Below are 922746 nucleotides of genomic sequence, written 5' to 3'. Positions count from 1 at the left end.
CTGCCCGTTCGACCGCCGCGGGCTGGAACCGCGCTTGCTGGAACCGTCGGAACGCGCATGGCTGGACGATTACCACGCCACCGTGCGGGCCGCCCTGTCGCCTCTTCTGGAAGGCGCGGACCGCGAATGGCTGGAGTGGCACTGCGCGCCGCTATAGACGCGCGCTTCAGACCTGTCAGTCTCAGGGCATGACACCCGCCTCCGCTAACTTGACCTCCTCCGCCGTGCCGCCCATCCTGCACGGCTCCGAACGACCGCGAACCTCATGAATACTCGTTACAACGCTTCCGACATCGAAGTCCTTTCGGGCCTTGACCCCGTCAAGCGCCGGCCGGGCATGTACACCGACACCTCGCGGCCGAACCATCTCGCGCAGGAAGTCATCGACAACTCGGTCGACGAAGCCCTCGCGGGGCATGCGAAAACCATCGAAGTTACGGTATTCGTGGACGGCTCGGTCGAAGTCATCGACGACGGCCGCGGCATGCCCGTCGACATCCATCCCGAAGAAGGCGTGCCGGGCGTCGAGCTGATCCTCACGCGCCTGCATGCCGGCGGCAAATTCAATAACAGCAACTACGCATTCTCCGGCGGCCTGCACGGCGTGGGCGTGTCGGTGGTCAATGCGCTTTCGACGCGCGTTGACGTCACCATTCGTCGCGACGCGCAGGAATACCGCATGTCGTTCGCCAACGGCGACCGCATCAGCGACCTGGACATCATCGGCACGGTACCCAAGCGCCGCACCGGCACCACGCTGCGCTTCTGGCCCGACCCGAAATACTTCGACACGCCGAAGATCCTGGTCTCCAAACTCAAGCACCTGCTGCGCGCGAAAGCCGTGCTGTGCGCCGGTCTCACCGTGCGCCTGCTCGACGAAGCAACCGGCGAAACCACCGAATGGTTCTACGAAGACGGCCTGTCCGATTACCTGCGCGGCGCGCTGGAAGGCGCCGAGTCCCTGCCGCCCGATCTGTTCGTGAAACACTTCGCGCGCGAAACCGACGCGGTCAGCGTCGCGCTCGCATGGTTGCCCGAAGGCGAACTCGTCCAGGAAAGCTACGTCAACCTCATTCCCACCGCACAAGGCGGCACGCACGTGAACGGCCTGCGCTCCGGTCTGACCAATGCGATCCGCGAATTCTGCGATCTGCGCAGCCTGCTACCGCGCGGCGTGAAACTGGCGCCGGAAGACGTATGGGAACGGCTGGCATTCGTGCTCAGCGTAAAGCTGCAGGACGCGCAGTTCGCCGGTCAGACGAAAGAACGACTGTCCTCGCGCAACGCCGCCGGCGTGGTCGAGAACATCGTGCACGACGCCTTCAGCCTGTGGCTCAATCACCACGTCGAACTCGGCGAACGCATCGCGCAGCTCGCCATCGAACGCGCGTCCGCACGCCTGAAAGCCGCCAAGCAGGTCATCCGCAAAAAAATCACGCAAGGCCCCGCCTTGCCCGGCAAACTGGCCGACTGCGCATCGACCGACCTCGCGCGCACCGAACTCTTCCTCGTCGAGGGCGACTCCGCCGGCGGCTCCGCCAAGCAGGCACGCGACAAAGACTTCCAGGCCATCCTTCCGCTGCGCGGCAAGATCCTCAACACATGGGAAGTAGAGTCGGGCGCGGTCCTCGCCTCGCAGGAAGTCCACGACCTCGCCGTCGCCATCGGCTGCGATCCCGGCAAGGACGACCTCAGCGGATTGCGCTACGGCAAAGTCGTCATCCTCGCCGACGCCGACTCCGACGGCCTGCACATCGCCACCCTGCTCTCCGCGCTGTTCCTGCGTCATTTCCCGTCGCTGGTTCGCGAAGGCCATGTCTTCGTCGCCATGCCGCCGCTGTTCCGCGTCGACGTGGGCAAGCAGGTGTTCTACTGCCTCGACGACGAAGAAAAGCGCCTGATGCTCGACAAAGTGGAGCGCGAAAAAATGAAGGGCGCGGTCAGCGTCACGCGCTTCAAGGGCCTGGGTGAAATGAATCCCGCCCAGTTACGCGAATCCACCATCCATCCCGACACGCGCCGCCTCGTGCAACTCACCGTCGAAGCCGACGATGGCACGACGAAGCTCATGGATATGTTGCTCGCGAAAAAGCGCGCGAGCGATCGCAAGCAGTGGCTCGAAGAAAAGGGTGACCTGGCGACACTCGAAGTCTGAGCATCTTTTCTGCTCTTTTTCAGGAGTGCGCTTGAGCGCGATGGCCTGTCCTCCGGGCCGCACGAAGTGCTGAATCACCGTTATCGCGATAACCCACCGCACCGCACTGGCTTCCTGCCTGCGCAGGAATGACGGTGAGGGGTAAGGGTGGTGCGAGGGAACATCAGCGGTTCGCTTTGCTCTTCACACCCATACCCTCACCGCCCGACGTGGGCCCGGCGAGGGGGCCGGCTGGTTCCCCGCGACGACGCCCCGAATTGCGACGCTCTTCTAGTGCAAGCCGGTCAAACACGCCGAAAAGCGCAACCCATCAAACGTGCTTAGAAGCAAACTCCCGAACAACAGAAGCCAGCTTCGGATCCTGCATAGCCATATGCATCGTGGCGCGAACCAGCCCGACCTTATTGCCGCAATCGAACCGCTCGCCCTCGAAACGATACGCCAGCACCTTGCCCTGATCCTTCAGCAAATTCTCGATAGCGTCGGTCAACTGAATCTCGCCACCGGCACCCGCCTTCGTCTCGCTCAGGTAGCGGAAAATGCTACCCGGCAAAACATAGCGTCCGACCACGGCAAGATTCGACGGCGCGTCGGCGGGCTTCGGCTTCTCCACCATATGCTTGATGCGCGCGGCACGATCGGAAATCGGAGACGCATCGACGATGCCGTACTTGTCGGTATCTTCGTGCGGCACCTCTTCCACGGCGATCACACCGGCATCCTCTGCCTGAGCAAGCTCGGCCATCTGGCGCAGTGCGCCCTTACCCTTATTCCAGATCAGATCGTCCGGAAGAACCACGCCAAAGGGCTCATCGCCAACCACCGGCGCCGCGCAAAGTACCGCATGGCCCAGACCGAACGCTTCCGGCTGAGTGACAAAGACGCAACGCACGTGACGCGGAAGAATGCCTCTCAGAATACCGAGGAGTTCTTCCTTGTTCTTCTCCGCCAGCTTCGCTTCCAGCTCATAAGCCTTATCGAAGTAATCGGCAATCGCATGCTTGTAACGATTCGTGACGAACACCAGCGTATCGGCGCCGGCATCCACCGCTTCGTCGACCGCATACTGAATCAGCGGACGATCCAGCACCGGCAGCATTTCCTTGGCCACAACCTTCGTCGCGGGAAGAAAACGCGTACCGAGGCCGGCAACGGGGAATACCACCTTGCGCAGCGGTTGGGTCATGCTTTATCTCCATTTTCGTTTCGTCGGAGCGGCACCACGTTGTCCGTCTGCGCCTCAGTCCAGCGGAACGATGGCAGCAGTTGGGATACGCAGCGACGCAGGGCGTCTTCGTCGAATACGGCCGCGGCCTCTTCGGCACGGGCCAGCTGAACCTGCAACAGGTCCCACGACACCTGACGGTGCTGGGCCTGGAAGATCTTCGCGTGCGTCGTGCTGGTGTAATTCTCCAGCGGGTGGAACAGTTCTTCGAACAGCTTCTCGCCCGAACGCAGTCCCGTGTAGACAATCTGGATATCCGAGCCGGGGCGCTTGCCCGCGAGACGAATCATCTGCTCGGCCAGGTCGCGGATTTTCACCGGGTCGCCCATGTCCAGCGCGAATATCTCGCCGCCACGACCGAGACTGGCCGCCTGCAGAATGAGCTGACAGGCTTCCGGGATAGTCATGAAGTAACGCGAAATTTCGGGATGCGTAATGGTGACCGGCCCACCGGCGCGGATCTGTTCGCGGAACAGCGGCACGACGGAGCCCGCCGAGTCGAGCACGTTACCGAACCGGACGGTAATGAATCGCGTGGACGTGTGTGCGGCAAGGTTCTGGCACCAGATTTCGGCCATGCGCTTGCAGGCGCCCATCACGCTCGTCGGATTCACGGCCTTGTCGGTCGAAATAAGGACGAACGATTCCACGCCATAGCGCACGGCCGCGCTGGCCACCACGCGCGTGCCGACCACGTTATTGCGGAATGCTTCGCGCAACTGGCCCTGGAGCATCGGCACGTGCTTGTACGCGGATGCATGGAACACGATCTGCGGCTGCACTTCCTCGAACACGCGCTGGACCGCAACGGGATCGCGCGCGTCGGCAAGCACGCCGTTGAATACCATTTCCGGATAGGCGGAAGTCAGTTCCTGGCCAATCCGGTAGAGGTTGTATTCGGACAGTTCCACCACGGTCAGCGACTGTGCGCCAAGACGCGCCACCTGACGGCATAGCTCGGAACCGATAGAACCGCCACCGCCCGTCACGAGGACACGACGGCCACTGAGATTTTCGCGAATAGCCGTCCAGTCGAGCTCCACCGCGTCGCGACCGAGGAGGTCTTCGATGGCCACTTCCTTGATCTCGTTGAACTGCGCGCGACCGGCGACGACGTCCTCCAGGCGGGGAACGGTGCGGAACGGCAAGGCCGTGCTTTCGCAGATCGAAACGATGCGACGCATTTGTGCCGTCGTGGCACCGGGGACGGCGATCAGCAGCATCTGCACGGCAACCGCGCGGGCAAGCTCGGGGAGTTGCTCGATGTTGCCAAGTACGGGAACGCCGTTGATCTGCGCGCCGCGCAATGCGGGATTGTCGTCGACGAAACCGATAACGCTGTAACGGCTGTCGCGACGCAGGTCGCGCGACAGGGCTTCGCCGGCCCTGTCGGCACCGACGACCAGTACGCGCTTGGTCGGCGTCGACTGGAACAGGTCGACGCGGCTGTCTTTCCAGAACCGGTAACTGAGGCGCGGAGCCCCCAGCAATATCGCGAGTACCACCGGATACACCAGCAGTACGGAACGCGGCACGCCATCGAGGCGTGCGTACATGACCATCGCCAGTCCGATGATCAGGGCACCGATGATGGTGGCCCGGAGAATATTCCAGAGGTCGGGCAGGCTCGCGAAGCGCCATACCCCCTTGTACAGACCGGTCCAGTTGAACACCGCGCCCTGCACGAGCAGCACGATCGGGAATTCCATGGGCAGATAGGAGACTGGCGCGATATCGGGCATCAGCGCGTAGCGCATGGCCTTGGCGATCCACCATGCCAGTGCCGCCATCGCAAGATCGTGCGCTACGACCGCGGTCCGGGGATGGATGATGCCTATGATCTTACGTAGAAACATGACGAATCCTTCGATGCAAGCACCATTGCTTGCCGCCACGCCAGACGACCGTTGCCAGCAGGTACGTCGCCACGCAGAGTGCGGGCGCCGCCCCAGGCCAGCGGAACGCTATCCATGCGACAGGTACACAAACGAGAACATTCCACGCGAAATAGACCCTGGCTACCCTCGCATGCGAGGCGCCTTGTCTGACTAACCACTGATATAGATGCTCCCTATGGGGAGTGTACCAGCGGCTACCTCGAAGCATGCGCACGAGAAGCGTCAAGGTTGCGTCGATAACAAAGGCTGAACTAAGGATCAGCGCAGGCCAGAGAAGTTCCGTTCTCCACACCCAGAGCAGGCCGGTCAGGCCGAATACGAAGAAGCCCAGCGTGCCGCTGCCCACGTCGCCCATGAAGATACGGGCGGGCGAACGATTGAACCACCAGAACCCCGTCGCGGCGGCGGTCAGCGCGATGCCCGCGCCAGCGATGCCCGGCGCGCCGGCAAACCAGGCCAGAATCGCCATTCCCGCACTGGCGAACATGGACTGCTGCGCGGCGAGCCCGTCGATGCCGTCCATGAAGTTATGCAGATTGATCGACCAGACCCCGGCGAGCAGGAGCGGCAACGCCCATAGCAGGCTGGACGTCCCTACGGCCAACACCAGGGCAAATGCCAGCGTGGCTGCCAACTGAATGGCGAGACGTGGCCGGATCGGCAGGGAGCCATGATCGTCCAGCCAGCCAATGGCGGCGACCGCGATCGTTGCGACGGCGAAGGTCGCCACGGTCATCCCCGCCTGGAACGGAGGCAGCCACAACAAGGCTGCCGACATACCCACCAGCGAGCCCATCACGATACCGATGCCGCCGCCGCGTGGCGTCGGCATCGTGTGCGAACGGCGGCGACCGGGCGCATCGAGCATGCCTTTGCGATGCGCATAGCCGATAGCCATCCGCACGGTCGCGAACGACAGGACAAACGCCACGATGGCGCAGGTGGCAATGACACTTCCCGGCGACATTCCCCCGATGCCCGGCGTCATTCGTTCGCGACGCCATGAATGGGACGAACGGTTCCCCAGCCTTTGCAGCTTGGGCACTGCCAGTGATGGGCCTTGGCACCGAAGCCGCAGCGGCTGCAACGATACATCGCCTGCCCTTCCAGCAACTTGCGGGTCAGGTCGCGAAGGATCAGGTAGTTCTCGCGCGCCTCGCCGGACACCTTGTCCATCGTCGCGTCGATCAAGGCCATCAGGCCGCGTACGGAAGGCCGTTTGCGCAACTGACCGGTAAGGAAGTCGATGGCCGTCCGTTCGCCGTCGCGCCCTTCATAAAGACGGGTAAGCGCAAGCACCGGCGATATGCCGTGGTAACGCTCCATGATTTCGCGCAGGAAGCGCTCGGCGCGCTCCATCTGCTGCGACCGTGCATAGCAATTCAGCAACGGCGGAAGGATTTCGGGAACGAAGGCGATGTCGGCGGCGATAGCCGCCTCGTAGGCGTCGACACCCAACCCGACTTCGCCTTCCTCCGCGTACAACCGTCCCATAAGCATATGCGCGCGCACACAGTCGCGCTGGCAGATAAAGGCTTCGCGCAGATACTCGCGCGCTTCGGTACGTGCACCGTGCTGACGGGATTGCTCGGCCAGTTCGCAATAGAACTGCGCGATCATCGCCGACTCGTCTTCGCCAGTCATAGCTTCCATGCGGCGCGCATGATCGATGGCTTTGTGCCATTCCCGTTCGTGCTGGTAAATCGCGATCAGGTGACGCAACGCCGACGGCGCAAGCGCGTCCATCGCCACCAGATCGGAAAAAAGCGTTTCGGCGCGATCGAGCAAGCCGGCGCGCATATAGTCTTCGCCGAGTTCGAGCAGCGCGACGGTTTTCATTTCGTCGGAAAGCCCCGGCCGGGAGACCAGATGCTGGTGCAGACGGATGGCGCGATCGACTTCGCCCCGCTTACGAAACAGGTTGCCCAACGCGAGATGGGTTTCGACCGTGTCGCGGTTGTACTCGGCCAGACGCACGAAGACTTCCAGCGCCTTGTCCTGCTCTTCGTTGAGCAGATAGTTCAGGCCGCGGAAATAGTCCGACGACAGTTCGTTGACCCGATCGCCCGAGCGTTTGACATGGGTACGTTTTGCCGCCCACCAGCCGCTGGCGAATGCCAGGGGCGGGATCAGGGCGAGCAGCCACAGCCAGAGGGAATTCATGCGGTAGGCGCGATCGCAGCCTTGCTTTCGATGCGTTCGCGACGGCGACGGCGCCGATGGGCGAACGAGGTCCCCAACCAGGCGGTCAGACCGCCGAGCAGCCAGCCGACCAGTACGGCCGCCAGTACCGCGGCGCCCTTGGGCACGGAGGCATGGGCAAAACCGAGGTCATAGGACACGAGGTCCGCGTTCAACGCCCCGAACACGATGCCGGCGGCGATGAATACCAGGAGGACAATGATGGCAAGAAGACGCATCGGCCGACTTTAACCGATTCAAACGGGAGGCTGTAGGACCTGGTTAGCGATTCGTACAGGTTCAGCCCCAGGGAATGTACGGCCAGTCTGCGCTTGAGCGCGCTTGAGCGCAGGCAGCCCCCGGATTGCGGGCAAAAAAAACGCTGCGTTATTCCGCAGCGTTCGTCTCGGCCAGATTTACGCGTTCGCGTAATTCCTTGCCCGGTTTGAAATGAGGCACGTGCTTACCCGGCAACGCAACCGCTTCGCCGGTCTTGGGGTTTCGGCCCATGCGCGGCGGACGGAAGTGCAGCGCGAAGCTGCCGAATCCGCGAATCTCGATGCGCTCACCTGTGGACAGGGCGTGGCTCATTTGCTCGAGCACGCTCTTGACCGCAAGTTCCACATCACTGAACGCAAGGTGGGTCTGGCGCCGCGCCAGCGCCTCGATCAGTTCCGATTTGGTCATGGGTCCCCTGACTTCCTGACGCTAAAGGAAACGAGGGGCGGCTGGCCGCCCCTCGTCCGACTGCCTTAGTCGGCCTTGTTCATCTGCTCTTTCAGGAGAGCGCCGAGCTTCGTGGTGCCACCGGCGGCAGACTGGTAGTCGGCCATGGTGTCCGTAAGCTCTTCCTCGTCCTTCGCGCGGATCGACAGCTGGAGCTGACGGCCCTTGCGATCCATGCCGGTGAACTTGGCTTCGACCGCATCGCCAACCTTCAGGTACTGCGTGGCATCTTCCACGCGTTCCTTGGCGATGTCGTTGGCGCGGATATAGCCTTCGACGCCTTCGCCCAGGTCGATGATGGCACCCTTCGCGTCGACTTCCCTCACGGTGCCGTTCAGAACGGTGCCGCGCGGATTCGTAGCCATGAACTGACCGAACGGATCCTGCTCCATCTGCTTGATGCCGAGGGAGATGCGCTCGCGCTCCGGATCGACCGCCAGGACCACGGCTTCGACTTCGTCGCCCTTCTTGAAGTTGCGAACGAGGTCTTCACCCGAAACCTGCCACGAAATGTCGGACAGGTGGACGAGGCCGTCGATGCCGCCTTCCAGACCGATGAAGATACCGAAATCGGTAATCGACTTGATCTGGCCGGAAACCTTGTCGCCCTTCTTGTGCATGGCGGCGAAAGCTTCCCACGGGTTCGAACGGGTCTGCTTGATACCCAGCGAGATGCGGCGACGCTCCTCGTCCACGTCCAGAACCATGACCTCGGTCTCGTCACCGACCTGAACCACCTTGGCCGGATTGACGTTCTTGTTGGTCCAGTCCATTTCGGAAACGTGCACCAGACCTTCGACGCCCGGCTCGATCTCAACGAAGCAACCATAATCGGTGACGTTGGAGACCTTGCCGAACAGACGGCTGCCGACCGGGTAGCGGCGGGCGATGGCGACCCACGGGTCGTCGCCGAGCTGCTTGAGGCCGAGCGAAACGCGGTTGCGCTCGCGGTCGTACTTCAGCACGCGGACGTCCAGCTCGTCGCCGACGTTGACGACTTCGGACGGGTGACGCACGCGCTTCCACGCCATATCGGTGATGTGAAGCAGACCGTCGATACCGCCGAGGTCCACGAACGCGCCGTAATCGGTCAGGTTCTTGACGACACCCTTGACGACCGCGCCTTCGGTCAGACGCTCGAGCAGCTTCTCGCGCTCTTCCGAGAACTCGGTCTCGACAACGGCGCGACGGCTGACGACCACGTTGTTACGCTTGCGGTCGAGCTTGATGATCTTGAACTCGAGGTCCTTGCCTTCCAGATAAACCGGATCGCGGACCGGACGGACGTCGACCAGCGAGCCCGGCAGGAATGCGCGGACGTCCTTGATGTCGACGGTGAAACCGCCCTTGACCTTGCCGGAGATCTTGCCGGTGATGGTCTCTTCCTTGTCGAACGCCTGCTCGAGGTCGTCCCACACCATCGAACGCTTGGCCTTCTCGCGGGAGAGCTTGGTCTCGCCGAAGCCGTCTTCCAGGGCGTCAAGAGCAACCTTGACCTCATCGCCCACTTCTACTTCCAGGGCGCCCGACTCGTCCTTGAACTGCTCGATGGGGACGATGCCTTCGCTCTTCAGGCCGGCGTTGATCACCACCACGTCGTTGCGGATTTCCACAACGATACCGGTGACGATGGAGCCGGGCTTCAGCTTGGAAATAGCCTGCTGGCTCTGTTCAAACAGTTCGGCAAAACTTTCAGTCATGTTGATTCCAGGGTTATGAAAGGTCGGACCCGCCGGCGCCAGACATCATTGCTGTGCGCGCGTACGAAGCGACCCACCGGTTGTGGGTGTCTCGGAAAGGATCTTCCTTGGCACCGTTGCCTAAATGCCCGCGCATCAGCGCGGACGGGAATGCCGGATGCCCCCTTACGGGTGCAGTACGGCGAATACTTTCTCTACTACAGCCTCGATCGGCATGCCCGTCGTATCGATCAGGACAGCCCCCTCGGCTGGCTTCAGCGGGGCGACCGGGCGCGACGCGTCTCGCTCGTCGCGTGCCTCGATCTCTCGCAGCAGGCCTGCAAGTGTAACGCTCAGACCCTTATCCTTCAACTGCTTATAGCGCCTTTTCGCGCGCTCGGACGCGCTGGCCGTCAGGAATACCTTATGGGCGGCATCGGGGAAAATCACCGTCCCCATGTCCCGCCCGTCCGCCACCAGACCCGGGGCCTTCCGGAACCCGTGCTGCAGGTCCACCAGGGCCTGACGCACCGACGGGATCGCGGCGATGGCCGAGGCCGCGGCGCCGGCCGTCTCGGTACGCAGCTCGTCCGTGGCGTCGTGGCCGTTGACCAGAACGTGGGTCTCGCCCCCGTCGGGACTGGCGACGAAGCGGATTTTCGTCGTCTGGGCGCAGCGGGTGACGGCGTCGACGTCCGAAAGATCGATGCCCTCGGCGCCGGCGGCATAGCCCACGGCCCGGTAAAGCGCGCCCGAATCGAGCAAGCGCCACCCCAGCTTGTCGGCCACGAGGCGGCTGATGGTTCCCTTGCCCGAGCCCGACGGTCCGTCGATAGTTAAGACCGGAACGATTGCCGGATGGGCCATGGGATTTCCTCGCGCCTGAAACCGCCATGATATCGCGTTGCAGCACGGCCCTGCCCATTGGACGTCGATGTCGGGCGCATGCTACAAGCCCCATCCCGTAGACCCATCCGAGCGCCCTCCTCACATGGCCGATCTCCAGAGCCAGTTCGAACAGGCCGCCCGGGATGCCTCCGGGCTGCGGAAGCGCCCGGACAACGACACCATGCTCCAGCTCTACGCCCTCTTCAAACAGGGCTCGGAGGGCGACCTCAAAGGTAAACAGCCGGGATTCTTCGATTTCGTCGGCACCGCCAAGTACGAAGCCTGGGGCAAGCTCAAGGGCACGACCCGCGACAACGCCATGAAACGTTATGTCGCACTGGTCCGTTCGCTGCTCGACTGACGGCGTTTTCCCGGTTTACCCGCTTCCCAGACCGCTACGGGCAGTCCATCGAGGAGGTCCGCCACGCTGGCGACCCCTTCCCGTATCGTGGTCGAACCACCTCCGAGCAGGCTCCAGTACTCGCCATCGGCCAGCCCGAGGCGCGTCCCGCTCCAGCGCTCCGCCGGGATCGCTGGGGTAGCCGCTCCGCCCAGCCAGACCGCCGTATGTCGCGCCACCAACACCACGATGCGATGGCTGCCACGGTGCCGCTCGAAGGCCAGCAGCCGGTCGGCGGCCGCTCCGTCCACCGCCAGCGGCCGGTAGCCCCCGCGGGCGAACAGGACCGGATGCCCGGCACGCAGCTGCAGAAGCCGGTGCAGGATCGCTTGTTTCAGCGGACCGGTACGCCAGGACGCCAGCTCGTCGGTCACGGGCCGGGCGGCGGCCAGCGAGGCGCGCCGGGCGGCAAAATCCACCGGGAGCCTGTTATCCGGGTCGACCAGACTGAAATCCCAATAGTCGGTGCCCTGATAGAGGTCCGGCACACCCGGCGTGGTCAGTCTCAGCACCATCTGCGCAAGGCCGTTGGCCGCGCCGGCGGATGCGACGAAGTCCACGAACGCGGCGATGTCCCGGGCGAAACCGTCGCCTCCGGTCAGCAGATCGCGCATGAACGCCTCGCAGGCGTCCTCGTAGGGTTCGTTCGGCGACGTCCACCGCGTCCAGCGTTTCGCCTCCCGCAGTGCCTTGCGCTGCCAGCCGGCGATCCGGTCGGCAAACGCCGCCATTCCGGTGGCATCGTCAGGCCGCAGATCGAGCGGCCATGCGCCAACCAGCATCTGATAAAGCATCAGTTCGTCGGGTGCGGCTGGCGCCATGCGCCCCTCGGCCTTGCGGCGCAGTTCCGAGTGGCGCGCACGCCATCGTTCGACCGTAGCGATCCACATGTCGGAAATTTCGGACAGCACGGCTAGTCGCGCCCGCAGATCCTCGCCGCGCTTGTGGTCGTGCGTCGCCGTGGCAAGCAGATTGTCCGGATGGTGACGTGCCCGCGCACGGGCATGCGCATGGAAGTCGCCCACGGAAATTGCCAGGCGTGCCGCGTCCGCGCCGACTTCGTTGCGCGACAGCAACCGTCCATAGCGATAACCGGCCGTGTCCTCTACCGCCTTCGCGGCAACCGGCGACGTCGCTTGCTGAAAGACCGCGATTGCCCGCTCGCGCGCACGCCTGGCCGCCCCGGGCGGCATCGAACGCGGCGCCTGCCCGCCCAGCCACACACCCACCTGATGGAGCAGTTCGGCATCTTCCAGACGAAGCGTCCGCGCGGCGCCCTCGATAGCGCGACCGAAAACAGCCTCGTCGAAATCGTCCCTGCCCGCGCCACCCGCATAGGTGCGATAGACGGGGAAATGAATCAGCAATTCGATGAGCACGCGGCGAATGGCTGGCAACGACACGTCCCGCGTGGCGACGTCCGCGCGCGCCGACGCGAACAGTGCGCGTGCCGTCCGATCCAGTTCGGATTCGAAACTGTCCACCAGAATCTGTCGACGCGCACCCACGGCCTGCGTCGCGAAGTCGGCGCGATCCCCGGTCGTGTTTCGCCAGAGTTCCGTCAGCGGCGCTTCGCCCGATTCGTCGTGCAGCACGGCCGACACCTGATCCATGAATTCATAGCCGGTCGTCCCATCCGTGCGCCAGTCCACCCGCAGCGGCTCGTCGTCCGCAAGAATTTTTTCGACGACGAGATACGCCGCATCGCGCGGCGCGCCTTCCGGACGCTGACCGCGCAAACGTTCCAGCCGGTGCCGTAGCTGCCTGCAATACCTTCTGGGATCGGCGAGGCCGTCGACATGATCGCAGCGCACGCCATCGATCAGCCCTTGCGCGTAAAGGCGAAAAATCAGCGAATGCGTATCTTCGAACACCGCCGTTCGCTCGACGCGCAGACCCGCCAGTTCGTTGATATCGAAAAAGCGCCGGTAGTTGACGATGTCGCTGGCCAGCTTCCAGAAGGCGAGCCGGTAGTGCTGGCTCTCGATCAGCCGATGCAATCGCTCCCTGCCTCCGGACGTTGCAGCGTCGTAATCGTTAAGCGCATGGTCATCGAGCCCCGCGCATGACTCGGGCGACAACGGCAACCGTTGATCGTAAACGCGCAGCTTGAACTGCGTGCCCTCGCGAACGAGCGCCAGGTCGGCGGCCGCAAGCGCCTCGTGGTAGGGCGCGCCGAGGATGGGTAACAGTACACGTCCGCGCACAAGGGGATCGGCAGCCTGCCAGTCGATGTCGAAGTAACTGGCGTAACGGCTCTCCCGGCCATAGGCGAGCACGTCCATCCACCATGCGTTCCCCGCACCGATACCCATGTGGTTCGGCACGATGTCGACGATGAGTCCCATACCGCGCGAGCGCAGTTTCGCGACCATCGCGCGCAACCCGGACTCACCGCCCAGCTCGGGATTGACCTGGTGGCAATCGACGACATCGTAGCCATGCGTCGATCCCGCGCGCGCACGCAGGATCGGCGATGCATAGAGATGACTGATGCCGAGATCGGCGTAGTAATCGACCGTGTCCAGCGCATGCTCGAATGTGAATCCGGCATGGAACTGCAAGCGCGCTAACGCACGCGGCGGACTCACGAACGCGCCCGCGCCGCCGCAATGGCAACGCACGTGGCGTGCGCGATCGGTCCATCGAAGAGGCGCGACGACGAATCGGGCATGCGCCTTCGCCAGTTCGGATGGATGGCATCCGTCGGACCCGGCAGGTTGGGCTGTTCGTGCAGGCCCAGCACATCCTCGACGGGAAAGATCGTCAGCGGCGACGGCGTACCGGCGACGTGCTTCGCCGCGGCAACCACCACGGGAGAAATATCGTCGGGCGCTGGCGGCGCATTTTCATCCCACGCGGCGCCCGACGCACACAGCGCTCGCCACAACAGGTCGCGATCGCGTACGCGTTCGGCCATCTCGTCGACGGCTGGATTATCCAGCCCCGTCAGCTTGCGCCACGTTACGTCCCTCCCACTCCACCAGCCCGCGACGGTGGGAACGTCGTGTGTGCCGGTGGTTGCCATGGCCTTTGGCGACCACTCCGACGGAGCGATGAATCCGCCATCCGCCGCACGCTCGAACCAGAGTACGCGAATGCCGAGTACACCCGCGTCGCCGATGGTCCGACGAAAGTCCGAAGGCACCGTGCCGAGATCCTCGCCGATGACGATAGCCCGGTGCAGATGCGATTCCAGCGCAATCAGCCGCAACATGTCGGTCAGCGGATAACGCACGTACGCGCCTTCGGTCGCACCGGCGCCATGCGGCACCATCCAAAGCCGCTTCAGCCCCAGCACATGATCGATACGCACACCGCCCGCATGGGCAAGCGCGGCACGCAGCATGCCGATGAAGCCACCGAAGCCCGTTGCCAGCAAGCCTCGCGGCGAGAACGTCGTCAGTCCCCAATCCTGCCCCAGACGATTGAGCGCATCGGGAGGGGCGCCGACCGAAAGCCCCTTGAGCACTTCGCGCTGGTGACTCCATGCGTGACTGCCACCGCTGTCCGCACCGACGGCCAGGTCCGCGATCAGGCCGATCGCCATGCCCGCCTGGCGCGCGGTTTGTTGCGCAGCGTCGAGCCCTTGTGCCGCGAGCCATTGCAGATAGGCGTGAAACGCAACCTCGCGGGAATGTTCGCGTGCGAACGCGGCAACCTCCGGCGACATCGGATCGTGGAATTCGCTTGGCCACCCCTGCCAGCCGCCCGGACGGCCGTGCGCGCTGAAATGCGAATGCAACGCTTCGAAACGTGCGTGACGTTCCAGCGATTCGCCTTTCTCGCGGCGAAACGCCATGAAGCGCTCCGCGTGCGCGAAATCCACCGATACCCCCTCGAACAGCGAGCGCAGGACAGTCATGCGCGCCCTGGCCGCACGCGGCCAGTCGATAAGTTCAAGCCATTCCAGCTCGGCCAGTTCCTGCCTGAGGTTATGCGTATCGATCACGGCACGCATCATCTGTTCGCCGTTGACCGTCGACGGATCGACATACAAAGCGTTGAGGAATAGACGGCTCGATGGCGAATATGGGCTATAGCGCTCGGGAGCGGCGGCGAACATCGCGTGCAGCGGACTGATCGCAAGCGCATCCGCCCCCTTTTCCGCGGCTGCCCGCGCGCATTGTTCCAGTGCCGAGAAATCGCCAATGCCGCCGTCGCCCGGACGACGCAGCGCCGCCATCTGCACGGCAACGCCCCAGGGACGATCCGCACCGCGCACGTCCCCGACACCGAACGCGCGGCCGGGCGCGACAGCAAGCGCAACGTCCTCGTTCCCCAGTTGTAGCCGGTAATAACCCGGCACCAGAGGAGCCTCGATCGACGTCGCGCCTGTCGGCAGTTCGCCTTCGATCAGCGTAGCGCCAATATCGGTAGCCACACGATAACGGCGACCGCGTCCGGCCGCCGACACATTCAGCGGCTTGCCGGCTTCTGCCGTAATCAACGCGGGCATCTGCTTCCCATCGCGCTCCCGCTCGACGCGATCGAGGCTCGCATCGATGTCGTCGCTGGAATCGGCGGGAAGATCCAGTGCCCGCAGAACGGCGCGCAACGTGTCGGAACGCACGACCTGAGGCTGGTCGTGCGCATCCCGCCAGCGTACGTCGACGCCCGCGAGTTCCGCGAGCCTGGCGAGACGATCATCGATGGACGCATTCACAACTTAAGACTCCACGCAGACGAGAGTGTGACGGGACGGAAGAAGACCGCGCGAGACCGCCGCAATAGCAACCGCGTCTCCATGAATCCACGCAGCCGATGCCGATGGTGGCGTTTTCAGGGTGACGTCCGCGTCGCCGAGGTTCGCGAAGATCGTCAACACCTTCGTTCCCAGTTTCCAGCTTGCACGGAAGGCATGCTCTCCAAGAGTGCGCGTCCCCGTCGAACGCGCATCGTCTATCCATGGCGCAATATGTCGCGCCCGCAGAGCGAGCAGTTCGCGCACCAGCGCGAGTCGCCGCCGACAGACCGGATCGTCGGCCTCGACCATGTCGGGACGGGACGCATCGAATGTCGACTGGGCAGCCGGATCGGGCATGCCGGTGCCGGAAAAACCCGCGAACGCCGCGAATTCCTTGCGGCGTCCCTCGCGCACCGCGTCGCGAAGCGCCGGTTCGCCGAAGTCGGCAAAAAACAGGAACGGCGTGCGACTCCCCCAGTCCTCACCCATGAACATCAGCGGGACGAAGGGCGCAAGCAACAGGAGCGCCGTGGCGGCGGCAAGCACCGCTTCGTCGACCAGCGTCGTCAAACGGTCGCCCAACGCGCGATTGCCGATCTGATCGTGGTTCTGCAGGAAACTCACGAAACGCGCCGGCATCTTGTCCGCGCTGTATTCGCCGCGATGCTTGCCACCCATGATTTCGCCCTGCCAGGCGAAGCCTTCGGCAAGCACGCGTTCGAGCTTCGGCAGGGGATCCTGATAATGCGCGTAGTAGCCTTCCGATTCGCCGGTGATCAACACATGCAGCGCATTGTGGAAATCGTCGTTCCATTGCGCATCGAAACGCTCGCGTCCCAGCAGGTGCGCCTGATTGGACTCGTTCTCCAGCACCAGATGGATATGGCGGCCGGGCCCGGTCACCGCACGTACGCGGCTGGCCAGCGAAGCCAGCCAGCCGGGATTGCCAATGGCATGCACGGCATCCAGACGCAGGCCGTCGATACGAAACTCCTGCACCCAGTACAACGCGTTATGCACGAAGTAGTCACCCACTTGCGGCACCGACACGGCAATCGCGGGGCCCCACGGCGTATGCGGTTTGTCCTGGAAGAACGGCGATGCATACGCGCCGAGGTAATTTCCTTCAGGCCCGAAATGGTTATAGACGACGTCGAGAAACACCATCAGTCCGAAACCGTGCGCATCGTCGACAAGCCGCTTCAGATCGTCCGGGCTGCCGTAAGCCGCCGCCGGTGCGAAGGGAAGGACGCCGTCGTATCCCCAATTGCGCTCTCCCGGGAACTGCGCAATAGGCATCAATTCGATGGCCGTGAACCCGAGTTCGGCCAGGCGCGGTAAAGCCGCGCGTACGCCTTCGAAACCGCCTGTCAATCCGGCGTGAACTTCATAGATTACCGCCTCGCGCCATGGCCTGCCCTTCCAGTCGCCATGCCTCCACGTGTAATCGGTCGGTTCGGTAATCACGCTATAGCCGTGCACGTCGCCGTTTTTCTGCAGACGCGAGGCGGGATCGGGAACCGTCAGTCCGTCTTTCACACGAAAGCGGTAGCCCGTGCCCACCGGCGCATCCAGCACGCCTTCGAACCATCCATCGGCCAGCGCGTGCATGGCCAATGCCGCACCCGCATCGGTTTCCACGAAGACGGTATCCACATCCGGTGCCCACAGCCTGAACCGTGCGCGTCCGCGACCGAGCGGGCGCACGCCGTAAGGCATGGCATGGGCGAACCGTGTCGTCATGTGTTTTCCGTGCGCACCGCCGCCGCGAGCATAACCACACTGCGCCCCTGCACCTCGATCGACGGCTCCGTATACGCGGTTTCCGAAGCGGTGGGATCGGCACTGTTGCAGCGCAGCCTCCACGGCAGCGACGGCTGCGGAAGATGGAACGCATGCGCTTCGGGCGTCGCGTTGATCAGTACCAGCGTGACGTCGACGCGTCGTTCGCCATATGCCTGTGCCCGACGCAATCCCAGCAGACGTCCTTCCGTATAGTCCCAGGTGGCCTGTGTCATCTCCGCGCCGCTTTCGTCGAACCAGGCAACTTCCTTGATACCTGGCGCGGCTTCCTTATCGCCACGGAGGAAGTGCGCGGCACGCAGCGTGGGATGCTGTTCGCGCAGGCGGATAAGCCGCGCGACAAAGTCGGTAAGTTCGCGCCCACGGTCGGAAGTCGCCGCCTTCCAGTCGTACCAGGAAATCTCGTTGTCCTGGCAGTACGCATTGTTATTGCCGTTCTGCGTGCGACCGAACTCGTCGCCGCCCAGCAGCATGGGCGTGCCATGCGAGAAGAACATCGTGGCCAGCATCGACCGCTTCGTACGGTCGCGCGCCGTCTGAATGGCGGGATCGTCGGTCGGTCCCTCAACGCCCTGGTTATAACTCTCGTTGTCGTTACCGCCGTCGCGGTTATCCTCGCCGTTGGCTTCGTTGTGCTTGTCGTTGTAGCTGACCAGATCCTCCAGCGTGAAGCCATCGTGCGCGGTGACGAAGTTCACGGAGGCCCAGGGCTTGCGGCGCTGGTGATCGAACAGGTCTCCCGACGCCTGCAACCGGCCGGCCAGCACCCCGCGCATGCCCGCATCGCCCTTCCAGAAGCGGCGCACGTCGTCGCGGAACTTGCCATTCCACTCGGCGAACCCGGGCGGATGATTGCCTAGCTGATATCCCCCCGGGCCGATGTCCCAGGGCTCGGAAATCAGTTTCACCCCCGCAAGGACCGGGTCCTGGCGCATCGCATCGAACAGACCGCAGCAGGGATCGAAGCCGTGTTCCTCCCGACCCAGGCTCACGCCGAGATCGAAGCGAAAGCCATCGATATGAAACGTCGTCACCCAGTAGCGGAGCGAGTCCATGACCAGCTGGATCACACGGGGATGCGCCGTGTTGACCGTATTTCCCGTGCCGGTGTCGTTGATGCAGTAACGGGGATTGTCGGCCAGCAGCCGGTAATAGCTTTTGTTGTCCAGACCGCGGAAGGACATCGTCGTCCCGAGTTCGCTGCCCTCGCAGGTGTGGTTGTAAACCACATCGAGGATCACCTCGATCCCCGCCGCATGCAGCGCCTGCACGGCCGCCCGTATCTCGTTGAGGGTGCCTTCCGAAAGATAACTTGGCTCGGGCGCGAAGAAGGCCAGCGTGTTGTAGCCCCAATAGTTGCGCAATTTCATCTCGGCCAGGCGACGGTCCTGCACGAACGCGTGCACAGGCAGCAGTTCGACAGCGGTAATACCCAACTTCACCAGATAGTCGATGACGTAGGGATCGGCCAGCGCGAGAAACGTTCCCCGCTCGTGCGGGCGGATACGTTTGAGTGTGCGCGTCAGCCCGCGCACGTGGGTCTCGTAGACGACCGTTTCGTTCCACGGCGTGTGCGGGCGGTTGTCGACCGTCCAGTGCATGGGCTCGTCGACGACAACCGCCTTGGGCATCGCCATCGCGCTATCGCGGCGATCGAACGAAAGATCGGCGCGCGACGACGAAACACGATAGCCGTGCAGCGCGTCGGACCAGCGGACCTGACCGTGCAACAGCCGTGCATACGGATCGAGCAGCAATTTGTTCGGGTTGAAGCGATGGCCTTCCTCCGGCTCGTACGGCCCGTGAGCACGGAAACCGTAGAGCGCGCCGCCGCGGACGCGCGGGAGGTAGCCGTGCCATATCTCGTCGGTACATTCGGGCAGATCGTAGCGGGCGATCTCCCGTCGACCGGACGGATCGAAGAGGCATAGCTCGATGCGTTCGGCATGTGCGGAGAACACCGCGAAATTCGTGCCCATGCCGTCGCACGACGCGCCCAGTGGATAGGGCGAGCCGGATTGCATACGTTCGGGAAGTGCGGGCATCGATAGTCTCGTCAGTCGGCGATAAGGATGACGGTGGCCAGTGGCGGCAACGTAAGGGACAGCGAAGCTTCGAATCCGTGGCTGCCGACGTCGTCCGCATGGCGGCCACCATCGTTACCCCGTCCCGAGCCACCATAGACAGACGCGTCGGTATTGATCGCTTCGCGCCAGCGCCCACGCAGGGGCACGCCGATGCGGAAATCGCGATGCGGGATCGGCGTCATATTGCAGACCACCAGCGCGGGCTTTCCGTCCGCCGCGAACCGGAGCCACGCAAAGACGCTCTGCGCCGCATCGTCGCCGATCACCCAGCGGAAGCCGCGCGGGTCGGTATCCCACGCGTGCAGGGCCGGCTCGGCGGCATACAGACGATTCAGGTCGCGGACCAGCGTCTGCACACCGAGATGTTTCGGATCGTCGAGCAGGTCCCACGCGATCTGCGCATCGTGATTCCACTCATGCGGCTGCGCGATCTCGCCGCCGTTGAACAGTAGCTTCTTGCCCGGATGCGCCCACATGAAACCGAAGTACGCGCGCAGATTCGCGAAGCGCTGCCAGTCGTCGCCCGGCATCCGTCCGAGCAGCGAACGTTTCCCGTGGACGACCTCGTCGTGCGACAACGGCAGCACGAAACGCTCCGACCAGGCGTAGACCATGCCGAACGTCATCTCGTGGTAATGCCAGCGTCGATGGATCGGATCGCGCGACATGTATTCCAGCGTGTCGTGCATCCAGCCCATGTTCCACTTGAACGTGAAACCGAGACCGCCATCGGCGACCGGTTGCGTTACACCCGGCCATGCCGTGGATTCCTCGGCAATGGTCATCGCATCCGGATGCCCCTCGGCGATCAGCTGGTTAATCCGGCGCAGGAACGCGATCGATTCCAGATTCTCACGGCCGCCATAGATATTCGGCACCCACTCGCCGTGCTTGCGGCTGTAGTCGCGGTAGAGCATGGAGGCCACCGCATCCACGCGCAGACCGTCGACATGAAAGCGTTCCAGCCACGCCAGCGCGCTGGCGATGAGAAACGCGGAAACCTCGTTGCGGCCGAGGTTGAAGATCATCGTATTCCAGTCCTGATGGAATCCTTCGCGCGGGTCCGCATGTTCGTATAGCGGCGTGCCGTCGAAATGCGCCAGGCCATGGATATCGGTCGGAAAATGCGCGGGCACCCAATCGACGATGACGCCGACACCCGCCTCATGGCAACGATCGACGAAGCGCGCGAATGCCTCGGGCGTACCGAAGCGCGACGTCGGCGCGAACTGCCCCAGCGGCTGGTAACCCCAGGAGCCGCCGAACGGGTACTCGGATATCGGCAATAGTTCGATATGCGAAAAACCCATACCCGAGACGTAGGGAATCAGCCGCTCGCCCAGCATGTCCCAATCCAGCGTGCCGCCGTCGGGTGCCCGCAACCATGAACCGGCGTGCAGTTCGTAGATCGAAAGCGGCGATCCGGCGTGATGGAGTTCGCCGCGCCGCTTCATCCATGCCTGATCCGTCCAGCGAAACGCTTCGGGATCGGCTACGACCGAGGCCGTCGCGGGTGGAAGCTCGGCGGCAAGGGCCACCGGATCGGCACGCTGGGTCAGGGAACCGTCGGCGCCCCATATTTCGTACTTGTAGCGGGCCCCGGGAAGCAGTCCCGGCACGAACAGCTCCCATACGCCGGCCGGCATGCGCAGACGCATCGGATGACGCCGCCCATCCCAGCTGTCGAAATCGCCGACCACGCTCACGCGCCGGGCGTTGGGCGCCCACACGGCGAAACGTACGCCGTGCACGCCATCGACGGTTACCGGATGCGCCCCCAGGCAACGGAATAGTTCAATATGGGTACCGTCGGAAAGGCGGCGCAGGTCGTCGTCGCCGAGCAGCATCCCGAATTCGTAGGGATCGTGGGTTTCCTGCACGCCCGCCGGCCAGCGAACCCGCAGGCGATAGGCGCCGTCGCCATCGACGACTCCGGCGAAGAATCCCGCCGGGTCCACACGGCCAAGCGCGCCGAGGGACGTGCCGGCGGCATCGATAACATCCACCGCCAGAGCACCCGGCTGCAACGTGCGAATCGTTCGGCGCCCGTCGATCCGGTGAGGCCCGAGCACCGCGAATGGATCCCCGTGTCGCCCCTCCACCAACGCTGCGATCGCAACGGCATCGGTAAGACCGAGGGCGTTCCTGTCGATCACGCGTCGTTCTCCAGCTCGTTGGCGGTATCGCCACGGGCGGCATGCAGCAGCCCGCGCACGGGTACGTCCAGCCAACCCGGCCGGTTCGCCGCTTCGTAGTTCACTTCGTAAGCCGCCTTCTCGATAACGAACAGTTCGAGCAACGGGGCAAACGCATCGGTCCCCACCCAACGCACCGCAGCCGTATCCAGCACGGCGCGATAAGCGGCGAGGAAGACAAAGGCCGCGCGTTCGCGGAACTGCGCGAGATATTCGCCGAAGCCCGCATCCTCGACCGGGGCAAGACCGTCCTCGCCGCGCATCGCCATGGCGGCCGCATAGTCCAGCGAGCGCAGGAACCCGGCGACATCGCGCAGCGACGTCACTTTCGCGCGGCGTTCCGCCAGCGTGCGCGCGGGCTCGCCTTCGAAGTCGATGATGTACGCATCGTCCTGCACGACAAGTATCTGGCCCAGATGGAAATCGCCGTGCGCACGCGTCAGCAACGCGCCCTCGCCCACCCGGCCCAGCGCATCGATGCGACGATCGAGCGTATCGGCGAAACCGTGCAAGGCGGCAATATCTTCATCCAGATCCGTTAGGGATGCGGCCGCCCCATCGATGGCCTCCAGCGCACGAGCAACCTGCTTGCGAACCGAGTCGCGCAACGCCGCCACATCCATCGCCGTTGCCTTGCGTGGCGCGAACGCGTCGACCTTGCTTGGTGCAGCGAGTACGGCATGCAACTCGCCCAGACGCGTACCCACGGCGCGCGCGAAGCTGTCGTAACCCCGGGCGATTTCCTCGCGCCGGTCCGGATCGTCCGAATGGCTGTATTCGTCGTAACTGCGACTCAGATAGTCCAGCGTCCAGCGCCATGCGTCGCCCTGATTGCGCAGAAACCCCTGCAACACCGCCAGCGTCGTGCGCTCGCCCGCCTCGTCGATTCGCACCACTTCGCCCAGCAACGGCGCGGTGTTCGCATAGCCGTGTTCGGTGAGATAGCGGGACATTTCCACTTCGGGATTGATGCCGCCGGAGGTCAGCCGGAACAACTTCAGCACGCCGGTGTCGTGCAGGATCATCGAACTGTTCGACTGTTCGGTAAGCATCCAGCGGTTCTCGATCTCCGGCGGGAAGGTCAGCTTCGCGAACGCGTCGGTCGTTTCGAAATGAATGGAGCCGCCGGCATGCACCTGCAACTGGAGATTGTCGCGCAGGCCGATGAGCAGGCCCGACGCGAACGCTTCCAGCGAGAAACCGTCGGTAAGCAAACCGATGCGGCGGCCGCGGCGCACACGTGCCAATGCCAGCTGCTGAGCGCGCGACGACGGATTTTCGTCCTCCCACACAATACCTACCGGCAGGCTGTAGCGTTGCTTGCCGCCATCGGTCAGCGTGGCCTCTATCTCGCAGATAATCAGGTCGTCGCCACGATCGGGCCACGCCGCCGCATAGACGATGTGGACGCCTTCGATACCGCGATCCTTGGCATTGAACCAGCGCCGCACCGCGAGATATTTCGGCAGTACTTCGCGCTCGATCACCCCCCGGTGATGAGCCATAACCGGGCCTTCGATCAGTGGACCGCGCACGACCAGCGTTTCGTAATCGGGCATCGGCTCGGCGGGCTCCACATGCCAGTCGGGCATCTGCGCGTTGGCGCATATCTGGAACGCATAGAAGCCGTACGGCGGCAGCGTAAGCAGATAAGGCAAACGGCCGATCGGCGGAAAGGACGATCCGCCCATGATTTCGATAGGAACCTGGCCGTCGAAAGCGGCCAGATCCAGTTCGACGGCCTGCAGCGAGCGGGACATGTTCGCGACGCAGAGCACCTGCTCGCCGTCGAACTCGCGAAGGTAAGCCAGCACTTTGCGATTGCCGGGATAAAGGAATTTCAGCGTGCCGCGCCCGAATGCCTTGTAACGCTTACGCACCGCCAGCATGCGCCGCGTCCAGTTCAGCATCGAATGAGGATCGCGCGCCTGCGCTTCGACGTTGATCGCCTGATAGCCGTACAGCGGGTCCATGATTGGCGGCAGCACCAGGCTGGCCGGATCGGCGCGGGAGAATCCGCCATTGCGGTCGATGGACCATTGCATCGGCGTGCGTACGCCGTCGCGGTCGCCGAGATGGATGTTGTCGCCCATGCCAATCTCGTCGCCGTAATAGAGCACTGGCGTGCCCGGCATCGTCAGTAACAGCGCATTCATCAGTTCGATGCGTCGACGGTCGCGCTCCAGCAAGGGAGCGAGGCGACGACGAATGCCCAGATTGATGCGCGCACGACGGTCGGCGGCATAGGTTTCCCACAGATAATCGCGTTCCGAATCCGTCACCATTTCCAGCGTGAGTTCGTCGTGGTTGCGCAGGAAGATCGCCCACTGGCAGGCATCGGGAATCGCTGGCGTCTGCCGCATGATGTCCGTAATGGGAAAGCGGTCCTCTCGTGCGATCGCCATGTACATGCGCGGCATCAGCGGGAAGTGGAACGCCATATGGCATTCGTCGCCCTGCCCGAAATAGTCCTGCGTGTCTTCCGGCCATTGGTTGGCCTCCGCCAACAGCATGCGGTCGGGATAGTGTTCGTCGATCTCCTTGCGCATCACCTTAAGAATGGCGTGCGTTTCGGGAAGGTTCTCGTTGTTGGTGCCTTCGCGCTCGATCAGATACGGCACGGCGTCCAGACGCAGGCCATCCACGCCCATATCGAGCCAGAAACGCATTACATCCAGCACGGCCTTCAGTACGGCGGGATTGTCGAAGTTCAGGTCGGGCTGATGCGAGAAGAAACGATGCCAGAAGTACTGACCCGCGACCGGGTCCCAGGTCCAGTTCGATTTCTCGGTGTCCAAAAAAATGATGCGCGTACCGTCGTAAGCCTGATCGGTGTCCGACCAGACATAGAAGTTACGCGCGGCGGAACCTTTCTTCGCGTGACGTGCGCGCTGGAACCACGAATGCTGATCGGACGTGTGATTGATGACCAGCTCGGTAATGACGCGCAGTCCGCGATCGTGCGCTTCGGCGATGAAGCGCCGCGCATCCGACAGCTTGCCGTAGTCGGGATGCACCGCCTTGTATTCGGCGATGTCGTAGCCGTCGTCGCGCCGGGGACTGGGATAGAACGGCAGCAACCACAGCGTGTTCACGCCCAGGTCGGCGATGTAGTCGAGCTTGTCGATCAGGCCCTGGAAATCGCCTACGCCATCGTCGTTGGCGTCGAAGAACGACTTCAGGTGCACCTGATAGATGATCGCATCCTTGTACCAGAGCGGATCGACGGAGAATCCGGGTGCGGCCGTTTCGTTATGCGCTTTGACTCGTCGTGTCATGGATCAGACTCCGGGTAGCCGGACATGCCAGAGAGCGTATGGCTGACCGGGGCCAAGCCATACGTTCTGATACGCGCCGCGCCAGGTAATGGGATGGTCGTGCAGAAGGTCCTGAACAGTGACGTTGGCGTCGTTTCCCAGACCCCAGTCGGCCAGCGGAAGTTCGATGTCGGCACCCTGCGCGTTATGCGGATCGAGGCTGATCGCGACCAGCACGATGTCGTCGCTGTCGCGTGCGCGCTTCTCGAAGAACAGCACCCGATCGTTATGCGCCGCAAGAAACCGTACGCCGAGATGGCTCTGCAACGCCGGATGCGCACGACGAATACGATTGAGCTGGGTAATCTCGGCGATGATGTTGCCGGGCATCGTCCAGTCGCGTGGCTTGATCTCGTACTTTTCCGAGTCCAGATACTCCTCTTTCCCGGGTATCGGCGTGCCTTCGCACAGTTCGAAACCTGAATAGACGCCCCACAGACCCGAGAGCGTCGTGGCCAGCGCGGCGCGTATCAGGAACCCCGGCCGACCGGAGGTCTGCAGGAAGTACGGATCGATGTCCGGCGTATTGACGAAAAAATTCGGCCGGAAAAAATCCTTCGGTGCCGTCTGCGTGAGTTCCGTCAGGTAGTCGATGAATTCCTGCTTCGTATTGCGCCAGGTGAAGTAGGTATACGACTGGCTGAAGCCGACCTTGGCCAGACGGTACATCGGCTTCGGACGCGTAAAGGCCTCGGACAGGAACAGCGTGTCGGGATACTTCGACCGCACGCGCGCGATCATCCATTCCCAGAATGGAAACGGCTTGGTATGCGGATTGTCGACGCGGAACGTCCGCACGCCCTCGCCCGCCCAGTACAGCACCACATCGCATAGCGCGTTCCACAGCGACGGTACCGCGCCGTCCGAGTAGAAATCGACATTGACGATGTCCTGGTATTTCTTCGGCGGATTCTCCGCGTACCGGATGCTTCCATCGGGACGCCAGTCGAACCATTCCGGGTGGTCTTTCAGCCACGGATGATCCGGCGAACACTGGATGGCGAAATCGAGCGCGAGTTCCAACCCGTGTTCATAGGCCACGTCGCGAAGACCACGGAAGTCCTCGATGCTGCCCAACTGCGCGTGGATCGTCGTATGCCCGCCTTCGGGCGAACCGATCGCGTAGGGACTACCCGGATCGTCCGGCCCCGGCGTGAGCGTATTATTCTTTCCCTTGCGGAAAGCCATGCCGATCGGATGGATCGGCGGGAAGTACAGCACATCGAAACCCATGTCGCGGATCGCGGGCAAACGGCCGATGACATCGTTGAACGTGCCGTGGCGCGACGCATCGTTCGTCTGCGATCTCGGAAACAGTTCGTACCAGCTAGCGAACTCTGCTTCGCGGCGGTCCACGTCCACGACCAGCGTCGGATCGGAGGCGACAGCGAACGAGCGCGGATCGGATGCCGTCATATCGGCAAGCGTTTCGGCGGACAACAACAGTTCGAGACATTCGCTTTCATCGGCCTTGTTCAGACTGGCGAGCAACGCTCGCACAGCCCTGGCACGCGCGCCGCTCGCGCTGGCCGCGCGCGCTTCCACCAGCAGGCGACCTTCTTCCAGTTCGAGACTCACCGGCACACCGGCACGCTGCTTCGTATCCAGTTCGTAGCGATAGCTTGCGAAAGCGTCGCGCCAGGCTTCGATGCGATAGTCGAAACGCCCGGTACGCGTCGGCGTGAAACTGGCGGTGTAGACGTCGTTTCCCTGCGCCGTCATGACTTCTTCGTGCCAGCTCTTATCGTCCTGTGCGCGCCACTGCAGGCGCACGGCCAGCACGTCGTGTCCATCCATGAAAACGTCCGCGCTTACGTCGATGCGCTGACCGACAATGCGTTTCGCGGGAAAGCGGCCATCGTCCACACTGGGACTGACGGCTTCGATGCACAGACGCGACGCGCCGGTCGCCGCCTTGATCGACTCTTTCGCCTGAGCTGCACTGAGTTTGCGCTGGATGGGCGTGGCGCGACCGGCGGACAGCGCGACGACCTCGCCTGGCCCCAGGACGATGTCTTCACCCCCATCGAATACTTTGCGGCCATCGGCCGTCGCGTACGGTCCGAAGTGCGAAGCCGCACCCGTCAACGCATGCGCGGCACGGACGACCGCATCGCGATCCAGTGACGCATTCGCCAGAACCAGCCTCGCCTGCTTCGCGCGCCGGGGGTCCAGTTCGCTGGTCGACAGCAGAACGGCAACATTGCCCTCCGAACCGATATTCCAGTACGGCATGCGCATCGCGTTCGTATCCAGAACGTCGTTCGCCTTGCGCACGACGTCGGAAAGGTCGACCGAGCCTTTCGCGGCCATCGACGCGGGTGTGGTCGGTTCGCCGCGACGCGGGTCCAGTGCGTCGTGAATCGCGTACTCGAACCCCATGGGCATCATCCAGCCCGCTGGCGACGTGACGGAAAAATCGATAGCGCGGCGATATGCCCTCTCGCGTTGATTTTCTTCGCCGATGGCATCGCCAAGCCGCGTGGCGAACGGCACTTCGGGACACGCCAATGCAGGAGCGACGGCATCCAGACGCGCGGCCTCCTGAGCGAACCAAGGCGCACGGAAATCCCACCAGCTGGACGAAGAAACCGTGGCATCGAATCCCGCGCCGGCCAGCGCGGCAAGTTCGTCCGGCGTGCTTCCCGGCGTCCAGGCAACGAACACGGTATCCGGCGCGTCCGCCCGAACCGCATCGAAAAGCGTCTTCCACCGTGCGGCGGAAAGCCGGTGCGGATGCATGACCCGGTAACCGCGAATGCCTGCGCCGCTCCAGACCTTCAGCCGCTCGACCCACCAGTCGATGGCGGCATCGGCGACGGCGGGATCATTGAGGCGCCAGCGCGCGCTGTCGCTTTCCGCAGGCGTCCAGCGCGGATCGGGCGTGCCGTGTTCGGCAGCCACCGCACGGAACCATTCGGGGTGTTCGTTCCGCACGGGCGAATCGGAGGCCAGTTCGTCCAGCGGCAGGTCCAGCCACAGGGCCATATCGCGGGCCCGACACGCTTTGGCCAACTGGTCGAGCCGCTGTGCGGCATGCCCTTCGACGGTGAGCGTCGGATGCAGGCGATCGAAATCGCGGGTGACGAAGACATCGCCGCTGGTCGACGCATCGAAGGGCGGCGCGATCAGCAGTTGGCGAAAGCCGAGCGCTGCCGCGTGATCCAGCCATGCCGTCCAGTTCGCCAATCCACCCACCAGCAGCGGGTGGAGGTAATACATGCGAAACGGCGGACGTTCGGTACTGGCCGACATGGGATCTCCCAGGAGTAGGAAGCAAGCATGCCGAGTCGGATGTATGCATCGCGCCAAAGGAGGCACGAAGGTCACGCACGCTTACGGCCCCCACAGTGACGCAGGCCCGTGTTGCCGTAGTGTGAACGTGTGCTGGTCTTATGCGCGAATCGCTAGATTTCGCGCATTTGCCGTGCAATGGACTGCTCGTCGTCGCCATCGCGATTCGCGAGCAGACTCGCCGCACCGAGGCGATCGTCCGCCGTGCGGTTCTGGCTGAGCTTCCATTTCCCTTCGATGCGGACGATGGGAATGCGCAGTCCGACGATGGCGCCGAGCAGGCGTTCGACGTAGTCGGCCGGCGCGTCGTCCACGCTCCAGGGGCGGGACTGGGTGGCCGCTTCGTGACGCGTCGTCAGACGAACCAGCAGATCGCGCAGCCGCGTGGGATCGTCGAAGCGTTCCGGCACGCCGTACGCGTGGACGGCGATGTAGTTCCAGGTGGGAACTTCGCGGCCGTGCGTCGCCTTGCCCGGGTAGCCATTGGGCGAGATATAGGCGTGCGGACCGGCGAACATCGCCAGCGCTTCGCCGTCCGGGGGCGTCGCATGGGTATTCGGCCGGGCCACGTGGCCGTAAAGCGTGCCGAACGGACCTTCGTCGCGGGCGAGGATCAACGGCAGGTGCGTCGCCACGATGCCTTCGGGTCCGTGGGTCACGAAGGCCGCGAAGCCGATCGACTCCATGGTGTCGTGGAGGACGGGCAGGCGGGTTTCGGCGAAGGCGGTGGGGGTGTACATGACCCGGATTGTAGCGTTCCCGGGGCGAATGGACTGCGTGTGTGGGAGCCCGCTTGCGGGCTCCCACAAGAACAGGTGTTACTGCCCGAACTTGATCTCTTCGCCTTCATGGCCGCGATCCCAGCCGCGCAGTTCGTCGCGGATGTGCGCGATGCGCTGGCGGCCGAGCGCGTTGCGCTCTTCGTCCAGGACCAGGCCGTCCAGCAGTTCGGCCAGTCGCTGCGCGGTGGGCAGCATGGCATCCCACGCATCCAGCGCCGGAGCCGGACCCGGCAACGCCATGAAGAAGCTCAGGCCGGGGGTCAGCATGGTCGTGACGCGCGTCATGTCGAAATTGCCCGGCTTAACCATGTTGGCGACGCTGAAAATCGGCCCCAGCTCGGGACGGCCGTCGACCAGACGGTGATAAATACCCATATCGCCGAACTCGAGACCGGCCTTTTCGGCGGCGACCACGAGGTCGGCCCCATTGAAGCGGGTGCCTTCGCGCGCCACGACGTACAGGCTGACGATCCGCTCGACCGGCGCGGTCGGCGGACGGCGCCCGAGATCCGAGCGCGGCGGGACCCTGGGTGGCGGCGCGACCGGTGCGGGAGCAGGCGCCGGCGCCGTGCTCGGTGCATGAATGGTCAGGTCGTCGATGTCATGCCTCGCGGCATGCGGCTCCGCGGCGTCGGCGGAGTAATCGGGCGAGAAACCCGGTTCGATGCGTTCCGCACGCTCGGTACGCTCGCCACGGCCGGCGCGCTCGCCCGCCAGCGAGGCGCCGAGGCGTTCCAGCTCGGCACGCAGGTCGACGTCGAGTTCGCCCTGCTTCGGGGACGCGGTGAACAGCGGATCGCGGGAATCGTCGATGAAGTCGTCGGCCCCTTCGTCGCCCATAACCGGCTCTCGGCGCTCGGTGGGCTGCTGCGGCAGGATCTTGCGCCGGCCCTGCTCCTTGCGCGGCTGACCGAACAGCCAGAGCAGCACGAGCGCGATGATGCCGACGACCAGCAGGGGGATGCCGACCGCGGGGTTCCAGGCAAGCGCCAGTACGGGATTCATAATCATTCCTTATTAGCCTACGCCGCGCCAACGAGCTTGGACGCCTCGGCCAGATCGACCTGAACGAGACGGGACACGCCCGGTTCGCGCATCGTAACGCCGCACAGCTGCTGTGCGGCTTCCATCGTCGCCTTGTTATGGCTGACAAAGATGAACTGCACCTTTTCGCTCATCTCGCGCACCATCGCCGAGAAACGGCCGACGTTGGCCTCGTCCAGCGGTGCATCGACCTCGTCGAGCAGGCAGAACGGCGCCGGATTCAGGCCGAAGATCGCGAATACCAGGGACACAGCGGTCAGCGCCTTCTCGCCGCCGGAGAGCAGCGTGATGTTGCTGACGCGCTTGCCCGGCGGCCGCGCCATGATGGCGACGCCGGTGTCCAGCAGGTCTTCGCCGGTCAGTTCCAGATAAGCGTGACCGCCGCCGAACAGGCGTGGAAAGAGTTCCTGCACGCCGGCGTTGACGCGGTCGAAGGTTTCCTTGAAACGCTGACGCGTTTCGCGGTCGATCTTCTTGATGGCGCCTTCCAGCGTTTCGAGCGCGCTGCCGAGATCGGCCAGCTGCGCGTCGAGGTATTCCTTACGCTGCGACTGTTCCGCGTGCTCCTGGATCGCCGCGAGGTTGACCGGCTCCAGGCGCTGGATCTTCTGCGCCAGATCGACCAGCTGCTGCTGCCAGCGATCGGGTTCGGCGTCCTCGGCAAGCTCCGCGAGCAGCGCGTCGAGTTCGAGACCGGAGGCGACAATCGCATCGGCAAGCTGCTGCGCACGCAAATGCAGGGCCTGCGCGGCGAGACGTTTCTCGCCCACGCTTTCGCGCACCTGGTTCAGCACATGCTCGATGCGCTGGCGTTCCTGTTCCAGACGACGGAACTCGGCGTCGCAGTCTTCGAGCGCACGGCGTGCTTCGACCAGTTGCTTGTCGACCAGCAGGCGCTGGTCGAGATACGTCTGTCGCTCGGCTTCGAGCTCGGCGATCGGATCGCTGCCGGCGGCAAGCTGCTCGTCGATTTCGGTACGACGAGCGACGATCTGGCGCAACTGGGTGTCCATGCGCCCCAGCGCCTGTTCCAGCGACGACAGCGCGGAACGCTTCGACTCCATGCCCAACGCCAGCTGATGCGATTGCTCGGCGGCTTCGCGCGCATTGATACGCGCTTCCTCGCGGGCCTCCAGCAATTCGCGGCGTTCGTTCTCCAGCGCGCGGCGCTCGTCTTCCATATCGCCCATGTTGCCGACCGATTCGTCGAGGCGAGCGCGCGATTCGCGCGTCGTACCTTCGAGTTCGTCGAGCTGTTCAACAAGCACGGAAATTTCGCCCGCGACCTTTTCGGAACGCGCACGCGCCGTTTCCATTTTGCCGCGATGGCTTTGCAACTGACCGGCCAGTTCCGACAGACGCCGGTGCGCGGCATACAGTTCGCGCTGGGCGTCGTCACGCTGCCGTTCGGTTTCGAACTTGCGGGTGCGCAGCGTTTCCAGCTGTTCGGTCCACTCTTCGGTACTGCCTTCGAGCGATTCGATCTGGTCCGTCAGCTGACGGATATCGCGCTCGCGGGCGAGTACGCCGACCTGGTTGCCCTGCGCGCGCAGGATGCGTGCCCAGTTCGGGCCCATCCATGCGCCATCGCGGGTGATGACGGACTGGTGCGGTGCCAGCGTATCGATGCGCGCACGCGCATCTTCGACGGAGTCGGCGACATAGACCTGCGACAGCAGCGCCACCGCGGCGACCGGACCGCGCACATGGGCGGCCAATGTACCGGCGGGACCGGGGCCGCCCTGCTCGCGCGCGAACAGCGCGACGTCGGCCTGACCCAGTTCGGCGAATTCGCCGGAAAGCGCCATCGGCGAATCGACGAGTACGCCATCGAGGACACCGGCAAGCACGGTTTCGACGGCCGATTCGTAACCGGCGTCGACCTGTAACGCTTCGCCGAGACGACGCGACTTATCCAGCCCGAGCCGGGCGAGCCAGCCACTGGCGGCGGTTTCCTCCTGACCGAGCGCGGCATGCTGCAAGGCTTCGAGCGAGGCCTGGCGGCCGCGCGCGGTCTGCAACTGCTGACGTGCTTCGTTCAGCGAGGACTGTACCTGGCGTTCCTCGTCCAGCACACGCTCGTGAGCGACCTTGTGCTGGTCCAGCAGCGAGCCGAGCGACTCGACGCGCTCGCGCTGGGTGTCGTGTTCGATGTCCAGGCTTTCGGCGCCGGCTTCCAGCGCCGTGATGTCGGTCGCTTTCTGCTCGGCTTCGAGCCCTTCGCGGCGCTTCGATAGATCGACGGCCTGACGGTCGAGATAAGCCAGCTTGGTACGTTCTACTTCCGCCGCGCGAGCCGCCTCGCCCGAAGAACGGGTATGCGTGTCCCAGCGCGACTGCCAGTCGGCGAGACGCGTTTCCGTCACGCGCTGCGTATCGCCGGTTTCGTCCTGGATCTGTTGCAGCGCTTCGAGGCGCGGCTCGCCTTCGGCCAGAGCCAGGCGCAGCGCTTCGATCTGCTCGCGATCCGCGCTGATGTGGCCATGCAATTCGTCGTGCTCGCGCTCGGCTTCGCCGCGTGCGCGGGTCAGGCGCTCGGACAGATCGCGGTTATGCCGTACCTGCTGTTCGACGCGGGCAATTTCCGAGCCGACCTTGTACACGTCGGCTTGCACGACGTTCAGATGTTCGCTGGCGCCCTGATGGCGATCGCGCACGCTTTCCAGCTGCGCCTCGACCTGGCGCTGCTCGGCGATACGCTTTTCGATCTCGAGTTCTGCCTGGCGCAGACCGTCGCCCTCGCCTTCGTGCTTGCGATGCAGCGTGCGGTATTCCAACGCACGCAATTCGGCTTCGCGGCGGGTCTGCTCTTCTTTCAGCGCTTTCCAGCGCTCGGCCGCACGGGCCTGACGATTCAGATGATCCAGTTGCTTGTCGACTTCGTCGCGCACGTCGCGCACGCGGTCGAGGTTTTCACGCGTGGCCTTGATCCGGCTTTCGGTTTCCTTGCGGCGCTCTTTGTACTTCGAGATGCCGGCCGCTTCTTCCAGATGCATGCGCAGCTCTTCGGGCGCCGCCTCGATGATCTGGCTGATCATGCCCTGCTCGATAATCGAGTAGCTGCGTGGGCCAAGGCCCGTACCCAGGAACAGATCGGTGATGTCGCGACGACGGCAGCGCGCGCCATTGAGGTAGTACGACGACTGACCGTCGCGACTGACCAGGCGTTTGACCGAAATTTCGGCGTACGTGGCGTACTCGCCCTGGATGGTGCCGTCGCTGTTGTCGAAGATCAGTTCGACCGTCGCCTGACCCACCGGCTTGCGCGCGCTGGACCCGGAGAAGATGACGTCGGTAAGCGAATCGCCGCGCAGACGGCTGGCGGCGCTTTCGCCCATCACCCAGCGAATGGCGTCGATAATGTTCGACTTGCCGCAGCCGTTCGGACCGACGACGCCGGTCATATTGGTAGGCAGATGCAGCGTAGTGGGATCGACGAACGACTTGAAACCCGCCAGCTTGATCGTGGTCAGACGCATGAATTCTTCCGTTGGGACGCGACCGGCATCCCCTTGGGACCGGCTGATCGGTCACTCTGCCAAAGGGACCGACGGGGCGCAATGCGGCGAGTATACGCGACAGGAGGCGAGCAATCTGACGCATCCCATTGGATTTTCAATCTTTTTACTCGCCAGGTACTTTGGCTTCGATGGCCAGGGCGTGGATTTCTTCCGGCATCATCGACGCCAGCGCGCCGTAGACCAGCCGATGGCGACCGATGAGCGACTGGCCGGCGAAGGCCACGCTGACGATCTTCACGAGGAAATGTCCTTTCCCCTCCCCGCCGTGGCCGACGTGCTTATGGCCTTCGTCGATGACTTCCAGCGATTCCGGGGACAGCGCCCCGGTCAGCAGGGCGCGGATGCGCTCGACCTTTTCCACACTCATGGCAGGGTCTGACGGAACGGACGGACCGACACTTCTCTATAGATGCCGTTGATCCTGAACGGATCAGCCTCGGCCCAGGCCTGCGCGGCGGCCAGATCGCCGAATTCGGCGACGATCAGGCTACCGGAGAAGCCGGCTTCGCCCGGATCGTCCGAATCGATGGCGGGGAACGGACCGGCGAGGACCAGACGCCCGGCATCCCGCAGCGCCGTGAGGCGTGCAAGATGGGCCGGCCGGTGGGCCTTGCGGCCTTCCAGCGAATTCGGGTGATCGAGCGCATTGATGACGTACAACATGAAAGCTCTCCTCTTGGATGGCGCCGCCCCGCAGGCGTCGCCCCGGATCAATCGATGGCGTGGAACAGGCCTTCGGCCGGGTCGCCGGCGTCGGTCGTCATACGGCCGCTGACCTTGTCGACGTTGAATGAAAACAGGCGCGGCGCCACGGCGGGATCGCCGCCGCAGGCCTCGTTATGCAGTTCATGCACGTCCACGATGAAACCCTGCGCATCGCTGGCGTACGGGATGTAGCTCAGGCACTCGGGTTTCAGCGCGGTCAGCTTGTTCTTCGCGATGGCGGCTTCCACGCGCTGAACCGCCGCGTTTTCGTCCGGCACCACGGGCTTCGGCGGCTGGCTGACACTACTGCCGGACGGCGGCACGTTCGCGGCGGCGTCCGCACCCTTACCGCTTTCGTCGCGCGAACAGGCAACACCACTCACCACCAGCAACGCGAGCGCGAACAACTTTACGAAAGAACTCGACATCGGACTCATGCCTCGGGACGCATGTACGGAAAGAGCAGCACGTCGCGAATCGACGACGAGCCGGTCAGCAACATCACCAGACGATCGATACCGACGCCCAGACCGCCGGTGGGCGGCAGGCCCACCTCCAACGCACGGATGTAGTCGGCATCGAAATGCATGGCTTCGTCGTCGCCGGCATCCTTCGCGTCGACTTGTGCCTGGAAGCGCGCGGCCTGGTCTTCGGAATCGTTCAGCTCGGAGAAGCCGTTGGCGAGCTCCTTGCCGTTGATGAAAAGCTCGAAGCGGTCGGTGATGCCCGGATCGGTGTCGTTCTCGCGGGCCAGCGGCGAAACTTCCACCGGATGCTGCGTGATGAAGGTCGGCTGGATCAGCGTGTGTTCGACCGTGGCTTCGAATATCTCCAGAAGCAGCTTGCCCCAACCGTAACCCGCCTTGACGTGGATGCCCAGGCGCGCGGCGTGCGCGGCCATTTTCTCGCGGTTGCGAATGTCGTCGGCGTGGATGTCGGGATTCAGTTCCAGCACGGCGTCTTCCATGCGCCAGCGGCGGAAGGCCGGCCCCACATCGATGGCGGCGCCGTCCCACTCGATTTCCGTGCTGCCGATGACGTTGGCCGCGACGGCGCGAATCATCTCTTCCGTGATGTTCATGATGTCCTGGTACGTGCCATACGCCTGGTAAAGCTCGAGCATCGTGAACTCGGGATTGTGCCGGGTGGACACGCCCTCATTACGGAAATTGCGGTTGATTTCGTAGACGCGGTCGAAGCCGCCGACGACCAGACGCTTCAGATAAAGCTCCGGCGCCACGCGCAGGTAAAGCTTCATATCCAGCGCGTTGTGATGCGTAACGAACGGACGCGCCGTCGCCCCACCGGGAATGACGTGCATCATCGGTGTTTCGACTTCCATGAAGCGACGCGGCTCTTCTTCCAGCCACTTGCGCATGTATCCGATGATGCGCGAGCGCAGCATGAAAGTACGGCGCGCTTCCTCGGTCACGATCAGGTCGACGTAACGCTGGCGATAACGCTGCTCGACGTCGGCAAGACCGTGGTGCTTGTCCGGCAGCGGCCGCAGCGACTTCGTCAACAGGCGCAGGCTGTCGACCTTGATCGAGAGTTCGCCGGTCTTCGTGCGCATCAGTACGCCGGTGGCACCGACGATATCGCCGAGGTCCCAGCGCTTGAACGTGTCGTACGCCTCTTCGCCCAGCGTGCCCTGATGGACGAACAGCTGGATGCGGCCGGTGCCGTCCTGCATCTGCACGAAACTGACCTTGCCCTGCCCGCGCATCAGGATGATGCGGCCGGCGACGGCCACGCGACGCGGCGTGCCCTCGATGACTTCGGCGGTGAAGGCTTCCTTATCCTCGAACTCTTTCTGCAGGTCGCCCGCGAAGCTGTCGACCCGGAAGTCGTTCGGGAACGCGATGCCCTGCGTCCTCAGCGCCTTCAGTTTCTCGCGACGTTCGGCGATGAGCTTGTTTTCGTCTGCGACGGGCGTGGCGGAGGTCTGGTCGGCGTTTTCGGTCATGGGGACTGCGTCTTGGAGATGGGAGGTGGGAAATGGGGGCGCATGATTCAGCGGTGCACCAATTTGCTTTCTAGCGACTTTCGCAAGCCTCTGAGGATACGGCCAAGTTTGTCACAATGATTCTGCGTGGAGGTCGCACGAAATGGACTGACGAATCCAAGCCGGACCGACAGCTCAACTTGCGTATCCACTTCGGCCACGGAGCCTCGTGCTATCGCAAGGTATCGGATGAAATCGCGTGTGGCGCCACGTGCATGCCCTTCAGCGATATTCGAGGGAACGGAAACTGCCGCCCGACGCAACTGCTGAACCAGCCCAAATCGCTCAGCAGATGGAAGCGCATTCGTCAGGTCATACACATCAGTCACTAGCAACATGCCTTCCTGCCACGCCTCCAGATCTCTGAAACTGACGAACGGAGCGCCCCCAATTCCCATCTCCCACCTCCTGTAGGTTCTTCAAGACAGCATCCATGCCCCCCTCACGCATCGAGCCGCTTAGAACCCGCTTCAAGGCCCGACTTCAGGCTGGCTTCGACGAATTCGTCGAGGTCGCCGTCGAGGACTTTCTGCGTGTCCGTGCGCTCGATGCCCGTGCGCAGGTCTTTGATGCGCGACTGGTCGAGGACGTAGTTGCGGATCTGGCTGCCCCAGCCGATGTCGGACTTGGTGGCTTCCAGCGCGTCCTTTTCCGCGTTGCGCTTCTGGACTTCCAGCTCGTACAGCTTCGCCTTCAGCATTTTCATCGCGCGGTCGCGGTTGGCGTGCTGGCTGCGTTCGGTCTGGCAGGCCACGACCGTATTGGTCGGAATATGCGTGATACGTACAGCCGATTCGGTCTTGTTGACGTGCTGACCGCCCGCGCCGGACGACCGGTACACGTCGGTCCGGAGGTCGGCGGGATTGATGTCGATTTCGATGTCGTCGTCGACTTCGGGCGAAACGAAAACCGAGGTGAAGCTCGTATGCCGGCGGTTGTCCGAGTCGAACGGGCTCTTACGGACGAGGCGATGGACGCCGATTTCCGTTTTCAGCCAGCCATAGGCGTAGTCGCCCTCGACGCGGAACGTCGCGGACTTGATGCCCGCCACTTCGCCGGCGCTGACTTCCATCATCTCGACCTTCCAGCCGCGCGATTCGGCCCAGCGCAGATACATGCGCAGCAGCATTTCGGCCCAGTCCTGGGCTTCCGTACCGCCAGCGCCAGCCTGCACGTCGACGAAGGCCGAGGCCGAATCGAGTTCGCCGGAGAACATGCGCTGGAATTCCAGCTTGCTTACCTGGGCTTCGATGCGGCCAAGGTCCGTGACGATCGACGCGATGGTGTCCTCGTCGCCGTCGGCAGCGGCCATGTCCAGCAATTCGCCGGCGTCGTCCAGTCCGGCGGTCATCGTGTCGATGCCGACCACGATCTGTTCCAGGCGGGCGCGTTCGCGGCCCAGTTCCTGCGCGCGCGCCGGATTGTCCCAGACGGTGGGACTTTCCAGCTCGCGACTTACTTCTTCCAGCCGCTCTTTCTTGACGGCGTGGTCAAAGATACCCCCTAAGCGACTCGACCCGGCCCCGAAGGTCCGTGATCTGCGCCAGGATCGGATTGATCTCGATCATGTAGTGCTACCCGATGGAGCGGCGCGGGAGGCGCCGGCTAAAGACCGAAAGTTTAGCAGAGGCCTCCCTTGCCGCACCGCCGCATCGCTCAATCGGCCAGGGCCTCCTGGTGAACCCCGCGCACGGCCCGGCCGGAGGGGTCGGCTGCCGCCGCGAAAGCCGGGTCCCAGGCCAGCGCAGCGGGGGACGAGCAGGCAATCGACTTGCCGCCCGGCACCGTGGCGGCGCAGGCCTCGCCCGGGAAATGCTTTTCGAACAGCGTCCGGTACAGATACGCCTCCTTGCTGGCCGGCGTGTTGTGCGGGAAGCGACTGGCCGCGGCCGCGAACTCGCGGTCCCCGACCACACGTTCGGCGTGGGCCTTCAGACCGTCGATCCAGCCGTAGCCGACGCCATCGCTGAACTGTTCCTTCTGACGCCAGAGGATTTCCTCCGGAAGCATGCCTTCGAAGGCCTCGCGCAGGATGCCCTTCTCGATGCCCCGCCGCCCGACCATCTTGGCCTGCGCGTCGAAGGACATCGCCACATCGAGGAACTGCGTATCCAGGAAGGGCACGCGCGCCTCGACGCCCCAGGCCGCCATCGACTTGTTCGCGCGCAGGCAGTCGTAGCTATGCAGGGTGTCGAGCTTGCGCACCGTCTCTTCGTGGAAGGCGCGGGCCGACGGTGCTTTGTGAAAATAAAGATAGCCGCCGAAGATTTCGTCCGAACCCTCGCCCGACAGCACCATTTTCACGCCCATGGCCTTGATGCGCCGGGCCAGCAGGAACATCGGCGTCGACGCGCGGATGGTTGTGACGTCGTAGGTCTCGATATGCCGGATGACCTCGGGCAAGGCATCCAGGCCTTCGTCGAACGTATAGCGAAATCCGTGGTGCACGGTGCCCAGCGCCTCGGCGGCGATGGCGGCGGCCGCCAGGTCGGGCGACCCTTCCAGGCCGATGGCGAAGGAATGCAGCCGCGGCCACCACGCCTCGCCGCGGTCGTCCTCCTCGATGCGCCGGCGCGCGAATCGAGCCGCGATGGCCGCGACCAGCGACGAGTCCAGTCCACCGGACAGCAGCACGCCATAGGGAACGTCGGTCATCATCTGGCGGTGTACCGCTTCTTCGAAGGCGACACGCAGCGTCTGGGGATCGATTTCACGCCCGGCGGTCGCGTCGTAGTCGCGCCATTCGCGATGCCAGTAGCGCACCAGCTCGCCACGCTCGCTGTCGTAGTAGTGGCCGGGCGGAAATGCCGTAGCGTCGGCACATACGCCTACCAGCGACTTCAGCTCGGAGGCCACGCACAGCCGGCCGGCCCGGTCGTGTCCCCAGTAGAGCGGTATGACGCCGACCGGATCGCGGGCAATGAGAAAGCGCTGGCGAGCCTTGTCCCAGAGCGCGAAGGCGAAGATGCCGTTGAGCCGGTCGAGGAAATCCACATCGTGTTCGCGGTAAAGCGCGTTGATGACTTCGCAATCGGACGCCGTGGTGAACGGGTAGTCGCTGTCGCGGCGAAGGTCGCGGTGGTTGTAGATCTCGCCGTTGACGGCCAGCGCAAGCTCGCCGTCCGGCGAACGCAGCGGCTGCGCGCCACTGGCCGGATCGACGATGGCCAGTCGTTCATGCACGAGGATCGCCCCGTCGTCGACGTAGACGCCACTCCAGTCCGGACCGCGATGGCGCTGCCGCTGCGACAGTTCCATCGCCTGCATCCGCAGGGCGGCGGTATCGTCGCCCGGCTGCAATCCGAACATCCCGAAAATCGAACACATGGCACAGCTCCTCGTTCATGAAGATCAGAAACGAAAAAGGCCCGCTTCGTGGGCGGGCCTTTCGCGTATGGATGGTGGATGTCTATCCGCCTAAACGCCGGCCCTCCCGATGTTCCGGGCATTATTATTGGCGTTATTGTTATTCGCGCATGCGGACGCGTTCGCGGGAAGCGAAGCGTTGGCGGCTGCGAAGGGGCGGAAGAGAGTCATCACGTCCCGACTACACCACGACTCAAAGACCAGTGCAAGCGATTTCCGAACACGCGGCGCCTCCCCTGCCCCTCTCCGTCGATCCTGCACAGGCAGGAACCCAGCCCAGTGCATCGGGCTGTCGCGGTTGCGGTCGATCAGCTCTTCGCCGTAGCGTCGTACATCGGTCCGCACGGCACCGAGCCTGCCCGACGTGGTCGCTTCGGCCCCAGCGCAGGAATGACGGTGAGGGGGTGGGATTTTCCCAGCGATAGCTGAGTCATACATGGCGTGCAGCGTAACCGATCATAAAGCGGGGGATTCGCGGACCTTGAGGGTTCCGTACAACGCAGTCAGGTACGCCATATCGGTACCCGCATTCGCGGGCACCCAATGTCCGCCGTACAGATCATTCAGAACGCATGGCCCCAGCCTGTGGCCGATCACGAAGAGGCCGGCGAATCGAGGGCCGTGCGTTCCATCGAAGAAATACGCGCAGGCAGTCATATCGCAGTAAAGATCGTCCGTCGTGTCCGCGATGGCGGCGCGAATCACGAAATGTCGACCTCGCAAAGGCAATGCACCGACCGGAATCAGCGCCTCCATCAACCCCTGCCCGCACCCTCCGATCCGCACGGCACACTCGTGCGCGTCCAGACACCCTCCTCGCAACCGGACAGGTTGAAGTGTCGCCAGGAACCGGTCGAAAACCTGAAGCTGCAACTTTACGGACAGCAGCCGCTCCGGGCGGCGAACGATCGCACACCATGTGCGGCCGCTATCCAGCTCCACCGAATACGCGGCCATACCCAGGCAAACCGCACGCCCGGCGAGCAGCCCCGCGATGCCATCCGGGCTGTGCAACCGAACAACCTTCAACGTCGACATCTCCCGATAGCTCGGGGGAATCGCCTAAGCATCGGCGAAAGCTTCACTGATCCAGGTTTTCGCTTCTTCAAGTTCCCCGTTGTGGAACAGGCGTACCTGTGCCGGCACGGCAAAACCCAGCGTGCGCGCCATGGTCCGTATCCACGCCACATCGGTGACCAGCGCGACGCGATCCCATCCGCTGAAGTGCCTGAAACCCAGTTTGGCATCGTCCCAGACAGCGCCAGCTTCGAAGCCGGAAAAATCCTCGCCCAGGTGATACAGGATACGAAGCTTGCGGTTGAGGGCGAACGCCGCCTCGATATCCGGCACGATGATCGTTTCGTAATCCGAAGCGGTAACGCGCCCGTGCGCGCGAAAGCCCAGCGTACCCGCGGGCAGACCTGTGATTTGTTCGATCATGGTCGTTCTCCTGGTGGTGGCCTTGGCCTCGCCATTCTGCGCCTTCGCGGACCGCCGGACACATCCGGAGCGCAAACGAATGTCATACACGTCGCCGTCACACTGTGTTTCCTGCCGGAACGACGCGATCGCAACCATGCTCCCGACTTACCTCGCTCACCCGGCAACATCCATCGCGACGGCATCACGATCGCGTCGCGGCAAATTCGGGACAATCGAAGCGCTCGCGCTCCCCCGCTCCGAACGGGTGATCGGCGCTTGCCATGCGTAACGCCAGAACGACTTCGTAGCCTTCGAAATCGAAAACCAGGGTGCGCTCGTTCGGCTCCGCCGAAGGCGCGCTTTCCGCCTCGTCCAGCCAGCGTAGCCAAGTCCAGTCGCCCCGCATGCTGCGCTCGATACGTCGCCCATCCGCCAGCAACAGGGACGCCATCAGCCTGCCACCCAGGCGCCGGGCCGGCCAGTGGAATGTAACGGGGCGTATGGGTTCGCCGAAGAAATGCAGTTCGCCGTCGTCCGTTACCAACGAAAATTCTCCGATCCTGGTATCCATCGAAACGGCACGCAGTTCGAAGTCGGCGCCTACGCGTTTCGTGCCGTCCGCGAAGTAGTGCCGGCGGATCTGCTCCGCATGCTGGAATGCAGCCAGATCGTCCGGCGTCATGAGCTCACCGTCGTCTTCGCCACGCAGAGCCCACGGCACGGCCAGCGTGTCGACATGGGCCTCCAGATGCTGGCGGAACCACGTGTCCAATAGTCCCTCCGGAGCGAACATTCGCTCGAAGTCTGCCAGGGTCGCCTCGGAAGCGCCCGTCGGATCGACGGGATAACGACCGGCGATGGCGAGGGTACAGAACGAACGAAGCGACGCTGGCCATGCCTTCGTCAGCGCATCGGCCGTCTGCCGCCGCGCCGCGCGGCGCGCGACCGGCAACACATCGTCCAGCAGGGAGGACAGCACGGGCGGCCCCTGCGCCAGCACTCGCGGCAAGCGTGTCAGCGCGTCCGCCGCTGGCATGGCGAGTCCTCCCCGTGTCGCCTGCCGACCCGCATCGATCTCCAGCGCCGCATCGGTCAGCGCGATACGCAATGCGTTCGCCCACGCGTCGTTTCCCGATTCCGTGGCATGGCGAAGTCCGGCGAACCGGCGAGATATCGCGCCCGCTTCGTCATCGACCGTCGTTTCGGCGGAAGCGGCTCGAATCAATGCGAACAGCGCGGAGTCGTCGCGGGCCAGCGAATGAAACCTTCGGGCCAGATCGTCGGTCGAATCCGCGGCGACGACACGAACGTCGCGGAGCAGACGTTCCCATGCGGCGATGTAGTCGCGCCCGTAGAGGACGAGTACGTCGTCCTTTGTCTGGTCGCGCGACAGATTCGACCCCATGACCAGCGCATCGTCGGCGACACCGGTTGCCACAACGTCGTCGATTCCCGCCAGCAGCAGACGATGGCCTTCACGTGTGAAGCGGCCGGGCATCGGGGCGTTGATGGATGCGTTGCTCCGCATGCTCAACCATCCGGCCGCGGCGCCGTTCGTCATACGCGCGATAGACACCGGAGTCAGACGGTGCCGGTTTACCTGCCGCGACAGATCCGCATAGATTCGCAGCACGGCCGACGTTCGCTGCAGCACTTCCCTGGCGCGTCGTACGAGTTGCGTATCGGGAACGATGCGATCCGCCGCGCCCCATCCTTTCAGCAGATGCTCCACGTGACCATGGAGGCCGGGTCGCAGCCATGATTCCATGTCCTGTGCATCGGGCACGCCGGAACCGGCCATCGCGAGGTAACTGCGCAACGCGGCGAATAACATGGATGGATCGCTTGTCGCCGGCGATCGGAGCACGGCGTCGAGACGCCCGACGATTCGCGGCAGCAGCGTGTCGCGGAGCGCCCGTCGGTAAGTTGCATCGACGGTCTCGATCAGGCCAGCCGTGTGACCGGAAGCGAAGACATGGGACTCGCCTCCGCTCGTCGCTATCGATGCGTCGCGCAAGGCATCGAGATAGCGCGTAGCGACGATGTCCGGAGGGGAAGACCGCTCGCCGTTTCCCTCCACTTGCTGGATGACCGCGGTAAAGCGATCCAGTCGGGCCTGCTCGTCCCGATAGGCGGACAACCCGAACAGGCACAAGGCAACGGCGATCAGCGCCGCGGCGAATCTCGCGATGCCTCGCCACCGTCTCCCGATGCGGTGGCGACGTTCGTCGCGTGCTACGCGCAGGACATGGATGAGCGAATCGCTATCCGGTCGACCCGGCGACCTCATGAAATGAATGGTCTCACGGCGCATGAAGCGACGACCGTCGGCGTCCCCGAACCCGTCGACCGCGAACGCCGCCACGACCGACGCGAATGCCGTCCATGTCCGCGGAAAGGCATATAGTCGTGCACGGCTGCCAACATCCGTCATCCGGTGAAGACGGCCGATCGATGGCCGGCGACCGTTATCGACGATATGAGTAAGGCGAACAGCCAGATCGGCCCTCGTGCCACTGTTGCTCCATGCGATGGGTAATGCGGTCATGCCGTCGCTATCGGCGTCGCCGCTGCTCCGCCATTCCATATAGCCTGGAAGCACGTCGCATCCGGTAACGACGATATGCAAAGGCACGCCGGCTCCTATCGCCGCGACCAGATCGCCGGTGGCGCCGCGCACTCGCTGCGCCATCGCCACGCGCTCGCCGGTACCGCCGCCGCGCAGCGCCTGGGCGGGCGTGGCAAAGACGACCGCGCTCGGTCGTCGTCCACAGCGCAACGCATCCATGAGCGCATGCCAGCACGCCGCGTCTTCGGCATCCCGGGGACCCGAAAGACGGGGTGCAACGACCAGAACGGTATGGCCACCCGTGCGCACGATACGTGTATCGGCGTCGTTCGCGATGTCGTCGCGAAACATGATGTGAGCAGGATCGCCCAGGTGAACGATCCCCGGCCATTCGCGACACTGCCTGCGCCATGCCTTTACGTTCTCGCGCAATGCCCTTCGACGTGGATCGTCGTCTTTGCGTCGCTTCATAGCGAGCCATCCGACACGGGGTCAGGGGTAAGGAAAATATCCACGCGCCGGTTGGCCGCACGGCGATCGGCGCTGTCATTCGGATATAGCGGCTCCTCCGCTCCCCTACCCTCCGCCCGCATGCTGCCGGGAGACGGCGATGTCGCGACAAGCAACGCGCGGACGGACTCGGCCCGATGCAGGGAAAGTCGCCGGTTCGCGGTGGCACCCCCGGCAAGAGGCGATGCATCGCTGTGACCGACGACACGGATGGTGCCGGGCCAATCCGCCAGCGCGCGGCCCGTGCGCCGCAGCATGACCTCGTGCCGTAACGCCACGCTTGCGGAACCCGGTGCGAAAAGATCGCGAACAGCGATGCGGATGTGCCATCCGTGCTCCCATCGATCCAGCGTAAGCATGCCTGCCGCGACGTCAGCGGCCAGCGCGTGCTCAATGCTTCGCGTTCGAATGCCGATGTCGTGCACAAGTGCCGATGCCCTGGGTGCCTCTATCGCGGCAACCCTCATCTTCAGGGCATCCAGCCGGGCGCCAAGACGAAAACTCAACACGATATACAGCGTCGCGAGAAGCGCCGTGACACCGATCGCCACGACAGCGGACGCGATCCGGCGCCATGCCTTCGCCGATCCGCAGACCGGCACGGACGACGGTGCGATATCGCCGAGCAGGCGATACAGATGGTCCCGGCGACGGTCGAGTTTGCCGGTACCTTCCGGGTGAATGCGATAGCGCCCCTGCAGGCCAAGCGCAAGACACACGTAGAAAAGTTCCGCGAGTTCGGCGTCGCGAAGCGGCGTGCGCCGGACGGCATCGAGCATCGCGAATACGCGCTCGCCGCCGGAACGCTCGCCATGGAAATGCATAAGGAGACTGGTCGTTGCCCAGCGGCCTGCGCCCCAGGACGTACTGGCGACCGTCTCGTCGAGCAGCGTGCAAAGTGCATAGCTGGCTTGCTCCACGGTGTTGCAGGGCGCGCCGCGACGCGTCGCTTCGGAACGAAAGCGGTTCAATGCGGCAATCATTCCTTTGCGCAATATTCCGGGGTCGGGTTCGTGTGCCGTCTCGCGCAGGTGCGTGGCGAAATGCAGCACGTCCGCCGCCAGATCGCACAGACTGCGCCATTCGATTCGCTCGACGGGAGCGCGTATCGACAATCGTTTCATCGCTCTTTCCGTATAGCCCACAACGCAAAGCGAAGGTCGGGGAAGTCGCCGGCCACATGCAGGCCTATCCCGCTGGAGCCCGCGAAGCCGATCCATTGCGGATGCTGGCGATCGAATTCGAAGTAGCTGAAGCCCGGGTACGCGGGAAGTTCTCGCGGCGCGCCTGGCATCGCGCGCAACGGCAGGCCTGGCAATTGAAGATCGACGAGATCCCGCATGTTTTCGAACGGTCCGATCTTCAGCGATTCGGGAAGCATTTGCAGCAGGCGCTCCACGGGTAAGCGCGCGCTTACTCCCAGAATGAAACGCGCATCGGCATAAAGCGACGCGTCGCCGACACGGGCATGATGCATGCCGAACGCGCGCTCTTCGACTGGCAGCGCGACGACATTTCCAGCGACAGCGACGGCGATCGCACGACGGAGTTCCGCGACCAGCGGAGCAAAGCATGAGGCGAGCCGGTCGTGGCGGTACGTGGGAAGCAGCGGCGCGCTTCCGTAATGGGATTCGAAGACGGCAAGTTCGCCCCGCAACGCCAGCAGGACGACATACAGACGTTCCGGATGCATATCCGCCTGTCCCGCGATATGTCCAAGCGTCGCCTCCGCGCGCCCGAGCGTCTGTGCCAGAAGGAATTGCTGCACTTCGACGACACCGCCAAAGCCCGGTGCGCGTAGCGCGGACATCAGATCGTGGACGCGCTGGCGTAGCTGCGTCAGGAACGAATGCAGCAGCGTGGCAAGCCGGGCCGACACGCGCCAGCCGAGCACGGGCGGAACGTAGTGCGCATCCAGCTTGACGACACCGGAATCCCCACACTCGACGACACGCGCGATGCCGAGGTAGGTATGCGCCGCCTGCGCGTCGCTCTCGGTCATCAGACGAAGATGCGGCCGGCCCAATTGCAGTGTGGCGACGTCGCCGCCGTGCTGGTGACTATCGGCGACCTGCGATTCCACGACATGAAAGCGCGCCAGACTGGACGGGCCTGGCCGCACCTCGCTTTCGACCGCATCGGGTCGCGCCAGTGGCATCGCGAGTACGATGTCGATGTCGCGCGCACCTTCGGGCAATACGCAGGAAGGCATCGCGTCCGCGTCGCCCTTGACGACAAAGGCCGTGCCGTCACGCAGGATCCCGGCGCAGCGAGCCAGACGCACGCGTCCCGCGGACAGTTCGCCGTGGTCGATTTCCAGTTCCGTGAATCCCCACGCGTGAGTGCCCATGGCGCGCAACGCGGCGGCCAGTTGTCCCGCCATATGGCGGTCCTGCTGCTGCAGGTGGTGCGGCTGGAGAAACATGCCCTCCGACCAGACGACCTTGTCGGCACGATCGATCATTGTTCAACCTTTGCTCATTAATCAGTGGGGATGCGAGGCGGTGCCGGAGCCCGTGGCGCAACCATCTTCGGAGAGCATGCGCTGTTGGCTGCGGACGCACCGCCACCGTTGATGGCGACGCCGGTCGATCCGTCGATACTTACCTGCGTGCCATTGATCGCCACGCCCGAGGCGTCCAGAACGAGCGAACTTGCACCTACGCGGAGGGTCAGCTTCGTTCCGGCATCCAGCGTGATCGATCCGCCCGACTTGCCATCGATATCCGCGCTGCTGGCAATGGCGAGACTGGCACCGAAGCTGACCTGACCCTCACCCGACACATCCAGCGCCACGCCCTTTCCGACACGGCCGACCTGCTCACCGCCGATGTCGATGTGCGCATCGCCATCCACCCTGGACAGATGGGTTCCCAGCGTTTCGCGATGCGCATCGCCGCACGTGCGCGTGAAGCGATTTCCTTTCACGGTGCAATGCCGTTCGTTGTCGACGCAAGACAACGTGTCGTTACGGACAATGGTCGCCTTGTCGCGGCCCGCATGGATCAGCAACCGCTCGGCTGATGCGCGATCGTCGAAACGCAATTCGTTATAGACCTCGTCGCCACTGAGCGACCGGGATCGAAAGCCGCTGCGGGATGCCTCGTCGGGCAACGTGTACGGCGGTCGCTGCCCCGCGTTGTATACGCCACCCGAAATCAGCGGACGGTCCGGATCGCCATCGAGGAACGTCACGACGACCTCCTGTCCCACGCGGGGCAGGAACATCGCGCCCCAGCATGTGCCAGCCACGGGCTGCACGACACGAATCCAGCACGAACAATCGCCCGAGGCCTCGCCAGCGCGGTCCCAATGGAACCGGACCTTGACACGCCCCTTGCTGTCGACCACCAGACTTCCTTCCGGCCCTCCCACCACCATGGCGGTCTGCGCGCCGGCGATCACGGGCTTTCTTCCGGCAGGCGCGCGAAATGACCGTGTCGCGCGAAGCGCATCGAAGGAACAAACGACACGCGCCGGCGCTATCGGCCCGCTCCCCGGAGGAAGCGGGCATTCGATCCGGTAACGCGTGCGTGTCAGTACGTAGCGCCCGTTCTCCTCTTCGTAGGGATGGCCCGTCAACGCGAAAAGGCCGCCGGCGACAAAGTCCGTCGCCGGCGTCATACCGGTGGCCCGCCGAGCCGCGACATTCAAGGCATCCAGACGCCGACGCGCCCGTATCTCGCCGTCCACCGTAGTCTGAAAACCGCCAGGATGTTCGTAGCGCCCGTACGTGCCGTGCGCCTCTTCCGGTACCGCATCCGCTCCGGCAATGACGACGGCGGCTTCGCGACTCGTCGCACGGTCGAAGGAAAAATCGACCAGCGCCATCGACGTGGTCGTCATCTCGCCATGCGACTGCCACGCATGAACGGTATCGTCGACCGGCGGGCCTTCCGCCGCCCAACGACGCGACTCGCCCCCTGCGAGCACAGGATGCGCCACGGGCGAATCGACGAAGACCAATTGCTCGTGGGACGGTGTTTGCCTGAAAAAATAGTAGATACCGGCAGCGGCGAGGAGACGGCTTACGAAGTCGAAGTCGCTCTCTCCGTACTGCACGCAGTAGTCCATGGGGGTATCGTCGGGAACGCACTCCCATGCGAATGTCGCGGGATAGGCCGCAAAAACCTCGTCGACGATCTGTACCAGCGTCTTCCGCTGGAATATCCGGCAGTTGCTGGAAAGACCCAGCAGCCAGAGCCACGAGCGCAGTGTGAATCGGTAAAGCGCATGCTCACCCTGCCACCCCATATGCACGATCGCCGCGACGACGCCTTGAAAGCCACGATGCGGTCGTGCGTCTCCGCGCAGTTCGACCCTGGCGGACGTTCCCAGTAGCTGGCCGAACACGACGTCGCTGCCGTTACCCAGCACGATTGCGTGGCATTCCGAAGGCTCGCTCAGACCATCGGTAGCCTCGAGTTCGCATACACGTAGCGGCGAAGGCATGCGGTCCAGCACCAACCAGCATTCCATCGATCACCTCAACCCGGCCAGAGTCTTCCGTTTCCGGCTGTCACGCGACATGCGATCGTACCGTGCCGGGTGAAACAACGCGGATACTGCCGCCCCAGGTGCACAGACAGGTCGATGCGGCGTCGAGCGAAGGGCTTCCCGCTGTCGTCGCGCCCGGCGCGCCCGGCATCCACGGTGTGGACGTCGACGGTACGCAACCTCCGGGCGTCGATGCGCCCATGGCCGCCGCCGTCGCTGCGATAACGACAGGATTGGCGGGGCAGCGGCACAAGCCGAATGAGGAAATGTTGGCGAGTGGAAGATGATCGCGGATGTTGGCGGCGGGCCATCCCTCCACCTTTACGCGACTGATGGGCGACACGGTCAGCACGCCGGGCGACATCCCGAACGAGCAGCTCAACGTGGCACTGGAGACGACTTGGGCAACCATGATTTTCCTGCGTACGTGGCAAAAGAAGAAGATCGATGAGGGGACGGAGCGGCAGGTTCGTCGCCGATCGATTCGCCGGCGGGATCGTTGTCGGCGCCTACGTCGCACATCGCGACGGCGTGCCGGACGGAGTCGACGACGAAGGCGCCACGGCGACCGCCGTCGCGTCGCGACCACAACCACGATGCACGCCCGAGAGCGACCGGTTCGCCCAGGCGAATGCGCGGACACGATGCGTCGTCGACAAGCAGGACGGCTTGCCATTGCATACCGCCATCGACATAACCGTTCACGGTACGGAACAACATCCGTCCATCGGCGCCACCTGGCAGGAGCGCGCGATACGCCGACCAGGGCATCGGACCCAGCCGCACCCGGAATCCGTGCTGGGTATTCCAGCCGCGTCGGCCAAGTATCGACGTCGCGCCGAGGGATGCCGGCCTGCCAGCTCCTGCGAATACACGATCGGCGGTCGCGAGCAGCGTCCAGCATCCGGACAAGGGCTCGATGGTCGCGTCGACGTGCAACCGGTCGCGCAACCGGCGTTCGAGGTCGTCGCCACTCCGCCGCTGATCGCAGCATTGCAGAGAGTCGGCGCGCGCGATATTCGACGGGTCGCCGGCAAGGGCCGCGACATACCCCGCGAACCGGTCCCGAGACGTCCTTCCGCGCCCCCGGGGATACGGCCGCACCTCGGACCACGCACGGTAGAGAAGCGACAGAAGACGATGGTGAAAGATATCCAGGAACGCCGCCATCGCGTCGTCATGGGCGATGCCGCGCAGGAGAATTTCCTCGCTGAGATGCAACGGCATCGGCCCGCTTGCGCCCGTGAGACCGAAGAAAGCAACTTCCAGTCGAGGTGCAGCGTGGGCCCGACGGCGGAATCCGCGTATGGCGCTCGCTTCGAATGCGACGGAGACAGCCTGCGCGAAACGCACGGGGTCGTCGTCGAGTCGACGTGACGTTCCAATGGGTGGGGCCGATGGGTACGCCGCTTCCAGCCAACGCAGTGCAGCGAAGAAATCGTAACGCCACGGCGTGCGTTCCAGCGCATCGAGAGCACGCGCCAGGGAGGGCTTTACAACAGGACGCATCGCCCTGCCCTCGCCGGCCAATCCATCACGCGGCCACGGCGAGTGGTTTCCAGAACCGTCTCCGTGAACGTATTCAATGCGGCATAGCGTGCGAAAAATGCTTCGAGTGCCGCTGCCGCGAGGCATGCGCCCACGCTTTCGCAGGCATCGTCATCCAGCGTCAGAACCAGTCGCAGCCCCCTGGCAAAACTGACTGGCCCGGGTCCGGGCGCCCGCCTGAACGCCGGTTCGGAACGCAGACCACGGATACCGGCGATCAGACGGCCAGCCGCTGCGTTCGCCCCATCGATCTGCGAACGCAGCAGATCGCGCAACGCGGCCGCTCCAGTTTCGGCATCGTCACACGCCAGTTGCAGATAGCTTCGCGATACATAGGCGAGCGCGTGCCACAACTGGCGGTCGGGCGGCGGCGGGGCCATCGCGCGCGATGGCCCCGCAAGGCACCGGACACTGCGAACCGGTTCGCCCGCATGGAGAACGAACGTCGCACCGCCACGGTGCGCCATCGCATAGGGCAACGCGCCGTTGGTACACCAGGCCACGATAGTCAGTTCACCTAAGCCTGCGGCCTCTGCCTGAACATCGGCGTCGACGATACTTATGAATGTGTCGCTGTGACGATACCCCCCCTGATCCATGTCGCCGCCTGCCTCCATGCGCGGCGAACGATGTATACGGTAATAACCGGTGGCGTTATCGGTGTCCGTTGTCGAATACGCGGGTAGCAGCGGATGCGTGCAGGAACTGCCGTTGCGCTGCATATGCACCGACTCGATACCGTACACATCGAAGTCGCGCGGTCGCGAACGATCGATCACCACGCGGATGTCGTCGATTCTTCCGTCGATCAGAATGCGCTCGGCACGCTTGCGAAACAGATTGAGAGCGGGTGTACAGAACAGCGCGAGACATTGATCGTCCAACGTTTGGAGCGACGCGCTCGCGTAACTGCCGACAGGTATATGAAGATCGAGCCTCTCCCCATGACAGGACCGCACCGCGGGTGCCAGACCGCTAAGACGGACGAATCGTCCACCTTGCGGGAAAGCAAGAAAATGTCTGAGCATCCGACATGCCATATTGCCCCGGTCGGCATAAACCTCGTCCATATCGGCGGGGGGCAATACGGAAAAAGTGTGAACCGGTTCGTCGACGACTGCCGCATAACAGACACCGGCAGGACGGATCAACGCTTCGTACAAAACGTTCGGCACCGCCCCGTTTCCGGGAATGAACAAGGGCAACTCATCGAGAGCCATATCCGAGAACCGATATCCGGCAGTACATCGCAACCGAAGTCGCAATACCGATCCATGCAGCAAATCGATATCGTCGATGGTCAGCGGCCAGAGCGTCACATCCTGAGTCGTCCGAAACTCGCAATCGCGAATCGCTTCCGCTGTCGCCCGCACCGGCGTGCCCTTGGGAACCCGGTAGCCTGCTGCAAGCGAGCGCTCGGTGGTATCGGGTTCGAAACGCAGCACCGCCATCGACGGCACCATCGCCAGTGCCGAGGGATCGATCAGCGACAACAGGTTTTCGGTGAACAGGGGAAATCCCGCATCCATCTGTCGCTGGATGCGGGCGGTGAGGAAAGCGAGTCCCTCAAGAAGCCGTTCCACACCCGCATCCGCTGTCTGCTCGTCTCCCAGGCCAAGCCGACTGGCCACGGCGGGATAGGCACGAGCGAATTCGACGCCACTATCGCGCAGAAAGCGAAGCTCCTCCTCGTAGTGACGAAGCAAACCGTCATCCATCCGTCGCGGCCCCGCGCACGACCGCAACGCTGACGGCACCGCTCTCGGTATCCCAGATGGAACGAGCACGGAACGGTATGGGTCCGGCGACGCATCGACAGCACCCATCGATAACGAATACCAGCCGTCCCGCCGCCGCATCCTCCGGCGTCAGGGGATAGACGCGCAGGCCGTCCCGCAGGATACGCGGCTCGAAGTCGTGGATCGCACGTCGTATGCGTCGCGCGATCGCCTCCAGACTGACGCTGGAAACAACCACGCCAGCCATGCTTCCCAATCCGTAGTTGAGCACCGAGCGAGTCACGCGCGGCAGATGCATGCCATCGACACCGGAGCCAAGCCCGGACGCATTGAAAAGTGCCGACAGATCGCGCTGCAATACGACTAGCTGGGATCGCCATCCGGCATATTTTCCGTCTCCGGCGACATCGCCCCTGAGCCGATCGAACAACAACTCGCCGCGACCGCAAAGGGTGCGCGCGAATACGCCCGGATCGTCATCGGGCGGCATCCGCCTGATATTCATCAGCCCTGGACACTATTGCGGAGATCCCACACCTTCGGCGTGCCGACGATTTCCTTTTCGCCATCGCTCTGGTTGGTCTGGATCGAAAACTTCATGAAACTGAGCTGGAACGATTCGACGGGCCTGCCCAGGCTTGCCGTGGAACTGAAATGACTAATCATCACTTCATGCATTTTCAACTCCATCACGACCCGCTGCTTATCCTTGATGCTGCCATCGAGAACGCGCAGCGTGGCTTCGCCCAGCGAATCGCCACATAGCGACTGCATGAAGATGTCCGCCGATGCTTTGTCCGCCGTCTTGCTGAGCAAAAGTTCCGACATCTGCCCCGAACCGATCGTGCGATTCGGGGTCCCTTTCACCATCATCAGCGCCCGGCCGCTCGACATTGAATAACTGTCGATGAGAATCCAGTCCTCATAGCCTTTGATGCTGGAAGATCCTTTGATTTCCTTACCGAACTTCAGAACGATGTTGTGCGTATCGGAACTCATGACATGGCCTTTCTGTAAAGAATTTCAGGTAAAACGGCCGCCTCACGACCGTATGGACGGAAGCCTGGACACGAGTCGAAGTGAAACGGTCAGACCTTCCAGTTGGTAGTGCGGTCGCAGGAAGAATTTCGCTCGATAGACGCCGGGGTTGCTTTCGTCTTCTTCGACATGGACATCCGCGCCCGCAAGCGGCTTGCGTGCTTTGTCCCGATCGGTCGCCGTGGCGGGATTGTGCTCGACGTAGCGGCCGATCCAGTTGTTCAGCCACGTTTCCATATCGGCGCGTTCCCTGAACGTGCCGATCTTGTCCCGCACGATGCATTTCAGGTAATGCGCGAAACGGCACGTCGCGAAGAGGTAAGGCAAGCGGGCAGCCAGATTCGCATTCGCCATCGCAACCGGGTCGTCGTATACCTGAGGACAATGCAACGATTGCGCACCGATGAACGCCGCGGATGCCGAATGCTTCCGATGGACCAGTGGCATGAAACCGTTCTTCGCAAGTTCGATCTCGCGCCGGTCGCTGATGGCGATTTCCGTAGGACACGTCATATCGATGCCGCCGTCGCCGGTAGGGAACGTATGCACGGGCAAACCGTCGACGGAGCCCCCCGATTCGATACCTCGTATCTGCGAACACCAGCCGTAAAGGCTGAAAGACCGATTGATATTCACCGCCATCGCATAGGCCGCGTTCGCCCAGGCGTAGTTGCGTGCATCGCCTTCGGTCTCCTCCTCGAAGTCGAAGTCCTCCACCGGCTGGGTACGTGCGCCATAAGGGATTCGCGCGAGAAAACGCGGCATCGTCAGCCCGACATAACGCGCATCGTCCGAGTTCCGGAAATCGCGCCATGCGGCATGTTCCGGCGTCTGGAACAGCTTGGCGATATCGCGCGGATTCGCCAGCTCCTGCCATGAATCCATCAGCATCACGGAGGGATCGGCCGCGGCGATCAGCGGAACATGCGCCGCGGCAGCTATGCGAGCCATCGAACGCAACAGCTCGATGTCCTGCGGCCCGTGGCCGAACGCCATATCGACAATCAACGCACCATAGGGCTCGCCGCCAAACTGACCGTACTCATGTTCGTAGATCTTCTTGAACAGCGGACTCTGGTCCCAGGCAACCCCGCTGTACTTTCTGAGTTCCCGTGCCAGCTCGGTCTTGCCGATGTCCAGAAAACGGATTTTCTGCCGCTCGCTGGTCTCCGTATTGGAAACGAGATAGTGCAGACCCCGCCATGCCGACTCCAGTGCCTGAAAATTCGGATGATGCAGGATACGGTTGACCTGAGCGGATAGTCTCCGGTCGATCGCGGCGATGAGACCCTGGATGGTGTCGACCGCATCGCCGTGCAACACCGGCGCCGCCGCAAGCGTCTGCTCGGCCAGCGTTCTCACCGCGAGCTCTATGGCCGCGAGCGCTTCCGCCGAACGGGGACGCAGTTCGCGATGCAGCATCGACGTAAAGGTCGCCGCGTCCAGAACGGTCATATCGTGGGACGTGTCCATTGTGTCGGTCATACGGGGCGTCGTTCCTTCGGATACATGGGATTCGGGAGCGGACGTCACGGCAGCAGTGACTTCATGAGTTCGGGACGCCCGAGCAACGTGGCGACGAGCTCTTCCGCCCCGGCTTTGCCGTCCATGTAAGTGAGCAGGTTCGCCAGTTGCTCCCGCGCTTCCAGGAGCCGCCGAAGCGGTTCCACGTGCCGGGCGATGGCACCGGGCGAAAAATCGTCCATGCAGTGAATATCGAACGAAACCGTCAGCTCGCCCTCGCCCGCCATTTCATCGGGTACCTGCAGATTCACCGAAGGATGGATGGAGCGCAGTCGCTCATCGAAGTTGTCCATATCGATGTCGAGGAATTTGCGTTCGGCCAGCGGCGTTGCGTCCCCGCGCGGCGCGCCGGCAAGATCGCCGATCACGCCGGTCACGAAGGGAAGCTCCACGATGGCTTCCGCACCATTCAGTTCGACGTCGTACTCGATCTGAACACGAGGCGGCCGGTTGCGGGCGATGAATTTCTGACTGCTTTCCGTACGGGACATAGCTGGGCTTCCGTGGTTCGATCGACGACCCGATCGTCAGGGGTTTTCCGCAACGCCAAGCGCGTGGCGAAATTCGGCGGAGTTACCAGGAGCGAGTTCCGCGACGATGCCGAGAAAATCCCTACTGGCCAGACGACGCGCGCGCTCGATCAACAGGGGAACCGGGCTGGATGGCTCGCATCGCTCGTAATACCCGGTAATGGCATCCATGGCCTGCTGGACATCCGCACGCGACGCGCACATCACGCCACGGTGCATCGACTTGTTCGCGACAGCCGAATCGCGAGTGTCGCGGGCAGCGGGATCGTCTTTTGCCGGGCCCGATGCGTCGGCCACGGAGGTGGTGCTATGGGAGACGGCACGCAGAAAATGGTGCAGTGGTTCGAGCAAGGCGCTGCCACCTGCCCGATGCTCCAGAACGTAGGCAGCGGCGACGACATCGTCGATCAGGCTGTCGATCAGCATGGCGAATGCGTGGAATTGTCCGGCATCGATCGATGCGCCCCACAGTTTGAGCGTGGCATGCATCTCCGGGGACGTACGTGCGGATAGCGCGTCTCTTAAATGCAACGGTGTGGACAGGGGATGTGCCGGTAGCCGCTGACGCCCCAGCGAAGCCAGTACATCGGTTGTCGCCAGGGCGGCAAGCGCGTTGAGGCGAGCGATGGGGTCGTCGCCGTCTTCTTCGTACAGACGTGGATGCATACCCGACCAGCGCTCGCTGAGCAGAAAAGCGACGATCCGAAGACCCGCCGCGAAGCCGCCGAGACCGTGCCGTTCGAGCCATGCCCGCGTCAGCCAGACCGCGACGCGCAGATCGTTGGAGCGTTCCAGCAGTTCCAGGCAGGACGTTTCGATCAGGAACCAGTCCACGGTGGGCGCGGCGAACACACGATCGCCGTACTGCACTTCGACACCGCCCTCGATGCGAATGGACAGACGTACGAAGTCGGCATCCGATTCGAGGTCGCATCCATCGTCGCGCGCTCTCATTCGCTCGATGAGCGATCTGGCATCCGGCACGCCGGGGAGCGCGTCCGGCAACTCCGTATCGAAGCTGTCTTCCATTCGAGTATTCCACTGAAAGTCGTCGCATGAAACGACGTTCGGAAGAATCTAACGGGACGGACGCAGGCGGGCTCTCAGACCAGTCTGAAAAATTCGAGGGAATTAAATCGAAGCAACCGCGCCCTGCAGGAAGGTCATAGCCTCGTCAGGCCTGCGGTTCGATGTGTTGCAGCAACAGCCGCACCGACTCCCTGCCCTGCCAGTCGTTGATCGACAGTTCGTAGGCTGCACGCATCCGCATGGGCGGCGGCGTGCCGCGATAGGCGTTGAACATCACGGCGTCGTGCACGAATCCCGAACGCGGATCGCGCAACTGCAAGCGCAAATGGCGCTGCCCCATCACTTTCCACGACGCGCAGTCGAAGCTGTTCTCGAATACCGGTTGCGGAAAGCCCTGACCCCAGGGCCCCGCCTGCCTCAGCTGGCGGGCCAGGTCCAGCGTATGGTCGTCGACGCCCAGCTCGCCATCCGTATAGACGATGGCCTGAAGCCGCTCGTCGTCGAGTTGCGCGCGGGCGAGCGTATCGAACGCCTGCGCGAACGTGTCGAAATCCGCCATGCGCAGACTCAACCCAGCAGCCATTGCGTGGCCGCCGAAGCGCAGGATAAGCCCGGGATGACGCGCGTCGATCTCGGCCAGCGCATCGCGGATATGGAAGCCGGGGATCGATCGTGCGGACCCGCGCAGTTCGTCGGTGTCGTCACCCGCAGGGGCGAAAGCAAGCACCGGACGATGCAGTTTTTCCTTCAGCTTCGATGCCACCAGACCCACGATACCGGCATGCCAGCCCGGATCGAACAGGGCAACGCCTACCGCGTCGATGTGCGCGGCGCGGGCGACCATCGTCTCGGCCTCGTCCACCATGCCGGCCTGCAATTCGCGACGTTCCTGATTGATCGCGGACAGTTGCTCGCCGTAACGACGGGCTATCGCCGCGTCGTCCGTCAACAGGCAGGCGACGCCAATTGACATGTCTTCGAGCCTTCCCGCGGCATTCAACCGGGGACCGACGGCGAAAGCGAGATCCGTCGCGCCGATCGTGGACAACGAGCGTCCGCTGGACTCGATCAGCGCGACGATGCCGGCGCATGCGCGCCCTGCGCGCATGCGTTTGAGGCCCGCATCGACCAGCACACGATTGTTGAAATCCAACGTGACCAGATCGGCTACCGTACCCAGAGCTACCAAATCCAGCAGCGATTGCAGATCGGGTTCGCTTTCGCCGAACGTGCCCGCGTCGCGCAAGGCCGCACGCAACGCCAGCAGCAGATAGAACATGACGCCGACGCCCGCAAGCGCCTTGCTCGGAAAACCGTCGCCGGCGAGATTAGGGTTCACGATCGCATCGGCATCGGGCAACGTATCGCCCGGAAGATGATGATCCGTAATCACGACGGCAATACCGCGCGCCTTTGCCGCGGCAACGCCGGCGACGCTGGCAATCCCGTTATCGACGGTCACGATGACGTCGGGCGTGGGGTCCAGCGAAGCGACCAACGCTACGCTCAGGCCGTATCCGTGCACGAAACGATTGGGTACGACATGCGCCACATGGCGTGCGCCCAGCATACGCAGGCCGCGCACGGCGACGGCCGTGCCGGTCGCACCGTCGCAGTCGTAATCGCCGGCGATAACGATGTGGCGGTCGGTGCGGATCGCTTCGATGAGCAGCGATACCGCTTTGTCCATACCGCCCAGCAGCGACGGCGCGAGCAGACGCGCAAGGCGGTGCTCGGCACCGTCGGGAGTCACGACGCCGCGCGCGGCATATACGCGCTGGATCACCGGATGCACATAGAGCGGCCAGTCGCGGGGCTCGGCTGCCAGCGGACGCCGGCGCCACTGTTTCGCGGTCACGCCTTCGGCGCCCTGCGCCAGAAGCGCAGGCGATGCGCGGCGCGCAGGATGTAGCGCTCGCCGCTGGCGAACGACAGACGTACTTCGCTACCGCCAGCCTGAAGGCGCGCGGCGATCACCGGCCACCAGTCGCGTTCGAAGGACGATAGCTGGGTGTCCTGAAGATCGAGCAGCGTAAAAGCGGCATCGTCCGTTGCAGCCGACCGGGGATCGCGCCCGACAACATCGACGCCCGCACGAGCCGCAAGCGCCCAGACGAGAAGATCGTCGCTGACGACGCGACCGAGTCCGCTTTCCACCCAACCGGGCAATGTCCCGCCACCCCATAGCCACACACTGTTGACCGGCGCGACGCCTTGCGCGCGTCGCGCCGCGTTCCACGGCTCGTTGTGCAGAATCACCTGGGCTTCGTTGATCAGGGCGCGCCAGCGACGACCTTCGGTGCCTTGCGGCAACTGTTCGAAGAGATCCGCGCCGAGCGCTTCTTCCGGTTCGGGAAAATGCGGCAGGTCGACGTAGCTTGGCACTTTCAGCTGCCAGTGTTCCGCGTCGCCGACACGCAGCTCCATCCCTTCCGCACTGAACGTTTCGGCAAGGGCGGCAACCAGCGTCGCGGCGTCGTCCGGGCGCAATCCGAGATTGCCGCAGGCAAGCAGGCGCGCACCGTTGAGTTCGGGTTGCACCCACGCGGGGTCCGCGCATAGCCAGAGTGCGTCGCCCGCGTCGCCCGCCACCAGTTGCCGGATCAGGGCGGCGACGGGTAGCGGGCCATCCGGCCAGCTGAAATGCTCGCGCAATGCCGCGACGTAGCCGGGCTCGGCGTCGCGCAGGCGGGTGCCGCGAGCCAGCCATTCGCGCAAGTCCGTCGCCGACGCGTAACGATCGCGCGGCGGCAGCAGGACGTGCAACGCACTCACGGCGTCATGCCTCGATCTGCTCGAGGAGACCCATCCACTCGGTTTCCAGCGTTTCCTTTTCCCGACGCAAGTCGCCCTGCCGCTGTCCGAGTTTCATCAGTTCGCCGGTCGGTCCGTCATAGACGGCCGGGTCGGCGAGCTTGGCCTGAATGGTATTCAGTTCCTTGTCGAGCGTTTCGACGAGCGCTTCGATTTTCTTTATGCGCGCACGCAGCGGCTTCTCTTTCTCGCGCTGCCCCGCACTGGCCTTGCGCCGATCGCGATACGACGCACCGGGCGGCGTGGACGACGTGGCCGCCGTCGTGCGCGTGGTGGCGCGACTGCGCAGCCATTTCGCGTAGTCGTCCAGATCGCCGTCGAACGGCTCGACCGTACCGTCGGCCACGCGCCAGAATTCGTCGCAGACCATGCCCAGCAAGTGACGATCGTGCGAGACCAGCACGAGCGCACCGTCGAATTCGGCCAGCGCATCGGCCAGCGCTTCGCGCATGTCGAGATCGAGATGGTTGGTCGGTTCGTCGAGCAGCAACAGGTTCGGCTTGTCCCACGCGATGAGTGCCAGCGCCAGTCGGGCACGTTCGCCGCCGGAGAAATCGTCCACCGGCTCGAAGGCACGGTCGGCCGGGAAATTCCAGGTACCGAGGAAGTCGCGCAGCGCCTGGGCACCGACGCCAGGGGCCTTTTCCTGCAGGTGATCGAAAGGACTCGCGCCTTCGCGCAGGCTTTCGACGGTGTGCTGGGCAAAGTAGCCGATCCGCAGATCGCGATGGATGGCGCGCTCGCCCGACAGCGGGTCGAGGTCGCCGACCAGCGACTTCACCAGCGTCGACTTACCCGCGCCATTCGGACCGAGCAGACCGATGCGGTCGCCCGCTTCCAGTCCGAAACCGACATCCCGCAGCACGAGGTGATCGCCGTAACCGGCATCGACATGATCGAGGCGAAGCATCGAGGTCGGCAGCTTTTCGGGCTTGGCGAACGAGAAGCTGAAACCGCGTTCCGCACGCACGGCTTCGGTGCCGGCGAGTTTTTCGAGCCGCTTCACGCGCGACTGCGCCTGCTTTGCCTTGCTGGCTTTCGCCTTGAAGCGATCGATGAACGATTGCAGGTGGGCACGTTCGGCCTGTTCGCGCTCGTGCGCGACCTGCTGCTGGCGCAGATGTTCGGCGCGCTGGCGCTCGAATGCGGTGTAGTCGCCGGTGTACAGCTTCGCCGTGCCGTCGTGCAGGTGCAGCGTGTGCGAAATCACGCCATCCATGAATTCGCGGTCATGCGAAATAACCAGCAGCGTCCCCGGATAGCGGCGCAGCCATTCCTCCAGCCAGAGCACGGCATCGAGATCGAGATGGTTCGTCGGCTCGTCGAGCAGCAGCAGGTCGGACGGCGCCATCAGCGCGCGCGCCAGATTCAGGCGCACGCGCCAGCCGCCCGAGAACGAGGCGACCGGCCGTTCGTGGGTCTCGGCGGGGAAGCCCAGACCGTGCAGCAGACGGCCGGCGCGGGCGCGGGCGTCGTAACCGTTGAGCTCTTCTATGCGGATATGGGCCGCGGCCACGGCTTCGTGATCGCCGGCCGCTTCGGCTGCCGCTTCCGCGCGCAGCACCGTCGCCACTTCGACGTCGCCGCCCAGGACATACTCGATCGCCGGGTCCGGCAGCGCGGGCGTTTCCTGATCGACGGCGGCCAGGCGGATACGCGACGGCATGTCCAGATCGCCAAGCTCCGGCTCGAGTTCGCCCTTCAGCGCGGCGAAAAGGCTCGACTTGCCGCAACCGTTACGGCCGACGACGCCGAGGCTCCACCCGCTCTGCAGGGTGACGTCGACGTTGGAAAGCAGCGTGCGGCTGCCACGCCGCAAGGCGAATTGGCGGAAGGAGATCATCAGGGGTCGGAATGGGCGAGAACAACGCCCATGATACCCGGCGTGTTGCGGGGATGGGGGATGGGTAGTGGGGGCGTGTTTCCGACGATCGCCTGAGGGGACTAGTTCCGCCCGGCGGATGCAACGTCCGCGTGGCGTTTGTCGCTCCCTCTGGCGTTTGCCGGAAACACGCCCCCCACTACCCATCCCCCACCGCCAAAAACGCGACAGACCCCACAACACCGAGAGTTGCAACCCGGCGCCCATGGCTAACACACGCCGCATCTGATACAACGCTGCGGCAGCGCTGCGTGGGGAGCGCGGAGAGCGGACATGTTGAAGTTCAAGCCTTTTGTTTCGACGATCGCCGTCGCTGCGGCTCTGGCCAGCGCGGCCGCGTTCCAGACCGCGCATGCGGATAGCCTGCTGATGAAGCGTGTCCAGCAGGAACAGGGCATGGACCTTCCGAAGAAAGGTATGAGCATGGCCGACGTCGAACGCCGTTACGGCGCGCCGGTCAGCAAGCTCGACCCGCGCGGCGGCGGCAGCAAGCAGCAGCCGGTCATCAATCGCTGGGAATATCCCGGCTATATCGTGTATTTCGAGCGTAGCCACGTGGTTCACACGGTGCTGAATACGCCGGCAGGGAACAATACGAATCCCGGCAGCGCTCACTAAAAGCTCCGGCGACCATCTCCTCCACAAGACTCCTAACGGAGCGGATTCGGGATTGCCCCCTGACGGAGACGGCTCGGTGGGAGCGCGCTTGCGCGCGAAAAGCCTACGGAGCGGTGTAGCCGTGCCTTTCCTGGGGCGGGCCCGCGCAGCGGGCGGCGAAAGGTCACGTCTCGGTATAACAAAGCGCTCTTAAAAACGTTTCGATGCAGCGAGAGGCGACCCTCTGCCGCCGCTGCGCGGCTCGTCCTAGACAGTATTCGGCTACACCGCTCCGTAGGCTTTTCGCGCGCAAGCGCGCTCCCACCGAGCCGTCTCCGTCAGGGGAGCTTGAGAGCAATCCCGAATCCGCTCCGTTAGCGAGCCTGAAGTCTGAGCTGCCCCCCTCGTTTCGGCAAACCAACACCGCCCACCCCAAGGCTTTACAATGCCCGGCCCCGGGCATTGCCGCGTGCCGTGCCGTCCCCATATCACGACGAATGACATCGCCCATGAGCCAAGACACCTTTCGATTGCCCGCGGAATGGGAACGCCAGTCCGCCGTGCTGATCGCGTGGCCGCACGCGGATACCGACTGGGCCGAGCGCCTTGCCGAGGTCGAAACGACCTACGTGGCGCTGGCGGCGGCGGTGACGCGTTTCGAGGACCTGATTGTCGTCGTGGCGGATGAGACGCTCCGCGCGCATGCCGAAACCGCGGTGCGGGCGGCGGGCGCCGATCTGTCGCGCGTCCGCTTCGTGCGGCTTCCTTACGACGATACCTGGCTGCGCGATTCGGGCCCCATCACGCTGGTCGACAACGACGGCAAGGTGCGGCTCAACGATTTCCGTTTCACCGGCTGGGGCGGCAAGTTCGGCGCCGAGCAGGACGATGCGCTGATCGCCGGCCTCGTCGATGCCGGCGTCTTCGGTAACGCAGGCCATAAGCGCATCGACTGGGCGCTGGAAGGCGGCGGTATCGAGAGCGACGGCGAAGGCACCGTGCTGACCACCTGGCGCTGCCTGGTCCAGCGTCACCCGGACGAATCGCGCGAGTCGATGACCGGCACGCTCGTCGATGGCCTGCGTGCACGCCGCGTGCTGTGGCTGGATTACGGCTACCTCGAAGGCGACGACACCGACGCGCATATCGATACCCTGGCGCGCTTCGCACCCGGCAACGGCATTGTTTTCCAGGCATGCGACGACGCCTCCGATCCGCATCGCGACGAACTGACGCGCATGGCCGGAGAACTGGCCGCGCTACGCACCGTCGATGGCAAGCCATATACGCTGTACCCGCTGCCCTGGGCCCAGCCGATCGTCGACGAAGGTCGCCGTCTGGCCGCTTCCTACGCCAATTATCTGATCGTCAACGGCGCGGTACTGGTGCCTGCCTATGGCGATGCGGTCGACGACGAGGCCGCCCGCATCATCGGCACGGCGCATCCGGGCCGCGACATCGTACAGATACCCTGCCGCCCGCTGATCTGGCAGAACGGCAGCCTGCACTGCATCACCATGCAGTTGCCCGCCGCCCTTTCCCCGACCGCGTAAGTCGCGCGACGTTTGGAGACCAAGAGAATGACCCGCAAGACACTGAAGGTCGCACTGCTGCAGGAAACCGATCGCGGCAACCGGGACGCCAACCTGGACGCCATCGAAGCCGGCCTGCGCGACGCCGCGAAAGCCGGCGTGGAACTGGTGCTGCTTCAGGAGCTGCACAACGGCCCGTATTTCTGCCAGCGCGAAACCGTCGATACGTTCGATCTGGCCGAAACCATTCCCGGCCCCAGCACCGAACGTCTGGGTAAACTGGCCGAAGAACTGAAGCTCGTCGTCGTCGCATCGCTGTTCGAGAAGCGCGCCACGGGCCTGTATCACAACACCGCGGTGGTCTTCGATCGTTCGCGCGAGATTGCGGGCCGCTATCGCAAGATGCACATTCCCGACGATCCGGCGTTCTACGAGAAGTTCTATTTCACCCCCGGCGACCTGGGCTTCGACCCGATCCAGACCTCCGTCGGCAAGCTCGGCGTGCTGGTGTGCTGGGACCAGTGGTATCCGGAAGCCGCGCGGCTGATGGCGCTGGCCGGCGCCGATCTGCTGTTCTATCCCACCGCCATCGGTTGGGACCCGACCGACGACGACGCGGAAAAAGCACGTCAGCGCGAAGCATGGATTACCGTGCAGCGCGGTCACGCGGTCGCCAATGGCCTGCCACTGCTGGCGTGCAATCGCACGGGTTTCGAAGCCGATCCCTCCGGCGTGGGCAACGGCATCCAGTTCTGGGGCTCCAGCTTCGTGGCCGGACCGCAGGGCGAGTTCATCGCACAGGCGGAAACCGAGGGCCGCGCGCTACTCATTGCCGACGTGGACATGGAGCGCAGCGAGCACGTACGGCGCATCTGGCCGTTCCTGCGCGATCGCCGCATCGATGCATATGGCGACCTCGTCAAACGTTTCCGCGACTGACACCTACATATAAACAGGACGACCCGCGCGCATGAATGCCCACGAGACCGACGTAGCCCTGCCCCCTGCCCTGGAAGGCCAACCCATCGAACGCATGACGCGTGACGGCATCGAGTACGTGGTGCTCGGCACGGCCCACGTATCGCGCGCCAGCGTCGAAGCCGTCCGGGCATTGCTCGAACGCGAGCACTTCGACGCAGTCGCCGTGGAACTTTGCGCCAGCCGCGCCCACGGCATCCGCGATCCCGAAGCGTTCAAGCAAATGGATCTGTTCGAGGTCATTCGCCAGGGCAAGGCCGGCATGGTTGCCGCCAGTCTGGTGCTGTCGTCGTTCCAGAAGCGCCTCGCTGCCCAGTACGGCATCGAGCCGGGTGCCGAAATGAAAGCGGCGATGGATGGCGCGGACCAACGAGGCACACCCATCTGGCTCGTCGATCGCGAGGTAGGTACCACCCTCAAGCGCGCCTGGCGCAGCGTCGGTTTCTTCCAGCGTTTCGGCCTGCTGGCCGGCATGCTGGGCAGCGTATTCGAACGTGAGGACATCGCCGAAGCGGATATCGAAAAGCTGAAACAGAGCGATCTGCTCGAAAGCGCTTTCAGCGAATTCGCCACCGGGTCCGCACCGCTTTACCGCGCCCTGATCGCCGAGCGCGACGAATACATGGCCGCGCGACTGCGCGAGCATGCCGCACGGATGGATGTGGGCGAAGGCAAGCGCGTACTCGTGGTGATCGGCGCCGGCCACCTGAAGGGCATGACCGAGCAGTTGCGCACGCAGCAGGCCGATCCGGCATCCACCGCCGACGTCCTCGCGCAGACGCCGCCCGCGTCGCCCTGGCCGAAATGGATCGCATTCGTGCTGGTTCTCGCCATCTTCGTCGCCATCGGCTTCGCCTTCCATCGCGACGCGAGCCTGGGCGCCGACGCGCTGAAGAACTGGGTGCTGTTCACCGGCGGCCTCGCCGCGCTCGGCGCGCTCGCCGCGGGCGGACACCCCCTGAGCATCGTCGCCGCCTTTATCGCGGCACCGTTGAAGCCGTTCCGCCCGGGCATCCCCGCGGGCGGTATCAGCGCCATGGCCGAGGCGTGGGTGCGAAAACCGCGCGTGATGGACTTCGAAAACCTGCGCGACCAAATCACCCACTGGAGCGGCTGGTGGAAAAACCGCGTGGCGCGGACGCTGCTCAACTTCTTCCTGGTCAGCATCGGAACCATCGCCGGCGAGTACATTGCCGGCATCCATATCCTGCGGAGTCTCCTTTGAGTTGTCGCTGGTCGCCCGCGACCTCTATACTTCGCGGGTTTTTAACCCGGTCGCGACCGGAACCGCAGGGATCACCAATGAAGCGATTGCAACTGCTTGGCCTGGCCACCGTCGCCCTGTGCGTCGCGGCTGGCGCCCATGCCGAAGGCGACAAAGCCCACGGCCGTGAGCTGGTCTATACGTGCGCCGGCTGCCATGGCGTCGACGGCTACCAGAACGTCTACCCGTCGTACAACGTGCCGCACATCGCGGGTCAGAACGAGCAGTACATCATCAATGCCCTGCACGAATACAAGACCGGGGAGCGCAAGCACCCGACCATGGGTGCACAGGCCCAGAGCATGTCCGATAAGGAAATCGAAGACATCGCCGCCTATCTTTCCAGTCTCGCCAAGTAAGTCGCCGAGGATTACGCATGAAACGTGCGATCACGTTGTTCACGTTCGGCGCCTTCCTGGCGCTGTCCACTTCTCAGGTTTTCGCTGCCGGCGACGTCGAGCGCGGCAAAACGAAGGTCGCTACCTGCGTGGCGTGCCACGGTCAGGACGGTAACGCGATCGACCCGCAGTACCCGCGCCTTGCCGGTCAGTACGCCAGCTACCTGTCCCGTGCGCTGCACGAATACAGGGATGGCGGCCGCGACAACGCCATCATGAAGGGCTTCGCCGCCGCACTGTCCGACCAGGACATCGATGACGTGTCCGCCTACTTCTCGAGCCTGCCGACCAAACTGGACGGGCTGGAGCATCATATTCAGGGCAATTGAGTCATCGTGCCGTTGAATGAAAAAGCCCGCGCAAGCGGGCTTTTTCATATCCGACGCCGAGTGGTGCCGTAATGCTCCCCGCTGTTGCAGGAGCGCTCAAGAGCGCTCCTGCATGGATATCGCGTGCATGTGCCTGCACTTACCGGACTGCCGAGACGCCTTCGGCCTTCTCGTAGAACGGCGTCTTGCCGGTCTTGTGATCCGTGGCGTCCCGCACCTCGGTGATCTCCGGAATGCGTTCGCGCAGCGTCTTCTCGACACCCTGTTTCAGCGTGACGTCGACCATGCCGCAGCCGTGACAACCGCCGCCGAACTGCAGGAGCACGACGCCATTCGCATCGACTTCCAGCAGCGAGATACGGCCGCCATGCGACGCGACGCGCGGCGCGATCTCGGCTTCCAGCACATAACGCACGCGCTCGACGAGGCTGGCGCCCTCGCCGGGCTCCTCGCCCTTGATGCGCGGAGCGCGAATATTGAGCTGACCGCCCGTGGCATGGGTTTCGTAGTCGATGCCGGCCGGATCGAGCCAGCGCACGCTGTCACCGTCGACATAAAGATTGAAACCGTTGCATTCGACGGTCCATTCGTCGCCGGTCAGTTCGCCCGGCTCGCAGAACTCCAGTTCGCATTGCGCGGCAGGCGTGCCGGCCGACACGACGCGCAGGCGGATACCCAGTCCATCGCTGCCCTGCTGCGATAGCAGACGCAGGAAATGGGCTTGTGCCCGTTCGGAAATATCGATCATGGTTACTCCAGAACAACGCTCCGGCACGTGACCGGAGAAACAGCACCAGTTTAGTACGGATTCAATCTGGATGCGCCGCTTTGACATTTCAACGGCAACCTTCGACGCTTCGCATCCCCTTCGATGCCACGGACCGACCATGAGCGCCCACGACCTCGCTTCCCAGCACTGCCAGCCGCGCAAGGGCGCCGAACACGCGCTGGACCGCGCCCGTATCGACGAACTGCTGGCCAGCCTTCCCGGCTGGACCGTCACGCCGGATGGCAAGGCAATCGTGAAGGATTTCCGTTTCGACGATTTCCATCGCACGCTCGGTTTCATCAACGCCGTGGGCTTCATGGCCAATCGCGAAGACCATCATCCCGACATCGAAGCGGGCTACGGCCATTGCCACCTGCTGTGGTCCACCCACGATGTCGGCGGCCTGTCGCTGAACGATTTCATCTGCGCCGCCCGCGTCGAGGCCCTGCTCGCCCGCTGACATGCGCATCGGCCGCGCGACCGCGCTGATCGTCGCCTTGCTGCTCGCGGCGGGCACCCTCGCCTGCCTGCCCCGGCTGGCGGCGTGGATCGTCGGTCGCGACGTGGTCGCCCAGAGCGAACGCGAGCGATCCGCGTACGAGCACGGCCAATCTCCCTGGGCGTGGACCTTCCGATCCGCGGACGACCTCGTCGCCGGTCGCGTATTCGGGCATGCGAGCATCGCTGGATTGACGGACGGACTCACCCTCACGGACGGGGACGGCTCGCCGGTCGAGCTGGGCCTGCCCCTGATCCGTGCTATCGACCTGACGCAACTCCCCCGGCTTCGCCTCGACATGTCGGCACCGCCCGGCACGTCGCTAAGGCTCGCCGTACGCGAGCGACTGGATAGCCCGGTGGTCACGACCGACGCCGCGACCTTCGGCCCGGCGCCGGCGCCGGCGCCATTCGTCGTACCGCTCTCCGGACTATCGTGGAAAGACGAGCATGGCCGCGACACCGCCACGCCAGCACGAGCCGCCATGTTCCGGCTGGTGCTGCCCATGGCGCCCGGGGCCACGATTACCCTGCGAGCCGCCGCTTTCCAGCCCGGCTCGCCTCCCGCCCCCGAACTGACCCGCAGCATCGCGCTGCCGCCGGCAAGCGATGCCGAAACGTTGCTGCGCTGGCGCGACACGCTATGGGAAGGACAACCGACGACGATGTTCGGCCCGGCGACGACTCGCGTGCCGGCTACAGCGGTAAACGCCGGCTATCGGGACTGGATCGCGCTGGCTTTGTACCTCGCCGGACTCCTCTGGCTTTCATGGCGACCACCGGCGTCCAGGACCGGCAAAACGCTCGAAGCCGTCGCCGGCATGCTCGGCCCCCTGTGGCTGATCGCGGGCATGCGGCTCGATGCCCATCCGTCGGTGCCTGCTGTCGCCTGCTTTGCGGCGGGAATCGTGTTCGCGGGCGCTCTGGCCACCCGGCGACGGCTTCCCCCATGGACATGGCTAGGTTCGCCGACCGCCCTGACCCTTCCCTTATTGGCCATACCCGCCGCCACCTTGCTGGTGGCACTGCTCGGACACACTCCCGTGTGGCCGCCGGCGGGACGCATGCTCCTTTATGTCGGATGGGCCCTGCTCCAGCAGTGGCTGATGCTTGCCGTGACCGCCGCCCTGCTGGATCGCCTGCTGCCACGCCCACTGACCCTGCTGGTCACGGCGCTGGCATTCGCGCTGCTGCACACGCCGAACGGCTCGCTGATGCAGCTGTGTTTTATCGCCGAACTCGGCTGGGCCTGGTGCTTCCTGAGATATCGCGCACTGCTGCCTGTCGCCCTGGCCCACGCGGCCAGCGCCGTGCTGTTGCAGGCCGGCCTAGCGGGTGGCGTGCTGCGCTCACTGGAAGTGAGCGCACGATTCCTCAATTAAAGCTTGTCGAGGAACGCCTTCAGTTCGTCGGGCAACGGCGAGGAAAAGTCGTACGACCGGCCATCCAGCTCGAAGCTCATCCGCGACGCGTGCAGGAACATGCGCTTCAGCCCCTTGGCGCGGAATTTCTTGTTGGCTTCTTCGTCGCCATATTTCGGATCGCCGGCAAGGGGGTGGCCGATCGACTGGGCGTGCACACGGATCTGGTGGGTACGGCCGGTACCGAGGATCGCCTCCATCAGGCGGGCGCCCGAGTACTGCTCCAGCTCCCGGAAGAAGGTCAGCGACGGCTTGCCCGCGTCGTCCACCCGCACGATCCGTTCGCCGCCGTGGAGGACGGACTTGAGCAGAGGCTGGTTCACGTCGAATTTGGCCTTGCGCGGGTGGCCGACCATCAGGCACATGTACTGCTTGGTCACCTCGTTCGCACGAATCAACGCCTGGAGCCCGGTCAGGCCGGCGCGCGTCCGGGCGAACACGAGTACCCCGCTGGTATCGCGATCGAGGCGATGGACCAGCTCCAGGTGTTCGTTCGGGCGCGCGGCGCGCAGGAGCTCGATCGCGCCATGGCTCACGCCGCTACCGCCGTGGGCGGCAATGCCGACCGGCTTGTCGATCACGAGGAAGTGCTTGTCCTCGAAGATGATCGAGTCGGTCACCGCACGGACCATGCCCGAGGGGGCCGCTCCGGTGGATTCCTTTTCGGCAATTCGTACGGGTGGAATTCGCAGGATGTCGCCCAGCGCCAGCCGCGTGTCGGGCTTGGCCCGTTTGCCGTTGATACGTACCTGGCCGGTCCGGAGAATCCGGTAAATCAGGCTGCGGGGAACACCCTTCAGCAACGTGACCAGGGCATTGTCCACCCTCTGCCCGTCGCGCTCGGGACCGATTTCCAGCTGCCGCACACCTTGGGCGCCGTCGAGGGAAGTTGCCGTCTGCATTGATAAAACTCGAAATTGATAGGATACTCGGCGAGCGCCAAGCCTCGCCTGCGGAGTACATCCCTCGTGGGGCGCCCGTCCGTCGCGTCGGCGAGGATTGCGCCGTACCCGCCCTGAAGGCGGCCGGTCGCAGCTCCCTTTCATCGTAACGGTTCGGGTCGCTGTTGTCCGGTTCTTCCACAGGGATGCGGGCCCGGTTGCGAAGCGCAATGCCAAGAATCACGCCGGGACCAGGCATCGGTCCCGGGACCTTATGCCGCTTCACGCTTCACCGCTGCGGCGCGATCCCCGGCAGGCCGCCATAAGGCGCCACCGCGGCGCGCGGCCGCGCGGCAAGGCCGAGGAATTACAATGAAACGCATGTTGATCAACGCGACTCAGCGCGAAGAGTTGCGCGTGGCCATCGTCGATGGCCAGAATCTTTACGATCTCGATATCGAAATACCGTCCCGCGAACAGAAAAAGGCCAATATTTACAAAGGCCGCATCACCCGCGTCGAGCCCTCGCTCGAAGCCTGCTTCGTCGATTACGGCGCCGAGCGCCACGGTTTCCTGCCGCTCAAGGAAATCTCCCGCGACTACTTCCTCGAAGGAAGCAAGGGCAACAACATCCGCGACCTCCTCAAGGAAGGTCAGGAAATCATCGTTCAGGTCGAGAAGGAAGAACGGGGCAACAAGGGCGCCGCCCTGACCACGTTCATCAGCCTCGCCGGCCGTTACATGGTACTGATGCCCAACAATCCCCGTGCCGGCGGCGTTTCGCGCCGCATCGAAGGCGAGGATCGTCAGGCACTCAAGGAGGCCATGGAGCACCTGAACGTCCCCGACGAAATGGGTCTGATCGTGCGTACCGCCGGCATGGGCCGCGACGCCGAGGAACTCCAGTGGGATCTCGATTACCTGCTACAGCTGTGGAAGTCGGTGTCGTCCGCCGCCAGCTCGCAGAAAGCACCGTTCCTGATTTATCAGGAATCGAAGCTGTTCATCCGCGCCCTGCGCGACTACCTGCGTAACGATATCGGCGAAATCCTGGTGGACGAGGAGTCGCTGTTCAACGACGCACGCGATTTCGTGCAGCAGGTCATGCCCAACAACCTGCGTAAGCTCAAGCTGTACCAGGACCCGACCCCGCTCTTCTCGCGCTATCAGATCGAAACGCAGATCGAGAGCATCTTCGAACGCAGCGTGCGCCTGCCGTCGGGCGGCTCGATCGTCATCGACCAGACCGAAGCCCTGACCGCTATCGACATCAACTCGTCGAAAGCCACCAAGGGCAGCGACATCGAAGAAACGGCGTTCAACACCAACTGCGAGGCGGCGGTCGAAATCGCCCGTCAGCTGCGCATCCGCGATGCCGGTGGCCTGATCGTCATCGACTTCATCGACATGGATAGCCCGCGCCATCAGCGCGAGGTGGAAGAGAAGCTCAAGGAAGCCCTAAAGGCGGACCGCGCCCGCGTCCAGATCGGTCGCATTTCGCGCTTCGGCCTGCTCGAGATGTCGCGTCAGCGCCTGCGCCCGAGCTTGGGCGAAGCCACGCAGATCGTATGTCCGCGCTGCGAGGGCCATGGCCATATCCGCAGCGTCGAGTCGCTGGCCTTGTCGACCCTGCGCCTCATCGAAGAACACGCGATGAAGGAAAACACCGGGCAGGTCCTGGTGCAGGCGCCGCCCACTGTCGCCAACTTCCTGCTCAACGAGAAGCGCGCCAGCGTCGTCGAAATCGAACTGCGTCACAGCGTGCATGTCGTCGTGGTCGCGGACGACAAGCTGGATACGCCGCACCTCGAAATCACCCGCATTCGCGAAGCGGACATGGGCGAGCACAGCAAGCCGAGTTATGAGCGCGTCACTCCCGTGACAGCCACCGCCCTTCCGAAGATGGGCCAGGCGCTGGGCAGCGGCGAGCAGCCGCTGGTCACCGGCGTGGTGCCGTCCACGCCCGCGCCCGTTCGCGAAGAAGCCGACGAATCCGCCGCGGCGCCGGCTGTCGCCGCACGCTCCGCGAAAGCGCCGGCACAGGGTGGCGGCCTACTGGCCCGCATCGCGAGCTGGTTCCGCAGTGCCGCCGCCGCGCAGCCTGCCGAAGAAAATTCGCCGAAGCGCAAGGACGGACAGCAGGGTCAGCGCGGTCCGAGGCGCGAGGAGCGCGGCAACGCACAGGGATCCGGTCGCCAGAACGCGCAGCAGCGTCAGTCGCAGCGCGGCGGCAAGGATCAAGCCCCGCGTGGCCAGGGCCAGTCCCCGAAATCGAAGCAGCCGCGTGGAGAGCGTAGCGAGCGCGGCGAACGTGGCGAGCGTCCGGAACGCCAGGAACGCGACAATCAACCACGCAACGCGCAGGCGCAGGCCGGCGGTCGCCAGGCCGGTCGTCCCGAGCAGGCGCAGGCTGGCGAGCCGCGCAAGCAGCAGCCCAAGGGCGAGCGTCCCGCACAGCAGCGTCAGCCCGGTGAAAAAGCGCCGGCCGCCGCTACCGACGCGGCTATCGAGAAAGATAAGATCGCGGCATTGACCGCGGCAGACGATGCACCGGCGACCGACGAAGTGCGGGGCGCTGTTGCAGCCGACGCGCCGACGCAGGCCGACGCCACGAAGGACGCCGAGGGCGGTCAGCGCCGTCGTCGTGGCCGTCGTGGCGGCCGTCGCCGCCGTCGCCAGGACGAGCCGGGGCAGTTGAACGCAAACGATCAGGCGGACGGTAACGATTTCGACGACGAGGACGGCGACGACAACGACGCCCCCGCGGCCGCACCGCGCACCACCGAACGTCCCAGCACCAGCGTACCGCCTGTGCTCGACACCGCCGAGGCTTCGAGGAATGCATTTGCTGTCGAGACTCCGGTCGCCGACACCACGACGCCTGCCTTCCGCCATGACGCGGAAACGAAGCCCGCCGCGCCCATTCCCGCACTGAGCCTGCCCGCACTGCCACCGCTGCCGCCGATCCCTGGCGCTGCGACGAAGCCCGCGCAGACGACGCTCGATAAGCCGGCTGTTGCCGCACCTGTCGCTGCCGTTGTGACCACGACCACGCCTGCCGATTCGGCGGACGCTCGCACGACCGAACGCGATCAGACCGAATCCACCGCACCGCTCGCCGAACCGGCGAAGCCGGTCACCGTGGCGACGCATGTCGCGCCGGTAACGACTCCGACGGCACACGTCGCACCCACGGCCGTGACACCCTCTGTCCCGGCAACCGAGGCGCCGTCGGCGACAATCGCTCCATCCGAAGCCAAGGCCCCGGTTGTCGCGTCGACTTCGACTGAAGAAGGCAAGGCTCCGGCCGCTTCGGTTCCGGAACCGGCTATCCCGGCTGCAGCGACGACTTCCATCCCGTCGACGCCTTCCGCTACGGCATCGGTTCTGGATGCGCCTGCGCGCGGCATCTTGCCCGTCGCCGACGAGGTCGTGGAGAAGACCTCTGTCATCGAGAACGCACCCAAGGCCGTTTCGGCGCCGGTCACTCCCTCCGAAGAGTCGATACCGAAGCCCACCCCCGTTGCGCCGATCACGCCGAAAGCTCCCGAAGCATCCAGTGTGCCGCCCGTGAGTCACGATACGGCCGCGCCACGCGAGAACGCCGCGAATGAGCCGAAAGCTCCTCCCGCGGCTCCCGTCACTCCCGCCTGGGCTCCGCCAGCGCAAGGCGATCTCCTGACGCGTCCGCGCCAGGAACCGGTTGCATCGCCTCCGTCCGATGCATCCAGGAATGCGGCACGGGACGAGTAACGCGTCCAGTCAGTACCAGAATGACAAAGAGGCCGGGCATTGCCCGGCCTCTTCGTTTTCGATGGCCTCGCTCGGCACTCCTTCGATCCTGACGGTCTCTTACGGGAGCGCGCTTGAAGGCGATCCGAAGCGGAGCGGAAAGCTTGCTCCTTCGATGACGCGGGCGGTCTGCTAGCTGGACTTCGGCGATCGTTGGCGTTTGGCTGCGCAGGGATCGCGCGCAAGCGCGCTCCTACAACACCCCGCACGCCCTCAACCACAACGTACCTGCAACGTCACCGCCGAATCGGATGCGACTATCCCGCAGGAAAAAAAAACGCCGGACGCGTCCGGCGTTTTTCAGTCATCAGGTGTGAGCTAAACGCTCAGGCCCCCACCTGATGATTGTGCGTATCGAGCAGCCCATGTACCGTCATCAGATGCGCAAGCCCAACGATGTGATCCACGTGCAGCTTCTCCATCAGTCGCTGCTTATACGTTGAAACCGTCTTGGGACTGAGGTTCAGGCGCTCTCCGATCGAAGTGAGAGGCATGCCGCGCACAAGCATCATGGCGACTTCCATCTCACGGCTGGACAACGTATCGAACGGCGAATCGGATCCGTCGAGCGTCGCGAGCGCCAGCTGCTGGGCAACCGCGGGGGCCAGATAGCGGCGTCCCGAGGCGACCTGGCGAACGGCACTGCTCAACTCGTCCGCGGTACAACCCTTCGTGAGATAGCCCAACGCACCGGCATCGAGAAGGCGCTTGGGAAACCGGGCATCGTCGACCACCGTGAGAATGACGATATTGGTGCGTAGCTTGGCGCGCACAACGCGCTCGGTCAGTTCCACGCCGCTCATACCTGGCATATGGACATCGACCAGAGCGATATCCGGCGCCAGAGAACGGATGAGGCGAAGCCCCTCTTCGGCCGTTCCCGCCTCCCCGCGGATTCGAACGTCGGCGTGTTGCTGCAAAATCATCCTGAAGCCGGTGCGTACCAGCTCGTGGTCATCGACAAGTACCACGTTAATCATGTGAGTGCCCTCCCTGGGCCGACGGTATCTCGGTTACGCCCGGCTGACCGGAAAAAATCTGATATGCCATACAATGACAGATGTGTAGGCCCTACAGCCAGCGTGGACATATAATGGACGTTGCAGCTGTAACTATCTAGCGGCCGACGCCCATGCCGACAACGTGACATGGCCTGAGGATCGTGTCATCTTCTCGCCCACAGACATGCGCGGGAATGCGCCATCCAACATCTGGCCCGCTAGTTTCAGAACAGCGCCCCCAGAGGTCTCGCAGCTGCTACGCGAGTCCAGGACTCACTACAAGGAATGCTTCATCCATGGAAGATCGGACCTACCTGCTCGGTAAAGTCGCCGCGCTCGAAGCGGCACTCAAAGCAGCCATGGCAACCCACCCCGAGCCCGAAGCCCTCATCGAAGCGGTTTCACTGGCAATGACGGCCTACACGCCGGACAGCGACCCTGTCGATATCCGCTCGTTCGCCGAGGGCTGGATGGCCATCGTTACCCCGCTGCTGACGGATCAGGCATTGCGTGACAGCTACCTCGATCCACCCGAGCGCCCCCTCCCCGTTCGCCGCCCCTCGTCCCGATCCCGCTCTTCGCACTAAGGGAGACATAACGGTCACGTCGCGCGCACGGCTCCATGAGCGCGCGGCAATCATCGTGCGTCTTGAGTCGAGCGATAGCGGCAATCCGCTGATTCGACGGTATGCGATAGCCATGAGATTGCAACAATGCGGTATGCGCACGGCAGCGTCGGCGCCATCGATTTGGACGTCCGAAAAACTATCCACCCTGGTGCCCGGAGTCGGACTCGAACCGACATACCCTTGCGGATGAGGGATTTTAAGTCCCTTGCGTCTACCGATTTCGCCATCCGGGCATAAAGAAAAGGCGCCCCTGCTTGCCGCAGGCGCGCCTTGGATGCGATGGAGGCCTGGGTCGGAATCGAACCGGCGTACGCGGCTTTGCAGGCCGCTGCATGACCACTCTGCCACCAGGCCATCGCGCGCAGCGCGAGAGTACCTCGCTACGCTTAAAAAACAAAACCTCGGTTGTCCGAGGTTTTGTGGAATTACTTGGAGCGGGAAACGAGACTCGAACTCGCGACCCCGACCTTGGCAAGGTCGTGCTCTACCAACTGAGCTATTCCCGCGTCGTTGTCCAGCTATTTTAGATCAGGACGAGATTGTGTCAAGCACCTTACGGCGATTTTTTTTCACTTTCGTCCAACATAACTGAATCGGCACTCAGGCTCGGCCACGCAGCGCGCAGATAGCCCAGGCCCGACCAGATGGTCAGTATACCCGCGACGACCAGCAGGGCTTCGCCGATGTGGTACAGGCGCAACGTCTCCGCGTCGTGCTGCAACAGCAGTACGACAAGCGCGACCATTTGCATCACCGTTTTCAGCTTGCCGACGAATGCAACCTGGACCGTGGACCGCGCCCCGATCTGCGCCATCCACTCGCGCAACGCGGACACGCTGATTTCGCGACCCACGATAATCGACGCGGTGACCGCCATCAGCACGCTCTGCCAGCCGCCCGGATGCGACTGCACCAGCAGGAACAGCGTGACCGCGACCATGAGCTTGTCCGCCACCGGATCGAGGAACGCACCGAAGGGAGAGGTCTGATTGAGACGCCGCGCGAGAAATCCGTCGAGCCAGTCGGTCACGCCCGCAAGGACGAACACCAGGGCGGCGGTGAGGTTATGGCCTTTGAACGGCAGATAGAACACAACGACCATGACCGGTAACAGCAGTACGCGGAAGATGGTTAGCCAGGTCGGCAGGTTGATACGCATGGTCGGGTGATTCCGGATTAGGGGTGCAGCATTGCATAGATGCGTTCGGCGAGGCCGCGATCAATACCCTTGACCGTCATCAATTCCTCGACGCCCGCCGCTTCGACACCGGGCAGGCCACCGAACGCCTTGAGCAGCGCGGCGCGGCGGCGCGCGCCGATGCCCGCAACATCCTCAAGCGTACTTCGTTCGCGCGCGGCTTCGCGCCGGCGGCGATGCCCGCTGATAGCGAAACGGTGGGCTTCGTCGCGCACGGCGGCAACAAGATGCAGCGCCGGGGACGACGAGCCCGGATGCAGGGTTTCGCCACTGTCCGCCAGGACCAGCGTCTCTTCGCCCGCACGACGCCCGGGGCCTTTGGCCACGCCGACGACGCGGATACCTTCGACACCCAGTTCCCGCAGCACGTCCAGTGCTTGCGCAACTTGCCCGGTGCCGCCATCGATCAGCAGGACATCCGGACGCGCACCGCCCTCTACTACTTTACGGAAGCGTCGCGTCAGCGCCTGATGCATCGCGGCGTAGTCGTCGCCCGGAGTAATACCTGCGATATTGAAGCGACGGTAGTGCGATTTCTCGGGGCCTTCCGGACCGAATACCACACAGGACGCCACGGTGGCTTCGCCGCGCGTATGACTGATGTCGAAACATTCGAGTCGCCGTGGCGACTCGGGCATATCGAGTACCCGCTTCAGATCGTCGAAACGCGCTAGTAACGTGTGCCGGCTGGCCAGTCGCGACGTCAGCGCGGCGGAGGCATTGCGCTGGGCCATTTCCAGGAAACGTGCCCGTTCGCCGCGAACGCTGGGCTTCAGTGTTACCCCATGGCCCGCGTGCTCGGACAGGACGCCGGCCAGTATGTCGGCGTCCTCCACCGGATCGCTGAGGATAAGTTCGCGCGGCACCTGACGGTCGAGGTAGTACTGGGCGATGAATTGCGCAAGCACGTCGCCGACCGTCGAGTCCATCGGCAGACGCGGGAAAAAGTCGCGAGACCCGAGACTGACACCGTTGCGAAAAAAAAGAACGCTGACGCAGGCTATGCCCGCTTCCATACAGCAGGCGATGACGTCCATATCCGCACTCGCACCCTGCACGAAGTGCTGGGCCTGCAGCCTGCGCAGCGCCGCCACCTGATCGCGCAGCGTGGCGGCGCGCTCGAAATTGAGCGCGGCGCTGGCCTTTTCCATCGACGTCGCCAGTTCGTCGATGACCGCACTGCTGCGCCCTTCCAGGAACATCTCCGCGTGTCGCACGTCGTTGCGATAATCGTCGACGTCGATCAACTTGACGCAGGGCGCGCTGCAACGGCCGATCTGATGCTGAAGACACGGACGCGACCGGTTGCGGAAGTAGCTGTCCTCGCACTGGCGCACCTTGAACAATTTCTGCATCAGTCCGAGGCTCTCACGCACGGCGAACGTGCTCGGATACGGACCGAAGTAACGTCCCGGGCCCGATTTCGCGCCACGATGGAAAGCAAGCCGCGGATAGTCCTCGTTACCCGACAGATAGATGTACGGATAACTTTTGTCGTCGCGCAGGACGATGTTGTATCGCGGCTTCAACGTCTTGATGAGCTGCGATTCGAGCAGTAGCGCCTCGCCCGCCGTACGCGTCAGCGTGACCTCCGCCTGAGCGATCTGCGACACCATGGCCGCGATGCGCGGTTCCATACGCGGCTTGAGGAAGTAGCTGCCTACCCGCTTCTTGAGATTCGCCGCCTTGCCGACGTAGAGCAGCTCGCCGTCGGCGTCGAAATAGCGATACACGCCCGGCGACGTGGTGAGGTTGCGAACGAAGGATTTACCGTCGAACAGGTGCGGGTCGGACGGCTGCGGCTGGGTCGGCTCCATGCCGCTATTTTAGCGCGTACGGGATGAATGCCGCGATCCGTGAACGGCCAAAGACCGGTGTGGATATATCCACACCGGTCACCATCCCTGGAGAGCCGCCCGTCCCTTGAAGCAACGGCGACGGAGACAAGGTTACGGTGTGCTACCCGCAGCGTATGTCGGGCTTTTCCGACATTCGGCCAGGCGCCGGCTGATCTCGCGGCCTATGTCAGGCAGAAGGATTGGCAGTGACCCAGGCTTCGGCACGGGCCAGGTCGGTGGCGGTGTCGATTCCCGGGGGGAACGGCTCGGGCGATACCCGCACGGCGATGGCATAGCCGTGCTCCAGCGCGCGTAGCTGCTCCAGGGCCTCGATCCGCTCCAGCGGCGTGCGCGAGAGCGCAGCGAAACGGCGCAGGAAACCCGCGCGATACGCGTAGATGCCGATATGGCGAAGAAAACCGGCATCCTCGGGCAGACGATCGCGCGTCGCCGCGAAAGCGTCGCGTGGCCAGGGGACGGGCGCACGGCTGAAGTAGAGGGCGCGGCCGTCGTCCGCCTGCACGACCTTGACGACGTTGGGATCGAACAGCTCGTCGACCGAATCGATGGATGTCGCGAGCGTCGCCATGGGCGCATCGGAGGCGGCCAGTGCACCGACGACGGCACGGATGCCCGCCACCGGCGCGAATGGTTCGTCGCCTTGCAGGTTGACGATGATCGTATCGTCGGGCCAGCCGAAATGATCGGCCGATTCGGCGATCCGGTCGCTGCCCGACGCGTGATGCTCTCCGGTCATGCAGACCAGGATGTCGCCCCCGCATCCCCGGAGCTCGTCCGCTACGCGGATGTCGTCGACGGCAACGACCACCTGCGCCGCACCCGCTTGCGCCGCGCGGCGCGCAACGCGGCGAATCATCGACTCGCCGCCGATGGACGCGAGCGGCTTACCCGGCAGACGCGTGGAAGCGTAACGCGCCGGAATGACGACAACGAAGGGAGGGATTTTCTCGGACATGCGCACCTCGCTGCGGGGAGGTGAAGCGTAGCGCTATCGAGGTTGCGAGGATATCCGGAGTTACCGGCTTCCTGTAGGAGCCCGCTTGCGGGCTCCTACGAGTGGGCGTCGTTAATCTGCCTGCGACAGCGCGAAACCCACCCCGTTCGCCAGCTCCATGAATCCCGGGAACGATGTCGCCACATTCGCGCAATCGCCAATGGCGATCGGCGCGTCGGCCACGAGACCGGCCACCGCGAAAGCCATCGCAATACGATGGTCGCCGTGGCTATCGATGCTGCCACCCCCGATACGGCCACCGACGATCATCGCGCCGTCCGGCAGTTCCTGGATGTTGACGCCACAGGCTATCAGTCCGGCCGCCATGCTCGCGATACGATCGGATTCCTTGACGCGCAATTCCGCCGCGCCGCGAATCGTGGTCATGCCCGTTGCCGCGGCAGCGGCGACGAACAGCACCGGGAACTCGTCGATCATGTCCGGAACGATGTCCAGCGGCAGCGCTACACCATGCAGCCGCGCATACCGCACGATCAGGTCGCCCACGGGCTCTCCGCCGCTTTCCCGTTCGTTCTCGACGTCGATATCGGCACCCATCAGTTCCAGCGCGGCAAGCAGACCCGTCCGCCGCGGATTGAGTCCGACCGAACGAAGGCGAAGCGCCGATCCGGGCACGATGCATGCGGCGACGATGAAAAACGCCGCCGACGAAAAATCCGCCGGCACGTCCACGTTGGTCGCGTGTAGCGAATGCCCGCCCGTGAGACGCGCCTTACCCGGCGAAAACTCGATCGGCCAGCCGAACGCGGACAGCATGCGTTCGGTGTAGTCGCGCGTGGGATGGGGCTCGACCACGTCGGTCGTGCCTTCGGCATACAGCCCCGCCAGCAGCAGCGCCGACTTCACCTGCGCGCTGGCAACCGGCAACGTATAGCTGATGCCACGCAGCGACGCACCGCCGCGAATACGCAGCGGCGGCAGACCGTCGTTCGTGTCGATGGTCGCACCCATGCTGGCCAGCGGGTCGGTGACGCGGCGCATGGGGCGCTTCGACAACGACTCGTCGCCGATCAGGGTCGAATCGAACGCCTGCCCCGCCAGCAAGCCGGCGAGCAGACGCATGCCCGTCCCCGCGTTGCCGCAATCCAGAGGTGTCGTGGAAGCACGCAGGCCATGCAAGCCCACGCCATGCACCACGCGTTCGCCGGGAGCCGGTGTCTCGAAGCGAACGCCAAGATGACCGAGGATCGTCGCCGTGGCGCGTGTGTCCTCGCCTTCGAGGAATCCGCGGATATGCGTGACGCCATCCGCCAGCGCGCCGAACATCAGCGCACGATGGGAAACGGACTTGTCGCCCGGTACGGTCACGTCGCCTTGCAGCGGCGCGCCTTGTTTGCTCAGCCAGTCCACGCGGCTCATGACAGGTTCTCCAGAAGACGTTGCAGCTCGTCGCGGCTGCCGATACTGATACGCACGGTATGCGGCAATCCATAACCGCCCATGGGCCGGACGATCACGGCATGCTCGAACAGATGCCGCTCGAAATTCGCGGCGTCGCGACCGAGATCGACCAGAAGGAAATTCGTCTGCGACGGCAGGACACGCAGGCCGCGCCCGGTAAGTGCATCCGCCAGCCATGCACGATCGCGCTGGTTGACCTCGCGCACGCGCGCCCGGTGTTCGTGATCGCCAAGCGCCGCTTCCGCGGCAGCCAGCGCGACCGCGTTGACGTTGAACGATTCGCGCAGCCGCTCGCACACGGCGGCGACCGACGGATGACTGAGCATGTAACCGATGCGCAATCCAGCCAACGCGTATGCCTTGGAGAACGTACGCGTCACGATCAGATTGGGATACCGATCGAGCAGGTGCAGCCCTGTACTGAGGCCCGCCGCGTCGACATATTCGTGATACGCCTCGTCGACGACGACCAGCGTGTCGGTCGGCACGCGCGCGAGGAAGTCTTCCAGTGCGGCGTCCGTGAACCACGTGCCGGTAGGGTTGTTCGGATTGGCCAGATAGACCAGGCGCGTCGAGGCATCGACGGCATCGGCGATGGCATCGAGATCGTGCCCGTACGGCGCATCGGGATGATCGGGCGCCAACGCGGGCACGCGCACGGCAGGCGCGCCGGCCGCGGCGGCCGCGATGGGAAACACCGCGAATCCGTATTGCGAATGGACCACGGGATGTTCCGCATCGGCAAAACACTGCGCCAGCAACATCAACAGTTCGTGCGAGCCGTTACCGAGCGTGATGCGATCGACCGATATGCCCAGTTCCGCCGACAGCGCATGCTTGAGCGACGCCCCCAGCGGATCGGGATAACGCCAGACATCGTTGAGAACCGCCGTGGCCGCTTCCATCGCACGAGGGCTGGGTCCCAGCGGATTCTCGTTCGACCCCAGTTCGGAAAGCACGCCGCCGAAACGCTGGCGCAGCGCCGGCAGATCGTGGCCCGGATCGTAGGCACGCAGGGCCGACGTCGCGCGATTGGCGAGCGCGGCCGCATCGAAAGCGGCGGTCATGGCAGGGCGACGGGGTAGGAACCCAGCACGCGCACATCGGCGGCGGCGGGCTTCATTTCCTCGAGCGCGGCCTGCACGGCCTCGTCTTCCACATGGCCGGATACGTCGATGAAGAACGCGTACTGCCATTTGCCCGTATGCGCGGGGCGCGATTCGATGCGATTCATGCTGACGTCGTGGCGTGCCAGTGGACTCAGCACGTCGTACAGCGCACCGGGCTTGTCGCGCACCGTGACCAGCAGCGACGTGCGGTCGTTACCCGAACGCGGAAACAGCGAGCGGCCGATAACGAGGAAGCGGGTGGTGTTGTCCGCGCGATCCTCGATGGGACCGGCCACGGTCTTCAGACCGTAGACGCGCCCCGCCGTTTCGCCGGCGATCGCGGCCGAATCGTCCGCCGTCCGCGCCATACGCGCGGCCTCGGCATTACTGGACACCGGAATGCGTTCCGCATTGGGCGCATGCATGCGCAGCCAAGCCTGGCACTGCTGCAACGACTGCGGATGCGAGTAAATGCGCTTCACGTCTTCCAGCTTGCCGGACAACGACAGCAGGTTCTGGTGGACGCGCAGTTCGACTTCGCCGCAGATCGTCGCCTTGGATACCAGGAACATATCCAGCGTCATCTGGATCATGCCCTGCCCCGAATTTTCCACGGGAACCACGCCGAAATCGGCGTTGCCGGCGGCCACTTCCTGGAACACTTCCTCGATACTGCCCAGCGGCAGACCGTAAGCGGCATGGCCGAAATGCTTGCGCACGGCCTGCTCGCTGAACGTGCCTTCGGGTCCGAGGAAGCCGATTTTCAGCGGCTGCTGCTGCGAAAGACAGGAGGACATGATTTCGCGGAACAGACGCACGAGTTCGCCGTCGGGCAGCGGACCGTCGTTGCGGTCGATCACTCCGCGCAGCACCTGAGCTTCCCGTTCGGGTCGGTAATACTCCACCGCCGCCTTCAACGGGCCCTTGGCCCGGCCGACCTGCTGTGCCCATTGGGCGCGCTCGCTGATGAGCTGTTGCAGTTGCTGGTCGATGCTGTCGATACGCGTACGCGCTTCGGCCAGCGTGGCTTGCTTATCCGTGGTGGGTTTGCTCATGGACGTCTTTGAAGTCGTGGAGGGTGAACGTGGCCCGATAGGGTGACAGGAATGAATAGTTTCAGCAGTGACGATTCGCGAAATCGCGCATGAAAGACGTCAGCGCCTCGACGGCTTCGAGCGGTACCGCGTTGTAAAGCGATGCGCGCAATCCGCCCAGCGCCTTGTGCCCTTTGAGCGCGAGCAAGCCCGCGTCGCCGGATTCCTTGACGAAAACGGCATCGAGCGCGGGATCGTGGATGGTGAAAGGCACATTCATCCGCGAGCGCGCCGCGCGGGCGATCGGCGCGCGGTAATAGCCGTCCGAACCGTCGATGGCCGCGTAGAGCGTGTCGGCTTTGATGCGGTTGCGCTCGCCCATCGCCGCAAGACCGCCCTGCTCCTTCAGCCACTGGAACGTCAGACCGGCGAGATACCAGCCCCAGGTATTGGGGGTGTTGAGCATCGAGTCGTTTGCGGCATGTTCGGCGTAGCGGAAAATCTTCGCCATCGGCCGACCCGGACGCTTCAGCAGATCGTCGCGCACGATCATGACGACCAGACCCGAAGGTCCGATATTTTTCTGCGCGCCGGCGTATATCAGCCCGAAACGCGAGACGTCGATCGGTCCGGAGAGGATGTCCGACGACATATCGGCCACTAGCGGCACGTCGCCGACGTCTGGGATGTCGCGCATCTCTACGCCGTGAATCGTTTCGTTGGTGGTGATGTGGACATATGAGGCACCCGGATCGAGATCCCAGCTTTCGCGTGCCGGCAGTTGCAGGTAATTCGCATCGATCGAGCTTGCCGCCACGCGCGCCGTCACATAGGGCGCCGCTTCGCGGACGGCTTTCTCGCCCCAATGCCCCGTGACGATGTAGTCGGCGCTACCGCCTTCCGGCGCCATATTCATGGGAATCTGCGCGAAATGCTGGGTAGCGCCGCCTTGCAGGAACAGCACGCGATAGCCATCGGGAATGCTCATCAGCTCGCGCAGATCGGCTTCCGCGCGTGCCGCCAGTTCCATGAACGGCTTGCCGCGATGGGAAAGCTCCATGACCGAGGCACCACTGCCGTTCCAGTCCAGAAGCTCGCTCTGCGCGCGCTTCAGCACCGCTTCGGGGATTGCCGCCGGTCCGGCGCTGAAATTCCAGGCCCTGCTCAAAGGTTCGGTCTCCAGATGATCAACCATTGTGCCGCAGTGCAGCATCATAGCGACGCTCGGCGTGTCAAAAATGTACGAACAACACGATCGCGATGCCCAGCGCCAGCAGTGCGGCCGTCAGGATGAGCCACCAGACCTCGCCGCGCGGCCCGGCCGCATCCTCGGGCAACGGTTCGGGCGCGGGCGGCGGCGGAGTGACGATGGCCGGTTCGGCCGACCAGCCCGGCGCATCCAGCACGAAACGATGGGCGCCCACGCCAATCTGGTCGCCTGGCTGCAGGATCGCGTGTACGGCGCGCACGCCATTGATGCGAAGCGTGTGACGGGTGGGCACGCGCGAACCGTCGAGTAGCAGAGCGCCGTCTTGCCAGTAAATGGACAGGATGGCCGCATCGCCCTGCGGCAGTTCCAGCGGCCATGCGCTGTGAGGGGCACCGAGCTCGAGCCGTTCGCCAATGGGGATCGTGCGGCCCGATAGCGGCCCGGCGACCGGACGCAACGCGACCGTGCAGCGATGATCCGTGGCACCGACGGGTTCGCGCTGCTCGATGTCCGCGTCGTCCCGAAGCAGCATGCGGCAATCGCCGACGCTCAGGCTGTCGCCGGAACGTAGTAAGGCGCGTTCGCGAACGGGACGCGCGTTCACATAGACGCGGCCGACCGCGGGTGCCACTTCGAGCACGATGCCGCGGCGATCCTGGTGAATGCTGACGTGGTGGGCGGCGACCTGCGGCTCGGCGACCACGAGGTCGTTGCTTTCCGCGCGGCCGACCCGGAGCACGGGCTGCGACCAATGGAAATCACCGCGGGCCGAGCTGACGAATTCAATACGCATGGGTGGACCGTTACGATAACGGTTGGACTCTAGCAGAGCGTCGCGGCCAGTTGGGGCACACATCGCCAGTGGCTTTTGCAGGAGCCCGCTTGCGGGCTTGTGCCAAGCAAAAGATCAATGACGGTGCGAAAGCCAACGGAGCGCAGACGACCTGCGCGGCATCCGCAGCCAGACCATCGGGCTCGCGGATGTGAGCATCCGCCTTCCTCGCCCTGTTGGCCTTCGCACCGTCATTGATCTTTTGCTTGGCACAAGCCCGCAAGCTGGCTCCTACAAGGGTGCGCTCGGATTGGGGATTGAGCAGCCCTCGCGCTAAACTGCCCGGTCCACCCGCCAGCCGAAGGAATAGCCCATGGCAAAGATCGACATCCGCCGCCCGAACCCACTGAGCGTCGACGATGCGCGCTCCGTCGTGGACCGCATCGCAGAACGCATGCGCGAGAAGTTCGGCACGGACAGTCAGTGGTCGGGCGACACGCTTACCTTCCAGCGGTCGGGTATCAAAGGGGCTATCGCCGTCACGTCCGCCGAAGTCCATGTGACGGCCGAACTCGGCATGCTGCTCTCGCCCCTGAAGGGCACCATCGAGGACGAGATCGGCCGCAAGCTGGACGAACATTTCGCCTGATCCGGCGTGGGTTTAACCCGGAAGCGTTCCGTGGCACAATAGCGGGCTTATACGGCCATTCCGGCCGTGCATCCGACCCGGAACACATGGCAAAAGACGACGTCATCGAAATGGAAGGCACGGTCCAGGAGACCTTGCCCAACACCATGTTCCGCGTGCAGCTCGAGAACGGGCACGTCATCACCGCCCATATCTCCGGCCGCATGCGCAAGCATTACATCCGCATCCTCACGGGCGACAAGGTCAAGGTCGAAATGACCCCTTACGACCTGACGAAGGGCCGGATCACCTACCGCATGAAGTAATACCGGCACGGGTCCCCGCCTGCGCAGTTCGCTGCGCGCGATCCCGACGTCCGACGGCCGGTCTTCCGGCCCGATAAAAGGCCGCGCAATGCGCGGCCTTTTTGCGTGGGCGTCGATCAAGGCAACGACCGGCACAAAAAAAGGGCCGCGCTTTCGCACGGCCCTTCTTCTTGACTCACCTCCGGATCAAACCACTGCGGGCTGCTTTTCAGCGGACTCCGTTTCCACATGGAGTTCGCCTTCGACCACGCTGAGCGTGACCTTGCCGCCTTCGGACAGCTTGCCGAACAGGAGCTCGTCGGCCAGCGCGCGCTTCACCTTGTCCTGGATCACGCGAGCCATCGGACGGGCACCCATCTGCGGATCGAAACCATGTTCGGCCAGCCAGCGGCGGGCTTCGGCGGTCACATCCACGCTGACCTTCTTCTCGGTCAACTGGGCTTCCAGTTCGATCAGGAACTTGTCCACCACGCGCAGGATATGGTCGAAGTCGAGCGCATTGAACTGGATGATCGCATCCAGCCTGTTGCGGAACTCCGGCGTGAACATCCGGCGAATGGTTTCCATGGCATCCGGCGCATGGTTCTGCTTGATGAAGCCGATACCGCGACGCGACGCAAGCTGCGCACCCGCGTTCGTGGTCATCACGACGATCACGTTCTTGAAGTTGGCCTCGCGACCGTTCGTATCCGTGAGCACGCCACGATCCATGACCTGAAGCAGGATGTTGAACACATCCGGATGCGCCTTCTCGATTTCGTCCAGCAACAGCACGCAATGCGGGTGCTTGGTCACCTGCTCGGTGAGCAGGCCGCCCTGGTCGAAGCCGACGTAACCCGGGGGCGCGCCGACCAGACGCGAGACCGAATGCGCCTCCATGTACTCGGACATGTCGAAGCGGACCATCTCGATACCCAGCTGCATCGCCAGCTGACGGGTGACTTCCGTCTTGCCGACGCCGGTGGGGCCGGCCAACAGGAAGCTACCGATCGGCTTGGCCGGATCGCCAAGACCCGAACGGGCCATCTTGATCGACGAGGCCAGGGCCTCGATCGCCGCGTCCTGACCGAACACGACCATCTTGAGGTTGCGTTCCAGGTTGCGCAGCACGTCGCGATCGGATGCCGACACCTGCTTGGCCGGTATGCGGGCCATTTTGGCGACGATGTATTCGATCTCGGGAACGTCGACCTTACCGGTACGCTCTTCTTCCGGCAGCAGGCGCTGGCGGGCGCCGGCCTCGTCGATGACATCGATGGCCTTGTCCGGCAGCAGACGATCGGGAATGTGCTTGACCGACAGATCCACGGCCGCGCGCAACGCCTCGGCGGTGTATTCCACCGAGTGATGGTCTTCGAAACGGGACTTCAGGCCACGCAGGATCTCGATGCTGTCGGCCACAGTGGGTTCGACGACGTCGATCTTCTGGAAACGACGAGCCAGGGCACGATCCTTCTCGAACACGCCGCGGAATTCCTGGAACGTGGTCGAACCGATGCAGCGCAGTTCGCCCGATGCCAGCATCGGCTTGATCAGGTTGGACGCATCCATCGTGCCGCCGGACGCCGAACCGGCGCCGATGATCGTGTGGATTTCATCGATGAACAGAATCGAGTTGGGCTGCTTCTTCAACTGACCGATCACAGCCTTGAGGCGCTTCTCGAAATCGCCGCGGTACTTGGTGCCCGCGACCAGCGCGCCAAGATCCAGCGACCAGATCGTGCAGTCTTCCAGCACCTCGGGCACCTGCCCTTCGACGATACGCTTGGCCAGACCCTCGGCCAGCGCCGTCTTGCCCACGCCGGCTTCGCCGACATAAAGCGGATTGTTCTTCCGGCGACGGCAGAGCACCTGGATCGTGCGCTCGACCTCGTCCTCACGACCGATAAGCGGGTCGATCTTGCCCTGAAGAGCCAGTTCGTTGAGGTTGCTGGCGTACTCGCTGAGCGGGTTGCCGCCCCTGCCTTCGCCACCTTCCTCGCTGTCGCGCTCGGCACTGGGCGCGGCGGCGGCACTCTCGTCGCCGATCTTGGCGATGCCGTGGGAAATGTAGTTGACGACGTCCAGACGCGTAATTTCCTGCTGGTGCAGGAAGTACACCGCGTGGGAGTCCTTCTCGCCGAAAATGGCCACGAGCACATTGGCGCCGGTGACTTCCTTACGACCCGAGGACTGGACGTGGTAAACCGCACGCTGCAGGACTCGCTGGAATCCAAGCGTGGGCTGCGTATCGCGTTCGTCGCCCACCGGAAGGACCGGCACGGTTTCGGCGATGATTCGCTGGAGGTCGGCCGACAATCGCGGAAGGTCGACGCCGCAGGCGCGCAAAGCCGCCAGGGCCGAGCTGTTCTCGGTCAAGGCAAGCAGAAGATGCTCCACGGTCATGAATTCGTGGCGCTGTTCGCGGGCCTGCTTGTAGCAGTGCCCGATGGTGACTTCGAGATCCTTGCTGAACATACGGACCGTCTCCGTTTAGCGTTGGGCGGCGGGGAGTTACCCCTTCTGGTGCCGCATGACGTTCAGATGGGGCGCCACCTACATCTTTTCCATAGTGCACAACAACGGGTGCTGATGAGAACGTGAGTATTCGTTTACCTGAGTCACCTTAGTTTCGGCTACTTCGCGGGTAAAAACGCCACAAACCCCCTTACCGCGGGTATGGACGTGCAACATGACCTGGACCGCCCGCTCCTGGTCCATGCCGAAAAAACCGCGCAGAACCTCGATCACAAAGTCCATGGGCGTGAAATCGTCGTTCAGCAGTACAACCTGGAACAACGGGGGCCGGGCCACCTCGGGACGGGCGGTTTCCACGGCGAGTCCGTGTTCCTGGCTGTGCTCGTGCTCGTTTTCGTGTTCGTGGGACATCAATGGGCAACCTGGATACGCGATTCGATTATATACACCCGCTTCCACGGGGCTTGGAGCGTTGAATCGCCTAGGTGATGGCACAATAACCGCTTTTCCAGTCTTCGCCCGGTCATCGCCCCCATGCCCATCGCAAACAACGAGGACACAAGTGTCTGGTGTCCGCGCGTGACCGTAGCTTGCGTCGTAGCGCAGGGCGACCGCTATCTGATAGTCGAGGAAGAGGTCCTCGGCCGTGTGGCCTATAACCAGCCGGCGGGTCACCTCGATCCGGGCGAAACGCTGCAGGCGGCCGCCGTTCGCGAGACACTGGAAGAAACCGGCTGGACCGTCCAACTGGAGCATTTTCTCGGCGTCTGGCAATGGCTTAGCCCCGAACATGGCGAGCAGGTGCTGCGCTTCGGCTTCTCCGCCCGTGCCCTGCACCACGACGCTTCCCGGCCCCTGGACGAAGGCATCCGCCGCGCCGTGTGGCTGCGCCGCGACGAGATCGCCGCACTCGGCGACCGTCTGCGCAGCCCATTGATCCTCGGCACCATCGATAGCTGGCTCGAAGGCCGGCGCCTGCCGCTGGATACCGTCGACAGCCTGCTGCCCGGAGCCCACGGGTGAAGGTCATCCTCGGCATATCGGGCGGCGTGGACTCTTCCGTCGCGGCCATCCTGCTCCAGCAGGCCGGCCACGACGTGGAAGGCATGTTCATGCAGAACTGGGAGGAAGACGATCGCAACGGACCCTGCACGGCCGACGCCGACCGAAAAGACGCCGTCGCCGTCTGCGGCCGGCTGGGCATCCCCTTCCACGCACGCAACTTCGCCAGCGAGTACTGGGACGGTGTGTTCGCGTACTTCCTTGCCGAATACGCGGCTGGGCGGACACCCAATCCCGACGTACTCTGCAATCGCGAAATCAAGTTCAAGACCTTCCTGGAACACGCCCAGGCACTCGGCGCGGAAAAAATCGCGACGGGCCACTACGCACGCGTGGACATGAAGGACGACCGCTATCGACTGCTTCGCGCGGTCGATGCCGCCAAGGACCAGAGCTATTTCCTGCATGCGCTGGGACAGACCCAGCTTGCCGCCACGCTGTTCCCGGTCGGTGAGATCGAAAAGCCGCTGGTCCGCGAAATGGCCCGGCTGGCCGATCTGCCGACGCATGCAAAGAAAGACTCCACCGGCATCTGCTTTATCGGCGAACGCGACTTCCGCAGTTTTCTCGCGCAATACCTGCCCGCGAAACCCGGCCGCATGCTGTCGCCCGACGGCGACCTCATCGGCGAGCACCAGGGCGTGATGTATTACACCCTGGGCCAACGCAACGGTCTCGGTATCGGCGGGCGTCGCGACATGGGCAGCGAGCCGTGGTATGTCGTGGGCAAGGATGTCGCCGCGAATGTCCTGTACGTGGCGCAGGGCGGCGAGAATGCCTGGCTGCATTCCACGCGCCTGCACGCCACCGATGCCCACTGGATATCGGGACAGCCCCCCCGCATCACGTTCCGCTGCACGGCGAAGACCCGCTACCGGCAGGCCGACCAGACCTGCACGGTCACCGTACGCGGCGACACGCTCGATATCGTGTTCGACGAAACGCAGCGAGCGGTCACTCCGGGGCAGTCGGTCGTGCTTTATGACGGCGAGGAATGCCTGGGCGGTGGCGTTATCGCCGCCACCGATGCACCCTACGGCGGCCTGACCACACTGTGACCCCCCTTCCCCTTTCGCTTTACGGGCTGTATCGATGAACGAAGAACGCGTCCTCGCACTCGCGGGGGTCTTTCAGGGCGCCGCACTTGCCCAACAGCTGGCTACCGACGGTCGCTGCGACGACGTGGCCATGGAGGCAAGCCTTGCCAGCGTCTTTCGCATCGATGCCGATTCGGTAGCGGGCGTTTACGGCAATGTGACCGGCGTGCGCCGGGGCCTGCGAACCCTCGTGGCCCAGTTCGAAGACCAGACCCGCGACGTCGCCGTGATGCGCATGGCGATCACGGTACTCCGGCTGGAGCGCAACCTGTCGCGTCACCGCGGGCTGCTCGACAAACTGCAGGAAGGCATCGTCGGCGCGCAGCGCCAGGTCGAACACTTTGGCCTGACCCATCCGAACGTCAGTGCGCGGCTGGCAGAACTCTATTCGTCGACGCTCTCCACCCTGAAGCCGCGGATTATGGTCACGGGCACGCCCGCGCAGTTGCAGCAGAAGCCGGTGGTCGACCGCGTACGCGCCGCGCTGCTCGCGTCGGTGCGCTCCGCGGTGCTGTGGCACCAGCTTGGCGGCCGCCAGTGGCATCTGCTGATCTATCGCAAGCAGTGCAGCATGCTGGCGCGCGGGTTGTTGACCGGGGCGACGCTGGACGATGGGGGCTGAGGGAGTCGCCCCCTCTCCTCCTTCCACGCCCCCTCATCGTCATTCCGGCGCACGTGCGCCGGAATGACGATGAGGAAGTGACATGGCGAGGCGATCTTGCGCCCACAGCGAGCCAGCATTCGCTCGCGGACAATGACGCGCACTTAATATCCAGCCGGCGCTTTACGCCGACAATCCCGGAATCCGACTCGCCAGATCCCGCAACAACGCAGCGAACGCCTGCATATCGTCCTGCCACGGCGATGCGCTGCGCCAGTAAAGCGCGATGTGCCTCCCCGGCCGCGCACCCTCGACAGCGGCAAGCACCACATTCGGAATCGATGCGAGACGTTCGCGCGCGAGAATCGGCACGAGCGTATAACCGCCGCGCAACGCCACCAATGTGGCAAGGCTTTCCAGACTGAGATCCTGGATGCGGGCCGGATTCGCCATGCCCTCGGCACCGAGATCGGCGGCCCCCTGACCGTGGCTTTCCGCCATCAGCGTGGCATCGCCGGGATCGAGTTCGTCCATGGAAACGCTGGCACGCGACGCCAGCGGATGATCCGCGTGCAACATCAGCTCGTATGGTTCGAAAAACAGCGCCGTCGACTCGATACCGTTGACCGGTGCCGTCGGCGGCGCGAGCACAGCATCCAGCTCGCCCTCGTGCAACCGGCGAAGCAGGCCGCGCGGTTTGCCCTCGGAAATGGTCAGACGGGCACCGGGGAAGCGCTGCGGAAAGGGCTCGATGAAATGCGGCAGCAGATACGGCCCAAGGGTCGAAGGCACGCCCAAGCGCAATTCGCCGCCGAAGGCCAGCGCGCCGGCACGGGCGCCCTGCTCCAGTTGTCCGGCGGCGGCCAGCACTTCGTCGATATGCGCAAGCAAGCGCTGACCGCTGGCGGTCGGCACCACGCGCCGGCCGCCGCGCTCGAAGAGGGGGACGCCGAGCGCCTGTTCCACCTTCTGCACCTGATGCGACAGGCCCGACGGACTGATGTGCATGGCGCGCGCGGCACTGTTGAAACTGCCCTGACGGGCCACCGCCTGCACCAGCGCCAGATCGCGCAGCGACACGGCCGAGAGAGCCATCGAAATCATCGAACGCTGCATGCCGTCAAAAGCGTTTGCACCCATCGCCTCGCCATTCCATCCTTTCGGCGCCGAAGAATCGGGCGACGATACGTCAATCCCCACATTCTACCCCGTCGATCCGGCCCCCGCGTTCGCCGCGGGCTGCCGTTTTGCGCGATAATCCCGGCTTTGACGGCGCGCCACACGAAGCGCCGGATGCCTCCCCAGCAAAGATCGTTCACGCCAGGAGTACAGCATGAAAGACTCGTTCTCGGTCCGAGACAGTATCGAAGTCAACGGCAAACGCCACACCATCGCCAGCCTGGCTAAGTTCGGCGAGCGTTTCGACCTGAAGCGCCTCCCCTACTCCATGAAGATCCTGCTGGAGAACCTCCTGCGCCACGAAGACGGCGTAAACGTCACGGCGAAGGAAATCGAAGCGGTCGCCAACTGGAACGCCAAGGCCGAGCCGGATACCGAAATCTCCTTCATGCCGGCGCGCGTCGTGCTGCAGGATTTCACGGGCGTCCCCTGTATCGTCGACCTCGCTGCCATGCGCGATGCCGTCACCAAGCTCGGTGGCAACCCCGACAAGATCAACCCGCTGGCGCCTGCCGAACTGGTCATCGACCACTCGGTCCAGGTCGACGCATTCGGCTCGCAGAGCGCGCTGGAAACCAACGTCGATATCGAGTTCCAGCGTAACCAGGAGCGTTACTCGTTCCTGCGCTGGGGCCAGAAGGCGTTCAACAACTTCAAGGTCGTGCCGCCGCGCACCGGCATCGTGCATCAGGTCAACCTGGAGCATCTCGCCCGCGTCGTGTTCACGGCGGACAAGGACGGCCAGTCCTGGGCCTACCCCGACACCGTCTTCGGTACCGACTCGCACACCACGATGATCAACGGCATCGGCGTGCTGGGCTGGGGCGTGGGCGGTATCGAGGCCGAGGCCGCGATGCTCGGCCAGCCGTCGTCCATGCTGATTCCCCAGGTCGTCGGCTTCAAGCTGACGGGCAAGCTCGGCGAAGGCGTCACCGCCACCGACCTCGTGCTTACCGTCACCCAGATGCTGCGCAAGCTCGGCGTCGTGGGCAAGTTCGTCGAGTTCTTCGGCGAAGGCCTCGCCGCCCTGCCGCTGGCCGACCGCGCGACGATCGCCAACATGGCCCCGGAATACGGCGCCACCTGCGGCATCTTCCCGATCGATCAGGAAGCGCTGAACTACATGCGTCTTTCGGGTCGCACGGAAGACCAGATCGATCTGGTCGAAACCTATGCCAAGGCCCAGGGCCTGTGGCACGACGCGAACACCCCGCACGCCGAGTTCACCACCACGCTCGAACTGAATCTGGCCGATGTGCGCCCGTCGCTCGCTGGCCCGAAGCGTCCGCAGGATCGCGTGCTGCTCGAAGGCGTCCAGCAGAGCTTCTTCGACGCCGTGGGTCCCCTCACCGCCAGCCGCAAGCCGAAGAACGGCGACGTCGCCAACTTCAATAACGAAGGCGGCGGTACCGCCGTCGGCAACGAAGCGAACGCGGTCAGCAGCGCCGATGGCGTACGCATCGAGAAGGACGGCAAAAGCTTCCACATCAACGACGGTTCCGTCGTGATCGCGGCCATCACCTCGTGCACGAATACGTCGAACCCGGCGGTCATGCTCGCAGCCGGCCTTGTCGCGAAGAAAGCCGCCGCCCGCGGCCTGACCTCCAAGCCCTGGGTGAAGCCCTCGCTCGGACCGGGCTCGCTGGTCGTCACCGAATACCTGAAGAAGACCGGTCTGCTCACGGAACTCGAAAAGGTCGGCTTCTACGTCGTCGGCTACGGCTGCACCACCTGCATCGGCAACTCCGGCCCGCTGCCGGTCGAAATCAGCAAGGGCATCGCCGATGGCGACCTGGCCGTTGCCTCCGTCCTCTCGGGTAACCGCAACTTCGAAGGTCGCGTGCATCCGGAAGTGAAGATGAACTATCTGGCCTCGCCGCCGCTGGTCGTCGCCTACGCGCTGGCCGGTACGCTCGATATCGACCTGACGAAGGAGCCGCTCGGCGAAGGCAGCGATGGCAAGCCGGTGTTCCTCAAGGACATCTGGCCGTCGAACCAGGAAATCTCGGACACGATCGCCGGCGCGATCAATCCGCAGATGTTCAAGGACAGCTACGCCGACGTGTTCAAGGGCGACAGCCGCTGGAACCAGATCGCGTCGCCCGATGGCGACCTCTTTGCCTGGGACGACTCGACCTACATCAAGAACCCGCCGTACTTCGACGGCATGACGGCCGAACCCGGCACCATCGAAGACATCCACGGCGCACGCGCCATGGGCATCTTCGGCGACTCGATCACCACCGACCACATTTCGCCGGCCGGCTCGATCAAGAAGGACTCGCCCGCGGGCCGCTTCCTTATCTCGAAGGGCGTCGAGCCGAAGGACTTCAACTCCTACGGTTCGCGTCGCGGCAACGACGACGTGATGGTGCGCGGTACGTTCGCGAACATCCGCATCAAGAACCTAATGCTGGACGGTGTCGAAGGCGGCTACACGAAGTACGTGCCGACCGGCGAACAGATGGCGATCTACGACGCGGCCATGAAGTACAAGGCCGAGGGCACGCCGCTGGTCGTCCTGGCCGGTAAGGAATACGGCACCGGTTCGTCGCGCGACTGGGCGGCCAAGGGCACGCTGCTGCTGGGCGTCAAGGCCGTCATCACCGAAAGCTTCGAGCGCATCCACCGCTCGAACCTGGTCGGTATGGGCGTACTGCCCTGCCAGTTCCAGGACGGCGAGAACGCACAGACGCTCGGCCTGACCGGCGACGAAGTGTTCGACATCACCGGCCTGAACGGCGGCGAGTCGAAAACCGCAACGGTCACCGCGAAGCGCGCCGACGGCAGCGTCAAAACCTTCACCGTGAAGGTTCTTCTGCTGACGCCGAAGGAACGCGAGTTCTTCCGCCACGGCGGCATCCTGCAGTACGTGCTGCGTCAGCTGGCGAAGGCGGCGTAAGCCAAGCCAGTCGATGAGAAACAAGAAACGCCCCGGGAAACCGGGGCGTTTTTTTGTGCCCGTTTTTTGTAGGAGCCCGCTTGCGGGCGAAAGCCAACAGGGCGAGGACGCCTGATGCTCACCTCCGCAAGCCCGATTTACGGGCTGCGGATGTAACGCATGGCATCGCCACTCCGTTGGCTTTCGCCCGCAAGCGGGCTCCTACAAAACGTTGTGGCTAAATCGCCTTCGTCCAGCTCGCCGTATAGCAACGCCATTCCCCGCCATCCTGCCGCCAGCCCGTCTCTACCCGCCAGGTGCCCGCCTGCTCCGGCAGTACGCCCGTTCCTGCCGTCAGCGTCACGGTAAACGTCGCGACCATCCGGTCGCCACGTCGTTCGGTGTCGACCGGGCCGACAAGTGCGTGCACCGACTGTCCGCGCAGACGAATGACGCGCAGAAGGTTTTCCAGTCCACGCTTGTCCAGTACACCCTGATTGCCGTCGAAATCGTCGGTAAGCGCGGCGACGGTGTCGCCCGGGCTTCCGGCTTCCGCCGCCCTGGCCGAGGCAGCTACCGCCTCGCGCACACGGTCCTCGTCGGGTTTGTGCCGGCAACCGGCGACGACGGCCATCAGCATGAGTGCCGCGAGCACCAAGTTTTTTCTCATATCGCTCCCCGAAAGTTTCTCGCTGCAATGCGGCTTGCCGCTATACGCGAGCGTATGCTCCAATGCCTCGATGGTACGACGCAACGCCGTCCGCCTACCCTCTTTCAGGAGCTTGACCGATTCATGAGCAAAGAGCGTCCGTGGCTAGACCACTATCCGGACGGCATCCCCGCCGAGATCGACGTCAACAGTTACCGATCGGTTGCGGCGGTGCTCGACGAAGCCTTCAAGCGATTCCGTGATCGTCCCGCTTTCTCCAATTTCGGCCGCACGCTGACCTATGGACAGATCGACGACATGTCGGCCGCGTTCGCCGGTTATCTCAGCGGCGAACTGAAGCTCGTCAAGGGCGATCGCATAGCGATCATGTTGCCCAACGTGCTGCAGTACCCCATCGCCCTGTTCGGCGCGCTTCGTCTCGGTCTGACCATCGTCAACACGAACCCGATGTATACGGTGCGCGAGTTGAAGCATCAGCTCGAGGATTCCGGTGCGAAAGCCATCGTGGTCCTGGACAACTTCGCCGCTACGCTGCAGCAGAGCCTGTCCGGTACGCACGTAGAACATGTGATCACCACGGGCATCGGCGACCTGATCGGTTTCCCGAAGGGCGCGATCATCAACTTCGTGCTCAAGCACGTAAAGAAAGTCGTCCCCGCGTTCTCCCTCCCGAAAGCGGTGCGTTTCGGCGATGCGCTGTCGCGAGGCAAATCGCACCCGCTGCCGACGGTCGACGTCACCCACGACGATGTCGCCTTTCTGCAGTACACGGGCGGCACGACGGGCGTGGCGAAGGGCGCGATGCTCACCCATCGCAACATGGTCGCCAATATGCTTCAGGCCGACGCCTGGATCGGCGCATCGACCACGGTTGGCGAAGAGATCATCATCACCGCCCTGCCGCTGTACCACATCTTCTCGCTGACGGCGAACGGACTGGTGTTCACCCGTCTTGGCGGCCTGAACTACCTCATCACCAATCCGCGCGACATGCCCGGGTTCGTGAAGGAACTCAGCAAGGTGAAGTTCACCGCGCTGACCGGCGTCAACACGTTGTTCAACGGCCTGCTCAATACGCCCGGTTTCGACAAGCTCGACTTCTCGAAACTGCATCTCAGCCTGGGCGGCGGCATGGCCGTGCAGCGCGCCGTGGCGGAACGCTGGAAGAAAGTCACCGGCGTCACGCTGTCCGAGGCTTACGGTCTTACCGAAACCTCGCCCGCCGTGTGCATCAATCCGTTGACCCTCGCCGAATACAACGGCTCGATCGGCCTGCCGATCCCGTCGACCGATGTCGCCATCTGGTCCGAGGAAGGCATGCCGCTTCCCATCGGCGAAGTGGGTGAACTGTGCGTCCACGGTCCGCAGGTCATGAAGGGTTACTGGAACCGTCCGGACGAGACGGCCAAGGTGCTCGACGAGAACGGCTGGCTGCGCACGGGCGATATCGCCCGCATGGACGAAAACGGTTACGTCTATATCGTCGACCGCAAGAAGGACATGATTCTCGTGTCCGGCTTCAACGTCTATCCGAATGAAATCGAAGATGTCGTCATGCAGCACCCGGGCGTCGCCGAAGTGGCTGCCGTGGGCGTCGCCGACGAACATTCGGGCGAAGTAGTGAAAATCTTCGTCGTTCGCAAGGACCCGGCACTGACCGAAGAAGTACTCAAGGCGTTCTGCCGCGAAAACTTCACCGGTTACAAGCGTCCGAAGTACATCGAGTTCCGCGACAGCCTGCCGAAGACCAACGTCGGCAAGATCCTGCGCCGCGAACTGCGCAACGAAGAAAAAGCAAAGGCCGCCTGACGGCGGCCTTCATGCGGAGCCTGCGAGCGAGGAGTTACTCCTCGTTCCAGGCCTCCAGCGTATCGGCATACCCACCCAGCAGCTCCCAGAGCGGAGCCTGCTTGTCGTCGGGAATATGCGTGTATTCCATGCCGATCTGCCGCGCGGACACACGTGCGACGCACGCTTCCATGTGGATGTGCAGATCGTGACCGAAAATCATGTCCAGTACCCAGGTCTCGCCCGGCGCACCGCGCCAGCCCAGCGGACGGCGCATCAGTGCGCCTGTGGCGGAGATGTCGATCAATTCCGTGGGGTGCGCCTCCCCTCCCCGGCTCATCAGAACCGCGGTCTCCACTTTCATGCGCGCGTGGCGGAGTCGCATGCGCTGTCCCAGACCATCCTTGTCGTCGGTCGTCATGTTCTTCGCCTCTCTCCTCGTTTACGGTCTCGATGGGATGGGGTTGCCGCCTACGGTCGTCCGGTCATCCGTTCGCGTCATAAAGCGACACATTAGCGCAACATGTTCTCATTCCGAACTGCGGGTTTTCAGCACGCCCGCCCGGGTCAGGGCGCCGTCGCCGAACTTCTTGTTGATTCTGTCCTGCACACCATCCGTCTTTTTCTTCTCCACAGGAGCGGCGAACAAATCCTGCTGAGGCGTATCGACGATATCGAAGCCCGACAGACTGACGCCCAGCAAGCGAAGTCGCGGCCTTGGATGCTGCTCCCACCAGGTACGAAGCAAACGACGTGCCACGGCGTAGATTTCCGGCGTGCCGTTACCCGCCACGGGAAGCTTCGCCTGCCGGCTATGGGTAACGAAAGGTGGTTCGCGCAGCTTCACCGATACGGTGCGCGCATCGAGTCCGCGGACGCGGGCACGGGCACCGACGCGTTCGCACTGCCGCAGCATCCACGCCTCGGCGATAGGCAGTTCGAGCAAATCGATATCGAATGTCCACTCGGAGCCGATGGACATTTCCGCCGCGTCCGTCACGACAGGACGCTCGTCGTCGCCGCGTGCCAACGCAAGAACCTGTCGTGCATGCCGCTCGCCCAACGCTTTTTCCAGCCGCCAGCTGTCCGCACGCACAAGCTCGCCGATCGTGCGTATGCCGACGCGATGCAGGGCCTCTTCGGCCACCTTGCCGATCGTCCACATCTTTCCGACCGGAAGCGGATCCAGATAGCCGCGGATCTCGTGGCGATCGATGCGCAGGAAGCCGTCGGGTTTGGACAGTTCGCTGGCCAGTTTGGCCAACAGTTTATTGGTGGCCATGCCTACCGATGCATTCAGGCCGGTGCGCTCGCGGATCGCATCCTTCACCCGCCGCCCGATCGCTTCGACGGAAGCGAACAGTTTCAGACTGGCTGTGACATCCAGAAAGGCCTCGTCCAGCGACAGGCCCTCGATCTGCGGCGTGACTTCCCCGAACACGTCGAAGACCACCGCCGACACTTCCTGGTAGCGGGCGTGACGGGGAAAGACGTATGCGCCGTCCGGACACAGACGCCGGGCTTCGGCTGTCGGCATGGCCGAACGGACGCCGTAGCGCCGGGCTTCGTAGCTGGCCGTCGATACCACGCCACGGCGCCCCAGTCCGGCCACGATAACCGGACGCCCCCGCAACGACGGGTCGTCTAATTGCTCGACGGACGCATAAAAAGCGTCCATATCGACATGGATAATGGCTCGCGGGGCCGTGGGCATGGCCGATATTGTGCGCCGGGGCCGCCCTGAAGTCCTCTCTGACGCGCATGCGCTGCCGCTGGACTTGGCGCCCCTCAGGCGATACCCTGTGCAACATCGGGTGGATTTCAGTAAGGCCGCGCGCTCCTGTCGGTCCGACACCGACGTCGTGCGTACCAGCCCCTCCCGACAAACCTTTGGAAACGAGCTGCCCTCTTGGGCACCCCTTGATTCGTGTCCGTTGCCCCGTCGGCGACGTGGCGTGGCACGACAAACCAGGGATGGCCGGCATAGCCGGCGTTGTATTCGGAAACCGGCGCGCACTCCGTGCGCACACGGTGTTGGCTTTGCACTCCCCGGTCGCGGCAAGCGGCCAATCTGACGTGTGCCGATGAGCAACGAACCAGCCGAAGCACAGGTGGTCGAAAAAACGCAGGGAGCCTTCGCGGGCATTCCGCAGCAGCAGGAAATGCCTCTCGCGCTGGTGCGCGGGCAACCCGTGCTGCAAATGCCCCAGGATCTGTACATCCCGCCGGATGCACTCGAGGTCATTCTCGAATCGTTCGAAGGGCCGCTGGACCTGCTGCTCTATCTGATCCGCAGGCAGAACCTGGACATCCTCGATATCCCCGTGGCCGAGATCACCCGGCAGTACATGGACTATATCGACATGATGCGCGAGGTCATGCGACTGGAGCTGGCGGCGGAATACCTGCTGATGGCCGCCATCCTCGCCGAGATCAAGTCGAGGCTGCTCCTGCCCCGGCCGCCTGCGGAAGAAGGCGTCGAGGAAGATCCCCGCGCCGAACTGGTCCGTCGGCTGCAGGAATACGAACGTTTCAAGAAAGCCGCGGCGGATATCGACGAACTGCCCCGGCTGGAACGCGATACGGTGCCGGTCCATGCGTTTATCGGCGAGCACAACGTGGTTCGCGTGCCGCCGCCGCTCGACCTGAAGGAACTGCTGCTGGCGCTTAAGGACGTGCTCAACCGCGCCGATCTGTTTACGCATCACGCCATCCAGCGCGAACCGCTCAGCGTCCGTCAGAGAATGGGCGACCTGCTCCAGGCGCTGGGCACGGGTTCGTTCCATCGCTTCGAAACGCTCTTCGATGCGACGGAAGGACGTCTCGGTGTCGTGGTCACCTTCCTGGCCATGCTGGAACTGGCGAAGGAAATGCTGGTGGAGATCGTCCAGGAAGAAATACTTGGACCCATTTACGTCAAGGCGAAGGTATTAACCGACGCCGACGTCGAATCCGAACAGGACGTCGCCTGAAAGCTCCCGCTTCCAGTGCGACGAGGACAGTCCGCCGGCCATCCGGCGGTTTGCCGAAAGAACCGGTCCGCGCGACCGCGCGGTATTGACGAGGCCTATGCAACCCGAGCAACTGAAACCCATCGTCGAGGCGACGCTGCTTGCGTCAACCCAGCCGATGACGATCACGCAGCTGAAAGCCATCTTCGTCGATGAAGACGAGGTAGGCACCGACGACCTCGAAACGGCGCTGAAAGCGCTGGCCGAGGATTGCGAAGGCCGTGGCGTCGAGCTCATCGAAGTCGCCTCCGGCTTTCGCTACCAGGTGCGTCGGCAGGTCCATGCCTGGGTGGCGCGCCTGTGGACGGAAAAACCCAGTCGCTACTCGCGCGCCCTGCTCGAAACGCTGGCACTGATCGCTTACCGCCAGCCGATCACCCGTCCGGAGATCGAACAGATCCGTGGCGTGGTGGTGTCCTCGAACATCGTCAAGACGCTGGAGGAACGCGAATGGATCCGCATCGTGGGCTATCGGGACGTGCCGGGTAAGCCCGCGCTTTTCGGTACCACCCGCGGCTTCCTCGATTACTTCAACCTGAAATCGCTCGACGCGCTGCCGCCACTTTCGGAAATCCGCGATCTCGAGGAACTGAATCCGCAGATGCGCTTCGAGGGCGAGGCTCCCCTGCCCGCCCACGTTCAGGTCTCCATGGACGACATCGAACCGACGATGCCCGACGCACCCGCGAACGAGGCATCGGAAGAAACACCGGCTCACGTCGAAGCATCGACGGACGAGACCGACGCTACACACGACCTGCCTGCCGACGCCAATGACGTCGCGGCTTCCCACACTGCCGACGAGGCAGAGAATCCCGCGGACGCCGACGACGGCGCCGCCACGCAAGACACCGAGGAGTTCCGCGCATGAATGCGCCCCAACGATCCCTGCTTACCCTGAAACGCGAGCCGCGTGCCGAAGACGGCGCCCAGCTCGAAGAACGCCTGCACAAGGTCCTCGCCAACGCCGGTCTCGGCTCGCGCCGGATGCTCGAACAGCGCATCCAGGCCGGTGAAGTCGAAGTCAACGGCACCGTCGCCACCATCGGCGCCAGCGTCCATGCCGGCGACCGCGTCGTACTCGACGGCAAACAGTTCGTCGTCGCGACCGACTCGCGCGACGACGCCGAAGTGCTCGTCTACCACAAGCCCGAAGGCGTGGTTACCACGCGCGAAGATCCCGAAGGCCGTCCCACCGTGTTCGAACAGCTGCCACGCCTGAAGGGCGCGCGCTGGGTCGCGGTCGGTCGCCTCGATATCAACACCACCGGCCTGCTGCTGCTCACCACCGACGGCGAGCTGGCCAATGCACTCATGCACCCGAAGAGCGGTCTCGAGCGCGAATACCTCTGCCGCGTCCACGGCGAAGTGCCCGACGAAATGATCGAGCGCCTGAAGGCCGGCGTCGAACTCGAGGACGGCCCCGCCCGCTTCGACGAAATCGCCGTCATCAGCCGCGGCGGCAGCCATAGCTGGTTCCGCGTCGTCATCCGCGAAGGCCGCAATCGCGAAGTCCGCCGCCTGTGGGATTCGCAGGGCTTCCTGGTCAGCCGCCTGAAGCGCATCCGTTACGGCACCACCGAGCTTCCGCGCGCACTGCGTCGCGGCGACTGCGAGTCGCTGGACGAAGAAGCCATCAAGGAACTGCGTCGCAGCGCCAGCCTGGGTGCTCCGGCTCCCGTACTGACGCTCAGTGCCGTGGTGCATCAGCGCCGCGCGCCGCGCCATGTCACCGAATACAAACCCGATAACCGCAGCGGCGCCACCAACGCGTGGAGCTCGGGCAACCGCGACGAAGCGCGTGAACTGACGGCGTTCGATCGTCTTCGCGACGAACCGTCGCGCGGTCCGCGCGGCGGTCGCCGTCCCGGCGGCGCGCCCGGTCGCGAGGTCAACGGCAACGTGGCCCGTCCGGAGCGTGGCGCGGGCGGCGGCGGACAGCGCGGCCGTCGCGTTGCCCCCGGCCAGGAACTGCCTTCGATCCGTACCTGGTTTGCCGGCGACACACGCAAGGGCGGTAACTCCGCCGGCGCGGCTGGCGGCAATGCAGGCGGCGCAGGTCGTCCGGCAGGTCGCGGCGGTCCCCGTCCCGGCGGTGCGCGTGGACCGAATGCCGGTCCGGGCAATCGCTCGGCGGGTCCGGGCCGTACCGATGGCAACCGTGCCGCGGGTCCGGGCGGCGGCGGCAATCGCGCCGCGGGTCCGGGTGCGGGTGCCGGCAACCGTTACGAAGGCAATCCCGGCGGCGGCAATCGTTCGCGTGGCCCGGGTGGCGGTGGCGGCAATCGCACGGCCGGTCCGGGCGGCGGTGGCGGTAACCGCACCGGCGGTCAGGGTGGTGGCGGTAATCGCGCGGGCGGCGGTCCGCGTCCGGCGGGTGGCAACCGTGGTCCGCGTCCTGGCGGCGGCGGTGGCAATCGCACCGGCGGCGGCGGAAACCGTGGCGGTGGCGGTGGCGGCAACCGCAGCGGCAATCGCTAAGTCGCGATGCTGCGGATTTACCACAACCCGCGCTGCTCCAAGTCGCGCGAAACATTGGCCCTGCTCACCGAGCGGGGCCTTGCGCCGGAAGTCATCGAGTATCTGAAAACGCCACCGGGCGTGGATGAGCTCGACGGCATACTGCGGTTGCTCGGGATCGAACCGCGCGAACTTATGCGTCGCGACGAAACGGAGTATGCGGCGCTTGGGCTCGACGAGCCGAAACAGGGTCGCGCCGAACTGATCGCGGCCATGGTCGCGCATCCGAAGCTGATTCAGCGGCCGATCGTCGTTAATGGCGATCGTGCTGCCGTGGGTCGACCGCCTGAGGCTGTGTTGGCTATTTTGTAAGGCAGCCGCTTCTCCGCTTCGTTGGCTTTCGCCCGCAAGCGGGCTCCTACAAGAGCCCGCATCGTTGTTTTTGTAGGAGCCCGCTTGCGGGCGAAAGCCAACGAAGCGACGACGCGATAGCGTCAGCGAGCCGACCTGGCATGGCGCTTCGCGAGCAAGGCAACCACATCGCCTATCCCCAGCCCCCGCGCCCGCAACACCACCATCAGATGAAACACGAGATCGGCGGCTTCGCCGAGCAGCGCGTCGTCATCCTCCGCGACAGCAGCAAGCGCGGTCTCCACGCCTTCCTCGCCCACCTTCTGCGCCATGCGCCGGATACCGCCGTCGAACAGCGATGTCGTATAGCTACCTTCGGGACGCTCGGCGTGACGTCGCTCGACCAGCGCATCGAGTTCCGCGAGAAACCCCAACGGCGGCGTCACGTCATTGCCGAAGCAACTCGTCGTGCCCGTATGACACGTCGGACCCGCCGGCCATGCCGTCACGAGAAACGTGTCGGCATCGCAGTCGAGACGAAGATCCGCCAGCTTGAGCACGTCGCCCGAACTTTCGCCCTTCGTCCACAGGCGCGCCTTGCTGCGGCTGAAGAAAGTCACCAGCCCCGTCTCGCGGGTTGTCGCAAGCGCCGCCTCATTCATATAGCCAAGCATGAGCACTTCGCCCGTGCCCGCATGCTGCACGATCGCCGGAAGCAATCCGTCGCCCTTGGCGAAATCCGGTGCGCTGGGAGTCATAGCCTGACCTCGATGCCTTCGGCGCGTAGCGCGCGTTTCAAAGTGGGAATGGCAATGTCGCCGCTGTGGAAAACGCTTGCGGCCAGTGCCGCGTCCACATCGGCTTCGCGGAAAACGTCCGCGAAATGTTCCGGCTTGCCTGCGCCACCGGAGGCAACAAGCGGCACGCTGCACAGCTCGCGCGCGACCATCAGTTGTTCAAGGTCGTAGCCGGCACGAACACCGTCCGTTTCCATGCAGTTGAGCACGATCTCGCCGGCGCCCCGGTCCTGCGCTTCGACCATCCAGTCCAGCGTGCAACGCGACAATGCGCGCGTACGCGACGGATCGCCGGTGTACTGGCGCACCCGCCACTGGCCGTCTTCGTCGCGCAGGCTGTCGATACCCACGACGACGCACTGCACGCCGAATGCCTCGGCGATCTCGCCGATCAGGTCCGGACGTTCGAGTGCCGGAGAATTGATGGAAATCTTATCCGCGCCCGCGTGCAATACCTCGCGCGCGTCGTCGACGCTGCGAATGCCACCGGCAACGCAGAACGGTATGTCGATCGCGCGCGCCACGCGCTCGACCCATTCGCGATCCACGCGCCGGCCTTCCGGACTGGCCGTGATATCGTAAAAAACGAGCTCGTCCGCTCCCTCGTCGCGATAACGCAGCGCAAGATCGACGATTTCGCCGACGATCAGGTGATCGCGAAAGCGCACGCCTTTGACTACCTGCCCATCGCGTACGTCCAGACAGGGAATGATGCGCCGGCTCAACATGCGCGAACCTGCGGCTGTGCGTCTGCGACCGCGACCGCGAAAGCATCGGGTAACGCGAAGTCGCCTTGCAGCAATGCGCGGCCGAGAATCACGCCCGCGATACCGTGCGCCGCCAGCTCGACGATGTCGGCGATCGATCGCACGCCTCCCGATGCCTGGATAGCCAGTGACGGCACGATAGTCCGCAGATGCTTGTACAACGCCACGTTTGGCCCCGCGAGCATGCCGTCGCGATCGATGTCGGTACACAGCAGGTGCCGCGCGCCCGCTTCGGCGTACCACGGTGCCAGTTCGTCCAGCGTGCGCGCCTCGTCTTCCGTCCAGCCCGCGCTGGGCAAACGCCAGCCATCCTGCCGCCAGCGCGCATCGAGCGCGAGCGTGATGTGCTCCGCGCCATATCGCGCGATCCAACCGGCCACACCGTCCGGATCGCGAATGGCCACGCTGCCGACCACGACGCGACTTACGCCAGCGTCCCGCAATCGGCGCACACCCTCTTCGTCGCGCACACCGCCGCCGGCCTGCACCTGAAGCCGCCCCGCTTCGGCGATGGCGGCAATCGCGGGAAGGTTCTCGAACTTGCCGGAACGTGCGCCGTCCAGATCGACGACATGCAGCCACGACGCGCCTTCGTCCGCGTAGCGTGCCGCCAGCTCGACCGCATCGAATGCGTACGTGGTTTGCCGAGCGTAATCGCCCTGGCGAAGTCGTACGACGCGACCGTCGCGAAGATCGATGGCGGGAATCGGAAGCGTCGTCATAGGGCAAGGAATCCAGCAAGAAGCCGGGCACCGACCGAGGACGACCGCTCCGGATGGAATTGCATGCCCATGAAGTTATCGCGAGCGACCACGGCGGAGAACCGATCGCCGTAATCGCACGAAACCAGCGTGTAATCGCCGGTCGGAACGGCATAACTATGGACGAAGTAGGCGCTGTCGCCATCGATCAGCGAGGCGGTCAGCGGATGCTCCCGGGTTCGTTCCAGCGTATTCCAGCCCATGTGCGGCACGCGCAGTCCCGGCCTCGACACGAAGTGCCGTACCGTGGCCGGAATGAGGCCAAGGCAAACCGTATCGCTTTCCTCGGAACGCTCGCAAAGCAATTGCATGCCCAGACATACGCCGAGTACTGGCTGCGTCAGACCGCGCAGAACATCGCCAAGACCGGCCTCGTCGAGACGGCGCATGCCCGGTGCGGCGGCGCCCACCCCGGGAAGAATGACGTGCGACGCGGCACGGATACGCGCGGGATCGGACGTCAGCTGCCCATCGACGCCAAGGCGCTGGAGCGCATAACGCACCGAACCGATATTCGTGCCGCCCGCGTCGACGAGAACGACCGTCATCAGAGCGTCCCCTTCGTGCTGGGCAACTCTTCGCCCTCGCGACGGATGGCCTGGCGCAAGGTGCGGGCGACGACCTTGAAGCAGGCCTCCACCATGTGGTGCGCGTTATCGCCATGTACTGTCAGGTGCAGATTCGCACCCAGTGTTTCGCAAAGCGAGCGGAAGAAATGCGGTACCAGTTCGGTCGGAATATCGCCGACGCGTTCGCGCGGAAAACGGCCTTCGAATACGAAATAAGGACGTCCCGACAGATCGAGCAGCGCGCTTGCCGCCGACTCGTCCATCGGCAACGAGAAACCGTAGCGACCGATGCCGCGCTTGTCCCCGAGAGCGCGACGAAGCGCCTGACCGAGCGCTAGCGCGCAGTCTTCGATGGTGTGGTGTTCGTCGACGCCGGTGTCGCCATCGCAGGAGATGTCGAGCGCGAACCCACCATGCTTGCCGATCTGTTCCAGCATGTGATCGAAGAAGCCCAGGCCCGTGTGGGCGACCGGATCGGCGACACGGTCCAGATCGACCATCACGCGAATGGAGGTCTCGCGCGTGCGGCGCACGACTTCGGCGATACGCGGCGCATCGAGCAACGCGTGCGCGACATCCGCCCAGCTCGTACCCATCGACCCCACGCGCAGACCGCGCACGCCCAGATTTTCCGCGAAAACCAGATCGCTTTCGCGGTCGCCGACCATGGCGGATTGCGCACGGCTCCAGCTGTCGTCTGCAAGATAGTGCCGGGCAAGACCGACGCCGGGCTTACGCGTGTCCAGGCCTTCATGGGGGAAACTGCGATCGATCAGCTGTTCGCGGAACGCGATGCCTTGCGACGCGAGGATGCGCAACAACAATGCGTGCGGGCCATCGAACGACGCCTGCGGAAAAGCTGGCGTTCCCAGACCGTCCTGGTTGGTCACCAGTACCAGTTCATAGCCCGCCGCGACGCAACGCTGCAACGCCGCCACGACGCCGGGCAGCAGGGCGAGCTTGTCGTAACTGTCGATCTGCTCGTCAGCGGGCTCTTCGATCAGACAGCCGTCGCGATCGACGAATAGAATTTTCCGGCTCATGCGTCGGTCGCCTCCGGGCGGAGTATCGCCAGCAAGCGGTCGTTCTCGCCCGCCGTGCCGATGGTGATGCGCAGCGCGTCGCCCAACCCCGGATAGCGCGTGAGATCGCGCACCAGCACGCCCGCGGCCAGGAGCCGCGCGTACGTTTGCGACGCATCCGCGAAACGCACGGCGAGGAAATTCGCCTGCGACGGCAGCACGGCACGAACGCACGCCAGAGCCCCGAGTTCGCGCTGCATACGCTCACGCTCCTGACGCACGACCACCACATGGGAATCGGACTTCACGGCACCTTCGTCCGAAAGCGCAACCAGCGCCGCGTCGACACAGGGTCGCGGCAACGGATACGGCGCCATGATGCGCCGAAGCAAAGCAACCACCCCGGGCCGCGCAACGAGTGCGCCCACGCGCGCGCCCGCAAGGGCCCAGGCCTTCGACAGCGTGCGCAGTACCGCAACATGATCGAACCGGTCGATAAGCGACACCGCGCTCGCTGCATGCGTGAACTCGGCATAGGCTTCGTCGACGACGAGTACCGCCCGTTCTTCGAGGGCGACGGCGATCCGTTCGATGGTCGCGGCATCGACGAGGTTGCCCGTCGGATTGTTCGGCGAGCAGACGAAGACGAGTTTCGTGTTCGGTGTGACGGCGGCGAGCAAGCGGTCGGCGTCGAGACTGAAATCGGCCTCCAGTGGCGACTCGATCACCTGCGCGCCCTGAATTCGGGCGCATACGGCATACATGCCGAACGTCGGCGGCGAGATGAGTACGGCATCGGTGCCGGCACGACAGAACGCCCGCACCAGCAAGTCGATCGCCTCGTCGCTGCCGCGCCCGACCAGCACGCGATCGGCATCGACCCCATACAACTCCGCCAGTCGCGCCACGAGCGCGGGAGGCTGGGGATCGGGATAACGATTCAGTCCGTCTCCGCCGGGCGGCGCCCATGCGCTTTCATTGGCATTGAGGAATACCGAACCGCCGTTCGCCTCCATGCGCGCGCTGGCATAAGGCGTGATGGCGAGGATATCGGGACGAGCCAGGTCGAGGACGCTCATGCGCTGGTCTCCAGTGCGGCGAGGCGCAGCGTCACCGCACGGCGATGCGCCTCCAGTCGCTCGGCGGCGGCGAGCGTCGCCGCGCATGGCCCGATCGCGCGAAGGCCGTCCTCGGTCAGCTCCTGCACGGTGATCTGCTTCTGGTAGCTGGCGACGGACACGCCGCTGAAGCTGCGCGCGTAACCGTAGGTCGGCAGTACGTGGTTACTGCCGCTGCAATAGTCGCCAACGGATTCCGGCGTCCAGGCGCCGAGAAACACCGAGCCCGCCGACATCACGGCGTCCAGCAGGGCACGAGGTTGCGCGACCTGCAAAATCAGGTGCTCCGGTGCATATCTGTTGCTGACCTCCATCGCTTCGGCGAGGTCGGCAACTTCGATCAGACGGCTCTCGCCAAGCGCGACGGCGGCGATGTCGGCTCGCGGCAGTTCGCGGCGCTGACGCTCGACCTCGGTCGCCACGCGATCGAGCATCGATGCCGATGGACTGACCAGCAGCACCTGCGAATCGGGACCGTGTTCCGCCTGCGACAGCAGATCGGCGGCGACGAACACCGGATTCGCTTCGGCGTCAGCGATGACCAGCACTTCGGAAGGACCGGCGGGCATGTCGATCGCCGCGCCTTGCGGGTCCGCCGCCACCTGTAGTTTGGCTTCGGTCACCCACGCGTTGCCCGGTCCGAAGATTTTGTCGCAGCGTGGCACCGTATCGGTGCCATAGGCCAGCGCGGCGATGGCCTGTGCGCCACCGAGCTTGAATACGCGGTGCACGCCGGTGGCGCGCGCCGCGAACAGCACGGCATCGTCGCAGCGTCCGTCGGCCTGCACGGGCGTACACAGGATGACTTCGCGACATCCGGCGATGGCCGCCGGCACACCGAGCATCAACGCCGTGGACGGCAACGGCGCACCGCCGGCAGGCACGTACAGGCCGACGCGCTCGATGGCACGCAGCACGCGCTCGACGCGCACGCCGGGCGCTGTGTCGACAGCGACCGGCGCCGGTGCCGCCGCGCGATGAAAATGTTCGATGCGTCCGGCCGCCTCGACGATGGCGGCTTTGAGTTCCACGTTCAACCGGCCTTCGGCGGCGACGAATTCGGCGTCGCCGACTTCCAGCGCATCGATCGTGGCGCCGTCGTAGCGCGCGGTAAGTTCGCGCAGCGCATCGTCGCCACGCGTACGCACGTCGGCGACGATGGTTTCGACACCCTCGCGCAACGTCGCCGAGCGCGACTGCGCCGGCCGGGCCAGCGCATCGCCACGCGCCGCTTCGTTCAGTTCGTTCCAGGCGTAACGCTTCATGCCAGCATTTTCTCCACGGGCAGTACGAGCATGTCGCGCGCGCCCGCGCGCTTCATGTCTTCCAGCTGGCGCCAGCTGACCGAACCGGCGCACAGCGCCTGAAGCACGACCTGGTCAGGCGCGCCGTCGACCTGCGTCAGCGTCGGCACGGGTGCGCCGGGCAGGAGTCGCGTAATAGCGTCCAGCGCGGCGCGCGGCGCCTGCATCAGGATGAGCCGCGAGTCGCGCACCTGGATCACGCCATCCAGCCGGCGCAGCAGCAATTCGGCGATTTCGCCACGCTCGTCCAGCGGCAATTCGGCGCGTCCCGCCAGCACCGCTTCGCTTTCCACGACGACCGCCGCTTCGCGCAGCTGATTCGCCACCAGCGTCGCGCCACTGGAAACCAGATCGCAGATCGCGTCCGCCGTACCCAGGCGCGGTGCGATTTCCACCGAACCGGCAAGCATGACGACGCGCGCGTCCACGCCGTGCGTGCGCAACCACTCGCCGAGCAGCCCCGGATACGACGTGGCGATCCGTTGACCGTGCAACTGCGACGGTTCCGAATAGGCATCTTCCTGCGGCAGCGCGATCGACAGGCGGCAGTGACCGAATCCGAGCGGGCGCAGTTCGCTGAGTTCGCTCCCCGTTCCGTTGGTCAGCTGGAATTCGCGCAGCACATTGCGGCCGACAATGCCCAGGTCGCAGACACCTTCGGCGATCAGGCCGGGAATATCGTCGTCGCGCACCAGCAGCAGGTCGACGGGCTCGCCTTCGCCGAAGCAGAAGAGTTTGTCGCGGCTCTGGCGAAACTTCAGGCCGCAACGGGCAAGAAGGTCCTGCGCAGGCTCGGTGAGACGGCCTGACTTCTGCATTGCGATACGCAGGCGGTCGCGTGATTTCATACGTCGGTACTCCTGGCGGCCGGGTCCGGCAGTTTGCTTGCCCGGCGCGCGGCGGCGGCCAGGTAGCCGCCATTGCCCTGGTTGAGGTAACGGGCCACCCGCCCGATCGTGGTGATGCTGACCGCGGTGCGCTCGTGGATTTCCCGGTAGGAGCGCCCCTCCAGCAGGTAGGGCACCACGCTCCAGCGGTCGACCATGACTTCGATCTCCGCCGGGGTGCACAGGTCGTGCAGGAAGGCTCGCATCTCCTCCACCGTCTTGAGGCCCAGCAGGGCCTCGCACAGGCTGAGTTCGGTGGAGTCGGACGAGGTTTCGGGATCCAGGGATCGACGTTTCATAATGTACTAACGCGTTAACACAGTAAGACGATCATAATCCCGACTTCCCACGCCGGCAAGTCCGGCCCTTCCGGCGTTTACGATTTATTCGATGGTTCGGGGCGGGACGGCACGCCAGCATGGCGCCCTCCCACCCCTGAGATATGTCTCATGTCGACCACCGTAATCGTCGCCGACGACCACCCGATCGTGGTCGCCGGCGTAGAAGCCGCTCTTGCCGCGCATGCGTTCGACGTCCTGGGCACCGCCCACGATCCGGACTCGCTCTTCGCCTTGCTGGCGACGGCGCCCTGCTCGGTCGTGGTGACCGACCTGTCGATGCCCGGCGGCGTCGAAAACGACGGCCTGGCCATGATCCGGCGGCTACGCAGGGCCTGGCCGGCCATGGGCGTCGTCGTACTGACGATGCTGACCAATCCCGCGGTACTGAGAACGCTGCTGGATCTGGGCGTGGGGGCGGTCTTCGACAAACGCTCCAGCATGCGCGACCTGCCCGTCGCCATTCATTCGGCCAGCGTGGGACGAACCTATCTCAGCCCGAGCGTGCGCCGCCTGTTTCAGGAAGCGGATTGCGCGAATGCCAGCGAAAACCTGTTCGACCGGCTGTCGCGCCGGGAGGTCGAGGTTATGCGCGTCTTCGCCACGGGCATGTCGCTCAACGAGATTGCCGCCACGATGCGACGCAGCTTCAAGACCATCAGCCGGCAGAAGCGCATGGCCATGGTGAAACTGGGCCTCGTCAACGACGCCCAGCTATATCACTACCTCGGCAATATGAGTGCGCTGGCACTCGAGGATCCCTACTCGCCTCTGGGCGAGAAGGGAACGAAGGCCGCCAGTCAGAGCGACTGACCGGCCACCAGCTGCCCCGATGCCACCAGCTCGCAGACAAGCCGCACGTCGCCATCCATCGCACGGTCGCGCTGCATGAACGAGATATGGGCGCGCAGCGCGGCGAGAGCCTCGCGAACCGGCTGACCGGCGTGGAAATCGCCCGCCTCGGCAAGCGCGGCCATCAACGCCTTCACTTCCGTTTCGAACTGAGGGTAATGCGGCGAGTCCTGCCGCGGTGCGCCGGAGATTTTGCCGGCGATCGCCTGCCAGTCGCCGCGCGCGGCGAGCGAGCGCGCCGCGTTGAGCATGTCCTGACGGTACTCGAGCGCCTGCGCGGCCGTATAGATCTCCATCGCCAGCACATGACCGAGATCTTCGGTCATTTCCAGCACGTGACGCGCCTCGTTCGCCCCCATCGACACATGATCTTCCGCGTTGGCGCTGGTCGGCACCGAATACACCGACGCCGGATGCGCACGCGTGGCCAGGTCGTTGACGAGCGCGGCGGCCGTGTACTGCACGATCATGAAACCGGAATCGGTAGCGTCTTCGTTACCGATGAGGAACGCCGGCAGACCGTCGTTGTTCGCCGGATCGACGAGCTTGGCCGTGCGCCGCTCCGAGATCGACGCCAGTACCGGAATGGCCGCCTTCACGTAGCTCATGGCCAGCGCCAGCGGCATACCGTGGAAGTGGCCGGCGGAAATCACCTGGTCCTCGATGACCTGTGCGTTCTCCGCATCGGGGAACACGAGCGGATTGTCCGTGACGGCATTCAGTTCGATGTCGAACACGCGACAGGCCTGCATCCACGCATCGCGCACGGCGCCGTGCACCTGCGGCGCGCAGCGAAGGCAATAAGCATCCTGCGGCTGGTGCTTCTTGCCACCCTTGAACGGAAGGAAGCGTGCATAGAACGCCTCCTTACCGTGACGCTGGGTAGCGGGCACATAGTCCCAGCCGATGTCGAAGCGATTGGCCTGATCGGCGGGATCGGCCCACGAATCGGCCAGCCACGGACGGAAACGCGGCACCAGGTGGTAGGCGATATCCGCAAGCGTCGAACCATTCAGAAGGGCGAGCAGACGCGCGGCCGTGTCGACCTGCCCCGGATGCGGACGCAACGCGTGGACTTCCGGCGCGTAAGCGCGCGTGCGTCCCGCGAATGCGTCCAGCGTCATGGCGGCGGCCAGATCGGCGGTCTTGATCAGCGTTTCCAGCGTGGCAAGCGCGAGCACGCCGGTGGCGAGCATCTGCGTGGTGCCGTTGTTGAGCGCAAGGCCTTCCTTGAAGGACAGACGCACGGGCTCGAGCCCCGCCCTGCGCAGCGCTTCGGCGCCGGAGATGCGTTCGCCGGCATAGAAGGCTTCACCGCCGCCCAGCAGCACGATGGCCAGATGCGACAGCGGCGCAAGATCGCCGCTGGCACCGACAGAACCCTTTTCGGGAATGACCGGAATGACGTCGCGATTGAGCAGTTCGGCGAGTGCGCGCAGCGTTTCGACACGGATGCCCGAATGTCCGCGCATCAGCGTGTTGACGCGAATGGCCAACATGGCGCGCACGACATCGACGGAGAACGGCTTACCGACGCAAACGGCATGCGTGATGATGAGGTTGTGCTGGAGCTCTTCCAGCAACGTGCCTTCGCGCTTCTCCGGATTGCCGCCCGGCAGCTCGTCGCGCACGCGATGCGCACCAAGAAGCTTGTCGGCGTTGCTGCCGAAACCGGTGGTGACGCCATAGATCGGTTCGCCGCAACTGACCTTCTCGGCCAGGAAGTCGGCGGCGCGCTTCACCTTCAGAAGCTGCGTCTCGTCCAGGCGAATGGATGCACCGTGGCGCGCGATGGTAACGACTTGCGCGCGGGTCAGGCTGCGGCCGTCGAGAAGAATGCTTTCTTGGGTCATGGGGATGCCGGGGAAGACGATGGAGGGATGGAAGACGGTGAAGCCGGGGCGCGTCAGCGCCCCACTTCGGCCTGCGCCAGTTCCACGCGCAGGGTTTTCACCAGCGCGTCGCGGGCGACTTCGAACTGATCCTCGCGACGAAGATCCTTGACCGTCACGACACCCTTCGCGATCTCGTCCTCGCCGATGACGATGGCGAAACGGATGCCCGCACGATCGGCATATTTGAACTGCTTGCCGAGCTTGCCGCCGTCCATCACCACTTCCGTGGCGATGCCCGCGTTACGCAGCTCGGTAGCGACAGCGAGATACGTCGGAATCTGTGCCGCATCCATCTGCGTCACCAGCACGTCGACCGTGCTTTGCGCGGTATCGATGAGGCCGGCGTCGCGCAGCTGCCAGTAAAGACGCGTCAGGCCGATCGAGATGCCCACGCCCGGGAGATGCGACTTGGTGTATTGACCGGCGAGGTTTTCGTAGCGGCCGCCCGAACACACCGAGCCTATGCCCTGGTGATCGTTCAGCGTGGTTTCGTACACAGTGCCCGTGTAGTAATCGAGGCCGCGAGCGATCGAAAGGTTCAGTGCGAAATGCGTTTCGGGCACGCCGAAATCGCGGATCAGACCGAGCACTTCCTTCAGTTCCGCACGCCCCTGCTCGAACTGTTCCGAACCGGCGCCGAGGGCATCGAGCTTTTCGAACGCGTCGGCGACCGTGGCCGAACGCACCTGCACGAAAGCGAGAATACGATCGGCAACGTCGCCGGACAGACCGAAGTTTTCGCCGGTCAGCGTTTCGCGTACGTAGCCGGGACCACGCTTGTCGAGCTTGTCGACTTCGCGCAGTACCAGCGTCTGCTGCTCGGCATCTGCCACGCCCAGGCTTTCGAAATAGCCGCGCATCAGTTTGCGGTTATTGAGCTGGATGGTGAACGCGCCGACGTCGAGTTCGCGGAAGACGCTGTAGATCACCGCCGGAATTTCGGCGTCGTAGCGTACCGAGAGGGAATCCTTGCCGATAACGTCGATGTCGCATTGATAGAACTCGCGGAAGCGGCCGCGCTGTGCGCGCTCGCCGCGATACACACGCTGCATCTGGTAGCGGCGGAACGGGAAGCTGAGATCGTGTTCGTGCTCGGCGACATAACGCGCCAGCGGCACCGTCAGATCGAAACGCAGCGCCAGCTCCGGCTTGTCGCCCTTGTCCGCGGCGCCAAGCGCGCCCGTCGACTGGACGAAATACACCTGACGCTCGGTTTCGCCGCCGGTCTTGGTCAGCAGGACGTCGCTGTATTCGATCACCGGCGTTTCGATCGGCAGGAAGCCGAAACGCTCGTAGTTGCGACGGATGGTGTCGAGCATGCGCTGGAAAGCGATCTGATCGAGCGGAAGAAGCTCGAGAACACCGGGCATGGTGCGGGCCGGGGTGAGTGCCATGGAATCCTCTGGACAGGCGTCGGAATGCCGCGAACGCGGCAGCCGTATAGCCTAACAGATAGGCGCCCCATGGCCTTGCGCCCACCGACGTAAAAAGAGGCGCCCGACCTGTTGCCAATCCGGCGCGGGGTCACTAACATACGCGGCTCGCCGTCGGGGTGTAGCTCAGCCTGGTAGAGCGCTACGTTCGGGACGTAGAAGTCGCAGGTTCGAATCCTGTCTCCCCGACCAACGAATGCTTCAATTCGTTACGAAAACGCCGGCCTTGAGCCGGCGTTCTTGTTTGTGCGCTACCTGAAAACGCCACGCCGCCCGATCGATCTCACGGTGCGTGCGTACGCCGCGCTACCACGTTACCCAGCAGCGCCAGTGCGCCGGCCAGCATGAAGTTCGACAGGAAGGCCACCGTCGGCGACCACGCGAGGAAGGCGGCAAACAGCGAACCGCCGACGGCCAGCGTCGTGGCGACGGTCAGGGATTCGCAAAGCTGCAGCGCGGAACTGTTCACGCCCTGCTCTTCCGGCGGCGACAGCGACAGCATCAGGACCGAAAGGCTGGCATATAGCAGCCCCATACCGAGCCCCGTCAAACCCCAGCCGGCGACCGAAACGAAGACGGGAACCGACGGCCATGCCGCCGTCGCCGTCGTGGCAATGCCGATGGCGAGCGCCGCGGTACCTAGGTTCAACAGGCTCTGGCGCGACATCGTCGCGTAATGCCCCTGGTACCACGACCCGGAGAACCAGCCCAGCGCACCGGCACTCAGCGCCATGCCCGACCAGAGCGGCGACAGACCATGCTCACGGGAGAGCAGCAACGGCAGGAATGCCTCGCAGCCAAAGAACGCCGACGCGGCCAGCCCGCGCAGCACGATGACACTGGGCAGCCCGCGCGCGGCGCGCAGCGTGCCGGCGGGAAGCATCCCCTTCGCACAGAAACCGAGCAGCGCCACAGCCGGCACGAGGATGGCCGCCGCCACCAGTCCATGCTGCTGTCCGGCTACGAAGACAAGGCAAACCCCCACTGCCGCGCCGAACGCCAGCAGAACGGGGCGAAGGGACGATTGGCGCGCCGCCTGTACCGCCGGCATGGCCCGCATGGCGGGGCGCAGGATGGCGGCGGCCGGCACGGCGAGTACCGGCACGGCGAGAAACACCCAGCGCCAGCCCACGTGCTCGACGATCAAACCGCTGAGAGCCGGCCCGATCATCGACGGCACCACCCAGCCCGCCGAGAAGGCGGCAAAAATGCGGGGGCGCAGCGATTCGGGGTAAAGCCGCCCGACGATGACGTACAACGCCACCGACATACCGCCAGCCCCAAGACCCTGCACGAGGCGGCCGAGAAGAAGTGTCGACATGTTCTGCGCCAGCCCCGCCAGCAGCAGACCGGCGACGAAGCAGGAAAGCCCGCTCCATAGCGGAAGCGAAGGACCATGCGTGTCCGCCCAGCGCCCGGCCAGCGTCATACCGATGACGCTCGTCGCCAGCGTGCCGCCGAAAGCCAGCGCGTACAGCTTCAGGCCGTCCAGCTCGCGCGCCACGGTCGGCATCGCGGTGGTGACGGCCAATGCCTCGAACGCAATCAGCGAGATCAACGCGACCATGCCCAGCGTGGCGGCGCGATAGCGCGGCGAAAGCACGGAATCGGTCGGCGCGGCGTCCTGCAACGGGGAAAGTATGGAATCTGAAGTACTCACGTTCATGCATTGTCCCTTGGAATCGGTGACGGCGCCACGGCGGGTTGCAGCGATGCGTCGAGGCATGCAGCATGCAACCTCAACCAAACTTCAGGTCAAGCCATGCAGGAATTGAGCGTGGGCGAAGCGGCAAGTCGCAGCGGTGTCGCGATATCGGCACTGCATTTCTACGAAAAGAAAGGATTGATCCGCAGCCTGCGCACCGCCGGCAATCAACGGCGGTATGCGCGCGACGTACTGCGCCGGCTGGCGGTTATCCGCGTCGCACAGCGCGTCGGCATTCCGTTGGAAGCCGTAAAACGCGCTTTCGCGACACTGCCGGACGAACGCACTCCGACGCGCGCCGAATGGGCGCGCATGTCCGCCGTGTGGCGCGAGGAACTGGACCTTCGCATCGAACAGCTGAACCTGCTGCGCCATCAACTGACCGAATGCATCGGCTGCGGGTGCCTGTCGCTGCAACGCTGCCGACTGGCGAATCCGGGCGACGTACTCGCAACGGAAGGCGACGGGCCGCGCCGCTGGCTGTCCCACCCATAAAATCCACGTCGAAAATTCGCGGCTGGAAACGTGCTTCGCGCACAAACGAAAACGCCCCATAAGGGGCGTCTTCGTAAACTGGCGGAGAGAGAGGGATTCGAACCCTCGATAAGGCTTTTGACCCTATACTCCCTTAGCAGGGGAGCCCCTTCGGCCTCTCGGGCATCTCTCCGTATTTTTTCGCAATCAACCGCGATGAGCCGGCAAGGATACTTGCACAGGCTCCGATCGTAAAGCCTTATTGATCTTCGTGGTGGTCGCCCGGCGGCTCGGACGGATCGTTCTCGTTCTTGATGCGCTGGTAGATTTCTTCGCGATGCACGGCAACGTTCTTAGGCGCGTTGATACCGATGCGCACCTGATTACCCTTGACGCCCAGCACCGTGACGGTCACCTCGTCGCCGATCATCAGGGTTTCACCGACCCGGCGGGTCAGAATCAGCATGATTGATACTCCATAAATCAGGTATTGGCTTCCCACCCAACGGACGTCACCCCGAGTGCGGACGTTGGTGGATCGACATCTCGTCCATCGAAGGCCGAGTGCCTTCCCCGGCTCATTTTTGAACTACTTACCAGCGACCTGCCGATCTAATCGATCTTAAGGAAACGTCCGACATTCGGCTGATACTAGCCGAGCGAAAGCAGGTGGCGCAACGCGTCAGTACGCAAAAGGAAAGGTTCCTGGCACGACCGACGAGCGCTACGCCTTGCTATCGCCCGATTCGGTTACGAAAGACGCGCCTTCACCCAGTCGGGGATCGAGGCGAGGATCGAGGCCAGGACCGGGGTATCGTTGCCGCCACCCTGGGCCATGTCCGGACGACCGCCGCCCTTGCCGTCGATCTGCGCGGCGACGTGGGCGACCAGGTCGCCCGCCTTAACGCGACCGAGGACCGATCCGTTGACACCGGCCACGAGCGACACGCGCCCCTCGGCGGCACCGGCCAGGATCACGACGCAATCGCCCAGCTGCTGCTTGAGGACGTCCACGCTGTCGCGCAGCGACTTCGCATCCATACCTTCCAGGCGCGCGGCGACCACGCGGATGCCGCCGACATCGGCCGCACCCGCGGCAAGATCGGCCGATGCGGAACTGGCGGCCCGGGCCTTGAACGACTCCAGTTCGCGCTCCAGCTTTTTCTGACGATCGAAAACCTGGCGCAGCTTCTCGACCGCATCGTCGCCAGACGACGAGAGCAGCCCCGACAGCTCGCCAAGACGACGTTCTTCGTCCGCGACATAGTCCATGGCGCCCGTGCCCGTGACCGCCTCGATACGGCGCACACCGGCCGCTACGCCCGACTCGCCGACGATCTTGAACAGGCCGATGTCGCCCGTGCGCGAAACATGCGTGCCGCCACATAGCTCCGTGGAAAAATCGCCCATGCGAAGCACACGCACTTCGGCGCCGTACTTTTCGCCAAAGAGTGCGATAGCACCGAAGTCGATCGCCTCGTCGTAGCCCATGTTATGCACTTCGGCAGCGGCGTTGCGACGGACTTCGTCGTTCACCATGCGCTCGACCTGACGCAGTTCTTCGTGCGTTACCGCCTTGAAGTGCGAGAAGTCGAAACGCAGGCGCTCGGGAGCGACCAGCGAACCCTTCTGCGAGACATGCTCGCCCAGCAGTTTGCGCAGCGCGGCGTGCAGCAGATGCGTCGCGGAATGGTTGAGCACGGTTGCCTGACGCTGCAACGCATCGACGGACGCGGCGATCCGGTCGCCCTTGCGCAACGGAGCCGAACCCTGCCAGCGGCCGAAATGGCCGAAGAACACGCCACCCAGCTTGTGCGTATCTTCCACCGCAAAGCCGCCATTCGTATTGCGCAGCAGGCCGGTGTCGCCCACCTGGCCGCCGGACTCGGCGTAGAACGGCGTACGGTCCAGCAGGACGATGGCGTCCTCGCCATCGGCCAGCGTATCGATCTGCTTGCCGGCGCGCACAATCGCGACGACTTCGGCATCCGCCAGATCCAGTGCGTCATAACCGGTGAACGTGGTCGGCGCAAGGGCACTGGCGACTTCGGCGGGCAACTGCCCCTTCGTCTCGAAATGGCTCGCGGCGCGCGCACGGGCGCGCTGCTCGCCCATGGCGCGTTCGAAGCCTTCCATATCGACCGTCATGCCGCGTTCGCGGGCGATGTCGGCGGTGAGATCGACCGGGAAGCCATACGTGTCGTACAGGCGGAAAGCGTCAGCGCCCGGAATGATCTGCCCGGCCTTGGCGGCCACGTCGTCGAACACGCGCATGCCGTTTTCCAACGTCTCGCCAAAGCGCTCTTCCTCGGCCTTCAGCGCCTGCTCGACGAAGCCCTGCTTCTTCGCCAGATCGGGATAGGCATCGCCCATTTCCTCGACCAGCGGAGCGACCATTTTCCAGAAGAAATCGCCGCGCACGCCAAGCATCCAGCCATGGCGAAGCGCGCGACGGATGATGCGGCGGAGTACATAGCCGCGACCTTCGTTGGACGGCAACACGCCATCGACGATCAGGAACGAGCAAGCACGCACATGGTCGGCGATGACACGCAGCGACTTATTCGCGATATCCGCCATGCCCGTGAGCTTCGAGGCTTCCGCAATCAGATGCGCGAACAGGTCGATTTCGTAATTGGAATGGACGTGCTGAAGCACGGCCGCAAGACGCTCCAGACCCATGCCCGTGTCGACACACGGCGCCGGCAGCGGCGTCAGCGTGCCGTCCGGAGCGCGGTCGAACTGCATGAACACGAGGTTCCAGATTTCTATGTAGCGGTCGCCGTCCTCGTCGGGCGAACCCGGAGGACCACCCGCGACATCCGCGCCATGGTCGTAGAAAATCTCGGTACAGGGACCGCAGGGACCGGTATCGGCCATCTGCCAGAAATTGTCCGACGCAAAGGGCGCACCCTTGTTGTCGCCGATGCGCACGATGCGATCGGCGCTCACGCCGACTTCCTTGTTCCAGATGTCGTAGGCCTCGTCGTCGGTGTGATACACCGTGACCCACAGACGCTCGGCCGGGAGCTTGTAAACCTCGGTGAGCAACTGCCAGGCATAACGGATGGCGTCGCGCTTGAAATAGTCGCCGAACGACCAGTTGCCCAGCATTTCGAAAAACGTGTGGTGACGCGCGGTGTAACCGACCGCGTCCAGATCGTTGTGCTTGCCGCCGGCACGCAGGCAGCGCTGCACGTCGGCCGCACGGACGTAGCCCGGCTTTTCGCTACCGAGGAATACGTTCTTGAACGGGACCATGCCCGAGTTCGTGAACAGCAGCGTCGGATCGTTCGAGGGCACCAACGATGCCGACGGCACGATGGTGTGGTCCTTGGAGCGGAAGTAATCGAGGAAGGTCGAACGGATTTCGGCGGTTTTCATGGGATCGTGGCGTCAAAGCTGCGAAAGTCAGCCACCCCTGGAACGACACCACAGCCCTTGACGAGGGCGCAAGGCCTTCAATCGTCGTCGGTATCGTCCACATCGGCGTGGGTAAGACCTCGTACTGTGGCGGCGGCGAAGCCTCGGCGCAAGAGGAATTGCGCCCTGCGGGCGCGCTCGGCCGGGTCGGCCGAAGGTCCGCCATAGCGACGGCGCAGTTGCGAGGAGGCCAGCTCGCGCCAGTCGACGTCCGCCGCTTCCAGCAGCTCCCGGATAGCGGCATCCGCGATGCCCTGGCTTTTCAGCTCGGCCCGAATGCGCGCCGGACCATAACCCTGCCCGATCCGGCTGCGAACCAGCACCTCGGCGAACCGGCTGTCGTCCTGATACCCCAGATCGCCCAGCCGCTCGACCGCCGCCGTGGATTCGTCGCGGGCAAAGCCACCGCGATTGAGTTTCTGGCGAAGCTCGCGCTGCGAGTGTTCGCGTCGTGCGAGAAGACCCAGGGCCTTGTCGAAAGCACTGCGAGGCGCCTTGGGCTTCTTATCGGCCTTCGGCGCCTCGCCTTCCTTGCCCGAATCGCTACGGCGCCTCATGCGCCGCCTCGTTGCGAGGCGGCCATGACGATGTCGCGTTCAGCGCCGCGCATGCGACTCAGACTTCTTCCAGTTCGTCCGCCTCGGTCTCGGCCGTCTTAGGGCCGGCCTTGACCAGCAGTCGCGCGCGCAGCTCGGCATCGACTTCGTTGGTGATATGCGGATTTTCGCGCAGGAACTGGCGGACGTTTTCCTTGCCCTGGCCGATGCGATCACCCTTGTAGCTATACCAGGCACCGGACTTGTCGATCAGGTTCTCGCGCACGCCAAGCTCGATGATCTCGCCCTCGCGGGAGGTGCCTTCGCCGTAGAGGATTTCGAACTCGGCCTGACGGAACGGCGGCGCCACCTTGTTCTTGACCACTTTGACGCGGGTTTCCGAGCCGATGACCTCGTCACCCCTCTTCACCGCGCCGATGCGGCGGATGTCCAGACGCACCGAGGCGTAGAACTTCAGCGCGTTACCGCCCGTGGTGGTTTCGGGGCTACCGAACATCACGCCGATCTTCATGCGGATCTGGTTGATGAAGATCACCAGACAGTTCGACTTCTTGATGTTGGCCGTGAGCTTGCGCAGGGCCTGGCTCATCAGGCGGGCGTGCAGGCCGACGTGGGAGTCGCCCATCTCGCCCTCGATTTCAGCCTTCGGCGTCAGCGCGGCCACCGAGTCGACCACCACGACGTCGACGGCACCCGAACGCACGAGCATGTCGGCGATTTCGAGCGCCTGCTCGCCGGTGTCCGGCTGGCTGACGAGGAGATCGGCCACATTGACGCCGAGCTTTTCGGCATAGGAAGGATCGAGCGCGTGCTCGGCGTCGACGAACGCGGCGGTGCCACCGGCGCGCTGGCACGAAGCGATGACCTGCAGGGTGAGCGTCGTTTTACCCGAGGACTCCGGACCGTAGATTTCGACCACGCGACCGCGCGGAAGACCACCGATGCCGAGAGCGATGTCGAGGCCCAGCGAGCCCGTGGAGACGGTATCAATCGTATCGTCGACGCGGTCGCCAAGACGCATGACGGCGCCCTTGCCGAACTGCTTTTCGATCTGGCCGAGAGCACTTGCGAGCGCCTTGCGCTTATTGTCGTCCATCGTGGTTCTTCCGATTTCGTAGTGTAGGTAGGTATCTTGCCCGGCCACCGTCTCAGGGACTGCGATCCGCCAGGCGATCAGTTTGCCACAGGCGTCAAGGCCACCCGGATCAGTCGCCGAGTTCCCTGCTCATTCCAGCCAGAGCCGCGGCCACAGTCTGTCGGCGCACCGCTTCGCGATCGCCGTCGAAGTGATAAAGGCGAGCGTGAGCATAGCCCCCGCGCCGCTTCCAGCCGATCCACACGGTACCCACGGGTTTGTCCGGCGTACCGCCGGATGGCCCGGCGATACCGGTGACGGCCACCGCGATACCGGCGCCGTAACGGGCCAGCGCGCCGGAAACCATTTCGAGCACCGTCTGCTCACTGACCGCACCCGTACTCTCCAGCGTGCGCGGGTTGACGCCCAGTAGCGCCTCTTTCGCGCTATAGCTATAGGTAACGACGCCCGCCTCGAACCATGCGGAACTACCGGCAAGGTCGGTAAGCGTCTTGGCGATCCAGCCGCCGGTACAGGATTCTGCCGTTGCCACCATCACGCGCTGCCGCTGCGCCGCGGCCGCAACCTCCGCCGCCAGGGCGACGAGTTCGGCATCGGTGGGAATGGATGCATGCTCCATGCGGGTCTCCGCGTTTCATTGAGGGGGAAAGGAACGGACGAAAGCGTCCCGTTCTACTCCCTCGCACCCGGTACGCCAAGACTTGACCGGATGACCCGAGAAGCTTTTGCCAGGTAACGCTCCTCGTGAAACAAGCCGCTGAAGGATGCTGTTACATATACATATGTATAGATGTTGTTTGCGACCGAAGTCATCGATCAGACAAGTCATAACCTTAATCTTTTAATAGAAGCCGCTTACATTATTCACGTACTTATTTCGTGACAATAATTCCTAGGAATTAACGTAATCGCTAACACACATCAATGAGACATTCGGGTTACATACTTCACATCTTTATTCTGTGACGCCTCTCACGAAATGATTCGTCTTGTGCACTAGGCAATTCGAAGTTGATACGTTATTTTTCAACCCGTAAGCCTACTCAAGAGTTAGGGCCTGCCCGACAGTCAACGCATTGGGCCAGGGGAATAGGGGATAAGGGCGATCCATTGAGATATCCGAAAGAACGGTGTCGACGACACCGGCTTTTAGTCCCGATGGCGTCTCCTTTATGACGTGTAGATCTCACGGGCAACGCGCTTGCCCGGACAGGAAGTCTGAATGGAATGGAAAGCTTGCACTTTGCGTGGCCGTGTCGGTCCACTGCATGCGCGGCGAGAAAGGGCGCTACAAACGGCAATATGCCGATTCCCTTGTGTTACGCCACCGCCAGATCGCTGCTCTTCGGAACAGCGGCGAATTTTCGTGCGCATTGACTAAACCGAATACAAAGGCACGCCCGTTTCGACGCGCCTGCCCGATAAATCCGGCTGCCAAAAATAACTGAGCTTATTCATTTTATTCATTGACTTACGGGCATAATGTGAAAAGATCCTTCATGAATCAGGCCCTGACGGGCACTGTGCTGTTGACGACGCTCGCATTGGCCGGCTGCGGTACGCCGCCGGCCAAGGATTACGGCGGCTCGTGGAAGCCGGTCAATCGCTTCCAGGACACACCGTCCGAAATTCCGTTGTCCGTGGCGTATTCGTTCTATGCGTCACCCATGGACGGCACCCTGAAAACCATGCTCACGCGCTGGGCCAGCGACTCGGGAATGACGTTGTCATATCGACTCCAGTCGGACTTCACGCTTTATAAGCGCGCGTCGGAAATTCATACAACAGATATCCAGGATGCAGCGACCGAACTGAGTTCGATTTATGCGACCCAGGGCGTTTCCGTCACGGCCGTCGGTCGCGAAATCCGCGTGGAACAGGCAAGTGCGATCGTACCCGTCGCGACCGCCGGTAAGCCGGCGTCCGACGACGTGAAAACCGCCGCCACCCCGGACACCAAATGAACAGTACAAGGAAAAGCGCTGTGACGATCGAGGCGGGCATTCGCTGATGCTCAAGAAGAAATCAACCCCGAATATCGACGGCGCGGTCAACAAATCGGTCAATTTCGAACTGACCGTTGCCGATCTTGCCAGACGCAGCGAACGCCGCGCGTGGATAGTCGCGTTTGGCGCGATCGTGATGTCGCTGATCCTTGCCGGTGGCTATTTCTATATGTTGCCGCTGAAGGAAAAAGTGCCGTATATCGTGATGGCCGATGCCTATAACGGTGTCAGCTCGGTAGCGCGCCTCACGGACGATGTCGTCAATCGCCGCATATCCGCCAGCGAAGCCATCAATCGCAGCAACATCACCCATTTTGTACTCGCGCGCGAGTCGTACGACGTGGCAATGATCAACCTGCGCGACTGGGCAACGGTGCTGACGATGGCCTCGCCCAACGTCGCCGCGGGTTACACCAGCCTGCATGCCCAGGCCAATCCGAACAGTCCCTACAAAACCTACGGCAGGGACAAGGCGATCCGCGTGAAGATACTGAGCATCGTGCTCATCGGCGGCGGCCAGGGCACGACGCCCAAGGGTGCGACGGTTCGCTTCCAGCGCACTGTGTACAACAAGCAGACGGGCCTCAGCACGCCGCTGGACAGCAAGATCGCGACGATGGAGTTCGCGTACAAACCGAATCTGAAAATGGACGATCAGTACCGCGTCGAGAATCCGCTCGGCTTCCAGGTGACCGATTATCGCGTCGACAGCGACTATGGCGAGTCGCCGCCGGAAGAAGTTCCCGCCGCCGCGGACCCGGCCGATGGCACCGCGCCATCCGCCGACGCTCCCGCAGCGAACCCCGTCGCGCCCGAAGCACCGCAGGCGATGGGTATCCCGCCGTCGCCGGTTCCGGCCGAAGGTTCCTACCCGGCGGTTGCCGTCCCGGCAAATACTGCCGCTCAGCCTCCTGCCGCAGCACCCGCTCCCGCTCCGAGAGGCACCGCCAATGGAGGGCGCCGTTGATGAACCGATCGAGCAAACTCACCCTGCTCTGCACCCTGTGCCTTGCCGCGACAGGCATGGTGCATAACGCCAGCGCGCAAGCCGTGCAGCCTTACGAATACCAGCCCGACCGCATCTACCAGGTGCGCGCAGGCCTGGGCATCACCACGCAGATCGAACTCAGTCCGAACGAGAAAATCCTCGACTACAGCACTGGCTTCAGCAGCGGCTGGGACCTCACGCGACGCGACAACGTGTTCTACGTGAAGCCCAAGAACGTCGACGTCGATACGAACATGATGATTCGCACGGCGACCCACTCCTACATCTTCGAACTGAAGGTGGTCGCCACCGACTGGAAGACACTGGAGCAGGCGCGGCGTGCGGGCGTGCAATACAAGATTGCCTTCACCTATCCCGCCGACACCAGCTTCGTCAGCGAATCCAAGAAAGTGTCGCAGGTGCCGGAGCTCAACACCGCGCTGGTCAAAGGCCGCGACTACAACTTCAATTACGACTACGCCATGCGCCGCAAGACCGCGCCATGGCTCGTGCCGGTCAATGTGTACGACGACGGGCAGTTCACCTATATCAAGATGAGTGACCTCAAGCAGTTCCCGACCGGGAACTTCCCGACGGTGTACATGCGCGAGCGCGAGCATGGAGAGGATTCGGTGGTGAATACGACCGTCGAGGGCAACACGATCGTTGTCCACGGCACGTATCCCTATCTGGTCATTCGGCACGACAGCAACGTCGTGGGTCTGCGAAGGAATACAAAAAAGTGAGCCCGAATACGCCTCATCATCCGGACGACGACGCCGTAAACGGCCAGATACCGCCGAACGAAGGTCATGCCGATCACCACGATCCGCTAGCCGGCAATCCCTATTCCGCTCAGCAGCGTCAGACCGCCGCGCCAGACCTCGACGCGGGAGCGCCGCAACTGGCGTCTTCGAACGATCTGCGTCGCATGAACCGGCGGGCGCTCGGCTTCCTGGCCGGCATCGTCGTGCTGCTCCTTCTGGCCGCCTTCTGGATGCTGAGAGGTACCGGCGCACGAACAGAAGCGCCGCAGAAACCGCGCGAGGAGACGGTGACGATTCCGGACGCTCCCACCGCCCTCCCGCCGCCGACCCGTCAGGTGCCGCAGCTGCCGCAGGCCATTCCGCTTGCACCTCCCCCGCCGCTGCCCACCGCGGCACAGACACGACAATATGTGCCGCAGGAACAACGCGGACCGTCGCTGGTCGAGCGCCGCATGATGACTGGCGAGGCCGCGGCGCAGGCCGTCGGTGGCGGCCAGTACGCCACCACGGGCGCACCGCAGGGCTATGGGCAGATGCTCGCAGGTATGCCGGGCATGCCCGGGATGCCTGGTGGCGGCGTGCCGCCCAATAGCGCGTATTCGCAAAAACCACTGGCCGAGGTATCCAGCGCCGAACCGCTCACGCATCCGGACACTCTGATGTTGCGCGGCACCTTCATCCGCTGCGTGCTGAAAACCCGCATCATCACCGACATCCCGGGTTTCACCTCGTGCATCGTCACCGAACCCGTGTACTCGTTCACCGGCAAGCGGCTACTGCTGCCCAAGGGCTCGGAAATACTGGGCAAGTACGAATCGGAGCCGAACGGCCCCCGCGTCGCGGTGATCTGGGATCGCATCGTGACGCCCACCGGCATCGACGTGAACATGTCCAGTCCCGGCGTGGACACGCTCGGCGGTGCCGGTCATCCGGGCTACTACAACGCGCACTGGGGTAGCCGTATCGGTGCCGCCCTGCTGATCAGCATGCTCAGCGATGCCTTCAAGTACGAGGCGGCCGAACACGGCCCGAAGAGCACAACCATCAGCAACGGCGTGGTCACGCAAACCCCGTTCGAAAGCAACACCGCCCAGACCATGCAGATGCTTGCAAACCAGGCCGTGCAACGCGCCGCGAACCGGCCGGCAACGGTAACGATCAACCAGGGCACCGTGCTGGCTGTCTACGTCGCTAAAGACGTGGACTTCAGCGCCGTGGTCGCGCGTTACTGATGCGGACGCCATAGTCGATGAGCGACGCCACCGTAGCCTCGGTTCCAAATGAATTCCTGGATTACCAGTACGAAGTACTGGGTGTCCGGGACTTCATGGCGTCGCCCGACGTTACCGAAATCTGCATCAACAAGCCGGGCGAGCTGTACCTGGAAAGTCAGGGTAGCTGGCGCCGCGTGGAAGTGCCTTCGCTGACCTTCGAACGTGCGCGCCAGTTCTGCACGGCCGTGGTCAACGAGAGCAACACCGGCCAGCGCATCACGGATATGGATCCGGTGGTGTCGCTGACCTTCCCCACCGGCCAGCGCGCGCAGTTCGTGGTACCGCCGGCCTGCGAGGCGGGTCATGTCTCGATCACCATCCGCCTGCCATCGAAGCACACCAAAACCCTGGCCCAGTATCAGGACGACGGCTTTTTCGATCAGATTCTGGAGGACGTGAACGCCATCAGCGATCACGATCGCGAACTGCTCGAACTGCGCGCGGAACGACGTTACGCCGACTTTTTCCGCAAAGCCGTACTGAGCAAGAAAAACATCGTCGTCGCCGGTGCCACCGGCAGCGGCAAGACCACCTTCATGAAATCGCTGGTGCACCACATTCCCGACGAGGAACGGCTGGTCACCATCGAAGACGCACGCGAACTATTCATCGATCAACCGAACGTGGTCCACCTGCTCTATTCGAAAGGTGGCCAGAGCACCAGCAACGTCACCGCGAAGAGCTGTATGGAGGCATGCCTTCGCATGAAGCCCGACCGGATCATCCTGGCCGAGCTGCGCGGCGACGAATCGTTCTACTTCATCCGTAACTGCGCGTCGGGTCATCCCGGTTCGATCACCAGCTGCCACGCAGGCAGCACCGAACAGACCTGGGACCAGCTCGCGCTGATGGTAAAGGCTTCCACGGAAGGCTCCGGGCTGGAGTTTTCCACGATCAAACGATTGCTGATGATGACCATCGACATCGTCGTGCACATCAAGGCGCATGCCGGGCGCCGCTACATCACCGGCATTGATTTCAACCCGAATCGAGCGTTTGCCGCGAGTGCAGGGTAACGATCGACTGAGTCGGTCAGGAAGCAGGAGTTGTAAAGGTGATACCAGGATTGGAAATGCTAGCGTGCCAGAACCTTGCCGTCCCGGCCGAGGTGATGCAGCACATCGTCGAAGTCGAGTCCGGCCGCAACCCGTTTGCGATCGGCGTCGTTGGCGCGCAGCTGGTACGCCAGCCGCAGAACCTCGGCGAGGCGATGGCGACGGTGCGCATGCTCGACGAGAAGGGCTACAACTATTCGCTGGGCATAGCGCAGGTCAACCGCGCCAACCTTGGCAAGTTCGGTCTCGACTCCTACGAGAAAGCTTTCCAGGTGTGTCCGAACCTCGTCGCGGGATCGCAGATCCTTGCCGCCTGCTATGCCAGTGCGGGTGGCGACTGGGGCAAGTCGTTCAGCTGCTACTACTCGGGCAACTTCACGACCGGTTTCCAGGACGGCTATGTCCAGAAGGTTTACGCCTCGATCGGACAACAGGCCCCGGACTCCACGTCGGCCATTCCACTGCAGGTGGTCAATGCAACGGCCAACCCCGGCGGCCGCGTCAAGGGCGTCACCACGGTCACGACGGACGGTCCCGCGTATCGCGTCGCCATACGCAGCGTGCTCGACGCCGCCGCGTCGGCAGCGATCGCGCCAGCGCTGGCCACCGCCATCGGGTCGAACGTTCCGAACCAGATCAATCCCGCGACGGGCATGCCGATCGATGGCATGCACGGTGCACAAAGCCTGATACCCACGCAACAAACCGGTATTCCCGTGGCGCAACAACCCGTGGTCCCGATGAATGCCGCAGCGGTCACCGCGGTAGCGGGACAGGCCGTGACGCAGATCGCCCAGGCTATCGCTGCCGCGCCCAAACTCGCGGCCAACCAGCCCATCGTGGCTGGCGCGCCGGGCGCCGACATTTTCATACCCCAGGTCCGGGGGCCGGGCGAACCGGAATCGCCTCCCGCCGGAGCCGAAGCCACGACTCCCTCACCCACGGCACAGTCCGCAGCGATACCCGCACCGTCTTTGCCGATGGGCGATCAGGCCGACCTTCGTATGGGAGTGCGCGATGACGCTTTCGTTTTCTGATCTTTCTTGCGGTGTACCTGCATGGCGGCCGGACGAAGTCCGGTTGCCGCGCTTATCCCGCATCCCCCTCTTCGGCAGCGCGCTCCGACGCCTGTCGAAATGGCCCTCGGGCCGCAACACCGTCCCGGCCTGTACCGGGACGTGCCGTAGTGAACCTGGCTGCGTTTCGCGCAGCCATTCTCCGCGCGGACGTCAGCCGACAGCCGCACAACGTTTGAACCGTATATAAGGAAAGCTAGAGATGGCCCTGCCCTCCTACACGAACACAATCGCTCAGCCCAAGACTCCGCTACTCAACAAGATTGCTTTCTTTGCGCTGGTCGCGGCGGTACTCATGCCGAGTATCGTGTTTGGCCAGGACGTCGCCGAGACGTCGAAGAAGGTCTGCGGCTTTTTCCAGAACATCAACTCCTTGCTGAATGCGGCATCGATCGTCGTTGTGACCATCGCAGTCATCTTTTCCGGCTACCAGATCGCCTTCGCGCACAAGCGCATCGCCGATGTCGCACCCGCCCTCGTCGGTGGCGTGCTGATCGGTGCCGCGGCCCAGGTCGCCAAGATGGTGGTCGGCGGCAATGGCGGAGCCTCCGAGTGCACCTCCAGCAGCGGCGCCACCGCCATGCTGATGGATTCCATGCACACCGCGTTGCAGGTATTGCAGCACTATGCATAAGAACACGCTATTTCGCGGCTGCACCCGTCCACCCATGTTCATGGGGGTGCCTTACGTACCCTTCTTCATGGGTGCCGGCGGCGGCTTGCTGATGGCGATGTACTTCAACATGTGGTTTCTGTTGCTGATCCCGACGGTGATCTTCGTGATGCGCCAGATGGCGCGTCGCGACGAGATGATTTTTCGCTTGTTGGGCCTTCGCCTGCAGTTCCGCACACGTGTGCGGAACATGCAGGAGCACGACGGCATGTGGGTGTTCACGCCCAACAGTTACCGCGATCCGCAGAAGAAGAAACAGTAAATTCGCTAGATGCCCTGGCAGTACCTGCCAGGGCCTTTCTTGAGCTCCATACGGTATCGAGAATCATGTTCACACCAGACGCGTCCATCGCCGAGTTCATCACACTATCCACCCACGTCTCGCCGACCGTCATCAAGACGACCGGCGGCGATTTCCTGCTGGTGTGGCGACTGGCCGGGTTGCCCTTTGTGGGCCGTGAAGAATGGGATATCGAACACCGGCACAATACATTCAACCGTATGCTGCAAACCCTGCGCGCGCCAGACTTCGTCAACGTCGCGTTCTGGGTTCATGACGTGCGTCGCAGGCGCCGCGTCAAGAACAACAGTCGTTTCAAGCAGGCATTCAATCAGACCATGTCCGACGCGTATTACGAGGCGCTGTCGACCCAGAAGCTGATGCAGAACGAACTCTACCTGACGATGATCTATCGCCCGGTCGTCAGCGGTAAGCGTTTCGCCGAAAAATCGGCCGACGTCAGCCAGCTGGAAGCGGAGCAGACCCAGGCGATCGCCACGATTCTCGAACTGGCCGGCAACGTCGAAGCCGTGCTCAAGGACTACGCACCGTACCGGCTCGGCATGTACGAAGCGTCCAATGGCGTCGTCTTCTCCGAAGCCCTGGAGTTCTTCGGCTACCTGCTCAATCGCATCGATGAGCCAGTCCCGGTGCTACAGGCGCCGGTACACGCCTATCTGCCGGTCAGCCGCCAGCGTTTCTCCGCCAAAACCGGCGATTTCGTGTTAACGACGCCTACCGGCGTGAATCATTTCGGCGCCATTCTGAATATCAAGGAATACACGGAAGGTACCTACCCGGGCATCCTCAACGGATTGAAGTACCTCGACTTCGAATACGTCATTACCCATTCTTTCAGCCCCATGGGACGCCAGGATGCCCTGCGGGTACTGGAACGTACCAAGGGCATGATGATTTCGTCCGGCGACAAGGCGGTAAGCCAGATCATCGAGATGGACCTGGCGATGGACCAGCTGGCCTCAGGCAACTTCGTGCTCGGCGAATACCACTTCTGCATAGCGATTTACTCGTCCAGTCAGGAGCTTCTTTCCCAGCACATCGCCGCGACGCGCGCGGAACTGTCCAACGCCGGCTTCATCTCGGTCAAGGAAGATCTGGCGGTGACCTCCGCGTTCTATTCGCAGTTTCCGGCGAACTGGAAGTATCGTACCCGCACGGCGAACGTCAGTTCGCTCAACTTCCTTGGCCTGTCGCCGCTGCACAACTTCGCTACCGGCAAGAAAGAAAACAACCCCTGGGGCGACTGCGTTACCACGTTGCAGACGACCAACGGCCAGCCGTACTACTTCAACTTCCACGCCACCCACCCCGCCGAAAATTCGCTGGGCGAAAAGGCCATCGCCAACACCATGGTGATCGGCAAGTCCGGTACGGGTAAGACCGCGCTGATCAATTTCCTGCTCAGCCAGGTACAGAAGCTGACCCCGTCGCCGACGATTTTCTTCTTCGACAAAGATCGCGGCGCCGAGATCTTCGTGCGTGCCTGTGGTGGCAATTACCTCGCGCTGGAGAACGGCCAGCCGACCGGCTTCAATCCATTCCAGTGCGAGCGTAGCGAAACCAACGTTCAGTTCCTGGCCGACCTGATCAAGGTCCTGGTGGGCAAGACAGTGTACAGCTCGCGCGAAGAAGAGGACATCTTCCGCGCCGTGGAGAATATTCTCGATACGCCGATACACCTGCGCAACATGACCAACTTCCAGAAGAGCTTGCCTAACGTCGGCGACGACGGTCTCTTCATCCGCATGCGCAAATGGACGGCCGGCAATTCGCTGGGCTGGGTCTTCGACAATCCCAAGGACACCGTCGACCTGACCCGCGCCAACATCATCGGTTTCGACTATACCGACATCATCGATAACGCCGAAGTGCGCGCGCCGGTCATCAACTACCTGCTGCACCGCCTTGAAGCCCTGATCGATGGCCGTCCGCTGATCTATGTGATGGACGAGTTCTGGAAGATTCTAGACGGCAAGGGTGGGCTCAAGGAGTTTGCCAAAAACAAGCAGAAGACCATCCGTAAACAGAACGGCATGGGCATCTTCGCCACGCAGAGTCCCGAGGACGCGCTGGCCAGCGATATTTCGGCCGCACTGATCGAACAGACCGCGACCATGATCCTGCTGCCCAATCCGAATGCTAGCCGCGAGGACTATATCGACGGTCTGAAGCTGACAGACGCGGAATACCAGGTCGTTGTCAGTCTGGACGAGCGCTCGCGCTGCTTCCTCGTCAAGCAAGGCCATGCCTCGTCGGTCTGCCAGTTGAATCTGCGCGGGATGGACGATGCGCTGGCGGTCATTTCCGCCTCGACGGACAACATCGAAATCATGCACGACATACTGCGCGAACGCGCCGCAGCCGAAGGCGTTTCCGCCGACGACCTGCGCCCGGATCAGTGGTTGAACACGTTCTACGAAAACCGGAAGGGCAGTGGCAAGACTAAACCCACCAAACCGACCCACTCCACGCTGCCAAACCGCTCGGCAGCGGTCTGACCCATCAGCCCTGAAGGATGGAGAATTCCATGAAAATACTATCGAATACCCGTATCGCCGCACGCGCATCCGCGCGTCGTCTGCTCGGCGCCGTCGCTACTCTATTACTGCTTTGCACCGTCACACCGGCTGCACATGCGCAATGGGAGGTAACGGACCAAACGACCCACGACACGCTTGGAGAGATCAAGAGCGATACGTCGCACATCAGCACCCGAACCGACGATCTGAACAATGTCCTCGGTACGACGGCGAACGGCGGCAACCAGACGATGAACGCCAACCTCGACAGCATCAACAGAAAGCTGATCATCGGCGATAACTACAGTGTGGATCAGCCGGGCGTACGAATGGGCGATCCCAGCCAGGCTCTCCCGGCGCCGGCTGACACCGCAAAACTCGATGACGGCGTGCATTGCCAGAGCGTCGCCAAGCCTCAACAAGCAACTTGCCAGAAAATCGTCGACATCGAAAATGCCCAATACCAGTACATGCTGACCGTGTACGCCACCAGCAAGACCCGCGACGACATGCTGCGTGCGTTGCTGAAAGAGCGCGAGCAGATCAACAGCGGCGATCCCAACCAGTACGGCAAGCTGGAGAACAACACCAACAAGCTCACCGCCCTCTACAACCTCATCGCCCTCGACCAGCAGCAGATGCAGGCGGTGAACTATGCGTACGAGGCCAATCTGCGCTATCTGCGAGCCACCCAGACCCTCGCCGCCAACGCCGCCGCGACGGGCAAGACCACCAGTTCCCTGGGCAGCATCAATATCCCGGGCATCGGAGGCGTGGACATCGGCTCGGCGATCAGCGGACTGACCACCGGCGCCGCACTGGCAACCGCACTTAGCGGTGTTCAGAGCTCAACGCCGGAAGGCATGAAGACGCTTGGCATCGGAAAATCCAATGGCTGGTGACATCGCAATCGTAAACGTGGAAACACCAGCGATATCCCTATCGCTTATCACGCAGGGGAATAGCGCGTCGCTTCATTCGATAAGGAAAACAGCGTCATGGTCGACCTGATGGGAAGTCTCTTGGGCAAGTCGGTACTGGGGATGGCCAGCGGTCCGCTCGACGGCGCGACCCAGTTCGTCTTCTTCCAGACGATCAACAACTTCCTGCGCAACGAGATCGACATCCTTCAGTGGAAGCTGCTCTCGGGGTCGGCGACGATCATCGGTATCGTTGCCGTGGTGGTGCTTACCGTCTGGATCATGTTCCAGGGTTTTCGTATCGTCACCGGGCAATCTCGCCAGCCCATGATGGTGCTGGTAGGCGATTCGCTGCGAGCCACGCTGATTGTCTTCGTCGCGACCACAGCCGCCTATTCGTCGTCGTCGGTCTACTGGACATTGAGCGACGGGATGTCGAGTGCCATCGCCAGCTACGTCACCGGCGGGGATGCCAGCCCCTTTCAATCCATCGACACCAACCTGGCCGGCATGGAAGCGGCCATGGCCACTATCGACTCCATCGACGTCGGTGGCAACTCGGTGGCCCAGGATGCCAAGGATCGCGACCGCTGGTTCACCGGGATCGGCATCGCGGGCCCCAGCGTCATCGCCGGCTCGATGCTTCTGCTCAACAAAATCGCGCTGGCCCTGTTTGTCGGCTTCGGCCCGATCTTCATCATGTGCCTGCTGTTCGACCAGACCAAACAACTATTCAGCAAATGGCTTTACTACGGTATAGGCACAGTGTTCTCGCTGGCCGTACTGAGCGTGATGGTAAGCATCGCCATGAAGATGATGGCTGCCGTAACCGCGGCATTCGCCGTGAAGTACCTTCTTACGTTGCCAAACATCGGGATCGGATCGACCGACGGCATCAACAGCATGGCATTGCAGCAAGGCGGCCTCGGCCTGCTGCTGTCGACCCTGATCGTCATGGCGCCGCCAATGGCCGCCGCGTTCTTCCAGGGTACGTTGGGTCAGTTCGCTTCGTACTCGTCGTTCGGTAGCATCGGGTCACGTGGTGCTGGTGCACGCGATCAGCAGGCGTTGGCGCAAGGTAGGGTACCGCAGGGCGAAGCGCCGCCCGTCAGCTCTTCAAGTGCTCACGCGAACACAGGAGCCACCCGAACGCCGATGGTTGGTTCGCTTGGCATGGGCGGTAACACAACCGTCGCTTCTGACACTATGAGATCGAAAGAATACGGCAGGCCCGACGAAGGATAACAATGAAAATCATCTACTCGATTGTCGTCATCGGCCTTCTCTATGCTCCTATCGCATGGTCGCAATGCGCACCTGGTATTCCGTCGGCAGGCAATCCCGGATGCATCCCACCCGATCAGCCTAACTCTCCGTATAACAATGGAAACTCTACGCAACAACAAGCCCCACAACCCCGAGCTGTGTGGGCGGATCGTTGGGGTGCCATTGCATTGGATGCAAACTCGGGACGAGCCGGCACAATCACTGGCCGAACGAGCAAATCAGAGGCCAACCAGGTTGCACTGGATCTATGTGAAAGAGACGGCGGTCAAGACTGCAAAGTATTGCTTGCTTTCCACAACCAATGTGCAGCCGCGACGCAAAATCTAGGGGGAGGTACGATCTTTGCTGCTAGCGCTGCGGGCAAGGATGAGGCTGAACGAAGCGCCCTTGATGATTGCGGCGGACTCAAGGAATGCAAGGTTGTATATAGCCAATGCAGTTACCCAGAACGAGTCCAATAGCTCAAGCCACGGAATAAGGCACAAATTGATGAAATTCATAGCAACACTAGGACTTTGTCTCTGCGTAACTACGACCTGGGCGCAGTGCGCTCCAGGTGTGCCATCGGCAGGTAATCCTGGATGTATTCCACCCGATCAACAAAATTCGCTGTACTACCAAGGAAGCCAAGCACCACAGCAACCTCAACTGCGCGCTGTATGGGCAGATCGCTGGGGAGCCGTTGCGCTGGACCTTGCCATGGCACGATCGGGCGCGATCACAGGACAGGCAAGCAAATCTGAAGCAAACCGAGTCGCCCGGGATATTTGTTCGACAAACGGCGGAATGAACTGCGAAATCTTAGCTTCGTTCTACAACCAATGTGCAGCGGTTGCCCAAAAGACAAATGGTGGCGCAGTAGGTTACGCAGCTGCATCTCCTCAAAAGACGCGGAACAACAAGCACTACAGAAATGTGGAGATAACAACGCTTGTCATATCGTCTTCAGTCAATGCAGTTTTTCGGAACAAATTCAGTAACTCCCGAACTAAAACGAATGGATCGAAAGTAGGTAATGATGAATATGCAACGGATCGCAACCTTCTCTCTGTGCGCCCTGTCCTTGGCGCTCTTCGCTTTGGCTCCAGTCCATGCGCAAGAAGCGACGACAGCGCATGGAGATGAGTCTCATGCTTCGAAGTCGACTGTGCCGCAGGACGTACCTACCGAAGTGCGGGAACTCGTCCCTGCCGATAGCAAGCTGATCTTTTACAAAGCGACTGGTAGTACCGATGGCTCGGATGCCGTGGCAGTTATGGAGCGGCAAAAGAAGAATGCATCCGACCCGGATATCACCTCCGGGCAGCGTCCCTTGCTGGTGCTGCGTAAAGTCGACGGTGTCTTCAAGGAGGTTGCACGCAATGATCGCATCATTGCGTGTTCGGTATGCGGCCAGTTTTCGGACGATCCGTTCTACGACCATCTGATCAAGCTGACGCCAAGACATATCCATATCGAGCAGATTCACGGAGGTCACTACCCATCCTCCGCCGACTACAATTTTTCATTTGACGCATCGACAAAACAATGGCGTGTTACCGATGCGGTGAAAACCGAAGTCGACGATATGGGAGAGGGTAAGGCGCACGTAAACAAGGTACCGCTTCCGGCGTCCGGTCTTGTTGCGGACTTCAATCCACAGTGGAGAGCGCCGCAGAACTGGAATGCCCTCCTCGTGAACGATCAGGCGCAGACGTTCTCGATGATTCTTGGCAAACCCGACGAAGCCAGCCTGGAGAAGTCCATACAGGATAGTTGCAAGACCGCCGGAAATTGCCACGTGCTTCTGAAACAGACAAATGGATGTCTTGCACTGGCGAAAGACGGTACGGGGACGTTTTACTCAGCCTCGTTGCAAAAAAAGAAAGCCCTGAAGGAAGTCGCTGAGGAAGCGCTTCGTCGATGCAACGAAGGCGGAAAAGGGTCCTGCAAAGTGATCAGGCACGATTGCAGCTGAGATTGTGGATACACAGATCGTAGACATGGACAAGGAGGACAAAGATGGATGATGTTCTATCCGACAAGAAGGTCTCTCGGTTGGTCAAAGCCGAAGGGACGACGCGCATTTACGAAATGGCCGACGGCTCTCATTTGCAGGCGTCCGGTGGCACGGTAGCGTGGCGCAACAACAATCCCGGAAACCTCAAATTCGTGTATGCGGACAGTGCAGACAGAACGGTTCATTCCAAACGCACAAAAGAACAAGCACTTGAATCGGCGCAGAGAAAATACGACGGTATCGTGGCACTCGATCAATGGGGTAATGCCGTATTCGAGAGCCACGAGGCCGGACGCACTGCCCAACTGAAACTATTGGTCGAAGGCATGGGAGCCAAGACAGTGGCCGAAATGGTCAAGTCGTACTCGACGGCTGACTACAGCGGAAGCACCCATCATGACGCCCAGCTAAGAACCATTTACGCCGAGGGTGACCGCCAGGGCGTAGATCTTCGTGACCACATAATCGGGAACATGTCCGATGACGAGAAGTTGGCCCTCACAGACGGTGTCAGCCGGGCCGAAGGCTGGGCGAAAGGAAATGTTGCTCCTGTCTCTCCCCAAGTCGTCGAACCGCAAGTTGCTCGCAATGCGACGCACCAGCAAACCGATCAGCAGTCAGCCCATATCGCAATGGCCGACAACGTGCTCAAGCAAGGCGCCCACGGCCCCGCTGTCCACGAATTGCAGAACCAACTGAGCGAACTGGGCCATAGGGATGCCAATGGCGATCCCTTGCGCGCCGATGCACACTTCGGAGCCAACACCCGGGCAGCCGTAGAAGACTTCCAGCGCGCCCATAACCTGACGGCCGATGGCATCGCCGGCCCGAAGACACTGAATGCGCTTAACGAGATGCGGCAGCAGCGTGACGTTACAGCCGCCACGCCGCGTCTCGACCATCCGACGCACCCCGACTATCCCTTATTCCAGCAAGCGCGAGACGGCGTGCATCGGCTGGATGCGGAACATTGCCGCGCCCCGAATCAACACAGCGATAATCTGGCTGGCGCGCTGACGGTAGCCGCGCGGGGCGCCGGCATGCATCGCGTCGACCATGTCCTGTTGAGCGACGATGCCAGCAAGACATTTGCCGTGCAGGGCGACATGCAGTCCCCATTCAAGCAGTACGCCGATGTGGGGACCGTCCGGGGCATGAATACGTCTCTTGTGCAGAGCAGCGCGATCTGGAACCAACAGACGCAGGCTCCGACACAGACGCAACAACAACATCAGTTCCATGCGCAATCGCCAGGTCTCACGCCAGAGCAGCAAGCGCCCGGAATGCAGAGGTGATGTGCGACCACGCCGTTGTCCCCGAAGTCACTGGCACGAACAAGCTGCTCATAAGGAAATAGTCTTCCCATGAAGTACTCCCCATACATCATTGCGTTGTCCCTTTGCGGCATGGCATCCATCGTGCCTGCATTCGCGGGAACGACACCCGCCCAAGCGCCGCATCTGCGCGACTCGTATCTCCAGTGCACCGCCGCGGCACATAGTTCCGCCGATACGCAGGCCTGTGCGAGTACCGAATTCACCTATCAGGACGGCCGCCTGAATGCCGCCTACCGCAAGCTGCAGTCGCAGCTTGCGCCGGCGAAGAAAACGGCCCTGCGCGACGAGGAAAGAGCCTGGGTGGTAGCCAAGGAAAAAGCCTGTGGCGGTCAGGCCGCGGTGGGAAGTACGCCGCAGAACGCCAACACGAATGTATGTACGTTAACGAAGACTGCGGCCAGGGCCGATGAACTTGAAGCGATGCTGCCGGGCTCGGCTTCCGCATCGACCAATCCATACGCCCGTCAGCCGGTGACCGCGGGAGCGACTGGCGCCGCCACGTCACCCGGCGCCGCACAGGAAAAAGGAAGCAAGATGGATGACCTGAAAGCGTTCGCGACAGGCGGTGCAAAGATTCTCGATTCCCAGACCGGCGACCTCAATGGCGACGGACGAGCCGATGCTGTGCTGGTGTTGGACCCGCCGAACAACGGCAACGAAAAGCTGGGCGAAGGTCCCGCGCGCGATGTGGTCCTGCTCGTACGCGACGCAGCTGGCCAGTTGCAGAAGTTCGCCCACAACGACCGCATCGTTCCCTGCGCCAGCTGCGGCGGCGTCGCGGGCGATCCATTCGGCTATACGCGACTGGAACCGGGCCAGTTCACCGTCGTCAATGGCGGTGGCGGTCGCGAGCACTGGGCTGACGAATACACCTTCAGGTATTCCGCCGAGAAGAACGATTGGCTCGTCGCGAAAGTCGTGCGTCGGGTGGAAGACCGCGAGACAGGCAAGAAGAAGCAGCTGGAGCTGACGGCAAAGGAGCTGGGTACGGTGACCTTTAAGGACTTCGACCCCTCTCACCTACCCGAAGTCGAACTCCCCTGATATCCGATTTCCGCCCGGACTGGCGGGGCAACATGGCGAGCACGGAGCGACGCCGACACGTAGTGGAAAGTCAAACAGGAGTTACACATGGCGATTGATCGTGAAGCGCAAGTATTGTCGGAGGCTGCGGCAGCCGGCATCAAGTCACCCAGGGAACTGGCCAATTTCATGGCCCAGGTCACCCACGAATCGAATGGACTGAACCGTCTCGAAGAGGGTTTCCGTTATACCAAGGGGATATCGCAGATCCCGGTCGAATCCGCATGGCGCCAGGGTCCGGAAAAACTGGAAGCCGCGCGCAAGGAAGCCTTGCAGGGTAAGCCCGAGCATTTGGCCGAACTGATGTACGGCGGCCGCAACGGAAACGATCAGCCCGGCGACGGTTACAAGTATCACGGCCGCGGCTATATCCAGCTGACGGGAAAAGACAATTACCGCGCCGCGGGCGAAACGCTCGGTGTCGATCTGGTCAAACACCCGGAACTCGCCGCCGAGCCAAAAACCGCGTCGAAAATCGCCGTGTGGTACTGGGAGAACCGCGTCCCGGAAGCCGCACGCGAAGATGTGAAGGCCGCGACCAAGGCTGTCAACGGCAAGTACAACGGTCTGGAAGATCGTCGCGAGCGCTTCGCCGACTGGGAGAAGAAGCTCACGCCGGAAGTGATGGAGCGCCTGTCCAAGGGCGTCGCCGAACTTCCCGCGCAGACGCATCCGCAGCGCTCCCACGACACCCCCCAGCATGCGGCGCCGGGCACGCCGCTCAAGCAAGGCGCGGATGGCGAAGCCGTGCGCAAGCTGCAGTCGGATCTCGGTCAGCTCGGCTATACCGACGCCCACAAGAAAACCCTGCACGCCGATGGCGATTTCGGTCCCGCGACCCAATCCACCCTGGAGGCGTTCCAGCGCGACCACCACCTGAAGGTCGATGGCGTGGCCGGGCCGAAAACACTGGAAGCCGTCGCGCACCAGCAGCAACTCGCCGCTGCCAACCGCGAGCACACCCCTGCCCCGCAGGCTCACGCCCCCTTACGCCTGGACAACGTCGCCCACCCGGATCACGCGCTTTACGAGCAGGCCCGCCATGCCGTGCATCGTCTCGACGCCCAGCACCATCGCGCACCCGATCAGCAAAGCGACAACCTGGCCGCGGCACTTACCGTGGCGGCGCGGCGCGAAGGGATGAGCAAGATCGACCATGTATCGCTCAGCGACGACGCGAGTCGCGCCTATGCGGTGCAGGGAGACCTGAACTCGCCGTTGAAGCGCGTAGCGGATGTGCAGACCCAGCAGGCGATCACCACGTCGGTCGAGAAGAGCAGCGCCGCGTTGGCCCAGAAGGAGCCCTCTGCGCAGCCCTCTCAAGACCGGGAGCAGCAGCGACAGGTGCAGCAGCCGACAAACCCCGCGCACAGTATGTAGTTCGGACGACGACCGGCGGGCCACCCCCGCCGGTCGTCATCGAATCGCTTCTGGTCGATCAAGCCATGGAGAAATCCATGTATCGCATGAAACGCGGTTCGCTTCAGTCAGCACCGCGATGGGAGTTCACATGAAAAGTGTTCAGATTGCTTGCCTGTTTGTGCTGTTCCTCAGCGCATGCGACAAGGCACCCGTACCGGCACCCTCCGGCCGGGACTCGTCGGCACGAAGCGCCTCCGTTGCGGCAAATGCTGCCCCGCAGGCAAATGCACCCACCTGTCCCGCACAAGATTTCGACCAATTCCTGACGGCATTCGCTAACGATGTCGACATTCAGAAGGCTTTCGTGACGCAGCCTTTGCAAAGCGACTCCGTCGATGCCAACGCCGAGCCGGAACCGAAACCGGTAACGAAGATGCTGAGCAGGGCCGATCTCCACTTCCCACTGATGCCGGACATACAGCAGCAATCCCACGATGGATTGAAGTTCAGTCGGACGATGGTGGCTCCAGGAGAAGCGCGCGTGAAACTGGTCAAAGAAGACACGGACTATCAGATGTCGTTCTTTTTCAGAAACGACGGCTGCTGGCAGTTGTATCGCATCAAAGACGATTCGCTCTGAGGACGATTGCCATGCCATACGAAGATGTCATGAACGTCATACTGCCCCATCGGGGCAACCGTTCGGCGCACATTACAGGTCACTATGGAGAGCATCGGGCAAAAGGTCCGCACGGCGGCTCCGACTTCAACTACGAAGGTGGCCAGGCCGGACTCAACCTGACCCATCCGACCATACATTCACCGGTATCCGGCGAGGTCACTTTTGTTGGCGGCCAGTACGGCACGATCAAGATCCGGGATGCCGACGGCAATAGTCACGAGATTCTGCATACCCAGTCGCAATCGGTCGTGGTCGGCCAGCGGCTGTCCGCTGGCGATGACATCGGACAGATGGGTGGGCGCGGTCCCGATGGAGCTACCCAGTACGCACAACATGTGCATTACCAGATGAAGGACAGCCACGGTCAACCGGTCAACCCCGAGGAATTCTGGAATCAAAGATCGGTCCAGCATTCGGCGGATCGCGCTGGCACCACGCTCTCGCATCCGACTTCGTCGTCCGGAGCCCATGAAATGCTCCGTGCGGGTATGCAAGGCACCGACGTGCATGCACTGCAGGAAACGTTGAACGCGCGTGGCTATGCCGACAAAAAGGGGAAGGCATTACACGCTGACGGCCATTTCGGAAAGCACACGAAGGAAGCACTGGAAGCTTTCCAGCACGCCAATGGATTGAAGGCTGATGGCGTTGCCGGGCCGAAGACGCTGGAAGCTATGCACCATCCGAAAGAGGCGTCTACCCTGCCTCGCCTCGATGCCGCATCGCATCCCGACCACGCGCTATATCAGCAAGCCCGTCATGCTGTGCATCGTCTGGATTCGGAACACCGGCGCCCCCCCGATCAGCACAGCGACAATCTTGCTGCGGCACTTACCGTAGCGGCTCGCCGCGAAGGCATGAACCGGGTCGACCACGCCGTGCTCAATCCGGATGCCAGCCGGACGTTCGCCGTACAGGGCGATTTCAACTCCCCGCTCAAGCGGGTTGCCGAAGTCGAAACCCAGCAAGCGGTCGCCACTCCCATCGAAAAGAGTAGCGAAGCCTGGCAACAGGTGATGTCGAAGCAAGGCCAGGCCGCGCAAGGTCAGGAATTGCAGCCGCCGCTCCCACGGCCCCTCACTCCCACGCCGGGCATGTAGGAGAAGCAATGACCCATCACTATTCGGTGCGCACACGAGAAATCAGCACGGGGCCGGCCGTCACACCCCGACGCCTGACGTCCTTGCTGGCCGTGCTTTTGGCCCTGACCCCTTCCGCATATGGCGCAACCATGAAAAAGCCCGACATCAAGCAGAACCCGAACCCGAAGATGCGTTACGAGATCACCGTGACGATCGATGACGCGCCGGGTCCGTTCGATCGTATCGAAGGATCCGTCGACTACAAGGTGAGCAATGATCGCTGCGTACCGCTGACACCAATCACCGGCGCCACCGTTGCACCGGAAAAACGCGTCCCCCTCGAACTGACCCGCACAAGCGACCATATCTACAAAGGCACCGTCTTTGTGGACCTGCTGCAGGACGAGGACTACTTCGGCATGGGCGTATGCCATTGGTCCGTCGTAGCCGCCGGCGTGGATGTCTATGTCCAGAAGATGGGTTTCAGCGGCTCCCTGTTCCACGACAACCTGTTGGCCGGGAAGACAGACACCCGCTACTTCTCGAAGCGTTCCTATTTCGCCGCCGATATGGACCTGATCAATTCCGGGAACGCGAAACGCACCGACTTCAAGAATCCGGACGATACGTTTTCGATCTCGATGAAGGCTGAGGAGAAACTTAAATGACTCTCAGCTCAACCGACTACGCGTTGCTTGCACAGGACTCGTACCACGACCCGGTGCTCGACAAGCGCATCGAGCTTGGCGGCGTGGCCTATAAAGCCATCGACAACGCGAACAATCCGCACACAGGATTTCAGGCCACCGCCTATCTCCGGCTCGACACCAATGAAGTCATCATTGCTTATCGCGGCACGGAGTTCGATCGCGAGCCGGTGCACGACGGTGGCGTCGATGCAGGCATGGTACTCACCGGCGTGAATGCCCAGGCACCCGATGCCGTCGCCTTCACACAGCGCGTGATCGACAAGGCAAAGCAGGAAGCCGAGCTCAACGATCGTTCGCCGAATATCACCGTCACCGGTCATTCCCTCGGCGGCACGCTGGCTGAAATCAGCGCCGCCAAATTCGGACTGAAGGGCGAGACCTTCAACGCCTACGGCGCGGCAGGTTTGCTGCACGGCGTGCCGGAGGGTGGTCATCAGGTAATCGACCATGTTCGTGCGGGCGACGTAGTCAGCGCGGCCAGCCCGCATTTCGGCGAAGTACGCATCTACGCGGCGCAGCAGGATATCGACACCTTATCCAAGGCCGGCTATCGCGACGACAGCGGCGTGCTGAGCCTGCGCAACCCGGTCAAGGCGATCGACTTCGGCGCGCATGCCATCGACAACTTCGTGCCCGAGAGCAAATTGCTCGGTCAGAGCATCATCAATCCTGAAAGCCAGGCACGCTACCTCGCGCACGAAGGGATGGTCGACCGTTACCGGAACGACGTGCAGGACATTCGCAAGGGCCTTTCCGCTGGCTGGGAAATACCGAAGGCTATCGGCGAGACAGCATACGGCGTGGGCCATGCCGTGGTCGAAAAGGTAGAAGAAGGCGTTCATGCCGTTGAGCACGCAGCCCAGCATGTCGCCCGGGAGGTCGGACAGACGATCGATCACGTTCGCAAGGAAGTCGTCGAGGACGCGCAAGCCGTCGGAAATGCGGCGCTGCATGTTGCCCATGAGGTCGGAGACACCATCAGCCACGTGGGCAAGGATATCTCGGAGGGTCTTCATGCCGCCGGGCACGCGATCAGCGAGAAAGCCTCGCAGGCGTGGGACACGCTGAGTCATCCGGGCTCGTGGTTCGACGACAAGCCTGCGACTCCCGCTCCCGTTCGTCTGGACCAGACCGGACACCCGGATCACCCGCTTTACCAGCAGGCTCGCGGGGCGGTGCATGCGCTGGACACGGCGCACCAGCGCACTCCCGACCAGCGCAGCGACAATCTTGCGGCGTCGCTCACCGTTGCCGCGCGACGCGACGGCCTGACCCGGATCGACCATGCCGAGCTTAGCGACGATGCCGCTCGTACCTATGCCGTGCAAGGTGAGCTGAACTCGCCGTTGAAGCGCATCGTGGATGTGCCGACGCAAGAGGCGATGGCGACATCGATCGAACGCAGCAGTGTTAACTGGGAACAACTTGCGGCGCAGAAACAACTAGCCCAGGCGCAGCAGCAGGAATTGCAACAACAGTCAGTGCAGAAAGCAGGTCCATCTCCCGGGATATAGCTCGAAAATCTGGCAGGTGGCTATGGCCGACATCCTGCTTCCAGACAACCGTTTTCCCTTTGACTGAAATGCGAAGGAATTCATATGAAAGGCTGGATCATATTGGCTGGCTTGTTCGTTACCGGAGCGGTCAGCGCCCAACAACACTTTAGCTTTCGCGATGACGATCCTTTTTTGTTCTGCACGAAAGGCCAGAAAATATTTGCTCCGTGCTGGATACCTATTCCTCCCCACACGGGACAGTGGATGTATACAGGGGCATGTAACGAGCCTAATAAATATGGAAGACCTTGGACGGGCGACGACAGAAAGGCGCTCAGCGAATATGTATCGATTTGTCCCCAGGCCATAACCAGCGGCGGCTGGAAGGGCGGCGGACGCCCGGAAGCATCTCCACACGAACACTGAGCGGCGCCATACGTTGCCACGCACGGCGCGATAACGTTGCTCAGATGGCCTCCAGAGCCACTCAGGGTGCAGGCCCTGCAACAACACAAGTACCAGGATAGATGGCATGAGCAAGACCAGGGGATATTGGGCGGCCGGACTCGCGTTGGTCGCCCTGGTAGCGGGCGAGTACCTGTCCGGCTATCTGATACAGCTGTTCCTCAAACTCAGCAACGTGCCACTGGCGTGGGATACCTACTGGCAGTACGTGCGCTCGCTGGACCTGCCGCAGGTGCAGCGGTATGCGATGCGCATCCACGTTGCCGGCATCGTCGGCTTTACCGTACCGCTGCTGGCATGGGTAGTCGTGCTGTACTTCATGTACCGGACGAAGAAGCAGTCCATGCATGGCGATGCCCGCTTCGCGCGGGCGGGCGACCTGAGAAAGCAAGGCATGCTCAAGTCGTCGAAGAACGGCATTCTGGTCGGCAAGTTCAAAGGCGACCTGGTCCGGCTGAGTGGGCAGCAATTCGTGATCCTTGCCGCGCCGACGCGCTCGGGCAAGGGTGTCGGCGTGGTGATCCCGAACCTGCTCGATTACCAGGAATCGATCGTGGTGCTGGATATCAAGCAGGAGAACTTCGAGCTGACCAGCGGCTGGCGAGCCAGTCAGGGACAGGAGATTTACCTGTTCAATCCGTTCGCCGAGGATCGTCGCAGCCATCGCTGGAATCCGTTGAGCTATGTGTCCAGCGATCCCGCTTTCCGCGTGTCCGATCTGATGAGCATTGCGTCGATGCTTTATCCGGATGGCGCCGACGACCAGAAATTCTGGGTCAGTCAGGCGCGTAATGCATTCATGGCGTTTGCGTTGTATTTGTTCGAAAAGTGGGACGACGACGAGAAACGCGGCGTGCCGTTGCAGCTTCGGAACAAACCGACGCTCGGCACGATCTATCGCCTGTCCTCCGGCGACGGTACCGACCTTCGTCAGCTCTATCAGTGGCTGGCCCAGCAGACCTTCCTCAGCGGCAACGCGCAATCGGCTTTCGCCAACCTGTTGTCACAGGCAAACGAAACCTTCGCGTCGATTCTCGGCACGTTCAAGGAGCCGCTGAACGCGTGGATCAATCCGGTGCTGGATGCGGCGACCAGCGACGACGACTTCCTGCTCACCGACGTGCGGCGCAAGCGGATGACCATCTATATCGGTATCCAGCCCAACAAACTGGCCGAGAGCCGCCTGATCGTCAATCTGTTCTTCAGTCAGCTGATCAATCTGAATACCAAGGAGCTGCCGCAGAACAACCCGGCGCTGAAGCATCAATGCCTGCTGCTGATGGACGAATTCACGTCGATCGGCAAGGTAGAGATCATCGCTTCCGCGGTGTCGTACATGGCTGGCTACAACATCCGTCTGCTGCCGATCATCCAGAGCATGGCCCAGCTCGATGCGACCTATGGCAAGGATGTCTCTCGCACGGTAATCACCAATCATGCTTTGCAGATTGTCTTCGCGCCGCGTGAACAGCAGGATGCAAACGATTATTCGGACATGCTCGGCTATACCACCGTACGCAAGGAAAACGTCACGCGCGGACGCAACCGTGGCGATGTTTCCCGTAGTGAGTCGGAAGAGAAGCGCGCCCTGATGTTGCCGCAGGAGCTGAAGGCCATGGGGACCGACAAGGAAGTGTTCCTGTACGAAGGTATTCCGCACCCGGTGAAGTGCGACAAGATTCGTTATTACCAGGATCGGTATTTCACTTCGCGCCTTATGCCTAAGGTAGACATTCCGCGTTTGGCTGTTTGAGGCTATAACCGGACCTCCGGACGATTGTCCGAAGGTCCGGTTATAGCGTCAGCGGTGCATCGAGGGCTGATCGGCCTGCTGGGTTTGTTGCGGTTGCGGCGCGGTCTGGACCGGCTGGGGTTGCTGCGGATTGCGCTGCCATTCGGCACTGCTTTGCGCGATGGGCGTGCCTACCGCCTGTCCCACGTTGACCTCGGTGTACCGCTTGAACGGCGAGTTCATATCGCCCTGCACAGCGAATGCGCGGGTCGCATCGTCACTGAGTACGACGTGATCGATCCGGTTCAGCCCCTGACCGTGGCCGGCGACAGCCAACGCCGCGGCGAGATTGTGGCTGCGCTGATCCGGCGCACGTCCCTGTTCCGCGTCCACGCGGTGGACCGCGCCCAGCGCCTGCTGATACATCGCGTTGCCGGGATGCGCCGCATCGGTGAGGGTAGCCGGTGCTTGCGCGGCGGCCTGCTGTTGCGTCGCGCGATTCAGAGCTTCGAGCGTCTGCGCTCCGGCAATACCGTCGACGTGCAGATTCTGGCTGCGCTGGAATGCCTCCACCGCCGACTTCGTATTCCCACCGAAATCGCTGTCCGGCGTAATGGGGCGACCATTGGCACCCTGCAAACCGAGCTGAGCCATTTGAGTCTGCAAAGCGTGTACCTCGGGCCCGTGATCGTGTTCGCGCAGCGAACCCGGACGCTGCACGTGATCCGTCGATGCATGACTCGCCGCGACAGGATGGTTACGCGTGACCGCCCCCGGATGAGTGACATGCAGTAACCGCTCATCGGCACCGTTACGCCGGATGTTCAGATCGAGCGTATGGTCGCGATTGGCGACGGTCGAAATATCGCTGCGGGACACATCGCTCCACTGTCCGCCGACGAAGGCACGGCCGTGCCCGGCTTTGTCCCACTCGACGAAATCGCGGCCTTCGGCATAGAAGCCTCGCCCGTTGGCCGTCTTCGCATAGGAACCGCCGGCTTCGAGAGCGTTCACCAACTGCTTGCCATGCGTCGGATCGACGAAGGCATCTTTCACGACGCGATATTCCTGCCCCAGGTGCGGATGCGCGGTATCGGCACTCAACTGGGTCGGATTGACCAGCGGGTTGGCCACCACGTTCTGCCACGGTGCGTGCATCGAGCTGTTCGCGGTGGAGTGCTGCATCGTGTTGAACAGGTCGGCACCACGCAGCGCGGCGTCGCGGCCACTCTGCATATAGTCCGGGAACTGGTCGATGGCACCGCTCACGTCGGCGACACTGTGGTAAGTCCCGTTACCGACGTTATTGACGATCCGCTGTCCCCAGCGCTCGCTCTGGTTGTATGCCTTGGCGCTGATGGCGATCAGGCGCGCCTGGTCGTCCGCGGAAGCGTTCTGATAGAGCTGGCTGCCACGCAGAGGCGTGACGACATCGGTCATCAGCTTGTCCACCTGCTGCACGTCTCGGTTATGCACGAACGTCACGCCGTCGTTGCTGGCGAGGAATTCGTTCATATGCGACTTGACCGACGGGTCGATATCGCGGCCGTGATCGGCATTGATCTGATGGCCGTTGCGACTGAAGTCGGCGATGGTCTGCGTTCGCTGCGCGGCGCTGAGCGCCCAGTCCGGATGCGCGGTATGCGCCCAGGTCTGGTACGAGTCGACGAGCTGGGTGGCGACCGCGCCGCCGCTCTGGCCGAGATCGCTCTGTAATGTGCCGATCGAATAGCCACTGGCGGCGACCGGGTGAAGCTGGACATTTCCGTGGGCGTCGCGCGTCGTGTTTCCGGCGAAGCTCAGGCGATACGCCTGGTCCGCACCTTCGGAACTCACGCCGATGGCGAAGTACGCGACGGCCTTTGCTTCGTTATCCGTTAAACCTGGCATGGGAGTCTTCCTTCGTACTCAGGGGTCGGTGGTCAGTTCGTATCCGCGGCGCAATGCGTGTCGACGGGAAGGGGCTTGCCCTTCACGACGGGATGCAGCACGACGTACTTGCGGAAGGCGTTTTCGCCCTTCTTGCCGATCATCTGGTACCAGACCAGATCGGAACCCTGGCGGACGAAGTAATCGCTCTCGTTGGCCTCGTATTTTGGGCACACCGCGTAGCCGGCCTGCTCGTCCCCGCCGCAATAGCGCACGAAGAGCTTGCCGTCGCGGATACTGCCTTTGAGGGAACCGTCCGTCCCGCTGACGCGTGTGCCGTCGGTCCAGTCTCCCGTCACGTCATTGCCGGTCTGGGTCAGCGTCACGGTGGCCGAATGGCCCTGCCCGCATGTCTGCTTATAGCCCCAGTTGCCGCCGAACGGCTTCGTGGCGCTGGCATCGGTTGCGCTTGCGATGCAAAAAACCTGTGCTGTCGCCAGAACGCCGAGGACAAAAACTCCCCGAGGCAGACGCAGCCGCGTACGACTTCGCATGTCGAACATGAAAACTCCTTGGAAACCAATATCCTGGAACCCCGTGCGCGGAGCATATCATCGGCACTTCGAAGGAAAACGTGAGCGTGGTCCGGGATTGCCTTCCCGCAATGCATTACCAGCGGAGTACTCGCGCTCCCAGCAGCGCACCGACCGCCGCAGGCAACAGCATCCCCGATACATACCAGACGGCCCAGAACGGGGGCGCCATTTCGGGGCAATGCATGCAGTACGCCATCGTGGCCGTCGCGCCCGCGAGCAGGCCGGCGGCGGCACCCGCCCATCCCGGTCTTACCGGGGCCATGCCGCGAACAGCCCATAAGTTGGCAAGCAAGCCCGGCACGGAAAGCATGCCGATCAACAATGGACATACCCGCCACGTCTGACCCAGCACCAGAGCAACACGCGTGTCGTCCGGCGCTTGCATCAACGCAATACCGGCCAACACCCAAACAAGCACTACCGGCGTGGCCAATGAGGTCCATGCATGCCTTACGCGCACGCCCGGCCGCGAAAGCCGTGTCATGAGCAGCAACGCGCCCCCTGCCATCGCCATGGCGAAAATCATTCGCAGCCAGAACATCGCCGTCCGCGCTGCTTCCGCGAAGTCCGGACGAATGCCCAGCCCGACGGTCATCAGAACCCCGGCGCCAGCGATACCGATCAGCAAGGCGGTAGCGAAACGGTGCGACGGCGCAGCACGGTCGACGGCTGGCGAGTCCGTTGCGAGCATGGCAATCAGGTCGTCTGTGTTCATGCACTACCTCGAATACTGGCTGCCAGTGCCTTCAACCCGCGATGCACGCCGATTTTAACTGCGGATTCGGATAAGCCGGTCCGCTGCGCCGTCTCGGCGACGGAAAGCCCTTCGAGTTTGACGCAGACGATGGGCAGACGATGGCGATCGGGCAGAGATTCCAGAAGACGTTTGACGTCGCGCCGCGCATCCGCCGGCTCGACATCGGAATCGACGAAGATGCTCTCGTCGTCGTCGATGGGATCGTGCAAGGCCTCTCGCCGGGAATGGGCACGGAAGAAATCCATGAGCTTGTAACGGGCGATCGCATGAAGCCACGCCGTCAATGGCTGATCGTCGCGGTAGGTATGTCTGGCGTTGTGCACGGCCAACAGGGTCTCTTGCAGGATGTCTTCCACATCGTCGAGCGCGCGCGGCAATCGTCGCCGGAGGAACGAGCGCATATGACCGCTCAGACCATCGAGGAACAAACGATACTGCACGGCATCGCCGCCAAGGCCCGCGAGGAAACGCTGCTTCAGTTCCATTTCGGCGGCGGACGCGCCGGATGGGGAGAAGTGACGACTCATGCCTGACGTCGACACGACGGAGACATCAAAAAAACATCGGACAACGACGTTCTATCCATGTGCATCGTGCTCACCATCGCAATAATCTCGGCCCGATCCATGCGCCGAACACTGCCGGGATCAGCATGCCCAGCACGTACCAGGTGGCCCAGAATGGTGTGGCCATCTCGGCGCAGTATAACGTGTAAGCAAGCACCGCCTGCGCGCCGGCGAACGCTCCGGCGCCTGCACCGGAAAGACGCAGTTTCGTCGGTGCAAGGCCGCGCATGGCCCAGAACGTCGAGATAAACGTCGGCAGCGACAATACCAGGATATTGAACGTGCAGACCCGCCAGGTATCGCCGAGGATTAACGGCATCCGCAGGGCCGGCGGCGCTACCGCGACCGCGTGGCCGGCCGCGCACCACACCGTCACGAGCGGCAGGGCGAGCATGATCCAACCGTTACGCGTTCGTGCACCGGGACGAGCGAGCCGGCCCGTCAGCATCAGGGCCGCCAGTGCCACTGCCGCGGGAAAGGAGGCTTTTATCCAGAACCGCGGCGATTCGACCGCCGCCTGTATGTCATCGCGCAGGCCGCCGGCGTAAAGCACCAGACCCGTGGCGGCCCCGCCTCCCGTCACGACAGACCAGAGCAGCCGTCGGGCAACGGCGTGACGATCGACCGGCTGAACATGTGTGGCGAGCGCCGCAATCAGGTCCTGCGTTTTCATCGGGAAAGCACGGCGGCGCCAATCTCGGCAATTACCGGTAATTCGTCCGGACCGGCCACCCGGTTACACGGTCGCCGGGGAATTTTTTCTTCCGCGGTGTAACCGCAACCTCGTTCGTGGCGAATTAGTCGTCAGACCGGCTAAGCGGACCCTCGTCGCATCCGGTCTCCCACAACGACATCCCAATCCAAGGAATAGCCATGAACGCTCGTCACATGTCCACCCTCGTTTTCACCCTTGCCGCTCTGGTGTCGGGTGTTGCCCAGGCCGATAACGGCGGCGACGCGAAGAAGCCGACTGTCGAGAAATGCTGGGGCGTAGCCAAGGCTGGCCACAACGACTGCTCAGCCGGCGCGGGCACCACCTGTGCCGGAACGTCGAAATCCGACTACCAGGCCAACGCGTGGAAGAACGTACCGGCCGGCACCTGCACCTCGATCAAGACACCCAAGGGTATGGGTTCGTTGACCGAAGTTCGCAGCTGACGATGCGATGGACGCCGGCAAACGCCGGCGTCCCCGCTCCACGGTGGGAGTACCAATGAATACGACGCTTATGGCCGGGCTCGGTCTCAAACCCGAACACTTCGATGCCGCGATCCGCTGCACCGCACCGGGCATATGGTTCGAGGTACATCCCGAAAATTACCTCGTCGAAGGCGGCCCACGCCTGGCCGCACTCGAAGCTATCGCAGACAGCCATCCGTTGTCGTTGCACGGCGTTTCGCTATCGCTCGCCGCCGACGTGCGTCCCGATCCGGGACAGCTCCTGCGACTCGCGGATCTCGTCCGGAGAATCAATCCCGCGATGGTTTCCGAACATCTGGCCTGGTCCACCTGGAGGGGCGCCTACGCGCCCGACTTGCTGCCGTTTCCGCGCAGTCACGCGGCATTGACGCGTATCGTCGACAACGTCATGCGTACGCAGGACGCTCTCCGTCGCAGCATTGCCGTCGAAAATCCCACGCACTACCTGCGGATCGCCGGTCACGACTGGAGCGAAACCGACTTCCTGGCCGAACTGACCTCACGCAGCGGTTGCACCCTTCTTCTGGATATCAACAACGTACATATCAGTGCGCATAACCTTGGCTTCGATGCGAATGCATTCATCGACGCCTTCCCGGGCCATGCGGTGACGGAAATCCACCTCGCCGGTCATAGCGACGATGCCGACCCGAGCACGACGTTACTGATCGACTCCCATGACTCGCCGGTATCGGTTGCCGTCTGGGATCTTTACCGTTATGCCACGGCGCGATTCGGCTCCCGCCCTACCCTGATCGAGCGCGATGGCAATCTGCCCGATTTCGCCGACCTTCTCGACGAACGAAACGTCGCGCAATCGATACTCGATGCCACGGGAGAGTACGCGTGACGTCATCGCTCGCCGCATTTCAGGACGATTTTTCCGCGGCTTTACGCGGCGACCCCACAGGCACGGCCGTCGCGTCGCTCGTCGCCCAGCCCGCTTTCGCGATTTATCGCAACACAACGAGGCGCGGTTGCATCGATGCACTCGAGGCGAATTTCCCCGCCGTCGTATGCCTTGTCGGCCGGGACTGGTTCCGTAGCGCCGCCGCCGATTACGTCAACGCGTGCCCGCCCGACGATGCACGACTGCTTTACTACGGACGCACTTTTCCCGACTTTCTCGCGCGCTTCGAGTCGATACACGCACTGCCATACCTGGCAGGCGTGGCTTCGCTGGATCGCCTGTGGACCGAAGCGTACGTCGCTGCGGATGTCATGCCGCTGCCATCCGAAGCGCTATCGCCGCTATCGCCCACCGAGCTTGGCCGGTGGCATCCTCATCTGCATCCGGCCACGCGCTGGCACACGTCGGACCTCCCCATACACACGATATGGCAAGCCAGCCGCACCGGAACCGTCGTAGACGGAAATCTGGAATGGAAGGCGGAGGATACGTTGATCGTGCGCGTCAACGGCCGCGTCCGCACCATGCAGGTCGAACGTGCCACATGCACGCTGCTCGATGCATTCCATACCGGTCGCAACCTTTCCGCCGCCACCGACTTCGTCATGGCGGCGCATCCCCACGCGACCCTCGAGTCTCACCTGATCCCCTTACTCGCAGCTGGCGCCTTTGCTGCCGTTCCCGCGTGACCACCGGAGCCGATATGAACACATCTACCGTTGCACCCCGTTCCATGCCGCTGAAAGTCCGCTACGACGCTATCGTCGATCGCGTCCATGGCATGGTCGGCCACTCGTTCCTCGCGCTCCTTTCGCGATTGTCGATCGCCGCTATTTTCTTTCAGTCCGGTCGAACGAAAGTCGATGGTTTCCTGACCATTACCGACGGTACGTACCAGCTGTTCCAGGATGAATACAAAATTCCTCTGATACCACCGGACATCGCTGCGCACATGGCGACATACGCCGAGACATTCGTGCCGATGCTGCTGGTACTTGGCCTGTGCACCCGGCTATCCGCGCTGGCGCTGCTCGGCATGACCGTTGTCATCGAATTATTCGTTTACCCCGCCGCATGGCCGACTCATCTTTCGTGGGCCGCTCTGCTGCTGTACCTGGTGGCACGCGGCGGTGGCGTTGCATCTCTGGATCGGGTCGTCGGTATTCGCTGACATTATTTTTCGAAATGCCGTAACCGATCGCTCCCTACCCACGAACTACCTTCTGCCAATCAGGCAAACCCTTAAGCTAAGGAGTACACGATGTCCAATCTTTCGAACAGCAGCCTCGCCGCAGCCGCCGCCATCTTCGCCGTCTCGGCAGTCAGCATCTCGGCACCCGCACAGGCCGATGGTGCAAAAACCGATGCCAAGGCCGTGCATTGCTATGGCATCAACAGTTGCAAAGGCACCTCGGACTGCAAGACGGGAAGCAACGAGTGCAAGGGCCAGAACAGCTGCAAGGGCCAGGGTTTCAAGGCGGTAACGGTGAACGAATGCACCGCACAGGGCGGCAGCACCACCCCGCCGGCCCACTGATCGCGCGAGCCTGGCCAGCGTCGCTGGCCGGGCTTTCCGTTAAGGAGTAATCCATGAGCATCGCCCCGTTCCATGGCTTCGGTATCGGTTTACGACCGGTGCACTACGATCCGTTCCTCGCCACGCCCCAGCCCGTCGATTTCGTCGAGGTCATCTCGGAAAACTTCATGGTCGACGGCGGTAAGCCACTGGATATCCTCGACCGCGTGCGTGCGGACTACCCCATCGCTTTGCACGGCGTGTCGCTGAATATCGGCTCGACGAACGGTGTCGATATCGACTACGTCAAGCGCCTTCGCGTGCTAGCCGATCGCGTGCAACCCCTCTGGCTATCCGACCACCTTTGCTGGACAGGCGTCGATAACTTCAACTCGCATGATCTCCTGCCACTTCCTTATACCGAAGAAGCGCTACGGATCGTATGCGACAACATCGATCGCACCCAGGACATCCTTGGACGATCGATCCTCCTCGAAAATCCATCGACGTATGTCGGCTTCGCCGGATCGCAACTCAGCGAACCCGAATTCATCGCCGCCGTGTGCGCGCGCACAGACTGCTATCTGCTGCTGGATGTAAACAATATCTATGTCAGTGCCACCAACCATGGACTGGACATGGCCACGTGGCTGCGCGACCTGCCGATGAACCGCGTGCGGCAAGTTCATCTGGCCGGCCATAGCAAAGGACAGAACATGCTTATCGACACGCACGACATGCCGGTACCGCATGGTGTCTGGGAACTGTACGGACAGGCGTCCCATCTGATGGGCGACGTCGCCACGATGATCGAACGCGACGACCGGATTCCCCCGCTCGGCGAGTTGCTCGCCGAACTCGACATGGCGCGTCTCCTGCACGTCCGCCATTCGCAAAAGCACGCGGCATGACGCTGTCCGAACTGCAACGCGCCTTCGCCGCGCAACTGCGCGATGCCGCCGACGCGACGCAGGGCCCCGACGGGGCAACACGCGCGGGAATGCATATATACATTCACGCCTACCGCTCACAACTGATCGCATGCCTGCGCAACACCTACGAAAAAACCCATGCGTGGATCGGCGATAGCTCGTTCGACGACGCCGCCAACACTTTCGTGAAAAACGACGTGCCCTCGGCATGGAGCCTCGATGCCTACGGCGCCCGGTTCGGGGAACACCTGGATATCCTGTATCCCGATGCCCCGGACGTCGCCGAACTGGCGTGGCTGGACTGGCATTTGCGTCGCGCTTTCACCGGTCCGGACGCACTCCCCGTCCAGACCGCCAGCCTGGCGGCCATCGATTGGGAACATGCGACGTTCGGCTTCGTGCCTACGCTACGCTTCCGGACGCTGCGCACGGATGCCGTGGCGATCTGGCGGACCATCGCGGACGACATATATTCGCAGGTCGCCGTATCGTTCGACGTCCCCGGTGCCGTGCGCGTCTGGCGCGATGGCATGTCGACCCGTTTCGCCAGCATGTTGCCCATGGAAACCGCCTGCCTCGACCTGGCCATGGCGGGCGCCAGCTTTGGCGAGATATGCCGTTGGCTGACCGACCGCTTTGGCAACGATACCGCGCTGGACATCGCTGGCCCCCTCCTGCGCGACTGGCTTGCCGACGGACTGATCGCACACGTACACGCGCCCGGCCCGCCCCGATAGCGGGTTCCGGTAACCCGGGCCGCCCCGGACGGCGTGGTGGCCCGGCCGCACCCCGGCGCTCCGGTCGCTTATCATGTGGGGCTGGCGGGCCATGGGTGGTGCGCCGTAAACACCGTACGCAGTGGAATCATGGCAACCGCAGAAGACGATCGTTCGACCGGCGGACACACGCCCTTCATGCGCCAGTACCTGGGCGCGAAAGCGGAATACCCGGACATCCTCCTGTTCTTCCGCATGGGCGATTTCTACGAGCTGTTCTACGACGACGCCCGCAAGGCGGCGCGACTGCTCGATATCACCCTCACACAGCGCGGCCAGTCGGCGGGCGCACCTATTCCGATGGCGGGCGTGCCCTATCACGCGGTGGAAAACTATCTCGCACGCCTGGTCAGGCTCGGCGAATCCGTCGCGCTATGCGAACAGATCGGCGATCCGGCCACGTCGAAAGGGCCAGTCAAGCGCGAAGTCGTGCGTATCGTTACGCCGGGCACGGTGACCGATGCGGCGTTGATGGAAGAGCGCCGCGACAACCTGCTGTTGTCGATCGCGGCCGGCCCGAACGGCTATGGCCTGGCCTGGGTCGATCTGTCCACCGGCCGTTTCCTCGTCAACGAAGTGCCCAATGCCGAGGGGCTTGCCGCCGAACTCGCACGGCTTCAGCCCGCCGAAACGCTGGTCAGCGAAGACGTCGCATGGCCCAAGCTGGTGTCGGCCCTGCCGGGTCTGCGCAAACGTCAGCCGTGGCATTTCGAATTCGACAGTGCACGGCGCGAGCTGTGCCGCTTCTTCCGCACACGCGACCTGCTGGGCTTTGGTGTGGACGGCATGCCGCTCGGCGTGGCCGCGGCCGGCTGCCTGCTCGGCTACGTGGAAGAAACCCAGAAGAGCGCCCTGCCCCATCTGACCGGCATGGCCGTGGAAAGCGCACGCGAAACGATCGCGATGGACGCCGCCACGCGACGCAATCTGGAAATCGACACGCACCAGAGCGGCCGCGTCGAGAACACGCTGCTCGGCGTACTGGACGAGACGATCACACCGATGGGCGCACGCCTGCTGCGCCGCTGGCTGAACCGTCCGCTGCGCAGCCGCGATGTGCTGCGTCAGCGCCATCAGGCCATCGGCAGCCTGCTCGACTCGCGCCGCCAGCAGGCTCTGCGCGAACGTCTTCGCGGCATCGGCGACCTGGAACGCATTCTCGCACGCGTGGCGCTCCGCTCCGCCCGCCCGCGCGACCTGTCGACGCTGCGCGATGGTCTTGCCGCGGCACCGCGCCTGCGCGAGGACATCGAGGGGCTGGACAGCCCGTTGCTACACAGCCTGGTCGAACGCATCGGCGATCACCGCGACACGGCCGAGCTTCTGGCGCGCGCCGTCATCGAGCAACCGCCCGTACTGCTTCGCGACGGCGGCGTGCTGGCCGAGGGCTATGACGAGGAACTGGACGAACTGCGCCAGCTATCCACCAACGCCGATCAGTTCCTGGTCGACATGGAAGAACGCGAAAAAGCCGCCAGCGGCATCTCCACCCTGAAGGTCGGTTACAACCGCGTCCACGGTTATTACATCGAAATCACCAAGGCCAACGCCGAAAAGGCGCCGACGCACTACACGCGCCGGCAGACAACCAAGAACGCCGAGCGCTACATCACCGAAGAACTGAAAATCTTCGAGGACAAGGTGCTGTCCGCCAAGGAACGTTCGCTGATGCGCGAACGCGCACTGTACGAACTGTTGCTGGACAAGCTCACGGAGCACCTGCCCGAACTCAAGATCGCGGCGGCGGCCATGGCGGAGCTGGACGTACTGGCCAACCTGGCCGAGCGCGCAGAAGCGCTCGACTGGTCGGCACCTTCGCTCACCGACGAAGCGGGCATCCACATTTCGCGCGGCCGTCATCCGGTCGTCGAAAAAGTCCGCGACGAGCCCTTCGAACCGAACGACCTGAACCTGGACGACGCACGACGCATGCTGGTCATCACCGGCCCGAACATGGGCGGTAAGTCGACTTACATGCGGCAGAACGCACTGATTGTCCTGCTGGCGCACGTGGGCAGCTATGTACCAGCCGCTGCCGCGACGATCGGACCGATCGACCGGATATTCACCCGCATCGGCGCCGGCGACGACCTGTCGCGCGGCCAGTCCACCTTCATGGTGGAAATGAGCGAGACGGCGAATATCCTGCACAACGCCACCGAATGCAGTCTGGTCCTGATGGACGAGGTGGGACGCGGCACCAGCACGTACGACGGCCTTTCGCTGGCCAGGGCCGCCGCGGTCCATCTGGCGGCGACCAGTCGCGCGTTCACGCTGTTCGCCACGCACTACTTCGAACTGACCGAACTGGCGGGCGAGTTTCCGGCCATCGCCAACGTGCATCTGGATGCCGTGGAATATGGCGAGCAACTGGTCTTCATGCACACCGTGAAGGAAGGCCCGGCCAACCGCAGCTTCGGCCTGCAGGTGGCCGCGCTGGCGGGTCTGCCCAAGGCGGTGATCGCCGACGCCCGGCGCTATCTGTCGGCGCTGGAACAGGGGCACGAGGTCACGGCGGCCGTAGCGGCCCCCACGCCCTCCGCTACGCCTCAGATGGGTCTGTTCGCTCCACCGCTTCCTTCGCCCGTGGAAGAAGCGGTGCGTGCCCTGGACCCCGACGCGCTTAGCCCACGCGATGCATTGGATGCGCTCTATCGCCTTCGCCGCATGCTCTGACCGACGATTGACCTGGCCTATCGAATCGATGAGAACAATCGAATTCTTATAATGGCTGAATCTGCCTATAGTCGGTCACACGGCTCGGGGGATACTCGGGCATCAACGACCCGAGCAGGAGAAACACAGCCATGACGACCGACCGCAAAACGCTCACGACAGCCGGTGGTTCGCCCGTAGCCGACAACCAGAACAGCCTGACCGCCGGCCCGCGCGGTCCGGTCCTGATCCAGGATCGGGAACTGTTCGAAAAGCATGCGCACTTCAACCGCGAACGCATTCCGGAGCGCGTCGTCCACGCCAAGGGTTCGGCCGCCTTCGGCACGCTGACGATCACGAAGGACATCACGGCATACAGCAAAGCCGATGTGTTCTCGGCGATCGGCAAGAAGACCGACATGCTGCTGCGCTTCTCCACCGTGGCCGGCGAGCGCGGCGCGGCGGATGCCGAACGCGATGTGCGCGGCTTCGCGCTGAAGTTCTACACGGGCGAAGGCAACTGGGATCTGGTGGGTAACAACACCCCGGTCTTCTTCGTACGCGACCCCTACAAATTCCCCGATTTTATCCACACGCAGAAGCGCGACCCGCGCACGAACATGCGCAGCAACACCGCTGCATGGGATTTCTGGTCGCTGTCGCCCGAATCGCTGCACCAGGTAACGATCCTGATGAGCGATCGCGGCCTGCCGAAGTCTTACCGTCACGTCGACGGATTCGGTAGCCACACTTATAGCTTCATCAACGCCGCCAACGAACGCTTCTGGGTGAAGTTCCACTTCAAGACCCAGCAGGGCATCGCCAACATCACGAACGCCGACGCCGCGGCGCTGGTGGGCAACGATCGCGAATCGCATCAGCGCGATCTGTTCGAAGCCATCGAGCGCGGCGAGTTCCCGCGCTGGAAGATGTTCGTGCAGATCATGCCGGAGGCCGAAGCCGAAACCACGTCGTACAACCCGTTCGACCTGACGAAGATCTGGCCGCATGCCGAATACCCGCTGATCGAAGTCGGCGAATTCGAGCTGAACCGCAATCCGGACAACTATCACGCGCAGGTCGAACAATCGAGTTTCTCGCCGGCTAACGTCGTACCCGGCATCGGTTACAGCCCGGACAAGATGCTGCAATTCCGTCTGTTCTCTTACGCCGACGCCGCGCGCTATCGCCTGGGCGTGAATCACGAGTCGCTGCCGGTCAACGCGCCGAAGTGCCCGGTGCACAACTATTACCGCGACGGCCAGATGCGCTTCGACACGAACGGCGGCGGTAGCGTGAACTATGAACCGAACTCCTTCGGCGGCCCGGTCGAGAAGCCTTCCGCGAAGGAGCCGCCGCTGAAGATTTCCGGCGACGCCGATCGCTACGATCACCGCGCAGGCAACGACGACTACACGCAGGCCGGCAACCTCTTCCGTCTGATGAACGTGTCACAGAAGCAGGCACTATTCAACAATATCGCCGCGGCGATGCAGGGTGTGCCGGCCGCCATCGTCGAACGTCAGATGGGTCACTTCACCAAGGCCGATCCTGCTTACGCCGAAGGCGTGCGCAAGGCCCTTGCCTCGACACCGCCGTCGGCACCGGAAGGCCGTACGGTCGAAGAAGCGGTCTGATCGAAGTGGCCTGATTGATTCCCGGGATGGCCGCCATGGCCATCCCGGCAAGTTTCACGGGACGACCGACTCTCCTCGAAACTCCCGTGGGCGTTGCCCACACGTGCCACGACGCCAGCAGCTTTGTGGCACGTGTGGGGCGCTTTTTATCTGTTCTTCGCACACTTCGGGCACGGTCTGACGTGTCTGACTGCTCTTCGGAGGACAGCCGCTGTGCGGCTCGTGTCGCCAGCGGCTTCGTCGACTGCGGTTTGCTGTGGGGAGCGCGCCAGCCGATGCACGTGATGGGGCTGGACCGGCATACGGTCATCACTGGCCATGCGTCGACGCGATGCTTTCCTCCACGTGACCGCAGCGTTCGGAAGAGCCTTCCGAGCGCGATGGCGAAGCCGAGCCCTCCCGCAGTGCGTGAAGAACCACTTTATCTACAACGTCGCCAAGCTCCCACCGAAAACTAGTGCGGCGCACTAGCATCGTCAAAGTGAATCTTTCACAGCCTGAATCAGCCGACGAGATCTTTTGTCCGGACGCGAGGCAGGACGCAGCAGAGCTCCGCCGGTCATCCGCCGATCTTCGCGCTGGCGTTCTCGCCCGGTCGCGCTCGCTTCCGTTTCGCTATAAAGCTTCTGAGCTTCGGATGCCGGCCCACGTTTTTCCGATAGCGCGATCACGTCGCACTCCAGCTTTTCCTCGCCGCGCGACACACGCAGCCGGTCGCCGACGGTTATCGGTCTGGCGGGCTTGCAGGCCGCGCCATTCAGTTCGACCTTCCCACCGTCGATTGCCTGTTTGGCCAGACTGCGGGTCTTGAAGAAACGGGCGGCCCAGAGCCACACGTCGGCGCGTACTTCGGAGGTTTTCGACGAGTCGGTCATCACGAATCAGAGGATGTGGGTCAACAGCAGATTCCCAAGGGGAATAGTCGCCAGCGACAGCAGAATGCCTGCGCCAAGCACGGTATTGGCGAGCCGGGGTTCCAGATCGTACTGGTCGGCCAGAATCGCCGCCGAAATCATCGGCGCCATGGCCGCCTGCAATACACCGACGATCAGCGTGAGACCCGTGACACCCGCCACCATGCCGACGGCGAGGCCGATAACCGGCGCAAGCAGCAACTTCCACCCAAGACCGGCGATCAGCGCGCCGAGCTGATCGCGATGCAGATGCAACGTGAACTGCAGGCCCACGGAAAACAGCGCCAGTGGCGTCAGTGTCGAGCCCAGCTGCATCAGAACGCGATCGACGGATGCCGGCCAGCCACCCGCCGCCCCGACGACGACGCCCACGATCAGGGAAAGGAAGGCGGGAAAGGTCAGTAGCCTGCGCGCCACGAGCGCCGGGCTGGCGGAACGCCCCGAGTACAGCGACGCCACGACGATACCGCCAGCCGCCAGCAACGGAAAACAGCCGAGCTGGTCGGCGATGACGGCAATCGCGAGCCCTTCCTTTCCATGCAGGGCTTCCATCATCGGATAACCCATGAACGAGGTATTGCCGAGACCGCAGACCAGGGTCAGGCAGCCGATGCGCGCACGCGACCAGCCGAGGATCCGCCCGAGCGTCGCGAACAATGCCCAGGCACCGAAGAAGGTGAGGAACATCGCGAACACCGGGAACCACAGATGCGCGTCGATGCGGACACGCGGCACCAGCGCCAGCACCAGCGCGGGTAGAGCGATGTTGAGTACGAACCAGTTGATCCCGGGAACGATGCCGTCGGGGAGCTTCGCGTAGCGGCGGCAGAGGATGCCGAGGGCCAGGCAGACGAAGAGGATGAAGAGTGCGGACATGCCCGCATTGTAGGGAAGGCGCTGGACGGAACGGCACATTCCGGGCGATCGTGGCCCGCGTCCTACTCACCGGCGCTCCTGCGCAGGCAGATACCGTCTTGGCCACGCTCATGCAAGGGCGATGTTCGGCTCATAAGGCTTGCCGGATCGGACCACGCCCCAAGCGATGTGCAGTAGTTTGCGCATGGCTGCGACCAGAGCCAGTTTGCGCGGTTTTCCGCGCGCGGTCAGGCGCTGAAAGAGATGCTGGATAGCCCGATTGCATCGGATGGCGGTCATGGCTGGCATGAAGAGCTTGGCTCGAAGCAGGGCGTGGCCGAGCTTGGACAGCGTGCTGCGCCCTTTCCACCTCCCCGATTCACGGATCGCCGGATTCAGTCCGGCAAACGCATCGAGCTTGCGCGGGTCGGAAAACCGCCGCAGATCGCCGACGCAACCGAGGATGAAGGCGGCGGTCAGTTCGCCGATGCCCGGGATCGATACGAGCAGATCGCTGTCCCGACGCAGGTCCGGGTCCGAGTCGATGTGGTCGTTAATCTCCCGGCGCAGGGCGTTGATTTGCCGGTCCAGTGTCTGGAGCATCTCCTCGATCGAGGGGCGGACCGAGGTGTCGGCGACCTCCCGCCGATTGGCCTCCATCTGGCGCATCCCTTCCAGATCGTTCAGCCGATAGATCAGGGCGCGCAGCTTGCGCTGCGCCGGGGTCGGCGGCTGCCAGGGCCGCAGGGGACGGGTCAGTTGCCTTTGCGCGATCGCAAAGCGGGCAATTCGCTTGGCGTCGGTGGTATCGGACTTGGTCCGCGACAGTTCGCTTTTGGCGTACGCGGCGACCTGTGCCGGATTGACCACGAAGACGGTCACCCCCCGTTCGTACAGATAGATGGCCAAGGCCTCGTGATACACCCCGGTCGCTTCCATGCACACGGCCGCATCGGGCGCATGCCGGGCCAGCCATTCGCTCAACAGCTTAAAACCTGCCGGGGTTTGCGGCATCTTGCCCTTGGTCTGGTACTTCCCCGGTCGATCCAGAGGAAGTGCTACGTCGAACGTCGCCTTGGCGACATCGATCCCCACGATGGGCTGAGTCATCAGCTGAGTCCTTAGGTCAGAAGTTTTCGCATCCGATCATCACGACCCGCCAGGCTGATCCTTACATGTGCAGGCTCACGCCACTATGGCGGGCCTAAGATACCGTTCCAGCTTCAGGCGAGTGAAACGGAACGAGGGCGCGAATCTGCCTTGCCGGCTTGATGCCGAAGGAGCCCATGGGCGTCACCTCGTTCCCACCGATGATCAGTCGGGGATTCTCGCGCCATTCGGCTCGGGAATCGACACATAAGGAGCCCAGGGCGAACGCGCATGGAAAGCCTTACGCGGAGGGCCGGGCTTCGAGAGCGTGAATGGGCGATTTCGCTAAAACCTGCTGCACCGCACTGGGCTCCTGCCTGCGCAGGAGCGACGGTGACGCGTCGATGCAACGAGGGGGACTCTACGCCCCCTCGTTACAGCGATTTACCCCAGCAACACCCGATTCATCCGCTGCACGAACGCCGCCGGATCGGCCAGCTGCGCACCGGCCGTGATTTCCGCCTGCTCCAGCAGAAGACCCGCCAGATCGGCGGCCTTCGCATCGTCTGTTTCGGTGTCCAGACGCTTCAGCAACTGATGTTCCGGATTCACTTCCAGCGTGGGTTTCGCGTCGGGCACGTCCTGACCGGCTTCGCGAAGAAGACGGGCAAGATGCGGCGCCATGTCGTAGTCGGCCAATGCAAGACAGGACGGCGAATCGGTCAGGCGAGCCGATACGCGGACGTCGCCCACTCGATCGCCGAGCAGCGTCTTGATGCGTGCCAGGAGCGGCTCCGCGGCCTGCGTGGCGGCTTCCTGCTTCCGTTTGTCGGCTTCGTCCAGCGGCAACACGCCCTTCGCCACGTTCTGCAAGCGTTTGCCCTCGTACTCGTTCAGATAGCCGAGCATCCATTCGTCGATGCGATCGAACATCAGCAGCACTTCGACGCCCTTGGCCTTCAGGGTTTCCAGTTGCGGGCTGCCGGCGGCCGCGGCGTAGCTATCGGCCGTGACGTACCAGATGATGTCCTGGCCCATCTGCATGCGCCCGATGTACTCGTCGAGCGACACCGTCTTGCCAGCGCCGTCGCCCTTCGTGGATGCAAAGCGCAGCAGCTTCGCGATGCGTTCGCGATTGCCGGCATCTTCGACGATACCTTCCTTGAGCGTGTTGCCGAAGGCGTCCAGGAAGGTCGTGAACTTCGCCGGTTCGTCGCGCGACAGTTTTTCGAGAAGATCCAGTACGCGCTTTACGCAAGCGCCGCGAATGCGGTCGAGCTGACGGTTCTTCTGCAGGATTTCGCGACTGACGTTCAGCGGCAGATCGTCGGCATCCACCACGCCACGGACGAATCGCAGATATTTCGGCAGCAGTTCTTCGGCGGCATCCATGATGAAGACGCGCTTGATATACAGCTTCAGACCCTTGCGCTCGTCGCTGCCGCCCATCATCAGGTCGAACGGCGGTTGCGACGGAATATAGAGCAACGTCGTGAAGCTCTGGCTGCCTTCGACGCGGTTATGCGTCCACGCCAGCGCGTCGTTGAAGTCGTGGCCCAGCGCCTTGTAGAAGCTCTGATAGTCCTCGTCGGAAATATCCGACTTGGGCCGCGCCCACAATGCCGAAGCGGAATTGATCGTTTCCCACTCGGCCGTATCCGGCTTGCCGTCGCTATCTTTCGGCATGCGGATGGGAAAGGCGACGTGGTCGGAATATTTCGCAATCGTCGAGCGCAACGTCCACGGCTGCAGGAACTCGTCCTCGTCGGCCTTCAGGTGCAGGATGACCGTCGTGCCGCGAGCGGGTAGTTCGACGTCGTCGAGGCTGTATTCACCCTTGCCGTCGCTTTCCCAGCGCACGCCTTCGCTGGCCGCGCTACCAGCGCGACGCGTCAGCACCGTCACGCGGTCGGCCACGACAAACGCGGAATAGAAGCCCACGCCGAACTGACCGATAAGTCGCGCATCGGCCTTCTGCTCGCCCGACAGCGCCTCGAGGTAACGGCGCGTGCCCGAACTGGCAACCGTACCGATATTGGCCACGACTTCGTCGCGACTCATGCCGACGCCGTTGTCGCGGACGCTGATGGTGCGGGCTTCCGGATCCCACGTGACCTGGATGCGCAGCTCGGCATCGCCGTCCAGCAGTTCGGGATGGGATTGCGATTCGAAACGCAGCTTGTCGCAGGCGTCGGAGGCGTTGGAAATAAGCTCGCGAAGGAATATTTCCTTGTGCGAGTACAGCGAATGAGTCACCAGATGGAGTACCTGGGAGACTTCGGCTTCGAACTTGCGGGTTTCCTGGGTCACGGATGGTTCGCCGGATAGTGGAACATAGAGGCAATTATGCGATGGACCGACCGGCCCTGCACAAGAAAACGGCCGGTGCCCACGGGCACCGGCCGTTCGACGTAAGTTTCGTACTTAACGGGCCGACTGCAGGGCGGCAATGCGCTCGTCCAGCGGCGGATGGCTCATGAACAGGCGCTTGAGGCCCGTGGCCAGATGGCCCGAAATGCCAAAAGCCTGAATCGTCTGCGGCAGCGTGCTTTCGCCGTGATTGGCCGACAGGCGTTGCAGGGCCGAAATCATCGCACCGCGACCGGCCAGATTCGCACCCGCGGCGTCCGCGCGGAACTCGCGCCAGCGCGAGAACGCCATCACGATCATCGAAGCGAACAAGCCGAACACGATTTGCAACACCAGCACGACCACAAAGTAGCCCATGCCGCCGCCATCGCGTTCGCGACCGCCGTTCAACCAGCTGTCGACGAGTCGACCCACGATACGCGCCGCCACGATCACCAGGGTATTGAGTACGCCCTGGATCAGCGTCAGCGTCACCATGTCGCCATTGGCGACGTGGCCGATTTCGTGGCCGAGCACGGCCGATACCTGCTCGCGATCCATTTGCTGGAGCAGACCGGAGCTGACGGCAACGAGCGCATTGTTCCTGCTCATGCCCGTGGCGAAGGCGTTCATTTCCGGGCCGTCGTAGATCGCGACCTCGGGCATGCCGATACCCGCCTTCTCGGCGTGACGGCGAACCGTGTCGAGCAGCCAGCGCTCGTTCTCGTTGGCGGGCTCCTTGATGACCTTCGCGCCCGTCGACATTTTTGCCATCCACTTGGAGATGGCCAGCGAAATGAAGGCGCCGCCCATGCCGAAGACAGCGGCGTACACCAGCAATCCACCCATCCCTACGCCACGCTGGGCGGCCCACGCGTCGATGCCGAAAAGTCGGCAGACAATGCTGAGCAGGATGAGGACGGCAATATTGGTACCGAGGAAAAGCAGAATTCGTAGCATGGCTGTCTCTTGGGGGCAGTCATGAAGGGGACCGCGCGCTGCCCTGTGACGTAGTTTTCGGGGTCCGACCTGAACGATTCAAGGGCCACGACAGCTAACCCAAGGCGCGACGCGCACTTGCGCCATCCGCTTCGCCTACACTCAAACCCGGCTCCCCCGACTTTGCATGAGAAGTTTCTCATATCCGGTCGTTCCACCCCTCTCTCTCTTCCATGACATATCGCGGCCGATTCGCCCCCTCGCCCACCGGTTCGCTGCATTTCGGCTCGCTCGTCGCTGCCGTCGGCAGCTGGCTTTGCGCCCGACATGCGGGAGGCGAGTGGCTGGTTCGGGTCGAGGACGTCGATCCTCCCCGTGAAGTACCCGGGTCCGCCAGGGCGATTCTGCGCACGCTGACGGCCTTCGGCCTGCGTCCGGATGCCCCGCCCGTCTTCCAGTCGACACGGCATGCCGCTTACGAAGAAACCCTCGACCGGCTCCGGGCGCAAGGCCATGTCTTTCCCTGCTGGTGCAGCCGGATGGACCTCGTGTCTGCCGGCGGACTGCACCGGGACGGTCACTGCGTCGCCGTGCCCGATCCGGGCCGCCCGCCCGCGTGGCGCGTTCGGGTGCCCGATACCGTGGTGACCTTCGACGATGCATTGCAGGGTCGACAGTCGCAGAGCCTTCGCGACGACGTCGGCGATTTCGTCCTCCGGCGTGTCGAAGGCTATTGGGCCTACCAATTGGCCTGCGTCGTGGATGATGCCGCGCAGGGCATCACCGAAGTCGTACGAGGTGCCGACCTGCTCGACTCCACTCCCCGGCAGATATGGCTCCAGACCCTGCTGGGCGTCGCCACGCCGCGCTATATGCATTTGCCGTTGGTGGCGGATGCCCAAGGCAGAAAGCTGTCCAAGTCCGCGGCCGATCTGCCGGTCGACGCGCGAGATCCCCTTCCCGCCCTTCGTCTCGCCATCGCGCAGCTGGGCATGCCCGTTTCCGGCATGGCCGGCTCGCCGGAAGACCTCCTGCGTCAAGCATTGTGGGATTTCGACCCTGCGACGCTACGTCGCAGTAGCCATCCATACGGCTGAGACGCTATAAGACTCGCTTGTCCCCGGCACGTCCCGCCGCCCGGACATCTTCTTTCCCGACGAGGTAGGCATGACGCAGCGCACGGCATTGGTCACGGGTGGCACCGGAGGAATCGGTACCGCGATCGTGCGCTATCTGGCCCGACAGGGTCATCGCGTCGCCACCAACTATCGCGACGAGGCCCGCGCCGCCGCCTGGCGCGAGGACATGATCCGTGACGGCATCGAGGTCGTGATGGTGGCGGGCGACGTGTCCGATCCGGTCTCGGCCGAGGCCATGATCCGCGGCGTCGAGGATCTGGCCGGCCCGGTCGAAGTACTGATCAACAATGCGGGCATCACACGCGATACCACGTTCCACAAAATGGACTACCAGCAGTGGACCGAGGTGGTGAACACCAACCTCAACGCCTGCTTCAACGTGACCCGTCCCGTCATCGAGGGCATGCGCGCACGGCGCTGGGGCCGCATCGTGCAGATCAGTTCGATCAACGGCCAGAAGGGTCAGTACGGTCAGGCGAACTACGCCGCCGCCAAGGCTGGCGTGCATGGATTCACGATCTCGCTGGCCCAGGAAAATGCCCGCTTCGGCATTACCGTCAATACGGTGTCCCCGGGCTATGTGGGCACGGACCTGGTCATGGCCGTGCCCGACGATATCCGCGAGAAAATCATCGCCCAGATCCCGGTCGGCCGTCTTGGCCGCCCCGAGGAAATCGCGCACGCGGTGGCATTTCTTACCGCGGAAGAATCGAGCTGGATCACCGGATCGAACCTGGCGATCAACGGCGGGCACTACATGGGTTGGTGATCGCGACCGGCCGTTGCTTTTAAGCCTTCGTCAGAAGGCTCATCACCTTGCCCACCGCCGCGAATGCGAAGGCACCGGTGACGTGGGCGGCGGCACCCAGACCGCCGCCGCAGTCCAGCTTCAGCGCGTCCCCACCCGGTGGACGCACGCCGCATACCGAGCCATCCGGCTGCGGGTAACGGACATTCTCCAGCGAGTACACCGCCGATACGCCGAAGAAACGATCGGGATTGCGCGGAAAACCGTGCTCCTGACGGAGCTTCTTGCGGATCATGCTGAGCATCGCGTCGTGCTCGGTACGCGAAAGATCGCGCACCCGGACCAGGGTCGGATCGGTACGTCCGCCAGCCGCCCCGACCGTCACCAGCGGCAGCTTACGCCGACGACACCAGACGATGGTTTCCAGCTTGACCTTCAGCGCGTCGCACGCATCGAGGACGACGTCGTACTTCCGGTCCAGCAACTCGTCCAGGGACGACGAAGTAAGGAAACGCTCCATGGCCTCCATGCGGATGGCCGGATTGATGGCGTGGGCGCGCTCGGCGACGACCCCGACCTTAGGCTTGCCGTACTGACCCTCGAGGGCATGCATCTGCCGATTGGTGTTCGACAGACAGACATCGTCGCCATCGATCAGGGTCAGCCGCCCGACCCCGCTGCGTGCCAGGGCCTCGGCGGCCCAGGACCCCACGCCGCCCACGCCGATAACGCACACGTGGGCCTGGGCGAGGCGGTCGAGGGTACCCGTACCGTACAGACGTTCGATGCCGGCGAAACGCTCGGCCTGGTTAGGATTCATGAAAGGGAGGCTCTGGGAATGCGAGTGTCGGCCGTTAACGGGGACGGGCGTCGTCGCCGACTCTGCGCGGATTATCCCATATTGAAAGAATCGAGCCGTTCGCTATGCTGACAGCCCCAATCAATGGACTGTCCATGCGCGCCCTGCTCCTGATCGTCCTGGGTCTTGCCGTGGGTGCCATGGGTGCCACCTTTGCCTTTAGTGCCCTGCGCCAGGGCACGCCCTATCACCGGGGGGTGATGGCGATCATGCAACACCATGTCGGAGTCCTCAGGAACGGCCTGCGCAGCCAGCAGTGCGACGGCCCCGCGACCGCGGCGCGGCTGGCGCGCCTGACCGGCGCAGCCGCCGATATCGAAGAAGCCTTCCCCGGCATGGACAAGGGCTTTTACGACGCCGCCCGCCAGCTCGACACCGCGCTGGCCGGGGCAACGAAGGCCGCGCCCGCGACGTGCGCGGCCCTGATCGTCGCGCTGAAGCCAGTGAGCGACGCGTGCCAGTCCTGTCACCAGAATTTCCGTTGAGCATGCCGCCCTCCCCCGCCTTTGCCATGCACGCATCCGGAGGGGGCGCTTCTCAGCGTCCACGCCATGTCTCCAGCCGGGAATAAGTTCGCTCACCCGGCCCGCTTCGTGCGGATGCAGGCGTGGCTGTTCCTGCGGGCGATGGGGCGCTTCGAGTCGACGATGTTCGCCCGCACGCGCTATTCGCAGCCCAAGATGGTGGCGATCGGCGTGGTCGGCTGCTTCTCGCTCGCCATCTATTACCCGGTATGGGCCTTCCTGTTTCCCCAGCCCTACGAGAACCTGCCGCTGCGGCTGGCCTGCAGTGCGACCTTCCTTCCCCTGGCGCTGCTTCCCTGGTGGCCGCGACGGTTCAGGGCCTGGCTACCGTCGTACTGGTATCTGGCGATGACGATCGCGCTGCCCTTCTTCGTGGGCTACATGACCCTGCGCAATGCCACCCCCGCATGGCTGATGACGCACATGGCGGCCGTCATGCTGCTCATGATGCTCTTCGATGTCGCCAGCTTCCTGCTGGTGTTCACGGCGGGCAGCATCTTCGCGACCATCGCGTTCCTTCTGTCGCCGGCCGCGCATCTGCACGTGGCGCCGATGCTCGAATACATACCGCTGCTCCTGTTCGCGATGGTCGGCGGCGCCGTGTGTAGCGTGTCGTCGTCGATGGCCGAGCAATCGCGCCTCGACGCTCTGACCGCCGCATCGAACAACATCGCCCATGAGTTGCGCACACCGCTCGGATCGTTGCGGATCGCCGCGAAGGCTATCGGCCGGTTCATGCCGGACCTCATCCGCAGTCATCGGCTGGCCGAAAGCGAAGGCCTGCCCGTGCCGGAACTGCGAGAACAGAATCTGCACGCGCTGGAACGCAGCCTCGGCGTCATGGAGCGCGAGGTTACCTACGCCAACACGATCATCGACATGCTGCTGCTTGCGGCCCGTCCCATCGGAGAGGTACCCCTCCACCCGCTGTCGGCGAGGGAATGCGTCGAGCAGGCGCTACGCCGGTTTCCGTATGGCTCGCGCGCCGAGCGCGACCGGATCATGCTCTCCCCGACGGGCGATTTCACGCTGATGGGTGCGGAAAGCCTGTTCGTGCATGTTCTGTTCAATCTTCTTCGCAACGCTTTGTTCCATACGGGACGTGCCGGCAAAGGCGAAATCGGCATTTATATCGAGCCCGGCGAGACCTCCAACCGTATCCGGGTCTACGATTCGGGTCCGGGCATTCCACCGGATGTCCTGCCACGGATATTTAACCGTTTTTACTCTTATTCCAGCGAAGGCCACGAAGGCGGCGTCACCGGCTTGGGAATAGGGCTCGCTTTTTCCCTCGCGGCGATGGAGCATATGGGCGGAGGCATCGTCTGCCATTCCAACTGGGGTGAGTTCACCGAGTTCACCCTCGACTTTCCTCTTCCGGATACCGGCGACACGCAGTGATGACGTTGAATGCGCAGGGCGATATCCAGCCCTTCCACTTTCCCACCACCACCGTGCTGGTGGACGACCACGAGGAATACCTCGACGTCGTCCCGTTGCTGCTCGATCCGATGATGCGCGTGCGCACGTTCAGTTCGCCACGCGCCGCACTGTCCACGCTGGGCAATACCGGCAGCAGGCCCGTTCCGGGCGGCGGCTGGCTATATCGCTGGAAAGACCGCCCCTCGGAAACCCAGGAACTGGTCGCGCTGGATATCGATTCGATCCATCGCGTGGTGTACGACCCCGAGCGTTTCGCCGAAATCTCGGTCGTCGTCGTCGATCAGGCGATGCCGGACATGGACGGCATTACCTTCTGCAAACGCTTGCCGAACCCCCATATCGGAAAGATCCTGCTGACCGGCCGGGCCGACGATGCCACGGCCATCGACGCCTTCAATTCAGGTGTCATCGACCGTTTCATCCGCAAAAACGACCCGCTGGCGATCGAAAAACTGCAAACGGCGATCGTCGAGCTTCAGCGTCGCTATTTCGAACGCGCCAGCGCTTTCGTCGCAGAAACCCTGGCCCTTGGCAATTTCCGGTTCCTTCGAGACCCCGCTTTCCGCGAGGTACTGCAAGGCGTAACGGCCACATTCCAGCCGGTGGAGTGCTATGTGCACTGCAATCCGACCGGTTTGCTGCTCCTCGATGCGTGGGGTATCGGCCGGTTCCTGCTGGTGCAGACGGACGAGGACCTGCGTACGCACGTCGAGATCGCGTCCGATCTGGGCGCCCCCGATTCGGTGCTCGAATCGATGCGTTCTTGCGAAGCCCTGCCCTGGTTCGCCTCGCGCGACGGCTTCTACCACAAGAGCATTTCCCAGCCCGAAGCCCATATGTACCCGGCCACGGCGGTGTCCGGCGAGCAGTGGTACTACTACGCGCTGATCGACGATGTGGAGCGGTTCCGGCTCCAGCACGTCAAGTCCTACCGCAGCTGGCTTCGCGAACAGGACCTCAGCCTTGCCGCGGACAGTCGCGGCCGGTTCATCTAGCCCCCCAGCGCCTATCCAGTAAGGTATTTCCCGCAGGTGTCGCTCCGGTGCGAGCCGGGATTCGTGTGCGCGTTGCCTAAGCGTAGGCCTGCGCACGCCTTCTCTCGTTACCTACACCTAACGGCTAGGGGGCGTCTCAAACGTGCCGCCTCTGTCTCTCTTATACGCGCCGACCAGGGCGAGGTCGGCGTGCGCGCGTGCGGGCAGTGCGATCCGCAGCGTGTGCGATGTCGCCCAGACATAACCACTACGAGAGAGAGAGGAAACCACCATGGAGAACGTATCCGTCCTGCACCGCGTCCCGAAAGCTCCCGCCCTTCCGGAGTTCGTCAGTCGCCGCGTGGATAAATTTCACAACGAACGGGTGGCCATCGACTGGGGTGGCCGTCACATTTTGCGCGGCCGGAAACCCTCGGCGAAAGATCTCTTGCTACAAAGCAACGACTATCTGTCGATTGCCGGCCATCCCGACATTGTCGAAGCACAGCGCTTGTCGCTCGCCGAGGGTGGGCTTGGGATGATGATGTCCGCGCTGTTCATGCAGGATGCGAACGATCCGTTGCACCGCGTGGAGTACGAACTCGCCCGTGCTGTCGGCACAGAGAACGGCATCCTGGCGCAATCGGGTTACGCGGCGAATGTTGGCCTTATCCAGTCGATCGCGGACGATCGGACGCCGGTCTACATCGACATGCTGGCGCATGCGTCTCTCTGGGAGGGTATTCGCAGCGCCGGAGCGCGAGCGGTGTCGGTGCTGCACAACGACACAACCCACCTGGAACGACAGGTCTTGCGCAACGGACCGGGAGTCATCGTCGTCGACGCGGTTTACAGCACGAACGGCAGTCTGGCACCGCTCGTCGAGATCGCCGCGGTAGCCCAGGCATCGGGATGCGTCCTGATCGTGGACGAATCCCATTCTCTCGGCACGCACGGCACGCGTGGCGAAGGTCTGGTGGCCAGTCTTGGACTTCAGGACCGGGTCCATTTCATCACCGCCAGCCTGGCGAAGGCGTATTGCTCGCGCGCCGGATTCATCGCCTGCACCGATCGTTTCAAGGATTATTTCGGTTGCGAGGCTTTGCCCGCGATCTTCAGCTCGTCGCTGCTGCCCTCCGAACTGGCAGGCATGTCGGCATCGCACCGGGTTATCCAGACAGAGGGCTGGCGGCGTACACGACTGCGCCAGGTGACCCGGCACGTGCGCTGCGAACTGACCCGGCTAGGTTATCCCATCGCCGATGGCACCGAGCAAATCGTTGCGTTCGAAGCAGGGGTCGAGATACTGACCGGCAAGGTACGCGACGTACTCGAACGCTACGGCATCTTCGGTTCGGTATTCAGTGCGCCTGCTACAACGGTCAATCGTTCGCTACTTCGACTCACGCTGAATGCGGGCATGAGCGATAGCGACGTGGAACGCCTCGTCGACGTGTGCACGAAGGCACGCGATGAACTCGACCTTCCCGCATGGAGCGCCAGTCGCCGCGCGAAGCGCGGTGCGCAACGATCGCTGGAATACGTGGCCTGACGAACAACCGCGGGGCGTGCCGCTCGTCAGAGCGACACGCGCCCGCGCAGTATTTGCCAGAACATCACCCAGTCGCCCATCAGGCTCCAGAGCGGATGCCGGAATGTCGCCGGCCGGTTCTTTTCGAATACGAAGTGCCCGATCCATGCGAATCCATAACCACCGACCAGGGCCAGCAGCAGCCAACGCAGCTGGCCCGTCGATATCAACAACGCCAACGCAAGGATAACGACCCAACTGCCGGCGAAATGCATGCGGCGGCAGCGCACGTCGCGGTGTTCGCCGAGATAGTAGGGGTAGAAGTCCTTGAAGCTGGCGAATTCTTTCATGGCGTTATCGCGGCCTGCATGGGGGATGGATAGTGGGGGCGCACGGTTGAGTACGACGAAACGCACCAGCCTCGGGAACGAAGCAACGTTGCCAGCCCTCCCTGTCTCGCGAAGTTACGCCCCCACTACCCATCCCCCACCCCCGCTCCTCAATACGCCGGCAGCGGAATGAATTCGCCGTCGTCACCCGGCACCGTGCCGAACCGTTGCGCCTGCCAATCGTCTTTCGCTTGTTCGATCCGCTCCTTCGAGCTGGATACGAAGTTCCACCAGAGGTGGCGTTCTCCATCGAGCGGGGCGCCGCCGAAAAGCATGATCAACGACGATTTCTCCGCCTTGAGTACCGGCGGTTCGCCACCGTATTGCACTCCCATGCCGAGCGCGGGCAGATCGAGCCCGCCAAACGTCGCATGACCTTCCACGACGTAAACGCCCCATTCCGCATGGATGTCCGGAAGGACGATCGATGCGCCGGCATCGAGGCGCGCCTCGACGAAGAACATCGGCGCGAACACTTTCACCGGCGACTTCCGGCCAAAGGCTTCGCCGGCAATGACCGTCAGACGTGCGCCGTCGAGCTCGACCCTTGGCAGTTCCGCGGCGGCGTGATGATGAAACTCGGGTTCGATTTCCTCGAACGCTTTAGGCAGGGCGACCCACACCTGGATGCCATGCAGGTTCTGGCCATGGTGACGTTCGTCCGGCGGCGTGCGTTCCGAATGGACGATGCCGCGCCCTGCCGTCATCCAGTTCACATCGCCCGGATGGATATCGACGTTGCTGCCCAGACTGTCCCGATGACGGATCGCCCCCTGGAAAAGCCAGGTAACGGTAGCCAGGCCGATATGCGGATGCGGCCGCACGTCCATGCCGGAATCCTCGGCAAAATCGGCCGGTCCCATCTGATCGAAGAACACGAACGGACCGACGTGCCGTGCCTGCAGATGGGGCAGCAGACGGCGAACGACAAAGCCATCGCCCAGATCGCGTTCGCGTCCTTCCACCGAAAATGCCGTCGCGGTCATGCGTGGACTACCTCTGTTTACCAGGCACGAGCGTACTGCTTTGGCGCGTCGACCGACACACCCAGAGCGGCTGCCGCGGTACGCGGAAAATATGGATCGCGAAGGTTTTCCCGCGCGATCAGCACCATGTCCGCATGGCCTTCGCGGACGATCGCTTCAGCGTGATCCGGACTCGTGATAAGTCCCACCGCGCCCACGGCGATATCCGCCTCGGCGCGAATGCGGGTAGCGAACGGTACCTGATACCCGGGAGCGAGCGGGATCTTCACGCGGGGCACCAGACCACCGGACGACGTATCGACAAGATCGACACCCAACGGCTTCAGGCGACGCGCCAGCTCGACGCTTTCGTCGGGCGTCCAGCCACCGTCCGCCCAATCGGTGGCGGAGATGCGCACCCACAGAGGCAAGTGCGAAGGCCAGACTTCGCGTACTGCGCGAACGACGTCGAGCAACAGGCGCGTGCGTCCTGCAAAATCGCCACCGAACGCGTCGTCACGGCGATTGCTCAGCGGCGAAAGGAACTGATGCAACAGATAACCGTGCGCCGCATGCAATTCCACCAGATCGAACCCGGCGTCGCGCGCACGCACGGCCGCCGCGCGAAAATCCGCGACCACTTTAGCGATAGCCGCATCATCCATCGCTACGGGAATGTGCCAGTCGCCATCGAACGGCATGGCGGACGGCGCAACCGTTGCCCATGCGCCTTCGGCTTCGGACAGGGGGCCGCCGCCAAGCCAGGGCGCATGAACGCTTGCCTTGCGCCCCGCATGAGCCAATTGCACGCCGGGAACGGCGCCCTGTTGGCGTACGAAGTCCGTGATACGCCGCCAGGAAGCTACCTGCGCGTCGTTCCAGATACCGACGTCACCTGCGGAAATCCTGCCCTCCGGAGATACCGCCGTCGCTTCGGAAACGACGGCACCCGCACCTCCAACCGCCCGGCTACCGAGGTGGACCAGATGCCAGTCGTCGGGCACGCCATCGATAGCGGAGTACTGGCACATCGGCGCGACAACGATACGATTGCGGAAAATCACGTCGCGCTGCCGCAAGGATTCGAAGAGAGTCATATCCGTCCCGCGAGGAAAGAAGAAGAAACCTTACCTTCCGGCGAGCCCGCGTCGATTCAAGCGGTCTGGTCGATCCAGTCGGCGATCCGGCAGGCGATGGCATCCGGCCGCTTCATCCACGCAAAATGATCCGCAGGCTGGCCATCGAGCAGGTCCGGTCCGACAACATCCAGGGTGCGCGCTGCCAAGGGCATCTTGTCCACGAGGAACTGGAGGGATGCTGCAGGACCCAGCCAGTCGTCCCGCAGGCGCAGGCCAAGGATCGGCGACGGCTGCTTCCGCAGCGCGTCGTCGAGATCGACATCCAGGCCACGGGCACTGTAGCGGCCCGTGCGACCGCTACGCGACCAGTCGGCGATGACGCCCCGAGCCTCGTTGCCGCCGAACCCGATACGCCGACCGGGCAGATAGCCAACCAGAGCGGCGAGCAACGGGGCGCCCACATAGGCCATGCCCACGGCGAGGCCGAAGTTGCGCCAGTACGGCGACCCGCTGGCAACCAGCGCGATACCCTTCGGAGCCTGGGTCGAGGTTGCCGCGAACAAACTGGCCAGCTGGCCGCCGAGGCTGTGACCGCCCAACCATAACGGGACATTCGGCAGTGCCGCCCGAAGCGCCTCGCGACTCGCCGGAAGATCCTCTTTAAGCAGTTCGCGATAACCCCAGTCCGAAGCTCTGCCGGCTCGTCGATCGCTGGAACCGATACCTCGCCATTCGTGCACCCCCACCGCGACACCACGACATGCGAGCGCCAGGGCCAGCGCTTCATAATGGCGGGCGGGAACGCCCATGGCGGGCACCCACATCAGGGCGGTTTGCGGCGACTTCGGCTCGTAGACCAGCAGCCCTGCCTGAGCGCCGTCGGAACTGCGCGCGATCCGTACGTTTTGCGCGATGCTGCCGAATGCACCTTCTTCGGTCATACCCCGGATGCTCCCCCAACTTAAAAAAAAGGCCGGGCGTCGCCGCCCGGCCCATCGAAACATGATCCGAAAATGTCAGACCGGCTCGACGTCTTCAGCCTGAGGACCTTTCTGTCCCTGGGCGGAAACGTAGCTGACTTTCTGACCTTCCTGCAGCGACTTGAAGCCGTTGCCCTTGATGGACTTAAAGTGAACAAACAAGTCCGCGCCGCCCGCGTCGGGCGTGATGAAGCCAAAGCCCTTCGCGTCGTTGAACCACTTAACAATACCCGTTACACGATCCGCCATAACACACACCTCAATCCAGACACTGGAAAATCGGCTTGCCAGCCGACGACTTACTGAGCATGCAGGACCGGGTGAGGCGATGGAGCGGGTACTCTCGCTTACATCGGGCCACTCGCGTGACCGCGCAAACACAGCGGCTTCGATAATACTCAGATTCAGCCAAAGTGCTGTAGGAAAATGCCTACAAACGTCGTTTTTTTGACGCCCACGTCGCGATTTCGGGCATTAGCACAGGTCAGGCACTAGCCTAAGGCCCTGAACGGCCATAAATAAGGCTCTTCACGCATTAGCGGGGACGGCTTGAGGTGTCTCGTCGATCTTCGGTCGAGGACAGCCGTCTTACACTTGTGCTGTCGGGGAAGCCGCGACCGGGTTGGCCCTTGGGGCCTTCGGCGCCGTCCCTGCGGGAGCGGGCCGTAGTTCCGCTTCGCTACGTCAGTGGGGTATCGCGGCCCTCGGCTAAGGCGGCCCCAAGGACCAACCCGGCCACGGCACCGTCGACTGCGGTTTGCTGCGGGCAGAGCGCGAGCCGATGCACGTGATGGGACGGGACCAGATACGGTCACCACCGGTCATGCGTCACACGCTGCTTTCCCCCACGTAACCGCAACCTCCGGAAGAGCCGTCGGCCACCGCCCTCGACGCACTTGCGGAACCGAGCGCGGCGGGCGGAAAAGGCCCGTAAGGGGGCGGACCAGGACGGTCCGCCGTTTTCGCTGAGGCAGGAGCCGAATCGAAAACCCCCGCCCGCCGCGCGGGCGCGACGGGGCGCAGCCATAGAACACCAGCCGCGCAGCGGCTATCCGTTCCCGAGCGACGGTGAAGCCGGAGCGTCGAGGGCGGTTGAGGTGGTCTAATCTTTCTGGACATCCTGAGGGGATTCACAGCCAGAACGAGGTGAACCATGGGACGTAAAAATATTACGCAGGCGCAGCGGGACGAAGCCGTGCATCTGATCCTGGCCGAAGGCCATTCGACACGGCAGGTGTGTGAGATGTTGGATGTCGGCCCTACGGCGTTAAGACGGTGGGTGGCAATGTACCAGGCAGAGCATCCGGCGCCAGGCAGCCAAAGGACGGCCGACGAGGACCGTCGCCGTGTCGTCGAGCTCGAGGCGCAGGTGCTCAAGCTCCAGGAGGAGCGCGAACTGCTAAAAAAATCTATCGCCTTCTTCGTTCGGGAGAACGATCGCCCACGGCGGTGATCGACGAACTGAAGGGGGCGTACGCGGTCACCCAGCTTTGTGACGCCATGGAATACCCCCGCAGCAGTTACTACGCCGGGCGCGGCGCGGAGGAACGGCCGATTCCTGACGAGCCGAAGGCGGTGACCTCGGTTCGGCAGATTCATCGGCAGAGCCGAGGCAGCTACGGTACACGCCGCATGGCTGCGGAGCTTGCCCGGCAAGGCATGCCGACGGGTCGATATCGCGCCCGCACCCTGATGAAGAAGGCGGGTGTGTGGGCCGAACGGGTACGCCGGCACTCCTATCGCAGAGCGAGCAAGGCGGCGGTGCCCGCCCCCAACCTTCTTGCGCAGCAGTTCAACGTGGCCCGGCCCAACCAGGTCTGGGTCGGCGACATCACCTTCCTGCCGACCCGACAGGGCTGGCTGTACCTGGCCATCGTGGTGGATCTGTATGCCCGGCGGATCGTCGGCTGGGCGTTCTCGATCCAGCCCAACGCGAACTTGGCGCTGGCTGCTCTGGATCGGGCGGTGAAGGATCGCAGGCCCTCGGGTGAGCTGATGTTCCATTCCGACCAGGGCTCGCAATACAACAGCTTCGGCTTCATTCGGCGCCTGCAAGGCCTGGGAATCACTCAAAGCATGAGTCGAAAGGGACACTGCTGGGACAATGCTGTCGCCGAGCGGGTCTTCGCGTCGTTGAAAACCGAATGGATGCAACGGACCTACGACACTCGTCACGAAGCCGAGAGCGACGCCACGGTCTTCCTGACGTCTTACTACAACTACCGGCGCCTGCATGCGGCCAACGGTCAGGTCCCGCCAGCCATCCACGAGATGCTGACGGCCCGAAAAAAAAACCTATCGGGTGTTTAGAAATACTTGACCACCTCAGGTGGCCGACGGCTCTCCGCGAAGCGTCCGAGCGCAAAAGCGATGGCGAAGCCGAGCCCTCCCCGACCATGCGTGAAGAACCATAAAAAAAGCCGGGCGTCGCCGCCCGGCTTTTTACGTACCAGAGGTCTAAGCGATTAGATCGCCTTGACTTCCTCAGCCTGAAGGCCCTTCTGGCCGTTCACGACGTTGAAGCTAACCTTCTGGCCTTCCTGCAGCGACTTGAAGCCGTTGCCCGTGATGGCACGGAAGTGCACGAACACGTCGGCGCTGCCGTCTTCCGGCGAAATGAAGCCGAAGCCCTTCGCATCGTTAAACCACTTAACCGTACCCGTCTTGTTGTCAGCCATTACACACACCTCGATCCACACATTTAAAAATCGGCTTGCCAGCCGACGACTTACTGAGCATGCAGGAACGGGTGAGGCGATGCAGCGGGTACTCTCGCATACATCGGGCCGCTCGCGTGACCGCGCAAACACAGCATGTCGATCATAACGAGTTTTGAGCGAACTTATGTAGGTGAATGCCTACAAATGTGCGCTTTTCTCATTATTTTTCGTGAATTCTTAGTGAATTCGGCAAGTCGAAACCAAAAAAACACAAAGAAGCCGGACGTCATCGCCCGACTTCGTCTTTACTGCCAGATGCCGAAACCGATCAAGCGGCCTGGACTTCCTCGGCCTGAAGACCCTTCTGGCCATTGACGACCTTGAAGCTGACCTTCTGGCCTTCCTGCAGCGACTTGAAGCCGTTGCCGGTGATGGCGCGGAAGTGCACGAAGACGTCAGGACCGCTATCGCGGCTGATGAAGCCGAAGCCCTTGGCGTCGTTGAACCACTTTACGGTGCCGATCTCACGATCCGACATAGAAACACTCCAATACTTTACTTTGCTTTAGATACGCCGCCCTATGACGGCCTGTTACTTCAAGACCAACCCCCGGAATTCGCGGGCGGACTGAACTGGTGTGCTAGGAAACGCGAGGAGCGAAGCGATGTTGCGGACACAAAATCAGCGGCATCGGGTCAACGGAACTCTGTGACCCCGGCAAACACAGTGAACAGATCATACGCGCAGAATGCATAAATAGCGATGGCACCGACCTTTTCGTGCCTGAACGGGTATAAAGACTGTCTCGTCGCACCCTGACATTGCTTTCACCCCAAAAGGTCGCATGCTTGGCGCCGCCGTATCCTCGAGTGGCCCGCGCCACGGTATCCATTCACCACCCACGAAGGGGGAGCCCCATGAACAACCCGATCGTACGCCTCGTCCCGCTGGCCTTCTGCGCCCTTGTCCTGGCGGCCTGCGCCGACCACAAGACCACGCCCGCCACGAAAACGGTCACCACGACATCGACAACGGTCGTCCCCGCCGCACCGGCGACGTCCACCCACACAACGTCCGGCGGCACGAAGACGACCTCGACAACGACCCGCACGTCCAGGCAAGCCGCCGCCAACAGCGCGCCCCTGCCGGAAAACACCGGCATCGCGGCCTGCGACGAATATCTGGCCAGCTACAAAAGCTGCCACCTGGCCGCCGGCATTTACAAGCCAGGGGATATCGAGACCCGTTACGAAGATATGCGCACCAGCCTGCTTCGCCAGTCACAGGACCCGGACATGCGCGACCAGCTGAGTGCCCGTTGCACCTCGCTGGCCTCCCAGCTGAAGCAGGCACTGCACGGAAAGTCCTGCACCGATGCCCCCGCTCCGGCCTCGACCCGCTAGGCCTCCCTGGCCAGCATCCGATTGAGCCCCGTGGCCAGACCGCGGGGCTCGCTACGGTCGACAACGACGTGCGGTGCGCCATGCCACGCCGCACACGCGCGCAGCGTCCGGACAAGGCCGGTCATCAGGGCATCGTCCGGCACAACGCCGTCTTCCAGCCAGATACCCTTCACCTGAAATCGCCCTTCCTGGCGATGGGCCTTGGCATCCAGCCGGCCGACCAGGCGGCCGCGATGCAGGATCGGCAGCACGAAGTAGCCGAATCGCCGCTTCGGCTCCGGGGTATAGCACTCCAGCGTGTATTCGAAATCGAACAGGTCCAGCACGCGGGCGCGATCCCACACGACAGGATCGAAAGGCGACAGCAGTGCCGTCTTCGTGGCCCGCAACGCGGAACGGGCACCATCGGCCAACAAGTCCACCTGCGACGGATGCGCGTAGCCCGGACCGTCCCACCCGTCGACCGTGACCTGAAGTAGCTCGCCGCGCGCAACCATCGGTGCAAGCTCGTCGTCGGTGACACGCGGCGTCAACCGACAATAGTCCGCTATCCAGCGAGCGCGGGTTACGCCCAGCGCACGAACGCTGTCCCCGATGAAATGACTGCGGATCGCTTCGTCGCTCAGCACGCTCGTGGGCGGCGGAACGGGCCAGCCCGCCAGCACCCGTTCGGCCAGATCGTAGACACGCTGGAACCGGTCGCGCCGGGACACCATCAGCCCGCCCATGGCGAACCAGGCTTCCAGCCAACGCTTCTCGGGCTTCCAGCCCCACCAGCCCTTCGTTGCAGGCATGTCGCGTTCGAAGTCGCTGGCGCGCATGGGTCCGTTCTCGCGGACACGCAGCAGCAGCGCGTCCATGTCACCCCGGGCCTGGGCATACGTTTTCGACGCGCTGCGATGGGCCCAGTGTCCGGCGCGACTCTGGCGAAAGTCGCGGTGATAGCGGTAATCCGCAGCGGCGACGAAACATGCTTCGTGCGCCCAGCATTCGGCGAGCAGACCCGTCGCAAGCGCATCCTCCAGCCACTCGGGCCGATAGGCGCCGAGGCGGGAAAACAGCACGAAATAAGGACTACGCGCGACGACATTGATCGTGTCGATCTGCAACATGCCCATACGCGCAATGGCACCGGGTATGTCGGATGGACGCGCCTTCCGCGAGGGATCCCTGAGCATGCCTTGTGCCGCCAGGTGGACAAGCTGGGCCGAGCGTTGCGAAAGCCGGATCACATTCACTGTGGAGACGCCGTCTGAAACCCGTGACGCGCCGGTGCAGGCGCTATTCGGATTGGGCCCCCATTAAATCGACGCTTGCTAGCGTCGGCAATGATTCCATGGCATCGGACGCTATGGCAGTTGACATAAAGGGTCATTCAAGGAGGCTAAACCAAATGAACAAACAGATTCGAGTGATGCTTGCGGGTACATCGCTGCTCGTCGCCGGCGCCTTGTTCGCCCAGGACGTTCCGCCTGCGCAGCCCATGCCGCCGCCCCCGCCACCGGGTCAGGCACCTCCACCCAATCCTCCCCTGCCCCCACCGCCCCCGCCGCCCCCGCCGCCTGGCGACTCCGCGACGTCTATGCCGCCATCGCCGGAAGCCGGTGCCCGTAGCACGACCATGTCGACGCCGCAGGGCCAGGTAACGGTCGACACCGCGCCAAACCCGATGCCCAAAGCAGGCCCGGCACCGGACTTCGCCACGCTCGCCAACGGCGGACAGTCCATTTCCGAAAGTCAGGCGTCGGCCTATCCGCTACTCGCCAACGACTTCCAGTACGCGGACAAGAATCGCGATGGAAAGATATCGAAGAGCGAGTACGAGGCATGGCTGAAACATAAATAAGTAAGCGATCGCACACGGGAGGCCAGCCGGCCTCCCGTGTTTCCCGCTTTGGCGTACTGCACGGACTTCACACGTTCTCGCCGGATACACTCCCAGTTGCCAGCGGGCATCAAGGGAGCTTTAGCGGATGAAACGATTGACGACGGCAACGGCCGTAGGCGCTTTGGCGTGCCTGAACATGGGGAGCGCGTGGGCACAGAATCCCAGCCCGATGGACATACGCGCCTGCTCCGCCATCGAGACCGATGCGCAACGCCTCGCGTGTTACGACAAGGCGGTTGGGCGTCCGCGGATGGAAACCTCCGCCAGGAAAGACGATGCCGCCGCGCGCAATTCGCCCGTGGTCGATGCGGCCACGCGGGATAGCGGCAATGTCGCGAAGCCGCTTTCGTTGCTGGACAGCCGCTGGGAACTGTCGCCGGAAAGCAAGCTCGGCACGATGAATCTGCGCGGCTACAGGCCCACGTACGTGCTGCCGTATTTCGTCAGCAGCGACCAGAACCAGACGCCGCACAGTCCCTCGCCGAATCATACGGTCGACACGCCACAGGGCCTTCAGAATGCCGAAATGAAGTTCCAGCTGAGCCTGAAGACCAAGGTCTGGCAAGGCGTCTTCGGCGATGCGGGCGACCTGTGGATCGGCTACACCCAGTCGTCCCGCTGGCAGGTCTACAACAAGGATCTCTCGCGCCCGTTCCGCGAAACGAACTATGAGCCCGAGGCGATGCTCATATTCAATACGAACTACGAAATATTCGGCTGGACCGGCAAGCTCGCGGGCATCGGTGTAACCCACCAGTCCAACGGACGGGGCGACCCGCTCTCCCGGAGCTGGAACCGCGTCATCGCCAACATCGGCCTCGAACGGGAAGGCTGGACCGTCATGCTGCGCCCGTGGTGGCGCATTCCGGAAGACCGGAAAACCGACGACAACCCGGACATCTCGAACTACATGGGCCGCGGAGAAATCCAGGTCGTGCGCGAATGGCGTTCGAACGAATTCGCCCTCGCCGCGCGTCACTCCTTCCGCGGCGGCGACGAATCGCACGGCTCGCTACGCTTTACCTGGAGCTTCCCGATAGTGAACAACTTCCGCGGCTATCTGGAAGTGTTCAACGGATATGGCGAGAGCATGATCGACTACAACCACAAGGCGACATATCTGGGCCTGGGCGTGTCGTTGCTCGATTGGTATTGAGTGAAGAGCGGGGATGGGGGGTGGGAAGTGGGGGCGCATTTCCGGCGAGCGCCCGAGGGGGCCGGTATCGTTCGGCGAAGATAGCGTCTGCGTGGCGCTTGTCGTTCCCTCAGGCGTTCGCCGGAAGTGCGCCCCCACTTCCCACCCCCATCCCCCGCTCCGAGGACTTTAGTGGTGATGACCACCTTCGCCATGCACGTGACCGTGCTGAAGTTCTTCTTCGGACGCTTCGCGCACGTTCGCGATTTCCACCGCGAAATGCAGCGTCTGGCCCGCGAGCGGGTGATTGCCGTCGACCGTGACGTTGTCGCCGTCGATGGAGGCGATGGTTACGTTGATGCTGCCCTGGTCGTTGCGACCCTGGAACTGCATGCCCGGCTGCAGATCTTCCACGCCCTGGAAGGCCTCGCGCGGCACGATCTGCACCAGTTCGGGATGACGAACGCCGTAACCCTCTTCAGGAATCACGTCGACCTTGAACTGGTCGCCTTCCGAACGGCCTTCCAGCGCCTTTTCCAGACCCGGCACGATATGGCCTTCGCCATGGATGTAAGCCAGCGGCTCACGACCGTCGGAGCTGTCGATGACGTTGCCCTGATCGTCGGTCAGCGTGTAATGGAAGGAAACGGCGTGGCGGTTTGCAATCTGCATGGACATCTCGCTGATGGGAAAAATTCAGGGGTGTAAGGCTAGGGGAGGTCTCGCTCGACTGCAAATGGCGAAGAGCGGGGGTTGGGGGTGGGAAGTGGGGGCGTCGATCCGGCGAACGCCTGAGGGAACGACAAGCGCTAAGCGGACGCTAACTCGGCCGGGCGATACCAGCTCCCTCGTGCGCTCGCCGGAAATGCGCCCCCACTTCCCACCCCCACCCCCCGCTCCATTGCTGCGCCGCAACCCGCCGAAATCGACGAATCTGTTAGCGTTCGCGGTTTGTCACCGACACTGCGGGCCAGCATGTTCGACTGTATTTTGATCGCCAACCGAGGCGAAATTGCCTGCCGCGTGATCCGGACCTGCCGGCGGCTCGGCATCCGCACCGTCGCGGTCTATTCCACCGCCGACGCCGATGCCCAGCACGTCCGTCTTGCCGACGAGGCCTGGCCTATCGGTGGCCCGCGCCCGGCCGAGTCCTATCTGCGCGCCGACGCGATTATCGAGGTAGCGAAACGGGCCGGTGCCCAGGCCATCCACCCGGGATACGGCTTCCTGTCGGAAAACACCGCGTTTGCTCGCGCCTGCGTCGACGCCGGCATCGTCTTCATCGGCCCGCGACCGGAAAGCATCGATGCGATGGGTTCCAAAGCCGCCGCCAAGGCGTTGATGGAAACCCACGATGTCCCGTTGGTGCCGGGTTACCACGGCGCCGATCAGGACCCGGCCCGGCTGGCCGACGAGGCTGCCCGCACCGGTTTCCCGCTGATGATCAAGGCCGCCTCGGGCGGTGGCGGCAAAGGCATGCGCATCGTCCGCACGGCCGGCGATTTCGCCGAGGCACTGGCCTCCGCGCAGCGCGAAGCCGCCAATGCGTTCGGCGACACACGCGTCATTCTCGAACGCTATGTCGAGCATCCGCGTCACATCGAATTCCAGGTGTTCGGCGACACGCAGGGCAACGTCATCCATCTGAACGAGCGCGAATGCTCGGCGCAGCGGCGTTACCAGAAAGTACTGGAAGAAACGCCCTCCCCCTTCCTCGACACCGAACGCCGCGCGCGCATGGGCATGGCGGCGGTCGCTGCCGCGAAAGCAGTGAACTACGTGGGCGCGGGCACCGTCGAATTCATCGTCGCGCAGGACGGCGAGTTTTTCTTCATGGAGATGAATACCCGTCTTCAGGTCGAACATCCGGTGACGGAGGAAACGCTCGGACTGGATCTGGTCGAATGGCAGCTGCGCATCGCTTCGGGCGAACCGCTGCCGCTTGCGCAGGACAACGTTCGCGTGCACGGCCACGCCATCGAAGTGCGGCTTTACGCCGAAGATCCGGAACAAAACTTCCTGCCGGGCTCCGGCAAGCTGCGCCGCCTGACCCTGCCTCGTCCTTCGGCGCACGTGCGTCTGGATGGCGGCGTCGTCGAAGGCGACACGGTCACGATTTTCTACGACCCGATGATCGCCAAACTCATCGTTCACGACGCCACGCGCGAAGCCGCGCTCGAACGCCTGAGCGAGGCACTGGCCGCCAGCGACATCGTCGGACCGAAATCCAATATCGCCTTTCTCGAACGACTGGTGCGCCATCCGGCCATCGTCGGAGGCACCATCGACACCGGCTACCTCGACCGGCACCTCGATCAGTTCCTGACTGGTAGCACGACCGCGTGCACCGATACGGTCTTCGCCGCGGCGACGGCGGCACTCCTCACTGAAGAGGCCCGCCAGAAGGCTCCGGACGGCGATCCCAGCTCGCCCTGGGCCGTCGCCGATGCATGGCGGCTGGGTCATCCGGGCAAGCGCGTCGTGGCGTTGATGGAAGGCAACGTTCGCCATGAAATCGACGCGCACGGACACGATGGCCACTACGTACTGCAGCACGCCGACGCGGTGTGCACTGTCTCGGGTGCCCGCCTCTCGGGCGATACGCTTAGCGCACGTTTCGACGAGCATGCCCGTCGCGTGCCGCTGTCGATCGGCCATGGCCGCATCCGCGTGCACGACACGAGCGCACAACGCTGGATATTCGAGCAGGCGCCCGCTTTCGCCTGGATCAGCACGGAAGCACAAGGCGCGAAACACGTCACCGCGCCGATGCCCGGCCGTATCGTGCTCGTGAAAACGGCCGTCGGCGATGCCGTCGAGGAAGGCCAGGAACTGATGGTCATGGAAGCGATGAAAATGGAACTGGCCTTGAAGGCGCCGCGTGCCGGCACCATCGAGTCCATCATGGCGGCGCAAGGCGATTTCGTGGACGCGGACAGCGTGCTCGTACGCTTCGTCGACGCGACCTGAAGGACAGAACCATGACCGATTCCAATCATGTACGTATCGTCGAAGTAGGCGCGCGCGATGGCCTGCAGAACGAAAAGACCCTGCTGCCGACATCGACCAAGATCGAACTGATCGACCGTCTGTCGGCCACTGGCCTGACGACCATCGAAGCCACCAGCTTCGTCAGTCCGAAATGGGTACCGCAGCTCGCCGATGCCGCCGACGTATTTCGCGGCATTCGCAGACTACCCGGCGTTTCCTATCCCGTACTCGTGCCCAACCTGACCGGCTACGAACGCGCACGCGACGTCGGCGCGACCGAAGTCGCCGTGTTCACCGCCGCTTCCGAAGCGTTCAACCGGGCGAACATCAACGCCACGATCGACGAATCCATCGAACGCTTCCTCCCCGTACTGGAGCGCGCGAAGGCCGATGGCGTGAAAGTTCGCGGCTATGTTTCCACGGTACTCGGCTGTCCCTATCAAGGCGAGGTACCCGTCGCGGACGTGGTGCGCGTCGCTCGCCGCCTGCACGAACTGGGTTGCTACGAAATCTCGCTTGGCGACACCATCGGCGTCGGCACGCCGGTAAAGGCGCGCGCGATGCTGCGCGCCGTTGCAGCCGACGTACCCATGACCGCACTCGCCGTGCATTTCCACGATACCTACGGCCAGGCATTGGCGAACATCCTGTCCTGCCTCGAAGAAGGCGTCCGCGTCGTCGACAGCGCCGTGTCGGGCACGGGCGGCTGCCCTTATGCGAAGGGTGCTACCGGAAATGTGGCCAGCGAGGACGTGGCGTACATGCTGAGCGGCATGGGCATCCACACCGGCGTCGATCTGGACGCACTCGTGGCTACGGGTGCGTGGCTTGCCGCGCAGCTTGGCAAGGAAACGGCCAGCCGGGTGACGCGGGCGCGCACGACTTCGTCGTCATAGCGCCACTCACCACTCGCGCAGGGGCGGACCCGTCGATCACCCGATGGATCGGGTTCGTCGAAGGTGTCTGCTCTGTGTATTCGCCAACAGACGGAAAGCTCCAGGGTCTGGACTGGTGGGCGGCGTATAAAAAACGGAGTCCATCGAAACACGGTCCGGCGAACGATTATCCGGAGTGTTCCGCGCGGTACTGTAATTCGACGAAAGCGATGATTGGCTACCATGCATTCCGTCTGCGCTCGCCTGGGATGATGGCGACCTCACGGCCGCATTCTTGGCGGTCACCGCGTCGTTAGCCCCTGCTGCGCTGCCATCGTGAGCCATCGGGTGCATTTCTATTTCCTCGCCGAGGCCAGCGCTCCCTCTCTTGAACCTTGCCACGGCCTTGCTAACCGCTCCCGATGTTCCTGCCACATCGCTCCCTGCGTTCTTGAAGCCTTGCCATAGATGAACGATCTCTCGCTGCACGGCTCTCTGTTCCATCTCGGACCACCTGCTGTGCATCAGGCCGCTCTTCGAAACCTTCAGCAATCCCTTTACTTCGGCCGCACCGCTCACGAAGCCCAGCACGCCCGAAATAGCTCCAAGAACGTTAGTGGCGCCTTCATTGCCAGCATCTTCCGCAGCGGCGGTTGCGATATCGAGTAACGGAGAAACCATGCCGATGACTCCCACGACCGCTTGCCCCCATTGGGTCGCGGACGCAGCCGCGACCACCGCGCCCGCGGCGGTAGTCGCGGCCGTGGTTGCCGCCGTCGTCGCTACGGATGTCGCAGCGGCGGCGGCCGTTGTTGTTCCGGAAAACAACGTGGCCGCGATCGATGAGCCGGCTGCGGATAGCGCCGGTGAAAGGGTACCCCACGAAGCGATAGTCAACCCAACCGACACGACCGCCATAAAACCCGCGAGCAGCCAGGAAAAAAGACTCTGGCCCGTCGAATCCAATTTATTCGCCGGATCGCTTCCGCAATAGAGATATGCATTGAGATTGCCCTTGCCGAACGGGCTCGCCGCGTCCGGACTATGAAAACGCATCAACACGGGGTTGTATGCCCGATAGCTATCGGGCAGATACCAGCCCGTGACGCGATCCTTTATTTCGCCCGCATACGCAACATCGCTTCCCTCGATGCCTCCGGAACGGTACCCGTAAGGCATATAGGTCGCCGTGGTCACGTGGTCAGATACCTCGCACGTCACCGACCCCTGCGAGTCGCCGCCCAGAAGAATCACCTTGCCGATAGCCTTCGATAGTCGCGTTTCGGCCAATGTCTGACCGGCGAAGACATGGAACGACGACGATTCGTCCTCACCCGCCTCGTGCGCAAGCTTTCCGGCCTCGTAATACCGATAACGTATGCCGTCTGCGCCGCTTATCGCACCTATGCGATCGAGCGGGTCATATCGGTAGGCGCATTCGCGATCACCGTTTGTCCAGCCGCAAAACCGCCCCATGGCGTCGTACTCGAGTTTACGGCCGGTCTCGTCATACATGAGGTTTCCAGAGGAGTCATAGGCTAGCGCGATGCGTCGATCCGGCTGCCCCTGTCGCTGTCGCAACCATTCGACAAGTTGGGTCGGGTCCGCCTCGTCATAGGTGAACTGGCTTGTTTCTTCGAGCTCGTCGGGATCCGCGTAGCGCGTCGTCATACGACGGACATTGCCGAGCGCATCGAACACGAATATCTGCTGGCGGACGGCTTTCCCCGAGTCGTCTTCCGGACCGCCATCGCCGCTGCACGTATAGGTCTCCATGCGACCGCGCACATCATAGGTATAGCTCTCCTCGTGCGCGCCTTCCTCGCTGGCGAACTTACGCCTGGAAAGCTGGTCATCCGCAGTGTATTCCTGGCTTACCCCACGCACCCAGGTCCGCTTCCCGATACGAATCGTGATGGTGCGATCGATTTCGCGGCCAGTACCGTCGTATCGAAGTGCAACATCCATCGTTCGCGCGCCGCCCCGCGTTTCGCTGACGACACGCTCTACGCGGGAAAACGCATCGTAGGCGAAGACCACCTTCAGCGCATCGCCATCGACAAGGGTCAACCTGCCCAGCAAGTCGTAGCCGAATATCCGCGATTCTCCATCTACCCCCGCACTGGTAGCCATCTTTCCAAGCAACGAATATGCATAGCTCGCTTCCCGAGAGACTCCAGCGAGCGTGGAGGTTTCCGTCCGTACCCGCCCCGACGGGTAATAGGCAGTTTCCACACTACCCAGTTCATTGCTGGCAAGGATCACCCGGCCGTGGACACTATCGCGTTCGAACACGACCCTATCATCGACACTGTCCAACCGAATCAAACCATCGGCGAGATGTTTCTCGTAGTGGCAGGCAAGCCTCTGGCCAGACGGCAAATCGATGTAATCCGCTTCGCGCGATAGCGGACTGTTGTATCGATACGTCGTGATCCGGCCGCCCGCGCGGAACAGGCGACGCCGACCCATCCCATCGAACGCCTGCTCACCCAACTGAACATCCGCCGTACCGAGCGACTCGTGGCGGACCGCGATTCCGATAACCAGCGCATCGTTGGTGTACTCAGGATAATTACGCGAAACCACCGCGCCATCCGGCAAGGTCGACTCAATCAGTCGATCGTATGCGTCGTAACGGTGACGGGTCGTCCTCTCGTCGATACCAATTGCCGAATAGGTTTCGACAACGCACCGGTCGAATCCGTCGTAGACGTAACTATGGACACTTCGGACTGATCCTGAGCTATCGAGTTGCTCGATGGTGAGCGGCTTGCCGGTGACGCTTATGACGGTCCGGGTAGCGTCGCTGCGTTGACCCGGACCTTGTCCGGTCGTCGCCTCCCAGGTTTCGTTTGCCCGATGGATGGGGTCTGGCAGATGATGGAGGGTGACCCCGTCGGGCCGCACTTCCTCAGTGAGATTGCCCCAGCCGTCGTAGCGATAGTTTGTCGTGAGGGAGAGCGCAGCTGCCTTCGTCACGATTAGCCCATGAACCGCAAGCGGGATGTCGACATCGGTCGTCGTTTGCACAGACGTACGTCCATGAATGTCATAGGTCGTGCGCCATATCTCATGCTCGAGGCCGTCGCCCATCCAGTCGACCGCCACCCGACGGATCTCGCGACCAAAGCCGTCGAGCTCCGTACGCGTCCGTTGACCCGTGACGCCCGTCGTTTCCTGCCAGCTTTGCTTGTGCGAAAGAAAGTACCCGGTTCGGGTGGTGACCGCGAACTCACTGTCGGCCGCGGCCGTCTCTGCCGTCACTCGCCCGAGCCGATCGTTCGCGTAACGCATGATCACACCGTTACGGCCCTCGTCCATCACGCGCAATCCGCTAATCAGCGAGTTCGCGGAGAACGACGTGATCCCGATTGCCTCGTCGCCGTTACTGCTCAGCGTTGTTTTTGCAATCACCAGCGAGGGGTGAACGATGCCAGCGGCATCGACCTGCATCGTGGACGGCCCATGCCTGAATCGTCCTTGCCGATTCGCGCGCTTTCCATCCACTGGCAGCGTATAAGCAAATGCGACCATGCTGCTCACGCCGTTCATTGTGGACATGATGCCGAGCGGTCGACCATGATGGTCGCCTCCGTCGTCGATGAACGCATAAGCCACATCGCCCAGCAGGTTCAGCGCACCGTCGACACCTTCTTCGTAAGTCGCCTCGAATGACGACACCACGTGATTGAGTCCGCCAGGCAATAGCGATGGAAGAAGTTCATAACGATACCGGACCACGCGAACCGCGCCTTCGGTGCCCGGCGGAGATGAGATGCGTTTTTCCTTCAGGAAACGCACGAATCCAAGAGGGTCGGCTGGACAGAAACCTTCGACTCCTTCGACTGGATAATAGGAACGGCGTTCCTCGGCGCCCCGTGCATCCATGTGGGTAAGTACATTGCCGTCGACATCATACGTGCGCGTTTCCACTTCATTGAGTTCGCCTTCCGCGCCGTTCCTTGAAAGAGTGGTAGTCACCATAACTGGCAACTGACACCACGGCGGCTGCCGATCGAACGGCCACGAGGGGTTCTCGTCGTACTCGGTCACTGTCTCGCTGATGCACCCATCCTGCGTGGTGACCTCGCGGGTCAGCAGATGAAACCGGTTGAAGGTCCGCTCGATGGTTTTCACCGCGTCGATGCCGTCCATCGCCGTTTCGGTCGAGCTGTAGAGGTAAGGGGCTCCCGCCACGGCGACGATCCGATAGAGGTTGTCCTCATCGTCCATCCAGTCGTCCAGCGCCCCGTAGCCAAAGAAATTACGGGCCGAATAGGTATACCGGGTCACCATCGTCGGCTGGCCGTGGCCGGGGTAGCGCCGGAACGTATCGACCACCGGCATGTGCGTCAGCGGCCGCTCCGCCCCGCCGGGCAGTTGATGCCCGGCCAGCTTATAGATCGCCTCTTCCCGCCCACCGGTCGGCACGGTCGTCGTCTTCAGCAGCAGCAATCCCGTGGCGGTCGACTCGTAACCGAACGCCCAGCCCTCGCCGGTCCCCTCCGGCAACGCCAGCGTCACCAGCCGATCGTTGGTCTGGTGCAGGGTGAAAACGCTGGCCTGCGGCGTGTCCGGGTGCAGGGTCACCGTGGCCCGGCCGGTTTGATAGGCCACGGCGAGCAATACCCCGGACCGGTCCGACATACTCACCAGGCGGGTGATGCCGTTTGTCGATTGCTGCTGCAACGTCACCACGTAGCCTTCCGGCGAACGGATCTCACGCAACACCGCCACGCCGTCGCTGCCCGGATCGGTTTTCAGAAACTCCGACAGGCCCGATTTGTGGGTCACCCGGTAACCGCCGGCCTCCTGGACCATATCGAACGAACGCAGCTTGCGGTCCTTGAAGGTCATCGTCCCGGCGACCAGCCTGTCCGCCTTGAACGACTCGCCGGTCGAAAGCTGCAACACCTGCCGCCGGCCGTCGTAGCGCGTCGTCGACAGCGACCAGCCACGACCGAATCCCGCGTTCGCCGGGTTCAGCGCGCTGAAGCTCAGACCCAAACCCACCGTCGGCCCGCACAGGTCATTGGCCGCCACGCCCGGCAGGCTGATCGAGCACGAATACATCCCCGTACGGGGGTCCACCCCGGTCGTAACGCAACTCAGGAAATTGAAGGCGTTCGAGTGGATGCCGCCGGTGTCGCCCGCCAGGATCGTCTTGCGTTTGCTTCCCCCGCCAGACGGGCGCGCTTTGGCCGGCTTGGGGACTCGGGCGGGCTTGGGCACCGCGGCTTGCTTGCGCATGGGGATTCCCGTGAACCATGTCGACCGCCACAACGGCGCGACTCACTGGCATCAGCATCGATCCGCAAAGCACACGTGGGAATATCACTTCAGTTGTAGGCGGCCAGTGGCTCTCCGCTCGCGGGGGCGATCGGCGAAGGCGGATTTGGCTAGAAGGATTTGGCTAGAATCGGAACGAATTGCCATGCCAGGCCACGAATCCTCCCATGACCACGCCTTTCGCCATCCGCCCCATCGAATCCCGCGACGATGGCGTTATCGCCGCCATCATTCGTACCGTCATGCCGGAGTTCGGCGCCGACGGTCCCGGCTTCGCCATCCACGACACGGAAGTCGGCGGGATGAGCCACGCCTATGCGGGCGACCGCCGCGCGTATTTCGTCGTGGAACGCGAGGGCCACGTCATCGGCGGCGCTGGCATCGCACCGCTGGAAGGTGGCGATCCCAACGTCTGCGAACTTCGCAAGATGTACTTCCTGCCAGAAGCCCGTGGCATCGGTGCGGGCGGCGCGATGATGGAGCGCTGTCTCGCGACGGCCCGCGACCTGGGGTTCCGCCAGTGTTATCTGGAAACACTGACCGGTATGGATGCCGCACAAACGCTCTACCGGCGCCACGGCTTTCGCATACTCGACGCCCCCATGGGCGGCACGGGCCACTTCAGTTGCGATAAGTTCTTCATTCGCGATCTCCAGGAATAACGCGCAATGTCCCAGCCGCCGCAACTCATCTTCGCCACCGACGATCCGGGCAAGGCGGACATACTCCCGCTGATCGAACAGTTCGATGGCTATCTGTCCGACCTGTACACGACGACCAGTCGCGAATCGATCGGCCTGGAAGCGCTGCGCCAGCCGAACGTCAGCTTCATGACGGCGCGCGTGGATGGCACGCCTCTCGCGTGCGGCGCCTGCGTGGACCACGTCGACTACGTCGAACTTAAACACATGTATGTGCTGCCCGCCTGCCGGGGCATGGGCCTGGGCAAGCAGATGCTCGAAGCGCTGGAAGGCCAGGTGCGCAAAGCAGGCGGTCGTATCGTGCGCCTGGAAACGGGCACCGCGCAGACCGAATCGCTGGAACTCTACGAACGAGCCGGCTATCGCCGTTGCCCGCCCTTTGGCAATCACTATGCGAACCCCGCCAGCATCTTCATGGAAAAAAACCTGTGATCCGCATTGCCACGCCGCATGATGCCGCCGCCTGTCACGCGATTTACGCGCCCATCGTCGAAGACAGCGCGATCACCTTCGAAACGGGACTGCCGGGCGACGACGCCATGCGCGAACGCATCGTCGCGCGCACGCAGAGTTATCCGTGGCTGGTCTGGGAAGAGAACGGCACCGTGCTCGCCTATGCATATTGCGGCAGGTTCCGCGAACGCGCGGCCTATGACTGGATCGCCGAAACCTCGATTTACGTCCACGCCGACGCACGTCGCCGTGGCATCGCGCGGCGCCTGTACGCGACCTTGCTCGACGTCATGAACATGCAGCGGATCAATCAGGCCGTAGGCGTCATCACGCTACCCGGCGAAACCAGCGTGGCATTGCACGAATCCATGGGTTTCACGCCTGCTGGCGTCTGGCGGAACGCGGGCTACAAGCTCGATCGCTGGTGGGACGTGGGGGTGTGGCAGAAGACCCTGCATACGCCGCCTGCCGTCCCTGCTCCGCTGATTCGCTTCCCCGAACTGGCTGGCAGGCCGGAACTGGCGGAACTGCTGGCCAGGGGCTCCGGCGCCTCACGCGCGCCGTAGCGTCGCCTCGGCTACCATTCCGCCTCTAGCCCATGCACGTGAGACTTTTATGCAGCTCGACCAGGTCAAAGCGATCATCACCGGCGGTGCCTCAGGTCTCGGCCACGCCGTCGCCCAGAAGCTGATCGCCAGCGGCGCGCAGGTCGCGCTCTTCGACGTCAACGAAGAAAAAGGCCATGCCGCCGTCGCGGCGCTCGGAACAAAGGCCAGTTTCCAGCGGACCGACGTCACGTCCGAGGAAGGCGTCGCCGCCAACGTCGCGGCCGCCCGCGACACCATGGGTGGCCTGAATGTCGTCGTCAATTGCGCGGGTATCCTTGGCGCCGGTCGCGTGCTGGGCAAGGAAGGCCCGATGCCCCTGTCGACGTTCGCCACCACGGTGATGGTCAACCTCGTCGGCAGCTTCAACGTCGCCAAGGCCGCTGCGTCGCTGATGCAGGGCAACGCCACGGGCGAGGACGGCGAACGCGGCGTCATCGTGAACACCGCCTCGGTCGCGGCTTACGAAGGCCAGATCGGCCAGGCTGCCTATTCCGCCTCGAAGGGCGGCGTTGTCGGCATGACGCTTCCGATGGCACGCGAGTTGTCGCGCTTCGGTATCCGTGTCGCCACCATCGCTCCGGGCATCTTCTGGACGCCCATGGTCGACAACATGTCGCCTCAGGTGCAGGAATCGCTGAACGCCTCGATCCCCTTCCCGCCGCGCATGGGCAAACCGGAAGAATTCGCCGATACCGTCGCATTCATCCTGACCAATATCTACATCAATGGCGAGACGATCCGTCTCGATGGCGCCGTGCGTCTGGCCGCCAAATAATCCATCTTCCTAACCCGAACCAACCCATCGGCTCATTCCATGAAAGCATCCGAAGTCAAGAAAGGTAACGTCGTCGAGAACGAGGGTACCGTCTACCAGGTCCGCGACATCGAGCGCAGCTCGCCCAGCGCGCGCGGCGGCAACGTCACCTACCGCTTCACGCTCTACTCGATTCCGGCCAACCGCAAATTCGACCTCAGCCTGCGCGCGGACGACGAACTGAAGGAAATGGAACTCACGCGCCGCGAAGCGGACTTCTCATACATGGACGGCGAAACGTTCGTCTTCATGGACAAGGAAGACTTTACGCAATACCTGCTTGGTCCCGAGATCGTCGGCGACAACGCGGGCTACGTCGTCGAAGGCGTCGAGGGCTATTACGTCCAGATCATCGACGACGAACCGGTCGCCTTGCAGGTACCGACCAGCGTCGTGCTGACCGTGACCGACACGGCTCCGGAAATGAAGGGTGCCAGCGCGACGAAGCGCACCAAGCCGGCCACGCTGCAAACCGGCGTCGAGATCCAGGTCCCCGAATACATCACGACGGGCGAGAAGGTCACGGTGAATACGGTAACGGGCGAGTTCGCGGGCCGGGCGTAACACCCCCAGTCAGCAACAATCCGGCACAATCGACGTCTCAAAGGACGAGCATCGAGAAGCCATGACCACGGGCGGGTATTCGCTCCGCGCAAGCGTGCTGGACAGCCTGATCAAGACCAAGCGGCCCGACGTGCCCCTGCGCGTCGCGTTGCGCAATACGGCGGCGGTCGTTCTGCCGCTGGCGTTGGGTATCTATTTCGACTATCCGCAGGTCGGCATCGGTATCGCGGCCGGTGCGCTCGATACGATGTTCTCGGACCAACCAGGCCCTTACCAGCAACGACTGAGCCGGCTTTTCCTCGCCGCACTGGCCGCCGGCGTCGCATCGCTGGCCGGATTCCTGCTCGGTGCATGGGTGCTGCCCATGTCGATCGCAACGGCGCTATGCGGTTTCTTCGGCGGACTGCTCGTCGTGTTCGGCCCGGACATCGCGCGCGTCGGCATGACCAGCATGCTGCTGCTCGTGATTACCGCGGCCACGCCCAAACCTCTGGACGACGCACTGATCGGCGGCGGCCTCATCTTCTCCGGCGGCATGCTGCTGGCGCTGTTTTCCATCGCCGCGTGGCCCCTGCAGCGCTATCGTCCCGAACGTCAGGCGCTGGCGGATGTCTATCGCGGCCTCGCCGAACTTGCCCGCCAACGCCAGGACGATAGCGACGCACCGGGCCTCACCGACAGCATGACGGTGCTGCAGAACACGCTGCTGGGCCGTCATCGCGCGCGCGGCCGCGCCATGGAAGCCTTTCGCGTCTTGCTGGAACTGGCCGAGCGCATCCGTCTCGAACTGGTCGCCATGGGCGAACTCGACCGCCGCCGCGACGGCATGCAGGACATGTTCCGGGCCGACGCCGCGCGCGTGCTTTCCGCCACGGCCGACGCACTGGAAGCGGCCGAACCGCCCGAACGCGCGGACCGCGCACTGAAGACCCTGCAAGCAAGCGAGCGCGCCCTGCTCGGCGGCTCGGCCGGAGCCGGCATGACGGCGCATATCCGCGCGCTGTCCGGTCAGCTTGCGGCCGCGGTCCGCAATACCAACTGGGCCGGCAGCCGCGGTGAAATGCGCGCACAGGAGGCCGAAGTCGCCCTGCCCGAAACGCTGCGCAGCGCTTCCGTTCTGGCCACGCTACGCGCCAACATCACCCCCCACTCCGTCGCGTTCCGGCACGCGGTCCGCTGCGCGGTGGTCCTCACGCTGGCGTTTGCCGTGTCGCGCTACGCCAACCTGCCGCATGGCTACTGGATGCCGATGACGGCCGCCATCGTGCTGCGTCCCGACTTCGCCGCCACGCTCAACTTCGGGCTGCTGCGTGTCGTGGGCACGATTCTCGGGCTGGTCCTTACCTCGTTCCTGCTAGGCATTACGCCAAACGTGATCTGGGCGCATATCGCGGTCATGGGCGTACTTTGCGTCGCCTTCCGCTATCTGGCCACGGCGCATTACGGCGTCGCGGTCGCGGCACTCACGGGCACGGTTGTCGTGCTGCTCTCGTTCGAGGGCGTGGATTCGTCCGCCGCGATGTCCGATCGCGTGCTCAATACGGCCCTGGGCAGCGGCATGGCCCTGCTGGCCTACGTTTTGTGGCCCACCTGGGAGCGCAACCGCGCACGCGTGGCGCTGGCGGACATGCTCGACGCATACGCCACGTATGTCCGCGTGCTGGCGGCTCCGGAAAGCCGCACGAAACGCCACGATGCCCGAACCGCCGCACGTACGGCGCGCACCAATGCGCTGGCCTCGGTCGATCGTATGCGTGCCGAACCCGGAACCCCCAGGCACCTGCAGGAACTGGCCGAAACGCTGTATGCGAACGGCAACCGCCTGGCCCGGACCGCGATGACGCTGGAAGCCCTTATCGACGGCGAAGCGGTACCCACGGAATGGGAGCTGGTCGGCCCGTTCGTCACCGCTTCGGCCGACGTCCTGCACGAGCAGGCGGCGGCATTGAGCGAAGGCCGCGACCCCGCCCCTCCCGCCGACCTGCGCGCGATGCAGCGCCAGCTGACCGAGCAACTGACACGTATGCGGGACCGGGAGCTGGCTGAATCCATCGTCCGCGTGACCGACCGGCTGACCGATAACGTCGACACGACCCAGCACGTCATCGCCAGGCGCAACGCCGAAACCTGAGCCCTTGCTGCAACGCGAAACGTAGGCTAACGGGGATGCGGCTACACTCGATCACATGCTGAAAATCGACACGCACGCCCATATCCTCCCGCGCGACTGGCCCGACCTGGCCGGCAAGTACGTCGACGATCGTTTCCCGGTCATGACGCGCACCGGCGGCCATCACCGCATCTACAAGGACGGCAAGTTTTTCCGCGAAGTGTGGGAATCGGCGTTCGACGCGGAACACCGGATCGCCGATTACGCCCGCTACGGCGTCGACGTACAGGTGATTTCCACCGTACCGGTGATGTTCTCGTACTGGGCCAAGGGCCATCAGGCACTGGAATTGCATCGCCATCTGAACGACTCGATGGCTGCGGTATGCGAAACCCACCCGCGTCACTACGCGGGCATCGGTACCGTTCCGCTACAGTCGCCGACGCTGGCGATCCAGGAAATGGAACGCTGCCTCAACGAACTGGGTCTGCAAGGCGTGCAGATCGGATCGCACTGCAACGACTGGAATCTGGACGCACCCGAGCTGTTTCCGTTCTTCGAAACCGCCGCCGACATGGGCGCCGCTATCCTCGTGCATCCATGGGACATGATGGGCGGTGCCGACATGCCGAAATACTGGCTGCCCTGGCTGGTGGGCATGCCGGCGGAACAGTCGCGTGCTGCCTGCTCGCTGGTTTTCGGCGGCGTGCTGGAACGCCTGCCCGATCTGAAAATCATGCTCGCCCACGGCGGCGGCAGCTTTCCGTACACGATCGGTCGCATCGAACACGGATTCCGCATGCGCCCCGACATCGTCGCCACGGACAACGCACGCAATCCACGCGAATATCTGTCGCGTCTTTTCTTCGACTCCTGCGTGCACGATCCGCTGGCCCTGCGCTATCTGCTGGATGTGACGGGAGTCGAGCGCGTGATGCTCGGAACCGACTATCCTTTCCCCCTGGGGGAACAGGTGCCCGGAAGCGGGATCGAGGCACTGGGGCTCGACGACACATCCCGCGCGCGCCTGTTTCATGGCACCGCGCTGGAATGGCTGGGCCTCCCCGCGTCCCGATTCCAGACAACGACGTCCTGACAGGAAACGCGCATGACCCGCACGTTCAAGCCGCTCATCGCCGCCTTGCTGCTCGCCAGCCCGGCAGCTTTCTCCGCCGATGTTCTGATGGCCAACGGCTCCGTCCGCTTCAGCACGCCCGACACGTGGCTCAGCATCATGCAGACCGAAGGCGACCCGGAAGTCCAGGTGTTTCAGGTACCCGATCCGTCGACCGCCGCGAACACCCTGGCGCGCGTCACCGTGACGGTAAAGCAGGTAGCCAGCGTGGCGGCGTTCAAACAGTACATCGACGGCTTCACGATCCGCGCGAAGGGCATGACCGGCTATTCGGCCAGTCCCTCGGCGGCAGCGAACCAATACATTTACACGGCGCAGGAAAGCGGCGTGAAACTCAACTACCACGAGCGTTATTGGTTCGTCGGCGATCGGGCCATCCAGTTGCGTTGCGTACGCCCGACCGGCGCCGCCGCGTGGAACGCCGCCTTTGATCGTGGGTGCGACGATATCGCCTCGCACATGTCTACCTAAGGTCCCCATGACGTCTTACGAAGCCACCCGTGCCTGGGCCGACGCCCAGGATGCCGCCGATCCGCTGCGTACCTTCCGCGACGAGTTCCATATTCCACCGCATGAAGGTCGCGACAGCCTGTACTTCTGCGGCAATTCGCTCGGACTGCAACCTCGCGCCGTGCGCGCCGCGCTGAACGACGAACTGGATTACTGGGGCGAGCTGGCCGTCGAAGGCCACTTCCGCGGTCGTCTGCCATGGCTGGACTATCACGAATACGTGCGCGACAACCTGGCCGAAATCGTCGGCGCGCGGCCGGACGAAGTGGTCGCCATGAACACGCTGGGCGTGAACCTGCACCTGATGATGGTCAGTTTCTACCGGCCTACCGCGCAACGCCCCGCCATTCTGATCGAAGCCGGCTCGTTCCCGACCGATCGCTACGCCGTCGAATCGCAGATCCGCTTCCATGGTTTCGACCCGGCCACCGCGCTGATCGAAGTGGAAGCCGACGGTCCGAACGGCACGCTGTCGCAGGCAGCCATCGAGCGCGTACTGGCCGAGCATGGCTCGCGCATCGCACTGGTCCTGCTGCCGGGCATCCAGTACCGCACCGGCCAGTCGTTCGACCTCGCCGCCATCGTGCGCGCCGCGCATGCGCGTGATTGCCTGGTCGGTTTCGACCTTGCCCATGCGGTCGGCAACCTGCCGCTGAAACTGCACGACTCCGGCGCCGATTTCGCGATCTGGTGCAGCTACAAATACCTCAACGGCGGCCCGGGTGCCGTCGGCGGCGCCTTCGTTCACGAGCGTCACGGCAAGGCCGACCTGCCGCGTTTCGCGGGCTGGTGGGGGCACGACAAGGCGACCCGCTTCAGGATGGGACCCGAGTTCGTTCCCATCCCCGGTGCGGACGGCTGGCAGCTTTCCAATCCGCCGATCCTCGCGCTCGCGCCGTTGCGCGTCTCGCTGGACGTCTTCCATCGTGCGGGAACGGACCGGCTGGTCGCCAAATCGCGGCAGCTCACCGGATATCTTGAGTGGCTGGTGCACGAACGTCTGGTCGAGACGCTCGAGGTCGTGACACCCGCCGATCCATCGCAGCGCGGTGCCCAGCTGTCGATTCGCGTACGTGCGGGTCGCGATGCCGGCCGCTCGCTTTTCGATTATCTGATGGCCAACGGCGTCATCGGCGACTGGCGCGAACCGGACGTCATCCGCATCTCGCCGACGCCGCTGTACAACCGTTACAGCGACTGCCTCGGTTTCGCCGACGCCGTCGCTGCCTGGCGTTCGCGCTGATGGCGACAACGGATGTCTATCCCCTGCCCTATAGCGAACGCGGTGACGGTTTCGCCATACAGGCGGTGACGCACTGGTTGCGCAAAGTACCGGGGCGGCGCGCGCTGGGCCTGCTTGCCGGTGGACTTCCCGTCGAGCTACCCACACGGCCTGCCGGTCTTTCCCATCGCGGCATCGAAGCATCGACGAACGGTTACGTCGTCGCCTGCGACGATGTCAGCAGTGCGTGGCTGCGCGAGAATCCACGCGTCACGGATAGTTATGTCGCGGCGGCAAAACCGGTATTGACGAACCGTCTCGCGCGCCTGGATGGCTATGCGCGTCATCTCGCGACATCGGGCGACGTGGAAATCTTCGTCGGTCCGCGAATGGATCGCATCGATGCCTTCCTCGGCGAACCGGAGGAATTCCGCGAGGCGATCGACCTGCTGCGCGATGCACCACGCGACGGACGCACCGCACTCGCCAGCGCGCCGGAAGAAGGTTCGTCCCGATACGACGAGCCGGACTTCATTTTCGGCACGCAATCGTGGATAGACGGACAGCGTGTGCTGATCGAATACGCATCGGACGAAACGGGCCGCCCCGAAACCGTGGCGCTGGACCGGGACACGTTTGCCAATGCGATGGAGCGTGCGTTCAACACGATGCAGGACGAAGCCGATCGTCTTCGCGCGGCGTTGGCTGCGGTTCTCTGACGAGGCTCTCTGTGGGAGGCTCCCACAGAGAAATTGCTTCGGCCGTGGGTAACCGCACTACTCCCGAACCTGCCCGCTACCACGCACCACAAAACGCTCGACCGTCAGCGACTCCGCCCCCATCGGCCCATACGCGTGCAGCCGCGTCGTGGAAATGCCGATCTCCGTACCTAGCCCCAACTCTCCGCCGTCGCTGAATCGCGACGACGCATTCACCATTACCACCGCCGAACGCAGCTCGCGCACGAAACGCTCCGCGACTACCTCATCGCGGGTAGCGATGACTTCCGTGTGATCGGAGCCGAAGCGACGGATGTGCGCGATAGCGGAATCGAGATCGTCGACGACGCGCATGGCGATCACCAGGTCCAGGAACTCCGCACCGTAGTCGGTATTATCGGCTGCCGTCAGATCCGCGACGATGGCGCGCGATCGTTCGCATGCCCGGACCTCGACACCTCGCTCGCGCAACGCGGCGACGGCGGCGGGAACGAACGTATCCGCAATGTCCGCATGGACGAGCAAAGTCTCCAGCGCATTGCATACGCCGGGCCGGCTCGTTTTGCCGTTCACCAGCAGTCGCAACGCCAGGGCCGGATCGGCCGCGCTGTCGACGTAAAGGTGGCATACGCCCTTGTAGTGTTTGATGACCGGCACGCGCGCATGCTCGGTGACGAAGCCGATCAGTCCTTCCCCGCCACGAGGAATCGCGAGGTCGACGATATCGACCAGCTGCAGCAACTCCACCATCGTTTCGCGCGATGGATCGCCGACCAGCGTAAGCGCATCGACCGGTACGCCATGCGCTGGCAACACGGTGCGCATAGCGGCGGCGATGGCAAGATTCGAGTGCATCGCATCCGAACCGCCACGGAGAATCACGCCATTGCCCGCCATAAGACACAGCGCGGCGGCATCGGCGGTAACGTTCGGACGTGCCTCGTAAATCATCGCAATGACACCGAGCGGAACGCGAACGCGCTCCACGACAAGCCCGTTCGGCCGCACTTCGGAACGCGTGATCCGCCCGACCGGGTCGGGTAAAGCCGCGACCGCCCCGATCGCGCGGACGATGCCGTCGAGACGGTCCTCGTCCAGGCGCAGCCGGTCGAGCATCGCCGCGCCGATACCATTGCCGCGTGCGGCTTCCATATCGCGCGCATTCGCGGCAAGGACGGTCGTAGCGTCGGCCGCCAGTGCCGCCGCCATGTCGTGCAGCAACGCGCGCTTGCGCTCCGTCGACAACCCCGCAACGTGGATCGACGCCTCCCGGCAAGCCAGTGCCTGTTCGCGTATCGACGTATTCATGCTGTCTCCCGATTCACAGCGCGACCAGATCGTCGCGATGGATGACATTCTCGCCATAGCTATAACCCAGCACGGCATCGATGTCGCGTGTGTGTTTCCGCGCGATGCGGCGTATATCCACCGCCGCGTACTGACTGATGCCGCGGCCGACCGGCAAACCGTCATCCTCGCAGGCGATTTCCACGACGTCGCCGCGTGCGAAGTCGCCGGTCGCACCGAGTACACCGCCAGGCAGCAACGACGCGCCGCGTTCGCGCACGGCGCGCGCCGCGCCCGGATCGATCGTGATGCTTCCCGCCGATGGCGCGTGACGCAGCCAGTACTTGCGTGCCGCCAGCCGTGTACGCGGTGCTCGGATACGGGTACCCGACAGCATGCCGTCGGCCAGCCGTCCCACGACCGTCGCGTCGGTGCCGTCGAACAGAATCGTTTCTATTCCGGCCGCCGCGGCTTTCTCGGCGGCTTCCAGCTTGGTACGCATGCCGCCCGTACCGGACCGCGACCCGCTGCCGCCGGCTATCGCGTAAAGCGCCGGTGTCACGGCCGCCACATCGTCGATGGGAGCGGCATCCGGCACCATGCGCGGATTGGCACTGTACAGACCGCCGATATCCGTCGCGATAAGCAGGATATCCGCGTCGACCAGCGCCGCGACGATCGCGGCGAGATTGTCGTTGTCGCCGAGTTTCAGCTCGTCGACCGCGACGGTATCGTTCTCGTTGATGACGGGAATGGCCTGCAACGCGAGCAGTTCGCGTAGCGTGGAACGGGCGTTGAGATAGCGACGGCGGTGGCGAAGGTCGTCGTGGGTAAGCAGGACCTGGGCGACCGACGCGTCGAAGAACCCCTGCCAAAGAGCGATCAGCCGCGTCTGACCCAGCGCGGCGAGTGCCTGTCGCGCCGGCAAACCCATCGCCTGCCCCGGCGTCGCCAGCGCGCGGCCCGCCGCCACGGCGCCCGAGGAAACGATCACGACATCGCGCCCGTTCGCGCGGCTGCGCTCGACGAAGGCCGCCAGTGCGGCGGCATACCGCGGACTCAGCCCACCCTCGTCGGCGGCGAGCAGGCTGCTGCCGACTTTGAGTACCGCACGCCGCCAGGATGGCAGCGCCTGTTCCACGAACCCGCTCCCCATCCCACTCCCCTTCAGGCAATCGTCAACTCCGCGTCAGACGCGCACGCAGCGCATCCAGCCGGAGATCGTATCCGGCACCCGGCGACACGCGTGCCGCGAGGCTGGACTCGGGCGTACGCCCGTCGCCCGCCGAGGCTGCCGTTTCCGCGGCGGAACGATAAGCATCGCGGAACGGAACGCCCGCGACAGCCTGCTCGATGGCGACATCGGTGGCGTACATCGCCGGCTCGATAGCCGCACGCATGCGCTCGGCCTTCCACTCCATGCGCGCAAGCAGATCGGGCAGGAGTTCCAGCGCGGCGAGCCCATTCGTGAAGCCGTGATACAGCGAGCCCTTCGAAAACTGCAGGTCGCGCTGATAACCCGACGGCAGCGACAGCAGCTGTTCGATTTCCGTCCGCGCGGCGGCGACGGCCGCGTAACTGGCGCGCAGCAGTTCGACGACGTCCGGATTGCGCTTGTTCGGCATGATCGACGAGCCGGTGGTGTACTCGCCCGGCAGGCCGACGAAATCGAACTCGGCCGTGGTGAACAGCGACAGATCCCACGCCAGACGACGCGTATCGAGTAATGCGGTGCCTACGGCATCCAGCGCCGCCATTTCGAACTTGCCGCGCGAAAGCTGCGCATAGATCGGCGACACCTGCATGCGGGCGAAGCCAAGTCGCGATGTGGTGTGCTCACGGTCCAGCGCGACGTTGACGCCGTAACCGGCGGCCGTGCCGAGCGGATTGGCATCGATCCAGTCGAATGCCTGACGCGCGCGCAGCGCGTTGTCGACGAAGGCTTCGGCGAATGCCGCGAACCACATCCCGGTCGACGACACCACTGCGCGCTGGATATGCGTGTAACCCGGCATGGGTACCGAATCGCCGGCAGCGCGTTCGATGCAGACCCCGGCGATCTCGCGGCACAGGGTTTCGAGCGTGCCGAGTTTTTCCTTCAGCCAGAGACGCGTGGCGACCAGGATCTGGTCGTTGCGGCTACGGCCGGTGTGCACGCGGCGTCCCGCATCGCCAAGGCGCTCCGTCAACCGTGCTTCGATAGCCGAGTGCCCATCCTCGAAACGATCGTCCAGCACAAAGCTTCCGGAGGAAAAGTCGACAGCCAGCGCATCGAGTTCGCGCAGCAAGGCGGCACATTCGTCGCCCGAAACCACGCCGATATTGGCCAGCCCCTCGACATGCGCCTTGCTCGCTTCGATGTCGTGCAGGAAGAACTCGCGATCGAGGATCACGTCGTTTCCGGCAAGGAAACGCATGATGCGCGCGTCGACCTTGCTATCGGATTTCTGCCAGAGCGGCTGGGTCATCTTAGCGTTGCCTTTTTAAACCGGGATGGAGGTGTATTCGTCGAAGCCGAGCGCGCGATTCACGTTCTGCATTGCCTGCGTCGCGGCGCCCTTCAGGAGATTGTCCAGCGTGGCGACCACGACGACGCGGCGACCGTCCGCCGACATCTCGAACGCGCCGACTTCCGCATGGTGTTTGTTCGCGATACGGCTGACCCACGGCGCATCGTCCAGCACCCGCACCAGCTTTTCGTTCTCGTAGGCACCACGGAAGCGCGCCACCACGTCGTCGCGCTTCATGGGTTTCGCCAGGTAGAGATTGGTGGTGACGGTAAGACCGCGAAAATGCGGCGCGACATGCGGCATGAATTCCACGGGCACGCCCAGGTGCCGGCTGGCTTCGCGCTCGTGCATATGACCGGTGAGCGAGTACGGCATCAGGTTGTCGCGCAACTTCTCCGGATCGTTACGATCCGAAGGCGTGGTGCCCGCACCCGAATAACCCGAGACGCCAAACGATACCGGCGGTGCGGCCAGCAGGTCTTTCACCGGCGCGACCGACAGTTGTACCGCCGTGGCATAGCAGCCGGGATTGCTGATCCGCTTCTCGCCGCGCCAGCGCTCGCGATAAAGCTCCGGAAGGCCGTAAAACCAGCGCTCGTCGAAACGATAGTCAGCCGAAAGGTCGACCACTACCGTGCCTTTGTCCGCTTTGTCGATGGCCTCGACGTACGGTGCCGCCTTGCCGTTCGGCAACGCGAGAATGACGACATCCGCCCCCTGCGCGGCGACGGCATCGGCATCCAGATTCGTGAAACGAAGCTCGCCCTTGTATGTGTCGTTATGGTCGGCAAGGCGCTGGCCGTCGAGCTCGCGCGACGAGACGAAGGCGAGTTCCAGTGCCGGGTGGTTCGCGATGAGGCGAATGAGTTCGGCGCCCGTATGACCGCGCGCGCCGACGATACCGATAGTCTTCTTCGACATGATGATTCAGTCCGTAAGGGTCGGCTCGCGCGTGGCGCAATGAGCCACGCAGCGTTCGATATCGGCGAAGTTATCGAGACCGTACCAGAACACCTTCCAGCGGTCCTGCTTGAAGCAGCCGTCGGATTCGGCGTAGTAGAAATGATTGATGGTATTGCCATGGCGCGAACGCCAGAACAGTTTCGGATTTTCGTCGCGCATCACCTGCCACACGGCACGCCCCAGGCCTTCGCCCTGCGCATCGTCAAGTACGGCGAATTTGTCCAGATAAGCGAACCCGTCTTCCTTCGTCAGGATCATCGCGGCGCGATAGTTTTCGCTGACGTAAAGACGGTAGATGTCCGTGCGATCGAAGTAATCGGAAACCAGCGTACGGCCGAAGCTGGACTCGATCAGGCCGCGCATGCGCTCCAGGTCGACGCCGTCCCACGATTCGAAGCGCAGCACGCGCTCGCCGCGGCGCACCAGCGTACCGGAACCCTTGTGCGTGAAGAGCTCCTTGGCCAGTTCCGACGGGCGCGTGATCGACACCGAAGAGGTCAGCGGCAGATCGTCCAGCAGGTCCTTGATCTGTTCGATCTTCAGACGCATGCCCGAATGCAACCAGGGCTGCGCGAGCAACTGGTCGTATTCGGTGGACAGGTTGATCGAGTCGATGATCTCGCCATCGCCGTCCAGCAATCCGCCCGTGCCGGTAAGAAAGACGATCTTGTACGGCTGCAGTACGCGTACAAGTTCGTTCGCGGCGAAGTCCGCATTGATGTTCAGTATCTGGCCCGCATCCGTTTCGCCAAGGCTGGCGATGACAGGAATCGACCCCGCGCGCAGGCTCGCTTCGATCGGGGCGAGATTGATTTCACGCACCTTGCCGACCAGTCCGTAGGTTTCCGGATCGAGATAGTCGGCCGTGAATACGCCCGACGGTACCGATGTCGCACGCGTATCGGCCTGCTGCAACGCTTCGACCAGCCGCAGATTCTGCGACTGGAATACGCGACGGACGATGGCCAGCGCTTCGGGCGTCGTGACGCGCAGGCCATTGACCGTGTGCTTTTCGATGCCTGCCGCCGACAATTCTTCGTCCAGCTGCGGACCCGCGCCATGCAGCACGATCGGCGTCAGGCCGACCTGCTGCAGGAATGCGAGCGACGACGTCAGCGCCGGCAGGTCGTCGCGCAGCACGGCGCCGCCGACCTTGACCACGGCGAATCGCTTCGCATCCAGTTGCGAGAAACGCTTCAGATACTGCTGGATCTCCCGCGCGCTGCCCATGCTGGACAGCAGGCGGACGATGGTCTTGCGCGTGTGCTTATGCGTTTCCACTGTCGACGATCCGGTAGATGGTTTGCGCGTACTGCCGAAGCTGGTCGAGGGCAACCCATTCGTCGGCACTATGGGCCTGGGCAATGTCCCCGGGGCCATAGACGAAGGACGTGAAGCCCGCCGCCGAGAACAGCGCCGATTCGGTCCAGAAGTCGACCGCGTTGCCGACGGGAATTTCGAGTTCGTCCGCGATATCGCGCGCGGCCAGGCGACGGGATTCCGCCGTGGCTGTGTCGCCCGCGGGCAACGAGTCGCCACGGAAGGTTTCACCGAACGCGACCGGATACGGCTCGACCAGCGTGCGGAAGGTTTCCAGCATCCGATCGGCGTCCATCGACGGCAGCGGACGGAAACCGAAGCGCACGTCAGCGGTAGGCGCGATGACATTCGCCTTGATCCCGCCTTCGACCTTGCCGATGTTGAAGCGCAGACCGGTAAGCCCGCCAAAGCGTTCGTGCGACTGATCCTGCACGAAGTCCAGCGCCGCCGCACCCCAGCGAATGGCCTGGTGAAGCGCGCTGTCCGAAGGCTTCTGCTCGCCCGACGCGTGACCCGCGCGGCCGCCGAAGCTCATCTGCACCGAATGGATGCCGCGATGCGCCAGCACCGCCTCGCCCTTCGTCGGTTCGGCGACGATGATGGCGGCGTAGTCGCGCGGCGTCTTCAGGAAGCCATCGATGCAACGCGCGTCGTTGGCTTCTTCATCCGTGGAAAGCAGCAACGCCATGTCGCCACTGGTGGCATTGGCTACCGCGACCAGCGCGGCCGCCGCGCCCTTGATGTCACAAGCGCCGAGGCCCACCGCGCGCTCGCCGTCCACACGCAGCTCGAACGGGCTGGCCGTCCAGTGCGGGGAGTCCGGCACGGTATCCATGTGTACGTTGAACAGATATTTCGGTTTGCCGCGCACGGCATACAGATTCACGGCACCGGCGCCGAAATCCGTCACTTGCACTTCGAACCCCGGCAGGGCCGAACGCAGATAGTCGAAGATCCCGCCGGTACCGATGGTTCGGGGCGGGTTGCGCGTATCGAACCCGACCAGCGCGCGCAGGTGGGTCAGCGTGTCTTCCAGTAACTTATTCATGAGGTTCCGTTTTGGGCGGCCAGCCTGGCCGCGTCCGTATAGACGTCCGGATGATAACGTTCCATCAGCGTTTCGGGTCGGCCTGGCGCCGCAAAACCGAGCGGCGCATACAGCGCATGGGCATTCGAGGTCGCCAGCATGAAACGACGCAGCCCCTGCAACGCGGGCCATGCCATCACCCCGGCCATCAGCGTCTTTGCATAGCCGCTTCCGCGATGCTCCGGCAACACGAACACGTCGACCAGATAGGCGAACGTCGCGTGATCGGTGACGACCCGCGCGAACGCGACCTGTTCCACACCGACGTAACCGCCGAAACAGATCGAATGCTCGATGGAACGTTCCACGGTTTCGCGCGGAATGCCCTTGGCCCAGGTGCTCTGGGTCGACAGGAAGGCATGCACGAGCCCGATATCGAGCTCGTGCTTATCCGCACTGACGCGAAGTTCGCTCATTTGCCGGACTGCCGATCGACCTCGGCCCAGACCGTGGAGCTCATACCGTAGAGCTTGATGAAGCCCTCGGCTTCGGCCACGCCCCAGTCGGCCGCCTGCGCATACGTTGCCTTCGACGTCTGCAGGATATTCTTCGACTCGACCTTCACTGCATACACCGAACCGCCGCGCGTTTCGATGATCACCGTACCGTCGACCTTGCGCTGCGTCGACACAAGATAGGCTTCCAGATCGGTCTTGACCGGATCGTTGAAGAAACCTTCGTAGGCAACCTCGGTCCACTTGCGGCCGATTTCCGGCTTGAAGCGATTCTGCTGCTTGCTGAGCACGGTTTCCTCAAGCGCACGATGCGCTGTGAGCAGGGCCGTCAGCGCGGGCGCCTCGAATACGATGCGCCCCTTGAGGCCGATGTTCGTATCGCCGGTATACATGCTGCGCCCCACGCCGTAGCGGGCCAGCTCGCGATTCAGGAACTGCAGGATATCCGGGCCGCTGGCCGGCTTGCCGTTCAGCGATACCGCATTGCCCTTCTCGAAGCCGAGCGTGATCTGCAGCGGATCCAGCGGCCATTCGCTACGCGGCGCGCACCAGCCGATGGCGCCCTCGCCCGGAATTTCCCATGCGTCGATTTCGCCGCCGGAGATGGTCACGCCGAGTACGTTCTCGTTGATCGTGTAGTGCTTGGTCTTGGCGCGGACTTCGAAGCCCTTGTCTTCGAGGTACTTCTGCTCGTACGCGCGGACCTGGGTGTGTTCGCGCTGGATTTCGCGGATCGGCGCGACGATGGTGTAGTCGCCCAGGGCCTTCACGGTCAGGTCGAAACGGACCTGGTCGTTGCCCATGCCCGTGCAGCCGTGCGCGAAGTATTTCGTGCCGAGTTCGTCGCAGCGCTTCAGCGATTCCTGCACGATCAGGTAACGATCCGACACCAGCAGCGGGTACTGGCCCTGATAGAACTCGCCAGCCCAGATCAGCGGCGTGACGAAGGTATCCCAGATCGCCTGCGCGGCATCGGCCGTGCGATGCGAGACGGCGCCCAGTTCGATGGCGCGCTGCTCGATGTACTCGCGTTCCTCGGCCGACACGCCACCGGTGTCGACGAAAACGGTATGGACGCTATAACCCTGCTCCATGAGGTAAGGCACGCAGAAGCTGGTGTCGAGGCCGCCGGAAAACGCGAGGACAATATCTTTGCTGGACATGGATGCTCCGGAAAAAAGTAAGTCGAAAATAGAAGTTGCGCGACGATCAGAAGCCGAGGCCGGACTTCCCGACCGGCGACTGCGAAATAAGCGAAGCCATGACCGCCTTCTGCACGTGCAGGCGGTTCTCTGCTTCGTCGATGGCGATACAGGCCGGGGAATCCATGACAGCATCGGTCGCTTTGATGTTGCGGCGAAGCGGCAGGCAGTGACTGAAGAGCCCCTTGTTCGTGAGCGCCATTTTGGCTTCGTCCACGATGAAGTGGCGATGGGCCTCGCGAATGGCCTTCTCTTCGTCCCAGCGGCCGAAGTACGGAATCGCACCCCAGCTCTTTGCATAGATCACGTCGGCGTCGCGATAGGACGCTTCGATGTCATGCGAGACCTGCAACGAACCGCCGTTCTCCCGGGCGTTGGCCTTCGCGAACGCCATATAGCGTTCATCGAGGATGTATTCGGGCGTCGGACACAGCAGCGTGACGTCCATGCCCATCTTCGTTGCGATCAGCAGCGCCGAGTTCGCCACGGCCGTGTTCAACGGCTTCGGATGGTACGTCCAGGTCAGCACGTACTTGCGGTTCTGCAGATTGCCCAGGTGCTCCTTCATAGCCAGCGCATGCGCCAGCTCCTGGCAGGGATGGGTGATGGTTTCGAGATTGATGACCGGCACCGTGGCGTACTGGGCGAAGGACTTCAGCACCTTGTCCTCGCGATCGACCGACCAGTCGACGAACTTCGGGAAAGCCCGCACGGCGATCAGATCCACATAGCGCGACAGCACCCGCGCCACTTCCGCGATGTGTTCCTCGGTGTCCCCGTCCATGACGCTGCCGACCTCGAACTCGATCGGCCACGCATCCTTGCCCGGCGACAGGACCACGGCATGACCGCCCAACTGGAACGCGCCCAGCTCGAAGCTGGTGCGGGTGCGCATCGAGGGGTTGAAGAACATCAGCGCGATGGATTTGCCGGCCAGTTGCTGACCTGCGGGCGAACGCTTGAACTCGGCGGCCTGCTCAAGCAGGGCGTCGATCTCGGCGCGGCTGTAATCCTGGGTGGAAAGGAAGTGGCGAACGGTCATGGCAATCCAGTTCGGGTCGGTAAGAGAGAAAAGTTAAGGGGCCAGAAACGAAAAAACCCGGCACTAAGCCGGGTTTTTAGTCGATACGGATGAAACGCGCGCGACAGCCTACCCGGCCATGTGTCCCATGTACGGTCGACGAGCACGCGAGGTCATTCCTGCGGCCATGCGGGCGCTGGTCAGAACATTCGCGGTGTAGACGGCGGTGGTCACAAGGATGGGCCTTGGAATCGAGAACCGGCATCATGCCGATATTTGTTGCGTCGCGCAACATGAAACCGCCGCCCCAAGGGGCGGCGGTGTTGTGGAACGGTCAGTCGGCGGGAGCGACGCTGACCCGGACCCGGAGGCGCTCGCCCGGATCGTAATTCAGGCGGGACACGTAGACTTCGCCGCGATAACGGTATTCGACGTCGTAACCGGCGATCCGGCGTTGCTCGGAGACCGAGCTGACGTCGCGGCAACGGGTTTCCGTGCCCTGATAGACGCGGTCGTCGCCACGGCTGACGTTATTGCCGACGGCGCCACCGGCCACGGCACCCACGACGGTGGCCGCCGTGCGGCCGTTGCCCTTGCCGACGGTGTTACCGAGCACGCCACCGACCACGGCGCCAAGGATAGTGCCGGCCGTGCTGCCGCTGCTCTGCTCGCGATGGACGACGGGCTGGTCATAGCATTCCTGACGGGGGGTTTCCACGCGGGCGACGCCGTAGACCGGATCGACGCGCAGGACGTCCGCCCAGCCGTAATGGGTGTTGTCGTCCTGAGGGGGCGACGGATAACGGGCATCCTGCGCACTGACGCCGGTGGCGATAAATGCGAGCAGGAACACAGGGATGAGCAGGCGGGACATGTAAGTACGACCTCCGAAGGCGCATTTCTTGCAGCGCTATAACTGCTATTTAGACAAATTCACGCTGAATCCACGCTTAGAGAACGCGGCAGCCGGCCTGACAGGCCTGTCAACCAATCGCCCCGATGTGCGTAAGTTCGGCTCCCGCGGGCGCGCGATGCTTGACTGGCTTGGTAATATCGGGGACTGGCCGACGACGGATTTCCGATGGCGATTTCGCTCTACAACACCCTGACACGCCGTACCGAGGCGTTCGTTCCCCAGGATCCGGACCGGGTGACGATGTATGTCTGTGGCCCCACGGTCTACAACTACATCCATATCGGGAACGCCCGCCCACCGGTCGTTTTCGACGTACTGGCGCGACTGCTGCGCCGGCACTACCCCCATGTGGTCTACGCCCGGAACATCACGGACGTCGACGACAAGATCAATGCCGCCGCCCGCGAGCTGGGCGTCGACATCTCGGTCATCACCGACCGCTACGCGCAGGCCTACCGCGACGACATGGCCGGACTGGGCGTCGCCCCGCCGGATATCGAGCCGCACGCCACCGACCATATTCCCCAGATCATCGCCATGATCGAGCGCCTGCTCGAAGGCGGCCACGCCTACGCAGCGGAGGGACACGTCCTGTTCGACGTCGCCTCGTACGCCCGCTACGGCGAGCTGTCGGGCCGCGACCCGGACGAGCTTCTGGCCGGCGCGCGCGTCGAGGTGGCACCGTACAAGAAAAATCCCGGCGACTTCGTGCTGTGGAAACCCTCCGGCGCCGACCTGCCCGGCTGGAACAGCCCGTGGGGCCGCGGCCGCCCGGGTTGGCACATCGAGTGCTCGGCCATGACCGAGGCGCACCTGGGCGAGACCATCGACATCCACGCCGGTGGCGTCGACCTCACCTTCCCGCACCACGAAAACGAAATCGCGCAAAGCACCTGCGCTCATGGCGGCAAGGTGTTCGCGCGCTACTGGCTGCACAACGGCATGCTGACCTTCGAAGGGCGCAAGATGTCCAAGTCGCTGGGCAATGTGCTCCAATTGCATGAACTCTTGCGCCAGCATCCGGCCGAAGCACTGCGCCTGATGCTGCTGCGCGGACATTACCGCCAGCCGCTCGACTGGTCGGACAACGCCATGACCCAGGCTGTGCGTACCCTGGACGGCTGGTACGGCGTCCTGCGGGACATGGCCGACGTCGAAGCGGAGGGCCAGATTCCTGCCGCCGTGGAAGCCGCGTTGTGCGACGACCTGAATACGCCGCAGGCGCTGGCCGAAATCTCCCAGCTCGCCGACGCCGCACGCCAGGCCAGCGAACCGGCCGCGCGCCGCGCCGCGAAAGCCGCCCTGCTGGGCGGCGCGGCACTGCTCGGCCTGCTGCAGCAGGAGCCCGAGACGTGGTTCAAGCAAGGCAACGATGGCGAAGCCGTGGACGCCGCCGCGATCGACGCGCTGCTGGAGGAACGCCGGGCTGCACGAGCCGCCCGCGATTTCGCCCGCTCCGACGCTATCCGCGACGAGCTGAAAGCGTTGGGCATCGCTATCGAGGACGGCGCCCAGGGCACGCGCTGGAGCGTGGTGAAGGCATGAACCCGCCCGTCGAAAAAACCGCAGCCGAAGCACAGGCGGCCATCGCCGAGGAATTCGCGTTCTTCAGCGACTGGACCGAGCGTTATCAGTACCTGATCGATCTGGGCCGCCAGCTGCCACCCTTCCCCCAGGAATGGAAAAACGAGGACAACCGCGTCCACGGCTGTCAGTCGATGGTCTGGCTGATTCCCAGCGGCGATCCGGGACACATGCATTTCGACGCGGCCAGCGATTCGGCCATCGTGTCGGGCCTGATCGCCCTCGTGCTGCGCGTCTATTCGGATCGTTCCGCCCGCGAGATCGTGGACACCGAACCCACCTTCATCGAGACCATCGGCCTCGCGAAGCATTTGTCGCCGACACGCTCGAACGGCTTGGCGGCGATGCTGGCCAAACTGAAGGCACAAGCGGCCTCGGCGCTGGCCTGATCGAGCTCGTTCGATCCGCGTCCCGTGAACTATCGAGGCATGCGTACCGCGGAATCGCGCAATGCGGACTCGCGCAGAACCTCGTCCAGGCCCGCCGTCTCTTCGGTGTCCAGTACGCTGTGCCCCGGGCGATGCATGCCCGTCGTCGAATCCGTGACCTCCGCGGTGCCGCCGTTGGTGTGATTCACGTCGGCAGGGGTATTTGTGCTCATAGTCCGTCCTTCGGGTTTCGGGCATCTTACCGATCGTTTCGCCCGATTGCGCGGGAAGTGGACGTGCCGTCGCAACGATAGCGGCTCGTGCTATTCGTGGCTTGGCCGCCTCACGCTTGTGCGTCGACGGTTTGCTGGGGGCAGAGCGCGAGCTAAGCAGGTGAGGGGACCGAGCCGGATGCGGCCATGACGGGTCATGCGTCACGCGCTGCTTTCCCCCACGTGACCGCAACACCCGGAAGAGCCGTCGGCCACCGCCCTCGACGCGACTTGCGGAACCGAGCGCGGCGGGCGGAAAAGGCCCGAAGGGGGCGGACCCGGACGGTCCGCCGTTTTCGCTGAGGCAGGAGCCGAATCGAAAACCCCCGCCCGCCGCGCGGGCGCGACGGGGCGCAGCCATAGAACACCAGCCGCGCAGCGGCTATCCCTCCCCGAGCGACGGTGGAGACGGAGCGTCGAGGGCGGTGGCCGACGGCTCTTCGCGAAGCGTCCCAGCGCTACGGCGAAAGCGATGGCGAAGCCGAGCCTTCCCCGACCATGCGTGAAGAACCAAAAAAAGCCCCGCCAGAGCGGGGCTTTCCTTTGTACTTATCGACTCGGCGAATCAGTCGCCCATCTGCTTCTGCAGATGTTCGCGACGTTCCTGCGCATCGAGCGACAGCGTAGCGATGGGACGGGCGTCGAGGCGGTCTACACCGATCTCTTCGTCTGTCTCTTCGCAGAAACCGTAGCGTCCTTCCTCGATCCGGCGCAGGGCCTTGTCGATCTTGGAAATCAGCTTGCGGTAACGGTCGCGCGTGCGCAGTTCGAGCGAGTTTTCGGTTTCGCGCGTGGCACGTTCGGCTTCGTCGCCAACGTCACGGACTTCCTCACGGAGGTTGTCCATCGTCTGACGCGATTCTTCGACCAGCTGATCGCGCCAGTCGCGCAGCTTGTTGCGGAAATAGGCGAGGTGACGAGGATTCATGTATTCCTCGTCCGCCTTCGGGCGATAGCCCTTGGGCAACTCGATCTGCGTCGTGGCGGGCAGTGCGTAACGCCCGTCTTCGCGGGTCACGCCGTTGTCGGCGGATTTTGAGGCAAGACTATTCATTCGTGATTGCGTGGACTTTTCGTTCTTGGAAGAAGAGCGGCTGGACACCGCGGACGCTGTCCGGGGTGGCGCAACGGCAACGGCGGACGCCATACGACCCGGTGTGGGTCTGACGACATCTTGCGCGACAGCGGTTTTTTTCACTGCCGGTGCGGGGGCCGCTTTGGGCGAGGCGGATGCCTGCTTTGGAGCGGCCGTCCTGGTAACGGGTGCTGCGGCTTTCCTGGGTGCCGGCTTGACGGCCTTGGCCGGTGCCTTTGTGGCGACTTTCTTTACCACCGCCTTCGTGGCGGCCTTCTTTGCCGGTGCGGCTGGCTTCGCGACCTTCGCCACGGGTTTCGCCGCAGGCTTGGGACGGGCCACCGGAACGGCCTTCTTCGCCGGAGCCTGCTTGGCCACGACTTTCTTTACCACGGCCTTCGCTGCCTTGACGGGCTTCGCAGGCGCTTTGCCGGCTACGGGCTTGACGGTCTTGACCGCCTTTTTCGCAGCCTTCGCTACGGGTCGAGCCGACGTCTTCGACGCGGGTTTGACGCTCTTCCCCCCGGAAGCGGCCGTACGGCCCTTTTTCGCGTCACCGGCCTTGGCACCACCTTTCCCGGCGGTTGCTTTGGCTACTACGGAACTACGAGCGGTTTTCGCCATATCCTTCACCTTAGTGGCCGTGGCGGCGGGGTGTTATAGCCCAGATGTGTTACCCCAGCAACCCATCTTCTGGAATACTTATAAACCTTAAAGGTTGCCGGCACCCTACCCGGCCAATACCGGATACCGTGGCCCGCCTCCTCATCTCCCTGCTCTCCCTCTATAAACGCTGGCTGAGTCCGCTGCTTGGACAACGCTGCCGGTTCCATCCATCCTGTTCCGATTATGCACGTGTTGCCATTGCACGCTTCGGTCCGATGCGTGGCATGGTCCTCGCCACCTGGCGCATCCTCCGGTGCCAGCCACTGTGTGAGGGTGGAGACGATCCCGTACCCGAACAATTTGTCCTGCGCCGCTGTGGCGCCCAAGGAGCACATTCGCATGACTGATGCCTGGCTGTTCAAGAACGCCGAAATGATCAACGAAGGCCGCCGCTGGATAGGCGATCTGCGCGTCCGGAACGGAAAAATCGAGACTATCGGCAAAGGACTGACAAGGATCGGTGACGAACAGGTGATCGACGCCAGCGGCCTGTGGCTGCTACCGGGGATGATCGACGACCAGGTGCATTTCCGCGAACCCGGCCTTACGGCCAAGGCGGACATCTACAGCGAGTCGCGCGCCTGCGCCGCCGGCGGCATCACCAGCTACATGGAAATGCCGAATACGAAGCCGCCCGCGCTGGACCGCGACTCGCTCGAAGCGAAGTACACGCGCGCCGCCGAAACCTCGGCCGTGAACTACGCGTTCTACCTCGGCGCCAGCAACGACAACCTCGAAGCCATCCGCACGCTCGACCCGAAATCCGCACCGGGCGTGAAGGTGTTCATGGGCGCGTCGACCGGCAACATGCTGGTCGACAACCCCGAAACGCTGGACGCCATCTTCCGCGACGTGCCCACGCCGATCATCACGCATTGCGAAGACACCCCGATGATCGACGCGAATCTCGCGAAGGCGCACGAGGTATACGGCGAGGATATCCCCGCCCGCGAGCACCCGCTGATCCGCTCGCGCGAGGCCTGCATCAAGTCCACGCGCCTGGCTATCGCGCTGGCGAAGAAGCACGGCACGCGTCTGCACGTGCTGCACATATCGACCGCCGACGAACTCGCCCTGTTCGAACCGGGTCCGATCGAAGGGAAGAAGATCACGGCCGAAACCTGCGTGCACTTCCTGCATTTCAGCGACGCCGATTACGAGAAACTCGGCTTCCTGATCAAGTGCAATCCCGCGATCAAAACGGCGAACGACCGCGAAGCGATTACCAAAGCGCTGGCCGAAGGCCGCATCGACGTGCTGGCGACGGATCATGCGCCGCACCTGCTCGAGGAAAAAGAGCAGAAGTACGACAAGGCACCGTCCGGCCTTCCGCTGGTGCAATTCGCCCTGCAGGCGGCGCTGGAACGCGTTCTCGAGGGCAAGCTGACGCTGGACCGCGTCGTGGAAGCCGTCTGCCACGCGCCAGCCAAGCTGTTCGATGTCGACAAGCGGGGCTTTCTCCGCGAAGGCTACGCGGCCGACCTGGTACTGGTCGATCCGGCGACCCCGCACACGGTCACCCGTGCGGAAGTGCTGTCCAAGTGCGGCTGGTCGCCGTTCGAAGGCACGACGTTCCGTACCAGCATCGCGTCGACCTTCGTCAACGGACAGCGGGTCTGGGACGGCAAGAAAGTCGACGATAGCGTGCGTGGACAGCGCCTGGCATTCGATCGTTGATGCACCGACATCTGATTGCGCTGCTCGCACTAGCGTTCAGCGCGACGGTCGCGGCCGCCGATCTGCCCTCGTCCGTGTCCCAGGGCGGTCTCGTCATGGGACACGCCGCCCCGGGCTCGCGCGTCAGCGTGGCTGGCAAAGCGGTTCGCGTGGGCGAAGATGGCACGTTCGTTTTTGGCGCCGGCCGCGATGAGGGTGGTCCCATCGAGGTCGCCATAACGGCGCCCGGCGAATCGACACAGCGTCAGCGGCTAACGGTCACGCCTCGCGACTGGCCCATCGAGCGCGTCGAAGGCGTGCCGCCGAAGACCGTGAACCCGCCGCCCGGGATCGCCGCACGCATCCAGCGCGAACAGGCTCTCGTCACCGCCGCGCGCAATCGCGACGATGATCGGGAAGATTTCGCGAAAGGGTTCATCTGGCCGGTGCAGGGACGCATCAGCGGGCGCTTCGGCAATCAACGCATCTATAACGGCGATCCCAAGGCACCGCACTCGGGCATGGATATCGCCGTGCCGCAGGGCACGCCGGTAAAGGCACCGGCACCGGGCATCGTGACATTCGCGGCACCCGACCTGTATCTGACCGGCGGCACCATCCTGCTCGACCACGGGTTTGGCCTGACCTCGAACTTTCTGCACCTGTCGCGCCTGGACGTGAAGGTGGGACAGCGTGTAACTCAAGGGCAGATCATCGGGGCGGCGGGCATGACCGGTCGCGCGACGGGGCCGCATGTGCACTGGGGGTTCAACTGGTTCGGGACGCGGCTGGATCCGTTGTTGCTGCCGGGGATCGGGCGTTAGGCCCCCACCCGTATCGTCGCTCATGCGCAGGCAGGGCCCAGTACGGTGCAACCGGTTATCGCAACAACGCTCATTCACGCTCTTAAGAGCGCAACCGTCAGCTATCGCCTACCTATGCGTTGTCGCCCTGGCCCCCTGCCTGCGCAGGGGCGACGGTGAGGGATAGACGCGTCGAAGGGTCGAATACGCCCCTCGACCGCATCGCGCGCCTAGCGCGCCTTGCTCGCAAACGCCACCGCATCGTGCGGATGCAGACTCTCGTGATGCGCAATGCGCACGTGGAAATCCGCGATACGCGCATCGGCGTCCAGCGTCTTCTGAATCCGCCGCGCCGCATCCTCGCAGAACATCAGATTACCGCCATTCGCCAGCGCGAATGCCTGCTCGTCCTCACGTTTCACCGCCGTCTGCACCGGCGTGCCCAGCGCGGATTCCACGCGATCGATCATGTCGATCAGCGGGAAGCCCTCGTCCGAAGCCGGCCGCACACGCAGCGTTGCAGTGCTGCGCTGGGCATGCGGTGTGGCGACGATGCCCTGCTCGCTGCCGAGCCACTTGAGGATCGTGTCGCGATCCAGCTCGCGGTCCGCCGGGAAGTTCTGGGCGAAGCGCTCCTGGATCAGCTGGCGCGACAGTGCAGCCGAAGCGGGACAGGTCGACGAATAGACAACGTCGGTCGTGATTTCCAGCGCGAAACGGTCGCCGGAAAGCGTGGCGTCCAGGGTGATCGGATACGCCCGCCAGCCGCTGTTGTCGCTGCGCAAGGCTCGGCGACGTACCAGATGCTCGAAGCGAATGGTGATGCGCGCATGGTCGGACAGATCCGCATGCGACGTAAGGAACGCCTGAAGGAGGGTCTTGAGACCGGCCGACGTAACGGTTTCCGAGGACAGATATTGTTCGACGAGAAGGTAAAGCCGCGACATATGGATGCCGCGGGCTTCGGGGCGGATCAGATTGACCCATGCGCCGACGCGGGCGCTGGTGTCGCGCACATCGCCGTCTCCGGCGTCGAAAGCGACGGGCATTTCCATGCCGTCCATGCCGACCCAGTCGAGCGTGCCGATGGCCAGCGCATGTTCCTGCGAGGCGACATCGGGCATGAGACGGGGGATGGAGTCGTGGATGTACATGTTCGTTCCTGATGAGTCCTGCCGGGCCTTCGGGCCGGCCTGCGTCACCGTTATGGGGCCAGCCCCCGACGGGTCAATGGTTGAGTGCGGGAAACGCTGCGTTTCGTTTCATTCGAGACGTCGACTGTCGCGGGCGGCGCGCCACGCGCGGAACGCCGTGGCCGGCCCCGTCCGCGATTGGCCGCGGTGTAGCGCCCCCATGGGCTCCGTAGCGCGCGCGGCCCCGCGAGCGATGGTCAGCGCCGTACGGCCTTCGAGGCCGCGAAACACGCTCAGAGGGCCATCCAGCGCCATCGCCTCGCTTAGGGCTGCGGCGATATCCGCCAACTGCGCACGCATCGCCTCGCGCCGCTCAGGCGTGTCCGACTTCATCTGCTGCCGGCTGAGACCATGCCGGGCCAGGCGCGACATCGGCAACGGCAGGCGCTCGTGGTCGGCATCCAGTTCCAGACGAGACAGCGAAAACAGCAGGTGCGACAACGTGGCCACCCGGACGGCTTTTTCGGCGGACGCATCGGAACCGTACCACCAGGCTGTTTCCAGTTCGGCCAGCGCGCCGTGCATGCCTCGGGCCGCCGCGACTTGCGCGGCGAAGTCCGAGGCCGTTCCCTGATCGATCTGTCCCATGGCGGCCAGCACAGGCGCGACCCAGCGCTCCGCCGGCACACGGCGGGCGCGGTCGCTGGACCACAGCAGCTTGGTCAGCGGATGCCGCCCGCCGCTGGCGGATGCGCCGGAAAGCTCCTCGGCCCACCAGTTGAGCTTGGCGGCCGCGACCTGCGGCTCGCGAATGCCGTACGCGGAGGCGATCAGTTCCTGCTCCAGCGCCGCCAGTGCCACATGCACGTCGCGCTCGGACGCGTCGACGAACGGCAGCGCGATACGCTGCTGCGGCTGGACGGCCAGCCATTTGTCCACGTAGCTCGAGATCGGACCCTCGCTCACGCGACCACTTCTCCCAGACCGAGCAAGGCGGCCAGTTCGGCCGGTGTATCGACCACGGCATCGGCACCCCAGCCATCCGGATCGCCGCCGTCGAGATAGCCCCAGCGAACCGCCACGGTGTACAGACCCGCGGCATGACCGGCGAGGATGTCACGCCGGTCGTCGCCGACGAACACGCAACGCGCCGGATCGACACCAGCCTGCTCGCAGGCATAAAGCACAGGAGCGGGATCGGGTTTCTTTACCGGCAACGTATCGCCGGAAACAACCGCTGCGGTGTTCCAGTGCGGAACGAGTCGCGGCAGCAGTGCATCGGTAAGGAAGCCCGGCTTGTTCGTGACGACGCCCCAGACGATACCGCGCGCGTCGAGTGCTTCCAGCATCGGTTCGATACCGTCGAACGCGACGGTATGCGAGGCCATCGACGCTTCGTAGATTTCCAGGTAACGCGGAACGCGGGCGAGCAGTGCCGCGTTATCGGCCTCGGGGAAAGCACACGACAACACAGCACGCGAACCGCGCGATACCACCGCGCGCACCGGCTCGTACGGCGGCGGCGCAACACCTTCTTCCGCGCACTGGATCACCAGCGAAGCGTAGAGATCCGGTGCACTGTCCAGCAGCGTGCCGTCCAGGTCGAAGAAGACGCCGGCCGGCGCGAACGCGGGCCGGCTCATGCGACCTTCCGTGCGCTGAGCACGTAGTTGACCGACGTGTTGCCGGTCAGTCGCGCATTGCGTGTGAGCGGGTTATACGCCAGCCCCTGGATGTCTTCGAGCTCCAGATCGAACCGGCGCAGCATGCCGGCCACTTCGGACGGCTTGAGGAACTGGGCGTAATGATGCGTACCGCGCGGCAGCAGGCGCATCAGATACTCCGCGCCGACGATGGCCGCGCCGAATGCCGCGGGCGTGCGATTCAGTGTCGACAGGAACAGCTGGCCGCCGGGCTTCAGCATGGCCGACAGGTCGTGCACCAGCGCGGCCGGATCGGGCACGTGCTCGATCAGTTCCATGCAGCAGACGACATCGAACGATGCGGATTCGGATTCGGCCAGATCCGACGAGGACTGCACACGGTAGTCGACGGAAAGCTCCGACTCGAACAGGTGCAGCTTCGCGATCTCGATCAGCTTGTCGCCGAGATCGATGGCCGTGACGTTCGCGCCGGCGCGTGCCAGCGCTTCGCTAAGCAGGCCGCCGCCGCAACCGACGTCGACGACACGTGCGCCGCGCAGCGAGGCGCGACCGGCGACATAGGCCGAACGCACCGGATTCAGATCGTGTAGCGGACGCGACTCGCCGTCGGGATCCCACCAGCGTGCGGCGAGTTTCTCGAAGCGCGCGATTTCTTCGGCGCTGACATTGGCGTTGGCTTGCATGGGAACCACCTCGTGCGGCAAGGAAGGGGCGCTTTCAGCGCGCCTGCCATTCGTGAATCGTCATCACCGATGAACCAGTGATGTGCAGCGGATCGGATTCGACCACCCGGGTAGCCGTGGCCATGTCCGGGGCGAGCAACAGGTATGCGCCACCCGAACGGTCCGCGAAAGGGCCGGTCATTTCGATCAGCCGCTGTTCTTTCAGGTCGGCCAGGAAAACCAGATGGGCTTCTGCCGCCGTCTGATCGAAGGTCGGCTTGCGCATGGCAAGCACCAGAAAACGCTTCAGGCCGGTATCGCTCATGCGACATCTCCCGCGGCGATGATCTCGCGCCAGCCTCGCGCTTTCGCGCGAATGGCATCCGTATCGATGCCGACGAGTTTCCTGTCGGCAAGCTTGCGCGTGCCGTCGATCCACACGTCGCTGACCTGATGGCGGCCCGCGGCATACACCAGCTGCGAGGCCACGTGATACAGCGGCTGGGTTTCGAGATCGTCAAGACGTATGGCCGCGAGATCGGCACGCTTGCCCACTTCGATGGAACCGACGCGGTCGCCCAGGCCCATGGCCTTCGCACCATTGAGCGTGGCCGCGCGCAGCGCATACGCGGCATCGAATGCCGCGGCGTCGCCGGCGACGGCTTTGGCGAGCAGAGCCGCGGTGCGCATCTCGCCGAACATGTCCAGATCGTTATTCGACGCGCAGCCATCAGTGCCGATGGCAACGTTGACGCCCGCGACACGCAGCTTTTCGGCCGGGCAGAAACCCGATGCCAGCTTGAGGTTCGACTCGGGGCAATGCACGACCGAGACACCCGCGGCGGCGCATGCGGCGATCTCGCCGTCGGTCAGCTGCGTCATGTGCACGGCGATCAGGCGTTCGTTGACGATGCCCAACTGCTGCAGGCGCTGGAACGGGCGGATGCCGTGATCGCGGATGCTTTCCTCGACTTCCTGCGCGGTCTCGTGCGTATGCAGGTGCACCGGAATGTCGAGCTGGTCGGAGAGCATGCGGATGCGCTCGAAGCTCTCGTCCGCAACGGTGTACGGCGCATGCGGCACGAACGACGTCGTCAGCAGTGCTTCGCCGATCAGGTCGTCGTGCACCTGCTCGGCACGAGCGAAGTACTCGTCGCGCGTCTTCGCCCAGGGGCTGGGGAATTCGATGACGGGCAGACCGACCACGGCGCGGAAACCCATGCGGCGGTACGTCGCCGCGATCACGTCGGGAAAAAAGTAGTTTTCGTTGGCGCAGGTCGTGCCGCCACGAATCATTTCGGCGACCGCCAGTTCCACGCCGTCGCGAATGAAGTCCGGACCCATGACGCGGCCTTCGGCCGGCCAGATATGCTGGGTGAGCCAGGTCATCAGCGGCAGATCGTCCGCCAGACCGCGCATCAACGTCATCGGGTTATGCGTATGCGCATTGATGAGACCGGGGATCAGCGCATGCTCGGAAAGCTCTACGCGCTCACGCGGCGCATACGCGGCGCGCGCATCGGCGATGGGCAGGATCGCCTTGATTTCGCCACCGTCGATGGCAACGGCGTGATCGTCGAGTACGACGGCATGCGGTTCGACCGGGACGACCCAGCGTGCTTCGATAAGCAGGTCGATAACGGTGGGACTCGAATTCATGGACGCCTCGGGAAAGTGGAGAAAAGTGCCGGGGCCCGGAAAACCCCTATAAAGAATCGGCACGGTGCCCAGGGGGCAGCCGTGCCGATCGATGTATCGAACGCCTGCGCCTTACTTACTTGACGCGGCTGTCGTACTCGCCGGTGCGGGTATCGACCTTGATGATCTCGTCCTGGTTCACGAACAGCGGGACGCGGACCACGGCACCGGTTTCGAGGGTGGCCGGCTTGCCGCCACCGCCCGAGGTGTCGCCACGGACGCCCGGATCGGTCTCGGTGATCTTCAGCTCGACGAACTTCGGCGGCTGCACGGCGATGATCTGGGTGCCGTTGAACAGCGTGATCACGCACTCCTCGTCGCCCTTGAGCCACTTCCATGCGTCGCCCATGGCGCCGAGCGCTGCCCGGTACTGCTCGAACGTCTCGGTGTGCATGAAGATCCATTCGCGCTCGTTACCGATACCTTCGATGTACGAGAACGACGCATCGGTATCGACGGCGTCGGCTTCCTCGTAGCTGTCGCTGGACTTCAGCGTCTGCTCGGTGGTGCGGCCATCCTTCAGATTGCGGATGCGGATGCGGGTGAACGCCTGGCCCTTGCCCGGCTTGACGAATTCGGCTTCGGTGATGAGCCACGGATCGCCGTTGTGAAGGATCTTCTTGCCCGTTTTGACATCATTGAGGCCAAGGGTCGCCATGCGCTATCTGCTCCAGAGGTAAATCCGCCGCGTTCGGCGGTTAAAATGGGGGCTGTCGCGGGTCCGATCGCCCGCTCAAGGCCGCTCATGATAACCGTAAGCCCCAGCCCCCGCCTATCTCGTCCGGCTTGCACCGACTGGCGCGAGGCCTGGCGCGCCTCAGTTACCGATCCGGCCGAGCTGCTGGCCCTGGTCGGTCTGCCGGAATTGGCTGCCCGCCTGCCGGAGGACAACGCCGGATTCGCCCTGCGCGTCCCTCGGGGTTTCGTGGCCCGCATGCGCCAGGGCGATGCCCGCGATCCGCTGCTGCTTCAGGTATTGCCGCAGCTGGCCGAGCTGGACGCCGCGGAAGGCTTCGTGCGCGATGCGGTGGGCGACCTGGACGCGAAGGCGGCCCATGGCATGCTGCACAAATACGATGGCCGCGCTCTGCTCATCGCCAGCGGCAGCTGCGCCATCCATTGCAGGTACTGCTTCCGCCGGCATTTCCCGTACGGCGACGAGATCGCTGCTGCCGGCCAGTGGCGGGACGCCCTGGCGCACGTCCGGGACGACAGCTCGATCCGCGAGCTGATTCTCTCCGGTGGCGACCCGCTGGCCCTGGCGACGCATAAGCTCACGGAGCTGACCGACGGACTGGCCGGCATTCCCCACGTCGTACGACTGCGCATTCACACACGCCTGCCCGTGGTGCTACCCGAGCGGATCGACGACGCATTCATCGACTGGCTGAGCGGCCTCCCCTTGCAGAAAGTGGTGGTCCTGCACGCCAATCACGCACGTGAATTCGATGCCAGCGTCGACGACGCCTGCGCCCGCCTGCGCGCGGCCGGCGTTACCCTCCTCAACCAGGCGGTACTCCTGCGCGGCATCAACGACGACGTGACGACCCAGGTCGCCCTTGCCGAGCGCTCGTTCGCGGCGGGCGTGCTCCCGTATTACCTGCACCAGCTGGATCGCGTGGCCGGCGCGGCGCATTTCGAAGTCTCCGACGAGGACGCCCTGGCGTTGATGGACGGGATGCGCAGCATCCTGCCCGGCTATCTGGTCCCGCGTCTCGTACGGGAACTTCCCGGCGAGTCATCGAAGCGCCCTGTCGTCGCCCGGGCGCGCTAGTATGTAAATTCGGTGGATGGATCTGGATCAGATCGACCGCAGGGGGCGGCCCGACAAGGGTCGTGGGGGCAAGGCTCTGGCAAGTGAACACATGAAACACGACAACGTGATCAAGATCCTTTTCATCGAAGACTCGGTGGAAGATGCCGAGCAACTGATCAACATTCTCCGCAACGGCGGTATCGCGGTAAGACCCGCCCGTGTTACCACGCTCGCCGAGCTGCAATCCAGCCTCGACGAGTTCGCGCCCGACCTGGTCATGCTCAATCCGGATGTCGCCGGCATAAACGCGGCCGATGTCGCCCGCCAGCTCGATGCTAGCGGCCGCGACCTTGCGCTGCTTGGTGTCATCCCCAGTCTGACCGACCAGCTCGTCGGCGACCTGTTCGCCAGCGGTACGCGCGGCGTGGCGCTACGCACTCGTCCCGCCCAGGTGCTGGCTGTCGTCCAGCGCGAATTCGAAGCGCTGACCACCCGTCGACAGGTACGCAAGCTGGAAACCTCGCTGCGCGAATCCGAGCGTCGCTGCGATGCGCTGCTCGATTCGTCGCGCGACGCCATCGCGTACGTACACGAAGGCATGCACGTCAGGGTCAATCAGGCCTATCTCGAAACCTTCGGATTCGACGATTTCGACGACATACTCGGCCTGCCCATTCTCGATCTCATCTCCGTCGCGCAGGCCGACGAATTCAAGGCGCTTCTGCGTGGCCTGTCGCGCGGCGACAAGCCACCCTCGCCCATCGATCTCCAGGCGCGCCGCGCCGAAGGCGGCACGTTCAAGGCCAGCGTCGAATTCGCGCACGCCACCTTCGAAAACGAACCCTGCCTGCAGATCGTATTCCGCCAGCAGACGGTCGACCCGGCGCTGGTCGCCCAGTTGCAACGCGATCCCGTCACGGGCCTGTTCAATCGCGCACGGACGCTCGCGCACATCGACGAGGCCATCGCCGCCGCGGCCGGCGGTCAGGACGGCCAGGCCGTGCTGCTCGTCGAACCGGACAACTGGAAGGACATCGTCGGCAACATCGGCATCGGTCAGGCCGACAGTCTGTTTGCCGCCATTGCGAGGAAGGTCAGCGATGCCATCGGCGAGGAAGACATCGCCGGCGTGCTGGGCGACCACACACTGGGACTGATCCTGGCCCACCGCAACGATCTCGAGCACGCGGCACTGACCGAGCGCCTGCGCGCCGCGGTTGCCGAAAGCATCTTCGATGCAGGCGTGCTCTCCCTTACGATCACACTCACCGTCGGCGGCACGCTGCTGGCCGAGAAGAACGCGAATACCGAAACCGTACTCGGACAGGCGGGTACGGCGCTACGCAACGCCCAGAACCAGGGCGGCAACCGCGTCGAAATTCACGATCCCAGCGCACGCGAGAAGGCGGATGCCGAACGCGAGCAGTACTGGCTCGATCTCGTCCGCGAAGCGCTGGACAGCGACGGCTTGCGCCTCTACCACCAGCAGATCATCAGTCTGCAGGACGCATCCGGCGAGTTCTACGAAATCCTGGTGCGCATGCGTGGTCCGAAGGGCGACGTCTTGCCTTCGTACTTCCTGCCCGTCGCCGAACGCAACGGCTTGCTCCCGGCCATCGACCGCTGGGTACTCGGTCACGCGATCGACGCGCTCGCCCATCGCGAGAAAGACGGCCTGACGACCACGTACTTCGTGAAGATCACTCTGCAGTCGATGCAGGAACCGGATCTCCTGACCTGGCTGCAGCGCCGCCTGGAAACCGCAAAGCTCCGCCGGAGCACGCTGGTTATCGAAATGCCGGAAACGAAAGTGCTCACCAGCCTTCGTCCCGTGCAGGAATTCGTTTCCGGCTGGCGCAAGGTAGGCGGCAAGTTCGCCCTGGAACAGTTCGGCTCGGGTCTCAACTCGTTCCAGTTGCTGAATCACGTCGAGGCGGACTTCCTCAAGATCGACCGCAGCTTCATGACCGAACTGCCGCAGCATCCTGAAAATCAGAAGAAGATCGCCGAAATTTGCAAGGAAGGCCACGCCTCCGGCAAGCAAACGGTGGCCGAATGGGTCGAGGACGCGGCGAGTACTTCGCTGCTTTTCGCCTGCGGGGTCGACTTCGTGCAAGGCAACTTCCTGCAGGAGCCCGCAAAAGTGCTGGCCGAGGAATATTCGACGGTCTGACCGGGGCCAGCTCACCCTGCGCTGCGCCATTCGTAGGAGTCCGCTTGCGGGTTCCTACACGAGGGCTAGTGCGTAGTCGCCGCAAATCGCAGGCATGAAAAAGCCCGCGAACCGAAGTTCGCGGGCCCTTCGTACTGCATACCGCGCCTTATTACTGCTTCGCGGCGGCGGCAGCGGCCTGCTTCGCAACCTTGGCGGCAGCGGCAGCGGCGATGTCTTCCTTGATGCGGGCAGCCTTGCCTTCCAGACCACGTAGGTAGTACAGCTTCGCGCCGCGAACCTTACCCTTACGCTTCACTTCGACCGAGTCGATAGCGTGGCTGTGCGACTGGAACACGCGCTCGACGCCCGTGCCGTGCGAGATCTTGCGCACGGTGAAAGCGGAGTGCAGGCCACGGCTACGCTTGGCGATGACGACACCCTCGAACGCCTGAACGCGCTCGCGAGTACCTTCCTTAACCTTCACATTGACGATCACTGTGTCGCCAGGACCGAAATCCGGCAGCTGGCGGATGATCTGCTCGGCTTCGAACTGTTGGAGAAGTTTGTTCATGGCACACCTGTCAATTTTTGTTACGGCGGCCGTTGTCGGCCGCACCGTTTAGCCGCGTATATTCACGGCGAAATTCATCCAGCAATGCACGCGATTCGTCATCGAGCGCACGCTGCGTGAGCAAGTCCGGCCGGCGCAGCCAGGTTCGACCTAGCGACTGCTTGTGACGCCAGCGGCGAATGGCCGCGTGGTCGCCGGAAAGCAGCACCTCCGGCACGCCGCCCCATACATCGTGATGTACGGGCCGGGTGTAATGCGGGCAATCCAGAAGACCGTCCGAGAACGAATCCTGCTGGGCGGACTGCGCGTCGTTCAACGCACCGTCCTGAAGACGACCTACCGCATCGATGATCACCGCTGCGCCAAGTTCCCCGCCAGACAGCACATAATCGCCGATAGAGAGCTCCTCGTCGACCTCATGCTGCAGCAGGCGTTCGTCCACGCCCTCGTAACGTCCACAAATCAGGGCGACCCGCGGCGTTTTCGCCAGCGCTTCTACCCTAGCCTGTGTCAGCCTCGCACCTTGCGGACTGAGATAAATCACATGCACCGGTTCCGGTGCCGCCTCCCGCACGGCCGCAAGGGTCGCGCGCAAAGGATCGATCAGCATCACCATGCCCGGTCCGCCACCGAAAGGGCGGCCGTCCACAGTGCGGTAGTTGTCGGTTGCGTAGTCGCGGGGATTCCAGGTTTCCACCTGAAGAAGCCCGCGTTGCTGCGCCCGGCCAACCACCCCGACATCGGCCGACTGGCGGACGAAATCGGGAAAAAGCGTAACGACGTCGAAGCGCATGATCCTCAACCCACCTGCGGCACGAGCCGCTTCAGAATTCAGGATCCCAGTCCACCACCACACGGCCGGCGGACAGGTCGATCGAATGCACGTACGGCCCCCTGACATAAGGGATCAGCCGCTCACGCTCGTCGTTCCGGACCACCATGACGTCGTTGGCACCGGTCGCGAACAGATGACTGACGCGACCGAGTACTTCGTTTTCCAGGGTGACGACCTCGAGACCTTCGAGATCGGTCCAGTAAAACTCGTCGCCGGCGGGTGCCGGCAGCTGATCACGGGCGACGGTAATTTCGCACCCGATCAATGCAGCGGCCTGCTCGCGATCTTCGATACCCGGCAGGTAGGCCACGAGACCCTTACCCTGCGCACGTCCGTTGATCCCACCGATTTCCTTCTCCACACCCGGCGCGCTGAGCAGCCAGGGTTGGTATCGGAAAATCTGGATGCGGGGCTCGGTCCAGGATTCAAGCTTGACCCAGCCCTGCACGCCATAGAGTCCGACAATGCGTCCCAGACGGACGCGCTTACCGGACTCCGTCGTCATTAAGCAGCCAGCTTGCCGGCTTCTTTCACGAGGGCGCGGACCTTATCGGTCATCTGCGCACCCTTCGCGATCCAGGCCTGGACCTTGGTCACGTCGAGTTCGAGACGCTTATCAGCGCCCGATGCGACCGGGTTGTAATAGCCGACACGTTCGATGTTGCGACCGTCGCGCTTGTTGCGCTGGTCGGTCACGACGACGTGATAAAACGGACGGCCCTTGGCGCCACCGCGCGAAAGACGAATCTTAACCATAGTTACGAGCTCCAGAGTTGCCGGATACCGGCAGGCGCACGCGAAGCGGGCGCGGTAAACGCGGCATTTTAGCGGATGTTGGGAAAAATGGAAGGCCTTTCGGCCAGTTGGGAGCGATTGCATGGCAATCACCCCCTGTTTTCGGGTCGAATCAGCGCATGGGGGGCATGCCGCCCATGCCTCCCATACCCTTCATGGCGCCGCGCATCTGCCGGAGCAGACCCTTGCTGCCGCCCTTGGAGAGCTTGGACATCATCTTTTCCATCTGCATGAACTGCTTCAGCAGACGGTTGACATCGGCCGGCTGCGTGCCAGAACCGCGGGCCACACGGGCCTTGCGGGAGCCATTCAGCAGATCCGGGTGGCGACGCTCCTTCTTCGTCATGGAACCGATAATGGCCACCATGCGCTTCAGTTCGCCGTCGTTGACCTTCGATTTCACGCTATCGGGGATGTTCGACATGCCCGGCAGTTTGTCCATGAGACCGGCAAGGCCGCCCATGTTGTTCATCTGCTCAAGCTGGTCGCGCATGTCGTTGAGATCGAAGCGCTTACCCTTCATGACCTTTTCGGCCAGCTTGTGGGCTTTTTCCTGGTCGACCTTGCGCTCGACTTCCTCGACCAGCGACAGCACGTCGCCCATGCCGAGGATGCGCTGAGCCACACGATCCGGATGGAACGGCTCGAGGGCGTCGGTCTTCTCGCCGGCACCCAGGAACTTGATGGGACGACCGGTCACATAACGGACCGAGAGAGCGGCACCGCCACGGGCGTCACCGTCGGTCTTCGTCAGCACCACGCCCGTGAGCGGCAGCGCATCGGCGAAGGCCTTGGCCGTATTGGCGGCGTCCTGACCCGTCATGGAGTCGACGACGAACAGCGTTTCGATCGGATCGAGCGCGCCGTGCAGCGCCTTGATCTCGTCCATCATCGCTTCGTCGATATGCAGACGGCCCGCGGTATCGACGATAAGCACGTCGATCACTTCGCGACGCGCGGCGGCGACGGCGGCACGGGCAATGGCGACCGGGTCCTGCCCCGCTTCGGACGGGAAGAACGACACCTCGACCTGCTCGGCCAACGTGCGCAACTGCTCGATGGCGGCCGGACGATAGACGTCGCAGCTGACCACCATGACCCTTTTCTTCTTGCGCTCTTTAAGGAAGCGGGCGAGCTTGCCGACCGTCGTCGTCTTACCCGCACCCTGCAGGCCGGCCATCAGCACGACGGCCGGGGGCTGCGCGGCGAGGTTCAGTTCGGTGTTGGCCGTACCCATGACGGCCGTCAGCTCGTCGCTGACCACCTTGACCAGGGCCTGGCCCGGCGAAAGGCTGCGCAATACTTCCTGACCCACGGCGCGGACCTTCACGCGCTCGATCAGGGCTTTGACCACCGGCAACGCGACGTCGGCCTCGAGCAGCGCGATGCGGACTTCGCGCAGGCTCTCGCGGATATTTTCCTCGGTCAGCCGGCCGCGTCCGCTCAGGCGTTTGACGGTCTCGGATAGGCGTTGGCTCAGCGATTCGAACATGGCGAGTCGGTAGTCTTGTGTAAACGGCGGATTATAGCCTTACCCGGCCCCGCGCGTCCGGGAGCGCCTGAACACGGCTATGTCGCCGCTCCCGTTCCGGCCTGCCGGCATCTCGCGAGCAAAGCGGGTCGGCGGCCACCCATCCCGCCTTCGCCAATGCCAGTGTGTCGCATTCACGATAACCGGCCGCTATGCCACACTTCCCCGCCATGATCATCCTCGCGCTCGCTCTCGTCGCCATCGTCTTATATCTGGCTGCCGCCACGGCACTCGCGCGGCCGCTATTCAGCGGGGGCTCGCCGCTGAGCCGGGTGGCGATGAGCATGGCCGCGATCGCCGCGATCGCACACGCGGCGGTATTGCTCAGCGCCCATCGCGGCGCACTCGACCTGCATTTCTTTGCCGCGCTGTCCCTCGTTGCCTGGGTCGTGTCGGCCCTGACCCTGCTCGTCAATCTGAACCGCCCCGTCGCCGGCCTCGGCATCTTTATCTTCCCGCTGGCCGCGCTGCTGCTGGCAGTGGACGTCTTCATGGCACCCCGCACCGCGCCGCAGCCGATGGACTGGCATATCAAGCTGCATGTCACCGTGGCCCTGCTCGCCTTCGGCGTGCTCTCCATCGCCGCCGTACTGGCGATCCTGCTCGCGATCCAGGAACGTGCGCTACGCCGCAGCAAATTCGGTCACTGGTTGCGCGCGCTCCCGCCGCTCACCCTCACCGAAGTGCTGCTGTTCCGGCTGATCGCCGCCGGCTTCGTGCTGTTGACGCTGACGCTACTGACGGGGGCGCTCTTCGTGGGCGATCTCTTCAGCCAGCACCTGATCCACAAGACCGTGCTGTCCATCGTCGCGTGGATCGTCTTCGGCACCCTGCTCTGGGGCCGCTGGCGTTACGGCTGGCGCGGCAGCCGCGCCGTAAACCTCACACTGATCGGCATGGGCGTGCTGCTGCTGGCGTTCTTCGGCACCAAAGCGGTGCTGGAATTGATTCTTCACCGCACGGCGTAAGTCATCGCAACAGGCGGCGACATGTGTAGGAGCCGGCTTGCCGGCGAAAGCCAACGGAGCGAGGAAGACGGATGCTCACATCCGCGAGCCCGGTGTTCTGGCTGCGAATGCAATCCACACTTTCACCGCTCCGTTGGCTTTCGCCGGCAAGCCGGCTCCTACAACAACAGGCCACGCTAGCGCCCTATTCCCGGCAAGCATCGATCGCCTGCGACAGGCGCTCTACCCCGATGACTTCCATATCGCCGACCTTGCCGCGTTTCGGCGCATTCGCCTGCGGCACGACGGCACGACGGAAACCATGCGTCGCGGCTTCCTTCAAACGTTCCTCGCCATTCGGTACGGGACGAATTTCACCCGAAAGACCGACTTCGCCGAATGCAATGGTCTTCTCCGGCAACGGCCGGTCGCGCAGGCTCGAAAGCACGGCCATCAACACAGGCAAATCGGCCGCCGTTTCCTGCACGCGAATGCCGCCGACCACATTGACGAAAACGTCCTGGTCGTAAGCCGCAATGCCGCCGTGACGATGTAAAACCGCCAGCAGCATCGCGAGACGATTCTGCTCGAGGCCAAGCACCACCCGGCGCGGATTTCCCAGCGACGACTGATCGACCAGCGCCTGCACTTCCACCAGCAGCGGACGGGTGCCTTCGCGCGTGACCATCACCGCGCTGCCCGGCGTCGGACCGGAATGCGCGGAAAGGAAGATTGCCGAAGGATTGGGCACTTCGCGCAACCCTTTTTCGGACATGGCGAACACGCCAAGCTCGTTTACCGCGCCGAAGCGATTCTTAAAAGCTCGCAATACGCGGAAACGGCTGCCCGATTCGCCCTCGAAATAAAGCACGGCATCGACCATGTGTTCGAGGACGCGAGGCCCCGCGATACCGCCCTCTTTCGTGACATGGCCAACGAGGAAAACCGACGTGCCGGTTTCCTTCGCAAAGCGCGTAAGTTTCGCCGCCGATTCCCGCACCTGGCTCACCGAGCCGGGTGCGGCGGTCAATTGCTCGGTCCAGATTGTCTGGATGGAGTCGATGACCAGCACCCTCGGACGCGCCGTCACGGCCTGTTCGAGAATGCGTTCGATGCAGGTCTCCGCCAACGCATGCAGCGGCGCCAGCGGAAGATCGAGGCGCTGCGCGCGTCCGGCTACCTGCGCCAGCGATTCTTCACCCGTGACGTACAGGCTCGGCAACACCGCACCCAGCGTACCGAGCATCTGCAATAGCAACGTCGACTTGCCGATACCGGGATCGCCGCCGATCAATACCACCGAGCCCTCGACGAGACCGCCGCCCAGCACGCGGTCGAGTTCGCCGATACCCGTGTGCGTCCGCGCTTCGGCGGTCAGCAGGACTTCCGTCAGAGGCGTGATGCGCGGAGCGCCAGCGGCATCGCCCGCGTAACCGCCGCGACGCGCACCGACCGACACGGTGGCCGGGCTCGAAGGCTGAAGAACGATCGCGCTGAGCACGTTCCATACGCCGCATTCGGCGCATTGCCCCTGCCACTTACTGTGTTCGGCACCGCATTCGGTGCATACATATGCGGTTTTGGCCTTCGCCATGATATCTGCCGTGTCCGATGCCAGGGATGACTTATAACGTACGAGCGTCGCACGGACCGATACACGCGAGGATCAGATCTCGTCCTCGACGAACAGTACGCGCTTCGTCATGCCGCAGGTCAGGTCGTAAGAGATCGTTCCCGCGCATCCGGCCACCGTCTCTACCGGCAGGCCCGCGCCCCAAAGCTCCACACGATCGCCGACGCGCGCATCGGGCGCATCGCGAAGATCGAGGGTGATGAGGTCCATGGACACGCGCCCCACCAACGCGGCGCGGCGACCATTGACCAGCACGGGCGTGCCCGTGACGGCACTGCGCGGATAGCCGTCGCCGTACCCGATGGCGGCAACGCCAATCGCCATGTCTTCCGGACAGACGTAGGTTCCGTTGTAGCCGACACGCTCGCCGCCGGCGAGCCGGTTGATCGCGATAAGGCGCGTGGACAACGTCATGGCCGGACGGAACCCGAAGTCGCTGCCGGACTGGCCGTCCACGACCGAAAGACCGTAAAGCAGGCCACCGGTGCGCACCCAGTCGCCACGAGCATCGGGCCAGCCGAGGACTGCCGCCGAATTGGACAGGGCACGCGAGCCCTGGAGTCCTTCGGTCGCCTCGACAAAGCACGCGATCTGCGCGGCGGTGTCCGCCCCTTCGAATGCTTCCGACGATGCGAAGTGCGTCATCAGGCCTACATCGACATCGACCGCGGGCATGGCGGACAGCAAGCCATGCACTTCGCGAACGCGCCCGGCGGCGAAGCCCAGGCGATGCATGCCGGTATCCACCTTTACCCAGACCCGCAAAAGCCCACGCGCGGGATCGGCCCGGGCGAGCCACGGCAACTGGGCATCGCTATGAATCAGCGCTTCCAGGCGAAGGCGCTGCATTTCGAGAATATCGCTGGGACTATCCGGCCCGGACAACACGACGATCCGCTGCCGATGCCCCGCCGCACGCAGCCGGAGACCATCGCCGATAGCGGCGACCGCGAAGGCTTCCGCATCGCTGGCAAGGGCACGGGCGACGCGCTCGAGACCATGGCCGTAGGCATCGGCCTTGACGACGGCCATAACGCGTGCGGTTCCGGCCAGCGCTTTCACGCGGGCGAGATTGTGGCGCAGCGCACCCAGATGAATAGTGGCGACAGTTGTACGACTCATGCTTCTCCAGCGCGGAACGGCAGCGCTACGACGTCGGGTGAACGGAAGACAGCGCAATCCGCTGAACGCGCAATCGGAATATTAGCAGCCCGCATGGGCGACACCGATTTTCACCAAAGCATGCGTCGGGAGACAGTCCCCGACATGTCGGATCGGGGGCTTTTACAGGGCAACGCAGCGACGCGTCAGTCGAAGCTACCAACATAAGAATCGGGCGCGAAGTTCTCGAACTTGGTGTAGTGGCCGAGGAAGGCCAGTTTCACCGTGTCGGTCGGACCGTTTCGCTGCTTGCCGATGATGATTTCGGCAAGCCCTTTGTCGGGCGACTCTTTGTTGTAGTACTCGTCGCGGTAGATGAACATGATGACGTCCGCATCCTGCTCGATAGCGCCCGACTCTCGAAGATCGGACATCATCGGACGTTTGTCGGCGCGCTGCTCCAGTGAGCGGTTCAGCTGCGACAATGCGACCACCGGCACATTCAGCTCTTTGGCCAGAGCCTTCAGTCCGCGGGAAATTTCTGAAATTTCCGTAGCACGGTTTTCTTTGTTACCCGGCACCTGCATCAGCTGCAGGTAGTCGATCACGATAAGACCGAGTCCGTGCTCACGCTGCAGACGTCGGGCACGCGAGCGCATTTCGACGGGCGACATCGCAGGCGTGTCGTCGATGAAGATCTTTGCATCGGACAGCATCGTGATCGCCGACGTGACACGCGGCCAGTCTTCTTCGGCCAGATCGCCATTGCGCAGATGCTGCTGATGGATGCGGCCGAGCGACGAAATCAGACGAAACGCCAGCTGCGAGGCCGACATTTCCATGGAGAACACGGCAACGGACTTCTTGCCGCGCATGGCCGCGGCTTCCGCGATGTTCAGCGCGAAGGCGGTCTTGCCCATCGAGGGACGCGCCGCGACGATGATCAGATCGGAGGGCTGCAAACCCGAGGTGAGTTCGTCGAGATCGGTGAAGCCCGTGGACAGACCGGTCAGCTGACCGCGCTTCTCGTAGCGCTCGGTCAACATCCGGAACGCTTCGCTGACGGCCGTGCGCATGGACACGATGTCTTTCTTGCCGCGCGCGCCCGACTCGGCGATGTGGAACACGCGCTGCTCGGCGAGCTCCATCACTTCCTGGACGCTCTTGCCTTCGGGGCGATAGCCGTCCTCGGTAATGGAGGTACCCGCATCGATCAGCTGCCGCAACACCGACTTCTCGCGAACGATGTCGCCGTAAGCCGCGATATTGGCTGCGCTGGGCGTGGAGTTGGCCAGCTCCATGAGATAGCTCGCCCCACCGATCATCTCGCCCATGTCGTTGGCGATGAACCAGTCGCCGAGCGTAATCGCGTCGCACGGCATGCCTTTATTGGCGAGCTCGTTGATGGCCCGCCAGATCATCCGGTGATCCTTGCGATAGAAGTCGTCGTCCGAGAGTTTGTCGGCAACTTTATCCAGGGCATCGGGAGCGAGCATCAGACCGCCCAGCACCGCCTGCTCGGCTTCGATGGAATGCGGCGGGATGCGAAGCGCGTCGATGGCGGGATTACCGCTCTTACGCTCGGGAACAAAGGACATGGACTACCTCGCGGTCGGGCCGCCGACGACGGCGGCGTGCCTGGGAAGCCATCATACGCGGGCGTGTCGCACGCGTTGAGAGCATAACTCTGTGGATAACTTGTGGATGGCTGTGGATAACCCGGTCGCCAGACCCGACCCGACACTTGTAGGAGCCCGCAAGCGGGTTCCTACAAACACGCCGTACGAGATGCCCCAAAAAGAAAACGGGCGCCCTGAGGCGCCCGCTCACTTTGAAGCTGGCGAAGCTACCGACTTACTTGTCGGCAACCACGATCACCTTGACGGTGGTCTGGACGTCCGCGTGCAGCGTCACGGCGACTTCGAATTCGCCAGTGTTGCGGAACGGACCTTCGCTCTGGATCACTTCGCTCTTGTCGATTTCGAAGCCCTTGGCCGTGAAAGCCTCGGCGATATCGCGCGGGCTGACCGAACCGTAGAGCTTGCCTTCCGGGCTGGCGTGGACGGCGATCGTGACTTCGGCGCCTTCCAGCTTGGCCTTGCGGGCTTCGGCGCCGGTCAGCTGACCCTGTGCCTTCGCTTCGTATTCGGCGCGACGCGCTTCGAACGCAGCGATGTTCTCGGCGTTGGCACGAGCGGCCTTACCGGTCGGGAGGAGGAAGTTACGACCGTAACCCGGCTTGACGTTGACCTTGTCGCCGAGGTTGCCGAGGTTCTTCACTTTCTCGAGAAGGATGAGTTCCATAGGTATTCCTTTCTTTTCGTTAGCACGGATTGGGCCCCATGCAGCCAGGACGGTTGTCCGAAAGATGTCTTGAGGAATGCCCCCTCGTTACCGAGGGGGCAGTCGATCAGACGTCGTGGTTATCGGTGTACGGCAGCAGCGCCAGGAAACGGGCGCGCTTGATGGCCGTGGCCAGCTGACGCTGGTAACGAGCCTTGGTGCCGGTGATGCGGCTCGGAACGATCTTGCCGTTCTCGGTCACGTACTGACGAAGGGTGTTGAGATCCTTGTAATCGATCTCTTTGACGCCTTCGGCGGTGAAACGGCAGAACTTGCGGCGGCGGAAAAACTTGGACATGTCGTGCTCCCCGATTAGTCGTCGCTGTCGCGATCGTTGTCGCGATCGTTATCGCGGCTGCCACGGCGGTCGTCGCCGCTGTCGTCGTCGTCACGGCGACGCGAACCCTTCTGCTCGTCCTTTTCCTTGCTCTTAAGGATGAAGGACGGCTCGAGGTCGGCTTCGTCGCGGCGAACCACGAGGTGGCGCAGGACGGCGTCGTTGAAACGGAAGCCCGTCTCGAGTTCGTTCAGCGCGTTCTGGCTGACCTCGATGTTCAGCATCACGTAGTGAGCCTTGGCGAGGTTCTCGATCGGGTATGCAAGCTGGCGGCGGCCCCAGTCTTCAAGACGGTGGATCTTGCCGCTGTCGCCCTCGATCAGCGCCTTGTAGCGCTCGATCATCGCGGGCACCTGCTCGCTCTGATCCGGGTGGACCAGGAAAACGACTTCATAATGACGCATGGTGTCTCCTTGTGGATGCACCCCTCACGGGGATGGCAGCCTCCCGCATGGCGGTGAGGCAAGAAGGCCGTCCGGACGGACAGCCAGCCGCGCATTGTAGCGGCGAATGGGGATACGGGGCAATCCCGCGAAAAACCAGCGTGCCGGCCGCTCTCAGCCGGTAGCGTCTCAGCCGGTCGTGAAACTCTCGCCGCAACCACATTCCCCGGTCGCATTGGGATTATGGAAAACGAACGACGCGTTCAGGCCCTGCTTCTGGAAGTCGATCAGGGTGCCGTCCACGAGGGGGAGGCTCTTCGGATCGACGATGACCTTGATGCCGTCGATATCGAGGACCGAATCGCCCTCGGCCACCGCGCTGGCCAGATCGACCACATAACCGAAGCCCGAGCACCCCGTGCGCTTGACGCCGAAACGCACGCCGGCGGCGCCGGGAGCGGCGGCGAGGAAGCCGCGCATACGGTCGTTGGCCGCGGGAGTGATCTGAATCGTCATAAAAAGGCCAGTTATCTCATTTAACGTGTGCGAACGGGTCGCCGTTCACCTGACGCCTACATTATCATCATGGGTCGATCTACATGCGCCGATATGCGGCGCTCCTGACGGAGTTTCAATCGATGACGGTGGTAAGCGTCAAGCAGGCCCTGGCCGGAGGCACCTCCCCGGCCGAGCAGGAAGTCACGGTTCGCGGCTGGGTTCGTACCCGGCGCGATTCCAAGGCCGGACTATCCTTTGTGAACGTGAGCGACGGCTCCTGCTTCGACCCGATCCAGGTGGTCGCTACCGCCGACCTGCCCAATTACGAAACCGAGGTGAAACACCTCACCGCCGGCGCCGGCCTGATCGCGACCGGCAAACTGGTACCTTCGCAGGGCAAGGGCCAGGCATACGAGATCCAGGCCACGCGCATCGAGGTCACGGGTTTCGTCGACGACCCGGAAACCTATCCGATCCAGCCCAAGCAACACTCCATGGAGTTCCTGCGCGAGGTCGCCCACCTGCGTCCGCGCACCAATATGTTCGGTGCCGTGACCCGCGTGCGCCACACGATGATGATGGCCATCCATCGCATCCTGACCGAGCAGGGTTTCTTCTGGATCAATACGCCGATCATCACGACCTCGGACGCCGAGGGTGCGGGCGACATGTTCCGCCTGTCGACGCTCGACCTGGCCAACCTGCCGCGCGACGATAAGGGCGCCATCGATTTCCGCAAGGACTTCTTCGGTCGCGAAGCGTTCCTCACCGTGTCCGGCCAACTCAACGTCGAAGGCTATGCCATGGCGATGAGCAAGGTGTACACGTTCGGCCCGACCTTCCGCGCCGAGAACTCCAACACCACGCGCCACCTTGCCGAGTTCTGGATGGTGGAGCCCGAAGTCGCGTTCGCCGACCTGTCCGACATCGCCGACCTGGCGGAAACCTTCCTCAAGGGTATCTTCAAGGCGGTGCTGGAAGAGCGAGCGGACGACATGGCCTTCTTCGCCGAACGCGTGCAGCCGGACGCGATCAGCCGTCTCGAAGCCTTCATCGCGAAACCGTTCGAGCGCATCGATTACACGGACGCCGTGACGATCCTGCAGAAATCCGGCAAGAAATTCGAACACCCCGTCGCGTGGGGCATCGACCTGCAGACGGAGCACGAACGCTTCCTCGCCGAGGAACATATCGGTCGTCCGGTGGTCGTTATGAACTACCCGGAAGCCATCAAGGCTTTCTATATGCGCCTTAACGACGATGGAAAGACCGTGGCGGCGATGGACGTACTCGCACCGGGCATCGGCGAAATCATCGGTGGCTCCCAGCGCGAGGAACGCCTGGATTATCTCGACCGGCGCATGGACCAGTTCGGTCTCGATAAGGACATCTACAGCTGGTATCGCGACCTGCGCCGTTACGGCACGGTGCCGCACGCCGGTTTCGGCCTGGGTTTCGAGCGTCTGCTCGTTTACGTCTGCGGCCTCGCGAACATCCGCGATGCCATCCCGTATCCCCGTGCGGCAGGGAGTGCCGAGTTCTAAAGACCGATCATGTCCCCGACCCTACTTCGTATCGCCATCACTGCCCTGCTGCTGCTCGCACTCGCTGCGTGCAGCAGCATCGTGCCGCCGAACTTCCGTCGACCGGAAAATCCCACGGGCACGATCGACCTGGCACGCAAACAGCTCCAGGGCGCCGCGCCCTGCTGCGGCAGTTTTGCCGACCTGTCGTATCAGGACATGCTGCCCTGGCAGCCGAAGCGCTTCGAACTGGGCGCCAATAGCCCGGTCGCCAACCTCAACGGCGATCGCAGCTACTTCCTAGCGTTCCGTCTGCCCGGTGCGGCGAAGCTGCCATATACGATCTCGATGAAGTCCGAGCTCAACGGTCGCTGGCTGAGTTCCAGCTACCTGTTCGCCCCGACCGCGGTGCTGCTGGACGATGCCTTCCAGCCGATCCACTCCGAAGACGTGCAGCTCTGCGAGTACATGGGCTGGACCAGCGAGACGACCGGAGCGTTCGGCAACATCAAGGTCATGGACGACAAGGCCCGCTACCTGGTGATCTACTCGTCCGCCAAGCAACAGGCCGCACAGACGTACTGGGAGCAATCGCCCACCACGTTCTCGGCCGAAGCGCCGGTCAAGATGAATTCGGCGGGCAGCTTCAAGATTCCGCACGGCCCCGATGGCGTGGTGTACGTCGGCATCGAAAACGACACTTACCGCAAAGCCGTCCAGAACGCGGTATGCGGCAAAGCGCCAGGCGGCAAGGGCGTCATTTCGACCATTCGTTCGGTCGTGGACAACGACCTGCTCCGCCGCAAAATGGACAACCCGAAGGACAAGGGCACCTGAGGCCCCGGACATCACGTGCTTATTCTTTACATCCTGCTTCTGTTCGCCGGCATCGGCGCCTTCCTGCTGAGCTTCGTCGCGCAGTACCGCTTCGCGTCCATTCTGCGACAGCGCTACCCCGACCAGTGGAAGATCATCGCCGTGCCCGACGAGGGGAAACCCAGCGGCGTCCGCACATGGATGCGCCTGCAGCACGTATTGCGCTCCGAAGCGCCGCTCCTTTTCGAAGACGCCCAGCTATCCGCGTGGCAGCGCCGCTGGCGCATCGCACCGCGGATCGGCTGGATCTGCTGGTTCGCAGCCATCGCCATCCGCTGGTTTGCCGCCCACTGAGAACACCCTGACCCGGAGTACGCCATGCAGCTGGATCTGACGGGGCGCCACGCGCTCGTTTGCGGTGCCTCGCAGGGCATCGGTCGCGCTACCGCACTGGAGCTGGCGGGACTCGGCGCCAGCATCACGCTGCTGGCACGCTCGGCCGACGCACTGGCCGCCGTCGCGGCGACCTTGCCGACAAGCGCGGGCCAGGTCCATCACTACGTGGTGGCGGACACGCTGGACACCGCCCGGCTGGCAAGCGTCGCCATCGACGTAGCCAAACGTTCGCCGGTACACATCCTGGTGAACAACAGCGGCGGACCACCGGCAGGCCCCGCTCACACAGCCGACCCCGCTGCGTATCTCACCGCGTTCCGGCAACACCTCATCGCCGGACAGACGCTCGTCCAGGCCGTACTTCCCGGCATGCGCGAGGCGGGCTACGGGCGCATCGTCAACATCATCAGTACGTCGGTCAAGGAGCCTCTCCCCAACCTTGGCGTATCCAACACCGTGCGCGCCGCCGTGGCCAGCTGGGCCAAGACGCTGTCCGTCGAACTCGCCGCGGACGGCATTACGGTCAACAACGTCCTGCCCGGCTATACGCGTACGGCGCGCCTCGATGCCATCGTGGCCAACGGCATGCGCTCGTCCGGCAACAGCCAGGCCGATGTCGAGCGGAGCATGCTCGCGCACGTTCCCGCGGGTCGCTTCGCCGATGCGGCAGAAGTCGCGGCGGTGGCGGCCTTCCTGTGCACCCCGGCCGCCGCTTACGTCAACGGCGTGAGCATTCCCGTCGACGGCGGACGGACGCGGTCGCTCAGCTGATGCCGCCGGTCGGTCGACGGATTAGACTGACCCGATGATCATCCTCGCGAATCTGATTAACGGCCACGCGGCGGCTTCCCGCTCGGGCCGCTACCTCGACGTCGTCGAACCGGCCAGCGGCAGCGTTTTCGCCCGCTGCCCCGCGTCCGGCGCGACCGATGTCGCCGCCGCCGTCGAAGCCGCCGCGCGCGCCGCCCCCGCCTGGGGACAAACCCCCGCCGACGAGCGCGCCCGCATCCTGATGCGCCTGGCCGATCTCGTCGAAGCACGGCTCGATGCCTTCGCCGAAGCCGAATCGCAGGACAGCGGCAAACCCGTCGCCCTCGCCCGCCGGCTCGACATTCCGCGCGCCGTCGCCAACCTGCGTTTCTTCGCCTCCGCTATCACGCAATGGCAAACCGAAGCGCATGCCATGGAACAGGGCGCGATCAACTACACGCTGCGCCAGCCCATCGGTGTCGTCGGCTGCATCAGTCCGTGGAACCTGCCGCTTTATCTCTTTACCTGGAAAATTGCGCCCGCTCTCGCGGCCGGCAACGCTGTCGTTGCGAAGCCTTCGGAAGTCACGCCGTTTACCGCGTGGCTGCTTGGCACGCTCGCCGACGAAGCCGGTCTGCCGCCCGGCGTGCTGAATATCGTGCATGGCACAGGCCCCGACGTGGGTGCCGCGATCGTCGGGCATCCGTCGGTCAAAGCCATCTCATTCACCGGCAGCACGCGCACGGGTGCGGCTATCGCAAGCGCGGCGGCGCCGCAGTTCAAGAAAGTGTCGCTCGAACTCGGCGGGAAGAATCCCGCCGTCGTCTTCGGCGATTTCGATTTTTCGGATGAATCCATGGCCACCATCGTGCGCTCGGGCTTCGCCAATCAGGGCGAAATCTGCCTGTGCGGCTCGCGGCTGCTCGTGCAGCGATCGATTTATGCGCGCTTCCGCGACCTGTATCTGGAGCGCGTTCGCGCGCTACGTACAGGCGATCCGAAAGATGCCGCGACGGATATCGGTGCCCTCGTGTCGCATCCGCATTTCGAAAAAGTCACGGGCGCCATCGAGCGCGCACGCGCCGAAGGCGGCAACGTGCTCTGCGGTGGCCACCGGATAACGCTGGAAGGACGCTGCGCCGATGGCTGGTTCGTCGAACCGACCGTCATCGACGGCCTCGCGCCGGAAAGTGCCACCAATCAGGAAGAAATTTTCGGCCCCGTCGTTACGCTGATTCCGTTCGACGACGAGGAAGACGCCATGCGTATCGCCAACGGAACACCGTACGGACTCGCCGCCTCCGTGTGGACACGCGATCTCGGCCGCGCCCACCGTTTCGCCGCGCGCCTCCAGTTCGGCATCGTCTGGATCAACTGCTGGATGTTGCGCGACCTGCGCACGCCGTTCGGCGGCGTGAAGCAGTCCGGCGTGGGACGCGAAGGCGGCACCGAAGCCCTGCGCTTTTTCAGCGAAGCCAAGAACATCTGCATCGACTACCGGATCTGACGACATGCCCCTCGAACAACTGCTGGAAAGTAATCGCATCTGGTCGGAATCCGTTCGCAATAACGATCCCGGATTCTTCCAGCGACTGTCGCAACAGCAGGCCCCGAAATATCTGTGGATCGGCTGCTCCGATTCGCGCGTGCCCGCCACGCAGATAGTCGACCTGCCCCCCGGCGAAATTTTCGTCCAGCGCAACGTGGCGAACGTCGTCTCGCATACCGATCTCAACTGCCTCAGCACCATTCAGTTCGCGGTGGACGTGCTCAAGGTCGAACATATTTTGGTCGTCGGCCATTACGGATGCGGCGGCGTCCAGGCCGTTCTCGACCAGCGCCGCATGGGCCTGGTGGACAACTGGCTGCGGCACGTCAACGATGTCGCCGTGAAACACGCACCGGTGATCTCGACCCTCGCCCGGCCCGAAGTGCGCAGCGAATACCTCTGCGAGCTGAACGCCATCGAACAGGCACTGAACGTGTGCCAGACGACCGCCGTGCAAGACGCATGGGATCGCGGCCAGCCGCTGTCCGTTCACGCCTGGTGCTACAGCCTTTTCGACGGACGCATCCGCGATATGAAAATGGAAGTCAGTAATCGCGAGTCGGTGCAATCGGCCTACGAAGCGGCGGTCGCGCGCATGACGAACCGGGCGGAGAACGCGCCGTGACAATCATCCATACCGATCGTGCGCCGCAGCCCGTGGGGGCCTATCCGCATGCACGGCGCGTCGGCAATCTGCTGTTCCTTTCGGGTGTCGGGCCGCGTGTTCCCGGCAGCAACGAGGTCCCCGGCAACCGCGTCGATGCGCAGGGCCAGCTCGTCGGTTACGACATAGACGCGCAATGCCGGCAGGTATTCGCCAACGTCCGTGCCGTACTGGAAGCCAGCGGTGCGCGCTGGGAAGATCTAGTCGACGTGACGGTGTATCTCACCGACATGCAGGCGGACTTTGCCGCATACAACAAACTTTACGCAGAATATTTCGCAGGCGTGGACGCCTGCCGTACCACCGTCGGCATCACCGCCCTGCCGACACCGATCGCGATAGAACTCAAGTGCGTCGCGTCGACGTCTATACCGCTGCTGTAGGGCGCGCTTGAGCGCGATTCCTGCTGAGCACATCGCGCTCAACCATGCGAATCAAGCGGCGGGCCCTATAGGACCCGCCGCTCGTCACTCACTCGCCAGCGGTCTCACTACCGGCGGCGGGCGTGGCGGCCTTGGCGCTGGCCTTCGTACCGGTCGCCTTGGGGGCCTTGTGATGCTTGGCGGCCTTGTGATGCTTGGGAGCCGTAGCGCTCGCCGACTTCGCAGCCGGGCTCGCGGCCGGTGCGGCCTCCTGTGCGAACGCGGCACCGGAGAGGGCGATGCTGGCGGCGAGAAGCGAAGCGATAGCAAGTTTACGCATGGGAATACACCTCGATGTGAGGCCGCGGACCCGTAGGGAACTCTTCCGCTCCGGGCGGCGCGACGGCCTTAAATTGCGCCATCGCAGGCATATGCAAACTGAACGGAAATCACGTAAGTTCCTGCGGAATCAGGACGCGATAACTTGCGAATGTTCCAGGCACAGCTTGAGCATATCGCGGATCAGCATCTGCACGCCGGCAGCCTTTTCCGGCAGGTAAGCGAAGCTGTCTTCGTCCATGTAATTCACCTGCGCCAGCTCCAGCTGTACGGTGCTTACGCCATCGTCCGGACGTCCATATTCGCGAGTGATATAGCCACCCTTGAAGCGTCCGTTGACGGCATACGAGTAATCGCTCTGCCCCGCCAACGCCTGCTCGAGACGCGACTGAAGTTCCGGCGCGCAACTGGTGCCGTCGGCCGTGCCGAGATTGAAGTCGGGCAACTTCCCGTCGAAGAGCATCGGCACATGACTGCGAATGGAATGCCCTTCCCATAGAACAACATGGCCGTGCGACGCCTTCAGCCGCTCCAGCTCTACATTGATCGCGTCGTGGTAGGGACGCCACCAGCGATCCACGCGCGCGGCAATTTCGGCGGCGTCGGGCTCTTTGCCTTCGAGGTAAATATCGTCCCCGTTGAACATCATCGTCGGCACGAGGCCGGTTTCTTTCCTGCCCGGATACAACGCGTGTCCGTCGGCGGGACGATTGACGTCGACGACATATCGCGATGCGAAGGGCCGGAGCACGCTGGCCCCCATATCGCGGGCGAAGTCGTAAAGCTCGGCCACGTGCCAGTCGGTATCGACCGAACGCATCGCACGCGGCGTCATGCGCGCCGCGATGTCGTCGGGAATAACGCTGCCATTGTGCGGCAGGCTGACCAGGAGCGGCGCGGTGCCGCGATGCAGGGTATAGGGGATCATGGGTGGAGTGTACGCCCGCGCGTTCAGCCCGGCACGCGTGCGCCCATCAGCACCATTTCCTCGGCGGATGTGGGGTGGATGGCCACGGTGGCGTCGAAATCCGACTTGCGCGCGCCCATCTTCAGGGCCACGGCAAAGCCCTGGAGCAACTCGTCGGAGGCCGGTCCCAGCATCTGGATACCCACGATGCGGGAATCCTCGCCGGTACACACCAGCTTGTAGACGCTTTTCATTAGGCGGCCCGCCAGCGCCAGTTGCATTGGCACGAAGGACTGCTTGTACACGTGCACGTCCGCACCGTACTTGTTGTGCGCCTCCTGCTCGGACAAACCCACCGTGGCCAGCGGCGGATGCGAAAAGACGACACTGGGAATGTTGTCGTAATCGAGTCGGGCATCCGGAATACCGCCGAACAGACGGTCGGCGAGCTTCCGGCCCGCAGCCACCGCAACCGGCGTCAGCGCCTTGTTCGGCGTGACATCGCCCACGGCATATACGCCGGGGACATTCGTCTCCTGCCATGCGTCGACCAGCACATGGCCGTTCCGGTCGACGGCCAGATCGATGACCTCGATATCCAGCGTGCGCGTATTCGGGTGCCGGCCGATGGCCCAGATCAGGGCCTCGTACGGCCCCGGTTGGTTGCCCTTGTCGCAGTCCAGCAGGATCGCGCCGTCCTTCTCGTGCGCCGCCGTGATCTGGCACCCGTAATGGACCCGGATACCGTGCTGACGCATTTCGTCCCCGAGCAGATAAGCCATCTCCTCGTCGAAACCTCCCATCAGACGGTCGCGTACGTACATGTCGACGTCGCTACCCAGCGCACGAAGCACACCGGCCAACTCCACCGCGATGTATCCGCCACCGACGATCGCTGTCCGCCGCGGGCAGGAGCGCAGGGCGAAAAACCCGTCGGATACCGTACCGATATCGAAGCCTGGGGTATCGAGACGATTCGGCGCCGAGCCCGTCGCTATGACGATGTGCGGCGCGGTCAGTTCGCGCTCGCCGGCAAGGATGCGTGTCGGCGAGACAAAACGCCCGGTGTCCCGCACGACCGTGATCTTCGACTGGTCGAGCGTGCGGGCATAGGCTGCGCGGATGTTCTCGATGTATTTTTCGCGATAGGCGATGAAACGCGGCCAGTCGAGCGAGCCGGGTTTTTCATGAAAGCCATAGTCGACGGCGATCTGCTGCGCTTCGGCCATCTGCGCCGCGTACCACATCGCTTTCTTGGGTATGCAGCCGACGTTGACGCAGGTGCCGCCCAGCTCCTTCGGCTCCAGCAACGCGACATGCGCGCCGTATTTTGCCGCCCGTATAGCGGCGGCGAGTCCGCCGGAACCACCGCCGAGGACGATGAGGTCGAAGGTTTCCTGCATGGGTGGGGACTCCGGTGGCGGCGAGCCTCACGGTAGCAAACACTGTCGGATGCGGGGTGATCGCGCTCTGAAAATCACAACCCAAACCGCGCCGGCGAAAACGGCGCCGGATCGAGCATTGGCGCCGGCCCGGCGAGCAACCCCGCCACCAGTTCCCCGGTCGCCGCCGACATGCTGATACCCAGCATCCCGTGCCCCGTCGCGAACACCAGGTTCGACCAGCGCGAACTCGGGCCGATGATCGGCACCTCGTCGACGCTCATGGGACGCCAGCCCCACCACGGCACCACCTCGCCGCGCCCCTCCGGTTCGTGCAGGAAGGTCGCCGCGCCGCGACGCAACGCATCCAGACGCACCTCGTTGAGGCCCTCCTCGTAACCGGAGAACTCCATCGTGCTGCCAAGCCGGTAGCCCGATGCCCATGTGGTCACGCATACGGCCGCTTCGCGCAGTACCAGCGAGTGTCGCGGCGCGCGTACGGGTGCCGCGTCGTAGGTCAGCGAATACCCCTTGCCGGGCTGCATTGGCAGACGCAGGCCAAGCATGCGGCCAATCGGCGGCGACCAGGCACCCAGGGCCATGACGATACGGTCGCCGGTAAATATGCCGCCCGTCGTGCGCACGTAGCTAATGCGGTTATCCGTCACGCCAAAGTGATCGACACGCGCGCCGGTTTCGATCTTGCCGCCGAGTTCCCGCACCCTTCGCGCCAACTCCGCGACGTAGCGATCGGGACGAAGGCGCGCGTCTCCCGCGTGATACAAGCCACCGACGACACCCTCGCGAAGTGCGGACTCCATGGACAGCACCTCGTCGCCGGCCATGGATTGCACGGCCATGCCAAGACGATCGAGCAGTTCGACGTGGTGACGATCCCGATCCAGTACACGCGCACTTCGGTAGACGTAAAGCTCGCCGACCTCGTCGAACTCGCAGTCGAGTCCTTCCTGCGCGATCAGCTCGCCCATCAGCGCACGGGAGCGGGCGAGAATCGCACCGCGCGCCTCCCCCGCCCGATTGAAATCGCGCCAGGTGCAATGTCTGGCGAAGGAAAACAGCCAGCGCAGCCGGTCGATATCCGGCCGCGGATTCACATACAGGGGCGCGTCGCGATGCAGCAGCGAACGCAAAGCAGTGCCGACCATGCCGGGCATGGTCAGCGGCGCGGCGTGACTTGGCGTGATCGTGCCGCAGTTGCCATGGGAACTGCCCGATCCGGGAAGACCCTGTTCCAATACGCGAACCGAGACGCCCGACCGGAGCAGATACAGGGCGCAGGCAAGGCCGATCACGCCCCCGCCCAGGATCAATACGTCGCTTCGGGATGCATCCATTTCGCCAGTTTAAACGCTCGTACGTCTGCGTGAAGACGCGGAGAGCCCTAACTCGTGTCTTCTCTGAACTATTCCACGCAACTAATTGATTTGCTAACCTTCCCTCGTCGCGCTCGATGCAGGGAACGTCCGATGTCCGAACTCGCCACCCACGACAGCCTCCGTCAGGCCTCCCGATGGCTGCGCCTGTCCGCGTCGCTGGCCCTCTGCGCCCTGCTTGCCGCCTGCGGCAGCGCCCCGCATAAAACTTCGAAACCGTCCCGTCCCATGAACCTCGGGTGGTCGACGAAGCCCGCCGATGCGATACCGCCGGATGCGGCCAACGATGTCCTGTTCCGCGCTATCGGCCTCGTGGGCACGCCTTACCGCTGGGGCGGCAATACGCCCTCGGGCGGCTTCGACTGCAGTGGGCTGGTCAACTACATCTACATGACGTCGACCGGCCTTAAGCTACCCCGGACCTCGCAGCAGATGGCGGCGCTGGATCGTCCCCGGCTGGAAGAAGACGAACTCGCCAGCGGCGATCTCGTCTTCTTCGGCAAGCGAGGCGTCACTCATGTAGGCGTCTATGTGGGCAAAGGCCGCTTCGTCCACGCGCCCAACTCCGGCGGTACCGTAAGGCTGGACAATCTGGACGGCAGCTACTGGCGCGACAACTTCGTCTACGGGAAGCGTGTTCTGAACTGAATGGCGGGCAACGAACGCGAGTGCCTTCACAAAATATATATTGTGCACAATTTAATTGCGTGCTTTCATTGCAGCCCATGAAAGCCACCCTCCGCCTCGACGACCAGCTCTGCTTCGCGCTCTATGCCGCCTCGCGCGCCATGACCGCGACGTATCGCCGCCTGCTTGAGGAGCTTGGCCTCACCTACCCGCAATACCTGGCCATGCTGGTGCTGTGGGAACGCGACAGCCTGACGGTGGGCGAACTCGGCGAACAGCTACTGCTCGATTCGGGCACGCTTACACCACTGCTTAAGCGCCTGGAATCCGCCGGACTCGTTTCCCGGGTTCGCCGCCCAGAAGACGAGCGCAGTGTGCTTATCACCCTTACCGATGCCGGTCGCGCCCTGCGCGACAAGGCCAACCCCATCCCCGATCAGTTGCTATGCCAGACCGGCATGGCACCGGAGGACGTCATCCAGTTGCGCGAGGAACTGAAAACGCTCACCGCGCGTCTTGTTACCGACACTTCAAACGAAGGAAACACGCCATGACGATTGCCAAAGTTAATGTCATCTACACCGCCGAAGCCACGGTCCACGGTGGTCGCGAAGGTCACGTCGAAAGCAACGACGGCCTGATCAAACTCGACCTGCGCCTGCCGAAGGAAATGGGCGGCAACGGTGGCGGTAGCAACCCGGAACAGCTGTTTGCCGCGGGCTATGCCGCTTGCTTCGAAGGCGCCGTCCGCTTCGTGGCCGGCCAGCGCAAGGTCGCCCTTACCGACCCGTCGGTCCACGCCAAAGTGGGCATCGGCCCGCGCGAGCCGACCGGCTTCGGCATCAAGGTCGAGCTGGACGTCAGCCTGCCCGGCGTCGATCCTGCCGTCGCACAGGAGATCGTCGACACCGCGCATAACGACATCTGCCCGTATTCGCACGCCACGCGCGGCAATGTGGACGTGACGATCAAGCTGGTCTGATCGGGTTCGACTGAAACGAAAACGGCGCCCTTGCGGCGCCGTTTTCGTTTCAACCCCAAACGCTATCGCGTCAGTGAGCCGCCTTGCCGTCCTCGCCCGGGTGGGCGTGACCGTGCTTGATTTCTTCTTCCGAGGCTTCGCGCACGCCGACCACATCGACATGGAAGTTCAGCGTCTTGCCGGCCATCGGATGGTTGAGATCGACGTCGACGACCGACATACCGACCTTCTGCACCACCACGACGCGCTGGCCGCCTTCCTTCAGCGACAGAATGGTGGAATCGCCCACCTTCAGCTTCGCGCCGTTCTGGAAGAACTTCTTCGGCACACGCTGGGTCATGCCGTCCTGGCGCGGACCGTAGCCGTCCTCGGGCGCGATTTCGATGTCGAGCGTATCGCCCGCCGACTTGCCTTCCAGACCCGCTTCCAGCCCCGGAATCAGCTGGCCGTGACCCAGAAGGATCCACAACGGCTCGCCCGCCTCTTTGGAGCTTTCGACCTGCTCGCCATTCACGCCCAGCGTGTAATGGAACGTGATGACCTTGTCCTTGCCAGCCTGCATGGGTGTTTCCCGACCATATTCAAACTGCGGATGTTAGCGGGCAGGCGCCCCGGCGTCACGCCGGATCGCTCTCCCGCTTGCCGAAACGGACACCCCGGGCCTCGGGGCCCAGCCACAGCAATAGCGTCAGCAGGATCGCCACACCCGCGATCCATAACGACATCGAGAAGGCGAAATCCCCACCACGGCGCTCCGCCATCCAGGTTTGCGCGGTCGCCGTGCCGGCTGCAAGCAGGTTACCCATCTGGTAGGCGAAACCCGGCAACGTGCCGCGAACCGAGTCGGGGGAAAGCTCGTTCAGGTGGGTAGGCACGACGCCCCAGGCACCCTGCACCATCACCTGGATAAGGAACGCGCCAAGACCCAGCAGGAGCAGCGAGCCGCCGTACATCCACAAGGGGATGACGGGGATAGCGAGCAGAGCGGCGATCATCATGGCGCGGCGGCGGCCAATGCGCTCCGACCAGGCGCCAAACGACAGTCCGCCGACCAGCGCACCGATATTGAGCAGCGCCGTGAGCATGAACGCCGTCCCCGATCCGGCCTGGATATGCAGGCTTTCCTGCACGAAGGTCGGGTACATGTCCTGCGAGCCGTGGCTGAACATATTGAACGCAGCCATCAGCAGCATCAGGTAGATGAAGCGCATCCAGTGTCCGCGCATCGATATCATCACGCTCTGACGCGCTTCGTGGCGACGCCCTTCCCATACGGGCGACTCCGGCACTTTCCGGCGAATGTAGACGACCAGCAAGGCAGGCAATGCGCCGACGATGAAGAGCCCTCGCCAGCCGATGTGATCCACGAGCAGCCAGTTCGCCAGTGCCGCGAGGAAGAACCCGCAGGGGTAGCCACTTTGCAGCAGGCCGGATACGAGGCCGCGCGATTTGGCGGGAATCGACTCCATCGCGAGCGCCGCGCCAAGGCCCCATTCGCCACCCATCGCAATGCCGAACAGGAAGCGCAATCCCAGCAGGACGCCCAGCGTGGGCGCAAAAGCGCAGGCCACCTCCAGGATGGAGAACAGCACGATGTCGAACATCAGGACAGGTCGACGTCCGTAACGATCCGCGAGCCGACCGAAGATCAGCGCACCCAGCGGCCGTGCCGCCAACGTCAGGAACAACCCGTAGGTCACCTCGCTCTTCGGCACGTCGAATTCGTGCGCGACGGCGACGATGACGAAGGTCAGCAGGAAATAATCGAAGGCATCGAGCGTCCAGCCGAGGAAGCTGGCGAGAACCGTATGTCTCTGCGCGCTGTCGAGGTCACGCAGGGCGGCGGGCAACAGCATCTGACATACTCCTCGGCGGCGGGCCGCGCCGAGGCTAGCACATGCGCGGACGGCTCCCGCAGCCGCGAGATGCGACACATCTCTCACGGCGGTATAACACCGCGACACTAAACTGATTCACGCCATTTACGACAGAACGGAGGACTCATGAAGAATTCGCTCTCGCTCGTCTCGCTCGTCTCGCTCGCCCTCGCAGCCGCGCTGTGTGCCAATGCGGCCATGGCGCAGAACGCCCCCGCCACGACCGGAAGTTCCGATAGCGGCGCGCCCTCTTTCTCCGAGCTCGACAAGGACAACAAGGGTTATATCGTCCGCAAGGACGTTCCCAAGGATGTCTCTGCCCTCAAGGAACTGCGCGCGCATTTCAATGAAGCCGACGCGGACCACGATGGCAAGGTAACGAGCGCGGAATACAACGCTTACATCAACAAGTCGTCGACACAACACAAGCCATAAAGCCCCACAGGTTGTACCGTCGTACGAGGCAGGCCGTTTCCATCGCGCGAAACGGCCTGCCGAACAACAGCGATCCAGCAAGGCGAGCGCCCCTCGGCTTTCGCCATCAATCGAGAGGTGATTCACGATGAAACGCCAGTACTCGTTTATGACCGCGCTACTCGCCACCACGCTTGCTTTCGCGGCCCAGGCACAAGCTGCGACACCGGGCACCTACGAAGTCGACTTATCGGCAGCCACCGACGGTCCCGTGCCCGCGCATCCGAAAATCGTTCCGTCTTTCGAGTCGCTCGATAAGGATCACGATGGCTATATACGCAGAGCGGATATCCCGAAGGACGAGCCTCGTCTCGCGGAGTTGCGCGCGCATTTCGACGAAGCATCGCCGGTATTGGACAAGATCACCGCGAAAGATTACTACCGGTATCTGGCCCGCCGCGAACACCGCAGAAGCGCACCCGTCGCTAGCCAACGTCCGTGAACCAGCTCGTAATGACGGCAATTATCGCCAAAGGGAAACATGCCCCACATGGTTCTCGATAGTCCCACGAGGCGGCGCATAGCCTCACGCTTCAGCAACCCGGGTGACCGGTTTTATATCCACGGCAAGCTTGCCACCGATCCGGTATATGCCGCTGTCGCCGCCGCTGTCGCCGGGCGGCGGCAACCCATGCTGGACATCGGATGCGGACTCGGGCTGCTAGGGCACTATCTGCATGCCTGCAACGTACTCGACGGTTACGTCGGACTCGATCATGATGCCCGCAAGATTGCCAACGGTATAGAAGCCGCGGAGCGCGCGGGCCTCGGAAACTCATTCGCCTTTCACAACGCCGACGCCACGACGCCCCAGCCCGTACGCGGCCATGTCGCCATGCTCGACGTACTTCACTACCTTCCGGCGGAAAGACAGGGCGATCTGCTGCGTTTCGCCATCGACCATCTCGCCGACGATGGCGTGCTGATCCTGCGCAATGTCATCCGGGACGGGTCCTGGCGCTATCGCGCAACGGTCTGGGAAGAATGGTTCATCAAGACGGTGCGCTGGATTCCGGAGGGTGCCCAGTATTTCCCCACCGAGGACGATATCAGGGGGGTTCTGGAAGAACGGTCGATCCGCGTGAACTTCACTCCCTTGTTCGGCCGCACCCCCTATAACAGCTACCTGATGGTCGCCCACCGTTAGCCATCAATAACTTACGGGGTGCCGTTCAGGCAGGGAATGACTTGTGCACTGCGACAAGGTATACTCGCCCCCGTCTTGCCGTCGCTCCGACTCCCTTGCGAACCTCCGGCGCGGATTCTTCCCCGCCCGTTCCCCCACCCTCGGCAGCGCGCAAGACACCGACCAGCCACCCCTCCGGTGCGCGGTCGCCAATTCATAACTCGCAGCGCGGTTTCAGGGAACGCTCCGGGTACAAGCAGGAGCTTCTCCATGTCTTTCGAATCGCTGGGCCTTGCGCCCGCGTTGCTGCGTGCCTTGTCCGAAGCCGGATACGAAACGCCCACTCCCATCCAGGCCGCCGCCATTCCCGTGGTGCTGGCCGGTCAGGACATCATGGCCGCTGCCCAGACGGGTACCGGCAAAACCGCCGCTTTCGCACTGCCGTTGTTGCAGAAGCTCGCAGGCGACGACCGCGGCGAAGGCCGTCGTCCGATCCGTGCGCTCGTTCTCACCCCGACGCGCGAACTCGCCGCCCAGGTGCAGGAAAACCTGCGCGACTACGGCAAGTACGTACGCCTTTCCAGCACCGTAATCTTCGGTGGCGTCGGCATGGGTAACCAGCTGAACGCCCTGCGTCGCGGCGTCGACGTCGTCGTCGCCACGCCGGGTCGCCTCATCGACCATATGCAGCAGCGTTCGATCGACCTGTCGAAGGTCGAGGTGCTGATCCTGGACGAAGCCGACCGCATGCTCGACATGGGCTTCCTGCCCGCGTTGAAGCGCATCCTCGCCGCCGTGCCGCGCCAGCGCCAGACGCTGCTGTTCTCGGCCACGTTCGCGCCGGAGATCAAGGCGCTGGCTCAGCAGTTCATGCGTGAGCCGAAGGAAATCTCGGTCTCGCCGGCCAACACGGTCGCCAACACCGTCACGCATCATGTGCATCCGGTCGACGCCGCCGCCAAGCGCGACCTGCTGCTGCACCTGCTCTCGGCCGACAGCCGTCGCCAGACGCTGGTCTTCAGCCGTACGAAGCACGGCGCCGACAAGCTCGTCCGCTTCCTCGAAGGCGCCGGTCTGCGCTCCGCCGCCATCCACGGCAACAAGAGCCAGAACGCACGCACAAAAGCGCTGTCCGACTTCAAGACCGGTCGCGTGACCGTCCTCGTCGCGACGGATATCGCCGCGCGCGGTATCGACATCGACCAGTTGCCGATCGTCATCAACTTCGACCTGCCCATGGTCGCGGAAGACTATGTGCACCGTATCGGCCGCACCGGTCGTGCCGGTTCCGAAGGCCAGGCCATCTCGCTGGTCAGCCACGACGAGTCCGGCCTGCTGCGCGACATCCGTCGCCTGCTGAATACCGACATCGCCATCACCAACGTTGCCGGTTTCGAGCCGAGCCATCCGTTGCGTCTCGACGCCGGTGCGCCCCGCCCGAAACAGCAGCAGCAGCGTCAGGCACGTCCGGCTGGTCAGGCTCGTGCGAACAGCGGCGCTCCGCGTCCTGCATCGCACCGTCCGCACGGCCATTCCGGCGCCAGCACCGGCGAAGGCAACGGCAACCACAAGCGTCGCCGTCAGCGTCGTCCGGGTGGTTCGGCCAGCGGCAAGGCCTGATCCAGTGCGCCTGCCCACGCAGGCGCCCACCGGAACGGAAACCGCATGGCGATCATGTCGCCATGCGGTTTTTCATATCTAACCTTCCGCCCTGACTTTCGCGGTGAGGACGTGGTCTTCCCACAGTCCGTCGATTTTCAGGTAACGCTTCGCATAGCCTTCGCGCTCGAAGCCAAGCCGTTCCAGCAGTCGCCCGCTACGTTCGTTTCGAGGCATGTAATTGGCCATGACACGATGGAAATCCAGCGGACCGAACGCATAGCGGATGGCAGCATCCAGAGCTTCGAACATCAGCCCTTTTCCTTCGTGACGCGCCGCCACGCCGTAGCCAAGATGGCAGGCCTGGAACACGCCACGCACGACATTGGCCATCGTAAAACCCGCGATCATCTCGTCGCTGTCGGGTGTCAGAACGACGAACGGATAAGCGCGATCGGCACGGGCAGCTTCAAGACCGGCTTCGATCGTCTGCCGGCATCCTTCCAGCGTGTAATGCGCTGTCGTGCGCAGCGGCTCCCACGGCTCGAGGTGCTGGCAGTTCTCCGTGCGATAACGAAGCAGCAACGGTGCCTCGTCCGGTTCGAGCAGGCGAATGATCGTGCGCGCGGTGCGCATCCGTACCGGCTCGGTCATATCAGGCAAACGCCGCGGCATGATGACGCAGGTGGTCTTCGACAAAGGTCTGGATGAAGTAATACGAGTGGTCGTAGCCACGATGCATACGCAGGTCGAGCGCCTGCCCAGTGCGCAGGCATGCGGCCTCGAACAGTTCGGGTTTCAGCTGGTTGTCGACGAAGGCATCGGCTCCGCCCTGATCGATCAGGATCGTGCCGGGAAAAGTGCCCCGGGCGAGCAGTTCCGTCGCGTCGTAGCCGGCCCAGTGCGCGCGATCCTTTCCAAGATAGCGGCCGAAGGCTTTCTCTCCCCAGGGCACCTGCGCGGGTGCGACGATGGGCGAGAACGCGGATACGGAACGGTATCGATCCGGATTTTTCAACGCGATGCCCAGTGCGCCATGGCCGCCCATCGAATGGCCGAGGATGCCCAGACGCAGCGGGTCGACCGGGAAGTTCCCGGCGATAAGCGCGGGCAACTCGTTCGCAACGTAGCTGTACATGCGGAAACGGCCGGCCCAGGGCGCTTCGGTCGCATCCACGTAAAAACCGGCGCCCTCACCGACTTCCCAGTCGCCTGTCGCGCCTTCGTAGCCCGTGTCGCGCGGGCTCGTATCGGGCATCACCAACGCGATACCAAGCTCGGCGGCCACGCGCTGGGCGCCCGCCTTGATGGTGAAGGTTTCGTGGGTACAGGTCAGGCCAGCGAGGCAATACACCACGGGAACCCGGCCCTGCGCGGCGGCCGGAGGCACGAAAACGGCAAAGCGCATCGTGCCGCCGCATTCGCGCGACTCATGGCTGTAGAAGCCTTGCGTACCGCCGAAGCAGCGCTGTTCCGACGTCGTTTGGATCATAGGCATCCCGACTTCCCTTCTTATCCGAACCCAACATCTGAGTTTAACCCTGAACACACCACATTCCGTCACAAAAACAAAGCGTTCGACAGCTATCGCTGGTAGAATATTCTCACCGCCTGGCGTACAAGACGCCGGTGTGCCCCGCTTCGAGGTCGCCATGTCATCCCCTGATTCAGATAACGCTCCGGCACAGCCCGGTTTCAGCGCGCTCGCGCTCGACGAAAAAGTCATGCGCGCGTTGATCGCCGTCGGCTATGAAGTACCTTCGCCGATCCAGGCCGCCACCATCCCGCCGCTGCTCGAGGGCCGCGACGTTATCGGTCAGGCGCAGACCGGTACCGGCAAAACCGCCGCTTTCGCCCTGCCGGTGCTGTCGCGCATCGACGTACGCCCGGGCAAGCCGCAGGCGCTGGTGCTCGCGCCGACGCGCGAACTGGCCATCCAGGTGGCCGAAGCATTCCAGAAGTACGCGGCCTTCATGCCCGGCTTCCAGGTCCTGCCGATCTACGGCGGCCAGAGCTACGGTCCGCAGTTGCAGGGGCTGAAGCGTGGCGCGCAGGTCATCGTCGGCACGCCCGGTCGCGTCATCGACCATCTCGACAAGGGCACGCTCGATCTTTCGGCGCTGCGTTTCGTCGTGCTCGACGAAGCCGACGAAATGCTTCGCATGGGCTTCATCGACGACGTCGAGAAGCTGCTGCAGGCGACGCCTGCAGGCCGCCAGGTAGCCCTGTTCTCCGCAACCATGCCGGCGCCTATCCGCCGCATCGCGCAGACCTACCTGAAAGACCCGATCGAAGTCACGATCAAGAACAAGACCACCACCGCGGCAAACATCCGCCAGCGCTACTGGCTGGTCAGCGGCATCCACAAGCTGGATGCGCTTACCCGCATCCTCGAAGCCGAAAGCTTCGACGCGATGATCGTGTTCGCCCGCACCAAGCAGGCCACCGAAGAACTCGCCGGCAAGTTGCAGGCACGCGGTTTCGCCGCGGCGGCCATCAACGGCGACATCGCCCAGGCCCAGCGCGAACGCGTCATCCAGCAGCTGAAGGACGGCAAGCTCGACATCCTCATCGCCACGGACGTGGCGGCGCGCGGTCTCGACGTCGAACGCATCAGCCACGTGCTGAACTACGACATTCCGCACGACACCGAGTCGTACGTGCACCGCATCGGCCGTACCGGCCGCGCGGGTCGCAGTGGCGAGGCCATCCTGTTCGTCACGCCGCGCGAGCGTAACCTGCTGCGCGCCATCGAACGCGCGACGCGCCAGCCCATCGAACAGATGCAGCTGCCGACCGTCGAAGCCGTCAACGATCACCGCATGAACAAGTTCACGCAGAAGATCACCGACACGCTGGCAAAGGGCGACCTGAACATCTTCCAGCAGCTGGTCGAGAAGTACGAGCAGGAACACAACATTCCCGCGATCGAGATCGCCGCCGCGCTTGCACGTATCGCACAGGGCGATTCGCCGCTGCTGCTCGATCCGACGCCGGCGCGCCGCGAGTACACCGAACGGCCGACCCGGGACAACGATACGCGCGACACGCGTGGCGAGCGCCCGCAACGTCCGCAGCGCGACAACGACGACCGTCGGCCGCCGCGTGAAGGCATGCGCCAGCCGCGCGCGCACGTCACCGAGCACGGTAAAAAAACCTACCGCGTGGAAGTCGGTCACGAGCACGGTGTGAAGCCGGGCAACATCATCGGCGCCATCGCCAACGAAGGCGGCATCGAAGCCCAGTTCATCGGCCGCCTGAGCATCCGCGACGAGCACAGCCTGATCGATCTTCCCGATGGCATGCCGACCGACGTGTTCACGCACCTGAAAAAGGTGTGGGTATCGGGCCAGCAACTGCGCATCAGCGAATGGGACGGCACCGAATCGCCCTCCTCCTCGTCCGCGCCGTCGTCGGCTCCGCGTCCGCCGCGTGGCAACTTCCGTCCCGGCGGCGCTCCGCGCCCGCCCGGCGGCTCGCGCCCCAGTGGCGGCAAACCCCCGCGCCGCAAGAAAGACTTCTAAGCAGAAACTGAAGTCCCGGAAGCGAAAACCGAAACCCGTGCGGCGCGCAAGCCTCGTACGGGTTTTTTCTTGTTGGCTCTTCGCGCATTAGCGGGGATGGCTTGAGGTGTCTCGTCGATCTTCGGTCGAGGACAGCCGTCTTACACTTGTGCTGTCGGGGAAGCCGCGACCGGGTTGGCCCTTGGGGCCTTCGGCGCCGTCCCTGCGGGAGCGGGCCGTAGTGCCGCTTTCGCTCCAACCACTCATCGCGGCCCTCGGCTAAGGCGGCCCCAAGGACCAACCCGGCCACGGCACCAGCGACTGCGGTTTGCTGAGGACAGAGCACGAGCCGAGCACGTGACAGACCGAACCGGACGCCGCCATCACGGGTCCTGCGTCACGCGCTGCTTTCCCCCAAATAACCGCAACATCCGGGAGAGCCGTCGGCCACCGCCCTCGACGCGACTTGCGGAACCGAGCGCGGCGGGCGGAAAAGGCCCGAAGGGGGCGGACCCGGACGGTCCGCCGTTTTCGCTGAGGCAGGAGCCGAATCGAAAACCCCTGCCCGCCGCGCGGGCGCGACGGGGCGCAGCCATAGAACACCAGCCGCGCAGCGGCTATCCCTTCCCGAGCGACGGTGAAGCCGGAGCGTCGAGGGCGGTGGCCGACGGCTCTTCGCGAAGCCTCCCAGCGCGATGGCAATAGCGATGGCAAAGCCGAGCCCTCCCCGACCATGCGTGAAGACCTTTTTTTGTGCGCTTTTACAACAAGCCAAAGCTTGCGGGTGTGAGCGGCTCCATACCGTGCGCGATGCGCGCGCGATCGCATTGTGGACTGGCCTCGCCGTTTTCCCATGCCGGCTGCAGGTCGTGGCATGGCGATGGGCGTTGCGCGTAAATCCCGCAGTGCGCGGCACGACCGACCTCGCCCACCAGCGACAGGCAACGCGGCTTCGCCTGATCCGTGCCGTGCATAGCGACTCTATGTTTGTCGAGCTTCACGGTGAACTCGGGCGGCACGACGCCGCCCGCCTCGGTATCGGATTCCATCCAGTGGAAGGCGACACGAAAATGCGCGCAGCAGGCGCCGCAGGACAGGCAGGGATGGGTCATGCGCGGATATTACGGCGTTTGTAGCAACACAGGAGCGCGCTTGAACGCGCTCCTGCGACGCGTCAGAGGTTACCTGCGAAAGTGTTGCACTTACCCATGTCGCCGCTTTCCAGGCCCGCCTTGAACCATTTGACACGCTGCGCCGACGTGCCGTGAGTGAACGAATCGGGCACCACGCGCCCGCGCGATTGTTCCTGCAACGAATCGTCGCCGATGGCCGTGGCGGCGTTGATCGCCGACTCCACATCGCCCGGCTGCATCCACTGCTTGCGTTGCTGCGATTTATTGGCCCATACGCCGGCGAAGCAGTCGGCTTGCAGTTCCTGACGCACGGACAGGCCCGTCGCACCTTCCAGCGACGCACCGCGCTTGCGCGCCTCGCCCACCTTGTCGAAGACGCCGATCAGGTTCTGTACGTGATGACCTACTTCGTGCGCGATGACATAGGCGCGCGCGAAATCGCCCGATTCGTGGAACTGCGACTGCATCTGCTGGAAGAAGCCGAGGTCGAGATAGACCTTGTGGTCGCCGGGGCAATAGAACGGCCCGACGGCTGACGAAGCGGAGCCGCATGCCGTGCGCACACCGTTGCGGAATAGCACCAGTTGCGGTTTCTCGTATGTCTGGCCACGCGCGGAGAAGATTTCCGTCCAGGTGTCTTCGGTTTCGCCGAGGATCGCACGCACGAAATCCACTTGCGGGTCCTGGGAATTAATCGGCTGGCTTTGCCGCTGTTGCTGCTGCACCTGCGCCGGTGGCGCACCCGGTTCGCCCTGCCCCAGCAATGCCGTGGGGTCCTTGAAGAACACCAGTCCGAGGATGGCCAGGATCACCATGCCACCCAGACCCAGTCCACGCCCACCGAAGCCGCCGCCTCCACCGCCGGAATCGGAACCGGTTCCGCCATCGACCACGTTGTCGCTTCTACGACCTTTCTGCCAAAGCATGGGCCTCTCCTTTGGTGATCCGGGGCACGGTTCTGGGCCGGGCCGGCTGATGGTACGGGACCTTTCCCGTTAAAGTACGCGGCTGTCCCCTTCCCCGTACAGGATGTTCCATGACCAGTCAGTTACCCGCGCTCGTTACCGTGCTGACGCTGCTCCTGCTTTTCGCCACCCTGACGATGGTAGGCCGCGCCCGCTCGCGTTACGGTATCAAGGCTCCCGCTATCAGCGGCGATCCCGCCTTCGAACGCGTCTGGCGCGTGCAGATGAACACGCTGGAAAGCGCCGTCATGTTCATTCCTGCGCTCTGGCTCGCTGCACAATACGCCGATCCGCTCTGGGCCGGCATCGCTGGCCTGATCTGGCTTGCGGCTCGCGCCTGGTACGCCCTGGCCTATTCGCGCGATGCCGCGCGTCGCGGCCCGGCCTTCCTGCTTTCGCTGGCGGCCTGGGCGGCGTTGATGCTGATGGCGGCCGGCGGTATCGGCCTGGCCATCATGGAAAACAACGCGCCCTGAGCGGCGCGTCAGTCCTCGTCGTTTGCCGTCGCGAGCACGCGCACACGCTGGATGCGCGCTCCGTCCATGGCGGTGACCTCGAACTCCAGGCCATTGCTTTCGAAGCGATCGCCCGGAACCGGAAGCCGCCCGAGTCGCTGTAGGACGAAACCCGCCAGGGTCGAGAAATTGCCGTCGCCCGGCAGGCGATGGCCCAGCAGGTGTTCGACACGGCGCACGTCGAGGCTGGCGTCCAGCAGCCAGGTGCCGTCCCCCTCGCTGACGGCCGAGGGGTCGCCCTCGCGGTCGTCGTCCGGGAACTCGCCGGCGATGACTTCCAGTACGTCGGCCGGCGTGACCAGACCCAGGATGCTGCCGTACTCGTCGACCACCAGCGCCATCTGCAACGAGGCCCGGCGGAACTCGTCGATCAGACGAAGCACGCTCAACGATTCGAGTACGGTGATCGGCTTGCGGACGATCGCCTTGACGTCGATGCGGCCGTGATCGTTGAGGCTGGCGAGAAGATCGCGCGAGGACGCCACGCCGATCAACTGATCGAGATCTCCACGGGCCAGCGGCATCCAGTGGTGGGTCGATTCGCGCGATTCGCGCAACAGCGTTTCGGGCGAGTCGTCCGGGTCGATCCAGAAGATTTCCGTACGCGGCGTCATGATCGAACGCACCGGACGCTGCGACAGATCGAGAACGCCCTGGACCATTTCCAGTTCGTCCTTGCCGAAGACGGCCATCTCCGCCGTTTCCGTCGTCGCCGTGTGCTTGCCGTTTTCCGGTTCGTCCTCGGCGGCGCCGCCAAGCAGGCGCAATACGGCTTTCGCGGTCCGGTCTCGCATGATGCGGCCGCCGACCAGCAGCGAACGCCGGCGATTGCGGCGCATGGTCTGGTTGAAGACCTCGATCATGATCGAGAAGCCGATCGCGGCGTACAGATACCCCTTCGGAATATGGAAGCCGAAGCCTTCCGCGATCAGGCTGAAACCGATCATCAGCAGGAAGCTCAGGCACAGGATGACGATCGTCGGCCGCGCATTCACAAAGGTCGTCAGTGGCTTGCTGGCGCTAATCATCAGCGCCATCGCGACGACGACGCCCACCATCATGATGCTGAGATGATCGACCATGCCCACGGCGGTGATGACCGAGTCCAGCGAGAACACGGCATCCAGGATGACGATCTGCGCGACCACCAGCCAGAAGCTCGCGCGACGCGCGCCCTTGCCATCGTGGTCGTCGGGGGCTTCCAGCCGCTCGTGCAGTTCGAGCGTGGCCTTGAACAGAAGGAATGCGCCGCCGATGACGAGGATCAGGTCGCGCCACGACAACCCGAAACCGTTCCAGTTGAACAGCGGCGCGGTCAGCGTGACGAGCCAGGTCATCGCCGCCAGCAGGCATAGCCGCATGACGAGTGCCAGTCCCAGGCCCAGCAACCGCGCGTGATCGCGCTGACGGGCCGGCAGCTTGTCGGCGAGGATCGCGACAAACACGAGGTTGTCGATACCGAGCACGATCTCCAGCACGATCAACGTAAGGAGACCCGCCCAGGCGGAAGGATCGGCAAGCCAGTCGAAAGCGAACATGGGTCGACGCCTTAAGCGCCAGGGTTCCTCCAGATAAGACGCGACACTATACAGGTGTCGCGTGGACGGGCTGTGCCGGAAGACACCATTGCGGGGGGGTCCGGCGGTCGGCTAGGGTGGTCCATGACTCACGATTCCACGCCCCTGATACTTCCAGCAACCGCCTCGACGCCTCCGGCACTCCCACCCCTGCGTCCCGCGACCGGCCTGCTCGGGGCCGCAGCGGTCATCGTCTTCTATTTCCTGATGCAACTGGTGTTCGGCCAGATATTCGCGACGGTCGCCCGGATGCTCCTTGGCCTGAACCTGGACGACGCCCAGGCGGTCGAGCACGCGGTCCGGGCGCCGGACATCCTTCTCGGCATGGTCGTCTGCACGTTGCTGGCCGCCAGCGCGGTCACCCTGGGACTGATCGTGTGGCGGTGGCGTCCATGGCTGACCTCGGGAGCATCCGCGGGCCTCGGTTTCAACCGGCCCGAGTTGCGTTTTCTCGCGATGGGCATGCTCGCAGGCGTTGTGCTGCCCTTCGTCGGCGGCGCACTTACCCAGTTCCTGGCAGGCAAGCACGAGGTCACGCAGGCGGTCAGCGAACTGGCCGACGGCGCCTCCGTCGGCATGCGCGTCCTGCTGCTGCCGATCGTGGTCGTGATCGGGCCGCTGGTCGAAGAAACGCTGTTCCGGGGCGCCCTGCTTTCCTCGCTGCGCGGGCGGTTTGGCGTGGCGACGTCCATCGCCGCCAGTGCGCTGGTCTTCGGCGCCGTCCACCTGCCCGACCTGGGCTGGGCATGGTATGCCGTACCCAACCTCACGATGATCGGCGTGGCGTGTGCATGGCTGCGTGTGCGCACCGGTTCGATCTGGCCGTCCGTCGCCGCGCACGCCATGAACAACGCGCTCGCGTCGGTCGCCTGGTTCGTGGCGGCTAACTGACCGGCAGGCGAGCCCGCTCCAGCGCTGCGACATGACGCTCCAGACGGGGCCCGAGATAGCACTGCGAACCGCAGGGCAACAGACCGGCCGCGGAGAATTCCCGCAGGTACCAATCGGGGGGGCGGGAAATAAACCCCTCGCGATCGCCGCCCACGTCGTCGTCGCGGGTATAGGCCTCCAGGAAGGCCAATCCTTCCAGCATGTCGCCGACACCGGTCAGCCCGGCGCGAATCTCCGCCGGTTTCAGGTAATGCAGCACGTCGGTGCAGACGATCAGGTCGAAGCGGGTGTCGAAGCGTAATTCCGCCAGTTGGCCGAAACTCGCCAGGCCGATATGGCGCGAACGCCCGTAACGCGACACCACGTACTCGCTGGCATCCAGGCCGCGGTAGTCGATACCCGGACGCAGCGCCCGGAGTACGCTGCGCCATGGCGCCTCGCCGCAACCGATGTCGAGGACGTTGCGCACGGGTCGTCCAAGATAGAACTCGGCCTGGCCCAATACCATGGAGACCTTGCGCCTGAGTTCGGCCGGAGAACGGACGGAGTGATCCGGATGCCGGTACCACTTGTCGAAATAAGCCTGGTCATATGTCTTTGCCATGACGCGATGTTAACGGCAAACGCCATACACCTCGGGCATACATGGCAAATCGCAGCATCGGATTATCCTTTCGAGACCTAAGGAGCCCCCATGCCCACCATCCACCTGCGCGTCACCGGAACCCGCGACGCATTCGACACCGTCCTGAGCGCCATCGAGGGAGTCGATCAGGTCGATCGGGTCGAGGAGATCGACGACCTGATGAACGAAATGAGGGACGATTCCAGCTCCAGCGAGATGTCCGACGACACCGCCGGATCGACGACTTACGTCGCTGAAATACAGGCGCCGAAAAACAGGCTCGAGCAGGTACGCATGACCGCGGAAGCCACCGCGATGAACATGGAAGCCGCTCTCGAATTCCTCGGACCCGACGACGACGAAATGTTCGGCCGGGAAGACGAGGACGCATGAACCGCAAGAATCTGCGCATGGCTGCAGGATAAACGCGGTGACCGGCCTTAACGTATAACGTAAACGTTCGCATCGCGGAATCGTTTAGGGTTTGAGCCGCGTCCGCATGGGACGCCCTACACGGAGTCCGCATGCGTAACGCCGTTGTCGTCTCTGCACTGCTCCTGCTGGCGACCACCCCGGTCATGGCACGCGACGAGGCCCTGACCCGGGAGGACGTCGCGTGGCTCAACCGGGTCACCTTCGGAGCCGACACGGCCACGGTGGCGCGCTATCGCGACGTCGGCAGACGACGCTTCCTGGACGAACAGCTGGACCCTCGCGGCGATGGCCTGCCGAAAGAAGTACGCGCGCAGATCGACGGCTTCGATGCGGTTCGCCAGCCCGTTACCGCCTTGATGGACAGCGTGCGTGGCCAGTACAAGCAGATCAAGGATCTGCCCGAAGGCGATGCGCAGGAGCAAGCGAAGAAAGCCCTGCAAAAGCAGGGCAACGATTATGCCCAGCAGGCCCAGTCCGCCGAAATGCTGCAAGTCGTTTACGACGAACACCAGCTACGCGAACAGCTGGTGTGGTTCTGGCTGAATCATTTCAGCGTCTTCCAGCAAAAGGGCCGCGTGCGCTGGCTGGTCGCCGACTACGCACAGAACACCATACGGCCGCATGCCCTCGGCAAGTTCCGCGACCTGGTCATGGCGACGCTGAAAAGTCCCGCCATGCTCGAATACCTCGACAATGCACAGAATGCCCACGACAAGATCAACGAGAATTACGCGCGCGAACTGATGGAGCTGCATACGCTGGGTGTCGGCAGCGGCTACACGCAGGAAGACGTGCAGCAGCTCGCGCGTATTCTTACGGGCGTAGGAGTCAACTTCGACAGCACGCCGCGTAAATTCCGCCCCGAATGGCAACCGCTGTACGTGCACGAAGGCGTATTCGAATTCAATCCGGCCCGGCACGACTTCGGCGATAAGACCTTTCTTGGCCAGACCATTCATGGCGGCGGCTTCGACGAAGTGCAGAAAGCCGTCGACCTCATCGTGAAGCAACCGGCGTGCGCGACGTTCGTATCGACGAAACTCGCGAAGTATTTCGTGTCGGATACCCCGCCGCCCGCGCTGATCGAGCGTATGGCGAAAACATTCCGTCATACCGACGGCGACATCGCCGAAGTGGTCCGGACCATGCTGACCTCGAAGGAATTCACCGCGTCGCTCGGAAAGCGTTACAAAGACCCCACGCAATTCCTCGCATCGACCATGCGCCTGGCTTACGACGGCATCGCGGTGCCCAATCCGAAGCCACTGGTGAACTGGATCAACGCGCTTGGACAAGCCCCGTTCGGTCGCATCACGCCCGACGGCTGGCCTTCCGCGGATTCGGAGTGGTCCAGCTCGGGCCAGCTTGCGCGTCGCTTCGAAATCGCGCGATCCATCGGCAGCGGCACGAACCGGCTGTTCGACCTCGACGACGAAGGCAAGCGCCACACGGGCGGCTTTCCGCAGCTGACGACGCGTACGTATTACGACACGATCGATCCGTTTCTTTCCCAGAAGACGAAGGACGCGTTGGCGCAAGCCACGTCGCAACAGGAATGGAATACGTTCCTGCTGTCCTCGCCCGACTTCAACTATCACTGACCCCGGGGCGCATCATGATGAATCGTCGCCAGTTCCTCCTCGCCGCCGCAGCCACGGTGCCCGCACTGACGTTCGCCGGCCAGGTGTTCGCCGCCCCCGCTTCCACGCCGCGCTTCCTGCTGGTTTTCCTGCGCGGCGGCTACGACGCCAATAACCTGCTCGTGCCCTACTCCAGCGATTTCTATTACGAATCGCGACCGACCATCGCGCTGGCGAAACCCGACGCGGGCAATCCCAACAGCGCGCGCATGCTCGATGCCCACTGGGGCATGGCACCCGTCGTCGCGACGTCCATGGGGCCGTTATGGGACAAGCGCCAGCTGGCCTTCGTGCCTTTCGCCGGCACCGACGATATGTCGCGCAGCCACTTCGAAACGCAGGACAGCATCGAGTCCGGTCAGTCCGCCGCGGCACGCAGCGACTACAGCTCGGGCTTCATGGCGCGTCTTTCCACCGTATTGCGCGGCGCGCCTCCCATCGCATTCACCGACGCGCTTCCGCTCAGTTTCCGTGGCGCGGGCGACGTGCCGAATATTTCGCTGAAGGGTGTCGGCAAAGCCGTATTCGACGACCGGCAATCGGCCATCCTCAGCGGCATGTACGCAGGCACGTCGCTGCATGCGGCCGCCAGCGACGGACTGGAACTTCGCCAGCAGGTAGCCAAGGACCTCGAGACCGAAATGGCGGCCGCCAGCCGCGGCGCCGTCAGCGCGAAAAACTTCGCCCTGCAGACACAGCGCATCGCCACGCTGATGCGCGATCGTTTCCGCCTCGGCTTTGTCGATGTCGGCGGCTGGGACACCCACGTCAACCAGGGCGGCGCAACCGGCCAGCTGGCAAACAATCTCGACAACCTCAGCCAGGGCCTGGCGGCATACGCCGATGCGCTCGGCGACGAATGGAACAACACCGTCGTGGTCGTGGTATCGGAATTCGGCCGCACGTTCCGCGAAAACGGGAACAAAGGCACCGACCACGGTCACGGCACGACGTACTGGGTGCTTGGCGGCAAGGTCAACGGCGGTCGCATCGCCGGCCAGCAGGTGGCCATCAATGCCGGCAACCTCCTGCAGAATCGCGACTATCCCGTGCTCAACAATTACCGCGACGTGATCGGCGGCATGCTGAAGCGTGGATGGGGACTATCCAACGGCGATCTGCAGAAGGTATTTCCGGGCTCCTCGCCACGCGACCTCGGCCTCGTCTAGGTCTTCTTCACCAGGAAGTGCTTCGCTATCTGGCCGTGGACGTAGCCTATGCCGCGGACCAGATGCAGCGTGGCGAACAGAAGGATGACCCCGAGGATGCCGAGCAGGAGGCATTCCCACCAGTTCGCGTTTACCTGTACTTCGTTTGCGAACCAGCCCGCACTGAAGATGGCGAATGCGAAGGGCGAAAGCACGAACGCCAACGACACCGCCAGCAACGTCACCGTCACGGTGAAATACACGATACCCAACGGCAACATCGCCAGCATGTAAAACAGCGTGCCCCAGGTTCGCGCATCCGTGAACATCGCACCGATGCGCGCGATCATGCCGCCTTCGCGCTCCGGATACAGCGGTCGGCGCGGCATGCGCACACCGAGCATCGACTCGACGATTCGCCCTTCGAACAACGACAAGGCGCGTACCGTACCGATGAACAGAATGGCGAACGGAATGCCGATAATCAGAATCGAAAGTCCCAGCGACAGGCTGATGCCCACCACTACCCAGGTGAAGTAGAGGGTGCCCGTCGCCTGCGCCAGCAGCATGTAGAAAAGGCTGCCGTACGTACGCGAGTCGAGCGCCACGCCGAAGAAACCACCGAGGGCCGATTTTTTGGGCGGCGGCGGCGGCGGACGTAGCGCGCGCTGCACCGTAATCTCCCGGCCACGGTAGATCTCGGCGACCTCTTCCGGATTGCCATAGCTGTTAACCACATGCGCCAGCATGTCCGCTTCGCTGCGGTCCGGTTGCTCTGCCAGTTCGGCCCGCAGATGCTCTTCGGCGTCGTACAACGCGTCCTGGATCAGCGCCCGGTCCTGGCCACGCAATGCCTCGCGCAGCTGTTCGAGGTATTCGGCAATGGTGCGCGGCGTGTTCATGAGATACCTCCTTGCAAAACGGTGTCGACGGAAGCGCGCGTGGCGTGCCAGGCCGAAGTCCACTCGGCGAGAACGGCGCGGCCCAGAGAGGTGATCCGGTAATAGCGACGGGGCGGTCCACTGATGGACGGCTCCATCTCGCTGGCGAGCAATCCGTTGCCTTCGAGATTGCGCAGCACGGGATAGAGCGCACTCTGCTTTCCGGCCAGCACGCTTTCGCCAGCCCCTTCCAGCCGCTTGGCGATCTGATAGCCGTACATCGGCTCGGAGGCCTGCCCCAGCACCGCCAACAGCACCAGGGACACGGTGCCGGCCGAAAGCTCCTTCTGGAATTTCTTCAGGTAGGCAGCGATGTCGTCCATATCCCCTCCCCGGTCCGCTAGGTTGGAGATCAATCTAGTACGAAGTTCACACTACCGCGTGTGCTTGAAGTCACGGGCTGTCCGGATGGCCGCGTTGGGCAAGCCGCCATCGCCTCCTTCGGCAAAGGAGCGCAGGAAGGGCCGAAAGCGGGCAGAGACGCGAAAGTAAATCTAAACGATCACTGTTGGAGTGCCAACGCGAGGAGTGGCGTCAGATAGGTGCTCAAAGAGCTTCGTCAGATCATCCCGACCTTCCGCCCTCAGCCGGTCTGCGGTAGAGGCTTCGTACTTCAACGAGCCCAAGCCTCCCGAAAACTCTTTCCAACTGTTTCAGCTTTTCCAGCGGGCTCAATCGGTCAACGCCATGCCTTACCGACGTCGTGCTTCAACACCGTCGCGTAACTGTGGCAAGCCGTCGCCTCCCATCTGTCCGGACAACCCCGACATCGTCCGCGGACAGTCTCCCGCGCTGCGAGGCTTCCAGCGAAATGGCACAAGAATGCGGCCTGGCGAAGATTCCGACCGTTGGCACGGCCCTTGCCATATACCTCTCGAAGACCTCATCCACTCACTCGCGGAGAACCACCATGAAATTCGAGACCCTGATGCTGCAGAGCTTTTTCGCCGCCGGCCTGCTGGTCTGCTTCCTGACCCTGGGTGCCATGCTCACGTCGCACGCGACCGTGGCGACGACACTCGCCGCCAGTCACGCCCCTGTTGCGGTAACGGCGCCCTCGGCTGGCTGAGTCGTATCCCGGAATCGTCGATGGAGAGCTCACCCATGCGGATCGATGCAGGCGTTGGCGGAGAGCTGTTTCTTGTCCTGACATGTGCGCCCGCGCTCTGACGCTACCCATTCCGCCCCGGGGCGTGATCGGTGTCGAAAAGCGATATTTTTCGCACCCCTGCCCCATGTTGGTCGACGACAAGCTTTCCTGCTACGTCGACGCTATGACGGGTCGGGTGTGTGTTCGTCTGTAGTACATATGGGCGACAACAACATTAATGGCCGCTCGCCGGAAAGCGTTCCCGCTCTCGCGCGTCGATCTATTGCGATGCCAACTCGAGAACTTCGGACGAGCTCATTCCACCCGAATTCCATCTCTCTCTGCGGCATCGCCCAGGCAGATCCGCCGCCGTTATCTGGGTAGAATCGCGCGACAGCATCTTCTACGTCAAAAGAGGCGAGAGCATGAGTTACGACCTGTACTTCAAGCCGCGCAAGGGAATCATCGAAAATGCGCGCTTTCTTGCTCATTTCCAGGAGCGAGCCAACTACACCGTCGATGCGACGCAGGCCTGGTATCGCAACGAGGACACCGGCACCTATTTCGTCTTCGAAGTACCCCAGCACGCCGACGACAATCCTGACCCGCCGTTCGCACTGAACATCAACTATTTCCGCCCCAGTTTTTTCGCTCTCGAAGCCGAGCCCGAGGTGGCGAGACTCGTACGCGAATTCGACTTCACAGTTTCCGACCCTCAGATGGGCGGCATGGGGGATGGAGAGTACAACCCTCAACTCTTTATCGAAGGCTGGAATCGCGGAAACCGTTTCGCCGTGGAATGCATGCTTCCGAAACTACCGCCTGAAGAAAAAATCACGAGCATGCCAGGCGATACCGTTCTTTCCGTGTGGCGATGGAACATCGAACGCGCACGCATACAAGAGAAACTTGGCGACGGCACATTCGTGCCCAAGATCATGTTCGCGATGATCGATGATGTACTGAAAACCATGGCCGTCTGGCCAGACGGCATGCGCATAGCCGTACCCGACGTGGAGTATTTCTATGTGCCCCGCCAGACACTCGCTCCACGACGGCTGTTCAGAGCGGTTGAAGACCAGACGCTGGTCGCGCGGAACATTGCGGAGCCCATATTGGCGAAGTATCGATCCATTGACGGAGAAGGCGTGCCTGTTCTCAATTACGTCAAGGTACCGGATGACATTAGAAAATTCGTTCGCGATCTTCCCGAGAACAAAAGAAAAATGGTCGTCATCAATCCGGACGCGGTATTTGAGAACGAATTACTTGACCACGCGATGCGTAGTACTTGATTGCCTGAACCAACGCGATGTCCTCGCCTGCGAGGACACGGGTCCTTTCGCTGACGCTCATTTGTACTTGTCCGGAATGTCATGGCGAAGGACCCCCTCCTCGTACTCGAAAATCCCTCGTTCGGCACCTTCGATAACGTAGCTCAGGAACGCGCCGGGGCTGACCGCTGCCGGCACCTCGACCGCGACAAGAAGCATCTGCGCATTGATCTCCACCCGGCAACCGAGCTTCCTTAAATCACGAACCACATCCAGACAAACGGTATCCGCATTTATGAAAATGATGCGAAACACCGATGCGCCAGCAGACTCTTCGACAGACTGGAAAATCAGCTCGTCTCCTTCGACTTTGACAAGGACAACATCGCCGGACCCCACGCCATATACGTAGAACGGAATGTTCCCTATACGGAACCGCCCGTCGCCAAGCGGCTCCGCCCACACCCTCTCTCGCCCGACAGGCGGATATCCGTCGTCATCCGGCTCAAGGGGAAACACAATTCTCTGAAATTCCGGCATGCCGCCCCCTCACTGACGCACATAGCGCATGTGTGTAGCGGCTGGACCATCGATAACCCTGTCAATGCGAAACTGCGGACCGGGCTCGCGCAGGTTTTCGAAGAGACGCCGTCCGCCGCCGAACAACACGGGTGCCAAAGCGATTTCCAGTTCGTCGACGACACCCAGGTTCAGGTACTGCTGAATCGCATCCGCTCCGCCCGAGATACGAATATCGCGACTGCCCGCGGATTCCCGGGCCAGCTCCAGGGCACGCTCGGGCCCCTCATTGACGAAGTAAAACGTCGTCCCACCGGGGCGCACCCAGGGTTCGCGTTTCTCATGGGTAAGAACGTATACCGGTGTGTGAAACGGAGCCTCCTCTGGCCAGGTGCTCTCGCCCTGGTCGAACATTCGCTTGCCCATAATGTTGGCACCGATGCGCTCGGTGGTGCTGCGAAGCAGGTCATTGACCGGGCCGGTCTCTCCCCCTGATCCGAGCTTGAGCAGGTTCTCGCGGAAGTACTGCTGCCTGATGATCCAGGCCATCATCGCACCCCACTTGGCGCCCCAGTTCTTGTACTCGGGCTTGCCCATGGTCATTCCTTCCGGTGCCATGTAGCCATCGAGGCTAAGTCCAATGTTGACGAATACTTTGCTCATGATTTTCCTCTCGCATGCATGTATCTACATCGCAACCCTGCACTAACCGCGCAAGATTGGCTCCCCGGTCCGCGGGTTTGCAAGGGTTACATTCTCGAGCGCCCGAATGCGCCAGATGTCGTTCCGCCTCGTCAGTACGGCGAGGATCAGCGTATCCACCGAATGGGGTCCGGCCGGGTGAGCGGCACCGGCCGCCAGGCGACTCCAGAAATGGATGACCACTGCTCCGTCGGCAATGTGAGCGACATCGATCAGTTCATTTTCCAGCGTAGAGTCGCGATAGATTGTTTCGTGAATGGGAGCGTGGAGCGCCACGATCTCATCGATGCCCTTGACATAGTGCCCAAAGCGATTTACGAACGTCGCGTCTTCATCGAACAGGCCGCCGAGAGCAGCCATGTCGTGAGCGTTCCAGGCGGCCTGGAACGCACCGGGCGCATCTTCCGGTCTTTTCATTTCAGTCACAGGGGTTGCGGTCATAAGTCTCCTGGATGACTACGGTGCCTAACTACCGCTTGCTGCAGCCTTTCGGGACCCCATAGTATCGGCGGCGATCTAGTGCGAACTAGATACCAGCCGGCTCGCCCGGCCTCGCCCCTTGTAAAATTCAGGCAAAATAGCGGGCTTGCAGCGGCCATGATCCTCTACTGGCCCCGCTCTCCCTACACGCCGATACGGATCGAACCCAGTGAATACCGACACCACCGCCCTGCCCGTGCAGGATGACGGGGACCTTACCCTCCCTGCGCGCCTGCGCGCCGCGACCGAGCTGCTCGAGTCGATCGCCGCCGATCCGCAGTTGCTGGAAGCGGTGTCCGGCCAGGAACGCGGACGCCTGCATCAGGCGGTGGCCAGCGTTTACCATCCCGATCCCGTCGCACGCCGGGTGAAGTTGAAGGCGGCGGAGAAAGCGCACTACGCGTCGAAAATCAAGGCCGACGATGCGGTTCTGGATAACACGGGTATTCGTGCGTTGCGCCGCAAGCCGGTATTCAGTACGCCGAATGTATTCGCGCCGGAAGGCTTCGAGCCTCTTGACGTGCATCCCGATGTGGATGCCAGCAAGCCGCGCGAATCCACGCTGCCTCAACACTGCTATGTGTGCAAGACGCGATACACGACGATTCACTTCTTCTACGACCAGCTATGCCCCACGTGCGCAGCCTTCAACTATACAAAACGCACGGAGACCACCGATCTGCGCGGACGCGTGGCGCTGCTGACCGGCGGCCGCGTGAAGATCGGCTATCAGGCCGGCCTGAAGTTATTGCGCGCCGGTGCGGAGCTGATCGTGACCACGCGCTTCCCGCGCGACTCGGCGGCACGCTACGCGGAAGAACCCGACTTCGCCGACTGGAAAGACCGTCTGCAGATCTACGGCCTGGACCTGCGGCATACGCCAAGCGTGGAAGCGTTCTGCCAGGAACTCATCGCAACCCGTCCGCGCCTTGATTTCATCATTAACAACGCGTGCCAGACGGTGCGCCGTCCGCCCGATTTCTACGCACACATGATGGAAGGCGAGACGGCCGCGCTGCATGACTTGCCCGAGCATGTGCGGGCGCTGGTCGGCGACTACGAAGGCATGCGTGGTTCCAACATCCTGTCCGACACGAAAGCTTCGCCGGTTGCGCTTGCCGGTCACGGTTCGGCCATGCCCGGCCTGACACGCGCCGCCGAACTGTCGCAGGTTCCCCTGCTTCCCGAGGAACTGCTTGCGCAACAGCACCTGTTCCCCGAGGGCCGGCTGGATCAGGACCTGCAGCAGATCGATCTGCGCGAGCGCAATTCGTGGCGCCTGCTGATGGCCGAGGTGCCGTCCGTGGAGCTGCTGGAAGTGCAACTGGTCAACGCCATCGCGCCGTTCCTCATCAATGCCCGCCTCAAGCCGTTGATGCTGCGTACGCCGGAACGTGACAAGCACATCGTCAACGTGTCGGCGATGGAAGGCCAGTTCTACCGCAGTTTCAAGACCACGCGTCATCCGCATACCAACATGGCGAAAGCCGCGCTCAACATGATGACGCGCACATCCGCCACCGATTACCAGAACGACGGCATCCACATGAACAGTGTGGACACCGGCTGGGTAACCGATGAAGATCCGGCGGAACTCGCGGCGAAGAAGGTGCTGGAGGAACGTTTCCATCCGCCGCTGGATATCGTCGACGGCGCGGCGCGCATCGTCGATCCCATCATCCACGGCATCAATTCCGGCGAACACGTCTGGGGCCAGTTCCTCAAGGACTACCGTCCGACGGATTGGTGATCGCTCGTTTTTCCTTCGTACGCTTCGACCAGAAGATCGATAAACGCGCTGATCTTGCGACTCAGCAAGCGGCGCGTGGCGTATAACGCCCAGGCTTCGACACCCCTGCCCTCCAGCGCGCCCCAGTTTTCGAGCCGCCCGGCGGAAATGTCGGCCTGGGCGCGCGAGTAAGGCAACACCGCGGCGCCCGCACCCGCCAGCGCCGCGTCGTGGATCATCGATATCGACGACAGGCGAACGACCGGCGTGACGTTTACGATGCGATCGTTCGCAAGACGCCACGCGCTGTTCCCGCCACCGGGCAGCATGACGGCCGGAACGGGACGCCCTTCCCGACGCGCAGGTTCGGGATAAAGCATCGCCACCGCCGGCGCGGCCACCACCACGAACGTATCGCGAAAGAAGCAGCGCCCCGCCAGATCGGTATCGGGTGCCGGGTTGGCGCGGATAACGATGTCGAAGTCCTCGGCGATCAGATCGACGAAGCGATCTTCGGCAATCACCTCGAGACGGACTTCGGGATATCGCGCAATGTACGCTGCCGCGAGTCGGCCCAATGCCTCATAAGCCACCGCCGAAGGAGCACTGACCCGCAGCCTGCCGGTCGGCCGCTGCGACCGTGTACTGATCGCATGCGTCGCGGCTTCGAGTTCGTCGAGCTGCCGCATGGTGGTCTCGCGCAGCGCCATGCCTTCTTCGGTAAGCACCAGTATTCGCGAACCGCGTTCGAACAGGCGAACGCCCAGATCCTGCTCCAGCTGCATGATCCTCCGGGAGAGACTCGCCTTGGGACGCCCCGTCGCGCGGCTGGCCTTCCCGAAGCCCCCATGGGCGACCACGGCATGGAAGTCGGCCAGCGCATGAAGGTCCATGACATGTGTTCCATATACGGGACGAGTTGTCTCAATGCTACATCTATCGTACCGATATTGGAACGCGCATCATGGATACACCTAATCCATGGAGACACGACATGACCATCCTCGTCACAGGCAGCACCGGCACCATCGGCTCCCTCGTCGTCAACGGCCTGGCCGCGAAGGGAGCCAGCGTTCGCGCTCTTGCACGCGATCCGGCGAAAGCCACCTTCCCCGCCGGCGTCTCGACCGTGAAAGGCGATATGACCGACGCTTCCTCGTTGCGTGCCGCCATGGAAGGCGTCGACACACTCTTCCTGCTGAACGCCGTCACGGCCGACGAAGTCACCCAGGCCATCATCGCCCTCAGCGTCGCGCGCGACGCTGGCATCGAGCGCATCGTGTACTTCTCCGTCTTCCATGCGGACACCTATGTCGATGTGCCGCATTTCACCGGCAAGTACACAGCCGAGCGCATGATCGAACAGCTCGACCTGCCGGCAACGATTCTCCGGCCGAACTATTTCATGCAGAACGATCTGAGCCAGAAAGACATGCTGCTCGGCAATGCGCTGTATCCGATGCCCATCGGCGAAGTCGGTCTTTCGATGGTGGACGTCAGGGACATCGCGGAGGTCGCCGTCGCCGAACTGCTTCGCCGCGAGAACGCTCCGGCACGCTTGCCGCGACAGGTCATCGAGCTCGTCGGGCCCGAACCGGTTACCGCTACCGGTGTGGCGAAGATATGGTCCGACATTCTGGGTAAGCCCATCGTCGCGCCGAAGCCGGATGCCGACGCGTACGAAGCAAAGCTGGCCTCGTTCGGCCTTCCGTCGTGGACGGCGCGCGATATACGGCTCATGACCGATCGATTCCAGTTGGACGGCATGGTGGCGACGAAGGAAGCGGTGGCGAAGATGACATCTCTTCTGGGTCGCGCGCCGCGCTCGTATCGCGATTTTGCGATTGAGGCGGCGCGTACGTGGGGGAGCTGAAAAGCGCGAACTGGCGCTTCGCGAGAACTCATTACCTCGCGCTGGGCCCCTGCCTGCGCAGGGGCGACGGTGAGGTCATAGAGATACTTCCATAACCTTCACCGCCGTTCCTGCGTAGAGGTTGTAGAGATACGTCCATAACCTTCACCGCCGCTCCTGCGTAGAGGTCATAGAGATACTTCCATAACCTTCACCGCCGTTCCTGCGTAGAGGTTGTAGAGATACCTCCATAACCTTCACCGCCGTTCCTGCGTAAAGGTTGTAGAGATACGTCCACAACCCTCACCGTCGCACCTGCGTCGAAGTTGTAGAAATCCCTCACCGTCGTTCCTGCGCAGGCAGGAACCCAGCGCGAGGCATCCGATTGTCACGATGCAACGATCCGCGCTTTCGACGCGGACAGAAACGAACCCCCGCCACCAACAACGCCGCCTCAAAACTCCAGCCGGTAAGCCACCTTCACCAGCGCCTCATTGGTGTCACGCAAACCAAGGCTGTGCCGAAACTGCTCATTAGCGTCACTTACACCGTCCTCGGTCTGGTACCCGCCACGGTTATAAACGACATACAGATTGGACAACGGTGCGATCTCATAGCGATAGCGAATCTGAAACCCCAGATTCGCCACGCCAAAATCCTCGACAGGTTCGTTGCTTTCCACCGCACGCCCGTCGCGATCGATTACATAGGCCTGACGCAGCTGCGCGCCGACACCCAGCGCCTGCACTTTCACGCGTACTTCCTGCCGGTTGCCAATGTTCCAGTTCATGCCCATGTCGATACCGATCGTACGACCGTCGAACGCCCCCACCAGGTTGTCGTGCTGCCAGATCATCCAGTTCGGCGTTGTCTCGTAACTGGCTCCGGTGAAAACGCTCAACTCATCGCTGAAGAAATACGTGGGAACGAACTTAACCATATAACCGACACGATGAAGACCCGTCAGCTGATTGCCCTTGATCTCGGCATCCGCCGTCCACGACCAATGCCCGATGCGCGGCCGCACGCGCTCATAGATCAACGTCAGATTCGGTGGCGTGTGCAGCGGATTGCCACCGCGAGTCAGCAGGTCGTCGTATGCCGCGCTGTCGACATTGAGCTTCCAGAATTCCTCGCCGCCATCGCGACGCTGACTATCGCGGATGATGCGGAACTGCCGCTCCAGCCGAAGCCCTTCGGTATTGTTGATGCCGATGATCCGATATCGCCACAGATGCGACGAATACGCGGAGTCCTCGGGCAACGCGGTAAGACGCTGGCGGACTTCCCAGTGGGCGTAGTCGAAATCGTTGCGCGGCAGATAGCCGAAATCGTTGATCTGCAGCGTGTCGCCGAAATGCATGCCCAGCCATTGCTGGCTCCATACCGGCGTCATTTCGTATTCGGCAATCGTCGTCGCGCCGAAGCCAGTCGAACGATTGTTCGGCTGGTCGATCTTGCTGCCGACGATGTTGCTGGTAATGGTGAACTTCGCATTCGGTTTCCAGCGATGATCGATGCCCAGTACATTCGCATCGCGATCGAGATACGGATGACTGACATGCGTGGCAAGCATGCCCAGGCTCTGTGTCCCGAAATTCTCGCTCAGGCGCAATGCCCCGAACGTACGGCCGGCGTCGCCTTTCTCCTGCGCCGCGAGCACGCCGTAGCTCATATCGCCCACGCTGCCGTTGAGCTTCATGGCGCCCGCGATATCGGCCGCATTGTTGCTGTCGTCCGCCGCGCCGCCCACGCGCCGCGTATAGACCAGCTGCGTATAGTCCTCGAGCAGACTGAAATCGAAGATGCCCTGATTTTCCGTGAAGAACGGCCGCTTATCGGTGAAGAAGGTTTCCTCGGGAGTGAAGTTGATCACCAGGTCGTCGCTTTCCACCTGGCCGAAGTCGGGATTGATGGTCGCCGTCAGCTGTGTCTGTCCATTCGGCTTCCAGACAATGTCCGCGCCCTCCTGAAAGCTCGTGCCGCCATGGGCACGATCGGTTCGCGCCACCACGTACGGCGTCACGGCCAGCAAAGCCTGCGAGTAGGCCGGCAGTTCCACATGCTCGAAATCGGACAGGAAGCGCGGACGATTGAAGCTCGCCGCGGGCCAGGACATGCGCTCGCCCGTGGTGCCGACGACGCGGTCGATGTACAGGCCGATGGTGCGCGTATCGCCCGTGGCGGCGCGCATGGGCGCGATGTACCACGGGATCAGCACTTCCACCGACCATCCGTCGGCGTCCTCGGAGACCGCATGCTCCCAGTGACCGTCCCAGTCGTAGCTGAAATTCGATTCGCTGGTGATCACTTCGTCCGCGACACCTCCCATCGACGTCACTTCGAAGTCATAGCCGGTGCGTCCGTCCGCATCGAAATCGACCATGACGTTGATCCGGTCCACCAGGGCGGATTCGTCGCGCCGGGTCTTCTGCCGCGTACGGGGCACCGAAGCCGGCTGGGTGACGCGAATGGCAATGGCCAGCCCCTTGGGCGTGGACATCACCCACGCTTCGGTCGGCATGCTCCCGGGTTTGCCGGTCAGCGGCTGCGTATCGCGGAAATCCGTGATGTGCCGCGCCCCCGCCCATTCGCCTGGGTCGATCTTTCCATCGATTTCGACGGCGTTCGCGACAGTAGCGAGAAAAAAGAATGCAAGGGCAAAAGCGAAGCGAAACATGGATGCGCCGTCGATGGAATCCGTAGAAGGATGCGGCGCATACGTAAAAGGTTACGCATGACTGGTGGCCTATACCGCGCGAACGCCCTCGACTCTGCTACTTTCTTGCAGCCGCCAATCGCTCAGGGGATACCATGCTGCACCGCACCTGCCTCGCCATCGCACTCGCCACGCTCGCCCTGCCCACGCTCGCCGACGAGGCAAAGAAAGCCCATACGCCGACCGCGAAAGAACTGCTCGCGAAGGCCAGCCCCGCCGAATGGCGCACGCCCGATCCGCAGAACCTGGTCTACATGGACCTGCCCCAGGGCCGGGTCATCATCGAACTGGCGCAGGACTGGTCGCCCGAACACGCGGCGAATATCCGCACGCTGATCCGCGAGCATTATTTCGATGGCACAGCCGTCATCCGCGTGCAGGACAATTTCGTCACGCAATGGGGCGACCCCGATGGCGACGACAAGGCCAAGGCGAAAAGCCTGGGCACGGCAAAGCAAACGCTGCCGCCGGAATTCACGCGCAAGCTCGACAAGTCCATTCCGTTCGCGAAGCTGCCGGACGGCGATGTATACGCGCCCGAAGTCGGGTTCTCCGATGGCTTCCCCGCCGCGCGCGATACCGCACACGGACAGGCGTGGCTGACCCACTGCTACGGAGCGGTCGGTGTCGCACGCGACGTGGGCGCGGAAACCGGCAACGGCAGTTCGCTCTACGCCATCATCGGCCAGGCGCCGCGCAATCTGGATCGCAATCTGGCCGTCGCCGGCCGCGTGATTCAGGGCATGCCCATCCTGTCCGCCTATCCGCGCGGCGGCGAGCCGATGGGCTTCTACGACAAACCCGAACAGCGCGTCACGATCAAAACGGTACGTCTCGCAGCCGATGTTCCGGAAGCCGAACGCACGCCGATCCAGGTACTGCGCACCGACAGCAAGACGTTCACCGCGGTGATCGACGCCAAACGCAATCGCAAAGACGATTTCTACATGCTGCCGGCCGGAAAGATCGATATCTGCAATATCTCGATTCCGGTGCGCGACCCGACGAAAAAGGCGCCGTAACCACGGATGCCGTCACCCGGCGAAAGCCGGGTGACCACTCGACGCAAAGCTTCGTTTGGCGCGACTTTGCATGCCGCGTTCCGGCCGACGGCGGACGGGTGCGAAACGCGCCGTACCGGCTACTTTCCGGACTCCGCCACACCTGCACGGATCGCGCGCAGCCTGGCTTTCAACCGTGCCTCGTCATCCGGCCCCAGGCGAATCATGAACTTCTGTCCGGCCGACAACGCCTGCAACGACGGATCGGCAAACTCGTAGCGCAGCTTCGGCTGCACCAGGACGACGGGGCCCTTTGGTTCGGGCGCCGCCAGCAGATGATCGATCACCGCGACGAGCCGGTCGTTGAAATAGCCATCCGGATAACCGAGATCGCGATACGACTGCTGGAACAACGGGTAATACCGCTTGTACCACCCAACCAGAGCACCGGTATCGATCTTCTCCGCGACATACATATACGTCGCGTAACGATCGGCATTCTTGCCCGACGTCACGATCTGTCCGTTTCTGTCATGTCCTACGACAAACGAGCCGGTCGGCGTGCGCAACGGCAACACGTTCAGACCCACGCTCTGTTTCGGCAAGGCATCGATCGTGGCAACGATCCGGGGAATAACGTGCTCGGGAACAAGCAGCGCCTTCAACGCGTCGTCGCCGCCCAGCGCCATCAGCGACTGAATGACGTCGCTGTCGCTGTCGCTGAGCGCAGGCAGCGCCGCGGTCGATGCGCCTGCAGGAGCCGCGCCCAGCGGATGCTGGATCGCGGATGCGGAAGAAGGTATCGACGTCGAAGCGGCAGAAGGCAATGCAACGGCGGCTTCCCGAGGCTTAGCCGCTTTCTCTTTCTGCCAGACCACGAACCCGGCGCCGATGGCGGCCAGCACGACCACAACCCAAAGAACACGCGCAACACCTGACGACTGCTTATTCATTCCACTTAACCTGCTTTGCGGCTAGCAACCTTGCTCTGACTGGGCGTAACGCCAATGGTTCCGCAACGTCAAACGCACAAGAACTCCAACCATAGCGGCCAAGGGCATGTAACACCACCCTCATGCCCCCTCGCATTCCGCCCTGAATTCGTATTAGTCTGAACTCGCCGACCGTCCCCACCGATCCGGCAATCCCACATCGCAAGCTCGTCCAGGAGGAAGAACCATGGCTTTCTCTGCTCGTGTCGACAACGCTCCCATCTCAGGCATCAACGTCACGCCGCTCGTCGACGTGCTGCTCGTGCTGCTGATCATCTTCATGATTTCCGCACCCGTCATCGCCCACAAGGCGACGGTCGACCTGCCGCAAGCGTCGCAGCAGGCGAAGCTACCGACCGTCGAACCCATCCGCCTGGCAATCGAAGGCGATGGTGTTCTCTACTGGAACGACACGCCTATCAGCGAGGCTCAGCTCGACACGCAGCTCTCCATCGCCGCGGCACAGGCGGAACAACCTGCGTTGCAGATCGACGCCACCGACAGCGTTGCCTACGAGAACGTTGCCCGTGTACTTACCAATGCAAAGGCGCACGGTATGGGAAAGATCGACTTTATAGGGCGCGATTAACCGCGCGCTTCACAGTCATGTAGGAGCGCTCTCGAGCGCGATGTCCTCGAGGGTGCGGGAAGTGCTGAACCACCGTTGTCGCGATAACCCACTGCACCGCACTGGGTTCCTGCCTGCGCAGGAACGACGGTGAGGGGTGAGGTGGCGCGAGGGAACATCGGCGGTTCGCTTTGCTCGTCACACCCATACCCTCACCGCTCGGTGGAACCAGCCGGCCCCCTCGCCGGGCCCGGTAGGAGGGCGCGGGTGAACTGGCGGATAAGGCCCCTAAGGGGGAAGGGGCAGGACGCCCCTTCCTTCGTGCGCGGGCAGGAAGCCCGCTCACGAAGCCCCGCCAGTCCACCCGCGTCGCGCAGCGACCGCCCGACGTGGGCCCGGCGAGGGGGCCGGCCGGTTCCCCGCGACGACGCCCCGAATTGCGACGCTCTTCTAGTGCAAGCCGGTCAAACACGCCGAAAAGCGCAACCGCTTACATGTTGCGCCGATACTCCCCACCCACGTCATACAAAGCATGACTAATCTGCCCAAGCGAGTTGTTCTTAACGGCATCCATCAACTGCTCGAACACATTCCGCCGATCGCGCGCAGTGCCCTGCAACCGCTTCAGGCTCTCCGGGGCAAGCGAGTTACGGGCGCGACCATAAAGCAACACGTTATCGATCTGCTGTCCCTTCTCTTCCTCGGTCGAACGAATCAATTCAATCTCCGTGGAAATTTCGCCACCATGATCCTTCGGCAGGAAGGTGTTCACGCCGATAAGCGGCAACGAGCCATCGTGTTTCTTGTGCTCGTAATACATCGATTCTTCCTGAATCTTTCCGCGTTGATACATCGTGTCCATGGCGCCAAGCACACCACCGCGCTCACTGATGGCTTCGAATTCTTTATAGACAGCTTCTTCGACCAGATCGGTCAGCTCGTCGACAACGTAGCTGCCCTGCCACGGGTTCTCGTTGAAGTTGAGGCCCAGCTCACGATTGATGATCAGCTGAATTGCGACCGCGCGACGTACGCTTTCTTCCGTCGGCGTGGTGATGGCTTCGTCATAGGCATTCGTATGCAGACTGTTGCAGTTGTCGAACAGCGCATACAGCGCCTGCAACGTCGTACGAATGTCGTTGAACTGAATTTCCTGCGCGTGCAGCGAACGGCCGGATGTCTGGATGTGGTACTTCAGCATCTGACTGCGGGCGCTGGCACCATAGCGTTCGCGCATGGCGCGGGCCCAGATGCGTCGCGCGACGCGGCCAATAACCGTGTATTCCGGGTCCATGCCATTGGAGAAGAAAAACGACAGGTTGGGCGCGAAATCGTCGATCCTCATGCCGCGTGCGAGGTAGTACTCGACGATGGTGAAACCGTTCGACAGCGTAAAAGCCAGCTGGCTTATCGGGTTCGCGCCGGCTTCGGCAATGTGGTAACCGGAGATCGATACCGAATAGAAGTTGCGTACTTTGTGGTCGACGAAGTACTGCTGGATGTCGCCCATCATGCGCAGCGCGAACTCGGTGCTGAAGATGCACGTGTTCTGCGCCTGGTCTTCTTTCAGGATGTCCGCCTGCACCGTGCCGCGTACCGTGGCCAGCGTATAGGTCTTGATGCGGGCATAGGTTTCGGCGTCGACGACTTCTTCGCCGGAAACACCCAGCAGGCCGAGACCCAGACCATTATTACCTTCCGGCAGACCGCCGTGATAGCGCGGACGGTCGCCATCCGGATAAAGCGCTGCGATGTGCGCGTTCGCGGATTCCCAACGCGCGGGTTCTTCGTTGAGGTACTTTTCGACGTTCTGGTCGATCGCGGTGTTCATGAACATCGCGAGGATGATCGGCGCAGGACCGTTGATGGTCATGGACACCGAGGTCGACGGCGCGGACAGGTCGAAGCCGGAGTACAGCTTCTTCATGTCGTCCAGCGTAGCGATGGAAACGCCGGAGTTACCGATCTTGCCGTAAATGTCGGGACGCGGTGCCGGGTCTTCGCCGTATAACGTGACCGAGTCGAATGCCGTGGACAGACGCGCCGCGGCGCCGCCCAGCGACAGGTAATGGAAACGGCGGTTCGTACGCTCCGGCGTGCCTTCGCCCGCGAACATGCGGGTCGGATCTTCACCGGCGCGGCGATACGGAAATACGCCACCCGTGTATGGGTAGTAGCCCGGCAGGTTCTCGCGCATCAGGAACGAGAGCAGTTCGCCCCAGTCCTTCGTCTTCGGCGGCGAGACCTTCGCGATTTTCTGGTGGCTGAGTGAGGTGCGATAGTTTTCGACGCGGATGACCTTGTCGCGCACCTGGTATTCGTTGAACTCGGCGGTGACAGCCTCGAAGCGAACCGGCCATTCGCGCAGCAGCGAGATCGCTTCGCTGGAGAGTTCGCGAACCGCTTCGTTGTAGCGCTGGCGCAGCGTCGACAGCGAACGGTCGCCTTCGACATTCAGCGATGCGTGGTCGTAAAGATCCAGTGCGCGCGGAACGCCATCGTCGCCGATGTCCTTCAGCGATTCGTAATAGTGCTGCGCCTTGCTGGCCGCTTCGGCCTGCTTCGCGATACCGCCGTTGACGCCCCTTCCCTGCTCGGCGATTTCCGCGAGGTAACGCACGCGGTTACCCGGAATAAGCACGGTAGCGCGGGGCTCGCGCAGCGTCGTGTCGACATCGGGCAACCAGTTTTCGACCGGCAGGTGCAGTTTGTCGCGCATCAGGCGGCAGAGATTGGCGAACATCCAGGTCACGCCCGGGTCGTTGAACTGACTGGCAATCGTGGGATAAACCGGCACGTTCTCATCGGCCATCTGGAAAGCGGTGCGATTGCGTTTCCACTGTTTGCGCACATCGCGCAAAGCATCTTCCGCGCCACGCTTGTCGAACTTGTTGAGCACTACGAGTTCCGCGAAGTCGAGCATGTCGATCTTCTCGAGCTGGCTCGCCGCGCCGTACTCGCTGGTCATGACATAGACCGGGAAATCGACGAGATCGACGATTTCGGAATCGCTCTGACCGATGCCGGCCGTCTCGACGATAACCAGGTCGTAGGCCTGACTCTTCAGGAAATCGATGCAGTCGTGCAGCACGATGCTGGTCGCGGCGTGCTGGCGACGCGTCGCCATAGAACGCATATAGACGCGCGGGCTGCGCAGCGAGTTCATGCGGATGCGGTCGCCGAGCAGCGCACCACCGCTGCGGCGACGCGTCGGATCGACGGCGAGCACGGCGATACGGATATTCGGGAAAGCGTGCAGGAAGCGCAGCAGCAGCTCATCGACAACGCTGGACTTGCCCGCGCCGCCCGTACCGGTCAGGCCAAGCACCGGCGTTTTACCGCCGGCAAGCGCCCACTCCTTGCGCAGACGCGCAAGCTCGGCTTCCGGCAACGCGTCTTCTTCGATAGCCGAAAGCATCGCACCCACGGAAATCTCATCGTCGATGTTCGCCGTGACGGGCGCGGGCGGCGCGTTCTGCGCGCGGCGATCCACCGCGGCGCGAGTGCGCGACATCACGTCTTCGATCATTTCGACGAGGCCGAGCTTCATGCCGTCGTTCGGATGATAGATGCGCTCGACGCCATAGGCCTGAAGTTCGCGGATTTCCTCCGGCGTGATCGTACCGCCGCCGCCGCCGAACACGCGGACATGACCCGCACCGCGCTCTTTCAGCATGTCGACCATGTACTTGAAGTACTCGACGTGGCCGCCCTGATACGACGACAGTGCGATCGCATCGGCGTCTTCCTGCAACGCCGCGCGCACGACGTCTTCCACCGAGCGGTTATGCCCGAGGTGGATCACCTCGGCACCCTGGCTCTGGATGATGCGTCGCATGATGTTGATGGCGGCGTCGTGGCCGTCGAACAGACTCGCCGCGGTTACGAAGCGCAATGGTGTCGCCTCCGTCTGCGTGCTGCTGGCGGGGACGTGCTTGGGCTGCGAACTCATGGCGACTCCGGGACTACCGATGCGGGGAACCGGCTGATTGTACCGCGCGGGTTTCGTCGCGCTTTTGCGCAGTGCAGCGTAATCGTTACGCGTCCCCGAACAAGAACGGCATCGCGACGTTGACGACATCGACATCGTCGACAATTTTCCGATGCCCCAGGCCATTGGTCCGGATCAGCCGCGCGCCCGGCCACAGCGTCGCGTACAGCTCGCCTTCGGCCACCGGGACGTCGCGGTCCTTCGCATCGTGGAATATGAGCACGGCCTGTCGGCGATGCGGCGCGTGGCGTTCGATATGCAGGGTTTCGATGGGAACCTGTGTCCGGTCCGCCAAAGCCTTGTGCAGCGCGGGTCGCAGCCGTTCGGCAAGGCGCACGAAACGCGAGAACCGGCGCGTCGCGGCCTGGGGATCGGCGGCGGGAGCGATCAACACGACCTTTTCCGCGGTCCAGCCATCGTCCAGCGCCAGCGTCACGGCCGCTCCACCCAGGGAATGGCCGATCACGGCCGCGGCATCGCCGTAGTGGCGCCCCACCTCGCGCACGGTGCGGGCAAAGTCCGGCAAGGTGCACAGCAAGCCGCCGCTGTGCCCATGGGCCGGCTGGTCGAACGCCACGACGGCCCAACCCATGGCGGACAGCAGCGCGGCCCATTTTTCGAAGCGAAGTCCAAAACTGGACCAGCCGTGCACCAGCAAGGCATAGGGCTGTGTCGCGGGATCGCCCCAGACGTAGGTCGCGATCGATTCGCCGTTCACCGCGATCGTCTCGCGACGCATATCGGGTACGGCGGGCGCGGCGGCGGCGCGGGCCCTGCTGCTGGGCAACGGCGTCTGGAACAACCGTGCCGCATGCGCCACCGTGCGTTCGGGCGCGACGACGCTACCGATACGGTAGGCGGCTCGCAACCCGAGCAGGGTCGCGATATCGCGAAGCCGGAAGCGCGGTGCGGGTTTCGTTCTCGGGGACGGGATCGGAGTCATATGCCAAGCATTGTGGGGGCAGGACGTTACGCGATACAGGGGTGCCGCACGACCGTCACGAACATGAACGAAGCGCCGGGCGTATCGTCAACGGGGAGCGGCGGCCGCCGTTTTCGATCCTGACTCCGCATCCGCGGACGTAACGAGGAGAGATTCGCCATGACCACGTTGACCCGGAAACTGGCCCTTCTGGCGGGGCTTGGCCTCGCGGTCGGCGCGACCGCCTATGTGCCGCCCGCCGCGGCGCAAGGTTATGTGTCGGTGACTGTCGGCACCCGTCCACCGCCGCCGCGTTATGAACGCAGGCCGCCCCCGCGTTCGGGTTATGTCTGGGCACCCGGATACTGGAACTGGGCCGGTGGGCGCTACATCTGGATCGGCGGACGGTGGTACGGCTCGCGTCCGGGCTATATCTACCGGCCGCCCGTCTATCGTCCGTACGGCCACGCATGGCGTTACGAGCGCGAGCGCTGGGACCGCGATCCGCAGTGGCGCGGGCGCCGCTAACCCCGGGTTGTTGCGGCGCACCTACACGACGCGCCTTCAGGTACTAAACTACGCAGCTGAACACCTCGCCCCGGCCCTTGCTGGGGCGAGTTTTTTTGAGCGGTCCATCTTTGCCGGCGGTCCCCACCACCGGTTTTCACCTGCCAGCGGCCTTATGCAACGCCGCCGAATGTTTACTGGAGTCTGCGTTCGATGATTTTCGAAACCATCGCCAATACGGGTCACGAAGAAGTCGTCTTCTGCCATAACAAAGACGCGGGCCTGAAGGCCATCATCGCGATCCACAATACGGTGCTCGGCCCCTCGCTGGGCGGTCTGCGCATGTGGCCGTACAAGACCGAGCAGGACGCGGTCAACGATGTGCTCCGTCTGTCCCGCGGCATGACCTACAAGAACGCCGTGGCCGGCCTGAATCTCGGCGGTGGCAAGGCCGTCATCATCGGCGATCCCTCGAAGGACAAGTCCGAGGCGCTGTTCCGCGCGTTCGGCCGCTTCGTCAATTCGCTCAACGGCCGCTACATCACGGCCGAAGACGTCGGCATCGACGTCAACGACATGGAATACGTGTTCCGTGAAACCGAGTACGTCACCGGCGTGCACCAGGTCCACGGCGGCTCGGGCGATCCGTCGCCGTTCACCGCGTTCGGCACGCTGCAGGGCCTGATGGCCGCGCTGCAGTTCAAGCACGGCAACGAAGACGTCGGCAAGTACAGCTACGCCGTGCAGGGTTGCGGCCACGTCGGCAGCGAGTTCATCAAGCTGTTGCGCGAACAGGGGGCGAAGGTATTCGTCACGGACATCAACAAGGATGCCGTGCAGCGTTGCGTCGACGAACTGGGCTGCGAAGCCGTGGGCCTGGACGAAATCTACGACGTCGACGCCGACGTCTACAGCCCGTGCGCACTGGGCGGCACGCTCAACGAGCAGACTATCGACCGCATCAAGGCGAAGATCGTCTGCGGCGCGGCGAACAACCAGCTCGCCACGGACGCCATCGGCGACGAACTGGCCCGCCGTGGCGTGGTTTACGCTCCGGACTACGCCGTCAACGCCGGCGGCGTGATGAACGTCTCGCTGGAAATCGACGGCTATAACCGCGAGCGCGCGATGCGCATGATGCGCACGATCTACTACAACGTCGGTCGCATCTTCGAAATCTCGGCCCGCGACAACATCCCGACCTATAAGGCCGCGGACCGCATGGCCGAAGAGCGTATCTCCGCCATCGGCAAGATCCGTCTGCCGCACATGGGCAACGGTGCGCCGCGCTTCCAGGGCCGCATGCGCGGTCAGTAAGCGGAAAGTAACGTAGCTGACGAAGGGCCGTCGGAGCGATCCGGCGGCCCTTCTGCTTTACACTTCCCGCCACACAGGAATCCCCGCCATGGCAGATACCATCCTCGTCACCGGTTCGAGCCGCGGTATCGGACGCGCTATCGCTTTGCGACTGGCCACCGCCGGATACGACATCGTCCTGCACTGTCGCTCGCGACGCGACGAAGCCGAAACCGTACTGACGGACATCGTCGCACTGGGTTGCCAGGCCCGCATCCTCCCGTTCGACATTTCCGACCGCGCGGCATGCAAGGCCGCGCTGGAAGCCGATGTCGCGGAGCATGGCGCTTATTACGGTGTGGTCTGCAACGCCGGCCTGACCCGTGACGGCGCGTTCCCCGCGCTGACCGGCGACGACTGGGACCAGGTACTGCGGACCAATCTCGACGGTTTCTACAACGTGCTGCACCCGCTGATCATGCCGATGATCCGTCGCCGCGCACCGGGTCGCATCGTGTGCATCACATCGGTGTCCGGCCTCATTGGCAATCGCGGCCAGGTGAATTACAGCGCGTCGAAAGCCGGTGTCATCGGCGCGGCGAAAGCACTCGCCCTGGAACTCGCCAAGCGGAAGATCACGGTGAACTGCGTCGCCCCGGGACTGATCGACACCGACATGGTCGACGGCGACCTTCCGCTGGAGGAAATCCTGGCGACGATCCCGATGCAGCGCATGGGTACGCCGGAAGAAGTCGCCGCGGCGGTGCAGTTTCTTGTCGGTCCGGATGCAGGCTACGTCACCCGGCAGGTCCTGGCGGTCAACGGCGGACTGTGCTGAAGCTTTCGCTTCGTTTGTAGGAGCGCTCGAGAACGCTCCTACACGGTAAGCTGGGGCATGCCATTCAAGTTGCGACAGCGGATTTCTTCGATCGCCGAATCCGATCGGCTCGCGGATGTCGTGCGCGTATTGCTGGCGCTATCCGGCGTGCTGGCGTGGTGCGTGCTGCATGGTCCCCGCTCGGCCGCGATTCCCGCGCTGCTCGGCGTCATCGCCTGCGCACTGGCCGAAACGGACGATGCCTGGCGCGGGCGCCTGCGCGGACTCGTCGTGACACTCTGCTGTTTCGCGATCGCCGCGGCCACCGTGCGCTGGCTGATCGCATGGCCGTGGCTTTTCGCGCTGGCGTTGCCGGTCGGCACGTTCGCGCTGGTCATGCTCGGAGCCGCCAGCGGCCGTTACGCCACCATCGTGGCCGCGACGCTCATTCTCTCGGTTTATACGATGATCGATGCGGACGCCTCTGGCCCCACGGGTGGCAACTGGGTCGGCACGGTCCATATTCTCGCCGGCGCCGCGTGGTATGGCGCATTGTCGCTCCTGTGGAGCGTATTCGCGCCGCAACGCGCCGTGCGGCTGGCCCTCGCCCGTGTATTCGAGGCACTGGCCGCACAGATGGAAACGAAGGCCGCCCTGTTCGAGCCCGTTCACGACCTGGACCGGCACGCGCTGGAAATCGAGCTCGCCCATCGCAACAGCCGCACAGTCGACGCCATGAACGAGGCGCACGGCGCCCTGCTCGATCGCATGGGCCGACGTCAGCCACGCGGCCGGATGGCGCAACGGCTGCGTCTTTACTTCACCGCGCAGGATATCCACGAGCGCATCAGCTCCACCCACTATCCCTATGAAGCGCTGGTGGATGCGCTTTTCCACAGCGACATCATGTTCCGTTTCGGCCGGCTATTGAGATTGCAGGCGCAAGCCTGCCATGCCCGCGCGGACGAAGTGCGCCGCACCTTGCCGCCCGGCTCGCTGGCACTGCCGCATGGCGCACTGGACGATGTCCGTGCCGCGCTCGCCCACGGCCAGCCTCGCGAAGCGCGCATCGACGAGGCCCTTGCCGGCCTGCTACGCAATGTCGAACGGCTCCAGTCGTCGCTCGAAACCGAGAGCGAAGGTCTGCGGGATACCGACTTCGGCCTGCGCAATGACGACCCGCCGACATGGCGCGAAGCGGTCGCGCGCATCCGTGTACAGACCACCCGCCGGTCGATGCGTTTCCGGCATGCGGTGCGCCTCGCCGCGGGCATGCTTGCAGGCTATGCGCTGCTGCTGGCCGTGCATCCCAGACACGGTTACTGGATCTTGCTGACGACGCTTTTCGTCTGCCAGCCCGGCTACGGCGCTACGCGGCGCCGGCTGGTCCAACGCATTGGCGGAACGATGCTCGGGCTGATCGCCGGCTGGGCATTTCTTCGCCTGTTACCGGGAGGCGACTGGCGGCTTCCCGTCACGATCGTGTCCGGCGCGGCGTTTTTCGCCTTCCGTCACAAGCGCTATACCGTCGCGACCGCCACGATCACTCTTTTCGTCGTGCTGTGTTTCGACCAGATCGGCGCGGGATACGACGCCATCGGTCCCCGCCTCCTCGACACCGTACTTGGCTCGATCATTGCCGCGACGGCTCTCCACTTCGTGCTGCCCGACTGGCGCGCCCGCCAGCTCGAAGACCTGCTGGCCGATGTGATCGATGCGGACGGGGCTTACCTGCGCCATATCGCCAACCAGTACGTCGGCGGCAAGGTCGACGACCTGCCCTACCGCGTCGCCCGTCGCGATGCCCATAACGCCCATGCCGCGCTTGCCGGATCGGTGACCGAAATGCTCGCCGAACCGGTGCATTCGCGCGAGCGGAGCGAGGTCGTCCTGCGGCTGGTAACGGAGTCGCAAACCACGCTCGCGCATCTGTCGACGCTGGGCGCGCATCGCGAGGCGTTGACGCCGGGAGCCGAGGCAGAGTCCACGCTCGCCGACGCGGAACGGCTAGCGACCGCGTTCGGCACGCTGGCCGTGTCGGCACGGACGCGCACGCCACCGCAGCCACTGACCCGGTCCGCATGGATGGCGGAACTCGAATTACGTGCCGAGCGCCGCTCGGGGACGGAGCGCCTGATTACCCAGCAATGCCTGTTGCTGGCACGGGATGGCGACCGTTTCGCGGCGCTTCTGGCCGAGATGTAGCCTGAACGTGTTGTGCGTTGCGCCAAGGCTTGCCACCGCCGCCGCGTTACGATGGGTAGCTTTTTTCTTCCTTCCGGAGTTCCTTCATGCGTCCGTTCCCCCTCGGCGACGACCTCGATACCCTGCGTGAAAGCGTCCATGCCTTCGCCGAAAAAGAAATCGCGCCACGCGCGGACCGGATCGACCGCGACAACCTCTTCCCCGAAGACCTCTGGGCCAAGTTCGGCGACATGGGCCTCCTGGGCATCGCCATTCCCGGCGAATACGGCGGCAGCGACCTCGGTTTTCTCGCGCATATGGTCGCGATGGAAGAGATCTCTCGCGCATCCGGCTCGGTAGGTCTTTCCTATGGCGCGCATTCGAATCTGTGCGTGCAGAACATCTATCACAACGGAAACGACGCCCAGCGCCGGAAGTACCTGCCGAAACTGTCCAGCGGCGAATGGATCGGCGCGCTGGCGATGAGCGAGCCGGGCGCCGGTTCCGACGTGGTCGGTTCCATGAGCTGCCGTGCGGAACTCGTCGGCGACGTATGGGTGGCCAACGGCTCCAAGATGTGGATCACGAACGGTCCCGATGCCAACGTGCTCCTCGTCTATATGCGCACCGCGCCGCGCGCCGCGGGCAGCCGCTGCATGACGGCCTTCATCGTCGAAAAAGGCATGAAGGGCTTCTCGACGGCGCAGAAGCTCGACAAACTCGGCATGCGCGGTTCCAACACCTGCGAACTGGTGTTCGAGAACTGCGAAATTCCGGCGGAGAACATCGTCGGCGAGGTCAACGAAGGCGTGCGCGTTCTCATGGGCGGCCTGGACACCGAGCGACTGGTGCTTTCCGGCGGCCCCATCGGTCTGATGCAGGCGGCACTGGATCTCACGCTTCCGTATGTGCGCGAACGCAAGCAGTTCAACGCGCCGATCGGCACGTTCGGCATGATGCAGGCGAAGGTCGCCGACATGTATACGGCCCTGCAGTCCTCGCGCGGTTTCGCTTATATGGTCGCGCAGCAGTTCGACACAGGCATCAAGTCGCGTATCGATCCTGCGGCATGTCTGCTCAATGCTTCGACCAACGCGGTGAAGGTGGCTCTCGAAGCCATTCAGGCGCTGGGTGGGAATGGCTATATCAATGAGTTCCCGGCGGGGCGCATCTTGCGCGATGCCAAGCTCTATGAGATCGGCGCCGGTACGAACGAAATTCGTCGGATGCTTATCGGACGCGAGTTGTTTCACGGGAAATCGTGATCTTTGGCGTTGCGCTCCGTGCGGAGCGAAACGCCGACATCGCTACCAAACCATCCGGAACGTCGCACTGGCCGAACGCGAATTGTCCCGATCGGCCAGTCGCTGATCGACGTTGAATCCGAATTGCGTGCGCGCACTCATCTGCCAACCCAACGTCACGCCCGCCGTTCCCGCGCGACGCGACAAGCCGATGCCTTCGACGGGTGCCCATTGGGCGATACCTGTGTAGCGCGCCGAGAACACTTCCCCGCGCGTCGCGAATGCGTTCTGCCACCCCAGCCGCACATCCAGACGAATGGTTCCCCACGACGTCAGCCACGAACGGCCGCCGCGAACGCCGACGCCGGCTTGCCAGCGCGAGGTCGTCTGCGCGTTGGCGCTCAGACCGAAGCCGTCGCCACCCGATTCCTGAAACGCCGAGCGACGGATGCTGGCGTACTGCAGATTCATGAACGGCGTGAACGCGAATGCATTCGTGTCGGCGCGATAACCGAATTCGCCATAGGCAACGCTGTAGCGGCCGGTCGCATCGCTGCCCACGAACGCGGCCTGCTCGCCGAGTTGCAGCATGCGTTGCATGTTTTCGCGGTAGCTGCCGAAACCGACGCGGCCGACGCCATACCAATGACTGCCACGCGTACCCGCGTAGAACATGCCTTCTGTACCGCGGCTGCGGCTGCGATCGGCACTATCGGCGAGCTGACCGATGCTGCTGCTCTGCCCGATCGCCATGCCTGCGAAACCGGAACTGCCAAGGCGGATGTCGCTGCCTACGAGTCCGCCGTCGAGGGTAAAACCCACGTTACCGAAACCGCCGCGGCTCAGGCTGCCCTGATGGCCGAGCGACTGCATCCACGCGCCGCCACCGGACACCTGGTCGACATGCGCCATCAACGCATCGTTGCTGGCATCGATGCCAGCGAACGTCACCGCGGTACTGGCGGCATGGAGCTGCCCGGACAGCGATTCCAGCGAGGCCTGCGCTACCCGCGTCGTCGGCGACTGCTGGATGCTGCCAGCGGCGAGCAACAGTTTCTGGTCCAGCGACGCCGTGCTGGCGGACGAACCGGCGAGGCTCTGGTTGATCTGCTGGAACGCGCCGTCCAGACGCTGCGCGGATGCGAGCGCGACCGGCGAGGAGGACATGCTCTGCGTCGCCACTTGCGTCACGCTGAGCGACGTCGTGTCGACCCAGACTTCGGTCGGCAGATAGTTGAGCGTACTGCTCAGGAAAACGCCTTGCGCAAGGCTCGTCGAAACGAATTTCCCCTGCACACCCTTGCCTGCGGTAAGCACGGACTGGTGCGACGTCACGACGTATCCGGGCACCGCACCGGCCACCTGAAAGTCGCCGTTGAGCGTCGCGGTACCGCCGACCAGAAGCGGCGCACCCATTTTCTGCGATAACCGACCGGCAGCGCCCTGCGTGTAATCGCCACCGACATGCACGGCGACATTGTCGGTTTGCAGCGTGCCCGAATTCGTCACGCTGCCACCGATGTCGCCACGGGCGATCGCCGTCGATCCCAGAATGCCGAGGTCGCCGGGCAGCGCCTTGCGGGCATCGAGGGTGGCACCGCCCGTGACTGCCGTGCCGCCCAGATAGGTGTTCTGCCCCGAGAGCGTCAGCGTGCCGGGACCGTTTACGCTGAGCTTGCCGGCACCGGAGATATCGTTGGCGAACTCGGCATTGCGTCCGCCCATGTCGGCGTTGAACGTGCCCCAGTCCAGTTTCGCGGGGCCGCGGACGGCGCGTCCCACATCCAGCGCGCCATAGCCGAACACGGCATCGGGGCCCGCGGCACCCAGATCGCCGGCCGTGCCGAGGATGATCTGCCGAACCGCGTCATTGGAAAAGGACGGGAACGCACTCCAGACCACGGCGACGGCACCCGTCACCTGCGGCGCGGCCAGGGAGGTCCCCGTCCAGATTGCATACGACGGGTTGGCGGAGGTGTCGTTGGTTCCCGTGGTAATGACCGAGCCGGGAGCGGCGAGGCAATAACTCATCGCGATCCCGCAGCGATTCGAGTACGACGCCAGTTGGGTCGGATTGTTGCTGTCGAGGGCGACGACGGTAAGCCAGCCAGTCGCAAGATCGGGCGCGCGGGAAGGAAGCGCGGCGACATCCGAAGGATTGGGCTTGCCGTCGTTTCCGGCGGCGAACACGACAAGTCCCTTGCTTACGAAGAGCGCATACGCGTCGTGGAAACTTTTCGTCGTCGCCGCATCCGTGGCGTCCCAGTAGAGCCCGCCCCACGAGTTATTCATGGCCCGCACGCCGGCGTTGTACAGATTGACGTTCACCGTCTGCAACGGGTCGGCGGAGGTCACCTTGGTGCCCTGACCCGAACCGTCGTCCGTCGGCGCTTTGTCGCTGACGATGCGCGCGGAAATGATCTGCGCGTCCGGCGCGATGCCACCGGGAAACTGACCGAACGGCCGGCCTGCCGCGATCTGCGCCACGGCGGTGCCATGGCCGACCACATCGTCGACGCCGAGGTTATTGGTCGACGGATCGACGTAATTGAGGTTGGAAATAACCCGTCCCAGCAGCGAGGGATGCGTCCGCGTCACGCCGCTGTCCACGATACCGATGGTTACGCCCTGCCCCGTAAAGCCAGCGGCGTGAGCCGCCGTTGTATTGGTCAGTCTGAGCTGCGCATCCAGGGGCGGCTGGACGGGAGGCGGCGTCGGGTTGGTCGGCGGCGCGGGCGTCGAGGGTGTCGAAGGCAGTCCGACCGGCCGGGTAGCGCCGCTGCCACCGCCGCCGCAGGCCGTTACGCCGAAAGCGACACAGATCGCCAGCGTCAATTCGCGGCGGCGCGGTGCAATCACTACGTTCACTAGTGTTTCCCCAGTTCGACATCAATGTCATGCGCTGGTGTCACCGGCACCCGCGCCCCTGTCCGGATGTTGCCACAGGGCGAGGGAGAGAAATGTCGAAGAATCGGCAGCCTCGCGCCCGGATTCCCACCCACCGTTTGCCCGGACCCTTCCCCCGCTGCGATACTCGCAAAGTTACCCGCGCCAGAAAGCGCGGCCACCCGAGTCCCACGGAGTCCCCATGTCCGACGCCAGCGTTGTCATCGCGGGTGCCAAGCGCACCGCCATCGGTTCCTTCCTCGGCCAGTTCACCGGCGTTCCCACGCCGAAGCTCGGCGCCATTGCCATTCGCGCCGCGCTGGAACAGTCCGGTATCGACGGCAAGGACGTCAGCGAAGTCATCATGGGCTGCGTGCTGCCCGCCAATCTTGGCCAGGCGCCGGCCCGTCAGGCATCCCTGGAAGCAGGCCTGCCGACCGCTGCCGGCTGCACCACCATTAACAAGGTATGCGGTTCGGGCATGAAGGCCCTGATGCTCGGTCACGACCTGATCAAGGCCGGCTCCGCCACGGTGGTGGTCGCGGGCGGCATGGAGTCGATGACCAACGCCCCGCACATGGTCAACGCACGCACCGGCATCCGCTACGGCGACGGCCAGCTCGTGGACCATATGGCATGGGACGGCCTCACCAATCCGTACGATGGCAAAGCCATGGGCGTGTTCGGCGAAGGTTGCGCGGACAAATACCACTTCACCCGCGAAGAGCAGGATGCCTACGCCATCGAATCCGTCAGGCGCGCACAGGCCGCTCAGCAGTCGGGCGCGTTCGCTTCCGAAATCGTCCCGGTCACCGTGCAGGGTCGCAAAGGTAGCCAGGATTTCGTGGAAGACGAACAACCCGGCCGTTCCGATATCGCAAAAATCCCCACGCTGAAAGCTGCCTTCCGCAAGGAAAACGGCACGATCACCGCCGCCAGCTCATCCAGCATTTCCGATGGCGCGGCCGCGCTGGTGCTGCTCGAAGCCGGCGATGCGAAGGCACGCGGTATCGAACCGCTGGCCCGCATCGTTGCCCATGCCACCCATTCGCAGGAACCGGAATGGTTCACCACGGCGCCTGTCGGTGCGATCCAGAAGCTGCTGGCCAAGGCAGGCTGGACCGCCGCCGACGTGGATCTTTTCGAAATCAACGAGGCGTTTGCCGTGGTTCCGATGGCGGTTATGCGCGAAATCGGCATTCCCCACGAGAAGATCAACATCAACGGCGGTGCATGCGCGCTTGGCCATCCGATCGGTGCCAGCGGCGCCCGTATCGTGGTCACTCTTCTCAATGCGTTGACAGCCCGTGGGGCAAAAAGGGGCGTCGCAGCCCTTTGCATAGGCGGTGGCGAGGCGACAGCCATCGCTATCGAGCGTCTGTAAACAGGGGTCGATCAAGCTCGGTTTTGCGATAAATAGTGCACGCCCGAGTTTAAACAAAGCGCATTGGGGTAGCGGGTTTTAATGCCCCCTGAAGCGACCACGGTAAATAAGTGGCGAAGTATGAACGACTGCGCTATTAATACGCCCGCCTAATGGCATTCCACGGCTAAGGAGAAATAAAAATGAATTTGACGCGTACCCTTCTCGCCTCTGCGCTCGTCGCGCTTCTGGCAGCTTGCAGCAACGGCGCGCAGGATTCCGCGCAGGACGCCCAGAAGCAGGCTGCTGATGCTCAGCAGGCTGCCGACAAGGCTCAGCAGGCGGCTGACTCGGCAACGAACCAGGCAACGACCCAGGCTGCTTCGCAGGCCCAGGGCGCTGCCGACCAGGCCAAGGACGCTGCTGGCCAGGCACAGGCTGCTGTTGCCGGTGCCGCTTCCTCGGCCGGCGCTGCTGTCGACCAGGCGAAGGACGCCGCTTCCAACGCTGCAGACGCCGCCGGTAAGGCTGCGGACGCCGCGAAGGAATCGGCTTCGAACGCTGCCGACGCCGCCAAGAAGGCTGCGGACGACGCCAAGAAGAACTAAGGCTTCCGCCTCCGTTCTTGCTGTATTGAAACCGGCCGCCCTTGGGTGGCCGGTTTTTTTGTGTCTGCGACACGTCTATGTAGGAACCCGCTTGCGGGCGAAAGCTGACGGAGCGGAGATGCTATGCGCGACATCCGCAAGCCCAGACAACCGGCTCGCGGATGTGAGCATCCGTCTTCTTCGCTCTGTTGGCTTTCGCCCGCAAGCGGGCTCCTACACACATAGCCGGCCATGTGCGTCCGCAGCGTTAGTCCGCTCCCCCACCCCGCTATCATGGCCGTTTAGCCCCATCGCGACCGACCATGCCTATCCTTACGTCAGCGCTCGATCCCCGTTCTCCCGATTTCCAGTCCGCCAGCCTGCGCCTGCGCTCGCTGACCGACGATCTTCGCGAAACGCTGCGAAAGACCGCGGAGGGAGGCGGAGCAAAAGCCCGCGAAAAGCACGAGGCTCGCGGGAAATTGCTTCCGCGCGAACGTATCCGCGCCCTGCTCGACCCGGGTTCGCCGTTCCTGGAAATCGCACCGCTCGCCGCGCATGGCATGTACGACGGTGCCGCACCGGCCGCCGGTCTCATCGCGGGAATCGGCCGGGTTATGGGACAGGAAGTGGTGGTGCTTGCGAACGACGCCACGGTCAAGGGCGGCACGTACTTCCCGATGACGGTGAAAAAACACCTGCGCGCGCAGGAAGTGGCGATGGAAAACCGGCTGCCCTGCGTATACCTCGTCGATTCGGGCGGCGCGTTCCTGCCGCTGCAGGACGAAGTATTCCCAGACCGAGAACACTTCGGCCGCATCTTCTATAACCAGGCACGCATGAGTGCGCAGGGCATCGCGCAGATCGCCGTCGTCATGGGTTCCTGCACCGCCGGCGGCGCCTATGTACCCGCCATGAGCGACGAAACCATCATCGTCCGCGAACAGGGCACGATCTTCCTGGGCGGTCCGCCGCTGGTGAAAGCCGCTACCGGCGAAATCGTCGATGCCGAAGCGCTGGGTGGCGCGGATGTGCATACCTCCATATCGGGTGTGGCCGACCATTTCGCCGAGAACGACACGCACGCGCTGTCCATCGCACGCGACATCGTCGGCAGCCTGAATCGCGTCAAACACGTACCGCTTGCCGTCCGTCCGGTCATCGCGCCGCGTTACGCGGCCGACGAGCTTTACGGCGTGATTCCCGAAGACACTCGCCGTCCGTTCGATATCCGCGAGATCATCGCCCGCATCGTCGACGACTCCGAATTCCACGAATTCAAGGCGCGCTACGGCAAGACGCTGGTGACCGGCTTCGCGCATATCCACGGCTATCCGGTGGGTATCGTCGCCAACAACGGCATCCTGTTCGGCGAATCCGCGCAGAAAGGCGCGCACTTCATCGAACTGTGCAACCAGCGCAATGTGCCCCTCGTTTTCCTGCAGAACATCACGGGTTTCATGGTGGGCCGCAAGTACGAGAACGGCGGCATCGCGAAGGACGGCGCGAAAATGGTCACGGCCGTGGCCTGTTCGCACGTGCCCAAGTTCACCGTCGTCATCGGCGGCAGCTTCGGCGCGGGTAACTACGCCATGTGCGGTCGCGCGTATGGCGCGCGGTTTCTGTGGATGTGGCCCAACGCCCGCATCAGCGTCATGGGCGGCGAACAGGCCGCGTCCGTGCTGGCCACCGTCCGTCGCGACGGCATCGAAGCCGGTGGCGGCCAGTGGAGCGCCGGAGACGAAGAAGCGTTCAAGGCACCCATCCGCGAACAGTACGAACATCAGGGCCACCCCTACTACGCCAGCGCGCGCCTGTGGGACGACGGCATCATCGACCCGGCCGATACCCGCCGCGTACTGGGCCTGGCGATTTCGGCGTCCCTGAATGCCCCGATCGAACAGGGCCGGTTCGGCGTGTTTCGTATGTGAGTACACGAAGACAGGCGAGACATCGCATGAGGTGCAGCCGCTAAGTCACTGCCCCATCGACATTCCTTGTCGCCGTGCTAACCTCGGCGACCCATGTCCGAGTACGACGACCTCACGGCTCCGCCCATCCTCACACCGTCCGGTCTGAACCGGCTGGTGCGCGATCTGCTGGAAGACGCGTTGCCGATGGTGTGGATCGAAGGCGAGCTGTCCAATGTGGCGCGCCCCGCCTCCGGACACGTCTACTTCACACTGAAAGATGCCAGTGCGCAGGTCCGTTGCGCCATGTTCCGCACGGCTGCGTCGCGCCTGCGCTTCCGGCCGGCGGATGGCATGCACGTGCTGATCCGCGCGAAGGTCGGACTGTACGAAGCACGCGGCGAATTCCAACTGGTCGCGGAACACATGGAACCGGCCGGCGAAGGCGCGCTGCAACGCGAGTTCGAACAACTGAAAGCGCGTCTTGGCGCCGAAGGCCTGTTCGATCCCGAACGCAAACGCCCCCTGCCCGCTTTTCCGCGACGTATCGGCGTGATCACGTCGGCCTCCGGTGCCGCCGTTCGCGATGTCCTCAGTGTTCTGGGACGTCGTCTTCCCATCGCCGAAGTCGATGTGCTGCCCGTGCCGGTACAGGGACGCGAAGCGCCGCCCGCCATTGCCACGATGCTGCGACGCGCGTCGGCCAGCGGACGCTACGACGTCTTGCTGCTCACCCGTGGCGGCGGTTCGCTGGAAGATCTCTGGGCATTCAACGACGAAGCGGTGGCGCGCGCCATCCATGCCAGCGCCGTGCCTGTCGTATCGGCGGTAGGACACGAAGTCGACTTCACCATCGCCGACTTCGTCGCCGACCTGCGCGCCGCCACGCCGTCCGCCGCCGCCGAACTCCTCGTGCCCGATGCGGGCGACCTGCTCCGCAGGCTGGATCGGCTGCGCCAGCGCATGGCCACACTCATATCGCGCCGGCTGCAGGCACAGGCACAACGCGCCGATCATCTTCAGGCACGACTGAACGCACAACGCCCGCAGGCGCGTCTGGCGCGCGACGGTCAACGGCTGGAAGCCTTGCGCCAGCGGCTGCTCATGTCCTTGCGCCAGGCCAACGCGCTGCGCTCCGCGCGACTGGACCGGCTGCACGGTCGCCTGATCGCACAGCATCCCCGGCAGAAACTCACACCCTGGCAACGCCGCATCGTCGAACTGCGCCAGCGCATGCAATCCGCCATCGAGCGTCGGCTGGAACGCGACCGGCTGCGCCTGGCGCAGCAGGCACGCACACTCCATGCGGTGAGCCCGCTGGCTACGCTGGAGCGCGGTTACGCCATCGTGCTCGACGAAAACGAGCGCGTGGTTCGCCGCGAGGCGGACGTCGCCCTGGGCGAATCGTTGCGGGTCATGCTGGGTGAGGGACAGATCAAGGTGGTTCGTAAAGGGTAGAGCGGGGGTGGGGGGTGGGAAGTGGGGGCGTAGATCCGGCGAACGTCTGAGGGAACGACAAGCGCTAAGCGGACGCTATCTCGGCCGGGCGATACCAGCTCCCTCGTGCGCTCGCCGGAAATACGCCCCCACTTCCCACCCCCCATCCCCCAGTCACAACGCCTGAACACCCCACCCCCGATCATTCGCGCATCCTTAAGTCCCGTTCCCGCGAGGCAGACATGCTCGACAAAAGCTATCCCTATTACGTGGCTAACAAGCCATACGCTCCCAATACCGATCTCGCGGTCACCGACAAGTATTCGGGCGACATCGCGACGTACGTGGCCATGCCCGACGACGCGGCCATCGAAAAAGCTATCGCCGCGGCGCAGGCTGCCGCGGCTCCGATGAGGGCGTTCAAACCCTACCAGCGACAGGCCGTACTCGAACACTGCGTGCAGCGCTTCCGCGAACGCAACGACGAACTGGCCTATGCGTTATGCGTCGAAGCGGGCAAGCCGATCAACGATTCCATCGGCGAAGTCACCCGCCTGATCGAGACGTTCAAGATCGCCGCGGAAGAAGCTGTCCGTATCAACGGCGAGACGCTGAACCTGGAAATTTCCGCGCGTACGGCCGGCTATCACGGCTATACGCGACGCGTCCCGCTCGGCCCCGTCGCCTTCATCACGCCTTTCAACTTTCCGTTGAACCTCGTCGCGCACAAGGTCGCGCCAGCCATCGCCGCGGGCTGCCCCTTCGTGCTGAAGCCTGCTGAGCGCACGCCGCTCGGCGCGTTGATCATCGGACAGATTCTCGCCGAGACCGACCTTCCGGAAGGCGCATTTTCGATCCTGCCGCTGGAAGGTAAATCGGCGGCGCCGCTGGTCACCGACCCCCGCCTGAAAATGCTTTCGTTCACGGGCGGATTGATCGGCTGGGACCTGAGGGCACAGGCCGGACACAAGAAAGTGACGCTGGAACTGGGTGGCAACGCGGCATGCATCGTGGACGCCGACCAGCGCGACCGCCTCGACAAAGTCGTGGAGCGGCTGGTCTTCGGTGCGTTCTATCAATCCGGCCAGAGTTGCATCAGCGTGCAGCGCATCCTTGCCCACGACGATATCTACGACGAACTGAAGCAACGCTTCGTCGCGGCAGTCAGGGCATTGAAAGCCGGCGACCCGAAAGACAAGGACACCTTCCTCGGCCCGATGATCGACGAGAAAGCCGCGATGCGGCTGGAAGCGTGGATCGCGGAGGCGCGCGACAGCGGCGCAAGCATTCTTTGCGGCGGCGGTCGCAAGGGCGCGATGCTGGAAGCCACCGTACTCGAGAACGTACCGCACGATGCGAAGGTACAGCGACAGGAAGTATTCGGTCCCGTCGCTCTCCTCCAGCGCGTACGCAGCTTCGACGAAGCACTGGCCGTTGCCAACGACTCGGACTTCGGCCTGCAGGCGGGCGTATTCACCAACGACCTGCGGCATGCAATGCGCGCCTGGGACGAACTGGATCAGGGCGGTGTCATCGTCAACGACGTACCGAGCTTCCGCGTGGACAACATGCCTTACGGCGGTTCGAAATCCTCGGGACTCGGGCGCGAAGGCGTGCGTTACGCGATCGACGACATGAGCGACATCCGGCTAATGGTGATTCGGGACGTCTGACGCAGAACCTGAGACCGACGAACGGTACGCTGGGGACTGAAAAAGCATACGGAACCGATCATGGCCACGCTCGTTTTCCTGCACGGCTGGAGCGTCACCGATACATCGAGTTATGGCCAGTTGCCGGCCGCGCTACGCGATCGCGTTGCGCAGGCCGGCGGTTCGCTGACCGTCGTCGATATCCATCTGTCCGAATATGTCACCTTCGTCGACACGGTCACGCTGGACGATATCGTCCATGCGTTCGATCGCGCCCTGCGCGGACTGACGCTACCGGACAGCCAGTTCGACTGCATCGCGCATTCGACCGGCGGCCCGATCGTTCATGCCTGGCTGCGTGCGCAGCGCGATCGGCCAGCCGGCTACGCACCGCTGGCGCTGCGTCATCTGGTGATGCTTGCGCCGGCGAACTTCGGATCCGCCCTTGCCCAGCTGGGCAAAAGCACCCTCGGACGCCTGAAAGCATGGTTCGGCGGCGTGGAGCCGGGGCAACGGATACTGGACTGGCTGGAACTGGGCAGCTCCGAATCGCTTGCGCAGAATGTCGACCTCATCCACAGCGCGGACTTCGCCGCGTCGGGCACGTATCTGTTCGTGCTGATCGGCGACCGGCCCGACCGCAAACTCTACGATTACATCAACTCCTATACCGGCGAGGACGGATCGGACGGCGTCGTGCGACTGGCAGCCGCCAATCTCAACGCGACCCATGCGGTGCTTTCGCAGGACCCGCTGACGAACCGCCTTACCGCAACGATCACGCGCGCACCGCGTACGGCGTTCAAACTGCTGGCCGGCCTGGCGCATACGGGCGATCGCGGCATCATGGCCGGCGATCCGACGCCGCCGCTTACCGTCGACACCGTGATGCGCTGCCTCGCCGTCTCGTCGCCAGCCTCCTATGCCGCCCTTTGCGCCGCGTTCTCCACCGAGAACGCGCAGCGCGATGTCGACAAGGTCGAACTCGAGCCGGCCGGGCTCTTTTCTCCGCGCGTCCATATCCACGATCCGCGAAGCATGTTCATCGTGCGTCTGGCCGACGATCGCGGCGAGTCCTTATCCGATACGCAATTCCAGCTGACCGCCGGTCCGGATGGCAGCAGCAACGAACTGCCGCAAGGTTTCATGCTCGACCGGCAGGCCAATTCGCGCAGTACGGGCGTGGTGACGTTGTTTCTCAATCACGGCGTTCTTGCAGGCGACGCTGCGGTGATGGACCCGCGCGATCAACGAAAGGTTCTGCGCAAGGCGATGGTGGCCCATCGCCCCTATGGCGCGCGCGTGGAGCCTAAGGATATCGACGGACTGGTCCATCATCTGGTGGCCGCAACGGCCACGACGACCGATCTGTTCGATGCGATCGGTCCGCACGAAACGACGGTAGTCGATGTCGTACTGGCACGCCGCGTGAAGGAAGGCGTGTTCCGCTTCACGTCGAACCTGACGCCGGAAAGTTTCCAGAACCCCGTCGAAGGCGCCGACATATAACCTGTGAGCCTGTGGGAACGCGCCTGCGCGCGAAAGCCAACGGAGCGTAGATGCCATACGCGACATCGGCAGCCAGAAGGGCGGGCTCGCGGATGTGAGCACCCCGCTTCCTCGTCCTGTTAGCTTTCGCGCGCAGGCGCGCTCCCACAGAAAGCCAGGAGCCGGAAGGCCATGAAGCCCGATGAATGGTGACCCCGGCCCGATTCGAACGGGCGACCTACGCCTTAGGAGGGCGTCGCTCTATCCAGCTGAGCTACGGGGCCAAGGTGCGAAGGATAGCGGGGACGGGGTCAGGACGAAACCTCGATGCCGGACTCCGGGATTTTACTTACGCAGGATCGGCCGCCGCTTCCGCTGGCCGAAGCATCGCCAGCATGCCGGTTTGCCCGGAATAAGCCGCGCCACGCTCCCGGCCCAACCGGCGCGTACCTAGCAAATTCACGCGTATCGCCTAAGTAAATATGCGCTACCGAAGAGCTATGCCCGCGCGCAATAGTTCTGGCGTCCCGATCGATGCACGACGTCATCCCCCGGTAGTTCCGCCTCTGGCACTCCCGACAAGCGAACGGAAGGAGCAGAAAATGGCAACAAAGACCACCGCAGCCGCCGCGACTAAAAGTTCGGGTGCGCGCAGACCGAACATCCTGGTTATCTGGGGTGACGACATCGGTATCAGCAACCTCAGTTGTTACAGCGACGGGTTGATGGGTTATCGAACGCCCAATATCGATCGTCTCGCCAATGAAGGCATGCGTTTCACCGACTCCTACGGCGAGCAATCGTGCACCGCAGGCCGCGCATCGTTCCTTACCGGGCAAAGCGGTTACCGCACTGGCTTGACCAAGGTCGGCATTCCCGGTTCGCAGGTCGGCTTACAGGCGGAGGATCCGACGATTGCGGAGCTGCTCAAACCGCTTGGGTACGCTACGGGACAGTTCGGCAAGAACCATCTTGGCGACCTCAATAAATACCTGCCCACCGCGCACGGATTCGACGAATTCTTCGGCAATCTCTATCACCTGAACGCCGAAGAAGATCCGGAGGACATCGACTATCCATCGGAGAAAGATGCGCCGAACTTCAAGAAGACGTTCGGTCCGCGAGGCGTCATCCACAGCTTCGCAACGGACAAGGACGATCCGACGGAAGAACCGCGCTGGGGACGCGTCGGCAAACAGAAAATCAAGGACACCGGCCCACTGACGCGCAAACGCATGGAAACCTGCGACGACGACTTCGCTTCAGCGGCGGTGGACTTCATCAAGCGTCAGCACAAGGCCGACAAGCCGTTCTTCTGCTGGGTCAACTTCACGCATATGCACTGCCGCACGCACACCAAACCGGAGAGCGTGGGGCAGGCCGGCCGCTGGCAGTCGCGTTATCACGACACCATGATCGATCACGACAAAAACGTCGGCACGGTCCTCGACATTCTCGATGAGCTGGGCATCTCGGAAGACACCATCGTCGTCTACAGCACCGATAACGGCCCGCACATGAATACCTGGCCGGATGGTGCGATGACACCGTTCCGCAGCGAAAAAGACACCAACTGGGAAGGCGCGTTCCGTATTCCCGAACTGATTCGCTGGCCCGCCAGAATCAAAGCCGGCACGATATCCAACGAAATCATCCAGCACCACGACTGGTTGCCGACCTTCGTAGCGGCAGCGGGCGATCCGGATGTCGTCGAAAAACTGAAGCAAGGCCATAAAGCTGGCGATAAGACCTTTAAGGTCCATATCGACGGGTACAACTTCCTGCCTTATCTGAGCGGCAAGGAAAAGAAGGGCCCCCGCCCCGGCTTCATTTATTTCGACGACGATGGCGACCTGGTCGCGCTGCGCTTCGACAACTGGAAGATTACCTTCCTGGAACAGCGCCGCCAGGGCACGCTGGAGATCTGGGGCGAACCGTTCACGAAGATGCGCATACCCAAGATCCACAACCTGCGGACGGATCCGTTCGAACGCGCTGACATTACGTCCAATACCTACTGGGATTGGTACCTCAGTCACGCTTACATGATCATGGCCGCTCAGGGTATTGCCGCCGACTTCGTGAAAACGTTCGCCGCGTTCCCGCCACGGCAGAAAGCGGCCACGTTCACCCTGGACGACGCACTCGCGAAAATGGCCAAAGTGGCTTCTGGCAGTTGATGCCGCGAAACCGCCGACCGATAAGGATAAGGGCGCTTCGGCGCCCTTATTCGTGGAACGGGCGTACAGCTATCGTCAGTGACGCCTCGCGCCGAACGGCAGCGCCTCGAGCGGCCGCTTCACATCGCCGCCAAAGAAACGACGCACGCCGTCCGCGCCTTCGACCGTCACCAACGCCGTAAGCGCCTTGTTCCCGGCATGCACGGCCTCGTGCACGGCGTAGCGCAGTGCATCCACGCGCGAAGGAAACTGGCCTACGAGGCGATCGTCCCTGCGGACATCCCAGGCCAGGTTCTCATTGGGGCGATAAGGAACTTCGAAAACGACCGTCGGCATGGTTATCCCGGTTCACAGAGCCAGGGTCCAGCATGAGCCGGCAACTGTCATGGGCCGGTAACGCCACGGCGGACGGGTTACGACGCCACGACGACATTCGTGCACACCGCGCCGCACAACGGCCTCTTACCGCCCGTTTGCTAGAATCGGCGTTTTACCAAGGCGCGGAGGCCTCCTTCCGTGCCCCTACAGGAGCCGTCATGTCCGCAAAGATTCTCGAGTCGCTCGGCCTTTCCGCTACCGAATCCGGTACGTACCTCGGCCGGGGCGAATGGTCGTCCACCCGCGATGCCGGCACGATCGGCCCGGTCAACCCGGCCACGGGCGAGACGATTGCGACCGTGTATGCCACCAGCCCGGCCGATTACGAGACCATCGTCCGGCGCGCCCAGGAAGCTTTCGCGGTATGGCGCACCACCCCGGCGCCCCGCCGTGGCGAGGCCGTGCGCCTGTGCGGCGATGCGCTGCGCAAGCATAAAGACGCCCTCGGTTCCCTGGTCGCCCTGGAAATGGGCAAGATCAAGCCCGAAGGCGACGGCGAAGTGCAGGAGATGATCGACATCGCGGACTTCGCGGTCGGTCAGAGCCGCATGCTCTACGGCTACACCATGCATTCGGAGCGTCCCGGCCATCGCATGTACGAGCAATGGCATCCGGTCGGTCTGGTAGGCATCGTCAGCGCGTTCAACTTCCCGGTGGCCGTATGGGCCTGGAATGCGTTCCTTGCCGCCATCTGTGGCGACATCTGCATCTGGAAGCCGTCGCCGAAGACGCCGCTGTCCGCCATCGCGACGATGAAAATCTGCAACGCGGCGCTGGCCGAAGCCGGCTTCCCGGACCTGTTCTTCCTGTTCAACGATGCCGGTACCGAACTGGCCCAGACGTTCGTCGACGACAAACGCATTCCGCTCATCAGCTTCACCGGTTCCACCAAGGTCGGCCGCATGGTCGGCGAGCGCGTCGCGAAGCGTATGGGTCGCAGCCTGCTGGAACTCGGCGGCAACAACGCCATCGTCCTCGACCGCACGGCCGATATGAAGCTGGCCATTCCCGCGATCGTCTTCGGCGCTGTCGGCACCTGCGGCCAGCGCTGCACGTCCACGCGCCGCCTGCTGGTTCACGAATCGATCTACGACAACGTCGTCGATACGCTGGTGAAGGCTTATGGCCAGGTAGAGAAGAAGATCGGCGATCCCACGCAGGCGAGCACGCTGATGGGTCCGCTCAACAGCCCCGAAGCCGTGCAGGCATTCCTGACCGCCATCGAGAAGGCGAAAGCCGCGGGCGGCACGGTACGCACCGGCGGCAAGGCACTCGACGATCGCAAGGGCAACTTCGTCCTGCCGACGATCGTCACAGGTCTGGATAACGCCAGCGACGTCGTGCAGACGGAAACCTTCGCACCGATCCTCTACGTCATGCCGTTCAAGACGCTCGACGACGCCATCGACATGCAGAACGCGGTACCGCAGGGCCTGTCGTCGTCGATCTTCACGCAGGACCTGAAAGCCGCCGAAGCCTATCTGTCGGCAGCCGGTTCGGATTGCGGCATCGCCAATGTCAACATCGGCACGTCGGGCGCCGAGATCGGCGGTGCGTTCGGTGGCGAGAAGGAAACCGGCGGCGGTCGCGAGTCCGGATCGGACGCCTGGAAGGTCTACATGCGCCGCCAGACCAACACCATCAACTACTCCGACGCACTGCCGCTGGCGCAGGGCATCAAGTTCGAGTTCTGAGCATGATCGTGACGGCAACGCCGGGCGTCGATACACCGACGCTCGGCCTCGCAGGCAAACGCATCGTCGTCGCCGGCGGCAGCAAGGGCATCGGGCGCGCCATGGCCCTCGCCTTCGCGGCGGCGGGCGCGGACGTGTCGATCTGTGCGCGTGGCGAAGCGGCGCTGGCCGACGTTCGCGAACGGATCGCAGCGTTCGGCGTCCGCGCGCACGCGGGCAGTTGCGACCTCGGCGATGCCACGGCCATCGACGCCTACGTCGCATCGGCCGCGGAAGCGCTCGGCGGTATCGACGTGCTGGTGAACAACGCCACCGGTTACGGCATGACCAACGACGAGGACGGCTGGGCGAAAAGCATCGGCGTCGACCTGATGGGTGCGGTGCGCACATCGCGCGCCGCCTTGCCGTGGCTGCGCAAGGGCACGGGCCCGTGCATCCTGCATACGGTGTCGATTTCCGCGTTCTATGCCAGTCCGCGCAGTGCACCCTATGCCGCGATCAAGGCGGCCGTATCGCATTACGCCATGTCGCAGGCGCTGGAACTGGCGCCCGAAGGGATTCGCGTCAACGCCATCGCGCCGGGTTCGGTCGACTTCGAGGACGGTCTGTGGGACCGTCGCCGGATGGAAGACCCGGAGCTCTACCAGCGGACGCTGGCCACGATTCCCTTCGGTCGTTTCGGCCGGCCGGAAGACATCGCCAACGCCGCGCTGTTCCTGTGCTCTCCCCTGGCCGCCTGGGTCACCGGGCAGACATTGTCGGTCGACGGCGGTCAGATCCTTACCTGAGAGGGTTGTGCCATGAACGACCTGCGCTCCACCGAACGATTCTCCGATCGCGTCGAGGACTATGTCCGCTATCGCCCGGACTATCCTCCCGCGCTGATCGAGTGGCTGCGCGATCTGGGCGTCGGCGAGGACTGGGTCGTCGCGGACATCGGTTCGGGCACGGGTATTTCCAGTCGCATGTTTCTGGATGCCGGCCATGACGTGATCGGCGTGGAACCCAATGCCGCGATGCGCGAAGCATCCGACCACTGGCTGGGCGGCGGCAACCGGCACTTTCGTTCGATCGACGGCACGGCGGAAGCCACGGGACTCTCGGAGGACAGCGTCGACCTCGTTGCCGCGGGCCAGGCTTTCCACTGGTTCGACGAAGAAGCGACGCGTCGCGAGTTCGCGCGCATTCTCCGGCCGGGCGGTCTGGTCGCGGTGTTCTGGAATTCGCGGCGCCTGGTCGGCACACCTTTCCTGGAAGGCTACGAACGCCTGCTGCACGAGTACGGCATCGACTATGTGGGTGTCGCCGAACGCTATGCCACGGACGACGACATGGCCCGCTATTTCGGCGACGGATATCGCGGCATGGCCTCGTTCCCGCATACACAGAAGCTCGACTTCGATGCGCTGAAGGGGCGTCTGCTATCGTCCTCCTACGCGCCGAAGCCCGGGCACATCAATTACGAGCCGATGCTGTACGAACTGCGCGCCCTGTACGACGCCTGCGCCAGCGATGGCCGTGTCGACTTCGACTACGACACCCGCATCTTCGCGGGCTCCGTGCACCCTGCCACGTCCTGACGGATTGCCTCCACGATGTATGACCTCATCCGACCGCTGCTGTTCGCGCTGGACGCCGAAACGGCGCATGGCCTCACGCTCTATGCCAGCGATGTCGCGCAACGCAGCGGCCTGTCCGGCCTGATCGCGAAACCGCCCGCCGCGTTGCCGGTTCGCGCCTTCGGCATCGACTTCCCGAATCCGGTCGGACTGGCGGCCGGGCTGGACAAGAACGCCGATCATCTCGACGGACTGGCCGCGCTCGGTTTCGGTTTCGTTGAAGTAGGCACCGTCACGCCGCGTCCCCAGACCGGCAACGACAAGCCACGCATGTTCCGCCTGCCCGCGCATGAAGCCGTCATCAATCGTCTCGGCTTCAACAACGCCGGCGTCGATGCGCTGCTGCTCAACGTCCAGCGTGCGTCGTTCAATGGCGTGCTCGGCATCAATATCGGCAAGAACAAAGACACGCCCAACGAACGCGCCGTCGACGACTACCTGCATTGCCTGGAGCGCGTATATTCGCTGGCCAGTTACATCGCGGTGAATATTTCCTCGCCGAACACGCAGGGCCTGCGCGATCTGCAGGAAGAGGAAACGCTGCGCCGCTTCATCGGTACGCTGCGCGACGCGCAGGAACGGCTCGCCAGCCAGCACGGCGCGCGCAAGCCCATGCTGCTGAAGATCGCGCCCGATCTCTCCGAAACCGAACTCGATGCCATCGCCGAAGTGCTTCTTTCGGCAGGCGTGGATGGCGTCATCTGCACCAATACGACCATCGCGCGCGACGCCGTCGCCGGCGATCCGTATGCGGGCGAAACCGGCGGCCTGTCCGGACGTCCGCTGTTCGAACGATCGACGGACGTCCTGCGCGGCATGTCGCATCGTCTCGCCGGCAAGATCGGCATCGTCGGTGTGGGCGGCATTCTCGACGGCGATGGCGCCGCCACGAAGATCGCGGCGGGCGCTTCGCTCGTCCAGCTGTATTCCGGACTGGTATATCGCGGACCGAAACTGATCGCCGAAGCGGTCGAAGAAATCCGTCGTCAGCAGGCAGGCGCATGAACCGGACGGTCGACATGGGCGGTTTTTCGCTCTCCAGCGACGCGTCCCTCGGCGCGCGCAACACCTTGCGCGTCGATGCGCGCGCGAAACTGCTCGCCGAAGTAAACGATCCGACCAAACTGCCCGAACTGCTCGCCTATCCGGCGGTGCGGGGCGGCAAGGTCCTCGTTCTTGGCGAAGGCAGCAACGTTCTGATAGCCGGCGACTTCGACGGCACGGTCATCGTCATGGCCACGCGCGGCGTGGAAACCATCGAACGCGAGGATGGCGTCTTACTGCGCGTCGCCGCCGGCGAGCGCTGGGACGACTTCGTCCGCTGGTCGCTCGGCCAGGGTTTCGCGGGACTCGAAAACCTCATCCTGATTCCCGGCACCGTGGGTGCCGCTCCCATCCAGAATATCGGTGCCTACGGCGTGGAAGTCGCCGAATTCGTCGACAGCGTCGAAGCATGGGACACGCATGCCAATGCCTTCGTCATACTGGATCGCGCCGCCTGCGCGTTCTCGTACCGTCATTCGAGCTTCAAGCAACAGGCCGGCCGCTGGATCATCACCGCCGTCACCTTCGCCCTGCCGCGCGAGCGTCCGCTCAGTCTCGACTATGCGGGCATCGGCGACGAACTCGAAAAAATGGGTGTGACGAAAGCCGCACCGTTCCATGTCGCCGAAGCCGTGGTACGTCTGCGCAGCCGCAAACTGCCCGACCCCGCCGTCATCGGCAACGCGGGCAGCTTCTTCAAGAACCCGATCGTCGGCGCCGCACAGGCCGACGCCCTCGCGCTGGCGCACCCCGGCCTGCCCGTCTGGCCGCACGTCGGCGGCACGGCGAAGCTTTCCGCCGCATGGCTCATCGAAAGCGCGGGCTTCAAAGGCCAGCGCGACGGCGACGCCGGCATCTCGAACCGTCACGCGCTGGTGCTGGTCAATCACGGCAAAGCCACCGGACCGGAATTGCTGGCGTTCGCTCGCAAGGTCATGGCGGGCGTGGAAGCCCGCTTCGGTGTGCGTCTGGAACCCGAGCCGCTCGTCGTCTGATCTTTTAAGGACAGCCGCCTCACGCTTGTGCCTCGGGGAAGCCGTGGCCGGGTTGGCCCTTGGGGCCTTCGGCGCCGTCCCTGCGGGAGCGGGCCGTAGTGCCACTTCGCTCCGTCAGTGGGTGATCGCGGCCCTCGGCTAAGGCGGCCCCAAGGGCCAACCCGGCCACGGCACCGGCCACTGCGGTTTGCTGTAGGCAGAGCGCGAGCCAAGCAGGTGATGGAATCGAACCGGATACGGTCACCACCGGTCCTGCGTCACGCGCTGCCTTCCTCCACGTGACCGCAACCTCCGGAAGAGCCGTCGGCCACCGCCCTCGACGCGACTTGCGGAACCGAGCGCGGCGGGCGGAAAAGGCCCGAAGGGGGCGGACCAGGACGGTCCGCCGTTTTCGCTGAGGCAGGAGCCGAATCGAAAACCCCCGCCCGCCGCGCGGGCGCGACGGGGCGCAGCCATTAAAACACCAGCCGCGCAGCGGCTATCCCTTCCCGAGCGACGGTGGAGACGGAGCGTCGAGGGCGGTGGCCGACGGCTCTCCTCGAAGCCTCCCAGCGCTACGGCAAAAGCGATGGCGAAGCCGAGCCCTACCCCCCCAATCGTCAATCGAAGCGCATAAATTGATTTCGAATTGCCACGCTAGCGCGACCGCCCACGCTCGACATTCGGAAGGACCAGCGCCAGCGCACCGATCAACGGAAGATACGCGCACAGGTGGTAGACGTATTCGATACCATGGCTATCGGCCAGACGACCGAGTACCGCCGCACCGATACCGCCCATACCGAACGCGAAGCCGAAGAACATGCCCGACACCATGCCGACACGACCCGGTACTAGTTCCTGTGCATAGACCAGGATGGCCGAGAACGCGGAGGCCAGCACCACGCCGATGATCACGCTCAACGCGCCGGTCCAGAAAAGATTCGCGTAGGGCAGCAGCAGGGTGAACGGCGCGACGCCGAGAATGGACGCCCAGATGACGTACTTGCGCCCGATCCGGTCGCCGACCGGACCGCCGATGACCGAGCCCGCCGCGACCGCGAAAAGAAAAACGAACAGATGGGTCTGCGCGTTCTGCACGGATACGCCGAAACGGTGGATCAGATAGAACGTGTAATAGCTGCTCAGGCTGGCGAGATAGAAATACTTCGAAAAAACCAGCACGCCGAGTACGGCAAGCGAAAAGCCGACCGTGGACTTCGACAGCCGGACACCCGGTGCATGCTGCCGACGCGATACGCTATGCGCCGCATGATTCAGCGCATACCAGCGACTGACTTGCAGCAATACCGCGATCGCCAGCAGCGCCGCCAGCGAGAACCACGCGATGCTTCCCTGCCCGTGCGGCACGATCACCCACGCTGCGAGCAGCGGTCCCAAAGACGATCCCGCGTTACCGCCCAACTGGAACAGCGACTGCGCCAGGCCGTGACGTCCACCCGACGCCATGCGCGCGACGCGCGACGATTCGGGGTGGAATATCGACGATCCGGTGCCGACCAGCGCGGCGGCTACCAGCAACATGTCGAAGGTCTGCGCGCGCGACAGCAGCAACAGACCGAACAAGGTAAAGCCCATACCGACGGGTAACGAGTAAGGCATCGGACGGCGATCGGCGAACATGCCGACCACGGGTTGCAGCAGCGATGCCGTGACCTGATAGGTCAACGTAATCAGGCCGATCTGTCCGAAGCTCAGATGGAACCCGCTCTTAAGAATCGGATAGATCGCAAGGATCAACGACTGGATCATGTCGTTGAGGAAATGCGAAAAACTGATCGCACCTATGATGCCGAACGCCGGACTTCCGACAGCGGAAGCGACGGATGGGCTGCTGGAATCGACATCGACGGGAACGTCTTCGATACGCGCGGACATGGGTTTCCTCGACTAGGGATATCGACGCACCGTGGGGTTGTACGCCGGGTATCGACACCATAAAGTGGCCCGGTACGGCCCGCACTCGCTTCCGGGTCAATTTTTGTCGAATTCGGGCCATTTCATGCGCAATACACGGGTCGATGCATACGAGGACACGCCGCGCGACGTGGTGGCGACCGGAAACGAGTATCCCGACGGTGGATCCCTCCCCCCGCATAGCCATCGGCGCGGCCAGTTACTGTACGCATCGAACGGCGTGGTCGCGGTCTTCACGCAGCAGGGTAGCTGGCTGGTGCCCCCTCGCCGCGCCCTGTGGATTCCCGCGGGCGTGCAGCACGAAGTGCGGATGAACGGCGATGTCTCGACCCGCAGCGCCTATGTACGCGACGACGCGGCGACCGCGGCGGGACTACCGGCACATTGCCGGGTCATCGCCGTCTCGCCCCTGCTGCATGCCTTGCTGACGGAGGCAGTGGACTTGCCAGCCTGCTACGACCTCGACGGGCGCGGCGGCCAGATCATGCGCCTGCTGCTTTCGGAAGTCGCGACCATGCCGGCGCTTCCACTCAATGCACCGCTGCCCGTGGATGCGCGACTTGCGCGCCTGTGTCGCACCCTGCTCGAACACCCGCAGCGCGAAGACGATCTGGATACGATGGCCTCGCGCATCGGCATGAGCCGGCGACATTTCACCCGTCTGTTCCGCAGCGAAACCGGCATGAGCTTCACGGCATGGCGCCAGCAGGCCAGCCTGATGACCGCGCTGACGCGGCTGGGCCAGGGCGAGTCGATCACCCGCGTCGCGGCCGACCTGGGCTACGCCAGCTCGAGCGCGTTCACCGCGGCATTCAAGAAAATCCTGGGCGCGCCCCCAAGCCGCTATTTTTTGTAGGAGCCCGCAAGCGGGCTCCTACAGGTTGCCGCGGCGGCGCGTGTCACAGCATTGCAAGAACCTCGTCATACCTTACGAACGCTAACGGCATGTCGACGCCGTACCGGCGTACCATGGTCCAAGCACCTGTACCTGGCACGCGCCGCATGCCACCTACCGGAGCGCCGATCCTGGACACGATGACCACTTCTACCGACGCCCCGAGCGCCACACGTCATCCGGTTGCCGCCAAGGCAATCGCCGCTGGCGTCGATGCCTCTCCGATCGATCTCTCGGACGCCAGCCTCTACGTCAATCGCGAACTGTCGCAGTTGCAGTTCAACATCCGCGTACTGGACCAGGCGCTCGACGAATCCAAGCCGCTGATCGAGCGGTTGAAGTTCCTGCTGATCTTCTCGAACAACCTCGACGAGTTCTTCGAGATCCGCGTCGCGGGACTGAAACAGCAGATCGCGTTCGACCACGAAGTAATCGGCGCCGACGGGGTGTCGCCGAAGCGTGCGCTGGCCGAGATCGGCGACATCGCGCACCGGCAGATCGAACGCCAGTACGCGATCCTCAACGAAAAAATCCTGCCCGAGCTCGAAACCCACGGCATCCGCATCGTGCGCCGCAACCAGTGGACGCACAAACAGAAGCTCTGGGTGCGTCGTTACTTCCGCCAGGAAGTCGCGCCCCTGATGACGCCGATCGGACTCGATCCCACGCATCCCTTCCCGCGTCTGGTGAACAAGAGCCTGAACTTCATCGTGCAGCTGGAAGGCACCGATGCGTTCGGTCGCGATTCCGGTCTGGCCATCGTGCCTGCGCCGCGCGTCCTGCCGCGCATCATGCGCATTCCGGATGAAGTGTGCGACGGCGGCGATAACTATGTGCTGCTCTCTTCCATTATTCACGCGCATGCCGACGATCTCTTCCCGGGCATGCGCGTACTCGGTTCGTATCAGTTCCGCCTTACCCGCAACGCCGACCTGACGATCGATCCGGAAGACGTCGAAGACCTGGCGCGCACGTTGCGCGGCGAACTGTTCTCGCGACGTTACGGCGATGCCGTGCGTCTGGAAGTCGCGGACAACTGCCCCAAACCGCTGGTCGATTACCTGCTGAAGCAATACTCGCTGGAAGTGGATTCGCTGTACGAAGTGAATGGACCGGTCAATCTGGCGCGCCTGTTCGCGATCACGCTGAAGCCCGACTACGCGCACCTGCAATATCCGCCGTTCGTGCCGTCGTTGCCCAAGGCGCTCGGCGATGCCGACGATATGTTCCAGGTCATCGGCAAGCAGGACATCCTGCTGCTGCATCCCTACGAGTCGTTCTCGCCGGTCGTCGACCTGCTTCGCCAGGCGGCGAAAGATCCGCAGGTCCTGACGATCAAACAGACGCTTTACCGTAGCGGCGCCAATTCCGAAATCGTCGACGCGCTGGTGGAAGCCGCGCGCGCGGGCAAGGAAGTGACCGCGGTGGTCGAATTGCGCGCACGCTTTGACGAAGAGTCGAACCTGACCCTTGCCTCGCGCCTGCAACAGGCCGGCGCGGTGGTGATCTACGGCGTGGTCGGCGTCAAAACGCACGCCAAGCTGATGCTCGTTCAGCGCCGCGAGAACGGCAAGCTCGTCAGCTACGCGCACCTGGGCACCGGCAACTACCATTCAGGCAATGCGCGTCTTTATACCGACTACAGCCTGCTGACCTCGGACGAGGCCCTGTGCGACGACGTGCATCGCCTCTTCCGTCTGCTGACCGGCATGGGCAAGGTGCTGAAGATGAAGCGCATGCTGCATGCGCCCTTCACTCTGAAGAAAACCTTCCTCGAATTCATCGCGCGCGAGGCGACCAACGCGGCGGCGGGAAAACCCGCGCAGATCATCTGCAAGGTCAATGCGATCACCGATCCGAAGATCATCCGCGCGCTTTACCGCGCCAGTCAGGCCGGCGTGAAAATCGATCTGATCGTACGCGGCATGTGCTGCCTGCGGCCCGGCGTACCGGGGGTATCGAACAATATCCGCGTACGTTCCATCGTCGGTCGTTTTCTGGAACATAGCCGCGCGTACTGGTTCCAGAACGACGACGAGCCAAAACTGTTCCTGGCCAGCGCGGACCTGATGGAGCGCAACCTGGAGCGTCGCGTGGAAACCTGCTTCCCGATCGAGGGCAAGAAGCTCCAGCAGCGCGTGAAGAAGGAACTTGATCTGTATCTCACCGACAACGTGTCGGCCTGGAACATGCATTCGGACGGAAGCTATGTGCTCACCCAACCGTCGTCCGGTCAGCCTTCGCGCGACGTGCAGGCACAGTTGCTCGAGAAGTTCTGCGGGCCGGTGGCGCTTCCGTCCTGAGGTTTAACCGCCCACGCTTCGTCGACCTCGCGAATCGGGTCGACGAAGACGCACAGACCGGGTGGTGCGTCTTGACACCGCTCAGGCCAGCTCTTCAGCCGCGGCCACGATATCGTCGTCACCGGGCAATACGAGGAATGCGGCACCGGCAAGTGGCGTGAACGTATCCGCACCGACCACGCGACGCAGCGGCGTCGCGCCCAGTCCCGCTTCGACGATCGCGGTGATGACGCCCTCGCCCACACCCGCGCTCTTGCGTCCCTCGTCCACGACGAGGATACGTTTCGCGGACTTCGCCTGCGCGGCAATGAAAGCGTCGTTCAACGGGACCAGCCAGCGCAGGTCGATCACGCGCACTTTCCAGCCGTGCGCGGCTTCGATACGCCGAGCCGCACGCAAGCTCATCGGTACGCCATTGCCGAAAGTGAACACGACGAGATCGTCGGCGTCATCGCCATAAATACGGCCTTCGCCAAGCGTCAGCGCTTCGCCCGGCGCCGGATAGCCGAACTGCCACGCACCATCGCCGGGTTCGTACAGATCTTTCGTCATGTACAGCGCGATAGGTTCGAGGAACGCACAGACCCGTCCATCGACCTTCGCCAGTGCGGCCAGCGTACGCAACATCGCCGCGGCGTCGTCGCCGCGGCTGGGGCAACCGACGACCAGCCCGGGAATATCGCGAAGCGCGGTAATCGAGTTGTCGTTATGGAAATGGCCGCCGAATCCACGCTGATATCCCAGCGATGCAATGCGCACGAGCATGGGGTTGCGATACTGATCGTTGGAGAAGAACTGCAACGACGCCGCCTCGCCGCGAATCTGGTCGCAGGCGTTATGGAAGTACGCGAGGTATTGAATCTCGGGGATGGGCAGCATGCCCATGTTCGCATAGCCCTGCGCCAGGCCGAGAATCATGGTCTCGTCGAGCAGCGTATTGAAGACGCGTGCATTGCGGAACGCCTTGTGCAGTCCCTTCGTCACGGTATAGACGCCGCCCTTCTGCGCGACGTCCTCGCCGAACAACAGCGTCTCCGGGTACTTCGCCATCAGGTCGTGCAACGCCTGATTGATCTGGATCGCCAGGTGACGCGGCGGCTGCAATTCGGGCAACTTCTCCGCACCGCCGTATGCGCGCAGCCGCGCGTCGGCATAATCGGAACGCTCCGCTTCCGCGCGCACGGCATCGGGCGTGTATGGCGCGAGCGGCGCCATGACGTCGCCCAGCGAAGACAGGCGCGGACGGCGATCCGCCTCTTCGGCGGCGTCGAAACAGCGGCGACGGGTGCTTTCGTACAAACCCAGCAATGTCAGCTTGTCGTATAAACCGGAGGCCAGTGCAATCGTCGCCGAACGCAACAACGGATCGGTCGCTTCAAGCGCGACCAGCTCCTCTACCGACCGCCACTCGATTTCGAAATCGGTACCCGCATGCCCCATCATCCGCGCGGTATTCAGATGCAGGAACGTCGGGCGCCGGGTGTTCCGGCAATGGGTTACCGCGCGTTCCACCGCGCCGTAGCCATCGGCGAGGTCGAGACCGTCGGCATAGAAATAGTCGAGATTGGCGCGCTGCTGGAAATTGCTCGCGACCCAGCCGCTCGGCGTCTTGACCGAAATGCCGATGCCGTTGTCTTCGCATATGAAGAGCACGGGTGCCGGCAGCTTCTGGTATGCCGTCCATGCCGCGGCGTTGAATGCCGTCTGCGCCGTGGCATGGTTCGACGATGCATCGCCGAACGAACAGATCGCGATGGAGTCCTGCGGAATAGGCAGCGTATGGCCGATTCGCGCCGCCTGTTCGATAGCGATGGCGGTACCCAGCGCCTTGGGCAGGTGCGAGGCGATCGTCGAGGTCTGCGGCAGCACCCACAACGGCTTGCTACCCCACACCTTGTGCCGGCCACCCGACGCGGGATCGTCCTTGCTGGCCGCAAAGGACAGCGCGGAGTCCATGATCGGATCCATATCCGGCAGCTTGCGGAAACGTTCGGCCATGAACGCGCCACTGCGGTAATGCAGGAAAGCGGGATCGGTATGCCGCGCGATGCGCGCCACCATGGCATTGCCTTCGTGGCCCGACGAACCGATGGTGTAGAACACCTTGTTCTGCACGCGCAGCACGCGCGCCATCAGATCGAGATGGCGACTGATCAGCTGCGATTCCAGCAGTTCGCGAAAGCCGCGCGCATCGAGCGCGCTGCCGGGAAGCACAGGTTCGCCTTCGCGTGGCGCGTCGCGCACGTCGCCTTCCCATAACTGCACGAACTCCAGGAAGTTCTGGTCGACGATCTCGGCGCGGTTAAAGCCCTTATGACGGGCTGCGATGACGTGCGGAATGGACATGATGGACTCGAAAGGCCTAACAATGAGAATCAGGAATGGCCGGGAAAATGACCGGCTCCGGTCATACGTAATGCTTGCGCGCGAAGCGCATCCTTGGGCCGGCCGAACAGCGCGAGCAGCCGCTGCTGTTCGTCGACGGATGCCACGCGCACACGCCGCAGTCCGCTCACGGGCAGCGTGTCGCGCACATCGACGACGCGCCATTGCCCGTCGATAGCTATTTCAAGGCCGCCCATCACTTCGACCGGCAGGTCCGAAAACGCATAGCGCGAAAAATGCGAGCGAAACAGGTGCCCGTCGGCCGGCGCATAGGCCACGACGCGCCGATCGATCCACCGATGTTCCAACTCGTCGGCGACATCGGACGACGTCAGCAGGTCGATATCCGCCACATCGACATCGGCACCGGCAATACATGCAGCAGCGCTTCCGATGACGACCACGGCGGCGATGCCCGTCGACGCCAGCGCATCGTCGATGAGACGCAGCGAAGCCAACACACGCTGTCGCGTATCGTCGATCACGATCGGCTACCTGCCACGGCGGGCGAACCACTGCTCGCGTGTCTGACCCCAGAGATTAAAGGGTTCGTTGTCGAGAGGCGGAGGCAGCCGCCCCGGACCGCGATCGGTCGCACCCAGCTTGATGGCCACCGCACGCGACGCTTCGTTTTCGGGCGCGATGGAATGGATCACATCGGTCCAGCCGAGTTGATCGAATGCCCAGTCGATGGCCGCGGCCGCGCCTTCGGTCGCATACCCCCGACCCCAGGCCTCGCGCGCAATACCCCAACCCACTTCCGTGCCAGGCCAGCCATCGGGAAACCAGGGGCCGAGCCGTCCGACCCAGCGACCGCTGGATCGCTCGATGACGGAGAACATGCCGTATCCCTGGATTTGCCAGGCGCCCGCCATCGTCAGGAAGCCTCTCCATGCGATCGGTCGCGGTTGCGCGCCCCCGAGGAAGCGCGCCGAGACCTCGTCCGCCATGAAGGCGGCCCATGCGTCGAAATCCTCCGCCGCCGTGGGACGAAGGATGAGCCGGTCTGTTTCGATGCGTACCGTACTCATGATCCGTCCTTCAGAATGCGTTGATGCCAGTCAGTTCGCGACCGACGACCAGCTGGTGCACGGTCTCGGTACCCTCGTAGGTAATGACCGATTCGAGGTTCAGGGCATGGCGGATCGCCCCGTGTTCGGTGGTGATGCCCGCGCCGCCGAGGATGTCGCGGCATTCGCGCGCGATATCGATCGCCATGCGCACGTTGTTCCATTTGGCGAGCGACACCTGCGTCGGATGCAGTTTGCCCGCGTCCTTCAGACGCCCCAACTGCAACGAAAGCAGTTGCGCGCCCGTGATGCGGCGGGCCATGTCGGCCATTTTCACCTGCACCGTCTGATTGGCCGCCAGCGGGCGTCCGAACAACACGCGTTCGGCCGTGTAATCGAGCACTTCGCGCAGACAGGCCTGCGCCGCGCCGATCGGTCCCCACGTGATGCCGTAACGGGCCTGGTTGAGGCAGCCCAGCGGCCCCTTGAGACCCACCACGTTCGGCAACCGCGCGCTATCGGGCACGCGCACGCCGTCGAAGAACAGCGCCGAGGTAACCGACGCGCGCAGGCTCATCTTCTTGTGCACGACCTGCGCGGCGAAACCCTTCGTTTCGGTGGGAACGATAAAGCCCTGGATACCGTCGTCGGTCTGCGCCCAGACGATGGCGATGTGCGCGAGATTGCCGTTGGTGATCCACATCTTCGCGCCGTTGATCACCCAGTCGCCGCCGTCGCGGCGCGCGACGGTCTTCATATTGGCCGGGTCGGACCCGCCGTGCGGTTCGGTCAGACCGAAGCAGCCGATCACTTCGCCCGCGGCCATGCGCGGAAGGTAGGCGTGTTTCTGTTCTTCGTTGCCGTACGCGTAGATGGGATACATGCACAGCGAACTCTGCACCGAGGCGAAGCTGCGCAGGCCCGAGTCGCCCCGCTCCAGCTCCTGGCAGATCAGGCCGTAGCTGACGGCATTCATGCCGGCGCCGCCGTACTCTTCGGGGATCGTGGCGCCCAGCAGGCCCAGCGACGCGATCTCGGGAATCAGCTCGGCGGGAAAACGGGCCTGGTCGAAGCAGTCGCCAATGATCGGCAGCACCTTTTCGTCGACGAACCGGCCGACGGTGTCCTGCACCATGCGCTCTTCGTCGGTGAGGAGCGAGCGGACGTCGTAGAGGTCGAGCGGGTCGAGACGGTGAGCCATGCGCATTCCCGGAAAGCTTAAGGAAGAAACATCCGATTGTAGCCAGCGTCCGGGCGGCGGTCATGCCGGAGCGCAACATGATCCGGCTACGCACCGCCACTCCCGGACCGTACGCATTCTTCGGGAATCAGGCGACAGCCGCACCCGAACGATTCCACGAGCATAGGCGACCCGGCAGCGCCGGACCCCCCATGCAAGGAATGCAAATGAAATACCTCCGCCATACCAGTGGCGTCGCCACCATGTTCGCCGTGTTTTGTGCCGCGGCATCCCCCGCATTCGCCGATCGCCTGACCGGGCCACTCGTTCTCGTCGACGAGCGTAGCGACAGGATCGACACCATTTACGCCTTTCGTACCGACGGAGGTTCGGCCGTCCTGCCCGTCGCGGACCCCGGCAAGACAGGGCCAGGCGCCTTCGCCTGGCAAAGGCAAGACGCCGAACGACTGCTTGCGCAGCCGGGCGTACAGTATGTGGAAGCCCCGGCGGAGGGCAAGTCGGGCTCCGTGTCGGACGGCACGGGATACTGCCTCGAACGCAACGGCATGCGGGTGATCTGGACGGGTTGCGACAATCGTGCGGGTCAGAGTTGGTCGATGCTTTCGGGTGGCTACCTGCTGAGCTCCGCGGGCCTGCCCGCCACGCTCGGCTATGCGCCCGAAGCATCGGGCGAGCCCGGCGCATCGGTCTTCCACTCGCCGATCACGCGTGTGGCGGTCGAACTGCTGGCACCTGTCGACGAATGACGGTGTCGCCAGCGACGCCCGACGTCATATGTCGAACACGTCGCCGGGAATGAACCGGCCCCTTACCGCAAAGGCCGACGCTCCGGACGAACCCGGTGCGTCGGCCTTTGCGGCGCCCGCTGGTTATTCCGCTGCAACGTGAATCGACGAGGTAACCACGCGCAATGCTGGATCTCCCTGTTTAAGAGTTAGCGTCGGCGATTCCGTTGCCGCGATATTCAGCGATAACGCCGGCCCTTCGTCATCTGCCAGGAACAGAATGTTGCTTATGAAGTGCCAGGTCTGATTCACACCATCCTCCGAACAATCGGCCCACGACACCTTCCTGTCGCCCGTACGTGTCAAACATCGAACGGCTTCCGCGGTGGCATGCTCGTCCTCCGCCAGGCTGACGAACGAGACGACGGGACCGGACTGATTGGCGTCCGGGAGGCTCACACGCACCGCATTGCGCGAATCGACCTGCCCCTGAACGAGGACCGGAGAGGTCGTGCGCTCCGGGCGATTGTCGGGTTGCACGCCGAAGTAGACGCCGGGATGCGCGCGGCTCTCCAGGATGAAAGGCTTTACCCGCGAAGCTGCGCCGACCGTCGATACAGCACACGCGGATGTAAGAACCATAGCGACAAACAACTTCTTTCCAGAAAGTTTCATGGGGCTTCGTAACCTCAGTTAGTTCCGACACACATGGCATAACAGCGCATCGGCGAGTGGAGGGAGGGACGATAATCGTCCGCCTCCGCGGAAGGCCCTATCGGCGACGGGAGGAGCAAGGCAACGATTCCTGCGTGCCGTGGCAAGGTCTCGCCCGCGACACCAGCCCGCGGCATCTCATGCATCGACCCCATGAACGGCCAGCGTCCGACGACGGCGAATCGCCGAAAACCCACGACCCTGCCATACTGCCAACGCCGTAGAAGTCAAGGATTCGCACGTGGTCAGAGGTGTCCTGCTGGGCTTCGCCTGCTATGCGGCCTACGCGTGCAGCGACGCCTTCGTGAAGCTCCTGGAAGGCTCGCTGCCTGCGTACGAGGCGGTCTTCTTCGGTGCCGTGCTGGCCCTGGCCGCCCTGCCGTTCCTCAAGAAGTCCGGCGATCGCTGGCGCGAAGTCGTCGTATCGAAACGACCCGGCCTCTGGCTGCTGCGTGCACTCGCCGGAGCCATCGGCAACGTATCCGCCGTGATGGCGTTCACGGCGCTGCCTATGGCCGAAGCGTTCGCACTGATCTTCCTGCTGCCGATCTTCGTCACGATCCTCTCGGTCGTCTTTCTCAAGGAACACGTGGGGTGGCGTCGCTGGTCGGCCGTGATCGTCGGCTTCCTCGGTGTGCTGGTCGTGCTCCGGCCCGGCTTCCGCCAGCTGGGTCCGGGGCACGCGGCGGCGATCGTCTGCGGCATCGCCGGAGCGCTTTCCATCATCGCCCTGCGCATGGCCGGACCGCACGAGAAGCGCATCACCCTATACGGTGCCGGTGTCATCGGCCCGATGATCGCTGGCGCCGTCCTGATGCTTCCCGCGTTCGTCTGGCCGGACGCTCACCAGTGGTTCCTGCTGCTGGGTTACGGCCTGCTGGCCGCCGCGGGCGCTGTGTTGCTGATGCTCGCCACGCAGAATGCACCGGCGAATCGCATCGCGCCCACGCAATACAGCCAGATGCTATGGGCGATCGTGTTCGGGTATTTCCTTTTCAACGACACGCTGGACTGGCCGATGTTGATAGGCATCGCGCTGATTCTTGGCGCGGGTCTTTTCACCTTCGTGCGCGAAGAGAAAAAGACCAACTGGTGGCGGCGGACGAAGGTGGTCGGCGGCGCCGGGTCGGCCTGACCCAGAGAACATCGCTTCAAGCACGCCTACAAAGAACTGTCCCTTGCAGGAGCGCGATCCCGACGAAGCGAGGGGCGACGATCATGCCCCAACGGCAGCACATGCCCGGCTTCGCGACGCAGGCTCCCGACTCAACATGTCTCACCAGCCATTCCGGCCGGACACGACAGGAGTCAACGATGAACCACACCCGTCGCGGCGCGTACGCGCTAGCCACTCTCGCCGGCCTTTGCATGGCGGCTTCCACTGCCACGGCAGCCAACCGCATGTACGGTCCGTTGCTTCTGGTCGATCAACGAGCAGGCAAGAGCATCTACTACGCGTTCGAAAAAAGCGCCACGCGCTGGATCGACCCTATGCGCAACCCGGACAAAACCGGTACGGAAGAATACAACTGGCCGTTCGATGGCGGTCGCTTCCCGGCGGCGGGCAATCTGCGCAACACCATTTTCGTCACCATTCCCGGCGACCGCGAAACCGGTCCCATTGTCGATACCTTCGGGCGATGCCTGACGTCCAACGATACCTATCATAATGTTCGATTCGAAGCCTGCGTCACCGACAAAGCCGAGCAGGTATGGACGGTCGTCGGTGGCTATATGTATCGAGCACAAGGCCGCACCAGCTCGGCTTCGCTGGCCTTCGATCCGAACCTCTCCGGAAGCAACCAGCCGTTCCTGAGCCCTACACCGGTCATGCGGCTATATATCGAAACGTTTATCGACGACGAACCGCCTGTCGAAGAACGTTAAGCGCGCGACTCAGGGATTGCTGACCCCGTGCGGAACATGGCCCGTTGCCACGTGGCGACGGGCCGATTCCACGTTGGCCGGAGAATCGTCGAAGAAAATGTCGGCGCCGAAGGCATCGAGAAAAGGCCCCTTGTCGCGCCCCCCCAGGAACAGCGCCTCGTCGATACGCACGCCCCAGCGGCGCAGCGTCAGGATGACGCGTTTGTGCGCCGGCGCCGAACGCGCCGTGACCAGTGCCGTGCGGATGGGCGAGGTTTCCGCGGGGAATGCCGCCTGAAGACGATGCAACGCTGCCAGGAAACCGCGGAACGGGCCACCCGACAACGGTTCGGCCCATAGCTCGCTTTCGCTGCGATGAAACGCATCGAGACCCTGCTCTTTAGACACTCGCTCGCCTTCGTCGCCGAAGATCACGGCGTCACCGTCGAACGCGATGCGCAGCTGTTCGCTGGAACGTTGCGGCGCCGTCGACGGCAGGATAGTCGCCGCGGCGACGCCTGCGCGCAGTGCGCGGCCCACATCTTCCGCATTGGCGGACAGGAACAGATCGGCGCGGAACGGTGCGATGTAATCGGACGTGGGCGCACCGCTGGTGAACGCGGCGCGCGAAATATTGAGTCCATAGTGCTGGATGGCGTTGAAAATCCGCAGTCCCGTATCGCCCGAATTGCGCGACAGCAGGATCACTTCGACCGGCGGAAGATCCGCCGATAGCGAATTGAGCCCCAGCAACTTCTGCACCAGCGGAAACGCCACGCCCGGTTGCAGCAGATCGTTCTCGTGTTCGATCTGGAACTGCCGGTAGGCGTCTAGCCCGTCGCGCTCGAACAGATCGTGGCTGTCGCCCATATCGAACAGGGCGCGCGAGGAAATGGCGACGACCAGACGGTTGTCGCCCGCCGACCGATCGTCGTGCGCATTGGTTTCAACGGGGGAGTTCATGCTGGCATCCAACCTTGCATTCGATGGCACCATCGTAATGCAAGCCCGTCAGGAGAGCGCGAACTGCTCGTCCAGAATACGCTGCTGCAGGTTATGTTCCGGATCGAACAGCAGACGAACGGCATGGCGCCTCGCCTGGCGGATTTCCACCGACCTGACGTCGCGCACTTCATGAAAGTCCGCCGTGGCGCTGATCGGGCGCTTGTCCGGGTCTTTCGTCTCAAAACCCACACGGGTCGCATGCGGCAGGATGGCACCGCGCCAGCGTCGCGGACGAAAGGGGCTGATCGGTGTCAGCGCCAGCACATTGGCGTCCAGCGGCAGGATGGGCCCGTGTGCCGAAAGGTTGTACGCGGTCGAACCGGCGGGCGTGGACACGAGGATGCCATCGCAAACCAGTTCCTCCAGTTTCACGGCGTCGTTCAGGCGTACCCGCAGATGAGCTGCCTGGTTGCTCTGTCGAAGCAGCGCGACTTCATTGAAGGCCAGCGCGCGCTGCTCGCTGCCGTCGTGGCAGGTGACGTGCATTTCCAGCGGATGCAGCACCGCCGGATGCGCCCGCTCGATGCGTTCGACGAGGCCATCGACCGCGTGCTGGTTCATCAGGAAGCCCAGGCGTCCGAGCTTCATGCCATAGAACGGCAAGCCGAGCGATCGATAGGTATGCAGCGTACGTAGCATGAAACCGTCGCCACCCAGCGAGACGATGATTTCCGCCTCGGACGGATCGACGTTCCCGTAGTGCTTCACGAGCGCGTCGCGAGCCTGCTGGGCGACATCGGTTTCGCTGGCGACGAAAGCTAGACGCATGGATGGACGCCGAAGGAGGAACCAGGGCCGAGCTTAGAGCCTTAGTGGGTGCGTTTCATAGCGTGAAGGAACACCGTGCCTCCGCCCGCCGTCGGACGGAGGCACGTCATACCGATCAGCCGAGCGGAATCTGCGCCAGCTGGGCCAGTCGGCGAACCGCGACCGAAGCGATCGGGTAGTCCGCGTTCTGCGTGAGGATCTCCGCAAGCATGGCGCGCGTGTACTTCAGCGTCGGGTCGTCGCGTTCCAGCCATGCCTGCACGGGGCTGATATCGGTGCGGTCGCCCGCCACGCTCAGCACCTGCAAGGCCAGCGCACGCTGCTGGGCGTTGAGTTCGTCCAGCAGCGAACCGCGTGCCTGCGCATGCCATGCGCCTTCGACCGGCAACGCTTCGATCTGGTCGCGCAGCCACTCGAGGTCGAGGGCTTCGCCCAGTTCGTAGAACACGGCCGCAACCTTCTCGATGGCGTAGCCGCTTTGCTTGGACACTTCGACCATGTCCAGCGCCGCGCGCAGTACCGGCACGCGTGCAAGGCGGACCGCCAGCGTTTCGGGGCAGCCGAGGCCTTCCCACTTTTCCTGGCTGGACGAGAAATCGCCGCGACCCGTGTTGGTCAATGCATCCGGAAGCGCCTTGCGCAGCGCGGTGACTTCCGCACTGTAGCGCTCGACGTTGGCGGCGATATCGAGCGTGCCGCCCGGACGGTTGAGCAACCAGCGGGTGAGATGACGCAGCAACGACCATATCTGGAGGATTGCGTCGATCTGCGTATTCTCCGCCGCCTTGCCGTCCAGCTCTTCGATTTCCGCCCAGAGTTCGCGGGCGCCGAGAATCTCGCGGGCCGCCGTATACGCCTTGGCGATCGCGGCCGGTCCCTGCCCCGTATCCTCCTGCATGCGCATCATGAAGGTGGCGCCCATGCGATTGACTGTCGAGTTGGTCACGGCCGTGGCAATGATTTCGCGCTTCAGACGGTGACGCTGCATGTGCTCGGCATACTTCTCGTGGAGCGGTACCGGGAAGTAGCGAACCAGCTCGCGCGACAGGTACGGATCTTCCGGCACGTCCGATTCCAGCAACTGCTGGAACAGGCGGATCTTGTCGTAGGACAGCAGCACCGACAGTTCCGGACGCGTCAGGCCAAGGCCACGCGCCTTGCGCTCGGCAAGTTCGGTTTCGCTGGGCAGCGATTCGACCTGGCGATCCAGCAAACCCTCGCTTTCAAGGATGCGGATGAAGTGGGCCATCGAACCCAGGCGACGCACCGACTGGTGCTCCATGACCGTGATGGCCTGGTTCTGGCGATAGTTGTCCCACAGCACCAGACGGCCGACTTCGTCGGTCATCTCCGCCAGCTGGCGGTTGCGCGCCTCGAACGTCAGTTCGCCGCGCTGCACGGCATCGTTCAACAGGATCTTGATGTTCACCTCGTGATCGGAGGTGTCCACGCCGGCCGAGTTGTCGATGAAGTCGGTATTGAGCAGCACGCCGGCGGTCGCGGCTTCGATGCGGCCCTTCTGGGTCATGCCCAGGTTGCCGCCCTCGCCCACCACTTTGCAGCGCAGTTCGTTGCCGTTGACGCGCAGCGCGTTGTTGGCGCGATCGCCGACTTCCGCATGCGTCTCGGACGTAGCCTTCACGTAGGTACCGATGCCGCCGTTCCACAGCAGGTCGACCGGCGCTTTAAGAATGGCGCCGAGCAGGTCGGACGGTGCCATATGCGTCACTTCGGCACGGATGCCCAGCGCAGCGCGCACTTCGGGAGAAACGGGCACCGACTTCGCGGTACGCGGATACACACCGCCACCGGCCGAGATCAGTGATTTGTCGTAGTCGTCCCACGACGAACGCGGCAGCGCGAACAAGCGCTCGCGCTCCTTGAAGGAGCGTGCGGCGTCCGGGTTCGGATCGAGGAAGATGTGACGATGGTCGAACGCGGCCAGCAAGCGGATGTGTTCGGACAACAGCATGCCGTTGCCGAAGACGTCGCCGGACATGTCGCCCACGCCCGTCACGGTGAAATCTTCCGTCTGGCAGTCGCGCCCCAGCGCACGGAAGTGCCGGCGTACCGACTCCCACGCACCCTTGGCCGTGATACCCATGCCCTTGTGGTCGTAACCGTTCGAGCCGCCCGAAGCGAACGCATCGTCGAGCCAGAAACCGTGCTCGGCCGAGATCGCGTTGGCGATATCGGAGAACGTCGCGGTGCCCTTGTCGGCGGCGACGACCAGATACGGATCGTCGTTATCGTGGCGGACCACCGAATGCGGCGCGACGATCTTGCCTTCGACGAGGTTGTCGGTGATATCGAGCAGACCGTTGATGAACATGCGGTAGCACGCAATGCCCTCGGCCAGCTGCGCATCGCGATCGGCACCGGCGGGCGGACGTTTCACGAAGAAGCCACCCTTCGAACCGACTGGCACGATGACGGTGTTCTTCACCATCTGCGCCTTCACCAGACCCAGCACTTCCGTGCGGAAGTCTTCGCGGCGATCGGACCAGCGCAGACCGCCGCGCGCGACCGAACCGAAGCGCAGGTGGATACCTTCCACACGTGGGGCGTAGACGAAGATTTCGCGGAACGGCACGGGCTTGGCCAGGTCCGGCACGCTGTGCGAATCGAACTTGAAGCTGATGTACGGACGCGCCGCACCGTCCCATTCCTGGAAGAAGCTAGTACGCAGCGTGGCATGCACCAGCGAGATAAAGCTGCGCAGAATGCGGTCTTCGTCGAGGCTGGTGACATTTTCCAGCAACGCGTTGATCGCTTCCTCGATGGCCTTCGTCTGTTCCGCACGCGGCAGCGCCAGCGACGCGATCAGATTGCCGACCAGCGTCGGCTGAGCCGAAAGAACCTCGGGGTCCATCAGCGCACGCATCTCGCTCGCCAGCAGTTGCTCGGCGCGCTGACGTTCGGCGGCGTCGAGATTTTCGCGACGTGGATCGAACCGGGCGTTGAACAGCTCGACCAGCAGGCCGGCGATGGCCGGGTAACGGTTGAGCGCGTCTTCCATGTAGGCCTGGGAGAACGCGACGCCGGTCTGCAGCAGGTACTTGCAGTAGCTGCGCAGCACGGCGACCTGACGCCAGCCCAGCTTGGCGCCGAGCACAAGACGATTGAAGCCGTCGTTCTCGGCGTTGCCGCGCCAGATCTGTTCGAACGCGTCTTCGAAGATGTTGCCGACCTGCTCGACGTCGAACGCCAGACGGCCGACGGGCTGCACTTCGAAGTCCTGGATGAAGAGTGCGCCGTCCGCCAGCTTCACCTCGTACATGTGCTCGGTAAGCACGCGCAGGCCGAGGTTTTCCAACTGCGGCAGCACTTCGGAAAGCGCAATGTCCGAACCGCTGCGGTAAACCTTGAAGCGAAGTTCTTCCGGCCGGTGAGGCGGGTGATAGAACGACATGCTGATGGCGTCGGGACCGGCGAGGCCCGCCAGCGCGGCGACATCGGCGGCGGCGATCTTCGGCGACACTTCGTCGACGTAACCCGCCGGCAATGCCTTGCCGTAACGGTTGGCGAGGATGATGCCCTGCTGCTCGCCCTTGGCGGCGATCAGGCCTTCGCGCAGGTCGTCGTACCAGTTGCGCGCGATGGACGCGATAGACGATTCGAGCGACGCGGCGTCATAGGCGGGACGGTCGCCGATACGCGGACGAACGACGACGTGCAGGCGCACCAGCGCCGATTCGCCCATCAGTACCGACGAATCCACGTGTTCGCCGTGGAAGGCATCGCGCAGCAGGTTCTCGATGCGCTCGCGCACCGTCGTATTGAAGCGGTCGCGCGGCACGAATACCAGGCACGAGAAGAAGCGGCCGTAGCTGTCGCGACGGATGAACAGGCGGGTACGGGTGCGCTGCTGCAGTTCGAGGATGCCCGAGGACAGCGCATACAGTTCGTCGGCATTGCACTGGAACAGTTCTTCGCGCGGCAACGTATCCAGAATGTGGCGCAGCGACTTGCCCGAGTACGAATCGCGCTTCAGGCCCGAACGGTCCATGACGGCATCGCACTTTTCGCGCACCAGCGGAACGTGCTGCGGACGGGCCATGTACGCGTTCGACGAGAACAGGCCGAGGAAGCGTTCTTCCGCGACCGGACGGCCACTGGCGTCGAACTTCAGCACGCCGATGTAATCCATGTAGCCCGCCCGGTGAATGGGCGAACGCGCGTTGGTCTTGGTGAGGATGATCGCGTCGGTGGAACCGGACTGCGGCAGTTCGCTGGCGACCAGGCTGCGCAGGGAACGCGGTGCCACGGAGCGTTCGCCGCCGCGCAGGATGCCCAGGCCGGAATGGTCCACGGCGCGCAGTACTTCGTCGCCGTCTACCGGCGCGACTTCGTACTCGCGATAACCCATGAAGGTGAAGTGGTCCTGCGTCGTCCAGCGCAGGAACTCGGAGGCTTCGCGCACTTCGTCGGTGGACAGCGGCATGGCGCGCTTTCCCAGCGAATCGGCGATCGCGAGCATTTTGTCGCGCATCTGCGGCCAGTCGGCGACCGTTTCGCGCACGTCGACCAGCGCGAGTTCGACATTCGCCTTCAGAACCTCGAGTTCCGTATCGTCGATGCGGTCGATCTCGAAACGCATCATCGACTCGGAACCGTCGCCCTCGCCGAGTGCCTCGAGGACGCCCGCGACCGAACGCCGCACGTTCATGACCGGATGGATGATGGCGTGGATTTCGGCATGCGCGGCGGCGACCATCGAAACGGTGTCGACGAGGAAGGGCATGTCGTCGGTGACGATTTCAATGACGGCGCGCGTCCCGGACACCCCCGGATTGAAGACGCGAACCTTTGCCTTGCCCGGCGTGCGCTCGCGCGCGAAATCGAGCAGATCGGCAATCAGGGCAGCCCAGCGGTCGGGGGCATGCAGGGCGTAATCGCCGGGCGCCATGCGCTCGAAGAATGCGCCGATAAAAAAGCGCGCCTCATTGAGACGCTCCGCGGGAAAGTTGCTTTTCTTCATTTCTTCGAACACGACAGCGGTGAACTGGCCGTCTTCGGCAGCACGAATAGCATTCATGGCGGATATCGATGTGGGGAAGGTAAGAAATCCGCAAAAGCATAGCTCCCCCTCATGCGCGTATCCACCCGTGGAATGCGTTTCGGTAATGTGCCGTACACCGCATCGCGGCATTTCGCGCGATGCTTATATGCGTAACTGCGAACGGATCGCCTCCCGATGCATAAAGCATGCCGCCGCATCGCAACAATTCGCGCGCGCATGGTTTCGAAAGACGTTGACGTTCCTTATCCGGAGATTCTAAACTGGACGGTATAGTCCAGCTGGTATCCTCATGTCACGCCCGGATCCAAGACCCGCGTCCGATCATCAGCAGCGGGTACTCCAGGCGGCCTGTTCGCTGTTCCTGCGCGACGGCTACCGGGTCAGCATGGGCGCGGTGGCTCACGAAGCAGGGGTATCGAAGCAAACGGTCTACGCGCACTACGAAAATAAGGACAGTTTGTTCTACGCTGCCATCGAACAGCTGGTTTTGCCCCTGCATGCGAGTCTCGAGCCCGAGCGCCGTACCCTGGCAGCCACGCTCGAAGCCCTTGCGGTGGCTCATCAGCAGCATGTCATGGACCGCACGACCGTTGCGCTGGCCAGGATGCTGATTTCGGAAGCGCCGCGTTTCCCGGCTGCTGCAAAGACTTTTTTCCGTACAGCCGTCGATAGCCTGACAGAGCGGCTCGCTCTGCGAATGAAAGAAGCGATGGAACGCGATCAGATGCGGCAGGACGATCCCGACGTGGCCGCGGAGTTGTTCATGTCGATGCTGCACGGGCTGGAAGGAGACCGTCGTCTCTTCGGCATGCGTGGCAGAGGCCTGAAGGCACAGAATGACTGGGCCCGGCATGCGGTAACTGTATTTATGCACGCGTACGACATCGAACCCGATGAGCGGCCGCGAAAGAACACGAAACCTGGAAAAAGAACGGAGTTCTCATGAAGCCCCTTCCCCTGCGCACATCCCTGCTGTGCCTTGGCCTCGTTGCTGCCGTATCCGGCTGCGGCAAGGGCAAAGATCAACAACAACAGCAACCACCGCCGCCGGAAGTGGGCGTATTGACTGTCCAGCCGCAGACGGTACCGCTGGTCCAGGACCAGGTCGGCCGCCTGTCCGCGCTTCGCAGCGCCGACGTACGCGCCCGCGTTCCCGGCATCCTGCTCAAGCGTGTCTACGACGAAGGCACCGACGTCAAAGCCGGCCAGACCCTCTTCAAGATCGATCCCGCGCCGCTGAAGGCCACGCTCGACGCCCAGGTGGCACAGCTGGCCTCGGCCCGCGCAACGGCAGCCAACAGCAAGGTGGCCGCTGACCGCGCCCGCGGCCTGATCGGCAAGAACTACGTGTCGCGTGCCGACCTCGACACCGCCGAAGCCACCGAGCGCACGTCCGCCGCCGCCGTGAAGCAGGCCGAAGCGAATGTGCAGGCCGCACGCATCAACCTCGGCTTCACCGACGTCACCGCGCCCATCGCCGGCCGCGCCGGCCAGCAGCAGGTCACGGAAGGTGCCCTGGTGGGTCAGAGCGATACGACCCTGCTGACCACGGTCGACGAGATCGACAAGCTGTACGTCAACTTCAGCATGTCGGTCACCGATCTCGACCAGATGCGCCGCGCCGCGGCCTCGGGCAGCGCCACGCTGTCCGCCACGGACCAGTCCGCCGTGCGCATCACGCTGCCGGATGGCTCGGATTACAGCGATCAGGGCCTGCTCGACTTCTCGTCCGCCACCGTCAATCCGACGACCGGCACGGTGAACCTGCGCGCCAAGCTGCCCAACGAACAGCTCCGCCTGTTGCCCGGTCAGTTCGTGACCGTCAAGGCCACGCTGGGCGAACTGCATAACGTGTTCCTCGTACCGCAGGCCGCCGTGCTGCGCGATCCGAAGCATGCGTATGTCATGGTCGTGGGCCAGGGCAAGATGAAAGACCCGAAGACGGGCCAGGAAGCGACGATCCCGACCGCCGCGGTACGCCGCGACGTCGATGCCGACCGGATCAGCGGCACGAACTGGCTGATTACCGGTGGTCTCAAGGCCGGCGATCAGGTCATCGTGCAGGGGCTGCCCAAGGCCAGGGAAAACGCTCCGGTGAAGCCTTCGCCCGTGTCGGCAGCGCCTGCGCAGAATGCGCCGGCCGCCGGTGGCGAACCGCATAACGGCAACGAACCGGCCAAGGCTTCGTCCTCGGCTGCCGCTGCCGGCAAGCAGTAAGGGAGCACCACCATGCCGAGTTTCTTTATCGACCGCCCCATCTTTGCCTGGGTGGTGGCGATCCTGATCAGCCTGTGTGGAACCATCGCACTGCTGAACATGGGTATCGAGTCGTATCCGAATATCGCGCCTCCGCAGGTCACCGTTTCGGCGACCTATCCCGGTGCGAGCGCGGACACGACCGAAAAGACCGTCACCCAGGTCATCGAGCAGCAGCTGACCGGTATCGATCACCTGCTGTACTTCAGCTCCGCTTCCAGCTCCAGCGGTACGGCAACGGTTACCCTGACGTTCGAAACGGGTACCGATCCGGACATCGCCCAGGTGCAGGTGCAGAACAAGGTATCGCTGGCGACACCGCGACTGCCGAGTGAAGTGACCCAGCAGGGCGTCGTGGTGGCGAAAGCCAACCCCGACTTCCTGATGTTCGTCGCGCTGACCTCGAACAACCCTGCGATCGACGGCAACCGCCTCACCGACATCGTGTCCTCGCAGGTGCTGGACCAGATCGCCCGTATCCCGGGCGTGGGCAGCACGCGTCAGCTCGGTGCCGAATACGCGATGCGCGTCTGGCTCAACCCGGACAAGCTGCAGGGTTACGGCCTCTCGGCCACCGACCTGCGCACCGCGCTCAGCACGCAGAACGTCCAGTTCGCCGCCGGCTCGCTCGGTACCGATCCGGCCGTCGACGGTCAGGGCTTCAGTGCCACCGTGTCCGCAGAGGGCCGCTTCACCAACCCCGAGCAGTTCGGCGACATCATCCTGCGCGCGAACAACGACGGTACGATCGTTCATCTGAAGGACGTCGCACGCGTCGAACTCGGGCCGCAGAACTACGGTTTCAACGCGACGTGGAACGGCATTTCGACCGGCTCGTTCGGTGTGCAGCTGCTGCCCGGCGCTAACGCGCTGGACGTTGCGAACGCCGTGCGCGCGAAGATGGACGAACTGTCCAGGAGCTTTCCGGACGGTGTGACCTGGTTCGCCCCGTACGACACCACGAAGTTCGTGACGATCTCCATCGAAGAAGTGGTGCACACCCTCGTCGAAGCGATCATCCTCGTCTTCCTGGTGATGCTGCTGTTCCTGCAGAACTTCCGCGCCACGATCATCCCGACCCTGGTTATCCCGGTCGCGCTGCTCGGTACGTTCCTCGGTCTTTCGCCGCTCGGCTTCACCGTCAACCAGCTCACCCTGTTCGGCATGGTGCTGGCCATCGGTATCGTGGTCGATGACGCGATCGTCGTGATCGAGAACGTCGAACGCATCATGTCCGAGGAGGGTCTGTCTCCGAAGGAAGCGACGCGCAAGGCGATGGGCCAGATCACCGGCGCCGTCGTGGCGATCACCGTGGTGCTGGCGGCGGTGTTCATTCCGTCCGCGCTGCAACCGGGCGCCTCGGGCATCATCTACAAGCAGTTCGCGCTGACCATCGCCGTGTCGATGGGCTTCTCGGCCTTCCTCGCCCTGTCGTTCACACCCGCACTCTGCGCGACCATTCTTCGCGCCGAACACAGCGAGAAGAAGAACTTCATCTATCGCGGCTTCAACAAGGTGTTCGACCGCGTCACGCACATGTATGCCGGCCACATCGGCGGCGCCGTGCGTCACGCTCCGCGCTGGATGATCGTGTTCGTGCTGGTGGCCGTGCTTTGCGGCTTCCTGTTCACCCGCCTGCCGACGAGCTTCGTGCCAGACGAAGACCAGGGCTACGCGCTGGCGATCGTGCAATTGCCGCCGGGTTCCAGCATCACCCGTACCGAAAAGGCCATGGGTGACATCCTGGGTATCCTGAAAAAGGATCCGGCGGTCGACGGTGTGTTCCAGATCTCCGGCTTCAGCTTCGTGGGCCAGGGCGAAAACGTGGGTATGGCGTTCATCCGCCTGAAGGACTGGGGCGAGCGCGACCTGACGGCTACCCAGTTCATCCAGCAGGCGAACGGCAAGATGCAGGCGGTCAGGGATGCCACGATCTTCGTGGTCAACCTGCCGACCATCCGCGGCCTGAGCCAGTTCGGCGGTATCGACATGTATCTGCAGGCCCGTGCCGGCCAGACGCGTGACGAGCTGACCCAGGCGCGCAACATGCTTCTCGGTCAGGCGGCACAGAACAAGGCGCTGATGGGCGTTCGTCCCAACACGCTGGAAGACGCGCCGTTGCTGCAGTTGCATGTGGATCGCACGCAGGCGCAGACGATGGGCCTTTCGGTCAGCGATATCTATACCGCCATCCAGCTGACGCTGGCGCCGGTATACATCAACGACTTCTCGTACGAAGGCCGCGTGAAGCGCGTCATGCTGCAGGCGGATGCGCCATACCGCATGGGCAACGATGCGTTCAAGCACATCTTCACGCCAAGCACGATCGCGTCGTCCACCACGACGTCGTCGACCAACAGCAACATGATTCCGCTATCGACCGTGGTCAATTCGCAGTGGACGATGGCCGCGCCGACGCTGAACCGCTACAACGGTTACTCGGCCGTGGAAATCGTCGGTAACGAAGCACCGGGTTATTCCACCGGTCAGGCGATGGCGGTCGTGGAAGGCATCGTCAACAACGGTCTGCCGAAGGGTTTCGGTTATGACTGGACGGGTCAGTCCTACCAGGAAATCCTGTCGGGCAATTCGTCGACGATGCTGATGGCCTTGTCGATCGTGATCGTCTTCCTCTGTCTGGCGGCGCTTTACGAGAGCTGGTCGATTCCGGTGTCCGTGCTGCTGGTCGTGCCGCTGGGCATCCTGGGTACGGTCGTATTCTCGATGCTGCGTGGCCTGCCGAACGATATCTACTTCAAGATCGGCATGATCACCGTTATCGGTCTGGCGGCGAAGAACGCGATTCTGATCGTGGAGTTCGCGGTGGAGCAGCAGGCAGCAGGCAAGACGCTGCGCGAAGGTGTGATCGAGGCGGCTCGCCTGCGTCTTCGTCCCATCCTGATGACATCGCTGGCCTTCATCCTCGGCGTGTTCCCGCTCGCCATCTCGACCGGCGCCGGCGCGAATTCGCGTCACGCCATCGGTACCGGCGTCATCGGCGGCATGCTGTTCGCCACGTTCCTTGGCCTGCTGTTGATTCCGGTGTTCTACGTCAGCGTACGTCGCCTGCTTGGCGACAAGCTGGATGAGGTGTCGAAGAAGATGCCGCATCACGGCGGCGACGACCACGACGGCGGCCCCACCGGCCATGGCCCGCAAGGCAGCGGTCCGAACGGTAACGGCCCCGGCCCGAACCAGCCGCACGCCACCAACGTAGGCGACATGACCGCCTTCGATTCCGACCCAAGACGGGGACAGAATCGGACGTAATGAAAGAGCCCGGCGAAAGCCGGGCTTTTTTTGATTCTCGGGGAGGGATAGCCGCTGCGCGGCTGGTGTTCTATGGCTGCGCCCCGCCGCGCTCGGTTCCGCAAGTCGCGTCGAGGGCGATGGCCGACGGCTCTTGCGAACGTTGCTGTTACGTGGAGGAAGGCAGCGCGTGACGCATGGCCGGTGATGACCGCCTGCCGGTCCGGTCTCATCACCTGCTCGGCTCGCGCTCTGCCCGCAGCAAACCGCAGTCGACGGTGCCGTGGCCGGGTTGGCCCTTGGGGCCGCCTTAGCCGAGGGCCGCGATGAGTAGTTGGAGCGAAAGCGGCGCTACGGCCCGCTCCCGCAGGGACGGCGCCGAAGGCCCCAAGGGCCAACCCGGTCGCGGCCTCCCCGAACCCCGAGCGTGAAGCGGCTGTCCTCGACCAAAGCTCGACAAGACAGTCAGGTCGTCCCCGCTAATGGTGAAGAATCTTTTTTTATCGGCGCGGACGAAGCCAGCGCGAAGCCCGCCGCCTAACCCTCAGGACTGCCTGGAAACCTGACGGCTGGGGGCTTGCTCGCCCAAAATATTATACGGGTAATATTGACACAACCACTTTTACCCGGATATAAAGTACACCTCTCGTTCTGCGTTCCCACCGCGATTGAACGCCGTTCCAAAAGGAAAACGCACCATGCCCAAGGTCGAAGCCAACGGTATCGCTATCGAATATGAAAGCTTCGGCGCCAGCGATGCCGAGCCCATTCTGCTGGTCTCGGGCCTGGGCGTGCAGATGATTCGATGGACGGTCCCGTTCTGCGAGCTCCTGGTAGCGCATGGTTATCGGGTGATTCGTTTCGACAATCGCGATGCCGGTCTTTCGACTCACTTCAACGACTCCCCGGTGCCCGACTTCATGACAGTGGCCCTTGCTCTGGCGCGCGGCGAGCAACCGGATGTGCCCTATACCCTCTGTGACATGGCCGATGATGCGATCGGACTTCTCGACGCGCTTGAGATCGAACGGGCGCACATCGTTGGTAGATCAATGGGTGGAATGATCGCCCAATTGATTGCCAGTGAGCATCCTCGTCGCGCGCTGTCGCTGACTTCCATCATGTCCAACACCGGTAACCCCGACATGCCGTCAGCTACTCCTGAAACGATGGCGGTGCTGACCCGGCGCGCACCGGATCCTTCGGAAGACGAAGAAGGCTTCCTCGCACACAGCGTCACGTTCTCCCGAGTGATCGCTGGTCCTGGCTATCCGTTCGACGAAGCCGCCCAGCGCGCTCAGTCCCTGGCTGAAGTCAAACGAGCGTACAACCCCGCCGGATTCGGCCGCCAGATCGCCGCCATCGCCGCGGCTGGCGACCGTCGACCACGGCTTAACGCCATCGCCATCCCCACTCTTGTCGTGCACGGAGCGAGCGATCCATTGATGCCAGTGGAAGGAGGCAAGGACACCGCGGCCAATATCAGCGATGCGGAATTGCTGGTTTTCGAAGGAATGGGCCACGATCTGCCGCCCGCGTTATACGAAGCCATCGCGCGAGCCATCGTTGACAATGCCCTTCGCGCAACACGGACTCATGCTTAGTGGCAAGAACATAAGACCGGGGGAGGGAATCCAAAAAAAAACCCGGCTTTCGCCGGGCTTTTTTCGCGGAACGGACCTGCTTAGCGCAGACCCGTCTCCGCGCGGGCGATGACCAGACGCTGGATCTCGCTGGTGCCTTCGTAGATTTCCGTGATCTTCGCGTCGCGGAAGTAACGCTCCAGCGGCATTTCCTTGGAATAGCCCATGCCGCCGTGGATCTGCACGGCCTGATGGGTGATCCACATGGCCGCTTCGGAAGCGACGAGCTTGGCCATCGATGCCTCGGTGCCGAAGCGACCGCCGTTCTTATCCGTCTGGGCCTTCGTCCACGCGGCGCGCAGGGTCAGCAGCAGGGCCGAATCGAGCTTGCACTTCATGTCGGCGATCTTGGACTGGGTCATCTGGAACGTGCCGATGGGATGACCGAAGGCTTTGCGATCGCGCGACCACGTCAGCGTCGCCTCGTACGCCGCACGTGCGATGCCGACGGCCTGCGAAGCGATACCGATGCGGCCGGCGTCCAACACGCCCATGGCGATGGAGAAGCCCTTACCCTCTTCGCCCAGCAGGTTTGCTTTCGGGCAGATGTATTCGTTGAATTCGATTTCGCACGTGGCGGACGCGCGGATGCCGAGCTTCGGCTCGGTCTTGCCTGCGTGGAAGCCCGGCAGCTTGGTGTCGATGATGAAGGCCGAGACGCCACGCGCGCCGATGCCCGGCGTGGTGACGGCGAACAGCACGATGTAACCGGCGACGGGGCCGGAGGTGATCCAGCTCTTCTTGCCGTTGATGACCCAGTCGCCGTTCTCGTTCTTGACCGCGCGGGTGTGCATGTTCGAGGCGTCGGAGCCCGACTGCGGTTCGGTCAGCGCATAGGCGCCGATGGCTTCGCCCGAGGCGATCGCGCGAACGTAGGTCTGCTTCTGTTCTTCGTTGCCGTTCTTCAGGATGCCGTTGCAGAACAGCGAATTGTTCACCGACATGATGGTGGATGTCGCGGCGTCGGCCGCAGCGATCTCGACCATGGCGAGTACGTAGGCCACCGGGTCCATGCCCGCGCCGCCGTATTCTTCGGGCACTTCGATGCCCATCAGGCCGAGCTGGCCCATCTCGCGAATGTTATCCAGCGGGAATTCGCCCCTGGCATCGAATTCGGCGGCGACCGGCACGATGCGCTTCTGCGCGAAATCGCGCGCGATGGACTGAATCGACAACTGGTCGTCGGTAAAGCGGAAATCCATGGAACAACTCCGTGCCGTACACGCGGGCGGCTAAGTAATGGGACTGGAAAGCCCGCTATTCTAACGGGCGTTCGAGCCCGATCCCCTGTGCGCTGCAACACGAGCGCTTGACGGGCCGGTCGACGGGGCCTAGCCTTATGCATCTCTTTATCGCGATAAAAGGATGCGGCATGGACTTGTCGACAGCGTCCACGGTGCTGCGCCTGCTGGCCGACCCGACCCGCGTGCGCCTGCTGGCGCTGCTTGAGCGCGAGGAACTGACGGTGGCCGAACTGGCCGCGGTACTGCACCTGGCCCAACCGCGGGTGTCCACGCACCTGGCAAAACTCAAGGAAGCCGAGCTGGTCCGCGATCGCCGGGCCGGCGTGTCCGCCTATTACCGTTTCAATGGCGAGGCCGACCCGACCCTGCATACCCTGGTCACCTCCCTGCGCGACACGATCAACGACGCCCTGATCCGCGAGGACGCCGAACGCCTGCCCTCTGTGCTGGCCCAGCGCGCGCGCGCCGAAGGCTGGGCCGATACGGTCGCCGGCGATATGGAACGTCACTATTCCCCAGGACGTACCTGGGAGACCGTCGCCCGCTCGCTGCTCCAGTTGCTGGAGACCGGCGACGTGCTGGACATCGCTTCCGGCGACGGCGTGACCGCCGAACTGCTGGCGCCGCACGCACGCTCGATCGTCTGCATCGACAGCAGCGACCGCGTAGTGGAAGCCGCGCGCACCCGCCTTTCGTCGTACAAGAACGTCGAGGTCCGCCAGGGCGATATGCATGCGCTGGACCTGGGCGCCGACCGCTTCGACCTTGTCCTGCTGCTGCACGCCCTCACTTACTCCGAACAGCCGGCGAAGGTCTTCGAGCAAGTCGCGCACGTGCTGAAACCCGGTGGCCGCGTCCTTGCCGCGACCCTTGGCGAACACGACCACCGCGCGGTCGTCGAACCCTTCGACCATCGCAATCTCGGCTTCAGCTGTACGGGCCTCCGGGCGATGGCGGTCGATGCCGGCCTGGAGGTCATCAGTTGCGAACGCCTCAGCCGCGAGCGTCGCGCACCGCATTTCGAAGTCATCAGCCTGCTTGCCCGCCGCCCTGCGAGGTCGAACGCATGAGTACCCTGCCCTGGCTCCACCCCGACCGTGTCGCCCTGCTCGAAAAGGGCCTGCGCGAGCGCATCATGATTCTGGACGGCGGCATGGGCACGATGCTGCAGGGCCACCAGCTGGACGAGTCCGGCTACCGCGGCGATCGTTTCTCCGCCGGTCACGACAGCCATCACGAGCACGACCATCCGGGCGAGTGCGATCTGAAAGGCAATAACGACCTGCTGCTGCTGTCGCAGCCGGAGATTATTCGCGGCGTGCACGAAGCCTATCTGCGCGCGGGCGCCGACTTCATCGAAACGAATACATTCAACGCCACGCGCGTCAGTCAGGCGGATTACCACCTGGAACACCTGGTGCCCGAACTGAATCGCGAAGGCGCACGTATCGCGCGCGAAGCCTGCGACGCCATGACGGCGCTGACACCGGACCGCCCGCGTTTCGTGATCGGCGTACTCGGCCCGACCAGCCGCACGGCATCCATCTCGCCCGACGTGAACGATCCGGGCTTCCGCAACGTCAGCTTCGAAGAACTCGCCGCCAATTACACCGAGGCCGCGCGTGCGCTGATCGAAGGCGGCGCCGACACGATCATGGTGGAAACGATCTTCGACACGCTGAACGCCAAAGCCGCGCTCTTCGCGCTCGACCAGCTGTTCTTCGTGCTGGGCGGGCGCGTGCCGGTGATGATCTCCGGCACGATTACCGATCGCTCGGGCCGCACGCTTTCGGGACAAACGGCCGAGGCATTCTATTACTCGGTTTCGCATATCCGCCCGCTGTCCGTGGGCCTGAATTGCGCCCTCGGCGCCGCGGACCTGCGCCCTCACGTGCAGACACTGGCAAACGTCGCCGACAGTTTCGTCAGCACCCACCCGAATGCCGGCCTGCCGAACGCCTTCGGCGAATACGACGAGACGCCCGAACAGATGGCCGACGTCATCGCCGGTTTCGCGCGCGACGGCCTGCTGAATATCGTCGGCGGTTGTTGCGGAACCACCCCCGCCCATATCGAAGCCATCGCCAACGCCGTGCAGCCATATGCACCGCGCGCATGGTCGAAGGACACCGCATCAGCCGCATGAACACGATCCGCTATACGCGCCTTTCCGGTCTGGAACCCCTGATCCTTACGCCGGGCCTGAACTTCATCAACGTCGGCGAACGTACGAATGTCACCGGCTCGGCGCAGTTCCGCAAGCTCATCAAGGAAGGCCGCTACGAAGAAGCGGTCGACGTCGCACGCCAGCAGGTCGAAAGCGGCGCGCAGATCATCGATGTCAACATGGACGAAGGCCTGATCGATTCCGAAGCCGCGATGACGCGCTATGTGAACCTGATCTCCTCCGAGCCGGACATCGCGCGCGTGCCGATCATGGTCGACTCGTCGAAATGGAGCGTGATCGAGGCCGGCCTGCGCTGCATGCAGGGCAAGGGCATCGTCAATTCCATTTCGATGAAGGAAGGCGAAGCGCTGTTCCTCGAATACGCCCGCAAGGTTCGCCAGTACGGCGCGGCCGTGGTCGTGATGGCCTTCGACGAGGCCGGCCAGGCCGACACCTGCGAGCGCAAGGTGGAAATCTGCTCGCGTGCCTACGAGCTACTGACCGGCGAACTCGATTTTCCGCCCGAAGACATCATCTTCGACCCGAACATCTTCGCCGTGGCGACGGGCATCGAGGAACACAATAACTACGCCGTCGACTTCATCGAAGCCACGCGCGAACTGAAGAAGCGTTTTCCCGCGTCGCATATTTCCGGCGGCGTTTCCAACGTGTCCTTTTCGTTCCGCGGCAATAACCCCGTTCGCGAAGCGATCCATTCGGTTTTCCTGTATCACGCCATCGGCGCCGGTATGGATATGGGTATCGTCAACGCCGGCGCGCTGGCCATCTACGACGACCTGCCCGAAGAACTTCGCGAACGCGTCGAGGACGTCATCCTCAATCGCCGTCCCGATGGCACCGAGCGACTTCTCGAAATCGCCGACAAATATCGCGGCGGCAAGGAAGCGGTCGTTGTCGAAACCCAGGCATGGCGAGAAAAGCCGGTCCGCGAGCGGCTCAGTCACGCACTGGTGCACGGCATCGATCAGTACGTGGTGGAAGACACCGAAGAAGCGCGCCAGCTTTCGTCGCGCCCGCTCGACGTGATCGAAGGTCCGCTGATGACAGGCATGAACCACGTCGGCGACCTGTTCGGCGCCGGCAAGATGTTCCTGCCGCAGGTGGTCAAATCCGCACGCGTCATGAAGAAGGCGGTGGCCCATCTCATACCCTTCATCGAAGAAGAGAAGCTGCGCACGGGCGATGCCGGCAAGAACAACGGCAAGATCGTGCTTGCCACCGTGAAGGGCGACGTGCACGACATCGGCAAGAACATCGTCGGCGTGGTGCTTCGATGCAATAACTTCGAAGTGATCGATCTCGGTGTGATGGTGCCCACGCAGAAGATTCTCGATATCGCGCGTGCCGAGAATGCGGACATCATCGGCCTCTCCGGCCTGATTACGCCGTCGCTGGAAGAAATGAGCCAGGTCGCGCGGGAAATGCAGCGCCAGGACTTCCACGTGCCGCTCATGATCGGTGGCGCTACGACCTCGCGCGCGCATACGGCGCTGCGCATCGAACCGCATTACAAGGCGCCGACGGTCTGGGTGAAAGACGCCTCGCGCGCCGTGGGCGTCGCGCAGTCGCTGGTCAGCAAGGATCTGGTGGAAGACTTCATTGCCAAGGTCCGCGCCGACTACGCCGAGGTACGCGAGCGTCACCGCAATCGTGGACCGGGCAAGAGCCTGGTGCCGCTTTCCAAGGCTCGCGCCCAGCGTTGGACATGCGACTGGGCCGCCTATGAGCCGCCCACGCCGAAAGCACCGGGGATCACCGTCTTCGCCGACTACGATCTGGCGGAACTACGCCGGTACATCGACTGGCTGCCGTTCTTCAACGCATGGGAACTGGCGGGCAAATTTCCGGCCATCCTCACCGACGAGGTCGTCGGCGCACAGGCGACCGAGCTATACAACGACGCCCAGCGGATGCTCGACAAGCTGATTGCCGAAAAGTGGCTGACCGCGAAGGGCGTCATCGGCTTCTGGCCGGCCGCGCATCATGGCGACGATATCGAAGTCTATGCCGAGCCGGGCACGGGCAAGCGCAAGCCCATCGCCACGTTGCGCCATCTCCGACAGCAGGTCGACAAGCCGGTGGAGCGTCCCGACTTCTGCCTCGCCGATTTCGTGGCGCCGAAGGACAGCGGCGTGCAGGACTGGGTGGGTGGCTTCGCGGTCACCGCCGGTATCGGCATCGACGAGCATGTCGCGCGTTTCGAAGCGGAACACGACGACTACTCGTCCATCATGCTCAAGGCCCTGGCCGATCGCCTCGCCGAAGCGTTCGCCGAACGCCTGCACGAACGGGTGCGCAAGGAATTCTGGGGCTACGAGCCAGAAGAGTCGCTGGATAACGATAGCCTTATCGCCGAAAAATACCGCGGCATCCGCCCCGCCCCCGGCTATCCCGCCTGCCCCGAGCACACCGAGAAAGGCACGCTGTTCGAACTGCTGGACGCTCCCGCGAACACGACGATCGAACTGACCGAAGGCTTCGCGATGTATCCCACCGCGGCGGTTTCCGGGTGGTACTTCTCCCATCCCGAGAGCCAGTACTTCGTCGTGGGTCGCCTGACCCGCGAGCAGGTCGACGACTATGCGAAGCGCAAGGGCTGGGACCGGACGGAAGCCGAGCGCTGGCTGGCCCCCTATCTCGACTACGACCCCGATTAAGTCTCTTCGGGACCGCCCGGGCGCACCGTTTCCTCGTGGTTGCGGGAGCGCAGGTGGGCGAACACGTTGTAGAACGACACCAGCATCGGGAAGGCCGTCTGGATGATGCCCACGGAGTCGTTCTTGCCCCAGATGAAGTAAGCCAGCGTCAGCACGCTGCCGACGACGGACAGGTACCAGAAGGACATCGGTACCACGACCTTCTTCTGCTTCTTGGTGGCGTAGAACTGCACGAACCAGCGGGCCGTGAACAGCAGCGTGCCCAGCAGGCCGATGATCTTCCATGGCGTCAGGGTCAGGAGGTGGAGGTCGGCGAGGGCTTCATGCATGATGTCGTGTCCGGGGCGGTCGAAAAACGAGCGCATTGTACCGTTCAGGCGTCGCCACCGGTCTTACGCGATGCTGAGAACCCGTCGAAGCCGGTGCTTTCGTTCAGGCGATTGACCCCAGACCCGTCCCCCCGTAGAATTCCGCCCTCGCGATGGGCGGTTAGCTCAGCGGTAGAGCACTGCCTTCACACGGCAGGTGTCACAAGTTCGATCCTTGTACCGCCCACCATCTCGATTCCGAAAACCCGGCCTTGCGCCGGGTTTTCTTCGTTACGGTGAGCGTGCGTGTAGCAGCGAACCTTCACACGGCAGGTGTCACACGTTCGATCCTTGTACCGCCCACCATCTCGATTCCGAAAACCCGGCCTTGCGCCGGGTTTTCTTCGTTACGGTGAGCGTGCGTGTAGCAGCGAACCTTCACACGGCAGGTGTCACACGTTCGATCCTTGTACCGCCCACCATCCGATTCCGGCGAACGTCGCTTCCTGTGGGAGCGCGCTTGCGCGCGAAAGCCAACGAAGCGGTGATGCTGTGAGTAGCATTCGCAGCCAGGAGATCGGGCTAGCGGATGTGAGCATCCGGCTTCCTCGCCCTGTTGGCTTTCGCGCGCAAGCGCGCTCCCACAGAAAGCATGCCATAAGACATCACAGCGCACAGGCGGCCCCGGCTGCCAGCTTGCTCGACGCCACGGAACCGGAGGTCGATACCACGATCTGCGAGCCGGCTACTTCGCCGCTGTTCTCGCCAACACCCGTGTCCACGCCATTCTTTCGCGAGCACAGCAGAAACGTATCCGTGGTCCGGGTGCCATTCGCGACGACCGGACCGCTCTGGCCGAAGGTCAGGACAGCGCCATCGGTAGCCTGGATGGAGACGCGCGTCTGCGGTGTGCCGACGCGCAGGAGCTGATGGCTGGCATTGGACGAATCGTAGACCTGGTTCGCTCCCTTGGTACCTGCGTCATACGTGTATACCAGCCAGCCAAGGTCGTAATCCTTGTTGTCCGTCGTACACGTCGCGGCGTCGAGACTGCGACAGATCGAAACGAACTTGTGTCGCGTGGCGGCCTCGCCTCGCGCGTACTGCAGATCGCCCATCAGATTGTTGGCGACGTTGCTGACATTGGAGCGCCGCATGGTGCCGCGGAAGCTGGGGACGGCGATGGCAAGGAGAATCGCCAGCACCAGGATGGTGATCATCAGTTCGACGATCGAGAAGCCGGCGTTCTTCATACGGATGTTCACCACGATCGTTCCCCTGTCCCCTGCCGGCTTACCAGCACGTGCCGTTGACGTTGGTCTGGCCGCTTTGCGACTTCGTGCCACGCGAATCGATTGTCAGATTTCCGCAGGCATCTTTCGCCTGCCCCGGCTGCGCCGTTGCCGTTGCTATATAGGCCGTCGTGTAGTCGGAGGTGCCGACTTTCCCGATGCTTATCTTGTAGTACCCGTTATCCGTCGTGTCCGTTGCGAACTTCAGGTCCGTCGTTATGGATGCGGCGTAGCTGTTGTACGTCGCGTAGTAACGCTCCTGCGCCACCGCGACCTTCATCAGCATGCCCTGCCCATCCGCCCGTCGCGCCCGAAAAGCGTACCGGTTGTACGAGGGCACCGCGATCGCCGCCAGGACGCTGATGATGATGACGACGATCATCAGCTCCAGCAACGTAAAGCCACCCACTCGCAGCGGTTCCTGCATACGCTTCATCGGTCTTCCCCCGGACTCAGTTGCCATTGTTCAACGCCCGCCACGAGCGACGACGCCAGATCGCATCGCCGATGCCGAGCGGCGTGCCGTCGGACAGCAGCGAAATACCCGGCAAGACGATCTTACCGCCACCGATAACCGTCGCTGCGGGTAATCCGCCACCCGCCGGGACGTTCTTTACCCGGGCACCGGCGACTGTATAGCCCGTAGTCATCGACACGCTACCCGCGCTCACGCCGCTGGATGCACCGCCGGTTGCCGCATCGATCACCAGGACGGCACCCAGGCGCACCGGATCGCAGGGATCGGTACTACCGGGGATAAGCGTAGTAATGATCGCTCGACCGCTGTCGAACAACGCCGTGGCATCGACGACCACGCGCTCGCCCTTGTTCGTCTGAGGAGAGCCCACGGTGAGGTTGATGAACCAGCCGTAGACGGCGGTGCCATCGGACAGGGTAGCGGGGACGGCATTGGTCGTGAGACCGCGAACATTGCTTACCTCGACCATCTTCTGTTCGACAAGCGTGCTCGTGCCCTCGACGACGGGAGCCGTGTCGGAAGGACCGCGATCGCGGATGCCGTATATACCCTGGATTTTGCTGTTCGCGGCGGACACCGTGTTATCGGTGGCACCGAGGTACTTACCCGTACCAAAGACCACCATGAAATACGACGACGCGGGATCGGCGAACAGACGCGGCATGACCGTGATCGGGCGATCGCCCGGGTTCTGCGGCCGGAAGGCCAGCGTGACGGCCCACTTGTCGGGAGACGGATCGGCGAGATCGAAGCGCCACAGGTTGCCCTGCAGGTCGCCGGCGAATGCCACGTCGTCGACCTGGTCGTTGTTGTAATCCCCGAGAACGGCCGATGAAAGACCGTAACTCACGATGTTGCTTATGCCGCCTATCGAATTCGGCGTCTTCAGTTCCTTGATGACGGCCCCGGTCTCGGCATCGAGGACAAAGAGCGAACTGGTTGTATTGGAAGCCGCGGCAACCTTGCTACCGGTCGGGAAATAGCCGCTCGGAACAAGAACGACCCACTTGCCATTGGCCAGGCGACCTACGTTCGGTTTACCGAACGTATAGCCGAGATTCGCGCCAACGTTGGTTCCGGTGGAGTCGACACTGTCGCTGTTGAATTCCCAGAGTACCGTGCCGCCTGGCGACGACTCGGAAGCGCTGGCATTCGTGATGTCCAATGCGTAAATGCCGCGGCCGCCTAAACGCAGCCCTCCGACGAGGATGGTATGCCAGCCTGTCTTTCCGGTGCCACTGAAGAAGACATCTCGTGCGACAGGCGTCGCATCGACGGTAGGCACGAAGTTGAATCCAGATTTTGGCGTAAGGCTGTTCAGACTGCCATACACCGTAAACGGAACATACGCCCAGCGCTCCTTGCCGGGAGCCGGCGTGACGTCGACATCGGCTGCTTTGGTGCTACTCGTCGTCGCGTCGAACGCATGAAGCATGCCGTCGTTGGCACCGACATACAGCGTGGGCGCCCGCTTCTGATGATCGGCGACAAACTGCTCGTAGCTGTACTTGAGCGCCTTGGTCGTGGGATCGGCGGCCATTTCCGGCGCCGTGTTCGTTCCGACATCCGGGAAGCTGTCGCGATAGCCGCTGGCCGGATAGGCCACATAGACAGGCTGGGAGTTGATGATCGCTCCGAGTGCCGATATACGAGTGCGGAAGCTGGTGCCTTCCTTCGTCGTGTCGCCACGCAGGTATTTGAGCCTGTCCGAACCTGTACTACCCGCATTGAACGTGGAATCGACAGCGGTCAATGCCGTCTGGACCGATGTCCACTGGAACGCGGCGCCATTGCCGCTTCCCGAAGCCGTACTCGTCAGGATGACTCGCGAATCGCCCGCTTTGTTACGCGTGGTAAGCAAAGCAGAGCCGTCCCATAACGTCGATCCTATAGCGCCCGTCGAGTCGACCGACTTGGCCAGAAGCGATCCGACCCAGCTCGCGCTGTCGTAGCCAGTCGTATACGTGACGCTCGAGGTACTCAGTACGGCGGTATTGAGCACGCCGGCTACCGACGAGGACGTGCGGGAAATAATGCGGGCAAGCAATTGCGAAAGTGCCTTTGACAACGCAGCCGGATCGCGCGCGCTGAAGTATTGCCCACGACTGTTGACCGCGGCATGCCATGTGTCGTCGATGTCGGTTGCGTCGCCGTTGCCCGTACCCGTTGGCGTCGGCCAGCTCTTGGTGCCTTTACGTAGCGCCGCATAGTCGCCGTCATATGCCAGCGTTCCATTGACACCCAACGTAATCATGAACTGAACGAGATGCGGCCAGGTTGCTGGATCGTTCTTCGGATTGAAGTAGATCGCGGCAGGAACGGTACCTGTACCGTTCCATGCGACGGCGTTGCCGCTCGCATCGGAGTAATCGGTAAAAGACGGCGGAACGCCCAGCTTCGGCGTGCCATCGGCATTCTTGAAGTCCGGCCGAAGATTGGTCACCCAGTAGTTGAAAGCGAGATCCGAAAGCGTCGAATAAGTTGTAGTTGCAGGCACGTTCCAGAATATCTTCGCCTCGGCGTTACCCGAACTGCCGCCCTGATACACGTTTCCGTCGGGCAGGTTGATGGTGCTGGCCTGGACCGTGTTCGCGGGAATGCCGGGATCGCCACCGTTCCAGTAACCATCGGTTACCAGCAGGCTGTAGTTGAGACGACAGGTCAGTTCCAGGCCCGTGCCGTCCGTGCCTATATTCGGTTCGAAGTAAGGATTCTTGTTCGTTTTCCTGATCGTATTGTTGTTGCCGGTCATGAAAATATCGCCGGTTTTCTTGATCGCTATGCGGGTCGGCGTACCACCGCTGGCGTTTACGGCATACAACCATTTGAAGAAGGTAGTACGCGGACCCACACCCGTCGACGTGTCCGCGAAGGCATCGAACGTAGTCGTGCCCCCGGTAAGAACGTAGTTGCTGTTGTTGAGATTCTGGAAAACAACGCGGATGGTGCTGCCAAGGCCCGCGAAAACGTTCGAGATCGCGCTGCGCGTCATCAAATTTCGGGTACGGTAATAGGAGTACCAGTTGGCAAAGTTCTGCTTGTCCGCGGCCGTTCCACCACTCAGCTTCGTGATGACACAGCCCGTCGTCGACAATACCGTAGGACAGGTGTAGTAAAAGCCACCGCTCTGGTTGCCAGCCACCGCTGCGCCGATATTCTTGGCGCCGGTCTGATAAGCCTGCCTACCTGAGCTTGTGTCGTTGGCGAACCCGGATGTGAAGCCGGTACTCAGATCGACCGTTCCCGAGCAGGACGTACCGGTATCGATGGTGCCGTTGTTCTTCACCACGAAACCCGTCGTATTCGCACATATACCGTCGCGCCATGCCCCCGTATAACTGGCCTTGGGAAACAGCGTCACGCCATCTGCCTTGAGCGGCGGCGTATAGACGATGGCCGGGTTGTAGTAAACCGAATTCGTATTCGAAGAGTAGTAGTAGTACTGCCCCTGAGTCCCATCCAACGTATCTGGCAAATTCGTCGAACCCATCGAGCCCGAATCGTCGAAGGTCACCGCGATATTCGGCGCGACACCCACCGTCAGATCGGGTGGCGTCGTGCTGAGGTCGGTGGTGTAGTAGGTGGTCGTGGTCTGCGAGACCGACACACCCGAGTAACCGCCGAATATGCACAAGCCCAGACCCAGGGCCGCGTTGCGCAACAGATGGAATTTGCTGGACAGGGAGGTCATGGCATCAGTCGCTCTTCGCTGCGAACGTGGTTTCCAGGACGCGGATCGCGTTCTGGTTGTTGCCGACGCCGCGCGCCGTGATCCGGTAGATATGGCGATTCGTACTTGTATAGCCGGTGCCGCCCGTGCCCGTGGAGCCGGACTCGTGCTGCAGGCCCGCATTGGGTGGCAGTTCCATGCCCAGGTCTTCGATGATGTAGTACGGATCGCTATAGAGATGGAATGTTTTGTCGGTGCTGGTCGCCGTGTAATCCACCGCACTGTATTGCGTGGCGCCGGCGGTCACCCAGCCGTCCGACGTACGGAACGTCGTGACGTTGGTCACGGGATCCGGGCTGTATTCGTAGCAATCGGTCAACGCGAACGCGCCGCACTTCATGCGCGTGGAAGGGTCGCCGCTGGCTGTCCACAGACGCCATTCGGCACCGCGCAGGGCGGTCTCCGCACTCCACTCCGCCAGCTGCGAGTTACGCAGGCCGCCGACCAGTTTTTCCTGCAACAGCGACGAACCGGACGAGCTGATCGCCAGCAGCGTGATCAGCAGAAGAAAAATCAGCGCGACCACCAGCACGACGCCGCGTTCCCTGCGCGGAGCGGCTGGCGGACGCATGCGGGCGTCGACGTTCATGGCGCGATCCTTGGAAGCGGCGTTCATGGGTTGTAGTTGCGCATCATCACCAGGGTGGAGAATTCGCGACGGATCATGTGATCGTCGAAACCCTGGTCGGAGGGAGCGATGCCATTAGTGCCGCGCGCGTTCGGAGCCGCGGGCGTCGTGATGGCATCGGGCTGATAGGTGAAGGCGATTTCAGGTGCCGTCAGCGAGAACAGCGGTATTTGTCCGTCCATCAACAGGTGCATCTCGATGCTCTTGACCGCACGCCACAGGCAACCCGTGTCCGGCGTGAGTGCATCGGGAGCATTCGGTGGACACGCGATCGCACCTGCATTGTTCGAATCGACTTCCGCGGCGCTCAGGAAATGCGTCAGGCCGTTGGAATCCTCGACGCCGTAACGGAAGTCCAGACGTTCGACACCGCGCACCAGCTCGGCACAGGGGCCTGTGGTTCCGCTATCGCAGCGCATCAGCGCACCGGTCTTGTTGCCGGTCGCCGTACCGTCGTCCGTTTTTACCTGCAGGTAATAGGTCACCGTGCGCAGATCGGTCTTCAACCGGAAAAAGCGGGGGGCGGATTGAGGTTGCAATGCACGCGGCTGAGAAAGGTTAGTGGTATCCGGCTTGAAATCGGGGCTGCCGTTAACGGAGAAAATCTGTGCCGTCGAGCAGTCCGCGAGCATGGCCTGTTCACCGTCCGCGAAACCGGTCAGCGATGGCTCGCCAGTCCTCGGAACAATGGTGATGTGATCCACATCGCCATTGTTCTTGGCGACCACCACACTGGAACCGCCAATGGCCCAGCCACCCGACGAATCGACGTAACGCAGGGTCAGCACGGACGCACCGACTACCCGGTTGCCGAGCGCCGTCCCCATCTTTGGCACACCGTCGGCGGGTGCGGAAGGATCGGCCGGACCGCACTTGGTTTTCGTGCAGTCGTAGCCACGCATGAAAAGGAACGACGGCATGGGATAGGCCGCGGTCGGCTTCACGGGATAGGGAGTGCCCCATGCCGTGGTGTTCTGCGGAAACGTAATCGTCGACGACAATATCTTTGGCGTGCGCAAAGCGTCGAGGGCCACGCCGGCACTCATCGTATTGGCGATGCCACCCGTGCTGCTGCAGTACTGCGAGCCGGCCATCTTCAGATCGCCGCTGATCCGGTCCACGGCGAATCGTCCTTCTTCCTGCAGGCGCGCCATCTGGGTCTGGACGCGATTGCTGGACGATGTCGAAAGGAAGACGCTGACGATGCCGCCGGCGACGAGAAGACCGAGGACCATCGCGATCATCAGTTCGACAAGCGTTACGCCGCGCTGGCCGCGCGGGAATACGTGAGTCAGGCTCATGGCTGGAACACCCAGGTGAAGGACTGCAGGCTGCCTGTGGCGATCTTGTCGTCGGCGCCGGTGATGCCACGCTCGGCCCATTGGATCGTCATGGTGCAGCTGCCACCGTAAGGAGGCCGCGTCGCATAGGGAGCGGCCGGGACGGAACCCGTGGTGGGGCTCACGCATTTAATGGACGTGGGACCCACACCGGGAAGGGACTGGGTGAGCTGCTGGCTCCAGATGATCTTGTCGCGCAGCGCTACCTTTGCGGGATTGCACCCTGTCGCGGCATCGCAGGCGTCCGGCGTGCCGCTGACCGGATAAGCGGTGTCGTTGTAGGCAAGCGTCCACAATCCCACCGGGTTGGCCCGCATGCGATCGGCCATGCTGTTCGCAAGGAACGTGACTTGCGTGCGGATGTACGCCGAATGGTTCGACTTGGTCGCCATGACCAGAAGACCGGCAAGACCGATGAGACCGATGCAGAAAATCAGCACGGCCATCAAGACTTCGATAAGCGATACGCCCCGCTGGACGCGGCGCGACAGACCCTGGGCCACGTTGGCTCCCCTAAACCAATATCGACAATCTAACTGTAGGGTAAACAGGTAGAGGAGCGTCGCACACGCCGACCGGCGGTCAGCAATATCCGACGAACGGCCTTACCCACAACCCCTGCAGCCCTTTCCGCGCAACGATCCGGTATCGCCGTTTATTCCTGCGAAAGCACCCGATCAGGGCGTCGCCGACTGAACACGGCGGGCGTTATGCCCTCGAATTGCCGCATTTCGATAACAGGATGGTCACGGGCGGACCGTTACAGTGCTACGGGTAATCAGAAGGAGTTCGACCGTGCTGGCACAATACGTTTACCAGTCGACATCAGGACTGTTCCGCATCATCCGCCATGGCCATCGCTGGCGCGCCCTGCTCGACGAAGTCGAGGTTGGCCGGTTCGACGAGCCGGTGCACGCGGCCGGCGCCATACGCGACATGTATTCCGAAGCGCGCGTACCTGCGCGTATCGATCGCTGGCGATTCCTGCCGGATGCACCGCTCGGGCATCTCGGACCGCCGACGTCGGCCGCCATGGCAAGGCTTGCCGCCGCCTGAGCGAACCGGTGCCGCTACAAAGCGACCGCGCGCCAGTGGCCGTGGTCGCCTTCGACACGCAACTCCACTTCCATCCCGGCAGCATCGTTGATGCGGGCCTGGCTCAGCGCATAAGTAAGCGCATCGCGCTCGTGACGAAAACGAACGGGCCGGTGGTCGGCTACGCGGACAGCCCACTCCGCACCCGGCTCGGGTGGATGCATGACGTAGATCCGCAGATGTACAGGTGTCGGTGTGCTCAATCGAACCTCCGTCGACGGCACATCCCGTATTCCCCCGGCGCCTATTCTGCACCTGTCGCATTAAGCGGCCGTGTGCGGCAGGTCGCGGATCAGCCGGCCTCGTCGACTGCGGATGGGGGCGAGGGCTGGCAACGCCAGCACGGAACGACGATGTGGCAACCCACCTCTTCGTCGATGCGGGTCACCTCGCCGGAACCTCCGCAGATGGGGCACGTTCCGGGATCGGGAGGCGGATCGGGATCAGGGTTTCGAGACATTCGGATTGCCCGCCACATACCAGCGCCACAGAAGATCCGTGCCCTCGCGAATACCGATACGGGCGGATCCCGGCACGTTCTCCGGCGCGGGCATGCCATCGTCCAGCACCGTGTAACCCTGACGCGCCTTTACCAGATCGATACCATTCTGCTCGCCGGTAATGCCCATGGCCTGGGTCAATCTGGCAGGCCCGCTGCAGAGGTCGCGATCGCGCGCGGCACGCGGTCGCGCGACACGCATCGACCCGATGCCGGCGATCGGTTCCAGCGCGCGGATAAGCACACCGGCGCCCTCCCCCTCGTCGCCGCAAACGGTATTGCAGCACCAGTGCATGCCATAGGTAAAGTAGACATACATGTGACCGGGCGGACCGAACATGACGGCGTTGCGCGCGGTCTTGCCGCGATAACTATGCGCCGCCGGATCGATGGCACCGCAATACGCTTCCACTTCGACGATGCGACCCGCGCGCCCGTCCGCACAGGCGAGCACTTTGTTCAGAAGTTCGGGAGCGACGTCGCGCGGATCGCGATGGAAGAATGTCCGCGCAAGGACACTGCCCGGCCAGCGCGTGCGACGCTTCGGGGCAACACGAGGATCGGCAACCATGGGATTCTTCGTGGACATCGGGAAAGTGTACGCAGATTGTCCGGAAGGCGTAGCCGAAATTGGTGCACAAAAAAAGCCCGCTTTCGCGGGCTTCTCTTTTTGCTGGTGCCGGAAATAGGAATCGAACCTACGACCTCATCATTACGAATGACGCGCTCTACCAACTGAGCTATTCCGGCGAGACGCGGAATTCTAAAGTTCCTTGCCTTCGCGCGCAAGCATCAACTTGCGAGACGAAGCTCCTTGGGCAGCGCGAACGTGATGTTCTCGGCTTCGCCGTCGAGTTCACGGACCGTACCGGCGCCCCAGGATTGCAGGCGGGCGATGACTTCCTGAACCAGCTTTTCCGGGGCCGAAGCGCCCGCGGTGACGCCGATGCGGGTTTTTCCATCCAGCCACGCGCGGTCGATGTGCTCGGCGCCGTCGATGAGATACGACGGGACGCCCTGCTTTTCGGCCAGTTCCTTCAGGCGGTTGGAGTTGGAGCTGTTGACCGAACCCACCACCAGCACGAGGTCGACGGCGTCGGCGAGGCGGCGCACGGCGTCCTGGCGGTTCTGCGTGGCGTAGCAGATGTCGTCCTTGCGCGGACCTTCGATGCCCGGGAAACGGACGCGCAGCGCGGCGATGATCGCGATGGTGTCGTCCACCGAGAGCGTGGTCTGCGTGACGAAGGCCAGCGTGTCGGGCTGGGCGGGCACCAGCATCTGCACGTCGTCCACGGATTCGACGAGATAGATGCTGCCCGCGTTGTTCGGATTCCACTGCCCCATGGTGCCCTCGACCTCCGGATGACCGGCATGGCCGATCAGCACGACGTCGTGGCCCGCACGGCCGAGGCGCGCGACCTCCATGTGGACCTTGGTGACCAGCGGGCACGTGGCGTCGAAGACGTTCAGGCGGCGACGGTCGGCTTCTTCGCGCACGGCCTTCGGTACGCCATGGGCGCTGAAGATCACCGTGGCGCCGTCCGGCACGTCGTCCAGCTCTTCCACGAACACCGCGCCATCGGCGCGCAGGCGCTCGACGACGAAGCGGTTATGGACGACTTCGTGGCGCACGTAGATGGGCGCGCCGTAGGATTCCAGCGCGCGCTCGACGATGGCGATGGCGCGGTCCACGCCGGCGCAGAAACCACGGGGATTGGCGAGAAGGATATCCAAGCGAACCTCGACGAGGGGAATGGCGATGCCCGGAAAGGTAACGCCGACCCCGGAATTATCGCACGTCGGCTGCGGGCTTCGCTGAAAACAGGCCGAATACGATCAGGGCCACGGCCCCCACGCTGATCGCCGAATCGGCGACGTTGAAGACCGGAAACGGATAGTCGCCAATGAAAACCTGGATGAAATCGGTGACTTTGGCCGCGTGGAAGCGATCGATGACGTTACCCACCGCGCCACCGACGATCAGAGCCAGCGGCAAAGCCGTGCGCCAGTCGCGCCGGGGCGTGCGACTCAGCCAGACGCTCAACGTCCCACTGATGCCCAGCGCCAGCAGGACGAAGAACCAGCGCTGCCAGCCGGCACTGTCCGCGAGAAAACTGAACGCGGCGCCGGTATTGAAGGTCAGCATCCAGTTGAGGACGCCGGGAATCACCGGATGCGGCGTTTCGGCCGGCTGCAACGCGGTGAGAGCCCACCACTTGGTCAGCTGGTCGAACACGATCACGGCAGCGGCGAGCCAGAGCCAGGTCAGGGCGTTCGGTTTGATACGAGTCGTCATGGAAGGCGCCGTTTTGCGTGGAGGGCGACCGCGCCGCACTTAACGTGCGGCGCGGCGTCGGAACAGCGGACGATCAGAACCAGCGACGGTCTTCGCCCTGCCCCGTGACGTTCTCGACGCAACGTCCGCAGATTTCCGGATGCGCGGGGTCGACGCCGACGTCCTTGCGATGGTGCCAGCAGCGGATGCACTTCGCCGCGTCGCTGACGCCAGCCGAAACCCATGCCTCGACGCCTTCGATATCGACGCGCACGGCATTGGCCGGACGATCTTCCAGCGCCGCCAGCGACACATCGGACGTGATGAAGAAGAAGCGCAGTTCGTCGCCCGATTCCGCAAGATGGTTGCGCAACGCGCCATCCGCATAAACGGTCAGCGTCGCGTCCAGCGATGCGCCGATCAACCCGTCCTTGCGCATGCCTTCCAGCACGCGCGAGGCGGTGTCGCGGATCGCGAGAAGCTGGGACCACGACGCGCGGGCATCCGCATCGAAACGCTTGCCATCCAGACCGTCGTACCAGGTTTCGAACAACACCGATTCACCGCGCGAGCCGGGCATGTGCGCCCAGACTTCCTCGGCCGTGAACGTCGCTATCGGCGCCAGCCAGCGCACCAGCGCCTCGAGGATGCGGTACATCGCGCTCTGTGCACTACGACGACCGCGACTGTCGGTCGGCATCGTGTAGAGGCGATCCTTCGTGATGTCAAGGTAGAGCGCACCCAGTTCGTTCGTGCAGAAATTCTGCACGCGCTGGACGATTTCGGGGAAGTCGTAACGCTCGTACGCGGCGATGATCGCCGTTTGCGTTTCGTGCGCCTGCTGCACGGCCCAGCGGTCGAGATCGACGCATGCATCCACGCTCAGCAGGTGCTTGTCCGGATCGAAGCCGTCAAGGTTGCCGAGCAGGAAACGCGCGGTGTTGCGCACGCGGCGATACGTATCCGCCACACGCTTCAGGATTTCGTCCGACAGCGACATCTCGTTGCGGTAGTCGGTGGAACAGATCCACAGGCGCAGGATGTCCGCGCCAAGGGTCTTCATGATGTCCTGCGGCTCGATACCGTTGCCAAGCGACTTCGACATCTTGCGTCCCTGCGCGTCCACCGTGAAACCGTGGGTCAGCACGTGGTCGTAAGGCGCACGGCCATTGATGGCCGAGGAAGTCAGCAGGGACGACTGGAACCAGCCGCGATGCTGGTCGGAGCCTTCGAGATACATGACTTTGTATTCGGTGGCATCGCCCGCCTGCAGCTCGGGACGCGCGCCGATGACTGCGTAATGGCTGACGCCGGAATCGAACCAGACATCGAGGACGTCGGTGACTTTTTCGTACTGGTCGGCTTCGTCGCCCAGGAAGTCGCGCGCGTCGAGCGTGAACCACGTATCGATGCCCTCTTTCGCAACGCGGTCCGCCACTTTTTCCAGCAACTGGACGCTGTCCGGATGCGGCTCGTGCGTCGCTTTGTCCACGAACAGAGCGATAGGCACGCCCCAGGTGCGCTGACGCGAGATACACCAGTCGGGACGGCCTTCGACCATGCCCGCGATGCGCTCCTCGCCCCAGCCCGGCACCCAGCGCACGTTCTTGACCGACGACAGCGCGGTACGGCGCAGGTCGGCCTGCTCCATGCTGATGAACCACTGCGGCGTGGCACGGAAGATGACCGGCGTCTTATGGCGCCAGCAATGCGGATAGCTGTGCGAAAGCTTCGACGCCGCGAGCAGCACGCCACGCGAACGCAGCAGCTCGACGATGATGTCGTTGGCCTTCCAGATGTGCTGACCGCCCAATTCCACATCGCCGGCCGGCGGCGTGTCGCTGCGATAAACGCCGCGACCGTCCACGAGGTTCAGCGTGCCGATGCCGTAGTTCCGGCCGACGACGAAGTCGTCCGCGCCGTGGTCGGGCGCGGTGTGCACCGCACCGGTACCGTCTTCGGACGATACGTGGTCGCCGAGGACGAGCGGAACGTGGCGGCTATAGAACGGATGGTGCAGCGACTGGTTTTCCAGCACCGCGCCCTGCACGCGACCGAGAATGGTCACGGTGTCGACGCCGTACCGCGCGAGGGCCTTTTCCGCCAGCGGTTCGGCGATGACCAGCAGCAGGCGACGGCCGTCGCGCGCGGGACCTTCGACCAGCACGTACTCGAGTTCGCCGCCCAGCGATACCGCCTGACTGGACGGGAGAGTCCAGGGCGTCGTCGTCCAGATGGGCACGGCAATGATCGCGTCACCTGTGGCGACGCCGAACAGCGCGCCGAACGACACCGGGTCGACCGCGTCGTAGGCTACGTCGACGGCTGGCGAGACCTTGTCGGCGTATTCGATCTCGGCTTCGGCAAGGGCCGAGCCGCAATCGAAGCACCAGTAGACCGGCTTGGCACCACGCACGACGTGGCCGTTCTCGACGATGCGCGCGAGCGCGCGGATCATGTCGGCTTCGTAGGTGAAGTCGAGCGTGCGGTACGGACGTTCCCAATCACCGAGGATGCCCAGGCGCTTGAAGTCGACGCGCTGCAGATCGATCTGCGCCATCGCGTATTCGCGGCACTTCTGGCGGAATTCGGCGGCGGTGAGCTTGTCGCCCGCCTTGCCGAATTTCTTTTCGATGGCGATTTCGATCGGCAGTCCGTGGCAGTCCCAACCCGGCACGTACGGCGCGCGGTAGCCGGCCAGCAGCTTCGACTTGACCGTGACGTCCTTCAATACCTTGTTGACCGAATGGCCAAGGTGAATGACGCCATTGGCGTAAGGCGGACCGTCGTGCAGCACGAAAACCTTATCGCGATTCGCGGCTTTTTCCTGGATCTGCGCATAGCGGCCGACACGCTCCCACGTCTCGAGCCAGGTCGGCTCGCGCTTGGGAAGGTCGCCGCGCATCGGGAAATCCGTCTGCGGCAGATTGATCGTGCTCTTGTAATCCTGGGTCATTGCTCGCAACCACTGGTTATCTGTTCGGGTCGCCTCATGGCGTCCGTCGTTCATGCATCGACAAGTATGGGGTTCATTCCAAGGGCTTGCCGGGCGGCCTTTTCGTCCTGGCGCATCTGCACCGTCAGGGCGTCGAGGTCATCGAATTTTTCTTCGTCGCGCAATTTCGCGACGAATTCCACAGCGATACGGCGGCCGTAGAGATCGCCACTGAAATCGAACAGGTGCGCTTCGAGCAGGGGCTCGCGCACTTCGTTCACCGTGGGTCGCGTGCCGAGGCTCGCCACGCCCGGCCAGCTGCACGGCCCCTCGCCCACGCCGATCCGCACCGCGAAGATGCCCTGGATCGGACTGATGCGATCTCCAAGATGGATGTTGGCGGTGGGATAACCAAGCGTGCGACCCAACTGATTGCCGTACTCGACGTGACCGTCAATGACGAACGGCCGCCCTAGCAACGGCGTGGCTTCGGCGAAACGGCCCTCGGCCAGCAGCGTGCGCACGCGCGACGCCGAAACACGCTCGCCGTCGATCAGCACCGGCTCGACGGCATGCGCCGTGAAACCCAGTTCGGCGCCCATCGATGCCAGCAACGCGAAATCGCCGGTACGCCGGTGACCGAAGCGGAAATCCGATCCGACCCAGACTTCCCGTGCCGCCATGCGTTCGACCAGTACGCGACGAACGAAGTCCTCGGCGGACATCTGGGTAAGCGCGGTGTCGAAGCGCAGGGAAAGCAGGTCGCGGATACCAGCCGCCGTCATGCCCTCGACCTTCTCGCGAAGACTCGTCAGGCGCGGAACCGGCGTCGGGGAAAAGAAGGCGCGCGGCAGCGGTTCGAATGTCACCACGGCGGGCACCAGCCCACGCGCGGCGGCACGCTGGCGCACTTCGGCCAGCAGCGCCTGGTGGCCGCGATGCAGGCCGTCGAACGCGCCGATAGCCAGCACGCTTCCCTCGGGGACGAGGCACGGCCCGTCGACGTCGCGATGAAGGTTGAGCGTCATGGACGAACGCTCCCCATCGGGGCGCAAGCGAGGCAGCGTGGGCGAAGCGGAATAAAAGCCATCGGGCCAGTATAGCCGCAGCATTGCGCTGCACAATGCGGCGCCGCCGGGGTCATCGGCCGCGAAGCTCGCTCAGGCGGAAACCGGCACCGAACAGGGCCGCCAGATAGGCACCGCCGCCCGCGCATACCAGCACGGCAAGTCGGATAACGCGGGTCCATTTCTCCGCGTCCGTCCAGTCCGGCCACAGCCACAGGCCGCCGAGCAACACGACGATCATGGCGCCGCAGGCCAGGGCCAGTCGTCCGAGATGGCGACCCCAGCCTGGCTGGAGCTGATAGACACCCGACTTCTTCAGCCAGTGCCACAGCAGCGCGAGGTTGAGATAGCTGGCCAGGGCGCTGGCCATTCCCAGGGCCATATGCAGCCCGGGGATCTGCGACAGGGATTCCATCCACGAGCCCGCCTTCTGTGCAGGGGAAGCCCACAGCGAGAACAGCAGCGTCAGGAACAGCACGTTGAAAACCATGTTCGCGACCAGCGATGCGACGCCGGCGCGCACGGGCGTACGGGTGTCCTTGCGGGCATAAAAAGCAGGCAGCAGCACCTTCACAAGCGCGAACGCCGGCAGACCGAAGCTGAGGGCGGAGATAGACAGCGACGCCATGTGCGTGTCGAACGGCGTGAAGCGTCCGTGCTGGAAAATTGTCGCCACCAGCGGCTCGGAGAGCAGCATCAGCGCGAACATGGCCGGCACGGCGATCAGTAACGTCGTTCGCAGCCCCCAGTCCAGAGCGCGCGAAAAGCCCTCGCGATCGGTCGCCACGTGGTGGCGCGACAGCGACGGCAGGATCACCGTGCCCAACGCCACGCCGAAGACGCCCAGCGGCAATTCGAGAAAACGATCCGCCTGCGACAGCCAGCTCTGCGAACCGGCGATCAGCAACGAAGCGATCACGGTATCGAGCAGTAGATTGATCTGCGCTACCGACGAGCCAAACAACGTCGGTACCATCAGCTTCATGATCCGGCGCACGTCCGGCGAGCTCCAGCCCCAGCGCGGCAGCGCCAGCAGGTCGAGACCCTTCAGGGCGGGTAGCTGGAAAGCCAGTTGCAGGATGCCCGCGACGAGAATCGCCCAACCCATCGCCATGATCGGCGTATGCAGCCGGGGCGCCAGCCACAGGGCACCGGCGATCATGCACAGATTGAGGATCACCGGGGTCAGTGCCGGCAGTCCGAAGCGATGGAAGCTGTTGAGCGCCCCACCCGACAAGGCCGTCAACGATACGAAAAGCAGGAACGGAAACGTCAGACGCAACAGATTGACGGTCAGTTCGAATTTCTCCGGCGTGTCCACGGCACCGGGCGAAAACAGCGCGGTCACCTGTGGCGCAAAAATGATTCCCACCGCCGTCACGACCAGCAACACCCCGCCGAGCGTGCCCGACGTGCGCGCCATCAGGGACTTCAGCTCCGCATGCGGCCGCGTTTCCTTCACCTCGGTAAACACGGGAACGAAGGCCGTGGAGAACGAACCCTCCGCGAACAGCCGGCGCATGAAATTGGGAATGCGGAACGCGACCCAGAAGGCGTCGGTAGCGGCGTTCGCGCCGAACGAGGCGTTGATCGCCATGTCGCGCACCAGGCCGAGCACTCGGGACACCATGGTCATGCCGCTGAAGGACAGCATGCCGCGCAGAAGACTGGGGGTTTTCATCCTTGGAACAGTTGCCTTGGCCGCGATAGGGAAGCGCGGTAGTTTGACAGCGGCGGCCGGCAGGAAGACAGTAGCGATTCGGCGCTTTTACGGGCACCGTGCCCCGATACCCCCACGACACGCCCGTGAACGGCCTAAGCTGTTGACGTAGCGGCGCATTGACCGCATACTGGGCGTCTTTTTCAAGTCCAACCGAACTCTGGAGTTTTCCCTTGGCCAACATCAAGTCCGCGAAGAAGCGTGCGCGTCAGTCGGAGCAGCGCCGTCTGCGCAACGTCAGCGCGCGTTCCATGGTGCGTTCCGCACTTAAGAAGGTCGTCAAGGCGATCGACGCCAAGGATAAGGCTGGCGCAACGTCCGCTTACGCCGTTGCCGTGCCCGTCATGGATCGTTACGCCGCTCGCGGCCTGATCCACAAGAACAAGGCTGCCCGTCACAAGAGCCGCCTGAACGCCAAGATCCGCGACCTGGCATAAGCCTGCGCGACTGCGTTCACGAAGAAGCCGGCGAAAGCCGGCTTTTTTTTGGCTCTTCACGCACTACGGGGGCGATCTCGCGCGTCTGGTCGCCCTTTGGCTGAGGACCGCCGCTGGGTGGCTCGTGTTATTCGTGACTTGGCCGCCTCACGCTCGTGCCTCGGGGAGGCCGCGACCGGGTTGGCCCTTGGGGCCTTCGGCGCCGTCCCTGCGGGAGCGGGCCGTAGCGCCGCTTTCGCTCCAACTAGTCATCGCGGCCCTCGGCTAAGGCGGCCCCAAGGGCCAACCCGGCCACGGCACCGTCGACTGCGGTTTGCTGCGGGCAGAGCGCGAGCCGAGCAGGTGATAAGACCGGACCGGCAGGCGGCCATCACCGGCCATGCGTCACGCGCTGCCTTCCTCCACGTAACAGCAACGTTCGCAAGAGCCGTCGGCCACCGCCCTCGACGCGACTTGCGGAACCGAGCGCGGCGGGCGGATCAGGCCCGGAGGGGGCGGACCCGGACGGTCCGCCGTTTTCGCTGAGGCATGGAGGCCGAATCGAAAACCCCCGCCCGCCGCGCGGGCGCGACGGGGCGCAGCCATAGAACACCAGCCGCGCAGCGGCTATCCCTTCCCGAGCGACGGTGGAGACGGAGCGTCGAGGGCGGTTGAGGTGGTCTAATCTTTCTGGACATCCTGAGGGGATTCACAGCCAGAACGAGGTGAACCATGGGACGTAAAAATATGACGCAGGCGCAGCGGGACGAAGCCGTGCATCTGATCCTGGCCGAAGGCCATTCGACACGGCAGGTGTGTGAGATGTTGGATGTCGGCCCTACGGCGTTAAGACGGTGGGTGGCAATGTACCAGGCAGAGCATCCGGCGCCAGGCAGCCAAAGGACGGCCGACGAGGACCGTCGCCGTGTCGTCGAGCTCGAGGCGCAGGTGCTCAAGCTCCAGGAGGAGCGCGAACTGCTAAAAAAATCTATCGCCTTCTTCGTTCGGGAGAACGATCGCCCACGGCGGTGATCGACGAACTGAAGGGGGCGTACGCGGTCACCCAGCTTTGTGACGCCATGGAATACCCCCGCAGCAGTTACTACGCCGGGCGCGGCGCGGAGGAACGGCCGATTCCTGACGAGCCGAAGGCGGTGACCTCGGTTCGGCAGATTCATCGGCAGAGCCGAGGCAGCTACGGTACACGCCGCATGGCTGCGGAGCTTGCCCGGCAAGGCATGCCGACGGGTCGATATCGCGCCCGCACCCTGATGAAGAAGGCGGGTGTGTGGGCCGAACGGGTACGCCGGCACTCCTATCGCAGAGCGAGCAAGGCGGCGGTGCCCGCCCCCAACCTTCTTGCGCAGCAGTTCAACGTGGCCCGGCCCAACCAGGTCTGGGTCGGCGACATCACCTTCCTGCCGACCCGACAGGGCTGGCTGTACCTGGCCATCGTGGTGGATCTGTATGCCCGGCGGATCGTCGGCTGGGCGTTCTCGATCCAGCCCAACGCGAACTTGGCGCTGGCTGCTCTGGATCAGGCGGTGAAGGACCGCAGGCCCTCGGGTGAGCTGATGTTCCATTCCGACCAGGGCTCGCAATACAACAGCTTCGGCTTCATTCGGCGCCTGCAAGGCCTGGGAATCACTCAAAGCATGAGTCGAAAGGGACACTGCTGGGACAATGCTGTCGCCGAGCGGGTCTTCGCGTCGTTGAAAACCGAATGGATGCAACGGACCTACGACACTCGTCACGAAGCCGAGAGCGACGCCACGGTCTTCCTGACGTCTTACTACAACTACCGGCGCCTGCATGCGGCCAACGGTCAGGTCCCGCCAGCCATCCACGAGATGCTGACGGCCCGAAAAAAAACCCATCGGGTGTTTAGAAATACTTGACCACCTCAGGTGGCCGACGGCTCTCCCCGCAACGTCCGAGCGCAAAAGCGATGGCGATGGCGAAGCCGAGCCCTCCCCCGCAGCACGTGAATATCCATTTGTTTCATACCGCCCCCAAAGCCTCATCGGTAGCTGAAAGGCCTATTGCGACCCCGCAGCCGCGCAGGCTAGTTTCGCGTGTCAGATCGTATGCCCCCTCCATCGGGAGTCCTTATGCATCCGCACGCCCACCTCCTCCTCGCCCTTGCGCTGACTATTGCGGTTAGCGCCCACGCCCACGATGCCGGCCACCCTTCCCTACCGCCACCCGGCACGCAAGGCAACCCGCAGGGAGGCGATGCCACCGATCCCCATCAATGGCTGGAACGCGCCGACGATCCAGCGGTCCAGCAATGGATCGTCGAACAGAATGCGCATACCGAAGCGGTATTGGGCGCGATCCCCGCCGGCGCCGCGCTTACCGCGCGCATCAAACAGCTGGCCATCAGTGCGACCACCCGATCCACGCCCATGCTGGTGGGTGGCACGCTGTTTTATCTGCAACAAGTACCATCGCAATCGCAGCCGGTACTGATCGGCCAGACATGGCCGGCGGGAGCCGCCCGGCCCGTACTCGATCCGAACACCAACGACAACGCATCCATGGCCGGCTACTGGCCTTCGCCGGATGGCCGCTACCTCGCCTACGGAACCGAGGAAGGGGGCGACGAGCTCACCACTCTCCACGTGCTGGACGTAAAGAGCGGGAAACCCCTGACCGACACCCTACCGTGGGCAGGCGGCGGCCCCACCCCACCCGGACTGGCATGGGATGCCGACGGGAAAGGCTTTCTCTACGTGCGCTACGTGCCGCCGCAATCCGGCGCGGGCGTCCAGCTCTTCAATGCTTCGGTAGTCCACCACACACTGGGGGCACCCGCCACAGCGGATCGCATCGTGTTTGGCGAGCACTATTCGCCGGTTGCCGAGTACGAGCTGGTCAGCTCGAACGACGCCCAGCCGCAGACCGCGATCCTTGCCTACGAGGGAGATGGCGGACCGGCGGAGATATTCGTGCGCCAGGGCGAGACATTCCGTCGAGTACTCGGTCGAGACGCCGACATACGCAAAGCCGTATGGGTGTCCGACCGCCTCTATGCCACCGCATTCAAGGACGCTCCACGCGGAAAGGTCGTGGCGATCGACGGAAAGGGGCGCGCCACCACCGTACTCGAACAGCGCGAAGGTGCGATCCAGCAGGTCGCCCCGCTAGGCAAGGGATTCCTGGTGGTACGCAGTTGGGGGCCCGACTGGTGGATGGAACACTACGATGCCAAAGCAGCCCTGGTGCGCCGCCTGCCGCTGCCCGAGCAGGGCATCGCGATCGATGCCATCGCCGCCGGGTCCGGCCAGGACAAGGCACTGATCAGCTACCGGGGATGGGTAACGCCACGCCGATGGGTGGAATACGACGGCGCAACGGGCGACATCAAGACCGTATTCGAAGTGAAGCCGACAGCCGATTACTCGGCCATCGAGGTGCATCGCATCGACGGCGTGTCGAAGGATGGCACGAAGATTCCGGTGACCATCCTGGCCATGAAAGGTGTGCGGCCCGGTCACTCCAATCCAACGATTCTGGAAGGCTACGGCGGCTTCGGTTCACCGGTGCGACCCGGGTTTGTCGGTGCCGAACTGGCGTGGCTGGAACGCGGCGGCGTACTGGCCTATGCGAACACACGCGGCGGCAACGAATTCGGCGAAACGTGGCACGCGCAAGGACAGAAGCTGCACAAGCAGAACGTGATCGACGACTTTCACGCCGCATCGCTCGCCCTGCTCGACAGCGGCTGGACCGATCGCGCGCATCTGGGCATTTTCGGTATCAGCGACGGCGGATTGTTGATGGGCGCATCCCTGGTGCAACACCCGCAGGACTATCGCGCCGTGGTGGCGCGAGTAGGCCTTTACGACATACCGCGGCATGAAGTATTGACGGCCAACGGCCGCTACAACCGCAACGAATACGGCAGCATGAGCGACCCTGCCCAGGCCCGGGCCACGCTGGCCTATTCGCCGCTACAGCACGTAAAACCCAACGTCGCGTACCCCGCCGTGCTGCTCAGCACCGGAGCCAACGACAGTCATGTCGGACCATGGCAATCGCGCAAATTTGCCGCCGCACTGCAAGCCGCGGCCCTGACCGTGCCGCCCGCGTCGCGTCAACCGACCCTGCTATTGACGCGCATGAACGCCGGGCACGGTGCAGGCGCACCATTCAGTCAGCGCGTCGGAGACACGGTCTTGAGCATGACGTTCTTTGCCAGCGAACTGGGGCTGGCCGACAAGGCGCAATAAACACCCGGACACAGGAAGAGCTGAACTGGCGTGGTCGCGATAATCCCGTGCACCGCACTAGATTCCTGCCTGCGCAGGAATGACGGTGAAGGGGAGGTGGTGCAAGGGAATACAGGCGCTGCACTTCGCTCGCCACCACGACTCCCCACTGCCTGGAGGGGGAACCAGGGAAACTTACTCGCCGCGCATGCGCACGTCGTCCATCGCTTCGGCACGCTCGCGCGCCTCGGCCTTTTCGACATCGAAGAACTGCTGGATCTGCACGCAAACCTCGCGAGTACCTTCGCCGCCCGCGGCGGACACCAGGAACCACGGCTGCGTCCAACCCAGTCGCGCGACGATGCTGTTGGCGACTTCGTGCAGCTCGTCCTGATCCGAGTAAACATCGGACTTATTGATGACGAGCCAGCGAGGACGCGACATAAGTTCTTCGTCGAACTTCTCAAGCTCCTGCTCGATGGCACGCACCTGCTCAACCGGATCGGCCCCGTCCAGCGGCGCGATATCCACCATGTGCAGCAACAGGCTGGTACGCGAGACATGACGCAGGAACTGGATACCCAGACCCGCACCCTCGGCGGCACCCTCGATGATTCCCGGAATGTCGGCAATCACGAAGCTCTGGTCGATACCGATGCGCACGACGCCCAGATTCGGATGCAACGTCGTGAACGGATAATCCGCCACGCGCGGCGTAGCAGCCGACACCGCACGGATAAAGGTGGACTTGCCTGCGTTCGGGAAACCCAGCAGACCGACATCGGCCAGCAGGCGCAGCTCGAGCTTCAGCTCGCGCACTTCGCCCGGCGTACCCGGCGTCATCTTGCGCGGAGCGCGATTGACCGAGCTCTTGAAATGGATATTGCCCAGACCGCCACGACCACCCTGCGCAACCTTCATGCGCATGCCGTTGGCCGTGAGATCGCCGATAACTTCATCGGTGTCGACGTTGGTCACCATGGTGCCGACCGGGACGCGCACTTCGATATCGTCGCCGCCCTTGCCGTACATCTGGCTACCCATACCGCCCTGCCCCCGCGGCGCTTTGAAGGCGCGCTGGTGACGGAAGTCGATCAGCGTATTCAGACCCTCGTCGGCAACGAGCCAGACCGAGCCGCCGTTGCCACCATCGCCGCCATCGGGACCACCGAACGGGATGAATTTCTCGCGACGGAAACTGACACAGCCGCTGCCGCCGTCTCCGGCCATGACTCTGATGGTAGCTTCGTCAACGAATTTCATGGGTATTGCCTGACCTTGAAGGGGCCCGGCCTACATTGTAAGCCGATGCCCAAAACCATTGCCGCATATAAACAAAAGGCCCCGCCTGAGCGGGGCCTTTGTTGTCGCGTCGCGAAAGACCCTTAGGCCGTAACGACGTCGACGAACTTGCGACCCTTGTCGCCGCGGACCTTGAAGGCAACCGTGCCGTCAACGAGCGCGAACAGGGTGTGGTCGCGGCCGAGACCGACGCCAACGCCTGCATGGAACTTGGTACCGCGCTGACGCACGATAATGTTACCGGCTTCGACAGCCTGGCCACCGTAGATCTTCACACCGAGATACTTCGGGTTCGAATCGCGACCGTTGCGGCTGGAACCTACGCCTTTTTTATGTGCCATGACTCATTCTCCAGCAGATCAGGCAGTGATGCCCGTGATCTCGATTTCGGTGTAGTGCTGACGGTGTCCCTGCTGCTTCTTGTGGTGCTTGCGGCGGCGGAACTTGATGATGCGGATCTTATCCGCGCGACCGTGGGCGCGAATCTTCGCACTGACGGTAGCACCTTCGACCAGCGGGGCGCCGACGGTGATCGACTCGCCCGAGCCAACCAGGAGGACCTGGTCGAACTGGAACGTGGAATCGACTTCGGCGTTCAGCAGTTCGACGCGCAGGACTTCGCCCTGCATGACGCGGTACTGCTTACCGCCAGTCTTGATGACTGCGTAACTCATGGGATTATCCCTTCTGTAGTTCTTCTTGGGGGTACTGCTAATCGCGAATTATAGCGACCCGGGAAAGCCCAGGTCAAACAGGGGGTTGGGGCGCGAAAGAGGTCCCCGGGGGCGGATGAGTCGGCCGTCGCCGCGATGAGCGCCGCGGCGGATCAAAAAGCCAGTCTATCAATAAGTTAGGTCACCCCGCTTCGCACGCTTTTCGCACCGTCACCGATCTTTAGAGCATGGCACAAGCGCGCAAGCGCGCTCCCACAGGTTCGCTCCGTGGGAGGCGCCGGGCAGATTCCGCCTATTTCTTCTTTGCGGGTGCGGGCTGGGCAGCCGGAGCGGGCTTGGCGGGCTGAGCGCCTGCCGCAGTGGCCGGGCACTGGCCCTGGGCGTTCAGAGTGCCCTGGGTCTGCAACTGGGCAATCATCTGCTGGCCGCGCTCGTTACCCCACTGCTTGCCGACCTGCATGCCTTCGGCCATGGTGGCAGGCATCTGGGTGATGACCTTCTGGCCCAGCGGCGATTTGTAGAACTTGAGCAGACCGTCGATATCCTCGGCCGTGAAATGCTTCTGGTATACCGGGACCATACGGCCGATCAACTGGCTGGTGGCATTGGCATCGACGAAGCCTTGCCAGTAACTGGCCGGTACGCAAGGGAGCGCGCTCTGCATCACGCCAGCCATCTGGCTGTTCATGGTGCTCAGCATGCGACCCATGCCCACGGCTTCCATCAACTGCCGCACCTGCTGCTCGCTGGGCTGCGCCGCCAGCGCCTGGCCCGTACATCCCGCCAGCACCAGGCCGGCGGCAATCCCTGTCCACTTACGCATCGCATAGCTCCTCTTCGATGATTGACGCACCCCTGACGGGGTGGCGGTGCATATTAGCCACGAATGCGCAGCCTCTGGAAACCCGGCCCGTCCGGGCGCTATCAGGCTCCATCCCCGCAGGACTCCACGGAAACCGCTTTATGACGCCCGTCCGCTTCCTGCCCCTTGCGTGCTCCCTGGCCGTCGCCCCGGCCATAGCCGCCGAATCCCGCGATGTAGCCATGGCCCCCATCTGCGCAGGCATCGCCAAGTCCAGGCCCGCCGACCCGGAAGGCATCATCCAGGTGATGCTGGTGGCCAAACCCAGGGCAGGGACCCTTCCCGCGGACCTGAAGCTCGAACTGCGCGAACCATCCGGCCGCACCGAACCGGTCGCCCTGGACACGAACCACAGCTTCGACCCCCGCTGCGACGTACCGGGCCGGCCCGAGTCAGTCGTGCGGGTGAACTATCCGAAGGCCCGGGTGAACTTCGGCATGGTGTTTCCCGCTCGCGTACCGCCGGGCACGCAGATGTCCTACGCCAAGCTGGCCGAATCGGTGCCCGTGATGCAGGAGGCCATCCGTCTTCAGGCGGGGGTCTTCCGGTTCTTCGCTCCGAAGGTCCGCGGTATCCGCCTGATTTTCCCCGCCGCCGGACAGACGGCGACCATCGATGCCCCGGGCGGACCGAAAACCTTCGCCGCGGACCATCAGGGCATTGCCATCGTGCCGTGGAACCCGGACTGGGCAACGGCGCAGGTGACGCTGAGCTCGCCACTGAAAGGCATCGCTCCTGACATGAAGTGACAGCAGAGATTCGGGGCATCCACAAGCCATCCACGGCCTCTTGCTATAGTCGGTGACTTCCCCCATTTCGCTGCGTACATGGACACTATTCGCATCCGCGGCGCTCGCACGCACAACCTCAAGAATATCGACCTGGACCTGCCCCGCGATCGCCTGATCGTGATTACGGGACTGTCCGGTTCGGGCAAATCCTCGCTGGCTTTCGACACAATCTACGCCGAAGGCCAACGTCGCTATGTCGAGTCGCTCTCGGCGTATGCGCGACAGTTCCTGTCGATCATGGAAAAACCCGACGTCGATCACATCGAGGGTCTGTCGCCGGCCATCTCGATCGAGCAGAAATCGACCTCGCACAATCCGCGCTCCACCGTGGGCACGATTACCGAGGTCTACGACTATCTGCGCCTGCTTTACGCACGCGTCGGTACGCCGCGCTGCCCGACCCACGCCATTCCGCTCGAAGCGCAGACGATCAGCCAGATGGTGGATCACGCGCTGGCGCTGGATGCCGAAAAACGCTGGATGCTGCTTGCACCGGTCGTGCGCGAGCGCAAGGGCGAGCACGTGCAGATTTTCGACCAGCTACGCGCGCAGGGCTTCGTGCGCGCGCGCGTCGACGGCGTCGTCTACGACCTCGATGCCGTGCCGCCGCTGACGCTGCGCCAGAAGCACACCATCGAAGCGGTCATCGACCGCTTCCGTCCGCGCGACGACATCAAGCAGCGCCTCGCCGAATCGTTCGAAACCGCGCTGCGGTTGGGCGAAGGTATCGTCGTGCTGGTCGACATGGACAACGCGAAAGCACCCGAGCAACTGTTCTCCTCACGCTATTCCTGCCCGATGTGCGATTACTCGCTGCCGGAACTGGAACCGCGCCTGTTCTCGTTCAACTCGCCCGTCGGCGCATGCCCGACCTGCGACGGCCTGGGCGTGACCCAGGTGTTCGATCCCGCGCGCGTGGTCGGCCATCCCGAGCTCAGCCTCGCCGGTGGCGCCATCCGTGGCTGGGATCGCCGCAACGCCTATTACTTCCAGATGATCATGTCGCTGGCGAAGCATTACGGCTTCGACGCCGACACGGCCTGGCGCGAACTGCCGAAGTCGGTGCAGAACGCGGTATTGCGCGGCTCCGGCAAGGACGTCATTCCGTTCCGCTATATCACCGAACGTGGCGGCAAGGTCACCCGGGAACATCGTTTCGAAGGCATCCTGCCCAACCTGGAACGTCGTTATCGCGAAACCGAATCGGCGGCCGTGCGCGAGGAACTGTCGAAGTACATCGCCGACCATCCCTGCCCCGACTGCAACGGCCAGCGCCTGAACCCGTCCGCCCGTAACGTGTTCGTGGCGGATCGCGCGATCCCGTCGCTGACATCGCTGGCGATCGACGACGCACTCGGCTTCTTCGACTCGCTCAGCCTGCCCGGCTGGCGCGGCGAGATCGCCGTGAAGATCGTGAAGGAAATCCGCGAGCGCCTGACCTTCCTCAACGACGTCGGCCTCAACTATCTCACGCTGGATCGCCAGGCCGACTCGCTTTCCGGCGGCGAAGCCCAGCGCATCCGTCTGGCCAGCCAGATCGGTGCCGGCCTCGTGGGCGTGATGTATGTGCTCGATGAACCGTCGATCGGCCTGCATCAGCGCGACAACGAACGGCTGCTCGGCACGCTCACGCGCCTGCGCGATCTGGGCAACACGGTGATCGTCGTCGAACACGACGAAGATGCGATCCGCGCCGCCGACTACGTGCTGGACATCGGTCCGGGTGCGGGCGTGCATGGCGGCGAGATCGTCGGCGCGGGCACGCTGGAACAGGTGCTGAAATCGCCGCGCTCGATCACCGCGAAATACCTTACCGGCGAACGTGGTATCGCCGTGCCGACGAAGCGGCGCGAAGCGAAGGACGGTCAGTGGATCGAACTGAAAGGCGCGTCGGGCAATAATCTGAAAGACGTCGACCTGTCGGTTCCGGTCGGCGTGTTCACGTGTGTCACGGGCGTGTCCGGCTCGGGCAAGTCGACGCTGATCAACGACACGCTCTACCGTCTGGCCGCCGCCGAACTCAATGGCTCCAGCGAGCAGCCGGCAGCCTATGAATCAGTCGAAGGCCTTGAGCTGTTCGACAAGGTCGTGGACATCGACCAGTCGCCGATCGGTCGTACGCCGCGCTCGAACCCGGCCACGTATACAGGCCTCTTCACCCCGCTGCGCGAGCTATTCTCGCAGGTGCCCGAAGCGCGGCAGCGCGGCTATACGCCGGGCCGTTTCAGTTTCAACGTACGCGGTGGCCGCTGCGAAGCCTGCGAAGGCGACGGCATGATCAAGGTGGAGATGCATTTCCTTCCCGACGTGTATGTGCCCTGCGACGTCTGCCACGGCAAGCGTTACAACCGCGAGACGCTGGAAGTTCTGTACAAGGGCCACACCATTGCCGACGTTCTCAACATGACGGTGGAAGATGCGTACCGGCTGTTCGAACCAGTACCGGTCATCGCCCGCAAGCTGGAAACGTTGCGCGCGGTCGGCCTCGACTACGTCAAGCTCGGCCAGAGCGCCACGACGCTTTCGGGCGGTGAAGCGCAGCGCGTGAAGCTGTCGAAGGAACTCTCCAAGCGCGACACCGGCAGCACGCTCTACATACTGGACGAGCCGACCACCGGCCTGCACTTCCACGATATCGAGCAATTGCTGGACGTGCTGCATCGACTGGTCGAGCACGGCAATACGGTCGTCGTCATCGAGCACAACCTCGATGTGATCAAGACGGCCGACTGGCTCGTCGACCTGGGCCCCGAAGGCGGCGCGGGTGGCGGTCGCATTCTGGTCAGCGGCACGCCGGAAAAGATCGCCGCGACGAAAGACTCGCATACCGGCCGGTTCCTCGCCCCCCATCTGAAGTCCGCGAAAGCACCGGCCAAGGCCGTCACGAAAACCGTGGCGACGAAGTCCGCCGCGAAAACCGTGACGACAAAAGCACCCCCGACAAAATCCAAGGCCGCCGCGAAACCGGTGGCCGCGAAGAAAAAGAAAACTGCATGACGACCGAAGCAAGCAAGACACCCTCGCCGACGCCGCTGCTCATCGCACCGATCACGGTGCGCTGGCGCGACCTGGACACGTACAACCACGTCAACAATTCGAACTACCTCACGTATCTCGAAGAAGCCCGGTTGCAATGGCTGCTGACGATTCCTGGTAAGTGGTACACGCCCGAAAGCGCCCCGGTCATGGCGGCCAGCCAGCTCAATTACCGCCTGCCGATCGAATGGCCGGCCGAGATCGACGTGGAGCTTTTCTGCGAACGTGTGGGCACCAGCTCCATGACGATCGGCCACCGCATGGTCGCCCACGACGACGCGACGCGCATTCACTGCGACGGCAACGTCACGGTGGTATGGGTCAATCCGAAAACGGGACGCCCCGTGCCGTTGCCGGATACGGTTCGCGAGGCGATAAGCCAGCCCGCCTGAGCATCCGGGGAACCGGCTAATACCCATCGCGCGCAGGCGCGCTCCCACCGGGGCGTGACGATCCTGAACGGGTAGCGTCATCTCCGGCGCGCTCGCACATTTCACCCGTACGAACTTGCGTATGATCCCGGGCACATCCCCATGGAGAGTGCCATGTCCCGTCGTCTGATCGCCCTTGGCGTTGCCTGCGCCGTCGCCCTGCCCGCCGTTGCTACGGAATCGCCCGCGAGCCTCACGCTTTACCGGGCGGACGGCGACTCCCTGTTCCAGACGAATGGGGAAACATTCTCCAGCGACGGTTACGCGGTCGTGCACGAGCGTCGTGCGTTCGATCTGCGCAGCGGCACACAGGACATCTCCATCGGCGGCCTGCCCGCCGCACTCGACAGCGAAGCGCTTTCGCTTCGCTTCCCCGGCAAAGGCACCAGCGTGGTCTCGCAACGATTGCTGCTTGGGCAGGGCTTCGGCGGCGCGGTCGCCGGTCTTGTCGGAAAGAACGTCGTCGTCATCGGTACCTCGGGACAGCCGATCGCCAGCGGCATCTTGCTGCGTGGCGGCGATGCGCTGGTGGTGAAAGAAGCGAACGGGCAGTCGACGCTCATCCGCGAATACGCCGCTCTGCGTGCCGCGGACAACAGCAACTTCTCCCGTGGCTCCACCCTGCAGGTGCGCGTCGACGCCGCCAGCGGCGGCTCGTCCACCGCCACGCTGAGCTACCCGACGTCCGGCCTCGGCTGGCGCGCGGCATACACGGCCATGCTCGCTCCGGGCGCCACTTGCCGCATGACGTTCGACTCCTGGGCAAGCATCGCCAACCGCAGCGGTCGCGACTGGAACGACACGACGCTGAAGCTCGTGGCCGGCGACGCGAACCGTGCGAAGGCCCCGCCGGTCCAGGCACGCTACAACAAGGTTGCGATGGCGGCGGCTCCCATGGCCGACAGCGCCGGCATGCCCGAGCAGGCCACGCTCGCCGACCTGCGCACCTTCACGCTCCCCACACCGATCGATCTGCCCGACGGCAGCGTTACGCAGACGCCGCTGTATACGACACGCGAGATCGACTGCGAACGGACGGCCCTCTATGAGAACGGCGGGACGTGGTTTCCGCAGTCGCCAAACACATCGCGCAACGGCAACGGCCAGCAGGAGTCGCCGATCGTCACGACCGTGCGCCTGAAGGCATTCGACAGCCTGCCCGGCGGTTATGCGCGCGTACTGACCGCCGATCGCGACGGCAATGCGGAGCTGCTCGGCGAGGGTCGCATCGAGGACACCGCGAAAGGTAGCGACGCCACCATCGTGCTCGGCACCGCGTTCGATCTGAAAGCCACGCGCGAACAGACGGCGTTCACGCTGGACAATCCCGGCCATCGTCTCGACGAAGCGTTCCGCATCAAGCTCACCAACGCCAGCGATACGGCGCGCGTGGTCACGGTACGCGAGCATCCGACCCGCTGGCGCGGCTGGAAGCTCGTTTCCTCGTCGACCAAGGCGTCGAAGCAGACGCCCGATACGCTAGAGTTCAAGGTCGACGTACCCGCCAACGGCAGCGCCACGCTCGATTACGCAGTGCGCTACCAGTGGGCCGCCGACGACATGCCGCGCGGCGCACGCTAACCCGACACGACCGGAACCCTCATGCTCGACATACTTCCGCAAGACGACGGCATCCACGAAATCCGCCTGGCGCGCGCGCCGGTCAACGCACTGGATGTCACCCTGGTCCGCGCGCTGCGCGAAGCTGTCGCCAACGCACCGGCCAACGGTGCGCAGGGGATCGTGATCTCCGGTGCGCAGGGCATGTTCTCCGCCGGCGTCGACGTACCCTCGCTGCTCGGAAAGGACCCCGAGGGCGTACGCGAATACTGGCGCGAGTTCTTCCTGATGTGCGGCGCGCTGGCGAAGTCGCCGGTTCCCATCGTGGCCGCGGTAACGGGCCATAGCCCGGCGGGTGGCGCGGTTATCGCGCTGTTCGCGGACTATCGCGTCATGGCGCACGGGCCGTACAAGATCGGTCTGAACGAGGTACAGGTCGGTCTTTCGGTACCGGAACCGATCCAGCTGATCATGCGCCGCACCGTCGGCGCGTATCGCGCGGAACGTCTCCTGACGTCGGGCACCATGGTCGATGCCGAGCAGGCGCTGGCCCTCGGCATGGTCGACGAACTGGTCGGACTGGAGCAGGTCGTCACGCGCTCGCTGGTCTGGCTGCGCGAGCTGTTGGCGCTGCCGCGCAATGCCATGCTGCGTACGCGTGCGCTGGCGCGTGCGGATCTGGCCGCGGCTTATGCGGACCCGGCCAGCCTGCCCATTGACGATTTCGTCAACGACTTCTTCGCCGAGGAAACGCAGACCACGTTGAAGGCGTTGGTGGCGCGGTTGAAGGCGAAGTAACAGTCGCACCTTCGAATCCCCCTCGCCGTCATTCCGGCGCACGTGCACCGGAATGACGGTGAGGGGAAAATGCGACGAGGCTATCGGTCGTTCTTGCGACGAATCCAGCAACACCCGTTACGCCAGCACCGTCATCTCGACAGGCACCACGGTCTCGCCACTAATCACCTGAGCCTGACCGTCCTGCACCATGAACTGGATCTGCATCGTCCGCTCGGTCAACGCCGCGAGTGCGTCGACCGTGGCCGGGGCGATATCGACGACTGTGACGTTCTTCGTGCGAGCTACCGCGGCGGCGGTCTTCTTCCACCACACTTCGGCGCTGCGGCCGCTATAGGTGTAAACGATCACCCGGTTCGCGCGCCCCGCCGCGCGACGGATGCGCTGCTCGTCCGGCTGCCCGATCTCGATCCACAGGTCGACTTCGCCGGTCAGCTCCTTGCGCCACAGGTCCGGTTCGTCGTCCGAACTCAGGCCCTTGCCGAAGACAAGCGATTCATCGGCATTCAGTGCAAACGCCAGCACCCGGATCATCATCCGCTCGTCGGTTTCCGACGGGTGCTGCGCGATCGTCAGCGGATGGGCCTGGTAGTAATGCCGGTCCATATCGCTGATCTGCAGCTCGGCCTTGTAGACCGTCGATTTGAGTGCCATGAGGGGAAGTTACCGGGGACGTGTGGCCGCAAAGCCTACACGAACGACGCGTCCGCCAGCTGCCTTGCCACGAATTCGTCCGCCGGCGACGGCCTGCCCACGTGGAAGCCCTGGACCATGTCGCAGTTCATTTCGATCAGCCGATCGAGCGTTTCCTGGTTCTCGACACCCTCGGCCACGGCCTCGAGACCAAGGCGATGGGCGACCTCGACCATCGCCCGCACCAGCTGCTCCGTGCGGGGATCGTCGATCATCGCGTCCACGAAGGTACGGTCGATCTTCAGCTCGGTAGCCGGGAAGTGGCGCAGATACGCGAACGAGGCATAACCCGTGCCGAAGTCGTCGATGGCGACACGCATGCCACGGTCGCGCAACCGGCGCAGCACGCGCACGCTCATGTCCAGATCGGTGAGCAGTGCGGTTTCGGTGACCTCGACGATCACGGATTCGGCCGGGACCCCCCAGATATCCAGCGCCCCCAGCATCTGTTCCGCGAAGCCCTGTTCCACGAAAACGCGTGCCGAAAGATTAATGGCGATATCGATCGGCGCACCGGCACGATGCAGTGTGGCCACGTGTCGCAGCGACGCGTTGAGGCTCCAGCGCGTCAGGGGAACGATCAGATCGCTGCGCTCCGCGAACGGAATGAAATCGACCGGCGCGACTTCGCCATGCGTCTGGGTATTCCATCGCGCCAGCGATTCCACGCGCGTGATCGCCTGTTTGCGCAGATCGAGCAGGGGCTGGAAGTAAACCTGCAGGCGGTTCGCTTCGATGTCTTCGCGCAGCTCCCCATACAGGATTTCGACCTGGGTATTGTCCGGCTGGTACATCGCGAACGGTTCGCCGATGCGCAGCGCTTCGTCGTGGGCGATTTCGGCGCGACGGCATAGCAGCTCGGCGGCGGCGCCATGTTCGGGATGCATGGCCGCGCCGACTACCACGCGGCCATGCCAGGGCCGGTCGCCGCACATCAGCGGTTCGTCGAATCCGCCGACCAGCCGGGTAGCCGCCAGCAAGGCATGGGTGCGGTTGCGGATAGCGGGAAGCAACAGCACGAACGTGTCGTCCGCGGCGACGAAGACCTTGTCGATATGCCGGACGATTTCGACGATGCGCTCGCGAGCGGCGAGCATGATCTCGTTACCGAAGCCATAACCGAAGCGCAGTTGCGCCTCGCGCATGCCCCGCATCCGTACCACCAGCACGGCACACAGACCCTCGCGCGAACTGTCGCGGTCGAGCAGCGCCTGCATGGCGGTGAAAATATGGGCGCGATCCGTCACGACAGCCTCGGACGATGCGGTAATAAACGATCGGGCATGGCATTCATGGGAGGAAGTATTCCTTGGGATCGATGCCGTGGCTACCCGGGGGAAGCGAACGCAGGATATCCATGCGTTCCGGCCCCGTCTGTCGCATCAGGTCCACGATGCGGAATTCGTCCAGCGGCGACTTGTCGGGCGCGGTGAGTATCGCTATACGCGGCTGTAGCCGGCGCGCGTGATTCTGCAGCATGACGATCGCGATTTCGCCGGTTCCCAGCTCGACCAGCGATCCCGTGGGATATACCCCGAGACACGCCTGGAACTGCTCGACCAGTTCGCCCTGGAATCCGGTATTGCGGCCGGCATAGATCGTACGCAGCGCCACGTGCTGCGATACGGGCTCGCAGTACGGCCGCGGCGTCGACATCGCATGGTAGGTGTCGATGATCGCGGCCATGCGCCCCGCGAGCGGAATCGCGGTGCCGATCAGGCCGTCGGGATAGCCGCTGCCATCGAAGCGTTCGTGATGCGTGCGGACCATATCCAGCACTTCCCGATCCGCCACGCCGGAATGCGCCAGGATCGCCAGTCCTTCGCGCACGTGCAGACGCGCGAGTTCGATTTCGGCTTCGCTGAGCGCGCCAGCGCGCAGCAGCAATTCGTCGGGCAGCTGCGATTTGCCGACATCCATCAGCAGCCCACCCGCGGCAAGACTGATGATGGCCTCTTCCGAGAACCCCATGTGCCGTCCGAAAGCCGCGGCGAGCGTGCTGCAACTGACGGCATGGCGATAGGTATAGCTGTCGCGCTGACGCAGGCTTTCGATCCAGAAAAACGCATCGCCCGAACGCAGTACGCTCTCGACCATCGGACGCACCGCGTCCTCGACTTCCCGGGCATCGATGACGCGCCCGTTGGCCAGGTCGTCGACGATTTTTTCCACATAGGTCGCGACGGACTCGTAAGCCTCGCGTGCCCGGGGCACTTCTTCGTCGAACGTGGCGGTATCGGTATACGCCCGCTGCGGCACCAATCGCTGGGATGGCGTGGCCGGAGCGGTGCTGGGTTTCACCACCACGGAGGGCGGACGAAGCGGCGAGGATGTCGAGGCAGGCGCGACCTTGCGCATGGTGTCGACGAACACGTAACGGCAATGGCGCCGCAACGCGTCGATGTCGTCCTGGCTGCGAACCGGTACGCCCTGGATCGGAAACGGGGTTTCGTCCCAGTCGCAATCGAGACGGCAAACGTACATGCCGACCTCCAGATCGCCGACCGACACCCGTCTTTCCACCAGATCGTACGCCACAGTCCCCCCAGGAACGGATCGTTTCATGTCAGTACGAACCGCGAATCGGCGAATCCGCCCCATGGCGAGACCGGATCGACCTTGTCCACGACGTGTGAAACAAAGCGCGCCGCCAACGGGCTCCGCCGACATGCAGGTTCCGCTGTATCGGCGCCAAAGGGTGAAACTGTAACAAACGTTGCCTGCCATGGAATCCTTTCTGCCCCGGTCTTATGTGGTAACTCAGGCACTCCGGAGATATCTCCATGTTCCGTCGTCGTTTTATCGTCGTTCTGACCACCATCGCCCTTGCCGCCTGCACTGCCGTTTTCGCGCGCGACGAAGGCGTACGCCTGCCCGATCCCTCCGTGGATGCCGCACCGTCAGCGGGTGAGCAGGTAGCGGTTCTCGCGGGCGGGTGCTTCTGGGGTGTCGAAGGAGTTTTCGAACACCTGCGCGGCGTGAAATCCGCGACTGCCGGTTACACCGGAGGCGATGCACGGCACGCCAACTACGACGATGTCAGCGAGGGCGATACAGGACACGCCGAATCGGTGCGCATTGTCTACGATCCGGCGGTCATCAGTTACGGCCAGCTACTGAAAGTGTTCTTCTCGGTCGCACAGGACCCGACGCTGCTGAACCGCCAGGGCCCCGATCGCGGCACGCAATACCGCTCCGCGATTTTCTATGCGACACCGGAACAGAAGCGTGTCGCCGATGCGTATATCGCGCAGCTGGGCGCGGCGCATGCCTACAGCGCGCCCATCGTCACCCAGGTCTCGGCGCTGACGACGTTCTATCCCGCCGAGAGTTATCACCAGAACTACATGCGGCTGAATCCGCAGTCGCCGTATATTCTGGTGAACGATCTGCCGAAGGTGCTGGCGCTGCAGCGGTTGTATCCGGAGCGGTATGTGGCCAGCTGGGCAAATGCGCACTAAGAGCGCGCACGATATCGTCCGCCTCAGCGTGGTCGCTCTGGGCCCCTGCCTGCGCAGGGGCGGCGGTGAGGGGTGGAAAATCCGCATCGATCGTGGCGAATGACGCCATCTCCCACACCGTCATCGACACCCACCCGTCGTCCCTGCGCGGGTGTATGGACCGGAGAGATGGTTAACAGATGTGCCAGGACATGGTGGACACTTTATCGCGGTCGTCGCAGGTCGACGACATCGAGCCAGTGGTGAGCAAAATAGAGGTCATACACACCGTCCTGATCGGGCCGGGGCCGGGCGGCGATGAGCTGACCTTTGAGCGCTGTCGAGACCACGAGCGGCCGCGTGAGTAGTTTGATCCGGCCGCGTTGATCGACCCCGATGACGATGTCGTCGGGGCCGTACTCGGTAATCTGATCGAGCCGTTCGGGGAAGGGGCGTGGGCTGAGGCGATAGCGTGTCACCGGCGGTACCATGCCGATGGCCTGATGCGGGCGCACGTGGTTGTAAATCTCGCGCCAGTGCGCGAAGGCCCGCTCCACCTCGGTCAGATTCAGGAAGTGGCGGCCACGCAGCAGCTCGATGTCCAAGCTTCGATGGAAGCGTTCGTCCTTGCCGTTGGTTTGCGGATGAAACGGACGGCTGAAGCTCAGGTGGATGCCAAGGCGGACCAACCATACGCCGAGCGTGGACAAGTGCCGGGAGGGGCCGTTGCCCATGCCCCACGGGGTGCCGTTATCCATGTTCATGCGCCGCGGCAGGCCGTAGCGGCGGAAGGCCTCGGTGAGCCAGTGCTGCACGGTGGCGCCGGTCATGTCGGCGTTATGGCCCAGGATCAGGTTGAAGCGGGAATGATCGTCGAGCACGGTCAACGGATCGCACCGACCGCGGCCGACACGGAGGGGGCCTTTGAAGTCCATCTGCCACAGGTCGTTCGGCTCGGCATGCTCGAAGCGCTGCCAGGGATGCACGGCCGGCTCGGTGGGCGACCACAGCAGGCCATGGCGCCGAAGGATGTGGGTGATCGTGCTCGGTGCCGGAGGCGCCAGGCCCTCGCGCTGAAGCAACACAAACAGCTTGCGGCCACCCCAGTGGGGGAACTGTCGGCGCAGGGCGACCACGCGCTCTTCGAGCGACTGAGCCGTGCGCGTCGGGGTGCGATGGGGACGCCGCGAGCGGTCGGCCAGGGGCTCGTGCGCCTGATCGCGGCCTAGCCATTTGTACGCGGTGGTTCGGCTGACGCCGAACCGGCGGGCCAGCTCAGTGATCGACTGACCGGGCTGCTTGGCCACCGCGACAAGCTCAGTACGAAGTGACATGGATGAGGTTTCCTTCCAGGGCATGGGCTGGGCCTCGAGTCGCCACAACTTGGCGGTCGAGGTGTAAACCATGTCCTGGCACACCTGTTAACCATGTCTCCGGTCCATACACGCGGGCAGGAACCCAGCGCGGTGCGACAGGTTTTCGCGACCGCACCCGATCGGCTTTAAACCATCGGCAACTTCAACCCCTGCTCGCGCGCGCAATCGATAGCCTCCCGATACCCCGCATCGGCGTGCCGCATCACGCCCGTGCCCGGATCGTTCCACAGCACGCGCGCAATCCGCTTGTCGGCCGCTTCGGTGCCGTCGCATACGATCACCACGCCGCTGTGCTGGCTGTAACCCATACCCACGCCACCACCGTGATGCAGGCTGACCCAGGTTGCGCCACCGGCGACATTCAACATCGCGTTGAGCAGCGGCCAGTCGCTGACCGCATCGCTGCCGTCCTTCATCGCTTCGGTTTCGCGATTCGGACTGGCGACCGATCCGGAATCCAGATGATCGCGCCCGATCACCACAGGCGCTTTCAGCTCGCCGTTGCGAACCATTTCATTGAACGCGAGACCAAGTTTGTGGCGCTGGCCGAGACCCACCCAGCAGATGCGCGCCGGCAAACCCTGGAAGCTGATGCGTTCGCGCGCCATGTCCAGCCAGTTGTGCAGGTGCGGATCGTCGGGGATCAGCTCCTTCACCTTGGCATCGGTCTTGTAGATGTCTTCCGGATCGCCCGACAACGCAACCCAGCGGAACGGTCCCACGCCGCGACAGAACAGCGGACGCACGAAGGCAGGTACGAAACCCGGGAAATCGAACGCGTTCGTCAGACCCTCGTCCTTGGCTACCTGGCGGATGTTGTTGCCGTAGTCAAATGTCGGAATGCCCTTGGCATGGAAGGCGAGCATCGCCTCGACGTGCGCGCGCATCGACGCCTTCGCGGCGCGCGCGGTGCCGGCCGGATCGGCCTTGCGGCGTTCGAACCATTCCTCGACCGTCCAGCCGGCCGGAAGATAACCGTTGATCGGATCGTGGGCGCTGGTCTGATCGGTCACGGCATCCGGACGCACGCCGCGACGGACCAGTTCGGGGAGGATCTCCGCGGCATTGCCGAGCAGTGCGACAGAAACGGCGCGACCTTCTTTTGCGTAGCGATCCATACGCGCCAGCGCATCGTCGATGTCGCTGGCCTGCTCGTCGACGTAACGCGTCTTCAGACGAAAATCGATGCGGCTCTGCTGGCATTCGATCGTCAGCGACGATGCACCGGCGAGACTCGCCGCCAGCGGCTGCGCGGCGCCCATGCCGCCAAGGCCGGCGGTAAGAATCCAGCGGCCGGCAAGATTGCCGTTGTAGTGCTGGCGCCCCATTTCGACGAAGGTTTCGTACGTGCCCTGCACGATGCCCTGCGATCCGATGTAAATCCACGAGCCGGCCGTCATCTGGCCGTACATCATCAGGCCCTTGCGATCGAGTTCGTTGAAGTGTTCCCAGTTCGCCCATGCGGGCACGAGGTTGGAGTTCGCGATCAGGACGCGAGGCGCGTCCGCATGCGACGGGAACACGCCGACCGGCTTGCCCGATTGCACCAGCAGGGTTTCGTCGTCGCGCAGATCGCGCAGCGCGCGAAGAATGGCATCGAAGCATTCCCAGTTGCGCGCGGCGCGGCCGATGCCGCCGTAAACCACGAGTTCCGCCGGATTCTCGGCCACTTCGGGATCGAGATTGTTCTGCAGCATGCGGAACGGTGCCTCGGTCAGCCAGCTACGGCAGGAAAGCTCCGTGCCGCGCGGCGCGCGGATGGTTCGGGTGGTGTCTATGCGCGTCGCTGCGGTCATCGTCGGTCTCGGTGCTGCGGTGAAGGACAGAACGTCGATTATGGGCCGCGACGGGCCGAAGGGGCTATCCGCATCGCAGCATTGATGTCCGAAAACGGCCAGTTGCGATTCTGGCCGCGGTGTAACCTCTTGCCCATGACGAACGCCCAGCCGATTCCCGAGGTCCCCGATACCGCCATCTGCGAGGCCGCACGCCTGAGTCGCGACGCGCGGTTCGACGGGTTGTTCTTCACGGCGGTCACCAGCACGGGCATTTACTGCCGGCCCGTGTGCCCCGCGCCGTCGCCGAAACCGTCGAACGTGCGCTATTACGCTAATGCGGCGGCAGCGGAAGCCGCGGGCTTCCGGCCGTGCCTGCGTTGCCGGCCCGAGCTGTCGCCCGCGGATGGTGCCTGGCGGCGCGGCGATACGCTGGTGGCCCGCGCACTGAAACTTCTGGAAAACGATTTGTCGGGCGAGTCGTCGCTGGACGATCTGTCGTCGCGGCTCGCGGTAGGCAGCCGCCAGTTGCGGCGCCTGTTCGTGGAACGCCTTGGCGTCTCGCCGATCGACGTGCGTACGACGCAGCGCCTGTTGTTCGCCAAGCAGTTGCTGACCGAAACGGCCATGCCAGTCACGGAGGTGGCCATGGCGTCCGGATTCGGCAGCCTGCGCCGTTTCAATGCCGCCTTCGCGAAAGCCAATCGCATCGCGCCACGCGAACTGCGTCGTCGCCCGCGCTCGGCGGCGGGCGAGCCGCTGGTACTGCGGCTCGGTTACCGGCCGCCTTACGACTTCACCGCTCTGCTGCAATTCCTCAGCGGTCGCGCCCTGCCCGGCATCGAACGGGTCGACGAGCGGTCGTATTCGCGGGTGTTCGGCCCGCCGGACCGGCCCGGCTGGCTCCGCATCACCGCATGGCCCGGCAACGAACCGGCGCTGAAACTCGAACTGCACTGCCCGGACGCCACGCGTATCCTGGACGTGGTGAGCCGCCTTCGCCGGCTGTTCGATCTGGACGCCGACCCGGCGTCCATTGCCGCGCACTTCGGCCCCGATCCCGTACTGGGCCCGCTGGTGCGGCGACGCCCCGGTCTGCGCCTGCCCGGCGGCTGGGACGGTTTCGAGATTGCGGTTCGCGCCATCCTCGGCCAGCAGGTCAGCGTGGCCGCCGCACGTACGCTGGCGACACGGCTGGTCGACCGGTACGGCGCACAGTTACCCGATCCTGCGATTCCGGGCCTCGATCGCCTGTTCCCCGAACCCGCTGCGCTGGCCGACGTCGACCTGCGCACGATCGGCCTGACCACGAGTCGTGCCGCGACCGTCAACGGCATGGCCGCCGCTGTACACGACGGCCGCGTCGACTTCCGCGCCGACCGCACGCTGGACGACCTGGTCGCCCACTGGACCGCCCTGCCCGGCATTGGCGACTGGACGGCCCAATACCTCGCCATGCGTGCGCTGGGTCACCCGGACGCATTCCCCGCAGCCGACCTTATCCTGCGCCGCGCCGCCTCTACGGATGGCATACCGCTTTCGACGAAGGCGTTGAGCACGCTGGCGGAAGACTGGCGGCCGTGGCGCGCTTACGCCGTGATGCATCTGTGGCGCGGCAGCCTCGACGGAGCCAACGCATGAACACCGTTATCGTGGAACAGACCATTCCATCGCCGCTCGGATCGCTGCGACTTCTCGCCAGCGTCGACGGCTTGCGGGCCATCGAATTTCCCGACTTCCCGGATCGCAAACGCTGGCGGCCCGCGCCGGCGGCAACGCATGTCGCCGATGCACGCACGCCGGAAGAATGCGCGGCGGCGGAAGTCATCGCACACGCGCACGCCCAGTTGGAAGAGTATTTCGCCGGAACGCGCACGACCTTCGACTTGCCGCTAGCGCCCGAAGGCACCGGCTTCCAGCAGAAAGTATGGATGGCCTTGCGGGCGATTCCCTTCGGGGAAACCGCCAGCTACGGCGATATAGCGCGACGCATCGGCCATCCCGACGCCGTGCGCGCCGTCGGCGCGGCCAACGGCGCGAATCCGATCTCGATCGTTGTGCCTTGCCATCGGGTGATCGGCGCGGACGGGCGCCTCACCGGTTTCGGTGGCGGCCTGCCGGCGAAGCGCTATCTGCTGGACCTCGAACGGACGGCTCGCGAACCCTCGCTGTTCAGTGCCCCGCCGAGCCGGCACTGACCGGCGCGCGGTTCTCCATCGGCTGCTGGGGCGTGGCGTTGTAACGCTGCACCGCATCCTGCTGCTGCGCCCGGTACAGCTGCTGCTGCGACTGGTTCGACTGGTCCATCTGTTTTTGCAAATTGGGATCGGTCGTGTTCTGTCGCAGCTGCGCGGAATTGGCTTGGCGGATCTGCTGCTGTACGGCGTTCTGCTGGATCTGGTTCTGCACGCGCTGCTGGTTCGCGGCCTGCTGCCAGCGCTGATTCGCCGACGGCTGCACGATAACGACAGGTCTGGGCTGCTGCGCCGCCGGTTTCGGCTGCGCCGCCGGGGTGGTCGTCTGGGCGACCGCGAGCGGAATCGCAAGAACCAACGACAGCGCTACCAGATAACGGCGAATAGTGGTGTGAGATGAATTAGTCATACGGACAGGCCATCATAGGGGGATTTCCCACGTTCCAAGCCTACGGTCCCGTCCATGAAATTCTCGTTTCGTCCGCTCGTTCGCGGCATGCTTCCGTTCATCATGCTGCTCGCACTGGCGGGCTGTGGCACCACCGCGACGAAACCTCCCGTCGCAACGCGCCACCCGGTACTGCTGATCTCCATCGATGCTTTCCGGCCCGATTATCTCGATCGCGGCCAGACGCCGACGCTGGCGTCGATCGTTCGCGAAGGCGCGCGCGCACCGTACATGCGCCCGTCGTTCCCGTCGCTGACGTTTCCGAACCACTACACGCTGGTCACGGGCCTGGTGCCGGACCATCACGGCGTCGTGAACAACACGATGGTCGATCCCAAAATCGGCCGCTTCCGTCTGGCCGATCGCGATGCGACCAGCGACGGTCGCTGGTGGGACGGCGCCGAACCGCTATGGGTAACCGTCCAGAAACAAGGCCTGCGCACCGCGACGATGTTCTGGCCGGGTACCGAGGCGGAAATCCGCGGCATGCGTCCCGATCGCTGGATCCCCTTCGATGGCGACATCACGTCGAACGGTCGCGTCGACCAGTTGCTGAAATGGATCGACGAGCCGGGCCCGAAGCCCATGTTCGACACGCTCTACTTCGACGCGGTCGATCATGCCGGGCACGAATACGGACCCGACTCGCCGGAAGTGAACGCCGCGCTGCGCGAAACCGATGCCGCGCTGACGCGACTGGTCGCCGGGCTGAAGGCGCGCGGCATCTACGACAGCATGGACATCCTCGTGGTCTCGGACCACGGCATGGCCAACCTGCCGCCCGATCACATCATCTTCGCCGACGACGTCGCCGATGTGACCCAACTGGACGAGGTGTCGTACGGCGTCATGGCGACATTCAATCCACTGCCCGGCCACGGCTTCGCCCGCCCGGAAGCCGCCTTGCTGGCGCCGCATCCGCACATGCAGTGCTATCGCAAGAGCGACCTGCCGGCACGTTTCCAGTACGGCACGAACCCGCGCGTACCGGCCATCGTCTGCATGGCCGAGACCGGCTGGACGATCGTCAGCCATGCCGCACTGGCAGCACGCACGACGCCCATGTCGCTCGGCGAACACGGCTACGACAATGCCGATCCCACGATGCGCGCACTGTTCGTCGCACGTGGCCCCTCGTTCCGGCCGGGCGCGACGGTCGCACCGTTCCCGAATGTCGACGTCTACCCCCTGATCGTTCACCTGCTGGGAATTTCCGGGCAACCGAACGACGGGAATCTCAGCGACGTCGAAGGGCTGCTGCGACCGGCTGCCCGCTGAGAGGCCTGTTCCCGTAGAATTCGCCCATGCGTCAGATCTATACATCGCCCCGCCTGGAAAACATCGACCGTGTCGTCGCCCTCCTCACCGAGAAGGGCATCGAGACGACCGTCACCAATCGCTCGACCTGGAATCGCCCGACCTACCAGCGTTTCAGCTATTCGCAGCGGCTGGACAACCGCGACACCTGGCCACAGGTCTGGATCAACGGCGCCGACGACTTCGCCCCGGCCCGCGCGCTGCTGAAGGAGATCGGCATCGATCCGGTCGTGCGGTTCCAGGAAGAACTGAACATCGCGCGCCAGCCGGACCGCCGGCCGCCCCAGCAGCGAACCGCCGCCCGCGTGCGCCTGATGATGCTGGCCGTTGTCGTCGGCGTGTTCCTGATTTACATCCTGAAGGCCACGCGCATCCTCTGAAGCGGGGGTGGGGGGTGGGTAGTGGGGGCGTAGACCCGGCGATCGGCTGAGGGTATTGGTATCGTCCGGCAGGGGTAGCATCCGCGCGGTGCTTGTCGTGCCCTCAGGTGATCGCCGGAAGTACGCCCCCACTACCCATCCCCCACCCCCGCTATGCGCAATCCCCGGAAGAGCCTATAAAATCGGAAGCATGTGCTCCGATCGCGTCCGTCTGTTCCAGACCCTGCCCCACGCTTGCGGCTATTACGACGACCGCACGGCGCAGAATCTCGTGGTCGATCCGGGCGCTCCCAACCTCGACCGCCTGTATGGCGGCGCCCTCGCGAAGGGTTTCCGTCGCGCGGGCGGGCATCTGTACCTGCCCCGATGCGGCGAATGCCAGGCCTGCGTCCCCTGCCGCATCGACGTCGAGCGTTTCGTGCCCGACCGGGCGCAGCGGCGCTGCCTGAAGCGCAACGCGGACCTCGCCGTCGTCGAAACGATGCCCGGCTACACCGACGAACGCCACGATCTGTACGCGCGTTACCTGCATGCACGACACAGCGGTGGCGGCATGGACGGTGCGGACGCCGACGATTTCCAGCGCTTCCTCGTGGCGCCATGGAGTCCGACCGTGTTCCTCGAATTCAGGCGTGAGGAACGGTTGCTTGGCGTCGCCGTCACCGACCTTTGCATCGGCGGCGCTTCGGCCGTCTATACGTTTTTCGATCCCGACGCATCCGTGCGAAGCCTGGGCACGTTCGGCATCCTTCAGCAGATCGAACTGGCGAAGCGACGCGGCATCCCGTTCCTGTACCTCGGCTTCTGGATCGAAGGGCATCCGAAGATGGATTACAAAAGCCGGTTCCATGCGCTCGAAGTACGGCGTAACGGGCAATGGGTCGACATGGCGGCCCGATGACCGACAATGGTCGATCACTTGCCCGGAAACACGCCCCCATGGGACCGCAACGCATCGTCTGTCTGACGGAAGAACCGACCGAAACCCTGTACCTGCTGGGCGAGGAACATCGCATCGTGGGCATCAGCGGCTTCACGGTGCGCCCCCCGCGGGCGCGCAAGGAAAAACCGAAGGTCAGCGCGTTCACCAGCGCGAACATCGATAAGATCCTGGCGCTCAAGCCGGATCTGGCGATCGGTTTTTCCGATATCCAGGCCGACATCGCCGCCGCACTGATCAAGGCCGGTGTCGAGGTGTGGATATCGAATCATCGCAGCGTGGAAGGCATCGTCGATTACATACGGCGTCTCGGCGCCCTGGTCGGCGCCGCTGCGCGTGCCGATGCGCTGGCCAGTCGGATGGAAGAGCGCATCGCCACCGTGCGTGCGGAAGCCGACGCGCTGGAACGCAGGCCACGGGTGTATCTGGAGGAATGGGACGATCCGCAGATCACGGGCATCCGCTGGGTATCGGAGCTTCTGACCATCGCCGGTGGCGACGACATCTTCCCGGAACATGCGGCGATGCCACTGGCGCGCGACCGCATACTCGCCGATCCCCTGGAAGTCGTCCGCCGTTCGCCGGACATCGTCATCGGCAGTTGGTGCGGCAAACGGTTCCGGCCGGAAAACGTCGCCGCACGACCCGGCTGGGAAAACGTTCCCGCCGTGGCGAACGGCGAACTCCACGAGATCAAGTCGCCGCTGATCCTGCAGCCCGGCCCCGCCGCGCTGACCGACGGACTCGACGCGTTGAGCGCCATCGTACGCGGCTGGGCCAACCGGCAAGCACCGTTGTAGGAGCGCTCTTGAGCGCTCCTACAAAAAAGAATCGACCGGGAAATCGTCCGGCGATTATTCCGCCACTGCCTCGACCGCCATCTTCGACGCCGCCTCGCCGGTTGGCTCTCCGGCAGAACGCATCGGCAGGAACATCGCCGCCGCCGCGCAAAGCGCCTGAATCACACAGAACAGGCGCAACGTCGACAGATACGCCTCGCTTCCACCGGAGGCTGTCGCCCCCAACTGCGCATGCAGAAAAATGACCAGTCCGGTCGTAGCCACCGGACCGCCCAGCCGCTGACAAATATTCAGCGCCGTCGTGGCGACGGGAATCGATGCCTTCGGAATAGCCGCGTACGCGGCGGATAGCGAAGGAAGATTGATACAGCTGAAACCCAGTCCACGAATGAAGAAGAGGATGCAGATCGCGGCCGTCGGCATATGCGCCACGTCGAATACGGCAAACGGCAAGGTACCCAGCAGCGCCACGATGGCACCGCCCGACGAGACGCGCCGGGGCCCGAAGCGATCCGTCAGGCGCCCCATCATCGGATACATGCACAGCAGTCCAAGGCCGGTCGGCGCGAACAGCAAACCGGTTTCGGCGGGCGACCTGCCACCGGCCGTCAGCAGGTACAGCGGAAAAAGCATCTGTCCGGCAAGCAATACGCCATTGCTCAGGAACTGGGTCGCGGCGGCGGCCGAGAACGTACGGGTACGGAACAGACGCAGGTCGATCAGTGCTTCGCCGCCACGACGGGCGGCATGCCAGAAGAAGGCGATCAGCAACGCGACCGCGGCGGCGAGTTCCGCATGCGTATAGGCCGCCGCGCCGTTCGCCAATGCTTCCAGTCCATGCAGCGACATCACGATTGCCGGCGACAGCAGCACGAACCCGAGCAGATCGAACGGCCGTCGCACGGTTTCGTGCCCGTCCCGAGGAAGGATGTACCAGGCGAACAGGACGGCTGCGATACCCACCGGTAAATTGATATAGAACAGCCAGCGCCAGCCAGCGTGCTGAAGGACGAAACCCGCCAGCGCGGGCTCAAGGATCGGACCGATCAGGACCGGCATGACGGCGATACCCATCACCCGCGCGAGATTCCGGCCAGCGATGCGAGCCAGCATCATCTGCGCCATGGGCGCGAGCAGGCCGCCCGCCGCGCCTTGCAGCATGCGCGCGGCGATCAACTCGTTCGCCGAACCGGCTATGCCGCACAACATGGAGGCAAGCGTGAAAACAGTGAAACAACCGAGGTAAATGCGCTTCGCGCCCACGCGGTCGACCAGCCAACCGCTGAGCGGAAGCATCAGGGCCAGCGCGAGAAGATAGCCCGTCGTCACCCACTGAATAACCGTCAACGGGGCATCCAGCTCCTTTCCCATCGTCGAAAGCGAGATATTGACGACCGTGGAATCCAGCGTCGTCATCAACGGTCCCAGCATGACGACGCCGGCGATCTTCCAGACCATCGGGTCGATCCGGTCCCTCGTAGTCGCAGCGACGGCATTCGTCACAGCTGCGTGCCCTGCGCACGGACACGACCGAAATGCACGGCCGTATAGGAACCAAGCGCAAGCGCCCCGACACACGCCGAAGTAAACAACGCATTCGCCCCCACCTCGACTGGATGGCGCGTCAACAAAATCAATCCGACGATAAGGTTGAACATCCCCCACAGCACATTGACCCACGGCGATGACGGACCCACGCCGCGTGGCCTTGAAAATGGCGTCGGGAACGGGATGCCCTGAAGACCGGCAGCCAGATGCGGAATAGCGTTGAACAGGAATGCGCCGGCGAAGAAAGCCCCGGCGCAGGCGAGGACATCGTTCATGGGTGGGACCTCGGAGTTATAAATGCGAGGACGCCCTCGCATATGTCAATTATGCGAGGATTGCCTCGCATATGTCAAAATAGCCGGATGGCCCACGGCCACGAAGAGGACGATCAGGATGACCAGTACACCCGTAGCCATCGCCGCCAAACCCAAGCAGGAGCGCGGGCGGCAACGAGTCGCCGCTATTCTGGAAGCCGGTGCGCAGGTGTTTTCGGAAAAGGGCTACGACGCCGCCACCATGACCGAAATCGCCGCCCGTGCGGCTACGGCGATCGGTTCGATGTACCGGTTCTTTCCTTCGAAGGAGTCGCTGGCCGACGCCTTGCTGGTGCGCTATGCGGAACACGCGGTCGCGGAAGCCTCGGCGCTGGGCGAGCGTGCACAGTCGCTGTCGCTGGAAGAACTTGCGAATGCCCTGGTCGACTTCAGGTTGTCGTTGCAGAGCGAACGGCAGTTCGCTATCGGCCTGGTCGATGCGCGAGGCGGCAGACTCGAGAACCGCGAAGCCTTTCGCAAAGCGATGCTGCGTGCGATGGCGGGCATCTTGCGCAAAGCCGTCGCCGGCTTGTCGCGCGCGCGCTCGGAAGCGGCGGCGTCCGTGCTGTTGCAGGTGCTGAAAAGCGTGTCCGAAGCGGCCAACGAAAAGCCGGGGCGCCGCGCCGCGTTACTGACCGAATTCAGGAGTCTTACGCTCGCCTACCTGATATCGCTGAAGGAGCCGCCGGCCGCCTGAGCGCAAACGGTTTCAATGCCCGAACGTACTCAGCGTGAGTTTGCGCTGATGTGCTTCCAGCCGATGCTCGAACAGAAACACGCCCTGCCACGTGCCGAGCAACGGACGGCCACCGTGCACGGGAAGGGAAAGACTGACGCCGGTCAGCACCGACCGCACATGCGCGGGCATGTCGTCGGGACCTTCGTCGCGGTGCCTGAACAGCGGATCGCCATCGGGAACCAGGCGTGCGAAGAAACGCTCCAGATCGGCGGCGACATCCGGATCGGCATTCTCGCCCATCAGCAGCGAGCAGCTGGTGTGCTGTACGAACAGGTTCACGATACCCGTCTGCACGCCACTGGCGGAAACGGCGTCGACGACGCGGTGGGTCACGTCGATGAGACCGCGGCCGCGCGTGTGCACCGTCACGGTCGTCTGGGCGACATGTTGCACGGGCTGGCTGCGGCTCATCGGACGTTCTCCCGGATTTATGGATAGAGCAGTCGGTTCGTCCAGCCGTCTGTACCGGCTTCGTAGTTGACACGTTCGTGCAGACGGAAGGTCGCCCCGTACCAGAACTCGACCCGGTCCGGCTCGACGAGATAGCCGCCCCAGTGCGGAGGGCGCGTCACGTCGCGTCCGGCGAATTCGCGTTCGTAGTGCGCGACGCGTTCTTCGAACGTGGCGCGATCGGGCAGCGTCTGCGATTGCTTCGACGCCCACGCGCCGATCTGGCTGCCCCGCGGCCGCTTCGCGAAATAGGCATCGGACCCGGCGTCGCCCAGCTTGCTGGCACGCCCTTCGAAACGCACCTGGATGCCTTCGCGGATCTGCTTCCAGTGAAAGCACAGCGCAATCTGCGGATGTGCGGCAAGCTGCTCGCCCTTCGCACTGTCGTAGTTCGTAAAGAAGCTCAGGCCGTGTTCGTCGATGCTCTTGAGCAGCACGATGCGCGAATGAATACGTCCCTGCCCGTCGGACGTGGACAGGGTCATCGCCGTGGGTTCGGGGTCGCCGCTTGCACGGGCCTCATCCAGCAGCGAACGGAAGGTATCGAGGATCTCGGCGTTGAGCATGACGGTCCGGCTATGCTTATTGCATGGAGTCCACCGATGCTAGCACGCAGGCCCATGCGCTCGCCGCGACGCTGATGTCGCAGCTGGGCGATGCCATCGCCCTCCATGACGGGCTCTTCGTCCTGGGCGTGTCCGGCTTGCAGGGCAGCGGCAAAAGCACGCTGGCGGCGGCCATCGCCGCGCTGGCGAACGAACGGGACGGCCCCGCAGTGGTGCTGTCGATCGACGATGTCTACCTGACCCGCGCCGAACGCGAGGCGCTGTCGCGGCGCGTCCACCCGCTGCTGAAGACGCGCGGCGTACCGGGCACCCACGACCTGCCCCTGCTTATCGACACGCTCGACCGGCTGCCACATGCGTCGCCGGAACATCCGGTCGCGCTGCCCCGCTTCGACAAGGGTATCGACGACCGCGTGCCGCGCGATCGGTGGCCGCGGGTGACGAAGGCGCCGCGGCTGATCGTGCTGGAAGGCTGGTGTCTCGGGGTGACACCCGAGGACGAGGTGTCGCTCGCCACGCCCGTCAACGACCTCGAACGCAACGAGGATGTCGACGCGAGCTGGAGGCTCTGGGTCAATTCGCGGATCGACGATTACTTGCCTATCTGGGACCGGATCGACGCGCTTGCCTTGCTGCTGGCGCCTTCGTGGGACGTGGTGCGGGCATGGCGGGGAGAGGCCGAGGAAGCACTGCATGCGCGTGGCGCGCCGCAGGCTATGGACGATGTGGCTATGGAGCGGTTTCTTCAGCATTACGAGCGGGTGAGCAGGCTCGCGTTGCGGGTGCTTCCGGGGATGGCGGATGTCGTCGTCAGGCTGGATGGGCGGCGGCGTCCCGACTTCTCCGCTTAGCCGCTTCGTTGGTTTTCGCCCGCAAGCGGGCCCCTACAAAAGCCGCGCATACCCCGTCCGGGCATCCGGCCACCGGCACCGAAACCCACTCGCCCGCAGCCGCGCATTGCTCAACCGCTTATTCCCGATACCACGCGGCCCGGGCCCCTCTTCCGGAGGCGGTACTCCGAGCAACCCCGCGATATGGTCGTAAAGCACATCCATCGGCAACGGCATGTCGTCGACACCCAGATAAACCGGCGCCGGATCGTCCAGCGCCAGCACGTGCGCCAGTGCGGCCGCCGCATCGTCGACATGGATACGGTTCGCGAAAACATGACCGCCACGCGGCACCCGTGCGCTACCGTCGCGCAGGTTCTGGAAAAGCTGCATACGTCCCGGCCCGTACAGCCCGGCAAGACGCACGGCGATACCCGCGACATCCCGCGTCGCCAGCCAGCGTTCCGCTTCCAGAAGCACATGCCCGTTGAATCCGGGCGGATCGGGCGGCGTATCCTCGTCGACCCACGCGCCATCGTGCTCGCCGTAAACCGCAGAGGACGAGACGAATACCACGCGTTCGAGCGACGCCGGGTCCAGCGCGTCGAGCAGATGACGGAAACCATCGACGAACACCGCGCGATAAGCCGCTTCGTCCCGCACGTCCGGTGTCGCCGCGAATACCACGCGTTTCACGGCAGGCAGGTCGCGCAGCGTGTCCGGGCGGGTCAGGTCGCCACGCAGCCAGCGCACGCCGTCCCCGGCCGAAATCGCCTCCCCGCGACGGAGCGCGTAAACGGTATGCCCCTGCCCCGCGAGCAGCGCTGCAAGCCGTCCGCCGACGTCTCCGGCACCGGCAATGAGCACCGGCTCGTTCATCCGCTGGTCGCTTGTTGTTAGCATGGCTCGATGAATCCTTCGCGTAACCTGTTCCTGGTCGGTCCCATGGGTGCCGGAAAGACGTCCATCGGTCGACGACTGGCGGAGCACTACGGCATGCCCTTCGTCGATCTCGATATCGAGATCGAAGCACGCTGCGGCCTCACCGTATCCACGATTTTCGAGCGCGAAGGCGAGGCCGGCTTCCGGGCACGCGAATGCGCGCATCTGGACGAGTTTAGCCTTCGCACCGGCGTCGTGCTCGCCACCGGCGCGGGCGCCGTACTCGATCCGGCCAATCGCCACGTGCTGCGCGAACGTGGTTTCGTGGTGTGGCTGCAGGTATCCGTCGACGAACAGATCGACCGCCTGCAACACGACCGGCAACGGCCATTGCTTGCCGTGCCCGACCGGCGCACGCGTCTGGAAACGCTGTCCACCGACCGCTTGCCCCTGTACAACGAACTGGCCGACCTCGCCTTTCCGGGCCGCCACGAAGACGTCGAAAACGCGGCGGTGCGGGCCATCGCATCGATCGACCAGCACTGGAAGCGACCCTTACCATGAAAACCGTCGATGTCGCTCTGGGCGAACGCAGCTATCCCGTATGGATCGGTGCCGGCCTGCTGGCCGATTCGGCACGCTGGCGGGAGCGCATTCGTGGCCGCCACGTCCTGGTCATCAGCAACGTGACCGTCGCGCCCCTGTATCTGAATGCGCTGGCGCGCGGGCTGGAAGGATTCACGTGGTCGAGTTTTCTGATCGGGGATGGCGAGGCGAATAAAACCTTCGCCAACGTCGGCCTCGCGCTCGAAGCACTTGGGAAACTGGGCGCCACGCGCGATGCGTGCGTGATCGCGCTCGGCGGTGGCGTCGTGGGCGATCTTGCCGGTTTTACCGCGTCCTGCTGGATGCGCGGCATCGACTTCATCCAGGTGCCGACCACCCTGCTCGCCATGGTGGATTCGTCGGTAGGCGGCAAGACCGGCGTCAACCTGCCGGCCGGGAAGAATCTCGTCGGCGCGTTTCATCAACCGCGCGCCGTCGTGGCCGACATCGATACGCTGGACACGTTGCCGCAGCGCGAATACCGCGCGGGTCTCGCGGAAGTGGTGAAGGCTGCCGCCATCGGCGACGCCCCGTTCTTCGACTGGCTCGAAGCCCACGCCGACTCGCTGTCGCTGCGCGAATCGGCCACGCTGACGGAAGCGATCGCACGCAAATGTCTTTACAAGGCGGGCGTCGTCGCACGCGACGAAACCGAACAGGGCGAGCGCGCCCTGCTCAACCTGGGCCATACGTTTGGCCATGCGCTGGAAACGGCCGGCAATTACACCGAACTGCTGCATGGCGAAGGCGTCGCCATCGGTATGGTCCTGGCAGCGAGGTTGTCCGAGCGCCTTGGCATGGCGCGCGAGGGCGATACGCATCGACTCGCCGCACTGCTGGAGCGTCTGGGCCTGCCGACCGCGATGCCTGAAGGTCATTCGCCGGAACGCCTGCTATCCCTGATGCGGCTGGACAAGAAGAACACCGCCGGAACGCTGCGCCTCATCCTGTGGCGGGGCGTCGGCGCCGCTGAAATCGTCGCTGGCGTCGACGAGCGCGACGTACTGGCGGTACTCGGCTAGGCCGGCGTGCGCGGCGAGGGTCGACCACCTACAATGGCAGGTCCTGCGCCAGACCGAACCCTTTCATGCGCATTTACATGCAAACCGTGTCCGACGTCGCCTCCGAGGCGCCGCGTTACGTCCAGATCGTGCTCGAGCAGGATCTCCTGGGCGGCTGGACGCTGTACCGGGAATCCGGCGTGCAGGGTGGAAAGGCGACGCTCAAGCGCGACGTCTACCTGGAGCGCGATGCCGCGCTCGCCGCGTTCGCGAAAGCTCGCGACGCGCAGATCAAGCGAGGTTTCAAAGTAATGTTCAGTCAGGGATTGGAGTCCGAGCATGGTCGATGAGGTTCTCGTCAACGATCGCTTCCTGCGCGCACTGCGCCGCGAACCGGTCAATACCACGCCCGTCTGGGTCATGCGTCAGGCCGGTCGTTACCTGCCGGAATACCGCGAAACCCGCGGCCGCGCGGGGAGCTTCATGGGCCTGGCGACGAATCCGGAACGGGCCTGCGAAGTCACGCTGCAACCGCTCGATCGCTTCGACCTGGACGCGGCGATCCTGTTCTCCGACATCCTCACCATTCCCGATGCGATGGGTCTCGGCCTGTCTTTCGCGAACGGCGAAGGTCCGCGTTTCGCGCGCCCGGTCCGCAGTGCGGCCGACATCGAACGGCTGGCCGTGCCCGACATGGACGGCGAACTGCGCTACGTGATGGACGCCGTACGGCTGATCCGCCAGGAATTGCATGGCCGCGTACCGCTGATCGGTTTCTCCGGCAGTCCGTGGACGCTGGCCTGTTACATGGTCGAAGGCGAAGGATCGCGCGATTTCGCGCGCGTGAAAGCGCTGGCGTGGAACGAGCCCGCGCTTGCCCACCGGTTGCTGGATACCGTGGCGCGCTCCGTCGCCGTCTACCTGATCGCCCAGGCGAACGCCGGTGCGCAGGCGCTGATGATTTTCGACACCTGGGGCGGCCTGCTCGGCCCCGCGCCTTTCCGCGAATTCTCGCTGCGCTATATGTCGCAAGTGGTCGACGCACTGAAGGCCGATGCCGCCAGCCGCGACCTGCCGGTGATCCTCTTTTCCAAGGGCGCCATGGGCCAGCTCGAAGCGCTTGCCGATACTGGCTGCACGGGCCTTGGCATCGACTGGAGCATCGACATCGGCGAAGCACGCCGCCGTGTCGGCGATCGCGTCGCGCTACAGGGCAACCTCGATCCGGCGGTATTACGCGCCAGCCCCGAGATCGTGGAACGCGAAGCGCGCGCCGTGCTGGACAGCTTCGGCAACCACCCCGGGCACGTATTCAACCTGGGTCATGGCATCACGCCGGAAGTGGACCCGGAGAACGTGAAGGTGCTGGTGGATACGGTGCATGCGCATGGGCGGAAGATTCGCGGCGCATAAGCCCAAGCCCTCTCACCGTCGCTACGCAGGCGGGAGCCCAGTGCGGTGCAATCGGTTGTCGCGACAACGTTCGCTCACGCTCTTAAATGGTTCTTCACGCATTACCGGGAACGGCTTGAGGTGTCTTGTCGAGCCTCGGACGAGGACAGCCGCCTCACGCTCGTGCGTCGGGGAGGCCGCGACCGGGTTGGCCCTTGGGGCCTTCGGCGCCGTCCCTGCGGGAGCGGGCCGTAGTGCCGCTTCGCTCCGTCACTAGGCATCGCGGCCCTCGGCGAAGGCGGCCCCAAGGACCAACCCGGCCACGGCACCGTCGACGGCGGTTTGCTGAAGACAGAGCGCGAGCCAAGCACGTGACGGAACCGAACCGGATGCGGCCATGACGCGTCCTGCGTCACGCGCTGCCTTCCCCCACCCAACCGCAACCCCCGGAAGAGCCGTCGGCCACCGCCCTCGACGCGACTTGCGGAACCGAGCGCGGCGGGCGGACAAGGCCCGCAGGGGGCGGACCAGGACGGTCCGCCGTTTTCGCTGAGGCAGGAGCCGAATCGAAAACCCCCGCCCGCCGCGCGGGCGCGGCGGGGCGCAGCCATTAAGACACCAGCCGCACAGCGGCTATCCCTTCCCGAGCGACGGTGGAGACGGAGCGTCGAGGGCGGTGGCCGACGGCTCGTCGCGAAGCGTCCGAGCGCGAAAGCGATGGCGAAGCCGAGCCCGCCCCGACCATGCGTGAAGAACCGTTTAAAAGCGCAACCGTCCGCGATATCGTCCACCCAGCCACTATCGCTCTGGGTCTGACCGCGCAGCGACGGCGAGGGGTAGAAAAGCCACGCGAAAACCCTCGCACGGCTCGTCCCGGCATCAGAACCGGTTCGGCCCCGCCACGTGGCACTTCGTCAGCTCCTGACGCGCCGTCGCGACAGCGGCGCCATCGCCGGCCTGCGTGCGCATCTCGACGACCGTCTGCCAGTTGCGCGCGCACAGGCTGCCGAGTTTCGGTCCCAGCTGGTACGACTGACGCGCCAGCTTTTCCGCCAGCGGATAGTCCTGCATGCGCACCGCGACTTCCGCGCGGTCCTGGATGATTTCCGGCGCTTCCGGCGCCAGCTTCAGGGCGGAATCGAGCTTGGCGGCCGCATCCGGATAGCGGCCGGCGCGCTCGTCGGACTGCGCCGACTGCTGCAGGCCCTGCACACCCGGATCGCGCAACGGCGCGACGTCGATGGTGGACTTTTCGCGCTCGCCCGCCGCGCGGATCTGCGCGACGATGTCGTAATTCGGTTTGCTGGGACGGGTGGCCTGCGGCGGCGCGGGCTGGCTGCAGGCGGCGATCAGGGTGACGGTGGCAAGTGCGCACAAACGAAAACGATGCATGGTCAATCCGTAGGATTACTGGGAACGGGAGGCGCCGGTTCGGCATCACCGCCGCCGAACATACCCTTGAATCGCTGCCAGAAACAGCCCTCTTCCTGATCGGGCATGTAACCGGTCACGAACGGGAGTTGCCGGGAACCTTCGCACTGCGGGTCGGTACGCTTTCCGCTTTGCGGATTCACGAACGCCATTTCCAGGCCTTCGCCGGGCGCCGTCGACAGCGGACGGGTCGGGAGCTTACGGAACAGTTCCTGCCAGACGCGCATGCTGCCCGTGGCGCCATACAGGCCCGTGGGCTTGTTGTCGTCGCGGCCCATCCAGACGATAGCCAGATGTTCGCCCGTGAAACCGGCAAACCAGCTGTCGCGCTGACTGTCGCTGGTGCCGGTCTTGCCGGCGGCGTGCAGCCAGGAAAGCCCCGAATTGCCGATAGCCGCCGCCGTACCGCTGGTGACGACCTGCTGCATCGCCCACGTGGTCAGGCGCGCGGCGGTCTGGTATTCGCCGTTACCGCCCTTGACCTCGTAACGCTTGATCGCCTGCCCCTTGTTATCCATCACGCCGCGTACCGCGATCAGCGGCAGCGCATGGCCGTCGGCGGCGACGTATTCGTAAAGCTGCGCGACTTGCAGAGGCGAAAGATCCACGGCGCCGAGCAGCAGGGACGGACTCGGGTTGACGTCTTCCAGCCCGAACGATTCGAGGAAGGCCTTGATCCGCGATACGCCCACGGCCATGCCGAGATTCACCGTCGCAAGATTCCACGAATGCACCAGCGCGTCGACCATCGGCACCTGGCCGTGGACTTCGCGATCGTCGTTCTTCGGCGTCCAGGGCGTGCCGTCGGGCTGACGCATGTTGATCGGGGAGTCGTCGACGATACTCGCCAGCGACCAGCGCGACGGCTGCGACAGCGCGACCAGATAAACCAGCGGCTTGACCAGCGAACCGATGGGACGGCGTGCGTCGAGTGCGCGGTTGAAGCCCTGGTCGCCGGGATCGCGACTGCCGACCACCGCGAGTACCCGGCCCGTGGAAATATCGGTGACCACGGCCGCGGCCTGCGCGGCTTCGCCACGCTTGCCCAATGACTTCACCGTCGTGACGATGGCTTGTTCGGTATAGAGCTGCGCGGCAGGGTCCAGCGTCGTGAAAATGCTCAGGCTGCCGTCGCGCAACGCGGCCTCGTCGAAGTCCGCCGTGATCTGCGCGCGTACCAATTGCATGAAAGCGGGGAAACGATTGTGCGGCAATTGCGCATTGCTGCTGATCCCCAACGGCGTGGCCTGCGCGGTTTTCAGCGCCGCGTCGTCCATCAGGCCGGTATCGTGGAACTGCTGCAATACGAGGTTGCGGCGCGATAGCGCACGGTCCGGATAACGGCGCGGATCGTAATAGCTCGGGCCTTTCACCATGCCGATGAGCAGTGCGATCTCCTGCGGGCGCAGGTCCTCCAGGCGACGCCCGAAATAGAATTCGCCGCCCGCGGCAAAACCGTGCACCGCCTGACTGCCCTGCTGCCCCAGGAAGACCTCGTTGACATAGGCCTCCATGATGCGGCCCTTGCTGTAGTGGGCTTCCATCAACAACGAAAGAATCGCCTCGTTGACCTTGCGCAGCATGTTCTGGTCGCGCTCGAGGAACAGATTTCGCACCAGCTGCTGGGTCAGCGTCGACCCACCCTGCACCGTATGGCCCGCACGCAGATTGGCGAACGACGCGCGCGCGATCGCGGAGAAGTCCAGGCCGATGTGATTTTTGAAATCGCGGTCCTCGACGGCCTGCAACCCCGAGACGAGCAGCGGCGGCACGTTATCCAGACGCACGATGCGACGCTCTTCCTGCTGCGCGCCGTACAGCGTGGCAATGCGCGCCGGATCGAGGTGCGCTTCCTGCATCGGCTTGCCGTTGGCGACGTCCACCAGCGAGGTGATCTGACCGTTGCCCAGCCCGACGCGGATGCGGTGTGGCAACTCGCCACCATCCGGTCCGGCGAAGCCTCGCGAGGCAATCGTGAAACGCGATCCATCCTTGGCGTAACTGCCGGGCACCTGCCCACCACCCGAGGTGGTGTAGCCGGCGAAGGTCAGTTCCAGTTCCAGCGCGGCCGGCGTCATCGCCCGGCCCGGCTCGATCGGCAGCGGGCGCGCATAGACGCGCGTGGGCACCGCGAATACCAGGTCGTTGAAACGATCCTGCAGGCGCGCGTTGAGGATCAGGGTATAGGGCAGGAGGAAACCGAATAGCAGGCCCATGACGAGCCAGAACGGAATGCGCAGCCATGGCCAGCTAACACGCAGGATGGAGCCGAGGCGGTTCAGGAATGCCAACGCGGAGTTGCCTTCGGGAAAGAGATGGAAGAGATGATAGGGGCATGAGCCCGGCGCCCATCTGAACGGATGATGGCTAAGCGGTGGCGCGCGGTGCCCGATCGGGGGGTTGCCAGGTGGCGGGAGTGGGGACGAAAGGTCTCGGAACGACCCCCAGAACGGCGATCAGGTCAGCATTATCGGCGATCAGGTCGTTATCGAGACGATCGATAGCCCCGCGAACCCGTGGTAGCAGACGAGCCGCCAGTTGCAGGACAGGACGCGGCACGGGCAGCGGTAATGTGATCCCCGGCACGCTGCCCCGGACACGGCGGAACATCTCGCTCGAGGTCAGCCGCTCTCCACCACCGATCTGGAAGATGCGCCGACGCGCTCCGTCGCGTTCGATGGCCGCGACGACCGCCGACGCGATATCGTCGGCGTGTACCGGCTGGCGCAGACCCCGGCCAGCGGGTAGCGGGAAAACGTGGCTCGCACAGGCACGACGGGCCAGCGGTGTCAGGCTCTTGTCCGTGCCAGCGCCATAGACCAGCGTCGGCCGGAACACCGTCCATGGCATACCACGCCGGTCGCAGCTTTCGGCCAGCAAGACTTCGCTTGCCAGTAGCCGCTCGGACAATTCGCGCTCGACCGTCACGGCCGACGCCTTCTTGGTTTCCGCGCTCATCGAGCCGGTAGCGATGACATGCGGCGTACCGCCAAGAGAAACACCGGCCAACCACGCCGCCAGTCCATCGAGCGGACCGAAACTGACGATGGCCTCGACCTCGCCGACATCGGGCATGTGGGGAAGCGCACCCGCGAGCCAACGCACCGATGGTGTCGACGGATGCGGCTGGCGACTGAGCGCAACCACGTCGCGGCCGGTCGCCACGATGCGCGGCAGGAAGAAGTGACCGATCTGGCTCGATGCGCCGATAACGAAAACCGTCATGCCGGGTCAGTGCGCCCTGCCCACGCGAGAGTAGGCCATTTGCAGCCGCGGATCGTTGGGCTCCAGCCGGCGCGCGTGTTCCAGAGCCTGCAACGCGTTCGACTGGTCGCCCGCCGAAGCGCGTTCCAGTCCCTGGTCGATCCAGGCGCTGGCGAGTCGGCGGCGAAGATCGACCTGGCCGGTGTCGCCGGGCGCCAGATCGGCCAGTGTTCCGAAGAGGTCTTCCGCACGCGGCAGATTGCCATTGCCAAGCGCCTGCTGGAACTGACGCTCGACCTGCGAAGGCAGGCTTTGCAGTCCCGCGCGTGCCGCGTCGTTGTTGCCGTCGATCGCCAACGCGCCGCGATAGAGGTCGTACGCGCTTTCGCCGGGCGGCGTCATGATGTCGCCCCGGCCGGCTGCCGCCTGCGCCTGACGGACCATGCTGGCGACCCGCGCCGCCTGCTCGGGACTCACGGCCATCGACGCCTCGGGGGCGGCATTGCCTGCCGTCGCGGTGCCGGTGCCCGGCGCGGACGGCTTCGCGCGACCCGGCAGGCGCGAACGCGTGGCGGCCAGTTCGGCGGACTTGGGCGCGAGCTTTTCGGCCTCGTCCAGCAAATGGCTGGCCTGGGTGTTGTCGTTGCTGTCCAGCGCCGCGTTGGCCTGCACGATCAGCGCCTGGGCAACCTGCCCCAGACCCGCCTTCGCCGCGGCATTGTCCGGATCGGTGGCAAGCACCGCGCGAAAACGGGCCAGTGCGTTGTCGTCGCCATCGCCGGTGAAGCGTCCGGCGCGCAGTGCATCGCCGCCCTGCTGGAGCAGGTCGTTGACGGCCTGGTTATCCTGCTTTTTCGTTTCGGCCTGCGAGGCGCGCAACGACGGAAGTTCGGCATAACCGGGCACGAGCACGGCGATGCGATCCACCAGCGCATCGGCTTTCGTTTTGTCGCCCGCGGCAAGCGCCTGACGCGCCTGCGCCGCCAGCGCGTCGCCGACCTTGTCGAGACCGCGCGCCGCGACGGTATTGGTTTTGTCGGCGTCGAGCACGCGGCGATAAAGCGCACCCGCGCCGTCATCGCCGTCGAATTTACCGGCCGCGAACGCCGTCTGCGCCTGATCGATCAGCGTTTCCGTCTGCGCCTGCGGATTGCGCGCCTGCGCCAGCTGCTGGGTAAGACGCTCGACATCGCTGCCGCCGCCAAGCAATTCGCGCGCGGCGTTGAGAGCGGCTTCGGCTTCGTCGTAGCGACCGGCGGTAAGCGCCGCATCGGCACGCGCCACTTCGGCCTGCCCGACCCGGCGCAAGCCATCGCGGGCCTGATCGTTGTCCGGCTGCTGGGCGCGGGCCTTTTCGAAGAGTTCGCGTGCGCTGTCGCCATCGCTACCGTCCAGCCGTCCGGCGGCCAGCGCCTGGTTAGCCTGACCGAGCACGTCGTTGAGTTCGGTACTGGGCACCAGGTTGCGCAGGCGATCCTGCTGCAGCCACAAGACGGTTCCACCGCCGATCAGGACCAGGACGAGCACGGGCAGCAGCCAGCCGCGCTTACCGCCGGAGCGACGCGGAGGCGGTGCGCCCGGTGCGCGGCGACGCGGCTCGTCGACGACGATCTTCGGCAGTCCGTCGTCCACCGGCGCCGGCGAATCGAGGTCGTCGAGCCGCCCGAGCGTGGGCTCGGTGCGGCCGCGCTGGCCGTGGTCGTTGTTGTCTCGACGTCCGCTCATGGTTATTCCGATTCCGTTTCAGCTGAAAAGCTTAACACCGGCATCCGGAGCCATTCCGGGCGCAAGCTCCCACGTTTACCTCTCGGACGGCATGCTTCCCGGAACATTACGTCAATCAGACCGGCGGACGGACCGGGTACGGGTGCAGCTTAGTCAGCGAGATCGACATACCGTCGTTGCCGACGACCCGGCAGTGCTCGCGCCGCAGCTGGCGCGGTTCCTTCACGCCGCAACTGTGGGCAATCACACCGACTTCATACATGAGATTGGTGGCGTAGTGATAAACGCGCTCGCTCTTGTCCATGACGACCAGTCCGCGCTGCAACCGGGGATCGTGCGTCGTGATGCCCGTGGGACAGGTATTGCGATTGCACTGCAGCGACTGGATGCAGCCCAGCGACAGCATGAAACCGCGTGCCGAATTGACGAAATCCGCGCCCATCGCCAATGCCCACGCCACGTCGTACGCCGTGATGCATTTGCCCGAACAGACGACCTTGATACGTTCGCGCAACCCTTTGGACAGCAGCGTGTCGACCAGTGCCGGAAGGGATTCGTGCAAAGGCAGACCCACGCCCTCCATCAAGGTCTGCGGCGCGGCACCCGTGCCACCCTCCGAACCGTCGACGATGATGAAGTCCGGCGCGCTTTCGATGCCGCGCTTCCATACCTCGTCGCACAACGCGCGAATCCAGTCGACATCGCCCAGCACGGCCTTGAACCCGGTCGGTTTGCCAGTGAGTTCGCGGATGTGCGCGATCGAATCCATCAGCTGCGACACATTACCGATGTCGGTATGGCGATTGGGGCTCTGCGAATCCTTGCCGACGGGAATACCGCGAATCGCGGCGATTTCCGGCGTGACCTTCGACGCGGGAAGTAATCCGCCGAGACCGGGCTTCGCGCCCTGCCCCAGCTTGATGCTTACCATCTTCACCTGCGCGTGCGCGCAGATTTCCTTCAGCCGATGATCGTCCAGCCGGCCATCTGCCGTGCGACACCCGTACTTCGCCGTGCCGATCTCGAAAATAATGTCGCAGCCGCCTTCCAGGTGATACGGCGCCAGACCACCCTCGCCCGTGTCCATCCAGATGCCTGCGCGCGCGGCACCACGCGACAACGCACTCACCGCCGGTGCCGAAAGCGCACCGAAACTCATGGCGGAAATATTGAAGAACGCCGCGTGCGAATACGGTTCGCGCGCATACGGCCCGATCGTGACGGGACGGGGCTCGACGTGTGCTTCGGCCAGTTCGGGAAACGGCGCATTGACGAAGAACGGGACGCCCTCGGCGCGCAGATCGCGGGTCGATCCGAAAGCCACCGTGTTGTCGACGTTCTTCGCCGCGCGATACACCCATGTGCGTTCGGCGCGATTGAACGGCATCTCCTCGCGATCCATCGCGAACAGGTACTGGCGGAAGAATTCGCCTAGGCGCAGGAAGCCGTAGCGAAAGTGTCCGATGACCGGATAGTTGCGCAGTACGGCGTTGGCCGTCTGATTGCGATCGACGAACCAGACCACGGCCAGCAGCAGTACGAACATCGCGAGCAACAACAGGAGGACCGCCGCCGATATTTCGACGAATACGATCAGCCAGTGTGCGAAACCGGGAGCTTCCATGAGATTTCCTTAGCTTCTTGCGGGACGAACGATTGAGTATCCTCTGAGGATGGGGGATGGGAAGTGGGGGCGCACTTCCGGCGAACGCCTGAGGGAACGACAAGCGCCAGGTGGACGGTGCTTCCGCCAGGCGCTACCGCCCCCCTCGGCCGATCGCCGGATCGACACCCCCACTTCCCACCCCCCATCCCCGCTCCACTAGATTTCGACGCGAATGCGACTGGCCGCGCGCTTGGCTTTTTCGAGCGCCGTTTCGACATCCGCCGCGCGCGCCAGCGTCACCGCCATACGGCGGCGGCCATGGACTTCCGGTTTGCCGAAGATACGCAGCATCGTGTCCGGCTCGACCAGCGCATCGGCCACGCCGTGATAGGTCGGGGCGACACCGTCGCCCTCGACCAGTACCGCGCAGGATGCCGCGGGCGAGAACAGATGAATAGCGGGAATCGGCAGGCCGAGGATGGCGCGCGCGTGCAGCGCGAATTCCGAAAGGTCCTGCGAAATGAGCGTAACCAGACCGGTATCGTGCGGACGTGGGCTGACCTCCGAAAAGATGACCTCGTCGCCGCGCACGAAGAACTCCACGCCGAATACACCCCACCCGCCGAGCGCGCCCGTGACGGCATCCGCCTGGCGCTCGGCTTCGGCGCGTGCACGGTCGCTCATGGGCTGCGGCTGCCAGGATTCGCGATAGTCGCCATCTTCCTGCCGATGACCAATGGGTGCGCAGAACGACACGCCGTCGCGATGACGGACGGTGAGTAGCGTGATTTCGTAGTCGAAGTCGATGAAGCCTTCGACGATAACGCGGCCGCGACCGGCCCGGCCGCCCGCCTGGGCGTATTCCCAGGCGGCGTCGGCATCTTCCGGCTTGCGGATCACGCTCTGCCCCTTGCCGGACGAGCTCATGACCGGCTTGACGACGCAGGGCGTACCCAGTGCGGCGACCGCCTCGCGGAACGCTTCGAGGGTATCGCAGAAACGGTACGGAGAGGTCGGCAGGCCGAGTTCCTCCGCCGCCAGCCGGCGGATGCCTTCCCTATCCATCGTCAGCCAGGCGGCCTTCGCGGTGGGAATGACGCGCAGGCCCTCCTTCTCCATGGCCACCAGCGTGGGGGTATGGATGGCCTCGATCTCGGGCACGACGAGATCGGGACGCTCCGATTCGATCAGGGCGCGGAGCTGAGCGCCGTCCAGCATGTCGATCACGTGACTGCGGTGGGCCACCTGCATGGCCGGCGCATTGGCATAGCGGTCGACGGCGATCACCTCGATGGCGAAGCGCTGCAGCTCGATGGCCACCTCCTTGCCCAGCTCGCCGGAGCCCAGCAGGAGGACGCGCAGGGCGTTATCGGAGTGCGGGGTGCCGAACGACTTCATGGGGGGAACTCCGGGAAAAGATGCCGCCAATTCTAGCCGGTCGCCGGATGTGGGGCCGGGGGGTATTGACTGCGTTTGTAAACGTGCTGTCATGGAGCCGTCCCCACACAACCCGGACCCGCGGCCATGCGATGCAGTATTGCTGTTTTCGCCGTCCTCCTGTGCCTGGTCCCGACACTGTCCCGGGCCGAGCGTACGTGGCTTACCGTGCTCATGGATGGCCGCAAGGTGGGTCACCTCACGATCGACCGCGATATCGCCGGCGATCGCGTGACCACCTTGCAGACACTCGACTTCCGCCTCACCCGGGCGCGAACGCCGCTGGCGATCCATACCGAGATACGCAGCGTCGAAAACACGCAGGGCGCCCCGCTCGCCTTCTACGCGCAGACGAAAATGTCCTCGCGCGAAAACCGTGTCGAAGGCACCCGGCTCGACGACGGCTCGTTCCAGGTCGCCAACGACGTCGGTGGCCAGTCCCACGTCAACCTGCTGATCTGGCCGACGGGCGCCGCTCTCGCCGAAGGGCAGCGCCTGGCCATGCTCGCCGGCGGGTGGAAAGCCGGCACGCGTTACCAGATGCGCAGTTTCGATGCGATCCGGCAGCAGGTCGCCGATGTGGATATCGTGGTCGTGGGCGACGAAGTGGTCGACATGCCGAACGGACAGGCCACGCTGCACCATCTGCGCCAGACGCTCGCCGGAGCACGGAGCGATCACGTGCTGGACATCTGGCTGGACGATAACGGCCGGATTCGCCGGGGTATTTCGCCCTTGCTCGGATTCCGTCTGGAAATGCTGGAATGCGACGAACACTGTGCCATGGCGCCCGATCAGGACGTGGATCTTCTGCGCGCGGCGATGATCGAGTCTCCCCGACTGCTGACGCCGAACCTGCGTAGCGCACCGATGCGCTACATCGCGTCGATCCGCGGCGACTTCCCGCAGCCCTTCGCGGAAACGGACGAACAGCACGTGACCGATCTGGGGGATGGCCTGTGGCAGCTCGACGTCGGCTTCGCCCGTGGTCGTGTCGAAGCGCCGCCTTCGCCGGAAGACACCGCCTCCAATGCCTGGGTGCAGTCCGACGACCCCGAAATTATCGCCGCGGCAAAAGCCGCGGTCGGCGATGCCTCCAGCGATCTGCAACGCATCCGCCGTCTTCGTAGTTTTGTCACGGCGTACATCCCCGAAAAAGGCATGGATGTCGGCTACGCCTCCGCCCTGGAAACATTGCATACGCATCGGGGCGACTGTACCGAGCACGCCGTGCTGCTCGCCGCGCTCGCCCGATCGCAGGGCATTCCGACCCGCGTCATTACCGGGGTGGTGTACGCGGACCGGTTCGGCGGCGCGAACCGCGTATTCGTTCCGCATGCCTGGGTCCAGGTCTGGCTGGGGCACAACTGGGTCAGTTTCGACTCCGCCCAGCGACGCTACGACGCCACGCATCTCGCGCTGGGTATCGGCAACGGCGATCCGTGGAAGTTCTTCGCCGCCATGAATGTGCTGGGCAAGATCCGCATCGAGAAAGCCCTGCCCGGGTCGAACCTGATGGATATGCCCGGACCCTCCCCCTCGATAATCATCGCGGGTGGCGCAGCCGGGGGGAAATGACCGTCGATCCGTGCACTCGCCGGCGGCACTTGAAGTAGATATCAATTTGATATCTACTTTCTCCGTCCAACTGGGGGTTGCGCCATGAACGAACGTTCCGCTTTTTCCCTTCCCGGCATTCCGGTCCTTCTGGTACTGCTGCTCTGCGGTCTCGGGGGCGCCACGCAGCTCGCGACTTCCGGCAACCAGACCGCGCCGCCCGCTTTCTTCCTGGCCGCGGGTCTGTTCATTCTCGCGGGCTTCCTGGCCAAGGGGCTTTTTCAGGTCCAGCCCAATCAGGGCCAGGTCATGCAGCTGTTCGGCAAGTACGCCGGCACGGCACGCATCGAAGGCCTGCGCTGGACGAATCCGTTCTACAGCCGCCGCCCCGTCAGCCTGCGCGTGCGCAACTTCGAAAGCAGCAAGCTCAAGGTCAACGACGCCGACGGCAATCCGATCGAAATCGCCGCCATCGTCGTCTGGCAAGTCGTCGATACCGCCGAAGCCGTCTTCTGCGTGGATAACTTCGAGAACTTCGTCCTCATCCAGAGCGAATCCGCGCTCCGGCAGATGGCACAGAGTTATTCGTACGATGCGCACGACGACAGCAAGCCCTCGCTGCGCAGCCATGGCGACGTCGTCAATGGCCACCTGCGCGACGAGATCGAAGCACGCCTGATGAAGGCCGGCATGCAGGTGGTCGAAGCGCGCATCAGTCATCTGGCTTACGCGCAGGAAATCGCACAGGCCATGCTGCAACGCCAGCAGGCTAATGCCATTGTCGCCGCACGCGAACGCATCGTGGAAGGCGCCGTGGGCATGGTCGCGATGGCACTCGACAAATTGCGCGAGCAAGGCGTGGTCGAACTCGACGAAGAGCGCAAGGCGGCCATGGTTTCGAACCTGCTCGTCGTGCTGTGCGGCGATCGCTCCACGCAACCCGTCGTCAACGCCGGCTCGCTATACAGCTGACCGACGCGTGGCGAACGAGAAAAAAGCCTATCCGCTACGCATCAGCACGACCGTGCTCGATGCGATGCAGCGCTGGTCGGAAGACGAGTTGCGCAGCGTGAACGCCCAGATCGAGTACGTGTTGCGCGATGCGTTGCGCAAGGCCGGCCGGTTGAAGGCCGAGAAGAACGAAGAGCCAGAAGATCGAGAAACCTGACGACCACCGCAGACCTGGAAGACCACCGCAGACCTGTGGGAGCGCGCCTGCGCGCGAAAGCCGACGAAGCGGGGATGCATAGGTGGCATTCGTAGCCGGGAGACCGGGCTCGCGATGTGAGTGCAGGGCTTCATCGCTTCGTCGGCTTTCGCGCGCAGGCGCGCTCCCACAGAAATCCAAAGCGCCTTATCCGGGTCGCCGCAACGCCAGTCCCAGCGCAATCCACCCTGCGATAAACGCCACGCCGCCGAACGGCGTCACGATACCCATCGCGCGCGGCGCACCCAGCGCCAGCGCGTAAAGGCTTCCCGAAAACAGCACGATGCCCACGGAAAAAGCCGCGATAGCGAATCGCCGCGTCCTGCCATCGGGCAATCCCACGACCGTCCCCAGCAACGCCAACGCATGCCAGAAGTGATATTCGACGCCTGTCTTCCAGACCGCGAGTCCCGTATCGTCGACCACGCCACGCAAGGCATGGGCGCCGAAGGCACCCAGGATCACGGCGCTGGCGCCGGCGAGGGCCACGATGGCGGCAAGACCGCCGCTGACATGTTGTCGCATGGAGCCGCTTTCCTTTCGCTGATGTTCCGGGGGATCGCGCGGTTGGCGTATCCTTCGACGGTTGCCTGAAGGAGTGTCGCATGAAGTTGTCCCGCCCGGTCCGTGCCGTTGCCCTGATGGCCTTGCTTGCAATGGCGTTCGCACTGGCCGGCTGCCAACGCGATGCACAACCGCAATGGCGCCTGACGGATGTGTCGGGGCACCTTCCCGATCTCGACTTCCGCCTGACCGACGACAACGGGCATGCCGTGACCGGCGCCGATTACAAGGGCAAGGTCGTGCTGATGTATTTCGGGTATACGCATTGCCCCGACGTATGCCCGCTGACACTGACCCAGCTGCATGTCGTCATGCAGCGCCTGGGCGCCCCTGCGGACGATGCGCGCATCCTTTTCGTCAGCGTCGATCCTGCGCGCGACACGCCCGAAATCATGCATGCCTACGTCAACGCATTCGACAAGCGCGCCGTCGGCCTGATCGGTTCGGAACGCGACACCGAAGCCCTGGCCAAACGCTACCGTTCGGCGTTCACCCGCGAGCCCGATCGCGGCGATGGTGCATACGACGTCAGCCACAGCTCGGCCATCTATATTTTCGATCGCGACGGCAAGGCACGCCTGCTGGCAACACCTTCCGCCGCACAGGACGACATCGTCCACGATCTGCACCTGCTCATCGGACTCGGAGCCAAGTCATGAAGACCCACCTCATCGTCGCCCTCGCCGGCCTGACCCTCTGCCTTGGCGCACAGGCGAACGATGCCGCGTCGGTACATGCAACCAACGCATGGATTCGCGTGCTCCCCGGCACCCTTCCAGCCGGTGGTTACGTGGACTTCGCGAACGATTCCGATCACGCGCTGAAGATCGTCGACACCGACAGCCCCGCTTACGGTCACGCGATGCTCCATCGCAGTAGCACCGATGGCGGCATGGGCCGCATGGAGATGCTGAAAAGCGTCGACCTGCCGGCGCAGACCACGACGAAATTTGCGCCAGGCGGCTACCACGTCATGTTGATGGATGCCGGCAAGCCGGTGAAAGCCGGCGACACGGTCGTCGTGAATTTCCACCTGGCCGATGGCAGCGTGCTGCCAGTGAACTTCGTCGCGCGCCCCGCGAACGCGAACGGCCCGAAGGACTGAGCTTATTTCGTGACGAACGACGCCGGCGCATCGCCGGCGTCGATATCCTCGCGGTACAACTCCACGACATCCGCCGAAGGCGGTCCTTCGTGCAGCCACGATTCAAGCCGATCGATGGCTAGCGAGTCGCCATAAGCGACCACTTCAACACTGCCATCCACAAGATTCCTCGCATGCCCCGTCAACTTCAGACGTGTGGCCTCGTCGCGCGCGGACGCCCGGAAAAACACGCCCTGCACACGACCGCGAATAAGAAAACGGACGGCTTTCATGGCTACTTCCCCTTGGCGACAGCCTCGGCGAGTTTCTGCGATGTGACGGGGCCGACGAAGCGCTGGGCAACATGCCCGTCGGGAGCGATCAGGTACGTCGTCGGCAGGCCACGCGGCTCATCGAAATCCTTCGGCGGGTTGCCGATGTCAAGCTGTGCGATCGGATAGACGACCTTGTGCTGGTCGAGGAAGGCGACGATGTCTTTCCTGTCCGTGTCTTCGTAAGCGAGGCCGATGGCGGTAACGTTCTTATGACTGGCGACGAAATCCGAAATATCCGGCATTTCCTTGATGCACGGCACGCACCAGGTCGCCCAGTAATTCACGATGACCCAGTGACCGCGTTTCGCCGCGAGATCGAACGTCTTGCCATCCAGCGTGGCGATCTTCAACGTGGGCTTCCTGGCCGTTTCCGCCATGACGGGCGCGACGAGCGCAGCAAGCGCGCACAGGGCGAACAATCGGAATTTCATGTAACGGAATCCTCGGTTGGAACAGGTATGACGGAGGGAGGGTATAGATGGTCGAGCCGCGCGCCAAGCGTCGCATCGAGCGCACTCGCCAACGCATCGAGCAATGCGAGCAGGTCGGCGGGAAGGTAGATGCCCAGGGCCTCGACCTGCTCGCGCGGACGCAGCGGAAGACGATACTGCGTGCAGCGATAAACGCGCAGCAGTTCGGTGCTGTCCAGGCTACGCGACAGCAACCAGCCACCGGATTCGCCGCGCTGGATCATGTCCGCGCGCTGGAGGTCTTCGAAGTAACAGGCGATGGCGCTGGACTGCAGATAGGGCTCGCGCACACGCACCGTGGCCGGGTCCAGGCTGTCGCCAGCGCGCTGCGCATCGACGAAATGACGCAACACCACCAGCAGGCCGAGGAATTCCGCACCTTCGGGCAAGGCCTCATGCGGCATTACGTACTCGAAAGCGGAGATCGACGCGGCGATCGATGCACCAAGGATCACGATGATCCAGGACAGATAAATCCACAGCAGGAAAATTGGAATGGCGGCGAGTGCCCCATAGATTTCCTGATACGTGGGTGCATTGCGTACGAACAGCGTGAAACCCCATCGCGCGATTTCGAACAGGATGGCGCCGAGCAACGCCCCCATCGCTGCGTGCCGGTAAGACACCCGGCGGTTCGGAATCATGGTGTACATCAGGCAGAGCGTCACGAACGTGATCACGAACGGCAGGATGTTCAGCAATCGCGGCAACCCGAACTGACTGGCCGCTTCGTTGATCAGCGGGAATGCGGTGATGTACGACGTCAGCACCAGACCACCCACGACCAGGATCGGCCCGAGCGTGAGCGATGCCCAGTACAGCAGCAGACGCGACGTCCATCCGCGCGACTTGCGTACGCGCCAGATGCGGTTGAGGCGATCCTCGATGCTTATCATCATCGTAATGGCGCTGAACAGCATCACCAGAATACTGATGCCGGTAAGCTGGCTGGCCTTGTCCGCGAAGGCGAGCATGTATTCCTGCACCTTCAGGCCGGCCGCGGGCACAAAGTTTTCGAAGGCGTAGTTGGCAAGGCTGCCGCGCCATTCGGCGAACACGGGGAACGCGGAGAGGATAGCGAACACCGCCACTGTCAGGGGCACGAGCGACACCAGCGTGGTGTACGACAGCGCGCCGGCCGTCTCGAAGCACTTATCGTCGACGAAACGAAGCCAGGTGAAACGCGTGAAACTCAGCACGCGGTCGCGGTTGAAGCGCAAAGCCATGTCGATCCTTTCCGGCCCGGAATGAAACAGAAACGTTAACTTCTGCGAGACTAGCGCATTCGCCAGTACGCACCCAAACATCCCATGCCCCACGAGATCCTCGTTCTTTACTACAGCCGCAGCGGCCATACGGCCCAGCTGGCCCGGTTGATCGCGCGCGGCATCGGCGAAGTACCGGGCATGAGCGCCCGCCTGCGCCAGGTACCGCCCGTGGCGCCGGTCACCGAACTGGCCCAGCCGCCCGAGCCCGACGAGGGTGCTCCATACGCCACGCGCGAGGACCTGGCCGAATGCGTCGGCCTCGCCATGGGCAGCCCGACCCGGTTCGGCAATATGGCGGCGCCGCTGAAGCATTTCCTGGACACCACCGGCGCCGAATGGGCCTCCGGCACGCTGGCCGGCAAGCCGGCCTGCGTCTTCACCTCGACCAGCACCATGCACGGCGGACAGGAATCGACGCTGTTGTCGATGGCCCTGCCCCTGCTGCATCACGGCATGCTGATCGTCGGCCTGCCCTACACCGAGCCCGCACTCAGCACGACGGTAAGCGGTGGCTCGCCTTACGGTGCCAGCCATGTCGCCGGCCCGCGCGGCGACAACGGCATCACCGAACACGAGCGCGAACTGGCACGCGCACTGGGCAAACGGCTCGCCGATGTGGCGCGCCGGCTGGGAACCCCGGCATGACGACGCCCATGACAACGACCCAGCGTGTCGGCCTGTACGCCTGGGCTGCCCTGCTCGTATTGCAGGTCGTCTGGTATGCGTGGCTTTACCCGCCGCAAACGATGTCGCCGGTCCTGACGCTGGCGCTCACCGTCGTTCCCTTGCTGCTGCCGTTGTTCGCCCTGCCCAATATCACCCGCGCCCTGCTCTGGGTCGGCACGCTCGCGCTTTTCTATTTTTGCCATGGCGTATCGGAAACCTGGAGTTCGCCCGCCGACCGCTGGCTGGCGATGATCGAAGTGGTGCTGACCCTGCTGCTTATCGGCACGCTGGGCGCGGGCGTCCGCCGCCGTCGCTGATCGCCTCCACGGGATAGACGCGACGATGAGGGAGGCGCACGCTAACGGCCTGACTCGATCCCGCGACGGAGATACCCATGGGTTTTCTGCAGGACGCGCCGAAACTCGCGCATACCTACCGTAACGACCGCGTACTGCATGCGTATCTCGGGCGCGCCCTGCCGGGCGATCGCTTCGATGCGCTGGAACCGGATCTGGATGCGCTTGGCGACTACGCCACCATGGCCTGGCACCGGCGCGAAATGACGCCGCGGACCGAGCCGGTCCTGACGCAATGGGATGCCTGGGGTCGCCGCGTCGATCGCATCGCTTTGACCCCAGCATGGGAAGAGGGGCCGGGCATCACGACGCGTCACGGTCTGCTGGCAGCCGGTCATGCCGACTTACCCTACGCACGCATCGAACAGTTCGCCCGCGTATACCTCTATCACGTGGCCAGCGAGTTCTATACCTGCCCGCTGGCCATGACCGACGGCGCCGCCACGGCGCTGAAAGCCTCGGGCAATCGCGCCTTGACCGAACGGGCGCTGCCGCATTTCCTGAGTCGCGACCCTGCCGATTTCTGGCTGTCCGGCCAGTGGATGACGGAGACGCGCGGCGGCTCCGATGTCGCGAATACCGAAACCATCGCGCGCCTGGACGAGCACGGCCAATGGCGCCTTTATGGGCGAAAATGGTTCAGCTCGGCCGTTATCGGCGAAGCGGCGCTGGCGTTGGCGCGGCCGGAAGGTGCCGGCCCCGGCACATCCGCTCTCGCACTGTTTTACGTCGAGACCAAGGACGAACGCGGTGCCTGGCGCGACATTACGATCGATCGTCTCAAGCACAAGCTGGGTACGCGCGAACTTCCGACCGCGGAAATCCATCTCCACGGCCTGCCGGCAACCCCGGTCGGGCCGCTGGATCATGGTGTCCGGCAGATCACCCCGATGCTCAACGTCACGCGAACGTGGAACGCTGTCTGCGCCATCGCCAGCATGAGCCGGGCCATCGCGCTCGCCCGCGACTACGCCACGAAGCGCAGCGCCTTCGGTGCGCGCCTCATCGACCAGCCGCTGCATGCCCGCACGCTGGCCGACCTGCAGGCGGAATTCGAAGGCGCTTTCGCCCTCACCTTCTTCGTCGTCGAGTTGCTCGGACGCGTCGAGCAAGGACTGGCCGCCGTGCACGAACCCGCCCTGCTTCGCCTGCTGACGCCGCTTGCCAAGCTATGGACCGGAAAAATGGCCGTCCGCATTACCTCCGAAGCCATCGAATGCTTCGGCGGCGCCGGCTACATCGAAGATACCGGACTGCCCCAGCTGCTTCGCGATGCCCAGATTTATTCGATCTGGGAAGGCACGACCAATGTACTTTCGCTGGACACGCTACGTGCCCTGGGTCCCGCGGGTCTGCAACCGGTGCGCGCGGCGATCGAACAACTGCTGGACAACCACGGCACCGGTCAGGAACGCGCGGCGATCGACGAGACATTCGATAACGTCGAACGCCTGCTGACGTCGCTGCACAACGATCGCGCCGGCCTGGAAGCGTGCGCGCGCGGTGTCGCGTTCACACTTTCGCGCGTCATGGCCGCCGCCCTGCTGGTACGCGCGGCACGCTGGGCCGCCGAACACGGCGATCCCCGCCCCGCAGCCGCCTGCCGGCGGTTCCTCGCGCATGGACTCGACCGGCTCGTGGTGCCCGAGGGTGCCGACGATGCGATGCTCGCGGGGGATCGGGTAGTGAGTGGCGAGCGGGTGGCGAAGGCTTTGTAGTGCCGCGCAGGTAGGCAACATCCGGCAAACCGGCATTCGGCAACCCGGTCAGCAGAACCGAATCGCTCCCGCTCCCCCCTCCGTCGCTCCCGAGCAGGCAGGCGCCCAGGGCGACGCATCGGGTTATCGCGACATCGTCCGTTCATGCTTTCAAAGCAAGATCGTGAGCGACACGGCTCATGCGAGCGTGTCGCACTGGGTCTGCGCAGGAGCGACGGTGAGGGCTAGTACGGCGCGTCCATCCGGCGCACTCCCTCCATCAGGTAAACTCTCCACCTGCCTCCCAGCTTCCCCAGGCCACCATGCAACAGCTCACGATCATCACCACCGGCGGAACCATCGACAAGGTCTATTTCGACGACAAGTCGGATTACCAGATCGGTGCGCCGCAGATCGGCGACATCCTGACCCAGCTCGGGGTCACCTTCCGCTTCGACGTCATTCCCATCCTGCGCAAGGACAGCCTGCACGTCACGGATGAAGATCGCGCGCTGATCCGCAGCACCATCGAAGCGCAGCCGCACCGGCACGTGCTGGTGACGCACGGCACCGACACCATGGTAGAGACGGCCCAGGTTCTCAAAGGCATCCCGGGCAAAGTCATCATGCTTACCGGTGCACTGAATCCCGCACGCTTCCAGGGTTCGGACGCCGTGTTCAACATCGGTTGCGCCGTCGGTGCGGTGCAGACGCTGGACGAAGGCGTCTACATCGCGATGAACGGCCGGATCTGGGACCCGGCGCAGGTGCGCAAGAACCGCGACGCGAATCGCTTCGAAGCAACCTGATTCAGTCGAAACGGGCGGCGGCTCGATCTTCGTAAACCGCGTCGACGGTCGCTCCCGCATCCGCCAGCCCCGCGCCGCATCCTTCCGGGCAACGTCCCGGATACGGACGCGCATTGTCCACCAGCTGACGCGTCACCGTATCCACGTCGATCTTCGGATCGACGGACCGCATCAAGGCCACCAGACCCGCGACATGTGGCGCGGCCATCGACGTACCCGGGTAGTACGCGTATCCGGACCGGGTACGCTGCCGTTCTCCGGTGTCCACTGCCGACACGATGTCGTCGTACTTCACGCCGCTATTGGAGCCGCCCGGCGCTGCCAGCGTCACATCGGCACCATAATTCGAGTACCACGCCACATCGCCCTGTCGCGCCAGCGCGGCCACCGAAACCACACCCGCGCAGTTGGCCGGCGACGACGTCGAAACGTTCTCCGTCGCGTTGCCCGCGGCCACCACAACCACGGTTCCGCGACTCCGGGCACGAGCGATCGCTTTGGCGAATGCTTTCCCACAGGTACCCGGCGCACCGAGGCTCAGGTTGATGACGTCCGCGCGATGCTTGTTCGCAGGTATTCCCTTGACCTTGCCACCCGACGCCCAGACGATCGCATCGGCAATATCGGACGTCGCCCCACCACATCTGCCAAGTACGCGCACCGGAAGTACTTTCGCGGCAGGCGCGATACCGGTCATCCCAACCCCATCGTTCTGCCGGGCGGCAACGATGCCCGCGACATGCGAACCGTGCCAGGACGAAGGAATAAACTGGCGCGCACGACATTCGCCGACTTCGTTCCAGTCGCCCTCGTCGGTGGGATCCGCATCGCGACCGTCGCCGTCCCGCGCCTCGTCGACATCGCCGATGAAGTCGTAGCCATCCAGCAACTGTCCATTGAATTCAGGATGCGGAACGATACCCGTATCGAGCACGGCGACGACAGCCCCTTCGCCACGCGTGCGTTTCCACGCAACCTCCGCGTCGATGCCCACCTTTGGTTCGTTCAGTGCCCATTGCCTCTTCCAGAGCGGATCGGCAACTACCAGGTGATGCAGATAGATGTCCGGCTCAATGTCGACCACGCCACGGATACGCGAGAGATCGGAAACGAGCGCCTCGATCGCGACACCGTCGCGCAACGCGAAGAGCTCTCCCCCGCCAGCCAGTGTGCGGACGTGCGCCAGATCGGCCGCAACGCGCGCGCCCAGTACGGACCGTGTCATGGCAATGGCACGGCGCGCCGTCGAATCGTCATCGAAATGGACGATAAGCCGCTTCGGTGCAATTTCCGCAAAACACGGCATCCCATACGTCAACGCAGTACAAAAAAGCATCGTATATCGGGTAATCATGTCGACTCCTCGTCACGGGAATCGACAATCTAATCGCGCGCGAGCATCCGGTTCATAGGCTTCCATCGGGGACTTCCGTAGTTTGTGCCGAAGGATCCTTGTCTTCGATAAGCCACGCTTTCGAAGCGTCGCCCTAGCGGCGTGCGCTTTCCCGATCCCGGCATCGAACACCTACCCGCGAGAAGGCATCGACGACGACTGTCGTGTCGTGCCCAAGATCGCGCGTGGCAAGGAGCAGCCCGCAGAGACCGCTTTCGAAACGGGAGTCCGGCTTCCAGTACGCAATGTTGGCTCTCGAAGCAATTCTGAAAACCTTCACAAGATCCCAGCCATCCGACTTTGCCATCAAGCAGAAGGCTTTGTTGTAAATGCCGGCGGCATCGTGCGGATCCATCCCGTCGATATACTTGTCCAGATGGTCGATGCCAAACCCGTCGCTGGTCGGCCGGCACATATCCCGCGGCGCAAGTCCACTTTCTGGCCGGATAAAGTCGGCGACCAGCAGGAAATCGTTCTTCTTGCGAACGAACAGCTCGACCGTCTCGCCCGCGAGGTCCGCATATGCTTCGCGAATCGCGTGAGGCTGATCGTCTTTTTCAAACGACAGATCCGAATACCTGCGCACGTAAGCGTGAGCCATTTCATGACCCATGGCATCCAGGCTGACAAATGGATAAGACAGCGGCGCGGCACCGTCGCCTACGACGAACCGGCCCTCGGTGTCCCAGCCCACCGAATTGAATTCCTTGCCGTAGTGAACAATGACGCGAACCGGTTCGAGTGCCGGCGGTTCGCCGAGATAGGTCCTGAACATGTCGGCTGTCGCAGAAAGGAAGGCATGCGCATCGTTGGCTGGCGAATACGCGCCATTGATGGCATCGCCAGCGTGCTCAAAACAGGGAAAAGCGACGGGCTTTCCGTTGCCCACCGTGCCGCCCTCCAGCGTGTACGTCTCGACATCGGCATTCTTCAGCAGACAGGTTCCGTCCACGCGGGTGATACGAAGTGCGGGATAATCGACACCGTACCGGTACATGCCGATACGCTCGTTTCCACCCGGACCCGTACCCAGTGCCAACACCCCTGGATCGGGCGCTATAGCGGCGGCAATGCCGCTTGTCGAGAAGAACCCCATGGCAATGCACAGCATCCACGGGCGAATCGGGGAAAGAGTTCTCATGGTCACGTCCTGTGATTGATGTAGGCGAGATCGCCGGAGCATTTCCGCTCTGGCAGTACGAACATACCCAGCTTGGCTTTGCGCATCCGTCGGCGAACTCCCCTCGCCACTGTAGGTGTTCACTTAAACAAAAAAAGGCCCGGGTGTCGCCACCCGGGCCTCTTCCTCTCACTAACCGCTACTTACCAGGTTGCAACCAGCGATACGCCCGAGAACGCGGCGTAACCGCGAACCTTGACGTAGTACGTACCGGCCTGGCTCGACGAGAACGTGCAGGTCTCGTTGTTGCCCGTGAGGTACGGACGGCAGCCATAGCTGCTCGTCGTCGGAGCGGAACCGAACTTCACATAGAGATCCGCATCGCCGGTACCGCCGGAGATCTTGATCACCAGGTTCTTACCCGCCGGAACCACGACGGTGTAGTTCAGTTCAGCGCTCGTCGCGCCGGCAAGGCCGGTCTTGGCGACGCCATTCGACAACGCACCACCCGAACCGCCACCGCCCGTGCAGCTGACGCCGACGCCCGTGAAGGCGGCGGTGACATCGGCCTTGGTGTAGCCCAGATCGGTCGCCGCACTTTCAACGCCGCAGGCACCGGAATTGAACGTGCTCGAAGCCGTCCAGTACAGCGCATTGGCGCGGGCGAAAGCCTTGAACGCCTTGGACGTATCCCATCCGGTCGTCTTGGCCAGCAGGCAGAACGCCTTGTTGTACACGCCGCTCGAATAATGCACGTCGAGGCTGCTTGTGTAGTTCGCGGCGTTGTCGATGGAACTCCCGTCCTGGGTCGGATTGCACATATAACGCAACGCACCGGTACTCGATTTGAAGATGTCGGCGCCAACAAGGAAGTCGTTGCTGCCGCGGTCGTAGTACTCGGTCGCTTCGCCGGCAATGTCCGAATAAGCCTCGTTCATACCGCCGGACTGTCCGGAATAGGTAAGGTTCGAGTGCTGTTCGGTATAACCGTGGCTGATTTCATGACCGGTCACGTCGACCGACACCAGCGGATAGAACGTGCTTGCGCCGTCGCCGAAGTTCATCGACGTGCCGTCCCAGAACGCGTTCTCGTAGCTGGTGCTGTAATGCACCTTCATCAGCAGCACCTGGTTCAACGGGGCCGCACCGGTGTATGCCACATACATGTCATGCACCACGCCACCGAAATGGTGGGCGTCGTTGATCGGCGAATATGCGCCATTGATGGCATCGCCGCTGCTGCCCGACGCGCAGGTGAAGCTCCACAACGTACCGCCGCTGGTGGCGTGGTTGAGGTTGTAGGTCTTCACGTTGGCATTCTGCGCGGTACATGTCGTACCCGACTGCGACACAAGCAGCTTCGGATGTGCCTGGGACGATCCGTCGTACTGGTACTGGCCGGTTTTCGCATTGCCGCCGGGACCCGTTGCCAGGTAATCGGCCGTTGTCAGACCTTCCCACTGCTGGATCACTTCGCCGGTGTTGGCATCGATGATCGCGGTGGGACGCGACGGATGATCGCCGCCAGTGAAATATGAAGTCAGGTAGATCAGACGCGCCGGCGCGCCTTCGACCGGATAAACGTAGAGATCGGCCTTTGTGTTCTCGATGCTGGCCGCTGTCGAGAGAGTCAGTGCACGCGACTGACGCTGCAGGATCGCGACCGCCGCGGCGCCGTCGATCTTCGGCGACACGGAAGCGATATCGATGCCCAGATCCTGCGCGACGATACCGTTGGCGACGAGCGAATTACCCTGCGCGTCCTGTTCGACGGCAAGGCTGCGGCCGAACACCGGCACACCCTTGAAGGTCTGCTGCATGCGGACCGTCTGCGTGCCTCTTGCGGTGGGCAGCGAGTTCTTCGCTATGAAAGCGTTGTCGGCGCTGAGGCCCAGGCGTGCGACGAGCTGGTTAGCCGGTGCGACGCCCAGCGACTGTGCCTGCAGGTGCTGCTCGGTAGCCGCACTGGCGACCGTTGCGGCGGTGACGCCGAGTGCTGCGACCAGCAGTTTCAAGCGAACATGACTTGGCATTACGTCCCTCCTCCAGAGGATGGGCAAGCAACGGCCATTGCGGCCGCACGGACCACATCCAAACGTAAAGAACCGCGCGACGCGCGGATGATGTTTGCCTAGCGATCCCGTGTCCGTCCGTAATGACGCTCCTTCCCCTTTCTTCCGTAGAGGAACGTCGTGGACGTAAAGATGAACGCCGTGGGCGACAGGGGCCCACGTAACGGAATCGACGCACCGGCCTCCCAACCAGTCGCCGGGACACAAGCTAACGCATCATTACGTCGGTAACTATCTAGGGATTACCCTAGGTCGCACGCATACGTTCACGTTATCCGCGCTTGCGGGAGCATGGGAAACGGATCAGAGCATGCCCGTTTCGAGCTTCGCCGCATCCGACATCATCGAATGGTTCCACGGCGGATCGAATACCAGATCGACATCCGCTTCGTTCACGGTGGGAATCAGTTCGAGCTTCGTGCGCACGTCGTCGACGAGAATGTCGCCCATGCCGCAACCGGGCGCGGTGAGCGTCATCTTCACGTAGGCTTTGCGTGCGCCGTCGTCGCCGTGTTCCAGGCTCACGTCGTAGACGAGACCCAGCTCGACGACGTTGATCGGAATTTCCGGATCGAAACACGTGCGCAGTTGCTGCCACACGAGCTTTTCCACATCGTCGTCGCTGGCGCCCTCGGCCAGTTCGATCGGCTTCGGAGGTTCCTTGCCCAGCGCGTCGGCGTCGTCGCCGGCGATACGGAAAAGATTGCCTTCCACGTAAACCGTGAAGCTGCCGCCCAGCGCCTGGGTGATGTAGCCGATCTGCCCTGCCGGCAGCGTGACTGTTTCGCCCTGCGGCACCATGACCGCCTGGCAATCGCGCTCCAGTGTGAAGGGCTCGCTGCTGAGACTGAAACCGCTCATGCCTGTCCTGTTGATGAGGCCGCGTCGCGGCCACAAAGTCGATCATTATGACGCCGGAAGGCGTAATCGCTAAATCGGGGCATCCGGGCGCTTCTCAAGGCGGCGAATCCCCGACCGGGTTATGATGGCGGTTTTTCGCCTACGGAATTCTCCGCCCGTGCCAGCCAGCCCCCAGACCCCCGATGCCGTCTGATCGTCTGCGCGCCCTGCCGGGCCAGCTGTTCACCGCCCTGTGCGCCGCCATGTTCGGACTGGCGGCAGGCGCGCTGTGGACACTTCCGTCCATGTTCTACGGACGGGCCCTGCCCCTGCTGGCGCTGCCCGTCGGCTGGATACTCGGGGTTATCGTGCGCCGCTGGCTGAAGGCCCGGGGCGGATACGGCGCGCTGCTGGCCGCCGCCGCGACACTGCTGGCAAGCCTCTACACCACGTGCCTGGTCGCCGCCGCAATGATCGCCGGCCTCATGGGCGTGGGATTCGCCGACGCGCTCCGCGACGCCGGCCCGACGATGCTTCTGGAACTCGCACGCCTGTCTACCGGCCCGCGCGAGCTGGCCTTCCACCTGGCCGGCGCGGCCCTTGCCGCGCTGGCCGCGTGGCCGCTCAGGCGTCGATCGCCTTCGTCGCCGTAATCAGTTCGGCGACCGCCGCCTGGCCGTCGCCGTACAACATGCGCGTGTTATCCGCATAGAACAGCGCATTCTCGATGCCCGCGAAGCCCGTGCCCTTGCCGCGTTTGATCACAATGACGTTCTTCGCCGCCTCCACGTCCAGGATCGGCATACCGTAGATCGGCGATCCCGGGTCGGTCTTCGCGACAGGATTGACCACGTCGTTCGCGCCGATCACCAGCGCCACGTCGACCGCCGGGAATTCCGGGTTGATGTCGTCCATATCCGCGATCAGGTCGTAAGGCACGCCGGCTTCGGCCAGCAGCACGTTCATATGGCCCGGCATGCGGCCGGCGACCGGATGGATCGCGAAACGGACCTTCACGCCACGGGCGATAAGCAGTTGCGCCAGTTCCCAGACCTTGTGCTGGGCCTGGGCCACCGCGAGCCCATAACCAGGCACGATAACCACGCGCTCCGCGTAAGCCATCATCACCGCGACGTCCGCGGCGTCGATGGGCTTCTGTGCGCCATCGATCGCTTTCGCCTCGCCGGAAGCAACGCCGAAACTGCCGAACAGCACGTTGCCGAGCGAGCGGTTCATCGCCCGCGCCATCAACTGCGTCAGCAGCGTACCCGCCGCGCCGACGACCGTACCCGCGATGATCATGGTCTCGTTGCCAAGCACGAAGCCTTCGAAGGCGACGGCCAGACCGGTCAGGGCGTTATAAAGCGAGATCACCACCGGCATATCCGCGCCGCCGATCGGCAGCGTCATCATCACGCCGAGGGCCAGCGACAGCGCGAAGAAGACGGTGATCGCCGTGGCGTCGAGCCGGCCCACCACGAGCCAGATGCCGATGGCCAGCGCGGCAACCAGAACCAGTGCATTGACCGTGCGCTGCCCGGCGAATACGAACCGGCGATCCAGCCAGCCCTGCAGCTTGCCGAAAGCAACCAGCGAGCCACTGAAACTCACAGCACCGATCAGCGAACCCACCAGCGCCAGCGCCAGATGCGCGGTCGACGGCGGGTCGTAACCGGCGACGGCATATGTACCGCCGCCGAGCAGGTGCACGACATGCGAGGCATAACCGTAGAGTTCGGCACCGCCGATGGCGGCCGCGGCGCCACCACCCATGCCGTTATAGAGCGCCACCATTTCGGGCATGGCGGTCATCGCGACGCGACGTCCCGACCACCATGCGGCCAGCGTACCCAGGACCAGCGCCAGCAACATCAGCTCGCGATGTTTAAGACCCGGCAGGAACAGCGTGGCCGCCACGGCGAGCAGCATGCCCACACCCGCCCAGCCGATACCGCCGCGCGCAGTGCGCGGCGAGCTCATACGTTTGAGTCCGAGGATGAAAAGAAGCGCCGCAGCGAAGTAACAGGCCTGGATGACGGACGGGAACCAGTCCGTCATGAGCGCTTCTCCCGGCTGGCACGGAACATTTCCAGCATGCGCCCGGTAACGACATAGCCACCGACCGCGTTGCCGGCGCCCAGGAGCACGCCGACGAAGCCGATCGTAATTTCCAGCGGGGATTCGGCCCTGCCCAGCGCTATCATCGCCCCAATCACGACGATGCCATGGATGAAATTCGAACCGGACATGAGCGGGGTGTGCAGAATCACCGGCACGCGCGCGATGACTTCATACCCCGTAAATGCCGCCAACATGAAGATGTATAGCGCCAGAAACCCGTCGAGCATGCCCACTCCCCGTAGTCTGTCCGTCTCCCACCGATCATACGTGGGCACCGCGGGAGACGATAGGCACGTCAACCGGCGGCCCTAAACCGCGTTAACCGGAGAGTTCGACCCGTATGGAGCATGAGGATGCGGAACCCGATAAGGCGGAACCGGAAGCGATGAATGCCGGGATCGCCCTCGACAGCACCTTGCTGGACGTTGTCCGCGAGGTTCCGCGGAGCATGGACGCCTTCCTTGCCCAGGTCGAACGGCGCGCCTGGCGCATGGCCGAACTGAATCTCGGCAATCGCGAAGACGCGCTGGACGCGGTACAGGACGCGATGATGCGGCTGGTACAGCACTACAGCGGCAAGCCCGCCGAGGAATGGACCCCGCTGTTCTGGGGCATCCTGCGGCGACGCATTGTCGACCTGCAGCGCCGCCGGAAAGTCCGCTCGATCGTGGTGGGCTGGCTGGGTGGCGGCAAGGACGACGATGGCGACGAACTTCCCGCATGGGAGCCCGCGGACGAAGGTCCCGACCCATCGGCGAAGTTGCAGGACGCGCAGGCTTACAACGACATCGCGACAGCGGTACGCACCTTGCCGCGCCGCCAGCGCGAAGCGTTCATGTTGCGGGTGCTGGAAGGCCTGGACGTCGCGGAAACCGCCGCGGCCATGGGTTGCTCGGACGGAAGTGTGAAAACTCATCTTTCGCGCGCGATGCACGCGCTGCGCGATCAACTGGAGGCATGGCGATGAGCCAGCGCGACGAAGACATCAAACGCAGGGCACGCGAGCTTTACCTGCGCGCCAGCAGTGAAGTCGATCCGGCGACCGCCGGCCGTCTGCGCGCGGCCCGGCGCAGCGCACTCGACAAGCCGCAGGCTCATGCAACGCGACGCATGCTGCTGCCAGCGGGCGCGTTCGCCGTGGTTGCACTGGCCTCGCTGATGCTCTGGCAACCGCTCACGGGCTCGTCCAGCGCCCCGACCAAGGCGGTGCAATCCGTCGAAGCGGACAGCGACCTGCCACCCGATGCCGACAGTGCCGATCCGGCGCTGTACCAGAACCTCGATTTCTACGGATGGCTCGCAACCGACCAGCGCGCGGCATCCCCGACCCGATGACGACCATGCGCCCCTCCATCCTTGTCGCCATTCTCGCGCTGCTGCTCGTCGCTTTCGCACCGGCTATCGCGTTGGCGCAGGATCGTCCGCCCCCACCCCCGCCCGGGGAGCGCGGCCCGCCACCTCCGCCGCGCCCGTGGAGCACGCTGACGCCCGACCAACGCCAGATGTTCGCGCCGCTTTCCAAGGAATGGGACGACTTTCCGCCCCGTCGCCAGCAACACATGCTGGAAAAGGCGGCGCGCTGGGCGACGTTGCCGGAAGACAAGCGCGCCGAAATCCGCGAACGCATCGTCCGCTGGCAGCAGATGTCGCCGGAGCAGCGCGAAGAAGCGCGCCGCAACATGAAAAAATTCCACGATCTGACGCCGCAGCAACGCGATCAGCTGCATGCCGCGTTCGATCGTTTCCGCCAGCTCCCGCCCGACCAGCGTCAGGCGCTGATGCGGAAGTGGGAGAACCAGTCGCCGGACGACCGGCGCAAGTGGATCGACAGTCTGGGGCCGAACAGTGTCCTGCCTCCACCGCCCGACGGTCCGCCGCCTCCGGACGGTCCCGGTCCGGAGGGGCATGGTCGCAGGCCGCCTCCGCCGCCGGGCGGTTGAGCGCAAAGCAACGACCGCCCTCACCGTCGCTCCCGCGCAGGGGCGACGGTGAGAGATAGAAATGTCCCTCTCGTCAAATCAACTGCGGCTGCCTTTCGCCGACACGATTCACACACGTCGCCGCGACAAGATCGTCCGCGAAATCCGGCGACAGCTTGCCATCGCGCACCAGCAGATCGGCGAAGTTGAGCAGGTTGCGCGCATACATTTCCGACGCGTGCAACGGTGCACCGGCCGCCAGGTCGAGCGGACCAAGCACGGTCACCCCGCCGACATTCACGCGCTGCCCCGGCACCGTCGCCACGCAATTGCCGCCGCTTTCTGCGGCGAGATCGACGATCAGCGCGCCGGGCTTCATCCCTTCCAGCATCGCCGCCGTGAGTATCTTCGGCGCCGGCCTGCCGGGCACGGCGGCTGTCGTTACGACCACATCGAAAGCCCGCAGCCGCTCGCCGAGGGCGGCCTGTTGCGCGGCCTGTTCCTCTGCCGACAACTCGCGCGCATAACCGCCGCTGCCGCTGCCGCTGGCACTGACACCCAGGTCGAGAAAACGCGCACCCAGGGATTCGATCTGCTCGCGGGTTTCCGGACGAACGTCGTAACCCTCGATCTGCGCACCCAGACGCCGCGCGGTAGCGATAGCCTGCAGACCGGCCACGCCAGCGCCGATCACCAGCACTTTCGCCGGCCGGATCGTACCCGCCGCCGTGGTCAGCATCGGAAAGAACATCGGCGCCGCTTCGGCCGCGATCAGCATGGCCCGGTAACCGGCTACGGCCGCCTGGGAACTCAGTACGTCCATCGCCTGGGCGCGCGTAGTGCGCGGCAGGAGTTCCAGCGAAAAAGCCGTAACGCCGCGCTCGCCGAGTGCCTCGAGCCGGTCGCGTGCCGCATTCGGGCGAAACTGGCCGACGATGGCCGTACCGGCACGCAGAGCCGTGAGACGGTCGGCGGGAGGAAGCTGGACGCATAGCAACAGGTCGGCTCTCGTCGCCACGTCGGTCGCATCGGCGGGGGTAGCGCCCGCGGCGATATAAGTCGCATCGGGAAAGCCCGCCTCGCGCCCGGCGTCGTGTTCGAAAATGACGGCCAGCCCACGGGCCACCAGCTTGCGCGCCGTCTCCGGCGTCAAAGCCACCCGTCGCTCGCCTTTCGCGGTCTCGCACAACGCGCCTACAGTCATCGGCATACCAGGACTCCTCCCGCCCGTTCGGGCCATGGTAGCGTGCCCGCCACGTCGAGAGGCGGTCCCAAGCCGGGTACACTGAGCCGATGACCGCAGACCGCCTCCACCTCCTCAATACCCGTCATTCCGTCCCGTCGCGCCAGCTCGGCGAACCCGCCCCCGATGCCGCCACGCTGACCCGGCTGCTCGAAGCCGCCGTCCGCGTGCCCGATCACGGCAAGCTGGTGCCTTTCCGCATCCTGACGCTGCGTGGCGACGCCAAACTGGCCTTCGGCGAGCAGCTCACGGCGATGGCTTTGGCGAAGCACCCGGACATGCCTGAGTCGAAGCGGGAAAAAGAACGTCACCGCTACACCTTCGCGCCCCTGGTGCTGGTTGTCGTTGCCCACATCCACCGCGACAGCACGGTGCCGGAGTTCGAGCAGAACCTCAGCGCGGGCTGCGTTGCCTACAACATGCTGCTGGGTGCGCAGGCACTCGGCTTCGGCGCGCAGTGGCTGACCGGCTGGGCGGCGTACGACCGCGATGTCGGGACGCTGCTGGGCCTGGCCGACAACGAGCACGTCGTCGGCTTCGTGCACATGGGCACGGCGACGATGGACACGCCGGACCGCGACCGCCCCTCCGTCGACGGAATCGTGAGCGAATGGACGCCGTGACCGATTCGTCCGTCGTCCATCTGGTCGACGGCAGTCTCTATGTGTTCCGCGCCTGGCATTCGATGCCGGACGAGTTCCACGATCGCGAAGGCGAGTCGGTCAACGCCGTGCACGGCTTTACGCGTTTTCTTTGCGAACTGCTGGAAAAAACCCGCGCCGAACACATCGCGGTCGCCTTCGATGCCTCGCTGACCACCTCGTTCCGCAACGCGATCTATCCGGCCTATAAAGCGAATCGCGAGCTTCCGCCGCCGCAGCTGGTACGTCAGTTCGCGCTATGCCGCGACGTCTCGGCGGCGCTCGGACTCACGGTACTGAACGACCATCAGTACGAAGCCGACGATCTCATCGGCAGCGCGCTGTGGGGCCTGCGCGCCCATGGTTTCCGTGGCGTCATCGTCTCGGCCGACAAGGATTTCGGCCAACTGTTGGGCGAAGGCGACGAACAATGGGACTTCGCGCGCGGCGTGCGCTGGGGCGCGGCCGGCGTGTTCGACCGGCTGGGCGTGCATCCGCATCAGGTCGCCGACTATCTCGCGCTATGCGGCGACGCCGTGGATAACATTCCCGGCGTGCCCGGCGTCGGCGCCAAGACCGCCGCCGCGCTGCTCGCCCATTTCGGCGATCTGGACAGCGTGCTCGAACGCATCGACGAAGTGCCGTTCCTGCGCATTCGCGGCGCGGCGGCATGTGCCGTCCGGCTGCGCGAACACGCCGATCAGGCCCGCCTGTGCCGCCGGTTGACCCGCATTGCGCTGGATATCGCAGTAGCCGAAACGGCCGATGCGCTCATCCGCCGTCGCGGCGAGGCTTCGACGCTCGACGAGCTTTGCGAGCGGCTGCGGTTCGGGCCGTTGACGCGATCCCGGCTTCGCGCGTTGATTTAAGAGCGGGGATGGGGGGTGGGAAGTGGGGGCGCATGGTTTTGTACCGAGGCCAGCGTGCGCGCCGCGCCGAAGCAGCGCCGCCAGTACCCTCGAGCGCACGAGGCGACGCCCCCACTTCCCACCCCCATCCCCGCTCTACCAGTCACACCCCAGAGATAAATCCCCCGTCATAATTCCCGCCATCACCTCACGGAGCGCCATGCCATGCCGACCAGCCCCCTGCCCCACGCCTCACCGATTCCCGATGACGCCAGTGCGCCGGTGGAGCTGCTTTATGCGGGCAAGTGGCTGACGCTGAAGAAACGCGGACGCTGGGAATACGTCGAGCGCAACAATCCGGGCGGAGCGGTGATCATCCTGGCGGTAACGCCAGAGGACAAAGTCATCTTCGTCGAGCAGTACCGGGTGTCGATCCTGAAGAACACCATCGAAATGCCCGCGGGCCTCGTAGGCGACCTCGAAGACCAGGAAGACGAGGACGTCCTGCTCGCCGCCCGTCGCGAACTGGAAGAAGAAACCGGCTATGCCTGCGGTCGCCTCGATTTCGTGCACGAAGGCCCCTCCTCCTCGGGCATGAGCACCGAAATGATCGCCTTCGCCCGCGCCTGGGATCTCGTGAAGGTCGGCCCTGGCGGCGGCGATGAGTCGGAGAACATCGTCGTCCACGAAGTGCCCCGCTCGGAAGCGGGCGCGTGGCTGTTCGCCCGTGCGGCGGAGGGATTCTCGATCGATGCGAAGCTGTTCGCGGGCTTGTGGTTCATCGAACACCCGGAAGCGCATACGCGATGAATTAAAAGCGGGGATGGGGGGTGGGAAGTGGGGGCGTCGCTTCGTACGCATGAGGGTACTGGGGGCGCTGCTTCGGCGCGGCGCGCACGCTGGCCTCGGTACAAAACCATGCGCCCCCACTTCCCATCCCCCTCCCCCGCTGCATGTCAATTCTTGTCCCGACCGACCCAGCCGGGTAGCCTTGCCTCTGCCCTTCCGGCGCCTTCCCATGTCTGTTCGTTACGCCCATCTCCACCTGCACAGCGAATACTCGCTGGTCGACTCGACCATCCGCATCAAGCAGCTTGTCGCTGCCTGCGCGCGCGCGGGTATGCCCGCTGTCGCGCTGACCGACGAAAACAACCTGTTCGCACTGGTGAAGTTCTACAAGGCGGCGACGGCGGCCGGGATCAAGCCGATCGCGGGCTGCGACATCTGGGTTTCCAGTCCCGACGATCCGCGGCCGTGGCGTCTGACGCTGATTTGCCAGGACCGCGACGGTTATCTGAATCTGTCGCGCCTGATTTCCCGCGCATGGCGTGAAGGCCAGCATGGCGGACGCGCGCTGGTCGATGCCAGCTGGATGCATCCGGAAAGCGTCCGTGGCCTTATCGCCATCTGCGGGCGCGAAAGCGAAGTGGCTCGCATCGCGCAAGGCAGCGGATTACCCGCGGCGCACCTGCGCCTGGAACCGCTGCGCCGGCTGTTTCCGGAACGGCTATACCTCGAACTGACCCGTACCGGCCGCGACGGCGAAGAACTCTGGACCAAGGCGGCGCTCGCGCTGGCCGGCGACTTCGCACTGCCGGTCATCGCCAGCAACGACGTACGGTTCCTGCAGCGCAGCGACTTCGAATCGCACGAAGCGCGCGTATGCATCCACCAGGGCCGCGTCCTCGCCGATCCCAAGCGCCCGCACGACTACAGCGACGAACAGTATTTCAAGACGCCCGAGGAAATGGAGGCGCTGTTCGCCGACATTCCCGAAGCACTCGAAAACACGGTCGAACTCGCGAAGCGCTGCAACCTCGTACTGGACTTCGGCACGTACTACCTGCCGAATTTCCCCGTGCCCGAAGGCCATACGCTCGATACCTTCATCCGCGCCGAAGCGCAGAAAGGTCTCGAGGAACGCCTCGCGCAACACCCGATGGCCGCGGGACGCACGCTGGAGGATTACCAGACCCGCCTCGACCGCGAGGTCGACGTCATCATCGGCATGGGCTTCCCCGGCTACTTCCTGATCGTGGCCGACTTCATCGGCTGGGCGAAGGACAACGGCATTCCCGTCGGTCCGGGGCGAGGCTCCGGTGCGGGTTCGCTGGTCGCGTGGGTGTTGAAGATCACCGATCTGGACCCGTTGCAGTTCGAGCTTCTGTTCGAGCGCTTCCTGAATCCCGAACGCGTGTCGATGCCCGACTTCGACATCGACTTCTGCATGGACCGTCGCGACGAAGTCATCGACTACGTCGCACGCAAATACGGTCGCGATCACGTCAGCCAGATCATCACGTATGGTTCGATGGCGGCGAAAGCCGTGCTGCGCGACTCCGGCCGCGTACTCGGCATGGGTTACGGGCAGGTCGACAAGCTCGCCAAACTGATTCCGAACCGCCCGCTCGATCTCACGCTTTCCGATGCGCTCGGCCGCTCGGAAAAATCGAAGAAAGAGACCGACCGCGTCGTCAAGGATTTCTGCGACCTCTACGACAACGACGAAGAATCGCGGACGCTGATCGATCTGGCGCTCAGCCTCGAAAGCCTCACGCGTAACGCCGGCAAGCATGCCGGTGGCGTCGTTATCGCGCCCACGCCCCTGACCGACTTCGCGCCGCTGTACTGCGAAGCGGGCGGCGAAGGCGTGGTGACCCAGTTCGACAAAGACGACGTCGAAGCCGTGGGCCTGGTAAAGTTCGACTTCCTGGGATTGCGCACGCTCACCATCATCGACTGGGCGGTGAAGGCCATCAACGTGCGTCGCGCGAAGACGGACGAAGAACCGCTCGTCATCGAGTCGCTGCCGCTGGACGATCCGGCCGTCTATACGTTGCTGAAGAAAGCGCAGACCGTCGCGGTCTTCCAGCTCGAATCGCGCGGCATGCAGGGCATGCTCAAGGACGCGCAGGCCGACCGCTTCGAGGACATCATCGCGCTGGTGGCGCTGTACCGCCCCGGCCCGATGGACCTGATCCCCAGCTTCTGCGCGCGTAAACACGGACGAGAACCGGTCGAATACCCCGATCCGCGCGTCGAGCCCATCCTGCGAGAGACCTACGGCATCATGGTCTACCAGGAGCAGGTGATGCAGATGGCGCAGATCGTCGGCGGTTACACGCTGGGCGGCGCCGATCTTCTTCGCCGTGCAATGGGTAAGAAGAAAGCCGAGGAAATGATCAAGCACCGCGCGGTCTTCCGCGAAGGTGCAGGCAAAGACGGCATCAGCGAAAGCAAAGCCGACGCGATCTTCGACCTCATGGAGAAGTTCGCGGGCTACGGCTTCAACAAATCCCACGCTGCCGCGTACGCGCTGGTTTCCTACCAGACCGCGTGGCTGAAGGCGCACTACCCCGCCGAATTCATGGCCGCGACCATCTCGTCGGACATGGACAACACCGAGAAGGTCGTTACCTTCCTCGACGAAACCCGCGCCATCGGCATCAAGGTATTGCCGCCGGACGTGAATGCGTCGGCATGGATGTTCGAAGCGGTGGAGCCGAAGGTCGTGCGTTACGGACTCGGCGCCATCAAGGGCGTCGGCCAGGGCGTATGCGAGGAGATTGTCGCCGAACGCAACGCCCGCGGCCCTTATCGCGGACTGGTAGATTTCTGCCAGCGCGTGGGATCGAACAAACTCAACAAACGCGTTATGGAAGCGCTGGTGCAGGCCGGTGCGCTCGACGGGCTGGGCGAGAACCGCGCCACGCTGATCATGCACATTCCCGAAGCGATGCGCGCGGCCGATCAGGAAGCGAAGAACCGCGCATCGGGTCAGGTCGACATTTTCGGCTCCGCGTTCGGCGAGGCGGAAGCGCCCAGCATCATCGAACTGTCGGGCTCCGTACCGGAGTGGCCGCTGGAACAATTGCTTCAGGGCGAGCGTGAGACGCTCGGACACTATTTGTCCGGCCACCCCACCGATCCCTGGCAGGACGCGCTGTCGCAACTGTCCAGTTGCCCGATCGGCGAAATCCCCTCGCGATATCAGCCCCCTAAGCCGCGCCGCTCAGACGACGACGAAAACGCCAATCGTTTCCGCCGCGGCCCGGACACGCCCTGGACGGTCGCCGGCATGGTGGTCGGCATGCGCAAGCGCGGCGACAGCGACGCGTTCGTGCAGATCGAGGATTCGACCGGCCTGCTTGAGGTGAGCTTCTTCCGCGAGGTATTTACTGAATCGGCTCCACTGCTTACCCGCGACAACATGATCATCGTCGAAGGCGGCCTGCGCATCGACGACTTCGCCGGCGGTTACCAGCTGCGTGCAAAAAAAGCGTATTCGCTGAGCGATGCGCTGGAACATTACTCGCGACTGCTGCGCCTGCGCGTCAACGGCATCGGACCCGACTTCGTGCAACAACTGCGGCAGGCCATCGCCGGATACCGTGGCGGCCGTACGCCCCTGCTCCTCAGCGGTTATCGCAACGAAACCGCCCAGGCCGATATCGAACTCGGCGAAGCATGGCGCGTACGCGCCCTGCCCGATCTTATCCGCGTGCTACGTGGCATGCCCGGCATTCTTGGCGCCGACGTAAGACTTGTTCGGCCGTCCGAATAATGCATATCGACGGGACGCCGAGCGTCCCGTCGATATGCGCGATAACCACTCGGGTGTCCCGCGCGGCTGTTCCGCGGAGGCATGCCCGACCGGGCATTACATCGCCCTTACAGCGCAGCCTGCTCTCGCTCGGTCAGCGAAACATTGTCGACATACAGCAACGACAACTCATTGCCATCCACGCGTTCGATAGTGATTTTTAGCGTGGCCGGCTGAGGAAAGACGGCGGCATCGAAGTTGCCTGTCGCAAGGTCCCATCCATGTTTGACGTCGTAAGTGCGCGAGAACAGCTGAAGCTCCCGGTCCGGATGAGCAAGCACGGCGCTAAGCCTGAGCTGACCGGATTGCGGCCCCGCAACGCGCGCGTGCAGTTCGGGTACGTAGTAGGGAAGCGTGTCCGGATTCACCGTCGTATTCGCCGGTAATGCGATCGTCTGCGTCACGGCATCGCCCTTTCGCGACAGCACAAGTACTTCGTTGCCATCGACCCGTCCCACGGAAGGCGAACCGTCTTTAACATCCCAACCCCGCAACGTATGGGTTCCGAAGTCGGCATTCTTAACGCCGAGCAGGCAGGTCGAAGGGAATCGACCGTCGCCGCTACGCGCCGAGGGACAAAACGGATGGTCGGGCAAGGCGGCCTGCGCAACGGTCGCCGATGCGAAAAGAGCGAATACCGCGAACGTTGCGGCGCGCGTGCGACACGTGGACATGGATATATTCGTCACTGGATTTACTCGATAAGGGTGGAAAGTTTTCGCCGCGGATTAACGTCAGGGCTGACGTTCCTGATCCAGTCGCACGTCGTCGATCAACAGATTGGTGAACATGCCGCTGTCGAGTCGTTCGATCTCCAGAAGAATGACCAGTGGGTCATAAGGAATGCCCTTACCCACCACGCGCTCCTGCAGTACCTGCCAGTCGTTATTTCCGATGTCCGACTCCATATTGACGAGCGGTACGCGCGTGGCATCCTCGCCCTGCACCATCAGTGTCGCGGTCATGCGCAAACGCGCCGTCTCCGGCCCCGACGCGCGGGCGGACAGACGCTGGAAATACGTCGACAGATTGCGGCGGGGATCGCTGGTCCCGGCGGGCAGGATGACGACCTGAGAAATCTTGTCGCCGCGCGCCTTCAGCGAGACGACCTTCGATCCCTCGGCCGAGCCGACCGATGGCGCGTCGAGGTTGCCTGGTACGGTCGTCGCCTCCCAGGGTGCCAGGGTACCGGTTTCGAAATCGCCATTACGGGTAAGAGTGCAGCGCGCGGGATAACCAGGCGCATCGACCCCGTCGAAAGGACAGGGAGGCAAGCTCTCGTTGGTCGCTATCTGTGCAACGGCTGCGCTCGGCGCAGCGAGTGAAAGAGCGGCCACGGCCGCAAAGCGCGCGGAGCGCGCGAACATCCATGTGTGTTTCATTTCATTCGTATCTTAATGAGGGAGAGAAGCCGGCCGGGACCGGCGTGTGAATCCGTCGTCATACGCAACGCATCGTCCGTACCGGCGAAGATGACGTGCCTGAATGGCGCGTCGATAACCGGGAGACGGATATAGGCGACGGTGCGAACACCGTCGCCCTGTCAAACTCAGCGAACGCGCTGCTGCGTCACGCCGACGTTGTCGATGAACATCCGCGACGCATCGCTATCCATGCGCTCGATATCGATCACCATATGAGCCACTCCCTTGAACCTGAAGGCCTGTCCCTCGAAGCTCATGGGGATGCGCGCCCAATCCTGATCGGCATCGAAGGTCTGGACCATGAGCGGAGTGAGCGACCACACGTTGCCCGGGTCGACAAGCGATACCGTCAGCTTCACCTTGCCAGGCGTCGAGCCGTCCATGCGAGCCGAGAAGTGCGACACGTAACTCCACAGGAGATGCCCGTCGATCGTCGTGTGTGCCGGAAGCGGCACGACCTGGGTCACGCCGTCGCCGGCACCCGGCAACGCCACGACCTGCGAGCCGAAGCTCGTCACAACGCTGGCCGCGCCACGGCTGTTCCAGCCGTCCAGCGTACCGGTCTCGAAATTCGAGTTCTGGATCGCCAGGTAGCAGGGGCTGGGGTAATTCGGGAAACCCGCGGCGTACTTCGGGCAATAGGGCAATTCGGGCGAAGGCAGCAGCTGTGCGAATGCAGCAGATGACGTGGCCAGCGTAATAGCGGCCAACGCCGCAAGACGCGTGGTACGCGCCGACATCCATGTAATCTTCATCGATAGCTTCTCGTGTTGGAAAATAGTGATGCACCGGTGGGGACCGGCAATGAAATCTGCAAACCCGGAGACGTCGTCCGAGTGGGTGCATTGCAACAAAATTGCGCCGGGTATTGGGCAGGTCCTACCGCCCCCAAGGTTTCAGCCCACGGCAATTTCAGGGCTCGCCTGCAATTCGGACCACGGACGCCATCGCTGATGTCTCAAGGGCGTGCCTGCGCGGTTCACGGTCACCCCGAAAGCAGTGCGTTCAATAACTTATGCCGGACCAGCCCTACCGTACCCCGGCGCACACCGGCACTCCGCAGCACCCGGTATACTGTCGGGTCTTCCCGAACCACCGTTGCCCATGAACCCCAACTTCCTCGATTTCGAACAACCCATCGCAGAACTGGAAGCGAAGATCGAAGAGCTTCGTCACGCCAGTTCCGGACAGGCGTTCAACATCGACGAGGAGGTGGGACGGCTGCGCGAGAAGCTGAAGATCAAGACCAACGAGATCTTCCGCAACCTCACACCGTGGCAGGTCAGCCAGCTTTCGCGTCACCCCGGCCGCCCATACACGCTCGACTACATCCAGGCGATCTGCGAGGAATTCCACGAGCTGAAGGGCGACCGCATGTTCGCGGACGACCAGGCCATCGTGGGCGGCATCGGCCGCATCAACGGCCGTTCCGTCATGATCATCGGCCACCAGAAGGGCCGCGACACGAAATCGAAGGTCAAGCGTAACTTCGGCATGCCGCGTCCGGAGGGCTACCGCAAGGCGCTGCGCCTGATGAAGCTCGCCGAACGGTTCCGCATTCCGCTGCTGACCTTCATCGACACCGCCGGCGCATGGCCGGGCATCAACGCGGAAGAGCGCGGCCAGTCCGAAGCCATCGCGCGAAATCTGCTGGAGATGGCGGAGCTCAAGGTTCCTATCATCTGCACCGTCACGGGTGAAGGCGGTTCCGGCGGCGCACTCGCCATCGGCGTAGGCGACCGCACGCTGATGCTGCAGTACTCCACCTATTCGGTCATCACACCGGAAGGTTGCGCTTCCATTCTCTGGAAGAGCGCCGACAAAGCGAAAGACGCCGCCGAAGTCATGGGCCTCACTGCCCCGCGCCTGCTCGAGAACGGCCTGATCGACAAGATCGTGCGCGAACCGCTGGGCGGCGCGCATCGCAATCCCCAGTCCATGGCGATCCGCCTGAAGGCCGTCCTGCTGAACCAGCTCGACGAACTGGAAACGATGCCGGTCGAAACGCTGTTGCAGAAGCGCTACGAGCGTCTGCGCGGATATGGTGCGTTTACCGAAGGCTGAGCGCACACGATAGCCTCACCGTCGCCCCTGCGCAGGCAGGGGCCCAGGGCGACCACGTTCGACATAACCTCATCACTCGCGATCTGGCCTTAGAAGCGCGAATGGACCATGTCGCGACAACCTATTGCATCGCGCTGGGCTCCTGCCTGTGTGTATGTCCCCGGTCCATACACCTGTGCAGGAGCGACAGAAGAGACCCTCCTCGCAGCTTCGTGCGTTTCACAACCAACCGCCGATCGTCACAAAACCCGATGTAACATCGGTCGCACTCCAAGCGCGGAAGTCCTCCCATGGCCAGTGAGACCACGCAGAAGCTCGCCGTCCTGATCGATGCCGACAATGCACGCCCTGCCATCGTCGAGGGTTTGCTGGCTGAAATCGCCAAGTACGGCACGGCGCACGTCAAACGCATCTACGGCGACTGGACCGGTGCTCAGCTCGGGGGATGGAAAGCCGCATTGCTGCGACATTCAATCCAGCCCATCCAGCAGTTCGCCTATACCTCGGGCAAGAACGCCACCGATTCGGCGATGATCATCGACGCGATGGATCTGCTGTTCACCGAACGCTTCGACGGCTTCTGCATCGTATCCAGCGACAGCGACTTCACGCGGCTGGCATCGCGCATCCGCGAGTCCGGACGCATCGTGTACGGATTCGGCGAGAGCAAGACACCGGAGCCCTTCCGCACGGCCTGCGACAAATTCGTTTACACCGAAGTGCTGACCCGCCCCACCGAGGGCGACACGACCGAAGCCCCGAAGCGGCGCAGCGCGAAGGAGCTGCGTGGCGATACGCAGCTGATGAACCTGCTCCGCAACGCCATCGAAGCCGCGTCGGACGACACCGGCTGGGCGCACCTCGGCGCGACGGGCAGCATAATCAACAAGCAATCGCCCGAGTTCGATCCACGCAACTACGGCTACAGCAAACTCAGCGGCCTCATCAACGGCATCGGCGTGTTCGATACCGAGGAACGCCAGATCGGCAACGGCAAGCACATCTACGTGCGGCTAAGCGCGCGAAAGAAATGACGCACGCGCTCGTCGATCATCTCGCCATGGCCCTGACGGCGATGGAGCCTGCGCCACTACTCGTGGCGTACAGCGGCGGTCCCGACTCCTCCGCGCTGCTTCACGCGCTGGCGTCGCTGCCCGATGCGCCACCGCTGCGCGCGCTGCACATCGACCATGGGCTGCAAGCCGACAGCGCGGCGTGGGCCGCACACTGCTCCCGATTCTGCACGTCGATCGACGTCCCCTTCGAACGCGTGCGCGTATCGGTCGACCTGACTCGCGGTGAAGGCGTCGAATCGGCTGCCCGGCGCGCGCGCTATGGCGCGTTCGCGACCGCGATGCGCCCGGGCGAACGCATCGCGCTTGCCCATCATCGCGACGACCAGGTCGAAACGGTGCTTCTGAAACTGCTGCGCGGCGCAGGCCCCGAGGGACTCGCGGGCATGCGTTCGCTGCGACCGTTCGGCACGGGCGCGTTATGGCGGCCGCTGCTCGACCTGCCTCGCGCCGTCCTGCTGGACTACGCGGGCGTCAACGAACTCCGTACCATCCACGACCCGTCGAACGACGATCCACGCATGGCACGCAACTTCCTGCGCGCCAGCGTCGTGCCCGCATTGGCGCGCCACTGGCCCCAGACCGCCGCGAGCCTGACCCACAGCGCCGGGCTGTGCGCCGACGCGGCCGACTTCCTGCGCACGCAATGGCTTGGCGAACTGGATCGGCTACGCGCGCGCGACGGCACGCTCGATGCGATCGGCTGGCTGGAACTGCATCCCGCACTGCGCGTTCCTCTGCTCGACCACTGGCTTCACGACGCAGGCCTTACCGCGCCGACCACGGGGCAACGCCACGCCCTGGAACGGCAGATTCGCGAAGCCGGCGCCGAGCGCCTGCCCTGCGTGGCCTGGGGAGCAACCGAAGTGCGGGTGTGGCGTTCGCGGCTGTGGGCCATGCCTCGCCAACGCCCCGTCGACGCCTCCTGGGAAGCCTCGTGGTCGGGCGAGCCCCTACCCCTGCCCGGCGGCGGTACCCTGCGCCTGACGACCGGCTCGTTCGCACAGCCGCTGATCGTACGCGTGCGCCGCGGCGGCGAACGCCTGAAGCCCGATGGCGACCGGCACACCCGCGACCTGCGCGACCTGTTCCAGCAAGGCGCCATGCCGCCGTGGCTCCGTCCGCGCTGTCCGCTTATCTATGCCGGACAGGCTCTCGTCGCGATAGCCGACCGGTGGACCTCGGAAGCCGGCGAAATGCTGTTCGCGGCGTCGGGCGGACGTCCGTCATGGCAGTCCGACGATTGATTAGAAAGCCTGCGTGAGCTAGTTTGTCGCCCATGTCGAAGTCCTCCTCGTCCGCCGTTCCCACGTCCTCGATCGCCGAGTTCGAACATTCGCTCGACGAACTCGAACAGCTCGTGGCGCGCATGGAAGGCGGCGAGCTCAGTCTCGACGAATCCCTGCAGTCCTTCGAGCGCGGCATCGGGCTTTATCGCCATTGCCAGACCGCGCTGGAACAGGCCGAACTGCGCGTTCGCCTGCTGCTAGACCCCGAAGCTCCCGAAAGCGCCACGCCCTTTGAGCCCCACAACGACTGATCTTCCGGGTCCGCTGAAGGCGCTTATCGCGCGGGCGGATTCGGCCCTTGCGCGCGCGCTTCCCGGCGACGACGTACCTCCCGTCGAGCTGCACCGGGCCATGCGCTATGCCGTACTCGGCGGCGGTAAGCGATTGCGCCCCTTACTGGTCTACGCAGCGGCCCACGCGTTCGGCTGCGATGCTCCCCTGCTGGACGCGCCGGCCTGCGCCGTCGAAATCATCCACGCCTATTCGCTCGTGCACGACGACCTGCCAGCCATGGACGACGACGCCCTGCGCCGCGGTCGTCCGACCTGTCATATCGTGTTCGGCGAAGCCATGGCCATTCTCGCGGGCGATGCCTTGCAGGCACTGGCCTTCGAAATTCTGGCCACGCCCGTACCCGGTGCATCCGACGTATCCCGCCTGGCCATGCTCCGGGTCCTCGGGGCCGCGTGCGGCGCGGAAGGCATGGCTGGCGGCCAGGCGTTCGATCTTTCCGCCGTGGGTACGACACTCAGCCTGGCAGAACTTGAGCGCATGCACGCTTACAAAACCGGCGCACTGATCCGCGCTTCGGTGCGTATGGGCGCGCTGGCCGCAGACTGCGACGATATGGGCCTGCTGGATGGACTGGACCGTTACGCCCACGCGGTCGGCCTGGCATTCCAGGTCCGCGACGACATCCTCGATGTCGAAGGCGATGCGTCAGTGATCGGCAAGACCGCCGGCAAGGATGCAGCGGCGGACAAACCCACGTTCCCTTCCATCATCGGTATGGCCGCATCGCGCGCGCATCTGGACGAGCTGATCGGCACGGCGCTCACCGCTATCGAACCGCTGGGCGAACGCGGCGCATGGCTGGCCGACCTGGCACGCTACGCGGCGCAACGCGCTCATTGACCGGCCCCGCAACGTCGATCAGACGATGCGATCGCGCCCTTGCTGTTTCGCCTCGTACAGACGCCGGTCCGCCAGATCGAGAAACGCGAAGTGCTCGTCGTTGCGACCCGGTATCGCGGTGGCGACGCCGATACTGACGGTGAGCACGCTGCCCAAAGGCGATGCCCCGTGGACGATGGCAGCGCGGGCGATCAACTCGCGGCAACGGCTTGCGACGGCATGCGCCGATGCCTCGTCGGTTTCCGGAAGCACCACTGCGAATTCTTCGCCACCGAAGCGCGCGTAAAAGTCGCGCAGGCGGGTCGCCGCACCCGACAGAAGCGCGGCGATCTGCTTCAGGCAGGCATCGCCCTGCAAGTGACCGTAGTGATCGTTGTACTGTTTGAAGTAGTCGATATCGAGCATGATCATCGAAATCGGCTCGCGGCTGCGCCGGGCATCGGCCCATTCGCGATCGAGGACGAGGTCGAAGCGACGGCGATTCGCAACGCCAGTCAGTCCGTCCTTGAACGACATCTCTTCCAGTTCCTTCTGCAGTGCAAGCAACCGGTGTTCCGTCTGCTTCCGCTCGCTGATGTCGAACATGAAACCAATCAGCGAATCGACCGTGCCATCCGGCTTGCGTACGACATGCACCACGTCGCGAATCCAGATGTAGTCGCCACTCTTCGTCAATGCCCGGTAGTCGGCTTCATGGTCCACACCGGCGATCGACTGCGCGATGCAATAGTCCACCGCCCATGCGCGATCTTCCGGATGCATGCGCTCGACCCAGTCCTGCACACTTACCCAGCTCGAACACTCCCACCCGAGGAGTACCTCCAACTGCGGCCCGACGTAAGAGAAGCTCTTCGAGTCCCAGTCGATCTTCCAGGGAATGGCCTGGGTCGATTCCAGCAGCGTCTTGTAGACGGCCAGATCGTTTTCAATCTCGAGCCCGATCGCTTCGCTCATCCGGATCCCCCCTCAGGTTTCAGGCCGCAACGTCAGGTAACGGCAGACTGGCCAACGCGCGTTCGTACAACGTCATGAGCGCCGTGGGCTCGTCGTAATCGATACGTTCGCCCGCGCGCAGATCGCGACGCATAAGGCGGATCATCTGCGTCGTCACGTCGCTACCGAATGTCGATGGCGGCTTGCCGGTCACTTCGGCCAGCCGTCCGGCCAGCACGGGCGAGTCGCTTATCACCGGACAGACGCGGTAACCGTAGGTTCCGCCGATGGCTTCCGGAGGCAGATCCATGAAGCGATCGGCACGCTGCGCGAAAAAGCTCAGCGACAGCCGGTAAGCGTTGTGGCCGACGATGGGCAGGTCGTCGGGAACGGGCGCCATCTCGTCGAGTTCCTGCAATCCCGTCGCCAGCGGCAGCAACTGGTCCAGACGGTAGGTGCGCATATAGGGATTGCCCACGCGCACGAGATTGGCGATCAACTCGGCGAGGGACGCGTGACCGATCACCGCCGCCCGCTTCGGCAGACCGCCCCATGCACCATCCGCTCCGTTGAGCAGCGCTTCCATCACCGAAGCGTTTTCGAAGCCGGCACCCGAATGCACGTGGACCAGGATCTTGAATGGCGACGGCAGATAGCTGCGCGCCACGGCGACGTAAGCGCCGACCTGGAACGGCAGATAGGTGCCCCGATCGTCTTCCATCGTGATGCCTTCGATAGGCAGCGTCGCGAGAAGCGCGAGGATTTCGCACGTCGTTTCCAGCGATTCGGAAAACGCGTCGCAACCGTCCACGATGTTGATCAGGATGCGCGGCTTGCCGCCGTTGTCGCCACGCATGTTGTCATGCAGCCACTGGACGCTGGCGGGCAGGCTGCGGCGAAGCGTAGGCAGGTCGTAGTTGCCCTGCATGCCGAGCTTGCTGAGATAAATTTCGTGCACCGTATTGGGCACGGTATAGGCGGCGAGCTTCCGCTGCGATGGATCCGGCGTGAACGTACCGTCCGGCGCGGCGATGCCCATGGCCGTGAACGCGAAGCAACCGGTCATGTCGATATGGTTGTCGCGCAGGTACATCATGAAGTCGTCGTCGACTTCGAGTTCGTCGGGCATCGCGTAATCGAGCGTGCCGAGCGAGATATTCGTGAACCCGAACTCGCGCAGTTTCGGCAGGATGGCCAGTTTGTCGGCCAGGGTCTGCCCGATCGCGGAACCTACCGGATTCTCGCGCAGCGACAGATCGATCAGGTAGGGCCTGACGTTACGCAACTTTTCGAGCTTCGCGTCCGCCACGGCAAGTATGGCGCGCGCCTGGTCCAGCATGTGCGTCGTAGTCATGACTCCCCCCCTGGGAACAGAACCGAACGGCCTGCCTGTATATCGGCAGAAGACATCATAGCTGTAGGAGCGGGCTTGACCGCGATCCCTGCACAAAAGGCAGATAGCAAAAAGCCCGCCGAAGCGGGCTTTTTGTCGGAGCGTTGAAACGGTCAGGCCACCAGTCGCAGGGCGAACGGGTACTTGTAGGTTCCGGTCTGACTGACTTTTATCGCGGCTACGATGCAGAAAATAAGATTCGCGATCCACAGCAGCGGCGTCAGGAAGGCCCCGATGACGACAAAGGTGAGAACCCAGCAGATGACATAACCGATCAGGACCGTGATCTGGAAATTCAGTGCTTCCTTCGCTTCGGTGACGAGGTACGCCTTTTCGGCGCGGTCCTTATGGATCAGCCATACGATCAGCGGAACGATGATGCTGAAAATGATGCCCGAGAGATGGGTCAGCATCGCGATATTGCGATCATCGGTCGACGTGCCCGACGCGGGCGGCGGGTCGTAGGACGGGGGTGGAGCCGGTGGAATCTGGTCGGACGGCGTACTCATGGTGCGGCGACTCCCTTGATAGATTCGCAGACACTTTCGAGAGTCGCAGGGGCCGTGTCAAGAACATCCGCAGCACGAGGCCGGCCTGGCGGGAACCCGCTTCGCGGGCGAAAAGGCAACGAAGAGGGAAAATCCCCCGGACCGCCTGAGGCGACCCTTCACCCTGGTGCTATCCCCGGCGAAAACCGGGGGCGGCAGTCGCCGCGACCTATTCGCCAGCGATGGTCATTTTCTCGACCAGGAGCGAGCCCGTCAGGATGTGCGAGCGGGGGTCGACGTCCGCGCCGACCGCCACCAGGTTCGCGTACATGTCGCGCAGGTTGGCGGCGATGGTGATCTCCTCGACGGGGTAGGCGATTTCGCCGTTCTCGACCCAGAAACCCGCCGCGCCTCGCGAGTAGTCGCCCGTGATGATGGACACGCCCTGCCCCATCACCTCGGTCACGAGCAGGCCCGTCCCCATCCGGCGCAGCATTCCCGCGAAGTCGTCTTCGCCAGACCGCACGACAAGGTTGTGCACGCCACCGGCGTTGCCCGTGGATTCCAACCCGAGCTTGCGGGCCGAATAGCTGCCGAGGATGTAGCGCTGGAGCACGCCATCGACGATCAGAGGCGATTCGCGCGTGGCGACACCTTCGGCATCGAACGACGAGGAACCGAGGCCGCGCTGAAGCAACGGTTTTTCGTCGATCCGCATCCACGAAGGCATGATCTGCTTGCCGACGTGGTCTAGCAGGAAGCTGGAACGCCGGTACAGCGAACCGCCACTGACCGCGCCAAGCAGGTGACCGAGCACCGAACGGGCGACTTCCGGCGCGAACAGCACCGGACTCTGGCGCGTAGAAAGGCGGCGCGAGCCCAGGCGCGACAGGGTGCGTTCCGCCGCTTTGCGACCGATCGCGGCGGCCTGCATGAAATCGCCCGCGTTGCGGACGCTGTCGTACCAGTAGTCGCGCTGCATGCCCTGCTCGTCTTCGGCGATCAGAGCGACGGACAGCGAATGGCGGGTGCCACGCTCCCGGCCGACGAAGCCATGCGAGTTGGCATAGACGGAAATGCTGCGGCCGGCATTCACGCTGGCGCCGTCGGAATTGTCGATGCCCGGGCGGTCGCGACCGGCGTCCTCGATCTCCCGGCCGAGGACGATGGCGTCCGCCACGTCGATGTTCCAGGGATGCCAAAGGTCGAGGTCGGGCTGGGAGGTCGCCATGCGCGCCGCGTCGGCCAGACCGGAATCGGGGTCTTCCTCGGTAAAGCGGGCGATGGCGCAGGCCTGCTCCAGCGTGGCCTGGATCGAATCGGGGTTCAGGTCGGCGGTGCTGGCCGAGCCCTTGCGCTTCCCGAAATACACCGTGAGGCCGAATCCGCGGTCGCGCGTGTGTTCGACGGTTTCCACCTCGCCCAGGCGCACATTCACGTTCAGACCGACGTCGATACTTGCCGATACCTCGGCCTGGCTCGCGCCGGCGGCTCGGGCGCGCCGGATCACGTCTTCGGCCAGTTGGGCCAGTCGGTCGAGATCCTGCGTACTGGTATCGATGCTTGCGACTTCGCTCACGTGGGCTTCCTGAAGGGGGGCGGGTAGAATGCGTCCTTACGACGCCTCATCGACCGCAAGAATGGGGTCTTGGCGGCCCGAATAAAAGCAACCGCGCCGCGCATGGTGCCATGGAACCTTCATTGACGACCGTACGCAGCGGCTTCTACCGCCATTACAAAGGCAATTCCTATCGCGTGCTGGGCGTGGCCCGGCATAGCGAAGACCTGGAGGAAATGGTGGTCTACCAGGCCCTCTACGGCGACCACGGACTCTGGGTACGTCCCGCGGGAATGTTCGCCGAAACCGTCGAGATCGACGGCAAGGTCATCCCCCGCTTTACCTATGAAAGCGACGCGCCCGGCTTCGCCGAACTGACTGGAAATACGCTGTGACGAACGAAACGTACGACGAAGGACGAGACCTCGGGCGCGGCCGCAGCGAAAATCGCCGCAAAGCGCTCGACATCCTGAAGCTGGCCGGCCAGCTCATGGAGCTGCCGCCCAGCCGCATTCCCAAGCTCAATCTGCCGGACGACATCGTCGACGAAATCGCACGCACGCGGAAAATCACCGCGCACATCGCCCGCAAGCGACAGTTGGCCTTCCTCGCCAAGCAGATGCGCAAGCATGGCGACGAAGCGTTCACCGACGCCCGCGCCGCGCTGGGCGAAGACCGCCAGCGTCAGCGCGAGGACGCCGCCTTCATGCACCGCATCGAGGCCCGGCGCGAGCGCCTGATGGAAGACGGCGACGTCGCCCTCGGCGAACTGTTCGACCAGCACCCGGAACTGGATCGCCAGCACATGCGTTCGCTGATACGGCAGGCGCGTATCGAAAAGGAAAAGGCGAAGCCGCCGCACGCGTTCCGCGAGCTTTATCAGATCCTGAAGGACCTGGAAGCGAAGGGGCAGGAAGGCGCGGACGGTGACGTGGAAGACCACGGCCCGGAAGACAAAGCTCAGGACTGAGGCCCGGCCCAGCCGCGCTTTCGATCCCTGTGGGATCGAAAGCGCGCTTGTTACCGATCGGCGATCAGGCCGCCGTACCGCCCACCGTCATGGCATCCACGCGCAGTGTCGGCTGCCCCACGCCGACGGGCACGCTCTGCCCGTCCTTGCCGCACACGCCCACGCCTTCGTCGAGCTTCAGATCGTTGCCGATCATCGACACGCGGGTCAGCACTTCGGGACCGGCGCCGACCAGGGTCGCGCCCTTCACCGGGCGGGTGATCTTGCCGTCCTCGATCAGGTAGGCCTCACTGGCGGAGAACACGAACTTGCCATTGGTGATGTCGACCTGGCCACCGCCGAAATTGACGGCATACAAGCCTTTCTTCACCGAACGGATGATCTCTTCCGGATCGCGCTCGCCCGCGAGCATGTAGGTATTGGTCATGCGCGGCATGGGCAACTGCGCGAACGACTCGCGCCGGCCGTTACCCGTGGACTTCGTGCCCATCAGCCGTGCGTTGAGCTTGTCCTGCATATAGCCCTTCAGGATGCCGTTCTCGATCAGCGTCGTGCATTCGGTGGGCGTACCCTCGTCGTCGATGGACAGCGAACCGCGACGACCCGGCAGCGTACCGTCGTCGACCACGGTCACGCCTTCGGCCGCCACACGCTGACCGATACGGCCGGCGAATGCCGAGCTGCCCTTGCGATTGAAATCGCCTTCCAGACCGTGACCGATCGCCTCATGCAGCAGCACGCCCGGCCAGCCGGGACCGAGTACGACCGGCATGCTGCCGGCCGGCGCGTCGACGGCTTCCAGGTTAACCAGCGCCTGACGCACGGCTTCGGCCGCGAAGGCCTGCGCGCGGCCGTTCTCGATCAGTTCGCGGTAGCCGTAGCGGCCGCCGCCGCCCGAATGGCCCTGCTCGCGCCGGCCACCCTGCTCGACGATCACCTGCACGTTCAGCCGCACCAGCGGCCGCACGTCGGCGGCCAGCGTGCCATCGGATGCCGCGATGAGAATCGTGTCCATGGTCGCGGCAAGGCTCACCACGACCTGCTTCACGCGCGGGTCCCGGGAACGGGCATAGGCATCGACCTCGCGCAGCAGCGTCACCTTGTCTTCGTTCGGCAGGCTTTCGACCGGATCGATGGCTGGATACAGGCCCCGACCGCTACGCAGTGCCAGCGGCTGGCCGGCACCCGCGCCGCCCTGGGCGATAGCGCGGGCCGCGCGCGACGCTTCCAGCAGCTGCGGCAGGACGATGTCGTCGGAATAGGAAAAACCGGTCTTCTCGCCCGACATGGCGCGCACGCCCACGCCCTGCTCGATCGAATGCGAACCTTCCTTCACGATGCCCTCTTCCAGCACCCAGGATTCGCTGCGCGAATGCTGGAAATAGATGTCCGCCGCATCGATCGACGGGCCCATCAACTGGGAAAACACGCGGTCGAGATCGTTGGCGGCCAGGCCACCCGGGGTGAGAAGACGGCGTTCGGCGAGCGAAATCAGGGAATCCATCGAGACAAAGCCAGTTGAGTCCGGAAGTCCCCGAGTTGGGGGCGAAGGGCATGAGCTTAAACCCCGCGAGCCCCCGTGGGCGAACGCGATGCGCCCTTGGGGCGCCATGACGCTAACATGCGGCCACGGGCACCGGCATATTCCGGCGCCTCGATCACCATTGGGGAAGGAAGGAACATGAGCAAGGGAAAGAAACGGGACTTCGCCAGGCGGGTGGCCGTCGCGCCCGTGGCACGCGCGGGTGCCGTCGTCGAGGAAACCCGCGGCCTCCTCGGCCGCAGCGGCGAACTGAAGCCAGGCAAGGCGATGGTCAGCACCGCCATCGCGTTATCGCTGGCCATCCTCGCACTGCTTGCGGTCGCCGCCTTCCACTACCCGGAATACCTGACGACGCCGCAGCTTCGCGCGAAGTATTCGGTCGACGTGCTGCGCCAGCTGCTACTCGGCGCGCTGCTGATTTCCGGCGGCATGTCGCTCGCCAACGTCATCCTGAATCGCCAGCGCAATCTCAACATCGGCGTTTTCGCCATCGTCGTGATTGCCGTCGCCTTCGGCGGATCCCGCGTACCGGTCGGCACCTTCCCCGAGCATACCCCGTATATCGGCCTGGACTGGTTCATCCTCGACCTGCTCGGATCGACGCTAATCTTTGTCGTTATCGAGAAACTGTTCCCCCTGTACAAAGGGCAGTCCATCTTCCGCTTCGAGTGGCAGACGGACATGAAGCATTTCGCGGTGAACCACTTCATCGTGGGTCTCGCGCTGCTGGTCGTGAACTTCCTTATCCACCACGCCTTCGGCTGGCTGACGAACAGCGACTTCCAGCAGTTCGTGCGCAATATCCATTTCGTACCACAGCTGCTGCTGTGCATTCTGGTGGCCGATCTCTCGCAGTACTGGACACACCGCGCGTATCACGAGATACCGTTCTTCTGGCGATTCCACTCCGTGCATCACAGCGTGAAAACGATGGACTGGCTGGCCGGTTCGCGCCAGCACATGCTGGAACTCATCGTCACCCGCGTGCTCGTGCTTGCACCGCTGTACGTCCTCGGTTTCAGCGAGGCCGTGATGAATGCGTACATCATCGTGGTCGGCTTCCAGGCCGTCTTCAATCACGCCAACGTGCATCTGCCGTGGGGACCGCTGAAGTACATCGTCGTCACGCCAGACTTTCACCACTGGCATCACGCATCGGATGACGAGGCCATCGACAAGAACTACGCGGCGCATTACGCGTTCCTCGATTACCTGTTCGGTACCGCGGTGAAGTCGACGAAGAAGTTTCCGGAGAAATACGGCGTCGTGGGCGATTACATGCCAGACGGGTTCGTGAAGCAGCAGATGTTTCCGTTCCGGCGGGCGAAGAAGGACGTTGCGTAGCCCTCCGTCCAGACAGCCCGATCCCGCGCTCCCATGGGAGCGCGGGAAGTCTCAGGGGCCGGCCCGCCATTCCGAAGGCGTGTGTGCGAAGACCTGTACTTTCCAGGCACTCGCGAAGCCGATATCGAACCCGTAGACCATTCTTACCGCGACCCTGTCGGCATCGGCACCCTTGTCGATGCGATCGATAAGCTCGAGCGCCACCTGCCTCGCAAGTTGCGGATCGTTCCAGTCGCCGCTCCCTACCATCACGCCGGCACTCAGCACGTGCGGCGTCAGACTTTCCTGAAGTGTCGCGCCTCGTACCCGAGGTAGCGCGACGATCGCGGTCTGCGCACGGATCATCCCGTCAAAGTCGTACTTCATGCCGCCTGTCTCATACCCGCGCATCAGCCGTTGCGCGACCGGTGGAGCTATCAGGGTAACCAGCGCGAGAACACCGGCCACGACCAAGTGCCCGCGCCATACGCGTACATCGAGCGAGAGGCCGACCTCTTCGCGGCGGACGACAAAGGTCCCGGCGGCAAGGTCGTGCAGGCCCTGCCGGGTCCGGCGATTGAAAATCATCGTATAAGCCATGCCGAGACTCAGGCCGAACACGACGACCGAGAGCGGATAAATCATCCAAGACATCGTTGCCGGACCGCCTATCTGCGCACCATTGAGAAAAAACGGCACGCCAAAGACCGCATATCGCACTGCGGCACGCCATGGAGACACGAGCTGCCCGGCAGCATCGACCACACGAATACCGAGGGCGCGCTTACCGATGCTTGCTCCGCCGCCAATACGGCTGTCCATCAGAACAAAATAGATGCCCGCGACCACGAATCCGAACAGGCGACCCCACACTCCCATCCACGAAAGCGCCTCGAAACCGACCGCGCCGAGGACCGCTCCGGCAACACCCAGCACGATGCCATCGACCGCCATCGACCCCCAGCGTCGCCAGAATCCGGCAACGTCATCGTGCAACATGCGGGTGTTTCCCGCCTCCTGAATACTCATGCTCCCTCCCCTTGGTTTGCTGGAGGATTATGCAGGCGTATCGCCCATCACGCGCGGTCGAGTAGTCGGTTTTCGACGAACGCGAACGATCGCGCTCTTAGCTTTCCCGCAGCGAGCGCCACGTCAGGAACAGCCGCAGATCCAGCTCGATCTGGTGATAGTCCGGCAACATGTGCTCGCACAGCTGATAGAACGCCTTGTTATGATCCAGCTCCTTCAGATGCGCCAGCTCATGCACGACGATCATCTCGAGAAACTCCGGCGCCGCTTCGCGGAACACCGATGCGACACGAATTTCCTTCTTCGCTTTCAGTCGCCCGCCGTGGATCCGCGACACCGCCGTATGCAGGCCGAGCGTACGATGCACCACGTCGAGCTTCGCGTCGTACAGCACCTTGTCGATGCCGGGCGCGTTGCGCAGATATGCCTGCTTTCGTTCGGCCACATAGGCATACAGCGCCTTGTCGCTCTGCACCTCGTGACGCCGCGGATACCTGCGATCGAGATAGTCGCCCAACTGATTCGTTTCGATCAACGAACGCACCTGAGTGAGCAGGCGTTCGGGATAGCCTTGCAGATAGGTCAGTGTCTGCATGGGAAGCTTAAATATCCGATGCGTCCGGGGACGCCTGCCCCTTATCCACAGGCGTGAACACGGGTTTATCCCACGTGCCGGTCACGTGGTAGTGCTTGCGTGCCGCTTTGTTGAGCCCCCTGCCAAGGATACCCTGCACGGCAAGACCCGCAGCGGCACCCACGGGACCGCCGGCGATCGCACCGAACACCGGCAGGCTGTTCCCGACATGGGGAACGACAAAGACCTGCTGATCGTAATCGCGCGCTTTCAGGCCTGCGCGACCCGTGATGGAAATTTCCGCGGCCGGACCGCGAATGACGAGATTGCTCGTCGTGGCATTGCCATCGGCGAAACGAAAATCGCCGGTGATCGAATCGAAACCGAAGCCCTTGCCCACGACATCGCCGAAGTCGAGCGACAGTCGTCGCGGCAAGTCCGTCACGGAAATCAGGCCGAATAGCCGGCCTACGCCGGGCTGCACTTCCAGAATGCGTCCCTTGCTTACGTCGACACGCAGCGTGCCGTCCATGTTTGCCAGCGCCAGCTCGGAGGGTCCGCCGGGCCAGGTGGCGTCGAGTCGCGCCTCGGTACGTCCGCCCTCGAAGATGCCCGCGAATCCCAGCGCGTCGAGCATGCGCGCGACATCCTCGCTGGCGAAGTCCATCTTCAGATGGGTCCGGCTGCGCGTCTCGTTGCCATTCCAGTCGCCGCCCGCCGTGATCTGCACGTTCTTCGACTGCGCACGCAACTGGTCGATATGCATACCTTCGTCGGTGGGCCAGGTTTCCAGCCGGGCCTCACCGAGTTTCGCGTTACCCAGACGCATGTCGCTGATCTGCAGATGCAGCGGCGGCAAGCTGGCCGGATTCACGCTGGCCACACTGTTCTGCACGGTCTGCGATTTATCCGGCGTCTTCGTCGCCGGTGTGGCCGGTGCCGTTGCGGAAGCCGCCGCGATCTTGGCTTTCGCAGCCGCATCGTCGTCGGTGGATGCCCAGTACAGACGATCCAGCCGCGCGGTAATGCCGCGACGCCTGAGGTCTTCGTTCGGTACGCGAAGCTCGCCGACGAGACCGTCGCTATCGACGCGGATCTGAAGTTGCTCCGGCCCTGGCGCGGCCGTGAGATGCATGTTGCTGAAGTGCTGACCGAAAACTTCGCCAGCATCGGCCTGAATGTCGAGACCAGTCAGGCCCGGGCTGTCGCTACCTGCCGTGGAAGCGCCCACGACGTATTGCACCCAGCCGGAAACATCGAGTTTCGGCGTATGTCCACCGATGAGATAGCCCTTCGCGGGCATCACGGCCGGCACGGCACTGCCGAGGTTGAACGCGGCGGCAAGCGGTTCTTTGTTTTTCGGCAGACGAAGACGTCCGCGAACGACATCGCCCAGCGCCAGGTCCAGACGCGCGCCATCGACCGGAAGTCCGACGCTGATGCTGAGCGGTGTAGCGACGTTCGCCGCCTTCTTCACCGGTACCGGCATCGTCAGTTCCACGCCGCGAAGATCCGAGTCGATCCGCAGCGCCTGCGTTGCATCCGCGTTCGACGCGCCGCGCGTAATATCGAAACCCACCGCGAACGTACCGCGTCCCTTGGCGATATCGTTCAGCCACGAGAGATTGTCGTAACCGGAAACCAGCTCGCCGACCGTGAAGGCACCCGTGAGCGAAGCCGAAATGATCTTGTTCGGATCGGCGGTCGCACCAGCAATCGACAAGTCCAGCTGCGCCGGCTGACCACGGAACGCCGTCTTCAACGGCCCCGCTTTCAGGCCCTTGCCGTCGAACACCATCGGACCGGTGATCTTGTCGAGCTTCAGCTTCCATTCGTCGGCGACGAGATCGGCGTCCTTGATCGATGCCTTGCCGTCGAGCGTGAAATCTTTTGCATCCTTCAACGGCATCAGCAATCGGAAACCGAAGTCGCCGGTGCCGCCGAGCTTCATTTTGCCGATCGCATCCGCGCTGTTGCTGCCGACAGGACTCTGTTTTACAAAATCCAGAAAACTGCCGCCAGTGCCCGCGCCGCTCACGTTGAGGTCGAGCACGCCATCGGCGAAATCGGGAATTGCCGCCGTGGCACGACTGACGGCATTGCCCAGCGAATGCCCTTCGGACGCGTCGATAAACATGCCGTTGTTGACGAAGCTGGCCACCGCCGTCACGCCTTCGGCCTTCGGCCAGCCCGTGCCGTAATCGAGCACCATGTCGTCGATAACCGCGCGCCCTTCGAAGCGCCCTTCGTTATTGCGGAACGGCCAGTCGCGCAGGTTACCGCGCACCAGCGCATCGCCGCTCTCGATGGTGCCCGATACCAGTCCCCGATCGAGCCAGTGCACCGTCCCCTCGGACATCGAATGCATGGGCCAGAAGAGCTTGGCCGACGGCACGTCGCCACGGCCGAGCGCGACATACATGTCGAGGAACGGGCCGCCATCGTTGGCGAGCAACGCGATCTCGCCGCGCGCCTGCCCGCCGAAGCCCTCGCCGCGGAAATCCAGCGGATCGACGCCGATATGCCAGCCATCGTCGTCCTGCCACGCCGCGATATCACCCCCCAGCGACGACATCGCGAACGGCTTGCGGAAGACGCCGGAGAAATCGAGTGTCGTCGCCTGCGTGGGCAGGTGCAGGGTCAGCGCCTCGCGATCGCCGACTATCTCGCCGTCCAGATGCGAAATGCCAGGGAGTTTGCCGACCATGTCGATACCGAGGCCGGAGAACTTTGCCTGGGCAATCCGCACGCCACCCTGCGAGTCCCATTCGGCCCGCACGTCGTCCAGTCGACCACGCGGCTTACCCTCGCCGAGCCAGCGGGCCAGTGCGGGCGATATCTGCGGCAAAACACCGGCCCAGGGCAGCAGCGGCGTAAGGTCGAGGGACCGGGCCACAAGCGTGCCCTCCGAATTATCGCCATGCGTGCTCAGCGACACGGCCAGATCGCTGCCATCGTTGCCGGCCCAGTCGATACGCTGGCCATCCGCCGTGCGATGGAAGTCGATCAGCCCGTGCAGACCCGCGACTGCCACCGTGCGTGCGGGACCCCGGATAGCGAACTGATCCATATCGATGCGCGTTACGTTGCGCACCACGTGCGCGTCGCGCCAGTCCAGCCACAGTTCGAAACTGCCGCGGCCGCCGGCCAACGCATAATCGTTCACGACGACGTCGCCAGTCAGTGCGGCGAAGTCGATGTCCTTGCCACTGAAGTACACCCGTCCGCTGGAACCATCCTCAGCGAACGCGCCCGACGCGCGCAGCACGCCAGAGACATTGTTGCGCCTGAGTATCGCGCCAAGGCGAATGGCGTGACCCTGCTTGCTCACGCGGAGCTGGTCGGCGATCAGTTCGTATACCTTGCCGTCGCGACCGTCGGTGATATCCAGGCGCAGATTGTTCAGCCACAGGTCCGCCGAGAGATTCCCCAGCGATATTTTTTGCGTGCCGCCGCCCGCGCCGAAGCCTTCGATGCTCCAGCGTCCGTCGACATCGCGACGGAGGGCCAGACGCAGATCGCTCAGCCGCAGATTAAGCAGGTGTCGCGACGGCAGGATCAGTCCGCCGAAATCGAGCTTCATCTCCGCGCGCGGCAAATGCAGCGGTTCGCCGCCCTCGGCCGGTGCCACCGTAACGTCGCGCATGACGAACAACGGGCCGGACGGCCGCCAGAAACCCTCCAGCGACGCAAAAGTCACCGGACGTTGCAGTTTCTCGCTAAGCAGCGCCGCGATGCGATCGGGATAACGCGCGGCCAGCGGTAACAGCAGCTGGCCGAGCGCCATGACCAGCCCGAGCGCGACCAGCACGCTCGCCACCAGACCGATGAGGAAGAAGCGCAGGCGTCGCAGGCGATGGCGCCAGACTGGCGTCACCGGGTCGCGTTCCGGTGGCGTGAGCCGCCGGTATCAGAGTAGAACGACATCGAATTGTTCCTGCGAGTAATGCTCTTCCGCCTGGAAACGGATGCTTTTGGCAATGAATTCTTCAAGCTCGGCCACCGCCGTCGATTCCTCTTCCAGAATGCGTCCGACGACCTTGGGACTGGCCATGACGAGCAGCTTCTGTGCATTGAACTGCCGGACGGCCCGCGTAATCTCGCGAAAAATCTCATAGATGACGGTTTCCGCCGTCTTCAGCGTGCCCCGGCCGCTGCAGGCCGGACAGGGCTCGCACAACTGCCGTTCGAGACTTTCGGTCGTGCGTTTGCGGGTCATCTCGACCAGTCCTAACGCGGACATCGGATAAACGGTTGTCTTGGCGTGGTCTTTTACCAACCCTTTTTCCAGCATGCGCAGCACCTGGCGCTTGTGCTCGTCGTCGATCATATCGATGAAGTCGATGATGATGATGCCGCCGAGGTTGCGCAGACGAAGCTGCCGCGCGGCCGACTGCGCCGCTTCCAGATTGGTCCGGTAGACGGTTTCTTCCAGATTGCGGCTACCGAGGTAACCGCCGGTGTTGACGTCGATGGTCGTCATCGCTTCGGTCTGGTCGACGATCAGGTAGCCGCCCGACTTCAGCGGCACTTCCTTGCGCAACGCGCGCTGGATTTCGTCCTCCACACCGTAGAGATCGAAGATCGGACGCTCGCCTGCGTAATGTTCTATACGGTCGGAAAGCACCGGCATGAACTTATGGACGAATTTGACGACTTTCTCGTAGGTTTCCCGTGAATCGATGCGCACTTTCTCGATGCCGTCGTTCAGCGAGTCGCGCAACGAACGCAATGGCAGCGACAGCTCCTCGTACACACGCTCGCCGACTTTCGCCTTGGCGATGTTCTCCTGCACCACGCGCCAGACCTTGCCGAGGTAGGTCACATCGAACGCAAGCGATTCCTCCGACTGGCCTTCGGCGTTGGTGCGCACGATGTAGCCCAGGGGGTTCTCGCCAATCAGCGGCGTGATGATGTCTTTCAGTCGCTGGCGCTCGGCCTCTTCCTCGATGCGCACGGACACGCCCAGCGTGCGCGAATGCGGCAGCAGCACCAGATAGCGCGACGGAATGGAAAGATGGCTGGAAAGACGCGCGCCCTTGCTACCGATCGGATCCTTCACGACCTGGACAACAATTTCCTGACCTTCATGCACCAGCTCGCTGATGGAAGGCACGGGGCCGGAGGGCGCACTGCCTTCCGGATGCTCCGCCGTGGGCGGCAACGGTGCACGCACGATGTCCGAGGCGTGCAGGAACGCCGCGCGCTCCAGCCCTATCTCGACGAAGACCGCCTGCATGCCCGGCATGACCCGTTGCACGCGACCTTTGTAGACGTTGCCCACATAGCCGCGCTTTGAAGCGCGCTCAACATGGACTTCCTGAAGCATGCCATTTTCGACGACGGCCACTCGCGTCTCACGCGGCGTGACATTGATCAGAATTTCCTCGCTCACCGGTATCCTTCCCCTGCAATGTAGGACTTTATAGCCCGTGGCTCGCCGACCTGTCGACGGCGGCGAAAAGTGGGGAACGAACAGTTGGACCGAATGGCGGCCCCGGGGTTCCTTTCGGACTCAACATCGGCGAACTTCGCCGAAATATCGTCCAGCATGACTTTAATGATCTGCCAGGAGGCGAGCCGTTTCGAACAGCGGCAGACCCATGACGCCCGAGTAGCTGCCAGTCAGATTTTCAATGAATGCAGCCGCCCTGCCCTGAATCGCGTAGGCACCGGCCTTGCCGAAGCATTCGCCCGTGGCGACGTAGGCCGCGATGGCGCCATCGGTCAGCGGGGCGAAGCGCACGAGCGATATCGAGCGCGTGGTCGTCTCGCCCGAGCCTGCAACGGCCCAGACCACCGACAGCACGCGGTGCTCCCGGCCAGACAGGCGCCGGAGCATCGCGATGGCATCGGCTTCCACGGCCGGCTTGCCGAGCACTTCGTCGTCCAGCACGACTTCGGTATCGGCGCCCAGCACGATGGCGCCGACCTCGTCCCGAACGAGGGCAAAGCCGGCCCGGGCTTTGTCCCGGGCTACGCGCGAAACGTAGTCGTCGGGCGACTCGCCGGGGGCCCGGACCTCCTCGACGTCGACATCCAGCGTCCGGTGATCGACGCCGATCTGCTCCAGCAGTTGGCGGCGACGCGGCGACTGCGAGGCGAGATAGACCATGTCGGAACCTTCAGGCGCGGTGATAGGGATGACCGGCCAGCAATGTCGTGGCGCGGTAGAGCTGTTCGGCCAGCACGAGGCGGACCAGCATGTGCGGCAGCGTCAACGGTCCCAGCGACCAGCTCTGATCGGCACGCGCCAGGACGTCGGGCGCGTGCCCATCGGGCCCGCCAATGAGAAAAGCGATATCGCGACCGGACATACGCCATTGTTCCAACTGGCGCGCCAGGTCTTCGCTCGACCAGGTACGGCCGCGCCCGTCGAGCGCGACGACATGGATATCGCGAGGAAGCGTCGCCAGGATAGCGGCGCCTTCGTCGAGCGTAGCCCGTGCGTCGTCGCGGCCCTTGCCACGCGTGCCGGGCTTGATCTCCGTGAGTTCGAGCGGCAGTTCATGCGAAAGCCGCTTGCGATATTCGGCGAAGCCTTCCGCGACCCAGGCGGGCATGCGCTCGCCCACGGCGATCAGGCGCGCGCGCATGGATCAGACAGTGGCGTTGGCGGCTTCGTAACCGTCGTCGCCGACGGTCCACAGGCGCTCGAGGCCGTAGAACTCGCGGATACGCGGCATCATCACGTGGACGATGATGTCGCCCAGGTCGACCAGCACCCACTCGGCTTCGGTCTGCCCTTCCACGCCGATCGGCATGACGCCGGCTTCCTTGGCGAACTTGATGACTTCATCGGCGATGGACTTCACGTGACGGGCGGACGTGCCCGAAGCGATGAAGAGGATATCGGCGATGGAGGTTTTGCCGCGGACGTCGATTTCCCGGACGTCCTTTGCTTTCAGTTCCTCAAGGGCATCGATGACGCGCTTGCGCAGAAGCTCATTGAGGGCTGCGGACTTCGCCTTACGTTGTGACGTGGAACTCAAGTGGTAAAACCCTTAGGCAGCGGCAGGTTGCCGCGGTAGGGGCAGTATAGCGCCCGGCGCCCCGGGTAAGGTCAAGGCCACTACAGTCTCGAGGAGGTCAACGGCCCAAACCGGCGGTCTGTGGGATTCAGGGGCCTGTGGCCTTGCGGTAAGGCGCCAGCAGGCCCTCATCCTCGAAAAATACGCCGGGCAGCAAATACCGAGGCTCTTTCCCCGCCGCGAATGCATCGCGGATCGCCGTAGCGGCAATATCCAGAGGGGTAATGGCGATATCGATCACATCGCCAGCCGGTCCCTGAACCGTACAGGCGCGGCGTTTCGCGACCTCGGTCGCCAGATCCCAGTGCAGGGTGGGAGCCGAGCCCGGCCGCGTCAGCACACCGATATGGGCCAGCTCGAACAATTCGCGCCAGCGGTTCCACGAAGGAAGATGGGCGAACGCGTCGGTTCCCACCAGCAGCACCAGCGGCCGGGACGGCCCGATTTCCTCGCGGAGCGCGGCCAGCGTGTCGACCGTATACGACGGCCCCTGCCGATCGAGTTCGCGCGTATCCAGACCCAGCCTGTCCTGCCCGGCCAGTGCGGCGCGCAACAAGGCCACGCGATGCGCGGCGGTGGCGATGGGCGATGGGCGATGCGGGGGTACGTGGGCGGGTACCAGACGGACTTCGGCATCCAGTTGCTCGGCGGCCTCCCAGGCGGCGCGCAGATGGCCGTGATGAACCGGGTCGAACGTGCCGCCCAGGATGGCGAGCGGTCGTTCCGTCATGCGAAGGCAGCCGCGGCGCGCGGCTCGGCGATCAGGGCGATCAGGCGCTCCGCTTCCAGCCAGGCATTGCCCGCCTCGCGCCCCTTCGCCATGCGATCGATCCGCGCGGCACGGGCCAGACAGGCCATCCAGTGATCGCGGGGAGCGCGGCGCAACGCCTTGCGGAACAGTTGTTCGCGCGCGGGCCATAGGCGCTCCAATCGCGCCTGCGCGGCGAAATCGCGTGCGTTGGCCAGCCGCAGGGCCAGTTGCAACTGGTTCACCAGCCAGCCCATCAGGGCGATCAGCTCGTCCCCCTCCGCCCGCAAACCGGCCAGGATGCGCAGCGCGCGCCCGCCGTCGCCGGCAAAGGCGGCATCCGTCAGTTTGAACGCGTCGAAACGAGCGCTATCGACCACCAGACTTTCCAGTGCATCCACATCGATACGCTCGTTACCGACCAGCACGACGAGCTTGTCGATTTCCTGCGCGGCCGCGAGCAGATTGCCCTCGACACGCTCGGCCAGCATCGCCACTGCCTCCGGGCTGGCCTTCAGGCCACGGGAAGCCAGTCGCGCACCGACCCACTGCGTCCACTCGTGCGGCTTGGGTGCATTGAATACGACCTGGATACCGGCCTGATCGACGTTTTTCGTCCAGACGGCTTCGTGCTTGGTGCTCCATTCCATCGCGGTAATAAGCAGCGTGGTATCCGGCGGCGGCGCGGCGCAGAACTCGGAAATGGCGGCACTGCCCTCCTTGCCCGCGCGACCGCCCGCAAGGCGAAGATCGAGGACGCGCTGGGTGGCGAACAGGGACATTCCCGCTGCCGAACGGGCGAGGTCGTCCCAGTCGAAGCGCGAATCGGCATCCATGACGTCGCGCTCGCTGTATCCGAGCTTGCGCGCCTGGGCACGCAAGGCGTCGGCGGCTTCGAGCACGAGGAGTTCCTCGCCAACCAGCAGGTAGACCGGCGCGAGCCGGTCACCGGTCAGATGCTTTTGCCACTGGCCGGCGTTAAGCGGCATGTCGCGTTCCGTTCATCGCCGTCGTCAGTGCGCCGGAACCGCGGCGGGCGGCGGCGTCACTACGGTGCCCGGATGCGCGCCGGCGGCCTGCAGGCGGAACAGAATCGCCTGGACCATGTCGCCGATGAGACTGCGCTGCAGCTCTTCGGTCTGCGTGGTCGAACCAATGGTGTTCGTGGCGTCGTAGCTGAATTCGCGGGACATATCGACACTCTGCTGGCTGACCAATTGGGTGCCGTCGCCGGCCTTCGCACCGAACTCCACGTGGTAGCGCACCGCGTATTCGGTCACGCGCGCCGTGCCGCTGACCGTCAGCGTGTCGGTACGGAACGAGTTGGACGAAACCACCAGTTCGGCAATGTCGGCGCCGGGCTTGTCGACCAGCGTGGCATTGGAGTTTTCCAGGGCACGGCGCAGGTCCCGCTCGAGCGCACCGCCCCCAGACACGGTCAGGTGGACGCGCTCCATCCCGGCGGGCAACGCCGCGGTCTGCCGCAGATGGAACCCGCAGGCGGCCAGCAATACAACGGCGCCGAGCAGGAGCAGGGAGCGGATCGGACGGAAGAAGGTCGGGCTCATAGTTATCCTGCGACGATGTTGACGATCTTGCCGGGCACGACGATCACCTTGCGCACGGTCTGGCCTTCCAGCAGGCGGGCCACGTTCGGCTCGGCCCGCGCCATGGCTTCCGCTTCTTCCTTCGAAGCCGAGGCCGGTACCTCGATGGTACCGCGAAGTTTGCCATTGACCTGCACGGCCAGCGTCAGCGAGTCGCGAACCAGCGCAGCCGGGTCGACCGCGGGCCAGCCGCAATCCTCGACCAGGCTCTCGCCGTGGCCCAGCAACTGCCACAACGCATGCGACACGTGCGGCGTGAACGGATTGATCAGCATGACGATGGCGGTCAACGCTTCCTGACGCACGGCGCGGCCCTGCGGACTCGCGTCGTCGAATCTGGCGAGCGCGTTCAGGAGCTCCATCAGCGCGGCAATCGCCGTGTTGAAGGACTGACGGCGACCGATATCGTCGGTGACCTTCTGGATGGTTTCATGCAACTGGCGACGCAGCGTCTTCTGCCCCGCGTCCAGCGAGGCGGGCTCGACAGCCACCGATGCACCGGCTTCGACGTGTGTCGAGACATCGCGCCACAGCCGCTTCAGAAAGCGAGTCATGCCCTCGACGCCAGCTTCGTTCCATTCCAGCGACTGATCCGGCGGTGCGGCGAACATCGAGAACAGACGCACGGTATCGGCACCGTACTTCTCGATCATCAACTGCGGATCCACGCCGTTATTCTTCGACTTGGACATCTTCTCGATGCCGCCGATCTCGACCGGCTTGCCGTCCTCGCGAAGCACAGCGCCAACGATGCGTGCGCGCTCGTCGCGCTGCACGTCGACATCGGCTGGATTGAACCAGGTGGACGAGCCGTCCGTTTCCTTACGGAAGTAGGTATCGGCGATCACCATGCCCTGGCACAGCAGGTTCGTTGCCGGCTCGTCGCTGGCCACCAGGCCTTCGTCGCGCAGCAGCTTGTGATAGAAGCGGAAATACAGCAAATGCAGGATCGCGTGCTCGATGCCACCGATGTACTGGTCGACCGGCAGCCAGTAGTTGGCGCGGCCATCGACCTGCGCTTCGGCACCCGGGCTGGTGTAACGCGCGTAGTACCAGCTCGATTCCATGAAGGTATCGAACGTATCGGTTTCACGCTCGGCCGCGCCGCCACAAGTCGGGCAGGTGGTCTTGCGCCATTCCGGATCGGCCTTGATCGGCGACTGTACGCCGGAGAACGCCACATCCTCCGGCAGCACGACGGGCAGCTGGTCCTCGGGAACCGGCACCGCCCCGCAGGTCGGGCAATAAATGACGGGGATCGGACAACCCCAGTAGCGCTGGCGGCTGACGCCCCAGTCGCGGATACGCCAGTTCACACGACGCTCGCCACGCCCCAGCGAAGCGAGCTTGCCGGCGATGGCGTCGAACGCGGCACGGAAATCCAGGCCATCGAACTCGCCGGAATTAAACAGGTACCCGTGCTCGGTCCACGCGCCGTTATCCTGCACCGCCGCCTCGAACGCCTTCACGACTTCGACGGCGGCATGGGCCTGATAGGCGTCGGTGCTGCCACCGGCAAGCGCCAGTTGCACCGGATCGGCGCCTTCGCCGGCCGCCAGGTCGCGACGCAGTTCGGCGATGGCATCCACCACCGTGCGATCGACCACGACCATCTTGATCGGCAACGAATACTTCTTCGCGAATTCCCAGTCGCGCTCGTCATGGCCGGGCACGGCCATGACCGCGCCGGTGCCGTAACCCATCAGCACGAAGTTCGCGACCCAGACCGGCACCTTCTCGCCAGTGATCGGGTGCGTCGCTTCCACACCGGTGTAATAGCCGCGCTTTTCCTGCGTCTCCAGCTCGGCTTCCGAAATCCCGCCCGTACGGCAGCTTTCGATGAATGCGGCCAGATCCGGATTGTTCGCCGCGGCCTTCGTCGCGATGGGATGCTCGGCTGCCACGGCGACATAAGACACGCCAAACAGCGTATCGGGACGCGTGGTGAAAACCGTCAGCGGCTCGGCTTCGCCGTCCACGTCGAAATGGATTTCCAGACCTTCGGAACGACCCAGCCAGTTGCGCTGCATCGTCTTCACGGCATCCGGCCAGCCCGGCAGCGTGTCCAGACCGTCCAGCAGCTCCTGCGCATACGCGGTGATCTTCAGGAACCACTGCGGAATCTCGCGTTTCTCGACTTCGGCGCCCGAGCGCCAGCCGCGTCCGTCGATCACCTGCTCGTTGGCCAGCACCGTCTGATCCACCGGATCCCAGTTCACGACGCTGTTCTTGCGGTAAACGAGGCCCTTCTTCATCAGCCGCGTAAACATCTGCTGTTCCCAGCGGTAATACTCCGGGCGGCAGGTCGTGATCTCGCGTGTCCAGTCGTACGCAAAACCCATGCGCTTCAGCTGCTCGCGCATGTGCTCGATATTCTTATAGGTCCACTTCGCCGGCGCGGTGTTGTTCTTGATCGCCGCATTTTCGGCAGGCAGGCCGAAAGCATCCCAGCCCATGGGCTGCAACACGTTCTTACCCTGCATCCGCTGGAAGCGGCTGATCACGTCGCCAATGGTGTAGTTGCGCACATGCCCCATGTGCAGCGCACCCGACGGATACGGAAGCATGGACAGGCAATAAAACTTCGGCCGGGTCTCATCCTCGCGCACTTCGAAGGCACGCGTTTCATTCCAATAGCGCTGGGCGGCGGTTTCGACCGCCGAGGGGACGTATCCGCCCTGCTCGCGCGAGCCCTGATCGTGGGTGTCCTGCATGATTATCCGTACCGGTAGCTGCGATGCCGCGGGGTATTCCCATTGAAACGGGAAGCGGCGGTCAAGCGCGGCAGACTATCGCACGGGGGGGTGCCGGGCCAAGAGCAACGCCGTATTCGCTCGCGGTTGCTGTGCCTCGCAGTACATCGCTTCCCTGTGGGAGCGCTCTCGAGCGCGGTCTTTACGGAGCTTGTCGCTTGTGTGGCGAGGTAAAGCGTCGCAACGTGGGTGGTGAGGCACAGGAAGCCGGGGTCACCCACATCGCGGCCACGTCGGGCGGTCGCTGCGCGACCCGGGTGGCCGGGCGGGGCTTCGTGAGCGGGCTTCCTGCCCGCGCACGAAGGAAGGGGCGTCCTGCCCCTTCCCCTGCGGGCCTTGTCCGCCCGACCACCCTCGCCCTCCTACCGGCCACGACGTGGGTGGCCCCGGCTTCCTTCCGAACAGTGAGGGTGGTTTCGTTGAGAGCCACGCATAGCGCGAGGGCTGTTCGCTTCGCCTCGTAAGAGCCGTCGCCCGCCAGCGCTTCGGCAGGTCGTGTGTAGGAGTGCTCTTGAGCGCGGTGGTCTCAGGGCCGCACGAAGGGCTGAATCACCGTTATCGACCTGCACCAAGAGCGGTAAAGTGTGCGCCATGTCCCCGCACACCTGTGCGCTATGTCCCCGGTCCATACACCTGCGCAGGAATGACGGTGAGGGGTAAGGGTGGTGCGAGGGAACATCGGCGGTTCGCTTTGCTCGTCACACCCATACCCTCACCGCTCGGTGGAACCGGCCGGCCCCCTCGCCGGGCCCGGTAGGAGGGCGCGGGTGGACTGGCGGATAAGGCCCCGAAGGGGGAAGGGGCAGGACGCCCCTTCCTTCGTGCGCGGGCAGGAAGCCCGCTCACGAAGCCCCGCCAGTCCACCCGCGTCGCGCAGCGACCGCCCGACGTGGGCCCGGCGAGGGGGCCGGCCGGTTCCCCGCGACGACGCCCCGAATTGCGACGCTCTTCTAGTGCAAGCCGGTCAAACACGCCGAAAAGCGCAACTGCTCAAATCAGGGACAACGCCCGTCCTGCCCAGACCCGACAGCCCGCGCAACCTGCGCAATCTGCCCGGCTACCTGCGCCAACGCACGCTGATGCGCCTGCACCAGATCGGAATACGACGACCCGGCCGGCTCGGATACCCGGGACGCACATGCAACGGAAGCCTTTCCACGCACCGTCCACGCCGCTTCCAACGTCGCCTGGCCGCCCAGCTCCGAGTCGAACCGGCGTACGTCCAGCTTGATCCGGACGATGGACTGACCGGCTCCGCGCGGCAGGCCATTCACGTCATGCGTTCCAAGCATCGAAGACAGATCGGCGGAAAGCGCGCCGCGCACTTCGTCGGCGAGCGGCGACACCCAGCGCTCGCCATCGAGCATCACGACATCGCTCGCGCCCTGCCGCAATATCAGCTGCGGCTGGTCGACCTGCGGAGGAATATCCACCGGCTGCACATCGATCAGGAACGGTGCGGCATTCGCCGTCGCCGCACCGCTTGCCTGCGGCACCAGCGTGTGGAAATGCATCGGCGCGGTGGTCGCACATCCCGCCAGCGTCAACGCCAGCAGCGTCGGCCATGCCAGTGCACGGATCGAATACTTCATGGCTTGCTCCCTTGCCGTGTATCTGCGGGTGGTGCGGGTGGCGCGACCGGTGCCAGTGCCGGCTTTTCATCCGGACGCCGACCGCGGAGCAGCGACTCCGGATGCCGGCTCAGATAGTCGGTAAGCACGCGCAACGAACGCGCGGAACGCTGGAGTTCTTCCATCGTCTGCCCGACGTTCTGCTGCAACGGCGAGTCTTCCGACAGTGCGCTGTTTGCCGTGCCCATGGTCTTCTGCGCCTGTTTCAGCGTTTCTTTCATTTCCGGCGCCAGCTGCTCGTTCACCTGTTTCAGCGTGCCGCTCAGCTCCTTCAGGCTGCTGTCGAGGTTCTGGCCAATGGTGTCGAACGGGACCTTGCTGATCTTGTCGGCAATGGAGGCGAGCTGTTCCTGCAGCTTGTCGAAATCGCCAGCCAGGGTCGGAATTTCCAACGGTTTTCCATTCGGATCGAATGCGACCTTCGGTGCCTTGGGACTGAAGTCCAGCGCGATATAGAGCTGTCCCGTAAGCAGGTTGCCCGTGCGGGCCTGCGCACGCAGGCCGTGCTCGACCAGCTTGCCCATGACCTGGGACATGTCGGCATCGCCACGTGCGGCAGCCTGCGCGCTGAGCTTGTCGAAGGCCGAACCGAGGCGTTGCGGATACAACACCGCACCGACGATGACCGGGAAGCTCTGTTTCTTCTCGTCGTAATCGAGGTTGACCGATACCACGCGGCCAACCTTCACACCGAGGAATTCCACGGGCGCATCGGGTATCAACCCGCGCAACGAGTGTTCGAAGCGGAAACGGACGTAACGGGGATTGCCGTCGGGCGGCAACAACGCGGTGGTCTGGTCGCCGAACAGCGTGAACTCCGCCATTTCATCGGCCGGCGTTTCGTCGCGCGGACCGGGTGGCGCCTGGAACGCGACGCCACCGGCGATCACGGTGGCCAGGGACTGCGTGTTGAGTTTCAGGCCATCGGCACCCAGCGAAACATCCACGCCGCTGGCGTTCCAGAAACGTGTTTCCTTCGTGACGAAGCGATCGTTCGGGCCATCGACGAACAACTGCAACGAGACGCCCTTACCGTCCTTGTCCAGCTGATACGACACGATGCGGCCGACCTGGATGCGGCGGTAGTACACGGGCGACCCGATATCCAGCGAACCCAGATCGGAGGCATGCAGTTCGAAGCGACGGCCGGGCGCGCCATGCGTTACCGCGGGCGGCGTTTCCAGACCGCTGAAGTCGCTTTCGCTTTCCTCGGAATTGCCCGAATCCACACCGATGAAGGCACCGGAGAACAGGGTATCCACGCCCGAGATACCACCCACGCCGACGCGCGGCCGCACTACCCAGTAGCGCGTGCCCTTCGTCGCGAAGCTCTGGGCGTCCTTTTCCAGATCGATGATCGTGGACACATGGCTGCGATCGTGCGCAAGCCGGATCGTGGTGACCTTGCCGATCACCACGTTCTTGTATTTCACCTGGGTCTTGCCGGCCTCGAGGCCTTCGGCGGTCTGGAAGCTGACCGTGATGCGCGGACCGGCGGAAAGCCAGTGGTTGACGATGAGCGAGATGCCCACCAGCGCCGCGATGATCGGCACGAGCCAGACCAGTGAAAAGCCCAGCTTCGAACGGCGCACGGCAGGCTGCGGCAGATCTGGCCCGCTCTTTCCGTTGCCACTTCCCTGGTTGATGTCAGTCATCGGAGTCCCTGTTGTCCCAGATCAGCCGGGGATCGAAGCTCATTGCCGAAAGCATGGTAAGCACGACCACCAGACCGAAGAAGATCACGCCAGGCAGCGGTTCCACGCGGCTCAGCACCTTGAAATGTACCAGCGCGCTCAGCAGCGCCACTACGAATACGTCCAGCATCGACCAGTAACCGACCACCTCGACCAGCCGGAACAGTTTCGCGCGTTGCCGTGCGCCCCACTCACTGGACCGTTGCACTGAAATCAGCAGATAACCCATGACGAGGAACTTCAGCACGGGTACCACGATGCTTGCCGTGAAGACGATGATGGCCAGGTCCGGAGAACCCGCGCGCCAAAGTTCGACCACGCCGCTGAGGATCGTATTGTCGTCGCGCGTGAACAGACTCTGCGTCCGCATGATCGGAAAGATATTGGCCGGCAGATACAGCAGCAGTGCCGCGATCAACAGCGCCCAGGTACGCGCCAGACTGTCGCGCTTGCGCCGGTGCAACCCGGCACCGCAACGCGGACAACGCGCGTGCGGATCGTCGCTTGCCTGACTGACCTGACGGCAGACATGACAGCCGACGATACCCAACTCGTCGGCGCGGGGAAGCGCGCTCATGCCGGTGTCTCCCGCGTCACGTTCCACAGTTCGCGCGGATCGTGGCTGGCGAAAATAGTGATCAACACGGTCAGCACCGCGAAGGACCAGATACCCGCGCCCGGAATCACGTCGAAATAGGTCGACGCCTTTACCACGGCAACCAGCACGCCGAGCATGAAGACCTCGATCATGCTCCAGGGTTTGACGTAGTGAAGGGCGACCATGGCGCGAGCGAAACCGGGCGCGCGACGACCGTCGCGGGCGAACCAGAGTACCCAGCCGAAAATCAGTATCTGCGACAGCGGGAAAAAGAACAGCGTCATCACGGTAAGCACCGAGACGACCTGCGAGTCGTCGTTCCACATCGCGATCACCGCGCCCCAGAGCGTGGTGTCGCTGCTCATGCCGCTGAGCCCCAGCGATACGATAGGCGTGGCATTGGCGATAACGAACACGATCAGCGCCGCGAGTATCAGTGCGAACTGCCCGTCCAGACCGATCCACTGGTGCCGCTCAAGCACCGCGCCGCATTTGACGCAGCAGGACACCTGCCCACGCGTGAGCACCTCCCGCCGGTAGACGGTGTCGCAGTGTTCGCAGACGATCAGGTCCTGAGCCGTTTCCATACATTCCCGCTATCGGGCCGTTCTGGCCGACCGCATATGATCGCATGAGGTGTAAACGACGTGCGATGAACGGCCGCCAAAGCCCGGCGCGCCGGGCACGCCAGCCTTGATATGCTGCCCGCCGCCCCGATTCATACGCCCTATCGTTTCCTTAAGTTCTCAGGAGTTGCCGTGAGCACCGTCCCGCCCAGCCAGCCGCATGTCTTCGATGCCACGGTCGCCAATTTCGAAACCGAGGTACTGAAGGCCTCGCTCACCACCCCGGTCCTGGTCGATCTGTGGGCCGGATGGTGCGAGCCGTGCAAGACACTGGGCCCGATCCTCGAAAAGCTGGCCGCCGAGTACAACGGTGCTTTCCGCCTCGCCAAGGTCGACGTCGAAGCCGAGCAGCAACTCGCCGCCATGTTCGGCGTACGCAGCATTCCCACCGTCGTCCTGGTGAAAGACGGTCAGGTGCTGGACGGTTTCGCAGGCGCGATGCCGGAAGGCCAGATACGCGAATTCCTGGCCCGGCACGTGCAGCCGGCCGCCGGCGAGCCCACCGAAGATGCGGCGCCCGAGGTCGAGGAATCGGCCGAGGACGCGCTCAACCGGATCCAGCAGGCCATCGCCGCCGAACCGGACCGGGCGGAACTGAAGCTGGATCTGGCCCTCGCACTGATGCGCGCCGGTAAGGTCGAACCCGCCCAGGCCGAACTCGACGCCCTGCCCGCCAATCTTGCCACCGACGCCCGCGCCGTCCGCCTGCGCAGCCAGCTCGACCTGGCCCGTTCGCTGGAAGGCGCACCGTCGATGGCCGAACTGCGGGCACGCATCGACACTAACGACGCCGACTGGGAAGCTCGCGACCTGCTCGGCGTGCGTTTGCTGGTCGAAGGCGATGCCGCCGCCGGCCTCGACCAGTTCCTGGACATCCTGAAGCGCCAGCGCGACTGGAACGAGGGCCGTGCGAAGAAGCGCCTGCTCGCCGCGTTCGCGACGATCGACGATGCCGTGCTTGTCAGTCAGTATCGCCGCCGGATGTCTTCGCTGGTTTTCTGAGCGCCCACGCAAACGGCACCCCGGCGGTCGATTCGTCGACCGTCGGCGAGTTATCGCGGACTCAGGGGCAGACCATCACCGGTACGGGCGACTCGCGCAGGACGCGCACGATGTTGGCACCCAACGACGTGCCCAGCATGTGCGGTCCGCTGCGACGGCCCATAACGATCAGGTCGCATCCGCATTCTCTCTGGGTTTCGACGATGGCCTGCGCGGGATGCCCCGAGTAGGCGATACGTGTTTCGCAGGCTACGCCGGCCTCACTCGCGAGCCGCCGCACGGCGTCGACGCAATGCTCAGCCTGCGCGATCAGATCGAAATCGTATGCGACTTCCGCCATCGCCATGGCCGCCGCCATGCGGCCGCCCCGGAAAGGAACGGTCGCGTGCATCGCCAGCACGGTAGCGCCACAGACACGGGCCAGATCGACCGCGATCCTGACGGCGCGCGCACCTTCGATGGATCCATCGGTGGGTATCAGGATATGTCGGAACATCGTGAAAACCTTCCCCCGGTTGCTCACTTCCGGTATACGCCGGACCGCCGCGAATCTATTGATCGAAGTCAAATCGGGGCTGGCGCGAACGCGCCAAAGTAGGGACGACTTCCGGACCCGCCACCATGCCGACCTCGATGCTTCCCGCCGCTCCGATCATGGTGCCGACCGACGGCACGGAGGCGTCGGCGCGCGCTATCGACATGGGCTTGTCGCTCGCCAGGATCATGAACACGCATGTCGTCTTCTTCCATGCCCTGCCGCCGCTGGCGACGGTGGAACTGATGGCCGACACCCTCCAGGGGTCCGAGCCCGGACACGCTGCCGCGATGGCGAAACGCGGCAGGCAGATGCTCGCGTCGGCGTGCTCCCGGGCGAGCGAATCCGGCGTCCCGGCCGCCGCGGACCAGGTCGTGGACAGGAGGCCGGACTGCGCGATCCTCCGCGCATGCGCGAAGCACGGCTGCGGCATGATCGTCATGGCCTCGCACATGCTCGCGGAAAGCTATTCGGCGTTCCATCCCAGTTGCTCGAGAAAGGTACTCCGGGCAGCCGGCGTCCCGGTACTGATCTGCAAATAGAGCAAATAAAGCCTTAACGCCGCGTCCCCGCGACGGTGCTACCGTCGGGCTGCAGCCCGATAGCTGAGGTATTTCGATTCCCATACCGGGATCAGACCATGCAGCAAGCCGCCACGACAGCCGAGCGCGGAAAGCTACGTTGTAGCTGCGGCGCCTGCGCGCCCCATATATGCAGCATTCCCGCCGGGCTCGACGCAAGCGATCTCATTCGTCTCGACGCCAACGTGCGCGACAAGCGTGTCCTCGAACGCGGCAAGACGCTGTTCCGCCAGGGCGACGCATTCCATTCGCTGTATGTCGTTCGCGCGGGCTCGCTGAAAACCTTCGCGGAAGCCGCCGACGGCGACGTCCAGGTTCTGGGATTCCATTTCGCAGGCGAACTGGCGGGCATCGACGCGCTTGCGGACGAGCGCCACCAGTGCACCGCCGAAGCACTCGAACACACCCTTGTATGCGAGCTGCCCTATGCCCGGTTGCAGCGGATCGCCCAGGACATTCCGTCGCTGCAACATCAGTTCGTGCGCATCGTCAGCAGCGAGATCGTCGCCTGCCAGGCCCACGTGGTCATGATGGGCAAGCATCAGGCACTGGAACGGCTGGCGATCTTCCTGAGCAGCCTCGCCGAACGAAACGGACGTCTTTCCCGCGATACCGAATCGCTTGTGTTGACCATGTCGCGCCAGGACATCGCCAGCTATCTCGGACTGGTCATCGAGACCGTGAGCCGTCTGTTCGCGCGCATGGAGCAGGACGGAATACTCGAAGTGGACCGCAAGTCCATAAGAATCGTCCGCCCCGACCGGCTTGCCACGCTATGCGGCAACGCGGTCAAACCTTCCGCCCTCCGGTACGACAGCCACATCGCCTGAGAGACGTTATCGTGTCGCTGGTGTTTCGACCGGACGGACGGCCACGTCGCCTTTCTTGATAAAGAAGGTCGCCGTGGCGGTCGCAACGACGTTGTCCTCGCTATCGCGCAGGACCCCGGAAGTAAAGGCGACCGATGCGGTCATGTGTTCGACCTTGCCTACCCCCGTGATCCTTCCGGGTCGGGCAGGTCTCAGGTAGCTGGTCTTCGATTCGATCGTCACGGCGACCGTGTCGGGTGCTATCTGCAAGTAGAGCGCGGGCCCCATCGCGTCGTCGAGCATCGCCGAAAGGATGCCGCCTTGTACGTAGCCCATGGCGTTGGTGAAATCCCCGCCATGGGCGAACAGCACATGCGCCTCCTTCGTTTCGTCGAAGTAATCGACGAACGTCCATCCAAGTGCGGCGGCGGCCCTCGGCACACCGAGTTCGCCACGGATTACTTTCCAGAACAGCGAATTCTCGTTCACGGATGCGCCCTCCCGTCAGGCCCGGTAAAGAGTCGAAGCCAGCATCAGCACCATGCCCATCGTAAATAGCGCGACAATCGCAGCAGCCACCCACACCGGCGTGGAAGCTCCCGTACTGGCTCGAATACGCATCGTTACCATGAACGGCGGAATGGCCACGAGCAGGCCCAGACATTGAAGAGCAAGCAGTGACGTCAACCCGCCCTCAGCAAAGAACGTGACGTAAATCCCACAGAATCCCGCGAATGCAGTGGCCAGATAGGCCCAGCCCAGGAGTCGGATCAATGCAAGAAGCAGCGTGCGCATGCGTTCGTCGATATCGCGCCACGAACGACCGGTGGCACCGCTGTGCCAGGGCAAGAATTCGGACCTGCCCAGGTAAAGCACCGCGAACCTCGTCACGATCAGAAAGCCTGCCGTGTAACTCACGAAGGCCAATACAGAATATAGGTTCAATGACAGCTCCCCGCGCGGCCGAAGTCATCGACGAGACCGGCTTATTCGCAGCTGTATCGTCGTTGCGACAGACATTCCTCCGCCCACGACACGGACGTCAATAGAGCTTTGGACGTAGGCGCATCTATACTCCGGGGCCATGAACCCGCGTGCGGATGTCGCACGGACCGCCAGCAAAGGGACCCCGTTGAAACCAAATACCTTCCGGCGCCTGCTGAATCTGTGGCCTCCCTTCTTCTTCAACGCGATCCGCGTTCAGTCGATTTCCGACGACTGGAGCGACCTGCGCGTCGTACTGCGTCTACGGCCGTGGAACCGCAATTACGTCCGAAGCCAGTTCGGCGGCAATCTGTTTGCCATGACCGACCCGTTCTGGATGCTGCTGGCCATGCACCAGCTCGGCAACGACTACTTCGTCTGGGATAAGGCGGGCGCCATCGAATTCGTGGCGCCGGGTCGCGAAGACGTCTACGCGCACTTCGTGCTCTCGCGTGCCACCGTGGACGAACTGCGCGCGGAAGCGGCAGACGGCGGGAAGGTGCTGCGCTGGTTCGACGTGGATGTGACGACGAAGTCGGGCGAGGTGATCGCGAAGGTCCGCAAGCAGCTTTACGTACGCCTGAAGCCTTCGCGACGCCAGCCGGCTCCCTAAGCGCCAGATAAGGCACCGATCGCATGCTCGTCGTTCCTCAACGACGTTCAGGCGGTAGCTCATGCGCACACTTCGTCAGCATTTCGTTCCCGCCTGCCTGTTGTTGGCGGGTCTCGCGCCATTGCCCGCCGCCGCGGCGGGAACCACGATCGGCTACGCCGTGCTGTCGCGCATGCAGATCGGCGGCGAAGGCGGTTGGGATTACCTGGCGTTCGATGGCGCCGCGCGGCGCCTTTACATCAGCCGGGGCGATCGCGTCGTCGCGGTCGATGTCGATGGCCAGACCCAGGCCGGCGTCATTCCGGATACGACGGGCGTGCACGGCATCGCTGTCGCGAACGATCTCGGACAGGGCTTCACCAGCAACGGCAAAGCCAATTCCGTCACCGTGTTCGACCTTCGCACCCTCAAGACGCTCGCCACGATCGTCGGCACGGGCGACAACCCCGACGCCATCGCCTACGACCCGGCCACGCACCAGGTATTCACCCTGAACGGCAAGAGCCGCAACGCCAGCGTGATCGACGCAAAGCGACGACGCGTCACCGCCACCATCGCTCTTCCCGGGAAACCCGAGTTCGCCGTCACGGACGGTGATCATCTTTACGTGAACATCGAAGACACCGCGCAACTAGTGGACATCGATATTGCCAAGCGGGCGGTGTCTCACACATGGACGCTTGGAAATTGCGAATCGCCCAGCGGCCTGACGATCGACAAAGCGCATCACCGGCTGTTTTCCGTATGCGAAAACCGCATGATGACGGTCGTGGATTCGACCAGCGGACGCGTGGTAGCCAGCGTGCCGATCGGTGACGGACCGGATGCCGTCGCGTTCGATCCCGCCGAAGGCAACATCTACACGTCGAACGGCGGCAGCGGCGATATCTCCGTCGTGCACGAGGACGATCCGGACCACTATTCCGCCGTAGCGACAATCCCCACGCAGCCGGGCGCACGCACGCTTGCGCTGGACTCGAAACTTCACCGGCTGTACCTGTCGGCCGCGACGCGCGACCCGGCGAGCGTCGCCGGTAAAAGACCAACCTGGGTACCGGGAAGCTTTACGCTCCTGACAGTCGGCAAGCCCTGACCGCCGCCTTATCGCTGTAGGAGCGGTCAAGCCCGCTCCTACATTAAAAAACCTTAGGAATTGCGGCCCGTTTCGAACAGGAACCACACGCGGCGCTCGGCCTCGTCGATCCAGTTCTCCAGCAGGCTCGCGGTCGCCACATCGCCGTATTCGTCGCACAGGCCATGCGTTTCGCGCATGAAAGCCGCCAGACGCATATTGTCTTCGCGCAGTTCGGCCAGCATGTCACCCGGCGTCACGAAATCCGCATCGTTGTCGGACAGGCGCTGCAAGCGGCTGGCATGGCCAACCGAACGCAACGTGGTGCCGCCGATCTTGCGTACACGCTCGGCCACATCGTCGACGATGGCATAGATCTGGTCGGACTGGTCGTCCAGCAGCAGGTGCAGGTCGCGGAAATTCGGACCGGACATGTGCCAATGGAAATTCTTGGTCTTGAAGTAAAGCGCGAAGACATCCGCGAGCAACGCGTTGAGGCCGGCGGAGATATCGCGGGTCGCATCCGCGCCCAGACCGCTGGGCGTACGCAGGTCGGCCTTGCGACGGCTCTTGATATCGGGACTCAATGCCGCTTTCGCCTGCACGGCTTTCGCTTTGGCCTTCGGCTTATCTTTGACTTTCGTTTTCACATTCGATCCTTTGACGTGCGGAGGGTCTGCCTAGCATGCACCCGGAAGGGTACCGCGTGCTTGTCGAAAACAGCTTCGCGCGACGAATGTCACCGGCGCGTAAAGCGGGCCTATCCTTCCAGCCGTCGTGAAAAAAAATCGCATCGTTCCCTACAATGGTCCCCGGCTCCCTCCCCGGACGGCATCATGGCCTCGCTGCGCATCAAACGTTATCTCTTCACCGGCCTGCTGACGGTGCTCCCGCTATGGGTGACCTGGCTGGTCTTCAGTTTCGTCCTCAGCCTGCTGGCCGGAATCGGTGCGCCGCTGGTCGGTCTGTTCCTGCAAACAGCGGGCCCCACCGCCGAGCGCAGCCCCTCGTGGCTGGTCTTTATCCTTGCGCTGGCCCTGACCCTGGGCGTGCTCTATTTCGTCGGCTTCCTGGCCCACCGCGTACTCGGCGCGCGGCTACTGTCCGGATTCGACGCCGTACTGGCGCGTATCCCGCTGGTGCAGACGATTTACGGCGGCACCAAGAAACTGATGGCCGTGCTGCAGAACAAGCCGTCGGGCGTGCAGCGTGTTGTGCTGGTCGAATTCCCGCGCGCCGGCATGAAGGTGGTCGGATTCGTCACCCGGACCATGCTCGAGGACGGGACGGGGCGGGAAATGGCCGCCGTATTTATTCCGACCACACCGAACCCCACGGGTGGCTATCTCGAAATCGTTCCGCTGGACGAGCTCACGCCGACGGACTGGACGATGGACCAGGCCATGGCTTTCATCATTTCCGGCGGTGCCGTCGCCCCGGATACCCTGCCCGCTTCACGCATCGCCCACTGACCGGATCGACCCATGCGCCGTCTCTTCCTTTTCTCCCTGCTTGCGGTGACTTCGATGACTCTCGATGCAAAGGACAGCTGGACCACGCCCGCCGAAGCGTCCGCGTTCCGCACGACGCCCAGTTATGACGAAACGCTCGCCTATCTGCGGCGCCTGGTGCAAGCGGCGCCGGATCGTCTTCGTCTCGAACAGTTCGGCACGACGCCGGAGGGACGGCCGATGATGATCGTGGTCGCCGGCGAGAATGGCGACCTGACCCCGGACCGTGCTCGCTCCGCCGGGAAACCGGTCGTACTTCTGCAAGCTGGCATCCATCCCGGCGAGATCGAAGGCAAGGACGCGGGATTGATGCTGCTTCGCGACTACGCGGTCACGGGCAAGCTGCCGCACCTGCTCGATCACGCGGTGCTGGTGTTCATTCCCGTTTTCAGCGTCGATGGCCACGAGAACAGCAGCCCCTACCATCGCATCAACCAGAACGGCCCCGAGAGCATGGGCTTCCGCGGACAGTCGCAATACCTCAACCTCAATCGCGACTACGTCAAAGCCGATGCCCCCGAAATGCGCGCGTGGCTGAAGCTGTGGAACACGTGGACGCCCGACCTGCTCGTCGATATCCACACCACCGACGGCGCCGACTACCAGTACGACCTCACCTGGTACGCGGAAGACGCGCACAAGCTGCCGCCATCGATCGCGGCATGGCAGAAAGCCGCGTATGACGGTTACGTCATGCCGCACTACGAAAAGCTCGGACACCTCGCCGCGATATACCTCGAATTCAAGGATGGCCGCGACATGACGAAAGGCATCCAGAATTTCGGCTCGGGGCCCCGCTTCTCGACCGGCTATGCGGCCATACAGAACCGCGCGGGCCTGCTGATCGAGACTCATATGCTTAAGCCGTACGACGTGCGCGTTCGCGCCACGTACGACGTGGTGCGAACCGTCCTCGACTATGTCAGCTCGCAACCGGCCGCCCTGCTCGATGCGTCGCGCGGCGCCGATGCCTGGATCGTGAAGCAGACCCGATTGCCCGTGACGTATAAAGCGTCGCCCGAATCCACGCCTTTCGTACTCAAGGGCGTGGCTTTCACGCAGGAACACAGCGATATCTCCGGCGACACCTGGGTTCGCTACGACCCGAAAGTCCGGAAGGACTATCCGATCCAGAACTGGAATGCGCTGGCGCCGGATCAGTCGGTGAACGTGCCGGGGGCCTACGTCATTCCCGCGCAGTGGACCGACGCCATCGAACGCCTGGATGCGCATGGCGTCCGCTATACCCGCACGACCGCACCGACGAAGATCGAGGTCACGCGTTATCAGCTGGACGACCCCCTGTGGGCATCGAAGCCGTTCGAGCGGCATCTGATGTTGCGCGACGTCAAGCAGCGCGAGGTTCATGACACCGTGACCGTTCCCGTCGGCAGCGTCGTCGTGCCGATGGACCAGCGCGCGGCCAACGTCGCGATCAATCTGCTCGAACCGCAGGCACCCGATTCGCTGCTGCGCTGGGGCTATTTCAACGCGGTGTTCGAGCCGAAGGAATATGGCGAACCGCGTGTGGTGGAAGCACTCGCGCGCGACATGCTGGCGAAGGACCCGGGCTTGCGGCGCGAGTTCGACGAACGCGTGAAGAACGATCCCGCGTTCGCCGCAAGCGCTTCGGCACGGTTGATGTTCTTCTTCCAGCGGTCGCCGTGGTATTCGGCGCAGGGGGTTGGGGCGTATCCGGTGTTGAAGGTGGCAGTCGGGGCGCTGAAAGATCTGCGCTAAACGACCAGGCATGCCGACCGCCACCTGCTATCCGTGGCTCCTGCGCAGGGGCGGCGGTGAGGAGGATGGAGCGGCGCAACGTTGGCCCCGCCCCCACCCATGACTTTCGTCACCCCCATCCCTCCACGGCGCCAACACACGTTATCCTCGGGAAGTTACCGATCTCGCCCACGGGCGATGCCACCAACAGAGGGACATCCATGACCAAGCAGTTTCTGAAGCCGCTCGCGTTTGCGGTCGGCCTTGCGCTCACCGCCAGCGCTTGCAGCAAGCATAACGACGCGGACACCGCCGTCCCGGGCGGCAACCAGCCCGCCCCGAGCGCTACCGCTCCGGCTCCGGCCTCGACGACGGCCGCTGCCGCCAAGGCGCCCTCGTTCGATGTTGCCGACATCGACACCAACGTCGACGCCTGCGGCGACTTCAACGGCTTCGTCAACGCCAAGTGGGTGGCCGCCAACCCGATTCCCGAAGATCGCACCCGCTGGGGCGCCTTCGACAAGCTGGCCGAAAACAGCCTCAACACCCAGCACGACATCGTCGACGAGATGAACAAGGGTGCCGACAGCGCCAAGGCCGGCACGATCGAACAGAAGATCGGCCTGCTGTATCGCTCGGGCATGGACGAGGCCGCTATCGAAACCGCCGGCGCTACGCCGCTGAAGCCCGAACTCGACAAGATCGCCGCGCTCAAGACCAGCGCCGACGTCGTCGATTTCCTTGACTCGAGTTTCGCCGACGGCAATGGCTATGTCTTCAGCTTCAGCTCCGGTGCGGACTACCAGAACGCGAAGATCCAGATCGGCTACGCGCAGCAGGACGGCCTCGGCCTCCCGACCAAGGATTACTACACGGACCCGAAGAACGCGGAAATCCGTAAGTCCTACGTCGAATACGTCGCCAAGACCCTGACCCTCGGCGGCGTGCCCGAAGCCGATGCGAAGAAGCAGGCCGACGACGTCATGAAATTCGAAACGACGCTGGCCGCGGCATCGCTCGCACCGGTCGAGCTGCGTACGCCGGAAAACCAGTACCACTTCGTGACCGTGGCCCAGGCCGACAAGGTCATGCCGCACTTCAAGTGGGAAAAATTCTTCGAAACCCAGGGCGTCACGGTCGACAAGGGCTTCTCGCTCTCGCAGCCGAAGTTCTTCGCGCAGGTCGACAAGATGCTGGCCTCCACGCCGGTTTCGCAGTGGCAGGCCTACCTGCGCTTCCACGCGATCGACAGCTCGTCGCCGTACCTGTCCAAGACCTTCCAGGACAACAAGTTCGACTTCTATGGCAAGACCCTCGCCGGTCAGCCGCAGCAGAAGCCGCGCTGGAAGCGCGTGCTCGGCTCGGTCAACGGCAGCATGGGCGAAGCGCTCGGCCAGCTCTACGTGGCCAAGGTCTTCAAGCCGGAAGCCAAGCAGCGTGCGAACGAACTGGTCGACAACGTGCGCAATGCCCTCAAGGCACGCATTGAAAACCTCGACTGGATGAGCCCCGAGACGAAGGAAAAGGCCGTCGCCAAGTGGAACACCTTCCTGCCCAAGATCGGCTATCCCGACAAGTGGCGCGACTGGTCCGGCCTCGACGTGAAGGGTGACAACTACTACGCCAACGTCCAGGCAGCGTCGAAGTTCAACTATCACTACGACATCGCCAAGATCGGCAAGCCGACCGATCGCCTCGACTGGGGCATGACGCCGCAGACGGTCAACGCGTACTACAACCCGACCGACAACACGATCAACTTCCCGGCCGCCATCCTGCAGCCGCCGTTCTTCGATGCCAATGGCGACGACGCCATCAACTACGGCGGCATCGGTGCCGTCATCGGTCACGAAGCCAGCCACGGCTTCGACGACGAAGGCAGCAAGTTCGACGGCGAAGGCAATAACAAGGACTGGTGGACCAAGGACGATGCCAAGAAGTTCGAGGAGCGCACCGCGCGCCTCGTCAACCAGTTCAACGAATACGCGCCGATCAAGGATAAGCCGGACCTGCACGTCAACGGCAAGCTCACCCTGGGTGAGAACATCGCCGATCTGGGCGGCCTGAACGTCGCTTACGACGCCCTGCAGGAAGCGCTGAAGAAGAACCCGACCGAAGCGCAGGCAAAGATCGACGGTTACACGCAGGACCAGCGCTTCTTCCTGAACTGGGCTCGCGTGTGGCGCGGCAGCGTTCGCGAAAAGCAGGCGATGCTGTACCTCAACACCGACCCGCACGCACCGGCCTCGCTGCGCGCCATCGGCGCTCCGTCGAACATGGAATCGTTCGCCACGGCGTTCCAGTGCAAGCCCGGCGCCAACATGGTCCGTGCCGGCGAGAAGCAGGTAAAGATCTGGTAATACCTTTCCCGTAACAGGAATGAAGAAACGCCACGCGAAAGCGTGGCGTTTTTTTTGGGGCCCGCCATCCACCCACCTACAGGTCGGCTCCGAATCCATTGCACGGCCCTCTTCTTTTCGTAACAGATTGCGAATCATTCTCACTTACTGTAACTTTACCGTTATGCCCGGCCCTGCCGTGGCACCAGGGAACACCAGCGCAATACCCGCCCCCGGCCACCCACCGGGACGGTTCCGCGCGGCCTGAAAAACCTATTCGTAAATACACAAGGAAAGCCCGATGTCTTCCAACGCGTTCGTCACGTCGACGGCGACCTCCCCCCGGCGCCTCGTCGCCAGCGCTCTCGGCCTCGTCCTCGCGACATCCGCCGCGCATGCCGCCGATGTCGCGACACCGCCGCCGAAGGGCGACAAAGATGCCAAGAGCGCGGAAACGCTGGAAAGCGTCAAGGTCCAGTCCACCGTCGTCAATTCGAGCTCGCCGAAGTTCACCGCTCCGCTGCTGGATACCCCCCGCTCGGTCACCGTCATTCCGCAGGAAATCATCCAGCAGAGCGCATCGATGTCGCTCCAGGATGTGCTGCGCACCGTTCCAGGCATCACCTTTGGCGCAGGCGAAGGCGGCAATCCGAACGGCGACCGCCCGATCATTCGCGGCTTCGATTCCGAAAGCTCGATCTTCGTCGACGGCGTGCGCAGCTCCGGCTCGCAGCAGCGCGAAATCTTCGACATCGAGCAGGTCGAAGTCATCAAGGGCCCCAGCTCCGCCTATACGGGTCGTGGCTCCGTGGGTGGCAGCATCAATCTGGTGTCGAAAGCGCCGAAGGCCGAAAACTTCGTCAGCGGCACGGTCGGCCTGGGTACGGACAGCTACAAACGCGGCACCGCCGACTGGAACCAGCTGATCGGTTCGGACTCCGCCTTCCGCCTGAACGTCATGGCCCACGACGCGGATGTCCCGGGACGTAACGGTCCGGACCAGAGCCGCTGGGGCATCGCCCCCTCGATCACCTTCGGCCTGCACGCCGATACCAGCGTCACGCTGAGCTATTACCACCTGCAGTCCGACGACACGCCGGACAGCGGCATTCCGTACAACAACCCGAACAACGCGCCCAACCGCAGCGGCAGCCCGATCCACGTGCCGCGCGGTACGTACTACGGCTTGCTCGATCGCGATTTCCAGAAACAGAAAAACGATATCGGCCAGATCCTGGTCAAACACGACTTCGGCGATGGTTGGCAACTGCGCAATACCACGGTGTATGCCCGCTCCACGAACGACTACATCTGGACACAGCCCGACGACAGCCAGGGCAACTTCCTGGTCAACGGCGGTATCTGGCGCCGTAACAACAACCGCATCAGCGACACGACCAACGTGACGAACCAGACGGACCTCACGGGTACGTTCGAAACCGGTTCGGTCAAGCACACGCTCGCGGTAGGCGTGGAAATCAGCAACGAGAAGACCAACCGCACCAGCTACCTGGTCGATCCGGCAAAGAACGCCGCCGACACCCACAACAGCGGCTCGATCGTCAACGGCGCCTGCACCAGCAAATACGGTATCGGCGCACCTTCGAACTACTGGTGCGCCCCCGTCGTCAATCCCAATCCGCACGATCCGTGGACCGGTGCGATCGTCGGCGGACAAAACCCCGCGCGCATCACAACGAATACGCGCTCCGCGTGGGCGTTCGACACGATGGAACTCAACGACATGTGGTCGCTGAATCTCGGCACGCGTTTCGACAGCTTCGAAACGAAGTCGACCGCGCTGACCACCACGACGAACGTCACCACGGTCGCCAGGAACGATTCGAACTTCTGGAACTACCAGGCTGGCGTCGTATTCAAGCCCGCCGCCAACGGCAGCATCTACGCGTCGTACGGCACGTCGTCGAATCCGCCCGGCGTGGATGCCGGTGACGGTGCCGATGGCATCGCCGTCACGAACAGCGCGTTGAAGCCGGAAAGCAGCCGCAACCTCGAAGTCGGTACGAAGTGGGACGTTCTCGAGCAGCGCGTGTCGCTGACCGGTGCGATCTTCCGCACCGAAAAGACGAATGCGCGCGTCGCCACCGGCGGCCGCGGCAGCACGCAGATCAACGCGGGCAAGCAGCGCGTCGACGGTATCGAAATCGGTGCAAGCGGCAATATCACCGAACAGTGGAATGTCTTCGCCGGCTACACCTACCTCAACAGCAAGCTGGTCCAGCCGGCGCCGGCCGATATCGCCAGCAAAGGCAACCAGTTCCCGAATACGCCCAAGAACAGCTTCACGCTGTGGACCAGCTACGCCATCACCCCGCGGCTCACCGTCGGCGGCGGCGCGTATGCCATGGACAAGGTCTACGGCAACACCGCGAACACCAAATGGGTTCCCGGCTATACGCGTTTCGACCTGATGGCATCGTACGTCGTCAATCGCAACGTAACGCTGCAGCTGAACGTACAGAACCTCACGAACAAGTACTATTTCGACAAGGCCTACGCCGCGCACTACGCGAACGTAGCACCGGGTCGGGTTGGCATCCTCAGCGCCAACTTCAAGTTCTGATGCACAACGTACCTCCCCGCGCTCGCGGGGAGGTACTTACAGGCCAGTTCGCATGCTTCTGCACATTCCCGAAGTCCTGACCGCAGCCGAAGTCGCGACGGTACGCCGGCGACTTTCCGAAGCGAACTGGGCGGATGGCCGCATCACGGCGGGCTATCGGTCCGCCACGGCCAAGAACAATGCCCAGCTTCCCGAGAACGATCCGCTCGCCATCGAACTCGGCGACGCGCTACTCCAGACACTTTCGGCCAATACGACGTTCTTCGCGGCGGCATTGCCGAAACGCATCTACCCTCCCCTGTTCAATCGTTACGATGGCGGCCAGTCGTTCGGCTTCCACGTGGACAACGCCGTTCGCTACGATCGCCGGATATCCCCGCCGGGGGCCGTGCGCACGGATCTTTCGGCCACGTTGTTCCTCGCCGATCCGGATACTTACGACGGTGGCGAACTCGTCATCGAAGACACTTTCGGCACGCATTCGGTAAAGCTGCCAGCCGGTCATCTGGTGCTTTATCCCGGAAGCAGCCTGCACAAGGTTCTGCCTGTCACGCGTGGAGAGCGCGTAGCCTCGTTCTTCTGGATACAGAGCCTGGTGCGCGACGACGGCCATCGACGCCTGCTGTTCGATCTCGACGTGTCGATCCAGTCCCTTACGGCATCGGGCGCCGATGCATCCGCCCTGCTTCAGCTGACCGGCGTGTATCACAACCTTTTGCGACAATGGGCCGAGACCTGATGCCCTTCGATCCATCCGAACTGGCCAGTCGCTTCGACGAATCGCCGGAAGCCGCTTTCGCCTACGTCGCGGAACTGGCACGCACCGGCGACGCTGCGGCACAGACCATCGCTGGCCAGATGTATCTCGACGGCAATGGCTGCGAAAAAGCGCCCACCGAGGCGCTGTACTGGTTTCAGCAGGCCGCCCATCGGCACTCGCCGATGGCGATGAACATGCTCGGTCGCTGTTACGAGAACGGCTGGGGTAACGCGGTCGACTACGATCTGGCGGCGGTCTGGTTCCGACGCGCCGCCGACACCGGCCTGGACTGGGCCGTTTACAACTACGCGCACCTGCTGGCGAACGGCCGCGGCATGGCACAGGACCGCGCCGCGGCGTTCGTGTGGTTCAGCCGTGCCGTGGATATGGGCCATGCGCGGGCTATGAACTTCCTCGCCCAGTACTACGAAAATGGCTGGGAAACGCCGCGCGATCCCGACAAGGCCATGGCGCTCTACCGATGCTCCGCCGAAGCGGGCGACTATCGCGGCGAATGCAGCTGGGCTTCGGTGCTTGCCACGCAAGGCCGCGTCGACGAAGCGGAAACCTTCCTGCGTAGCGCGATTCCCAAAGCGCCGTCCTATTTCCTGGACGCACTCGCCGATGCGCTGGCCCGGTCCCCGTATCCCCGGCTGCGATCGCTTCTGACCCGCCCTCGTCCTTAAGGCGCCCCTAAGCCTCGTACCGAACAATACTTGCGCAACGTGCGCGTATTGGCGTTGCCCGAACGATGCCACGCAGTGGCTAACCTTCCATGGTGCGACGTGGGCAAAGAGGTCGAGGAGCTGACCGTGCATATCATCGTCATCGAAGACGATGCTCAGCTGGGTGCGGCGATAAAACGTGCCCTCGAGCAGCTTTCGTACGCGGTCACCTGGCTGCGTACCGGACCCGAGGGCCTCGAAGCCCTGAAGGGCGAAACCGCCGATCTGGTATTGCTTGACTTTGGGCTGCCCGGAAAAGACGGCCTCGATGTCCTGATCGAAGCACGTCGACTCCGCGTCACGACGCCCATCATTGTCATGACCGCACGGGAGTCCGTCGAGGCACGCATTCGCGGTCTCGATGCCGGTGCGGACGACTATCTCGTCAAGCCGTTTCATCTGGACGAGCTGGCGGCAAGAATACGTTCGCTCACCCGCCGCGCGCACGGCCTTGCCGACAATTGCCTGGAAGCGGGCGCGCTCGAACTCAATCTGAGTACGTTCGAGGTCAGCTATCGTCAAGAACGTGTGGAACTGACGCGCCGCGAATTTTCGCTGCTCCAGATTCTGATGGAACGGACCGGCAGGATCGTCCGCAGGGAAACGCTGGAACGGTCGCTCTACGGCATCGACAACACGCTCAGTCCCAATGCGCTCGAAGTCCTCGTGCACGCGCTAAGGCGAAAGCTCAGCCATGAAGCGATCCAGACCGTGCGCGGATTCGGCTACATGGTTCCCCGCGATCCACGATAAGCACGCTTATTGCGCGACACCTGCGTAGTGTCGCTCTCAATGAAACTTTCTTCATCGACCGGAAGGACCCCACCACCCACGCCGCGGCCAGCGGGAGGACGAGGGTGATCGGGCGGGCAAGGCCCCGCCGGGGGAAGGGGCAGGACGCCTGCTCACGAAGCCCAGCCCGGCCGCCGGGGTCGCGCAGCGAGGAAGCCGACATTTCCAGCGAAGCCGGTTAAACAGCACTGCCAAATCCGCATCGATCCAAAGAGAGTCCTAAGCAAACGCCATTAAGGTCGGTAACCTCCGCCACTGCAAGGAGGGGCGCGTGGCGCCTCCTGTGTCTCCGAACCGTCACATACATGCTTGCAGACTTTCCCTGACGTTTGCCGCGTGTATCGCGAGCCTGGGCGGCTGTGCCACGTACAAGCCCCTGCCGCTGCCGTCCACCGCGACGCTGCCGTCCGATCCGGCCGCACTGCACGGCGCGGCGCAAACGTCCGAACCTCTTACGATCGCGGACGTGGAACGCCTCGTTCTGCTGAATAGCCCCGAGCTTGTCTCCGCACGCTCGCAACGCGGCATCGCCCAGGCGCAGATGCTTCAGGACGGCTTGCTACCCAATCCGTCCGTCAATGCGGGTATCGGTTATCTCCTCTCCGGCGTCGGCGACTCGACGGCATGGACGGCGGGAATCAGCCAGGACATCAAATCGCTCATTACATTGGCGCCGCGTCGGGAAGCCGCCCGAGCGAACGCCGCGAAGGTCGACGCCAGTCTCCTCTGGCAGGAATGGCAGACGGTCGCGAAAGCGCGACTGCTGGTCGTCGACATCGTCGAAGGCGAACGGCTTCTCGATGTGCAGACCACCACGCTCGCACTCCTCGATACACGCGGTGCGCGCGTACGCCAGGCCGTTGCCGATGGAAACGCGGAACTCGCTACCGCGACACCCGCACTGGCCGCGGCGGCGGATGCGCGCGTGGCGCACGACGAACTCGATCGCAAGCTGAAGGCACAAAGACGCGATCTGAATACCTTGCTCGGCATCAGTTCGAAAACTGTCCTTCCGCTCGCGCCCCTTCCCTCCATGACTACACTGGATGCCGGCAAGGTACGCGCCGACCTGTCGACCCTCGCGCAGCGACGTCCGGATCTCGTGGCGCTCAGACTGGGATATACCGCGCAGGAAGCGACGCTGCGCGCAGCCGTCCTCGCGCAGTTCCCCGTGCTGTCCATCGGTTACAGCGCTTCGCAGGACAATAGCCGCGTGCGCAACGGCGGGCCGACGGTGACATTCGATCTGCCTGTATTCGATCGCAACCAGCATGTCATCGCGGTCGAGTCGGCAACGCGCCAGCAGTTGCACGACGAGTACACCGCCAGACTGGCGACATCCACCGACGAGGTCGATGCGCTGCTCGATGCGCAACAGACCTTTTCCGGTCAGCTCGCCGCAGGTGTCGCCGCGTTGCCCGAGGCGGAGCGGACGGACGAACGCGCCAGACAGGCTTTCGACGCAGGGCTTATGGATATGCGTGCTTATGTAGACCTTGCGGTGGCTTCGCTCGCGCGTCGCACCGCTGTCATTACGCTCGAACAGGCGATGCTCGAACAGCGCGTTGCGCTCGACACCCTGATCGGTACCGGCATGCCGGCGACCTTGCCACGGGATGTAACCCAACCATGAATGCGTTTCTCAAGTCAGCGGCATGCTGCGTAGCCGTCGGCGCCCTTGGCGCATGCAGCGCCGGTAACGCCGACTCCGGCGCCACGGCGGAGCCAAGTGCACTCGTGCAGGTTAAGCCAGCGGTACAAGGCGATTTGCCCGATGTCGTCACCGCGTATGGCATCGCGACGGCCGCGGCGGACGCCGTCATTACCCTGAACGTGCAGGCACAGGGCTCGCTTACCCGTATCGATGCCATACCCGGTCAGGCGGTCAAACGGGGACAGCGTCTGCTTGTCTTCACCCTCGCCGCGCCAGCGATGGCGACGTTGCGGCAGGCGCGAACCGCGCTCGACGTCGCGAACGCGCAGCACCAGCATACGGCTCAGTTGTTCGCGCAGCAGTTGGCAACGAAGGATCAGCTCGCGCAAGCCGTCAAGGCCGCCGACGACGCGCGTTCCGCACTGGACGCACTGCCGTCTGCCTCGGCGCCGGATGGAACGATAAACATCGTTGCGCCTTTCGATGGCGTGGTGACGGCTTTCGGCGCGACGGCGGGCGATACCGTGCAGCCGGGTGCGGCACTCGTATCGCTGGGTCGAAGCGATCGTCTCAGCGTCATCGCGGGCATCGAAGCGAATGCCATGAATCGGGTGAAGGCGGGAAACGCGGTCAGGATGTCGCCACTGGACGACGGGAAAGACGTGTCGGGGGCGGTGCGTCGCGTTGCCTCGTCGCTCGACCCGAAAACGCATCAGGCCGCAGCGGAAATCGTGCCGGAAGGGCAGCCCGTCGCCGGCATGACGTATCGCGCGGCCATCACGGTCGGGGTGTGGCACGGCTGGTTGCTGCCGCGTGAGGCAGTCATTGGCGAGGGAGCCGATGCGCATATTTTCCAGACCGACAAAGGCAAGGCGGTGAGCGTGCCCGTCGCGGTGCTGGGCGAGCACGACGATATGACGGCCGTATCGGGTCCGGTCCAGCCGGATCGACCGGTCGTCACGGTCGGTGCGGCGCAGCTGGAAAACGACATGCAGGTTCGTTCCGGTAACGCCCCGGCGGCCCGATGAATAGCCCGTCCTTCTTCGAACGCCACGCGCGCACGCTCGTTCTGTTCGCGATCGCACTCGCGACCGCGGGTCTTTTCAGCGCGACGTCCCTGCCGGTCGGCCTGTTCCCGCAGGTATCTTTCCCCCGCATCGTGGTGGACCTGGACGCGGGCGACCGTCCCGCGGACCAGACGGCGCTACTGGTTACGCGTCCGGTGGAAGAAGCGATCCGGACCGTACCCGGCGTGATCGCCCTTCGCTCCGAAAGCACGCGCGGCTCGTCGCAGGTCTCGATCGATTTCGGTTGGGGACGCGACATGACTGCCGCGACGCTTCTGGTCGACTCCGCCATCGCGCGAGCGCTGACGACGCTTCCCGCCGGAACGACCTATAACGTACGGCGCATGGATCCGACGGTCTTCCCCATCGTCTCCTATGCACTGCATTCCGACCGACTCTCGCCGGTGGAACTCAGGGACTTTGCCGCGTACCGGGTCGTGCCGTTACTGGCGTCGGTACCCGGACTGGCACGCGTGGACGTGCAAGGCGGCGAAACGGCGGAAGTCCAGGTGGAAGTCGACCCAAGGCGGCTTGCCGCGCACGGCGTGACGCTCGACGACGTGGTCGCCGCCATATCGGGTGCGAACACGCTGCAGGCGGTAGGACACGTACAGGACAAGAGCAAGCTCTATCTGGTCGTGACCGACCATTCCCTCCACGGCGTCGATACGCTGCGCAAGACCATCGTCAGGAACGACGGCGGCGGCTGGGCGAAGCTCGACGATATCGCCAGCGTGCACGACGGTTATGTGCCGCAATGGGTCAAGGTCGCCGAAGACGGACGACCCGCGGTCCTGTTCAACGTCTACGAGCAGCCGGACGGCAATGCGGTCGATGTCGCCGCGCAGGTACGCCAGCGCCTTGCGGGCCTGGCATTGCCGCCGGGCGTCACGCTGAAGAACTGGTACGACCAGAGCGAACTGGTCCTCGAATCGGCGGCCAGCGTGCGCGACGCCGTCATCATCGGACTGTTGCTGGCCGGCGTGGTGCTCTGGCTGTTCCTGCGCAGCATGCGCGTCATGCTGGTGGCACTGGTGGTCGTTCCCGCCACACTCGCCATCACCGTCCTCCTGCTCCGCGCGATGGGCATGAGTTTCAACATCATGACGCTCGGCGGTATCGCGGCGGCGGTCGGACTCGTGATCGACGATGTCATCGTGATGATCGAACACATCGCGAGACGCGCCGGCGCGACACGCGAAGGTAGCAACGAGGTCGTCGGCGCGTCCGGCATTTTTCCGGCCGCGCGCGAATTCTTTGCCCCGCTGTCGGGCTCCAGCATGGCGACGCTTATCGTGTTCGTCCCGCTCGGTTTTCTCGATGGCGTGACGGGCGCTTTCTCCAAGGCGCTTTCCATCACCATGGCATGCGCACTCATCGTGTCGTGGCTGATGACCGCGCTGCTCGTCCCCGTGCTGGCAAGGCGCTTCATCGACTTCACCCAATGGCAGGACCCGGGCGAACGCGAGGGCGGCCGACTGAAGCAAGTCCATGGTTGGCTTTACGACGGCCTGTCGAAACGGCCCTACCTCCTCGCTCTGTTTATGTTGCCTTTGCTCGGCGCGGGTTATCTGGCGTATCAAAAAGTGCCTACGGGTTTCATGCCGGAAGTCGACGAAAGCGGCTTCGTGATGGACTACTACACCGCACCCGGTACGTCGCTTCCGGAATCGGCACGGCAGATTTCGGAAGTCGAATCGATCCTTCGGAAAACTCCCGAGGTAGACACGTTCTCGCGTCGCCTGGGCACCGGCCTCGGCGGCGATCTCGGCCAGTCCTATCACGGCGACTTCTTCGTGAAGCTCAAGGCGGATCACAAGCGCCCCACCGCCGATGTCATGAACGATGTGCGCGATCGCATCGAAAGCGATGTCCCCGGCGTGCAGATCGAACTCGCACAATTGATGGAAGATCTCATCGGCGATCTGACGGCCGTGCCCCAGCCGATCGAAGTAAAGCTCTACGGTGTCGATCCCACCGTTCTGGACAATCAGGCCGAACGTGTCGCGCAGGCTTTATCGTCCATACCCAATGTCGTCGAGGTAAAGAGCGGCGTCCGTCTGGCCGGCGATGCACTCGATGTGCGTATCGATACGGAAAAGACCGCACTGGAAGGCGTTACCGCCGCCGCGGTCAGTCAGGCTGTCGACGCCGCACTCAACGGCGTGATCGCAACCGCCTTGCCGCAGATAACGAAAAGCGTCGGCGTGCGCGTATCCATGCCCGGCGCAAGGCAATGGCGCGTCCCTCAGCTGGAAGAACTCCCGATACGTGCTCCCGATGGCCACCTGTTTCCTCTGAGCCGCGTAGCAACCGTCGTGCCCGTGGCGGGCCAGCCGCAGATCACACGCGAAGACCTCCAGCCCATGGTGGCCGTCACGGCGCGCATCGACAGCGGCGGTATCGGCGCCGCCGTGGCGAAGGTGCAGGCGGCACTCGCCAAACCCGGCTTGCTCGATGCCGGCGTCCGCTACGAACTGGGCGGGCTGTACCAACAGCAGCAAGTGGCGTTCGCGGGCCTGAGCAAAGTATTCGCCGCCGCGCTCGTGGCGGAGTTCATTCTGCTGATGGTGCTTTACGGGCGGGTACGTCTGTCGCTGATCGCGATCGGCGGATCGCTCTTTTCGGCGACGGGCGTTTTCATCGCCCTGTGGCTTTCGGGTGTCGATCTGAACATCACCGCCATGATGGGCCTGACGATGATCGTCGGCATCGGGACGGAGATGGCGATCTTCTCCATCTCCGAATACGTCTCCTTGTGCCGCACGATGCCGGAACACGAGGCATTGCGCGCGGCAAGCCAGGATCGCCTGCGTCCGATCACGATGACCACGCTGGCCGCCATCCTGACCCTGCTGCCATTGGCTCTCGCGATAGGTCGTGGCTCGGGCATCCAGCAACCGCTGGCTATCGCGATCGTCGCCGGTCTGCTGGTGCAGTATCCGACGGTGCTTCTGGTGATGCCGGTCGTGATCGGTATAACGAATCGTCGGTCGCGGAAGGCAGCGCAGGCTTAACGACATCATGCGGTGGTGAGACCGGAAGCTCCCTCCATCGTCTTTTTTTCTGCGCAGGCACGGAGCCAGTGCGATGCATGGAGCTGTCGCGATGACGTACATCGGTACGCACGCATTTTCGGATTAAGTCGAAAGCGTCCACGTCCCCCTCATCGTCGTTCCGGCGCACGCCGGAACCCGCGGCGAGGCGGTCGGTTGTCGCGACGGCCATGGTCGTTTTCAAGCGGACACCTCAGCGTTCGGGCTTGCCCTTACGTGGTCGTTGCGGCCCCCGGCGCGCGTGCGCCGGGGTGACGGTGAGGGAAAGGCGGCGGTTCGCACGCAGGTCCTGTCTGGGAGCGCGCTTGAGCGCGATATTCTCGGGGGTGCGGGAAGTGCTGAACTAACGTTATCGCGATAACCCACTGCACCGCACTGGGTCCCTGCCTGCGCAGGAATGGCGGTGAGGGGTAAGGATGGCACGAGGGACCATCAGCGATTCGCTTTGCTCTTCACACCCTCACCGCTCGGTGGAACCCGCCGGTCCCCTCGCCGGGCCCGGTAGGAGGGCGAGGGTGGACTGGCGGATAAGGCCCCGCAGGGGGAAGGGGCAGGACGCCCCTTCCTCGGTGCGCGGGCAGGAAGCCCGCTCACCGAGCCCCGCCAGTCCACCCGCGTCGCGCAGCGACCGCCCGACGTGGGCCCGGCGAGGGGGCCGGCGGGTTCCATACGACAACGCCACGAATTGCAACGCTCTTCCGCTGGCCAAACACGGCGCAAAGCGCATCCGAACATAAGGCCCCCCTAAGCGACACAAAGCACCCTTCCAAAGAATCCGTCCAAGGGTGATGCCGTGACAAACCTCAAGTCCTCACTAGCCCCGGCGGCACGCCGATTCAGCCCCGTCATATCGGCGGCCATCTTCTTCCTGGTCATCTCCTTCGCGACCCGCTGCCTTCTCCTGTGGAAAGGCGGCTCGAATATCCCGCACGATGCGGGGAGCATGTTCTTCGCGTTCGGCATCGGATTTTTCTACGACGCAGTCACGTTTATTTACGTCGCGTGGCCACTCGTACTGTTCCTGTGGCTGACGCCAACAAACGACGGCTCGCCTGGCCTTCGTCGCTGGGGCATCTACGCACTCTGCCTTACGCTCATTTTCGTCGCGATACTCATCGCCCTGCGCATCGCTTTCATCGCATCCTTCGGCCAGATCTGGCCATTGCTGATTTTCTACCTGCTCCTGCTTCCCCTTGGCGGCATCCCCTTCTCTTCCCGCGTCGGTCAGATTCTTCTGCTCGCCCTGTTCGCGGTATCGATCTTCGGGCTGCTCTTCGTCAGCACGTCGGAGCTGATTTTCTGGGATGAATTCCAGACGCGGTTCAACTTCATCGCGGTGGACTATCTGGTCTACACGACCGAGGTCATCGGAAACATACGGGAGTCGTATCCGATCGGCCGATGGATTGCCGAACTGGCGGTCGTCTCCGCCATCGTCGTGTACGTCTTCCATCGTTTTCGCGGTGCGGCGGAGAACCAGTCCCGCGCACGCGAACGCACGATGGTCGCGATCGTCTGGTTCGCGCTGACCTGCCTCGTCACCGTGGCCGTGTCGTCGGGGGATAAGGAACGGTCTCCGAATCCTGCGCTCAACGCGCTGGCCGGCAATGGCATCTACGAATTCTTCGCCGCGTTCCGTGCCAACAAACTCGACTATGCGTCGTTCTATCGCACGCTGCCGCGCGATCGTGCGACGGCCGTCGTGCGCGGCATGCTCGATACGCCGGACGCGCGATTCATTCATAACGAAGGCACGGATTTCACCCGCGAGATCCGCGCCGCGGGTCCCGAGCGCCGGTTGAATATCGTACTCATCAGCGTGGAAAGCCTTTCCGCGAGTTATATGGCGCACTTCGGCAACCAGCAGAACCTCACGCCTCGTCTCGATGCGCTTGCCGATCAGTCGGCTCTGTTTACCCAGCTATACGCCAATGGCACCCGCACGGTCCGGGGACTCGAAGCATTATCTCTATCCACGCCACCGACACCGGGCGATTCGATCGTTCGCCAGGCGGGCAACGAAAATCTTTTCTCCCTGGGTAGCGTGCTCAACGCACACGGATACCGCTCGGCGTTCGTCTATGGCGGCTATGGCTACTTCGACAACATGTCTTATTTCTTCTCGCATAACGGCTACGACGTCGTGGATCGCGGCTCCTATCCCAAGGACGCGACGATCCATGCGGAGAACGTCTGGGGCATCGCCGACGAAGACCTGTACACGATGACGATGCGACGCATGGATGCGAACTATGCCGAGGGCAAACCGTTTTTCCTGCACGTCATGACCACGTCGAACCATCGTCCGTATACGTTCCCGACCGGCCGCGTGAATGGCGGACAGGGCAAGCGCGATGCGGCGGTGATGTATACCGACTGGGCCATCGGCGACTTCATCGACCGGGTAAAGGACAAACCGTATTTCGCCAATACGCTGTTCGTCATCACGGCCGATCACTGCGCGAGCAGTGCCGGCAAGACGGCGATCCCGCTCGACGGCTATCGCATCCCGCTGATTATCTACGCACCCGCACTCGTCAAGCCGGTGCGCATCGACAAACTGATGGCGCAGATCGATATCCCTCCGACGCTGCTGGGGATGCTCCATATGAGCTACCGGAGCCGGTTCTTCGGTTATGACATTCTGAATGTGCCCGCCGACAAGGAACGGGCGTTCCCCGCCACGTATCAGCAACTCGGATATCTTCACGATAGCCGCCTTACCATCCTGTCGCCGGGGAAACGCCTGTCGCAGAACGCCATCGGGACATCGAACGACACGGCCGACGCCACGGCCCGGAACGACCGATCCGTCGAAGAAGCGATCGCGTCGTATCAGGTTGCCGCTTCGATGTTCGAGTCGGGCAATATGCGCTGGAGGCCCGACGATGCAAAACCCGTCGAGCCTGCCCCTGCCAGCAGCTCACCCTAGGACCTCATGACGCTCAGCATCGAAGGACTACGCAATGCCCTTGTGGGTCCCTTCGACCTTCGGGTCGAGGCCGGTCGATGCACCGCTATCGTCGGTGCGTCCGGTTCGGGCAAGAGTCTGTTTCTTCGGATGGTGGCGGACCTGGATGTCAATGAGGGCGCGGTTTCGCTAGCGGGCGACGATCGCGCCGCTATCTCCGCACCCGCGTGGCGTCGCCGGGTAGGACTGGTTCCCGCGCAGCCGGGTTGGTGGGGCGAGTCGGTCGCCGAACATTTCGACGCGGACCTGCGAACGCGCGCTGCGGAACTGGCCGATGCGTTGCGCTTGCCTGCGGATATCTTCGCGCGGCAGATATTCCAGCTTTCGACCGGCGAACGGCAGCGACTCGGCCTCATCCGCGCCATGCTGGCCGACCCGGACGTGCTTCTGCTGGACGAGCCGACCGGCTCGCTCGATCCGGAAGCGACGCTGGCGGTGGAGGCACTGGTACGGGAAAGGCTCGAAGCGGGTGTGGTTGCGATCGTGGTTACCCACGATACCGCCCAGGCGACGCGGCTCGCCCATACGGTTCTGCGCATGGAAGCGGGGAGGCTCGCGCCGCTATGAATCCGATCTCGCTGCATCCGCTCGATCTTGCCATCGCGGCCTCGCTCGTTGTCGTGGACATATTGCTATCGGTGTTCTTGCGTCTCGGGCTTCATCGCCAGTTGCTTATTTCCGCCGGTCGGATGGTGCTTCAGCTGACCGCGGTCGGCTATGTATTGCGCTATGTTTTTGCGCTCGACTCCCCCGCCGCCACGGGCGCCATCGTGCTCGTGATGATCCTCGTCGCCGCCTATGAAGTCGCGGCGCGGCCTTCGCGGAAGCTGCGTGGCGGGAATTTCCTCGTCAGCATTCCGACGGTCGCAGGCGCCACCGTACTCACGAGCGTCTTCGCGCTGGTCACGGCGATCCGGCCTGCACCCTGGTTCGATCCGCATTACGCGATTCCCCTGGTGGGAATCATTCTGGGCAGCGTCCTGAACGCCGGGAGCATTTCCCTCGGCGGCATCCTCGACGGCGTCACCGGGGCGCAGGCGTCCATCGAGGCACGTCTGATGCTTGGGGAAAGGTGGCGCGTCGCCATCGGCCCGCTCGTTCGCCAATCGATCCGGCGCGGCATGGTGCCCGTACTCAACCAGATGATCGCGGCGGGCATCATTACCTTGCCCGGCATCATGACGGGACAGATTCTCGCGGGACTGGACCCCGTGGAGGCCGTGAAGTACCAGGTGTTGCTGATGTTCCTGCTTTCCGGCGGAAGCTGTCTTGCGGCCATCGGCACCGCGTATGGCGCGGCGTCGTTGCTGACGGATGGGCGCGAACGGCTTCGTCTCGATCGCCTGACTGGGCCGAAGTGAGGCTAAAAGGTAGGCATAGCGCTTCCATGGGCGGATAATTCACGACCCCTGCTGCCTGACTTCCCTACCTGATGTTCCAACCCGGACAACGCTGGATCTCCTCTGCCGAACCCGAACTCGGTCTCGGCACCGTATTGCGCGTCGAAGGACGTGGTGTACAGGTACTTTTCGCCAAGGCGGGCGTCCTTCGCCCCTATGCCACCGAAAGTGCCCCGTTGGTGCGTGCCGAGTTCCGCGCCGGCCAGCGCGTTGCCGGCAAGGGCATCGCTTTTCTGGTCGAGCGGGTCGAAGAACGCGAAGGGCTGCTGGTGTATCGCGGCGAAGGCCGCGAACTGGAAGAAGGCCAGCTCGACGACGAGCAAAGCGTTTCGCAGGCCGACGATCGCCTTGTCGGCGGCCGTACCGACCCCACGGACCGGTTCGACCTGCGTCTGGAAGCGCTGCAACGCCACGCCGAAGCCCGTCGCTCGCCCGCCTGGGGCCTTGAGTCCGCGCGTATCGGCCTCGTTCCGCATCAGTTGCGCGTCGCGGGTATTGCGGCCGCGCGCCGCCCGCCGCGCGTGCTGCTGGCGGACGAGGTCGGTCTCGGCAAGACGATCGAAGCTGGCATGATCCTGTCCCGCCAGCTCGCCACCGGGCGTGCCGGCCGCGTGCTGCTGCTATTACCCGAAACACTGGTCTACCAGTGGTTCGTCGAACTGCTGCGTCGCTTCAACCTGAGTTTCTCGATCTTCGACGAAGAACGCTGCGAAGCCATCGAGCAGTCGTCCGACGGCCGCAACCCGTTCGAGGACGAACAGCTTGTCATCGCCGATTTCGCTTTCCTGGAGCAATCGCCCAAGCGTGCGCGCCAGCTTGTCGACGCCGGCTGGGATCTCCTGGTCGTCGATGAGGCGCACCATCTGGAATGGACGCCCGAAGGCGCCAGTCCGCGCTATACGCTGGTCGAGGAACTGGCCGCGACGACGCCTGGCGTCGTGCTGCTGACCGCTACCCCCGAACAGCTGGGTCGCGCGGGTCATTTCGCGCGTCTGCGTCTGCTCGATCCGCAGCGTTACAGCGATCTGGACACGTATCTGGCCGAAGCCGATGCATTCGGGACGTTGTCCGATGTCGCGAATGTGCTTACCGAAGGCGGCACGCTGGACGCCGCGCAACGCCAGGCACTGACGAAGCGCTTCGCGGGCGACCGCGAACTGACCGCCCTGCTTGCCCGCGCCGACGACGCAAAAATCGCGCGCGACCTGCTTGCCGCGCTGATCGACCGTCACGGCACGGGCCGGGCCATGTTCCGCAATCGTCGTGCCGGCATCGGCGGTTTTCCGCGACGCTTGCCGGACCTGATCCTGCTCGATCACGAAACGCTCGACCCGGGCCGTCGCGATGCCCTGCTCGCCGAATTCCGGGCCGACTGCCAGCAGCCACCGGCGCCTGTCGAACCCGATTACGCCGACGATCCCCGTTTGCAGGCACTTATCGACCTGCTCGATAAGTATCCAGCCGACAAGTTCCTGTTGATCTGCCGCACGCAGGCCAAGGTGCTCGCCATTGAGGAAGCCCTGCGCACGCGCAGCGGCGTCGGTGTCGCACGCTTCCACGAAGGTCTTGGCATCGTGCAGCGCGATCGCAATGCCGCGTTCTTCGCGCAAGCCGATGGCGCCCGACTTCTGCTGTGCTCGGAGATCGGATCGGAAGGCCGTAATTTCCAGTTCGCGCATCGTCTGGTGCTGTGGGACATTCCGCTCGATCCCGATCTGCTGGAACAGCGCATCGGCCGACTGGACCGCATCGGTCAGCGCCACGATATCGTCATCCACATTCCCGTTGTCGAGGAAAGCGCGCAGCACGTGCTCGCGCGCTGGTACGATGAGGGTCTGGACGCGTTCCGTCACAGCCCGGCCGACGGTCGCGAACTGCTTCGTCGCTTTGGCCCCCTGCTTTCGAATCTCGCGGACGAACACGCACGCGGCGACGACGACCGCGATCAGGAGCTCGACGCGCTGGTCGCGGAAACGCGGGCGGCACACGAGGAGCTTTCCGCCCTGATCCACGCCGGTCGCGATCACCTGCTGGAACTGGCCGCCACGCGCGATCCGCACGCGGACGACCTCAGCCGCGCGTTCGCCATCGACGATGTCGATCCGGGTCGCGATGCGTTCCTGCAGCGTTTGTTCGAGAACTACGGCGTACATGCCGAGGAACTCGCGCGCGATGTCGTGCTGCTCGATCCGCAATATCTGTCCACCGATGGCCTGCAAGGATTTGGCGACGGCCCCATCGCTGTGACGTTCTCGCGAGAGACGGCGCTTTCCCGCGAGGAATTGCCGCTGCTGCGCATGGATCATCCGATGGTGAATTCCGCCGTCGATCTGCTGGTTTCTGGCGAACAGGGCAACGCGGCCTTCATGGTCGACGATGTCCTTCCTGTGCGTACGGCGCTGTTGCAGGCGGTTTTCGTACTCGAATGCGTCGCCGAGCGCAGCCTCGATGCGGAGCGTTTCATTCCGCCGACACCACTGGTTGTCTGCGTGGATACCCGCCTTACCGAGCGCGCGAATTTCGTGCCCAGCGAAGTTGCGATGCGCAAGGCACCGGATCGGAATATCGAAGTCGTCCGTTACCGGAAGTTCCTGTCCAAGCTGGTGCCGCCGATGCTCGAACGCGCGGCGGATCTGGCTGACGCACGTGGCGATGTACTGAAGTACGAGGCGATCGAACGGGCGCAGCAGGAGCTGGATGCGGAATATGCGCGTCTGGTGGCGCTGCGCGCGGTGAATCCGTCGATCTCCGAAACGGAAATCGCCCGCGTGGCCGCCGAACGCACGGCACTGCTCGCGGCGTTGCCGGAAGCTCGCATGCGTCTGGACGCGGTGCGCTTCGTCGTCAGCCCGGATTTCCTGGCGCTGCGCTAAGCACGCCGGGAACGCCTTACAACACCACATCCCTCCCCGTCACCCCGGCTTACGTACGCCGGAATGACGGTGAGGGGACAGGATTTTCCCTGCGTTGGCTCAATAACGACGCGGCAATTGATCGCGCCAGATACGCATCAACACGATGCCACCCAGCAACCCACCAAGATGCGCGAAGTGCGCCACGCCAGCCATGGTCCCAGTGACGCCGAACGCCAGCTCGGCAACGCCATAGCCGGTCACGAACAGCCACGCGGGAATGCCGATGGGAATCGGAATGAGCATGAGCTTTTCGCGAGGGAACCGCATCGCGAAGGCGCCGAGCAAACCGAAGATGGCCCCGGATGCACCTACCGTCGGAAACATGCGGTCCGGCTCGAAGAAGTAGACCACTGCCAGCTGCGCCACACCGGCGGCAATCAGGCATGTGAAGTAGTAGATCGCGAAACGGCGTGCGCCCAGTTCGCGCTCGACCATGCTGCCGAACATGTACAGGCCGAACATGTTGAATACGATGTGTGCCATGCCGCCATGCATGAAGGCGTATGTCACGACCTGCCACAGACGGAACCCCGCCGAGACGACCGAGCCGTCGTCCAGACGTAACGCGATGTCCGGCCCGAGCGGCCACAACGCGAACAGGCGCGTGAGCGCCGCGGTGGTGTCGTCTTTTAGCAGTAATTGCAGCCCGAAGATCAGAATGTTCGCAATCAGGAGATTGCGGGTAACCGGTGCGAGCGTCTGGTGCATGGGCTTCTCTTTACTGTCGGGAGCGCACCGGTCGGGCGATGCGCTCCATGGATCATCACACAGCTTGAGTATCAGCCGTCGATGCGGCCAGGCTGGAGGATTTCGATCCAGTAGCCGTCCGGATCGCGAATAAATGCGATGTGCTTCATGCGCCCGTCTTCGAGGCGCTTCTGGAACGGCACGCCCAGGGCGTCGAAGCGTGCGCAGGCGGCTTTTACGTCGGGGACGGAAACGCACAGATGACCGAAACCGCGCGGCTCGCTGTTGCCGTTGTGGTACGCGAAGTCCGCGTCGTTCTCGGTGCCGTGGTTGTGGGTAAGTTCCAGCACGCCCGGCTGGGCCAGCGCCCAGGCCAGGCGTTCGGTGTCGTCGTCGGGAATGACCGAGCGATCGGCGCGCAGGACGAGGTAGACGATGGTGAACGCGGCCTCGGCGAAATCCTGGCGGTGAACCGGCACGAAGCCGAGTACGCGCGTGTAGAAGTCGAGCGAAACCGCCAGGTCTTTCACACGGATCATCGTGTGATTGAAGACATAGCCCAGGGTCACGGTCTCGGGCTCGGCGGTGACGCCAGGGTGTTTCGTAAGGTCGGCGAGCGACATCGGCAACGTTCCTTAAGGAGTCAATGGAACGATGTGGCGCCCTGCTCCGCTCAATTCAACCGCGGCTCCCTCTGCAGCGACAGCAGGGCCAGTACCGCCGCCAGTGCCGCGTACGCGGCGGCGAACTGCCAGACCATGGTGCGCGCGCCGTCGGCAAGCTGCCACGGGAGGTAGACGCTGCCGGTGGGGTCGACCGAGTGGATGACGCCGAACAGGGTCAGCACGGCGCCGAGCAGCACGATGCCTGCGGCTTTTCGTACCTGTCCGTCGATCATCGCGACGACGAAACTCGCCCAGACCATCGAGGTGATGATGAAGCCGTTGCCCAGGATGGTGACCACGGCCAGGGCGGAAATGCCGTGGTCGTTCGCACCGTAGAGCACCGCATAGTGGGCCGGATCGACAATCGACGGGTCGCCGAGCTTGATCGCCAGCATGCGCGAAATGGCCGGGAAGAAGCTGAAGACCACCGCGGCCGCGTAGCGCAGCGGCGTGGCTTCGAAGGCCTGGGTGGTGATGCCGATGGCGACGAAGACCAGGATCGGCGCGAGTACCGCGATCGGCAGCAGCTCGACCAGGTTCGAGAGATAGCCGAATACGCCACCGAGTCCGATGACGAGTCCGGTCAGCAGGGTGTAGCCGCTGCGCGCGCCCATCGCTTTGTAGGACGGCTGGCCGATGTAGGGCGTGGTTTGCGCGACGCCGCCGCAAACACCGGCTACCAGCGTTGCCAGTGCCTCGACGAGCAGGATGTCGCGGGTCGGGTAGTCGTCGCCGGCCGCGCGGGCGCTCTCGGTGACGTTGATGCCACCGACGACCATGAGCAGCCCGAAGGGCAGGATCAGTGGGAGATAGGCCACGGTGTAGGGAAGGCCGGTGACGAAACCCAGCGACGGCCATGGCAGGCCGATGCGCCATTGCCACGCCGCCGGCGCGTGATAACCGGTGCCGAGCAGGCCCACGGGACCCAGTCCGTAATAGAGCGCTACGCCGACGAGGAACGCGGCGAGTACGCCGGGCACGCCGAACGGCAGGCGCCTGCGGGCGACCAGCGCGTAGAGCACGATGCCCAGCCCGGCGAAACCGACGACGGGCACGCGCATGATTTCAATCAGCGGCAGGAAACCCATCAGCACGAGCGCGATGCCGGCGATGGAGCCGAGCAAACCCGCGCGCGGCACGGATCGCTGCACCCAGGCGCCGGCGAACGACAGCACGAATTTCAGGATGCCCATGACGACCAGCGAGGCCATGCCGAGCTGCCAGGTGGCTTCGGCGGCGTGGTCGGCGTCCATGCCGCCCTGGCGAAAGGCCAGGAAGGCCGGGCCGAGTACGAGCAGCGCCATCCCGATGCTGGTGGGCGCGTCGAGTCCCAGCGGCATGGCCGTGACGTCGTCGCGCCCCGTGCGCCGGGCCAGCCGCCGCGCCATCCACGTATAGGCAAGATTGCCGAGCAGCACGCCCAGCGCGGTACCCGGAAACATCCGCCGGTAGACGATATCGGCGGGGAATCCGAAGATGCCGATCAGCGCGGTCGCCAGGAAGGCCAGGATCGACAGGTTGTCGACGACGAGGCCGAGAAGGCCATTGAGGTCGCCGCCGCCGAAGCGACGGCGTGTCTGCGCAGCGGCCATCAGAACGACACGTCCGCAGGCTGAGTGACCCGCAGGACCGACTGGTCGCCGGTGTCGCGCTTCCACGCCGCGCGGATCGCCTCGACGTCCGCACGCTGACGCGGCCCGTCCGGATACAGGAGCAGCAGCTCCTTCGAACGGAGGCGTTCGGTGCCGGACTGGCCTTTACCTCGCCATTGTCCGTAGACGTCGCGGACGCTCAGGCCGTCGGGAAAGCGTGGCGTCACTTCCTTGTCCAGGAAGGCCCGCCACTGCGCTTCGCTGACGCCGGCTCCACCATCGGCGAGCCCCAGGCCGAAGTACAGGCTGGTGGACACCCATCCCGCGGTGCGATCGGGATGCGCGGCATCGCCGGTAAGCGTTGCCGTGCCTTCGCTCGCGTGCGGCGCCGTGGCGCAGCCCGTCGTCGCGAGAAGCGCCAGCGACAGGACGATTCCAGCCCATGATTTCATGCTTTCTACCCCTACGCGAATATCGTGAGGCGTACGGACGTCCATACGCCTATCGGTCCAGATGTATTGACACAGCCTACACTGCAATGCAACAAATGGGAAAAGCGCATCTACCACTCATGGCCCACCGCACCCCTTGAACATTCGCATACATCGCATTGCCCCTGCCAGCCGCGTTTGCGTGGCGATGGGCCGATGTATGCCCGCGCGTCGGGCCTGACGACGCGCTTCCCGCTTTATCCGACCGCGCCCAGGGGCGCGGCGTAGCGTCGCGCACGCTTTTGCCAGGGGTTTTACATGATGTCGCAACACCGTAAGCACGCACTTCCGATGGCGATCGCCATCGCCCTGTCCGTTTTCGATGCATCGGTTTCCGAGGCAATGGCCCAGGATGCGCAGCCCGCGTCCGCGTCGACGCTGGACCAGATCGTGGTGACCGGTACCCGCTCGAAGGATCGCACGGTACTCGACTCGCCCGTGCCCATCGATGTGCTGACACCCGAAGACCTGCGCGCCGCTGGCGCCGTGAATGGCGAACTTGGCCAGGCACTCGCCGCGCTGCTGCCATCGTTCAATTTTCCGCGGCAGTCCAATTCCGGCGGATCGGATCATGTGCGCGCGGCGCAGTTGCGCGGCATGAGCCCCGACCAGGTGCTGGTGCTCGTCAATGGCAAACGCTTCCATACCTCCGCCCTCGTCAACGCGGATACCAAGATCGGCCGGGGTACGACGCCGGTCGACTTCAATGCGATACCGATCAGCTCGATCAAGCGCATCGAAGTGCTGCGCGACGGCGCCGGCGCGCAATACGGTTCGGACGCGATCGCCGGTGTCGTGAACATCATCCTCGACGATGCGCCCGAGGGCGGCGAAGTGACCGCGAGCTACGGCACATTCCATACCGATTTCAAACCGACGGGCCGCACGATCACCGACGGTCAGAGCGGATTCGCCAGCGCGAAGTTCGGTGCGCGCCTGGGCGGCGACGGCGGCTTCGTTCGCGCGGGTATCGAGAGCAACCAGCACGAACCCACCAATCGCGCGGGCTTCGACCAGATCCCCCCGTGGGAGAATCAATCTCCCGCCAATCTGGCGTGGCAGGGCAAGCGCAACTACGCAGCGGGCGATCCGCAAAACGAGAACTACAGCGGCTGGGTAAACGCCGAACTTCCGCTGGCCGATAACGTCAGGGCTTACGCATTCGGCATCTATACGCAGCGCCGGACCATCGGCGACAACTATTTCCGTTATCCGGACAGCGATGCCAACGTGCCGGCGATCTATCCGGACGGCTATCGTCCCGAATCGCAGGGCTACAACCGCGACGTGAACCTCACGGCAGGCGCACGCGGACGGATCGGCGAATGGGATTACGACGGCAGCGTGACCTGGGGCGGGAACAGCTTTGCCTACGATCTGCGCAACTCGGTCAATGTATCGTTGGGGCCGGATAGTCCGACGAGTTTTCGCATCGGCAAGTACGAAGGCACGCAAAGCACCGCCAATCTCGACCTGAGCCGCCCGGTCGAATGGGGAACGACGCTTTATACCGTGGCCACCGGCGCGGAATACCGTCGCGAGACATTCCGCACCTACGCGGGCGACCCGGCCTCCTATGAGGTGGGTCCCGTCGCCGGCGCCCCCATCGGCGCGCAGGCGGGCGGTGGCCTGACGCCGCAGGACACGGCCAATCTCAGCCGCCATGTCGGTGCTGCATACCTGGATATTTCCGCGGATCTGACCGAACGTTTATTCGCGGACGCCGCCGCACGCTACGAGCATTACAACGATTTCGGCAGCGCATGGACAGGCAAGCTCAGCGGCCGCTATGCCTTTACGCCGAACTACGCGCTGCGTGGCGCCATCTCCAATAATATTCGCGCCCCATCTCTGAGCCAGGTAGGTTTTGAGTCGACGTCCACCGGCTACGGTGCAAATGGCGAACTGGTGCAGGGCCGCGTGCTTTCGGTGAATAACCCCATCGCCCGCGGCCTTGGTGCGACACCGTTGCAACCCGAGAAGTCGCGCAACGTCAGCCTTGGCTTTACGGCACGTCTGGGCGAACACTTCGACGCGTCGCTGGACGTGTATCGCATCGACGTCGACCATCGGGTGACGCTTTCGGAAACCATCGCGACCGACGGCCTGGAGTCGTACATCCTCGCGAATTACGGTGTGCCCGGCGTGCAGAGCGTCGCATTCTTCACCAATGCCGTGGATACGCGCACACGCGGCGCGGAACTGGTCGCCAACTACCGGCATCCCGCCTATGGCGGCAACCTCACGCTGACCGGCACGTACAGTTATAACCGGACCTCGATCCGCAAGGTACGCGACACCCCACCCCAGCTCGCCGCGCTGGGCGCCGACGCCGTGCTATTCGGACTGGAGGAACGCAATACGCTGACCGACGCGGCCCCGCGTCAACGTGGCGCGCTTACCGCGAAATGGGATGCACCGCGCTGGTCCCTGCTCGGCCGGTTGACCCGACAGGGCGCGACGACCCGCGTTTTCGACTTCGGTGGCGGCTTCGTACCGACCCAGACCTATGCGGCACGCTGGCAACTGGATGCCGAGGTCGAGTGGCATGCGACCGAACGTCTTTCGCTGGCCATTGGCGGCCAGAACATCACGGATCAGTACCCCACCCGCTCCATCGCCGATATCGCATACGCGGGAAACTTCCCGTACGACGTGATCTCGCCGATCGGGGTCAACGGAGCGTACTGGTACGGGCGGGTTCGCTATACGTTCTGAAACACGGAGTACGACAGACTTAAAAAGGCTCTTCACGCATTGCCGGGGACAACCTGACTGTCTTGTCGAGTTTCGGTCGAGGACAGTTGCCTCACGCTCATGGCTCGAGGAAGCCGCGACCGGGTTGGCCCTTGGGGCCTTCGGCGCCGTCCCTGCGGGAGCGGGCCGTAGCGCCGCTTCGCTCCGTCACTAGGTATCGCGGCCCTCGGCTAAGGCGGCCCCAAGGGCCAACCCGGCCACGGCACCGGCGACTGCGGTTTGTTGTGGGCAGAGCGCGAGCCGAGCACGTGACGGAACCGAACCGGCAGGCGGCCATGACGGGTCATGCGTCACGCGCTGCTTTCCTCCACGTCACCGCAGCATCCGGAAGAGCCGTCGGCCACCTCCCTCGACGCGACTTGCGGAACCGAGCGCGGCGGGCGGAAAAGGCCCGCAGGGGGCGGACCAGGACGGTCCGCCGTTTTCGCTGAGGCAGGAGGCCGAATCGAAAACCCCCGCCCGCCGCGCGGGCGCGACGGGGCGCAGCCATAGAACACCAGCCGCGCAGCGGCTATCCCTTCCCGAGCGACGGTGGAGACGAAGCGTCGAGGGAGGTGGCCGACGGCTCTTCGCGAAGCGCCCCAGCGCAAAGCGATGGCAAAGCCGAGCCCTCCCCGACCATGCGCGAAGAACCAAAAAAAAGCCCGGCTTTAGCCGGGCTTTTTCGTACTACCGATCAAACAACCTTACTGCTGAACCTGCAGCTCGGTGCGACGGTTGCGAGCGCGGCCTTCAGCCGTGTCGTTCGTGTCGATCGGGTTGTTCTTACCGTGGCCAACCGGGCCTTCCAGACGGTCGGCGCCAATGCCGTGGGCCGTCAGATAGTCGTACACGATCTTCGAGCGACGCTCGGAGAGACCCTGGTTGTACGCGTCCTTACCGACGCTATCCGTGTAACCGGCAACCATGACCTTGACCTGCGGGTAACGCTGCAGGGTGTCGACAGCCTGGTCGAGGACGCCCAGCGATTCGCTGGTCGGCTCCTGCAGGCTCGGGCCGATGTTCTTCTCGCCCTTCTTCGGACGATCGAACTTGAAGTTGACGCCACGGAGGTCGATGACGACCTTCTGCGGGCAACCGTCCGGACCGACGATCGTGCCAGCCGGCGTGTTCGGGCACTTGTCGTCGCAATCGTTCACACCGTCGCCATCGCTGTCGAGGGTGGAGCAATCCGGAGCGGCCGGAGCAACGGCAACGGGCGCAGCCGGAGCGGCCGGAGGAGCACCGAAGCGGGAAACGATCGAGAAGCCGAGGAACCAGTCGCCGTAGCCGTTGTTCTTGGAGACGGTCTTGTCGTCCCAATCGTAACGGTAGCCGGCTTCGACGCGGACGTCGGAGCTGTCGGTGATGGTCTTGGACACGCCGACGCCGAGCTCGGCGGCCGGGGACCAGCCGTTATCCGACGGGTTGTGATGGTAGCTGCCCATCACACCGGCCAGCAGGTACGGGCGCCATGCGTCCCACGCACCGGCGTAGAAACGGGCGGCAACGCCGTAGCTGTTGTTCGACCAATGGCCAACGCCATCGTTGTCGCGCTTGGTGCGGTCGGCAAAGATGTCGATCGACGCGTTGTTCGAAATGAACTTACCGAAACCCAGACCGTAGTAAACCTGACGGCTGTTGGTGTTGCGGTCCGTATCGTTGTAGTAGCCGCCAACGGTCGGTGCGATGTACCAGCGGCCGTCGTAGCTCGACGACGTGCTGCTAGCCGTGTCACCGGCAGTGTCCTGCGCGTGAACGGCACCCACGCCGCCCAGGGCCAAGCCGATCAGCAAAAACAAGCCCTTACGTTTCATCGGTGTCTCCTCATTATTGGTATTCGCGTCCGCGCTCCACCCCATACGGAAATCGCGCGTAGAACTCTTAATTCGAATCCGGGGACTTCTGCTGTCCCTCGCTTTGATACCCCTTCAACGGGCGGCGGCAGTTTAGCAAAAATCAAACAATTGAACACGTGCTAAAAACCGCCGTTCATATTCGAGTCACAGGTATTATCAGGCCGTGAAGAGTGTCATGAAATCGTGAATGGCCATCGCGTCGAGGGTTTCGGGCGAATTGGTGACCGCAAGAACCTTCTCAACCCGCTCCGCAGGCCACTGTGCACGTAGCGCGGCGTCGAATTTCTTCAACAGCACGGGGATGCCCTCGGCACGGCGCTTGCGATGTCCGATCGGGAAATCAATCGAAACTTTCTCGGTTTTGCTGCCGTCCTTGAAAAATACCTGGACCGAATTGCCGATATAGCGTTTTTCGGGATCGAAGTAATCCTTGGTGAACTGAGGATTCTCCTGAACCGTCATTTTGTCTCGCAGCGCGTCGATACGCGGATCGGCCGCCACGGCGTCGTTGTAGTCGTCGGCGGTAAGGCGGCCGAAGATCAGCGGAACGGCGACCATGTACTGGATGCAGTGGTCGCGATCGGCGTAATTGGCCAGCGGACCGGTCTTGTCGATGATGCGGACGCCCGCTTCCTGCGTTTCGATGACGATCTTCTCGATCTCGTCGATACGGTCGGCGACCTGACCGTGCAGCTGCATGGCGCATTCCACCGCCGTCTGGGCATGGAATTCGGCCGGAAAGCTGATCTTGAAGAGCACGTTCTCCATCACGTAGCTGCCGAAGGGACGCTCGAATTCGAACGCGTTGCCCTTGAAGGCCACGTCGTAATAGCCCCAGGTCTTGGCCGAAAGCGCCGACGGGTAGCCCACGACGTTCCGGTAAACGGCATTGATGGCATGGGTGACCGCCCGGCGACAGGCGTCGCCGGCCGCCCAGCTCTTGCGGGGACCGGTGTTCGGGGCGTGGCGATAGGTGCGCAGGGCGCCGTTGTCGATCCAGCTGTGCGACACGGCAGTGGTGATTTCTTCCTTGCCACCGCCGAGCATGGCCGTGGTTACGGCCGAGGATGCAAGACGGACGAGGATCACGTGGTCCTGACCGACGCGGTTGAAGCTGTTCTTCAACGCGTAGCAACCCTGGATTTCGTGGGCCTTGATGGCATAGGTCAGCACGTCGCGGACGGTCAGCGCCTTGCCGCCTTCCTTCGCGGCCTTGCGGCTGAGGTAATCGGCCACGGCCAGGATCGAACCGAGGTTGTCCGACGGGTGGCCCCATTCGGCAGCCAGCCAGGTGTCGTTGAAATCGAGATAGCGGATCTGGGTGCCGATCGCGAAGGCGGCCTGTACCGGATCGAGCTCGTGCGAGGTGAACGGCACACGCGCGCCGCCCGGCATCGTCGCGCCCGGAACCAGGGGTCCCAGGTGCTTCACGCAGTCGGGGAACTTCATCGCGAGGGCCGAACACGCCAGCGAATCGAGCAGCATATAGCGTGCGGTGTCATACGCTTCCGTCGACTCGATCTTGTAATCGGCGACGTAGTTGGCGATGTCGACCATCGGCTGGTCCGGATCCGGACGCGTGGCGGAACGGATGTCGTGTGCACTCATGGGGCTTTCTCGCGACGGGGAAAACCGCCATTTTAGCGTGTCGGCGCCATTCCGTCCTTGTGCACTGCGATGCGAACCGTGACAATGCGGCCTACTACAGCCCAAAGGGGAGTAGTTCCGGACGGCAACCCTTCGCCGTCCGTGCGCCGATCGTCATCACGGACGCCACATGCGTCCCGGTCGCCGCGCCGGTCCATCCCGGGAACGAGACTTTTGTGGCGACGACGGGGCGTGCGCTGCCCGTTGTCGCTGCATTCGTCCAGCGCATACGGGATACCGCACCATGGATTTTCTTACCGCCGAGTTCTTCTCCGGCCTTGCCGCGATCGTGCTTCTGGACCTGGTCCTGGCCGGCGACAATGCCATCGTCATCGCGCTTGCCGCGCGCAGACTGCCGCCCGCCCTGCAAAGGAAAGCCATTTTCTGGGGCACGTTCGGCGCCATCGCCCTGCGCGTATTGCTCACGTTTGCCGTGATCTGGCTGCTGAAGTTGCCGGGCCTGATGCTCGTCGGCGGCCTGCTGCTGCTGCCCATCGCGTGGAAACTGCTGCGCAGCGACGAACACGATCCGGACATCACGCCCGCCGCCGGCTTCTGGGCGGCGATCCGCACCATCGTCATCGCCGACGCCCTGATGGGCCTGGACAACGTACTGGCCATCGCCGGCGCGGCCAAAGGCCATATGGGGCTGGTGGTGCTGGGACTGGCGATCAGCGTGCCACTTGTCGTGTGGGGATCGACGCTGATCCTGAAACTGATCGAGCGCTTCCCTGTCGTCGTGTATATCGGCGCCGCCGCGATCGCATGGACCGCAGCCAGGATGATCGCGCACGACCACCTGATCGATCAGTGGTTCGACGCCCGCGCCTGGGCCCCATGGACGCTGGATGCGCTACTGGTCATCGGCATCTGCGGAGGCGGTTGGCTGATGTCGCGCCGTAAGTCCCCGGCAAACGAAGCCGCCTGACGTAACACCTGTAGTAGCCCGCTTGCGGGCTACTACAAAATTGTATGCTCCCGGTCCATACACAAAATCAGAAGCGCACGCGCACGTATGCCGCCGGACCATTGAGCTTCATATCCAGGTCCAGATCGTAGTTCTTCTTGTCCTGATGCAGCTTGACCTGCGTGTATGCGTACTCGGCACCGAAGCCCACGTTCTTCCACGGGAACCACTCGACACCCAACGCCGCATCCCAGATGTGCCCATTGAGTTTGCCGCCGCTCTTCTTCACACCCGATGCGTTGACGTACATGCGCCACTGATCGTTGAACGCATGGCGCCAGCCCAACTGCAGGTTCGGAGCCCATGCACTCGCGCTGGCGCTGGCACTGGCCGTCCCCGACTGGTTGAACTGATCGCCGACGTTGACGCTGGCCGTACCGCTGACTTTACCGCTGACCCTGTAGTAAGCCGCACCCAACCCCACACCGAAGACATCGTTGCCGGTACCGAACCACCACTTGTACGCCGCACTGCCGAAGTTGAACTTGACGTTGGCCTTCACGCTTGCGCTGGCGTCGAATGGCTGGCCAAGGAACGTAATGTCCTCGTTGATCGACCTGCCGTGACTGCGATCGATCCGGTAGTAATCGAAGCTGAAGCCCTGATGCTCGCCGATCAGAAAGTCCAGACGCGCACGCGGCACCGTCTTGCGCTTATCGAACCCAAGGTCTTTCTCGAGACTGACGTCGCCCTTCGTCGTGCGATCGGGTGTTGCCGCTCCAAGGGTCGTATCGTTGTTGGCGTAGTAACCACCCAGCCAGATACTCACGTTATCCAGTGCCGGCGACTGCGACTTCTTATCCTGTGCATGTGCGGCCGTGGCAATCATGGCCAGCGACAGAATCGTGAGGCTGGCCGTGGCCTTGCCCAGATGACGAATACGGCTTCGCATACTGCATTTCTCCCTGCATTCATGATGTTTTTGAAGAGTTTTTCCTCCAATGTCCTGGATACTAACGAGGCATCATGTGTTTGCTTCGTGCACGCAAAGAACCCGTCGCGTGAAGACGCGACAGGTTCGTTCACCGCTTCGTTCGACGAGTAACGTCGAAGAATTCCTAGTAGCTCATAGGCAGTCGCACAGTCACGGTGGTATCGGGCGTATCGCGCGTCACGCCCACACCAAGCGTCACGTTCAATGTCCGCTTGTCGCTGAATCGATACGATCCGCCGATGAGAAGCGAGCCCAGTACCGTGCGCGCGGACGCCGACAACGCCTGGCCATTCTGGGTCGTGCGACCGACGAAACTCTGGTCGTAACCGATGCTGATCGACGCCTTCTCGTTCAACGCCAGACCCATGCCGACACTGACATCGGCGATGTCGCCCGCCTTCACGTTGCCAAGAAATTGCTTGCCGGCAAGCAATACGGTGCGACTGACGTTGTTGCGCGTGAAGTTATGCAGATAGCTCAGATTGCCGAAGAATACGACCGGGTCCGACGGATACAGCCACGTCACGCCCGCCTGCGCGGAATAGAACCCCGTGCCGGTCGGCAACTCCAGCGGCAAGCCCGTACCCGTCGCATTCTGTACGCAGCGGGTAACGCAGTCGGTGGTGACTTCGAAGGGGTCTTTGCCCGTGCGCGACTTCACGCGGAACCAGCCAACGTAGTACGGCGAATCGGGACCGCCCTTATTGATCTGGTAGCGCGCCGTCGCCTCGATATCGCCAAGACCTTTTCCGCTGGACGAGAACAGGTTGTCCTGCGCGGCGCCGGTGAATATCTCGCGACTGATCGTATCCGTATGGCTGTCCACGTACGGCACGCGCACTTCGATCTCCAGGCGATTCGTCAGGCCGTAGCGGAATGCCATCGCGGCGGTCTGTGTCGTGGTTTTCACCTGACGTACGTCGATCAGGCCGATCAGGATCGCGGGAATGATGGTGTAACCGACAAGCGCGACACGATCGCTCGACGAATAACCGAACTGATACGACGGTTCGACGATCAGCTTGCCCTTGGGCGTGAGCACACCGGGCTGATCGAAGATCGGCGCGACTTCCGGCGGCCTGTCGGCTTGCTCCGGAGGCTTGCCGACAGGACGGGTCGATTGCGCAACCGTTGTCGTCGCGTCTTGTGGCGCGGACGGCGCCGCGCCGCCCTGCTGTCCCGATGCGGCAAGCGATCCGCCGCGACTTGCGTCCAGCGATTCGAGTCCGACCGCCTTGCGCAGATCGCTGAACTCCGCTTCCTGTCGCGCCAGCGCGCGCTTCATTTCCTCCAGTTCGGCGGATTGTTCCGCCACGCGGCTACGCATGGCGTCGAGCTTCTGCGACTGCGCCGCGACGCGGTCGCGCAAAGCCGGGTCGACCGGTGCGTCCGTAGCCCAGGCCGCTCCGATACACATCGGAAGACAGGCCAGAGCAAACGTACCGAGCGCTATCGTTGCGTGCGGATACCTGCCGGTCCGGTGCATACGTCAGTTTCCCCTGAAGCGAACGATCGCGTCCTGCAGATTGCTCTGGAATTGCATACCGCTGAGCATCTGCGCGCTGTTGACCGACGCGTCGATCGTAGTGGTGGCCTGGATGGCCTGGTTATCGAGCGTGTTCTGCACGACGAAAGCGGGTACGTTGAGCGACGGCACGGTCAGCGCCGGCAGTGTCGTCGTCGGAATCGTCAGACTCGCGGGCGTCGACGATGCGGCGGCCGCATGGCTTGTGGGTGCGACACCCGCTGCGGTTTGCGCAGCCGATGCCACCGCGGAGACGGCTTGCGTCGCCGCCGTGGTCGCGGCGGCGGTCGACTGTGCAGCGTTCGCGTTATTCGCGGCCGGCGTAAGCGCGGCATTGACGCTGTTGCCGCTACCGTTGGCAATCACTATCGGTCCGAAAGCCTGCGAAAGCGCCTTCGCCTGATCCGTGGTGATCTTCGAAATGTCGGGAATGCTGATGCTGTTCTGCACCTGGGTCATGCCGTTGACGATGACCGTACGTTCGAGTCCGAACGAGATTTTGAGTCCGTCGCCAAGATCGAAACCACCGCGCTCGCTCTCGAGACGCTCGTCCGAAACGGGAGTCCAGTCGTCCGCATGCGCGTGTGGTGAGAGCGCCCATGCGCCACAGCCGGCGACGATGAGAAGTGAGGTACGCCGAAGGTTCATATGTCACCAGGTCCGCGCTTGGGCATGACGATCGGAGCCAGTCCGTTGCGTTCGATGCCATCGCTGAGTGGCGCGGCCGGCGCGACCGCCCAGTCCCGGGGACTGTTGAAGATCGCGCGATCGCGCTCGTTATGAATGACGAAGACGAGGCGGCTCTTCCACATGGCTTCGAACCGCCCGCGCGACATCGAATGCGTACCGGTAGCGGGGTCGCCGACCAGTACGCGCCCGCCTTTCATGCCCTTCACCACGACGAAGTGGTGATAGCCGCGTTCGTCGATCAGCACGATGGCGGGAAGGCCCTGCTCGCCCAGCTTGTCCAGCGGCAGCTCGAAACCATCGGCCTCGAAGCCACGCGACGCGAGGAAGCGTTTGATATCGAGCAGCGAAAAGCCTTCTTTGGCGATCTTGGCGCGGTCCCCATGCGCGTACATGACATCGAATGCCGACTGTTCGTCGACGGGGTCGCCGTACTGATAAGTGAGGAGGGTCGCGACGGCTGCCGAACCGCAACTGAAGTCGTATTTCTGCCGGATCGTATTCCTGAAGCGCGCCTCCTTCAGGCTGGTCACGCGCAGGTGGTACGACGTGCCCTGGCTGCTCTGCACTTCCACATTCGCAGCCTGCGCAATCGGCGCGACGACGAAAAGTGCAAGCACGAGCAGGCCGGATCGCATTACGGTATGAGCCGTACGTTGACGATGGTCGCGTTCTGGATAAGTACGTTGTTGCCGGTGTTCTGGATCACGGTCGGCAAGCCGGCCGCGCCCTGAAAAGAATTCGCGTCGATGGCGTTCATGCCCGTTGACACATGACTGGTCTGCGTATCGCTGACGGTGCCGTCGATGGTCATGCCGTTGGTGGTGGTATCCGTTCCGCCGGACATCTCGCCGAGCGCGCTGCTCGATACGGGGGCCCCCAGGCCCGGCGCATCCTCAACGGAAGGCGGTGGCGTGGCCTGTGCGGCTCCACACGCAAGCACCATCAGACCGACAGCGACCGTCGCGGCATGACGCCGCGAAACGAAGAACGTGAACATGGCTTTCTCCCGGCGGATGGACGAAGGCCTGCGGAACGATGGTCCGTTCCGCAGGCTTCGCTGCTACATCAGTGACCGACGTTCAGATTTGCCTGCACGTTCACGCTTTGCTGCACGAGAGAAGCAGCGCCGCTGTTCTGTGCGATCACGAGTACACCCGCCGCCGCGGAGCCGGCACCTTCCATGTGGTTGGACATGTCAAAACTGCCCGCGTTGACGGAGTTCGAACCACCCGCGCCGCCCGCGCCGCCGGATGCACCGCTACCGTTACCGCCCGTCCCGGCACCGCCGCTGCCACCGGATGCGCCCGATCCTGCCGAAGCCGTCGAGGAACCGCTGGAACCGCCCGCACCCATGCCAGCGCCGCCGGTGGCGGATGCCGCACCCGATGTGCTCGCGCCGCCAGTGCTGGCGCTTGCACCGCCCGTGGCCGAACCGGTGTTGCCGTTGCGGCCGCGTACGCGTGCCAGACCGCCGTCGCCATAGCCATCGCCGCCAGATGCCGCGCTACCGGCACCCGCGTCGCCGCCGGAACCGTTGCCGGAGCCGCCCGCACCGGAGCGCGAATGAGCGTTGCCGCCATTGCCGCCGCTACCGCCGTTACCGGCGTAGCCGTCGCCGCCATAGCCATCGCCGCCGTATCCGCCATGCCCACCGGCGGCGCTACCCGTATTGCTGGCGATATTGCCGTTGCCCATGGTCGTGATGCCACTCACGGTGCCACTGAGGTTGCTTTCCGCAATCGCGTTGCTGGTGTTGAACGAATCGGAAAGGGAGGCGCTCGCCGTACCGCCGTTATTGGCCGAAGCACTGCCCTGGCCGTTGGCATAAGCGTCGCCGCTGTTGCCGCGCATGTTGCCGTTGTTCTGGTTGGAGTAATTGTCGGCCGATGAGCTTTGTGTAACTGTCGAATGACGCGATGCCGTTGGGCCGGCACCTCCGGTAATCGTATCGTCGGCCATCGCCGGGAGGGCGAAACCGATGCCAATGCAGATCGCGGTAGCGAGCAGAGTCTTGCGCATAACAATCTCCTGGGAAGCGACGCGGAACCCCTGTTTTCTCGGGAAAGTGAACGTCCTGCCAACGCTCGTTAAGCACACAAACGGAGCAATAACCGTGCCTCTCCCGTTACGAAGGGCGAAACGCCAGCGCGGAGCGGCCTGTGGCGCGGTGCGGAGCGATTCACCGGCATTCCGGCGAATGCGAAGCGTTTCATCGTTGCTACACCCCACCCTCATCCGGGCGCTGTCATGCCTTCGGAAGCGCCGCGCCCCAACGGTTTGAAGCGAATAGCCCCTAGCTGTCTCATCCGCGTTACAGGCTGCACCCCTTGCCTGCGACGAGGCTTGCGCGCATTCTTCGAACGATCGTTTGAACCCGGATGCCGACGTGCCCTATTCCCACCTGCTCGCCCCACTCGACCTGGGCTTCACAACCCTGCGCAACCGCGTGCTGATGGGCTCGATGCATACCGGACTGGAAGACAAGGCAAAGGATTACGACAAGCTCGCCGCTTTCTTCGCTGCGCGCGCGCGGGGCGGCGTCGGGCTCATCGTCACGGGCGGTATCGCTCCGAATATCGAGGGCTGGCTGAAACCGTTCTCCGGCACGATGTCGATGCCCTGGCACGTGGCACGACACCGCAAGGTGACGCAAGCCGTGCACGACGAGGGCGGGAAAATCTGCATGCAGATCCTGCATGCGGGCCGCTATGCCTACCAGCCGCTGTCGGTGGCACCGTCGAAGATCAAATCGCCCATCAGTCCATTCACGCCACGTGCGCTTTCCACGCGAGGCGTCGAGCGCAGCATCGATGCCTTCGTGCGAAGCGCGAAGCTCGCACGCGACGCCGGCTACGACGGCGTCGAAGTGATGGGTTCGGAAGGCTATCTGATCAACCAGTTCCTTACCGGCCGCACCAACCAGCGCACCGATCGCTGGGGTGGAAGCACCGAAAACCGCATGCGCTTTCCCATCGAAATCGTACGCCGCATGCGCGAGGCCGCCGGCAAGGACTTCATTATCATTTATCGCCTGTCGATGCTCGACCTCGTCGACAACGGCCAGCCATGGGACGACATTGTCACGCTGGCCCGCGCGATCGAAGCGGCCGGCGCCACCATTATCAATACCGGCATCGGCTGGCACGAAGCGCGCGTTCCGACCATCGTCACCAGCGTGCCACGCGGTGCATTCGCCTGGGTCACGCGACGTCTCAAGGGCGAAGTCGGCATCCCGCTGGTCACGACCAACCGCATCAATATGCCCGACGTAGCCGAGCGCATCCTCGCCGCCGGCGATGCGGACATGGTGTCGATGGCCCGTCCGCTGCTCGCCGATCCGGAATGGGTCAACAAGGCCAGCGCGAATCGCAGCCAGACGATCAACACCTGCATCGCCTGCAACCAGGCCTGCCTGGATCATGTCTTCGCCAGCCGTCGCGCGTCGTGTCTCGTGAATCCCCGCGCGTGCCACGAAACCGAACTGGTGATCCGTCCGGCTGCCGAGCGCAAGCGCTACGCCGTGATCGGCGCGGGTCCGGCGGGCCTGGCCTGCGCGACGACACTGGCCGAGCGCGGCCATGACGTCACGCTGATCGACCGTGCGATGCAGATCGGTGGCCAGTTCAACATGGCCAAGCGCATTCCGGGCAAGGAAGAATTCCACGAGACGCTGCGCTACTTCGGCGAGCGCCTGAAGGACACCGGCGTCACCGTGAAACTCGGGACCGACGCGGTGCCGAACGAACTGAAGGACTTCGACGGCGTTATGCTTGCCAGCGGGGTGCTACCGCGCCGGCTGGACGTACCCGGACACGACCATCCGAAGGTTCTCAGCTATCTAGATGTCCTGCTACACGACCGCGCGGTCGGCAAGCGCGTCGCCATTATCGGCGCGGGTGGCATCGGTTTCGACACGGCCGAATTCCTGACCGAACACGCGCCCTCTCCCACTACCGATATCGCCCGCTGGACGAAGGAATGGGGCGTCGACATGACCATGGCGACGCCGGGCGGCCTGATGCCCGCACAGCCCGAAGCGCCCGCGCGCGAAGTGTGGTTGCTCCAGCGCAGCGAAGGGCGGCCCGGGGCGCGACTGAACAAAACGTCCGGCTGGGTGCATCGCGCCACGCTGAAGAACAAAAAAGTCCGGATGCTTGGCGGCGTCACCTATGAACGCATCGACGACGATGGTCTGCACGTAACCGTCGATGGGCAGTCGCAGGTCCTGGACGTCGACAACGTCATCGTCTGCGCCGGGCAAGTGCCGAATCGCGAACTGCAGTCTGCGCTGGAAGCACTGGGCATCCCCGTGCATCTGATCGGCGGCGCGGACGTGGCGGCGGAGCTGGATGCGAAGCGAGCGATCGATACGGCGACGAGGCTGGCGGCGACGCTCTAGCACCCACCCCGCTCCCCGGTAAAAGGTTCGACAAAATCCACTGTGGGAGCGCGCCTTCGCGCTCCCACAAAAAGCTGAAGAAAAAACCTCAGAGCCGCGCGGCTCTTCGATCAACGCTTCTCGATCGGCACGTACGCCTGATCTTCCGGCCCCGTGTAGTTCGCGCTCGGGCGGATGATCTTGCCGTCCTGGCGCTGCTCTATGACGTGGGCGCTCCAGCCCGACGTGCGCGCGATGACGAACAGCGGCGTGAACATCGCCGTCGGCACGCCCATCATGTGGTACGCCGATGCCGAGTACCAGTCGAGGTTCGGGAACATCTTCTTCAGGTCCCACATCAGCTTCTCGATGCGCTCGGACACTTCGAACAGGCGCGGATTGCCGCCTTCCGTGCAGAGCTTTCGCGAGATTTCCTTGATGATCTCGTTTCGCGGATCGGAAACCGTATAGACCGGATGACCGAAGCCGATGATGATTTCCTTACGCTCGACGCGAGCGCGGATATCGGCGTCCGCTTCGTTCGCGTCGCGATAGCGCGCGATGATTTCCATCGCCACTTCGTTCGCGCCGCCATGTTTCGGACCGCGCAGCGCACCGACGGCGCCGGTGATGGCCGAATAAATATCCGAACCGGTACCGGCGATGACGCGCGCGGCGAACGTGCTGGCGTTGAATTCATGCTCCGCGTACAGCACCAGCGAACGATCGAGCGCGTGCGCGTGCAGTTCGCTGGGCTTGCGGCCGTGCAGCACATGCAGGAAATGTCCTGCGATCGACTCGTCGTCCGTTTCGGTTTCGACGCGCTTGCCGTTGTGGCTGAAGTGATACCAGTACAGCAGCATCGAACCGAAGCTCGCCATCAGGCGATCGGCGATGTCGCGCGCGCCGGTAATGTTGTGATCGTCCTTTTCGGGAAGCACGGTGCCGAGCACCGAGGCACCCGTACGCATGACGTCCATCGGATGCGTGGCGGCGGGCAGCAGTTCGAGCGCGCTCTTCACCGGGGCGGGCAACCCGCGCAGACGCTTCAGCTTGGCGCGATACGCATTCAGTTCGACCCAGTTCGGCAGCACGCCGTACACGAGCAGGTAAGCGACTTCCTCGAAGCAACCCTTGGCCGCGAGATCGTGGATGTCGTAACCGCGGTAATGCAGATCGTTGCCGCTGCGGCCCACCGTGCAAAGCGCGGTATTGCCCGCCGCGACGCCGGAAAGGGCGACGGACTTCTTCGCCTTGGGCAGCGTGGTTGTATCGCTCATCTTGGGAATCTCCTTGACGCGTGATCTTTACTTGCGGGAAGCATTCAGGCCTTCTTCGAGAACAACTCGTCGAGGCGACGCTCGTATTCGTGGTAACCGATGCGGTCGTACAGTTCCTCGCGCGTCTGCATCGTATCGATGACGTTGCGCTGGTGGCCGTCGCGACGGATGGCCGTGTAGACGTTCTCCGCGGCCTTGTTCATGGCGCGGAAAGCCGATAGCGGATAAAGCACGATGCCGACGCCGGCAGTGGCCAGTTCGTCGACGCTGAACAGCGGCGTCTGGCCGAATTCGGTGATATTGGCGAGCACGGGGACCTTCACCGCATCGACAAAACGACGATAGGTCTCCAGGTCGTACGCCGCCTCGGCGAAGATGCCGTCCGCACCCGCTTCGACGCACGCGATGGCGCGTTCGATGGCGGCGTCGACACCCTGCGCCGCGATGGCGTCGGTACGCGCGATAAGGAAAAAGTCCGCATCGGTCTTCGCGTCGGCCGCGGCCTTGACGCGATCGGCCATTTCTTCCGTCGTGACGATTTCCTTGCCCGGACGATGACCGCAGCGCTTCGCGCCAACCTGGTCCTCGATGTGGCAAGCGGCCGCGCCGAATTTAATCAGACTCTTCACCGTGCGCGCGATGTTGAACGCGCTGGGGCCGAAACCGGTATCGATGTCGACCATCAGCGGCAGGTCGCAGACATCGGTGATGCGGCGCACGTCGGTGAGTACGTCGTCGAGCGTATTGATGCCCAGGTCGGGAAGACCGAGCGACCCGGCCGCCACGCCACCGCCGGAGAGATAGATCGCGCGATAACCCGCTCGCTTCGCGAGCAGCGCATGGTTCGCATTGATCGCGCCGATGACCTGAAGCGGGTGTTCCGCCGCAAGCGCCGCCCTGAACCGCGCGCCCGGAGATGCAAGCTGTGCCATGGAAGACTCCGCGTAAAAGCGGACATTTTAGCGCAGTAGCCAACCTTCCCACTCGCTGCGCCGCGTCATGCGGCAACCACACGTGACGGATGCGTGAACGCCAGCTACAGTCGAACCATGAAGAATAACAATCACTTGGCTACGAAAATTCTCATTGGCCTGGCCGTCGGCATTGTGGCCGCCGTCGCCACCCTGATCGCAGGGGTATGGTGGCCAGACGTACTCACGACGATGCGCCGTGTATCCACGGCGGTATTCGACCCGGTCGGGCAAGTGTTCCTGCGCATGCTGTTCTTCGTGGTGATCCCGCTGGTGTTCACCTCGCTGGCCTCGGGCGTGGCACAGCTCGGCCGCCTGGATCGCCTTGGACCGCTGGCCGGCCGGACCTTTCTGCTGTTCTTCCTTAATATGGTGATCGCTACGGCCATCGGTCTGGTCGCGATGAATACGATCCAGCCGGGCCATCATCTCGATCCGGAGGCGAAAGTCCAACTGATGGCCGAGTTCGGTGGCAATGCCGACAAGGCCATCGCACGCGAGCAGACTCAGCCAACGCCCGGGCTCGGCATGCTGGTCGACATGTTCATGCCGAAAAACCTGTTCGGCGCTTTCGTCGGCTTCAGCCGCGATTCGCTGGGCGAAGTGCTTCCACTGATCCTGTTCGCCATTCTCGTGGGTGCCGCGGGAACGCAGCTCGGTGAAGAACGTCGCGCGAAACTGCTTGGCGGTCTGGACATGGTGACCGAGATCATGACCCGGATTGTCGGGTTCGCGTTGCGGATCGCGCCGTACGCCGTTCCCGCGATGATCTACAGCGTCATCGTAAAGGTGGGCATCGACGTACTCATCGCGCTGGCGGTCTTCGTCGCGGTCGTGGGCGTCTGCCTGATGCTGCACCTGTTCGGCACGATGTCGCTGTGGCTGCGATTCCTCGCGCGCCGTAATCCGCTGACCTTCTTCCGGCAGATCCGGCCCGTGCTGATCACGGCTTTCTCCACCAGTTCCAGTAGCGCCTCGCTGCCCGCTTCGCTGCAATCGGCCAACGAAGAGCTGAAACTTTCGCCAAGCACGTCCGGGTTCGTCCTGCCGCTTGGCGCCACGATGAACATGAGCGGCACCGCGCTGTACGAAGGCTGCGTCGTCCTCTTCGTCGCGCAGGCCTTCGGTGTCGATCTCTCGCTTACCCAGCAATGCATGCTGATGTTTCTTTCGGTACTCAGCGCCGTCGCCGTCGCGGGTATTCCGGGAGGATCGCTGCCGTTGATCGCCGGGCTGCTGGTAACGTTCGGCGTGCCGCCGGGCGGTATTGCGATCATCTTTGGCGCCGATCGTATCCTCGACATGTTGCGCACCACGACCAATGTGGGCAGCGATATGGTGACGGCGACGGTGGTGGATGCGCAGGTGCGGCGGGGCTGACCTTCCGCGATATCGCGAAAACCTGCCGCAGCGACCACGTACGACTGGCGACAACCTACGACGCTGAAGCCCCACAATGCGGCCCACGCGCAATCGCCGCACGAATCTCCTCCAGCGCATTCGGATCGTCCAGCGTCGACAGATCGCCCGGATCGGTATTCTGCATCAAAGCCTGCAACGACCGCCGCAGCAATTTCCCCGAGCGCGTCTTAGGCAAGGCATTCACCACATACACGCAACCGGGCCGCGCAACGCCACCCAGCAATTCCACGACACGCCTCTGCATCGCCAGCGCCATGTCTCTTGGATCGTCCGTCACGCCCTGCTTCAGCGTCGCGAAGACGGCTGGCACCTGGCCCTTGAGCTCATCGTGGATACCGACCACCGCCACTTCCGCCACCGCACCCAGCGTAGCGACGGACTCTTCGATCTCGCGCGTGCCCAGCCGATGACCGGCCACGTTGATGACATCGTCGGTACGCCCCAGGATGAAGGTGTATCCGTCGGTATCGCGCACGGCCCAATCCAGCGAGCTGTAAAGAAGTTCTCTGAAGTGCCCGAAGTAACTGCGCACATATCGCTCGTCGTCTCGCCAGATTGTCGTCAGGCAACCCGGCGGTAATGGCGGCTCGATCACAAGCACGCCTTTCTCGTTCGGCGCCATATCCGCACCGGTTTGCTCGTCGATGATGCGCATGCGGTATCCCAGATTGGGAAACCCCGGCGAACCGAACTTCACCGGCTTCAGTTCCAGCCCCGGCAGCAGCGTAATGGCGGGCCAACCGGTTTCCGTCTGCCAGTAATTGTCGATGACCGGCTTGCCGATGCCGCTACTGATCCAGGTCGCCGTCGGCTCGTCCAGCGGCTCGCCGGCGAGGAACAGCCAATGTAGAGCCGACAGGTCGTATTTCTTCAGCCACGACGGGTCCTGCTTCTTCAGCACACGAATACCCGTCGGCGACGAGAACATCGTGCGTACGCCGTAATGCTCGCATAACCGCCACCAGATGCCGGGGTCGGGGCCGGTAGGCAATCCTTCGTAAAGCAGCGACGTAGCACCACCGATCAATGGCCCATAGACATTGTACGAATGACCTACCGCCCAACCCACGTCCGAGGTCGAAAACATGACCTGCCCCGGCGCAACATCGAAAATCGTCGTCATCGACAACGCCAGCGCGACCGCATAGCCGCCGACATCGCGCTGGACACCCTTCGGCTTGCCGGTCGTGCCCGACGTGTAAAGCAGATAACTGGGCTCGTTCGATTCCAGCCACTCCACCGGCGCACTCGCCTCTTCGTGCGCCACGCGACGTTCGGCGTAGTCGACGTCACGGCCGGGGATCAGCGTCATATCCGGATCGAGGTCGCGGCGAACGATCAGCACGTACGGCGGCGGCGACTTCGCCTCGCGCAAGGCCAGATCGACCAGCGGCTTGTACGGGATGATCTTGCCGCCACGCATGCCGGCATCCGCGCAGATCAGCAGCTTCGGCTCCGCATCGTCGATGCGCAGGGCCAGATTGTGCGCGGCGAATCCGCCGAAGACGACCGAATGGATCGCGCCGATGCGCGCGCACGCAAGCATCGCGAACACCGCCTCCGCCATGTTCGGCATATAGATGACGACGCGGTCGCCCTTCCCCACACCCAGTTCGCCAAGCACCGCTGCGAACGTATTCACTTCGCGATAGAGCCCGGCGTAAGTGATCTCGCGGGTGATGTTGGTTTCGGTAGAGATCGCGACCAGCGCGAGCTGATCGGGACGCGTCGCAAGATGCCGGTCGACGGCGTTGTAACAGAGATTCGTCGTTCCTCCGACGAACCAGCGCCGGAACGGCGGATGCGACTGATCCAGGATGCGTACGGGCGGCGTGTTCCAGTGGATAAGCGTCGCCTGCTCACCCCAGAACGCCTCCGGCTCGTCGATGGAACGCCGGTAGGTTTCGTCGTAGCCCATGCTCACGCCTCCTCTGCATCTTTACCGGAGCCTACACAGGCGAGGAGCAATACGCCTGTCGACCAAGGTCGAAGATTGTCGATTCTTTCCTGCAGGAGCGCGCCCACAGTCGATGTCGCGTGCCGCCTCGTGGCAACATGCCGGATCGTGCCAGATTAACGAGGACCCCCATGCAGACCGACGCCGAATGGATCAGTACCCACGCCTTGTCCCTATGGGCGCTGCTGCTGGCGATTGCGCTGCTCGGTGCAGACCTTCTGTGGCGCCGCGCGGTCAGGCGCCGCGAGGGTATCGACCCGTCTGCACGCGCGATCCTGCGACCGGTGACGGCTATCGCCGTCGTCATGGCCGCGGTCCTCGTCTCCACCGCGATAGCGCTGGCGGTGCGTCGCGAGGCGGGACTGACCGTCTTCGACGCCTTCCTCGCCGGCGACCTCCGCGACAATATGCCGCCAGGCGTGCTTCGCATCGTCGCCATGCTGACCCATGTGGGCGATCCGATCGTCGTGGCCGTGGAATCCGGACTGGTCTTCGTCTTTCTGCTTATTCGTCGTTACTGGTATCTCGCCACGGCATGGATCGTCGCGCTGGTCGGGACGGGACTGATCAACCAGCTACTGAAAAACATCTTCCAGCGCGAGCGGCCATTGCACGACCACGGCTTCGTCGTCGAACACAGTTTCAGCTTTCCCAGCGGTCATGCCTCCGGCTCGATGGTGTTCTTCGGCATGCTCGCTTACGTGCTGCTGGTGCTGACGCCACCTCGCCTGCACCGCGCCGTGGTCGTCATCGCCACCGCCTTCATTACCGTCATCGGCATCAGCCGTATCCTTCTTCAGGTGCATTACTTCAGCGATGTGCTGGCCGGCTATGCCACCGGACTGGCGTGGCTGACGCTATGCGTCGGCAGTGCGGAATACCTGCGCATTCGCCGCATGACGCCTCAACCGGTCCGGTAGTAATCCGCTTCGCGATAGCTCCGTGCATACAGTCCAAAGACCAGAGCCGCCAGCGCCGCGAAAGCCGCGAAGAAAAACATCTGGAACGCCGTGCTGCCGATACCCGTGCTCTCGATATAACCGAGTACGGATTCGTTCCGTACCCCGGCATTGGCCAGCAGCACCCAGAGATTGCCCACCGTCACGCTGAGCGTCCAGAAGCTCATCAAAGTACCCTTCATCGAGGCGGGTGCCTGGCTGTATGCGAACTCCAACCCCGTCGCCGACACCAGCACCTCGCCAAACGTCAGCAGCACATAAGGCAGTAGCTGCCAGACGATCGATACGGGATCGCCGCCGTCGATCGCCAGCTGGATCGCTCCCACCGCCACCCATGCCAGCGAGGCGAAAGCGATACCCGCCGTCATGCGACGTAGCGCCGTCGGCTCATAGCCGAAACGACGCAGCAGCGGAAACAGCACGAGGTTATTGAACGGGATCAGCAGCAGTACCAGCGCCGGATTGATCGCCTGCATCTGTGCGGGATGCAACCAGCCCGGCGCATCCATCTCGGCCGCCTGCACGATCCACGTCGACGCTTTCTGGTCGAACAGCGACCAGAACGGCGTGACGAGCGCGAACACCAGTAGCACACGCAACACGACGCGCACGCCTTCGATGGCTTCGTCCGGATGGGAACCGCGCGCCCGCTCCAGCTGAAGGCGCCCCCCGCCACCAACGCCGGCGAGAATCGCCACAAACGCCAGACATAGCGCGGGAACCAGCCCCAATGCCGGAATCAGGGCGAACGAAAGCACGGCAAGCACTACACCGGCCCCCGCAATCGCGAGCCCAGGCCTGCCCGCGCCGTCGGTCCGCGCGAACAACGCCGTGCGCACGACGTTGGCGAAGCCGTCCGGATCGTTGCGCACAGGCGGCAGCATCACGTACTGCTTGCGGCCCAGCCAGAAAACGACCGTCGCCACGAACATCAGCAACCCCGGAATGCCGAACGCCACCGCGGCCCCGTAGTGACGCAGGAACAAGGGCATCAACAACGACGCGAAGAACGAGCCGACGTTGATGATCCAGTAGAACGCGTCGAATACGATCTTCGCCAGATGACGATTGCCGGCGTCGAACTGGTCGCCAACGAACGACGCCACGCAGGGCTTGATGCCACCCGACCCCAGCGCGATCAGCGCCAGTCCCGTATAGAAACCCGGCACACTGTGCTCGAACAACGCCAGGCAGGCATGGCCGACGCAATAGATCAGGCTGAGCCAGAGGACGGTCCGGTACTTGCCGAGCCAGCGATCGGCCAGCCAGCCGCCCAGCAACGGGAAAAAATACACGCCGATCACGAAGGTGTGGAAGATGTCCTTCGCCGCGCCGGGACGATCGGCTTCCGGCAGGTACATAAGCAGCGACGTGATCAGGAACGGCGTCAGGATGTTGCGCATCCCGTAGAAGCTGAAGCGTTCGCAGCCTTCGTTGCCGATGATGTAGGAAATCTGCCGGGGCATGCGCCCGGCGGGCGCGGTGGCGTCCATCGCGTTCAAGAGTTCTTCGCTCCTCGTACTTCGATCGGGTCGATCGTAAACGATTCCGTCAGACCGGACGCGCTACGCTACGTCTCTCGCGATATCCACGGAGCCATCATGACCCCCATCGCCACCGGCCTCATCGGCTATGGAACGGCCGGCGCCGTCTTCCACGCGCCCCTCATCGCTGCCGCCATCGGGCTGCGCCTCGCGGGCATCGCGAGCAGCCGTACCGATCAGATCGCCGCGGAATTTCCCGAGTCGCGCATCTTCGCGAGACCCCAGGACCTTATCGCCGATCCCGACATCGGACTGGTAGTCATCGCCACGCCGAACGACACGCATGCGTCGCTGGCCCGCGAAGCGCTGGATGCCGGAAAGCATGTCGTGGTCGACAAACCTTTCACTCTCGATGCCGCCGAAGCCGACGCGCTGATCGCGCTGGCGGAACGCAAGGGTTGCACCTTGTCGGTGTTCCAGAACCGTCGCTGGGACAACGATTTCCTGACCGTGCGGCGATTGGTCGAAGACGGCCGGTTGGGGGAAGTCGTTTACTACGAAGCGCACTTCGACCGCTTTCGCCCCGAGATCAAACACGGCTGGCGCGAGACGCCCGCCGCGGGCTCCGGGTTGCTCTACGACCTCGGCGCGCATCTCATCGACCAGGCATTGCAACTGTTCGGCCTGCCCGACGACGTCACCGCGGATGTGCAGCGCCAGCGAGCTGCCGCGCAGACCGACGACTACTTCCATATCGTGCTGCGTTACGGCCATCGACGCGCGGTGCTGCACGCCTCCACGCTGGTCCGCGAGCCCGGTCCCCGCTATCTGGTCCACGGCGACGGCGGCAGCTTCAGCAAATACGGTATCGACGGCCAGGAAGCGGCATTGCGCGAAGGACGCCGCCCTGGCGGCGACCAGTGGGGCCTCGACGACCCGGCGCAGTTCGGCCAGTTCACCGACATCGACGGCACGCACCAGACCATCGACACGTTGCCCGGCCGCTACACCGCGTTCTACGACGGCGTGGCAAAAGCATTGCACGAAGGTGTTCCGCCACCGGTGCTGGCGCGCGAGGCACGCGATGTGATCCGGGTGATCGAAGCGGCGCAGGAGAGTATGCGCGATGGGAGACGCATTATTTTGAAGTAACGACGCAACACCTCTCGCCGTCATTCCGGCGCACACCTACGGCTGTCCGGATTAATCGAACACCCGGATCGGAAGTAAGAATGAGATATCCCGGTCCCCCTCATCGTCGTTCCGGCGTACACAGGGGTGACGGTGAGGGCGATGATGCCGTGAGGCTGAGATTCTCACGGTGTGCGCCGGAACGGCGATGAGAAATCAGGAATGCCTACGAAATCGTGATGGAAGGATCTCTATCGAAGGACTTCCTGTGAAATGCAGCCGACATCTGGCGCAAAGCCACAGTCGAATAACTAGGCATCCCCCGTCGCCACACCCCGCACGCCATCACTAACCCACCCGCTCCACGAAGGCGCGAACAATCGCGACCCCGTCAATCCGGCGTATTCCATCGCCAGCAAGTTGTGGCAAGCGGTAACGCCCGACCCGCACATGTGCACGACTTCGTCGGGCGCATGCGGACCGATGATCTGCCCGAACACCTCACGCAGTTCCCCGGGCGACCGGAATCCCCCGTTGGTTTCGAGATTTTCGGAGAACGGCCGGTTGCGCGCGCCGGGGACGTGACCGGCGACGGGATCGAGCGGCTCGACGTCGCCGCGAAAACGTGGCGCGGCACGCGCGTCGAGCAGCAGCATGCGACCCGATGCAACACCTTCGGTCAGTTCGTCGACCGGCACGGTTTGCGCGGGATCGAAAACGACATGGACTGCGGTCGACGCATGCGCCGGGACGTCGTTCGATACAGGAAGGCCTTCGGCCAGCCACGCGGGATAACCGCCATCCAGCACGGCGACATTATCGATACCGGCCAGTCGTGCCAGCCACCAGAAGCGTGCGGCGGCCAGCGCGCCGCCGGATGCGTCGTAAGCGACGACCTGAAGGTCCGGACGCCAACCCGCGCGGGAAAGCAGCGCGGCGAAGACCCGCGGTTCGGGCAGAGGATGGCGACCGCGCCCCGCCGGTGGCGTCGCCAGATCGGCAAGGTCGGTGTCGAGATCGGCGTACACGGCTCCCACGATGTGTCCCTCGGCGAAATCGCGCGCCGCCTTGCCCGGATCGACAAGATCGAAACGGCAATCGACAAACAGGACGGCGCTGGGCGGCAGCGCCGCGGCGGCTTTCGGATCGATGACTGTACGCACGACATTCATGGATGACCCATCCTTCGAACGAGATTCTGGACGATGGCGGCGGTAGCGCCCCAGATACGGTAGCCCGTGTGCAGGAACTCGACCATGTCGCGCCGATGCCCACGGTACTCCATGGTGTAACGACGCATGTTCGCCGGATCGAGGAAGAACGCCAGCGGCACCTCGAACACTTCCGCCACTTCGCCCGGATCGGGCTTCAGTTTCGCAGCGGCGTCCACGCGCGCCACGACGGGCGTGACGCAGAAGCCGCTGATTGTTTCGAACGATTCCAGGAATCCAAGCGGCGTGACGGCGGCGGCTTCGAGACCGATTTCCTCGTGACTTTCGCGCAATGCCGTAGCGATAACGTCCTTGTCGGAAGGTTCGACACGACCGCCGGGAAAAGCTACCTGCCCCGCATGCTGCTGCAAGGTATCCGTGCGCACCGTCAGGAGTACGTTCTGCTGGCGATCGTCGCGGATACCGATCAGTACGGCGGCCGCGCGACGCGGCGTATTGCCGAGGAACGTCGCGATATCGTCGTGGTTCCAGCCGCGAGCGCCGGGCGGCGCGTCCAGCGGCAACAAGGCGCCGCGCAGCGCGGTTTCGACCGCATCCATCACGCGCCCTCCCGGTGGGGCAACACCTCGTCCATGATGCGCAGCCGTTCGGCCTGATCCATGCCGCCCCAGCGCGCGATTTCGTCGCCGGTGCGCAGACAGCCCATGCACAGGCCGCGCGCATCCAGCCGGCAGACGCCGGTGCAGGGGGTAAGCGGAAGTTCGCTGGATGGGTTCGGGAGCATACGACCGGCCATTCTACAGCGCCGGACCGCCATGCACCCCGGGGATCACTGTTTGATGTCGAGCAGCTCGATCTCGAAGACCAGGGCTTCGTTGGGACCGATGCGCGGCAATTCGCCGCGTTCGCCGTAGGCAAGCTGGGGCGGAATGACGACTTTCCACTTGTCGCCCACGCGCATGCGCGGAATCACGTCCTGCCAGCCCCGGATCACGCGGTTGACCGTGAAGGTCACCGGGCGCCCATGGGCATAGGAGCTATCGAATTCGGTCCCGTCGATCAGCGCGCCACGGTAATTCACTGTGACCGTGCTGGTGACCTCGGGCTGCTGACGCCCCGTGCCACGGGCCAGGATCGAGTACTGGATGCCCGACGGCAGCGCGATCACGCCGGGACGGTCCCGGTTTTTCTGGAGGAAGTCGGTGCTGCGGCGCGCATTCGCGTCGGCCACCCGGCGGAACTCCGAGACGGCGTCTTGCCGGACCTTGGCGTCGAAGCCCAGCAGTTGATCCTGCATCTGGTCGACGGGTACGCCTGGCGGGCGCTTCGCGTAGCCGTCCTGCAGCGCTTTCACCAGTACGGCGATATCGACGTCCGGTTGGGGGCTGCTCGCGAATTGCGTACCTATCTGGTAACCGATGGCGTACGACAGCTTGGTCTTGTCGATAACCGCCGCGTGCGGAGCGCTGGGGCCAGCAGGCGCCTGAGCGAAGGCAACGCCCGCGACCAGTGCACTTGCCAGTAACAGGAAACGCATGGGTGACATCCCATTCTCCGTGGACACGACAGAGCGACACCGCAGGATAGTCGATCGTGACCCGCCGCGCCCTGCAGCTAAGAGGCCGCCGACGGCAAAAGGTTCCCCTGATACCATCCAGCGTTTTGACCCATCCGGAGCAGCACCATGGCTTTCCGTACCCTGACGCTCGCCAACCGCGCGGCGGTTCGCACCATCACCATCAACCGTCCCGAGAAGCTCAATGCCCTCAATCGCGAGACGATCTCCGAGCTGACGCTGGCCTTCCGCCAGGCCGCGCAGGACGATGCGGTGCGCGTGGTGGTGCTGGCCGGCGCGGGCGAAAAAGCCTTCGTCGCCGGTGCGGATATCTCGGAAATGACCGCATGGACGCCGGTACAGGCTCAGGGTGCGTCACGCGCCGGACAGGACCTGATGCTTACCGTCGAGCGGTTGGGCAAGCCGGTGATCGCGAAGATCCAGGGCTACGCGCTCGGCGGCGGCATGGAACTGGCCATGGCGTGTCATTTACGCGTCGCCAGCGAAAAGGCCCGCTTCGGCCAGCCGGAAATCGGCCTGGGCCTGATTCCCGGCTTCGGCGGCACCCAGCGCCTGACCCGTCTGGCCGGACGCGGCGTGGCACTGGAACTGTGCCTGCTCGGACAGCAGATCGACGCGGCGCGCGCCGAACGGCTGGGTATCGCCACACGCGTCGTGGCCGCCGGGGAACTCGATGCGACCGTGGACGCCATGGCCGACCAGCTGGCCGCTTCTGCTCCGCTGGCGTTGAAGGGCATTCTGGATGCGGTGCTGGATGGCGCCGAATGCGCTATCGATCAGGGATTGGCGTATGAGACGCAGGGGTTTGCGATTGCGTTCTCGACCGAGGATATGCGCGAGGGAACCGGGGCATTTCTTGAGCGGCGTAAGGCGACGTTTAAGGGAGCATAAGGCGTCATCGCTCCGTAATTTTCGCGCGCAAGCGCGCTCCCGCAGAAAGCAGGAACGCGCTATTGATCTTTGTGGGAGCGCGCCTGCGCGCGAAAACTACGGAGCGGCGACGCGGAAACCATCAATGATGCCCACCCCGATACTTCTGCTCGCCAGCCGTCACCCGCACATCCAGCCGGTTCTCCGGCGGCGCCAACGGGCAGGTCGCATACGGTGTGAACGCACACGGCGGATTGGTCGCCTTGTTGAAATCCAGCACCAGCTTGCCGTCCACCGCCAACGGCGTGGTCAGGAAACGCGCCGCGCCATAGGTTTCCTTGCCGCTGGTGCGATCGGCGATAACGAAGAACAACGACGTCGCATCTTCCTGGATCGGATAAAGCTCGAAAGTGTGACCGTCGCGGACAAATACGGCCTTTCCCGGCACCTTTTCCTTGTCGATGGTGCCCAGCACCGAGCCGATCTCGATCTCGTGCGGCGGATCGAACGGCACCCAGTCGGCCACGACGCGCCATGACGGATCGATAGCGAAATAGTCGAGGCCAACGAACCCGGAACGCGTTTCGGCAGCGGTGTCTTTCACGCGCAACGCCTTGCGTCCATCGCGCTCGATGACGAAGAAACTCGCCGTACCGAATGCCACCAGCGTCGGCGCGCCGGTCGCATGCGCATCGTCGACCAGCGCGGCCTTCGCGACCGCCTTTCCGTCGACGGTAGCAGCCACGCCTTCGGCGAACGCGATATTCGTGGAGCCGTCCGCACCCAGCGTAACGACGCCCAGATGCTCCGGACCCGCCTTGAGCACGACGTCGTTATCGGACGCACTACCCACACGATTGACGCCCGGATTCAGCCATTCCAGCCCGATCAGCGTCAACCAGCCGGTGGGGCTCTTCAGGGTTTCCAGGCGCTGCGCACGAGCCTGCTCGATCGAATGGACGTAGCCGGCGTCGGTACCCGCCGCACCGGTGGCGGCAACGGCGAGAACGGAAGCAAATGCGATGTTGCGGATCATATGAAAATCCCGATTAAGCCGTATGGACGGCTATGCTTTATCTAAAAGCGTGGTTATCTGCCGCGAAGGAAAAGGCGATCGAGTTCGCCAAGCGCCAACTGCACCCAGGTCGGTCGGCCATGATTGCACTGGCCGGAACGTTCGGTCGCTTCCATTTCGCGCAATAACGCGTTCATCTCGGGCAGGCCGAGGCGGCGCCCCGCTCGTACCGAACCATGACAGGCCATGGTCGACAGCAGTTCGTTTTCCAGCTCCTGCAATCGCCGCGAACTACCGTGCTGGGCCAGCTCGCTGAGGACGTCGCGCGTGAGTTGCGCGACGTCCGCACCTTCCAGCAGGGCGGGAATGCGACGAACGACCACGCCCGACGGACCGCTACGCGAAAGCTCGAGACCCCATTCGGCCAGCGCGTCGGCGTATTCCTCGGCCGCAGCGGCTTCTTTCGCGCTGACCGCGATACTCAGGGGAACCAGCAGCATCTGCGAACGAAGATTGGCGGTGGCCCGCCCGTTTTTCAGTTTCTCGTAGGTAATGCGTTCGTGCGCGGCGTGCATGTCCACGAGCACGAGTCCATGTTCGTTTTCCGCGAGCACATAGATGTTTTTCAGCTGGGCGATGGCGTATCCCAGCGGTGGGACGTCGCCGCCCTGCTCCGGCTCGTTGCCGGCGGGCGGCGTCCATGCGACAGGGCGCGCCGATGCGTCGCCCAACAAGGTGGCGTAGCCGGCCAGCGGTTCGTCGCGCACACCCAGACTGAGACGCGACTGACTGCTCGGCAATGGCCATGCCGCAGGCGCGTTCTGCACGGGACGCATCGGGTAACCGCCCACCGCGGGAATCGCTTGCGAAGGTTCGCCCATCGGCATGCCCACGCCGGCACGCGTCTGCGCAAGGGCTTCGTGCAGCGTGCGGAAAAGGAAATCGTGGACCAGCCGCTGCTCGCGGAAACGCACTTCGTTCTTGGCGGGATGGACATTGACGTCGACGCCGGTCGGATCGAGTTCGAGGAACAGGACGAACACGGGGTGCCGGCCATGGAACAGCACATCGGCATACGCCTGACGCACGGCATGCGCGACGACGCGATCGCGAACCATGCGGCCGTTTACGTAGAAATATTGCTGGTCCGCCTGCGAACGCGACGCGGTCGGCAGACCGACCCAGCCGGACAACCGCAGTCCCGCCGCCGAGTGATCGATGCGCAGACTCTGCGCGGGGAAGTCCGGACCCAGCACTTCCGCGACACGCCCCAAAGCCGCCTCTTCGTCGCGCGCGGGTTTCAGCAGACGCACCGGACGGCCGTTGTGGCTAAGCCGGATATCGACGCCTTCGCGCGCCAACGCGAGGGACTTCAGCAGGTCGTCGATATGCGCGAACTCGGTGCGCTCGGCACGGAGGAATTTGCGGCGCGCGGGCACGTTGTAGAAGAGGTCGCGCACTTCGATGGTCGTGCCCGGCGGATGCTGGGCCGGGCGGGCCTCCTGCAGCTTGCCGCCATCGACCTCGATGCGGAAAGCGGCATCCTGCCCTTCATGACGCGACGTCAGCGAAAAACGCGCCACGGACGATACGGACGCCAGCGCTTCGCCACGAAAACCCATGCTGGCCACGCGCTCAAGATCGTCGAAGCTGCCGATCTTGCTGGTGGCATGCGAGGCGACGGCGAGAACCAGTTCGTCCCGCGCGATACCGCAGCCGTCGTCGCGCACACGGATCAGGCGCGAACCGCCCTGCTCGATGTCGACTTCGATACGACGCGCACCGGCGTCGATACTGTTTTCCACCAGCTCTTTGACCACCGACGCGGGACGTTCGATGACTTCGCCGGCCGCGATCTGGTTGATCAGTTCGGGCGGAAGAGGACGGATGGACGGCATATTCTCGGGCCTTCAGACGCAAGGCCCAAGAATAGCGGAAAGGCTCCCGGCCGCGAATCAGCCGGAGGGAATCGCCAGCACCGCACCGATACGAACGTTGTTATCGCTCATATTGTTCGCGGTCTTCAGGGCGTTGATGGAAACGCCGTATTGCTGGGCGATACCGGTCAGCGTCTCACCGCGGTTGACCCGGTGCAGATCGCGGACGTTTTCGTCGGCGCGGGCCGTTTTGGGCGGCGCGGGCGGCTTGTCGACCCTGGCCACCACCGTAATCTCGTTCGACGCCGCCCGTTTATTGCCCGCCGCATCCGGTTTCGTGGCGGAGACTTCCGGAGCTGGCGGTTTGCGAGCCGGCGCCTCGCGCGACGGCGATCGGGCCGTCGTCGCCACCTGTCGCGGCGGCGGGGTCTTCGCAACCGTCTTCGCCGTATCCGCCGCGTCGTCATCGTCGGAAGCCACGACCGGCGCGCTTACCGGTGCCGAAGCCACCGACGTGCCGTTGCGACGGGCCGCCTGTGCCGCGAACCAGGTACCGGGCGGCGGCATGGCTTCGAAATAGTTACGCACGCCACCCAGTACCGCGGAGGCGAGCTGACGGCGATGCGAGTCGTCGCGCAGGCGGCGCTCTTCGTTGGGATTGGTGATGAATGCGGTTTCGACCAGGATCGACGGGACATCGGGCGAACGCAGCACGACGAAGTTGGCGCGTTCGACATAGCCGCGATGCGTCGGACCCAGTCCGCCCAGCGCCTTGAGTACGTTGCCGGCGATCGACTCGCTGGCCTGCATGGCATAACCCTGCTGAAGATCCAGCAGTACCGCCGCCAGCGTATCGTCCTTGTCGTCCAGCGAGACGCCGCCGACCAGGTCGGCGCGGTTTTCGCGGTCGGCCAGCCAGCGTGCGGCCTCGCTCGTCTTGCCGCGCGGGGAAAGCACCCACACGGACGAACCCTTGGCGTCGCTGTTCTTGAACGCATCCGCATGGATCGAGACGAACATGTCGGCGTTGTGCTCGCGGGCGATCTGATAGCGCCGTTTGAGCGGAATGAAGTAGTCGCCGTTGCGCGTCAGTACGGCCTGCATGCCGGGCTGGCGATTGATCTGGTCCGTCAGCTCGCGCGCGACCTGCAAGGTCACGTCCTTCTCGCGCAGACCTGTAGGACCTCTCGCACCCGGATCTTCGCCGCCGTGTCCCGCATCGATGGCCACGACGACCTTGCGGTCGCCGCCCGGCAACATCGGCGGCGCGGCGGATTGTCCACGACGCGAGCGCGAGGACTTCGTCGACGGGACGGAGACCGTCGCGGTCGCCTGTGCCGATGCCGGGGCGGCGCCATCGTCCGAGGCGACTTCGTCGCCGGGATCGCTGCCATTGCCGGGATAGAGATCGAGCACGAGGCGATAGCCGTAATCGCCGGCCGGTTTCAGAAGGAAGCTCTTTGGCTTGGCCTTCGGATCGACGGTGGCGACGACGCGGGCACGGCCACCCTGACGCTCCGTACGCATGGACTTGAAGAGTCCCTGTCCGCCCGGTGCTGCGAAATCGCCGTCGACGGCACTCTTGTCCAGGTCGAGAACCACGCTGCCGGGCGTATCGCCCTGCGAGAGTTTGTAGACCACCGGACCGGACAGATCGAAGACGACACGCGTGTATTCGGGGCCCGCCCAGACGCGGGCAGCCTTCATGTCGGCCGCATCGGCGAGCGACGCGGTCGTCGTCGCGACGGTTGTCGCGAGCACGAGAAGGCCATGTTTAAAAGAGATTCCCCTCATAGGTCATGGATTGAACTGCAATCGCCCGCTGAATGCAAGATACTTTCCCTTGTTAATCCATAACCTGCGGAGACTTCGTCAAGATTCGTACAGGTTCGGTCAGCAAACGGGGCTTCGAGCGATCCCTCGGCTTTCTGCCTCAATTTTTTTGCAGGAGCCCGCTGGCGGGCTTGTGCCAGGCAAAAGATCAATGGCGGTGCGAAAGCCCACAGGACGAGGAAGACGGATGCGCACGTCCGCGAGCCCGGTCTACGGGCTGCGGATGCATATCCCACCTTCGCCGCTCCGTTGGCTTTCGCGCGCAAGCGCGCTCCCACAACGAGCAAAGTTCGCGCTGTTGATCTCTGGGAGCGCGCCGGCGCGCGATGCCGACCAAGCGCGGCTTACGGCCGCGCCGGGAGCGTCTGCACCGGCGTCGATCCCCCGGCACGCGGGGTCGCTGAGCTTGCCGCCGGCAGCAACGGCCGCAGCGACTCGAACTTGCGCTGGTACTCGTCCGTCACCTGCCGGGCTTCCTCTCCGTTGCTCACCACCCGCGGCGTGATCAGCACGATCAGCTCCGTGCGGTTGCGGCTGCGCGTGGTCGTGCCGAACAACCGGCCCACGATCGGCAACTTGTTCAACCCCGGAATCCCCGTGTCGCTCTGGTTCTCGTCCTGCTTGATCAACCCGCCCAGCAACACCGTCTGCCCGCTCTGCACCGCCACCTGCGTGGCCACCTCGCGCTGCTGGATCGGGAAGTTCCCGGTCGTGGTGTCCTTCACCCCCGGCGCACTGACCACCTGACTGATGTTCATGTAGACCAACCCGCCCGGGTTCACGCGCGGGCGCACGTTCAGGATCACCCCGGTGTCCAGGTACTGGACCTGGCCGATCTGGTTGTTCGTGCTGCCCGTGGTGTTGATATAGGTCTGGTTGACCGGGATCTGGTCGCCCACCTGGATGTGCGCCTTCTGGTTGTTCAGCACCACCAGCGAGGGCGCCGACAGGATCTTCGCGTTGCCGCTGGTCTCCATCGCCCGCACCGCCACCGACAGGTCGTTGTTGGTGAACGAGTAGAAGAAACTGTTCGCCGGGTTGTACACGTTGCCGCCGTTGCCCAGCGCCCCCTGCCGCTTGTTCCCCGGCTGGCCGACCGAGCCGTTGGTCCCCCCGGCCAGTCCTTCCAGATACCACTGCACGCCGAAGGTGAACTCCCCGGTCAGGGTCACTTCCAGAATCCGCGTCTCGATCTGCACCTGAAGCGGCACCGCATCGAGCCGCTTGATCGCCTGCTCGATCTCGGCCCACTGCGAGGGCCGCGCGCGGACCATCAGCTGGTTGTTCGAATCGACCGAGGTGATCCGCACCCCGTCCTCGGTGGTCGCCCCGCCGCTGCGCCGGCGCGAACTGCCGCTGCTGTCCTCGCCGCCCAGACTGTTGCTGCCCTGGGTCGTGCTCCCGAAGCCGGTCCCGCTGCTCCCCCCGCCCAGGCTGCCCGTCGTACTCCCGCCGCCGCCCAGCGAACTGCCCGTGTTGCCGAAGCCGCCCGCCGTGCTGCCCATCCCGCTGCCGCCACGGTTGCCCAGGTCGCTGTCGCTATCCCCGCCGCCGACCGTGCCCGAGGTCAGCCCCGGGCCGACCTTGCCGCCGCGATCGGACGACCGCCCGCCCGAGCCGCTGCCGTAAATGTCGCTGAGGTAATCGGCCAGGTCCGCCGCCTGCACGTTGCGCACGTCGTACACGAACAGCTGCGGCTCGTTGCCGCCGCCCCGGTCGATCCGGTCGATCCAGCCGCGCACTTCCTCCAGGTACTCCGCCTGCGGGCTGATCACCACCAGCGCGTTGGTCCGCTCGATCGGAATGAAGCGCAGCATCCCGGCCATCGGCGTGTTGCCCTTGTCGCCGAACAGCTTGTCCAGCGCCGGCATCAGCTCCTTCACGTCCGCCCGCTGCAGGCTGAATACCCCCACCGACATCCCGCGCAGCCAGTCCACGTCGAACGTGCTCACCGTGCGCTGGTAGTTGTCCAGCTCCGCCGGGGTCCCCGCCATCACCATCACGTTGCGGGTCGGGTCGGCCAGCAGCACCGCGTCGGCCCGCGCAAACGGCTTGATCAGTTTCTGCATCTCCACCGCCGAGATGTAGTGCAGTGGAAACAGCCGCGCCTGCAGCCCGCCCTGCGGCGCAGCCGCGCCCAGGCTCGGCACCAGATTGCCGGCCGCCGCGTCCTTCGCCGGCATCACCACGTAGCGCCCGCCCGTGCGCACCAGCGCGTTGCCGGTCCACGACAGCAGCGTCTCCAGGATCGGCAACGCCTGATCGCTGGTCACCGGCTGGGAGGTGGAGAAGGACACGTTGCCCTGCACCCCCGGGGTGATCGAATAGTTCTCGTGCAGCAGGTCGCCCAGGATCGCCTTGACCACCGACTCGACCGGCTGGTTCTCGAAGTTGAAGGTGACGCTGCCCTCCCCGGCCACCACCGGCCTCGGCTTGGCCAGCCCCTGCGGGCGGACGAACTGGCCGCTCCCGGTAACGATCTCCGGCGCCACCGCCGCCCCGCCGTTACGCGGCGCATTGACCGGGCCCACCGCCAGCGACGGCGGCACCGGCTTCTCCGTCCCGGCAATCGCTTCGCGCTGTAAGGAACCATCGTCACGTGGTTGCGGCAGGGTCGAGCATCCGGTCAGGACGACAAGAAGCGTCGTCGCGCCGATCAGCGGAAACCTGGACATGGATCAACGCACTCCTGGGTCGGTCGGTGGCACGGCCGTGGTGGCGGGCTGCGGAAGCGCAGCCCGTACTGGCGTGTTGGGAGGAACGGCAGCGGGCGCACTCGCCATCCTGACTGGCGCCGCCGTTTTCATGGTCAGACGTCGACGCTCGCCATCGCGTTCGATCGTTACGCCACGCGATGCCACTTCGCGCAACGTCCAGCGATCGCCCGGCAACGCAGCGCCTTCGCGCAAACGGACCTGGTTTTTTCCGTCTTTATCGCGCAGCAATGCCATGCGCAAACCTGGCGTGACGATAACGCCGGTGAGTTCGAGATTGCCGATCGATCCATCCGGCGCGTCACTGACGGCGGCACGCATCGGCGAACGATCCTGTGTAAATAGCGGATGGCGCCAGATAGCGGCGTACGCTTCCAACGGCGACGTCTTCGTTTCCGCCGGACGCACGGAAGCCGCTGTCGTGGCGACAGGCGACGCATCGGCTGCGTCCCAGTGCACACGACGTCCCGCACCGCCGAACACCGTCGCAACCGCCGTTGCGCACAGCAGGCAAACGCATCCGAGCACGACCGTCGAACGCCGAAGGCTGCCTGAGTTCATCGCCGCACCGCTTCGTGCGCGGGCGCCGAACGAAGGTAACCGGCGACGCTGAACTGCACGTCCAGCGGAGCATCCACATCGGCGGGCTTTGCCATGGGCGTGCGCCCCACATTGAAGTCCTCGACGAACAACGAGGGACGCGATGTCGCGATGCCGTGCAATACCGCCGTCAGCGGCTCGATGAAACAACGCAGGGTCATGTTCACGACCACTTTCCGGTAAGGCTCGCCCGGCTTCGCCTGCACCGGTACGGGCATCTTCTGCACGACTTCGCACGGACCGCTCTTCGCCTGATTGCCGACCAGGTCGACCATCCGCTGCATGAGATCGGCGGCGGCGGCATTCGTATCGTCCTGCGCGAGGAACGCGCCGCTGGCCGAGTCGTGCGCCGCCTGCGCCTGAAGCTGTTTCTGCAATAGCGGACGCGAAGCGACGACATGCGCATAGCGCGCCCGGTCGTCGCGCAGGGCGTCCATATCGTCCGCGATACGCGTCAATGGGGCGACGAACGGGAGATGAATAAGAAGCACGTAGATCGATGCCAGCAGCGCGATCGACACGGCCATCGCGCCCATACGGGAATCAGCGGGACGCAGGCGCATGCCCGGCCTCCTTTGCCTTGCGCACATGCGCGACCATGTAGAAGCGCTCTTTGCTCGTGGTGGAATCGGTCTGAATGCTGCCCTGGAAACTCGGTTCGCCAAGCGTGTCCGCACCCTTGAGCGCATCGACCAGTCGCGCAGCCTGCGGACTCTGCCCCTGCCAGCCCACGGTGCCGTCGGCGGCGATCGTCACGCGTTCGACCGACGTATCGTCGGGCAGGCGTTGCGTCAGCTCCGCGAGCACGGCGAGCACCGGCGCCGAGGCACTCTTGCGCGCGGCGAAAAAGCCGTCGGCACCCGCACCATCGTTCAATTGCCTGCGCAAAGCCTCGACGTTCTTCGTCTCGACGCGCAACGCTTCCACTTCGTCACGCATGCGGTTCAGTGCGTCAGCGCGATTATGCACGTAGCCGACCATCGCCGTGAAAGCGAGGACGGCAGCGACACCCGCGAGCGCGAAATTCAATCGTCCGCGCCCCTTCCTGCGAACACGTCTCCCGGATGGCGGCAACAGGTTCAGGCCGCTAGCAATATCGGGCTTCGTGCCGCACATCGCATCCAGCGCGATACCGGCTTCGCCAGACTGGCGAAGCACCTCGTCGATCGTCGCGAGGGGAACCACCAGCAACTCCGCAACGAACCGTCCCTCCGGTGCCGACTCGCGCAGCGCGCGTACGTCGTAGCGCACCTGATCGGCCCGGAACGGCGTGTGCCTGTCCAGTTCGTAGGCAGCGACGCGGTGCAAGCTGTCGCGCGCCGCAAGCGGAAGCACCAGACGACGTCGCAACACAACGGGCGACGGAAGCAACAACACAACCCATGTTTCGGGGTCGTGGGGAAAAACATACTGCTTCGACGCAACGGCTTCGTCGCCGACGAACGCGCCCTCTTCCTGTTCCGTATGGCCCACAGACCAGCCATTCGCCACGCGCTCGATCGTCGTCCATGTCCGCGATGGAAACAGCGAAGCGCGCCACCGGCGCGGCACGAAGGTACGCAGCTCGCCGAGCCACCAGCCAAGGAATGCGTCCATGGCGCGATGCAGGCGAAGCAACACGACGGAAGACACCTGCAAATTCATGCGACGCGCAGTCCCTTGGTTGGCGAACCCGCACTGTTAGCATCGACAGATGACAGGACGACGCGAGACGAACACGCGTCGTATATGACGGATCGGTGCGATGCGATATACATCACGATCGCGCACCGTTGTGCCAGCGAAGAATCGTGTAAAGCGACATGCGGGGATCGCGCACGGCGTTTATCTGATCGAAGCGCACCGTCACGAGAACCGTTGCACGGATACCGCCCTCATCGCGCCCTTCCGATACGATCGTGACCGCGTTCGCGCCATTGGTTCCGCCCACCGCCACGCCGCCCGGCAACGGAGGCAACGGCGATCCGGGCGGTGTCGCGTCGCGCGTGGCGGCATACTGCGTGGCCTTGGCCATATCCATCCCCGGCAGGGAGGCGAGTGCGAGCACCGGGGCGAACTCGGCTTCGGGACTGGTCCGCTGCGACCACAATGTCATCGCGGGCTCGACCCGGGCGTATATCGCCGAATCCATGCCCAGCACGGCCTGAAGTTCGTCCAGCGCCGGAAATTGCGCCCGGCGAGGGCCGTAAGTCAGTCCGGCGTCCGCATACCGCCGACGCGCGACGGCATCGTCGACGGCGCTCGTCGTACGCCACTCGACGACACGGGCCGCGATCGCAGTCGCACGATCCTGCGTCACGCCAGCGGCGATGAACAACGCCCTCAGCACGGACTCATCCGCCGAGTTGAGATCGACCTTCCCCGCCTCGTCGCTGACCGTCACCGTTACCTTCGCGCGATCGAGCGCGAATGCGAAAGGACGTCCATCGCCTATCCATCTGCCCGGCGTTTCGACGGCTTCCGTCCCTTCGGGCCATTCCTGTCTGTGCGCATAGACATCGTGGATCGCGCGCATGACGCCGGCTTCCGCCGCATAGCGCGCACGTAGCTGCGCTGTCTGGTAACGCGTCTGCTCGCCTTCGATGCGCGATAACGACGCATAACCGCCCACCAGAATGGCCAGCAGCGTGCATGCCCACAGCACGACCAGCAGTGCGACGCCGCGCTCCCTCACCGCATTCATGGCGTGCGCGCCGGCAGCAGACTGCGTCCGATGCCGCGAGCGTTGATCGCCGTGTCTCCCTCGCGCGTCGCAACGACGAGCAACGGCCATGCCGCCACGCCTTCGTCCGGCACGATCTCGATGCTCACCGCCTTGGGCAGTTCGGCGGCATCGGTCCGGCGATCCGCCCAGCCACCGTTCAAGGCGTAACGGAAACGAACGGAACGTATGCGCGCGATCAGGACTTCCGGCGGCGCATCGGCGATGGAACCGGCGCTCAACGGCAGCGCGGAGAATGCGATTTTCAGACTGTGCGTGCCGTCGGCTTCGTCTACGATCCGTACGGTCTGAACCTGCGGCCCGAGTTTGCCGAGATAGCCGGGCAGCGGTGCAACGAAACGGAATCCCTTGTCGTCTCCGTCGAAAACGACAGGGTTGCCTTTGCCATCGACCTTCCACGGCAGCGCCGTCGCCTCGGCCAACTCGCGTCGCAGAAATTCGCGAGCACCGCGAATCTCGTCGAGCCGCTCGATGGCGGCCGATCCGCGCGATACGCTGAACGTCGCGGAGCGCACACCGGAATACACGCCAAGCAGCAGCAAGGCCAACAGGGCGAGCGCCGCCAGCACTTCCAGCAAGCTGAATCCGCCGGCGCGCGTCACGACGATGGCCCCATCGATCGTGCATGCGGTTCGTCCTGAACGCGCAACGTCGTGAAATGCGCCTTGCGATCCGTCACGCCTTCGCGCCAGAACACGTCGAGTTCCAGACGATACAGATGCAGTTCGGAGCGCGCCTGCATGCCGTCGACGACCGGTGAAATGGTCATGCTCCAGCGATAGGTATCGTCGAAGCGCCCCTCGCTCGTCCCCGCAACCAGCGGCGCAACGTAGCCCACGGTTTCCATCGTCGTATCCGCCCACATCGTCACGCGACTCAACGTCGTGGATCGCGACGTCAGATGCATCGAAGCCCCCGCCACCCGCATCACCGCGCCAAAGGCGATCGCCAGCAACAGCAATGCCGCAATGACTTCCAGCAAACTAAAACCACGCGACGGCGTCACGACCGTCCGTCCGTCGCGACGACACTAACGGCCCCGGTCAACCAGCCGACATTGACGTGCCACTCGCGGGTGCCCCGTCCCAGCGTCACCCGCCCGCCGGTCGAGCTGCCGTCGGGGAAGAAGCGGATCCGTCCGGTCGTCGCATTCACCCGGTCTTCCTGCGCGCTGGTCAACGCCAGCGTCATGCCCTTGGGCAGCCGCACCGCCGGCTTGCCCGGGGCCCGGTAGGTCGCCCCGGCCGTGTCCACTTCCAGCGCCAGACTTTCCCCGCGCACGATCGCCTGCGCCCGCGTCCAGCGCAGCGCCGCGGCCAGCTCCCCGCTGGCCGCACTCACCCGCGCGCTGGCCAACCCCTGGCTCACCGGGATCGACACCGCCGCCGCCGCGATCCCGATCAACAGGATCACCGCCAGCATCTCGAACAGGGTGAAGCCGCGCGCGCGCATGCGGGGGCCGTTACTGCCAGTTGCCGACGTCGGCCGAGTAACCCTCGCCCCCCGCCTTGCCGTCCTGCCCGTAAAACACCAGGTCGAAGCTGCCGTGCTCGCCCGGGTAGCGGTACCCGAACGGATGCCCCCACGGGTCCTTCAGGTCCGACGGCTTCGCGTACGGGCCCTGCCAGCTGGCCGCGTCGGCCGGCTTGACCATCAGGTCCTCCAGCGCCGCCGGCGGCGTGCCGTTGTCCAGCGCGTAGTTCTCGATCTTCTGCCCCAGCGTGGTCAGCTGCGCCTTGCCCGCCCCGTACTTGCCCTTGTCCACGTTCTTGCCCACCTGGGTCACCACGATCGCCCCGATGATCCCGATCAGCACGATCACGGCGAGCATTTCCAGCAGCGTGAAGCCGCGGGCCAGTCGGGTACGGTAAGTCGGTTGCGCGCGCATGGGGTCTCCTTAGGATGCGATTAATTGATGTTGCTGGTCAGGCTCAGCAACGGCAGCAGGATCGCGGCCATGATGATCGCGACCATCACGGTCATCACGATGGTCAGCGCCGGCACCAGCGCGGCCAGCAGCCGGTCGATCGCCCGCTTGGCCTCCACGTCGAAGGTGTCGGCCACCTTCAGCAGCATGCTGTCCAGCGCGCCGGCTTCCTCGCCGACCTGGACCATCTGCAGGGCCAGCCGCGGGAAGCGCTCGGCCTGGGCCAGGGCCACGCCCAGCCCGGCCCCGCCCTTGACCTGCTCGGCCGCCTGGGCCAGCGCCGCGTCCAGCGCGCGGTTGCCGGTGACCTGGCGGGCGATGGTCAGCGCCGAGAGCAGCGGCACGCCGTTCTTCAATAGGGTGCCGATGGTCCGCGCGATCCGCGCGGTCTCCACCTTCAGCAGCAGCGGTCCGGCCACCCGCATCGTCAGCAGCCGCGCGTGGAAGGCCCGCTTCGCGTCCGGGTCGCGCAGGCGCAGGCGCACGAACACCGCCGTGCCGACGATCGCCGCGAGCATCGCCCACCACCCGTCCGAGATCGCCGTGCCCAGGGCGAGCACCGCCGAGGTGATCCACGGCACCGGCACCTGCATGTCGGCGAAGATCGGCACGAACTGCGGGACCACGTAGGCCAGCAGCAACACCAGCGAGCCGAGCACCCCGACCATCAGGAAGGCCGGGTAGATCAGCGCGTTGACGATGCTCCCGCGCAGCGCCTGCGAGCGCTCCAGGTACTCGGCCAGCCGGCGTAAGGTCTCGTCCAGCGAGCCGCCCGCTTCGCCGGCGCGGACCAGGCTGACGTACAGCCGCGGGAACACCCCGTGCTCTTCGTCCAGCGCCTGCGACAGCGTCGTGCCGCCACGGACCCGGTCGCGGATCCGCTCCACCAGGTGTTTGGCCCGCTCGCCTTCGGGCAGGTCGAGCAGGATCCCCAGCGCCCGGTCCAGCGGCTGCCCGGCCCCGAGCAGGGTCGCCAACTGGTGGGTGAACTGGGCCAGCTGGTCGCCGGTGAACGGCCCCTTGCGGAACAGCCCGGCCAGCCCGCTCGCGCTGCCGTCGCCCTCGGCCGGCGCCGCGTCGAGCGGCGTATGCCCCTGCTCCTGCAAGCGCGCGATCACCTCGGCCAGCGAGGGCGCGTCCATCTGCCCGCTCAGCGCCTCGCCGCTCGCGCTGATCGCCCGGTAGCGGAACTGGCTCATGGCGAGGGCCTCCCGTCAGGACTCCTGCGTAACACGCAGCACCTCCTCGATCGTGGTGATCCCCGCGACCGCCTTGGCCAGCCCGTCCTCGTACATCGTGCGCATCCCTTCGGCCCGCGCCTGACGCTCGATCTCCCCCGCGTCCGCCCGCTGCATCACCAGCCGGCGTAACGGGTCGCTCATCACCAGAAACTCCATGATCGCCCGCCGCCCGCGGTACCCGCTCGGGTTGGTCGCGCTGGTCCCCGGCTTCCACAAGCGGATCGGCCGCTCGTCGGTGTACTTGTGCAGCTCGAACTGCGCGATCACCTCGGGCAAGGCCTCGTACGCCGTCGCCGTGTCCGGGTCCAGCCGGCGGACCAGCCGCTGGGCCAGGATCCCGTTCACCGTCGAGCCCAAGAGGTAATCCTCCACGCCCATGTCCAGCAACCGGGTGATCCCGCCCGAGGCGCTGTTCGTATGCAACGTCGAGAGCACCAGATGCCCGGTCAGCGCCGACTGGATCGCGATCCGGCAGGTCTCCAGATCGCGCATCTCGCCGATCATGATCACGTCCGGGTCCTGGCGCACGATCGAGCGCAGCGCCCCGGCGAAGTCCAGCCCGATCTGCGGCTTGACCTGGATCTGGTTGATCCCTTCGATCTGGTACTCCACCGGGTCCTCGACCGTGATGATCTTCACGTCCGGCGTGTTGATCTGCGAGAGCGCCGTATACAGCGTCGTCGTCTTGCCCGAGCCGGTCGGCCCGGTCACCAACAGAATCCCGTGCGGGCGGTCCAGCACCTCGACGAAGCGCGACTGGAAATGCTCGGTAAAGCCCAGCGAGGCGAAGTCGAACACGATCGACTCGCGGTCCAGGATACGCATCACCACCGACTCGCCGAAGCTGGTCGGCACCGTCGACACGCGCAGGTCCAGCTCCTTGCCCTGCACCCGCAACTGGATCCGTCCGTCCTGCGGCAGCCGCCGCTCGGCGATGTTGAGCCGGGCCATGATCTTCACCCGCGAAATCACCGCCGCAGTCGAACTGGACGGCGGCGCTTCCACCTCGTGCAGCACCCCGTCGATCCGGTAGCGCACCTTCAGCCGGTTCTCGAACGGCTCGATGTGCACGTCCGAGGCACGCTGCTCGACCGCCCGTTGCAAAATCAGGTTGACCAGCCGGATCACCGGCGCCTCGGAGGCCAGGTCGCGCAGGTGCTCGACATCGTCCTCGACCGCCTGGCTACCGTCCAGACTCTCCACGATGCTGCCCATCGCCGACCGGCCCTGCCCGTAATAGCGCTCGATCAGGTCGTCGATCTCCGAGCGCAGACCCACCCGCAGACCCACCTCGCGGCCCCAGGCCAGCCGCGCGGCCTGCAACGGGTACGGGTCGGCCGGATCGGCCACCAGCAGGGCCAGCCCGTCCTCGCCGTCGCGCACCGGGACCACGTGGTACTGCTTCAGAAACCGCACCGACAGCTCCACGTCCGCCGGCGGCAACTCCGGCGCGTCCTTCGCCGCCAGCAGCGGCAACGCCAGCAGCTCGGACCAGGCATCCGCCAGGTCCCGCTCCGACACCAGACCCAACCGCGCCATCAGCGCGGTCAACGTGCCTTCGGGCGATTCCTCGTGCAGACGGCGCGCACGCGTCAGGTCGCTGTCTTTAAGACGCCCACGCGCTACCAGCAGGCGCAATAGCGATACTTCGTCCGCCATGGCATCGCCCATAGCTTCATTAACCGGTCCGGCTACCGTCGACATAATCATGCCGAAAGGCTGACACGGATATATTTCAAAATGGATTACACAATATGTCCCAGGTTAATGGAAACGCATATTTCATAATCGCTGTAACGATATGCGACTTAAATCCCCAAACGCCGAAAGGAAGGGGCACGAAGCCCCTTCCCTTTGTCGAAAGAATCTCGACTTAGCTTAGTTCAGAACGCAACCGTCGACCTTGGCCTGGGTCAGATCGGAGTTGGTCAGGAACGACAGGCCACGATTGGCGCCGATCGTGGTGGTGGCACTGCGAACCGTCGCGTTGTACGGCGAACCGAGGACGCCACGAACGTTGGCGAGATCGAGACCGTTACCGCTGGCATTACCCAGGAAGTACGACACGGCAAGGATCGGATAACCCGAAGCCGGCACGGCATACGTGGACGGATCCACGACCGCGACGCACTGCGTGGTCGACGGGAGCGACTGCAGCGTCGGACGACCATTGGCATCGACAGCGTCGGCAATGACCTTGTCGTACGACAGGGCGACCGCAAGCGCGGTGCCACCGTAGGACGTCGGGCTGACGAACGTGGCCGGGGCATTGTCGTTGGCGACAGAGGCGGACTTCACACCGCCGCTGAGCGCGTTCGCGGCTTCGGCATAACCGATGGAACCGTCGTTCGCATTGACCGTGGTGACGACGGCCGGATTGCCCGAAGCAGGCAGCGAACCGGCGTACGACGCGGTGTACGACGCGGCAGCGGTGGTGAACGCCTGGTTCGTCTTGAACGCCGTGGCGACACCATTACCACCGATCGAGGTGGGACCGCACTTGGCCGAAAGATGGTTGGTGAAAGCAAACGACGTGCCGCTGCCGTCCGAACGATAAGCGATGGAGATGTTGCCCGTGGTGCCCGACGGCACGCCGGTACCGGCAAGACGCGAGTCGCCCCACGACGTGATCTGGCCCGAGAAGATCTGGCAAACCTGCGTTTCGGTCAGCTTCAGCGACGTAACGCCCGTCTTCTTATAGATCACCGAGATGGCACCCGACACCGCCGGGAGCTGAACCGGCGCGCCGGTGCTGTGACCCGCGACGTAGGCGTTGTAGTCGGCCTGCGAAAGCGGGGAATCCGAACCGACGAAATGCGGCTGCGAAAGGCCGGTGCCGCCAAAGCCGATCGGAGCCGGCGACGCGACGCAAGCGCCGTTGACGTTGGCGACCGTCGGATCGTTACCGGCGAGGATCTTCTTGCCGGTACCGCTGCCCGTCTGGCAGTACGTGGTCTGCGGATTGCCCGCGATATGCGAATACGCGTACAGCAGCGAACCGCTGGTCGGCGTGATGAGACGGTTGGCGACATTGCCGCCGTAACCGAGAGCGGGAAGCGTAGCGCCGCCGCCGATCAGCGTGGCGCTCTGCGCGCCCGCAACGGAAGCGACGCACATCAGCACAGCGCCCGCAACCAACTTCATGCGGGTGTGACCCATCGAGATTCCATGACGCATGGTGTATCCCCTTGCATAGAAGCCCCCCGATTGGGGGCATGTCACAGTGGCATAGGGGAATGACGGAGCAATTAAGTTTAGGTGTCGCGGATTATGCTTGTTTCGTTACTTCGTTAATCCGGAATAACAAACGTATCATAGTTTATCGAGACCATAATATAAGCTGTAATCTTTGCGATTATCAAATACGTAAAAATACTCACTTCAAACGATTATTGTGACGTGCATCTCATTGCTGGAGCGCGCAAGCGCGCTCCAGCAATGAGATCAGTTATTGCTGATGCGGCCGCGCTCCTCTTCGGTCAGCATCTTCGCGTGCGTACTGTCGAGTTTGCCCGCACCAAGCACCTGCACCGGACTCGTTACGTCATAGCCCTGCGCGGGGCGGTCGATACTGGAACTATTGTTGCCGTCACGCAGCACCTGTACCGAAATAACCGAAGGCATGCGATCCCGTGCATCGGACTGCTGTTTGCGTGCCACATCTTCCGCGACTTTCGATGCCGCGTTCGCGGCCGCGCTTGCCGCATTCAAAGCACCGATATTCACCGTTGGTACGAGCGGAATGCCGGTCGAGTCGCCCTTTACCTGGATATTGTCGGCGTTGGCGACCCGAGCGGCGGCGATGACGAGGTTACCGGCAACGCGAATGCCGGCGTCTCCCGCATCGACGGTACCGCGCGGTGCCACCAGAACCACGTTACCGGCGGGAGAACCTTCGACTGTCTGCAACGTGGCGATGCCCGCCCCACTGACCTGACCGCGTGCGTCGATGCGACACCACGCGTCGACATCGCACAGATAGGTCGGCGGCGGAATTTCCGTCGTTGTCTTCGCACCTTGCCCCGCATTGATATCGCCGTTCGAGCTCCACATGACCAGATTGCCACCTTGCTCGGTGAAGATGCGGCTTTGCGCGAGCAGTACGCTGCGGTCGGTAAACATGTTGATATTCCCCTGCTCCAGCGTAAGGATGCCCATCGTATTCGGGCCAGCGAGAACATTGCCGTTCGCATCGGTAATCGACGGCGGAGCCGAAGTGCTGCCGATCAGGGCCTGCCCGCCGGGCCCCAGAATCGTAACGTCACCCCCTTGCTGGGTCTGGATCGATGTACTGCGGATATCCAGATTACCGGTGTCCACGGTGGACGCCGCACCGTTCAGCCCACCCTGCCCCTGCCCATTGGCGGTGTATCCGAGCGATGCGGGGAAGAGCGTGTCGATGGCTGCGTAGCCGCGAGCGTACTGATTGAAATACTTGCTGGATGGCGTGTTGTAATCGCCACCCACAGCGGCGAGGATCTTGAACAGAGCCTTTTCCGCGAAGAGTCGCTGCACGTATTCCGGCTGCTGCGCGAACAGCGCACGCGCCTGCTCCGCTGACAACGAGATATCCAGCTTGTCGCGAGCATAGCCCGTGTCGACGACCTCGCCAGCCACGCGTCGATTCATGAAGTCGACAAGGTCCGGTATCAGACTTCCGAAACCGTCGACGCCACCCGGCGTGTCCAGGTAGTGCGCGATGAATGCTGCGGTATCTATACCGGGGCCAACGCCGAACGCGACATTTACGTCGGCGCCCTCGTGCGGTAGATAAGGATTATAAAGATTGCCTATGGACTGGATGCCGGTGAGCGCGTCCTTGGTGTCAACGGAGCCGCCCCTTGCGGCATCTATCTGGCTGGTGAGCGGCCCTATGTCGCGCCCTGCCTCGACCAGGAAACTGCCAGGCCCTCCCACAGCCATAGCCGGCACAAGTTGATATCCGCCGAAGGACGCGAATGGACCATGAGGTAGGTAGGCGGTGTCGTAAATGTCTCGTCCTGCCGCCACGCGGGTGATATCGGCGGCATGCGCATGTTGCCCGACGAGCGACAGATTGACGATGTCCCGACCGGCATAAATCAAAGCCTGCTTCGAGGGCATGATCACAAGCGAGAGATAGTTGAAGCCATTTGGGGCATTCGTACCGTCGAGAATATCGCCACCGAGCGCATAAATACGAACCGGCTCGGCATCGGCGCCATGCAACGCATCTGCCTGATGGAAAACAGCGTTATTCACGGATGAGCCGAAATTGAAACCAAGCATGTTGATTCTCCCGCCCCCCGTTATCGGCGCGAGCGGCGACGGTAACGATTCGGGCGAAGCATCGATAAGGCCGAACGATGTTCCCTGACTGTCGAATACGGTCTGTCGGGAGAATCCGATGCTATTGCTGGCGAGCATAGTCAGGTTGCCGTCGGGCGACGGGTAGAGCTGTCCATCGATAAGGATGTCGATATCGCCGCCAAGCGCGGTGAGCGATAACGTGGCGGGAAGAACCGGGCCTGCAATACCGGCTGCCCCGAATACTAGTCCCGGCGTTCGAAGGCTACCCACGATAAGATCGCCAGCGATGGTCGAGACGGACAACGCCGAACCCTGGCTATAGCTCTGCATGTCGGCATGCCCGGCCGGCAGAAGAGCTCCGAACAGATTTGGTGCGGTGTAGTACGAGGGATTGTAAATGCCACCGATATCGGCACCCTGACGCGAACTGACCGTTACCTCGGCATCCTGCATGGCGATCAGGGTCGACACCGGCGTGACGACCGGCGACGTACTACCAGTGACGCTCAGCGTCGAAAGCCTCGCGGCAGGCGCAATCGCTCCATCGGCATCGATACGTCCGAGCCCCTTTGCAACAAAATAACTTCCGCTGAGGATATCTCCGCCAGCGTGCACATCGAGATTGCCACGCCCGACGGTGGCAATTGCATCGCGTGCCGCGTTCGCATACCACGTCGTCGGAAGCGAGACGGATAGCTCGCTGATATCTCCGCCCGCGTCGACGCTGACGTTGCCGCCGGCGCTCATGATGCCCTGGCCGAAGTTACCGAAATCGATCGACGAACGGCTGCCGTCCGCAGCGTTGCCGATCTGCATCCACTGCCACCAGTACTGGGAGATCGACTGCCCCTTTGCACCCTTCGTCACGCTGCCATCCGCGTCGACGACATACTGGATCGCGTCGATGTTGCCGCGCGCTTTAAGACCGATGTCGCCTGCATTCTCGGGATTGACGAAGCCCGTCACCAGCATGTCCGGTAAGGTGTCGCCCGCACCCGGCGCTTTTTCGGAAGGGCGGAGGACCGAAACATCCGTACCGGCCTGCGTACCGGACGCCGGAGCACCCGCGGTGTACACGACCGCCGGCGCCTGCTCGTCGACCCACTGGATATCGCCACCCGAAACCATGTCTATCGAGCCCGTGCCGGTACGGATCGTCGTTGGCAGAAGCAACGTTTTGCCCGCGAAAGGGCTCTTCGCGTTGACCACCGAAGGGTCCGTCAGCGTGTCCTTTACGGAAAAATGGCCATCCAGAACGACATTACCGCCGCCTGCCGACGTGGCCAATGGATCGACCGCGCCTATATCGGAACCTGCGACGAAACGGTATGACGTACTCGCACCGCCAAGCAATGTCGCCGATGCGAGCGATGCGGGACTGCCCAGCGACGGCATGTTGGACGGACTGTTGTTGGACGCGCTTGCAGGAACGGGAATCGACGTGTTTCCACCGCCAGGATTCGTGGATGCCGCATCGGATCGCGGCGAGAACGGCGCATAGAACAGCTGGCTGCCAAGGAAGAAATTGCCAACATTATTGGCGACGTAGTTGTAGTACGTATTGTGGCCATCGATATACAGACCGTAATTCGAGGTGTAGTTCGTGTACGCGCTATCGATTGGCGACAGGATGGGCGACGGAGTCGAACTGCGTTCGTCCACGTTGAAATTCGACTCCAGCCACGTCTCATAAGCCACGGAATAATCGGCATAGGTCGAAAACGCCTCCGGCTGAGGCGCAACCAGAGTGGTGGGCCGGTAGGCAAGAAAACCCGAGAAGCTGCTGGTCCCCGCGAACGCGGATGCCCAGTTGGGGTTATCGCCGTTGCCCACTTCGCCAATGTATCGCTGATAGTTCGCGTAATAGTTGGCCGATTGATTGAGAAGTGGCGCCTGCAGCGGCTGGTAGTACGGATCCTTGCTGATATCCGCCCTGCCGCCACCTGGTGTCATGCCATCTTCGACGGCACCGTCCTTCAGGTTGATGGAGCCGTTCCAGATACCGTTGGCGTCGAGATACGCCTGAGATGTCTGATACGCCGCCAGCGCGTTGTCGTAAGCCACGTTACGGACAACCGCATCGGATTTCGGCACGAACGGCGCGTAAAACAACTGGGTACCCCAGAAGAAGTTCCCGACGTTATTGGCGACGTAGTTGTAATACGTATTGTGACCGTCGACGTACAGGCCGTAGTTCGATGAGTAAGCCGTATAGTTGCTATCGATCGGCAACAGGATCGGCGACGGCGTCGTATTGTAATGATCGGGATCGAAGTAGAAATTGGACTCGAGCCAGGTCTCGTAGGCTGCGGCATAGTCTGCATACGTCGAGTACGCATCGGGTTGCGGCGCAATCAACGATGTCGGCCGATAGGCAAGAAAGCCTCCGAAGCTGCTGGACGAAGCGAAGGAGTAAGCCCAGTTTGCATTGTCCCCGTCGCCGACTTCACCGATGTAACGCTCGTAGTTTTTGTAGTAGCTAAGCGACTGGTCCTTCAACGGCGCCTGCAACGGCTGATAGTACCTGTCCTTGCTGATATCGGCCGTGCCACCACCCGGCGTCATACCATCTTCGACCGCACCGTCCTTCAGATTGATCGAACCATTCCAGATGCCGTTATCGCTGAGGTATTGCTCGGATTTCTGATACGCCGCGAGCGCGGTGGCATAGCCGTTATCGGGTAACGGCGGCGGCGGTGGAGCCGGCGGATCGGCCAGCACCGCACCGTTGTTCTGCTGATAGAAACCATCGGTGATACTGGCTTTCAGATCCAGATTGCCCGACGCACGTATCGTAAGGATCGGTGCTTCGGTGCCATACCGGTACGCCAGTTGAATCTTGCCGGCGCTGTCCGTGACTCCCGCACCGAGATTCCAGTTGGTCAGTACGCCGATCGTGCCGCCGTTGACGCCGTCGACGGGATTGCGAAGCTCGACGCCGGGGCGGACATGTACATTGGCAATCGTCGCGAAGCGCGAGCCGAACGTGAAGCCGGGATTCTGGATAAAGCCCATCAGAGCGCCCGGCCCGTTGGCGACGTTGCCGCCGACATAACCATAGAAGCTCTGATGACCAGCATTCGCCGCATCGGGGATGAAGTAATTGGCGCTGAGGTACGTCTTCAGTTGCGCGTCGTCGGCGGGTGCATCGAGCTGCTTGCCGGTCGCGTCGTACCACTTGCCTGCAATCAGCGCGGGTTTGCCGTCCGCACCCGCGCTATACCAACCCGCCGGATCGACGATGCCGTCGAAGTACTTCGATTTATCGGTCTGTTGCGTATCCTTCGTACTCCAGACGACAAAGGGTTCGATCGTCACATCGCGCGCGCCGACGATGTTCGCGTTCCCGCCGTCAAGCGTAATCGGAACGTTGCCATCCGCAAGCAGTGGCGCACGCATGCTGACTTTGCCTCCGGAGAAAGCATCGCTCGAACCGCCGGAAACATCGATGCGCGCGTGGGCGCCGACATGGATATAGCCCGCATCGCCGGCCTGCACGTTCTCGTAACCGTAAGCGCTATTCAGCGATCCGTCGCCTGTACCCGTGGTGCCCAGGATCACGTCGCCGCCGCGCTGAGCCGCGATGGAACTAGTAGCAACCAGGTTGCCTTCGATATCGACGCCCTTACGACCATAGATTTCGATGCGGCTACCCGCCGGGCCCGCGGCATCGATGGTGCCGTCGATGCGCGCGGTCCCGCCGTTAGCGTAGAGATATACCTTGCCGGCGGTGAGCGTATTGCCAGTGGAAAGCGAGAGATCCCCCGCTCCGCTCGTGATATCGACCAAGCCGGTCGCGCCGGCCGTTGCGGTCAGCCGTGCCAGCGCATCGAGGTCCAATGCCGCCCCGGAGCCGAGCGTGAAGTAACCGCCGCGATAGCCGGCGGTAGCATGGCCATCGAATGTGCCACCGAGCAGGACGCTGTTTGCAGCCAGCGCGCTGAAGCTACCGGCATCGCCGCCCTTCGAGGCGCCACCGAACAGCAGCGACGCGCCGGCTCCGATGTCTATACTGCCGTGATTCGCCGCAAGCGCGAGGGTGCCGCCAGGCGCGTAGGTTGTCGTATCGAAAAAGACCTTGTTCGTACCGGCGACGTCGAGACGCGTACCTGGCGCGATGACGAGGTCGCCCTGCGTCGCCGAAATATTCAGAGTGCCCGCCGTCGCATCGAGGTTCATTCCGACAGACGTGCTTCCCCCCTTGAGCGTCAACGAACCGCCAAGTGCATCGCTGGTCATCGCGGTGCCGCCGTTGTTGGCGAGGTTCAACGCGCCGCCAGTCGTCAGCGTCGTATTCGACCCACTTGCGGCGATGAAAACAGGTGCGGAAAGGTTGGCGCTCGCGCCTCCGAAATCCATGCCGCCCTGCCCCTGCCCCACCATGCCTTTCGTTGCCGTGGCGGAGAAATTGGCGAAACCTTGCAGGGCCGACGCGCCGGGACCAAAGTCGATTTCGTCGGCATGCACATCAAGGCGTCCCCCATGTGCGACCGGAGCGGGTGCAACGCCACCAAGCGCATTCCCGAAGCCAAGACGTCCGGCACGAATCGATACGTTACCGCCATCGCCAACCAACGCACCCGCATTCAGCGTCAGGGCATTCGCGAGAGATATATCCAGGTTCCCGAGGAAATCGATCGTGCCGCGGCTGCGCAACGTGATTTCATCGGCACCGCGGAGCAGGTCCAGCGTGCGCGGTCCGATGACGAGACCATTATCGCCACCATTCACACCATCGCCGACGAACGTGATCAGGTTGCTGTTGGCGTCGATGGCCTTCGCGCTGAATGTCGCGCTGGCGTCGACGCGCGTCGCGCCGGTGGCGTCCAGCGTAAGCGCGCTACCGCCATTCACCGTTGCACCGCCGTCGATGGTCAGCCGCCCCGTCGATGTTCCGGCCACGCCACCGGTGCCCGGCACCTGCCGGCGTACCACGTTAGCCGCGCCATTCTGCGATACGCGAAGCATGGCGCCGTCGCCACTGGCGGCGGCGGTCGGGTTGCCTGCCGCATCCTTGCCCGCATCGCTACCGAACAGAATGGACTGGCTGCCTGCCGGATTCGAATCTCCCCGGGCTTGCAGCACGCTGCCGCTTTCCAGAAGCACGCCTTCGGCACCTGGCGCGGAAGCACCGCGCGCGACAAGCATGATCTCGCGACCCGCAAGAGGATGTGCCGCGTCGTTCGACAACACGACGCTGTCCGCCGCACTATCGATGCGGTCGCCATCGTCTTCATGATGACGCGTACCGCCGATGAGCAGGCTGCCGGCATTGAGTTGCGTCAGGTCATCGGCGGAAATGTTCAGATACCCGTCGCGGATATTTTCGCCGGCACCGACGATCTGGATCGCCTGGCCAGCGATGTCGACCTGCGAGCTTCGACCGCCCTTGGCTGGTTCCGCCGTAAGCGTCGCGCCAAGATCGAGTTGCTTGCCGGCAGCCAGCACCAGACGCCCCGCATCGGCGAGCAGCTGTGGCGCGACAACCCCGCTCTTCGCAGCCTTGTCGCCGAAGAACTTGTCGGCATCGGTAAGACGGTACTGGGAATACTGCTGCCAGACCCTGGCCGACTGAACGAGGAAGGTCGTATTGCGCGCATCGCGTGCGCCGGTGAGGCCATCCGCGAAGTAGCCGGCTACCGAATAGCTCCCGTCCGGATGGACGGCATTGCGACCGAGCACACTGTCGACGCTGGCCGTGTTCTGCACGACGCGATAGGCGCCGGGCAATGTCGCATATCCGGCGGGCAGCAATGTGTACATGCCAGCCGGAAGGCCCGGAACACCCGACAGGTAAACCGATTTCCCGATATCCGGAGCCGAAGAGGTATTCTCGAACGCAGCATCGTGAGCTGCGACAGGCGACTTGTAACCCGGAATAACCGCATAGACCGCACTACCATTCGCGGGCTGCGCCAGCAGGTCCCGGGTACCGCCAACGCCAGGAACCCATTCGCCGGCCTGTAGCGCACCGCCACCCGACAGGTCGATACCGGCCCCCTTGTCGAGCGCGACGTCGCTGCCATTAACCTGAATTTCCTTCGCGGGTGGCGCGACCAGATCGGCCGAGTTGGCAGCGGGATTGCCGTTGTACCGCCACTCGACACCGTCGATGGTCGTGCCATACGGCACCGTCAGTCCGTCGAGCGATACTGACGTAAGGCTGCCAGCGCCAAGATGCACCGATGTCGTTGCCACCAACGGGAAGAGTGTTACATCGACGCCAAACTCCGCGGCCTGTGTGGCCGGGTCGGTGACGCCGAGTATCAGTGAGCCCGCTGGCGCACGGATCGTACCGTTCTGCACGATGCGATCCGCATCGATCAGCAGTGCGCCAGCTGCCGAGAGCGGCGCGGTCGACGAACCATTAGGAAGAACAGTGACCGTCGTGCTTCGCGCGCTGCCATCGGCATCGGCGATACCGGATGCATTCGCGTCGATGACGAAGCGATAGCCGGTAGCCGGATAGAGCTGCGCTGCCTTGAAGCCCAGGTTACCTGTACTAAATAGAAGTCCCGTATTCGGCTTGCCATCGCTATTGAACGCAAAACCTGCCGGAAGGGTAAAACGGATATCGCCGGTCGCACTGAAATTCGCGTCACGCCAGCGCTGTAAATCCACTATTCCGCCGATATCGATGAAATCCGCATCGACGTCGAGTACGCCGTCGCCGGCGAGCGCCACCGGAACCTGGGAAGAAGGCACCGGGGGTGTTATGCCACTTATGTTGACGTAAGGCGCCGAGATATGGGTGTACCCGTTTCCCGTCGCGTAGCCGGCACCCACCTGAAGTGACGTCGCGCCGCTGGGCAATGCCAGATACCCCGTCCCGTAAGCGGCGAAGGAGCGCCCCAGAGACAAATCGACATTACCCGCAAAACCGATAGGCAGCACGGTTTGGTTGTTACTGATTGGGCCAACCTTTGGACCTATCGTCAGATTCGAAATGCCCGCCCCGTTGAGGCGATCGGCCGCGAAGTGAATGATGCCCGACGGCGTGCCATCTTCAACAGTCCCGAATGGCGTAGTGTCCACAGGGACAAAGTTTCCCGCCTGCTGGATCAGTATTCCCGTGGCTTTCGGTCGGCGATTGCCCGAACCACCATCGTTGAAACCCATGATCGAAAGTGTTCCGCCTTCGGCCTCCGCCGAACCGCCGCGCGCAAGCAAAGTTGCGTCGCTGAACAATCCCGCCGCCGCGCCGAACGCGATGGTACCTGCGTTACTCCACATCGACGACGGCACGTAATCCACGCTCGAACCGTTCAACCGGGATGTCGCAACCGGCAGGTCGTATGTGTCCGCCGTACCCGAAACATCGATACGTGCCCCGGATTCCGCGACAACATATCCATTGGTGGTGTTGAGCGAAACATTGCCGCCATCCAGCACTTCGCCCGTGTGAGGCGTCGACGCCAACGGGATTCCAGCTACCGAACGGACCACCGGCGCCGCCTGGGTATCGATCAGCGAGGTGCCACTGGCGTCGACAACCGCGTCGCTGCCAAGCCAGACACGCGGTGTAAGCGTGGGAATAAGGAAACTCAGAGTCGTCGTGCCGATCGCGATGTCGCCACCGGGCGCTCGCAAGCTACCGTGGATAATCGTTGCCTGGGCTCCGGATAGACTGATCTTGCCACCCGCATCCACGCGAAGCGACGCTCCGCGATCGATCAGGACGGAACCCGTCACTCCCGCGTAGGTCGGACCACCGGCACTCGCGTTCTGAAAATCGAGCGGCCAATCCAGATAGTCGCCGGCAACAATGGAAATCCCCGGGCCGTGGCCGGCACGTGTATCGCGAGTCGCCCAGCGGCGATACGGATCGAGTACACCGATGCCGGCGTAGCCAGGCGATGCATACAAATCGCTGCCCGTAGCCAACACGCGCAACGCATCGAGGTCGGGCAACAGATTGGCTCGCTCGACGTCGATCGTTGTACCGGTAGCCACGGTAGCATCGGTTACCGCATGCAGAAGATAGTTGTCGAAGCCCTGTCCCGCAAAAAACGATGGAGCGAGATACAACCCGTTGCCGGTCGCTATGGCGGAAGCGTCGCCGCCAATCTGCAGCTGGGCAGCCTGAAGCGTGAGGTTGCCTCCACCACCGAAGCCATAGGAACGAATATCGCCGTCAAGGACGATTCGTCCACTATCGATGCTCCTGGGTGGTGGTGTTTGTCCATAAGGGAATGTCGCGGGAGGCGCATAGGTCACCAGCGACACATCGCCCCCACGGCCGTCGGGGACGCCATGCTTCATCTGCACGCGCCCGTCCGTGCCCACATAGCCGCCACTGGAAACATCGATCAGGCTGCCTGTTGCAAGATCGATAGAGCCGGTGCCATCGACACGCTTCGCAGAATCGCCCAGGAATGCCTGCTCTGTGGTGAGACCGATCGTACCGCCATTGATAAATCGATCGCCCATCAGAGAGTCGGCAGACTTCCCGGTATCGTTCACCCAGAGGCCGCGCGTACTGAGAGTTGCGCCCGCCGCCATGCCGATGTCCGCCCCCTGAATCGTTCCTCCCAGGTTCTGCGGACCCGGCGCGACGACCGGGCTTCCCGTCCTCAACAGAATTGTCCCGGCAGGAGCGGTTATGTTGCCGAGAACATCAATTCGGCCACCGGTCAGCGAAATCGTGCCGCCGGCATTCACGTTGAGATGCGTCCCGGCCGCCTCGACGATCGCCGATTTAGTATTCACGGTCAGGCTATCGAAGCCCGCACGCGACACCATGTCGGCCGACACGACGAGCCAGCTACGCAGATTGTCGTCTTCCGTGGCGGTGCCGTCCTGCTTCTTCTGCACGTCTTCCCACAACGTGTCGGCTGCAAAGCCCGGCGAGAGCGTATCCAGAAGCTGCGACGATTGCTGCAGACGGATGCCACGCTGATAGACATCGCGGTTGGAGGACGCCGGCATTGTGTCGATGTTCAATGAGCCGCTCGAAGGCTGCGTTCCATTCGCGACCTGACGGGTTCCCGCAGTCGCGACGGCGGAGATGTCGCCGTCCAGTACCAGTGCGCGACTGGCGTGGATAGTGAGAGCACCTGCATCGCTACCTGCGACGAAACCGTCGTCCCAGCGCCGCATGCCTCCGAGCAAAGGCGAGTTATACGTCTCGGTGACACCCCAGCGGGCGTGACTGGAGCTGTACTGACCCGCGAATCCGACGTAGTTCACGGAGGGATCGGCGTCGGCGATATTGTAGATCCGTCCGTCGGCGCCGAGCAGGTTCGGGGTCGTGATCCACCCGGCCTGATAGGCGACATAGCCACCGTCGAGTTTCAGCTGCGATCCGCTGCGGGCAATGACCTCGTTACCGTCAAGGGCGATCGTGCCTCCCTTGGTCAACATCTGGGAAATATCGCGCGGAACGTTTTCGATGTAACCCTTAACGTTGAGAATAGGGCTGCCGATCCAGTCGAGACCGTCATCGCGCGTGCCCGATTGCATGCTGTCGACGACGACATTCTTTTGCGTATAAAGAAAACTATTACGCAACAGAGGAGAATCGGCGAGTTCGTTCTGACCGATGCGCGGAATACTGACCAGCAATGCCGACATGGGCAGCACGACATTCGCAAGCCCGGAAACATCGATGACCGCACCGCTATCGATATAAACGCGGCCGGCGTTTTCCGGCGGATTGGCCGTAGACGCCGTGTCCCTCATAGCCCTGAGGTTCACCGATGCACCCGGTGCCTCGATCAGCGATCCGCCCTGAAGCGTTACCGAACTACCGACGATGTCCACATGGCCGTTGACGAAGGCCTTATCGGCAGCAGCGGATGACGAAGTCGTCGTACCGTCCTTTTCGGGCAGTATCGCCGTGACCGATCCAGCGCCCAATACGACCGGACCGGATCGGGCGGCGATATTCCCATCGGCATTGAATCCATTTTGCGCACGCAGCTCGATACTTCCCGGATGCGCGATACTGGTCGACGCCAGAGCGACCCCGTTCTGCACGACGGAGTAGCCGAGCATATGCACCTGGCCCCGACGCGACTGGATGAGGCCCGTGTTACTTGCCGTACCGCGATTCGCCTGAAAATCCTGACCAAACTGTGTGTTGTCGACGACGTTCAGTGCGCCGACCGATCCATTGTTTAGCCCTGTTGTCGCCGCAAGAATCGCCTGGCCATCGTCGGCGGTTATGGAACCCGCATTGGATACGTTCGGAGCGGCGACAAGAGCAAAGCCTTGCTCGCCCGTTGTGATCGACGCCCCTTTTTCGATCACGACATCGTGATTGCGGCCGTCGGTGAATGCCCCTGAAAGCATACCGGTGCGAGGCGCGCCCGAATTGTTGCTCGCAAGACCTTCCTTAAGGAACGTCGCATTGCTTGCCGCAACATCCGGACTGAACAAATCAAGCGAACTGGCGATCAGCGAATGCGTATTGACCTTCGCCCCCGCACCGAAAATCATCCCGTTACGGTTAAGTAGATAAACCGTACCTTCGGCCTTGATCTGCCCGAGTATTTTGCTCGGCGAACCCGATGGATCGTTGATGCGATTGAGCGCGATCCAGTCGTTCTTTCCGCTGTTCTGGTTGCCCGCGCTCTGGTTGAAGTACATCGTGGTATCGCGACCGACATTGAAGCTGTCCCACGTAAGGATCGCCTTCTTATCGGTCTGCTTTACCTCGACCGTCGTCTTACCGCCCGCAACCGTCTGTACCGGCGCGTTCGCGTTCTGCCATAGCATCGGGTCCTTCGCGATGAGCGCCGCGGGATTCAGCCCACCCGCAGCGATGCCGTCCGGCACGCTCGACGGCGTCTGTGCGGCAGCATCCTGTGCCGCCTTCTGTGCCGCGATCTGCGCGGCCACGACCTGTGCCGAGCGATTGAGATTCGTGATGGACTGCTGCACGCGCTGCTGGAGCAATAGGTTGGCCGCGGTCGCGCCACCGGGCGCGCCGCCCACGCCGGCATTCGGCGATGTGCCCGTGGGGGCGGCCGACCCGGGCTGACCCTGTTTCTGCGCGAGCCAAGCGGGGCTGAATGCAGGCGGCGTTGCTGCGTATGCGCCGAACGATCCCGCCGTGAGCGCCAGTGCGATCAGATGACTGAGCGTGCGTCGACGCAGGGTGGCTGCTGCCGTCTGTCCAACCTGCCGGTCATTCCGATGGGTCTGCTTAGTCGCGCTCATGACGAACCTCGTTATGCAATCGATGTGCGGAGCGCCGCGCCTTGTGTCGCGCGCTCCCGCGCTGTGTTCTTCATTCCGTGGTGCGATCGCCTGCGATTCTTCCTACTGACGAAAATCGCGCATGATCGATACCACTTCGTCGTCCAGTCCCGGCATCCCGCCGAGTCGATCGAGTCCTTCGTCGTCCAGCTCCGCAAGCACTCTGCGGATCGCCGATCGACGGCCTTCCAGGCACCACGTGTTCAGCACGAACTGCATTGCCCGAAAGCACGAATAAGCCTGCTCGTCGCGCGTCCGCTTACGAAAACGAAGCCGGTCTTCCACGACGTAACGCACCCGCCCATGAAGCACGTAGTCGCGCGATGCCAACAGCGCCTCCAGCGCGTCGCGCGGACAGCGATCCAGCAATACGCCCGCCACGCGGTCCTGGTGACCCGCGAATAGCAGCTGAAGCATCTCGGCGAGTGCGTTGTTCGCGCACACATCCGTGGTACCGCGGCTCTCATTCGTTTCCATGCGTCCCTCTCCTTGCGTGCCCGTTCCTTCCTGTGAGCCGTCCATGGCGGACGTCCCTGTCCGATACCTACGTCCTTCGCTTTCCTTGCATCCCCCGAGGCAGGGCTAACTCCAACGGTTACGGATTCTTCGCGCTGCGTGCGTCGAATTTCTGCTCGTAAAGCTTGTCGCCGAAGGCCTGCGCTGCCGTATCCAGTCGCACACGCGCTTTGGCGGCGAAGGGCTGGCGTGCCGCGATCACGTCACCCATGTCGACGTTCTCGTAAGCGGCGAGGATGTCTTTCCCTATCGTGTAGAGCTGGGCGTTCTTCGCCGCGCAGGTGTCGATGATTTCGCGTGTCGCCTTCAGTTCCGCGGCAAGCTTCGCTCGCTCGGCTTCGGCTACATGTGCCGTCTGCGTGCTTGCGTCGAGTTCGCCGCGATAACGGTCCACCGATGCCGCGAGAACCGCCTGCTTTTCACGTTCGGCGGCGATGTCGCGATCGTTCGACGGCGGCCGGGCCTTCGTTCCGGCAAGGTTCTTCTTCGCGGCTTCCGCCTCGCTTCGCGCCGCATCCCGCTCACCCTCGAGCGCGGCCTTCTGTGCCTGCCACTGCGCCTGCTGTGCCTGAAGGTCCTGCAACTGGCTACGTGTATCGCGCAGCTGATCGCGCAAGCGCGATTCGAGACTGGCGGTCTGTGCCGTTGCCGCACCCGTCGAAAGCAAGGCGGCAAGCAAGGAGGTAACGATGAGTGTCCGCTTCATATCGGCCTCAGAATCGCGCGTTCATTTCGAGCTGGAAAACGTCGATCGACAGCGGCGGACCGAAGACTTCCTTCGAGTTGAAATAGCGCGCGGAGATCCACGCGTACTTCGAGATGCCGTAGCTGCCGCTCAGGATGAAGCCCTTGGCATTGGTTCCGCCGAGGTGGAAGTCCGGATCGTTCAGACCGTCGACCGTGGCATCGGGCTGGAGGTACTTGTAGCCAAAGACCACGTTCCAGTCGTTGCTTCCGGAAGGCTGCGGATTGCCGAGCGTCGCGCGCAACATCCAGCCGACCGGGCCGCTCTTGTACGTATCCGCCGAGAACGCACCGGCATCGAAGTTGTTCACGAGACGTCCCAGGCCGACCGAATCGCGAAAGGCGTCGCGCCGGTGATAGGCCATGTTGCGCACGTAGTCGCCTTCCAGCCTCAACGGCGTATCGGCCACCTTCATGTCGAACTGCGTCGTGGCGTTGGCGAGGCGATAGTCGTAGACCAGCCCTACGAACTGCGGCTGCGCATAGTTGCCCGGCGACGACGGATCGGGAACGATGTTGCGCAGCAGGAACAGCGAATTGCCCTTCTGCATGAAGGACGAGCGCGTGCTGTCCGTGTCGCAGTAGTTTCCGCCGAGATAGAGCGAGCACGGCGACGACAGCTCACCGCGCAGATGGTCGAAGCGGTAGTACGCCAGGGCGAACTTCCAGCTCGTGTCTTCGTCGATCTTCCATTTCGCGCCAAGCTGGGCAGCGGTCAGCCACTTGTCGCGACTGGCACTTTTAAGGCCAGCCTGCGTCGGAAAATCGTCGGCCTGGTATTCGATGGGGAACATACCCACGGTCGCGAATGCGCCGACGTCGTCGCTGACCGGGACATGGAACTGGCTGGCCACGCCGTCGAAATTGAGGTCGTCGGCGAAGAGCAGGTTCGTGCTCATGAATGGATTGGCCATGCGGCCGCCGGTGACCGCGACCCAGTCGGCCGGCTTCCAGGTCAGGTAGGCCTGGTCGAGCCAGAGGTCTTTCTTCGTCAGACCGCCGCCCAGCGTCTGCGTCGTGGAGACGGGATTGTTGTCGTTGCCCGTACCGATACGGATGCCGCCGGTGACGGTGTCGCCGAGTGCCAGCGTCACGCCAAGACGCGCACGGATACGCAGCGAATTGGTGCGGTTTTCACGCGTATTGAGCAGCGGCGGCGGATTCTGCGAGTTCAGATCGTAAGGACCGGTACGATTGAGTTGCGCGAAGTCGACGACGGGATAGGCGTTGCCCTTGTCGTAGTAGTGGAACTCATCGCGAACGCGCATATCGCCCGACCAGCCGATGCGGTCGAGCCATTCCGGCAAGGCGTTCGGCTCGGCCCAGTGTTCGGTCTTCGCCTGGGCGATGACTTCCTGCTTCACTTCATCGCGAATCTGGTTGCGCACCACTTCGGGCACGTATTGCACGCGAACCTGCCCGCCTGCCGTTCCGGCACCGGCGACAACAGGCACAGCGGCGCCCGCCGCACGCGCCTGCGACGCTTCGGTATTGGCCTGCGCGATCAGCGCATCCGCATCGCCCTGCGTCAGCACGCCGCGCTTCACCAGCAGGCGAACGAGGTTGACTGTCGCGTTCTCCGAGGGAGCGCTCTGCGCATAAGCGGTGGTGGTGCCAAGGGCCAGCCCGATGCACGCGAACAGCACGCCATGCCGCAGCGAGCGTCTAAGGGCGGTTTGGATGGTCATGCGGTCAGTCTCCGGTAGCTTTTTATGTGCTTCGCGTGAGTTCGTGTCGGCGGCGGGCATCAGCCCGGACGACGACCGCGGATTGAAACGCGCAGCGGAAAATGGGTGGTGGATGGCGGTGCCGCGTCGACGCGCGGCATGGCGCGCAATGCGGCAGCCAGTGCGTCGTCGGTTGTCTGATTGCCCGTGGAGCCGACCAGTTGTGCCCGCGTCAGCCGGCCATCCGGGTCCATCCAGATGTCGACGCGCACTTCGAAGACGAGGCGATTGACCCGTTCGTCGCGCTGTACCGCTTGCTGGATCGCGTAACCCAGGTACTGGTCGTAGCTGCCGGTTCCCGTACCGTTACCTCCCCCGGAACCGACCATGCCCCCGCCCGTACCGGCGCCGATGTTGAACGAGTCGCTACCGGCCTGGGCGTCGCTGTTGATCGTCACCTGCTTGGCGACATCGTTCGACGGCTTGGGTGCGTCGACCGGCTTCATCGGTTCGGCGGGCTTGTCGATGGTCTGCTTGATCTCTTCCTCGACCTTCTTCGGCTCCGGTGGCTTTTCTTTCGGCGGTGGCGGCGGTGGCGGCAACGGCGTGATCGTCGCGATGCGCGGCGCTTCCCGGCGCACGCCGACACGACTTCCGGCCATGTGCCAGATCATGCCGACGATGCCGAGCAGCACCGCCACGGCGACCGCGCGCGGCAGCCATAGCCGGAGGCGTTCGCGCGATGTCGTACGCTTGTCCACGCGTCGTCAGCCCTTCGCCGGCTTGCCGGTCACGAGACCGACCTGGGAAAGATCCACGCGGCGCAGCAGGTCGAGGATGTCCATGACCTTCTGGTACTGAACCGTCGAATCGCCCTTCACCACCACCGGGAAATCCGGGGTAAGCGCCTTCTGCGAGCGCAGCCGCTGTTCCAGCTCGGACAACGTCACCGGATAGGCATCGAGGAATATCTGCCCGGTCTCGGACACCGTGATGGCCTTGGTCTGCGGCTTGGCCATGCTGACCGCGGCGCTTGCCTTGGGCAGATTGACCTTGATGCCCTGCACCGAGGCCGTCGTCATGATGATGAAGATCACCAGCAACACGTACGCCAGGTCGAGCATCGGCGTGATGTTGATGTCGTCGTACGGCTTTTCTTCTTCCTGGGCGCGCATGGCCGTGGTCTCCCGTCAGGCCAGCACGGGCTGGTCGGCGCTGCGATGCAGCTCGGCCAGACGGGTGACGAACTCATCGACGAACACCTGCATGTTCGCGGTGACGTTTTTGTTGCGGATGAGCAGGTAGTTGTAGCCGAACAGGGCCGGAATCGCGACGAACAGACCGGCGACCGTGGCGAGCAGCGCGGCGGCGATACCCGGCGCGATGGCATTGACGTTCACATCGCCCGCGGCGGCAATCGCGGCGAAGGTGATCATCACGCCGACGACGGTGCCGAGCAGGCCGAGGAACGGGCCGCCCGAAATCGCGATCGTCAGCAACACCATGGATCGCGACAGTTTCTGATTCTCGCGGACCAGCACCGAATCCATCGTGGCGCGGATCGCCTCGATCGACTCGGCGGCGATGCTCGCGTGACCCTGTTCGTCGCGCCGGCTCCAGACTTCTTTCGCGCCGACCTGGTACAGACGGAACAGCGACGAGGAGCGCAACGGTGCGATCGTCGCGGAGCCTTCCGGTTCGCGGCTCAGGGCGAGCATGTTCTTTCCCGCCGCGCGAAACAGGTCGACGAAGGCCTCGTTGGCGCGGGTGACCGTGCCGACATAGACGGCACGCTGCCACATCACGACCCACGATATGACCGCCATGACCAACAGAATGCCGATGATGACCCATGCGTCGGCGGTCACGGACTTCACGATGATGCCGAAGTAACCGAAGCCCATCCCGGCCTGCTTTTCGTCCTGGCCGTACTGGACCAGCTTCGACTCGGCGCCCTGCGCCATGGCGTCGACAGCGATCAAGGCCGGTGTGCGGGCCACGCGCGACAGCCGCACTTCGTCCAGCTGACCGACGAAAGCATTCGCTGCGTCCGCCGGTGCGGTAGCGCCCGCCTCCGGCGCGGCATCGCCACCGAGTACGGCCGACGATGTGAATGCCGGAAGCGCCGCATCCATCGTTGCGTACTGGCGGCCATCCACATAGATAACGAACTTGCCATCGGCGGCGGTAACGGCCAGATGCGTCCACTGGCCCGGCTTGATGGCGTCGCCGGGACTGCTGCGCACGGTTGTCGCACCCGTGACTTCCACGACGGGAACGCCCTTCTCCAGCGCGATCACGAGCGACTTGCCATTCTGCCTGCGCGCATAGATCGCCGAACGTCCGTCAGCGAGCGCGTCCACTTTCAACCATGTGCTGAAGGTGAAGGCGCCGCCTTCCGTGGTGTTGAGCGATACGCTGCCCGGCAACGCCATTGGCGTCGATCCGTCGAGCCGTGCCGCCTTGCCGATGATGCCGTCGACCGTCGCGACCGACCCGGCCTGTACGTTGTTGCCGTAGGCCGTGGCATCGTGGGGCGGCGTACCCGGCGCTTCGTCGAAGTGATAGACGATGCTGTAGTCGGCATCGAATACCGCTGCGCCCTTCCCGCCTTCGGTCGCTTTCTTGTCGCCGTAATACATCCAGATGGACTGCTGCGCCGAACCGACATCCGGAACGTCGACCCAGATCAGCGCGACGCCCAGCACGGGGTCGAAGCTTTCGATCTGGTAGTTGAGCGGTGTCTTGTCGTCCGCGGCAATGAAACGGATGTCCGCGCCTGTTTCGGAAACGCCATCGAACTGGAAGTTGCCGGAATGAAGCCGGATAAGCAGCGGCGTACGGCCCGCCGAAGCGGCCAGGTTGCCGCCCTTCGCGCTACCGTCGACGGTGATCGCCTTGCGGAAGGCGAAGTCCTGGTTCCACCAGGACGCTTCGGCATGCGCTACCTGCGCGGTGCCGATGAAAAGAAGCAGACAGGCCAAGATCAAGAATCGCATAACTTCCCCTAAACGTTGGGCTCCGACGTTGACGTCAGAGATCGGCCCTTAGACTGAAATGAACGCGTGTGTCATGCGCGCGCGTGGCTTGCCCATCCTTAAGGGGATAGGCGAACTCGAGCGTGCCGGTGACGAAATCGAAGAACTGGAAGCGCGTGCCGAGACCCGCGCTGAGAAGGTCGAAGCTGGTTTTGCGTATGTCGCCGCGCGACGGGTCCGCGGCGTCGACCGGCTGCGCGAGCGCGTTCGACAGCACCAGATGCGCGCCGTCGACGAAGGCGTGGAATCGCCAGTCGTTGGCCCACTTGCCCACCGACGGAGCGATCGACGGCGAACGGAATTCGGCCGAACCGATAACGCCATGATCCGCGGTGTCTTCGGCTTCGAGATAACCGCGTACGGTGCTCGCGCCACCAGCGGCGAACTGTTCGCTCGAAACCAGCGACGATGTCGCCCCCTGCGCACTGCCGCGAAGCGAAAGGCTGTATCCGTTGTCGAAACGAAGTACGTGCGTCAGATCGGCCCGCACATAGAAGAAATTCGCCTTCGCACGATAGCGCTGGTTGTCGAACTCGGCGGCATCGCTGCCGCCTGCGCGCATACCGGCGGTCGCGCCGATGGACACATTGGTCGTCGACTTGTCGCGTGTAGCCTGCCCGTTGTACGACACGGTGAAGGGGATATACGTGATCGGCGACTTCGACGCCGCCGTGCCCTGGTTGATGTTCTGGTCGAAGTGTTTGCGCGTGACGCCGATGTTCAGCGACTGCGCATAGGTGCCATGCGTCGGCAACATGCGGATAAGCTGGAATCCGAACGCGTTGCCCTTACCCAGGACCGTGGTGCCGCCGACGGTATTCGCGTTGCTGTTGGACTTGTAGCCGGAGAAGAGCAGGCTCCAGTCCGCATCGAGTGGTACCAGATAGGACCCTGCGTAGACTTCCGCGGCGTTCCGGTCCTGCGGCGCGACGATATAAGTGAACGACGCCGTATGGCCGAGCTGCCACAGATTGTCGTTACGAATACTGCCGACGGTGCGCAGTTCGGGCGTATCGACGCTGTGGTCGTTGTTGACCTCGATACTGCCATGCCAGGGCGAAGCGTCTTCGACCTTCAGCGTGACGTCCATGGTCTGCGGCTGCGATCCGGGCGTGAGCATCGGCACGACCTGCCGGCCGGGTTGGCGATTGACCTGGGTGAGCTGGTCCTGCGCGGCGTTGAAGTCTGGCAGCCGGCCTTCCGCCAACGCAGGCACGGCGTCGCGAATTTCCTTGGGCGAATGGTATTTCGCGCCTTCCACGCGCACCCGGCCGATGGTGTTCTCCATGACCTGCAGCCGGATAACGCCACCCTTGACCTGCTGGGGCGGCAGTTCGACGACCACGGATTGATAGCCACGATTCTGGTAAATCTTCTGCAAGGCATCGCGGGCCGCATTCACATCGTTGAGCGACTTGCCCGGACCGAGATACGGATAGACAGCCGTTTCGATGTCCAGCGACTGCAGAGCGGTATTGCCGTCGACGACGTACTCGTTCACGTCGAAGGTTTCGGGAACGTTAGCCGCGGCGTTTGGCTGCGCATCCTGCGCCTGCGCCTGCGCCTGCGCCATCGCGCCGAGCGCAAGCCCGACGAATAGCCGTGCGCATCCGCTGCCGCGCACGTTCCTCGCTTTTTCCATCATTCGCATAACCGCCACACTGGCTCCGCTCACGCGCCCTGCGCCCCTGTTGGTCGTAACTCGTGGACTTCCGAACCATCGATCGGTGTCTTTCGCAGGGTTAGACTTCCCGCGCTGGTCGCGACTGAACCGGTGTCACAAAAAATTCACCGTCGGCGCGTCGCCAGGACGGCAATCAGCTGAGCAGGACCACGCCACCGGGCAATTCGGTCACGTGAGCGCCATACGCGTCACGGATCAGCTCGGCGACGTCGCCGAGCTGGTCGAGCGAAAAGCGCGCATGCACCTTGCGCATGGCGAGATCGGAGTTCGTGACGATGATTCGCCCCCGACGATAACGATTGATGTCGGCGACGACCTCGGACAGCGGCTGGCTGTCGAAGATGAGCACGCGATGCCGCCAGGACATCGCGACATCCGTATTGACGGCCAACGCTGTCCCGACGCCACGCTCGTCGTAGTCGACCTGCTGCGATGGCTTGACGACCGCGAGGCCTCCCGCGCAGGCCAGTTCCGTATCGCCCTCTAGGCAGGTGACCTGTATGCCGGCGTCCAGACAGCGAACATTGCAGGCGCTGCCCGCGCCAGCGATGACCTTCCCTTCGCCGGCGGCAATCACGAAGCGGGTGGCGCGCGCAGGTAGCGTCGTTACCAGCGCTTCGCCCGCGATCAGGGCGATGCCGGAACCGCCGGGCAATACATTGAACGCGGTCTGGGTGTTCATTTCGATGGCGGCACCGTGGAGTTCCACGCGATGCTGCTCGCCGACGCCCGTCTGGAAGTCGGGGACCGCTCCCGACCAGCCGGGCAAGGGACTCCACGGCGAACGCAGCAACATGAAGGCGCCTGCCGATGCCGCTACGGCACTGCCGAGGAAGGCCCTGCGGCTTACCCGCGGCATCGGCCGTCGACGGCGGGAAGCAGGGTTGGCGGCGGCGCGTGCCGCCGGCTCCAGTCGCTCCCACATCACATGCGCTTCGGCGAACGCACGGGCGTGCGCGTCGCTGGATGCGCACCAGCGACGGAACGCCTCGGCGTCGTCCGCCGTGGCCTGGCCCGATGTCAGCAGTAGCAGCCACGCCTGCGCGTCGCGCCGTAAAGCCGCCTGCTGCTCGTCGTCGTGTTCGCCGTCCATGCTCTTATGACGTTTTTCCCGCGCCGGGACCGAACCGCTGCACGACGCGGCGGTCCAGCCGGTCGCCGCAATGCTCCAGCGCCTTCCTGAGGTCCTTGCCGACCATGCGCACGGAAATGCCGAAACGCGCGGCGATGTCGGTATGCGGCTGCTCTTCGACACGTGCCGCGATCAGGATGTCCCGCTGGCGCGCGGTCAGTTCGGCGAGAGCCTCCTGCAGCGCGGCGATATCGCGCCGTGCCTGGAATACATGCGCGGGATCGAGCGCGTCGTCGGCCATATGCAGCAGCTCGTCCACCTCCTGACCAGTCAGGAAGCGGCTGTCCGCCCTGCGCTGGTCTGCGGCGACGTTCAGTGCCATACGGAAGAGATAGCCCGTGGGATTGGTCGATCCGCCATCGATGGCGCGCATGCCTTCCACACGCAGGAATGTCTCCTGCATGACATCGTCGACCATGTCGTCGGAGCGCAGACGCATGCGCAGGCGGCGTGCGAAGTCCTGATAGTGGTCGACGAACAGGCCAAGCATGGTCGATTCCATCAGGCGTCCGCTCCATGGTTGGCGCCCTGGATCGCGCGCCGGCAGTCGAAGGGAGCGTCGGGCGCACGTGGAAGCAGCAGGATAGTCAGCGGTTCGGAAAGTTCGGCTGGCGGCACGCCCACGTCGAGGCCATTCATGATCGCGACGATGCGTCCGTCCAGATCGTCGCTACCGGCAGAGTTCAGCAGTTCGGTCCGGCGCACCCGGCCGTTGGCGTCGATCCAGAGTTGGAGCGCAAGCCGGAAGCGTCCGGGACGGGTACGTTCGGTACGGCAGAGCGCCGCTTCGATACTTGCCTGCAACCGTGCGGCATAAGCTGCACCGATATCGACGGTTCCTGTTGTGGCTTGCGCGGTTTCGGCGCTGGCCGTGCCGGACGATTTCGGATCGGCGACGAGCGTGAAGGCATCGTTCGACGCATAGCTCGGCGTAAGGCCGGTCCCTTCCAGCAACCTGCGCAACGCCGCGGTAACGTCGAAACGTCCGGTGACGCCAGGACTGTTACGCCCTACGGTCTGCGCATCGTCGACGAGGACGGCGATACCCGTGGTTTCGCTGTAGGCGCGCAAGGCCATCACCAGAGGCTGCGGTGCGATATCGAAAACGACCTGCTCATCGTGTCTGTGGCCTGCCGTGTTTTCTTCGGGAAGGTGCTGTATCTCGGCTCCCATACACAGGGAGCTGGCAAATGCGATGGCCCCGATCCACGCGACCGCGCTTCGTGCCACGGTCATTCCCGTCCGCCTGATCCCCTGGGATCGTGATCGATGCAGATCCCTAAAGTAGGCCCGTCACATGACACATCCGCAGCACTTTTGTGACCATATTTATTTCCGTTTCGTGACACGCCACGTTAAGGGCCGTCACGGAGTAGGATGCGCGCCAACGGCTGCCGGCCGGTTCCCGTGGTGCCTGCCATGCGTCCTTCAACAATCCTTGTCCTGCTTGGCTTTGCCCTGGTCGTCACCGGACCGGCGGCGCGTGCGCAGGATCGCGCGACCGGCGACAGCATGGCGATGTCGTGTACGGATGTCGAAATTCAGGGCAGGCGGGTGCCGTCGTACGACTGTCTCAGCCACCTGATGGCCGCGCCCGCACGCACGGGCGCATCGACCGCCCCACCCGCCAGCGGAGCGCAGTCGGCCATGTCCAACCGGATGGGTATGTATAACGACAGTGCGCTGCGGCAACGCATGGGGACCAACTTCGGACGTTCCGTGGAACCGATGCGTCCTGTCGTGTCGTATCCGACGCCGTTAGTCCCCGCGCCGGGCGGCCACTAGCGCGTCGAGCGCATGCCGTCCACGATCGCCGAAAGCATGCCAGGTGGCGACACGGCCCGTGCCGTCACGACGCAAGTCGAGCACGATGTCCGCGGCAGGCAACGCACCCGCGCCCCGTTCGGGCCATTCGACAAGGACGATGGCGCCGGGTTCGGCGAGCGAGTCCAGCCCAAGCCATTCGAGCTCGCCGGGATCGGCAATACGATACAGATCCAGATGGAAGGCTAAACGGCCATCGACTTCGTAGCCTTCGACGAGGCTATAGGTTGGGCTCTTGATGCGTTCGCCAACGCCGATCGTACCGAGAAAGGCGCGTGCGAATGTCGTCTTGCCCGCGCCCAGATCGCCATGGAGATACATGACGAGCCCACCTGGCACGAGCGAAGCGAACTGTTTGCCGAGCGCCATCGTGGCTTCTTCGTCGGCCAGGACCATGCTGAACTCGCTCATGCCTTAAGTCCATTGACGAGACGACGCAGCGGATCGAGCAAATCGGTAGCCAGCAGGCCGCGTTCGCCGTCGCGAGCGGCAACATCGGCTGCCCGGGCATGAAGACCCACGCCGAGACACGCCGCGTCCCATGCGCTCAATCCCTGCGCCATCAGGGCAGCCACGATGCCGGTGAGCGTGTCGCCCATGCCACCGCCGGCCATACCCGGATTACCCCAGGGGCAGACCGCGACGCGCCCGTCGGGAGATGCGATCAAACTGCCATTGCCTTTCAGAACGGCGACGGCGCCATAACGTCGCGCGAGTTCGCGGGCGGCAGCGTAGCGGTCGCGCTGAATGTCGGCGGCCGATACGCCAAGCAGGCGTCCGGCCTCGCCGGGATGCGGCGTGATAACCGATTCGACGGGCAGGTCGCGCTTCTCCTTCGCCAGCATGTTCAGACCGTCGGCATCCAGTACCAACGGGCGTCCGGCATCGAGAGCCGTCGTCCACAGCGCATGTCCCCACGCGCCCTGCCCCAGGCCCGGGCCCAGGGCGAGCACCGTGGCCTTGTCGAGCAACGGTTCGAGCGCCTGCGGCCCGTTGACGCCACGCGCCATCAGTTCCGGCCGGCCGGTGTTGATCGCAAATACGTTTTCGTCCCGGGTGGCGACACTGACAAGCCCGGCCCCCGTGCGCAACGCGGCCTCGCTCGCCATGCGGATGGCGCCGCCCGTACCGTGGTCGCCGCCGATCGCCAGCACGTGGCCGTTGTCGCCCTTGTGGGAATCGCGCGGCCGGGCCGGCAGGGCTTGCGGGGAAAGGAGACGGGCGTCCGGCTCGATCGTACCCACGAGTTCGTCCGACAGACCCAGCCGGGCTAGCTCGATCTCGCCCGCCAGCCCGCAGCGGCCCGTGGACAGACCGCGCTTGCGCACGATGAAGGTGACGGTGACCGTCGCCTGCACAGCGACGCCCGGGTTGGCGCCGGAATCGGCCGAAAGGCCCGAGGGAATGTCGAGTGCGAGAATCGGTTTGCCGCAGACGTTCAGACGCTCGATAAGCGAGGCCGCGACGCCGGTCGGCGCCCGGTTCAGGCCCGTGCCGTAGAGCGCATCGACATAGACGTCCGCTTCGGGCAGTTCCATGTCCTCGCGCGCGTTATGTACGGTGCCCCGACGCGATTCGTAGGCATGCCGCGCCGTCAGGGCGTCGTCGCCGCCCGGCGCATCCAGGGCGACGACCTCGGCCACCATGCCCGCCTGGAGGGCGAGTTCGGCGACAAGATAGCCGTCCCCACCGTTATTGCCCGAACCGCACAACACCACGACACGGCGGGCCTGAGGCCAGCGCCGTCCCAGGGTGTCGAAAGAGGCATGGGCGGCGCGTCTCATCAGTTCGAAACCCGGGATCCCCAGGTCCTGGCTGGCGCGCCGGTCCAGTTCGCGCGCCTGTCCGGCGGTAAAAAGGGCGGTATCGACAGTGTTTGAGCTCATCGGTCGATTATAGGAGCCGCCGGTAGAATAGACGCATGTCCGCCCCCGTCCCCACCACGATCGATTACGCCGCGCTTGCGCTGAATATCAAGCGCTGGGCGCGCGAGCTCGGTTTCGCGGACGTGGGCATCTCCGGCACGGCACTCGGCCACGACGAGGCCTATCTCGAGCGCTGGCTCGCCGACGGACATCACGGCGAGATGGATTACATGGCGCGGCACGGCACGCGACGCAGCCGGCCCGCCGAACTCGAGCCGGGCACGCTGCGGGTGGTGTCGGTGCGCATGGACTATGTGCCGCCTGGCACGCGCGATGCCTGGGATGTTATCGGCGACGGCGAAGCGGCCTATGTCGCGCGCTATGCACTCGGCCGCGACTATCACAAGCTCATGCGCAACCGGTTGCAGAAACTGGCCGAACGCATCGGGCAGGCGATCGGCGAATTCGGCTACCGCGCTTATGTCGATTCCGCGCCCGTGCTGGAAAAAGCGCTGGCGCGCAACGCCGGGCTGGGCTGGATCGGCAAACACACGGTCCTGATCAACAAACGCGCGGGTTCGTATTTCTTTCTGGGCGAGCTATATACCGACCTTCCGCTGCCCGCCGACGAGCCGGCGTCCGCGCATTGCGGAAGTTGTCGCCGCTGTATCGATATCTGCCCGACGCAAGCCATCGTGGCTCCCTATCGCCTCGATGCCCGGCGCTGCATCTCCTATCTGACGATCGAATTGCGCGGCAGTATTCCGGAAGAATTCCGCGCACCGATGGGCAACCGCATCTTCGGCTGCGACGACTGCCAGCTGATCTGCCCGTGGAACAAGTTCGCACAGGAGGCCGTCGAACCGGACTTCGCTCCCAGGCATAGTCTCGACGGACCGAAGCTCGTGGATCTGTTCGCCTGGAGCGAGGACGAATTCCTGAAGCGCACCGAAGGCATGGCCATCCGGCGCACGGGATATGAAGGATGGTTGCGGAATATCGCCGTGGGACTGGGCAACGCGCCGACATCGGATGGGGTGGTCGACGCGCTAAAGGCGCGTGCCGACGATCCGTCGGCGATCGTGCGCGAGCATGTCGCGTGGGCGTTGTCGCGGCACGGTTGATTCCACGACAAGGCGCGTTACCTGTTGTAGGAGCCCGCTTGCGGGCTCCTACAACAGCAGCTGCTTATGCCATCCCGCCCGACTTGCGCACGATCAACATCGCCAGTTCCAGCGATTGTTCGTAATTCAGACGCGGATCGACCATCGACTTGTACGCGCGCTGGAGATCCTGCTCCACCAGATCGCGCGCGCCGCCAAGGCATTCCGTCACGTCTTCGCCCGTCAGTTCGAGATGCACGCCGCCCAGACGCGTACCCGTTGCCGCATGGATGTCGAACGCCTTGTCCAGCTCGCCGGCAATGTTCTCGAAACGGCGGGTCTTGAAGCCATTCGACGTGCTTTCCGTATTGCCGTGCATCGGATCGGCCACCCACAGCACGCGGCGCCCTTCGCGCTTCACGGCCTCGAGCAACGGCTGCAGCGCCGTACCGATCTGCGCATTACCCATGCGATGGATCAGCGTGAGACGCCCCGGTTCTTCGTTCGGATTCAATACGTCGATCAGGCGCAGCAGATCGTCCGGCTTGACCGTCGGTCCAACCTTCACTGCGATCGGATTGCGGATGCCGCGGAAGTATTCCGTGTGTGCACCGTCGAGCGCAGCCGTACGCATGCCGATCCACGGGAAGTGGGTCGAAAGGTTGAACCAGCCATCCTGACGCGGCACGCGACGCGTGAGCGCTTCTTCGTAGTGGAGCAGCAACGCTTCGTGCGACGTATAGAAATCGACGCGCGAGTAGCTCGAGATCGACTGGCCCGCGAGCGTCTCCATGAAACGCAGCGAGTCGCCGATGCTGCCGACCATCCGGCGATATTCCGCAGCGAGCGGCGAATGTTCGACCCACGCGAGATCCCAGTATTCCGGGTGGTGCAGATCGGCGAAACCGCCATCGATCAGCGCGCGCACGAAGTTCATGGTCATCGCGGAACGCGCATGTGCCTTGATCAGACGCTGCGGATCGGCACGACGCGCTGCGGGCGTGAACTCGGGGCTGTTGACCAGATCGCCGCGGAAGGCGGGCAAGGTGACGTCGTCGCGCGTCTCGGTGTCGGCGGAACGCGGCTTGGCGTACTGACCGGCGAAACGACCGACGCGAAGCACAGGCTTCTTCATGCCGTGCACGAGCACGAGGCTCATCTGCAACAGCACCTTGAGACGATTGGAGATGATCGGGCTCGTGCAATCCGCGAAGCTCTCCGCGCAATCGCCGCCCTGAAGCAGGAAGCGTTCGCCGTTCTGCGCTTCGGCAAGCCGCTCTTTAAGAGCGAGGACTTCCCACGAGGTCACCAGAGGCGGTAGTTCGCCCAGGCGATAAAGCGATTCGCGCAGCTCGGCCGCATCTTCGTACGTCGGCTGCTGCAAAGCGGTCCTGCCCTGCCAAGATCCCGGCGTCCATTCGGAGGCTTCGTGATCTACCGCTTTGAGTGTGTGTTGCATGACAGTCATACCTTCAGGAAGCGCCTTTGTGGCGCGGTCGATCAACGAACGGTGCGACGAGCGGCAATGACTGCCCAGACACCGAGTACAACGAACCAGATCACCGTCCATGCGGGCATGGGCAGACCAAGGATCGGTTCAATCTTCGCGCATTCGCCGGAGCCGGTGAATGCGAGTTTGAGCATCTTCATAAACGGAAACGAATCGAACAGATAACCGAGACCCGGACCGCACGCGGGTACCTGGTCGGGCGGCAACGTCTGCAGCCAGAGATGACGGCCGGCAACCACGATCCCGCCGATCGCTCCGACGATGGCGAGCACGGTATAAACCGTACGACCCGCGGGACGCCGTGGCGCATGCAAAGCACCAATGAGGAAAACGAGGCCCATGAAACAGACCGCGATGCGCTGGAAGATACACAGCGGGCATGGATCGAGCAGCATCACGTACTGCGCATAAAGCGCGAACGCCATGAGGCCTGCGCAAACAACGAAGCCGGCGAGGTAACGCGTACGGAACGACCAGGAGAACGGGTTCATAAGACGCTGCTGCATTGCGGAACGACCACGTTAACTCTTTGTGTAGCGCGTGTCAGCCTGTTGACGCGCAATGATGTGTCGTAGTTTTCTGAAATACGCTCGATAAGTTGCAAGCAGAGGTTGCGGACGTCTGAAACGAGAAAGCCCCGACCGGTTTCCCGGCCAGGGCTTCTCGAAAACACGCGATGGATTGCGTGCTTATTCTGCTTCGACTGCCTCGGCGTTAGCCGGGCGATCCACCAGCTCGACATACGCCATCGGCGCGTTGTCGCCCGGACGGAAGCCGCACTTGAGGATGCGCAGGTAGCCGCCGGGACGCTCGCGGTAACGCGGCCCGATTTCGACGAAGAGCTTGCCGACGGCCTGCTTGTCGCGCAGACGCGCGAAAGCAAGACGACGGTTGGCAACGCCATCGGTCTTGGCGAGCGTGATAAGCGGCTCGGCGACGCGACGCAGTTCCTTGGCCTTCGGCAGGGTCGTGCGGATCAGCTCGTGCTTCAGCAGCGACGAGGCCATGTTACGGAACATAGCTTCGCGATGGCTGCTGGTGCGGTTGAGTTTGCGTCCGGATTTTTGGTGGCGCATGGTCTTATTCCAGTTCTATAAAGGGCCGAGCGGGGCTCAACCCAGCTGCATGCCGTGCGAAAGGCCCGGCGGCGGCCAGTTTTCGAGTTTCATGCCAAGTGCGAGACCACGCCCGCCCAGCACATCCTTGATTTCGGTCAGCGACTTCTTGCCAAGGTTAGGCGTTTTCAGCAGCTCGACTTCGGTCTTCTGAACCAGATCGCCGATGTAGTAAATGCTTTCCGCCTTCAGGCAGTTCGCCGAACGCACCGTCAGTTCGAGGTCGTCGATCGGACGGAGCAGAAGCGGATCGAACCCACCCTTCTCAGCCTTGGTCGAATCGCTCTCACGGCGCGAGAAATCGCCGAAGACCGACAGCTGATCGTTGATGATCTCGGCAGCCTTACGGACTGCGTCCTCAGCGCCGATGGTGCCGTTCGTTTCGATGTCGAGCACGAGCTTGTCGAGGTTGGTGCGCTGCTCGACACGAGCGGCGTCCACTTCGTAAGCCACGCGCAACACCGGCGCGAACGAGGCATCCAGCTGCAGACGGCCGATGGGGCGCGTCTCGTCGTCCGGATGCTGGCGCGCGCTGGCCGGCTGGTAGCCGACACCACGACGCACCTTGAGGCGCATGTTCAGAGCCACATCCTTGGTGAGGTGGCAAATCACATGGTCGGGATTCACGATCTCGACGGAATGATCGACCGCGATATCGCCCGCGGTGACCACGCCCTTACCTTTCTTCGACAGCGTCAGGGTGACTTCGTCACCACTGTGCTGGCGAATGGCCACGTCCTTCAGGTTGAGCAGGACTTCGATCACGTCCTCCTGCAAACCTTCGAGAGTGGTGTATTCGTGCAGGACACCGTCGATTTCTACTTCGACGATGGCGCTGCCGGGAATCGACGAGAGCAGCACGCGACGCAGCGCGTTGCCCAGGGTGTGGCCGAAACCACGCTCAAGCGGCTCGACCACCACCTTCGCGCGGTTGGATCCAAGCTGCTCGACGCTGAGGCCGCGAGGCCGCAGCACGCTAGTTGACGAAACTGCCATGCAAGGCTCCGATGGATTACTTCGAGTAAAGCTCGACGATCAGGGCTTCGTTGATGTCGGCCGGCAGGTCGCCGCGATCCGGCACTGCCTTGAACGTACCAGCGAACTTCTTGCTGTCGACTTCGACCCACGACGGACGAAGGTCCATCGTGTCGTAGACGGTAGCGGCTTCTTGCACGCGCAACTGGGCGCGGGCCTTTTCGGTCAGCGAAACTTCGTCGCCCGGACGGACGTTGTACGAAGGAACGTTGACCTTCTTGCCGTTCACCGTCACGGCCTTATGGGCAACGAGCTGACGGGCCTGGGCGCGGGTGACCGCGAAACCCATGCGATAGACGACATTGTCGAGGCGGCTTTCCAGCAGGCGCAGCAGGTTCTCACCCGTATTGCCCTTCTGGGTCGATGCCTTGACGTAGTAGTTGCTGAACTGACGTTCCAGCACGCCGTAGATGCGCTTGACCTTCTGCTTCTCACGCAGCTGAACCGCGTAATCGGACAGACGGGCGCGCTTGTTGGCGCCATGCTGACCGGGCTTGTTTTCAAGCTTGCACTTGGAATCCAGCGCGCGGGCCGGGCTCTTCAGACCGAGGTCGGCACCCTCACGACGCGCCAGTTTGCAGGTAGCTCCACGATAACGGGCCATGGTTATGCTCCTTAGACTCGACGCTTCTTGGGGGGACGGCAGCCGTTATGCGGAATCGGCGTGACGTCAATGATGTTGAGCACTTTGTAGCCCAACGCATTCAGGGAACGCACGGCCGACTCACGGCCCGGGCCAGGGCCCTTGATGCGAACTTCAACCGTCTTCACACCGTAGTCGCCTGCAGCGCGGCCAGCCTTTTCGGCGGCAACCTGGGCAGCGAACGGCGTCGACTTACGCGAACCGCGGAAACCCGCGCCGCCAGCCGTCGCCCACGACAGGGCATTGCCCTGGCGGTCGGTGATCGTAACGATCGTGTTATTGAAAGAAGCCTGCACGTGGGCCACGGCATCCGTGACGACGCGCTTGATCTTCTTCTTGGTTTTAACCGGCTTAGCCATAATCGGTATCCGTTACTTCTTGATCGGACGACGCGGACCCTTACGGGTACGGGCGTTGGTACGCGTGCGCTGACCGCGCACCGGCAGGCCACGACGGTGGCGCAAGCCACGGTAGCAGCCGAGATCCATCAGACGCTTGACGGCCATGCCGACTTCGCGGCGGAGGTCGCCCTCGACGGTGTACTTAGCGATTTCGGCGCGGATTTTCTCCACCTCGCCCTCGCTCAGCGATTTGATGGGGGTGGTGGGAACCACGCCCGCATCCACGCAAACCTTCTTCGCCCGCGAACGGCCGATACCGAAAATGCTCTGCAAACCAACCCAGACATGCTTCTGGACCGGCAAATTGACACCCGCGATGCGCGCCATGATGTACTGTCTCCGATGCGTTTCGTGCGCGGTAAACGCGCAATTCTAACCTGAATTAACCTAAACGGAAAGCCCTGCGGCGCTGGGCGCCGCGACCTTCCCTACCTGGGACCTGCGCCGGGGTCAACCCCGACGCAGATTGGACTTCTTGAGCAGACTCTCGTACTGGTGGCTGACAAGATGGGCCTGGACCTGAGCCGTAAAGTCCATCACCACCACCACCACGATCAGCAGCGAAGTGCCGCCGAAATAGAACGGTACGTGCCAAGCGTTCTGCATGAACGTCGGTACCAGACAGACCAATACGATGTAGAGCGCGCCAACACCGGTAAGCCGGGTCATGACGCCATCGATGTAGTCGGCCGTGGCACGACCCGGACGGATGCCCGGAATCAGCGCGCCCGAACGTTTGAGGTTGTCGGCCGTTTCCTGCGCGTTGAACACAATCGCCGTATAGAAGAAGGCGAAAGCAATCACCAGCACCGCAAAAACCAGATCGTGCACCGGTTCACCCGGGCTCAGCGCCGTCGTCAGCCACTGCAACCAGCGGGACTGATGCGCACTGCCGAACCACGTTGCGGCCGTTGCCGGAAAAAGCAGCAAGCTGGTCGCGAAAATCGGCGGAATCACACCCGCCATATTGATCTTGAGCGGCAGATGCGACGTCTGGTTCATGTACTGACGCTGCCCGCCCTGCTTCCGTGCATAGTTCACGGTAATACGCCTCTGGGCGCGCTCCATGAACACCACGAAGGCCGTGACCGCCAGAATCAGCGCCGTGACCATGAGCAACTTCAACACGGACAGCTCGCCGTTGTTCGCCATGGTCAGCGTGTGCGCGATCGCACCCGGCAGTCCAGCGACGATACCAGCGAAGATCAGCATCGAAATACCGTTACCGATGCCCCGCTCCGTAATCTGCTCGCCAAGCCACATCAGGAACATCGTGCCGGCGGTGAGGCCGACCACAGACGCCATGACGAAGCCGGCTCCCGGCATGTAGACGACCGGAGCACCACCCACGGCGACCTGCTTCTGCAGGGCGACCGCGATGCCGAAGGCCTGAAAGGCCGCCAGCCCGACGGTACCGAAGCGCGTATACATGGTCATCTTGCGACGACCGGATTCGCCTTCCTTGCGAAGCTGCTGAAGACTGGGAATCACCGAGCCCATCATCTGAACGACGATGGACGCGGAGATGTACGGAACCACGCCAAGCGCGAATACCGAGAAGCGCGACAGCGAACCGCCCGAGAACATGTTGACCATGTTCAGGAGACCGCCACCCTGCTCGATGAGGCTGGTCATAGCCTCGGGATTCACACCCGGCACGGGGATGAACGAACCGAGCCGGAAGACAATCAGCGCACCGATAAGGAAAAAGATGCGCTGGCGGAGTTCCGTCAGTTTGCCCAGCGAGCCGAGCGTATTGCCCTGCGCTGCTGCCACCTGATTACTCCACGCTGCCGCCGGCAGCTTCAATAGCTGCCTTGGCGCCGGCGGTGGCGAGAACGCCCGAGAGCTTTACAGCCCGGGTGATTTCGCCCTTGAGGACGATCTTGACCTTCTTCGCACGGCTGGTCACGAGACCGGCGGCGTGAAGAGCGATCAGATCGATGGTGTCGGCCTTGATCGAAGCCAGCTGATACAGCATGACCTGCTGCGTGTCGGCCTTCTTCAGCGAGCGGAAGCCCACCTTCGGAAGACGACGCTGCAGCGGCATCTGACCGCCTTCGAAACCGACGCGATGCGTGTTACCGGCGCGAGCGTGCTGACCCTTGTGACCACGACCGGCAGTCTTGCCGAGGCCGGAGCCAATACCGCGACCGACGCGCAGCTTGGTCTTGCGGGAACCCTTGCCGGGCTTGAGTGTATTAAGGCGCATGATGCTTACTCCTCGACCCGAACCAGGTAATAAACCGTATTGATGAGACCACGGACCTGGGGGCTATCTTTCAGTTCGCGCACATCGTTGATCTTGCTCAGACCGAGAGCCTTGACGCTCAGACGATGACGACCCTGCACACCGCGCAGCCCCTTGACGAGGCGGACCTTGACGGTTGCGTTAGCAGCGATTTCGTTCTTCTTAGCCATTGCCCAGAACCTCTTCGATCGTCTTGCCACGCTTGGCGGCGATACGCTTCGGCGAAGCTACGGCCTGCAGGCCCTTGATCGTTGCGCGAACCAGATTGATCGGGTTGCGCGAACCGACGGCCTTGGCAAGGACGTTCTTCACGCCGACCACTTCGAGGACAGCGCGCATCGCGCCGCCGGCGATGACGCCGGTACCCTCGGAAGCAGGCTGCATGTAAACGCGGGCTGCGCCGTGGTTGGCCTTGATGGCGTACCAGAGCGTACCGTTGTTGAGTTCGATGGACACCATGTTGCGACGGGCACGTTCCATGGCTTTGGAAATGGCGACCGGCACTTCACGTGCCTTGCCATAACCGAAACCAACGCGACCTTCGCCGTCGCCAACTACCGTCAGCGCGGTGAAGCTCATCTGGCGGCCACCCTTGACGGTCTTGGCCACGCGGTTGACGGCGATCAGCTTTTCAAGCATGCCGTCCGAATTTTCGCGATCTGTCGAGGACATCTCTTTTCCTGTTACGCCCGGGTATCCGGGACTTCATTACGGCTTAAGCCGCTTGGAGTTGTAGGTACATCGGGTGACGCCGGCCAGAGGCCGGCGTCACGGCCAGGTCTCTTAGAACTTGAGACCAGCCTCACGAGCCGCTTCGGCAAGAGCCTTAATACGACCGTGGTAACGGAAACCCGAACGATCGAAAGCGACGGACTGGACGCCCGCTGCAATGGCGCGTTCGGCAACGATCTTGCCAACGGCCGTCGCTGCTTCGAGGTTCTTCTTGCTCTTCAGACCTTCGGCAACCGACTTCTGCAGCGTGGAAGCCGCGGCGAGGACGGTACCGTTCGGCGCGAAGACCTGCGCGTAAAGGTGTTGACCGGTGCGATGCACGCTCAAGCGGGCCACAGCGAGCTCACGGATGTGGGCACGGGTGGACTTGGCGCGACGCAGGCGGGATTCGTTCTTGTTCATCGTGTCATCTCCAGGAAGCGGATAGGCCGATTAGGCCTTCTTGGCTTCCTTCAGCAGGATCTTCTCGCCGCTGTAACGCACGCCCTTGCCCTTATACGGCTCCGGCTTGCGGTACCCACGGATCTTCGCGGCAACCTGCCCCACCAGCTGCTTGTCGGCGCCCTTTACAAGGACTTCCGTCTGCGTCGGGACTTCGATGGTGATGCCTTCCGGCGCATCGAACACGACCGGGTGCGAATACCCGAGCGACAGGTTCAGGGTCTTGCCGGCGAGCGCGGCACGGTAGCCGACGCCGACGAGCTCGAGCTTGCGCTCGAAGCCCTGCGACACACCGGTGACCATGTTCGCGATCAGCGCGCGGGCGGTACCACCGAACTTGTCGTCAGCGCCTTCGGCGACGACGATGTTCACGATACCGTTGTCCTGCTGCAGGCTAACGCCCGGCAGCGCGTGCGTCGTCAGAGCGCCCTTCGGCCCCTTGACGGTGGTCGTGCCGGAGGCATCGACCGAGACTTCAACGCCCTTGGGCAGGGAAATCTGTTTCTTGGCAACACGTGACATACCGGACTCCTTATGCCACCTGGCCGATGACTTCGCCGCCCAGACCGCGCGAGCGGGCCTGTGCGTCGGTCAGCAGACCAGCGGATGTCGAGATGATCGAAATACCCAGGCCACCGAGGACCTTCGGCAGCTCGTCCTTGCCGCGGTAAACGCGGAGGCCCGAGCGGCTGACACGGGCAATCGTCTCAATGGCCGGACGGCCTTCGAAATATTTCAGCTTGATTTCGAGCACCGGCTTGCCCGCTTCGTCAGCGGTCTTGGCGTCGAGGACAAAGCCTTCGTTCTGGAGAAGCTTGGCCAGGGCCAGCTTCATTTTCGACGACGGCATACGTACAACCTGCTTGCCCGAAGCCTGGGCATTGCGGATGCGCGTAAACAGATCGGCGATGGGATCAGTCATGCTCATAGATAAAACCCTTGAGAGTGCACCGATATCCGAATTACCGGAGTATCAAATTGTATAGCCGACAGACGTCGGCCTGCCTTGCGCAGACCGACGACTATAACAGCTTATGTCGCCAAAGGCGACTTTTTACCAGCTAGCCTTGCGAAGCCCCGGCACGTCGCCGCGCATGGTGGCTTCACGAAGCTTATTACGGCCCAGGCCGAACTTGCTGTAGACGCCACGCGGACGACCAGTCAGTGCGCAGCGATTACGCTGACGAACCGGGCTGGCATCACGCGGAAGCTTCTGCAGCTTGGTCTGGGCTTCCATCTTCTCGTCGTACGACGCCGTCGCGCTCAGAACAATCGCCTTCAGTTCGGCGCGCTTGGCGGCGTACTTCTTGACGATCTTCGTGCGCTTGATGTCGCGCTCGATCATTGAGGTCTTAGCCATGTTCTACCTGTAATCAGTTGCGGAACGGGAAGCTGAAAGCTTCCAGCAGCGCTTTGGCTTCTTCGTCGGTCTTGGCGGTCGTGGTGATGGAGATATCCATACCGCGCAGCGCGTCAACCTGATCGAAGTCGATTTCCGGGAAGATGATCTGCTCTTTGATACCGAAGTTGTAGTTACCACGGCCATCGAAAGCACGACCCGAGACACCACGGAAGTCGCGAGTACGCGGCAACGAGATGTTGATCAGGCGATCCAGGAATTCCCACATCTGGGCACGGCGCAGGGTGACCTTGCAACCGATCGGCCAGCCGTCGCGGATCTTGAAGGAGGCGACGGAAACGCGCGCCTTCGTCGTGATCGGCTTCTGACCGGCGATCTTCGCCATGTCGGCCACGGCATTCTCAAGAATCTTCTTGTTGCCTGCGGCTTCACCCACGCCCATGTTCAGCGTGACTTTCGTGATGCGGGGAACCTGCATCACATTCTGGTAACCGAAGCGCTCAGTGAGCTTCTGCATTACCGACTCTTTGTAAAACGTTTCAAGGCGGGTCATGACTTCGGTTCCTTACGCGTCGACCACTTCGCCAGAGACGAACACGCGCACTTTGCGCCCGTCCTCGAGCGTCTTGGTGCCGATGCGCTCGCCCTTGTTCGTGGCGGAGTTGAAGAGCTGTACATTGGAAATGTGGATCGACGCTTCACGCTCGACGATACCGCCCGGCTGGTTGGCCTGCGGATTCGGCTTCGTGTGACGCTTGATCAGGTTGACGTTCTGCACGACAACGCGATCGCCATCCACGCGCAGCACGTCACCGCGCTGCCCCTTGTTTTTACCGGTGAGCACGACGACGTGGTCACCCTTGCGGATACGGTTCATGTCTGGTCTCCGCTCAGAGCACTTCGGGCGCGAGCGAGACGATCTTCATGAACTTCTCGGTACGCAGCTCGCGAGTGACCGGTCCGAAGATACGGGTGCCGATCGGCTCGAGCTTGTTGTTGAGGAGCACGGCCGCGTTACCGTCGAAACGGATCAGCGAACCATCGGCGCGGCGGACACCCTTGGCGGTACGAACCACCACGGCGTTGTACACCTCACCCTTCTTCACCTTACCGCGGGGAATTGCATCCTTCACGGTGACCTTGATGACATCGCCGACGCTGGCGTAACGGCGCTTGGAGCCGCCGAGCACCTTGATGCACATCAATTCTTTGGCGCCGCTGTTATCCGCTGCGGAGAGCGTGCTTTGCATCTGAATCATGGCTGCACCTCCTCTTAGACTTTGGCGCGCGTGATGATTTCGACCACGCGGTGATGCTTGGTCTTCGACAGCGGACGGCACTCGGCGATACGCACCAGGTCACCCTCTTTCGCACCGGTCTCGTCATGTGCGTGGAGCTTCGTGGAGCGGCGAAGGATCTTGCCGAGCAGTGCGTGCTGCACCTGGCGCTCGACCAGAACCGTTACCGTGTGGTCCATCTTGTTGCTAGTGACGCGGCCCGTCAGGGTGCGCGCCGTCTTCGTGTTATCGCTCATGTTCGCCGTCCTTACTTCTTGCCGCCGAGCACAAACTTCGTGCGGGCGATGTCACGCCGAACGCGGCGTAGCTGGTGCGGCTGCGTAAGCTGACCGGAGCCCTTCTGCATGCGCAGATTGAACTGCTCCTTGCGAAGGTCCAGCAGGTGCTGTTTCAGCTCTTCCGCCGACTTCTCTTTGATTTCTTTCGTGGCCATTACATCACCGCCCTGGAGACGAACTGAGTCTGCACGGACAATTTGGCTGCCGCCAGACGGAACGCTTCGCGTGCCGTCGTCTCGTCGACACCCTCGATTTCATAAAGCATGCGACCAGGCTGGATCGGAGCGACCCAGAACTCGACGCTACCCTTACCTGCACCCATTCGAACTTCGATGGGTTTACGGGTGATCGGCTTGTCCGGGAACACGCGGATCCAGAGCTTGCCGCCACGCTTTACAAAGCGCGTGATGCAACGACGAGCGGCTTCGATCTGACGAGCGGTCAACTGACCGTGGGTCGTCGCCTTGAGGCCGTACTCGCCAAAGCTCACGAGGTTGGAATTGTATGCCAGGCCGTCATTACGGCCCTTATGCATCTTGCGGTACTTGGTACGCTTAGGTTGCAACATGGCAACGCTCCTTACTTGGCAGTCCGCTCGCGGCGGTTTTCACCACCCTCGCGACGCGGCTGCTGAGGCTGCTGTTCTTCCTTCGATTCTTGCGATGCTGCCGCAAGGTCGAAGATCTCGCCCTTATAGATCCACACCTTGACACCGATGATGCCGTAGGTGGTCTTGGCTTCGGCGGTGCCGTAGTCGATGTCCGCGCGCAGGGTATGCAGCGGAACGCGACCTTCACGGCTCCACTCGGAGCGGGCGATTTCAGCACCGTTCAAGCGACCGGAAACGTTGATCTTGATGCCCAGGGCGCCGAGGCGCATGGCATTGCCGACCGACCGCTTCATAGCGCGACGGAACATGATGCGACGCTCGAGCTGCTGAGCGATCGATTCGGCGACAAGCTGGGCATCGAGCTCCGGCTTCCGGACTTCGCTGACGTTGATGTGCGTCGGAACGCCCATCATGTCGGTGACTTCCTTGCGCAGCTTCTCGATGTCCTCGCCCTTCTTGCCGATCACAACGCCCGGACGGGCGGTGTGAATCGTCACGCGGGCGGTCTTGGCCGGACGCTCGATCTGGATCTTCGAGATACCGGCGGCGGCGAGCTTCTTGCGAAGCATCTCGCGGACCTTGAGGTCGGCTGCGAGATACACCGCATATTCGCCCTTATTGGCGTACCACTTCGAGTTCCAGTCCTTGGCAATGCCGAGGCGGATACCGGTGGGATGAACTTTATGACCCATCGTGTCTTACCCCAGTCAGTTGCCAACAACCACAGTGATGTGGCTGGTGCGCTTCAGGATGCGCGAACCGCGGCCTTTGGCGCGGGCATACATACGCTTCATCGCCGGACCTTCGTCGACAAAGATGCGGGCCACCTTAAGCTCGTCCACGTCGGCGCCGAGATTGTTTTCGGCGTTGGCAACGGCGGACAGCAGCACCTTGCGAACAAGGAGTGCGGCTTTCTTGTTGGTGAAGGCAAGCACGTCGCTGGCTCGACCCACGGGGAGACCGCGGACCAGGTCAGCCACCAGGCGTGCCTTCTGCGCCGAAATGCGGGCGCTGCGCAGGATCGCTTTGGCTTCAGTGCTCATCACTTGCCCTTCTTGTCGCCGGCGTGACCCTTGTACGTGCGGGTCACCGCGAACTCGCCGAGCTTGTGCCCGACCATGTTCTCGTTGATCAACACAGGCACGTGCTGGCGGCCGTTATGGATGGCGATGGTCAGACCGACCATCTCCGGCAGAATCATCGAACGACGCGACCAGGTCTTGATCGGACGCTTGTTATTGGCGGAAACGGCGGCTTCCACCTTTTTGAAGAGGTGCAGGTCGACGAACGGACCTTTTTTTAGAGAGCGCGACATGATCGTTTCCTAATTACTTGCGACGACGCACGATGAACTGCTGGGTGCGCTTGTTATTGCGCGTCTTGTAACCCTTGGTCGGGGTACCCCACGGGCTGACCGGATGACGGCCGCCGGAGGTCTTACCTTCACCACCGCCATGCGGATGGTCGACCGGGTTCATGACGACACCGCGGACGGTCGGACGGATACCCATCCAACGCTTTTTGCCGGCTTTGCCGAGCTTGCGCAGGCTGTGTTCCGAGTTACCGACTTCACCGATGGTGGCGCGGCATTCGACCGGCACGCGACGCATTTCGCCGGAGCGAAGACGCAGCGTGGCATAACCCTGTTCGCGAGCGACCAGCTGGACCGATGCACCGGCGGAGCGTGCGATCTGCGCACCCTTGCCCGGCTTCATCTCGATGCAGTGGATCGTCGAACCGACCGGAATCGCACGAAGCGGAAGGCAGTTGCCGGCCTTGATGGGAGCGTCGGCGCCCGACACGAGACGATCGCCCACCGCCACGCCCTTCGGCGCGATGATGTAACGGCGTTCGCCGTCGGCGTAGCACAGCAGCGCGATGTGCGCCGTGCGGTTCGGATCGTATTCGATACGCTCGACAACAGCCGCGATGCTTTCTTTATCGCGCTTGAAATCGATGATGCGGTAAGCCTGCTTATGACCGCCGCCACGATGGCGAACGGTAATGCGACCGTAATGGTTACGACCGCCAGACTTCGACTGCGATTCGGTCAGGGGCGCGTAAGGTGCGCCCTTGTGCAGACCTTCGGTACGTACGCTGACAGCGTCGCGACGTCCCGGCGAGGTCGGCTTGTGAGTGATCAGTGCCATCTCAATTCAACTCCTGGGCTCAAGCCTTGGCCGACACGTCGATCGTGTGACCGTCGGCGAGGCGCACGTAGGCCTTACGCTTCCCCTGGCGGCTGCCAGCGCGGAAACGGAACGACTTGACCTTGCCCTTGGTGTTCACCAGGTTCACGGTTTCTACCTTGACGGAGAAAAGGTGTTCCACGGCGGCACGGACATCGGCCTTGGTCGCTTCGGGGGCTACCACGAAAACGTACTGGTTGTTTTCTGCAAGGCGGGCAGCCTTTTCGGAAATGTGCGGCGCGCGCAGCGTATTAAGGGTGCGTTCGTTGCTCATGCCAGCCACTCCTCGACCTTCTTGACCGCATCCACCGTCATGACGACGTAGTCGGAACCGACCAGGCTGACCGGATTCAGGGCCAGCACGTCAACGACGTGGATATACGGAATATTGCGTGCGGAAAGGTAGAGCGCTTCGGTGGAGTCTTCCGACACCAGCAGAACGCGACCCTTCACTTCCAGCTCGGCCAGCTTGGCAATCATCCCCTTGGTGCTCGGGGCTTCCATCGACAGCTCGGAGACGACCTTCAGACGATCCTGACGGCACAGCTCGGCAATGATGGAACGGATCGCGACGCGATAGGCCTTGCGATTGACTTTCTGCTCGAAGCTGCGCGGCTTCGCGGCGAAGGTGACACCACCGCCGACGAAGATCGGAGCGCGGTAATCGCCGTGACGAGCGCCGCCGCCCTTCTGCTTCTTGAACTTCTTGGTCGTACCGGACATCTCACCGCGCGACAGCTGTGCCTTGGTACCGGCACGGCCACCCGCCTGGTAGGCAGTCACGACCTGGTGAACTAGGGCCTTCTTGTACTCACCGCCGAACACTTCGTCCGACACGCTGAGCGACTTGGCGCCAATAACATTGAGTTCCATGGCGTCTCTCCTCAACCCTTGGTCGTCGGACGGATGACAACGTCACCGCCAGGCGCGCCCGGGACAGCACCCTTGACAGCGATCAGGTGACGCTCGGCGTCGACCTTGACCACTTCCAGGCCCTGACTGGTGCGATTGACCGCACCCATGTGGCCCGACATCTTCTTACCAGGAAACACGCGGCCCGGCGTCTGGCGCTGGCCGATCGAGCCAGGGGCGCGATGCGACAGCGAGTTACCGTGCGTGGCGTCGCCCATTTTGAAATGGTGACGCTTAATGGTGCCCTGGAAGCCCTTACCCTTCGACACACCGGCGACGTCGACCGTCTGCCCGACGGAGAAAACATCGTCCGCCTTGATCTCGGTGCCGACGGCATACTTGCCAGCGTCGTCCGCGGTAACGCGGAATTCCCACAGGCCACGACCCGGCTCAACTTTAGCCTTGGCGTAGTGACCCTTCGCCGGCTGCGTGAGAAGCGAGGCACGCTTCACACCCGTGGTGACCTGCACCGCGGAATAGCCGTCATTTTCTTCGGTCTTCACTTGCGTCACACGATTCGGGGTCGCTTCAATCAGCGTCACCGGAATCGAGCGGCCGTCTTCAGTGAAGAGCCGGCTCATGCCGCATTTGCGGCCAACCAGTCCGATACTCATCTTCGTATCCTGTAATTCGCTCAACCGAGCTTGATCTGCACGTCGACACCGGCGGCAAGATCGAGCTTCATGAGCGCGTCCACGGTCTTGTCATTGGGGTCGACGATGTCCAGAACGCGCTTATGCGTACGGGTCTCGTACTGGTCGCGGGCATCTTTGTCGACGTGCGGCGACACCAGAATGGTGTAGCGCTCAATCTTGGTCGGCAGCGGGATCGGGCCGAGGACCGTGGCGCCAGTGCGCTTGGCCGTCTCGACGATTTCGCTGGCCGAACGGTCGATCAGACGATGATCGAACGCCTTGAGCCGAATGCGAATCTTTTGGTTCGCCATAAAAACCGTGTCCTGTTATCGAAAGAACATTCTGTAAACGGAGTGGCTTCTCACCGCTCCGCACAACCATTGCACTGCAGTTACAACAACGGACCAGCGTCGAGTGCCTTCAAAGCACCGAAGCCGGCCCTAAAATGCTGGGCAGACCGAGATATCGGCCCGCCCAGACAGAAAAGTATAAAATGCGCGAACGCCACCGTCAACGGGGCTGACGCCCTGTTGACCCGGAACTCCCGCAACAATCCATGTAAGCGAACTCGAAGCACATCCGTGCACCTCATTTCGCGGTGTGGCCACCCTCTCCACTTAAGGCAGGTGACACATAACTCGTCGAATATACATCGCTGAAAATTAAAAGACAAGCTTTTATTTCAACCACATTATCCGCCCATAAAAAAAGGCGGAGGCTTTCGCCCCCGCCCTTGCAGTCAGGCTGCCTAACTGGCCAGCCAGGATCCGCTATTTACTTGACGATCTTGGCAACCACGCCGGCGCCAACAGTACGGCCACCTTCGCGAATCGCGAAACGCAGGCCGTCGTCCATGGCAATCGGGTGAATCAGGGTCACCGTCATCTTCACGTTGTCGCCCGGCATCACCATCTCAATGCCTTCCGGCAGCTTGCAAGCGCCGGTGACATCGGTCGTGCGGAAGTAGAACTGCGGACGGTAGTTGTTGAAGAACGGCGTGTGACGGCCGCCTTCGTCCTTCGACAGAACGTAGACTTCGGCTTCGAACTCGGTATGCGGCTTGATCGAGCCCGGCTTGGCCAGAACCTGACCGCGCTGGACGTCGTCACGCTTCAGACCACGCAGCAGCAGACCGGCGTTGTCGCCCGCCTGACCCTGATCGAGGAGCTTGCGGAACATCTCGACGCCGGTGACGGTCGTCTTCTGCGTGTCGCGGATACCGACGACTTCGATTTCGTCGCCAACCTTGATGATGCCACGCTCGATACGACCCGTGACAACGGTGCCGCGACCCGAGATCGAGAACACGTCCTCAACCGGCATCAGGAAGGTCTTGTCGACGTCGCGTTCCGGCGTCGGGATCCAGGTGTCGAGCGCATCGACGAGCTTGATGATCGACGGCACGCCGACTTCGGACTGATCGCCCTCGAGCGCCTTACGCGCCGAACCCGAGATGATCGGGGTGTCGTCGCCCGGGAAGTCGTACTTCGACAGCAGTTCGCGCACTTCCATTTCGACGAGCTCGAGGAGCTCGGCGTCGTCGACCAGGTCAGCCTTGTTAAGGTACACAAGGATGTACGGCACGCCGACCTGACGCGAGAGCAGGATGTGCTCGCGGGTCTGCGGCATCGGGCCGTCGGCAGCCGAGCAAACCAGGATCGCGCCGTCCATCTGCGCCGCACCCGTGATCATGTTCTTCACATAGTCGGCGTGGCCCGGGCAATCGACGTGCGCATAGTGACGCGCAGCCGATTCGTATTCCACGTGGGCGGTCGAGATCGTGATACCACGAGCCTTCTCTTCCGGAGCCGCGTCGATCTGGTCGTAACCCTTGAACTCGCCACCGAAGCGCTCTGCGCCGATCTTGGTCAGCGCTGCCGTCAGCGTGGTCTTGCCATGGTCGACGTGACCGATGGTGCCGACGTTGACATGCGGTTTGGTGCGTTCGAACTTACCCTTTGCCATGACTCAAAAACCTCTGGATATCTGATACTTAGACTGTTAAAGACAGGGGCGATCAGCCCTTCTTCATGACCTGCTCGGCGATGTTCGCGGGAGCCTCGGCGTACTTGAGGAATTCCATCGTGAACGTCGCGCGACCCTGAGTCAGCGAGCGAATGGTCGTCGCGTAACCGAACATTTCGCCCAGCGGGACTTCAGCATCGATCGTCTTGCCCGACGGCGTATCTTCCTGGCCGGTAAGCATGCCGCGACGCTTGCTGATGTCGCCCATCACGTCGCCCATATAGTCTTCGGGCGTCACGATCTCGACCTTCATGATCGGCTCGAGAAGAACCGGGCTGGCTTTGTTGAAGCCCTGCTTGAAGGCCATGGAAGCGGCGAGCTTGAACGCCATTTCCGAGGAGTCGACGTCATGGTAGGAGCCGAAGACGAGCTTGGCCTTCACGTTAACGACCGGGAAGCCAGCCAGCGGACCGCTGGTGATGGTTTCGCGCAGACCCTTTTCGACCGATGGGATGAATTCCTTCGGAATCACGCCACCCGTGATGTCGTTGATGAAAAGGAAGTCGTCCTTGATCGACGCAGCGATCTTCGGATCCGCACGATCGGCATCGCTGATCGGCGACATCTCGATCACGACGTGACCGTACTGACCCTTACCACCGGACTGCTTGGCGTGCTTGTAATCCGACTTGACGTCGAGCGAGCGAATCGTCTCGCGGTAAGCAACCTGCGGTTTGCCGACGTTGGCCTCGACGTTGAACTCGCGACGCATGCGGTCCACCAGGATGTCCAGGTGAAGCTCGCCCATGCCCGAGATGATCGTCTGACCCGATTCTTCGTCCGTACGAACGCGGAACGACGGATCTTCCGCGGCCAGACGGCCGAGGGCGACGCCCATCTTTTCCTGGTCCGACTTGGTCTTCGGCTCGACAGCCATCGAGATCACCGGCTCCGGGAACGTCATGCGCTCGAGAGTGATGATGTGATCCTGCGCGCACAGCGTGTCACCGGTCGTAACGTCCTTCAGGCCGACCGCGGCGGCGATGTCGCCCGCGCAGACTTCCTTCAGTTCGTGACGCTCGTTGGCGTGCATCTGCAGAATACGGCCGACGCGCTCTTTCTTGCCCTTGACCGGGTTGTACACCGCGCTGCCGGCTTCGAGAACGCCCGAATAAACACGGAAGAACGTGAGCGAGCCAACGAACGGGTCGGTCATGATCTTGAACGCCAATGCCGAGAACGGCGCCTTGTCGTCAGCCTTGCGGGTGTCCGGCTTCTCATCGTCGTCGACGCCTTCGACCGGCGGACGATCCGACGGCGACGGCAGCAGTTCGACGACGGCGTCGAGCATGGCCTGCACGCCCTTGTTCTTGAACGCCGTACCGCAGTAAACCGGGATGATCTCGTTCTTCAGCACGCGCGTACGAAGACCGAAAGTGATCTCGGCTTCGCTGAGCTCACCCTCTTCGAGGTACTTATTCATCAGGTTTTCGTCCGCTTCGGCAGCGGATTCGACCATGAAGGCACGCGCATCGTCCGCCGTGCCCTGCAGGCTCGCCGGAATCTCTTCATACTTAAACTTCATGCCCTGGGATTCCATGTCCCAGATGATCGCCTTCATTTTCAGAAGATCGATCACGCCTTCGAAGTTTTCTTCGGCGCCGATCGGCACCTGCATCGGAACGGCAACGGCACCGAGACGCGCCTTCAGCTGGTCGACGACCTTGTTGAAGTTCGCACCGGTGCGGTCCATCTTGTTGACGAAGGCAAGACGCGGCACTTTGTACTTGTTGGCCTGACGCCACACCGTCTCGGACTGCGGCTGAACGCCACCGACGGCACACAGGACGAACACCGCACCATCGAGCACGCGCAACGAACGCTCGACTTCGATGGTGAAGTCGACGTGTCCCGGGGTGTCGATGATGTTGAAGCGATGCTGCTCCTTCTGGCCATCCATGCCCTTCCAGAAACAGGTGGTAGCAGCGGACGTGATGGTGATACCACGCTCCTGTTCCTGCTCCATCCAGTCCATCGTGGCCGCACCGTCGTGCACTTCGCCAATCTTGTGACTGACACCGGTGTAGAACAGGATGCGTTCCGTGGTCGTGGTCTTACCGGCATCAATGTGAGCCATGATGCCGAAGTTGCGGTAGCGGTCGATGGGCGTAGTGCGTGCCACGGTCTTTCCTCGAAATCTAAGCTGTGATTACCAGCGGTAATGCGAGAAGGCCTTGTTGGCCTCCGCCATGCGGTGCGTCTCTTCGCGCTTCTTCACTGCGCCGCCGCGGCTTTCCGAGGCCTCGAGCAGTTCAGCGGCAAGCTTGCGCGGCATGGACGTCTCACCACGCTTGCGCGCGGAATCGATCACCCAGCGCATGGCAAGAGCCATACGACGACCCGGACGCACTTCGACCGGAACCTGGTACGTGGCACCGCCGACACGACGGGACTTAACCTCGACGGCCGGGGCGATATTCGCCAAAGCCTTCTCGACGAGCTGCACCGGCTCGGCGTGCTTTTCGCCGATGTGCTGCAGGGCGCCGTAAACGATGCTTTCGGCTACGGACTTCTTGCCGCTCTTCATCACCATATTGATGAAGCGGGCAATAAGCTGGCTTCCGTGCTTCGGGTCCGGGAGGACCACACGGGCGGGATGGGAACCTTTACGCGACATAATTCTTGTCCTTTGCTCAGCTCTTCGGGCGCTTGGCGCCGTACTTCGAGCGCGACTTGCGACGCTTGGTCACGCCGGCGCAGTCGAGACTGCCGCGAACCGTGTGGTAACGCACACCCGGAAGATCCTTGACGCGACCGCCACGGATCAGAACAACCGAGTGCTCCTGCAGATTGTGACCTTCGCCACCGATGTAGCTGATGACCTCGAAACCATTGGTCAGGCGCACCTTGGCAACCTTACGCAGGGCCGAGTTCGGCTTCTTCGGGGTGGTCGTATAAACACGCGTGCAAACACCGCGGCGCTGCGGGCTGCTCTGCAGGGCCGGGGAAGCGCTCTTATACGCTTTCGGGCTGCGGGATTTGCGCACCAACTGGTTGACTGTCGTCATGCGAAGCTATTCCTGAGAAACATAAAGGCAGACCGAAGGCTCGGTCTGCCAGGAAGCGGGTTGTTAACATGGGTCGTCTGCCAGGCAGACCGACACCCATCATCCATGAACCGAACACGAGGCGCCTCCATGCGCCTCATTTCGTATGTACGAGCACTGCCCTAACGGGCTTTACTCGGCGCTATCGTTGGACCCGGCGGGAGCTTCTGCGAAGCTGGCAACCGAAGCCGAACCCGAGAGGGTTTCGAGCTCCGAGGCGGTAAGACCGCCCTGGTTACGACGCGCAGCGTGATAAGCCAGACCCGTGCCCGCAGGGATTAGCCGCCCAACAATAACATTTTCCTTCAGGCCACGCAACGTGTCGCGCGTGCCACGGACCGCCGCCTCGGTAAGGACGCGGGTGGTCTCCTGGAACGAGGCCGCCGAGATGAACGACTCGGTAGCCAGCGACGCCTTGGTGATGCCGAGCAGGACCGAATCGAACTCCGCACGACGCTCGCCACGGGCTTCCGCACGCTCGTTTTCGCCGTTGATCCGGACACGCTCGACCTGCTCGCCGCGCAGGTAATTGCTGTCGCCAGCCTCGCTGATCTCGACCTTGCGGAGCATCTGGCGAATGATCGCTTCGATGTGCTTGTCGTTGATCTTCACGCCCTGCAGACGGTAGACGTCCTGAATTTCCTTGACCAGGTACGAAGCCAGCGGCTCCACACCCAGCAGGCGCAGGATGTCATGCGGATTCGGCTCGCCGTCGACGACGGTTTCGCCCTTCTCCACATGCTCGCCTTCGAAGACGATGACCTGACGCCACTTCGGAATCAGCTCTTCGTGCTCGTTGCCGTCCACATCCTTGATGATGAGACGCTGCTTGCCCTTGGTGTCCTTGCCGAAGCTGACGATACCCGAGCGCTCCGCGAGGATCGCCGGCTCCTTCGGCTTGCGGGCTTCGAACAGATCGGCGACGCGCGGAAGACCACCGGTGATATCGCGGGTCTTCGACGTTTCCTGCGGGATACGGGCGACGACGTCGCCCACGCCCACTTCGGCGCCGTTCTGGATCGACACGATCGCACCGGCCGGCAGGAAGTACTGCGCGGCAATATCGGTACCCGGCAGCTTGAGCTCACGGCCCTTGCTGTCTTCCAGGCGCACGATCGGGCGCAGATCCTTCGCCTGCGTACCGCGACGCTTCGGATCGGTGACGACCGCGCTTTCCAGACCCGTCAGTTCATCGGTCTGCGACTGCACGGTGATGCCGTCGATGAAATCGATGAAGCGAACCACACCGGCCACTTCCGTGACGATCGGATGGGTATGCGGATCCCAGTTGGCTACGGTCTGGCCGGCCTTGACCGGATCGCCGTCCTTGACCGAGATCGTTGCGCCGTAAGGCACCTTGTAGCGCTCGCGTTCGCGACCGTTGACGTCGATGACACTGACTTCGCCCGAACGCGACACGGCCACCAGGTGACCCTGCGAATGCTCGACCGACTTCAGGTTGTTGAACTTCAGCGCGCCGGTGGTGCGGACGGTGACGTTATCCACGGCGGCGGCACGGGAAGCCGCACCACCGATATGGAACGTACGCATCGTCAGCTGGGTACCCGGCTCACCGATGGACTGTGCGGCGACAACGCCCACGGCCTCACCCATGTTGACCAGGTGACCACGAGCCAGATCGCGGCCGTAGCACAGGGCGCAGACACCGTGGCTCGCGCGGCAGGTGATCGGCGAACGCACCTTGATCAGCTGCACGCCGGCCTTGTCGAGCTTGTCGACCAGGCCTTCGTCCAGCAGCGTGTCGCGCGTGACGATCGCCTGATCGTCGTCACCCGGGGCGTAGACGTCTTCGACGACCACGCGACCGAGGACGCGCTCGCGCAGCGGCTCGACCACGTCGCCGCCTTCGACGATCGGGGCCATCATGACGCCGTCTTCCGTGCCGCAATCGTGCTCGGTGATGACGACGTCCTGGGCCACGTCGACGAGACGACGGGTCAGGTAACCGGAGTTCGCCGTCTTCAGCGCCGTATCCGCGAGACCCTTACGGGCACCGTGGGTGGAGTTGAAGTACTGCAGAACGTTAAGACCTTCGCGGAAGTTCGCCTTGATGGGCGTCTCGATGATGGAGCCATCGGGACGGGCCATCAGGCCACGCATACCGGCCAGCTGACGAATCTGCGCCGCACTGCCTCGCGCACCGGAGTCGGCCATGATGTACAGCGAGTTCATGGACTTCTGGTTGACCGTCTTGCCATCGGCATCGACGACCTTCTCGGTACCGATACCGTCGATCATCGCCTTGGCGACGAGTTCGTTGGTGCGGGACCAGATGTCGACGACCTTGTTGTAGCGCTCGCCGGCGGTCACGAGACCCGACTGGTACTGCTCCTGGATCTCGACGACTTCCTTCTCGGCTTCCTCGAGGATGCCCTTCTTCTCGGCCGGGATCTTCATGTCGTCGATGCCGATCGAGATACCCGCACGCGTAGCGAAGCGGAAACCCGTGTACATCAGCTTATCGGCGAACACGACGGTCTCTTTCAGACCGAGCAGACGGTAGCTCTGGTTGATGAGGCGCGAGATGTTCTTCTTGGTCAGCTCGGTGTTGACCAGCGCGAACGGCAGGCCGCTCGGGATGATTTCCATGAGCAGCGCGCGACCGACCGTCGTATCGACGATGGCCACACGCTCGGAGAGCGCACCGCCCTCCTCGGCCAGTTCGACCAGGCGAACGCGGACCTTGACCTTGGCGTGCAGTTCGACGGCGCGGTTGTCGTATGCACGACGAACCTCGGCGACGTTCGCGAACACCATGCCGGTGCCCTTCGCGTTGATGAGCTCGCGGGTCATGTAATACAGACCCAGGACCACGTCCTGCGACGGCACGATGATCGGCTCGCCGTTCGCGGGCGACAGGATGTTGTTCGACGACATCATCAGCGCGCGGGCTTCGAGCTGGGCTTCGATCGACAGCGGCACGTGGACGGCCATCTGGTCACCGTCGAAGTCGGCGTTGAATGCCGTACAGACGAGCGGATGCAGCTGGATCGCCTTGCCTTCGATCAGCACCGGCTCGAACGCCTGGATACCCAGACGATGCAGCGTCGGTGCACGGTTCAGCATGACGGGATGCTCGCGGATCACGTCCTCGAGGATGTCCCACACCTGCGCTTCTTCGCGCTCGACGAGCTTCTTCGCGGCCTTGATCGTCGTGGCTTCGCCACGCGCCTGCAGCTTCGCGAAGATGAAGGGCTTGAACAGCTCGAGCGCCATCTTCTTCGGCAGGCCGCACTGGTGCAGCTTCAGCGTCGGGCCGACCACGATGACCGAACGGCCGGAGTAGTCGACGCGCTTGCCGAGCAGGTTCTGGCGGAAGCGGCCCTGCTTGCCCTTGATCATGTCGGCCAGCGACTTCAGCGCGCGCTTGTTCGTGCCGGTGATGGCACGACCGCGACGGCCGTTGTCGAGCAGCGCATCGACCGATTCCTGCAACATGCGCTTTTCGTTACGCACGATGATGTCGGGCGCAGCGAGTTCGAGCAGACGCTTCAGGCGGTTGTTACGGTTGATGACGCGGCGGTACAGGTCGTTCAGATCGGACGTTGCGAAACGGCCACCGTCCAGCGGGACGAGCGGGCGCAGATCGGGCGGCAGCACGGGAAGGACGGTCATGACCATCCATTCCGGCTTGTTGCCCGACTCCAGGAACGCCTCGATCAGCTTCACGCGCTTCGTGAGGCGCTTGAGCTTGGTCTCGGAATTGGTCGACGTGATCTCTTCCTTAAGGCGAATGACTTCGCCCGGCAGGTCGAGGCTCTTCAGCAGCTCGTAGACGGCCTCGGCACCCATGCGGGCATCGAACTCGTCGCCGTGCTCTTCGGTCGCTTCCAGGTACTGGTCTTCGCTGAGCAGCTGGCCGCGCTCAAGCGCGGTCAGGCCTGGATCGATCACGACGAACGCTTCGAAGTACAGGATGCGTTCGATGTCGCGCAGCGTCATGTCCAGCATGAGGCCGATGCGCGACGGCAGCGACTTCAGGAACCAGATGTGCGCCGTCGGGCTGGCAAGCTCGATGTGGCCCATGCGCTCGCGACGCACCTTGGCCAGCGTCACTTCCGTGCCGCACTTCTCGCAAACCACACCACGATGCTTCATGCGCTTGTACTTGCCGCACAGGCACTCGTAGTCCTTGACCGGTCCGAAGATCGCGGCGCAGAACAAACCGTCACGCTCAGGCTTGAACGTGCGGTAGTTGATGGTTTCCGGCTTCTTGACTTCACCGAACGACCACGAGCGGATCAGCTCCGGCGAAGCCAGAGCGATCTTGATCGCGTCGAAATCCAGCGTCTGTCGCTGCTGGTTGAACAGATTGAGCAGGTCTTTCATGCGTAATCTCCGGTAGCCGCGACGATCACTTGATCTCTTCCAGCTCGATGTCGATAGCGAGCGAACGGATTTCCTTCACGAGCACGTTGAAGGATTCCGGCATACCCGCCGACATCTCGTGGTTGCCGTCGACAATGTTCTTGTACATCTGGTTGCGGCCCTGCACATCGTCCGACTTGACGGTGAGCATTTCCTGCAGCGTGTATGCCGCACCGTATGCTTCGAGCGCCCAGACTTCCATTTCGCCGAAGCGCTGACCACCGAACTGCGCCTTACCACCCAGCGGCTGCTGGGTGACGAGCGAGTACGGACCGGTCGAACGCGCGTGCATCTTGTCGTCGACCAGGTGGTTCAGCTTCAGCATGTGCATGTAGCCCACGGTGACCGGGCGATCGAATGCTTCGCCGGTACGACCGTCGAACAACGTCGTCTGACCCGATTCCGGCAGGTCCGCCAGCTTAAGCATGTGCTTGATCTCGGACTCTTCCGCACCATCGAAGACCGGCGTAGCCATCGGCACGCCGTCGCACAGGTTGTTGGAGAGCTCCACAATCTCGGCGTCCGTCATCGACTTCAGGTCGACGTGGCGCACCGCACCTTCCGCACCGGCGTTGCCGTGGTTGTAGACCTCGTCGAGGAACTCGCGCAGTTTCGCGGGCTTCTCGTTGGCTTCGATCATGCGCTCGATCTTGTGGCCCAGGCCCTTGGCGGCCCAGCCCAGATGGACTTCGAGGATCTGACCGATGTTCATACGCGAAGGCACGCCCAGCGGGTTCAACACGATGTCGACCGGACGACCGTCGGCGGAGAACGGCATGTCCTCGACCGGAACGATCATCGACACGACACCCTTGTTACCGTGACGGCCGGCCATCTTGTCGCCCGGCTGGATGCGGCGCTTAACGGCGAGGTACACCTTCACCATCTTGAGCACGCCCGGAGCGAGGTCGTCGCCCTGGGTGATCTTGCCCTGCTTTTCCTTGAAGCGCTTCTCGAAGGCCTCCTTGTGGCGCTTGACCTGATCGGCCGCGCGCTCGAGGAATTCGGCGACGTCCTCTTCCTTGACGTTGACCTTGAACCAGTCGTCTTTCTTCAGCGTGTCGAGGTACGCGTTGTCGATGACGGCGCCGCGCTTCAGACCACCCGGGCCACTCATCGCGGTCTTGCCGTTCAGCTGGCTGCGCATACGGGCGTAGATCGCGCCCTCGAGGATGCGGAACTGGTCGTCGAGATCCTTGCGGATACGCTTCAGTTCGGTTTCTTCGATCTGCTTGGCGCGCTTGTCTTTTTCGATGCCGTCGCGGGTGAAGACCTGTACGTCGATGACATTGCCGTCCATGCCCGGGGGCACGCGCAGCGAGCTGTCCTTAACGTCCGAAGCCTTTTCGCCGAAGATCGCGCGGAGGAGCTTTTCTTCCGGCGTCAGCTGGCTCTCGCCCTTCGGCGTGACCTTGCCGACGAGGATGTCGCCCGCCTTCACCTCCGCACCGATGTACACGATGCCGGACTCGTCGAGGCGTGCGAGCGCCTGCTCGCCCACGTTCGGGATGTCCGCGGTGATTTCTTCCGCGCCCAGCTTCGTGTCGCGTGCGATACAGGTCATTTCCTCGATGTGGATCGAGGTGTAACGATCTTCCTGCACGACGCGCTCGGAGATGAGGATCGAGTCTTCGAAGTTGTAACCGTTCCACGGCATGAACGCGACGAGCATGTTCTGGCCGAGCGCGAGCTCGCCCAGATCGGTCGACGAACCGTCGGCCAGCGTGTCGCCCACGGCAACGATGTCACCCACGTTTACCAGCGGACGCTGGTTGAGGTTGGTGTTCTGGTTCGAGCGGGTGTACTTGGTCAGCGTGTAGATATCCACGCCGGCGTCGTTGTCACCCACTTCGACTTCGTTGACGCGCACGACGATACGTGCGGCATCGACCTGGTCGATGACGCCGCCACGCTTGGCGGACACGGTGACGCCCGAGTCGCGCGCCACGGCGCGTTCGATGCCCGTGCCGACGAGCGGCTTCTGGCTGCGCAGGGTCGGAACGGCCTGGCGCTGCATGTTCGCGCCCATGAGCGCGCGGTTCGCGTCATCGTGCTCGAGGAACGGGACGAGCGCCGCGGCGACCGAAACGGTCTGCATCGGCGAGACGTCCATGTAGTTGATCTCGGCCGACGGACGCAGCTCGGATTCACCACGGAAACGGCAGGAGACGAAGTCCTCGATGAACTTGCCTTCCTTCGTCAGCGGCGAGTTCGCCTGCGCGATCACGTGGTCGCCCTCTTCGATCGCGGAGAGGTAATCGACCTTGTCGGTGACCTTGCCGTTTTCGACCTTGCGGTACGGCGTCTCGAGGAAGCCGTAAGCGTTGGTGCGGGCGTACACGGCCAGCGAGTTGATCAGACCGATGTTCGGGCCTTCCGGCGTTTCGATGGTGCAGACGCGACCGTAATGGGTCGGATGAACGTCGCGCACTTCGAAGCCGGCGCGCTCACGCGTCAGACCGCCTGGCCCAAGCGCCGATACACGACGCTTATGGGTCACTTCGGACAGCGGGTTGTTCTGATCCATGAACTGCGAAAGCTGCGACGAACCGAAGAATTCCTTCACCGCGGCCGCGACGGGCTTGGCGTTGATGAGTTCCTGCGGGGTCAGGCCTTCGGATTCGGCCAGCGACAGACGTTCGCGCACGGCACGTTCCACACGGACGAGGCCGATGCGGAAGGTGTTCTCGGCCATTTCGCCGACCGAACGGACGCGACGGTTGCCGAGGTGATCGATGTCGTCGACCGTTCCGATACCGTTACGGATATCGATGAGCACGCGCAGCACGTCGAGAATGTCCGACGTCTCGCCCTGCTCGGCGACCAGACGCTGCGACTCTTCTTCCTTGCGCTCGCTGAAGTACTTGTGGTCGTAGAGCACGCCAGGACCGAGAACGTCCTTGCGACCCACGCGACGATTGAACTTCATGCGGCCGACGGCCGAAAGGTCGTAACGGTCGAACGTGAAGAACAGATTGAAGAACAGGTTCTGCGCGGCATCCTTGGTCGGCGGCTCGCCCGGACGCATCATCCGGTAGATTTCGACCAGGGCTTCGAGCTGCGTGCGCGTGTTGTCGATGCGCAGCGTGTTCGAGATGTACGCGCCGCGATCGAGATCATTCACGTACAGGGTCGGGATCGTTTCGATACCGGCCTTGCGGAAGCGCTCGAGATGGTCGAGCGTGATCTCGTCGTTCGCCGCGGCGATAACTTCGCCCGTTTCCTTGTCGACCATGTCGAGAGCGACGATGCGACCGACCGGATAGTCGTCCGGTACTTCGAGCGTCGTGATCTTTTCGCTGGCGAGCTGGCGAACGTGACGCGCGGTGATGCGCTTGCCGGCTTCGACCAGCACCTTGCCGTCGAGCATGAGGTCGAACGAGAGGGTTTCACCGCGCAGACGCTCGGCGACGAGGTCCAGCGTGGTGCCGCCCTTCTTGCCGAGGTGGAATACGTTGTGCTCGAAGAAGATCGAGAGAATCTCTTCGTTGTTGTAACCCAACGCACGCAGAAGCACCGTAACCGGCAGCTTGCGGCGACGGTCAATACGCGTGAACAGCGCATCTTTCGGGTCGAACTCGAAATCGAGCCACGAACCACGGTAAGGAATGACGCGCGCGGAGAACAGCAGCTTGCCCGAGCTGTGCGTCTTGCCGCGGTCGTGATCGAAGAACACGCCCGGCGAACGATGCAGCTGCGAGACGATAACGCGCTCGGTGCCGTTGATGATGAAGGTGCCGGTGTCGGTCATGAGCGGAATTTCGCCCATGTAGACTTCCTGTTCCTTCACGTACTTCACGGCCTTCTTCGACGCCGGGCTGTCCTTGTCGTAAATGACAAGGCGCACGGTCGTGCGCAGCGGCGCGCCGAACGTCATGCCGCGGTTGCGGCACTCGCGCTCGTCGAACGCCGGCTCGCCCAGACGGTACTCAACGTACTCGAGGGCGGCGTTGCCGGAATAGCTGGAAATCGGAAAGACGGACTTCAGCGCGGCATGCAGACCCTTTTCCTCGCGCTGCTTGGGCGCGGTCTGCTCCTGCAGGAATTCCTTATACGAGTCGGTCTGGATCGTCAGCAGGTTGGGCACGCCCAGTACAGGGGGCCGCTTGCCGAAATCCTTACGGATGCGCTTCTTCTCGGTAAACGAGTAGGTCATGGTGGGAGCCGCCTCGGTTCGCAGTGACGCCGGTGGTGCAGACACCGGCTAATGATGAAATCGGTAATCGGAGATCGGGAATCGGGTGAATCCCGATGTCCCATTACCGACGGACAAAAACACAACTTCTTTCCGGAACAGGCAAAGCCCGGGGGCTTACGCCCCCAGGCTTGCTTGACGCTAGGTCGAATAAACGACGCCCAAGGCGTCGATTACTTCAGTTCGACCGTGGCGCCGGCAGCTTCGAGATCCTTCTTGAACTTCGCAGCATCGTCCTTGCTGGCGGCTTCCTTCACGGTGCCGCCGGCTTCGGTCAGATCCTTCGCTTCCTTCAGGCCGAGACCCGTGATGGCGCGGACGACCTTGATGACGTCGATCTTCTTGTCGCCAGCCGACTTCAGGATGACGTCGAACTCGGTCTGCTCTTCGACAGCGGCTGCGGCCGGGCCGGCAGCAGCAGCGGCAACCGGAGCGGCAGCCGAAACGCCAAACTTCTCTTCGATCGCCTTCACCAGCTCCATGATCTCCATGAGCGACTTGGCGGCAACGGCTTCAACGATATCGTTGGTGGAAAGGGACATTTGATTAACCTCTGGAAATTGATTCGATTGAATAGTCGGCGAACTTAGGCGGGCTCGGCTTCAGCCGGGGCTTCGGCGACAACATCGCCGCCACCCTGCTTGTCGGCCACTGCCTTGACAGCGCGGGCGAACATCGCGGCCGGCTCGGACAGAACGCGCGCCAGCATGGCCAAGGCCTCCTGACGGGTCGGCAGCGAGGCCAGCACGTCGACGTGCGCGGCCGGAAGCAGCTTGCCTTCCACCGACACGACCTTCGCGATCAGCTTGTCGTTGGTCTTCGCGAATTCCTTGATCAGGCGCCCGGCTGCACCGGGTTCCTCGAGCGAGAACGCATACAGGAGCGGACCGACCAGGGCGTCTTTGACGACCTCGAATTCGGTACCACCCACAGCGCGCGCAGCCAGCGTGTTCTTGACAACTTTCAAGAAAACGCCTGACTCGCGAGCCTTCTTACGCATCGCGGTCATCTGAGAGACCGTGGTGCCTGCGTACTCGGCGGCGATCAAGGAGTGAGCCTTAGCCGCGACTTCTGCCAGCTCGGCGACTACTTCTTGCTTCTGAGACAGATTGAGAGCCATTGCACTCCTCCAAATGAACTCCGCTTACGGCTCCTGCCGCTTGCGGTCCTGAGCGACGCCATCCGTGACGTCGGGGACACGGGGTGTCCCGGGTGGTGGCCTTTCCAGAAAACACGATTCCAGAAGGGGCAGCACCATCTGCGCAGGCCGGATTTGCAAGAAACCCGATTAAGCGATCCCGCTAGCGACGACGGCGTTTCCATGCCTACACGAGCTCCTTGCTCGTCGTCGTCGCGCGCTGATAGCGCCTGCGGTCTTTGACGGCGACCTCGATTTTTCGATCGGGGCTGCCTTCAAAAACATGCCCACGCCGGACAGTGCCGGCGCGGGACTTGATTCTTACTTGGTGGTGACGGTCGACGTATCGACAGCGACACCCACGCCCATCGTGCTCGACAGCGAGATCTTCTGGAGGTACTGGCCCTTGGCGGCAGCCGGCTTGGCCTTCAGCAGATCGGCGATCAGAGCATTCAGGTTGTCGGCCAGCTGGGCGGCGTCGAAGCCGGCCTTGCCGATCGTGGCGTGAATGATGCCGCCCTTGTCGTTACGGAACTTGACCTGACCCGCCTTGGCGTTCTTGACCGCCGTGGCGACGTCGGCCGTGACCGAGCCGTCCTTCGGGTTCGGCATCAGGCCACGGGGACCGAGCAACTGACCGAGCTTACCGACGACGCGCATCGCGTCCGGGGTAGCAATGACGCGGCCATAGTTCAGATCGCCAGCGGCCATCTTCTCGGCCAGGTCGTCCATACCGACGGCGTCGGCGCCCGCGGCAAGAGCCGCGTCGGCCTTTTCGCCAGCCGGTACGAACACCGCGACGCGGATCGTCTTACCGGTACCGTGCGGCAGCAGCGAGGAACCACGAACGCCCTGGTCGGACTTCTTCGCGTCGATACCCAGGCGGACCGAAACGTCCACCGACTCGGCGAACTTGGCCTTGGCGTTATCCTTGACGATCTTCAGCGCTTCGTCGAGACCGTAGGTCTTGCCGTGCTGCACAGCGGCCGTTGCCGCCTTCATACGCTTCGTGAGCTTTGCCATGTCTTAACCCTCCACTACCAGACCCATGCTGCGCGCGCTGCCGGCGATCGTACGCACGGCGGCATCCAGATCGGCAGCCGTGAGATCCGGCTCCTTCTGCTTCGCAACATCTTCCAGCTGGGCACGGGTGACCTTGCCCACCTTATCGGTGTTCGGCTTCGGCGAACCCTTCGCGACGCCGGTGATCTTCTTGAGAAGGATCGTGGCGGGCGGGGTCTTCGTAATGAAGGTGAAGGTACGGTCGGAATAGGCCGTGATGATCACGGGGATCGGAAGACCCGGCTCCAGCTTCTGCGTGGCGGCATTGAACGCCTTGCAGAATTCCATGATGTTCAGACCGCGCTGACCGAGGGCGGGGCCCACCGGCGGCGACGGGTTGGCCTGACCGGCCTTTACCTGCAACTTGATGTAACCAATGACTTTCTTTGCCATTTGACGATCCTCGCGAGTTCAGGCGCCAGTGAGGCTCCTCGCTGTAAGACTTCCCTGAATACCTGGAGTCCGCTGCCTGCGAACCCCTGAAACACGGACACGCCGGGCCGAAAGGCGCCAGCGTGAACCGAGCATTATAGGCATCCGGCCGGGCTTAAGCAAACCCTGTGCCGAAGGAGCTGGCCGTCAGGCCTTCTCCACCTGACCGAATTCGAGTTCGACCGGGGTCGAGCGACCGAAAATGAGCACCGCGACACGCAGACGGCTCTTTTCGTAGTTCACTTCCTCAACCACACCGTTGAAATCGTTGAACGGGCCTTCGGTAACACGGACCATTTCGCCCGGCTCGAAAAGCACCTTGGGACGCGGCTTCTCTACACCCTCGCGAACGCGACTGAGAATATTGTCGGCTTCGCTGTCGCGGATAGGCAGCGGACGGTCCGCCGTACCACCGATGAAACCCATGACCTTCGGGGTTTCCTTGACCAGATGCCAGCTTTCGTCGTCGATACGCGGCGACTTGCCAGTGGTATCGGTTTCGATCTGGACCAGGACATAACCAGGGAAGAACTTGCGCTCGCTGCGACGCTTCTGGCCGCCGCGCATCTCGATGACTTCCTCGGTCGGAACCAGGATTTCACCGAATCTTTCTTCCATGCCTTCGCGCTTAATGCGCTCGTCAAGCGCGCGCTTGACCTGATGTTCGAAACCAGAATAGGCGTGAACCACGTACCAGCGCTTGCTCATGCCTTACCTCAATGTCCGAGCTTAAGCAGCCAATCGAGCACGACCGTCTTCAGCAAGAAGTCGATCAGCCCCATCAGCAGCGAGAGAATGATGACAACCACGATGATGATACCAGTGGTCTTCAGCGTTTCGTCGCGCGACGGCCAGACGACCTTGCGCAGCTCGAATTGGGATTCGGCGAAGAAAACGCGCAGCTTGCGACCCGGCTGGGTGAAGGCGCCGATTGCGAATGCGGCCACGATGGCCGCGATAACGCCAACCACGCGCGCGGCCTGCGGCACACTGGCGTCGTTACTGAAATAGTAAAAGCCGACGATACCCGCGGCGAGCACGACGAACGCAAGCGCAAGCTTGCCGATGTCGGCGGGACCCATACCCTTGGCTTGTTCTGCCTTAGTGTTCATGCGCACTTGGGCGGGTACCGTCTGGACGCCTGGGGCACGAGGCCTCACGATCGTCCTTCGTCACCCACCCTTGGTCCTCTGGAATGGCACGCCAGGAGGGACTCGAACCCCCAACCTGCGGTTTTGGAGACCGCTGCTCTGCCAATTGAGCTACTGGCGTACTGATAAAACAGGGTAAACGCGATGGCGGCAGTCTTCCGACTTACCCGCCTCGCGACCGGGTGCCGATCCGCTTACGCGGGCCGGCATCACTTATCTTACTTGGTAATTTTCGAGACCACGCCGGCGCCGACAGTACGGCCACCTTCACGAATCGCGAAGCGCAGACCTTCGTCCATGGCGATGGGGAAGCCAAGCGAGACGGAGAACTTCACGTTGTCACCCGGCATCACCATCTCGACACCTTCCGGCAACTTGATCGAGCCGGTGACGTCGGTGGTACGGAAGTAGAACTGCGGGCGATAGTTGCTGAAGAACGGCGTGTGACGACCACCCTCGTCCTTCGACAGGATATACACCTCACCCTCGAAGTCGGTATGCGGCGTAACGGTACCCGGCTTGGCCAGAACCTGACCACGCTCGACGTCTTCACGCTTCAGGCCGCGAACCAGCACGCCGACGTTGTCGCCGGCCTGACCCTGATCCAACAGCTTACGGAACATCTCAACGCCCGTAACGGTTGTCGTCTGGGTGGCTTTCAGACCGATCACCTCAGCCGCATCACCGACCTTGACGATACCGCGCTCGACGCGACCGGTCAGAACCGTACCGCGACCCGAAATCGAGAACACGTCTTCGACCGGCAGCAGGAACGGCTTGTCGATGTCGCGCACCGGCTCGGGAATCCAGCTGTCGAGCGCATCGACCAGCTTGATGACGGCGGGAACACCGATGTCCGACTGGTCGCCTTCCAGCGCCAGACGCGCGGAACCCGCGATGATCGGAGTGTCGTCGCCCGGGAAATCATACTTCGACAGCAGTTCGCGCACTTCCATCTCGACGAGCTCGAGGAGCTCGGCGTCGTCGACCATGTCGGCCTTGTTCAGGAACACGACGATGTACGGCACACCGACCTGACGCGAGAGCAGGATATGCTCGCGGGTCTGCGGCATCGGGCCGTCGGCGGCCGAACAAACCAGGATCGCGCCATCCATCTGCGCCGCACCCGTGATCATGTTCTTCACATAGTCGGCATGGCCCGGGCAATCGACGTGACCGTAGTGACGGTTCGGCGATTCGTATTCGACGTGGGCGGTCGAGATCGTGATACCACGAGCCTTCTCTTCCGGGGCCGCGTCGATCGCGTCGTAACCCTTGAATTCGCCACCGAAGCGATCAGCGCCGAGCTTGGTGAGAGCCGCCGTCAGGGTCGTCTTGCCGTGGTCGACGTGACCGATGGTGCCGACGTTGACATGCGGCTTGGTGCGTTCGAACGTTTTCTTTGCCATGCGCGCTAAACCCCAATGGAGTCAATAAGTAATGAAAATAAAACCGAATCGGTATCGTGAAGTGGTGCTCATGACTGGAATCGAACCAGCGACCTCTTCCTTACCAAGGAAGTGCTCTACCGACTGAGCTACATGAGCACTGTACGCAACGCGCGAAGCTTCAATGGAGCGGGAGACGGGAATCGAACCCGCACAATCAGCTTGGAAGGCTGAAGTTCTACCATTGAACTACTCCCGCACTGCGCGGAACTCGTCTGGTGGAGGGAGGTGGATTCGAACCACCGAAGGCGTAAGCCAGCAGATTTACAGTCTGCCCCCGTTGGCCGCTTGGGTATCCCTCCAACAAAGAACGCCTATTGTCGCGAGCGCCCGTGAAACTGTCAACAGTTCTACACGTATCGAGAACGTGCGAATGACAAGGCTTGGCGCGCTAACGACAGCCTGACGGACGGGGAGTCGCCAGGCAGCCGCGAAGTGTATCCATGCACTCGCTCGTTGGGAAGCCTGTCCGGCGATTTATATCGCGGGTTTTTGCCGGATCGCGGTCACGAGGGGTTCCATCGCCCGCGACATCTCCATCAATTTCAGCGCGTATTCCTGCAGGCGCAGATCGTCGTCCCCCTTCGGCACCCAGGACGGAACGGGCGTCGGCCGGCCGCCATCCGGGCGATCCAGCGCCACGAAAACCATCACGCAACTGGTGGCCAGCCGCTCGTCGCCGCTGCGCAGATCGCGCGCAAGCACATCCACCGCCAGGTGCATGCTCGAGGTACCCGTATGGATCAGCCTTGCCCGCACCGTGACGAGATCGCCGATGAGAATGGGCCCCAGGAACTGGATACCGCTGACCGATGCGGTGACGCAGTACGCCCCACTCCAACCCACCGCGCAGGCATAACCCGCCTGATCCAGCCATTTCATGGCCATGCCGCCGTGGACCTTGCCGCCGAAATTCACATCCGTCGGCTGGGCCAGAAAGCGAAAATTGACCTCGCGCTGCGTACCCGGCATCTCCCGACCTCATGATGTCAAACCCGCATTATGCCTTGCGATGTCGCTTGCCGAGCGTCGCAGGCTCGCTTAGATTCGCGGTAAGCCCCGGGGGAACACTACGATGGTGTTGCACAGCGTGGCATCTCGACTGGCGATGGGCGTCGTACTCGGATCGGCGATCGTCATGCTGACCACGGGCGGACTGCTGCTCGTCCATACACGAGAGCAGGTACTGGACCAGACCCAGCGCGAGTACACCGCCCTGGCCTCCGGAGCGGCGCAACGCATCCAGAACCGGATCGACGGCGTGGGCGACGTGGGCCGGGTTCTCGCCGGCATGCTGGGCACGCGGCGCGACCAGGCACAGGGACTGATCCGCGACGCATTGGCGTCGAATCCGGACATCGTGAATATCACCGCAGCCTTCGTGCCACGCGACAACACGACCCTGCGCGAAGACGACGCACCCGTGGCCAGACGTGCGAAGGACGGACGGATCACCCTCGCCAGTCGCGTGGGCGAACCCGAACTCTACTGGTCCGCTCCATGGTTCATACGTGGACTGAATTGCGACAGGGGCTGCTGGCAACCACCCTTTCGCTCCGTCGAGCGCGAACAGACGCTGATCGGTTATTCGGTGGCGATACCGGGCAAGAACATACCGGTGATCGGCGTCGCCGATGTCACCGTCAGCATCGACTGGTTGCAGGCGGTTCTGGGCGAACTGGAAAAAACGCCACATGCGTACGCGTTCGTGCTGGACGGAAACGGCGACTTCCTCGCGCACGAATGGACCTCCTACATCAGCACGCGCGGCAGCACCGCGCTCCTGAGCGCCCTGGCGAACAGCAAGGGCGCACCGGTACGCCTGACTCCCGAGGAAAGCGGCCGCATCAGCGAACCCGTGTGGGTGTATTTCGTTCCCGTAAACGGAACCCGCTGGACCTTCGGACTGGTCGTACCCGAGCGCCAGATATTCACCGGTGTCCGGCGCAATTTTCTAGTCGACGCAGGACTTGGCGCCCTCACCCTCTTCGGCGTCTTCCTTATCGCGATCCTGCTCGCGCGCCGGCTGATGGCACCCCTCGGCGTACTGGCCGACCGTGCCGAACATGTCGCGCGCGGCGAGCTGGATTTCGCGCTACCCACGTTGCGCGGCGACGATGAGGTGGCCCGTCTCAACCGCGCATTCGACGATATGCGCCGGCAGCTGGCGGTGCATATCGAAGGCGCCAAACGTAGCGCGCGCGACCAGGCCCGCATGGCCAGCGAGCTGGAAATCGCAAGACAGATCCAGCTCGCCCTGCTACCCGAACCTCACTACGTCGCCGACAACGGCAAGCTCGAACTTTACGCCACCCTTCAGCCGGCCAGCGCCGTGGGTGGCGATCTGTACGCCTATTTCATGCTCGGTGCGGATCATCTGTGCGTGATGGTCGGCGACGTATCGGACAAGGGCATTCCCGCAGCCTTATTCATGGCCCGTACGATCACGCTTGCCCGAACGGTGGCCACGCATGCGCGCTCTCCACGCGACATTCTTGCCGTACTGAATCGCGAACTGTGCAAGGACAACGACACGTGCATGTTCGTTACGCTGCTATGCGGCGTGATCGAAACCGAAACAGGCATGCTGTCGCTCGCCAGCGCGGGACACGAACAGCCGGTGCTGCACGCCGGCGGCACCACCAATCTTGTCGATGTGGAGACAGGGCCCGCGCTCGGCCTCGACAGCGAGGCCAGCTACCCTGTCCGGGTGCTTACACTGCTGGAGGGCGACACGGTTCTTATGTACACCGACGGCGTCAGCGAGGCCCATAACGACCGTCAGCGCTTGTATGGCTCCCAATCCCTGCTCGATAGCGTGGCACGCGTCGAGGAAGGTTCGGCACCCGAGGCTTATGTCGACCGCGTACTGAGCGACGTGGATACCTACGTGGAAGGTCGCGCGCCCTACGACGACATCGCGTTGCTGGCCCTTACCTGGCGCGAGGCACGAAGCGAGGGGGTTCGCATCGATGCGGCTGCACATTCGTAATCGTCTGCACGAAGTATTCGACGCGCTCGATCATGCCGAGGATGCGCTGGATAAGGCCGCCCTCGATCCGTCGTTCCGCGCCGATATCCGGCTGGTACTGGAAGAGCTGATGGTCAATACCGTACGTCACGGTTATCCGGACGGGCGGGATGGCTCCATCGCCATAAAGCTCGAAATCAGGCCGCCCACCGTCACAGTGGAACTGCGCGACGACGCCATGCCGTTCAACCCGCTGGGCATCGAGACGCCGGAACTTCCAGGCGACCTCGCGCAACACGATGCGGTCGGCGGCCTGGGAGTTCATCTGGCACGCAGCATCGCAAGCGACATGCACTACTCACGCGACGGCGACAGCAACCATGTCGTCATCCGTTTCGATCAATCCCTTTCGGAAGAAACCCCCGCATGATCCTGAATCTCCGCAGCGAGAGCCCCACCCCCAAGAGGAGCACGGTCTGGCTGGACGGCCGGCTCGACGCGGAGACCTACTCGCAATTCGACGAAGCGATGCGCGACGTCACGCCCATGGTCGACAACGGCGGCACGCTGGTACTCGATCTCAGCGGACTGGAATACATCAGCAGCGCGGGCTTGCGCAGTCTGGCGCAGTTGCGCAAGGCCATGCACGACCGGGACGGCCGCACGCTGTTGCTCAACCCGCAGCCGCAGGTGCGCAAGGTTTTCGACATCGTGAAGGCAGTACCCGTCGCGGAGGTATTCGCGGACATCGCGGAGCTGGACCAGTACCTGGATCTGATGCAGCGGCAAGTCACCGGGCGAACGGATTTGCCGCCGACAACCGAATAACTACCCGGCGCACTACTCACCTACCGACAAACCACTTCCCTTCAACGTCAGCCCGGCGCGCGGAACGCTTGCCAATTAAATAAGTACTCGCTAATGTGACGCCATGATCGAAAACGACATCTTCAAAGCCCTGGCCGACCCCACCCGCCGCACGATCTTCGGAAAACTGGCGATCGGCAGCATGAACGCCAGTGCTTTGCGGGAAGGCATGGAGATCAGTCAATCGGCCATGTCTCAGCACCTTTCGGTTCTGCGCAATGCAAAGCTGGTGCGCGAAGAACGGCAAGGCCGATTCGTCAATTACGAGGTCGATCCAGAGGGCCTGCTGCTCGTGGTCCGATGGCTGGCGAAGTATCGCGCCTACTGGCCGGCACGGGTCGACACATTGAAAGCGTTGCTGAAGGACATGGACCAATGAACGACCTCGGGACCAAAGCGCAGACGAAGGACGTCGTGCTCGAGTACGAACTCGATTCGCCGCCCGAGAAAGTCTGGCGGGCAATCAGCATCCCTGCGTTTCGCGAGAAATGGCTGCCAACAGAAGCATTGGCCGATGTCGAGCCCGTTTCTTCGACGCCAGGCGAGGAAATTCGCTACAGGATGCGGGACGACGAGCCGCCCTTCCTCGAAAGCATCGTGACGCTTCAAGTCGGTCCCAATGCCGTTGGCGGTACCGTACTCAGAATCATCCATGGGCTGGACGACGCGCGACTGGTGCGCCACGCGCAGACAGCCGCGAACGACAGCCGGCCCTACCTCTTGTGCGCCGCCTGACGCCTTGAGCCAACAACACATCCGAAGAACAGGAGTTCGCCCATGCGCGAAGCGATGCAACTCGTCCCTATGGTCGTCGAACAGTCCAGCCGGGGAGAACGGTCCTTCGACATCTATTCGCGGCTTCTGCGCGAGCGCATCGTCTTCCTGAGCGGCGAAGTCAACGACGAGATATCCGCATTGATTTGCGCGCAGCTCCTTTTCCTGGAAGCCGAGAACCCGGAAAAACCCATCCATCTGTACATCAATTCGCCCGGCGGCGTCATTACAAGCGGCTTCGCCATGTACGACACCATGCGCTACATCAAAGCGCCGGTGCACACGCTATGCATGGGAACGGCCCGCTCCATGGGCTCGTTTCTGCTGATGGCGGGCGAGCCCGGCGAGCGGACAGCACTCGCCAACGCGAGTCTGCACGTCCATCAACCGCTAGGCGGCGTTCAAGGGCAGGCATCGGACATCCTCATCCAGGCCGAAGAAATGCAACGGACCAAGCGTAGTGTCATCCAGCTTTATGCCGAGCATTGCGGACGCACCTATGAGGACGTCGAGCGCTCCCTCGACAGAGACCACTTCATGACAGCGGAGGAAGCGAAGGAATGGGGGCTGATCGACCGCGTCATCAAGGGACGAGGGGTTGCATGATTGCGCAGTCACCGTCGCGCAAGCATGAAAAAGGTTCTTCACGCACTGCGGGAACAACCTGACGCGTCGTCTGGCCGTTCTTTGATTTAAAGACAGCCGCGGGGTGGCTCGTGTTATTCGTGACTTGGCCGCCTCACGCTTGTGCGTTGGGGAGGCCGCGACCGGGTTGGCCCTTGGGGCCTTCGGCGCCGTCCCTGCGGGAGCGGGCCGTAGTGCCACTTCGCTCCGTCACTAGTCATCGCGGCCCTCGGCTAAGGCGGCCCCAAGGGCCAACCCGGCCACGGCACCGGCCACTGCGGTTTGCTGTAGGCAGAGCGCGAGCCAAGCACGTGACGGAACCGAACCGGATACGGTCACCACCGGTCCTGCGTCACGCGCTGCCTTCCTCCACGTAACAGCAACGTTCGCAAGAGCCGTCGGCCACCGCCCTCGACGCGACTTGCGGAACCGAGCGCGGCGGGCGGACAAGGCCCGAAGGGGGCGGACCAGGACGGTCCGCCGTTTTCGCTGAGGCAGGAGCCGAATCGAAAACCCCCGCCCGCCGCGCGGGCGCGACGGGGCGCAGCCATAGAACACCAGCCGCGCAGCGGCTATCCCTTCCCGAGCGACGGTGAAGCCGGAGCGTCGAGGGCGGTGGCCGACGGCTCTTCGCGAAGCGTCCGAGTGCTACGGCGAAAGCGATGGCAAAGCCGAGCCCGCCCCGATAATGCGTGAAGAACCCTTTTTTCAATCAGACATTGAACCGGAAGTGCAGCACGTCGCCTTCCTTCACGATGTATTCCTTGCCTTCCAGACGGAGCCGTCCCGCTTCTTTCGCGCCAGCCTCGCCCTTATACGTAACGAAGTCGTCGTAGCCGATCGTTTCGGCGCGAATGAAACCACGCTCGAAGTCGGTATGAATGACACCCGCCGCCTGCGGTGCCGTGGAGCCCGCACGCAGCTGCCATGCGCGCACTTCCTGCACGCCGGCGGTGAAATACGTCTGCATGCCCAGCAGGCGGTAGCCCGCGCGAATCACGCGATTGAGGCCCGGCTCGTCGATGCCCAGGCTGGCAAGGAATTCGTCGCGGTCGGCGTCGTCCAGTTGCGAGAGCTCTTCTTCGATCGCGGCACAGACCGGCACCACCTCGGCACCTTCGGTCGCTGCGTGCGCACGTACGGCGTCCAGGTGCGGGTTGTTCTCGAAACCGTCTTCCGCGACGTTCGCGATGTACATCAGCGGCTTCATGGTGATCAGGAACAGGTCGCGGACGAGTGCCTTCTCGTCCGCATCCAGCCCCAGCGAACGCGCGGACTTGCCCGCATCGAGACCGGCCTGCAACTTTTCAAGCACCGGCTTCTTCGCCATCGCTTCCTTGTCGTTGGCCTTGGCGGCGCGCGTGGCGCGATCCAGCGCCTTCGCGACCGACTCAAGGTCCGCCAGCGCCAGCTCGGTATCGATCGTCTCGATGTCCGCGATGGGATCGACCTTGTTCGCCACGTGGATGACGTTGCCGTCATCGAAGCAGCGTACGACGTGGGCAACCGCGTCGACTTCGCGAATATGCGCGAGGAACTTGTTACCCAGGCCCTCGCCTTTCGACGCGCCCGCAACGAGGCCCGCGATATCGACGAACTCCATGGTCGTGGGAACCACGCGCTGCGGCTTCACAATGGTCGACAGCGCTTCCAGGCGGGGATCGGGCACAGGCACGATGCCGGTATTCGGTTCGATCGTGCAGAACGGGAAATTGGCCGCTGCGATACCCGCCTTGGTCAAGGCGTTGAACAGGGTGGACTTGCCGACGTTAGGCAGACCGACGATGCCGCATTTGATGCCCATGGGACGTCCAGAATCAGAGTGAGAGATGAAGGCCTCAGGCCTTCGTATGCAACCGCTTCATCGCTTCGTCGAAGCGACCTTCGATTGCCAGCGGCAGCACGTCGAACGCGCGGCCGATGCCTTGCATGATCGCGTCTTCGTCAGCGACCGACGGGCGCCCGAGCACCCACGGCGTGACTTTGTCCTTGTGGCCAGGATGGCCGATGCCGACACGCATCCGGTGAAACTTGCCGTGCCCCAGATGGGCCACGATATCGCGCAGGCCGTTCTGGCCGCCGTGTCCGCCATCGAACTTGAGGCGCACCGTACCCGGATCGAGGTCGAGTTCGTCGTGGGCGACGAGACACTCTTCGGGAGCGATCTTGTAATAGCGCAGCGCCGATGCAACGGCGATGCCGCTTTTATTCATGAAGGTCGAGGGCTTCAGCAGCCAGACCGTTTCTCCGTCGATACGCAGCTTGCAGATCTCGCCATGCAGCTTGCCGTCGAATCCGAAACGTTCTCCCTGGTCCATTGCCAGGGCGTCAACAAACCAGAACCCGGCATTGTGCCGGGTTCTGACGTATTCGGCCCCGGGATTGCCGAGGCCGACGATGAGACGAAGTCCCGCCATGCTTTACGAAGAAACGAAGGTGGCCCGCGACGTACCAGACGCACGGGCCACCGCCGATTACTTCTTGTCGGCCGGCTTTTCTTCGGTCGGGGCAGCAGCCTCGGCCGGAGCGGCATCGACTTCTTCCTTGACCGACGCCACGGTGACGACGGCGACATCGTGTTCCTTGCCGAGCGCCAGCTCGGGGATCACGACGTTCTTCGGAAGCTTCACTTCCGAAAGATGGATGATGTCGCCAGCCTTCAGGTCGACCAGATCGAGCTCGAGGAATTCCGGCAGGTCCTTCGGCAGGCACGAAACCGTGACTTCCGTGAGGTTGTGCGAAATCACCAGACCCGCGGTCTTGCCAGCCGGCGACTTTTCCTGGTTCAGGAAGTGAACCGGGATAGCGACGCGGATAGCTTCGTTCTCGTTGATGCGCAGGAAGTCCATGTGCAGCATCAGCTGCTTGAACGGATGCTTCTGGTGGTCGCGCACGAGCACCTTCTGCACCTTGCCGTCGATGTCCAGATCGAGGACCGACGATGCGAACGACTCGTCGCGGTAAGCGAGGAGGATCGTGTTGTGCAGGATCTGGATGCTCTGCGGCTCCTGGTTGGAACCGTAGACGACTGCCGGGACGTAACCCGCACGACGCAGGCGGCGGCTCGCACCTTTCCCCTCGTCCTTGCGGATTTCCGCCTTGATGTTGTGATTCGTTGCCATGGGTGTTGCCTCGTTGATAAAAACCACCTCGCGGTGGTTGGTGCGACTTCCCCGCGACCAGGGAAGCCGTGAAACTCAGTCGATATAGAGCGAGCTGACCGATTCGCCGAAAGCGATGCGCCGGATGGTCTCGGCAAGCAGTTCCGCGACGGACAACTGGCGGATTTTCGCACATCCCAGCGCATCGGCGCGCAGGGGGAGCGTATTGGTCACCACCAGCTGATCCAGCTGGGAGTTCTCGATATTGGAAATCGCGGCGCCCGAGAGCACCGGATGCACACAGTATGCCACGACCCGGCGGGCGCCCTTTTCCTTCAGGGCGGCGGCGGCGGCGCACAGGGTGCCGGCGGTATCGACGATATCGTCGACCAGGACGCAGGTCTTGCCTTCCACGTCGCCGATGATATTCATGACCGTGGCCACATTGGCCTTGGGGCGGCGCTTGTCGATGATCGCCAGATCGGCGTCGTCGAGGCGCTTGGCCAGGGCGCGGGCGCGAACCACGCCACCGACGTCCGGGCTGACCACGATCAGGTCGTCCATGCTGTGGTGGCGCCAGATGTCGGCCAGCAACACGGGCGAGGCGTAAACGTTATCCACGGGGATATCGAAGAAGCCCTGGATCTGATCGGCGTGAAGATCGACCGTGAGAACGCGGTCGACGCCCGCCGTGGCGATCATTTTGGCGGCCAGCTTGGCCGTGATCGGCACGCGAGCCGAGCGCGGGCGACGATCCTGGCGGGCGTAGCCGAAATACGGCATGACCGCCGTGACGCTGGCGGCCGACGCGCGCTTCAGCGCATCCACCAGTACCAGCAGGTCGAACAGGTTTTCCGCGCTGGGCGCGCCCGTCGGCTGAATGACGAACACTTCCTGCTTACGTACGTTTTCTTCGATCTCGATCTGCGCTTCGCCATCGCTGAAGCGACCGATCAGCGCCTTGCCGAGCGGTACGCCGAGGCGCTGGGCGACATCTTCGGCAAGCACGCGGTGCGCGTTGCCGGTAAACAGCATCGGGGTGGACGTATCCACAGAGAACCTCTTGGAATGAGTGAAGGGGGTGTGCATGCCATCTCTCAAGGAGATGGCTGGGGCGGCAGGATTCGAACCTGCGTATGCGGGAATCAAAATCCCGTGCCTTAACCAGCTTGGCGACGCCCCAACAAACGCATTCGGCGGAACCTTTTCCGACCGTACTCACCGCCGACCTGCGGCTGTCTTCCTCTTCGTTATTGCTTAGCTGTCCGGCGTGCCAGGATCCGTTGCCGCGCAAGATGCAGCGGTGACGGGTCCACACCCGCCGCCACATGGGCGACGAAGGCTTCCGGACAGCGCAAGGCAACGCCAAGCGCCGCCTCGTGTGTTCGTGTTTCCAGAAAAACGCAGCCGCCGCTGCCGGAAAGGCGCGCGCGACCATGTCGACCCAGCCAGTCCAGCGCCGCGGCCACCCGGGGGTGTCGCATGCGAACCGCCGGTTCGAAGGCATTTTCAGCCGAATCGCCGGAAACAAAGGATGAAATTGTCGCTGGCGCAGCATTTCGTGTCAATTCGGATGCCTGGAACAGAGCTGCCGTAGGCACATGCTCCCGGGGGTCGAGCACCACGTACCAACGCCTGGGGAGCTTGATCGGCGAAAGGCGCTCGCCCACGCCTTCGGCCCAGGCGGAGTGTCCACGAACGAAAACGGGAACATCGGCACCGAGTTTCAACCCCAGCGTCGCCAGAGCATCGTCGTCCAGACCGGTACCCCACAAGGCATTGAGCCCCACCAGCACCGTAGCGGCATCGGAGCTGCCACCGCCAAGTCCCCCGCCCATCGGAATGCGCTTGCGAACCTCGATCTCGGCGCCAAGCGAGACGCCGGTATGCCCGGCCAGGAGGCGCGCGGCACGTACGCTCAGATCGGCCTCTTCCGTCACGCCGTCGACGGCGACGGGACGTGCGATGACGCCATCGGCACGTACGCGCAGACGGACCTCGTCGCCCCAGTCGAGCAGGCGAAAGACCGTCTGCAACTCGTGGTAGCCGTCGGGGCGACGGCCGGTGATGCGCAAAAACAGGTTCAGCTTTGCCGGCGCGGGCCACACCGTCCAGTCACCGGTAGCCAACGGCTTCAGTTCGCGACTCATGAAGACGCGCAGACGATCGGGAAAGCCATTCTCGCGATCCCGCTCCAGGGCGAACGCGAATTCCGGTGCGCGCTTGTCCTTCGCCACGAAACCGTGTTTCGCGTAGAACGGCGCATTCCACGGCACATCGGCCAACGTGCCGAGGTCGATCCGGCGAAACCCCGCTTCGCGCGCCCACTCGCACGCGTGTTCGAGCAAGGTCGCCCCGATGCCGCGGCGGCCATAGGCGGGAAGCACATCGATTTCGGCGATACCGACGGTATCGCCCCCCTGCTCCACGTCCAGGCAGACGAAACCCACGACGACGTCGCCGTCGAGCGCGACCCAGACGAAACCCCGGGTGATCAGGTCGTGGACGACGTCGCGCGGCAGGGTCATCGCCGAATACGACGGCCACGCTTCATGCCCGCGAAACAGCTCGACAGCCGCGCGCTCGATATCGCACAGAATATCGGCCTGCGAAGGTTCGGCACGCGCGATTCGGATGGGCATGGGAGGGCCGCGGAAGAAAGGTCGGGATTATAGTCGGACGCGTTGCGCGCCCGAACGGAGCATCAATCGAACTTCCACGATTCGATCGACAACCGCACCTTATACGGCGGACGCTCCGCGAAGACTTTCAACGGCAGCGCCGGATCGCGCGTCGCATCCCATGCACGGTAATCGACCTGCCAACCGTCCTGAGTGATGCGCGACGGCAGCCGGTCGGCACCGAAGGCTATGTCCGCCTCACCGCTGTCCGCGCGCAACCCAAGCACCCAGGCACGCAAGTCGCGCATGGGCAGTTGCCAGCCAAGCGTGCGCGCCATAAGCGATTCGGCGTCGGCTCCGCGCTGCGGGCCGCCGTCCAGCCCTTCCAGCTCGGCTCCTTCGGGACCGCCACTCAGGCGGAAGCTCTTGCCCGTCACGGGTCCGCGCACGGTGAATTCGTAGCGGTCGCCGTTCTGATGCCAGACCAGCGTGCCGCTGCCGCCATCCTGTCCATTGGACACCGACAGCTTGCCCTCGACTGTCCAGCGATCCTTACCCGCGAGCGCCCGCTCCCTGCTTTCCTGCGCGCCCAGCATGGCGGCATCGCCCTGCTGACGGACGATGGGGGCGGTACAGGCGGCGAGGAGCATCAGCGGCAATGCCACGACAACGAAACGCAACCTCACGGTTTCAACCTCTGCTCGGTACTGCGCAAGGTCGCATTCTCCGGGTCGAGCTTGCGCACCTCATCGAGTACGCGCTTCGCCTCGCCGTGTTCCCCGCGTCTCCAGAGCACCTCGGCCAGATGCACGCCGACGTCGGCGTCCTTACGCGCACCCCAGGCACCGCGCAGCGTCTGTTCGGCGCTGTCGAGACGGCCCTGACGGTATTGCAGCCAGCCCCAGGAATCGGCGATAGCCGGATCGTTCGGGCGCGCCGAGCGCGCGGCCTGCAGGAGAGTCTGCGCTTCGTCGAGATCGCGATCGCTGTCGGCCAGCGTGTAACCCAGCGCATTGCTCGTTTCGACGTCGCCGGGTTTCAGTTCCAGTACGCGGCGGAAGTCAGCCACGGCCAGATCGATCTTGCCCGCCTCCGAATACGCGAGACCACGGCCGTACAGCATCTCCGGATCGTCCGCTTTCACACGCAGCGCGTGCGAATACGCATCGGCGGCCTCGTTGAAGCTGCCCTCCCGCATGTATAGCTCCGCATCCAGACCGAACGCCTTGCGCAGGCTGTCGGGCTGATCCGCGTAAGCGGTCTGCAGGTCGGCAACGAGCGCGTGCGCTTCGTCTTTCTTGCCCTGGCCATCGAGTACCACGGCGCTACGCACCGACGCGTCGAAAGCATGTGCATCGCCGTCGGGCACGTCGGCGTACCAGTCCAGCGCGTCTTCTTTCTTGCCCAGCATTTCGGCCAGTTGTCCGAGCGTGAAGGCACTGTCCGCCTGCTCGTCGTCGGGACGGCGCTGAATTTCCTCATACAGGCGACGCATGGCAGCCTTGTCGTTAGCGCGTGCGGCCAGCGTGGTACGCAACGCATAGGTATCGGCGTCCTGCGCGCCGGTGGACAACACCTTCGTCGCGCCAGCTTCGTCGCCTCCCTGCGCCAGCAGGGTCGCGTAGGCCAGACGCAGACGCGCGTTCTTCGGGTCTTTCTGCATGGCCTTGGCGAACAGCACCCTGGCGCCCGCGGGATCCTTTGCACGGAATTTCTGCTGAGCGGCCCAGGCGTACGTTTCGGCGTTATGGAAACGCGCCATAGCGGCCTGACCCGTCCGGGTAGCGTAATCGTGGCGACCCAGGCCTTCGCCGAGCTCGGCCATCGCCAGCCACGCCTGGGCGTCATTGGGCAGCCGCTGCGGCGTTGCGACCTGTTCGAGCAACTGGGCCGCCTGCGCCGCGTCGCGCGCCGACAGAATGATCCGGCCGAACTCGCGCCAGGCATCCGGATCGCCGGAGGAGACGAGGAGCTCCAGCTGTTGCCGCGCGTCGTCGGTATCGCCGCGATCCAGGGCGAGTCGCGCGCGCGTGCTGGCCATCTGGGCAGGCGTGGCCCCAAGGGCCTTCCAGCGATCCAGGGCCTGCCCGACGGCGGGAATGTCGTGTACGGCCAGCGCCAGTTCGGTAGCGCGCGCGGCCACTTTCGGGTCGTCCGTGAGGAAGGCCGCCCGGCCATAAGCCGCGGACGCGGCCTTCAGGTCGTTATGGGCCAGGGCGAAGTCGCCCTCCAGCAGCTGGGCCGTCAGATCCCGCTCGGGCGGAAGAATCGCCACCTGGAGATGATCCAGAGGCTGGGCGCTGGCCGGTGTCCGGGCGACCCGCCCGGGAGCTGTCGCACAGCCCGCGAGGGCCGCCAGCGCGACCGCAACAGCCACAAAATGCCGCACTTGCTTGAACTTAGACCGCCCGCTCCGCACAATTCGTCTCCGTTACACGCCTAAGAGGCATTCCGTTTAATTCCGGATGCCGCGCCCACAGCTTAGCCTACGTCATACTGACCCAAGCACCCGTCGACAGCCGCGCACGTCATGCCACTCATCGCCCTCGGGCTCAATCACCTCACCGCGCCGGTCAGCCTGCGCGAACAGGTGGCATTCGACGCCACGGTCGCTCCGGAGGCGCTGGGCGACCTCGCCCGCCAGCCGGGCGTGGAAGAAGCGATGATCCTGTCCACGTGCAACCGGACCGAGCTTTACGTCAGCGTGGCCGAGGGTGCCGAGGCCGTCCCGCAAGCATGGCTGTCGCGTCAACATCGATTGACCCCGCAACGCCTCGATGAGTTCCTTTACCGTCACGACGAAAGCGACGCCGTACGCCATATGTTTCGCGTGGCGACAGGACTCGACTCGATGGTGCTCGGCGAACCGCAGATCCTCGGCCAGGTGAAGGACGCCTATCAGCAAGCCCGTTCCGCGCACGCCCTTCGCGCACCGATGGAACGCCTGCTCCAGCACACCTTCGCCGTCGCCAAACGCGTGCGCACGGATACGCGGATTGGCGCGCACACCGTATCGGTCGCCTATACCGCCGTACGCCTTGCCGAACAGGTCTTCACCGATCTCAAACAAGCCTGCGTTCTGCTGATCGGCGCCGGCGAAACGATCGAACTGGCCGCCCGGCACCTTGCCGACAAGGGCGTCCGCCGGTTGATCGTCGCGAACCGCACGCTGGAGAACGCACAGGAACTGGCCACCCGTTACAGCGGCTACGCCATCGCGCTCGCCGACCTCCCGCAGCATCTTGCCGAAGCCGACATCGTCATTTCGTCGACGGCGTCGCGCCAGCCCGTGGTCACGCGCGAGATGGTGTCCCGCGCCATTTCCGCCCGCCGTCGCCGCCCGATGTTCATGGTGGACATCGCCGTGCCGCGCGACATCGAACCCGAGGTCGCGCGACTGAACGATGTGTTCCTCTACGGCATCGACGACCTGAAGCAGGTCATCGACGAAAATCGTCGCTCGCGGGAAACCGCCGCGCGCGAAGCCGAGGCGATCATCGACCTCCAGGTCGACCGTTACATGTCGTGGCGACGCGCCCTCACCCTGCGCAATCCCGCCGTCGACATGCGCCAGGCCGCCGAAGCGCAGCGCGACGAGGTGCTGGGCAAGGCCCAGGCGATGCTCGCGCGCGGCCGCTCGCCCGACGAGGCGCTCGCGTTTCTTGCCAATACGTTGACGAACAAGCTCCTGCACGCACCCAGCGCGCGACTGCGCGACGCCGCCCTCTCGGGCGATCTCGACCTGCTGCATGCCGCCGGTCGCCTTTACGGACTGGACGCGGAAGACGACGTTTCCGCATGATGCGCGGCCATGGAGCCGGCAAGCCTGTCTCCCTCCGTACCGCCCTTCCCCGACTGCGAGACGCATGACGCCCTCGATCCGCCGCAAACTCGAAGCCCTTGCCGAACGCCACGAGGAAATCGGCCTGTTGCTTAGCCAGCCCGACGTGCTGGCGGACAACAGCCGCTTCCGCGAGCTGTCGCGCGAATACGGACAGCTCGAACCCGTCGTCACGTCGCTGCACGCCCACGACCTCGCCGAGCGCGAGCTGGCCGAAACGCGGGCCATGCTCGACGACCCCGAAATGCGCGACATGGCGGCCGACGACATCGACCGTATCGAGAAGCAGCTGACCGGTCTCGACGCCGAGCTGCAGGTCCTGCTCCTGCCGAAAGACCCGCGCGACGAAGGCAACGTCTTCCTCGAAGTGCGCGCCGGCACGGGTGGCGACGAAGCGGCGCTGTTCGCCGGCGATCTCTTCCGCATGTATGCGCGCTACGCCGAACGGCAGCGCTGGCAGGTGGAAATCCTGAGCGCCAGCCCCGGCGAACACGGCGGTTACAAGGAAGTGGTCGCACGTATCGAAGGCCGTGGCGCCTATTCGCGCCTGAAGTTCGAATCGGGCACCCATCGTGTCCAGCGCGTACCGGACACCGAATCGCAGGGCCGCATCCACACCTCCGCCGCCACGGTCGCCATCCTGCCCGAGCAGGACGAGATCGACGATATCGAACTGCGCGACGCCGACCTCAAGGTCGATACCTTCCGCGCGTCGGGCGCCGGCGGTCAGCACGTCAACAAGACCGACTCTGCCATCCGCATCACCCACCTGCCCACCGGCACCGTCGTGGAATGCCAGGACGAGCGCAGCCAGCACAAGAATCGCGCGCGCGCCATGAGCCTTCTGAAAGCCCGCCTGCTGGATGTCGAGCGCAGCAAGCAGAGCGCCGCGCAAGCCGAATCCCGCCGCCTTCAGGTCGGCAGTGGCGATCGCAGTCAGCGTATCCGCACATACAACTTCCCGCAGGGCCGCATCACCGATCACCGTATCAATCTCACGATCTACCAGCTGGCCGAGACGATGCAGGGCGACCTGGAAGAACTGATCGATACCCTGACCCGCGAATACCAGGCCGACGAACTCAAGTCGCTGACGGCCGCCTCGTAAATCCTCACTCCCCGCGCACACCAAACAGTGCTAAACAGTGCCCTCCAACCCATCGGGGCACGTACCGTGAGCGATTCGCGCAAAAAGGAATACGAAAAGACACTCGAAGCCTTGCAGATCGAACTGGTCGGCCTTACCCGCTGGCTCCGGTCCACGGGCAAGCGGTTGATCGTGATATTCGAAGGCCGCGATGCCGCCGGCAAGGGCGGCACGATCAAGGCAATTACCGACAAGCTCGATACCCGCGCCGCGCGTGTCGTCGCGCTCGCCAAGCCGAGTCCGGCGGAGGAAACGCAGTGGTACTTCCAGCGCTACGTCGAGCACTTCCCCTCGGCTGGTGAATTCGTGCTTTTCGACCGTAGCTGGTACAACCGCGCGGTCGTCGAACCGGCCATGGACTTCTGTACCGACGAGCAGTGCGAAGCGTTCCTCGCCGCCTGCCCCACCTTCGAGAAACTCGTCACCGACGATGGCGTGATCCTGCTGAAATACTGGCTGACCGTCGATCAGGCCGAACAGGAAAAGCGCTTCGCCGAACGTGCGGACGATCCGTTGAAGCGCTGGAAACTCTCGCCCGTCGACATGAGGATGCGCGAGAAATACGGCAAGGTCGGCAAGCTTCGCAATGCGATGATCGAACGGACGCACGCGGAGAACGCGCCGTGGTTCGTGGTCGATTTCAACGATCAGAAGGCGGGTCGGTTGAACCTCATACGGCACCTGCTCGATCAGATTCCCGACCGGCGATTGCCGGACAAACCGGTGAAGCTGCCGAAGCTGAAGGACAAGCTGAAGCGCGAGGATGTGACTGCGGCGGCGCTACGGGTACCGGTTGTTTATTGAGCGGGGGTTGGGGGTGGGAAGTGGGGGCGTGTTTCCGGCGAACGTCTGAGGGAGCGACAAGCGCCACGCCGATGTTGCTTCCGCCGGGCGATACCAGCCCCCTCGGGCGATCGCCGGAAACACGCCCCCACTTCCCACCCCCAACCCCCAATCACGCCCGGGCCCGCCGACGGATCTCCCGCTTCGGCAACCGCCCGTTACGCGACAGCCTCAGCCACTGTCGCAACGCCAGCAACCCACCGATCGATTCGATCATCGCAGCCGGCACCCACATGATCAGGCCACCGATCAACTGGCCCGTCAGTACGTTCATGGTGAAAGCGCGACCGCAGATTTCGAAGATGGGGTACAGATCGGTTTTCGAGAACGTGACGATGGCGCCCGCGACGATCTGCGGCGTCATGGTGATCGCCGGGGACAACACGCGTACGCCCGGCGACATCCGGCCGGGAGGCTTCGGCCGGTGGTCGAGCACAATCCACCAGTAAGCCAGACCGCTCACGATCATCGACCAGTTCATCGCGCGATAGATTCGCCAGTCCAGCATCGCCAGCGTCTGCATCGGCGGGATCAGCCAGACGAGGATCAATGCAACGAAGGTCGCCGTCACGATGGCCGGATTGAGCAATACCGCGAGAGCGCTGCGCCACGCGCGCGACTGCTGAACCGGCCGTAGCCAGCGCGCTCGCCAGCGCAGCGGAAGGCCGGCGCGCAGCACCGTTCCCGGATACGCGGCGATGATCATCAGCGGCGCGAGATGATGCAGCAACACCTGCTGGATGCGGTGCATGAAGAACTCATGCTCCGCGTAGTAATCGAAATAGGTGTGCAGGGACACGTACACCGTCGCCATGCCCAGCCAGAAGGCAGCCTGCCGCAACGGCGACACGCTCAGCCGGCGCGACCCACGCCAGTAGAGAAACGAGGTTGCCAGAAAGATCGCGAGGAAAACCCACGAGAACTCCCACGGGACGATCCACTTCAACAGCACGCGACAGCTCCCGCGGAGCGCGAATGCGCCCTACCCGGCAGGCAGGATAGCCGCCGCATCGCGGTGAAGCGACGGGCAGCGGTGCGGCACATTGCCGCCAGCACCGGTTTACAGGCCGACACGGCGACCGCGACGCTGGCGCCGCCATCCGTAAATAAGACCGAACAACGCGACCAGCCCAGGCACCAGAACAATATTGATGAACTTCAGGCGCAGACCCAACGCGTCGATTTCCGCGTTCAACTGGTGCTGCACGTCGCGCAACTCTTTACCGATGGCCAGCTTGCGCTGCAGGTATTGCTCGACCTCGCGACGCTGTTCCGCGGTAACCGCCGTACCGGTGGAGGTACCTCCCTTCGCCGGCTGCAATTCACTGAGCCGCCGCTGGGTTTCGTAGAGCTCGCCTTCCAGCTCGCGCTTCTTGACCAGGAACTTGCGGTCCGCCGCGGCCTGGAGCGAACGCACCTTCGTAAAGGGGCGCTGCAGACTGGAGCGGCCGCGGATGGACAGCAGCGCGGACGATCCGCTGAGGTTATCGACAAGATTGGCGATGAAATCGCCGTTGTTCGCGAATGCGGTCATCTGCTGCTGACCGAGCAGCGGCTGGATCTCGACCCAAAGGCGATCCGTCAACACATCGGTATCGGCGATCAGCACGACCTCGCCCGGTCCCTGCGATTGCGCGAGATGCCCCGTATCGGTCCGCTCCGGAAACGCCGTATGGAACGTGTCGCGCACGCGCGCCGCCAGAACGTAGCGCTCATGGGTAGGTGTGTAGTCGGAGAGCAGCACGGAAGGATCGCTGGTGGCCTCGCGTACGCGGTCGACCGACACGATCGTCGCATCGTCGGACGTCTGCACCAGAGGCATCATCTGCGCGTGCGTGGTCTGGGCCAGTTCGAAATGACCCGCGGTGGAGAAGTTCAGGCGTTGCAGACTCGCGGTGACGACATCGTCATGGTTGAGGTCTTGCGTATTCAGACCCAACATCGCCGGATGACTGAGGCTATTGCCATTCAGCTCGATCGTCAGCGACTGCGAGCGGTCGAGCACGATCTGGGTCGGGTCGTAAACGACACCCCATGCTTCGAACAGCCGGCGGATGTCCGAGTTGTGATCGTCGATCACGCCACGCGCGTCGACCAGCGGCGCGGTATCCATCTCCGCATCGGGATCGACGAAAACCACCAGTCGTCCGCCGCGCAGCACGAACTGGTCGATGGCGTACTGCGCATCGGCGCTCAGCCGTTTCGGATGGATCAACAGGAGCACCTTGAAGCGATCGTCGATACGGGTCAGCCCGTTCGCGTCGATCATGGTTACATCGGCCAACTGTTCCAGCTGACGCATGATCGTCCAGGGCTGCTCGCCGATCACCATATTTCCGGCGATGGGCAGCGTGCTGATGACACCGAGCCTGGGTTTATGCGGCGTGCTCAGTTCATACAGGAGCTTGGCTATGTCGTATTCGACGAAAGTCTCGCGCGCCGGATCGAAGAACGGAATCGCCTGCGTCGTGGCCTTGTCGCCCGTGCCCGCGGTACCCACCAGACCGAAGAACACGCGCTCGCCGTTGCTACCGCCATTTACCGGCATCAGACCATAGCTTTCCGCGGCGTCTTCATCGTCCGAATAAGGCACCGGATCGATCACCCGGAGACGGATGCGCCCGTGTCCTCGTACGGCTACCTCGCGCAGCATTTCATGAACGCGCTGCTCGTAACTGCGCAGTTGCGCCAGATCGCGCGTGGCGTGTTCGGAAAAATACAACGTCAGCGTCAGAGGTCGCTCCAGGCTATCCACGATGCGCGTGGTGCCCGGCGTGAGCGTGTAAATCTTGTCCTCCGTCAGATCGACGCGCGCCGTACGCAAGGTGCGCGCACTGATCGCCACCACCAGCAGGAAAGCGAGCGCGATCCCGATCAGGGCCAGACGCAGCGCGAACGAACGGCTGATATGGAAATGCCGGCCGTCCATCAACGGGTCCTCTTCAGGTCGACCAGCACGACGCCCGCCGCGAGCCACGCCACGATGCTCGCCAGAAAATACGTGACATCGCGCAGATCGAGAACGCCGCGCGCGATAGCCGCTGCGTGTCGCGTGATGCTCAGCTGGGCCAGCGCACCGAGCATTTTGCCGGGCAACGCATCCTGGAAGAAATCGAGCACCTGCGGCTGCCCGGCCAGCAGCAGCAGAAAACACACTGCGGCCGTCAGGATGAACGCGACGATCTGGCTGCGCGTGGCGGCGGACATGCAGGCACCAATGGCGAGAAAACATCCGGCCATCAGCCAGCTACCAAGATAGCCCGCGAGAATCACACCGTTGTCGGGATCGCCGAGATAGTTGACCGTGATCCAGATCGGAAAGGTCAGCATCAACGAGAAACCGATGAACAGCCATGCCGCCACAAACTTGCCGATCATCGCCTGCGCGATGGTCACGGGTAGCGAGAGCAACAGTTCGATCGTGCCGGAGCTGCGCTCTTCGGACCACATCGGCATCGATATGGCCGGGACGAGCACCAGATATAGCCACGGATGGATGTCGAAGAACGGCTGCAGGTCGGCCAGGCCGCGATCGTAGAAATCGCCGGCGTAGAACGTCAGCAACCCCGCCAGCACGAGGAAGATGACCATGAAGACATATGCGACGGGCGTGACGAAGTAGCTCAGCAGTTCGCGGCGGACGATAGCGAAGACGGCGCTCATGCGGCCGGCCCCGGATGTGCCGAGGTGGTGATGTGGCGAAAGACTTCGTCGAGGCGCCCACGCTCCAGCTGGATTTCGGACACTTCGAGGTTCTGCGTACGCAGCAGGGTCTGCACTTCTTCGAGAATCGGCTTGCCCTCGCGCGGGAACACCGTGACACGCCCGTCGAGCGGATCGACTTCCACCGAAGCGACCTCCGGAATACGGGCAAGCATTTCGCGCGATACACCGCTTCCCTGCGCACTGAAGGACACGGCGCCGTGGTAACGCGATTGCCGTTCCAGTTCCGCCGGTGTCGCATCGGCCAGCAACCGGCCATTGGCGATGATGGCGACGCGGTTGCAAAGCGCGTGCACTTCTTCCAGCAGATGGGTCGAAATCAGGATGGTGCGCTGGCGCGCCATGGCGTCGATCAACATACGCACGGAATGTTTCTGGTTGGGATCGAGACCGTCGGTCGGCTCGTCGAGCATCAGTACCGGCGGGTTGTGCAGGATCGCCTGCGCAAGTCCTACGCGACGGCGCAGGCCTTTCGACAACATACCGATGGGCTGATCCAGCACGTCTTCCAGTTGCAGGCGCGAGATCACCTCATCGAAGCGACGATACCCCTTGTCTCCGCCCACACTGCGAACGCGCGCGATAAAGCTCAGGAATTCGCGCACCGTCATTTCGCCGTAGCTCGGCGCGCCCTCGGGCAGATAGCCGAGCGCTTTCTTGGCGGCAACGGGATTTCGACGCACGTCGTGACCGCACACGCGCGCCGTGCCCGACGTGGGTGCGAGAAAGCCGGCGATCATGCGCATGGCGGTCGACTTCCCCGCCCCGTTCGGACCGAGCAGGCCGAGCACCTGGCCCGGTTCGGCGCGGAGAGTCAGCGAGTCGACGGCGGTCAGGCTGCCGTAACAGCGGGTCAGTTGCTCGGTTTCGATCATGGCCTGCGGTCGGATGGGGCGGCGACGAATGTAGCGCATAGAAGCATGTGGCGGGCGTCCTTTACCCTCTTGCTCCCACAGGGTCACGGCATCGTCGACAGCCGGCGAACCCTCGTTGGACAACAAAAAAAGCCCCGTCGTTGCCGACGGGGCTTCTCGTATCGCGTACCGGCGGATCTTACTGCGCGGCGGCGGTCGACGCGGCGGCCGGGGTCGGGGCCGTGCCAGCCGGAGCGGGCGCCGTGCCCGAGGCGGCCGGAGCGGCTTCCTCAAGCGTCGGCTGCTGCACGCCAGCTTCCTGTTCCGGGGTCTGTGCCGGCAGGTTGTCGCCCGACAGCGGCAGGTAGATCTCGAACTTCTGTTCGTCGTAGCCGGAAACCGTGCCGTGATTATTGGTCGGTGCCTTGACCTGAATGTCGTACGGGCGGTTCACGACGTCGTCGAATTTGTAGCCGTGGGTCTGCGCATAAGCGGAGAGCATCATGCGTGTCTGCGGGAGACCGGCGCCGGTGCCGTTCCATTCGGCCTTCAGTGCGCGGCCGCCAAAGGCCAGCACAGCCTTGACGTTGCCGTCGACGATGACGCGACCGAGCTTGTCCTTGCTGCCCGGAGCCGAATCGGTGGCTGCCTGGTCGGCCGGTGCGCCCGCCGTACTGGCGGCAGCCGGCGCGGTGTCGAGCGTCGGACGCTGTGCGGCCGTCAGTGCGACGTCCTGACCGTTGATCTTCAGCGTAGTGCTGTCGATCTCGGCGGCGACGTCGAACGTGTAGTTCTGATCGCCCCAGTTCGTGGTGAACGTGATGCGCGGGCTGACGATATTCACGCCGAGCTTCTTGGCGGCGGCCTGGATTTCACCCATGGCCTTGTCCGACGCGGTGTCGACATCGTCGAGCGTACGCGGCGCCGTGGTGGACACGAACAGGATCGGCTTGGCCGGCTGTTCGGCCATCGTCGGAACCAGCTTGCTGTAGTCGATATTGGGAATCGACGCCATCAGGTTCTGCAGGTTCGCCAGGCTGAACTGGATCAGCGAATCCGGATCGCCGTGGATATAGAGGTTCGAGAAGCGGCTGATCAGGTTGAAGCCGTAGTCGACGTCATACGACCACGTGACCTTGACCAGCTTCTGGCTGCGACCGCTGCGCTCCAGGTTGATCGTGAACTTCTTGTCGTTACCACGCCAGCCGTTGGTGACGTTCCAGACGATCGTGCCCTTGCCGGCATCGGAAATCGCCGAGAAGGACGGATCGATGGTGGCGATTTCGAATTCGCCGTTACCGACTTTCTTGTCTTCGCTGGTCCAGGAGATCTTCGAGCCCGGGCCATAGGCCTTGCCGGACAGTTCGAACTGGATCTTCGGATCGAACGAGCGCATCGCGGTGTAATCCGGGAAGCGACGGAAATTGCTGAAAACGTCGTAAACCTGACGGAGGTCCTTGCTGATCAGCATCGAGCGCTCGACGTGTCCCGTCGAGGGCATGGCCACACCCACCACGACACCAAGCACGGCGACGATGACGATGGCAACAATAAGTTCTAACAGACGCGTCATTCCACGGTTCTCCGAACGTCTTCTAAACGGGCGCTCCGGATGGCGGCGAAAGCCGGCCCGGAAAGCCCCTGATGAATCGGCCCGTAACGTGGCATCGTCCGTGCCGAAAGGACGGATGGTACTTGCTCGCGCACGGGAACGCTATTGGGTAAGCCCTGCTGATTTGCGAAACGCCGCAAGGCCCCCATGCCGCAGCGCAGCGCGGTTTTCGGCCCACGCGACATGTAGGCGAAATCAGACGATGCCGAGTTCCAGCGCCTTTAGGACCGCCCGGGTCCGGTCGCGGACGCCCAGCTTGGACAGAATATTGGACACGTGATTCTTCACGGTCCCTTCCGCCACACGCAGCGAATTGGCGATTTCCTTGTTGCTGTAGCCACCCGAAAGGAGCCGCAGAATTTCGGTCTCACGCTCGGTGAGGGGATCGGGCTGCTCCAGGCTGGAGAACTGGTTCTGGATGCGCCCCACGCCGGCCAGCAGGCGCTGGGTGACCATGGGCGCCACCAGCGACCCGCCCGCCGCCACCGTGCGCACGGCTTCCACCAGTTGCTCCAGGGAAACGTCCTTCAGCAGGTATCCCCGCGCACCCGCCTTCAGGCCCGAAAGCACGAGCTGGTCGTCGTCGAACGTGGTCAGGATGATGGTGGGCGGCAGTTCGTTGCGGCCGCCCAGGGCCTGCAATACGTCCAGCCCACTCATGTTGGGCATGCGCAGGTCCAGCAGGACGACGTCCGGCTTGATCTGCGGGATGGTCTGCACGGCCTGGGCGCCATCGGCACATTCGGCGATGACGCGGATGTCTCCCGCCAGGTCGAGCAGCGAGCGAATGCCCTGGCGAACCAGGTTCTGGTCGTCAACGAGACAGACAGAGATCATTGCGGATCCTCAGCGATAGCGCGGCATTGTGGCATGGGGAATGTCATGTAGCCTCAGGAAGGCTGGTGTCCAGCGCGGGGCGTGTCGGGGCATGCGCCAGCGCCTGCTCCTCGCCCAGTGGAAGACGGGCGGTCAGTGCGAAACCGCCCGCCGGGTGGGTCACGAAGTCCACCGTGCCCCCGAATTCGGCCAGCCGCTCGCGCATACCCGTCAGACCGTTGCCCGGCCGGAACTGGCTGGCGCCGTTGCCGTCGTCCCGGGCGTCGAGACACAGCTCGTCGGGCCCGGTATGCCGGAACGTCAACCAGAGGTGACGCGCACCGGAATGACGAACGGTATTGGTAAGGATTTCCTGCACGCAGCGCAACAGCATCTGGGCGCGCCGCGGATCTTCCACGCCGAAACGCGGCGGTATGGAAAGAATCACTTTAAGGCCGGGTACGCCTTCCATGAGGCTGCGCAACGCCTGGGTCAGGTCGATCGCGTCGTCCTGGCGCAGCTCGCTCACGACCTCGCGGACGTCGGCCAGCAGCTGTTTGGCGGTCGATTGCGCCTTGCGCACATGCTCCCCCGCCGCTTCGTTGGTCAGGTGGCTGGCCACTTCGAGATTCAGGCTGAGCGCGGTGAGATGGTGGCCCACCAGGTCGTGAAGATCCCGCGCGATGCGCATGCGCTCGGCGATACGCGTCGACTCGGCTAACAGCGCCCGGGTGGCGCGCAGCTCGGAATTCAGCCGCCGCTGCTCTTCGCGCTCCTCGGCCTGCTGGCTGGCGACCGCGGAGGTGATGAAGGTCAGCGCCGAAAAGCTGAAATACATGCAGGACTGCATCAGCGCCATCAGCCAGGCACCGCTCACCCAGTGAAAAGCGGCCCCGAAGATCGGAATGAGCGCCGCGTGCGACAGCACCATCCATGCGGCGCCGACAGGCACGGTCACCAGCCAGGGCACGATCGTCGCCACGATCACCAGCAGCAGGGCCGCAAGGCCGCTCTTGCTCAGCCAGCCGATCGTCAGCGCCGCCGCCGTCAGGAACAGCAGCGCCGCCAGCTTGGTCGCGCTGTTCATGGGCGCGCCGAGATTACGCGTCAACAGCCAGTACACGACCCCGAAGGCCAGGTAGCAAGCAGTCCACAGGAGAAGCGCGACGTCGCCCAGTTCGCCCGGCTTGAGCATCGAGAGCGGCAGCCCGAGGCACAGATAGACGAAATAGGTGCCGTATCGCAGGAGGCGGGTGTGATTGAAATGAGGCCAGGGCATGGGGACCATCATAGGGCTTGAGCGCGGCACCACCATCTGACTGAAGTCACGGCTTGGCGGCTCGCCCAAGCATGCGCTTTTACAAGTGTTTTACATCCTGACCTGCTGTCATGAAGTGTGTCGCGAAGTGTGTCGCGTGCCATAATGCCGCGCATCCGAAGGGCCGGTCTGCGGTCTTCCCTCGAAACGTTCATCTGCGGAGCAACGAATGGCCCTTGCCATCCGCGACGTGCGCGAGCACGACCTGGACGCCGTGTTGGCGCTCAACAACGCCGCCGGCACCGGCATTCTCGTCACCGACAGCGCGCGACTGCGTCATCTCTACGATAACGCCCATTATTTCCGTGTCGCCGAGATGGACGGCGTCATCGCCGGTTTCCTCATCGCCCTGCGGCCGGATGCCAACTACACCAGCCCCAATTTCCACTGGTTCCAGGACCATTACGAAAGCTTCGTTTATATCGACCGCATCGTGGTCGCCCCCGACTATCGCGGACACGGGCTTGGCCGCGTGTTCTATTGCGATGTCCAGAGTTATGCCGAGGTACGTGTGCCGCTCCTGACGTGTGAAGTCTTTCTCGAACCACGCGACGACATGGTCGTGCTTTTCCACGGCACCCTGGGCTTCCAGGAAGTCGGTCAGCAGAAAATGGGCGCGAAGGGCCCGAAGGTCAGCCTCCTCGCCAAGGAACTGCCCAGCTTCCCGTTCGTGCGCGAGCGTTACCTCGACGGAGACGGCCTGCCCGACGTGCCCTGGCTCGCGGAACGCCACCGCCCCTGCGAAGGCGCCGCACGGGAGGCCCGCGCATGAACGCCCGCGCCGACTCCCTCGAAGCCGCCTGCGATCTTCGTTTCGGTCAGGTAGGCATCGCTTGCGTACGTGTTCGGCGCCCCGACGCCGCGGCCCTGTGCGACGAACTGGAGCGCCGCGTTCGTTCCGCGCCGCAGATGTTCACCCGCGCCGCCGTCGTGCTCGATCTCAGCCATCTGGCCACGCTGCCCGACGACGGTACGGTCGACGCCCTGCTGGAAGCCGTGCGCAGCGCGGGCATGCTGCCCGTCGGCCTGGCCTATGGTACGGCGGAAACCGAGCAACTCGCCGAGCGCATGGGTCTTCCGCTGATCGCGAAGTTCCGTGCGGCGTACGAGCCGGTCGCCGGCGAAGCCGCACCCGCGCCGGTCGCCAGCGCGCCGGCACGCGCCGAAGCAGCCCTCACGCGACAACCGATTCACGACGATTACGCACCGCCCGCCGCGCACACCGCGCAGTACCACACGGGTAGCGCCGTTCGTTCAGGACAACAGATTTACGCTCGCGACCGCGACCTGGTCGTTACCGCCGCGATCGCCAACGGCGCGGAAGTGATCGCGGACGGTTCGATTCATGTTTACGGCGGCCTTCGCGGCCGCGCGATGGCCGGTGCCCAGGGCGACGAGACCGCGCGCATTTTCTGCTCGGATTTCCGTGCGGAACTCGTCGCCATCGCCGGGCACTATCGTGTGTTCGAAGACATGCCGAAAGAATTCGAAGGCCAGGCCGTGCAATGCTGGCTCGACAATGGAAAACTGCTGGTTGCGCGGCTTTGATGCCGACGCTGCCACATACGCGGAGATACCCACTTGACTGAAATCATCGTCGTCACTTCCGGAAAAGGCGGCGTCGGCAAGACCACGACCAGCGCATCGCTGGCCACCGGTCTGGCCATGGCCGGAAAAAAAGTCGCCGTCATCGACTTCGACGTCGGCCTGCGCAATCTCGACCTGATCATGGGCTGCGAGCGGCGGGTCGTTTACGACTTCATCAATGTCGTCCACGGCGAGGCCACGCTGAAGCAGGCCCTGATCAAGGACAAGCGCAACGAGACCCTTTTCGTGCTGGCTGCCTCGCAGACCCGCGACAAGGATGCGCTCACCCAGGAAGGCGTCGAGAAAGTCCTCGACGAACTGACCAAGGAAGGCTTCGACTTCGTGGTCTGCGATTCGCCCGCCGGTATCGAGAAGGGCGCGCATCTGGCGATGTACTTCGCCGACCACGCCGTCGTCGTCGTCAACCCGGAAGTTTCTTCCGTGCGCGACTCCGACCGCATCCTCGGCCTGCTTGCCAGCAAGACGCGCCATGCGGAACGCGGCGACACCGCGGTCAAGCAGCACCTGCTGCTGACGCGCTACAACCCGGTGCGTGTCGACGCCGGTGAAATGCTCAGCGTGAAAGACGTCGAGGACATCCTCGGCATCTCCGTCGTCGGCGTCATTCCGGAATCGGAAAACGTGCTGGCGGCGTCCAACTCCGGCGAGCCGGTCATCCTCCGCGAAGACTCCTACGCCGGCCAGGCATATAAGGACACCGTGGCCCGCATTCTCGGCGAAGAGCGTCCCCTGCGCTTCACCGAAGTGGAGAAGAAAAGCTTTCTCAAGCGCGTATTCGGAGGCTGAGCATGGGTATCCTTGATTTCCTTCGACGCAAACCCGAGCCGAGTGCCGGCGTGGCGAAAGAGCGCCTGCGCATCATCGTGGCTCAGGAACGTTCGACGCGCGGCGGCCCGGACTATCTGCCCCTGCTGCGCAACGAACTGCTGGAAGTGATCCGCAAGTACGTCAATGTCGACGTCGAAGCGGTGATGATCAATCTCGAACGCGACAGCGGCCACGAAATTCTCGAACTCTCGGTCGCTCTGCCCGACATCAAGCCGGCCGCACCGTAAGGCCTGCGACATGGCAGTGACGGTCGAATCCATGGGGCCCGGGATGGCCCCCGCCGAGGACGATGGCGTCCTGTGTCTTGGCGACATCGGTTTCGACGCGCCGCGCGCGCTTCTGGCCGGCTACGGCCTCACCCTGATCGAAACGCCTGCCGGCGAGCCGATTCCCGGCAGCTACTGGGGAGAGTCGGAAGCCGGCATCATCGGTAGCGCGGTTTATGCGCGCGCCGACACGCCCGTGCATTCCATGCTCCACGAATCCTGCCACCTGCTGGTACTGCCAGCCGAGCGCCGCGCGGCGGTGCATACCGACGCCACGGATTCGATCGAGGAAGAAGATGCGACCTGCTACCTGCAAATCGTGCTGGCGGACGAATTGCCCGGCGTGGGACGCCATCGTCTGATGGACGACATGGATCGCTGGGGCTACACGTTCCGGCTGGGGTCCACGCGCGCATGGTTCGGGAACGACGCGACCGAAGCGCGACGGTTTCTCTCCGAACGCGGCCTGCCGGTCTAACCCGGCTCTTGCAGCTCGGCCTGCTCCGCAGTGCTGCCCATGCCTGCCGCCTTGCATCGTGCGATCGCGCGGCGTTCCAGATGCGAATACCACCACCACGCGAGCAGCCCGATCGAACACATGCCTGTCGCGCCCAGCGCCAGACCAAGCATGTTGTAAGACAGCAGCGGAGACAGGACGCCCGCGACCAGTGCGGTGAACAACAGGCTGGAGAACGCCTGTACCGACGACACGCCGCCCCGCTGCGCCGGAAAGCGGTCCAGCAGCAATAGCGTCAACGTGGGGAACGCCATCTGCACGCCGAAGCCGTAAAGCGCCAGCGGCAACGTCGACCAGGGTACCCGCGGTGTGGGCAGAGCCAGCGCCAGCACGATGTTGATCGCGCACGACGCGAGCATGAATACGTAGCCGACGGCGACGGTCCTCGCGGCGCTTGCCCGCCCCGCGACGCGGCCGGACGTATAGGCCCCGGCCACCATGCCGATCACCACCGGGACGAAAAGCCACGGGAATCCCTGTGCACCCAGCCCCAGCAGATCGCGAACCAGTCGCGGTGCCGAGGCGATGTACAGGAACAGGCCCGAAAAATTGATGGAACTGGCGATGGCCAGCGGCCAGAACGGCAGGTCGCCGCCGATACGGGCGTAACCGGCCAGCAACGGGCGCGGACGAAAGATCGTGCGATTCGCCTGGGGATGCGATTCCACAAGGAATCGCGCCACGCCCATCGTCAGCAGCACGGTAAAGACCGCCAGCGCCCAGAAAATACCGCGCCAACCGTCGATGCCGAGCAGCCACGCACCGACGATGGGAGCGATGGCCGGGGCGATGCCGAAGATCATCATCACCTTCGACATCATCCGCTGCGCTTCCTCGCCATTCATGGTGTCTCGCACCACCGCGCGCCCCACGACGATGCCCGCACCGGCACACACGCCCTGTAATGCACGGCAGCCGAGCAGGAACGTAAAGGTCGGCGCCAGCGCCGCGCCGACCGACGCCAGCGCGTAAACCGCCATGCCGATCACGATCACCGGCTTGCGCCCGTACGCGTCGGACAGCGCGCCGTGGAAAAGACTCATGACGGCGTACGCGATCAGGTACACGCTGACCGTCTGCTGCAGCGCCACCTCGCCCACGCCGAAATTGCGACCGATATCCGGAAACCCCGGGAAGATCGCATCGATCGAAAACGGGCCGATCATCGCCAGCGCCGCGAGCAGCAAAGGCAGATGACGCCGCGGATCGCGGGTGACGGGTTGCATGCCCGACAGTATAACGAGGCAGCTCCTACACATATCCTGTCGCACTGCGCCATAATCGACCGACATCGGCTCGAACAGGGGCACTGCGTGGGCTATACCGGGTTTCTTGCCGTTGGCATCGGCGGCGCGATCGGCTGCTGGCTGCGCTGGTGGCTCGGCGTCGTCTTCAATCCGATCTTCCCCAACCTACCCCTGGGCACGCTCGCAGCCAACCTCACCGGTGGCCTGTTGATGGGCATCACGCTCGGCGTCTTCGATCACTACCAGACGCTGCCGCTCGAAGCGCGCCTGTTCGTCGCCACCGGATTCCTCGGCGGCCTGACCACCTTTTCTACATTTTCCGCGGAAACCACCGGCCTTCTGCTGCGCCAGGAATACCTCTGGTTCGGCGCGCACGTATTCATGCACCTGGCCGGTTCGATCGCGATGACGGTACTCGGTTTGGGTTTGGCCAAGGGCGTGTTGCGACACGTGAGCCAGGGATAACTAAGGAAGCGAGGTCCGACGATGGGTAACGATTCCCTGAAGGCACGCGCGCAGGCCCTGCTGGAACAGGCCGGCATCCACATCGGCGGCGACGGTCCGACCGATCTGATCGTCCATGACGAACGCACCTATGCGCGCGTCTTCGCCCACGGCTCGCTCGGGCTGGGCGAAGCGTATATGGACGGCTGGTGGGACGTGGACGACCTGCCGGGCTTCTTCGCCCGCGTACTCGACTCCCATATCGACTCTTCGCTGCGCACGCTGGACACGCTGATCGCGCACCTGAAAGCGCGCTTCATCAATATGCAGCGCGGCGAACATGCGTGGGACGTCGGTCGCCAGCATTACGATCTCGGCAACGACCTGTTCGAGGCGATGCTCGGCAGGCGTCTCGTTTACTCGTGCGGCTACTGGGCCAACGCGACCAACCTCGACGACGCACAGGAAGCCAAACTCGACCTGATCTGCCGGAAGCTGGCGCTCAAACCCGGCCAACGCGTGCTCGACATCGGTTGCGGCTGGGGCGAAGCGCTGAAGTACGCCGCCGAACGCTACGGCGTCAGTGGCGTCGGCGTCACCGTATCGCAGGAACAGGCGAACTACGCGCGTGACCTGTGCCGCGGCCTGCCCATCGACATCCGCCTGCAGGACTACCGGGAGATCGACGAGCGTTTCGACGCCGTCATGTCGATAGGCATGTTCGAACACGTGGGCTTCAGGAATTACCGCACCTGGTTCGAAGTCGCACGACGCTGCCTGCCTGTCGACGGGCTGGCGTTGCTGCATAGCATCGGTAGCAACGGTGCACCGGGCCGTCCCGATCCATGGATCGAAAAATACATTTTTCCTAATTCGGTCATTCCGTCGTCGAGCCAGGTGACGACCGCGCTGGAGAACCTGTTCGTGATCGAAGACTGGCACAACTTCGGCGCCGACTACGACCGCACGCTGATGGCGTGGCTGGGCAACTTCGATAAGGCATGGCCTTCGCTCGGCGCCAGCTACGACGAACGGTTCCGCCGCATGTGGCGTTTCTATCTTGCCTGTTCGGCCGGGGTATTCCGCAGCCGCCGCGACCAGTTGTGGCAACTGACGCTGAGCCCTCACGGCATTCCCGGCGGTTATCGCGTCCCGCGCTGATACGAGGCGACTTCACGCCACCTAACATCGGGTGCCCTAACGTCGCGGGATGCCGGATCCACGCAACGCCATGGTCGAAACGGATATTCCCGCGCGCCTGGACCGGCTGCGTTGGGGGCGTTTCCATACGCTGGTCGCCACGGCGCTGGGCATCACGTGGGTGCTGGATGGGCTCGAAGTCACTATCACGGGATCTATCGCCGGTGCGCTCAAATCGAGTCCCGTGCTGCACCTGACCGATGCCGAAGTCGGGCTCGCCGGCAGTCTGTATCTCGCGGGGGCCGTCGTCGGTTCGCTGTTCTTCGGCTGGCTGACCGACCGTCTCGGACGCAAGAAGCTTTTCACGATCACGCTGGGGCTGTACCTGCTGGCTACCGCGGCGACGGCGTTCTCATTCGACTTCCGGAGCTTCGTGCTGTTTCGCGCACTGACCGGCGCTGGCATCGGCGGCGAATACGCCGCGATCAATTCGGCCATCCAGGAGCTTGTTCCCGCACGGTATCGCGGACATACGGATCTGGTTATCAACGGCAGCTTCTGGATCGGCGCCGCACTGGGTGCGCTGGGGGCCGTCGCACTGCTCGATACGTCATGGGTGTCGCCCGAGATCGGCTGGCGCCTGACGTTCGGGCTTGGCGCCGGACTCGGCCTGGGCATTCTCTTGTTGCGTCGCTACATTCCCGAAAGTCCGCGCTGGCTGATGCTGCACGGGCGAATCGCGGAAGCCGAAGCCATCATGGGTGAGATCGAGATACGCGTGAACGCCCCTGCCCCCACTGAGTCACTGATAAAACTCCGGCTGCGACCGCGCGCCCTGCGCATGTCCGACGTCGCACGCACCCTGTTCCACGACTATCCGCGACGAACCGTCCTCGGCGTGATCCTGATGGCGACACAGGCGTTTTTCTATAACGCCATCTTCTTTACCTACGCGCTGGTGCTCGGCCGCTTCTATGGCGTGGCCGACGCCGAGGTCGGCCTCTATCTGTTGCCCTTCGCCGCCGGCAACTTCCTTGGGCCATTACTGCTCGGGCGCCTGTTCGACACGATAGGACGACGCACGATGATCGCGACAACGTATGCACTGTCCGGCGGATTGCTCGCCGTGACCGCATGGATGTTCGTGAACGGATGGCTGGATGCGCGCACGCAAACCATGGCATGGAGCGTCGTGTTTTTTTTCGCGTCGGCCGCGGCCAGCTCGGCGTATCTCACGGTAAGCGAAAGCTTCCCGCTGGAACTGCGCGCGCTGGCCATCGCGCTGTTCTACGCATTCGGCACCGCCCTCGGCGGCGTGGCCGGACCGTGGCTGTTCGGCGCGCTGATCGGTACGGGCGAACGCGCATCGATCGGATGGGGCTATGCGCTGGGAGCCGTACTGATGGTCGTGGGAGCGCTAGCGGCCCTGTGGTTGGGCATCGCAGCGGAGCGGAAGTCGCTGGAGTACGTGGCGACACCGTTGTCCCGCGAATAACGCGACTTGCTTTCGGCGCATCGGCAAGGACATAGTCCACGTATCAACCAGGGGGTGTCTCCATGCGTAGCTTGCTCGTCGCCGCCGCTCTCACTGTCGCGTCGCTCTGCCCGCTCGGGGCACAAGCCGCACCTCCCGCCAGCACACCCCCTTCCTACTTCGACAACCGCGGGCGGGACGACGTCCTCTCCGGCGGCGCGAAGATGATCGAGATCGATACGCCCAAGGGCCACTTCCGCGTCTGGACCAAGCGTGTGGGCAACAACCCGCGCATCAAGGTCCTGCTGCTGCATGGCGGCCCCGGCGCGACGCACGAATACTTCGAGGCATTCGACAGCTACTTCCCCGCGGCGGGCATCGAGTATTACTACTACGACCAGCTCGGTTCCGCGTTCAGCGACAAACCCACCGATCCGGACCTCTGGGACATTCCCCGCTTCGTCGAAGAAGTGGAACAGGTACGCCAGGCGCTGCACCTGGACAAGGACAACTTCTACCTGCTCGGTCATTCATGGGGCGGTGTGCTGGCCATCGAGTACGCGCTGAAGTATCAACAGCACCTGAAAGGCCTGGTCATTTCCAACATGATGGACAGCGGTCCCGCGTACGACGCCTATGCACACAACGTGCTTATGCCGGCGATGGACCAGAAGAAGCTTGCACGCGTAAAACAGCTGGAAGCAACGAAGGACACGGCAAACCCCGAGTACATGGCGCTTCTGATGCCGATGCACTACGAGCAGCACGTGCTGCGCATGCCGGCGGACCAATGGCCCGATCCGGTCACGCGCGCCTTCGCTCATCTCAACGAGCAGGTCTACGTGTCCATGCAAGGTCCCAGCGAACTCGGCATCAGCGGCAAACTGGAACACTGGGATCGAAGTAGCGACCTGAAGCGCATCACGGTACCGACGCTGGTCATCGGCGCGCGCTACGACACGATGGATCCGAAGTACATGGAAGCCATGGCGAAACGCCTGCCCCATGGTCAGTATCTGTATTGCCCCAAGGGTTCGCACATGGCGATGTACGACGATCAGGAGACCTACTTCACGGGCCTGGTGAAATTCCTGCGCCAGACGGACGCCAAAGCGCCGTAACACGCATCGTCATCGCACTAATTCGGCTCCATCGCATTCCGCCACACCCTGGTGCAGGTTCACGGGAACCGCGCTGTACACATCGTCGTGGTAGTAAGTCAGCGCGTTCTCGAAGATCGTCGCATAGCCCTGCCCGTAACGGATATCGATGCGCTCGTCGTTGACAAAGACGCAATAACCGTCGCGAACGTTAGTCATGCGCAGCAGTAGCGGCTCGCGATGCCGGACGAACACGGGCGAAACAATCTTCGCCCGGACTTCGAGCGTCATCGGACCGGCGGCCCCCCGGCTACGGATCTCCCCCACGGTAAGCAAAACCGCGCCGCCCGCCATGGGCTGTTCCAGCAAGGTCGCGCGCTCGGAGCACGCGGACAGCACATATATGCCGAGCGCCGTTGCGGGGAAACGCAACGAGGAAAACGCATTCATCGACTCGTCCTTGAGCTAAGCCATCCGGGGCCGGTCTTGCCGACAGGCAAGAGTTGAGACGCCATGCTATGTGCCCCGGTGACGTGCGTCTGCGACTTGCGCCTCGTTCCTTAAGCACGGGGAAGATCGCCTCCCGCCATCCCGGTCTACACCCATGAGACGCCTTTCTGGCAACATTCCCGGGTTAACGACGCGCCGGCGCGCGCCTACCGGATAGCTAAATCCATGAATCTGCAAGCCAATTACGAACAGATCCCGCTCAAGGACTACGCCGAGCGGGCTTATCTCGATTATTCGATGTACGTCGTGCTGGACCGCGCCCTGCCCTTCGTGGGCGACGGACTGAAGCCCGTCCAGCGCCGAATCATCTACGCCATGAGCGAGCTGAGCCTCGCCGCCACCGCCAAACCGAAGAAGTCGGCGCGCACTATCGGCGACGTCATCGGCAAATTCCATCCGCATGGCGACTCGGCCTGCTACGAGGCCATGGTCCTCATGGCCCAGCCGTTCTCGTACCGCTATCCGCTGGTCGACGGCCACGGCAACTTCGGTTCGCCGGACGATCCGAAGAGCTTCGCGGCCATGCGTTATACCGAGTCGCGCCTGACACCGATCGCCGAAGTGCTGCTATCCGAGCTGGGGCACGGCACGGTCGACTGGGTACCGAACTTCGACGGCACGATGGACGAACCCTCGTGGCTTCCCGCACGCGTACCGCACGTGCTGCTGAACGGCTCGATGGGCATCGCGGTCGGCATGGCCACCGACATTCCGCCGCATAACCTGCGCGAAATCGCCAGCGCGTGTATCCGCCTGCTGGACGATCCGGACGCCACGATCGCCGACCTGTGCGAACACGTGCGCGGTCCGGACTATCCGACCACCGCCGAGATCATCACGCCGCGCAAGGAACTGCTGTCGATGTACCAGACCGGTAACGGCTCGGTGCGCGCGCGCGCCGTCTACGAACGCGACGACGGAAACATCATCATCACGGCCCTGCCGCACCAGGTATCGCCGTCGAAGATCCTCGAGCAAATAGCAGCGCAGATGCGCGCGAAGAAGCTGCCGATGATCGAAGACCTGCGCGACGAATCGGATCACGAGAATCCCATCCGCCTCGTACTGGTACCGCGCTCCAACCGCGTGGACGCCGATGAGATGATGCAGCACCTCTTCGCCACGACGGATCTGGAGAAGAGCTTCCGCGTCAACCTCAACATGATCGGCCTCGACGGACGTCCCCAGGTCAAGGACCTGAAGATGATCCTGACCGAATGGCTGCGCTTCCGCACCGATACCGTCACGCGCCGCCTGACTCACCGACTGGGCCGCGTCGAACGCCGCCTGCACATGCTCGAAGCGCTGCGCGTCGCCTATCTCAATCTGGACGAGGTCATCCGCATCATCCGTAGCGAGGAAGAGCCGAAACCCGTGCTCGTCGCCCGCTTCAAGCTGTCTGAGGAACAGGCCGACTACATCCTCGAAACGAAGTTGCGCCAGCTGGCGCGTCTCGAGGAAATGAAGATCAACGGCGAGCGCGACCTGCTCGAGGAAGAACGCGCGCGCATCAACGTCCTGCTGAAGTCGCCCGCCAAGCTGAAGAGCCTGATCAAGGAAGAATTGCGTAGCGACGCCGAGAAGTTCGGCGACGACCGCCGTTCGCCGCTGATCGAACGCAGCGCCGCGCAGGCCCTGGACGAGAGCGCGCTGGTCGTCTCCGAACCGGTCACGGTCGTGCTGTCGCAGAAGGGCTGGGTGCGTGCGGGCAAGGGCCACGACATCGATGGCGAAGCGCTTTCCTACCGCGACGGCGACAGCATGCTGGCCATCGTGCGTGCGCGCACCACCCAGCAGATCGCCTTTGTCGATTCGACGGGCCGCGCCTATTCCACGGCGGCGCACACACTGCCCTCGGCGCGCGGCAATGGCGAACCCCTGACGGGACGTTTCAGCCCGCCGGCTGGCGCACGATTCGATGCCGTGACGGCGGGCGACAACGATACACGCCTGGTTCTCGCCACCGACTTCGGCTACGGCTTCGTCACCCGTTTCGAGGCGCTCACCGGCCGCAACAAGGCCGGCAAGCAGATCATCACACTGGGCGACGGGGCGCGCGTACTGGCGCCTGCCATGACGGCCGACCCGTCACGCGATCGCATCGTGGTCGTCACCACCGAAGGTCATCTGCTGATGTTCTCGGTCGCCGAACTGCCTGAACTCGACAAGGGCAAGGGCAATAAGCTGATCGAGATTCCGAAGGCAAAGCTGGCGTCGGCCGAAGAACGCGTCGCCGGTGTCGCCGTCGTCACCGAAGGCAAGGGCGAAGTTACGCTGTATGCCGGCCAGCGCAAGCTCACGCTGAAGTGGGCCGATCTGGTCGAGTACGGCGGCAACCGCGCGACTCGCGGCAACGTGCTTCCACGCGGTCTGCGTCGTGTGGAGCGGATCGAGACCACGGGCTGATTTTGTAGGAACCCGCTTGCGGGTTGTAGGAGCTCGCTTGCGAGCGAAAGCCAACGGAGCGGTGTCATGGAGGACTGCATCCGCAGCCAGATGAACGGGCTTGCGGATGCGAGCATCAGGCTTCGTCGCTTCATAGGCTTTCGCTCGCAAGCGAGCTCCTACAACCCGCAGGCGGGCTCCTACAGGAAAGCGTGACCTCAGAGTCGCGTAAAATTCCACGACACCATCTTGCCGCCGCTGTACGGCATCACACCGTGGAACGGCCGCGGATCGTCGTCGAATACCAGCGGCAGGAAATGGCGATCGCCCTCCCACATCGGCAGCTCGTTCAGTTTGTCGAGCGACACCCACTCGAGTGCGCCCTCGGCATTCCCGGTGAACGCCGCTCCCTCGAACCGGTCGATCACGAAGATGAAACCCAGCCAGTCTTCTCCCTGCTTGCCAAAGCCCGGCCAGTTCAGCGTGCCGCGCAGGCGCATGTCGACGCACCGGATACCGGCTTCCTCCATGATTTCGCGGCGCATGCACGCGGCGATATCCTCGCCCGGCTCCATCTTGCCGCCGAGTCCGTTGTATTTACCCAGATGCTGGTCGTCCTCGCGCGCATTGCGGTGGATCATCAGGACATGGGTGCCGTCGGGCGACAGAACGTAACCTAGCGTGGCGACGATGGGCGTGTAGGGCATGGCTTAAAGGACAACGGGACGAAAAACCCGAGTTTACGCGAGCACCGCCCATCGCGGGCCCTTGCGCTTCCGGCACCCGGGCGGCGACCATCGGGGGATGCCTCATGCACTCCCCATCCCCCGTATCCTGCACCGGCTCGGACTGCGACTCGCGGTCATGGCTGGCATGCTTTCGCTGACGATCGGCTGCTCGACAGCCGCCGACGCACTCGACAGCCGCGACATCGTCTTCGAAAGCCAGTCCTATCGCGTGGTTTCCGTCGACACGCGACGCGACGTCATCGAACTGCACTGGCGCGATCCCGAAACACAGCAGCCCTTCGGTACGATCGATGCCCTGCGCGCTTGGGGCGAAGGCAAGGGACGCTCGCTCGCCTTCGCGACGAACGCCGGTATTTACGACCGGCAGTTCGCACCTCTTGGCCTGTACGTCGAGGACGGCAAGACCGTCGTTCCGCTGAACCTCGCGCATGGCAATCCGCGTTCGGGGAATTTTTCCCTGCTACCCAATGGCGTATTCGCCATCTACGACGACGGCCATGCGGAGGTTCGCACCAGCGAAGCCTTCCGTGCGGCTGGCGGCAAACCGCGGGTCGCGTCGCAGTCGGGCCCGATGCTGGTGATCGACGGGCAGATCAATCCGCAATTCGACGACGGATCGGACAGCATGAAGTGGCGTAGCGGCGTATGCGCCAGGACGCCCACCGAAGTGGTTTTCGTGGTCAGTCGCGCACCCGTGAATTTCCATAGCTTCGCGAGATTGTTCCGCGACGAGATCGGCTGTCGCGACGCGTTGTTCCTCGACGGAACGATTTCGCAGGCTTATACGGCCGAGGATGGTTACGCAGGCGCGCCAGCGTTCATGACGAAACCGTATGCGGGGATTTTCGCTGTTTTCACGAAGAGCGAATGAGGTAAACCACTCTCACCGTCGCTCCTGCGCAGGCAGGAGCCCAGCGCCGCGCGCCCGGTTTTCGCGACACCGTCCATTCGGGCTTCGGGAGCGAGACGACGCACTATCGCGAAAACCCACCGCACCGCAGCGACGTACCGGGCAAGGTCGCCCCTACCCCAACATCCGTTCGCAAATCGCCAGATAAAGGTCCGGCAACCGCTCCAGCTGATCCACCGCGACATTCTCATCCACTTTGTGGATCGTCGCGTTCACCGGTCCCAGCTCGATGACCTCGGCGCCCATCGGCGCAATGAACCGCCCGTCGGATGTACCGCCACCCGTGCTTTGCTCCGGATCGATGCCGCACAGATCCCGGCACACGGACACCACCACTTCGCGCAGCCTCCCGCCCGGCGTGGCCAGGAACGGGTGACCGGACAGATGCCAGTCGATCGCGAAATCGACGCCATGCGCGCGCAGGATGCCTTCGGCGCGTTCGCGCAACCCTTCCGCCGTACTTGCGGTCGAGTACCGGAAGTTGATCAGCGCCACCAGTTCGCCGGGAATGACGTTGTTCGCGCCCGTACCCGCGTTGATGTTCGACACCTGGAACGAGGTAGGCGGGAAATCGGCATTGCCTTCGTCCCAGCGCTCGCTGGCCAGCGCGGCGAGCGCCGGTGCGAATGCGTGGATCGGATTGCGCGCTTTTTCCGGATAAGCGACATGCCCCTGAATACCGTGCACCGTCAGCGTTCCCGAGAGCGAACCGCGACGACCCACGCGGATCAGATCGCCGAGCGTCTCCTTGGCCGAAGGTTCGCCCACCACGCACGCATCGATTCGCTGCCCCGTGGCGACGAAATGATCGACCATGCGACGGACACCATGCAGCGCCACGCCCTCTTCGTCGCTGGTCAGCAACAGACCGACGGTGCCCGCATGATCCGGATGCGCATCGACGAAGCGTTCGAGCGCGACAACCATCGCCGCGACCGAGCCTTTCATGTCCGCCGCACCGCGACCATAGAGCACGCCATCGCGAATCGTCGGTTCGAACGGAGGCGTAGCCCAACTATCTTCCGGCCCTGTCGGCACCACATCCGTATGACCGAGGAAAGCCAGTACCGGCCTGGCCTCGCCATGCGTTGCCCACAGATTGTCGACATCCTCGAAACGCAGGTATTCGACGTTGAAACCCCGCGCGGTGAGTCGCTGGCCGATCCGGTCGAGGCAGCCGGCATCGTCGGGCGTCACCGAACGGCGGCGGATGAGATCGCGGGTGAGGTCGAGAACGTCGGACATGTCGCTCACTTATCGAATCGCTTCTTGAACGCGTTATCCGTGAAACCCACCGTGACTTCGCCGCCGGTCACGACGACCGGCCGGCGGACCAGGGCAGGATATTCCTTCAGCAGCAGCGTCCATTCCGGATCGCTCTGCGGGTCCTTGCGCTGAGGAAGCAGCTGGCGCCATGTGGTGCCGCTCTTGTTCACCAGCTTGTCCCAGCCACCGACCTTCGTCGCCCATGTTTTCAGCGTCGCGGCCGGCACCGGACTGGCGCGGTAATCGATAAACGTGTGCGGTACGTCGAAGCGCGCAAGCCAGTTGCGCGCTTTCTTGCAGGTGTCGCAGTTGGACAGCCCGTAAATTTCCGTCATGACAAAAGAATCCGTTTATTCGCCGCTGCGTAAAAGCTCATTGATCCCCGTCTTGGACCGGGTCTGCTCATCCACCTGCTTCACGATGACCGCGGCATACAGGCTATGGCTGCCGTCCTTCGCCGGGATGCTGCCGGCGACGACAACGCTACCCGCCGGCACGCGGCCGTAGCTGATTTCGCCGGTCGCGCGGTTATAGATGCGAGTGGACTGGCCGAGGAACACGCCCATGCCGATGACGCTGCCTTTCTCCACCACCACGCCTTCGACCACTTCCGAACGCGCGCCGATGAAACAATTGTCTTCGATGATCGTCGGATTCGCCTGCAGCGGCTCCAGGACGCCACCGATGCCAACGCCACCGGACAGGTGCACGCCGGCGCCGATCTGCGCGCACGAACCCACCGTCGACCACGTGTCGACCATGGTGCCTTCACCGACGAAGGCACCGATATTGACGTAGCTCGGCATCAGCACGGCATCCTTGGCGATATGCGCGCCACGGCGGACAAGCGCACCTGGCACCACGCGCGCGCCGATATTGGCGAACTCCGTCGCATCGCCATCGGCGAAACGCAGGGGCACTTTATCGAACGCGGACGACGGACCGCCATCCACGACGCGATTGCCGTTCATGCGGAAGTACAGCAGCACGGCTTTCTTGAGCCACGCATTGACGGTCCAGCCACCCTTGCCGTCCGGCTCGGCGACGCGACGCTCGCCGGATTCCAGAAGGTCAAGCACCTGGTCCACGGCGGGACGGAGGCTGCTCTCGATTTCGGACTGCGTCAGATCGGTACGGCGTTCGAAAGCATCGTCGATCAGGGATTCAAGCGTTTGCATCTGCATGTATTGCGTTCCTGGCTTCGCCGCCGATCCGGCGCAGCAATACCTCGCGCAGGATATCCCTGCGTTCGGTCGATAGCGGCGCGTTCTGGCGGTCGGTCAATTGAAAGAAATCTTCGACGCGTTCGCCGAAGGTAGCGATGCGCGCATCATGCACGCGCACCTGCGCTTCGGCCAGCGCCTGCGCGACGGCGGCAAGCAGACCGGGACGGTCCGTGCACACCAGCGCCAGCTGGGTACGTCCGCCGGCATCGGCGAACTCGATGCGTGGCGGCATCTGAAAATGACGGAGATGGCGCGACAGGCTTCGCTTGGCGGGCTGCTGTCCTGCCGGCTGCAGCAGCGCGCGCTGCATGCGCAGGCGAAGTTCTTCGGCGCGCTGCAATGTAGCCGGCGCCTGCGTATCGGCTTCCAGCAACAGGAAGGTATCGAGCGCCATGCCGCTGTTCGAACCGAGAATGCGCGCCTCGACCACCGAAAAGCGCAGACGGTCGAGCATTGCGGTCACGGCAGCGAACAGGCCATCCCTGTCAAGGGTGTAGATAAAAAGCTCGGTACTGCCGCGAACGGAGAACGGGTGGACTTCCACCAACGGTGTCGTACCGCGCGCACGCAGGATGGCGGCGGTCTGCCAGGCGATCTGCTCGGGGCGGTGGCGCAGGAAGCTCGTATCGGGGAATTCGCCCCAGATGCGCGCGATGTCCGCGGCCGGTACGCGATCGGCAACCAGCATGGCCAGTGCCCGTTCGCGACACTCGCGAACCCGGACGCCGGCGTGCGCGGGCAACTCCAGATCGCTGCGCAACGCATAACGGGTCGCCGTATAGAGGTCCGCCAGCAACCGGTCCTTCCATGCGTTCCAGAGTTTCGGGCTGGTTCCGATGATATCGGCGACCGTCAGCAGGTACAGATGATCCAGCCGCTCCCAGTCGCCCACCACGCTTGCAAAACGATGCACGACGTCGGGATCGGTGATGTCCTGGCGCTGGGCCGTCGTACTCATCAGCAGATGCCAGCGGACAAGCCAGGCAACGAGATCGATGTCTTCGGCCGCAAGACCCAGGCGCGTACAGAACGCGCGGGCGTCTTCTTCGCCCAGCACGGAATGATCTCCGCCGCGACCTTTCGCGATGTCGTGAAACAGCGCGGCCAGCAGCAGGAGCTCGGGTTTCTCCATGGACGGCCATATCTCGCACGCGATCGGGAAATCGCGACGTGCCGAAGGATCGGCGAACCGGGCCACGTTACGCAGAACGCGCAGCGTGTGTTCGTCGACGGTATAGACATGGAACAAGTCGTACTGCATGCGACCGACCACACGGCCGAACGCGGGAAGGATCGCTGCGAGAAGCCCATGCCGGTTCATGCGCCACAGCGCTTCCACCGAGGGCGCGCCACGGCGAAGCAGCGCCAGGAAGGCTTCCAGCACATGCGGATCGTCGGCGAGCGTTTCGCCGTGAATGGATACGGCGTGCTGGATTCGCCGCATGGTCTCGGCCGTGAATCCGGTAATGCCGTTTTCGTCGAGCCGTGCGATGAATATCTCGACCAGCGCGGCGGGCCGATGCTGAAACAGATGCGGATTGCGCAGCGCCAGACGCGAGCCATAGCGCACGTAATCCGTGCCGACGGACTGGGGCTCGGCTTCCGGTTCCAGCATTTCCTCGAAACGCTCGACCAGTTGCACGCCGACCCGTTCGATCAACGTGGCGGCACGGTAATAGCCCTGCATGAACTGTTCGACGCCGAGGTTCTTTGCATGCTCGTCCTCGAAACCCAGGCGGGCGGCGATCGCGCGCTGGTAGTCGAACAGCAGGCGTTCCTCGGCACGTCCCGCTTCCAGATGCAGGGCGTAGCGATACCGTCGCAACGTCGCTTCGGCGCGGAGCAGTCCGGCGGCTTCGACGGGTTCGAGCAGGCCCTCGCCCACCATCGCATCGAAATCGGGCGCGCCAGCCAGACGCAGGCCAAGCCAGCGCAGGGCATCGAGCGTGCGCAGGCCGCCCGGACCGTCCTTGAGATTCGGTTCGAGGTTGTGGGCGGTATCGTCGTAACGCGCATGCCGGGCGTCGCGTTCGGCCAGACGCGCGGCGAGATAAGCGCGTGGCGGCCACAGCGCCGGATCGGCCAGAATGGCGCGCAACTGCGTGTCGAGGATCGGCTGACCGACCAGGCGGCGCGCATCGAGCATGCTGGTGAAGACGCTGGCATCGCTTTCCGCCAGCGCACGGCATTCCGGCACCGTGCGTACGGCGTGACCGGGTTTCATCCCGATGTCCCACAGACAACCGAAGAAACTCTCCAGCGCCTTCGACACGGCGGGCGAGGTCTCGCCGACCAGCGCCAGCAGGTCCACGTCCGAACAGGGGAACAACAGGCCGCGACCGAAGCCGCCGACCGCGAAGAGCGCGGCGGCCGCGATGTCGCCAAGACAGGCACCCCAGACATGCACCACGATGCGCTGTACCGCTTCGCCACGCCGACGGGCCAGCGCCGTCGCGTCCTCGCCGTCGCGGAAAGCCACGTCGAGGTCGCGATCGACATCCCCCAGCAACTGACGCAAGGCGCGTCGCGCCTCCGGGGAAACACCCGACCTGGGAACAACGGCGGGAAGGCGCGGAAGCGGCGGAAGCGTCACGTCGGGGCCTGCTCGGGTTGGGTGGTAACCGGCTGGCGACCTTCCGGTCGTCAGCCGCGCAATGACATCAGGCGGCGTCCGGCCACGGGGTGAGGATCTCGAAACCATCCTCGGTAACGGCAATGGTGTGCTCCCACTGCGCCGACAGCGAATGATCCTTCGTCACGACGGTCCAGCCGTCCGGGAGTTCCTTGGTCTGCGGCTTGCCGGCGTTGACCATTGGCTCGACCGTGAAGGTCATGCCGGCCTTCAGTTCCAGGCCCGTACCGGCCCGGCCGTAATGCAGCACCTGCGGCTCGTCGTGATAAACCTTGCCGATACCGTGTCCACAGTACTCGCGCACCACGGAAAAACCAGCGGCTTCGGCGTGTTTCTGGATAGCGGCGCCGACGTCGCCCAGCGTGGCCCCCGGGCGCACGGCCTGGATGCCGCGCATCATGGCTTCATGCGTGGTTTCGACCAGGCGCTTCGCCAGCACGCTGGGCGTGCCCACGAAGTACATGCGGCTGGTATCGCCGTGCCAGCCGTCCTTGATGACCGTGACATCGATATTGATGATGTCGCCGTCCTTCAGAACCTTGCTCTCGGTCGGAATACCGTGGCAAATCACGTGATTGACCGACGTACAGACCGTCTTGGGAAAGCCGCGGTAGCCGACGTTGGCCGGAATGGCTTGCTGCACGTTCACGATGTGCTCGTAGGCCAGGCGATCCAGCTCCCCGGTGGTAACGCCGGGCTTCACGTGGGGGACCAACATGGCCAGCACTTCGGCCGCTAGGCGCCCTGCGGCGCGCATGCCTTCGATTTCTTCCGGGGTTTTGGGAATAACTGCCATAGTGTCTCTGCCGTGAGGCTCGATTCGGCTCGGGGAAGGCCTTCAGATGGCGGCACGGCGCGGGGAAATCCACCGCCTTGTCGCCAGAACGCCCCTCGGGCTACAATTAGCGAGTTTTGCTGCCCGGCCAACCGCCTTTCATAAGGCTCCGGACACAAAGTCGAAGCGCGATTGTAACCGCACAGGGCCTTAAATAGCCCCGCACGGCCATCGCATTTAACGCCACACACGCATCGGCACCGCCTTCGGGGTGCCTCGTATTCCATCCGCCGCGAAACGCGCCGGACGGGCACGGGGTCGAAGCCGGGGATGCGTGGAGGTCCCAACCCCCACAGAACCGCTTTCATGCGGTTCGCCCAGGAGTAATTCCATGGCACAAGTCACCATGCGCGAGATGCTGGAAGCCGGCGTCCATTTCGGTCACCAGACCCGTTACTGGAACCCCAAGATGGCTCCGTACATCTTCGGCGCCCGCGGCAAGATCCACATCATCAACCTCGAAAAGACCCTCCCGCTGTTCACCGACGCGATGAATTTCCTGTCGGGCCTGGCGCAGAAGGGCGGCACCATCCTGTTCGTCGGCACCAAGCGCTCCGCCCGCGAAGCGCTGGCCGAAGAAGCCGCGCGCGCCGGTCAGCCGTTCGTCACCGCCCGTTGGCTCGGCGGCATGCTGACCAACTTCCGCACGGTCAAGCAGTCGGTTGCCCGTCTGAAGGAACTCGAAGCCGCCGAAACCGACGGTTCGTTCGAGCGCCTGGTCAAGCACGAAGTGCTGGCCCGCCGTCGCGAGCGCGACAAGCTGCAGAATTCGCTGGGCGGCATCAAGGACATGAATCGCCTGCCGGACGCGCTGTTCATCATCGACATCGGTCACGAAGACATCGCTGTGCAGGAAGCCCGCAAGCTGGGCATCCCGGTCATCGCCGTCGTCGATACCAACTACGATCCGGGCCTGGTCGACTACGCCATTCCGGGTAACGACGACGCCATCCGCGCCATCCAGCTCTACGCCCGTGCCGCCGCCGACTCCATCCTGGAAGGCAAGGCCGCCTCCCCGCAGCACGTCGCACGCGGCGATGCGAACGAGTTCGTCGAACTCGACGAGGAAGGCAACCCGGTCGCGAAGGAAGAGCGCAACGACCGTCGTGGCGCCCCGGCCAAGAAGGGTCCGGCTGGCCCGCGTCGTGAAGGCGGCCGCGGCCGCGCTTAAGCGCCCGCCCCGATCCTTCGGTTCCATCCGGCACCGCGGCAAGTCCGCCGCGGTGCCCACCAAATTCTGAGGAAATACACATGGCTGAGATCACCGCAAGCCTCGTCAAGGAACTGCGTGAGCGCTCCGGCGCCGGCATGATGGAGTGCAAGAAGGCACTCGTCGAAAACAACGGCGACATCGAAGCCGCGATCGACGCCCTGCGCAAGAGTGGCGCCGCCAAGGCCGACAAGAAGGCCGACCGCGTTGCCGCCGAGGGCCTGATCGCCGTCGCGCAGAAGAATGGCGTCGCCGTCCTGGTTGAAGTCAACAGCGAAACCGACTTCTCCTCGCGCAACGAGCAGTTCATCCAGTTCACCAAGGACGTCGCCAGTGTCGCCATCGAATCCGGCGCCGCCGACGTCGAAGCACTGAAGGCCGCCAAGCTCGGTAGCGCGACCGTCGAAGACGCCGTCAACGAGCTCACCCGGACGATCGGCGAGAAGTTCGAAGTCCGCCGCATGGCCAAGGTCGCGACCGACGGCGTGCTCGCCAGCTATTCGCACGGCGGCCGCATCGGCGTGCTCGTGGCACTGAAGGGTGGCGACGAAGCACTGGCCAAGGGCATCGCGATGCACGTCGCCGCGATGAATCCGGAATTCGTTCACGAGTCCGACATCCCGGCCGAGTACCTCGAGCGCGAGAAGGCGATCGAACTCGGCAAGATGTCCGAAAAGGAAAAGGCCAAGCCGGCCGAAATCCTCGAGAAGATCGTCAGCGGCAAGGTCAACAAGATCAAGGCCGAGAAGACCCTCGTCGGCCAGCCGTACGTGCTGGACACCGAGATCACGGTCGCCGAAGCCCTCAAGAAGGCCGGTGCTGAAGTCGTCACCGTCTCGCGCCTCGCCGTCGGCGAAGGTATCGAGAAGGTCGTCGACAACTTCGCCGAAGAAGTGATGAAGCAGGCCGGTCTGGCGTAAGCCGTTCCCGCTGGCAGCAGTACCCACGAAGGCCGCGAGAAATCGCGGCCTTCGCTTTTTGTGAAGGCGCCGGCTTTGACGCTCAGGCGAGTTGCAGGAGCAAGTGCAGGCCGCCTCCGCATGACCGCCCTACCCGTTACACTACCGCCGTTTTGCCTCACACAATCTGGAGATCCCCCATGAGCACACCGCTGAATCATCGCCGCATCCTGCTCAAGCTCTCCGGCGAAGCGCTGATGGGAACCGAGGACTACGGCATCGATCCGAAAATGATCGGCCGCCTCGCCAAGGAGATCCTCGAAGTCGTCGATGCGGGCGTCCAGGTCGGCGTCGTCATCGGTGGCGGCAACATCTTCCGCGGCGCAGGCCTCGCCGCTGCCGGCATGGACCGCGTCACCGGCGACCACATGGGCATGCTCGCCACCGTCATGAACGCACTGGCCATGCAGGACGCCATCGAAAAGCTTGGCGGCGAAGCCCGCACCATGAGCGCGATCAAGATCAACGAAGTCTGCGAGGATTTCATCCGCCGCCGCGCCATCCGCCACCTCGAGAAAGGCCGCGTCGTCCTGTTCGCCGCGGGCATCGGCAACCCCTTCTTCACGACCGACTCGGCCGCCGCCCTGCGCGCCGTGGAAGTGGGCGCCGACCTGCTACTGAAGGCCACCAAAGTCGACGGCGTTTATACGGCCGACCCGAAGCGCCACGCCGACGCCGAGCGCTACGAACACCTCACCTACAACCAGGTCATCGAACGCCGCCTGGAGGTCATGGACACGGCCGCTATCGCGCTGTGCCGCGACCATCGCCTGCCCCTGCGCATCTACGACATGACCGAGCCGGGCAACCTCATGCGCATCATGAAGGGCGACTCGGTCGGCACCCTGGTCGACGCCGGCTAAAGCGGGGTTTCCCCTTGCCCGGGACTAGCCCCGTGGCCCGCACTGCTATACTCGTCTGCTGACCAGATTCCACCGGGAAACGCCCATGTTCGCTACGCCCAACGAGATCCAGACCGATGCCAAAACCCGTATGGGCAAGAGCATCGACGCGCTCAGCCACGAGCTGAAATCCATTCGTACCGGCCGTGCCAATGTGTCGATTCTCGACAACATCAAAGTGCCCTACTACGGCACGCCGACGCCGCTCAGCCAGGTTGCCAACGTGTCGACCCCGGATGCCCGCGCACTGCTAATCAAAGCATTCGACAAGGCGATGATCGGTCCGATCGAAAAGGCGCTGATGGCTTCCGACCTGGGTATCACGCCAACGACGATAGGCATGGACATCCGCCTGAACTTCCCGCCCCCGACCGAAGAGCGCCGCAAGGAACTGGCCAAGAGCGTCGCCGGCAAAGGTGAAGACGCCAAGATCGCCATCCGCAACATCCGTCGCGAAGCGAATCAGCACATCGAAAAGCTTCTGAAAGACAAGACGATCACGGAAGACGACAAGAAGCGCGCGGACGACGACATCCAGAAAATCACCGACCAGTCCGTCAAGGAAGTGGACAACGTGGTGAAAGAGAAAGAAAAGGAGCTGATGGCGCTCTGAGCGCCATCGCGTCCCCCATGGCAGCAGGCCAGACCGCACGGGTACCCCGTCACGTCGCCATCGTCATGGATGGCAATGGCCGCTGGGCGAAAAAGCGTCTCCGCCCCCGCAGTTTCGGCCATCGTGCCGGGCAGAAAGCGGTGCGCGAAGCCGTGGAATTTTCCCTGCGGCGCGGTATCGAGTCACTGACCCTGTTCGCGTTCTCCAGCGAAAACTGGAACCGTCCGGCCACCGAAGTCGGCGCGTTGATGGAGTTGTTCCTGAAAGCGCTGGACAAGGAAGTGGACGAATTGCACGGCAACGGCGTGCGCATCCGCTTCGTCGGCGACCTGGAGGCTTTCGCGCCGGAACTGCGCGATCGCATGCTCGGCGCCATGAAACAGACCGCCGGCAACAGCGCGCTCAACATGAATGTGGCCGTGAACTACGGCGGCCGCTGGGATATCGCGCAGGCCGCGCGTCAGGCCGCCCTGGCCATCGGCCGGGGCGAGTTCCGGGCCGACGAACTGGACGAAACGCGCCTCGCCACCTATGCCTGCCTCGCGGATCAGCCACCGCTCGACCTGTTCATCCGGACGGGCGGCGAGCATCGCGTCAGTAATTTCCTGCTCTGGCAGCTGGCTTATGCCGAGCTGTATTTCACCGACACCCTGTGGCCCGACGTCGACCAGGCCTGCCTCGCCGAGGCCCTCGACGACTATGCCCGCCGCGAGCGCCGTTACGGGCGCACCGGCGAGCAGGTCGCCAACGCCAGCTGACGCCGAGAATTCCCATGCTTAGACAGCGCACCCTGACCGCCCTGCTGCTCCTGCCGCTCGTGCTGGCCCTCATCCTGCTGCCGCCGACCTGGCTGTTCGCGATCCTCGGGTCGCTTGCCTTCCTGGTCGCCGCCTGGGAGTGGAGCGCGCTTGCCGGCTGCCGCACGACCATGGGCCGCGGCATCGTGGTCGCCGGCGCCGCCGTATTGTTCCTGGCGCTCAACCTGGTCAGGACTCCTGGCGTACTCAACGTCCTCATCTTCGTGGGCGTCGCGTGGTGGATCGGCGTGCTGTTCTGGCTACGCAATCTCACCTTCGCGGCGGCTCCCAACGCCGAGAACCGCCTGCTCAAACTGGGCGTCGGCGTTCTGGTCGTCGTGCCTACGCTGGCGGCGGCTATCGCCCTGCACTCCAGCGAGCCGCACGGTCACTGGTGGATGCTGTTCGGTCTCGTCATCGTGTGGGCCGCCGATACCGGTGCCTACTTCAGCGGCCGCTTTTTCGGCCGTCGCAAACTGGCGCCGCGGATCAGCCCGGGGAAGACCTGGGCGGGCGTTTACGGGGCACTTGTCGCCGGCGCTTTCACGGCGTGGCTCGGCGGCTGGCTACTCGGCGTGCAGGATACCGACCGCATGCTCGGTCTCATCGGCCTGGGCCTGCTGACAGTCGCGGCCTCGGTCGTGGGCGATCTGTTCGAAAGCCTCCTGAAGCGCCACGCCGACGTGAAGGATTCCGGCACCCTGTTCCCGGGGCACGGCGGCCTGCTCGATCGCCTCGACAGCGTATTCGCCGCCCTGCCGGTCTTCGCGGCCGGCAAGCTCATCCTGGGCCTGTAATGACCACGTCCGTCGCCGTTCTTGGCGCCACCGGCTCGATCGGCACCAGCACGCTGGATGTCATAGCGCGCCATCCCGACCGGTTCCGCGCCAGTGTGCTGGTCGCCCATCGCAGCGTGGATGCGCTCGTCGCACTTTGCCAGCGATTCCGGCCCGATCTGGCGATCATCGCCGACGCCTCGCTCGGCGCGGAGCTGGCTCGACGCCTTATCGCCGCCGACGTGCGCTGCGATGTCGGCGCTGGCCCCGATGCCGTGATCGCAGCGGTCTCCGGATCGCTCTGCGACACTGTGGTCGCCGCTATCGTCGGTGCCGCCGGACTGGAATCGACGCTCGCCGCCGCACGCGCGGGCAAGCGGTTGTTGCTGGCCAACAAGGAATCCATCGTCTTGGCGGGGCCGTTGCTGCTCGACGCCCTGCGCGAAGGTGGCGGCGTCCTGATTCCGGTCGATTCGGAACACAACGCTATTTTCCAGTGCCTTCCCGGCGGCCGCCCCGACCTGAACAAGGCCGGCGTGCGCCGTCTGATACTGACCGCTTCGGGCGGCCCGTTCCGCGGACGCACCCGGGCCGAACTGGGCTCCATCACCCCCGATCAGGCCTGTGCCCACCCCAAGTGGTCCATGGGCCGGAAGATCTCGGTCGATTCGGCCACGCTGATGAACAAAGGTCTGGAAGTCATCGAGGCGCACTATCTGTTCGGCGCGCCCGCCGACGCCATCGACGTCGTGGTCCATCCGCAGAGCCTCGTCCATTCGATGGTCGAGTACCTCGACGGTTCCGTGCTCGCCCAACTGGGCAATCCCGACATGCGCACGGCCATTGCCCACGCATTGGCGTGGCCGGAACGTATCGAGGCCGGCGTAGCGCCGCTCGACCTGACCCGTAGCGGCCCCCTGGCTTTCGAGCCGGCCGATACCGATACCTTCCGTTGCCTGGCCCTGGCCTTTGAAGCCCTGCGAGCCGGCGGCGATGCCACGGCCATCCTCAATGCGGCCAACGAAGTGGCGGTCGATGCATTCCTGGCCGGGACCCTGCCGTTCCTGGCGATCGCGGAGGTCGTCGAACACGTCCTCGCGGAACTGCCGGCCGAACCCGTGGTCGATGTCCAGACGCTCGTCGCTCGCGACGCCGTCGCCCGCCAGGCCGCCCAGAAAGTGCTTCGCCGCGCTTACTGTTAAGCTAGGTCGACCCGAACCGCGATATTTCAAGAAGCGTCCCCTCGATAATGAGTCCCATCCTCGGTTCCGTGTTCTGGTTGCTGGTCACGCTTGGCGTGCTGGTGACCTTCCACGAATTTGGCCACTACTGGGTCGCCCGCCGCTGCGGGGTCAAGGTGCTGCGCTTCTCCGTCGGATTCGGCCGCCCGTTGTGGCGTCGCGTCGCGAAGGACGGCACCGAATACCAGATCGCCGCCATTCCCCTCGGCGGCTACGTGAAGATGCTCGACGCCCGCGAAGGTGATGTAGCCCCGGCCGATCAGGGCCAGGAATTCACCGGCAAGTCGGTTTGGAAGCGCATCGCCATCGTGGCCGCCGGCCCCGCGTTCAATCTCGTTTTCACGATCGTCGCCTTCTGGGCGATGTACATGATCGGCAAGCCCGACATCGTGCCGATCGTCACCGCCGCGCCGAACAGCATCGCCGCTCATGCGGGCATCCTTCCCGGCGATCGCATCGTCAGGATGGACGGTCGACCGACCGGCACGTGGAGCGATGCGACCGAAGTCCTCGCCAACGGCCTCCTCAATCGCGAACCCCTGCCGCTGCACGTTCAGGGTGCCGATGGGCGCCAGCGCGACGTCGTCCTGCCGCTGCAGGAGCTCGCGGCCGGCGAAGATATCGGCAAGGGCTTTACCGCTCTCGGCATGACGCTCAAGGCACCGCCCGCCATCATCGGCGTGGCCACCCCGGGCGATCCCGCAGCCACCGCCGGTATACAGGGTGGCGACCGCGTCGTCAGCATCAACGGCAAGCCCATCGCCGACTTCGAAGACTTCATGAAGGCCGTGCCAGAAGAAGCAGTGAAATCGCCGAAGCTGGCCTTCGTCGTCGAACGCAACGGCGCAACGAGGCAGCTGGACATCACCGCACAGATGAAATCCGTGCAGGGTCAGCCCGCCCGCTGGCTGGTCGGCGTCCTGCCCGTCCCGCTTCAGACGGCGACGCTGCGCTACGGCCCTGTTCGCGCCTTCAGCGAATCGCTGAGCGCCACCTGGGTCAACACCGCGACCACCTTCAACCTCATCGGCAAAATGCTGACGGGCCAGGCCTCGCCGAAGAATATTTCGGGCGTGATCGGCATTGCCCAGGTCGCCAACGACTCGGCCAGCCGCGGCCTGCCCTGGTTCCTCCAGTTCCTTGCACTGGTGTCCCTCAGCCTTGCCATTCTCAACCTCTTGCCCATCCCGGTCTTGGACGGCGGTCACCTGCTGTATTACCTTATCGAGTTGGTCAAAGGCAGCCCGGTCAGCGAGCGGACCATGATCGCCGGTCAATATGTCGGCCTGGCCCTCCTGTTCACGCTGATGGGGCTGGCATTCTTCAACGACATCCAGCGAATGTTGGTCTCGTGACGCCGATTGTCGGTTTTCACGGACCTTCGTCGCGATCGCGCTGTCCAACGGCGGCATCATCGGCTTACGCCGGCGGCGTCGCAGGGCGATCGAAGCACTATCCCGACCACCGGCGCCTGCGTGCCAGCGGTTATCTACTGCCGGGAACGATTCCGGTAGCGGCACCTCATAGGAAGATGGCCTCGTCCGCCATCGTCCAGAACTAACTCAACGGAATCGACGATGAAGCGTATCGCCGCCCTGATCCTGCTTGCCTCCCTGACCGCGAATGCACTGGCTTTCGAGCCCTTCGTCGTTTCCGATATCCGCATCGATGGTCTGACGCGTATCGCGCAGGGCACGGTGCTGAGCTATCTCCCCATTGAAAAAGGCGACACGCTAAGCGACGAAAAGGTACAGGCCGCTATCCGCGCCCTTTACCAGACGAAGTTTTTCAGCGACGTCGAGGTCGACCGCCAGGGTGACATCCTCGTCATCAAGGTCGTCGAACGTCCGGCTATCGCGAAGCTCACGCTACGCGGCAACAAGGACATCAAAGAAGAAGACCTGCGCAAGGGCCTGAAGGAAATCGGCCTGGCCGAGGGTGAAACCTTCGACCGCCTGTCCCTCGACCGTGTGCAGCAGGAACTGATCCGCCAGTACTACAACCGCGGCAAGTACAACGTGTCGGTCGAGCCGCACGTGACCAAGCTCGATCGCAACCGCGTCGCTATCGACATCGAAATTCGCGAAGGCAAAGCGGCGAAGATCAAGGAGATCAACGTCGTCGGCAACAAGGCGTTCACCGACAAATCGATCCGCGACGGCTTCGAATCCGACACCACCAACTGGATGTCCTGGTATTCGAAGGACGACCAGTATTCGCGTGAAAAGCTCAGCGGCGATCTCGAGAAGCTCAGCGCCTACTACATGAATCGCGGTTACGCCGACTTCGGCGTGGACTCGACCCAGGTGGCCATCAGCCCCGACAAGCGCGCCATGTACATCAGCACCAGCGTCAAGGAAGGCGAGGTCTATACCGTCTCCGACGTGAAGCTGCTCGGCGAACTGATCCTTCCGGAAGACACGCTGCGCAAGCTCGTCTTCATCCAGAAGGGCCAGACGTTCAATCGTGCCGCCATCGAAGCCAGCACCAATGCGATCAAGGGCATCCTTGCGAACATCGGTTACGCCTTCGCCAAGGTCACGCCGATTCCGAAGCTGGACAAGGACAAGCGCACCGTCGACCTCACCCTGTTCATCGAGCCGGGCAAGCGCGTCTACGTTCGCCGCGTCGTGTTCCAGGGCAATACCCGCACGGAAGACGAGGTCCTGCGCCGCGAAATGCGCCAGCTCGAAGGCGCGTGGTATTCGCAGGCCGCCATCGATCGCTCGAAAATCCGTCTGCAGAAGCTGGGTTACTTCAAGACCGTCGATATCGACAAGGCCCTCGTGCCGGGTACGGTCGATCAGGTCGACCTGACGGCCAAGGTCGAAGAACAGTCGGCCGGCAGCCTGATGTTCGGCGTGGGCTACTCGCAGTACTCGAAGATCATCCTCAGCGCCTCGGTGTCCCAGAACAACTTCCTTGGTACGGGCGACCGTTTCTCGGTCGGCGCGGAAACCAGCAACTACTACAAGCGCATCAACGCGAGCTACGTGAATCCGTATCTCACGGATAACGGCTTGCAGCTGGGTTACAACGTCAGCTACAGCAAGCTCGATTACGGCGATACCGATCTGGCGAACTACACGTACAGCACCAAGTCGTTCCAGACGACGCTGTCGTGGCCGATCTCCGACTTCGATTCCCTCTCCACCAGCCTCGGCGTCAGCAGCAACCTCATCAATTCGCAGGTCACCACGCCGCGCCAACTGGTGGCATACCAGGATGCCATCGGCAACCGTACGATCCATTCGTGGACCAGCAGCCTCGGCTACAACCACGACACGCGTAACGGCTACTGGGCTCCGACCCGCGGCGGCATCCTCAGCGCGTCCATCGAAGGTGCCCTGCCCGGTTCGACGGTGCAGTTCTACAAGCTGTTCGGCGAAGCCAATCATTACTGGCCGGTCGGTGGCGGTTTCGTGCTCTACCTCGACGGTCAGGTCGGTTACGGCAAGACCTACGGCCAGACCTACGCCAACAACGGCTACGATGCCGCCGGCAACATCATCTACCGCAAGGGCGACTCGATCGACTTTCCCTTCTGGGAGAATTACTACGGCGGCGGTGTTCGCGACGTTCGCGGCTTCCAGGACAATACCCTCGGTCCCCGCCTTTGCGACGGCGCGAGCGCATCGTCGGCGCCGGCGAAGGATGGCTCCTGCTCGGGTGGCTACTACAGTTACGGTCAGCCGATCGGTGGCGCGTTCAAGGTGCTCGGTACCGCGCAGGTCTTCCTGCCGCTGCCCTTCCTGAAGGACGTGAACACGGCCCGCGTTTCCTGGTTTGTCGACGTCGGTAACGTCTACAAGGACTATCAGTCGTTCAGCGCCAGCGAACTGCGCGCCTCGACGGGTCTGTCGCTGCAGTGGCAGGCACCGATCGGTCCGCTGATCATCAACTTCGCCGTGCCCATCCGTAAGAAGGATGAGGACAGCCGCTTCGTGGAACGTATCCAGTTCACATTCGGCAACACGTTCTAAGAAGTGTGTGAAGAGAGAAGCGTAAAGAGTCAGTAGAATGACGAGGTGGCAGGGCCAGGGGCCTTGCCACCTTTTTTTTGGGCGAGCGCCGGAGAATCACGTGAGCGGCAATCCGCAATACACCCTGGCTGAGCTGGCCGAACGCTTCGGGCTCGAAGCCCATGGCGACGCGGGCACCATCGTCGACGGTGTCGGCACGCTGGCGTCCGCCACATCGACCCAGCTCACCTTCCTGTCCAATTCGAAATATGCCTCGCAGCTGGCCGACTCCCAGGCTGGCATCGTCATCGTGGGTGCGGCCGACGTGGCATCCCGCAAGGGCGCCGCACTCGTCGCCGCCGACCCGTATGTCGCCTATGCGAAAATCGCCGCGCTGTTCGAGCATGTGGCCGCTGCGCCGCGCGGCATCCACGCCAGCGCCGTCGTGGCCGCCAGTGCACGTATCAGCCCGACGGCAAGCATCGGCCCCTGCTGCGTGGTGGAAGACGGCGCTGTCATCGAGGACGGCGCCGTCCTCGGCCCCCACTGCACCATCGGTCCTGGCTGCGTCGTCGGCGCCCATTCGCGGCTGGTCGCCCGCGTGACGCTGGTCATCCGCGTCACCCTTGGCCAGCGCGTACTGGTCCATCCGGGCGCCGTCATCGGCTCGGACGGCTTCGGCCTTGCCTTCGACCGCGACCACTGGGTGAAGCTGCCGCAGCTCGGTGGCGTGCGGATCGGCGACGATTGCGAAATTGGCGCCAACACCACTATCGACCGCGGCGCCCTGGACGATACGGTCCTCGAGGAAGACGTGCGCCTGGACAACCAGATCCAGATCGCCCACAACGTCCACATCGGCGCGCATACCGCCATGGCCGGTTGCTCGGCCGTGGCCGGCAGCGCGAAGATCGGCCGTTACTGCCTGATTGGCGGCAACGCCGGTATCCTCGGCCACCTCGAAGTGGCCGACCGCGTTACCATCACCGCGAAGAGCCTGGTGACCAGTTCGATTCGCGAGCCGGGCGAGTATTCGTCCGGCACGCCTTTGCAGGAAAACCGCCAATGGCGACGCAATGCGGCGCGCATGAAGCACCTGGACGAGTACGCGCGTCGCCTTGCGGCGCTGGAGAAGGACAGAGGAAATGACTGAACACCAAGCCGGCGTGACCCTCCCCGTGGACGTGGAGCAGATCCAGCGGCTGTTGCCGCATCGCTACCCGTTCCTGCTAGTCGACCGGGTTATCGAAATCGAGCCGGGCAAATCCATCGCGGCGATCAAGAACGTCACGATCAACGAACCGTTCTTCCAGGGCCACTTCCCCGGACATCCGGTCATGCCCGGCGTATTGATCGTCGAAGCGATGGCGCAGACGGCCGGCCTGCTCACGCAGATCACCAGCCAGATCGACGGCCAGAGCGGCAGCCCGCTGTTCTACCTGGTCAAGGTCGACAATGCCCGCTTCTCGGCAGTCGTCGCCCCCGGCGATCAGTTGCGACTGGAAGTTTCCCTCAAACGGCTGATCCGCGGTATGGGCCTGTTCGAGGCGCGTGCACTGGTCGATGGCAAGGTCGTGGCGTGTTGCGAACTGATGTGCGCCGCGAGGAGCGACAAATGATCCATCCCACTGCGCAGGTCGACCCCAGCGCCCGCGTCGCGGACAACGTCACGATCGGTGCCTACAGCGTCATCGGTGCCGACGTGGTCATCGGCGAGGGTACGGTCATCGGTCCGCACGTGGTCATCGAGGGACCGACGACGATCGGCCGCGACAACCGCATTTCGCAGTTCGCGTCCATCGGCGGCCCTCCGCAAGACAAGAAATTCGCCGGCGAGCGCACCGAAGTCATCATCGGCGACCGCAACCTGATCCGCGAATTCGTCACCGTCAACCGCGGTACGGGAGACGGTGGCAGCGTCACCAGCATCGGCAACGACAACTGGCTGCTCGCCTACGTCCATATCGCGCATGACTGCCACGTGGGCAACAACGTCGTGTTCTCCAACTACTCGGCGCTGGCCGGGCATGCCGAAATCGGCGACTGGACGATCCTGTCCGGCTATTCGGGCGTGCACCAGTTCTGCAAGGTCGGTGCCCACGCCTTTATCGGCATGGGTTGCCTCGTCGGTTCCGACGTGCCCCCGTTCGTGATGATGGCCAACGAAACACGCGGACGCCCGCGCGGCATCAACAGCGAAGGGCTGAAGCGTCGCGGCTTCGATACCTCGCGTATTGCCGCGATCAAACGCGCATACCGGACCCTGTACATGGCGGGTCTGCCGCTGGCCGAGGCTCGCGAGCAACTGCTCGCGCAGGCGGAAATCAGCGCGGACGTGCGTGAAATGCTCGACTTCCTGGATCGTAGCGAGCGCTCGCTGGCGAGATAAACGGGCAGCCTCCGCGCTGCCCGCTGTAACATCGCTTTCGCCCACTGCAGGAGGCATCCATCATGCAGAGCACGACCGTCGCGCCATCGGGCCCTCTCATCGCCCTGATCGCCGGTGAAGATTCCGGCGACCAGCTCGGCGCCGACCTGATCGCCGCCCTGCGTGCGCGCTTCCCCCACGCCCGCTTCGTCGGTATCGGCGGAACCCGCATGCTCACCCAGGGCTTCGAATCCTGGTACGACATCCGCGAACTGTCCGTCATGGGCTTCGCCGAAGTACTGCGCCATCTGCCACGCCTGCTGAAACTTCGCCGCGATATCACGACCCGCCTGCTCGCCGCGCGACCCGACGTCGTCGTCGGTATCGACGCGCCGGATTTCAATCTGGGCGTCGAGCGCAAGCTCAAAGCGGCCGGCCTGCGTACCGTGCACTACGTCAGTCCATCGGTCTGGGCATGGCGCGAAAAGCGCGCCGAGAAAATCGGCCAATCCGCCGATCGTGTGCTGTGTCTGTTCCCCATGGAGCCATCGATTTACCAGCGCCACGGTGTCGACGCGCGCTTTGTCGGTCACCCCCTGGCCGATCGCTTTCCCCTTGTCGCGGACCGCGCCGCCGCACGCGATGCGCTGGCCCTGCCCCACGATGCACCGGTACTGGCCGTTCTGCCGGGTAGCCGGCCAAGCGAAATCGAGCGTCTCGGCACCATCTTCCTCGATGCCGCCGCACGCGTCGCGACCGCCATGCCGCAGGTTCGCATCGTCGTTCCGGCCGCCAATCCGGCGGTGCATGCGCGGCTCGCATCGCTGCTTTCAACGTTCGCGGTTGCCGGCGCGGCCACGCCGCTGCTGGTCGAAGGGCACTCCCACGAAGCCATGCTGGCCGCCGATGCGGTACTCCTCGCTTCGGGTACGGCCACGCTCGAGGCCATGCTCGCCAAACGCCCCATGGTCGTCGGCTATCGCGTGGCCCCGGTTAGCTATCGCATCGCTCGCGCGCTGAAAATGCTGAAAACCGATGTGTACGCGCTGCCCAACATCCTTGCGCGCGCATGCGGACTGGGAAACAGCCTGCTCGTCCCCGAATTCATGCAGGACGACTGCACTGCCGACAATCTCGCCCACGCGACCATCGAATTGCTGGGCGACAGCGAACGTCGCGGCGCCATCGTCGCCGCGTTCGAATACCTGCACCAGGAACTTCGGGGCGGCCTCGAAGGCCTCGCGGCGGATCATGCCGCCGACGCCATCGCCGATCTGCTGCCGCCGTTGCCCACCAACTCGGCCGGTCAGGTCAGATAGAACCCGCCCGCCATGCCACGCAAGCGCAACGTCACCTCGAGCCTGGAACCCGGACTTATCGTCGCGGGCGTGGACGAGGCTGGCCGCGGACCGCTGGCCGGGCCTGTCGTGGTCGCCGCCGTCATCCTCGATCCCGCGCGACCGATTCGCGGACTGAACGACTCCAAGCAGCTCAACGAAGCCGTTCGCGAGAAGCTCTATGGCCGCATCGTCGAACGCGCACTTGCCTGGACCGTGATATTCGTCGAACGCGACGAAATCGATCGTATCAATATCTTCCAGGCCACCATGATCGGCATGACCCGCTCGCTCATGGGCCTGTCGCTCGCGCCTCATGTCGCCCTGATCGACGGCAATCGCCTGCCGAAGACACTGCCCTGCCAGGGTCGCGCCGTCGTCGGCGGCGATGCGACGGAGCCGTCCATCAGCGCGGCTTCGATCATCGCCAAGGTCAGCCGCGACCGGCACATGCACGAGCTGGAGGCCCTGTATCCGGGTTATGGATTCGCGAAGCACAAGGGTTACGGCGTGCCCGAACACCTGGACGCGCTGGGCCGGCTGGGGCCTTGCGATGCCCACCGCCGGAGCTTCGCCCCGGTGCGGAAGTGGTTCGAGCCTGAAAGTGGCGTGCCGGAAGCGGACATGTTCGCGCTGGATTGAACCCCTGCGTGGCCGCGAGCGACGCAGCTCGCCAGTTGAATCCACCAGCCCCTCATCGTCGCTCCCGCGCAGGCAGGAGCCCAACGCCATGAGCACGGTTTTAGCGACACCACATGTTCGGGCTTTCAGAGCAGAACGGTGCGCTCCCGCGAAAACCCGCCGCACCGCTCTGGGCCCCTGCCTGCGCAGGGGCGACATCGAACGAGGCGACACGTTGAGATGAACGCGGGCGTGCTCTGCCAGCCCTCGCCCTAAAGTCCTGTCAGCACCTGCCGATAGCTGGGGTAACGCCCTCCCCCGAGGGTGTCTTCCCTCCCCTCAGGTCAACGACATGAAAATCGCCATCGCCGCCGCTCTTCTTCTCGCCGCCCCGCTCAGCGCCCACGCCGCGTGCGCCGCCAAGGACTTTTCCGTCGACGGCTTCAACGTGAAGCTCGCCCAGGGTTCGGGCCAGCCGCGTTTCACCATGAAGGGTCAGCTGACCAACAAGTGTGGCGAAGCCGCCGCCGCGCAGATCCGTATCGATGCCAAGGACGCTACGGGCAAGATCATCCAGAGCAAGCAGGGCTGGCCGGCGGGCACCTCCAACATCGCCCCGGGCCAGAACGTCGATTTCGACCTCGGCCGTCTCTTCCGTTACCAGCCCGACATGTCGGACTACACCGTGACGGTTGTCGACGTCAAAGCCTGGTAAGACCGCTCGTAAGTCAAAGCGTCAGCCAGCGCACGCGTTCGCCGGCGCTGAACGACGCTTCGCGCGACGGTAGCCATACCAGCGCGTGGGCCGACGCCAGATTGCTCAGCATGTGGGAGTCCTGTTTCGGCAGGACTTCCAGTCGCGCGACGCCGTCGGTGTCGTCCAGCCGCATGCGTACCAGCCGGTCCCGCTCGGGATCGGCCTCTACGGCCGCAGCCAGCACGCCGCCACGCCACGCGGGCAACGCCTGGGTCACTCCCTCCATGTGTCCCAGAATCGCCCTCCCATGGACGGCGAGGCAAACCAGCACGGCAGCGGGATTGCCCGGCATGCCAAGTAGCGCCGTCGCGCCACGCATACCGAACCACAGCGGTTTGCCGGGCTTCTGTGCCACCTTCCAGAACACCTTTCGCACACCGAGGCTTTCCGCCACGGCCGGCACGAAGTCGCGATCGCCAACCGACACGCCGCCGCTGGTCACGACGAGGTCGGCGACATCGAGTGCCTGTCGCATCGCGTCGGTAAGCGCCTGCTCGTCATCCGGTACATAAACCACGGACGGCTCGCCATAGCCTTGCTCGATAAACCACGAGCGCAGCAAGGGACCGTTTGCGTCGTAAATCTGACCCGGCCCCAGCGATGCACCGACCCGCAGTACTTCATCGCCCGTAATCAGAACCGCGATACGCGGCCGACGCCGTATCGACACGCTATCGATACCCGCCATAGCCAGGGCGGCGATCAGACCGGACGTCACGCGCTGTCCGATCCTCGCTATGGCCGTACCGGCCGCAAGCTCTTCGCCGGCGTATCGGATAGCCGTGCGCTCGGTAACCGTTTCGCGCAAGCGCACGTGAGAACCATCGCGATCGACGATCTCCTGCCGCGCCACGGCGTCGGCACCCTCCGGCAACATGCCACCCGTGAGAATACGCACCGCCTGTCCCGGCCCCACGACCGCGCCCGAGGGATCGCCCGCTGCGGACGTGCCGACCAGTTCCCGCGACGCCATGCCGTCGACGGAACGCAGGGCGTATCCGTCGACCGAACTCTGGGTGAAACGCGGAAGGTCGATACGCGCGGCCGGAGCCTCGGCCAACACAGCTCCCAGGGCCGCTTCGACCGGCACACTCTCGGTATCCAGTCGTACGACCGTGCGACGGTATTCGTCCAACGCGCCTTCGATAGGCAGCAACACTCAGTGCGCCTCGCCGTAGCCACCGGGATGGGTGCCGCCCGAACGGCCGGTTTCGACGAGATGCACGATGCCGGGAAGCACGGCGGCAAGCGATTCCTCGGCACCGGCACGACTACCCGGGAATGTAAGAATCAGCGTTTCGCGCGCATAACCGGCGATGCCGCGCGAAAGCATCGCGTACGGCATGCGTTGCTGACCGAACGCACGTGCCGTTTCCATGATGCCGGGAATATCGACATCGATAAGCGGACGCACGACGTCGATGGTGACATCGCGCGGACCCAGGCCCGTACCGCCCACGGTAATCACAAGATCGACGCCACGATCGATCAGCTCGCGCAGATGGTCGTGCAGTTTGCCCGCATCGTCGGGCAGGATCGCGTCATCGACCGGCGAAAAACCCGCGTTCTCCAGCGACGCACGTACCGATGCGCCAGCCGTATCGGACTTCGCTCCGCTGGCCACTGTATCGGACAGCACGACCACGGCCGCGCTACGCGGCGCGGCGAGCCGACGGCGAAAATGCGACTTGCCGCCGATCTTGCGCTCCAGGCGGCAGTCTTCGATATGCAGGTCTTCCGGTTCGGCATACGGCTTGAGCATGTCGTACAACGTGAGCGCTGCCATGCTCGCCGCGACCAGCGCTTCCATTTCCACGCCGGTCGGTCCGATGGTCTGCACTTCGGCGATCACTCGCACATGCGTCTGCGCGAGTTCGTAGCTGATATCCGCGCGATGGATGGGCAGCGGATGGCATAACGGAATCAGTTCGTCGGTGCGCTTGGCGGCAAGAATGCCGGCAACGCGCGCGGTCTTCAGCGGATCGCCTTTTTCCGTCTCGCCACTGCGCAGCAGGTCGATACATGAAGCCGGTGCATGAAGCGTGGCGGTGGCGCGCGCCTTGCGCAGCGAATCGGGCTTCTGGCTGACGTCTTTCATGCGTGATCGTGGCTCGTATGCGAATAGTCGCGCGCGGCGTGGTCGTCCAAGTCGTCGCGTATGCAGCAGCCTTCCACGAAGGCGCTCGTACCGTCGACGTAGAATTCCTCTTTCCAGATCGGCGCACCGTGTTTTACGGCATCGACCGCGTAGCGGCAGGCCTCGAACGCTTCGGCACGATGCGGCGCGCGCACCACGCATACGATGGCGATATCGCCGATACCCAGTTCGCCGACACGATGGCGCACGCGGCAATAGGGCACACCGAAACGCGCGCGCGTCGTCGCCTCCACTTCGCGGATGATCTTCGCGGCAAGCGGCCCGTGCGCGGTATACGCAAGGCGCGACACCGCGCGACCTTCATGGTGATCGCGAACCGTTCCCACGAACATGGCCAGACCGCCGCATTCGGGATACTCGTCCAGCGCCAGCAACGGCTCGACGGCAAGGGGTTCGGCGCTGATAACGTCGTCGAATGACATGTCAACCTCCCGCCACAGGCGGCAGCAGCGCAATGCGGCCATCGATGGGCAATGCATCGACACGGCGAACGATGGTGTCGCCCGACACACAGGCGCAGCGCTCCAGCGAGGCTGCCAGTTCCGGGCGCTCGCGCGCCAGCAGGGTCAGCGCGTCGCCCACACTGAGCACGGCGTCGCCAGCTTCGACACGAAGCTCTCCTGTACCGGCGAGCTTGCGCAGGTTGGCAAAGAGTTCGAAAACGAGATGTTTCATGGATTCTCCGGAGCGAACGGCCGCGTGTCGCGGTCAGCCGCCCATCGCGTGCATGGTGAGAGGCCGGTCCACCGGGCCAGGATGCGATGCGTAACCCGCGTCCTTCAGCCAGACCGCGCGGCGAAGCTGGGTGAGCAGCGTTTCGTCGTCCACTCCTTCGCGCATGCGGGTGCCGAGGGGCATGCCGATCGGCGAGAACAGGCAGGTATAGAGCTCGCCGGTGGCGGTAATGCGCAGGCGATCGCAGGTGGAACAGAAAGGATTGGACACTGTCGAGATGATACCGAGCGGGTACTCGCCATCGATCAGATAAGGCGTCGCCGGATCGTGTCCGCGCTCCTGCGTCTGAACCCGATGCGTCGCGCCGATGGCGTCGAGGATTTCCTGTTCGGTGACCACGGCGGTGCGCTGCCAGTGACCGGGTGCGTCAAGCGGCATGTATTCGATGAAACGCAGCGGCAGACCGCGCGCCATCGCCCATTCCAGCAGCGGCACGACGTCTTTTTCGTTACTGCCGCGGATGACGACGGCGTTGAGCTTCACATTCGCCCCCGCGGCCGCCAGGGCGTCGATGCCGTCCAGTACCGGCTCGATCTCCCGGCGCGTCAGCGCGCGGAAGGTATCCGGGTCGACCGCGTCCAGGCTGACGTTGAAGTCGTCGATGCCGGCTTCCACGAGCTGCCGCGCCTTCGGTGCGATGCGCGATGCGTTCGTGGTCATCGACAGCCGCTGCAAGCCGCGTGCACGCAGCGCGTCGATCGCTACGACACATTCCAGCAGGTCGCGGCGCAGCAGCGGTTCGCCGCCGGTCAGCCGGATCTGGGTAATGCCTTCATCGACGAACAGACCCGCCAGCCGCACGATCTCGTCGCGTTCGAGCAGGCTTGAACGCGGCAGCCAGTCGGGGTGCTCCGGCATACAGTACGTACAACGAAAATTGCAGCGATCGGTGAGCGATATCCGCAACTTGCGTTTGGTACGTCCGTGGCGGTCGGTGAGGTGGGATGTCATTGGCTTCCATTATCCATATCGGCCGTGAGAAGGCCGTTTCCGCCAGCTCACGCTATCGATGGAGACATCGTGCCAGACTTCGGTCATGAACGTCTTGCGCGAACCCGACCAAACCGTCGACTGGCCCGCATGGCCCGAGTACGCGCTCAGCGACGACCTGCTGCCCGCGCTGCGGGAATGGCTGGCCGACGGCCAGCGAATCGCCCTCGCCACGCTGGTCAGCGTGGAAGGGCCGTCGCCGCGCCCTCTGGGCAGCGAAATGCTGGTGGCGGGCGACGGTCGCGTTGCTGGCTATGTGTCTGGCGGTTGCGTGGAAGCCGCGGTAGCGGCCGAAGCCTTGCTGGCCATGGCCGATGGCCGACCGCGTCTGCTCGACTACGGTGTCGGCAGTCCGGTACTCGACATCCAGCTTAGCTGCGGCGGACGTATCGGCATCTTCGTTCGTGAACTGGCCAGACCTCGGGAGTACAGCAACCTTCTGGCCACGGCCAGACGGGAACGGCGACCGGTAACGGTGCTGTCCCACCGGGCCACCGGCGACTGGGGCATCGTGGATGGCGAAGCCGAGGCCTCGCCGTCGCAGTACGCACGGGTGCACACGCCACCTCTACGCGTGGTTGCCGTCGGCGGCGACCCGGTGACGTTGGCCCTCGCACGTATCGCGCCCATGATCGGCGTCGAGGTCGTGCTGCTACGGCCGCACGGACCGGCGATTCCGCCGCATGGCATCGCCCTTGCCGCTTACGATCCACGCGCACTGGAGCAGGCACTGGACGCGATGGCACTGGACGAATGGACGGCCGTCTATTCGCTCAGCCACGATGCGGAAACCGATCACAAGGTAGCTCTCCACGCGCTGCGTTCCCGTGCTTTCGCGGTCGGCGTGCTCGGCAGCCGGCATAAGATCGAATCCCGGCTGGCCCGGCTGAAAGACGACGGCATCGACGACGAAGCGCTGCAACGACTGCATCTGCCGGCGGGTATTCCCATCGGCGCGCAGACGCCATACGGCATCGCGGTATCCATCCTGGCGCAGCTCTCGCAGAGCGACCGCGCGCGCTCGTCGCAGTGAACAGGACCCACGTCGCCCTGATACTCGCGGCCGGCGGAAGCCGGCGACTCGGCCGTCCTAAGCAATTGCTTACCATCGAAGGCGAGACGCTGGTAGCGCGCGCCGTACGCATGGCGATAGCCACCGCTCCACGCGAACTGCTCGTGGTTACCGGAGACCACGAGACCGCCATTCGTGCCGCCTTGTCGACGCACCCGGTCCATTTCGCGCATAACGCACGCTGGCGCGACGGACTGGCGACGTCGCTCCAGGCCGGCGCTCGCGCACTCGAAGGAAACAACACGGCCGTACTCGTTCTGGTCACCGATCAGATCGGGCTTACCGTCGACCATCTTCACGCGTTGCTCGCCGCGCATACGTATGACCGCGACACCGTTACGCGTTACGGCGACGCGACGGGCGTGCCTGTCGTACTGCGGCCGGCGACGCTGGCCCGCGCCCATGAACTTCGCGGCGACGCGGGGTTCAGGCGGCTGTGGAGCGATTCGCAGGCCCCGCCGCGGGAGATCGAGGGAAGTCCCCTCGCGTTCGATCTGGATACGCCGGACGATCTGGCCAGTGCGATTGCTCTTGGGCATCTGGATCGGGTCGAGCAGTAACCGATCGCGATCGCTCTGGGTTCCCGCCTGCGCAGGAACGACGATATGGGGCAACGGCAGTCGCCCTCAGCGCGTCATCCGCACGACGTCGCGAACGATCACGTTCCAAAACACGCATGTAAGCAAACACGTGTTCCCAGGGTCATACTCCATATCGCCCCATGCGGACGGATGCCCCATGACCGACACGAACGGATCGCGCCTCGTCTATCGCCATCGCTGGCCAGTGCGCGTCATGCACTGGATCAACGTCGTCTGCCTGTTCGTACTGCTGGGCAGCGGACTGCAGATCTTCAATGCCCACCCCTCGCTGTACTGGGGCATCCGCTCCGATCCCGGCAAGGAAGTCCTGAAAATAGGCGCCACGCAACAAAGCGACGGCCAGCTGCGCGGCATCACGACGGTCGGCAACCATGCGTTCGACACCACCGGCATACTCGGCGCCTCGCGCGTCGGTACCGAGGTTCAGCCGCGTGCTTTCCCGTCGTGGGCGACGATCCCCGGTCCTGGCTGGCTCGCGATGGGACGACGCTGGCACTTCTTTTTCGCGTGGCTCTTCGTCGTCAACGGGCTCTGCTATGTCGCCTGGTCGCTGGCCAGCCGGCACCTGCGCGACGACCTCGTCCCCACGTGGCGCGACTGGCGCGGTATGGGACGCTCCATTGTCGATCACCTCCGCTTCCGCCATCCCCATGGCGACGAGGCGCTTCGCTACAACGTGCTGCAACGCATCGCTTACCTCGTCGCCCTCGTCGTATTCGGCGGGGGCATCGTCCTGATGGGGCTGGCCATGTCGCCACGCATGGACGCAGTGCTGTCGCCACTGGTCGACCTCGTCGGCGGCCGGCAGTCGGCCCGCACCATCCATTTCGTCATCGCGTGCGGTTTCGTCGCCTTCATCGTGGTGCATGTGCTGGAAGTCATCATCACGGGCCCGCTGAACCAGCTGCGCGGCATGATCACCGGCTACTACCGCGTGAAACCCGAAAAGCCGCAGGAGACGCCCCATGACTGAACGCCGCCGGTTCCTGCGCAATACTCTTCTGGCGCTGGGCGGCGCCGTCATCGCCGGCTGCGACCGGATATCGAACAGCGACACCGGCGCGCGCGTACTGGGTACGGCCGAAGACGTCACGCGACGGATGCAGAAGCTGTTCTCGCCGTCCCAGGCACTGGCGAAAGAGTACGGAGAAGCCGATATTTCGGCGGTTTTCCGGCCAAACGGCAGCACCATGCCGGATACGGACGACTATCGGGCACTGCTTGAATCCGGCTTCAGGGACTACCGGCTACAGATCGACGGTCTCGTGGCACGGCCGTTGCAACTGTCGATCGCGGACCTGCGCGGTCTTGGCACCCGCACGCAGATCACCCGCCACGACTGCGTCGAAGGCTGGAGCGCTATCGGCAAATGGACCGGCACACCGCTGGCCGCCGTGATCGATCGCGTCGCTCCGACACCGGCCGCCCGCTACGTGGTCTTCCACTGCTTCGACGAGATGGAAGAAGACACGCCTTACTACGAAAGTATCGACCTGACCGAAGCCCGCCATCCGCAGACACTGCTTGCCTACGCGCTGAATGGCAAGGATCTGCCCGTCGCGAACGGCGCGCCGTTGAGGCTGCGCGTCGAGCGCCAGCTCGGCTACAAGCAGGCCAAATACATCCGCGGGCTGGAATTCGTGGACTCCTTTGGCGGCATCGCAGGCGGCAAAGGTGGGTACTGGGAAGACAATGGATACGAGTGGTATGCGGGCATCTGATGCGGTGCATCACGGTCGGAAATGAATGAAGACCCCTTCGCCCCTTAAAAAAAGGGTCGAAACGAGAAAAAAATCTCGCTTACCCTATTTCACACGGCGCAAAGCAACGCTAGAGTGAGTCGCCCGCTGGGCACCGGCCGGAACGGCCGAACTTTTCGATCACGTGACAAGGATAACCATGGCCAAGACCACCAAATCGGCGGCGACAAAGAAAGCCGTCAAGGCGCCTGCCAAAGCCGCTGCTAAGGCTCCCGCCACCCTCAAGCCGATCAAGGACGCTCTGTCGAAGTCCACGCTCGTTGCCCATCTCGTCGAGCACAGCGGCGTCGAAGGCAAGGGCGTGAAGGCCGTTCTGGCCTCGCTTGAAGCCGTCATTGCTGCATCCATTCACAAGAAGGGCGCTGGCTCGTTCACGCTGCCCGGTCTGCTGAAGATCACGTCCGTAGCTGTTGCGGCCAAGCCGAAGCGCAAGGGCAAGGATCCGTTCACCGGTGAAGAGCGCATGTTTGCCGCCAAGCCGGCATCGGTCAAGGTCAAGGTTCGCCCGCTGAAGAAGCTCAAGGACGCGGCAGCCTGATCCGTTCGCGCATGACGCCCTAGCGTCCGCGCGCAACGACAAGCATTCCAGACGCCCCCGCCTTCGGCGGGGGCGTTTTGGTTTGTGGGGTATGCAGACGGATATGCCGGAAGTCATGCTTGACTACACGTGTAGTCAAGCGCACCCTGCCTACACGTGTAGTCAGAGGTAATACCCCATGCTAAAGCGATCCATCGGCGACCAGGAACTGGCCCTCCTGGAATACGTTTCCAGCCATCCGAAGAGTTCGGTAGCGGATGTGCAGACCGGTTTCGGCGAGCCACGTAATCTGGCGCGCTCCACGGTTCTGACGATGATGGAGCGGCTACGCACGAAGGGGTATCTCGGTCGCCGCCGCGCCGAAGGTTCCTTCCGCTACAGCGCCAGCAGCGGCGCGACCGATGTCATGCGCGGCGCCGTGGGCAGCTTCGTGGAAAAAACCCTGCGCGGTTCCGTCTCGCCCTTTGTCGCGTGGATGTCCGAACGCGGCGAAGTCACCGACAACGAACTGGCCGAGCTGGAAGCGCTGGTCAGTACGCTCCAGTCGAAGCGCAAAGGCCGCTGACATGGACGCCCTTGCCGAAACCCTGCTCCTGCGCCTTGGGCACACCTCGTTACAAGCCTGCGTACTGGGCGCCGTGGTGTATGCACTGACCCGATACATCCCCTCGCTGTCGGCCGCGACACGTGCATTGCTGTGGTGGCTGGTGGGCGTGCAAGCTGTCGCCGGCCTGTTCAGCGGCACGGCGTGGCAACTGCCGTGGCTCCCCTCGCCGCGGCCCGTCGCGATCGAACCCACCACCATCATTGTTATGCCGCCCACGACATGGCATGCCACGCATGTCCCTTCCCTGCCCGAAGCACAAGGCATCGCGTGGACGACATGGTTGTTCGCGGCCTGGGCAGCGATCGTCGCCATCCAGGCTATCGTCGCCTTCGTGCAGTGGCGCCGTATCCGCGGCGTGATCGCCCGCGCGTTGCCCCACGACGACGCACGCCTTGAAACGATGGTGTCGCAGCGTGCGCGCCGCCTGGGCCTGCGCCGTTCGCCCGCTCTCGCATGTTCCGCGGAAATCGTCTCGCCCCAGGTGGTCGGCATCCTGCGACCCACGATCCTACTACCCGTCGAAGCCACACTGGACGACAGCGAGCTGGAGATGGCGCTCGTCCACGAACTGGCCCATGTACGGCGCGGCGACATCTGGCTTGGCTGGATTCCCGCCCTCGCGCGCGCCCTGTTTTTCTTTCATCCCCTGGTGCATTACGCCACGCGCGAATACGCCCTTTCCCGAGAGGCGGCGTGCGATGCGGAAGTGCTGCGTCGCGGCCGTCAGGCGCCACAAGCCTATGGACGTCTGCTACTGCGCATGGGCGTGTCGCCGCATACGCGGCATGCGCTCGGCGGCGCCTCCCCCACGTTCGAAACCCTGAAAAGGAGACTCACCATGCTTCAGAATGCCAACGAGAAGAGCCCCCGCGCGCTTGCCTGGCTCCTCGTCGCCGCCGTATCCGCGGCGGGCGTGGTGCCGTATCGCGTCGTCGCCTCGGCCCACGTCGCACCTGCCGCCGACATGCAGGCACATTCCGCGCCGGTCGCCCCCAGTCTTCCGCCGCTACCTACCGCCCCGCCCGAACCCATGCCGCCCGGCGCTCCGCCGGCGCCCGTCGTACCGCCGCCCCCGACCGCGCCATTCGGCAGCGAGTTCGACCACAGTGTGGTCACGTTCGACAGCGACGCGCGTAGCGCTTACGTCATCATGGACGGCCGTTCGATGTTCATGAGCGGCACGCGTGTCGACGCGCAACGCGCCAGGCAGCAGCGCAAGGGTGACGAACCGCTGCTGTGGTTCCGTCGCGCCGATGGCGAGTGGGTCGTGCGCGATCAGACGTATATCAAGAAGATCCAGTCGGCCTTCTCGTCCGTCAGCGACCTGAGCGAAAAGCAGCAGGCCCTGGCCGGGAAACAGCAAGCGCTCGCCCAGAAGCAGCAGGGCCTGGGACAGCAGCAGGCGTCACTCGGTTACCAACAGGCAAAGCTCGGTACGAGACAGGCGGAAATGTCGTTACGCGCGTCCGACCCGAGCCTGTCCAGCGCACGCGATGTACTGGTAGGCGAGCAGAACAAACTCGCCGTCGAACAGAGCAAAATCGGTGAGCAGGCAGCAAAACTCGGTATGCAGCAGGGCGAACTCGGCTCGCAGCAGGCGGAACTGGGGCAGCGTCAGCGGGAAGCAAGCCAGCGCGCCCAGCGCGACGTCGAAAACTTGCTCGACGAGGCTGTGCGCACGCACGTGGCCCAGGCCGCGCGCTGACGGAATCGCAGGTCTCCGGTAAGGTGAACGCCTTCGTCGTCACGCGACGCGCTCACTTACCGGAGACCTCATGCAACTGACCGCCGGCCGCATCATCGAAGCACGGGCCCTGCTATTCGATATGGATGGCACCCTGATCGACTCGCGCATCGCCGTCGAACGTATCTGGAAAGCATGGTGCGAGCGGCACGGTGTCGACTGGCACTATGTCCTGCCTCGCCTGCATGGCGTTCGTCTTGCCGACTCCGTACGCAGCTTCGCGCCGCCGGGCGCGGATGTGGTCGCCGAGACCGCGCATCTGTACAAACTGGAACTGGAACAGACCGACGGCATCGTGCCCATTCCCGGCGCTATCGACCTGCTCGCATCGCTGCCTGCCGACCGCTGGACGATCGTCACCTCCGCCGACCGGGAGCTGGCCGAGGCGCGCCTGAAGAGTGCGGGTATCACGCCCCCCGAACGAATGGTCTGCGGCGACGACGTCGCTCATGGCAAACCCGATCCGGAAGGTTATCTGGAGGGGGCACGGCGTTTCGGCGTCACGGCCGGGGAATCGCTGGTGTTCGAGGATGCCGCAGCGGGAATCGAAGCGGGTATGCGTGCCGGTGCGCGTGTTATCGCGTTGGCTGGGGATCATCCCGAAGAGCTGCGCGAAGGCATCGAATGGATGCCGGATCTGACGTGGCTGCGGTTCGATGGGGTGGTCGGGGATAAGGTGCGGCTTGCCGTAGTGCGTTAAGCGCACCGAAGACGCCACACGCCACAACCACCTTCACCGTCGTCCCTGCGCAGGCAGGGACCCAGTGCGGTGCAATCGGTTGTGACGATAATGCCGGCTCAGCTCTTCAAGAGCGCGATTGCGCGCCGCTACACATCCAGCGACTATCGCCTTGGGCCCCTCCCTGCGCAGGGGCGACGGTGAGGGATAGCTAGTACACATCCCGCCGATACCGCCCCGCCGCCGCAAGCTCTTCGACACGCACATCGCCCAACACACTACGCAACGCCATATCCACCCCGGGCGCCATACCCGCCAGACTCCCACATACATACACGCTGGCCCCATCCGCGATCCATCGGCGCAAGTCGTCGCCCGCGGCGCGCAACGCGTCCTGCACATAACGCAACGAGCCGCCATCGCGCGACCACACCAGATCCAGCCGCTCGATATCCCGCGACGCGCGCCACGCTTCCAGCTCGTCCACATGCAGACGATCCACTGCCGCCTGCCGCTCGCCGAAGAGCAGCCAGTTACGCCGGTGTCCCGACGCGATGCGCTGCTTCAGCAAGGCGCGCAATCCCGCGATGCCCGTACCATTGCCGATCAACACGACAGGACGATCGTCGGCCGGCACATGGAAACCAGCGTTACGACGCACCCGAACATCGATCTCCGCACCGACGGCCGCATGCTGCGTCAGCCAGCCCGAACCGACGCCCAGTGCACCATCCGGGCCTCGTTGCCGACGCACGACCAGATGCAATGCACCGTCGCCCGGCAGCGACGCAATGGAATATTCGCGATGCGGCAACGCGGCGAGTGTCGGAAGCCAGACATCGGGCGAGCATCCACGAACCGCATCGGGCACCGGCAGGTGCACGCCAGCCAGCCGGTTCGTCAACGCGCTATCGACGACAAGTTCCGCCTCTTCCGTCCAGCGCGCGATATCGGCGGCTCCATGCCGCGGACCGATCTCGACGATATCGCCCGCGTTCCATTGCAGCCACGAGGTATCGCCGGGCACCAGCGCCACATGAAAACAGGCTTCGCCAAGACTGCCCGCATTGAGTAGACGCCGCTCGATCAGACGCCATGCCTGATACGAAGGACGCTGCCAGTCGGGCATCTCCGTATTTCCGCTGAGCTGACCGATATGGTGCTGCCAGTGCCGGAGCGCACCCTCATCGCCATTGTCGACCTCCACCAGATCGAACAACGGCAGCGCGCCGGACGCATGCAGCCAGTGTTCGAGGTTATGGCCGAATGCGCAGAAGTCGTCGTAGTCGCGATCGCCCAACGCAAGAATGCCGTAACGCAGATGACCAAGCGCAAGCGGTGCGGACATCGCGGCGCGCTGAAACCCCACCGCGCTGTCCGGCGCATCGCCCTCGCCCGTGGTGCTGACGACGAACAGCACCCGCGCGTAATCTGCAAGCGTGCTCGCATCGAGCTGTCCGATCGTACGAGTGTCGACCGGTATGCCCGTATCGCGCAGCGCTTCCGCCGTGCGCATCGCAAGCTCCTCGGCGAATCCCGTCTGCGATGCCTGGACGACAAGAATACGTTCGGCGACCGGCGCTCCTGCCGCCGCGTCTATCGCGCGCGATGCGGAAATCCCCGCGCGACGCCGCCCAACAGCCAGCGCCACGCTTCCGGCCGTCCAGATCAACGTAATGGCAATCGCCCAACCCAGACGCTGCGAATCGCCGCTCGCGGAAAACAGGCTGGCCCGATGCCAGCGCCACAGCATGACGGCGACCGCGATCAGGCACACGCCGATCAGGCATTGTCCCAGCAGTGCCCGCCGCGATGCGGTCACGACTTCAGCGCCGCCGCGAACGCCGGCGACATGCGTTCTTCGAATCCATGTTCGCCATAGAGAACGAAGAGCACGGCGATACCATGAGTCTTCGCATACGCCATGCCTGCGTCGGGACCGAGTACCGTCATCGTGGTACCCAGCGAATCGGCGTGCATGCAGTCGGACGCGACGATGCTTACCGACGCGATTTTATGAGCGACGGGATAGCCCGTACGCGGGTCGATATGGTGCGAAAAAACCTTGCCGCCACTTTCGAAGAAATGCCGGTAGTCACCCGAGGTAGCAATGGCGCGATCGCGCAGCGAGACGATCCGCTCCACCTGATCCACGTCGTCGACGGCGCCCGCCGCCGCACCCGGTCGTTCGATACCGACATGCCACGGTGTGCCATCGGGTTTCCGGCCGCGTCCGCGCAGTTCGCCTCCTACTTCGACGAGATAGGCATCGATACCCTGCGCATCGAGCCAGCGTGCCACCTGATCGACGCTGAAACCTTTCGCGACCGACGACAGGTCGACGTAAACGCCGCCAGGCTGCAACGCACGATGGTTCTTCGGATCAAGCTGGACGCGTTGCCAGCCAACCCGCGCGCGCGCCGTGGCGATGGCCTCCGGCGTCGGTGCTTCATGCGAGTGACGCTCCGGGCCGAAACCCCACAGATTCACCAGCGGCCCCACGGTCGGGTCGTACGCGCCACCGGACGACGACGCCAGTTGCAGCGCATAGCTCAGCACGTCGTAGAACTCGACAGGCAACACCTGCCACGTACCGGCCGGCGCACTGTTGAACCGGCTGAGATCGGACGCCGGTTTCCATGTACTCATCTGCAAGTCGACGCGATCGACTTCGGCCTGGATGCCGGCACGGATGCGCGCCGGATCGGCCTTGGCGGGAAGGACGGCGTTGACCGACCAGGTCGTTCCCATGACCTCGCCTTCGAACCGGCGTACGTCGTTCGCTGTCGCCAGGGGAGCCACCAACAGAAGCAGCAGGACGAGGATCGCTTTCATGGATGGCATCGCGGATGGAAAGGCCCGGACGCTATAACGCGCTGCCAGGCAAATGGATTACGGGCGGGAAATGCGGGGATTGGGGGTGGGAAGCGGGGGCGTGCTTCCGGCGATCGCTTGAGGGTGCTGGTATCGCCCAGCGGAAGCAACGTCCGCCTGGCGCTTCTCGTTCCCTCAAGCGTTTGCCGGAAGCACGCCCCCGCTTCCCACCCCCAATCCCCGCTTCTCTCAAAGCGGCAGCACTTCGAACGTGGCCGTATAGGCCAGCCGACGCTGCTTCGCTTCCTTGACGCTGGTATGGGTGTCTTCGGCACTGGCGTTCACCCAGTACATGCCCGGACCGGGGAACGTGATGCTGAAGTTGCCGTCCTTGTCGGTGGTGGTATCGATCTCGTCCGGCGAGTTGCGGTAACGGGTGGCACCCGGGATCGCAATAACCTTCAGATTCGCCGCCGGCTTGCCGTCCAGCACCAGACGGAACGTCGCCGGCTCGCCGGCCGCGAGGTCGTTCGGATGCGTCACGGGAATCAGTTCGAGGCCGACGTTCGTGGCCTTCAGCGCACCGGTGCTCGGCGTGCCCTGCGTCACGAAGGTTTCGACTCGCGTGGACATCTCGCCCACCTGCACGTTCTTCGCACCGGCCGGGACGCCGGTTTTCAGCTCGCCTGCCTTGCCGCGCCAGCGCTTCTTCTGGCCGTCGAGTTCATAACTGGCGGTCAGCCCCTGATTCACCAGGGCGAGGCGATACGTGCCCTTCTGCGGAACGGCCAGATCGAACGTGCTGCGGTACTTGCCGGTCGATGCATTCTCCGGCTTCACCGTCGTGCCGTCCGGCGCGGTGATGACCAGTGTGTCCAACTGCGCGGGGAAGTGATCCGGGTAATACAGATCGTTGGAGATCGCAGCGTCCACCGTCACCCAGGCCTCGTCGCTGGACAGCACGGTAGCCGACGGCACCATCCACATCTTGTGGGCCTGTGCGGCCAGCGGCAGGGCAAGGGCGAGGCAGAGCACCGCGCGGGCGAGAGTACGTGTCATGGTCGTCTCCTGATGCTTACTGGGAATTAGGGATTGAGGTCGAGGCTGATCAGGCCCAGTTCGTCCTTGCCCTGCGCCGTGAGATGCGCGGGTCTGGTCGCCGGCCAGTCGAAAGGAATGCGCTGCATGTCGCGGCCACCGACTTCGCGCGCGGCCTCGACAACGAGTTCGTAGTGGCCCGGCGCCAGCGTGCCCAGCGGCGGCTTGCCATCGGAGAACGAAAGTTGATGCTGGCCGGCGGGACGCGTCGCGCCGGACACGCCGTCGATCGGCATCGTCTGCTCGCGCCCGCTGCGCCGCCACCACTGGCGCATGTCCTTCAACCACTTCGCACCTTCGCCGTCGGCCTTCTTCACGTCGTACCAGACCGCCAGATTCGCAGCGACCGTGTGGTCTTCGCGCTCGATCCAGACGGCGACATACGGCCGGTGATATTCGGCCACCTTCAGCGTGGGAATGTTCACGGTGAGATTCATGTCCGCACCGAACACCGGCGCGGCGACGGCGAGGCAGACGGCAACGATAAGACGACGACGCATGAAACCCCCTTCAGTGAATGAACAGCAGCACCAGCACCAGCACCAGCGGCAGCACCAGACCGAGCGCAACCATCGGCCAGGTGGCGCCGCGCTGCGCGGCGTGCATCTTCAGCAGGAATAATCCGGTGATCGCGAAGATCAGGCAGGCCAGCGCGAAGATGTCGATAAACCAGCTCCACACCGCGCCGGTATTGCGGCCCTTGTGCAGATCGTTGAGATAGGAAATCCAACCGCGGTCGGTGACTTCGTACTCCACCTCGCCGCTATCCCGCTGGATACTCAGCCATGCATCGCCACCGGGACGCGGCAGCGCGAGGTAAACTTCGTCGTCGCTCCAGTCGGCATCTTTCGACGCCAGCGAGAGATGTATCCGTGTATCGATCCAGTCGCGAACCGGCGCAGGCAACGGCGCCGACTTGCCGCTCGCAGCCAGCGTCGCCAACACGTCGGCCGGCAGCGTCGTCTTGCGATGCTCCACCTTCGGTGTCGCCTCGATACTGCCGGCGTGATTCAGCGTGAAGCCCGTGCCCGCGAACAAAACCAGCGCAATCAGGCAAACCGCGGAACTGATCCAGTGCCACTGGTGCAGATGCTTAAGCCAGAACGCGCGGCGTTGCCGGTCGACGGTATCGCGCATGTGCTGGCGTGGCCCCTGGGGTTTCGGATCGGTATGGGCCTACATGGTAGACGAGATGCGAATGACTCGCAATTGCGATGAATGGCGATGCCACGCCATCGTCGGAGGAGACAAGGGCCAGGAGGCGACCCTTGCCAGTCGATTCAAGATACAGCCCGTAGGTCCCGACCCTCGATCGGAAACAGCTTAGAACCTGTATTCGGTCGACAGCTGGACGGTGCGCAAATTGAAGTGAATGCGCTCCTCACCGGAGCGAGCAGCCATCCAGTATTTGTCCACGGACAGACCGACGCTCCACGACGGCGCGACGTTGATGCCAACACCAAGGCCCAGATAGTTGCCATTGTCGCGAATGCGACGGTTTACCTGGTCTTCGACCGACCGGAAAGACGACGACGATCGCCAGTTCTGCCAACCCGCACGCCCCGTGACATACCAACGGTCGGAGATTGCAAAACGTACATTGCCTCCCCAGGCGATCGTCGACGTTTTCAGATTGTCGTCGTAGGGACCGACATCGTCGGTGCCCGTGAACGTCGACGAGCCAAATTTCTGATAGGCCAGCTCGGGGCCGAACGACCACCGATCGCCAAGCGCCCATCGATATCCACCATTCACGCCCAGCGTTACGCCACCGTCTTTCACACGCTCGTCGAAGTACGGCACCGTCACGAAAGAAGACGTCGCCTTGCCGACCTGCGCCCCGACAAACCACCCCGCCCCATCCTTCGCGATCACCGAACCGGTCACCGCGAAGCACGCCACAGCAGCCACACCCATCCACATATGCTTCTTCATTCCATGACTCCTTGTGTCGTTCAATCCTCACCCGTCTGTCCGTCAGATCAGGCGTTCACTGCAAACCGGGAGCCTGATTGCGACAGCCCAGCTCTTACGCAATCGTCAGCCTTAACCGATCGCTTCGAAAGCAATGTAGAGATCGACACCCGTGGCGTCATGACGGCTAGTCTGGAAAAATAAGGCATTTAGATGCGACGTCATGACAGCCTGCGATGACGCCACGTGGGGTAATTCAGACATATAGAGGAAATCGTCTCGACAGCAGAGGGCATGGTCTCCGCTCTTCGCCATCGAGACGATCCGTCATCAACTGCGCAAACCCACATCGTTCAGCAGCTTCCGGGCACAACCGTCACCCACGTTGCGTGCCACGTCTTTCACCTTCGCGTAGTCATCCGCTTTCCAGGCATCGAGTGCCTGCGCGCCATCGCCCTCGCCCGTGCATGTCGAGGTCGCCACGACTTCGCCCGCCGAATCGAGAATTTTCGCGCGAAGGTCCCAGTGCAAACGGTAATTGTCGCTGCCGAACATGCTGTCGTAATCGAGCAGCCAGACCGCCTGCTTGATGTCGACGCGGTATGCCGCATCACCCGATGGCACGGGACGGTCCGCCAGCGTGCGGGTGATCGACTCCGCCATGAACTGCGCCGGCGCCTGGGTTTGCGCGTGCTGGCCGGCACTACTCACGACCTGTTGTACCGTCTGGCCGGTGACCGTGCCCAACTCCTGCGCTTCGCGCAAACCCTGCGGCGATATCGACGCGGGACTGGACGCCGCCGCGGAACCGGCGACAACGCCAAACACCGCACTTCCCAGCGCCTGACCCTTCGTCTTCACCTGCACCGTCGAAGCATTCGTCACATTACCGACGACTACGCCGCGCTCGCGAAACGCCATCGTCTGATCCGCCGTGACACCCTTCGGGTGCGTCGCGCAGCCCGCCAGCGTAACCATGGTTGCGACCGTCAAAACTCGATAATTCACTTCGTTCCTCCCTCGAAATATTCTGAACCACCCCTACGGCGGTCCGTCCTGAAACAACCGTGTCGCGCGTCGGGTGACGCGCTTCTTCCCTGCGAACCGATCGACAGAGCACCTTGAAACGTTCGGCTAAAGCATGCGACAGGAAGCTGGCGCGAAATCCAACCCGCCTCTATCGACCAAAGGCCCGAGATATTTAGGGCCGGTGAACTCACCCCTACGACAACAGCGGAAATTCGCTCAATTCACCAATGCATCCGCCGCCTTGGCCCGATACAACGCCACAACAAGGTCCAGAGCCTCGTCGGCCAATCCACCCATCGACGACATAGCCTGCGCCATCTCGTCCGGATCGAAATCGGCGTGCGCGGTCAACGACATCATCCGCAGAAGCGACTTGATCGCCACCATCCGGGTGTAAGCGGCGGCGTGTAAATGCTGCGCCGAAAGATCGAGGCTCCCCGCACAAAGGGGACACGCGACATGTAACGAAGGCGTGAGATGCGACATAGACGGTTCCTTGTGCCCGATAGGCCGCCACCCCCGAAAGGGTGGCGGACGTGTCGGGGTCGAAAACCGGTCGTTCAACCAACACCGGCCAGGACAAAGCCTGCCCGACACGCCCACCGTAAACATGCGGGAGTGAACGCAGGCAGCAATCGCTGGCCTGCGTGGTTGAACGAAGCGGGTTTCGACACCCGGCCGCCGAACTCGGCGACCCGGAAAGCATCCCAGCCCCTCACCCTCGCAACCATTCGATTATTCCGAAAAATGCGACGAATATTCTTGAGAGTGTTGGTGGGCCTGCATCGCCCAGCGCGCAGACCTCCTGAGCGCCCAACCCTTCGAAGTACTGATGAACTCAACAAAACAACAGACAACGAAACCCCACCAAAACGCATGACCGACATACCCCAGCCAGCGCCGCATCGAAGACCGATCCGCAGCCCTCCTTTCCGCAGCGGCGTAGACGCGGTTAAACGTTCTCTTTCGCCAGATCGACCGGGCGCGAGCGTAACCGCTTTCCTTGCACAAAATCGTCGCCTCATGGCACCGACGCGGCACGGCCCTGCATGCGGCCAAATCATCGACTATCAGCCCCAGAACAACTATGAGCGGCAACGCGGCGATGTTTATCGCAATAACAGAAGCGACCGGCGTTGCTGCAAAGAAGGCCAGCAGCGACAGGCTGCTCGCAACACCACAAGCAAAGACGGGAGGTGCTCCCTTCATCCAAAGTCGACCCAAAGCAAAGACGCTTGCGACGGCAGCCACAGTGAACAACACTCCGGGGAAGCCATCGAGAGCAATGAAGTAATCGAGTGAAACCCCAGCGGTTGAAACCGCCGTCCATGCGTAGATGCCGCTGAGGAGAACAGCCAGAAAAAGTGAGAGCTTCTGAAGATGGCGCCGTTTCACTATGTCTCGCGATCTCATCGAACCCCCTCCTGCCCCTTCCCGGCCTCCCTCTCTATTGCCAGCGCCAAGCCATCCTGCGGAACGACGTCAGGTACACGACACCCATTTCGCGCACGACCCCGCCACCACATCCAGACAAGCATGGCAAATGCGAGGAAATTGAATCCCAGATGCGTGCTACCCCAACCCATCATAAATATCAGTTGAAAGCCAAGCGTAAACGACCACGTCAAATCGGGGCTTTGGATATGCGGAATCTGCACCGCATAGAACAGCACACCTGCGAACAATCCCCAGGTCCAGCGCTTGAACCACCCGAGCGCCGCGCCAAATCCAATCGCCACGAGCAGCGCGTTACTGAGCAAAAAAGCTGCATCGGGTATTCGGTATACCCAAATCGCCCAAATGAACCTCAGCCCAGCGATGCTGTGCAAGAGAAGAGTTACAGCTATTATTTTGTCTTGTCGTTCCAGTTGCATTGGCACTCCTTGTTGCCGAAATATCGCTCAATGGATTTTTATGCTTGGTTACTGCGATTTTCTAAACCTCCCTGGCGACATGGAGCAAGGCCACAATTCGTCGTCCTCACCCGATTCGCCATGCAAAATTGATTTCCGTAGCCACGGCAATCACCTGCCTTGAGTACACAAATCAATAGTATTGGCGTTGTATGACGCTCCCCCGTACATCACTTCCGGGTACGTACCGAATCACCAATGCATCACCATACTTGGCAGTGGCCTCACGATGAACTGTCGCAAGTCCCTCCGGCATCGCAGCATCGAGATCATGCTCCATAGTTCGAAGGCTTTTCATTGCATCCGCCGGTGAAGGACTTTTTTATCAGCGAGAAAATCATGAATACCGCCCATTAAGGCACGATGATGGGAAGGACACTCGGCGCAGGGAATGCAATCCTTTACATGTCATTTCTTCAGACCATCAGAACCACTTGCCTCTTTGGAAATAATTTTTCGGGCTCGTCGACTTTTCCATGACTCACAGAGCCTACGCTTTAATAACGGATCGCTACCCGGATGGAGTGGGAGAAAGTAGAGAAGAAATGTGACCAGACTCACGTACGCACCATATTTCCATAGCACGTTGAGGACGATCATCAAGTTGAAAAATCGATTTTCGTAGAGCGCACGAATAAACACAAAACCAACGCACATGAGATAAAAAATAGATCCGATAAAAATGCTTATAGTCGCGTACTGGAGAGATCTGATAAGCAAATTCATTTGTGCTCACCAAGAGCACCAAAGCCCGCTCCCGCAGCTTCCTGAGCCGTCGCCCCAAGAGCGTTTCCGATTAGCACTGGGCCGATTGAGCCGGGGCGAAACTTCAAAAGATATCCCGCAGCTCTGTCACCAGCTACATGGCCAACGGCTCCGCTTGCCCCCGAAAAAAGAAATGCACCGAATACACTCTCATTCTCGTGATACCTAACGTTATTGAAAGAGGTTTGTGCAGCACCTGCGGTGCCATTCACCAGCGCTGTCCATACAAGATTACCTCCCGGTGCCAAGGCACCGGCAGTCGCACTAAAACCAGCATTAGCCCAGCGGATGGGCTTTCCACCAATCGCCTGTGCGCCTATGTTCACTACTGCAGACGTAGCAGCAATACCCGCTCGAGTGCCGAGCAAGTATTGCAGGGCAGTTGCTCCTTTCGTCACGGTCCCCGTACGCACAGCCCCAAGCAGCGGCACACCCGCTATTAAGCCCGCACCACCGCCGGACAATGCCAACTGCCCATAAAAGTCCAGAAGCTTGCGCCCTTCGGCATCCAGCTTCTCACCCACCATGTAGTTCGCGCGCCAGTCCTGCGTGGCCAGACCGGCTAGCTTTCCGGCCTGATCCTGTTCAGTCAGTCCCCAACCGCGCCCTTCCAGCCCCTTCAGTTGCGCGGCGTAGTAAGCACTCGCGGCATCCGGATGCGCTTTCAGATATTGAGCCAGTTCGTGGGCGTTATGCCTCGCATCGTTACGTGCTTCCGGCCGGAACAAGTCCGTCCCGTTTTGCCCTGATCCGAAGCGATCCGACAGGAACGCTAGCGCGGCATCATCGGTCGCCACGCCCTTTGCGCCACCGATAGCATCGGTGCCAATGGCCAGATCGAGCGATTCGTCCTGCAAGCGCATCGCCGCCAGATAAAGACGTTGCTGTGCTTCTTCGGCCGAGATGCCATTTTGCGTCGCAAATGCCTGCACCGTTCCGTCGATAGCCTCCATCGTTTTTGGATGCAGTTGTTCGTTGAACTGTTGACCATAGAGCGCAGCCGCCCCACCTGCACCATCACCCAGTGCACTACCCACAGCGATGCTGCCGAGGTCCAGTAGCGCTTTCCCGGTTTCGGAGCGCGGGTCGATACCCTGATGGATCAGGAATTTATTTATCGCCAACGCCACCGCTTCGCCACCCGCTGCGCCCTTGCCGGCGTCCAGTGCGCTACCGCCACCCAACGCTGCCATGCCCGCGCCAACCAGACCATGCAACACGATTTTGTTCGTGCCGCCATCGCTCCACTTCGCGACGCTCGCTTCGTCGTTCTGCGCGGCGGCTTTGGCTTGCATCATTTCAGATAGGGAACCGACGGCCATCATGCCCAGCTGTCCCGCCGCCGCGCCCAACTCGGCTTGCTCGCGCAGCTTCGCCTCGTCGAAGATCGGCTTCAGTGTCTGGTTGTCCAGACTCGCCTCGCGACTCAGTCCGGCGAGATTCATCGAGCCATCGCGCACGCTGATCGTGCCGCCCGCTATCGCCGCGTCGGTCGTACTGCGACGGTTCCCGTTCTGCGGCACCGCGCCACCCGGCGCGAAGCTGCCGCCGCTTCCCGTGCTGTAACCCCCACCGACGCTGACACTACGGGTCTTGTAACTCGCCTCGTTGGTCAGGCTTTCCCACATCAGCGAGCCGGTACTGAGGATGTTCTTCGACAGATCGGCCTCGCTGGCGATCACGCCCCCCTTCAGGTGCGTGTTGCCGCCGACCGTCAGGTCGAAGCCGCCTTTGCCCGCACCGATGCCGCTGACCTCGTTGACGCCGGTGTAATGACTATCGGCTTTGTACTGGTTGACGTTGGCGTGGCTACCGACGCCCGCGACGAGTGTTCCGCCCGCCTGCTGTTGTTTGTTTGCGACATCGTCGGTGTCCTGCTCGCTTTCGATACGCAGATTGCCGCCAATGGCACCGAGGACGGTGTCGCCTTTTAGCCGCGCGCCCTTGATCGTGGTGTCGTTGCCGGAGAGCAACGTGAGCGTATCGGCCGCGTCGATAGTCGTTTCGGCATGGGTCAGGCCATTGACGCTTGCTTTGCCACGTCCTGCCGACGCGGTCAGGTACCAGCCGGTCTGTGCACCGACCGAATAGCCGATTTCACCGCCGCCGTTTTTGTTGGTGCTTTTGCTGCTACCGACTGCGCGTTCGTGGTTGATTGCGGTGCCGATAGTGAGATGAATTTTGGCGTAATTCACCATGCTCGCGACAGAGCAAGCAAACCAGATATCCCCCCTGCATAAGCCGCAAATTTTATGCCATTTATTAACACACGTGAAATATCGAAATTCCTCCCTTCAAAAAAGCATCTTATGTAAATCATCGGAACGCCAATCGCAATGACGATAATAAACATCATCAAAGCAAAACTAAGCGCCATAAAAATTCGTCGCTTCATTACTACTTACTCGACTCTTTATTCATTTCTTGCAATGGACTTAGTTCTGAATTTACATACTCTTGAACTACCGATCCACCCATATTGCCGATAATGACCGAATAAATTGAACCTGGCGCATATTTTCCCCATTTGGCGGAAAGTATTGCACCACTGCCATATGCTGTACTACTGCTCATGGCCCCGATTAAGAAACCCACGTAGAGGCTATGGTTCTCTTCATAAACTTTGTTCTCTAGTGCGACTTGGCCAGCACTACCGAACGAATTCACCGCAACATTCCAGGCAAATGTACCGCCACCGCCAAGAAAGCCGGTGGCGAAACTAGTCGCTACTCCCGTCCAGCGGACATCCTTTCCACTCAAGGCCTGAGCCCCCGCATTGACAGCCGCGGATGTCACACCCACTCCACTGCGCGTAGCTAGAGCATATTCCAACAAGCTTGCGCCCTTCGTCACAGTCCCCGCACGAGCAGCCCCGAGCAACGGCACACCCGCTACTAAGCCCGCACCACCGCCGGACAATGCCAACTGCCCATAAAAGTCCAGAAGCTTGCGCCCTTCGGCATCCAGCTTCTCACCCACCATGTAGTTCGCGCGCCAGTCCTGCGTGGCCAAACCGGCTAGCTTTCCGGCCTGATCCTGTTCAGTCAGTCCCCAACCGCGCCCTTCCAGCCCCTTCAGTTGCGCGGCGTAGTAAGCACTCGCGGCATCCGGATGCGCTTTCAGATATTGAGCCAGTTCGTGGGCGTTATGCGTCGCATCGTTACGTGCTTCCGGTCGGAACAAGTCCGTCCCGTTTTGCCCTGATCCGAAGCGATCCGACAGGAACGCTAGCGCGGCATCATCGGTCGCCACGCCCTTTGAACCACCGATAGCATCGGTGCCAATGGCCAGATCGAGCGGTTCGTCCTGCAAGCGCATCGCTGCCAGATAAAGACGTTGCTTCGCTTCTTCGACCGAGATGCCATTCTGCGTCGCGAATGCCTGCACCGTTCCATCGATGGCCTCCATCGTTTTTGGATGCAGTTGTTCGTTGAACTGTTGACCATAGAGCGCCGCCGCCCCACCTGCGCCATCACCCAGCGCACTACCCACAGCGATGCTGCCGAGGTCCAGTAGCGCTTTCCCGGTTTCGGAACGCGGGTCGATACCCTGATGGACCAGGAATTCATTCATCGCCAACGCCGCCGCTTCGCCACCGGCCGCACCCTTGGCAGCATCCAGTGCGCTACCACCACCTAAAGCCGCCATACCCGCGCCAACCAGACCATGCAACACGATTTTGTTCGTGCCGCCATCGCCCCACTTCGCAACGCTCGCTTCGTCGTTCTGCGCGGCGGCTTTGACTTGCATCATTTCAGATAGGGAACCGACGGCCATCATGCCCAGCTGTCCCACCGCCGCGCCCAGCTCCGCCCGCTCGCGCAGCTTCGCCTCGTCGAAAATCGGCGCAAGTTTCTGATTGTCCAGACTCGCCTCGCGACTCAGTCCGGCGAGATTCGTCGAGCCATCGCGCATGATGATCGTGCCGCTGACAATCGCCGCGTCGGTCGTGCTGCGACTGCTATCGTTCTGCGGCACCCCGCCGCCTGGGGCGAAGCTGCCGCCATTTCCGCCGCTATAGCCGCCTCCGATACTGATATTGCTGGTCTTGTAGCTCGCCTCGTTGTTCAGGCTCTCCCACGTCAACGAGCCGGTATCGAGGATGTTCTTCGACAGATCGGCCTCGCTGGCGATCACGCCCCCCTTCAGGTGCGTGTTGCCGCCGACCGTCAGGTCGAAGCCGCCTTTGCCCGCACCGATGCCGCTGACCTCGTTGACGCTGGTGTAGTGACTATCGGCTTTGTACTGATTGATGCTGGCTTGGCTACCGGCACCCGCGACGAATGTTCCGCCCGCCTGCTGTTGTTTGTTCGCGTAGTCGTCGGTGTCTTGTTCGCTTTCGATACGCAGATTGCCGCCGATGGCGCCAATGACGGTATCACCCCTCAACTGTGCGCCCTTGATGGTAGTGTCGTTGCCGGATAGCAACGTGAGCGTATCGGTCGCGCCGATGGTGGTTTCGGCGTGGGTCAGGCCGTTGCCGCTGGCGTTGCCCCGTCCTGCCGAGGCGGTCAGGTACCAGCCGGTCTGTGCACCGACCGAATAGCCGATTTCACCGCCGCCGTTTTTGTTCGTGCTCGTGCGGGTGTGCTGCTCTTTCTGACTGAGCAGGTGGCTGTCGTTCGCCGCAGCGAGCGCGACGTTCTTTCCGCCAACGTGACTGCCGATGACGTTGAGGTCGCCACCGGTGGCGACGATCACAACGTCGCCGCCGCTCTGGATGCGACTGCCGACCGCGCGTTCGTCATGCGTCCTTGTTTCGCTGCTGGCGCTGCTCGCCCCGACGCCGATGCGCAGCGATATTCCCGCATCGCTCGCGCTGGCCGCACCAGCGGTTTTCGCGGCAGCCTGCGCCGCACCGCTCGCGGCCGAGGCGGTCTTAACGGCATAAAGCGCTTTAACCCGGTCATCCCTGACCTCGCTGCCCCGGTCGACCGTCTGATAAAGCGCCATCGCGGCGTCGACCACGCCTCCGGTCAATCCGGCCGTGATGCCCGCACTCTGTTTCTTATAGGTCTGCCGGCTATCGCTCGTCGCCACGGCCGCATCGATCGTCACGTCTTTGCCGACGATGGTTGTCGCCGTGCTGCTCATCACATCCGAGCCGGTGATGCGCACGCGGTTGCCGGCGGTCAGCGTGACGCTACCGTCCGTGCTGCCGATCAGGCTACCGGTGGGCGTGCTATCGGTCTGTTCGTAGCCCTGCTTTTCCTTCGATTGGCCCAGCATGACGCCGACACCCACGCCCATCAGGCCGGATGTCTTGACGGTCTTTTCGTGCGTCTCGCTGTGCGTACTGGTCGCCGTACCGATACTGAGATTATGGCCTGCCGCCAGCACGACATCGTGCGTCGCACCGACCTGTGCGCCGCGTGTCGTCAGATCGCGACCGGCGGCGACGGCGACGGTGACGCTGTCGCCGCTGAGCAACGACCCGACCGCCAGCCGATCCTCCGTCGCATCGCGGGTGGTCGTCGTGGTTGAAGAAAGCAGGCCGGAGGTTTTCTTGCGGCGGGTTTCTTCCCACGTGTGGGTTTCCACGCCCGCATCGAGCACCACATCGCGACCAGCAGCGAGGGCGATATCGCCTTGCTCACTGACGAGACTGGCAGCGGTGCTGCGGATGTCGCGGTCGGCATCAACGACCACGCCGGCATCGCCGTCGATCGTACTGCCTCGCAAACTTTCATCCATGCTGTGCGTGCTGACGAAAGCGCCATCGCGTGTCGTGCCTTCGGATTGGACCAGACGATCGGTCACCGCATTTAGCGCGACGTCCCGACCTGCGCTAAGTACCACGACATCAGTCGCTCTGATATTGGCGCCCTGCCCGATGAGGTCGCGTCCGGCAGCAAGCACCGCGCTGCTGCCAGAGGTGATCGTGCTGACGCTGTGCGTGGTGACTTCGACGCTGGTGTTACCGCTGCGGCCGCTTTGTGTGTTGCCCATCGCAAGCAATGACAGATCGCGGCCCGCGATAAGCTGCGCATCCCCACCCGCTCCGATCGACGTGCCGGTCGCCGTCAGATCGCGACCGGCAGCGAGCGCAAGCTGACCGCCTGCGGTGACCGGAGCGCTGTCGAGGACAACATCACGCGCTGCCTGCACAGTGAGATGGCCCGTGGCGCGAATATCCCCACCGGTAACCAGACCCATGCGTTTCGCATCGAACGATGCAATGCCGCCGAGATCCACCTGGCTTACGCCGCTCACGATATCGTTGCCCGCCACCAGCGCGACGTGGCCACCCTCTATCCTGCCGGTATTGAGGATGTTCTTCGTGGTGTCGATGCCCAATGCGCCGCCCGCGGTCAATGAGCCTGCGTTGAGCAGGTTACCCGCCTTCACCGTCGCGTTCTGACTGGCCCGGATGCTGCCGGTGTTGGCAAGGTCGCCGCTGGAGGCCATCTGCACGGTTTTGCCCGACATCGATGCACCGCTGGCGACGTGCTTCGCGGTGTCCGTCGCCAGATACACGACGGGCACCAGCACGGATTCTCCATTCACCTCCTGTGCGACCATCCAGACGATGTCTTTCGTAAGACGCGCCATCTGTTCGCCGGTCAGTGCGACGCCGACGGCCAGATGGAAGGTCTCGGCGGTTTCCACGCCCGAGTCCATCAGCGCGCGGTACTGCGCCATCGCATCGCCATAGTCGCCGAGATAGCGCTGCCCGGTGAGCGAGGCGATCTGGTCGAGGATCAGACGCTGTTCGTAGAACGCATCGCCCAGACGCTTCAGCAACCGGTCGCCTTCAAGGCCTAGCCGGCCTAGCAAATAGTCGCTACCCAACAGCCCCGCACGTGTGGCGAAACGCGGATCGGATTCGACGAGGTAGCGATGGCCGGCACCCGGCGTCGTGGCGAACAGACCATTGTCGGAGACAACGACAGGTAGCAAGCCCACCGTCTGAGAACCGGGCGGCAGAACGATGCTGCCGACGTCGAACCCGCTGCCCACCACATCCACGCTGCCCGGACCACGACCACCGACGGTCTGTGCGACCGCGTTGGCGCCGAGGTGAATCGAACCGCTGACCGGCCGACCTTCTTCGTCGACGATCTGGTTCCGGACGTCACTGCCGATGATCGCCAACAGTTCGCCGGCACTTATGCGTGCAGCGAGACTCGGACCGGGATCCGGTATGACCCACCATGGGCGTTGCCCCGCACCGAGCGCGAGCGTCGAGGTACCGTCGGACTGGCCGTACATGCGATAGCCATCGTTGATCCAGTGCCGGCCGCCCTCGAACGTGAGCGCCGACCAGCCGACCTGCTGCTCGATCCGGTGCCGCACCACACCCGTTGGCGCCCAGGCAATGTTACGGACGGTCTCGTTGCCGATCGTCCGCGAACCTTGGCCGAGACCGCCATGAGCCCCGTTGACGATGAGGTTGGCGCCCGCCGCGATCGTCGAGGTGTGGTTCAGTATCGACCCGGAAAGCGAGATATCGCGACCGGCAACGATGCGCCCCTCCGCGCTGGTGCGCGACAGGAAGGTGTAGGAAACAAGCGTATCGGTGTAGATGCCCTGAAAAACAATGGGACTACCGATCCAGTCCTTGTAACCCCAGCAACGATGTCGGCTCGATTGAGCGTCGTAGCAATACGCGGCCGCCGCGACCAGTTCCTCGGGGCCAATAACCTGACTGGGATCCACGTAGGGAGGATGGTGCAGCGGATCGGTATCGTCGTAACGATAGCGGACGAGTAGCGTACTGACCGAGTTGAGCGCTTGCTCCTCGGCACTCAGATAGTGCGTTCCTGTTTCGAATACCCGCCGCTCGTTCGTCATCTGATGCGCGGCCAGCCGCATCGAGCCATCGGCCTCGATAGTGCCCGAGCGATTGAGAATCGCCTGCGATCGCGCGCCGCTCTCGTCCGCGGCGATGACCAGATCGCCAAGACTGAAGAGATGCGCGTCGCGATTGAGTACCGTCCCGCCGACATAGAGATTCAGGTGTTCGGCGGTGGCGACCAGCGCGGTGGTGTACGGATCGTTGCCGGTCGCGTCGCCGAGGTCGGCGCCGTTGGTGAAGTCCCACGCGCGTACCGTGACGACGTCGCCGATCAGCGTGCCGGTGTTGGTGACGACCACGCCTTCGACGGCGAGCGTGTCGCCCTCCCCTCGGCCTGCATTGTTGATATGGCTGCGGGAACGCAGCGTTGTGTTCGCGCTACTGATGCGGGCACCGACCTCATTGTCGATGCTGGCCGCGTCGATGGTCAGACCGCCCGCGCTTTCCAGTACCGCGCTGGTGCTGTTGCGGAAGCGGCCACCCAGCGCGAGGGTGAACTGGCCGTTGGCTTTGAGAGCGACGCCCGCGAGGTGGGTGTAGTCGGCGGGCAGCCCGAGGTACAGGTCGCGACCGGCCACGATACGGCCGGCGTTCCCCAGCGCGCCCAGAATCAGAGCAACGTTGCCGTCGGCGGCGGTTTCGCCGTTCGCGTTATCCAGCCAGGCGAGAGTCAACGCCAGATCGCCACCCGCACCGAAGCGGCCCCAGGCGTTGGCCAGCGACGCACCGCTGGCGATCCAGCGCAGCGAGCCGGCGGCGTAGACGGTACCGCCGCTGTTGTCGAGACTGCCGGTATCGAGGGTGAGCCCCTGTTCGGCGACCAGTTTGCCGTCGCCGCGATTGTCGATACTGCCTGCACGCAGCGAGACGTCGCCTTGCCCGCCCACCGTGCCGGTCGTGTTATCCAGCGTGCCGGCAAGCTCGATCCGGGTCAGGCCGGTACCGGTATTGGCGAGTCGGCCGCTGCGATTGCCGAGCGAGGTGGCCGCAAGGGTTAGCGTATGCGCGACGCCGTCCGTGCCGGCTTCGATACGGCCGCCGTTGTTATCCAGATGGCCGCCGGCGGTAAGCGCGATGTTGCCGCCCGACTGGATCGCACCGCGATTGACGATGTCGCCCAAGCTACTGGCGTCCAGGCCCGTCGCACCGTACAACGTGCCGGCATGGGTCAGCGCGCCAGCCTGAAGAGCCAGTGCGCCGTTACTGCCGATGAATCCCGCACTGACCAACTGGCCGACACGCAACGTCAGTGCCTCGCCGCCCAGCTGCGCGATCCGTCCGCTGCCGTTATCCAGCGTCACGGCATCCACCGTCGCGCCGTGCGATGCCTGAAGCGTGCCGCCGTCGTTGAGGATCGCCTCGCGGGCGGACAACAGCACCGCGTCGGCGACCAGCGTGCCGCCGCGGTTGTCGAGCGTGCCGACGTTGAGGGTGGCCAGACCGGCCACGCTTAGCGTTCCGCCCACATTGTCGAAACGTATCGACGTATGCCCGTCGAATGCACCGTTGCCGACGATGCGCCCGCCGCGATTGATCAATGTATCGGCGTCGATGTCCAGCGTGCCGATGCCGGAGTGCTCGATGACTCCGCCACTGTTGTCGAAGGCTTGAGCGGCGATGAATGCATCGATGCCATTGCTGGCCAGCGTGCCGCCGCGATTGTCGAACACACCGGCGAGCGCGATGTTCATGCCATCGCGGCCGGTCTGCGCCAGACGGCCGCGCACGTTCACGACATCGCGCGCGACGATGTCGAACAAGCCGCCCTGTAGTACGCCATCGCTATTGTCGACGGCACCGGCGACACGGATCGCGAACAGGCCGGCGGTGGCCGTGTCCGCGCCGCGATGGAACAGATCGCCGCTCGTGGCGATCAGGTCGATGTCATCGCCCGCCCGCATGCGCGCGCCGGACAGATCGAGCGATGCACCTTCCAGTGCCAACGACTGCGCGGCGAGGTTCGTCCCGCGCGTGGTCAGCGCACCACGTGCCACCGCGAGCAAGCTGCCGCTGGACCCCAGCGAACCGTCGGCTCGCACGCCGGCACCCAGCACGCCGGTCGAAACGATCTCGCCCGCTGCCAGATCGAGGTGGCCGCCCGCTGCCAGCGTGCCCTCGTTACGAAAGCCGTTCGTCACCCGCCAGAGGCTGTCGCCACCCGTATACACCGTCGCGCCGACGCCGTTGGCAAACGACGTCAACCCCGTCGCGGACAGACGACCATTCGCCTCCAGACGACCCGCATGCGTGAACGCCCCTGTGTTGAGCAGATGGACATCGCCGTCACTCGCCAACACACCGCTACCTGACGTGGCCAGGTCGCCGCCGGACAGCAGCAGCTCGCGGCCGTGCAACGTGCCGTCGATCAGCGTATTTGCTGCGCTCGTGTGTACCGCACCCGTCGCCCCGGTCGCCCCACCGAGACGAAGCGTTTGCGCGTCAAGTCGGACATCGCCGCCCGCGCTGATCTGGCCTCGATGGATCAGATCCACCGCGCGTAGCGTGACGTGGCTATTCGCAGCAAGCGCGCCCGCGTTGTCGACAGCCGCCGCCTGAATGCTCACGTTTCCAGTCGCCGCCGTGCGTCCAACGAGAACGATCCGGCCCTCGTTCGCTATCTCCACATCGCCGAACTGCGCAACGATGTCGCCACCGTTGTTCACGCCGAAACCCGCTTCGGTACCGACTAGCCGAATATGGTTGGCATACAGGCCACCGACCGCCGCCACGTCGAGACTGACCCCGGCCGCGCTACCGTCGCTGTCGATAGTGCTGGCACTCAGACTGCCGTAATCGACCTCGTTGGCGCCTGTCACGACGTTGAGCCGGTTCGCCCAGACCTTCGCGTTCACCTGCGCGGCGCGCGCGATGACGTCGAACGACGTGGTCGTGGTGAGGTCGATCGTTCCGCCATCGAGGGTGACCTTGCCACCTCGCACGCGAAACGACTCAAGGTTGCCCGCTGCACCGACCACCGGCGTACCGGTGGTCAGGATCGCGCGATCCGTATTCAGAAAACCGCAGCCAGAGCATGTGATCCCGTTGGGATTGGCAACCACCACGTCGGCACGCGATCCGGCCACTTCCGTATAGCCGCCCAGATGACTGAGATGCGTCGAGATCACTTCGTTGACGATGATCCGCGCCGCCTGACCCGGCGTAAGGTTGGGATTGCCAAGAATCTGTCCGGCCAGCTGCGTGCCGACGATCCCGCCGCCGTTGTTGAGCACCAGCCCGCGCTGATCGACGTTGTACCAGTCGTAGCGGTTATGCGATACACCTGCGGCGCTCGGCACGACGATATTGACCACCGGAACACCGTTGGCCGCGTGATCGACCCCGGGGCCACCCGGCTGCGGTGCGACTTGCGCACCGACCGAGGCGGTAAGCGCCATCGCGATAGCCACGGCAAGAAGGCGGGCGGCGGGGGTGCGGCGCGCGGGCAATGAAGGCATATTCATCCGTGATGTCCGTAATCCGAGGAAAGTTTTTCAGAGCAGGTTTTCAGAGTTGATAGGTAAGTTGAAAGCCGGTCGCGGGGCGCATCGAGTCGAGCGCGTGACTGCCGCGTCTGGCCCAGCCGGCGAACGCATCCCATCCCAACCGGCCGATGCTTCCGCGCATGCCGAGGAAACCGCCGCTCAAGCTTTTTGGCGTATCGAACGGCGTACTGGGTCCACCGATATGTCCGCTATCCACACCGAAGTAGACAGCGGCGGGCAGGCTTCCGAGAGGCACGGTGAAGGTGTTGCGCCAGTACCAGCCGCGCTCGCCGGCGAGCGTCTGCTCCCCGTCGAAGCCACGCACGGTGTAGCGGCCGCCAATAGCGATGAATTCCGAACCGTAGAGCGCGTCGGCACTGCGTTGCGCACGCAGCTCGCTGGTCCACTGCGCGGGAACTCGACCGACGCGAAAGGGAACGGTGAGCGAGGCATCGAGGATGTTGAGGCGATAGGCGAACGTGGGAGCATTCGACTCGCGGCCATGCGCATCGCGCTGTCCACCGAACCACGACACGCCGTGTCGTCGCGCGATACGCAGATCGAGACGCGCGTTGCCCAGGTCCTGACGTTGCAGGAACGCAAGTTCGAGGGTCGTGACATGGCGACGCTGCGTGAGCAGTTCCGTGTCTTCGACGAAGCTGTGCGCCCAGCGCTTGCCGACGCGCAGTTCGACGGCCGATCGTCCATGGCTGCCGCGATGGACGACGCGTTGTGCGGCGAGGTCGACCGTGCGCGACTTGCCGCGCGTGGCGAAGGTCTGCCAGTAACCCGTGACCGTCTGGTGGTAGGCGTAGTCGTATAAGGACGCCGTGAAAAGCCAATGGCCCATGGGAACGCTGTAACTGGCATGCGTACCGCGTGTTCCATGCCGTGAACTGGCGGGCAGGGTCCGGTTGATTCCCACCGACAGGAGGTCGTTCAACCGCAGCGGATTGTCGAGGGCCAGATTCAGCCCCGCCTGCAGGCGCCCGGTAGCACGCGAACCGGTGTCGTCCAGTGTGGCGACGACATGCCAGGGCCGGCCGCGCCGCATCGCGATAACGAGGTCGGACTCCCCCGCAAGCTGTCCGGGCGCGATATCGACGTTGGCGTCCAGCGACGACAGGCGCTTGATCTGCTCAAGTCCCTGCTCGATGTCGCGCAGGTTGAGCAGATCGCCGGGGCGGATCGGAAAGGCGGTCCGCCATGTTTCATCCTGCGAACCATGGGCAAGGCGAACGTCTCCCACCGTGCCCGGCAGCACGGCCAGACGAAGCACGCCCGGCGCGGCCGCCTGTTCGGGCAGAGCGATACGCGTCGTGACATAACCCCGGTTGGCAATCAGGGCGGCTGTCCGTGCCCGGATCGCCTGCACGCCCTTCGGCCCGACGCAGCGGCCGGCATAGCGATCGAGGTAACGCTGGGCGAAGGCGAACTCCCGCGCTTGTGCGCCGTCGAGCCGGATAGCCGAAAAACGCAGACACCGCGCCTCCGCCGGCAGGTCGATGCGATGAGGGGCGACGTCCCGCGACTCCAGCCGTACCTCGGGCGCATTGCGCTGATCGGCGCGCGCCTCTGCGTCGCGTTGCGCACGATCCCGTTGCTCCTGCCGGTCCAGCAACGTCTGCGACGCGGCGGATGAAGCGAATAAAGCCGCTGCCGCGACCGCAAGGCTACGCACGCGGAGCGTCATGCGCCGCGGCGGATAGAGCGTTGTCATCCCTGATGTCCTTGAAGCTTCCATCGGCCAAACCGACCGGCAACGGCCACTCTACAAGGCGTCCCCGCGAGAATCCGCACGACTAACCTGAAAATCGCTGCCGATTTAGCGTCATATACGTGAACGATTAATCCGACAGGCCGTCGCCTCGGGGTTCCCCGAGGCGTATTCTTGCGCCAGCACCCCAGCAGGCTCCCCCTGATGCGCATCCTTGTAGCCGAAGACGACGCCGCCATTGCCGCGGGCGTCCGTGCGTCGCTGGAACAGAGCGGGCACGCGGTCGATCACATTACCGATGGCGCCAGCGCCGATACCGCGCTGCGCGACCACCCCTACGATCTGCTCGTGCTGGACCTGGGCCTGCCGGCGCTGGACGGCAGCGATGTACTGGCCCGATTGCGACGGCGCGGCGCGGGCATTCCCGTGCTGGTGGTGACGGCGCGCGAAGGCTTGCGCGAACGCGTCCGCGTACTGGACCTGGGGGCCGACGATTACCTGGTAAAGCCGTTCGCCCTGGTGGAGTTCGAGGCACGCGTGCGCGCCCTGCTCCGTCGACGCACGACCCAGGGCACGCCGGAATTGCAGATCGGCCAGCTGCGTCTGGATATCGCGGGTCATCGTGCGTGGATCGGGCAGTCGCCCCTGGAATTGACGGCGCGCGAGTTCGGGCTGGTCGAAGCGCTGGCCACACGACCGGACAAGGTCACCAGCCGTGCACAGCTCGTCGAAGCCCTGTGCAACTGGGATGAAGACCTGACCGACAACGGTCTGGATATCGCGCTGCACCGCCTGCGTCGCAAGCTGCATGGGTCGGGCACGAACGTGCGGACGATTCGTGGCCTGGGTTACCTGCTGGAAGAAACGCAGGATGCCTGACGCCGGTTTCGCGAAGACTACACACTGGCGACGACGCGGGAACGAAAAACCCAGCCTTCGACGTCGCTTGCTCACATTCCTGCTGGTGCCCGTGCTGATCGTGCTGCTGCTCGATTCGCTGCTGGCCTATCTTGTCGCCCTCGCCTATTCCAATCGCGTGCACGATGCGGACCTGTCCGACTCGGCGCTGACGCTCGCCGAGATGATGACCAGCGATGCGCTGGACGGCGAACTGACGGCGCAGGCGCGCTTCCTGCTGGAATACGATCCGGACGGACGCAATTACTACTCGGTGATCAGTTCGACGCGCGGACGGCTCATCGGCAATGCCGAACTCGGCAACCCCGGGCACCTGGTCGCCGTCGACCGCGCGCCCGTGCTTTACAATTCGTCGCTCGGCAACCGTCCGCTGCGCGCCGCGGTGATGCGCATTCCCAATCCCAATGCGCACGAGTCGAACGACATCCTCACCATTACCGTGGCGGAGAACCTTCGCGACCGCCATCAGCGCGCGCGCGAAATCCTGATGCTGACGCTGCCATTGCAGACGCTGCTGATCCTGGCGATCTTCCTGCTCCTGTGGTTCGGCGTCAGCTACGGTCTGCGCGTACTCGAACCGCTGACCGCGCGTCTGGGCCGGCGTGGACACGACCTCAGCCCCATCGGCGAGACCGATGTGCCGGTCGAGATCCTTCCGCTGACGCGCACGATCGACGACCTGTTCGCCCGCATGCGCGGCATGATGACGTTGCAGGAGCGCTTCATCGCCGACGCCGCGCACCAGCTGCGCACACCGCTGGCGGGCATCCAGTTGCAGGTCGAACGCATGGACGCCACCAACGACGTGACGGCGCATGCCGATGCACTGGCGCATATCCACCGGCTGTCGACCCGCGCCGCGCGCACGTCCGCGCAGTTGCTTGCGCTTACCCGCACGCAGTCGCCACACCTGGACGAAGCGGGCCGCATGTGCGCGATCGATCTGGCCCAGATCATTCCCGAGGCCGTCTCGTTGCGCGTGCATCAGGCGCTGGGCTCGCGCATCGACCTGGGCTACGAAAGCAATATGGCCACCAGTCCCATTCTGGGCGATGCCCTGATGCTGCAGGAGTTGCTGGATAACCTGATCGACAACGCGTTCCACTACGCCGGACCCGGCCATAGCATCACCGTCGGTCTTCACAGGATCGACGACGCCGTGCTGCTCAGCGTCGAGGACGACGGCCCCGGCGTGGACGATGCGTTTCTGTCCCGGCTGGGCGAACGCTTCTTCCGTGTGCCCGGCGTCCGCGAAGAAGGGACGGGCCTTGGACTGGCCATCGTGGAAAGCATCGCCGAGCAACACGACGCCAAGGTGACTTTCCTTCGCGGGGCCTCGGGTGGCCTGCGCGTGGAAATTCGCTTCTCGCCGGCAGAAACGCCCCCCGCATGACGAGTTCGCCCTTGTGCAGGAACGCTCTCGAGCGCGATTTCCTGCGAAGCGCGACGCGAACGTCCGCGCCTCGCGCACAGGAAGCGCGCTCCTGCAGGGAAAGCGCGGTACAGGGCGCGTACAGCCGCCGAAAGGTTAGTGAAACCGCCTGGTGACACGCTGCAAGCACTATCCAGACCTGCGCGGAGCGCCAACGTGGCCAATTCGGCTGAATTCATCTATGAAGGCGATCGCACCGGCGTATTGCTTATTCATGGGCTTACCGGCACTCCGACTGAAATGCGTCTGGTGGGCAAGGGTCTGAACCGTGCTGGTTTCACGGTCGTCGGCATGCAGCTCGCAGGACATTGCGGCACCGAGGACGAACTGCTCGCCACTACCTGGGAAGACTGGTACGCCAGCGTCGAAGCCGCGGCCGAAACGTTGCGCGGACGTGTCGACCACCTGTTCGTCGCCGGTCTGTCGATGGGCGCGCTGCTCGCGCTGCGACTGGCCGCCCGGCGTCCCGAGTGGGTCGACGGCGTCGGCGTCTATGGCGCCACGTTCCGTTACGACGGCTGGAGCATTCCCTGGACGGGCAAGCTGTCCTTCCTGCTGCCCTGGTTCAAGCGTTTCGGCATCGGTCGCAAGCGCAGCTTCATCGAGCAGCCGCCGTACGGCATTCGTGATGAGCGCCTGCGCGCGCAGGTCAGTTCCGCGATGTTCTCGGGCGACAGCGCCGCCGCCGGCCTGCCCGGCAATCCGTGGCATTCGCTGGCCGAACTGTATGCGCTGGCGAAGGACGTGCGTAAGTCGTTGCATACGGTGACGGCTCCGTGCCTCATCGCGCATGCGGTCGAAGACGACGTCGCCAGTGTCGGCAATGCCCAGCTGGTCGAATCGCGCGTCTCGGGTCCGGTCGAAATGCTCTTGCTCGGCGACAGCTATCACATGATTACGATCGACCGCGAACGGCGCACGGTCATCGACCGCTCGGCGGATTTCTTCCAGCGTATCGTCACCGGCGCACGCCCGACGCGCGTGGCGGCGTAATGCACGGGCACGTCGTATGAGTACGCTTGCCGTCATTCTGTGGATACTCAACGTCGTGCTCGATACCGGCGGCCAGCTGGCCTTCAAGGCCGCGGCCAGCGACGACCGCGCCGGTGAAGGCATGGCGCGCTGGCGCTATATGTTCTCGCGGCCGTGGCTGTGGGTCGGCGTCGGCTGCTACGTGTTCGAATTCCTCGTCTGGATCGCCTTCCTGTCGCTGGTGCCGTTGTCCGAAGGCGTGCTGCTTGGCTCGATCAATATCGTGGTCATCATGCTCGCCGGACGCTGGCTCTTCCGCGAAAAGCTGACGCCGATGCGGGTCACGGGCATTCTTCTGGTGGCCGCGGGTGTCGCCATCGTCGGAGTCGGCGGATGAAGCGTTTTTACCTCATCGGCTTCGCGCTGCTCCTGGCGTTCGACACGCTGAATCTCGTGTGCTTCAAACTCGCGGGCAACCATGCGCTGCCCGTGGAGATGTCGATCGAGTGGATACAGCGTGTGTTCTCGCATCCCTGGATCTACGGCGCGATCTTCGGCTACATCGGTGCGTTCTTCACCTGGATGAGCCTGCTCAAGCACGCGCCGATCGGTCCCGCGTTCGCGGCATCGCATCTCGAAGTGATCAGCGTGATGGTGCTGTCCTACTGGATATTCTCCGAACCGGTGACGACGCCCCAGGTCATCGGCGCCATCGCCATCCTGCTGGGCATCGTCTGCCTCGCCATCTCGGAAACGGAAGTCGCCGAATCCACACCCGGCGCCGCGGACAGCGCGCATGTCGTATCGCCCTGACCGCGAACTCCCCCCGACAGCCGGCCTGCCATTGGCCATGGGCGACCTGCGTGCGCGCCCCGGCAAACGCCTGACCGACGCCGCGGCGACGCTGCTGGATGTGCCAGCGACGCAGCTGGAATGCTCCGGCACAGCGTCGCTCATCGTATCGCTGCTCGCCCTGAAGGAACTGGCGCCGAACCGGCAGGAAGTCGTCATGCCGGCGTACACCTGCCCGCTGGTTCCGATGGCGGTACGAAAAGCGGGACTGATTCCCCGGCTGTGCGATCTGGCCCCCGGGCAGTTCGATATGGACAGCGAACGCCTCGACGCCGCCTGCGGCGACGCGACGCTGGCCGTGCTGCCCACGCATCTGGCCGGTCGCGTCGCCGATGTCGCGACCTCGGTTGCCATCGCCCGGCGCGCCGGAGCGTTCGTGATCGAGGATGCGGCGCAGGCGCTGGGCGCGCGTAGCGACGGCAAGAGTATCGGCATGCTCGGCCACGCCGGTTTCTTCAGCCTTGCCGCGGGCAAGGGGCTGTCGATCTACGAGGGCGGCCTGCTCGTCGCGAGCGATCCCGACCTTCGCGCCCGGCTGGCCCGCATCAGCGCCGAGCACGTGCCGCGTCGTCCGTTATGGGAACTGCGGCGCGGCATCGAACTGGCGGGCTACGCCGCACTGTACCGGCCGCGCGGCCTGCGCTGGGCCTATGGCGATCCATTGCGTCGCGCGCTGCGTCGCGGCGATCTCGTGGCTGCCGCCGGCGAAGACTTCGGACCGGACATTCCGTTCCATCGCGTGGGCCGGTGGCGGGAACGCGTGGGCGCCACGGCCATCGACCGGCTGCCCGGTTTCCTGCGCACGACGGCACGGCAAGCGATGCGACGACTCCCGCGCCTTCAGGCGATCGAGGGACTGCATGTGTTCTCCGACCGTCCGGGCGACGAAGGCACCTGGCCTTATTTCCTTATCGCCATGCCGGACGAAGCCACGCGCGATGCCGCGCTGTCCCGTCTGTGGCACGCCGGTCTCGGCGTGGGCCGCCTGTTTATCCATGCCCTGCCCGACTATGCGTATCTCGGCGCGATGAAGGGCGACGACGATGTCGCCAACGCGCGCGACTTCGCCGCGCGCACGCTCACCGTATCGAACAGCCCGTGGATCGACGACGGCACGTTCGAACACATCTGTGCGGTGCTCGAAGCGCTCGTCGTCCTAAGCCGCGCTTAGGCGCGCCCCTGCTCCACCAGCGTGAGCGCGACCTTGTCGCGCAGATAAACCGGCAACGCAAACTCCGGCGATACGGCCGTGCCGTCGCGGAAACGGCGTGCGGCAATTTCCGCGACGTGACGCGCCTGCGGAAAACGCGCGCCATCGGCCGACAGAACAGGCGCGCGGATACGTTCGCGAAGCACGGCTTCGTAGGTGGCCCAGCCAGTGCCGACGACATGCCACGCCGACGCTTCCGGCAGGATGAGCGCCGCCGCCGTGTCCACACGTTCGGTATCCAGAGCGATCAGCCCGCCGTTGTCGTCGCGGCGATAGCACGCGACATAGATTTCGCCCATGCGTGCATCGATGACCGCCAGGATGGCGGCTTCGTCTTCCGGCGCTTCCAGCGCCAGGGCCTCCAGCGACGATACGGTGACCACGGGCACGTCCAGCGCCATAGCCATGCCCTGCGCCAGCGATACGCCGAGGCGGACGCCGGTGAACGCGCCGGGACCGCGACCTACCGCGATGCCGTTGAGGGCTTCGCGCGATAACCCTGCCTCGGCCAGCAGCGCGTTGGCCATCGGCAGCACCAGTTCGGCGTGACGGCGCGGTGCGATCTCGCTGCGTTCGATCACTTCGTCACCATGGACGAGGGCGACCGAGCACGCTTCCGTTGACGTTTCGATGGCGAGGAAGTTCATGGCGTTTCCGTAGTGCGGGTCGACGACGGCAGTCCGTAGGCATACCAGTCAGTACGACGCGTGAGATACATCAGCGTGGCAACCACGGCCAGAAGCACGATGGCACCGATGAGCAGCGCGTACTGTTCCGCGCCGATCAGGCCGTAGAGTATCGCGTAAACCAGGGCCAGCACGCCGCCCAGCATGGCGCCCGCCCGCCAGGTATCGAGTACCGCCGCCGCGTAGCCGCCGACGATCAGGACCACCGCCGATGCCGCGAACAGATAGGCCCGTCCGAAGCCGACCTGCTCGGACAACGCCAGCAACAGCACATAGAACGTGGCCATCGCACCGCCTACCAGCAGGTATTGCACCGGATGGACACGCAGGCGCTTCAGCACCTCGAACAGGAAGAACGCGACGAAGGTCAGCGCGATGAAGAGTAATCCGTATTTCCCGGCCCGCTCGTTCTGCTGATACACGCTGGCGGGCTGGTACAGATCCACGCCGAACGCCGAGGCCGCCAGTCGCGTGTCCACCTTGTCGTTACCCGCGTCCCAGTGCTGGCCGTAGTCGCGGTTCAGATCCAGCATGTGCCACGTCGCCGCGAAACCGTCGGACCGCACGTCGCGCGAGGTGGGGAGCAAGGCGCCCGCGAAACTCGGGTCGGGCCACGGCGCTTTGATGTCCACCGTATTGCTGCGTGCAAGAGGCAGTACGCGCAGCGATTCGGTGCCGGCGACATGGGCGATCACGGTGAAGTTGACAGGCGTATCTCCCTGCGCGGCGAGGTCGATGGGCAACGAAACCACCGAGAATTCTCCCATCCTGTCCGTCGACGATGCGAAGCGCCGGGGCTTGCCGTCGATCGTCACGGAAACATCCTTCAGCCCCTGAGCATCGCGCAGCAGCAGGCGTAGTTCGGCTTTGTTTCCGAGCCACGTCGCGTTGCTGGCCTTTTCGAAGGTACGGACATCCTCTGGCAGGATTCGCCCGGAAATGTGCACTTCGGCGACGTAGATGGGCGCTTCGTACATGCCGTATTTGCGCTTTTCGACGGTCAGGTTCGCCGTCGTGGACAGCGTATCGGCGAGGACGATTTCGGTGGACATGCGTGTCGCCGTAGTCGTGGTTCCCGCCACGGCGACCTGTTCCTGCGTGGGGATGGCGAGCACCAGCCCGCCGATGGTCTGTGCGCCGCCCCAGCCCTGAGCGATGCGCGCGGTGGCATCGTCGCGCAACGCCTGGCGCTCCGCGACGAGACCGTTGATCTGCCCGAGCGGGATAAGCATCAGCAGCGCGAGCAGTCCCACGCCGAGTACCTTGGCGGTAATCGTCTGTGTCCAGGCAAACATGGATGTCCCTTTCGGTTTGAGTAATACACAGCAAAGCGCGAGGGCCGGCCGTGGCCGGGCCGGGTTTCGGGCGGAATGCAGGCGAATCAGGCGTCCGCGGTGACGTCTTCGGCAAAAAATGACTTCACGTCGTCCAGCGAACGTGTGCGCGGCATGGGAGGAATGCTGGCGAGGAACAGCTTGCCGTAGCCCTTGGTCATCAGTCGCGGATCGCACAGCACCAGCACGCCGCGATCGTGCACGTCGCGGATGAGCCGCCCCGCGCCCTGCTTCAGCGCAATGACGGCGGTAGGTACCTGCCAGCCCATGAAAGGATTGATGCCCGCGTTTTCCAGTGCTTCCAGCCGCGCCTGCAACACCGGATCGTCCGGCGTCGCGAAGGGCAGCTTGTCGATGACCACGACACTGAGTGCCTCGCCCGCGACGTCGACGCCTTCCCAGAAACTGGCCGCCCCCAGCAGCACGCCGTGGCCGCTGGCGCGGAACTCTTCCAGCAGGCGATGACGCGGCGCGCTGCCCTGCACGAACAACGGCCAGGGCACACGGCCTTCCAGCAGTTCGGCCGCACGACGCAACGCGCGGTGCGAGGTAAAGAGCAGGAATGCACGTCCGTTCGACGATTCCAGCACGGGCAGGATCGTTTCCACGACGCGGTCGGTATAGTCGCGCGCCGCCGGATCGGGCAACCCTTGCGGCAGATATGCCAGCGCCTGGCGGGCGTAGTCGAACGGGCTTTCCAGGCTGAGCGTGCGCGGGTCTTCGATGCCCAGCTGGCGGGCGAAGTGCTGGAAGTCGCCCGCGATCGACAGCGTGGCGGACGTATGGATCCACGCCGCGTCCGTCGCCATGCGCATGGCGCGCAACGGCGAGGCGAGGTCCAGCGGCGTGGCATGCAGCGCGAAGCCGCGCGGCCAGGTTTCGTACCAGCGCACGTCGGCGTCGGAGTGTTCTTCGACGATACGGTCCAGGCGCATGCTGAGCATCTGCGCCCGCTCGAATGCGTTCGCCAGACCGCGCGACCGCTCCGCCTGCGCGCCGAGCAGATCGGCCAGCGCGGCGAGTACGTCGCGCAATTCGGTCAGACCGTCGTGCGCGGTTTCGTTTCGTTCCAGCTCGCCGAACGAACCCTTGGCGGGCAGCGAATCCATAGCGAGGCGAACGCGCTTGACGATGTCCTGGAGCGCTTCGACCGGTTCCAGCAGCAACCCCATGGCGCCGGTAATACCCTGGCATTCGGCCAGCGCGTCCTGTGCGAGATCGACGATCTGGCGCGCACTGATGCTCTGCGAGAAGAACTGTCCGGCAAGCTCGGGAATCTGATGGGCTTCGTCCAGGATGAACGCGTCGGCGCCCGGAAGGATTTCGCCAAACCCCTCTTGCTTCAGCGCCAGATCGGCCAGCAACAGATGATGGTTCACGACCACCACGTCCGCTTCCATGGCCTCGCGACGCGCCTTCACCACATGGCAGTCGTCGAAGAACGCGCATTCGGTGCCCAGGCAGTTCTCCGACGTGGACGTGACGCGCGGCCAGACCGGCGAATCCTCGGGGATGTCCGCCAGCTCCATGCGATCGCCACGGCGTGTGCGCGCGGACCACGCCCGGATCGTCGACAACTGGGAGGCCAGCACGCGATCGTGATGCCCCTCGCGCACCGACTGGTCCAGGCGGTACAGGCACAGATAATTGGCCCGGCCCTTGAGCAGGCTGCTCCTGATCCGGCTACCCAGCACCGATTGCACGCGCGGCAGATCGCGGAAAAACAGCTGGTCCTGCAAGGCCTTGGTACCGGTGGAAACGATGACCTTGCGCCCCGATATCAGTGCGGGCACCAGATAGGCGAAGGTCTTGCCGGTGCCCGTACCGGCCTCGGCGATCAGCAAGTCCCGCCCGTCGATGGCCTCGGCCACGGCGGCCGCCATCCTTTGCTGCGCCTCGCGTGGCGCGAATCCGGGCACTTCGCGCGCAAAGGGGCCTTCCGCCCCGAGCAGCGCGGCTACGTCGTGTTCAGTCATGGGCCAAGTATCGCCGAGGGCGCCCTTTTTGGCACCGCCCGGCCGGGGGCCCTACAATGCAAGGTCTTTACGCGCCCGCAAGCCGGCGCCAGCCAAGAGCACCGCATGGACAAGAGTTTCGAGCCCAGCCAGATCGAGTCGTCGTGGTATTCCCGCTGGGAATCCAATGGCTATTTCAAGCCTTCGGGCAAGGGAACGCCGTATACGATCATGCTGCCGCCGCCGAATGTCACCGGCACGCTGCACATGGGCCATGCGTTCCAGCACACCATCATCGACACGCTGATCCGCTACCACCGCATGCGCGGTTTCGACACGCTGTGGCAGTTAGGCACCGACCACGCGGGCATCGCGACCGAAATGGTCGTCACGCGCCAGTTGAACGCCGAGGGCAAGCAGCGCTCGGACTTCGACCGCGAAGCGTTCATCGATCGCGTGTGGACGTGGAAGGCCGAATCGGGCGACACGATCGGACGCCAGATGCGCCGCATGGGTGTCTCCGGCGACTGGACCCGCGAACGTTTCACAATGGACGAAGGCCTGTCCCAGGCCGTCGTCGAGACCTTCGTGCGCCTGTCCGAGGAAGGGCTGATCTATCGCGGCCAGAAGCTGGTCAACTGGGACCCGGTGCTGAAGACGGCCATCTCCGACCTCGAAGTGGTCAGCGAGGAAGAAGAAGGTTCGCTGTGGTCGATCCGTTATCCGCTGGCCGACGGTTCGGGCGAACTCGTCGTCGCGACCACGCGTCCGGAAACCATGCTGGGCGACGTCGCCGTCGCCGTGCACCCGGAAGACGAGCGCTATGCGCACCTCGTCGGCCACATGCTGAAACTGCCGCTGTCGGATCGCGAGATTCCGATCATCGCCGACGATTACGTCGAGAAGGACTTCGGCACCGGCTGCGTGAAGATCACGCCCGCGCACGATTTCAACGATTACGCCATCGGCCAGCGTCACAACCTGCCGATGATCAACATCTTCACCGACGAGGCGAAGATCAACGACAACGCGCCCGAGAAGTACCGCGGCCTCGATCGCTACGTGGCGCGCAAAGCCGTACTCGCCGACCTGGAAGAACAGACGTTCCTCGTCGAGACGAAGAAGCACAAACTACAGGTGCCGCGCGGCGACCGCACCGGCCAGGTCATCGAGCCGTTCCTTACGTGGCAGTGGTTCGTTCGCATGGACACTCTCGCGGCGCGCGGCCTCGAGATCGTCGAGCAGGGTCACGTGAAGTTCGTGCCCGAGAACTGGATCAACACCTACCGCCATTGGCTCGGCAACATCCAGGACTGGTGCATCAGCCGCCAGCTGACCTGGGGTCACCGCATCCCGGCGTGGTACACCGACGCCGGCGACATCGTCGTGGCCCGCACCGACGACGAAGCGCGCGAGCGCGCCGCGGCGAACGGTTATACCGGCGCGCTGCGCCGCGACGACGACGTGCTGGAAACCTGGTTCAGCTCGGCGCTGTGGAGCCATTCCACGCTCGGCTGGCCGGATGCCGACGCGCAGAAGGCGCTCGGTTTCGATCGCTACCTGCCGACCGATGTGCTCGTCACCGGTTTCGACATCATCTTCTTCTGGGTCGCCCGGATGATCATGATGACCGACCATTTCACGGGTGAGGTGCCGTTCCGCGACGTGTATGTCACGGGTCTGGTCCGCGACAAGGACGGGCAAAAGATGTCCAAGTCGAAGGGCAATGTGCTCGACCCGCTCGACCTCATCGACGGCATCACGCTGGACGAACTGGTCGACAAACGTACGCGTGGCCTGATGCAGCCGAAGATGGCCGAGAAGATCGAAAAGGCGACGCGCAAGGAATTCCCCGATGGCATTCCCGCCTTCGGTGCCGATGCGTTGCGTTTCACGTTCGCGTCGCTCGCCACGCACGGTCGCGACATCAAGTTCGATCTGGAACGCGCGGCCGGCTACAAGGCGTTCTGCAACAAGCTATGGAACGCGTCGCGTTTCGTGCTGATGAATCTTGGCGAAGGCGCGGTCGCGCCGGTCGCTTCGCCCGCGACCGAAGCCGAGCGCTGGATTCTCACCCGCCTGCGCAACACGCTGGGCGAAGTGAAGAGCCAGTTGGATCTCTACCGTTTCGACCTCGCGGCGCAGGCACTGTACGAATTCACCTGGAACGATTTTTGCGACTGGTTCCTCGAACTGTCCAAGCCCGCGCTCAGCGGCGACGACGCCGCGGCAGCCGCGTCCACCCGCCATACGCTTGCCGTGGTGCTGGAAACCCTGCTGCGCGCGCTGCATCCCATGATCCCGTTCGTCACCGAGGAAATCTGGCAGAACGTGCGCCCGATACTTGGTATCGAAGGCGACACGATCATGCTGCGTCCGTATCCGGAAGCGACCGACATCGCCGGCGATAACGCCGCCGAGGCGGAAGTCGAATGGGTGAAATCCGTACTGACGGGCGTGCGCCGCATCCGTTCGGAAATGAACATCTCGCCGGGCAAGACGATTCCGCTGCTGCTCGCCGACGGTACCGATACGGATCGTGCCCGCGCTGCGAAATTCGCCGCGCAGATCGCGTTCCTCGGCCGTGTCGATACACCAACGTGGATCGAAGGTAGCGACGAACCGGCGGCTGCCGTGGCCGTGGTCGGCACGTTGCGCGTGTTGATTCCCCTAGCCGGCCTTATCGACGTGGATGCCGAAAAAACCCGTCTGGCTAAGGAAATCGCGCGCGTCGAAAGCGAAGTGCGCAAGTGCGAAGCCAAGCTGGGCAATGCGAACTTCGTTGCCAACGCACCGGCTGAAGTCGTCGCGCAGGAACGTCAGCGCATCGCCGACTGGAATGCTCAAGCCAACGCGATGCGTGATCAGGCACAGCGCCTGGAATGATGCGGCCGAAGGAAAACTCCCTTACGCTCCATTCGACGCATTGTCCCTGACCGAGCGGGATGCAACGGCTTCTTCGTACATTCGTCAAATGACATAGGCTTTGACGATCGCGCCGTTTACAACGTCCTCCATCGCCTGTGTACGGGCAACGAATTGAACCGGTATGCGCCTACGCCGAATAGCTGATGCCGGGTAACCTGTCTCCATGCCATATTCCCGCCTGACTATATTGGCGGGCGAAGGGAGATCACATGGCATCGAACAGCACCCTGAAACCGCGAAATGCCGGCGATATCGATACAAGCTTCGGCAACGCGGGAACGACAACACTGCATGTACCGGGACATCCAAGTGTACGGACAGGAGACGTAACCACCTTGCCCGATGGCCGCCTGCTAGTCGCCTTCTCGTGCAGGCAGGACAACGGACTTATCTGGAAATTCGGCATTATCCGGCTACTTGCCGACGGCGGCGTCGATCCGACATTTGGCACTGACGGTATGTCGCTGGGTATATTCCAGGAGAAATACGGGAGCCGTGGCCATCTGCCGGTACCGCTCTCCGATGGCAACATTCTTCTGAACGGGACCATCAACAACGTCGATACGAACCTATTCGAACCGGCGCTTGCGCTCTTCTCGTCCAACGGTCAACCGATCAAGGCATTCGGCAACAACGGCATCGTAAAACCATCGGTCGGCAGCGATCTCATCCTGCAGGATCTTTTTGCCCTGCCCCTGGAAAACGGACGCTTTCTTCTCGCCGGGGGCGTCCTGAAAAAGGATGGAAACCTCGAAGCCATCCTTATCAAACTTACACAACAAGGCAATCTGGATACCGATTTCCACAGCACAGGCTTTCTCGTTGTTCCGTTCCCCATACGCTACGGCGGACAAATCGGCAGCGCAGCGATCGGCCCCGACGGGAAAATCACGCTAGCCATCGCCGGAGATGGGGGATTCTCGACCATCGGACGACTGCATGCGGACGGCAAACCTGACATGAGTTTTGGTGACTCCGGGCGCATCACCCTAGATTACGGTGATGCGAACACGGCTAGCACCAGTACCTATAAGTTGAGGTGCCTCCCTGACGGCGGCCTGGTCGGCGCCGGGACGTACTTTTCTGACGTAAAATCCCAGAAGACACCGCCCATGCGCCAGGTGGACGGGTTTTCGGGGCAACAGCGCAACGCGTCGTCGACACAGGACCTTAGCAGCGGGGGGCTGCTGTTCCGCCTCGATCAGAACGGCCGTCCAGCGAACGATTTCAACGACGGCAAACTCGTGGTGACGCCACCGCATATCTGGGCGTTGAATAACGTATGCATCGACGACAAAGGGCGTTTTATCGTCGCCGGGACCCAGGCGACGGAAGTCCCTGTCGTAGGCAGGTATCTTGCTTCGGGAAGGCTCGATGCCACCTTTGGCGACGGCAACGGATTCACCGAAGTGAATCTCGGTGCGAAGGGACAGATTCTGTACGGCCTGGAAATACAGGAAACGAAGATTGTCCTGTCAGGCTATCAGCATCCGTCCGAGGGAGCGTTCGTCTACGAGTCCATGGTCAGGCGATTGCTTGGATAGTCTTACACAAGGGGAGATGCCACCCCCGGACCATAAAGGAACGGCACTCGCGGACAGCATGCCGTTTCCTGCAGAGCCTGCGCAACCACAGCAAACGACTGCCTGCGAACATCCTTTCGGATTTATCCGAATCGCCGGAAGTAAGCCAATGCTCCGGCCACCAGCAACGACGGCGGCAACAGGTTCGCCAGCAACGGCGGCATGCCGTAAACAGTGCCGAAGTTCACCATCGCGCCTTGCAGAAAGTACCAGCCGATGGCCAGGATGATGCCGATGAACAGGCGTTTGCCGAGTCCGCCCGAACGCAGCGAACCGAAGGCGAAGGGCATCGCGCACAACACCAGGATCAGCACGTTGAAACCGAACAGCACGCGGCCCCAGTACGCCACCGCGTACGCGCCGGGATTCTGTCCGTTGTTTTCCAGATAGCGCATGTTGCGCCGCAGGTCGCTCATCGACAGATATTCGGGATGAATGACCGATTGTTCCAGCACACGCGGATTGAGATGCGAATCCCAACGTGCCGTGTCCTCGTGCCGCGCATGCGTACCGGTGTCATCCAGCGTCGTCGTGCGCACGTTCGTCATCACCCACTGATTGCCGTCGTGCACGGCGCTGTCGCCGTGCGCGAACTGTTTCACTTGTCCATCGTCCGAGAATTCGAATACGCGCACGTCGACCAGCTTGACCGTATCGCGCTCGCCTTCCTGCGTCGCGATCGCGGACTTGGCATTGATGAACCGTTTTCCGTCGCGCGCCCATAAGCCACTGCTTGTCGCGCCGAGATTGCTCGAACGCATGCGCACCTGGATGGCCTGCGCGTGCTGGTCGCCATAAGGCGCGGCGGTCTCGCCCATGACGATGACCGCCACCGTAAGCACCGCGATCACACCGGCCGCCGAGGTAGCGATGCGCAGCTTCGACATGCCGGCGGCGCGCAGCGCGGTCAGTTCGCCACTGGCCGCCAGGCCGCCAAGGCCGAGCAGGCCGCCGATCAGGGCGGCGTTGCTGAACATCTGGTACATGCGCCGCGGAATGGTCAGCAGGATGTAGGCAATGGCGTCGTACAGCGTGAAGCCGTTCTTGCCGATGTTGCCGAGCTGACGGACGAACTGCGTCAGCGCATCGAAGCCCGTCAACACCAGCCAGACGAGGAGCAGTGTCCCGAGGACACTCATGCCGATAAGGCGGTCGGCGCGCTTGATGCCGAACATCAGGCGGCCCTCTTCGCGGCGCGGCGCGGCGTGTACTGTCGCCAGAAGAACCACGCGGCGACGGCGAACACCGCCAGATGCAACACCCAGATCGGTGCCGACGTATGCAGGTGGCCCTTCAGTATCTGCGCGCGGGCGATCAGCTGCCAGATGACGTAGAGGAAATAAGCCAGCACCGCGATCAGCAGGCGCCCATAACGAGCGTCGCGCGGCGCCTGCCGGGACATCGGCAACACCATCATCATCAGAACCAGCGTGCTGACCGGGGCGGCCACGCGCGATACGAACTCGCCCAGGGCATCCGGCTCGCGACTCGTGATCAGTTGCGCGGTGGTCAGTTCGTGCGACGGGTCGGTGTCCTGATCGTCCTCGCCCACCGTGGACAGCGAAATGTCGTTGCGCTCGTACTTCATGCGGCGCCAGTTGTCGCCGGCAAGCGGGATTTCGAACTGCCAGCCATTGGAAAGACCCAGGAAGCGGCTCTCGCCGTCGCTTTCCTGATACATCTGCCCATGTTCGGCATTGACGACGCGAACCTGCGGATTCCCGTTGGAATCGACGCGGTCGGTGGCGATGAAGGTTTTGCCCAGTTTGGTACCGTCGCGGCTGAGCGTATCCACGAAGATGATGCCGCCCTTGCCGGGCAGCTCCGTGAACCGGCCGGCGTCGAGACCGGCCGCGATGACCGAACGGTTGGCAGCAGCAATCAGCTGGTCGCTGGTACGCGAGGCCAGCGGGCCGAGCCAGAGCGATACGGTGCCGACCGCGATCGTGGTGATGGCCGCCAGCAGCGTGACCGGACGGAGCATGCCGCGCGGACCCATGCCGGACGACGCCAGCACGTGCATTTCGCTCTCGCGATACATGCGTCCCAGGGCCATCAGGGTTCCCAGGAAAGCCGACATCGGCAGCAGCATGGACAGGAGATCGACCATCTGCAGGCCCAGGACCTGGAACATGATGGTCGGCTGGATGCTGCCGTTGGCTACCTTCTGAAGCACGGTCGCAAACGCGCCGCCGGCGAAGATCACCAGCAGCACGACGGCTGTGGCGAACACGCCATAGGCGAGCTCGCGAAGGAAGTATCGGTCTAGGATGCTCAGCATTTGGTAGAATTACCGGTTCATGCCGGGCCGGTTCCGGCCGACAAACCTCAAGTCTAGCCTGTCCGGCCCCCGGAGGGCTTTAGCAGGGTACGTAATTATGACGCTTCAGTTCAGCCTCGGTTCCATCGCTCCCGAATCAGCCGAAACCGCCGTCGCGGTGGTCGGTGTCTATGAGAATGGCATCCTGACCAGCGCCGCGGCGCGCGTGGACACGGCAGCCAACGGAGCCATCAAGCGGCTGGTCGAAAGCGGCGACGTAACCGGCAAGACCGGCGCGGTCACCACCCTGCTCCATCCGGCCGGCATTGCCGCCAAACGCGTGCTCGTCGTGGGCCTCGGCGCCCAGAAGTCGTTCGATGCCGCCCGCTACCAGCGCGTTTGCCTGGAAGGCGCACGTGCCATCGGCCGCCTGCCGGTGGACGAAGCGGTTTCCTGGCTGGCCGAAATCGAGGTCCCGGGCCGCGATGCGGCCTGGCGCGTTCGCGTTGCCGCGCTGGCGACCGACCACGCCGCCTATCGCTACACCGCCACGTTCAAGCCGCGTGACAAGGCTCCTCCGCACGAACTGAAATCGGTGACCTTCGTCGCGCCGGGCGAGGCAACGGCCGGCCTCGACCAGGCCCGCGCCATCGCCGAAGGCGTCCGTTTCGCCCGCGAACTCGGCAACCTGCCGCCAAATATCTGCAATCCGGCCTACATCGCCGATCAGGCCAGCGCGTTCGCCGATGCGAACGAAGGCGTCACCTTCGAGGTCCTGGACCAGCAGGCGATGGAAAAAGAGGGCTTCGGTTCCCTGCTCGCCGTGGCACGCGGTTCGGCCAATGAGCCGCAACTGGTCATCCTGCAGTGGAACGGCGGGCAGGCCGGCGAGCGTCCGTACGCTTTCGTGGGCAAGGGCATCACGTTCGACACGGGCGGCGTCAGCCTGAAGCCCGGCCCGGGCATGGAAGAAATGAAGTTCGACATGTGCGGCGCCGCCGGCGTCCTCGGTGCCTTCGTGGCCGCCGTGCGCATGAAATTGCCGTTGAACCTCGTCTGTGTGGTCCCGGCTGTCGAGAACATGCCCGACGGGGCCAGCTATCGTCCCGGCGACGTGCTCACCAGTCTTTCCGGCCTGACGATCGAAGTACTGAACACAGACGCCGAAGGCCGTCTGATCCTTTGCGACGCGCTTACCTACACGGGCAAGCGTTTCGAGCCGCACACCATCATCGACGCCGCCACGCTCACCGGCGCCTGCGTCGTCGCGCTGGGCAAGCACGCCAGCGGCCTGATGACGAAAGATGAAGACCTCTCGGCCGAACTGCTCGCCGCGGGCGAATCCACACTCGACCGTGCATGGCGCCTGCCGCTGTGGGACGACTACCAGAGCCAGCTCGACTCGGGCTTCGCCGACGTGGCGAACATCGGCGGCAAGTACGCAGGTGCGATCACGGCCGGCTGCTTCCTCGCGCGTTTCACCGAAGGCCAGCGCTGGGCGCATCTGGATATCGCCGGCACCGCGTGGGACGAAGGCCGCAAGGGCATGGCGACAGGCCGTCCGGTGCCGCTGCTGGCCCAGTGGCTTCTCGATCGCTGCAACGGTTAAGCGCAGGCAGCCGCCATGCGTCGCGCCGATTTCTACCTTATCGACAAACCTCGCTTTCGCGAGGACCCGTTGCTGCTCGTCTGCGAGCTTGCCCGCCGCGCCCATGCGGCGGGTCAGCTCACGCTGATCCTCACCCGCGACTTTCCGCAGGCCGAGGCGGTGGACGAATATCTCTGGTCGTTCGATGAAGACGCCTATGTTCCGCACCAGCTCGCGGGCGACGACGACGACGAGGCCACGGCGGTACTCATCGTGCCGCCCGGTGTCGACACGGCGGACCGGCCCCTGGTCATCAACCTGCGCGACACCTGCGCCCCCGGCCAGTACGACCGCGTGCTGGAAGTCGTCGCCGCGGACCCCGCCGAACGCGACGGGTCTCGCGTTCGCTGGCAGGATTACAAGCGTGGCGGTTTCACCGTCACCAAGCACGACATGTGAAAGGCGCGGCGGCAACCTATGCCGCCGCGTGACTCCATTGCGCAATCACTCTGTCGAGATCGGTGCCCCGCACTGGCTTGCGTACGAACCCGTTCATGCCCGCCTCGCGCGTCGCGTCCGCTTCGTCGCCTATCGATCGCGCGCTCACGGCAACGATGGGTAACGTGGCGTAGTGATCCATCCGTCTGACCAGCCGCGCGACCTGAAAGCCGTCGATACCCGGCAGATCCAGATCGAGCAGCATCAGGTCGTAACGTCGGCAGGGAAGTTCCGCCAGCGCCGCAAGGCCATCGACAACATGCGTGACGTCATGGCCGCGCTCGCGCAGCAGACCGCCGATGACATCGGCCACGGTGGGATCGTCCTCGACCATCAGGACGGAGATGGGGGTTGGCGTATCGTCATGCGCGAGCCCGGCGGCCCGTGGCGAATGGTTGCCACACGAACACTCGGCCAGCGGCAAGCGCACCCGAAAACGCGTCCCGCCCTCCACTCCCGGCACGACGTCGATCCCGCCGCCCATCAGCAAGGCCAGCTCGCGACAGATGGAAAGACCGAGCCCCGATCCCAGCGCACGCTGTGGCGACGCACCCTGCTCGAAACGACGAAACAGCCGCGTACGCAAGGCATCGGAAATGCCAGGCCCCGTATCCGTTACGTCGAAGATCAGATGATCGGCATCGCGCGAAACGGCCAGTGTCACTGCGCCTGCATCCGTGAACTTGACCGCGTTGCCAAGCAGGTTCTGCAGTATCTGGCGGATGCGCGTGCCATCGCCGCGAATGTGTCCGGGAACATCCGGGGAAAAGCTGCTTTCCAGCAGGAGGTTCTTGTGCCGCGCGGACACGCGGGCAAGCATGACCACTTCCGCCACGATATCCCGCGTCGAAAGACACGTGGTTTCCAGTACCAGCCGGCGCGACTCTATGCGGGTCAGATCCAGCGCCTCGTTGACCAGTCGCAACAGGAGTTCGCCCGACCGGGTCAAGGCGTCCACATAACTTCGCTGGGTATCGGTCAGCGCTGTGAGCCCCATCAGTTCGGCCATCCCGAGTACACCGGTCATCGGCGTACGGATTTCATGCCCGAGCGTCGCCATGAAATCCGTCTTCGCTTCGTTGGCTTCTTCGGCCAGACGCCTGCGCTGGTCGGCGAACTGCAGCGACAGGGACTGGTGCAGGCGCCGGCGCGATGCCACGACCGACGCCGCCACGATGGCAAGCGCGACAAGCACATACGACGTCCATGCCCACCAGCGCAGCCAGGGCGCCGCGTCGACGATCATCGTAAGAGGCCGTGCCAGCTCGCCACGAACGCCATCGCGTGCGGCGCCGGAGATGGACAGGCGATAAGTACCGGCACCGAGGTGCGCGAATTCGCGGATCCCCGCAGCGCCGACCGACAGGGACGACGCATGTCCGGCCGTCTCCAGCGAGAACGTATAACTATTGGCGGAAGGATCGACATAGGACAACACCCGCGCGGCAATACGAACGTCGCGGTCGTTCCAGCCCAGCCGGATCGTATCGTCGACGATCGGCAACGCCACGCGCGCGCCTCCTCTGGCGACACTCGCTCCCGCCACTTCCACGGGTGGCCGCTGCGCGTGATCGCTTTGCCGGTCGGGGCGGAATCCGACCAGCCCGCCCAGCGTGGCGCCGTACATCGTGCCGTCGGGCAACATAACCGTGGTGCCGTTCGTGAATTCGCCGCTGGAAAGACCGTCCGCCTCGCCGAAGGGGCGAAACCGGCCCGTGCCGGGATCGAAGCGCCAGACGCCGGTCGGCCCATACACCCATAGACGGCCCAGCGAATCCAGCCGCAGATTGAGGATATCGGGCGATGGCCAGCCATCCGCCGCCGTCACGGCACGGTCGAGGACCGCCACGCCGTCCCGTACCGCGTAATGCTCGAGGGCATCGGGTCTGGCCAGCCAGAATCCACCCTCGTGAAGTTCGAAGGCATTCACCCTGCCCTTCGACACACCGTCGACGGGTCGCAGGGTGGCCGTTGCGTCATCCCAACGCGCCAGCCCCGCGGTACTGGCGTGCCAGAGTCTGCCCCCGACGAATTCGAGCTGAAGCGTTTCCGTGTTTCCACGCGCGGGCACGGCGAAGGTCACGCGACTGGCCGCAAGCGACTGCGGATCGATGACGAATACGCCACGCGCCAGGACAGCCGCGAACACGCGGCCGTCGGGCACTTCCGCGATGGCCGTGACCGCGCGATCGATGCGTCCCGGCGCGATGGAGCGCACCTGTCCCGATTCGCGCAGGTGCAGGCCATTGGCCGTTCCCACCCACAACCGTTCGCCGGCCCCTTCATGCAGCGCCTGGATACGCGACGTACCTACGTCGTACGTTCCTTCGGCTCGCCCCGTCACCGGATCGAAACGCCTGATCCAGCCACGCATGCCGCCAACCCATAACCGGTCGCCGCCATGCGCCGCGATGGCGGTTACCGTTCGACCCGGCAGACTGGCCGCATCGGTAGGAATGTGACTGAAGCGGGTGAAGTCGTCCCAGGAGGGACCGATGTAGGCGAGTCCTCCGTCACTCTGTGCGAACCATATCCCGTGCTCGTCGTCTTCCAGAATCTGACGCACGGTGCGTCCCGGCAAACCGCCTCGCGCGGTCCACAGCGCCGGTAGCGGATGAACACGGCCATGGCGATCCAGCAAATGGAGCCCCATCGCCGTCGCAACCCACAACAGACCGTGACTGTCGGCAAGCGACGCGTCTATCGGCACGGCGGGTAACCGGTTGTCGCGATGCGCGACCCCGTTCGCATCCACCCGGTACAGCCCGCGATCCGTCGCAATGCGCGGACCGGACGGATCGCCATCGATGCGATTGACGCGATGGGGGCCGTCATCAGCGAAGCGGACCGCATGAAAGCGATCGTCGATGTCCATCACGTCGACACCGGTGGGGCTCCCTATCCAGAGGCGACCGTCGATGCCCGCGAAGAGCGACGTGACGATGTCGGAAGCGGGGCCGTCGCCGGCATGGCCGCGACCGAAACGCTCGAAGCCGGAACCGTCGGCGCGCATGCGATTGAGCCCCGTCTGCGCCGTGCCAATCCACAGCGAGCCATCCAGCGTCTGCGCCAGCGACGTCACATCGTCGTCGGAGAGACTGCTCGTGTCGTCCGGATCGTGCTGCCAGCGCCGCGTCCGGTTCTCGGAAACATCGTGGCGCTGAAGTCCGTTACCCGATCCCGTCCACACGCGACCGTTGCTGTCGACGAGCAGCGCCGTCGTGGCGGATGTTGCTGCCGGACCGCTGCCATCGCGTGCTCGCGTCTCGAATCGCACACCATCGAATCGTGCGAGACCCGTAGCCGTACCGATCCATAAAAAGCCACGGCTATCCTGCGCAACGGAATAGACCTCGCTGCTGGGAAGCCCCTGCGCAAGACCATAGTTCCGGAACTGCGGTGTTGGTCGCGGCGCCGAAACATCGACGGCAGGCGCGGGCGGGATCGATCCGGATGAAATCGGCCCGGATGCGATCAGCCCGAAGGCAAGCGCGAACATCCTGTTCGTGGGTAACAGTCTTGGCATGCGCAATTCCTTATGCGAGCCAGATGATGACACGTGCGCAATCGGGATCTGCCCGAAAAATCTGAGCAAGCGCAGGAATCGCAGCCGTTTTCGAGCAGGCGACCGCCATGCTGTCGTGTAGGCCTTCGCGCAGTCCAGCCCTTCCTCACATGGGAGGTTCGAGCACGGCGTCGAGATCCGCACCGCTCATCGGTTTGCGGACGAAGCCATTGATCCCGGCCGCACGGGTGGCGCTAGCCTCGTCGCCCACCGAGCGAGCGCTCACAGCCACGATCGGCAACTGTTCCATGCCATCCATTCGCCGGACCATGCGCGCGACCTCGAATCCGTCGATGCGCGGCAGGTCGAGATCGAGCAGCATCAGGTCGTAAGGGCGGCACGCAAGTTCCGTCAAAGCCGCCAGTCCATCGCTCGCATGGGTGATCTCGTGTCCGCGCCGCCGCAGCAATTCGACGATGACTTCCGCGACCGTCGCATCGTCCTCCACCAGCAGCACCCGAAGACGTCGACCCGACACTGGCTGACAAGACGGCAACGCCGGGGCGGGCGGCGCGCACGTGCATTCGGTCAGCGGCAACCGCACCCTGAAACGGCTGCCTCGACCGAGCGTGCTGTCCACTTCGATGCTGCCACCCATCAGAGTGGTCAGTTCGCGACAGATCGCCAGTCCCAGCCCCGCCCCCTGTTTGCGCTGCGGCGACGCCCCCTGTTCGAAGCGGCGAAACAATCGCGAACGAAGTTCGTCGGACAATCCGTGTCCCGTGTCGGAAACGTCGAACACGATATTGCCGGCCTGTCGCGATACCGCGACGGCGATGCCACCCCGATCCGTGAATTTCACGGCATTGTTGAGCAGGTTCTGCAGTATCTGGCGAATGCGCGTGGCATCGCCGCGAATACGTTCGGGTACCTCGCCGGCCACGCTGGCGTCCAGCACCAGATGCTTTTCCCTCGCCGCAGCGGCAGCCAGGTCGACTACTTCCCTGACGGTTGCGCGTACCGGGAGACACTCGGATTCGAGTACGAGCCGGCGCGCTTCGATGCGCGTGAGGTCGAGCGTTTCGTTGATCAGCCGGAGCAAAAGCGTCCCCGAACGCCGCACCGCGTTGACATAGCCGTGCTGCACGGCATCCAGCGATGTCTGCGCAAGCAGCTCGGCCATGCCGAGCACGCCCGTCATCGGCGTGCGCAGTTCGTGGCCGAGCGTCGCCATGAATTCGGATTTGGCCTGACTGGCTTCGACCGCCAGCGCACTCTGCTGTTGCGCCAGTCGCATCGTCATGGCCCGCCGCTGGCGCTGGTGCGCGATGGTCGCCAGGCCCAGCATAAGAGCGAGTCCGCAGGCCAGGTAGAGCGTCCAGGCCCACCACCGGTTCCACGGCGGCGCGTCGACGATGATCGTCAGGGGCTTCGCCGGTTCGCCCATGTCGCTGTCGCCACCGCCGCCGCGCACGTGCAGCGAATAGAAGCCCGGCGCCAGCCATTCGAACTCCCGCACTCCTCCGGGGCCGGTACGGGAAAGTCGCGCGCCGTCGCGATTCGTCAATACGAATTCGTGCCAGTTACGCGCGGGACTGCTATAGGAAAGCGTACGCGCACGTATTCGCAAGTCGCGATCGTCCCAGCGAAGAACGATGGTTCCGCTACCCAGCGGAAGGGCGATACGCGAGCCATCGCGAGCGACGCTGGCATCGACCAGCAGTACGGGTGGAGGTTTCACGTGATCGCTTTGCCGGTCGGGACGAAAACCCACCACGCCGCCCAGCGTCGTGCCATACACCGTGCCGTCGCGCAGTTTGACGGTGGCGCCCGCCGTGAACTCCACGCTGGCCAGTCCGTCGGCGATACCGAATGTCCGGAAGCGCGATGTCGAAGGATCGAAACGCCACGCACCCGTGTGCGCATAGATCCACAACCGTCCCAGTGCATCCAGCCGCAAGCCGAGCACATCCGGCGACGGCCAGCCTTCGTTCGTCACGATCGACCTGTCCAGCATCGCGACCTCGCCCTTCCAGCGATAGTGCTCGAGGGCATCGGGCCGCGCGAGCCAGAAGCCTTCCTCGTCGAGCTCCACCGCGTTAGCGCGTCCCGGCACCACGCCGTCGACGAAGCGCATCTGCCCCGTCGCATCGTCCAGACGAGCGAGCCCGGCCGAGCTCACCTGCCAGAGTTTTCCCTGCACGACGGTCAGTTCGCGCGTTTCGTTCTGACCACGCCTCGGGGACTGGAAAAAAAGAGGGGTGGCTGTAAGCGACCGCGTATCGACCTCGAAAACACCATCGATCGACGAGGCAATATAAAGCGTTCCGTCGCCACGGGCGACGATACCCGTCACCGCGCCGCGGAGTTGTCCCGGCGCCACGCGACGTACGCGCTGTTTGTCATTCAGATACAGACCCGCGCTCGTCCCGACCCACAGCCGGCCATCGTCGGTCTGGCGTAGCGCCTCGACACGCACGGAGCCGACGGCACAGGCACGTTCGACGGTTCCCGTCGCCGGATCGAAAAGACCGATCCATCCACGCAGTCCGCCGATCCACAGCTTGTCGTCGCCCTGTGCGGCGACCGCCGTCGCCGCGAGTCCGGGCAGACCATGCGTGTCGGTAAAAATGTTCGTGAAGCGCGTGAAGTCGTCCCACGAGGGGCCCAGGTAAGCAAGGCCGCCGTCGCTGAGCGCGAACCACACACCATGCTCGCGATCTTCCATGATCTGGCGCACGGTCCGTCCCGGCAAACCGCCTTTCGCGGTCCATGCCCCTTCGATCAGGTCCAGGCGGCCGTACCGGTCGAGCACGTGCAGGCCTTTGGCGGTCGCGACCCAGAGCATGCCGTGCGTGTCGTTCAGCGATGCATCGATCGCCACGGCAGGAATCCGCATATCGCGACGCGCAACGCCGTCGACCAGACGATAGAGCCCGGTATCCGTGGCGATACGCACCTCGCGCTCGTCGCCGTCGATGCGATTGACCCGCGGCGAGATGCCGTTCTCGAAGACGACCCGGCGTATACGGCCATCGGCACCGACGCGCTCCAGCCCCGCATCGCTCCCGACCAGCAATCCGCCGTCCGCCGTGGCGAAAAGGCTGCGGATCGCATCGATCGGCGGACCGTCCGTAGCGCCCAGTTCGCGCGGGGGGCGATCGAACCCGTTCTCGTCCTTGCGCAGGCGCTGAAGGCCGCCGCGTGCCGTGCCGACCCATATGACACCGTCCCGCGTCTGCGCGATCGCCGTGACATGGTCTTCGGAAAGACTACCCGGGACCACCGGATCGTGATGCCACTGCCGGAACGTACCTGCCGATGCATCGTACCGATTGAGACCCGTATCCTTGCCGCCTGTCCACACCTGATCGGCGGCATCCACGAAGACCGTCGACAACCGGTTCGAAGGCAGCGAACCGGGACGCGATACATCGCGTGCGTGGACTTCGAATTCGACGCCGTCGAAACGGGCCAGACCGGCAGCCGTGCCGACCCAGATATACCCCGTCCGGTCCTGGGCGACGGCGTGCACCTCGCTGCTGGGCAGGCCCTGACCAAGACTGTAGCTGCGGAACTGGGGGGTCGGCTGTGGCGGCGCGATGTCTGCCGGAGACCGCGAGGCAAAAAGCGCGGCTGCGGCGACGAGCATCCATCTCGTGGCGTGCATGATGATGATTCTGCAATTCCTTATGCGGCCCCGATCATGCCACGCCGGATCGTGTAGGGCTAATCCGACACAAGGGCCGGCTAGAATGCGGCCATGTCCCGACGCATGCGTCTGCTCATCTCCGCCATCGGCCTGGCGGCCCTCGCCTGGCTTGTCCTGGCCGCGTTCGATCGCCTGCTGAGCCTGGCGCAGCGCTACATGACGCTGCCCGAAGCGCTGCGCATCGTTATCGCCGTCATCCTCGCTATCTTCCTGCTCGCGGGCGGCGTCATGCTGTGGTGGCTGTTCGGCCGACGCCCCGCGCGACGGCCGGTCAGCGCCCCGGACCGGTCGACCCTGGAAACGCGTATCGAAGCGGTCTCCCGGCTGGGCGGCGACACCGGGGACCTGACGGCCGAACTGAGGGAACTGGACCGTCGACGCACTGGCGAGCGCGTATACGTCGCCCTGTTCGGAGACATCTCCACCGGCAAGTCGAGCCTTGTTGCCGCGTTGTGTCCGGGTGCCTCGCCTCCGTCCGACGTGCTTGGCGGCACCACCCGGGAGGTCGGCCATTACGAAGGCCAGCTTCCCGACGGGCGCCCGCTGACCCTCGCCGACGTACCGGGCAGCCACGAGGCGGACGGCGAAGCGGTCGAGCGCATGGCCCGAGACGAAGCACTGCGCGCACATGCCGTCGTGTACCTCTGTGCCGGCGACTTGTCCCGCACCCAGGCCGCCGACGTGCGCTGGCTTGGCGACTTCGGGAAACCCATGCTGCTGGCGCTCAACAAGGCCGACCAGTGGACGGACGCCGAACGCGCGACCCTGACCGCACGGCTGCGCACGCAGGCGGACGGGATTCCGGATACGGTGATCGCCATCAGCGCCGGCGGCACCGAGCGTTTCACCCGCGAACTGGCGGACGGGACGATCGAACAGGTGCAGCGCCGGCGACGCCCGCAGCTTGCCCCGCTTTACGACGCGCTGGATCGCGTTCTCGCGCCAGGTACCGAAGGCCTTGAGGCGCAGCGGCAGAACGCGGTCCTGGCGGGGCTGCACCAGAAAACCGGCGAGCGCGAAGCCGAAGTACGCGCCGCGGAAGCCTCCCGCATTGTCACGCGCTACTCGCGCCGGGCCATCGTCGGCGCCATGGCCGCCGTGGCGCCCGGCAGCGACCTGCTGATCCAGGGCGTGCTCGCAGCCGGACTCGTGCGGGCACTGGCCGCCCTCTACGACGTGCGGGTCAGTGACGTCCAGGTCGAAGAACTCGTCCGCCAGGCACGGCTAACCCTGCGTACGGGGACGTCCATCGTCCTTGCTATCGCAGGCAACGCGCTCAAGGCGTTCCCCGGCCTGGGCACGCTGGGCGGCGGCGTCCTGCACGCGTTCGCCTATGCGCTGATTTTCGACAGCCTGGGCAAGGCGCTGGCCGCATCGCTGGCCCAATGCCAGACCCTGGACCAGCGCGACGCGACGGACCGGATGAAAGACCTGCTGCAGGATGCGGATGGCTCGCGGCTACGCCGATTGGCCGCGCTGACCAGCGACGCGTTACGTAACAAAGATGCGGTGTAGGAGCTCGCTTGCGAGCGAAAGCCAACGGAGCGGCGACGATGTGGACTGCATACGCAGCCAGACGGCCGGGCTTGCGGATGTGAGCGTCAGGCTTCCTCGTTTCATAGGCTTTCGCTCGCCAGCAAGCTCCTACAATCCACGAGGGTGCTCCTACAAGAACCCGGCTGTTCAGGTTGCTATCGTTCGGCGAACAATCCGTTCCCCCTACCCCCGCTGGCATGACCGCCCGCCTTCGGCCACACTGTTTTCTTCGCCCATGCTTACCGGAATGGAGGATCGCCGCATGCGTTTTGCCTACGTCCTCGTTGCCGCACTCGCGCTGCCCGGCACAACGTGGGCCGACACGGCGATCTATCGCTACGACACCGTGCACAGCCAGGTGGTTTTCAGCGTGACCCACAACGGTTTCTCGCGCCCGTTCGGCCGACTTCCCATCGCCGACGGCATCTTGCGTTTCGACGACGCGGACTGGTCGCGTTCCAGTACCGAACTCACCATCGACCTGTCGAAAGTCGACATGGGCGACGACGCATGGAACAAGGCCGTTCGCAGCTCCGATCTTCTCGCCGCCGACGCGTCGCCGCAGGCACGCTTCGTCAGCACCGGTGTCGAACGTCGCGGCGACAGCGACGGCGTGCTGCACGGCAACCTGACCTTGCGCGGCATCACCCGCCCCATCGATATCGCCTTTCGCCTGAACCGGGTCGGCCGCACCATTTACGGATTGCATACCGTGGCCGGCTTCTCCGGTACGACCACGCTCGACCGTACCGTATTCGGCATGACCGGCAATCCGAATTCCATCGGGCAGAGCGTCGCCGTCTGGATCGAGGCGGAAGCCATCCGCACGGACGAAAAAACACCACCCGCTTCGTCACTCAAGGAGGCCGCCCATGGCGCTACGCAGTAACCCCACAGGCTGGAGTCCGGTCACCAAGTTTTTCCACTGGCTGATGGCGCTGCTGATTCTGGGCAATGGCTTTTTCGCACTGTGGATGGACGGACTGAAGCCGTCGCTGAACAAGATCAACATGTTCGCGTTGCATAAATCGATCGGCCTCACCGTGCTTGCGCTGTTCCTGTTGCGCCTGCTGTGGCGTGCCGTGGACCGCCGCCCGCCCGACGAGCCGGCGCCACGGTGGCAGCAAATTGCCGCGCATGCGGTTCATGGCCTGCTATACCTGCTGATCGTCGCGTTGCCGCTGACCGGCTGGCTGTTCAATTCGGCGCACGGCTATCCGCTGCAATTCTTCAAGCAGTTCAACCTGCCCGCGCTGGTGGAAAAGAATCCCGGACTGTCCGACCTGATGGGGTCTGTGCACGAATACCTGTTCTGGTTCCTCTGCCTGGTACTCATCGCCCATATCGGCGGTGCCCTGAAACATCATCTGATCGATCGCGACGATACGCTGCGCCGCATGCTGCCTTTCGCCCGCGCCCGTCGCTCCGCCCCACCCGTCCCACCCGGAGATACGCCATGACGTCCAAGTTCCGCCCCATGCTGGCCCTGGGCCTCGCCTTCGCACTGCCCCTCGCCGCGCATGCCGCCGATTACAGTGTCCAGCCCGCCAGCACGCTCGGCTTCAGCGGTAAATTCCAGGGGGCGCCGTTCGATGGCACCTTCAAGAAGTTCACTGCGGCGATCAGCTACGACGCGGCCAATCTGGCCACGTCGAAATTCGACGTAACGGTGGACGTCGCCAGTGCGGCGACCGGCGATGGCGATCGCGACGGCGCGCTGCCCGGCAGCGATTTCTTCGATGCCCCCAAATTTCCCAAGGCGCACTACGTCACCACGGGTTTCACCAAGGACGGCAACACCGTCACCGCCCATGGCAACCTGACGCTGCACGGCGTGACCAAACCGGTCGACCTTATCGTGACGTTCACCCCGAAGCCCGGCGGCGCCACGCTTACGGTAAAGGGAGCGGTCAAGCGCCTGGACTTCGGCGTGGGTAGCGGCGAATACAAGGACACCGGCACGATCGCCGACGCAGTCGAGATCAACGGCAACCTCCAGCTGCTGCCGAAGTAAGCAAGGTACGCATGCCGTCCTTCTGGGATCGCGTGCGCGGCTTCGCAAGTCGCGCACGCACGCCGCCCTCTTCCTCGCCACCCTCGCCCGCGACCGCGGACGGTGTGGCCCGAAGCCTGCGCGACCTGCTCGACGATCCCTCGATTCCCGCCGATGTGCGCACGTCCCTGGCAGACGATTTCGCGCGCATCGAGGTCATGCTTGCGCGCATCGAAAACGGTGAACTGCATGTCGCCGTGTTCGGCCGGGTATCGGCGGGCAAGTCGGCACTGGGCAACGCGCTGCTTCGGCGCGAAGCGTTCACGGTAGGCGTGCTGCACGGCACGACGACCGACGCGAATCCGGCTCGCCTCGACGAAGCCGCGCACGATGGGCTGGTCCTTATCGACACACCCGGTATCAACGAACTGGGTGGCGAGGAGCGCGAGCACCTCGCTTTCGAAGTCGCCGAAGTCAGCGACCTCGTGATCTTCGTCGCCGACGGCGACCTGACCCGCGAGGAACGCGACGCGCTGCGCACGCTGGCCGAAACGCGACGTCCGCTGATCGTCGCGCTGAACAAGATCGATCGCTATACCGACGACGAACGCGAGGGCTTGCTCGAACGTCTTCGCGAGCATACGAAAGGCCTCGTGCGCCCCGAAGACGTGATCGGCGTCGCCGCGCTTCCCTCGCCGAAAGTCTTTGTCGAAGTGGACGAACGCGGTCGCGAAGTACGACACGAACGTGCCATGCCGGCGGATGTGCGCGCCTTGCGCGAACGCCTGCTTGCCATCGCCGAGCGCGAGGGCAAGGCCTTGTCGTCGGTCAACGCGGGTCTGTTCGCCGGCCGGTTGACCGATCAGGTCAGCGAACGGATCGCAACGGCGCGCCGCGACCTGGCCGGTCGCCTCATCAGGCAGTACTGCCTTGCGAAGGGCGTCGCGGTGGCGCTCAATCCGGTGCCGGTGGCCGACCTTCTGGTCGCCGCCGGCCTGGATGCGGCCATGGTGGTTCAGTTGAGCCGCGTCTATGGCCTGCCGCTGACCCGCAGCGAGTCCGGGCGGCTGGTCGCCGTGATTTCGGCGCAACTGGCCGCCCTGATGGGCGCCATCTGGGGCATGCAACTGGCCGCGTCGGCATTGAAGGGACTGAGCGGTGGCCTTTCCGTCGTGGTTACTGCCGCGGCGCAGGGCGCACTCGGCTGGTATGCGACCGTTCTTATCGGCCGCGCCGCCGAGCGCTACCTGGTCGCGGGCAAGTCATGGGGCGAATACGGCGCGAAACGCGCTGTCGCGGATATCGTGGCCAGCCTGGACCGCGATTCGATCCTGCGCGAAGCGCGGGAGGAGATTCTGAAGCGGTTGAAGACCCGTCACGCCTGACCGCCCTTGCGGGAGCGCGCTCCTGCAACAAACAACGGCAGGTCAGCCTTCCGCGAACGCCCGCACGGCTTCCACGTCGAACGGCCAGTCCAGCTCTGCCCCATCCGCACGGCGCAGCACGGGAACACGGATGCCGTAGCGCGCTTCCAGCCCCTCGTCGTCGTCGATCCACTCACTGTGGAAATCCGGCAGCCGGGCTTTGGCCAGAAGGGCCAGCGCCTGATCGCAAAGGTGGCAGTCGTCGCGTTGGAACAGAACGAAATCGGGCATGCGCGGGTGTATGGGGTCGGCGTCGGCAAGGCGTAGAATACCCGGCTATCCCCACACCGCCGTATTCCCCCCATGGCCGTCAGCGTTTTCGACCTCTTCAAGATCGGTATCGGTCCTTCCTCGTCCCACACCGTGGGCCCGATGCGCGCCGGTGCGCGTTTCGCCGAGCACTGGCTCGACGAGAAAGGCGTGCTCGACCGCGTGGCGCGCGTGCGCTGCGAGCTGTTCGGCTCGCTGGCCATGACCGGACGCGGCCACGGCACCGACAAAGCGGTGTTGCTCGGCTTCGAGGGCGAATGGCCCGACCGCGTCGACCCGGACACCATCCCGGCCACGCTGGAACGCATCCGCGGCACGAAGCGCATCCGCATTCTGGGCCGTCACGAGATCGCATTCGACGAAAAATCCGATCTCGTTTTCAACAAGCGCCAGAAGCTTCCGTTCCATACGAACGGCATGCGCTTTTCGGCCTACGACGCCGAAGGCAACGAACTGGCCACCCGCGACTATTACTCGGTCGGCGGCGGCTTCGTGGTCAATCCCGACGAAGCGGCCGAAGACCGCATCGTCGCCGATACCAGCGAACAGCCTTATCCGTTTTCCTCGGGCGACCAGTTGCTGGCGCTTTGCGAAGAGCACCACCTGTCGATCGCCCAGCTGATGATGGCGAACGAGAAAATCTGGCGCAGCGAAGCCGATATACGCTCCGGCCTGCTGCACATCTGGAAAGCCATGCAGGATTGCGTCAACCGCGGGCTGCGTTCGCCGGGCGTCCTGCCGGGCGGCCTGAAAGTGAATCGCCGCGCGCCGGCCATGGTCGCCGAGCTGCGCGCGCAGCCGGAAGCCTCGCTGCGCGATCCCCTGACCATTCTGGACTGGGTGAATCTCTACGCACTGGCCGTCAACGAAGAGAACGCGGCCGGCGGCAGCGTCGTTACGGCGCCAACCAATGGCGCCGCGGGCATCGTACCGGCGGTACTCCACTACTACTTCCATTTCTGCCCCAACGCGAACGAAGACGGCGTCATCGAATTCCTGCTGACGGCTGGCGCCATCGGCATTCTGTACAAGGAAAACGCGTCCATCTCCGGCGCCGAGGTCGGTTGTCAGGGCGAGGTCGGCGTGGCGTGTTCGATGGCCGCGGGCGGCCTGACCGCCGCGATCGGCGGCAAGGTGCGTCAGGTGGAAAACGCCGCCGAGATCGGCATGGAACACAATCTGGGACTGACCTGCGATCCGATCGGCGGTCTGGTCCAGATCCCCTGCATCGAGCGCAACGCCATGGGCGCGGTCAAGGCGATCAACGCCAGCCGCATGGCGCAGAAAAGCGATGGCAAGCACCACGTGTCGCTGGACAAGGTCATCGCGACCATGCGCGATACGGGCCGCGATATGAAGGACAAGTACAAGGAAACGTCGCGCGGCGGTCTGGCGGTTAACGTTATCGAGTGCTGATGGCAATCGCCCGGTTGTGCAGGAGCCCGCTTGCGGGCTCCTGCACACAGGGATAGCGCGATCTTCAGCGCTGCGGGCAAAGCCTCGGCAAGCGTTCGACGATCTCTACGCGCATAGGCTCGTCCTCTCCCCACCAGTTGGCCACGGCGGAATAGCAGACGCGCAGTTTGCCGCTGCGCGTATCGAAGCGCTGGCGGCTGGTGAAGGCAAAACACGACACGCTGGCCAGATTGCCGCGCTCGCGCATGGTCTGCGCACACAGGCGCACGGCCGCCACCGGGTCTTCGCCCGGATAGAGGGTGAAATAGAACCCCTTGGAGGTCCTGTCATAGGACTCCGAGTCGATCAACCTACCTTTATCGCTCCACTCGCTGGCGGCATTCGCCCCGCCGCTTACCGACATAGCGACAACGAACACGCCGCAGACGGTCAATACCGAACGCATCCGAACCCCTTCTTCCAGGCTGCGCCCGGCAGTGTATCGCTCCCGGCCGAGACCGGGGTGAAGTGCCCCTGCCGGTCAGCACGGCTGACAGGTGGCGCCGGGGCTGTCATCATCCCGCCCTTGTGCCGCCTTGAGGGACCTCCCTGGTCTCCCATCCGACCGGAGTTTACATGTCTCATAGCGCTATCCGCCGCGACGTCGGCGCCTTTGCCCTCATGCTTACCGGCCTGGGCTCGATCATTGGCTCAGGCTGGCTCTTCGGTGCATGGCACGCCGCCCAGCTTGCAGGACCCGGCGCTGTTTACGCGTGGATTCTCGGCGCGGTCATCATTCTCTTCATCGCCCTGACCTACGCCGAGCTCGGCGCGATGTTCCCCGAATCGGGCGGCATGGTGCGTTACGGCCATTATTCGCACGGCTCGCTGGTGGGCTTCATTGCCGGCTGGGCGAACTGGATCGCGATCGTTTCGGTGATTCCGGTCGAAGCCGAAGCCTCGGTGCAATACATGGCCTCCTGGCCGTGGGAATGGGCGCAGTGGGCCAAGAGCCTGTATGTCGTCACCGAAGGTCATGGAGAACTCTCCCCGCCCGGCCTCGCCATCGCCGGCGTCCTGGTCATGGTGTACTTCTTTCTGAACTTCTGGAGCGTGAAGCTGTTCGCCAAGAGCAACACGGCGATCACGATCTTCAAACTCGTCGTGCCCGCCGCGACCGCTATCGCCCTGATGATGACGAGCTTCCACTGGGAGAACTTCAAGATCGGCGCGCATGGCGGCACGCACGCCTTCAATCTCTCCTCGATCCTGACGGCCGTGGCCATCAGCGGCATCGTCTTCAGCTTCAACGGCTTCCAGAGCCCTGTGAACCTGGCCGGCGAAGCGCGCAATCCCGGCCGCAGCGTTCCGTTCGCGGTCATCGGATCGATCCTGCTCGCCACGGTGGTCTACGTGCTGCTCCAGGTCGCCTTCCTCGGCGCCGTACCACCGGAACACCTGCATGAAGGCTGGGCTGGCCTCAATTACAGCTCGCCGTTCGCGCAGCTTGCGACCGCGTTGGCGCTGAACTGGATGGCGATCCTGCTGTATGCGGACGCCTTCGTCAGCCCCAGCGGCACCGGCGCGACCTATACCGCCACCACCGCGCGCATGATTTACGCGATGGAGCGCAACGGTTCGCTGCCGAAGATCTTCGGTCACATCCATCCGCGCTTCGGCATTCCGCGTCCGGCGATGTGGCTGAACCTGGCCGTGTCGTTCGTGTTCCTGTTCTTCTTCCGCGGCTGGGGTACGTTGGCGGCGGTGATCTCGGTCGCCACGATCATCTCGTACCTGACCGGCCCGGTCAGCGTGATGACCCTGCGCCGTACCGCTCCCGAACTGAAGCGTCCGCTGCGTATCTCGGGGCTACCGGTACTTGCCGCCCTGGCCTTTATCTTCGCGACCGAACTGCTGTACTGGGCAAGATGGCCGCTGACCGGCGAAATCATCCTGCTGATGGTCGTGGCGCTGCCGATCTACTTCTACTATCAGGCCAAGACGGGCTGGGAAGACTTCGGTCGCCAGCTGAAGGGCGCGTGGTGGCTGATCGTCTACCTGCCGGTGATCGCTGCCATCTCCTGGGCCGGCAGCTCGACCTTCGGCGGACACGATTACATCCCCTACGGCTGGGATCTCCTGGTCGTCGCGATCTTCGGCACGGTCTTCTACTTCTGGGGCATCTCGTCGGGCTGGCGTACGCCGACGGTCGATGCGGCGCGTTCCGATGCACAGGAGCATCCCGGTGCGCTCGTCGAACCGCCGGATGCGGACGAGACGGCGCGGATCACGGGTCACCGCTGAAGCGCCCCCCTGCATAAGAAAACAGCCGGCTTGCGCCGGCTGTTTTCGTTTGAGGAGAGGAATGTATTCCCCGCACTCAGGAATCGCGCGCAAGCGCGCTCCCACAGAGAACCGAATACGGCGAGCATGCTTTCTGTGGGAGCGCGCCCGCGCGCGATTGTCTACGAAGCGATCTCAACCCAGCGCGAGCACATCGCCAAGTAGCGCCTGCGCCGTAATTTCCGGCCCCGCGCCCGGCCCCTGAATCACCAGCGGTTGCGCGTGATAGCGCGTGGTCGTCAGCGCGAACTGGTTGTCGGTACCGGACAGACGCGCGGCGGGATGATCCGCCGGCACCTCGACCAGCCCCACTCTTGCCCGGCCGCGCTGGTTCAGCCGCGCCAGATAGCGAAGCACCGTGCCGCGCGACCGCGCGGCGGCCTGCCGTTCGCGCAACGGCGCATCCAGTTCGCCGAGACGATCGAGGAAGGCCTTCGTATCGATACCACGTAACGCTTCGGGTACGAGACTCTCGATTTCCACTTCATCGCTGCCCAGTGCGAAACCGGCATTGCGCGCGATGATGAGTAGCTTGCGAGCGACATCTTCACCGGAAAGGTCCGAACGCGGATCGGGCTCCGTGAAACCCAGGCGCCGCGCATCGCGCAGCAACTCGGAGAACGGACGGCTGCCGTCGTACTGGTTGAACAGCCACGACAGGGAGCCGGAGAACACGCCTTCGAGGGTAAGCAGGCTATCTCCGCAGCTACGCAGACGGCGCAAGGTCGAAAGCACCGGCAACCCGGCGCCCACGGTCGCGGCATCGCCATAAACCGGACCGCGCCCGCTGGCATGCTGCAGGGCACGCCAACCGCCGAGTGCACCGCCGGCGAGCGCCTTGTTGGCCGTGACTACGTGGTAGCCGGCTTCCAGCCAATCGGTATGGCGCCGTGCTTCGTTCGCACAGGCCGTCGCATCGACGACGACCTTGCGCACCGCGCCACTGGCATCCAGCGCGGCAAGCAGCGGCCGGTTGTCCCTGCCCTCAGGCGAACGCTTCAGTTCTTCTGCAACAGCAGAGCCCTTCAGACCTGCCGCAAGCACATGCTGGCGCCGCGAGTTGGCCGCGCCGACCAGGCGCAACGAACGGGCGGCCGGCGTGTCGAGCAACTGGAGTAAGGCGCGACCCACGACGCCGGTACCGAGCAGCACCACCGCCGTATGCGGAACGATAGTCTCCGCCGGAGCAACAGCGACCGCGTTCATGCGCCAACCTTGCGTTTGGGCGCGGCGACGCGTGCAGCGCGTTCGAGCGCGGCATCGAGGTCCGCCAGCAGATCGTCGCCATCTTCGATACCGACCGACAGACGCAGCAGGCTATCGGAAATGCCGGCGACAAGACGCGCTTCGGGAGCCATGGATGCATGCGTCATGGTGGCCGGATGCGCGACAAGGCTTTCGACGCCACCGAGCGATTCGGCGAGCGAGAAGTAATGCAGTCCGTCGACGAAGGCTTCGATGGCTTCGACGCCGCCTGCGATTTCAAAGCTGAGCATGGCGCCAAAACCGAGCTGCTGCCGTGCCGCGAGCGCGTGGCCGGGATGACTGGCCAGCCCCGGATAGAAAACCCGGCTCACCGCCGAATGGCCGTCCAGACGCTCGGCGATGCGATGCGCGTTTTCTTCGTGGGCGCGCAGACGCACGGCAAGCGTGCGTACGCCGCGCAGGGTCAGGAAGCTGTCGAACGGCGAACCGGTAAGACCATTGCAGTTACCCCACCACTTCAGCTGCTCGGCCACCGCGGGATCGCGTGCGATGACCGCACCGCCCACGACATCGCTGTGACCGTTGATGTACTTGGTAGTCGAATGCACGACCAGATCGGCGCCGAGCTTCAACGGTTGCTGCAACGCCGGCGAAAGGAACGTGTTGTCCACGACGACGAGCGCACCGGCGGCATGCGCGGCCTGCGATACATGACGAACGTCGGTAATGCGCAGTAGCGGATTCGACGGCGTTTCGATCCACACCAGCGCCGGCTTCGCCGCGAGGCCATCGGCCAGCGCCGCGGAGTCGGTGAAATCCACGAAACGTACCTGGAAGCGCCCTTTCTTCGCCCAGGCGTCGAGCAGACGCCAGGTGCCGCCATAGCAATCGTGCGCCGCCAGAACCAGCGCACCGGCGGGCACGAGTTCCAGCGCCAGCGCCACCGCGGACATGCCGCTACCCGTTACCACCGCGCCCGCGCCCTCTTCCAGCTCGGTCAACGCGTCACCGAGCAGGTCGCGCGTGGGATTGCCGCTGCGCGAATAATCGTAAGCGCGCTTGCGACCGAACCCTTCGAACGCATAGTTGGTGGACAGGTGCAGCGGCGGCACAACGGCACCGTGCTGGGTATCGCTTTCGATGCCGGCGCGGACGGCGCGGGTGCAGAGGCGGGAATCGGTCATGGGGTTTAGTCTCCGCAACAATCGTTGAGTGCGTGGCGCAGCAGCGGGGCCAGCTGCGCGGTTTCTTTCAGGAAAGCGTCGTGCCCGTACGGCGAATCGATGACTTCGAGCGTCGCGGTGCCGGCGAGCCGACGCTGCAGTTCGCAAAGATCGGCCAGCGGTACGAGACGGTCGGACGGGAAGCCGACGAGTGTTGTCGGCGTGGCGATCGATTCGGGTGCCACGTCGTGCAGGTCGATGGACTCGGACAGGGCCAGGAAGCGCTCGGCGTCGAAACGTTCGACGAAGCGGCGCCCCGCATGCTCGAGATAGTCCTCGACCGGGAAATGAAAACGACCGTCGCGCAGCTCCGGGCCAGCGGCGAAGCGGCGCGAGAATTCCTCGCTGCCGCGATACGTCGTCATCGCCAGCTGACGGGCCAGCGCGAGCGCCTCGTCCGTACGGCCGGACGAGAGCCCGAGCCGCACGATGCCGCGCTGGATCGAACGCTGCGCGGTCGACAGCGGATGCGGGCGATGCGCGCCAGCCAGGAGCACCAGTTGGGACAGTTTTTCGGGGTGGCGCGCGGCGAAGGCCAGCGCGGTCATGGCGCCATAGGAAGAGCCGACGAAGGCACGGGCGCGGACGATGCCGAGGGCATCGATCAGCGCGGCCAGCGCGTCGGCCTGGTCCTCGCTGGAAACCGACGGCGTGCCGCCGAGATCTTCAGGCGTCAGCCAGTCGATCGACAGGACGCGGCAACCGCGCAGGTCGATGGCGGCCGATTCGCCAACCAGTTCCTGCCACCAGCCGGAAGCGCGATCGCGGCCGGTGCAGACATCGCGGTCGGCCGAAATACCCCCTTGCACGATAACGGTCGGGGCACCGGGTGCGCCGCACCACAGATAGCGCACGTCCACGTCGACCGGGCCGCTGCCGTACTTCGGCGTGAGGGTGACGCGACGCGTGCCTCGCTGCTCGGTGAGGTCGGCGGTTGCCCGCGGCAAAACGGCGGGAACGACGGCTTCGAAAGGGGTCACGATGGCGGGCTCTGCTGACATTGCGGCGATTCTCCGTAAAGCGGGGTCGAGCTTCCGCGGAGTAGCCAACAAGAGAGGGCTGCCACCGACGAGGCATGCGCGAACGCCGCCCGTCAGGACATCCCATCTATCGGCTGACGCTTTGGATAGCGCCCCGCAGGAGTTGGCACCGTCGCGGAAATCCGCAGGTTGCCCCGGCTTCAAAGGGCCTGTCCCTCAGCCGGTCTCGATGAGTGGAGCCGACGATACGCCCCGAACCGGACACGTGTCAACAGACGTTTAGACGTCCATACATCCAAATTATCTCCACCACCAAAGCATTCATCCACAAGAACCCGTAAAAACCGGATGATTTGGCCTGCTATACACCCGAAGCCGAAGCAGCCTAAGATCGACGGACCGCCCGCCCCGGGGCCCCTCCAAGACCTCTTATGGACGTTCGCCAGGACTTCTCCGCCGCCGTCGGCGACACACCCCTGATCCGGCTCTCCCACGCGTCGGCCATAACCGGGTGCGAAATCCTGGCCAAGGCCGAGTTCCTGAACCCCGGCGGCTCGGTAAAAGACCGCACCGCCCTGGGTCTGCTGGACGACGCGGAGCATCGCGGCCTGATCCGGGCCGGCGGCCTGCTGGTCGAGGGCACCGCCGGCAATACGGGTATCGGACTGGCCCTGCTCGGCGCCAGCCGGGGCTATCGCACCCTCATCGTCATGCCGGAAACCCAGAGCCGCGAAAAAATCGACGCGCTGCGGGTAACCGGTGCCGAAGTGCGTCTGGTGCCCGCCGTGGCCTATAAGGATCCCGGCCACTACGCCCATGTCGCCCGGGCGCTCGCCGCGGACCTCAACGCGACGGACCCCGGCGGTACCTGGTTCGCCAATCAGTTCGACAACACGGCTAACCGGGACTACCACGAGATCCATACCGGCGCCGAGATCTGGGCGCAGACCGATGGCCAGATCGACGGCTTCGTCTGCGCCGCGGGAACCGGCGGCACGCTGGCGGGGGTCGGACGGGCTCTGAAGGCCATGCGTCCGGGCATACGGATCGCGCTGGCCGACCCTGCCGGATCGGCCCTGGCCAGCTTCGTCAATACCGGCGAATTGAAGGCCGAGGGCACGTCCATCAGCGAAGGCATTGGCAGCAGCCGCATCACGGCCAATTTCGATGGCGCGCCGGTGGATCTGGCCTGGTCGATCCCGGACGACGAATCGGTACCCGTCCTGCACGACCTGCTCCATCGCGAAGGTCTCTGCGTGGGCGGGTCCAGCGGGGTCAACGTGGCCGGCGCGATCCGCCTCGCGCGGACTCTGGGCCCCGGCCACACGGTGGTCACGATGCTGTGCGACAGCGGCATGCGCTACCAGGCCAAGCTCTACAATCCCCGGTTCCTGAGGGAAAAGGGCCTCCCCGTGCCGGACTGGCTGGACGCCGCCTTCCCCGGTTGAGCGCCCGGCGGCTGAGGGGGCGGCCCCGACGCGGTACACTACGCAGTTAAGCCCTCATCGCGCAGCCCTCATGTCTTCACACCTCACCGAAACCCGGCGACGTCGCAGTTTTGCGATCGTCAGCCATCCCGACGCCGGCAAGACCACGCTGACCGAAAAGCTCCTGCTGTTCGGCGGCGCGATCCAGATGGCAGGCTCGGTGAAGGGCCGCAAGGCTGCCCGCCACGCGACGTCCGACTGGATGGCGCTGGAAAAGGAGCGCGGCATTTCGGTGACCTCGTCGGTGATGCAGTTCCCGTACGACGACGCCATCGTCAACCTGCTCGATACCCCGGGACACGCGGACTTCTCCGAAGACACCTATCGCGTACTGACGGCGGTCGACTCCGCGCTGATGGTCATCGACTGCGCGAAGGGCGTCGAGGAACGCACGATCAAGCTGATGGAAGTCTGCCGGCTGCGCGATACGCCGATCATGACCTTCATCAACAAGCTCGACCGCGAAGGCCGCTCGCCGATCGAGCTGCTCGACGAAGTAGAGTCGGTACTCGGCATCGCCTGCGCACCGCTGACCTGGCCCATCGGCATGGGTTCGCGCCTGAAAGGCGTCTATCACGTGGCGCTGGACGAAGTGCATATCTTCGAGCCCGGCAAGAACTTCACGCGCCAGGATTCGACGATCTACAAAGGCCTGGATCATCCGGACCTCGTGGCGCGTATCGGCGCCGATGCGCTGAAGGAAGTGCGCGACGAACTCGATCTGGTGCTCGGCGCATCCAATCCGTTCGACATCGAGGCCTACCTCGCCGGTAAACAGACGCCGGTGTTCTTCGGCTCCGCGGTGAACAACTTTGGCGTACAGCTGCTGCTCGACTTCTTCGTGGAGAAGGCGCCGTCGCCGCGTCCGCGCGAAACCCTGACGCGCGAAGTGAAGCCGGAAGAGGAAAAGCTCACCGGTTTCGTGTTCAAGATCCAGGCGAACATGGATCCCGCGCATCGCGACCGCGTCGCCTTCATGCGCGTCTGTTCGGGCACGTACACCGCGGGCATGAAGATGCAGCAAACGCGCACCGGCAAGGAAGTGCGCATTGCCAATGCACTTACTTTCATGGCGTCGGACCGTGAAATTGTCGAACGCGCTTATCCCGGCGACGTCATCGGTCTGCACAACCACGGCACCATCACCATCGGCGATACCTTCACCGAAGGCGAGCCGCTGTCGTTCACCGGCATTCCGAACTTCGCACCCGAGCTCTTCCGTCGTGCGCGCCTGCGCGATCCGATGAAGATGAAGGCGCTGCAGAAAGGCCTCGCCCAGCTGTCCGAGGAAGGCGCCACGCAGTTCTTCCGCCCGCTGATGTCGAACGATCTGATTCTCGGTGCGGTCGGCGTGCTTCAGTTCGATGTCGTCGCCTATCGCCTGAAAGACGAATACAACGTCGACTCGAGTTTCGAGCCGGTCGGAGTATCCACCGCACGCTGGGTGCATTGCGACGATGCGAAGAAGCTCGAGGAATTCCGCGAGAAGAACGCGACGAATCTGGCGATCGACGGTGCGGGCGAGCTGGTTTATCTCGCCCCGACGCGCGTCAACCTGCAGCTGGCGCAAGAGCGCTGGCCCATGGTGCGCTTCGCGGCGACGCGCGAACATGCTGCGGCGGTGGAAGTAAAGTAAGAGCGCGATCGTTCGCGCTTGCACGAAAACCGCTCGCCTCGCCGCGGATTCCGGCGTGCGTGTATAGACCGGGGACATAGGTAACAGGTGTGCGGGGACATGGGTTACACCTTGGGCGGACTTTTTCGCTCAAGAGGTGCCCATCCCGTGACCTGGAAGGAAGCAACCCCTATGTCCCAACGTACCGAGTTAGCAGGATTGGCTCGAAGCCAGGCCATCAGCGTGAGCGAACTTGCCCGACGCTTTGGCGTGAGCCGCAAGACGGCCTATAAATGGATTCATCGTCAGGCCTCAGGCGAGCAACCGGAGGATCGTTCGCGGCGTCCACAGCGATCGCCGTTGAAGACGGCGTTGCCGATCGAAGAGGCGATGGTGGCGCTGCGTCACCAACATCCTTGCTGGGGTGGCCGCAAGCTCGCCAAGGTGCTGAGCAATCGAGGGCATACGGGCGTGCCAGCCCCGAGCACGATCACCGACATCCTGCGTCGGCATGGCCTGCTGGCACCTCCGGCACAACGATCGCAACACCGTTGGCAACGCTTCGAACATCCCTCGCCGAACGATCTGTGGCAGATGGACTTCAAAGGCCCTATCGACGTGGGTCAAGGCCGGTGCGATCCGTTGACCGTTCTTGACGATCATTCCCGGTACAACCTGGTATTGCGGGCGACGACCGATCAACGTGGATCGACCGTAAAAACCGCGCTCATCGACACGTTTCGTCGCTTTGGCTTGCCCTTGCGCATGAATATGGATAACGGCAACCCATGGGGCATACCGTCCGGTCGATCACGGGATCTGTCCACTTTTGCGATCTGGTTGATCCGAGTCGGTATTGGGTTGAGTTGGAGCGCGCCCGCGCATCCGCAAACCAATGGCAAGGACGAGCGCTTTCATCGGAGTTTCAACGCCGAAGTGGTTCGCGGTCGCTCTTTCGCCAATATCGACCAAGCCCAGCAATCGTTCGATCAATGGCGTGCGATCTACAATGACATGCGACCGCACGACGCCCTTGGCTTGGCCGTTCCCGCGGATCGTTACCACCCCAGTCCACGGCCCTTTCCCGAGATACTACCGGCGATCGAATATGCTCCTCAGGACCTTCTTCTGAAGGTCGACCAGCGCGGACGCATTAAGCTGTTTCGCCGCCCTCTTGTCGTCTCCACCGCGCTCGGTGGTTACGTCATTGCCGCCCGTCCGCGCGATACCGAAGATGGCGTTTATGACCTTTATTTCTCCCACCAACATATCGGGGAAGTCGACCTGAACGAAGCGAGCTAGACTGTTACCTATGTCCCCGCACGTTTGTTACCCATGTCACCGGTCTATACACGTGCGCCGGAATCCGCGGCGGCCACGTGTGGCGGGCGACAAGATCGCACCAGGCGAACGCGAAGGACCGGCCTATACCGTCGGGTTGAGGAATTTGTGGATCGCCTGCACCACCACTGATCCCTCGCCCACGCCCGATGCCACGCGCTTGACGGAACCGGAGCGGACATCGCCCACCGCGAACACGCCCTTCAGTGTCGTGGCATACGGCGAATCCATCGACGACACGGCGCAACCGCTACCCGTTTTCACGAACCCCTTGTCGTCCAGATCCAGACAGCCGTTCAACCAGCCCGTATTCGGCTCGGCGCCGATCATCACGAACACACTGCTGATCGCGTTAGTACTGCGATTCCCCTTGTCGTCGATCCATTCCACCTGGCGAAGATACGTGTCGCCCGCCAGCCGGTCGATACGGCAATACGTGTGCAACGTGATACGCGGCGACTGCGCGATACGCTGAACGAGGTAGTCGGACATCGTCGCGGCCAGTCCGCCCGAACGAACGAGGATGTGCACGTGCGATACGGTACGCGACAGAAAGACAGCCGCCTGCCCCGCCGAATTGCCGCCGCCCACCACGACGACTTCCTCGCCGTTGCATAGCGTGGCCTCCATCGCGGTCGCGGCGTAATGTATGCCCTGCCCTTCGAATCGCTCGTAGTCGGGCACGTCCAGCTTCCTGTAGCGCGCACCCGTGGCGACGACGACGGTGCGCGTCGTCACGGTCGAACCATCGTCGAGCGTCAGGCGGTAGGGATGAGACGAACAGTCCATGCCCGACACCGCGCGCGATACGGCCATGTGCGCGCCGAACTTCATCGCCTGCACCTGCGCGCGACCGGCAAGCGCCTGGCCGGAAATGCCGGTGGGGAACCCGAGGTAATTCTCGATCTTCGAACTGGTGCCCGCCTGCCCGCCGGGAGCCAGCGCTTCGAGCACCAGCGTGTCCAGACCTTCGGACGCGGCATATACCGCGGCGGCGAGCCCCGCGGGACCCGCACCCACGACAGCGACATCGTGTATGTGAGCGCCATCCACCTGCAGACTGAAGCCCAGTTCGTCGGCCAGCTGCGCATTCGTGGGATTGCGCAATACGTGCCGGTCCGGTGTGATGACCACCGGGCATTCGTGCGGTTCGAGGCCGAAGCTGTCGATCAGGTGACGGGCGTCCTCGTCGATTTCGGTGTCCAGCAACCGGTATGGATAACCGTTACGGATAAGGAAGCTGCGCAGCCGGATGGTGTCCGCGCCGTGCGCAGAGCCGGCCAGCGTGACGCCACCGTGCCCATGCTGGATCAGCCCCACCCGGCGAAGGATGAAGGCGCGCATGATGATCTCGCCGATATCCGGCTCGGCGGACACCATGCGCCGGAAGTTGGCCGGGGCCACGCGGATCAGGCGCGTATCGGCGCCGGTCCGGCTGTTGACAAGGATCTGACGCTCGCTGAAAAGGTCGACCTCGCCGGTGAACTGGTTCGGACCATGGACGGTGAAGACGTTCGGATTGCCGGCCTCGTCGATGTCGTAGACCTCGATGCAGCCTTCGAGCACGAACAGGTAGTCGACCCGGCGATCGCCACGGCGAATCAGGATCGTGCCTTTCGGTACATGCTCTTCGCGCCCGTATTGCCTGACGCGCGCGGCCATATCCGGGTTCAGGTGCGGAAACGTCTGCTCCTGGCGCATGTACGGATCGGAGGGATTGTGGCCGGACGGCTGGTTCATCGTGGGCGTTCCTTAAGGGGACGAATACGGCCGGATGGCCCGGCTCCGACGAACGGTAGTACGCGGCGGGAGCGGCAACTTGTACTTATTTATCACCCCCACGGCGTGCGCTTCCCTTTAAGCTTGCCCCATCAAACAGGGGAAGCCAATGTCCGAAGTCGAAGTGCTGCCGCCGCCCGTACCGCCGACGGTCGAGCCCCGCTGGATGCGCTGGATGCGCTCGCCCGCGGCACGCATCGCGATCTTCGTCGCGCTGCTCATCGTCCTCGGCTTCGTGGCTCGGGCGATCAGCCACGCCATCTACGGCGATTCGCGCAAGCACCTCGCCTTCATGGACGTCACGCCCCTGGTCGAAGCGCTGCGCCTGCTCCCCATCGTATTGGCCTACTGGATACTCGTTCGTTTCGTGGAGCGCAGACGTATTGCCGAACTGGCTCCGCGCAAGCTCGTCCCCCACGTATTGCTGGGTCTGGCCGCGGGTTTCGCACTCTTCAGCGCGGTCGTGGGTGTCCTGTGGTCCTTCGGCGCCTTCACCGTCTCGGGGATCAACCATGATGTGGTCTGGCTCGGCCCCATCCTCGTCCTGGGCGTCGGGGCGGGTGTCGGCGAGGAAATCATCAGCCGTGGCGTGCTCTTCCGCATCGTCGAGGAAGGTCTCGGTACGTGGGCGGCCTTGCTGATATCGGCGGCCTTCTTCGGCGGCATGCATCTGGGCAATCCCAACGCCACGACCTGGAGCGCACTGGCGATTGCACTCGAAGCCGGCCTGCTGTTCGGCCTCGTCTACCACGTCACGCGCTCCCTCTGGGTCTGCATGGGCATGCACGCCGCCTGGAACGTCGCGCAGGGCCCCTTCTACGGCATTCCCGTTTCCGGCTTCGATCAGCATGGCCTGCTCGCCTCGCATATGCAGGGCCCGGACTGGCTGACCGGCGGAGCATTCGGTGCCGAAGCGTCGGTCGTGGCGCTTGCGCTGTGCTCGATCCTGACGGCAGTCTGCCTTGCAGTGGCGATTGACCGCGGCTCCATGGTGCCTCCGTTCTGGCGTCGTCCGAACCGGCACCTGCCCGTCACCTCGTGATCGCACGTATGTAGCCCAGGCAAGGATGCCGGTTTTCCTTAAGCCTTTCCGGTATCCCTATGTCGTCCAGCAGCAAGAAACAATCATGGCTGGCCAACCAGCCGCTCCAGCGCAAGATGCTGATTGCCATCTGCGCCTTGCTCGTCGTCTTCCTGGCGGCGAGCGCCGCCAACCTGCTCTCTCTGGCCCGCGAGAAGGAAACCAGAGCCTGGTCGATGCACACCTACGAAGTGCTGGTGGCCCTGGCCGATGTGGAGAACGACGCGCAGAGCCGGCAGGTCGCCGCCCGCGGTTACCTCCTGAACCTGTCGACCGGCGAGTATGCGGATCTGGAAAAAGCGGACACCGAGCTCACCGCCAGCCTCGCGAAACTCCGCGAACTGACTGCCGACAACCCTCTCCAGCAGGGACGCATCGACCGCCTGGTCGAGATGCTCGACCGCTGGGAAAAGGAAGTCATGAAAGGCGCCATCGATCCCGTGCGGGAAATCGGCACGGCATCGACGCCAGAGGCATCCCTTGCGCGCGACGCTATCCGCCGCACTTACCTTGACCATCGCACGGTATTGATGACCGACATCCAGGCGCTGATCGCCGACATGTCGGCCACGGAAAATGCCTTGCTCGTCCAGCGTAACGCCGCACTGGACGACACCCTGAACCTGGTCCGGGCGTTCAACATCGGTTCGATCCTCGTGAGCCTGCTGTTCGCCGGACTGGTGCTTGCCATGACCTTCCGCCTGATCACGCGCCCCATCGTGCGCATGACCGAGCTGATGACACGGCTGGCGGCGCACGATCACGATGTCGACATCCGTCAGCTGGACCGTCGCGACGAAATCGGCCAGATCGCACGCGCCCTGCATGTCTTCAAGGAAATGGCGATCGACACGGCCGGCCAGACCTGGCTCAAAAGCGGCGTATCGGCCATTTCCAGCAAATTGCAGGGTGCAACGACCTACCGCGAATTCGCCCATGTGCTGACCGGCGAACTGGTGCCGCTGCTGGAAGCGGGCGTCGGCGTGTTCTACGTATGGAACGACGACTCCTCCACGCTCGAACTCCTCGGCAGTTACGGTTACCGCCAGCGCCGCCACGCCACAACCGGGTACGCCATGGGCGAAGGCCTGATCGGACAGGCTGCCGCCGAACGCAAAACGATCGTTCTTCAGGACGTTCCGGACGACTATGTCCGCATTCATTCCGGCACGGGCGAAGCGCCGCCCCGGTCGATCGTCGTCATCCCCGTGCTGTCCCGCGATGCGCTGCTCGGCGTCGTCGAGATCGGCAGCTTCGCGCACCTGACCGGTATTCAGGAGCAGCTGCTCGACGAGTTGATGCCCATCGTTGCGCTGTCGCTGGAGAACCTGGGCCGCGCGCTGCGGACTCGTGCCCTGCTCGACACCACCCAGAGGCAAGCCGACGAACTACGCACTTCCGAAGACGCGTTGCGCGCCCAGCAGGCGGACCTGCAGGCGACGAACGCCGAACTCGAAATCAGGACGTCCGAACTCCAGGAGCAATCGCAGCGCCTCGTCGCGTCGGAAGAAGAGCTCCGGGTACAGGCGGAAGAACTGCACGCATCCAACGAAGAACTGCGCGAGAAAGGCACGACGCTCAACCAGCAGAAAGACGCGCTGGAGATATTGCAGCGCGACACGCAGGAAAAGGCCGAGGAACTGGCACGCGCCAGTCAGTACAAGTCGGACTTCCTCGCCAACATGTCGCATGAATTGCGCACACCGCTCAACAGCCTGCTTATCCTGTCGCGCAGCCTCGCCGACAACGACGAAAACAACCTCAGCGGCGAGCAGGTCGAATCGGCGCGCATCATCCACGATGCGGGCTCCAACCTGCTGCGACTCATCAACGACATTCTCGATCTGTCGAAGGTCGAAGCCGGAAAGATGGAACGGGTGATCGACGATTTCGCCATCGCCGACCTCATTCGCACGCTGGGCCGCACGTTCAACCATGTCGCCCAGGAAAAGAAACTCGACTTCACCATCGACGTCGAGACTGGCCTTCCTTCCACTATCCGCACCGATGCCGCCAAGCTCGAACAGGTAACTAACAACCTGTTGAGCAATGCATTCAAGTTCACATCCGACGGGAAAGTCGCGGTGCACATCGGCCGCCCGTCGACCGGTCTGGCATTGCCGGCGACACTCGATCGCGCCACCGCCATCGCCATCGCGGTCACCGATACCGGTATCGGTATTCCCAAGGAAACATTCCAGCGGGTTTTCCACGCCTTCGAGCAGGTCGACGCGAGCACCAGCAGGCAGTACGGCGGCACCGGACTGGGACTGGCCATCTCGCGACGCATCACCGAACTGCTGGGAGGCGATATCGTGCTTGCCAGCGAGCCCGGCAAGGGAAGCACGTTCACCATCGTCATTCCCGAACAGGCAACGGAAGACGGCACGCGTCCGGAACCCATTCCACGCGAGCAAGCCGCTGCCGAAGCCACGCTGCCGCTCAGTCCCGCATTGATCGCCGACAGCATCGACGACGACCGCGAGACGATCGTCTCGGGCGACACGATCATCCTTATCATCGAAGACGACCCCGCCTTCGCCCGCATTCTCGCCGACATGGTCCACCGCAAGGGCCATCGCGTACTGGCATCGGCCGATGGCGAATCGGGTCTGCAACTCGCTCGCCAGTTCCAACCCACGGGCATTCTTCTGGACGTCATGTTGCCCGGCATGGACGGCTGGACGGTCATCGAGCGCCTGAAGGGCGAACCGCGCACGCGCCATATACCCGTCCATTTCATTTCGGCAACCGACGATGCGACGCGCGGCCTGGAACTCGGAGCCGTCGGCTTCCTGACCAAGCCCGTCAGCCGCGAAGCGATCTCCAAAGCATTCGAACGTCTTCTGCATTTCGCCGGAGGGCGCACGCGCCATCTGCTGGTGGTCGACGACGATGCCAGCGCTCGCACGGCGGTGCGCACCCTGCTCCGCGACGACTCGGTCGTCATCGACGAGGCGGCGTCGGGCGAAGAAGCACTGGTCATGACGGCCGACAATACCTACGACTGCATCGTGCTCGACCTTGGCCTCCCCGGCATTTCGGGTATGGACTTCCTCGAACGCCTGTCGAAAGCGGGCAACGTTCCTCCCGTTGTCGTCTATTCGGGCCGGGATCTGAGCCGCGAGGAAAGCCTGAAAATCAGACAGTACACGGACAGCATCGTGATCAAGGGAGCACGCTCGCCCGACCGCCTGCTGGACGAGGTCAGTCTGTTCCTGCACAGCATACGCAGTGGCTCGAGGCGCGCCGATGCCGGCGACGCCCATCAGGGCGAAGTCGGACTGAACGGTCGCAAGGTGCTGCTGGTCGACGACGACATGCGCAATCTTTTCGCCCTGTCGAAAGTACTCCGGGCAAAAGGTATGAACGTGGTAATGGCGCAGGACGGCCAGAAAGCACTGAAAGCCATCGACGACGACGGCTCGATCGAACTGGTGCTCATGGACATCATGATGCCGGTCATGGACGGCTACGAGACGATGCGCGAGATTCGCGCACGCCCGGCCGTCGCGCGCATCCCGATCATCGCGCTCACGGCCAAAGCCATGCGCGGGGATCGCGAGAAATGCCTGGAGGCCGGTGCCAACGATTATCTGTCCAAACCCATCGACATCGATCGCCTGCTGTCGATGATCCGCGTCTGGCTGCCGTCCTGATCCGATGGATATCGAAGACATCGAAATCGAACTGTTCGTCCGCGCCATGCAACTACGGCATGGCTACGACTTCAGTGGCTACGCGCCCGCATCGCTGAAACGGCGCGTGCAGCAGCTGGTGCGCACGCACGATATGAAGGACATCAGCGAGCTGAACCGGCACGTGCTTCACGAAGACGGTTTTCTCGCCCGCGTGATCGAAGGGCTGTCGGTACCCGTCTCGGAAATGTTCCGCGACCCGAAGGTTTTCGGCGCACTGCGCGACACGGTATTCCCCATACTCGCCTCCTATCCCCAGATCAACATCTGGCAGGCGGGCTGCGCCCATGGGCAGGAGGTCTACTCGCTGGCCATTCTGCTGGAAGAAGCCGGGCTCTACGAACGCTCGCAGATTTACGCGACGGACTTCAACGATGCCGCGCTCGCCCTGGCGCAGGAAGGTATCTACGCGACACGCGATGCGCGCGACTGGTCGCGCAACTACCAGGAGGCCGGCGGCGCCCGCTCGCTCAGCGACTACTACAGCGCACGCTACGACTTCATCAAACTGGATCACCGACTGCGTCGCAACGTCACGTTCGCAAATCACAATCTGGTGACCGACGACGTGTTCTGCGAAGCGCATCTGATCCTGTGCCGCAACGTCCTCATTTATTTTTCCAATCCGCTGCAGGACCGTACGCTGGGCCTGTTCCGCGACAGCCTGGTGCGCGACGGCTTCCTTTGCCTGGGTACCCGCGAAAACATCGACTTCGCGCCCTCGGCTACCGATTTCTCCGCCGTCGACAGCAGCCTCAGGATTTATCGGCTCGGAGGGCGACTCGCGAAATGAACGCGTGGAATGCGATCGTCATGGGCTGCAGCGCCGGCGGACTTACCGCCCTCCAACACGTGCTCGCGGAACTGGATCCCGACATCCCCCAGCCCATCCTGGTCTGCTGCCATACCGGGTCGGCCGATGTCGCCCTGTTGTGCGAGCTGCTCGCGCGGCATTCGCGCCTGCCCGTCGAGGAAGCGCGCGAGCGTGCGCCGGTACGGGGTGGCGTCGTACACGTCGCGCCCAGCGGCTATCACCTGCTCGTCGAACCCACGCTGCGCTTTGCCCTGAGCGTCGACGACAAGGTCGCATACTCCCGGCCTTCCATCGACGTCATGTTCGAGTCCGCGACCGACGCGTTCCAGGGACACCTGATCGCCGTCCTGATGACGGGTGCCAACGCCGACGGCGCCGAGGGACTTGCCTATGTGCGCCGACACCACGGATACGCCGTCGTCCAGGACCCGGCCAGCGCCGAAGCCAGCGCCATGCCCCAGGCCGGTCTCGATATCGCCGGCGCCGACGCATGCGTGCCCCTGAACGCCATCGCAGGAACGCTCAACCGCTTATGTCTGCCATGAACGCCTTACGCCCCAAGATCCTCGTCGTCGACGACACGCCGGCCAACCTGGTCGCCATGCGCCGGCTGCTTGTACGCGCCGACGCGGATATTTTCGAAGCCGGCAGCGGCAACGATGCGCTTGCCCTGTGCCTGGATCACCAGTTCGCGCTGGTACTGCTCGACGTGAACATGCCGGAGATGGACGGCTTCGAAGTCGCGCAGCTGATCGCCGAGGCCGACCAGCTGCGGGAAACGCCGATCATCTTCGTTACGGCCGCATATGGCGACGACGTCAATCGCATGAAGGGCTATACGTCCGGTGCGGTCGACTATATCGCCAAGCCGATCAACGACGTGATCCTGCAGTCGAAAGTACGCATCTTTCTCGAACTGTATCGCGCACGGGCGCTACTGCAACAGGCGTTGGACGAACTGTCGCTGCGCAACGCCCAACTGACCAGCGAGGTCGCCGAGCGCACCCGTATGGAAGAGCTTGTCCGCCACCAGGCCACGCACGATGCGCTGACCGGCCTGCCCAACCGCGTGCTTTTCCGCGACCGGCTTTTGACGGCTATCGATCAGGCGAACGAGAAGAACCTGCACTTCGGACTGGCATATATCGATATCGATGGGTTCAAGAGCGTGAACGACGAACACGGACATGGCACGGGCGATGCGCTTTTGCAGGCTATTGCGTCGCGGCTGAATGGCCGCACTCGTGCGGACGATACGGTCGCCCGCCTTGGCGGCGACGAATTCGCCGTACTGCTGAAGGACGCGACGGATGCCGACGCCGCGCTGGCGCGCTGCCAGACGTTGTGCGACGCCATCGCGGAGCCCTATACGCTGGACGTGCGCAGCGAGCGCATCGCGACAAGGATCGGTGCCAGCATTGGCGTGGCGATGTTCAGCCGCGACCCGGACGGCGATGGTTACGACCGGCTGGTAACACGCGCCGATACCGCGATGTACGAGGCGAAGCGCAGCGGCAAGAACCGCTGCGTCATCGCGCCCGGCTAACCCCTCAGATCATCGTATCCAGCGACGCTCATACCCGCCCGACTCTCTGGTCGACGTAATCATGCCCGTCGCCTGGTTTAAGCCAGCAGTCCCGGCAGACACCCTCTGTGCAATGGTCGCAGCTCCGTGGGGAGCGCGCCTGCGCGCGAAAGGGGGCCTCGCCGATACGATCCGGTTAAGGACAGCCGCTGGGCGGCTCGTGTTATTCGTGACTTGGCCGCCTCACGCTCGTGTGTCGGGGAGGCCGTGGCCGGGTTGGCCCTTGGGGCCTTCGGCGCCGTCCCTGCGGGAGCGGGCCGTAGCGCCACTTCGCTCCGTCACTAGGTATCGCGGCCCTCGGCTAAGGCGGCCCCAAGGGCCAACCCGGCCACGGCACCGGCGATTGCGGTTTGCTGGAGGCAGAGCACGAGCCGAGCACGTGACGGACCGAACCGGACGCGGTCATCACCGGTCCTGCGTCACGCGATGCTTTCCCCCACGTAACCGCAACACCCGGAAGAGCCGTCGGCTACCCCCTCGACGCGACTTGCGGAACCGAGCGCGGCGGGCGGAAAAGGCCCGGAGGGGGGGCGAGACTCGCGTAGCGAGGCTTGATGCGGAGCACGACAGCGCGACCGGCTATCTGGCCGGGGACGCCCGGATCGAGGTGTAAGTCAGGCAATGCGCCTACGATCACGTAAAGTCGCAAACGACATCGGAAGATGCGCTACGCCACGGATGCGCTTGCAGAAAATCTCGGCTTCGCGCCGATCAAACTTGGCGGACTTTCAGAAGGTGGACTGCTTGTGCAGGCGCGCGGCAATAGCTGGGGTCAACTGATCTTCAAGGACTTGGTCAAGTTCGACTGATCCCCGGCAATCCTTCCAAGCCGATCTGACTCAGCGCATTGCCTTTTTGGCAGTTTACTTTTTGACATCGTTGCTGGGCCAGTTTGTCAGGATGGCGCTCGTAATAAGGTGAATAAGATGATCTGCCCGTGGTGCGAATGAGGGCAGATCGACAAGCCAGCCGAGCGCCGCCATCAGGCCGAATAGGTCGTCCCCATTCATATCGGCACGTGCTGTCCCTTCGGCTTGAGCACGCAGCAACAGTCGTGCACTCGCTGAGTGCACCGCTGCGCATGAAGCATAAAGAGCGGAGTCCGGGTTCGCGTGGGCGGCCGCCATCAGGGCGACAACGCCCCTATAACTTTGAGCGAATGCCATCCATTCGCGGAACCAGGACACGAGCGCTTCGCTAGGTGAACTCGATGTTTCGAGTTCGTCTGCCTTCTGCGTCAGTGCGTCCAGATTCGTACACAACAACGCTTCAAACAAGGCTTCTCGCGTCGGGAAATGACGCAGCAGTGTAGCCAACCCGACGTCAGCTCGGCGGGCGATATCTCGCATGGACGCATCGGCGCCATGCTCGGTGATGACATCACGAGCGACGGCGAGGACATGGCTGTAATTTTTTTTTGCGTCGGCTCGCATGACTACCTTGACAAATGGATCACCGATCCATATATTTGGATCAATGATCCATTTCGACTATTCGTGATGTGGATCAGCGATCCAAATGATACAGCGCCTTTGTATCCATGGGAACAGCGGCGCTGTCTTACACCACAAACGAAAGGCGAAAGATTGTGAAAAAACTAGAAGGCAAGGTTGCCGTCATCACGGGCGGAAGCAGCGGGATTGGCTTGGCCACAGCCAAGCGCTTCGTGGAAGAAGGTGCGCACGTCGCGATCACTGGGCGACGAGAGAAAGAGCTGAAGGAGGCCGCCGCCGCCATCATGAGAAACGTTACGACGGTCGTGGGCGACGTGTCGCGCTTGGAAGATCTGGACCGGCTCTATGCCGTCGTGGAAGAGAAGCATGGTCACATCGACATTCTCTTCGCGAACGCGGGCGCAGGGACAATCGCACCGCTCGCGGTAGCGACCGAGGCCCATTTCGACCAGACCTTCGACGTGAACGTGAAGGGGATGTTCTTTACGGTGCAGAAGGCCCTTCCCCTCTTCAAAGACGGCGGTTCGATTATCCTGACCTCTTCGGTCTCAAACGTGCTCGGGCTTCCGGCATTTACTGCTTACGCCGCGAGCAAGGCGGCTGTACGCAACTTCGCGCGCGGCTGGGCCAAGGAATTGATAGACCGCAAGATCCGTGTGAACTGCATGAGTCCCGGAGCGATCGACACCCCGGCCTTGGCGACGACGACGGGCCTTACCGCTGAACAGGCTGAGCAAGCAGCCGCGCAGTTCATCACGCAAATCCCAATGGGCCGCAGGGGCACGCCCGAGGAAATCGCCGCAGCAGTCACGTTCCTTGCCTCCGACGAAAGTTCCTACATCACCGGTATCGATCTTCCCGTCGATGGGGGCATGGCGCAGGTCTGACCCTGGCGCGCTCCCGTGGGGTCAATTGATCTTTAAGGATCTGGTCAAGTTCGACTGATGAATCGTGATCGAATAGTTCGATGATCACATTTAATCCGCAGATTGCCCCCACGCGCCGCGCACTCGTCTCCCAATCGCAAAGGAGATCCCAATGTACGACCAATCCAAATTATCCGAGTTGATCCGGTTTGCACGAGTCGATGCGGGCTCCACCGTCATCGACATTTATCCAGGCGACGGCGACTGGACCCGTCTCTTCTCCGACGTCGTGGGACCCAAAGGACGGGTCTACAGCTTTGTGCCGGCCGAAGTCGCCCACTTCAAGAACGATCCCGTCGGCCGCATGCAGACGCTTGCGAAGGAGCCAGCGTTCGTCTGGTACTGGAGCATGAACACCTTGCGGCCCGCTGGGGTAATCTTGCACAGGAAGCCGGGCACCACGGTATCCCGCAGTTCGACGGCCTGCGCCTGAGCTTGTGCCGATTCAACGGCGGTCTTGGTGAGCTTGATCTTAGCCATGCTGACTCCTCGGATAGCCTCGGAATCCAGGTGTCAGCTAAGAGCCGTCAGAAGGAAAGCCGGGGCGGGTTTCGGAAAGCACCGGCATATGTTGAAGCGATCTAAGCCCTTGATAAACATGCTGTATCTGGCTACGTCGTACTCCGTCGCATTTCGGTGCTGGAGTCAGCGTGAAACAAAAAAAGGCCCGCGTTTCCGCGGGCCTCTGTTTCCATCAACGCGACCCTCAGGCCGCCCTGACGTTCTTCACCGGATGCTCGCCGCGGATCACGGCCGAGCGCAGTTCCGACGTATCGAAGTCGTCGACCGAGATGAATTCGGCGACGCCGTCACGCACGCGCTGGAGCAGTTCGCGCTCCGCCGCGGTGATGGCGCCCAGCTTCTCGGCTTCGATCAGCTGGTCGTTGTACTCGTGCGCCTTGATCAGGCCGCTCTTCTGCGCCTTCACCAGCTTGCGCTCCACCGGTTCGGCGGCGATCACGTCGGGCAGCAGCGCGTTCATGCGACCTACCGTGTTGTTCGCCGTCGGGGTCAGGTATGTCCATGTCGTCAGGCGGTCGCGGGCTTCGCTGGGTGCCGTGATCAGCGCGGCGACGCGACGACCCAGGCGATCCGACGGCGGCACTTCGCGACGACCGAACGGGAAGACCAGCACGCGCAACACCCACGCCACCGGACGGACCGGGAAGTTGCGGATGACGCCATCGAGCGCTTCTTGCATGCGATACACGCATTCATGGAAGGCCCACGCCAGCAAGGGGCGGTCGGCTTCCGGACGGCCCGTATCCTCGTAGCGCTTCAGCATGGCGCTGGCAATGTAGAGGAAGCTCAGGACATCGCCGAGACGTGCGGAGAGCTTTTCCTTGAACTTCAGCTTGCCGCCCAGCACGCCCATGGCGACGTCGGCGCAAAGCGCCAGCGCGGCGGAGTAACGATTGAGCTTGCGGTAGTAACGACGGGTATACGCATCGCCGGCGGTTTCGCCGATGCGCGATGCCGTGATGCCGAGCGTGAAGCTGCGCACCGCGTTGGAGATACCGAAGCCGACGTGACCGAACAGCGCTTTGTCGAAGGTGCTCAGACGCTCGCGATAGTCTTCGATAGCGAGCGCCTGCATTTCCTTCAGCACATAAGGATGGCAGCGGATAGCGCCCTGACCGAAGATCATCAGGCTGCGCGTCATGATGTTCGCGCCCTCGACCGTGATGGCGATGGGCACGCTCTGCCAGCCGCGCCCCATGTAGTTCTTCGGGCCGAGGATGACACCCTTGCCGCCGTGCACATCCATCGCGTCGCTGGCGATCTGGCGGCACCATTCGGTGGCGTGGTACTTCGCAATAGCCGACGGCACCGCTGGCTTTTCGCCGCGATCGACGGCCGCGGCCGTGGCACGCGACAGTGCCTGCGTCGCATACGTCAGTCCGCCGATACGGGCGAGCGCTTCCTCGACACCTTCGAAGCGCCCGATCGCCAGACCGAACTGCTTACGCATACGGGCATACGAACCGGTAGCCGACACGGCCATGCGCGCGGCACCCGTGGCGTTCGACGGCAGCGAGATCGCGCGACCGACCGACAGGCATTCGACCAACATGCGCCAACCCTGCCCGGCCATGTGCGGTCCGCCGATCAGCGTCGACAGCGGCACGAAAACGCCCTTCGCATGAATCGGGCCATTCTGGAACGGCGTATTCAACGGGAAGTGGCGACGACCGATTTCCATCCCCGGGGTTTCGCGCGGCAGCAGCGCCAGCGTGATGCCGAGATCTTCCTTTTCGCCCAGCAGCTTGTCCGGGTCGTACATGCGGAACGCAAGGCCGACCACCGTGGCAACCGGTGCCAGCGTGATGTAGCGCTTGTCGAAGGTCAGACGGATACCGACGGTTTCCTCGCCGTTCCACATGCCCTTGGTAACGATGCCGTAATCCGGAATCGACGTAGCGTCGGAACCGGCATAGGGACCAGTCAGCGCGAAGCAGGGAATTTCACGGCCGTCCGCGAGACGCGGCAGATAGTGGTTCTTCTGTTCGTCGCTGCCGTAATGCATCAGCAATTCGCCCGGCCCGAGCGAGTTGGGCACGGCCACCGTGGAAGCCAGCGTCTGCGACATGCTGGACAGCTTCTGCAACACCGCCGAATGAGCCAGCGCGGAGAAACCGAGGCCGCCGTAGGTCTTCGGGATGATCATGCCGAAGAAGCGATTCTTTTTGAGGAATTCCCAGATGTCCGGCGGCAGGTCCGCCAGCTCGTGCGTGATCTGCCAGTCGTCGACCATGCCGCAGAGCTCTTCGACGGGCCCGTCGAGGAACGCCTGCTCTTCGACGCTGAGCTCGGGTTTCGGCTGCTTCAGCAGCTCGGACCATTCGGGCTTGCCCGAGAACAGCTGGCCCTCGAAACCGACCGTGCCGGCTTCGAGCGCGGTCTGCTCGGTAGCGGAGAGCTTCGGCGTGACCTTCGCGAACAGCGAGAGCAGCGGTGCACTGATCTTCTTGCGGCGGAAATCCACCATCAGCAAGGGAGCGGACACCAGGGCGAGGACGATCAGCAGGACCACCGTCGTGACGGGCGCGCGGGCAAGCAGCCCGACGACCAGGACGGTGACAGCCGTCGCCACGACCCACGTACGCAGGCTGGTGCGATGGTAGGCACACGCGCCGGAGGCGATCAACGCCGCAAGCACTACAAGAATCACGGACATCGGGGTTACCTCGTTACTGTCTTCAGGCTTCGATGCAGCCGGGACGTTTCGGACCCGGCCGGTTGGTACTCAGATTCGGTTACAGAGTTTCCACAAACGTGGCGATTTCCCGCGTGAACGTGTCATTGGCGTCGCCGGCGACCATGTGGGTCGCGTCCGACAACGCCACGTGCCGCGCGTGCGGAACCAGCCGCAGGAATTCGTCGACGGTATCGCGCGACACGACGTCGCTGCGACCACCGGATAAAAGGAGAACAGGCACCTGGACGCGGGCGGCGGCGGCGAACAGACGCGGCTGATAGCGTTCGCTTTCTGCGACGACGCCCTCGAGCAGCGCCGGGTCCCAGTGCCAGCGCAGGCGGCCTGTTTCGTCCTGACGCATCAATGGCCTCAGCTGCGACTCGGTCTTGCGTTCGCGACGATGCGGCATATAGATCTCGATCGCCGTCGCTGCCTCGTCGTAGCTGGCGAATCCGTCGGGGTGCGCGCGCATGAAACCTAGGATACGTTCGACGCCGGCCGTTTCCCAGCGTGGCGTGATATCGACCAGCACCAGCGCCGAGAAAGGCGCGGCGCCTTCAGACTCGCCCGCGACCACCAGGCCGAGCAAGCCGCCCATCGAGGCGCCGACCAACACCGGGGCGACGCCGTCTTCGCTGGCCCGCCGGGCGACGACGGCCCCAAGGTCGGCCACGAACTGTTCCATGTGATAGTCGCCGCCCGGCAAGCGATCGCTTTCACCGTGGCCTCGCGCATCGAAGGTCGTCGCGTCGAAGCCGCGTTCGGCAAGACTTCGGGCCGCGCCCGTCCAGGCGTTCCGCGTCTGGCCGAAACCATGCGCGAAGACCAGCGACGGCCGGCGCGAACCGGGCCACCGCTCGACAGCGATAGAGATACCGTCACGGGATACGACGGTCTCGCGCCGGGATGTAACGAGGGAGGGATTGGCAACCATACGCCTGAGTATGTAACTCCATTGCCATCGCGTCAATACGCCGCCGTACGGTCATTCAACGCGTTGAAAGTCAAGGTCTTATGCAGCATGGTGGGGCACGCCCCGATTGCAATGCGCCGCCGGTCCGCTACCATGCGCCGATGAATGCCGGTGCCAAAAACGAACGAGTCCGTCTGTCCGCCGAAGATTGGGAAGACGGCGCCCTGGCCCTTATCGCCGAACAAGGCGTGGGCGCCCTTGCTGTCGAAGCCCTCGCGCGGCGCCTCGGCGTCACCAAGGGTAGCTTCTATTGGCACTTCCGTACGCGTGAAGCCCTGCTTCAGGCGGCACTGGAGCGCTGGGAGGAATACGGCGAACGGGAAGTCCTGGGCAAGATGGAGCTGATCAGCGATCCGCGCCAGCGCCTGCCGGAACTGTTCCGCCGCGTGGCGCACGAATTGCAGCCGCACCGTGTCTACGCCGCCCTGCTCAAAGCGCTGGACCACCCACAGGTGGTGCCGGTCATGGCGCGCGTGTCCCAGCGACGGATGGATTTCCTCAACGCGATGTATCGCGAGGCCGGCCTGGAACCGGTCACTGCCCTGCATCGCGCGCGTCTTACCTATGCGGCATACGTGGGTTTCCTTCAACTCAATTTCACGCTGGGACTGCCGCGACTCAGTCACGATGAATTCGACGCTTACGTCGAACATGTCATCGCGACGCTGACGCCGGAAAAAACCGGCAACTGAACGATACGGCGCAGGATGCTGCGTCGTACCTTGCCAATACCAGCGCTCGCAAACTACTGTCTCCCCATGTTTTTACATGGAGACCACGAAGGATGCGCGAAATGGCAAGCTCTCTGGAACCGTTGAATCGCTGGGTCGACGAAGTCGCCCGGCTCACTCGGCCAGACCGGATTCACTGGTGCGACGGCTCCGACGCCGAGTACGACAGCCTCGTCGAAACGATGCTCGGGACGGGCGACCTGATCGCACTGAACCCGGAAACGAACCCGCGCAGCTATCTGCACCGGTCGCATCCTTCCGATGTCGCCCGCGTCGAACATCTCACCTTCGTCTGCACGCCGAAGGAAGACGACGCCGGCCCGAACAATCACTGGATGGCACCGGCGGACGCGCACGCGAAGATCGACGCTCTCTTCGATGGCGCGATGAGCGGCCGCACCATGTATGTGATTCCGTATTGCATGGGTCCGATCGATTCGCCGATCGCCCGCTGCGGCGTGGAGATCACCGATAGTCCCTACGTCGTCGCCAACATGCGCATCATGACGCGCATGGGTACGCCGGCGCTGAAACGCATCGAGCGTGAAGGCCGCTTCGTCCGCGGCCTGCATTCCACGGGCGACCTCGATCCCGAGCGCCGGTTCATCATGCATTTCCCCGACGAACTCTCGATCAAGTCGATCGGTTCGGGCTATGGCGGCAACGCTCTGCTCGGCAAGAAATGCCATGCGCTGCGCATCGCCAGCTACCAGGCGCGTCAGGAAGGCTGGCTGGCCGAACACATGCTGATCGTCGGCGTGGAAAATCCCAAAGGCGAAAAGCACTACATCGCCGCGGCCTTCCCGTCCGCCTGCGGCAAGACCAACCTCGCGATGCTGATTCCGACCGAAGGCCATCGCAAAGACGGCTGGAAGATATGGACCGTCGGCGACGACATTTGCTGGATGACGCCGGGCGAAGACGGACGTCTATGGGCCATCAATCCGGAGGCCGGCTACTTCGGCGTGGCGCCGGGCACCGGTCCGAATACCAATCCCAGCGCGCTGGCCACGCTAGGCCACGATGCCATCTTCACCAATGTCGCGCTCACCGCGGACAACCGTCCCTGGTGGGAAGGTCTTGGCGAAGGCGAACCGGCGACCGACTGGCAAGGACGTCCTTACGACAAGGCGAACGGTCCGGCGGCTCATCCCAATTCGCGATTTACCGTCAGTGCGAAGCAGTGCCCGAGCTGGGCTCCCGAAGCGGAAGAAGCGCGCGGCGTTCCCCTTTCGGCCATTGTCTTCGGCGGTCGTCGCCCCTCGCTGGTTCCGCTGGTGTTCGAGGCCAGGGACTGGGCGCATGGCGTACTGGTCGGCGCGGCCATGGGCTCGGAAACCACGGCGGCGGCCACGGGCGCGGTGGGCGTTCTGCGTCGCGACTCGATGGCGATGAAGCCGTTCTGCGGCTACAACTTCGCCGATTACTTCGCGCACTGGCTGTCCTTCGACCGCCCCGGCGCGCACCTGCCGAAGATCTTTCACGTCAACTGGTTCCGCAAGGACGGCAATGGCGCCTTCATGTGGCCCGGCTACGGCGACAACCTGCGCGTCCTGGAATGGATGATCGGCCGGGTCGATGGGACCGTACCGGGTCTCGAAACACCGATCGGCACGGTACCCGCCGCAGGCGAACTGAATGTCCGGGATCTTGCACTCAGAAATGGCGCCCTGGCCGAACTGCTGAACGTGGACGTCGAAGGCTGGCGGGCCGAGCTGGATCATATCGGCGAATACCTGGACAGCTTTGGCGAGCGGATGCCCGAACGGCTGAAGGCGGAACGCAAGCGGGTCGGCGACGCTCTCGTCGCGGCAGCGGCGGGTACGGAAAAGGAACGCGCGATAAGCTGATCCAAAGGACACCTGGAACGCAGAACGCCCGGCACTCGCCGGGCGTTTTCGTTTACCCCGCCACAATCCTTAAACCATTGCGCCCCAACGGGCATCCAAGCTGGCAAGATGAGCGCCCTATGCCTCGCCAGCAAAACATTCATGCAGCCTGAGCTGCCCGCGGAATCGTCCGACGACGATGTCGTGCGCGCCGCCGCGGCAGGCGATCGCAAGGCGTTCGAAACGCTCTACCGCCGTCACGCCGACCGGGTGTACGGCGCGGTCCTCCGGCTTGCCGCATTCGACCATGCGCGAGCGGAAGACCTGGTCCAGGAAGCCTTCGTGAAGGCGTGGCAGAAGCTGGAAAGTTTCCGCTTCGAAAGCGCCTTCGGTACATGGATCTACCGCCTTGCGGTGAATACCGCGCTGATGTCCATACGCGCCCGCAACGCGGACCCGGTCACCATCATGGATGAAGAACACCTTCCGGATCAGGCCGACCGGCCGTTCTGTCCCGCGGAACGCGAGGAACTCGAGCAAGCTATCGGCGCACTACCTCCGAGGGCTCGCGCTGTACTGGTATTGCACGACGTGGAAGGCTGGAAGCATGAGGAGATCGCCACCGAACTCGGTATGGCGGTCGGCTCGTCGAAAGCGCAACTGCATCGCGCGCGGGGTCTGCTCCGTCGCGCGCTGGGAGAAAAGTGATGAACGAACTCGATTACCTGCGCCAGATGCGCGCGATGAAACAGCCGGTCACGCCGCGGCGCGACCTGTGGGCGGACATCGACCGTCGACTCGACGAGTCGGCGACGCTAGCTCCTGCCAGTCGCCAGCGTGGACGCCCATGGCTGATGGCGGCGGCGATCGCCGGCGTCGCGGTGCTGGGTGGCGGGTTGGGACTCCATCTGATCGCGGCAAACCCGGCTCCCGACTTTGCCAGCGCTCCGCCCTGGAAACCGACCGATCCGCGCCTTTCCGGCGCCGCCGTGGAACTGGATGCCGCACGCATGGAACTGAGCCAGGCCATTCAGGATTCGCCCGACTCCCCGGCGTTGCAACGTCTCCTGGAACGAACCGAACGCCAACGCGATCGTCTGCGTCACATCGAACAGCAAGCCGGCTAAGCCTCGCAGAAGAGAATCCCATGAAAACGCTCTATTACGTCCCCCTGCTGCTGGCTTTGTCGATCGGTCAGGCCCTCGCCGGCACACCGATCAATCTCAATCGCGACGTGCGTGCGAACGCTCACGTCAACATCGACAACGTGAAGGGCGAAGTGACCGTCACCGCCTGGGATCGCAATACTGTGCAGGTGTCGGGCACGCTGGGCGATGGCGCCCGACCGCTGGAAATCGAAGGCGACGAGCACGAAGTGAATATCAAGGTCGAGTCGGGCGGTAAGTCCGGCTGGATGAGCTGGGGTAACGATACCCGCATGCAGCCCACCATCCTCAACATACGCGTGCCCAAGTCGGTCGGCGTGGATATCAATGTCGTCAGTGCGCCGGTCAGTATCGACGGGCTCGATGGCGGACGTATCAGCATCAATACGGTCAGCGGCCGCGTGCGGGCCAGCGCCCGTACGCCTTCTATCGAAGTGCAGAGCGTCAGCGGCAATATCGACTTCTCCGGCAGGGCGAACAAGGCCGACCTGCAGACCGTCAGTGGCGACATCGTCGCACCGACGGTCGCCGAAAAAGTGGATGCGCAGACGGTATCCGGACGCATGACAGTCGGCGGCGGCCCATGGCGCGAAGCGTCGTTCAGTACCGTATCGGGCGATGTCCAGGTCAATGGCGGTCCCGCCCGCGACGGCAAGATCGATGTCGATTCCATGAGCGGCGACGTGCAGGTGCAGCTACCGTCCGACACCTCGGCACGGCTGGCGGTCTCCACCTTCAGCGGCGAAATCCGCAGCGACTATGGCAACGCATCGAAGGGCGAGGACGGTCCGGGCAAGGAGCTGAAGGCCACGATCGGCGATGGCAATGGATACGTGCACATCGAGTCGTTCAGCGGCGACGTGAAGATACGCAAGCAGGACCGATAAGCCACACGCGGTACTCTATTTGCAGAAGCGCGCTCGAACGCGATCCCCGGGAACATGGGGTGCGAACGATCGGCGAATCGTCTATCTCGCGTCTACCGCGACTTAGGGCGGCGTGCTTCGTGGCAATCGCGCTCGAAAGCGCTTCTACGCACAACACCGCGGTGGGATCAGAGATCCTGGTGGTACTGGACGTACGGCGTACGGCCCTGATCCGGCTCCGGACCTACGGCGGGCGTCGGGGCATTGCCCGAGGACCAGACGTTCTGCGCACCGACACTGAGTGCGCCCCGCCAGGGCAGATGCCAGGTAACGCCAAGATCGATGGACGACCAGCGACGCTCGCTGTTCAGGCCGTTGATGGCGGCGGCTTCAGGCTGCATCGTGCGGCCGGTGATCGAGCCGCTGAGCGGACCGCGTTCGACGCCGAAACTCAACGCTTTCTGATCGATCGAACCGACCCCCAGCAGATTGCCTGGCAGCAGCCGGATACGGCCGACGCTGGCACCGAGGTCGATACCGCTGCGGGCGTCGAAATTCACCCTGCCGAAGGCATTCAGTTCGGTGCTGGAGGCGAATACTCCCAGCGGCAGGCCGGATGCCGTCGACAGACCGGGCACGACACGCGGAAGCACCGGGTTGCTCGACGAAGGGCGGGAGGAACCGATGCCGACGCCAAGGCTGTAGGCATCGCCACGGAAAGTGGCCCCTACCTCGCTGCCCACGATGCGCGGCGGCGCGCCGGGGGTGCTGCACAGATCCGTACGGGTGGAAACGCTGCTGCCGCAGGATTCGGTGGAATTGAGCCATGCCTGGCCGCTTACGTCGGCATGCGCCTGAAGACGCGGCCCCAGATCGTACTGAAGACCCGACGTGATCAGCCGCGAACTGTCCAGCGGCCGCAGACTCAGTGGAGCGGTCGGCGCCGGGTTGTCATCGGTATGCACGGCAAGGGCCCGGCCGTCGGGAGCACGCCACAAGGGCGTCGTGGTACCCGTCGTTTGCCACGAACCCGGCTGCTGACCCAGCAAACGTGCGGCTTCCGCGTCATTTCCGCCAGGCACGACCTGACCGGCCGCAGCGAGCGGCAGGAGCAGAAGCAAGGTGGAAAGTGATCGGCGCATAGGTATCGTGTCGACAAGGTTGGCTGCAATCCCCGAGGTCCCGTCACAGCCATACGAGAACAGCCCAAGAATACCCCATTTTACTTTTTACTAACACCCCATCAGGGTCGCTTCAGGAAAGGCTTACGCTGCCGTTTATCCATGGCGGGCCCCGGTTCCCGGCCTTGCACCTGACTTTCACAACCCTCCCCGAACATCGCCGCAAGCAGCCATACCCATATAAACTGCCTCAACCCTGACCCGGAACCGCCGCCAGCGATGACCATCGCTTCTGAACACAGCACGGCCACGACTGAGTCCTATCCGGGGGACTACGAACCCCTGCACGGGGCGGTCGAACGACTCTTCCGCGCGACCGACGCGGAATTGGTCGCGGACGAGTGCCGCCTGCTGGTGACGTGTTTCGTTCCCGACGCCAGGGTGACCTGGCGCAATGCGGACGCCCCGGTCGACGACCTGCCCGGCCATGTGGCGCTGGAGCTTGCCGTCGAACCGCGGACGCTGCGGGTACTCGACCTGCGCACAGCGAACACCGATCGCCACCTCTGGCACGACCCGGTGTCCTGGGTCGGGCGCCTGGCCGCCGTTCGCCTGCGCCAGCTTGCGGAGACCGCTAATCTTTATGAAGCGATTTCCCGTCTGGCGCTGGCCGAACGCCTGCAACGCGCCCTGTACGCCATCGCCGAACAGGCCGGCGCCGAACACAACATGAAAGACATGATGAGCTCGCTGCACAGCATCGTCGGCAGCCTCATGTATGCGGAAAACTTCTTCATCGTCCTGTTCGATGCCCAGGCACAGACGGTACGCTTCCCTTATTTCGTCGACTCGCTCGATCCGGACATCCCCGATCCCGAGGGCGTCCGTCCGATCGACGAGATCGAGCACAGCCTGACGTGGTACCTGCTGCACGAGGGCCGCTCGATGATGGGCGCCAGTTCCGATCTCGAACTGGAAATTCCCGGGCCGCACCGTCGTGCCGGGCCGCCCAGCGAGGACTGGCTCGGCGTGCCGATGAAGCGCGGCGACGACGTCGTCGGCGCACTGGTCGTGCAAAGCTATCGCGACGACACGCGCTACACGGAAAACGACCGCGAACTGCTGACCTACGTCGCCCAGCACGTGCAGACGGCGCTGGAACGACGCCAGGCCCACGAAGAACTGGAACGCCGCGTCACCACCCGTACGGCCGCATTGCGCGAGGCCAACCGCGTGCTGCGCCAACAGGTCTTGCAGCGCCAGCGCGGCGAACGACTGCAGGCCGCGCTGTTCCGCATCGCCGAGCTCGCGAACACGTCCGACAGCATCGAAAACTTCTACGCCGCCGTGCATCGCGTCATCGGCGGCCTTCTGTACGCACGCAATTTCTATATTGCGCTGCTCACCGAAGACCAAAGCAAACTCACCTTCCCCTACTCGGTCGACGAAGTGGACGGCGCGCGCGAACCGCGCGAGCTGGGACGCGGACTGACCGAATTCGTGCTGCGCAATGGCAAAGCCCTGCTCGCCGATCGCGACGAAGTCGACCGGTTGCACCGCGAGCAGATCCTGACCAGCAGCGGCGCGCGCTCGCTGCACTGGCTTGGCGTTCCGCTGATCTGGAACGAAAAATCCATGGGCGTACTGGCGGTTCAGAGCTATTCGCCCGAACACACCTATAGCCCGCGGGATCAGGAACTGCTGACCTTTGTCAGCTACCACATCGCCAATGCGTTGCAGCGCAAATACACCACCGAATCGCTGAAACAGGCGTATGCCAGCCTCGAACGCCGCGTGACGGAACGCACCCGCGCGCTGGCGCTCGCCAATCGCGATCTGCGCGAACAGATCGCCGAGCGCGAGCGGGTCGAACGTCGCCTGAAATACGAAACCCTGCACGATTCCCTGACCGGACTGCCGAACCGCACGCTGTTGCTGCAGCGCCTGGAGCAGGCACTCAATCATTATCACGAAGATCCCACCGCACTCTTCGCCGTGCTGTTCATTGACCTCGACCGGTTCAAGGTCATCAACGACTCGGTAGGCCACCTCGTTGGCGACGATCTGCTGTTCCAGGTCGGCGGACGCGTGCGTGCGTGTCTTAAAACGCGCGACGTCGTGGCGCGTCTCGGCGGCGACGAGTTCGCGGTGCTGGTCGAAGGCATCACCGACCCGCAATCCGCCACGCAGATCGCCGAGCGGATCATCGATCAGTTGCAGGCGCCTTTCCGTCTTGGTCCGAAAGAGATCTTCACCTCGGCATCGATCGGCATCGCGCTACCGACGCCGGAGTACAAACGACCGGAAGAATTGCTGCGCGATGCGGATTCGGCCATGTATCGGGCGAAGGACGAGGGCCGGCACCGCGCCGCAGTATTCGACGATCGCCTGCGTCGCGAAGCCCTGTCACTGCTGGAACTGGAGGGAGACCTTCGCCGTGCGCTGACCCGCAACGAGTTCGTTCCGTACTACCAGCCCATTGTCGAACTGGCCGACAGCCGCGTTGTCGGCTACGAAGCCTTGCTTCGCTGGCGACATCCGGAACGCGGTTTGCTGGCGCCTGCCGATTTCCTGTCCGTCGCAGAGGACACCGGCTGCGCGGAGGCGATCGACTGGCAGATATTCCAGCAGGTCTGTCTCCAGGCACGCGCGCTGGCACGTAACGAGGGATTCATCAGCATCAACGTTTCGGGAAGCCACTTCCGTTCGCCGAACCTGGACCAGCGCTTGCTCGACCTGCTGGCGGAGCACGACGTGCCTGCGCGTTCGATCCGCGTGGAAGTCACCGAACGTGCGCTGCTCGAGAATCCCGCGCAGGTTAAACGCATGCTCGACAATCTGCGCGCCCATGGCGTGGGTATCGCGCTGGACGACTTCGGCACCGGCTACTCGTCACTGAGCTACCTGCACCAGTATCCAATTGAAACACTCAAGATCGATCGCTCGTTCGTGGTCGAACTATCGGACGAAGGCGAAGGCCACAGCACGGCCGTCGTCCGTGCGATCCAGGCGCTGGCCGACTCGCTGAAAATGCAGGTCATCGCCGAAGGCATCGAAACGGAATCGCAGAAGCGGGTGCTACAGAGCGTCGGCTGCCGATACGGCCAGGGCTTCCTGTTCGCGCAACCGGCACCGGCGACCAAGTGGCTGCGCACCCCGTTGACCCTGAGTCTTTAAGAGCGCGCCTCCCCGACATTTACTGCAACGTCGAAGGACCTTCGGAAGCATCGGCGCCGCTCAGCAGGTGCTCGGCGTCCACACGGTCGAACGTATAACGGGTGGCGCAGAACTCGCAGATCACTTCGATCTCGCCGCCACGCTGCTCCAGCGTGGCCTCGATTTCGTCGCGTCCCAGCGAGCGAAGCATGGAGTCCACACGCTCACGCGAGCAAGTGCAGCCGAATGTCACTTCGCGCGGATCGTACAGCCGCACGATTTCTTCGTGATACAGCCGGTACAGCAGATCTTCCGGACGCGTGGCGAGCATTTCGGCCGTACCCAGCGTATTGGTGAGCTGACTCACGCGATTCCACGCATCCAGGTCTTCTTCGGCCGCGCTGTGACCGCCCTCGCCCGGCACCCGCTGCAGCATCAGACCGACAGCCTGATCGCCGTCCGCGGCCAGCAGAATGCGGGCGGGCAACTGTTCGGACTTCTCGAAATAGTTTTCGATCGCGCCCGCTACGTCGGGAGCATCGTCCAGGTCGACCAGGCCCTGGTAGCGCTGTCCGCGTTCGGCCGTGCCGATCGTGATCGCCAGCATGGCCGCGGGCAGCTCTTTCAGATCCAGCGGCGAAGGCAGGTCGCCCTCCCAGCGGGCAAGGCCGCGCAGGCGACCTTCGTCCGTGCATTCGGCGAACAACATACGGATCGCCCCATCGCTGCGAAATTCGAGCGACAGCGATCCTTCGAATTTGATGTTGCCGGTAAGCAGCGCGCTGGCGGCCATGGACTGCCCCAGCAGATCGCGCAGCTCGTCCGGATATTCCGCACGCGAGGCGATTTCGCGCCAGCTCGTGCCAAGACGCACCAGAACACCGCGCACGCCAGCGCGCTCCAGCATGAATCGATGCATCACGTCTTCGACGGGCACCTGTTCGACGATGGGCTCAATCACGGTAGTCCTCCGGGTCAAGCCGCGAAACATGGGGGTTCCGGGGCGCGGGGGCAAGGCGCCGCCGCCGGACTCATGCGTCGCGGGCAAACGTATACTGCCGCATCCTTCGCCATGCCGACACCATGAGCCCCGAACACCGACCGACAGTCCGCCGCCGTATCGTTCGCATGCTCGCCGTTCTCGCGGTGTCGTGGCTGGCACTGTCCTGCTTCGTCGTACTGGCGCTGCGCTTCATCCCGCCCTGGACCAGCGCCATGATGATGGAACGCCGCGTAGACGCCGTACTGCAGGGCGAAAAGGATTTCACGCTGCGCCATCGATGGGTCGCGTGGTCCCAGGTATCGCCCCAGGTACCGCTGGCCATGGTGGCGGCGGAAGACCAGAAATTCCCGTTTCATCACGGTTTCGACGTGGACGCGATCCAGGACGCCATCGATGCCGCCGACGACGGCAAGCGCCTGCGCGGCGCCAGCACCATCAGCCAGCAGGTCGCCAAGAACCTGTTCCTCTGGAACGGCCGCAGCTTTGTGCGCAAGGGACTCGAGGCGTACTTCACGGTACTTATCGAGACCCTCTGGCCGAAGCAACGCATCCTCGAGGTCTATATGAATATCGCCGAGCTGGGCGACGGCGTTTACGGCGTCGGCGCGGCCAGCGACGCGTTCTACCGGCAGTCGCCCGCCCAGCTTTCCCAGAGCCAGGCCGCGCGGCTGGCGGCGGTACTACCCAATCCCAGGAAACTCCGTGTCGACGCGCCCAGCGCGTACGTGGAGCGGCGCACGGCCTGGATCACCCAGCAGATGGCACATCTCGGCGGACCGGATTACGTGACCCGCCGGAATCCATCGAGCACACGCTGAAGGATGGACATGCAATCCCTAACCGTCGTCGTTCCCGCCTATAACGAGGCCGATGTTCTCCCCGCATTCCACGCACGGCTTATGGCCGTACTGGACGCCATGCCCATCGCGAGCCGCGTGCTCTACGTCGACGATGGCAGCGCGGATAACACCTGGTCGCTCATCGACAGCCTGTCCAGCGCCGACGAACGCGTCGGCGCGATCCGGCTATCGCGCAATTTCGGCAAGGAAGCGGCCATGACGGCCGGTCTCGACCGTGCCGACGCCGATGCGGTCGTCGTCATCGATGCCGATCTGCAGGACCCGCCGGAACTCATTCCCGACCTGCTGGCGCGCGCCCGCGAAGGCTTCGATGTCGTCTACGCCACGCGCGCCGCGCGGGACGGCGAAACGGCATTCAAGCGTTTTACATCCGCCGCGTTCTACCGCGTCATGGAACGTCTTTCGGATACGCCCGTTCCTCGCGATACGGGCGACTTCCGCCTGATGTCGCGCCGTGCGGTCAAGGCGCTCGGTGCCCTGCGCGAACGGCAGCGATTCATGAAGGGACTGTTCGCATGGGTCGGTTACCGGCAGACGTCGCTCGTTTATCACCGCGACCCGCGCCTCGCCGGCAAGACGAAATGGAATTACTGGCGCCTGCTCAATCTTGCGATCGAAGGCCTGACTTCGTTTTCCACGGCGCCGCTGCGTCTTGCTACCTGGCTCGGACTGTCCGCTGCGCTGTTCTCGTTCGTCTACGCGATATGGATACTGATCAAGGTGCTGTTCTGGGGCGACCCGGTGCGCGGCTACCCGACGCTGATGATCGTTATCCTGTTCCTGGGCGGCGCGCAGCTACTGGCCCTCGGCGTCATCGGCGAGTACGTCGGCCGCACCTATGCCGAAAGTAAGCAGCGCCCCCTGTACTACGTGGACGAAGAGCGTCCGTAGCCCTCCGGGAGGCGTGCCTTCACCTGACCGTTACCCCCGCAGGCAACGCGGGAGGTAGACTGGACGCGACAGCGTTTCACGACCATTCGGGAGGGAAGCAATGCGCCAGGTGAAGCATCTGCTGGAAACCAAGGGAACAAAGGTTTATTCCATAGCGCCCGACGTACCGGTGCTGGAAGCGGTCAAGCAAATGGCCGAGCGCGGCGTCGGAGCCCTGGTTGTGTTGCGGGGCGATCGTCTCGCCGGCATCGTTTCCGAGCGCGACTACGCACGCAAGGTCATCCTGAGAGGCCGCTCCTCGTCCGACACCGCCGTTTCGGAAATCATGACCGAGCCGGTGCTTACCGTAGGCGCCGAAGCCTCGGTGGACGACTGCATGCGTCTTTGCACGGATAGCCACATCCGCCATCTTCCGGTCGTCGACGGCGATCGCGTCGTCGGCATGATATCGATCGGCGATCTGGTGAAGGCCGTGATCGACGAGCAAGCCGAGGAAATCGGCCAGCTACAACGTTACATCGCGGGCTAACCGCGTTCTTCGGGAAGCAGATCGGGCGCGCGGGCAGCCCTGCGCGCCACGACCGTGGCCAGGCCCGAGAGAGCGGCGCAAATCAGCCCGAGACCCGCGATCGTCACGCCTACGCCGCGCAACGCCTGGATGCCGGTCGTCACCAGAAGGTCGCCGAAGCGCCAGACCGTGGTCTCGATGAAGTTCTTGCCCTTGTAGCGCGCCTCGCGAGGCATGCGCGTGTAGAGAGCGTCCGACGCCGGCTTGGTCATGCCGTATGCCAGTCCCCGCGTGCCAATCTGAACAATGGTCAGCAATGAAATCGCCATGCCGAACATCTGGATGTCGGGCGTGCCGAAAATCGCCACCAGTGCAAGCAGAACGAAATTCACCAACGAAGGAACCACCAGGCCCCAGCCCGCGCCAAGCCTGCGCAGGATCAGCGGTGTGAGCGTGACCTGGAGCAACGCGCCCAGCAGATTGATCGCCAGGTCCAGATGCGCATAGAAAGCGGTGCGGGCGGCATTGTCCAGATAGTGCGCCTTCGCATAATCGGCAACGAGCGCGTAGGCCATCGTGGCAATGCCGTCGCTCAACAGCATGAGGAAAGCCATGTTGCGCAGGAACGGCTGCGACCAGGCGGATTTCACGCCTTCCAGCAACGAACCGCCGATAGGCTCCTGCTCTTTCGCATGAACACCGGATTCGGCATCGCGACGGGCAAGGACCAGGAGCAGACCCAACGCGATCAGCAGGACGACCGCCGAGACGACAAGCAGCGGGGCCACGCCGACCAGCCCGACCAGAGCGGACGTCAGCGCCGGACCGCACAACGCACCGCCCATGCCGCCCAGCGCGATCAGCGAGAAAAGGCGCCGCGCCTGCGCGCTGTCGTAAATGTCCGCCATGAAGCTCCAGAAGAGAGACACGACGAACAGATTGAAAACGCTGACCCAGACAAAGAACACGCGACCCAGGGCCTTCGCGCCGATCTGATCCTGAATGAGAAAAGCAGGTACGAACGCCACGAGACAGACCACGAAGAATACGTAGCTGACGATAAGTACGCGTCGTCGCGAAAAACGGGAGACCACCCAGCCGAACACCGGGGTCAGCAGCAGCATCACCACGAATGTGATGGCATAGAAACCGGGCAACCCGGCCGCGCCCACCGCGCCGCTGAGCTGATCGCGTACCGGACGGATGATGTAGTAGGAGGTCATCACGAAAAAAAATGCGATGGCCGAAAGCGTCAGAGCGTGGCCCTCACCAGAGGCGACTTGTCGACGTGCGTTCACGTGAGGTCCGGTAGAAGAGGGGCTGGTGCGGCGCGGCAAAGCCTAGCATGGGTATCCACCTTAGCGTCGGCGCCGATCCAGCCGCCACCCCGGCCCGTTCCGGTCACGCCATACGCGTTGTGGGCGGCGCTGAAGTAAAAGACAATGGCCGCGACAATGATCGAGAGTACGATCAGTAGCACCCGGTTCCTTTACCCGCGGCGTGTCCCCACGCCTCAATGCCGCGAGAACAGCATGTCGTTTCGTTTCGTTCTTCTGCTCGCCACCGCCCTGCCCAGTGCCCTGGTTGCCACCACGGTCGCCGCCGCACCGCCCCCGCCCCCCACCAAGCTCCCCGTCGTGCACGTAGACCCCGAGGCGCAGCACCTGCCGCCCGAGCGCGTGCGCGCCACGATCGAAAGCTATAAGAAATGGCTGGATGAAGTCGAAGCCCGCGATGGTGCTCCCGCCGTCGTCACGGCACTCGTCGTGGACGACAAAGTCGTCTACGAACGCGCTATCGGCTACGCCAACGCAAAAACGCACGAAGCCGCGACGCCGGAAACGGTGTTCCGTCTCGCATCCCTTTCGAAGGCCTTCGCTACCGGCGTTACCGCCGTCCTCGTACGCGCAGGCACGTTGAGCTGGGACACCAAGCTCATCGACACCATTCCCTATTTCAAACTGAAGGATATGCAGGCCGCGCAGCAGGCGACGGTGCGCGACATCCTCGGTCAGCGTCTGGGACTTCCGCGCAATACGTACGACGCGATGCTGGAAGCCGACGCGCCTTACGAAGAACTGGTCCGCAAGCTCGACGAGGTCGACCTCTCGTGCAACGTCGGTCAGTGCTATGGCTATCAGAACGTCGCCTTCAGCATGATCGGCGACGTGATCTACGCCACCACGGGCGACTATTTCTTTCGCCAGGTGGAGCGACGGATCTTCCAACCCCTTGGAATGAATAACGCCAGTTATGGGCGCGACGCACTGGAGGCCAGCAAGAGCTGGGCCCGGCCACATCGGGGCGGTCCGCACAACTGGATTCCATACGAACCGAACGACAGTTACTACCGCGTGGCCCCCGCCGCTGGCGTGAACGCCAGCCTGCGGGACATGGAGCAATGGCTGATGGCGCAGATGGGTGGTCGGCCGGACGTGCTGCCCACGCCCTCCCTCGACGTGCTGCATGCACCCGAAGTGTCGACGCCCTCCGAGGAGCGCTCGCTCCCATGGCGACGCGCACGGGTCACCGATGCCCATTACGCGCTTGGCTGGCGTGTCTTCAAGTACGCCGACGAAACGCTGATCTATCACGCGGGCGCCGTCTCCGGTTACCGCACCATGATCGGCTTCTTCCCGAAATACCACGCAGGCGTCGTCACGATGTGGAACGCCGCGAGTCCCATGCCCGCCGGCCTGATGCCGATGGTGTTCGACAGCATGCTCGGGTTGCCGCACGTCGACTGGGCGGGCGTGGAGAGCCCGGCACCGGCGACGCATGCCGCGCCGGCGAAGTCGAAGGGCAAGGCGGCGGGTACGAAGAAGTCCAAGGCGAAGACAGCGAGCAAGAAGAAAGCGAAGCCCTGATGGTCGGACACCGCAACCAACGCGGCGACGCGGGTTGAGGTGGTCTAATCTTTCTGGACATCCTGAGGGGATTCACAGCCAGAACGAGGTGAACCATGGGACGTAAAAATATTACGCAGGCGCAGCGGGACGAAGCCGTGCATCTGATCCTGGCCGAAGGCCATTCGACACGGCAGGTGTGTGAGATGTTGGATGTCGGCCCTACGGCGTTAAGACGGTGGGTGGCAATGTACCAGGCAGAGCATCCGGCGCCAGGCAGCCAAAGGACGGCCGACGAGGACCGTCGCCGTGTCGTCGAGCTCGAGGCGCAGGTGCTCAAGCTCCAGGAGGAGCGCGAACTGCTAAAAAAATCTATCGCCTTCTTCGTTCGGGAGAACGATCGCCCACGGCGGTGATCGACGAACTGAAGGGGGCGTACGCGGTCACCCAGCTTTGTGACGCCATGGAATACCCCCGCAGCAGTTACTACGCCGGGCGCGGCGCGGAGGAACGGCCGATTCCTGACGAGCCGAAGGCGGTGACCTCGGTTCGGCAGATTCATCGGCAGAGCCGAGGCAGCTACGGTACACGCCGCATGGCTGCGGAGCTTGCCCGGCAAGGCATGCCGACGGGTCGATATCGCGCCCGCACCCTGATGAAGAAGGCGGGTGTGTGGGCCGAACGGGTACGCCGGCACTCCTATCGCAGAGCGAGCAAGGCGGCGGTGCCCGCCCCCAACCTTCTTGCGCAGCAGTTCAACGTGGCCCGGCCCAACCAGGTCTGGGTCGGCGACATCACCTTCCTGCCGACCCGACAGGGCTGGCTGTACCTGGCCATCGTGGTGGATCTGTATGCCCGGCGGATCGTCGGCTGGGCGTTCTCGATCCAGCCCAACGCGAACTTGGCGCTGGCTGCTCTGGATCAGGCGGTGAAGGACCGCAGGCCCTCGGGTGAGCTGATGTTCCATTCCGACCAGGGCTCGCAATACAACAGCTTCGGCTTCATTCGGCGCCTGCAAGGCCTGGGAATCACTCAAAGCATGAGTCGAAAGGGACACTGCTGGGACAATGCTGTCGCCGAGCGGGTCTTCGCGTCGTTGAAAACCGAATGGATGCAACGGACCTACGACACTCGTCACGAAGCCGAGAGCGACGCCACGGTCTTCCTGACGTCTTACTACAACTACCGGCGCCTGCATGCGGCCAACGGTCAGGTCCCGCCAGCCATCCACGAGATGCTGACGGCCCGAAAAAAAAACCATCGGGTGTTTAGAAATACTTGACCACCTCAGGTGACCGGCAAAGACCTCATCCGCGCACCGTCGCTCCTGCGCAGGCAGATACCGTCTTGGCCACGCTCATGCAAGGGCGATGTTCGGCTCATAAGGCTTGCCGGATCGGACCACGCCCCAAGCGATGTGCAGTAGTTTGCGCATGGCTGCGACCAGAGCCAGTTTGCGCGGTTTTCCGCGCGCGGTCAGGCGCTGAAAGAGATGCTGGATAGCCCGATTGCATCGGATGGCGGTCATGGCTGGCATGAAGAGCTTGGCTCGAAGCAGGGCGTGGCCGAGCTTGGACAGCGTGCTGCGCCCTTTCCACCTCCCCGATTCACGGATCGCCGGATTCAGTCCGGCAAACGCATCGAGCTTGCGCGGGTCGGAAAACCGCCGCAGATCGCCGACGCAACCGAGGATGAAGGCGGCGGTCAGTTCGCCGATGCCCGGGATCGATACGAGCAGATCGCTGTCCCGACGCAGGTCCGGGTCCGAGTCGATGTGGTCGTTAATCTCCCGGCGCAGGGCGTTGATTTGCCGGTCCAGTGTCTGGAGCATCTCCTCGATCGAGGGGCGGACCGAGGTGTCGGCGACCTCCCGCCGATTGGCCTCCATCTGGCGCATCCCTTCCAGATCGTTCAGCCGATAGATCAGGGCGCGCAGCTTGCGCTGCGCCGGGGTCGGCGGCTGCCAGGGCCGCAGGGGACGGGTCAGTTGCCTTTGCGCGATCGCAAAGCGGGCAATTCGCTTGGCGTCGGTGGTATCGGACTTGGTCCGCGACAGTTCGCTTTTGGCGTACGCGGCGACCTGTGCCGGATTGACCACGAAGACGGTCACCCCCCGTTCGTACAGATAGATGGCCAAGGCCTCGTGATACACCCCGGTCGCTTCCATGCACACGGCCGCATCGGGCGCATGCCGGGCCAGCCATTCGCTCAACAGCTTAAAACCTGCCGGGGTTTGCGGCATCTTGCCCTTGGTCTGGTACTTCCCCGGTCGATCCAGAGGAAGTGCTACGTCGAACGTCGCCTTGGCGACATCGATCCCCACGATGGGCTGAGTCATCAGCTGAGTCCTTAGGTCAGAAGTTTTCGCATCCGATCATCACGACCCGCCAGGCTGATCCTTACATGTGCAGGCTCACGCCACTATGGCGGGCCTAAGATACCGTTCCAGCTTCAGGCGAGTGAAACGGAACGAGGGCGCGAATCTGCCTTGCCGGCTTGATGCCGAAGGAGCCCATGGGCGTCACCTCGTTCCCACCGATGATCAGTCGGGGATTCTCGCGCCATTCGGCTCGGGAATCGACACATAAGGAGCCCAGTGCGGTGCAATCGGTTGCCGCGATAACGTTCATTCACGCTCTTAAAAGCGCGGCCGCCCGCGATATCGCCTATCCAACCACTATCGCCCTGGCCCCCTGCCTGCGCAGGGGCGACGGCGAGAAATAAAAGCGCCGAGGGAATTCACACAAAAAAAACGGCGCGCCCTCCCGGGCGCGCCGTTTTCGTTTCCCACCCGGAACTCAACGCCCCAGATTGAACAGGATGCGGCGACGCAGCGTCACCGGCATCGGTTCGCCGTTACGCATGGCGGGCTTGAACTCCCAGCGACCCACCGCGTCGAGCGCGGCGCGGTCGAAAACATGTTTGGGCTGCGAGTCGACGACCGATACGTTGGTCACCGCGCCCTGACCGTCGACGCTGAGTTCGACATCCACCCAGCCTTCCTGATTGGCACGCATCGCAGCCGTCGGATAGCGCGGACGAACCTGCTTGGTAAGCACCGCATCGCTGATCGCATCCCCATCCCCACCTGCCGCTACCGCTGGTTTTGCCGCCGCCGGTTTCGCCGCGCCGACAACCGCCGCCGATGCCTGTTGCTGCTGCGCCAGGCGAGCCGCCTGCTCACGCGCGACCTGCTGACGCTGCGCCTCCGCCGCCTGATCGGCAGCCTGCTGCTTGGCCGCCGCCGCTGCGGTCTGCGCTGCGAGCTGCTGTTGCTTCTGCTGGTCCAGTGCCGCCTGCTGCTCGCGATCGAGCGTCTTGCGCTGCGCGTCCAGCTTCGAACGCAGGATCGTCAGCGTGTAATTTTCCGGATCCGCCTTGGCCAACAGGTCGATTTCACGCTGCGCTTCGCCGAAGTCCCGCTGGTTGATCGTCTGCTCGGTCGCCGTCGCACCGAAAGGGAAGGTTTCGCGAAGCGCGTCGGCGGCCACCGGGTGGCCAGGCTGCTTCTCGAGCACCTTCATATAGAACTCGAATGCATTGTTTCCCGCCGGCGCGACGAGACGCTGCTCGTTCATTGCCTTGCGAGCCTCGGCCAGAAGCTGGTCGACACTGAGCGATTCGACGTTGGCCACGGGCGGCGCGGCTTTTGCGGCGGCGGCCGTCGGCGCCACTGCTCCGACCGGTGCGATGCCCTGATTGGCGTCGCGGTAGGGTTTGACAATGAGGAACCAGGCGGCGATGGCAAGCGCCAGAACGATGACCATCACGGCCAGGACAACGGGGCTGACGGCCCCGCGCACGCGCATGCGTGCCGGAATGCGGTTTCGGGTTTGCATGATTGCTCGCTGCAGGTTCATCGATACGCGCGCCCCCTGATGGCTTGAAGCGGAAGACCCCCCGTCTTCCGCAGCGCGGATGTGGCTGAAAGGTAACTGCAATAGAGCCACGGGTCCAGCGAATGAACCTAGGAGGTTTTCTCGGGGGCTGAAACGAAGAACCCCGACACGGGGGCCGGGGTCAAGTCTTCGAGTGTCTCCCTGCGCTGGGCACCGCAGGGAGATAATTCGAAACGACAGCTCTTTCTTATTAGTGTGAAGCTTACTTCTTGGCCTTGGCGGCCTTGGTCGCGCGTACCACCTTGGCAGCGGCAACCTTCTTGGTAGCAGCCTTGCGCGGTGCAGCCTTGCGCACGGCCTTCTTCACAGCCTTCTTCACCGCCTTCTTGGCGGCAACCTTCTTCGCGGGTGCCTTGCGGGCAACCTTCTTCGCGGCGGCCTTCTTGGCCGGCGACTTGCGGGCTACGGTCTTCTTGGCAGCGGCCTTGCGAGCACCGGTTGCCTTCTTCGCGACCGGCTTACGGGTCGATGCCTTCTTCACCGCGGTCTTCTTCACGGCGGCCTTTTTGGTGGCCTTCTTGGCCGCGGATTTCTTGGCAGTGGCTTTCTTGGTTGTAGCCATGGTTCGTCTCAGCTCCTCATCAGTTGGCAGTGGTTGCCCAGTAAAAGCGTGGAGGAACGCTTCGACCAGCAGATCGCTGTTCGTCGCGTGCCTCAGGTTATTCACCTGGCGGCGAGTGCGTTCATCGGATAGCAGACGCAACACGTGCAGCGGAATCGAGACAGTGATCTTGCGTACCGCTCCCGCTTTGTAACCGTGTTCGACATACGGCCTGATGAATTTTCCCATTCCCATATCACCCGTTCCCCGTCAATTGACGCAAAAGCTATTCCTGAACATACCCGCTGTCAATAAAATTTGGTCATGAAATGAAGACCTTGCGGGTGGTTTATAGCACCCCCGAATTACGCCGAAGGGGTATCCGGGGGCACGTTTCGCATACCTTCGATAATCGTTTGGATGTCCAAAAACAACCTGCGCAATCGAATACGAATGCGACAAAAACACCTTAAAAAAAGCTATTTTCTTAACAATCGATCACAGCACTCTCCGCGGGATGTACGCGATGTAGCGAAGCAAAACATTGCGCGTCGGAGCTCGGCTCAACCCCGATTTCGGGGCATGAACGGAAGTCGACTGAGGTGAAAAAAAATTTCCCGATCGACCGCCATTCTGGTCCGGAATGGTCGCTTCGACACCCTTTCGCGGTCGTCGAGGCGAATCGACGCGGTCGCGCCACGGACAAAAAAAGATGCCGATCGCGGACGACCGGCATCTTTTTTTCGCGTCGAATGATGGATCAGTGGTCTTCGTTTTCGATCAGTTCGGCGTACGCGTCGGCATCGAGAAGTTCATCGAGTTCCGCCTTGTCGTCCATCTTGATCCTGAAGATCCAGCCGGCGTCCCAGGCATCCTCGTTGATGGTTTCCGGCTTGTCGCTCAGCACGTCGTTCACGGCGACGATTTCGCCGGAAACGGGGGCGTAGATATCCGACGCCGCCTTCACCGATTCGACGACCGCCGCGCCGTGGCCTGCCTGGATGCTTGCTCCCAGTTCCGGCAGCTCGACGTAGACGAGGTCGCCAAGCGCGCCCTGCGCATGATCGGAAATACCGACCGTGACGGTCTTGCCATCGTCTTCGATGCGGACCCATTCATGGGACTTCAGAAATTTCAGATCGCCGGGAATCTCACTCATGGGGGTCTCCAGGGTGTCGTGTGTTGGGGAGGGCTGCCGGTTATGGCACGTAGTGTACTTCAGAGCGCACGAATCGAAAGATCGAGGAACTTGAGAGGGCGGCGCCCGACAAAAAAGGACCGCCGGATCACCTACCGACATCTGATCGATTATCCCGCAGACCTGTAAGGCTCACCCGGCATATCCGCCTAGGCAAGGACGCCTAAGGTGCTAGCCGTCGACATCGCCATGCCCTTGCCAAACAGCAGGCCGGGGCTCGCGACGACGGCACCGCATGGCGATCCCCCTTAACGCGCCATGCCCTCCCCCGCATGAATCGGAGAAGCATCATGAAATGGAATACCCACAAGAGGCTGCTAGCGGCCGCCCTGGCCCTGTGCCTGTCGGCACCGCTCCTAGCCACGCCGGATACGGCAAATTCCGTTGCCGCGGCCACACAGGACGCCGCACAAACGGTAGCCGGCATGCTCGGCGAGCAAGCCTTCGATCGACTGCTCGGCGAGCGCCTTCTTGCCGGCCCGGCGCAATTGCACGATCTCGTGTCCCGGTATCAGAACGAACATGGCATCAGCGACGCGACCCGCCACCTTCGGGAAGCGGATCGCCAGGCCCTTCATGCCAAAGGCCTGGATGGCATGTTGGCGGGAGCTTTCGAGGTGCGTCTCGTATTGCCCAAGGGATCGACGGGCGTACCGCAAGATCTGAGTACCCTGCTCGTTGCGGCCGCTCCCCAGGGCGAACGGGACGACTCCCACCGCGTAAAAGCCTATGACGCCTCGGGCAAGGTCGAGATTCTCGATGTCGATGCCGGGATCGACCGGCCGCTGCTCGTCGTCGACATCAACGGCGACGAAACGCTTCGCGCGGGCCTGGAGGTCATCAGCGCCGCCCTGCAGGACGCCGGCCTTCAATCGCCTGGCTCACTCGTAAATCGCGCTCGCGCGGCGTCGAAGGGCACCGGCGACCTGACCAAACTGACGAGCCTCCACCTCGAGTGGGATCACGAGCACAACCTCGGCTTCGATGCCGAAATCTTCGCTCTGGTGATGGGTATCAACAAAGCCGGCACCGCAGCGGAAATATCGCCCGTACCTCTTCGCTGGGTGGATAACGATAAGGTGACTTATCCGTCGAACTTCCCGATCGTCGTATGGGACGACTACAGCATCGATGCCGTCAACATCCAGCTATGGGAAGACGACGGCAATACCAACTTTCAGGAGATCGCCACCAAACTGATAAAGGCGGCAACAGACGCACTGGCCAGCAACCCGGGCACCGCACCGTACGCCCTGATCGGAAAGATCAGCGAAGCCGTCATCGCCGCGCTTCCGAAAGAGTATTTCATTAATCCGCCCGACTACGTGGACGAGTTCCATCTGATTCGCCGCGGCAAGAACTACGATGGCGTGAAGGGCGTCGTCAAACTCCAGCCCGACCAAAGGAACAATGCCACGGCGTCGTTCGAATACGAAGGCGAGTAGCTTGCGTGCAGCGAGGAGGCACGCGATGCCTCCTCGCTTTGCCGGTTACGCGTCGGCGATACCCGGCTGGGGCTTGCCGTCGCGCACGAACGGGAACTTGACTACACGCACCGGGACTTCCTTTCCGCGAATGTCCACGCGAACGTCGCCCGGCTCGCCAGCAGGAATGCGGGCGAACGCCACTGCCCGATTCAGCGTCGGGGCGAAGCTGCCCGAGAGGATTTCACCCTCGCCGTTGGCCGTGAGCACCTTCTGGCCATGGCGCAGCACGCCCTTCTCATCCAGAACGAGACCGACCATCACGCGCGGCACGCCGGAGGCCTTCTGCTTCTCCAGTGCCTGACGACCGATGAAGTCGCGACCCTCGTCGAGCGAAATGGTCCAGGCCAACGCGGCTTCCCACGGCGTGACCGTGTCGTCCATGTCCTGGCCGTACAGATTCATGCCGGCTTCCAGACGAAGCGTGTCGCGTGCCCCCAGGCCCGCCGGGGCGACGCCCGCGACGTGAAGAGCCTTCCACAGTTCGACCGTGCGCGATTCCGGCACGACGATTTCGAAACCGTCCTCGCCTGTGTAACCGGTGCGCGCGATGAACAGTGGCATGCCATCCGGACCTTCGACCTCGGCGGCGGCGAACTTGCCGAGTTTCTCGACACGGACGCGCGTTTCTTCCGGCAGCAGACCCAGCACCTTTTCGCGCGCGGTCGGTCCCTGCACGGCGATCATGCCGAACTCGGGCCGCTCGCGAACCGCGACGCCGAACGCGGACGCCTGCTTTTCGATCCACGTCAGATCCTTCTCGCGGGTGGCGGCGTTCACCACCAGGCGGAAGAAGTCTTCACGAAGGAAGTAGACGATGAGGTCGTCGATGACGCCGCCCTCTTCGTTCAGCATGCAGGTGTACAGGGCCTTGCCCGACTTCGTCAGCTTGTCGACGTTGTTGGCGACGAGCTTGCGCAGGAAGTCGCGCGTGCGCTCGCCGGTCAGGTCGACCACGGTCATATGGGACACGTCGAACATGCCGGCGCCCCGACGAACCGCATGATGTTCCTCGATCTGCGAGCCATAACTTATCGGCATGTCCCAGCCGCCGAAATCGACCATGCGCGCGCCGAGCTCGCGGTGGGTGGCATTGAGAACGGTCTTGTCGGTCATGGAGGTACCTTGGGGATAGGGCAGCCCCGCATTATCAATGCCGGCCGGCGGCAATCCAAGCGCGGGCGCAACATGCGCCCGCGCACGGGCGATAGGGATGGCTATACATACTTATATATATGTAGCCCGGCCAGGCCATCCCGGCAGCTCGGACACCTGCTAGCCTTCCCCTATGACGACGACGTCCCTCCCCGGCCGAGCCAAGGTGTTCCGCGACGCGGCGGCGTCGCGGCTGGCGCTTACCGGCGACTGGACGCTGCCGCATTACGTGGATCTGCAGCATTCGATCGCGGCGATCGCCCACGATGTCGATGCGTCGACGACCGTCGATGCGCGGGAGTTGGGCGCACTGGACACGTCCGGCGCGCTGGTCATCGCCGAACTGCTTGGAAGCGCCCGTACACAGGCACTGGCCCAGGATCCCACGATTCCGGTCGCGCGACGCGCGCTGCTGAAAACCGTCGGCGACGCGCTGGATACTTACTGTCATGCCGCGCCACGCGAGCGACGCTCGTCGCTGTCGATCCTGCTCGAACGGATCGGCCGGGCGACCGAATCGTTCTGGAAGCAGTCGCTCAAGCTGCTCGGCTTCATCGGCATGGTGCTTCAGGCTATCGCCGCGACCGTCTGGCGTCCGAAGCGGTGGCGGGTCACCGCATTGGTCTCGCACATCGAGCAGACCGGTCTCGACGCCGTTCCCATCCTTTCGTTGCTGTCCTTCATGGTCGGCGCCGTCGTGGCCTTCCTGGGCGCCACGGCACTGGCGACTTACGGCGCCAGCGTCTTCGTCATCGACCTGATCGGTTTTGCCTTCCTGCGCGAGTTCGGCGTACTCCTGACGGCTATCCTTCTGGCCGGCCGGACGGCCAGTGCGTTCACGGCACAGATCGGCTCGATGAAGGCCCGCGAGGAAATCGACGCCATCCGCACACTGGGCCTCGATCCCATCGAGCTGCTCGTACTGCCGCGGGTTCTGGCCCTGCTGGTCGCCCTGCCGCTGCTTACTTTCATCGCGATGGTGACGGGCATCCTGGGCGGCGCTGTCGTCTGCTTCAGCGTCCTGCACATGTCGCCCGCCATGTTCCTTTCGATGTTTCGCGACGATATGACCCTGGGCCAGCTCCTGGTCGGCATGGCCAAAGCCCCGGTCTTCGCATTCCTGATCGGCGTAATCGGGTGCATGGAAGGTTTCAAGGTCAGCGGCAGCGCGCAGTCGGTCGGCGAACACACAACCTCCAGCGTGGTGCAGTCGCTCTTCGTCGTGATATTGATCGATGCGGCGGCGGCGCTCTTCTATATGGAGATGGGCTGGTGAACGCCTTGCCGACTCCCGTACCGAAGCGCGAGACCGTGATCGAGGTGCGTGGCCTCGTGAACCGGTTCGGCAGCCAGACGGTCCACGACCATCTGGATCTCGATGTCTATCGCGGCGAAATCCTCGGCGTGGTCGGCGGCTCGGGCACGGGCAAGTCGGTTCTGCTGCGCACCATTATCGGACTCGTTCGGCCGGTGGCCGGCACGGTCCGCGTATTCGGCGAGAACCTGCTCGCGCTTCCGCCCGAACGACGATCCATGGTCGAACGCCGTTTCGGCGTTCTGTTCCAGAGTGGCGCGCTGTTCTCGTCGTTGACGGTGGCCGAGAACGTCGCCCTTCCCCTGGTCGAACACGCGGGCATTCCGCGTGCCGATGCCGAACGCCTCGCGGGCGTGAAGCTCGCGCTGGCCGGCCTGCCGATCGATGCGGCACGCAAGTATCCGTCGCAGCTGTCCGGCGGCATGATCAAGCGCGCGGCACTCGCGCGCGCGCTTGCGCTGGACCCCGAAATCCTTTTCCTCGACGAACCCACGGCCGGCCTCGACCCGATCAGCGCGGCGGCGTTCGACAGTCTGATCGTCACACTACGGAACGCTCTCGGCCTTACCGTATTCCTCGTTACCCACGACCTCGATACGCTCTATACGACGTGCGATCGCGTCGCGGTGCTGTCCCAGCACCGCGTACTCGCCGCGGCGCCCATCGATGAAGTGGCGGCGACGGACGATGCCTGGGTACAGGCCTATTTTCACGGGCCGCGCGGCCGCGCGGCCCTGCAATCCGCCCATCCTGAGCGGAAGGACTGACCGGAATGGAAACGCGCGCGCACCACATCCTCATCGGACTCTTCACCGTACTCGTCGTCGTCGCGGGCCTCGCCTTCGGCGTCTGGCTGGCCAAGACACGGTCGGACCAGGAGTGGAATTACTACGACGTCGTCTTCAACGAAGCGGTCACCGGCCTCTCCAAAGGCGGCGCCGTTCAGTACAACGGCATTCGGCTGGGCGACGTCACTCAGCTGCGACTCGACCCCGACGACCCGCGACGCGTCCTGGCACGCATTCGCGTATCGGGCGACACGCCACTGCGCAAGGACACCCACGCGAAGCTTGCGCTGACCGGCGTCACCGGCGTTGCGTTCATCCAGCTGAGCGGCGGCTCGCCCGGCAGCCCATTGATCGTCGGACACGATGGCGAGGTGCCGCTGATCGTGGCCGATCCGTCGCCGTTCGCACGCCTGCTCGCCAACGGTGAAGACCTGGTCACCAATATCAATCAGGTGGCCGCGCGCGCGAACGATCTCCTGTCCAAGGACAACGTCCATCACATCGAACGCATGCTCGACCATCTGGACAAGACGACCGGCGTGATCGCCGATGAGCGCGAAGACATCCGCGACCTGATCAAGCAGCTGACCATCGCCAGCCGGCAGGCAAATGCGACCCTCGCGGAAACCCAGAAGCTGGTGCAGAACGCGAACGGCCTGGTCCAGAACCAGGGCAAACCGACGCTCGAAAGCGCCCAGCGTGCGATGGCCTCCCTGGAACACACCACCGCCAGCATCGATCGTCTTCTCAACGACAACAGCGATGCCATCAATGGCGGAGCGCAAAGTCTGGGCGACCTGGCCCCCGCATTGCGCGACCTGCGCGACACCCTCAATTCGCTGCGATCGATCACCCGGCGCCTGGACGAGAACCCGAGCGGCTACCTGTTCGGCCGAGATAAGACCAAGGAGTTCACCCCATGACGCACGTCCGTCTCGCCGGCCTGCTCGGCCTTGCCCTGTTGTCGGGCTGCTCGATCATCCCCAAGGCGGAAACGCCACATATATATACGTTGCCCGCGAGTCCTGGCGGACGGCCCATGGCCGCACAGCAAGTCAGCTGGTCCCTGCGCGTGGCGACACCCAACGCGCCGCGCGCGCTGGACAACTCGCGCATTTCCGTCGTGCCCGAGACCAACACGATCACCGTGTACGGCGGCGCACGCTGGAGCGATACCGGTCCGCACCTGCTCCGCGATCGCATCGCCGACGCCTTTCGCGACAGCGGCCGGGTCGCGGCACTCAGCACCGACGAGAACGATCTCCAGGCCGATTTCGAACTGGGCGGCAGCCTGCGCGCATTCCAGACCGAATACACGAGCGGCAAGCCAGAGGTCGTGATCCGATACGACGCCCTGCTCGCCGATACGCATCGTCACCGCATCGTCGCCAGTCGTACGTTCGAGGCACGGCAGCCGGTGAATGGAAAGGAAGTACCGCAGGTCGTCGCCGCGTTCGGTCAGGCGGCCGATGCCATCAGTGCGCAGATCGTAACGTGGATCTTCGAGCAGGGTGCGACACGCGGATCGGCGCCGAAATAACGGTTTCCCTCTGTTTTATGTGGGAGCGCGCCTGCGCGCGAAAGCCAACGGAGCGAGGAGGATTTGCGTAGCATCCACACCCCGCAAATCGGGCTTGCGCAGGAAAGCATCCGTCGTCCCCGCCCTGTTGGCTTTCGCGCGCAGGCGCGCTCCCACAGGGGTTGCGTCAAGTTCGGTGAACTTTCCCCACGTACCGAAACGTCAGATTGATGCGCGGGCTATTCGCGCGGACACGTTTCGGCAAATCGTGCCGATAAAGCGCCTGCGTATCGCCAGCCATTCGCAGCAGGCTTCCATGAGTCAGGTCGATAGCGACCGTACGACCGCCCGTCTCGCGATCGCGAAAACGGAACGTCCGCGTTTCGCCGAGACTCACCGACGCGATCGTCGGCCCTGGCCCGAGCTCTGGCTCGTCGTCGGCATGCCAGCCCATCGAATCGCTACCGTCGCGATAAAGATTGGCGAGCACGCTATTGAAACTCACGCCACACGCATCGCTTACCCGATCGCGTAACGACGAGAGTACCGGCGTCCACGGATGGGGCACGAAGCGCGTCCGCGAATAGGTATAGATGGCATCGGCATCGCCGATCCATGCGGACAGACGAGGCGAATCGACCATGCGCCCGAACATCCGGATGCGATGGACCTCCCACGGCAATTCGCCGGAGAGGTGTCGCAGGAGACTATCGGCCTCCGCGACACCCAGCCATTCGGGACACATGGTGACGTCGGCACCCGGAAGATCCACGCGATACCAGCGCGCAGGTTCCGGAAACAGGCTCATCCCACGGGCTCGACCGGATATTCCGGTTCCGCGTCCAGCGACGAGGCACACACGGCCGCCAGTTCCAGCAGACGCAGGTCCGAACCGCGCGCACCGACGAGCTGCATACCGATCGGCATGCCATTGGGCAACGTACCCATAGGAATGCTGACGGCGGGACAACCGGCGAGGCTGGCGAAGCTGCACAGGTCGGCCTGCGAGGTGGGAACCGGCCCGTCGAGTGGGAACGCACCCTGCGACGTGGTCGGCAACACCAGGACGTCGACCTGCGCGAACAGCCGGCGCATCTTCAATGTGGCGGCATCGAGCACGAGATCGGCGGCGGCATACTGCGCTGCGCTTTTCGTGGCGGCGAAGTCCACCATCTGGCGGAACTGGGGCGAGACCGGATAGGCCTCGTCCGCCAGCTCTTCGCTGAAGGTGTTGAGCATCTCCGCTTCCATCAGGAGCAGGCCGGCGCGACGCGTCTTTGCGAAATCCCAGTCCGAGAAATCGACGGTGCGACGCTCGCCCAGTTCGCGAGGCAATTTTTCCAGTGCCGCCTCGAAAACGTCGATGACGTCCTGTTCGACACCGATAGCGGCCAGGTCGGGCAGAAAGCCCGCGCGAAGATTGCCCGGCTCCCAGTCCGGAGGCGAGAACGCCACACGGCGACGGCGCGAGCGGGCGTCGTCGGCGTCATAGCCGGCAAGCGTCTGCAGAAGCACGGTCAGGTCGTCCACGCCGCGCGCCAGCAGGCCCACGGCGTCAAGACGCCTTGCCGCAGGCACGAGGCCCCGTGTCGATATTTCGCCGTGCGTGGGCTTCAGTGCATAGACGCCGCAATAGCTCGCGGGAATGCGGATCGAGCCCAGGCTGTCCGAACCGATCGCCGCCGCCGCGAGTCCCGAAGCCACCGCCGCCGCCGCACCGCCCGACGAGCCGCCGGCCGTGTAACCCAGGCGATGCGGATTGTGCGTCGCACCATAATGAGGGTTATTGGTCGCCATGCCGAGCGCGCCCTCGTCCATATTCGTCTTGCCAAGCAGGACGGCGCCCGACGCGCGAAGGCGCGCTACAGCGTGCGCATCGACCTCGGCCACCCGCGTCCGCCTGCGCATGCCGGCCCGCGTCGGCATGCCGCCGACGTCGAAATTGTCCTTGATCGCGATGGGAATGCCGTCGAGCCTGCCGATAACGCCGTCGCGGCGGCGGCGATCGGCCGCCAGCGCCTGTTCCTGCGTCAGACTGGGACGCAGGTCGACATATGCATTGAGCTTCGGATTGAGCCGGTCGATGGCGTTCTGGTACACATCGGACAGTGCCTGGGGCTGGACCCGTCCACTGGCTAGCCAGTGCAACATGCGCAGGAGCGTGGCGCGGCGCATTTCGATATCGGCAACAGGCGGCAATGTATTCATGAACTCTCCCTTGTCTGGGACGATTATGGTCGGTATCCATGAACACTTCGCAAGACCCTGCCACGAATTGCGCACGTTTCAAACGCATGATTGCCGCTACGCGGCCGAAAACGGACAATGAGCGGTCATGCGCGGAATCTTCCGTGCGCCGCAGCCAGCCATAACGGAGCCAGCCATGAGCGAACGCGAAACCATGGAATACGACGTCATCGTCGTGGGAGCAGGCCCGGCGGGCCTGGCCTTCGCCATTCGCCTGAAGCAGGTCCAGCCGGAAACGACGGTCTGCGTGATCGAGAAGGCGTCGACCATCGGCGCACAGATTCTGTCCGGCGCGGTCATCGAACCGGAACCGCTGAACGCCCTGCTCCCCGACTGGGGCAAGCATCCGCCGCCGGTGTGCGTGCCGGTGAAGAACGACGAATTCTGGATGCTGCGCGACCATGCCTCGGCCACGAAGCTGCCGACGCCGCCGCAGATGCACAACCACGGCAACTTCATCGTCAGCCTGGGCGCACTGTGCGCATGGCTCGCACCCCAGGCCGAGGCGCTGGGCGTCGACGTGTTCCCCGGCTACGCCGCCGCCGAGCCGCTGTTCGACGACGCGGGCGCGGTCGCCGGCGTACGCATCGGCGACATGGGCGTCGCGCGCGACGGCACCCACAAGCCCGGCTACACCGAGGGCATCGATATCCGCGCGAAAGTGACCGTGCTGGCCGAAGGCTGCCGCGGACACATCAGCAAACAGCTCATCGCGAAATTCAACCTCGACAAAGACAGCGACCCACAGACCTATGGCATCGGCATCAAGGAACTGTGGCAACTGCCCCCGGGCCGCGCGGAAGCCGGCAAGGTCGTGCACACGCTGGGCTGGCCGCTCTCGTCGGACACCTACGGCGGCAGCTTCATCTACCACCTGGATAACGACCGTGTGGCCATCGGTTTCGTCGCCGGCCTCGATTATCCCGATCCGAACTTCTCGCCGTTCGAAGCATTCCAGCAGTTGAAGCACCACCCGAAGATCAGGGAACTGCTGGACGGCGGCACCATCGTCTCCGCCGGCGCACGAGCGATCGTCGAAGGCGGGTACCAGTCGCTACCCAGGGTCGACATGCCCGGTGCGATGCTGATCGGCGATTCGGCCGGGCTGCTGAACGTGCCGAAGATCAAGGGCACGCACCAGGCCATCCGTTCCGGCATGCTCGCGGCGGAACACTTCGCCGCAACGGGCACATCGGCCGGCTGGGATGCAAAACTACGCGACTCCGCCGTCATGGCGGAACTGAAGAAAGTCCGCAACATCCGCCCCGGCTTCAACAAGGGTCTGTGGGTAGGCCTGATCAACGGTGCATGGGAAACCGTCACGGGCGGCATGTCGCCGTGGACGCTGAAGAACCACGCCGACTGGTCGTCGCTGAAGAAACTCGGCGATTACGAAGTGCCCAAGCGCGACTACGTCGATCGCACGCTCGCCCCGCGCGACCGTCTCGCCAGCGTGTATTTCGCGGCGACGGAGCATGACGAGGATCAGCCGATCCATCTGAAAGTCGCCGATACGAACATCTGTATCGAGAAGTGCACCGTGGAATACGGCAATCCGTGCCAGCGTTTCTGCCCGGCCGGTGTTTATGAAATCGTGGACGATGAGGCCGGCAAACGTCTGCAGATCAACGCGGCGAACTGCGTGCACTGCAAGACCTGCGATATCAAGGACCCGTATCAGATCATTACCTGGGTCACGCCTGAGGGCGGGTCCGGGCCTAATTATCAGAATCTGTAACCGGACCAGCGCCCTGTCTTCCAAACTTATCTGGCGACTACGACGGCTCCGCTACATCGCGAGCCGCCTGAAGGGCAGCATCGCGCTGCGTGGATGGCGCGGCACGCTTGTGCGGGTTTCGCACGAGTTCGTGTCACGTCCGGACATGGACGTGACGCTACCGCTCTTTCCTATAGATGTGCCTTTCGCACCCTTCCACATCGCGACATCGCAGGCACCTCGCGTGTCTATCATCATCCCGATCTATGGCAAGTTGGCCTATACGCTCGCTTGCCTACGATCCCTTGCCGCACGACCCTCTCAAGCCAGCATTGAAGTTATCGTCGTCGACGACGCTTCGCCAGACGACAGCATGGATGTACTCGCAAGGATTGGCGGCCTTCGCCTGATTCGCAACGAGCGCAATCTCGGCTTCGTCGGCACCTGCAATGCGGGCGCCGCTGCGGCATGTGGCGAGTATCTGCTTTTTCTCAATAATGATACGCAGGTGACGGAGGGCTGGCTCGATGCCCTGCTGCGTTGCTTCGAGGAGCGCCCCGACTGCGGCATCGCGGGCAGTCGTCTTGTCTATCCGGACGGTCGTCTCCAGGAGGCCGGAGGCTTGGTTTTCTCCGATGCAAGCTGCTGGAACATCGGTCGTTTCGAGCCTCGCGATCTCCCCGAATGGCGCGTACGACGCCGCACGGATTACGTCTCGGGCGCGGCACTCATGATTCCTCGCGCCCTTTTCGACGACGTGGGTGGATTCGATCCACGCTACGCACCGGCATACTACGAAGACACCGATCTTGCATTCGCGGTTCGTGCAGCAGGTCGCTCCGTCTACGTGGAACCGTCGAGCGTCGTGATTCATTGCGAAGGCATCAGCGCTGGAACCGACACCACCAGTGGCATGAAGCGATTCCAGCCGATAAACCAGATAAAATTTGCCGATAAGTGGCACGATACGCTCGCGCAGCAACCGGCGCCTGGTACGTCGCTGGCCGATATCCGCCGCCGCGACTCACTCGGCCGCATACTGGTCGTCGACAGCATGACTCCCGATGCAACCCGAGACTCGGGTTCGCTGCGGTTGATCGAGATATTGACGATCCTTGTCGGCGACGGCTGGAGTGTCTCATTCGCTCCGGACGACGGACGCGCCAGCGAAACGGAAGTCGATGTTCTCGGAAATCTGGGTGTCGAGGTCTTACGACGACCATGGGCTACGAATATTCCCGATTGGTTACTCGCGCACGGTCGCGAACTGCACGCGGCAATACTTTCCCGGCATACGGTCGCCGGACAGTACGTCGATACCGTGCGCAAACATGCACCCCAGGCAGTCGTCATTTTCGATACGGTCGACCTGCACTTCCTGCGCGAACGGCGAGCAGCCGAGATTGCGGGCAATGCAACCATGGCGAAACAGGCAGATGCGTCGCAACGGAGCGAGCTTGCTCTGATCGAAAAGTGCGATGTCACATTCGTCGTCAGTCCGTACGAGCGAGACCTGTTGGCCACCATGGCGCCGAATGCAAAAGTCGACTTGCTCTCGAATATTCATGCCATTCACGGTAGGCAGCAAGGGCATGAGGGACGCCACGACCTGATCTTCGTCGGCGGCCTCGGCCACCCACCCAACGTCGACGCCATACGCTGGCTGGCATCCGAAATCGTCCCGAGGCTACGCGAGGCATTTCCCCGTACTGTGGTTCACGTTCTTGGCGACGCTGACGATGCCACACGGCGCGAACTGGGACGAGATGGACTGGTGCTGCATGGTCGCGTCCGCGATCTGACGCCATGGATGGAAAGCGCCATCGCATCGCTTGCGCCGCTCCGGTTCGGTGCAGGCGTCAAAGGGAAGATCAACATGGCAATGAGCTATGGGCTACCCGTTATTGCAACATCACTTGCCGCGGAAGGCATGCAGCTTAAGGACGGCGAAGATGTGCTGATCGCCGATGATCCGGATGCTTTCGTGGCTGCAGTGGGCCTGTTACTGCGAAACGCCGGGAATTGGCTGCGCATATCGGATGCTTCCCTGGCACACGTTCAGCGCCATTTTTCGCGAGACGCCGCCATGCACGCGCTTCGCGATGCACTCGGAACAACCACAAATACTTGAACTTCAATCAGTTACATGGCCGCCGAACGGGCCTGATAACTCACTCATTCGACGCTACAATGGCAGGCCTTGTATTGAGCTCGGCTGCCTTATGGGCACCAGCGCCTATTGAACCGAAGGGACACGTTAATGAAGATTCTGGTCGGCTATAAGCGCGTCGTTGATTACAACGTACGCATCCAGGTAAAACCCGACGGCACTGGCGTCGTCACCGAGGGCGTGAAGCTCTCCGCCAACCCCTTCGACGATATCGCCCTGGAAGAGGCCCTGCGACTGCGCGAGAAAGGCGTTGCCGAGGAGGTCGTGATCGTCGGTATCGGCCCGGCCGACCTGACAGCCCATCTGCGCAACGGCCTGGCCATGGGGGCAAACCGCGCCATCCACGTCCAGACCGCCGATGCCGTCCAGCCCTTGACCGCCGCCCGCACCTTCCTCAAGCTGATCGAGAAGGAGCAGCCGGGTCTGGTTATCCTCGGCAAGCAGGCCATCGACGACGATGCCAACCAGACCGGCCAGATGCTGGCCGCGCTCTGGGACCGCCCCCAGGCAACGTTCGCCGGCGAGGTCAAGATCGCCGACGGCAAGGCCACGGTCACGCGCGAAGTGGACGCCGGCCTGGAAGTCATCGAAGCCGAGTTGCCTGCCGTAATCACGACCGACCTGCGCCTCAACGAGCCGCGCTTCATCAAGTTGCCGGACATCATGAAGGCTAAGACCAAGCCCATCGACGTCATCGAGCTGGGCTCGCTGGGTGTCGACGCCGTCGACCACGTAAAGATCACCCACTATGCTGCGCCGCCCAAGCGCAGCAAGGGCGTGATGGTCAAGGATGCCGCCGAACTGGTCGCCGCCCTCAAATCGAAGGGCCTGCTGTAAAGCAGCCGCACGGGAGAACATGATGAGCAAGATCCTCGTTATCGCAGAACATCTGGGCGGCAAGCTCAACGGCTCCACCGCGCGCGCCGTCAGCGCCGCGCAGGCCGTCAAGCCCGACTCCATCGACATTATCGTGCTGGCCGACGCGCCGGATGCCATCGCCGCCGAAGCCGCGAAAATCGACGGCGTCAGCAAAGTGCTGACCGTCGCCCGCGCCGAGAACGCGCACGCACTGGCGGCCATTTACGCGCCGCAGATCGCAAAGGCCGCCGCCGGTTACACGCACGTATTCGCGCCTTCCACCACGTTCGGCAAGGACCTCGCCCCGCGCGTCGCCGCCCTGCTCGGCGTCTCGCAGGTCAGCGATGTCATGACGGTCGAGGGCAGCCACAGCTTCAAGCGCCCGATTTACGCCGGCAATGCCATCGTTACGGTCGAGGTCGATGCGGGCCAGACCGTCGTCGCGACCATCCGCACGGCTTCCTGGCCTGCAGCTGCCTCGACAGGCTCCGCCCCGATAGAAGCATTGACCGTCGACACCACCCTGCCCACTCACACCCGTTTCGTCGAGCTACGACAGGGCAAGAGCGATCGTCCCGACCTACAGGGCGCGCCAAAGGTTGTCTCCGGTGGCCGCGGTGTCGGCTCGAAGGAAAACTTCGAGATCATCTATAAATTTGCCGACAAGATCGGTGCCGCCGTGGGGGCCTCGCGTGCCGCCGTCGACGCAGGGTACGTCCCGAACGAAATGCAGGTCGGCCAGACCGGCAAGATCATTGCACCGGAGCTTTACATCGCCGTGGGCATTTCGGGCGCCATTCAGCACCTGACGGGCATCAAGGATGCCGGCACGATCGTCGCCATCAACAAGGACGGCGAAGCGCCTATTTTCGAGATTGCCGACATCGGCCTGGTTGGCGATCTGTTCAAGATTCTGCCAGAACTCGAGACAGCCCTGTAACGCGGGAGCTTCGCGTTACGTAACGACGCCAGATCGTGGTTTCACCGATCCGATCTGGCGGATTTCTCCAATGCAGTGAAAGCGCTCCGATACCACGTCGTCGGGCCGCACGTTCGGGCGACTGCGTCAATAAAGGCATACGAGAGCGGCGAATACCTCCAATATTTTGGCTTGCCGCCCCAGCCATGGACAGTAGGCGAATGCCTTATAATGAGGTAAGTTCTCAACCCTACTTCGAGGCGAAGAGGGTCGCGTCGACATATTCGCGACGCCTATTTAGGGATGCTTATGAACCTGGCTGCGACCGATCTGCTCAAGTCCCATCCGGGATACTGTCCATGCTGTCGCTCCGAGACAACGTTTACGATCCACAACGCATGGTTGCGTGATCACTATCTCTGCGACAAATGCGGTTCGATCCCTCGTCAGCGCCATGTAATGAAGATACTCGACAGTTTCTTTCCGGACTGGAGCCAGGGAAGAGTCCACGAGTCCTCGCCTTCCACCGGTCTTATCGGTGCGGTCTGTCCCAAGTATGAATACTCTCAGTACTTCCCGGACGTCGCGACGGGAACGAAAAAACACGGCATTCTCTGCGAGAACATCGAATCCCTGACGATGCCCGACGAGTCGGTGGACATCTTTATTACCCAGGATGTCCTCGAACACGTCTTTCATCCAGACCAGGCCATTCGCGATATCCATCGCGCGTTGAAGCCTGGCGGCGCTCACGTGTTTACGACGCCGAAGCACAGCACGCTTGCGGTCAGCCGTTGCCGCGCAACTATCGACGCGTACGGAGAAGTTAATCACCTTCTCGATCCCGAATACCATGGCAATCCCATAGGCGATGGAAAAACACTTGTTACCTGGGACTTCGGCCTGGATTTCGAATTATTGCTCAGCGAGTGGTCGGGCGGCCCCGTGGCCACCTACCACACGAAAGACACTAAACGCGGCATAGACGCCGCTTTCAACGAAGTGTTCGTTATCCGGAAACCTTAAGCAGGGGCCGACACGGGGTGGCCAGCCAGGCATCTCAGGACGATGGGAACCATTCCGAGGTAGACTCCGTGCCGGGCCACAGCAGGCCCCATCTCCTGCCAGCCGCCGCGCTACTTATGACCAATGCCGAGCGCTCCATCCGGCGAACGAGTGACGCAAGCCAGCAAGGTATCGTAGCCGAGAATCTCCTGCCCCTATCCCAGCCCCAGCGACTTTGATGAGCATAGTGAAACAGGGCGCCAGCTATGGCGTTATAGGACTCGTCCAGGTCGGCGTCGACTGGCTTTCCTTCGTGGCGCTGACCCAACTTGGTATCCCGACTGGCCCGGCAAACGTCACAGGCAGAATTGTTGGGGCCCTTCTTGGGTTCTGGCTCAATGGCAGGTTCACTTTTGCCGGCGTCGAACGTCTTAGATTGACACCTCGGCACTTTGCCAAGTTTGCCGCCTCATGGGCACTCACAACGGCGGCGAGTACGGCAATCGTCATGGGTGCGGCACACCTCGAAGGCCTCCATGCGGCGTGGCTCGTCAAACCGATCGGCGACATCGCCCTGGCTGCATTCGGTTTCGCCGTTTCCAAATTCTGGATCTATCGATGACTGAACAAATGATACCGCCCCTTGCGTCCGAGCCCGCACTCGCAACGGTTAACGAGACCGAAGACCGTATCGCCGTCGTCATTCCGAGCTACAAAGTAAAGGCGCACCTGGCCGAAGTCATCGCATCGATGCCGCCCCATATCTGGCGCATCTACGTCATAGACGACAAATGCCCCGAGCAGAGCGGTATGCACATCGAGGCGACCTGCCGCGACCCGCGCGTCCGCGTCATCTACCATCAGGTGAATCAGGGCGTAGGCGGTGCGGTCATGACCGGATACAAAACCGCCATCGCCGATGGCGCGCGGATCATGGTGAAAGTCGATGGCGATGGTCAGATGGACCCCGCGCTTATCGACGATTTCGTCGCACCTATTCTGGATGGCGAAGCGGACTACACGAAGGGCAACCGGTTCTACGACCTCGAAAAGCTCGGCGCGATGCCCAGGATGCGAGTCTTCGGAAATGCGGCCCTTTCGCTGCTTTCAAAGTTGTCCACGGGCTATTGGGATCTCTTCGATCCCACGAACGGTTATACCGCTATCCATGCGGATGTCGCCCGACGCCTGCCCTTCGCACGCATCAGCCAGAGATATTTTTTCGAGACGGACATCCTATTCCGTCTCGGGACCTTTCGTGCTGCAGTGGTCGATGTCCCCATGGACGCAAAGTATGGCGACGAAGTCAGCAATCTGAAGATATCGCGCATCCTCGGTGAGTTCCTGGGTAAACACTTGCGCAATACTTTCAAGAGGATCTTCTACAACTACTTCCTTCGCGATATGTCCGTAGCGTCAATCGAACTGGTGGTTGGAACTCTCGTTTCGATCTTTGGTGTGGTGTTCGGTACGTATCACTGGATACACTCGGCAGCCAACAGGATCGAGACTCCGGTGGGTACGGTAATCATCGCCGCACTATCGATCCTCTGCGGCTTTCAGCTTCTTCTTGCATTCTTCGGATACGACATAGCTCACGTTCCGTCACGCGCGATCCACCGCCGCCTCCGACACGTGCCCCTACGACGCCCCTGAGGTATTCGCCGATGTTTACGTTCCGTCATGCCGAAACGACCGACGCCGCATTGCAAAGCTACGTGGAGCTGTTCAGCGCCTGCTTTCCCAAAGCGCATCACCTAAACATCGACTACCTGCGCTGGCTGTACGCTGCCAACCCAGCGGGCAAAGTCATCGGTGTCGACGCCATGGACGGAGATACCCTGGCCGCACACTATGTATGTGTGCCGGCGGATATATGGCTGTTCGGAGTACGTAAGCGCGGCATGCTGTCGCTGAACACCGCAACGCATCCAAACTATCAGGGCAAGGGACTTTTTACCCAGCTCGCCGAAAAAACCTATCTGTACGGCAGCGAGCTTGGCATCGAAGCCGTCTTCGGCGTTGCGAACGCGAACAGTACCCCGGGTTTCATCCGGAAGCTGGGCTTTACGCTGGTATCGCCGCTTGACGCACGCATCGGCGTGGGCCGCCCAAGGTCACTTGACTGGTCGAAGATCCATGACAAGAGCGCATTTCGCCGAGACTGGAATGAGAAAACTCTCATATGGCGAATGAATAGCCCAGCCAACCGGATTTACTCCACGTCAGCGGATAAAACGAACATCAGCCTCTACGCGAAAACGGATCGGCCAGGGATCGTGGTGTGGGGCGAGACCGATGCCCGGCTGCAGGACAGCGTGCTCCGCAAATCGCGCGGCACACCTTCCCCTCTACGGCTATTTCTCGGACTACATCCACCAGGCACGTATAAAAACCGGCTAAGCGGCCCGATCCCTGGCAAGCTTCGACCCGCACCGCTGAATTTCATCTATCGCAATCTTGCGGGCAACGCGACCCTGCCTGACGCGAACCAGATCAGCTTCGACTTCTTCGACTTCGATGCATACTGAGTCAGCCCGGCGCGGCAGACATGTCTTTCTTTTCGCACATCCGGACGACGAGTTCGGATGTTTCGAATCGATCCGGCGAGCGGTATGTCGCGATGAGCCCGTAAGTTGCTTCTACCTCACCGACGGCGGCTACAACGGGCAGCCAATCGAGCCGAGGGTCGCCGAATCGACTCGCGTACTCACCAGTCTCGGCGTCGCCCCCGACGACATTCATTTTGTCGGTATCGAAGCGGCCATCGGCGATGGACATCTACCCGAGCAGATGCCTTTGGCGCTCAAGCACGTGGCGATGGCAACCCAGTGGCCTGAGGGGATTTCCGTTATCTACGTACCCGCATGGGAGGGAGGACATCAAGACCACGATGCAGCTCATCTTGTCGGCGTCGCACTCAGCGAGTCGTTGTCGCAACCTGTGGCTTTATTGCAATTTTCGCTGTACAACGCGTCGCGAATCGGTGGCCCGTTCTTTCGCGTAATGACCGCGCTCAAGGAGAACGGCACACGCCGCCATCAGTTCATCGGCATGACTCTTCGCCTTCGCTATCTACGACTGTGCTTCGAGTATCCTTCACAACGGAAAACATGGATGGCGCTTCTGCCCTTCGTATTCCTGAAGTTAATGGCCGGCGGCCGCTATACCTTGCAGGGGGTAGCGAAAGCGCGGGTGCTCGCCCGCCCTCACGCGGGCCGCTTACTCTACGAGCGCCGGGGCAACTTTACGTTTGAAGCATTACATTCGCTGGGAACCGAGTTCCTTAGTCGCGAGGCAGCTCGGTCGCAAGCGAACGAAAAGGTGTCGTAACCGTCGCGACGGGCGACCGTCGCAAAGCGGAAAGAACATCACGCTAGATTCACCCGTGCTTTTCAAACTCCAGGTCACAAGCGATCATTGGAGAATGCCGGTGCTTGTACGGACGATCGACCAGCTGCTGTCCGCGGCATCCCACGGACCTAGATCGACTTCACTAAGGAGTGTTGTCGTGAGTCGCAACCCAGCACCGCTATGCGGTGCACTCGCAATACTTGTATCGTCAGTACTCGCCATACTGATTTGCACTACCGTTCGACCCGCGATCAACGACACACCACACTGGTGGAAGGGCAATCTGCACAGCCATTCGCTATGGAGCGATGGCGATGAATTCCCTGAATTCGTTGCCGAGTGGTACAGGGATCATGGCTATAACTTTCTTGCAATCTCTGACCATGATCGTCTCCAACAGGGGGCGCTATGGATACCCACGGACGAGATCGCTTCGAAAACCGATACCGTGTCGATCCTGGCGAACTACCTCCACCGCTTTAGCGACGCAGAGGATGTTACGCGTGGGGTAGGCTTCGACGGAAATCCCCTCGAAGTACGAATTCGCCCGTTGCCGGAATACCGACACTCAATCGAGATTGCGGGACAATTCCTGCTCATTCCGGCTGAGGAGATCAGCGACGTCGCCGGCGGCGCCCCTCTGCATCTGACTGCGGCGAATCTGCGTACCTCAATTAAATCCGAAACATTTTCGAACGTACCGGATGGCATCGCGACCGTGCTGGAGGAAATTCGCTCTCAGGGAGAGGGTGCGGGCGCTCCCACCCTCGCCGCAGTGAATCATCCGAATTTCGGTTGGGCCGTGACTGCTGAGGACTTGGCACAAATAGATTCGCTACGTTTCATCGAGATCTATAACGCCGTCTATCAGTCTCGTTCGGAGGGTGATGCGAATCATGTCTCGTCCGAAAAACTCTGGGATATCGCCAATACATTGCGTATGGGTCGCGAGCACCTGACACCTATCCTGGGTCTCGCATCAGACGATAGCCATCGTTACCACGACGACACGCCACATAGTCCTGCACCGGGACGTGGGTGGATCATGGTGCGTGCACACACCCTCGATGTCACCTCGTTAATCGAGGCAATGAATCGTGGCGACTTTTACGCCAGTACCGGTGTGACCTTGCTGGACATCCATTTCGACAAGGATGCCGAAACGCTTTCCATCGACATATCGCCGCAGCCAGGTACCACCTATGAAACCCATTTCATCGGAACCGATGCCGGGGAATCGCTTGATGCAGCGCCACGTAGCGTTCCCGACGAAAACGGTGCCTTGCGCCGTACAACGGGGGCGTATTCCGAGCGAATCGGCAGGGACATGGCTGTGGTGTCGGGCAGTCATGCCAGTTACCACCTTACCGGCAAGGAACTCTACGTACGTGCAACGGTGACCGCCGCCTCACCCGGCGAACCGCCCAGGCGCGCATGGACTCAACCCCTCGTACCTATGCGAATTGCAGCAACTCTGCGATCGACGAGCGCCACGTCAAACTGACTGTTCAATGCTTCTCGATCCTTTCGACTCGTATGCGGGCTACCGCTGCACCGAGTCGGCGGGATCCATCCATCTTGACGCCAGCAACCTTGAAGTAAAGGCGATCCGAAGGCTTTGTCGGATCCAGTTCAACGCTGTAGTCGACACCTGCCGCAGTCAGGGTGACATTCTTTACGGAATCACCCATGCCAAGCGATAGCGGACCGGCGGATGGATCGAGTACCCACCCGAAGAAACTGACCCGAACAGGACCTGATACCACGGCCGGTAGCGCAACGTAAGCGTCTTCTCTCGCCGACCAACTACCCCACCCCTCCGGCTCGTTGAATCCATGCAGGGCCGTATGATTACCGCGAGTCGACGTATCGATGAAGAGAGGCTCCCCCTTCCATTCCTGCTTCTCGGGAATATCGGGCCACTGGAAGCGACCATCGAGAAGAATGAGGCGATAGCGGCCGAAACGCAGTTCGGCCGTATCCGGTAAGGCCACACGCGTCGTACCGTCGACAATCAACCAGCTCACACCTGGTGGAAGCGAACTTGGGCTGACTATCGCTTCCGGAACAATGACGACCACGTGCTGCAGCGCGTCGAGAGAAGCCAGCAGGAAGGACGCCGGCCCAAAGCGATCGGTTGTCACGACCACGCCGGATCCATTGGGAACATTACCAAGGAAGGTGCGTATCGCCTTTCCATCCTCGACGATCTCGCGAGTGGAAGCATCCTGCGCTACCAGCCACCTCGACATTTGTACGTGTGCCACGAGCATAGCGCCGACAATGAACACGACATAGAAAATTGCTCTTCGTGCGAACACCGCATAGCCCATCCAGCAAACCAGAGCGAGCCCGCAGGTAACTTTCATGGGCCACGCGAGCACTCCGTCAAACGCCCAACCTCCCCGTATCACGGAGAAGAGACCGAACGCGTCTGGATAATCCCAAGGGAAAATGCGGAAATAGAAACGGCCCCATACGATGAAGGCGGCCAGCGCGAACAAAGCGATAGCGGCAGTCACGATCGCGACGAAGCGTCGCGATGGCCGGAAGGCCGCCCAGATCGAGTAACTCATGACGAAAGGGATGAGTGCAGAGAGATACCTTCCGTGCAGTCTTCCGATCTCGAACGTACTCGTTGCCGACGCAGCATGGGTAAACATTGAAATCATGCTGAACATGGCAACGATCAACAACACCATAAACAACGCGAAGTCCGTCCGCGCGCGCGTACTGTCGTCAATCGCGACAAGGGGCCGATCGGAACGACTCCATTCAGAACGGGCTGTCTTTAGCCACAACCACACCCCGGCGCACAAAGCGACCACGCCCGGAGCGAAGAGAATCACGAATATCCACAGATGACCGGCAAAGTAGCCACCTATGGAACCCAAGCTCTCGATGAGGTACTGAGGATTGAGCAAACGCTTCAGGTAGATACTGTAGAAACTGGCGACGAGTGCCCCCTCGCCCACAGGGTCCAGCAACCGGCGCAGGACTTTGACGGTGATGAGCGTAACGGCTACGTAGAGAATCGGTCGCCACAAACCTGCCCAGAGACGAGCAGGTAACGCACCATCGCTGTACCGGCATCCCATGAGGAAAAGATAGGCTGCCGATGCAAGGAGGATCGCGGCTGCATGCGGCTTGATCATGTAACCGACTGCGCTTATGCATGCACCGAGAAGTACGGCCCTGAGCGAGATTCGCGGACTGGACCTTACCCATGTATATGCCAGGACATAGACGAAGAGCTGAAATTCGACCTCTGGCAACAGAGTGGTTGCGTAGAATGAAAACGGCAGAACGAGATAAACGAGTGCAGCTATGAGCGCCACTCTCCGATCGAACAGGCGGGCAAAGATCGCAAACAGGAGCAACGCACTGACGCAGAACGTGAGCGAATTCAGTAGCCGTCCCACAGTAGCCGCATTGTTGTCGGAGACCGACGACCACGCGGTATACAGGAATGGGTAAAACTCATTGTCTACCTGCTGCATGTTACGGTCGAAGTTGTACAGCTCGCCTCGTTCGTCCGCGTAATGCGCAGTCTGAAAGTACGCATACTCGTCGCTACCCATCACCGGCGAGCCGACCGATGCGACACGCAGAGTCATCGTGGCGAAAGCAATGAAAATGCCTATAACGAGGAGTGCCGGAAAAAAGGCGACTCGTGCCGCCCAACTGTGCTTGTCGAATATACGCATCCGTTTTCTTTTCCTGCGTGGCCGCTTCAGGCGGCCGGCTTTTGTGAGCCGATTTGAATCGACCGTCCGTTGTCGCAGATCACGTCGGTGTGGCCGCGCTTGTAATGAATCATCAACTGATACTGCCCCCGCCGAAGGCCCGCCGTGTTCACGTAAGCGACAAAACCGCTTCGCAACATGGCCTGGTGTCCACCAAGATAGCCGACAACATCAGGGCGCTCCAAGAGTGGATAGATGCGTTGCTCCCACACAGCGCCTGTTAACGTGGAACGTAATATCAGGCCTATCTGGGTCGGCACCCGGCCGGCAACCTCGTCGACCACCCACCCATGGACCGAAAACGACCGTGCGGCGACTACCTGAGGCCTGGCATCCTGAATCAAAACGTCGTCGATATACTGAATGCTGCACTTGTCGGATAAGCGCACGTTGCCGGTATTCCCGAAGAAGCGCTCAAGACCGCTGGAACGCCCCGCTGGGGGGAGCGAACTCATGCCCCGTGCCGCCCCTGTTCCGTAGGCAACCTCTACGACGAACGAACTGAACACAGCAGCGCCCAGAAAACGCCGTAGCAGTGTAGACACGTTAGCTTCCTAAGCGGATGCCCATTGCAGCTGGATCATTGCCGGTGAGACTGTTCGGCCAATGGCGACGAGCCGGTGCATTATCAGCGATGAATCGGCTCCGATACCAGCAAGATCGTGCGCCGCGACGCAAATCTGCACGAATATCGCCGATCGATGACGTCCGCTGCTTAACTGGCCCTTAGCCCCTGAGTCCCAGGCGTGCAATCAGCACCTGCCGGTCGGTATCATGAAGGGTCGCCCATTCCGCAGCGAAGCCAGACGACCGAGCTGGAGCGCAGGTTCCAAGGTAGCTACGTGACCAAAACACCTCTTTCTCCATCCCTCGCACGGCATCGTGCTGGCCCCGTGGCGATGGTCTCGCTCGCATGGCGCAACCGCGCCCTGATTCGCTCACTGATTCGCCGCGATATCGCCAGCCGATATAGAGGATCCGCCCTTGGCATGGTCTGGGCGGTACTGAATCCCCTACTCATGCTTGCGATATATACCTTTGTTTTTAGTCAAGTTTTTCGCATGCGCTGGGGTGGAACCAATACCGATCCCGCCGACTTCGCCCTCATGCTGTTCGCTGGCATGCTGGTGTTCAATTTCTTCTCCGAGAGCGTGACCCGGGCACCTGCACTCATCACCTCCGCACCCAATCTCGTAAAGAAAATCGTATTTCCTCTCGAGGCCCAAAGCATCGTCGTCGTGGGCTCCGGACTGTTCCAGAGCGCGATCAGCTTCATCGTACTCCTGGCCGCCTTCGTGGTCATGAAAGGGTTGCCACCGCCCACCCTGGTCCTTATTCCCTTTGTCTTCCTTCCCTTGTGTCTGATGGTGCTGGGAATGGTCTGGTTCCTTTCAGCCCTCGGGGTCTATCTACGCGATATCGGTCAACTCGTCGGGCATCTGGTGATGATGACGATGTTCCTGTCACCGCTGTTCTATCCGGTGACCGCGATCCCCGAGAGTTTCCGACGTCTTTTTTATCTCAATCCACTCACTTTCCTTATGGGCGAGTCGCGCAAAGTTCTGATCCTGGGCCAACAGCCCGACTGGCTCACGCTGCTCTGCTTCACGGCGGGTGCTTTTGTTTTCGCAAACGCTGGCTTCTGGTGGTTCCAGCGCACGCGCAAGGGGTTCGCCGATGTCCTCTGAGATCGCCATCCGCGTCAGCAACGTCAGCAAGTGTTACAACATCTACGAAAGTCCGATGCACCGTCTGGTGCAGTCGTTCTATCCACGCGTCGCCAGCATCGCCGGTGGCGTCGGTGCGAGGCGTTTGGCCGGGCAACTGCGCGAACGACGGAACTACAAGGAATTCTGGGCACTTAATGGTATCGACTTCGAAGTTCGCCGCGGGGAGACCGTCGGCATAGTCGGTCGCAACGGCTCGGGCAAATCGACCCTGCTCCAGATGATCGCCGGCACGCTTGAGCCAACTGCCGGTGAGATTTCCGTCGCCGGTCGAATCGCCGCTTTGCTCGAACTCGGCTCCGGTTTCAATCCCGAATTCACAGGCATGGAAAATATCCGGCTCAACGCTGCCGTTCTCGGCCTCAGCGCGGCGGAAATCGATCAGCGGATGGATGCGATCCTCGGGTTCGCAGACATAGGCGACTTCGTCAACCGTCCAGTCAAGACGTACTCCAGCGGCATGGTCGTTCGACTTGCTTTCGCCGTGCAGGCGCAGGTCGAGCCCGACGTCCTTATCGTCGACGAAGCACTTTCGGTGGGTGATGCAAAATTCCAATCGAAATGTTTCGCCCGACTCGACTCGCTAAAGGAGTCGGGCACGTCCATTCTTTTCGTTTCGCATTCCACCGAACAAATAGTCACGCACTGCGATCGGGCCATTCTCCTCCACGATGGATTTCTCAAGCAGGACGGACGCCCGAAAGACGTGGTACACACGTATCTGGACCTACTCTTCGGCAAATCGCGCGACGCCACGCCTCGCGCGGCCGCGGAGCGGCTACCTTCCGATTTGTCCCAGCAAGGTGCATCCGACGAACTTCTGGGCGGCAAATTCGAGCTGCGCCCCAATTACAATCCGTACGAGTACCGTTGGGGAGATCGCGTCGCTGAGATTGTCGATTTCCGTCTCATGACGCTTGATGGTGAAGAACCCTCCACCGTCGAGTCCGGCACGCCGATGCGCCTGTCGCTGCTCGTCTCGTTCCACCAGGACATCGCCCGTCCAATCTTCGGCCTTACGGTCAAGACCAAGGATGGCATCACCGTCTTCGGTACCAATTCCGAGCTTGCGGACATAGCTTTCGCACCCTCGCTTGGTCGGACGGGAAATCATGTAAGACTCGCGTTCGACATCGAATGTCGCCTGGGGCCTGGCGACTATTTCATATCCGTAGGCGTGGCGAGTCACAACGGCGAAGAAGTAGTTCCGCATGATCGACGCTACGATTCGATTCACCTGAACATAAATGGCAAAGGTTTCTTTGGACTAGCCATGCTTGATGTCCGAATGGACGCAAAGGAGTTGTCTCTGTGACTGCATATGCCGCCTACGCTCAGCAGGTTCTGGATCGTGCCGGTTACTCGCCAGACCCCACCCACCAGGTCTGGGTGAGAAACAGCAGTGCCTCGCCGGCCTTCGGCTATTCCGATGGCGACGAAGTGGAGCAGCGAATCGCACGCGCGATTTCGGGAAGCTCGGACGTCTCTGTTTTCTCCGAAGAGCTCGAGAAGCACCAGACCGACTGGCCGTCCATCTACCATCTCAGTGCGGTCCGATCCAATTTACTACGTTCGCTTACCGACATGTTCGCCGGAGCCCGGGTTCTGGAGATTGGCGCAGGTTGTGGAGCAATTACGCGATTCATAGGCGAGGCCGGTGCAGATGTCGTCGCACTAGAGGGAAGCGCACGCAGGGCATCGATCGCAGCGGCTCGCTGCCGCGATCTTGAGCGCGTGGCTGTAATCAACGAAAGCCTCGATGCGTTTGCCACCACCGATCGCTTCGATATTGTCACACTCATCGGTGTACTCGAGTATTCGCGCGTATACACGCCTGGTGCCGATCCCATCCATGAAACTCTTAGTAAAGCACGCGATCTGCTCACGGAAAACGGCGTTCTGATCGTCGCCATAGAGAACCAGCTTGGCCTGAAGTACTTCGCAGGTATCCCGGAGGATCATCTGGGCCGCTCCATGGCCGGCATCCAGGACGAATACAACGAACGCTCCGTCGTAACATTCGGAAAAAGGGAACTCGAGGAACGCATTCACGCTGCCGGCTTCGCGCGAACGGAATTCGCGCTACCTCTTCCCGACTATAAACTTCCGCACAGCGTGGTCCTTCCAGCCGCCGAGAACGAGCGTACCTTCGACGCCGCATCGCTTGCCGGACAAGCCTCGCGCTCGGACAAGCAAATCAAGTACACGCCTTTATTTTCGCTCAATCGCGCGTTCGGGGTGATAGGACGAAATGGCCTCCTGTACGACATGGCCAATTCTTTTCTCGTACTCGCCGGCCGCTCGGAGCATTCAGCCTCATTCGCAACAGTGGCACCGGGCGTTCTCGCGGAACAGTATTCTGTCGAACGTGCCGCCCCTTTCAAGAAAGCCGCAAAATTCATGCTGCGCGGCGGTCTCGTCGAGGTCGAGAGGTTTCGACTCTGCCCCGACGCGGTATCCAACTCCAGACTCCTGCAGCAGCACATAACTGATGAGCCCTATCTCTCCGGCCTGCGATGGAGCGAACAGCTTGAACGCATCATCACCCGCCCGGGCTGGACACTTGCAGAAGTGGGGGCATGGCTCGATACATGGGCGGCGGCGCTGATACCATTCATCGAAGGCATAGATTCCACTGACGACCTACGAATGGATACGCCACTCCCGGCGGGGTTGCTTGACGCGGTCCCTGGCAATCTTATCGTGCACGAAGGCGGCAAGGCACGCTTCTTCGATCTTGAATGGGGTTTCGTGTCGCCGATAACCTTCGGCTACCTGACGTTTCGTGCGATCAAGCTCACGCTTGGCGGGATGCTTGGGGTCGCTCTCCCGGCGGAACCTCGCTTGCTTCACGTGGCAACGCTTCTGTCCGCGCTTCTGCGCCATCGGGGGCTGGTATTGACCACCGTTCTGGTTCACAGCTATCTGGACACGGAAACCGCTCTGCTTGCCGAGGTACGGCAAGACCTGGGGCCCTCACTTTCGATCGACGACTACCAACGCGACACGCTGACTCTATTACCGCAAGTCGAAAGAGTACTCGCGGGTCATGCCGAAGAATCGGCCCGATTCGTTGGCGCCGTAGCTGATGCGGAAACGGCACTTGCCGATGCGAACGAACGGTTCGCCGAAGCGCAGCGGACGCTGCATCTCGAACTAGAACGCGCCCGTAAAGAAGAGGCGGCGAATCATGGTGTATCCGTGGATTCTGTTGCAGCCTATGACTTGTGGGATGCCGAGCGTGCCCGGGTGACAGCGTTGTTGACTCAAGACCGTGACGAAATCAACCGTCTCATCGAAGAAAACTTCGCCATGCAACAGCATGTGCGCGAACGCGACGTTGAGTTGCAACGCGTCCTGCATTCACGCAGCTGGAAACTCACGGCGCCCATGCGTATTGCCGCGTGGGTAGCGCGAGGTGTGCGTGGCAGGACACGGCGAGTACTCGCATCCTCCGCAAGATCTATATACAAGGCCATGCCTCTTTCGGCTGCGGAAAAAAGAACAATGAAGGGGATGATCTTCAAGATCGGGGCCCCCGTTCTTAGTCGTACTGGTGCTTACCAGCGCTGGCGCGCCTACGAAGGCACTCATGGCCCATCGGTAAGCTCACGCCCGGGCAAAGGAAAGCCCTTGTCTATTTATGCCGAGGGAAATCAACCCGCTGAAAATGTTCTTTGGCAAGCAGACGGTGTGCGCGAGTGGGCCGACTACGACGGCGTCAAGCAGCGCATAAGAACCGAAATTGCAGGTCGTCGCGAAACGAGGAAACCGAAGCCTGAAAAGCTGCTTGACTTCAGCGGCATGAGCGCGCGCGATGCCGCAGCCAAGGTCCGCCTTCCCGCGTTGCCCACAAAACCGGCGGTAACGATCCTGGTTCCTGTTTACAATCAGTTGATCACGACGCTTGAGTGCCTCGCATCCATCGCGCAAACGCAATCGAGGTTCACCTCGTTCGAAGTTTTGGTAGCCAACGACGCATCGACGGACGAAACGGCTGAAATTCTGAGCGGGATTCCGAACCTTCGCGTGGTGACCCAGCCTGAGAATCTGGGGTTCCTGCGCAATTGCAACGGTGCCGCGGCCGAGGCCAGAGGCACATACCTGCTCTTGCTCAACAATGACGTCCAGGTCACGGAAGGTTGGCTCGACGCCATGGTGAAGTGCATCGACAACGATGCCTCCGTGGGTGCCGTGGGCCCCCGTATCATCTATCCGAGCGGCTGGCTGCAGGAGGCAGGGACGCGCATTCATCGTGACGGCAGCGCCGAGCTGGTCGGATTGAACGATCAGCCCGATCTGCCTCGCTACTCCTATACACGCGACGTCGACTATTGCAGCGGCGCGTGTCTTCTCGTCAGGCGAGAAGACTTCAATCGTCTTGGTGGTTTCGATCTTGCCTACGTTCCCGCGTATTGCGAGGATTCGGATCTATGCATGCGCCTGCGTGCTGAAGATCGCCGCATTGTGTACTGCGCCGAAGCGACCGTCGTTCATCATCTCAGCCGAACGTCCGATACTCTGCCGAGCGACTATAAACTGAGCTGCATTGCGCGCAATCTGGATACGTTCTCGTCCCGCTGGCGCGAAGATCTGGATCGAATGGATAGTGTGCGCACAATCGCATTCTATCTTCCCCAGTTTCACCCCATCGCCGAGAACGACGTCTGGTGGGGCCCCGGCTTCACCGAATGGACCAACGTCACCAAGGCTCGGCCCAACTTCGTGGGCCATTACCAGCCGCGCCTTCCGGCAGACCTCGGTTATTACGATCTCCGCGTTGCCGAGGTAATGGAAAGGCAGGCTGAACTCGCACGTCGCTACGGCATTGGCGGATTCTGTTTTTACTATTACTGGTTCGCGGGTCATCGCCTTCTTGAGCGCCCTATCGAACAGATGCTCGAATCGGGGAAACCCGATTTTCCGTTTTGCCTCTGCTGGGCGAACGAGAACTGGACTCGTCGATGGGATGGCCAGGAGAACGAGGTTCTCATGGCACAGAAGCATTCCGACGATGACGATCTCGCCGTCATTCGCGATCTGATGCGTTACTTCCGCAGTCCGAACTACATTCGGATCGACGGAAAGCCGCTGATCCTGATTTACCGGATCGCGCTATTCCCGAATTTTGCGCGGACCGCCCGAATCTGGCGCGACGTATGTCGCGAGGAAGGTATCGGAGAAATCTACATTGCACAGGTGGAGTCGTTCGAACTGGCTGCATCGGGCGTCAATCCTTCCGACATGGGCTGTGACGCCGCGGTGGAATTTCCGCCACAAGGCATGGCCAAGCCTATCGTCGTCGATTCGCCATCGCTGAACCCGGATTTTCAGGGTGCCGTCGCCGACTACCGCGATATCGCCGTAACCTACGCCAGTCGCGACCTGCCGGCATACAAGCGGTTCATGGGAGTCATGCCCGGCTGGGATAACACGGCACGCCGCCAGAACAATAGCTATACCTTCCAGTCGTCCACCCCGGGTGCTTTCCAGGCGTGGCTGGAGGAGGCCGTAGACCGTACGAAAGAACAGTTCAGCGGCGATGAACGACTCGTCTTCATCAATGCGTGGAACGAATGGGCGGAAGGCGCATATCTCGAGCCAGATCGTCGCTTTGGACATACTTTCCTCGAAGCGCATGCAAATGCGCTAGACGCCGATTATCTCGTACGCGCCAACAAGTACTCGCTCGGATGAAGACCGCGATGACATACGACACCGTCCTGGTAGGACACCCCTACGCCCCGATCGGTTGCGGCGAAAGTCTGCGATGCTCTTATCGCGCGCTTCGCTCCGTCGCGGTACGCCCAGGCTTGCTCGACGTCTTTGAGTCGAACCCCCCGGAGGCAGACGCACAGCGCGAATTCGGGGCGGCGATTACCCGTAAGCTTGGGCGAATCAATGTCTTTCATTTGAATGCGAACGAGGTGACGACCTCTCTCGCGACCCTGAACTCGAATGCATTCGACGCGGCTTACAACATCATTTATCCGAACTGGGAACTCTCCCACTTTCCGGACGAATGGGTTCCGCATATCGATCGCTTCGACGAGGTCTGGGCACCCTCCAAGTTCATAGCCGATGCACTCGAAGGGCGCGTACGCCCTCCCCTGCATCACCTGCCTGTTAGTTGCGAAGTCGATTTAAGCTCACTGTTGTCGCGGCGATACTTTGGGATCCCGGAAAGTTCGTACGCCTTCATGTTCTTCTTCGACTTCCGCTCGTACGCGACTCGGAAGAACCCGCAAGCCGTCATTCGCGCATTTCAGCGGTTACTGGAAGAACGACCTGCCGCCGATTGCTGCCTCATCGTAAAGGTCAACGGTAGCGATCGCGACCCTGAGGCGCTGAAGCGTCTCCAGCAAGAGATTCGTCCTTATCACGGACGCATCGTCCTCATTGATCGGACGGTGACCGATAACGAAGTGAAGAATCTGATCCGCTGCTGCGACTGCTTTGTATCGTTGCATCGATCCGAAGGTTTCGGGCGCGGCCTCGCCGAAGCGATGTATCTCGAGAAACCGCTGATTGCCACCGGATATTCCGGCAACCTCGATTTCATGGACGACAAATCGGCGCTGCTTGTCGATTACAAGCTCGTACCCGTACAGGCAGGAGAGTACCCACACCACGAAGGACAGGTATGGGCTGACGCCGACGCGGAACACGCCGCAAAGTACATGCTACGACTCGTCGATGACCACAGCTTCGGCCGTAAGCTGGGGCGACGGGCGGGCCAGATGGTCCGCGAGAAGGTTGGCTATCGTCGCGTCGGCATGAGTTATCGCAATCGCATCGCCGAAATTTCACGCGAACTTGCCTGATTCAAATAGTGACGCGAAAAAAACAAAGGCCCCACCGGGGCCTTTGTTTTGTCCGCTTAACGCGTCGACAATCGCCGCAGGTCCGCGTCGACCATCATCGCAATGAGCTCCGGCATCGAGGTGCGAGGTTGCCAGCCGAGCTTCGCCTTGGCCTTCGCGGGATTGCCAAGAAGTACATCGACCTCTGCAGGACGCATGAATTTCTCGTCGATCTTCAGGAAATCCTGATAATTGAGTCCGACGTGGCGGAACGCGAGTTCACACATATCGCGCACACTCACGGTGACCCCTGTCGCCACGACGTAATCGTCGGGAGTGGGCTGCTGAAGCATGAGCCACATCGCTTCCACGTAGTCGCCAGCGAATCCCCAGTCACGCTTGCTATCGATGTTGCCAAGTCGTAACTCGGCCTGCAGACCAAGTTTGATCGAGGCCACCGCATGCGCGACCTTGCGGGTGACAAACTCAATGCCGCGAAGCGGCGATTCATGATTGAAGAGAATGCCGCTGGACGCGTGCATATCGTAGCTTTCGCGATAGTTCACTGTTGCCCAGTGCCCCATCAGCTTGGCTACACCGTAAGGGCTGCGCGGATAGAACGGCGTCGTCTCATCCTGCTGCTCCGCCTGGATAAGACCGAACATTTCACTGGTCGATGCCTGGTAGAAATGTGCATTGCGATTGACGATGCGAACAGCTTCGAGCACGCGTATGGCACCAATGCCATCGACGTCCGCCGTCAGCAGCGGTTGCTGCCACGAAGTGCCGACGAAGCTCTGTGCACCAAGGTTATAAACCTCCGAGGCTTTCGACACTTCCATCGCGCGAATGAGCGACGAGAGATCGGAAAGATCGCCCTCGATCATGTGCACCTCGTCCGCGACGCCCAGTTCACGGAGACGCCAGGATGTGTCGGTGCTACGACGGGGCAGAAACCCGTGAACGACATAGCCCTTCTGAAGCAGAAGCTGCGCAAGATAGGCGCCGTCCTGGCCAGTGATGCCGGTAATCAGTGCGGATTTGGAGTTATTGCTCATACACGGCCTCTTGCGTCGTTCATGACGTCTTCCAGGGTTTGCTCAATAGTGATGGCTGGCGACCAGCCGGTGTCCTGTTGCAGAAGTGCGGTGTCCGCAACCATTCGCCGCTGCTCGGCCGGACGCATTCGGGTTGGGTCCTGCACGATCTCTGGCGATACACCAGCCATCTTGCACATGGTCTCGATGAGACCGCGCATACGGTGCTCGACACCGCTTGCTACATTGTAGATACGGCCCGGAACTCCTGACATCAAAAGAGCCCCGTAAGCTGCGACCACGTCGCGAACATCGGTAAAATCCCGTGTCGTGTCGATGTCGCCAGCCTCCAGACGTAGCGGAATTCGGCCCTCCGCCATATCGACGATTTGTCTGGCGAACGACGGGACCGCGAAGTTTGTATCCTGACCGGGACCGATATGATTGAAAGGGCGCGCTACCACAACGTCCATGCCGTGAGCCCGGTGCCACATCATCGTCAACTGCTCGGCTGCGACCTTACTGACGGCATAGGGATTTCGCGGTTCAGGCATGCGCCGTTCGCTAACAGGAAGCGCAGCATCCGGCACCAATCCATAGACGTCGCCTGAGCTGACAAACAATAACCGCCCGGCAAACCCGGTTGCGGAAAGTCCCTGCAGAAGATTCGCCGTACCGAGCACGTTGATATCGAGCGTTTCCACCGGATTTGCGAACGACCGCGGCACGAAGCTCTGTGCCGCGAGATGCAGCACCGCAGTTGGGCGAACATCGGCGATGAGATCCGCTACCTGCGCCACCTGACGCACGTCGAAAGAAGCAGGCGCCGCCACAAGGGTCCAGGAGGAGAAAGCACTGGAATGCGCTGTAAAAACATGCCGGCCGACGAAACCTCCTGCCCCCGTCACCAGCAAGCGGGCACCGGCAGGTACCTCAGACATGCGAGAGAACCTCGGCGAGTTCCGCCTTCAGATCCTCAATGCATTCCACGCCTACGCTGAGCCGGACGAGATTGTCGCTAATTCCGAGCCTGGCCCGGACATCCGCGGGAATCGATGCGTGGGTCATGATGGCGGGGTGGTTAACGAGACTCTCGACGCCGCCGAGCGATTCGGCAAGGGAAAAGAGCTTCGTGCGCTCACAGAACGCTATTGCCGCCTCTCTACCGCCCTTGAGATAAATACTGATCATTCCGCCGAAGCCGTCCATCTGCTTCTTCGCCAGCTCGTGCTGGGGATGGTCGGCCAGGCCCGGATATACCACCTTCTCGATCTCGTCGCGGCCGGTCAGCCATTCGGCAAGAGCCTGCGCGTTCTCGCAATGGGCACGCATTCGCAGATGCAGTGTCTTTAAACCACGAAGGGCGAGGAAACTATCGAAAGGTCCCTGTACGGCGCCAATCGAGTTCTGCAGGAACGCCATCTTTTCGGCAAGCTGCTCTGTACGGGCGACAACCACCCCCCCCACCATATCCGAGTGACCGTTCAGGTATTTGGTTGCCGAGTGCAGGACGAGGTCCGCCCCCCATGCGAGCGGGCGCTGCAACATGGGAGAGCAGAAAGTGTTGTCGACCACGACGAGCAGGTCGTGCTGCCTGGCGAAAGCCACGATCGCCTCGATATCGGCGAGCTTGAGCAGCGGATTGGTCGGCGTCTCGACCCAGATCATCCTGGAATTCGGTTTGACGGCGGCCGCGAGAGCGGCCGTGTCGTTCAGGTCGATGAATGTGAAATCCAACGACGCCGAGCGACGGCGGACCCGCTCGAACAGACGATAAGAACCACCATAGAGATCATCCATGGCAATGACGTGGCTACCGGCGTCCAGCAACTCCAGAACAGTGGCGGCGGCGGCAAGTCCTGATGCGAAAGCGAACCCTGCGGCACCCCCCTCAAGACCGGCAACGCAGCGCTCATAAGCCATGCGGGTCGGGTTCTGTGTCCGGGAATACTCAAATCCCTGGTGCACTCCGGGACTTTGCTGGACGTATGTCGACGTGGCGTAGATAGGCGGCATGATCGCCCCCGTCGAAGGATCCGGCGATTGGCCTGCATGGATGGCAAGGGTCCCCAAGCCGTACTTCGTGGTGTACTCGGCGTCTGTCATGGTTTTCGTCCAATGTCCTGGCGCAGGCTGGGCCAAGGGTCAAAAGGCGCATATTACCTCGAAAGCACCCAATGGCCCCGCCGCCCGAGGCGAACATCCCGTCCAGAGGCCTCCTTCCCGTTCAGCCAAATTTGGCCATGAGAGCAAGAAAAGGCATCATGATGCCCCCCAAACGGCGAGTCCAACCCCGGCCCGCCCCATTCAGAACGCGTAGAGGGAACCGCACCGATGATCAGCCAGGGCACTGGACCGAAAACAATACTTGTCACCGGAGGCGCGGGCTTCATCGGAGCCAATTTCGTACTGGGGGCCGTATCCGACGGGCTCACGGTCGTAAATCTGGACAAACTGACGTACGCCGGAAACCCCGACACACTTTCCTCTCTGGCCGATAATCCGCGCCATCACTTCGTGCAAGGCGATATCGGCGACCGGTCGCTCATCGCCCGATTGCTTTCCGAGCATAAACCGGACGCGGTAGTAAACTTCGCCGCCGAGTCGCACGTAGACCGTTCAATCGACGGCCCCGCCGCCTTCGTGGAAACCAACGTCGTTGGTACCCTGGGCCTGCTGGAGGGGACTCGCGACCATTGGCGCGCGCTCGACGCGGAGAAAAAAGCGGGCTTCCGCTTCCTGCATGTGTCGACCGACGAAGTGTTCGGCTCACTTGGCAGCGAGGGTAAGTTCACGGAAGAAACCCCTTACGCTCCAAACTCCCCCTACTCCGCATCCAAAGCTTCCTCGGACCACCTGGTCCGGGCGTTCCACCATACCTACGGTTTGCCGGTTCTCACGACGAATTGCTCGAACAACTACGGCCCTTACCAGTTCCCCGAGAAGTTGATTCCCCTAGTCATCCAGAAGGCTCTCGCTGGCGAGCCCCTGCCGGTTTACGGAGACGGGCGCAACGTGCGCGACTGGCTCCACGTAACCGACCATTGCCTGGCAATCAGACGCGTCCTCGAGTCAGGTCGCGTTGGCGAAACCTACAACGTGGGCGGCAACGCAGAGCGCGAAAACATTGAAGTCGTCCGATCAATCTGCGCGATCCTGGACAGCAATAAGGCACTTCCCAGTGGCGTTCGACGCGAATCGCTGATCACATACGTCAAGGACCGGCCTGGACATGATCGCCGCTACGCGATCGATTCGAGCAAACTTCAGCGCGAACTGGGCTGGCAACCAACCCACACCTTCGAAACGGGTATCGCCGACACTGTGAACTGGTATCTGCAGAATCAAGCATGGATAAGCCGTGTCCTCGACGGTAGCTATCGTATGGAGCGTCTGGGCGCATGAGCACGACCAAGGGAATCATCCTCGCCGGAGGCTCGGGCACGCGTCTGTATCCCGTAACGCAAGCAGTTAGCAAGCAACTTCTGCCTGTCTACGACAAGCCCATGATCTACTATCCGCTCGCAACGCTCATGCTCGCTGGCATCCGCGATATCCTCGTCATCAATACGCCACACGAGCAAGCGCTGTTCCAGCACCTGCTGGGCGACGGGTCGCAATGGGGTATCAACATTACCTATGCCGTACAACCGTCGCCCGACGGCCTGGCCCAAGCCTTCCTGATTGGTCGTGCCTTTCTCGACGGTTCCCCGAGCTGCCTTGTACTGGGCGACAACATCTTTTATGGCGTAGGACTTACCGAACGACTGAAGCGCGCGGCGGCGCGCAAACGAGGCGCGACCGTATTCGGATACTGGGTACGGGATCCGGAGCGCTACGGAGTGGCCGAATTCGATGCGGTGGGACACGTGATCGGGCTTGAGGAAAAACCAGCCAAACCTAAATCGCACTACGCGGTCACCGGTCTGTATTTTTACGATGGTCGCGCCAGCGACTTTGCAGCGGACCTGCGCCCATCGGCTCGCGGTGAACTCGAAATCACGGACTTGAACCGCTGCTACCTCGACGACCAGAGCCTTCACCTGGAACAGCTTGGGCGCGGATACGCGTGGCTCGACACGGGGACACACGAATCCTTGATGGAAGCTGGCAACTATGTCCAGACCATCGAAAATCGACAAGGCTTAAAAGTGTGCTGTCCGGAGGAAATTGCTTTCCTCAATGACTGGATCGATGCGGAACAACTATTGCGCCTCGCCGCTCCGCTTGCAAAAACCGGGTACGGCCAATACCTGAAGGCACTGATCGAACAAGGGCACGTTGAATGAAGTTCGTTCAAACTGAACTACCGGGCGCGATCGTCATCGAACCACAAGTGTTCGGTGATTCGCGAGGCTTTTTCTACGAAAGCTACAACGAAGCGAAGTACCGGGAAGCAGGCATCGACCGGCAATTTGTCCAGTCGAACGTATCCCGCTCCGCTCGCGGGGTACTCCGCGGACTTCACTACCAATGGCCGAATCCACAGGGAAAGCTTGTCAGCGTTCTCGAAGGTGAGGTTTACGATGTTGCCGTCGACATCCGCCATGGCTCACCAACCTTCGGGCGCTGGACCGCGGTGATGCTCACAGCCGAAAACCATAGACATTTCTGGATTCCCGAAGGATTCGCGCATGGCTTCTGCGTCGTTTCCGACTACGCGACGTTTTCGTACCAGTGCACCGCACTTTACGACCGAACAACGGATGCGGGCATACGCTGGGACGATCCCGCCATAGGCGTCGACTGGCCGGTACACGCGCCACTGCTCTCCGAAAAGGATGCGGCCGCTCCCATGCTTGCGGATGTCCCCGTCGCGCGTCTGCCGGAGTTCGCACGTTGAACGTGTTGCTTCTCGGAGCAAACGGTCAGCTCGGCCAGACGTTCATCGCCGACGGAGGCCTGGCGCGTCGAGGTACCCTCACCTCGGCCAGCCGCGATGGACATCTGATCGATGGGACCAGGGGAGAAATCGCCGACCTGAGCGATCCCAGTAGCCTGATAGAGTTACTCGAACGTGTCCGACCCTCGGTTATCGTAAACGCTGCAGCTTACACGGCCGTAGACCGTGCCGAGAACGAAGAAGACGTTGCCACGCAAGTGAATGGTGAGGCGCTGGGCGTACTGGGTACCTGGGCAGCGGCACATGACACGCTGGTAATTCATTTCTCAACCGACTACGTATTCAATGGCCTGAGTACAGTGCCATATGCGGACGATGCTCCGACCACGCCTCTTGGTGCTTATGGCCGAAGTAAGCTCGCGGGCGAACTCGCCCTACGCGCCAGTGGCACCGCGCATCTCATCTTCCGCACCGCGTGGGTTTACGCCGCGCATGGGGCGAACTTCCTGAGGACGATGCTGCGTCTCGGTAGCGAGCGCGACGAACTCCGTGTGGTAGCCGATCAACACGGTGCTCCAACCGACACGAAGCTGATAGTCGCCGGTACGCTGGTGGCACTGGATCGATGGACGGCTGCGACGCCGGTCGACAGGGAAATCCTGCAAGGCACTTATCATCTTGTATCGAGCGGTGCTACCACGTGGCATGGCTTTGCGTCTGAAATCCTCTCGCATGCGGCACAACGTGGGCTGATCGCCCGATCCCCCCATATCGAACCCATAACTACCGCCGATTTCCCTACGCCGGCCGCTCGCCCTGCCTATTCCGTTCTCGACAATCGACGATTTGCCCAGACCTTCGGGTTTTCGCTTCCCGACTGGAAGCAAGGGCTCGATAGCGTTATGAACGACCTCTCAATCCATACGGCATGATCCGACCATGTTGATCCCACTCATTCTCAGCGGCGGCAGCGGCACTCGACTCTGGCCGGTCTCCCGCAAAAACCTGCCTAAGCAGTTCCTTACCCTCGCGGGCAACCTGACGCTATTCCAGCAAACGGTCGCGCGCGCGGCCAATCTCGTCGACGCCGCGGCACCCATTGTCGTCGCAGCCGAGGATCACCGTTTCCTCGTCGCCGAGCAGCTTCAGGAGATGGGTGTCGAAGGCGCAAGCATCCTGCTCGAACCCGTCGCCCGGAATACGGCGCCAGCGATCGCCCTTGGCGCGCTCAGGGCAATGGACTATTCGCCCGACGCATTGATCCTTGTATTGCCAGCCGACCACCTGATAGCGGATAGCGACGCATTTATCGCAGCGGTCAAAACTGCGGAAAAGGCGGCGCTTGCTGGCTGGCTGGTAACTTTTGGAATTCGCCCGGATCGGGCTGAAACCGGTTTTGGGTACATCAAACGCGCGGATGATCTGGGCGACGGTATCTACAAGGTCGGCGAGTTTGTCGAGAAACCCGATGCATCGACAGCACAAGGTTACCTCGAAGCCGGGACGTACGACTGGAACTCCGGCATGTTTTTGTTCAGCGCCGCTCGTTATCTGGAAGAACTGACCATCCACGCACCAGCTATGGTCGAAGCCGCACGTACGGCCTACACGCGTGCAAATACCGATCTCGACTTCGTGCGAATCGACGCCGAGGCTTTCTCGACCGCTCAAAGCAACTCGATCGACTATGCTGTCATGGAGCGCACCCAGCGCGCCGCTGTGGTTCCCGTCAGCTGCGGCTGGAGCGACATCGGCTCGTGGGATGCACTGTGGCTCGCGGCCAGCAAGGATGGCGACGGCAATCATCACGAAGGCGATGTCATTAGCGTCGGCACTACCGGCTCTTTCATCCGCTCGCATGACCGTCATCTCGTGGCAACCGTAGGACTGACCGATGTCGTTGTCGTCACCACTCCGGACGCCACGCTCGTCGCTCGGCGTGACGCATCGCAGGACGTAAAGCGCGTTGTCGACCAGTTAAAGACCGCCGCACGCAGCGAGCACGAACTGCATCGCGTCGTACGTCGTCCTTGGGGGAGTTATGACTCTCTCGAAGCCAGCGATCGTTTCCAGGTGAAACGCATTGTGGTCAAGCCCGGCGCATCTCTCAGCCTTCAGATGCACCACCATCGCGCCGAACATTGGATCGTCGTGTCCGGCGTAGCTGAAGTCACGTGCGACGATAAGGTCTTCCTCCTCGCGGAGAACCAGAGCACGTTTATTCCTCTCGGTAGCAAGCATCGCCTGCGGAATCCCGGCAAACTGCCGGTCGAACTCATCGAGGTGCAATCTGGAAGCTACCTCGGCGAAGATGACATCATCCGATTCGACGACGTCTACGGCCGCGCCTGAACCGATTCCGCATAACAGAGAAAGGGCCCCACCGGGGCCCTTTCTCTATTTGCCAGCAATAAGTGCGCTAATCTCTTTCGTCTTAGCATCGAGCAATACCTTATCGGCACGCGTCTCGATATTCAGACGCAGCAGTGGCTCGGTATTGGATGATCGCAGATTGAAGCGCCAGGAACCAAAGTCCGCGCTAATGCCATCCATGCTCTCAATCGCTGGATTCTTCGACTTATAAAAAGTCATCACTTTCGCAACGACCTTTGCCGCATCGTCGACAGTGAAATTGATCTCGCCACTACATGGATAAGCTGCCATGCGTTCGTCTAGCATCCTGGCCAGGGGCGTTCTGGTCCTGCAGACGCGCTCGGCGACCAGCAGCCAGGGGATCATTCCCGAGTCGCAATAAGCGAACTCGCGGAAGTAATGATGTGCGCTCATCTCACCGCCGTAAACGGCATCTTCAGCGCGCATACGCTCCTTAATGAAAGCGTGACCGGTTTTGCTTTCCACTGCGACGCCACCCGCCTGCTCCACCATGTCGATGGTGTTCCAGGTCAGGCGCGGATCATGGATGACCTTCGCACCCGGATGCTTTTCAAGAAGCTGCGCACCGAGCAGTCCGACGATGTAATACCCCTCGATGAACTTACCCGCCGCATCGAAAAGAAAGCAGCGATCGAAGTCGCCATCCCATGCAATACCAAAGTCGGCGCCGGAGTCGATGACGGCTTTCGAAGTAGCGTCCCGATTTTCCGGTAGCAGTGGATTGGGAATGCCATTCGGAAAGCTGCCGTCCGGCTCGTGATTCACGTGGACGAACTCAAACGGGAGATGCGGCTGTAACAGGTCGACGATCGCACCCGCGCCGCCGTTGCCTGCATTCACTACGATCCGTAGTGGTTTCAGGGCACCCAGGTCGATATAACCCAGCAGATGTTCGATATAGGCAGACTTGTCATGATCCTGAACGATCGCGCCCTTGGTCGCTGATGCGAGCCCAAAGTCATTCGTCTCGACCTGACGTTCGATCTCGCGCAAACCCGTATCGCCACTGATCGGCCGCGCGCCCGCGCGCACAAGTTTCATGCCGTTGTAGTCGATGGGATTATGACTGGCGGTCACCATGATGCCGCCTGCGGCTTTGCGGTGAGCCGTCTGAAAATACACCTCTTCCGTACCGCCGAGACCGATATCGATCACATCGCGACCGCCGTCAGTCAGACCGCGAGACACTGCAGCCGCCAGCGACGGACTGTCCAGACGGATGTCGTAACCGATAACTACGCTTCCACCATCGACCGTGCCAGCGAACGCACGGCCGATGCGGTAAGCGACATCTTCGTTCAGCTCATCTGGAAGACGACCGCGAATGTCATAGGCCTTGAAGCACTTCATTTTTTGTTCCTTCAACAACAGCGAAAGTCGTATGGCTCGCCAGTTTCCGCGACCGACCAGCGCGACTCAAGTCCCATGGTCACCGGAGAGGCCCATACTGACCGGCATGCGAATGGCCAGCGCAGGAGCCCCGCCGTCGCCTACTCCACAGTCACCGACTTCGCCAGATTCCGCGGCTGGTCCACATCGGTGCCGCGCATCACGGCCACGTGATACGAAAGCAGTTGCAGAGGGATAGTGAATACCGCCGGCGAGATGAACTCGCCACCCGACTCCAGCCGCACCATCACGCCCTGTTCTATCGTGTCGTCCATCTCCGCATGCTCGTCGGCGAAGACGAACAGTTCGCCACCACGCGCACGGACTTCCTGAAGATTGGACTTCAGCTTGTCGAGCAAGGGGCCATTGGGTGCTACCGCGACGATCGGCATGTCCTCGTCCACCAGCGCCAGCGGGCCGTGCTTCAGCTCGCCGGCCGGGTAAGCCTCGGCATGGATATACGAGATTTCCTTGAGCTTCAGCGAGCCTTCCAGCGCAACCGGATACTGCACGCCACGGCCGAGGAACAGGGCGTTGTGTTTCAGGATGAAATGCTCGGCCAATTCTTCGATCTGGGGCTCGATGCGCAGTGCGGATTCGATGAAGCGCGGCAGAGACTGAAGCTCCTTGCACAGCTTCAGGTAACGGGCATGATCCAGGCCACGGCGGCGCCCAAGATCGAGTGCAAGTAGTGCAAATGCCGCCAGCTGCGTGGTGAATGCCTTCGTCGAAGCAACCCCGATTTCCGGGCCCGCACGCGTCATTAGGCGAAGATCGGACTCGCGTACGACCGACGATTCGGGAACATTACAGATCGCGAACGTGGCGAGATAACCCCGACGACGCGATTCGCGCATCGCGGCAAGCGTGTCGGCGGTTTCGCCCGATTGCGACACGGCAACGAACAAGGTGTCTTCGGGGACGACAACATCGCGGTAACGGTATTCGCTCGCCACTTCCACGACGACGGGGAGTCGTGCCAGCTCTTCGATCCAGTACTTGGCGACCATGCCGGCGTGATAACTCGTGCCGCAGGCCACGATATGGATCTGCTTCGTACGATCGAGTACCGGATCGGCGTCGATTCCAAAAATATTGGGTAGCACGCCACTCGGACCGATGCGCCCTTCAAGCGTGTCCGCAACGGCACGCGGCTGTTCGAAGATTTCTTTCTGCATGTAGTGACGGTATTCGCCACGTTCGACCGCGTCGGCCGATAACTCGCTCTCATGCGCAGCACGATCCACCGGTTGACCATCCAGCGTGAATACCTGCACGCTTTCGCGGGTGATCTCCACGACGTCGTCTTCCTCAAGGTACATCATGCGGTTTGTAACCTTGATGAGCGCCTGAGCATCGGACCCAAGGAAATGCTCGCCAATACCGATACCGACGAGCAGAGGGCATCCACGGCGCGCACCTACGATACGACCCGGCTCATCCAGACTGACGACAGCAATGGCATACGCACCTTCCAGTTCGCGCACAGCCGCCAGTACCGCTTGACGCAAGGACTTACCCGTCGAAACATGCTCGTCGATCAACGCGCCCATCACCTCGGTATCGGTCTCCGAGTTGAATACACGCCCCTTGGCCTTGAGCGTTTCGCGCAAGCTCGCATAATTTTCGATAATGCCGTTATGCACAATTGCGATGCGACCCTGCACATGGGGATGCGCATTCGCTTCATTGGGCACACCGTGCGTCGCCCAGCGTGTATGAGCGATACCCGTCCCGCCCGGAACCGGATCGGCGTCGTAAAGAGCCTCCATCTCGCGCACTTTTCCTTTGGCACGAACACGCCGGATCGTACCGTCGCCGACGATGGCGAGCCCTGCGGAATCATAGCCACGATACTCAAGGGCCTTGAGACCAGCGATCAGGATCGGTGCGATATCGCGCTGCGCAACAGCGGCAACAATTCCACACATAGTTTGCTCCTTTGGTTCAGTTGACCTTGCGACGCAGATAATTCAGCAGGTCGATACGGGTGATAAGACCGAGGAACTGGTCGTCGTCGACAACGATGGCGACATGACCTTTCTCGAAAACGGGTAACAGGGCCTCAATCGACGAGGTCACCTGAAGCATTTCGGGCGACGCGATCATGGCTGTGGAAACGGGGTCGCGGAACCGCGTTTCGTCGGAGTGCACGTGCAACAGAACGTCGGACTCGTCGAGGATACCTACGATGCGATCGCCCTCCATGACCGGCAGCTGGGATACGTCGTACAGCTTCATGCGGTTATAGGCGGTGATGAGCATATCGTCCGGCTTCACCACGACGGTGTCGCGCTGTGCGTAAGGACGCAGGATCAGATCGCGCAGATCGCCGAAACGTTCGCGTTCGATGAAGCCGTTGTCGAGCATCCAGTAATCGTTGTACATCTTCGACAGATACTTGTTGCCGGTATCGCATACCAGCGTGACCACGCGCTTGGGTGTCGTCTGTTCGCGGCAGTACTTCAACGCCGCGGCGAGCAGCGTGCCCGTCGACGAACCGCCCAGCACGCCTTCCTTCGCCAGCAGTTCGCGTGCGGCGAGGAAACTCTCCTTGTCGCTGATCGCGTAAGCCTTCTTCACGCGCGAGAAGTCGCTGATCGACGGCAGGAAGTCTTCCCCGATGCCCTCGACCATCCAGCTACCGGACTTCTCCGAGAGCACGCCTTCGTTGATGTACTGCGCAAGGATCGAACCGACCGGATCGGCAAGAACGATTTCCGTGCCCGGCGAATGTTCGTTGAGATACGCGGTCAGCCCACTCATCGTGCCGGACGATCCACAGCCGACGACGATCGCGTCGACCTTGCCGTCCAGTTGATCCAGGATTTCCGGACCGGTCGTCTGGGCGTGCGCCAGCGGGTTGTCTGGATTACCGAACTGGTTGATGAAGTACGCCCCCGGCGTTTCGCGAGCGATGCGCTCGGCCATGTCCTGGTAGTACTCGGGGTGCCCCTTGGCGACGTCCGACCGGGTCAGCAGGACCTCGGCGCCCATGGCCTTCAGGTTGAAGATCTTTTCGCGACTCATCTTGTCCGGCACCACGAGGATCAGGCGGTAGCCCTTCTGCTGCGCGACAAGCGCCAGCCCCAGGCCAGTATTGCCTGCCGTACCTTCCACCAGGGTGTCGCCGGGTTTGATCTTTCCGGCACGTTCGGCCCCCTCGATCATCGACATGCCGATGCGATCCTTGATCGATCCACCGGGATTCGTGCTCTCGAGCTTCAGGAACAGTTCGCAACAGCCTGCGTCCAGACGCTGGGCGCGCACCATCGGGGTGCGACCGATCAACTCGAGGACGCTGTCGTAAACGCTCATCTGAACTCCGTCGTGTGACGCGCCGCCTTTGCGACGCCTGATTGCAACCGGAAAGTTCCGGTCGCGGACGCCCATGATAATGGTTGCGCCGCCCGGAAGCCTCCCGGCCCGACGGCCGACAACGAATGGCTTAGCCCTTCCCGCCCGCCATCAAGCAAGACAAAAAAACGGCGGATACGTTCCCGTACCCGCCGTCTTGCCTGATTCTCGGCTTACCGATCAATGCGATCGATGTCGCCAGTCCCACATTCGCTGGAGTCGCGTCTTTGCCTGCAGCTTCTCGTTTTTCATCGCCTTGAGCGAAGAATCATCGACAGGCAGCACGCCGATGTCGGCGTCGTGTACCTTGCTGTCGAGTTCCTTATGGCGATAGTAGAGTTGACGAAAATCCACGTCGGACTTCATGAATGCTTCGACGTCGTCACGCTGCTGGTTTTCGAACATATCGATCTCCTCGCGGGTAGTCCGGGGCACGGGAGCCGTGACCCTCTTCGTTCGGGAGCGATGCGCGCACGGATCTCGCCAAAGGGCGGGACGGGTGACTGGGAGGCGCGGTTGGCTCGATGAACGTACGCTTCGCTCCGGCAAGCCCGTCACGTGGAATTCTCGTGACGGGGAGATCGAAGCTACTCCGCTTGAAGGGGGCGCGCAAGGGCGCCCGGCCTAGTGCGACAATCAGTCAATCGAGCGATAAATTACCGTTAAACCAGCAACTTATGTCGACACCCATGCAGGAGCGCGCTTGAGCGCGATCCCTGCGCAAGGTGGCGTGGACGATCGCCGATACGCCAAAAAAGCGCCCGCGTTATTCGCACGGGCGCCTGTTTCGCTTCGCAGGATCGCGCTTCTGTAAACCGGGCCGCGGGCTTACTTCTTCGGCTTCTTGACCGGAGCGGCCGTGTCCGGCGAGTTGGCGTCGCGCATCGCGCGTGCGGCCTGCTCGGCCAATGCCGCCTGCTTCTTGGCGGCGTTGGCGACGCGAGCCTGGGCCTCGGCCAGCTTGCGGGCCTTGTCGCCCTCGGCCTTGGCCTGATCCAGCGCCTGCGAGTACTCCACGCCCTGCTGCTGCAGGCGTGCGGCTTCCTCGGTGATCATCTGGTTCTGCATTCGCTGCTGTTCGAGCTGGCGGCGGGCCATTTCGGCGTCGAGGCGGCTGGCTTCCAGCAGGATCGAGTCGTGCTCGCGATCGAGCTGGGCCGATTTGTTCTGCGCTTCCTGTAACTGGGCCATGGCCCTGGCGATGTCGACGCGGCGTTCGGCGATGTACAGGTAGTGCGGCCGCTCCTTGGAAGGAACCCCGGATAGCTGGCCGATAGCCTCACGGGCCCGCGCCTGCTCCGCCTGGGCAAAACCGCCAAGGGCCGGATCGCTGGACAGCTGATCGAGGCTGGACGTGAGGCGACGCACATCCAGGTCGTCTTTCTTCGCGAAGGCATTGCCTGCCGCGAACGCCAGGACGAGTGCCGAAAAAACGATGGTAAAGCGCTTCATCAGTGGCCTCCCTGATTGTCGTCGCGCAAGGGCTGGGTCTGGCCGCCGACCGGGGGGGCGCCTTCGGCGGCCGGTTCGGGCAACACGGATTCCGTTTCCTGCACATTGGTCGGAATCGGCACGGTGTCATTGGCGTGGTTATCGATCATTTCGACGCGCATCCGCGCGTTTTCCTGACTCTTGGACTGGTTCTGAGCGCGGGCGGCACCCAGACGGGCCTTGGCCCGCGCCAGCTCGCTGTCGGCACGGGATTCGTCGGACAGCGTGGCAGCTACCTCGTACTTACGGGAGGCCATGGCGGCCTGGGCTTGCTGGAAGCGGCTCTGTGCGTAATCCAGGTCGACAGGGGCGTAGTCGGCGGCGCCAGCGTCGCGCGCGGCCTGCAACTGGGCCTGGGCCTGGTTCAGGGCACCGTCGGGTGGCGGGGTGCTTGCGCACCCTGCCAGAGTGGCGATAACGAACCCCAGAGCGGCCACGGCGGCTAGCCGGAGGACGATCTCATGGGGTTTCGACGGCAAGTTGTGCACCATCACTCGTTCCTTTTACAGATTTGCGAGATATTGTCGATAAAGTAGGCCGAAGCTCGGCAAAGGCTTGGGCCTTCTGCCTCGATTGTAATGCGAATCTCTGGGGGGTTAGGTGGATATCGGTTATTTCCTCAAGTTGATGGTCGACAAGGGCGCGTCGGATATGTTCCTGACGACGGGCGCCCCTGTGAACATCAAGGTCGAGGGCAAGCTCTACCCGCTGGGCAACACCGGTCTGCCCAGCGGCATGGTCAAGAAGATCGCCTATTCCCTCATGGACGAAGGCCAGGTCCCCCAATTCGAGCGCGATCTCGAACTGAACATGGCACTGGCCGTCAAGGAAGCCGGCCGCTTCCGTATCAACGTGTTCAAGCAGCGCGGCGAGATCGGCATGGTCATCCGCGCGATCAAGAGCGAAATTCCGTCGCTCGAAGAGCTGAAGCTCCCGTCGATCTTTCGCGACCTGGTCATGGAACCTCGCGGCCTCATCCTCGTCGTGGGTGCCACGGGTTCGGGCAAGTCGACCACTCTGGCGGCCATGCTCGATCATCGCAACCAGAACAGTTCGGGTCACATCCTGACGGTCGAAGACCCGATCGAATACCTGCACCGGCACAAGCGGTCGATCGTGAACCAGCGCGAGGTGGGCCTGGATACCCATAGCTATGCCGAGGCGCTGAAGAACGCCATGCGCGAAGCGCCAGATGTGATCATGATCGGCGAAATCCGCGATACCGAAACGATGGAAGCGGCGATCGCGTTCTCGGAAACCGGTCACCTCTGCCTGGCGACGCTGCATTCCAACAATGCGGACCAGACCCTCGAGCGCATCCTCAACTTCTTCCCCGAGGCGAACCACAAGAACGTCCTGATGAACCTGGCGCTCAATCTGCGCGCGGTCATCAGCCAGCGTCTTGTGCTGGGCAAGGACGGCCACCGCATGCCGGCTACCGAAGTCCTGCTGAACACACCGCTGATCCGCGACATGATCCGTCGCGGCCAGATACACGAGGTGAAGGAAGCCATGGACCGCAGCCTGCAGGAAGGTATGCAGACCTTCGACCAGTCGCTGTATCGCCTGTACAGGGAAGGCCAGATCACCCTCGACGAAACACTGAACAAAGCGGATTCGCGCGATGGTCTCGCCCTGAAGATCCGCCTGTCGGAAGGCTCGACCGGCAGCGAGTTCGCCTCGAGCGATCCGTACGGCATCGGGGTTTGATGGTGGCGCTCGCGTTGGGGCGCCAATCAGCGTGAGGCAACCGGGTCATCGCACGCAGGCGCGCGATGACCTACGAAGCGATGAAGACATGCATCGCCTACTGGGCGTCCCGCTGAGCCTCTGGTGCGGCATCCACGAATGCCGGTATCTCGGCGCAAGCCTCGACGATGCGGCGGATCGCCGGACAATCGTCCAGCGGCACGCGCCAGCGCACCGCGTTGTAAACCTGCGGAACCAGACACGCATCCGCCAGCGTCGGCGTATCGCCATGGCAGAACCGCCCGGTCGGCCCACGCGCCAGCAATGCTTCGAAGCCTTTGAGGCCCAGCGCGATCCAGTGCCGGGACCAGGCCGCCTTCTGCTCCGGGCCGGCACCAAAGTCCTTCTCCAGCGCCTGCAGCACGCGAAGATTCCCCAGCGGATGCACGTCGCATGCAATGACCTGCATCAGTTCGCGCACGCGCGCCCTGCCCTCGATGTCTTCCGGCATCAACGGGCTTTCGGGATAGCGCTCGTCCAGGTACTCCATGATCGTCATCGACTGCCGGACGACCAGCGTGCCATCGACCAGCGTGGGCAACTGTTCCTGAGGAGAAAGCTCGCGATAGTCGGGAGCATGCTGCCGGCCGCCGCCCTCGATGAGATGCACGGGCACAAGCTGGTATGGCAATCCTTTCAGATTCAGCGCGATACGCACGCGATAGGCCGCGCTGGAGCGCCAGTAGCTGTACAGAACGAGCGAGGAAGTCATGCTTGTCTCCCGTGGAAAGCACCGGATTCTAGCGCCTGCATTGCGCCGTCACGCCCGCGCCCCGGACAATAGGCGCCTTTCTCTCAACACTGGAGTCGAACGTGTCCGTCATCCGCATGAGTGACCTCGATCTGCGCGGCAAGCGCGTACTGATCCGCGAAGACCTCAACGTGCCCGTCGCCGGGGGGAAAATTACATCGGCCCAGCGTCTCGACGCGGCGCTGCCCACCATCCGCGCGGCACGCGACGCCGGCGCGCGGGTGATGGTCCTCTCGCACCTCGGCCGACCGAAGGAAGGGCAGTTCGACGAGGAAGCCTCGCTGAAGCCCGTCGCCACCTGGCTGGGCGAAAAACTCGGCAAGGACGTCCGCCTCGTACGCGATTACCTGGATGGCGTGGAAGTCGCCGAAGGCGAAGTGGTCGTCCTCGAGAATTGCCGCATGAATGTCGGCGAAGGCAAGGATGACGACGCACTGTCGAAGAAGTACGCTGCCCTCTGCGACATATTCGTCATGGACGCCTTCGGCACCGCGCATCGCGCGCAGGCATCCACTCATGGCGTCATCCGGTTCGCACCTGTCGCGGCTGCCGGCCCACTGCTTTCGGCCGAACTCGATGCGCTGGGCAAGGCGCTGGAAAATCCCGCCCGTCCGCTGCTGGCGATCGTCGCCGGTTCCAAGGTTTCCACGAAGCTCACACTGCTGGAAAACCTTTCCGGTCGAATCGATCAGTTGATCGTGGGGGGCGGCATCGCCAATACCTTCATCGCCGCGGCGGGACACAAGGTCGGCAAATCGCTTTACGAAGCCGACCTGCTCGATGCCGCAAGGAAAGTCATGGCCGAAGCGAAGGCACGCGGTGCCGACGTACCCGTGCCGACCGATGTGGTCGTAGCAACGGAGTTCTCAGCCACCGCGAAGGCGACGGTGAAGCCCGTCGATCAGGTCGCCGACGATGAGCTGATCCTCGATATCGGGCCGGACACCGCGAAACGCTACGCCGAACTCATTGCGAAGGCGGGCACGGTCGTGTGGAACGGCCCGGTCGGCGTGTTCGAATTCGACGCTTTCGGCAAGGGCACCGAGACGCTCGCCCGCGCCATCGCCGCATCCAAGGCGTTCTCCATCGCCGGCGGTGGCGACACGCTTGCCGCGGTGGACAAGTACGGTATCGAAGACGGCGTGTCGTACATCTCCACGGGTGGCGGCGCGTTCCTCGAATTCCTCGAAGGCAAGGAACTTCCGGCCGTGGCTGCGCTAAAAGCACGGGCGGCCAAGTAATGCTCTGCCTGTTCGATCTCGACGGCACACTGATCGATTCGGAGGAAGGCATTTTCGACGGCGTACGGCATTCGCTCGCCGCCGTCGGCGCACCGATCATCGATGACACCGCGCTGCGTGCATGGGTCGGCCCACCGCTGCGCCATAGTTTCGGGCAGGTACTCGACGGCGACGTCGAACGCGTGGAGGCCGCCGTGACGGCCTACGGTCAGCGCTTCAAAGAAGCCGGCTGGTCCCGGTACAAGGTGTATCCGGGCATTCCCGAAACCGTCGCGGCACTCGCCGCGGCAGGCCACACGCTGGCGATCGTCACCAGCAAGGTACGTCCGCATGCCGAACGCATCGCGGCGCATCTCTCCTTCGGCCACCTCTTTTCGCGCCTGTACGCCCCGGGGCCGGAAACGGCCCGCAGCGAGAAGGCCGATATGATCGCCGCCGCTCTCGTCGATTTTGGCAGCGCGCCTGCGGATGCCGTGATGATCGGCGACCGGCGCTACGACATCGAAGGTGCCGTGGAAAACCGCGTGCGCGGCATCGGCGTGCTGTGGGGCTTTGGCGATCGCGAGGAACTCGAGACGGCTGGCGCGTCGTCTATTGCCTCGAAGCCATCCGAACTCGAGCAACTCGTTCGAGGCTAGTTTCCCCGCCGGGCGATGTACAACCGGAACGTCGACGACGCGATTTTTCAGAATAATCGCGTCGTCGGGCAACCCCTGCCGTAACTACGCTATGCGCCATCCTCCGCATAGACAGCCCATGTCATGGAATCTCCGACGGTCGTTGTCGATGTTGACGGCATGAGCCGTCTCGACAGGGCGCTGCACCTGTTCAGTCACCACATCGTCCACAACGAATCCCCGTCCGCCTGCGTGCGGTGGACCGCCAATATCGTCAATGTCTGGCTGCGAACAGCGGCGAGTGTCGGGGTGCCGCACATGGTCCGTCAGGCGGTCGCGTACGCTCTCGAAAGCGGCCTCGGCGGCCTAGGACTATCTTCCTTCGCTCGAACCGCCATGGGTGGAGCGGCGGGAGCGTTGCCGGTCGTCATGGCCGGTGGCGGATTGCTGCGGGACTATCGCAACGGCACGACCACCCGGGCAAGTATCGTGAGCCGGATTGTCGCCATGTTCAACGGAGCCATCATCGTCGCCATGGCGGGCGTCACGGGCGCACTTCCCTCGGTGACGGCATCCGTGGTGGCCTTGCAACTCTACTGCTTGCTGCGCGACATCATCCAGCTTCAATTGACCGCCCCGGACAACACGCACGGCATATCGGGCCGCGCCCTTGGCGCGGCCGCCGGTGCGTATGGCAGCATCCAGATGGGCGCCAGCACCGCCGGCGACTGGCTTGCCTATCCTTCCGGGTCGAATGGCAGCGCGTCGACATATCCGTGGCGGAACGACCTGATTCGTACCGCGCTCGCCCAGCTCGCCGCGTTGCTCGATCACGTCGCGTTCCGCGGCATGCAGCGTTTCGAGGAGAGCATCGCAAGTCAAGGGGAAGACCATGATGGTCTGCGCATCCGTTTGCGCTATGTGCCCCCGACCGCTGCGCGCCTAAGCCAGGCGGCGACGGGCGTGATAACGGCACGCATCGGCCTTCAGACCAGCGGGGCTCTCGCTGCCGCTGCCGCCGCGCGCGCACTTGCCGGGTCGAATCTCTCCGGAACCTTCCAGCAAGACCTCGCCAGACTCATCGGTGCCGCCGTACTCGGCGCCGGCTATGCGACATACATAGGTCAGACGATACGCAGCGACAACGTCTACCACGTGGACAACGTCCATGCCGAACTCGGACTCCCTGCCTCCGATTCCGCCTTCGCAAACACGGACGCGCCCAGATTCACGACATCTTTCACCATCACCGACGAAACCAGATACACACTCGCCGATGCGGTAATTAATCCAGCGGATTTTTCAGAATAATCGCCCTGTTCGCCGCTGCGCCTCGCTTCTAGCCTTTCCCATCGACGAATCGATGAGGAAGCACCATGCAACCAGGCCCATTCGTACTGACCGAAGAACACACCCGTCAGATCAACCGCTGGCTCTGGCTCTTCAGCCACGAAATCGTATCGAACGTCTCGACTTATACTCGCGGACGCTGGACCCGAAATGTCCTTGCCTCCGGAACGCGCTTGCTGGCGAGCGTGGGGTTACCGACCATCGTTCGCCACGGCATCACGCACCTGCTTGAGCAGAGTCTCGGTCGCACCTCACGCGCTGATCGCATCGCAGCTACCGCGACCACGGCGCTGGTGCCATTGGTCTGGACTGGCGGAGCGCTCGCGGCCGACTGGCACGATGGCGGGACCACGCGCACGCTGCGTATCTCGCGAGCCATCGCGCTGCTTGGCGGAGCGGCTACGCTCGGCTGGGCAGTGGAGTCCGAAGCCGCGACCGTCATAAGCAGCGGCATGATCGGCGCTTTGCTATACAGCGTTCTGCGCGATCTTGTGCAAATGGTATTTACCGCACCCGACAACACCCGTGGCCTGGATGCCCGGGCAATCGTCGGATCGGGAATGGCGTACAGCGCCGTGCAGGTGGCAGGCAGCGAACTGTCGGCCCGTTATTTTCCGACCGGCAATGCTGAAACCGGGGAATGGAACTGGCAGGGTGCGCTTGCCGGCGCGTCGTTCAATATCCTGCTGGAATGTGTCGACGACCTGATCTTCAGGAGCATGCAGCGCGCATTCGAACGTGCCGATAGCAACGGCCGGGATATCGAAGGGCTTCGGGTCCGCCTGCAAACGGTACTTCCGTCCGGTACCGATTTTCGCCGCACGCTTGTCGGTGTCGCGCCCGCTCGCGCCATGCTGATCACGACGGCGGTCATGGGTGCACAGGCAACCAGTCAGGAATTGCAACGCGCCATGTGGTCGCCCGAGCTGAGCGGGTCGATAAGCAACGTATTGGGAAACCTGATCGTACTCGTCGGTTATGTCGTTCTGTTCGGACAACTGATCCGCCGGCAGAACAGTTACGGCGTCCAGCAAGCCGAAGGAAACGGCCCTTCCATACCGATGGGCGCTCGCGGCACGCTGACCGCGTACCGGCCGCGCGGCTCGCACGCACCCCAGCCCGGTAACGGCACCGCTCCTGGGCACGCCACGCAGCAGAACGCCCTGGAAGAAGTCGTTACCCGCCACATGTGACGACGGGGCGCCCGCGAACGCAGGCGCCCCTCACATCAGCCGATGACGCGCTTCAACGCATCGACGACCGCAACGGTCGTGATACCGAAGTGCTCGTACAGCTTGTTCGCCGGCGCCGAGGCACCGAACGTGGTCATGCCGATGGTGACGCCGTCCAGGCCGACGTACTTGGCCCAGAAATCGACGCTGGCCGCTTCCACGGCAACGCGCGCACGGCACCAGCCGGGCAACACGCCTTCGCGATACTCCACCGGCTGCGCATCGAACTCTTCCGTGCAAGGCATGGACACCACGCGAACCGGCACGCCCTGCTGACCAAGGGTCTTCGCCGCTTCCATCGCCAGCTCCACTTCCGACCCGGTCGCGATGGCGATGGCCTTGAACTTCTCGGCCGGCTCATACAGCACGTAGCCGCCCTTAGCGATGTTGGCAAGCTGCTCGTCGCTGCGCTGCTGAGGCTTCAGGTTCTGACGCGAGAAAATCAGGCACGACGGGTTACCGGCGCGCTCGATCGCCACCTTCCACGACACCGCCGACTCGACGGCATCGCAGGGACGCCACACGCGATTGTTCGGGATCAGGCGCAGCGTGCCGAGATGCTCGACCGGCTGATGCGTCGGACCGTCTTCGCCCAGACCGATGGAGTCATGCGTATACACATGGATCACATGTGCCGGAATCAGTGCCGACATGCGAACCGCGTTGCGCGCGTAGTCGGAGAACACCAGGAACGTCGCGTCGTACGGGATAAAACCACCGTGCAACGCGATGCCATTGGAGATCGCCGACATGCCGAACTCGCGCACGCCGTAGTGGATGTAATTCGCATCGGCACCGCGAAGACCGATGCTCTTCGAACCCTTCCAGATGGTGAGGTTCGACGGTGCCAGATCGGCCGAACCGCCGATCAGTTCCGGCAGGTGCGGACCGAACGCATCCAGGGTCATCTGCGATGCCTTGCGCGATGCCACGTCCGGACCTTCGACCTGCATCTTGCGAACATAGGCATTCGCGACCTCGTTCCAGTCGGCCGGCAGATCGCCGGCAAGACGACGCTTGAACTCGGCGGCGAGTTCCGGATAAGCCTTCGCATAAGCATCGAAACGCTCGTTCCAGTTCTGCTCGCGCGTCGCGCCAGCTTCCTTCGCATTCCACGAGCTGTACATGCTCTCGGGAATTTCAAACGGGCCGTATTCCCAGCCAAGCGCCTTGCGCGCGGCTGCGACTTCGTCGGCACCCAGCGGCGAACCGTGCGACGACTCCTTGCCTTCCTTGTTCGGCGCACCGAAGCCGATGATGGTGCGGCAGCAGATCAGCGTGGGCTTTTCATCCTGCGACGTAGCTTCGGTGATGGCTTTCTTAATGGCCTCGGCGTCATGTCCGTCGACCGCGGGAATGACCTTCCAGCCGTACGCTTCGAAGCGTGCCGGCGTGTCGTCGGTGAACCAGTCGTGCACTTCGCCGTCGATGGAAATGCCGTTGTCGTCGTAGATGACGACCAGCTTGCCGAGCTTCAGCGTGCCCGCGAGCGAAGAGACTTCGTGCGAGATGCCTTCCATGAGGCAACCGTCGCCGACGAAGACATAGGTGCGATGGTCGACGATGTCGTGACCTTCGCGATTGAAGCGTTCCGCGAGTACCTGTTCCGCAATGGCGAAACCCACCGCATTGGCCAGACCCTGACCCAGCGGACCGGTCGTCGTCTCGACACCCGGCGTGTGGTGGTATTCCGGATGACCCGCAGTGCGCGAACCGAGCTGACGGAAGTGCTTCAGTTCGTCGATAGGCAGCGCGTAACCGGTCAGGTGCAGCAACGCGTACTGCAGCATGGAACCGTGGCCGTTCGACAGCACGAAACGATCGCGATTGAACCAATGCGGATTGGTCGGATTGTGTTGCAGGAAATCGCCCCAGAGAACCTCGGCGATATCGGCCATGCCCATCGGCATGCCCGGGTGGCCGGACTTGGCGGCTTCGACGCCATCCATAGCCAGGGCGCGGATCGCATTAGCGCGTTCGCGGCGTGTCGTCATCGGCGTTCTCCAGGTAGTCGGCAGCTGAAAACGTCAATTGTCGCCGATCGCATCGAGCTTGTCGTGGATGATCGTGCTGCGGTGCAACGGTTAACAGAGCCTTAATATTTAACACCCACGTAATGAACTCCTTCAGGTTTCCCCCGATCTAATAGGCCGGCAGATGCATCCATGACACCTGCCCCTTCGGGCCCGCCGAACCCCCGGCAGCACGCAGGCCAATAAGATTTGGAGAACCCCATGAGCAAGAAAACGCTACTCGCACTCGGCTTTGTCGCCGCAGGTTTCGTCGCCGCCCCGGCCTTCGCCCAGGACAGCACTGTGTCCGTCGCCGACTCGGCAGCCCCCGCCGCAGGCGGTAACTTCCAGCCCAACCAGCCTGTCGGCAGCGGCAACTGGTTCATCGGCGCCACCGTCGGTCGCACCAACGGCAGCAGCAACGGCGGCTTCGGCAGCAATGCCGGCGGCTTCAACTTCCTGAAGGGTGAAAAGGACCGTCGCACGGGCTACGGCCTGCTTGGCGGCTATCGCTGGAAAGTCGGTAACGACCTGGGTCTGGGCCTCGAAGCCGGTTATGTCGACCTCGGCAACTACCGCGTGAAGAACATCTTCAATTCGGGTGACGTCAACCAGCGCAGCACCGAAAACGCCCTGCGTGGCTGGACGGTGGGCGTGAACGGCAAGATCAACCTCCTGCCGCAGTGGTACATCGGCGCACGCGGCGGTTTCTTCTACGCCAACGACAACAACAATAACTACAACAACAGCGTGGGCCAGGACCTCGGTCTTTCCAGCGGCGGTCGTGCGGATCGCGGCAGCTGGTATGCCGGCGTCGGCACGGGCTGGGACATCAACGAGCACTTCGGCGTTGGTCTCACCTATGACTACTACCACGCCAATGCGGGCAAGCTCCGCAACGACGCGACCGGCGTGACCACGTCGGATCTGAAGCGCTCCACGGGCATCATTTCGCTCGCGGGCGAATACCGCTTCTAAGCGACACGTTGGCTGTTCGACCCTTAAGCCATGGCGTTAATCCGCCATGGCTTAATCGTTTCTTAATACGGAAATCACGCGAGTTGAATGCTTTGGCAAGGAGCCGCATCTAAGGGTCAGCGCTACGACAAACCGCATGCGCAACGTGACCGGATCAACGCCTTCCCCAAGCGCCGGTTGCGAAAAGTCCTAACAGGAGAATCTCCATGAAGAAGACACTTATCGCCCTCGCTTTCGCTGCCGCCGGCCTTGCCGCGGTTCCCACCGCTTTCGCGCAGAGTGCGAACGGTAACGGCGGCTGGTTCGTCAACGGCAATGTCGGCCGTACGTCGATCGACAAGGGCCCGTATGACGGCCACGACACCGGTTATGGCATCAACGGCGGCTACCGCTGGACCGTTACCCCGTCCGTCGCTCTGGGCGTCGAAGCGGGCTACAACGATCTGGGCAATATCAACGCCAAGAACCTCTTCAACGGCGACCGCGTCGTCGATCGCGGCAAGTCGCAGCTGCACGGCTGGACGGCCGGCGTGAACGGCCACTTCAATATCGATCCGAAGTGGTACATCAGCGCCCGCGGCGGTATCTACGACTGGAAGGGACACGGCATGGAAAGCGGCAGCGATAACAACATCGTTCGCCGTGGCATCGACAAGACCAGCTGGTACGCCGGCGCCGGCGTCGGTTACGACTTCACCAACAACGTCAGCCTGGGTATCAACTACGACTACTACAACGCGAAGAAGAACAACGTCGACCTGAGCACCGACATGGTCTCGGTCAGCGCCGAATATCGCTTCTGATAGTCGATGGAACCTCCGTAGGCGAGCGGCGAAAACCGTTCGCTTACGGTGCTCGCAGGACCAAAAAAGGGCGCCGCTTTCGTCGGCGCCCTTTTTCCGTTTCAGGAATATCCCAAGGCTGGGTAGGCAAACATCGCGTGACTGCACGATAGTGATATCCGTCACGTTACGCCCCTCGCGTATTTTTCAGACTGCCGCTTCCTCGTTCGCATGGAAGCATTCATGGCTACCCGCTCCACACTGTTCGGCGCCCTCGGACTGGCGCTCGCCTTCGCCGTGGCAAGTCCCGGGGCCGATGCAGGAACCATAGGCATCGTTATTTTCCAGGGAAGTTCCGAAACCCAGGCCCGCGTCCTCAGCGCCGCGCAGGCCGCAGCCGAAAAAGCCGGACACCGGGTTATCGCCCACGACGCCCGGGGCTCGCTCGTTCGCTATCGCAGTTGGCTGGAGGACCTGGTCGAGCGACGCGTCGATGGCATCGTCATCGGCATGGGCAAACCCGACGACACCAATGACACACTGGAACGCGCCCGCCAGCAAGGCATCTACCTGGCATCGGTGACCACGGGCTCCAGCCCGCATGTCCATGTTGCGCTGGACGCAAACCATTACGTCACCGGTGTTACCAGTGGCATGAAATTGTTCGACTACGTAAGCGGCGAAGGCGATATCGCGTCGATTCGCTACGAAAAGAACTTCGGCTCCCGTGCACGCGGGCGCACGTTCGACGCCGTGCTCGCGGAAACCCCACGCGTACGCGAGGTAGCGAGGCACACCATGACGAATACGCAGGCATGGCAGAGCGATGTCGCTGCGGGCGTACAGTCTATCGTGGATACCTGGGGAACCACGCTCAAAGGCTTCTGGGTATCGTTCGACGGTCAGGCGCTTGTCGTCGACGATGTGCTGCGAGCGCGGGGCATCGACAGAATACGTACCGCCATCGTCACCGTCGATGGCAGTCAGGCGGTCTATCGGCGCATTGCGGATTCTAAGAGCAGTATCGTCGCAACGGTGGCCCTGCCTTTCGAAACCATGGCTACCGATGCCGTCACTCAGCTGAGCGGCTTTATCGATGGCACGATCGCACCGCCGCAAGGCACAGCTACCACGCTGTATGACGGGGTTCTCGTCGATGAGAGCAACGTGGCGAATTTCCTGGAGAGCTGAAGTCCCTACCGGACGTCGCAGATGAAAAAGGGCGCCGTAGCGCCCTTTTTCATCTGCATTGCCGAAGAGCCGATCAGCCCTTCCACTGCCCCAGGGCAGCCAGGCCGTTTTCCTTCGCGCGGGCGGCGACGATCTTCTGTGCCTCGGCGACGTTGCCCTTCAGGTCCTTCGACCACAGGTCGAGCGCGGCTTGCTGCATGGCGCGACCGTACGAGAAGCTCAGCGGCCACGGGTGCGGTCCAAGCTTGTTCATCTCGTTGAGGTTGGCCGTGGCCTGCTCGTCCTTCTGACCACCGGACAGGAACACGATGCCCGGCAGCGATGCCGGCACCGTGGCCTTCAGCACGTGGACCGTTGCCTCGGCGACTTCGCTTGCCTCGGACGGCTCCGCGGCGGTGGTGCCGGCGATGACCATGCTGGCCTTCAGGATGGTGCCTTCGAGCATGACGTTCTGTTCGTACAGCGCGTTGAACAGGCTGCGCAGCACGGCTTCGTGCACTTCGTAGCTGACTTCGATGCTGTGGTCGCCATCCATGATGACTTCGGGTTCGACCATCGGCACGATACCGGCTTCCTGACACAGCGCGGCGTAACGCGCCAGCGCGTGGGCATTCGCTTCGATAGCCGTGGAGCTCGGATTGTCGTCGGAGATATTGATGACCGCGCGCCACTTGGCGAACTGGGCGCCCAGCCGTGCGTATTCCTGCAGGCGCTCACGCAGACCGTCGAGGCCTTCCGTGATGACGTCGCCGGGGAAGCCGGCGAGCGCGACGGGGCCCTTGTCGACCTTGATACCCGGAATAATGCCGTTCTTCTTCATCAGTTCGGTGAACGGCACGCCGTCCTTGGTCGACTGACGAATGGTTTCGTCATAAAGGATCGCGCCGGAGATGTGCTCGGACAGACCCGGGGTCGTCAGCAGCAGTTCCCGGTAGGCACGGCGATTTTCTTCGGTGTTCTCGATACCTACGGCCTTGAACCGCCTGGCAATGGTCGTGGTCGATTCGTCGATAGCGATGATGCCTTTACCGGGCGCGACCATTTTCTGGGCGATGGTTTCGAGATCTTCGATGCTCATGACAACTCCGTGGATCGGGGCGGTGCGTATACCGCAAGGACGGGTCTCGCCCCGACGGCAAGTCGGGGCTCGGATAGAAAGCCGGCGAAGTATAGGACACAAGGCCGGGCGCCCCACGGGGCGCCGCAGCAAGGGGGTCAGGAAGCCTGGGCGTAGCCCGGCACGACACACTTCTTGAGGATTTCGGCGCGTTTGGCCTGATCGGCGGGCATGTTGAACTCGACCACGTAGTAGGTGGCGATGGGATTGCCCAGGCGGTTATTGGCTGCCGGTGCGTAGTGGAAGTTCTTTACGGCGCTGACGGCGGGAATGCCGAGGTCGCCCTCGGGCACCACTCGAACGGCGACGAGATCGCGAGTCACGCCATCGGCACCGATGGTGTACGTGACCGCCGCGCAGCCGGGCTGATCGAGGTTCTTGCCCGTGTTGGGCACGTCGACATCCACATGGCTGTTGGTCAGCGTCCAGTAAACCGGCACACGGTCGGGGGCGACCTTCTTTACCGACTGGGATTGGGCGAACACGGGTATGGCCGCGGTGCAGAGCGCCAGGGCAAGGGAAATACGGGTGAGTCGGCTGGTCATGGCGCCCTCGGTCGTTGGGAAACTCGTCGGACCGAGTTTAACGCCCGGAGGGTGTGAGCGTGTTGCGAAAACCCGCACCGACGACAAGAGCCGCGAACCACGGCGACGCGACGACCGACCGCATCGCCCTGGGTCCCTGCCTGCGCGGGAACGACGAATCTCGAGGGAAACTTTCCACTCCTCACCGTCGTCCCTGCGCAGGCAGGGACCCAGGGCGACCACCTGCAGCAGTCGCGACGCGGCGGACGATCGGAACTACAGGTCGCGAAGACTATCCGCGATCCCATCCTTCCCGATCATCAGCAACTTCAGCGTATTCGTACCGCCACCGCGGCCGATATGGTCGCCGTGGGTCAGGATCACGCGGTCGCCCTCGATCAGCTTGCCCAGCGCGAACAGGTGCTGGAGCGCCGCACGTGCGGTATGCGCCGGGTCGAGATTATTCTGCTCGAAGTCGATGGGCTGTACGTCGCGCAACATCAGCATGCGGCGGCGGGCCACGCCCGACGGCGACAGGGCGTAGATCGGCACGGCGAAACGGTAACGCGACAGCCACTGCGCCGTGGCGCCCGACTCGGTCAGCGCCACGATGGCGCGAACGCCAACCTGGGCGGCAAGCTGCATGGCCGCCAGCGCGATGGCCTGGTCGCTGCGGTCGAGATGATGAATGCCGGGACGCAGGTCGTCGCGCGGTTCGAACTGGCGCTCGGCACCGAGGCAGATGCGGCGCATCGCCGCCACGGCCTTGTCCGGATGGGCGCCCGCGGCGCTTTCCTGCGACAGCATCACGGCATCGGTGCCGTCGATGACCGCATTGGCGACGTCGAGCACTTCGGCGCGCGTCGGAATCGGCGCGGTGACCATCGACTGCAGCATCTGCGTCGCGGTGATCACCGAACGGTTCCGCAGGACCGACTCGCGAATGATCTTCTTCTGCAGACCCGGCAGCTCGGCATCGCCGATTTCCACGCCGAGATCGCCACGAGCCACCATCACGACATCGGAGGCATCGATGATTTCGCCGAGGACGGGGATGGCATCCGCGCGCTCGATCTTCGCCACAATGGCCGCGTCGCCACCAGCTTCGCGCAGGAGACGACGCGCTTCGTGGAGGTCTTCGGCGCAACGCACGAAGGAAACGGCAAGGAAATCGGCACCCATTTCGGCGGCGAGCTTGATGTCGGCACGGTCCTTATCCGAAAGCGCCGCGACGCTGAGGCCGCCGCCCTGGCGATTGAGACCCTTGCGGTCCGACAGGCGCCCACCGATCGCAACGCGGCAGCGCACTTCGGCGCCCACCACTTCGATGACATTCATCGCGACGAGGCCATCGTCGAGGAGCAACACATCGCCCGCGACCACGTCGTTCGGCAGGCCGTAATAGCTGACGCCGACACGCGACGCGTTGCCCGGAGGGGCATCCGGGCGGCAGTCGAGCACGAAACTGTCGCCGGCCATCAGGTCGACTGGGCCGCCGGCGAACTTTTCGATGCGGATCTTCGGACCCTGCAGGTCGGCAAGGATGCCGACCTCGCGACCGACGGCTTCCGCCGCGGCACGCACGGCGGCGGCGCGGGCGCGATGGTCGTCCGGCTGGCCATGCGAAAGGTTCAGGCGGACCACGTCGACGCCCTCCTCCAGGATGCGTTCGAGCATGCCCGGAGCATCGGTGGCGGGGCCGAGGGTGGCTACGATCTTGGTGCGGCGTACTTGGATGTCGGTCATTTCACGAAGTTAGCACAGGCTTCAATCGAGGGAATACGTGGACGGGCTTATGAAATTTCCCGCCCGCGCCCGGGTCAGTTCCGCAGGGTACTGTTGAGCAGATCGGCCAGACGCTTGCCGGCCTCGCGCAGGCGGCGCTCGGCGATGGGCAGCTCCGCGCCGACGTACGCATCGTCGATGACGTGACCGGCCGGATAGACACCGTCGTCGCGGGTGATCCGGCAGGATTCCTCGGCCCACTGGGCATAGGGATTGTCCAGCGGCTCGCTGGCCGGCGGCGGTACGACCGGGCCGCTGTCGGCCAGCTTCTGCGCGTACTTCTGCCACTTCAGCCCACGGGTGTTGAGCATGCTCGAGTCCCAGACGCGATGCAGGTTCGAACCGTTGCCGTCCATCTGAACCTGATAATCGTTGCCGCCCTTGTCGTCGCGGTAGCCGGCGTGCAGCGGCTGGTGCACATCGCCGACGAAATGGACCACGAAATTCAGCGCCTGTGCGCGGTCGGCGTCGGATGCGTTGCTGTCGCCCAGGATCGCCACGTATTTCTGCAGGCCACCGACCACGCAACGACCGTCCGCGCAGTCGCGCGGCGGCACATAAGTGCAGGTTTTATCGGCGAAATTAATGTAATGCAGCGAGCCGGTAGCCTTACCGAGCGCTTTCGTTTCCGGGTTGTCCCGCAGTTCGTCCGCCCAACTGGCGATATCGCTCAGCGAATTCGCGTTCTCGGCATGCAGCAGGCGATCGACCTGGGCGCGGGCCTGCGGCGTCAGCTGACGCTGGGCCAGATCGGCGACGATGCGGTGGCCGTTGGCCCCCCAGGCATGGGCGGAAGGAGCGACGGCGCAGACGGCCAGCGCGACGAGGGCGGCAAGGGAGCCGCGCGCGGTAAAGGAGGTCATGGATGGCATCGGCGTAGGTGAACAAGCCACGAAGTCTGCCACACGTGTGCCTTCGGGAGATGACGACTCGCCGCGTCGCAGCAAGCCGGGTATGGGGCCTTTCCGCTAACATGACGGTTTTAAACCACCCGCACCCCTTCGAAGAGGACGCAGCTTATGGTCATCAAGGTCGCCATCAACGGTTACGGTCGCATCGGTCGCAACATCCTGCGCTCGCTGTACGAGGCAGGTCGCAACAACGAAATTCAGATCGTGGCGGTCAACGACCTCGGCGATGCGGAAACCAACGCCCACCTGACGCAGTACGACACCGCGCACGGCAAGTTCCCGGGCGAAGTGTCCGTCGACGGCGGCGACCTCATCGTCAACGGCGACCGCATCAAGGTCTTCGCCGAGCGCGATCCCTCGAAGCTGCCCTGGGGCGAGCACGACGTCGACGTGGTGCTGGAATCCACCGGCTTCTTCACCTCGAAGGCCAAGGCCGGCGCGCATCTGGCTGGCGGCGCCAAGAAGGTCGTCATCTCCGCCCCCGGCGACAAGGACGTGGACGGCACGTTCGTCTACGGCGTCAACCACGACAAGCTGACCGCGGGCCACCAGGTCATCTCCAACGCCTCGTGCACCACGAACTGCCTCGCGCCGCTCGCCAAGGTCCTGCACGAGAAGATCGGCATCGTAAATGGCCTGATGACCACCATCCATTCCTACACGAACGATCAGGTCCTGACCGACGTGTACCACTCGGACCTGCGTCGCGCCCGTAGCGCCACGCACAGCCAGATTCCGACCAAGACCGGCGCCGCCGCCGCGGTCGGCCTCGTGCTGCCCGAGCTCAACGGCAAACTCGACGGCTTCGCCATGCGCGTGCCGACGATCAACGTCTCGGTCGTCGACCTCGTGTTCACCGCCGCACGCGCGACCACGAAGGAAGAGATCGACGCCGTCATCGCCGAAGCCGGCAACGGCGCGATGAAGGGCATCCTGACCACCAACACCAAGCCGCTGGTCTCGATCGACTTCAACCACAACCCGCATTCGTCGATCTACGACGCGACGCAGACCCGCGTCATGGGCGGCACGCTGGTGAAGGTCCTCTCGTGGTACGACAACGAGTGGGGCTTCTCGAACCGCATGCTCGACATCACCAAGGCGCTGATGGCGGCGAAGTAAATCGCCAGCAGCAGAAAAAAAGGCCCGCTTTCGCGGGCCTTTTTTTGCGCGGGTTTTACTGTAGGAGCGCTCTCGAGCGCGATCCCTGTGCATGCATAGCGAACGTTCCCGGCACCATACGCACGGCGTCATTCGCACGATTCCTGCATCGCTCCGCAGGAATCACGCTTCAGAGCGCTCCTACAATGCGTCGCCTGGCATCGCTACGCCTTCGCGATTTTCTGTTCGATTGCGCCGAAGATCGACACACCCTGCCCGTCCTTCACTTCGATGCGAACGGTATCCCCGAACGAAAGGAACGGTGTGCTGGCTTTGCCGTCGCGCAGGGTTTCGACCGTGCGCTGCTCGGCGAGGCACGACGCACCCTTCGACGTATCGTGATTGGCGATCGTGCCGGAGCCGACCAGCGTACCGGCCGTCAGTGGACGCGTCTTTGCGGCATGCGCGACGAGCTGCGCGAAGTCGAACTGCATGTCGACGCCGCACTCGGCTTCGCCGAACCATGCGCCGTTGATCCAGGTCAGCATCGGCAGATGCAGTTTCTCATCGCGCCAGATATCGCCCAGCTCGTCGGGCGTGACGAAAACCGGCGACAGCGCCGAACGCGGCTTGGATTGCAGAAAGCCGAAGCCCTTGGCCAGCTCACCCGGAATCAGGCCACGCAGCGACACGTCGTTGACGAGGCCGACCAACTGGATGTGCTCGGCGGCCTGCGCGGGCGTGACCGCCATCGGAACATCGTCGGTAACGACCAGCACCTCGGCTTCCAGATCGATGCCGAATGCCTCGCTCGACACGACCACCGCATCGCGCGGCCCGAGGAAGCCCGCGCTCGTCGCCTGATACATCAGCGGATCGGAATAGAACGATTCGGGCACTTCGGCGCCACGGGCCTTGCGCACGCGCTCGACGTGCGGCAGGTAGGCACTGCCATCCACGAATTCATAGGCGCGCGGCAACGGCGCGGCAAGCGCGGCGAAATCCACCGCGAAAGCGCCGGGTGCCGTTCCGGCGTTCAGTTGCTCCGACAACGCATTCAGGCGCGGTGCGGCGGCATGCCAGTCATCCAGCGCCGCCTGCATCGTCGATGCGATGCCCGTGGCTTTTACCGCCTGCGTCAGGTCGCGGCTGACGACGATCAGCGTGCCGTCGCGACCGCCTTCCTTCAGTGAACCGAGTTTCATGCGTTCCCTTTGTAATGCTTTTTCAATCCGCGCCAGCATTCGTAGTAGTCGCCCTGAAGCTGGGGCGACGACAACGCCTGCGCCGTCGGACGAATGACTTTGCGCGTCTCGAACATGAAGGCCATGGTACCGGTGATGTGATCCGGATTCGACGTATCCGCGGCGCTCGCCTTCTCGAAGCTGGCCGCATCCGGCCCATGTCCGCTCATGCAGTTGTGCAGGCTGGACCCGCCCGGCACGAAACCGCCGGCCTTGGCGTCGTACGCGCCATCGATCAGGCCCATGAATTCGCTGGCCACGTTGCGATGGAAGTACGGCGGACGGAACGTGTGCTCGGCCACCAGCCAGCGCGGCGGGAAGATCACGAAATCCATATTTGCCGTCCCCGGCGTATCGCTGGCCGACGTCAACACGGTGAAGATCGACGGATCGGGATGATCGACGGCGATCGATCCGATGGCGTTAAACAGGCGAAGGTCATACTTGTAAGGCGCGTAGTTGCCGTGCCATGCAACAACATCCAGCGGCGAATGGCCGATGCGTGCCGACCACAGGCCGCCCTGAAATTTAGCGACGAGTTCGAACTCGCCGTCGACGTCTTCGAAGGACGCTACCGGCGTAAGGAAATCGCGCGAGTTGGCGAGACCGTTCGCACCGATCGGGCCGAGATCGGGCAGATGCAGGGGGGCGCCGAAATTCTCGGCGACGTAACCGCGCGCTTCGCCATCGGGCAATTCCACGCGGAACCGGATGCCACGCGGAACGACCGCGATCTCCAGCGGCTGGACATCGAGCACGCCAAGCTCCGTCGCGATACGCAGCCGTCCCTGCTGCGGCACGATCAGAAGTTCGCCGTCCGCATCGTAGAAAAACCGCCCTTCCATCGAACGGTTCGCGACGTACAGATGGATACCGCAACCGACCTGATCGGCAGAACCGCCGTTGCCGCCCATGGTTGTCAGGCCGTCCAGGAAATCCGTCGGTGCCGAGGGCATCGGCAGCGGATTCCAGCGCAACTGGTTCGGCGTGGCGGGCGCTTCGTCGAAGCGATTGTGGAAGGTCTTCAGCGGCAACTCGACGAACGGCGAATGTTGCGCCGCGGGCCGGATGCGATAGAGCCAGCTGCGCCGGTTCTGGTGACGCGGCGCGGTGAATGCCGAGCCTGAAAGCTGCTCGGCATACAGTCCGTGCGCGACGCGCTGCGGCGAATTCTGGCCAACGGGCAACGTTCCCGCCACCGCCTCGGTGGCAAACTCGTTACCGAATCCCGACTGGTATCCCGGTGTCGTCATGGCGAGATGGCCTTTGTGTCAGAGAACGCCGCGACGCATCTGATCGCGCTCGATCGACTCGAACAACGCCGTGAAGTTGCCGTTGCCGAAACCTTCGTTGCCCTTGCGCTGGATGATCTCGAAGAAGATCGGTCCGATGTTGTTCTGCGTGAAGATCTGCAGCAGCAGTTTCTTTTTAGTCTCGTCGTCCGCGTCGATCAGGATCTTGTTCTTCTGCAGCCGCGCGACGTCTTCGCCATGCCCCGGCATGCGCAGGTCGATCACTTCGAAATACGTGTCCGGCGTATCGAGGAACGCAACGTTCTGCTCGCGCATCGCCTCGACGGTTTCGTAGACGTTGTCCGTGAACATGGCGATGTGCTGGATGCCTTCGCCCTTGTACTCGTTCAGATACTCGTTGATCTGCGACTTCTCGTCCGACGACTCGTTCAGCGGGATGCGGACCATGCCGTCCGGTGCGGTCATCGCCTTCGAAACAAGACCCGTCTTCGCACCCTTGATGTCGAAGTAGCGGATTTCGCGGAAGTTGAAGAGACGCTCGTAATATTCCGACCACTTCTGCATGTTGCCGAAGTGCAGATTGTGCGTCAGGTGATCGATGAAGGTCAGGCCGAAGCCTTTCGGATTGCGATCGACGCCCGGCAGCCAGTCGTATTCGTCTTCGTAGACTTCGCCCTTCTCGCCGTACTTGTCGATCAGGTAAAGCGCCGCGCCGCCGATGCCTTCGATGACGGGCACGTCCAGAGCGAGCGTTTCGGTCTTGTGGGTGAGCTTTTCCGCACCGTTGCCGAGCGCCGTCTCGAGGACGTCGGTCGCGGGCCGGTTGAAACGGATCGCAAAACCGCAAGCGCTGGGACCGTGCTTTGCCACAAAGTCCGCGGCGAAGGAATCGGGCTCTTCGTTAACGAGGAAGTTGCAGGTGCCCTGGCGATAGAGCGTGATCTTCTTCGTCTTGTGTTTCGCCACGGGAATGAAGCCCATGCGCGGAAACAGCTTGTGCAACAGCGCCGGATCGGGCGCGGCGAACTCGACGAATTCGAAGCCATCGACACCTTGCGGGTTCTCGAAGGTGGTGACTTCCATACCGATGTTAGTCTGGGCGCTCATGGGGGTCTCCTGGCGTGCAAAGCGGTTTGCGCTGGGTATCCCTGAGTTATAGTTTCATATGAAACCATTTGCAAGGAGCGGCGCAGCATGTCCGCCAGACCGAACGTGGCGCACGCGCCCCTGGAACTCGAACATTTCCTGCCTTACCGGCTGTCGATCCTGTCGAACACGGTCAGCCAGGCCATCGCCGCCGACTATCAGCAACGCTACGAGCTGAGTATGACCGAGTGGCGCGTGATGGCCGTGCTAGCCCGCTTCGAGGGGCTGTCGGCACGCGAGGTGGCCGAACGGACCGCCATGGACAAGGTCGCGGTCAGCCGGGCGCTGGCGCGGCTGGTCGACGCCGGCCGGGTCGACCGCGGCACCCACGACGGCGACAAGCGCCGGTCGGTACTGCAGCTGACGGCAGCGGGCTGGGCGATCCACGACGAGGTCGCTCCCCTCGCCCGCGAGCACGAGCGCGAGCTTCTGGCGAAGCTGGACGATGAAGAGCGCGCGTGGCTGAGTCGCATCCTCGACAAGCTGATGGCGGCGTAAAAAAGCGGGGGTGGGGGGTGGGAAGTGGGGGCGCGCTTCCGGCGGGCGTCTGAGGGAACGACAAGCTCCACGCAGACGTTACATCCGCCGGGCGATACCAGTCCCCTCAAACGCCTGCCGGAAGCACGCCCCCACTTCCCACCCCCCATCCCCGCTCTTATTTCACCCCATGCATCAACTTGTTGATCAGCGGCGCGATCAGGAACAGTGCCACGCCGGCACCCAGCAGCAGCCAGAAGCTGAAGGTGAAACCGTCCAGCGCCGATTGCACGGTCATGCCGTTCTCGCCGCTGATATGGCCGGCGAGCAGACCGGAGAGGTTGTTGCCGATGGCGGTCGACAGGAACCAGCCGCCCATCGCCAGTCCCACGACCTTGCTCGGCGCCAGCTTGGTCACCATCGAAAGACCGATGGGCGACAGGCACAGCTCGCCAAGGGTCTGCATCACGTAGCAAAGCGCCAGCGGCCAGAACGGGATCTGCCCGTTGTTGTCGACCGTCTTGGCCAGGGCATACATCAGCACCAGGAACGCCAGCGCGTTGAAGATCAGGCCAAGGCCGAACTTGCGCGGAATCGACGGCTCGCGACCGATGCGCGACGACCACGCCCAGGCCAGCGCCACCAGCGGTGCGAAGACGAGGATCGCGGCGGAGTTCACCGACTGGAACCAGCCAGTCGGGAACACGAACGAACCGCCGAACATATTGCGGTTGACGATATTTTCGGCGAGGAAGTTGAACGAGCTGCCGGCCTGTTCGAAGAACATCCAGAAGGTCACGTTGAACGCGAACAGGAGCAGCATCGCGATCACGCGATGGATCTGCACCTTGCCGTGACGGATCGCCTCGACGACCAGCATCACGCCGACGCCAATGAACAAGGCGCCCAGCAGCCACGCGATCACGATCGCGCCCGCCTTGGCCATCAGCAGATAAACCAGCGGAATAGCGACGATGATGCCGACCACGACCATGAGCAGGCTCTTGGCCTCGTTACGCTCCGGCGGCGGCACGCCGATACCCTTCAGCTGGTGCTTGCCGATCCAGAACCAGATCAGGCTGAAGATCATGCCCACGCCAGACGCGGCGAACACGACTTTGTAGTTCTGCTCCATCGGCGTATTGCTCAGCACCGAAGCGAGCCAGCCGGTGATCAGCGGCGCGACGAGGCCGCCGCCATTGATACCCATGTAGAAAATGGTGAAGCCGCGGTCGCGACGATCGTCGCCCTGCGCGTAAATCTGGCCCACCAGCGACGAGATGTTCGGTTTGAACAGCCCGTTGCCGACGATCACCGTGGCCAGGCCGGCCAGGAAAATCTGCTGGTTGGGCATCATCACCATGAACAGGCCGGTGCCCATTACGGCCGCGCCGACCAGGATCGAGCGCTGATAGCCGAGGATGCGGTCGGCGACATAGCCGCCAAAAATCGCCGAAGCGTAGACCAGCGCCAGGTACGCGCCGTAAGTGCGGCTGGCATAGGCCTGTCCGGCCTGATCGTGGTTGAAGAACTGCGCCACGATGTAAAGCGTCAGGGCCCAGCGCATGCCGTAGAACGCGAAGCGCTCCCAGAACTCCGTCATGAACAACATCCACAGCGGACGGGGGTGACCCAGCGTCTGCGGGAATTCGGGGATGGGGCGTGCGGTCTCGGTAACGGCTGGCGTCATGGGCTTCCCTTGGGGCTACGGTGGCGTCGGCGTCCTTCCGATGGACGTGAAGGCGACGTGCACGTTTAACCGCCCGGGTGGTGCCCCGTCAAATGCGTGCGCAGCATCAGGTGCCCAAAACGGTGCGGACTTCCAGCAATTCGGGGAAGAATGTCTGCTCCAGGGCGCGGCGCAGGAAGGCCACGCCAGACGACCCACCGGTGCCCGGCCGGTAGCCGATGATGCGTTCCACCGTCTTCATATGGCGAAATCGCCAGAGCTGGAAGCTTTCCTCGACATCCACCAGCTGTTCGCACAGGTGGTATTCCGGCCAGTAATGCCCCGTGTCCTCGTAGATACGGCGCAGCGCGGGAAACAGGTCCGGCTCGCTGCGGTACGGCTGGGTAACGTCGCGTTCCAGCAAGGACGGGGGCACCGCGTGGCCGCGGCGCGCGAGATAACGCAGGAATTCGTCGTACAGGCTGGGAGCCTCGTACACCTCGCGCAGGGCGGCCAGCGCGACCGGGTCGTGCTCGAATACCTTGAGCATGTCCGCGAGCTTGTTGCCCAGCATGAATTCGACCATGCGGTACTGCAACGACTGGAACCCGGAGGACGGGCCCAGCACTTCGCGGAACTCGAGGTACTCGGTCGGCGTCAGGGTGGCCAGCACGGCCCACTGCTCGTAGAGCTGGCGCTGGATCTGCTTGACCCGCGCAAGAATTTTCAGGGTGCCGTCGACATCGTCCGCCCGCAGGTGCGCCATGGCGCCACGAAGTTCGTGGATCAGCAGTTTCAGCCAGAGTTCGGAGGTCTGGTGCTGCACGATGAACAACATTTCATCGTGGTGCGGCGGGTCGGACAGCGGCTGCTGCGCCGCCAGGACCAGGTCCAGCCTCAGGTACGACCCATAGGTCAGGCGACCTTCGAGGTCGGTCCGGATGCCAGGTTCGAGCTCACGCTGCCGATCGGTCATGAAGCCGCCATACCCCAGTTAAGCCCGCAATCTTAAGATTATTTGATGGGTACGTGCGGTCTCTACACGGCTGAAGGATGCTCTGAGCCAGTTTACGCAGGTGTAAACTGGCTCAGAGCATCCTTAACCACCCCGGCCAGACGGCCCCGTATGCTGCGCCGTCCCTTGCCGCGTCATAATACCCCTGATATCTAGTGCGCCCCGCAAAGGTCTGAAGTGTGTGCACGTCCCGCTGGATGGGCTGCCGCCTCCCTCGTAATGCGCTAAATCTTTACTCACTCCGGGAGCGAGTCGTGTCCATCGCCGCCAAGTTCGAAATCGAATACCTGCAGTACCTTGACCAGGATGGCAAGGAAGTTGGCAAGGAACTGCCTGAATTCGCAAAGGATCTCGACCATATGGTCGAGCTCTACAAGCTCATGGTGTCCACGCGCGTGTTCGACGCCAAGTCGATCGCCCTGCAGCGCACCGGCAAGCTCGGCACCTATGCCTCGTGCCTCGGCCATGAAGCCGCCCACGTCGGCATCGGCAGCGCCATGCGCCGGGAAGATTCCCTGGCGGTCAGCTATCGCGAATACGGCGCACAGCTGTATCGCGGCGTGAAGCCGCGCGAGGTCTACATGTACTGGGGCGGCGACGAGCGCGGCAACGATTTCGCCGACGCGCCGAAGCACGATTTCGCCTGGTGCGTACCCATCGCGACGCAGTGTCTGCATGCCGCGGGCTCCGCGCTCGCGTTCAAGATCCGCAACGAACCGCGCGTCGCCGTCTGCACCATCGGCGACGGTGGTTCGTCGAAGGGCGATTTCTACGGCGCCATCAACATCGCCGGCGCGCAGAACCTGCCGCTGGTCGCCGTGATCGTGAATAACCAGTGGGCCATTTCGGTGCCGCGCCGCATCCAGTCGGGCGCCAATACGCTGGCCCAGAAGGGTCTGGCGGCCGGCCTGTTCTGCATCCAGGTCGATGGCAACGACATCATCGCGGTGCGCAAGGCGATGGAAGACGCGCTCGAGCGTGCACGCAGTGGCCAGGGTGGCTCGGTCATCGAAGCGGTTACCTACCGCCTCGGCGACCACACCACCGCCGACGACGCCCGCCGCTACCGCGGTGAGCAGGAAGTGAAGGACGCCTGGGACCGCGACCCCGTGCCGCGCCTGCGCAAGTGGCTGGAAGCAAAGGGCAAGTGGGACGAAGCGAAGGAAGAGGCCTGGAAGGCCGAATGCGACGACTGGATGGACAAAGAGGTCGATGCATACCTCGAGACCAAGACCCAGCCGGCGACGGCGATGTTCGACTATCTGTACGCCGAACTCCCCGCCGACCTCGTCGCGCAGCGCGATTTCGTCGCCTCCCTCGATCGCCAGTCGTAAGGAATTCATCCCATGGCACAAATTACTCTTATCGAAGCCGTTACCCAGGCGCTCGCCTATGAAATGGCGCACGACGAAAGCGTCGTGGTGCTCGGCGAAGACGTCGGCGTCAACGGCGGCGTCTTCCGCGCCACGCAGGGCCTGCAGGAAAAGTTCGGCGAATGGCGCGTGCTGGACACGCCCCTGGACGAAACCACCATCGCCGGCGTCACCGTCGGCCTGGCCGTGCAGGGCATGAAGCCGGTCGCCGAAGCCCAGTTCGAAGGCTTCATCTATCCGATGATGGAACAGATCGCCTGCCACGCCGCGCGTCTGCGCAACCGCACGCGCGGTCGCATGACGGTACCGGCCGTGTGGCGCGCCCCGTGGGGCGGCGGCATCCGTGCGCCGGAACATCACTCCGAAGCGAACGAGCATCTGTTCACCAACATCCCGGGCCTGCGCGTCGTTATGCCGTCGTCGCCCGCGCGCGCCTACGGTCTGCTGCTGGCCGCGATCCGCGATCCCGATCCGGTGATGTTTTTCGAGCCGAAGCGCATCTATCGCCAGTACAAGGAAGAAGTGCCCGACGACGGCGAAGCGCTGCCGCTGGACGTGTGCTTCGTCCTGCGCGACGGCACCGACGTCACGCTGGTCACCTGGGGCGCCCAGGTGAAGGAATGCCTCGAAGCCGCCGACGAGCTGGCGCAGAAAGGCATCAGCGCCGAAGTCATCGACGTCGCCACGCTCACGCCGCTCGACTTCGACACGATCGCCGAATCGGTCACCAAGACCGGCCGCTGCGTCATCGTGCACGAGGCTCCGAAAACGGCCGGCTACGGCGCCGAGATCGCCGCGCGCCTGTCCGAGGAATGCCTCTACAGCCTGCTCGCTCCGGTCGAACGCGTGACGGGTTTCGACACGCATATTCCGCTGTTCCGTCTGGAAATGAAGTATCTGCCCAGCGTCGAACGCATCGTCGAAGCCGCCCAGCGCACGCTCGCCGCCAGCTAACCCATACGGAACCGACCACCATGGCCGATATCAAAACCTTCCACCTGCCCGACCTCGGCGAAGGCCTGCCCGACGCGACGATCGTCGAGTGGCACGTCAAGGTAGGCGACACGATCAAGCTCGACGCCCCGCTGGTGTCGATGGAAACCGCCAAAGCCGTCGTCGACGTGCCCTCGCCCTACTCCGGCAAGGTCACCAAGCTCTACGGTGCGGCCGGCGATATCATCGATACCGGCGCCGAAGTGGTCGATATCGAAATCGACCCGAACGCCAAACAGCGCGCCGAGGCGGAAGCCACGGGCCATCATCACGGCCCGAAGAAAAGCGTCGGCAGCCCGGCGCCGGACGATGCCGGCAAGGTTGTCGCGTCCGACGACGGCGGCGAGATCGAATCGAACGGCAAGAAAGCCGACCGCGAAGACGAAGGCACCGTCGTCGGCGCCATGGTCAGCGGTAGCCACGTGCACACCGAACAGGTCAGTACGGTCGGTGGCGTGAAGGCGGTCCCCGCCGTGCGCGCGCTGGCAAAGAAGATGAAGATCGATCTCTCCCGCGTCGCGCCGTCGGGCGCCGGCGGCGTGATCACCATGAAGGACGTGAAGGACGCCGCCGCGGACGGCTCGGCCGCGCTCGGCGCCGCCCCCGTCCGTTCGGCCGCCGCGCAGCATCTGGCGCCCACGCTGCCCGAGCCGGGCCCGGCACCGCAGCGCACGCCCGTGTCGCTGGCCGGCAAGCCGGTCCGTACGTCGCCTCCCGGTTCGCAGGCGATGGGTCAGCCCGAACAGCTGAAGGGCGTTCGTCGCAACATGGCGCGCGTCATGGCCGAGGCTCACGCCAACGTCGTGCCGACCACCATCGTCGACGATGCCGACCTGCACGCCTGGATCGGCAAGCAGGACATCACCGCCCGCCTGATCCGCGCCATCGTCACGGCCTGCAAGACCGTGCCGGCACTGAACGCATGGTTCGACGGCAAGAACCTCACCCGCACGCTGCATCCGCACGTGGACATCGGCATCGCGGTCGATACCGACGACGGCCTGTTCGTTCCCGCCCTGCGCAACGCCGACGTACTGGATGGCGCCGGCGTCCGCGCCGCGATCAAGCGCCTGCGTTCGCAGGTCGAAGATCGCAGCATCCCGGCTTCGGAGCTTTCGGGCTACACGATCAGCCTGTCGAACTTCGGCATGTTCGCCGGCCGCTACGCGACACCCGTCGTGGTTCCGCCGACCGTCGCCATCGTCGGCGCCGGCAAGCTCAGCCACGATGTGGTCGCCGTCATGGGCGGCATCGAAGTCCACCGCCGCATGCCACTGTCGCTGACCTTCGACCATCGCGCCGCCACGGGTGGCGAAGCCGCCCGCTTCCTGAAGGCGATGATCGACGACCTCGGACTGCCGAACTAAGGCAGGTTCAAAAAAAGCCCCGGGAAATATCCCGGGGCTTTTTTCTTGCGCCATCGTGTTCGAAGCGCTCCTACAAATACGACGCCCATACGGTCACAATGGGGCCATCATCCTTATGGAGTCATGTCGCGTGCGCCTGATCGGAATGCTCGATTCGCCCTTCGTACGTCGCGTGGCCGTCAGCTGCAAATTCATGGGCCTGCCCTTTTCCCATGAATCGCTCTCGGTGTTTCGCGATTTCGATACGTTCGCCTCGATCAACCCCGCCGTAAAAGCGCCGACGCTGGTGACGGACGACGGCGTGGTGCTGATGGATTCGAGCCTTATCCTCGACTACCTCGAACGCCTGGTCGCACCCGACCTGCGACTGACCCCGACCGATATCGGCGAATACGCGCGATCGCTGCGCATCGTGGGCCTCGCGCTCGTCGCCGCCGAGAAGGCGGTACAGGTCTATTACGAACTCAACAAGCGCCCCGAAGAAAAGCGTCACCAGCCCTGGCTGGATCGCGTCGACGGCCAGCTGCATGCGGCGTATCGCGCGCTGGAAGACCAGATCGGCCCGGGCGATGGCTGGCTGTTCGGGACAAAACCCCTGCAGGCGGACATCACCACCGCGGTGGCGTGGCGATTCGCCAAGGACGCCCTGCCCGAATTCCTGCATGATGAGCGCTATCCACGCCTTGCGGCCTTCGCCGAACGCGCCGAGGCGTTGCCGCCGTTCCGGGATACGCCGGCAGAATAACCTCGGCGATCGCCCTGCGGGAGGGGTATAAGGCGCGACTTTGACCGTGCTGCGTTACCCTAGCGTTTTAGGATCCCCTCTCCATGCTCAACAACGACACTCTTCGTAGCATCCGCTACATGCTCGATCTGGCCGACTTCCATGTCGTCGAGATGATCGGGCTGACCGGCGTGACCGTGGAACTGGCGGATGTGAACGCATGGCTGCGCCGCGAGGACGAGGAAGGCTTCAAGGCCTGCCCCGACGAAATCATGGCGCACTTCCTCGACGGCCTGATCGTCCGGCGCCGCGGTCGCGACGAAAGCCAGCCGACCCGCCCGGTCGAAAAGCGCGTGAACAACAACGTGGTGCTGAAGAAGCTTCGCGTCGCTTTCGAACTGAAGGACAGCGACCTCCACGAAATCATGCAGGCGGCGGGATTCCCCGTCTCCAAGCAGGAAATGAACGCTCTCTTCCGGCAGCCGAAGCACGCCAACTTCCGTCTTTGCGGCGACCAGTTCCTGCGCAATTTCCTGAAGGGTCTTACGCTGCGCCTGCGGCCCGGCTGATCCTTCCATGGCGACATCGCGGACGCTCTGCTAGCGTTCGACGGACAACCACAGCAAGGTCCGGAGACAAGGTCATGCACCATAGCCGCCTGTGCACGCTGGTCCTCGACTGCAAAGTCGACGACCTTGCCGAAGCCACGCAGTTCTGGAGTCGCGCGCTAGGCAAGCCCATCGTCACGACCGATCAGGATGGCGATGGCAAATACGCCGAACTCGATACCCCACCCGACGAACTACGCATCCTGCTTCAGCGCGTGGAGCACGACAGCCGCGTGCACCTGGACATCGAAACCAACGATCTGGAAGCCGAAGCGGCACGTCTCGAAGCGTTGGGCGCGACGCGGATCGCCATGGTGAAAGACAGGTGGTGGGTGATGGAAGCGCCGACAGGTCAACGCTTCTGTGTCGTGCATCGCCAGGGTGAGGAATTCGGACCGAACCTCAATCGCTGGGATTAAAACGCTTGCCTGTGTAGGAGCCCGTTGGCGGGCTCGAACGACCGGCAAACGGGTTTCTATGGTCGGCGGCGCCACACGTAGTAGCGAACCAGCATCGCCAGCGCCAGCACGGCAAGAAAACCGCCATAGCCATACAGCGCCGGAATCACCTGCTTCCAGATGCCGCCGCTCTCCGGCCCGAAGTCGCCGACCTGCTTGATTTCGACGGAGTCGAACGCGATCACCGCAAGCTGCACGGACGCCACCGCTGCGGCGATCAATGCCAGCACGTCGAACGCACGCCGGGTCGCGTTGCGGATCAGCGTCTTCGGATAGGCCCAATAAGCCCAGCCCAGGATCAGCAGCCACGGCGCCAGCAACAGGATCGCGAGATAACGCATGGCTATTCCGCCTCGGCCAGTGCGTCGAGCGCACCGCGCAAGCGCAACACGGCGGCGGCACGGGCGGCATCGTCCGGATGCGCGGGACTGGTGGCGACTACCGCGCCATCCAGCATCAGTGCGATATGACCGTCGCGCGATTCCACCGCAGCGTTCGTGCCACCCAGGGCTCCGAGGCGCTGGCGAAGCGCACCGGCCGCCTTCGGATCGGCGAAGGACTGCGAGAGAAGCAACTCCTCGCCGTCCGCGGCAAACAGACGGAAACGGAAGCTACCGTCCGTATCGCGGAAACTGGCGAAACGCGGCGGCTTCGCCTTGCCGGCATGCACCGCCACGGACGCGACGGCCGTCGGCTGGGGGCGATGCTTCGCGCTACGCAAGCCAACCGCGTCGCGCAGCGTAGCAACGAGCGGCGCCGCGATAGCGCGGGCCTTCGCCGCACCGGCAAGCAGGATGTCTTCCATATCGTCGGGACGCGCCATCAGTGCGTCGTAGCGCTCGCGCATCGGCGCCACGTCGGCTTCCACGCGCTCGAACAACACCTGTTTCGCTTCGCCCCATCCCAGGCCGCCCTTCAGCGCCTCGGCGAAAGCTGCCGTTTCCGCTGGCGTCGCGAAGGCCTTGAAGATGGTGAACAACGCCGAATCGTCCGTTTCCTTCGGCTCGCCCGGCAGGCGCGAGTCGGTCACGATGCGCATGATCGTTTCGCGCAAGCGCTTGGCGCCGCCCTCGAAAAGCGGAATGGTGTTGTCGTAGCTCTTGGACATCTTGCGCCCGTCGAGTCCGGGCAGCGTTGCCACCTGCTCCTCGATCTGTACTTCGGGCAACACGAAGAACTCGCGGCCATAGATATGGTTGAAACGTTGCGCGATATCGCGCGCCATTTCGATATGCTGGATCTGATCGCGCCCCACCGGCACCTTGTTCGCATTGAATGCGAGGATGTCCGCAGCCATCAGCACCGGATACATGTACAACCCAGCCGTGATGCCCGCATCGGCGTCTTCGCCGGACTCCACATTCTTGTCGACCGCCGCCTTGTACGCGTGGGCGCGATTGAGCATGCCCTTCGAGGACACGCAGGTCAGAAGCCAGGTCAGTTCCGGAATCTCCGGAATGTCCGACTGCCGGTAGAACGTGGCGTGGTTCGCATCGAGCCCGCCGGCCAGCCAGGTCGCCGCGATCTGCAAGCGGGACGCCTCGATGCGCGCCGGGTCGTCGCTCTTGATCAGCGCGTGATAGTCGGCCATGAAATAAAAGGCGTCGACGTTCGGATCGCGGCTGGCCACGATGGCCGGACGAATCGCACCGACATAGTTGCCGAGGTGCGGTGTGCCGGTGGTGGTGATACCGGTGAGTACGCGTGTATGCATGGCGATCTTGGGCTGGCGGGTAACCCCTCGAGTTTAGCTCGCCCGGCCCGACATAGCGCGACTCCGCCCTGCGGCAGGCCGTCGCGGGCCGCGGGCTGCTAGCGCATCAGCGTCGATTTGCCGAACAGCGACTCGACCAGGTCGACCGCGAGACGGGCCGTCTGGTTGCGCTTGTCGAACGCGGGATTCAACTCGACGATGTCCAGCGAACCCACGCGGCCGGTGTCCGCGATCATCTCCATGCACAGCTGCGCTTCGCGGTAGTTCGGACCGCCGCGCACCGTGGTGCCCACGCCGGGGGCAATGGAAGGATCGAGGAAATCGACGTCGAAGCTGACGTGGACATGCGTGTTTGCGTCGATATCGGCCAGCGCTTCTTCCATAGCGGCTTTCATGCCGATCTCGTCGATATAACGCATGTCGTAGATGTCGACGCCCACTTCGTGCACGAGCCGCTTCTCGCCCTCGTCCACCGAACGAATGCCGATCTGGCGGAAAACGTCCGGCGATGTCGCGGGCGTCACGTCGCCCAATCCGGTCAGCGCATCGGGACCGTAGCCACAAAGACAGGCCACGGGCATGCCGTGGATATTGCCCGATGGCGTGATCTGGCTGGTATTGAAGTCCGCATGGGCATCGAGCCAGATCACGCGCAACTTCGTACCCTTCTCGCGGCAATGCCGGGCCACGGCGGTGATGGAACCGATCGCCAGGCAATGATCTCCGCCGAGCATGACCGGCAGGTTGCCCTCTTTCAGTTCGGCATAGACGGCATCGTAGACAGCCGTATTCCAGGCGACGACCTCGTCCAGATGGCGATAGCCGTCGGTCGGCGGCGCCCATGGATTCAGCGGACCGGTGAGGTTGCCGCGATCGACGACGTGCATGCCACGGCGGGCAAGACGCGCACCGAGATTAGCGACACGCAGCGCTTCCGGGCCCATGGAACTGCCGCGATGACCGGCGCCGATATCGGTAGGCGCGCCCACCAGGGCGACCGAGCGGGTAACAGGACTCATGAATGTTCTCAGGGTGAGGGGTGTTCGCGCACGAGAGGACGGCCATCGGCGCGCCAGGCGTCGACGCTGCCTTCGAGCAGATGCACGTTGGTGTAACCGAGCGACTGGAGCGTATCGCGGGCACGTGCGGCGCGCTTGCCGGACTTGCAGTAAACGACGACTTCGCGATCGCGCGGCACGCCGAGCACGCCATGCCGCGCGGCGATTTCGTCGACCGGTACGTTCAGTGCGCCGGCGATATGCCCGTCGCCGTATTCGGCGGGCGTGCGCACATCGAGCAGGAGCGGCGCGGCGTGGCGCTGCTGCAGATCGGCGAAAGCGGGACGGGTGACGTCCTGAGCAAAGCCGGATAACGGCAGCGACAGTACAAGCATCAGCAGGATCATGCGAAAACGAATCATCCGCCGAGTGTACATCGGGCGTCCGGACAGTCTCATTGCAGTGCGGTAACCGGGCCGGGCCGTTTCGCGAAACCCGGCTTCCCGGCTGCGGATTCCAGCGTCTGCATTCTGAGCGGACATTGGTGAAGACAGCCTGTGGCTTGTGAATCTCAGGGCTGGGTCCTAGTCCTCGGGCGCGGTAGCTAGCAACACACAGAGAAGGCACGAGGCGTGGACAATATAACTGTACGGAACGGACGACATGGCGTACGCGGGACGCTGGAGCCTGAATCTGAACGCTTTGGTTGAAACCTACGACCGCTGGCCTATTGCGTCCTCGCTTCACAACACATATATACAGGTCATGATTGTATATACACGCTAAAGTTATGCCCATTGAAGCCGCATAAGATTGTATATACAATGCATGGCCGACAAGGAGAGATGTCCGTGGGCTTCAAGTTCTCCAAGGCTGTCATCGAAAAACTTCGAGACAAGCATGGCATCACGCAAAAAGAGGTGATTGAGTGCTTCGCTAACGGTGAAGGATTCTACTTTGAAGACACGTTGGAGGATCACAAGACTGATCCCCCAACGTGGTGGTTCATGGCCCCAACGAATCACGACCGTATGCTGAAGGTCTGTTTCGTCCGCCGCGATGGCGATATCGAGATCAAAACCGGCTTCGAACCTACAAACGAAAAACACCTTGAACTGTACCGTCAGTTAGCTGGACTGCCCGCCTGCTGGCCCTACGAGGAGTAACAAGATGAGCAACAAGATCCCGGGATCCATAGAGAACTGGGAAGATGGCAAGCTCGGGCTTAGCCGCGATAGCGCACGCGCCGCGTCGGCTGAAGAGACCGCAATGATCGACAAGGCCACGGGCCTCAACATGCAGGCAATTTCGATCCGCCTGCCCCAGGACCTCCTGAATGTATTGAAGGAGATTGCGAAGTATCGTGGCGTCGGTTATCAGCCTATGGTCCGCGATCTGCTCCAACGATGGGCTGTAGGAGAGATTAAGACCATCCTGTCAGAGCGTATCGGCGAAGCGGAAAAACGCGAGGCCGAATTCAATAAGGTTGAATCCTTGGCTGGAGACCTCCGCCGCCAAGCTTGACTACAAAAGATAGAGAACCCGCTTCGGCGGGTTTTTTATGCCAAGGGCCAAGAACGTTCTCACACATGACCAGCACAACCATATCGTTGCAGGCGACCGCCTCATCCAAATGCTTCTGCACGTTGAAAGCGCGCTTCTGAGTCGGATGGATTTCTCCCAGGTATTGCCTAGGGGATAAACGAAAAGACCCGCCCGAAGGCAGGTCTTTGATTTTCTTGGTGCCGGCACCCGGATTCGAACTGGGGACCTACCGCTTACAAGGCGGTTGCTCTACCAACTGAGCTATGCCGGCATCAGGGCGGCGATTCTAGCAGGATGGACGCAGGCTCAGAAACAGCCCGTCGAGCGCGTGGCGATGCCCGGTGTACGGACGCTGCGTTTCCAGTCGAAATTCGCGTCGTCGGCCACCACCAGATCCAGCCACCAGACCGGCGTGGTCTCCGTACGTTCGCTCATTTTCGCCGGGAAACCCTGCACGGCGACCTCGTCGCGACGTTTGCGCGCATTGGCCGGGTCGTGGAACAGACCCAGCGCCACGGTATTCTGCAGGTCGCCGGCCGTCACCACGAAATAATCCTTCACGCCCTTGGCTTCCAGCTTGCGTGCCTCGGCCAGCGCCTGTTCGCGCGTGGCGTAAGCGGGCAGGAAAACGCGCCATCCGCGCGACTGGCTGGTCTGCTCCTGCCGCGAGCGCATGCGGGCCGTTCGCGGAGAAAGCGCGGTGCGGGCCGCGCGCATATCGGCCTGATTCGAGAAAGGCCCCAGCGCGAGACAGCGGTAGCTGCGGCGCGTGCTTTCCCCCGCGCTGGACGCCGGTGCGGGAGGCGGTGACGGCGCGGCAGCCACCGACTGCACGGGCACGGGCGCGGCGGATGCCGGCGCCACTGGCGAGGACGAAGCCGGGGTCACAAGGGCAACGGGTCTCGCCGGTGCCGCGATCGACATGGCCGGCGCCGGCAACTCGGCCAGCAGACGCAGTTTCGGTACGCCCTTGTCCGTGGGATCGACCGCGTGCACGCTGCTGTCCCCGAGCCACAGCCACGCCGCCACAGCGATGTTCAGGGCAATCAGCAGGACGAAAAGCAGGCGAGGCAGCATCGAAGGCCTTTGCGGAAGACGTGAGGCCCGATGGCCCGCGAACGGCGTGGATTCTAGATGGAATCGCCGCTCGGGGAATGAGTCGCGGCCCATACGGCCAGACCGCGCAGCACGGTATCGGGAACCAGCGTGACCGGATAGTCGAGCAAGGGAGCGAGGACATCGGCATCGCCACCGCCCAGCGTGATGGTGGGCGAGCCCCCCAGCGAGCCGGACGCACGCGTCACGAAGCGGTCGACCAGCGCCGCGGCGGCCTGCCAGCAGCCCGATACCAGGGCGTCGGCGGTGTTGTCGGCCAGGTCGCGCAGGCTGCCTGTCCGGGACGGTCGCACCTGCACCGTCGCACCCAGCACCGACTGCTGCATCAGCAACGGGCCCGGCGCGATCCAGCCGCCGAGATGACGGCCGTCGGCGGCCAGCGCGTCCAGCGTCAATGCCGTGCCGACGCTGGCGAGAACGCACGGCGCCCGTCCGCTGGCTTTCGCATCGACCATGGCCAGGAAGCGGTCGACACCGAGACGCTGGGGTTCGGCGTAAGCGTTGACGACGCCACAGGCTTGCGCCGGCGAACGCACCCACTGCACGGCACGCACGAAGACGTCGCGTGCCGCGTCGGACACCAGCATTTCGCGCGCCGCGTCCACGACGGAAGCGCCTACGATGCGTTCGGGCACTGGCCAGGTTTGCCAGAGCAGCTCCAGTTCGTGGCCGATGTCCGCATCCCAGCCGAAGGCGCCGCGGCGCACGAATTCGTCGCCGTCCAGCAGCGCGAACTTGAGCCGGGTATTGCCGAGGTCGAGCAGGAGGATCATGGCTTTCCCTGTCTGCGCACGGAAACGTCCGCACTGTCGATCGCAACGATATCGCCTTCGGCGCGGCGCACCAGCAACGCGCCGCGAGGATCGACACCTTCGCCCGTTCCGGAGAACTCGCTCTGCGCGCCGATCACCCGCAACGGCTCGCCCTTGAGCAAATCGTACCGCGCATAGTCCGCGACGAAACCCGCGAAACCCTGGCGGTCGAACTGGCGCAATCCTTCCACCAGTTTTTCGATAAGCACCCCCGCGACGCGATTGCGACCGGGCGGATCGTCGCCACGCAGCGAAGCAAGATCGGTGATCGGTTGTTCCGCCAGTTCGTGCAGCGCATCCGGAAGACGAATATTGACGCCGATGCCGATCACGGCCGTACAGGGGCCGAGGTATTCGCCGCTGAGCTCCACGAGAATGCCCGCCAGCTTCGCCTGCCCGGCCAGCACATCGTTCGGCCACTTCAGTCCGGCCGTGCGGATGCCGAGTTCGTCGAGCGCGCGCATCAGGATCACACCCACGGCCAGCGACAGGCCGGTCATTCCCGCGAAGCCACCGTCGAAGCGTTTGAGTATCGACAGGTACAGATTCATACCTGGCGGCGACAGCCACGCCCGGCCGCGCCGGCCGCGCCCCGCCGACTGCATTTCGCCGATGACGATGCTGCAGTCGTCCAGGGTGGGAAGCCGCCGCTGGAGTTCGCTCGACGTGGAGTCGATCTCCCAGTGCACTTCCAGCAGCCCCAGGTCCTGCGCGATGTCCGGGGCGAGATGCTCGCGAATGCGCGCAGGATCGAGCAGTTCGGTGCGCCACGGCAACCGGTATCCACCGCCGACCTTTGCCTCGACCGGCACGCCCTTCAGGCGCAGCGCCTCGATCTGCTTCCACACGGCCGCACGGGTCACGCCGGCGCGACGCGCGAGCGCGGCACCCGATACGGCCTCGCCTGTCGCGAGGGCCTCGAGAAGATCGCGGGCGAGCATCAGGGCGCGCGTGCCGTACGGACGGAGGAGGAACGTAGGGGGACGATGAGGCACATCGGCCGATTTTAAGGCAGCGTGAAGGCGCACGCCCATTTCCGGGACAATATAGCCGTCGATCAGCCCGGGCAAGGTAGCCTACCGGCATCTAAGCGCATGATCTTTCGAAATAAAAGGAAGAACCCGCCAGCCCGGGGCTCCTGGCACTGGCGAGCCCCGAAAGTTTCTGAGAGGATCGGCCGTCCCCACGGGACTCTTAGGGGTTACCCGATGAATGCCAGAACATACGTGTTCGGACTGCTGTGTGTCACCGGTGCCACGGGTACCGCTGTCGCATCGAGTGTCGACCTGACCGGCAACCTGCTCTCGGTGGGCGGGAATGCTGCGTCGTCGGCAAACTTCGAAAGCGGTTCGTCGCGTAGTGCACAGGGCTCGTCGCGTAACAGCGAGAATGGCGGCGACATCATGTCGACGCGCAACGTCGGCACCACCTCGCGTAATACCAGCACGGCCATGCCGTCCACCGGCGAAGCGGACGAAAGCCAGCGCGATGGCTCGCCCGCACCGACTGCCCGCTCGCAAAACCCCAGCTGGCAGTCGTTACTGCCCGGCTCGATGCTCTGAACGCCTGACGCTTCGCCGTCGGCAACACTTCCGTTTCGATCCCTTCGTCCCGATATCGGAACGAACGCGTCATCGTGCGCACACTGAAGCTTCCGCGTGATCGAACGTCTACGACGCTACCTGGCACGCTTTCGCTCGCCCCCCGTCCCTATCGACGAGTCGCTGTGGAAGCACGCGTTGCAACGGGTGCCGCTGGCCCGGTCGCTGCCGGCCGCGAAACAGGTACAGCTGCGCGAACTGGTCACGGCGTTCCTTCACCGCAAGCGATTCCACGCCATTGCCGGCGCCGCGCTGGACGACTTCTGGCGCCTGGCCATTGCGATGCAAGCCTGTCTTACCGTACTGACGCAGGGAACGAAGGCGCTGGATGGCTGGACGAACATCCTCGTGTATCCGGGCGAATTCAACGTGCGGCGCAGCCATCACGATGCGCGCAGCGGCGTGGTGCACGAAAGCGACGACACGCTGATCGGCGAAGCGTGGGAGCGCGGTCCCATGATCCTGTCGCTGAACGACGTGGCGCTGGATCTCGAAGCGCCATGGGACGGTTACAACGTGGTCGTGCACGAAATGGCGCACAAGCTCGACATGCGATCCGGCCCGGCCAACGGCGTTCCGCTGCTGCCGCCCACGATCAAGCGTCGCGAGTGGATCGACAGCATGCAGCGGGGATTCGACCGGCTATCGCGCGAGGTCGCTCGCGGACGCCGTACGCGGATCGATCCGTACGCCGCCGAAGCACCCGAGGAATATTTCGCCGTAACGAGCGAACTGCACTTCTCGCAACCGGGCCTGCTGGCACAGGAGCAACCGGACGTCGCCCGACTTCTTGCCGCGTACTACGGACCGTCGCCCACCGCCTGATCAACCCGGTGGAATGCGTACCGTGAAACGTGCGCCGCCCAGTTCTTCCGAACGGTCGACCTGCATCTCGCCCTGATATGCCTTGACGATATCCTGCACGATCGACAGGCCGATACCGTGGCCCTGCACGCGTTCGTCGCCACGCACGCCTCGTTGCAGCACGCGGCCGATTTTGTCTTCCGCGATGCCGGGACCGTCGTCTTCGACAATCAACAGCAGGCCCCGGCGGCCGGCGCCGGTGCCAAGCGAACGCGCCGTCAGCAGCACGCGATGCTGCGCCCACTTGAATGCGTTCTCGACAAGATTGCCCATCAGTTCGAGCAGATCGCCCTGCTCGCCCGGGAATGCCGCACCGTTGTCGATTTCGAACTCGCACAGGACGTTCTTCGCGGCGTAGACCTTTTCCAGGCTCTGCACGAGGTCTTCCGCGTGGCCCGCGATTTCCACGGCCGAGGCGAAAGTCTGCCTGCCGGACGTCGCCGCACGCGATAACTGGTAGGCCACGAGTTCGTCCATACGGCGCACCTGGTCCACCAGATCGCCACGCAACTGCGCGCCGTCGGGTGCGGATTCCAGCTGCGAACGAATCACCGCCAGCGGTGTTTTCAGACTGTGGGCGAGATCCGCCAATGTGTCGCGATATCGCGTGCGTTGCTCGCGCTCGCTGTCGATGAATGCGTTGAGGCGACGCGTCAGCACCGTCAGTTCGACCGGATACGGTCCGTCCAGATGATCGCGGCTGCCGCGCTCGATATGTGCCAGATCGCTCGAAACGCGACGCAACGGAAGCAGGCTCCAGCGCAGCAGGAACAGCTGAAGCAGCATGAGCATCATGCCCAGCATCGCCAGCCACAGGAACTGCGTACGCCGGTAAGTAGCGACCTGGCGTTCGAACTGATCCTCGGTTTGCGCCACCGCGAACGTCAGCGGGACCGAACGCTTTTCGGTACTGTCCAGCGACACGCCGTAACTGAAAACGTATAGCCGTCCGCTACGCGTTTCCACAGGCTCGAATGCGGTTTCGCCGGGCGCCAGCATGCGCACGAAATCGAAGTCGCGACCGAGCGCGGACGACGACTCCCAACGGAAGTTGTCGTTGCCGACGATGATCGCGTAGAGGCCCGAGCCCGGCCGCGAGAAATCGGGATTGGGCTGACTGTCCGGCGTAGTGACCTTGCCGGCGCGTGTGATGTCCGTACCGGTGATGTAAGCGATGGCGTAGTTGTGCAGCCGGTCGTGCATGGCGCTCAGTTCGCTGGCGTAATTCGCCTTGTTCTGAGCGAGCCCCGTCAGGCCGAGAAAGGCGGCCAGCGCGAAACCCGTGGCAAGCGCCGCACGCGCCGCAAGGGACAGGGGCCGGGGCTGCTTATGTAGGAAAGCCATATCCATGTGCGGCTAGCTTGCATCGCCTGATGTTGGCGCGTCGGCTGCCAGCGGCACGGAGCCGCCGGCACGCGCCGGTAAACGGATCAATCCTCGTCCGCTTCGTTGCGCGGAATGGCGAAGCGGTAACCGCGGCCACGCACCGTCTCGATGGGCTTGAGGGCACTTTCCGGGTCGAGCTTGCGACGCAGGCGGCCGATGAAAACCTCCAGCACGTTCGAGTCGCGATCGAAATCCTGCTGATAGATGTGTTCGGTGAGATCGGCCTTGGAGACCAGCTCGCCCGCATGCAGCATCAGGTATTCCAGCACCTTGTACTCGTAGCTGGTCAGGTCGACCTGCCGGCCTTCGACGGTAACCGTCTGCGCCGTGGTGTCGAGCTTGATCGGACCGCATGCCAGCACCGGCTTGGACCAGCCGCTGGCACGACGGACCAGCGCGTTGATGCGCGCCAGCAGCTCTTCGACGTGGAAGGGCTTGACCAGATAGTCGTCGGCGCCGTACTTCAGGCCTTCGACCTTGTCCTGCCAGCTACCGCGCGCCGTAAGAATAAGAATGGGATAGCGCTGGCCGTGCTCGCGCAGGGCCTTGACCAGGTCCATGCCCGACAGCTTGGGCAGCCCCAGGTCGATGATCGCCAGATCGAACGGCACTTCGCGGCCCAGGTACAGGCCTTCCTCGCCGTCTTGCGCGGCATCGACCGCGAAGCCGTCGCGTTTCAGGCGTGCGGCGAGAGTCTCGCGCAGCGGTGCTTCGTCCTCTACCAACAGGATGCGCATCAATGTTTCTCCTTATTGTCCCGGTCGGTCGCTTCCGGAATCTTGGCCGTTTCGGTACGGACGGGCACCACGCGAACGTGCCCGTCTAGGGTAAGCACTTTCACGCGGTATTCGGTGATGCGGCCGCGCTCGACGAGCCGCGTATCCGCCGACAACACCTTTCCCCCCGTGTCTTTCTGAACTTTGCTCACCGCCTGCTCCAGCGTCAACGCCTGATCGGACGCGGCACAGACGGATGCGCCACAAAGCAGCGCGGCGAAAAATAGCGGACGAAACGTGATTTTCATGTTTGGCGCTGGCACGGCGGCCGTAAGGCTAATCGGCCGATCATGCCGGGCTGAATTGAATTGCTCCTGAATACGGCTCACGCGGCCTGTCGCATTGGCGCGAGAGCAGCCTCCACGAGGGCCCAACCGGCTCCCGGCAAGTGGGCGCCTTCGCTCAGTGTACGGCGGAAACCGCGGGCCCCGGGCTCCCCCTGGTACAGCCCCAGGATATGCCGGGAGATGTGCTTCAGCTGGGTTCCTCGGGCCAGTTCGGCCTCGATGTAGATACGCATGTGCTCCAGAACCTCGGCCCGATCCACCAACGGTGCACCGTACAGCTCAGTCTCCAGCCGCGCCAGCAGGAAGGGGTCGTGATAGGCGCTGCGACCCAGCATGACGCCATCGACCCGGGCCAGGTGCTCCTTGACCGCATCCACCGTCGTGATGCCGCCATTGATGACGACGACCAGTTCCGGGAACTCCCGCTTGAGGCGATAGACCCGCTCGTAGTCCAGCGGCGGGATGTCGCGATTTTCCTTGGGACTCAGACCCTGCAGCCACGCCTTGCGGGCATGGACCACCAGAATCCCCACCCCCGCGGCCATCATCTGTTCGGTGAAATGCTGGAGGTCGGCATAGTCGTCCTGATCGTCCACCCCGATCCGGCATTTCACCGTCACCGGCACGTCCACGGCATCGGCCATGGCCCGAACGCAGTCGGCCACCAGCGCCGGCTCGCGCATCAGGCACGCCCCGAACTTGCCCGACTGGACCCGGTCGGACGGGCAACCGACGTTGAGGTTGATCTCGTCATACCCCGCCACCGCCCCCATCCGCGCCGCCAGCGCCAGCTCCACGGGATCGCTGCCGCCCAGTTGCAAGGCGACCGGGTGTTCCTCGTGGCTGTGTTCAAGCAGGCGCGTCTGACCGCCGCGCACCAGCGCCGCGCTGGTCACCATCTCCGTATAAAGCCGGGCATGGGGCGACAGCAGACGGTGGAAATACCGGCAATGCCGGTCCGTCCAGTCCATCATCGGTGCGACGGTCAAACGCCATGCTTCGGCTTTCGCTGGAATTCGGCTTTCTGGCGCGGGTTTGATGGGTGTATCCATGTTGCACGTTCTCGGGATTGACGGGGCATTTTCGGGCGTTTTAGACCACGCGGTGTAACATGGAGTGCAACATGAGCCGGAATGTTGCACCACTATGGGAACGATCCAGACCCGACGTCGCAAGGACGGTAGCGCGGGCTTTACCGCCTCCATTCGCATCAAGCAGAAAGGCAAGGTCATCCACAGCGAGACGGAAACCTTCAACCGGAAGCCTCTCGCCCAGGAATGGATGCGCCGGCGCGAGGCGGAGCTCGACCAGCTACGAGCTCGTGGCCAGCTGACTACGAGCAAGTACACCCTTGGCGACCTGGTGAAATGGTACCGCGATACGGTGGGCCCGACCGCTGAATGGGGACGCACAAAAGCGTTCGACCTCGAGCGTCTGCAGCGCTACGACATCGCCAAGCGATACGCACACACGCTCACCGCGGCCGACTATGTGGATCACGTCGTCGCGCGGCGCGCCGAGGGCGCTGGTCCGGCCACCGCCGGCAACGACCTTATCTGGTTCGGCCAGGTCATCCGCTCCGCGCGGCCGTCCCTCGGTGTGCATGCGAGCCTGGACGCGCTCGCCGACGCTCGCCACGAGCTCATGTCCCGCCGGCTGGTCGCAAAGAGCCGGTGGCGCGATCGACGACTCACTGCCGACGAGGACCGTCGCCTGCAGGAGTACTTCGCGACGCCGGACGTGCGCGCGCTTATCCCCATGCTCGACGTCTACAAGTTCGCGCTGGCCACCGCCCGACGTCAGGAAGAAATCACGCGCCTACGTCGACCGGACCTCGACCGAAAGAACAGCGTGGCTTGGTTGAACGACGTGAAGCATCCCACGCAAAAGAAGGGCAACCGGATGAAGTTCCGCATGCTCGAATCGGCGTGGGAAATTATCGACCGCCAGCCCGACGGCGATTTCGTTTTCCCCTACGACCCGAAGTCGATCGGGTCGGCATTTGCTCGCGCGTGCAAGGTGCTCGGCATCAGCGGTCTCACGTTTCACGATCTACGCCACGAGGCCACAAGTCGCCTGTTCGAGCGTGGTTACCAGATCCAGGAGGTGGCGCAGTTCACGCTGCATCGGTCGTGGGCGACGCTGAAGCGCTACACCCACCTGCAGCCCGAGCACGTGCCTGAAAAATGAGGCGCGGCCGCCGAATCGCTGCTCTTAAGCTTTCCGATCGTCGCGACGTGCCTGCACAGACACCTCGCCAATCGTCCCGATCGCCCAGTCGTGGTCCATGGCCACAACCTTTTCTCGTGAGTCATCCCCGACCGCGAAACCCAGCTCCTTCACCTCGAGGCACAAGTCGGCCGAGCCGGCCTTGAGCACGTCTTGCAGACAACGCTCATCGACGGTCAGGGCTATCGAGCAAAGTGAGGCTGTACCAGGTGCGGTCGCACGGTGAACTTCGAAGGTGTCCTTGGGTGCTTCGGTCCCAGGCGACGGCGCACGCAACATGACGTCGAACGATCGCACGAATGGCGCTCCGAGCTCGACGCCTAGGCGAATTGTTTCGCCCGTGCGGAGCGAAGCCGTGCACGCGAGCACCCTGCCAGCGAAAGCCTCACCGCGTCGATAGAAAGGTTCGTGCCTCGCTTCAACTACCAGATTTATGTAAGGCATGACGATCCCGCTAGAACAAGTAACACAGCCTGACGCAGCGTCGGGCGGTGCAGGCTGACACCGACGACGAACCAGCACGTGCATGGCGTGGACTCGACTGCAGAGACGATATCGCCTCGTCCAGACGGCAGGCCACCTCTCTATATAGTATCCACAATGTGTGGCATCGTCGGAAAAGGGCGATAAAGGCGATAGGCCTGAAAAGAACGGGCGCTTTTTTCGCCATTTCAAAGGGTTAAGCCGAACATCGAAGAGCGATAAAAGAGCGATTTGACCGTGATTTGATTGCGTTCGTAGACAGCGATCTTTCGCTTTTTTTTAAATGTATAGAAATCAATTACTTATACTTAAACAGCGATATTGATCGCCTTTTGATCGCCCTTACCTTCGGTACTGGTACGCGTTGTGTCCCAACGGTCGCAGCTCGATTGTGGGAGGTTGGTCGCCTTTATCGCCTTTTCCCGCACGCAAAGTGCCGACAGAGTTTTCACAACGGACAGGGGGCGCGATGAGCTCATGGATGTGCACTGTGGACTGGCCGAAAGCAGTCGGCGTGGTCAAGGATTTGATCCTCGCCGGCGCGGCTTTAGTGACGGCACGGGCTGCGGTCCAGGGCATCAGCAAGTGGCGAGCCGAAGAACAGGGCAAGGCCGATTTCGACCTAGCACGAAGGGCGCTGCATGCGGTGTTCCGCTTCCAGTCCACCTTTCAGCGCGCGCGCTCCGTGTTCACGAGCGCAAGCGAGTTCCCAGATGGCCACGACGCCGTGGCTTCGACCGCAGAGCAAAAATCGGATGCGTGGGCACATGTGTTCCGCGGTCGCCTCGACAAGGTAAGGTCGCCGGCAAGGTCACCATCGGCCCGGGCGGCGACTACAAGAACCTGGACGCCCTGGTCATGGATGCCGTGTCGTCGCTGATCGACCCGTGGTATCGCAAGAGCACGGCGCTGCGTGCCCACGTGTCGAACACGCTGATGAGCGAGAAGTACTTCCCGATGGTCAGCCGAAAGGCGACCTCGTATTCCCTTACAACCCGAAGTCCATCGGCTCCGCCTGGACGCGTGCGTGCAAATTGCTAGGCATCCAAAACTTGCGGTTCCACGACTTACGCCATGAGGCGACGAGTAGGCTTTTCGAAAAGGGCTACGCTATTCAGGAAGTCGCCCAGTTCACCCTGCACGAGTCGTGGCAAACGTTGAAACGCTATACCCACCTAAAGCCCGAGAACGTGGCCGAGCGATAGGCCGAGCCATCCGGCGGGGGCTTGGATGGCGACCCACCAAAGGACGCCTGCTGTCGCTCGAAGTCATTCCGATGACTCTGCGCCGTCGCGTGCCTGTCGGCGCAAGGGAAAAGCGGTTGCAGAACTCGCTCGATCTTTTCTGTCCGCGATCGCGGTCGATAACCGTGCAACCAGACCAAAGCGCACGGAGTGCCTGATGACCCTACAACCCATCCTCAACGACCTCGACCTGCTCGGGTACCGCATCGACGCTATGGCGTCTCTCGGCGGCGCCTTCGCGTCGTCGCTCTCGGCCGAAACGTTGTCCCCGTCGGACCTGTATCACTTGTTGGCTACCTACGCGGGTGGACTGCTCGCACTACAACGGAAGATTCGTGCCGAGATTGCGGACTTGCCTGCGCCAAAGGACCAGCCGGCGACGAAATCGCCGACTTCACGCATCGACCGACCCTTGTCGGGAAGCGCGACCGCGTGTGCCGCATGTCAGGCAACCGCACCCCCAGTCGCAGCAGCGTCCTAGCGATCTACGGCGCCGGTCTACCGGCGCCAACAGACTGAAGGAACGATCGACAACATCATTTCCCAACGCCCTACTGCCTCGAAGGATAGGCACCATCGGAAAAGTGTAACCAGTGTAAGGACCGTCGATATCGCCAGTCATACGCATGATTTCTAAAGGGAAACGCGACGTATCCGACTGTAATGTTTAGTGTAATTTACTGTAACTTAATAACACTCTCTGACTGTAAGATTCGGTGACGAAGAATCAACGACTTACAGTCCAAATTACGTCCAATTGCGCGATTCTTACAGTTACGAATGGCTGAAAAATAGGCGTTTTGAGCGAATTTTCCCGATCATCCGCCAGTCCTTACACTTTTCCGATGGCCAAAGCTTTCATGAGCGCCACGACGCATCGAAAATGCGCATTTGGCTGCATCAATCCGCATCACCAAAGGTGCTACGCGGCTCCCATGCGGTCGTTGGTGGGCTTTGCCGAATCCAACTGCACCACTTGCATCAAAAAGAGGGAGAGAAGCGCGCAGGCGAGGAGGGGGGACGACCGCGCGCGCCGAGGTCAGACCCGCCCAACTGGTCACTTTTTGACCACCCCCGCAGAGGCCGTGTACGTGCGCGTGCGCCCTTCGTGCGGATTCCGGCTCAACTGATCACCCGTTCCGGTTGATGCTGACGGGCGATCTGGCTTTTTGCGCACGTTCGCTGGTGACGGGAGGGCGCTGCTCAAACTCCAAACAGAACAGGTGCTCGTGCCGACATAGAGAACTCCTCGAACTCCTTCAGGTGGACTCGCCGATCAGGGTTACGAGGCCGCGCAGTCTCGTCCGTATAAATGTAGAAATGGAGCCGACCACTGGATTTCTGCTGGGCGTATTCAGCCAACTCGTCATGTCTGAACAGCCAGATCGCTTGGCTCGACAAGTCCACCAGAGCTACCAACTCTGCAGGCGAATCGTCTCGCAGCCACCAGTCGAGGGCAGCTTTGCCTTTGCCGCCACCCGGCTTTGCCTTCTCGTTCGCTTTTACCTGGATGGTGTGTGCGGTATGGCGAGTCGGTGAATACGCGACAAGATCAACGCCCGTGTCCGTCGCCATCGGCGAAGACTCCACGCCGAGGAGCAAGAGCCGATACTGCACGAGCAACTCGCCACACTTTCCAATTTGAGCGGTAGTCAGTTTTTGCAACATTGAACCCTGTCCGGTTACTGCCCAAATGCATGGTAGGCGATCGCGTTCAGCGAAGCACTGGCGACGAGTCATTGCCAGACATGTGTTCAGGCCGTGCCGGAACGGGTGATCAGTTGAGCCGGAATCCGCACTTCGCGCAGCCAGTGAGACTGGCGCGCGCAATCATGTGCGCATGCCGCCACCGCCTATCCCTGAGCCCGTTTCCGATGACGAAGCCCGCTGGTTGCTAGTCCGCGCCGCGACCTCGCTTGCGCGGCTGGCATTTCGACTCGACACGTTAGAGTCCACGCCGAAAGCCGGTCGACCGTGGGTCTCCCGGGACATCCATCCCCCCGAACCATGGCTCGACGCCATGCCAGCCAACATCGCGTTGTCAGGCGTCATCAAAGCCGTACGTGTTGCCCAAGCGCTCCTGTTGGCGGACGCGACGTCGACCACGACGATCGACAGACGTCGTGCTTGCTTGATCGTTCAGCACATCGCGTGCGGTTCAGACAAATGGAGTAAGCCAACTCTTCGACTCGCCACGAAATTAGGCGTGATACTCGCCGACAGAGTCCGCGATGAAACGAACGGCTCGACGCTTCACAGCGCGATTCGGACTCTATAGCCGATCTAACTCACGAGCGAATCAGCAAGGGTCTTCAACCCTTCGCGTATTGCGCGTACAAACCCGCCGCAAAGAGAACGCACGATGCGATCACCACGAGCTTTGCCGTCGCGGACGTCCGCCAATTCTCCCGGCGGGCAGCGTTGTAAATCTCGCCCACCGTAGAACGCACTGAAGGACCTGGGATGAATGCGGTGTGCCAAGCGACCAACAGAAAGGCGCACATATACAACACATTCGGCACCGACGGAATTACAGCCACAAGTGCCACACCGATCAGTGCATACACGACTGCCCAGATGCGCCGGCTTCGCGGAACGGTTCGCCATTTTTGCATGGAACATCTCCGTCAGTGGGACGATAAGGGCCGCTGAGTTGAATCAGCGGCCCTGGTGTTCACCAGCCGCAACCGCCGCCGGCATCATAGTATTGCTCCATCGGCTGAGCGACGTCCCAGTCGCCCGTGAAAGAGACCGTTGCCCCGCTATAGTTGGTCACCGGATACCCGAACAGGGCATCGTAGGCGGACTGATAGTGCCCCTTCTCCACCTCCGAAATCGCCGCTTGGGCAGCTTCGACTGATCCACCTATCGTGGCGCCGATCGCGTCGCCCAGTGACGGATCGTAGTTGGTGATGAGGTAATTGATGCCTGAGCCGATCGCTGTTCCCGTCAAGGCGGCAGGAATTAGCTTGTTTGCGACAAAGAGCGCCGTCTCAGACAGTGCGCTTGCCGCGCTTAAGCCACCCACCGGCGCAGTGCGGAAATCGAGATAGATTTCCTCAAGCGTCATATCCGTGTTCGGCGCCGCAGTTCCCCCACCGCCCCCTGTTCCACCACCGCCACCGCCGTCGCCGCCACCGGGCGGGGGCAGAAGCATGGGTTGCACGGTACCGACCTTCGCCGCAAACGAAACGCGCACGGCGCTCGGCGCGTACTTATCGACCGAAGCTTTCACCACATCCGGACCGAAAGCACGGGCGACACGGAGCAACCCCTGGTCACTGAGTCGGCTGGCCAATGTTGCGAGCAACGGCGTGTCCCTGGTTCCAGCCGTCGCCTTGTAGTGACGAGCGATCGCGGCCAGTTCCTTGTCCGTCAGATTGTTCAGAATGCCTTCCGTCGCACCACCCGCAAAGCTCGCTTCCATTACCGCCGCGAAGTTCTTGTGGATGGTTGCCGCGTCGGTGCCAATTACCCTTGCTGCTGCCCCGACACCTGGGACGCGAACGGACGTGCCTCCGGTCAAAGCAGCTCGTGCGAGCGCTGCGTGCCGTGCTGCTCCTGCGCTACCGACCCGAATATCGGCCCAAGGATCGGGGTTCGAATCGTCGGGATTGCACTGTTGCATCAGGTTTGGCGTAATCGTCGGTGGCTTTGTCGCGGTCGTCGCATAAGCGGGTGCGATCACTAAACATGCGGCCACCGCGCCGCACAGAGCACTGCATCGTAGCTTCATTGGATGATCCCTCATTGGTCCCCTGCGAGACGACCATAGATGGCTGCAATGAGGGCTCGCAACGCCGCAATCTTGCGATTTCACCGCAAGTTTTAGCGATGCAGCAACCACAGCGCTACAACATTTTGATTGGGAAGATGCAGAAAAAAACGTGTAGGGGGAGCCCTACACAGCTTCTTGCGTTCCGTTAGCTATGACATTCGATAATTGTGACGTGGTTCGCACGCGCGTTCTGTCGGAACGCCTGCGTCGACACCAGCAACATAGGACCAGATCATTCCGTCTGCGGCTTGAACCGGATGGCCTCGACACCCAACTCCTCGTTGATCGCCTTCATGCGCGCCTGGATCGGGAGAATTTCCGTTCGCACGAATGCCGCGCGAGCCTTCTCCACGTCGCCAAAACCACCGGCATTGTTTGGCACGACGCCCAGCAGCTGCGGCGGGACGCGATGCGCCGCAAGCATGTCGTCGCGACTGGTGTTCTTGATCGAGGCAAAGTCATCCCGGGCGCCCACTTCGCTGATCGGGATCAGTTTGATGCCGTCCTTATTGCCACCGGGACTGTAGACGAACAGGTTGCGGAAATTACCCGGCCCCTTGGCATCCTTCAATGCCTGGCGAATGGCGTCGATGTCGTCCGGGTTCTGCGCCGGATCGGTCATCGACAGGATGAAACCTGCGTGCGACCCGTTGTCGTAATACTTCCGCCGAAACAGCGTTGCCGAGCGGTTGAGTTGGGCCGCGTGCAGCGCACTCAGATACTCGGGAACGCCGTAGACTTCCTGACGCACATCCACGTCGAACAGATGGACGACGCTGTCGCTCGCGAACTGGTACGCAACCTGACCTTCGGGCACGAACCAAAAGTCGCCACGCTTCAGCCCTACCCGCGTCTGCAATGCGGGACTGCGCTGCAATCGCAACAGCCGCCCGCCGATCGAGTCGGCCCGTTCGAGATACGCATTGGCAAAGGTGATGAAGTCCAGCGAAAACGCCGAGAACTCGCGTGTCGACAGGTAGGGGCTCGGCACGAACGCCTCAACGAGCAGGTTGCGCTTGAGGAACATCGCGGACGAGTGATGCGGTGCGACGCTGGTCATGTTCGCCAGGCCACGCAGGCTGACAGGCGGTTCATACCAACGCCCTGTGCTGAACACCTGTGTGTAGTCGAACAGCGAGGCACGGTCGATTGGCTCGGGCTCACCGAACGCAAAGGCGGCCATCTTGCCCGGTGGCGACGTGGGTGGCGCGGCGGTGGCGTCGACCTGCGCGCGAGCGCGGCGGTTGTTCTTTGCCATCAAGAAATCTCCATAATGGATGCGCCGTGGGCTCGCGGGCCGACGAGCGGTTCGAAAATCAAGGAATGCATGACCGCCCAGGCAAGATCGGCGTGACCGACCTCGTCGGATCGGCTGGCCTGGTACGTGACGTGTCGGCCGCTGGCCGTCACGGTCTTACGAATCGCCATGAATGCCGCGGCCAGATCGGTCCAGCCTGCGTCCCATTCGAGGCGACCTTTGCTCATCGCGTCGGAGGCTTTCATCACCATCTGACCCTTGAGCTCAGGCGAATATTGAAGCGCGCGGGCCGCTGGAAAGAACTGCTTCACCAACTGGTAGACGCCAAGGCCCACCGTCGCCACCGCCACCGCCGCGTCGACACTCGTCCCCGGCATCGACGGGAACGCGCTGGTCGGTGCGATCGCGGGCGGCGCCATCTTCGTCACCAGCGCGCGCGACTTGCCCCTGGTATCCCGCCTCGTCTACCTGCTCGTCAGCGCGGGCGCGGGCTACGTTGCCGCACCAGAAATCTTGCAGCACATCCCGCTGCATAGCTCGGGTGTCGCCGCGTTCCTCGGCGGTGCACTCGCCGTCACCGTCACTACTCAATTCATCGAACGCGTCAAGTCGTTCGACTTCACCAGCGTACTCAAGCGCGGAGGCTGACCCATGCACATCGCCCATTTCACTCTCTGGTCCCTGGTCATGCTCGCGGCATGCCTCGTCGCATCGCTGCGCCTGGTCACCTTCCGTCGCGGCCCATCGCGTCACCGCATGTTTTATGCGTGGCTGTCGTGGCTTTACGTCGTTGCCCTGACCGCCGTCGCGGTCAAGGTGGCGTGCGGCGTTCGTCCTCCACCTGGACCGCTGGAAGCGCTGGGCTGCGTCGTCATTGCCGCCCTACTCATCGCTCATCGCGGCAACCTATCGCACCTCCACCGGGCGCTACGGCGCGCGTACGACGTATTGGTCCACGGGAGCGTCCTGTGATCGAGCTACCGGAGAAGCGTGTCGACCGACTCATCGATGAGGTGATCGCGATCGAGGGCGGCTACGTCAAAGACAATGCCGATCGAGGTGGCGAAACCTGCTATGGCATCACGGTAGCCGTCGCCCGGGCGGCGGGATACGCCGGTCCGATGCAGGATATGCCGAAATCTGTCGCGCAGGCCATCTACCGCCGTCAGTACGTCACTGCGCCCGCATTCGACCAGGTACTCACGATCGATCCGAGCATCGGCGCCGAGCTCGTGGACACGGGCGTCAACATGGGACCGACCGTTGCCGCCTCCTTTCTTCAGCGTTGGCTCAACGGGTTCAACGTCGATGGCACGCGTTACGCCGTCCTGACGACCGATGGGAAGATCGGCCCCGTCACCTTGCGCGCCCTGCGCGCATACATCCAGTGGCGCGGCCCCATGGGTGTTACCGCCCTGCTGCGCGGTCTCAACGCTTCCCAAGGGGCGAAATACCTTGGCATCACCGAATCCGACTCGACCCAGCGCCGCTTCCTGTTTGGCTGGGTCACCAACCGCGTGGAGATTTGACCTTGCGCCATCCGCACGCACCGCCTTGCAATGAACGCGTCGTGCTGTTGAAAGTCCTCCACGTCGGCGCCGTTCTGGTCGCCCGGAGGGAATCGGCATGAAGTCCCTCGCCATCACTCTTCTGACGTTGTTCGCGGCCGCCTGCGCGCTCCTCGCGTGGCAGCACCACCGTACTGTCTCGCTCACGACGCAACTGGCATCGGCACAGGCCGCCGCGCTCGCTGCCGACTGGGAGGCGAGTGCCGCACGCGCCGATCTGGTGCGCGTCACTGTGTACGTCGACAAGGTGCGCGTGATCCACGACGCCATCACCGCCATCCAAAAGGACATCCCACGCTATGTCACCCCAGAAGCTGATCGCCTTTTCCCTCTGTCTGTGGGCTTTGTCCGCGTGCACGACGCCGCGTCCGCTGGTGTGCCCCTCCTACCTGGCACCGGAGATCCTAATGCGGCCCGCTCAGACGTTACGCCCTCTGTCGCCGCCAGCATCATCGCCGGGAACTACGGGGTCTGCCACGAAAACGCCGCGCAGCTGACGGCGTTGCAGGACTGGGTCAGGGCGCATGAGGCGCCCGTGGTAGCAGCGCCATGAAAAAGCTGGCCAGCTTCCGCCACGCGTTGCTGGCGAACGTCGGCGAGCTCGCCACCGACCCGCAGAACCTCGCGATATTTGCCGAGCGCGGCACACTCCAATCCACGGGCGGAGACGCCCGAGGCTGGCAGTACGCCTACCAACTGACCGCGATCGTGCAGGACTTCGCCGGCGACATGGACCAGCTGACGGACACAGTGCTTCAATGGGTGCGCGTCGAACAACCCGGCGCGCTCAAGAACAACGAATTCAACACGCGCGGCGTTCGCTTCGAAGTGGAGATGCTGTCGACGGAGCTCGTCGACGTGCAGATCGAGATCGACCTGATCGAGGCCGTCGCCACACGAGACGGCAAAACCTTCGACCATCCGCCCGAGCCGCCCGCCGATCCCACGGCGATGTGGTGATGACGGACGATCTGCACCACCTCGAAGCGTGGGTTGCGCCGCTCATTGCGAAGCTGTCAGCTTCCGGCCGGCGTGGCCTTGCACGGATCATCGGCCGTGACCTGCGCAAGTCCCAAGCACAGCGCATTGCGGCGCAGCGCGAACCCGAGGGCGCCGCGTTCGAAGAGAGGAAGGCCCGCAAGGAACCGTTACGCGGAAATCGCGGAAAGATTCGCAAACGGAAAACGGCCATGTTCGCCAAGCTGCGCACCGCGCGGTGGCTGAAGGTCATCGCCAGCACCGACAGCGTGCAGGTCGGATTCACTGGCCGCGTCGCGCGCCTGGCGCGAATTCACCAGGAAGGTCTGCGCGATCGACCCGGCCCCGGCGCCCCCGAGGTTCGCTACCCACGACGCCAATTGCTCGGGTTCAGCGAAGCGGACCGCGCTATGGTTCGCGATCACCTGCTTGAGCATATTCGCGACTGACACGTTGTTCTGTACATACGCTGCCAGAACAGCCACCGCGTGCCTTGAAAATAGGCCTCGGCCAAGCTGCATGGCATGTCCGAAGACCTCGCACGACGCCTGGCAAACCTCATCCGGTACGGCACCGTTGAATCGGTGACCACTGCGCCACCGCGCGTCCGTGTGCGGGTCGGAGGACTCCTAACCACACCCAGTCCATGGATCTCGCTTCGGGCGAGCGACCGAGTTCGTAAGTGGTCGCCGCCCTCGAAAGGCGAACAGGTCTTGTTTCTCTCCCCCAACGGTGACCTCGCGGCCGGTGTAGCCCTTTGCGGCATCTCATCCGATACGTTCCCTCCGCCCGAGGGCGCGAGCCTTAACAACGTGATCGTGGCGTTCGGTGACGGCGCCGTGCTGCTGTACGACATGGTTGAGCACGCCCTGAGAGGAACGCTGCCCGCCGGCGGCCGCGTCGAAATTACCGCGCCGGGTGGATTTCTGTTCAAGGGCGATGCACGGCTTGAGGGCGACCTCAACGTACAAGGCGACGTCGATATCAGCGGCGCTGCGCATGCAACCGGTCAGATTGCCAGCGATGACGACGTGCTGGCCGCAGGCGTCAGCGGTAAGGGTCACGCGCACGACAAGACACAGCCGGGTTCAGGCGTGTCGGGTGACCAGCTCGATCTTAAGTTCGAAGCCACGGATGGGCGCGTCGCGCTGCCGCGAACTGGCGTGGAACTCGAAGTGATGCTTGGCTTCGAGGGCGCAGGCGTGCAGCTGCAGGGCACTTTCACCGTCGACGAGGTCGAGCACAGCGGCACGCCGGACGCGATCACGGTGCGCGGACGGAGCGCCAAGCTGGCCTCCGGTATCAACACCCGCAAGGAACGCAGCTGGAGCAACACGACGGTCGGCCACATCGTCAATGTGATCGCCGGTGAACACGCACTGACGCCGCGCGTTGCCGCGTCGCTCGCCGGCATTGCCGTGATCCGCCACAGCCTCGAATGCAGGTGTGGAAGGTCGACAGGATTGCACGTGTCGCTGGCCAGCGCGGAATCGGACTGGGGGCAGCGCTACGGCCAGATGCCGCTCGCCCTATCTCCGCCCGCCAAGGCTTCTCAGAAAGCCGCTGCGCGCCGCCGAAACGTCGTTAGGAGCCTCGCACGTGCTCAATGACATACGCGACGGGACGACTTTCGGCGTCCCACCACGTGAGCATGCAATCGAACTACAGCGGCGCGTGATGGAGGCGCGCGCCCGCCTGCGGGAGGGCTACACAACGAGAACAAAGGTCGACGCACTGATGCGGATCGTCGCGGAAAAACGCGGTGCGCGTGCTGCTGACCGGCTTAGGGACGACATGCGCGAACAATGGCGGTGCAGAGGTACCTGGTCGGCGGAAGCCACACGATGAATACCTTTTTCTCCCTCATGGCCGAATACAGCACTGCCCATATTCCACTCGATCGCTGCTGCCATTTGTTCGGCCTCGCACCGGAGGAAGCTGCGAAGCGGGCGATTCGCCACAGGCTTCCTATCCCGGCCTTTCGCGCCGGCTCACAGAAGTCGCCATGGATCGTAGATGCGGGCGAGCTTGCAAAATATCTCGACTCGCTGAAGGCCAACGCCGCAGAAGAATGGCGACGGATAAAAGGCGGGCCTTAAACGGTCATGGCGATTCTGGCAACGCCGTGCCTGCCCTTGGGCAGGCACGCGCCAGGCCGGCCATCAACACCCGAAGTAGGGGGATCACCGGGAACCAGCGATCACGGCGGCGCAACGAAAATGCAACACGTGAATTTCCATTCGCCTTCCAGGCCTTGCGCCCCAACGCCTACGGAAAACCATCCGTCCAGTCCATCATGGGGGCGACGGTGAGGCGGAAGGAAGTGGGGTCAATACGGGACATGGCGCCATTGTAGGGTGATCATGCCGGGCTTCCGCAAATCGAGGCAGGAACCACTAAAGCGACGGGCCAGACGGATGCGGCCAGCAGACCCCGCATTCGGAATGAAACGAAAGTCCGCGTCGACTTTGACCCAAATTGAGAGCCACATGTCAGACAACACGCGCATCGACGAGCTACGTAAGCACAGAGCGAAGGTACTGAACGAGACAGAGTTGATGAAACGCCGCGAGCGCTGCGGGCAAGGCATCGTCGATGCCCTTGCCCATGCGATAGGAGCCGGCATCTCCCTTTCCGATTTCCACGTAGACAAAGAGACGCCGTTCCCAGTTGACTGGCCGGAACGGCTCAACGAGGCCCGCGGCCTTGTCGCGGCTTACATCACCAAAGAGCGAGCAAAAGATATTGCTGCTTGCATACAAGCGAACCTCTTCGAATTTCGGGGTTTGGTCGGAATCTACGGCAACGAATTTCTTGGCCTGTCCGACGTATCCCAGGTAAGCATCACGGGCATGATCGAAGCCTGCGAAGCAGCCAATGACTCGGTCGTCTTCTACCCGAGCGGCATCCAAGGGGCCATCGTCTTTGATTGCTATAAGAGCCCGCCTGGCACACCACCCTTCAGCGTACTGATTCAGGGAAGCACGCTGACGGAATTGCTTTCCGACTGTATTACGTAGCGTCCATAGCAAGTGCAGACGCTCACAAGACCCGCCACCCCCACTTAAGCGGGCGGGCTCGTTAGCCGCCGTCGCCAGGACGGCACGAGCAGTAGGCATTGCCCGACCTATTGCCGTTTCAGCAGTTTGCGGGGCGTCCACATCGCGCTCGATCACTCGATCCACCAGCGCCATGGATCAAGGCTCCATATCGACGGACAACGTCAGGAAAGGCTAATCCGCCCGTAGCCATTTTTAGCTAGGAAGGCATTGTGTTGCTGAACGTAGCAACGAACATTGCGGCCTTTATATGAGACGGAGAAGATCGCCCCGGCCCCTTTGTCAAAATAAAGGTCGTCCAAGTGCCCGCCGCTCGCGGCGCGCAGCGTTGTAAATCTCGCCCGCCGTAGAACGTACTGAAGGGCCGGGAATGAACGCGACGTGCCAAGCGACCAATAGAAAACCGCACATATACAAGATATTTGGCACCGAGGGGCTTACAGCCACAAGCGCCACACCGGCCAGTGCAGACACGACTGCCCAGATACGCCGGCTTCGAGGAATAGATCGCCACTTTTGCATGGAACGTCTCCGTCAGTGGGACGATGAGGGTCGCTGAGTTGAGTCAGCGCCCCCGGTGTTCACCGGCCGCAACCGCCGCCGGCATCGTAGTATTGCTCCATCGGCTGGGCAACGTCCCAATCGCCCGTGAAAGAGACCGTCGCGCCGCTGTAGTTGGTCACCGGATACCCGAACAGGGAATCGTAGGCAGACCGGGACAAGCTCAATGGCGATGAATCGACAGCCAGTAACGGTACGAAGATAAAGATTCTGACGGATGGCGGCGTCGCCGATCTTCATTCGAGCACGAAGAGTCAGGATTACCCACAAGGTACGCCAACCATCAAAATTAAAGGCCCCGACGGTAAAATCATAGGAACCGTCCGGTACCCGACGCCAGCCGTGCCACCGCCGCCCCCACCGCCACCGGACCCTATATTTTGAAGCGAAGGAAGTTCAATGTCGGCAGGAGGTCAAATGTCTTCTTATAACGTTAGCGAAGCGAGAGCTCGGTTCTTCGTAGAGGATCAACCGGGTGTTGCATTCACTGACCCTTCTTGGCGTGGCGCGCTTCTCTATCGCGACAGATACGACATGCGGAGAATGCCACATGACTTATGGGAAGCCATTCGCGAGGCTTCAGGTGCAACGCAATGGTACGTTTGTGGGTATTCCTTGGCGAACGAGCCAGAACACAAGTGCACTTTGATATCGACCGATTGGAATACGTTTTTCAACCACGAAGCAAATCCTGCAAAAAAATCACCAGAATGGGTGCTTTACGATCAGGGCGAGAAATTTGCAGTATTGGCCGAGTTTGACGTAACGATCATTGGATTTGCTCCCGACTTCGCGGAGAAAGTGGAGGCGAATCTGGCGGTGAGGAACACCAGTTTGCATAAGCTGACCGTAAATGATTTCGGCCCTCCAGCCGATTGGAATTATTTGACTGATCTGATCACAGCCGTACTTCGCAATTCGTAATTCCAATCGATACCGGCATGCCAGACTGCATACCGTCATCAGCGCAATAAAAAGGGGCGACCACCAGGCCGCCCCTTCTACTATCTACACGCGCTAAATACCCCGTCTACGCCGACGACTCGGCGGGTTTGAACCGGATACTTCAACACCTAACTCCTCGTTGATCGCCTTCATGCGCACCTGAATCGGAAGGATTTCCGTTCGCACGAATGCAGCGCGGGCCTTCTCCACGTCGGCAAAGCCACCGGCATTGTTTGGCACCACGCCAAGCAGCTGCTGCGGAACACGATGCGCCGCAAGCATGTCGTCGCGGCTGGTGTTCTTGATCGAGGCAAAGTCATCCCGGGCGCCCACTTCGCTGATCGGGATCAGTTTGATACCGTCCTTGTTGCCACCGGGGCTGTAGACGAACAGATTGCGGAAATTGCCCGGTCCCCTTGCATCCTTCAGTGCCTGGCGAATGGCGTCGATGTCGTTCGGGTTCTGCGCCGGATCGGTCATCGACAGGATGAAACCTGCGTGCGACCCGTTGTCGTAATACTTCCGCCGAAACAGCGTTGCCGAGCGGTTGAGCTGGGCGGCGTGCAGGGCACTCAGATACTCGGGAACGCCGTAGACCTCCTGATGCACGTCCAAATCTAACAGATGGACGACACTGTCGGGCAACGATAAATGTCTCTGACCCGGCGACTCCCGGCGACTCCCCTCAGGCGGTCGCCGCAAGCTCTTCAAGTAATTTCTGCTGCAGGGCAGGCTCAAGCTGAAAGAATCCATTGTGGGACAGGATTCGATGATTTGGATTGGGCTGATAGGAACCGGGTACTATCTCGCCATCTTCGACCTGGAACGAGCCCACGACGTCTTCCGCTGGCACCGGACCCTGCGGTGTCGGGGTTCTTCCATCAATGACGAAAACCCAACCATTCGCCTGCATTTTTGCGGCTGCATCAAGGGTCGGTACTGCGGGCCCGTGCTTCTGAATCACGCTATGCATGAAGTCTACGAAGACCCGGTTGCGGGCAAAGTTGTCGGGCTCCAACGGCTCACCGGCTCGATCTGTATCCAGAAGCTGACCGATGATCTCCTGAATAACGAAGCCTCGCTTGACCGCTTCGCCCGGCGGAACCAATGTCACGTACGCCACCATGCCGTCCGGTGTCTTGACCTCGCAAATACTGATGGGAAGAGTAGGTTGCATGGTGTTTGCAATTAACCTCTGGAGCTAATCGGCGTTACATCGACGCGGCGACAATCCGCATAGGCGGCCGGCGCAGATAAGTCAGATAGCGCCACAGCCATTCCATCGGACCGTAGCGGTAGCGACTCAGCCACCAGCGACTGAGCAGCAGTTGCAGCGTGTAGAACACCAGCACGTAAACCACCTGCCATGCACGCGAAAAGTACACCGCAAGACCGAGCCCGTAGCCGTAGAACAACCAGGTACCGACCAGCGACTGCAGAAGATAATTGGTAAGTGCCATGCGTCCAGCCGGCGCCAGCCATGCCAGCACACGCGCGCCGCCGGGATGTTGCAGCCATAGCACCAGGGTACTGAGATAACCAAGGCACAACAGCATGCTGGAGATTTGCAGAAGCATCAGACTGACCTGACTGAGTGGCGTCTCGAGGCCGGGAATGAAAGAAGTGCTGCGCCACGACGCAAGGAGCGCGAGCAGAATACCTGGCGGCAGTGTCCAGCGCAGCATGCGCCGGAAGAACGGCAGATGCGCCTGCGGTTCGACCATTCGCCCGGAACGGATCAGCCAGACACCGAACAGAAAGACACCGAGGATCATCGGACCCTCCAGAAAGACGTACCACCAGTGATCGACCAGATCTTGGGTACGTTGGCGCGACATCGCGGTATAGCTGCCGTGGAGCAGTAGCGGTTCCGCGACGGCGACCTTGTTCGCCCACTTCTCATGCGCCTTTTCGCGTTCCTGTACCTTCTGTGCATACGCCGCGGGGGTGCTGTGCAGGGCGTGGTACGTCCTCGCCATGCCTACCGAATAGGTAAGCACGGGCACCAGGTACAGCAGCAGTGCCAGCCGCCATAGCCAGTTCAGTCGCATATGGCGGAAGCCCAGCAGCAGAACGAAGGCCACCAGCGCATACATGACCAGGATGTCGCCAGCCCAGATCAGGCAGGCGTGGATCAGGCCAAATCCCAGCAAGGCTACGCTGCGACGAAGATAGGGCCGCACAAAGTCGCGCCCGGCTCGTTCGGCGCGCGTCATCATCACCGCAAAGCCCATGCCGAACAGCAGACTGAACAGTGTCCAGAATTTGCCTTGCACGAAGGTGAATATGAACCAGGCGGCGGCGTAGTCCAGTCCATGCAGGGTGGCTGGCAAGATGTCCCTGATGGCTACCAGCGGACGCACCATGAAATCCACATTCATCAGGAAAATGCCGAGCAGGGCGAATCCCCGAAGCACGTCCAGCGCCTGGATGCGTTCGTCGAGCGGAAGCGGCATCAACGCATGGCTGTCGCTGTTACTGGTCGCTTGCATATGCCCCCGCATCATGATTCGACAGCGCACAGTCTGCGGCAGGACCGTGCGCACGGCCAGTATGCCGAATGGCCCATTTATGACGCCCACCTTATGCAATGCGCTCAACACATCGCACGAGGTTCGCCATGGGTCGGAAGCGGACCGTTCTGTTATCCGTTCAACTCGACGATCTGCCCTCGTGCTTCATGTTTGTGCAATTCACTGCCCCGGAGGCGGTTGCCAAAGTTCGACCTTGTTGCCCTCGGGGTCCATGACCCAACCGAACTTCCCGTACCCGGAATCGTCAGTTTTCTCCAGGACGTTGCATCCTTCGTCCCGAAGCGCCTGAAGTACAGCGTCCAGGTCTTCGACGCGATAGTTGATCATGAAGGGCGATTGGCTTGGTGCGAAGTGCTCGCCATCAGCGGCGCCGATGGACCACACGGTCGTTCCGTTTGTCGGATTGCCCGATGCGTCCGCCCACGCGAACGCCGTGCCTCCCCATTCCTGGACGTCGATTCCCAGGTGCTGCTTGTACCAGGTGCGCAGCGCGACAGGATCCTTCGCGTTGAAGAAGATTCCTCCGATACCTGTGACTCTCTTCATTTGAGCCTCCGAAGTGCGGTCAAGTGGGAGCGTACTGCGTACGCGTAATGTATACCCCAGATAGTCGTTTTGAGACGAAAGCAGGAGGCCGCGGATATTCAAGGGCTGTGCAATATCCCCGGCAACCATTCTTTAAATGCCACTCGAAGGTCCGTGGACGTCTCGCCCCCCGTCCAACAGACATACACATCGAAGCGGTGCGCGTTACCCCGGCAGGTGTCTGGGTACATCCTTTAAACCAAATACCCGGGGGGAGACATCGAATGCGGGCTGGCAGGCTCAAAGCTCGCCAGCATTCCGACGATGGCCTGTCCACCCGAGACTGGCTCGTAACCGCCTTCGAACAGGAACCCTCCATGCCCGACCTTTGCAAACGGTTGTTTCTTTCACCGCGGATGTGGCTTGCCGGAGCCGTGCTCCTGGCGTCTGGTTTGTCTATCGCGCAAAGCCCGCCTGCCCCGATGGAGGTAATGATCGTGGGTGTTTTTCATATGTCCAATCCTGGGCACGATATCCACAACATGAAGGTCGACGACGTACTTGCACCCAAGCGTCAGTCCGAGATCTCGGCCGTCGTGGATGCACTCACGCGCTTCAAGCCAAACAAGATCGCAGTGGAGTGGTCTAAAGATGTTGTCGACGAACGCTATCCAAAGTACCTTGCGGGCACCCTTCCGCCATCCCGTAACGAAGTGGTCCAGCTGGGATTTCGACTGGCGAAGGTCGCCGGATCGAAAGGCGTATACGGTATCGACGCCGACGGCGATTTTCCGTATGAGCCGCTGAAGACTTATGCCGATGCCCACGGCTTTGGCAGTCTCCTCAAGGCACAGAGCGACGCGACTGATCGACAGATTGCCGAAGAGGAACGCGTGCTCGCCACGAAGGGCATATCCGCCGAGCTACGCCTTCTCAACGATCCGGCTCGACTGAAGGGAGGGAATGCTTTTTATCGAACCGCCCTTCGGATGGGTGCAAACGACGCCCAACCTGGCGTAGACCTCCTGACCGGCTGGTATCGCCGCAATTTCCTGATCTGCGCGAACCTTCTCCAGCTTTCGCAGCCAGGCGATCGGATCGTGGTCTTCTACGGAGCCGGTCATGCCTTCTTATTGCGGCAGTGCGTAAGCGAAACGCCGGGGCTCCGGCTTGTGGAGGCGAACGACTATCTTCAGCCATAGCGATCCGGACCCGACGCGCATAGCCGGTGCCGGGCGCACACCCTAATCAGCGGGAATGCGATGCTACAAGCGCAGCATTACTCAGGAAAAGCGAACTAAGCCCATTCCCGCGACCAACAGAACAAACGTTGTTGCTCAGATGATCCTGGCAGGAATCGTTGCATCCTCGTCCAGGGAATACACCGCGCACAAACGATGGTAACCGTCCGCGATGATGAGTTTGCTGTTCTCGCTGTCGCGCATCAACAATATCGGAGACAGTCCCTCGCCCTTGACGATCTTCTCGCGATCGCTTTCGACGTGGGAATTGCTGACGCCAAGACGGGACAAGTTCGATGCGCGAAGCAGGTCTTTGGCAGCGAATTCGCACATGCGCGCGCGCCGCAGTTTCTTCACAAGTCTGGCGACCGTGGCTGCATCGAACAGCAGGCTGAGATAGGACCCGGCCGCCACATAGTCGTGTTTTTCGGGCTTGTCGAGCCACTTGATGGAGAGAGGCTTCTTGCTCATGCGTCTTCCTCGGCCGGTTGGACATTACAGGCGTCTTCTTCGACAGCCTATTTCGCTCGCTTCGCTGCTGGCTTTTTCCCGGACGTATTAAGGGCGATCGCCGCGCGGATAAGCGTCTTGAATGCGTCAGCATCGACGTCCTCTCCCTCATCGATGTCGATCGCGCGCCTTGTATTCCCGTCAAGGCTCGAGTTGAAGAGCCTGGCCGGGTCTTTCAACGACGCACCCTTGGCAAAGGTCAACTTCACTTTCGCTTTGTAAGACTCGCCGGTGCAGACGATCCCATCGTGCTCCCATACGGGAGTGCCCATCCACTTCCACTCTTCGACAACGTCCGGGTCTGCCTCATGGATGAGTTTGCGCATCCTGGCCAGGGTCTCCCCGCGCCAGTCCCCAAGGTCGGCGATTCTTTTGTCGATCAGCCTGGATGCCGACTCGCCCTCGGTCGAACCCGACTTCTTCATGCGCTTCTCCTCCGCGAACAGGCTAAGGTGGCCATTGCCCCTGATCCGGCTCAATCCTAACGAAATCGGAAGCCGCACGCGTGGTTCGGGAGCGGACATCCCGTAACCGCCAGGCAGCAGGCGAGGCGGTGAAGTGCATGACCGGGACTTTAGGCCGATGGCGGTGCTCCGGGGCCGGGCTACCATCCGGCAACACAACGACAACGTATAAGGAATTCCGTTGGACACACGTTTCATAGCGATGGCAATTGCCCTCCTGCTACCTTTGCCGGCCGCCGCAGCGGACGCCGCCAAACCCGTCGATGCCGCCACCCGTAAAGCAGTCGTGGAACGACTCGCCCAGCAGCTGACGACTCACTACGTCTTTCCCGACGTCGCCGCGCAAACCGGAGCGGAGCTGAAGAACAAGCTGGCAACCGGTGCCTACGATCGCGACACCACCACCGACGCTTTCGCCCGGCACCTGTCTAAGGACCTCCGTGCTTCGGCCAGGGACTTGCACCTCAACGTGCTGTACCAACCAGCGATGGAGTTGCCCCCCGAAAATGCGGAAGCGCCGAAACCCACCCGCAAGGACCTCGACGGCGAACAAGCCTGGGTGGATTCGATTGCGGGCGGTATTGCCTCCGTGCGACGGCTCAGGGGCAACGTGGCGTATATCGACCTTTGGGGTTTCGTCCCGGCGGATTTCGCAGCGGATCGCTTCGCCGCCATGATGGTCAATGTGTCCGGTGCCGATAGCCTGATCCTGGATCTGCGCCAGAACACGGGCGGCGACCCCCACGCGATCGCCTTGCTGCTGAGTTATTTTTTCGACGAGAACGATGCAAAGCAGCTCACCAGCCTGCGCTGGCGAAAGGACAACAAGACGGATGCATTCAGCACCTTCCCGGTCAGCGGCCCGCGTTTTCACGGCCCGATTCGCGTTCTGATCTCGCCACGAACCATTTCGGCGGGCGAAGCATGTGCGTATGACTTGCAGGCACTGAAGCGAGCCACGCTGGTGGGCGCCACGACCGCCGGCGGTGCGAATCCCGCCGCGACGCTGTCCCTGGGTAACGGCTTCACTGCCGAGGTTGCCGAAGGACAAGCCGTCAATCCCGTGACAGGGACCAATTGGGAGCACGTCGGTGTAAAACCCGATATATCCACGACACCGGAAAATGCGCTGGATACCGCCTATGGCGAGCTGCTGGAGCTGGGCGCGAAAAACGCCAGGGACGACGAAGCGAAAGCACGCGTCGAGGCAGCGCTCAATCGCTTCCGGAAAGGGAACTGGGACAAGCCGGACTTCTCGCCCATCTACGCCGACTGAACCCGCCGTTTGAGCCGGCTGACTGAGGCGGTTCGGGACACCGGGAGGGCACCGCCAGAAGCCCTCAGGAGTCGCCGAGCTGCGCCAGTTCCGACCTGGCCGCCTTCAGCCAGGGCTGCTCTTTGCGCCGGTAGTAACCGGGCATCAGCTCCGCGCGGCGGATCTGGCTCCGCAGCACATCGCGGGCCTCGCCCTGGCGCTGGCTTCTGGCGAGTAGACGGCCATAACGGAACCGCCCTTCCTCGCCCGGATAACTGTCGGCTAGCACGCGGTACTCGCTCAGCGCCTCGTCGGTATGTCCCAGTTCTTCCAGGCAACGAGCATAGAGCAGATGCCCTTCGCTTGATTTGTAGCTGGGGTTAGCCTTGATCAGCGCCTCCAGGGTCTGGCGCGCCGCGCTGTAATTTCCGCCGCCGGCCTGCGCCTGAGCGAGGCCGAGCATGAAATCCGCCTCGGTTGCGTACATACCGGTGAGGAGGCTCTGGTAGAGCTCTTGCGCGTTGGCGTAATCGCCGAGTTGCATGCTTTCCTCGGCGAGGTGGCGACGATTGTCCACCGTATCGGCGAGCTCAAGCCGGCGTTTCAGTTCCCGGCGCCGCCGCTCCGGATCGATGATCTTCAGTGTCTTGCTCGCCGCGTTGCGGCCGCGAGGGTCATGACGCAGATCGGGGATGACCGCCACCAGCACGTATACCAGCACGGCCAGATACGAACCGATCACGATCAACCATATCCAGTAAAGCGGGCGCCCGCTCCGCACCACATGGATGGCGCATGCCACCTGAAGGCCAATGGACAGCAGAAAAACGATGGGCATGCCTCTTCCCTTCCACGTAGCCATGCGTAAATCGCGGATGCTACATCACCGCTGGCGTCCGGAGGAACAGACGGCCACTCCACGGGAGCGCGCTCCTACAGGTCTGCGAAGAATGAGTACGAGTGGGGAACTACGTCATATCCCGATGTCTTTCACCCTTCGTCCGCCACAACACCCGAAATATGCTGCAGCTCGTCGATGCCGGCCGGCGCGAGATCTTTCAGCAGATCCATGAAGTTCCTGCCGACCAGCCGCTGTGCCCTTCGCAGTAGTAGTGGTACCGGGCTGGAAGGCTCGTTGGCTGCGTAATAAGCGCAGATATCGTCAATCCTCCGCATCACATCCTGGGGCCCGGCGATGCGCCCACTGGATGAATTCGCCGCGGCGCCCTGCCCTGTCGTTGCCGCGCCGCCGTCGGCCGCCGCATCGTCGTCGGTCACTTCGTCACTGGAAGTTCGCGCCGCCCAATGTGGCTCGACGAATTTCGCCAGTTCGCGCAAGTCGTCGAGAAGCACCCGCAAGTCCGGTGCGGCGGTGCCCAGGTGTTCGTTCAGGATATGGTCGATGGCCCGGGCATGTTCAAGCGCTTGCCGGATGGCTTCGACAGATACTTTGAACTGCTCTTCGGGGCAATCCAGGCAACATGCTTCGATCTCGCTCAGGGACGGCGCGGCGCTGGCTCCGTCGCCCGGCAATATCTTCAGCGTACCGTTGGCGATGCGCAAGTCGCGCAGGCTGAAACGACCCAGCCGGGGCGATTGCACGAAAGGCGTTACGCGAAAATAAGCCAGCAGGCCCAGTGGGTCGCCGAGCGATACCACGGCATTGACCCGCGAGGTCGGATCGTCGTTGTCCTCGGCGTCAAGTTGCGGATGCACGCTATCCCAGAACGTTTCGAGCAGACCGCGAATGAGGGCCAGGCCGTCGGCCCATCCACGCAAGCCATGCATGCGCGTCCATGCCGCACACAAATGCACGGATACGCGAAGGTCTCGCGAACGTTCGAGCAAGCCCAGAGAGCGCTGTTCCACCTTTTCCCAATCGGGCTCCTCGGCGGCAATGACGCTGTCCCCGGTAACACGTTCGGCCCTGACCTCGGCGGCACGTTCCAGCGCCAGAAAATCCGGATCGTATTCGAGGTTGTCGCCCGTCGGTGCCTCGTCGGCAAGCGGTACGAGCAGTTCGCTCAGCAGTTGTTCCGTCGTCATGGCAGTTGTCCCAATGTCGTGGCGGCTTCCGCGCCATCGCAACTCGACTCGTCATCCGGATCGCAGCCCGGTTGCTGATCCGCCGGCAAGTGGATACCCGGACGCACGATGCCGAAGGCCCGATAACTTGCTGTGACGGCACTCATGTCGACGTACGAGTCCGCGCGATTGCCACTGCGCTGGGCGCGGCTAGCTGCCACCGAGGTCGGTATGTTGACGCCGATTTCGCCACCGATGGGCAATACGCTACCGTCGGCGGCCAGGGCGTAGAAATAGGCCGGGGGCTGCCCGATGAAGGCCACCGTCTGAAGCCCGGTACCCACCACATAAATCGGCGCGCTACTCATACCGATCCGGCCGGTGGACGCGTAGGTACCGAGTCCGTCGAGGATCGGTGTCGTGCCGGTCTGTAGCAGATCGCCGCCCCTCACGGCCAGATAGAGCGCAGCCCTCCCCGCGTTCACCGAGTAAGCGCTGCCATCCACCGAAGCAAGCGTCAGCGTCTGGCCGTTGGTCAGGCTGAAGCCGCCCGGTGCGGCGAAATTGCCGAGCACGCCGATGCGGTTGTCGATGACATGCTGCGCATCGCCGAACATGGCGCTACCCGCCGCACGGCCGCTGAGTGTATTGGCCGTGAGACGGCCCGCGCTCCCTTCCCTGATGGCACCCGCCGAGTTCAGGACGATCTTCGTGCTGCTCACCGCACCGTCGATCGCCAGATCGCCATTCATTGTGGTCAGCACCGTCTGGCTACCGCCATCCAGCGGACCCGTGACGGTAAGCGTCCGCGCATTGGTCAGACTGAAACCGTTGGCACTGAAGCCGCCCACGCTGCCGATCTGGTTGGCCTGATTCAGCGCTGTACCGCCGACAGAACTGCCGGTCAGACGGCCCGCGGTCAACATGCCGCCCGTCTGCGCGATCGTCGAACCACTGCGCAGGTCGAGCGTACCGCTGGCCGTTACGTTGTTGCCCAGCGTGAGGCTTTGCCCGCTGAGAGACACATCGCCACCGCTCAACGCACCGCCCATCGCGAGCGCCCCCCTGCGGGAGATCAGCGTCAGATTGCCGTTGCCCGCGCTGATCGCCGGCACCGTCAGGGTGCCGCCCGCCAACAGGCTCACATTGCCGTTCGCCGTGTTCGTCAGCGAGGCGATCGTCAGGTCGTTTGCATCGGCCAGCGATATGCCAGCACCGGTCGCGGTCACCGCACCCACGAAATCGTTGCCGGCGTCGCTCAGATCGATCGCCCCACTGGCATTGAGGTTGCTGCTGCCAGCGACATGCAGTGCACCGCTCTGACGGATGGCGTCGCCGCTGTTAACGGTCAGCGTGCCCGCGCTCACATGGCCCAGCGTCAGCGCCGTAGCACTGGCGATCTGCGTCGCGCCGCCGGTCAGATTCACGGAGCCACCGAAGTGATTACCCGCATCGCTCAGCGTGATCGCGTTGCTGCCCGCGTTGATATCGCTGCTGCCGCCGACATTCAGTGCGCCGCTCTGGTTGATGGCGCCACCACTGCTCGCCGACAGGTTGCCGCCGATGCTGCCGCTGCCCAGATTCAACGCGCCCATACTCGTCACGGTCAGTGCACCGGTGCTAAGGGCACCCAACGTCAACGCACCGCCGGAGGCAATCTGCGTCGCACCGCCCGTCAGATTTACCGCACCGCCGAAGACGTTATTCGTATCATTCAGCGCGATCGTATTGCCACCGGCTTGGAAGCTGCTGGTACCGCCGACGCTCAGTGCGCCACTCTGGTCGATGCCGCCGTTGCCGGTCGCGACCAGATTGCCGCCGATCGTACTGCTACCCAACGTCAACGCCGTGCCGCTGGCGATCTGCGCCGTGCCACCCGTCAAACTCACCGCGCCGCCCAAAGCATTGCCGGTATCGCCGAGCACGATGGCGCCGTTACCGGCGTTGAGATCGCTGGTGCCACCGATACTCAGCGCACCGCTTTGACCGATGGCGCCGCCGTGGCTGTTCGCGATCAGATGACCGCCGACACTGCCACTGCCCAGGTTAAGATCGCCCTGACTGTTTGCCGTCAGCGCACCCGTGTTCAAACTGCCCAGCGTCAACCTCGTACCGCTGGCGATCTGCGTCGCGCCGCCGGTCAGGTTCACCGCGCCGCCGAATGCATTGTTCGCATCGATCAGCGTGATCGCGTTGCCACCGGCGTCGAAGCTGCTGCTGCCGCTTACGTTCAATGCGCCGCTTTGGGTGATGGCGCCACTGCTGGTCGCGATCAGATCGCCGCCAACCGTGCCCCCGCCCAACGTCAACGCCGTGCCATTGGCGATCCGCGACGTGCCACCGGTCAGATTCACCGCCCCGCCCAAAGCATTGCCGGCATCGCTCAGTGTGATGGCACCGTTACCTGCGTTGATGTCGCTGGTCCCGCTCACGCTCAACGCGCCGCTCTGGCCGATGGCACCACCGTGACTGTTCGCTGCCAGGTTACCGCCGATGCTACCGCTGCCCAGATTCAGCGCGCCCGTGCTCGTTGCCGTCAGTGCGCCTGTGCTCAAACTACCCAACGTCAATGCCGCGCCGCTGGCAATTTGCGTCGTGGCACCCGTCAAGCTCACGGCGCCACCGAACGCGTTGCCCGTATGGGTCAACGCGATCGCGTTGCTACCCGCGTTGAAGTGGCTGGTCCTACCCACCGACAGTGCGCCGATCTGCTGGATCGCGGTCGTGTTGGTGAAGTCGAAGTAGCCGCCGGTACCGAAACTGCCCAACGTCCCGATCGCATTCGCGCCGGTGAGCGTCGCGTTGCCAGCAACGTTACCGCTGAGCGTACCGGCACTGATGACGCCACCTGTCTGCTGGACGTTTCCTCCTGCGGACAACGCGACGTTATTCGAACCCGTCACATTCCGGGTCAGCACCAGATCGCCGGCCGAAGCCAATGTCACGCCGGTCGAGTTGACGGCCGTACCGAGCGATAGCGTGCCGGTAGTGGTCGCCACGCCAAGGTTGCCCAAGACGGTCAATGGTCCGTTCACCAGCAACGACATGTCGTTGCTCAGACTGAAATTCGGTGCGTTGAAAGCCCCGAGTGCGCCTACCTTGTTTGCTGCATTCAGCGCGACATCGCCGACCGAGCTGCCGGTCAGGACACCCGCCGTGATCGCACCGGCGCCGCTCTCGCTGATCGCACCGGCCGAGTTCAGGGTGGTCGTCGTGCCACTCACCGCACCGTCGATCGCCAGATCGCCGCTCGTCGTGGTCAGCACCGTCTGGCTGCCACCGTCCAGCGGACCGGTGACCGTCAGCGTCCGCGCATTGGTCAGACTGAAACCGTTGGCACTGAAGTTTCCCAGGCTACCAATCTGATTGAGCAGGTTCAGCGCCACGCTACCGGCAGCACTGCCAGTCAACGTCCCAGCCGTCAGGACACCACCGCTTTGCACGATCCCCGCACCGCTGCGCAGGTCGAGCGTACCGCTGGCCGTTACATCGCTACCCAGCGTGAGGCCTTGCCCGTTGAGAGAAACATTGGCGCCGCTCAACGCACCTCCCGTCGTCAGCGCACCACTGCTGGCGGTCAGGTTCACATTGCCGCCGCCCGCACTGATCGTCGATACCGACAAATTGTCGGCGGCGATCAGATTCACGTTGCCGTTCGCCGTGTCCGTCAACGAGGCAATCGTCAGGTCGTTTGCATCGGTCAGCGATACGCCGGCACCGGTGGCGGTCACCGCACCTACGAAGTCGTTACTGGCATTACTCAGATCGATCGCGCCACCTGCGGTGAGGTTGCTCGTGCCACTCACGCTCAACGCACCGCTCTGGCCGATGGCGCCGCCGTTACTGTTCGCGATCAGATTTCCGCCGACGCTACCTCTGCCCAGATTCAACGCGCCCGTGCTCGTTGCCGTCAGCCCGCCGACGCTCAGATTGCCCAGCGTCAATGCCGAGCCGCTGACGATTTGCGTCGTGCCGCCAGTCAGACTCACCGCACCGCCGAAGGAGTTATTCGCGTTGGCCAGCGTGATCGGGCCAGCGCCCGAACTGAAGCTACTGGCTCCGCCCACCGCCAACGCGCCGCTTTGCTGGATCGCCAGGACATTGGTCAGGTCGAACGCGCCAGCGGCGAAATTACCCAACGACACGATTGAATTCGCACTGCTTAACGAGGCCTGGTTGGTAACGCTGCCGCTTAACGTGGCGGTATTGATGACACCGGCCGACTGCACGGCGTTTCCACCGGCGGAAAGTGCAACGCTATTCGAGCCTGCCACGTTCGCGCTCAGCTGCATATCGCCAGCGGAAGTCAGCGTTACATCGGTAGCAGTGATGGGTGCGAAAAGACTCAACACGCCATTGCGCGTGGTCAGTCCGGCGCTGTTCGTCGCATTCAGCGCTCCATTCACCGACAACGATGCATTGTTCGTCAGGCTGAAATTCGACGCGCTGAAACCGCTGAGCGCGCTCACCAGATTCTGGCCACCCAATGCCACATTGCCGCCAGCACTGCCGGACAGAGTGCCTGCCGTGATTGCCCCGGCGGCGGCCTGGGTTTGATTGCCCGACGAAATCAGGCTGACCCCACCGCTGCCAGCGTCGAGCGCGCCATTCAATACGAGGTTTCCACCTGTCAACGACACGCCACCGGAGCGACTGACGAGGCTGCCGGCGGCATCGACCGTCAGATCGGACGTGCCGTTGTTGATTGTCACGCCTCCCGCGCCGCCGTCGACCCCACCCGATACGTGCATCGCCTGCGCGTTGGTCAGGCTGAAGCCGTTGGCGGTGAAATTGCCGAGGCCGCCGATCTGGTTGGATCGCGTCAGCGTCGTGCTGCCACCAGAGCTGCCGGTCAGAGAACTTGCCGTCAACGAGCCAGCGGTCTGGGCAATCGCACCACTCGAGAGCAGACTGATCTGGCCGGAGCCGGCGTTGATCGAACCGTCCAACTGGACCGCGTTGCCGATCGCGCTGATACCGCCACCTACGGGCGTGCCCCATGCATCGATACTGCCGCCCAGCGTAACGTTGGCATCCGAGCTCAGGACGACAATCCCGCCGTTCGCACCGGATACGTTGATGGCGTTGAGGTTGACGACATCGCCGCCGCTGGCGATCAACATGACGCTACCGCTTGTACCGCCGATGCCCTGGGCACGAAGCACGCCGCTGTTGTTGACCAGCTGGGAAAACAGCGCAGGTGTCGCCGCTGCCTGCAGCAGAATCGTGCCGTTGTCCGCCACGACCGTGCCGGTATTGATCACCGCTGCCTGACCGGGATTGATCTGCTGTTGCAAAGCGCCGGTAACGGTAATATTGATCAGCCCGCTGCTGTCGAAACCAAGTACCGCTTGGTCCGCGCCGTCCAACTCCACGCGGCCAAGGTTGGCGGCGATGAATCCTTGATTGCTCACGCTGGCACCGATCAACGCCACGGAACCACCCGACGCCGCCGCGATCGTGCCGCCCTGATTGACGATGTTCCCCCGGGTGGAACCGGCCGCGAGGTTATAAATGCCGCTCGTGAAGTCGCTGTCCGACATGTTCAGTGTACTGGCCAGCAGGCTACCGACGTTCAACGACGCGGTGGGTCCGAAAATGATGCCATTCGGGTTGATCAGGAATATCCGGCCGTTTGAAGTGACGCTACCGTAAATCTGACTGGGCGCTACCCCGCCAACGCGGTTGAGTGCGATCGCATCGGCCCCGGGCTGATTGAACGCGACCGTAGCGGCGCTGCCGACATCGAAGCCGCTCCAGTTCAGAATGGCCTTCGCCGATGACTGGTTGACGGTCAGAATGGGGTTGGCACCCGTACCGCCCATCACGATGGTGGCGTTGCCGGATGTCACAGTACCGCCAGTCGGCATAGCCGTGGGCGGCGGCGCCGCCAGCAACTCGCCGCATGGCAACAGCGACCCGGCCACCAGACCGAGCAGGGACAGACTGACTGGCAAGGCCTTGCGGCGCAGCGACGAGATACGCGTACCGGCATTTCGGCAATGCGTGACGCAATGGGTATGCTTCATGGTCGCAGCCCTCAAAAAGTAAGACCGAGCCGCGCGTAAACGCGCGTACCCCTGGCACCCGATGCCCGGTCCGGACCCCAGGGCCTTGATGCATCCAGGTGCAGTTCGAACTGGTGAAATCCGGGCAACCGAAAGATGAAGCCCGCGCCTATGCCGCGCATCGTCGGCACCTTCGTCGTGGCGTCGATGCGGTTGGCGCCGGCGGCGAATCCGCGGGCGACATCGATAAACGCCTCAAGCTCCAGCACCTCTCGCCACGGACGGCCAAACGGCGAAGCCATGCTGGCGAAACCGGGCGCGTCCACGTGGTACTCAAGCGAGGCGTAGTAACCGCGATCGCTCAGGTACTGTGCCACCGGATAAGCGCGCACGCTGTCCGGTCCGCCCAGCGAAAACTGTTCCAGCGGCGTCAGCGCGTCACGGGTGTACTGGCCGTTGAACTTGAAGTAGAGCCGTTGGGTCGGCGTGAGGAACTGCAGACGGGTATAAGTCAGCTTCTCCACCAGAAAGCGTCTGGCATGCTGTGGGCTCACCAGATCCGGCTCGGCGGAATCGTCGCTGATCGACTGGCGCAGACTGACTTGCAGCAAGTCGATACCATGCAAGCGCACGTCGGTGCGGTTGAGTGCGAAGCCCAGCTCGGCGACATCGAACCGCTCGTTCGACAGGCGCATCCCCATGCTGCTCAACCTGGACTCCTCGCGGATGGCGTGCAGCGTGCCTTGCATCTGCAGGTTCTCGCGGTTGACGAACTTCCAGTCCGCTCCCGCGTAGTAGAGCGAGCTGGGACCTTCGACCTTGAGCGCGGCCAGCTCGCCGTTGTTGACCTGCAACGAACTCTGGCTACCGCCGATCACCCCGCTCAAGCCCGGCACGACCACCGTCGGCACGCTGTAGCTCACGGAACCGAGATGGCTCTGCCGCGGATCGAGTGCATAGGCATACGTGCCGGACAGCACATCGCCGAGACCCAGCGGGCTGTACCAGCTCGCACCGACCTGGGCGCGATAGCGACCGGTAAGCGAGGTGCCGTAGTTGTTGCCGCCAACACTGATCGCATAGGGACGCGGCGTCTCGCGCGCGACCATCACCACATCCGTCTCGCCATCGTTCTCGCCGGGTTGAAGCACCGAAGAAACGGCGATGCCCGGCAAGTCGCGCGCATACAGCAGCGCCGTATCGACGTCGCTCTTGCGCAACGTCCGGCCACGCAGATGCTCGGCCGGCGCCGCGACGACATCCGGTCGATAGCGCCTGGTTCCCTTCACGGTGACCTTGCCGATGCGGCCTTCGAGCACGCGGATCTCGATGATCTGGTCGGCTCCCACGTTCTGCGCCGGAAGGTAGGCGGTAGCGACGATGAAGCCAGCCTGGCGGTAGATGGTGGTCATCGCAGCCGCCACACCCTGCAGCTGCGCGAAGCTCAACTCCGCTGCGGCACCGTCACCGGCCAGCTTGTGGAATTGCGCATCGGCAAGCGTCTGCATCGCGGCTGGCGTGATGCCTGCATCGGCATGCTCGCCCACACCCTGCACACGGAATCCGCGCGTCCAGAGTTTTCTCGGCCCGTTGCCCGCATCGCGATTCTTGACCGGCGGCAACACGTGGCCGGCCGTCCCGGTGGCCGTCGCGGGATGGACGGATGCGGGCGTATCGGCCGCCGCTCCTTCCTGCCCCCACGCCCTCCCTATCCCCAACGCCAGAAACATGGCGGAGGCCAGACACTTTATTCGCATGATCCCCATTCCCCCGGCACCAGATACGCGCGCCCCTGCAAACGATGCGTCATGCATCGCTTCGGTTCCCGCCTCGATGGCACCCTGTTCCGTCGATAAACCCTTGCCATCCAGAGTAGTGCCATTTCATTCGCCATGCAGAAGCCCCCTTCCCAACCATGTCAGTAACGCAAGCAGGAGCAGGATCAGTACCAAAGCCATCAACCATCGTCGGTCGAACCACGAACGGGAACCGAACAGCAGGGGCAACGCATCGCGCTGACTGCCCTGTCCGTTCGATTCCGCCGGCGCCACGCGCGATGGCGCGATGGCGTTGCGCGCGGTAATGCCATGGCTGTCATTTACGGAGGCCAGCACTTTGCGCCGGCGCGCCCGGTACTCGTCGCGGCCGATCCGGCCCAGCCGGTGCGCTTCGTCCAGAGCGTGCAGGTTCTGGTTGGCGTGGCGTTCCCATTCGGTCATTTCAGCTCCCGCATCAACCTGAAGCCCACATCCTTCTGTGGCGCACCTTTGTCCTCGCGGCGCGCCTCGACCGTGCATTCCGACCAGTAGCTGGTGAAGCTGCCGCCACGCACCGCTAACGTGCCCCCGAGAGTTACCCACTCCCACACGTTCCCCGCCATGTTGACCAATCCCCACGGATTGGCCTCTCGTCCGCGCGCCGACACGGGCGCGCCGGTGCTGTCGCCCGCGCTGGCCTTGGGCGGAATGCAATTGCTGTCCTCGGCCTGGCGCCAACCGCTGCCTGCCTGCGCCGCATGTATCCACTCCGCGTCGGTAGGAAGACGGTAGGGCCAACCGCCACTGGCCTTGGTAAGCCAGGAGGCATAGGCCCTCGCCTGAGCGACGCCGATGTTATCCATCGGCAAACGGCCCAACTCCTGATCGTCGACGGTCACGGCACTGCACTGACCGGTCGCCGCGCAGAAGCGGTTGAACTCGGCCACGGTGATCTCCGCGCGGCTCAACGCGTAGGGATGGCCACCGTCGATGCCCGGTATCACCACCAGTGCGGGACCGCGATGGCCATCGACCTGGTCGAAGCAGAATTTGCCGCGCCCGACCATATCCGGATCGCCGCACGGGTCCGGACCCTCCGGCAGACGAGGACCGGCCTCCGCGACCGGAGCCGTACCCGTAGCGGCTGTGGCCGTCACGGGTGCGACCTTGCGACGAGCCACCTTGGCCACGCCCGTCGCTTCTGTCGCTACCGCCGTCGACGTGGCAGCGGCGGGTACCGTTTCGGTCGACATGAGCCGATCCAGTCGCGCACTCAACGTGCCTTCGGGCAACTTGCCGCGCGCCTTGAGATCCTTTTCCAGTTGCGTCATGCCGGCGGCATCGCTGCGATACACACCGTCGAGCTGCGCTTTGATCCGCGCATAATCCGCATCGGCCAATCGCTGCTCGCCCGCCCCCATGACTGCGGCGGCAACGTCGTAACGTGCCCTGGCGGCGCGTAGATCGAGCCGGTTCCCCAGCGTCTCCGTACCCTGCCCCAGCATGTCCGAGGCGCGCTGGTACTGGCCCTGCTGGAAGACATCTTTCGCCTGGCCGAGATACGCCCCGGCCAACAACTGCGGACCGTCGCCGCTAAGGAACGCGTTGCCCGGCTGCAAGACGCGGATCCGGTTCAGTGCGTCCCGCGCCTTGGCCACGTCGTTGACGGTGGCCGCACGACGTACCGATTCGATGCGCGCCGTGACCTCGGCGTCGGCGCTGTCCTTGTCCAACCGGGCCATCAGTGCCTGCTGGAGCGCGTCGAGCCGGCTGTGCTGTCCAAGCAGCGCTGCGGACGTCGGCGCAAAACGCAGACCAAAATCCACCAACGCCAGATCCTGCTGCAGATGAAGGGGATCGGTTTGCTGGGCGGCCGCATTGGCGATAGCCACGCCCAACGCATCGGTAAGCCGATGGGTTTCCGGCGAGGTATCGCTACTCAATGTTTCCATCGTCGACGCCACTGCCGCCTGCCACGCGGGATCCAGCGAAGGTTTGGCGACCAGTCCGGCCAAGGTATCGCGCGCCTCGGCCAGATCGTGCGTGGATGCGGCGGGTTGTGCCGCCAGCTGCTTGCTGGCATAGGCACGATCGGCGACGTCGATCTGCACCGCACGCAACTGCAAGCGCAGCGACGAGGGGAACCACTGGTTGGCGACAGCGAGCCGGCCACGTGCTTCGTCCCGCCGGCCGGCGGCAAGCGATTGACCGATGGCTTCGTCGTAAGCCAGCTCCAGTTCCGGGTTCTTCAGCAACGTGCTGTCCGGTTCGATGGCGTGAATCTTCGCCAGCGTGGCGACGGCGTTGTCGGCATCGTTCCCGAAGATGGCACCCGCGGCGATCTGCCGGCCCAGGTCGGTGTCGAAGGTGTTGAGCAATGCGTTCCTCTGCCGCTCCATCGTCTCGCGCCGGCCGTCCAGCGTCGGCGCGTACAAACGCATGCGATCGCGCATCGCGAATACGCGCAGCGCTCCGGCATAGTCGTAGCGGCCGGCCGGCGGATTCCATCGCGCATCGATCCGGCTCAGCAGGAAATTCTGGATGGCATCGCCGCGATCGTCGAGCAGGCGGCGACGATCGTCGTCGTCAAGGCTGGACAACGCCTGCAATGCCTGGTCTTCGTCGCGGTAGTGCTGTGGATCGTCCGGTGCGAAACGCGCGGATACTTCAGTGACGTGTCGGCCGTGTAGATAACGCACCGCGCCCCAGCCCCCTCCCGCGAGCACGGCGAGCGCGGCCACGCCGTAGCCAATCACGGGGAGCAGCCTCTCCTTGAGACCGATATCGCGCAGCCCTTCCAGCAGCGCGTCGACGTTGCTCAGCCGGCGCTCGCTGGTAAAGGCGACGGCCTGACACAGCGTGCCGTACTGGCGCCGTGTGAGTCCGGCCACCGCAGGCGGCTTGCGATCTTCCCGCATCGCTACCTCGGCGCTGACCTTGTCGAAGGGGTGTTTGCCGGTCAGCAGTTCGAACACCACGCAGCCCAGCGCATAAATATCGTCGCCCGGTGACGGCAGCTGACCGCGAATCATCTCCAGGCTGGCATAGGCCGGCGTCAGTGCGCCGAGGGTGGCGGCATCGAACACCGTCTGCTCGCCGGACGCATCGCCCATGTGTTTGCCCGCACGGGCGATGCCGAAATCGAACACTTTGGGGATTCCCTCGCGAGTCACCATCACATTGCCCGGTTTGAAATCGGAGTGGACGACACCGGCTGCATGGGCACGCCCCAGAGCGCGCGCCATGCCGTCGATCAGCGGTCGCGCGCGGCTCAACGGCATGCCGTTATAGGCCTGCTCGCGGATCAGCGTCTTCAAATCGCAGCCGTCGATGTATTCCATCGTCATGAAGACGTTGGTGCCGTCCTTGTCGAAATCGAATACACGTACGATGTTGTCGTGCGCCAGTTTCTGCGAACGCCGCGACTCGCGTTGCAGAGCGACCAGCGAATCCGGGTGACGCCTGAATTCGTCGTTGAGCACCTTGATTGCCAGCCAGGGATCGCGGTCGCGCGCTTCGACCTTGCGGTCGTCGCGGGCCAGAAACACCACGCCCATACCGCCGCGGCCCAGCTCGCGTTCCAGATAGAACCGGCCTTTGAGCAGACTGCCTACTGTCGCGTAATCGCCACCCGCCGCATCGGCGATACGCTGCCAGCTTTCCAGACTGGAAGTGCTGTGCGAATGGGTTCCGGTAAGCCCGACATGTGTGCCGGATGACGCCGCGGCGGCGGGCTGCACACGCGTGATATCGTCCGCGTCCAACGGCACCGCGCGCGATGTCGGCATGACCACCGTGGCGTCATCGTCGACGATCGACGGCGACGATGTTCGCGCGGTTGGCTTCACTACCGTCGCGTCGTCCTCCGGTGCCGCTACGGCACGCAGTGCATCGAGCCGGGTCACCAGCGTGATGGCGTCATCGGTGCCGATACCATCCTCTTCGCGCAGGCGGCGCAGCGTTTCGACGCCGGCGAGGTATTCGCTTTCGTGCAGCGCGCCGCGGGAATCCAGCGCACCAAGTACAGCGGCAAGATCGAGCTTCCCGCTGCGCAGGGCAGTCACCAGTTCGACGACGGAAGCGGAGTCGTACATGGCCGGTTACTCCTGTAAGCGGACGATAACGGCGGAAACGTTGTCGCGGGCCGCACGGCCCAGCGCCAATTCGAACAACCTGCCCAACAACGACTGCGGATCCCGTGCGCGACCGCATTCGGCATCCAGCTCGTCGTCCGGAATTTCCTTGTTGATACCGTCGGAACAGAGCAGGAACTGCATGCCAGGACGGCAGCCTGCAACCACCCAGTCGACGAACAGTTGTTCCTCCGCGCCGATCGCACGAGTCAGTACGCCATTACCCGGCGCCGGCGCGGGTGTCGTGCTGGCGGGACCGAACTGGGTCTCGTCGTCCTTCACGCCATGCACGTGATCGTGGGTGATTTGCCGCAGCCGGCCATCGTCGTAGCAATAGGCGCGGCTATCGCCCACCCAGCCGCAGAGCATGAAGTCGCGGTCGTGCACGAGCACCACGATGGTCGAGCCGATCAGATCCACGCTGCGCGCTTCCGCGGTGCTGCGCAGATCGGTGTTGATCGTCTCCAGCGCGTCTTCGATCGACTCCACGAAATCGAGCACACTGCCCGGCCGCGGCAGTGCGGTAAGGCGCTCGACGATCAAGCCGCTGGCATAGTCGCCCGCCGCGTGACCGCCCAGTCCATCCGCCACTACCCACAAGCCAACGTCGTCGCGAACGAGAATCGCGTCTTCGTTATGGCGCCGGACCTTGCCCGTCTCGGTACGTCCCACCGTGCGATAGCTCACCGTCATGATCCTGCTCCGACTGGCTCGTGGACCGCCGGCACAGGCCAGCGCGCGTCGATATGCGCGGCATCGAGGAAGCCCGCATACAGCACGGGATCGGGCAACCCGGCGGTGAGCAGCAACGATGCGGGCGGGCGATCGGCGTCGACGCTCCACCACAGGCACCAGCCGTCGCTTGCAACGACGCTCTGAGTCCACATCGCGGTCAGCAACGCCGTCGCGTCGATGTTCTCCGGTAACGGCAAGCAGTACTGGGCCGCATGCCTACGATCGAGCCGGAACGACGATGCGCGCGTCGGTAACGCACGGATGTCGCAGGGCATCGTCAGGGACGCGACCCGCGCATCGAAGGTCTCGACATTCGAGCGATCCGCCTGCGCCGCACGAAAAACGTTTTCCATCGCCGCGAACCAGCCCCCGTCGTCGCACAGCACGCCGGGTTGCGCAGGCGTATCGGTCGCGATGCGCCCCGCGATCACCATGGGGAAATGGCGGCCGACCCGGTCTGTCGCAGGCCCCAGCACGCCCGCCCAGGCCGCTTCGGTGCAGACGCCAGGAGCGAGCAAGAAGCGCCATAGCGGGCTAGCGCGATAAGCCGCCTGCCATCGCTCGCCCAGGACGTCGCGACTTTCCGCCACGGCATGCGAGAAGTGGCGATCCCATACATCGACGAAGGCCGAAGGCAGCCGGCGCTGCACGAAGTCGCCCGCACCGGGCAACTTGCCGAAGAAACCGGGAGACGCGATGCCTTGCATCGTCTAGCCTCCGCACCGGAAGCGCTGCACGTCGCCGCTCAGGAAGGGGTTCTTCAGGTTGCCGGCCTGCAACGGCAGTTGCACGATGTGGCCACCAAAGTCGAACGCCGCGTTGAAGCGCAGATCGGACTGGCGCTTGAGGCGTGCCGCCTGCAGTGCACGGAAGAACGACCACTCGCCAAGGTAATCGAGCGTACCGAGCGGCTTACCCGCCGCATCGTAAGCCGTCAGCGTGACATGCCCCGGTGTGGGACCGGGCCACTTCATCGTCATGCTCGCCGCGCCCCCCTGGCGATAGTCGTACTTCTGTCCATCGATCTCGACCAGCAACCGATCCACGCCCTCACCCAGGGTGGGCGCAAGCAAGGTGAAGCCGACCTCCGGCTGACTGCCGCCGCGGAAGTACATCTGCCGGATGCGATCGGCGGCCTGCACCTGCGCAAGGATCGCGGGCGGACCGGCCACCGCGCCCGGCCCGCTCTTCCAACGCCAGGTTTTCCCGCTGACATCGATCAGCTTTTCCAGCGACTGTCGGTACAGCGAATCGAAGCGGCCGCCGTTACCGAACAGGTCGCCGAAGTTCTGCAGCGGAATCTCGCTTTGGCTGTTCGCATCGAAGGGATAACGTCCCCGCGTGAAATCGGCGCAGTCGGTACCGATCGCCTGCTTGACCTGATCGCCCAGCGCGCTCTGCGTGCCGCTAGCCACCAGTGCCTCGCTCTTGCCGGTCAGCGCATCGATCCACCCGGCTACCGGCGGAGGCAATTGTGTTGCTTCCTGCCGCGCCAACAGCAATTGCGGATTCGGCTGGCTCGCGCTGAAGTCGGTCATGGTGAGCAAGGTCTTGCTGAGCTGGTCCAGCACACCGAGCACGTGATCGATCGGTGCGGCGCCCGCGGCACCTTCGCCGAGTTTGTTCAGTGTGGCGAAGTGTTCGCCGATGGCCTGACCGGGCGCCGGTCCACTGCCTGCTCCCACGTGGTCACCCCCCAGCACAGCGGCCAGCGCGTGGTTGGTGGCCGCTTTCTTTTGCGCGACGCTGGCGGCCGTGGCCAGGACACTGGCCGTGGCGTCCGGCGCGCCACCGCGCATCAGGTCGGTGGTGTTGTCGCGCACAAGGCCAAGCAGCAACTTGAGCGGCGAACTCGGTCCACCCAACTTGGCCGCTATCGCGCTGGCATCCTGGATGCTGGCCGCCGGCTGCAGTTGCAGATCGGCGAGCAGCGCATCCCAGGTTTTGATGTAGTCCTGCTCATACAGCGCCTGCACCTGCTGCGCGAGGCGGGCCTTCTGGATCGTATCGGTGCGCGCGGTACCGAACACCCAGTCGTTCTGTACGAACTGGTCCACTGCCTCGCCGATACCTTTGCTCGCCTCGGCGGCGAATACTGGCTGCGTGTACAACGCGGGAAGCGGCTCGGACAAAGGTGAGCCGCTTCTGCGACGGAACACATTGCCAAGCAAACCCAATGCCTTGTCCAGTTGCAGCGGTGGCTGCGCGGTGCTTTCCACCCCGAGTTTGAAGCTGCCGTAGACCAGGCTCGACAGGTCCGCCGAACGCAATGTATTACGTGCCTGCTCCACCAGCGCCGCGTCTACCGGCAGCGTGTGCAGCCGGCCGGGTTCGGCGAGCAGCGCGTGGAAATGCCCCGCCAACGATTTCTGCAATACGGGATCGTCCGGAAAAACACCTCGCCATTCGATATCGGACAGTGTCCCGAGCTCGTCGGCATCCGCATGCGCCGGCTGGCCAAGCATCAGGTAGCCCTTGAGGTAGTAATACAAGGCTTGCGGATCGGCGGCGTGACGCGTCAGACCGTGGCGGAACTGCGCGGCAATGCCAGGCAGCAAGGTAGCGTTGAGCTCGCGCAGATAGGCGTCGTGCAATTCTTCGCCGACCGCATGCCCCTGATAGAGACCAAGGCGCATCATCAAAGGCACGCGGCCGCGGTACAGATTCGCGGCATCGACCGCACCGCCGATAGCCTCAAGCCGCGCAAGCGACAGCGCGAAGTACTGCCGGGGTGTGGTGGCTGTCGAAGGATCGGGCGAATCCGGGCGCGCCTGCAACGTCGTCCGCACCTGCGCCAGATAGTCGCTGTTGCGCGCATAGCTGCCGGCCATACCGGCCACCAGTAGAACGGTGGCCAATAGCACACCCGCATAACACGCGACCTGCAACCACGCCTTGCGCCGCTCCAGCCTGGGATTGGTGCCTGCGAACCCCGACTCCTTGAACAGCACTTCCTTCAGAAGACGCTCGACGAAAAAGGTACGACTCTGCATGCCGGGTGCATGCACGCTTGCATCGTCCAGCCCGAAGGTACGGGCCACCGCGCCCATCATGCGATCGATCGGCGTGCCTTCCTGCGTGCCAGAGGTGAGATACACCCCGCGCAACAACAACGGCGCGCCGTAGGCATGACCGGCGAACACGCCTTCCACGAACTGTCGCGCTGTTTCGCCCAACGCGGCGAACTGTTGCGGGAACGAGAGCACCGCCGCGCGGCGCAACCGATCGCGTTCCACATGCAGGCGATCGAGCAGCCGCGAATTGAGCCGTTCCAGCAGCAAGTTGAACTCGTCGGCGAACATCCTTGCCGCGCTGCCGTCCATGGTCTTCGCGACCGGGAACGACATACCCCACACCTGGCTGCGCAGTTCGGGATTGAGGTCGTCGAAGAATTCCGTAAAACCGGCCACGAGATCGCACTTGGTGAACACCATGTACACCGGGACACCGATGCGCAGATGCTCGACCATCTCGTCGAGCCGGCGACGGATGGCCTGCACGTGCTGATCGCGCTCCGCCTCGTCGAGCACGATCAGATCGGACATGCTCATGCTGACAATCACGCCGTTGACCGGCCGACGGCGCCGATACCTGCGCAACAGTTTCAGGAACTCCGTCCACGCGGCGCCATCCGCCTGACGATCGGAATCCTGCGTGGTGTAGCGGCCGGCCGTGTCGAGAAACACCGCCTCGTCGGTAAACCACCAATCGCAATTGCGCGTGCCGCCGATGCCGCGCAGCGCCTGCTTGCCGAAGCGATCGGCAAGCGGGAAATTCAGGCCGGAGTTCTTGAGCAGCGTGCTCTTGCCCGAACCGGGCGGACCGATCACCACGTACCACGGCAAGGTATAGAGATTGCTTCCCCCGCGACGCGTCTTGCGCAGGGTCTGCACGGCTTCCTGGAAACGCGCATAAAGCTGTGCGCGTTCGCCGCCGCCCTGGTCGTCGCCGGCGTCTTGCGTCGCGGCCAGTTCGCCGGACATCCGGCTGGCCTTGTTACGGTGGCGCAACTGCTGAATCTGCAACCATGCCGCCCACACGATCACCAGAAGAAGAATCGTCAGCAAGCGGGCCACCGGGCTTGCCAGCGGTTGCATCGAGCCCAGCCCGAGATAGGGACCGAGCCACCAGATCAGCAGCGCCAACAGCAGCAAGCCGATCAGCGTCACGAACCAGCCGGATTTCATTAGCGCGACGAGCTTGCTCACGACGGTCAGGCCCCTGGTTGAAACAAAATCTCGACACGCCGATTGCGCGTGCGGTTGGCCGGCAGTTCCGCCGGCAACGCGATGGGCTGCGACGCGCCGGCGCCGCTGGACTCGATGCGTCCCGGCTGGGCCAGGCCCTGCCCCAGGATCTGCGCCACCGCCCGCGCCCGCACTGCCGATAGCTCGTAGTTGTCCTTGAAACGCAGCGAGCGCACCGGCTGATCGTCGGTGTGTCCGACCACCACCACGCGTCCGACGAGCTGATCGATCGCGGCGGCCACTTTGCGCAGCAACCCCTGCTGGTCGGGCGCGACGTCCACGCCACCCGACGGAAACATGGCGGCCGCATTGAGGCGTACTTTCGCCTGCCCGTCGGGTTGCTCGTCCACGCTAAGCAGGCCGGCTTGTTCTTCCGGCGCCAGCAACAGCTTCAGGCTCTTTCGCGCCGCTGCGGGACGTGGCACGTCCTCCGGCGGCACGGCACTCAGCAGACCGATCTGCGCAACCTGCGCACTGATCGGCGAGGACTGTGCGTTCAGCCGTGCATGGAACCAGAGGAAGGCGCCGAACAGCACGCACGCCGCAGCCGCCGCGATCACCCACAGCGGCACATAGCGCAGCACCGGATTGCGCCGATCCTCGATACCCCGCCAGTGCGGCGCGAGCGCCTCGGCCGCCGGCCCGCGCTGCGCACGAATGCGCCGATAAAGATCGTCCTGGATCTCGGCCAGCCGGGCCCGTCCACCCGCTTCGATCTGATAACGCCCGCAAAACCCAAGCGTCAGACCGATGTACATCAGTTCGATCAGATCGACATGGCGCGGCACGTCATCGCACAAACGATCGAGAATAAGAAAGAATTTCGCGCCACCGTAGGACTCGCTGTGGAATGTCACCAGCAGCGTCTTTTGCGCCCAGCCGCTCTGCTCGCTCCATGGCGAATTGAGCACGGCCTCATCGAGCATCGTGCACAGCACATAGCGCGCCGCGGTGACCGCTTGCGCGGCGATTCCCGCGTCGCCCGCGCGACTCTCGAACTTGCGAATCTGTACCAGCACCTGCTCGCGCAGATGCGCCGTATCCGGCGGGGACGCGTTGTGCCGCAACTGCACCGAAAGCAAAAGCAACGGGCTGGCGGCCTGAACCAGCGGATTCAGGCTGCGGCCGAGAAATTCGCTGATATCCGCTCCGGCCATGCCGGGCGCCGCGGACCGTGTCGAAGCGTACGGCGGCGCGGCAGGTGGTGGTGGCCCGGCGACGGTCGTCGCGCTCTGACGCGGACGTACGACGGTCGCGTCGGGGAAGGGATCGTCCGTACCCGGACCGGGCGTACTCATGCGCTCACCCTCTGATTGCCCATAGCTGCAAATCCAGTCCGGCGAATTCGCTGCCGAAATGGAAGGCGATGCCACCGGACGTCTTCAGCTCCCGCCACAGCGACGCCTGCTTGTCGAACTCGAAATAGAGATAGCCCGAGTGATAAGGAATCTGCCGTGGCGCCACCGGCATCGGCGTCACCGGGATACCCGGCAGCTGCAGGTTCACCAGATCGCGAATCTTCTCGACCGGGCCGATCTTGGCCTGTGCCGGTAACTGGCGGCGCAGTTCTTCCGCCGGTAGATCGCCCTTGGCCGCCAGCACGAAAGCAGCGGTATCCAACAGGCTCATATCCGGCACCACCGCCACCCACACGCCGAACTTCCGCTTCTGCACCGGGATCGGCGTAGCCGTTTGTTCCAGCACGGCACTCAGGCTGCCGCGCAATGCCGCGATCACCGGCTCGAAGCTGCTTTGCAATTGCTCGTGGCGATACGGCGGGAATGCCGGCGGACGCTTCCCCGGCGCGGTGAACGTACTCAGTTCGCCGGCCATCGCCACCAGCGCGCTATACAGTTCTTCCGGATGCAGCAGCGGTGCCGAGGCCCAGTGCGCAACCATCGGCTCATAGCGGTTCACCGATTGCAGCAGCAGGAAGTCGGCAATCTCCGCCGCGCCGCCACGATCGGTCAGCGCCACACGACTGGCCAGCGCCTCGCCACGTTGATGCAATAGCCCGAGCAGTTCGACCAGAAAGGTCGTCAGTCGCGACACCGCCTGGCAGCCCAGCGCGCTTGGCATGAACGCTTCGTCCAGCACCACGCGACGATCCGCGCGACATTCGACGATCCGCGCCAATGGAATCTGCGTCAGTCCTTCCAGCGGCTGCGATTGCGGAATCAGGCGGCAACTCATGCCACCCACCTCTAGCAGCGCCGTGCCTTCCACACTGCCCGACACATCATTCGCTTCCGTCTCGCGCACGCGGAAGCGGAATAACCGATCCACCGGCGCCTCGGGGCGACCGCTGTCGGGCTGCGAAGGCGAACGCAGCGGCAACGTGAGAAATATAGTCTGGTCCCGCCAGTTGGCATCCACTTCGATAGCGGGAGGCAACGGATCGTCGCCCGGCATCGCGAACGGCGTGCCGTCGGAAAACACGCCGCGCGCACGACGGATACCCAGCTTGCCGATCGCCAGCAAGTCCGTCTCCAGCTCCAGCTCGGAAAACCCCCAACCGTAAGGACGAACACTGCCAGCGCGCAGATCCACATAGCGCTCCAGATAGCGCTCCTGCTGCTGCATGTGCTGCGGTCGAAGGAACAGACCCTCGCTCCACACGATTTTATTGTTCTGCGTCATTCGCCCTGCTGTCCGCCCGAGTGATACCGCTTCCCTTCGCTCCTGGAGCGGAGGTTGGGAATGGGTAGTGGGGGCGTGTTCCCGGCGAACGCCTGAGGGAACGGGTGTTGCCCGGCGGAAGCAACGTCTGCTTGGCGTTTGCCGCCTCCTGGCGCTCGCCTGATCGACGCCTCCACTACCACCCCCCAACCCCGCTCCAGGAACAACTTATTCAAGAATCTCTGGAAACGATTGTGCTGCCGGTCGCCAGAGCGCACCCGTCATTTCGTCTCAGCACACGGCGGTGTGTCGTCCCGCAGCGTCCCGCAGCGTCGGGTACACGGGGTCGACTAGCGCTGGGCAGTCCGCCGCGCTGTTTTCAACCGCGCCAGTTGCGCCTCGTAGGCACGCGCGAACTCATCGCCGAACAGGCGGCGGAAACACTCGTCCGGGTCTTTCGCCAGGCCTTCGAAGTTCTCGCGATAGCGTTCCCAATAACGCCCCTTCCCCGCGAAGGCCGAGCGTTTACCGGAACCATCCACTTCCTGCTCGAAACGATCGGGACTGAAATGGAACAGCAGCGATTCGAAGGCCGCGCGCATGCCCGCCAGCATCGCCATCTGGTGGCAGCGAATGTCGTCGAAGGCATCGTCGAACGCCGCCGCGCCAGACAGGAAGGCCGCGCTGGTCGGCGCCATGATTTTCTGGATCGCCTCTTCGGGCGTAGCGGCGAACTTCAGCGGATTGTTCTCGGAGCGCTGAATGATCGTCACCGGCAGACGAAAGATATTCTTGATCTCAGCGCGTGCGCGCAGAACTTCCATCACCCCTTCGACGACGATATCGAAGATCCGCGCCAACTCCGGCGGCAGGGGTGCGTCCGATGGTGGCGCGGGGGTTGCGACGGCAGGTGGTTCGACCACCGTGGTGGGTGCCGCGGCAGGCGATGCGAAGTCGCCCATCGTCAGATCCCAGTTTTCCGGTAGCGCGTGGGCCTCGCGCAGCTCGCTCGTCTTCGGCGGCTGGAAGTGGTCCATGGCACCTGATGTGTGATTCCACCCCATATCGCCGATGGATGCATCGCTCATAGGTTTTTCCGGGGCCGCGTCGAACATGCGCAACGGGTCCAGTTCGCTCGCAGGGTGACCCACGCCGATGCCGGCCAGGAAACCGTCGTCCAGCAATCCGCCGCTTGGCGGTGCCTGCGATGGCGAAGGCACCGCAGGCCAGCCCCGATCGATATCGAAGGGATCGCCGCCACCTGCGCTGGCTGGCAACACAGCCGGCAGGTCCGGTGTGGCGGCGGGTACGAAGGAAACGGCCCCTGCCAACTGCAAGCGCACTTCGATCTCGAACGTGTCGAGCTGCAGCCTGTCGCCGTCGCCGAGCGCTGCCGGATCGCCCTTCGCCAGCGGCGCTCCGTTGAGCAGCATGCCGTTGGTACTGCGATCTTCGATGAAATACATGCCGTTGAGATAACGCACGACCGCATGAGTACGCGACACGCCGGGCGCGCCGAGCACCCAGTCGCTCTCGTCGGCACGACCGATGCTGCCGCCACGACTTTCGAAGGTCATGCTGGCACCGCTGCCGAACTGCGCTGCTTGCCGGCCGGCCACGGTAAGAATCAGGTTCTGCGACGTCGACATGCTGCGTCCTTCCTCATGAGTGTTGCCGATGCGGCTTCATGCGCCTTCCTGTCCGGCATCGGCGAGCAGTCCCAGCGCATGCTCGACGAAGGCGATGCGGCGCGCGTCGAATCGCTCCGTATCCCGCGCGGCCAACAGATTGAGCGCGGCGACCGCGGCGCGCGCCGTGAGATGTCCGGCCGGCGGCACTGGCGTTTCCTGATTCGCCGGTGCCAGGCTACCGCCCGACCAACCGGCCGCCGCCGCCAGCCACGCACCGATCGTGCGATAGCCACCGGAATGGGCAAACTCGAACGCCGCACGGCGATTGGCCTCGCTGGGCTCGCGCACCCACTTCTCGGCCAGCGACGCACCCGCGCGATCTTCCGGCTCCAGCGTTTCGCCGCGCGCGCACTGGCACAGCCAGGCCACCACGTACCGGCGCGGCAACAGACGCGCCATCAGTTTCAGCGCATCGCCCGACTCGCCCGCCTGCAGCAGCGCCCGCACGGCGACTTGCGGCGCCATCTCCGGCACGAGTCGTCCGCGGGCCTCGTCGGAGACGGCCATCTGTTCGCATGCCTGCCATACCGCGTTCATGCGTCTTCCCTCACCCGATCATGATCAGGCCACCGGCCAGCTGCGCGATGCCTTCGCCATTCAGGGACAGCATCGGCGCCTTGACGTCGGCCTTCGCTCCCCCTTCCACCTGCAGCATCGCGTCCGAATGCACTTTGAGGCTCGCGCCTGCACCAACGTCCATGGTGACGCCCGCCTTGATGTTCACCTGTACCTGCCCTTCCATCTTCAGCGCCGACTGCGCGACGATGGTGACGTTGATGCCCCTTATCTCGATTTCGCCCGAGCTCTTCATCACGATGCTGGACGCACCGGTCACCAACTCGATCTCGGTGCCGGCATCCAGCTTGAACTTCTGCCCGACGGTGGTAGCGCCATTGACCGTCACGTCGAGCGTGTCGTTGTTGCCGACCTTGTGCTTGCGGTCATGCTGCACGTCCATGCTCTGGTCGTTCTTGACCGTGACGGTTTCGTCGTGATCGATCGCCACCACATGGTCGTGCTCCACTTCCTCGCGCATATCTTTCTGCGCGTGCAGCAGCAATTCCTCGCTGCCTTTCTTGTCCTCGAAGCGGATCTCGTTGGCATCCTCCGCGCCGCCGCCAGCGTGGCTGCGGGATTTGATGCCGCTCTGCGTCTTGTTGTCCGGCAAGGCATAGGGCGGCATGTGATCGGCGTTGTAGACGCTGCCGATCACCAGCGGCCGGTCCGGGTCGCCTTCGAGGAAGCTCACCACCACTTCCTGACCGACGCGCGGAATGGTTTGCATCCCCCAGTTCTTGCCGGCCCATGACGAGGCCACGCGCACCGGGCAGGAGTTCTTCGCGTTCGGCTTGTCCGGCCTGTTCCAGTGGAAGGTGACCTGGATGCGGCCGTACTGATCGACGGCAATGTCCTCGTCGCTCTCGCCAGTCACGATCGCCGTCTGCAAGCCGGCAATCGTGGGCCTGACCGCCTGCGGCAGGCTACGAAACGGCAGCTTGCTCTCGATCGTTTCGAAATCGCAGCAGAACGGTTCGCCGCCACTGTCGCCCGATGCGTAACCGGATTCCTCCAGATGGGTCCGCGCGGCGATCACCAGATATTCCTGACTCCACTCGCGACGCGGCGCGTCGGTCAGGGCAAACAAGGCGCCGACTTCCAGACCACAAGCGCCAGTACGCCCAGCGTAGCGGGCACGCTGCGCGTTATGCGCTTCCGCACGCACCTGCGCATAATGCCTGCCGACGTCCACCGCGACATGGCTACCAGGAAAGTCGAACACCTCCAGCCCCGACACGGGGTGACAGTCGGCTGCATGGCCGATCTCTTCGCCAGCCAGCAGCGAGGCACGCGGGCGCAGCGGATCGTAGTCGGTCAACTGATAGCGGGTGGGATGCACGCCACGTTCGAGGCGCCACTCGCTTACCGCCGCAACTGTGCGGCTGCCTTGCTGCGCGGGCGGCACGTAAGGCAGCGTATCGAACGGCCGGTGCCGGGCGTGCGCGCCCAGTGCGTCGGCCAGCACCATGGTGTGCCCATGGGCGCCATGGCTGAAGAAGTAATAGATGCCTTCCTGCTCCAGCAGCCGACTGATGAAGTTGAAAGTGTCCTCGCGGTACTGCACGCAGTATTCCCGCTTGGGATAGCTGCCACTGAGGCTCAGTTTCACATCGCTGTAGCCGACCTCGCTCAACGCCGTGCGCACGATCTCCGGCACGCTCATGTCGGTATAGATACGGCAGTCGTATCGATGGGTCAGCAACCACGGCTTGGGCACCAGGGTCGCCTGATAGACCGCGTAACTCAGCTTGTCGACGGTGGTGAAACCGGTCTGCGCGATGTCCGCCACGATGCCGTTGAACCAGCGCTTGTAGCCATCCGGCGTCTCAAGGCACACCGTCATCGAGGTACCCAGCAGCTTGCGCAGGTCGATGTGCGCGTCCTTGCCGAGCAGCGTCAGGCGGAACGAAAACAGTCGCCCTAACGCCTCGCTGGCGTCCATGGCGGCGAACAGCAGTTGGTCGCCGAGATCCGATTGCAGCGTGATCGTGCGCGCCATCAGTGAGTCCAGAAAAGATCTGCCGCCAGGCCACGGCGACGCTGGCCGATACTCACATAAACCCGCGTGCGGCAGCCGACAATTCGTCTCAACCGGTACGTGCCAGCACCACCCAGCCATGCACGGGCTGACCGCCCTCTTTGCGCAGCGTGTCGGGTGCCAGATGCACCTCGGCGAAGCCAGCTCCCGCCAATGCCAGGCGCACGTGCCATGCGGAATGGCGGTAGCGCCCGCTGACGCCGAGCTCCACGCGGTCGTCCTCGCCGCCCAGCGCTTCCACGGTAAAGGCAAGCCAGCCACCCCGGCGCAGCGCGCGATGCGCCGCGACAGCGACCGTCCCCAGAGCGCCGAAGTACACCAGCGTGTCGGCAGAGACCACCAGGTCGAAAGCACCGGGACGATCTTCGAGATAAGCCGTCAACTCACCCACGACCAGCGCGTCGTAACCGCCTCGCCGGTGCGCCTTCTCCACCATGCCACCGGACAGGTCCACTCCGACCAGGTGGCACGCATAAGGCCGTAGCAGCGGTGCGCACAACCCGGTACCGCAGCCGGCATCGAGCACATCCAGCAACCCCGACGGCGCATCCAGCATCGGGGCCAGGGCGTCGGCCAGCAGTTGCGGCGCGCGGTAGTCGAGATTTTTCAGCAACTGCTCGTCGAAGCTTTCGGCGAAGCCGTCGAACACGTCGCGCACGTATGCGTCGTCCGCGCGTGGCGGCGCCTCCGCACCGCCGCAGGCTGCCAGCATGTGCCGTGGAACCGGATTTTCCGGTTCGCGCGTCATCCAGTCGCGATACACCGCAATGGCTTCGTCATGACGTCCCAGCATATACAAGGCCACGCCCAGCGATTCCAGCGCGCGCACATTGCGCTCATCCAGTCGAAGGGCCGAACGAAAACATTCGATGGCCTGCTCGATGTGTTCTTCGTGCTGCGCGTGATTGCGCAGGAACAAACCGAGCAAATAATGGCCGTGCGCAAACCTTGGCACCTGTTCGAGCAGCCGGGCATAGGCTTCGAACGCCTCATCCAACCGCTCTTGCGCTTCCAGCACCACCGCGAGATTGCTCTGCGCGTTGTAATGCTCCGGACCATGCTCCAGCGCAAGCCGGTAGCAGGCTTCCGCATCGGCCAGGCGACCGCATTCCTTGTGGATATTGCCGAGATTGTTATGCGCGTCAGGATGTGTCGGCGTAATCGTCAATGCATGGCGAATCAGCTCCACGCCGTCGTCGCTGCGACCGCGCTGATGACACAGTATGCCGAGATAGTGCAGCGCATCCGGCTGTGCCGGGTGCAGATCCAGCACCTCGCGATACAGCCGCTCCGCCGTATCCAGTTCATCCGACTGATGTGCCTGCATGGCCTGCTGCAATATGGCGACATGGCGTGGCGCACTCTCGCGAGCCCGCGAGTTCACACGAACGACATCGGCAGTCCTATTCATTTCGCGCGCCCGCCATTCAACCGATCAACACTTTGAAACAACCCAACACAATCACCCCGCCATGCGCCGTGCTGTCGCCCAGGCGCGCCGCCGGCAATCCGGCAATCAGCACCTTCGGCGAACCCATCGCAATCGAATCCGGAGGCCCCACGCATACCGCCATGTCGCTGATGCGCGCTGCCGGAAGGCCGCCAATCAGTACCTTCGGCGCGCCGGGCGCGACGATGGGACCGCCGACATGCGGAACGATGCCCGTCACCATCGGGCAGGTATGCAAGTCGGTAAGGCGCGCGGCGGGTTGCATGACGTTTCGGCGGACTCGGGTTGATACGGTCACGTGGTTGACCGGATGCTCTCATCGCAAAAGAGCCGGCACCCGGCATATTGTCTCAACGGTTCCACGGCTGGCGCCCAACTCAGGGCATGTCGCTCAAACGATACGAACCACTTTGACGGGCGGACCGTTGTTGGAAAGCCCCAGATCCTGTCCGTATATTTCCCAACTATCGCGACGGCGCACCCCAACCACCATGGCGTACCCTCCCACGCCACCCCCACCCGCAACGCCATAGTCCCCTACGCCAAAAGTACGGACCCCGTCGAGCGATCGCGCATCGAAACGGCCGTTCGCGTCGATGGCAGCCTTCAGCGCGACCCCCGACTGGTTAATGCGCGGCTGGATATGCGCTACGAAAACCGCGCTTCCTTCCCGGTAAGCAGCGAAGCAGCATCCACTGAGCATCCCCGTGGTCATGAACTCGACGTTCGTGGGGAGATACGCCGATTCGATGGAGTCGTACTTGACTGCCTCAGACGCCTTGATCATTCGTACATTGAATACATCGACCGGCTCCTGAGCGAGCCCATTGGCCAGAGACACGTTGGTGACCCTCAGTCGGTTACGCCACGGCGCAGGCGCGATAACGCCGGCATGCTGTTCGCTCGCCTCCGAGTAGGCGAGCAGAGTCTGCACGCTGGAAACGGATTGACCGGCCTCGTTCAAGGTGTAGTTATTCAGAAATTCCACGGGATCCGCATAGAGGTACGCCAGATACAGTTGCGCCAGAAGCCTGGAAAATGCACCGTTGGCATCGCGCGCATTGGCTGGCGGCTGCACGTTGGGCAACAGCCCGACAGATCCCTTCTGTAGCTTGGCATCGGCCCAGGCGTTGAACGCCACCAAAGCATCCTTGATCTCGTTGATCGAGGGATTGTTTGGCGACAGCCGTTCCACGCAGCGGTCCAGACCTTTCAGCAGGCTGCTGCGCGTCTTGCCGCTGACTTTGGTATCGGTCATCCACTGCTGGTGGTTATACATCGCAACCATTCACTCGTACTCCTGTGCCCGTCCCATGCTCTATTACTGTGTGGCGCCCAGGGCGAGCAGTCCCAATGCCCCATCAAACATGTCGATGCGTTCCTGCTCCCCCGCCCTCATCTTCTTTGCCCGGTGGGTTTTCATGATCTCGAATACGGCCTTGTTCTCTTTCGGCTCGCATCGGACTTGCGAAAAGGTTTCGATGTAGTAGGACGAATCGGAGCGATCCATCAGCTTCCCGTTTTGCGAATATTCCTTTACCCATGCGGAATAGGGACCGTTGTGGCCGCCCGCATTGATATTGAAGACGATGTCGGGTCGCTCCGTCTGCCCATCGGATATGAACTGCGATGCTTCATCCCAGGTAAACCCCTCATGGCGCATCAGGTAGACGATCAATACGAACGACGTACGGCTATTGCCGTTTGCGCAATGCATGGTGACCACGCCCCCGTTTTTTATTTCCCTGTGGACCAGGTCCGCCGCCGACATGAAACGGGGCACCGTCACCGTTGCCACGTCCTCGGCCTGGCCATGAAACGTCTGCGATATGTCTATCCGATACCAGCCTTCGGTGTGGTCCTTGGCGTACGCTCTTTTACCGAACACGATGACTTTATTGCCGCTGCTCAACGTGCCGCCGCCGTTTTCCACCTCAATAGTCCACCCCTTAAGCTCAGGCATCGGTGTCACCTCAGTCTTGTTACATGGAATGGACTCTAGCCAGCCATTGACCCGGCCTGCGATTGCACCAAGACACCACCCTGGCGTGATACCCTCTAGGGAGAACCCGTTACTGCTTGTATGACCCGACCGGGTCAAATCATCACAACTTAGCCCCACGACGTATATCGAAAATTCGAATAGTCTCGTCGCCGAACGTTTGCTCGACGCCCCAATGGAAGATCATGAACCGACCTTCCGGCGAGTTGTTGAGCAGAAGCGGAATTCGCTCGCCCGATGGCAACGTCAGAGGCACCGGCCGGGGAAGCGTATCGGCAGCAGGCACAACAGGCAGCGTTTCGACGACGGGCGCGGTGAAATCGCGCATCCCTACCAACCTGAGAAGCCGTTCGAACTCCGTTTCCGCGGGCGTAGTCGCACTCACATACGCCACGGGGACCGCCTGATCCGGTACGCCGGTGTAGTTGCCGTAGTAGACGATGCTTCCAGGGCCAAACAAGTACTCGTACCACTCCCCCACCCCGATACTTCTGGTCAACCTGCGAACACATCGCTCGCCACGCGGAACGGCGATGTGATAGACGAACCGGTTGCTACCGAACCTGGCGGCCTCCACTTGCCCCGCTGCCGACATCAGGCACTTGAGCGGCGCGCCGGCAGGCACCTTCCGACTGAGTTTTTTCGCCGCCGGGGTGCCATCGAATTCCTGGGACATGGCGCGATAGACCACTACATCCTTATCGAGAACCAGTCCCCTGGTTTCGATAGCTCTGAGAATCACCTGGCTTTCTTTCCCAACGACGGAAGCATAGCGCTCGTCGATCGGACCCTCTCCGCGCAAACATTTATTGATGGAGATTGCATATTCGTAGCTTGCGAAGTAGTGCTCAATCACTCGTTCTTCGTCGCTCGACAGCTTCGCCCCGGATTCGATAGTCATACTTCACCTCAACTGATCTGAAAAATCAGGCTAACCTCGTTCAAAAAAATCCACTATCGAGATCGTAACCAACTCAACTCAGCATGTTGGAAACGCTTGTCTGACGACTTTCGAGCTTCGTCCTGACTTGGCTAACAAGCACACCAGCAGCACTATTTCCAGTGCTATTTGCCTTTGCTTCAAGCCACGAAGAATCACACCGATGCTCACGCAATCCCGTCAAAGCACACGTCGCAACCACCCTATTGATGATCGGTGCCGGCAGTGCATTCCAGGCCCCAACAACAGTGCCAGGGCTCACCGTGCGACTGATCTCGATTTCTGGCGGCTTCTTGTTCAATAGCACCAGCAGCCAACGGAGCACTACCGCGCTCTCTTTCTCAAGCAACGCATTTGGAAAGTGATAGCTCGCAGAACCGTCCGGCGAAACGAGGTTTAGTGTCGACTTCTTGGCCATCTGCGACCACTTCGTCTTGACTTCGTAGGCACCGCTGACACCATCCGCATAATCTTTCATCGCCCCGAGATGCGACATGGGCAACTTTCCCCCGCGCATCGTTCCCTTTTCCCCAGTGCGTCCAACAACAACCTCGCCGCTTCCATATATATAGGTGGCGGTCTTTCCGGTAGTGTGTCCGTCGAACTTCAAAAGTTTACTGAAGTCGAGTTCCTTATCGCCTGCCCTTCCGTATTTCACGCCACTTTCGATCAAGTCGAGCAACATAAGGTTGATCATGAAGCTTCGCGGATTGCGCACAACTTCGGACAAAAACATTGCAGCGATCAGCGTAGCAACCCAGGGGCTTCCGCAATCTTCACTCGGCGATGCCAGTACATTGCGCATAGTTGCCGCGAGCTTTGTCTTCGGAATTGAAGCGACTTCCTTCGCGAGCTCCCAGTAAGCCGGTCCTTTGTCGCCATGCTCGGTCAGGGTGAATTCCAAATTCTCAGCTTTCACGTAATAGCCATCGCGTAGGATTGTGTACCCGCCAAGATCAAATGACTTACTCTCCAAAAATTCCTTCAACTTCTTCGCCCAGCCTATAGGGACATTACCTTTTCCACTAATACTTCCCAGTAGATTCAACACCTCCGATCCGCCAAGATATATCTTTCCGTGGGCACCGTCTTTGCCGAACTCGGCCAAAATGCTCTTGATTGCCATCACACTGTCCCCAAGAAGAAATTTGCAGAACTCACTCAAAACGGTAGTTAAAAATTCCATCTAGTGAGCCCACCTTCACCTGAGAAACGGAACCCCCCTGTATCATTCGCGTCAGAAACTCCCGACTGACGTCCGGAAGCATGCTGTTAGTCAGAATCGCATCGATCATCCGCCCACCCGACTCACTCTCGGTGCAACGACTGACCACCAGCCTCACCACGTCGTCGTCGTACTCGAACGGGATCTTGTAGCGTCCCTCGATCCGCTTCTTGATCCGGTTGAGTTGCAGCTTGACGATCTCTCCCAGCATCTCCGCACTCAATGGGTAATACGGAATCGTAACCAGCCTCCCCAGCAACGCTGGCGGAAAAATTCGCAGCAACGGATCGCGCAACGCCTTAGCCATGCCCTCATGATCTGGCATCTGCCTCGGGTCCTTGCACAGGTCCGCGATGAGATCGGTACCGGCATTGGTGGTGAGAAGGATCAGGGTGTTCCTGAAGTCGATGGAGCGACCTTCGCCGTCTTCCATCACACCCTTGTCGAAGACCTGGAAGAAAATCTCGTGGACATCGGGGTGTGCTTTTTCCACTTCGTCGAGCAACACCACGCTATACGGCTTGCGGCGCACGGCTTCGGTGAGTACTCCGCCTTCGCCGTAGCCGACGTAGCCGGGTGGTGCGCCCTTGAGCGTGGAGACGGTGTGCGCCTCCTGAAACTCGCTCATATTGATGGTGATGAGGTTTTGTTCGCCGCCATACAGTGCTTCGGCCAGCGCCAGCGCGGTTTCCGTTTTGCCGACACCGGAGGTGCCAGCGAGCATGAATACGCCAATCGGCTTGTTGGGATTGTCGAGTCCGGCGCGAGAGGTTTGTATGCGTTTGGCGATCATCTCCATCGCGTGGTCCTGGCCGATGACTCGTGCGCCCATCAGCTTCGCCAGGTTCATCGCGGTTTCGATTTCGCTCTTGACCATGCGGCCGACCGGTATGCCCGTCCAGTCGGCGACCACGGCGCCAACGGCGACGTAATCCACCGTTGGCAGGATCAGCGGATGCTCGCCTTGCAACTCGGCGAGTTCTATCTGCAAGCCCTTTAGCTCGTCCAGTGATGCGGAACGTTCGGCGTCGCTCAATGCGGGTGTCGGCGCGATCGCCGCAGCATCGGCTTCCGCATTCGCCGCCTGTTCCAACTGGCTGCCAGTGCCTTCCACCGGCGCCAGATCGCCGCGCAGCCTGCCGCGGATGGCGAGGATTTTCTCGACCAGTACCTTCTCGGCTTGCCAGTCGGCATCGAGCTTTTCCAACCGTGTCTTCTGTGTCGCCAGCTTCTCGCTGGCGGATGCCTCCCGCTCGGCGACATCCACGCCCACCGTCTTTTCGCGGCCGATGATGCCCAACTCGGTTTCCAGCGCCTGAATGCGCTTGCGCGTGTCGTCCACTTCCGGCGGCACCGCGTGCTGGCTGATAGCGACGCGTGCACAGGCGGTGTCGAGCAGGCTCACCGCTTTGTCGGGCAGTTGCCGCGCGGGGATGTAGCGATGCGACAGCTTGACGGCCGCTTCCAGCGCCTCGTCGAGAATCTGCACGCGATGATGTTTCTCCATCACGCTGGCGACGCCACGCATCATCAGAATGCCTTTCTCTTCGCTGGGCTCGTCCACTTGCACGGTCTGGAAGCGACGGGTAAGAGCGGGGTCCTTTTCGATATGTTTCTTGTACTCGGCCCAGGTCGTCGCGCCGACGGTACGCAGGTTGCCGCGAGCAAGTGCCGGCTTGAGCAGGTTGGCCGCATCGCCGGTGCCGGCCGCGCCGCCCGCACCGACCAGTGTGTGTGCTTCGTCGATAAACAGGATGATGGGCCTGGGCGAGGACTGCACTTCCTCGATCACCTGGCGCAGGCGGTTCTCGAACTCGCCTTTCATACTCGCGCCGGCCTGCAACAGGCCCACATCGAGCGTGCGCAGCTCCACGTCCTTGAGCTGCGGCGGCACGTCGCCGGCGACGATGCGCAGCGCGAAACCTTCGACAATGGCCGTCTTGCCCACACCCGCCTCGCCGACGAGCATCGGGTTGTTCTGCCGGCGACGCATGAGAATGTCGACGACTTGACGAATTTCCTCGTCGCGACCGACGATGGGATCGATCTTGCCGCTGCGCGCCTGCTCGGTGAGGTCGACCGTGAACTGCTTAAGTGCCTCTTGCTTGCCCATCTGCGCCGGGCCCATCGCCGCGCTGGCTTCGCCAGGCGTGGCACCACCCATGTGAAAACCGTCGCTGGCGTGCTGGCCGTCTTCGGGCGAACCTGAAACGACCTCGGCGAACCGCTCGACCAGCGCTTCGGGTTTGATCTTGTCGAACTCCGTGGAGATCGCCACCAGTACATTGCGCAGATGACGCGTGCGCAACACGCCGACGATCAGATAACCGGTGCGCACTTGCGCCTCGCCGAACATCAGCGTGGCGAATACCCAGCCGCGCTCGACGGCTTCCTCGACGTTGGCGGAAAGGTCGGAGATGGTGCTGGAACCGCGCGGCAGGCGGTCCAGCGCATCGGTGACATCGCGCGCCAGGTTCGATGGATTCAGATTGAACTGTTTGACGATGCGGTGCAGGTCCGAGTCCTGCAGCTGCAGGATCTGGTGGACCCAATGCACCAGTTCCACATACGGGTTACCCCGCAGCTTGCAGAACACCGTAGCGCTTTCGATGCCTCGGTAGGCAAGCTTATTGAGCTTGCCGAACAAAGCGCTGCGACTGATATCGGCCATGACTATGTCTTCCTGTGTTTTGTTGATGCACCAACCCGCGCTGTTTCGATGCCCGGATCGAGCGCCCTATCCCGACGGTCGCAACACCACGTCGTCAGCGTCGGCAATGCTCCACGCGCGCTGTCCCAGCCAGCTGTCCAGACCCATCCGCCCGGCCTGACCCAGGCGAACAGCCGGCACCTCGTCCGCCTTCAACACCAACTGCAGATCCCAGGATTTCTCGTCGCCGACGAAGGTCCTGACAGTGGCGGCCAGTTGCCGCAAGATCTCGCCGCCAGGAAGAAAGCGCTGGAACGTCGCCCGATCCAGCGGCCCCAGGCGTAGCCGGAAGCGGTGCTGGCAACCGCGCACCTGCGCCCCCAGTACTACCGTGCGACCGAGCCCGGCCACTTCGCGATCCGCCCCCAACCGACAGTACGCATCGCGTGGTAACGGCATCCATTCGGCGACAAATTCGACGACTTGCACGGGAACGTTGAAGAAACGTTCGAGTAATCCGCGCAGTCCTTCGGCATTACGCGCCAGCTGCAACAGACGGCCGGCGAAGAAGCGCTTGGCGTGGTCAGGCAGTGCGTCGCGCTCTTCGAGGTGCGGCGTGGCCAGACCAATCAGCGCGCCAACGTAGAGTCGGAAGCGATCCTCGTCGGGACGATCGAATTGCACCGTGGGTTGCGCGTCCGCCCAAGCCCGGTAGAACAGGCTCAGCATGCGGTGATGGAAAATATCCGCGAAGGCGACGAAGGCGCCGTCCTTCGCATTGAGCTTGCGATCCATTGCGTATTCGGTGAAATGCAGCGGCAACGGCGCATTCGGCCCGAACAGGCCCAGGAAAAGCCCATACAGCCGGCCGGGCCGGTTGTCGCTGCCCGGCTCGTAACGATCGATGCTGCGTGGTGCGAAACTCAACGACGGCGTATGGCGCAGCCGCACCGGATCGTCCGACGGTCTGGCCGAACGCCCCAGCCGCGGCTTCCCGGGAAATGCGCACTCGATCGCACGAAGCGCCTCGAAAAATTCGAAGGCCTCGGGCTGTTTCCGCAGCGCCTGTTCCAGCGCTACAGGATCTGCCGTGTACCGAGCCGGGCTGGCCATCGGGCGACCTCGTTTCGTTCCAGGGTGCGCAACACGGTTTCGGTAAACGAGTTCACCGAAACGTAGCGTGCGAAGAAATGCTGCATCACCGCGCCCAGAAGATAGGCGCCGGTGCCTTCGAAGGCGCTGTCCTCGCAGGTAAGCGTGACCTCCAGCCCACGACCGAAGG

Annotated in this window: 825 protein-coding genes, 14 tRNA genes and 1 riboswitch (2 of these 840 cut by a window edge); of the genes, 365 read left to right on the top strand and 474 right to left on the bottom strand. The window is 63.3% G+C overall.

Features of this window, described 5'->3' with window-relative positions; translation table 11 throughout:
• Together AC3IR3_RS07770 and parE are read left to right on the top strand one after the other, a co-directional pair.
• Nucleotides 1-157: the final stretch of an aminopeptidase P family protein gene (locus AC3IR3_RS07770; protein WP_489196351.1), read on the top strand. The gene continues 1643 nt to the left of window position 1, outside the view; 157 of the gene's 1800 nt are visible here — the last part of the coding sequence; its start codon lies off the left edge, out of view; its stop codon occupies nt 155-157.
• Between the two features lie 108 nt (nt 158-265).
• Complete coding sequence (gene parE, locus AC3IR3_RS07765; RefSeq protein WP_489196350.1) at nt 266-2155, top strand: DNA topoisomerase IV subunit B; 1890 nt, start codon at nt 266-268, stop codon at nt 2153-2155.
• A 310-nt stretch (nt 2156-2465) separates the two neighbouring features.
• On the opposite strand, the gene galU is transcribed toward parE, so the two are convergent.
• The 8 genes from galU to cmk form a co-directional block, all read right to left on the bottom strand.
• Nucleotides 2466-3341 carry a UTP--glucose-1-phosphate uridylyltransferase GalU gene (galU, locus tag AC3IR3_RS07760; protein ID WP_489196349.1) on the bottom strand — a complete coding sequence of 292 codons (876 nt, stop codon included), beginning with the start codon at nt 3339-3341 and terminating at the stop codon, nt 2466-2468.
• Nucleotides 3338-5236, bottom strand: coding sequence for a polysaccharide biosynthesis protein (locus AC3IR3_RS07755; protein ID WP_489196348.1), 1899 nt, complete (start codon nt 5234-5236; stop codon nt 3338-3340). Before AC3IR3_RS07755 ends, galU begins: the two co-directional genes overlap by 4 nt.
• A complete protein-coding gene (locus AC3IR3_RS07750) occupies nt 5223-6245 on the bottom strand; it encodes an MraY family glycosyltransferase (protein ID WP_489196347.1) in 1023 nt (340 codons plus the stop codon). The genes AC3IR3_RS07755 and AC3IR3_RS07750 overlap by 14 nt, the downstream gene beginning before the upstream one ends.
• A 17-nt stretch (nt 6246-6262) precedes the next feature.
• Nucleotides 6263-7441: a lipopolysaccharide assembly protein LapB gene (lapB, locus tag AC3IR3_RS07745; RefSeq protein WP_132141405.1), complete on the bottom strand. Its 1179-nt coding sequence runs from the start codon at nt 7439-7441 to the stop codon at nt 6263-6265.
• Nucleotides 7438-7698, bottom strand: a complete 261-nt coding sequence (locus tag AC3IR3_RS07740) for a LapA family protein (protein WP_489196346.1) — start codon at nt 7696-7698, stop codon at nt 7438-7440. Before AC3IR3_RS07740 ends, lapB begins: the two co-directional genes overlap by 4 nt.
• A 148-nt stretch (nt 7699-7846) precedes the next feature.
• Complete coding sequence (locus tag AC3IR3_RS07735) at nt 7847-8146, bottom strand: integration host factor subunit beta (RefSeq protein WP_132141403.1); 300 nt, start codon at nt 8144-8146, stop codon at nt 7847-7849.
• 65 nt (nt 8147-8211) lie between these two features.
• On the bottom strand, nt 8212-9885 hold the full coding sequence (rpsA, locus tag AC3IR3_RS07730) for a 30S ribosomal protein S1 (protein ID WP_489196345.1): 1674 nt from the start codon (nt 9883-9885) through the stop codon (nt 8212-8214).
• A gap of 165 nt (nt 9886-10050) precedes the next feature.
• Nucleotides 10051-10731: a (d)CMP kinase gene (gene cmk / locus AC3IR3_RS07725; RefSeq protein WP_132141401.1), complete on the bottom strand. Its 681-nt coding sequence runs from the start codon at nt 10729-10731 to the stop codon at nt 10051-10053.
• Nucleotides 10732-10855: 124 nt separating this feature from the next.
• Between cmk and AC3IR3_RS07720 the strand changes: the two genes are divergently transcribed.
• Nucleotides 10856-11113, top strand: coding sequence for an acyl-CoA-binding protein (locus AC3IR3_RS07720; protein ID WP_489196344.1), 258 nt, complete (start codon nt 10856-10858; stop codon nt 11111-11113).
• On the opposite strand, the gene treY is transcribed toward AC3IR3_RS07720, so the two are convergent.
• The 34 genes from treY to AC3IR3_RS07550 all read right to left on the bottom strand — a co-directional run bounded on the left by treY (nt 11080) and on the right by AC3IR3_RS07550 (nt 61021).
• Nucleotides 11080-13743: a malto-oligosyltrehalose synthase gene (gene treY, locus AC3IR3_RS07715; protein ID WP_489196343.1), complete on the bottom strand. Its 2664-nt coding sequence runs from the start codon at nt 13741-13743 to the stop codon at nt 11080-11082. The genes AC3IR3_RS07720 and treY overlap by 34 nt on opposite strands.
• Nucleotides 13740-15818, bottom strand: coding sequence for a 4-alpha-glucanotransferase (malQ, locus tag AC3IR3_RS07710; protein WP_489196342.1), 2079 nt, complete (start codon nt 15816-15818; stop codon nt 13740-13742). Before malQ ends, treY begins: the two co-directional genes overlap by 4 nt.
• Before the next feature lie 3 nt (nt 15819-15821).
• A complete protein-coding gene (gene treZ / locus AC3IR3_RS07705) occupies nt 15822-17582 on the bottom strand; it encodes a malto-oligosyltrehalose trehalohydrolase (RefSeq protein WP_489196341.1) in 1761 nt (586 codons plus the stop codon).
• On the bottom strand, nt 17579-19687 hold the full coding sequence (gene glgX, locus AC3IR3_RS07700) for a glycogen debranching protein GlgX (RefSeq protein WP_489196340.1): 2109 nt from the start codon (nt 19685-19687) through the stop codon (nt 17579-17581). Before glgX ends, treZ begins: the two co-directional genes overlap by 4 nt.
• 11 nt (nt 19688-19698) lie before the next feature.
• Nucleotides 19699-21885: a 1,4-alpha-glucan branching protein GlgB gene (gene glgB / locus AC3IR3_RS07695; RefSeq protein ID WP_489196339.1), complete on the bottom strand. Its 2187-nt coding sequence runs from the start codon at nt 21883-21885 to the stop codon at nt 19699-19701.
• Entirely contained in the window at nt 21882-25202 is a 3321-nt protein-coding gene (gene treS / locus AC3IR3_RS07690) for a maltose alpha-D-glucosyltransferase (protein WP_489196338.1), read from the bottom strand. The genes glgB and treS overlap by 4 nt, the downstream gene beginning before the upstream one ends.
• A gap of 3 nt (nt 25203-25205) precedes the next feature.
• Nucleotides 25206-28496, bottom strand: coding sequence for a maltotransferase domain-containing protein (locus tag AC3IR3_RS07685; protein ID WP_489196337.1), 3291 nt, complete (start codon nt 28494-28496; stop codon nt 25206-25208).
• 152 nt (nt 28497-28648) lie between these two features.
• Nucleotides 28649-29275, bottom strand: a complete 627-nt coding sequence (locus AC3IR3_RS07680) for an FMN-binding negative transcriptional regulator (protein ID WP_489196336.1) — start codon at nt 29273-29275, stop codon at nt 28649-28651.
• A gap of 78 nt (nt 29276-29353) precedes the next feature.
• Nucleotides 29354-30328, bottom strand: coding sequence for a cell division protein ZipA (gene zipA, locus AC3IR3_RS07675; RefSeq protein ID WP_489196335.1), 975 nt, complete (start codon nt 30326-30328; stop codon nt 29354-29356).
• Nucleotides 30329-30339: 11 nt separating this feature from the next.
• Nucleotides 30340-33840: a chromosome segregation protein SMC gene (smc, locus tag AC3IR3_RS07670; RefSeq protein WP_489196334.1), complete on the bottom strand. Its 3501-nt coding sequence runs from the start codon at nt 33838-33840 to the stop codon at nt 30340-30342.
• Nucleotides 33841-33985: 145 nt separating this feature from the next.
• Entirely contained in the window at nt 33986-34249 is a 264-nt protein-coding gene (locus AC3IR3_RS07665) for a BolA family protein (RefSeq protein WP_489196333.1), read from the bottom strand.
• Nucleotides 34246-34545, bottom strand: coding sequence for a YciI family protein (locus AC3IR3_RS07660; protein WP_489196332.1), 300 nt, complete (start codon nt 34543-34545; stop codon nt 34246-34248). The genes AC3IR3_RS07665 and AC3IR3_RS07660 overlap by 4 nt, the downstream gene beginning before the upstream one ends.
• Before the next feature lie 47 nt (nt 34546-34592).
• Nucleotides 34593-35015 carry a hypothetical protein gene (locus tag AC3IR3_RS07655; protein ID WP_489196331.1) on the bottom strand — a complete coding sequence of 141 codons (423 nt, stop codon included), beginning with the start codon at nt 35013-35015 and terminating at the stop codon, nt 34593-34595.
• 5 nt (nt 35016-35020) lie between these two features.
• Complete coding sequence (lysS, locus tag AC3IR3_RS07650) at nt 35021-36553, bottom strand: lysine--tRNA ligase (protein ID WP_489196330.1); 1533 nt, start codon at nt 36551-36553, stop codon at nt 35021-35023.
• A gap of 47 nt (nt 36554-36600) precedes the next feature.
• Nucleotides 36601-36930, bottom strand: a complete 330-nt coding sequence (locus AC3IR3_RS07645; protein ID WP_489225041.1) for a four helix bundle protein — start codon at nt 36928-36930, stop codon at nt 36601-36603.
• 104 nt (nt 36931-37034) lie between these two features.
• A protein-coding gene (prfB, locus tag AC3IR3_RS07640) for a peptide chain release factor 2 (protein ID WP_132141387.1) occupies nt 37035-38160 on the bottom strand; the annotation gives its coding sequence in 2 pieces (ribosomal slippage) (nt 37035-38084 and nt 38086-38160; 1125 coding nt in all).
• A gap of 88 nt (nt 38161-38248) precedes the next feature.
• On the bottom strand, nt 38249-39919 hold the full coding sequence (asnB, locus tag AC3IR3_RS07635) for an asparagine synthase B (protein ID WP_489196328.1): 1671 nt from the start codon (nt 39917-39919) through the stop codon (nt 38249-38251).
• Between the two features lie 495 nt (nt 39920-40414).
• The gene (locus AC3IR3_RS07630) at nt 40415-40996 is read right to left on the bottom strand and encodes a hypothetical protein (protein ID WP_489196327.1); all 582 of its coding nucleotides are present in this window, start codon (nt 40994-40996) and stop codon (nt 40415-40417) included.
• Nucleotides 40997-41020: 24 nt separating this feature from the next.
• Entirely contained in the window at nt 41021-41398 is a 378-nt protein-coding gene (locus tag AC3IR3_RS07625) for a SpoIIAA family protein (protein WP_489196326.1), read from the bottom strand.
• A gap of 184 nt (nt 41399-41582) precedes the next feature.
• Nucleotides 41583-44420, bottom strand: coding sequence for an ImcF-related family protein (locus tag AC3IR3_RS07620; protein WP_489196325.1), 2838 nt, complete (start codon nt 44418-44420; stop codon nt 41583-41585).
• A complete protein-coding gene (icmH, locus tag AC3IR3_RS07615; RefSeq protein ID WP_489196324.1) occupies nt 44417-45583 on the bottom strand; it encodes a type IVB secretion system protein IcmH/DotU in 1167 nt (388 codons plus the stop codon). Before icmH (AC3IR3_RS07615) ends, AC3IR3_RS07620 begins: the two co-directional genes overlap by 4 nt.
• Complete coding sequence (tssK, locus tag AC3IR3_RS07610) at nt 45580-46923, bottom strand: type VI secretion system baseplate subunit TssK (RefSeq protein WP_489196323.1); 1344 nt, start codon at nt 46921-46923, stop codon at nt 45580-45582. The genes icmH (AC3IR3_RS07615) and tssK (AC3IR3_RS07610) overlap by 4 nt, the downstream gene beginning before the upstream one ends.
• 17 nt (nt 46924-46940) lie before the next feature.
• On the bottom strand, nt 46941-48938 hold the full coding sequence (locus AC3IR3_RS07605; RefSeq protein WP_489196322.1) for a type VI secretion system Vgr family protein: 1998 nt from the start codon (nt 48936-48938) through the stop codon (nt 46941-46943).
• Between the two features lie 40 nt (nt 48939-48978).
• Nucleotides 48979-49368 carry a DUF4280 domain-containing protein gene (locus AC3IR3_RS07600; RefSeq protein ID WP_489196321.1) on the bottom strand — a complete coding sequence of 130 codons (390 nt, stop codon included), beginning with the start codon at nt 49366-49368 and terminating at the stop codon, nt 48979-48981.
• On the bottom strand, nt 49335-50465 hold the full coding sequence (gene tssG, locus AC3IR3_RS07595; protein ID WP_489196320.1) for a type VI secretion system baseplate subunit TssG: 1131 nt from the start codon (nt 50463-50465) through the stop codon (nt 49335-49337). Before tssG (AC3IR3_RS07595) ends, AC3IR3_RS07600 begins: the two co-directional genes overlap by 34 nt.
• The gene (tssF, locus tag AC3IR3_RS07590) at nt 50450-52222 is read right to left on the bottom strand and encodes a type VI secretion system baseplate subunit TssF (RefSeq protein ID WP_489196319.1); all 1773 of its coding nucleotides are present in this window, start codon (nt 52220-52222) and stop codon (nt 50450-50452) included. Before tssF (AC3IR3_RS07590) ends, tssG (AC3IR3_RS07595) begins: the two co-directional genes overlap by 16 nt.
• A complete protein-coding gene (locus tag AC3IR3_RS07585) occupies nt 52215-52748 on the bottom strand; it encodes a GPW/gp25 family protein (protein ID WP_489196318.1) in 534 nt (177 codons plus the stop codon). Before AC3IR3_RS07585 ends, tssF (AC3IR3_RS07590) begins: the two co-directional genes overlap by 8 nt.
• Complete coding sequence (locus AC3IR3_RS07580; protein WP_489196317.1) at nt 52748-53242, bottom strand: type VI secretion system tube protein Hcp; 495 nt, start codon at nt 53240-53242, stop codon at nt 52748-52750. Before AC3IR3_RS07580 ends, AC3IR3_RS07585 begins: the two co-directional genes overlap by 1 nt.
• 42 nt (nt 53243-53284) lie before the next feature.
• Complete coding sequence (tssC, locus tag AC3IR3_RS07575) at nt 53285-54766, bottom strand: type VI secretion system contractile sheath large subunit (protein WP_489196316.1); 1482 nt, start codon at nt 54764-54766, stop codon at nt 53285-53287.
• Nucleotides 54767-54810: 44 nt separating this feature from the next.
• Nucleotides 54811-55296 (bottom strand): type VI secretion system contractile sheath small subunit, encoded by a 486-nt coding sequence (tssB, locus tag AC3IR3_RS07570; protein WP_489196315.1) that lies wholly within the window; start codon nt 55294-55296, stop codon nt 54811-54813.
• A gap of 36 nt (nt 55297-55332) precedes the next feature.
• A complete protein-coding gene (locus AC3IR3_RS07565; RefSeq protein WP_489196314.1) occupies nt 55333-56364 on the bottom strand; it encodes a type VI secretion system protein TssA in 1032 nt (343 codons plus the stop codon).
• Between the two features lie 145 nt (nt 56365-56509).
• Nucleotides 56510-58222, bottom strand: a complete 1713-nt coding sequence (gene recJ, locus AC3IR3_RS07560) for a single-stranded-DNA-specific exonuclease RecJ (protein WP_489196313.1) — start codon at nt 58220-58222, stop codon at nt 56510-56512.
• Nucleotides 58219-59139 (bottom strand): phosphoglycerate mutase, encoded by a 921-nt coding sequence (locus AC3IR3_RS07555; RefSeq protein WP_489196312.1) that lies wholly within the window; start codon nt 59137-59139, stop codon nt 58219-58221. Before AC3IR3_RS07555 ends, recJ begins: the two co-directional genes overlap by 4 nt.
• 4 nt (nt 59140-59143) lie before the next feature.
• Nucleotides 59144-61021 carry an ABC-F family ATP-binding cassette domain-containing protein gene (locus AC3IR3_RS07550; RefSeq protein WP_489196311.1) on the bottom strand — a complete coding sequence of 626 codons (1878 nt, stop codon included), beginning with the start codon at nt 61019-61021 and terminating at the stop codon, nt 59144-59146.
• A gap of 312 nt (nt 61022-61333) precedes the next feature.
• Here AC3IR3_RS07550 and AC3IR3_RS07545 point away from each other — a divergent pair, with 312 nt between their 5' ends.
• From AC3IR3_RS07545 to AC3IR3_RS07520, 6 genes are all read left to right on the top strand, one after another.
• Entirely contained in the window at nt 61334-61678 is a 345-nt protein-coding gene (locus AC3IR3_RS07545; protein ID WP_489196310.1) for a hypothetical protein, read from the top strand.
• Nucleotides 61679-62166: 488 nt separating this feature from the next.
• The gene (locus AC3IR3_RS07540; RefSeq protein WP_489196309.1) at nt 62167-63210 is read left to right on the top strand and encodes an agmatine deiminase family protein; all 1044 of its coding nucleotides are present in this window, start codon (nt 62167-62169) and stop codon (nt 63208-63210) included.
• Nucleotides 63211-63237: 27 nt separating this feature from the next.
• Entirely contained in the window at nt 63238-64128 is an 891-nt protein-coding gene (locus AC3IR3_RS07535) for a carbon-nitrogen hydrolase (protein ID WP_489196308.1), read from the top strand.
• 31 nt (nt 64129-64159) lie between these two features.
• On the top strand, nt 64160-65392 hold the full coding sequence (locus AC3IR3_RS07530; RefSeq protein ID WP_489196307.1) for a TraB/GumN family protein: 1233 nt from the start codon (nt 64160-64162) through the stop codon (nt 65390-65392).
• 77 nt (nt 65393-65469) lie between these two features.
• A complete protein-coding gene (locus tag AC3IR3_RS07525) occupies nt 65470-65790 on the top strand; it encodes a c-type cytochrome (RefSeq protein ID WP_132141365.1) in 321 nt (106 codons plus the stop codon).
• A 17-nt stretch (nt 65791-65807) separates the two neighbouring features.
• Nucleotides 65808-66158, top strand: a complete 351-nt coding sequence (locus AC3IR3_RS07520; protein WP_132141364.1) for a c-type cytochrome — start codon at nt 65808-65810, stop codon at nt 66156-66158.
• Nucleotides 66159-66297: 139 nt separating this feature from the next.
• On the opposite strand, the gene AC3IR3_RS07515 is transcribed toward AC3IR3_RS07520, so the two are convergent.
• Complete coding sequence (locus tag AC3IR3_RS07515) at nt 66298-66906, bottom strand: NfuA family Fe-S biogenesis protein (RefSeq protein ID WP_489196306.1); 609 nt, start codon at nt 66904-66906, stop codon at nt 66298-66300.
• Nucleotides 66907-67045: 139 nt separating this feature from the next.
• Here AC3IR3_RS07515 and AC3IR3_RS07510 point away from each other — a divergent pair, with 139 nt between their 5' ends.
• Both AC3IR3_RS07510 and AC3IR3_RS07505 read left to right on the top strand, forming a co-directional pair.
• On the top strand, nt 67046-67387 hold the full coding sequence (locus AC3IR3_RS07510; protein ID WP_489196305.1) for a 4a-hydroxytetrahydrobiopterin dehydratase: 342 nt from the start codon (nt 67046-67048) through the stop codon (nt 67385-67387).
• Between the two features lies 1 nt (nt 67388).
• Nucleotides 67389-68807: a CPBP family intramembrane glutamic endopeptidase gene (locus tag AC3IR3_RS07505; RefSeq protein WP_489196304.1), complete on the top strand. Its 1419-nt coding sequence runs from the start codon at nt 67389-67391 to the stop codon at nt 68805-68807.
• Here AC3IR3_RS07505 and AC3IR3_RS07500 read toward each other — a convergent pair.
• Nucleotides 68804-69748 carry an RluA family pseudouridine synthase gene (locus AC3IR3_RS07500; RefSeq protein ID WP_489196303.1) on the bottom strand — a complete coding sequence of 315 codons (945 nt, stop codon included), beginning with the start codon at nt 69746-69748 and terminating at the stop codon, nt 68804-68806. The genes AC3IR3_RS07505 and AC3IR3_RS07500 overlap by 4 nt on opposite strands.
• Nucleotides 69749-70108: 360 nt before the next feature.
• Here AC3IR3_RS07500 and AC3IR3_RS07495 point away from each other — a divergent pair, with 360 nt between their 5' ends.
• A complete protein-coding gene (locus AC3IR3_RS07495; protein ID WP_489196896.1) occupies nt 70109-73480 on the top strand; it encodes a ribonuclease E/G in 3372 nt (1123 codons plus the stop codon).
• A 365-nt stretch (nt 73481-73845) separates the two neighbouring features.
• Here the strand turns inward: AC3IR3_RS07495 and AC3IR3_RS07490 are convergent, their stop codons facing one another.
• Complete coding sequence (locus tag AC3IR3_RS07490) at nt 73846-74499, bottom strand: response regulator (RefSeq protein WP_132141358.1); 654 nt, start codon at nt 74497-74499, stop codon at nt 73846-73848.
• A 317-nt stretch (nt 74500-74816) separates the two neighbouring features.
• Here AC3IR3_RS07490 and AC3IR3_RS07485 point away from each other — a divergent pair, with 317 nt between their 5' ends.
• Nucleotides 74817-75107 carry a hypothetical protein gene (locus AC3IR3_RS07485; RefSeq protein ID WP_489196302.1) on the top strand — a complete coding sequence of 97 codons (291 nt, stop codon included), beginning with the start codon at nt 74817-74819 and terminating at the stop codon, nt 75105-75107.
• A 188-nt stretch (nt 75108-75295) separates the two neighbouring features.
• Here AC3IR3_RS07485 and AC3IR3_RS07480 read toward each other — a convergent pair.
• The 11 genes from AC3IR3_RS07480 to AC3IR3_RS07430 all read right to left on the bottom strand — a co-directional run bounded on the left by AC3IR3_RS07480 (nt 75296) and on the right by AC3IR3_RS07430 (nt 84768).
• Nucleotides 75296-75382: transfer RNA gene (locus AC3IR3_RS07480), tRNA-Leu, on the bottom strand.
• Nucleotides 75383-75429: 47 nt separating this feature from the next.
• Nucleotides 75430-75503 (bottom strand) — tRNA-Cys (locus AC3IR3_RS07475).
• A 76-nt stretch (nt 75504-75579) separates the two neighbouring features.
• Nucleotides 75580-75655, bottom strand: a tRNA-Gly gene (locus AC3IR3_RS07470).
• A gap of 47 nt (nt 75656-75702) precedes the next feature.
• Nucleotides 75703-76308: a CDP-diacylglycerol--glycerol-3-phosphate 3-phosphatidyltransferase gene (gene pgsA, locus AC3IR3_RS07465; protein ID WP_489196301.1), complete on the bottom strand. Its 606-nt coding sequence runs from the start codon at nt 76306-76308 to the stop codon at nt 75703-75705.
• A 17-nt stretch (nt 76309-76325) separates the two neighbouring features.
• On the bottom strand, nt 76326-78164 hold the full coding sequence (gene uvrC / locus AC3IR3_RS07460; RefSeq protein WP_489196300.1) for an excinuclease ABC subunit UvrC: 1839 nt from the start codon (nt 78162-78164) through the stop codon (nt 76326-76328).
• 208 nt (nt 78165-78372) lie between these two features.
• Nucleotides 78373-79161 carry a 3-deoxy-manno-octulosonate cytidylyltransferase gene (gene kdsB, locus AC3IR3_RS07455; RefSeq protein ID WP_489196299.1) on the bottom strand — a complete coding sequence of 263 codons (789 nt, stop codon included), beginning with the start codon at nt 79159-79161 and terminating at the stop codon, nt 78373-78375.
• Between the two features lie 111 nt (nt 79162-79272).
• A complete protein-coding gene (gene aroA / locus AC3IR3_RS07450) occupies nt 79273-80580 on the bottom strand; it encodes a 3-phosphoshikimate 1-carboxyvinyltransferase (protein WP_489196298.1) in 1308 nt (435 codons plus the stop codon).
• Nucleotides 80577-81689, bottom strand: a complete 1113-nt coding sequence (hisC, locus tag AC3IR3_RS07445; protein ID WP_489196297.1) for a histidinol-phosphate transaminase — start codon at nt 81687-81689, stop codon at nt 80577-80579. The genes aroA and hisC (AC3IR3_RS07445) overlap by 4 nt, the downstream gene beginning before the upstream one ends.
• Nucleotides 81686-82786, bottom strand: coding sequence for a prephenate dehydratase (gene pheA, locus AC3IR3_RS07440; protein ID WP_489196296.1), 1101 nt, complete (start codon nt 82784-82786; stop codon nt 81686-81688). Before pheA ends, hisC (AC3IR3_RS07445) begins: the two co-directional genes overlap by 4 nt.
• Before the next feature lie 61 nt (nt 82787-82847).
• A complete protein-coding gene (gene serC, locus AC3IR3_RS07435) occupies nt 82848-83933 on the bottom strand; it encodes a 3-phosphoserine/phosphohydroxythreonine transaminase (RefSeq protein ID WP_489196295.1) in 1086 nt (361 codons plus the stop codon).
• Between the two features lie 64 nt (nt 83934-83997).
• Nucleotides 83998-84768, bottom strand: a complete 771-nt coding sequence (locus AC3IR3_RS07430; RefSeq protein ID WP_489196294.1) for an FHA domain-containing protein — start codon at nt 84766-84768, stop codon at nt 83998-84000.
• A gap of 352 nt (nt 84769-85120) precedes the next feature.
• Here AC3IR3_RS07430 and AC3IR3_RS07425 point away from each other — a divergent pair, with 352 nt between their 5' ends.
• Complete coding sequence (locus tag AC3IR3_RS07425) at nt 85121-85396, top strand: polyhydroxyalkanoic acid system family protein (RefSeq protein WP_489196293.1); 276 nt, start codon at nt 85121-85123, stop codon at nt 85394-85396.
• An 86-nt stretch (nt 85397-85482) separates the two neighbouring features.
• Nucleotides 85483-85701, top strand: a complete 219-nt coding sequence (gene infA / locus AC3IR3_RS07420) for a translation initiation factor IF-1 (RefSeq protein WP_019466733.1) — start codon at nt 85483-85485, stop codon at nt 85699-85701.
• 186 nt (nt 85702-85887) lie between these two features.
• Here infA and clpA read toward each other — a convergent pair whose 3' ends face one another.
• Both clpA and clpS read right to left on the bottom strand, forming a co-directional pair.
• Nucleotides 85888-88158 (bottom strand): ATP-dependent Clp protease ATP-binding subunit ClpA, encoded by a 2271-nt coding sequence (gene clpA, locus AC3IR3_RS07415; RefSeq protein WP_489196292.1) that lies wholly within the window; start codon nt 88156-88158, stop codon nt 85888-85890.
• Between the two features lie 78 nt (nt 88159-88236).
• Nucleotides 88237-88569: an ATP-dependent Clp protease adapter ClpS gene (gene clpS, locus AC3IR3_RS07410; RefSeq protein ID WP_489196291.1), complete on the bottom strand. Its 333-nt coding sequence runs from the start codon at nt 88567-88569 to the stop codon at nt 88237-88239.
• A 123-nt stretch (nt 88570-88692) separates the two neighbouring features.
• Here clpS and AC3IR3_RS07405 point away from each other — a divergent pair, with 123 nt between their 5' ends.
• From AC3IR3_RS07405 to hflD, 3 genes are read left to right on the top strand one after another with little or no spacing between them, the layout of a single operon-like run.
• Nucleotides 88693-89181, top strand: coding sequence for an NUDIX hydrolase (locus AC3IR3_RS07405; RefSeq protein ID WP_489196290.1), 489 nt, complete (start codon nt 88693-88695; stop codon nt 89179-89181).
• Entirely contained in the window at nt 89178-90278 is a 1101-nt protein-coding gene (gene mnmA, locus AC3IR3_RS07400; RefSeq protein WP_489196289.1) for a tRNA 2-thiouridine(34) synthase MnmA, read from the top strand. Before AC3IR3_RS07405 ends, mnmA begins: the two co-directional genes overlap by 4 nt.
• A 34-nt stretch (nt 90279-90312) precedes the next feature.
• On the top strand, nt 90313-90939 hold the full coding sequence (gene hflD / locus AC3IR3_RS07395; protein WP_489196288.1) for a high frequency lysogenization protein HflD: 627 nt from the start codon (nt 90313-90315) through the stop codon (nt 90937-90939).
• A 162-nt stretch (nt 90940-91101) separates the two neighbouring features.
• On the opposite strand, the gene AC3IR3_RS07390 is transcribed toward hflD, so the two are convergent.
• Nucleotides 91102-92034 carry a LysR family transcriptional regulator gene (locus tag AC3IR3_RS07390; RefSeq protein WP_489196287.1) on the bottom strand — a complete coding sequence of 311 codons (933 nt, stop codon included), beginning with the start codon at nt 92032-92034 and terminating at the stop codon, nt 91102-91104.
• A 217-nt stretch (nt 92035-92251) separates the two neighbouring features.
• Between AC3IR3_RS07390 and acnA the strand changes: the two genes are divergently transcribed.
• Nucleotides 92252-94999, top strand: a complete 2748-nt coding sequence (gene acnA, locus AC3IR3_RS07385) for an aconitate hydratase AcnA (RefSeq protein WP_489196286.1) — start codon at nt 92252-92254, stop codon at nt 94997-94999.
• Nucleotides 95000-95216: 217 nt separating this feature from the next.
• Here the strand turns inward: acnA and AC3IR3_RS07380 are convergent, their stop codons facing one another.
• Nucleotides 95217-95648: a hypothetical protein gene (locus AC3IR3_RS07380; protein WP_489196285.1), complete on the bottom strand. Its 432-nt coding sequence runs from the start codon at nt 95646-95648 to the stop codon at nt 95217-95219.
• A gap of 123 nt (nt 95649-95771) precedes the next feature.
• On the opposite strand from AC3IR3_RS07380, the gene AC3IR3_RS07375 reads away from it, so the two are divergent.
• Entirely contained in the window at nt 95772-97457 is a 1686-nt protein-coding gene (locus AC3IR3_RS07375) for an AMP-binding protein (RefSeq protein WP_489196284.1), read from the top strand.
• Between the two features lie 34 nt (nt 97458-97491).
• Here the strand turns inward: AC3IR3_RS07375 and AC3IR3_RS07370 are convergent, their stop codons facing one another.
• Nucleotides 97492-97857, bottom strand: coding sequence for a PilZ domain-containing protein (locus AC3IR3_RS07370; RefSeq protein WP_489196283.1), 366 nt, complete (start codon nt 97855-97857; stop codon nt 97492-97494).
• A 108-nt stretch (nt 97858-97965) separates the two neighbouring features.
• Nucleotides 97966-99150: a DNA polymerase IV gene (dinB, locus tag AC3IR3_RS07365; RefSeq protein ID WP_489196282.1), complete on the bottom strand. Its 1185-nt coding sequence runs from the start codon at nt 99148-99150 to the stop codon at nt 97966-97968.
• 370 nt (nt 99151-99520) lie between these two features.
• On the opposite strand from dinB, the gene AC3IR3_RS07360 reads away from it, so the two are divergent.
• The 4 genes from AC3IR3_RS07360 to arsC all read left to right on the top strand — a co-directional run bounded on the left by AC3IR3_RS07360 (nt 99521) and on the right by arsC (nt 103279).
• Entirely contained in the window at nt 99521-100408 is an 888-nt protein-coding gene (locus AC3IR3_RS07360; protein ID WP_489196281.1) for a segregation and condensation protein A, read from the top strand.
• Nucleotides 100409-100505: 97 nt separating this feature from the next.
• A complete protein-coding gene (scpB, locus tag AC3IR3_RS07355; protein ID WP_489196280.1) occupies nt 100506-101318 on the top strand; it encodes an SMC-Scp complex subunit ScpB in 813 nt (270 codons plus the stop codon).
• Nucleotides 101315-102928, top strand: a complete 1614-nt coding sequence (locus AC3IR3_RS07350; protein ID WP_489196279.1) for a pseudouridine synthase — start codon at nt 101315-101317, stop codon at nt 102926-102928. The genes scpB and AC3IR3_RS07350 overlap by 4 nt, the downstream gene beginning before the upstream one ends.
• A 6-nt stretch (nt 102929-102934) precedes the next feature.
• Entirely contained in the window at nt 102935-103279 is a 345-nt protein-coding gene (arsC, locus tag AC3IR3_RS07345) for an arsenate reductase (glutaredoxin) (protein WP_489196278.1), read from the top strand.
• A gap of 122 nt (nt 103280-103401) precedes the next feature.
• Here arsC and hisIE read toward each other — a convergent pair whose 3' ends face one another.
• From hisIE to AC3IR3_RS07300, 9 genes are read right to left on the bottom strand one after another with little or no spacing between them, the layout of a single operon-like run.
• The gene (hisIE, locus tag AC3IR3_RS07340) at nt 103402-104016 is read right to left on the bottom strand and encodes a bifunctional phosphoribosyl-AMP cyclohydrolase/phosphoribosyl-ATP diphosphatase HisIE (protein ID WP_489196277.1); all 615 of its coding nucleotides are present in this window, start codon (nt 104014-104016) and stop codon (nt 103402-103404) included.
• Nucleotides 104013-104783: an imidazole glycerol phosphate synthase subunit HisF gene (gene hisF / locus AC3IR3_RS07335; RefSeq protein WP_489196276.1), complete on the bottom strand. Its 771-nt coding sequence runs from the start codon at nt 104781-104783 to the stop codon at nt 104013-104015. Before hisF ends, hisIE begins: the two co-directional genes overlap by 4 nt.
• Entirely contained in the window at nt 104777-105544 is a 768-nt protein-coding gene (hisA, locus tag AC3IR3_RS07330) for a 1-(5-phosphoribosyl)-5-[(5-phosphoribosylamino)methylideneamino]imidazole-4-carboxamide isomerase (RefSeq protein ID WP_489196275.1), read from the bottom strand. Before hisA ends, hisF begins: the two co-directional genes overlap by 7 nt.
• On the bottom strand, nt 105541-106131 hold the full coding sequence (gene hisH / locus AC3IR3_RS07325; protein WP_489196274.1) for an imidazole glycerol phosphate synthase subunit HisH: 591 nt from the start codon (nt 106129-106131) through the stop codon (nt 105541-105543). The genes hisA and hisH overlap by 4 nt, the downstream gene beginning before the upstream one ends.
• Nucleotides 106131-107195 (bottom strand): bifunctional histidinol-phosphatase/imidazoleglycerol-phosphate dehydratase HisB, encoded by a 1065-nt coding sequence (hisB, locus tag AC3IR3_RS07320; protein ID WP_489196273.1) that lies wholly within the window; start codon nt 107193-107195, stop codon nt 106131-106133. The genes hisH and hisB overlap by 1 nt, the downstream gene beginning before the upstream one ends.
• Nucleotides 107192-108253 (bottom strand): histidinol-phosphate transaminase, encoded by a 1062-nt coding sequence (gene hisC / locus AC3IR3_RS07315; protein WP_489196272.1) that lies wholly within the window; start codon nt 108251-108253, stop codon nt 107192-107194. The genes hisB and hisC (AC3IR3_RS07315) overlap by 4 nt, the downstream gene beginning before the upstream one ends.
• Nucleotides 108250-109557 (bottom strand): histidinol dehydrogenase, encoded by a 1308-nt coding sequence (gene hisD / locus AC3IR3_RS07310; protein WP_489196271.1) that lies wholly within the window; start codon nt 109555-109557, stop codon nt 108250-108252. The genes hisC (AC3IR3_RS07315) and hisD overlap by 4 nt, the downstream gene beginning before the upstream one ends.
• The gene (gene hisG / locus AC3IR3_RS07305) at nt 109554-110444 is read right to left on the bottom strand and encodes an ATP phosphoribosyltransferase (RefSeq protein WP_489196270.1); all 891 of its coding nucleotides are present in this window, start codon (nt 110442-110444) and stop codon (nt 109554-109556) included. Before hisG ends, hisD begins: the two co-directional genes overlap by 4 nt.
• Nucleotides 110441-110782, bottom strand: coding sequence for a YerC/YecD family TrpR-related protein (locus AC3IR3_RS07300; RefSeq protein WP_489196269.1), 342 nt, complete (start codon nt 110780-110782; stop codon nt 110441-110443). The genes hisG and AC3IR3_RS07300 overlap by 4 nt, the downstream gene beginning before the upstream one ends.
• Nucleotides 110783-110932: 150 nt before the next feature.
• On the opposite strand from AC3IR3_RS07300, the gene AC3IR3_RS07295 reads away from it, so the two are divergent.
• On the top strand, nt 110933-111634 hold the full coding sequence (locus tag AC3IR3_RS07295; protein WP_489196268.1) for a response regulator: 702 nt from the start codon (nt 110933-110935) through the stop codon (nt 111632-111634).
• Here AC3IR3_RS07295 and AC3IR3_RS07290 read toward each other — a convergent pair.
• Both AC3IR3_RS07290 and hisS read right to left on the bottom strand, forming a co-directional pair.
• Nucleotides 111622-113526, bottom strand: a complete 1905-nt coding sequence (locus tag AC3IR3_RS07290) for an HAL/PAL/TAL family ammonia-lyase (protein ID WP_489196267.1) — start codon at nt 113524-113526, stop codon at nt 111622-111624. The two genes, AC3IR3_RS07295 and AC3IR3_RS07290, sit on opposite strands and share 13 nt — an antisense overlap.
• A 53-nt stretch (nt 113527-113579) precedes the next feature.
• Nucleotides 113580-114962, bottom strand: a complete 1383-nt coding sequence (gene hisS, locus AC3IR3_RS07285) for a histidine--tRNA ligase (protein ID WP_489196266.1) — start codon at nt 114960-114962, stop codon at nt 113580-113582.
• Nucleotides 114963-115116: 154 nt separating this feature from the next.
• On the opposite strand from hisS, the gene AC3IR3_RS07280 reads away from it, so the two are divergent.
• Nucleotides 115117-115193, top strand: a tRNA-Pro gene (locus AC3IR3_RS07280).
• A gap of 91 nt (nt 115194-115284) precedes the next feature.
• Here the strand turns inward: AC3IR3_RS07280 and AC3IR3_RS07275 are convergent.
• Nucleotides 115285-116661 (bottom strand): MFS transporter, encoded by a 1377-nt coding sequence (locus tag AC3IR3_RS07275; RefSeq protein WP_489196265.1) that lies wholly within the window; start codon nt 116659-116661, stop codon nt 115285-115287.
• Between the two features lie 102 nt (nt 116662-116763).
• Between AC3IR3_RS07275 and soxR the strand changes: the two genes are divergently transcribed.
• Entirely contained in the window at nt 116764-117201 is a 438-nt protein-coding gene (soxR, locus tag AC3IR3_RS07270; protein WP_489196264.1) for a redox-sensitive transcriptional activator SoxR, read from the top strand.
• A 79-nt stretch (nt 117202-117280) separates the two neighbouring features.
• Here the strand turns inward: soxR and AC3IR3_RS07265 are convergent.
• The 6 genes from AC3IR3_RS07265 to AC3IR3_RS07240 form a co-directional block, all read right to left on the bottom strand.
• Nucleotides 117281-117373: transfer RNA gene (locus tag AC3IR3_RS07265), tRNA-Ser, on the bottom strand.
• 66 nt (nt 117374-117439) lie between these two features.
• On the bottom strand, nt 117440-117646 hold the full coding sequence (gene csrA / locus AC3IR3_RS07260; RefSeq protein WP_132141319.1) for a carbon storage regulator CsrA: 207 nt from the start codon (nt 117644-117646) through the stop codon (nt 117440-117442).
• 284 nt (nt 117647-117930) lie between these two features.
• A complete protein-coding gene (alaS, locus tag AC3IR3_RS07255) occupies nt 117931-120564 on the bottom strand; it encodes an alanine--tRNA ligase (RefSeq protein WP_489196263.1) in 2634 nt (877 codons plus the stop codon).
• Between the two features lie 77 nt (nt 120565-120641).
• Nucleotides 120642-121160 carry a regulatory protein RecX gene (locus tag AC3IR3_RS07250; RefSeq protein WP_489196262.1) on the bottom strand — a complete coding sequence of 173 codons (519 nt, stop codon included), beginning with the start codon at nt 121158-121160 and terminating at the stop codon, nt 120642-120644.
• A 58-nt stretch (nt 121161-121218) separates the two neighbouring features.
• Nucleotides 121219-122256: a recombinase RecA gene (gene recA, locus AC3IR3_RS07245; protein ID WP_132141316.1), complete on the bottom strand. Its 1038-nt coding sequence runs from the start codon at nt 122254-122256 to the stop codon at nt 121219-121221.
• Nucleotides 122257-122365: 109 nt separating this feature from the next.
• Nucleotides 122366-122875: a CinA family protein gene (locus tag AC3IR3_RS07240; RefSeq protein WP_132141315.1), complete on the bottom strand. Its 510-nt coding sequence runs from the start codon at nt 122873-122875 to the stop codon at nt 122366-122368.
• Between the two features lie 880 nt (nt 122876-123755).
• On the opposite strand from AC3IR3_RS07240, the gene AC3IR3_RS07235 reads away from it, so the two are divergent.
• The 23 genes from AC3IR3_RS07235 to AC3IR3_RS07125 all read left to right on the top strand — a co-directional run bounded on the left by AC3IR3_RS07235 (nt 123756) and on the right by AC3IR3_RS07125 (nt 147091).
• Nucleotides 123756-124220, top strand: coding sequence for a hypothetical protein (locus AC3IR3_RS07235; protein ID WP_489196261.1), 465 nt, complete (start codon nt 123756-123758; stop codon nt 124218-124220).
• Between the two features lie 46 nt (nt 124221-124266).
• Complete coding sequence (locus tag AC3IR3_RS07230; protein ID WP_489196260.1) at nt 124267-125229, top strand: VirB8 family type IV secretion system protein; 963 nt, start codon at nt 124267-124269, stop codon at nt 125227-125229.
• Nucleotides 125229-125996 carry a TrbG/VirB9 family P-type conjugative transfer protein gene (locus AC3IR3_RS07225; protein ID WP_489196259.1) on the top strand — a complete coding sequence of 256 codons (768 nt, stop codon included), beginning with the start codon at nt 125229-125231 and terminating at the stop codon, nt 125994-125996. Before AC3IR3_RS07230 ends, AC3IR3_RS07225 begins: the two co-directional genes overlap by 1 nt.
• Entirely contained in the window at nt 125993-127249 is a 1257-nt protein-coding gene (locus tag AC3IR3_RS07220) for a TrbI/VirB10 family protein (protein ID WP_489196258.1), read from the top strand. Before AC3IR3_RS07225 ends, AC3IR3_RS07220 begins: the two co-directional genes overlap by 4 nt.
• A gap of 17 nt (nt 127250-127266) precedes the next feature.
• On the top strand, nt 127267-128307 hold the full coding sequence (gene virB11 / locus AC3IR3_RS07215) for a P-type DNA transfer ATPase VirB11 (protein WP_489196257.1): 1041 nt from the start codon (nt 127267-127269) through the stop codon (nt 128305-128307).
• Nucleotides 128308-128345: 38 nt separating this feature from the next.
• Nucleotides 128346-129383 carry a lytic transglycosylase domain-containing protein gene (locus tag AC3IR3_RS07210; protein ID WP_489196256.1) on the top strand — a complete coding sequence of 346 codons (1038 nt, stop codon included), beginning with the start codon at nt 128346-128348 and terminating at the stop codon, nt 129381-129383.
• 241 nt (nt 129384-129624) lie between these two features.
• A complete protein-coding gene (locus AC3IR3_RS07205; RefSeq protein WP_489196255.1) occupies nt 129625-130056 on the top strand; it encodes a TrbC/VirB2 family protein in 432 nt (143 codons plus the stop codon).
• Nucleotides 130049-130357 carry a VirB3 family type IV secretion system protein gene (locus AC3IR3_RS07200; protein WP_489196254.1) on the top strand — a complete coding sequence of 103 codons (309 nt, stop codon included), beginning with the start codon at nt 130049-130051 and terminating at the stop codon, nt 130355-130357. Before AC3IR3_RS07205 ends, AC3IR3_RS07200 begins: the two co-directional genes overlap by 8 nt.
• Nucleotides 130358-130422: 65 nt before the next feature.
• Nucleotides 130423-132894: a VirB4 family type IV secretion/conjugal transfer ATPase gene (locus tag AC3IR3_RS07195; RefSeq protein WP_489196253.1), complete on the top strand. Its 2472-nt coding sequence runs from the start codon at nt 130423-130425 to the stop codon at nt 132892-132894.
• Between the two features lie 29 nt (nt 132895-132923).
• Nucleotides 132924-133817 carry a hypothetical protein gene (locus AC3IR3_RS07190; RefSeq protein WP_489196252.1) on the top strand — a complete coding sequence of 298 codons (894 nt, stop codon included), beginning with the start codon at nt 132924-132926 and terminating at the stop codon, nt 133815-133817.
• Between the two features lie 96 nt (nt 133818-133913).
• Nucleotides 133914-135080, top strand: coding sequence for a TrbL/VirB6 family protein (locus AC3IR3_RS07185; RefSeq protein WP_489196251.1), 1167 nt, complete (start codon nt 133914-133916; stop codon nt 135078-135080).
• Between the two features lie 2 nt (nt 135081-135082).
• A complete protein-coding gene (locus tag AC3IR3_RS07180) occupies nt 135083-135583 on the top strand; it encodes a DUF4189 domain-containing protein (RefSeq protein ID WP_489196250.1) in 501 nt (166 codons plus the stop codon).
• Entirely contained in the window at nt 135489-136247 is a 759-nt protein-coding gene (locus tag AC3IR3_RS07175) for a DUF4189 domain-containing protein (RefSeq protein WP_489196249.1), read from the top strand. The genes AC3IR3_RS07180 and AC3IR3_RS07175 overlap by 95 nt, the downstream gene beginning before the upstream one ends.
• Complete coding sequence (locus AC3IR3_RS07170) at nt 136138-137079, top strand: DUF4189 domain-containing protein (protein WP_489196248.1); 942 nt, start codon at nt 136138-136140, stop codon at nt 137077-137079. Before AC3IR3_RS07175 ends, AC3IR3_RS07170 begins: the two co-directional genes overlap by 110 nt.
• 44 nt (nt 137080-137123) lie before the next feature.
• A complete protein-coding gene (locus AC3IR3_RS07165; RefSeq protein WP_489196247.1) occupies nt 137124-138416 on the top strand; it encodes an XVIPCD domain-containing protein in 1293 nt (430 codons plus the stop codon).
• 69 nt (nt 138417-138485) lie between these two features.
• Nucleotides 138486-139502 carry a lysozyme inhibitor LprI family protein gene (locus tag AC3IR3_RS07160; protein WP_489196246.1) on the top strand — a complete coding sequence of 339 codons (1017 nt, stop codon included), beginning with the start codon at nt 138486-138488 and terminating at the stop codon, nt 139500-139502.
• Nucleotides 139503-139589: 87 nt separating this feature from the next.
• A complete protein-coding gene (locus AC3IR3_RS07155; RefSeq protein WP_489196245.1) occupies nt 139590-140921 on the top strand; it encodes an XVIPCD domain-containing protein in 1332 nt (443 codons plus the stop codon).
• 130 nt (nt 140922-141051) lie between these two features.
• Nucleotides 141052-141543, top strand: coding sequence for a hypothetical protein (locus AC3IR3_RS07150; protein ID WP_489196244.1), 492 nt, complete (start codon nt 141052-141054; stop codon nt 141541-141543).
• An 11-nt stretch (nt 141544-141554) separates the two neighbouring features.
• On the top strand, nt 141555-142685 hold the full coding sequence (locus AC3IR3_RS07145; protein ID WP_489196243.1) for an XVIPCD domain-containing protein: 1131 nt from the start codon (nt 141555-141557) through the stop codon (nt 142683-142685).
• 131 nt (nt 142686-142816) lie between these two features.
• Complete coding sequence (locus AC3IR3_RS07140) at nt 142817-143335, top strand: hypothetical protein (RefSeq protein ID WP_489196242.1); 519 nt, start codon at nt 142817-142819, stop codon at nt 143333-143335.
• Complete coding sequence (locus tag AC3IR3_RS07135; protein WP_489196241.1) at nt 143332-144891, top strand: XVIPCD domain-containing protein; 1560 nt, start codon at nt 143332-143334, stop codon at nt 144889-144891. Before AC3IR3_RS07140 ends, AC3IR3_RS07135 begins: the two co-directional genes overlap by 4 nt.
• Nucleotides 144892-144975: 84 nt before the next feature.
• Nucleotides 144976-145299, top strand: coding sequence for a hypothetical protein (locus AC3IR3_RS07130; protein ID WP_489196240.1), 324 nt, complete (start codon nt 144976-144978; stop codon nt 145297-145299).
• Nucleotides 145300-145405: 106 nt separating this feature from the next.
• Nucleotides 145406-147091, top strand: coding sequence for a type IV secretory system conjugative DNA transfer family protein (locus AC3IR3_RS07125; protein WP_489196239.1), 1686 nt, complete (start codon nt 145406-145408; stop codon nt 147089-147091).
• Nucleotides 147092-147139: 48 nt separating this feature from the next.
• On the opposite strand, the gene AC3IR3_RS07120 is transcribed toward AC3IR3_RS07125, so the two are convergent.
• The 5 genes from AC3IR3_RS07120 to AC3IR3_RS07100 all read right to left on the bottom strand — a co-directional run bounded on the left by AC3IR3_RS07120 (nt 147140) and on the right by AC3IR3_RS07100 (nt 151531).
• Nucleotides 147140-148960 carry an XVIPCD domain-containing protein gene (locus AC3IR3_RS07120; protein ID WP_489196238.1) on the bottom strand — a complete coding sequence of 607 codons (1821 nt, stop codon included), beginning with the start codon at nt 148958-148960 and terminating at the stop codon, nt 147140-147142.
• A gap of 32 nt (nt 148961-148992) precedes the next feature.
• Nucleotides 148993-149502 (bottom strand): hypothetical protein, encoded by a 510-nt coding sequence (locus AC3IR3_RS07115; protein ID WP_489196237.1) that lies wholly within the window; start codon nt 149500-149502, stop codon nt 148993-148995.
• A 106-nt stretch (nt 149503-149608) separates the two neighbouring features.
• Nucleotides 149609-150250, bottom strand: a complete 642-nt coding sequence (locus AC3IR3_RS07110; protein ID WP_489196236.1) for an NrsF family protein — start codon at nt 150248-150250, stop codon at nt 149609-149611.
• On the bottom strand, nt 150247-150819 hold the full coding sequence (locus AC3IR3_RS07105; protein WP_489196235.1) for a sigma-70 family RNA polymerase sigma factor: 573 nt from the start codon (nt 150817-150819) through the stop codon (nt 150247-150249). Before AC3IR3_RS07105 ends, AC3IR3_RS07110 begins: the two co-directional genes overlap by 4 nt.
• Before the next feature lie 70 nt (nt 150820-150889).
• A complete protein-coding gene (locus AC3IR3_RS07100; RefSeq protein ID WP_489196234.1) occupies nt 150890-151531 on the bottom strand; it encodes a DUF1109 domain-containing protein in 642 nt (213 codons plus the stop codon).
• A 200-nt stretch (nt 151532-151731) separates the two neighbouring features.
• Between AC3IR3_RS07100 and AC3IR3_RS07095 the strand changes: the two genes are divergently transcribed.
• From AC3IR3_RS07095 to AC3IR3_RS07055, 9 genes are all read left to right on the top strand, one after another.
• The gene (locus tag AC3IR3_RS07095; RefSeq protein WP_489196233.1) at nt 151732-152016 is read left to right on the top strand and encodes a BufA1 family periplasmic bufferin-type metallophore; all 285 of its coding nucleotides are present in this window, start codon (nt 151732-151734) and stop codon (nt 152014-152016) included.
• A 55-nt stretch (nt 152017-152071) separates the two neighbouring features.
• A complete protein-coding gene (gene bufB / locus AC3IR3_RS07090) occupies nt 152072-152908 on the top strand; it encodes an MNIO family bufferin maturase (protein WP_489196232.1) in 837 nt (278 codons plus the stop codon).
• Entirely contained in the window at nt 152905-153657 is a 753-nt protein-coding gene (locus AC3IR3_RS07085) for an HvfC/BufC family peptide modification chaperone (protein ID WP_489196231.1), read from the top strand. Before bufB (AC3IR3_RS07090) ends, AC3IR3_RS07085 begins: the two co-directional genes overlap by 4 nt.
• A 14-nt stretch (nt 153658-153671) precedes the next feature.
• Nucleotides 153672-154139, top strand: a complete 468-nt coding sequence (locus tag AC3IR3_RS07080) for a DoxX family protein (RefSeq protein ID WP_489196230.1) — start codon at nt 153672-153674, stop codon at nt 154137-154139.
• Between the two features lie 90 nt (nt 154140-154229).
• On the top strand, nt 154230-154505 hold the full coding sequence (bufA2, locus tag AC3IR3_RS07075; protein ID WP_489196229.1) for a BufA2 family periplasmic bufferin-type metallophore: 276 nt from the start codon (nt 154230-154232) through the stop codon (nt 154503-154505).
• Nucleotides 154506-154558: 53 nt separating this feature from the next.
• Nucleotides 154559-155395: an MNIO family bufferin maturase gene (gene bufB / locus AC3IR3_RS07070; RefSeq protein WP_489196228.1), complete on the top strand. Its 837-nt coding sequence runs from the start codon at nt 154559-154561 to the stop codon at nt 155393-155395.
• The gene (locus AC3IR3_RS07065) at nt 155392-156153 is read left to right on the top strand and encodes an HvfC/BufC family peptide modification chaperone (RefSeq protein WP_489196227.1); all 762 of its coding nucleotides are present in this window, start codon (nt 155392-155394) and stop codon (nt 156151-156153) included. The genes bufB (AC3IR3_RS07070) and AC3IR3_RS07065 overlap by 4 nt, the downstream gene beginning before the upstream one ends.
• A gap of 129 nt (nt 156154-156282) precedes the next feature.
• Nucleotides 156283-158868 (top strand): DNA mismatch repair protein MutS, encoded by a 2586-nt coding sequence (mutS, locus tag AC3IR3_RS07060; protein ID WP_489196226.1) that lies wholly within the window; start codon nt 156283-156285, stop codon nt 158866-158868.
• Nucleotides 158869-158999: 131 nt separating this feature from the next.
• A complete protein-coding gene (locus AC3IR3_RS07055; RefSeq protein ID WP_489196225.1) occupies nt 159000-160484 on the top strand; it encodes a catalase in 1485 nt (494 codons plus the stop codon).
• Between the two features lie 476 nt (nt 160485-160960).
• Here AC3IR3_RS07055 and AC3IR3_RS07050 read toward each other — a convergent pair whose 3' ends face one another.
• The 5 genes from AC3IR3_RS07050 to htpX all read right to left on the bottom strand — a co-directional run bounded on the left by AC3IR3_RS07050 (nt 160961) and on the right by htpX (nt 166651).
• Nucleotides 160961-161359: an RNA-binding S4 domain-containing protein gene (locus tag AC3IR3_RS07050; protein WP_489196224.1), complete on the bottom strand. Its 399-nt coding sequence runs from the start codon at nt 161357-161359 to the stop codon at nt 160961-160963.
• 6 nt (nt 161360-161365) lie between these two features.
• Nucleotides 161366-162274: an AEC family transporter gene (locus tag AC3IR3_RS07045; RefSeq protein ID WP_489196895.1), complete on the bottom strand. Its 909-nt coding sequence runs from the start codon at nt 162272-162274 to the stop codon at nt 161366-161368.
• 108 nt (nt 162275-162382) lie between these two features.
• Nucleotides 162383-163363, bottom strand: a complete 981-nt coding sequence (locus AC3IR3_RS07040; RefSeq protein ID WP_489192309.1) for an IS110 family RNA-guided transposase — start codon at nt 163361-163363, stop codon at nt 162383-162385.
• Between the two features lie 423 nt (nt 163364-163786).
• The gene (gene htpG, locus AC3IR3_RS07035; protein WP_489196223.1) at nt 163787-165652 is read right to left on the bottom strand and encodes a molecular chaperone HtpG; all 1866 of its coding nucleotides are present in this window, start codon (nt 165650-165652) and stop codon (nt 163787-163789) included.
• 114 nt (nt 165653-165766) lie between these two features.
• Nucleotides 165767-166651: a protease HtpX gene (htpX, locus tag AC3IR3_RS07030; RefSeq protein ID WP_489196222.1), complete on the bottom strand. Its 885-nt coding sequence runs from the start codon at nt 166649-166651 to the stop codon at nt 165767-165769.
• A gap of 212 nt (nt 166652-166863) precedes the next feature.
• On the opposite strand from htpX, the gene gluQRS reads away from it, so the two are divergent.
• The gene (gluQRS, locus tag AC3IR3_RS07025; protein ID WP_489196221.1) at nt 166864-167727 is read left to right on the top strand and encodes a tRNA glutamyl-Q(34) synthetase GluQRS; all 864 of its coding nucleotides are present in this window, start codon (nt 166864-166866) and stop codon (nt 167725-167727) included.
• A gap of 70 nt (nt 167728-167797) precedes the next feature.
• Entirely contained in the window at nt 167798-168538 is a 741-nt protein-coding gene (phbB, locus tag AC3IR3_RS07020) for an acetoacetyl-CoA reductase (protein WP_132141283.1), read from the top strand.
• A 19-nt stretch (nt 168539-168557) separates the two neighbouring features.
• Here phbB and AC3IR3_RS07015 read toward each other — a convergent pair whose 3' ends face one another.
• On the bottom strand, nt 168558-169337 hold the full coding sequence (locus AC3IR3_RS07015; RefSeq protein ID WP_489196220.1) for a tRNA threonylcarbamoyladenosine dehydratase: 780 nt from the start codon (nt 169335-169337) through the stop codon (nt 168558-168560).
• A 134-nt stretch (nt 169338-169471) separates the two neighbouring features.
• Here AC3IR3_RS07015 and AC3IR3_RS07010 point away from each other — a divergent pair, with 134 nt between their 5' ends.
• The 4 genes from AC3IR3_RS07010 to cqsA all read left to right on the top strand — a co-directional run bounded on the left by AC3IR3_RS07010 (nt 169472) and on the right by cqsA (nt 173869).
• Nucleotides 169472-169861, top strand: coding sequence for a cytochrome c (locus AC3IR3_RS07010; protein WP_489196219.1), 390 nt, complete (start codon nt 169472-169474; stop codon nt 169859-169861).
• Between the two features lie 66 nt (nt 169862-169927).
• Nucleotides 169928-171301, top strand: coding sequence for a sensor histidine kinase (locus AC3IR3_RS07005; protein ID WP_489196218.1), 1374 nt, complete (start codon nt 169928-169930; stop codon nt 171299-171301).
• Complete coding sequence (locus AC3IR3_RS07000) at nt 171301-172338, top strand: response regulator (RefSeq protein ID WP_489196894.1); 1038 nt, start codon at nt 171301-171303, stop codon at nt 172336-172338. Before AC3IR3_RS07005 ends, AC3IR3_RS07000 begins: the two co-directional genes overlap by 1 nt.
• Nucleotides 172339-172609: 271 nt before the next feature.
• The gene (gene cqsA, locus AC3IR3_RS06995; RefSeq protein WP_489196217.1) at nt 172610-173869 is read left to right on the top strand and encodes an alpha-hydroxyketone-type quorum-sensing autoinducer synthase; all 1260 of its coding nucleotides are present in this window, start codon (nt 172610-172612) and stop codon (nt 173867-173869) included.
• A 26-nt stretch (nt 173870-173895) separates the two neighbouring features.
• Here the strand turns inward: cqsA and AC3IR3_RS06990 are convergent, their stop codons facing one another.
• From AC3IR3_RS06990 to AC3IR3_RS06970, 5 genes are all read right to left on the bottom strand, one after another.
• Nucleotides 173896-174198 (bottom strand): Mpo1-like protein, encoded by a 303-nt coding sequence (locus tag AC3IR3_RS06990; RefSeq protein ID WP_489196216.1) that lies wholly within the window; start codon nt 174196-174198, stop codon nt 173896-173898.
• 149 nt (nt 174199-174347) lie between these two features.
• Nucleotides 174348-175223 carry a pirin family protein gene (locus AC3IR3_RS06985; protein ID WP_489196215.1) on the bottom strand — a complete coding sequence of 292 codons (876 nt, stop codon included), beginning with the start codon at nt 175221-175223 and terminating at the stop codon, nt 174348-174350.
• A 17-nt stretch (nt 175224-175240) separates the two neighbouring features.
• Nucleotides 175241-176299, bottom strand: a complete 1059-nt coding sequence (locus AC3IR3_RS06980) for an NADH:flavin oxidoreductase/NADH oxidase (protein WP_489196214.1) — start codon at nt 176297-176299, stop codon at nt 175241-175243.
• Nucleotides 176300-176355: 56 nt separating this feature from the next.
• Nucleotides 176356-177222 (bottom strand): alpha/beta hydrolase family protein, encoded by an 867-nt coding sequence (locus tag AC3IR3_RS06975; RefSeq protein WP_489196213.1) that lies wholly within the window; start codon nt 177220-177222, stop codon nt 176356-176358.
• A gap of 75 nt (nt 177223-177297) precedes the next feature.
• Nucleotides 177298-177510, bottom strand: coding sequence for a cold-shock protein (locus tag AC3IR3_RS06970; RefSeq protein WP_489196212.1), 213 nt, complete (start codon nt 177508-177510; stop codon nt 177298-177300).
• 904 nt (nt 177511-178414) lie between these two features.
• Between AC3IR3_RS06970 and AC3IR3_RS06965 the strand changes: the two genes are divergently transcribed.
• Complete coding sequence (locus AC3IR3_RS06965; protein WP_489195336.1) at nt 178415-178714, top strand: transposase; 300 nt, start codon at nt 178415-178417, stop codon at nt 178712-178714.
• Nucleotides 178711-179571: an IS3 family transposase gene (locus AC3IR3_RS06960; RefSeq protein WP_489195337.1), complete on the top strand. Its 861-nt coding sequence runs from the start codon at nt 178711-178713 to the stop codon at nt 179569-179571. The genes AC3IR3_RS06965 and AC3IR3_RS06960 overlap by 4 nt, the downstream gene beginning before the upstream one ends.
• 155 nt (nt 179572-179726) lie before the next feature.
• Here AC3IR3_RS06960 and cspE read toward each other — a convergent pair whose 3' ends face one another.
• Both cspE and AC3IR3_RS06950 read right to left on the bottom strand, forming a co-directional pair.
• A complete protein-coding gene (gene cspE / locus AC3IR3_RS06955) occupies nt 179727-179939 on the bottom strand; it encodes a transcription antiterminator/RNA stability regulator CspE (protein ID WP_489196211.1) in 213 nt (70 codons plus the stop codon).
• Nucleotides 179940-180249: 310 nt separating this feature from the next.
• Nucleotides 180250-180459, bottom strand: coding sequence for a cold-shock protein (locus AC3IR3_RS06950; RefSeq protein ID WP_132141271.1), 210 nt, complete (start codon nt 180457-180459; stop codon nt 180250-180252).
• 380 nt (nt 180460-180839) lie between these two features.
• On the opposite strand from AC3IR3_RS06950, the gene AC3IR3_RS06945 reads away from it, so the two are divergent.
• A complete protein-coding gene (locus tag AC3IR3_RS06945) occupies nt 180840-181325 on the top strand; it encodes a hypothetical protein (protein WP_489196210.1) in 486 nt (161 codons plus the stop codon).
• On the opposite strand, the gene AC3IR3_RS06940 is transcribed toward AC3IR3_RS06945, so the two are convergent.
• Entirely contained in the window at nt 181322-182503 is a 1182-nt protein-coding gene (locus AC3IR3_RS06940) for a winged helix-turn-helix domain-containing protein (protein WP_489196209.1), read from the bottom strand. The genes AC3IR3_RS06945 and AC3IR3_RS06940 overlap by 4 nt on opposite strands.
• A gap of 215 nt (nt 182504-182718) precedes the next feature.
• Between AC3IR3_RS06940 and AC3IR3_RS06935 the strand changes: the two genes are divergently transcribed.
• Together AC3IR3_RS06935 and AC3IR3_RS06930 are read left to right on the top strand one after the other, a co-directional pair.
• Nucleotides 182719-183171, top strand: a complete 453-nt coding sequence (locus AC3IR3_RS06935; RefSeq protein ID WP_489196208.1) for an EF-hand domain-containing protein — start codon at nt 182719-182721, stop codon at nt 183169-183171.
• 127 nt (nt 183172-183298) lie between these two features.
• A complete protein-coding gene (locus AC3IR3_RS06930) occupies nt 183299-184369 on the top strand; it encodes a phospholipase A (protein ID WP_489196207.1) in 1071 nt (356 codons plus the stop codon).
• A 168-nt stretch (nt 184370-184537) separates the two neighbouring features.
• Here AC3IR3_RS06930 and AC3IR3_RS06925 read toward each other — a convergent pair whose 3' ends face one another.
• Nucleotides 184538-185020, bottom strand: coding sequence for an FKBP-type peptidyl-prolyl cis-trans isomerase (locus tag AC3IR3_RS06925; RefSeq protein ID WP_489196206.1), 483 nt, complete (start codon nt 185018-185020; stop codon nt 184538-184540).
• Nucleotides 185021-185323: 303 nt separating this feature from the next.
• On the opposite strand from AC3IR3_RS06925, the gene AC3IR3_RS06920 reads away from it, so the two are divergent.
• The gene (locus AC3IR3_RS06920) at nt 185324-187318 is read left to right on the top strand and encodes an acetyl/propionyl/methylcrotonyl-CoA carboxylase subunit alpha (protein ID WP_489196205.1); all 1995 of its coding nucleotides are present in this window, start codon (nt 185324-185326) and stop codon (nt 187316-187318) included.
• An 11-nt stretch (nt 187319-187329) separates the two neighbouring features.
• The gene (locus AC3IR3_RS06915) at nt 187330-188235 is read left to right on the top strand and encodes a hydroxymethylglutaryl-CoA lyase (protein WP_489196204.1); all 906 of its coding nucleotides are present in this window, start codon (nt 187330-187332) and stop codon (nt 188233-188235) included.
• Nucleotides 188236-188271: 36 nt separating this feature from the next.
• On the opposite strand, the gene AC3IR3_RS06910 is transcribed toward AC3IR3_RS06915, so the two are convergent.
• A complete protein-coding gene (locus AC3IR3_RS06910; protein ID WP_489196203.1) occupies nt 188272-193467 on the bottom strand; it encodes an RHS repeat domain-containing protein in 5196 nt (1731 codons plus the stop codon).
• 206 nt (nt 193468-193673) lie between these two features.
• Here AC3IR3_RS06910 and AC3IR3_RS06905 point away from each other — a divergent pair, with 206 nt between their 5' ends.
• From AC3IR3_RS06905 to AC3IR3_RS06860, 10 genes are all read left to right on the top strand, one after another.
• On the top strand, nt 193674-194168 hold the full coding sequence (locus AC3IR3_RS06905) for a GNAT family N-acetyltransferase (RefSeq protein ID WP_489196202.1): 495 nt from the start codon (nt 193674-193676) through the stop codon (nt 194166-194168).
• 6 nt (nt 194169-194174) lie between these two features.
• Nucleotides 194175-194639: a GNAT family N-acetyltransferase gene (locus AC3IR3_RS06900; RefSeq protein WP_489196201.1), complete on the top strand. Its 465-nt coding sequence runs from the start codon at nt 194175-194177 to the stop codon at nt 194637-194639.
• Complete coding sequence (locus AC3IR3_RS06895) at nt 194636-195226, top strand: GNAT family N-acetyltransferase (protein ID WP_489196200.1); 591 nt, start codon at nt 194636-194638, stop codon at nt 195224-195226. Before AC3IR3_RS06900 ends, AC3IR3_RS06895 begins: the two co-directional genes overlap by 4 nt.
• Nucleotides 195227-195275: 49 nt before the next feature.
• Complete coding sequence (locus AC3IR3_RS06890; protein ID WP_489196199.1) at nt 195276-196043, top strand: SDR family NAD(P)-dependent oxidoreductase; 768 nt, start codon at nt 195276-195278, stop codon at nt 196041-196043.
• 39 nt (nt 196044-196082) lie between these two features.
• Nucleotides 196083-196646: an elongation factor P-like protein EfpL gene (gene efpL, locus AC3IR3_RS06885; RefSeq protein WP_489196198.1), complete on the top strand. Its 564-nt coding sequence runs from the start codon at nt 196083-196085 to the stop codon at nt 196644-196646.
• Nucleotides 196647-196707: 61 nt separating this feature from the next.
• Complete coding sequence (locus AC3IR3_RS06880; protein ID WP_489196197.1) at nt 196708-198777, top strand: FUSC family protein; 2070 nt, start codon at nt 196708-196710, stop codon at nt 198775-198777.
• 55 nt (nt 198778-198832) lie between these two features.
• Entirely contained in the window at nt 198833-199852 is a 1020-nt protein-coding gene (locus AC3IR3_RS06875; protein ID WP_489196196.1) for an amidohydrolase family protein, read from the top strand.
• Nucleotides 199853-199864: 12 nt separating this feature from the next.
• A complete protein-coding gene (locus tag AC3IR3_RS06870) occupies nt 199865-200362 on the top strand; it encodes a hypothetical protein (protein WP_489196194.1) in 498 nt (165 codons plus the stop codon).
• A gap of 7 nt (nt 200363-200369) precedes the next feature.
• Nucleotides 200370-201644, top strand: coding sequence for a kynureninase (gene kynU / locus AC3IR3_RS06865; RefSeq protein ID WP_489196193.1), 1275 nt, complete (start codon nt 200370-200372; stop codon nt 201642-201644).
• Nucleotides 201644-202342 carry a hypothetical protein gene (locus AC3IR3_RS06860; protein WP_489196192.1) on the top strand — a complete coding sequence of 233 codons (699 nt, stop codon included), beginning with the start codon at nt 201644-201646 and terminating at the stop codon, nt 202340-202342. The genes kynU and AC3IR3_RS06860 overlap by 1 nt, the downstream gene beginning before the upstream one ends.
• Before the next feature lie 57 nt (nt 202343-202399).
• Here the strand turns inward: AC3IR3_RS06860 and AC3IR3_RS06855 are convergent, their stop codons facing one another.
• From AC3IR3_RS06855 to AC3IR3_RS06810, 10 genes are all read right to left on the bottom strand, one after another.
• A complete protein-coding gene (locus AC3IR3_RS06855) occupies nt 202400-203650 on the bottom strand; it encodes a glutamate-5-semialdehyde dehydrogenase (protein ID WP_489196191.1) in 1251 nt (416 codons plus the stop codon).
• 13 nt (nt 203651-203663) lie between these two features.
• Nucleotides 203664-204785 carry a glutamate 5-kinase gene (gene proB / locus AC3IR3_RS06850; protein ID WP_489196190.1) on the bottom strand — a complete coding sequence of 374 codons (1122 nt, stop codon included), beginning with the start codon at nt 204783-204785 and terminating at the stop codon, nt 203664-203666.
• Between the two features lie 22 nt (nt 204786-204807).
• Nucleotides 204808-206097 (bottom strand): argininosuccinate lyase, encoded by a 1290-nt coding sequence (locus tag AC3IR3_RS06845; protein WP_489196189.1) that lies wholly within the window; start codon nt 206095-206097, stop codon nt 204808-204810.
• 15 nt (nt 206098-206112) lie between these two features.
• Nucleotides 206113-207060, bottom strand: coding sequence for an N-acetyl-gamma-glutamyl-phosphate reductase (gene argC, locus AC3IR3_RS06840; RefSeq protein WP_489196188.1), 948 nt, complete (start codon nt 207058-207060; stop codon nt 206113-206115).
• Between the two features lie 6 nt (nt 207061-207066).
• Nucleotides 207067-208332, bottom strand: a complete 1266-nt coding sequence (locus AC3IR3_RS06835) for an acetylglutamate kinase (protein WP_243649133.1) — start codon at nt 208330-208332, stop codon at nt 207067-207069.
• 37 nt (nt 208333-208369) lie between these two features.
• Nucleotides 208370-209470 (bottom strand): acetylornithine deacetylase, encoded by a 1101-nt coding sequence (locus AC3IR3_RS06830; RefSeq protein ID WP_489196187.1) that lies wholly within the window; start codon nt 209468-209470, stop codon nt 208370-208372.
• A complete protein-coding gene (locus tag AC3IR3_RS06825; RefSeq protein WP_489196186.1) occupies nt 209467-209925 on the bottom strand; it encodes a GNAT family N-acetyltransferase in 459 nt (152 codons plus the stop codon). Before AC3IR3_RS06825 ends, AC3IR3_RS06830 begins: the two co-directional genes overlap by 4 nt.
• Complete coding sequence (locus AC3IR3_RS06820) at nt 209922-211127, bottom strand: argininosuccinate synthase (protein WP_489196185.1); 1206 nt, start codon at nt 211125-211127, stop codon at nt 209922-209924. The genes AC3IR3_RS06825 and AC3IR3_RS06820 overlap by 4 nt, the downstream gene beginning before the upstream one ends.
• 46 nt (nt 211128-211173) lie before the next feature.
• Nucleotides 211174-212208: an N-acetylornithine carbamoyltransferase gene (locus tag AC3IR3_RS06815; protein WP_489196184.1), complete on the bottom strand. Its 1035-nt coding sequence runs from the start codon at nt 212206-212208 to the stop codon at nt 211174-211176.
• A gap of 313 nt (nt 212209-212521) precedes the next feature.
• Nucleotides 212522-213061, bottom strand: coding sequence for a glycine zipper 2TM domain-containing protein (locus AC3IR3_RS06810; RefSeq protein WP_489196183.1), 540 nt, complete (start codon nt 213059-213061; stop codon nt 212522-212524).
• A 207-nt stretch (nt 213062-213268) separates the two neighbouring features.
• Here AC3IR3_RS06810 and cysS point away from each other — a divergent pair, with 207 nt between their 5' ends.
• Nucleotides 213269-214648: a cysteine--tRNA ligase gene (gene cysS / locus AC3IR3_RS06805; RefSeq protein ID WP_489196182.1), complete on the top strand. Its 1380-nt coding sequence runs from the start codon at nt 213269-213271 to the stop codon at nt 214646-214648.
• Nucleotides 214645-215076, top strand: coding sequence for a SufE family protein (locus AC3IR3_RS06800; RefSeq protein ID WP_489196181.1), 432 nt, complete (start codon nt 214645-214647; stop codon nt 215074-215076). Before cysS ends, AC3IR3_RS06800 begins: the two co-directional genes overlap by 4 nt.
• Nucleotides 215077-215105: 29 nt before the next feature.
• On the opposite strand, the gene AC3IR3_RS06795 is transcribed toward AC3IR3_RS06800, so the two are convergent.
• Nucleotides 215106-215288 carry a hypothetical protein gene (locus AC3IR3_RS06795; RefSeq protein ID WP_132141241.1) on the bottom strand — a complete coding sequence of 61 codons (183 nt, stop codon included), beginning with the start codon at nt 215286-215288 and terminating at the stop codon, nt 215106-215108.
• A gap of 604 nt (nt 215289-215892) precedes the next feature.
• The gene (dksA, locus tag AC3IR3_RS06790) at nt 215893-217026 is read right to left on the bottom strand and encodes an RNA polymerase-binding protein DksA (RefSeq protein WP_489196180.1); all 1134 of its coding nucleotides are present in this window, start codon (nt 217024-217026) and stop codon (nt 215893-215895) included.
• Nucleotides 217027-217154: 128 nt separating this feature from the next.
• Between dksA and yidD the strand changes: the two genes are divergently transcribed.
• From yidD to AC3IR3_RS06775, 3 genes are read left to right on the top strand one after another with little or no spacing between them, the layout of a single operon-like run.
• A complete protein-coding gene (yidD, locus tag AC3IR3_RS06785; protein WP_489196179.1) occupies nt 217155-217415 on the top strand; it encodes a membrane protein insertion efficiency factor YidD in 261 nt (86 codons plus the stop codon).
• Nucleotides 217408-218745 carry a dihydroorotase gene (locus AC3IR3_RS06780; RefSeq protein WP_489196178.1) on the top strand — a complete coding sequence of 446 codons (1338 nt, stop codon included), beginning with the start codon at nt 217408-217410 and terminating at the stop codon, nt 218743-218745. The genes yidD and AC3IR3_RS06780 overlap by 8 nt, the downstream gene beginning before the upstream one ends.
• On the top strand, nt 218745-219548 hold the full coding sequence (locus tag AC3IR3_RS06775) for a M23 family metallopeptidase (protein ID WP_489196177.1): 804 nt from the start codon (nt 218745-218747) through the stop codon (nt 219546-219548). The genes AC3IR3_RS06780 and AC3IR3_RS06775 overlap by 1 nt, the downstream gene beginning before the upstream one ends.
• Before the next feature lie 209 nt (nt 219549-219757).
• On the opposite strand, the gene folE2 is transcribed toward AC3IR3_RS06775, so the two are convergent.
• The 7 genes from folE2 to efp form a co-directional block, all read right to left on the bottom strand.
• Nucleotides 219758-220681: a GTP cyclohydrolase FolE2 gene (folE2, locus tag AC3IR3_RS06770; RefSeq protein ID WP_489196176.1), complete on the bottom strand. Its 924-nt coding sequence runs from the start codon at nt 220679-220681 to the stop codon at nt 219758-219760.
• Nucleotides 220682-220789: 108 nt separating this feature from the next.
• Nucleotides 220790-221626, bottom strand: coding sequence for a squalene/phytoene synthase family protein (locus AC3IR3_RS06765; RefSeq protein ID WP_489196175.1), 837 nt, complete (start codon nt 221624-221626; stop codon nt 220790-220792).
• A complete protein-coding gene (gph, locus tag AC3IR3_RS06760; RefSeq protein WP_489196174.1) occupies nt 221623-222303 on the bottom strand; it encodes a phosphoglycolate phosphatase in 681 nt (226 codons plus the stop codon). Before gph ends, AC3IR3_RS06765 begins: the two co-directional genes overlap by 4 nt.
• Nucleotides 222300-223007: a bifunctional 2-polyprenyl-6-hydroxyphenol methylase/3-demethylubiquinol 3-O-methyltransferase UbiG gene (gene ubiG, locus AC3IR3_RS06755; protein ID WP_489196173.1), complete on the bottom strand. Its 708-nt coding sequence runs from the start codon at nt 223005-223007 to the stop codon at nt 222300-222302. Before ubiG ends, gph begins: the two co-directional genes overlap by 4 nt.
• Nucleotides 223008-223041: 34 nt before the next feature.
• A complete protein-coding gene (locus AC3IR3_RS06750; RefSeq protein ID WP_489196172.1) occupies nt 223042-223311 on the bottom strand; it encodes a YciI family protein in 270 nt (89 codons plus the stop codon).
• Complete coding sequence (locus AC3IR3_RS06745) at nt 223308-224645, bottom strand: TRZ/ATZ family hydrolase (RefSeq protein ID WP_489196171.1); 1338 nt, start codon at nt 224643-224645, stop codon at nt 223308-223310. Before AC3IR3_RS06745 ends, AC3IR3_RS06750 begins: the two co-directional genes overlap by 4 nt.
• A 115-nt stretch (nt 224646-224760) precedes the next feature.
• The gene (gene efp, locus AC3IR3_RS06740; RefSeq protein WP_132141230.1) at nt 224761-225342 is read right to left on the bottom strand and encodes an elongation factor P; all 582 of its coding nucleotides are present in this window, start codon (nt 225340-225342) and stop codon (nt 224761-224763) included.
• Nucleotides 225343-225429: 87 nt separating this feature from the next.
• On the opposite strand from efp, the gene epmB reads away from it, so the two are divergent.
• Together epmB and AC3IR3_RS06730 are read left to right on the top strand one after the other, a co-directional pair.
• Nucleotides 225430-226458: an EF-P beta-lysylation protein EpmB gene (gene epmB, locus AC3IR3_RS06735; protein ID WP_489196170.1), complete on the top strand. Its 1029-nt coding sequence runs from the start codon at nt 225430-225432 to the stop codon at nt 226456-226458.
• A 91-nt stretch (nt 226459-226549) separates the two neighbouring features.
• Nucleotides 226550-228613: an EAL domain-containing response regulator gene (locus tag AC3IR3_RS06730; RefSeq protein ID WP_489196169.1), complete on the top strand. Its 2064-nt coding sequence runs from the start codon at nt 226550-226552 to the stop codon at nt 228611-228613.
• A 151-nt stretch (nt 228614-228764) separates the two neighbouring features.
• Here the strand turns inward: AC3IR3_RS06730 and rplS are convergent, their stop codons facing one another.
• From rplS to ffh, 5 genes are all read right to left on the bottom strand, one after another.
• A complete protein-coding gene (rplS, locus tag AC3IR3_RS06725) occupies nt 228765-229166 on the bottom strand; it encodes a 50S ribosomal protein L19 (RefSeq protein WP_132141227.1) in 402 nt (133 codons plus the stop codon).
• Between the two features lie 10 nt (nt 229167-229176).
• A complete protein-coding gene (trmD, locus tag AC3IR3_RS06720; protein ID WP_132141226.1) occupies nt 229177-229959 on the bottom strand; it encodes a tRNA (guanosine(37)-N1)-methyltransferase TrmD in 783 nt (260 codons plus the stop codon).
• A 31-nt stretch (nt 229960-229990) separates the two neighbouring features.
• Entirely contained in the window at nt 229991-230506 is a 516-nt protein-coding gene (gene rimM / locus AC3IR3_RS06715) for a ribosome maturation factor RimM (RefSeq protein ID WP_489196168.1), read from the bottom strand.
• Complete coding sequence (rpsP, locus tag AC3IR3_RS06710; RefSeq protein ID WP_132141224.1) at nt 230506-230757, bottom strand: 30S ribosomal protein S16; 252 nt, start codon at nt 230755-230757, stop codon at nt 230506-230508. The genes rimM and rpsP overlap by 1 nt, the downstream gene beginning before the upstream one ends.
• Nucleotides 230758-230908: 151 nt before the next feature.
• Nucleotides 230909-232288: a signal recognition particle protein gene (gene ffh / locus AC3IR3_RS06705; protein WP_489196167.1), complete on the bottom strand. Its 1380-nt coding sequence runs from the start codon at nt 232286-232288 to the stop codon at nt 230909-230911.
• A gap of 209 nt (nt 232289-232497) precedes the next feature.
• Here ffh and AC3IR3_RS06700 point away from each other — a divergent pair, with 209 nt between their 5' ends.
• Entirely contained in the window at nt 232498-233295 is a 798-nt protein-coding gene (locus tag AC3IR3_RS06700) for a cytochrome C assembly family protein (RefSeq protein WP_489196166.1), read from the top strand.
• 184 nt (nt 233296-233479) lie between these two features.
• Here AC3IR3_RS06700 and radA read toward each other — a convergent pair whose 3' ends face one another.
• The 7 genes from radA to AC3IR3_RS06665 form a co-directional block, all read right to left on the bottom strand.
• On the bottom strand, nt 233480-234868 hold the full coding sequence (gene radA / locus AC3IR3_RS06695; protein WP_489196165.1) for a DNA repair protein RadA: 1389 nt from the start codon (nt 234866-234868) through the stop codon (nt 233480-233482).
• 72 nt (nt 234869-234940) lie between these two features.
• Nucleotides 234941-236029 carry an alanine racemase gene (gene alr / locus AC3IR3_RS06690; protein WP_489196164.1) on the bottom strand — a complete coding sequence of 363 codons (1089 nt, stop codon included), beginning with the start codon at nt 236027-236029 and terminating at the stop codon, nt 234941-234943.
• A 185-nt stretch (nt 236030-236214) separates the two neighbouring features.
• Nucleotides 236215-237606 carry a replicative DNA helicase gene (locus AC3IR3_RS06685; RefSeq protein WP_132141219.1) on the bottom strand — a complete coding sequence of 464 codons (1392 nt, stop codon included), beginning with the start codon at nt 237604-237606 and terminating at the stop codon, nt 236215-236217.
• A gap of 256 nt (nt 237607-237862) precedes the next feature.
• Nucleotides 237863-238312, bottom strand: a complete 450-nt coding sequence (rplI, locus tag AC3IR3_RS06680) for a 50S ribosomal protein L9 (RefSeq protein ID WP_489196163.1) — start codon at nt 238310-238312, stop codon at nt 237863-237865.
• Nucleotides 238313-238418: 106 nt separating this feature from the next.
• Nucleotides 238419-238649 carry a 30S ribosomal protein S18 gene (gene rpsR, locus AC3IR3_RS06675; protein ID WP_056006113.1) on the bottom strand — a complete coding sequence of 77 codons (231 nt, stop codon included), beginning with the start codon at nt 238647-238649 and terminating at the stop codon, nt 238419-238421.
• 14 nt (nt 238650-238663) lie between these two features.
• Nucleotides 238664-239092: a 30S ribosomal protein S6 gene (gene rpsF, locus AC3IR3_RS06670; RefSeq protein ID WP_132141217.1), complete on the bottom strand. Its 429-nt coding sequence runs from the start codon at nt 239090-239092 to the stop codon at nt 238664-238666.
• Nucleotides 239093-239260: 168 nt separating this feature from the next.
• On the bottom strand, nt 239261-239587 hold the full coding sequence (locus AC3IR3_RS06665; protein WP_132141216.1) for a HesB/IscA family protein: 327 nt from the start codon (nt 239585-239587) through the stop codon (nt 239261-239263).
• Between the two features lie 122 nt (nt 239588-239709).
• Here AC3IR3_RS06665 and asnS point away from each other — a divergent pair, with 122 nt between their 5' ends.
• From asnS to AC3IR3_RS06630, 7 genes are read left to right on the top strand one after another with little or no spacing between them, the layout of a single operon-like run.
• Entirely contained in the window at nt 239710-241113 is a 1404-nt protein-coding gene (gene asnS, locus AC3IR3_RS06660; protein ID WP_489196162.1) for an asparagine--tRNA ligase, read from the top strand.
• 9 nt (nt 241114-241122) lie between these two features.
• Nucleotides 241123-241929 (top strand): hypothetical protein, encoded by an 807-nt coding sequence (locus AC3IR3_RS06655; RefSeq protein WP_489196161.1) that lies wholly within the window; start codon nt 241123-241125, stop codon nt 241927-241929.
• 15 nt (nt 241930-241944) lie between these two features.
• Nucleotides 241945-242262, top strand: a complete 318-nt coding sequence (locus AC3IR3_RS06650) for a hypothetical protein (RefSeq protein WP_489196160.1) — start codon at nt 241945-241947, stop codon at nt 242260-242262.
• 24 nt (nt 242263-242286) lie between these two features.
• Nucleotides 242287-243075, top strand: a complete 789-nt coding sequence (locus AC3IR3_RS06645) for an SDR family oxidoreductase (RefSeq protein ID WP_489196159.1) — start codon at nt 242287-242289, stop codon at nt 243073-243075.
• A 34-nt stretch (nt 243076-243109) separates the two neighbouring features.
• Complete coding sequence (locus tag AC3IR3_RS06640) at nt 243110-244561, top strand: aldehyde dehydrogenase (protein ID WP_489196158.1); 1452 nt, start codon at nt 243110-243112, stop codon at nt 244559-244561.
• Nucleotides 244562-244565: 4 nt separating this feature from the next.
• Nucleotides 244566-245228, top strand: a complete 663-nt coding sequence (gene can, locus AC3IR3_RS06635) for a carbonate dehydratase (RefSeq protein WP_489196157.1) — start codon at nt 244566-244568, stop codon at nt 245226-245228.
• Nucleotides 245225-245650, top strand: coding sequence for a RidA family protein (locus tag AC3IR3_RS06630; protein ID WP_489196156.1), 426 nt, complete (start codon nt 245225-245227; stop codon nt 245648-245650). Before can ends, AC3IR3_RS06630 begins: the two co-directional genes overlap by 4 nt.
• Nucleotides 245651-245738: 88 nt before the next feature.
• Here AC3IR3_RS06630 and AC3IR3_RS06625 read toward each other — a convergent pair whose 3' ends face one another.
• The 4 genes from AC3IR3_RS06625 to AC3IR3_RS06610 form a co-directional block, all read right to left on the bottom strand.
• Nucleotides 245739-245969, bottom strand: a complete 231-nt coding sequence (locus tag AC3IR3_RS06625; RefSeq protein WP_489196155.1) for a hypothetical protein — start codon at nt 245967-245969, stop codon at nt 245739-245741.
• 129 nt (nt 245970-246098) lie between these two features.
• Nucleotides 246099-246896, bottom strand: a complete 798-nt coding sequence (gene hutG / locus AC3IR3_RS06620; protein ID WP_489196154.1) for an N-formylglutamate deformylase — start codon at nt 246894-246896, stop codon at nt 246099-246101.
• Between the two features lie 23 nt (nt 246897-246919).
• A complete protein-coding gene (gorA, locus tag AC3IR3_RS06615; RefSeq protein ID WP_489196153.1) occupies nt 246920-248278 on the bottom strand; it encodes a glutathione-disulfide reductase in 1359 nt (452 codons plus the stop codon).
• Between the two features lie 74 nt (nt 248279-248352).
• Complete coding sequence (locus AC3IR3_RS06610) at nt 248353-249612, bottom strand: NAD(P)/FAD-dependent oxidoreductase (RefSeq protein WP_489196152.1); 1260 nt, start codon at nt 249610-249612, stop codon at nt 248353-248355.
• Nucleotides 249613-249744: 132 nt separating this feature from the next.
• Between AC3IR3_RS06610 and AC3IR3_RS06605 the strand changes: the two genes are divergently transcribed.
• The 3 genes from AC3IR3_RS06605 (at nt 249745) to AC3IR3_RS06595 (ending at nt 251260) form a co-directional block, all read left to right on the top strand.
• Nucleotides 249745-250299, top strand: coding sequence for a C40 family peptidase (locus tag AC3IR3_RS06605; protein ID WP_489196151.1), 555 nt, complete (start codon nt 249745-249747; stop codon nt 250297-250299).
• Between the two features lie 77 nt (nt 250300-250376).
• Nucleotides 250377-250832, top strand: coding sequence for a MarR family winged helix-turn-helix transcriptional regulator (locus AC3IR3_RS06600; RefSeq protein WP_132141203.1), 456 nt, complete (start codon nt 250377-250379; stop codon nt 250830-250832).
• On the top strand, nt 250829-251260 hold the full coding sequence (locus tag AC3IR3_RS06595) for an organic hydroperoxide resistance protein (protein ID WP_489196150.1): 432 nt from the start codon (nt 250829-250831) through the stop codon (nt 251258-251260). Before AC3IR3_RS06600 ends, AC3IR3_RS06595 begins: the two co-directional genes overlap by 4 nt.
• A gap of 70 nt (nt 251261-251330) precedes the next feature.
• Here AC3IR3_RS06595 and AC3IR3_RS06590 read toward each other — a convergent pair whose 3' ends face one another.
• Complete coding sequence (locus AC3IR3_RS06590) at nt 251331-251822, bottom strand: FKBP-type peptidyl-prolyl cis-trans isomerase (protein WP_489196149.1); 492 nt, start codon at nt 251820-251822, stop codon at nt 251331-251333.
• Between the two features lie 55 nt (nt 251823-251877).
• Nucleotides 251878-253116, bottom strand: a complete 1239-nt coding sequence (locus AC3IR3_RS06585; protein ID WP_489196148.1) for an MFS transporter — start codon at nt 253114-253116, stop codon at nt 251878-251880.
• Nucleotides 253117-253263: 147 nt separating this feature from the next.
• Between AC3IR3_RS06585 and AC3IR3_RS06580 the strand changes: the two genes are divergently transcribed.
• The 4 genes from AC3IR3_RS06580 (at nt 253264) to AC3IR3_RS06565 (ending at nt 256357) form a co-directional block, all read left to right on the top strand.
• Entirely contained in the window at nt 253264-253572 is a 309-nt protein-coding gene (locus AC3IR3_RS06580; RefSeq protein WP_489196147.1) for an EF-hand domain-containing protein, read from the top strand.
• Between the two features lie 127 nt (nt 253573-253699).
• Entirely contained in the window at nt 253700-254053 is a 354-nt protein-coding gene (locus AC3IR3_RS06575) for an EF-hand domain-containing protein (RefSeq protein ID WP_489196146.1), read from the top strand.
• 48 nt (nt 254054-254101) lie between these two features.
• On the top strand, nt 254102-254758 hold the full coding sequence (locus AC3IR3_RS06570; protein ID WP_489196145.1) for a class I SAM-dependent methyltransferase: 657 nt from the start codon (nt 254102-254104) through the stop codon (nt 254756-254758).
• 249 nt (nt 254759-255007) lie between these two features.
• Nucleotides 255008-256357 carry a DEAD/DEAH box helicase gene (locus AC3IR3_RS06565; RefSeq protein ID WP_489196144.1) on the top strand — a complete coding sequence of 450 codons (1350 nt, stop codon included), beginning with the start codon at nt 255008-255010 and terminating at the stop codon, nt 256355-256357.
• Nucleotides 256358-256435: 78 nt separating this feature from the next.
• Here AC3IR3_RS06565 and rimJ read toward each other — a convergent pair whose 3' ends face one another.
• Together rimJ and fghA are read right to left on the bottom strand one after the other, a co-directional pair.
• Nucleotides 256436-256990: a ribosomal protein S5-alanine N-acetyltransferase gene (gene rimJ / locus AC3IR3_RS06560; protein WP_132141195.1), complete on the bottom strand. Its 555-nt coding sequence runs from the start codon at nt 256988-256990 to the stop codon at nt 256436-256438.
• 1 nt (nt 256991) lies between these two features.
• Nucleotides 256992-257834 carry an S-formylglutathione hydrolase gene (gene fghA / locus AC3IR3_RS06555; protein WP_489196143.1) on the bottom strand — a complete coding sequence of 281 codons (843 nt, stop codon included), beginning with the start codon at nt 257832-257834 and terminating at the stop codon, nt 256992-256994.
• 154 nt (nt 257835-257988) lie between these two features.
• On the opposite strand from fghA, the gene AC3IR3_RS06550 reads away from it, so the two are divergent.
• Nucleotides 257989-259860 (top strand): DEAD/DEAH box helicase, encoded by a 1872-nt coding sequence (locus AC3IR3_RS06550; RefSeq protein WP_489196142.1) that lies wholly within the window; start codon nt 257989-257991, stop codon nt 259858-259860.
• A 740-nt stretch (nt 259861-260600) separates the two neighbouring features.
• Here AC3IR3_RS06550 and AC3IR3_RS06545 read toward each other — a convergent pair.
• Together AC3IR3_RS06545 and ypfJ are read right to left on the bottom strand one after the other, a co-directional pair.
• Entirely contained in the window at nt 260601-260951 is a 351-nt protein-coding gene (locus AC3IR3_RS06545) for a YkgJ family cysteine cluster protein (protein WP_489196141.1), read from the bottom strand.
• A 62-nt stretch (nt 260952-261013) separates the two neighbouring features.
• On the bottom strand, nt 261014-261898 hold the full coding sequence (gene ypfJ, locus AC3IR3_RS06540) for a KPN_02809 family neutral zinc metallopeptidase (RefSeq protein ID WP_489196140.1): 885 nt from the start codon (nt 261896-261898) through the stop codon (nt 261014-261016).
• 110 nt (nt 261899-262008) lie between these two features.
• Here ypfJ and AC3IR3_RS06535 point away from each other — a divergent pair, with 110 nt between their 5' ends.
• Nucleotides 262009-262413: an MAPEG family protein gene (locus AC3IR3_RS06535; protein WP_489196139.1), complete on the top strand. Its 405-nt coding sequence runs from the start codon at nt 262009-262011 to the stop codon at nt 262411-262413.
• Nucleotides 262414-262421: 8 nt separating this feature from the next.
• On the opposite strand, the gene AC3IR3_RS06530 is transcribed toward AC3IR3_RS06535, so the two are convergent.
• Entirely contained in the window at nt 262422-263990 is a 1569-nt protein-coding gene (locus AC3IR3_RS06530) for a hemolysin family protein (protein WP_489196138.1), read from the bottom strand.
• Nucleotides 263991-264113: 123 nt separating this feature from the next.
• Between AC3IR3_RS06530 and AC3IR3_RS06525 the strand changes: the two genes are divergently transcribed.
• The gene (locus AC3IR3_RS06525) at nt 264114-264920 is read left to right on the top strand and encodes a CPBP family intramembrane glutamic endopeptidase (RefSeq protein ID WP_489196137.1); all 807 of its coding nucleotides are present in this window, start codon (nt 264114-264116) and stop codon (nt 264918-264920) included.
• Here AC3IR3_RS06525 and AC3IR3_RS06520 read toward each other — a convergent pair.
• On the bottom strand, nt 264913-265524 hold the full coding sequence (locus tag AC3IR3_RS06520) for a class I SAM-dependent DNA methyltransferase (RefSeq protein ID WP_489196136.1): 612 nt from the start codon (nt 265522-265524) through the stop codon (nt 264913-264915). The genes AC3IR3_RS06525 and AC3IR3_RS06520 overlap by 8 nt on opposite strands.
• 90 nt (nt 265525-265614) lie before the next feature.
• Between AC3IR3_RS06520 and AC3IR3_RS06515 the strand changes: the two genes are divergently transcribed.
• From AC3IR3_RS06515 to AC3IR3_RS06505, 3 genes are all read left to right on the top strand, one after another.
• On the top strand, nt 265615-265938 hold the full coding sequence (locus tag AC3IR3_RS06515) for a hypothetical protein (RefSeq protein WP_489196135.1): 324 nt from the start codon (nt 265615-265617) through the stop codon (nt 265936-265938).
• Nucleotides 265939-266069: 131 nt separating this feature from the next.
• The gene (locus AC3IR3_RS06510) at nt 266070-267581 is read left to right on the top strand and encodes a DUF1800 domain-containing protein (RefSeq protein WP_489196134.1); all 1512 of its coding nucleotides are present in this window, start codon (nt 266070-266072) and stop codon (nt 267579-267581) included.
• A gap of 17 nt (nt 267582-267598) precedes the next feature.
• The gene (locus AC3IR3_RS06505) at nt 267599-268789 is read left to right on the top strand and encodes a DUF1501 domain-containing protein (RefSeq protein ID WP_489196893.1); all 1191 of its coding nucleotides are present in this window, start codon (nt 267599-267601) and stop codon (nt 268787-268789) included.
• Here the strand turns inward: AC3IR3_RS06505 and AC3IR3_RS06500 are convergent.
• Both AC3IR3_RS06500 and AC3IR3_RS06495 read right to left on the bottom strand, forming a co-directional pair.
• Nucleotides 268786-269670: a sensor domain-containing protein gene (locus tag AC3IR3_RS06500; protein WP_489196133.1), complete on the bottom strand. Its 885-nt coding sequence runs from the start codon at nt 269668-269670 to the stop codon at nt 268786-268788. The genes AC3IR3_RS06505 and AC3IR3_RS06500 overlap by 4 nt on opposite strands.
• Nucleotides 269667-270032, bottom strand: coding sequence for a PadR family transcriptional regulator (locus AC3IR3_RS06495; RefSeq protein WP_489196132.1), 366 nt, complete (start codon nt 270030-270032; stop codon nt 269667-269669). The genes AC3IR3_RS06500 and AC3IR3_RS06495 overlap by 4 nt, the downstream gene beginning before the upstream one ends.
• A gap of 587 nt (nt 270033-270619) precedes the next feature.
• Between AC3IR3_RS06495 and AC3IR3_RS06490 the strand changes: the two genes are divergently transcribed.
• Nucleotides 270620-270778, top strand: coding sequence for a hypothetical protein (locus AC3IR3_RS06490; RefSeq protein ID WP_165973454.1), 159 nt, complete (start codon nt 270620-270622; stop codon nt 270776-270778).
• 446 nt (nt 270779-271224) lie between these two features.
• A complete protein-coding gene (locus AC3IR3_RS06485; RefSeq protein ID WP_489196131.1) occupies nt 271225-272094 on the top strand; it encodes a hypothetical protein in 870 nt (289 codons plus the stop codon).
• A gap of 57 nt (nt 272095-272151) precedes the next feature.
• Here AC3IR3_RS06485 and AC3IR3_RS06480 read toward each other — a convergent pair whose 3' ends face one another.
• From AC3IR3_RS06480 to AC3IR3_RS06470, 3 genes are read right to left on the bottom strand one after another with little or no spacing between them, the layout of a single operon-like run.
• Entirely contained in the window at nt 272152-272613 is a 462-nt protein-coding gene (locus AC3IR3_RS06480; protein WP_489196130.1) for a DUF4265 domain-containing protein, read from the bottom strand.
• Nucleotides 272614-272622: 9 nt separating this feature from the next.
• Nucleotides 272623-273255 carry a dihydrofolate reductase family protein gene (locus AC3IR3_RS06475; RefSeq protein WP_489196129.1) on the bottom strand — a complete coding sequence of 211 codons (633 nt, stop codon included), beginning with the start codon at nt 273253-273255 and terminating at the stop codon, nt 272623-272625.
• Between the two features lie 42 nt (nt 273256-273297).
• Entirely contained in the window at nt 273298-273735 is a 438-nt protein-coding gene (locus AC3IR3_RS06470; RefSeq protein ID WP_489196128.1) for a YybH family protein, read from the bottom strand.
• A gap of 208 nt (nt 273736-273943) precedes the next feature.
• Here AC3IR3_RS06470 and AC3IR3_RS06465 point away from each other — a divergent pair, with 208 nt between their 5' ends.
• On the top strand, nt 273944-275524 hold the full coding sequence (locus AC3IR3_RS06465) for an SDR family NAD(P)-dependent oxidoreductase (RefSeq protein ID WP_489196127.1): 1581 nt from the start codon (nt 273944-273946) through the stop codon (nt 275522-275524).
• Here AC3IR3_RS06465 and AC3IR3_RS06460 read toward each other — a convergent pair.
• Nucleotides 275503-276396 (bottom strand): LysR family transcriptional regulator, encoded by an 894-nt coding sequence (locus AC3IR3_RS06460; RefSeq protein ID WP_489196126.1) that lies wholly within the window; start codon nt 276394-276396, stop codon nt 275503-275505. The genes AC3IR3_RS06465 and AC3IR3_RS06460 overlap by 22 nt on opposite strands.
• Nucleotides 276397-276497: 101 nt before the next feature.
• Between AC3IR3_RS06460 and AC3IR3_RS06455 the strand changes: the two genes are divergently transcribed.
• Nucleotides 276498-277376, top strand: a complete 879-nt coding sequence (locus AC3IR3_RS06455; protein ID WP_489196125.1) for an SDR family oxidoreductase — start codon at nt 276498-276500, stop codon at nt 277374-277376.
• A gap of 433 nt (nt 277377-277809) precedes the next feature.
• Here the strand turns inward: AC3IR3_RS06455 and AC3IR3_RS06450 are convergent, their stop codons facing one another.
• The gene (locus tag AC3IR3_RS06450; RefSeq protein WP_489196124.1) at nt 277810-280035 is read right to left on the bottom strand and encodes a DUF5916 domain-containing protein; all 2226 of its coding nucleotides are present in this window, start codon (nt 280033-280035) and stop codon (nt 277810-277812) included.
• Nucleotides 280036-280169: 134 nt separating this feature from the next.
• Here AC3IR3_RS06450 and AC3IR3_RS06445 point away from each other — a divergent pair, with 134 nt between their 5' ends.
• Nucleotides 280170-281096: a peptidylprolyl isomerase gene (locus AC3IR3_RS06445; protein ID WP_489196123.1), complete on the top strand. Its 927-nt coding sequence runs from the start codon at nt 280170-280172 to the stop codon at nt 281094-281096.
• A gap of 119 nt (nt 281097-281215) precedes the next feature.
• Here AC3IR3_RS06445 and AC3IR3_RS06440 read toward each other — a convergent pair whose 3' ends face one another.
• On the bottom strand, nt 281216-282028 hold the full coding sequence (locus tag AC3IR3_RS06440) for a DUF3014 domain-containing protein (RefSeq protein WP_489196122.1): 813 nt from the start codon (nt 282026-282028) through the stop codon (nt 281216-281218).
• A 226-nt stretch (nt 282029-282254) separates the two neighbouring features.
• On the opposite strand from AC3IR3_RS06440, the gene AC3IR3_RS06435 reads away from it, so the two are divergent.
• A complete protein-coding gene (locus tag AC3IR3_RS06435; protein ID WP_489196121.1) occupies nt 282255-282656 on the top strand; it encodes an ExbD/TolR family protein in 402 nt (133 codons plus the stop codon).
• A gap of 469 nt (nt 282657-283125) precedes the next feature.
• Here the strand turns inward: AC3IR3_RS06435 and AC3IR3_RS06430 are convergent, their stop codons facing one another.
• Nucleotides 283126-286587 carry a methylmalonyl-CoA mutase family protein gene (locus AC3IR3_RS06430; RefSeq protein ID WP_489196120.1) on the bottom strand — a complete coding sequence of 1154 codons (3462 nt, stop codon included), beginning with the start codon at nt 286585-286587 and terminating at the stop codon, nt 283126-283128.
• Nucleotides 286588-286672: 85 nt separating this feature from the next.
• Nucleotides 286673-287569, bottom strand: a complete 897-nt coding sequence (locus tag AC3IR3_RS06425; protein WP_489196119.1) for an alpha/beta hydrolase — start codon at nt 287567-287569, stop codon at nt 286673-286675.
• Nucleotides 287570-287728: 159 nt separating this feature from the next.
• Between AC3IR3_RS06425 and AC3IR3_RS06420 the strand changes: the two genes are divergently transcribed.
• The 5 genes from AC3IR3_RS06420 to AC3IR3_RS06400 all read left to right on the top strand — a co-directional run bounded on the left by AC3IR3_RS06420 (nt 287729) and on the right by AC3IR3_RS06400 (nt 293617).
• The gene (locus tag AC3IR3_RS06420; RefSeq protein WP_132141165.1) at nt 287729-288076 is read left to right on the top strand and encodes a YXWGXW repeat-containing protein; all 348 of its coding nucleotides are present in this window, start codon (nt 287729-287731) and stop codon (nt 288074-288076) included.
• Between the two features lie 192 nt (nt 288077-288268).
• Nucleotides 288269-289372, top strand: coding sequence for a Glu/Leu/Phe/Val dehydrogenase dimerization domain-containing protein (locus AC3IR3_RS06415; protein ID WP_489196118.1), 1104 nt, complete (start codon nt 288269-288271; stop codon nt 289370-289372).
• A gap of 88 nt (nt 289373-289460) precedes the next feature.
• On the top strand, nt 289461-290189 hold the full coding sequence (gene fabG, locus AC3IR3_RS06410; protein ID WP_489196117.1) for a 3-oxoacyl-ACP reductase FabG: 729 nt from the start codon (nt 289461-289463) through the stop codon (nt 290187-290189).
• A gap of 57 nt (nt 290190-290246) precedes the next feature.
• On the top strand, nt 290247-292373 hold the full coding sequence (yccS, locus tag AC3IR3_RS06405; protein WP_489196116.1) for a YccS family putative transporter: 2127 nt from the start codon (nt 290247-290249) through the stop codon (nt 292371-292373).
• A gap of 86 nt (nt 292374-292459) precedes the next feature.
• Nucleotides 292460-293617, top strand: a complete 1158-nt coding sequence (locus AC3IR3_RS06400; protein ID WP_489196115.1) for an isovaleryl-CoA dehydrogenase — start codon at nt 292460-292462, stop codon at nt 293615-293617.
• Between the two features lie 42 nt (nt 293618-293659).
• Here the strand turns inward: AC3IR3_RS06400 and AC3IR3_RS06395 are convergent, their stop codons facing one another.
• Nucleotides 293660-296464, bottom strand: coding sequence for a S8 family serine peptidase (locus tag AC3IR3_RS06395; RefSeq protein ID WP_489196114.1), 2805 nt, complete (start codon nt 296462-296464; stop codon nt 293660-293662).
• Between the two features lie 220 nt (nt 296465-296684).
• Between AC3IR3_RS06395 and AC3IR3_RS06390 the strand changes: the two genes are divergently transcribed.
• The 6 genes from AC3IR3_RS06390 (at nt 296685) to AC3IR3_RS06365 (ending at nt 304940) form a co-directional block, all read left to right on the top strand.
• Nucleotides 296685-297866 (top strand): acetyl-CoA C-acyltransferase, encoded by a 1182-nt coding sequence (locus tag AC3IR3_RS06390; protein WP_489196113.1) that lies wholly within the window; start codon nt 296685-296687, stop codon nt 297864-297866.
• A 182-nt stretch (nt 297867-298048) separates the two neighbouring features.
• Nucleotides 298049-298453, top strand: a complete 405-nt coding sequence (locus tag AC3IR3_RS06385; protein WP_489196112.1) for a hypothetical protein — start codon at nt 298049-298051, stop codon at nt 298451-298453.
• Between the two features lie 302 nt (nt 298454-298755).
• Nucleotides 298756-300363 carry a carboxyl transferase domain-containing protein gene (locus tag AC3IR3_RS06380; RefSeq protein ID WP_489196111.1) on the top strand — a complete coding sequence of 536 codons (1608 nt, stop codon included), beginning with the start codon at nt 298756-298758 and terminating at the stop codon, nt 300361-300363.
• A gap of 93 nt (nt 300364-300456) precedes the next feature.
• Complete coding sequence (gene xseA, locus AC3IR3_RS06375) at nt 300457-301800, top strand: exodeoxyribonuclease VII large subunit (RefSeq protein ID WP_489196110.1); 1344 nt, start codon at nt 300457-300459, stop codon at nt 301798-301800.
• A 221-nt stretch (nt 301801-302021) separates the two neighbouring features.
• Nucleotides 302022-303452, top strand: coding sequence for an aldehyde dehydrogenase family protein (locus tag AC3IR3_RS06370; protein WP_489196109.1), 1431 nt, complete (start codon nt 302022-302024; stop codon nt 303450-303452).
• Between the two features lie 60 nt (nt 303453-303512).
• Nucleotides 303513-304940 carry a lipase family protein gene (locus AC3IR3_RS06365; RefSeq protein ID WP_489196108.1) on the top strand — a complete coding sequence of 476 codons (1428 nt, stop codon included), beginning with the start codon at nt 303513-303515 and terminating at the stop codon, nt 304938-304940.
• 186 nt (nt 304941-305126) lie between these two features.
• On the opposite strand, the gene AC3IR3_RS06360 is transcribed toward AC3IR3_RS06365, so the two are convergent.
• Nucleotides 305127-305203, bottom strand: a tRNA-Arg gene (locus tag AC3IR3_RS06360).
• A gap of 318 nt (nt 305204-305521) precedes the next feature.
• Here AC3IR3_RS06360 and AC3IR3_RS06355 point away from each other — a divergent pair.
• Nucleotides 305522-307099 carry an arylsulfatase gene (locus AC3IR3_RS06355; protein ID WP_489196107.1) on the top strand — a complete coding sequence of 526 codons (1578 nt, stop codon included), beginning with the start codon at nt 305522-305524 and terminating at the stop codon, nt 307097-307099.
• Between the two features lie 75 nt (nt 307100-307174).
• On the opposite strand, the gene AC3IR3_RS06350 is transcribed toward AC3IR3_RS06355, so the two are convergent.
• On the bottom strand, nt 307175-307435 hold the full coding sequence (locus AC3IR3_RS06350) for a hypothetical protein (RefSeq protein ID WP_489196106.1): 261 nt from the start codon (nt 307433-307435) through the stop codon (nt 307175-307177).
• Between the two features lie 200 nt (nt 307436-307635).
• Between AC3IR3_RS06350 and amaB the strand changes: the two genes are divergently transcribed.
• The 5 genes from amaB to murB are packed head-to-tail and all read left to right on the top strand — an operon-like array spanning nt 307636 to nt 312829.
• Nucleotides 307636-309171: an L-piperidine-6-carboxylate dehydrogenase gene (amaB, locus tag AC3IR3_RS06345; protein WP_489196105.1), complete on the top strand. Its 1536-nt coding sequence runs from the start codon at nt 307636-307638 to the stop codon at nt 309169-309171.
• A gap of 2 nt (nt 309172-309173) precedes the next feature.
• Nucleotides 309174-309959: an SDR family NAD(P)-dependent oxidoreductase gene (locus AC3IR3_RS06340; protein WP_489196104.1), complete on the top strand. Its 786-nt coding sequence runs from the start codon at nt 309174-309176 to the stop codon at nt 309957-309959.
• A 12-nt stretch (nt 309960-309971) separates the two neighbouring features.
• Nucleotides 309972-310751 carry a class I SAM-dependent methyltransferase gene (locus tag AC3IR3_RS06335; RefSeq protein ID WP_489196103.1) on the top strand — a complete coding sequence of 260 codons (780 nt, stop codon included), beginning with the start codon at nt 309972-309974 and terminating at the stop codon, nt 310749-310751.
• A 15-nt stretch (nt 310752-310766) separates the two neighbouring features.
• Nucleotides 310767-311795: a quinone-dependent dihydroorotate dehydrogenase gene (locus AC3IR3_RS06330; protein ID WP_489196102.1), complete on the top strand. Its 1029-nt coding sequence runs from the start codon at nt 310767-310769 to the stop codon at nt 311793-311795.
• Nucleotides 311796-311809: 14 nt separating this feature from the next.
• Nucleotides 311810-312829 (top strand): UDP-N-acetylmuramate dehydrogenase, encoded by a 1020-nt coding sequence (murB, locus tag AC3IR3_RS06325; RefSeq protein ID WP_489196892.1) that lies wholly within the window; start codon nt 311810-311812, stop codon nt 312827-312829.
• Between the two features lie 636 nt (nt 312830-313465).
• On the opposite strand, the gene AC3IR3_RS06320 is transcribed toward murB, so the two are convergent.
• Entirely contained in the window at nt 313466-314707 is a 1242-nt protein-coding gene (locus AC3IR3_RS06320) for an MFS transporter (RefSeq protein ID WP_489196101.1), read from the bottom strand.
• 124 nt (nt 314708-314831) lie between these two features.
• On the opposite strand from AC3IR3_RS06320, the gene AC3IR3_RS06315 reads away from it, so the two are divergent.
• Both AC3IR3_RS06315 and ppk1 read left to right on the top strand, forming a co-directional pair.
• Nucleotides 314832-315602: an AraC family transcriptional regulator gene (locus tag AC3IR3_RS06315; RefSeq protein ID WP_489196100.1), complete on the top strand. Its 771-nt coding sequence runs from the start codon at nt 314832-314834 to the stop codon at nt 315600-315602.
• 146 nt (nt 315603-315748) lie between these two features.
• Nucleotides 315749-317944: a polyphosphate kinase 1 gene (gene ppk1 / locus AC3IR3_RS06310; RefSeq protein WP_489196099.1), complete on the top strand. Its 2196-nt coding sequence runs from the start codon at nt 315749-315751 to the stop codon at nt 317942-317944.
• 81 nt (nt 317945-318025) lie between these two features.
• On the opposite strand, the gene AC3IR3_RS06305 is transcribed toward ppk1, so the two are convergent.
• Genes AC3IR3_RS06305 through AC3IR3_RS06290 form a run of 4 tightly spaced genes read right to left on the bottom strand, consistent with a single transcriptional unit; the run spans nt 318026 to nt 322540 of the window.
• Nucleotides 318026-320290: a thiamine pyrophosphate-dependent enzyme gene (locus tag AC3IR3_RS06305; protein ID WP_489196098.1), complete on the bottom strand. Its 2265-nt coding sequence runs from the start codon at nt 320288-320290 to the stop codon at nt 318026-318028.
• 29 nt (nt 320291-320319) lie between these two features.
• Entirely contained in the window at nt 320320-320814 is a 495-nt protein-coding gene (locus AC3IR3_RS06300) for a nucleotidyltransferase family protein (protein WP_489196097.1), read from the bottom strand.
• A 6-nt stretch (nt 320815-320820) separates the two neighbouring features.
• A complete protein-coding gene (locus AC3IR3_RS06295) occupies nt 320821-321360 on the bottom strand; it encodes a GNAT family N-acetyltransferase (protein ID WP_489196096.1) in 540 nt (179 codons plus the stop codon).
• Nucleotides 321361-321370: 10 nt separating this feature from the next.
• Complete coding sequence (locus AC3IR3_RS06290; protein ID WP_489196095.1) at nt 321371-322540, bottom strand: acyl-CoA dehydrogenase family protein; 1170 nt, start codon at nt 322538-322540, stop codon at nt 321371-321373.
• Nucleotides 322541-322746: 206 nt separating this feature from the next.
• Here AC3IR3_RS06290 and AC3IR3_RS06285 point away from each other — a divergent pair, with 206 nt between their 5' ends.
• The gene (locus AC3IR3_RS06285) at nt 322747-323286 is read left to right on the top strand and encodes a hypothetical protein (protein ID WP_489196094.1); all 540 of its coding nucleotides are present in this window, start codon (nt 322747-322749) and stop codon (nt 323284-323286) included.
• A gap of 123 nt (nt 323287-323409) precedes the next feature.
• Here the strand turns inward: AC3IR3_RS06285 and AC3IR3_RS06280 are convergent, their stop codons facing one another.
• On the bottom strand, nt 323410-323940 hold the full coding sequence (locus AC3IR3_RS06280; RefSeq protein ID WP_489196093.1) for a hypothetical protein: 531 nt from the start codon (nt 323938-323940) through the stop codon (nt 323410-323412).
• A gap of 280 nt (nt 323941-324220) precedes the next feature.
• On the opposite strand from AC3IR3_RS06280, the gene AC3IR3_RS06275 reads away from it, so the two are divergent.
• Entirely contained in the window at nt 324221-325114 is an 894-nt protein-coding gene (locus tag AC3IR3_RS06275; RefSeq protein ID WP_489196092.1) for a DMT family transporter, read from the top strand.
• A gap of 179 nt (nt 325115-325293) precedes the next feature.
• A complete protein-coding gene (locus AC3IR3_RS06270; protein WP_489196091.1) occupies nt 325294-325866 on the top strand; it encodes a hypothetical protein in 573 nt (190 codons plus the stop codon).
• Between the two features lie 9 nt (nt 325867-325875).
• On the opposite strand, the gene AC3IR3_RS06265 is transcribed toward AC3IR3_RS06270, so the two are convergent.
• From AC3IR3_RS06265 to AC3IR3_RS06255, 3 genes are all read right to left on the bottom strand, one after another.
• Complete coding sequence (locus tag AC3IR3_RS06265) at nt 325876-326808, bottom strand: 5'-nucleotidase (protein WP_489196090.1); 933 nt, start codon at nt 326806-326808, stop codon at nt 325876-325878.
• A 48-nt stretch (nt 326809-326856) separates the two neighbouring features.
• On the bottom strand, nt 326857-327618 hold the full coding sequence (locus AC3IR3_RS06260) for an NAD kinase (protein ID WP_489196089.1): 762 nt from the start codon (nt 327616-327618) through the stop codon (nt 326857-326859).
• A 115-nt stretch (nt 327619-327733) separates the two neighbouring features.
• Nucleotides 327734-332656, bottom strand: a complete 4923-nt coding sequence (locus AC3IR3_RS06255; protein WP_489196088.1) for an NAD-glutamate dehydrogenase — start codon at nt 332654-332656, stop codon at nt 327734-327736.
• A 274-nt stretch (nt 332657-332930) separates the two neighbouring features.
• On the opposite strand from AC3IR3_RS06255, the gene AC3IR3_RS06250 reads away from it, so the two are divergent.
• From AC3IR3_RS06250 to AC3IR3_RS06235, 4 genes are all read left to right on the top strand, one after another.
• Complete coding sequence (locus tag AC3IR3_RS06250) at nt 332931-333587, top strand: TetR/AcrR family transcriptional regulator (protein ID WP_489196087.1); 657 nt, start codon at nt 332931-332933, stop codon at nt 333585-333587.
• Entirely contained in the window at nt 333584-334858 is a 1275-nt protein-coding gene (locus AC3IR3_RS06245; RefSeq protein ID WP_489196086.1) for an efflux RND transporter periplasmic adaptor subunit, read from the top strand. The genes AC3IR3_RS06250 and AC3IR3_RS06245 overlap by 4 nt, the downstream gene beginning before the upstream one ends.
• Before the next feature lie 12 nt (nt 334859-334870).
• Nucleotides 334871-338167 carry a multidrug efflux RND transporter permease subunit gene (locus tag AC3IR3_RS06240; RefSeq protein ID WP_489196085.1) on the top strand — a complete coding sequence of 1099 codons (3297 nt, stop codon included), beginning with the start codon at nt 334871-334873 and terminating at the stop codon, nt 338165-338167.
• A 677-nt stretch (nt 338168-338844) separates the two neighbouring features.
• The gene (locus AC3IR3_RS06235; protein WP_489196084.1) at nt 338845-339750 is read left to right on the top strand and encodes an alpha/beta fold hydrolase; all 906 of its coding nucleotides are present in this window, start codon (nt 338845-338847) and stop codon (nt 339748-339750) included.
• An 80-nt stretch (nt 339751-339830) separates the two neighbouring features.
• Here AC3IR3_RS06235 and AC3IR3_RS06230 read toward each other — a convergent pair whose 3' ends face one another.
• The gene (locus AC3IR3_RS06230) at nt 339831-340991 is read right to left on the bottom strand and encodes an acyl-CoA dehydrogenase family protein (RefSeq protein ID WP_489196083.1); all 1161 of its coding nucleotides are present in this window, start codon (nt 340989-340991) and stop codon (nt 339831-339833) included.
• Nucleotides 340992-341161: 170 nt separating this feature from the next.
• Between AC3IR3_RS06230 and AC3IR3_RS06225 the strand changes: the two genes are divergently transcribed.
• The 3 genes from AC3IR3_RS06225 to metH are packed head-to-tail and all read left to right on the top strand — an operon-like array spanning nt 341162 to nt 345878.
• Nucleotides 341162-342103 carry an ArsR/SmtB family transcription factor gene (locus AC3IR3_RS06225; protein ID WP_132141128.1) on the top strand — a complete coding sequence of 314 codons (942 nt, stop codon included), beginning with the start codon at nt 341162-341164 and terminating at the stop codon, nt 342101-342103.
• On the top strand, nt 342100-343179 hold the full coding sequence (locus AC3IR3_RS06220; RefSeq protein ID WP_132141127.1) for a homocysteine S-methyltransferase family protein: 1080 nt from the start codon (nt 342100-342102) through the stop codon (nt 343177-343179). Before AC3IR3_RS06225 ends, AC3IR3_RS06220 begins: the two co-directional genes overlap by 4 nt.
• Complete coding sequence (metH, locus tag AC3IR3_RS06215; RefSeq protein WP_489196891.1) at nt 343176-345878, top strand: methionine synthase; 2703 nt, start codon at nt 343176-343178, stop codon at nt 345876-345878. Before AC3IR3_RS06220 ends, metH begins: the two co-directional genes overlap by 4 nt.
• On the opposite strand, the gene AC3IR3_RS06210 is transcribed toward metH, so the two are convergent.
• Entirely contained in the window at nt 345875-346207 is a 333-nt protein-coding gene (locus AC3IR3_RS06210) for a lipid-A-disaccharide synthase N-terminal domain-containing protein (protein WP_132141125.1), read from the bottom strand. The two genes, metH and AC3IR3_RS06210, sit on opposite strands and share 4 nt — an antisense overlap.
• A 154-nt stretch (nt 346208-346361) precedes the next feature.
• On the opposite strand from AC3IR3_RS06210, the gene AC3IR3_RS06205 reads away from it, so the two are divergent.
• Nucleotides 346362-346436, top strand: a tRNA-Val gene (locus tag AC3IR3_RS06205).
• A gap of 415 nt (nt 346437-346851) precedes the next feature.
• Here AC3IR3_RS06205 and AC3IR3_RS06200 read toward each other — a convergent pair.
• From AC3IR3_RS06200 to pilV, 6 genes are read right to left on the bottom strand one after another with little or no spacing between them, the layout of a single operon-like run.
• The gene (locus AC3IR3_RS06200; protein ID WP_489196082.1) at nt 346852-347451 is read right to left on the bottom strand and encodes a GspH/FimT family pseudopilin; all 600 of its coding nucleotides are present in this window, start codon (nt 347449-347451) and stop codon (nt 346852-346854) included.
• Nucleotides 347452-347479: 28 nt separating this feature from the next.
• Complete coding sequence (locus AC3IR3_RS06195) at nt 347480-347914, bottom strand: type IV pilin protein (protein ID WP_489196081.1); 435 nt, start codon at nt 347912-347914, stop codon at nt 347480-347482.
• A 16-nt stretch (nt 347915-347930) separates the two neighbouring features.
• Complete coding sequence (locus AC3IR3_RS06190) at nt 347931-351647, bottom strand: pilus assembly protein (RefSeq protein ID WP_489196080.1); 3717 nt, start codon at nt 351645-351647, stop codon at nt 347931-347933.
• Nucleotides 351648-351651: 4 nt separating this feature from the next.
• Complete coding sequence (locus AC3IR3_RS06185; protein ID WP_489196079.1) at nt 351652-352275, bottom strand: pilus assembly PilX family protein; 624 nt, start codon at nt 352273-352275, stop codon at nt 351652-351654.
• A 23-nt stretch (nt 352276-352298) separates the two neighbouring features.
• Complete coding sequence (locus AC3IR3_RS06180) at nt 352299-353615, bottom strand: PilW family protein (protein WP_489196078.1); 1317 nt, start codon at nt 353613-353615, stop codon at nt 352299-352301.
• Nucleotides 353612-354157, bottom strand: coding sequence for a type IV pilus modification protein PilV (gene pilV, locus AC3IR3_RS06175; protein ID WP_489196077.1), 546 nt, complete (start codon nt 354155-354157; stop codon nt 353612-353614). The genes AC3IR3_RS06180 and pilV overlap by 4 nt, the downstream gene beginning before the upstream one ends.
• 292 nt (nt 354158-354449) lie before the next feature.
• On the opposite strand from pilV, the gene AC3IR3_RS06170 reads away from it, so the two are divergent.
• Nucleotides 354450-354710, top strand: coding sequence for a hypothetical protein (locus AC3IR3_RS06170; protein WP_207906737.1), 261 nt, complete (start codon nt 354450-354452; stop codon nt 354708-354710).
• Between the two features lie 14 nt (nt 354711-354724).
• Here AC3IR3_RS06170 and AC3IR3_RS06165 read toward each other — a convergent pair whose 3' ends face one another.
• The 8 genes from AC3IR3_RS06165 to murJ all read right to left on the bottom strand — a co-directional run bounded on the left by AC3IR3_RS06165 (nt 354725) and on the right by murJ (nt 363206).
• Complete coding sequence (locus tag AC3IR3_RS06165; RefSeq protein ID WP_489196076.1) at nt 354725-354952, bottom strand: hypothetical protein; 228 nt, start codon at nt 354950-354952, stop codon at nt 354725-354727.
• Between the two features lie 240 nt (nt 354953-355192).
• Nucleotides 355193-355819: a DNA-3-methyladenine glycosylase gene (locus tag AC3IR3_RS06160; RefSeq protein ID WP_489196075.1), complete on the bottom strand. Its 627-nt coding sequence runs from the start codon at nt 355817-355819 to the stop codon at nt 355193-355195.
• 103 nt (nt 355820-355922) lie between these two features.
• Nucleotides 355923-355998, bottom strand: a tRNA-Thr gene (locus tag AC3IR3_RS06155).
• 42 nt (nt 355999-356040) lie between these two features.
• Nucleotides 356041-356982: a 4-hydroxy-3-methylbut-2-enyl diphosphate reductase gene (gene ispH / locus AC3IR3_RS06150; protein WP_489196074.1), complete on the bottom strand. Its 942-nt coding sequence runs from the start codon at nt 356980-356982 to the stop codon at nt 356041-356043.
• A gap of 55 nt (nt 356983-357037) precedes the next feature.
• Nucleotides 357038-357544 carry a signal peptidase II gene (gene lspA / locus AC3IR3_RS06145; protein WP_489196073.1) on the bottom strand — a complete coding sequence of 169 codons (507 nt, stop codon included), beginning with the start codon at nt 357542-357544 and terminating at the stop codon, nt 357038-357040.
• A gap of 73 nt (nt 357545-357617) precedes the next feature.
• On the bottom strand, nt 357618-360479 hold the full coding sequence (gene ileS / locus AC3IR3_RS06140) for an isoleucine--tRNA ligase (RefSeq protein ID WP_489196072.1): 2862 nt from the start codon (nt 360477-360479) through the stop codon (nt 357618-357620).
• A gap of 50 nt (nt 360480-360529) precedes the next feature.
• Nucleotides 360530-361486 (bottom strand): bifunctional riboflavin kinase/FAD synthetase, encoded by a 957-nt coding sequence (locus AC3IR3_RS06135; protein WP_489196071.1) that lies wholly within the window; start codon nt 361484-361486, stop codon nt 360530-360532.
• A 112-nt stretch (nt 361487-361598) separates the two neighbouring features.
• Nucleotides 361599-363206: a murein biosynthesis integral membrane protein MurJ gene (murJ, locus tag AC3IR3_RS06130; RefSeq protein ID WP_489196070.1), complete on the bottom strand. Its 1608-nt coding sequence runs from the start codon at nt 363204-363206 to the stop codon at nt 361599-361601.
• A gap of 212 nt (nt 363207-363418) precedes the next feature.
• On the opposite strand from murJ, the gene rpsT reads away from it, so the two are divergent.
• The 4 genes from rpsT to AC3IR3_RS06110 all read left to right on the top strand — a co-directional run bounded on the left by rpsT (nt 363419) and on the right by AC3IR3_RS06110 (nt 367896).
• Nucleotides 363419-363682 (top strand): 30S ribosomal protein S20, encoded by a 264-nt coding sequence (gene rpsT / locus AC3IR3_RS06125; RefSeq protein WP_132141112.1) that lies wholly within the window; start codon nt 363419-363421, stop codon nt 363680-363682.
• Nucleotides 363683-364393: 711 nt separating this feature from the next.
• Nucleotides 364394-364693, top strand: coding sequence for a transposase (locus tag AC3IR3_RS06120; RefSeq protein WP_489195295.1), 300 nt, complete (start codon nt 364394-364396; stop codon nt 364691-364693).
• Nucleotides 364690-365559 carry an IS3 family transposase gene (locus AC3IR3_RS06115; protein WP_489195294.1) on the top strand — a complete coding sequence of 290 codons (870 nt, stop codon included), beginning with the start codon at nt 364690-364692 and terminating at the stop codon, nt 365557-365559. The genes AC3IR3_RS06120 and AC3IR3_RS06115 overlap by 4 nt, the downstream gene beginning before the upstream one ends.
• A gap of 213 nt (nt 365560-365772) precedes the next feature.
• A complete protein-coding gene (locus AC3IR3_RS06110) occupies nt 365773-367896 on the top strand; it encodes a prolyl oligopeptidase family serine peptidase (protein WP_489196069.1) in 2124 nt (707 codons plus the stop codon).
• Nucleotides 367897-368070: 174 nt separating this feature from the next.
• Here AC3IR3_RS06110 and cgtA read toward each other — a convergent pair whose 3' ends face one another.
• The 4 genes from cgtA to AC3IR3_RS06090 all read right to left on the bottom strand — a co-directional run bounded on the left by cgtA (nt 368071) and on the right by AC3IR3_RS06090 (nt 370674).
• Complete coding sequence (gene cgtA, locus AC3IR3_RS06105; protein WP_489196068.1) at nt 368071-369138, bottom strand: Obg family GTPase CgtA; 1068 nt, start codon at nt 369136-369138, stop codon at nt 368071-368073.
• A gap of 122 nt (nt 369139-369260) precedes the next feature.
• Nucleotides 369261-369518, bottom strand: a complete 258-nt coding sequence (rpmA, locus tag AC3IR3_RS06100) for a 50S ribosomal protein L27 (RefSeq protein ID WP_489196067.1) — start codon at nt 369516-369518, stop codon at nt 369261-369263.
• A gap of 18 nt (nt 369519-369536) precedes the next feature.
• Entirely contained in the window at nt 369537-369851 is a 315-nt protein-coding gene (rplU, locus tag AC3IR3_RS06095; RefSeq protein ID WP_132141108.1) for a 50S ribosomal protein L21, read from the bottom strand.
• 292 nt (nt 369852-370143) lie between these two features.
• Nucleotides 370144-370674: a DUF2059 domain-containing protein gene (locus tag AC3IR3_RS06090; RefSeq protein ID WP_489196066.1), complete on the bottom strand. Its 531-nt coding sequence runs from the start codon at nt 370672-370674 to the stop codon at nt 370144-370146.
• 140 nt (nt 370675-370814) lie between these two features.
• Here AC3IR3_RS06090 and AC3IR3_RS06085 point away from each other — a divergent pair, with 140 nt between their 5' ends.
• The 5 genes from AC3IR3_RS06085 (at nt 370815) to AC3IR3_RS06065 (ending at nt 377329) form a co-directional block, all read left to right on the top strand.
• A complete protein-coding gene (locus AC3IR3_RS06085) occupies nt 370815-371462 on the top strand; it encodes a hypothetical protein (protein ID WP_489196065.1) in 648 nt (215 codons plus the stop codon).
• A 78-nt stretch (nt 371463-371540) separates the two neighbouring features.
• Nucleotides 371541-374501, top strand: coding sequence for an excinuclease ABC subunit UvrA (gene uvrA, locus AC3IR3_RS06080; protein WP_489196064.1), 2961 nt, complete (start codon nt 371541-371543; stop codon nt 374499-374501).
• Nucleotides 374498-374932 (top strand): acyl-CoA thioesterase, encoded by a 435-nt coding sequence (locus tag AC3IR3_RS06075; RefSeq protein ID WP_489196063.1) that lies wholly within the window; start codon nt 374498-374500, stop codon nt 374930-374932. The genes uvrA and AC3IR3_RS06075 overlap by 4 nt, the downstream gene beginning before the upstream one ends.
• A 153-nt stretch (nt 374933-375085) precedes the next feature.
• Entirely contained in the window at nt 375086-376552 is a 1467-nt protein-coding gene (locus AC3IR3_RS06070) for a DUF4139 domain-containing protein (protein ID WP_489196062.1), read from the top strand.
• A gap of 21 nt (nt 376553-376573) precedes the next feature.
• On the top strand, nt 376574-377329 hold the full coding sequence (locus AC3IR3_RS06065; RefSeq protein WP_489196061.1) for an enoyl-CoA hydratase/isomerase family protein: 756 nt from the start codon (nt 376574-376576) through the stop codon (nt 377327-377329).
• A gap of 117 nt (nt 377330-377446) precedes the next feature.
• Here the strand turns inward: AC3IR3_RS06065 and AC3IR3_RS06060 are convergent, their stop codons facing one another.
• From AC3IR3_RS06060 to AC3IR3_RS06050, 3 genes are read right to left on the bottom strand one after another with little or no spacing between them, the layout of a single operon-like run.
• A complete protein-coding gene (locus AC3IR3_RS06060) occupies nt 377447-377983 on the bottom strand; it encodes a YaeQ family protein (RefSeq protein WP_489196060.1) in 537 nt (178 codons plus the stop codon).
• Nucleotides 377984-378018: 35 nt separating this feature from the next.
• Entirely contained in the window at nt 378019-379269 is a 1251-nt protein-coding gene (locus AC3IR3_RS06055; protein ID WP_489196059.1) for a putative bifunctional diguanylate cyclase/phosphodiesterase, read from the bottom strand.
• Nucleotides 379270-379312: 43 nt separating this feature from the next.
• Complete coding sequence (locus AC3IR3_RS06050; RefSeq protein WP_489196058.1) at nt 379313-380587, bottom strand: cyclic di-GMP phosphodiesterase; 1275 nt, start codon at nt 380585-380587, stop codon at nt 379313-379315.
• Between the two features lie 218 nt (nt 380588-380805).
• Here AC3IR3_RS06050 and msrA point away from each other — a divergent pair, with 218 nt between their 5' ends.
• Nucleotides 380806-381483: a peptide-methionine (S)-S-oxide reductase MsrA gene (gene msrA / locus AC3IR3_RS06045; RefSeq protein WP_489196057.1), complete on the top strand. Its 678-nt coding sequence runs from the start codon at nt 380806-380808 to the stop codon at nt 381481-381483.
• A 203-nt stretch (nt 381484-381686) separates the two neighbouring features.
• Here msrA and AC3IR3_RS06040 read toward each other — a convergent pair whose 3' ends face one another.
• Both AC3IR3_RS06040 and hutU read right to left on the bottom strand, forming a co-directional pair.
• Entirely contained in the window at nt 381687-382820 is a 1134-nt protein-coding gene (locus AC3IR3_RS06040) for an IS481 family transposase (protein ID WP_489195211.1), read from the bottom strand.
• 143 nt (nt 382821-382963) lie between these two features.
• Complete coding sequence (gene hutU, locus AC3IR3_RS06035) at nt 382964-384634, bottom strand: urocanate hydratase (RefSeq protein WP_489196056.1); 1671 nt, start codon at nt 384632-384634, stop codon at nt 382964-382966.
• A gap of 135 nt (nt 384635-384769) precedes the next feature.
• Here hutU and AC3IR3_RS06030 point away from each other — a divergent pair, with 135 nt between their 5' ends.
• Together AC3IR3_RS06030 and AC3IR3_RS06025 are read left to right on the top strand one after the other, a co-directional pair.
• Nucleotides 384770-386254, top strand: coding sequence for a DNA-3-methyladenine glycosylase 2 family protein (locus AC3IR3_RS06030; RefSeq protein WP_489196055.1), 1485 nt, complete (start codon nt 384770-384772; stop codon nt 386252-386254).
• On the top strand, nt 386251-386811 hold the full coding sequence (locus AC3IR3_RS06025) for a methylated-DNA--[protein]-cysteine S-methyltransferase (RefSeq protein WP_489196054.1): 561 nt from the start codon (nt 386251-386253) through the stop codon (nt 386809-386811). The genes AC3IR3_RS06030 and AC3IR3_RS06025 overlap by 4 nt, the downstream gene beginning before the upstream one ends.
• Here the strand turns inward: AC3IR3_RS06025 and AC3IR3_RS06020 are convergent.
• Nucleotides 386786-387217 (bottom strand): hypothetical protein, encoded by a 432-nt coding sequence (locus AC3IR3_RS06020; protein ID WP_489196053.1) that lies wholly within the window; start codon nt 387215-387217, stop codon nt 386786-386788. The two genes, AC3IR3_RS06025 and AC3IR3_RS06020, sit on opposite strands and share 26 nt — an antisense overlap.
• 54 nt (nt 387218-387271) lie before the next feature.
• Here AC3IR3_RS06020 and AC3IR3_RS06015 point away from each other — a divergent pair, with 54 nt between their 5' ends.
• From AC3IR3_RS06015 to AC3IR3_RS06000, 4 genes are all read left to right on the top strand, one after another.
• Nucleotides 387272-388534, top strand: coding sequence for an alkaline phosphatase family protein (locus tag AC3IR3_RS06015; RefSeq protein WP_489196052.1), 1263 nt, complete (start codon nt 387272-387274; stop codon nt 388532-388534).
• Nucleotides 388535-388560: 26 nt separating this feature from the next.
• Nucleotides 388561-388953 (top strand): hypothetical protein, encoded by a 393-nt coding sequence (locus AC3IR3_RS06010; RefSeq protein WP_132147520.1) that lies wholly within the window; start codon nt 388561-388563, stop codon nt 388951-388953.
• A 190-nt stretch (nt 388954-389143) separates the two neighbouring features.
• Nucleotides 389144-389854 carry an arginyltransferase gene (locus tag AC3IR3_RS06005; protein ID WP_489196051.1) on the top strand — a complete coding sequence of 237 codons (711 nt, stop codon included), beginning with the start codon at nt 389144-389146 and terminating at the stop codon, nt 389852-389854.
• Between the two features lie 38 nt (nt 389855-389892).
• Nucleotides 389893-390693: a cobalamin-binding protein gene (locus AC3IR3_RS06000; RefSeq protein ID WP_489196050.1), complete on the top strand. Its 801-nt coding sequence runs from the start codon at nt 389893-389895 to the stop codon at nt 390691-390693.
• A 54-nt stretch (nt 390694-390747) separates the two neighbouring features.
• On the opposite strand, the gene AC3IR3_RS05995 is transcribed toward AC3IR3_RS06000, so the two are convergent.
• Together AC3IR3_RS05995 and AC3IR3_RS05990 are read right to left on the bottom strand one after the other, a co-directional pair.
• Nucleotides 390748-392151 carry a DHA2 family efflux MFS transporter permease subunit gene (locus AC3IR3_RS05995; protein ID WP_489196049.1) on the bottom strand — a complete coding sequence of 468 codons (1404 nt, stop codon included), beginning with the start codon at nt 392149-392151 and terminating at the stop codon, nt 390748-390750.
• A 41-nt stretch (nt 392152-392192) separates the two neighbouring features.
• The gene (locus AC3IR3_RS05990; RefSeq protein WP_489196048.1) at nt 392193-392516 is read right to left on the bottom strand and encodes a hypothetical protein; all 324 of its coding nucleotides are present in this window, start codon (nt 392514-392516) and stop codon (nt 392193-392195) included.
• A gap of 118 nt (nt 392517-392634) precedes the next feature.
• Here AC3IR3_RS05990 and AC3IR3_RS05985 point away from each other — a divergent pair, with 118 nt between their 5' ends.
• Nucleotides 392635-393252 (top strand): TetR/AcrR family transcriptional regulator, encoded by a 618-nt coding sequence (locus AC3IR3_RS05985; RefSeq protein ID WP_489196047.1) that lies wholly within the window; start codon nt 392635-392637, stop codon nt 393250-393252.
• Nucleotides 393253-393264: 12 nt separating this feature from the next.
• On the opposite strand, the gene AC3IR3_RS05980 is transcribed toward AC3IR3_RS05985, so the two are convergent.
• Together AC3IR3_RS05980 and pdxH are read right to left on the bottom strand one after the other, a co-directional pair.
• Nucleotides 393265-393705, bottom strand: a complete 441-nt coding sequence (locus AC3IR3_RS05980) for a secondary thiamine-phosphate synthase enzyme YjbQ (RefSeq protein WP_489196046.1) — start codon at nt 393703-393705, stop codon at nt 393265-393267.
• Nucleotides 393706-393722: 17 nt separating this feature from the next.
• Complete coding sequence (pdxH, locus tag AC3IR3_RS05975; RefSeq protein ID WP_489196045.1) at nt 393723-394310, bottom strand: pyridoxamine 5'-phosphate oxidase; 588 nt, start codon at nt 394308-394310, stop codon at nt 393723-393725.
• Nucleotides 394311-394333: 23 nt separating this feature from the next.
• Here pdxH and AC3IR3_RS05970 point away from each other — a divergent pair, with 23 nt between their 5' ends.
• Nucleotides 394334-395161, top strand: coding sequence for a kinase (locus AC3IR3_RS05970; protein WP_489196044.1), 828 nt, complete (start codon nt 394334-394336; stop codon nt 395159-395161).
• Between the two features lie 33 nt (nt 395162-395194).
• On the opposite strand, the gene AC3IR3_RS05965 is transcribed toward AC3IR3_RS05970, so the two are convergent.
• Nucleotides 395195-396019 carry an NAD-dependent epimerase/dehydratase family protein gene (locus tag AC3IR3_RS05965; RefSeq protein ID WP_489196890.1) on the bottom strand — a complete coding sequence of 275 codons (825 nt, stop codon included), beginning with the start codon at nt 396017-396019 and terminating at the stop codon, nt 395195-395197.
• A gap of 30 nt (nt 396020-396049) precedes the next feature.
• Between AC3IR3_RS05965 and AC3IR3_RS05960 the strand changes: the two genes are divergently transcribed.
• From AC3IR3_RS05960 to hemE, 4 genes are all read left to right on the top strand, one after another.
• Complete coding sequence (locus AC3IR3_RS05960) at nt 396050-396586, top strand: shikimate kinase (RefSeq protein ID WP_489196043.1); 537 nt, start codon at nt 396050-396052, stop codon at nt 396584-396586.
• Nucleotides 396583-397650 (top strand): 3-dehydroquinate synthase, encoded by a 1068-nt coding sequence (aroB, locus tag AC3IR3_RS05955; RefSeq protein ID WP_489196042.1) that lies wholly within the window; start codon nt 396583-396585, stop codon nt 397648-397650. The genes AC3IR3_RS05960 and aroB overlap by 4 nt, the downstream gene beginning before the upstream one ends.
• A 65-nt stretch (nt 397651-397715) precedes the next feature.
• Complete coding sequence (locus AC3IR3_RS05950; protein WP_132147490.1) at nt 397716-397979, top strand: hypothetical protein; 264 nt, start codon at nt 397716-397718, stop codon at nt 397977-397979.
• Entirely contained in the window at nt 397969-399042 is a 1074-nt protein-coding gene (hemE, locus tag AC3IR3_RS05945; RefSeq protein ID WP_489196041.1) for a uroporphyrinogen decarboxylase, read from the top strand. The genes AC3IR3_RS05950 and hemE overlap by 11 nt, the downstream gene beginning before the upstream one ends.
• Before the next feature lie 858 nt (nt 399043-399900).
• Here hemE and AC3IR3_RS05940 read toward each other — a convergent pair.
• From AC3IR3_RS05940 to purT, 6 genes are all read right to left on the bottom strand, one after another.
• A complete protein-coding gene (locus AC3IR3_RS05940; RefSeq protein ID WP_489196040.1) occupies nt 399901-400413 on the bottom strand; it encodes a tetratricopeptide repeat protein in 513 nt (170 codons plus the stop codon).
• Nucleotides 400414-400415: 2 nt separating this feature from the next.
• A complete protein-coding gene (gene mrcB / locus AC3IR3_RS05935) occupies nt 400416-402743 on the bottom strand; it encodes a penicillin-binding protein 1B (protein WP_132147482.1) in 2328 nt (775 codons plus the stop codon).
• A gap of 76 nt (nt 402744-402819) precedes the next feature.
• Nucleotides 402820-403677 carry an SDR family oxidoreductase gene (locus tag AC3IR3_RS05930; protein WP_489196039.1) on the bottom strand — a complete coding sequence of 286 codons (858 nt, stop codon included), beginning with the start codon at nt 403675-403677 and terminating at the stop codon, nt 402820-402822.
• Between the two features lie 6 nt (nt 403678-403683).
• Nucleotides 403684-405381: a tetratricopeptide repeat protein gene (locus tag AC3IR3_RS05925; protein ID WP_489196038.1), complete on the bottom strand. Its 1698-nt coding sequence runs from the start codon at nt 405379-405381 to the stop codon at nt 403684-403686.
• A gap of 115 nt (nt 405382-405496) precedes the next feature.
• Nucleotides 405497-407005: an FMN-binding glutamate synthase family protein gene (locus AC3IR3_RS05920; protein WP_489196037.1), complete on the bottom strand. Its 1509-nt coding sequence runs from the start codon at nt 407003-407005 to the stop codon at nt 405497-405499.
• Nucleotides 407006-407203: 198 nt separating this feature from the next.
• Complete coding sequence (gene purT, locus AC3IR3_RS05915) at nt 407204-408385, bottom strand: formate-dependent phosphoribosylglycinamide formyltransferase (protein WP_489196036.1); 1182 nt, start codon at nt 408383-408385, stop codon at nt 407204-407206.
• Nucleotides 408386-408511: 126 nt separating this feature from the next.
• Between purT and AC3IR3_RS05910 the strand changes: the two genes are divergently transcribed.
• The 3 genes from AC3IR3_RS05910 (at nt 408512) to AC3IR3_RS05900 (ending at nt 411149) form a co-directional block, all read left to right on the top strand.
• Nucleotides 408512-410002 (top strand): DUF6134 family protein, encoded by a 1491-nt coding sequence (locus AC3IR3_RS05910; RefSeq protein WP_489196035.1) that lies wholly within the window; start codon nt 408512-408514, stop codon nt 410000-410002.
• Between the two features lie 84 nt (nt 410003-410086).
• Complete coding sequence (locus AC3IR3_RS05905) at nt 410087-410953, top strand: SPFH domain-containing protein (protein ID WP_489196034.1); 867 nt, start codon at nt 410087-410089, stop codon at nt 410951-410953.
• Nucleotides 410954-410960: 7 nt separating this feature from the next.
• Nucleotides 410961-411149 carry a type II toxin-antitoxin system antitoxin gene (locus AC3IR3_RS05900; RefSeq protein ID WP_489196033.1) on the top strand — a complete coding sequence of 63 codons (189 nt, stop codon included), beginning with the start codon at nt 410961-410963 and terminating at the stop codon, nt 411147-411149.
• A gap of 186 nt (nt 411150-411335) precedes the next feature.
• Here AC3IR3_RS05900 and AC3IR3_RS05895 read toward each other — a convergent pair whose 3' ends face one another.
• Nucleotides 411336-411713, bottom strand: coding sequence for a DUF423 domain-containing protein (locus AC3IR3_RS05895; RefSeq protein ID WP_489196032.1), 378 nt, complete (start codon nt 411711-411713; stop codon nt 411336-411338).
• 80 nt (nt 411714-411793) lie between these two features.
• Between AC3IR3_RS05895 and AC3IR3_RS05890 the strand changes: the two genes are divergently transcribed.
• Together AC3IR3_RS05890 and AC3IR3_RS05885 are read left to right on the top strand one after the other, a co-directional pair.
• Complete coding sequence (locus AC3IR3_RS05890) at nt 411794-412411, top strand: SCO family protein (protein WP_489196031.1); 618 nt, start codon at nt 411794-411796, stop codon at nt 412409-412411.
• Nucleotides 412408-412857, top strand: a complete 450-nt coding sequence (locus AC3IR3_RS05885) for a copper chaperone PCu(A)C (protein ID WP_489196030.1) — start codon at nt 412408-412410, stop codon at nt 412855-412857. The genes AC3IR3_RS05890 and AC3IR3_RS05885 overlap by 4 nt, the downstream gene beginning before the upstream one ends.
• A gap of 2 nt (nt 412858-412859) precedes the next feature.
• On the opposite strand, the gene AC3IR3_RS05880 is transcribed toward AC3IR3_RS05885, so the two are convergent.
• The 3 genes from AC3IR3_RS05880 to AC3IR3_RS05870 are packed head-to-tail and all read right to left on the bottom strand — an operon-like array spanning nt 412860 to nt 414867.
• Nucleotides 412860-413129, bottom strand: coding sequence for an acylphosphatase (locus tag AC3IR3_RS05880; RefSeq protein WP_489196029.1), 270 nt, complete (start codon nt 413127-413129; stop codon nt 412860-412862).
• Between the two features lie 2 nt (nt 413130-413131).
• A complete protein-coding gene (locus AC3IR3_RS05875) occupies nt 413132-413602 on the bottom strand; it encodes a TlpA family protein disulfide reductase (protein ID WP_489196028.1) in 471 nt (156 codons plus the stop codon).
• On the bottom strand, nt 413599-414867 hold the full coding sequence (locus AC3IR3_RS05870; RefSeq protein WP_489196027.1) for a YihY family inner membrane protein: 1269 nt from the start codon (nt 414865-414867) through the stop codon (nt 413599-413601). The genes AC3IR3_RS05875 and AC3IR3_RS05870 overlap by 4 nt, the downstream gene beginning before the upstream one ends.
• A gap of 84 nt (nt 414868-414951) precedes the next feature.
• Between AC3IR3_RS05870 and wrbA the strand changes: the two genes are divergently transcribed.
• From wrbA to AC3IR3_RS05850, 4 genes are all read left to right on the top strand, one after another.
• The gene (gene wrbA / locus AC3IR3_RS05865; RefSeq protein ID WP_132147442.1) at nt 414952-415554 is read left to right on the top strand and encodes an NAD(P)H:quinone oxidoreductase; all 603 of its coding nucleotides are present in this window, start codon (nt 414952-414954) and stop codon (nt 415552-415554) included.
• The gene (locus AC3IR3_RS05860; protein ID WP_489196026.1) at nt 415551-415892 is read left to right on the top strand and encodes a DUF2069 domain-containing protein; all 342 of its coding nucleotides are present in this window, start codon (nt 415551-415553) and stop codon (nt 415890-415892) included. The genes wrbA and AC3IR3_RS05860 overlap by 4 nt, the downstream gene beginning before the upstream one ends.
• Nucleotides 415893-415969: 77 nt before the next feature.
• The gene (locus tag AC3IR3_RS05855) at nt 415970-417649 is read left to right on the top strand and encodes an acyl-CoA dehydrogenase family protein (RefSeq protein ID WP_489196025.1); all 1680 of its coding nucleotides are present in this window, start codon (nt 415970-415972) and stop codon (nt 417647-417649) included.
• Between the two features lie 302 nt (nt 417650-417951).
• Nucleotides 417952-418437, top strand: a complete 486-nt coding sequence (locus AC3IR3_RS05850) for an asparaginase domain-containing protein (RefSeq protein WP_132147433.1) — start codon at nt 417952-417954, stop codon at nt 418435-418437.
• A gap of 1 nt (nt 418438) precedes the next feature.
• On the opposite strand, the gene AC3IR3_RS05845 is transcribed toward AC3IR3_RS05850, so the two are convergent.
• The 4 genes from AC3IR3_RS05845 to sufT all read right to left on the bottom strand — a co-directional run bounded on the left by AC3IR3_RS05845 (nt 418439) and on the right by sufT (nt 423883).
• Nucleotides 418439-419791 (bottom strand): S8 family peptidase, encoded by a 1353-nt coding sequence (locus tag AC3IR3_RS05845; protein ID WP_489196024.1) that lies wholly within the window; start codon nt 419789-419791, stop codon nt 418439-418441.
• A gap of 133 nt (nt 419792-419924) precedes the next feature.
• A complete protein-coding gene (locus tag AC3IR3_RS05840; protein ID WP_489196023.1) occupies nt 419925-421094 on the bottom strand; it encodes a M4 family metallopeptidase in 1170 nt (389 codons plus the stop codon).
• 59 nt (nt 421095-421153) lie between these two features.
• Nucleotides 421154-422983: a M4 family metallopeptidase gene (locus tag AC3IR3_RS05835; RefSeq protein ID WP_489196022.1), complete on the bottom strand. Its 1830-nt coding sequence runs from the start codon at nt 422981-422983 to the stop codon at nt 421154-421156.
• 342 nt (nt 422984-423325) lie between these two features.
• Nucleotides 423326-423883: a putative Fe-S cluster assembly protein SufT gene (gene sufT / locus AC3IR3_RS05830; RefSeq protein WP_132147424.1), complete on the bottom strand. Its 558-nt coding sequence runs from the start codon at nt 423881-423883 to the stop codon at nt 423326-423328.
• A 182-nt stretch (nt 423884-424065) separates the two neighbouring features.
• On the opposite strand from sufT, the gene AC3IR3_RS05825 reads away from it, so the two are divergent.
• Nucleotides 424066-424515 carry a hypothetical protein gene (locus tag AC3IR3_RS05825; RefSeq protein WP_489196021.1) on the top strand — a complete coding sequence of 150 codons (450 nt, stop codon included), beginning with the start codon at nt 424066-424068 and terminating at the stop codon, nt 424513-424515.
• Here the strand turns inward: AC3IR3_RS05825 and AC3IR3_RS05820 are convergent.
• Entirely contained in the window at nt 424487-425920 is a 1434-nt protein-coding gene (locus AC3IR3_RS05820) for an NAD(P)(+) transhydrogenase (Re/Si-specific) subunit beta (protein ID WP_489196020.1), read from the bottom strand. The two genes, AC3IR3_RS05825 and AC3IR3_RS05820, sit on opposite strands and share 29 nt — an antisense overlap.
• Nucleotides 425917-426210 (bottom strand): NAD(P) transhydrogenase subunit alpha part 2, encoded by a 294-nt coding sequence (locus tag AC3IR3_RS05815; protein ID WP_132147550.1) that lies wholly within the window; start codon nt 426208-426210, stop codon nt 425917-425919. Before AC3IR3_RS05815 ends, AC3IR3_RS05820 begins: the two co-directional genes overlap by 4 nt.
• Before the next feature lie 158 nt (nt 426211-426368).
• On the opposite strand from AC3IR3_RS05815, the gene AC3IR3_RS05810 reads away from it, so the two are divergent.
• Genes AC3IR3_RS05810 through AC3IR3_RS05800 form a run of 3 tightly spaced genes read left to right on the top strand, consistent with a single transcriptional unit; the run spans nt 426369 to nt 427923 of the window.
• Complete coding sequence (locus tag AC3IR3_RS05810) at nt 426369-426950, top strand: RNA polymerase sigma factor (RefSeq protein WP_132147418.1); 582 nt, start codon at nt 426369-426371, stop codon at nt 426948-426950.
• A complete protein-coding gene (locus tag AC3IR3_RS05805; protein ID WP_489196019.1) occupies nt 426947-427318 on the top strand; it encodes a hypothetical protein in 372 nt (123 codons plus the stop codon). Before AC3IR3_RS05810 ends, AC3IR3_RS05805 begins: the two co-directional genes overlap by 4 nt.
• A 5-nt stretch (nt 427319-427323) precedes the next feature.
• Nucleotides 427324-427923, top strand: a complete 600-nt coding sequence (locus AC3IR3_RS05800; protein WP_489196018.1) for a DUF3106 domain-containing protein — start codon at nt 427324-427326, stop codon at nt 427921-427923.
• 73 nt (nt 427924-427996) lie between these two features.
• Here the strand turns inward: AC3IR3_RS05800 and AC3IR3_RS05795 are convergent, their stop codons facing one another.
• On the bottom strand, nt 427997-429112 hold the full coding sequence (locus AC3IR3_RS05795; protein WP_489196017.1) for an NAD(P) transhydrogenase subunit alpha: 1116 nt from the start codon (nt 429110-429112) through the stop codon (nt 427997-427999).
• 83 nt (nt 429113-429195) lie between these two features.
• Here AC3IR3_RS05795 and AC3IR3_RS05790 point away from each other — a divergent pair, with 83 nt between their 5' ends.
• From AC3IR3_RS05790 to dnaE, 4 genes are all read left to right on the top strand, one after another.
• The gene (locus tag AC3IR3_RS05790) at nt 429196-429768 is read left to right on the top strand and encodes a nitroreductase family protein (protein ID WP_489196016.1); all 573 of its coding nucleotides are present in this window, start codon (nt 429196-429198) and stop codon (nt 429766-429768) included.
• On the top strand, nt 429756-430655 hold the full coding sequence (locus AC3IR3_RS05785; RefSeq protein ID WP_489196015.1) for a 5'-3' exonuclease: 900 nt from the start codon (nt 429756-429758) through the stop codon (nt 430653-430655). Before AC3IR3_RS05790 ends, AC3IR3_RS05785 begins: the two co-directional genes overlap by 13 nt.
• Nucleotides 430656-430859: 204 nt before the next feature.
• Complete coding sequence (locus AC3IR3_RS05780) at nt 430860-431444, top strand: NUDIX hydrolase (RefSeq protein ID WP_489196014.1); 585 nt, start codon at nt 430860-430862, stop codon at nt 431442-431444.
• Between the two features lie 208 nt (nt 431445-431652).
• Complete coding sequence (gene dnaE / locus AC3IR3_RS05775) at nt 431653-435198, top strand: DNA polymerase III subunit alpha (protein ID WP_489196013.1); 3546 nt, start codon at nt 431653-431655, stop codon at nt 435196-435198.
• Nucleotides 435199-435305: 107 nt separating this feature from the next.
• On the opposite strand, the gene AC3IR3_RS05770 is transcribed toward dnaE, so the two are convergent.
• From AC3IR3_RS05770 to AC3IR3_RS05760, 3 genes are all read right to left on the bottom strand, one after another.
• Nucleotides 435306-435911: a hypothetical protein gene (locus AC3IR3_RS05770; RefSeq protein WP_489196012.1), complete on the bottom strand. Its 606-nt coding sequence runs from the start codon at nt 435909-435911 to the stop codon at nt 435306-435308.
• Nucleotides 435912-435971: 60 nt separating this feature from the next.
• Nucleotides 435972-436619, bottom strand: a complete 648-nt coding sequence (locus AC3IR3_RS05765; protein WP_489196011.1) for a hypothetical protein — start codon at nt 436617-436619, stop codon at nt 435972-435974.
• 167 nt (nt 436620-436786) lie between these two features.
• Complete coding sequence (locus AC3IR3_RS05760; RefSeq protein WP_489196010.1) at nt 436787-437416, bottom strand: carbohydrate binding domain-containing protein; 630 nt, start codon at nt 437414-437416, stop codon at nt 436787-436789.
• Between the two features lie 349 nt (nt 437417-437765).
• On the opposite strand from AC3IR3_RS05760, the gene AC3IR3_RS05755 reads away from it, so the two are divergent.
• The 5 genes from AC3IR3_RS05755 (at nt 437766) to AC3IR3_RS05735 (ending at nt 442221) form a co-directional block, all read left to right on the top strand.
• Entirely contained in the window at nt 437766-438725 is a 960-nt protein-coding gene (locus AC3IR3_RS05755; RefSeq protein WP_489196009.1) for an acetyl-CoA carboxylase carboxyltransferase subunit alpha, read from the top strand.
• A gap of 290 nt (nt 438726-439015) precedes the next feature.
• The gene (locus AC3IR3_RS05750; protein ID WP_132147385.1) at nt 439016-439759 is read left to right on the top strand and encodes an NYN domain-containing protein; all 744 of its coding nucleotides are present in this window, start codon (nt 439016-439018) and stop codon (nt 439757-439759) included.
• Nucleotides 439756-441045, top strand: coding sequence for a tRNA lysidine(34) synthetase TilS (gene tilS / locus AC3IR3_RS05745; protein ID WP_489196008.1), 1290 nt, complete (start codon nt 439756-439758; stop codon nt 441043-441045). The genes AC3IR3_RS05750 and tilS overlap by 4 nt, the downstream gene beginning before the upstream one ends.
• Before the next feature lie 32 nt (nt 441046-441077).
• Nucleotides 441078-441338, top strand: coding sequence for an exodeoxyribonuclease VII small subunit (locus tag AC3IR3_RS05740; RefSeq protein ID WP_132147379.1), 261 nt, complete (start codon nt 441078-441080; stop codon nt 441336-441338).
• Nucleotides 441319-442221: a polyprenyl synthetase family protein gene (locus AC3IR3_RS05735; protein WP_489196007.1), complete on the top strand. Its 903-nt coding sequence runs from the start codon at nt 441319-441321 to the stop codon at nt 442219-442221. Before AC3IR3_RS05740 ends, AC3IR3_RS05735 begins: the two co-directional genes overlap by 20 nt.
• Before the next feature lie 18 nt (nt 442222-442239).
• Here the strand turns inward: AC3IR3_RS05735 and AC3IR3_RS05730 are convergent, their stop codons facing one another.
• The 4 genes from AC3IR3_RS05730 to pmbA form a co-directional block, all read right to left on the bottom strand.
• Nucleotides 442240-443175, bottom strand: a complete 936-nt coding sequence (locus tag AC3IR3_RS05730) for a GGDEF domain-containing protein (RefSeq protein WP_489196006.1) — start codon at nt 443173-443175, stop codon at nt 442240-442242.
• A 19-nt stretch (nt 443176-443194) separates the two neighbouring features.
• On the bottom strand, nt 443195-444508 hold the full coding sequence (locus AC3IR3_RS05725; protein WP_489196005.1) for a beta/alpha barrel domain-containing protein: 1314 nt from the start codon (nt 444506-444508) through the stop codon (nt 443195-443197).
• 152 nt (nt 444509-444660) lie between these two features.
• The gene (locus AC3IR3_RS05720; protein ID WP_132147367.1) at nt 444661-445056 is read right to left on the bottom strand and encodes a DUF4870 domain-containing protein; all 396 of its coding nucleotides are present in this window, start codon (nt 445054-445056) and stop codon (nt 444661-444663) included.
• Nucleotides 445057-445264: 208 nt separating this feature from the next.
• The gene (pmbA, locus tag AC3IR3_RS05715; RefSeq protein ID WP_489196004.1) at nt 445265-446614 is read right to left on the bottom strand and encodes a metalloprotease PmbA; all 1350 of its coding nucleotides are present in this window, start codon (nt 446612-446614) and stop codon (nt 445265-445267) included.
• A 122-nt stretch (nt 446615-446736) separates the two neighbouring features.
• Between pmbA and AC3IR3_RS05710 the strand changes: the two genes are divergently transcribed.
• Nucleotides 446737-446988, top strand: coding sequence for a DUF1653 domain-containing protein (locus AC3IR3_RS05710; protein ID WP_489196003.1), 252 nt, complete (start codon nt 446737-446739; stop codon nt 446986-446988).
• Entirely contained in the window at nt 446985-447563 is a 579-nt protein-coding gene (yjgA, locus tag AC3IR3_RS05705) for a ribosome biogenesis factor YjgA (protein WP_489196002.1), read from the top strand. The genes AC3IR3_RS05710 and yjgA overlap by 4 nt, the downstream gene beginning before the upstream one ends.
• Nucleotides 447564-447627: 64 nt before the next feature.
• Here the strand turns inward: yjgA and tldD are convergent, their stop codons facing one another.
• On the bottom strand, nt 447628-449067 hold the full coding sequence (tldD, locus tag AC3IR3_RS05700) for a metalloprotease TldD (RefSeq protein WP_132147355.1): 1440 nt from the start codon (nt 449065-449067) through the stop codon (nt 447628-447630).
• A gap of 177 nt (nt 449068-449244) precedes the next feature.
• Here tldD and AC3IR3_RS05695 point away from each other — a divergent pair, with 177 nt between their 5' ends.
• Nucleotides 449245-450450, top strand: coding sequence for a sterol desaturase family protein (locus AC3IR3_RS05695; RefSeq protein WP_489196001.1), 1206 nt, complete (start codon nt 449245-449247; stop codon nt 450448-450450).
• Nucleotides 450451-450501: 51 nt separating this feature from the next.
• On the opposite strand, the gene AC3IR3_RS05690 is transcribed toward AC3IR3_RS05695, so the two are convergent.
• The 15 genes from AC3IR3_RS05690 to AC3IR3_RS05620 all read right to left on the bottom strand — a co-directional run bounded on the left by AC3IR3_RS05690 (nt 450502) and on the right by AC3IR3_RS05620 (nt 468681).
• On the bottom strand, nt 450502-451458 hold the full coding sequence (locus tag AC3IR3_RS05690) for an RDD family protein (protein ID WP_489196000.1): 957 nt from the start codon (nt 451456-451458) through the stop codon (nt 450502-450504).
• 97 nt (nt 451459-451555) lie between these two features.
• Nucleotides 451556-452053: a M48 metallopeptidase family protein gene (locus AC3IR3_RS05685; RefSeq protein WP_489195999.1), complete on the bottom strand. Its 498-nt coding sequence runs from the start codon at nt 452051-452053 to the stop codon at nt 451556-451558.
• A 7-nt stretch (nt 452054-452060) separates the two neighbouring features.
• Nucleotides 452061-455909, bottom strand: coding sequence for a YhdP family protein (locus AC3IR3_RS05680; RefSeq protein WP_489195998.1), 3849 nt, complete (start codon nt 455907-455909; stop codon nt 452061-452063).
• A 33-nt stretch (nt 455910-455942) separates the two neighbouring features.
• A complete protein-coding gene (gene rng / locus AC3IR3_RS05675; protein WP_489195997.1) occupies nt 455943-457427 on the bottom strand; it encodes a ribonuclease G in 1485 nt (494 codons plus the stop codon).
• Between the two features lie 162 nt (nt 457428-457589).
• Nucleotides 457590-458147, bottom strand: a complete 558-nt coding sequence (locus AC3IR3_RS05670) for a Maf family protein (protein WP_489195996.1) — start codon at nt 458145-458147, stop codon at nt 457590-457592.
• 10 nt (nt 458148-458157) lie between these two features.
• Complete coding sequence (rlmH, locus tag AC3IR3_RS05665; protein ID WP_132147318.1) at nt 458158-458628, bottom strand: 23S rRNA (pseudouridine(1915)-N(3))-methyltransferase RlmH; 471 nt, start codon at nt 458626-458628, stop codon at nt 458158-458160.
• A 3-nt stretch (nt 458629-458631) separates the two neighbouring features.
• On the bottom strand, nt 458632-458973 hold the full coding sequence (gene rsfS / locus AC3IR3_RS05660) for a ribosome silencing factor (protein ID WP_243649352.1): 342 nt from the start codon (nt 458971-458973) through the stop codon (nt 458632-458634).
• Nucleotides 458974-459151: 178 nt separating this feature from the next.
• Nucleotides 459152-459793, bottom strand: coding sequence for a nicotinate-nucleotide adenylyltransferase (gene nadD / locus AC3IR3_RS05655; protein ID WP_489195995.1), 642 nt, complete (start codon nt 459791-459793; stop codon nt 459152-459154).
• Entirely contained in the window at nt 459790-460800 is a 1011-nt protein-coding gene (gene holA / locus AC3IR3_RS05650) for a DNA polymerase III subunit delta (protein ID WP_489195994.1), read from the bottom strand. Before holA ends, nadD begins: the two co-directional genes overlap by 4 nt.
• Before the next feature lie 24 nt (nt 460801-460824).
• Nucleotides 460825-461379, bottom strand: a complete 555-nt coding sequence (locus tag AC3IR3_RS05645; protein ID WP_489195993.1) for an LPS-assembly lipoprotein LptE — start codon at nt 461377-461379, stop codon at nt 460825-460827.
• A gap of 2 nt (nt 461380-461381) precedes the next feature.
• Nucleotides 461382-464132 carry a leucine--tRNA ligase gene (gene leuS / locus AC3IR3_RS05640; protein ID WP_489195992.1) on the bottom strand — a complete coding sequence of 917 codons (2751 nt, stop codon included), beginning with the start codon at nt 464130-464132 and terminating at the stop codon, nt 461382-461384.
• A 1034-nt stretch (nt 464133-465166) separates the two neighbouring features.
• On the bottom strand, nt 465167-465763 hold the full coding sequence (locus AC3IR3_RS05635; RefSeq protein WP_489195991.1) for a PqiC family protein: 597 nt from the start codon (nt 465761-465763) through the stop codon (nt 465167-465169).
• Entirely contained in the window at nt 465760-467457 is a 1698-nt protein-coding gene (locus AC3IR3_RS05630; protein ID WP_489195990.1) for a PqiB family protein, read from the bottom strand. Before AC3IR3_RS05630 ends, AC3IR3_RS05635 begins: the two co-directional genes overlap by 4 nt.
• Nucleotides 467450-468073, bottom strand: a complete 624-nt coding sequence (locus AC3IR3_RS05625) for a paraquat-inducible protein A (RefSeq protein ID WP_132147295.1) — start codon at nt 468071-468073, stop codon at nt 467450-467452. The genes AC3IR3_RS05630 and AC3IR3_RS05625 overlap by 8 nt, the downstream gene beginning before the upstream one ends.
• Nucleotides 468070-468681, bottom strand: a complete 612-nt coding sequence (locus AC3IR3_RS05620; protein WP_489195989.1) for a paraquat-inducible protein A — start codon at nt 468679-468681, stop codon at nt 468070-468072. The genes AC3IR3_RS05625 and AC3IR3_RS05620 overlap by 4 nt, the downstream gene beginning before the upstream one ends.
• Nucleotides 468682-468852: 171 nt before the next feature.
• Between AC3IR3_RS05620 and trxA the strand changes: the two genes are divergently transcribed.
• Nucleotides 468853-469722 (top strand): thioredoxin, encoded by an 870-nt coding sequence (gene trxA / locus AC3IR3_RS05615; protein WP_489195988.1) that lies wholly within the window; start codon nt 468853-468855, stop codon nt 469720-469722.
• A gap of 61 nt (nt 469723-469783) precedes the next feature.
• On the opposite strand, the gene AC3IR3_RS05610 is transcribed toward trxA, so the two are convergent.
• The gene (locus AC3IR3_RS05610; RefSeq protein WP_489195987.1) at nt 469784-470218 is read right to left on the bottom strand and encodes a universal stress protein; all 435 of its coding nucleotides are present in this window, start codon (nt 470216-470218) and stop codon (nt 469784-469786) included.
• Between the two features lie 125 nt (nt 470219-470343).
• On the opposite strand from AC3IR3_RS05610, the gene AC3IR3_RS05605 reads away from it, so the two are divergent.
• Both AC3IR3_RS05605 and AC3IR3_RS05600 read left to right on the top strand, forming a co-directional pair.
• Nucleotides 470344-470799 (top strand): universal stress protein, encoded by a 456-nt coding sequence (locus AC3IR3_RS05605; RefSeq protein WP_489195986.1) that lies wholly within the window; start codon nt 470344-470346, stop codon nt 470797-470799.
• 98 nt (nt 470800-470897) lie between these two features.
• Nucleotides 470898-471668, top strand: a complete 771-nt coding sequence (locus tag AC3IR3_RS05600) for a cyclic nucleotide-binding domain-containing protein (protein WP_489195985.1) — start codon at nt 470898-470900, stop codon at nt 471666-471668.
• Between the two features lie 6 nt (nt 471669-471674).
• Here the strand turns inward: AC3IR3_RS05600 and AC3IR3_RS05595 are convergent, their stop codons facing one another.
• Nucleotides 471675-472136, bottom strand: a complete 462-nt coding sequence (locus AC3IR3_RS05595; RefSeq protein ID WP_489195984.1) for a PaaI family thioesterase — start codon at nt 472134-472136, stop codon at nt 471675-471677.
• Nucleotides 472137-472151: 15 nt separating this feature from the next.
• On the bottom strand, nt 472152-472592 hold the full coding sequence (locus AC3IR3_RS05590) for a hypothetical protein (RefSeq protein ID WP_489195983.1): 441 nt from the start codon (nt 472590-472592) through the stop codon (nt 472152-472154).
• A 187-nt stretch (nt 472593-472779) separates the two neighbouring features.
• Here AC3IR3_RS05590 and AC3IR3_RS05585 point away from each other — a divergent pair, with 187 nt between their 5' ends.
• Nucleotides 472780-473244, top strand: a complete 465-nt coding sequence (locus tag AC3IR3_RS05585; RefSeq protein WP_489195982.1) for a DUF4442 domain-containing protein — start codon at nt 472780-472782, stop codon at nt 473242-473244.
• Nucleotides 473245-473305: 61 nt separating this feature from the next.
• Nucleotides 473306-474337 carry a YncE family protein gene (locus AC3IR3_RS05580; RefSeq protein WP_489195981.1) on the top strand — a complete coding sequence of 344 codons (1032 nt, stop codon included), beginning with the start codon at nt 473306-473308 and terminating at the stop codon, nt 474335-474337.
• A 53-nt stretch (nt 474338-474390) separates the two neighbouring features.
• On the opposite strand, the gene AC3IR3_RS05575 is transcribed toward AC3IR3_RS05580, so the two are convergent.
• Complete coding sequence (locus AC3IR3_RS05575) at nt 474391-474966, bottom strand: Dps family protein (protein ID WP_243649350.1); 576 nt, start codon at nt 474964-474966, stop codon at nt 474391-474393.
• Between the two features lie 186 nt (nt 474967-475152).
• Between AC3IR3_RS05575 and AC3IR3_RS05570 the strand changes: the two genes are divergently transcribed.
• The 14 genes from AC3IR3_RS05570 (at nt 475153) to rapA (ending at nt 497767) form a co-directional block, all read left to right on the top strand.
• The gene (locus tag AC3IR3_RS05570) at nt 475153-475788 is read left to right on the top strand and encodes a DUF502 domain-containing protein (RefSeq protein ID WP_132147269.1); all 636 of its coding nucleotides are present in this window, start codon (nt 475153-475155) and stop codon (nt 475786-475788) included.
• 12 nt (nt 475789-475800) lie between these two features.
• Complete coding sequence (locus AC3IR3_RS05565) at nt 475801-477567, top strand: M14 family metallopeptidase (RefSeq protein WP_489195980.1); 1767 nt, start codon at nt 475801-475803, stop codon at nt 477565-477567.
• Between the two features lie 200 nt (nt 477568-477767).
• On the top strand, nt 477768-479906 hold the full coding sequence (locus AC3IR3_RS05560) for a M13 family metallopeptidase (RefSeq protein WP_489195979.1): 2139 nt from the start codon (nt 477768-477770) through the stop codon (nt 479904-479906).
• 280 nt (nt 479907-480186) lie between these two features.
• Nucleotides 480187-482469: a TonB-dependent receptor gene (locus AC3IR3_RS05555; protein WP_489195978.1), complete on the top strand. Its 2283-nt coding sequence runs from the start codon at nt 480187-480189 to the stop codon at nt 482467-482469.
• Nucleotides 482470-482521: 52 nt separating this feature from the next.
• Nucleotides 482522-483208, top strand: coding sequence for a Fe2+-dependent dioxygenase (locus tag AC3IR3_RS05550; RefSeq protein ID WP_489195977.1), 687 nt, complete (start codon nt 482522-482524; stop codon nt 483206-483208).
• Nucleotides 483208-483915 (top strand): tetratricopeptide repeat protein, encoded by a 708-nt coding sequence (locus AC3IR3_RS05545; RefSeq protein WP_489195976.1) that lies wholly within the window; start codon nt 483208-483210, stop codon nt 483913-483915. The genes AC3IR3_RS05550 and AC3IR3_RS05545 overlap by 1 nt, the downstream gene beginning before the upstream one ends.
• Nucleotides 483916-484041: 126 nt before the next feature.
• The gene (locus AC3IR3_RS05540; RefSeq protein WP_489196889.1) at nt 484042-484707 is read left to right on the top strand and encodes a response regulator; all 666 of its coding nucleotides are present in this window, start codon (nt 484042-484044) and stop codon (nt 484705-484707) included.
• Between the two features lie 310 nt (nt 484708-485017).
• Nucleotides 485018-486379 (top strand): TolC family protein, encoded by a 1362-nt coding sequence (locus AC3IR3_RS05535; RefSeq protein WP_489195975.1) that lies wholly within the window; start codon nt 485018-485020, stop codon nt 486377-486379.
• Nucleotides 486376-487428, top strand: a complete 1053-nt coding sequence (locus AC3IR3_RS05530; protein ID WP_489195974.1) for an efflux RND transporter periplasmic adaptor subunit — start codon at nt 486376-486378, stop codon at nt 487426-487428. The genes AC3IR3_RS05535 and AC3IR3_RS05530 overlap by 4 nt, the downstream gene beginning before the upstream one ends.
• The gene (locus tag AC3IR3_RS05525) at nt 487425-490484 is read left to right on the top strand and encodes an efflux RND transporter permease subunit (RefSeq protein WP_489195973.1); all 3060 of its coding nucleotides are present in this window, start codon (nt 487425-487427) and stop codon (nt 490482-490484) included. The genes AC3IR3_RS05530 and AC3IR3_RS05525 overlap by 4 nt, the downstream gene beginning before the upstream one ends.
• 832 nt (nt 490485-491316) lie before the next feature.
• A complete protein-coding gene (locus AC3IR3_RS05520; protein ID WP_489195972.1) occupies nt 491317-493455 on the top strand; it encodes an LTA synthase family protein in 2139 nt (712 codons plus the stop codon).
• A gap of 6 nt (nt 493456-493461) precedes the next feature.
• Nucleotides 493462-494061, top strand: coding sequence for an ABC transporter ATP-binding protein (locus tag AC3IR3_RS05515; protein ID WP_489195971.1), 600 nt, complete (start codon nt 493462-493464; stop codon nt 494059-494061).
• Complete coding sequence (locus AC3IR3_RS05510; RefSeq protein WP_132147235.1) at nt 494058-494855, top strand: ABC transporter permease; 798 nt, start codon at nt 494058-494060, stop codon at nt 494853-494855. The genes AC3IR3_RS05515 and AC3IR3_RS05510 overlap by 4 nt, the downstream gene beginning before the upstream one ends.
• Nucleotides 494856-494926: 71 nt before the next feature.
• Nucleotides 494927-497767, top strand: a complete 2841-nt coding sequence (rapA, locus tag AC3IR3_RS05505; RefSeq protein WP_489195970.1) for an RNA polymerase-associated protein RapA — start codon at nt 494927-494929, stop codon at nt 497765-497767.
• 99 nt (nt 497768-497866) lie between these two features.
• Here rapA and AC3IR3_RS05500 read toward each other — a convergent pair whose 3' ends face one another.
• From AC3IR3_RS05500 to AC3IR3_RS05485, 4 genes are all read right to left on the bottom strand, one after another.
• Nucleotides 497867-498517 (bottom strand): rhomboid family intramembrane serine protease, encoded by a 651-nt coding sequence (locus tag AC3IR3_RS05500; RefSeq protein ID WP_489195969.1) that lies wholly within the window; start codon nt 498515-498517, stop codon nt 497867-497869.
• A 71-nt stretch (nt 498518-498588) separates the two neighbouring features.
• Entirely contained in the window at nt 498589-499119 is a 531-nt protein-coding gene (gene gloA / locus AC3IR3_RS05495) for a lactoylglutathione lyase (RefSeq protein ID WP_489195968.1), read from the bottom strand.
• A 50-nt stretch (nt 499120-499169) separates the two neighbouring features.
• Nucleotides 499170-500753, bottom strand: a complete 1584-nt coding sequence (locus tag AC3IR3_RS05490) for a SulP family inorganic anion transporter (RefSeq protein ID WP_489195967.1) — start codon at nt 500751-500753, stop codon at nt 499170-499172.
• The gene (locus AC3IR3_RS05485; protein WP_489195966.1) at nt 500753-501205 is read right to left on the bottom strand and encodes a DUF3574 domain-containing protein; all 453 of its coding nucleotides are present in this window, start codon (nt 501203-501205) and stop codon (nt 500753-500755) included. Before AC3IR3_RS05485 ends, AC3IR3_RS05490 begins: the two co-directional genes overlap by 1 nt.
• Nucleotides 501206-501505: 300 nt before the next feature.
• On the opposite strand from AC3IR3_RS05485, the gene AC3IR3_RS05480 reads away from it, so the two are divergent.
• The gene (locus AC3IR3_RS05480) at nt 501506-503962 is read left to right on the top strand and encodes a TonB-dependent receptor plug domain-containing protein (protein WP_489196888.1); all 2457 of its coding nucleotides are present in this window, start codon (nt 501506-501508) and stop codon (nt 503960-503962) included.
• Nucleotides 503963-504687: 725 nt separating this feature from the next.
• Here the strand turns inward: AC3IR3_RS05480 and AC3IR3_RS05475 are convergent.
• On the bottom strand, nt 504688-505797 hold the full coding sequence (locus AC3IR3_RS05475; RefSeq protein ID WP_132147217.1) for an OmpA family protein: 1110 nt from the start codon (nt 505795-505797) through the stop codon (nt 504688-504690).
• Nucleotides 505798-505995: 198 nt separating this feature from the next.
• Complete coding sequence (locus tag AC3IR3_RS05470; protein WP_489195965.1) at nt 505996-507447, bottom strand: bifunctional 2-methylcitrate dehydratase/aconitate hydratase; 1452 nt, start codon at nt 507445-507447, stop codon at nt 505996-505998.
• A gap of 283 nt (nt 507448-507730) precedes the next feature.
• On the opposite strand from AC3IR3_RS05470, the gene AC3IR3_RS05465 reads away from it, so the two are divergent.
• On the top strand, nt 507731-508414 hold the full coding sequence (locus AC3IR3_RS05465) for a TerC family protein (protein WP_489195964.1): 684 nt from the start codon (nt 507731-507733) through the stop codon (nt 508412-508414).
• A gap of 67 nt (nt 508415-508481) precedes the next feature.
• On the opposite strand, the gene AC3IR3_RS05460 is transcribed toward AC3IR3_RS05465, so the two are convergent.
• From AC3IR3_RS05460 to AC3IR3_RS05435, 6 genes are all read right to left on the bottom strand, one after another.
• Nucleotides 508482-509345 carry a hypothetical protein gene (locus tag AC3IR3_RS05460; RefSeq protein WP_489195963.1) on the bottom strand — a complete coding sequence of 288 codons (864 nt, stop codon included), beginning with the start codon at nt 509343-509345 and terminating at the stop codon, nt 508482-508484.
• A gap of 166 nt (nt 509346-509511) precedes the next feature.
• Nucleotides 509512-510873, bottom strand: coding sequence for an autotransporter outer membrane beta-barrel domain-containing protein (locus tag AC3IR3_RS05455; RefSeq protein ID WP_489195962.1), 1362 nt, complete (start codon nt 510871-510873; stop codon nt 509512-509514).
• A gap of 3 nt (nt 510874-510876) precedes the next feature.
• Nucleotides 510877-511560, bottom strand: coding sequence for a hypothetical protein (locus AC3IR3_RS05450; protein ID WP_489195961.1), 684 nt, complete (start codon nt 511558-511560; stop codon nt 510877-510879).
• Nucleotides 511557-512237 (bottom strand): C39 family peptidase, encoded by a 681-nt coding sequence (locus AC3IR3_RS05445; RefSeq protein WP_489195960.1) that lies wholly within the window; start codon nt 512235-512237, stop codon nt 511557-511559. The genes AC3IR3_RS05450 and AC3IR3_RS05445 overlap by 4 nt, the downstream gene beginning before the upstream one ends.
• On the bottom strand, nt 512237-512599 hold the full coding sequence (locus tag AC3IR3_RS05440) for a hypothetical protein (protein ID WP_489195959.1): 363 nt from the start codon (nt 512597-512599) through the stop codon (nt 512237-512239). The genes AC3IR3_RS05445 and AC3IR3_RS05440 overlap by 1 nt, the downstream gene beginning before the upstream one ends.
• Before the next feature lie 68 nt (nt 512600-512667).
• A complete protein-coding gene (locus tag AC3IR3_RS05435) occupies nt 512668-513621 on the bottom strand; it encodes a hypothetical protein (RefSeq protein WP_489195958.1) in 954 nt (317 codons plus the stop codon).
• Between the two features lie 367 nt (nt 513622-513988).
• Between AC3IR3_RS05435 and AC3IR3_RS05430 the strand changes: the two genes are divergently transcribed.
• Nucleotides 513989-516001 (top strand): FAD-dependent oxidoreductase, encoded by a 2013-nt coding sequence (locus AC3IR3_RS05430; RefSeq protein ID WP_489195957.1) that lies wholly within the window; start codon nt 513989-513991, stop codon nt 515999-516001.
• A gap of 110 nt (nt 516002-516111) precedes the next feature.
• Here AC3IR3_RS05430 and prpC read toward each other — a convergent pair whose 3' ends face one another.
• Entirely contained in the window at nt 516112-517260 is a 1149-nt protein-coding gene (gene prpC / locus AC3IR3_RS05425) for a bifunctional 2-methylcitrate synthase/citrate synthase (RefSeq protein WP_489195956.1), read from the bottom strand.
• Between the two features lie 44 nt (nt 517261-517304).
• A complete protein-coding gene (prpB, locus tag AC3IR3_RS05420; protein WP_489195955.1) occupies nt 517305-518192 on the bottom strand; it encodes a methylisocitrate lyase in 888 nt (295 codons plus the stop codon).
• A gap of 135 nt (nt 518193-518327) precedes the next feature.
• On the opposite strand from prpB, the gene AC3IR3_RS05415 reads away from it, so the two are divergent.
• Nucleotides 518328-519611 carry a dicarboxylate/amino acid:cation symporter gene (locus AC3IR3_RS05415; protein ID WP_489195954.1) on the top strand — a complete coding sequence of 428 codons (1284 nt, stop codon included), beginning with the start codon at nt 518328-518330 and terminating at the stop codon, nt 519609-519611.
• A gap of 55 nt (nt 519612-519666) precedes the next feature.
• Here AC3IR3_RS05415 and prpE read toward each other — a convergent pair whose 3' ends face one another.
• On the bottom strand, nt 519667-521571 hold the full coding sequence (gene prpE, locus AC3IR3_RS05410) for a propionate--CoA ligase (RefSeq protein ID WP_489195953.1): 1905 nt from the start codon (nt 521569-521571) through the stop codon (nt 519667-519669).
• 170 nt (nt 521572-521741) lie between these two features.
• On the opposite strand from prpE, the gene AC3IR3_RS05405 reads away from it, so the two are divergent.
• Nucleotides 521742-522530 (top strand): phosphatase PAP2 family protein, encoded by a 789-nt coding sequence (locus AC3IR3_RS05405; protein ID WP_489195952.1) that lies wholly within the window; start codon nt 521742-521744, stop codon nt 522528-522530.
• On the opposite strand, the gene AC3IR3_RS05400 is transcribed toward AC3IR3_RS05405, so the two are convergent.
• Nucleotides 522515-524062: a POT-type proton-dependent oligopeptide transporter gene (locus AC3IR3_RS05400; protein ID WP_489195951.1), complete on the bottom strand. Its 1548-nt coding sequence runs from the start codon at nt 524060-524062 to the stop codon at nt 522515-522517. The two genes, AC3IR3_RS05405 and AC3IR3_RS05400, sit on opposite strands and share 16 nt — an antisense overlap.
• Nucleotides 524063-524167: 105 nt before the next feature.
• Here AC3IR3_RS05400 and AC3IR3_RS05395 point away from each other — a divergent pair, with 105 nt between their 5' ends.
• Nucleotides 524168-525205 (top strand): oxidoreductase, encoded by a 1038-nt coding sequence (locus AC3IR3_RS05395; RefSeq protein WP_489196887.1) that lies wholly within the window; start codon nt 524168-524170, stop codon nt 525203-525205.
• A gap of 290 nt (nt 525206-525495) precedes the next feature.
• On the opposite strand, the gene AC3IR3_RS05390 is transcribed toward AC3IR3_RS05395, so the two are convergent.
• The 4 genes from AC3IR3_RS05390 to bamJ all read right to left on the bottom strand — a co-directional run bounded on the left by AC3IR3_RS05390 (nt 525496) and on the right by bamJ (nt 527893).
• Entirely contained in the window at nt 525496-526356 is an 861-nt protein-coding gene (locus AC3IR3_RS05390) for a sulfurtransferase (RefSeq protein ID WP_489195950.1), read from the bottom strand.
• On the bottom strand, nt 526353-526913 hold the full coding sequence (locus tag AC3IR3_RS05385; RefSeq protein WP_489196886.1) for a CoA pyrophosphatase: 561 nt from the start codon (nt 526911-526913) through the stop codon (nt 526353-526355). Before AC3IR3_RS05385 ends, AC3IR3_RS05390 begins: the two co-directional genes overlap by 4 nt.
• 41 nt (nt 526914-526954) lie before the next feature.
• On the bottom strand, nt 526955-527062 hold the full coding sequence (locus AC3IR3_RS05380) for a DUF1289 domain-containing protein (protein ID WP_489196885.1): 108 nt from the start codon (nt 527060-527062) through the stop codon (nt 526955-526957).
• A 123-nt stretch (nt 527063-527185) separates the two neighbouring features.
• A complete protein-coding gene (bamJ, locus tag AC3IR3_RS05375; RefSeq protein WP_489195949.1) occupies nt 527186-527893 on the bottom strand; it encodes a BamJ family beta-barrel-assembly machinery protein in 708 nt (235 codons plus the stop codon).
• Between the two features lie 147 nt (nt 527894-528040).
• Between bamJ and AC3IR3_RS05370 the strand changes: the two genes are divergently transcribed.
• Nucleotides 528041-528823, top strand: coding sequence for an enoyl-CoA hydratase/isomerase family protein (locus AC3IR3_RS05370; protein ID WP_489195948.1), 783 nt, complete (start codon nt 528041-528043; stop codon nt 528821-528823).
• A gap of 121 nt (nt 528824-528944) precedes the next feature.
• Here AC3IR3_RS05370 and AC3IR3_RS05365 read toward each other — a convergent pair whose 3' ends face one another.
• The 26 genes from AC3IR3_RS05365 to AC3IR3_RS05240 form a co-directional block, all read right to left on the bottom strand.
• Nucleotides 528945-529838, bottom strand: a complete 894-nt coding sequence (locus tag AC3IR3_RS05365) for a DUF1684 domain-containing protein (protein ID WP_489195947.1) — start codon at nt 529836-529838, stop codon at nt 528945-528947.
• A gap of 53 nt (nt 529839-529891) precedes the next feature.
• On the bottom strand, nt 529892-531715 hold the full coding sequence (gene mutL, locus AC3IR3_RS05360; protein WP_489195946.1) for a DNA mismatch repair endonuclease MutL: 1824 nt from the start codon (nt 531713-531715) through the stop codon (nt 529892-529894).
• A 57-nt stretch (nt 531716-531772) separates the two neighbouring features.
• Nucleotides 531773-533488, bottom strand: coding sequence for an N-acetylmuramoyl-L-alanine amidase (locus AC3IR3_RS05355; protein WP_489195945.1), 1716 nt, complete (start codon nt 533486-533488; stop codon nt 531773-531775).
• A 383-nt stretch (nt 533489-533871) separates the two neighbouring features.
• The gene (gspD, locus tag AC3IR3_RS05350; RefSeq protein WP_489195944.1) at nt 533872-536202 is read right to left on the bottom strand and encodes a type II secretion system secretin GspD; all 2331 of its coding nucleotides are present in this window, start codon (nt 536200-536202) and stop codon (nt 533872-533874) included.
• Between the two features lie 3 nt (nt 536203-536205).
• A complete protein-coding gene (locus AC3IR3_RS05345; protein ID WP_489195943.1) occupies nt 536206-536802 on the bottom strand; it encodes a type II secretion system protein N in 597 nt (198 codons plus the stop codon).
• A complete protein-coding gene (gene gspM, locus AC3IR3_RS05340) occupies nt 536799-537404 on the bottom strand; it encodes a type II secretion system protein GspM (RefSeq protein ID WP_489195942.1) in 606 nt (201 codons plus the stop codon). Before gspM ends, AC3IR3_RS05345 begins: the two co-directional genes overlap by 4 nt.
• Complete coding sequence (locus AC3IR3_RS05335; protein WP_489195941.1) at nt 537385-538485, bottom strand: PilN domain-containing protein; 1101 nt, start codon at nt 538483-538485, stop codon at nt 537385-537387. Before AC3IR3_RS05335 ends, gspM begins: the two co-directional genes overlap by 20 nt.
• A 112-nt stretch (nt 538486-538597) precedes the next feature.
• Complete coding sequence (locus AC3IR3_RS05330; protein WP_489195940.1) at nt 538598-539524, bottom strand: type II secretion system minor pseudopilin; 927 nt, start codon at nt 539522-539524, stop codon at nt 538598-538600.
• Nucleotides 539521-540165, bottom strand: coding sequence for a prepilin-type N-terminal cleavage/methylation domain-containing protein (locus tag AC3IR3_RS05325; RefSeq protein WP_489195939.1), 645 nt, complete (start codon nt 540163-540165; stop codon nt 539521-539523). Before AC3IR3_RS05325 ends, AC3IR3_RS05330 begins: the two co-directional genes overlap by 4 nt.
• Nucleotides 540162-540569, bottom strand: coding sequence for a prepilin-type N-terminal cleavage/methylation domain-containing protein (locus AC3IR3_RS05320; RefSeq protein ID WP_489195938.1), 408 nt, complete (start codon nt 540567-540569; stop codon nt 540162-540164). Before AC3IR3_RS05320 ends, AC3IR3_RS05325 begins: the two co-directional genes overlap by 4 nt.
• Complete coding sequence (locus AC3IR3_RS05315; RefSeq protein ID WP_489195937.1) at nt 540566-541015, bottom strand: GspH/FimT family pseudopilin; 450 nt, start codon at nt 541013-541015, stop codon at nt 540566-540568. Before AC3IR3_RS05315 ends, AC3IR3_RS05320 begins: the two co-directional genes overlap by 4 nt.
• A gap of 10 nt (nt 541016-541025) precedes the next feature.
• Complete coding sequence (locus AC3IR3_RS05310; protein WP_489196884.1) at nt 541026-541394, bottom strand: type II secretion system protein GspG; 369 nt, start codon at nt 541392-541394, stop codon at nt 541026-541028.
• A gap of 77 nt (nt 541395-541471) precedes the next feature.
• The gene (gspF, locus tag AC3IR3_RS05305; RefSeq protein WP_489194321.1) at nt 541472-542689 is read right to left on the bottom strand and encodes a type II secretion system inner membrane protein GspF; all 1218 of its coding nucleotides are present in this window, start codon (nt 542687-542689) and stop codon (nt 541472-541474) included.
• A gap of 15 nt (nt 542690-542704) precedes the next feature.
• Nucleotides 542705-544390: a type II secretion system ATPase GspE gene (gene gspE / locus AC3IR3_RS05300; RefSeq protein WP_489195936.1), complete on the bottom strand. Its 1686-nt coding sequence runs from the start codon at nt 544388-544390 to the stop codon at nt 542705-542707.
• Nucleotides 544391-544609: 219 nt separating this feature from the next.
• Nucleotides 544610-545908, bottom strand: a complete 1299-nt coding sequence (locus AC3IR3_RS05295) for a substrate-binding domain-containing protein (RefSeq protein ID WP_489195935.1) — start codon at nt 545906-545908, stop codon at nt 544610-544612.
• Between the two features lie 267 nt (nt 545909-546175).
• Nucleotides 546176-559183 carry a filamentous hemagglutinin family protein gene (locus AC3IR3_RS05290; protein WP_489195934.1) on the bottom strand — a complete coding sequence of 4336 codons (13008 nt, stop codon included), beginning with the start codon at nt 559181-559183 and terminating at the stop codon, nt 546176-546178.
• Between the two features lie 102 nt (nt 559184-559285).
• Nucleotides 559286-559699: a hypothetical protein gene (locus tag AC3IR3_RS05285; protein WP_489195933.1), complete on the bottom strand. Its 414-nt coding sequence runs from the start codon at nt 559697-559699 to the stop codon at nt 559286-559288.
• 118 nt (nt 559700-559817) lie between these two features.
• On the bottom strand, nt 559818-560444 hold the full coding sequence (locus AC3IR3_RS05280) for a hypothetical protein (RefSeq protein ID WP_489195932.1): 627 nt from the start codon (nt 560442-560444) through the stop codon (nt 559818-559820).
• 7 nt (nt 560445-560451) lie between these two features.
• A complete protein-coding gene (locus tag AC3IR3_RS05275; protein WP_489195931.1) occupies nt 560452-562170 on the bottom strand; it encodes a putative porin in 1719 nt (572 codons plus the stop codon).
• 59 nt (nt 562171-562229) lie between these two features.
• The gene (locus AC3IR3_RS05270; protein ID WP_489195930.1) at nt 562230-562910 is read right to left on the bottom strand and encodes a TonB family protein; all 681 of its coding nucleotides are present in this window, start codon (nt 562908-562910) and stop codon (nt 562230-562232) included.
• 6 nt (nt 562911-562916) lie between these two features.
• Nucleotides 562917-563324 (bottom strand): ExbD/TolR family protein, encoded by a 408-nt coding sequence (locus AC3IR3_RS05265; RefSeq protein WP_132146570.1) that lies wholly within the window; start codon nt 563322-563324, stop codon nt 562917-562919.
• A gap of 15 nt (nt 563325-563339) precedes the next feature.
• Nucleotides 563340-565148, bottom strand: a complete 1809-nt coding sequence (locus AC3IR3_RS05260; RefSeq protein WP_489195929.1) for a DUF2341 domain-containing protein — start codon at nt 565146-565148, stop codon at nt 563340-563342.
• A gap of 34 nt (nt 565149-565182) precedes the next feature.
• The gene (locus tag AC3IR3_RS05255; RefSeq protein WP_489195928.1) at nt 565183-566862 is read right to left on the bottom strand and encodes a ShlB/FhaC/HecB family hemolysin secretion/activation protein; all 1680 of its coding nucleotides are present in this window, start codon (nt 566860-566862) and stop codon (nt 565183-565185) included.
• Between the two features lie 142 nt (nt 566863-567004).
• Nucleotides 567005-567964 (bottom strand): FecR family protein, encoded by a 960-nt coding sequence (locus AC3IR3_RS05250; RefSeq protein WP_489195927.1) that lies wholly within the window; start codon nt 567962-567964, stop codon nt 567005-567007.
• A 4-nt stretch (nt 567965-567968) separates the two neighbouring features.
• Complete coding sequence (locus tag AC3IR3_RS05245) at nt 567969-568505, bottom strand: RNA polymerase sigma factor (protein ID WP_489195926.1); 537 nt, start codon at nt 568503-568505, stop codon at nt 567969-567971.
• The gene (locus AC3IR3_RS05240) at nt 568505-569233 is read right to left on the bottom strand and encodes an STN domain-containing protein (RefSeq protein WP_489195925.1); all 729 of its coding nucleotides are present in this window, start codon (nt 569231-569233) and stop codon (nt 568505-568507) included. The genes AC3IR3_RS05245 and AC3IR3_RS05240 overlap by 1 nt, the downstream gene beginning before the upstream one ends.
• A 189-nt stretch (nt 569234-569422) precedes the next feature.
• Here AC3IR3_RS05240 and AC3IR3_RS05235 point away from each other — a divergent pair, with 189 nt between their 5' ends.
• Complete coding sequence (locus tag AC3IR3_RS05235) at nt 569423-569788, top strand: hypothetical protein (protein WP_489195924.1); 366 nt, start codon at nt 569423-569425, stop codon at nt 569786-569788.
• Here the strand turns inward: AC3IR3_RS05235 and tsaE are convergent.
• Both tsaE and AC3IR3_RS05225 read right to left on the bottom strand, forming a co-directional pair.
• Nucleotides 569762-570238, bottom strand: coding sequence for a tRNA (adenosine(37)-N6)-threonylcarbamoyltransferase complex ATPase subunit type 1 TsaE (gene tsaE / locus AC3IR3_RS05230; protein WP_489195923.1), 477 nt, complete (start codon nt 570236-570238; stop codon nt 569762-569764). The two genes, AC3IR3_RS05235 and tsaE, sit on opposite strands and share 27 nt — an antisense overlap.
• Nucleotides 570235-571713 (bottom strand): NAD(P)H-hydrate dehydratase, encoded by a 1479-nt coding sequence (locus tag AC3IR3_RS05225; RefSeq protein WP_489195922.1) that lies wholly within the window; start codon nt 571711-571713, stop codon nt 570235-570237. The genes tsaE and AC3IR3_RS05225 overlap by 4 nt, the downstream gene beginning before the upstream one ends.
• A 35-nt stretch (nt 571714-571748) precedes the next feature.
• Here AC3IR3_RS05225 and queG point away from each other — a divergent pair, with 35 nt between their 5' ends.
• Nucleotides 571749-572816 carry a tRNA epoxyqueuosine(34) reductase QueG gene (gene queG / locus AC3IR3_RS05220; protein ID WP_489195921.1) on the top strand — a complete coding sequence of 356 codons (1068 nt, stop codon included), beginning with the start codon at nt 571749-571751 and terminating at the stop codon, nt 572814-572816.
• 64 nt (nt 572817-572880) lie between these two features.
• On the opposite strand, the gene AC3IR3_RS05215 is transcribed toward queG, so the two are convergent.
• From AC3IR3_RS05215 to AC3IR3_RS04985, 47 genes are all read right to left on the bottom strand, one after another.
• Complete coding sequence (locus AC3IR3_RS05215; RefSeq protein ID WP_489195920.1) at nt 572881-574254, bottom strand: class II 3-deoxy-7-phosphoheptulonate synthase; 1374 nt, start codon at nt 574252-574254, stop codon at nt 572881-572883.
• Nucleotides 574255-574295: 41 nt separating this feature from the next.
• Entirely contained in the window at nt 574296-574796 is a 501-nt protein-coding gene (locus AC3IR3_RS05210) for a disulfide bond formation protein B (protein WP_489195919.1), read from the bottom strand.
• A 198-nt stretch (nt 574797-574994) separates the two neighbouring features.
• Entirely contained in the window at nt 574995-575381 is a 387-nt protein-coding gene (gene rplQ / locus AC3IR3_RS05205) for a 50S ribosomal protein L17 (RefSeq protein WP_132146603.1), read from the bottom strand.
• A 36-nt stretch (nt 575382-575417) separates the two neighbouring features.
• Complete coding sequence (locus AC3IR3_RS05200; RefSeq protein ID WP_132146606.1) at nt 575418-576416, bottom strand: DNA-directed RNA polymerase subunit alpha; 999 nt, start codon at nt 576414-576416, stop codon at nt 575418-575420.
• 16 nt (nt 576417-576432) lie between these two features.
• Nucleotides 576433-577059: a 30S ribosomal protein S4 gene (rpsD, locus tag AC3IR3_RS05195; RefSeq protein WP_132146609.1), complete on the bottom strand. Its 627-nt coding sequence runs from the start codon at nt 577057-577059 to the stop codon at nt 576433-576435.
• Nucleotides 577060-577070: 11 nt separating this feature from the next.
• Nucleotides 577071-577457 carry a 30S ribosomal protein S11 gene (gene rpsK, locus AC3IR3_RS05190; protein ID WP_007513384.1) on the bottom strand — a complete coding sequence of 129 codons (387 nt, stop codon included), beginning with the start codon at nt 577455-577457 and terminating at the stop codon, nt 577071-577073.
• A gap of 12 nt (nt 577458-577469) precedes the next feature.
• Complete coding sequence (gene rpsM, locus AC3IR3_RS05185) at nt 577470-577826, bottom strand: 30S ribosomal protein S13 (protein WP_132146612.1); 357 nt, start codon at nt 577824-577826, stop codon at nt 577470-577472.
• 123 nt (nt 577827-577949) lie between these two features.
• Nucleotides 577950-579275 (bottom strand): preprotein translocase subunit SecY, encoded by a 1326-nt coding sequence (gene secY, locus AC3IR3_RS05180; protein ID WP_489195918.1) that lies wholly within the window; start codon nt 579273-579275, stop codon nt 577950-577952.
• 4 nt (nt 579276-579279) lie between these two features.
• Complete coding sequence (rplO, locus tag AC3IR3_RS05175) at nt 579280-579711, bottom strand: 50S ribosomal protein L15 (protein ID WP_132146619.1); 432 nt, start codon at nt 579709-579711, stop codon at nt 579280-579282.
• A 5-nt stretch (nt 579712-579716) separates the two neighbouring features.
• Nucleotides 579717-579920 carry a 50S ribosomal protein L30 gene (gene rpmD, locus AC3IR3_RS05170; protein ID WP_489195917.1) on the bottom strand — a complete coding sequence of 68 codons (204 nt, stop codon included), beginning with the start codon at nt 579918-579920 and terminating at the stop codon, nt 579717-579719.
• A complete protein-coding gene (rpsE, locus tag AC3IR3_RS05165) occupies nt 579913-580422 on the bottom strand; it encodes a 30S ribosomal protein S5 (RefSeq protein ID WP_132146625.1) in 510 nt (169 codons plus the stop codon). The genes rpmD and rpsE overlap by 8 nt, the downstream gene beginning before the upstream one ends.
• A gap of 111 nt (nt 580423-580533) precedes the next feature.
• Complete coding sequence (gene rplR, locus AC3IR3_RS05160; RefSeq protein ID WP_489195916.1) at nt 580534-580884, bottom strand: 50S ribosomal protein L18; 351 nt, start codon at nt 580882-580884, stop codon at nt 580534-580536.
• Between the two features lie 30 nt (nt 580885-580914).
• Nucleotides 580915-581445, bottom strand: a complete 531-nt coding sequence (rplF, locus tag AC3IR3_RS05155; RefSeq protein ID WP_489195915.1) for a 50S ribosomal protein L6 — start codon at nt 581443-581445, stop codon at nt 580915-580917.
• Between the two features lie 10 nt (nt 581446-581455).
• The gene (gene rpsH, locus AC3IR3_RS05150; RefSeq protein WP_489195914.1) at nt 581456-581851 is read right to left on the bottom strand and encodes a 30S ribosomal protein S8; all 396 of its coding nucleotides are present in this window, start codon (nt 581849-581851) and stop codon (nt 581456-581458) included.
• Nucleotides 581852-581977: 126 nt separating this feature from the next.
• Entirely contained in the window at nt 581978-582283 is a 306-nt protein-coding gene (rpsN, locus tag AC3IR3_RS05145; protein ID WP_489195913.1) for a 30S ribosomal protein S14, read from the bottom strand.
• Between the two features lie 13 nt (nt 582284-582296).
• Nucleotides 582297-582836, bottom strand: a complete 540-nt coding sequence (rplE, locus tag AC3IR3_RS05140) for a 50S ribosomal protein L5 (protein ID WP_489195912.1) — start codon at nt 582834-582836, stop codon at nt 582297-582299.
• A 12-nt stretch (nt 582837-582848) separates the two neighbouring features.
• On the bottom strand, nt 582849-583160 hold the full coding sequence (gene rplX / locus AC3IR3_RS05135; RefSeq protein WP_489195911.1) for a 50S ribosomal protein L24: 312 nt from the start codon (nt 583158-583160) through the stop codon (nt 582849-582851).
• Between the two features lie 13 nt (nt 583161-583173).
• Nucleotides 583174-583542: a 50S ribosomal protein L14 gene (gene rplN, locus AC3IR3_RS05130; RefSeq protein ID WP_132146646.1), complete on the bottom strand. Its 369-nt coding sequence runs from the start codon at nt 583540-583542 to the stop codon at nt 583174-583176.
• Between the two features lie 14 nt (nt 583543-583556).
• A complete protein-coding gene (gene rpsQ / locus AC3IR3_RS05125) occupies nt 583557-583817 on the bottom strand; it encodes a 30S ribosomal protein S17 (RefSeq protein WP_489195910.1) in 261 nt (86 codons plus the stop codon).
• Nucleotides 583818-583828: 11 nt separating this feature from the next.
• Complete coding sequence (gene rpmC, locus AC3IR3_RS05120) at nt 583829-584014, bottom strand: 50S ribosomal protein L29 (RefSeq protein WP_132146652.1); 186 nt, start codon at nt 584012-584014, stop codon at nt 583829-583831.
• Nucleotides 584014-584427, bottom strand: coding sequence for a 50S ribosomal protein L16 (rplP, locus tag AC3IR3_RS05115; protein ID WP_132146655.1), 414 nt, complete (start codon nt 584425-584427; stop codon nt 584014-584016). The genes rpmC and rplP overlap by 1 nt, the downstream gene beginning before the upstream one ends.
• An 11-nt stretch (nt 584428-584438) precedes the next feature.
• A complete protein-coding gene (rpsC, locus tag AC3IR3_RS05110; RefSeq protein ID WP_132146658.1) occupies nt 584439-585161 on the bottom strand; it encodes a 30S ribosomal protein S3 in 723 nt (240 codons plus the stop codon).
• Between the two features lie 15 nt (nt 585162-585176).
• On the bottom strand, nt 585177-585512 hold the full coding sequence (gene rplV, locus AC3IR3_RS05105) for a 50S ribosomal protein L22 (protein ID WP_132146661.1): 336 nt from the start codon (nt 585510-585512) through the stop codon (nt 585177-585179).
• On the bottom strand, nt 585512-585784 hold the full coding sequence (rpsS, locus tag AC3IR3_RS05100; protein ID WP_132146664.1) for a 30S ribosomal protein S19: 273 nt from the start codon (nt 585782-585784) through the stop codon (nt 585512-585514). The genes rplV and rpsS overlap by 1 nt, the downstream gene beginning before the upstream one ends.
• 13 nt (nt 585785-585797) lie before the next feature.
• A complete protein-coding gene (rplB, locus tag AC3IR3_RS05095; RefSeq protein WP_132146667.1) occupies nt 585798-586619 on the bottom strand; it encodes a 50S ribosomal protein L2 in 822 nt (273 codons plus the stop codon).
• A gap of 19 nt (nt 586620-586638) precedes the next feature.
• Nucleotides 586639-586932, bottom strand: a complete 294-nt coding sequence (gene rplW / locus AC3IR3_RS05090; protein WP_132146670.1) for a 50S ribosomal protein L23 — start codon at nt 586930-586932, stop codon at nt 586639-586641.
• On the bottom strand, nt 586929-587531 hold the full coding sequence (rplD, locus tag AC3IR3_RS05085; RefSeq protein ID WP_132146673.1) for a 50S ribosomal protein L4: 603 nt from the start codon (nt 587529-587531) through the stop codon (nt 586929-586931). The genes rplW and rplD overlap by 4 nt, the downstream gene beginning before the upstream one ends.
• Nucleotides 587532-587542: 11 nt before the next feature.
• Nucleotides 587543-588184, bottom strand: coding sequence for a 50S ribosomal protein L3 (gene rplC, locus AC3IR3_RS05080; protein ID WP_132146676.1), 642 nt, complete (start codon nt 588182-588184; stop codon nt 587543-587545).
• 20 nt (nt 588185-588204) lie between these two features.
• Nucleotides 588205-588516: a 30S ribosomal protein S10 gene (gene rpsJ / locus AC3IR3_RS05075; protein WP_014402136.1), complete on the bottom strand. Its 312-nt coding sequence runs from the start codon at nt 588514-588516 to the stop codon at nt 588205-588207.
• Nucleotides 588517-588979: 463 nt separating this feature from the next.
• Nucleotides 588980-590170, bottom strand: coding sequence for an elongation factor Tu (tuf, locus tag AC3IR3_RS05070; protein WP_489195909.1), 1191 nt, complete (start codon nt 590168-590170; stop codon nt 588980-588982).
• 52 nt (nt 590171-590222) lie between these two features.
• Complete coding sequence (fusA, locus tag AC3IR3_RS05065) at nt 590223-592352, bottom strand: elongation factor G (RefSeq protein ID WP_489195908.1); 2130 nt, start codon at nt 592350-592352, stop codon at nt 590223-590225.
• A gap of 27 nt (nt 592353-592379) precedes the next feature.
• Nucleotides 592380-592847 (bottom strand): 30S ribosomal protein S7, encoded by a 468-nt coding sequence (rpsG, locus tag AC3IR3_RS05060; RefSeq protein WP_183422943.1) that lies wholly within the window; start codon nt 592845-592847, stop codon nt 592380-592382.
• A gap of 16 nt (nt 592848-592863) precedes the next feature.
• Nucleotides 592864-593238, bottom strand: a complete 375-nt coding sequence (gene rpsL / locus AC3IR3_RS05055) for a 30S ribosomal protein S12 (protein ID WP_036115505.1) — start codon at nt 593236-593238, stop codon at nt 592864-592866.
• A 171-nt stretch (nt 593239-593409) separates the two neighbouring features.
• Nucleotides 593410-597627 (bottom strand): DNA-directed RNA polymerase subunit beta', encoded by a 4218-nt coding sequence (gene rpoC, locus AC3IR3_RS05050; RefSeq protein WP_132146688.1) that lies wholly within the window; start codon nt 597625-597627, stop codon nt 593410-593412.
• Nucleotides 597628-597652: 25 nt separating this feature from the next.
• Nucleotides 597653-601822, bottom strand: coding sequence for a DNA-directed RNA polymerase subunit beta (gene rpoB, locus AC3IR3_RS05045; RefSeq protein WP_132146691.1), 4170 nt, complete (start codon nt 601820-601822; stop codon nt 597653-597655).
• 212 nt (nt 601823-602034) lie between these two features.
• Nucleotides 602035-602403, bottom strand: a complete 369-nt coding sequence (gene rplL, locus AC3IR3_RS05040) for a 50S ribosomal protein L7/L12 (RefSeq protein WP_489195907.1) — start codon at nt 602401-602403, stop codon at nt 602035-602037.
• A 44-nt stretch (nt 602404-602447) separates the two neighbouring features.
• The gene (rplJ, locus tag AC3IR3_RS05035) at nt 602448-602981 is read right to left on the bottom strand and encodes a 50S ribosomal protein L10 (protein WP_489195906.1); all 534 of its coding nucleotides are present in this window, start codon (nt 602979-602981) and stop codon (nt 602448-602450) included.
• A 339-nt stretch (nt 602982-603320) separates the two neighbouring features.
• Entirely contained in the window at nt 603321-604022 is a 702-nt protein-coding gene (gene rplA / locus AC3IR3_RS05030; protein ID WP_489195905.1) for a 50S ribosomal protein L1, read from the bottom strand.
• 3 nt (nt 604023-604025) lie between these two features.
• Nucleotides 604026-604454 carry a 50S ribosomal protein L11 gene (gene rplK / locus AC3IR3_RS05025; RefSeq protein ID WP_132146703.1) on the bottom strand — a complete coding sequence of 143 codons (429 nt, stop codon included), beginning with the start codon at nt 604452-604454 and terminating at the stop codon, nt 604026-604028.
• Nucleotides 604455-604640: 186 nt separating this feature from the next.
• Nucleotides 604641-605201, bottom strand: coding sequence for a transcription termination/antitermination protein NusG (gene nusG / locus AC3IR3_RS05020; protein ID WP_132146706.1), 561 nt, complete (start codon nt 605199-605201; stop codon nt 604641-604643).
• A gap of 8 nt (nt 605202-605209) precedes the next feature.
• Nucleotides 605210-605605: a preprotein translocase subunit SecE gene (gene secE / locus AC3IR3_RS05015; RefSeq protein WP_132146709.1), complete on the bottom strand. Its 396-nt coding sequence runs from the start codon at nt 605603-605605 to the stop codon at nt 605210-605212.
• 84 nt (nt 605606-605689) lie between these two features.
• Nucleotides 605690-605765, bottom strand: a tRNA-Trp gene (locus AC3IR3_RS05010).
• A gap of 97 nt (nt 605766-605862) precedes the next feature.
• Entirely contained in the window at nt 605863-607053 is a 1191-nt protein-coding gene (gene tuf / locus AC3IR3_RS05005) for an elongation factor Tu (protein WP_489195904.1), read from the bottom strand.
• A gap of 62 nt (nt 607054-607115) precedes the next feature.
• A tRNA-Thr gene (locus tag AC3IR3_RS05000) sits at nt 607116-607191 on the bottom strand.
• Nucleotides 607192-607217: 26 nt separating this feature from the next.
• A tRNA-Gly gene (locus AC3IR3_RS04995) sits at nt 607218-607291 on the bottom strand.
• Nucleotides 607292-607308: 17 nt separating this feature from the next.
• Nucleotides 607309-607394 (bottom strand) — tRNA-Tyr (locus AC3IR3_RS04990).
• Nucleotides 607395-607569: 175 nt separating this feature from the next.
• Nucleotides 607570-608064 carry an acyl-CoA thioesterase gene (locus AC3IR3_RS04985; protein WP_489195903.1) on the bottom strand — a complete coding sequence of 165 codons (495 nt, stop codon included), beginning with the start codon at nt 608062-608064 and terminating at the stop codon, nt 607570-607572.
• A gap of 118 nt (nt 608065-608182) precedes the next feature.
• Here AC3IR3_RS04985 and AC3IR3_RS04980 point away from each other — a divergent pair, with 118 nt between their 5' ends.
• The 6 genes from AC3IR3_RS04980 to AC3IR3_RS04955 all read left to right on the top strand — a co-directional run bounded on the left by AC3IR3_RS04980 (nt 608183) and on the right by AC3IR3_RS04955 (nt 612310).
• Complete coding sequence (locus AC3IR3_RS04980) at nt 608183-610084, top strand: SpoIIE family protein phosphatase (RefSeq protein ID WP_489195902.1); 1902 nt, start codon at nt 608183-608185, stop codon at nt 610082-610084.
• The gene (locus AC3IR3_RS04975; RefSeq protein WP_489195901.1) at nt 610065-610493 is read left to right on the top strand and encodes an ATP-binding protein; all 429 of its coding nucleotides are present in this window, start codon (nt 610065-610067) and stop codon (nt 610491-610493) included. The genes AC3IR3_RS04980 and AC3IR3_RS04975 overlap by 20 nt, the downstream gene beginning before the upstream one ends.
• Nucleotides 610490-610891: an STAS domain-containing protein gene (locus tag AC3IR3_RS04970; protein WP_489195900.1), complete on the top strand. Its 402-nt coding sequence runs from the start codon at nt 610490-610492 to the stop codon at nt 610889-610891. Before AC3IR3_RS04975 ends, AC3IR3_RS04970 begins: the two co-directional genes overlap by 4 nt.
• Before the next feature lie 103 nt (nt 610892-610994).
• Nucleotides 610995-611309, top strand: coding sequence for an ArsR/SmtB family transcription factor (locus tag AC3IR3_RS04965; protein ID WP_489195899.1), 315 nt, complete (start codon nt 610995-610997; stop codon nt 611307-611309).
• Entirely contained in the window at nt 611306-611665 is a 360-nt protein-coding gene (locus AC3IR3_RS04960) for an SRPBCC family protein (RefSeq protein ID WP_489195898.1), read from the top strand. Before AC3IR3_RS04965 ends, AC3IR3_RS04960 begins: the two co-directional genes overlap by 4 nt.
• A gap of 42 nt (nt 611666-611707) precedes the next feature.
• Nucleotides 611708-612310: an ATP-dependent Clp protease proteolytic subunit gene (locus AC3IR3_RS04955; protein ID WP_489195897.1), complete on the top strand. Its 603-nt coding sequence runs from the start codon at nt 611708-611710 to the stop codon at nt 612308-612310.
• 730 nt (nt 612311-613040) lie between these two features.
• Here AC3IR3_RS04955 and ychF read toward each other — a convergent pair.
• The 8 genes from ychF to AC3IR3_RS04915 form a co-directional block, all read right to left on the bottom strand.
• On the bottom strand, nt 613041-614132 hold the full coding sequence (gene ychF / locus AC3IR3_RS04950; RefSeq protein WP_489195896.1) for a redox-regulated ATPase YchF: 1092 nt from the start codon (nt 614130-614132) through the stop codon (nt 613041-613043).
• 34 nt (nt 614133-614166) lie between these two features.
• Nucleotides 614167-614745 carry an aminoacyl-tRNA hydrolase gene (gene pth / locus AC3IR3_RS04945; RefSeq protein ID WP_489195895.1) on the bottom strand — a complete coding sequence of 193 codons (579 nt, stop codon included), beginning with the start codon at nt 614743-614745 and terminating at the stop codon, nt 614167-614169.
• Between the two features lie 57 nt (nt 614746-614802).
• Nucleotides 614803-615450, bottom strand: a complete 648-nt coding sequence (locus AC3IR3_RS04940) for a 50S ribosomal protein L25/general stress protein Ctc (RefSeq protein ID WP_489195894.1) — start codon at nt 615448-615450, stop codon at nt 614803-614805.
• Between the two features lie 75 nt (nt 615451-615525).
• Entirely contained in the window at nt 615526-616464 is a 939-nt protein-coding gene (locus tag AC3IR3_RS04935) for a ribose-phosphate diphosphokinase (protein WP_489196883.1), read from the bottom strand.
• A gap of 71 nt (nt 616465-616535) precedes the next feature.
• Nucleotides 616536-616612, bottom strand: a tRNA-Gln gene (locus AC3IR3_RS04930).
• Between the two features lie 67 nt (nt 616613-616679).
• A complete protein-coding gene (gene ispE, locus AC3IR3_RS04925) occupies nt 616680-618071 on the bottom strand; it encodes a 4-(cytidine 5'-diphospho)-2-C-methyl-D-erythritol kinase (RefSeq protein WP_489195893.1) in 1392 nt (463 codons plus the stop codon).
• 62 nt (nt 618072-618133) lie between these two features.
• Nucleotides 618134-618736, bottom strand: coding sequence for a lipoprotein insertase outer membrane protein LolB (lolB, locus tag AC3IR3_RS04920; protein WP_489195892.1), 603 nt, complete (start codon nt 618734-618736; stop codon nt 618134-618136).
• Complete coding sequence (locus tag AC3IR3_RS04915; protein ID WP_489195891.1) at nt 618733-620427, bottom strand: tetratricopeptide repeat protein; 1695 nt, start codon at nt 620425-620427, stop codon at nt 618733-618735. Before AC3IR3_RS04915 ends, lolB begins: the two co-directional genes overlap by 4 nt.
• Nucleotides 620428-620580: 153 nt before the next feature.
• On the opposite strand from AC3IR3_RS04915, the gene hemA reads away from it, so the two are divergent.
• From hemA to ppk2, 3 genes are all read left to right on the top strand, one after another.
• Nucleotides 620581-621852 carry a glutamyl-tRNA reductase gene (gene hemA, locus AC3IR3_RS04910; protein ID WP_489195890.1) on the top strand — a complete coding sequence of 424 codons (1272 nt, stop codon included), beginning with the start codon at nt 620581-620583 and terminating at the stop codon, nt 621850-621852.
• Between the two features lie 64 nt (nt 621853-621916).
• Nucleotides 621917-622999: a peptide chain release factor 1 gene (gene prfA / locus AC3IR3_RS04905; RefSeq protein WP_489195889.1), complete on the top strand. Its 1083-nt coding sequence runs from the start codon at nt 621917-621919 to the stop codon at nt 622997-622999.
• A 66-nt stretch (nt 623000-623065) separates the two neighbouring features.
• Nucleotides 623066-623842 carry a polyphosphate kinase 2 gene (gene ppk2, locus AC3IR3_RS04900; RefSeq protein WP_489195888.1) on the top strand — a complete coding sequence of 259 codons (777 nt, stop codon included), beginning with the start codon at nt 623066-623068 and terminating at the stop codon, nt 623840-623842.
• A 151-nt stretch (nt 623843-623993) separates the two neighbouring features.
• Here the strand turns inward: ppk2 and AC3IR3_RS04895 are convergent, their stop codons facing one another.
• The 7 genes from AC3IR3_RS04895 to AC3IR3_RS04865 all read right to left on the bottom strand — a co-directional run bounded on the left by AC3IR3_RS04895 (nt 623994) and on the right by AC3IR3_RS04865 (nt 632165).
• Nucleotides 623994-624830 (bottom strand): cytochrome c oxidase assembly protein, encoded by an 837-nt coding sequence (locus AC3IR3_RS04895; RefSeq protein WP_489196882.1) that lies wholly within the window; start codon nt 624828-624830, stop codon nt 623994-623996.
• A gap of 111 nt (nt 624831-624941) precedes the next feature.
• Entirely contained in the window at nt 624942-626810 is a 1869-nt protein-coding gene (locus AC3IR3_RS04890) for a GldG family protein (RefSeq protein ID WP_489195887.1), read from the bottom strand.
• Nucleotides 626810-627544, bottom strand: coding sequence for an ABC transporter permease subunit (locus AC3IR3_RS04885; protein WP_489195886.1), 735 nt, complete (start codon nt 627542-627544; stop codon nt 626810-626812). The genes AC3IR3_RS04890 and AC3IR3_RS04885 overlap by 1 nt, the downstream gene beginning before the upstream one ends.
• Nucleotides 627541-628479 carry an ABC transporter ATP-binding protein gene (locus AC3IR3_RS04880; RefSeq protein ID WP_489195885.1) on the bottom strand — a complete coding sequence of 313 codons (939 nt, stop codon included), beginning with the start codon at nt 628477-628479 and terminating at the stop codon, nt 627541-627543. The genes AC3IR3_RS04885 and AC3IR3_RS04880 overlap by 4 nt, the downstream gene beginning before the upstream one ends.
• A 178-nt stretch (nt 628480-628657) precedes the next feature.
• Entirely contained in the window at nt 628658-630031 is a 1374-nt protein-coding gene (locus tag AC3IR3_RS04875) for an SRPBCC family protein (protein WP_489195884.1), read from the bottom strand.
• Between the two features lie 234 nt (nt 630032-630265).
• Nucleotides 630266-630907: a response regulator gene (locus AC3IR3_RS04870; protein ID WP_489195883.1), complete on the bottom strand. Its 642-nt coding sequence runs from the start codon at nt 630905-630907 to the stop codon at nt 630266-630268.
• 43 nt (nt 630908-630950) lie between these two features.
• The gene (locus AC3IR3_RS04865) at nt 630951-632165 is read right to left on the bottom strand and encodes a sensor histidine kinase (RefSeq protein WP_489195882.1); all 1215 of its coding nucleotides are present in this window, start codon (nt 632163-632165) and stop codon (nt 630951-630953) included.
• A gap of 208 nt (nt 632166-632373) precedes the next feature.
• Between AC3IR3_RS04865 and AC3IR3_RS04860 the strand changes: the two genes are divergently transcribed.
• Genes AC3IR3_RS04860 through AC3IR3_RS04840 form a run of 5 tightly spaced genes read left to right on the top strand, consistent with a single transcriptional unit; the run spans nt 632374 to nt 635384 of the window.
• On the top strand, nt 632374-632976 hold the full coding sequence (locus AC3IR3_RS04860) for a GNAT family N-acetyltransferase (protein WP_489195881.1): 603 nt from the start codon (nt 632374-632376) through the stop codon (nt 632974-632976).
• Nucleotides 632973-633752: a septum site-determining protein MinC gene (minC, locus tag AC3IR3_RS04855; RefSeq protein ID WP_489195880.1), complete on the top strand. Its 780-nt coding sequence runs from the start codon at nt 632973-632975 to the stop codon at nt 633750-633752. Before AC3IR3_RS04860 ends, minC begins: the two co-directional genes overlap by 4 nt.
• Before the next feature lie 33 nt (nt 633753-633785).
• Complete coding sequence (gene minD / locus AC3IR3_RS04850; protein ID WP_489195879.1) at nt 633786-634598, top strand: septum site-determining protein MinD; 813 nt, start codon at nt 633786-633788, stop codon at nt 634596-634598.
• 2 nt (nt 634599-634600) lie between these two features.
• Complete coding sequence (gene minE / locus AC3IR3_RS04845; protein WP_489195878.1) at nt 634601-634867, top strand: cell division topological specificity factor MinE; 267 nt, start codon at nt 634601-634603, stop codon at nt 634865-634867.
• Nucleotides 634868-634877: 10 nt separating this feature from the next.
• On the top strand, nt 634878-635384 hold the full coding sequence (locus AC3IR3_RS04840) for a hypothetical protein (RefSeq protein ID WP_489195877.1): 507 nt from the start codon (nt 634878-634880) through the stop codon (nt 635382-635384).
• Here AC3IR3_RS04840 and AC3IR3_RS04835 read toward each other — a convergent pair.
• Entirely contained in the window at nt 635381-636649 is a 1269-nt protein-coding gene (locus tag AC3IR3_RS04835) for a multidrug effflux MFS transporter (protein WP_489195876.1), read from the bottom strand. The genes AC3IR3_RS04840 and AC3IR3_RS04835 overlap by 4 nt on opposite strands.
• Nucleotides 636650-636736: 87 nt before the next feature.
• Here AC3IR3_RS04835 and crcB point away from each other — a divergent pair, with 87 nt between their 5' ends.
• From crcB to AC3IR3_RS04815, 4 genes are all read left to right on the top strand, one after another.
• Nucleotides 636737-637135, top strand: a complete 399-nt coding sequence (gene crcB / locus AC3IR3_RS04830; protein WP_489195875.1) for a fluoride efflux transporter CrcB — start codon at nt 636737-636739, stop codon at nt 637133-637135.
• A 21-nt stretch (nt 637136-637156) separates the two neighbouring features.
• A complete protein-coding gene (gene cfa, locus AC3IR3_RS04825; protein ID WP_489195874.1) occupies nt 637157-638275 on the top strand; it encodes a cyclopropane fatty acyl phospholipid synthase in 1119 nt (372 codons plus the stop codon).
• Between the two features lie 49 nt (nt 638276-638324).
• Complete coding sequence (locus AC3IR3_RS04820) at nt 638325-639749, top strand: MFS transporter (RefSeq protein WP_489195873.1); 1425 nt, start codon at nt 638325-638327, stop codon at nt 639747-639749.
• Nucleotides 639750-639811: 62 nt separating this feature from the next.
• Entirely contained in the window at nt 639812-640849 is a 1038-nt protein-coding gene (locus tag AC3IR3_RS04815) for a proline iminopeptidase-family hydrolase (protein ID WP_489195872.1), read from the top strand.
• Nucleotides 640850-640858: 9 nt separating this feature from the next.
• On the opposite strand, the gene AC3IR3_RS04810 is transcribed toward AC3IR3_RS04815, so the two are convergent.
• Complete coding sequence (locus AC3IR3_RS04810) at nt 640859-641278, bottom strand: hypothetical protein (RefSeq protein WP_489195871.1); 420 nt, start codon at nt 641276-641278, stop codon at nt 640859-640861.
• Between the two features lie 225 nt (nt 641279-641503).
• Between AC3IR3_RS04810 and parC the strand changes: the two genes are divergently transcribed.
• Nucleotides 641504-643744: a DNA topoisomerase IV subunit A gene (gene parC, locus AC3IR3_RS04805; protein WP_489195870.1), complete on the top strand. Its 2241-nt coding sequence runs from the start codon at nt 641504-641506 to the stop codon at nt 643742-643744.
• A gap of 197 nt (nt 643745-643941) precedes the next feature.
• Here parC and AC3IR3_RS04800 read toward each other — a convergent pair whose 3' ends face one another.
• Nucleotides 643942-644430, bottom strand: a complete 489-nt coding sequence (locus AC3IR3_RS04800; protein WP_489195869.1) for an NUDIX hydrolase — start codon at nt 644428-644430, stop codon at nt 643942-643944.
• A 97-nt stretch (nt 644431-644527) separates the two neighbouring features.
• Between AC3IR3_RS04800 and AC3IR3_RS04795 the strand changes: the two genes are divergently transcribed.
• A complete protein-coding gene (locus tag AC3IR3_RS04795; protein ID WP_489195868.1) occupies nt 644528-645343 on the top strand; it encodes a phosphodiester glycosidase family protein in 816 nt (271 codons plus the stop codon).
• Nucleotides 645344-645496: 153 nt separating this feature from the next.
• Here AC3IR3_RS04795 and dapE read toward each other — a convergent pair whose 3' ends face one another.
• From dapE to map, 5 genes are all read right to left on the bottom strand, one after another.
• On the bottom strand, nt 645497-646627 hold the full coding sequence (gene dapE / locus AC3IR3_RS04790; protein WP_489195867.1) for a succinyl-diaminopimelate desuccinylase: 1131 nt from the start codon (nt 646625-646627) through the stop codon (nt 645497-645499).
• A 5-nt stretch (nt 646628-646632) separates the two neighbouring features.
• On the bottom strand, nt 646633-646983 hold the full coding sequence (locus AC3IR3_RS04785) for a Spx/MgsR family RNA polymerase-binding regulatory protein (protein ID WP_489195866.1): 351 nt from the start codon (nt 646981-646983) through the stop codon (nt 646633-646635).
• 15 nt (nt 646984-646998) lie between these two features.
• Entirely contained in the window at nt 646999-647826 is an 828-nt protein-coding gene (dapD, locus tag AC3IR3_RS04780) for a 2,3,4,5-tetrahydropyridine-2,6-dicarboxylate N-succinyltransferase (RefSeq protein WP_489196880.1), read from the bottom strand.
• Nucleotides 647813-650467: a [protein-PII] uridylyltransferase gene (glnD, locus tag AC3IR3_RS04775; RefSeq protein ID WP_489195865.1), complete on the bottom strand. Its 2655-nt coding sequence runs from the start codon at nt 650465-650467 to the stop codon at nt 647813-647815. Before glnD ends, dapD begins: the two co-directional genes overlap by 14 nt.
• 67 nt (nt 650468-650534) lie before the next feature.
• Complete coding sequence (gene map / locus AC3IR3_RS04770; RefSeq protein WP_489195864.1) at nt 650535-651302, bottom strand: type I methionyl aminopeptidase; 768 nt, start codon at nt 651300-651302, stop codon at nt 650535-650537.
• A 370-nt stretch (nt 651303-651672) separates the two neighbouring features.
• Between map and rpsB the strand changes: the two genes are divergently transcribed.
• From rpsB to AC3IR3_RS04695, 15 genes are all read left to right on the top strand, one after another.
• Entirely contained in the window at nt 651673-652512 is an 840-nt protein-coding gene (gene rpsB / locus AC3IR3_RS04765; RefSeq protein WP_489195863.1) for a 30S ribosomal protein S2, read from the top strand.
• 80 nt (nt 652513-652592) lie between these two features.
• Nucleotides 652593-653471, top strand: coding sequence for a translation elongation factor Ts (tsf, locus tag AC3IR3_RS04760; RefSeq protein WP_489195862.1), 879 nt, complete (start codon nt 652593-652595; stop codon nt 653469-653471).
• 179 nt (nt 653472-653650) lie between these two features.
• Complete coding sequence (gene pyrH / locus AC3IR3_RS04755; protein WP_489195861.1) at nt 653651-654373, top strand: UMP kinase; 723 nt, start codon at nt 653651-653653, stop codon at nt 654371-654373.
• 85 nt (nt 654374-654458) lie between these two features.
• Entirely contained in the window at nt 654459-655025 is a 567-nt protein-coding gene (frr, locus tag AC3IR3_RS04750) for a ribosome recycling factor (RefSeq protein ID WP_489195860.1), read from the top strand.
• Between the two features lie 17 nt (nt 655026-655042).
• Nucleotides 655043-655783 carry a polyprenyl diphosphate synthase gene (gene uppS, locus AC3IR3_RS04745; RefSeq protein ID WP_489195859.1) on the top strand — a complete coding sequence of 247 codons (741 nt, stop codon included), beginning with the start codon at nt 655043-655045 and terminating at the stop codon, nt 655781-655783.
• Between the two features lie 14 nt (nt 655784-655797).
• Nucleotides 655798-656619 carry a phosphatidate cytidylyltransferase gene (locus AC3IR3_RS04740; RefSeq protein WP_489195858.1) on the top strand — a complete coding sequence of 274 codons (822 nt, stop codon included), beginning with the start codon at nt 655798-655800 and terminating at the stop codon, nt 656617-656619.
• Complete coding sequence (locus AC3IR3_RS04735; RefSeq protein ID WP_489195857.1) at nt 656619-657800, top strand: 1-deoxy-D-xylulose-5-phosphate reductoisomerase; 1182 nt, start codon at nt 656619-656621, stop codon at nt 657798-657800. The genes AC3IR3_RS04740 and AC3IR3_RS04735 overlap by 1 nt, the downstream gene beginning before the upstream one ends.
• A gap of 47 nt (nt 657801-657847) precedes the next feature.
• Nucleotides 657848-659194, top strand: coding sequence for an RIP metalloprotease RseP (gene rseP / locus AC3IR3_RS04730; RefSeq protein ID WP_489195856.1), 1347 nt, complete (start codon nt 657848-657850; stop codon nt 659192-659194).
• 222 nt (nt 659195-659416) lie between these two features.
• Nucleotides 659417-661822, top strand: coding sequence for an outer membrane protein assembly factor BamA (bamA, locus tag AC3IR3_RS04725; RefSeq protein ID WP_489195855.1), 2406 nt, complete (start codon nt 659417-659419; stop codon nt 661820-661822).
• Nucleotides 661823-661922: 100 nt separating this feature from the next.
• Nucleotides 661923-662954 carry a UDP-3-O-(3-hydroxymyristoyl)glucosamine N-acyltransferase gene (gene lpxD, locus AC3IR3_RS04720; protein WP_243649341.1) on the top strand — a complete coding sequence of 344 codons (1032 nt, stop codon included), beginning with the start codon at nt 661923-661925 and terminating at the stop codon, nt 662952-662954.
• Nucleotides 662947-663420, top strand: coding sequence for a 3-hydroxyacyl-ACP dehydratase FabZ (fabZ, locus tag AC3IR3_RS04715; RefSeq protein WP_132146850.1), 474 nt, complete (start codon nt 662947-662949; stop codon nt 663418-663420). Before lpxD ends, fabZ begins: the two co-directional genes overlap by 8 nt.
• Nucleotides 663417-664190, top strand: a complete 774-nt coding sequence (gene lpxA / locus AC3IR3_RS04710; RefSeq protein ID WP_489195854.1) for an acyl-ACP--UDP-N-acetylglucosamine O-acyltransferase — start codon at nt 663417-663419, stop codon at nt 664188-664190. The genes fabZ and lpxA overlap by 4 nt, the downstream gene beginning before the upstream one ends.
• A 62-nt stretch (nt 664191-664252) precedes the next feature.
• On the top strand, nt 664253-665488 hold the full coding sequence (gene lpxB, locus AC3IR3_RS04705; protein WP_489195853.1) for a lipid-A-disaccharide synthase: 1236 nt from the start codon (nt 664253-664255) through the stop codon (nt 665486-665488).
• Nucleotides 665489-665500: 12 nt separating this feature from the next.
• Nucleotides 665501-666148: a ribonuclease HII gene (gene rnhB / locus AC3IR3_RS04700; protein ID WP_489195852.1), complete on the top strand. Its 648-nt coding sequence runs from the start codon at nt 665501-665503 to the stop codon at nt 666146-666148.
• 331 nt (nt 666149-666479) lie between these two features.
• The gene (locus AC3IR3_RS04695) at nt 666480-666842 is read left to right on the top strand and encodes a hypothetical protein (RefSeq protein ID WP_489195851.1); all 363 of its coding nucleotides are present in this window, start codon (nt 666480-666482) and stop codon (nt 666840-666842) included.
• A 13-nt stretch (nt 666843-666855) separates the two neighbouring features.
• On the opposite strand, the gene AC3IR3_RS04690 is transcribed toward AC3IR3_RS04695, so the two are convergent.
• From AC3IR3_RS04690 to moaA, 5 genes are read right to left on the bottom strand one after another with little or no spacing between them, the layout of a single operon-like run.
• The gene (locus AC3IR3_RS04690) at nt 666856-668043 is read right to left on the bottom strand and encodes a molybdopterin molybdotransferase MoeA (protein ID WP_489195850.1); all 1188 of its coding nucleotides are present in this window, start codon (nt 668041-668043) and stop codon (nt 666856-666858) included.
• Nucleotides 668044-668982, bottom strand: a complete 939-nt coding sequence (moaCB, locus tag AC3IR3_RS04685; protein ID WP_489195849.1) for a bifunctional molybdenum cofactor biosynthesis protein MoaC/MoaB — start codon at nt 668980-668982, stop codon at nt 668044-668046. It abuts the gene before it with no gap.
• Nucleotides 668979-669464: a molybdenum cofactor biosynthesis protein MoaE gene (locus tag AC3IR3_RS04680; RefSeq protein ID WP_489195848.1), complete on the bottom strand. Its 486-nt coding sequence runs from the start codon at nt 669462-669464 to the stop codon at nt 668979-668981. The genes moaCB and AC3IR3_RS04680 overlap by 4 nt, the downstream gene beginning before the upstream one ends.
• A gap of 1 nt (nt 669465) precedes the next feature.
• Nucleotides 669466-669717: a MoaD/ThiS family protein gene (locus tag AC3IR3_RS04675; protein ID WP_489195847.1), complete on the bottom strand. Its 252-nt coding sequence runs from the start codon at nt 669715-669717 to the stop codon at nt 669466-669468.
• 33 nt (nt 669718-669750) lie between these two features.
• Nucleotides 669751-670728 carry a GTP 3',8-cyclase MoaA gene (gene moaA / locus AC3IR3_RS04670; RefSeq protein WP_489195846.1) on the bottom strand — a complete coding sequence of 326 codons (978 nt, stop codon included), beginning with the start codon at nt 670726-670728 and terminating at the stop codon, nt 669751-669753.
• A gap of 85 nt (nt 670729-670813) precedes the next feature.
• Here moaA and AC3IR3_RS04665 point away from each other — a divergent pair, with 85 nt between their 5' ends.
• The 8 genes from AC3IR3_RS04665 (at nt 670814) to AC3IR3_RS04630 (ending at nt 677790) form a co-directional block, all read left to right on the top strand.
• A complete protein-coding gene (locus tag AC3IR3_RS04665) occupies nt 670814-671800 on the top strand; it encodes an XdhC family protein (RefSeq protein ID WP_489195845.1) in 987 nt (328 codons plus the stop codon).
• The gene (locus AC3IR3_RS04660; protein WP_489195844.1) at nt 671797-672399 is read left to right on the top strand and encodes a nucleotidyltransferase family protein; all 603 of its coding nucleotides are present in this window, start codon (nt 671797-671799) and stop codon (nt 672397-672399) included. The genes AC3IR3_RS04665 and AC3IR3_RS04660 overlap by 4 nt, the downstream gene beginning before the upstream one ends.
• A gap of 178 nt (nt 672400-672577) precedes the next feature.
• Nucleotides 672578-673414 carry a cytochrome b/b6 domain-containing protein gene (locus tag AC3IR3_RS04655; RefSeq protein WP_489195843.1) on the top strand — a complete coding sequence of 279 codons (837 nt, stop codon included), beginning with the start codon at nt 672578-672580 and terminating at the stop codon, nt 673412-673414.
• Nucleotides 673407-674162, top strand: a complete 756-nt coding sequence (locus tag AC3IR3_RS04650; protein WP_489195842.1) for a molybdopterin-dependent oxidoreductase — start codon at nt 673407-673409, stop codon at nt 674160-674162. Before AC3IR3_RS04655 ends, AC3IR3_RS04650 begins: the two co-directional genes overlap by 8 nt.
• A 178-nt stretch (nt 674163-674340) precedes the next feature.
• On the top strand, nt 674341-674739 hold the full coding sequence (locus tag AC3IR3_RS04645; RefSeq protein WP_132141910.1) for an HU family DNA-binding protein: 399 nt from the start codon (nt 674341-674343) through the stop codon (nt 674737-674739).
• A gap of 178 nt (nt 674740-674917) precedes the next feature.
• Nucleotides 674918-675304 carry a BlaI/MecI/CopY family transcriptional regulator gene (locus AC3IR3_RS04640; protein ID WP_489195841.1) on the top strand — a complete coding sequence of 129 codons (387 nt, stop codon included), beginning with the start codon at nt 674918-674920 and terminating at the stop codon, nt 675302-675304.
• Nucleotide 675305: 1 nt separating this feature from the next.
• Nucleotides 675306-677051 carry a M56 family metallopeptidase gene (locus tag AC3IR3_RS04635; RefSeq protein ID WP_489195840.1) on the top strand — a complete coding sequence of 582 codons (1746 nt, stop codon included), beginning with the start codon at nt 675306-675308 and terminating at the stop codon, nt 677049-677051.
• Between the two features lie 70 nt (nt 677052-677121).
• Nucleotides 677122-677790 (top strand): HAD-IA family hydrolase, encoded by a 669-nt coding sequence (locus tag AC3IR3_RS04630; RefSeq protein ID WP_489195839.1) that lies wholly within the window; start codon nt 677122-677124, stop codon nt 677788-677790.
• A gap of 190 nt (nt 677791-677980) precedes the next feature.
• Here the strand turns inward: AC3IR3_RS04630 and AC3IR3_RS04625 are convergent, their stop codons facing one another.
• The 14 genes from AC3IR3_RS04625 to AC3IR3_RS04560 form a co-directional block, all read right to left on the bottom strand.
• A complete protein-coding gene (locus tag AC3IR3_RS04625; RefSeq protein ID WP_489195838.1) occupies nt 677981-679591 on the bottom strand; it encodes a sulfite reductase subunit alpha in 1611 nt (536 codons plus the stop codon).
• Nucleotides 679588-680604 carry an FAD:protein FMN transferase gene (locus tag AC3IR3_RS04620; protein ID WP_489195837.1) on the bottom strand — a complete coding sequence of 339 codons (1017 nt, stop codon included), beginning with the start codon at nt 680602-680604 and terminating at the stop codon, nt 679588-679590. Before AC3IR3_RS04620 ends, AC3IR3_RS04625 begins: the two co-directional genes overlap by 4 nt.
• Before the next feature lie 228 nt (nt 680605-680832).
• Complete coding sequence (locus AC3IR3_RS04615) at nt 680833-681642, bottom strand: DUF4198 domain-containing protein (RefSeq protein WP_489195836.1); 810 nt, start codon at nt 681640-681642, stop codon at nt 680833-680835.
• 26 nt (nt 681643-681668) lie between these two features.
• Nucleotides 681669-682181 (bottom strand): DUF2271 domain-containing protein, encoded by a 513-nt coding sequence (locus AC3IR3_RS04610; RefSeq protein WP_489195835.1) that lies wholly within the window; start codon nt 682179-682181, stop codon nt 681669-681671.
• A gap of 10 nt (nt 682182-682191) precedes the next feature.
• Nucleotides 682192-682818: a PepSY-associated TM helix domain-containing protein gene (locus tag AC3IR3_RS04605; RefSeq protein ID WP_489195834.1), complete on the bottom strand. Its 627-nt coding sequence runs from the start codon at nt 682816-682818 to the stop codon at nt 682192-682194.
• Between the two features lie 186 nt (nt 682819-683004).
• On the bottom strand, nt 683005-683616 hold the full coding sequence (locus tag AC3IR3_RS04600) for an outer membrane beta-barrel protein (RefSeq protein ID WP_489195833.1): 612 nt from the start codon (nt 683614-683616) through the stop codon (nt 683005-683007).
• Between the two features lie 309 nt (nt 683617-683925).
• Entirely contained in the window at nt 683926-684603 is a 678-nt protein-coding gene (locus AC3IR3_RS04595) for a hypothetical protein (protein WP_489195832.1), read from the bottom strand.
• A gap of 237 nt (nt 684604-684840) precedes the next feature.
• Nucleotides 684841-685110 carry a hypothetical protein gene (locus tag AC3IR3_RS04590; RefSeq protein WP_489195831.1) on the bottom strand — a complete coding sequence of 90 codons (270 nt, stop codon included), beginning with the start codon at nt 685108-685110 and terminating at the stop codon, nt 684841-684843.
• Between the two features lie 249 nt (nt 685111-685359).
• A complete protein-coding gene (locus tag AC3IR3_RS04585) occupies nt 685360-686019 on the bottom strand; it encodes a hypothetical protein (RefSeq protein ID WP_489195830.1) in 660 nt (219 codons plus the stop codon).
• A gap of 14 nt (nt 686020-686033) precedes the next feature.
• Nucleotides 686034-686498 (bottom strand): hypothetical protein, encoded by a 465-nt coding sequence (locus tag AC3IR3_RS04580; RefSeq protein WP_489195829.1) that lies wholly within the window; start codon nt 686496-686498, stop codon nt 686034-686036.
• Nucleotides 686499-687259: 761 nt separating this feature from the next.
• Nucleotides 687260-689497 (bottom strand): hemagglutinin repeat-containing protein, encoded by a 2238-nt coding sequence (locus tag AC3IR3_RS04575; protein ID WP_489225037.1) that lies wholly within the window; start codon nt 689495-689497, stop codon nt 687260-687262.
• Nucleotides 689494-689697 carry a hypothetical protein gene (locus tag AC3IR3_RS04570; RefSeq protein WP_489195827.1) on the bottom strand — a complete coding sequence of 68 codons (204 nt, stop codon included), beginning with the start codon at nt 689695-689697 and terminating at the stop codon, nt 689494-689496. The genes AC3IR3_RS04575 and AC3IR3_RS04570 overlap by 4 nt, the downstream gene beginning before the upstream one ends.
• A gap of 2 nt (nt 689698-689699) precedes the next feature.
• Nucleotides 689700-698561, bottom strand: coding sequence for a hemagglutinin repeat-containing protein (locus AC3IR3_RS04565; RefSeq protein WP_489195826.1), 8862 nt, complete (start codon nt 698559-698561; stop codon nt 689700-689702).
• Between the two features lie 43 nt (nt 698562-698604).
• A complete protein-coding gene (locus tag AC3IR3_RS04560; RefSeq protein WP_489195825.1) occupies nt 698605-700302 on the bottom strand; it encodes a ShlB/FhaC/HecB family hemolysin secretion/activation protein in 1698 nt (565 codons plus the stop codon).
• Between the two features lie 201 nt (nt 700303-700503).
• On the opposite strand from AC3IR3_RS04560, the gene AC3IR3_RS04555 reads away from it, so the two are divergent.
• The 6 genes from AC3IR3_RS04555 (at nt 700504) to AC3IR3_RS04530 (ending at nt 705644) form a co-directional block, all read left to right on the top strand.
• Nucleotides 700504-701178 (top strand): response regulator, encoded by a 675-nt coding sequence (locus tag AC3IR3_RS04555; RefSeq protein WP_489195824.1) that lies wholly within the window; start codon nt 700504-700506, stop codon nt 701176-701178.
• Nucleotides 701171-702610 (top strand): sensor histidine kinase, encoded by a 1440-nt coding sequence (locus AC3IR3_RS04550; protein WP_489195823.1) that lies wholly within the window; start codon nt 701171-701173, stop codon nt 702608-702610. The genes AC3IR3_RS04555 and AC3IR3_RS04550 overlap by 8 nt, the downstream gene beginning before the upstream one ends.
• A gap of 195 nt (nt 702611-702805) precedes the next feature.
• On the top strand, nt 702806-703642 hold the full coding sequence (locus AC3IR3_RS04545) for an alpha/beta hydrolase (RefSeq protein ID WP_132141927.1): 837 nt from the start codon (nt 702806-702808) through the stop codon (nt 703640-703642).
• Between the two features lie 16 nt (nt 703643-703658).
• Nucleotides 703659-704018 (top strand): EamA family transporter, encoded by a 360-nt coding sequence (locus AC3IR3_RS04540; protein WP_489195822.1) that lies wholly within the window; start codon nt 703659-703661, stop codon nt 704016-704018.
• A complete protein-coding gene (locus AC3IR3_RS04535; RefSeq protein ID WP_489195821.1) occupies nt 704015-704434 on the top strand; it encodes an EamA family transporter in 420 nt (139 codons plus the stop codon). Before AC3IR3_RS04540 ends, AC3IR3_RS04535 begins: the two co-directional genes overlap by 4 nt.
• Nucleotides 704418-705644 (top strand): DegT/DnrJ/EryC1/StrS family aminotransferase, encoded by a 1227-nt coding sequence (locus AC3IR3_RS04530; RefSeq protein WP_489195820.1) that lies wholly within the window; start codon nt 704418-704420, stop codon nt 705642-705644. The genes AC3IR3_RS04535 and AC3IR3_RS04530 overlap by 17 nt, the downstream gene beginning before the upstream one ends.
• Here AC3IR3_RS04530 and tsaB read toward each other — a convergent pair.
• From tsaB to yoaA, 3 genes are all read right to left on the bottom strand, one after another.
• On the bottom strand, nt 705641-706330 hold the full coding sequence (tsaB, locus tag AC3IR3_RS04525) for a tRNA (adenosine(37)-N6)-threonylcarbamoyltransferase complex dimerization subunit type 1 TsaB (RefSeq protein ID WP_489195819.1): 690 nt from the start codon (nt 706328-706330) through the stop codon (nt 705641-705643). The two genes, AC3IR3_RS04530 and tsaB, sit on opposite strands and share 4 nt — an antisense overlap.
• Entirely contained in the window at nt 706327-707664 is a 1338-nt protein-coding gene (creD, locus tag AC3IR3_RS04520; protein ID WP_489195818.1) for a cell envelope integrity protein CreD, read from the bottom strand. The genes tsaB and creD overlap by 4 nt, the downstream gene beginning before the upstream one ends.
• Nucleotides 707665-707750: 86 nt before the next feature.
• Complete coding sequence (gene yoaA, locus AC3IR3_RS04515; RefSeq protein WP_489195817.1) at nt 707751-709679, bottom strand: DNA repair helicase YoaA; 1929 nt, start codon at nt 709677-709679, stop codon at nt 707751-707753.
• Nucleotides 709680-709784: 105 nt separating this feature from the next.
• Between yoaA and AC3IR3_RS04510 the strand changes: the two genes are divergently transcribed.
• Together AC3IR3_RS04510 and AC3IR3_RS04505 are read left to right on the top strand one after the other, a co-directional pair.
• Nucleotides 709785-712544, top strand: coding sequence for a valine--tRNA ligase (locus tag AC3IR3_RS04510; protein ID WP_489195816.1), 2760 nt, complete (start codon nt 709785-709787; stop codon nt 712542-712544).
• A gap of 251 nt (nt 712545-712795) precedes the next feature.
• The gene (locus AC3IR3_RS04505) at nt 712796-714130 is read left to right on the top strand and encodes an NHL repeat-containing protein (protein ID WP_489225036.1); all 1335 of its coding nucleotides are present in this window, start codon (nt 712796-712798) and stop codon (nt 714128-714130) included.
• Between the two features lie 122 nt (nt 714131-714252).
• Here the strand turns inward: AC3IR3_RS04505 and lptG are convergent, their stop codons facing one another.
• Complete coding sequence (lptG, locus tag AC3IR3_RS04500; RefSeq protein ID WP_489195814.1) at nt 714253-715344, bottom strand: LPS export ABC transporter permease LptG; 1092 nt, start codon at nt 715342-715344, stop codon at nt 714253-714255.
• Nucleotides 715344-716450, bottom strand: coding sequence for an LPS export ABC transporter permease LptF (lptF, locus tag AC3IR3_RS04495; protein WP_489195813.1), 1107 nt, complete (start codon nt 716448-716450; stop codon nt 715344-715346). The genes lptG and lptF overlap by 1 nt, the downstream gene beginning before the upstream one ends.
• Before the next feature lie 97 nt (nt 716451-716547).
• On the opposite strand from lptF, the gene AC3IR3_RS04490 reads away from it, so the two are divergent.
• Both AC3IR3_RS04490 and AC3IR3_RS04485 read left to right on the top strand, forming a co-directional pair.
• Complete coding sequence (locus tag AC3IR3_RS04490) at nt 716548-718038, top strand: leucyl aminopeptidase (protein WP_489195812.1); 1491 nt, start codon at nt 716548-716550, stop codon at nt 718036-718038.
• Nucleotides 718039-718053: 15 nt separating this feature from the next.
• Nucleotides 718054-718476, top strand: a complete 423-nt coding sequence (locus tag AC3IR3_RS04485; RefSeq protein WP_489195811.1) for a DNA polymerase III subunit chi — start codon at nt 718054-718056, stop codon at nt 718474-718476.
• A 16-nt stretch (nt 718477-718492) separates the two neighbouring features.
• On the opposite strand, the gene AC3IR3_RS04480 is transcribed toward AC3IR3_RS04485, so the two are convergent.
• Together AC3IR3_RS04480 and AC3IR3_RS04475 are read right to left on the bottom strand one after the other, a co-directional pair.
• The gene (locus tag AC3IR3_RS04480; protein WP_489195810.1) at nt 718493-722041 is read right to left on the bottom strand and encodes a hybrid sensor histidine kinase/response regulator; all 3549 of its coding nucleotides are present in this window, start codon (nt 722039-722041) and stop codon (nt 718493-718495) included.
• Nucleotides 722042-722186: 145 nt separating this feature from the next.
• Nucleotides 722187-725690 (bottom strand): hybrid sensor histidine kinase/response regulator, encoded by a 3504-nt coding sequence (locus tag AC3IR3_RS04475; RefSeq protein WP_489195809.1) that lies wholly within the window; start codon nt 725688-725690, stop codon nt 722187-722189.
• 93 nt (nt 725691-725783) lie between these two features.
• On the opposite strand from AC3IR3_RS04475, the gene AC3IR3_RS04470 reads away from it, so the two are divergent.
• The 5 genes from AC3IR3_RS04470 (at nt 725784) to AC3IR3_RS04450 (ending at nt 730646) form a co-directional block, all read left to right on the top strand.
• On the top strand, nt 725784-727247 hold the full coding sequence (locus AC3IR3_RS04470) for a GTPase (RefSeq protein ID WP_489195808.1): 1464 nt from the start codon (nt 725784-725786) through the stop codon (nt 727245-727247).
• A gap of 283 nt (nt 727248-727530) precedes the next feature.
• Nucleotides 727531-728157, top strand: coding sequence for a YceI family protein (locus tag AC3IR3_RS04465; protein ID WP_489195807.1), 627 nt, complete (start codon nt 727531-727533; stop codon nt 728155-728157).
• Complete coding sequence (locus AC3IR3_RS04460) at nt 728141-728728, top strand: cytochrome b (RefSeq protein ID WP_489195806.1); 588 nt, start codon at nt 728141-728143, stop codon at nt 728726-728728. The genes AC3IR3_RS04465 and AC3IR3_RS04460 overlap by 17 nt, the downstream gene beginning before the upstream one ends.
• Nucleotides 728725-729282 (top strand): YceI family protein, encoded by a 558-nt coding sequence (locus tag AC3IR3_RS04455; protein WP_489195805.1) that lies wholly within the window; start codon nt 728725-728727, stop codon nt 729280-729282. Before AC3IR3_RS04460 ends, AC3IR3_RS04455 begins: the two co-directional genes overlap by 4 nt.
• Nucleotides 729283-729293: 11 nt before the next feature.
• Complete coding sequence (locus AC3IR3_RS04450; RefSeq protein ID WP_489195804.1) at nt 729294-730646, top strand: DUF697 domain-containing protein; 1353 nt, start codon at nt 729294-729296, stop codon at nt 730644-730646.
• A 42-nt stretch (nt 730647-730688) separates the two neighbouring features.
• Here AC3IR3_RS04450 and AC3IR3_RS04445 read toward each other — a convergent pair whose 3' ends face one another.
• The gene (locus tag AC3IR3_RS04445; protein WP_489195803.1) at nt 730689-730916 is read right to left on the bottom strand and encodes a glutaredoxin family protein; all 228 of its coding nucleotides are present in this window, start codon (nt 730914-730916) and stop codon (nt 730689-730691) included.
• A gap of 72 nt (nt 730917-730988) precedes the next feature.
• Here AC3IR3_RS04445 and AC3IR3_RS04440 point away from each other — a divergent pair, with 72 nt between their 5' ends.
• Entirely contained in the window at nt 730989-732371 is a 1383-nt protein-coding gene (locus AC3IR3_RS04440; protein WP_489195802.1) for an L-serine ammonia-lyase, read from the top strand.
• A gap of 64 nt (nt 732372-732435) precedes the next feature.
• On the opposite strand, the gene AC3IR3_RS04435 is transcribed toward AC3IR3_RS04440, so the two are convergent.
• Nucleotides 732436-732816, bottom strand: a complete 381-nt coding sequence (locus AC3IR3_RS04435) for a hypothetical protein (protein ID WP_489195801.1) — start codon at nt 732814-732816, stop codon at nt 732436-732438.
• A gap of 170 nt (nt 732817-732986) precedes the next feature.
• On the opposite strand from AC3IR3_RS04435, the gene AC3IR3_RS04430 reads away from it, so the two are divergent.
• A complete protein-coding gene (locus AC3IR3_RS04430) occupies nt 732987-734654 on the top strand; it encodes an APC family permease (RefSeq protein WP_489195800.1) in 1668 nt (555 codons plus the stop codon).
• Between the two features lie 174 nt (nt 734655-734828).
• On the opposite strand, the gene AC3IR3_RS04425 is transcribed toward AC3IR3_RS04430, so the two are convergent.
• The 3 genes from AC3IR3_RS04425 to metX are packed head-to-tail and all read right to left on the bottom strand — an operon-like array spanning nt 734829 to nt 738123.
• Nucleotides 734829-735899, bottom strand: coding sequence for a homoserine dehydrogenase family protein (locus AC3IR3_RS04425; RefSeq protein ID WP_489195799.1), 1071 nt, complete (start codon nt 735897-735899; stop codon nt 734829-734831).
• Complete coding sequence (metB, locus tag AC3IR3_RS04420) at nt 735896-737083, bottom strand: cystathionine gamma-synthase (protein ID WP_489195798.1); 1188 nt, start codon at nt 737081-737083, stop codon at nt 735896-735898. Before metB ends, AC3IR3_RS04425 begins: the two co-directional genes overlap by 4 nt.
• A gap of 5 nt (nt 737084-737088) precedes the next feature.
• Nucleotides 737089-738123 carry a homoserine O-succinyltransferase MetX gene (metX, locus tag AC3IR3_RS04415; RefSeq protein WP_489195797.1) on the bottom strand — a complete coding sequence of 345 codons (1035 nt, stop codon included), beginning with the start codon at nt 738121-738123 and terminating at the stop codon, nt 737089-737091.
• Nucleotides 738124-738222: 99 nt separating this feature from the next.
• A riboswitch (SAM riboswitch) is annotated at nt 738223-738338 on the bottom strand.
• Nucleotides 738339-738533: 195 nt separating this feature from the next.
• Between metX and AC3IR3_RS04410 the strand changes: the two genes are divergently transcribed.
• The 3 genes from AC3IR3_RS04410 to AC3IR3_RS04400 all read left to right on the top strand — a co-directional run bounded on the left by AC3IR3_RS04410 (nt 738534) and on the right by AC3IR3_RS04400 (nt 742506).
• Nucleotides 738534-739550, top strand: a complete 1017-nt coding sequence (locus AC3IR3_RS04410; protein ID WP_489195796.1) for a cysteine synthase A — start codon at nt 738534-738536, stop codon at nt 739548-739550.
• 70 nt (nt 739551-739620) lie between these two features.
• Nucleotides 739621-741225 (top strand): peptide chain release factor 3, encoded by a 1605-nt coding sequence (locus AC3IR3_RS04405; protein WP_132141953.1) that lies wholly within the window; start codon nt 739621-739623, stop codon nt 741223-741225.
• A gap of 147 nt (nt 741226-741372) precedes the next feature.
• Nucleotides 741373-742506 (top strand): IS481 family transposase, encoded by a 1134-nt coding sequence (locus tag AC3IR3_RS04400; protein WP_489195795.1) that lies wholly within the window; start codon nt 741373-741375, stop codon nt 742504-742506.
• A gap of 123 nt (nt 742507-742629) precedes the next feature.
• Here AC3IR3_RS04400 and AC3IR3_RS04395 read toward each other — a convergent pair whose 3' ends face one another.
• Entirely contained in the window at nt 742630-744285 is a 1656-nt protein-coding gene (locus tag AC3IR3_RS04395) for an FAD-dependent oxidoreductase (RefSeq protein ID WP_489195794.1), read from the bottom strand.
• Nucleotides 744286-744433: 148 nt separating this feature from the next.
• Between AC3IR3_RS04395 and AC3IR3_RS04390 the strand changes: the two genes are divergently transcribed.
• The 6 genes from AC3IR3_RS04390 to AC3IR3_RS04365 all read left to right on the top strand — a co-directional run bounded on the left by AC3IR3_RS04390 (nt 744434) and on the right by AC3IR3_RS04365 (nt 752311).
• Entirely contained in the window at nt 744434-745366 is a 933-nt protein-coding gene (locus AC3IR3_RS04390; protein WP_489195793.1) for a CPBP family intramembrane glutamic endopeptidase, read from the top strand.
• A gap of 59 nt (nt 745367-745425) precedes the next feature.
• Nucleotides 745426-749064, top strand: a complete 3639-nt coding sequence (locus AC3IR3_RS04385) for a response regulator (protein ID WP_489195792.1) — start codon at nt 745426-745428, stop codon at nt 749062-749064.
• Nucleotides 749065-749068: 4 nt separating this feature from the next.
• Complete coding sequence (locus AC3IR3_RS04380; RefSeq protein ID WP_489195791.1) at nt 749069-749896, top strand: CheR family methyltransferase; 828 nt, start codon at nt 749069-749071, stop codon at nt 749894-749896.
• Complete coding sequence (locus tag AC3IR3_RS04375; protein WP_489195790.1) at nt 749893-750462, top strand: chemotaxis protein CheB; 570 nt, start codon at nt 749893-749895, stop codon at nt 750460-750462. Before AC3IR3_RS04380 ends, AC3IR3_RS04375 begins: the two co-directional genes overlap by 4 nt.
• Complete coding sequence (locus tag AC3IR3_RS04370) at nt 750459-751463, top strand: diguanylate cyclase domain-containing protein (protein ID WP_489195789.1); 1005 nt, start codon at nt 750459-750461, stop codon at nt 751461-751463. The genes AC3IR3_RS04375 and AC3IR3_RS04370 overlap by 4 nt, the downstream gene beginning before the upstream one ends.
• Before the next feature lie 701 nt (nt 751464-752164).
• A complete protein-coding gene (locus tag AC3IR3_RS04365) occupies nt 752165-752311 on the top strand; it encodes a hypothetical protein (protein WP_489195788.1) in 147 nt (48 codons plus the stop codon).
• A 54-nt stretch (nt 752312-752365) separates the two neighbouring features.
• Here the strand turns inward: AC3IR3_RS04365 and AC3IR3_RS04360 are convergent, their stop codons facing one another.
• Complete coding sequence (locus AC3IR3_RS04360) at nt 752366-752935, bottom strand: TetR/AcrR family transcriptional regulator (RefSeq protein WP_489195787.1); 570 nt, start codon at nt 752933-752935, stop codon at nt 752366-752368.
• Nucleotides 752936-753090: 155 nt separating this feature from the next.
• On the opposite strand from AC3IR3_RS04360, the gene AC3IR3_RS04355 reads away from it, so the two are divergent.
• Entirely contained in the window at nt 753091-753843 is a 753-nt protein-coding gene (locus AC3IR3_RS04355; protein WP_489195786.1) for an SDR family NAD(P)-dependent oxidoreductase, read from the top strand.
• A gap of 288 nt (nt 753844-754131) precedes the next feature.
• Here the strand turns inward: AC3IR3_RS04355 and AC3IR3_RS04350 are convergent, their stop codons facing one another.
• The 3 genes from AC3IR3_RS04350 to AC3IR3_RS04340 all read right to left on the bottom strand — a co-directional run bounded on the left by AC3IR3_RS04350 (nt 754132) and on the right by AC3IR3_RS04340 (nt 758015).
• Complete coding sequence (locus AC3IR3_RS04350; protein WP_489195785.1) at nt 754132-754362, bottom strand: hypothetical protein; 231 nt, start codon at nt 754360-754362, stop codon at nt 754132-754134.
• Between the two features lie 226 nt (nt 754363-754588).
• Nucleotides 754589-757060: an acyl-CoA dehydrogenase gene (locus tag AC3IR3_RS04345; RefSeq protein ID WP_489195784.1), complete on the bottom strand. Its 2472-nt coding sequence runs from the start codon at nt 757058-757060 to the stop codon at nt 754589-754591.
• A 79-nt stretch (nt 757061-757139) separates the two neighbouring features.
• Nucleotides 757140-758015: an alpha/beta hydrolase gene (locus tag AC3IR3_RS04340; protein ID WP_489196879.1), complete on the bottom strand. Its 876-nt coding sequence runs from the start codon at nt 758013-758015 to the stop codon at nt 757140-757142.
• A 140-nt stretch (nt 758016-758155) separates the two neighbouring features.
• Here AC3IR3_RS04340 and AC3IR3_RS04335 point away from each other — a divergent pair, with 140 nt between their 5' ends.
• The 5 genes from AC3IR3_RS04335 (at nt 758156) to AC3IR3_RS04315 (ending at nt 762667) form a co-directional block, all read left to right on the top strand.
• Nucleotides 758156-758746, top strand: coding sequence for a TetR/AcrR family transcriptional regulator (locus AC3IR3_RS04335; RefSeq protein ID WP_132141962.1), 591 nt, complete (start codon nt 758156-758158; stop codon nt 758744-758746).
• Nucleotides 758747-758847: 101 nt separating this feature from the next.
• The gene (locus tag AC3IR3_RS04330) at nt 758848-760635 is read left to right on the top strand and encodes a phosphoenolpyruvate carboxykinase (GTP) (RefSeq protein ID WP_489195783.1); all 1788 of its coding nucleotides are present in this window, start codon (nt 758848-758850) and stop codon (nt 760633-760635) included.
• Between the two features lie 141 nt (nt 760636-760776).
• Nucleotides 760777-761322 carry an RNA polymerase sigma factor gene (locus AC3IR3_RS04325; protein WP_489196878.1) on the top strand — a complete coding sequence of 182 codons (546 nt, stop codon included), beginning with the start codon at nt 760777-760779 and terminating at the stop codon, nt 761320-761322.
• On the top strand, nt 761322-761741 hold the full coding sequence (locus AC3IR3_RS04320) for a hypothetical protein (protein WP_489195782.1): 420 nt from the start codon (nt 761322-761324) through the stop codon (nt 761739-761741). Before AC3IR3_RS04325 ends, AC3IR3_RS04320 begins: the two co-directional genes overlap by 1 nt.
• Nucleotides 761742-761761: 20 nt before the next feature.
• The gene (locus tag AC3IR3_RS04315; RefSeq protein WP_489195781.1) at nt 761762-762667 is read left to right on the top strand and encodes a DUF4097 family beta strand repeat-containing protein; all 906 of its coding nucleotides are present in this window, start codon (nt 761762-761764) and stop codon (nt 762665-762667) included.
• A 167-nt stretch (nt 762668-762834) separates the two neighbouring features.
• Here AC3IR3_RS04315 and AC3IR3_RS04310 read toward each other — a convergent pair whose 3' ends face one another.
• On the bottom strand, nt 762835-763788 hold the full coding sequence (locus tag AC3IR3_RS04310) for a hypothetical protein (RefSeq protein WP_489195780.1): 954 nt from the start codon (nt 763786-763788) through the stop codon (nt 762835-762837).
• 258 nt (nt 763789-764046) lie between these two features.
• Between AC3IR3_RS04310 and AC3IR3_RS04305 the strand changes: the two genes are divergently transcribed.
• Nucleotides 764047-766944 (top strand): EAL domain-containing protein, encoded by a 2898-nt coding sequence (locus tag AC3IR3_RS04305; protein ID WP_489195779.1) that lies wholly within the window; start codon nt 764047-764049, stop codon nt 766942-766944.
• Nucleotides 766945-766963: 19 nt separating this feature from the next.
• Here AC3IR3_RS04305 and hslO read toward each other — a convergent pair whose 3' ends face one another.
• The gene (hslO, locus tag AC3IR3_RS04300; RefSeq protein WP_489196877.1) at nt 766964-767842 is read right to left on the bottom strand and encodes an Hsp33 family molecular chaperone HslO; all 879 of its coding nucleotides are present in this window, start codon (nt 767840-767842) and stop codon (nt 766964-766966) included.
• A gap of 209 nt (nt 767843-768051) precedes the next feature.
• On the opposite strand from hslO, the gene mtgA reads away from it, so the two are divergent.
• The 3 genes from mtgA to AC3IR3_RS04285 all read left to right on the top strand — a co-directional run bounded on the left by mtgA (nt 768052) and on the right by AC3IR3_RS04285 (nt 770206).
• A complete protein-coding gene (gene mtgA, locus AC3IR3_RS04295; protein ID WP_489195778.1) occupies nt 768052-768744 on the top strand; it encodes a monofunctional biosynthetic peptidoglycan transglycosylase in 693 nt (230 codons plus the stop codon).
• Between the two features lie 3 nt (nt 768745-768747).
• Complete coding sequence (locus AC3IR3_RS04290; protein ID WP_489195777.1) at nt 768748-769677, top strand: glycosyltransferase family 2 protein; 930 nt, start codon at nt 768748-768750, stop codon at nt 769675-769677.
• 100 nt (nt 769678-769777) lie between these two features.
• The gene (locus AC3IR3_RS04285; protein ID WP_489195776.1) at nt 769778-770206 is read left to right on the top strand and encodes a CBS domain-containing protein; all 429 of its coding nucleotides are present in this window, start codon (nt 769778-769780) and stop codon (nt 770204-770206) included.
• Here AC3IR3_RS04285 and AC3IR3_RS04280 read toward each other — a convergent pair.
• A complete protein-coding gene (locus tag AC3IR3_RS04280; RefSeq protein WP_489195775.1) occupies nt 770203-771483 on the bottom strand; it encodes an NTP/NDP exchange transporter in 1281 nt (426 codons plus the stop codon). The genes AC3IR3_RS04285 and AC3IR3_RS04280 overlap by 4 nt on opposite strands.
• 234 nt (nt 771484-771717) lie before the next feature.
• Between AC3IR3_RS04280 and AC3IR3_RS04275 the strand changes: the two genes are divergently transcribed.
• The 3 genes from AC3IR3_RS04275 to AC3IR3_RS04265 all read left to right on the top strand — a co-directional run bounded on the left by AC3IR3_RS04275 (nt 771718) and on the right by AC3IR3_RS04265 (nt 774313).
• On the top strand, nt 771718-773052 hold the full coding sequence (locus AC3IR3_RS04275; RefSeq protein ID WP_489195774.1) for a serine hydrolase domain-containing protein: 1335 nt from the start codon (nt 771718-771720) through the stop codon (nt 773050-773052).
• 95 nt (nt 773053-773147) lie between these two features.
• Nucleotides 773148-773447, top strand: a complete 300-nt coding sequence (locus AC3IR3_RS04270) for a transposase (RefSeq protein ID WP_489195336.1) — start codon at nt 773148-773150, stop codon at nt 773445-773447.
• Nucleotides 773444-774313, top strand: coding sequence for an IS3 family transposase (locus tag AC3IR3_RS04265; protein ID WP_489195773.1), 870 nt, complete (start codon nt 773444-773446; stop codon nt 774311-774313). The genes AC3IR3_RS04270 and AC3IR3_RS04265 overlap by 4 nt, the downstream gene beginning before the upstream one ends.
• Nucleotides 774314-774388: 75 nt before the next feature.
• Here AC3IR3_RS04265 and AC3IR3_RS04260 read toward each other — a convergent pair whose 3' ends face one another.
• From AC3IR3_RS04260 to gcvH, 4 genes are all read right to left on the bottom strand, one after another.
• The gene (locus tag AC3IR3_RS04260) at nt 774389-775369 is read right to left on the bottom strand and encodes an IS110 family RNA-guided transposase (protein ID WP_489192309.1); all 981 of its coding nucleotides are present in this window, start codon (nt 775367-775369) and stop codon (nt 774389-774391) included.
• 460 nt (nt 775370-775829) lie between these two features.
• Complete coding sequence (locus AC3IR3_RS04255; RefSeq protein WP_489195772.1) at nt 775830-776870, bottom strand: energy transducer TonB; 1041 nt, start codon at nt 776868-776870, stop codon at nt 775830-775832.
• Nucleotides 776871-777132: 262 nt separating this feature from the next.
• Nucleotides 777133-777720 (bottom strand): met regulon transcriptional regulator MetJ, encoded by a 588-nt coding sequence (gene metJ, locus AC3IR3_RS04250; protein ID WP_343136918.1) that lies wholly within the window; start codon nt 777718-777720, stop codon nt 777133-777135.
• Nucleotides 777721-778231: 511 nt separating this feature from the next.
• Nucleotides 778232-778630 carry a glycine cleavage system protein GcvH gene (gene gcvH, locus AC3IR3_RS04245; RefSeq protein ID WP_489195771.1) on the bottom strand — a complete coding sequence of 133 codons (399 nt, stop codon included), beginning with the start codon at nt 778628-778630 and terminating at the stop codon, nt 778232-778234.
• 329 nt (nt 778631-778959) lie between these two features.
• On the opposite strand from gcvH, the gene AC3IR3_RS04240 reads away from it, so the two are divergent.
• Nucleotides 778960-780114, top strand: coding sequence for a DUF3103 family protein (locus AC3IR3_RS04240; RefSeq protein WP_489195770.1), 1155 nt, complete (start codon nt 778960-778962; stop codon nt 780112-780114).
• 45 nt (nt 780115-780159) lie between these two features.
• Here the strand turns inward: AC3IR3_RS04240 and gcvT are convergent, their stop codons facing one another.
• The gene (gcvT, locus tag AC3IR3_RS04235) at nt 780160-781269 is read right to left on the bottom strand and encodes a glycine cleavage system aminomethyltransferase GcvT (RefSeq protein ID WP_489195769.1); all 1110 of its coding nucleotides are present in this window, start codon (nt 781267-781269) and stop codon (nt 780160-780162) included.
• Between the two features lie 172 nt (nt 781270-781441).
• Here gcvT and AC3IR3_RS04230 point away from each other — a divergent pair, with 172 nt between their 5' ends.
• From AC3IR3_RS04230 to AC3IR3_RS04215, 4 genes are read left to right on the top strand one after another with little or no spacing between them, the layout of a single operon-like run.
• A complete protein-coding gene (locus AC3IR3_RS04230) occupies nt 781442-782584 on the top strand; it encodes an MlaE family ABC transporter permease (protein WP_132141977.1) in 1143 nt (380 codons plus the stop codon).
• Entirely contained in the window at nt 782581-783390 is an 810-nt protein-coding gene (locus tag AC3IR3_RS04225; protein WP_489195768.1) for an ABC transporter ATP-binding protein, read from the top strand. The genes AC3IR3_RS04230 and AC3IR3_RS04225 overlap by 4 nt, the downstream gene beginning before the upstream one ends.
• A 5-nt stretch (nt 783391-783395) precedes the next feature.
• Entirely contained in the window at nt 783396-784334 is a 939-nt protein-coding gene (locus AC3IR3_RS04220) for an MlaD family protein (protein WP_489195767.1), read from the top strand.
• A complete protein-coding gene (locus AC3IR3_RS04215; RefSeq protein ID WP_489195766.1) occupies nt 784331-784951 on the top strand; it encodes an ABC-type transport auxiliary lipoprotein family protein in 621 nt (206 codons plus the stop codon). The genes AC3IR3_RS04220 and AC3IR3_RS04215 overlap by 4 nt, the downstream gene beginning before the upstream one ends.
• Nucleotides 784952-785117: 166 nt before the next feature.
• Here AC3IR3_RS04215 and AC3IR3_RS04210 read toward each other — a convergent pair whose 3' ends face one another.
• Nucleotides 785118-785738: an alpha-ketoglutarate-dependent dioxygenase AlkB family protein gene (locus AC3IR3_RS04210; protein WP_489195765.1), complete on the bottom strand. Its 621-nt coding sequence runs from the start codon at nt 785736-785738 to the stop codon at nt 785118-785120.
• Entirely contained in the window at nt 785735-787138 is a 1404-nt protein-coding gene (locus tag AC3IR3_RS04205) for an amidase (RefSeq protein WP_132141981.1), read from the bottom strand. Before AC3IR3_RS04205 ends, AC3IR3_RS04210 begins: the two co-directional genes overlap by 4 nt.
• A gap of 175 nt (nt 787139-787313) precedes the next feature.
• On the opposite strand from AC3IR3_RS04205, the gene AC3IR3_RS04200 reads away from it, so the two are divergent.
• The 10 genes from AC3IR3_RS04200 (at nt 787314) to AC3IR3_RS04155 (ending at nt 798704) form a co-directional block, all read left to right on the top strand.
• Nucleotides 787314-788915, top strand: coding sequence for an electron transfer flavoprotein-ubiquinone oxidoreductase (locus tag AC3IR3_RS04200; RefSeq protein ID WP_489195764.1), 1602 nt, complete (start codon nt 787314-787316; stop codon nt 788913-788915).
• A 223-nt stretch (nt 788916-789138) separates the two neighbouring features.
• Entirely contained in the window at nt 789139-791025 is a 1887-nt protein-coding gene (locus AC3IR3_RS04195; RefSeq protein ID WP_489195763.1) for a glycosyltransferase, read from the top strand.
• 129 nt (nt 791026-791154) lie between these two features.
• Nucleotides 791155-791901, top strand: coding sequence for an electron transfer flavoprotein subunit beta/FixA family protein (locus AC3IR3_RS04190; protein WP_489195762.1), 747 nt, complete (start codon nt 791155-791157; stop codon nt 791899-791901).
• A gap of 22 nt (nt 791902-791923) precedes the next feature.
• Nucleotides 791924-792862 carry an electron transfer flavoprotein subunit alpha/FixB family protein gene (locus AC3IR3_RS04185; protein ID WP_489195761.1) on the top strand — a complete coding sequence of 313 codons (939 nt, stop codon included), beginning with the start codon at nt 791924-791926 and terminating at the stop codon, nt 792860-792862.
• Nucleotides 792863-793150: 288 nt separating this feature from the next.
• Nucleotides 793151-793867: a methyltransferase domain-containing protein gene (locus AC3IR3_RS04180; RefSeq protein WP_489195760.1), complete on the top strand. Its 717-nt coding sequence runs from the start codon at nt 793151-793153 to the stop codon at nt 793865-793867.
• 217 nt (nt 793868-794084) lie between these two features.
• Nucleotides 794085-794468, top strand: a complete 384-nt coding sequence (locus AC3IR3_RS04175; protein WP_489195759.1) for a GtrA family protein — start codon at nt 794085-794087, stop codon at nt 794466-794468.
• Nucleotides 794390-795502, top strand: a complete 1113-nt coding sequence (locus tag AC3IR3_RS04170; protein WP_489195758.1) for a glycosyltransferase family 2 protein — start codon at nt 794390-794392, stop codon at nt 795500-795502. The genes AC3IR3_RS04175 and AC3IR3_RS04170 overlap by 79 nt, the downstream gene beginning before the upstream one ends.
• Before the next feature lie 11 nt (nt 795503-795513).
• Nucleotides 795514-796377, top strand: a complete 864-nt coding sequence (locus AC3IR3_RS04165) for a GNAT family N-acetyltransferase (protein ID WP_489195757.1) — start codon at nt 795514-795516, stop codon at nt 796375-796377.
• Nucleotides 796367-797179 (top strand): PIG-L deacetylase family protein, encoded by an 813-nt coding sequence (locus AC3IR3_RS04160; protein WP_489195756.1) that lies wholly within the window; start codon nt 796367-796369, stop codon nt 797177-797179. Before AC3IR3_RS04165 ends, AC3IR3_RS04160 begins: the two co-directional genes overlap by 11 nt.
• A gap of 178 nt (nt 797180-797357) precedes the next feature.
• Nucleotides 797358-798704 (top strand): CehA/McbA family metallohydrolase domain-containing protein, encoded by a 1347-nt coding sequence (locus AC3IR3_RS04155; protein WP_489195755.1) that lies wholly within the window; start codon nt 797358-797360, stop codon nt 798702-798704.
• A 4-nt stretch (nt 798705-798708) separates the two neighbouring features.
• Here the strand turns inward: AC3IR3_RS04155 and AC3IR3_RS04150 are convergent, their stop codons facing one another.
• Complete coding sequence (locus AC3IR3_RS04150) at nt 798709-800907, bottom strand: ArnT family glycosyltransferase (RefSeq protein WP_489195754.1); 2199 nt, start codon at nt 800905-800907, stop codon at nt 798709-798711.
• 26 nt (nt 800908-800933) lie between these two features.
• Nucleotides 800934-801491, bottom strand: a complete 558-nt coding sequence (locus tag AC3IR3_RS04145; RefSeq protein ID WP_489195753.1) for a hypothetical protein — start codon at nt 801489-801491, stop codon at nt 800934-800936.
• Nucleotides 801492-801788: 297 nt separating this feature from the next.
• Between AC3IR3_RS04145 and AC3IR3_RS04140 the strand changes: the two genes are divergently transcribed.
• The 4 genes from AC3IR3_RS04140 (at nt 801789) to AC3IR3_RS04125 (ending at nt 809497) form a co-directional block, all read left to right on the top strand.
• Complete coding sequence (locus tag AC3IR3_RS04140; protein WP_489195752.1) at nt 801789-802634, top strand: ABC transporter permease; 846 nt, start codon at nt 801789-801791, stop codon at nt 802632-802634.
• A 55-nt stretch (nt 802635-802689) separates the two neighbouring features.
• On the top strand, nt 802690-803988 hold the full coding sequence (locus AC3IR3_RS04135; RefSeq protein ID WP_489195751.1) for an ABC transporter ATP-binding protein: 1299 nt from the start codon (nt 802690-802692) through the stop codon (nt 803986-803988).
• Nucleotides 803985-808370: a glycoside hydrolase family 99-like domain-containing protein gene (locus AC3IR3_RS04130; RefSeq protein ID WP_489195750.1), complete on the top strand. Its 4386-nt coding sequence runs from the start codon at nt 803985-803987 to the stop codon at nt 808368-808370. Before AC3IR3_RS04135 ends, AC3IR3_RS04130 begins: the two co-directional genes overlap by 4 nt.
• A gap of 230 nt (nt 808371-808600) precedes the next feature.
• On the top strand, nt 808601-809497 hold the full coding sequence (locus AC3IR3_RS04125; RefSeq protein WP_489195749.1) for a glycosyltransferase family 4 protein: 897 nt from the start codon (nt 808601-808603) through the stop codon (nt 809495-809497).
• 56 nt (nt 809498-809553) lie between these two features.
• Here the strand turns inward: AC3IR3_RS04125 and gmd are convergent, their stop codons facing one another.
• From gmd to AC3IR3_RS04110, 3 genes are read right to left on the bottom strand one after another with little or no spacing between them, the layout of a single operon-like run.
• The gene (gmd, locus tag AC3IR3_RS04120) at nt 809554-810534 is read right to left on the bottom strand and encodes a GDP-mannose 4,6-dehydratase (protein WP_489195748.1); all 981 of its coding nucleotides are present in this window, start codon (nt 810532-810534) and stop codon (nt 809554-809556) included.
• Nucleotides 810531-811454 (bottom strand): GDP-mannose 4,6-dehydratase, encoded by a 924-nt coding sequence (locus AC3IR3_RS04115; RefSeq protein ID WP_489195747.1) that lies wholly within the window; start codon nt 811452-811454, stop codon nt 810531-810533. Before AC3IR3_RS04115 ends, gmd begins: the two co-directional genes overlap by 4 nt.
• Nucleotides 811447-812619 (bottom strand): cystathionine gamma-synthase, encoded by a 1173-nt coding sequence (locus tag AC3IR3_RS04110; protein ID WP_489195746.1) that lies wholly within the window; start codon nt 812617-812619, stop codon nt 811447-811449. Before AC3IR3_RS04110 ends, AC3IR3_RS04115 begins: the two co-directional genes overlap by 8 nt.
• 228 nt (nt 812620-812847) lie before the next feature.
• On the opposite strand from AC3IR3_RS04110, the gene rfbB reads away from it, so the two are divergent.
• Genes rfbB through AC3IR3_RS04085 form a run of 5 tightly spaced genes read left to right on the top strand, consistent with a single transcriptional unit; the run spans nt 812848 to nt 817708 of the window.
• Entirely contained in the window at nt 812848-813918 is a 1071-nt protein-coding gene (rfbB, locus tag AC3IR3_RS04105) for a dTDP-glucose 4,6-dehydratase (protein WP_489195745.1), read from the top strand.
• Nucleotides 813915-814802 (top strand): glucose-1-phosphate thymidylyltransferase RfbA, encoded by an 888-nt coding sequence (rfbA, locus tag AC3IR3_RS04100; RefSeq protein WP_489195744.1) that lies wholly within the window; start codon nt 813915-813917, stop codon nt 814800-814802. The genes rfbB and rfbA overlap by 4 nt, the downstream gene beginning before the upstream one ends.
• Nucleotides 814799-815356: a dTDP-4-dehydrorhamnose 3,5-epimerase gene (gene rfbC / locus AC3IR3_RS04095; protein ID WP_489195743.1), complete on the top strand. Its 558-nt coding sequence runs from the start codon at nt 814799-814801 to the stop codon at nt 815354-815356. The genes rfbA and rfbC overlap by 4 nt, the downstream gene beginning before the upstream one ends.
• Complete coding sequence (gene rfbD, locus AC3IR3_RS04090) at nt 815353-816288, top strand: dTDP-4-dehydrorhamnose reductase (protein WP_489195742.1); 936 nt, start codon at nt 815353-815355, stop codon at nt 816286-816288. Before rfbC ends, rfbD begins: the two co-directional genes overlap by 4 nt.
• Nucleotides 816289-816295: 7 nt before the next feature.
• Nucleotides 816296-817708, top strand: a complete 1413-nt coding sequence (locus AC3IR3_RS04085) for a mannose-1-phosphate guanylyltransferase/mannose-6-phosphate isomerase (RefSeq protein ID WP_489195741.1) — start codon at nt 816296-816298, stop codon at nt 817706-817708.
• A 45-nt stretch (nt 817709-817753) separates the two neighbouring features.
• Here AC3IR3_RS04085 and AC3IR3_RS04080 read toward each other — a convergent pair whose 3' ends face one another.
• From AC3IR3_RS04080 to AC3IR3_RS04055, 6 genes are all read right to left on the bottom strand, one after another.
• Complete coding sequence (locus tag AC3IR3_RS04080) at nt 817754-819100, bottom strand: phosphohexomutase domain-containing protein (protein ID WP_489195740.1); 1347 nt, start codon at nt 819098-819100, stop codon at nt 817754-817756.
• A 140-nt stretch (nt 819101-819240) separates the two neighbouring features.
• The gene (gene glmS, locus AC3IR3_RS04075) at nt 819241-821070 is read right to left on the bottom strand and encodes a glutamine--fructose-6-phosphate transaminase (isomerizing) (protein WP_489195739.1); all 1830 of its coding nucleotides are present in this window, start codon (nt 821068-821070) and stop codon (nt 819241-819243) included.
• A gap of 16 nt (nt 821071-821086) precedes the next feature.
• Nucleotides 821087-822457, bottom strand: coding sequence for a pyridoxal-phosphate dependent enzyme (locus AC3IR3_RS04070; protein ID WP_489195738.1), 1371 nt, complete (start codon nt 822455-822457; stop codon nt 821087-821089).
• 219 nt (nt 822458-822676) lie between these two features.
• The gene (locus AC3IR3_RS04065; RefSeq protein WP_489195737.1) at nt 822677-822901 is read right to left on the bottom strand and encodes an HP1242/YdcH family protein; all 225 of its coding nucleotides are present in this window, start codon (nt 822899-822901) and stop codon (nt 822677-822679) included.
• A gap of 423 nt (nt 822902-823324) precedes the next feature.
• Nucleotides 823325-823948 carry a hypothetical protein gene (locus AC3IR3_RS04060; RefSeq protein ID WP_489195736.1) on the bottom strand — a complete coding sequence of 208 codons (624 nt, stop codon included), beginning with the start codon at nt 823946-823948 and terminating at the stop codon, nt 823325-823327.
• On the bottom strand, nt 823948-824478 hold the full coding sequence (locus AC3IR3_RS04055) for a DUF4398 domain-containing protein (RefSeq protein ID WP_489195735.1): 531 nt from the start codon (nt 824476-824478) through the stop codon (nt 823948-823950). Before AC3IR3_RS04055 ends, AC3IR3_RS04060 begins: the two co-directional genes overlap by 1 nt.
• A gap of 109 nt (nt 824479-824587) precedes the next feature.
• Between AC3IR3_RS04055 and AC3IR3_RS04050 the strand changes: the two genes are divergently transcribed.
• Nucleotides 824588-825697 carry a PilT/PilU family type 4a pilus ATPase gene (locus AC3IR3_RS04050; protein WP_165973511.1) on the top strand — a complete coding sequence of 370 codons (1110 nt, stop codon included), beginning with the start codon at nt 824588-824590 and terminating at the stop codon, nt 825695-825697.
• 97 nt (nt 825698-825794) lie between these two features.
• Here the strand turns inward: AC3IR3_RS04050 and maiA are convergent, their stop codons facing one another.
• Nucleotides 825795-826448: a maleylacetoacetate isomerase gene (gene maiA / locus AC3IR3_RS04045; RefSeq protein ID WP_489195734.1), complete on the bottom strand. Its 654-nt coding sequence runs from the start codon at nt 826446-826448 to the stop codon at nt 825795-825797.
• A 101-nt stretch (nt 826449-826549) separates the two neighbouring features.
• On the opposite strand from maiA, the gene AC3IR3_RS04040 reads away from it, so the two are divergent.
• From AC3IR3_RS04040 to AC3IR3_RS04025, 4 genes are all read left to right on the top strand, one after another.
• Nucleotides 826550-827728, top strand: coding sequence for a phosphoglycerate kinase (locus AC3IR3_RS04040; protein WP_489195733.1), 1179 nt, complete (start codon nt 826550-826552; stop codon nt 827726-827728).
• Nucleotides 827728-828366 carry an HAD hydrolase-like protein gene (locus AC3IR3_RS04035; RefSeq protein WP_489195732.1) on the top strand — a complete coding sequence of 213 codons (639 nt, stop codon included), beginning with the start codon at nt 827728-827730 and terminating at the stop codon, nt 828364-828366. Before AC3IR3_RS04040 ends, AC3IR3_RS04035 begins: the two co-directional genes overlap by 1 nt.
• Before the next feature lie 159 nt (nt 828367-828525).
• Complete coding sequence (locus AC3IR3_RS04030) at nt 828526-829656, top strand: hypothetical protein (RefSeq protein ID WP_489195731.1); 1131 nt, start codon at nt 828526-828528, stop codon at nt 829654-829656.
• A 65-nt stretch (nt 829657-829721) separates the two neighbouring features.
• Entirely contained in the window at nt 829722-830888 is a 1167-nt protein-coding gene (locus AC3IR3_RS04025) for a hypothetical protein (protein WP_489195730.1), read from the top strand.
• Nucleotides 830889-830923: 35 nt separating this feature from the next.
• On the opposite strand, the gene tkt is transcribed toward AC3IR3_RS04025, so the two are convergent.
• The gene (tkt, locus tag AC3IR3_RS04020; RefSeq protein ID WP_489195729.1) at nt 830924-832921 is read right to left on the bottom strand and encodes a transketolase; all 1998 of its coding nucleotides are present in this window, start codon (nt 832919-832921) and stop codon (nt 830924-830926) included.
• A 240-nt stretch (nt 832922-833161) separates the two neighbouring features.
• On the opposite strand from tkt, the gene AC3IR3_RS04015 reads away from it, so the two are divergent.
• From AC3IR3_RS04015 to AC3IR3_RS04005, 3 genes are all read left to right on the top strand, one after another.
• Entirely contained in the window at nt 833162-833917 is a 756-nt protein-coding gene (locus AC3IR3_RS04015; RefSeq protein WP_489195728.1) for an outer membrane protein, read from the top strand.
• Nucleotides 833918-834123: 206 nt separating this feature from the next.
• The gene (locus AC3IR3_RS04010) at nt 834124-834720 is read left to right on the top strand and encodes a porin family protein (RefSeq protein ID WP_489195727.1); all 597 of its coding nucleotides are present in this window, start codon (nt 834124-834126) and stop codon (nt 834718-834720) included.
• Between the two features lie 222 nt (nt 834721-834942).
• Nucleotides 834943-835890 (top strand): sugar ABC transporter substrate-binding protein, encoded by a 948-nt coding sequence (locus AC3IR3_RS04005; RefSeq protein WP_489195726.1) that lies wholly within the window; start codon nt 834943-834945, stop codon nt 835888-835890.
• Between the two features lie 73 nt (nt 835891-835963).
• Here AC3IR3_RS04005 and AC3IR3_RS04000 read toward each other — a convergent pair whose 3' ends face one another.
• From AC3IR3_RS04000 to AC3IR3_RS03985, 4 genes are all read right to left on the bottom strand, one after another.
• Nucleotides 835964-836968 carry a class I fructose-bisphosphate aldolase gene (locus AC3IR3_RS04000; RefSeq protein WP_489195725.1) on the bottom strand — a complete coding sequence of 335 codons (1005 nt, stop codon included), beginning with the start codon at nt 836966-836968 and terminating at the stop codon, nt 835964-835966.
• Between the two features lie 137 nt (nt 836969-837105).
• Nucleotides 837106-837552 (bottom strand): energy transducer TonB, encoded by a 447-nt coding sequence (locus AC3IR3_RS03995; RefSeq protein WP_132142033.1) that lies wholly within the window; start codon nt 837550-837552, stop codon nt 837106-837108.
• Nucleotides 837553-837807: 255 nt separating this feature from the next.
• The gene (gene pyk / locus AC3IR3_RS03990) at nt 837808-839277 is read right to left on the bottom strand and encodes a pyruvate kinase (protein ID WP_132142034.1); all 1470 of its coding nucleotides are present in this window, start codon (nt 839275-839277) and stop codon (nt 837808-837810) included.
• 74 nt (nt 839278-839351) lie between these two features.
• Nucleotides 839352-840179, bottom strand: coding sequence for a S1/P1 nuclease (locus AC3IR3_RS03985; RefSeq protein ID WP_489195724.1), 828 nt, complete (start codon nt 840177-840179; stop codon nt 839352-839354).
• Nucleotides 840180-840335: 156 nt separating this feature from the next.
• On the opposite strand from AC3IR3_RS03985, the gene gap reads away from it, so the two are divergent.
• Nucleotides 840336-841349: a type I glyceraldehyde-3-phosphate dehydrogenase gene (gene gap, locus AC3IR3_RS03980; protein ID WP_489195723.1), complete on the top strand. Its 1014-nt coding sequence runs from the start codon at nt 840336-840338 to the stop codon at nt 841347-841349.
• A 203-nt stretch (nt 841350-841552) separates the two neighbouring features.
• On the opposite strand, the gene AC3IR3_RS03975 is transcribed toward gap, so the two are convergent.
• Genes AC3IR3_RS03975 through hppD form a run of 3 tightly spaced genes read right to left on the bottom strand, consistent with a single transcriptional unit; the run spans nt 841553 to nt 844908 of the window.
• On the bottom strand, nt 841553-842533 hold the full coding sequence (locus AC3IR3_RS03975) for a fumarylacetoacetate hydrolase family protein (RefSeq protein ID WP_489195722.1): 981 nt from the start codon (nt 842531-842533) through the stop codon (nt 841553-841555).
• Nucleotides 842530-843825: a homogentisate 1,2-dioxygenase gene (gene hmgA, locus AC3IR3_RS03970; protein WP_489195721.1), complete on the bottom strand. Its 1296-nt coding sequence runs from the start codon at nt 843823-843825 to the stop codon at nt 842530-842532. Before hmgA ends, AC3IR3_RS03975 begins: the two co-directional genes overlap by 4 nt.
• Nucleotides 843826-843843: 18 nt before the next feature.
• Nucleotides 843844-844908: a 4-hydroxyphenylpyruvate dioxygenase gene (gene hppD, locus AC3IR3_RS03965; RefSeq protein WP_489196876.1), complete on the bottom strand. Its 1065-nt coding sequence runs from the start codon at nt 844906-844908 to the stop codon at nt 843844-843846.
• 111 nt (nt 844909-845019) lie between these two features.
• On the opposite strand from hppD, the gene AC3IR3_RS03960 reads away from it, so the two are divergent.
• A complete protein-coding gene (locus AC3IR3_RS03960; RefSeq protein WP_489195720.1) occupies nt 845020-845469 on the top strand; it encodes a MarR family winged helix-turn-helix transcriptional regulator in 450 nt (149 codons plus the stop codon).
• Between the two features lie 157 nt (nt 845470-845626).
• On the opposite strand, the gene AC3IR3_RS03955 is transcribed toward AC3IR3_RS03960, so the two are convergent.
• Entirely contained in the window at nt 845627-847138 is a 1512-nt protein-coding gene (locus tag AC3IR3_RS03955) for a peptide MFS transporter (protein ID WP_489195719.1), read from the bottom strand.
• Between the two features lie 106 nt (nt 847139-847244).
• Entirely contained in the window at nt 847245-848093 is an 849-nt protein-coding gene (locus tag AC3IR3_RS03950) for a tryptophan 2,3-dioxygenase (RefSeq protein ID WP_489195718.1), read from the bottom strand.
• Between the two features lie 293 nt (nt 848094-848386).
• Here AC3IR3_RS03950 and pdhA point away from each other — a divergent pair, with 293 nt between their 5' ends.
• The 6 genes from pdhA to AC3IR3_RS03920 all read left to right on the top strand — a co-directional run bounded on the left by pdhA (nt 848387) and on the right by AC3IR3_RS03920 (nt 853616).
• Nucleotides 848387-849466, top strand: coding sequence for a pyruvate dehydrogenase (acetyl-transferring) E1 component subunit alpha (gene pdhA, locus AC3IR3_RS03945; RefSeq protein WP_489195717.1), 1080 nt, complete (start codon nt 848387-848389; stop codon nt 849464-849466).
• Between the two features lie 12 nt (nt 849467-849478).
• Nucleotides 849479-850459: an alpha-ketoacid dehydrogenase subunit beta gene (locus AC3IR3_RS03940; RefSeq protein ID WP_132142043.1), complete on the top strand. Its 981-nt coding sequence runs from the start codon at nt 849479-849481 to the stop codon at nt 850457-850459.
• A 20-nt stretch (nt 850460-850479) separates the two neighbouring features.
• On the top strand, nt 850480-851865 hold the full coding sequence (locus tag AC3IR3_RS03935; RefSeq protein WP_489195716.1) for a dihydrolipoamide acetyltransferase family protein: 1386 nt from the start codon (nt 850480-850482) through the stop codon (nt 851863-851865).
• A 130-nt stretch (nt 851866-851995) separates the two neighbouring features.
• Nucleotides 851996-852610 (top strand): glutathione S-transferase family protein, encoded by a 615-nt coding sequence (locus tag AC3IR3_RS03930; protein WP_489195715.1) that lies wholly within the window; start codon nt 851996-851998, stop codon nt 852608-852610.
• A gap of 83 nt (nt 852611-852693) precedes the next feature.
• Nucleotides 852694-853158: a YehS family protein gene (locus tag AC3IR3_RS03925; protein WP_489195714.1), complete on the top strand. Its 465-nt coding sequence runs from the start codon at nt 852694-852696 to the stop codon at nt 853156-853158.
• Between the two features lie 74 nt (nt 853159-853232).
• Nucleotides 853233-853616, top strand: coding sequence for a VOC family protein (locus tag AC3IR3_RS03920; RefSeq protein WP_489195713.1), 384 nt, complete (start codon nt 853233-853235; stop codon nt 853614-853616).
• Nucleotides 853617-853672: 56 nt separating this feature from the next.
• Here the strand turns inward: AC3IR3_RS03920 and AC3IR3_RS03915 are convergent, their stop codons facing one another.
• The 4 genes from AC3IR3_RS03915 to AC3IR3_RS03900 all read right to left on the bottom strand — a co-directional run bounded on the left by AC3IR3_RS03915 (nt 853673) and on the right by AC3IR3_RS03900 (nt 856789).
• A complete protein-coding gene (locus AC3IR3_RS03915; protein ID WP_132142048.1) occupies nt 853673-853996 on the bottom strand; it encodes a hypothetical protein in 324 nt (107 codons plus the stop codon).
• 2 nt (nt 853997-853998) lie between these two features.
• Nucleotides 853999-855369 (bottom strand): tryptophan--tRNA ligase, encoded by a 1371-nt coding sequence (locus AC3IR3_RS03910; RefSeq protein ID WP_489195712.1) that lies wholly within the window; start codon nt 855367-855369, stop codon nt 853999-854001.
• Between the two features lie 98 nt (nt 855370-855467).
• The gene (rocF, locus tag AC3IR3_RS03905; RefSeq protein WP_489195711.1) at nt 855468-856388 is read right to left on the bottom strand and encodes an arginase; all 921 of its coding nucleotides are present in this window, start codon (nt 856386-856388) and stop codon (nt 855468-855470) included.
• Nucleotides 856389-856396: 8 nt separating this feature from the next.
• The gene (locus tag AC3IR3_RS03900) at nt 856397-856789 is read right to left on the bottom strand and encodes a rhodanese-like domain-containing protein (protein WP_489195710.1); all 393 of its coding nucleotides are present in this window, start codon (nt 856787-856789) and stop codon (nt 856397-856399) included.
• A 429-nt stretch (nt 856790-857218) separates the two neighbouring features.
• Here AC3IR3_RS03900 and AC3IR3_RS03895 point away from each other — a divergent pair, with 429 nt between their 5' ends.
• Together AC3IR3_RS03895 and AC3IR3_RS03890 are read left to right on the top strand one after the other, a co-directional pair.
• Complete coding sequence (locus AC3IR3_RS03895) at nt 857219-857533, top strand: BrnT family toxin (RefSeq protein ID WP_489195709.1); 315 nt, start codon at nt 857219-857221, stop codon at nt 857531-857533.
• A 4-nt stretch (nt 857534-857537) separates the two neighbouring features.
• The gene (locus tag AC3IR3_RS03890) at nt 857538-857891 is read left to right on the top strand and encodes a CopG family antitoxin (RefSeq protein WP_489195708.1); all 354 of its coding nucleotides are present in this window, start codon (nt 857538-857540) and stop codon (nt 857889-857891) included.
• Between the two features lie 216 nt (nt 857892-858107).
• Here the strand turns inward: AC3IR3_RS03890 and AC3IR3_RS03885 are convergent.
• From AC3IR3_RS03885 to AC3IR3_RS03870, 4 genes are all read right to left on the bottom strand, one after another.
• Nucleotides 858108-858183: transfer RNA gene (locus tag AC3IR3_RS03885), tRNA-Thr, on the bottom strand.
• A gap of 35 nt (nt 858184-858218) precedes the next feature.
• The gene (locus tag AC3IR3_RS03880; RefSeq protein ID WP_489195707.1) at nt 858219-858989 is read right to left on the bottom strand and encodes an SPOR domain-containing protein; all 771 of its coding nucleotides are present in this window, start codon (nt 858987-858989) and stop codon (nt 858219-858221) included.
• A gap of 53 nt (nt 858990-859042) precedes the next feature.
• Complete coding sequence (locus AC3IR3_RS03875) at nt 859043-859801, bottom strand: type III pantothenate kinase (protein WP_489195706.1); 759 nt, start codon at nt 859799-859801, stop codon at nt 859043-859045.
• Nucleotides 859798-860781 carry a biotin--[acetyl-CoA-carboxylase] ligase gene (locus tag AC3IR3_RS03870; protein ID WP_489195705.1) on the bottom strand — a complete coding sequence of 328 codons (984 nt, stop codon included), beginning with the start codon at nt 860779-860781 and terminating at the stop codon, nt 859798-859800. Before AC3IR3_RS03870 ends, AC3IR3_RS03875 begins: the two co-directional genes overlap by 4 nt.
• Nucleotides 860782-861048: 267 nt before the next feature.
• On the opposite strand from AC3IR3_RS03870, the gene AC3IR3_RS03865 reads away from it, so the two are divergent.
• Both AC3IR3_RS03865 and AC3IR3_RS03860 read left to right on the top strand, forming a co-directional pair.
• On the top strand, nt 861049-861402 hold the full coding sequence (locus tag AC3IR3_RS03865; RefSeq protein WP_489195704.1) for a hypothetical protein: 354 nt from the start codon (nt 861049-861051) through the stop codon (nt 861400-861402).
• Between the two features lie 96 nt (nt 861403-861498).
• Nucleotides 861499-862266, top strand: coding sequence for a M90 family metallopeptidase (locus tag AC3IR3_RS03860; protein ID WP_489195703.1), 768 nt, complete (start codon nt 861499-861501; stop codon nt 862264-862266).
• Here AC3IR3_RS03860 and AC3IR3_RS03855 read toward each other — a convergent pair whose 3' ends face one another.
• The 4 genes from AC3IR3_RS03855 to dusA all read right to left on the bottom strand — a co-directional run bounded on the left by AC3IR3_RS03855 (nt 862267) and on the right by dusA (nt 865728).
• Nucleotides 862267-863649: an ATP-binding protein gene (locus AC3IR3_RS03855; RefSeq protein WP_489195702.1), complete on the bottom strand. Its 1383-nt coding sequence runs from the start codon at nt 863647-863649 to the stop codon at nt 862267-862269. It abuts the gene before it with no gap.
• A gap of 86 nt (nt 863650-863735) precedes the next feature.
• On the bottom strand, nt 863736-864428 hold the full coding sequence (locus AC3IR3_RS03850; protein ID WP_072321955.1) for a response regulator transcription factor: 693 nt from the start codon (nt 864426-864428) through the stop codon (nt 863736-863738).
• The gene (locus AC3IR3_RS03845) at nt 864428-864715 is read right to left on the bottom strand and encodes a PepSY domain-containing protein (protein WP_132142795.1); all 288 of its coding nucleotides are present in this window, start codon (nt 864713-864715) and stop codon (nt 864428-864430) included. Before AC3IR3_RS03845 ends, AC3IR3_RS03850 begins: the two co-directional genes overlap by 1 nt.
• 77 nt (nt 864716-864792) lie before the next feature.
• Nucleotides 864793-865728 (bottom strand): tRNA dihydrouridine(20/20a) synthase DusA, encoded by a 936-nt coding sequence (gene dusA, locus AC3IR3_RS03840; RefSeq protein ID WP_489225040.1) that lies wholly within the window; start codon nt 865726-865728, stop codon nt 864793-864795.
• A 172-nt stretch (nt 865729-865900) separates the two neighbouring features.
• On the opposite strand from dusA, the gene AC3IR3_RS03835 reads away from it, so the two are divergent.
• A complete protein-coding gene (locus tag AC3IR3_RS03835) occupies nt 865901-866944 on the top strand; it encodes a site-specific integrase (RefSeq protein WP_489195700.1) in 1044 nt (347 codons plus the stop codon).
• A 24-nt stretch (nt 866945-866968) separates the two neighbouring features.
• Here AC3IR3_RS03835 and AC3IR3_RS03830 read toward each other — a convergent pair whose 3' ends face one another.
• Nucleotides 866969-867280: a hypothetical protein gene (locus AC3IR3_RS03830; protein WP_489195699.1), complete on the bottom strand. Its 312-nt coding sequence runs from the start codon at nt 867278-867280 to the stop codon at nt 866969-866971.
• A 945-nt stretch (nt 867281-868225) separates the two neighbouring features.
• Here AC3IR3_RS03830 and AC3IR3_RS03825 point away from each other — a divergent pair.
• From AC3IR3_RS03825 to AC3IR3_RS03815, 3 genes are all read left to right on the top strand, one after another.
• The gene (locus AC3IR3_RS03825) at nt 868226-868507 is read left to right on the top strand and encodes a P2 family phage major capsid protein (RefSeq protein ID WP_489195698.1); all 282 of its coding nucleotides are present in this window, start codon (nt 868226-868228) and stop codon (nt 868505-868507) included.
• Nucleotides 868471-868671 (top strand): tyrosine-type recombinase/integrase, encoded by a 201-nt coding sequence (locus tag AC3IR3_RS03820; RefSeq protein ID WP_489196874.1) that lies wholly within the window; start codon nt 868471-868473, stop codon nt 868669-868671. Before AC3IR3_RS03825 ends, AC3IR3_RS03820 begins: the two co-directional genes overlap by 37 nt.
• 196 nt (nt 868672-868867) lie before the next feature.
• Nucleotides 868868-869191: a hypothetical protein gene (locus AC3IR3_RS03815; protein ID WP_489195697.1), complete on the top strand. Its 324-nt coding sequence runs from the start codon at nt 868868-868870 to the stop codon at nt 869189-869191.
• Between the two features lie 722 nt (nt 869192-869913).
• On the opposite strand, the gene AC3IR3_RS03810 is transcribed toward AC3IR3_RS03815, so the two are convergent.
• The 4 genes from AC3IR3_RS03810 to AC3IR3_RS03795 all read right to left on the bottom strand — a co-directional run bounded on the left by AC3IR3_RS03810 (nt 869914) and on the right by AC3IR3_RS03795 (nt 874165).
• A complete protein-coding gene (locus tag AC3IR3_RS03810; RefSeq protein WP_489195696.1) occupies nt 869914-870378 on the bottom strand; it encodes a hypothetical protein in 465 nt (154 codons plus the stop codon).
• Between the two features lie 1006 nt (nt 870379-871384).
• On the bottom strand, nt 871385-872446 hold the full coding sequence (locus AC3IR3_RS03805; protein ID WP_489195695.1) for a hypothetical protein: 1062 nt from the start codon (nt 872444-872446) through the stop codon (nt 871385-871387).
• A gap of 274 nt (nt 872447-872720) precedes the next feature.
• Nucleotides 872721-873746 (bottom strand): phage portal protein, encoded by a 1026-nt coding sequence (locus AC3IR3_RS03800; protein ID WP_489195694.1) that lies wholly within the window; start codon nt 873744-873746, stop codon nt 872721-872723.
• Nucleotides 873746-874165 (bottom strand): phage terminase large subunit family protein, encoded by a 420-nt coding sequence (locus AC3IR3_RS03795; protein WP_489195693.1) that lies wholly within the window; start codon nt 874163-874165, stop codon nt 873746-873748. Before AC3IR3_RS03795 ends, AC3IR3_RS03800 begins: the two co-directional genes overlap by 1 nt.
• Here AC3IR3_RS03795 and AC3IR3_RS03790 point away from each other — a divergent pair.
• The 10 genes from AC3IR3_RS03790 to AC3IR3_RS03745 all read left to right on the top strand — a co-directional run bounded on the left by AC3IR3_RS03790 (nt 874122) and on the right by AC3IR3_RS03745 (nt 879312).
• Nucleotides 874122-874394 (top strand): putative holin, encoded by a 273-nt coding sequence (locus AC3IR3_RS03790; protein WP_489196873.1) that lies wholly within the window; start codon nt 874122-874124, stop codon nt 874392-874394. The two genes, AC3IR3_RS03795 and AC3IR3_RS03790, sit on opposite strands and share 44 nt — an antisense overlap.
• Before the next feature lie 3 nt (nt 874395-874397).
• The gene (locus AC3IR3_RS03785) at nt 874398-874718 is read left to right on the top strand and encodes a phage holin family protein (protein ID WP_489195692.1); all 321 of its coding nucleotides are present in this window, start codon (nt 874398-874400) and stop codon (nt 874716-874718) included.
• Nucleotides 874715-875275 (top strand): glycoside hydrolase family 108 protein, encoded by a 561-nt coding sequence (locus AC3IR3_RS03780; RefSeq protein WP_489195691.1) that lies wholly within the window; start codon nt 874715-874717, stop codon nt 875273-875275. The genes AC3IR3_RS03785 and AC3IR3_RS03780 overlap by 4 nt, the downstream gene beginning before the upstream one ends.
• 97 nt (nt 875276-875372) lie before the next feature.
• Nucleotides 875373-875867, top strand: a complete 495-nt coding sequence (locus AC3IR3_RS03775) for a hypothetical protein (RefSeq protein WP_489195690.1) — start codon at nt 875373-875375, stop codon at nt 875865-875867.
• On the top strand, nt 875864-876274 hold the full coding sequence (locus AC3IR3_RS03770) for a phage tail protein (protein ID WP_489195689.1): 411 nt from the start codon (nt 875864-875866) through the stop codon (nt 876272-876274). The genes AC3IR3_RS03775 and AC3IR3_RS03770 overlap by 4 nt, the downstream gene beginning before the upstream one ends.
• Entirely contained in the window at nt 876274-876741 is a 468-nt protein-coding gene (locus AC3IR3_RS03765; RefSeq protein ID WP_489195688.1) for a phage virion morphogenesis protein, read from the top strand. Before AC3IR3_RS03770 ends, AC3IR3_RS03765 begins: the two co-directional genes overlap by 1 nt.
• 75 nt (nt 876742-876816) lie before the next feature.
• A complete protein-coding gene (locus tag AC3IR3_RS03760) occupies nt 876817-877902 on the top strand; it encodes a phage baseplate assembly protein V (RefSeq protein ID WP_489195687.1) in 1086 nt (361 codons plus the stop codon).
• 67 nt (nt 877903-877969) lie between these two features.
• Complete coding sequence (locus AC3IR3_RS03755; protein WP_489196872.1) at nt 877970-878140, top strand: DUF7696 family protein; 171 nt, start codon at nt 877970-877972, stop codon at nt 878138-878140.
• Nucleotides 878137-878391: a pyocin activator PrtN family protein gene (locus AC3IR3_RS03750; RefSeq protein ID WP_489195686.1), complete on the top strand. Its 255-nt coding sequence runs from the start codon at nt 878137-878139 to the stop codon at nt 878389-878391. Before AC3IR3_RS03755 ends, AC3IR3_RS03750 begins: the two co-directional genes overlap by 4 nt.
• A gap of 390 nt (nt 878392-878781) precedes the next feature.
• Nucleotides 878782-879312 carry a hypothetical protein gene (locus AC3IR3_RS03745; protein ID WP_489195685.1) on the top strand — a complete coding sequence of 177 codons (531 nt, stop codon included), beginning with the start codon at nt 878782-878784 and terminating at the stop codon, nt 879310-879312.
• A 620-nt stretch (nt 879313-879932) separates the two neighbouring features.
• Here AC3IR3_RS03745 and AC3IR3_RS03740 read toward each other — a convergent pair.
• On the bottom strand, nt 879933-880073 hold the full coding sequence (locus tag AC3IR3_RS03740) for a hypothetical protein (protein WP_489195684.1): 141 nt from the start codon (nt 880071-880073) through the stop codon (nt 879933-879935).
• A gap of 256 nt (nt 880074-880329) precedes the next feature.
• On the opposite strand from AC3IR3_RS03740, the gene AC3IR3_RS03735 reads away from it, so the two are divergent.
• Nucleotides 880330-880836: an alpha/beta hydrolase family protein gene (locus tag AC3IR3_RS03735; protein WP_489195683.1), complete on the top strand. Its 507-nt coding sequence runs from the start codon at nt 880330-880332 to the stop codon at nt 880834-880836.
• 93 nt (nt 880837-880929) lie between these two features.
• On the opposite strand, the gene AC3IR3_RS03730 is transcribed toward AC3IR3_RS03735, so the two are convergent.
• The 4 genes from AC3IR3_RS03730 to AC3IR3_RS03715 form a co-directional block, all read right to left on the bottom strand.
• Nucleotides 880930-881502 carry a phage portal protein gene (locus tag AC3IR3_RS03730; RefSeq protein WP_489195682.1) on the bottom strand — a complete coding sequence of 191 codons (573 nt, stop codon included), beginning with the start codon at nt 881500-881502 and terminating at the stop codon, nt 880930-880932.
• A gap of 40 nt (nt 881503-881542) precedes the next feature.
• Complete coding sequence (locus AC3IR3_RS03725; RefSeq protein ID WP_489195681.1) at nt 881543-882034, bottom strand: hypothetical protein; 492 nt, start codon at nt 882032-882034, stop codon at nt 881543-881545.
• Between the two features lie 34 nt (nt 882035-882068).
• The gene (locus tag AC3IR3_RS03720; protein ID WP_489195680.1) at nt 882069-883349 is read right to left on the bottom strand and encodes a DUF418 domain-containing protein; all 1281 of its coding nucleotides are present in this window, start codon (nt 883347-883349) and stop codon (nt 882069-882071) included.
• A gap of 201 nt (nt 883350-883550) precedes the next feature.
• Nucleotides 883551-883937, bottom strand: coding sequence for a VOC family protein (locus tag AC3IR3_RS03715; RefSeq protein ID WP_489195679.1), 387 nt, complete (start codon nt 883935-883937; stop codon nt 883551-883553).
• 356 nt (nt 883938-884293) lie between these two features.
• On the opposite strand from AC3IR3_RS03715, the gene AC3IR3_RS03710 reads away from it, so the two are divergent.
• Nucleotides 884294-885118, top strand: a complete 825-nt coding sequence (locus AC3IR3_RS03710; protein WP_489195678.1) for a DUF5694 domain-containing protein — start codon at nt 884294-884296, stop codon at nt 885116-885118.
• A 135-nt stretch (nt 885119-885253) separates the two neighbouring features.
• Here AC3IR3_RS03710 and AC3IR3_RS03705 read toward each other — a convergent pair whose 3' ends face one another.
• A complete protein-coding gene (locus tag AC3IR3_RS03705; RefSeq protein WP_489195677.1) occupies nt 885254-885628 on the bottom strand; it encodes a hypothetical protein in 375 nt (124 codons plus the stop codon).
• A gap of 47 nt (nt 885629-885675) precedes the next feature.
• On the bottom strand, nt 885676-886092 hold the full coding sequence (locus AC3IR3_RS03700; RefSeq protein WP_489195676.1) for a DUF1801 domain-containing protein: 417 nt from the start codon (nt 886090-886092) through the stop codon (nt 885676-885678).
• A gap of 241 nt (nt 886093-886333) precedes the next feature.
• Between AC3IR3_RS03700 and AC3IR3_RS03695 the strand changes: the two genes are divergently transcribed.
• Nucleotides 886334-887407 (top strand): S41 family peptidase, encoded by a 1074-nt coding sequence (locus AC3IR3_RS03695; RefSeq protein ID WP_489195675.1) that lies wholly within the window; start codon nt 886334-886336, stop codon nt 887405-887407.
• A 64-nt stretch (nt 887408-887471) separates the two neighbouring features.
• Here AC3IR3_RS03695 and AC3IR3_RS03690 read toward each other — a convergent pair whose 3' ends face one another.
• The 23 genes from AC3IR3_RS03690 to tssF (AC3IR3_RS03580) form a co-directional block, all read right to left on the bottom strand.
• A complete protein-coding gene (locus tag AC3IR3_RS03690; protein ID WP_489195674.1) occupies nt 887472-888224 on the bottom strand; it encodes a tetratricopeptide repeat protein in 753 nt (250 codons plus the stop codon).
• Between the two features lie 152 nt (nt 888225-888376).
• A complete protein-coding gene (gene tssA, locus AC3IR3_RS03685; RefSeq protein WP_489195673.1) occupies nt 888377-889432 on the bottom strand; it encodes a type VI secretion system protein TssA in 1056 nt (351 codons plus the stop codon).
• Nucleotides 889429-895440 carry a beta strand repeat-containing protein gene (locus AC3IR3_RS03680; RefSeq protein ID WP_489195672.1) on the bottom strand — a complete coding sequence of 2004 codons (6012 nt, stop codon included), beginning with the start codon at nt 895438-895440 and terminating at the stop codon, nt 889429-889431. The genes tssA and AC3IR3_RS03680 overlap by 4 nt, the downstream gene beginning before the upstream one ends.
• An 11-nt stretch (nt 895441-895451) precedes the next feature.
• Nucleotides 895452-897170: a ShlB/FhaC/HecB family hemolysin secretion/activation protein gene (locus AC3IR3_RS03675; protein WP_489196871.1), complete on the bottom strand. Its 1719-nt coding sequence runs from the start codon at nt 897168-897170 to the stop codon at nt 895452-895454.
• A 132-nt stretch (nt 897171-897302) separates the two neighbouring features.
• Complete coding sequence (locus tag AC3IR3_RS03670) at nt 897303-897638, bottom strand: hypothetical protein (protein ID WP_489195671.1); 336 nt, start codon at nt 897636-897638, stop codon at nt 897303-897305.
• The gene (locus AC3IR3_RS03665; RefSeq protein WP_489195670.1) at nt 897635-901270 is read right to left on the bottom strand and encodes a protein kinase domain-containing protein; all 3636 of its coding nucleotides are present in this window, start codon (nt 901268-901270) and stop codon (nt 897635-897637) included. The genes AC3IR3_RS03670 and AC3IR3_RS03665 overlap by 4 nt, the downstream gene beginning before the upstream one ends.
• 6 nt (nt 901271-901276) lie before the next feature.
• Nucleotides 901277-902002: a PP2C family protein-serine/threonine phosphatase gene (locus tag AC3IR3_RS03660; RefSeq protein WP_489195669.1), complete on the bottom strand. Its 726-nt coding sequence runs from the start codon at nt 902000-902002 to the stop codon at nt 901277-901279.
• The gene (gene tagF, locus AC3IR3_RS03655; RefSeq protein ID WP_489195668.1) at nt 901999-902751 is read right to left on the bottom strand and encodes a type VI secretion system-associated protein TagF; all 753 of its coding nucleotides are present in this window, start codon (nt 902749-902751) and stop codon (nt 901999-902001) included. The genes AC3IR3_RS03660 and tagF overlap by 4 nt, the downstream gene beginning before the upstream one ends.
• A gap of 3 nt (nt 902752-902754) precedes the next feature.
• Complete coding sequence (gene tssM, locus AC3IR3_RS03650) at nt 902755-906231, bottom strand: type VI secretion system membrane subunit TssM (RefSeq protein ID WP_489196870.1); 3477 nt, start codon at nt 906229-906231, stop codon at nt 902755-902757.
• Between the two features lie 26 nt (nt 906232-906257).
• Nucleotides 906258-907589 carry a type IVB secretion system protein IcmH/DotU gene (gene icmH / locus AC3IR3_RS03645; RefSeq protein ID WP_489195667.1) on the bottom strand — a complete coding sequence of 444 codons (1332 nt, stop codon included), beginning with the start codon at nt 907587-907589 and terminating at the stop codon, nt 906258-906260.
• Between the two features lie 4 nt (nt 907590-907593).
• Nucleotides 907594-908931, bottom strand: coding sequence for a type VI secretion system baseplate subunit TssK (tssK, locus tag AC3IR3_RS03640; RefSeq protein ID WP_489195666.1), 1338 nt, complete (start codon nt 908929-908931; stop codon nt 907594-907596).
• A gap of 329 nt (nt 908932-909260) precedes the next feature.
• Nucleotides 909261-910559, bottom strand: coding sequence for a type VI secretion system-associated FHA domain protein TagH (tagH, locus tag AC3IR3_RS03635; protein WP_489195665.1), 1299 nt, complete (start codon nt 910557-910559; stop codon nt 909261-909263).
• 36 nt (nt 910560-910595) lie between these two features.
• Nucleotides 910596-911138, bottom strand: coding sequence for a DUF6931 family protein (locus tag AC3IR3_RS03630; RefSeq protein WP_489195664.1), 543 nt, complete (start codon nt 911136-911138; stop codon nt 910596-910598).
• Nucleotides 911139-911148: 10 nt separating this feature from the next.
• Nucleotides 911149-913158 carry a type VI secretion system Vgr family protein gene (locus tag AC3IR3_RS03625; protein ID WP_489195663.1) on the bottom strand — a complete coding sequence of 670 codons (2010 nt, stop codon included), beginning with the start codon at nt 913156-913158 and terminating at the stop codon, nt 911149-911151.
• A gap of 88 nt (nt 913159-913246) precedes the next feature.
• Nucleotides 913247-914608: a tetratricopeptide repeat protein gene (locus AC3IR3_RS03620; RefSeq protein WP_489195662.1), complete on the bottom strand. Its 1362-nt coding sequence runs from the start codon at nt 914606-914608 to the stop codon at nt 913247-913249.
• A gap of 16 nt (nt 914609-914624) precedes the next feature.
• The gene (locus tag AC3IR3_RS03615) at nt 914625-914912 is read right to left on the bottom strand and encodes a PAAR domain-containing protein (RefSeq protein WP_489195661.1); all 288 of its coding nucleotides are present in this window, start codon (nt 914910-914912) and stop codon (nt 914625-914627) included.
• Nucleotides 914913-915038: 126 nt separating this feature from the next.
• Nucleotides 915039-915935, bottom strand: a complete 897-nt coding sequence (locus AC3IR3_RS03610; RefSeq protein WP_489195660.1) for a hypothetical protein — start codon at nt 915933-915935, stop codon at nt 915039-915041.
• Nucleotides 915936-915968: 33 nt separating this feature from the next.
• Nucleotides 915969-916610, bottom strand: coding sequence for a dual specificity protein phosphatase family protein (locus AC3IR3_RS03605; RefSeq protein WP_489196869.1), 642 nt, complete (start codon nt 916608-916610; stop codon nt 915969-915971).
• 142 nt (nt 916611-916752) lie between these two features.
• A complete protein-coding gene (locus tag AC3IR3_RS03600) occupies nt 916753-917550 on the bottom strand; it encodes a hypothetical protein (protein WP_489195659.1) in 798 nt (265 codons plus the stop codon).
• 73 nt (nt 917551-917623) lie between these two features.
• Complete coding sequence (locus AC3IR3_RS03595; protein ID WP_489195658.1) at nt 917624-918775, bottom strand: hypothetical protein; 1152 nt, start codon at nt 918773-918775, stop codon at nt 917624-917626.
• Nucleotides 918747-921485 (bottom strand): type VI secretion system ATPase TssH, encoded by a 2739-nt coding sequence (tssH, locus tag AC3IR3_RS03590; protein ID WP_489195657.1) that lies wholly within the window; start codon nt 921483-921485, stop codon nt 918747-918749. The genes AC3IR3_RS03595 and tssH overlap by 29 nt, the downstream gene beginning before the upstream one ends.
• 66 nt (nt 921486-921551) lie before the next feature.
• Nucleotides 921552-922577: a type VI secretion system baseplate subunit TssG gene (gene tssG / locus AC3IR3_RS03585; RefSeq protein WP_489195656.1), complete on the bottom strand. Its 1026-nt coding sequence runs from the start codon at nt 922575-922577 to the stop codon at nt 921552-921554.
• On the bottom strand, nt 922541-922746 hold the end of the coding sequence (gene tssF / locus AC3IR3_RS03580) for a type VI secretion system baseplate subunit TssF (protein WP_489195655.1). The gene runs 1678 nt beyond the window's last position; 206 of the gene's 1884 nt are visible here — the last part of the coding sequence; the start codon falls outside the window, past its right edge — the gene reads right to left on this strand; the stop codon is at nt 922541-922543. Before tssF (AC3IR3_RS03580) ends, tssG (AC3IR3_RS03585) begins: the two co-directional genes overlap by 37 nt.

Source organism: Luteibacter sp. GL_149, from assembly GCF_057834065.1.
The sequence above is the reverse complement of the archived record's forward strand: the minus strand, read 5'-3'. Positions and strand labels throughout refer to the sequence as shown.

What these genes read in the sequence shown, in the direction of transcription:
- secE (WP_132146709.1), bottom strand. Translation starts at nt 605,605, where the DNA reads ATGAACACTAAGGCAGAACAAGCCAAGGGTATGGGTCCCGCCGACATC.
- tsf (WP_489195862.1), top strand. Translation starts at nt 652,593, where the DNA reads ATGGCTGAGATCACCGCAAGCCTCGTCAAGGAACTGCGTGAGCGCTCC.
- AC3IR3_RS06340 (WP_489196104.1), top strand. Translation starts at nt 309,174, where the DNA reads ATGATCGTGACGGCAACGCCGGGCGTCGATACACCGACGCTCGGCCTC.
- amaB (WP_489196105.1), top strand. Translation starts at nt 307,636, where the DNA reads ATGTCCGCAAAGATTCTCGAGTCGCTCGGCCTTTCCGCTACCGAATCC.
- AC3IR3_RS07180 (WP_489196250.1), top strand. Translation starts at nt 135,083, where the DNA reads ATGAAAATCATCTACTCGATTGTCGTCATCGGCCTTCTCTATGCTCCT.
- hemA (WP_489195890.1), top strand. Translation starts at nt 620,581, where the DNA reads ATGCCACTCATCGCCCTCGGGCTCAATCACCTCACCGCGCCGGTCAGC.
- gspD (WP_489195944.1), bottom strand. Translation starts at nt 536,202, where the DNA reads ATGTCCAGGTTTCCGCTGATCGGCGCGACGACGCTTCTTGTCGTCCTG.
- AC3IR3_RS06000 (WP_489196050.1), top strand. Translation starts at nt 389,893, where the DNA reads ATGGGACCGCAACGCATCGTCTGTCTGACGGAAGAACCGACCGAAACC.
- AC3IR3_RS06645 (WP_489196159.1), top strand. Translation starts at nt 242,287, where the DNA reads ATGCAGCTGGATCTGACGGGGCGCCACGCGCTCGTTTGCGGTGCCTCG.
- AC3IR3_RS07290 (WP_489196267.1), bottom strand. Translation starts at nt 113,526, where the DNA reads ATGACCCAAGAAAGCATTCTTCTCGACGGCCGCAGCCTGACCCGCGCG.
- AC3IR3_RS05985 (WP_489196047.1), top strand. Translation starts at nt 392,635, where the DNA reads ATGACCAGTACACCCGTAGCCATCGCCGCCAAACCCAAGCAGGAGCGC.
- pgsA (WP_489196301.1), bottom strand. Translation starts at nt 76,308, where the DNA reads ATGCGTATCAACCTGCCGACCTGGCTAACCATCTTCCGCGTACTGCTG.
- AC3IR3_RS05380 (WP_489196885.1), bottom strand. Translation starts at nt 527,062, where the DNA reads ATGGGCTGTCTGCGCACCGGCGACGAAATCGCGCGCTGGGGCGGCATG.
- AC3IR3_RS03845 (WP_132142795.1), bottom strand. Translation starts at nt 864,715, where the DNA reads ATGAAAATCACGTTTCGTCCGCTATTTTTCGCCGCGCTGCTTTGTGGC.
- AC3IR3_RS03985 (WP_489195724.1), bottom strand. Translation starts at nt 840,179, where the DNA reads ATGACCTCCTTTACCGCGCGCGGCTCCCTTGCCGCCCTCGTCGCGCTG.
- AC3IR3_RS03735 (WP_489195683.1), top strand. Translation starts at nt 880,330, where the DNA reads ATGTCTTCTTATAACGTTAGCGAAGCGAGAGCTCGGTTCTTCGTAGAG.
- AC3IR3_RS06195 (WP_489196081.1), bottom strand. Translation starts at nt 347,914, where the DNA reads ATGAAGCGTATGCAGGAACCGCTGCGAGTGGGTGGCTTTACGTTGCTG.
- arsC (WP_489196278.1), top strand. Translation starts at nt 102,935, where the DNA reads ATGCTGCGGATTTACCACAACCCGCGCTGCTCCAAGTCGCGCGAAACA.
- AC3IR3_RS04605 (WP_489195834.1), bottom strand. Translation starts at nt 682,818, where the DNA reads ATGCGCGATACCGTCGACCGGCAACGCCGCGCGTTCTGGCTTAAGCAT.
- AC3IR3_RS05490 (WP_489195967.1), bottom strand. Translation starts at nt 500,753, where the DNA reads ATGGCCGCTGCGCAGACACGCCGTCGCTTCGGCGGCGGCGACCTCAAT.
- rplQ (WP_132146603.1), bottom strand. Translation starts at nt 575,381, where the DNA reads ATGCGCCACCAAAAATCCGGACGCAAACTCAACCGCACCAGCAGCCAT.
- AC3IR3_RS07565 (WP_489196314.1), bottom strand. Translation starts at nt 56,364, where the DNA reads ATGGAAGACAGCTTCGATACGGAGTTGCCGGACGCGCTCCCCGGCGTG.
- yoaA (WP_489195817.1), bottom strand. Translation starts at nt 709,679, where the DNA reads ATGACTGAACACGACGTAGCCGCGCTGCTCGGGGCGGAAGGCCCCTTT.
- AC3IR3_RS03600 (WP_489195659.1), bottom strand. Translation starts at nt 917,550, where the DNA reads ATGACTATCGAATCCGGGGCGAAGCTGTCGAGCGACGAAGAACGAGTG.
- tuf (WP_489195909.1), bottom strand. Translation starts at nt 590,170, where the DNA reads ATGGCAAAGGGTAAGTTCGAACGCACCAAACCGCATGTCAACGTCGGC.
- AC3IR3_RS07600 (WP_489196321.1), bottom strand. Translation starts at nt 49,368, where the DNA reads ATGGTTGCCCAAGTCGTCTCCAGTGCCACGTTGAGCTGCTCGTTCGGG.
- bufA2 (WP_489196229.1), top strand. Translation starts at nt 154,230, where the DNA reads ATGTCCAATCTTTCGAACAGCAGCCTCGCCGCAGCCGCCGCCATCTTC.
- virB11 (WP_489196257.1), top strand. Translation starts at nt 127,267, where the DNA reads ATGAGCGACGCCACCGTAGCCTCGGTTCCAAATGAATTCCTGGATTAC.
- rpsM (WP_132146612.1), bottom strand. Translation starts at nt 577,826, where the DNA reads ATGGCGCGCATCGCGGGTGTCAATTTGCCGGTCCAGAAGCATGTCTGG.
- AC3IR3_RS07170 (WP_489196248.1), top strand. Translation starts at nt 136,138, where the DNA reads ATGATGAATATGCAACGGATCGCAACCTTCTCTCTGTGCGCCCTGTCC.
- AC3IR3_RS05620 (WP_489195989.1), bottom strand. Translation starts at nt 468,681, where the DNA reads ATGGAAACGGCTCAGGACCTGATCGTCTGCGAACACTGCGACACCGTC.
- AC3IR3_RS06435 (WP_489196121.1), top strand. Translation starts at nt 282,255, where the DNA reads ATGGCTTTCTCTGCTCGTGTCGACAACGCTCCCATCTCAGGCATCAAC.
- AC3IR3_RS04465 (WP_489195807.1), top strand. Translation starts at nt 727,531, where the DNA reads ATGCGTTTTGCCTACGTCCTCGTTGCCGCACTCGCGCTGCCCGGCACA.
- AC3IR3_RS06425 (WP_489196119.1), bottom strand. Translation starts at nt 287,569, where the DNA reads ATGACTCCGATCCCGTCCCCGAGAACGAAACCCGCACCGCGCTTCCGG.
- AC3IR3_RS05780 (WP_489196014.1), top strand. Translation starts at nt 430,860, where the DNA reads ATGCCGACCAGCCCCCTGCCCCACGCCTCACCGATTCCCGATGACGCC.
- efpL (WP_489196198.1), top strand. Translation starts at nt 196,083, where the DNA reads ATGAAAGCATCCGAAGTCAAGAAAGGTAACGTCGTCGAGAACGAGGGT.
- rplA (WP_489195905.1), bottom strand. Translation starts at nt 604,022, where the DNA reads ATGGCAAAGCTCACGAAGCGTATGAAGGCGGCAACGGCCGCTGTGCAG.
- AC3IR3_RS06875 (WP_489196196.1), top strand. Translation starts at nt 198,833, where the DNA reads ATGCTGAAAATCGACACGCACGCCCATATCCTCCCGCGCGACTGGCCC.
- AC3IR3_RS04810 (WP_489195871.1), bottom strand. Translation starts at nt 641,278, where the DNA reads ATGAATGCGTTTTCCTCGTTGCGTTTCCCCGCAACGGCGCTCGGCATA.
- AC3IR3_RS04870 (WP_489195883.1), bottom strand. Translation starts at nt 630,907, where the DNA reads ATGATCTCTGTCTGTCTCGTTGACGACCAGAACCTGGTTCGCCAGGGC.
- AC3IR3_RS04410 (WP_489195796.1), top strand. Translation starts at nt 738,534, where the DNA reads ATGGACGTTCGCCAGGACTTCTCCGCCGCCGTCGGCGACACACCCCTG.
- AC3IR3_RS06580 (WP_489196147.1), top strand. Translation starts at nt 253,264, where the DNA reads ATGAAGAATTCGCTCTCGCTCGTCTCGCTCGTCTCGCTCGCCCTCGCA.
- AC3IR3_RS04165 (WP_489195757.1), top strand. Translation starts at nt 795,514, where the DNA reads ATGTTTACGTTCCGTCATGCCGAAACGACCGACGCCGCATTGCAAAGC.
- rpsE (WP_132146625.1), bottom strand. Translation starts at nt 580,422, where the DNA reads ATGTCCTCGACAGATCGCGAAAATTCGGACGGCATGCTTGAAAAGCTG.
- AC3IR3_RS03810 (WP_489195696.1), bottom strand. Translation starts at nt 870,378, where the DNA reads ATGTTGCAAAAACTGACTACCGCTCAAATTGGAAAGTGTGGCGAGTTG.
- AC3IR3_RS06440 (WP_489196122.1), bottom strand. Translation starts at nt 282,028, where the DNA reads ATGAATAAGCAGTCGTCAGGTGTTGCGCGTGTTCTTTGGGTTGTGGTC.
- holA (WP_489195994.1), bottom strand. Translation starts at nt 460,800, where the DNA reads ATGCCGCTTAACGCCGGCCAGTGGCAAAAGCATCTGACCGGTGACCGG.
- AC3IR3_RS06605 (WP_489196151.1), top strand. Translation starts at nt 249,745, where the DNA reads ATGTCCGAACTCGCCACCCACGACAGCCTCCGTCAGGCCTCCCGATGG.
- AC3IR3_RS06305 (WP_489196098.1), bottom strand. Translation starts at nt 320,290, where the DNA reads ATGTCCATTCCGCACGTCATCGCAGCCCGTCATAAGGGCTTTAACCGC.
- hisC (WP_489196272.1), bottom strand. Translation starts at nt 108,253, where the DNA reads ATGAGCGTCCTCGACCTGGCTCGTCCCGATATCCTCGCCATCACGCCT.
- AC3IR3_RS07425 (WP_489196293.1), top strand. Translation starts at nt 85,121, where the DNA reads ATGGCAAAGATCGACATCCGCCGCCCGAACCCACTGAGCGTCGACGAT.
- AC3IR3_RS07130 (WP_489196240.1), top strand. Translation starts at nt 144,976, where the DNA reads ATGAAAGGCTGGATCATATTGGCTGGCTTGTTCGTTACCGGAGCGGTC.
- AC3IR3_RS06460 (WP_489196126.1), bottom strand. Translation starts at nt 276,396, where the DNA reads ATGGACCTTCATGCGCTGGCCGACTTCCATGCCGTGGTCGCCCATGGG.
- AC3IR3_RS06450 (WP_489196124.1), bottom strand. Translation starts at nt 280,035, where the DNA reads ATGTTTCGCTTCGCTTTTGCCCTTGCATTCTTTTTTCTCGCTACTGTC.
- AC3IR3_RS04540 (WP_489195822.1), top strand. Translation starts at nt 703,659, where the DNA reads ATGAGTACGCTTGCCGTCATTCTGTGGATACTCAACGTCGTGCTCGAT.
- nusG (WP_132146706.1), bottom strand. Translation starts at nt 605,201, where the DNA reads ATGAGCAAGCGCTGGTACGTGGTTCACGCCTATTCTGGTTTCGAACAT.
- AC3IR3_RS06905 (WP_489196202.1), top strand. Translation starts at nt 193,674, where the DNA reads ATGACCACGCCTTTCGCCATCCGCCCCATCGAATCCCGCGACGATGGC.
- rpsQ (WP_489195910.1), bottom strand. Translation starts at nt 583,817, where the DNA reads ATGAGCGATAACACGAAGACGGCGCGCACCCTGACGGGCCGCGTCACT.
- AC3IR3_RS07665 (WP_489196333.1), bottom strand. Translation starts at nt 34,249, where the DNA reads ATGAGTGTGGAAAAGGTCGAGCGCATCCGCGCCCTGCTGACCGGGGCG.
- AC3IR3_RS06665 (WP_132141216.1), bottom strand. Translation starts at nt 239,587, where the DNA reads ATGACGATTCAGATCACTCCCGCGGCCAACGACCGTATGCGCGGCTTC.
- dapD (WP_489196880.1), bottom strand. Translation starts at nt 647,826, where the DNA reads ATGCAAACGCTTGAATCCCTGATCGACGATGCTTTCGAACGCCGTACC.
- AC3IR3_RS03725 (WP_489195681.1), bottom strand. Translation starts at nt 882,034, where the DNA reads ATGCAACCTACTCTTCCCATCAGTATTTGCGAGGTCAAGACACCGGAC.
- AC3IR3_RS05940 (WP_489196040.1), bottom strand. Translation starts at nt 400,413, where the DNA reads ATGCATCGTTTTCGTTTGTGCGCACTTGCCACCGTCACCCTGATCGCC.
- AC3IR3_RS07195 (WP_489196253.1), top strand. Translation starts at nt 130,423, where the DNA reads ATGTTCACACCAGACGCGTCCATCGCCGAGTTCATCACACTATCCACC.
- AC3IR3_RS03795 (WP_489195693.1), bottom strand. Translation starts at nt 874,165, where the DNA reads ATGGCGCCGCCCGCGATCGCACCGACCAGCGCGTTCCCGTCGATGCCG.
- gap (WP_489195723.1), top strand. Translation starts at nt 840,336, where the DNA reads ATGGTCATCAAGGTCGCCATCAACGGTTACGGTCGCATCGGTCGCAAC.
- AC3IR3_RS04965 (WP_489195899.1), top strand. Translation starts at nt 610,995, where the DNA reads ATGATCGAAAACGACATCTTCAAAGCCCTGGCCGACCCCACCCGCCGC.
- AC3IR3_RS06225 (WP_132141128.1), top strand. Translation starts at nt 341,162, where the DNA reads ATGGACTTGTCGACAGCGTCCACGGTGCTGCGCCTGCTGGCCGACCCG.
- AC3IR3_RS06265 (WP_489196090.1), bottom strand. Translation starts at nt 326,808, where the DNA reads ATGAACTCCCCCGTTGAAACCAATGCGCACGACGATCGGTCGGCGGGC.
- bamA (WP_489195855.1), top strand. Translation starts at nt 659,417, where the DNA reads ATGAAGCGTATCGCCGCCCTGATCCTGCTTGCCTCCCTGACCGCGAAT.
- AC3IR3_RS07185 (WP_489196251.1), top strand. Translation starts at nt 133,914, where the DNA reads ATGGTCGACCTGATGGGAAGTCTCTTGGGCAAGTCGGTACTGGGGATG.
- bamJ (WP_489195949.1), bottom strand. Translation starts at nt 527,893, where the DNA reads ATGCGTTTCCTGTTACTGGCAAGTGCACTGGTCGCGGGCGTTGCCTTC.
- lptG (WP_489195814.1), bottom strand. Translation starts at nt 715,344, where the DNA reads ATGTTCGGCATCAAGCGCGCCGACCGCCTTATCGGCATGAGTGTCCTC.
- AC3IR3_RS04970 (WP_489195900.1), top strand. Translation starts at nt 610,490, where the DNA reads ATGATCCTGAATCTCCGCAGCGAGAGCCCCACCCCCAAGAGGAGCACG.
- AC3IR3_RS05260 (WP_489195929.1), bottom strand. Translation starts at nt 565,148, where the DNA reads ATGCGATTCTTGATCTTGGCCTGTCTGCTTCTTTTCATCGGCACCGCG.
- rpmC (WP_132146652.1), bottom strand. Translation starts at nt 584,014, where the DNA reads ATGGCCACGAAAGAAATCAAAGAGAAGTCGGCGGAAGAGCTGAAACAG.
- AC3IR3_RS07550 (WP_489196311.1), bottom strand. Translation starts at nt 61,021, where the DNA reads ATGATCTCCTTCCGCCAATTCGCCTTGCGGCGTGGCAGCCGCACGCTG.
- AC3IR3_RS07000 (WP_489196894.1), top strand. Translation starts at nt 171,301, where the DNA reads ATGACGTTGAATGCGCAGGGCGATATCCAGCCCTTCCACTTTCCCACC.
- AC3IR3_RS04275 (WP_489195774.1), top strand. Translation starts at nt 771,718, where the DNA reads ATGTCGTTTCGTTTCGTTCTTCTGCTCGCCACCGCCCTGCCCAGTGCC.
- AC3IR3_RS07645 (WP_489225041.1), bottom strand. Translation starts at nt 36,930, where the DNA reads ATGTTGCTAGTGACTGATGTGTATGACCTGACGAATGCGCTTCCATCT.
- AC3IR3_RS06415 (WP_489196118.1), top strand. Translation starts at nt 288,269, where the DNA reads ATGATTTTCGAAACCATCGCCAATACGGGTCACGAAGAAGTCGTCTTC.
- metJ (WP_343136918.1), bottom strand. Translation starts at nt 777,720, where the DNA reads ATGGGAAAATTCATCAGGCCGTATGTCGAACACGGTTACAAAGCGGGA.
- AC3IR3_RS03760 (WP_489195687.1), top strand. Translation starts at nt 876,817, where the DNA reads ATGTCCGAAGACCTCGCACGACGCCTGGCAAACCTCATCCGGTACGGC.
- AC3IR3_RS04005 (WP_489195726.1), top strand. Translation starts at nt 834,943, where the DNA reads ATGGCTACCCGCTCCACACTGTTCGGCGCCCTCGGACTGGCGCTCGCC.
- rlmH (WP_132147318.1), bottom strand. Translation starts at nt 458,628, where the DNA reads ATGCGCGCGCGCCTGATCGCCGTGGGCGAGCGCATGCCCGCCTGGGTC.
- yccS (WP_489196116.1), top strand. Translation starts at nt 290,247, where the DNA reads ATGCCATTCAAGTTGCGACAGCGGATTTCTTCGATCGCCGAATCCGAT.
- AC3IR3_RS06625 (WP_489196155.1), bottom strand. Translation starts at nt 245,969, where the DNA reads ATGCGTAAACTTGCTATCGCTTCGCTTCTCGCCGCCAGCATCGCCCTC.
- AC3IR3_RS07350 (WP_489196279.1), top strand. Translation starts at nt 101,315, where the DNA reads ATGAATGCGCCCCAACGATCCCTGCTTACCCTGAAACGCGAGCCGCGT.
- AC3IR3_RS07225 (WP_489196259.1), top strand. Translation starts at nt 125,229, where the DNA reads ATGAACCGATCGAGCAAACTCACCCTGCTCTGCACCCTGTGCCTTGCC.
- AC3IR3_RS05885 (WP_489196030.1), top strand. Translation starts at nt 412,408, where the DNA reads ATGAAGACCCACCTCATCGTCGCCCTCGCCGGCCTGACCCTCTGCCTT.
- AC3IR3_RS05210 (WP_489195919.1), bottom strand. Translation starts at nt 574,796, where the DNA reads ATGAACCCGTTCTCCTGGTCGTTCCGTACGCGTTACCTCGCCGGCTTC.
- queG (WP_489195921.1), top strand. Translation starts at nt 571,749, where the DNA reads ATGTCCGCCCCCGTCCCCACCACGATCGATTACGCCGCGCTTGCGCTG.
- AC3IR3_RS04490 (WP_489195812.1), top strand. Translation starts at nt 716,548, where the DNA reads ATGACGCTTCAGTTCAGCCTCGGTTCCATCGCTCCCGAATCAGCCGAA.
- rpsD (WP_132146609.1), bottom strand. Translation starts at nt 577,059, where the DNA reads ATGGCCCGTTATCGTGGAGCTACCTGCAAACTGGCGCGTCGTGAGGGT.
- kdsB (WP_489196299.1), bottom strand. Translation starts at nt 79,161, where the DNA reads ATGTCCGAGAAAATCCCTCCCTTCGTTGTCGTCATTCCGGCGCGTTAC.
- AC3IR3_RS07660 (WP_489196332.1), bottom strand. Translation starts at nt 34,545, where the DNA reads ATGTTGTACGTCATCAATGCGCTCGATCACCCGAATTCGCTGGAAGGC.
- fabG (WP_489196117.1), top strand. Translation starts at nt 289,461, where the DNA reads ATGGCAGATACCATCCTCGTCACCGGTTCGAGCCGCGGTATCGGACGC.
- AC3IR3_RS03620 (WP_489195662.1), bottom strand. Translation starts at nt 914,608, where the DNA reads ATGAATAGGACTGCCGATGTCGTTCGTGTGAACTCGCGGGCTCGCGAG.
- tssF (WP_489196319.1), bottom strand. Translation starts at nt 52,222, where the DNA reads ATGGATGACGGTTTGCTTCGTCACTACGAGGAGGAGCTTCGCTTTCTG.
- AC3IR3_RS04390 (WP_489195793.1), top strand. Translation starts at nt 744,434, where the DNA reads ATGTCCGAAGTCGAAGTGCTGCCGCCGCCCGTACCGCCGACGGTCGAG.
- AC3IR3_RS04475 (WP_489195809.1), bottom strand. Translation starts at nt 725,690, where the DNA reads ATGCACGCCACGAGATGGATGCTCGTCGCCGCAGCCGCGCTTTTTGCC.
- infA (WP_019466733.1), top strand. Translation starts at nt 85,483, where the DNA reads ATGGCAAAAGACGACGTCATCGAAATGGAAGGCACGGTCCAGGAGACC.
- AC3IR3_RS05280 (WP_489195932.1), bottom strand. Translation starts at nt 560,444, where the DNA reads ATGAAGCGGACACTCATCGTTACCTCCTTGCTTGCCGCCTTGCTTTCG.
- AC3IR3_RS07010 (WP_489196219.1), top strand. Translation starts at nt 169,472, where the DNA reads ATGCGCGCCCTGCTCCTGATCGTCCTGGGTCTTGCCGTGGGTGCCATG.
- AC3IR3_RS07160 (WP_489196246.1), top strand. Translation starts at nt 138,486, where the DNA reads ATGAAGTACTCCCCATACATCATTGCGTTGTCCCTTTGCGGCATGGCA.
- AC3IR3_RS07750 (WP_489196347.1), bottom strand. Translation starts at nt 6,245, where the DNA reads ATGTCGCCGGGAAGTGTCATTGCCACCTGCGCCATCGTGGCGTTTGTC.
- AC3IR3_RS05805 (WP_489196019.1), top strand. Translation starts at nt 426,947, where the DNA reads ATGAGCCAGCGCGACGAAGACATCAAACGCAGGGCACGCGAGCTTTAC.
- AC3IR3_RS03660 (WP_489195669.1), bottom strand. Translation starts at nt 902,002, where the DNA reads ATGACGGTGAGCTATCGCACGGTGGGACGTACCGAGACGGGCAAGGTC.
- tsaE (WP_489195923.1), bottom strand. Translation starts at nt 570,238, where the DNA reads ATGAGCGAGTTCAGCATGGTCCTGGCCGACGAAGAAGCCACGATGGCG.
- rplB (WP_132146667.1), bottom strand. Translation starts at nt 586,619, where the DNA reads ATGGCACTGATCACTCACAAGCCGACCTCGCCGGGACGTCGCGACGCT.
- AC3IR3_RS07630 (WP_489196327.1), bottom strand. Translation starts at nt 40,996, where the DNA reads ATGTCGACGTTGAAGGTTGTTCGGTTGCACAGCCCGGATGGCATCGCG.
- AC3IR3_RS06020 (WP_489196053.1), bottom strand. Translation starts at nt 387,217, where the DNA reads ATGACTAATTCATCTCACACCACTATTCGCCGTTATCTGGTAGCGCTG.
- hutG (WP_489196154.1), bottom strand. Translation starts at nt 246,896, where the DNA reads ATGATCCCCTATACCCTGCATCGCGGCACCGCGCCGCTCCTGGTCAGC.
- AC3IR3_RS06120 (WP_489195295.1), top strand. Translation starts at nt 364,394, where the DNA reads ATGGGACGTAAAAATATGACGCAGGCGCAGCGGGACGAAGCCGTGCAT.
- AC3IR3_RS05995 (WP_489196049.1), bottom strand. Translation starts at nt 392,151, where the DNA reads ATGGTCTGGAAGATCGCCGGCGTCGTCATGCTGGGACCGTTGATGACG.
- AC3IR3_RS04320 (WP_489195782.1), top strand. Translation starts at nt 761,322, where the DNA reads ATGAACGAACTCGATTACCTGCGCCAGATGCGCGCGATGAAACAGCCG.
- AC3IR3_RS06070 (WP_489196062.1), top strand. Translation starts at nt 375,086, where the DNA reads ATGTCCCGTCGTCTGATCGCCCTTGGCGTTGCCTGCGCCGTCGCCCTG.
- AC3IR3_RS07150 (WP_489196244.1), top strand. Translation starts at nt 141,052, where the DNA reads ATGAAAAGTGTTCAGATTGCTTGCCTGTTTGTGCTGTTCCTCAGCGCA.
- AC3IR3_RS06230 (WP_489196083.1), bottom strand. Translation starts at nt 340,991, where the DNA reads ATGGATTTCCGCTTTACCGACGACCAGTTGTCGATTCAGTCCATCGCG.
- pdxH (WP_489196045.1), bottom strand. Translation starts at nt 394,310, where the DNA reads ATGCTCAACGCCGAGATCCTCGATACCTTCCGTTCGCTGCTGGATGAG.
- lysS (WP_489196330.1), bottom strand. Translation starts at nt 36,553, where the DNA reads ATGACCGAAAACGCCGACCAGACCTCCGCCACGCCCGTCGCAGACGAA.
- AC3IR3_RS04675 (WP_489195847.1), bottom strand. Translation starts at nt 669,717, where the DNA reads ATGAAACATCTCGTTTTCGAACTCTTTGCCAACCTGCGCAAGCTCGCC.
- AC3IR3_RS07525 (WP_132141365.1), top strand. Translation starts at nt 65,470, where the DNA reads ATGAAGCGATTGCAACTGCTTGGCCTGGCCACCGTCGCCCTGTGCGTC.
- rpmD (WP_489195917.1), bottom strand. Translation starts at nt 579,920, where the DNA reads ATGGCTAAGAAGAACGAAATCGCTGCTAACGCAACCGTCAAGGTCCGC.
- AC3IR3_RS06490 (WP_165973454.1), top strand. Translation starts at nt 270,620, where the DNA reads ATGAAATTCGAGACCCTGATGCTGCAGAGCTTTTTCGCCGCCGGCCTG.
- AC3IR3_RS03890 (WP_489195708.1), top strand. Translation starts at nt 857,538, where the DNA reads ATGAGCAACAAGATCCCGGGATCCATAGAGAACTGGGAAGATGGCAAG.
- AC3IR3_RS04070 (WP_489195738.1), bottom strand. Translation starts at nt 822,457, where the DNA reads ATGAGCGTTTACGACAGCGTCCTCGAGTTGATCGGTCGCACCCCGATG.
- AC3IR3_RS07620 (WP_489196325.1), bottom strand. Translation starts at nt 44,420, where the DNA reads ATGAAGCGACGCAAAGACGACGATCCACGTCGAAGGGCATTGCGCGAG.
- AC3IR3_RS04620 (WP_489195837.1), bottom strand. Translation starts at nt 680,604, where the DNA reads ATGAAAGCGATCCTCGTCCTGCTGCTTCTGTTGGTGGCTCCCCTGGCG.
- AC3IR3_RS06915 (WP_489196204.1), top strand. Translation starts at nt 187,330, where the DNA reads ATGACCGATTCCAATCATGTACGTATCGTCGAAGTAGGCGCGCGCGAT.
- AC3IR3_RS06730 (WP_489196169.1), top strand. Translation starts at nt 226,550, where the DNA reads ATGAAACACGACAACGTGATCAAGATCCTTTTCATCGAAGACTCGGTG.
- AC3IR3_RS04360 (WP_489195787.1), bottom strand. Translation starts at nt 752,935, where the DNA reads ATGCGAGCCGACGCAAAAAAAAATTACAGCCATGTCCTCGCCGTCGCT.
- rpsL (WP_036115505.1), bottom strand. Translation starts at nt 593,238, where the DNA reads ATGACGACAGTCAACCAGTTGGTGCGCAAATCCCGCAGCCCGAAAGCG.
- AC3IR3_RS06920 (WP_489196205.1), top strand. Translation starts at nt 185,324, where the DNA reads ATGTTCGACTGTATTTTGATCGCCAACCGAGGCGAAATTGCCTGCCGC.
- hmgA (WP_489195721.1), bottom strand. Translation starts at nt 843,825, where the DNA reads ATGACGACACCGGGATACCAGTCGGGATTCGGTAACGAGTTTGCCACC.
- AC3IR3_RS05880 (WP_489196029.1), bottom strand. Translation starts at nt 413,129, where the DNA reads ATGAAAGCCGTCCGTTTTCTTATTCGCGGTCGTGTGCAGGGCGTGTTT.
- AC3IR3_RS04310 (WP_489195780.1), bottom strand. Translation starts at nt 763,788, where the DNA reads ATGCGCCGATCACTTTCCACCTTGCTTCTGCTCCTGCCGCTCGCTGCG.
- AC3IR3_RS07580 (WP_489196317.1), bottom strand. Translation starts at nt 53,242, where the DNA reads ATGAGTTCCGATACGCACAACATCGTTCTGAAGTTCGGTAAGGAAATC.
- bufB (WP_489196228.1), top strand. Translation starts at nt 154,559, where the DNA reads ATGAGCATCGCCCCGTTCCATGGCTTCGGTATCGGTTTACGACCGGTG.
- AC3IR3_RS04375 (WP_489195790.1), top strand. Translation starts at nt 749,893, where the DNA reads ATGAACGCGTGGAATGCGATCGTCATGGGCTGCAGCGCCGGCGGACTT.
- AC3IR3_RS07205 (WP_489196255.1), top strand. Translation starts at nt 129,625, where the DNA reads ATGGCCCTGCCCTCCTACACGAACACAATCGCTCAGCCCAAGACTCCG.
- AC3IR3_RS03665 (WP_489195670.1), bottom strand. Translation starts at nt 901,270, where the DNA reads ATGTACGACTCCGCTTCCGTCGTCGAACTGGTGACTGCCCTGCGCAGC.
- AC3IR3_RS06570 (WP_489196145.1), top strand. Translation starts at nt 254,102, where the DNA reads ATGGTTCTCGATAGTCCCACGAGGCGGCGCATAGCCTCACGCTTCAGC.
- AC3IR3_RS06220 (WP_132141127.1), top strand. Translation starts at nt 342,100, where the DNA reads ATGAGTACCCTGCCCTGGCTCCACCCCGACCGTGTCGCCCTGCTCGAA.
- AC3IR3_RS04580 (WP_489195829.1), bottom strand. Translation starts at nt 686,498, where the DNA reads ATGCAACTGGAACGACAAGACAAAATAATAGCTGTAACTCTTCTCTTG.
- AC3IR3_RS03605 (WP_489196869.1), bottom strand. Translation starts at nt 916,610, where the DNA reads ATGCCTGAGCTTAAGGGGTGGACTATTGAGGTGGAAAACGGCGGCGGC.
- AC3IR3_RS07535 (WP_489196308.1), top strand. Translation starts at nt 63,238, where the DNA reads ATGACCCGCAAGACACTGAAGGTCGCACTGCTGCAGGAAACCGATCGC.
- AC3IR3_RS06010 (WP_132147520.1), top strand. Translation starts at nt 388,561, where the DNA reads ATGCGTCAGATCTATACATCGCCCCGCCTGGAAAACATCGACCGTGTC.
- AC3IR3_RS04035 (WP_489195732.1), top strand. Translation starts at nt 827,728, where the DNA reads ATGCTCTGCCTGTTCGATCTCGACGGCACACTGATCGATTCGGAGGAA.
- AC3IR3_RS03875 (WP_489195706.1), bottom strand. Translation starts at nt 859,801, where the DNA reads ATGATCCTCCTGCTCGACCTCGGCAATACCCGGCTCAAGTTCGCGCTG.
- AC3IR3_RS06775 (WP_489196177.1), top strand. Translation starts at nt 218,745, where the DNA reads ATGCACCGACATCTGATTGCGCTGCTCGCACTAGCGTTCAGCGCGACG.
- AC3IR3_RS06190 (WP_489196080.1), bottom strand. Translation starts at nt 351,647, where the DNA reads ATGACCTCCCTGTCCAGCAAATTCCATCTGTTGCGCAACGCGGCCCTG.
- AC3IR3_RS07055 (WP_489196225.1), top strand. Translation starts at nt 159,000, where the DNA reads ATGACGACCGACCGCAAAACGCTCACGACAGCCGGTGGTTCGCCCGTA.
- tkt (WP_489195729.1), bottom strand. Translation starts at nt 832,921, where the DNA reads ATGACGACACGCCGCGAACGCGCTAATGCGATCCGCGCCCTGGCTATG.
- AC3IR3_RS04875 (WP_489195884.1), bottom strand. Translation starts at nt 630,031, where the DNA reads ATGACGCGTCTGTTAGAACTTATTGTTGCCATCGTCATCGTCGCCGTG.
- AC3IR3_RS03865 (WP_489195704.1), top strand. Translation starts at nt 861,049, where the DNA reads ATGAATGCCAGAACATACGTGTTCGGACTGCTGTGTGTCACCGGTGCC.
- cspE (WP_489196211.1), bottom strand. Translation starts at nt 179,939, where the DNA reads ATGGCTGACAACAAGACGGGTACGGTTAAGTGGTTTAACGATGCGAAG.
- clpA (WP_489196292.1), bottom strand. Translation starts at nt 88,158, where the DNA reads ATGTTCAGCAAGGATCTCGAAGTCACCATCGGGCACTGCTACAAGCAG.
- AC3IR3_RS04860 (WP_489195881.1), top strand. Translation starts at nt 632,374, where the DNA reads ATGGCCCTTGCCATCCGCGACGTGCGCGAGCACGACCTGGACGCCGTG.
- AC3IR3_RS06370 (WP_489196109.1), top strand. Translation starts at nt 302,022, where the DNA reads ATGCTCGACAAAAGCTATCCCTATTACGTGGCTAACAAGCCATACGCT.
- rplE (WP_489195912.1), bottom strand. Translation starts at nt 582,836, where the DNA reads ATGACCCGCCTTGAAACGTTTTACAAAGAGTCGGTAATGCAGAAGCTC.
- rfbA (WP_489195744.1), top strand. Translation starts at nt 813,915, where the DNA reads ATGAGCACGACCAAGGGAATCATCCTCGCCGGAGGCTCGGGCACGCGT.
- AC3IR3_RS04000 (WP_489195725.1), bottom strand. Translation starts at nt 836,968, where the DNA reads ATGAGCATCGAAGATCTCGAAACCATCGCCCAGAAAATGGTCGCGCCC.
- AC3IR3_RS07530 (WP_489196307.1), top strand. Translation starts at nt 64,160, where the DNA reads ATGAATGCCCACGAGACCGACGTAGCCCTGCCCCCTGCCCTGGAAGGC.
- AC3IR3_RS06970 (WP_489196212.1), bottom strand. Translation starts at nt 177,510, where the DNA reads ATGGCGGATCGTGTAACGGGTATTGTTAAGTGGTTCAACGACGCGAAG.
- uvrA (WP_489196064.1), top strand. Translation starts at nt 371,541, where the DNA reads ATGGACACTATTCGCATCCGCGGCGCTCGCACGCACAACCTCAAGAAT.
- AC3IR3_RS05570 (WP_132147269.1), top strand. Translation starts at nt 475,153, where the DNA reads ATGGCCTCGCTGCGCATCAAACGTTATCTCTTCACCGGCCTGCTGACG.
- AC3IR3_RS05760 (WP_489196010.1), bottom strand. Translation starts at nt 437,416, where the DNA reads ATGAAGATTACATGGATGTCGGCGCGTACCACGCGTCTTGCGGCGTTG.
- AC3IR3_RS07735 (WP_132141403.1), bottom strand. Translation starts at nt 8,146, where the DNA reads ATGACCAAATCGGAACTGATCGAGGCGCTGGCGCGGCGCCAGACCCAC.
- hisB (WP_489196273.1), bottom strand. Translation starts at nt 107,195, where the DNA reads ATGAGCCGGAAAATTCTATTCGTCGATCGCGACGGCTGTCTGATCGAA.
- AC3IR3_RS05930 (WP_489196039.1), bottom strand. Translation starts at nt 403,677, where the DNA reads ATGACGGTTTTCGTTATCGGCGCATCGAGCCAGATCGGTCACTTCTTC.
- AC3IR3_RS07430 (WP_489196294.1), bottom strand. Translation starts at nt 84,768, where the DNA reads ATGCGTATTGAATTCGTCAGCTCGGCCCGCGGTGATTTCCATTGGTCG.
- AC3IR3_RS06945 (WP_489196210.1), top strand. Translation starts at nt 180,840, where the DNA reads ATGAACAACCCGATCGTACGCCTCGTCCCGCTGGCCTTCTGCGCCCTT.
- AC3IR3_RS03935 (WP_489195716.1), top strand. Translation starts at nt 850,480, where the DNA reads ATGGCCGATATCAAAACCTTCCACCTGCCCGACCTCGGCGAAGGCCTG.
- recA (WP_132141316.1), bottom strand. Translation starts at nt 122,256, where the DNA reads ATGGACGACAATAAGCGCAAGGCGCTCGCAAGTGCTCTCGGCCAGATC.
- AC3IR3_RS06180 (WP_489196078.1), bottom strand. Translation starts at nt 353,615, where the DNA reads ATGAGCCTGACTCACGTATTCCCGCGCGGCCAGCGCGGCGTAACGCTT.
- AC3IR3_RS03900 (WP_489195710.1), bottom strand. Translation starts at nt 856,789, where the DNA reads ATGATTCGTTTTCGCATGATCCTGCTGATGCTTGTACTGTCGCTGCCG.
- prpC (WP_489195956.1), bottom strand. Translation starts at nt 517,260, where the DNA reads ATGAGCGATACAACCACGCTGCCCAAGGCGAAGAAGTCCGTCGCCCTT.
- AC3IR3_RS06090 (WP_489196066.1), bottom strand. Translation starts at nt 370,674, where the DNA reads ATGCGTAAGTGGACAGGGATTGCCGCCGGCCTGGTGCTGGCGGGATGT.
- AC3IR3_RS03775 (WP_489195690.1), top strand. Translation starts at nt 875,373, where the DNA reads ATGAAGTCCCTCGCCATCACTCTTCTGACGTTGTTCGCGGCCGCCTGC.
- rfbC (WP_489195743.1), top strand. Translation starts at nt 814,799, where the DNA reads ATGAAGTTCGTTCAAACTGAACTACCGGGCGCGATCGTCATCGAACCA.
- hisH (WP_489196274.1), bottom strand. Translation starts at nt 106,131, where the DNA reads ATGACGGTCGTTCTCGTCGACGCGGGCGGCACGAATATCGGTTCGGTG.
- AC3IR3_RS04180 (WP_489195760.1), top strand. Translation starts at nt 793,151, where the DNA reads ATGAACCTGGCTGCGACCGATCTGCTCAAGTCCCATCCGGGATACTGT.
- AC3IR3_RS06030 (WP_489196055.1), top strand. Translation starts at nt 384,770, where the DNA reads ATGACGAACGCCCAGCCGATTCCCGAGGTCCCCGATACCGCCATCTGC.
- AC3IR3_RS07240 (WP_132141315.1), bottom strand. Translation starts at nt 122,875, where the DNA reads ATGGAGCATGCATCCATTCCCACCGATGCCGAACTCGTCGCCCTGGCG.
- prfA (WP_489195889.1), top strand. Translation starts at nt 621,917, where the DNA reads ATGACGCCCTCGATCCGCCGCAAACTCGAAGCCCTTGCCGAACGCCAC.
- folE2 (WP_489196176.1), bottom strand. Translation starts at nt 220,681, where the DNA reads ATGTACATCCACGACTCCATCCCCCGTCTCATGCCCGATGTCGCCTCG.
- hisD (WP_489196271.1), bottom strand. Translation starts at nt 109,557, where the DNA reads ATGAAGCGTTACGCCTGGAACGAACTGAACGAAGCGGCGCGTGGCGAT.
- rplS (WP_132141227.1), bottom strand. Translation starts at nt 229,166, where the DNA reads ATGAACAAACTTCTCCAACAGTTCGAAGCCGAGCAGATCATCCGCCAG.
- dnaE (WP_489196013.1), top strand. Translation starts at nt 431,653, where the DNA reads ATGTCTGTTCGTTACGCCCATCTCCACCTGCACAGCGAATACTCGCTG.
- AC3IR3_RS06005 (WP_489196051.1), top strand. Translation starts at nt 389,144, where the DNA reads ATGTGCTCCGATCGCGTCCGTCTGTTCCAGACCCTGCCCCACGCTTGC.
- wrbA (WP_132147442.1), top strand. Translation starts at nt 414,952, where the DNA reads ATGCCCCACGAGATCCTCGTTCTTTACTACAGCCGCAGCGGCCATACG.
- AC3IR3_RS06085 (WP_489196065.1), top strand. Translation starts at nt 370,815, where the DNA reads ATGACGCCCGTCCGCTTCCTGCCCCTTGCGTGCTCCCTGGCCGTCGCC.
- metB (WP_489195798.1), bottom strand. Translation starts at nt 737,083, where the DNA reads ATGACCGATTCCCGCCTCTGCACCCGCGCCGTCCGCGCCGGCATCGAA.
- AC3IR3_RS03750 (WP_489195686.1), top strand. Translation starts at nt 878,137, where the DNA reads ATGAATACCTTTTTCTCCCTCATGGCCGAATACAGCACTGCCCATATT.
- AC3IR3_RS06815 (WP_489196184.1), bottom strand. Translation starts at nt 212,208, where the DNA reads ATGACCGTTCGCCACTTCCTTTCCACCCAGGATTACAGCCGCGCCGAG.
- AC3IR3_RS05755 (WP_489196009.1), top strand. Translation starts at nt 437,766, where the DNA reads ATGAACCCCAACTTCCTCGATTTCGAACAACCCATCGCAGAACTGGAA.
- hslO (WP_489196877.1), bottom strand. Translation starts at nt 767,842, where the DNA reads ATGCATCGATTCATGCTGGAGCGCGCTGGCGTGCGCGGTGTTCTGGTG.
- AC3IR3_RS04085 (WP_489195741.1), top strand. Translation starts at nt 816,296, where the DNA reads ATGTTGATCCCACTCATTCTCAGCGGCGGCAGCGGCACTCGACTCTGG.
- AC3IR3_RS03955 (WP_489195719.1), bottom strand. Translation starts at nt 847,138, where the DNA reads ATGACGCCAGCCGTTACCGAGACCGCACGCCCCATCCCCGAATTCCCG.
- tssB (WP_489196315.1), bottom strand. Translation starts at nt 55,296, where the DNA reads ATGTCCCGTACGGAAAGCAGTCAGAAATTCATCGCCCGCAACCGGCCG.
- AC3IR3_RS06550 (WP_489196142.1), top strand. Translation starts at nt 257,989, where the DNA reads ATGTCATCCCCTGATTCAGATAACGCTCCGGCACAGCCCGGTTTCAGC.
- minC (WP_489195880.1), top strand. Translation starts at nt 632,973, where the DNA reads ATGAACGCCCGCGCCGACTCCCTCGAAGCCGCCTGCGATCTTCGTTTC.
- AC3IR3_RS07540 (WP_489196309.1), top strand. Translation starts at nt 62,167, where the DNA reads ATGAGCCAAGACACCTTTCGATTGCCCGCGGAATGGGAACGCCAGTCC.
- AC3IR3_RS05530 (WP_489195974.1), top strand. Translation starts at nt 486,376, where the DNA reads ATGAATGCGTTTCTCAAGTCAGCGGCATGCTGCGTAGCCGTCGGCGCC.
- AC3IR3_RS06270 (WP_489196091.1), top strand. Translation starts at nt 325,294, where the DNA reads ATGAACCACACCCGTCGCGGCGCGTACGCGCTAGCCACTCTCGCCGGC.
- tssK (WP_489195666.1), bottom strand. Translation starts at nt 908,931, where the DNA reads ATGACGCAGAACAATAAAATCGTGTGGAGCGAGGGTCTGTTCCTTCGA.
- cysS (WP_489196182.1), top strand. Translation starts at nt 213,269, where the DNA reads ATGGCGATTTCGCTCTACAACACCCTGACACGCCGTACCGAGGCGTTC.
- moaCB (WP_489195849.1), bottom strand. Translation starts at nt 668,982, where the DNA reads ATGAAAGACGTCAGCCAGAAGCCCGATTCGCTGCGCAAGGCGCGCGCC.
- AC3IR3_RS07655 (WP_489196331.1), bottom strand. Translation starts at nt 35,015, where the DNA reads ATGTCGAGTTCTTTCGTAAAGTTGTTCGCGCTCGCGTTGCTGGTGGTG.
- AC3IR3_RS05365 (WP_489195947.1), bottom strand. Translation starts at nt 529,838, where the DNA reads ATGATCCGCAACATCGCATTTGCTTCCGTTCTCGCCGTTGCCGCCACC.
- tldD (WP_132147355.1), bottom strand. Translation starts at nt 449,067, where the DNA reads ATGGATTCCCTGATTTCGCTCGCCGAACGCCGTCTTCTCACCCCGGGT.
- AC3IR3_RS07300 (WP_489196269.1), bottom strand. Translation starts at nt 110,782, where the DNA reads ATGAAACGTCGATCCCTGGATCCCGAAACCTCGTCCGACTCCACCGAA.
- AC3IR3_RS06480 (WP_489196130.1), bottom strand. Translation starts at nt 272,613, where the DNA reads ATGCCGGAATTTCAGAGAATTGTGTTTCCCCTTGAGCCGGATGACGAC.
- AC3IR3_RS06585 (WP_489196148.1), bottom strand. Translation starts at nt 253,116, where the DNA reads ATGCTGTTGCCCGCCGCCCTGCGTGACCTCGACAGCGCGCAGAGACAT.
- rapA (WP_489195970.1), top strand. Translation starts at nt 494,927, where the DNA reads ATGTTCCAACCCGGACAACGCTGGATCTCCTCTGCCGAACCCGAACTC.
- AC3IR3_RS04665 (WP_489195845.1), top strand. Translation starts at nt 670,814, where the DNA reads ATGAACGTCTTGCGCGAACCCGACCAAACCGTCGACTGGCCCGCATGG.
- cfa (WP_489195874.1), top strand. Translation starts at nt 637,157, where the DNA reads ATGGGTAACGATTCCCTGAAGGCACGCGCGCAGGCCCTGCTGGAACAG.
- AC3IR3_RS06810 (WP_489196183.1), bottom strand. Translation starts at nt 213,061, where the DNA reads ATGTCCCGCCTGCTCATCCCTGTGTTCCTGCTCGCATTTATCGCCACC.
- AC3IR3_RS06575 (WP_489196146.1), top strand. Translation starts at nt 253,700, where the DNA reads ATGAAACGCCAGTACTCGTTTATGACCGCGCTACTCGCCACCACGCTT.
- AC3IR3_RS04680 (WP_489195848.1), bottom strand. Translation starts at nt 669,464, where the DNA reads ATGTCATTCGACGACGTTATCAGCGCCGAACCCCTTGCCGTCGAGCCG.
- trmD (WP_132141226.1), bottom strand. Translation starts at nt 229,959, where the DNA reads ATGCGCTTCGACGTCGTTACGCTTTTTCCCGATTTCGTCCGCCAGTCG.
- AC3IR3_RS03925 (WP_489195714.1), top strand. Translation starts at nt 852,694, where the DNA reads ATGCTCAACAACGACACTCTTCGTAGCATCCGCTACATGCTCGATCTG.
- AC3IR3_RS05475 (WP_132147217.1), bottom strand. Translation starts at nt 505,797, where the DNA reads ATGAAACGTAAGGGCTTGTTTTTGCTGATCGGCTTGGCCCTGGGCGGC.
- hisC (WP_489196297.1), bottom strand. Translation starts at nt 81,689, where the DNA reads ATGACCGCCGCTTTCGATGCGGCCGCGCTCGCCAATCGCGCGACGTCG.
- AC3IR3_RS04590 (WP_489195831.1), bottom strand. Translation starts at nt 685,110, where the DNA reads ATGTCGCATCTCACGCCTTCGTTACATGTCGCGTGTCCCCTTTGTGCG.
- AC3IR3_RS04985 (WP_489195903.1), bottom strand. Translation starts at nt 608,064, where the DNA reads ATGCCGGGTACGCAGCGCGAGGTCAATTTTCGCTTTCTGGCCCAGCCG.
- AC3IR3_RS03720 (WP_489195680.1), bottom strand. Translation starts at nt 883,349, where the DNA reads ATGCAAGCGACCAGTAACAGCGACAGCCATGCGTTGATGCCGCTTCCG.
- AC3IR3_RS05330 (WP_489195940.1), bottom strand. Translation starts at nt 539,524, where the DNA reads ATGAATGCGGTGAGGGAGCGCGGCGTCGCACTGCTGGTCGTGCTGTGG.
- AC3IR3_RS04455 (WP_489195805.1), top strand. Translation starts at nt 728,725, where the DNA reads ATGACGTCCAAGTTCCGCCCCATGCTGGCCCTGGGCCTCGCCTTCGCA.
- AC3IR3_RS07490 (WP_132141358.1), bottom strand. Translation starts at nt 74,499, where the DNA reads ATGATTAACGTGGTACTTGTCGATGACCACGAGCTGGTACGCACCGGC.
- xseA (WP_489196110.1), top strand. Translation starts at nt 300,457, where the DNA reads ATGTCCGAGTACGACGACCTCACGGCTCCGCCCATCCTCACACCGTCC.
- AC3IR3_RS06470 (WP_489196128.1), bottom strand. Translation starts at nt 273,735, where the DNA reads ATGACCGCAACCCCTGTGACTGAAATGAAAAGACCGGAAGATGCGCCC.
- AC3IR3_RS05390 (WP_489195950.1), bottom strand. Translation starts at nt 526,356, where the DNA reads ATGAATGTCGTGCGTACAGTCATCGATCCGAAAGCCGCCGCGGCGCTG.
- AC3IR3_RS06830 (WP_489196187.1), bottom strand. Translation starts at nt 209,470, where the DNA reads ATGAATAAGTTACTGGAAGACACGCTGACCCACCTGCGCGCGCTGGTC.
- hisS (WP_489196266.1), bottom strand. Translation starts at nt 114,962, where the DNA reads ATGGCACTCACCCCGGCCCGCACCATGCCCGGTGTTCTCGAGCTTCTT.
- AC3IR3_RS07155 (WP_489196245.1), top strand. Translation starts at nt 139,590, where the DNA reads ATGGCGATTGATCGTGAAGCGCAAGTATTGTCGGAGGCTGCGGCAGCC.
- AC3IR3_RS03995 (WP_132142033.1), bottom strand. Translation starts at nt 837,552, where the DNA reads ATGACCAGCCGACTCACCCGTATTTCCCTTGCCCTGGCGCTCTGCACC.
- AC3IR3_RS05500 (WP_489195969.1), bottom strand. Translation starts at nt 498,517, where the DNA reads ATGCACCAGACGCTCGCACCGGTTACCCGCAATCTCCTGATTGCGAAC.
- zipA (WP_489196335.1), bottom strand. Translation starts at nt 30,328, where the DNA reads ATGATTATGAATCCCGTACTGGCGCTTGCCTGGAACCCCGCGGTCGGC.
- AC3IR3_RS04285 (WP_489195776.1), top strand. Translation starts at nt 769,778, where the DNA reads ATGCGCCAGGTGAAGCATCTGCTGGAAACCAAGGGAACAAAGGTTTAT.
- rpsH (WP_489195914.1), bottom strand. Translation starts at nt 581,851, where the DNA reads ATGAGCATGACTGATCCCATCGCCGATCTGTTTACGCGCATCCGCAAT.
- lspA (WP_489196073.1), bottom strand. Translation starts at nt 357,544, where the DNA reads ATGACGACTCGTATCAAACCGAACGCCCTGACCTGGCTCTGGCTCGCC.
- AC3IR3_RS05950 (WP_132147490.1), top strand. Translation starts at nt 397,716, where the DNA reads ATGCGCATTTACATGCAAACCGTGTCCGACGTCGCCTCCGAGGCGCCG.
- AC3IR3_RS05910 (WP_489196035.1), top strand. Translation starts at nt 408,512, where the DNA reads ATGCGATGCAGTATTGCTGTTTTCGCCGTCCTCCTGTGCCTGGTCCCG.
- rplR (WP_489195916.1), bottom strand. Translation starts at nt 580,884, where the DNA reads ATGAACAAGAACGAATCCCGCCTGCGTCGCGCCAAGTCCACCCGTGCC.
- rplV (WP_132146661.1), bottom strand. Translation starts at nt 585,512, where the DNA reads ATGAGCACTGAAGCCAAAGCGATCCTGCGCAGCGCCCGCATTTCGGCG.
- AC3IR3_RS06825 (WP_489196186.1), bottom strand. Translation starts at nt 209,925, where the DNA reads ATGAGCGAACTTCGCGTCAGTGCGGATAAGCACGAGCTCGATATCGGG.
- AC3IR3_RS05855 (WP_489196025.1), top strand. Translation starts at nt 415,970, where the DNA reads ATGGGTTTTCTGCAGGACGCGCCGAAACTCGCGCATACCTACCGTAAC.
- AC3IR3_RS04370 (WP_489195789.1), top strand. Translation starts at nt 750,459, where the DNA reads ATGAACGCCTTACGCCCCAAGATCCTCGTCGTCGACGACACGCCGGCC.
- AC3IR3_RS04470 (WP_489195808.1), top strand. Translation starts at nt 725,784, where the DNA reads ATGTCCCGACGCATGCGTCTGCTCATCTCCGCCATCGGCCTGGCGGCC.
- mtgA (WP_489195778.1), top strand. Translation starts at nt 768,052, where the DNA reads ATGCTCGCCGTTCTCGCGGTGTCGTGGCTGGCACTGTCCTGCTTCGTC.
- AC3IR3_RS07230 (WP_489196260.1), top strand. Translation starts at nt 124,267, where the DNA reads ATGCTCAAGAAGAAATCAACCCCGAATATCGACGGCGCGGTCAACAAA.
- AC3IR3_RS07685 (WP_489196337.1), bottom strand. Translation starts at nt 28,496, where the DNA reads ATGTCGGCCAGTACCGAACGTCCGCCGTTTCGCATGTATTACCTCCAC.
- AC3IR3_RS04405 (WP_132141953.1), top strand. Translation starts at nt 739,621, where the DNA reads ATGTCTTCACACCTCACCGAAACCCGGCGACGTCGCAGTTTTGCGATC.
- hppD (WP_489196876.1), bottom strand. Translation starts at nt 844,908, where the DNA reads ATGGAAGTCACCACCTTCGAGAACCCGCAAGGTGTCGATGGCTTCGAA.
- asnB (WP_489196328.1), bottom strand. Translation starts at nt 39,919, where the DNA reads ATGTGTTCGATTTTCGGGATGTTCGGATTGCAGCCGGGCGACGATACC.
- AC3IR3_RS05510 (WP_132147235.1), top strand. Translation starts at nt 494,058, where the DNA reads ATGAATCCGATCTCGCTGCATCCGCTCGATCTTGCCATCGCGGCCTCG.
- AC3IR3_RS05450 (WP_489195961.1), bottom strand. Translation starts at nt 511,560, where the DNA reads ATGAACCTTCGGCGTACCTCACTTCTCATCGTCGCCGGCTGTGGCGCA.
- gmd (WP_489195748.1), bottom strand. Translation starts at nt 810,534, where the DNA reads ATGAGCAATAACTCCAAATCCGCACTGATTACCGGCATCACTGGCCAG.
- AC3IR3_RS06990 (WP_489196216.1), bottom strand. Translation starts at nt 174,198, where the DNA reads ATGAAAGAATTCGCCAGCTTCAAGGACTTCTACCCCTACTATCTCGGC.
- rpsF (WP_132141217.1), bottom strand. Translation starts at nt 239,092, where the DNA reads ATGCGTCATTATGAAGTCGTTTTCCTGGTCCACCCGGATCAGAGCGAG.
- AC3IR3_RS07755 (WP_489196348.1), bottom strand. Translation starts at nt 5,236, where the DNA reads ATGTTTCTACGTAAGATCATAGGCATCATCCATCCCCGGACCGCGGTC.
- AC3IR3_RS04785 (WP_489195866.1), bottom strand. Translation starts at nt 646,983, where the DNA reads ATGACGGAAATTTACGGGCTGTCCAACTGCGACACCTGCAAGAAAGCG.
- AC3IR3_RS05455 (WP_489195962.1), bottom strand. Translation starts at nt 510,873, where the DNA reads ATGCACCGGACCGGCAGGTATCCGCACGCAACGATAGCGCTCGGTACG.
- AC3IR3_RS05295 (WP_489195935.1), bottom strand. Translation starts at nt 545,908, where the DNA reads ATGCGTCATGGAATCTCGATGGGTCACACCCGCATGAAGTTGGTTGCG.
- AC3IR3_RS03625 (WP_489195663.1), bottom strand. Translation starts at nt 913,158, where the DNA reads ATGGCGCGCACGATCACGCTGCAATCGGATCTCGGCGACCAACTGCTG.
- leuS (WP_489195992.1), bottom strand. Translation starts at nt 464,132, where the DNA reads ATGCAGGACACCCACGATCAGGGCTCGCGCGAGCAGGGCGGATACGTC.
- AC3IR3_RS06330 (WP_489196102.1), top strand. Translation starts at nt 310,767, where the DNA reads ATGTATGACCTCATCCGACCGCTGCTGTTCGCGCTGGACGCCGAAACG.
- tilS (WP_489196008.1), top strand. Translation starts at nt 439,756, where the DNA reads ATGACGCACGCGCTCGTCGATCATCTCGCCATGGCCCTGACGGCGATG.
- AC3IR3_RS04570 (WP_489195827.1), bottom strand. Translation starts at nt 689,697, where the DNA reads ATGAAGCGACGAATTTTTATGGCGCTTAGTTTTGCTTTGATGATGTTT.
- AC3IR3_RS06545 (WP_489196141.1), bottom strand. Translation starts at nt 260,951, where the DNA reads ATGACCCATCCCTGCCTGTCCTGCGGCGCCTGCTGCGCGCATTTTCGT.
- AC3IR3_RS03805 (WP_489195695.1), bottom strand. Translation starts at nt 872,446, where the DNA reads ATGAAGCTACGATGCAGTGCTCTGTGCGGCGCGGTGGCCGCATGTTTA.
- frr (WP_489195860.1), top strand. Translation starts at nt 654,459, where the DNA reads ATGTTCGCTACGCCCAACGAGATCCAGACCGATGCCAAAACCCGTATG.
- AC3IR3_RS07140 (WP_489196242.1), top strand. Translation starts at nt 142,817, where the DNA reads ATGAAAAAGCCCGACATCAAGCAGAACCCGAACCCGAAGATGCGTTAC.
- AC3IR3_RS06590 (WP_489196149.1), bottom strand. Translation starts at nt 251,822, where the DNA reads ATGCAGGCTGGCAAGGACAAGGTCATCACGTTCCATTACACGCTGGGC.
- AC3IR3_RS07200 (WP_489196254.1), top strand. Translation starts at nt 130,049, where the DNA reads ATGCATAAGAACACGCTATTTCGCGGCTGCACCCGTCCACCCATGTTC.
- dusA (WP_489225040.1), bottom strand. Translation starts at nt 865,728, where the DNA reads ATGATGGACTGGACGGACCGGCATTGCCGGTATTTCCACCGTCTGCTG.
- AC3IR3_RS05355 (WP_489195945.1), bottom strand. Translation starts at nt 533,488, where the DNA reads ATGAGGGGAATCTCTTTTAAACATGGCCTTCTCGTGCTCGCGACAACC.
- cmk (WP_132141401.1), bottom strand. Translation starts at nt 10,731, where the DNA reads ATGGCCCATCCGGCAATCGTTCCGGTCTTAACTATCGACGGACCGTCG.
- AC3IR3_RS06515 (WP_489196135.1), top strand. Translation starts at nt 265,615, where the DNA reads ATGCCCACCATCCACCTGCGCGTCACCGGAACCCGCGACGCATTCGAC.
- AC3IR3_RS05875 (WP_489196028.1), bottom strand. Translation starts at nt 413,602, where the DNA reads ATGAAATTCCGATTGTTCGCCCTGTGCGCGCTTGCTGCGCTCGTCGCG.
- AC3IR3_RS05850 (WP_132147433.1), top strand. Translation starts at nt 417,952, where the DNA reads ATGCAACAGCTCACGATCATCACCACCGGCGGAACCATCGACAAGGTC.
- AC3IR3_RS05695 (WP_489196001.1), top strand. Translation starts at nt 449,245, where the DNA reads ATGAGCAAGGGAAAGAAACGGGACTTCGCCAGGCGGGTGGCCGTCGCG.
- AC3IR3_RS04655 (WP_489195843.1), top strand. Translation starts at nt 672,578, where the DNA reads ATGACCGACACGAACGGATCGCGCCTCGTCTATCGCCATCGCTGGCCA.
- AC3IR3_RS05265 (WP_132146570.1), bottom strand. Translation starts at nt 563,324, where the DNA reads ATGCGCGCCCAGGAAGAAGAAAAGCCGTACGACGACATCAACATCACG.
- AC3IR3_RS04305 (WP_489195779.1), top strand. Translation starts at nt 764,047, where the DNA reads ATGACCATCGCTTCTGAACACAGCACGGCCACGACTGAGTCCTATCCG.
- AC3IR3_RS05920 (WP_489196037.1), bottom strand. Translation starts at nt 407,005, where the DNA reads ATGGAAGCTCCCGGTTTCGCACACTGGCTGATCGTATTCGTCGAAATA.
- AC3IR3_RS06430 (WP_489196120.1), bottom strand. Translation starts at nt 286,587, where the DNA reads ATGAGTTCGCAGCCCAAGCACGTCCCCGCCAGCAGCACGCAGACGGAG.
- rplP (WP_132146655.1), bottom strand. Translation starts at nt 584,427, where the DNA reads ATGTTGCAACCTAAGCGTACCAAGTACCGCAAGATGCATAAGGGCCGT.
- AC3IR3_RS05685 (WP_489195999.1), bottom strand. Translation starts at nt 452,053, where the DNA reads ATGCAGACACTGACCTATCTGCAAGGCTATCCCGAACGCCTGCTCACT.
- AC3IR3_RS04150 (WP_489195754.1), bottom strand. Translation starts at nt 800,907, where the DNA reads ATGCGTATATTCGACAAGCACAGTTGGGCGGCACGAGTCGCCTTTTTT.
- AC3IR3_RS05825 (WP_489196021.1), top strand. Translation starts at nt 424,066, where the DNA reads ATGCCGTCTGATCGTCTGCGCGCCCTGCCGGGCCAGCTGTTCACCGCC.
- AC3IR3_RS04340 (WP_489196879.1), bottom strand. Translation starts at nt 758,015, where the DNA reads ATGGTTGCCAATCCCTCCCTCGTTACATCCCGGCGCGAGACCGTCGTA.
- ffh (WP_489196167.1), bottom strand. Translation starts at nt 232,288, where the DNA reads ATGTTCGAATCGCTGAGCCAACGCCTATCCGAGACCGTCAAACGCCTG.
- AC3IR3_RS07045 (WP_489196895.1), bottom strand. Translation starts at nt 162,274, where the DNA reads ATGTCCGCACTCTTCATCCTCTTCGTCTGCCTGGCCCTCGGCATCCTC.
- csrA (WP_132141319.1), bottom strand. Translation starts at nt 117,646, where the DNA reads ATGCTGATTCTGACCCGCCGGGTCGGTGAAACCCTGATGATCGGCGAC.
- dapE (WP_489195867.1), bottom strand. Translation starts at nt 646,627, where the DNA reads ATGTCCGACGTTCTCGACCTCACCCGCGATCTCATCCGCCGCCGTTCG.
- rplW (WP_132146670.1), bottom strand. Translation starts at nt 586,932, where the DNA reads ATGAGCAACGAACGCACCCTTAATACGCTGCGCGCGCCGCACATTTCC.
- AC3IR3_RS06365 (WP_489196108.1), top strand. Translation starts at nt 303,513, where the DNA reads ATGGCCACGCTCGTTTTCCTGCACGGCTGGAGCGTCACCGATACATCG.
- AC3IR3_RS05555 (WP_489195978.1), top strand. Translation starts at nt 480,187, where the DNA reads ATGTCTTCCAACGCGTTCGTCACGTCGACGGCGACCTCCCCCCGGCGC.
- AC3IR3_RS04380 (WP_489195791.1), top strand. Translation starts at nt 749,069, where the DNA reads ATGGATATCGAAGACATCGAAATCGAACTGTTCGTCCGCGCCATGCAA.
- AC3IR3_RS06455 (WP_489196125.1), top strand. Translation starts at nt 276,498, where the DNA reads ATGACCATCCTCGTCACAGGCAGCACCGGCACCATCGGCTCCCTCGTC.
- AC3IR3_RS05815 (WP_132147550.1), bottom strand. Translation starts at nt 426,210, where the DNA reads ATGCTCGACGGGTTTCTGGCGCTATACATCTTCATGTTGGCGGCATTT.
- uppS (WP_489195859.1), top strand. Translation starts at nt 655,043, where the DNA reads ATGGCAGCAGGCCAGACCGCACGGGTACCCCGTCACGTCGCCATCGTC.
- icmH (WP_489195667.1), bottom strand. Translation starts at nt 907,589, where the DNA reads ATGAGTACGCCCGGTCCGGGTACGGACGATCCCTTCCCCGACGCGACC.
- AC3IR3_RS06500 (WP_489196133.1), bottom strand. Translation starts at nt 269,670, where the DNA reads ATGAACACGCCGCGCACCATTGCCGAATACCTCGAACAGCTGCGCGAG.
- AC3IR3_RS06595 (WP_489196150.1), top strand. Translation starts at nt 250,829, where the DNA reads ATGACGATTGCCAAAGTTAATGTCATCTACACCGCCGAAGCCACGGTC.
- tssA (WP_489195673.1), bottom strand. Translation starts at nt 889,432, where the DNA reads ATGACGACGGAACAACTGCTGAGCGAACTGCTCGTACCGCTTGCCGAC.
- lptF (WP_489195813.1), bottom strand. Translation starts at nt 716,450, where the DNA reads ATGCTGAGCATCCTAGACCGATACTTCCTTCGCGAGCTCGCCTATGGC.
- AC3IR3_RS05560 (WP_489195979.1), top strand. Translation starts at nt 477,768, where the DNA reads ATGACCAAGCAGTTTCTGAAGCCGCTCGCGTTTGCGGTCGGCCTTGCG.
- AC3IR3_RS04175 (WP_489195759.1), top strand. Translation starts at nt 794,085, where the DNA reads ATGAGCATAGTGAAACAGGGCGCCAGCTATGGCGTTATAGGACTCGTC.
- AC3IR3_RS05860 (WP_489196026.1), top strand. Translation starts at nt 415,551, where the DNA reads ATGACGACGCCCATGACAACGACCCAGCGTGTCGGCCTGTACGCCTGG.
- parE (WP_489196350.1), top strand. Translation starts at nt 266, where the DNA reads ATGAATACTCGTTACAACGCTTCCGACATCGAAGTCCTTTCGGGCCTT.
- msrA (WP_489196057.1), top strand. Translation starts at nt 380,806, where the DNA reads ATGTTCCGTCGTCGTTTTATCGTCGTTCTGACCACCATCGCCCTTGCC.
- AC3IR3_RS06910 (WP_489196203.1), bottom strand. Translation starts at nt 193,467, where the DNA reads ATGCGCAAGCAAGCCGCGGTGCCCAAGCCCGCCCGAGTCCCCAAGCCG.
- hflD (WP_489196288.1), top strand. Translation starts at nt 90,313, where the DNA reads ATGAACGAAGAACGCGTCCTCGCACTCGCGGGGGTCTTTCAGGGCGCC.
- AC3IR3_RS05670 (WP_489195996.1), bottom strand. Translation starts at nt 458,147, where the DNA reads ATGGTCTATCTCGCCTCGCAGTCGCCGCGTCGCCGCCAACTGCTGGAG.
- AC3IR3_RS04205 (WP_132141981.1), bottom strand. Translation starts at nt 787,138, where the DNA reads ATGAATACATTGCCGCCTGTTGCCGATATCGAAATGCGCCGCGCCACG.
- AC3IR3_RS03610 (WP_489195660.1), bottom strand. Translation starts at nt 915,935, where the DNA reads ATGGTTGCGATGTATAACCACCAGCAGTGGATGACCGATACCAAAGTC.
- aroA (WP_489196298.1), bottom strand. Translation starts at nt 80,580, where the DNA reads ATGAGCCGCGTGGACTGGCTGAGCAAACAAGGCGCGCCGCTGCAAGGC.
- lpxA (WP_489195854.1), top strand. Translation starts at nt 663,417, where the DNA reads ATGATCCATCCCACTGCGCAGGTCGACCCCAGCGCCCGCGTCGCGGAC.
- AC3IR3_RS06210 (WP_132141125.1), bottom strand. Translation starts at nt 346,207, where the DNA reads ATGCATGAAGCCCTCGCCGACCTCCACCTCCTGACCCTGACGCCATGG.
- gorA (WP_489196153.1), bottom strand. Translation starts at nt 248,278, where the DNA reads ATGCAGGAAACCTTCGACCTCATCGTCCTCGGCGGTGGTTCCGGCGGA.
- AC3IR3_RS04010 (WP_489195727.1), top strand. Translation starts at nt 834,124, where the DNA reads ATGAAGAAGACACTTATCGCCCTCGCTTTCGCTGCCGCCGGCCTTGCC.
- minE (WP_489195878.1), top strand. Translation starts at nt 634,601, where the DNA reads ATGGGTATCCTTGATTTCCTTCGACGCAAACCCGAGCCGAGTGCCGGC.
- rpsK (WP_007513384.1), bottom strand. Translation starts at nt 577,457, where the DNA reads ATGGCTAAGCCGGTTAAAACCAAGAAGAAGATCAAGCGCGTCGTCACG.
- AC3IR3_RS07015 (WP_489196220.1), bottom strand. Translation starts at nt 169,337, where the DNA reads ATGAATCCTAACCAGGCCGAGCGTTTCGCCGGCATCGAACGTCTGTAC.
- tuf (WP_489195904.1), bottom strand. Translation starts at nt 607,053, where the DNA reads ATGGCAAAGAAAACGTTCGAACGCACCAAGCCGCATGTCAACGTCGGC.
- rpsJ (WP_014402136.1), bottom strand. Translation starts at nt 588,516, where the DNA reads ATGGCGAACCAAAAGATTCGCATTCGGCTCAAGGCGTTCGATCATCGT.
- hutU (WP_489196056.1), bottom strand. Translation starts at nt 384,634, where the DNA reads ATGACCGCAGCGACGCGCATAGACACCACCCGAACCATCCGCGCGCCG.
- AC3IR3_RS07390 (WP_489196287.1), bottom strand. Translation starts at nt 92,034, where the DNA reads ATGCAGCGTTCGATGATTTCGATGGCTCTCTCGGCCGTGTCGCTGCGC.
- AC3IR3_RS04215 (WP_489195766.1), top strand. Translation starts at nt 784,331, where the DNA reads ATGACGCACGTCCGTCTCGCCGGCCTGCTCGGCCTTGCCCTGTTGTCG.
- argC (WP_489196188.1), bottom strand. Translation starts at nt 207,060, where the DNA reads ATGTCGAAGAAGACTATCGGTATCGTCGGCGCGCGCGGTCATACGGGC.
- maiA (WP_489195734.1), bottom strand. Translation starts at nt 826,448, where the DNA reads ATGACTTCCTCGCTCGTTCTGTACAGCTACTGGCGCTCCAGCGCGGCC.
- AC3IR3_RS04270 (WP_489195336.1), top strand. Translation starts at nt 773,148, where the DNA reads ATGGGACGTAAAAATATTACGCAGGCGCAGCGGGACGAAGCCGTGCAT.
- AC3IR3_RS03835 (WP_489195700.1), top strand. Translation starts at nt 865,901, where the DNA reads ATGGGAACGATCCAGACCCGACGTCGCAAGGACGGTAGCGCGGGCTTT.
- AC3IR3_RS06350 (WP_489196106.1), bottom strand. Translation starts at nt 307,435, where the DNA reads ATGCCGACGGTCGTTTTCGAAGTTCCTTATCGCCCCAATGAGAACCTG.
- AC3IR3_RS05405 (WP_489195952.1), top strand. Translation starts at nt 521,742, where the DNA reads ATGCAGACCGACGCCGAATGGATCAGTACCCACGCCTTGTCCCTATGG.
- AC3IR3_RS06380 (WP_489196111.1), top strand. Translation starts at nt 298,756, where the DNA reads ATGCCTATCCTTACGTCAGCGCTCGATCCCCGTTCTCCCGATTTCCAG.
- AC3IR3_RS06860 (WP_489196192.1), top strand. Translation starts at nt 201,644, where the DNA reads ATGGCGACAACGGATGTCTATCCCCTGCCCTATAGCGAACGCGGTGAC.
- AC3IR3_RS06240 (WP_489196085.1), top strand. Translation starts at nt 334,871, where the DNA reads ATGCCGAGTTTCTTTATCGACCGCCCCATCTTTGCCTGGGTGGTGGCG.
- AC3IR3_RS06285 (WP_489196094.1), top strand. Translation starts at nt 322,747, where the DNA reads ATGAAATACCTCCGCCATACCAGTGGCGTCGCCACCATGTTCGCCGTG.
- AC3IR3_RS06420 (WP_132141165.1), top strand. Translation starts at nt 287,729, where the DNA reads ATGACCACGTTGACCCGGAAACTGGCCCTTCTGGCGGGGCTTGGCCTC.
- AC3IR3_RS04835 (WP_489195876.1), bottom strand. Translation starts at nt 636,649, where the DNA reads ATGCAACCCGTCACCCGCGATCCGCGGCGTCATCTGCCTTTGCTGCTC.
- AC3IR3_RS04185 (WP_489195761.1), top strand. Translation starts at nt 791,924, where the DNA reads ATGAGCAAGATCCTCGTTATCGCAGAACATCTGGGCGGCAAGCTCAAC.
- AC3IR3_RS03700 (WP_489195676.1), bottom strand. Translation starts at nt 886,092, where the DNA reads ATGAAGAAGTCGGGTTCGACCGAGGGCGAGTCGGCATCCAGGCTGATC.
- AC3IR3_RS04330 (WP_489195783.1), top strand. Translation starts at nt 758,848, where the DNA reads ATGGCAAGCTCTCTGGAACCGTTGAATCGCTGGGTCGACGAAGTCGCC.
- AC3IR3_RS04030 (WP_489195731.1), top strand. Translation starts at nt 828,526, where the DNA reads ATGAGCCGTCTCGACAGGGCGCTGCACCTGTTCAGTCACCACATCGTC.
- AC3IR3_RS07515 (WP_489196306.1), bottom strand. Translation starts at nt 66,906, where the DNA reads ATGATCGATATTTCCGAACGGGCACAAGCCCATTTCCTGCGTCTGCTA.
- AC3IR3_RS04110 (WP_489195746.1), bottom strand. Translation starts at nt 812,619, where the DNA reads ATGACAGACGCCGAGTACACCACGAAGTACGGCTTGGGGACCCTTGCC.
- AC3IR3_RS04480 (WP_489195810.1), bottom strand. Translation starts at nt 722,041, where the DNA reads ATGCCAAGACTGTTACCCACGAACAGGATGTTCGCGCTTGCCTTCGGG.
- AC3IR3_RS04055 (WP_489195735.1), bottom strand. Translation starts at nt 824,478, where the DNA reads ATGGTGCACAACTTGCCGTCGAAACCCCATGAGATCGTCCTCCGGCTA.
- metX (WP_489195797.1), bottom strand. Translation starts at nt 738,123, where the DNA reads ATGTCAGCAGAGCCCGCCATCGTGACCCCTTTCGAAGCCGTCGTTCCC.
- AC3IR3_RS03940 (WP_132142043.1), top strand. Translation starts at nt 849,479, where the DNA reads ATGGCACAAATTACTCTTATCGAAGCCGTTACCCAGGCGCTCGCCTAT.
- glgX (WP_489196340.1), bottom strand. Translation starts at nt 19,687, where the DNA reads ATGCCCGCACTTCCCGAACGTATGCAATCCGGCTCGCCCTATCCACTG.
- AC3IR3_RS04210 (WP_489195765.1), bottom strand. Translation starts at nt 785,738, where the DNA reads ATGAGCCTGTTTCCGGAACCTGCGCGCTGGTATCGCGTGGATCTTCCG.
- hemE (WP_489196041.1), top strand. Translation starts at nt 397,969, where the DNA reads ATGGTCGATGAGGTTCTCGTCAACGATCGCTTCCTGCGCGCACTGCGC.
- AC3IR3_RS03770 (WP_489195689.1), top strand. Translation starts at nt 875,864, where the DNA reads ATGAAAAAGCTGGCCAGCTTCCGCCACGCGTTGCTGGCGAACGTCGGC.
- AC3IR3_RS05750 (WP_132147385.1), top strand. Translation starts at nt 439,016, where the DNA reads ATGGCCAGTGAGACCACGCAGAAGCTCGCCGTCCTGATCGATGCCGAC.
- murJ (WP_489196070.1), bottom strand. Translation starts at nt 363,206, where the DNA reads ATGAAAACCCCCAGTCTTCTGCGCGGCATGCTGTCCTTCAGCGGCATG.
- AC3IR3_RS03950 (WP_489195718.1), bottom strand. Translation starts at nt 848,093, where the DNA reads ATGACCGATCGGCAGCGTGAGCTCGAACCTGGCATCCGGACCGACCTC.
- AC3IR3_RS05445 (WP_489195960.1), bottom strand. Translation starts at nt 512,237, where the DNA reads ATGCGATCCGGCCTGCTCGTGCTTGCACTTTTCGTCGTCGCGCCGATT.
- AC3IR3_RS04425 (WP_489195799.1), bottom strand. Translation starts at nt 735,899, where the DNA reads ATGAACGCGGTCGCTGTTGCTCCGGCGGAGACTATCGTTCCGCATACG.
- AC3IR3_RS03785 (WP_489195692.1), top strand. Translation starts at nt 874,398, where the DNA reads ATGCACATCGCCCATTTCACTCTCTGGTCCCTGGTCATGCTCGCGGCA.
- gspE (WP_489195936.1), bottom strand. Translation starts at nt 544,390, where the DNA reads ATGGCGGACGAAGTATCGCTATTGCGCCTGCTGGTAGCGCGTGGGCGT.
- AC3IR3_RS06880 (WP_489196197.1), top strand. Translation starts at nt 196,708, where the DNA reads ATGACCACGGGCGGGTATTCGCTCCGCGCAAGCGTGCTGGACAGCCTG.
- AC3IR3_RS06495 (WP_489196132.1), bottom strand. Translation starts at nt 270,032, where the DNA reads ATGGACGACATCGCTGCCTACCTGAAGAAATTCCAGAAGGAGCTTTCG.
- AC3IR3_RS06400 (WP_489196115.1), top strand. Translation starts at nt 292,460, where the DNA reads ATGCGTCCGTTCCCCCTCGGCGACGACCTCGATACCCTGCGTGAAAGC.
- AC3IR3_RS05895 (WP_489196032.1), bottom strand. Translation starts at nt 411,713, where the DNA reads ATGCGACAACATGTCAGCGGCGGTCTTGCCGCCATCGTGGCCCTCGCC.
- AC3IR3_RS03815 (WP_489195697.1), top strand. Translation starts at nt 868,868, where the DNA reads ATGACCCTACAACCCATCCTCAACGACCTCGACCTGCTCGGGTACCGC.
- map (WP_489195864.1), bottom strand. Translation starts at nt 651,302, where the DNA reads ATGGCAGTTATTCCCAAAACCCCGGAAGAAATCGAAGGCATGCGCGCC.
- tssK (WP_489196323.1), bottom strand. Translation starts at nt 46,923, where the DNA reads ATGATCGATCGTGCCGACAAGGTCGTCTGGTCGGAGGGCATGTTTCTC.
- epmB (WP_489196170.1), top strand. Translation starts at nt 225,430, where the DNA reads ATGATAACCGTAAGCCCCAGCCCCCGCCTATCTCGTCCGGCTTGCACC.
- fghA (WP_489196143.1), bottom strand. Translation starts at nt 257,834, where the DNA reads ATGCCTATGATCCAAACGACGTCGGAACAGCGCTGCTTCGGCGGTACG.
- AC3IR3_RS05810 (WP_132147418.1), top strand. Translation starts at nt 426,369, where the DNA reads ATGAATGCCGGGATCGCCCTCGACAGCACCTTGCTGGACGTTGTCCGC.
- AC3IR3_RS06040 (WP_489195211.1), bottom strand. Translation starts at nt 382,820, where the DNA reads ATGCCCTGGAAGGAAACCTCATCCATGTCACTTCGTACTGAGCTTGTC.
- AC3IR3_RS05285 (WP_489195933.1), bottom strand. Translation starts at nt 559,699, where the DNA reads ATGGAAACGAATGAGAGCCGCGGTACCACGGATGTGTGCGCGAACAAC.
- AC3IR3_RS07495 (WP_489196896.1), top strand. Translation starts at nt 70,109, where the DNA reads ATGTTGATCAACGCGACTCAGCGCGAAGAGTTGCGCGTGGCCATCGTC.
- AC3IR3_RS06250 (WP_489196087.1), top strand. Translation starts at nt 332,931, where the DNA reads ATGTCACGCCCGGATCCAAGACCCGCGTCCGATCATCAGCAGCGGGTA.
- AC3IR3_RS07545 (WP_489196310.1), top strand. Translation starts at nt 61,334, where the DNA reads ATGTTGAAGTTCAAGCCTTTTGTTTCGACGATCGCCGTCGCTGCGGCT.
- AC3IR3_RS07720 (WP_489196344.1), top strand. Translation starts at nt 10,856, where the DNA reads ATGGCCGATCTCCAGAGCCAGTTCGAACAGGCCGCCCGGGATGCCTCC.
- AC3IR3_RS05480 (WP_489196888.1), top strand. Translation starts at nt 501,506, where the DNA reads ATGTCGCAACACCGTAAGCACGCACTTCCGATGGCGATCGCCATCGCC.
- AC3IR3_RS05200 (WP_132146606.1), bottom strand. Translation starts at nt 576,416, where the DNA reads ATGGCAGTTTCGTCAACTAGCGTGCTGCGGCCTCGCGGCCTCAGCGTC.
- AC3IR3_RS07080 (WP_489196230.1), top strand. Translation starts at nt 153,672, where the DNA reads ATGAACACATCTACCGTTGCACCCCGTTCCATGCCGCTGAAAGTCCGC.
- gloA (WP_489195968.1), bottom strand. Translation starts at nt 499,119, where the DNA reads ATGTCGCTCGCCGACCTTACGAAACACCCTGGCGTCACCGCCGAGCCC.
- AC3IR3_RS05215 (WP_489195920.1), bottom strand. Translation starts at nt 574,254, where the DNA reads ATGCAACACACACTCAAAGCGGTAGATCACGAAGCCTCCGAATGGACG.
- AC3IR3_RS05470 (WP_489195965.1), bottom strand. Translation starts at nt 507,447, where the DNA reads ATGAGTGCACACGACATCCGTTCCGCCACGCGTCCGGATCCGGACCAG.
- AC3IR3_RS07115 (WP_489196237.1), bottom strand. Translation starts at nt 149,502, where the DNA reads ATGTTCGACATGCGAAGTCGTACGCGGCTGCGTCTGCCTCGGGGAGTT.
- AC3IR3_RS04975 (WP_489195901.1), top strand. Translation starts at nt 610,065, where the DNA reads ATGCGGCTGCACATTCGTAATCGTCTGCACGAAGTATTCGACGCGCTC.
- AC3IR3_RS06075 (WP_489196063.1), top strand. Translation starts at nt 374,498, where the DNA reads ATGACGACCGAAGCAAGCAAGACACCCTCGCCGACGCCGCTGCTCATC.
- AC3IR3_RS06745 (WP_489196171.1), bottom strand. Translation starts at nt 224,645, where the DNA reads ATGAATTCGAGTCCCACCGTTATCGACCTGCTTATCGAAGCACGCTGG.
- AC3IR3_RS06510 (WP_489196134.1), top strand. Translation starts at nt 266,070, where the DNA reads ATGCGTAACGCCGTTGTCGTCTCTGCACTGCTCCTGCTGGCGACCACC.
- AC3IR3_RS06320 (WP_489196101.1), bottom strand. Translation starts at nt 314,707, where the DNA reads ATGTCCGCGCGTATCGAAGACGTTCCCGTCGATGTCGATTCCAGCAGC.
- AC3IR3_RS03630 (WP_489195664.1), bottom strand. Translation starts at nt 911,138, where the DNA reads ATGAACGCGGTATGGCAGGCATGCGAACAGATGGCCGTCTCCGACGAG.
- AC3IR3_RS05245 (WP_489195926.1), bottom strand. Translation starts at nt 568,505, where the DNA reads ATGGAATCGACCATGCTTGGCCTGTTCGTCGACCACTATCAGGACTTC.
- gcvT (WP_489195769.1), bottom strand. Translation starts at nt 781,269, where the DNA reads ATGACCGACAAGACCGTTCTCAATGCCACCCACCGCGAGCTCGGCGCG.
- AC3IR3_RS04015 (WP_489195728.1), top strand. Translation starts at nt 833,162, where the DNA reads ATGAGCAAGAAAACGCTACTCGCACTCGGCTTTGTCGCCGCAGGTTTC.
- AC3IR3_RS06475 (WP_489196129.1), bottom strand. Translation starts at nt 273,255, where the DNA reads ATGAGCAAAGTATTCGTCAACATTGGACTTAGCCTCGATGGCTACATG.
- acnA (WP_489196286.1), top strand. Translation starts at nt 92,252, where the DNA reads ATGAAAGACTCGTTCTCGGTCCGAGACAGTATCGAAGTCAACGGCAAA.
- AC3IR3_RS06535 (WP_489196139.1), top strand. Translation starts at nt 262,009, where the DNA reads ATGACCAGTCAGTTACCCGCGCTCGTTACCGTGCTGACGCTGCTCCTG.
- AC3IR3_RS06820 (WP_489196185.1), bottom strand. Translation starts at nt 211,127, where the DNA reads ATGTCCAGCAAAGATATTGTCCTCGCGTTTTCCGGCGGCCTCGACACC.
- AC3IR3_RS05645 (WP_489195993.1), bottom strand. Translation starts at nt 461,379, where the DNA reads ATGAGCCCGACCTTCTTCCGTCCGATCCGCTCCCTGCTCCTGCTCGGC.
- cgtA (WP_489196068.1), bottom strand. Translation starts at nt 369,138, where the DNA reads ATGAAATTCGTTGACGAAGCTACCATCAGAGTCATGGCCGGAGACGGC.
- tssC (WP_489196316.1), bottom strand. Translation starts at nt 54,766, where the DNA reads ATGACCGACACAATGGACACGTCCCACGATATGACCGTTCTGGACGCG.
- proB (WP_489196190.1), bottom strand. Translation starts at nt 204,785, where the DNA reads ATGGGGAGCGGGTTCGTGGAACAGGCGCTGCCATCCTGGCGGCGTGCG.
- ychF (WP_489195896.1), bottom strand. Translation starts at nt 614,132, where the DNA reads ATGGGCATCAAATGCGGCATCGTCGGTCTGCCTAACGTCGGCAAGTCC.
- AC3IR3_RS05785 (WP_489196015.1), top strand. Translation starts at nt 429,756, where the DNA reads ATGGACGCCGTGACCGATTCGTCCGTCGTCCATCTGGTCGACGGCAGT.
- AC3IR3_RS07105 (WP_489196235.1), bottom strand. Translation starts at nt 150,819, where the DNA reads ATGAGTCGTCACTTCTCCCCATCCGGCGCGTCCGCCGCCGAAATGGAA.
- AC3IR3_RS05765 (WP_489196011.1), bottom strand. Translation starts at nt 436,619, where the DNA reads ATGAAACACACATGGATGTTCGCGCGCTCCGCGCGCTTTGCGGCCGTG.
- AC3IR3_RS06845 (WP_489196189.1), bottom strand. Translation starts at nt 206,097, where the DNA reads ATGACCCAGCCGCTCTGGCAGAAATCCGATAGCAAGGTCGACGCGCGC.
- AC3IR3_RS07100 (WP_489196234.1), bottom strand. Translation starts at nt 151,531, where the DNA reads ATGAAAACGCAGGACCTGATTGCGGCGCTCGCCACACATGTTCAGCCG.
- AC3IR3_RS03745 (WP_489195685.1), top strand. Translation starts at nt 878,782, where the DNA reads ATGTCAGACAACACGCGCATCGACGAGCTACGTAAGCACAGAGCGAAG.
- AC3IR3_RS03915 (WP_132142048.1), bottom strand. Translation starts at nt 853,996, where the DNA reads ATGCGTTATCTCGCGATCCTGTTGCTGGCGCCGTGGCTGCTGATCCTG.
- tssH (WP_489195657.1), bottom strand. Translation starts at nt 921,485, where the DNA reads ATGGCCGATATCAGTCGCAGCGCTTTGTTCGGCAAGCTCAATAAGCTT.
- rpsR (WP_056006113.1), bottom strand. Translation starts at nt 238,649, where the DNA reads ATGTCCAAGTTTTTCCGCCGCCGCAAGTTCTGCCGTTTCACCGCCGAA.
- AC3IR3_RS05905 (WP_489196034.1), top strand. Translation starts at nt 410,087, where the DNA reads ATGAACGAACGTTCCGCTTTTTCCCTTCCCGGCATTCCGGTCCTTCTG.
- tagF (WP_489195668.1), bottom strand. Translation starts at nt 902,751, where the DNA reads ATGCAAGGCATCGCGTCTCCCGGTTTCTTCGGCAAGTTGCCCGGTGCG.
- AC3IR3_RS05235 (WP_489195924.1), top strand. Translation starts at nt 569,423, where the DNA reads ATGCGTCCTTCAACAATCCTTGTCCTGCTTGGCTTTGCCCTGGTCGTC.
- radA (WP_489196165.1), bottom strand. Translation starts at nt 234,868, where the DNA reads ATGGCGAAGGCCAAAACCGCATATGTATGCACCGAATGCGGTGCCGAA.
- AC3IR3_RS06065 (WP_489196061.1), top strand. Translation starts at nt 376,574, where the DNA reads ATGCTCGACATACTTCCGCAAGACGACGGCATCCACGAAATCCGCCTG.
- AC3IR3_RS04865 (WP_489195882.1), bottom strand. Translation starts at nt 632,165, where the DNA reads ATGCCCTGGCCTCATTTCAATCACACCCGCCTCCTGCGATACGGCACC.
- AC3IR3_RS06985 (WP_489196215.1), bottom strand. Translation starts at nt 175,223, where the DNA reads ATGACCGCGACGGCATTTTCGGTGGAAGGACGCGAACGCGATCTGGGC.
- AC3IR3_RS04560 (WP_489195825.1), bottom strand. Translation starts at nt 700,302, where the DNA reads ATGACAACGCTCTATCCGCCGCGGCGCATGACGCTCCGCGTGCGTAGC.
- AC3IR3_RS04485 (WP_489195811.1), top strand. Translation starts at nt 718,054, where the DNA reads ATGCGTCGCGCCGATTTCTACCTTATCGACAAACCTCGCTTTCGCGAG.
- AC3IR3_RS03615 (WP_489195661.1), bottom strand. Translation starts at nt 914,912, where the DNA reads ATGCAACCCGCCGCGCGCCTTACCGACTTGCATACCTGCCCGATGGTG.
- AC3IR3_RS07175 (WP_489196249.1), top strand. Translation starts at nt 135,489, where the DNA reads ATGAGGCTGAACGAAGCGCCCTTGATGATTGCGGCGGACTCAAGGAAT.
- rpoB (WP_132146691.1), bottom strand. Translation starts at nt 601,822, where the DNA reads ATGACCTACTCGTTTACCGAGAAGAAGCGCATCCGTAAGGATTTCGGC.
- AC3IR3_RS04840 (WP_489195877.1), top strand. Translation starts at nt 634,878, where the DNA reads ATGGCAGTGACGGTCGAATCCATGGGGCCCGGGATGGCCCCCGCCGAG.
- kynU (WP_489196193.1), top strand. Translation starts at nt 200,370, where the DNA reads ATGACGTCTTACGAAGCCACCCGTGCCTGGGCCGACGCCCAGGATGCC.
- tagH (WP_489195665.1), bottom strand. Translation starts at nt 910,559, where the DNA reads ATGTCGACGTCGCAGAACCTGATTCTTACCGTGGCCGGCCGGCAAGCA.
- soxR (WP_489196264.1), top strand. Translation starts at nt 116,764, where the DNA reads ATGCAGGAATTGAGCGTGGGCGAAGCGGCAAGTCGCAGCGGTGTCGCG.
- AC3IR3_RS04820 (WP_489195873.1), top strand. Translation starts at nt 638,325, where the DNA reads ATGCCGGATCCACGCAACGCCATGGTCGAAACGGATATTCCCGCGCGC.
- AC3IR3_RS04535 (WP_489195821.1), top strand. Translation starts at nt 704,015, where the DNA reads ATGAAGCGTTTTTACCTCATCGGCTTCGCGCTGCTCCTGGCGTTCGAC.
- pyk (WP_132142034.1), bottom strand. Translation starts at nt 839,277, where the DNA reads ATGACCGACATCCAAGTACGCCGCACCAAGATCGTAGCCACCCTCGGC.
- AC3IR3_RS06355 (WP_489196107.1), top strand. Translation starts at nt 305,522, where the DNA reads ATGGCAACAAAGACCACCGCAGCCGCCGCGACTAAAAGTTCGGGTGCG.
- pheA (WP_489196296.1), bottom strand. Translation starts at nt 82,786, where the DNA reads ATGAGCAAACCCACCACGGATAAGCAAGCCACGCTGGCCGAAGCGCGT.
- AC3IR3_RS05795 (WP_489196017.1), bottom strand. Translation starts at nt 429,112, where the DNA reads ATGCCGATGACTGTAGGCGCGTTGTGCGAGACCGCGAAAGGCGAGCGA.
- AC3IR3_RS05485 (WP_489195966.1), bottom strand. Translation starts at nt 501,205, where the DNA reads ATGAAATCATGGGCTGGAATCGTCCTGTCGCTGGCGCTTCTCGCGACG.
- rpsS (WP_132146664.1), bottom strand. Translation starts at nt 585,784, where the DNA reads ATGTCGCGCTCTCTAAAAAAAGGTCCGTTCGTCGACCTGCACCTCTTC.
- mutL (WP_489195946.1), bottom strand. Translation starts at nt 531,715, where the DNA reads ATGCCGTCCATCCGTCCTCTTCCGCCCGAACTGATCAACCAGATCGCG.
- AC3IR3_RS07510 (WP_489196305.1), top strand. Translation starts at nt 67,046, where the DNA reads ATGAGCGCCCACGACCTCGCTTCCCAGCACTGCCAGCCGCGCAAGGGC.
- AC3IR3_RS06135 (WP_489196071.1), bottom strand. Translation starts at nt 361,486, where the DNA reads ATGACGCTCAACCTTCATCGCGACGTCGACGGGCCGTGCCTCGTCCCC.
- sufT (WP_132147424.1), bottom strand. Translation starts at nt 423,883, where the DNA reads ATGAGCGGTTTCAGTCTCAGCAGCGAGCCCTTCACACTGGAGCGCGAT.
- rimJ (WP_132141195.1), bottom strand. Translation starts at nt 256,990, where the DNA reads ATGACCGAGCCGGTACGGATGCGCACCGCGCGCACGATCATTCGCCTG.
- AC3IR3_RS04435 (WP_489195801.1), bottom strand. Translation starts at nt 732,816, where the DNA reads ATGCGTTCGGTATTGACCGTCTGCGGCGTGTTCGTTGTCGCTATGTCG.
- bufB (WP_489196232.1), top strand. Translation starts at nt 152,072, where the DNA reads ATGAATACGACGCTTATGGCCGGGCTCGGTCTCAAACCCGAACACTTC.
- rplI (WP_489196163.1), bottom strand. Translation starts at nt 238,312, where the DNA reads ATGGAACTCATCCTTCTCGAGAAAGTGAAGAACCTCGGCAACCTCGGC.
- AC3IR3_RS05720 (WP_132147367.1), bottom strand. Translation starts at nt 445,056, where the DNA reads ATGAGTACGCCGTCCGACCAGATTCCACCGGCTCCACCCCCGTCCTAC.
- AC3IR3_RS04025 (WP_489195730.1), top strand. Translation starts at nt 829,722, where the DNA reads ATGCAACCAGGCCCATTCGTACTGACCGAAGAACACACCCGTCAGATC.
- AC3IR3_RS04260 (WP_489192309.1), bottom strand. Translation starts at nt 775,369, where the DNA reads ATGACTCAGCCCATCGTGGGGATCGATGTCGCCAAGGCGACGTTCGAC.
- lpxB (WP_489195853.1), top strand. Translation starts at nt 664,253, where the DNA reads ATGCAGAGCACGACCGTCGCGCCATCGGGCCCTCTCATCGCCCTGATC.
- rpsB (WP_489195863.1), top strand. Translation starts at nt 651,673, where the DNA reads ATGGCACAAGTCACCATGCGCGAGATGCTGGAAGCCGGCGTCCATTTC.
- AC3IR3_RS04635 (WP_489195840.1), top strand. Translation starts at nt 675,306, where the DNA reads ATGGACGCCCTTGCCGAAACCCTGCTCCTGCGCCTTGGGCACACCTCG.
- rplJ (WP_489195906.1), bottom strand. Translation starts at nt 602,981, where the DNA reads ATGGCTCTCAATCTGTCTCAGAAGCAAGAAGTAGTCGCCGAGCTGGCA.
- AC3IR3_RS05965 (WP_489196890.1), bottom strand. Translation starts at nt 396,019, where the DNA reads ATGAACGAGCCGGTGCTCATTGCCGGTGCCGGAGACGTCGGCGGACGG.
- AC3IR3_RS07250 (WP_489196262.1), bottom strand. Translation starts at nt 121,160, where the DNA reads ATGAGGCGCCGTAGCGATTCGGGCAAGGAAGGCGAGGCGCCGAAGGCC.
- AC3IR3_RS05435 (WP_489195958.1), bottom strand. Translation starts at nt 513,621, where the DNA reads ATGCGCAAGACTCTGCTCGCTACCGCGATCTGCATTGGCATCGGTTTC.
- AC3IR3_RS06060 (WP_489196060.1), bottom strand. Translation starts at nt 377,983, where the DNA reads ATGGCACTCAAATCGACGGTCTACAAGGCCGAGCTGCAGATCAGCGAT.
- AC3IR3_RS03710 (WP_489195678.1), top strand. Translation starts at nt 884,294, where the DNA reads ATGCCCGACCTTTGCAAACGGTTGTTTCTTTCACCGCGGATGTGGCTT.
- rpmA (WP_489196067.1), bottom strand. Translation starts at nt 369,518, where the DNA reads ATGGCACATAAAAAAGGCGTAGGTTCCAGCCGCAACGGTCGCGATTCG.
- AC3IR3_RS06700 (WP_489196166.1), top strand. Translation starts at nt 232,498, where the DNA reads ATGATCATCCTCGCGCTCGCTCTCGTCGCCATCGTCTTATATCTGGCT.
- AC3IR3_RS06050 (WP_489196058.1), bottom strand. Translation starts at nt 380,587, where the DNA reads ATGAAACGATCCGTTCCTGGGGGGACTGTGGCGTACGATCTGGTGGAA.
- AC3IR3_RS05335 (WP_489195941.1), bottom strand. Translation starts at nt 538,485, where the DNA reads ATGAATTTGCAGGTGTCTTCCGTCGTGTTGCTTCGCCTGCATCGCGCC.
- efp (WP_132141230.1), bottom strand. Translation starts at nt 225,342, where the DNA reads ATGGCGACCCTTGGCCTCAATGATGTCAAAACGGGCAAGAAGATCCTT.
- treS (WP_489196338.1), bottom strand. Translation starts at nt 25,202, where the DNA reads ATGACACGACGAGTCAAAGCGCATAACGAAACGGCCGCACCCGGATTC.
- AC3IR3_RS06025 (WP_489196054.1), top strand. Translation starts at nt 386,251, where the DNA reads ATGAACACCGTTATCGTGGAACAGACCATTCCATCGCCGCTCGGATCG.
- AC3IR3_RS03855 (WP_489195702.1), bottom strand. Translation starts at nt 863,649, where the DNA reads ATGGCTTTCCTACATAAGCAGCCCCGGCCCCTGTCCCTTGCGGCGCGT.
- AC3IR3_RS07520 (WP_132141364.1), top strand. Translation starts at nt 65,808, where the DNA reads ATGAAACGTGCGATCACGTTGTTCACGTTCGGCGCCTTCCTGGCGCTG.
- AC3IR3_RS05820 (WP_489196020.1), bottom strand. Translation starts at nt 425,920, where the DNA reads ATGACGGACTGGTTCCCGTCCGTCATCCAGGCCTGTTACTTCGCTGCG.
- AC3IR3_RS07050 (WP_489196224.1), bottom strand. Translation starts at nt 161,359, where the DNA reads ATGACCGACTCGTCGAAAACCTCCGAAGTACGCGCCGACGTGTGGCTC.
- AC3IR3_RS07065 (WP_489196227.1), top strand. Translation starts at nt 155,392, where the DNA reads ATGACGCTGTCCGAACTGCAACGCGCCTTCGCCGCGCAACTGCGCGAT.
- AC3IR3_RS07585 (WP_489196318.1), bottom strand. Translation starts at nt 52,748, where the DNA reads ATGAATATCAGGCGGATGCCGCCCGATGACGATCCGGGCGTATTCGCG.
- rplK (WP_132146703.1), bottom strand. Translation starts at nt 604,454, where the DNA reads ATGGCAAAGAAAGTCATTGGTTACATCAAGTTGCAGGTAAAGGCCGGT.
- gph (WP_489196174.1), bottom strand. Translation starts at nt 222,303, where the DNA reads ATGAGCCGGCCCGCGTTCGCGCCGGCCGGCGTCTTCTTCGACCTGGAC.
- AC3IR3_RS05400 (WP_489195951.1), bottom strand. Translation starts at nt 524,062, where the DNA reads ATGGACGCCACCGCGCCCGCCGGGCGCATGCCCCGGCAGATTTCCTAC.
- smc (WP_489196334.1), bottom strand. Translation starts at nt 33,840, where the DNA reads ATGCGTCTGACCACGATCAAGCTGGCGGGTTTCAAGTCGTTCGTCGAT.
- tsaB (WP_489195819.1), bottom strand. Translation starts at nt 706,330, where the DNA reads ATGAACTTCCTCGCCATCGAAACGTCAACGGAAGCGTGCTCGGTCGCC.
- alaS (WP_489196263.1), bottom strand. Translation starts at nt 120,564, where the DNA reads ATGAAAACCGCCGAAATCCGTTCGACCTTCCTCGATTACTTCCGCTCC.
- AC3IR3_RS06185 (WP_489196079.1), bottom strand. Translation starts at nt 352,275, where the DNA reads ATGAACGTCGACGCCCGCATGCGTCCGCCAGCCGCTCCGCGCAGGGAA.
- AC3IR3_RS05525 (WP_489195973.1), top strand. Translation starts at nt 487,425, where the DNA reads ATGAATAGCCCGTCCTTCTTCGAACGCCACGCGCGCACGCTCGTTCTG.
- gspM (WP_489195942.1), bottom strand. Translation starts at nt 537,404, where the DNA reads ATGCGCCTGCGTCCCGCTGATTCCCGTATGGGCGCGATGGCCGTGTCG.
- tssG (WP_489196320.1), bottom strand. Translation starts at nt 50,465, where the DNA reads ATGCGTCCTGTTGTAAAGCCCTCCCTGGCGCGTGCTCTCGATGCGCTG.
- AC3IR3_RS04740 (WP_489195858.1), top strand. Translation starts at nt 655,798, where the DNA reads ATGCTTAGACAGCGCACCCTGACCGCCCTGCTGCTCCTGCCGCTCGTG.
- ileS (WP_489196072.1), bottom strand. Translation starts at nt 360,479, where the DNA reads ATGACCCAGGATTACAAGAGCACGATCAATCTGCCGCAGACGGATTTC.
- AC3IR3_RS05605 (WP_489195986.1), top strand. Translation starts at nt 470,344, where the DNA reads ATGCCGACCTCGATGCTTCCCGCCGCTCCGATCATGGTGCCGACCGAC.
- AC3IR3_RS05870 (WP_489196027.1), bottom strand. Translation starts at nt 414,867, where the DNA reads ATGGCTTTGCGCTTCAACCGCGACCGCGTGCTGAGTTTCACGCGTTTC.
- AC3IR3_RS04350 (WP_489195785.1), bottom strand. Translation starts at nt 754,362, where the DNA reads ATGGCTAAGATCAAGCTCACCAAGACCGCCGTTGAATCGGCACAAGCT.
- AC3IR3_RS06280 (WP_489196093.1), bottom strand. Translation starts at nt 323,940, where the DNA reads ATGAAACTTTCTGGAAAGAAGTTGTTTGTCGCTATGGTTCTTACATCC.
- AC3IR3_RS07005 (WP_489196218.1), top strand. Translation starts at nt 169,928, where the DNA reads ATGTCTCCAGCCGGGAATAAGTTCGCTCACCCGGCCCGCTTCGTGCGG.
- AC3IR3_RS04695 (WP_489195851.1), top strand. Translation starts at nt 666,480, where the DNA reads ATGAAAATCGCCATCGCCGCCGCTCTTCTTCTCGCCGCCCCGCTCAGC.
- AC3IR3_RS04065 (WP_489195737.1), bottom strand. Translation starts at nt 822,901, where the DNA reads ATGTTCGAAAACCAGCAGCGTGACGACGTCGAAGCATTCATGAAGTCC.
- AC3IR3_RS05960 (WP_489196043.1), top strand. Translation starts at nt 396,050, where the DNA reads ATGAATCCTTCGCGTAACCTGTTCCTGGTCGGTCCCATGGGTGCCGGA.
- AC3IR3_RS05550 (WP_489195977.1), top strand. Translation starts at nt 482,522, where the DNA reads ATGCTTCTGCACATTCCCGAAGTCCTGACCGCAGCCGAAGTCGCGACG.
- AC3IR3_RS04650 (WP_489195842.1), top strand. Translation starts at nt 673,407, where the DNA reads ATGACTGAACGCCGCCGGTTCCTGCGCAATACTCTTCTGGCGCTGGGC.
- AC3IR3_RS07370 (WP_489196283.1), bottom strand. Translation starts at nt 97,857, where the DNA reads ATGACGACCGACGACAAGGATGGTCTGGGACAGCGCATGCGACTCCGC.
- AC3IR3_RS03765 (WP_489195688.1), top strand. Translation starts at nt 876,274, where the DNA reads ATGACGGACGATCTGCACCACCTCGAAGCGTGGGTTGCGCCGCTCATT.
- AC3IR3_RS06975 (WP_489196213.1), bottom strand. Translation starts at nt 177,222, where the DNA reads ATGACCGAAGAAGGTGCATTCGGCAGCATCGCGCAAAACGTACGGATC.
- AC3IR3_RS07625 (WP_489196326.1), bottom strand. Translation starts at nt 41,398, where the DNA reads ATGATCGAACAAATCACAGGTCTGCCCGCGGGTACGCTGGGCTTTCGC.
- AC3IR3_RS06750 (WP_489196172.1), bottom strand. Translation starts at nt 223,311, where the DNA reads ATGAGCGATACCGGCCTGAAGCGTTTTCTGGTGCTTGCCATGCGCAAG.
- AC3IR3_RS04640 (WP_489195841.1), top strand. Translation starts at nt 674,918, where the DNA reads ATGCTAAAGCGATCCATCGGCGACCAGGAACTGGCCCTCCTGGAATAC.
- AC3IR3_RS06930 (WP_489196207.1), top strand. Translation starts at nt 183,299, where the DNA reads ATGAAACGATTGACGACGGCAACGGCCGTAGGCGCTTTGGCGTGCCTG.
- AC3IR3_RS04505 (WP_489225036.1), top strand. Translation starts at nt 712,796, where the DNA reads ATGGCATCGAACAGCACCCTGAAACCGCGAAATGCCGGCGATATCGAT.
- dksA (WP_489196180.1), bottom strand. Translation starts at nt 217,026, where the DNA reads ATGGCGAAAACCGCTCGTAGTTCCGTAGTAGCCAAAGCAACCGCCGGG.
- AC3IR3_RS06950 (WP_132141271.1), bottom strand. Translation starts at nt 180,459, where the DNA reads ATGTCGGATCGTGAGATCGGCACCGTAAAGTGGTTCAACGACGCCAAG.
- AC3IR3_RS04445 (WP_489195803.1), bottom strand. Translation starts at nt 730,916, where the DNA reads ATGCCCGATTTCGTTCTGTTCCAACGCGACGACTGCCACCTTTGCGAT.
- AC3IR3_RS06870 (WP_489196194.1), top strand. Translation starts at nt 199,865, where the DNA reads ATGACCCGCACGTTCAAGCCGCTCATCGCCGCCTTGCTGCTCGCCAGC.
- rimM (WP_489196168.1), bottom strand. Translation starts at nt 230,506, where the DNA reads ATGACGACGGAGTCCGGTAAGCGCGTCCGTCTGGGACGCATTGTCGGA.
- AC3IR3_RS06565 (WP_489196144.1), top strand. Translation starts at nt 255,008, where the DNA reads ATGTCTTTCGAATCGCTGGGCCTTGCGCCCGCGTTGCTGCGTGCCTTG.
- ispE (WP_489195893.1), bottom strand. Translation starts at nt 618,071, where the DNA reads ATGCCCATCCGAATCGCGCGTGCCGAACCTTCGCAGGCCGATATTCTG.
- AC3IR3_RS05845 (WP_489196024.1), bottom strand. Translation starts at nt 419,791, where the DNA reads ATGATTACCCGATATACGATGCTTTTTTGTACTGCGTTGACGTATGGG.
- clpS (WP_489196291.1), bottom strand. Translation starts at nt 88,569, where the DNA reads ATGTCCCACGAACACGAAAACGAGCACGAGCACAGCCAGGAACACGGA.
- AC3IR3_RS04060 (WP_489195736.1), bottom strand. Translation starts at nt 823,948, where the DNA reads ATGAAGCGCTTTACCATCGTTTTTTCGGCACTCGTCCTGGCGTTCGCG.
- gspF (WP_489194321.1), bottom strand. Translation starts at nt 542,689, where the DNA reads ATGAGCCAGTTCCGCTACCGGGCGATCAGCGCGAGCGGCGAGGCGCTG.
- glmS (WP_489195739.1), bottom strand. Translation starts at nt 821,070, where the DNA reads ATGTGTGGAATTGTTGCCGCTGTTGCGCAGCGCGATATCGCACCGATC.
- metH (WP_489196891.1), top strand. Translation starts at nt 343,176, where the DNA reads ATGAACACGATCCGCTATACGCGCCTTTCCGGTCTGGAACCCCTGATC.
- purT (WP_489196036.1), bottom strand. Translation starts at nt 408,385, where the DNA reads ATGAAGTCGTTCGGCACCCCGCACTCCGATAACGCCCTGCGCGTCCTC.
- AC3IR3_RS04610 (WP_489195835.1), bottom strand. Translation starts at nt 682,181, where the DNA reads ATGCGTCGTCGTCTTATCGTTGCCGTCTGCCTCGCCGTCGCCGCGCCG.
- AC3IR3_RS04615 (WP_489195836.1), bottom strand. Translation starts at nt 681,642, where the DNA reads ATGACACGTACTCTCGCCCGCGCGGTGCTCTGCCTCGCCCTTGCCCTG.
- AC3IR3_RS06795 (WP_132141241.1), bottom strand. Translation starts at nt 215,288, where the DNA reads ATGAGCACAAATACCCCTGCCGACGTGAATCACACCAACGGCGGCACC.
- AC3IR3_RS06900 (WP_489196201.1), top strand. Translation starts at nt 194,175, where the DNA reads ATGTCCCAGCCGCCGCAACTCATCTTCGCCACCGACGATCCGGGCAAG.
- AC3IR3_RS04880 (WP_489195885.1), bottom strand. Translation starts at nt 628,479, where the DNA reads ATGATCGAAACCGAGCAACTGACCCGCTGTTACGGCAGCCTGACCGCC.
- hisA (WP_489196275.1), bottom strand. Translation starts at nt 105,544, where the DNA reads ATGACGACGCTTCCGATTCCCGCCATCGATCTTCGCGACGGTCGCGTC.
- AC3IR3_RS04885 (WP_489195886.1), bottom strand. Translation starts at nt 627,544, where the DNA reads ATGAGCGCCGTCTTCGCTATCGTCCGCCGCGAACTGCTGAGCTACTTC.
- asnS (WP_489196162.1), top strand. Translation starts at nt 239,710, where the DNA reads ATGACGGTGGTAAGCGTCAAGCAGGCCCTGGCCGGAGGCACCTCCCCG.
- mutS (WP_489196226.1), top strand. Translation starts at nt 156,283, where the DNA reads ATGGCAACCGCAGAAGACGATCGTTCGACCGGCGGACACACGCCCTTC.
- AC3IR3_RS07380 (WP_489196285.1), bottom strand. Translation starts at nt 95,648, where the DNA reads ATGAGAAAAAACTTGGTGCTCGCGGCACTCATGCTGATGGCCGTCGTC.
- AC3IR3_RS06390 (WP_489196113.1), top strand. Translation starts at nt 296,685, where the DNA reads ATGTCCGACGCCAGCGTTGTCATCGCGGGTGCCAAGCGCACCGCCATC.
- AC3IR3_RS04565 (WP_489195826.1), bottom strand. Translation starts at nt 698,561, where the DNA reads ATGAATATGCCTTCATTGCCCGCGCGCCGCACCCCCGCCGCCCGCCTT.
- AC3IR3_RS06835 (WP_243649133.1), bottom strand. Translation starts at nt 208,332, where the DNA reads ATGGGCAGCGCGCGGGAGATCCAGCAGTATCTGAAGCGTTTCTCGCAA.
- AC3IR3_RS05225 (WP_489195922.1), bottom strand. Translation starts at nt 571,713, where the DNA reads ATGAGCTCAAACACTGTCGATACCGCCCTTTTTACCGCCGGACAGGCG.
- AC3IR3_RS03960 (WP_489195720.1), top strand. Translation starts at nt 845,020, where the DNA reads ATGTCCGCCAGACCGAACGTGGCGCACGCGCCCCTGGAACTCGAACAT.
- AC3IR3_RS05635 (WP_489195991.1), bottom strand. Translation starts at nt 465,763, where the DNA reads ATGAAGTATTCGATCCGTGCACTGGCATGGCCGACGCTGCTGGCGTTG.
- AC3IR3_RS04815 (WP_489195872.1), top strand. Translation starts at nt 639,812, where the DNA reads ATGCGTAGCTTGCTCGTCGCCGCCGCTCTCACTGTCGCGTCGCTCTGC.
- AC3IR3_RS07040 (WP_489192309.1), bottom strand. Translation starts at nt 163,363, where the DNA reads ATGACTCAGCCCATCGTGGGGATCGATGTCGCCAAGGCGACGTTCGAC.
- cqsA (WP_489196217.1), top strand. Translation starts at nt 172,610, where the DNA reads ATGGAGAACGTATCCGTCCTGCACCGCGTCCCGAAAGCTCCCGCCCTT.
- AC3IR3_RS06335 (WP_489196103.1), top strand. Translation starts at nt 309,972, where the DNA reads ATGAACGACCTGCGCTCCACCGAACGATTCTCCGATCGCGTCGAGGAC.
- AC3IR3_RS04190 (WP_489195762.1), top strand. Translation starts at nt 791,155, where the DNA reads ATGAAGATTCTGGTCGGCTATAAGCGCGTCGTTGATTACAACGTACGC.
- AC3IR3_RS05630 (WP_489195990.1), bottom strand. Translation starts at nt 467,457, where the DNA reads ATGACTGACATCAACCAGGGAAGTGGCAACGGAAAGAGCGGGCCAGAT.
- pth (WP_489195895.1), bottom strand. Translation starts at nt 614,745, where the DNA reads ATGGCGGGACTTCGTCTCATCGTCGGCCTCGGCAATCCCGGGGCCGAA.
- AC3IR3_RS07110 (WP_489196236.1), bottom strand. Translation starts at nt 150,250, where the DNA reads ATGAACACAGACGACCTGATTGCCATGCTCGCAACGGACTCGCCAGCC.
- AC3IR3_RS06965 (WP_489195336.1), top strand. Translation starts at nt 178,415, where the DNA reads ATGGGACGTAAAAATATTACGCAGGCGCAGCGGGACGAAGCCGTGCAT.
- AC3IR3_RS03800 (WP_489195694.1), bottom strand. Translation starts at nt 873,746, where the DNA reads ATGGCAAAGAACAACCGCCGCGCTCGCGCGCAGGTCGACGCCACCGCC.
- prpB (WP_489195955.1), bottom strand. Translation starts at nt 518,192, where the DNA reads ATGGCACAGCTTGCATCTCCGGGCGCGCGGTTCAGGGCGGCGCTTGCG.
- AC3IR3_RS03755 (WP_489196872.1), top strand. Translation starts at nt 877,970, where the DNA reads ATGGAGGCGCGCGCCCGCCTGCGGGAGGGCTACACAACGAGAACAAAG.
- AC3IR3_RS05315 (WP_489195937.1), bottom strand. Translation starts at nt 541,015, where the DNA reads ATGCGCGCGCGCGGCTTCACCCTGTTCGAGATGCTGGCGGTGATCCTG.
- AC3IR3_RS04450 (WP_489195804.1), top strand. Translation starts at nt 729,294, where the DNA reads ATGCCGTCCTTCTGGGATCGCGTGCGCGGCTTCGCAAGTCGCGCACGC.
- rocF (WP_489195711.1), bottom strand. Translation starts at nt 856,388, where the DNA reads ATGAGTCCTGTTACCCGCTCGGTCGCCCTGGTGGGCGCGCCTACCGAT.
- alr (WP_489196164.1), bottom strand. Translation starts at nt 236,029, where the DNA reads ATGAGTCGTACAACTGTCGCCACTATTCATCTGGGTGCGCTGCGCCAC.
- rpsG (WP_183422943.1), bottom strand. Translation starts at nt 592,847, where the DNA reads ATGTCGCGTAAAGGTTCCCATCCCGCCCGTGTGGTCCTCCCGGACCCG.
- AC3IR3_RS04080 (WP_489195740.1), bottom strand. Translation starts at nt 819,100, where the DNA reads ATGAAGTGCTTCAAGGCCTATGACATTCGCGGTCGTCTTCCAGATGAG.
- pyrH (WP_489195861.1), top strand. Translation starts at nt 653,651, where the DNA reads ATGAGCACACCGCTGAATCATCGCCGCATCCTGCTCAAGCTCTCCGGC.
- AC3IR3_RS07145 (WP_489196243.1), top strand. Translation starts at nt 141,555, where the DNA reads ATGCCATACGAAGATGTCATGAACGTCATACTGCCCCATCGGGGCAAC.
- AC3IR3_RS05770 (WP_489196012.1), bottom strand. Translation starts at nt 435,911, where the DNA reads ATGTCCACGTGTCGCACGCGCGCCGCAACGTTCGCGGTATTCGCTCTT.
- hisG (WP_489196270.1), bottom strand. Translation starts at nt 110,444, where the DNA reads ATGAAATCACGCGACCGCCTGCGTATCGCAATGCAGAAGTCAGGCCGT.
- AC3IR3_RS06295 (WP_489196096.1), bottom strand. Translation starts at nt 321,360, where the DNA reads ATGAGTACGGTACGCATCGAAACAGACCGGCTCATCCTTCGTCCCACG.
- AC3IR3_RS04160 (WP_489195756.1), top strand. Translation starts at nt 796,367, where the DNA reads ATGCATACTGAGTCAGCCCGGCGCGGCAGACATGTCTTTCTTTTCGCA.
- AC3IR3_RS07740 (WP_489196346.1), bottom strand. Translation starts at nt 7,698, where the DNA reads ATGCGTCTTCTTGCCATCATTGTCCTCCTGGTATTCATCGCCGCCGGC.
- AC3IR3_RS06890 (WP_489196199.1), top strand. Translation starts at nt 195,276, where the DNA reads ATGCAGCTCGACCAGGTCAAAGCGATCATCACCGGCGGTGCCTCAGGT.
- AC3IR3_RS05625 (WP_132147295.1), bottom strand. Translation starts at nt 468,073, where the DNA reads ATGAGCGCGCTTCCCCGCGCCGACGAGTTGGGTATCGTCGGCTGTCAT.
- creD (WP_489195818.1), bottom strand. Translation starts at nt 707,664, where the DNA reads ATGTTTGCCTGGACACAGACGATTACCGCCAAGGTACTCGGCGTGGGA.
- AC3IR3_RS03910 (WP_489195712.1), bottom strand. Translation starts at nt 855,369, where the DNA reads ATGCATACACGCGTACTCACCGGTATCACCACCACCGGCACACCGCAC.
- AC3IR3_RS07135 (WP_489196241.1), top strand. Translation starts at nt 143,332, where the DNA reads ATGACTCTCAGCTCAACCGACTACGCGTTGCTTGCACAGGACTCGTAC.
- AC3IR3_RS04555 (WP_489195824.1), top strand. Translation starts at nt 700,504, where the DNA reads ATGCGCATCCTTGTAGCCGAAGACGACGCCGCCATTGCCGCGGGCGTC.
- rseP (WP_489195856.1), top strand. Translation starts at nt 657,848, where the DNA reads ATGAGTCCCATCCTCGGTTCCGTGTTCTGGTTGCTGGTCACGCTTGGC.
- AC3IR3_RS06485 (WP_489196131.1), top strand. Translation starts at nt 271,225, where the DNA reads ATGAGTTACGACCTGTACTTCAAGCCGCGCAAGGGAATCATCGAAAAT.
- AC3IR3_RS03850 (WP_072321955.1), bottom strand. Translation starts at nt 864,428, where the DNA reads ATGCGCATCCTGTTGGTAGAGGACGAAGCACCGCTGCGCGAGACTCTC.
- AC3IR3_RS06520 (WP_489196136.1), bottom strand. Translation starts at nt 265,524, where the DNA reads ATGGCAAAGACATATGACCAGGCTTATTTCGACAAGTGGTACCGGCAT.
- AC3IR3_RS04645 (WP_132141910.1), top strand. Translation starts at nt 674,341, where the DNA reads ATGGCCAAGACCACCAAATCGGCGGCGACAAAGAAAGCCGTCAAGGCG.
- AC3IR3_RS04335 (WP_132141962.1), top strand. Translation starts at nt 758,156, where the DNA reads ATGAATGCCGGTGCCAAAAACGAACGAGTCCGTCTGTCCGCCGAAGAT.
- AC3IR3_RS04955 (WP_489195897.1), top strand. Translation starts at nt 611,708, where the DNA reads ATGCGCGAAGCGATGCAACTCGTCCCTATGGTCGTCGAACAGTCCAGC.
- AC3IR3_RS05980 (WP_489196046.1), bottom strand. Translation starts at nt 393,705, where the DNA reads ATGAGCCGCAGCCAGCCCGTGCAACATGTCGCCCAGACGACCGTGACG.
- AC3IR3_RS07360 (WP_489196281.1), top strand. Translation starts at nt 99,521, where the DNA reads ATGAGCAACGAACCAGCCGAAGCACAGGTGGTCGAAAAAACGCAGGGA.
- icmH (WP_489196324.1), bottom strand. Translation starts at nt 45,583, where the DNA reads ATGAAACGATTGTCGATACGCGCTCCCGTCGAGCGAATCGAATGGCGC.
- AC3IR3_RS05690 (WP_489196000.1), bottom strand. Translation starts at nt 451,458, where the DNA reads ATGAGTATTCAGGAGGCGGGAAACACCCGCATGTTGCACGATGACGTT.
- scpB (WP_489196280.1), top strand. Translation starts at nt 100,506, where the DNA reads ATGCAACCCGAGCAACTGAAACCCATCGTCGAGGCGACGCTGCTTGCG.
- AC3IR3_RS04800 (WP_489195869.1), bottom strand. Translation starts at nt 644,430, where the DNA reads ATGCCCTACACGCCCATCGTCGCCACGCTAGGTTACGTTCTGTCGCCC.
- htpX (WP_489196222.1), bottom strand. Translation starts at nt 166,651, where the DNA reads ATGCTACGAATTCTGCTTTTCCTCGGTACCAATATTGCCGTCCTCATC.
- AC3IR3_RS03880 (WP_489195707.1), bottom strand. Translation starts at nt 858,989, where the DNA reads ATGCTGCCTCGCCTGCTTTTCGTCCTGCTGATTGCCCTGAACATCGCT.
- AC3IR3_RS05970 (WP_489196044.1), top strand. Translation starts at nt 394,334, where the DNA reads ATGGAGTCCACCGATGCTAGCACGCAGGCCCATGCGCTCGCCGCGACG.
- treZ (WP_489196341.1), bottom strand. Translation starts at nt 17,582, where the DNA reads ATGACGACACGGTTCGCCCATGCCATGCCTTACGGCGTGCGCCCGCTC.
- AC3IR3_RS06245 (WP_489196086.1), top strand. Translation starts at nt 333,584, where the DNA reads ATGAAGCCCCTTCCCCTGCGCACATCCCTGCTGTGCCTTGGCCTCGTT.
- AC3IR3_RS05600 (WP_489195985.1), top strand. Translation starts at nt 470,898, where the DNA reads ATGCAGCAAGCCGCCACGACAGCCGAGCGCGGAAAGCTACGTTGTAGC.
- rpsC (WP_132146658.1), bottom strand. Translation starts at nt 585,161, where the DNA reads ATGGGTCATAAAGTTCATCCCACCGGTATCCGCCTCGGCATTGCCAAG.
- AC3IR3_RS05890 (WP_489196031.1), top strand. Translation starts at nt 411,794, where the DNA reads ATGAAGTTGTCCCGCCCGGTCCGTGCCGTTGCCCTGATGGCCTTGCTT.
- AC3IR3_RS07680 (WP_489196336.1), bottom strand. Translation starts at nt 29,275, where the DNA reads ATGTACACCCCCACCGCCTTCGCCGAAACCCGCCTGCCCGTCCTCCAC.
- AC3IR3_RS04890 (WP_489195887.1), bottom strand. Translation starts at nt 626,810, where the DNA reads ATGGACGGCCGGCATTTCCATATCAGCCGTTCGTTCGCGCTGCGTCTG.
- ppk1 (WP_489196099.1), top strand. Translation starts at nt 315,749, where the DNA reads ATGCCACCTACCGGAGCGCCGATCCTGGACACGATGACCACTTCTACC.
- AC3IR3_RS04510 (WP_489195816.1), top strand. Translation starts at nt 709,785, where the DNA reads ATGGACAAGAGTTTCGAGCCCAGCCAGATCGAGTCGTCGTGGTATTCC.
- rplO (WP_132146619.1), bottom strand. Translation starts at nt 579,711, where the DNA reads ATGCGCCTTAATACACTCAAGCCCGGCAAGGGTTCCCGCAAGACCAAG.
- ubiG (WP_489196173.1), bottom strand. Translation starts at nt 223,007, where the DNA reads ATGCAAGCCAACGCCAATGTCAGCGCCGAAGAAATCGCGCGCTTCGAG.
- AC3IR3_RS04325 (WP_489196878.1), top strand. Translation starts at nt 760,777, where the DNA reads ATGCAGCCTGAGCTGCCCGCGGAATCGTCCGACGACGATGTCGTGCGC.
- AC3IR3_RS04395 (WP_489195794.1), bottom strand. Translation starts at nt 744,285, where the DNA reads ATGAACCAGCCGTCCGGCCACAATCCCTCCGATCCGTACATGCGCCAG.
- AC3IR3_RS05800 (WP_489196018.1), top strand. Translation starts at nt 427,324, where the DNA reads ATGCGCCCCTCCATCCTTGTCGCCATTCTCGCGCTGCTGCTCGTCGCT.
- AC3IR3_RS04630 (WP_489195839.1), top strand. Translation starts at nt 677,122, where the DNA reads ATGCAACTGACCGCCGGCCGCATCATCGAAGCACGGGCCCTGCTATTC.
- AC3IR3_RS06800 (WP_489196181.1), top strand. Translation starts at nt 214,645, where the DNA reads ATGAACCCGCCCGTCGAAAAAACCGCAGCCGAAGCACAGGCGGCCATC.
- rpoC (WP_132146688.1), bottom strand. Translation starts at nt 597,627, where the DNA reads ATGAAAGACCTGCTCAATCTGTTCAACCAGCAGCGACAGACGCTGGAT.
- AC3IR3_RS04115 (WP_489195747.1), bottom strand. Translation starts at nt 811,454, where the DNA reads ATGTCTGAGGTACCTGCCGGTGCCCGCTTGCTGGTGACGGGGGCAGGA.
- AC3IR3_RS04365 (WP_489195788.1), top strand. Translation starts at nt 752,165, where the DNA reads ATGCGCTACGCCACGGATGCGCTTGCAGAAAATCTCGGCTTCGCGCCG.
- uvrC (WP_489196300.1), bottom strand. Translation starts at nt 78,164, where the DNA reads ATGGAGCCGACCCAGCCGCAGCCGTCCGACCCGCACCTGTTCGACGGT.
- AC3IR3_RS06160 (WP_489196075.1), bottom strand. Translation starts at nt 355,819, where the DNA reads ATGGTTGCCGATCCTCGTGTTGCCCCGAAGCGTCGCACGCGCTGGCCG.
- phbB (WP_132141283.1), top strand. Translation starts at nt 167,798, where the DNA reads ATGACGCAGCGCACGGCATTGGTCACGGGTGGCACCGGAGGAATCGGT.
- rpsA (WP_489196345.1), bottom strand. Translation starts at nt 9,885, where the DNA reads ATGACTGAAAGTTTTGCCGAACTGTTTGAACAGAGCCAGCAGGCTATT.
- AC3IR3_RS04255 (WP_489195772.1), bottom strand. Translation starts at nt 776,870, where the DNA reads ATGCAAACCCGAAACCGCATTCCGGCACGCATGCGCGTGCGCGGGGCC.
- gcvH (WP_489195771.1), bottom strand. Translation starts at nt 778,630, where the DNA reads ATGAGTGAGATTCCCGGCGATCTGAAATTTCTGAAGTCCCATGAATGG.
- AC3IR3_RS03705 (WP_489195677.1), bottom strand. Translation starts at nt 885,628, where the DNA reads ATGAGCAAGAAGCCTCTCTCCATCAAGTGGCTCGACAAGCCCGAAAAA.
- AC3IR3_RS06530 (WP_489196138.1), bottom strand. Translation starts at nt 263,990, where the DNA reads ATGTTCGCTTTCGACTGGCTTGCCGATCCTTCCGCCTGGGCGGGTCTC.
- AC3IR3_RS05370 (WP_489195948.1), top strand. Translation starts at nt 528,041, where the DNA reads ATGGCTTTCCGTACCCTGACGCTCGCCAACCGCGCGGCGGTTCGCACC.
- dinB (WP_489196282.1), bottom strand. Translation starts at nt 99,150, where the DNA reads ATGCCCACGGCCCCGCGAGCCATTATCCATGTCGATATGGACGCTTTT.
- AC3IR3_RS06260 (WP_489196089.1), bottom strand. Translation starts at nt 327,618, where the DNA reads ATGCGTCTAGCTTTCGTCGCCAGCGAAACCGATGTCGCCCAGCAGGCT.
- AC3IR3_RS05465 (WP_489195964.1), top strand. Translation starts at nt 507,731, where the DNA reads ATGGATTTTCTTACCGCCGAGTTCTTCTCCGGCCTTGCCGCGATCGTG.
- AC3IR3_RS04200 (WP_489195764.1), top strand. Translation starts at nt 787,314, where the DNA reads ATGAGCGAACGCGAAACCATGGAATACGACGTCATCGTCGTGGGAGCA.
- rfbB (WP_489195745.1), top strand. Translation starts at nt 812,848, where the DNA reads ATGATCAGCCAGGGCACTGGACCGAAAACAATACTTGTCACCGGAGGC.
- AC3IR3_RS06780 (WP_489196178.1), top strand. Translation starts at nt 217,408, where the DNA reads ATGACTGATGCCTGGCTGTTCAAGAACGCCGAAATGATCAACGAAGGC.
- nadD (WP_489195995.1), bottom strand. Translation starts at nt 459,793, where the DNA reads ATGACGGAACGACCGCTCGCCATCCTGGGCGGCACGTTCGACCCGGTT.
- AC3IR3_RS04460 (WP_489195806.1), top strand. Translation starts at nt 728,141, where the DNA reads ATGGCGCTACGCAGTAACCCCACAGGCTGGAGTCCGGTCACCAAGTTT.
- AC3IR3_RS06015 (WP_489196052.1), top strand. Translation starts at nt 387,272, where the DNA reads ATGAAATTCTCGTTTCGTCCGCTCGTTCGCGGCATGCTTCCGTTCATC.
- AC3IR3_RS04240 (WP_489195770.1), top strand. Translation starts at nt 778,960, where the DNA reads ATGAAATGGAATACCCACAAGAGGCTGCTAGCGGCCGCCCTGGCCCTG.
- rplX (WP_489195911.1), bottom strand. Translation starts at nt 583,160, where the DNA reads ATGAACCGTATCCGCAAGGGTGACCACGTCGTCGTGCTCACCGGTAAA.
- AC3IR3_RS05275 (WP_489195931.1), bottom strand. Translation starts at nt 562,170, where the DNA reads ATGACCATCCAAACCGCCCTTAGACGCTCGCTGCGGCATGGCGTGCTG.
- AC3IR3_RS05835 (WP_489196022.1), bottom strand. Translation starts at nt 422,983, where the DNA reads ATGCCAAGTCATGTTCGCTTGAAACTGCTGGTCGCAGCACTCGGCGTC.
- AC3IR3_RS06255 (WP_489196088.1), bottom strand. Translation starts at nt 332,656, where the DNA reads ATGAATGCTATTCGTGCTGCCGAAGACGGCCAGTTCACCGCTGTCGTG.
- hisIE (WP_489196277.1), bottom strand. Translation starts at nt 104,016, where the DNA reads ATGACTCCCAGCGCACCGGATTTCGCCAAGGGCGACGGATTGCTTCCG.
- AC3IR3_RS04735 (WP_489195857.1), top strand. Translation starts at nt 656,619, where the DNA reads ATGACCACGTCCGTCGCCGTTCTTGGCGCCACCGGCTCGATCGGCACC.
- AC3IR3_RS07120 (WP_489196238.1), bottom strand. Translation starts at nt 148,960, where the DNA reads ATGCCAGGTTTAACGGATAACGAAGCAAAGGCCGTCGCGTACTTCGCC.
- moaA (WP_489195846.1), bottom strand. Translation starts at nt 670,728, where the DNA reads ATGACATCCCACCTCACCGACCGCCACGGACGTACCAAACGCAAGTTG.
- AC3IR3_RS05545 (WP_489195976.1), top strand. Translation starts at nt 483,208, where the DNA reads ATGCCCTTCGATCCATCCGAACTGGCCAGTCGCTTCGACGAATCGCCG.
- rplN (WP_132146646.1), bottom strand. Translation starts at nt 583,542, where the DNA reads ATGATTCAGATGCAAAGCACGCTCTCCGCAGCGGATAACAGCGGCGCC.
- AC3IR3_RS05310 (WP_489196884.1), bottom strand. Translation starts at nt 541,394, where the DNA reads ATGCTCGCCGTGATCGTGCTGATCGGGATCATCGGGGCGATCGTGGTG.
- AC3IR3_RS05740 (WP_132147379.1), top strand. Translation starts at nt 441,078, where the DNA reads ATGTCGAAGTCCTCCTCGTCCGCCGTTCCCACGTCCTCGATCGCCGAG.
- AC3IR3_RS06235 (WP_489196084.1), top strand. Translation starts at nt 338,845, where the DNA reads ATGCCCAAGGTCGAAGCCAACGGTATCGCTATCGAATATGAAAGCTTC.
- AC3IR3_RS05790 (WP_489196016.1), top strand. Translation starts at nt 429,196, where the DNA reads ATGACCGCAGACCGCCTCCACCTCCTCAATACCCGTCATTCCGTCCCG.
- AC3IR3_RS03715 (WP_489195679.1), bottom strand. Translation starts at nt 883,937, where the DNA reads ATGAAGAGAGTCACAGGTATCGGAGGAATCTTCTTCAACGCGAAGGAT.
- tssG (WP_489195656.1), bottom strand. Translation starts at nt 922,577, where the DNA reads ATGGCCAGCCCGGCTCGGTACACGGCAGATCCTGTAGCGCTGGAACAG.
- AC3IR3_RS05440 (WP_489195959.1), bottom strand. Translation starts at nt 512,599, where the DNA reads ATGTTCACGTTCTTCGTTTCGCGGCGTCATGCCGCGACGGTCGCTGTC.
- AC3IR3_RS05565 (WP_489195980.1), top strand. Translation starts at nt 475,801, where the DNA reads ATGCGCCGTCTCTTCCTTTTCTCCCTGCTTGCGGTGACTTCGATGACT.
- AC3IR3_RS05250 (WP_489195927.1), bottom strand. Translation starts at nt 567,964, where the DNA reads ATGGACGGCGAACACGACGACGAGCAGCAGGCGGCTTTACGGCGCGAC.
- AC3IR3_RS06525 (WP_489196137.1), top strand. Translation starts at nt 264,114, where the DNA reads ATGACTCACGATTCCACGCCCCTGATACTTCCAGCAACCGCCTCGACG.
- rplL (WP_489195907.1), bottom strand. Translation starts at nt 602,403, where the DNA reads ATGTCCCTTTCCACCAACGATATCGTTGAAGCCGTTGCCGCCAAGTCG.
- AC3IR3_RS04345 (WP_489195784.1), bottom strand. Translation starts at nt 757,060, where the DNA reads ATGTCCGTGATTCTTGTAGTGCTTGCGGCGTTGATCGCCTCCGGCGCG.
- AC3IR3_RS07190 (WP_489196252.1), top strand. Translation starts at nt 132,924, where the DNA reads ATGAAAATACTATCGAATACCCGTATCGCCGCACGCGCATCCGCGCGT.
- AC3IR3_RS05730 (WP_489196006.1), bottom strand. Translation starts at nt 443,175, where the DNA reads ATGAGCGAAGCGATCGGGCTCGAGATTGAAAACGATCTGGCCGTCTAC.
- AC3IR3_RS05515 (WP_489195971.1), top strand. Translation starts at nt 493,462, where the DNA reads ATGACGCTCAGCATCGAAGGACTACGCAATGCCCTTGTGGGTCCCTTC.
- rpsP (WP_132141224.1), bottom strand. Translation starts at nt 230,757, where the DNA reads ATGGTTAAGATTCGTCTTTCGCGCGGTGGCGCCAAGGGCCGTCCGTTT.
- AC3IR3_RS07165 (WP_489196247.1), top strand. Translation starts at nt 137,124, where the DNA reads ATGGATGATGTTCTATCCGACAAGAAGGTCTCTCGGTTGGTCAAAGCC.
- AC3IR3_RS07125 (WP_489196239.1), top strand. Translation starts at nt 145,406, where the DNA reads ATGAGCAAGACCAGGGGATATTGGGCGGCCGGACTCGCGTTGGTCGCC.
- AC3IR3_RS06855 (WP_489196191.1), bottom strand. Translation starts at nt 203,650, where the DNA reads ATGAATACGTCGATACGCGAACAGGCACTGGCTTGCCGGGAGGCGTCG.
- can (WP_489196157.1), top strand. Translation starts at nt 244,566, where the DNA reads ATGCCCCTCGAACAACTGCTGGAAAGTAATCGCATCTGGTCGGAATCC.
- AC3IR3_RS06655 (WP_489196161.1), top strand. Translation starts at nt 241,123, where the DNA reads ATGTCCCCGACCCTACTTCGTATCGCCATCACTGCCCTGCTGCTGCTC.
- AC3IR3_RS03870 (WP_489195705.1), bottom strand. Translation starts at nt 860,781, where the DNA reads ATGCTCGCCCGCGATCTTCTCGAGGCCCTCGCGACAGGCGAGGCCGTA.
- AC3IR3_RS04220 (WP_489195767.1), top strand. Translation starts at nt 783,396, where the DNA reads ATGGAAACGCGCGCGCACCACATCCTCATCGGACTCTTCACCGTACTC.
- rplC (WP_132146676.1), bottom strand. Translation starts at nt 588,184, where the DNA reads ATGAGTATCGGACTGGTTGGCCGCAAATGCGGCATGAGCCGGCTCTTC.
- AC3IR3_RS04530 (WP_489195820.1), top strand. Translation starts at nt 704,418, where the DNA reads ATGTCGTATCGCCCTGACCGCGAACTCCCCCCGACAGCCGGCCTGCCA.
- AC3IR3_RS03690 (WP_489195674.1), bottom strand. Translation starts at nt 888,224, where the DNA reads ATGCCCATCGTTTTTCTGCTGTCCATTGGCCTTCAGGTGGCATGCGCC.
- AC3IR3_RS04385 (WP_489195792.1), top strand. Translation starts at nt 745,426, where the DNA reads ATGTCGTCCAGCAGCAAGAAACAATCATGGCTGGCCAACCAGCCGCTC.
- AC3IR3_RS03920 (WP_489195713.1), top strand. Translation starts at nt 853,233, where the DNA reads ATGCACCATAGCCGCCTGTGCACGCTGGTCCTCGACTGCAAAGTCGAC.
- AC3IR3_RS05345 (WP_489195943.1), bottom strand. Translation starts at nt 536,802, where the DNA reads ATGAACTCAGGCAGCCTTCGGCGTTCGACGGTCGTGCTCGGATGCGTT.
- AC3IR3_RS03680 (WP_489195672.1), bottom strand. Translation starts at nt 895,440, where the DNA reads ATGAAGCATACCCATTGCGTCACGCATTGCCGAAATGCCGGTACGCGT.
- AC3IR3_RS05290 (WP_489195934.1), bottom strand. Translation starts at nt 559,183, where the DNA reads ATGAGCGCGACTAAGCAGACCCATCGGAATGACCGGCAGGTTGGACAG.
- murB (WP_489196892.1), top strand. Translation starts at nt 311,810, where the DNA reads ATGGGCGGTTTTTCGCTCTCCAGCGACGCGTCCCTCGGCGCGCGCAAC.
- AC3IR3_RS06385 (WP_489196112.1), top strand. Translation starts at nt 298,049, where the DNA reads ATGAATTTGACGCGTACCCTTCTCGCCTCTGCGCTCGTCGCGCTTCTG.
- AC3IR3_RS04440 (WP_489195802.1), top strand. Translation starts at nt 730,989, where the DNA reads ATGGCCGTCAGCGTTTTCGACCTCTTCAAGATCGGTATCGGTCCTTCC.
- AC3IR3_RS06980 (WP_489196214.1), bottom strand. Translation starts at nt 176,299, where the DNA reads ATGACTCTCTTCGAATCCTTGCGGCAGCGCGACGTGATTTTCCGCAAT.
- rplU (WP_132141108.1), bottom strand. Translation starts at nt 369,851, where the DNA reads ATGAGTTACGCAGTCATCAAGACTGGCGGTAAGCAGTACCGCGTCATG.
- AC3IR3_RS06110 (WP_489196069.1), top strand. Translation starts at nt 365,773, where the DNA reads ATGCATCCGCACGCCCACCTCCTCCTCGCCCTTGCGCTGACTATTGCG.
- AC3IR3_RS07405 (WP_489196290.1), top strand. Translation starts at nt 88,693, where the DNA reads ATGCCCATCGCAAACAACGAGGACACAAGTGTCTGGTGTCCGCGCGTG.
- hisF (WP_489196276.1), bottom strand. Translation starts at nt 104,783, where the DNA reads ATGTTGAGCCGGCGCATCATTCCCTGTCTGGACGTACGCGATGGGCAG.
- AC3IR3_RS06935 (WP_489196208.1), top strand. Translation starts at nt 182,719, where the DNA reads ATGAACAAACAGATTCGAGTGATGCTTGCGGGTACATCGCTGCTCGTC.
- ypfJ (WP_489196140.1), bottom strand. Translation starts at nt 261,898, where the DNA reads ATGCTTTGGCAGAAAGGTCGTAGAAGCGACAACGTGGTCGATGGCGGA.
- AC3IR3_RS06640 (WP_489196158.1), top strand. Translation starts at nt 243,110, where the DNA reads ATGATCATCCTCGCGAATCTGATTAACGGCCACGCGGCGGCTTCCCGC.
- AC3IR3_RS04135 (WP_489195751.1), top strand. Translation starts at nt 802,690, where the DNA reads ATGCACCGTCTGGTGCAGTCGTTCTATCCACGCGTCGCCAGCATCGCC.
- AC3IR3_RS05725 (WP_489196005.1), bottom strand. Translation starts at nt 444,508, where the DNA reads ATGACTACGACGCACATGCTGGACCAGGCGCGCGCCATACTTGCCGTG.
- AC3IR3_RS04550 (WP_489195823.1), top strand. Translation starts at nt 701,171, where the DNA reads ATGCCTGACGCCGGTTTCGCGAAGACTACACACTGGCGACGACGCGGG.
- AC3IR3_RS07375 (WP_489196284.1), top strand. Translation starts at nt 95,772, where the DNA reads ATGAGCAAAGAGCGTCCGTGGCTAGACCACTATCCGGACGGCATCCCC.
- fabZ (WP_132146850.1), top strand. Translation starts at nt 662,947, where the DNA reads ATGACTGAACACCAAGCCGGCGTGACCCTCCCCGTGGACGTGGAGCAG.
- AC3IR3_RS06685 (WP_132141219.1), bottom strand. Translation starts at nt 237,606, where the DNA reads ATGTCCTTTGTTCCCGAGCGTAAGAGCGGTAATCCCGCCATCGACGCG.
- AC3IR3_RS05460 (WP_489195963.1), bottom strand. Translation starts at nt 509,345, where the DNA reads ATGCGAAGCCGTATTCGTCATCTGGGCAAGGCCACGGCCAGCCTCACG.
- AC3IR3_RS04230 (WP_132141977.1), top strand. Translation starts at nt 781,442, where the DNA reads ATGACGACGACGTCCCTCCCCGGCCGAGCCAAGGTGTTCCGCGACGCG.
- AC3IR3_RS06505 (WP_489196893.1), top strand. Translation starts at nt 267,599, where the DNA reads ATGAATCGTCGCCAGTTCCTCCTCGCCGCCGCAGCCACGGTGCCCGCA.
- parC (WP_489195870.1), top strand. Translation starts at nt 641,504, where the DNA reads ATGAATCTGCAAGCCAATTACGAACAGATCCCGCTCAAGGACTACGCC.
- AC3IR3_RS03695 (WP_489195675.1), top strand. Translation starts at nt 886,334, where the DNA reads ATGGCAATTGCCCTCCTGCTACCTTTGCCGGCCGCCGCAGCGGACGCC.
- AC3IR3_RS06600 (WP_132141203.1), top strand. Translation starts at nt 250,377, where the DNA reads ATGAAAGCCACCCTCCGCCTCGACGACCAGCTCTGCTTCGCGCTCTAT.
- AC3IR3_RS03670 (WP_489195671.1), bottom strand. Translation starts at nt 897,638, where the DNA reads ATGACCGAATGGGAACGCCACGCCAACCAGAACCTGCACGCTCTGGAC.
- aroB (WP_489196042.1), top strand. Translation starts at nt 396,583, where the DNA reads ATGAAAACCGTCGATGTCGCTCTGGGCGAACGCAGCTATCCCGTATGG.
- AC3IR3_RS07605 (WP_489196322.1), bottom strand. Translation starts at nt 48,938, where the DNA reads ATGGAATGCTGGTTGGTGCTGGACCGCATGCCTTCGCCGCTACGTGTA.
- AC3IR3_RS07095 (WP_489196233.1), top strand. Translation starts at nt 151,732, where the DNA reads ATGAACGCTCGTCACATGTCCACCCTCGTTTTCACCCTTGCCGCTCTG.
- rnhB (WP_489195852.1), top strand. Translation starts at nt 665,501, where the DNA reads ATGCCACGCAAGCGCAACGTCACCTCGAGCCTGGAACCCGGACTTATC.
- AC3IR3_RS07505 (WP_489196304.1), top strand. Translation starts at nt 67,389, where the DNA reads ATGCGCATCGGCCGCGCGACCGCGCTGATCGTCGCCTTGCTGCTCGCG.
- AC3IR3_RS06925 (WP_489196206.1), bottom strand. Translation starts at nt 185,020, where the DNA reads ATGCAGATTGCAAACCGCCACGCCGTTTCCTTCCATTACACGCTGACC.
- AC3IR3_RS06940 (WP_489196209.1), bottom strand. Translation starts at nt 182,503, where the DNA reads ATGCTCAGGGATCCCTCGCGGAAGGCGCGTCCATCCGACATACCCGGT.
- AC3IR3_RS07235 (WP_489196261.1), top strand. Translation starts at nt 123,756, where the DNA reads ATGAATCAGGCCCTGACGGGCACTGTGCTGTTGACGACGCTCGCATTG.
- AC3IR3_RS06445 (WP_489196123.1), top strand. Translation starts at nt 280,170, where the DNA reads ATGCTGCACCGCACCTGCCTCGCCATCGCACTCGCCACGCTCGCCCTG.
- gluQRS (WP_489196221.1), top strand. Translation starts at nt 166,864, where the DNA reads ATGACATATCGCGGCCGATTCGCCCCCTCGCCCACCGGTTCGCTGCAT.
- AC3IR3_RS04600 (WP_489195833.1), bottom strand. Translation starts at nt 683,616, where the DNA reads ATGAAGAAGCATATGTGGATGGGTGTGGCTGCTGTGGCGTGCTTCGCG.
- AC3IR3_RS04430 (WP_489195800.1), top strand. Translation starts at nt 732,987, where the DNA reads ATGTCTCATAGCGCTATCCGCCGCGACGTCGGCGCCTTTGCCCTCATG.
- AC3IR3_RS04315 (WP_489195781.1), top strand. Translation starts at nt 761,762, where the DNA reads ATGAAAACGCTCTATTACGTCCCCCTGCTGCTGGCTTTGTCGATCGGT.
- AC3IR3_RS06315 (WP_489196100.1), top strand. Translation starts at nt 314,832, where the DNA reads ATGCGCAATACACGGGTCGATGCATACGAGGACACGCCGCGCGACGTG.
- AC3IR3_RS04795 (WP_489195868.1), top strand. Translation starts at nt 644,528, where the DNA reads ATGCCTCATGCACTCCCCATCCCCCGTATCCTGCACCGGCTCGGACTG.
- prpE (WP_489195953.1), bottom strand. Translation starts at nt 521,571, where the DNA reads ATGGGCTACGACGAAACCTACCGGCGTTCCATCGACGAGCCGGAGGCG.
- AC3IR3_RS06610 (WP_489196152.1), bottom strand. Translation starts at nt 249,612, where the DNA reads ATGGATGCATCCCGAAGCGACGTATTGATCCTGGGCGGGGGCGTGATC.
- galU (WP_489196349.1), bottom strand. Translation starts at nt 3,341, where the DNA reads ATGACCCAACCGCTGCGCAAGGTGGTATTCCCCGTTGCCGGCCTCGGT.
- AC3IR3_RS05925 (WP_489196038.1), bottom strand. Translation starts at nt 405,381, where the DNA reads ATGAGCGGACGTCGAGACAACAACGACCACGGCCAGCGCGGCCGCACC.
- AC3IR3_RS07295 (WP_489196268.1), top strand. Translation starts at nt 110,933, where the DNA reads ATGTCGACCACCGTAATCGTCGCCGACGACCACCCGATCGTGGTCGCC.
- AC3IR3_RS05580 (WP_489195981.1), top strand. Translation starts at nt 473,306, where the DNA reads ATGCGCACACTTCGTCAGCATTTCGTTCCCGCCTGCCTGTTGTTGGCG.
- AC3IR3_RS07485 (WP_489196302.1), top strand. Translation starts at nt 74,817, where the DNA reads ATGGAAGATCGGACCTACCTGCTCGGTAAAGTCGCCGCGCTCGAAGCG.
- AC3IR3_RS05610 (WP_489195987.1), bottom strand. Translation starts at nt 470,218, where the DNA reads ATGTTCCGACATATCCTGATACCCACCGATGGATCCATCGAAGGTGCG.
- rplD (WP_132146673.1), bottom strand. Translation starts at nt 587,531, where the DNA reads ATGGAACTCAATGTTATTGGCGCCAAGTCGCTCAGCGTGTCGGACGAA.
- rpsN (WP_489195913.1), bottom strand. Translation starts at nt 582,283, where the DNA reads ATGGCTAAGACCTCAATGATCGAGCGCGACATCAAGCGCACGAAGATC.
- AC3IR3_RS04940 (WP_489195894.1), bottom strand. Translation starts at nt 615,450, where the DNA reads ATGGCAACGAATCACAACATCAAGGCGGAAATCCGCAAGGACGAGGGG.
- AC3IR3_RS03975 (WP_489195722.1), bottom strand. Translation starts at nt 842,533, where the DNA reads ATGAAACTCGGTTCACTGAAGGAAGGCGGTCGCGACGGCACGCTGATC.
- AC3IR3_RS04290 (WP_489195777.1), top strand. Translation starts at nt 768,748, where the DNA reads ATGGACATGCAATCCCTAACCGTCGTCGTTCCCGCCTATAACGAGGCC.
- rplF (WP_489195915.1), bottom strand. Translation starts at nt 581,445, where the DNA reads ATGTCACGTGTTGCCAAGAAACAGATTTCCCTGCCCAAGGGCGTTGAA.
- AC3IR3_RS04960 (WP_489195898.1), top strand. Translation starts at nt 611,306, where the DNA reads ATGAACGACCTCGGGACCAAAGCGCAGACGAAGGACGTCGTGCTCGAG.
- AC3IR3_RS05990 (WP_489196048.1), bottom strand. Translation starts at nt 392,516, where the DNA reads ATGAACGATGTCCTCGCCTGCGCCGGGGCTTTCTTCGCCGGCGCATTC.
- tssM (WP_489196870.1), bottom strand. Translation starts at nt 906,231, where the DNA reads ATGAAATCCGGCTGGTTCGTGACGCTGATCGGCTTGCTGCTGTTGGCG.
- AC3IR3_RS04935 (WP_489196883.1), bottom strand. Translation starts at nt 616,464, where the DNA reads ATGCTGTTTACCGGCAACGCGCACCGCGTGCTTGCCGAAGATGTCGCC.
- AC3IR3_RS06290 (WP_489196095.1), bottom strand. Translation starts at nt 322,540, where the DNA reads ATGGCTCACCGTCTCGACCCGCTCGACCTCTACGACGTCCGCTCGCTC.
- lapB (WP_132141405.1), bottom strand. Translation starts at nt 7,441, where the DNA reads ATGAATTCCCTCTGGCTGTGGCTGCTCGCCCTGATCCCGCCCCTGGCA.
- AC3IR3_RS07500 (WP_489196303.1), bottom strand. Translation starts at nt 69,748, where the DNA reads ATGCAGACGGCAACTTCCCTCGACGGCGCCCAAGGTGTGCGGCAGCTG.
- AC3IR3_RS03595 (WP_489195658.1), bottom strand. Translation starts at nt 918,775, where the DNA reads ATGGAATTTTTAACTACCGTTTTGAGTGAGTTCTGCAAATTTCTTCTT.